Source organism: Pseudomonas brassicacearum, assembly GCF_009601685.2.
GTDB classification, from domain to species: domain Bacteria; phylum Pseudomonadota; class Gammaproteobacteria; order Pseudomonadales; family Pseudomonadaceae; genus Aquipseudomonas; species Aquipseudomonas kilonensis_B.
Genome location: NZ_CP045701.2, coordinates 3959474 through 4877642 on the forward strand (window position 1 = coordinate 3959474; position 918169 = coordinate 4877642).

Genomic DNA, 918169 nt, shown 5'->3' on the forward strand with positions numbered 1-918169 from the left:
TTTCCCGAGCAAAGTCAGCAATCAGTTTGGCATCGCTTTTATCGGTTTTGATCCGACGTAACTCGCTGTCGGCGTAAGCGTGGGTTGTTGCCGGATTTACTACGCAGACCCGGTAACCCTTGTTGTAGACGAACTCGGCAAGTTCAAGATGATAAACGCTGGTAGCTTCCATCACGATCCGGGCTGCAGGCTCGGCATGCTTGTTCAGCCAAGCTTCAAACTCCTTGAAGCCTTTCGAGTTGTTAGCCAGTTTGGCTTTGGTTTTGTGCTTGCCGTTTGGCAGATGAGTGGCGATATCAAAAGTGTTTTTAGCGACGTCGACACCGACGAAATTGGACATGACCGTCTCTCCGTTGATCCGTTTCCGATCATCACTGCACTCTGTCCAACCTTGCGAATGCGGGCTCTCGCCAGGGACGGGCCCAAGATACCGTTCGAACTATACGAGTGAGTGTGGAGGGCTGGAGCACTATCTACATCACAGGCAAAAAGCCTAAGGAGCTGTACGGCTTCCAAGTCCCTCCCTCGATGATCAGTCGAGAACTATCGCTTCTGTCGGAGCGATAGTCGAGATACAAGGAGCTGTCGAGTGCAACGAGGCTGCGATCTTTCCAAAGACACTTGAATCTCAAGCGAAAGATCAAAAGATCAAAAGATCAAAAGATCGCAGGCTTCGCCAGCTCCTACGCGGGAGCAAGCTCCCTCGCCACAGGTTGTACATGGCATAGTGACAAGTCTTGAACTACAACTCCCGTCGGATGGACCTACCATGAGCACCACGGCCTCTTCCCCCGCCCTCAAGGAAATCTTCAACAGCGCGCGCCTGGCGCACATCGCTGGCGAAATGCGCGCGGTGTACCCGGCGTTCGATGCCAAGGCGTTCTTGCACATGGCCAACGACGGACTGGCCGAGTTGTCCGTGATGCAGCGTATGGCCCGGGTCAGTGAGTGCCTGCATGCGGTGCTGCCCCTCGGTTATGAAGCTTCACTGGAGGTGCTGCGCGCCCTGGCCCCGCGCCTGAACAGCATGTTCGTCAGCATGTTCCTGCCACACTACGTGGCCTCTTATGGCCGGCATCGCTTCGACGTGTCGTTGGACGCGCTCAAGTACTTCACCCGGTTCGGCTCTTCGGAGTTCGCCGTGCGGCACTTCCTGCGCGACGATCTGGAACGCACCCTCAAGGTCATGCACGACTGGGCGCTGGACGCCAACGAGCACGTGCGCCGCCTGGCCAGCGAAGGCAGCCGGCCGCGCTTGCCGTGGTCGTTTCACCTGGAGCCGATCCAGGCCAACCCTGACCTTGCCGCGGCGATCCTCGACACGCTCAAGGCCGACGATAGCCTTTACGTGCGCAAATCCGTGGCCAATCACCTCAACGATGTCACCAAGCAGCATCCCGACTGGGTATTGGACCAGATCGAAGGCTGGCCCCTGCAAAACCGCCACACGGCGTGGATCGCCCGGCATGCGCTGCGTAGCCTGATCAAACAAGGCAACCCCAGGGCGCTGGGCGTCATCGGGGTCGGCGGCAAGGCACAGGTCCAGGTGCTGGATTTGCAGGTCACGCCTGCGGTGATTCGCCTGGGGGAACAGGTCACGCTGTCCTTCACGGTGCAATCAACCCTGGAGCAGAGCCAACGCCTGGTGATCGACTATGCCGTCGACTACGTGAAAGCCTCGGGCGGCACCTCGGCCAAAGTCTTCAAACTCAAGACCTTCGACCTGCCCGCCCAGGGTTGCGTCAACCTCAGCCGCTCCCAGCACATTCGCGAGCTGACCACCCGCAAACATTACGCGGGCCGGCATGCCGTGCACCTGTTGGTCAACGGCGAGCGGCTGGGTAGCACGGCGTTCGATATCGTCCCCTGAGGGGGTGTCAGACCATCGCCACGGTTTTCGCCTGGCGAATATCGTGGATGAACCGCTCAGCCGGCAGCGGATGCCCCAGCAGATAGCCCTGCAGCGAGTCGCAACCCAACTGGGTCAGGAAGTCTTGTTGCACATCGGTTTCCACGCCTTCGGCGACGATCCGCAGGCCCAGGGCCTGGCCGAGGGCGACGATGGCCGAGACGATGGCCGCGTCATCGCTGTCGTGCTCCAGGTCACGCACGAAGCCGCGATCGATCTTCAGCTCGTTGGCCGGCAGGCGCTTGAGGTACATCAGGCTCGAATAGCCAGTGCCGAAATCGTCGATGGACAGGTCCACGCCCATGTCCGAGAGCTGTTGCAGCACCGTCATGCTCGCGTCCGCATCGCTCATGGCGGTGGTTTCGGTGATTTCCAGGGTCAGGCTGTTGGCCGGCAGCTGATGCGTCTCCAACGCCTTGGCCACGCTCTGCACCAAACCGGTATGGCAGAACTGCAAGGCCGACAGGTTCACCGCAATGCGCCAGTCGGTATAACCGAGCACGTACCATTCGCGCATCTGCCGACAGGCTTCGTTCAGCACCCATTCGCCAATGGGAATGATCAACCCGGTCTTTTCCGCCAGGTCGATGAAGGTGTCGGGCATCAACAGGCCCTGGGTCGGGTGGGTCCAGCGCAACAAGGCCTCGGCCCCGACCGGACGACCGTTGGCCGCGTCGAACTTGGGCTGGTAATGCAGGCTGAACTGCCGCTGTTCGACGGCCAGGCGCAAGTCTTGAAGCAACTGCAATTGCTTGCGGGCGTTGCTGTTCATCGACGCATCGAAAAAGCTGTAGCCGTTTTTGCCGGCGCCCTTGGCGTGGTACATCGCCGCGTCGGCATTCATCAACAGTTCTTCGGCGCTCTGGCCGTTGCCAGGGTAAAGGGCGATGCCGACGCTGGCGGAGATCTGCAAGTCATGATCGGCCACCCGGAAGGTGCGTGCGATCAAGCTGACCTGACGTGCCGCCAGTCGCAAGGCATCGTCGGGTTCGGCCAGTTGCACCAACAGCACGAACTCATCACCGCCGATCCGCGCCAGGGTGTCCTGGCTGCGCAGGTCCTCGCGCAGGCGCAGGGCCACGTCTCGCAGCAACAAATCGCCCATGTGGTGACCAAAGGCATCGTTGACCGGCTTGAAACCATCCAGGTCGATGAACATCAGGGCGAAGCAGCCGCCCTGCTCCTGTACCCGGTGCATGGCCTGGTCGATCCGATCAGCCAGCAATACCCGGTTGGGCAGCCCGGTGAGGGGGTCGTGCAGGGCCAACTGGGTCAGTTCCCGGTTGGCCCGGGTCAGCGATTGGGCCAGCTCGGCGGTGCGGGCTTCCAGGCGCGCGTCGAGAATCGACGTCAGCAAGGCAATGGCCAGCACCGCCAGGGTGGTGATCAACACCAGATTATCCAGGCCCTTGCCGCTCAAGCCGTCCAGGGAGCCACAAAAGCTGCCGTCGCTGAACCGCGCCCCGGCCATGCCGGTGTAGTGCATGCCGACGATGGCGATGCCCATGACCACCGCAGCGCCTGCGCGAGCCAGACGCACGTGGGGGATGTTCTGGCGCAGGCGAAAGGCAATCCACAGCGCCGCCGCCGAAGCGCCGAAGGCAATCACCAACGAAGCCCCGAACAACGTCGGGTCATAGTCGATGCCTGGCTGCATTTGCAGCGCGGCCATGCCGGTGTAGTGCATGGTGCTGATCCCGGCGCCCATGATCAGCGCGCCGAACGCCAGTTGCCACGCCGGCAATCGTGGCTGGCTGACCAGCCACAGGGCAAAACCGCTGGAAAGAATCGCGACCAGCAGCGACAGCGCCGTGATCGATACGTCGTAGCCAAGCGCCACCGGCAAGCTGAACGCCAGCATGCCGATGAAGTGCATGGACCAGATGCCCACCCCCATTGCCAGCGCGCCACCGCTCATCCACAAATGCGCGGCGCGCCCCTGGGCGGTCGCGATCCGCCCGGCCAGATCCAGCGCGGTATAGGAAGCCAGCACGGCAACAAACAGGGAAATCGAAACAAGGGCTGGGGAATAACTGCCAATGAGCATGGTTTTTTCTCGTAACAGGAGAACCGGACTGCTTCCATGCCCGGTTGGAGGCCGGCGATTGTACTGAATCGTGACAGGGACGCACGAACCAAATGTCAAAAAGCCATCAACGCTGGGATATTTTCGACGAAAGACACATCGCCGGTTTTTTCAGGACTCACACTATTTTTCAGGCAGTCCAAATCCGTTCAACACAAAGCCTTGTGAGCGCTTACGGACAAACACCTGGCCCAAGTGGTTCAGCTACTATCGAAGAACCCCGTCAAGAAGGATTCTTTCATGAGCGTTCCCGCCAACCGGGCTTTGACCACCGCACTGGTAGTAATCGATGTACAGAACGACTTCATCCCCGGCGGCCAACTGGCAGTGCCGGGGGGCGATGAGATCGTGCCGCTGATCAACCAGTTGGGCCATTCATTCAGGCACGTCGTCCTCGCCCAGGACTGGCACCCGGCCGGGCACGCCTCGTTTGCGTCCAGCCATCGGGGCAAGCAACCGTTCGACATCATTCAATTGCCCTATGGCGAACAGACACTTTGGCCCGACCACTGCATACAGGGCAGCAAGGGCGCCGCGCTGCACCCGACACTCGATCTCGCCCATGCCAGGCTGATCATTCGCAAAGGCTGCAACCCGGACATCGACAGCTATTCAGCCTTCATGGAGGCGGACCACCTGACCCCTACCGGCTTGACCGGCTACCTCAAGGAGCGCGGCATCGACACGGTTTACCTGGTGGGGCTGGCGCTGGATTTTTGCGTGATGTTCTCGGCGCTCGATGCCCGGTTGGCGGGGTTCAACACGTTTGTGGTGCTGGATGCCTGCCGGGGCATCGGTATCGACGGCTCGATGGAGGCGGCGATCCGGCGAATGCAGGAAGCGGGCGTGCAATTGATCGAGTCCAGCGCGATAGATGGCCGCCCCTTCGCTTGACGGCTCATACTAGGCGTCTTCTTTCCGGACAGTGAGTTGCCATGCCCTTCCTCGCCCGCACCCACCCGCGTCTGTCCAGCGCCACGGTCCTTGGCCTGGCGGTGGGTATCCTGGCTCCCGTGGACTCGATCATCAACAAAATCCTGATCGGCTGGAATGTCGGCGTCTGGACCTACCTGGTGCTGATGTCCTGGCTGACCGTTCGAGCCAAGGCGCCCGACGTCCGACGCATCGCTGAAATCGAAGATGAAAATGCCGGGCTGGTCCTGCTGGTGGTCTGCATCGCCGCGTTGGCCAGCCTGGCGACCATCACCCTGGAACTGGCCGGCAGCCGCGACCTGAATGCCGCCGGCAAGCTGTTGCATTACGGTTTCACGGCAATGACCGTGATCGGTTCATGGTTGCTGATCGGGGTGATCTTCAGCGTGCACTACGCGCGGCTGTATTACACCTGGGAGGGCAAGGAGCCGGCACTGAGGTTTGCCGAAGGGCTGACCACGCCCAACTATTGGGATTTCCTGTATTTCTCTTTCACCATCGGCGTGGCGGTGCAGACCGCGGACGTGGGCGTCGCCACGCGGCAACTGCGCAAGATCGTCCTGGCGCAATCGCTGATCGGGTTTGTGTTCAACACGGCGATCCTGGGGTTTTCGATCAATATTGCGGCGGGGTTGTTTGGCTAATGGCTACCCCCTGTAGGAGCTGCCGAAGGCTGCGATCTTTTGATCTTGATCTTGATCTTGATCTTGATCGTTCGCTTGCGACTCAATTGTCTGGGACAAGATCGCAGCCTCGTTGCACTCGTCAGCTCCTACATTGGCTCCTATATCAGCTCCTACATCAGTTCTTACATCAGTTCTTACATCAGCTCCTACGGATGTGGCGGGCGATATATCGAGCCTGCATCAGGACGGTGTTGGCAGCCACAGCCTGAAGCGCGCTCCGCCCAGTGGCGAGGCTTCGACGGTCAGTGTGCCGCCCTGGGCTTCCAGGGCCCGGCGGCTGATGGCCAGGCCGAGGCCGAAGCCGCCGGTGGCGCGGTCGCGGCTGCGGTCCAGGCGGTAGAACGGCTCGAACACACGCTCGCGTTCACTGTCGGGAATACCGATGCCATCGTCGTCGACCCAGATCTCACAGCCTTGATCACTGACCAGCACACCCACCTGGATCCGCTTTTCGCAATAACGCATGGCATTGCGCAGCAGGTTCTGCAAGGCCCGGGCGGTCAGGCGCGGGTCCAGTACGAAGCGTTCCAGCGCCCCATGCAGCAGCACGTCGATCACCACGTCCGGCGCCGCCAGGTCCTCGTCGACGCTGCCCAGGATGCTGTCGATGAACTCGTCCAACGCCACTTCGACCCGTTCGGGCAGATGCTGCGGGTTCTGCAGACGGCTGTAGGACAGCAGTTCCAGCACCAACTCATCCAGCTCGCGAATGTGCGCCACCAACCCTTGCAGGCGCTCACGACTGGCCATCGGCAGCTCTTCGGACAGCGCCAGGGCCAAGCCGAAGTCCAGCCGCGTCAGTGGCGTGCGCAGTTCGTGGGACACGGCGTTGAGCAGGTCCCGCTGCTGGTTGAGCAAATTCTCGATGTCGCCGGCCATGGTGTCGAACACGTGGGCCAAGCTGCCGATGTTGGAGCTCGACGCGATCTGCGTGCGTTCGCTCAAGTGGCCCTTGCCGAAACGCTCGGCGGTGCGCTTGAGCCGCTCCAGGTCGCGCCAGTGCGGCCGCAACCAGAGCAACAGGCAGGCCAGCATCGTCGCGCCGATCAACACGTTGATGCTCCAGTACAGCCCACTGACCTCGGTCGGGTCCGGGGGCACGATCATCTTGACCGCCATGCGCTCATTCAGCGGCGCGGCGGCCAGGGTTCGCCAGGCCCAGTCGCCCAGACGCACCACATTCTCGCCGCGCTTGAGACGCGCCTGTTCATCGGCGCTGAAGCCCTCGTCATCGACAGCGGCCAGTTCGATGCGCAGCGGCTCGAACTCCTTGTCCATCTGCGCCGCCAGCGCCGGCCACTGCTCGCTGGGCACAGCGCGGAACTGCTTGACCATCAAGGTTTGCAGGCCACGGGAATAATCGAGGTTGTAGGTCAGGAAACGCTCATGGAACAGGCGGACCACCAGTTCCGGCATCAGGTAGATCGCCGCGCTGTAGGAGACGATGGTGACCAGGTACAAGCGAATCAGCAGCTTCCACATCGGCTCAGCATTCCCACTCGGAACGACTGAACAGATAGCCCTTGCCCCACACGGTCTTGATCTTGCGGGCTTCGTCGGCATTGTCGTCGAACTTGCGCCGCAACTTGGAAATCGCCACGTCCACCGAACGGTCGGTGCCGTTGAACTCGATGCCGCGCAGGCGTTGCAGGATCTGGTCGCGGCTCAGCACTTCGCCGGAATGGCGGGCCAGCACCACCAGCAAGTTGTATTCGCCGCTGGACAACTCCACCGCTTGCCCACGCCAGGTTACGGTGCGCTCGGACAGGTCGATGCACAGGTTGCCCATGACAAGGCGGTCGTTGACCGTCTGCGGCTCGGTCAGGCTGCTGCGGCGCAACAAGGTGCGCACCCGCGCCAGCAACACCCGGGGCTCGCAAGGCTTGGTGACGTAGTCGTCGGCGCCCATCTCCAGGCCCAGGACCTGGTCGTGGCTGTCGTCCCGGGCAGTGAGCATCAGGATCGGCAAAGTCGCCGAGTCGGCCCGCAGCAAGCGGCAAACCTGCAAGCCATCCAGCCCCGGCAGCATCAGGTCGAGGATCACCAGGTCCGGCGGATCGACCCGCGCCCGTTCACGCACATGATCGCCACGGCTGAGCACGCTGACCTGATAGCCGTTGCGCTCCAGGTAACTGGCGATCAGTTCGGAGAGTGCGGTGTCGTCTTCGACGAGGAGGATGTTGGGCATGGGTGTATCCAAAGGTACGAGGCGCTGAGAATCTCAAGCCGCCAAGGATATACGCCCTCATCCGCCGCTGAGCAAAACCCTTACATAATTTCACACAGCGTCTACAGATATTTACCGCAAATACAAAAATGCCCCGACATTGTCGGGGCATCACTGTGCTCAAGGCAGCACTCATCAATCAGAAGAAATAACTCAACCGCAAGCTACCACTCCAATCCTGACTGACGGTTGTCCCTTTGCTGCCTCCAACCTGACCAGAGACCTGCCAGTTACGTTGGGCCGGCGTCCACTTCAGGCCCGCACCGTACTCAAGCGCTGTGCTGGCGCGGTCGTCATCGAAGCTGTCGTCGTTGATCCTGACCTCGTTGGTCTTTATGAACTCATGATTAATACCCGCCGACAAACTCGGCTCCAACAGGCCGCCATTTTCGAGACTGATCACGCGTCCGCCCCTGAGGCCCACGTTTCCTTGCAGAGAACGCATAGTGTCGGCTTTGACTTCAAGGCCGTTGTCCAAGCGATAGCTATCGCTCTGGGTCACGCCCGTCGAGACTCGCACCTGCGGCTCGATGAAATAGTTATCTTGCAAGCGAATGTGCTTGCCCACCGCGACCGAACCGCTTGCGCCCAATGCCTTGTAATCACCCTTGGCGCGTGTACCGTCGCTCATGGTGACCCTGGCTTTATTCTTGAACTGGTTGACCTTGGCCATGACGTTGACGAATACACCGCTCTGGACGTCATAAGTACTGCCATAGACACCGAGGTTTACGCTGTCGACCGTTGCGCTGGATCCGTACCGCAGATCCATGTTGGTGTGGCTGGTGCCTACGAAACCACCGAGTACCCATGCGCGATTGCCGATATCCACCAATGTGTCGGCACCGCCGGTGATCCCGTTCTGGTTCTGCGAGTAGCCATCGCCATAGGCGTTGTCGACGCTGTATTGATTACCGTAAGTACGTACCCAGACGCTGTTGCTCAACTTGGTGTCGTTATCGCTGGCCGAACGCATTGACGCCTCGGGCCGTGCGCTTAATCCCCGATCACCGATCTGATCGTTGAGCATGTTCATCTCTGCGTTCAAGACGCTACGAGCACTGCCGGCCAAAGCCAATGCGGTATTGGTGGACGGGCTGACGGTGTCTCGGTCGGGATCGAGAAACAAACCCTCCCCGTCCTTCTTCAACCGGTAAACGAACGTACCGGCGTCGACCGTTTCTCGACCACCCAGCGAGAAACTCGCATCGCCAGCGGCGATGTTGCCGATTTTGACGGCTTCGGCACTGGTTGGTGTGGTCCCGGTCGCGGAGACCAGCAACTGATGTTGCCCGCTGGCAGTACCGGTGACATTCAGGAAATCCGTATCGCCGTTACCCAGGTCGGTGCCCATGACAAAGGTACCGCTACCGGACAGCTCGCCGATGTTCAACTGTTGAAACTGCTCGTTCGTCCCCATGCGCACCACGCCGCTGCTCATCCCGAGACGCTGCACGGTACTGTCGCCAGTCATTACCCATTGCGCTGCATTATTGATGTTCAAGTTGCTGGAATTGGTGATCTGGCCGGTCAGCATTGAGCCGTTATTGAGCAATACACTGCCGTTGGTATCCGACAGCACATCGCCTGTCATTTGGCTGTTGTTGTCCAGTTTCAGGTCAAATACGTTCTCCACATTGCCATTGATCACAGAACCGTTATTCAGATTGACTGCGGCCGCTGTACCCGCCACAGCCAGTACGTTGCCGTTCAGCGTGCTGTTGGTGTTGAGGTTAACGTTAGTGACATTCTGCAAATTGCCTTCAAGCGAGGAGGCGTTCTGCATCAACCACGAGATCGTACTGCCCGTTTCGGCAATGACATCGCCGCGAAGCGCGCTGGCATCAACGTTGACGTTGGCAGTGGAGCGGTTGGTGGCTTGCAATAATGTTCCGTTACCACCGTTCAGTTGGGAGCCATTAAGCACATTGATGGTTGCGACGGCGCCAGCAGCACCAAAGGAACCAACAACGATCGCCGAGCCGGTGTCCCCCGTTACGAGCGTATTGTTCAACGTCACCGTACTGGCCTTGACGCCCGTATTGTCCGCGCCGATTCGCAGGCCGTCCTGAGCACCGGAGATCGTACTTCCGGTCGCTGAAAGCGTTGCCCCTTCCAGTTGGACGCCGTAACTGGTTGCGCCGGTGCCACGCACGGTCGAATCGTTGACCGTCAGGACGCTGAAGCCCGTGGCGTTTGCGCCGCCGACGAGGCCGGTAATGGTGCTTGCGCCAGTGACTGTGGCGCTGGAGGCGGTTGGGGTGTTGATGTTACGCCCCAACAGCAGGCCCATGCTGTTGGTACTGGTAATCGTGCTGGCCTGGATCGTGGCAGAGCTGTCACTAAGCGAAAGCGCTCCTCTCCCCACCGAGCTTTCTACAGTTGCGCCAGCCATCACGATATCGGAGCCATTGTGGGCTTCAATCCGCGCACTCTGACCACCATTGAATATGACATTGGCATTTTCCGAGCGGATCGTGAGTGCGCTCGCATTGTTTATTGTCAATGTTCCACCTTGAGACACGGCCCACGTCTCTGGTGCAGGAGGATTAGTAACGGTCTCACTTTCCCCTGGAGCAAGAATTCTGGCATGAACCGCAGGAGTGCCTAGGAACAATACGGCAAGCAGATAGCCCGTTCTCTTGCGATTTATGATCGTTGGAAATTGAGGCATGGGGGACTCCGCATAATCAATTGAACAACTTTTCTTCAAGTAGATAAGTCATAGAAAAAAACGTTCGCTAGACTAAACAGCAACCCAAACGAAATATGTCGGAAATCTCTTCACCAAAAGTAGGAAAAATCCCTTAATACCTGGAGGTACAACCCATATACAGCCTGCCCAACCAAACAGTATCGCGAGAGGGCCAACCCCTCTCGCGATACTTACCTCATGCTGAAGGTACAGCCAACCTGTCGCAGTACTCGCCGCTGGAGGTGATTGTGTCAAGCGGTTTAATGATCGGTATCGAGGTCTGTAAACCACCAATATCGGCTGTGTACCAATACATACCAAATGCACGAGAACCGAGCACCGGTTGCGCTGCTTTGAACACCGCAGCACTTCCGACAGTAGCGACATCCACTGTCGTTGCGTCTTGGATAGTATAGGGCTGTGAATCTTCCGTGCCGGGGATCAAATTACTTCCAGCAGAATCCGTATAAGCCGCAAAATGTGCGGTAATGACTAAACCTGGTGGCAAAAGGGTCGACTTCGGAATAGTAAGAGCCAAACGCCAGTTGGTAGTAGCGTCGTTCATTGCAAAACAGTCGATTTGGTTCTTGGTGGCAGGATTGCGAATCCTGATAGTTGGCTCTGGCAGATCAATTCTCATGCCTCGGACAATGACTGTCTGGGGTCCAGATTTGATTACGTTCTTGTCGATCCCGGTTTTTTGTCGTGTCCAGTGCGCAGTCACACTGGGTGTCGGAAGCGCGGCGATGAAGGCCGCCGTAATAGGCACCTCGAACTCAGTCGCGTCAGTAAAGGGTGAAAAATCGCCCACCAACTGATCGTTCACATAACATTTAGCCGTCTCCGCCGGAGAAATCGCTGGAGCCGCGATCGGGAGCACAACTTTGAATGTACCCGGCTTATCGCGATCACTTGGCAGCAACTCGTTAGGTGTCAGCGACTCTCCCGTTACTTCAGGCAAGGCAAATGCGGGATTGGTCAGATCCGGCAACTCTGGATATGGCCCTCCTGGCGGATACAGATCCATCCAGAAAAACAATGCTGGGGAAGGAAATGGCGTGGCTGTACCGCGCGTCAGTTCAAAATAGGCTTTGACCTCCAAGGCATCTGTTGACGTGCCAAAAATATCCTCTAGCCCAGCGGTATAAGGAAGTGCAAAGTTTAAATCCACACCGGCAAGGGGTTGGGAGCCAAACGTCTTGAAATTAGTTGGGTCATTGGCCTCTTCGACGTAAAACGTTATCTCGTCGCCTGGCTCAGCATTTTCGATGGGCAAACGCTCGACAATGCCCGACACCCCGCTGCCGGAAAAATCATCGAGGTATAAGGTTGTCGTTCCATCCGGATCAGTGACCGGGACTAAAGGATGCTTATTCAGGATCGGATCCAGCGCAAGCGCCAACGTCAACAGCGCGGTGGGCAATGACCTTGCGCTTCTATTTCCAGGAAGGTCCGTCCAAAAATAATGGATGTTGATGCGCCCGTTCGGCAACCCTCGCAAGACGCTACTTGCCACCGTAAACACACCAGTAGCGGGAACTGGCGCGTTGTAGACCTCAATATCCGTACCGCCAGCGGAAAGATGCACCTCCAGCACATCGTCGAGACGACGTAATGGATAGGACACGTCAACCATAAATTCCAGTTCTGTGTTGGCGGCCAGCCAGGTTTCGTCCACCCGTCTCTGGGCATCTGCGGGCGCATTGGTAAAGGCCGGCGCAGGCGAAGGCGGATTTTTTTTACGTGAAGGATACTTGACTTCAAACGGTGCCGTCCGGTCTATGTTGAACTCTACAACATTGGTTTTATCAAAGTTGCCCCCAGCGCCTTTAAAAAACTTAAACATAACCTGCCAACGGGTGGGGGCTGCGGGTTGCGGATCTTCAGTAAAGTCAGCCGCTGGAAGAGGAATAGGTATGACGCTGGCAGGTCGGTCAGCGATCGGGCCAAGTTCCACAGTATTTCTAGCCACGTCGTCAATCTGTTCTCCTACCCGTGCATAGAATAGGTCAACCTCGTCTCCCTCCTCCTCTTCCGAGGGTACAGGCCGCTGCAGATTTGCAATAATTTCGCCGGACTCCAAAACAGCGATCGAGATTGAATCGTCCGCCAATGTGTCAATACTCAGATCTAGATCCAGCGTTCCGGAACGACTGGACATGAGGCGATGTTTTGGGGGAAGAATTTTGATAGCCATATTTCTCTCTCCTGACACATTCATATTTGAGGGATTACTTTCACCCGGTGTCACTCTGTCTATTTTCACCAACCCTTTCTTTGACTCGGCAACGAGCCTCCCCCCTTGAAAGAGTTCATAGATAACTACTGCAGAATCGTTATCAACCAGCGGCCTGATATTTGGCTGAAACGGAACTACCAAATCAAAACCAGCTGATATGTCTGGCGCTTGAAGCGTTCGTTCCCAGACGCCATATGCCTCCGAAACTGGCGGACCGCTGCCATTCAAGCTCGAATAGCCTTGCCATTGAACTTTCACCCGATCCCCGGGCACGGCGATACTGGCCAAACTCGGTATTGCGATCGTAGCGCCACTCGTTAACGGCGGAACGGTGTGGTTATTCAAATACCCCCAAAGAGTCGCGTGCGGAAATGTTGGCTCATCCAATATTATGAGCGGTGTGTGATTGATGGTGAGTTTTCTTTTAGGGGAGGGGTCATCCGTGCCACCTGCTCCCTTCCATACTTTGTAATAAATATATGCCACACCATCCCTGGCCAAATGCTGAGGCGTCAAGTCGAAATATAAAAAATCCACCGCCAGGGGCACTGGATAGAACACGGTGTAAAGCCGATTTTCTAACCCATCTTGAAACCAACTGATCCAGAGCTCATCATTGGGTTGCGGTTCAATCCAATACGGGATAACAATTCGAGTCCCCCGTTGCAATATTTCGCGAGGCACATGACCTTCCAGATCATTATCATTGATGCCCTCCACCAAGAGGGGCTTCGCCAGAACTTCGCTATTCGTACCCCGCATCCGACTTTCTTCTAGCGAAGCCATCGCAATCACCTTGTCAGAAACCTGAATCAAAATTTCCTAGGTCCATAAGGTCATTTAGCGCGGAGCGATGATAATTTCCAACTGTCAGATCTGACAGGTAACAACGCCGTTCATCGGATAAACGAAAAGAACCGAGACTTGGACAAACGGATGGAGGGATCAAAACAGATAACGAGGGGGACGGCGCTCGCTCAATGCAAACGAGTGCCTTCCCCCATTACAAATGGGCTCAGAAGGGGATTTGCGTTTACTTAATTGTCAGATAGGCGGGTTTACTAACCGCGCGGCGCAATCTGCAATTCGTCCACAGGCGATAGCCAGCTCCCCCCGTCCCACCACCAACCCAACCCGAATATGCCCCGCCGCACTCGGCCCAAACGCCTCCCCCGCCAGCACTGACACCCCATACCCATCCAACAAGCGCTCGGCAAACGCTTGGGCCGCCAGCCCCGTCTCACGTACATCGACCATCACGAACATGCCGCCATCGGGCCGCACCGGCTTGAGGCCAGGGCAGCCCTCAAGCGCCGCGCACACCAGGTCCCGGCGTTGCCGATATTCCTCACGCATCCGCGCCACTTCCGGCAGGTCTTGCTCCAGCGCAACCTGGGCACCGCGCTGGACGAAGTCCGGCAGGCCGAACAGCATGCACAGCGACAGGTTCGCCAGATGTTCGGCCAGCGGTTCAGGGCCGATGGCCCAGCCGATACGCCAACCGGTCATGGCGTGGGACTTGGACAGGCTATTAATGGTGACGGTGCGCTCGGCCATGCCCGGCAGGCCGGCCGGGCTGATGTGTTCGCCTTCGTACAGCAAGTCGCTGTAGACCTCGTCGCTGATCAGCCACAGGTCATGGTCGATGCACAGGTGCGCCAGCGCTTGCCAGGTCGGCAGTGGCAGGCTGGCGCCGGAGGGATTGTTGGGACTGTTGAGCAGCATGGCGCGGGTGCGCGGGGTGATCAGCCGGGCGACATCGGCCGGTTGGACCCGGAACGCGTTTTCCGGGCTCACCGGCACCGGCACCACTTTCGCCCCGCAGGCACCAAACACCGCTTCGTAGGTGACGTACATCGGTTCGGGGACGATTACTTCATCGCCGGGGTTGAGCAGGCATTGCGCGACCGCGTAGACAGCGCATTGGGCACCGGGCAGCACCGTGACGTGCCCGGCGTCCACCGGTTGGCCGCAACGTTCTTGATGGCGCCGGGCAATGCTGGCCCGCAGGGAATGCAGGCCACGGGTATCCGAGTAATGCGTGTCGCCGGCGCGCAGGCTGGCAACAGCGGCCTCGACGATGGCGGGCGGGGTGTCGAAGTCCGGATCGCCCACCGACAGCAACAACACATCCATGCCCTGTTCGCGCATGGCCAGCGCCCGATCATGAATCTGCCAGGCGGCGGCACCTTCGCCGGTGATGCGTTGGGTCAAGACTGAGAAGCGCATGTATCTCTCCTGATTGCGCGATATCCAGCCTCAACCCTATCTCAAATTCAACAGTGTGGGAGCAAAGCTTGCTCACAGGATTTACCGCGCCGCTACCCGCCAAAGCCGTGCAATGTCCCGGGCGCGCTCGCGCAGCAGGCGCGGGGCGTCGGTGCAGGCTTGCTGCAAGGTCATCGGCCCGCTGGCCAGGGCGAAGGCGGCGTCGATGCCATGTTCATACAACGCCTGGTAGCCCTCCCCCAGCGTGCCGGCAATGACCACCACCGGTACGCCGTGCTGGCGGGCGATGCGGGCCACGCCGAAGGGGGTCTTGCCGCGCAGGGTCTGGGCGTCGAAACGGCCTTCGCCGGTAATTACCAAATCGGCACCGCTGACCGCCTCGGCCAGCCCGGTCAGCTGGGCGACGACGTCCACCCCGGTACGAAACTGCGCCCCTAAAAACGCCTTGGCCGCGAACCCCAGGCCACCGGCGGCGCCGCTGCCCGGCTCGTCGCGCACATCCTTGTTCAACGCCCCGGCGCAATGTTCGGCGAAATGCCCCAGGGCCTGGTCCAGCGCCTGCACTTGAGACGCCGAGGCACCCTTCTGCGGACCGAAAACCACCGACGCGCCATGGGCGCCGCACAGCGGGTTATCGACATCGGCGGCGATCTCGAAACTGACTTGGGCCAGGCGTGGGTCCAGGTCGCTCAGGTCGATGCGCGCCAGGTTCGCCAAGGCCAGGCCACCGGGAGGAAGGGGTTGGCCCTGGTCATCCAGCAACGCCACGCCCAGGGCCTGCATCGCACCGGCACCGGCGTCGTTGGTGGCACTGCCGCCGATCGCCAGGACCACCCGCCCGGCGCCTTCATCGAGGGCGGCGCGAATCAGCTCGCCGGTGCCGTAGGTGCTACTGGAACAGGCATCGCGTTGCCCCGGCGGCACCAATTGCAAGCCACTGGCCTCGGCCATTTCGATGATTGCGGTGCGGCTCTCGGCCAACCAGCCCCAGCGCGCCTCGACGGCAACCCCCAAGGGGCCACGAACCCGGGTGCGGCGCCACTCACCGTTGCAGGCCGCCAACACCGACTCCACCGTCCCCTCCCCGCCGTCGGCCATCGGGCATTTGATCAACTGCGCATCCGGCCAGACCTCGGCCAGCCCCTGGGCGATGGCATCGGCAACACCCTGGGCGCTGAGGCTGTCCTTGAACGAGTCGGGGGCGATGACTATTTTCATATTATTCTCCTGTTTCGATGCACAGCATGTTGCCAGCTGACCGCAGCCGTGACGCCGGTCCGCTGCACAAAAGGCACCGGGCATTATTGTTCAAATTCACAACTGTGGGTGCGGGCTCCCACAGTTGATTGGGGTGTTTGATAAATCTGTTTGATCCGTGCGACTGTTCTGGGGTTTGATTGAGGCTTTCCCCATGGATAAAAGGATCTTGTCATGAGCTACCGCACGCTAGGCCATTCCGGGTTGCAAGTCTCGACGTTGACCCTGGGCACCATGATGTTCGGCGAACAGACCAGCACCGAGGATTCGCTGCGGATCATCGACAAGGCCTGGGACCAGGGCATCAACTTCATCGACACCGCGGACGTCTACACCAACGGCCGTTCCGAAGAGATTGTCGGCGAGGCGATCGCCCGCCGCCGTCAGGAATGGGTGCTGGCCACCAAGGTCGGCTTCGGCCCGCCAGACGGCGTGCCCAACCGCAGCGGCCTGAGCCGCAAGCACCTGTTCAATGGTATCGAGGCGAGCCTGACGCGCCTGGGCACCGATTACCTGGACATCTATTACCTGCACCGCGAAGACCACAACACGCCGTTGCACGTCACCGTGTCGGCCATCGGTGATTTGATTCGCCAGGGCAAGATCCGCTACTGGGGCCTGTCGAACTACCGTGGCTGGCGCATCGCCGAGGTGATCAGGATCGCCGACAGCCTGGGTATCGACCGGCCGGTGATCAGCCAACCGCTGTACAACATCGTCAATCGCCAGGCGGAAACCGAGCAGATCACCGCAGCGCAGAACTATGGCCTCGGCGTGGTGCCGTTCAGCCCCCTGGCCCGCGGGGTGCTCAGCGGCAAGTACGCGCCGGACGTGGCCCCGGACGCCAACAGCCGTGCCGGACGCCAGGACAAACGTATCCTGGAAACCGAATGGCGGGTCGAGTCCCTGCGCATTGCCCAGCAGATCCTGCAATACACCCAGGGCCGTGGCGTAGGTATCGTCGAGTTCGCCATCGCCTGGGTGCTGAACAACAGCGCCGTGACCTCGGCCATCGTCGGGCCGCGCACCGAGGAGCAGTGGGATTCGTACACCAAGGCGCAGGCTGTGAAGATCACCGCAGAAGATGAAGCCTTCATCGACTCGCTGGTGACACCGGGGCATGCTTCGACGCCGGGGTTCAATGACGTGGGGCATTTCGTGTCGGGTCGGGTGCCTGTGGGAGCAAGGCTTGCCCGCGATGAACGATAACGCGGTTCACTGTTGGACCGCGGCGTGGCTATCGCGGGCAAGCCTTGCTCCCACAGGCCTTGCTCTCACAGGTCTTGCTCCCACATGATTCGCTCCCACAATCAACACCCTCGCCTCAGGTAGGGTGTTGATTGATCGCCCTCAAGAGAATCACCGTGTCCAAAGGCATCGTTCTATCGGTCTCGGCCTCTGCGCTGTTCGCCGTCATGTACTACTACACCTCGCTGCTCTCACCGCTGACCGGCGTGGAAATCTTCGGCTGGCGCATGCTGCTGACGATGCCCTGCATGACCGCATTCCTGCTGGTGACGCGGGAATGGAAACTGGTCACGGCGCTGATCCAACGCCTGATCGCCACGCCACGGCTGTTGATCGCGGCGATCGCCTCGTCGGCGCTGATGGGCGCGCAACTGTGGCTGTTCATGTGGGCACCGCTCAATGGCTACAGCCTGGACGTGTCGCTGGGATACTTCCTGTTGCCGCTGTCGATGGTGCTGACCGGACGCATCGTTTATGGCGAACGCCTTTCCTATCTGCAGAAAGTCGCCGTGTTCTTCGCCACCCTGGGCGTGTTCAACGAGTTGTACCAAGTGGGTGGTTTCTCCTGGGCAACCTTGCTGGTGGTGCTCGGCTACCCGATCTATTTCATCCTGCGCAAACGCATCAAGACCGACAACCTGGGCGGGCTCTGGCTGGACATGACCCTGATGCTGCCTGTGGCGCTGTGGTTCGTGCAAAGCGGTGAACAGGGCCTCGACGTTTTCGATCAATACCCGTGGCTGTCGCTGCTGATCCCGTTGCTCGGGGTGATCAGCGCCAGCGCGCTGGTGTCCTATATCGTCGCCAGTCGGCTGCTGCCGTTCAGCCTGTTCGGGCTGTTGAGTTATGTCGAACCGGTGTTGCTGCTGGGCGTTGCGCTGCTGTTGGGCGAAAGCATCAAGGCCGGTGAATGGCTGACCTACATCCCCATCTGGATGGCGGTCGCGGTGCTGGTGTTCGAAGGGTTCAAGCATTTGGTGCGGCAGCAGCGCCGGACTTAAGGTCACCGCCTGACCACAAGGGATTCTGTATTGGCAATGAAAAGCCCGCCCGGCATCACTGCCGGGCGGGCTTTTTCATGGCTCAGGCCTTACTCGGTCGCCAGCACACCACGACGCACCTGGTCGCGTTCGATGGATTCGAACAGCGCCTTGAAGTTGCCTTCGCCGAAACCATCGTCGCCCTTGCGCTGGATGAATTCGAAGAACACCGGCCCCATCAGGGTTTCCGAGAAGATCTGCAGCAGCAGGCGTTTATCGCCCTGCTCGGAAGCACCGTCCAGCAGAATGCCCCGCGACTGCAATTCATCGACCGGTTCGCCGTGGTTCGGCAGGCGGCCTTCGAGCATTTCGTAGTAGGTGTCCGGCGGCGCGGTCATGAAGCGCATACCGATACTTTTCAGGTGATCCCAGGTCTTGATCAGGTCATCGGTGAGGAAGGCCACGTGCTGGATGCCTTCGCCGTTGAACTGCATCAGGAACTCTTCGATCTGCCCGGCGCCCTTGGACGATTCTTCGTTCAACGGGATGCGGATCATGCCATCCGGGGCGGTCATGGCCTTGGAGGTCAGGCCGGTGTATTCGCCCTTGATGTCGAAGTAACGGATCTCGCGGAAGTTGAACAGTTTCTCGTAGAAGCCGGCCCAGTAGGCCATGCGCCCGCGATACACGTTGTGGGTCAGGTGGTCGATGATTTTCAGCCCCGCGCCCACCGGGTTGCGGTCAACGCCCTCGATGAACACAAAGTCGATGTCATAGATCGAGCTGCCTTCGCCAAAACGGTCGATCAGGTACAGCGGCGCACCGCCGATGCCTTTGATCGCCGGCAGGTTCAGCTCCATCGGGCCGGTCTCGATGTGGATCGGCTGGGCGCCGAGTTCCAGGGCACGTTTGTAGGCCTTCTGTGAATCCTTGACCCGGAACGCCATGCCGCACACTGACGGACCGTGCTCGGCGGCAAAGTACGACGCCACGCTGTGGGGTTCGTTGTTGAGGATCAGGTTGATCGCGCCCTGGCGATACAGGTGCACGTCCTTGGAGCGGTGGGTGGCCACTTTGGTGAAGCCCATGATCTCGAAGATCGGCTCCAGGGTGTTGGGGGTCGGGGATGCGAATTCGATGAATTCGAAGCCCATCAGGCCCATGGGATTTTCGTATAGATCTGCCATGTCGGCGCCTCATCAGTCGGGTCAATTAACAAAAAACGTTAGTTGCTGGCCATGCTGAGGACACGGGGCGGCGCGCAGGAAATGCCACGAACGCTGCGGGCGAGGAAATCGCCATAGATCAGTTGAAACCCAAGTATCTTCATTGTCGACCCAAGGCTCTTGCGGGCGAGGCTTCTGCTGCCAGAAGACGTTATTCTTATATGCGTAAATCGATTCTACACAGCGTAACCAGGTTTGTCCGCCTTCTGTATCAAATCGCCTTTTTCTTCGACCGCGCAAGGGGTTTGTTGCACAGGAAAATGCCCAGCAGGATCACGCCCCCGCCCACACACATCAAGGCCGTGAGCCGTTCGTCCAGCAGCAGCGCCCCAAGCAGCACCGCCGTCAACGGATTGAGCGCGATGAACACCCCGGAACGGGTCGCGCCGATCCGGCGAATGCCGTCGTACCAGGCGATATAGGCCAGGGCCGAGCCCAGCACGCCGAGGTACAACAGGCTCAGCCATTGCTCCACATCCAGGCCGCGCAGGGCCTCGAAGCGAATCTCGCCGGCAGTCGCGCAGGCCAGCCACAACATCAGCGTGCCCAGCAGAATCGACCAGGTCACGGTCTGCAAGGGGCCGAGGCTTTCATTCAGGCTCCTGGAAAACAGCGAATAGATGCCCCAGCCCAGCACGCAGCCAAAAATCAGCAAATCGCCGATCCAGCCCTGCGCCGCGCCTTGCAACAGGGACGGATCACGACTGACGATTACCAACCCCGCCCCACCGATGCACAGCATGATGCCCACCACTTTCAGGTGGCTGAGCCGCTCCTTGAACAACCACCAGGACGCCAGCCCGATCACCGCCGGGTTCAAGGCCACGATCAGCGAGGCCCGCGACGCATTGATGTACTGCAAGCCATAGAAGAAGCACAGGTTGTAGAAAAAGATGCCGAACAACCCCAGCGCGGCCAACTGCAGCCCCTGCTTCACACTGGGCCTGGCCAGCGGGATCCCAGCCAGGGCGAGAAACGCCAGCAGCGCGATGCTGGCCAGCAGGAAACGCAGGCTGGCGGCGAACATCGGCGCCAGGGCATCGGCAAGGATCCGACCGGCCACGAAGGTCCCGCCCCAGATCATGGTGACCATGGCGAGCTTCAAGTAGACCGGCAGGTCTGACGGGGTTGGGAGGGTTTGTTCGAAGGTTTTCATGGTTCACCACCACACATTAATGGGAACAACGCAAAACCTGTGGCGAGGGGGATTAATTGTGGGAGCAAAGCTTGCTCGCGATGAAGGCGGCGCGATTCAGCAGGCAAACCGAGTCATCGCTCATCGCGAGCAAGCTTTGCTCCCACAGGGTGGAACCTTGCCACAGGTGTAGTGCTGCTTCCGGATTCAGGTCAGATACCTCATTATCTGGCTCATGCCTCGTCATCGTAAAATGAGCAATTACTCATGACCCTCACCCAACTCGAAATCTTCTCCCTGGTCGCCGAGCTGCGTGGCTTCACCGCGGCAGCCACACGATTGGGCATCGGCCAGTCAGCGGTATCCCACGCCATCAAATCCCTGGAGCAAGAATTGGGCGTGGATTTGCTCAGGCGTCATCAGTCCCAGGTGGAACTCAGCGACATCGGCCAACAACTGCTGCTGCGGGCCCGGGCCATGCTCGGGCTGGCCAACACCTTGCGCCAGGAAGCTGCCGATGCCCGGGGCATGCGCCGAGGCACCTTGCGCATCGGTTCGTTCGGGCCAACGTCATCGATGAAGCTGTTGCCCGGTATCCTGCGGCGCTATCGAGACTTGCATCCGGGCATCGAAGTGCACATCGATGAGGGGCCCGACAGGCAGGTCATCCAATGGCTGGACGAGCGGCGGATCGACGTTGGCTTCGTGGTGCTGCCCGAGGAACGTTTCGATACGTTCATGCTGATGGAAGATCAGATGGTCGCCCTGTTGCCCACTCACCATCCCCTCGCCGCCCAGGCCCGCCTGAGCCTCAAGGATCTGTGCAACGACCCCTTCGTGCACACCGAGGCGGGATCGTCGGAGCTGGTTTCTCGCCTGTTCAATGCCGCCCGGCTGACCCCGAATGTGCGTTTTCGTTGTTCGCAACTGCTCAGCACCCTGGATATCGTCAGGCGCGGTGAGGCGGTGAGCGTGGTGTCCGAAGGCTCGTTGCCGGAGGGCAAAAACCCAGGCTTGGTCGTGCGCCCCTTATCGCCGCGGGTGCCGCGCCAGATTGGCCTGGCGGTATTGGACAGCCGCCAGGCCTCGCCCGCCACCCTGGCGTTTATCGAGCTAGCCCGGCAGTCATGAGCCCAGCATCAAACCTGTGGCAGCATGGCATTGAACCTGGGGGAGAGCCTGGCATTGAACCTGTGGGAGCAAAGCTTGCTCGCGATGAACGCACCTCGGTTCCCCAGGTGGACCGCATGATCGTTCATCGCGGGCAAGCCTTGCTCCCACAGACCTTGCTCCCACAAACCTCGCCCACAGTCACGCTGCGGTCAGCAAGCACTCGGCGGGCCATCTATCATGGTCGGCATGCGACGTTTCCCCCTCATCCCTTTTCTTCTCAGGTTGTGCCGATGCCCTTGACCTCCCCACGCTCGCACACCCGGCCCCGTCGCTATCTCCTCACCCTGCTTTGCGGTCTGGTACCGATGCTGTCAGGACTGGCCATTTTGTACATGCAGGCCGAAAGGACCCTGGCGCAACACACCCGCCAGACCGCCGAGGAACTGGTCAGGCAGATCGAGCTGATGCTCGACAACACAGCCTTGGCGGCCCGTGAACTATTACCCCTGGCCGGGCAGCCCTGCGAAGTGGTGAAGCTGGCATTACGCGAGCAAGTGACACGCCGGCCCTTCGTCCGTTCGACCAACCTTACCTGGGATAACAACCTGTATTGCAGCTCGCTGTTCGGTGCCTTCGAGGAGCGCATCATCCCGAGCGACTACCATCGAGGCACCTTGTGGCTCATGGACGGCAACCCGGTCACGCCGGACACCGCGCTACTGATCTACCGGCTCAATGAGGGCCGCCAAGGCGCCTTGGCCACGCTTGATGGGTATCACTTGGCGAACGTCTTGCGCTTGATCGGCCGTCAGACCCGACTATGGCTGCAAGTCGGGCCGAATTGGCTGGCGGCGGACGGCAAGGTCCGGCAGCTACCTCTGCCCGTGCTGCCGGTCGCGCAGAGCGGCCTCGCCTCATCACGCTATCCCTTCAATGTTGAAGCAGGCTTTGATGAAGGAGAAGTCTGGCGCTATATAGCCCGGGAATATCCACCGTTGTTCAGCCTGCTGATCTTCTTCGGTGCCATCGCCGGAGCACTCGGCCACTGGCTGCAAAAACGCGCCTCCTCGCCCAGTCGTGAATTGCAACGGGCCCTGGAAGCCGGCGAGTTCGTGCCCTATCTGCAACCGGTCGTACACAGCGACAGCAAACGCTGGGCCGGCGTCGAAGTGCTGATGCGCTGGAACCACCCCAAGGAAGGCCTCGTTCGCCCGGACCTGTTCATTCCATTCGCCGAACACAGCGGCCTGATCGTACCGATGACCCGGGCGCTGATGCAGCAGACCATACGCCTGCTGGCACCGCTGGCGCCTCAACTCCAAGCGCCGTTTCATGTCGGCATCAACATCACCGCCCGCCACTGCCAGGATCTGGCGCTGGTGGACGATTGTCGCGAATTTCTCGACGCCTTCGCCCCAGGTACGATTGCCCTGGTGCTGGAGTTGACCGAGCGGGAGCTGATCGAACCTACCCCGGTTACCCGGCAACTGTTCGACCAACTGCGGGAGCTTGGGGTCAAGATCGCCCTCGACGATTTCGGCACCGGTCATTCCAGCCTGGCGTACTTGCGCCAGTTCAACGTGGACTTCTTGAAGATCGACCAGAGTTTTGTCGCGATGATCGGTGCCGATAGCCTGTCACGGCACCTGCTCGACAGCATCATCGAACTGTCAGGCAAGCTGGGCCTGGACATGGTGGCCGAGGGCGTCGAAACCGTCGAGCAAAGCGACTACCTGAGCGCCCACGGGGTGAACTTTCTACAGGGTTATCTATTTGGCCGGCCGATTAGCGGGCAGGCGTTCATTGAGACCTTGACCGGCACTAATGGCAGTTAACCACCGCCTATCCATTGACTACGATGCCCAACTGATAAAAGCTCTTGCTGTTGTTACATAACGAAAAAGTTACGATTTACACTTTCCGGATTAACTACTACAATTTTTCTACCTGTGCCAGATAGCAGGAGAGTCATTAACACCAAGGCGCTTGGCTTATAGCTTTGTTTGCGGTTGGTATCAGCCAAATATTTTGATTGGAGTAACGATTTTGTCCAGACTCGCTGAATTTCGTGCAGCCGAAAAGGCCCTTCAAGAACAGCTCAAGCAGTTGGAGTCGCTGAAGAACGATGCCGGGCTCAAGAAGGAAATCGAATTCGAGGAAAAGCTCCAGGGACTGATGAAAACCTACGGCAAAAGCCTGCGCGACATCGTCGCGATCCTCGACCCGAGCCCGTCCAAGGCAAGCCTGCAATCGACCAAACCCACCAAGACCCGCCGTGCGCGAGTGGTAAAGGTTTACCAGAACCCGCACACCGGCGAGTTGATCGAGACCAAGGGCGGCAATCACCGCGGCCTGAAAGCCTGGAAAGAACAGTACGGTGCAGCTACCGTCGATTCCTGGTTGCGTGGTTGACAGTGCGTGATTGACAGCCTCCAGGATGCAAAAAAGCCCTGAATACACTCAGGGCTTTTTTATGGGCTAAACTTTTGGATTAAACCCCGGACGTATTACGCTGACGGCGTTATAGTTTCAAACTATTTCGCACCGACTGTATTTCATCCTGGCTTTCAACAAACACCTGCGCCTGCCCTGCATAGGACAGCACATAAGCCTTGCCCTCATTCAGTGCCGCGACGAGTGTCTGAGACAATACATGCCGTCCGTTTTGCGTGATCGTGCAAGTGGTTTCCAATGCAGTTACGCCCCCCAACATGGAAGCATGGATCTTAGTGCAGACACTTTGGTAACCACCCTTGAAAAAATCCTTCTGGATTGATTTGCGCATTTCCAGCAACACGCCTTGCAAGTTGACCTGGTGATCGGGCTCGACGGTGGTCGTGGTCAGTTCCATGACCATCACGGCATTGCCTGCCGAATCGCTCTTGGTTGCACGTTGTCGCAAGGGGCCGGGCGACGCTGCATCGGCAGGCAGCGGTTCGACAACCCAGCCTTGAGGCCAGGCAACCTGCGGTTCCTCCGCCTGGACGCCACCGACACTCGCAACGCAGGCAAACAGCAGGACAAACAGTGAAAAGAACGGTCGAATCATTGCGTTGGCACTCAAGGGCGAATCGTAAAGTCTGAAGCCCGCAACAAAACCAGGCAATAGCCACACGCGGTTTGGCGACACCGCGCCCCTTGCGTATCATGGGCGCACCTGCAAGGAAGCCGTCTGACGCAAGCCCAGGAACCGTCGCAACCAAACTTGCGACGCCGTTTGCCCCACTTATTTCCGGAGGGCCCATGAGCCTGCACGAACTCAATACTTTCCCTGGCGTCACCGCCCAACCCGACGCCGCCACGGCCAAGTTCGTCTTCAACCACACCATGCTGCGGGTCAAGGACATCACCCGGTCCCTGGATTTCTACACCCGCGTGCTGGGTTTCTCCCTGGTGGAGAAACGCGACTTCCCGGAGGCCGAATTCAGCCTGTATTTCCTGGCCCTGGTGGACAAGAACCAGATCCCGGCGGACGCAGCGGCGCGGACCGAATGGATGAAGTCGATCCCTGGCATCCTGGAATTGACCCACAACCACGGCACCGAAAGCGACCCGGCGTTCGCCTACCATAACGGCAACACCGACCCACGCGGTTTCGGTCACATCTGCATCTCGGTACCGGACGTCGTTGCCGCCTGCGAGCGCTTCGAAGCACTGGGCTGCGATTTCCAGAAACGCCTGAGCGACGGTCGCATGAAAAGCCTGGCGTTCATCAAGGACCCGGATGGCTACTGGGTTGAAATCATCCAGCCTGCGCCGTTGTAAGCCTCACCAACGTGACCCAAAACAAAACCCCATGAGCCAGGCTCATGGGGTTTTGTTTTTTCCGGTATCGGTTGTTCAGGCCGGCGCAGAGGTACGGATCAGGTGGTCGAAGGCGCTCAGCGAAGCCTTGGCGCCCTCGCCCACGGCAATCACGATCTGCTTGTACGGCACGGTGGTCACGTCACCGGCGGCGAACACGCCAGGGATCGAGGTTTCACCCCGGGCGTCGACGATAATCTCACCCCGTGGCGACAGCTCGACGGTGCCTTTGAGCCAATCGGTGTTGGGCAACAGGCCGATCTGCACGAAGATCCCTTCCAGCGCCACATCGCGCACTTCACCGCTCGGACGGTCCTTGTAGCGCAAGCCATTGACCTTCTGGCCATCCCCCGTCACTTCGGTGGTCTGGGCGTTGGTAATCACCGTCACGTTCGGCAGGCTGTGCAGTTTGCGCTGCAACACCGCGTCGGCACGCAATTGCACATCGAACTCCAGCAAGGTGACGTGGGCGACGATACCGGCCAGGTCGATGGCCGCCTCGACGCCGGAGTTACCACCGCCGATCACCGCCACGCGCTTGCCTTTGAACAGCGGGCCGTCGCAGTGCGGGCAGTACGCCACGCCCTTGTTGCGATACTGCTGCTCGCCCGGCACGTTCATTTCACGCCAGCGGGCACCGGTCGCCAGGATCACGGTCTTGGCCTTGAGGCTCGCACCGCTGGCGAACTTGATCTCATGCAGCCCGCCGTCCTTGCCTGGTACCAAGGCGTCGGCACGTTGCAGGTTCATGATGTCCACGTCGTACTGCTTGACGTGTTCTTCCAGGGCGACGGCCAGTTTCGGCCCTTCGGTTTCCTGAACAGAGATGAAGTTCTCGATGGCCATGGTGTCGAGCACCTGGCCGCCGAAACGTTCGGCCGCCACGCCGGTGCGGATACCTTTACGGGCCGCATAGATCGCCGCCGAAGCACCGGCCGGGCCACCGCCGACCACCAGCACATCAAAGGCATCCTTGGCGCTGATTTTCTCGGCCTGGCGCTCGATGCCGCTGGTGTCGATCTTGGCAAGAATCTCTTCCAGGCCCATGCGGCCCTGGCCGAAGTTCACACCATTGAGGTACACACTGGGCACGGCCATGATCTGGCGTTCATCGACTTCGGCCTGGAACAGCGCGCCGTCGATGGCAACGTGGCGAATGTTCGGGTTCAGCACCGCCATCAGGTTCAGCGCCTGGACCACGTCCGGGCAGTTCTGGCACGACAGCGAGAAATAGGTCTCGAAGTTGAACTCGCCCTTGAGAGAGCGAACCTGTTCGATGACGTCGGCACTGGCCTTCGAAGGATGACCGCCCACTTGCAGCAAGGCTAACACCAGCGAAGTGAATTCGTGGCCCATGGGAATGCCGGCAAAACGCAGGCTGATATCGGCTCCCGGGCGATTCAACGAAAACGAAGGCTTGCGCTCATCGCTGCCGTTGTCGAGCAAGGTAATCTGGTGGGAAAGACTGGCAACGTCTTGGAGTAGCGCGAGCATTTCCTGGGATTTCGCACCGTCGTCGAGGGAGGCGACGATCTCGATCGGCTGGGTGACCCGTTCCAGGTATGACTTCAACTGAGCTTTAAGATTGGCGTCCAACATACGGGCGATTTCCATTTTTGAATTTCAGAAAAAACAACGCCCGAGCGAATCTCGCCCGGGCGTTTTTTGTGGGCGGTGCAGCTTGCTTAGGTGCGGATGACCGCCCTCAAGGGGAGCACGGTCTTAGATCTTGCCGACCAGGTCCAGGGACGGAGCGAGGGTGGCCTCGCCTTCTTTCCACTTGGCTGGGCAGACTTCGCCCGGGTGAGCGGCAACGTACTGAGCGGCCTTGATCTTGCGCAGCAGCTCGGAAGCGTCACGGCCTACACCGCCATCGTTGATTTCAACGATCTTGATCTGGCCTTGCGGGTTGATCACGAAAGTACCGCGGTCAGCCAGGCCGACTTCTTCGATCAGCACGTCGAAGTTGCGCGAGATGACGTGGGTCGGGTCGCCGATCATGGTGTACTGGATCTTGCCGATCGCTGGCGAGGTGTTGTGCCAGGCAGCGTGGGCAAAGTGAGTGTCGGTGGAGACGCTGTAAATTTCGACGCCCAGTTTCTGGAACTCGGCGTAGTTGTCGGCCAGGTCTTCCAGCTCGGTTGGGCAAACGAAGGTGAAGTCAGCCGGGTAGAAGAACACGACAGACCACTTGCCTTTCAGGTTGGCGTCCGATACTTCGACGAATTCGCCGTTTTTGAAGGCGGTAGCGTTGAACGGTTTAACTTGGCTGTTGATGATAGGCATCGATGTTTCTCCATCAGGGTTGAAAAGTTGATGGAGGGAATCTTAACCACTCATCCCCGGGCTGGCTCATTGGCAAACCTGATGTGAATGATTGGTTTTGGCTATCAGGAATCTATATAGATAGAAAAAATCTGTAGGAGCTGGCGAAGCCTGCGATCTTTTGATCTTTTGATCTTTCGCTTGAGATGCAAGCGTCTTTGGAAAGATCGCAGCCTCGTTGCACTCGACAGCTCCTACACAGCTCCTACACAGCTCCCGCACAGTTCTTACATGGCTTCTACATGGCTCCTACATGGCTCCGGCGGGTAGGCGTCAGGCGACGGGCGTACGCATCGTCACGAACTCTTCGGCGGCGGTCGGGTGCACGCCGATGGTTTCGTCGAAGTCGCGCTTGGTGGCGCCGGCCTTGAGGGCGATGGCCAGGCCTTGGACGATTTCACCGGCATCCGGACCGACCATGTGGCATCCCAATACCTTGTCGGTCTGGGCATCCACCACCAGTTTCATCAGGGTGCGTTCCTGGCAGTCGGTCAAGCTCAGCTTCATCGGCCGGAAGCGGCTTTCGAAAATCTCGACCTCATGCCCCTCCTCCCGGGCCTGCTCTTCGGTCAGGCCCACCGTGCCGATGTTCGGCAGGCTGAACACGGCGGTGGGAATCATCCGGTAATCCACCAAGCGATACTGCTCGGGCTTGAACAGACGCCGCGCCACCGCCATGCCTTCGGCCAGGGCGACGGGGGTGAGCTGGACGCGGCCGATCACGTCGCCAATGGCCAGGATCGACGGTTCAGCGGTCTCGTATTTTTCGTTGACCTGGACAAAGCCCTTCTCATCCAGCGTGACGCCGGTGGTTTCCAAGCCCAGGTTGTCGAGCATCGGTCGGCGGCCGGTGGCGTAGAACACGCAGTCGGTGAGCAACGTTTTGCCATCCTTGAGCTCGACCCTGAGGCTGCCATCGTCCAGTTTTTCGATGGACTTGATGTCTGCGTTGAACTGCAGGTCCAGGCCACGGCGGGTCAGTTCTTCCGCCAGGTGCTTGCGCACCGCGCCGTCAAAGCCGCGCAGGAACAGGTCACCGCGATAGAGCAAGGACGTCTGCGCGCCCATGCCGTGGAAGATCCCGGCGAACTCCACCGCAATGTAGCCACCGCCCACCACGATGACGCGCTTGGGCAGGTCCTTGAGAAAGAACGCCTCGTTGGAGCTGATGGCGTGCTCGCGCCCCGGAATGTCCGGGATCACCGGCCAGCCGCCCGTGGCGATCAGGATGTGCCTGGCGGTGTAGCGCTGGCCATTGATCTCGACCTCATTGGGCCCGGTCAGCCTGGCATGACCTTCGTGCAGCACGACGCCGCTGTTGACCAGCAGGTTGCGGTAGATGCCGTTGAGGCGATTGATCTCCCGATCCTTGTTGGCGATCAACGTGGCCCAGTCGAAACTCGCCTCGCCCGCCGTCCAGCCATAGGCCGACGCCTGCTCGAAGTCCTCGGCGTAATGCGCGCCGTAGACCAGCAGCTTCTTGGGTACACACCCCACGTTCACACAGGTACCGCCCAGGTAACGGCTCTCCGCCACGGCCACCTTGGCCCCGAAACCGGCGGCAAACCGCGCAGCACGCACACCACCGGAACCGGCGCCAACCACATACAAGTCAAAATCGTAGGCCATTTTCTATCTCCTTCGGCAGGTCATCAGCATACCTGCTGTTTTCACCTGAGGCAGCGTTGCGATGGTTATGGGGGTGGAAAATGGAAAAGCCAGCTGGACGTCAGCAACCTGACCCTGTGGCGAAAGAGCAAGCCCCGCTCGGCTCTGTAGGAGCTGACGAGTGCAACGAGGCTGCGATCTTTCCACTGCCAATTAAGTCTTGAGCGAAAGACCAAGATCAAAAGATCGTCCGAACGCGGCCCGAGCCTTCCCCAGCTCCTACAGAGCCCAGCGAGGCTTGATCCCTCGCCACGGGTTACTCACTGCCCGAGATTTTCCAAGCAAAAAAAAACGCCCCGAACCAGTCGGGGCGTTTTTCAAGGGGCGGTGCAAGCTATCAGTAAGCCTTGCCCGTCTTGTAGAAGTTCTCGAAGCAGAAGTTGGTCGCGTCGATGTAGCCTTCGGCGCCACCGCAGTCGAAACGCTTGCCCTTGAACTTGTAGGCCATGACGCAGCCGTTCTGGGCCTGTTTCATCAGGGCGTCGGTGATCTGGATTTCGCCGCCCTTGCCTGGCTCGGTCTGTTCGATCAGGTCGAAGATGTCCGGGGTCAGGATGTAGCGACCGATGATCGCCAGGTTCGACGGTGCGTCTTCAGGCTTTGGTTTTTCAACCATGCTGTGAACGCGGTAGATGTCGTCGCGGATCATTTCGCCAGCAATCACACCGTACTTGTTGGTTTCCTGCGGATCGACTTCCTGGATCGCCACGATGGAGCAGCGGAACTGCTTGTACAGCTTGACCATCTGGGTCAGTACGCCGTCGCCTTCGAGGTTGACGCACAGGTCGTCCGCCAGGACCACGGCGAACGGTTCGTCACCGATCAGTGGGCGACCGGTCAGGATCGCGTGGCCCAGGCCTTTCATTTCGGTCTGGCGGGTGTAGGAAAACGAGCACTCATCCAGCAGTTTGCGGATGCCGACCAGGTATTTTTCCTTGTCGGTGCCCTTGATCTGGTTTTCCAGCTCGTAACTGATGTCGAAATGGTCTTCCAACGCACGCTTGCCACGGCCCGTCACGATGGAGATTTCAGTCAGGCCAGCATCAAGGGCTTCTTCGACGCCGTACTGGATCAGTGGCTTGTTCACCACCGGCAGCATTTCTTTGGGCATGGCTTTAGTCGCTGGCAGGAAGCGAGTACCGTAACCGGCTGCTGGGAACAAGCATTTCTTGATCATATAAGTCCTTGAAAAGGCGGTGTGTACGAGTTTCGGCGCAGTCTAATCAGGCGACAGGCACCTTACAATGCCCGCGCTGGCCAACCGCTGCCATCATAGAGAAATAAAAAACGGCGGATAGTTCAATCGCCTTTCGTTTCGATGGCAGCAGCGGACCCACTGTACGCCAGTAGGCGCTGTTTGCGAGCATTTGCCGTATCATGGCGCACTTGATCCCGCCAATTGAGGCAGCTAGATGTCGGCAACAAGAAACGCAAACGGTTATTCGGTCAGCCAGGGCAAGGACGGCCAGTGGTGGATTATCAACTACCACGGCGAGCAGGTCGCCGGTCCCTTGCCCAGCAAGGCCATGGCGGTGGAAGTGGCCGCGGTATTCCAGGATGAGCGCGCGGCCCCCGCGGAGAAAGAACGCGACACCGCCCCTGCACGCAGCCCCCGCCGCAAGAAGTAACCAGGCGAGCCTCCAGTAAATGCCAAATGAGCATTGAGCGAGGCTTGTTTAGCTGTACTTTAGCTGTACCGCAATGGCCATTCGCTATAATCTCGCCGTTGCCCTTCCCTTCTCGATGATGATCCCATGAAGACACTTCTGGCGCTGTTTACAGTCCTGGCCCTGGCGGGCTGTGCCTCGGCGGAAAAAACCTACCTGGACAACGGCGAACAAGGCCTGACCATCGATTGCTCGGGCGAGGCCAACTCCTGGGCGACGTGCTACGAAAAGGCTGACGCGTCCTGTGCCGGCACTGGCTATCGCATCGTCGGCACCGACGGCACGCCCCAGGCCAAGGAAAGCGAGAAGACCCTGGGCGTCGACGTCGGTAACTTCACCAGCCGCAGTGTCGTGGTGGTCTGTAAATAAGCTATATGTGGATCTCGGCAAACTTGATGCCCAGCCCGCGCAAGGTTTCGATCAGTTCGTCGAGACGAGCGAAGGATTCGACTTCGTCCTGGTCATCCACCAGGAAAAAACTGCGCCCGGCGCTTTTCTTGAAGAACACGATCCATTCGCCCGGGCTCGCCGGGTTCTGAATCACGTGGGTAGCACAGATAAGACCTTCTGCATGGCGCTCGCGCACCTGCTCGCGTTTCATTGACTGACTCCATAAATGACAATGCCGCCAACGTGGACCGCGGCGGCATTTTTTGTCGAGGGCAGTAGTTTATCCGATGCCCGGTCCGCTCGTCAGGCGCTGAGTGTGATCAGCCGGAAATGCAGGCGTTGGCTGCATCTTGCACGTCGCCCGGACGCACCGGCACGTTGGACAGGCTTTCGTGCAGCTTGATGCTGCTACCACTGGAGCGCTCGTCAATGTCGAACACCGCCGCCGGCAGGGTCGACAGTTTGCCCGGGACGATCAGCCGCACGCCATTCTTGTGTGGCTCCACTTGCAGCGGCCCCCGGCTGCTGGCCAGTTTGTCGGAAACACACTTGGCATATTCGTGAGGTTTCTTTCCGGAAATGACGCTCATGGTGGGGGGCGTCTGGTTGATGTCCGATACCGATGCACATCCACTCATGGCCAATGCCAACACCCACACGCTGCGCTTCATATGATTCCTCCGATAAAGACCCTCCGACAGTGCAGACGCCGTTTTTCTCCGGTGCCGCACCGCTTTTTTTTCCCCGCAACCTGCAATAAATGAACAAAGCCTGGAGCGCGGGCCGGATATTAACACTCGGGGCTGATAAACTGCGCATCATTGCCCCTTGCTATCGTTTTGATTTTGTAGAAAAAGCCCTTCTGGAGGCGCCCATGAAATTCATCCACCAGCGCGAGCACCTGAACGAGGACGACATTGTCGTCATCGAATGCTCCCAAATGTGCAACATCCGTTTGATGAACGACGCCAACTTCCGCAGCTTCAAGAACGGCGGCCGGCACACGTATCACGGTGGCGCGTTCGACACCTTCCCGGCCCGGATCACCGCCCCCAGCACCGGTTTCTGGAACATCACCATCGACACCGTCAACCGCCGTGCAATCAGCGTCACGCGCAAGCCGACCCTGACCCACAAGATCAAAATCATCCGGCGTTCCAGCTCGAAACTGAGCTGAGCCTCGCCCACTTTCAAGACAGGCAAAACCGTGGCCCAGACGACCAAATACGTCATCAAGTACAAGCTCAATGGCGAACGCCGTTTCGAGTTCGCGCAACTGCAAACCGGTACCGAGGAAGAAGCCAGGGCGGCGCTGCACAAGCTGCACGGCGAAACCGACGATGTGATCAGCGACCTCAAGGTCAGCAAGGCGCTGTAAGCCTTTTGTCGCAAGGGAAGCTCCCACTCGATTCTGTAGGAACGGTGTAGGAGCTATGCAGGAGCTGTGTAGGAGCTGTGTAGGAGCTGTCGAGTGCAACGAGGCTGCGATCTCTCCCCAGACAATTGAGTCAAGAGCGAAAGATCAAGATCAAGATCAAGATCAAGATCAAAGGATCGCAGGCTTCGCCAGCTCCTACAGAGCCCAGCGCGAGCTTGCCCCTCGCCACAGGAATGCCGCACCGCAAGAATCGGGGTGCCCTGCAACGCAGCACAGCGCAGACTGAACAGTCCTTCCAACAAGGATTGCCATCGTGCCCACTACGCCATCCCTGCTCCCACACCTCGCCAACCTTGACTGGCCCGCCCTGGAACACAGCCTCGATCAGGACGGCAGCGCTATCATCCGCAACCTGCTACCCGCAACGCAGTGCCGGCTAGTGAGTGGCTTGTACGCCGAGCCCGGGCTTTTTCGTTCGAGGGTGATCATGGCCCGCCATGGCTTCGGGCGCGGCGAGTATCAGTATTTTCGCTATCCGCTGCCCGATATCGTCCAGCAGTTGCGCCAGTCGTTGTATCCAGTGTTGGTCCCGCTGGCGAATCGCTGGAATGAACACATGGGTATTGAAGTGCGCTACCCCAACGAACACCCTGACTTTATCCGGCGCTGCCATGGTGCCGGGCAATCGCGGCCTACGCCGTTGTTGCTGCAATACGGCCCCCAGGACTACAACTGTCTGCATCAGGATCTGTACGGCGAGCAGGTGTTCCCACTGCAGGTGGCGATCCTGCTGTCGGAACCGGGGCGGGACTTTACCGGCGGCGAATTTGTCCTCACCGAACAGCGCCCGCGCATGCAATCGCGGCCCCAGGTCATCGATCTGAAACAGGGCGATGCCGTGGTATTTGCCGTGCACCAACGGCCCGTCCAGGGCGTTCGCGGTTATTATCGGGTGAACATGCGCCATGGCGTCAGCTGCGTGCACAGCGGCAGGCGGCACACCTTGGGAATCATTTTTCATGATGCGCAGTAATGACATACCGGTCACGTTGGACCTGTTCGCCGACCAGGCGCCCACCCCGCCTGGCCAGGTCGAGCAGATCGGCCAGCAAGCGTTCGTGCTGCGCGGGTTCGCCCTGCCCTGGCTCGAGCGCTTGCTGCCGGCGCTGGAAAGTGTTTTGCAGGCTGCACCGTTCCGGCAGATGGTCACGCCCGGTGGGTTTACCATGTCGGTGGCCTTGAGCAGCTGCGGTGCGTTGGGCTGGACCACCGACCGCAGCGGCTATCGCTACACCGCCCACGATCCGCAGACCGGCCACCCCTGGCCCGACATGCCGGCGGTGTTTCGCGAACTGGCCCAGGCCGCCGCTCGGCAGGCGCGCTTCGAGCATTTCGAGCCCGACGCCTGCCTGATCAACCGCTACGTGCCCGGCGCGCGGATGTCGCTGCACCAGGACAAAAACGAACGCTCCCTCGCCGCGCCGATCGTCTCGATGTCCCTGGGCCTGCCGGCAGTGTTCCAGTTCGGCGGCTTCGAGCGCAGCGACAAAAGCCAGCGCATCCCGTTGTTCCATGGCGACATCGTGGTCTGGGGCGGCGTGGACCGGTTGCGTTACCACGGCGTACTGCCACTCAAGGAAGGCCAGCACCCGCGCCTGGGCGCCCAGCGGATCAACCTGACGTTTCGTACCGCCGGGTGAAGGTGCAGAATTCAACCGCAAGACCCGGAGTGTCGTCACTTGGATGGCTCGCTATTGTAGTCAAAACGGGCCAATGGACATAACGACCATGAACAGCACTTCGAACAATCTCGCCCCTGAACTGGACCCTCGCTGGGCCGCCGTACTCGCCCGGGATCCGCGCGCCGACGGTACCTTCGTCTATGGCGTGAAAACCACCGGCATCTACTGCCACCCCAGCAGCCTGTCGCGCCTGCCCAACCCGCGCAACGTCGAGTTCTTCGACACGCCGGAGCAGGCCCAGGCTGCCGGTTACCGGCCCAGCAAGCGCGTGGCCCGGGACCAGACCCAGATCGCCGCCCAACAAGCGGCACGGGTCGCGGCCGCCTGTCGGCAGATCGAAGCCGCCGAAGAACTGCCAGGCCTGAATGAACTGGCAGAAAACGCGGGCTTGAGCCCCTTCCACTTTCATCGGGTCTTCAAGGCTGTCACCGGCCTGACCCCCAAGGGTTACGCCGCCGCCCACCGCTCACGCAAGGTGCGCGAACGCCTGGCCGATGGCGGCACGATCACCGAGGCGCTGTATGACGCCGGGTTCAATTCCAACAGCCGTTTTTATGAGGCCGCCGACAAGGTGTTGGGCATGAAACCCGCCGACTACCGCGCCGCCGGGCAGAACACCGACATCCGTTTCGCCGTCGGCCAATGCTCCCTCGGGGCGATCCTGGTGGCGCAAAGCGAGCGTGGCGTGTGCGCGATCCTGCTGGGGGATGACCCGGACGCGTTGGTGCGGGACCTGCAAGACAAGTTCCGCCGGGCCAACCTGATCGGTGCCGACCGCGAGTTCGAGCAGTTGATCGCCCAGGTGGTTGGCTTCATCGAAGCCCCGGCCCTGGGCCTGGACTTGCCCTTGGACCTGCGCGGCACCGCCTTCCAGGAGCGGGTCTGGCAAGCCTTGCGGGACATTCCCGCTGGCAGCACCGCCAGCTACGCCGAGATCGCCCAGCGCATCGGCATGCCCAAGGCCGTGCGCGCCGTGGCCCAGGCTTGCGGCGCCAACAGCCTGGCGGTGGCGATTCCTTGCCACCGGGTGGTACGCAGCGACGGCAACCTGTCGGGCTATCGCTGGGGCGTGGAGCGCAAGCGCCAGTTGCTGGCGCTGGAGCGCTCGTCCGGGGATTGAATGCCGATGTAGATCGCCACCGAATCGGGGCTGCTGTAGACCTCGAAATCGGTGGTGAAACGGCGCAATGTCTGCGGGTTATCCGCGAAGTACGCCCAGATCAGGCCCCAGGTCTGGATCACGCAGTCGGGCATTGGCCCCTTGGCCGCAAACATCAGGTAATCCCCGCCCTCGATGTCCACGGTGGGGTGGCCTGCGCTGGTCGCATCCACCTGCACCCCGGCCGTCACATCGAAGTGGCCGGTGGCGTCGGACTCGTAATTGGAATACACCCCGTAGACGAACGACTCTGATTGCCGGGCCGGGATCGTGTCGAACAACCCTTCGTTGAAGAACCGTTGCCACATCGGGCCGATCCGGGCGGTGTCGGGCTGCTGCTCGTCGGTGTTGCGGGTGCGCACCTGCAAACCGGCCACGGTGAAGGGTTCGACGGTCTTGAGTTTCACGTCCATGGGGCGGGGTCCTTGTTGTATGAAGCCCGCATGGTAACCCTCCCGTCGCCGGGATCAAGTTGCAGCACTCGATTGAAAAACTCGACTGGCCCTGGCCGGCCCACACCTGCTAAAAACGCTGTTTATTTCTGCCGTCGGAGACCCGCACATGAGCCAGTGGCCAGACACTCGCATTCTTGACCTGCTCGGTATCGGGCTACCCATCATCCAGGGGCCGATGGCCGGGGTGACCGGGCCGGCCATGGTGGTTGCGACGTGCAATGCCGGTGGGTTGGGTTCGATGCCGGCGGCGATGCTCGATGTCGAACAATTGCGCCAGGCGCTGACGACCATCGGCGAACAGACCGATAAGCCATTCAATGTGAATTTCTTCTGTCACCAGCCGCCGGCCATCGACGAACAGCGGGCCGAGGCCTGGAAGCAACGGCTCAAGCCGTACTATCAGGAACTGGGCGTCGACTTCGACGCGCCGACGCCGGTGTCCAACCGCACCCCGTTCGATGATGCCGCCTGCCGGGTGCTGGAAGAGATGCGTCCCAAAGTGGTCAGTTTCCATTTCGGCCTGCCGGAAAAATCCTTGCTGGACCGGGTGAAGGCCACTGGCGCGAAAATCCTTTCCTCGGCCACCACCGTCGAGGAGGCCATCTGGCTTGAACAGCACGGTTGCGATGCGATCATTGCGATGGGCTATGAAGCCGGTGGTCATCGCGGGATGTTCCTCAGCGACGACCTCGACACCCAGGTTGGCCTGTTTGCCTTGCTGCCGCAGGTGGTGGATGCGGTGAAGGTGCCGGTGATCGCTGCCGGCGGCATTGGCGATGCGCGGGGGATCGTCGCGGCGTTCGCCCTCGGTGCTTCGGCGGTGCAACTGGGCAGCGCCTACCTGTTCACACCCGAGGCGAAGATCAGCGCCTCCCATCACCGCGCCTTGCGCACGGCCAAGCAAAGCCAGACCGCTGTCACCAACCTGTTCACCGGTCGTCCGGCCCGAGGCATCGTCAACCGGGTGATGCGCGAAGTGGGCCCGATGAGCCCACTGGCCCCGGCTTTCCCCCTGGCGGGCGGCGCGTTGCTACCGTTGCGCGCCAAGGGCGAAGCAGACTTCAGCAACCTCTGGGCCGGCCAGGCTTTCCCCTTGGGCCGCGAGCTGTCGACGGCCGAGTTGACGCAACGGCTGGCGGATGAGGCATTGGCCCGACTCCACAGGGCGAACGTCTGATCGAACGCCATCGCGAGCAAACTCGCTCCCACACGGGATCGGGGACAACCGGCACATCCAGGCACACCACCGGACCTGTGGGAGCTAAGCTTGCTCGCGATCGCGGTAGCACATTCAAAATGGATGCACGCTGACCCACCGTCATCGCGAGCAGGCTCGCTCCCACAGGGAATAGGGGGCAACCGGTACATCCGGGTACACCACCGGACCTGTGGGAGCTAAGCTTGCTCGCGATCGCGGTAGCACATTCAAAATGGATGCACGCTGACCCACCGTCATCGCGAGCAGGCTCGCTCCCACAGGGGATTGGGGGCAACCGGCACATCCAGGTACACCACTGGACCTGTGGGAGCTAAGCTTGCTCGCGATCGCGGTAGCACATTCAAAATGGATGCACGCTGACCCACCGTCATCGCGAGCAGGCTCGCTCCCACAGGGGATTGGGGGCAACCGGCACATCCAGGTACACCACTGGACCTGTGGGAGCTAAGCTTGCTCGCGATCGCGGTAGCACATTCAAAATGGATGCACGCTGACCCACCGTCATCGCGAGCAAGCTTGGCTCCCACACTCTTGCACCTCACTCCCCAGGCAAAATGCCGCGTTCCGTTTGTCGGCCATTCGCTATATATTCTGGTATATAGCGAACCTGACCCTACGGAGCCTCACCCATGCCCCTCACCCGCTTCGCGCCGTTGCTGCTGACCACGCTCTTGACCATTGGCACCGTCCAGGCCGCTGAGGTGCAGGTAGCGGTCGCGTCCAATTTCACCGCGCCGATCCAGGCCATTGCCGCCGACTTCGAAAAAGACACCGGGCACAAGCTGGTGGCGGCTTACGGCGCCACCGGGCAGTTCTACACCCAGATCAAGAACGGCGCGCCCTTTGAAGTCTTCCTCGCCGCCGACGACACCACCCCGGCCAGACTCGAAAGCGAAGGCGACACCGTCAAGGGCTCGCGCTTCACCTACGCAGTCGGCACCCTGGCGCTGTGGTCGGCCAAGGACGGTTATGTCGACAGCACGGGGCAGGTGCTCAAGCACAACAATTTCCAACACCTGTCCATCGCCAACCCGAAAGCCGCGCCCTACGGCCTGGCCGCGACCCAGGTGCTGGACAAGCTCGGCTTGACCGCCCAGGTGAAAAGCAAGCTCGTCGAAGGCCAGAACATCACCCAGGCCTATCAGTTCGTCTCCACTGGTAACGCTGAACTGGGTTTCGTCGCCTTGTCCCAGGTGTACAAGGACGGCAAAGTGACGGGCGGCTCGGCGTGGATCGTCCCGGCCGAACTGCACGATCCGATCAAACAGGACGCGGTGATCCTCAACAAGGGCCGGGACAACCCCGCTGCCGTGGCCCTGGTGGATTACCTCAAGGGCCCGAAAGCCGCCGCCATCATCCAAACCTACGGTTACTAACGCTAAATGCCATTGACCAGCGCCGACTATGCCGCCATCTGGCTGACCCTGAAACTGGCGTCATTGACCACGGTAATCCTGCTGCTCATCGGCACGCCCATCGCCTTGTGGCTGTCGCGCACCCGCTCCTGGCTGCGCGGGCCGGTGGGTGCGGTGGTGGCGTTGCCGTTGGTGCTGCCGCCGACGGTGATCGGCTTTTACCTGTTGCTGGCGCTGGGCCCGAACGGCTGGATCGGCCAGCTCACCCAAGCGCTCGGGTTGGGCACCCTCACCTTCAGCTTTACGGGGTTGGTAATCGGCTCGGTGATCTACTCCATGCCGTTTGTGGTGCAGCCGTTGCAGAACGCCTTTGCCGCCATCGGCAGTCGTCCCCTGGAAGTCGCCGCCACCCTGCGGGCCGGACCTTGGGATACGTTTTTCAATGTCATCCTGCCCCTGGCCCGCCCCGGCTTCATCACCGCGGCGATCCTTGGCTTCGCCCACACCGTCGGCGAATTCGGCGTGGTGCTGATGATCGGCGGCAACATCCCGGAGAAAACCCGGGTGGTGTCGGTGCAGATCTACGACCATGTCGAAGCCTTGGAATATGCCCAGGCCCACTGGCTGGCCGCGGCGATGCTGGTGTTCTCATTCCTGGTGCTGCTGGCGCTTTATTCCAGCCGCCGAACCCGTGCCGGCTGGAGCTGATCGATGATTGAGGCGCGTTTTCAGCTCGACCATGGGGACTTTTCCCTGGACCTGGCTGTGCAGCTGCCGGGGCGTGGCGTGACTGCACTGTATGGGCCTTCCGGTTCCGGCAAAACCACCTGCCTGCGCTGCATTGCCGGGTTGGAGCGGCCGGCCCGCGGCTTTATCGAGGTCAATGGCCAAGTCTGGCAAGACAGTGAGCACGCGGTATTCGTGCCGCCCCATAAACGGTCGGTGGGGTATGTGTTCCAGGAGGCGAGCCTGTTCGCCCATCTGTCGGTGCGGGCCAACCTGGCGTTCGGCCTCAAGCGCATTGCACCGGCACAACGACGGGTGGACATGGAACAGGCGACCGAACTGCTGGGCATCGGGCACTTGCTCGATCGGCAGCCGCACAACCTGTCCGGCGGCGAACGCCAACGCGTCGGCATCGCCCGCGCCTTGCTGACCAGCCCACAACTGCTGCTGATGGATGAGCCGCTGGCGGCCCTCGATACCCGGCGCAAAAACGAAATCCTGCCGTACCTGCAACGGCTCCACGATGAGCTGGACATCCCGGTGCTGTACGTCAGCCATTCCCAGGACGAAGTGGCGCGCCTGGCCGATCACGTCGTGCTGCTCGACGGCGGTCGCGCGTTGGCCAGTGGGCCGATCGGCGAGACCCTGGCCCGGCTCGACCTGCCACTGGCCCTTGGGGATGACGCGGGAGTGGTGATCGAGGGCAAGGTCAGCGGTTATGACCCGGCTTATCAATTGCTGACCCTGAACCTGCCCGACAGCCAACTGAACGTACGCGTGGCCCACACGGCACTGGCCCTCGGCCAACCGCTGCGCTTCAAGGTCCAGGCCCGGGACGTCAGCCTCAGCCTGGCGAACGATGCCCAGACCAGCATTCTCAACCGCCTGCCGGTCACCGTGGTCAGCGAACAGGCCGCCGATAACGCCGCCCACGTGTTGATCCGCCTGGAAGCCGCTGGCACCCCGCTGCTGGCGCGCATCACCCGCTATTCGCGCGATCAGCTGAAATTGCATCCAGGGCAGGCGCTATGGGCGCAGATCAAGGCGGTGGCGGTGTTGGCGTAGGGTCCGAAACCGGCGGATCACACTGTGGAGCTGTGGGAGCTGTGGGAGCAAGGCTTGCCCGCGATAGCATCGCCTCGGTCTATCAGCTACACCGAGGTGCTTGCATCGCGGGCAAGCCTTGCTCCCACAGGTTTGCTCCTGCTGGTTTGCTCCCGCTGGTTTGCTCCCCCCGGTTTCGGGGCAGCATCAGAATCTTGGCACGACCGCCACAGGCTGCGGTCAATCGATCACAGGCCACCGGATTCGTTGCCAAGGACCCTTTTCATGCCCGATACCCTGCCGCCGGATGCACTGCCGGCCGACCTGCATTATGTCGATGACACGGCCCCGGGCATCACCCGCAAAAAGCGGCGGGGCCAATTCTGTTATTTCGACCCGCAGGGCCAGCGCATCACCGACGCGGCCCAGATCCAGCGCATCAATGCCCTGGCGGTGCCGCCGGCCTACACCGATGTCTGGATCTGCACCGACCCGCGCGGTCATCTGCAGGCCACCGGGCGCGATGCCCGCGGGCGCAAGCAGTACCGCTACCATGCGCGCTGGCGTGAGGTCCGTGATGCGGACAAGTACTCGCGGATGCTGGAATTCGGACGCGCCCTGCCGCGCTTGCGCAAACGCCTGGAAGCCATCCTCGCCACGCCCGGGTTCAGCCGCGACAAAGTCATGGCCACGGTTATCACGCTGTTGGACGTGACCCTGATCCGCGTCGGCAACAGCCAATACGCCCGGGACAATCGCTCCTACGGCCTGACGACCCTGCGCAACAAACATGTCGAGATCAACGGCAGCGCCATCGCCTTCCAGTTCCGCGGCAAGAGCGGCATCGAGCACCAGATCACCGTGAAGGACCGGCGCCTGGCGCGGATCATCAGGCGCTGCCAGGAGATCCCCGGGCAGAACCTGTTCCAGTACCTGGACGAACACGGCGAGCGCCACGCCATCAGCTCTTCGGACATCAACGCCTACCTCAAGACCCTCACTGGCGCTGACTTCACCGCCAAGGACTACCGCACCTGGGCCGGCAGCGCAGCCGCGCTGGCCGGGTTGCGGACGCTGCGCTGGGAAACCGAAAGCGAGGCCAAAAGACACGTCGCCGAGATGGTCAGGCAAGTCGCCCGACAACTGGGCAACACGCCGACCGTCTGTCGCAAATGCTACATTCATCCTGCAGTGGTAGAGGGTTTCCTGCTCGGTGCCCTGACCCATTTGCCCAAACCCCGGGCACGTAAAGGCCTCAGCGAAGAAGAAGCCGGGCTGACGCTATTTCTGCAGCGCATGACGCAAGCCGCGCAGAAATGCGAACAGCAGCAACCGGCTTGATGCGCTCACCGGCAGCCAGCCACGGATGAGGAACATCCGCAGACCGCTGGACTCCCAACTGTACGGCACAGCCGATCCGCAGGCACGTCAAAGGGTGAAGTCGACAGGAGTTTCAGATGTCCGAACACATTGTCCATTTTCATTGCCAGATCGATCAGGGAACCACGGAACGCTTTCGCGATACCTGCCTGGAAGCCATTGAGAAAGGCGCCGACTCGCTGATGCTCAATCTCTCCACAGTCGGTGGCAGTACCAACTTCGGTTTCACCCTCTACACCTTCATCAAGTCCCTTCCGATACCGGTACGTGCGGTAAACGCCGGCAACATCGAGTCGATGGGCATCGTCATGTACCTGGCCGCCAGCGACCGCACCACCACCCCGCATTCGCGTTTCCTGATTCATCCGATGAACTGGTACTTCGGCCAGAAGTCGGTGGATCACTCACGCTTGCGCGAGTACCTGTCCAGCCTGGATAACGACGTGGCGCGCTATGTGGAGATCTACGTCAAGGAAACCGCGGGCGCGGCGACGCAGTTGGATATCTTCAAATGCCTGTGCGCCGAAGAGCGGGTGATTCCGGCGGAAAACTCCCTGGCCTTCGGCATTGCCCATCGGGTCGAGCAAGTGGTGTTCCCGGTGGATGCCAAGCATTGGAAAGTCAGCGGCGGCGAGGATTAGAAGTGAAGACGGGCGGCGCACCATTCGTCGCCAGCAAGCGGTTTTTTTTAAACTTCCCCCGGCCATTTTCTTTCCCAAATAATGCGAGGCACGTTGCTCGCTCAACCAAAGATGAGGGTTCTCGAAAATGGCCAGTAGCGGAAACAAAAACCCAGGCAACTTCGCAAATGATCGTGAAAAAGCATCTGAAGCCGGCAAGAAAGGCGGACATGCGTCGGGCGGCAACGTTGCCAACGACCGGCAAAAAGGCACTGGAGCCGGTAACAAAGGCAGCGAACGCAGCCATGGCGGCGGCAGAAAATCGTAACCCGGAAACCGTCGGGGCGCAGTACCGCTGCGCCCTGGCGCTTAACCGCACCGAGGTCGCCCATGAGCAGCCAGGATCGATTCATCATCAGTTTCATCACCGACAACCAACCTGACAATCGCGTGGTGGAGGCCAGCACCGAGACATTGAGTGCCGACGAAGCCGAAGCACTCTTGAGAGCGACGTTCAGTGAACTCAAGGACGTTGAACTCAGCGACGTCCAAGTTCAGAAGAAGACCAGGCCCAACGAAGAAGAACATGGTGTGCCGGGGCATTTCAAACAACCGTAATTCAAACTAACTCCGTAACGCCCTATTCCTCCTTATTACTTAGCACACTTTGTGGCGAGAGCGCTTGCTCCCACTGGGCTGCGCCTGTAGGAGCTGTGTAGGAGCTGTGTAGGAGCTGTGTAGGAGCTGTCGAGTGCAACGAGGCTGCGATCTTTCCAAAGACACTTGAGTCTCAAGCGAAAGATCAAAAGATCAAAAGATCAAAAGATCGCAGGCTTCGCCAGCTCCTACAGGGCCCAGCGGGAGCAAGCGCCCTCGCCACAAAAGCGGAATTTCGACAACTTTCAATGGGCATGATGCCCAGTCGGATCCTTGATCTGCCACACCTGCCCCTTCTGCCAGGCATCCGCACCTGGATCAATCACCGGCGCTTGAATACCGGCTCGGGCACGCTTTTTCGCTTCGCTGTCCACACCCATTCGACCGTCCCGCTCGCGTACCAATTGCGGGTCCACCTGACCGTCGGCCGTGAACCCCATCATCAACTGAGGGACCCCGTAAGGCAGTGCATTGCCCTGTTCGGTGTGCCAGGTGTGCCAGGTCTTGCCATACGTGCTGACCAGATTTTCCATCAATCGGGTTTCCGCTGCCTGGGGAATCCCTGGCGCGATCAACTGCCCGGACATCCGCCCGTTGTAGAAATGAAAGCCATCGTGATAGGTGTTCAAGACCCGCAATGGCGGTTTGTCCTGCATGATCCGCGCCCCGGCTTCCAACGTCGCGGTCGTCGGGGTCTTGGCAGAGCCCGGCGCCTCGACGGGCGAGTCGCTCGTGCCACCCGCTCAGCCGGTCAATCCCAAAGCCGCTGCGCATAGCAGTGTCCAGCCGCCACAAACATTTCGATCCAACATGTCATCTCTCCTTCGCATGACTGTTCATGAGAAAGACATCGCCTGGGGCGGGTTTGATTTTCCTGGCGGTCTACCGACGAATGGTGCGCGCCACGCGGCCAATTAAATACGAAATTCCATATATTCGATTACCCGCATATACTCCGGCGCAGCCCACCCCTGCGCTTATCGGAGCCGATCGATGAAAGTCCTCTTCATGTGCACAGCCAACAGTTGCCGCAGCATTCTCAGCGAAGCGATGTTCAACCATCTGGCCCCAGCCGGGTTCGAGGCCGTCAGCGCCGGCAGTTTCCCCAAGGGCCACGTGCTCCCGCGCAGCCTGAGCACCTTGCAAGAAGCCGGTATCAGTGTCCAAGGCTTGCGCAGCAAGGGTTACGACGCGCTCGAGGGCAGCCCGCCGGACATCGTCATCACCGTGTGCGACAGCGCCGCCCGCGATGCTTGCCCGGTGTACTTCGGCCCGGCCATCAAGGCCCACTGGGGCTTGGTCGATCCATCGACCGTCAAAGGCAGCGACGATCAGATCGGCCAGGCCTTCCATGCCACCCTGGATCGTATCGAAGCCCGCTGCCGGGCGTTTTTTGCCCTGCCTTTCGACCAGCTCGACGCCCAGGCCCTGAAAGCCGAGCTCGACCGCATCGGCACCCTCTGACCGATCAATCTGCGCGATAGGCCTGCTTCACGGTCTCGATCCAGCTCGGCTCCAGGCGCGGCTGTTCGGTGTCCAGGCCCAGTGCCTGCATCTTCGCCAGGTGCGCATCGGCCTCTCGCGCCAGGGAGCCCTGGGCGCTGGAGTTGGCGTCCAGCTGATGCATCTGGGCCAGCCCCAGGTGATAGAAGCGCAGCAGCTTCATGGCGATGGGGTCCTGGGCCTGCACGCCGGCGGTCACCTGGTGCATCACGTTGGTGATTTTCATCAGGCTGCGCTTGAGCCGCCAGCCGTACACGGCAGCAGCCATCCACGGCTGCGACCAGAAGTACTGGCGCATCAGCGCAGCCATCGCCAGCACCGCAACAATCACCCCACCGAGGTTGAAGCGAAAGTTATCGCCTCCGGGCGTGCCCAGCAGCATCACGGCCAGGCTGGACAGCAGCATCGCCAGGGCCAGGAACACCACCGCGATGATCAGGGTGCTGCGGCGGGTCTGCTTGCGGTAGGTGTCGCCATCCCACGGTTTGATCTCGAACATCGCGGTGCAATTTCCTTGTACGGCATCAAAAGAGTCACGCATTATCGCCTGCCCGGTCGATTTAGCTATGCTGGGGCTCATTTTGTATGGCAACCGACTCGCCGGGGCGGGATCAAAGTCCATGGCGATAGCGCAAGGATCGTGCGATCTTTCTGCGTGGACGTTTTTTTTCAAGATGCCGTCGTTGTGTGCATGGCATCGATTTCAAGGAAAGCTGAATGACTCAAAGACATGTAATCAACGCCTCGGTGAGCCCCAAGGGCAGCCTGGAGACTTTGTCCCAGCGCGAAGTCCAGCAACTGAGCGAAGCCGGCTCCGGCAGCATCTACGACCTCTTCCGCCAGTGCGCCCTGGCCATCCTCAACACCGGCGCCCATGTTGATAACGCCAAGACCATCCTGGAAGCCTACAAGGACTTCGAGATTCGTATTCACCAGCAGGACCGGGGCGTGCGCCTGGAGCTGTTGAACGCGCCGGCCGATGCGTTCGTCGACGGCGAAATGATCGCCAGCACCCGGGAGATGCTGTTCAGCGCCCTGCGCGACATCGTCTACACCGAGAACGAGCTGGACAGCCAGCGCATCGACCTCAGCTCGTCCCAGGGCATCAGCGACTACGTGTTCCACCTGCTGCGCAACGCCCGCACCTTGCGTCCTGGCGTGGAGCCAAAAATCGTCGTGTGCTGGGGCGGTCACTCGATCAACACCGAAGAATACAAATACACCAAGAAGGTCGGCCACGAATTGGGCCTGCGCAGCCTGGACATCTGCACCGGCTGCGGCCCGGGCGTGATGAAAGGCCCGATGAAAGGCGCCACCATTGCCCACGCCAAGCAGCGCATCCATGGCGGTCGCTACCTGGGCCTGACGGAGCCGGGCATCATCGCCGCCGAGGCGCCGAACCCGATCGTCAATGAACTGGTGATCCTGCCGGACATCGAGAAACGCCTGGAAGCCTTCGTGCGTGTCGGCCACGGCATCATCATCTTCCCGGGTGGCGCTGGCACGGCGGAAGAGTTCCTCTACCTGTTGGGCATCCTGATGCACCCGGCCAACCAGGACCTGCCGTTCCCGGTGGTTCTCACCGGGCCGAAAAGCGCCGCGCCATACCTCGATCAGTTGCATGCGTTTGTCGGTGCAACCCTGGGCGAGGCCGCGCAGCAGCACTATCAGATCATCATCGACGACCCGGCCGAAGTGGCGCGGCAGATGACCCAGGGGCTCAAGGAGGTCAAGCAGTTCCGCCGCGAGCGCAACGACGCCTTCCACTTCAACTGGCTGCTGAAGATCGACGAGGGCTTCCAGCGCCCGTTCGACCCGACCCACGCCAACATGGCCAGCCTGGGCCTGAGCCGCGACCTGCCCGCCCACGAACTGGCCGCCAACCTGCGCCGGGCGTTCTCGGGCATCGTGGCCGGTAACGTCAAGGACAAGGGCATCCGCCTGATCGAAGAACACGGCCCGTACGAAATCCACGGGGACACCGCCATCATGGAACCCCTCGACCGCCTGCTCCAGGCCTTCGTCGCCCAGCACCGCATGAAACTGCCAGGTGGCGCGGCGTATGTGCCGTGCTATCGCGTGGTGACCTGACCGGTTCAAAGACCACCGCAGATCCAATGTGGGAGCAAAGCTTGCTCGCGATAGCGGTTTAAAGGCCCAACAGAGATATTGCCTGTGATGAGGCTATCGCGAGCAAGCTTTGCTCCCACAGGCGCGCTCCCACAGGGGATTGTGTGGTTAGGGGATTGTGTGCTTACTGAATCCGCATCAGCCCGGCTTCATCCACTTCAATGCCTAGCCCAAGGTAATCCTTGACCTGCGGATGAAGGGTGGCCACCGGGTGCGCATGTGTCGCCGTCACCACCAGCACATCCGCCTCGGCCGCCTCGCCTGCCCGGATGCCCGCCTCGGCGTCTTCAAACACCAGGCATTCTTGCGGTGCCACTTGCAAGCGTTCGGCGGCCAGGCGATAGCAGGCGGGGTTGGGCTTGCCATCGCTTACGTCTTCGGCCGTGACCATGACCAAAGGGCGTGGAATTCCAGCGGCTTCCATACGGCGCAAGGCCAATGCCATGGGCGCCGAAGTGACAATCGCCCAGCGCTCTGGCGGCAGGCTGTTCAGAAAGGCCTGCGCACCGGGTACCTGCACCACCCCTTCGACGTCTTCGATTTCCTCCCGGGTGATCTGCTCGGCCTCGGCCTGGGCATCCACCCCCGGCAGGTGCTGGCGGGCGATGGTGTCGATGGCGCGCACGCCATGGATCGTCGGCAGGAACGTCGCCACGTCCACGCCGTGGCGCAGGGCCCAACGCGTCCAGATCCGCTCGGCGGCGGCGATGGAATTGAGCAGTGTGCCGTCCATGTCGAACAGGAAGGCGCGGTAGGCAATGTGGGTGGGGCGACTGTCAGGCATCGGATCCTCGGTGGCGGCGTGGCGGGTGATGGTGACTGTAACATCGCCAGGCTCCAATCCCCTGTGGGATCAAGCTTTGCTCCCACAGGCTTGGCCCTCAGCTCACCCACTGCTCACCCACAGGGGCTTTGTGTTTTGTCAAAACTCTGGTCTACACAAGGCGCTCGATCGGCTGATGCTGCCACACCCGCTTGTAGTACAGCGTCTGCAACAGCAGCATGCTCAAGTAGGCCACCGGGAACGCCATCCACACCCCTTGCAGCCCGAAGTGGGCGTCCAGCAGATACGCCGCCGGCAGTTGCACGGCGACGATGCAGAAGATCGAGATGGCAACCGGCACCAGCACCGTGCCGCTGGCGCGCATGATGCCGCCGACGATCGCCTGGAAGCCGAACACCAGCAGGCTCCAGAGCATGATGTGCAGCAGGTGTTCGGCCTGGACCCGTGCCGCCGGGTCGGTGATGAACAGCCCCAGCAGCCAATGGGACAACAGATACCCCAGGACCACCAGCCCGCCCGTAAGCCAGAGGTTGATCGCAAGCCCCGTGCGCAGGATCGGCCCCAGGCGTTCCAGGCGTCCGGCACCGATGGCCTGGGCGCCGAGGATCGAGGCGGTGATGGCGATCGATAGCGCTGGAAACTGCACGTAGTTGACGATCTGCGTCACCGCGCCGTAGGCCGCCGTGGCCTGGGAACCATGGCTATTGACCAGCGTCAGGATGACCAGCTCGGACAATGAGATCACCACCATCTGCAACCCTGTGGGCAAGCCAATGCGCAGCACTTTGCCAAGAATTTCCGTGTCCAGGCGCATCGCCGCGAACAACGCCCGGTCCGGTGCCAGGGCATGCTCGCGACGGTTCAGGCGCCACGCCAGCAAGGCCATGGCCGAGGCCGTCCCCACCAAGCCCGCCAGCGCCGCGCTCTGGATGCCCATCTGCGGCAACCCCAACCAGCCACGAATCAACGCCGGCGTGAGCAGCAGCCCGACACTGGTGGACACCAGCAGCGCCAACATCGGTGACACCGTATCGCTCACTCCGCGCAGCAGTTGGGTGAACAGCACGAATACCAGCAGCATCGGCAAAATCCACATCATGACCCGGGCATAGGAAACGGCATCCTCCAGCACATCGGCCGGCGTGCCGAGCCCCTGCAACGCCTGACGCGCAAAGACACTGCCGAGCACCGCCGCCACCAGGCCGATGATGGCCCCCAACAACAACGTCGAACCGGCAATCGCCTTCACCGTGCCGGTTTCTCCGGCGCCGTAGGCCTGCCCGATCAACACCCCCGCGCCCGCGCCGAGGCCAATCACCAATGCGATAAAGAAAAACACGATGGGAAACATGCCCGACACCGCCGCCAAGGCCTGGGTACCGAGCATCTGGCCGATGTAGATGCTGTTGAACGTGCCGGACATGGACTGCAGGAAGTTGGACAGGACCATGGGGGCCAGGAACAGGAGATAGGTTTTCCAGAGGGGCTGGGTGGGCATGGGGGCTCTGATGGCAGGTTCGAAAATCCGGGTGACGGTAATTTAGCGCAATCCATACAACTCGTTTCAGAAGAATCAACTGGAGAACACTCTTGTGGCGAGGGGATTTATCCCCGCTGGGTTGCGAAGCAGCCCCAAGATCTGTGCATATGATCGGCCGATGGACCGAGGTGTGGGCTTTTAGGGCGCTTCACGCCCAGCGGGGATAAATCCCCTCGCCACAGGGGTTCTATGTTGTGGCTTATACCTTCGTCGGGTGCATTCGACATTTCACAGACAGCGTCTAACCTGAAATAGCACAGTGCCACTAACTGTGCAGGTCAATGCCTATGCCGGAATCGGACAGCCGGTCTTAAAGTCCGAGTAGGGGTCGCAGATAACCAGTTATTGGCAAATAACCTGTTAGCAACACTGTTCAAGGACCGAACCATGACGTCGTATTCTCACGGTCATTCCCTTTCCCAAACACAACCACGCATTCTCTGGAGTGCCGTGCTGGTGGCCATTGCCGCGAGCATTGGCGTGCTGGCGCTCAACGGCGCGAATGGGCAAAACATTGGCTTGAGCGTGGCAATCCTGGCCGTTGGCCTCGGTGCTGGCGTATGGGGTGCGCGCTCGCAACGTCGGCAGTTCGACAGTGCCATCGCCGCTGCCATGACCCGCCACGACCTGCAAGCCGCCGAGCACCTGGTTCATAAAACCAGCGGGCAACTCAATGAAGTCATCCTCGGAGCCATGCCGATCTGGGCCAAGCAGGTCGAAAGCTCCCGGCAGCAGACCGAAACCGCAATCGTCTCGCTGACCAGCCGCTTCACCGGCATTTCTTCGCGCCTGGAAGAAACCGTGCAAGCCTCGCAACTGGCCGCCGGTGAGTTGGCCGGCAGCAGCAGTGGCGGCGCCGTGCAGGTGCTGGCCCAGAGCGAAGGCGAACTGGTCAAGGTCATCGATTCCCTCAAAGCCACCCAGGCCAGCCGCGATCAAACCCTGGCCCAGGTGCGCAACCTGACGGCCTATACTGGCGAGCTGCGGACCATGGCCGCCGATGTCGCGGCGATTGCCGCGCAAACCAACCTGCTGGCCCTCAACGCCGCCATCGAAGCCGCCCGTGCCGGCGAAGCCGGGCGCGGGTTTGCCGTGGTGGCCGACGCCGTGCGCAGTCTCTCGAGCAAGTCCAGCGAAACCGGCCAGCAGATGTCGGCCAAGGTCGACATCATCAACACCGCCATCACCCAACTGGTGCAGGCCGCGTCCAGCGGCGCGGACCAGGACAGCCATTCGGTCAGTGCCTCCGAACAAAGCATCCAGCAAGTGCTGGAGCGCTTCAAGAGTGTCACCGGCCGCTTGGCCGACTCGGCCGACATGCTGCAGCGCGAGAGCTTCGGTATTCGCGATGAACTCACCGAGGTGCTGGTCAGCCTGCAATTCCAGGATCGGGTCAGCCAGATCCTCAGCCACGTGCGCGACAACATCGAGGACCTGCATGTGCACATGCAGCAGGCCAGTCAGTCGCCCGAACAGGCTGTTTCCATCGACGCCCGCCAATGGCTGGCGCGCATGGAAACCACTTACGCCACCGACGAGCAACGCCGCAATCACCACGGCGACTCGGGCGCGCAACAGACTTCACAGGAAATTACCTTCTTTTAGGAGCGCCATTCATGGCTAAAAGTGTATTGGTTGTCGACGACTCCGCGAGCGTTCGGCAGGTGGTCGGCATCGCGTTGAAAAGTGCCGGCTATGACGTGATCGAAGCCAGCGACGGCAAGGACGCGCTGGGCAAGCTCAATGGCCAGAAAGTGCACCTGATCATCAGTGACGTGAACATGCCCAACATGGACGGCATCACCTTCGTCAAGGAGGTCAAGAAGCTGGCCAGCTACAAGTTCACGCCGATCATCATGCTCACCACCGAATCCCAGGAATCGAAGAAACAGGAAGGCCAGGCCGCCGGGGCCAAGGCTTGGGTGGTCAAGCCGTTCCAGCCGGCGCAAATGCTGGCGGCGGTATCCAAGCTGATTCTTCCTTGATGGCCGGAGGCTCCCATGCCGTTGCAATACGAAACACACGATGACACCGCCCAGGTGCACATCGACGGCGAGCTGACGATCTACACCGCCGCCGACCTGGCCGCGCAATGGTTGCCGCACCTGGGTGCAACACCGCGGATGGCCCTTGACCTGTCACAGATCACCGAGATGGACGGCGCCGGCCTGCAACTGTTGCTGATGGTGCAACGCGAGGCCGCCAAGGCCGGGACCCAATTGACACTGATCGGCCAAAGCAAGGCCGTCACGCAAACACTTGCCCTGTGCAACCTGGTTGCCTAGCAATACGTCGGACCACGACAAAGGATATGAGCGTGAGCATCAATCTCGATCAGGCACAACAGACTTTCATCGTCGAGGCACGGGAACAGTTGCAAGCGATGGAAGAGTCGCTGCTGCAACTGGAAACCGACCCCGGCGACGATGACGCCATCGGCGCGATCTTCCGGGCAGCCCACACGATCAAGGGCTCGGCCGGGCTGTTCGGCCTGGAACCGATCGTCAGCTTCACCCACATCGTCGAAGACGTGCTCGACCGCCTGCGCAACGGCAGCGTCGAAGTGGACGCCGGCCTGATCGCGGTGCTGCTCAAGTCCAGCGATCACATGCTGGAACTGATCAATGTGGCCGCCAACCAGGGCGGATCGCTGCCACCACCGGCCCTGCAGCGGGAAGTGGAGCTGTGCCAGATCCTGCAGGAGTACCAGGCGCCCTCGCCGACCGCGGACCCGACGCCAACCCCTGAAACCAAAACCAGCGAACCCGGCGAAACGCGCCTCTGGCACATCTCCCTGCGCTTCGGCCAGGACGTGTTCCGCAACGGCATGGACCCGCTGTCGTTCCTGCGCTATCTGCAAACCCTGGGTGAAATCGTCGACCTCACCACCTTGACCGACGCCCTGCCCGCCGCCGATGCCTGGGACGCCGAATCCTGCTACCTGGGCTTCGACATCGCGTTTCGCTCGGCCGCCAGCCACGGGGCGATCAACGAAGTGTTCGATTTCGTCCGGGAAGACTGCGAGATCGAGATCGTTGCCCAGGATGACGACATTGCGCCCCCGGCCAACACCGACCTGGTTGCCACGGCGCCGGAACAGGCCGAGGAAAGCACCGCGTTGGTCGCCACCGGCGAGTTGTTGTCCGACCAGCGCAAGACGCCGCGCATGCCCGCCCAGATCGCCAGCGACAAACAGACGGTGACCAGCGACAGCAAGGCCAAGGACGGCACCTACGTGCGGGTCAATGCCGACAAGCTCGACGAACTGATCAACCTGGTGGGCGAACTGGTCATCGCCAGCGCCGGCGCCAGCCTGCTCGCCCGCACCTGCAACAACGATCCGTTGCAGGAATCCACCTCGACGGTGTCGTCACTGGTGGAGGAAATCCTCGACGGCGCCCTGCGCTTGCGCATGATCCCCATCGGCGAAACCTTCAACCGCTTCCGTCGCGTGGTGCGCGATGTCAGCCAGGAATTGGGCAAGGACATCGACCTGATCATCAGCGGTGCGGAGACCGAGCTGGACAAGACCGTGGTGGAAAAAATCGGCGATCCGCTCATGCATCTGCTGCGCAACGCCATGGACCACGGCATTGAAACCGCCGAGGCGCGGCTGGCGGCCGGCAAACCGGCCAAGGGGCACCTGCACCTCAACGCCTATCACGACTCGGGCAGCATCGTGCTGGAAATCGCCGACGACGGCGCCGGCCTGAACCGCGACCGGATCCTGGAAAAAGCCCAGGAACGTGGCCTGGTGACGCCCGGCGCGAGCCCGACCGACCAGGAAATCTACAACCTGATCTTCGAACCTGGCTTCTCCACCGCCCAGGCCGTGACCAACCTTTCGGGGCGTGGCGTGGGCATGGACGTGGTCAAGCGCAACATCACCCTGCTGCGCGGCACCGTCGACCTGGACAGCCAACCCGGCAAGGGCACCGTGGTGCGTATCCGCCTGCCGCTGACCCTGGCGATCATCAATGGTTTTTTGGTGGGCATCGGTCAGTCGACCTATGTCATTCCGCTGGACATGGTCCAGGAATGCATCGAACTGAGCGAAGACGACGGACTCACCAGCCGCGACCAAGGCTACCTCGACCTGCGCGGCGAGGTGCTGCCGCTGGTCTACCTGCGCGATCACTTCAGCCACGAAGGCCCGGCCGCGCGCCGGCAGAACGTGGTGGTGGTGCGCTTCGCCGAACTCAAGGCCGGGCTGGTGGTGGATGACTTGCTGGGTGAATTCCAGACCGTGATCAAACCGCTGGGCAAGCTGTTTGGTGCCCTTCGCGGCATCAGTGGCTCGACCATCCTGGGCAGTGGCGCCGTGGCGTTGATTCTCGACGTACCGGCGCTGCTTACCCAGATCGCCCAAGTGGAAAACCGCTACACATCGACTCAACTACAACAAGCCAACGCTCGCTGACGCTTTAGCAATTCCATGGAGAGGTACTTCCCAATGAAATGGTTCTACGATCTTAGAATCGCCACCAAACTGATCACTTCATTTCTTGTGGTGCTGGCGCTGACAGCCGTCATGGGTGTGTTCTCGATCATCCAACTGGGCCAGGTGAACGGCACCACCATCGATATCCGGGAAAACTGGATGCCGTCCATGCGTGCCGCCTCAGGCATGCGTTTCTACGGGGCGAACTATCGCCTCAAGGAAAACCGCCACATCACCGCCGACTCCGAACAGGAGCGCGTCACTATCGAGCAAGAAGCGGAAGAAGCCAGGAAGGGTTTTGAAACGCGCCTGGCGACCTATGAAAAACTGCTCTCCAGCGCAGAAGATCGCCAGCTGTTCGAAACCACTCGCAATGATTGGGTCGCTTACCTGGCGGTAAGCAAAGACCTGCTTGCACTTTCCCGACAGAACCTGTCCGAGCAAGCCCATGCACTGCTCAAGGGCGAATCCAGGCGTCAATTCGACCTGGTAGCCGCCGACCTGCAGAAACTCGTCGAAATCAATGCCGCCGGGGCCGACGTGGCCAGTGCCCATGGCACGGAACTGTATGAGAATGCGCGCCTGTCGATCATCGCCGTATTGGTTGCCGCCCTGCTGGTGGGCCTGGGCCTGGCCTTGTTCATCTCGCGGATTATCTCTCGCCCCTTGAAACAGGCCGCCGCCGTCGCCGAACAATTGGCCGAAGGCAACCTGAACGCGAAAATCGAGAGCGGCTCCAAGGACGAAACCGGCATGGTGCTCAACGCCATGCAGAACATGGTCGGCAAGCTCTCGCACATCATCGGCGAAGTGCGTAACGCCGCCGACAACCTGGCCAGCGCCTCCGAAGAAGTCAGCGCCACCGCGCAATCGATGAGCCAGGCCACCAGCGAACAGGCGGCCAGCGTCGAGGAAACCAGTGCCTCCATCGAGCAGATGAGCGCCAGCATCAACCAGAACACCGAGAACGCCAAGGTCACCGATGGCATGGCCAGCAAGGCCGCCAAGGAAGCCACCGACGGCGGCGAATCGGTGCAGCAGACCGTGGTGGCGATGAAGAAAATCGCCCAGCGCATCAGCATCATCGACGACATCGCCTACCAGACCAACCTGCTGGCGCTTAACGCCGCCATCGAAGCCGCCCGCGCCGGTGAACACGGCAAAGGTTTCGCGGTGGTGGCCGCCGAAGTGCGCAAGCTGGCCGAACGCAGCCAGGTGGCCGCCCAGGAAATCGGCGAGCTGTCGTCCAGCAGCGTCGATATGGCGGAAAAGGCCGGGAGCCTGCTCAACGAGATGGTCCCGTCGATCAACAAGACCTCGGACCTGGTGCAGGAAATCAGCGCCGCCTCCGAAGAACAGGCCGCCGGTGTGGCGCAGATCAACACCGCCATGACCCAGCTCAACCAGGTGACCCAGCAAAACGCCTCCAGCAGCGAAGAACTGGCCGCCACCGCCGAGGAAATGAGCAGCCAGGCCGAGCAACTGCAACAGGCCATGAGCTTCTTCACCCTCGACTCGCCGGCCAAGTCCGCTGTGCAAATTACCAGGGTTGATAACACCCCGGGCTCATCCGGCCGCAAACCGGCGCGGGCACCGGCACCGGTCATGCCCAAGGCGTTTGCCTACAACATGGCCAGCGCGCCGGACGAATCCGAATTCACCCGGTTCTGACGGCCCGTCAACACAGGCTCGCTAAAAGGAGATCAAGGCATGGGCGCCATCGCGACCACACGTCAAACCACCCTCGCGGTCGAGGAAGAAGCGCAATACCTGACGTTTATGCTCGGCACGGAGATGTTTGCCATCGGCATCCTGTGCATCAAGGAAATCATCGAATACGGCAACCTGACCGTGGTGCCGATGATGCCGGCCTTCGTGCGCGGGGTAATCAACCTGCGCGGCGCGGTCGTGCCGGTGGTGGACCTGTCGGCCCGTTTCGGCCGGCCGAATTCGGCGATCAGCCGTCGCAGCTGCGTGGTGATCATCGAGGCAGCCAGCGCCGACGGCCAGGCCCAGGACATTGGCCTGTTGGTGGACACGGTGTCGGCGGTGCTGGAAATCCCGGCCTCGCAGATCGAGCCGCCACCGAGCTTCGGTGCGAAGATCCGCGCCGATTTCATCAGTGGCATGGCCAAGGTCGATGGCAAGTTCGTCATCGTGCTGGAGGTGGACCGCGTGCTGTCCATCGACGAAATGTCCCAACTCGCCGAAGCCAGCCCGAGCGCGCTGGAAGTGGATGCCCAGTGAACGCCGATACCTGCAAGAAACGCACGCTGAACGCGCAGGCGCTCACTGACCGGGAGTTCGGCCAGTTCCAGTCCTGGCTGTACCAGGCCGCCGGCATCAGCCTGTCCGAGGCCAAGAAAGCCCTGGTGGCCGGGCGCCTGTTCAAGCGCCTCAAGCACTATGGGCTGGACAGTTACGGCGAGTATTTCAAACTGATCATGAACGGCCAGCGCACCGATGAGTTGCAGGTGGCGCTGGACTTGCTGACGACCAACGAGACCTACTTTTTTCGCGAGCCCAAGCATTTCGATTTCCTGCGCCAGCACGTATTGCCCCACGCGACACCGGGCAAGACCTTCCGCTTGTGGAGCGCGGCCAGCTCATCGGGGGAAGAACCCTACAGCCTGGCCATGACCCTGGCCGAAGGGCTGGGCACCACGCCTTGGGAAGTCATCGGTTCGGACATCAGCAGCCAGGTGCTGGCCAAGGCGCGCGCTGGGCATTACCCGATGGAACGCGCCCGCACCCTGCCCCATCCGCTGCTGGTGAAGTATTGCCTCAAGGGCACCGGCAGCCAGCAAGGCACGTTTCTTATCGACCGGGCATTGCGCAACCGGGTCAACTTCATCCAGGTCAACCTCAACGATACCCTGCCGGACCTGGGGGAGTTCGATGTGATTTTCCTGCGCAACGTCATGATCTATTTCGACCAACCCACCAAAAGCAAAGTGGTTGCCCGCTTGCTACCCCGGCTCAAGCCCGGCGGGTACTTCATCGTCAGCCACTCGGAAAGCCTCAACGGCGTGTCCGATGCGTTGAAACTGGTGGCGCCATCGATCTACCGCAAACCATGAACGCCGCCATCAAGGAAGTGGCCGAGGTGTACCTGGCGCCAGGTGAGTTTCGCTTCGCCACCTGCCCGACCCGCCTGCGCACGATCCTCGGCTCCTGCGTGGCGATCACGCTGTGGCACCCGGAACGCAGGATCGGCGCCATGTGCCACTTCATGTTGCCCAGCCGGGTGCGCTGCTCCACCGCACTGAACGGCCTCTATGCCGACGAAGCCATCGAACTGTTCATCCGCCAGGCCCGGGTCCATCGCACCGAACCCGAGGACTACCAACTCAAGCTGTTCGGCGGCGGCGAGATGTTCCCCGAGCTGCAACGCCACGTGCCCTACGGCGATGTGGCGCGGCTGAACGTCAACGCCGCGCTGGAAATGGCCGCCCTCTATCGCCTCGACCTGATTGCCCAGGACATGGGCAGCACTGGCCATCGCAGCATCATCTTCGACCTTTGCAGCGGCGATGTGTGGGTCCGGCACCAACCTCTAAGGACCCGGCACTGACCATGTCAAAAAAGATCAATGTACTGCTGGTGGATGACTCCGCCGTGGTTCGCCAGGTATTGCTGGCGATCCTCAGCGACACACCGGACATCCACGTCATGGGCGCGGCGGCCGACCCGATTTTCGCCATGGACAAACTGGCCAAGCAATGGCCCGACGTGATCGTGCTGGACGTGGAAATGCCGCGCATGGACGGCATCACCTTCCTGAAAAAAATCATGAGCGAGCGCCCCACGCCGGTGGTGATCTGCTCGTCCCTGACGCCCCGGGGCGCGGAAACCACCTTGCAGGCGATGGCCGCTGGCGCGGTGGAAATCATCACCAAACCCACCACCGGCCTGAAGAACTTTCTGTTGGAGTCGGCCCCGGAGCTGGTGTCGGCGATCCGTGCCGCCGCCCAGGTCAACGTGCGCAACCTGGGCAAGCGTCCCGCCCCGATCGCGCTGACACCCGCGACCAAACTCACCGCCGACGCCATGCTGCCCGCCGCCAACGGCCACGCCATGGCGCAGACCACCGAACGCATCGTCGCCCTGGGCACCTCCACCGGCGGCACCCAGGCCCTGGAAGCGGTGCTCACCGCCCTGCCGCGAGTGTGCCCGGGCATCGTCATCGTCCAGCACATGCCGGAAAAATTCACCGCCTCGTTTGCCGCCCGGCTCAACAGCCTGTGCCAGATCGAAGTGCGCGAGGCCCGCAACAATGACCGCATCCACCCCGGCCTGGCGCTCATTGCACCGGGCGGCAAACACATGATGGTGACCCGCAGCGGCGCGTTCTATCACGTGCAGGTGGTGGACGGCCCGCTGGTCAACCGCCATCGCCCTTCGGTGGATGTGTTGTTTCGCTCAGTCGCCAAATTCGCCGGCCGCAACGCCACCGGCATCATCATGACCGGCATGGGCGACGACGGTGCCCGCGGCCTGAAGGAAATGCTCGACGCCGGCAGCACCACCGTGGCCCAGGACGAAGCCAGCTGCGTGGTCTTCGGCATGCCCAAGGAAGCGATCAAACTCAACGCCGCACAACGGGTGATGGGGTTGCAGGAGATTGCGCAGGTCATCTTGCATCGATAACAGCCCCTAAGCCCCGTAGGAGCTGTCGAGCGAAGCGAGGCTGCGATCTTTTGGAGGCTGCGATCTTTCGAGTCCTACACGAAAAAACCAAAGATCGCAGGCGCCCCAAGCATCGGCAGCGATCTCAAGCATGCCCGGCACGCGACGAATGCTGAGTGACCGGGCGCAGTGCCACGGAGTCGGGCAATGAAGCGATATGGAGGGTCTGTGACGGGAAAGCAAATTTCGTGTCCAGCTCGGCAACCGCTTCCATGATCTTCAGATTGATACTCTGCTGGACGTCCATGTAGACGTTATAACTGGCGTCCAGGACGATATACACCGTCTCGAACTCAAGGGCGCTCTGGCCAAAACTTCTGAAATGACACCGATCGAACCGGGCCTGCTCTTCACTCCTGATGATTGCTTCAACCCGCTGCGTGATCTGCCTGATCTGTTCGGTTGAACAGTCATAAGTCAGGCGAAACTCGAAGACAATCCGTCGCTCATGCAGCCGTTTGTAGTTCTGGATCGTGCTGCCGATCATATCGGCGTTCGCCATGACAATTTGTTCGCCCCCCAGACTTCGTATGCGGGTCGTCTTCAGGCCAACGTGCTCCACCGTACCGGCAAGCGAACCCACCACGATGAAATCGCCCACCTCGAATGGCTTGTCAACGGCAATCGCCAGCGAGGCGAACACATCGCCAAGAATATTCTGCACCGCCAGTGCCACGGCAATACCACCCACGCCGAGGCTCGCCACGAAGGCCGTGATGTTAACGCCAACGTTGGACAGCATCGCGAGTAAAATCACCGCCCAGAGGAGCACCCTTGCGCCCCAGAGACTCAGGGTCGCCAAGGCACTTGCCTGGAATGTCCCATTCGCACCATGGACAGAGAAATAGCGATGCAGCAAAAGCGCCAATGCTCGGTTCGTCCATAAGCCGACCTGCAACGCGACCACCACGAACCAAAGGCTGCTGACACGACTGAGCCAGCGCTCAGGCAAATCAAGTATGCCTATCCCGACCAGAATCGACGCCAATAACAGCAGCGTGTTGCTGGTTGCCGACAGCACTTGGCTGGCAATGTAGCCAAGGTGACCATCGCCCGCCCTCGCCCTTGCCTGGATTCTCTTGAAAACAAAGCGGATCGCGGTTCTTGCAAGCACGTAGCTGAGCACAGCAGCGCTGAATGCAAAGATCCAGCTAGCCAACGAAATACCGAGCACCGTGTACCCTTCGAAAAATCCCTCAAAACCCTCAATCATTGCTTACCCCTTGAAGTCTTGCGGCGGCGCATGAGTCATAGCATCACGCAAGGTAAAACACCGCTTGATCCATTGCGCAAATCAAGTGGCCTGTTGGGGGTTAGTCGTTATGAGCACCGCAGTGTTCAATGAAATCGTTATGTCGTCGCCAGGAGAAAGCGCCAACGACCTTGGCCTATACCGGCGAAATCGTCGCCAGTACGCCGATCAACAGGGTCAGCGCCAAAAACCCACCTAAAAAAATCGCCATCTTCGTCATGAGCACCCCTGAATCAAGAAATTGCAGTACACCGGCCGCCCGAGGCTACCCGCGTGGTTATTCTGGGGTGGGACCCGGGTTCATTACAGAGGCACCTGAGGCAGGAAAGTGCGGATCAGACGAACCTCCTGCAGGCCAGCACAGGACTCGTCGCGGATTTATTGATCGTTCCCACGCTCTTGCGTGGAATTGCCTACACCCACGACAGAATCAACCGACTTTTGCCCCACTTCCCGGCTCAAGCTTCAACGCCAGCACGCTCATCAACACAATCACCGCCCCAACAATAACCATCGCTGACGGGCGCTCAGCCAGCACCAAAGAAGCCATCAACATCGCCGTGGGCGGTATCAGGTAAAGCGCCATGGAAGCGCGGCTCACGTTGCTGTGCGCCAGCACGTAAGCCCAAGCAAGGTACGCCAACGCGCTGGGAAAAATACCCAGAATCAACACCGCCAGATTCACCGAAGCCGAAGCCTGTCGCGCCGCGCTCAACATCCCCGGCGCAAAAATGAACAACAGAATCGTGCCCGACCAAACGGTGTAGCAAACCAGGGTCAAACCGTCATAACGATGGGCATGGCGCTTTAGCAAAGCGAAATACAAACTCCAGGACAGCGCCGCCAACAGGATCAATAGCCCATGGGCGTCCATATCACCCAAGCCACGATCCCCCGCGACCACCACGCCTGCGCCAAGCAAGCCGCACAGCACACACCCCCACTGCCAACCACTGACCCTGTCCTTGAAGACAAAATGCGCCAGTAACGTGCTGAACAACGGCGTGGACTGAGCCAGCACACTGGCCGCCCCGGCGCTGACGCCTCGCTGACCGTAATTGAGGGCGATGTGGTGCAGGCTGACGGCAAAAAAACCCAACACCGCCAGCAACGGCAAATCCCTGAAACGCGGCGAAGAAAGACCCTTCACCATCGCCACAAGAGCCATGAACACCGAAGCGATGAGAAACCGCATCAACGCCAATTGACCCGGCTCGTAAGCCTGCAAACCAATACGAATACCAATCGGCGAATAAGCCCAGCAAACAATCACCAACAGCGTCGCCAGGATAACCTTCACACCGGTTTTGCCGGAGGAACCCTCAACCAGCACAAAACGCGTTTCCATCTAGAGTTCCTGCTCACTGGCCGATTTGCCTCGAAGTATCGAAACCACCCCACCTCAGCACAAGTGACTTAAACTCAGCCTATCATTCACTTTTGGTGAGCTATGGAACTGTCCCAACTGCGCATGCTCAAGACAGTCTGCGACACCGGCAGCATCGCCCGCGCCGCCGAAGTGCTGCACTGTGTGCCGTCCAACATCACCGCGCGCCTCAAGTCCCTGGAACGAGAGCTCGGCACGCCGCTGTTTTTTCGCGAAGGTCGCGGGCTGCAGGTCAGCCCGGCAGGCGAAGTGTTTCTGGAGTACGCGACAAAAATACTGAGCCTGACGGAAGAAGCCCGCCGCGCAGTCGCCCCCACCCGCGCACCGAGCGGCCCACTGCGCATAGGCGCAATCGAGTCCAGCGCCACCGGGCGCCTGCCTCAGTTGCTCGCCAAATACCACGCGCAGTATCCGCAAGTGTCACTGGAACTGAGCACCGGCACCTGGGCGCAGTTGCTGGACGATATCCAGCATCACCGGCTCGATGGCGTGATCGTAGCGGTGGACATCGAACGGCCCGGCCTCAAGCGAGCCGTGATGTACCGCGAAGACCTGGTGCTCATCGCCTCCGAGTCCCACGGCCCGCTGCACAGCGCCGCCGATCTGCAAGGCAAGGCGATCTTCATGTGGCCCACGGGCTGTCCGTACCGCTTGGCGCTGGAGCAGTGGCTACTGCGTCATGACCAAGTGCAACCGATCACCAGCATTGCCAGTTATGGCGCCATCGTTGGCTGTGTCAGCGCGGGTGCAGGCGTCTCGCTGGTGCCCCGGGGGATCTATGAGCAATACCGCCAGGGCGCTGGTTGGACAGGGTATGAGTTTCCCGAGCTGACGGGCATCGATAACCTTTTTTACTGGCATGAAAACGCTGGGAGACATCCTGCCAGGGAGGCGTTTTTGACGATGCTGCAAACGGAGTTCGAAGGCTAGTTGCAGCTCTCTCCCCCGTGGCGAGGGGATTTATCCCCGCTGGGCTGCGAAGCAGACCCAATACCCGATCATCCTGATAAACGAAAATTTCAAATTAACAGGGAGTCAGCTTTGAAATTAGCACCACACTTCATCCTCCACGAAACCACCCACTGGATAGTCAACCACCACCTGGCATCCGCCCTGCCCGGCTACCTCATGCTCGGCTCCAAGCATCACGTAAATTCACTGGCCCAATTGCCCGAACCCGCACTCGCAGAGCTGGGAGGCCTGATGGCAAACATCCAGAGCGTTCTTGAAACACAACTGAACCCCAAATGGCTGTACATCAGCCGCTTCGGCCACGATCCCCGCTACCCCATCCACTTCCATTTCATCCCGGTGTACGACTGGGTCGAGGCACTGTTCTGGAAAGATGCGCGGTACAGGTTGCTGGAAACCTTTGGGGCTCAAGAAAACACTCAGACATTGACCGACGGCGCCGAGCTGACGTTGTTCATCTGGCGTGAGTTTGGCGAGAGCCCTACGCCGCCGGCGATCCAAGGGCCTTCTATCAGCCAGGTAATTGAAAGGTTGCGGCAGGAGTTCAGGGCTCGGCCAATACCAAACCTTCCTCCAGCGCGTTGGCCATGATGTCTGCTGCAGGCGCGTTGACCCAGGTTGAAATATCGGTTTCACCCCTCGATGCAAGCCAACGTCCGACCATTTGATAGCCCAACGAGTAACCGAGCCATTTGGGTTTGTCGCCAAAACCAAAGAACCACTCGTTGTGATCGTAATACCTCGACTCGAGAATTTGCAGTCCAACCGGTGAGCCTAAAAGATCGGCAGATGCGATGGCATGCTCCCAAGGCTCCGGATCAGTACCAAGCACATGCCGAACAAACTGACCGGCAAGCCCTTCGCTGACCAACGCCTCGCCTAACGTCCAGCCATAACCAGGGCCGCCCATGCGCAGGCAATGGTGAACCTCATGAACAACATGCCGACGCAGTGCGCCGGTGCGTAGGCTGGAAAAGAAATTCGGATTGTCGGGATCAAGGGTCATGGTGAACATGGAACTGCGATACGCCCGTCCTACCAGGCCCATTTCCGGAATGGTTTCGCCCGGTAGCCTCTGAATCAGGACATCGAGTCGCGGTGGGGGCATCAGGCGAGCAATAGCCTCGTAAGCGGCGTCAAACTCGTCAACCAGCTCTCGGCGAAGCTCGGCAAGACTCCCCGAGGCCTCCAGCCAGTGCAGCGTCCATTTCTCCATGCCCACTCTCCTTTATTAATCAAATCACCTGGCTCGATGACTCCAGACCGCTCGCGACGGTAGATCCCCGCTGGGTAACTGTCCAGTGTCGATCAGGTTTGACTGCGCCTCTGTCTGCCCGGTTATCTCTGGCAAAAAACTGTCTCGATTCCTACAAGGCTCTCGGAAGCAGGTGTCTTGCCCGTCCAATCTGGTGAAACCTATAGTCATCCCATCGCCGAATAGGGTGATCAGGTTTGGCGACCTGCGTATCGGATCAGCCCTTTAAATTAATTGGAGCAATCCCATGCAAAGATACACACCCATCACCGGCATCGACTGTACTCCCGCTTCCCTGCTCATCGACACCCAAGCGCCGCTTGACGTACTACACGCCACAGCTGATTACCGCATCCGTGTGGTGACTCAGGTGTTGGAGAACATTGCGTTTCGCTCTGAGATCACCAGCGATACGGTGGTGCTTTCGGACTTTGCACAGCTTTTGGTGATTCCGTTGCGGGATGGGTGCGATTTGCTGGAGGTGATTGGTCGGCGGCTTCAGGCGCAGGTTGAAAGCTGACGGAACGACGGGCGCCTGAGAGCGCCCGTTTTACGTAGTCAAAGATGTGTATCTGCATCACGCACCAGATCTGACCATCTAGTTTAAAGATCCTGCCTTGCAGAAAGCGGCCAAAACTGGTCCATCGAATTTCTACAAAGCAGGGGTAGATTCATTCGATCAATCACGACTCTGCACGTCGCACAACCTACTAACACTCGACCAGAGGTCGTATAAATCGTCAGCCATGCGTTCCGCCATGCGCGCTCTCTTTTCAGGGTTGGTCAGTACCATCAAATGCTCATCGCTGGGATTTTTCATGTTGAGTTCAGTGGTGTAGCGCCATAGCAAACCATTGCTACTCACTCCGTTGTTTTCTAACAGCGCCGTCAGTGCATCCAGGCGGCTGTAATCATGCGGATGGGACTCGGCATCACAGTAATAACCGCAGTAAAAGCGGTGATTGAGTTCGATGTAAACCGCCCCTGATACAGAGCCGAGCTCGTAAAAAAGGCCAAAATGGCGGTTATCCCGGACCGCGCTGTAGTAGCGGTCGATCATCGCCGCCGTCGGCGCGTTAAAAGGTTTTGGCAAATCGGGATATTTAACCTCTATACATTGCGCAACCGCTTGCCAGAGTTCCAGTTGCAGGTCTTTCAAGGTCTCGATGTAGGCTTTTTGCAAGTCCCGAACCACGAGCAGGTTGTTGCCCTGACGTAACGTCTGCTTGATAGCGTCCATGTAGGCATGTCCTTGGTTCTGGAAGGTCAATTTTGCGATGAGATCGATGTATTGCAGCAGGCTTTCACGCACGGCAGCTTCGCGGATCACCCACGGTTGGCATTGCTCCAGCCATGGCAGGATGTCGGCGGCGTAGCTGATACGTTGGTAATCGATGCCCAGACAGCTGCGGGGATCAGCATCGCGGCCATCCAAGGTAAGGTAGACCGGCGGATAGGTCTGGTAGCCCTCGCCCTGAAGGGTCTCCAGATAGCGAAATAACTGAGCCTCCTGGTCCTCGGCGTAGAGCTTGTTTTCGATGATGATCGCTTGCCGTTTGGCGTTACGGATCAGGATATCGACGTTGCGGTACTCAACCTCCACCGTGACGTCGCGGCAGTCGAAACCCTCGATATTCAATACGTCTAGCAGTAACTGCAGCAGTTTGCCACCGGCCGCATGAGCGCCTTGGGGGTTGAGCAAGAAGGCCAAGTAGCGAGAGTGCAGGCGCACTTCATCCGAGCCACTGCGCAGTAAGGTGAACAGGTTGAAAGCCGGGGGGCGATGCAGTTCGGCCCGGAGTAAAGCGGCGCGATTGATCAAAATGTGCAAGGCTCATCTCCTTGTGCTTGCAATGTTGATGGTGATTGTATTGCGCCATTACTGAATCCGCATCCGGTATATGCAGTTCGCTCAAATTTAGGATTTCTTGCATATCAGCCTGGCAAGGCGCAAGCCCAAGCAAGCGCCCGCTTTTGGCCGGCTGCTGCCCTTCGTGATAGTCAGCAACCAGCCAGCGGACTCTCTCTAAACTACCGCCCTAGTGTTGCGATATTCGAATCGATCTTTTTCCCCATGCTGATGCGCGGTTCGGTCGAATAGCCAAGAGATTCGTAGAAGGTTTTTACGCTTTCATTGGTGCTGACGATTTGCAGATTGATTTTCATGCAGCCGCGCAAGGTCAAGGCGCGCTCAGCATGATTAACGAGTTGTGCGCCCAAACCCTTTCGGCGATGTGCAGGGTGCACAGCAACTGAATATAACCAGCCACGATGACCGTCATATCCCGCGAGAACGGTGCCGACTACTTCATTTCCGGACAGCGCGACAAAAAAGAGGCCGTCCTTGACGGCCAGTTTCCTATCGATAGCAAGGCTCGGCGTGTTGTGCGCGGTTTCGTAACCGAAAACGGTTTCCCATAACGCCATGACAGGAATTCGATGGTGTTCGTTTGAGTAATCGGCAATAACTTCCATGTAGCAACCTCTTAGTTAAAGGGTGACGCTAACTCCCTGTGGAGGTCTTTGTCCACTGGCTGCTCCTGGCCGCTTGCTGCCGGTCGTGACAGTCCGCTGCCAGACCCATGGCTGCCGCTCAAGAAAGACCCACTAGGTTGATAGCCGCCATAGAGCGAAAGCCTTTCCGTAGGCACTCGGAATCCAGCTAATCGGCCTGAGACGGGACCGATGAGGTTAAGTTGGAGGTGGCCCAGGCTGGGTACAAGTAATCAGAAGATGGTCTTGATGACCTTGTCTACGCCATTGATTAGGTCAGTTACCTCGTCGGCAGTGGGATCCGTTGCGTTCTTGTGACCGCACTTATTTCGGACATCACCAAGGAACTGGATGTGCCGATGTTGAGGCAGTCCGATGACGTCGGCCCCCTTGAGGGCGTCGTTGAGAACCGCGATGGTGCCGGATTTTTTCGGTAAGCTGTGATTGTCACATACCTGCTTCAGGTGTCCTTCCAGGACAACGCCGGCCACGGCACCTGCGGCGCGAGCGAATCCAGCCTTCAGTAAGCCCTTGGCGGTATCAAGCTCGGAGTCGAAGAGGTCGGCTTGTACGAGCTGCTTGATATCAAATAGCGAACTCTCGAAGCGACGCTTGATGGCTTCTACTATCGCGATCTGTTGCTCTAACAGATTGATTGCAGTCTTGGGATCCACCGTCACCATACCGCCCCGCGTACCTGACAGCCCCTGGCATGCGTCCTCGATACGAGGCGTGGGTTATCTCCTTCCGGGTCTTGGGTCGTTCATAAAGACGAATAAAATCCGCGAGTCGATCGGGTAAAAGCTGCTTCACAAGTGGCAAAGCTTCCGAATACCAGTGATGATAAATCTTCTCGAAAGGTTGCACGCTTTCGATCTCTTCATTGGCCTTTTTCTCTCCCTTGTGCTGGCGTAAGACGGCGTCGCGATACTCCTTGCCGTAAGCCATTTTATAAAGCGAGATGCTTGCGCTAGCCCCCTCCCGGAGCAGTTTGTCCAGATCGTCCCGGTACTTTTCTAAATTCGATATCGTCATGTCATCCCTTGCTTGCTGGGCTGCAATTCGCTCCCATGAGCGCCTAGCGGTTAAGAGTAGTGTCAACATGCCTTATCGCAAAGCGGCTTGCATTACTCATCACTATTGCGGCCGCTTTTGGCCGAAGCTGTGTAAAAACGTTTTTGAGCGCGTCAGGTACTCAAAATCGGACTGGAAATCGCGTTTCTACGCGAAATCCACATCTGCTGACGTGCCGAAAATTTCAGATTTAACGTAGACGCGCACACTTCAATTTTAGCGAAGCTTTTTTACACACTCTGGGCCGGTTTCTGCCCGTCACGACTGACCGCTTCCGACAGATACTGTTGAAAAAGTCGGTTATCCAAAACTGCTTGGCCATTGCCTAGTGAGAACGCCATTTTTGCACGCTGCTGCGTGAAATCTGCGTCTGGAAACCTCTGCCAAAAGTAAAGATTTCAATCTCGGACGCGTACTTTTCTGCCGTGGAAACCATGATCGACTTTTTCAACAGAATCGACACACAGCGGACATTTACGCCCCGCATGAGGCGCTCGGTTTACCGCGTCGCCCTCCATGCGGTTGTTAGGTGCTCCGGTTAGTTGGTTCAAGATTCCTTTTTGCTCGCTCAGTACAAGGGTCCACCTGCTGCGGAAATGGCATCTTTATGCCAGCGCTTCCACCAGATGATTAGATAGGTAACGAGATAACAAGCAAACAAAAAGGCTGTAGCAAGGCCAAAGCAATGCGAATTTTGGGATGGATGCCTTTCAATGAACCTGGCTAGACCAAGAAAAACTAGCCCAAACCCAAGATAGTGGCCAGCGTAGATTATCAGTAAGCGCCATGACGGACAGCGTGATGAGTCCCAACGGAGGCGGCGCACCATCCACACAACGTTATATAGAGCGTAGATAACTAGCACCCCAGCGAAGGCTCGCGACCAAAGAACGAACTCCTGCCCATTCTTCAAGTTCACATCATTCGATGCCCGCATCAGAAAGGCTTGGGCAAGGATCGCTACGAGATAGACTAGGAGATGGAGACCGCGGAACACCGCTTCCTCAGTTTTGATCTTTTCATCGTCTCTAGGGTTGAGCCAGAGGTATGCCTCGGCGACAGAGAAGAAGTAAAAAATGAGAGTTGGAACTATAATCCACAACCTGCTTGGATCCATCTCGTTGGAAAGCACCGATTTTGTAAGTCCTTCTTTGGTCGTCTCGCCGATCATCAAGCCGAAATAGACGGAGACTACAAACCAAAAGGGTTGAGCAATTCGAGACGCTGAGTATGGGCGGAGCGACGGTTGCTTCATGTTACGTCTATCCTTATCCTTGCTAGTCTTGCAGTGTTTACTTGCGCAGATTTGCTATCTATAAGTAGGCGACATAAGTGGTGTAATGCTTTCTATCGTTTGTGTCTGATAGCGTTCCACGCTCATGCGTAACTCCCTGTTTTGCTTTAGTGTCGCGCCAGAACCACGACATGAGGCGAGGAGGAAAGGCGACGTGGCTTTTGGCCGCATCTGGGAGTGTAGCAGCGTGTCCATGGTCCGCTCCTGGCCGATTCTGTTGAAAAAGTCGATCATGGTTTCCACGGCAGAAAAGTACGCGTCCGAGATTGAAATCTTTACTTTCGGCAGGGGCTTCCGGACTCGGATTTCACGTAGCAGCGTGCAAAAAAGGCGTTTTCACCAGTCAATGATCAGGCAGTTTGGGCAGACCGACTTTTTCAACAGAATCGGCCAAAAGCAGACGTAATGGCGTTTGTGTAGTATCTGCCACTCTTCCCACCTGTATGAAGATACCCGATGTCTGGCCGCTACTCCCCGTCCCCAGCAAGGGATGTACAAGACCTTCAAAACGCACGCTCGCTTTTGGGAAAGCGCCTGAGCGAGCTGCTGCACGACCAGTATTATTTCAACGACGAGAAAGAACTGGGAGACATAGGTTCTCTAGAGTGGCATTTTGGCGAGCGAGAAGTTTTATCAATGTATCTCTTGAGTGACGGCGAGAGAGTAGGCGCGGACTTGTTGCCGTCCGATACGCCGACGGCTTTCGAGATAGAGCCGAACGCGACCTGCTCTTGGAAAAGGGAAAACCTGCTCGCAGGTTTATCAGCAACGCACCTTGGGAACACAAAAATTTGCGCAGTCGAGGGAATTCTTGATTCTTTCAGCGGACACGAGCCTTGGCTGGCCGGATTCAGAGTTACGTTCGAGACTGGTGACTTCTTGATTTACCTTAACCAGGGCGACGATGCCGTCGTGTTGATTAATGCGCTACCGCCAGTAAACGTGGGCCTCGAAACGCGCTTCGTCACCTCAATTTGATGAAAGCTTTGGGGCGAAAGGCGTCTTTCGGTAACGACATTGGGACCTCGCTACGCCGCGCGCGGACCGGGTAGCAGCGTGGAGATGGGAATCGCCTGAGTCGTTGCGCGTTTGGCAGGTCATCGCCATTCTGGAAGCGACCATTTTAGGGGAGATGAAGTGGACATTGACCGTCTGTTAAAAAAGCGGCAACTGAACGTGCAAGAGCAAAATGCTCTTGTGGCCCACAGGCTCATGCTAACCGCCAAAGTTTGGTTGGCCAGAGGTATTCCCCTCGTCTTAAAAAACTATGGCGAGTCAAAAGGCATTAGATGGTCAGAAACCGTCGTACTCGACCTTGAAGTCGACTTTCCCGGAATGCCAAGCCTTTATGGTCTTTTGCACGTTTCTATGTGAAATCTCAGCCTGAAAGGCAAAGACTCTGCGGAGATTCAAGATTTCAATCTCCGACGCGTATTTTGATACCTCAAAAACTGCCACCTACTTTTTCAACAGAATCGGCCGTAATCGGCCCCTCACAAATAGCCATCGACCAATCTCGGCTATAGCTCCCAATTATTCCGATCATGCAAACCACCCACCGACAGCCCACCCAACGATATCTCGGTCACCACCCGCTCAACGCAAACAACATCCCCCAGAAGAACCAACTGCCCCCTCACATCCGATGCCGCTCCACCAAAAAATCCACAAACAACCTTACCCGCGCCGGCATTGCCGCCCCTCCTACAAACACCGCATGAATCGGTTCCCGATCACCGGGGTTCCATTCTTCCAGCAGCGGTACCAGATCGCCGCGCTGCAGGTCCTCGCTCACCGTGAACTCGCCGATACGCGCAATGCCGGCACCGACTCGCGCCAGTTGTGCCAGCGCTTCACCACTGCTGCATTCGATGTTGCCGCTGACCTTCAGGGAAAACGCTCGTCCGTCGCGGATGAACGGCCAGTTGGGTTCGGCACGCCGGAAGTTGAAGCGTAGGCAGTTGTGCCGGAGCAGGTCTTCCGGTTCCAGGGGAGTGCCGTGGCGCTGCAGATAGTCGGGCGAGGCCACCACTACCTGGCCGGTGTCGCCGATCCTGCGCGCGGTCAGTGGGCTGTCGGGTAGATGACCAAAGCGTACCGCCACGTCGGCCTGGCCGCTGAGGATGTCGACCACTTCGTCGCCGAGGGTGAGGTCGACGACGATGTTCGGGTAGCGGGCGCTGAAGGCTGCCACCAAGGGAACGATGGCCAGCCGCCCATGGCCAAGGGCGGCGCTGACGCGCAAGCGGCCCTTGGGCACGCCCTGGTCGGCAATGGCTTCTTCGACCTCGGCCATGTCGGCCAGAATACGCCGGGCGCCGCGCAGGAACGCCTCGCCCTCGGCGGTGAAGGTGATCGCTCGGGTGGTGCGCAGCAGCAGGCGGGTGCCAAGGCGTTGTTCGGTACGCGCGATGATCCGGCTGACCGCCGAGGGTGTCAGCCCCAATGCACGCGCGGCGGCTGAAAGGCTGCCTTCTTGCGCCACGGTGGCGAACACGCTCATTTCACCGGACCTGCCGTTGAAGTCCATTTGTGCTCCTTACGCAAAGGTGATTGCCAGAAATGCTATCTACCGCCTGAAAAAGTTGGATCGTAGCATTGGCGGCATAGATGAGGAGCCTTCCATGCGTATCAATCCACCACTTGTCGCACTCGCCATTGGTGCCTTCGGCATCGGCGTTACCGAGTTCGCCCCCATGGGCATGTTGCCGGGCATCGCTGCGGATCTCGGTGTTTCCATTCCCGCTGCGGGTCTGTTGGTCAGCGCTTACGCGCTGGGCGTACTGCTCGGCGCGCCGCTGATGACCCTGACCACCGGCAGGATTCCCCGGCGCTATCTGCTGATCGGGCTCATGGCGATTTTCACCCTGGGTAATTTGATGTCAGCCTTGGCTACCGATTACTACAGCCTCATGGTCGCCAGGGTGGTGACCTCACTGAACCACGGTGCGTTCTTTGGCGTTGGTTCCATCGTCGCCGCCAGCGTGGTCGCCCCAGAGAAACGTGCCGGGGCGGTTGCGGCCATGTTCATGGGCCTGACCCTGGCGACCATCGGCGGTGTGCCGCTGGCCGCCTGGTTTGGTGAACTGTTCGGCTGGCGCACGGCATTCTGGGGTATTACCGGCCTCGGCGTGGTGACCATGGCCGCGTTGTGGTTTGCCCTGCCCAACCTGCCGGCGCCGCAAAGCGTCGGGGTATTGGCTGAGATTCGGGTACTGGGCCGTGGCCGGGTGCTGGGGGCGTTGGCCCTGACCGTCGTCGGCTCGGGTGCCATGTTTACCGTCTTCACCTACATCGCGCCGATCCTCAGCAGCGAGACCCACGCGTCCACCGCCTACGTCACTGCCATGCTGGTGCTGTTCGGTGTGGGGTTGACGTTGGGCAACATGTGGGGCGGCAAGGCGGCTGACCGCTCGATAGACCGCACCCTGATCATTTCGCTGAGTGTGCTGATTCTGGTCTTGCTGGCGTTCACCGTACTGATGCGTTGGCCGCTGCCGGCCGCCGTGGCCATCCTGATATGGGGTATCGCCAGCTTCGCCCTGGTGCCGCCGCTGCAGATGCGCGTCATGGAAGCGGCCAAGGACGCGCCCAACCTGGCCTCGGCGGTGAACATCGGCGCCTTCAACCTCGGCAACGCCATTGGTGCGGCGCTCGGGGGTGCGGTGATAAATGCGGGGCTGGGTTATCCGGCGATTTCCCTGGCCGGGGCGGCAATGGCGGGGTTGGGGCTGCTGATGGTGTTGGCTTTTGCCTGGCGTTCCAAAGCGATTGCAGCTGCAGTGGTGTGACGATGATGTGAGGGGGGCTGTCGATCACCCTTGAGCAGTTTCCCTCACAATCGCCAAGCGCCCGGCGTCCTCGCCTGGCAGCGCCCCATCCGCTGAGGCGCAAGGACGCCGTTCCATCAACACATTCAATGGATAAGTGCTTGAGCGGTGCTCGCCAGCTGAACGCCCACCCGAGCCTTTAACGTATCGATAAAGCGCGTGATCTTTGCGTCGACAAACTGTCGAGACGTGTAGACGGCATACACGTTCCGCTCGTACGTATGGTAATCAGGCAGCACCCGCACCAGCTTCCCGGAACGCAGATCATCAATCGCGGTAAAGCCGGCCAGCAACCCGATCCCCGCCCCCTCCCGCACAGCAACCGCCATGGCGTCCATGTCATTTACGCTGAAACTTGGCCCCGTAGGGACAAAGGTAGCGTCACCCGACTGGCTCTTGAGCTGCCACTCATCCCGCACATAATCCACCGTCCCCAGCAGCAAGCATCGATGCTCGCAGAGTTGCTCTGGCGTCGCCGGGTTGCCGTGTCGCGCCAGGTACTCTGCAGAGGCCACCAGGACACAATGGCTGACGCCGATCTTCTGACTGACATAGGCTGAATCCGGCAGCGTGCGTGCAATCAGGATGGAGACATCCAACTGGTCCTCCAGCAGGTTGGGCATGCGCTGGGAGAGCATCAAATCCACGGTCACGTCGGGAAATTCCTCACGGTACGCCAGCACCGCGCCGGTCACCAGTTGCCGGGCAAGCCCAGGTACGCAGTGCACCCGTAATGTCCCCCTGGGCTTCAACGCCGCGTTGCTCGCTTCGGCTTCCGCGCTTTCAAGGTCAGCCAGGATCTTGATGCATCGCTCGTAAAACCTGCGACCGGCGTCGGTCACCGAGAGACGCCGGGTGGAGCGTTGCAACAGTCGGGCGTCCAGCACATTTTCAAGTGCGGAAACAGCGCGCGAGACGTTGCCGACGGTGGAGTCCAGATGGTTCGCCACGGCCGTGAAACTGCCCATCTCAACCACTTTTACGTACACCGACATATTTGAAAGCTTGTCCATTCTGATCGTCCTGTAGAGCTGCAACCCACTCGGAATAAAGGCGGATGCTACACGTCCCCTGCCGCGCTCGATATTACCTCTGGGGACAACAATGATTCCCTTGTGGCCGGCTAAATCAAACGGTTCACCTTCCATAGACTTGGTTTCACGGGCTGCCTGAGTACACACGAAGGCACAGCCGACAAGGCGCCGTACTCCCCCCTGACAACCAACCCAAGGGCCACATCATGAGCAATTCCTACGATCAGCTTCATCTTTTCATCGGTGGTGAATGGATCGACGCACAAGGGCGCGCGACCACCGCAGTCGTCAACCCCGCCACCGGATGCGAAATCGGCCGAGTTCCCCTCGCCACCGCGGGCGATATCGATCGCGCCCTGGAAGTGGCTCGACTGAGCTTCGAAGAATGGCGCCGGACAGTTCCTGACAAGCGCGCGAAAATCCTCAAGCGCGCCGCCGATCTGATCCTGGAACGAGCCCCCCACATTGCTGCGCAGATGACGCTAGAAGAAGGCAAGCCGCTGAGCGAAAGCATGGATGAAGTGGTCCGCGCAGCGGAGTACTTCGAGTGGTTCGCCGAAAGCGCACGCCGTATCGATGGCCGTGTCGTGCCGGCCAACCGCCCCGGTGTACTGCAACTGGTAAAACGCCAGGCGATTGGCCCGGTCGCTGCCTTCACTCCGTGGAACTTCCCGGCCATCACCCCTGCCCGCAAGCTCTCGGCAGCCTTGGCCGCAGGTTGCAGCGTGGTACTCAAGCCGGGAGAAGAAAGCCCCTCCACAGCACTGGCCCTGGCTCGCGCCCTGGACGATGCAGGCTTGCCCAAAGGCGTGCTGCAAGTGATTTTCGGCGTACCGGATCAAGTCTCCAGCCAACTGATTGCCTCACCGATCATTCGCAAGGTGACATTCACCGGTTCGGTGCCCATCGGGCGGCTGCTGTCGGCCCGCGCCGCCGAGGGCGTCAAACCCATCACCCTTGAACTGGGCGGCCATGGCCCGGTGCTGGTATTTGCAGACGCAGACATCGAAAAGGCAGCGGTCGAAGGTGTCGCGAACCGCTTTCGCGGGACGGGCCAGGTCTGCATCTCGTCGACCCGATTCCTCATCCAGCGTGATGCTTATCAAGCGTTTGTCGATCGTTTTGTCGCGGCGACCAAAGCCCTGGTAATCGGCGACGGCATGGATCCACAGACTCAGGTCGGACCGCTGGCCAACGCCAGGCAGTTGGCCAAGATGGAGCAACTGGTCGCCGATGCAGTCGAGAAAGGCGCACGGGTACTGGTCGGCGGCGAAGCCCTCCCGGGGGAAGGTTTTTTCTTCCAGCCCACGGTGCTGGCGGATGTGCCCATGAACGCACGTGTCATGCACGAAGAACCCTTCGGGCCCATCGCGGTGCTGATGCCCTTCGATGACCTGAGCGATGGCCTGAAAGAAGCCAACCGCTTGCCCTACGGACTCTCGGCTTATGCATTCACCGCCAGTGCCCGTACGGCAATCGACGTCGCCGATGGGCTGGAGGCTGGAATGATCGGGATCAACCAGTACCGCATCGTTGCCACTGAGCTTCCGTTTGGTGGCATCAAGGAAAGCGGCCACGGCTCGGAAGGCGGCATTGAAGGTATCGAGCACTACCTCACTCACAAATTCATCAGCCAGGTGTAAGGAGACTTTCCATGTCGAATATCGATTTCAGCAGCCCCCGCGAAGCGGCCCGAGCATTCACACCAAAACTGGCGCAGTTCATCGACTCAACGCTTTATCCGCAGATCTGGAGCGACCCGGCGTTGGCCGCCCGCGACCGCAGCCTGATCACAGTGGCCGCATTGATTGCCGGTGGCCATTGCGAAGAGCTGCCCGCGCACCTGCGGCGGGCGATCAGCAACGGAGTGACCCATGACGAACTGGCGGCGGCGATAACTCACCTGGCGTTTTATGTGGGGTTTCCTAGCGCCATCACCGCCTCTGCCATTGCCAATGCCACGCTTGCCAAACTGGAGCAAAACTAAGATGAAAGCCATCAACATCAGAGCGTTCGGCCCGGCAGAGGTGCTGCAACTCACCGACGCCGCCAACCCTGAGGTGCGCCCGACCGATTTGCTGGTGCGTGTGTATGCAGCCGGCGTGAACCGGGCGGACCTGACCCACCGAACCGGTGGCTATGGCCATCCGAATTTCGGTGACTCGCCGATCATGGGGCTGGAGATCGCCGGGGAAGTGATCGAAACAGGCAGCGAGGTGATCGGGTTCAAGGTGGGAGACCGCGTGATGGGCGTCGTTGGAGGCGGTGCCTATGCAGAACTGGCACGCATCGATTACCGCATGGCCATGCCCATTCCTGCGCAACTCGACTACGTGCATGCAGCGGCAATTCCTGAAGTGTTCGTCACCGCCCATGAAGCGATGATGCACCTGGCTCGACTGAAGCGCGGCGACTGTGTGCTGATTCATGCCGCGGCTGGTGGTGTGGGCTCTGCCGCTGTGCAACTGGCATATGCCACAGGCGCGACGGTGTATGCGACGACCGAGGGCCGCAAGTTATCGCGTGTGGAGCACTTGGGTGCCGATGTTGCCATTGACTACAAGACACAGGACTTCGCAAAAGTCATTGCCGATAAAACCAAGGGTCGCGGAGTTGACGTCGTTATCGACTTCGTCGGCGAGCCTTACTTCACACGCAATATCGCCTCTCTTGCTCACGGTGGCCGCCTGGTGCAGGTCGGTATTCTCGGCGGTGGCGGCAAGGTGACGGTGGAGCTGGAGCACATTCTCTATCGTCATCTGCAAATCATCGGCACGGTCATGAAGTCCCGCACACAGCCGGAGAAACACGACATGATCAAGCGCTTCCGAGAGCATTGGCTCGATCGCTTCGATGGCGCGCAAAGCCTGGAACCAGTGGTGGATAGCACGTTCCCACTCTCACGTGCTGCCGATGCGCATCGGCGGATGGAGTCTTGCGAGAATGTCGGCAAAATCATCCTGACAATGCAGCCTGAGGATCTGAATTAGGACCTGCAGTCTCGCTGTCGATCCGCATGAAAGGTGCTCGGGTGAGCACCTTTTTTATGTGAACACAAAAATGAATCGTCCCCTTCGCTCTTCAACCTGCTCCATGCCATGTTGTTCGGGCTCGCAGTAACTGACGCGTATTGAGATCGCTACCCAAGGCGCCCCTCGAAATGACAATCAAGCCGTGCGCTTAGCGCAATACTCCACCATGAGCTGAGTGACCGCTGCCACAATCGTCTGATCCGCATCAGGCGAGGTGAACAGCCGACATTGGGCATCCGGCAAATCCGGCAACCCATGTTCTACCCCAATGACCGCCAATCCTTGCCCCAACTGACTCAGTGGCATGGGCGCTACTGCGAAGCCTGCCAAGGCCGATGCCCGTAACCCGGCCGTGCTGCTGCACAACATCACTGTGCGTTGGGCGATCCCCGCCTGCGCCAGCCTTGTCAGCGCGGCCTCGCGATAAGGGCACGGCTCGGGGAACAGGGCCAGCGGCAACGGCGTGGGTAATCGGGCGACGGGTTGCGCCGACCAGGCCCACACCAGCGGTTCTTGCCATAGCAACAGCCCCGCTTCGCTGGTTTCGCACAGCGAACCGATAACCACCTCCAGATGCCCCTGCTTCATCAGCGCCAGTAACGTACCCGGAATGTTCACCTGCACCTCGATCTCCATCCCGGGGTACTGCGCGGCGAAATCCTGGACAGTGCGCAGCAATCGAGCCTCGACAAAATCTTCTGACACCCCGATCCGCAGCCGTCCGTGAAACGGCGTGCGTGTCAGGTCTGTCCAGGCATCACGGTTGAGCGCCAGGATCGTGCGCGCGTAAGAGACCAGGCGCTCGCCATCGACCGTCAGTTGCTGGGAACGGGTGGTGCGCGTCAACAGGGGTTTACCAATCTGTTCTTCCAATCGCCGCACGTGGCCACTGACCGCAGATTGAGTCAGGTGCAGCTTCTGGGCGGCGCGGCTGAAGCCGTCTTCATCGACGACCGTGACCAATGTCTTGAGCAGCAGAGTGTCGAACATAGTTTCAATCGTGATTAATCCAGCCGTAATTTACGATTTATATTTCAATTACAACTATGTTGCAATGCTGCCACCTACCCTGATTCAAGGTGTGCCATGACGACTCTTCTCCATATTCAATGTTCTCCACGCAAGCAGCGTTCGGCTTCCCTTGAAGTCGCGCGCAGCTTCATTGCGCGTTATCAAGCGAACGTCCCGGACACCGAGATCATCACCCTCGACCTCTGGAACATGGCCCTGCCGGAATTCGATGATCTGGCCATGGAAGCCAAATACGCCGGGCTCAATGGCACGCCGTTGACCACTGCACAACAAGAGGCCTGGAACACGTTAAAAGCGTTGGCCAGTCACCTGCACCGTGCGGATGTACTTGTGATGTCCGTACCGCTGTGGAATTTCAGCATCCCGTACAAACTCAAGCACTTCATCGACCTGGTATCGCAGAAAGACATCCTGTTCAGCGTTGACCCGCAACGCGGTCTGGAAGGCATGCTGCACAATAAACTCGCCGTGGTGATGTACGCCCGCGGCCTGGACTTTTCGGCACAGTCGAGCACGCCGGCGGAGCGCTTCGACTTCCAGAAACCCTACGTGGAGGCCTGGCTGAAATTTATCGGCATCACGGATGTGCATTCGGTGATTGTGGAGAAAACCATCCTGGGGGAAGACGTCGATCGGCACGCGCGTGAGGCCGCGACTCAGCAGGCCAGGAACCTGGCAGACAGTTTTCGCTGACGCTTCAGGTGCCCCGCTGTACATCGACGCATTGGCTGGTTGCTCAGTTCAAGTGAAGTCAACTTACGCTGGCCTGACAATATCGACCGAGATCTCCACTGCCGCAATCATGCCTCTGTTCTAATCGGGACCAGACCACAATTGATAACCATGATCTGCCCCCCGATTTTCATTCCGCTGAGCCTGTGCAATAAGGACCGATTCAGTCCTGAAACGGCTGCTGAGAATCTGATGCTTCTCGCATGCTTTTTTTAATTGCCGAAAAGAGCAGCCAGGTCGCCGGTACGCCAGACGTTGTCGACCGTCACGCGTTCAATCAGCCAAACGTCGCCTTGCCTTACCATTTCCACGTCGTAGCGATTTTTCATGAGGTAATGGCGCGACGGGTCGTTCTTCAGTACGTGCTGCGCCTCTACCAGTGCATCCAGATGCGCCTTGTCGCCATTGATGCTGGCGCGAGGGTTGCTCACCGAATGCGTGGTGTCGACGTGACTGAGCGCGCCTGATAACGCCGCGACGATGGTGTCCCGACCTTCCAGCACCGGGTATTCAAAGCCGGCTTTTGCAGCAGCGGGACGGAAGTCGGAAACGGCATTTTCCGCCAACGCCGATGCAAGAAGATCGGTGTCTTGCAGATCGATACCGGCGGCAAATCGGTACAGTGTTTCTTCCACCGAGCGTTTGTCTGCGGTGTCCTGAAGGTATGTGGACGACATGGTTAACGCCTTATAGGAAGTGAACCACCATGGTATAAGTTGTATACCAGATATCAATTACGCACTTTGAAGTCATCAGGTATCCCAGAGGAAACCACATGCAGCAACTGGATGATCGGAAACTGGCTCAAATCGGCTCGGACGCAGGCAACAAAGTCGATTGTTCGAGTCGTTTCCTGCTGGATCAAATCGCGGACAAGTGGTCGGTGCTGATACTTGCCGCGCTATGTCACAAGCCGCTGCGGTTCAATGAACTCAAACGCTGTCTGGATGGCATTACCCAAAAAGCGTTGACCCAGGCGCTGCGTCGCCTGGAGCGCAACGGTATCCTTGACCGTCGGGTGATCCCCTCGTCGCAGATAGCGGTGGAGTACAGCATCACGCCATTGGGCCGGACGCTGGAAGAACCGTTCCGGGCTTTGTATACCTGGACGATCTGCCATGTGGAGACCGTCATGCAAGCGCAGGCGGCCTTCGATCAGCGCGAAACCGAGGTCTAGTCATCGGTTATCGTGGTGCCGGCAATCGTCTTGGCGAATCCGATGCCGAACACCCGCGCCGGGGCTTCAAAACCGGCTCCTCGACCACCGCCCAGCAGCCGACGAGCCGCCTCCACCGCTGCCCAGGGTGCGTAGCTAATCGCGTCAGTAACCCACACCCCGTACACCGCCCGAGGCCCGGATGGATTCGCCGGTTACCCAATGCGAGTCTTGCGATGCCAGGAACACTGCCAACGGTGCGATATCTTCAGGCTCTGCGAAGCGACCAAGCGGCGTTCCGGCCAGTAGTTTGTCGCCCAACTCACCGACAAAATTCCCTTCAGTACCCGGGGTGTTGGTGTGCCCCGGCAGGATCGAATTGACCCGAATACCACGCGCACCCAGCTCCCTGGCCAGTGCGAAGGTCAAGGTATCGACCGCGCCCTTGGTCGCCGAGTAGACGCTCGAAGCCAGATAGGGATCGGTGCTGAGGATCGAGCTGATATTGATGATGCTACCCGTCGGCCCCAGCAGTTTGACGGCCTCACGCACCGCTAGAAGGTAACCCAACACATTCAGATTGAACTGCGTGTGGAAGGCTTCCTCGGTAAGGTCATCGATCATCTGGAACACCGCGACACCGGCATTGTTGACCAAGATATCCAGCGTGCCGTACTTCATGCGCACCGTTTCAAACAAGCGCACTACGTCAGCTGCCTGGCTCATGTCTGCCTGAACGGCAAAAGCGCAGCCGCCATGCTCTATGATCTGGGCGACCACTGCATCCGCGTCGGCCTTGCTGGAGGCGTAGTTAACGATGACGTTTGCGCCCTCTGCGCCCAAAGCCCTGGCGATCCCGGCGCCTATGCCTTTGGACGCGCCGGTGACAACCGCTATTTTCCCTTCGAGTTTCATGACCTGACCTTTTTGAAGTTGCGTGATATGAGGCTGGGTTGCAGTCGCGTCCTGAATGAGCGCACTGCAACGAACCGCGAGCCATCAGTATTCAGCCATCCAGCAAGCGGACGTTTGCCGGTTATTCGCAAGTTCTTGCCTATTCTTCTCAGCTGGCTTGCCATCCCCTTGGATATGGCCCACGGTGGCGGGTATGGAAAATCCAATGGCAGAACTGCGCAGCATCGTGATGCGCGCACAAGACAAGTGGACCGAAACCGGATTGCCTCGCGTGGCCATGGTCCGGGCAGAGGCCTGTGCAGATCAGGTCTATCAGCCGATGCTGCACCTGGTGCTTCAAGGCACCAAGACCCTGTCGATTGGCGAGGATGTTTCCAGGTACGCCGCGGGCAGCTATTTCCTGGTGCCCGTCGACGTGCCGGCGACGGGCCAGATTCACGCCGATGCACTGGACAAGCCCTATCTTGCGGTCAGCCTGACCCTGGATCCCGATGTGATCGCGACCCTGCTGATGGATGAAGGCGAGACGCCAAGGGCGACGCAAAACTCGTGTTTTGAGGGTGTACCTGCGCCTGCTGAGCTGATTGATGCATGGCTACGCATGATGCGGCTCATGGATCGTCCACATGAGGTAGCGATACTGGCGCCGATGATCGAGCGTGAGATTTTATTTCGCGCGCTACAGGGGCCATTGGGCGGTATTCTTCGTGACGTTGCGCGACCGGATGGCCGTATGACGCAAATCCGCCGTGTCACCCAGTGGATTCGTGAGCACTACACCGAGCCTTTTCGCGTCGAGCCGCTGGCGCTCATGTCAGACATGAGCGTTGCGGCCTTCTACCGGCACTTCAAAGCCGTAACGGCCATGACGCCGATTCAGTATCAGAAACGCCTGCGCTTGCTGAGGGCTCGCTGGTTACTGCTGTTCGATACGCTGGACGCGACGTCCATCGCTTATACCGTAGGGTATGAAAGCGCCTCTCAATTCAACCGAGAGTACGCACGACTGTTTGGCCTGCCTCCGGCGCGGGATGCGGCGAGTTTCAGGACTCCCGCCCCCGCCGCAGAGCTTACAGCAGCTTCTTGAACAGCCAACGAAGACCTTAGAAGTCGGTGATCACCGTCCCGTCGATGCTCTGGGCAAACCCGCCCCCGAAGATCTGGGCGGGTGTCGCAAAACCCTGCCGCCGTTCACCGCTCAATACGCGGCGCGCCGCCTCTACTGCCGCCAAAGGCGTATAGGAATAGCCGTTCACGGTTTCAATCACAGACCGTGCAATGGCGCCATCAACCCCAGTGACCTCAACCATTGCACGTGCCCGATGAGCATCCCGCTGCTCTGGCGTTGGACCATCAGGCAGTTGCGACAGATCACCTTCAGGAAACGCGTCACCCGCGATATGCACGTACATCGCAATATTCGGGATCGCCGTCGAATGCCAGCCTGTTACCAGGTCACCGAAAGACAGCGGCACGCAAAGGACCGGCCCCTGACCAAAATCAAAGTGACGTGGCGCGGCATCCGGCGTTGCAACGAGTTCACCGTCGACCCTGGCGAGCACGCCTGCGCCGATGATTTCACTAACGCTCATGGCCGAGCCTCGGGACATCGCCCCAGGGACCTGAAGCGCGATGTTCAGCGCAACGGGCTCCTTTACCCGCTTGGCGACATGCACCGCCAGCGAATCGGTAGGCACGACATCCCAACCGACGCCAGGCAACAGCATGATGTGATTTGCAGCCGCGTCAGCGCCCAGCCTCTCAGCCAACCGGTAAATATTGATCTCGGCAGTGATGTCCAGATAGTCGACGCCGGCCTTGATGCACGCGCGCATCAAGGGCTCGGCCGTGTGCGCAAAGGGTCCGGCGAAGTTGAGCAATACCGAGACGCCAGACAACCAAACCTCGGCGTGCGCATCGCTATCGAATACCCGATAAGGCACATCCAAGTGCGCAGCGAGTGACGCGAGTCGCTGCTGATTGCGCCCCGCGATTTCGACATTCAGACCAAGGGCCTTAGCCCGCTCAGCGGCCATCCGACCGGTATAGCCCGTGGCGCCGTAAATCAGAAGTGTGCTCATTGGGCGTGCTGCCATTTTTTGTAGACGAATTGGAGGCTGTACCCATCCGGGTCCAGAACATCTGCCGCGTAGTAATCAGGGTCGTAGTGCAAGCGGGCCCCAGGCGCGCCGTTGTCGACTGCCCCCTGCTCCATGGCGGCGGCGTAGGCTGCGTCGACTTGAGCCTTGCTGTTTGCGACAAAACCAACATGTACAGCGCGCCCCTCCACGACGCCCTCACGCAACCAGAAAAACATCCTGCCGTTGGCGCCAAAACCCTTGAGGTCAGGATGACCCGGAGGGCCGTCCTTGCCGTCGTAGTCCAGGCGCGCGGTAATACCCAACAGGGTCAGAACAGCGTCGTAGAAATGGGTGGACCGTGTGATATCGCTCACGGACAAGAAGATATGATCGAGCATGGCAAAATCCTCAGATGTTGTAGCCGCCGGAAACTTCGAGGGTCTGGGCATTGATCCAGGCGCCCTCCTCGCTCAACAGCATGGCGATGACCCGCGCGACATCTGACGGTTCGCCAACTCTGCCCAGGGCTGTCTGAGCCGCCAGCATCGCCTCGAACTCATCGTTGAGCCCACCGCCCAATTCGGTGCGGATGGCGCCGGGCGACACGGCGTTGGCGCGTATGCGTCGCTCTCCAAACTCTTTGGCCATGTAACGGGTCAGCACTTCAAGCCCGCCCTTGAACGCCGCGTAGGGGGCGACGCCAGCGGTGGATACGCGGGTAGTGGCGCTGGTGACGTTGACGATACTGGCGCCTGGCGCCAACAGCGGCAGCAGGGTCTGAGTGAGGAAAAAAGGGCCTTTGAGATGCACGTTGAAAAGGCCATCGAACTGCGCTTCGCTAACGGTTGCCAGGGGATTGAACAGCCCATAACCAGCGTTGTTGACCAGGCCACTCAGCGTGGTAGCGCCCCAGGTTTTGAGCAGCGTCAAACGCACTGACTCTCCAAAGGCCTCGAAGGTGGCAACGTCAGATACATCGAGCTTGAGCGCAACAGCCTTGCCACCCGCCTGCTCGATACGGTCCACCACCATGGCGGCATCCTGCGGGTTCGTGTTGTAGGTCAGGATGACTCCCATGCCTCGTTGAGCCACGTGTTCGGCTGTACTTGCGCCGATGCCACGGCTACCGCCGGTGATTACGATGACGCCCATGTGATATTCCTCTGTGGTTCCAATAGATGTCCACAGTACTCATCACTCTCTTCAGGGTCGTACCCGTTTCTACTGCAAAGCTGCCTGTTTCTGCTTTTCGCTTGCACGGCGCCGTGCGCTGCCCTCAGCATGCAACGCATGGACAATCAATTGAATGAACTCAGGTCGCTCGCGGCCAAGGCTGAAAACCGCCGCACGGAGACGGGAATCCCTCGCGTAGCCATGGTTAAGGGCAAGATCCCCGAGCACATGCTGGCGGCGGTCTACGACCCGATGATCAACCTGATCCTACAAGGCAGCAAGAGCATGACCGTGGGGGATCGGACGCTTCGGTATGACCCTGCGACCTATTTCGTCATGTCCATTGATCTGCCGGCAGTGGGGTCGGTGCACCCCGCCGAGTCCGGCGAACCCTACCTGGCGGTCAGCCTGACACTCGACCCTGCAGTGTTATCCACGCTGTTTGCCGACTTGCCCGAACCTGCCCGCCGTATCGAGACCAATCGTGGTTTCTCAATCGCGCCCGTCACGACCGAACTGATGGACGCCTGGGTCCGAATGCTGAGATTGATGGGCGACCCGGATGCCATCGCCGCTCTGGCCCCAGCCTATGAAAGAGAGATTATCTTCCGCGTACTCCAAGGCCCCCATGGCTGGATGTTGCGAGAAATCGCAGCGCCGGATACCGCGATGGCCCGAGTCAACATGGCGATCCAATGGATCCGCCGCGACTTCGCGGAGCCAATTGGCGTTGAGCGATTGGCGCAACGAGCTTCAATGAGCGTCTCGGCATTCCACCGCCACTTCAAGGCGGTGACCAACCTGAGCCCTTTGCAGTACCAGAAACGGGTTCGCCTGCTCCAGGCCAGGACCCTGATTGTGGCCAATGCCAAAAGCGTTATGGCGGCTGCCTTCGAGGTTGGCTACGAGAGCGCAACGCAATTCAGCCGAGATTACACACGGGTGTTTGGCCTGCCGCCAGCGCGCGATGCTGCCAGAATTCTTGGGCAAACCCGAGGCGAGACAAGGTAGGCCGATTCACTTTTTGGCATCAAACACCGCGTGTGCTTAGCCGCTGTTTCGTTGGTTGCTCAATGGGCTGGCCCAGCGTTCCAGCCTACTCCAACCGCAACACGCTTTATCGCTCAGATGAATCCTGTGATACTTAATGCGAATTACTCTCACACGCATTAGCACCAGGATCTATTCAATGTCGACTTGTGCCACCCCGCCGCGTCACTTCAACCCTGCCCGCGATCTTCTGGCCATGGCTATTTGCATGGCCACCCTCGCCCCCGCCTACGCCGATGACAACAGCGCCACCCTGCCGAACACCCCACCCGCCACCCTTGAACTAGACGCGACCGAGGTCACCGGGAGCGGCCAACTCGGGAGTACCTCGGAAGGCACCGAGTCCTACACCACCGGCGCGATGTCGACCGCGACCAAACTCCCACTGACCATGCGTGAAACCCCACAAGCCGTCACCGTGATTACGCGTCAGCGCATGGATGACCAGGCGATGACCGACATCAACGACGTGGTCAAGGCGACGCCCGGTTTGTTCCTGGACTTTTCCTCTGGTCCTGGTCGGCAGACCTACAAGGCACGCGGTTTTGAAATCGATAACCTGATGTATGACGGCATCCCGAGTAGCTACAACGGCGTTTCAGTCGGCTCCCAGCCTAACTTGGCCATGTTTGATCGGGTCGAGGTGGTGCGCGGTGCCACCGGCCTGGTGACGGGTGCAGGCAACCCTTCGGCCGCCATCAACCTGATCCGCAAGCGGCCATTGGCCGAGCAGCGAGTCACCCTGACCGGTGCCGCCGGCAGTTGGGACGACTACCGTGGCGAGGTCGATGCCTCCAGCCCCCTCAATGACAGCGGCACGCTGCGCGGCCGGGTCGTGACCTCTTACCAGGACGCCAACAGCTTCATCGACAATGTCGAAGAGGATCACCGCCTGTTCTATGCCGTCACCGAAGCGGACCTGAGCGAAGACACCACCCTGACCCTGGGGTTTTCCCATCAGAAGGACAAGACCAATTACTTCTGGGGCTCTTCGATGATCGGCCAGGACGGCCATCATCTGGACCTGCCACGCTCCTACAATCCGGGGACGGATTGGGAGAACAAGGACCAGGAGATCAACACGGTATTCGCCGAAGTCCGTCATCGCCTGGCCAACGACTGGAACCTTCAGGTCAACGCCAATTACTCCGAACAGAACGCGTTGTTCTCCGGCTCTTATCAATCGCGCTGGGTCAACAACACACTGGCCCGCACGGTTTACCAGGCCGACGTCGACGAAAAACAGGCCGGCGTGGACGCCTTTGCCAGTGGGCCCTTCGAGGCGTTCGGGCGTACCCATGAACTGGTGGTGGGCGCCAGCAAGCGCATCTACGACAAGACCACCCATAACTACAGCCCATACGACAGCAACTGGCCACTCAATGCGGGTAAACCGAACTTCGTCCATACCAACAACCAGCGCGACGTCACCACTCAGGATGGTGTCTACCTCACCACACGCCTGAGCCTGGCCGACCCGTTGAAGTTGATCCTCGGCGGGCGCCTGGACTGGTACGACTACGATAACCGTGATGGCGATGGCGACTACAAGGTCACCCGTAACCTCACCCGTTATGCCGGCTTGATCTACGACCTGGACGAGCACCACTCGGTCTACGTCAGCTACAGCGACATCTTCACACCGCAGACCTCCAAAGATACTTCTGGTAGCCCGGTCAAGCCGATCGTCGGCAAGAACTACGAGGTCGGCCTCAAGGGCGAATATTTTGGTGGCGCACTGAATGCGAGCGTGGCGCTGTTTCGCGTCGACCAGGAAAACCGCGCGGTGCAACTGTTTACGGCAAACTGCCCACAGGCAACCTGCTACGAAGCCTCCGGCGAGATTCGCAGCCAGGGTATCGACTTCGAACTGCAAGGTGCCTTGACCGAAAACTGGCAAGTCGGCGGGGGCTACACCTACGCGCGAACACACACCATCAAGGATGCCGCCAACCCGCAGAACGTAAACAAGCAGTTCGACACCGACACACCGGAACATCTGTTCAAGCTGACCACCAGCTACCACTTCCAGGGCCCGCTGGAAAAACTGCGCGTGGGCGGCAACGTCTCCTGGCAGAGCCGCATGTACAACGACATCAAGCTGGCTGATGGCAGCCAATACCGCCTCGAACAGGGCAGCTACGCGATCACCGACCTGATGGCCGGCTACCGCGTCAGCCAGAACCTGGACCTGCAGGTCAACGCCAACAACATCTTCGACCGCCGGTACTACTCGACCATCGCCAACTCCGTGAGCTATGGCGGTGATGCCTATGGCAACCCACGCAACATGATGCTGACCGCCAAGTACAGTTTCTAGAAAGCAGAAAAAGGGGACGTCACTTGGAGCGTCCCCTTTTCAACCCAAAGCAATGCACTTGCGACCCTCCTTATGGTCTACCGGAAGCCGCAAACGCCCCCCCTGCACACATCTGCGCGAGAGAGACAATCACATGAAAATGGCTGCCATTTTGGTACTCACCTGGATTGGCTTCACCTCAGCGGGTGCATTTGCCGGTGATCGGAACCAGGACTATCGAGAGGCAAACAGGCGCCACTGGGAACAACAGCGCGGCAAGTTCAAGCCCGAGCATTGGCAGCCAGCTAGAATCCGTGCGGCTCGCACTCAGTAACCTCTGAATGACGTCATTGCCCATCAACCCGCTCATACCGCCGCTGAATCCGCTCCAACTCCCCAGAACGCCGCAACTGCTCCAACGCACTGGCCCACGCCGCCACCACTTCATCCTCGCTGTCAGGGCTGAAAGCGATGTACAGCGATGAGCGATACAGCTCGATAGGAATCCGTCGCAAGGTGCCCGGCGCGATGTTCAACTGACGGCTGTAATAAGCCACGCCCGCATCGGTGTCGCCGATGATGATGTTGGTGCGTCCGGCGAGCAGCATGCGGTAGAGCAGCTTGCTCTCGGTGGCGCTTTTGTCCAGGTTTTTGAAGCCCAGCGACTGCAGCATCTGAGGCACCAGGCCGGCGTGGCGGGTGGTGATCTGCGGGGCATGCAGCAGTTGTTCCAGGGAGTTCACCGGCGGCGTACTGGCCAGTTGATAGGGGTGGATGGATTCTTCCACGATCGGGCCGACCCATTTGTACAACGGCTCGCGTTCCGGCGTGCGAAACAGCGAGTACATGATCGTCTTGGGCCGGTTCTTCAGTACCTGCGTGGCTCGCATGCTAGGCTGCATCAGCACTTCGTAGTCACTGCCGGTCAACGCCATGATGGCCCGGACGATCTCGGTGGTCATGCCGGTGAGCTGATTGTTTTCCTGATAGTTGTACGGTGCCCACTCTTCGGTGACGACCTGATACTCCTGCGCCCGGGCCTCAACCGTGCCGAGCAATAGGCAGAGCAGCGCTGCAGCCGGTGTCGAATGTCTCACATGTTCTCCCGGTGGATGGTTCGGCGTTTGTGCATGGATGGGCCTGATTCAAGGGGGTAAGGTAAGCATAGACCCAAACACATGCTCAACAGTTGACGCAGTCGACATTCCGCCCCTTAGCCCCCCAGGCCCTGGCGTACGATCAGTACAAACTGGATATCGGCCACAAACATTCGCCTCGTAACCGAAGCAAAACGCAGCTATTGGAATTTTCTAATAGTTGCTATCGATGCCAGCGCCGTTCTCGTCCTCGGCCTCTCTCTCTAATCTGCCCACCAACGCGATCGACGACGATCGCCGCAGATCAAACCGACCTTATGGAGAGAGAAACGATGAACACCTTCAACCGCACCCTTGCTGTCGCCACCCTGACATTGGCCACCCTCAGCGCCGAGGCCGCGTCGCCGGTCCAGGCCGCTGCCAGCGCGTCGGCTGTCGGCAGCGTGGTGCAGTCCGCCAGCTACATCACCACCAAGGATGGCGTGCAGCTGTATTACAAGGACTGGGGCCCGCGCGATGGTCAGGTCGTGACCTTCAGCCACGGCTGGCCGCTGGACTCCGACAGCTGGGAAGGCCAGATGATGTTCCTCGCCTCGAAGGGTTATCGCGTGGTGGCTCATGACCGTCGCGGCCATGGTCGCTCCAGCCAGCCTTGGGAAGGCAACGACATGGATCACTACGCCGATGACCTGGCGGCGGTGATTGAAGCGCTGGACCTGAAGGATGTCACGCTGGTGGGCTTCTCGACAGGGGGTGGTGAAGTGGCTCGCTACATCGGCCGTCACGGTACCGCTCGAGTGAAGAAAGCCGTGCTGGTGTCCTCTGTCCCGCCGTTGATGCTCAAGACCGACACCAACCCCGGTGGCTTGCCTATGGAGGTGTTCGATGGCCTGCGCAAGGCGTCCCTGGAGAACCGTTCGCAGCTGTACCTGGACATCGCCTCGGGCCCGTTCTACGGCTACAACCGCAAGGGCGCCAAGCCATCCCAAGGGCTGATCCAGTCGTTCTGGGTGCAGGGCATGCAGGGTGGCAGCAAGAATACCTATGACTCGATCGCGGCATTCTCGGCGACCGACTTTCGCGGTGATTTGAAGAAGTTCGACGTGCCGACCCTGGTGATCCATGGCGATGACGACCAGATCGTGCCTATCGACGCTTCAGGCCGGGCCTCGGCGGCGCTGATCAAGGGCGCTCGACTGATCGTCTACCCTGGCGCGCCGCACGGTTTGACCGAGACGCACAAGGATCGCCTGAACCAGGATCTGCTGAAGTTCCTTCAGGAATAAAAGCCCAGATCCCTTGTGGGAGCGAGCTTGCTCGCGATGGCGGTGGACCAGCTTGCCTCAATGCTGAATGGACCGACGCCTTCGCGAGCAAGCTCGCTCCCACGGTTGTTCTCGGGTGGTCATGGATTCAATGCCGCAACAACTTACGCAACGGAATCTCGTCCTTGCGCACCGGTGACTTGATGACGATGTAGCTGAAGTACTTGGAGATGCCGATGTTCTTGTCCAGCAGGCTTTCCATCACGTCCTGATAGTCCTGGATGCTGCGGGTCATGAAGCGCACCAGATAGTCGTAGCCGCCGCTGATGAGGTGGCATTCGAGCACTTCATCCACCAGGCGGATGTTGGATTCGAACTTGGCGAAGTCCTCACGCTTGTGGTCGCTGAGGGTGACTTCGGTGAAGACCGTCACCGAATCGGTAATCTTGGCCAGGTTCAAATGGGCCTTGTAGCTGGAAATGTACCCCAACGACTCCAGTCGTTTGACCCGTTGCAGGCACGGGCTGGCGGACAAGCCCACGGCATCGGCCAGGCTGACGTTGGTCATGCGGCCATCTTTTTGAAGCTCTACCAAAATGCTGATGTCGATCCGGTCCAGTTTCGCTAAACCTTCCATCGCATACCTCTTGCCTGCCGTTTGTAAGACAATCTTCTAACAAAATCAGCGTCGTAAGGACAGCTGATGCTGAGCGACCAGATCAGCCATGCTGTTGATGCAGTAGTCCGCCGCGCAGGGCGCAGGAGACATATCGGCGTTACGGCAGATCAGGCACACAGCCCCAACCGACCGTGGGCGGGCGCCGGGACGGGTCACCTGGAGAATTGTCTCGGCGCTCAGACCATTGGCTGCCAGCCAATCGTGATCCTGCAACGGATCGCTCGCCAGCGAAATAAAATCATCAGGCTCGATACCCAGGCGCTCGCACAACACGCCCCGGTCCTCGGCATCGCGATCCCCCTGCACCAACAACCGATAGAACTTGCGCAGGTAGAGCATCGCACCCGGCGCGTCCTCGAACAGCGTCCAACCGACAGCCGAGCGGGCGAAGCTCATGCCCTCCTCCCAACTGACCTTCAGCTTCCAGCGCTCAGCCAGTTGACGGTGGGCGAAACACAGCAAGCCGCTGAAGCCCAATTCGCCGAAACGCGGGTACAAGGCTTGCAGCACCTCGTCAAAATCGGCGAGCACCTGCGCTTTGTCCAACGGCTCGCCATGGTTTTCCAGCAACGGCTGCAACGCCGTCCAGACGCCGGAGTCCCGATCCACCAGGACCTCATCGCAGTCGATCAACAACGCCCGATATTCAGTCAGCCTCATCTGTAAAGCCTCCGATGATGTCCCATCGATCAACGCTCCATTAACCGCCACTGACGCTTGCCCGGGCAAGCGTCATGAACGCAGGCATCAGCCCAGGACGCGTGCCAAGGCGCCGTCGAGAATCTGCAACGCTTCGTCGATCTGCGCCTCGCTGGTGACCAGCGGCGCCAGGAAGCGCAAGACGTTGCGGTACACCCCGCACTTGATCACCAGCAACCCGCCGGCCCGGGCTTCGTCGATCAGGCGTTGGTTCAGGTCGGCGTCCGGGGTGCGTGCCTCGTCATGCTTGATCAGTTCGATCGCCAGCATGAAACCGCTGCCGCGCACGTCGCCGATCTGCGGGTAACGGGTTTGCAAATGCAACAGGCCCTGGCGCAGGCGCTTACCCAGGACTTCCCCACGGGCCAACAGCTGTTCTTGCTCGTACGCCTCGATCACCGCCAGCGCCGCCGCGCACGACAGCGCATTACCGCCGTACGTACCGCCCAGGCCACCCGGCAGTGGAGCGTCCATGATCTCGGCCTTGCCGACCACACCCGACAACGGCAAGCCGCCGGCGAGGCTCTTGGCGACCGTGACCAGGTCCGGCTGGATACCGGCGTGCTGGAAACCGAACCATTTACCGGTGCGACCGAAACCGGTCTGGATTTCATCGAGAATCAAGACAATGCCATGCTTTTGCGTCAATGCGCGCAGGCCCTGCAAAAACTCGACGGGAGCCGAGAGGAAACCGCCATCGCCCTGCACCGGTTCGATGATGATGGCCGCGACCCGCTCAGGCGCCACTTGAGTGGCCAACAGCTCGTCCAGTGCCTGGAGCGCCATGGCGCTGGTGACGCCGCGATAGGCATTCGGATACGGCGTGTGGAAGACCTCGGGCGCGAACGGGCCAAAGTTCTGTTTATACGGCTGGCTCATGCCAGTCAGCGTGGTGCCGAGCAAAGTCCGGCCATGGAAACCGCCGCGAAAGGCAATCACGGCCGAGCGGTTGGTGTGGGCCCGGGCGATCTTCACCGCGTTTTCCACCGCTTCGGCACCCGAGGTGAAAAATGCCGCTTTATAGGCCTGCTGGCCGCCGATCATTTCGCACAAACGCTGGGCCAGGTCCAGGTAAGGCTTGTAGGCCACGACCTGGAAGCAGGCATGGGAGATCTTCTGCAACTGGGCCTGCACGGCCGCGACAACCTTGGGGTGATTGTGGCCGATGTTCAACACACCGATGCCGCCGACGAAGTCCAGGTAGCGCTTGCCGTCCACGTCCCATAATTCCGAGCCCTGGGCCCGATCGATCACCAGCGGGTGCGCGGTGACCAGGCCACGTGGCACGAATTGATCACGCTGACGGAGCAAACTTGGGGTTTCTTCGACTTTACTGTTCATTGGCATTTCCCATCGTGAGCCTCGCACCCAGGAAGCGGCTGCGGTGTGTTCACAGGTTAAGCGTTCGACGCGATTGTCTAAGCCGAACTTGGTCGTTGAGAAATTCGGATCGACTGTTTACACCCCGGCAAACAGCAGAATCCTCCAGAGGCATTCCAGCCCCATGGAATCTGCCGCAAGAGGCACCTTGCAACGCAGCGCGATGCTGCTACGCCGGCCCTTTCGACAGATCCTGCTCTGGCGTTGAGGCATGCTAGGGGCTCCTTGATTTCAGGCGAGAAGTGACCCATGGCCCTGCTCTATAAAGCTGACCCGGTACGCGGCGAACACTGGCGGCGCCTGTTCGCCGAACACGCGCCGGACATCGAATGGCGTGCCTGGCCAGACATCGGCGACCCGCGGGATATCCAGTACCTGGCGGCCTGGCAGGCACCGGACGAGCTCGAAACACTGTTGCCGAATCTGCAGGTGCTGTTCGCCTTGTCTGCCGGCGTGGATCAACTCGACCTCGATCGTTTGCCGACGGCGCTGCCGGTGGTGCGCTTGCTCGACCCGGGCATCAGCCAAGGCATGTGCGAGTACGCCAGTTTCGCTGTGCTCAGCCTGCACCGGGACATGTTGCGCTACCGCCAGCAACAGGCCGAACGGTGCTGGCAAGCGCACCGGCTGGTGCCCGCCGGGCAACGCCGGGTGGGCGTCATGGGCCTGGGTTTGCAGGCTCGGCAGATACTCGCCACCTTGAAGACCTTTGGTTTTGCCTTGTCGGGCTGGGCCCGCAGCGAGCATCGCATCGACGGGGTCGCGTGCTTTGCTGGCGAGGAGCAACTGCCGGCGTTTCTCGGCCAGTGCGACATTGTGCTGTGCGTCCTGCCGTTGACCGAGCAGACCCGAGGGATCCTCAACCGCCAGCTGTTCCAACACCTGCCCAAGGGCGCAGCGTTGGTCAACATGGGCCGGGGTGGGCACCTGGTGGAAGAGGACCTGCTTGAAGCCCTTGCCGACGGCCAACTCAGCGCCGCGGTGCTGGACGTGCTGGAGCAGGAGCCGGCGCCCCCTGATCATCCATTCTGGAGCCATCCACAGATCCTGCTGACACCGCATATCGCGGCGATGACCCAACCCGAGAGCGCATTTGCCGTGTTGTTGGAGAACATCCGTCGGCATCAACGGGACGAATCGATGCTGGGCCTGGTTGATCGTGAGCGCAGCTACTGATCGCAGCCCTGTAGGAGCAGGCGAAGGCTCGGCCCCGTTCGGACGATCCTTTGATCTTTTGATCTTTCGCTTGGGACTCAATTGCCAGGGAAAAGATCGCAGCCTCGTTGCACTCGGCAGCTCCTACACGGCGCCTGCAGGCAGCTCCATCTTTGCGCTGAACCATGAAATCCGACCCGGTATTTACTGCTGGCCAAGCCTATGATTTGAGCAAGAAATGTGGCCGACAGAGCCGTTGCTTATGGAAGCTACCGAATCGATTTACCGCACTTGCCAGGCCCGGAGGCAGGTGAGATACAAAGACTTTCAGCGCACACATCCATCCGATTTCGTTCCTAATTTTATGGTGATCAGCCATGTCCACTTCGCAACGCCCTACCTACATCTATCGCGCCATGACCGCCACCGACGTGCCTGCGGCCCATGCCTTGTCCGTGCAGTTGAAATGGCCCCATCGCCTGGAAGACTGGGCGATGTTGCAACGCGTCGCCCAGGGGTTTGTCGTGCAAGACCAGGGCCGTTTGATTGGAACGGCGTTCACCTGCGCCCAGGGGGACTACGCCACCATCGGCCTGGTGATTGTCGACGATGAGTATCAGGGCCAGGGGATCGGTCGCAAGCTGATGGAACTGGCGATCGAAGCGTGCGGCTCGCGGACCGCCATCCTCAATGCGACCCTGGCCGGTGCCCCGCTGTATGCGAGCCAGGGGTTCGTTGATTTTGGGCATATTCAGCAGCATCAAGGGCAAGCGCTGGTACCGGCCCCACTGGAACTGGCCGCCGGCGAACGCTGCCGCGAGCTGAGCGAAGCCGATCACGCCGAGCTGATCGAACTGGCCAATGCCGGGAGCGGGCTGGAGCGGAGCGCCGTGCTCAATGATCTGTTCGAGGTCGTTGAACATTCAGTGGGTATCGAGCGCGACGGTCACTTGTGCGCCTTCGCCCTGCTGCGCCCGTTCGGTCGTGGTCGCTGCATTGGCCCGGTCATCGCCCAGAACCTGGAACAGGCCCAGCACTTGATCGCCGTGCTGCTGGCTCAAGTGCCGGACGCATTCGTTCGCATCGACATCCCGTCAAACAGCGGCCTGGCCCCTTGGCTGGAAGAGGCCGGGCTCAAGCAGGTCGACACCGTCGCCCAAATGGCACGGGGCACGCCCCCGCAGGCGACCGGTTCGGTTCGGCAATTTGCGCCGGTGACCCAGGCCATTGGCTGAAAACCCACACGCCCCTCAACGCTTCCCTGGAGAATCACCCTCATGCTCGAACCCACCGCAGTGCTGTTGGCACACGCCGATGGCAGCCTTGCCTCAACCCCGTTCACCCCGGGATCGCTGGGCGCCAACGATCCGTTCGACCGACTCATCGCCTATGCCGGCGCCGATGGCATGGCTGCCGGCGTGGTCCGGACGAGCGGACTGTTCAGCGTCGATGAATACCCCTTCAGTGAGACGGTCGTGGTGCATGCCGGCGCAATAACGCTGCGCAGCCCGGGGCAGACGCTGCAGCTCACGCCGGGTGAAAGCGCAGTGATCGGTCGGGGGACGTCGCTGGAGGTCGAGGCGCAACCTGGCTCGCTCTGGGCCTTCTGTGCCGATACCCAGCGCATCGAAGCAAACCTTCCCGGGCTGACGGCACTCCCCGCCCACACCCTGCTTTCGCCTTCCGCAGCACCCGATGACGCGATCCTACTCAGCCCGCCGCCGCAATGTCGTTCGCACAACCTGTTCGTCGAGCAAGCGAGCAACCTGCGCATCGGTATCTGGGACTCGACGCCCTACACCCGTAAGTCACGACCGCACAAACTGCATGAACTGATGCACCTGCTCGAAGGCAGCGTCACCTTGCAGGCAGCCGATGGCAGCGACTTGACGGTCAACACCGGCGATACGGTATTCGTCCCGCTGAATGCACCGTGCGCCTGGAAAAGCAGCGTTTATGTGCGCAAGGTGTACGTCGTCAAATAGTTCGGCGTACGGCAGCACTGGCGCTATCGCGAGCAAGCTTTGCTCCCACAGGGGGTTTGTCGGTGGATGTGAAATCTGCGGTAAACCGAGAACCCAATGTGGGAGCAAAGCTTGCTCGCGATGGCGGCGGCACATCCAACATCACCACTAGCTGACCCACCGCTTTCGCGAGCAAGCTTTGCTCCCACAGGGGATTTGTGGTGGGTGTGGAGTTTGTGGGTCATCAGGAATAAAAAAGCCCGCAGTGTGAGCGGGCAAAAGGTGTCGCAGGTCAGGTCAAGCCTCAGAGCATCGCGGCGATGGCCTGGCCAACGTCCTGGGTCGAGCCTTGTCCACCCAGGTCGGGGGTGATGGGGCCTTCGGCGATCACCTGTTCGATGGCCTTGAGAATCCCATCATGGGCCGCACGGTAGCGCTCATTGCCGTTACCCAGGAAATCGAGCATCAAGGCGCCGGACCAGATCATCGCGATCGGATTGGCGATGTTCTGCCCATAAATATCGGGCGCCGAGCCATGCACCGGTTCGAACAGCGATGGGTAGCGGCGCTCCGGATCGAGGTTGGCCGACGGTGCGATGCCGATGGTGCCGGCGCAGGCCGGGCCCAGGTCGGAGAGGATGTCGCCGAACAGGTTCGACGCCACCACCACATCAAACCGGTCGGGCTGCAAAACAAAGCGGGCGCAGAGGATGTCGATGTGCTGCTTGTCCCACTTCACATCCGGGTACTGCTCGGCCATCAATGCCGTGCGCTCGTCCCAATACGGCATGCTGATGGAGATGCCGTTGGACTTGGTTGCCGCCGTCAGGCGTTTGCGCGGTCGGGTCTGGGCCAGGTCGAAGGCGAACTTCAGGATGCGGTCGACGCCTCGGCGGGTGAACACCGACTCCTGCAGCACGAACTCATGCTCGGTGCCTTCGAACATCTTGCCGCCGACCGACGAATACTCGCCCTCGGTGTTCTCGCGGATCACCACGAAGTCGATGTCCCCCGCCTTGCGCCCGGCCAGCGGACACGGTACCCCCGGGAACAGCCGCACCGGGCGGATGTTCACGTACTGGTCGAAGTCGCGACGGAACTTGAGCAACGAGCCCCACAGGGACACATGATCCGGCACCTTGTCCGGCCAACCCACGGCGCCGAAGTAGATCGCGTCGAAGCCCTTCAGTTGTTCAAACCAGTCGGCGGGCATCATCTGCCCGTGCTCCAGGTAGTAATCGCAATGGGCCCAATCGAGCACTTCGATCTCCAGCGACAACTGCCACTTTTTCGCGGCCTGCTCCAACACTCTCAGCCCTTCAGGCAGGACTTCCTTGCCGATGCCATCGCCGGCAATGGCAGCGATTCGAAATGGTTTGCTCATCAATCGTGGCTCCCTGGTGTCTGTTCAAATGACGGTCGCATCACAGCCCACCGATGTGGAAGGCTTTGACTTCAAGGTATTCGTCCAGGCCGTACTTGCTGCCTTCGCGCCCCAGGCCCGACTGCTTGATGCCGCCGAAGGGTGCGACTTCCATGGAAATGATTCCGGTGTTAAGACCGACCATGCCGAACTCCAGCGCCTCGCCGAAACGCCATGAACGGCGCAGGTCCTGGGTGAAGTAATAAGCGCCCAGGCCATACGGCGTGGCATTGGCCAGGGCCAGGGCCTGCTCTTCAGTAGTAAAGCGCATCAGCGGCGCCACCGGGCCAAAGGTTTCTTCATTGGCCAGCAACATCCCGGCGTGGGCCTCGCCCAGTACCGTTGGCTGGACGAATTGGCTGTCGCCCTCGGGAACACCGCCACAAAGCAGGCGCGCGCCCTGGCTCAACGCATCGTCGATGTGCCGGGCGACTTTGTTCACCGCCGCGAGGTTGATCAGCGGGCCGATCATCACGTCAGCCTCCAGCCCATTGCCGACCTTGAGTTTGCCCACCTCTTGCACCAGGCGCGCGGCGAAGCGCTCGTAGATGCCGTCCTGCACCAGGATGCGGTTGGCGCAGACGCAGGTCTGGCCAGCGTTGCGAAACTTGCTGAGCATGATGCCGGCCACCGCCTGTTCCAGGTCCGCGTCGTCAAACACGATGAACGGCGCATTGCCGCCCAGCTCCAGGCTCAAGCGCTTGATGTGCTCGGCGCTCTGGCGCATCAGCAAGCGCCCGACCGCCGTGGAGCCGGTAAAGGAAATCTTGCGCACCGTCGGGTTGCCGGTCAGTTCTTCGCCGATACCGGCGGGCATACCCGTCACAACGTTGAACACCCCGGCCGGAATTCCGACCCGCTCGGCCAGCACCGCCAGGGCCAGGGCCGACAAGGGGGTCAGGTCCGAGGGTTTGACGATGACCGGGCAGCCGGCCGCCAAGGCCGGTGCGCACTTGCGGGTGATCATCGCATTGGGGAAATTCCATGGGGTGATCGCGGCACAAACACCCACCGGCTGCTTGAGCGTGAGCAGGCGTCGGTCGCCGCTGGGCGCCGGGATGGTTTCGCCATAGACCCGCCGGGCTTCTTCGGCAAACCATTTGGCGAAACCGGCCCCATAGCGGATTTCGCCTTTGGCTTCGTTCAACGGCTTGCCCTGTTCACAGGTCATGATCAGCGCGAGGTCGTCGAGGTTGTCCATCATGGCTTGATACCAGCGCTCCAACAGCGCTGCCCGCTCCGCCGCCGGACGCGCGCGCCACGCCGGCCAGGCCCGCTCGGCGGCCTCGATGGCGCGCCGGGTTTCCACGCCTTGCATGGCCGGTACACGGGCGAGTACCTGGCCGGTGGCCGGGTCAATGACGTCAAGGGTGGCGGCGTTGTCGGCGCCGATCCACTGACCGTCGACGTAAGCAAGTTCTGCCAACAGGCTGGGGTCTTTCAATTGATTCTTGAGCATGGTCGCGTCCTGTTCCGAGGTGATTCCAGTCTAAGGAGATGCCACGGGGCAGGATGCTGAAAGCGGGGTTTGGGCAGTGTTGGATGCTGAAGTTTCGAGGCGGGACGGCAGGCTCTACCGAGGCCCCTGGCTAAACACCGAAGACTGAAGACTGAAGACTGAGCACTGAACACTGAACACTGAGCACTGAAGACTGAACACTGTGGGAGCAAAGCTTGCTCGCGATGGCGGTGGATCAGGCGACATCAATCAAGACCGTGTCATCGTTCATCGCGAGCAAGCTTTGCTCCCACAGCTGTGCTCCCAGAGCTGTGCTCCTACAGGTGTGCTCCTATAGGTGTACTCCCACAGGTATGCTCCTACAGCTTTGCTCCCACAAGTGTGCTCCTGCAGGTGTGCTCCCACATTTTTTTCTGTGCAGGGCTTAGATTTTCAGGGAGCCGAGCAACCCTTCCAGAAACCGCTCCCCCGCCTCCATCTGGCTGATCTCGATGAACTCATCTGGCTTGTGCGCCTGTTCGATGGAGCCTGGGCCGCAGACCACCACGGGTACATCCAGGCGCTGCTTGAACAAGCCGCCCTCGGTGCCGAAGGAAACCTTGGCGGTGCCGGTGTCCGGGGTGACGAAGTTTTTCAGGAAGCGCACCGCTTCGACGCTCGGATGGGTATCGAGGCCCGGATAGACGTTGAGGGTTTCGATCTCGATGTCCGCGACGCTGGAGAGCTTTTTCGCCTCGCGCACGATCACCTCGGCGCGTTCGCGCAGTTGCTCCAGGAACAGGTCCAGATCGTCATCCGGCAAATTGCGCACTTCGAAATCCAGGGTGCACAGGTTCGGCACAATGTTCAGGGCCTTGCCGCCAACAATCTGCCCGACATGCACAGTGCTGTAGGGCACGTCGTAGTCTGGGTCCTGAGCGCCCTGCTCTTGCAACTGCTGCTGGCTCTGGCGCAACGCCGCGATGAAATCGCAGGCCACGTGAATCGCATTGACCGAGCGCGGTGCCAGCGATGAGTGCGCCTCCAGGCCGCGACAGTAGGTGCGATAGGAACCCTTGCCCTTGTGGCCGAGCACGAACTGCATGTTGGTCGGCTCGCCGATCACGCACAAAAACGGCCGCACCGGCGCCAGGTGCAGCACGTCGAGCAAGCGCCGCACGCCCACGCAACCAATTTCTTCGTCGTGGGAAAGTGCCAGTTGCAATGGCCGGTTCAGCGAATGGTCGGCGGCATCGAGCATGGCGTCGATGGCCAGCGCGATGAAACCTTTCATGTCACAACTGCCACGTCCGTAGACCCGCCCGTCGCGCACGGTCGCCTGGAACGCCGGGACGGTCCAGGCCTGCCCCGCCGCCGGCACTACGTCGGTGTGGCCGGACAGCAGGACTCCAGGCAAGTCACTTGGGCCGGTGCTGGCGAACAGGTTGGCCTTCTTGCCACTCTCATCCTTGACGATCAACGACTCGATGCCCTTGCCCAGCAACAGCTCGCGCACGTACTCGATCAGGGCCAGGTTCGATTCTGAAGAGACCGTTTCAAACGCCAGCAAGCGTTCGAAAATGGCTAACACGCGGGGTTTCATGAGGCCTTGCTCCGTTGCTCGGCGGAAAGGGCGAACCGGCGGATGGAGAACGGCTCGATGAAGGTTCGAGTACTGCCCGTGCTGATCAGTTCAGCCATGACATCGCCAACGCCCGGACCGAGCTGGAAGCCATGGCCGCTGAAGCCGAACGCATAGTACAAGCCATCGACGTTGCCACTGGGCCCCATCACCGGCAGGGAATCGGACAGGTAACCTTCGATGCCGCTCCACACGCGGATGATGTTGAGATTGCCGACCCCCGGCAGCAGCCGACGCATCTGGTCCAATTGATTGAGAATGCTGCGCGGCTCGACATAGGCCCGGCGGTTGAGCATGTCCGGCTTGCTGCGATAGCCGCCGCCGATGATGATATTGCCCCGGGGAATCTGGCGGAAATAGATCACTTCTTCAGGAATCTTGGTGTACACGCCGATCACCGTCGGCAAGGCGTAAGGCACCGGTTCGGTGACGGCCATTTGCGGGCCGTTGGTTTCCAGCGGCACCGGCTCGCCGAATTGCGCCGAGAGCTTCTGGCCCCAGGCGCCCGCGGTAATCAACAGTTGGGCGGCGCTGAACTGGCGGCCATCGGTGGTGCTGATGCTGAACCCGTCACCGACCTTCTGCACCTGGGCCACCTCGGTGCGTTCCTCGATGCGAGCACCGAGCCGCCGTGCCGCCCGGGCAAAGGCCGGGGCTGCCAGACGCGGGTTGGCATGGCCGTCGTGCGGCGCATAGGAGCCGCCCTTGACGTCCTTGCCGAGAAACGGAAAACGCGCGTGCAGTTCGCTGCCGCGATAGATCTTCAAGTCCAGTTGCGCCGCTTCGGGGGCGGCCGCATAAGCCTCGAGCTCAGGGATTTCATCCTCGCGATAACACACGCGCATGTGCCCGCTGGCGATGAACTCCAGGTCGTCGTCGATCAGCTCCGGCAGGCGTTTCCACAGCGCCCAGGAGCGGTTCGCCAGTTCCAGTTGGCCGAGAAAACGCCCCTGACGCCGCACGTTGCCGAAGTTCACGCCGCTGGCGTACTGGCCGATCTGGTCACGCTCCAGCAGGATCACCGACTGCCCCCGTTGGCGCAGGAAAAACGCCGCCGCCGAGCCCATCAGGCCGCCGCCGACAATCACCACATCGGCTTTATTGACCGTCATGGCGTCACCTCCCGTGTGAGCATTGAAAGTGGTTTGACGGGGGCCTGGCCGCGCTGGCGCCCCACCTCTTGCACCTGGACACCCGCTGCTGCAGCAATCACTTCGGCCCCAGCCTGGGAGCAATAACGCCCCTGGCAGCGGCCCATGCCGACCCGACTGAACGCCTTGGCCCGGTTGACTTCACAGGCGCCCTTTTCGCTGACGGTGCGGCGCAGTTCGCCGGCGCTGATCATCTCGCAGCGGCAGACGATGGCTTCGTCCGGCAAGGCCTTGGCTTGTGCCGCTGGCCAGGGAAACGCCTGGGCCAGGCCGAGGCGAAACGCGTCCATCACCTTGAGCGCCTGGCGCTGCTCGGCGACCCGCGCGGCGTCCACCGGCTGCTGCAAATCGCCGAGCAACGCCAAGGCGACCAGGCGCCCGGCATGCTCGGCAGCGTCAGCGCCACGGATCTTCGAACCATCCCCGGCGGCGTAGACACCGCTGACCGAGGTCCGTCCCTCTTCATCCGTGTCCAGCAGCCATTGGCTGGAGGCCTCGTCAAAACGCAGGCGACAACCCGCGAGGTCAGCCAGTTGGGTTTCCGGGCGCAAGTGATAACCCAGCGCCACCGCGTCGCACGCCACCGTCAAGGTTTCCCCACTGGCGGTACGCACCCGCACACCGCTGACGCCGGTGGTCGCCTCGCCCAGAATTTGCAGCGGCGAAATCCCCAGGTGCACAGCAACTTTCGCCCGATACAACTGCGCCAACAGTTTCATGCCGGTGAACAGCAAACCCGGGCGCGCCATGAGTTTGGGCAAGGCTTTGATGCGCTGGCCCAGCGGCGATGTATCGAGCACCGCCGCGACGTTGGCGCCGGCCTTGAGGTATTGGCTGGCGACCAGATACAGCAACGGCCCGCTGCCCATGAACACCACGCGATGGCCGATGGAAACCGCCTGGGCCTTCAAGGCGATCTGTGCCCCACCGAGGCTGTAGGTGCCGCCCAGTTGCCAGCCCTCGATGGGCATCAGGCGGTCGGTGGCGCCGGTGCACAGGATCAGCGCATCGTAATCCACCGTCGTGTGCTGGCCCTGGCTGACGCAGCACAATTGCCCGGGTGTCAGGTTCCACACCAGTGTATCCGGGCGGTAGTCGATCTGCGGGCGCAAGCGGTCGAAGCTTTCGTGCAGGTCACGAGCCTTGTCCGCCTCGGTGCCGTACAGCGTGGCGTAGCTGCGGGTGAACCCTTCGGGCTGGCGCCGGTAGATCTGCCCGCCATCGCGACGGTTTTCATCGAGCAGGATCGGCTTGAAGCCCGCCTCGACCAGGGTCTGGGCACAACGGATGCCGGCCGGCCCGGCGCCGACAATGACGACTCGATGGGTGTTCAGCCGCGCAGTGGCCATATCGCCTCCGGTTGTTGAGTGATGATGTCCAGCCCTTCGCGTACTTCATTGGAGCAGGCCCGCAGGCGCTCGCCGCTGCGGGTCCAGACCCAGCAATCCTGGCAGGCGCCCATCAGACAGAAACCGGCCCGGCTGCCCGGATCGAATTCCGACTGGCGCAACGCCGGGCCGTTGGTCAGCAAGGCGACCATCAGCGTGTCGCCCTGCAACGCCTCGACCGGGACGCCATCGACTTTCAATTTGACGACGGGCCGGCCCTGTTCGGCCAACCTCACGAAACGCGCGTTCATGCGTAGGCTCCCACGATCATGCTGTTTGAATCCTGTTGGTGCTTGAGCAGCTCGGCACTGTCGTGATGACAGAGCACCTCGCTGCCGCCGTCGATGATCTGCCGGGGCGGCGCGGTTTGGTTGCACAGGCCGTCGACCCGCACCGGGCAGCGATTGAGGAAGGTGCACAGCTGCGCCCCCTCGGCGCGCGCACCCAACGGCGGCAGCGTGCCGCAGGTGGTGGCGCCACAACTTTCCAGCCAACCCTGGCGCATCTCCGGTACGGAATGGATCAGCAGGTCGGTGTAGGGATGGAACGGCGCCTGGGCGAACGATTGCCGGTTGCCCTCTTGAATCTTGTGGCCGCTGTACATCACCACAATGTCGTCGCACAGCGCCCGCACCGTGGAGATGTCGTGGCTGATGAACAGGTAGGACACGCCCAATTGCTGGCGCAGGTCGCGCAGCAGTTCGAGGATCGCCGCACCGACCACGGTGTCGAGGGCCGAGGTCACTTCATCGCACAGGATCAGGTCCGGCTTGGCCGCCAGTGCCCGGGCCAGGTTGACCCGCTGCTTTTGCCCGCCGGAGAGTTCGCTCGGGCGGCGCTCGGCCATGTCCCGTGGCAGACGCACCAGGTCGAGCAACTCGCCGATACGCTCACGCAGCGCCGCGCCCTTGAGGCCGAAATACATCTTCAACGGTCGGCTCAGGATGGTGCTGATGCTGTGCATCGGGTTGAGCGCGGTGTCGGCGTTCTGGAACACCATTTGAATGCGCCGGAACTGTTCGTCCGTGCGTTCGGACAGGCTGCCACCCAATGGCTGACCGTCAAACGTCAGCCCGCCCAGGGCCGGGGTCAGCAGCCCGGCCACCACCCGCGCCAGGGTCGATTTGCCCGAGCCCGACTCACCGATCACACCGATGGCCTGGCCCCTGCGCACGGTCAGGTCAATGTCTTCGAGCACCCGGATCGACGGCATGCCCTGCTGGTTCTTGTTGCCGTAGCCGGCGGTCAGGCCCTTGATGGTCAGCAGCGGCGTGTCTTCGGCCACGCCGCATGGCGGGCGAATCGTCGTGTCGGGCCGTGCCGCCGCGAGCAGGCTGCGGGTGTAGGCATGAGCCGGGCCCTTGAGCAGCGGCGCGGTGGCGCTCTGCTCGAAGATCTGCCCGCCGTTGAGCACCACGATCTGGTCAGCCATCTGCGCCACGACGGCCAGGTCGTGGGACACGTAGACCGCCGTCGCGCCACGCTCGCGCACCACCCGCTTGAAGGCGCGCAGCACGTCGATCTGGGTGGTCACATCGAGGGCCGTGGTCGGCTCATCGAGCACCACCAGCAGCGGATCGCTGATCAGCGCCATGGCCGCCATCACCCGCTGCAGTTGCCCGCCGGATACCTGGTGGGGATAGCGCTGGCCGATGCATTCGGGGTTGGGCAGCGCCAGGTCGCGGAACAGTTCGATGGCCTTGGCTTCGAGCACGGCCCGGCTGCCCAAGCCATGGATCAACGCGCCTTCCACCACTTGGTCGATAAGTTGCTTGGCCGGGTTGAACGCCGCGGCGGCGCTTTGGGCGATGTACGACACCCGGTTGCCGCGCAGGCCTTGCAGTTCGCGCTCACTCAAGGCGAGCATGTCGTGCTCGCCAATCTGCACCACGCCGCCGGCCAGGCGACAACCGCGCCGGGCATAACCGAGCAGCGCCAGGGCGATGGTGGTCTTGCCCGAACCGGACTCGCCGATCAGCGCCAGCACTTCACCTTTCTCCAGGGAGAAACTCACGCCCTTGACGATCTCCACCTCGCTGCGCTCGCCACAGGCGACCACCCGCAGGTTCTCGACTCGGATCAATTGGCTCATATCAATGGCCTCCCGTACGTCGGTTGCGCCGCGAAGACAAGCGGTCGATAAACAGATTGACGCCGATGGTCAGGGTGCCGATGGCCAGCGCCGGAATCACGATGGCCGGCGCGCCCTGGTTGAGGCCGCCGATGTTTTCCCGCACCAGCGAACCCAGGTCGGCATCCGGCGGTTGCACGCCCAGGCCGAGGAAGCTCATGCCGCTGAGCAGCAGGACGATGAAGCCAAAACGCAGGCCCAGGTCGGTCAGCACCGGGTTGAGCATGTTGGGCAGGATTTCCACACAGGCGATGTACAGCCGGCGCTCGCCACGGGTGCGGGCCACTTGCACGTACTCCAGGGCCTCGATGTTCACCGCCATGCTGCGGGCGATACGAAACGCCCCCGGCATGAAGCTGAGCACCGCCGTGCAGATCAGCAGGGTCACCGACGAGCCGAACGCCGAAACCATGATCAGCGCCAGCATCTTGCTCGGGATCGAAATGAAGGCGTCCATCAGGCGGCTGATCAGCTCATCCAGCCACTTCGGCGAAACCACCGACAGCAGCGCGCAACTGGTGCCCAGCCCACTGGCCAGCACCGCCGCCACCAACGCCAGGCCCACCGTGAAACGCGCGCCCACGAGAATGCGGCTGAGCATGTCACGGCCCAGATAATCGGTGCCCATCGGATACGTGGCGCTGAGGTTGTCAAAGACATTGTCGGAGACCACTTCCCCCACCGGGTGCGGCGCCAGCCATGGCCCGAAGATAGCCACCAGCAACCAGATCACACACATCGCGGCGCCGATCAGGCCGAGCCAGGGCGTTTTGCGCGACACCTTGCCCAAGGCCAGTTCGGGTGCCGCAGGCGGGGATTTCACAATGAGATTGTTCATTGGTTTCTCAGCCTCGGATTGGACAGGATCGCGCACAGGTCAGCCACCAGCACCAAGGTCAGGTACGCCGTGCAAAACAGCATGGTGCAGGCCTGGACCAACGCCATGTCGCGGTTGGTCACGGCATCGACCATCAGGCTGGCGATACCGGGATAGTTGAAAATCGTCTCGACGATCACCACCCCACCCAGCAGGTAGGACAGGCTCAGGGCGATGGCATTGGCGATCGGCCCGATGGCATTGGGCAAGGCATGGCGCAGCACCACCCGCACCGGGCTCACGCCCTTGAGGCGGGCCATTTCCACGTAGGGGCTGTCGAGCTGGTCGATCACCGCCGCCCGGGTCATGCGCGCCATTTGCGCGACGATGACGCAGCACAGGGTCATCACCGGCAAGGCATAGGTGCGCATGAATTGCAGCGGCGAAGTGATCTCGCTGGAATAGGACAGCGCCGAAAGCCAGCCCAGGTTCACCGCAAAGATCAGCACCGCCAGGGTGGCGACCAGGAACTCCGGCACCGCCACCATCGTCAGGGTGAAGAAACTCAGCAAGCCGTCGATGCGCCCCCCTCGCCCCATCGCCGAACCGATGCCCAGGACCAACGCCACGGGCACCGACACCAGCGCCGTGGCCGCCGCCAGCATCAGGGTGTTGGGGACCCGGCCAGCCATCAACTCGGTGACCGGCGTGGCGTTGGAGATCGACACGCCCATGTCGCCGCTGAGCAGGCTCATCAACCAGTGCAGGTAGCGCAACACACCCGGTTGGTCCAGGCCCATCTTCACCCGCAGGGCCGCCACTTGCTCAGGCGTGGCGAACTGTCCCAGGGACTGTTGCGCCGCGTCTCCCGGCAACACCGCCGTAATGGCGAACACCACCATCGATACGATCAACAGGGTCACGACCGCTGCGCCCAGGCGCCGGCCGATCAACCAAAGTGTGTTGCTATTCATCGCCCTACCCCTTGTGCCATGTCACGCCGCAAGACAACACGCATCAAGCCTCAAGCCAGACTTGCTCGGCGAACATATAGCCCATGAAACCGCCCAGCGGGTTGGTGCCATAACCTTTGACGCGCTGGTCGACGCCATCGATGTTGCTGATGAATACCGGGATGCCGATGCCGCAGTGGTCATGCACCAAGGTCTGCATGTCCGCGTACATCTTGCCGCGCTTGGCTTCATCGGTTTCACCGCGAGCCTGCACCAGCAACTGGTCGAACTGCGGGTTTTTCCAGCCGGATTCGTTCCACGGCGCGGTGGACTGGAAGAATTGCGAAAACAGCATGTCGGCGTTGGGCCGCGGGTTGATGTTGCCGAAGCTCAGCGGGTGCTTGGCCCAGTGGTTGGACCAGTAGCCGTCGCTCGGCAGCCGATTGACGTTGAGCTTGAGCCCAGCCTCCTTGGCCGATTGCTGCAACAGCACGGCAACGTCGACCGAACCGGTGGCGGCCGGCGAGCACATCACCGGCATGCTGATGCTTTCCATGCCGGCCTTCTTCAGCAGGAAACGGGCCTTTTCCGGATCGTAGGTCCGTTGCGGCAGATCGGCATTGTAGAAACGCGCGCCGGGGGCAATCGGGTGGTCGTTGCCGACCCTGGCGAAGCCACGGAAGATCGCCGACTTGACCTGCTCGCGGTCCAGCAGCAGTTTCATCGCCTCGGTGAATTCCGGGCTCTGGCCGGGCATCTGGTCCTGGCGAATGATCAGGTCGGTGTAGTTACCCGACGGCGAATCCACCACGCGATGGGTGGTGCTGTCCTTGATGCGCGTGGTCGAGCGCGGGTTGACCTCGTTGATGATCTGCACATCGCCCGACAGCAACGCGTTGACCCGTGACGGCTCGTCAGCGATGCCGATGAATTCGATCTCGTCCAGGTACGGCAGGCCAGGCTTCCAGTAGTTGGTATTGCGCGCACCGATGGAACGCACCCCAGGCTTGAATTCCTTGACCTTGAACGGACCAGTGCCGATGCCCTGGTTGAAGTCGCTGGTGCCCTCGGGAACGATCAACAGATGGGAAATGGCAAGGATCGATGGCAGCTCGGAATTCGGGCCACTCAGGCGTATCTGCACTTCATGGGTGCCGGTGGCCTTGACCTCGGCAAACTGCTCGGCCAGCGGCAAGACCTTGGAACCGGTGATCGGGTCCTTGTGGCGCATCAGGGAAAACACCACGTCGGCGGCGGTGAGGCCCTTGCCATTGTGGAAGGTCACTTCCTTGCGCAGGGTAATCACCCAAAGCGTGGCGTCGGTGGTGTCGATGCGTTCGGCCAGTTCCAGTTGCGGCACCATGTGGCTGTCGAAACGCGTCAGGCCGTTGTAGAACATGTAATGGCGCACGTAGTCCGTGGACGATGAGCCTTTGGCCGGGTCCAGGGTATCGGCGGTGGAACTGGAGATACCGGCGACCCGGATACGCCCGCCGGGCTTGCCTTTGCCGGGCTTTGCCTGCTCATCGGCAAACAGCTTGCCGGCGGCGCCGAACAGGCTGCCGGCACCCGCCGCGGCCACACCGGCCACCCCGAGCATTTGCAAGGCATGCCGGCGCGACATGCCGCGGTTGAGCCCTTCGAAAACACGCAGACTTTCTGTACCGGTGATCAACTGGTCTTTGATGCCGTTTTTAGTGTCACTCATGTCAGTTCTACCTTTCGGAAAATGATAGGGCTCGATTACGTGCGTTAACGCAACGTGGTTGAAACGCCAAACAACGCGGTGAAACTCAGTGCAGGTAGTCCTGCAGGCGGTAATACGCGCCGACCAGCGGCAAAAACCAAGGCTTGCCGAAGTGCCCGGGGATGGCCGGCCAGTCCAGTTCGCGCCAAGGGTTGGCCTCGACCTTGCCGGCCATGACCTCGGCCATGACCTGCCCCATGTGTACCGACATCTGCACACCGTGGCCGCTGTAGCCCATGGAGTGATAAACCCCGCCATGCTGGCCGGCCCGGGGCAGGCGATCGGAGGTCATGTCCACCAGGCCGCCCCAGCAATAGTCGATCCGGGTGTTCGCCAACTGCGGGAACATCTGCACCATGGCCGCTTGCAACACCTTGCCGCTCTTGGCATCGGACACGCTGTCGGACATGGCAAACCGCGCGCGGCCGCCAAACAGCAAACGGTTGTCCGGGGTCAGGCGAAAGTAGTTACCGATCATCCGGCTGGTGACATAGGAGCGCCGGGCCGGCAGCAAGCTGTCGATCAGCGCCTGGGGCAGGACCTCGGTGGCGACCACGAAACTGCCCACCGGGACGATCCGCCGCCGATACCAGCCCAGGCCGCCCTGCTGACAGGTGCCGGTCGCCAGCAGGATCTGCGCAGCCTGCAGCGTCCCCTTGCTGGTGTTGACTCGATACCCGCCGGCACTGGCCTTCCAGTCCTGCACCGCCACGCCCTGGAAGATCAACGCACCGTGACGGGCGGCCGCTTCGGCCAGGCCGACGCCGAAACGCCCGACATGCATCTGCACGCCATTGCGCTGCAACAGGCCACCGTGAAACTGCGCCGAATTGACTTCCGCCCGCGTCTCCTGGGCCGACAGCAGCTCGACCTCGGCATCGACTTGCTTGCGGATCAATTCACAGGTGCGCGCCAACCCTTCGTAGTGCATCGGCTTGGCGGCCAGCTTGAGCTTGCCGTTGCGCTTGAGGTCGCAAGCGATCTGCTCTTGCTCCACCAGCGTCACGACGCTCTGCACGGCGCTTTCATAGGCTTGGTAATACGCCCGAGCCTTGTCGGCGCCGAGGCTGGCGGTGAGTGCCGCGTAATCCTGGGCCACGCCGGTACTGCAATGCCCGCCGTTGCGCCCTGACGCCTCGCCAATCACCCTGCCCGCTTCCAGCACCGCCACGCTGGCCCCCTTCAAGGCCAGGGCCCGCGCCGCCGCCAAACCGGTGAAGCCGCCACCGACGATGGCGACATCCACCTGCCCGGGCAACCCGCCGAGCTGAGCACCGGTGAACGCCGGTGCGGTGTCGAGCCAATAGGACTCACTGCCCATGTCTAACCCCTTTCGCCTTCAAGCGTGCGTCGAGACTCAGAGCCCGACCAGCGCGGGCAACCCGCCGATGTCCGAGATCTGGTGGTAACCAAAGGCAGCGTTGGCCGGATGTTCATGACCGCGGGCGACGAAGGCTTTGTGCTTGATCTTCATGTCGTGGGCCGACATCAGGTCGTAGCGGAAGCTCGACGACACATGCAGGACGTCTTCCGGTCCGCAGCCAAGGTTATCGAGCATGAATTCGAAGGCGGCCAGGCGCGGCTTGTAGGCCTGGGCCTGCTGGGCCGTGAAGACTTTATGGAACGGTGCGCCGAGCTTGTCGACGTTGGACATGATCTGCTCGTCCATCGCGTTGGAAAAAATCACCAGGGGGATCTTGTCGGCGATTTTCGACAGGCCCGCCGGTACATCGGCGTGTGGACCCCAGGTTGGCACGGCGTCGTAATAGAGCTGGCCTTCGCCGCGATATTCAACGCCCCAACGCTTGCAGACCCGCATCAGGGAGGTCTTGATGATTTCATCATAGGGCCGCCAGTCACCCATCACCTGGTCCAGGCGATAAGCGGAGAAATCCTTGACGAACTGGTCCATCTGCCCGGCATCGACACGGTCGGCGAACAGCTCGCGGGTCATGGTGCCCATCTGGAAATTGGTCAACGTGCCGTAGCAGTCGAAGGTGATGTACTTGGGTCGAAGAAAGCTCATGAGTGCGGTCCTGGATTGTTGTTGAAGGCTCGACGAGGCGAACGATGGCGCCTTTCGTGAGGCATCGGTGCAACGCTGCATCACGTTTTTATTACAACACCATGAGACCGTGGATAAATCGTTAAAAATACCGGCCGCTTGGTACAAACCACCGTTTTGCGGGGCTCGCTCAGCAGACTTTGCGGGATGCTCCAGGCGTGGGCGTCGTGCCCGTGTTTCTGTGGGTTTGAGAGCCGTTATGGTGCGAAAACCGGGGGTATGGCGGGACGGTAGCGGCAGAATCTACGCCTCGGGCCAGCCCTTGATAACCGGGTTGAATGTACCGCCGCCATCGCGAGCAAGCTCGCTTCCACAGGGAATTTGTGGCGGTCAGTGAGTTCCAGGCCAGCATAAATCCTTGTGGGAGCGAGCTTGCTCGCGATGGCGGTGGCTCGGTAGGAACAGTGTCCTATTCAGACCTTCAGTTCAGCCTCCAGGAAGCTCACCAACGCCTGCACCCGCGCGCTGCGCAGTTTGCGCGAAGGCACCAGCAGGTTGATGGGGGCGCTGTCGAATTGCCAATCGGCGAGCACCCGTACCAGGCGGCCGTCGGCGATGGCTTTGCTGACGTCCCATTGCGAACGCAACACCAGCCCCAGGCCTTGTTCGGCCCAGTGTCGGGCCACGCTGCCGTCGTTGCTCAACAAGGCAGGCTTGATCCGCAGGGTCTTGCGCCCGTGCACATTGCGCAGGTGCCACAGGGTGACATCTTCATCGTTTTCACGAATACAGATGCAGCGATGCTCGGCGAGTTGCTCCGGCGCGAGCGGTGTGCCGTTCTGTGCCAGGTAAGCGGGGCTCGCGCACAGCCAACGGTCATTGTGCGTGAGGAGCCGGGCGACCCACTGGCTGTCGCTCAGGTGACCGATGTGAATCACCGCATCGCTGTCATGACGGTCAGGCCAGGGCGTTTCGCGCAGGTCCAGATGCAGGCATAGCTGCGGATGCAACCTGGCAAACCGGGCCAGCAGCGGCGCGAGGCGTTGGCGTCCATAGCCGAACGGTGCCGCCAGCCTGAGGGTACCGGCCAGTTGATCGTCTTGCTGCTTGAACGATTCGGGCAGCGCCTCCAGCTGTTCCAGCAACAGCGCACTCTGGCGCGAGAAACGCTCGCCGTCAGCGGTCAGGCTCAGCCGCCGGGCGTCGCGATTGGCCAGGGTCAGGCCCAGGCGCGTCTCCAGTTTGCGCAGGCGCATGGACAGCGCCGGTGGCGAGACATTAAGGGCCCGTGCCGCGGCGCTCAACGATTCGCAGCGTGCCAGCGTCACGGCCATGCGCAGGTCTTCGAGGCTGATCATTCAGTTGAACTTAATGATTGATGACAGCGCATTGAACCACGGCTTTACGATGACTGAGTAGAGTCGAGCCTGTCTTTCACCCACGAGCCTCGTTCATGCCAGTCTCAATTGCCTCCCTCGATACCCCGGTCGCGCTCATCGATGTGCCGCGAATGCAGCGCAATATCCAGCGCATGCAACAACGCATGGACGCCTTGGGGGTGCGTTTGCGCCCGCACATCAAGACCAGCAAATGCCTGCCGGTGGTTCAGGCGCAGCTGGCAGCAGGCGCCAGCGCCATCACCGTGTCGACCCTCAAGGAAGCCGAGCATTGCTTCGCCGAAGGCATCCGCGACATCTTTTATGCCGTGTCCATGGCGCCCGGCAAACTGGCCCAGGCACTGACGCTGCGACGCAAAGGCTGCCAATTGAGCCTCTTGACCGACAGTCTGGCGACGACGCAGGCCATCGTCGATTTCGGCCGGCAGCACGACGAACGCTTCGAGGTCTGGATCGAGATCGATTGCGATGGCCATCGGTCCGGTGTGCGCGTTGAAGACGATGCACTGGTCGACATCGCGCGGCGACTCAGCGAAGGCGGCATGCAGTTGTGCGGCGTGATGACCCATGCCGGGTCCAGCTACGAGCTCGACACGCCCCGAGCGCTGCAAGCCCTGGCCGAACAAGAACGCCACCTCTGCGTCAGCGCCGCCCAACGCATCCGCGCAGCCGGGCTGACCTGCCCCGAGGTCAGCATCGGCTCCACACCCACGGCACTTTCGGTGCAAAGCCTGGAAGGCGTCACTGAAGTGCGCGCCGGCGTCTATGTGTTCTTCGATCTGGTGATGCACAACATCGGCGTTTGCCAGGTGGACGAGCTGGCCTTGAGCGTACTGACCACGGTGATCGGTCACCAGCCGGACAAAGGCTGGATCATCACCGATGCCGGCTGGATGGCGATGAGTCGTGATCGGGGTACGCAGCGCCAGCAACGGGACTTCGGTTACGGACAGGTGTGCAGCGAAGCCGGCGACTGGATCGAGGGCGCACTGCTCACCAGCGCCAACCAGGAGCACGGCATCGTCACCCTTTCCAGTCCCGGTGCCGTCGATATCACCGAGCGTTTTCCCATCGGCAGTCGCCTGCGCATCCTGCCCAACCACGCCTGCGCCACCGGTGCGCAATTCCCTGATTACCGCGCCTGCGATGCCTCGGGCGCGGTGCACACCTGGAGTCGTCTGCATGGCTGGTGAAATCGAGTTGATCCAGACCACCCAGGCGTCCGCCCCCGGCGGACATTACGCCCAGGCGGTCTTGCACCAGGGCATCTTGTACGTGTCCGGGCAACTGCCGGTACGCGCCGAAGGCAGCCACAGCGTCGACCAACCGTTCGAAGTGCAAGCCGCCATCGCCCTGGACAACCTGATGGCGATTCTCGGCGCGGCAGGCCGCAGCCCCAGCGACCTGCTGAAAGTGACGGTCTATGTCGCCGGTATCGAACACTGGCCAGCTTTCGACCGGATCTACGCCCACTATCTCGGCGAACATCGGCCTGCGCGCGCGGTGGTGCCCGTCCCGGCGCTGCACCATGGGTACCTGATCGAAATCGAAGCGCTGGCAGGAAGTGAGAGAACATCATGAAGCCACAAAAAAGCGACGTCTTGATTATCGGCGGCGGCATCATGGGGTCGGCGTCGGCGTTTTTCCTGCGCCAGCGTGGGCACTCGGTGACCCTGCTGGAACGCGACCTGATCGGCCAATACGCCAGTGGCGTGAATTTCGGCAACGTGCGACGCCAAGGGCGATTCCTCGGCCAACTGGAACTGTCCAATCGCTCGTACGGATTGTGGAAACGGCTTCCCGAGTTGATCGGCGATGACCTGGAATTCATCCCCAGCGGCCACATGCGCGTCTGTTATCGCGAGGACGAAATCGCCGAGCTTGAAGCCTACGCCGCCGCACCCGAGGCGCGGGAGCTGGACTTGCAGATCATCACCGGCAAGGCGTTGCACGCGCGTTTCCCGTTCCTCGGTGCAGAAGTCAAGGGCGGCTCGTACGCCCCTCACGACGGCCACGCCAACCCGCGCCTGGCCGCCCCGGCATTTGCCCGCGCGGCGACACGGGCCGGGGCCAGCATCCGCGAGCGAACAGAAGTCGCTGCGGTACAAAAGGTGAATGACCAATTCCATATGACCACCACCGACGGCCAACTATTCATCGCCGAGCAACTGCTGATCACGGCGGGCGCGTGGGGGGCGAAGCTGTCCGAGCAATTCGACGAAGCGGTGCCGTTGGAAGCCAATGGCCCGCAGATGTCGGTCACCGAGCCGGTGCCCTATGCCTTGCCGACCGTAATCGGCGTGTTCACCAAGATAAAGGAAGAGGTGATTTATTTCCGACAGATCCCTCGAGGCAACCTCATCATCGGCGGCGGCAACCGCTGCAAACCGGACATGATCAACCGCCGCGCCTATTTCAAGCCCGAAAGCCTGCTCAACCAGATGCAGCAGATGAGCCGCCTGCTGCCCGGGGTGGCGAACCTCAACATCATCCGAGTGTGGAGCGGCATCGAAAGCTATACGCCAGACTCGCTGCCGATCATGGGCCCAAGCGGCAAGGTCAAGGGGTTGTTCTATGCCTTTGGTTTCTGCGGGCATGGCTTCCAGCTCGGCCCGGGTGTCGGCGACGTCATGGCCGAGCTGATCAGCACCGGCTGCACCGGCACCCTGATCAGCCCTTTTGATATTCGCAGGTTTACCGAGCCGACCGCCCTGACCATGCCTCAGATGAGCACGCCTGGCACCGGCAGACTCATTTGACACAAACACCTGGGCGCTCTTTTTGCCCCGGACAGATGCTGCCATTTTTTTCGCCAAGTTAACCCGGCAGATACAGCAGATTCTTCTTTGCCAGGCTTGAGAACGGCATATCCCATCCGGGCCGCTTTGTTAGTTTATCGAGAAGAAAACGGCCTCAGGATCTGTTGCCGGCAACGCTATCACCGCTCTATGGGAGCCCGTTGGATGACCACCCCATTTTCGAACACCCCGCCCACGTCCCAGCAGTTCTATATCAATGGTGACTGGCAGTCTGCGGCATACCCGGCCACGCTGCCGGTGATCAACCCCGCTACCGAGCAAGTCATTGCCGAGGTCGCCCGCGGCTCAGGTGAAGACGTTGACCGCGCCGTCGCGGCGGCTCGCGCAGCATTTCCCGGCTGGTCCGCCACTTCGGTGCAAACGCGCGTGGAAATCCTTGGAAAGATCCATGCGCTGATCCTTGAACGCAAAGAAGCACTGGCCCAGGCGCTCTCGCTGGAGATGGGCGCGGCCATCGGCTTCGCACGGGCCATGCAAGTGCCGCTGGCCGCCGAACATGTTCGGGTGGCCCGCGATGTGCTGTCCACTTACAGCTTCCAGAAGATCGAACATGGCACGGCCATTCAGCGCGAACCCATTGGCGTCTGCGGCCTCATCACGCCGTGGAACTGGCCGCTGTATCAAATCACCGCCAAAGTCGCCCCGGCGATTGCCGCTGGTTGCACGGTGGTGTTGAAACCCAGCGAACTGTCGCCCCTGAGCGCCCTTCTCTTCGCACAATTGGTGCATGACGCAGGCCTGCCTGCTGGCGTCTTCAACCTGGTGAACGGCAGCGGTGCCGAGGTCGGCGCGGCCATGGCGGCGCATCTCGACATCGACCTGATCTCCATCACCGGCTCGAACCGCGCCGGCGCACTGGTGGCCCAGGCCGCCGCCCCGACGGTCAAGCGCGTGACGCAAGAATTGGGCGGCAAGTCGCCGAACGTGCTGTTGCCCGACGCCGACTTCGCCAAGGCCGTGCCACCGGGCGTGATGTCGGCATTTCGCAACGTCGGCCAATCGTGCAGCGCACCGACCCGAATGATCGTGCCAAGGAACCGCCTGGCGGAAGTCGAGGCGTTGGCCGCCGCCACCGCCAACGCGATCATCGTCGGCGATCCACGATCGGAAGAAACGATCCTCGGCCCCATCGCCAACGAGGCCCAGTTCAATCGCGTGCAAACCATGATCGAAGTCGGCTTGCATGAGGGAGCCAAGCTTGTCTGCGGTGGCCCAGGACGCCCGGAGGGTTTTGAACGAGGTTTCTACACCCGCCCCACGGTTTTCTCGCAGGTCGACAGCGCCATGCGCATCGCCCAGGAAGAAATCTTCGGCCCGGTGCTGTGCATCATTGCCTATGACACGGTGGATGAAGCCGTCGCCATCGCCAACGACACCGTCTATGGGCTGGGCGCGCATGTCCAGGGGCAGGACCTTGATCTTGCCCGCGCCGTCGCGTCGCGTATCCGCGCAGGGCAAGTGCTGTTGAACTACCCGGCGTGGAACCCGATGGCACCCTTCGGTGGCTACAAGCGCTCAGGCAATGGCCGTGAGTATGGGGTTCACGGGTTCGAGGAGTATCTGGAGATCAAGGCGATTGTCGGGTTTGAGTGAGACAAAACCGATGTCATCAAATGACACGAAACCCACCAGGGTCATCCTTGGAATACCGCGTCGCGGCCCGGAGAATAGCCGGACCTCACTCGGCAGGAAACATCAATGCGGCAAATCAGCATCAATGACAAACCACTCAGGGGCCTCCATCGCCGCCTTCGTTCCATAGAGCGCTGGGCATCAAGTTTTCAAGACAACTTTTACCCAAGGCCTGGTGACAGGAAATATGCAAACTGGAAGATTCCTGTTCATGAGGCCTTGGTCGAAGGCCCTCAGGCCCGGATTGAAGTCCAGGCCTTCTGTATCCAACAATTGCTCGAAGCGGCAACCCATCTGTCCAATGCAGCTGATCGCTCACAGGGCTACTACCGGGTCGCGTGCCTGCTGACGTGGCCATGGGTGCATCAGAGTGAAGTCACCCTCTTCTATGATCGGGACTATTACCTGCGGTTTCTCGGCGAAACAAATGCACTCAAACCACAACTGCTCAGCCAGACACTCGCGTTACACACCCCGGCGCACTTCATAGAGCACGGGCATGACGTGACTCAAGCGGACGACGAAATCGCAGTTCAATGGTGGTGCATAGGTGAACCTGCCTGAAGTCACTCGTAACTGCAGGCGAGCCTCAGTCCTCGGCCCGCCCTGTCCCCTCGCGATCATGCTCGTAGTGTCGGGTGAGCGGAAACGCCGGCAGCCAGGCCTCACGGCGCACGGTCCAGCTTTCGTAGGTGGGCATCAGTTGATCGGGGGCGTCCAGCGTCCCAAGGTGCACTTCTATTTCCTCACCCGAGCGGGCGAACAGCGACGAGCCGCAGCGGGGGCAGAAAAAGCGCCCGGCGTAATCCCGTGTTTCACCTTCGATCGTCACGGCATCCTGTGGAAACACAGCGGCAGCGTAGAAGAGCGCGCCGTGATGCTTGCGACAATCGAGGCAGTGACAGAGGCCAACCCGATACGGGCGCCCCGAGGCTTTGATGCGAACGTTGCCGCACAGGCAACCGCCGGTGAATCGGTCCATGGAGGGCCTCCCTTACAACCGTTTAATAGGCCGTCGAGAACCCGCGAGCGGCCGTTATCATTAGAGATCAGCGTAGCGGCTAATCACGTTGAAAAAAGGTCGTATTAATCAGAAAACGCCCTGACGGGCGTTTTTGTCTAGCATCAGGGTAACCGTACCGCCAATGTGACTGCCGCGCCTTGAGGCGCGGCAGCTTGGAGCACTATTGCCAGTTGCTGGCAATCACAGCGTTCAACGAGGCCTGGTAGTTCTGCGGCAGTGAAGTCTCACCGGGAGCCGGTGGCGCGAAAGCGGCCATGGCGCCAACCAATTGATCGACCTGGTTGTCCAACAGGACCTTGCCATCGGCGGTACGGAACTGCTCGATGTTCTGGGCTTTTTCCCAGTTACCCGGCCCCCAGAACGACCATTTGGAGATCGTCACTTTATCGGCAGTGCCAATGACACTTACTTCCAGGTCCCAGCCGTCCTTACTGAACCAGAGTTGATTGGCGGAAATACCGGCACCGAACTGCAGCACATCGGTATTGGCGTCCGGGTCGAAATCGTCAATATCATCCTGACCATCCCCACGCTCGAATCGATAAAGATCATTACCACGATCCCCACTCAACTGATCGTTGCCTGTTCCACCTATCAGGGTGTCGGAGCCTGTATCACCAGACAACCGGTCATCACCCGCCCCACCCAGCAAGGTGTCGGAGCCTTCGCCACCGCTCAGTTCATCGGCCCCGTTGCCACCTGACAGCGTGTCGTTACCGCCCAACCCGTAAAGTTTGTCATCACCGTCAAGACCACTTAACGAGTCAGCCAGTGCATCCTCGCCGAACAGTGCATCGCTACCTGAAGTTGCCGTGCCCTTGGTCATGTTCTTGATGGTGTCGGCATTCCAGAGGGTTCCGTCGTCGAACTGGATCTGCTCGATCCGATACGCGCTGTTGGAGAACCAGCTGGAAGCGGTCAGCTTGTCGGTGGTTCCTGCAATGCCCAAAAAGAGGTTGCTGGTGTCTCGACTGAGCTGGATATCGGAAGGTTTGAGGCCTGCCCCTACCTTGATCGTATCCAGGTTACCCACCGAAGAATCATAGTCACTTATCGAATCCTGCCCGACCCCGCGGTAGAACAGATAGGTATCGTTACCGGCATCCCCATAAAGCGAGTCGTTGCCGGTGCCACCATCGAGCGTGTCCATGCCCGCGCCACCAAACAGTTTGTCGTTGCCGGAGCCGCCATTGAGTGTGTCATTGCCCGACAGTCCGTAGAGCGAATCATCCCCGCCCAGCCCATTGATGAGGTCGGCGCTGGCGTCGTCGCCTTGCAGGACATCATTGCCCTCACTCGCCACGCCCTTGGACAGGGTCATCAGGGTGGCGGCGTCCCAGAGCGTGCCGTCGGCGAACTGAACCTGTTCAACCTGCGAGTCCGTGGAAAGGAACCATTCGTTGACGGTCAGCTTGTCGGTGGTACCGAGGATCGTCAGTTCCAGGTTGTAGCCCACGCGAGCAACCTTGATGTCGCCTGGGCTGATCCCTTGGGCCAACTTGATCACGTCAAGATTGCCCCTGGTCCAGTCGCGATCGGAAATCAGGTCCTGGCCACCACCACGCTGGAAGAGATAGGTGTCGTTGCCGGAACCGCCGTACAACGAGTCATTGCCCGCCCCACCGTCCAGCGTATCCAGCCCCATCCCACCGTCAAGCGTATCCCGACCCGCTCCACCGTTGAGCACATCGTTGCCGGCCAGGCCAGACAATTTGTCATCACCGTCAAGCCCGTCCAACCGATCGTTGGCTTCGTCACCGATCAACGTATCGGCGCCATTGGTGGCGACCTCTACCGACAGGCGCTTGAGATCGCTGACGGACCAGACGGTGCCGTCTACGAACTCGACGCGTTCAACCTGATAGTTGGCGTCGGTGTAGCTGTAGATGGTCATCCGGTCAGTGGTGTTCTTGATGGCGAGGTAAACATCGCTCCCCTCACGCTTGACGATGACATCGCCGGGATTGATGTCCGCGGCGACCTTGATCGTATCGCTGTTTCCAGCCATCGAGTCGAACTCGCTGATAGTGTCCTGGCCCATACCCCGATAAAACATATAGGTATCGTTGCCTGCGCCCCCCGACAATCGATCGTTACCGAGACCACCATCGAGGCGGTCATTGCCGTTATCGCCACTCAGATAATCGTTACCCGTGCCACCCTTGAGGATGTCATTGCCATCCCCCCCGCCCAGCGAGTCGTTACCGGCGCCGCCTTCCAGTCGGTCGTCACCTGCCTCACCGTAGACCTTGTCATCCCCCTCAAGCCCATCGAGTACATCGGCCCCGATGTCGCCAAACAACGTATCGGCAGCGCTGCTGGCGACGCCTTTGGTCATTTGCTTGAGGGCGTCAACTCCCCAGACCGTTCCATCGGCGAACTCGACGCGCTCCACGATGTAACTCGAATTACTGAAGAAGGTGATCGACAATTTATCGGTCGTGCCTTTGATCGCCAGCGTGAGGTAAGTCTGGTCCCGGCTGACGATGACATCGGCCGGGGCAATATCAGCCGCGACCTTGATGGTGTCGACGTTGCTGACCGTCCAGTCGAAATCGGTGACGCTGTCCTGGCCCATACCTCGGTAGAACCGATAGGTGTCATTACCGAAATCGCCACGCAGGCTGTCATTGCCGGCGCCACCGTCCAAGGTATCGTTGCCGTCCCCACCGGAGATCCAGTCGGCGCCATCACCGCCGTTCAGCACATCGTTACCTTCCCGACCGTAAATCGAGTCATCACCGCCCAGCCCGTTGATGACGTTACCCGAGGCATCGCCGTTGAGGCTATCGGCAGCCGCGGTGCCGTTGGTGACGGCTTGGGCATTGACCACGATATCGAACACGTCACTGGCCACGGCAGCAGACAGGTCCACGGCTGAAACCTTGACCGAGACGGTTCCAGCCTGCGAAGGCGTGCCGCTGAATGTGCGAGTGGCCGCATCGAATACCAGCCACGCAGGTAGCGCCGAACCGTTGGCCAACGTCGCCTTGTAGTTCAGCCGATCCCCGGCATCGATATCGGCGAACGCATTGGCCGGCAACACGTAGCTGAGCGCCTGGCCGCTCTGGATGCTCAGGTCGGCGACCGCATTGACGAGCTGCGGAGCATCGTTGGCGTTGGCAACGGTCAGGTTGAAAATGTCCGACGTGGTGGCGCCGGCCTTGTCGGTGGCCGTCACCTTGATCGCTTGCAAACCTACATCGTTGTTGGTCGGCACACCCGAGAACGTCCGGGTGAGCGCATCGAAGGTCAACCAGCTCGGCAGCGCACCGCCACTGGCAGTGGTCGCAACCAGGCTCAGGGCATCACCCGCATCGATGTCGCTGAAACTGCTTGCCGCCACAGTGAAGCTGAACCGGGCGTCTTCGCTCGCCACCTGATCCGCCAGGCCGAGATTGACGGTTGGCGCGTTGTTGACGTTCTGCACGTCGATTTCGAACGTATCGGAAACCGTTGCGCCTGCCTTGTCGGTCGCTTGGACACGAATGGCCAGTTTGCCAACGTTCGCATTGCCCGGCGTACCGCTGAATGTCCGGCTCTCGGCGTCATAAGACAACCAGCCGGGAAGCGCCTGGCCGTCGGCCGATTGCGCGGTGATGCTCAGCGTATCCGCCACATCCACATCGGCGAAGGTGCTTGCCGGCAACGCGAACGTCAAAGGCGCCCCTTCGACAACGGACTGATCGGCAATGGCCTTGACCAGGACCGGTGCATCGTTGGTATTGCTGACCTGGAGTTCAAAGCTATCGCTGACAGACAACCCCGCCTTATCGGTTGCGGTGACCCGGATCGACAAATCACCCACCGCATCGTTATTCGGCGTACCGCTGAACGTGCGAGTCTGGGCATCGAAACTCAACCAGGCGGGCAACGGCTTGCCGTCGGCAAGGGTCGCATTCAGTTGGAGCGCATCGCCCGTGTCCGCATCGACAAAGGCATTGGACGCGAGCGTCAGGACAAAAGCGCTGTCCTCGGTGGCCTTCTGGTCAGCAATCGCTGCCGATACGGTGGGCGCCCGATTGGCCTGGGTCGACAGCGTCGCAGTGTTCCAGACCGTCCCGTTGGCGAATTCGATACGCTCGACGCTATGACCGCGAGCGGCCGTCCAGCCGGAGATGATTTGCTGGCCGTCATTCAGGCGCAGCACCATGCCCCGGGCCGAATGGTCGACAGCGACATCGCTTTCCTTGATACCCGCTTCGAACACGATGGTGTCAATGCCGCCAGCCGCTTCCAGGTCTTCACTGATGTGATCCTGACCCTGGCCGACGCCGAATACGTAGCGGTCGTCGCCCCTGCCACCTTGCAGGAAGTCATCGCCCGCAGCCCCATACAAACGGTTATTGCGCTCGTTGCCGATCAGTTCGTTGCTCAGCTCATTACCAGTGGCATTCAAGGCCGGACCGGACAAGGTCAATGCCTCGACATTGGCCGCCAAGGTGTAGTCGAGGGTGGAAATCACCTTGTCATTGCCGCCGTTGAGGTCTTCCACGACGGCGTCACCGGCGTTATCCACGAAGTAGGTGTCGTTGCCCAGCCCACCGATCATCCGGTCTGCGCCTTGGGCCCCGTCTAGACGGTTATCGGCAACGTTGCCACGCAGGACATTGTTGGCCGCGTTGCCCGTGGCATTGATCGCCGCGTTACCGGTCAGGCTCAGGTTTTCCAGGTGATTGGCCAGCGTAAAGGAGACCGAGGAATTGACGGTATCGGTGCCCGCGCCTTCGGATTCGACGATCCGGTCGGAACCGTCATCCACGCCATAGGTATCGTCGCCCAGACCGCCGATCATCACGTCGGAGCCGCCGGCGCCATTGAGAATGTTGTTTGCGCTATTGCCCACCAAACGGTTGGAGAGCTCGTTACCGGTCCCATTGATGGCGGCACTGCCCAGTAGCTGCAAAGACTCCACCTCACTGGCCAGGACATGGCTGACACTGGACTTGACCACGTCATAGCCACCGCCTACGACTTCCTTGATGACGTCCCCCGCGTTATCGACGATGTAGGTATCGTCCCCCATCCGCCCTTCAAGGACATCGGCGCCTGCACCCCCGTCGAGCGTGTTGCCTCCGGCATCGCCAACCAACAGATCATTCGCGCCGGTACCGCTCAGCAGCACCTTGGGTTGTGTTACCGCTTGGCCGAAAATGAAATTGGCTGCCGAGAGCTGGCCGGCAGTTACGCCTTTAAGCGTGAGGTATTGGGTACCGCTGGCCATCGTGCCCAGCCAGACCCGCAGATAGACCTCGCCGTCGACGGTCACGTTGCTGAAGTTCAAGTCAGCAAAACTGTGTACCGCGCGAATCTGCGAAAGATCGATCTTCTCGTTGGCATTGGCGACTTCGAAGTCATCGATCAGGTTGCCCATGATCCCCTGCGAGGCGCTGGCCAGCAGGTCTTCGACCAGCACAAAACGATCATTACCGGCACCGCCCGCGACGGAGGCACCGGTGTGCGTCGCAGCGCCACTCAGGTTGATGTTCGGTGACAGCACGGTGGTGTAGGCATGGTCCTCGATAGCCTGGTCACCTTCGAGGTAGAGGACATCGTTGCCGGCGTCCCCCCCCAGGTAATCCAGTCCGACATCGCCACGCAATACATCATCGCCAGCGCCACCACGGATGACATCGTAGCCTTCGCCTCCGCTGATAACGTCATTGCCGCCCACGGTCGAAGCCGTCGAGGACTCGCCAACCAATACATCGTCACCCTGGCCACCCATGATCGTATCGGCACCGGTGCCGCCAAATACGCGCTCGCCACCATCGTGAGCCCAATACAGGAAGCTACCGGTCACGTCCGGCAGATTGCGCTCGGTATTGGCACCGCTGAGCCCGAAACCGTAGCCAGACGCCTGCTCCAACTGACTCAGGCGCACACCTTCCGGGATGTGAACGAAGTTCTTTAGCGTCAGGCCTTCGGACTGAACGTTCTTGAGTAGCAGGACTTGCCCATCCGCCAGGCTCAACCGAGTATCGGCGCCTTGCTGGGTAATGGTCGCCGCCGTATAGACCTCGTCATCAAAGCCGGACAGAACGATTCGGTCAGTACCGATCACAAAATCAGTGACGGTGTCGATGTCGCCCGCGGCCTTGTCGATCACGAAATAATCCGTGTCGGCGCCGCCAGTAAAGGTGTCATTGCCCTTGCCGCCGATGAGCGTATCGACCCCAGCACCCCCAGACAGCACATCATCACCGCGGCCACCTGAGAGATGGTTGTCCGCGGCGTTGCCGATCAACGTGTCGGCGAATTCACCCCCGATCAGGTGCTCGATCTGCGCGGCATTGGTGATCGCCAAGCGAGCGCCGGCCAGGGTGGCCTCGCCTTTAGACAAATCGATCACACTGGCACTGGAGATCGCCGCCGCGTTGATCGTGTCCTGACCACCGTCGGTGTCGTTAAGCGCATTGCGCCCGCCCGAAGCGGCCAGTTGGGCGTACTCGTTGGTGTACACATACTGGTCGTCAATCGTATCGCCCTTGCCGTAGACGTTCAGGCTCCAGCTGTTGAGCGTCCCGGTATCGCCGGTCACGCTGTCGATCACTTGCAGCGTCCAGTTCCCTTGCACCGCTTCGCCACGCAGCAGGGCCGTGCCAAAGACATAGTTCAAGGTGTTCTGACCGTCAAAATCGGCATTCCCACGATCCGTCGCCGCGCTGCCCGGGGCTTTGCCCGGACGATTCATCAGGATGGATTCAGTGCCCGACGGCGAGATCAACTTGAGAATCAGGTCCCCTGGCCGCGCATGGCTCAGGTTGACCTTGACCTCGACATGCTCGGCCAAAATGTCGACCGCTCCCATCGTCAGCGAATGGCTGATGCCGGCGCCCTGCCCGTCGGTGATCGCGCGGTTGAGCGCGCCGGATTCCAGTGGGGTCGTCAGTCGTAACTCATTACCCAACGTCTGCTGGGTGTTCCAGGTTTCCGCCAAACGCACGGCGGCCCGGGCATCGACTTCACCATAACCGTAGTCGTGGCTGACGTGCATGCCGCCGCCGTTCCAGTTCTGGCTACCGTTGGTCTGCCACGAGGTCGTGGGGTCGTTCACCTTGCGGGCCGAAATCGCCAGGATCTGCTGCACATCGCGATAACCCAGCTCCGGGTTGGCTTCCAGCATCAAGGCCACGATGCCGGAGACAATAGGGGCTGCGAAACTGGTGCCTTGGGAAACGCTGGTGTCGCCGCCGAACGTGGACCCGTTGTCGTTCTGCACCAAACGTGAGGTCGACGTGACGTTCGAGCCCGGCGCGCTGACCAGGATGCTGGCGCCAGGGCTGGAGAACGGTTTCCCGCCCAACTGCAACGCCCCCAGGTCGGTGGTGGCGTTGATCGCGCCAACCACGATGCTACTGCGGGTATTGGAGACGTTCGAGTAGTTGGTGTTACCGCCCTTCTCCCGATCGTTGCCGCCCGCAGTGACGATCACTGTCCCCAACCCGTTGCGGCCTTCGTCGATGGCCTGGTAATAGGCCGTCGGCAATGTCCCCAGCTCGGCGGGGCTGAACTTCAGGTCGAAGTGATTGTTGCTGCCCCAGCTGTGGTTCACCACATCGTATTCATACATGTGGGACATGTTGCTGAAATCGTCTTTATTGACCCAATACCCGGCCACCGTGGCGTCGTAGGCGACACCGACACTGCCCTCGCCATTGCGGGCGGCGACCATCACCCCGGCGACGAGGGTCGCGTGATCGCTGAACTTGCCACCGCTGCCCTCGCCCGCCATCTGTCCCGGCGTGGCATTGGCCAGCCAGTTCTGGTCGATGTTGTCCTTCAGGTCGGCGTGGCGGTAATCGAGGATTTCCTTGGTCGTGCCGAACGGACTGTTGGTCTCGATCTCGGCGATCCTGACACCTTTGCCGGTGTAGTCTTTCCAGACCGGCAGGATGTTCGCCTGGGACAGGTACCACTGATCAGTCACCAGCGGATCGTCGGGCAGGTCCGATGTCTTCAGATAGACAGCGGCACGCATCGTCGCGCTTTCGCCAGTGCCCATGTTGATGATCGTACTGGCCTCGTTACCCTTGGCATCGGCGACGGTGTACTTGAAGCCCATGATGCCGGTGAAGGTCGCGTCCGGCGTGAACAGCACGTCACCGGCCTGGGTCACGACGGCGGTTCCGCCCACCACATCGAACAAGCCGGTGATGTGCAGCGCGTCATGCTGCCAATCGATGTCGTTCTGCAGCAGTTGTTCCTTGCCGATCAAGTGCGCGCTGGTGCGCTCGAACTCGACACCGCTTTTATCCTTGCTCAGGACATCCTTGACCAGCAGCGCATTCTCCATGCCCGCGCTGGTCGCGGTCGGGATCTCCACCAGCTTCAGGTTCTTGAAGTTGGCTTTCTCGACGTTCTGCAGGAAGTCGGTACCATCGCGGCCCGCCACGGTATCGCTGATCCAGACGCCATCGGCGGTTCGGGTAATGCGGTAATCTGCGAAGTCACCTGACAATTCGACAACGTCCAGACCGCTACCACCATCGATGTGATCGTCGCCGGCCCCGCCGATAAGGACGTCATCGCCGACGCCACCACTCAGGTTGTCGTCATCCTGGCCGCCGTCGATCAGATCATTGCCGGAACCACCCTGAAGCTGGTCATTGCCACGGTGACCGCGCAGCACGTCGTTGCCTGCCCCGCCCAGAACGGTGTCGTTGCCATTTTCACCTGACAACGCATCGTTGGCGGATCCGCCGACCAATACATCGTCGCCGTCCCCACCTCGCATGTAGACCGTACTGTTCCCACTACCAATGAATATGTCATTGCCGCGTCCACCTTGGGCAACTTCCACGCTTGCCTCGGCCAGGTTCAGATAGACGCCTTTATCGCCGAGCACCTGTACGATATCGGTGCCTTCTCCACCGTGAATATTCGCGGATAGGTCGTCCCCATCGATCAGCAGAACATCGTCACCTGCACCGCCGTTGAAGGTATCGCTGCCTTGGCCGCCAGCGAGCCAGTTGGTCTGGGCATCCCCCAGCAACACATCATCGCCCGATCCGCCGGTGGCGTTGTTGACGCCCTTCTGAGCGACATCGATAGTTTCGCCTGTGGTCGACGACGAAACATACCCTTTCACGGCCGAGACTTCTCCCGAGCCTTGGGTCGAGACCACGGTGCCCGCTCCACTTGCGGTGAAGACATGGCCGTTGGGGTTGGCCAGGAAATTGGCGGCAATGGCTTCCTTGCTTGTACCGTTCTGCACGAAAGTGCCACGTGCCAAGACTTCGTTGCCGTCACGTACCTCGCCACTTTGTACTTGATTGTTCAGGTTGATCTGGGTAATTCCCAGGTCCGAGAATGATTTGAGTTCACTGGCTTCACCGGCATCAATCGCGCCGTTGCCGTTGAGGTCGTTCCAGCTCTTACCATCGTGATTCGAGTCTACCCAGACCTTGACGCTCGACCAAGAGGCATCCTGCCTATCGAATACGCCATCGGCATTGCTATCCAGGCTGGCCAGGGCGGCAAAACCATTAGCGAAACGCTTTTGCCCGGCTTCGCCATCGGCGCCTGCTGTCCCGCCGAAGTATTCCGAAAGTGTCTCGCTGATATTATCGATTCTGCCGTTGGCATTGGCGTCAACAACTACGACGCCATCCTCGGGGCTGACCCAACCGGTTTCTTCAAGGCTGCCGCCATCATTGTCGGCATCGAAGAACACAGGGGATGTCAGATAGTTGGTTAGGCGTACACCATCGCCGTTGAGATCCAATACCAGTGGGTCGGTAGGCAGTGTCACCCGCGCCCGCGCATCACCTGAGTTCAGCAAGGCTCCCAAGGTACTGCCATAGGAAAGGCCTTGGCTGGAATTGCGCAGGCTGAAATCGAAAACTTCCTTGACGGTATTGACGTTGCCGGGGCGATAACCATCAGCCAATATCTGGGTAGCCGCGGCGGTAAAGGTATTGTTGATCCAGTTACCTTGGTATTGATTCAGGTTGAGCTTATTGGGATCGGAGCTCAGGTTCCAGCCGCCACCGCTGCTGATCAGACCATTGCTAACTTGTTGGGCCGCTGCGTCGTGGTCGATCGAATCCTTGTATTTAATACCTGAAACGAGGTCGGTATTCAGGGCAAATTCGTTTTTTACTGGGGCAGCATTGACACGGTCAGTAGGATCGAGCCACAGGCAGCTCTCGCCATCGTCATAATAAGCGCCGTGGCGCGTCAGATCGTCACGGATAATTTGTGCGCCGAAGCCATGAAGAAGTGCCTTCAGATTATCCGGATTATTACCTGGAAAAAGGTCTCCCTCGAATCCGCTTTCGTTATAACCAATAGTCTTCAGTGAAGCATATACAAAATCCACACAACTGTTTTTTAACAGATCGTATGTCGATGCATCGAAGCCGCCACTATCGGGCCCATTAGAAAACGTCATCAGCGCGTTGTATTGCGCCTCGGTCAACTTTAAGGTGACCTCATAAATTGTTTCCTGATAGCCACCATCATCTTCGTTTGTTACTTGTCCTGGCCCAAACATCTCATCAAGCCTTGAAGCAAAACCGTAACTCTGCTTCGCCACTCCATCACTGACGCTGTACCACATATGCCCACCGGGGGAGTCGTGCAGGTCTCCCGCCTTATGGGAACTTTTGTCTTGCTGATAAATATAATCCGCACCAACCCCTGCGACTTTATATGTAACACTATAATTTTTTTCCATTCGTGAATCCCTTCACTCACCAGCTCAAAGAATTAAATTTTCGGATCATAATAAGAAAACTCTACATAACTTTCAGTACCCTTAAGCGCTTCGATTTCATTCAGAGTCACAATCTCAACCGAGTACTCGCCAGGGGCAAGAGTCAGATATTTGATGTCCCTAACCTGCGCGGACTTATGATCCCCTTCATACTCAAAGGCCTGACCAGAATTAACACCCTCCGTCATTATCCGCTCTTCAAAAAACAGCTTGCCATTCCTCAGAACGCGCAAACCGATCGGTATCGGCACCCCTACCTCTCTGTACAATCCGCCACCCCACAGCTTTCCCTGCGCCTCTCTTTCGGATATGTTTTTGCTCCAGACGAACAACAAAGCAACTCTGTATCCTCCCGCCTGGTCAACCGTAAACTGTGCGTTGGCTATTTGACCTGCGCGGGAGACGTCGATCGGTTTGACTATCAGAACCTTATTCGAACATCCCGCAAAAAAAACACAAACAGATACAACAAGAATTTTCCTTATTACTGACAAAGCCTTAACAAGCATAAACACTTCCTCACAAACGTCACCTAATGAGATTCACAGCGTAGCAAAGGGTTACCCCCATTAATCCTGCAACAACCGAAAAACCATTTATGAAGAGCCATATCCAAAAACATAAATCGACGCTAAAAACAGGCCATGACAAATTACCGACCCTATGGAAATCCACAACGCCACTTTCTTCAAAATATCTGCTTCAATCAGCCCCCCTACCAAGGCTAATCCTCCCCCCAGCCAACCGAGCTGCGCAAGCGCTAGCGCCTCTATAAGAAGCATTGCCGGACTCCACTTATAGCCCCCACTGGCATAAAGCCAAACGATATAGCAAAAAATAGTAAGCGGAACGCTACAGCACCATATAAACAGTGAGGCTGCGTTCGCGAACTTTAACTTTACGGCAACCAAGCTCGCCAACAGCAAACCAAGATAAACCATACCGCCATCCAGCCCACTGAAAAGTATTTTCAATTCACCCATCACCCGTCCCCTAGCGCGCTCGCATTAGATAGACACAACTCAATACCACACAAATAAATGCAAATTTTTGGGCAGCACTATCTCCCGCAAACTTTTATCTGCATATTATTTCAACTGACTCAGAAAACAACCAGCCACCTCGCTGCGACCCAACTTCACTTCCGCCGCCAGCTCCAACTACCTAACCAAGGGTTGCAAAAGCAAGGCTAACAACAAATACAACCCATGAAAAACCAAAGACACAATTGAAATCCAAACACCTGCCGCCCTCAGCCCCATAAAGCCAGTCATCTTACTTAACAGCATCAACAAGAAACTCAGCCAGCCGATTTGAGAGAAAGCCAAAAGGTCAATAATGACTACAACAAGATAATTCCAGCTTCGAGCCCCCTCATAAATATAAACAATATAACAATAAAGTGTCGTCAGCAGGCTTACCCCCCAGACAAGAATGTCATCTGCATACTTACGATTCAAACGCATCATCACAAGAGCAGTGATCACCATGCACGGAAACAAAAATATGTCGTACAAACCGTAAAGAAAAACTTTCAATTCCGCCATTGACACTCACTCCCTCTTCCATGCTTGTCGCCACGGCTCAATTTCTAAAGAACTCAGCGTTCCCGCAAACTCTCACCCGCATACTGCTGCAACGGACTCAGGAAATAATCAATCACCTTCCGGCGATCCGTCTTCACTTCCACCGTCACCGACATCCCGGGGGACAACGGCACTTTTTTCCCGTGTACCAGAATGGAGTCCTGCAACAAACTAATGCGGCTGCTGTAGATCAACCCACGCTTCCCGTCTTCAATCGCATCGTTGGAAACGCTGACAATTTCCCCCTCGACCGTCCCGTACTTGGTAAAGGTAAATGTCTCGACTTTCACCGTAGCCAGTTGCCCCTTCCGGACAAAACCAACGTCCTTGTTCTCCAGCATGGCCTCGACCTCCATCGGCTGGTCATTAGGCACGACCACCATCAGCGGCTGGGCCGCCGTCACCACACCGCCCACGGTATGAATTGCCAGTTGCTGTACCGTGCCATCCACCGGCGCGGTCAGGCTCATCAGGTGGTCGCGTTGTTCGGCCTTCTTGAGTTCTTGTGCCAGTGCAGCCGCTTTCTGTTCCGATTGCTGCTGCAAATCGAGCATTGCCCGGCGGGTCTGGGCGAGGATGCCCTGGCGCCGGCGCTCGGCTTCCTTGCGGCTGGCATTGAGTTCGATCACCCGCGCTTGCTGCACGGCCATGTCCCGCTCCTGGTCCAGCAGGGCCTGCTGTTTTTCAAGGTAGGCGTGGCGTGGCACGTATTGCTGATCGAGCAGCTCACGATAGTCTTGGGCCAGGCGACGGGTAATCGGCAGCGTCTGTTGCAGCGAGGCCACCATCGCCTTGGCCGATTGGATTTCCGCCGTGCGCTGCTCGACTTCCGCATCGACCTGATCCAGGGAGCTGCGCAGTTCCAGGTATTGCCCCTGAAGCCAGCGTTGTGCGGCCATCACTTGGGGCGGATCGGCCTGAAGCAGGTAAGTGGCAAGGGAGCCGGGTTCCTTGCCACTTTGAATCGCTTCAAGCAACGCCGTGGCCCTGGCGCTATCGACCTCGGCCGCCAGCAAGTCACTCTTGAAGCGATTGACGTCGGCGCTGGTCGCACTGGTGTCCAACTCCACCAGCACATCCCCGGCCTTGACCCATTGCCCATCGTAGACCCGGATGGCTTTCACCACCGCCACTTCGCTCGGTTGGATGGTCTTGCTCTTGCCGCTTGCCACGACCTTGCCGCGCGCCGTGGCGACCACTTCGATTTCACCGACGCAGGCCCACAAAAGCGCCAGCGCGGCGAAGCCCATGATGGTCCATTGGATGTAGCGTGGCGCCGGGTGAGCCGGTTGATCCTGCAAGGCGAGCGCGGCCGGCAGGAACTGGACCTCGTGGGCAAGCCGATTCGGCGTGTCCAACTGTTTGCGATGGCGCCATGCATGGCGCCAGGCAGTCCGATAGCGGCGCAACAACGCACGTGTTGCTGAGGGTTCGCTCATGCCAACTATCCTTGTTGCAAACGGTGCAAGCGAGAATAGTGTCCCGCTTGATGGGCCAGGAGCTCGTGGTGGGTGCCCTGTTCGACGATCTGTCCGCGATCCATGACGACAATCCGGTTGGCATCGCGCACCGCCGAAAGCCGGTGGGCGATGATGATCACCGTTCGACCTTTACAAATGGCCTGCATGTTCTGCTGGATGATCCGCTCCGACTCGTAGTCCAGTGCACTGGTCGCTTCATCGAAAATCAGGATTCGCGGATTGCCGATCAAGGCTCGGGCGATCGCCACGCGCTGACGCTGGCCGCCAGACAACGAAGCGCCGTGTTCACCGACCACCGTGTCGTAGCCTTCGGGCAACTCAAGGATGAAATCGTGTGCGCCGGCCATTTTCGCCGCCTGCATGACCGCCTCCAGGGGCGCCCCGGGATCGGTCAAGGCGATGTTCTCGCGGATGCTGCGGGCGAACAGCATGTTGTCCTGCAACACCACGCCGATCTGCCGGCGCAGTGAAGAAACGTCGGCCAGTGCCAGGTCCATGCCATCCACCAGCACGCGGCCGCGCTCCGGGACGAAGAGGCGCTGCAACAGGCGGGTCAGCGTGCTTTTGCCGGAGCCGGAACGTCCGACGATGCCGATCACCTCTCCGGCGCCTATTTCCAGGCTTACGCTGCGCAGCACCTCGGAGCCATCGGGGCGATAACGGAAATGCACCTGGTCGAATTCGATCCGCCCCTTCAAGGCGGGTAGCGCACTACGGGTCGCTTGGGACATCTCGGTCCGGGTGTTGAGAATGTCTCCCAGGCGCTGAACCGAAACGCCGGTCTGCTGGAAATTGGTCCACAGTTGGGCCAGGCGCATGATCGGTTGCGCGACCCGGCCCGCGAGCATGTTGAAGGCAATCAATTGGCCCACCGACAATTGCCCGTCAATCACCAGCCGGGCGCCGAGCCACAATGTGGCGACAGTGACCAATTTGCCGATCAACGACACACTTTCATTGGCGATCGTGGACAAGGTCTGGGTCTTGAAACCCGCACTGACGTAGGCCGCCAGCTGGTTGTCCCATTTGCGGGTGATCTGGGGTTCGACCGCCATGGATTTCAATGTGTCGATGCCGTTGACCGTCTCCACCAGAAAGGCCTGGTTCTCGGCGCCACGGGCGAAGCTTTCGTTCAAGCGGGCGCGCAGCACCGGCGTAATCAACAGGGAAACCACGACATACAACGGCAGTGACAGCAGTACCACCAGCGTCAACCAGCCGCTGTAGAAAAACATCACGGCGATGAACACCACCGAAAACAGGACATCCAGTACCAACGTAATGGTGTTGCCAGTGAGAAAGCTGCGAATGTTCTCGAGCTCACGAACCCGAGCGACGGAGTCGCCGACCCGTCGTGCCTGGAAATACGAGAGAGGAAGCGTCACCAGGTGCCGGAATAACCGGGAACCCAATTCAACATCGATGCGACTGGCCGTGTGGGCGAACACATAGCTGCGCAGCCCACTCAAGACTGTCTCGAACAACATGATGCCCAGCAGGCCAATGGCGATCACATCCAGTGTGGTCAGCCCGTGGTGCACCAGCACCTTGTCCATGACGACCTGGAAGAAAAGTGGGGTCAATAACGAGAATATTTGCAGGACGAAAGAAACCAGCAGTACTTCACCCAGCAGCTTTCGATATTTGACGATGGCCGGGATAAACCAGGTGAAATCGAACTTGGACAGTTCCCCTGCCAACGACGACTGGGACCGTATGAGAATCAACTCACCGCCCCAGCGCGCCTGAAGCTGTTCGGCGCTGATCATCTCGGGGCGCTGGGACCTGGGGTCATGGATCAGGATTTTTTCCTGGTCCATACGGGCAATGATGAAAAAACCGCCGTCACTGGCACAGGCAATCGCGGGCAAAGGCGTTTGCCCGAGCCGTTCGAATGAGGTGCGGATAGCCTTGGCCTTGAGGTCAAGCTGACGCGTGGCCAGCAGTATTTCGGCTTTGCCGAACAACTGCCCTTCAGCCACGTATTCGTGGGTAAGCTGTTCCGTGGAAACGGCAACGTTGTGAAAACGCGCCAACATGGCCAGACAGGCCAGCCCCGTGTCCAGCGCCGCCGATGGCCCTGGAGAAGTACCTTGTTCTTGCATAAACGCTTCCATGCGGAAAATTCATTAGCGAGCCCCCATGACTTCCTTGGGTGGGGCACGGTGTTCCGCTTGGCGCCAAGGCCCGAGTCAAGAACGATATCAAAACAACATTATTCGATTTTCCGGTCTCTGTCGACCAGGAACCGACTTCTAACGCCTGTGCCAGAGCCTTACATCAGTTCAGGGGGAAGAAAATCGCGCTGCGGCTGGTAGTCTGCCTTCAGGTACTCGGCAAGCTGTTGCAGGTCGTCGGCACTCAGCGTGCCGGCAGCCTGTTTCAAACGCAGATTATTGAGAATGTAGTCGTAACGCGCGTCGTTATAGTCACGCACGGACTTGAAAAGTTGACGTTGGGCATTGAGCACGTCGACGGTGTTGCGGGTCCCGATATCCACGCCGACCTTGGACGCTTTCAAGGATTTCTGGCTCGACAGGATCGTCTGCCGCCGGGCTTTTATCTGCTGGATGTCGGAGTTGACGGCGCGCAAATAGTTACGGGTATCCAGGACCACTTCCCGGCGCTGGCTTTCCCTCAACTCCTCGCTTTGCGTCAACCGCTGATAAGCCTCATGGGCCTGGGAGCTGACGCGCCCCCCGCTGTAGAGCGGGACGGTCACTTCAACAGCGATACTGCTCTGGGCGACGTTTCCACGGTAACCATCGCGACCAAAATCAGTCGGGTTGCTGTAGCCAAAACTGTCGTTATCGCCCTTGCGATAGGAAGCCACCGCATCGACCGTTGGCGCATGCCCGGATTGACGCTGACGCAAGCGTTCTTCAGCAGCCTCGACAGCATAGTTGCTCGCCAACAGCATCAGGTTCTGCTCGACAGCACCTTCTACCCACGACTTCGTATCATTGGGAATCGGCGCCAACACCGGCAATTGATGTTGCATACCCTCGATACTGGTGTATTGCTGATTGGTCAAATGCACCAGTTGCTCGAAAGCGTCTTCAACCTTGCGCTGCGCCAGTTGGCGATTGGCTTGGGCATTATCGAAAGCAGACTCGGCATCCAGGACATCCGTGATGCTCGACAGTCCACCCTTCAAACGTGCTTGCGCCTGATCCATTTGCTGCTTGAGCGCGGTCTCCTCAGCCTCCGATGCCGCCAGCTCGTCCGTGGCGCGCAGCGTTTCAAAATAGGCCTGCGCCGTTTGCAGAATGAGCGCTTGCTCCTTGGCCGACAACTCCAGGGCCGCTTGTACAGTGCTAGCCTTGGCAGCCTTGAATTCATACCAGAATGCAGCGTTGACCAAGGGTTGTTTCAGGTTGGCCTGGATCGTATTGCCGCTGCGCCCCCGTTCAAGCGCTGGCTCATCACGCGACAGGCGAGTGGCTTCAAACGTAGCCCCCGTGCTGATCACGGGTAATAGATTGGCCCGTGCCTGCGGCACCAATTCCTGTTGCGCAGCGTAATCGGCACGGGCTGCCGCCAGATCGGAGTTATGCGAAACAGCCTGACGATAGACCGCCATCAGCTCGGCCCGCTCAGCGGTCGGCGCGGAAAAAACGAACGAAGGGAACAGGCAGGCGAACAACAGAACGCGTTGAGCGCGACTCATGACCAAATCCTTTTGAATGACGCGAAAGCAGCGAAAAATCGGCAGCTGCCCCAATGGGGCGCCGAAACTAAGGCAGTTGGGGGAAGAGGTCAAGCGTTCAAGCACAACGCCGCGTTTCTCTACACGAGGCGGTTGCAAGGTCGTCGTCTTGGTTAATTGTGGCTGGTTTAACTCACTGAAAACCGGCCATCGGCACCGCAATCAGCAATATCGCCGTCCCATGGGTCGCCGTCGACGCCACCACCCCATAACGCATGCGCACGAACCCGCAGGCCAGCCCTTCAATCAGCGTAAAAAGCAAAACCGGCCAACCGAGTTGGGTGACGCTCAAGGCGAGAGAAGCATGCAACGCAGAAAACGCCACGGCACTGATCAGCGCTGCTCGCAGGGCGCTGACGTGCAGTTCGAGGTAACCCTGCAAGAAGCCACGAAACAGCACTTCTTCCAGCGCGTTGGCGCCATAGGCCAGCACCACCATGCCGAGCAGCCAGGCCCCATAACCCGGAATCGCCGTTTCAGCCCCTTGATAAAGCCGCAGCGGCAAACCGATCAGGCAGCCCACGGCGAAGCCCAGGACCAGGCCAGCCAGTCGATTGCCTTTGAATAGAACCACCAGTTGCCACAAGTCCGGCAACAGGCGCGCGCTCAACGCGACCAACAGCAGCGACGAAACGCCCAGCATCGCCAGCACAAACGGGTTGGCCAGAAAACCAATCTGCAGATCGCCATTCAGGGACCACATGCCCAAGGGCGTCATCGCATCGCGCATCAACACGAATGCCAATAGCAAAATCACGATGCGCAACGCTGTCTGGGTCTTGGGCGTCAACCCGAACCAGAGGCCGAAGAGCGCCAGGCCCGGCAGCAGATACAGGGTGTAGTCCAGCAGTACAACGAGTCCTTCGGCGATCATTGCGCTCTTGCCTTGGCGTCAACCGGCGCATGTTGGGCCATCAATTCCACAACCCAGTCGATGAACACCCGCAACTTGGCGCTGATGTGCCGGTTCGGAGGATAAGCCAGATACAACGGCATCGGCTCGAGGTGCCAGTCTTCGAACAGCGGCACCAACCCGCCCTGCGCTTCATGAGGCCTGGACATGTACCTGGGCAGCCAGAGCACGCCCAGCCCTGCCAAACCGGCCGCGAGGTAGGCATTGCCGTCGTCGATGGCCAGCGCGTAGCGCCCTTTGACGTGAAGCAGCTCACCGTCACGACGCATGGCGTAGGGCAAGGATTTACCCGTGCGTGCCCACAGGAAACCCACGGTGCGATGATGCGAATCTTCCAGTTCTCGCGGATGCGCGGGCAGGCCAAACCGTGCCAGGTAACTCGGCGCGGCAAAGACGCCAAGGGCCAGGTCGCCGACGCGTCGGGCGATCAGCGACTGATCCCTCAACTCGCCGCCGCGCAACACGCAATCGACGTTTTCATCGAGCATGTCGACGATGCGATCGCTGACGCCCATGTCGATCTGGATGTCTGGGTATCGCGCGTAGAAAGTCGGCAAGGCCGGTATCAGGATCATCGCGGCCAGCGGACTCGGCACGTCCACCCGCAGTCGCCCGCGAGGTAACGCCTGGGCGCCGGACACGCTGGTCTCGGCATCGTCCATGTCGGCCAGCAGCCGGATCACCCGCTCGTAGTAAGCCGCGCCGTCGGCGGTGACGTTGACCTTGCGCGTGGTGCGGTTGAGCAACTTGACCCGCAACCGTGCTTCGAGCTGCTGCACCAGTTGGGTCACGGTGGTCTTGCTCATGTGCAGGGTTTGCGCCGCCTTGGTGAAGCTGCCCGCCTCCACGACTCGAACGAACGCTTGCATCGCATCAAAACGATCCATCTGTGCCTCGGCTGTCGATCCGATTGTTTGGATTCTACAAACAGTGATCGCCAAGGTTGCTCGTTTATCGCCTGGACACAAGCCCCTAGAGTGAGTTCATCGTTTGGAACCCACTCTTTGATGGAGGTATTGATGACACAGCGCGACGTGGTTTTCCCGCCTGGACGCCAGGCACTTTATGAGCGTAATCGTTATTCGCCGGCGATTCGCTCCAACGGTTTTCTGTTCGTCTCGGGACAGGTTGGCAGCACTGAAGCAGGTTCGCCGGAGCCGGACCTGGAGGCTCAGGTTCGGCTGGCGTTCAACAACCTGAAGGCGATACTCGCCGCAGCCGAGTGCAGCTTTGACGATGTGGTGGACGTCACGGTCTTCATGGTCGATCCCGAATCGATCTTCGAACGGGTCTGGAGCGTCGTGCCCGAGTTCTGGGGCAGCGCGCCGCACCCGACACTGACCGCGGTGGGCGTGACGTGGCTGTATGGGTTTCAGTTCGAGATCAAGGTGATTGCCCGGTTGCCTGAAACCACCTTATAGGTCAGCTTGCATCAATGTTGGCTGTGCCGGCGCCATCGCGAGCAAGCTCGCTCCCACAGGAGACTGTGCAGGTCGAGAATTCGAAGTCACCACCAACCAATGTGGGAGCGATTAACCGGCTAGCCTTTCACCGCTGCTTCAATCGCGGCGATGTCGATCTTGGTCATCGTCATCATGGCCTCGAAGGCACGCTTGGCGACCGCTTTATCGGAACTGGTTACTGCGTCAACCAACACGCGCGGGCTGATCTGCCACGACAGCCCCCACTTGTCCTTGCACCAGCCACAGGCGCTCGCCTGGCCGCCGTTGTCGATGATCGCGTTCCACAAGCGGTCCGTTTCGGCCTGGTCATCGGTTGCAATCTGGAATGAAAAGGCCTCGCTGTGCTTGAACGCAGGCCCGCCATTGAGGCCGATGCAAGGAATGCCGATCACCGTGAAATCCACGGTGATCACATCACCCTGCTTGCCCGACGGGTAATCACCCGGAGCATGATGGATGGCGTTCACCGCGCTGTCGGGAAAGGTTTTTGCGTAGAATTCTGCCGCTTCCTGGGCAGTGCCGTCGTACCAGAGGCATATCCTGTTTTTATTGTTCATGCCGGTTCTCCAAAAGGGACTGGACGACAAAGTCTAGCAGCCTGCCCGGGAGCTGGAAAAAACCTGCCAGTCGGTCGAGCCAAAGCGCTTTTCCAGGGTCTGGCCCACCCCCCACGACCTTGATCTATACTGCGGCGCAGCATTCATGGAGTGGACGCCGTGGCCAAGTGCAAAATCCTGATCTGGAATACCCAGCACCTGAACAACCAGGCAGGCGGCAAGATGAGCGATGCCTACCAGGAAAAACTGGCCACGCTCAAACAGGTCCTGCAACAGGACAACCCGGACATCGTCGCCCTGTTTGAAGTGGGCAGCACCGGCAATCCCAATGATCGACTGGTCAATGACCTGAGCCAGCAATACATCCTCAAGTCATCCCTCGACCAGGACGGTGGCGTGCGCAAAAGCACCACGCTGGGTTCCATGGTGTTTGTGCGCACGGACCGGGCCAACGAATTCACGGAACGCTACAGTTGGCCGCTGGGCCCGGAAGCCAGGCGCGCCACGTTGCTACTGACCGACGATGTAGGCAACACATTCGCCTTCTGCCATGCCAATGCGTCAAGAAACGCCTGGCCGCAGATACTGGGGGACATGCAGGAACTCGGTTCTATCCATGAAGGCGACTTTCAACGCCTGGTATTTTTCGGCGGCGACCTCAACACCCCCTATAGCTCGGCCCCCAAGACAATCTCCGCTTACCGTGGCGCAACCAGGATGAGCGCGGTGTTCCCCGAAGGCAGCGGCTTCACGCACGTCACCATCCGCTCCACCGAAACCCAGGCCAAAAAGGAATACAAGAAGCTGGACGAGGTGAGTCGCTTCTATACACCGATCGATCAATACGTCTCGAGCCTGCTGGGCGGTGACCTGGGCTACGGTGATTTCGCCATCCCTTCACAACTGGACTACGCCTACGTCCATGAAGGCGTCGTGGCGCGTGGATACTGCGACGCCGCAGTGCAGATCAAGAAATCCTGGCTTCATGAGCGCCAGTTGATTCGCGATGCCGGTAAGCTCAAGGTACGGGGGCACGATGAAGTGCTGCGTATTTTTCGGGGACAGGCGTTGCGCAGCGATCATTACCCGGTGCTCTACGACCTGCAGTACTGAAACCGACTAGGTACTCCTCTGCTCTGCGTTATCGACCATCCAGCGAATCATGCTCGCCAGCGGCACCCGGTAATGCCGCACCGAACACTCGCCGGCCTTCTCGTGGCAGTACAACTCGAGGTAGCGACTGAGCAGCACATGACGGCCGTCCTCGGTCAACCGCAGTTCAAGTTCACGGCAATGCAACGCATCCTGGCCGATCTGTTTTATTCGCCGCTGCAAGACCAACGTCGCGTTACTCATCGCCGACCTCTGCTCCCTGGCATTGCGGATGGCCCTGCGCGACCGCCCCCAACTTCCCCTGCGCGACAAAATCGGCACGCCGCTGCGCCGTTGCGTCGCGAAGTGCCGCGTAGTAATCCGCTTGGGTCCGCAACTCGTCTGTCAGTGGCAATGCCTCGGCGCGGCCATCGACAACGCCGCCGACAGTGTTGATCGTGCCCAGGGTGTCGACGGTGCTGCTGTTGTCGCCGAACGGGTCGACGGCGAAACTCAGCACTTTGCCCGTCGCGTCCCTCAGGTTGGCGCTGCCCAGCAATGGCAGTTCCACGATCGGCCCGGGGACGACGTTCCAGACGCCGAAGGTCTGGCCGAAATCGGCCTTGTGGCGCTCGATGCCCAGCTTGCCCGACACGTCGATCAGCCCGCCGATGCCCGCCGTGGTGTTGATGACGAATCGCCCCAGTGTGTTGACCGAGCGCTGGGCATTGCCTTGCAGCAAGTCGTTGATGAATACCTTGGGCTCACCGAAGTTCGCCACGAAGTTGTGGACACCGGCCTGGAACACCTCCGGCAACTTGAGATAACCACGGGCAACGGGGGCCAGCGCATAGTCATCCACGGTCCGGTTGAACGCAAAGATGCCGCGGTTGACTGGTTCTGCGGGATCGTGAACGGTATAGGTCGCGCGGTCACAGGAACCTGGTTTTGCAGCTGGCGTGCTGGAGCAACCGCTGGCGAGTACCGCCAATACAACCACGACGGTGGAGCGAACGAACAGCGGAGCGGGCTTGGTGATCGGCATACAGGGTTATCTCGGCGAGGAATGGGAGGCTTGCTGCCTATGCCGATCACAAGCCAAACACCAAATTCCTGGGGCGAGGGAGCAAGCTCGCGCTGGGTCTGTAGGAGCTGACGAGCGAAGCGAGGCTGCGATCTTTCCACTGCCAATTGAGTCTGGAGCGAAAGATCAAAAGATCGCAGGCTTCGCCAGCGCCTACAGAGCCCAGCACATCCCTTTGCCACAGAAGCAGCGTTGGCGTGTGGTTTAACTGACCGACATCAACGCCATCCTGCCGCCGTTTTTTTGCCCGCAGATTTCCAGAACATTGCCCGCTGGCAACTTTATTGCCGGATTGAAATATATGACGCAGCCCCTGGATTGACCCTAGTATCGCCTCCTGTATTCATTACCCTGCGTGCCCACCGTGAGCCATTTATTACTGGTGGACGATGACCTCGAAGTCCTCGCCCTCTTGCGCAAGTTCCTCGAACAACATGGCTACAGCGTGGACGTGGCCGCCGATGGCAACGCCTTGTGGCAGGCGGTGGAGCGTCGGGTGCCGGACCTCATCATCCTCGACGTCATGCTGCCGGGCGACAACGGCCTGGTGCTCTGCCAACGACTGCGGGCCGAGCACACCGTCGGCATCATCATGCTCACCGCCATGGGCGAATTGAGTGACCGCGTCGTCGGCCTGGAGCTGGGCGCGGACGATTACCTGACCAAGCCCTTCGACGCCCGCGAGCTGTTGGCCCGGGTGCGTGCCGTGCTGCGGCGCACTGGCGAAGCCCTAGGCACATTGAACGACTCATCGCGACCGATCCTGGAGTTCGAAAACTGGCAACTGGACGTCACCCGGCGCGAACTGCGCTCACCAGACAAGGTCATGATCCCGCTGTCGGCCGGAGAGTTCGAACTGCTGCTGGTGTTTGCCGAACACCCGCGCCGGGTGCTGACTCGTCAGCAGTTGCTGGACCTGGCACGCGGCGAAACCTTCGAGGCGTTCGACCGCAGCATCGATGTCCAGGTCAGCCGCCTGCGGCGCAAGTTGGAGACCGACGTCACCGGCGCGTCGATGATCCGCACCGTGCGCAACAGCGGCTACCTCTTCAGCCCCTACGTGGTGAAGCGATGAAGCGCCCGGGCACCCATCTCCCACGGGACACGGTGGCGCGCTGGATCGCCCTGACCACCCTGATCGCCATGCTCACGTTGCTGGCCCTCAATCAGCTGTTCAGCCTGCTGGCCGGCGCCTGGGCGCGCCCGCCGCTGATGGAAACCGGCCTGATGGAAAAGGCCTCCGCCATCACCCGCATCATCGACTCCGTCGCCCCCGAACAACGACCCGATATTGCCAGGGCCGCCAGCAACCAGACATTCAACGCGCAATGGTTGCATCGGTATGAAGACGCCCGGTTGCCGGTGATCGACAACCCGGGGTTCAGTGAAGGCTCGGCGTTACTGCGCCAGCAGTTGGGCCGGTCGGACGCCAGGATCGAAGCCTACGAACCGAGCGACTGGCCGGCCGATCAACCCGACGCACGCTACGCGGTGATCATCGAGCTGGTCGACCATTCGTGGGTGATCTTCTCCGTGCCCTCGCGCAGCTGGGGGCTGGGGGAGTGGGCGCGCAACGGGATTATCATCGCGCTGATCCTGCTGTCGACGTTGATCGTCGCACTGATCGCCACCCGGCACCTGGCCGCCCCGCTGGAACGCTTTGCCGAAGGCGCCCGGCGCTTTGGCGTCGACCACCAGGCGCCACCGATTCCGGTCATCGGCCCCCACGAAATCCGCCAGGCGATCCTCGCCTTCAATGCCATGCAGGCCCAGCTCAAGCACTTTTTGCAGGACCGCACGCAGATGCTCGCCGCCATCTCCCATGACTTGCGCGCGCCGTTGACCCGCATGCGCCTGCGCGGGGAGTTCATCGAGGATGCCGAGCAGCAATCGCGCTTGTTCAGGGACGTGGACGAAATGCAGGCGATGATCAACTCAGCCCTGGAATTCTTCCGCGACGATGCCCGGCTGGAACATGCCACCGCGTTCGACCTGGCCGAGCTGCTGCACACCATCGTCGATGACCTCAAGGACGCCGGTACCGAGGTCGCGTTCGAAGGTGCCCAGCGCTTGGTCTATGTCGGTCGTCCCATCGGCATCAAACGTGCCTTGGTCAACCTGATCGACAACGCGATCAAATATGGCGGCGCGCCAACTGTTCGCCTCGAAGCCAACGCCAATCGTGTGGACATTCGCATTCTGGATCGCGGACCGGGCATCGCCGCGCAATACCTTGAGCAGGTCTTCACGCCGTTCTTTCGCATCGAAGGCTCACGCAACAAGCACACCGGCGGTGTCGGGCTGGGCCTGTCGGCGGCCCGAGCGACGGTGCTGGAGCATGGCGGCACGCTGACCCTGAGGAATCGACGCAGTGGCGGGTTGGAGGCCAGGGTCTCGCTACCGCTTGACTGAAGTGACCGATGTATCGATCCGCGCTAAACAATCAGCGCCTTCCTCGGTAGGATGTCCGGTTTTTCCGGCCTGGAGCCTGCGCTTTGGAAGGCGTTCTTGTTTATATCGCTCGGCTCCAAGTGCCATCGCTCGCGCTCATTGTAGGAGCTGCCGAGCGAAGCGAGGCTGCGATCTTTCCCCAGACACTTGAGTCTCAAGCGAAAGATCAAAAGATCGTCCGAACGCGGCCCGAGCCTGCGGCAGCTCCTACAGGCCCAGCGGGAGCAAGCTTGCTCGACAGACAGGCATCGACGGCGCCAAACCAAGGAATTCACCGATGATTCTTATCATTTACGCGCACCCCTACCCCGACAAGTCGCAGGTCAACCAGCAGATGCTCAAGCGAGTGTCGACCAACCCGGACGTGGTCATACGTTCGCTCTACGCGCTTTACCCCAACTTCGACATCGACGTCGAGGCGGAACAGCGAGCGGTGGAACAAGCAGAACTTGTCGTCCTCCAGCACCCGATGTACTGGTACAGCACACCGCCCCTGCTGAAACTGTGGATCGATAAGGTCTTCACCCACGGCTGGGCCTATGGCAAAGGCGCCACGGTCCTCAAGGACAAGGGCCTGCTATGGGCCGTCAGCACCGGCGGCGATCACGCGCATTTTGCGATCGGCGACTATCCCGATTTTTCGGCGCTGGCCCAACCGCTCCACGCCACCGCCATTTATTGCGGCATGCGCTGGCTGGAGCCGGTGGTCGTGCATGGCGCCTATGCCGCCGACCCTGAGGCCCAACGCGCCCAAATCGAACATTACGGCGAACGCCTGGCCGCCTGGAAGGAAGATTGAGATGCAGACGCACAGCCTGATTGAAATGCTCATCTACCTGGCCTCGGCGACGTTGATCGTGCCGATTGCCGTTCGGTTTGGCCTGGGCCCGGTGCTGGGTTACCTGCTGGCCGGGTGCGTCATCGGCCCGTGGGGGCTGAAGCTGATTACCGATGTGAAGGCCATCCTGGAGTTCGCTGAAATCGGCGTGGTCCTGATGCTGTTCATCATCGGCCTTGAACTCGATCCCAAACGGCTCTGGGCCCTGCGCAGGATGGTGTTTGGTGGCGGTGCCCTGCAGATGCTCGCCTGTGGTGCCGCCATTGGCTTGTTCTGTACGGCCCTTGGCCTGAACTGGACGGCAGCGCTGCTGGTGGGCCTGACCCTGAGCCTGTCCTCCACCGCCATCGCCATGCAGGCGATGAACGAGCGCAACCTGACCGCCACTGCGGTGGGCCGCAGCAGCTTTGCCGTGCTGCTGTTCCAGGACATCGCGGCCATTCCCCTGGTGGCGATGATTCCCTTGTTGTCGGCCCACGGCGCCACACCTTCGGGCACAGCGCTGTTGCTATCGATTGGCAAGATCGTCGCCGCCATCGGCATTGTCGTGCTGCTGGGACGCTACGTGACCCGACCGCTACTGCGCTTCGCCGCACGCTCAGGCTTGCGGGAGATTTTCAGTGCCGTGGCGCTGTTCCTGGTGTTCGGTTTCGGTTTTCTGCTGGAGGAAGCCGGTTTGTCGATGGCCATGGGCGCGTTTCTCGCCGGGGTGCTGCTGGCCAGCTCCGAATACCGACACGCGTTGGAAAGCGACATCGAACCGTTCAAGGGCCTGCTGCTGGGCCTGTTTTTCATCGGCGTCGGCATGTCGATCGATTTCGGCACCCTGATCGACGCGCCGCTGAAGGTGCTCACCCTGACCCTGGGTTTCATCCTCATCAAGCTGTTGGTGATCAAGGCCGCGGGTCGCTTCCTCAACGTTCCCGCCGGCCAGCGCTCCTGGCAGGCGGTGTTGCTGGGCCAGGGCAGCGAATTCGCCTTCGTGGTGTTCGGCGCGGCGACCGTGGCCGGCATCTTGACCGATCAATGGGGCAAGAGCCTGACCCTGGCGGTGGCCTTGTCCATGTGCCTGACGCCCTTGCTGATCGTGTTGCTGGATCGGTTCGAGTCCGTCGCCAAGAAAAACAAACGCGAATCCGACCTTGTCGACCAGCAGAATCCGCGGGTGATCATCGCCGGGTTCGGCCGTTTTGGGCAGATCGCCGGACGCCTGTTGATGTCCTGCGGCGTCGAGGTGGTGGTATTGGATCACGACCCTGACAACATCGAGACCCTGCGCAAGTTCGGTGTGAAAGTCTTTTATGGCGACGCCACGCGCCTGGATCTGCTGCATGCAGCCGGCGCGGCCCAAGCGGTGGTGCTGATCAACGCGATCGACAATCGGGAAGACAACCTGGCGCTGACCCAACTGGCCCAGGAGCACTTCCCTGCGTTGCAGTTGATCGTGCGCGCGCGGGACATGGGGCACCTCATCACCCTTCGGCAAATGGGTGTGGAGGCCGCCGAGCGGGAAACCTTCGAGAGCGCGCTGTCACTGGGTCGCAGTGCGCTGGAGCGCATGGGTGTCGGGGCTTACGAAGCGCGTGAGCGGGCAGACCAGTTCCGCCGGCTAAACCTCAGGATGCTGGAGGAGATCGTCGCCCAGCCGGAAGACGACCTCAAGTTCCGCCACGATGCCTACCAGCGTGCCAATGCGCTGCTCACGGACATGTTCAACGAAGACCGTGCCCGCCCGGTCGACAACTGGCAGGAACACCACCGTAACGAAACGGATAAAAGCGATGCCTAGACGCTGATACTGTTCATCGGAGGTACGTGGGGGCTTGCTCCCGCGGGGTTCTGTAGGAGCTGCCGAAGGCTGCGATCTTTTCGCTTGGGACTCAGGTGACTGGGGAAAGATCGCAGCCTCGCTTCGCTCGACAGCTCCTACGTGCGAACAGCATTGCAGCCAGACCGCTGTCTTTTTAGTCTGCCCCAACCAACCCGTCCAGCTCGGCCAGCATCGGCGCAGGAATCGTCAGCTCACTCGCCGTGAGGTTCTCCCGCAGGTGCGCCAACGATGATGTACCGGGAATCAGCAGGATATTCGGCGCTCGTTGCAGCAGCCACGCCAGGGCCACGCACAGCGGTGACGCCTGCAGCCGCGCCGCCACGCTGGAAAGGGTCTGCGATTGCAGCGGTATGAAGCCGCCCAGGGGGAAGAACGGCACGTAAGCGATGCCCTGCCGGCCCAAGTCAGCGATAAGTTGTTCGTCGTCGCGATGGGTCAGGTTGTAGTGGTTCTGCACGCAGACCACTTGGGCAATGCCCTGGGCCTGCTTGACCTGCGCGGCCGTGACGTTGCTCAGGCCCAGGTGGCGGATCAGGCCTTGGCGCTGCGGCTGAGCGGCAAATCCGCTTCGAGCCTCAGCGATGCCGTCCGCCGGATGGAAAGCCGGCTCGGTGTGCGCCTGCTCAACCGCACCACCCGCAGCGTGGTCCCGACCGAAGCCAGTGCCCGGTTGATGGAACGCATCGTCCCGGCCCTGGGCGAAGTCGAAGCGGCGATGGACGTGGTCAACGACTTTCGCGACCATCCTTCGGGCACCCTCAGGTTGAACGTGCCGGTCAGCGCCGCCCGGCTGGTGTTGCCAGCGATCATCACACCGTTCCTGAAAAGCTACCCCGACATCCGCCTGGAAGTGGTCACCGAAGAGAGCTTTGTCGACATGCTCGCGGCTTGCTGTGACGCGGGCATTCGCTACGACGAACGCCTGGAGCAAGACATGATCGCCCTCCCCATCGGCCCCCGCTTCCAGCGCTTCGCCGCTGAGGGCTTTCGTGGACTTCATCCATGCACAACGGGATGGGAGCGAGCCTGCTCGCGATGGCGGTAGTGCATTCACCCCGTTGCCCGCTCGTCTCCCCGCCGCAAGGATTTTCGAACCAAGCATTTCGTCATGGGTTCGGACCTACATGACACCGCTGAAAGCCCCGCTGACGCGCTTCGACGTCACGGCTTGAACGGCGGGTAGATCAAGGCTTCTTTGGGTTTCACTGCCGGGAGTTTTCGTTATGTGTGACGGTCTTGTTCAACACGTTTCTTCAAAAGACTCCCTGGCGTATTTAGCCCAGCGAGACCCGCCCGGCAGCCGTTTCGGTACAAGCGTGACGCCCCTGGATCTGCACGTGACAACGCCGCCCAGGGCCCAGGACGGACACAACCTGATCAAGCCAAACATGCAGGTCAGCGCCATTCGCCGTCGTGGTGGTCACTTGGAGTGCATCAAGGTTCGCTGGGGCTGGTCGCCGATCTGGTCGGTCGGAACGATGCCACCGCTGACGCATCTGCCCTTGCATCTGGTCATGCGCTCCAAGGTCTTCGACCCCATCAAGCACGAAGGCCGCGTACTGGTCGCCGTGGAGGGTTGGTATGAATCGCAAGCAACCACCTCGCCCTCCCAAGCGCAGCACCTCACCTACACGACCGACCGGCAATCGGCGCCAATCTTCCTCGCCGCCCTGGCCCAGGCCAGCGAGACCCCGTTTGGCTGTGACGGCCTGGCCCTGGTGACGTATGGCGACATTGCCAACCAGCAGCAGCGGGTACTGGCCTTCAGTGCCGAAGATGCGCTCGACTGGCTGCAGCCCGCGCTGGGATGGGAACAGGCACAACAACTGGCCGCACGCCTCAACGGCGCGCAACCGCCCCTTGAACCGGCGATGACAACCCAACGTCCGGCCCAGGGCGGCCTTTGATTCTGGGAGATCAGTTATGTACGTGATCATGGGCGCCACGGGCCACGCGCATGAGCGCTGTCAGCCTCGACAGCGGCTTCGATGTGGGCGACGACACCTTGCACGGCACCACGACGCTGGAGGCCTACATCCAGGCACGGGTACAAAACAGCGATTGGGAGCGCACGGGTAAAGGAATGCAGGAACGGCGCAGCAATGGACGGTAAACTGCGGCGGTCCTTTTTCTTTTCCAGCATGAGGCTTTGCATGAGCAACCCAGATATCACGTTTATTCCAGATCCGGACGCGGACTCCATTTCCTCCGACGTCGCCGGTTTCGGCGGCCTGCTGGTTTCCACGCAAATCCCCACCCACGCCGACGGCAGCCTGGAACTGGGCGACATCACCCTGCAGAGCGAATGCACACTGCAAGCCCTCAAGACCGCCCTGGAAGGCGCCGGCAGTTCCATGGACCGGGTCCTGCACCTGACCATCTACCTGACCGACATGGCGGATCGCGCCGCGTTCAACGAAGTCTACAAACGCTTCTTCGCCAAACCTTGGCCGGTTCGCGCCGCCGTGGGCGTGGCCGCTTTGGCGGTTGAAGGAATGAAAGTGGAAGTGACGGCGATGGCGGCGAAGGGCTAAACGGGCGCACTGCTCTGTTCGACTGAGCAAGCGCTTTTGTGGCGAGGCAGCTTGCTCCCGCCGGACTGCGCCTGTAGGAGCTGTGTAGCTGTGTAGGAGCTGTCGAGTGCAACGAGGCTGCGATCTTGTCCCAGACAGTTGAGTCTCAAGCGAAAGATCAAGATCAAGATCAAAAGATCGCAGGCTTCGCCAGCTCCTACAGAACCCAGTTGCCTACAACTGCGCCAGCATCCGCCGGCTTGTGCGCCTGGGGGGCGGGCTCTATCGTTTCCGGGTCGCTGACGAATCAGCGATCGGGTTTGGTAGCCCGGCCTCTACATGACGCACGGCTCATTTTTTTGCAGGTGCCTTTCAGCATTTGTATTCAATGGTGGCTATGCGTAGGGCGCCCCCGGGCGCGCCGGTGTTCATGTGGACCGGTCTACCAACCTGCGTATGGCCACTACCCTTCGTTTGGTAGCGAGGGTGATGGCTCCAATTTCGTGTAGGAGCTGTCGAGTGCAACGAGGCTGCGATCTTTCCCCAGACAATTGAATCTCAAGCGAAAGATCAACACATCGCAACCTTCGCCAGCGCCTACAGAACCCAGCGGGAGCAAGCTCCCTCTCCACAAGGGTTTGGCTGGCAATCGCTTAACAAATCCCCGCCTATACTTCTCTGCCAATCCCCCCGGGGCCTGCACTTCCAAGAATAAAAAGCAGAGGTGGAACATGGTCTGGCAACAAGTCTACGATCCCTTCGGTAATGCGGTGCTGTCGACGCTCCTGGCGGCGGTTCCGGTGGTGGTGATGCTGGCGTCCCTGGCGTTCTTTCATGTCAAGGCGCACCTGGCGGCGTTGATGGCCTTGGCCTCGGCCTTGCTGATCGCGATCTTCGCCTTCGGCATGCCCGCCGGCATGGCCGGTTCGGCGGCACTTTATGGCGCGGCCAACGGGTTGCTGCCCATTGGCTGGATTGTCCTCAACATCATTTTCCTGCACCGGCTGACCACCGAGAACGGCTCGTTCAAGGTCCTGCAGGATTCCCTCGCCCGCATCACCGACGACCGGCGCCTGCAATTGCTGCTGATCGCCTTTTGCTTCGGTGCGTTCTTCGAGGGCGCGGCGGGCTTCGGCACGCCGGTGGCGGTGACTGGCGCGATCCTGATCGGGCTGGGGTTCTCACCCCTGGCCGCCTCGGGCCTGGCGCTGATCGCCAACACCGCGCCCGTGGCGTTCGGCGCCCTGGGTACGCCGATCATCACCCTGGCCAAGGTTACCGGTCTGGATGAAATGGAGTTGTCGATGATGGTCGGTCGGCAGTTGCCGTTTTTTTCAGTGATCGTGCCGTTCTGGTTGATCTGGGCGTTTGCCGGATGGCGCAAGATGCTGGAAATCTGGCCGGCGATTATGGTGGCCGGCGTCAGCTTCGCCATCCCGCAGTTCCTGGTATCGAACTACCACGGGCCGATGCTGGTGGATGTGATTGCCGCGCTGATTTCCATGGCCTGCCTCACCGGTTTTCTCAAGGTCTGGAAACCGGCCACGGTGCACACGTCCGCAGCGTTGTCGGGACGGGTCGATGATTCGAAAGTCGACGTGAGCGAAGATGAAAAACCGCAGGTCGGCGGTACCTTTTCCGGTGATGCGCGACCGGCTGTACTGCGGGCCTGGATGCCGTGGATCATCCTCACGGTCTTCGTGTTCGCCTGGGGTACCCAGGGTTTCAAGAACCTGTTCGATACCCGCCCGGCGCTGGACCCACAGACCCAATCGGTCAAGCTCGACCCTCAAGGCAAGCCGATGCGTGAGGCCAACCCGATCTTCTCGCCCCTGGTGACCTTCGGCACCATCCACCAGCAGATCGAAAAAGTCCCGCCCGTGGTGCCTCAACCTAAAACCGAGGAAGCGGTCTACAAATTCAACTGGTTCACCGCCACCGGCAGCGGCATCTTCCTGGCGGCGATTCTCGGTGGCTTGCTGATGGGCTACTCCATCACGCAACTGCTGCATCACTACCTGCGAACGCTCTGGGTGGTGCGCTACTCGCTGATCACCATCGTGGCGATGTTGGCCCTGGGGTTTCTCACACGCTATTCAGGCCTGGACGCGACCATGGGCCTGGCCTTCGCCGCCACGGGCATTTTCTACCCCATGTTCGGCACCCTGCTGGGCTGGCTCGGCGTGGCACTGACCGGCTCGGACACTGCGTCCAACGTGCTGTTTGGCGGCTTGCAACGGGTCACGTCCGAGCAACTGGGCATCAGCCCGGTGTTGATGGCGGCGGCCAACAGTTCCGGCGGGGTCATGGGCAAGATGGTCGACGCCCAGTCGATCGTGGTCGCCTCCACCGCCACCCGTTGGTACGGTCACGAAGGCGAAATCCTGCGCTACGTGTTTTTCCACTCGGTGGTGCTGGCGATTCTGGTGGGCGGGCTGGTGACGTTGCAGGCGTATGTGGCGCCGTTCACGCATATGGTGGTGGGAGGACACTGATCGAATGCGTCCTGTAGGAGCTGCCGAAGGCTGCGATCTTTTGATTTTGATCTTTCGCTTGAGACTCGATTGAACTCGCAAAGATCGCAGCCTCGCTTCGCTCGGCAGCTCCTACAATGTCCCCATCAAGCAGGGGCGAGCGGGGTTTTTACTGAACGTTCTTGAGCTTGACCACATCACCGGACACCGAGGTGGTGTAGCCGGTCAGGACCCAGGCCCAGAACCAGTTTTCCTGGACTTGGGTGTTGATCATGGCGTCGCCGCCCTTGGCCTTGATCGCTGCAGTCTGGGCACGCACGAAACGGTTGTTCTGGCGAATCGGGATCACGCCGAACAGCAGCAGGCCGGTGGCTTTTGCTTCACTGTGGCCGACAACGGTGTATTGGCTGCTGTCGTATTGCTGGGTTTTCATCGCGGTACCGGTGCAACCCGCCAGGGCCAAGCCGAACAATGCGCAGGCGACAATTTTGCTGATGTGGTTCATTGAATACTCCATTGGAAAACGCCCGGGATCCGTCTCTCGGGCGGCGCGTACTCTAACCGATCAGCAACAAATTGACACATGGCAATCCGCCCAATTCAGCGCCTGAGAGGCTCATCGCAGAGCCATCCATCAGGTGCGCCTCCAGCGAAACAGACCCTCGTCGATAACATGAAAACAACGCCACGGAAGGCAGTATTTTGTCTTGACGGCCGCCAGATAACGGCCGTTCCCGTTGGAGGTGTTCATCATGATTGACGTAACTGTCTGGAGCGTAACCCTGCCGGTGCAAACGCCGGCGCAGGTCGTGGCGACCAAAGCCATGCCGACCTTGAAGAACAAGTATTTCGACAATAACGGCCAGAGGATCATCTTCTGGGCGCCCGTCACCGGCTCCCATACCGGTAACAGCAAATACCCGCGTTCCGAACTGCGGGAAACCAGCAGGGACGGGAAACACCGCAACTGGCGCTACAACAGCGGCACCAACACCCTCAAGGGCGAGCTTTCAGTGAACCAGGTGCCTTCCGAAGGCCGCGTGGTCGTGGCGCAGATTCACGCCAAGGACGCCCCCACGCCGTTGTTGAAGTTGGTGTACCGCTACGCCAAGGGCACCGGCAATATCGACGTGGAGTACCGGGTCAAGCCCAAGGACAAGAAGAGCCCGGTGATCTACACCGTGCCCAAGGTACCGTTGAACAAATCCTTCTCATACACGCTGCAAATGGACAAGCAAGGCCAGCTCTCGGTGCTGATCGGCAAAGGTGGCAAACAGGTAAAACTGGACAAGTCCTGGTACGGCTATAACTTCTATTTCAAGGCTGGCGTCTACACCTTGGATAACAAGGGCTACTCCAATGAAGGCGGGAAAGTGACCTACACCAAACTGAGCGTCAGTCACAAATGACCGACGCCCTGCCCTGCTTCAGGCCTTTGACGGCGCGGCGAGCGTTTGCTGACCACGGAAGGTAAACAGGAAGCAAGCCAACACCAGCAACGCAAAACCGGCCGGGAACAGCCAGATGCTTTTCCAATCGTGGCCGCCCTCCAGGACAAAGTGATCGGTCACCTGCCCCGCCACCCAGAAACCGATCAACATCCCCACGCCATAGGTCGCCAGGGTAATCAGGCCCTGGGCCGAACTGCGCAAATGCTTCGGCGCCTTGGCATCGGTGTAGATCTGCCCCGATACAAAAAAGAAGTCATAACAGATGCCGTGCAAGGCAATGCCGGTGAACAACATGAATGCCAGGTCGCCGTTATTGCCATAGGCGAACAACACATAGCGCAGCGCCCACGCCAACATGCCCACCAACAACGCCAGCTTGATGCCGAAGCGCTGGATGAACAGCGGCAACAGCAGCATGAACAACACTTCCGAGACCTGCCCGATGGCCATTTTCGCGGTCGGGTTGGTCATGCCGGTTTCGGCCAGGAACGGGTTGGCATTCTGGTAATAGAACGCCAAGGGAATGCAGATCAGGATCGAGGCGATGAAGAACACCAGGTAGCTGCGGTCCTTCAACAACCCCAACGCGTCCAGCCCCAGCAGTTGCTTGACGCCGCCAGTGCTGGCCTGTTCCTTGAGCGGCGCCGTGGCCGGTAGCGTGAAGCTGTAGAGCCCAAGGATCAGGGACGCGATGGCCGCCATCAGGAAGGTATTGCGCAAGCCGCCCGCCAAGATCGCTTCACGCGAATCCCAGGCAAACACAAAACTGATCACCACGCCGGCGACGATCCAACCAATCGTGCCCCACACCCGGATACGCGAGAACTCCAGCGCCGGGTCGCGCATCTGCCGGAACGCCACGGAGTTGACCAGGGCCAGCGTCGGCATGTAGACCGCCATGTACGCCAGCACGTACGGGTAGAACACACTGAAATCCGCCGCCGAATACAGCTGATACAGCAACACCGCGCCCAGCAGGTGCAATATCGCCAGGATCCGTTCGGCATTGAAGTAGCGGTCGGCGATCAGGCCGATGACGAACGGCGCAATGATCGCCCCCCACGACTGCGTGGAAAACGCCATGCCGATCTGCCCGCCGCTGGCGCCCAGCGTGCTGGAAAGAAAAGTCCCCAGGGTGACGAACCAGCCACCCCAGATAAAGAACTGCAGGAACATCATCACGCTCAGGCGTGCGTTCATCGTGGTCATGACAGTCACCGTTTTATTGTTGTTCTTGTGAAAAAAAGCCTTGTGCCGCTTTTGTGGCCTGCTTTATGTGGCCTGCTTTTGTGGCGAGGGAGCTTGCTCCCGCTGGGACGCGCTCTGTAGGAGCTGTGTAGGAGCTGACGAGTGCAACGAGGCTGCGATCTTTCCACAGCCCATTGAGTCGAGAGCGAAAGATCAAGATCAAAAGATCGCAGGCTTCGCCAGCTCCTACAGGGCCCAGCGGGAGCAAGCTCCCTCGCCACAAGGGTTATGTCATTGGCATTGGGGGCAAGCCCAGCAACCGCCGATTGGAATCTTCATCCGCCGTGACACCAGCAAAATCGTCGAACGCCTTGCGAGTCCTGCTGATCATGTGCCGCTGGATGAACGCCGCCCCTTCTGCGGCGCCCTGTTGCGAATCCTTCAGGCAGCACTCCCATTCCAAAACCGCCCACCCGCTGAAATCGTATTGGGTCAGTTTGCTGAAGATCGATTTGAAATCGATCTGGCCATCGCCCAACGACCGGAACCGCCCGGGGCGATCGACCCAGCCCTGGTAACCGCCGTACACCCCGGAACGGGCATCGGGGCGGAATTCGGCATCCTTGACGTGGAACATGCGGATGCGCGCGTGGTAGCGGTCGATGAAGCCCAGGTAGTCCATCTGTTGCAGCAGCAGATGGCTGGGGTCGTAGAGAATCGCCGCCCGCGGGTGATGATCGACCGCCTCCAGGAAGCGCTCGAAAGAGGCCCCGTCGTGGAGGTCTTCGCCGGGGTGGATTTCGTAGCACAGGTCCACGCCGGCCGCGTCGAAGCAGTCGAGGATCGGCAACCAGCGCCGGGCCAGCTCGGCGAAACCCTGCTCCACCAGGCCCGCCGGACGCTGCGGCCAGGGGTAGAAATACGGCCACAGCAGCGCACCGGAAAACGTCGCATGGGCCTTGAGGCCCAACCGCTGGCTGGCGCGGGCGGCCAGCTTGAGTTGCTCTATAGCCCATTCGGTCCGCGCCTGGGGCTGGCCGCGCAGATGCGCCGGGGCGAAGTCGTCGAACAGCGCGTCGAACGCCGGGTGTACCGCCACCAACTGGCCTTGCAGGTGCGTCGACAGCTCGCTGATCTCGACGCCGGCCTGGGCACAAGTGGCCTTGAGTTCATCGCAATAATCCTGGCTCTCGGCGGCCCGGGCCAGGTCAATGTATTGGGTGCCCGACGTCGGCAGTTGAATGGCCTTGTAGCCTTGCGACGCCGCCCACTGGGCGATGTTGGCCAGGGTGTCGAACGGCGCGTCGGCAGACATGAACTGCGCCAGGAAAATGCCTGGGCCACGCAGGCCGCTCGGTGTCTTGTCGAGGGTATTCACAACAGGGATGCTCCGGTTTGCACGGCGGTCCATTTCGCGTCGCCACGGTGGTTGAGGATGGCGGCCTCGATGAATGCCATGCCGCGCAAACCGGTCTCGATGCCGGGCACGCCGGGGGCGTCAGGGCCTTCGACATGGCTGCGAATGGCCTGGGCGAAATCGCCGTAGAGGTTAGCCATGGCCTCCAGGTAGCCTTCGGGATGCCCGGCCGGCAGGCGCATGCGCCGGGTGGCCGCCGCGCACAGCCACGGTTGGCCGACACCGCTACGCAAGATGCGCAGGGGCTGGTCAACGGCGCGATGGATCAGGCTCGCCGGTTCTTCCTGGCGCCACTCCAAGGCGCCCTTGTCGCCATAGACGCGAATCTTCAGCGGGTTCTCTTCGCCGGTGCAGACCTGGCTTGCGATCAACACACCGCTGGCACCGCCCGCCATCTTGAACAGCATCGCGGCGTCGTCATCCAATTGCCGGCCCGGGATGTGCGTGCCCAAAGTGGCGCATAGCTGTTGGATAGGCTGGTCTGCAACGAACTCGGCCAGGGAAAACGCGTGGGTGCCAATGTCGCCGATGCAACCGCCCAGGCCGGACTGCGAGGGGTCGTCGCGCCACTCGGCCTGTTTATTGCCCTGGGCGGCGACATCCTGGCTGAGCCAGCCTTGGGGGTACTCGACCAGCACTTTGCGCACCTGGCCAATCTCGCCCGAACGCACCATCTCCCGGGCCTGCCAAACCATGGGATAGCCCAGGTAGGTGTGGGCCAGGCCGTAGAGGCAACGGCTGCCTTGCAGCACTTCCCGCAGGGCCAGCAACTCGTTGAGGTCCAGGGCGGCGGGTTTCTCGCTGAACACATGGAAACCGGCTTTCAGCGCCTGGCTGGCAATGGGTGCATGGAGGTGATTGGGCGTGACGATCACCAGCAGTTCCATGCACTGATCCAGCGGCAGCAGCGCTTCGCTGTCGAGCATCTGCTGCCAGTCGTGGTAACAACGCGACGCCGTCAGGCCCAAGGCCGCACCGGTTTGCCGGGCGTTGTGCGGGTCGCGGCTGAACGCGCCGCACACCAGTTCGAAACCGCCATCCAGGCCCGCGGCCTGACGGTGGGCCTGGCCGATGAACGCGCCCTCTCCACCGCCGACGAAGCCCATTCTTATTTTCGGTGCTACAGGATTCATCGCGATTGTCTTCCTGTCAGAATGTTGATGTAACCGGTTACATCATGGCGAAAATCTAGGCTCAGTTTTCCTGCGTGTCAAACCCCATGCGCTCACGCATGAACATTTGTGGGGCGCTCAACCTGCGGTAAGCTCCCCAACCGTAGCCCCTGCCCCGTGAGGTGATTTTGTCCAACATTCGTGAAGTGGCCCGGCTGGCCGGTGTTTCGGTGGCCACGGTGTCCAGAACGCTGAAATCGCCCGAACGGGTGCTTCCCCAGACGCGGGACAAGGTCAACGCGGCGGTGGAACAGGCCGGCTATCGACCCAATCTGATGGCCGTGCAGTTTCGCTCCCGCCGCACCGGCAACCTGGTGATCCTGGTGCCGACCATCGCCAATACGTTCTTCGCCCGGGTCATCAGCGGCGCGCAGCAGGCCGCGCAGGCGGCGGGCTATCGTTTGCTGCTGTGCGACACCCAGGGCCAGGTGCAAATCGAGCGCGAGTTCGCCGCGCTGGTCTACGCCCACCAGGCCGACGGGGTGATCCAGTTGCGCGCCAGCGATCCTTTCGAATCAATGCCCGCAGGCGCTGAGAGCCTGCCGCTGGTCAACGCCTGCGAAGTGGTCAGGAACGCGCCCTACCCGACCATCAGCCTCGACAACCGCGCCGCCGCCCAGGCCATGACCGAGCACCTGATCGGCCTCGGTCATCGCCGCATCGGCATCATCAAGGGGCCACGCAGCAGCCCCCTGACCCTGGATCGCGTGGCCGGCTACCAGGATGCCCTGCACCAGGCTGGTATCGCCGTCGACCCAAGCCTGATCTGCCATGGCGACTTCACCTTGAAGGCCGGTGACGACGGCGCCGCCGCGATGCTGGAACGGGCCGACCGTCCCAGTGCGCTGTTCTGTGAAAACGACGAGATGGCCATCGGCGCGCTCAGGCGCATCAAGCAAATGGGCCTGCGGGTGCCCGAGGACATTTCCCTGGTGGGTTTTGATGACATCCCGTTCGCCGCCTATTGCGACCCGCCCCTGACCACCATTGCGCAACCTGCCGAAATCTTTGGGCAAAAAGCGGTAGAGATGCTGATTGCCCTGATCGAGAAAAAGCCGATTGCCGAACAGCATGTGGTGTTGCCATTTGAGTTGACGGTGCGTGGCAGTACGGCGCCTAGGGCCAGACAGTGAGTGGGAACCCGTGGCGAGGGAGCTTGCTCCCGCTGGGGCGCGCCCTGTAGGAGCTATGTAGGAGCTATGTAGGGGCTATGTAGGAGCTGTCGAGCGGAGCGAGGCTGCGATCTTTCCACTGACAATTGAGTCAAAAGCGAAAGATCAAGATCAAAAGATCGTCCGAACGCGGCCCGAGCCTTCGCCAGCGCCTACAGAGCCCAGCGGGAGCAAGCTTGCTCGTCACAAAAGCGTCTATGGCGCCTCGACTCTCCTTTCGACTACAGTGGAAAGACTCTGCATACAGCCATAACAAGACGGAGAGTTCCCATGCGAGTCAACAAGCGCTTCACCCTCCTGGCCGCCGCGGCAGCCTTGGCGGTCACCACTGCGGCCCACGCAGCCCCGGTGTATATCAACATCCTGACGGGGGGCACCAGTGGGGTTTATTACCCGATCGGAGTCGGGCTGTCGCAGATCTACAGCAGTGGCATCCAGGACGCCAAGACGTCGGTGCAGGCCACCAAGGCCTCGGTGGAAAACCTCAATCTGCTGCAAGCCGGGCGTGGGGAACTGGCCCTGGCCCTGGGCGACTCGGTGGCGGACGCCAAGAACGGCGTGGAAGACGCCGGTTTCAAGGCACCGTTGACCAAGCTGCGCGCCATCGCCGGCACCTACCCCAATTACATCCAGATCGTTGCCAGCAAGGAGTCCGGCATCAAGACCCTGGCAGACCTCAAGGGCAAGACCGTTTCCGTCGGCGCGGCGAAATCCGGCACCGAACTCAATGCCCGGGCGATCTTCAAGGCTGCGGGGCTGACCTATCAGGACATGAACGTCCAGTACTTGCCGTTCGCCGAGTCGGTGGACTTGATCAAGAACCGCCAACTGGACGCCACGCTGCAGTCCTCCGGCCTGGGGATGGCGGCCATTCGTGACCTGGCCTCGACCATGGCGTTGAACTATGTGTCGGTGCCCACCGATGTGGTGGAGAAGATCGGTAACCCGGCCTACCAAAGCGCGATGATTCCGGCCAACACCTATGACGGCCAGACCGATGCCGTACCGACCGTGGCCATCACCAACATTCTGGTCACTCGCGAGGGTGTGCCGGATGAGGTGGCGTACCAGATGACCAAGCTGCTCTTCGAGAACCTCACTCGCCTGGGTACCTCCCATTCGGCGGCCAAGGACATCACCCTGAAAAACGCCGCGAAGAACCTGCCCATCGCGCTGCACCCCGGTGCCGAGCGCTACTACAAGGAAGTGGGCGCGCTGTAGCCCCCCTACGCATCAACGGCGCCCGGCACCGTTGATGCGTCATGTTTTGCCCCTTGAATGTGAACAGAAGGCAGGTACCTCATGAGTGAAGACCAGCACGGCATCGCCACGGACCCGCGGGACTGGCCCAAGACACTGTTCTTCGTGGCCTTGCTGTTTTCAGTATTTCAGATCGTCACCGCCGCGTTTTCTCCGGTCTCCAGCATCGTGCTGCGGGCGGTGCATGTCGGCTTCCTGCTGTGGGTGGTGTTCCTCAGCTACCCGGCCTATGGCAAGCAGCGTCCCTGGCAACCCCTGGCTTGGGTCTTGAGCCTGGCGGGCGTGGCGACGGCCCTTTATCAATGGGTGTTCGAGGCCGACCTGATCCAGCGCTCCGGCGACCTGACCACCGCCGACATGATCATCGGCGTGGTCCTGGTCGTGCTGGTATTCGAAGCCGCGCGGCGAGTGATGGGCATTGCGCTGCCGATCATTTGCGGCCTGTTCCTGGCCTATGGCCTGTTTGGCGAATATCTGCCGGGCGATTTGGCCCATCGCGGCTATGGCGTCGATCAAATCATCAACCAACTGTCGTTCGGCACCGAAGGCTTGTACGGCACGCCAACCTATGTGTCGGCTACTTACATCTTCCTGTTCATCCTGTTCGGCGCCTTCCTGGAAAAGGCCGGCATGATCAAGCTGTTCACCGACTTCGCCATGGGCCTGTTCGGTCACAAGCTGGGCGGCCCGGCGAAAGTGTCTGTGGTGTCATCGGCGCTGATGGGCACCATCACCGGTTCGGGCATCGCCAACGTCGTTACCACCGGGCAGTTCACCATCCCGCTGATGAAGCGCTTCGGCTACAGGGCCGCGTTTGCCGGCGGTGTGGAGGCGACTTCCAGCATGGGCAGCCAGCTCATGCCGCCGGTGATGGGCGCGGTGGCCTTCATCATGGCCGAAACCATCAATGTACCGTTCGTTGAAATCGCCAAGGCTGCGCTGATACCCGCCTGCCTGTATTTCGGCTCGGTGTTCTGGATGGTTCACCTGGAAGCCAAACGCTCCGACCTCAAGGGCTTGCCCAAGGACCAGTGCCCCAGCGCCTGGAGCGCGGTCAAGGAAAGCTGGTACCTGCTGATCCCGCTCGCGGTGCTGGTCTACCTGCTGTTTTCCGGACGCACACCGCTGTTTTCCGGCATGGTGGGCCTGGCGTTGACAGCCATCGTGATTCTCGGCTCGGCGATCATTCTCAAGGTCTCGAACTACGCTTTGCGCTGTGCTTTCTGGATCGCGCTGGGCGTGCTTTGCGTCGGCTTTTTCCGGCTGGGCATCGGTGTCGTGTTTGCGGTGATTGCCGTGCTGGTGGTGGCCTGCTGGTTCATGAAAGGCACGCGGGAGACCCTCATCATCTGCCTGCATGCCCTGGTGGACGGCGCGCGTCATGCCGTTCCGGTGGGGATCGCCTGCGCCTTGGTGGGCAGCATCATCGCAGTGGTCTCGCTGACCGGCGTAGCTTCCACTTTTGCCGGCTACATCCTGGCCATCGGTCGCGACAACCTGCTGCTGTCGCTGATCCTCACCATGCTCACCTGCCTGGTCCTGGGCATGGGCATCCCGACCATTCCCAACTACATCATCACCAGCTCGATCGCCGCCCCCGCCCTGCTGGAACTGGGCGTGCCGCTGATCGTGTCGCATATGTTCGTGTTCTATTTCGGCATCCTTGCCGACCTGACACCGCCGGTGGCGCTGGCCTGTTTCGCCGCTGCGCCCATTGCCCGGGAAAGCGGCCTGAAGATCAGCTTCTGGGCGGTGCGCATCGCCCTCGCCGGCTTCGTCGTTCCATTCATGGCGGTCTATAACCCGGCCCTGATGCTCCAGGGTGACAACCTGTGGATGACGGCGTACATGCTGATCAAGACGATGTTGGCCGTCGGGCTTTGGGGCATGGCGTCCACCGGCTATCTGCAACAGAAGATGCCGGCCTGGGAACGCCTGCTGTGTTTTGCGGCCGGCGCGTTGCTGGTGGTGGCCCTGCCGCTGACCGATGAGATCGGTTTCGTGCTGGCCGGGCTCATGATCTTCCAGCACATCTGGCGCTCGCGGCGTGCCGGGCGGGCCTTGGCGTGATCGGTTTGTGCCTGGGTCTGGCCGGGGTGGCCTGGGCACAGCTTCCCGTTGCCAATTTCACGCTGGCGTGGAACCACACCATCGAGAAGATCCGCTGGGAGGAAGACTATCGTGTGACCGCACCGGGGCTGGTCCTGGGTGAAGCCAGGGTCAAAGGCAATGGTGCGGGCATGGAGATACCTGAAGGCGCCCTACTGAAAAATGGCAGCTGGCACTACCAACGCCAGATGCCGCCCCTGCAACCACTGAAACTGGGCCGCACGCCGCAGGCCGGCGACTATCAATTGTGTTTCGATGGCCGTTGTCGGCCGATGAGTTTCTGGTTGGGACCGCCGACAGAGGGCCAGCCGACCGTAGAGCTGTGGAGTTGCGGACAATCCTGAACCTATCAGAAAACACAGGACATCCGCGGCCAGCGATTGCTCCTGCTGACACGCGCCCTGTAGGAGCCGTGTAGGAGCTGTCGAGTGCAACGAGGCTGCGATCTTTCCCCAGACACTTGAATCTCAAGTGAAAGATCAAGATCGAAAGATCGCAGGCTTCGACAGCTCCTACAGAGCCCAGCAGGAACAATTGCTGGCCACAATGGAGAACCGTTCAATCAGGCGAACGTCGCCCCCCGGGTATTCACGAACAGCGAATACAAGGAATGGCTGCCGGCCATGAACAACCGATTGCCTTCTCGCCCGCCGAAGCAGACGTTGGGGCAGCGTTCCGGCAGGGAGATATGCCCGATGGCCTTGCCTTCAGGGTTGAACACCCGCACGCCGTCGAGTTTTTCCAGGTCGGCCTTGGGGTCGCCATTGCCGCCCCAACCGCACCAGAGGTTGCCGCTTTCATCGCATTTGATCCCATCGATCGCCGCGTAATCCAGGCCTTCGATGTGCTTGCGTCGCTCGCCCAGCGTGCCGTTGTCCTTGACGGCAATGGCCCAGATCAAGCGGTTGGGCTTGGCTCGGCCTTCGACCACGTAGAGGGTCTTCTCGTCCGGGGAAAAGCACAACCCGTTCGGCCCCGCCAGGTCGTCGATCACCCGGCTGACCTTGCCGGTTTCGCCGTCGATGCGATACACCGCATGAGGCTGGACAGGCGTGACTTTGTGCCCTTCGTAGTTGTTGCCGGTCTGGAACGGTGGGTCGGTGAACCAGACCGAACCGTCCCGCTTGCAGACGATGTCATTGGGCGAGTTGAAAGGCTTGCCCTCGAAACTGTCCGCCAGCACGGTGAGAGTGCCGTTGTGCTCGGTGCGGGTGATGCGCCGGCCTTCGCTGGAAGTGGTGGAGCCTTCGCACACCAGCAGCCGGCCCTGGCGATCGCGGCACATGCCGTTGGAGAAGTTGGAATTTTCGCGGTAGACCGACAGGCCACCGGTGATTTCATCCCAGCGCACGATGCGGTTGTTGGGAATGTCGCTGACCAGCAGGTAACGACCGTCGCCGACCCATACCGGCCCTTCCGCCCAGCGCAGGCCGGTGGCAAGTTTCTCCACGCTGGCGTTGAAGATGCGCAGGTCCATGAAGCTGGGGTCAAGGATGTTGATCAGCGGGTCTGGGTAACGCTGGCTCAAGGGTTCGGCCTGGGCGAGCCCTGGCAGGTTGCCAAGGGCGGCCGCAGCGGCCGAGACCACCAGCGACCGTTTCAGGAAGACCCGGCGGCCCTGATCGGCGGCGGGTGCAGATTGCGAAGCATCCATCGTGCGTCTCCGTTAATTATTATTGGACGGGACGACAGTTTTACTACGTGATAAGACATCGTACAAGCATATAACCCTGCTCTTGTAGACAGTCGGTCAGGCGGGGTTCAGCGGTATACGAACGGTAAAGGTCGTGCCGACTCGTGCCTTCGAGTGAACCTCGATGGTGCCCTGATGGGCCGATACGATCGCCGAGGCGATGTGCAGGCCCAGTCCGAGACCGGCCTTGGCACCGTACTGCATCTCACCGCCGCGCAGATGCCGGATCATCGGGTTGAAGACACTGGCAATGGCCTCCTTCTCGATAGGCTTGCCCTGGTTGTTGATCGCAATCACGGCCATATCCTTTTCAACGCTCAACGAAACAGTCACTGGCGTGCCTTCGGCGCCATGCTGGACCGCATTGCCAATCAGGTTGGCGAATACTTGCTCCATGCGGGCCGGATCGAATACGCCCTCCAGGGCACCGGTCGTCTCAAAGCGGATTTCGCTTTCAGGGTGATAGGCCCGCGCCTCCTCCACCATGCCTTCGCAGGCGGCCACCAGATCGCCGTTGAAGCGCTGCACCGGAATGCCCGAGCCAAGTTGAGTGCGGGTGAAGTCCAGCAGATCGCCGACGATTTTGTTGGCCCGCTTGACGCTGGTGTAGATACGCGAAGTGATCTTGGTGGCTTTGGCGGGCAGGTCCCCCGCCCGCAGCAGCACTTCGGAACTCAGCAGGATCGCGCCCAAGGGGCTGCGCAGGTCATGCCCCAGAATCCCGAGAAAGATGTTGCGCGACGCATCCACCGCCCCCGAGTAACTGACGACGGACTCGGCCAAGGCCTGGTCCACGGCTTCGTTGAATCGAATCAGATCGTCCATGACCTGTTTGTGGTCCAACTGCGTGTGCGGCATCCAGAGCATGAGCACGCTGGTGCGCAGGGCCCGGTACTCGGAAACCATTTGTTCCAAGGTAAAACCCGAGAACTGACGGATGACCGCATGGGTTTCGGCGGCGGTTTCGGCATCGGCCGGCGGGGCCTCGCCATGGGACTTGGCGATTTGCTCCCTGCGCGTTTGCGAGGTGCGCAGGTCAGTAGCGATGGTGCGCAGCATTTGCTCGGCATGGTCGCGCAGGGCTACGGAATCCATGCCAATGGACGCGGGGGTGATGGTTTTGGCGAAGTCTTCCCACGCCTGAAGAATCGGCTCGATATTGTCGAGGATGAAATCGGCCAGGCGCATGAGTTTTTCCGCAAGAAGGGCAAGGCTGTGAACGACACAGCGGTCAGGTTTGTTGTACAGCAAAGCACCGGACAATGTGCGCAATGTGCAGATCTTGCGAGGCGACCGCACCCATGCACCAGAGCGCACAGGCCTGCGAACCTCGCCCTTGCAACCCATGAGGTAAAAACCTTACAGTCGTACGACAACCTATAACTAAAAAATAGCTGATCCGAGGCCTTTTGCCTTGGCGGCCGCCTTCGAGACACCTGCCATGACCCGTTCCACTGTCACACCTGCTACCACCGCGCCGTTACCCCGCCACCTCGCCGTGCTTATCCTGCTGTGCATGGGCTGTGCCTTCGCCGGCAACCACGTCGCCGCGCGGGCCGCGTTCGATGACGGTGCCGGTGTGCTGCTGGCGATCTTGCTGCGCTCGGGCGGGACGCTGCTGGTGTTGGCGGCGATGGTGCTCTGGCAGCGGCAGAGCTTGCGCCTGCCGCCCGGTGCGTGGCGCTGGCAATTGGCGCTGGGGCTGTTGATCGGCGCCCAGAGCCTGTGCCTGTACTCCGCCGTAGCCCGGGTACCCGTGGCGTTGGCGCTGTTGGTGGGCAATGTGTTTCCGATCCTGCTGGCCTTGCTGACCTGGGCGCTGGGCGGGCCACGCCCGACGGCGCGCACTGCCGCGTTGATGGGCATGATCCTGGTGGGCCTGGTGTTCGTGCTGGAAGTGCCGGCGCGGTTATCGTCCGCACAGAGCGTTGGCCCGCAATGGCTGCTGGGGGTGGGCCTGGCCTTTTGCGCTGCTTGCGCCTTTGCCTGCGCACTGTGGATCACCGATCACAAGTTGTCCCAGGTGCGCGGCTCGGTCCGCAGCCTGCTGACGATCTTCATCGTCTTCAGCAGCGTCAACCTTGCCGGTCTCACCGGTGCCCTGCCCGGCGGTTTCGACCTGCCGGCCAGCAGCACCGGTTGGTTCGCCCTGGCGACCCTGGTGGTGCTCTATGGCACCGGGTTCACTGTGCTGTTCATTTCGGTGCCGCGCCTGGACATGCCGCGCAACGCCCCGGTGATGAACATCGAACCGCTGGCCACGCTGCTGATCGGCTGGCTGGTGCTGGACCAGATGCTCAACCCGGGCCAGGTGATGGGCGGCGCGATTGTGGTGACGGGCATCGTGTTGCTGACCTATCGCAAGGTTGAACGGGTCAAGGTGCCTGTGGCTGAAGCGGCGAATTGAACTGGCGCCCCGCTGGGCTAGCGTAGGGGCTGTCGAGTGCAGCGAGGCTGCGATCTTGTCCCTGACAATTGAGTCGCAAGCGAACGATCAAAGGATCGCAGGCTTCGCCAGCTCCTACAGGGTGGGGCGACGTTTGGCTAAATCCCCCGCCACAATGTGTTGCGCCAGCCCACAGATAGTCTTCGTCCTCCGGAAACTTGTTTCAAAACCCACAGTCCTACCCCAGCCGTGAAAACCCCGCCGACCTGCAGCGACGGGTTTTCCAACTGATCGGCGCCAAGCCTGGCGCTAAAGCACCTCTCCTTCCTTGAGCCGTTCGCCCCATGCGCCACCCTGTACGCTCTTGCCGTTTCGTTTCGCTGTGCTTGCTTGTCCTGTTTTCTCTATTTGCCAGCCCCGCCCACGCCCGCGGCGAAAGGCAACTGGTGGACGCCATCAATGATTTCCGTAGCCAGTCGCGCCGTTGCGAATGGCGCACGGTGCGTGCCACCCAGCCGCTGGTGCTGCGTTCGAGCCTGGGCTTGCCGATCGGCTTTCGCGGTGGCCTGCGGGAAACCTTGAAAGACGCCGGCTATCAAGCCCGGGCCGTGCGCAGCATCCGCCTGACCGATGCGCGAAACGCCGAAGAAGCCTTCGACATGCTGACAGACGAACATTGCGCCGCGTTGCTGGACAACCAGTACGCCGACATTGGTGTCAATCGGGTCGGTGATGAGTGGCGTGTGGTGCTGGCGCAGCCCATGGGTGGCACGCGGATAAGTGATGCGGGTGCGGCGGACAAGACGCTGCTGGCCCAGGTCAACGCCGCCAGGGCCAAGCCACGGATGTGCGGGCGCCAGCGCTTCGCGGCGGCCCGGCCACTGAGCTGGAACGCCGCGTTGGGAACGGCCGCCCAAGGCCACAGCCGGTCGATGGCCCGCGACAATTATTTCGCCCATCGCGACCCGGACGGTCGCTCCACTTCCGATCGGGCCAAGCGCGCCGGTTTTCGCGGACGTAAATTGGGCGAGAACATCGCCGCCGGACAACGCTCGCCGAGCCAGGCCATGCACGACTGGCTGGCCAGCCCGGGGCACTGCGCCAACCTGATGAACCCGATGTTCACCCAGATGGGCGCAGCTTCCGCCAGCGATTCGCGCAGTGATGCGGGGGTGTACTGGACGATGGTGCTTGGTGCGCCGTGAAACACCATTCCCAGCGCTGAGCCATCCGCTGTTGTGGCGAGGGCGCTTGCTCCCGCTGGATTCTGTAGGAGCTGGCGAAGGCTCGGGCCGCGTTCGGACGATCTTTTGATCTTGGTCTTTCGCTTTTGACTCAATTGTCAGTGGAAAGATCGCAGCCTCGCTCCGCTCGACAGCTCCTACACAGTGCCTACGGGGCCCAGCTCATTGCGCCGGCCGACGCACCGCCCTCACCTTGCCACTGCCACCGCCGCCACAGAAAAACCGCTCGGCGCCGTCGGACTCCAGCCCCGACACGCCGATACCAGGCGGCATCGCCACGCTTTCCAGCACTTGCGCCGTTTGCGGATCGATACGCCGCAGGTCACTCTCGTCATTTTCCCAGGTGCCGTGCCAAAGCTCGCCATCGACCCAGGTCACGCCCGTGACAAAGCGGTTGGATTCGATGGTGCGCAGCACCCTTCCGTCGACCGGATCGATCTGCAGGATCTTGCGTGCCTTGTACTGACCGACCCAGAGCGATCCTTCGGCCCACGCCAGACCGGAATCATCACCGCTGTTGGGGGCCGGAATGGTCGCCAATACCTGACCGGTGCGTGGATCGATCTTGCGGATGCTGTCGCCGGCGATCTGGAATAAATGCTCACCGTCGAACGCCGTGCCCGCATTTGCCGGGATATCGAGCGAATGCACGGGCTGGCCGCTGGAGGGATCGAGGGCATGCAACTTGTCGCCTGAAGCGAACCAGACGCGCTCGCCGTCATGGCTCACGCCGTGCACGCAATCGACGCCCGGGAAAGGACCGTATTCACGCAGGATCTGTGCCTCTGAACGTTTCATCTCACTCGCCTCATCAGTGGGGTGTGACTGCAGCCTAATCCTCGGATGGCAGCGCGGTGAGTAACAATACCGTCGCGAATCCGGGCATCGGGGGCGCCATCCAGCGACGGGCCCTGGCGCGTCCGAACGACTGCGCCTTGCCGGCGGCGGCCAGCGTTTCCAAGGCCCGCTGCACGCTACGCTGACTGATGTCCAGGGCCAGCGCCAGGGCTGAACTGGACCAGGCTTCACCGTCGGCCAGCAATGCCAGCACCGCCCCATAAGGCTCCTCGACAACTCGCGCCAGCACCACGACCTCGTCGGCTTGTCGCGGCACCAGGGTAAAACCGCGCGGGGTTGCCCTCACGTCAGCCAACGGACGCAGCGTCGCCCGCAACCGTCCCATCTCGACCCGCAGCCGGGCGCGATGAGATTCATCCGTCAGCTTCAAGCCGAAGGCCTGGGCCATGAGCGCTTCCCTCGACACATCGCCAGGCCAGCCTTGCGCCAACCCACGCGCCAGGGCGAACAGCACCGGGCGCCGGGCAAGGCTGACCTGGATGCCAGCGCCGCTGATTCCATAGCGACACGCGTCCACCACCAGCGCCGACCCAGCCAACAGCACTTGCACCTCTTCGAGCACGAGCAAGCGCTCTTCGCCGCGGGCGATCAGGCGCGCGGCGGGTACGTGCAGTAGCCGCCAGGCGCTTTCAATTTCGGCGCTCAGCGCGCCGATGCCCGCTTGCCGTGCGGCGTGCCCGGCCCGTTCGAGGGCGGCGCGGGCGGTCTGCGTTTGCAGGCGCCGCATGGCGATTCCCGCCGCCACCAACTCGCAAGCCGCTCGTGATGCCAAGGGCAGGCAGGCAAGGTCCAGGTCAACGAGCCTGCGTTCGGCCTCGTCGAGTCGACCGATCAACAGCAGGCGGCGGATTTCGATCGTGTGGGCATGCGCGACGTTGGCCCGGTCACCGTGGGTTTCGAGCACCGCCCGCGCGGCGTCGAGGCGCTTCATCGGCCAAGCCAGGTCACGGGACGCCAGGGCGATTTCGCCTTCGGCGACCACACAGCGCGCCCGTGCCACGGCCTCCTTGGACCCGAAGGTCGCACCCGCCCGACGCATCAGGGCCCTGGCCCGAACCAGATCCCCCAACTGCGCCATGGCAATGCCGCGAAGCGCGACGGCGGGGGCATCGTTGCGCAGCGCGACGCGATTGAGCGCAGCGACAGGATCCCCCGCTGCCAGTGCTCGCGCCGCTGCGGTGATCAGAGGGTCAGTTGTCATGGGTTTTAGGGTCAGAGGTGGATGTCGGCAGCCGGCACCACATCGATCCGCGATACCGCACTGCTCAGCCGTCCCAATCGGTTGTTGTGGTTGGCGATGATCTGCTCGGCCGCCATGCTGCCGTTATCCACGGTGGAGTGGGCATCGGCCACCAAAACCACGTCGTACCCCAGGGCATGGGCCTGGCGCACGGTGGCGTTGACGCAATAGTCGGTTTGCAGCCCGCAGATCACCAGGCGGTCGATGCCTCGGGCCTGCAACAACGGTTGCAGGTCGGTCTGGTAGAAGGCATCGGCGGTGGTCTTGCGCACCCGCAGGTCATTGGCAGCGGTCACCAGGTCGGCGGCCAGTTGCCAGGCGGCAGAACCATACGTCAGCGAGCCTTCCAACTCTTCGTGCTGGATCAGGATCACCGTCAAGCCGAGGGCCCGGATTTTGGCCGCCAGGTCGTTGATGGTCCGGATGACGCGCTGGCTGTCGAAGCACTCCTCTTCACCTGAGCACAGCGCGTTCTGGACATCGATGATCAGCAATGCGGTGTTCATGACCTTCCCTCTTCAAACCTGTAGGAGCTGTCGAGCGAAGCGAGACTGCGATCTTTGCCCGGCCCGAAAGATCGCAGCCTTTGGCAGCGCCTGCAGGGGATTAATAACCCAGCGACAACCCGGTGTTGCGACGGGGATCGTTGGCGCCGTAAAAGCGGTTCTTGCCCACCGGCTTGCCACCCAATGACGGCGCACCGACCAGGATCGCGGCAATGTGGTTGGGGTCCTGCGGACCGGCAAACTTGTGCCCCCAGCTTTCCAGCAGTTTGCGGGTATCCGGGCTGGCCGCGAACGTCTCCAGGTTGGTTTGCTCCGGCATCCACTGCTGGTGGAAACGCGGCGCATCGACCGCTTCCTGGAGGTTCATGCCGTAGTCGATCACATTGAGGATAGTCAGCAACGTCGCGGTGATGATCCGGCTGCCACCCGGGGTGCCCACCACCATGACCGTCTTGCCGTCCTTGGTGACAATGGTCGGGCTCATGGATGACAGCGGTGCCTTGCCCGGCGCGATGGCATTGGCTTCGCCCTGCACCAGGCCATACATGTTGGGCACGCCGACCTTGGCGGTGAAGTCGTCCATTTCATCGTTGAGCATTACCCCGGTCTTGCTCGCCATCACACCAGCACCGAACCAGTCGTTCAGGGTGTAGGTGACCGAAACGGCATTGCCCCACTGATCGACGATGGAGTAATGGGTGGTGTTGCTGCCCTCATGGGGCGCCACGCCGGGCTTGATCTTCTGCGAGTCGCCGGCCTTTTGCGGTTCGATCGCGGCCCGCAGTTTGGCGGCGTAGTTCTTATCCAGCAGATGGTCGATGGGGTTCTTCACGAAGTCCGGGTCGCCCAGGTAGCTGTTGCGGTCCACGTAGGCGTGGCGCATGGCTTCGATCTGATAGTGCATGCCCTGGGCCGAATGGAACCCCAGGTCCTTCATCGGATAACCGTCGAGGATGTTCATGATCTGGCACAGCACCACCCCGCCGGAACTGGGCGGCGGCGCCGAGATGATGTGGTAGCCGCGGTAGTCGCACTCCACCGGGGCCAGCTCGCGGGTCTTGTACTTGTCCAGGTCGGCCTGGGTGATGAGGCCTTTGTTGGCCTGGCTGGAGGTGACCAGCGCATCGGCGACCCAGCCCTTGTAGAAGCCGTCGGCGCCCTTGGCGGAGATTTCCCGCAGGGTCTTGGCGAGGTCTTTTTGCACCAGCTTCTGGCCGACCTGCATGGGCTCGCCGTTGTGCAGGAAGATCGCCCCGGAGTCACGCATGTCCTTCTTGAACACATCGGTGGCGGTTTCCAGCAGATCGACATCGCCCTGCTCCAGGGCAAAGCCTTCCTCGGCGAACTTGATGGCCGGGGCGATCAATTCCGCCCGCGGTTTACTGCCGTACTTCTTCAACGCCAACTCCATGCCGGAGACGGTGCCGGGCACGCCCACGGCCAGGTGTCCACGGGTGCTGAGGTCGGGGACGACGTTGCCGTCCTTGTCCAGGTACATGTTGGCGGTGGCGCCCAGGGGGGCTTTTTCGCGGAAATCCAGGAACGTCTTGCGGCCATCGGCCAACTGGAGGGTCATGAACCCACCCCCGCCCAGGTTACCCGCCGCCGGGTACACCACCGCCAGGGCATACCCCACCGCCACCGCCGCATCCACGGCATTGCCGCCGTTCTTGAGCACATCGACGCCCACGTGGGTCGCCAGGTGCTGAGCGGTGACCACCATACCGTTCTCGGCGGCCACCGGTGCCTGGGAAGCGGCGTACGTCGATAAACAACCGAGGGTCAATGACGTAGCGATGAGGGTCCGGGCTAAGGATTCGAACTTCATGAGTCGGTCTCTTCTTGTTTTAAGGATAGGGAGCGCATCAGGACATTTCAGTATGGCTTGGTTTGCGTAATGCGCCTGTATCCCTCACCCACCGGGTGACGCCACGGCAGCCTTTGAGATAGGCTCCTGCGGTTCATCTTGACTGAATAAGGACATCGCCGATGACGCTACGAATCGAACGCACCGACACGCCCACCGACCAGGAACGCCAGGCCATCCTCGCCCCGCTACGCGCCTATAACACGGCCCAGACCGGTGGAAGTGCACCTGAACTGGTGGCCTGGCTGGTGCGGGACGAACAGGACGAAATTGTCGGGGGGCTCTACGGCCGGGTGTTTTTCCGCTGGCTGTATATCGAGCTGCTGGTGGTGCCGGAACAGGCCAGGGGCCAGGGCACCGGCTCGACCCTGATGCAGATGGCCGAAGAACTGGCCCGGGAGAAAAACTGCGTGGGCATCTGGCTGGAAACCTTCGACTTCCAGGCGCCGGAGTTCTACCGCAAACACGGCTTCACGCAAATCGGCCAGATGGACGACTACCCGCCAGGCCACCAGCACTTCTTCCTCCAGAAGCGCCTGATTCAGACCCATTGAAATACTGATCCTGCGGGAGCGGGCTTGCTCGCTCCCACACTCGATCCGGTTTTCAGTTCGAGTTGCTTAAAGACACGTCGCCAACGCCGCCAACCGGCGCTTGGCCACGAAGTCGTCATGCTTGGCGTAATAGTTCAACGTCGTACCCGTAGCACCGGTTTGCACATCGACAAACGATTCGGCAGAGCGGGTGTAGACCGTCAAGCCGCCTTGCTTGCCCGGTTGCAGGTAGGCCGCGGCATCGACACCGAACACCGCTTCGTCCTGCCAGGAGAACTGCACGCACTGGGCCACGACCTGCTCGGGTTTGTCCGAGGTCAGAATCTTGTAAGGGGCCTGGGTCCGGGCCTCTTTCATCGCCGAACCCGCGCAGCCGGCCAGCAAGGTTGCGGCCAGGGCCACGGTCAACATTCGCATTGCGTTCACTCATCAAGAAAAAAACGGACTGTAGCACTGCGACCCGGGCCTTCGTGCTGCTTTACTGAAATTTACACGGGACATCGGCCTGCGATTCGCGCACCCTGTCGCGCCATTGCCACCAGCCACGCGGAACACCCCATGACCCCCAACGCTGAATTCTACAAACCCACCGCCGAATACGCCGACAAACTGATCAGCCAGATCGGCCAGACACCGTCCTGGATCGCCAAGCGCATCGGCGTCACCGACAAGCGGATTCGCTACATCCTCGACGGCGAACGCACCGTCAAGGGCGAAACCACGCCAATCCAGATGACCTACACCGAACAGTTCGCCCTCGAATGCCTGGCGGCTGCGGCCAAGGCCAGCAAGAAACAATCTGCATCCCCCAAGGAGTGACCATGGCGGCAACCGAACAGCAACACGAACGAGCCCTGGAAAAATTCCTCGACGAGCGCCCCGAGCTGCGCGTCGAGTTGGACCACCTCAACCCGCTGCTGGCCCAGGCCAAGGGCGAGACCGCCGCGCAGTATCGCGCCGAGCGGTTGCATGAAGCCTTCGAAGCCGAGGCCGAGCGCCTGGGCCTGTTTGCCTGGGAACTGACCCTGCAACTGACCGCCGCCTCGCCCCAGGACTACCAGGCCCAACGCCTGGAGGTGCACAGGGAAGTGGCGGAGATGGCGGGGATGGAATGGGCAGAGTATTGCCAGTTGCATGGCCTCAAGCCCCAGGACTAACCCGTGGCCAGCAATTGCTCCCGCCGGGCCTGTAGGAGCTGCCGAGTGAAGCGAGGCTGCGATCTTTCCCCCGGCAGTTGAATCTCAAGCGAAGATCAAAAGATCGCAGCCTCGCTTCGCTCGACAGCTCTACAATGCAATCGAGCAGGAGCAATCTTTCAACGCCCCTGATCCAAACAGGCTTTCTGCGCCTTTGCTGGCAATCGCCCCACCGCCCATAAAGCTTTATCATGGCCGCAGTTTTGCTGATCGGGTCTGTCATGAAGTTCGCCATCGCGCTGTTTTCCGCCGCCCATGCGCCCTCCTCGCGCCGTGCCTTGCTGTTTGCCCAGGCTGCGCTGGCGGGTGGGCATGAGATCGTGCGGCTGTTTTTCTATCAGGACGGCGTCTATAACGCCTGTGCCAGTGTCGTCACGCCCCAGGACGAACAGGACCTGCCCCAGCAGTGGCGAACCTTTGTCAGAGATAACCAGCTCGACGGCGTGGTCTGCATCGCGGCGGCGTTGCGCCGTGGGGTGTTGAACGAGGAAGAAGCCCAGCGCTACCAGCGTTCGGCGGCCAGTGTCGAGGCGCCCTGGGCCTTGTCCGGGCTGGGCCAGTTGCACGATGCCATCCAGGACGCCGACCGTTTGATCTGCTTTGGAGGCGCGTGATGGCCAAGTCTTTATTGCTCATCAGCCGCCAGGCCCCATGGTCCGGCCCCGGCGCCCGTGAAGCGCTGGACATCGCCCTGGCCGGCGGTGCGTTCGACCTGCCCATCGGCCTGCTGTTTCTCGACGATGGGGTGTTCCAGCTCAAGGCCGGCCAAAACGCCAAGGCGGTCCAGCAAAAGGACCTGAGCGCCAACCTGCAGGCGTTGCCGATGTTCGGCGTCGAGGACCTGTTTTTCTGCGCCAACAGCGCCGCCGAACGGGGTATCGCCACCGATACCCTGGCGCTGGGCGACGTGAAAGCACTGACCGCGCCGCAAATCGCCGCGCTCATTGATCGTTACGACCAGGTGATCACCCTCTGATGTCGACTTTGCATGTGTTGTCTCATTCGCCCTTCGGCGATAACCGCCTCGCCAGTTGCCTGCGGGTACTGGGCAATCAGGATGCGCTGCTGCTGTGCGGCGACGCGACGTACGCGTTGCAACCGGGCAGCCCGCCGTTTGACCTGCTGCAGGCCGCCGGCGTGAACCTGTTCGTGCTCGCCGAAGACCTCCAGGCCCGCGCCCTGGACACGCCAGACTGGGCCGAAGCCATCAACTACTCAGGTTTCGTCGAGCTGTCGATCGAGCACGACAAGGTCAACACCTGGCTATGAAGACGCTGAACGTGGGCGACCGCGCCATCGCGCTGGACAAGGACGGTTACCTGGCCGACCTTGACGACTGGTCGGCGGAGGTCGCCACGGCCCTGGCAACCGCCGAAGACATCGAGTTGGGCCCCGAGCACTGGGAGATCCTCGAACTGCTGCGCGGCTTCTACAACGAATTCCAGCTCTCCCCCGCGACCCGGCCGTTGATCAAGTACACGGCACTGAAACTGGGCGCGGACAAAGGCAACAGCCTGCACCTGAACCGATTGTTCAAAGGCACTCCCGCCAAACTCGCCGCCAAGCTGGCGGGCCTGCCCAAACCGACGAATTGCTTATGACCGACTTCCCAGCGCTGACCCTCGAGACCCCGGCCGAACACCCGTTCGCCCAGTTCGTGCGCATCCTTGGCAAAGGCAAGCGCGGCGCCCGCAACCTGACCCGCGAAGAGGCCCGCCAAGCCATGGGCCTGGTGCTCGACGAAAAGGTCGAGGACACCCAGCTTGGTGCCTTCCTCATGCTGCTGCGACACAAGGAAGAAAGTGCCGAGGAGATGGCCGGCTTCACCGAAGCACTGCGTGAGCGCCTGGTGGTCCCGGCGTTGGCGGTGGACCTCGATTGGCCGACCTACGCCGGCAAGAAACGCCATTTGCCGTGGTACCTGCTGGCAGCCAAATGCCTTGGGCAGAACGGCGTGCGGATCTTCATGCATGGCGGCGGCGCTCACACGGCAGGTCGGCTCTACACCGAACAATTGCTGGGTTTGCTGCAGATCCCACTGTGCCGGGATTGGCAGCAGGTCGGCAGCGCGCTGGACAACGGCGGCCTGGCCTTCATGCCGCTGGTGGATTGGGCGCCGCAAATGCAGCGGATGATCGACCTGCGCAACATCTTGGGCCTGCGCTCGCCGATCCATTCCCTGGCACGCATCCTCAACCCACTGGCGGCCCGTTGCGGCTTGCAAAGCATTTTCCACCCGGGCTACCAGGCCGTGCATCGCGACGCCAGCGGCTTGCTCGGTGATACCGCCATCGTGATCAAGGGTGACGGCGGTGAGATCGAGATCAACCCGGACGCCGACAGCCACCTGTACGGCACTACTGGCGGCGTCAGCTGGGACGAAGAATGGCCGCGACTGGCCGAGCAGCGCCACGTCAAACCGGAGAGCCTCGACCCCGAGCACTTGAAGGCGATCTGGCGTGGTGACGTCGAGGACAGCTACCCGCAATTGGCCCTGATCGCCACCATGGCCCTGGCCTTGCGTGGCCTGGGTCTGGCGCGCGAAGAAGCGTTCGACAAAGCCCGGCAGTATTGGGATGCCCGGGACCGTTCGATTTAACCGATCATTAGCGCCCAACCTTTGCGCTTTTTCTTCGAACCTATCGGAATAGACTCGCCTCCAACGTTTATTGGCCGAGGAGATCGAGATGGGTTTGTTAGTCGAGGGCCGCTGGCAGGACCAGTGGTATGAAAGCAAGGACGGCACGTTCCAGCGCGAACAGGCGCAACGTCGTCATTGGGTCACTGCCGACGGCAGCGCCGGCCCTTCGGGTGAGAGCGGCTTTGCCGCCGAGGCCGGGCGCTACCATTTGTATGTCTCCCTGGCCTGCCCCTGGGCGCACCGCACGCTGATCTTGCGCAAGCTCAAGGGCCTGGAAGACTTGATCGATGTGTCGGTGGTCAGCTACCTGATGCTGGAAAACGGTTGGACCTTCGACAAGGCCCACGGCTCGACAGGCGACAAACTCGACAACCTGAGCTTCCTGCATCAGCGCTACACCGCCGACACGCCGGACTACACCGGCCGCGTCACTGTCCCGGCGCTGTGGGACAAACAGCAACAACGCATCGTCAACAACGAATCGGCGGAAATCATCCGCATGTTCAATAGCGCCTTCGACGGCTTGACCGGCAACGACCTGGACCTGTATCCCGAACACCTGCGCCGCGAGATCGACGCCTTGAACGAGCGGATCTACCCGGCAGTGAACAACGGTGTGTACCGTGCCGGATTCGCCACGACCCAAGCCGCGTACGAAGAAGCCTTCGACCGGCTATTTGCCGAACTGGATTGGCTGGAGACGTTGCTGGCAAGCCGCCGTTACCTGGCGGGCGAACACCTGACCGAGGCCGACATCCGCCTGTTCACCACCATCATCCGCTTTGACGCGGTGTACTTCGGCCACTTCAAGTGCAACCTGCGGCGCATCGCCGACTATCCGAACCTGTCGAACTGGCTGCGGGAGTTGTACCAATGGCCGGGCATTGCCGAGACCGTGGATTTCACCCACATCCAGGGCCACTACTACGGCAGCCACAAGACCATCAACCCCAATGGGATCGTGCCCAAGGGACCGAGGCAGGACTTTACGGTCGCCCATGATCGGGAAAGGTTGAGTGGGAAAGGGATTTGGCGTGGGGCTGGGGATTGATCCTGGGTTTTCGCTGTATTTGAGGGACCATCGCGAGCAAGCTCGCTCCCACATTGGACTGTCTTCAAACATGGTCCACTGTGGGAACGAGCTTGCTCGCGATTGGGCGTGATGCGGTCTTCAGACCTGCCCCTGCGCCCCTTCAAACCACGCCAGTTTCTCGCGCAGTTGCACCACTTCCCCGACAATCACCAACGTCGGCGCGTGAACTTCGTGCTCGGCCACCAGCCGTGGCAAGTCCGCCAAAGTGCCGGTAAAGACCCGCTGGTTGGACGTCGTGCCCTGCTGGATCAGCGCAGCTGGCGTATCCGCCCCACGGCCGTGCTTGATCAGCTCGTTGCAGATCATCGGCAGGCCGACCAAGCCCATGTAGAACACCAGCGTCTGGGCCGGAGAGACCAGGTCGGCCCACGGCAAGTCGCTGGTGCCGTCCTTGAGATGGCCGGTGATGAAGCGCACCGATTGGGCATAGTCGCGATGGGTCAGCGGGATCCCGGCGTAGGCCGCGCACCCACTGGCCGCGGTGATGCCCGGGACGACCTGGAACGGGATGCCATGGGCCGCCAGTTCTTCAATCTCCTCACCGCCGCGACCGAAGATGAACGGATCGCCGCCCTTCAACCGCACCACACGCTTGCCTTGTCGGGCCAGGTCCACCAATTGCTGGTTGATCTGGTCCTGGGGCACGGCGTGTTCGGAGCGGCGCTTGCCGACGTAGATGCGTTCGGCGTCGCGCCGGCACAGTTCCAGGATTGCCGGTGCCACCAGGCGGTCGTACAGCACCACGTCTGCCTGCTGCATCAAGCGCAAGGCACGGAAGGTCAGCAGGTCCGGATCGCCTGGCCCGGCCCCCACCAGATAGACTTCGCCCGGCGCGTTCGGCGCCTGGCCGTCGATCTTTTCCCGCAGCAGGCGCTCCGCTTCAGCACCCTGCCCGGCCAGTTGACGGTCGGCGATAGGGCCCTGGAACACTTCTTCCCAGAACGCCCGTCGTTGCTGGACATCGGGAAACAAGCCTTTGACCTGGCTGCGAAAACGCGCCGCCAGCCCGGCCAGTTGCCCGTAGGTCGAAGGAATCCAGGTTTCCAGCTTGGCCCGGATCAGCCGCGCCAGCACCGGCGCGTCGCCGCCGCTGGACACTGCGATCACCAAGGGTGAGCGGTCGACAATCGCCGGAAAGATCACGCTGCACAGGGCCGGCGCGTCCACCACGTTGACCGGCACGCAACGCTTATGAGCGTCGGCCGAGACCTGAGCATTGAGTGGTTCGTCATCGGTGGCGGCAATGATCAGCCCGCAACCGTCCAGATCCGTCTCAAGGTAACCGCGCTCGACACACTCACCGCCGCTGCCACTGACCAGTTCCCGCAACTGCGGTTCGATGTCGGGTGCGACCACCCGCAGCAACGCGCCGGCGTCGGCCAGCAGGCGGGACTTGCGCAAGGCAATCTCCCCGCCGCCAACCACCAGCACGCGGCTGCCGCGCAGGTTGTGGAACAGTGGCAAATAGTCCATTTAGCCGATGACCTCGATGCCGCCCATGTAGGGTTTCAACACCTCGGGCACACGGATCGAACCGTCGGCCTGCTGGTAGTTTTCCAGCACGGCCACCAGGGTACGACCCACCGCCAGGCCGGAGCCATTGAGGGTGTGGACCAGTTCCGGCTTGCCGGTTTCCGGGTTGCGGAAGCGCGCCTGCATGCGACGCGCCTGGAAGTCACCGCAGTTGGAGCACGAAGAAATCTCGCGGTACTTGTCCTGGCTCGGGATCCAGACTTCCAGGTCGTAGGTCTTGACCGCACTAAAGCCCATGTCACCGGTGCACAGCGCCAGGGTGCGATACGGCAGCTCCAGCAGTTGCAGGACTTTCTCGGCGTTGGCGGTCAGGCTTTCCAAGGCTTCCATGGACTTCGAAGGCTCGACGACCTGGACCATCTCGACCTTGTCGAACTGGTGTTGGCGGATCATGCCGCGGGTGTCACGGCCCGACGCCCCGGCTTCACTGCGGAAGCACGGCGTGTGGGAGACGAATTTGATCGGCAGTTGCTTGGCATCGACGATTTCGCCGGCGACGATGTTGGTCAGCGACACCTCGGCAGTCGGGATCAGGTACAGGTCAGCCTCGCCTTCGCGGCTGATCTTGAACAGGTCTTCCTCGAACTTCGGCAACTGGCCGGTGCCTTGCAGGGCCGGTGCCTGGACCAGGTACGGCGTGTAGGCTTCTTCGTAGCCGTGCTCGGTGACATGCAGGTTGATCATGAACTGTGCCAGGGCCCGGTGCAGACGGGCAATCGGCCCACGCAGCAAGGCAAAACGGGCGCCCGACAGCTTGGCGGCGGTTTCGAAATCCAGCCAGCCGAATTTCTCGCCCAGGGCCACGTGGTCCTGCACTGGGAAATCGAAGGCTTTGGGCGTGCCCCAACGGCGCACTTCGACGTTGCCCTCTTCGTCTTCACCGACCGGTACCGACTCGTGAGGCAGGTTCGGAATGCCCAGCAGGATCGAATCCAGCTCGGTCTGGATCGCGTCCAGCTCGACCTTGCCGGCGCTCAATTCGCCCGCCATGCGCTCGACATCGGCCATCAGCGGCGCGATGTCTTCACCGCGCTGCTTGGCCTGGCCGATGGACTTGGAGCGCGCGTTACGTTCAGCCTGCAGGGCTTCGGTGCGGGTCTGGACGGTCTTGCGCTGTTCTTCCAGCGCTTCGATCCGCGCGACGTCCAGGGCAAAGCCACGGGAAGCCAGGCGGTCCGCTACGTCCTGAAGGTTGCTACGTAACAGTTTGGAATCGAGCATGTCGGTCTCTCGTTATCAAAGTTTGGTCAAGGACAGGCCAGCCCAGGTAGCGAGCAGCCCGCCGAATACGCTGATGGCCGCATAGCCCAGGGCCAGCAGCACTTGCCCGCTTTCCAGCAGGCGCACCGTATCCAGTGAAAAGGATGAAAAGGTCGTCAGGCCGCCAAGAAAGCCGACGATCAGCCCCGCACGCACCTCGATGGGCACTTCCGGGCGTATCAAAAACAGACCGTATAGAACACCGATCAGCAGACAGCCCACGATATTAACGGCCAGCGTCGCGGTATAGAAGTGCCGTGGCCAATTTGCGTTGATCCAGTTGCCGGTGGCAAAACGCAACAGCGTGCCGGCCGCACCACCGGCGCAAACTGCAAGAATCAAGGGGATCAAGGTTTTCTCCGCTGCCGTGGACTCAAGCGGTCCAATTGCGCCAAGTGGTTGAGCTTCTCGCCGATCTTCAGCTCCAGGCCACGGGGCACCGGCTGATAGAAGCGCTGGGGTTCGAGTTCTTCGGGAAAATAGTCTTCACCGGCGGCATAGGCGTCCGGCTCATCATGGGCGTAACGGTATTCTTCGCCGTAGCCCAGCTGCTTCATGAGCTTGGTCGGCGCGTTGCGCAGGTGCAGCGGCACCTCGAGGGAACCGTGCTCGGCGGCGCTGCGCATCGCCGCCTTGAAGCCCATGTACACGGCGTTGCTTTTCGGCGCGCAAGCCAGGTAGGTGATCGCCTGGGCCACGGCAAGCTCGCCTTCCGGGCTGCCGAGGCGCTCCTGCACGTCCCAGGCCGCCAGGCACAGGCTCAGGGCCCGCGGGTCGGCATTGCCGATGTCTTCGCTGGCCATGCGCACCACGCGCCGCGCCAGGTACAGCGGATCGCAGCCGCCGTCGATCATGCGCGCAAACCAGTACAAGGCGGCGTCGGGGTTGGAACCGCGTATGGATTTGTGCAGCGCCGAAATCTGGTCGTAGAACGCCTCGCCGCCCTTGTCGAAGCGGCGCCGGGTATCGCCCAGCAGGCTTTGTAGCAGCTCGACGCCGATCTCGCTGTCGTCTTCGGCCAGGTCCGAGGCGTTTTCCAGCAGGTTGAGCAAGCGTCGGCCATCGCCATCGGCGGCTGAAAACAGGATCTGGAAGCCTTCATCGCTGAGGCTCAAATGCCGCTTGCCCAGGCCGCGCTCCTCGGTCAGCGCCCGGTGCACCAGCTTGCGCATCGCCGCTTCGTCGAGGCTCTTGAGCACATAGACCCGCGCCCGCGACAGCAAGGCGTTATTGAGTTCGAACGAAGGATTTTCAGTGGTCGCACCGATGAAGATCAGCGTCCCGTCTTCGACGTAGGGCAGGAACGCGTCCTGCTGCGATTTGTTGAAACGGTGCACTTCATCGACAAACAGGATGGTGCGCTTGCCGTACTGTCCGGCCTGCTGCTTGGCCACTTCCACCGCCTGGCGGATTTCCTTGACCCCGGCCAGCACCGCCGACACCGTTTCGAAGTGGGCATCCGAGACTTCCGCCAGCAGCCGCGCCAGGGTGGTCTTGCCCACTCCCGGCGGGCCCCAGAAGATCATCGAATGCAGCGCGCCCTGCTCCAGCGCTTCGCGCAGGGGCTTGCCGCGGGCGAGCACGTGCTCCTGACCGACGTACTCATCCAGGTTGGTCGCGCGCAAGCGGGCGGCCAATGGTTGGGCAATCGGGGCGCTTCGAAACAGGTCCATCACTACTTATGCAACCTCCGCTGGGTCCTGATGCCGATGATCTGTGCCAGGGCAGATCTGTGGGAGCAAATTTGTAGGGGTAGATCTGTGAGAGCAAATCTGTGGGAGCAAGGCTTGCCCGCGATACAGACACCTCGGTGCATCTGGTAGACCGAGGCGATGCAATCGCAGGCAAGCCTTGCTCCCACAGGCCATTTCCCATAGACCATTTCCCATAGGCCATTTCCCACAGGGGGTCTTGGTTTATTCCTGGATCACGTCCGCACCCTTGGGGATGTCGAATTTGAACTTGGACGCGGCGATCGGCTCGTTGGCCTTGACCCCGGTGAACAGGATATTGGTGCGCTGGCCGACACTGTCGATCAGTTGCATGTCATTGACCAGGCCGTTACGGAACGACAGGCGCAGGCTGTCGAACAGACTGTCCTTGGTCTTGGGCTTGAGGGTGAAGTCAATCACGCCACCGGCTTCCTTGGCGCTGATGTCGAAGCTCTGGCTGATCTTGGAGACGTCACCGGAGAGCAGCAGCGCCGGGGTCTGGGTCAGGCGCTGGTCGAGGGTCTTGATGGTGACCTGCTCCAGGTCCGGGTCCCACAGGGAGACTTTCTTGCCATCGGAGACCATCAGTTGTTCGGCTGGCGCATCGGTGTGCCAGTAGAACAGCCCCGGACGCTGCAGGGCCATGTCGCCGGCGGTTTCCTGCAATTGGGTGCCGCTGCCGTCGAGGGTCAACTGGGAGAAACGTGCGGTCAGGGTCTGGGAGCGCTCCAGCAACTGGGTCAGGCGGGCCACGTCCTTTTCGTCGGCGTGGGCCGACAAGGTGGTCAGGGCCAGTACGGGCAACAGCAACATGCGAATCAGGCGCATGGGAGTCCTCATGAAGTCGTGGGGGTCGAGCGGCATGTCGGCAGGCCGCCCGGGTCGTTAGTCGCGCATCGGGCCCGGCGCCAGTACTTCGCGCGAGCCGTTGGTGTTCATGGCCGTCACCACCCCGGCCATTTCCATGGCTTCGATCATGCGGGCGGCGCGGTTGTAGCCAATCTTCAGCTTGCGCTGTACGGCAGAAATCGAGGCCCGACGGCTCTCCAGGACGAACTGCACCGCTTCGTCATAGAGCGCATCGGTTTCAGCATCGTCGTCACCGCCGCCACTGCTGCCCTCGAAACCGCTGCCGGCTTCTTCGACACCGTTGAGGATGTCGTCGTTGTATTCAGGAGCGCCGCGCAGTTTCCAGGCCTCCACCACGCGGTGCACTTCGTCGTCGGAGACGAACGCGCCATGCACACGAATCGGCAGGCTGGTGCCCGGCGGCATGTAGAGCATGTCACCGTGACCAAGCAACTGCTCGGCGCCACCCTGGTCGATAATGGTCCGCGAGTCGATCTTGCTCGACACCTGGAACGCCATGCGGGTCGGGATGTTGGCCTTGATCAGGCCGGTGATCACGTCCACCGACGGCCGCTGTGTGGCGAGGATCAGGTGGATACCGGCCGCACGGGCCTTCTGGGCAATACGGGCGATCAGCTCTTCGACCTTCTTGCCGACGATCATCATCATGTCGGCGAATTCGTCCACCACCACCACGATGGTCGGCAGCTTGTGCAGCAGCGGCGCTTCGTCGTGGATATTTTCGCGGTGATAGAGCGGGTCGCTCAACGGCGTACCGGCTTCTTCGGCTTCCTTGACCTTGGCATTGAAGCCCGACAGGTTGCGCACGCCCATCTTCGCCATCAGCTTGTAGCGGCGCTCCATCTCCGCGACGCTCCAGCGCAAGGCGTTGGCGGCGTCCTTCATGTCGGTGACCACCGGGCAGAGCAGGTGCGGGATGCCCTCGTAGATCGACAGCTCGAGCATTTTCGGGTCGATCATGATCAGCTTGGCGTCTTCGGGACCTGACTTGAACAGAATCGACAGGATCATCGCGTTCACGCCCACCGACTTACCGGAACCGGTGGTACCGGCCACCAGCAGGTGGGGCATTTTCGCCAGGTCAGTGATGACCGGCTTGCCGCCGATGTCGTGGCCCAGGGCCAGGGTGACCGGCGACTTGTGGTTGTCGTACTCAGGCGTGGACAGCACTTCGGAGAAGCGCACGATCTGCCGGTCTTCGTTGGGAATCTCGATGCCCACGGTGGTCTTGCCGGGAATCACTTCCACCACCCGCACGCTGGTCACGGCCAGGGAGCGCGCCAGGTCCTTCGCGAGGTTGGCGATGCGGCTGACCTTCACACCGGCGGCCGGCTGGATTTCGTAGCGGGTGATGACCGGGCCCGGGTGGATCGAGTCCACAGAGACCTCGACCCCGAACTCCTTGAGCTTGATCTCCAGCAAATGGCCGACGGCCGCCAGGGATTCGGGGGAATAGTTGAGCTGTTTCTTCTCGGCCGGGTCCAGGATCGAGATCGGCGGCAAGGTGCCTTCCACCGCGCTGTCGACGAACAGCGGCGCCTGTTTCTCTTTCTGTACGCGCTTGCTTTGCTCGGGCGGCTTGGCCGGGGCCATGGTGATGACCGGCGGCACCTGCTTCTCGCGATCGGACATGTGCTTGCTCAACGCCTGCTCACGCTCGATCAGGCGCTCCTTGACCTTGGCCTGCTCGCGCTTGTCCGGCGTCGTCGGGGCTACCACGTCGTGGACGCGGTCATCGACTTCACGCAGTTGCGCCACCAGTTGCTTGCGCTCGGTGCGTGCCGCCCACCAGCGGCTCATGGCGCCCTGGATCAGTTCGATCAGGTCGAGGGTGATCTTGCCGGTGATGTCCATGACCTTGAACCATGACAGGTCGGTGAACACCGTCAGGCCGAACAGGAACAGGGCGATGAACAGCAGCGTACTGCCCTGGATATTCAAGGCGTTCCGGGCCAGGTCGCCGAGGCTTTCACCCAGCGCCCCGCCCGCCCCGGCCGGCAAGCCGGTGGGCGCGTGGAAATGGATGTGGGCCAGCGCGGCCCCTGACAACACCAGGAACACCAGGCCGATCAGGCGCCAGGAGAACAGCCAGCCGCTCCACTGCCACGGCTCGTGGCGCTGGCGAAAGATCTGGTAGGCCTTGATCGCCAGCAGCAGCGGGAAGATGTAGGCGAAATAGCCCAGCACCATGAACAGGATGTCGGCGCTGTAGGAACCGGCCGGACCGCCGAAATTCTGCACGTCGTCGATCTTGCTGTTATGGCTCCAGCCCGGATCGTCCTTGCCGTAGGTCAGCAGGGCCATCATCAGGAACAGGCACAGGGCACCGATGGCGATCAACGCACCTTCCTTGAGTCGGTAGTGCAATTGCTGGCGCCATAGCGGAACGACTGGTTTGGGTGCTGCGGTGGATTTCTTCAAAACGCTTCTTTTCCTGCGCCAACGGCGCGTCCATCTGTTGAATGACTATAAAAAACTGCCCATGACGAGCAGGTAAAAAAGTGAATGTGCACAACCGGTACTACTTTTACCACTGTGGGGCGCATCCAGAAAACCGCAGGTGTTGCCGAAGACTTTGACCTTTAGCCCATCCTGCGTTCAAAACTCAAGCATTGTACGGGTTTGTCCGCGCCAAGGCATTGCCTCACAGCATAGCCCGATACAGGGTGTACACGCGCCAATTGGACCATGCATTCTCTTTTGTGACAAAGGCTTATGAGGTGTTTTTTATGAGCGAAGTGAAGCATTCACGCCTGATCATTCTCGGTTCCGGCCCAGCGGGATACAGCGCAGCTGTCTATGCTGCCCGGGCCAACCTCAAACCCGTTGTCATTACCGGCCTGCAGGCCGGTGGCCAGCTCACCACCACCGTGGAAGTCGACAACTGGCCCGGCGACGTCGAAGGCCTGACGGGCCCGGCACTGATGGAGCGCATGCAACGACACGCCGAACGCTTCGACACACAGATCGTCTACGACCATGTCCACACCGCCAAGTTGCAACAGCGTCCATTTGAATTGATCGGCGACAGCGGCACCTACACCTGCGATGCGCTGATCATTGCCACCGGCGCCTCGGCCCAGTACCTGGGGCTGCCCTCGGAAGAAAGCTTCGCCGGCAAAGGAGTTTCCGCGTGTGCGACCTGCGATGGCTTTTTCTACCGCAACCAAGTGGTGGCCGTGGTCGGCGGCGGCAATACCGCAGTCGAAGAAGCCCTGTACCTGTCGAACATCGCCAGGCAAGTGCACCTGATCCATCGTCGCGACAAGCTGCGTTCAGAGAAGATCCTGCAGGACAAACTCTTCGAAAAGGCCGCCAGCGGCAATATCAAGCTGCACTGGAACCAGAACCTGGATGAAGTCCTGGGCGACGCCAGCGGCGTGACTGGCGCGCGCCTGCGGCACAGCGAGACCGGCGAAACCAGCACCCTTTCCCTGGCCGGCGTGTTCATTGCCATCGGCCATAAACCCAATACCGAGCTGTTTCAGGGCCAGTTGAAGATGCGTGACGGCTACCTGCTCGTGCGCGGCGGCAGCGAAGGCAACGCCACCGCGACCGATATCCAGGGCGTGTTCGCCGCCGGCGATGTGGCTGACCATGTCTATCGCCAGGCAATTACCTCCGCGGGCGCCGGTTGCATGGCGGCACTCGATGCGGAGAAGTATCTCGATGACATCCCGGCCGCTTGACGGTTAACCTTCCAGGCGGGCACTCGCGGATGGGCGAGGCCCGCCACCTGCCGCCCTCCCCTTCTACTACGCCGGATCCCCATGCTGACCTGGTTACAACGCAACAGCTTCGAATTCCCGCCACTGGCAAAAGCCATGCGCGATCCCAACGGGTTACTGGCCGCCGGTGGCGATCTGTCCGCCGACCGGCTGATCCAGGCCTATCGCCACGGCTGCTTCCCATGGTTTTCCGAGGGGCAACCGATCCTCTGGTGGTCGCCAGACCCGCGCACGGTACTGTTTCCCGACGAACTGCACGTATCCCGCAGCCTGGGCAAACTGCTGCGCAAGCAGCGCTATGAAGTGACGTTCGACCAGGATTTTGCGGCAGTCATCCAGGCCTGCGCCGCGCCGCGGGATTATGCCGAGGGCACCTGGATCACCGAGGCCATGCAAACCGCCTATCTGGAACTGCACCGCCGCGGCTTCGCCCATTCGGTGGAAGTGTGGGACCAAGGGGTATTGGTGGGCGGCCTGTATGGCTTGGCCATGGGGCAGCTGTTTTTTGGCGAGTCCATGTTCAGCCGGGCCGACAATGCGTCCAAATTTGGCTTCGCGATGCTGGTCCAACACCTCAAGGCCGCCGGTTTCGTGCTGATCGACTGCCAGATGCCCACCGAGCACCTGCACAGCCTGGGCGCCCGCTCGATACCACGGACTGAGTTTGCTGGCTATCTCAAGGCCCATCTGGATCAACCCAACCACGCGACCTGGGTTTGCTGAGCGACATTCGCGCTCCTGGCTTACACTTAAATTTAAAAGTTTATCCGAGGGTTGATCATGACCGAGTTGGCGCGTTTGAAGTTCTATGCCACTCAGCCCCACTCTTGCAGCTACCTGCCGGAGGAGCAGGCCACCACGCTGTTCCTCGACCCTAGCCAGCCCATGGATGTGCATGTCTACGCAGACCTGTCGGAAATGGGCTTTCGTCGCAGCGGCGATCACCTTTACCGGCCCCATTGCCAACATTGCAACGCCTGCGTCCCGGCGCGCCTTCCCGTGGCGCAATTTTTGCCCAACCGCCAGCAGAAACGCATTTTCAAGCGCAACGCCGACCTGCAGGTCCGCCCGGCCAAGCCGCAATTCACCGAAGAATATTTCGACCTGTACCAGCGCTACATCGAACAACGCCATGCCGATGGCGACATGTACCCGCCCAGTCGGGATCAGTTCTCGACCTTCCTGGTGCGTGACCTGCCGTTTTCCCGCTTCTACGAGTTCCGTCTCGAAGGGCGACTGATGGCCATTGCCGTCACAGACTTGCTGCCCAATGGGCTTTCAGCGGTGTACACCTTCTACGAGCCGGACGAAGAGCGGCGCAGCCTGGGGCGGTTTGCCATCCTTTGGCAAATCAACGAAGCCCAGCGCCTGGGACTGGAGGCGGTGTACTTGGGTTACTGGATCAAAAACTGCAAGAAAATGAACTACAAGACCCAATATCGCCCCATTGAACTGCTGATTAACCAACGGTGGGTGGTCCTGAGTTAGAACCCTGCGCCTTTAAAGCTAGAACCCCTTGGCTTGACCCCCCTTTTTCGGGCACAATGCACGCCGCTTTTGCCTGGCGCAGTTGCACCGGGCCATTCACTGGATACCGAGGGCTTTACTGCATGTCGAAAGAAGACAGCTTCGAAATGGAAGGCACTGTCGTCGACACCCTGCCCAACACCATGTTTCGTGTGGAGTTGGAAAATGGGCACGTCGTAACCGCGCATATCTCCGGCAAGATGCGCAAGAACTACATTCGTATTCTTACCGGTGACAAAGTGCGCGTCGAGCTGACGCCCTATGACTTGAGCAAAGGGCGCATCACTTACCGCGCTCGCTAACAAGTCAATACAAAACGCCCGGCTGATGCCGGGCGTTTTTGTTTGTCTGCGATTTGCCTCACCCTTCAGAAACACACAGATCCCACAGCAAATCGGCGTATTTCTGAAGTCAGCAAAAAGGCGCCTTTCGGCGCCTTTTGCTTTGTTGCAACTAACGGTCAGGCCATTTCGGCCGTGGTTTCGAAGTCGAAGGTCAGCTCGCCGTCCTTGATGTCGATGTGCACCACACCGCCATGTTCGGCCAGTTCGCCAAAGAGGATTTCCTCGGCCAGCGGACGCTTGATCTTGTCCTGGATCAAGCGAGCCATCGGCCGCGCCCCCATCGTCACGTCGTAACCACCTTCGGCCAGCCAACTGCGGGCCGCATCGGTAACTTCCAGCAACACACGCTTGTCTTCGAGCTGCGCCTGAAGTTCGGTAAGGAACTTGTCCACCACGCTCTTGATGACTTCATGGCTGAGGCGACCAAACTGGATAATGGTGTCCAGGCGGTTGCGGAACTCAGGCGTGAAGCTCTTCTTGATCACTTCCATCGCATCGGACGAGTGGTCCTGATGGGTGAAACCGATCGAAGCACGAGCAGCGGTTTCGGCACCGGCGTTCGTGGTCATGATGATGATCACGTTGCGGAAGTCCGCCTTGCGCCCGTTGTTATCGGTGAGCGTACCGTGGTCCATGACCTGCAGGAGCAGGTTGAAGACTTCCGGATGCGCCTTCTCGATTTCGTCGAGCAACAATACGCAGTGTGGCTGCTTGGTGATGGCTTCGGTCAACAGGCCGCCCTGATCGAAACCGACATAGCCCGGAGGCGCACCGATCAGACGCGATACGGTGTGGCGCTCCATGTACTCGGACATGTCGAAGCGAACCAGTTCGATGCCCATCGCCTTGGCCAACTGCCGTGCCGCCTCGGTCTTGCCGACACCGGTCGGCCCGGCGAACAGGAACGAACCTACCGGTTTGTCCGGTGACTTGAGACCGGCGCGGGACAGCTTGATGGCGGTCGACAACGAGTCGATAGCCGCGTCCTGGCCGAACACCGTCAGCTTCAGGTCACGCTCCAGGTTACGCAGCAGCTCCTTGTCGGAACTGGTGACATGCTTAGGCGGAATACGCGCGATTTTCGCCACGATGTCCTCGACCTGAGGCACTTCGATGCGTTTGACGCGTTTCTCCACCGGTTGCAGACGCTGGTAGGCACCTGCTTCGTCGATGACGTCGATGGCCTTGTCCGGCATGTGCCGGTCGTTGATGTAGCGCGAGGCCAGCTCAGCCGCAGCGCGCAGGGCTTCATCGCTGTACTCGATATTGTGGTGCAGCTCGAAACGCCCTTTCAGGCCGCGCAGGATGCCGATGGTGTCTTCCACCGAAGGCTCCGACACATCGACCTTCTGGAAGCGCCGGGCCAGGGCACGGTCTTTCTCGAAGATCCCGCGAAATTCCTGGAACGTGGTCGAACCGATGCAACGGATATCACCCGACGACAGCAACGGCTTGAGCAGGTTCGACGCATCCATGACCCCACCCGACGCCGCCCCGGCACCAATAATGGTGTGGATTTCGTCGATGAACAGGATCGCTTGCGGACGTTTTTTCAGCTCGCCGAGCAACGCCTTGAAGCGTTTCTCGAAATCGCCGCGGTACTTGGTACCGGCCAGCAAGGCACCCAGGTCGAGGGAATACACCACGCTGTTGGCCAGCAGGTCCGGCACCTGGTTGTCGACGATGCGCTTGGCCAGGCCTTCGGCGATTGCGGTCTTGCCTACGCCCGCCTCGCCCACCAGCAATGGGTTGTTCTTGCGACGCCGGGCCAGGATCTGGGCAACACGCTCGACTTCCGCTTCGCGCCCGACCAGCGGGTCAATGCGCCCCTGGCGTGCCAGTTCGTTCAGGTTGCTGGCATAGGCATCCAATGGGTTGCCTGAAGAAGAAGACTCACCGCCCTCGTCATCCTGCATATCCTGCTCACCCTCGGAATGATCGCCATGCCCCGGCACCTTGGAGATGCCATGGGCGATGTAGTTGACGACATCGATACGCGCCACGCTCTGCTGCTTGAGCAGGAACACCGCCTGGCTTTCCTGCTCGCTGAAGATGGCAACCAGCACGTTGGCGCCGGTGACTTCACGCTTGCCCGAGCTCTGTACATGGAAGACAGCACGCTGCAGGACACGCTGGAAGCCCAGGGTTGGCTGGGTTTCGCGATCCTCGTCATGAACGGGGATCAGTGGCGTGGTGGAGTCGATGAACTCCTGCAGATCATGCTTGAGTTTATCGAGGTTCGCGCCGCAGGCACGCAAAACGGTGGCGGCAGCCTCGTTATCCAATAGGGCCAGCAGCAGGTGTTCGACGGTCATGAATTCATGACGCTTCGAACGAGCCTCCTTGAAGGCAAGATTGAGGGTGACTTCGAGCTCGCGGTTTAACATAGCTTCACCTCATACCCAAGTGGTCGGCGTTAACCGTCCTTCTCGATTTCACAGAGTAGCGGATGCTGGCTTTCCCGGGCGTACTGGTTGACCTGCATGGCCTTCGTCTCGGCGATGTCGCGGGTAAACACTCCACATACTGCCCGTCCCTCTGTATGGACGGCCAGCATGACCTTGGTCGCCAGCTCGCGATTCAGGTTAAAAAACACCTCGAGCACTTCGACGACGAAATCCATCGGTGTGTAGTCATCGTTGAACAAAACCACCTTGTACATCGGCGGCGCCTGTAATGCAGGCTTTGCTTCCTGAACAGCAATGCCTGCGGAATCGTCGTCGTGTAGATCCGGGCGATCCTGATTGAATGTTAGTCGAATCTGGCTGACTGCATGCATGGAAAGAAAGGTTCGTTTAGTTGGCGAATACAGTGATGGGGGCGCTTGTGGGCGATTTCAACCACGACCACCCGGCCACCTTGACTATCGGGAAAACGGTGTTACAACCAATAGAGCCCATCGTGGGTTAAAAAGGTCCGTGGAATCTATCCTTACTTCAAGATTAGCCTGCGGATGGACTGGATGATACTCCAGTGATGGAGTGCGTTGCAGAGGGAAATGGGTTATGTCGGTCGTCAAGATGAATGGCAAGGTGAAATGGTTCAACAATGCCAAGGGCTACGGTTTCATTATCGCAGCCGGCAGGGATGATGAAGACCTTTTCGCCCATTACTCGGCCATCAACATGGAAGGTTACAAAACCCTGAAGGCCGGACAACCTGTGACGTTCGACGTCATCCAGGGACCCAAGGGCCTGCACGCGGTCAACATCAGGGCTGTCACCATCGAAGAAACGCCCGCCCCTGTCCAGGTCAGGGTCACCGAAACCCATTGACCGGTCGTCGATCCGGACAAATGAAAATGCCCGGCTCGATCACTCGAGCCGGGCATTCGCGCTAAGCGCCGATCCGCTTACATGTGCGAGATCAGGGCATCACCGAAGCCCGAGGACGACACCAGCTTGGCGCCCTCCATCAGGCGTTCGAAGTCATAGGTCACGGTCTTGGCCGAGATTGCGCCGTTGGTGCCCTTGATGATCAGGTCGGCCGCTTCGGTCCACCCCATGTGGCGCAGCATCATTTCCGCCGACAGGATCAGCGAGCCCGGATTGACCTGGTCCTTGCCGGCATACTTGGGCGCGGTACCGTGGGTGGCTTCGAACATCGCCACGGTGTCGGACAGGTTGGCGCCTGGCGCAATACCGATACCGCCCACTTCCGCCGCCAGGGCGTCGGACAGGTAGTCACCGTTCAGGTTCAGGGTGGCGATCACGTCATATTCAGCCGGACGCAGCAGGATCTGCTGCAACATGGCATCGGCGATGGCGTCCTTGACGACGACATTCTTGCCGGTCTTGGGGTTCTTGAACTGCATCCACGGGCCGCCGTCGAGCAGGGTCGCGCCGAATTCCTCGGCCGCCACTTCGTAGGCCCATTCCTTGAAGGCACCTTCGGTGAACTTCATGATGTTGCCTTTATGCACGATGGTCAGCGAATCGCGGTCGTTGTCGACAACATATTGCAAGGCCTTGCGAGCCAGGCGCTGGGTGCCCTGCTTGGAAACCGGCTTGATGCCGATGCCGCAGTCCTCGTCGAAACGAATCTTGGTCACGCCCATTTCTTCTTTCAGGAACTTGATGACCTTGGTGGCTTCGGCCGAACCGGCCTTCCACTCGATGCCAGCGTAGATGTCTTCGGAGTTCTCGCGGAAGATCGTCATGTCCACGTCGCCAGGCTTCTTGACCGGGCTTGGCACGCCTTCGAACCAGCGCACCGGGCGCAGGCACACGTACAGGTCGAGCTGCTGGCGCAGGGCCACGTTCAGCGAACGGATTCCACCGCCCACCGGCGTGGTCAGCGGGCCCTTGATGGAAACCACGTAATCCTTGACCGCATCCAGGGTTTCCTGGGGCAGCCAGGTGTCCTGGTCATAGACCTGAGTCGCTTTCTCACCGGCATAGACTTCCATCCAGGAAATCTTGCGCTTGCCGCCATAGGCCTTCTGAACCGCAGCGTCCACAACCTTGATCATGACCGGACTGATATCGACGCCAATGCCGTCGCCTTCGATGAAGGGGATGATCGGGTTGTCGGGAACATTAAGAGAATGGTCTGCATTGACGGTGATTTTGTCACCGACGGCTGGAACCTGAATCTTTTGATACCCCATGCTGAACTCCGTTGCTTGGATTGAACATCTGGCTGCGTTCGAGCGTACCCCACTTGAATCGGCGCGCAAACCCTACGTTAGGCTCATCCGGGGTAAAGCGTTGCAGTTCGCGATGTACAACCTGTGAAAACCAAGGGAAAAGCGCCAAACATGAGCATAGCCTGCTCCTTCGGTACTGCGACGTTTAGACCAATGGACGTGTACGGAAGTCTATGAACCATCGGCAGATTGCCAGCTACCTATGTATAATGCCGCCGCTGACCGCAGGGTCACACTGGCTGAGCGCTCTATCACAGGTCTTTCCGCCAGCTTAAAAGCCGGACCGTTACCGCGGCCCAACCGCTTGACGCTCGACTGATGCACCCAACATCACCGCGAAGAAACCTCGACATTCGGTTCACGGAAGACTTTGAACGAACGCGCTTACCCGGCGCCCCTCGAGTTTCTGCGCATGCTTTAGCAAAGAAGAGAGTTAATCCGAATATGCCCACCCGCTCGAAGATCATCTATACCTTCACCGACGAAGCGCCCGCCCTCGCCACCTATTCGCTGCTGCCGATCGTCGAAGCCTTTACCGCTTCGGCCGATATCGCCGTGGAAACCCGCGATATCTCCCTCGCAGGGCGCATCCTGGCCAGCTTCCCCGAGCAACTGGGTGACAAAGCCGTAGCCGACCACCTCGCCGAATTGGGCGACCTGGCCGTTACGCCTGAAGCCAACATCATCAAGCTGCCGAACATCAGCGCCTCGGTGCCGCAACTGCAGGCCGCGATCAAGGAATTGCAGGCCCAGGGCTACGCACTGCCGGACTACCCGGAAACCGTGACCAGCGATGCCGAGAAAGACGCTCGTGCCCGCTACGACAAGATCAAGGGCAGCGCCGTGAACCCGGTCCTGCGCGAAGGCAACTCCGACCGTCGCGCGCCGCTGTCGGTCAAGAACTACGCCCGCAAGCACCCGCACAAGATGGGCGCCTGGGCAGCGGACTCCAAGTCCCACGTTGCCCACATGAGCAACGGCGATTTCTACGGCAGCGAAAAAGCCGCCCTGATCGACGCCGCCGGCAGCGTGAAAATCGAGCTGATCGCCCAGGACGGCACTGCCACTGTCCTGAAGGAAAAAACCACCGTACAAGCCGGTGAGATCCTCGACTGCGCCGTGATGAGCAAAAACGCCCTGCGCGAGTTCATCGCCGCTGAAATCGAAGACGCCAAGCAAAAGGGCGTCCTGCTGTCGGTTCACCTCAAGGCCACCATGATGAAGGTCTCCGACCCGATCATGTTCGGCCAGATCGTTGCCGAGTTCTATAAAGACGCCCTGGCCAAGCACGCCCAAGTGCTGGAACAGATCGGCTTCAACCTGAACAACGGCATCGGCGACCTCTACGCTCGCATCAAGGCCCTGCCGGCCGAGAAGCAGGCGCAGATCGAAGCCGATATCCAGGCGGTCTACGCAGCACGCCCATCCCTGGCGATGGTCAACTCCGACAAAGGCATCACCAACCTGCACGTGCCGAGCGACGTCATCGTCGACGCCTCGATGCCGGCCATGATCCGTGACTCCGGCAAGATGTGGGGCACCGACGGCCAGTTGCACGACACCAAGGCCGTGATCCCGGATCGCTGCTACGCCACCATCTACCAGGCGGTGATCGAAGACTGCAAGCAACACGGCGCCTTCGACCCCACCACCATGGGCAGCGTGCCAAACGTTGGCCTGATGGCCAAGAAAGCCGAAGAGTACGGTTCCCACGACAAGACCTTCCAGATCAAGGTCGACGGCGTGGTGCGTGTTTCGGACAACAATGGTCGCACCCTGCTGGAGCAGGGCGTCGAAGCTGGCGACATCTTCCGCATGTGCCAGACCAAGGACGCGCCGATCCAGGACTGGGTCAAACTGGCCGTCAACCGTGCCCGCGCCAGCAGCACCCCAGCGATCTTCTGGCTGGACCCGATGCGCGCCCATGACGGCGTCGTGATCGAGAAAGTCCAGACTTACCTGAAGGACTACGACACTGCCGGCCTGGACATCCGCATCATGTCGCCGGTCGACGCGATGAAGTTCACCCTGGCCCGCACCCGCGAGGGCAAGGACACCATCTCGGTGACCGGCAACGTACTGCGCGACTACCTGACCGACCTGTTCCCGATCATGGAACTGGGCACCAGTGCCAAGATGCTGTCGATCGTGCCACTGATGAACGGCGGTGGCCTGTTCGAAACCGGCGCCGGCGGCTCGGCCCCCAAGCACGTGCAGCAATTGCTGGAAGAAAACTTCCTGCGCTGGGATTCCCTGGGCGAGTTCCTGGCCCTGGCCGCGTCCCTCGAGCACCTGGGCGTAACCTACAACAACCCGAAAGCCCTGGTGCTGGCCAAGACCCTGGACCAGGCTACCGGTGAGTTCCTGGACCGCAACAAGTCGCCTTCGCGCAAGGTCGGCGGCATCGACAACCGCGGCAGCCACTTCTACCTGACCCTGTTCTGGGCCCAGGCACTGGCCGCTCAAGACGACGACGCAGCCCTCAAGGCTCAGTTCACTTCCCTGGCCAAGACATTGACCGACAGCGAAGAAAAAATCGTTGCCGAACTCAATGCCGTGCAAGGCAAGCCCATGGACATCGGCGGTTACTACTTCGCCAACCCGGAGCTGACCAGCAAGGCCATGCGCCCAAGCAACACCTTCAACGCGGCGATTGCTGCGCTGGTGTAAGGCTGTAGGCAGAAACACAAACCCCGGCCTAGTGCCGGGGTTTGTGTTTCTGGCATTTACAACATTTCATCAGACAACTCTCCTGTGGGAGCGAGCTTGCTCGCGATTGCAATTCATCATTCAATTCAAATATTGACTGACACACCGCTATCGCGAGCAAGCTTTGCTCCCACAGGTCCTGCTCAAACAGATCTGATGGGTGTACGACCGGAAGAACCAGGTCGGCTACTAGGCCGCCTCGCGGTGGACGTTGATCTCGGGCGCCCCGTTAACCACGCTGGCCGAACGCAGGCATTGTGGAGTGGGCCCACGGAGCAATGCCGGAGAGAGGGCATGCCGAGCCTAGGCGAGGCACCGAGTGGTGGGGCATGAGCGTTTTGCTTACTTTTGACTGGGCCGGCTTCCGGGCTTCTCAAAAGTGAGCCGCTGTAAGAGCGGAACCATAGGCAGCCGTGACCGCAGCAACGGATATGTACTCAATCAACACCCCCCCGCAACCCACATACCAATCCGAGAAATAGAAGAACCTTATGAACTGGCAACCCCACATCACCGTCGCCACCATCGTCGAAGACCACGGCCGCTTCCTGATGGTGGAAGAATCCAAGGCCGGACGCGCAGTCCTCAACCAGCCCGCCGGCCACCTTGACCCGGACGAAACCCTGACCGAAGCCGCCGTGCGCGAAACCCTGGAAGAAACCGGCTGGGACGTCGAACCCACGGCCGTGGTGGGCATATATCTGTACACCGCCCCCAGCAACGGCGTGACCTACCAAAGGGTCTGCTTCGCCGCCAAGGCCTTGAAACACAACCCTGAACGGCCGCTGGACGACGGCATCCTCGGCGCCAAATGGCTGACCCGCGACGAACTCCTCGAGCAGCGCGAGCACTGGCGCAGCGAGCTGATCATCCGCTGCATCGACGATTATCTGGCCGGCCACTGCCACAGCCTGTCACTGATCCGCCCTTCTCTTTAGCCTTGAGCGCCCGGGCCTGATAGAATCGCGTCCTTTTTCAAGACACTCATTGAATTCCTATGCGTGATCCAGCCTCTTCGAACACACCCAAGCAACGCGTCATAGTCGGCATGTCCGGCGGCGTGGACTCTTCCGTTTCCGCCCTACTGCTGATCGAGCAGGGTTATGAGGTGGAAGGCCTGTTCATGAAGAACTGGGAAGAAGACGACGGCACCGAATACTGCACCGCCATGGACGACCTGGCGGACGCCCAGGCCGTGTGCGACAAGATCGGCATCAAGCTGCACACCGCCAACTTCGCCGCCGAGTACTGGGACAACGTGTTCGAGCACTTCCTGGCCGAATACAAGGCCGGCCGCACGCCGAACCCGGACATCCTCTGCAACCGCGAAATCAAGTTCAAGGCGTTCCTCGACTACGCCATGATGCTCGGCGCCGACCTGATCGCCACCGGCCACTACGTGCGTCGCCGCGACATCGACGGCCGCACCGAGCTGCTCAAGGGCCTGGACCCGAACAAGGACCAGAGCTACTTCCTGCATGCCGTCGGCGGTGAGCAGATCGCCAAGACCCTGTTCCCGGTAGGCGAACTGGAAAAGCCTGAAGTGCGCGCGATCGCCGAAAAACACCAGCTCGCCACCGCCAAGAAAAAAGACTCCACCGGGATCTGCTTTATCGGCGAGCGGCGTTTCAGCGACTTCCTCAAGCAATACCTGCCGGCCCAGCCGGGCGAGATCAAGACGACCGAAGGCGAAGTCATCGGCCGTCACCATGGCCTGATGTACCACACCATCGGCCAGCGCCAGGGCCTGGGCATCGGCGGACTGAAAGACGCCGGGGAGGAGCCGTGGTACGTGCTGGTCAAGGACCTGGAGCACAACGAGCTGATCGTCGGCCAGGGCAACGACCATCCCTGGTTGTTTTCCCGCGCCCTGCTCGCCTCCGACATCTATTGGGTCAACCCGATCGACCTCAGCCAACCGCGCCGCCTCACGGCCAAGGTTCGCTACCGCCAGAGCGACCAACCCTGCATGCTGGAAAAAACCGCCACGGGCTATCGCGCGACGTTCGACGACCCACAACGAGCAGTCACACCCGGCCAGTCCGTGGTGTTCTACGACGGGGAAATCTGCCTGGGCGGCGGCGTGATCGAAATCGCAGAGCCCTGGAGCAGCAAGGCATGACCCCTATCCAGGAACAACTGACGGCATTGGGCGGCGTGTTTCTCGCCGCCGTGCTGGTGGACCGGATCGCCAAGACCGGCCAGGCCAGCGACGCGGGCGTGGCCTGCATGCTCGGCAGCCTGCTGGTTCGCGACCCCAAGGACACCCTGGAAGTCTACGGCGGCGACGACCTGAACCTGCGCGAAGGCTACCGTGCACTGATCGGCGCCCTGGAGCGCGATCCCAGCGCCCTGCAACGCGAACCGCTGCGCTATGCCCTGTCGATGCTGGGCCTTGAGCGCCAGTTGGCCAAGCGCGACGACCTGCTGGAGACCATCGGCAAACGCTTGCCGCAGATCCAGTCCCAGGTCGAGCACTTCGGCCCTTCCCACGAAAACGTCGTCGCGGCCTGCGGCGCGCTGTACCAGGACACCCTGAGCACCTTGCGCCAGCGCATCCAGGTGCATGGCGACATGCGCAACCTGCAGCAACCGAGCAATGCCTCGAAGATCCGTGCCCTTCTGCTGGCCGGGATTCGTTCGGCACGGCTGTGGCGGCAGTTGGGCGGCCATCGCTGGCAGCTGGTGGTCAGCCGACGCAAATTACTTAAAGAGCTTTACCCGTTGATGCGCAACGAATAAGTCGCCTCAACCCGTTTTTTGTGGCGAGCTTGCTCCCATCGGACTTGTAGGAGCTGCCGAAGGCTGCGATCTTTTGATCTTTCGCTTGGGATTCAAGCGCCCAGGGAAAGATCGCAGCCTCGTTGCACTCGACAGCTCCTACAGACCCAGCAGGAGCAAGCGCCCTCGCCACAAGCATCAAAAGTTTTATTTCGTTACGCGTAACACGCCGGTCAGTTGGCGACGGACCGGCGATTGTTTTCATGTATGATACGCGCCCCATTTCGTTGCCCGACTGTCCGAGAACACCCCATGCAGCTCTCTTCGCTCACTGCGGTTTCCCCTGTAGACGGCCGCTACGCCGGCAAAACCCAGGCCCTGCGCCCGATTTTCAGCGAGTACGGCCTGATCCGTGCCCGCGTCCTGGTTGAAGTGCGCTGGCTCCAGCGCCTGGCCGCCCACCCTGCCATCAGCGAAGTCCCGGCGTTTTCTGCCGAAGCCAACGCGGTGCTGAACGCCCTGGCAGAAAATTTTGTGCTGGAGCACGCCGAGCGCGTCAAAGAGATCGAGCGCACCACCAACCACGACGTCAAGGCCATCGAATACCTGCTCAAGGAGCAGGCGGCCAAGCTGCCGGAGCTGGCCAATGTCAGCGAGTTCATCCACTTCGCCTGCACCAGCGAGGACATCAACAACCTGTCCCACGCCCTGATGCTGCGCGAAGGCCGTGATGAGGTGATGTTGCCGCTGATGCGCCAGACCGCCCAGGCCATCCGCGAGCTGGCGATCCGCTTCGCCGACGTGCCGATGCTGTCGCGCACCCACGGTCAGCCGGCTTCGCCGACCACCCTGGGCAAGGAACTGGCGAACGTGGTCTACCGCCTGGAGCGCCAGATCGCCCAAGTGGCCGCCGTGCCGCTGCTGGGCAAGATCAACGGCGCCGTGGGCAACTACAACGCCCACCTGTCGGCCTACCCGGACATCGACTGGGAAGCCAACGCCCGCGCCTTCATCGAAGACGAACTGGGCCTGAGCTTCAACCCGTACACCACCCAGATCGAGCCGCACGACTACATCGCCGAGCTGTTCGACGCGATCGCGCGCTTCAACACCATCCTGATCGACTTCGACCGTGACATCTGGGGCTACATTTCCCTGGGTTACTTCAAGCAGCGCACCATCGCCGGCGAAATCGGTTCTTCGACCATGCCGCACAAGGTCAACCCGATCGACTTCGAAAACTCCGAAGGCAACCTGGGCATCGCCAACGCGCTGTTCCAGCACCTGGCGAGCAAACTGCCGATCTCCCGCTGGCAGCGCGACCTGACCGACTCCACCGTGCTGCGCAACCTGGGCGTGGGTTTTGCCCATAGTGTCATTGCCTACGAAGCCAGCCTCAAGGGCATCAGCAAGCTGGAACTGAACGAGCAGAAGATCGCCGCCGACCTGGACGCTTGCTGGGAAGTCCTGGCCGAGCCGATCCAGACCGTGATGCGCCGCTACAACATCGAAAACCCGTATGAAAAGCTCAAAGAACTGACCCGTGGCAAGGGCATCAGCCCTGAAGCGTTGCAGACTTTCATTGATGGCCTGGACATGCCTGCCTCGGCCCGCGCCGAGCTGAAAAAACTGACGCCGGCCAGTTACATCGGCAACGCAGCGGCACAAGCCAAGCGCATCTGATACATCGTTTTACCTTTGAGACGCCCGGCCGCGCCGGGCGTTTTTATTCGCGTCTGAAAAGTATATTTTTTCAATAGGTTACACATGAATCCTGATATTCCTCTGCAACTCCTGGGCGGCATCACGGCACGGGAATTCCTGCGCGACTACTGGCAGAAAAAACCCCTGCTGATCCGTCAGGCGATTCCTGACTTCCAGAACCCGATCGATGCCGACGAACTGGCCGGCCTGGCCCTGGAAGAAGAAGTCGAATCGCGCCTGGTGATCGAGCACGGCGAGCGCCCCTGGGAATTGCGTCGCGGCCCGTTCGCCGAAGACGAATTCAGCAAGCTGCCGGAGCGCGAGTGGACCCTGCTGGTTCAGGCGGTCGATCAGTTCGTACCGGAAGTCAGCGAGCTGCTGGAGCACTTCCGCTTCCTGCCGAGCTGGCGCATCGACGACGTGATGATCAGCTTCGCCGCCCCGGGTGGCAGCGTGGGTCCGCATTTCGATAACTATGACGTGTTCCTGCTGCAGGGCCACGGCCAGCGCAACTGGAAAATCGGCCAGATGTGCGACTCCGAAAGCCCGCTGCTGCAGCACGCCGACCTGCGCATCCTCGCCGAATTCGAAGCCACCGACGAGTGGACCCTGGAACCGGGCGACATGCTCTACCTGCCGCCGCGCCTGGCGCACTGCGGCGTGGCTGTGGACGACTGCATGACCTACTCGGTGGGCTTCCGTGCGCCGAGCGCCGCTGAGGTGCTGACCCACTTCACCGACTTCCTCAGCCAGTTCCTGCCGGACGAAGAACGCTACACCGACGCCGACGCACGCCCTGTCGCCGACCCGCACCAGATCCAGCAGGACGCCCTCGACCGCCTCAAGGGCTTGCTGGCCGAGCACATGAGCGACGAGCGCCTGCTGTTGACCTGGTTCGGCCAGTTCATGACCGAGCCGCGCTACCCGGAACTGGTGGTGGGCCCGGAGCTGGAAGAAGACGACCTGCTGGCCAGCCTGGAACAAGGCGCCGTGATCATTCGCAACCCGAGCGCGCGCCTGGCCTGGTCGGAAGTCGATGACGACCTGCTGCTGTTCGCCAGCGGCCAGAGCCGCTACCTGCCAGGCAAGCTGCGCGAGCTGCTGAAAATGATCTGCGCCGCCGACGCCCTGCACATCGAGAACCTCGGTCCGTGGTTGGCCGACGAAGACGGTCGCGGCCTGGTCTGCGAGCTGGTCAAGCAAGGCAGCCTGGGGTTCGCCGATGAATAAAATTCACGTTCGTGTCGCAGACTGGCAAAAGGATATCGCCGAGATCCGGCGCATTCGTGAGACCGTGTTCATTGCCGAGCAGTCCGTTCCACCTGAGCTGGAATGGGATGCCGATGACCAGAGCGCGGTGCATTTTCTGGCGTTTGAAGGCGACTTTCCCATCGGCACCGCCCGCCTGTTGACCGACGGCCATATCGGCCGTGTCTCGGTCCTCAAGGACTGGCGTGGCCTGAAGGTGGGCGATGCGCTGATGCACGCCGTGATCGCCGAAGCCGAGAAACGCGGGCTCCAGCAACAGATGCTCAGCGCCCAGGTGCACGCCACGCCGTTCTATGAGCGGCTGGGGTTTGCGGTGGTCAGTGAGGAGTTCCTGGAAGCCGGGATTCCTCATGTGGACATGGTGCGGCATTCGCTCTGAACCTCTGTGGCGAGGGGATTTATCCCCGCTGGGTTGCGCAGCAACCCCAATGAATCTGACGCTACCACCGTGGCGGCTGTTTGGGGCTGCTTCGCAGCCCAGCGGGGATAAATCCCCTCGCCACAAAAGCATCCTGCAACACCACAAAACGCCCCGCCATCCACCGATGCCGGGGCGTTTTGCCGTCTAACATTCAACTTGCACCACCCCAGGCCGACAAACTGGCAATATCAAGCCTTTGTCTCGCGGAGAAATGGACATGTCCTTACGCACCCTGCTCGCCACCCTGCTGCTCGGCTGCAGCCTGTCGGTGATGGCCGATACGCAAATCGTGCCGCTGAACTACCGCACCAGCGCCGACCTGCTGCCGGTGGCACAGAACTTCATCGGCAAGGACGGCCAGGTCAGCGCCTACGGCAACCAACTGATCGTCAACGCCGAGCCCGGCAAGATCGAAGAACTTCGGCAGTTCCTGGCCCAATTGGACACCGCGCCCAAGCGCCTGCTGATCACGGTCGACACCAACGAAAACAACCTGCAGGGCGACCAGGGCTACTCCATCAACGGCGCCGCGCCCAGCCAGACCCGCATCATCAACCGCAGCACCGCCAGCCGTGACGGCGGCGTGCAGCAGGTGCAAGCCAGCGAAGGCCAGCCGGCGCTGATCCAGGTTGGCCAGAGCGTGCCCTTCACCAGCAGCCAGACCGACAATTATGGCCGCCTGCAAAGCCAGACCGAATACCGCAACGTCACCCAAGGTTTTTATGTCACGGCGAGCGTCACCGGCGAGACCGTTCATCTCAGCATCAGTACCAACCGTGACCGCATGAGCCAGGAACGTCCCGATGTAGTGAACGTTCAGAGTACCGACACAACCGTCAGCGGCCGCCTGGGCGAATGGATCACCCTGGCCGGCGTCAATCGCCAGACTCAGGCCGACAAACAGGGCCTGAGCCGCAGCTACTCGACCCAGGGCCGCGACGACATGATTTTGCGGGTCAAGGTCGACACGCTGAACTGAAGCATCAAAAACTGACTGATGAGTCGTATTAGACCAAAGATGTAGTGCAACGAAAAAAGCACTACAAAACGTTTGACGAGCCAAAAAACCAAAGGCATGATGGCCTCGCTCCCGCTAATCAGGGGCCCTGGCAAGGGCCTTCGGGTCGACGCTTGCAATTACCCTGCGAGCCGATTCGTGTCTGTACCGCCCACAAGGTGTGTTTGACGAGGTTGCGACTGGAACGAAGTTGTCCCGAGGGACGGAAGCGTAACTAGGTAACCCGGCATCACTCTGAGTTCGTATTAAAGGCCCACGACGCCCGAATGCGCCCGCAGTTCGCCCCTACCTGCTCACTTTCCCCTCGAGCCCATCGTTCATCCCGTCGCCGCCGCGCCTGAACCGACTTGTACGCCAGCCCCCTGGTCGGCAGGAGCAGGAATTTTCCACCAAGACCTATGCGACGAGGTTTATCTCCATGGCACTGACACGCGAACAGCAAATTGCAGCCCTTGAAAAAGATTGGGCTGAAAACCCGCGCTGGAAAGGCGTGAAGCGCAATTATTCCGCTGCTGACGTCGTCCGTCTGCGTGGCTCGGTTCAACCTGAGCACACCCTTGCGAAAATGGGCGCCGACAAGCTCTGGAACCTGGTCACCCAGGGCGCCAAGCCAGCCTTCCGTCCCGAGAAAGATTTCGTCAACTGCATGGGCGCCCTGACCGGCGGCCAGGCTGTGCAGCAAGTCAAGGCCGGCATCCAGGCGATCTACCTGTCGGGCTGGCAAGTGGCCGCGGACAATAACTCCGCCGAGTCGATGTACCCCGACCAGTCGCTGTACCCAGTGGATTCGGTTCCAACCGTGGTCAAGCGCATCAACAACTCGTTCCGTCGTGCCGACCAGATCCAGTGGAAAGCCGGCAAGAACCCGGGCGACGAAGGCTACATCGACTACTTCGCGCCGATCGTGGCTGACGCTGAAGCCGGTTTCGGCGGCGTTCTGAACGCCTACGAGCTGATGAAGAGCATGATCGAGGCAGGCGCCGCCGGCGTTCACTTCGAAGACCAATTGGCTTCGGTGAAGAAATGCGGCCACATGGGCGGCAAGGTACTGGTTCCAACCCAGGAAGCCGTGCAGAAGCTGACCGCTGCCCGCCTCGCGGCCGACGTTGCCGGTGTACCGACCATCATCCTGGCCCGTACCGACGCCAACGCCGCTGACCTGCTGACCTCCGACTGCGACCCGTACGACCAGCCGTTCGTGACCGGTACCCGCACCCAGGAAGGCTTCTACAAGGTGCGCGCCGGTCTCGACCAAGCCATCGCCCGCGGCCTGGCCTATGCGCCATACGCCGACCTGATCTGGTGCGAAACCGCCAAGCCAGACCTGGACGAGGCTCGTCGCTTCGCCGAAGCGATCAAGAAGGAATACCCGGACCAGATCCTGTCGTACAACTGCTCGCCTTCCTTCAACTGGAAGAAAAACCTGGACGACGCGACCATCGCCAAGTTCCAGCGTGAATTGTCCGCCATGGGTTACAAGCACCAGTTCATCACCCTGGCCGGCATTCACAACATGTGGCACAGCATGTTCAACCTGGCGCACGACTACGCCCGCAACGACATGACCGCCTACGTAAAGCTGCAAGAGCAAGAGTTCGCCGACGCCGCCAAGGGCTACACCTTCGTGGCTCACCAGCAGGAAGTGGGCACCGGCTACTTCGACGACATGACCACCGTGATCCAGGGTGGCACTTCGTCGGTGACCGCACTGACCGGTTCCACCGAAGAAGAACAGTTCCACTGATACACGCCATAAACGGCCCTTGCGGACCGAGTAAAAGCTAACCGCAAAGCCGATGATCTGACGCCCCGACTGGTTCGGGGCTTTTTTTTGCCGGTTTTCACCGCTTCGTTTTTCACACCTTGAAGTGACTGACCAACTGCTGCAACTGGTTACCCAGGCGCGCCAGTTCGATGCTGGAGGCTGCGGTTTCCTCGCTGGCTGAGGCGGTCTGTTCGGATACATCGCGCACGCTCAGGATACTGCGGCTGATTTCCTCGGCCACCGAGCTTTGTTGCACCGCGGCGGCGGCAATCTGTTGATTCATTGCCTGAATGCCAGAAACCGCCTGGGTGATGTTGCTCAGGGAGGTGCCGGCCTGGCCTGCCAATTCCACGCTGCTGTCGGTCAGTTCGCGGCTGTTTCGCATGATACTCGATACCTGGCGCGTGCCGTTCTGCAAGCCCGCTACCAGGCTTTCAATCTCTTCGGTGGAATGCTGGGTACGCTGGGCCAACCCACGTACTTCATCGGCGACCACGGCAAAACCGCGCCCGGCGTCACCCGCGCGAGCGGCCTCAATGGCGGCGTTAAGGGCCAGCAAGTTGGTCTGCTCAGCCACCGCCCTGATCACGTCCATGATTTTGCCGATGCGCCCGCTTTCTTGTTCCAGCTCGTTCATGGCTTCGACTGAGCGCCCGACCTCGCCGGCCAAGCGCTCAATCTGAACGATGGCTTGCGCGACCACTTGGTCACCCATACGGGCTTGCGCATCGGCCTCTGATGCGGCTGCGCGAGCCTGTTCAGCATTACGCGCAACTTCATGCACGGTGACCGACATTTCGTGCATGGCAGTTGCCACCTGGTCGGTCTCGGTCTTCTGGCTATTGACCCCGGCACTGGTCTGCTCGGTGACAGCCGATAGCTCTTCGGCGGCACTGGCGATTTGGGTGACGCCATCGCGGATGCCACCGATCAGATCGCGCAAGGTGAGACCCATGCGCTGAATGCCCTGCTGCAAAACACCCAGCTCATCACGACGGGTCACGATCAGGTGCTGCGTAAGGTCGCCCGCTGCAATGCGATCGACCACAGCCAATGTGTCCTGCAACGGCCGTGTAATCTGGCGAGTGATGATCAAGGCGGCAAAAACCCCCAACAACATCGCCAGGGCAGTACAACTCAGCTGCAGGATGCGAGCCTGGGCGCTGTCTTCGTCCCGGGAGAGCAGTTGGCTGGCATACATTTCGTCAGACAGGCGAGTGATGGTTCCACCCAAATCGACAGTGTCCTGCACGGCCTTGCCAATGGCCTGATTGCTGGCAGTGAAGTCCTGCACCGAACGGCGATAAGCAATCACCGCGGTTTGCAGCTGCTTGATGGTGTCGGCATAGGTCGGGCCGAAAGCGCTGTTGAGGGCCTCGATGCTCTTGAGCGCATTTTCGAGCTGGCGGGCGGCGGCTTGTTCGGTGGCGCTGTTGGGGTTGCCGGTATAGCCGCGCACTTCATAACGCACCAGCGCCAAGTCCTCCTTGGCCTTGAGGATGACCCTATAAAGGTCAAAGCGGCGCTCATCCGAGGCGGGCATTGCCTCTACATCACTGATGACCTTGGCAATCAGCGCGGCGCCTTTGACCGCATTGACGCCCATCTCCTTGCGCATGGCCACGTCGTTGCGATAAGCCTCGCGCATCGTATTCAGTGCCACTTGATACTGCGTGCTGGCCTGCTCGATCAGCGCAAGCTTTTTCAGGTTTTCAGGTTTTTTCAACTCGCTGGCGAGGCTTTTTTGCTGGGCAACAAACTGCTCCAGCGACGCCTGGATCAATGCACCCTTTTGTTCATCTCCCTTGTCCAACTGGTATTGCAAGCGAGCCCTGCGTAGGTGATCAAGACGGTCGCCGAGTTCGGTAATGCTCGTCATGCGATCAGTACGCTCGATCATCTTTCCCAGGCTGAACCAGCCGGTCGCGGCGAGAATAGCGGTCAGAAGCAGCACAACGGCAAAGCCCAAAGCCAGCTTGAGCATAACGCTCATATTCGCGATCCGAGAGTTCATGACATTCCTTAAGGTAATCAGCCGCGAACAATGAAAACTGACGTGGCTATCTAAGAAGGGGCGTTAGCCTAATCAAATATTGATATAGATGATTAGATGAATAAAGCACAAAGATAGCCATTTGGCATCATTTCTTCAAGGGAGTTGACGATGTATAGATTGGTGGGAGGCTAGCGAGCAAAAATCGGCAGAGAACGAGCCTAAAGCACCAAAGCGGTGCCGCTCCAACACGCAGACCCCATGCCCACGGTGCCTGCGCGGGCTCAACTGCTCGACAGCGATCTGAAGACCGGGTTTTTTCACCCGTTTTTTTTGAAGCAACCTACGCTGTAAGAGCAAGCCTGCATCTGTGGGAGCCAGGCATGCCCGCGATGGACAATGACGCCGTCTGCCTCGGGACCGCGTTGCCGACATCGCGGGCAAGCTTGGCTCCCACAGGAGCAGTCCCCCACGCAGATCCAGCCTTCACCAACCCCTCCCCCACAAAACGTCGGCGCACGGGTAGAAAAATTGATCGAACGCAGTATTGGGCAGTCCGAAAAGGAGTAAAACGTTCGGCGCTGACAATTGCAGTAGCGGCGATGTAAGACAGTCTCTCAGTCACAACACTAAGTGCGCGGTAGAAAGGTCGCCACAGATAATAATAATTATCATTTGGAAGCCATTATCATTGTTACATTCCTCACAAAATATTATTGCTGAACAGACGGTCAACGCCCGCCCGGCCTGGGCCGCGGGGTCATGGAGGCGTGCTATGTCCTTATTCCAATAAATAATTTCGCTATAGGAATTTTACTTGCCCGGTGTTTAGCCATAAAATCACCGCGATTGATTGCTGCGACATATCGTCACTGCGTTATTTCTTTTCAAGCTCAGAGACCTTTGCTCTCTGTTAAGGATTTCCAGCATGCCCGAAGCGACAGGACTCATGGCCCACAACTGGGGCTTTGCCATTTTCCTTCTGGGTGTTGTCGGCCTGTGTGCCTTCATGCTCGGGGTATCGAGCCTGCTCGGGTCAAAAGCCTGGGGCCGCAGCAAAAACGAACCGTTCGAGTCCGGCATGCTACCTACCGGTGGCGCCCGCTTGCGGCTCTCAGCCAAATTCTATCTGGTCGCGATGCTGTTCGTGATCTTCGATATCGAAGCCCTCTTTCTCTTTGCATGGTCTGTGTCCGTCCGCGAAAGCGGCTGGACCGGATTCGTCGAAGCTCTCGTTTTCATAGCAATTCTGTTGGCAGGTCTTGTCTACCTTTACCGAGTGGGGGCGCTTGATTGGGCTCCGGAAGCTCGGCGCAAGCGGCAAGCGAAGCTGAAACAATGAGGCTTTGGCAATGCAATACAATCTCACCAGGATCGACCCCGATGCTCCTAACGAGCAGTATCCGATTGGCGAACGGGAAACCGTCGCCGATCCGTTAGAAGATCAAGTCCACAAAAACATCTTCATGGGCAAGCTCGAAGACGTGCTGAACAGCACGGTCAACTGGGGTCGCAAGAACTCCCTGTGGCCGTACAACTTCGGCCTTTCGTGCTGCTACGTGGAAATGACCACCGCCTTCACGGCGCCCCACGACATCGCGCGCTTTGGCGCCGAGGTGATCCGGGCATCGCCGCGTCAGGCGGATTTCATGGTTATCGCCGGTACCTGCTTCATCAAGATGGCGCCGATCATCCAGCGTCTCTACGAGCAAATGCTCGAGCCCAAGTGGGTTATCTCCATGGGTTCGTGCGCCAACTCCGGTGGCATGTACGACATCTACTCCGTCGTTCAAGGGGTGGACAAGTTCCTGCCCGTGGACGTCTACGTGCCCGGCTGCCCGCCTCGCCCTGAAGCTTTCCTGCAAGGCCTGATGCTGTTGCAGGAGTCGATTGGCCAGGAGCGTCGCCCACTGTCCTGGGTCGTTGGCGATCAAGGCGTCTATCGCGCCGACATGCCATCGCAAAAGGAACAGCGCCGCGAACAGCGTATCGCAGTCACCAACCTGCGCAGCCCCGACGAAGTCTGATCCAGCTCTGCTCTGCATAAGAAACGAGAACCTGGCTTCATTCTTTACGTTGACCGAAAGCGATAAATAACCATGACTACAGGCAGTGCTCTGTACATCCCGCCTTACAAGGCAGACGACCAGGATGTGGTCGTCGAACTGAACAACCGTTTTGGCCCCGAGGCGTTCACCGCCCAGCCGACCCGCACCGGCATGCCGGTGCTTTGGGTTGCCCGCGCCAAACTCGTCGAAGTCCTGACTTTCCTGCGCAACCTGCCCAAGCCGTACGTCATGCTCTATGACCTGCACGGCGTGGACGAGCGCCTGCGCACCAAGCGTCAAGGGCTGCCCAACGGCGTCGACTTCACCGTGTTCTATCACTTGATGTCGATCGAGCGTAATAGTGACGTAATGATCAAGGTCGCCTTGTCCGAGAGCGACCTTAGCGTGCCGACCGTGACCGGCATCTGGCCGAACGCCAACTGGTACGAGCGTGAAGTGTGGGACATGTTCGGGATCGATTTCCCCGGCCACCCGCACCTGTCGCGCATCATGATGCCGCCGACCTGGGAAGGTCACCCGCTGCGCAAGGACTTCCCGGCCCGGGCCACCGAGTTTGACCCGTTCAGCCTGTCCCTGGCCAAGCAACAGCTCGAGGAAGAAGCCGCGCGCTTCAAGCCTGAAGACTGGGGCATGAAACGTTCGGGCGCCAACGAGGACTACATGTTCCTCAACCTCGGCCCGAACCACCCTTCGGCCCACGGTGCGTTCCGCATCATCCTGCAGTTGGACGGCGAAGAGATCGTCGACTGCGTGCCTGACATCGGCTACCACCACCGTGGCGCCGAGAAAATGGCCGAGCGCCAGTCCTGGCACAGCTTCATCCCGTACACCGACCGCATCGACTACCTCGGCGGCGTGATGAACAACCTGCCGTACGTGCTTTCGGTCGAGAAACTGGCCGGGATCAAGGTGCCGGAGAAGGTCGACGTCATCCGCATCATGATGGCCGAGTTCTTCCGCATCACCAGCCACCTGCTGTTCCTGGGTACCTACATCCAGGACGTCGGCGCCATGACCCCGGTGTTCTTCACCTTCACCGACCGCCAGAAGGCCTACACGGTGATCGAAGCCATCACCGGTTTCCGCCTGCACCCGGCCTGGTACCGCATCGGTGGCGTTGCCCACGACCTGCCGCGCGGCTGGGAAAAACTGGTCAAGGACTTCGTCGAGTGGATGCCCAAGCGCCTGGACGAATACACCAAGGCCGCCCTGCAGAACAGCATCCTCAAGGGTCGTACCGTCGGGGTCGCCGCCTACAACACCAAAGAGGCCCTGGAATGGGGCGTCACCGGTGCCGGCCTGCGTTCCACCGGTTGCGACTTCGACCTGCGCAAGGCGCGCCCTTACTCCGGCTACGAAAACTTCGAATTCGAAGTCCCGCTGGCGGCCAATGGCGATGCCTACGACCGCTGCATGGTTCGCGTCGAGGAAATGCGCCAGAGCATCAAGATCATCGACCAATGCATGCGCAACATGCCGGAAGGCCCGTACAAGGCGGATCACCCGCTGACCACGCCGCCGCCCAAAGAGCGCACGCTGCAACATATCGAGACCCTGATCACGCACTTCCTGCAGGTTTCGTGGGGCCCGGTCATGCCGGCCAACGAGTCCTTCCAGATGATCGAAGCGACCAAGGGCATCAACAGTTATTACCTGACGAGCGACGGCGGCACCATGAGCTACCGCACCCGGATTCGCACCCCAAGCTACCCGCACCTGCAGCAGATCCCATCAGTGATCAAAGGCAGCATGGTCGCGGACTTGATCGCGTACCTGGGTAGTATCGATTTCGTTATGGCCGACGTGGACCGCTAAGCATGAATAGCACGCTTATCCAGACAGACCGTTTCGCCCTGAGCGAAACCGAGCGCTCGGCCATCGAGCACGAGCTGCATCACTACGAAGACCCGCGCGCGGCGTCGATCGAAGCCCTGAAGATCGTCCAGAAGGAACGTGGCTGGGTGCCTGACGGCGCGCTCTACGCCATCGGCGAGATCCTCGGCATCCCGGCCAGCGACGTCGAAGGCGTGGCCACCTTCTACAGCCAGATTTTCCGCCAGCCAGTGGGCCGTCACATCATTCGTGTCTGCGACAGCATGGTCTGCTACATCGGCGGCCACGAATCGGTGGTCGGCGAGCTCCAGAGCAAGCTGGGCATCGGCCTGGGCCAGACCACTGCCGACGGTCGCTTCACCCTGCTGCCGGTGTGCTGCCTGGGTAACTGCGACAAGGCGCCAGCGCTGATGATCGACGACGACACCTTCGGTGACGTCCAGCCTGACGGCGTCGCCAAACTGCTGGAGGGCTACGTATGACCCTGACTTCCTTCGGGCCCGCCAACCGCATCCAGCGTTCGGCCGAAACCCATCCCCTGACCTGGCGCCTGCGTGACGACGGCGAAGCCGTATGGCTGGACGAGTACCAGGCCAAGAACGGTTATGCCGCCGCGCGCAAGGCGTTCGCCGACATGGCCGGCGACGACATCGTCCAGACCGTGAAAGACTCCGGCCTCAAGGGCCGCGGCGGCGCGGGCTTTCCCACGGGTGTGAAGTGGGGCCTGATGCCCAAGGACGAATCCATCAACATCCGCTACCTGCTGTGCAACGCGGATGAAATGGAGCCCAACACCTGGAAGGACCGCATGCTGATGGAGCAACTGCCCCATCTGCTGATCGAAGGCATGCTGATCAGCGCCCGCGCGCTGAAAACCTACCGTGGCTATATCTTCCTGCGTGGCGAGTACACCACCGCCGCCAAGCACCTGAACCGTGCCGTGGAAGAAGCCAAGGCCGCAGGCCTCTTGGGCAAGAACATCCTGGGCTCGGGCTTCGATTTCGAGCTGTTCGTCCACACCGGTGCCGGACGCTATATCTGCGGTGAAGAAACCGCGCTGATCAACTCCCTGGAAGGCCGCCGCGCCAACCCACGTTCCAAGCCGCCCTTCCCTGCCGCCGTCGGCGTGTGGGGCAAGCCGACCTGCGTGAACAACGTCGAGACCCTGTGCAACGTGCCGGCGATCATCGCCGACGGCGTGGACTGGTACAAATCCCTGGCCCGCGACGGCAGCGAAGACATGGGCACCAAGCTCATGGGCTTCTCCGGCAAGGTCAAGAACCCTGGCCTGTGGGAACTGCCGTTCGGCGTCACCGGCCGCGAACTGTTCGAAGACTACGCCGGCGGCATGCGCGACGGCTACACGCTCAAGTGCTGGCAGCCTGGCGGCGCCGGTACCGGTTTCCTGTTGCCCGAACACCTGGACGCCCAAATGTACGCCGGCGGCATCGCCAAGGTCGGCACCCGCATGGGTACCGGCCTGGCCATGGCGGTGGACGACAGCGTCAACATGGTGTCGCTGCTGCGCAACATGGAAGAGTTCTTCTCCCGTGAGTCGTGCGGTTTCTGCACCCCTTGCCGCGATGGCCTGCCGTGGAGCGTCAAGCTGCTGCGGGCCCTTGAAAACGGCGAAGGCCAGGCCGGCGACATCGAGACCCTGCTGGGTCTGGTGGGTTTCCTCGGCCCAGGCAAGACCTTCTGTGCTCACGCACCGGGTGCCGTGGAGCCGTTGGGCAGCGCGATCAAATACTTCCGCCCTGAATTCGAGGCCGGCATCGCGCCAACCCGCGCGGGCGATCTCAATCAGGTGGTCACGCCGACCATGGTCGGCGCGTAACGACGCTTTGAAAGGCGAAGGGTCCGTGCCCTGCGCCTTCGTCCGATGACGCCTTTGAAGGCTGTTTGGATTCGGACGAATAACAAGATTCCATTAGCCACGCCCGCTGACACCGGGCCAACGAAGAACTTTGAACCATGGCCACTATCCACGTAGACGGCAAAGAGCTCGAAGTCGATGGCGCAGACAACCTGTTACAGGCATGTCTGTCGCTGGGCCTCGACATTCCATATTTCTGCTGGCACCCCGCCCTTGGCAGCGTTGGCGCTTGTCGCCAGTGCGCAGTCAAGCAGTACACCGACGAAAACGACAAGCGTGGTCGGATCGTCATGTCCTGCATGACCCCCGCCACCGACGGCAGCTGGATCTCCATCGACGACGAAGAAGCGAAAGTGTTTCGCGCCAGCGTCGTCGAATGGCTGATGACCAACCACCCTCACGACTGCCCGGTCTGCGAGGAAGGCGGCCACTGCCACTTGCAAGACATGACGGTGATGACCGGCCACAACGAGCGCCGTTATCGCTTCACCAAGCGCACCCACCAGAACCAGGACCTCGGCCCGTTCATCTCCCACGAGATGAACCGCTGCATCGCCTGCTATCGCTGCGTGCGCTTCTACAAGGACTACGCCGGCGGCACCGACCTGGGTGTTTTCGGCGCCCACGACAACGTGTACTTCGGTCGCGTTGAAGACGGCACCCTGGAAAGCGAGTTCTCCGGCAACCTCACCGAGGTCTGCCCGACCGGTGTGTTCACCGACAAGACTCACTCCGAGCGTTACAACCGCAAGTGGGACATGCAGTTCTCGCCGAGCATCTGCCATGGCTGCTCCAGCGGTTGCAACATTTCCCCGGGCGAGCGCTACGGTGAACTGCGTCGTATCGAAAACCGCTTCAACGGTTCGGTGAACCAGTACTTCCTGTGTGACCGTGGCCGTTTCGGCTATGGCTACGTCAACCGCAAGGATCGTCCACGCCAGCCGCTGCTGGCAAACGGCGCCAAGCTGAGCCTGGACCAAGCCCTGGACAAGGCCGCCGACCTGCTGCGCGGTCGCAACATCGTCGGCATCGGTTCGCCACGGGCCAGCCTGGAAAGCAACTACGCGCTGCGTGAACTGGTCGGCGCCGAGCACTTCTACAGTGGCATCGAGGCCGGTGAGCTGGAACGCATCCGCCTGGTGCTGCAAGTGCTCAAGAACAGCCCGCTGCCCGTGCCGAACATGCGCGACATCGAAGACCACGACGCGGTGTTCGTCCTCGGCGAAGACCTGACCCAGACTGCCGCCCGCATGGCCCTGGCCCTGCGCCAGTCGGTCAAGGGCAAGGCCGAAGACATGGCCGACGCCATGCGCGTGCAGCCATGGCTCGACGCCGCCGTGAAGAACATCGGCCAGCACGCGCTGAACCCGCTGTTCATCGCCAGCCTGGCTGAAACCAAGCTCGACGACGTGGCCGAAGAATGCGTCCACGCCGCCCCTGACGACCTGGCCCGCATCGGTTTCGCCGTGGCCCACGCCCTGGACGCCAGCGCCCCGGCCGTCGACGGGCTGGACAGCGAAGCGGCCGCCCTGGCCCAACGCATCGCCGACGCCCTGCTGGCGGCCAAGCGCCCACTGATCATCGCCGGCACCTCGTTGGGTTCCAAGGCGCTGATCGAAGCCGCGGCCAACATCGCCAAGGCCTTGAAGCTGCGCGAGAAGAACGGTTCCATCAGTCTGATCGTCCCGGAAGCCAACAGCCTCGGCCTGGCCATGCTCGGTGGCGAATCGGTAGACGCCGCCCTGCAAGCGGTGATCGACGGCAGCGCCGACGCCATCGTGGTGCTGGAAAACGACCTGTATACCCGCACCGACAAGGCCCGGGTGGACGCCGCCCTGAACGCCGCGAAAGTGCTGATCGTCGCCGACCATCAGAAAACCGCCACCACCGACCGCGCCCACCTGGTGCTGCCGGCGGCGAGCTTCGCCGAAGGCGACGGTACGCTGGTCAGCCAGGAAGGTCGCGCCCAGCGCTTCTTCCAGGTCTTCGACCCGCAATACCTGGACGCCAGCATCCTGGTTCATGAAGGCTGGCGCTGGCTGCATGCCCTGCGCTCGACCCTGCTGGACCAGCCGGTGGACTGGACGCAACTGGACCACGCGACCGCTGCCTGCGCCGAGAGCAACCCGCAACTGGCGCGCATCGTCGATGCCGCTCCGTCGGCCTCGTTCCGCATCAAAGGCCTGAAGCTGGCGCGCGAACCGCTGCGCTACTCCGGTCGCACCGCCATGCGCGCCGACATCAGCGTTCACGAACCGCGCACCTCCCAGGACAACGACACCGCGTTCTCGTTCTCCATGGAAGGCTACTCGGGCTCGACCGAACCGCGTTCCCAGGTGCCATTCGCCTGGTCGCCGGGCTGGAACTCGCCGCAAGCCTGGAACAAGTTCCAGGACGAAGTCGGTGGTCACCTGCGTGCCGGCGACCCGGGCACCCGCCTGATCGAAAGCCAGGGCGATGGCCTGAGCTGGTTCGCCAGCGTGCCACGCGCCTTCAACCCGGCACCGGGCACCTGGCAGGTCGTGCCGTTCCATCACCTGTTCGGCAGCGAAGAGAACTCTTCCAAGGCCGCACCGGTGCAGGAGCGCATCCCGGCCGCCTACGTGTCGCTGGCCAAGTCCGAAGCCGACCGCCTGGGCGTCAACGACGGAGCCCTGCTGAGCCTGAACGTGGCCGGCCAGACCTTGCGTCTGCCACTGCGCATCAATGAAGAACTGGGCGCCGGCCTGGTGGCCCTGCCGGCTGGCCTGGCAGGCATCCCGCCAGCGATTTTCGGCAAAACCGTCGACGGTCTGCAGGAGGCAGCGCAATGAGCTGGTTCACCCCTGAAGTGATCGCTGTGATCCTGACGGTCCTCAAGGCCATCGTGATCCTGCTGGCCGTGGTGGTCGCAGGCGCACTGTTGAGCTTCGTCGAACGTCGCCTGCTGGGCTGGTGGCAGGACCGCTACGGTCCGAACCGCGTCGGCCCGTACGGGATGTTCCAGATCGCCGCCGACATGATCAAGATGTTCTTCAAGGAAGACTGGACGCCACCGTTTGCCGACAAGGTGATCTTCACCCTGGCACCGGTGGTGGCCATGAGCGCCTTGCTGATCGCCTTCGCGATCATCCCGATCACCCCGACCTGGGGCGTGGCGGACCTGAACATCGGCCTGCTGTTCTTCTTCGCCATGGCCGGCCTGTCGGTGTATGCGGTGCTGTTCGCCGGCTGGTCGAGCAACAACAAGTTCGCCCTGCTGGGCAGCCTGCGGGCCTCGGCCCAGACCGTGTCCTACGAAGTGTTCATGGGCCTGTCGCTCATGGGCATCGTGATCCAGGCCGGCTCGTTCAACATGCGCGACATCGTCGAGTACCAGGCCCAGAACCTGTGGTTCATCATTCCGCAGTTCTTCGGTTTCTGTACCTTCTTCATCGCTGGCGTGGCCGTGACTCACCGTCACCCCTTCGACCAGCCGGAAGCGGAGCAGGAACTGGCCGACGGTTACCACATTGAATATGCCGGCATGAAATGGGGCATGTTCTTCGTCGGTGAATATATCGGCATCATCCTGATCTCGGCGCTGCTGGTAACGCTGTTCTTCGGTGGCTGGCACGGTCCGTTCGGCATCCTGCCGCAACTGTCCTTCGTCTGGTTCGCCCTGAAGACCGCGTTCTTCATCATGCTGTTCGTCCTGCTGCGCGCCTCGATCCCGCGCCCACGCTACGACCAGGTGATGGACTTCAGCTGGAAATTCTGCCTGCCGCTGACCCTGATCAACATGCTGGTGACCGCTGCGATCGTTTTGATGAACGCGCCTGCGGCCGCGGTTCAGTGAGGATTTGACCCATGTTCAAATATATTGGCGACATCGTTAAGGGTACCGGTACCCAACTGCGAAGCCTGGTCATGATCTTCGGCCATGGCTTTCGCAAGCGCGACACCCTGCAATACCCGGAAGAGCCGGTCTACCTGGCACCGCGCTATCGTGGCCGCATCGTCCTGACCCGCGACCCCGACGGCGAAGAGCGCTGCGTGGCCTGCAACCTGTGCGCCGTGGCGTGCCCGGTGGGTTGCATCTCGCTGCAGAAAGCTGAAACCGAAGACGGTCGCTGGTACCCGGACTTCTTCCGTATCAACTTCTCGCGCTGCATTTTCTGCGGCCTCTGCGAGGAAGCCTGCCCGACCACCGCGATCCAGCTCACGCCGGATTTCGAAATGGCCGAGTTCAAACGTCAGGACCTGGTGTACGAGAAAGAAGATCTGCTGATTTCCGGTCCCGGTAAAAACCCTGATTACAACTTCTATCGTGTTGCAGGTATGGCCATTGCCGGTAAGCCAAAAGGCGCCGCGCAGAACGAAGCCGAACCGATCAACGTGAAGAGCTTGCTGCCTTAAGGAAGAAAGATGGAATTCGCTTTCTATTTCGCATCGGGTATCGCGGTGGTGTCCACGCTTCGTGTGGTCACCAACACCAACCCCGTGCACGCCCTGCTCTACCTGATCATTTCGCTGATCGCCGTGGCCATGACCTTCTTCGCCCTCGGCGCGCCGTTCGCCGGAGCCCTGGAAGTGATCGCCTACGCTGGCGCCATCATGGTGCTGTTCGTGTTCGTGGTGATGATGCTCAACCTCGGCCCGGCCGCGGTCCAGCAGGAACGCTCCTGGCTCAAGCCCGGCATCTGGGCGGGACCGGTGATCCTGTCCGCCCTGCTGCTGGGTGAACTGCTGTATGTGCTGTTCGCTCACCAGAGCGGCCAGGCCATCGGCCACACCACCGTAGACGCCAAGGCCGTGGGCATCAGCCTGTTCGGTCCGTACCTGCTGGTGGTCGAACTCGCCTCGATGCTGCTGCTTGCCGCAGCCGTCACGGCGTTCCATTTGGGCCGTAACGAGGCGAAGGAGTAATCACATGCCTGCTATCCCTCTCGAGCATGGTCTGGCGGTTGCCGGCATCCTGTTCTGCCTCGGTCTGGTTGGCCTGATGGTCCGCCGCAACATTCTGTTCGTGCTGATGAGCCTGGAGGTCATGATGAATGCCTCCGCCCTGGCCTTCATCGTCGCGGGCGCTCGCTGGGCGCAGCCGGATGGACAGATCATGTTCATCCTGGTGATCAGCCTGGCAGCCGCCGAGGCCAGTATCGGCCTGGCGATCCTGTTGCAGCTGTATCGCCGCTTCCACACCCTCGACATTGACGCTGCCAGCGAGATGCGCGGATGAACCTTCTCTTCCTGACTTTCATATTCCCCCTCATCGGTTTCCTGCTGCTGTCGTTCTCCCGTGGACGCTGGTCGGAAAACCTGTCAGCGCTGGTTGGCGTGGGTTCCATCGGCCTGTCTGCCATCGTCACGGCCTACGTGATCTGGCAATTCAACGTCGCCCCACCGGAAGGTGGCAGGTACGTGCAGGTGCTGTGGCAGTGGATGGCCGTTGAAGGCTTCACGCCGAACTTCGCCCTGTACCTGGACGGCCTGTCCATCACCATGCTTGGCGTGGTGGTCGGCGTGGGTTTCCTGATCCACCTGTTCGCCTCCTGGTACATGCGCGGTGAAGCCGGTTATTCGCGCTTCTTCGCCTACACCAACCTGTTCATCGCCAGCATGTTGTTCCTGGTGCTCGGCGATAACCTGTTGTTCCTGTACTTCGGCTGGGAAGGCGTGGGCCTGTGCTCGTACCTGTTGATCGGTTTCTACTACAGCAACCGCAACAACGGGAATGCCGCACTCAAGGCGTTCATCGTCACCCGGATCGGCGACGTGTTCATGGCCATCGGCCTGTTCATCCTGTTCCAGCAACTGGGCACGCTGAACATCCAGGAACTGCTGGTCAAGGCACCCGAGCACTTCAAGGTCGGTGACTTCTGGATCGTCCTGGCGACCCTGATGCTGCTGGGCGGCGCCGTCGGTAAATCCGCGCAACTGCCGCTGCAAACCTGGTTGGCGGACGCGATGGCCGGCCCTACCCCGGTTTCGGCACTGATCCACGCCGCGACCATGGTGACCGCGGGCGTCTACCTGATCGCCCGTACCCACGGCCTGTTCGCCCTGGCGCCGGACATCCTGCACCTGGTGGGCATCGTCGGCGGCGTAACCCTGGTACTGGCCGGTTTTGCCGCCCTGGTGCAAACCGACATCAAGCGCATCCTCGCCTACTCGACCATGAGCCAGATCGGCTACATGTTCCTGGCCCTGGGCGTCGGTGCCTGGGAAGGCGCGATCTTCCACCTGATGACCCATGCCTTCTTCAAGGCGCTGCTGTTCCTTGCTTCCGGTGCGGTGATCGTTGCCTGCCACCACGAGCAGAACATCTTCAAGATGGGCGGCCTGTGGAAGAAACTGCCGTTGGCCTACGCCAGTTTCATCGTCGGCGGCGCGGCCCTGGCGGCCCTGCCACTGGTCACCGCCGGTTTCTACTCCAAGGACGAGATCCTCTGGGAAGCGTTCGCCAGCGGTAACCAGGCACTGCTCTATGCCGGCCTGGTGGGTGCGTTCATGACCTCGCTGTACACCTTCCGCCTGATCTTCATCGCGTTCCATGGTGAAGCCAAGACCCAAGCCCATGCCGGCCACGGCATTGCCCACTGGCTGCCACTGTCGGTGCTGATCGTGCTGTCGACCTTCGTCGGCGCCATGATCACCCCGCCGCTGGCCGATGTGCTGCCGCAAAGCGTCGGCCATGCCGGCGGCGAAGCCAAGCACAGCCTGGAAATCGCCTCGGGCGCCATCGCCCTGGCGGGTATCCTGCTGGCCGCCCTGCTGTTCCTGGGCAAGCGTCGTTTCGTCACGGCGATCGCCAACAGCGGCATCGGGCGATTCCTTTCGGCCTGGTGGTTCGCCGCCTGGGGCTTCGACTGGATCTACGACAAACTGTTCGTCAAGCCATACCTTGCGATCAGCCACATTCTGCGCAAAGACCCGCTCGACCAGACCATTGGCCTGATCCCGCGCATGGCCAAGGGCGGCCACACCGCCCTGAGCCGTACCGAGACCGGTCAACTGCGTTGGTATGCGGCTTCCATGGCGGCTGGCGCCGTGCTGGTTATCGGCGCCATCGTGCTGGTAGCGGTCTGATATGAACCTTGCGAACTTGCGAAAGGAAACGAGCCCGTCATGATTCTGCCCTGGCTAATCCTGATCCCCTTCATCGGCGGCCTGCTGTGCTGGATCGCGGAGCGCTCCAGCTCCACGCTCCCGCGCTGGATTGCGCTGCTGACCATGTCCCTGGAACTCGCGCTCGGCCTCTGGCTCTGGGCGACCGGCGACTATTCATTTGCTCCGGCCCCTGGCGCCGATCCAACCTGGGCGCTTGAATTCAAGCACGTCTGGATCGCGCGCTTCGGCATCAGCGTGCACCTGGCCCTCGACGGCCTGTCGCTGCTGATGATCCTGCTGACCGGCCTGCTGGGTATCCTCTCGGTACTCTGCTCCTGGAAAGAGATCCAGCGTCACGTGGGTTTCTTCCACCTGAACCTGATGTGGATCCTGGGCGGCGTCATCGGCGTGTTCCTGGCGCTGGACCTGTTCATGTTCTTCTTCTTCTGGGAAATGATGCTGGTGCCGATGTACTTCCTCATTGCGCTCTGGGGTCACAGTTCTTCGGACGGCAAGAAAACCCGGATCTACGCGGCGACCAAGTTCTTCATCTTCACCCAGGCTTCCGGCCTGATCATGTTGGTGGCGATCCTTGGCCTGGTGCTGGTCAACTTCAACAACACCGGCGTGATTACCTTCAACTACGCCGACCTGTTGAAAGTGCAGATGTCCAAGACCACCGAGTACGTGCTGATGCTCGGCTTCTTCATCGCCTTCGCGGTGAAGCTGCCGGTGGTGCCGTTCCACTCCTGGCTGCCGGACGCCCACGCCCAGGCGCCGACCGCAGGCTCCGTGGACCTGGCGGGTATCTTGCTCAAGACGGCGGCCTACGGCCTGCTGCGTTTTGCCCTGCCGCTGTTCCCCAATGCGTCGGCCGAGTTCGCGCCGATCGCCATGACCCTGGGCCTGATCGGGATTTTCTACGGTGCGTTCCTGGCGTTCGCCCAGACCGACATCAAGCGCCTGATCGCGTTCTCCAGCGTTTCGCACATGGGCTTCGTGCTGATCGGGATCTACTCCGGCAGCCAGCTCGCCCTGCAAGGCGCGGTGATCCAGATGTTGGCTCACGGCCTGTCGGCGGCGGCGCTGTTTATCCTCAGCGGTCAGTTGTACGAGCGCCTGCACACCCGGGACATGCGTGAGATGGGCGGCATCTGGTCGCGCATCGCCTACCTGCCGGCCATCAGCCTGTTCTTCGCCGCCGCTTCCCTGGGCCTGCCAGGCACTGGCAACTTCGTCGGCGAGTTCCTGATCCTGATCGGCACGTTCGCCAGTTCGCCATGGATCACCGCCATTGCGACTTCCGGCCTGGTGTTCGGTTCGGTCTACTCGCTGATCATGATCCACCGTGCCTACTTCGGCCCGACCAAGTCGGACGAAGTGCTGCGTGGCATGGACGGTCGCGAACTGATCATGGTGCTCGGCCTTGCGGTGCTGCTGGTTTACCTCGGCGTTTTCCCGCAACCGTTCCTCGACACCTCTGCCGCCACGATGCATGGCGTGCAGCAGTGGCTCGGCACCGCCTTCTCTCAACTCGCTTCGGCCCGGTAAGAGCGCTATGGAATTCACGATTCAACACTTTATCGCGCTTGCACCGCTGTTGATCACCAGCGCCACGATCATCGTGGTGATGCTGGCGATCGCCTGGCGGCGCAATCACTCACAGACCTTCCTGCTGTCGGTGGCGGGGCTGAACCTGGCCCTGCTGTCGATCTTGCCGGCCCTGAAAGTCGCGCCACTGGCGGTCACCCCGCTGATACAGATCGACAGCTTCGCCTGCCTCTACATGGCGTTGATCCTGGTCGCCACCCTGGCCTGTGTCACCCTCGCCCACGCCTACCTCGGCGATGGCGGTTCGGGTTACCCGGGCAACCGCGAAGAACTGTACCTGCTGATCCTGATGGCCGCCGCCGGTGGCCTGGTCCTGGTCAGCGCGCAGCACCTGGCCAGCCTGTTCATCGGCCTGGAACTGCTGTCGGTACCGGTCTACGGCCTGGTGGCCTATGCCTTCTTCAACAAGCGCTCCCTGGAAGCCGGCATCAAGTACATGGTGCTGTCGGCGGCCGGTTCCGCGTTCCTGTTGTTCGGTATGGCCCTGCTCTACGCCGAAGCCGGCACCCTGAGCTTCGTCGGCATCGGCCAGGCCCTGGCGGCTACCGGCCTGCCTAGCCCGATCGCGCAACTGGGCCTGGGCATGATGCTGATCGGCCTGGCGTTCAAACTGTCGCTGGTACCGTTCCACCTCTGGACCCCGGACGTCTACGAAGGCGCCCCGGCGCCAGTGGCGGCGTTCCTGGCCACCGCTTCGAAAGTGGCGGTGTTCGCGGTCATGGTGCGTCTGTTCCAGATCTCGCCAGTGGCCAGCAGCGGTGTGCTGAGCAACGTGCTGACCATCATCGCCATCGCGTCGATCCTGTTCGGTAACCTGCTGGCACTGACCCAGAGCAACCTCAAGCGTCTGCTGGGTTACTCGTCCATTGCCCACTTCGGCTACCTGCTGATCGCCCTGATCGCCAGCAAAGGCCTGGCCGTGGAAGCCATCGGCGTGTACCTGGTCACCTACGTGATCACCAGCCTCGGCGCCTTTGGCGTGATCACCCTGATGTCCTCGCCGTACAACGGCCGCGACGCCGACGCCCTGTACGAATACCGCGGCCTGTTCTGGCGCCGTCCGTACCTGACCGCCGTGCTGACCGTGATGATGCTGTCCCTGGCCGGCATCCCGCTGACCGCCGGCTTCATCGGCAAGTTCTACATCATCGCCACCGGCGTCGAAGCTCACCAATGGTGGCTGGTCGGCTCCCTGGTGCTGGGCAGTGCCATCGGCGTGTTCTACTACCTGCGCGTCATGGTCACCCTGTACCTGATGGAACCGAACCTGCGTCGTCACGACGCCGAGTTGCACTGGGAACAAAAGGCAGGCGGCGTGATGCTGCTGGCCATCGCCGTACTGGCATTCTTCCTCGGTGTGTACCCGCAGCCGTTGCTGACCCTGGTTCAGCAGGCTGGCTTGACGGGCTGATCGTGTAGCGGTAGATCGTAGAAAACAGAAACGGCACCTTTGGGGTGCCGTTTTTGCGTTTGGGGCATGATGGATTTTCAGGAACCCGAGCCGTGAAGGAGAAACAACCTTGAATGTCGATATCGAGTGCATCGTCGTAGGCGCGGGGGTCGTCGGGCTCGCCGTGGCGCGGGAAATGGCCCAGGCCGGTCATGAAGTGCTGGTGATCGAAGCCGCCGAAGCCATCGGCATGGGCATCAGCTCGCGCAACTCCGAAGTCATCCATGCAGGCATCTATTATCCGCCGGGCAGTCTCAAGGCGCAGCTGTGCGTCGAAGGCCGGCACCGGCTGTACGCCTATTGTGAAAGCCACGGCGTCGCCACCCGCCGGCTCGGCAAGTTGATCGTTGCCACGGATCAGGCGCAGGTGGCCGGACTCGAAACATTGCTTGAACGGGGCTTGATGAACGGCGTGGATGACCTGCGCCTGCTCGATCAAGAACAGGCGCTGGCATTGGAACCGGCCCTGGCCTGTGTCGCCGCGCTGTATTCGCCTTCCACCGGTATCGTCGATTCCCACGCTCTGATGCTTGCCTTGCTGGGCGACGCCGAAGCGGCCAGGGCGAACATTGCCTTCCACACGCCTTTGCTGGGAGCTCGCGTCATCACTGGGGGGTTCATGCTGGAATTGGGCGGCACGGCGCAGATGACCCTGTCCTGTCGCCTGCTGATCAACGCCGCGGGCCTCCAGGCACCGGCCCTCGCCCGCTGCATCGAAGGCCTGGAGATGCAATCGGTACCCGAGGACTTTTTGTGCAAGGGCAACTACTTCAGCCTCGCCGGGCGAGCACCGTTCCGCCATTTGGTCTATCCCGCACCGGAAGCTGCTGGCCTGGGCATCCACATGACGCTCGATTTAGCAGGCCAGGCGCGTTTCGGCCCGGACACCGAATGGGTCGAGTGCGAGGACTATCGAGTGGATCCGGCCCGGGCCGAAGCGTTTTACCCGGCGATCCGCAATTATTGGCCGGGCCTGCCCAACCAGAGCCTGCAACCAGCCTACAGCGGCATCCGCCCAAAGATCTCCGCGCCCGGCGAACCGGCCCGCGACTTTGTCATCAGCAGCGAGGCCGAACACCGGGTGCCAGGGTTGATCAACCTGCTCGGGATCGAATCGCCCGGGCTGACGTCCTGCCTGGCAATCGCCAGCCGGGTCCGACAACGGATCGAAAATGCCTAGCCACCAGCGCAAAGTGCAACGCGTTTTGCCCCCCGCTCATGCAGCTTGCACGACGCCGGAAATTCCTTGCGTTTCAACTTATTGTTTTTAAAGGGTTTTAAATCGATCTTCGGCTGGCACAGCTGATGCAATTCAGCTCTTACGCGGCGTAGGCGTCTCCAAGCCTGCCCGCTTCCGTGTATTGCCGAGGAGCTACCTATGAATGCCATTGATCTGTTGAAAGCCGACCACGAACGCGTCAAAGCCATTCTGACTCAACTGAGCGAGTCGACCGACCGCGCCGTGAAAAAACGCACCGACCTGTTGGCAAAACTGGAAATGGAAATTTCCATCCACACCCGCCTGGAAGAAGAAATTCTTTATCCGGCTTTCAAGCAGGCCGGTGGCAAGGACGAGGCCGAAATGTATTACGAAGCCAAGGAAGAACACCGTACTGTCGATTCGCTGGTGCTGCCGGACCTGAAAACCACCGATCCGACCCAGCCGGAATTCGCCGGGCGGGTGAAAGTGGTCAAGGAACTGCTTGAGCACCACATCGAGGAAGAAGAAAAGGAAATGTTCCCCCAGGCGAAAAAACTGCTGGGCAAGGCAAAACTCGATGCCTTGGGTGCTGACATGGAGACCATGAAAGCGCAGTACAAAAAAGAACTGAGCAGCGCCAATCTCGCCGCCTGATCAAAGCGCCGTGGATGCTTCAGCCGTCATGTGACGGCTGAATGCGTTGCGGCGCTTTTATTGCATTTGTTCGCGCAAGAATTCCACCAGCGCCTGCACCGGGCGTGCACTTTGCCGATGCTGGGGATACACCGCCGACAACGCCAGCGGTGCGGTCTCGAAACCTTCCAGGACCTTGATCAGCCGTCCATCCTTCAAGGCATCGCCGAGGATGAAAGCGGGCAGATAGGTGATGCCCATGCCGGCGATGGCCGCGTCCCTGAGCAAATCGCCGTTATTGGCGCGCATACGTCCCGTGACCTCCAGGGTCAACGGTTTGCCGGTCCCCGCGAAACGCCATTGCACCTGGCGACTGTGACCATAGGGCAAGCAGTCGTGATTGCGCAGGTCTTCAGGCCGCGCAGGCGTGCCTTTTTGCGCCAGGTAAGTGGGGCTGGCGCAGTACACCCGCTCGATGGTCGCGATGCGCCGGGCAATCAGCGTTGAATCCTCCAGCACGCCGATGCGCAGCGCCAGGTCATAGCCCTCCCCCAGCAGATCCACCGAGCGGTCGCTCAGGTCCACCTCGACGCTGACGCCCGGATGGCGCTGCAGAAACAGCGGCAGCAGGCTGCCCAGGTGCGCCACGGCGAAAGACAGCGGTGCGCTGAGGCGAATGGTACCGCGGGGCTCGCTGGTCTGGCCGCTGATGCCCTGCTCCACCTGTTCGACTTCATTGAGCAGGCGCAGCGCCGCTTCGTAATAGCGCTGGCCCAGGGGCGTGACATCCAACCGCCGGGTCGAGCGATTGAGCAGGCGCACGCCCAGGCGCTGTTCCAACTCCATCAGCTTGCGACTGACGAACTGTTTGGACAGCCCCAGCTTGTCCGCCGCTGCGGTGAAACTGCCCGACTCCATGACCTGGGCAAAGATACGCATTTCTTCGAAGGGGTTCATTGTCATTCCTGGGGTGGACAGTCAGCGGTTTCTGTTGGCCATTGTGGTTTAGGTAAAGCAGATAGGAAAGGTGTGGGATGTGCCGCCGTCATCGCGAGCAAGCTTTGCTCCCACATTGGATCGGGCGAAACCCTGTGGGAGCAAAGCTTGCTCGCGATAGCGGTGAATCAGCTTGAAAGAAGTGAATGCCAAACACAAAAACGCCCGCACACGGCGGGCGTCGTTCAGCATGGACCGCTTACTTGGCCGTCAGCGCCGCGTAGCTGTTCATCAGGTTGCGGTAGTTCGGAATGCGCTGGGACAGCAGGTTGCCCAGGCCTTCGATGTCGTTGCGCCAGTCGCGGTGCAGCTCACAGGCCACCGAGAACCAGTTCATCATTTGCGCGCCGGCCGCGGTCATGCGCACCCAGGCGGCCTGTTGCACGGTTTCGTTGAACGTACCCGAAGCGTCGGTCACAACGAACACGTCGAAACCTTCAGCCAGCGCCGACAGGGTCGGGAACGCCACGCAGACATCGGTGACCACGCCGGCGATGATCAGTTGCTTGCGGCCGGTGGCCTTGATCGCCTTGACGAAATCTTCGTTGTCCCAGGCATTGATCTGGCCTGGACGGGGGATGTACGGCGCATCCGGGAACATTTCCTTGAGCTCCGGCACGATCGGACCGTTGGGGCCTTGTTCGAAGCTGGTGGTCAGGATGGTCGGCAGTTCGAAGAACTTCGCCAGGTCGGCCAAGGCCAGCACGTTGTTCTTGAACTCGTTGGGCGAGAAATCCTGGACCAGGGAAATCAGGCCGGTCTGGTGATCGACCAGCAGGACGACCGCGTCGTCTTTGTTCAGACGGTTGTAGGCGGGAACGTTGCTCATGGGATGACTCCTTTGGGATGGATGTTACAAAACCTTGTGGGAGCGAGCTTGCTCGCGATAGCGGCGTGTCAGGCGGCGGCGACGTTGAATGTTCCGCCGCCATCGTCGGATCGCCGACCGGAGCAAGCTCGCTCCCTCAGGGGGAAATCCGCGTGTTAGTCAAAAGGCAAAACAGGAACAGCCAAATGCGCCCCAGAAGCCTTGGAAATCACTGACCGGGACGTTCGACAACCGCGCCCGTTCATGGCTGTGGGAATGCACCGTGCACGGACCGCTGCACTGGTGGACCTGGGCCTGCAACGGTGACGTCGGGCGCCAGTGGCCCGGGACCTTGACCACCGGCGACCAGTCGGGCAGCACCGGGACGCTGGCCGGCCCGAGTTTTTCGAAGTCGCCGGCGGCGTACACCACCTTGCCGTCGACCACGGTCAGCACCGACTCGATCCACTTGATGGCTTCTTCCTCGACGCTGAAAAAGTCCGCGCTCAGGGCCGCCAGGTCCGCCAATTGGCCAACCTTGATCTGGCCTTTCTTGCCCTGCTCCGACGAGAACCAGGCACTGCCGTGGGTAAACAGTTCCAACGCCGTCAGGCGCGGCAAGCCTTCTTCGTGCAACGAAAGGCCACCGACCGTGCGACCGCTGACCATCCAGTACAACGAGGTCCAGGGGTTGTAGCTGGAGACGCGGGTGGCGTCGGTGCCGGCGCCCACCGGCACGCCTTCGGCGAGCATGCGCTTGATCGGCGGCGTGGCTTCGGCAGCCTTGGCACCGTAGCGGTCGACGAAGTATTCACCCTGGAAGGCCATGCGATCCTGGATCGCGATGCCGCCGCCCAGCGCTCGCACACGCTCGATGTTTTTCGGCGTGATGGTCTCGGCGTGGTCGAAAAACCAAGGCAGGCCGTTGAACGGGATGTCGCGGTTCACTTTTTCGAACACATCGAGCATGCGGCTGATGGATTCGTCATAGGTGGCATGCAGGCGGAACGGCCAACGCTGCTCCACCAGGTGCCGGACCACGGGCTCCAGGTCCTGCTCCATGCCAGGCGGCAGGTCCGGGCGCGGCTCCAGGAAGTCCTCGAAATCCGCCGCCGAGAACACCAGCATTTCCCCGGCGCCGTTGTGCCGCAGGAAATCATCGCCCTGGTGCAACTTGACGCTGCCGGTCCAGTTCTTGAAGTCGGTGAGCTCTTCCTTGGGCTTCTGGGTGAACAGGTTGTAGGCGATGCGCACCGTCAACTGCTCCTCCCGAGCCAACTGCTCGATCACCGCGTAGTCGTCCGGGTAGTTCTGGAAGCCGCCGCCGGCATCGATGGCACTGGTCAGGCCCAGGCGATTGAGTTCACGCATGAACTGGCGGGTGGAGTTGACCTGGTACTCCAACGGCAACTTCGGCCCCTTGGCCAACGTCGAGTACAGGATCATCGCGTTAGGCCGTGCCACCAGCATGCCGGTGGGTTCACCCTTGCTGTCACGCACGATCTCGCCACCCGGCGGGTTCGGCGTGTCACGGGTGTAGCCGGCCACCCGCAGCGCGGCACGGTTGAGCAAGGCACGGTCGTACAGGTGCAACACGAACACTGGCGTGTCGGGAGCGGCCTGGTTGAGTTCTTCCAGGGTCGGCATACGCTTTTCGGCGAACTGGAATTCGTTCCAGCCGCCCACCACGCGCACCCATTGCGGCGTCGGCGTGCGGTCGGCCTGGTCCTTGAGCATGCGCAAGGCGTCGGCCAGGGACGGTACGCCTTCCCAGCGCAGCTCCAGGTTGTAGTTCAGGCCGCCACGGATCAGGTGCAAGTGCGAGTCGTTGAGCCCGGGAATGACGGTGCGGCCCTTGAGGTCGATGACTTGGGTAGCGCTGCCGCGCAGGGCCATGGCCTCGGCGTCGGTGCCCACGGCGACGAAGCGCCCCTGGCTGATGGCAACCGCGCTGGCGCGGGGTTTTTCACGGTCGACGGTATGGAACTGGCCATTGAACAGAATCAGATCGGCGTTCATCGGATTTCCTTTGACGATAAATGAATCGATAGGCGGCGACATTTAGAGGGATCGCTTCGCGATCCCACGGGGATAAATCCCCTCGCCACAACAGTGCTAGTCACAAAAGCTCGGCGCTGCTCAGGGCTCCAGGTGCACGTGAGCTTTCGAGTCCTCAAGCCACGGTGCGAACAGCCGGGTCGCCAGCGGCATGCACACGTACACCACCGAAAGCACGATGGTCAGGGTGATCAGGAACGTGGCCACCACGTAGTTGGAAAGAAAACTGTTGAGTTGCAGCAACGGCCCCCAGATCAGCGGCACCAGCAAGGTGTGCGGCAGGATGACCAGCAGCGTTACCACGGCCTGCTTCCAGCGTGGCGGCGGTGTGGCCGCATCGGCCAGCGGGGTGAACCAGAATTCCTTGTGCGCCCCGACTTCGGTCTGGTCACCGTCGGCCAGCAACGGCATGGCCTCCTCCACCAGTTCGCGGCGCTCGGGCGAGTCCAGCCAGCGTTGCATGGCCTCGGTGGAACAGAAGCGCAGCACGCAGGTGAACAGCGCCAGCCCGTCCTGCTTGCCCCGCACCACATCCACCCCCAGGTGCCCTGGCCATTGACCGGCCACGCGCACGATGCGGCGCAACCAGGCTTCATACGCCGCGTCCTGGCCGGCCTTGATCCGGTGCTTGACCACCAGGGTCACGATTTCATCGAAGCCGGGCTTGGCCGGGCTCGCGGTGGATTCAACGGTTTGAGACTCAGACATGACGAAGCACTCCAACAAAACGCGTATTGATTGCCAGGCGTCCGGGCCCGGCGATCAACACACTGGTAAATACGATCAGCAGCAGCCAGCCGAACTGGCCTTCTTCCAGGCTCCACTGCGGGTGCACCACCAGCAGCGCCACGACCAGCAGAAACAGGATCGGCAAGCACGCCAGGCGCACCAACACACCGGCCATGATCAGCAGCGGACACAGCACCTCGGCGAAAATCGCCAGGACCAGGGTCGGCGCCGCGCCAAGGTGAAACGGGTCTTCGATACGGGTCAGCTCGACGCTGTAGTGCAACAGCTTCGGCAACCCATGGACCCACAGCAAAAACAACGCGCCACTCAGGCGCAGGAACAACAAGCCCAGATCCTGCAGCGGGCGCTCATCGGTCATGTTCATCGGTGGGCTCCGTCCGCGGCGATCGAAGCCGCCGCTGGCAGCGGTTGGGACATATGGCTGGCAATGCGCGAGCGTAGCCAGCGCTCGGCCGGGTCGTTGTCATGCACGCCGCTCCAGACCATCGACAGTTCCGCGGCATTGATCTCGAACGGCGGGTCCTCGGCGCGCAGCGCGCAGCCTTCCACCAGCGCGCAGGCGGCATAGTCGGGCACGGTGGCGATCAGTTCGGTGCCGGCCAGCAAGGCCCGCAGGCCGCTGAATTGCGGCACCGCCAGCACCACTTTGCGGGTCCGGCCGATGCGGGCCAGGTCCAGGTCGATGTTGCCGCTCAGGTCGCCCGAGAACGAGACCATGGCGTGGGGCCGCGAACAGTATTCGTCCAGGGTCAAGGGCCCCGGGCGCTTGTCGCCACGCAAGACTTTGCAAGGAATGTCCCGCAGCTTCTTGCGCTTGGCATTGGCCGGTAGATCGGTGGTGTAGCTGACGCCGACGCTGATTTCACCGCTGGCCAGCAGCGACGACATCAGCAGGAAATTGGCCCGGCGCACCACCACGATGATCCCCGGCGCTTCTTCGCGCAGTTGACTCAGAAGCGGTGGAAACAGGCCGAATTCGGCATCGTCGGACAGACCGATGCGAAACACGTCGCAACTGGTTGACGGATCGAACGCCTTGGCGCGGCTGACCGCGCCAGAGATGGTGTCCATGGCCGGTTGCAGCTCTTGCAGGATCGCCAGGGCTCGCGGCGTCGGCTCCATGCCGCGCCCGTGGCGGATCAGCAAAGGATCATCGAACAGATCCCGCAGCCGCCCCAGCGCCGCGCTCACCGCCGGCTGGCCCATGAACAGTTTTTCGGCAACGCGGGTCAGGTTTTTCTCGAACATCAGCGCCTCGAAGATCACCAGCAGGTTCATGTCGAGACGGCGTAAATCGTTGCGGTTCATGGGTGTGAGTCCTATCGATCCTGTGGGAGCAAACCCGCTCCCACAGTTTCATGGTTTGATCAACCCTGGATGAACGCCAGCAGGTCCGCGTTCAGGCGGTCCTTGTGGGTGTCGGTCAGGCCGTGGGGCGCGCCGGGGTAGATCAGCAACTGGGAGTTCTTGAGCAACTTGGCGGCGGCGATGCCAGCCGTTTCGATGGGGACCACCTGATCGTCATCGCCATGGACCACCAGGGTCGGCACGTCGATGTTGCGCAGGTCTTCGGAAAGATCGGTTTCCGAGAACGCCTTGATGCAGTCGTAGGTGTTCTTGTGGCCGGCGAGCATGCCCTGCATCCAGAACCAGTCGATCATGCCTTGGGACACCTTGGCGCCCGGGCGGTTGGCACCGAAAAACGCGCTGGCCACATCTTTGTATAGCTGAGAACGGTCGGCCAGGGAGGCCTGGCGGAAACCGTCGAACACTTCCACAGGCAGACCGCCGGGGTTGGCCGGAGTCTTGAGCATCAGCGGCGTCACCGCCGAAATCAGGCCGAGCTTGGCGACACGGGCGGCGCCATGGCGGCCGATGTAGCGCGCCACTTCGCCACCGCCGGTGGAGAAGCCGAGCAACACCGCATCCTTCAAGTCCAGGCGCTCGATCAGCTCGGCCAGGTCATCGGCGTAGGTGTCCATGTCGTTGCCGTCCCAGGGCTGGCTGGAGCGCCCGTGCCCACGGCGGTCATGGGCGATCACCCGGTAGCCATTGGACGCCAGGAACATCATCTGCGCCTCCCAACTGTCCGAGTTCAACGGCCAGCCGTGGCTGAAGACCACCGGTTGACCACTGCCCCAATCCTTGTAGTAAATCTCGGTGCCGTCGCGGGTGATGAAGGTGCTCATGACATGACTCCTTGAGGTGGGTGGATCGCTTTATGGTCCAGCCATGGGGGGTACCTGCGTGAGTTAAACGTTGTTAATTTTTTCGGCACGGCGGTGTTAAAAACCCGCTTCCGCGGGGCCGCCCCCGTAGCAGCTGCGTAGAAGCTCTGTAGAAGCTCTGTAGGAGCTGTGTAGGAGCTCTGTAGAAGCTCTGTAGAAGCTCTGTAGGAGCTGTGTAGGAGCTGTGTAGGAGCTGTGTAGGAGCTGTCGAGTGCAACGAGGCTGCGATCTTTCCAAAGACACTTGAATCTCAAGCGAAAGATCGAAAGATCGAAAGATCAAAAGATCAAAAGATCAAAAAATCGCAGGCTTCGCCAGCTCCTACAGAAGCCCAGCGCGAGCAAGCTCCCTCGCCACGGGATTTGCCGGCTGGAAGACTGGGAGTAGAGCCTGCGCCGTTGCGCTTGTAACCAAACCTGAGGAATATGCTCGGGTAACGCCCCAGCACCGGGACCAGAACATTGAGAGCAACATGAGCCAATACCTCAGCCTGCCCGTCGAACAGACGGTGCATTTCGGCCCTTATCGGGTCCATCCTCGCCAGCGCCTGGTGCTCGAGGGTGGGCAACCGTTGCGCCTGGGACGGCGGGCCGTGGAGATTCTGCTGGTGCTGCTCGAACACGCTGGCGAGGTGGTGAGCAAGCAGCAACTGATCGCCCGGGTCTGGCCCAGGAGCGTGGTGGAAGACACCAACCTGCGCGTGCACGTGGCGGCACTGCGCAAGGCCCTCGGGGATGGCCAGGCCGGGCAGCGCTACATCGTCACCGTGGCGCAGCGCGGCTACAGTTTTGTCGCGCCACTGTCATTCGAGCCGTTCGACCAATGGGCGCATATTCCTCATCCGTCTTTGACGCGCAACCTGCCGCTGCAGCGCACGCGCCTGATCGGACGCCAGGCCCTGGTGGAAAACCTGGTGGCCCAACTGCCGCGAAAACGCTTCATTACCCTGGTCGGCACCGGCGGCATCGGCAAGACCAGCGTTGCCCTGCGGGTGGCTGAACGGCTGATCGGCCAGTACCGTGACGGTACGCATCTGCTGGACCTGGCATCGCTCAACGACGCGGCCATGATCGCCCCCAACCTGTGCGCATTGCTCGAGCTTCCACTGCAGGACGGTGATCCGCTGGACGCCATCGCCCGGCAGCTCAGGGAGCGGCATCTGCTGTTGGTGATCGACAACTGCGAGCACCTGATCGACGCCATCGCCCAGCTCAGCGAAACCCTGCTGCGCGGCGCCCCCCACCTGCACATCCTGGCCACCAGCCGCGAAGGTTTGCGCGCCGAAGGTGAACACGTGCAGCGCCTGGACGCCCTGGCGTTCCCGCCCCGGGAAATGCCCATCGAAGGCTGTCCCGCCCTGGAATACCCGGCGCTTCAACTGTTTGCCGAGCGCGCGCTGGCCAGTCGTGACGACTTCGAACTGAGCGACCACGAGGTGCCGTTGGTGGTCGACATCTGCCAGCGGCTGGACGGCATTCCCTTGGCCATCGAACTGGCCGCCGGACAACTGGACCGCTTCACCCTGGAGGAACTTCAGCGGCAACTGCAAGACAGCGTCGCCCTGCTTCACAACGACACCGACGCCGCACCGCGCCAGCAGACCCTACGCGCCACGCTGGACTGGAGCTTCACGTTACTCACGGCCTGCGAGCAGACCTGCCTGCGGCGGCTGGCGGTGTTCATGGGCAGTTTCAACCTGGCCTCGGCCGCCGCGGTGATCGTCGGCCAGCACGTCGCGCCCGACCAGGTGCTGGTGTCGGTCAGCCAGTTGGTCGCCAAATCGTTGCTCAATGTAGAGATCGGCGATGAAGAGGTGCGCTATCGCCTGCTGGACACTACCCGCCGCTATGCCTTGGAACAACTGGCCGAAGCCGGGGAGTTGGCGGTCAGCCAGGAACGCCACGCCGAGCGCTGCCTGGCGCTCATGGGGCAAGCGGAAAGCGATTGGGAAAACACCCCCACCCGACTGTGGATCGCCCGCTACGCCGACTATCGCGACGACATCCGCGCGGCACTCGACCGAGGCTTGGGCCCGCAGGGTTCACACGCCGTCGCGATCCGCCTGACCGCCCGTACCCTGCCCCTCTGGCAGGAGTTGTCGCTGCTCAAGGAACACGGTCTCTACGTCAACAAAGCGCTGCAACTGTTGCAGGCCAGCCCCGCGCCATGTCCTCGCCTGACGCTGGCCCTGGAACTGGCCCACGCCAGTTTCAGCTACCACACCGAGGGTGGCACGCCGACCACCGTCCGCGCCTTTGGCGCGGCCCGGCAACTGGCCCGGCAATGCCAGGACCTGGCCGGCGAGCTGCGGGCCGTGTCGGGGCAAATGACCGTCGACCTCAGTTGCGGCAGCTACCAACAGGCCCTGGCACACAGCCTGGATTTCGACCGGTTGGGCTTGCAGGGCGATCCGATCCTGTCCTTGAGCGCCCAACGCCTGCGGGTGCTGGCGCTGCATTTCACCGGCGACCAGGGCGCGGCGCGGCGCGAAGCCGAACAGGTAATCCAGCGCCTGGCCCAGAGCGGTCACCGCAGCCGTTTCACCCACGGCTTCGGCGTGCAATACGATCAAAGCGTAGCCGCGCTGACGATTCTGGCGCGCATCCTCTGGCTGCAAGGTTTTGCCGAGAAAGCCCGGCGCACTGCCGACCTGGCGTTGCAGATCGCCGTGCAGATCAACCACGGTATTTCGATCTGCTACACCTTGGCGCTGGCCGGTTGCGTGATCGCCCACTACAACGGCGATTATCCGACTGCCCGGGAAAGGCTCGACCTGCTGAAGCAGCAGGCCAAGAAACATTCGGTGATGCTGTTCCATGACTGGGCTTGCCATTACGACCGCGCATTCGATGACCAGCCCCTGACAACGCGCCCGCCAGACGGGTTGATCCAGGACATCGCCATCACCCTGCGCAGCGACTTCGTCAGCCCGGCGCAAATCGAACGGGCCCGCAGTGGCGCCGCGGGCTGGTGTTCTGCGCAGATCCTGCGGGCCAGTGCCGAGACCTTGCTGGCCCGCAACGACCCCTCTCTAGAGGAAGCAGCCGAAGCGCAACTGCTGGCCGCCCTGGGCATTGCCCGTCGTCACCAGGCCCTGGCCTGGGAACTGCGCAGCGCCACGTCCCTGGCTCGTTTGTGGCAGCGCCAAGGGCAAGCGCATGCAGCGCAGGCACTGCTCGGGCCCGTCTATCGACGCTTTACCGAAGGTTTCGAGACCCCCGACCTATTGGAAGCCAGCATGCTGCTCCAGGCGCTGACTTGACGGTTGGGGCCTTGAACGCCGGGCTCCCCAAGCGCCTTGCAGCACGTAACGCCGATGAAACACAGGCCACTGACCACTGCGCCGCAGTTTGTCCATGGCATAGGCGCGAGTGGTGTGGAGCAGATGAAAGCGCTCCCCTTCGGCAAGCGGCTCGACCATCAGCAGTGACACGCTTACCAGCCGCGACAGCAGCGAGGGTAATTGCCCGACACTCAATTCAGCGCAACTGATCACGGCCAGCGCCGCCTTGAGCGTAAACGGCCCCTCGAACACCGCCAGGCGCTGGAATGCGGTTTGTTCGTCAGTGCTCAAACGCTCGAAACTCGAGTCCAGCACCGCCTCCAGGCTTTGGTGTCGGGCCACCGCGGTACGCCGCCCGTGGCTCAAGAGTGATAAACCGTAGTCCAGTTGTTCCAGGACCCCCGCCACCCCCAACACGTCAACCTGGGCCGCCGCCAGTTCCAACGCCAGCGGCAACCCGTCCAGGCGCTGGCAGATCTGTGCAAGCGTCGGCCAGTCGCGGCCATCCGGCTTGAAACCCTCCTGCCGGGCGCCAACCCGCTCGATCAACAACTGCACCGCCGGACATGCCTCGATCTGGTGCGCCGGTTCCAGGGACGACGCCACGGCCAGGCCCGGCAGCGTGACAATCCTTTCGTCCGGCAAGTCCAAGGGTTCGCGACTGCTGAGCAGCAGCGACACCCCGGGCGCCGTCGCAGCCACTGCCTGGACCAGTTCCCGACAGGCCTCGAGCAGGTGCTCGCAACCATCGAGCACCAGCAACATCCGACAGGGTTCGAGGGAGCAAGCCAAAGCCCCCTGCTCCACGCCCAGCACGCCGGCCACTTGCGCCACCACTTGTGAGGGATCGCTGATGGCCGCCAGGTCAACGAACCAGGCACCGTCTTCAAAGTGTTCGAGCAGCAGCTCCGCCACCCGCGACACCACCGTGGTCTTGCCGGCCCCGCCGGGGCCGGTGACGGTGGTCACGGTTTGACGGGGCACTTGCGCCAGCAACCGCCCCAGGACCTTGTCGCGACCCACCACCGGGCTCAAGCGTGCAGGCAGGTTGTGTCGCTCGGCTTGGGGACTGACAGGCGACTCAACGCGCTCTTGCAACGCCAGGGGCACTGCAAGGCAATAGCCTTGTCGAGGATGATTGAGGATATAGCGAGCGCCGCTGCGTCCATCACCGAAGGCCCGCCGCAGCGCCGCGATGTGCACCCGCAGGTTGATGGCCTCCACGACGCTGTCAGGCCAGACGTGGGCGATGAGCGTTTGCGTGCTGACGTAGTGGCCGGCGTGTTCCACCAGCACCTGCAGGACATCCAGGGCACGGCCGCCCAGTGCGAGGGGCTGGCCGTCACGGGTGACCAGCCGCTGCTGCCGGTAGAAGGCAAACGGACCGAAGCCCACCGCCGGCTCGCTATCGGGTTTGACGAAACTGTTCATGGGCGATCCAGCGCCGGATAACCGGTGCGGGCGTCAGCGTGCGAATCATCGAACACGTCTGCCCTGGCTCCTGCGCATCCTTTCCAAAGGGTTCGCCGTTATCTTGGCAGGCACAGGCTTGAGGACAATACTGGCACAGGGAGCGTCACGGACATCACGGTGCCCTGGACGGACACCATGGCTCAACTGAACTGCTGGCGATACTGCACCGGCGTCAGCCCGAGCTTTTCGCTGAACAAGAAGCGCATGTGCCGCACACTGCCGAAGCCACTGCGAAACGCCACGGTCTTGAGCGGCAGGTCGGTGCTTTCCAGCAACTGACGCGCCCGGTCGATGCGTGCGCCCTGCAGGAACTCCATGGGCGTCATCTTCACTTCACGGGCGAAGACCCGGGCGAAATGCCGCGCGCTCATGGCCGCCAGCGCGGCCATGCGCTCGATGGTGAAGGGTTCTTCCAGACGTTCCATCACATGATTCTGCACGCGGGTAATGGCCGATTCCTGCGTCGACACCGCCGCCACCGAGGGGCTGAACTGCGCCTGTCCACCCTGGCGCTTCATCACTACCAGCAACACCTTGGCCACGTCCAACGCGACTTTGCGGCCATGGTCCTGGGCGACGATGGACAGGGCCAGGTCAATCCCGGCGGTGACGCCGCCGGAGGTGATCAGACGCCGATCCTGCAGGAAGATCTTGTCGGTTTCCACCAGGGCCTTGGGGAAACGCTGTAACAAACGTTCGGTGTAATGCCAGTGGGTGGTGACGCGATAACCGTCGAGCAAGCCCGCCTCACCGAGCACAAAGACCCCAGTGCAGATGGAGCCGTAGCGCGTGGCCCGTTGCGCCGCGGCCCGCAGCCAGGTGTGCAACCCCGGATGCTGGTCGTTATAGGCTCCCGGCCCGCCCGGCACCAGCAACACGTCATAGGCCGCCCATGCCTGGTCGATATGGATATCGGCCTGCACCGTCACGCCATTGGACGCTCGCAATGGCCCGCGCTCGGTGCCCAGGGTGAGCAATTGATAACGCTGATCCGGCTCGAGATAGCGATTGGCGATGGAAAACACCTCCAGAGGCCCAGCCATGTCGAGCAGCAAAAAATCCGGGAACAGCACCATTGCAACGGTTTTCATCGGGAAGACGCCAAAAAATCCAGACACTATAAATGCCCCTGTGGGAGCGAGCTTGCTCGCGATAGCGTCGAGGCAGTCGCATCAATTCCAACTGACCCGACGCTATCGCGAGCAAGCTCGCTCCCATAGGGTTTATGCATTATGTCGAAGCGAAGCATCCGCCGGTAGCATTCTCGATTGTCTACCGATAACGGACAGTATTTCGTTTTCCAGCTGCTTATTGAACATTTTGATAACCATTAACCTTCTTCTGAACCCGGCGAACGGCCCCAGCCGTCGCCCATAGACTCAGGAGAATTCATCATGCTGACCCTTCGCAAAGCTTCGGATCGCGGCATTGCCCGCCACGGCTGGCTGACCTCGTTCCACACCTTCTCGTTCGCCAACTACCGTGACCTCAACGAACAGGGCTTCTCCGACCTGCTGGTCATCAACGATGACCGCGTCGCCGCTGCCAAAGGGTTCGGCCAGCATCCCCACCGGGACATGGAGATCTTTTCCTATGTGCTTGAAGGGGCGCTGGAACACAAGGACACCCTGGGCACGGGCTCGGTCATTCGCCCGGGTGACGTGCAGTTGATGAGTGCCGGCAGCGGCGTGGCCCATAGCGAGTTCAACCATAGTGCGGACGAGCCTGTGCACTTCCTGCAAATATGGATCGTGCCCAACGTCAGCGGCGCCACGCCCCGCTACCAACAGGAGCATTTCAGCAGCGAGCAGAAAAGCGGTCGCCTGCAATTGATCATCTCCCCCGACGGTGCCGACGGCTCGCTCAAGGTGCGCCAGGATGCACGGGTCTACGCCGGGCTGTTCGATGGCGAACAAAGCGCCACCCTGACCCTGGCGCCGGATCGCTATGCCTATGTGCACGTGGCACGAGGTGCTGTGGAACTCAACGGCATATCGTTACAGGAAGGTGATGGCGTGCGGGTGCGCGAGGAGCAGCTCCTGACCTTCAATAACGGCCGGGATGCCGAGGTGCTGGTGTTCGACCTACGGCCGCAGGAATTGCCGCAGATGCCATGAAGCAAGCGGGAAGCCTTGTGGGAGCGAGCCTGTTCGCGATAGTTCCAAAATGCACGACTTGGGCGCCCCCGTCGGGGCGCGCAGGAGTATTCGATTGGTCCTTTGCCTTGGCATGCTGGCGATTTCACACACCTTCATGGCATTGGCGTTGCTGGCGCTGATCATCGGTTCGTTCCCTGGCATCGTGCCTTCGGCCCTGGCCCGGTTGCATGAACTGGTGCCGGACCATCATCGCCAACAAGTCGCCTGGAGCCGTGCCACCGGTTCATTGCTACCTTTCAGGCCATGGCCGGGTTTGCCTATTCAGCGCTGTTCAATACCAGCGGCGGACATCACACCGTGCTTTTCCTGGTTTCTGGCGCAACGATTGTTGCTGCGCTGATGTTCGATTTTATCCTCGCGGAGAAAGAAAGCTCGAAATAACGGAGTTCATTGCCCAAGGGGGATTTTTGGGTGAAAAAAATCTAAAAACCCCCCGGCAATCCGGCGAATTCAAGCTTCACTCTGTGAGGCGCGGCCTAATGGTGTGGGGAAACGCTTGCACGCCTGCGCGTGTCTGTTGCACGCGAACCCTGATCGTCTAAGAAGTTCCACTGGAAGTCCGGCTTTCTTGACCAGCAGTCACCAAACCGTCACATTGGATTGTTGACTCAATGTTACAAGCCAAGCAAAATGATTTCACTTTGCCATCCACCCCTGAGCTTTAGCTTAATTTCATGGAAGAAAGCATGAAAACGGTTATATCCATCGCCGTATTATTCGTGACGTGCTGCGCCTCAGCGGACGTGCAGACAATCAAATATAACTACGACGATTCCGCTGCCGAATACTCCATCGTCTCGTTTGCTGAGAATGGTCCAGGTATTCACGCGACCATCCGAAGAACCGGGGCCTACTTCACCAGCTATACAAAACTGGAGCTCGATTGCGCGAACCACAATGTCCGTCACATGGGTATGTACAACAGCGTCGAGGCCCTGGAAAACGTTCAGTTTGACGAGATGCAGGGGCGAATCGTCGAGGGCTCGGTGGCTGATGAAGTAGGGAAAGTGCTCTGCAACGGCTCCACCTTGACCGCATCACAGTCCGACGAACTGCCTGCCGAAGCACAACCAGACGACAAGAGCTGATTCCGACGCCGCTAGTCTGCGGCGTTGCCTTTCGCACTCGTGCGAAAGTCACTACAGAGCAAAACGCTCTGACATGGATGTCTTCGTATTTGATGGCGCGGCCTCGCAACGGCTCGCCAGCAAATACGGCGAGACCCTTTATTTCTGCGCAGACAGAAAAAGGCAACCTGACCCGATCACCTGAAGTGCCTGCCTACTCTTGGCGGGTGGGATAGATTCATGCACGCAAAAAAGATATTCGAACTCCTGATGTCGCTGTTGACCTACGCTATTGTCTCACTGCTTTGGTTCGCGTACGCCGTTCCAGGCATGATCGAGCATGACTCAGACCTCTCAATGATCGTGGCCGCGACCGGGTCGATCATTTGGATGTGCGCCACGGGTTGTATCGTTCTGTACATGATCCAGAAGGTCCGAGCGACCTGATCGAGAGATCGAGCCGCTCGGCTGCATAGAAAAAACGTGTGACACCGAGACCTCAGCGCAACGCTTGTTTTCGCTCGAGTCTGGAGCGATAGCTACCAGGCGGCACCCCAAAAAAATCCCGGAAACGACGCTGGAAGTGCGGGGAGCTGACGAAGCCTGTCGCCACGGCGATTTCGGTCACGGATCGATTGGTTTGCTGGATAAGCTGACGGGCACGGGTCAAGCGCAGCTCCAAGTAATAGCGTGTGGGGGTCGCACCGAGAAAACTGCAGAACCGCCGCTCCAACTGTCGTTTGGAAATCTTGACGCACGCCGCCAGCTCATCGATGGTCAACGGCTCTTCTACGTTTTGCCACATCAGCTCCAACGCCAGCTTGAGGCTTTCCGGCAGCGTCGGGTCGGTCTCGACGAAGACCGGAGGCAAGTCTGTCGCATCATCGCCTGACTCGTCACAGCGAAGAATTTCCTCGATGGCGCCCACCAGCGCCGCCCCGCCCGTCTGGCGAATCAACTGGAGCATCATGCGCAGCGAACTGTTGGCGCCCGCGCAACTGACCCGCTCCCGATCAACGACATAGGCCCGGTTGGACACCTTCACGTGGGGGAACACCTCCGCCATCATGGCGCGGCTTTCCGGGTGGACAGCGCATTCGAAACCGTCCAGCAGATTGGCATCGGCCACGAAGAAGGCGCCGTTCCACAGCCCTCCCAGTATCGCCCCGGACGCCGCGTTGGCGCGCAGCTTGCGTCGCAGCAAGGGATGGCCTTGCAACTTCACGCGAAAGCCTCCGGCGACAATCAGCACGTCCTGGTTTTCCGGCATCTGCGCCAGTTCGATGTCGGTCGAGATGACAATGCCCAGGTCGCTCGTCACTTGCCCACCCGAAACCCCTACCGTGAGCACCTTGTAGAGGGGCATGTCGCTCATCAGGTTGGCGGTCACCAGCGCGTCCACCGCACCGGTGAAGGACATCATCGAGAAATTATCCATCAATACAAACGCGACGCGGATCGGTGCCTGGCTGGCAGGCGCCGATCCGAGTGGTCGATAAGCCATGTTCTTGTTTTTGAGTACGCTCTCGAATGCGCTTGGCATAGGGCCTCGTTAATACATTAAAGACGATGAGGATTGACGGCACGCGGGTGTCTTGAACCACCGGGCGAAGGAACAGAGCAAACCACACTATCTTCCAGACTAGTCAAACCGGCTGCAATCACCCCAGCGCCCCCTACTGGTCGACCCGCGCCAAAATGGCAAGCCTCAAGTGCCTACGACTTTGGTCGATACACTGGCAGTAGGTATGGGCGCTTTTCCCTTTAAGAGACTCGCAACGCCAACCACAGCTGTTTCCGCCGTTCCAACACTTAAAATATTCCGCGGGAGAAGTCATGAATATCAAACAGAAGCTGACATGGGCGTTCGCGGCCATCGCCTGCCTTCCGGTTATCCTGGTGGCGGTGCTTGTCGTGCTGAACCTGCGCGACGCCGCAAAAGCCAACTTCCTGGACAGCAGCGGACGTGAAATCCGTCAGATCGACAACGGCATGAAGCAGTTCTTCGATGGCATCATGCAAAACGTCGAATTCTTCGCCAAGGATCCGCGGATCGTCGCGGCCAAGGACCTGAAAAACTATTCCGGTGCCGACGCCGCACAAATTCCTCTCCCCGAGAACAACAAACAGCTTTTGGATATCTTTGACAGATTCGCCAAGAGCCACCCGACCACAGCCTATCTTTCCCTGGGCCTGGAGGACGGTGGCTACGCCAGTTGGCCGGATGATCCGAAGATTTCCAACTACGATCCACGCGTGCGCCCCTGGTACAAGGCGGCCATCGCCAATCCGGGCACTACCGTGAAGACCGATGCCTATTACTGGGCGCCGGACGATGTGTCGCTGATCGGCATCGTGCACACCGTCGCCGATGCTGGCGGCAAGCTGGTGGGCGTGGTCGGCCTGGACGTATCGCTCAAGCAACTGACCGAACTGGTCAAGAACATCAAGCTGGGCGAGAGCGGCTACCTGATGCTGGTGGAAGCCAACGGCAACGTCCTGGTGGACCCTGCCGATGCCAAGCACAACTTCAAGCCGCTGGCCGACCTGGGCCCCAACTATGCCGAACTGGCCAAGAGCAGCGATGGCGTGACCCAGATCGAGATTGACGGCGTGTCTTACATGGCCAACGTGGTCACTTCCAAAGACCTGGGCTGGCGCTTCATCGGCCTGATCAAACGCGATGAAGTGATGGCCGAGGCCTCGAGCCTGACTTGGCTGATCGCCGCCATCGCCGCCGCGCTGGCAGTGGTCTTCGCCGTGGTGGGCGCCAGTTTCGCCAGCGTGATCGTGCGGCCGATCCGCGGCGTTGCCAACGGCCTGCAGGAAATCGCCGAAGGTGAAGGCGACCTCACCCGCAAGCTCTCGGTGCAAGGCAAGGACGAAACCGCCACCCTGGCAAGCTGGTTCAACCAGTTCCTGGGCATGATCGCTCAACTGGTGCAGCGCATCGGTAGTGCCTCATCCGATCTGCAAACCGCCGCGGCCGACACCAGCGAAGTGGCCCAGAACATGAACGAAGCGGCCGGGCGCCAGCGCCAGGCCGTGGAACTGGTGAGCACCGCGTTCAACGAAATGGTCGCCACCGCCAACGAAGTGGCCCGCTCGTGCAGCCAGGCCGCGTCCAGTGCGGACGAAGGCTATCGCGATGTACACGATGGCCAGCATCACATCGGCGAAGCCACCGGCAGCGTGATGAAACTGAGCGAGGACCTGCAACAGTCGACCCAGACCATGCAGGCGCTGGAACAGGACAGCAAGAACATCAACACCATCCTCGACACCATTCGCTCCATCGCCGAGCAGACCAACCTGTTGGCGCTGAACGCCGCCATCGAAGCCGCACGGGCCGGCGATCAAGGTCGCGGGTTTGCCGTGGTGGCCGACGAAGTCCGGGCCCTGGCGCGGCGCACCGCCGACTCCACCGGCGAGATCGACAGCCTGCTGGGCAACCTGGCACGGCGCACCCAGGAAGTGACCCAACAGATGCAAAGCAGCCTGCAGGTGTCGCACACCAGTGTGGAACGCATCCAGCAGGCCCGCGACAGCTTCGACAAGATCCGCAACTCGGTGGACTCGATCCGCGACCAGAATACGCAGATCGCCACAGCGGCAGAGGAGCAGCACCAGGTGGCCGAAGACATCAACCGGCACATCGCGCAGATCCATGCCGATGCCCAGTTGGTCGAGGAATTCGCCCACTCGGCGCAGACCGGCTCGGGGCGTCTGACGGATATTTCCGGGCAGCTCAAAGGCTTGGTGGGGCGCTTCAAGTTCTAAGCAGTAGTGCCTGGAAGAGCCAAGGATGGCTCTGTGCGGATCACGAGTCGGCGATAAGGAAAATCGCGGTACCTACCCTTTCGCCTTGACCGCATACAGACCACCGATGACCACCAGGCTCGCCCCTACGACTGTCCATAGGTCCGGCAATTCGCCAAACACGAACAGGCCGATGAACGTGGCGAATACCAGCAGTGTGTAATTGAAAGGCTGGAGCGTGGCCGCCGTCGCATATCTGAGCGCCTGGATAAGTAAAAGCTGGGCCACTACACCTGTGGAAGAAAGCACCCCCATCAAGACCCACTCCATCGGACTCGGCGCAACCCATCCGGGAAGGCCGGGAACCGTGACGGCCATTGCGCCGAAAAAACCCATGTAGAGCATGTTCGTAGCAAACGAATCGTCGCGGCTAATCCGCCGCGTCAGCACATTGAACACGGCGAACCCCAGCGCGGACATCAGGGGAATCAACGCTGCGAGTTCGAAGACACCCGTGCCGGGGCGAAGGATAACCAACGTGCCCAGGAAGCCTATCGCAGCGGCAATCCATCGACGCACGCCAATGAACTCACCCAGAAATGCTCCCGCCAAGGCCAGCGTCATCAGGGGAAAAACCGCATACAAGGCATGCATCTCAGCCAAGCCAAGATAACGCAGGCCAAATCCAAACAAAGCGATTTCTCCCACCCCAACCAGGGCACGAGTTATCTGGAGAAAAGGATGCTGGCTTCGACATGCGGTTCGCAAACCTCCCTGATAGATGCCATAGCCAACGGCAAACGCAAGGAATACCCAATAGCGCACCATGACGAGTTGGGCGACGGGCAGATCCCTTACCAGCACTTTGGTGACGCCATCCTGGCTCGCAAAGATCAGCATGGACAAAAGACACAAGGCGATGCCTAGCTGAGGCCGCGGCGCATCATGATCACGCACCGTGCACACTATCCTTGGTCGATGCCATCGGGGCGGTATCGTCACGCGGGCCGTTATCCCTGCGCCGTCGTGCGATGCTATGGCGCAACGTATCCCTTTCCAGCGCCTCGACCGCTACAAACGCTTCAACGTCGGCCCCGGCCTCCACTTTTTCAATGAAATGCAAAATCGCCTTCTTCATGAACCAATGTGAGGTGCGATCCAACTTGACCGCCGCCGACTTCAGCCTGGCACGCGTATCCCCATCCAATTTGATGCCCAGTGTGGTTACCGACATAGCTCAGCCTCTGAATGAATCAAACCCCATAAAGCAAGAAGTGGAACGCACGTCGATCTCATTGCATGCATGCAAGAAGGCGGATTGAAGACCACGCCCCCCGCGCCAGGACTCCACCAACCCACGTCCTCCCGGTACCAGTCGCCCGGCGAAAGAACGAGATAGAACTCGGCAGGAGGGTGTTGGTGATAGGGGTAGCAAGTCTCGGGCATCATGAGCGCCAGCCCCAAGGTCAAGGTGGAACACTCAAAAAGCGCTCCCGGACCGGCGATCATCCCGTGGCGATGCCGCTCCACGAAAGCGCTGTCCTGGTCGGCCCGAGCTTGGCGGTTTATCCAGTGAAGATGGGGCAAGAGCGTCATCAACGCATCCCGTATCGACGCCAGATGCGGACTGCTCCTGGGTGCAGCATTGAGTGCCTGGGATAAACTGGGTGCCAGGCACTCTGGTAATGCACGTGGTGTTTCCAATGTTTGTTTCAAGGTCCATCGGGCAGCATCCAGGACACTCGCATGCGCCTGTATCGAATCCGGCTCTCCATTGCGAGCCTGGTTCAACAGCGCCGCATGAAGCGCTCGTTGAAGCGACTTCCCGCGACTCAAGACATCCGATTCCAACAACACATGCCCGGTATTGTTTACCATCATTTTCAACCCCATCCCGAGCCGGACTGCAACGGCTTAACCGACGCAAGCCTTGGCCGTAGTTTTCAGGGTATCGCTTTAAGCTCATCGACACGGCCGGCGCCCCTCACACCTGGCCAAGGGCACCGGACTGCAACACCGCAATGGATTACTGGGACGGTGTAGCGGAAGCGGTCTGGCTACCGAACATCGCTTCGAAGCGAGGCTTGTTGGCGGCGTAGTACTCTGCAACGACCTTGTCTGCCGAGCTGTCACGGGCGGTGGACATCAACTTCTCAAGGTCAGCCTTGGGGATCTTGAAGTTGGCGAAGAACCGGGCTACATCGGGATGCTCGGCGCTGAAGCCTTTGCGGGCAACCGCGTGAATTTGCTCGGCACCACCGAAAATCTGCTTCGGATCATCCAGGTAGCGCAGCGGCCACTTGGCAAACATCCAGTGCGGGCTCCAGGCATTGATCAACGACCATTTGTCACGCTTGAGGTTGCGATCGAGCTCACTCAACATTCCAGACTCTGAAGAAGCGATCATCTTGTAACCATCGAGTTTATATTCCTTGATGGCCTTTTCCGTGAGTTTGTATTGACCGTTACCCACTTCCGAAGTCAGGATCTTGCCGCCCAGTTTCTCCCGCACTTCTGGCTTATTAAGATCTTCGACGCTGGCAATCTCGCTGGTTGGAATAGAAGTAGGCACCGCCATGCCGATCCGACCTTCATACAGCACGCCGAGGTCTTCGAGCTTGTCCTGGTATTTGTCGTAGAACGCCTTGTGAGTGCTCGGCAGCCAGACCATTGGGATCAGGTCGATATTGCCGTTAGCCAAAGCCTGGAACTGAATGCCAATATCGGCGAGTACCAATTTGACCGGTTGCTTCAAGTGGTCGCGCAATGCCGTATCTGCCAGCTTTACAGCGATTTCCGTATCCGACCAATTCACCCATCCAATACGGATAGGCGTGGGTTCCTCGGCGTGAGCCATCAGGCTACCGGCGGCCATCGCCAGACCCGCAAGCCAACCGATACAAGTTTTACTGGACAACGTCATCATGGTGCATCTCCGCGTACTGTATTAATAGTTATTGGCAGGGCAGCAGAAGAATTAACTTCCCTCATAAAAGCAGAGTGCCATTACACCCTCAAGGGATTTTATGTTATGCATGGATAAGTTTTAGTTATACGAAAACCCTTCATGTATTCAGGTCGTTCGGCCCTCCTCCGCCATTTGGCGGCGCTTATAAATGTCAGCACTCACAATGCGTTTTCGAGCGCCGGCAAGGCCTCGAACAAATCCGCCACCCACATGTAATCCGCCACTTGGGCAATCGGCGCTTCAGCGTCCTGGTTGATCGCAACGATGACCTTTGAGCCACTCATGCCCGCCAAATGTTGAATGGCGCCGCTGATACCCGCGGCGATGTAAAGCTCTGGCGCGACGATTTTCCCCGTCTGCCCGACCTGCAAATCATTGGGGGCAAAACCCGAATCCACCGCGGCACGCGAGGCCCCTACGGCACCACCGAGCTTGTCGGCCACACGCTCGATCAAGGCGAAATGTTCCTTGGATTGCATGCCGCGGCCACCGGAAACAACGACGCGGGCACTCGACAAATCGGGCCTTTCACTGGCCGTCAGTTGTTCGCTCACGAAACGCACGTTGCTTGCGCTTTGCCCGCCCTCCACCGCCACCACTTCGCAACGATGTTCATGGGACAAGGCCTGGGCGAACGCCGAGGCACGAACGGTGAGCAACTTGATCGGGTCAAGGGACTGCACCGTGGCGATGGCATTGCCGGCATAAATGGGGCGCTGGAAGGTGTCCGCCGAGACAATCTGGGTGACGTCGGAGAGCATGCCGACATCCAGGCTGGCCGCGACCCGTGGCAACACATTGCGGCCCATGCTGCTGGCGTCGGCAACGACGTGCGTATACCCCTCGACCACCAGTGAAGTGATCAGCGGCTGGGCATTTTCAGCCAGGGCGTTTTCGAACATCGCACCTTGTGCGAGCAGCACCCGGTCCAGGCCCTGGGCCAGTGCTGCCTGTTGCGCCACTGCCGACGCGTCCGTCCCGCCCATCACCAGCAAATCCGTCTCGGTCCCCAGTGCCATGGCGGCGGTCACGGCACTCCACGTACCTGCCGTCAGCTGACCTGCACTGTGCTCGGCGATCACCAATGTGCGCATCAAATCACCCCCGCAACATTTTTCAGTTTATCCACCAGCTCGGCCACCGAACCGACGTTAATGCCCGCTTTGCGCACCGCAGGCGGGACAACCCCTAACAATCGAACGTGTTCCTTCACGCTCGCACCCAAGGTGTCAGCGGCAATGATTTGCAGCGGTTTTTTCTTGGCTTTCATGATGTTCGGCAACGAGGCGTAGCGCGGTTGGTTCAGGCGCAAGTCGCAGGTCACCACAGCCGGCATCGCGAGGGCGAGCACCTGGCTGCCACCGTCCACCTCACGCTCGACCACCCATTGCCCTTCAACGTGATTGATTGCAGAGGCGTAAGTGGCCTGACCGCTGCCAATCAGCTGCGCGACCATTTGCCCGACCTGGTTGTTCTCCTGGTCGATCGCCTGTTTGCCGAACAGGATCAGTTGCGGCTTTTCCTGATCGATCACTTTGCTCAGGTACTTGGCGACGTTGAGCGGCTCGAGTAGCGCACTCGTCTCGACCAGCAGCGCCCGATCCGCGCCGAGTGCCAAAGCCGTGCGCAGTTGCTCCTGGGCGGCCGAAGTGCCCACCGAGACCACCACCACTTCGGATACCAGCCCCTTCTCCTTGAGGCGAATCGCCTCTTCCACCGCGATTTCGCAGAACGGATTCAAGGCCATCTTCACGCCATTGAGCTCAACGTCTGAACCGTCGGCTTTCACCCGGACTTTTACATTCGGGTCGATGGCGCGTTTTACCGCAACGAGCACTTTCATAGTTCTTTGCATAGCCCCCTTGCACTCTGGATCGATGCGGGATGACCGACCGGATATGCCGGATCACCCCTGTTTCGACTGGATGGTAATCCTGGTTTTTCCGCCACGCAAGAAAAATGTACACCTGTGTCTCAATCATTGACACACATGAACATTCAACTTACCGTTATGTCAAACCAAGCCTGATGTTCTGTTCCCGGAGCGCAACACCATGTCCAGCGATCCTCTGCTGCAGCCCTATAAGATCAAACACCTGACCCTCAAAAACCGGATCATGACCACCTCCCATGAGCCCGCTTATCCTGTCGACGGTATGCCGAAGGATCTGTACCGCGCCTACCACGTTGAACGCGCCAAGGCCGGTGTGGCGCTGACCATGACGGCGGGCTCCGCCGCCGTTTCCCGGGACAGCCCGCCAGTGTTCAACAACGTGCTGGCGTACAAGGATGAAGTGGTCAAATGGATGAAGGACCTGACCGACGAGTGCCACGAACACGGCGCGGCGGTGATGATTCAACTGACCCACCTGGGACGGCGTACGCGCTGGGACAAGGCCGACTGGCTCCCGGTGGTATCGCCTTCCCATCGTCGTGAAGCGTCCCACCGGGCCTTCCCGAAAAAGATGGAAGAATGGGACATCGACCGGATCATCAAGGATTACGTGGACGCCGCCGAACGCATGAAGGCCGCCGGTCTTGATGGGTTGGAACTGCAGGCCTACGGGCACCTCATGGATCAGTTCTGGTCGCCCCTGACCAACGATCTCGACGGGCCCTACGGTGGTTCGCTGGAAAACCGGATGCGCTTCACTTTTGATGTGTTGCGCGGCATTCGCCAGCGTTGTGGCGAGGATTTCCTGCTCGGGGTGCGCTACACCGGCGATGAAGACCTGCCCGGCGGCTTCGGTGCCAGCGATGGCCTGCAGATCTCCCACATGCTCAAGGACAGTGGGCTGGTGGACTTCCTCAACGTCGTTCGCGGGCACATCGATACCGATGCCGGCCTCACCGACGTGATTCCGATCCAGGGCATGCGCAACTCACCGCACCTGGATTTTGCCGGCGAGATTCGTTCGGCCACCGGCTTCCCGACGTTCCATGCGGCCAAGATCCCGGACGTCGCCACGGCGCGACACGCCATCGCCTCCGGCAAGGTGGACATGATCGGCATGACCCGGGCGCACATGACCGACCCGCACATCGTGCGCAAGATCATCGAGAAGCGCGAAGAAGAAATCCGCCCCTGCGTCGGCGCCAACTATTGCCTGGATCGCATCTATCAGGGCGGCGCTGCGTATTGCATCCACAACGCCGCCACTGGCCGCGAAACCACCATGCCCCACGAAATCCCCAAGGCGGCTGTCAAGCGCAAGGTGGTGGTGATCGGCACCGGCCCGGCGGGCCTGGAGGCGGCACGGGTGGCCGGCGAACGTGGCCACGACGTCACGGTGTTCGAAGTGGCGGATCAGCCCGGTGGGCAGATTCGCTTGACTGCCCAGAGCGAGCGTCGCCGCGAGATGATCAGCATCATCGACTGGCGCATGGCGCAATGCGAACGGCTGGGGGTGAAGTTCCAGTTCAACACCTGGGCCGAAGCCGAGACGGTCATGGCCGAGGCGCCGGACGTGGTGATCGTCGCCACCGGCGGCTTGCCCCATACCGAAGTGCTCAAGCAGGGCAATGAACTGGTGGTGTCGACCTGGGACATTATTTCCGGCGACGTCAAGCCCGGCCAGAACGTGCTGATCTTCGACGACGCCGGCGACCATGCGGCGCTGCAGGCGGCCGAGGTCATCGCCAACAGCGGCGCAAAACTGGAGATCGTCACGCCGGATCGGTCGTTTGCGCCGGAGGTGATGGCGATGAACCTGGTGCCTTACATGCGCAGCCTGCAAGACTTGAACGTCACCTTCACGGTCACCTATCGGGTCGATTCCGTGGAGAAACGCGACGGTCAGTTGCTGGCCAACTTCGGCAGCGATTACGGCCAGGTGCACAAGCAGCGCGTGGTCGATCAGGTGGTGGTCAACCACGGCACCCTGCCCTTGGACGATTTGTACTTCGAGCTGCGCCCGCATTCGAGCAATAACGGCGCGGTGGAACAGCACGACCTGATCGCCGGCAAAACCCAGAATATCGTGACCAACCCAGAGGGTCGCTTCCAGCTGTTCCGGATCGGCGACGCGGTGTCGGCGCGTAATACCCACGCGGCCATCTACGATGCGCTGCGGCTGGTCAAGGACATCTGAAGTCATGACCCTGGACAAGATCAACGACGCCTTCGAGTTGATGCACAGCGGGCAAAGCATTCGCACCGTCATTCATTTCTGAGTTTCGGTCGATCGTTCAACTACCCCATAGAAAGGAAACCAAGATGTCTGTTTTTACCCATGTCACCGTCGGTACCAACAACCTGGCAAAAGCACGTGCGTTTTATGATGCCACCTTGAAGGAGATCGGCCTCAAGCGTGTTGCCGATCTCAACGATGCCGGTTCCATCTGGGGCGTCGATAAGCCTTCGTTCTTTGTACTCAACCCGGCCAATGGCAGTCCGGCGACCCTTGGTAACGGTGTTACGGTGAGCTTCGAGGCACCGAACCGTGCTGCGGTTCTGGCGTTCCATACAGCGGCATTGGCGAGCGGTGGCGTATGTGAAGGCCTGCCGGGTCCGCGTGGCTGGGCGGACAATGCCTATGCAGCTTATGCACGGGATCTGGATGGAAACAAGCTGGCGGTGTATTGCTTCAAGGCTGAATAGGATTTGAGGTTGGCTTGAGGAAAACGGCGCCTTTCGTTTTTTGGAGGAGTGCCGTTTTTTTATCTGGGGGTGGGGTGAATATCCGTTGCTGCGGTAGCGGCGGCTGGCGGTTCCGCTCTTACAGCGGCGGCTCACTTTTGAAGAGCCCGGAAGCCGGCCCAGTCAAAAGTAAGCAAAACGCTTTTTGCCCCACCACTCGGCACCTCGCGTAGGCTCGGGGCGCCTGAGATCAACGTCAACCGCGAGGCGGCCTAACAGCCGACATGGCTCTTGGTGGGATCGCGTTTTTACTGTGGGAGCGAGCTTGCTCGCGATGCGGTGGTGGCCGTTAATCAGGCTTGAAGCCCCTTGCGGGCAACCGCAGCACCTGCTTGCAACGCCCTTCCAACCTGCTCTTCGAAATGCCCCTGGGTCATCGCCTGCAAGGCGGCGGCCGTTACACCGCGGTAGGCCACCAAGGCATCGATCATCTGCTGGGCATCACGGTTGGCCAGCAGTTGGCTGCTGTTGACCACGACATTTTTCGCGGCAAGCTGCGCGATATCACCAGGTATACCGGCCAGCATTGCCTGATTGGTCAGCGCCGTCATCAACAAGGCCGGAAAGGCCGGGCCGGTGCCTGAGAGTGCTGAGAGATAATCGATGAAGCCTTCTTCCTGGACTTCAGCAGCGGTGCCCACACATTCAAACAGGCGCTGCACGAGGCTTTTCGTGGTCGCCTCTACTCCGCCCGAACAATACCAGGGCGTAAAGGACTGCTCGATTTCCACCGCCGCATTGGGCATCGCCCGTACGACTGCCGAAGCCATAGTCTGTGTAGCAATTGCCTGTGCCGTGATGCCGGCCATCAAGGAGATCACGGTTTTGCCCGTCGCATTGATGTTCAAGCTGGCGAACTGCTCGGGGCGAACCGCGATGATCACGATCGCGCTGCGATCCACCAGGTCCTGGTTGTCCGTGACCAGGCTGGCACCTTGTTGGACCAACGGGTGGTCTCCCGAACGATTGGAAATGATCAGGTTTGCGGACGGCACCAGTCCCTTCGCCAGGACGGCCTTGGCAATCGCGCCGCCCAGCCAGCCGGTTCCGCCAATGATTCCCACGGTCTCATTGATCATCGCCGTTACCTTCGAACGTGTCCGTCAAGGGAACAAAGACCCCGGGTTCTTTTTCGGCATAGCCAAACTTTCCATAGAAACGATCCAGCTCACGCTGCTTGGGGACTTTGCCGGTGAAGATGCTCACGTAATGAGGAATGCGCTGGAAACGCACGGTAATCAGCTCACTCGTATTCATGGTGATGTAGCCGATCTGCGTCAGATAAATCGTTCGGGCCCGGGTATCAGCGCCTTGGCTGTCGTAGCCAAAGCGCTTGAACATGCTCGCCAGGGCGTTCATGCGCTGCTCGTCTACCGCAGCGACCTCTTGAGCCACTTCAGCGGACTGCAGCGCCCAGCTGCGCACGGCAAACTCGAATTGCGAGTCGAACAACTGTGGGTTGAGCCAGCACTCGAACACATTCAGGATCGCTTCGGAGATGCTTTCGGCATAGCTTTCACATTGCCGTATCAAGCCCCCCGTATTGGTCTCTCGCCAACGCGACAGCAACGCCGCCAGCAGTTGCTCGCGATCCTCGAAGAACCAGTAGAAGCTGGTGCGTGACAAGCCCAGGCGCTTGGCCAGCGGCATGACCCGGACCGCATCGATGCCCGACTCCTTGAGGGCCTCGTAGGCCGCTTCCAGCCAACCCTCTGGCGAGCCCCGCCAGCCTGCGTCCTGAGCCTTGCCACGTGCCTTCCCTACCTGGGACATCCTGCTTACCTTCTTTAAATATGCGTAGCGCGAATGTACTCGGATGACCGTCAAATGTACACCTGAGTACATTTGATTGACTTTCTCGACTTAGACTTCGTTGAAGTTGCAGATCATTAATGACAAGAACTCATGAGTCGCGGACATAAAATGATTTGTCAGCAAAAGGCACCTGAATAACCATCTCCCACAGGCAACGGACTCCAAACCAAAACAACAACGAGCCGCCATCATGAATCTTGCAGTGCACACCTCTGAAAGACACTCGACACCCGGCCAAAGAATGCCGGGGCGACTGGCTTTGACACACGCTTCTTCTGTTACTCATCCCCTGCCCAAATTTCGATAACTGCTTACGCGACGCCTCGCGCCGTCGCTTTGTGTTGCCTGCAAAACCTGGCACACGAAGCCGCGTCCGGGCGGTTGCTGGCGTGCTGTTTCTTTCCATCAGCCGGATTAGTGATATGTGGATTACACAAGAGAAGCTTCCACTGGGCGAATACATCGCCCGGTATGTCGAATGGTTGACTCAACATGGCGCCGATATTTTCGACGCCATATCGTTATCCTTGTCTGGCGTCATCACCGCATTGACCAACGCGCTCCTTTGGTTCAACCCCTTGGCGTTGATCGCCGTATTTGCCCTGCTGGCCTATTACATCCAACGCAAGGTGAGCCTCACCCTCTTCGTGGCCCTCTCGTTCCTGCTGATCTTCAATCTCGGTTACTGGCAGGAGACCATGGAGACCCTTGCCCAAGTGACCTTCGCCACACTCGTGTGCGTAGTCATCGGCGTACCGCTGGGCATCGTCGCGGCGCATCGACCCTGGTTCTATATGGCCTTGCGGCCAGTCCTCGACCTGATGCAGACCGTGCCCACCTTCGTCTATCTGATCCCTACCCTGACCCTTTTCGGCCTGGGAGTGGTCCCAGGCCTGATATCCACCGTGGTATTCGCCATCGCCGCCCCTATTCGCCTGACCTACCTGGGCATCTGTGATGTACCCGAAGAGTTGATGGATGCCGGCAAGGCCTTTGGCTGTTCGCGCCGCCAATTGTTGGCGCGCATCGAACTGCCCCACGCCATGCCCAGCATCGCCGCCGGCATTACCCAGTGCATCATGCTGTCGCTGTCCATGGTGGTGATCGCCGCACTGGTGGGTGCCGACGGCCTGGGCAAACCCGTGGTCAATGCGCTGAACACCGCCGATATCTCGATGGGTTTTGAAGCCGGCCTGGCGATCGTGCTGCTGGCCATCATCCTCGACCGAATCTGCAAACAACGTGAAGCCGTGAAAAGAGGTGACGTATGAGCATCATCCGTTTTGAAGACGTCGACGTCATCTTCTCTGCCCGTCCGAAGCCCGCCCTGGATCTACTCGACCAAGGTTTTTCGCGCCCGGAGATTCTTCAGAAAACCGGTTTGATCGTCGGCGTGGAGAAAGCCAACCTGGAGATCAACAAGGGGGAAATCTGCGTGCTCATGGGCCTGTCCGGCTCCGGCAAATCCAGCCTGCTGCGCTGCATCAACGGCCTGAACACCGTCAGCCGCGGCAAGCTGTTCGTCGAACACGAAGGCCGGCAGATCGACATCGCCTCCTGTACCCCCGCCGAACTGAAGATGATGCGCACCCAGCGCATCGCCATGGTGTTCCAGAAGTTCGCCCTGATGCCCTGGCTGACGGTGCGCGAGAACATCAGTTTCGGTCTGGAAATGCAGGGCCGGTCGGAAAAGGAATGCCGCACACTGGTGGATGAAAAACTCGAACTGGTGGGCCTGACCCAGTGGCGCAACAAGAAGCCTGACGAATTGTCCGGCGGCATGCAGCAACGGGTCGGCCTGGCCCGCGCCCTGGCGATGGACGCCGACATCCTGCTGATGGACGAACCGTTCTCGGCCCTCGACCCGTTGATTCGCCAAGGCCTGCAAGATGAGTTGCTCGATCTGCAGCGCAAATTGCACAAGACCATCGTGTTCGTCAGCCATGACCTGGACGAAGCCCTGAAGCTGGGCACGCGCATCGCCATCATGAAAGACGGCAAGATCATCCAGTACAGCAAACCCGAAGAGATCGTGCTGAACCCAGCCGACGACTACGTGCGTAACTTCGTCGCCCACACCAACCCGTTGAATGTGCTGTGTGCGAAAAGCTTGATGACCCCGCTGGAGCAGTGCGTCGTCGCCCGCGGCGAATATTGCCTGGATACTGCTCAAAACCTATGGATGATAGTGAACCCGCAGCGTCATTTGACCAGCCTTCGAAAAGGCGTCACGACAGCGCACGTCCAACCATGGAGTCCGGCCCAGCAAATCGAGACCTTGGCACGACAACCGACTTGCGTGCCACCGGCGACCACCATGCGCGACGCCCTGCAGATTCGCTACGAAACGGGCCACCCCCTGATCGTGCAGGACGAGGCCGGTACCGTCCTGGGCATATTGGGCGATGGCGAACTGTATCGGGCACTGCTGGGGCACAACCTGTCGCACCCCACGCTTTCTGAACCCGCAAGAGAATCTTCGGTGGCTTGATTCACCAGGCAGCAACCTCGGAATACACCTATGCAACCCAGCGTTATCGATAAAAAGGTCAAGGGCTATCGGCGGTTGATACCGTCGATGACGGCGTTGCTGGAATTCGAAGCCGTGGCGCGATTGGCCAGTTTCACCCTGGCCGCCCAAGAACTGGGCGTGACCCAGGCGGCCGTCAGCAAGCAAATCCGATTGTTGGAAGATACCCTGGGGACCAAGCTGTTCCATCGACTTCATCGGGCGATCAAGCTGACTCATGAAGGCTACGTCCTGCACCTGGTCGTCGCAGAGTCCATTCATCGCATGGCCAGTGTCTTCGACAAAATCGCCGAGGGCATTGGTGAGCAAGAGATCACCATTGCCTGCACGGAGGCGTTCTCTCACTTGAGGATACTCCCCAGATTGATCGCTCTGCGCACGCTGCAACCGAAGTTGAAATTGCGCCTGATGACGCAGCAGGTCTCGCCAAGTTCATATCGGGATGACGTCGACCTGGCCATCCGTTTCGGCAATGGAAAATGGGAAGATGGCAGTTCGGTTTTCCTGTTCGATGAAGAAGTGTTTCCCGTTTGCTCGCCAGCCTGGCTCGCCGCCAACCCGGCACCTTCAGCCATTGCCGATTTTCTGGACACGGCGCTGATTGACTCCGATTCCACCCTTGAAGGCTGGATGACCTGGAACCGTTGGTGCCGGGAACTGGGCGATATGCGCCCCAAGCTCAACTATTCATTTCGCTGCAGTTCCTACAACGATGCGATCCAGGCGGCCATTCAAGGCCACGGCATTGCACTGGGATGGAGTCGACTGATCGCGCACCGCCTCAACAGTGGCGAACTGATCAGAATCACGCCCTACGTGGTCAAGCCAAAAGACGCTTATTACCTGGTCATTCCGAGCGGTCGAAAACTTGAGCCCATTACCCAGGCACTGGTCGATTGGCTGCGCGATGACAGTTATCTAACTAACTGATAATCAACAGTTTTTAGTCAGCTTTCAGGCATAACGCAAAGTTATGCGAGCGTGAAAATAAAGCGCGTTGACGGTCTTATTCCACCTTTCCAAACTGTGCTCGCCGCCTGATCAATTTGAATGTGAGCGAGACCTATAATGACAATCAATGCCGTGAAGACCCATCGTGAACTTCTGGCCGACCGCACGCCCGGCCATGGCATGCCAAGCGGTTTGTTTGGTCGCCAGGATATTTTTGAAACCGACGTCGATATCTTTTTCACCAAACACTGGATTCTGGTGGGGGTCACCAGCGACATCCCCGAACCCGGTGATGTCTCGACCATCGACATTGGCAAATCCTCCATCCTCCTGGTGCGCGACGATGACGAGCATGTGCAGGCGTTTCGCAACGTTTGCCGGCACCGCGGGGCTCGCTTGAAACAGGCCGGCAAGTCGACGGTGGGCATGCTGGTCTGTCCCTACCACCAGTGGAGCTACGACCTGGACGGCAGCCTGAAACATGCGGCACACATGGGCCAGGACTTCGACCCTAACTGCAAAAGCCTGATCCCTGTGCACACTCGAGTCATCGGCACCCATGTCTTCGTCTGCCTGGGCGACGAACCACCAGAAGACATCCTGTACCTTGACCAGGTCATGACACCGCGTTTCGCCCAATACGACATTGCCCACTCGAAGATCGCCTACGAATCGGAAATCATCGAGAACGGCAATTGGAAACTGGTAATCGAGAATAACCGCGAGTGTTATCACTGCGCCGCCACCCACCCGGAATTGACCGCGTCTTTCCTGCCCGAAGATTTCGGTTTCTGCACCGATGGGCTGGGCGAGGATTCACTACAGGCACTGGCCGAATATCACCGCCGCAATGCCGACACCAAGACCAACTGGGAGAACGAAGGCTATATCTGCGATGCCGTCGAACACTTGGGTGAAGATGCCGTGACCCAGTTCCGCTCGCAACGACTGGCCATTGCCGGCAACGGCGAATCCCAGACCCTGGACACCCGCGTGGCGTGCACCCGGCTGTTCGGCGACCTCACCCGCCGCGACTTGGGCGACGTGCATCTTTGGACGCACAACTCCTGGACCCATGTCATGAGCGACCATGCCGTGGTCTCCTACATCATCCCCCTGGCGCCCGATAAAACCCTGGTGCGCACCAAATGGCTGGTCCATGCCGATGCCGTCGAAGGCGTCGACTACCAGGTGGATAAGCTGACCGAAGTCTGGGCGGCGACCAACCTGCAAGACGCCAACCTCGTCGGCATCACCCACAGCGGCACCCAGGATCCCGCCTACACACCCGGGCCGTTCTCAGCCTTTACCGAAACCTATGTCGACCAGTTCTCTCGCTGGTACGCGGCGCGTCTGGCCGCCCATGGCGTGTGAGGAATGAACATGACGACTTACGAAAACCCGGCACGCCCTGCAACTGCCAGCGTGGTTCAACGTTTTACCGACCCGACCACCTGGAGCACGTTCGGCTCGCAGTGGCACAGCGGTGAACAAAAAACCCTGCAATGCTGCGCTGTGCGCCAGGAAACCCATGACGTAAAAACCTTCATTTTTCGTTGTGCGGACTTCAGCGCGCTGAGCTTCGAGCCCGGTCAATTCATCACGATCTCACCGGTCATTGGCGGGCAGAGCCTCTTGCGCTGCTACACCCTGTCGTCCTCCCCCACCCGGCCCTTTGCGTTTTCCATTACCGTCAAGCGCGTACCGGGGGGAACGGTATCGAACTGGCTGCATGACCACCTCAAGCCCGGCGACAGCCTGAAGGCGTCCGGCCCCGCGGGCAGCTTTACACCGGTCGGCCATCCTGCGACCAAGTTGTTGTACCTGTCGGCCGGTTCCGGCGTAACGCCCCTGATGTCCATGACCCGGGCCGCCTGCGACATGGCGGGCAACCTCGACATCGTTTTTGTGCACAGCGCCCGTACGCCCAACGACGTCATCTTCCACACAGAACTGACGCGTATGCAGGCCGCCATGCCGGGGCTGCGGGTCATCAGTGTTTGCGAAGGACCTGGCGACACCGCTCAATGGCAGCAACCGATAGGCCGGCTCGATTTGTCGTTGCTGAGCCAGCACGTGCCGGACTACAAGGAACGGGAAATCTTTACTTGCGGTCCCCTGGGCTACATGGAAGCGGTCAAGTCACTGCTCAGGGAAGCGGCGTTCGATTTCGCCCACTACCATCAGGAAAGCTTCGACATCACCGCACTGAATGAAGAACCGTTGATCGAGCAGGCCGCTACGCTCAATCAGCAGGACGTCTTCACCGTGACCCTGTCGCGCTCCGGAAAAACCTTCAGCATGCCGGGCAACCAGACCGTGCTGGCCGCCGCAAAGAAGGCCGGCGCCATCGTGCCCTCCTCTTGCAGCCAGGGCGTTTGTGGCACCTGCAAGACCGCCCTGCTACAGGGTACGGTCGAGATGAATCACAACGGCGGTATCCGGCAACGGGAAATCGACAAAGGCCTGCGCTTGCTGTGCTGCAGCAAGCCCACTTCTGACCTGGTCCTGGATCTTTAGCCTTGCATCGCGAATAAGGTAGTCACTGCACACTGGCTTCTGCACAATCTCCGTGCGCTTACCCTAATAAGACAGTGGCCCAGCCTGATGAAACTGCAACCCTTGCCGCCCCTCAACAGCCTGGTGGCATTCGAGGCCGCCGCCCGCCACTTGAGCTTCACCGTGGCGGCGCGCGAACTGAACGTCACCCAAGGCGCCATCAGCCGCCAGGTACGCTTGCTCGAAGACTACCTGGGCACGGCACTGTTCACCCGCACGACCCGCGAAATCAATCTCACCGCCACCGGCAGCCAGTATTACGAAAGCGTGCGCGATACGTTGCAGCAAATCGCCCAAGCCACGGCAGGCATACGTCACTGGCAAGGCGCGCAACAAGTCACCGTCGTCACCAGTACGGCGATGGCGTCGTTGTGGCTGCTGCCGCTGGTGTCGCAGTTCCAACGCCAGAATGAGGAGATTGACCTGCGCATCATCGCGACGGATCAAGTCAGTGATTTTTCCCGCCTGGACTGTGACCTGGCGCTGTATTACTGCAGCACGCCACCGAAAAACATGAAAGTCACGCCGCTGTTCAACGAAGAGATTTTCCCGGTGTGCAGCCCCGCCTATATGGCGCAGCACCCAGGGATCGAGACGCTGGAGCAGTTGGGGGGATGCACCTGGTTGTGGCTGGAAGACCAGCACCGGGACTGGATTGGCTGGAAAGAATGGTTCCAGCGCCTTGGCTACCCAGCGCCAGAACCTCGACGGCGCATCAATATCAACAACTACGCCATGCTGATCCAGTCGGCCCTGGCTGGCCAAGGGATCGCCCTGGCCTGGTCGGGCCTGCTCAGCAATCACTTGCAAACCGGCAACCTCGTGCGGCCGACGCAAGCCATCCTGCGCACCGACGCGCAGTTCTGCCTGCTGGAACCTCAAGGCCGGGCCCCGAACAGGCAAAGCGTCAACCGTTTCCGCCAGTGGCTGATGGCACATCTGGCAGAGACGATCGACGCTTGATGCGCCAGGCGACCTAGCCGACTTTCACATTCATGGTGATGCGCGCCGTGAAGACCTTCACCCCAGCCTCGTCGAAGATCTCGACCGGGACAATCTTGTCGCCCGAAGTCTGCCAGTCGATTTCGCTACCGTCGGCAATCGCATGGATGGCGGTCTTGGCCTTGGCCAAGTATTCGACAGTCATGCCTTTGGGAATCCAGCGCGCGCCGCTGGGGATGGACACCTCGGTCATCATGCCGCCCGCCAGTTCTGCCGCGTTGCACAGCGCAATCGCGTGAACGGACGCCAGGTGATTGGTGATCTCCTTGCGAAACGGCACCTTCACTTCACCGCGACCAGGGGTCAACACAGAAATTTCCGGGGTGATGGTGCCGAAATACGGTGCCATCTGGCAGGCCATATTGCTGAAAGCGGACGGGCCAACGCTTTGGTACATGCTGAGAGTCTGGCTCATGGGGATCTCGGGTCAGGTGGATTGAAGTCACGGACAGAACATCACTCCATTACAGAATATTGCTCTGTTACAGAACATTATTCTGTAAATACCCACCCTGTCAATCGCTCGTGCCGAGCCGTCGTTTCAATTACCATGGCCCCTTTTTGCCTGGGCCGAAAAATGGAACCTGTCGATCTCCTCGAGCGCTGCTACCCAGGGCGCCGTGCCGAGTCCAAGCGGCACATCCTGCGATGTGCCCTGGCGTTGTTTAATCAACAGGGCATAGAAGCGACCACCATCGACATCATCCGTGCCGAAAGCCAGATGAGCGTGGGGGCCATTTATCACCATTTCGTTAACAAGGAAGGCTTGGTCGCGGCGTTGTACATGACCGCCCTGGATGACCAGGCACAGCTCAGGGACCGCTACCTCAGCGCTGTCACGTCGACCAGGGAATGGGTCCACGCCTTGGTGTTCAGCTACGTGGATTGGGTGGTCAGCCAACCCGATTGGGCGCGGTTCCAGTACCAGGCTCGCTTTGCAGTCGCACGCAGCAGCTTCAACGAGCGGCTCGCCGAAGCGAATGTCGCCAGGAACGCCGCGCTCAAGCAATGGTTCAGCGACCCTGCCCACCAGCAGGATTTGCAGGACCTGCCTTTTGAGCTGATCCCGTCACTGATCATCGGTTCGGCGGAAAGCTATTGCCGCGCCTGGCTCTCGGCCCGCGTCAAACGCAGCCCGGAAGGCTACCGGCAGCAACTGGCCGAGGCCGCCTGGCGCGCCGTTGGCGTTGGCGGCTGAGCAGTTCGCTCCCGTTTCTCCCGGTTCATGGCGCTCCCAGTCAACTCTGGCCGCTGCGCACAAGCATCACCCATAACAGGGACTTAAAGTCGAAGTGCCAGGGGACATTCCCCCGCTCACAATTCCAAGAATAGAGCCACTTCAATGAGCCCGACCAAATCCCTGCCAGCGTGCCTGGCACTCAGCTTCGCGTCATTTGCCGCCCATGCAGCCGATGGCCCTCCTCCACCTTCCGTAAGCCAACCCAGCGGTATCAACCTGGGCGGCACCAGCTTTTACGACGGTTTTGCGGGACCACCCGGGCTGAATCACCAGACTTACCTGAAGTTCAGCACCGCCAGCAGCATCAGGACCAACGGCGGCAAGAAAAACGGCGCCTTCGATGACCCGAAGATCAACGTCATCACGCTGATCAATCAGTTGAGCTACTACTCACCCGAGACCATTGGAGGGGGGGCGCACCTGGGTTGGAGCCTATTGGTGCCCATCGTTTCCCTGGACGGCGACTTCGGTGACAACGGCTCCAAGCTCAAGGACAACGCCACTGGCCTGGGCGATGTCGCGGTCGGCCCCCAGATCCAGTTTGATCCGATCGTCGACGCCAGCGGTAGGCCGGTCTTCGTGCAGCGCATGGCTTTCGACGTCATCCTGCCGACGGGCAAATACGATAAACACAAAGACCTGAACCCAGGCTCCAACTATTTCTCCCTCAATCCCTACTGGGCAGCGACCTGGATGCCGGCACCCCGTTGGGAAGTGAGCTGGAGGCTGAACTATCTGTACAACTTCAAGAACGACGATCCGGCGAGCAGTTCGCAGCAGTTCTTTGAAGGGCAAGCGGTGCGCGACACCCAGTCAGGACAGTCGGCGTGGGCCAACTTCACCGCCTCGTACGAAGTGTTCCCGAAGGTCTCGGTGGGCATCAACGGCTACTACTTCCGGCAGATTTCGGATGACAAGGTCAACGGCAATACCCTGACTGACTCCCGGGAAAAAGTTCTGGGATTTGGCCCCGGTCTGTTCTGGAAAATCGCCGAAGACAAAGCGCTCTGGCTCAATACCTATAAAGAAACCGGCGTCGAAAATCGCTCCCGCGCGGATTACCAGGTGCAGGTTCGTTACGTCCACAAGTTCTGAATGGCGTGTACGCCTGCTCACCCATGAGCAGGCCCTTTACCCGAGGTGATGCTTCATGAATGCGCTCGACTCCATCGACAGCAAAAAATCATTGGGGGCCATCTGCCTGATGATGGTTATTTCCCTGGGGACACTGCAGATCCAGCCAATCCTGGGCGGTGCCTTGATCGACCAGCTCGGCCTGCCGCTCAATGCGATAGGCGCCATTTTCGCAGCCGAACTCATGGCGATGGCCATCGCCTGCGGCATCAGCGCCCTGTTCATGGCGAGCGTCGACCGGCGCCGCTTCGCCCTGGTGGCCTTGCTGATCCTGGCATTGGGTAACGTGCTGAGTACGCAACTGCACAGCCAGGCAGGGCTGCTCCTGTGCAGAATGATCTGCGGCGCAAGCGGTGGTGCGGTCATGGCCGTGGTCTATGCCAGCGCAGCGCTGCGCACGTCCAAGGACGCGACCTTCGCCGTCATCAACATCGGCAACCTGATGTGGGGAATGTTGCTGGTGACCTCCATGCCGTTGATCCTGAAATCATTCGGCGTGAACGGCGCTTTTTCCCTCTTGGCGATCACCAGTGTGCTCGCGGCGACGGGGTGCTGGAGGATACCCAAGCATTATCCGCAGGCACATCGTTTGGCCAACGTCTCGACACCGCCATTTGGTCTTACGTCCATCCTGTTGATCGTACTGTTTGCACTGCTGTTTTTCGGGCACTCCGCCCTCTGGGTCTATCAGGAACGCATCGGCAAAAGCATTGGCCTTGAACCGCAGCAGATTGGGGGCATTCTCGGCGGCAGCATCCTGGCCGGGGCGCTGGGGGCGGGTCTGGCGGGACTGATCGGACGGCGCCTGGGTTTGCTACTTCCGCAACTACTGAGCTTCGGCACAGCCTTGTTGGCCACCCTGATCATCGTCTACGGCGACAGTGCCGTGGCTTTTGCCACCACGGCCTGCCTGATTCATGTCGCATGGTTTTTCAGCCTGCCTTACCTGCTTTCCATGGCAGCCGAGCTGGACCCTTCCGGTCGACTGGCAGGTTTGGGTAACGCCGCCATTTTCGTTGGCCAAGGCCTCGGGCCGTTTGGTGCGGCACTGGTCGTCGGTGAGGGACACTTCCGGGCTGTCGGATGGTTGGCAGCCTCTGCCTATTTACTGGCGCTGGTCATCTCCTGCCTGGTGGTTGCACGTTTTCGTCGAGACACCAAGCCCTCCGGGCCGACAGTCACCCCTCCAACCAGCCTGAAACCTCAACTTCAAAATCAACGAACAGCACATGAGTGAGATTGCCCCCATGACTATTCCATTTCCTCAAACATCTGAATTTTCCGGCGCACTCTATACGCCCAGTCGCGTAGAAGCAGAACTGTTCGACCTTGAGGTTGAAGGCACCCTTCCCGCTGAGATCCGAGGAGCCTTTTATCAAGTCGCACCAGACCCACAGTACCCACCGATGCTGGGCACCGATATCTTTTTCAACGGTGACGGCATGGTCACTGGTTTCTACTTTGCCAATGGCAAAGTCTCGATGCGACGCCGCTACGTGAAAACGGACCGTCTGATGGCCCAGCGTCGTGAAGGGCGTTCGCTCAACGGCGTCTATCGAAACCTCTACACCAATGACCCCCTCGCGGCGAAAAACAACACCACCGCCAACACCACCGTTATCCCTCACAACGGCGTCCTGCTGGCGCTCAAGGAAGATGCCCTGCCTTGGGCGATGGATCTCGAAACCCTGGAGACCCTCGGCGAATGGACCTTTGATGGGCAGATCAAAGCCGCGACGTTCACCGCCCACCCCAAGCGCGATCCAGCGACAGGCAATCTCTTGGCCTTCAGCTATGAAGCCAAAGGCGACGGTACGCCCGACATTGTCTACTTCGAAATCTCGCCAGACGGAAAACTGCTGCACGAGATCTGGTTCCAGGCGCCTTATGCGGCCATGGTGCATGATTTTGCGGTGACCGAACGCTACGTCGTGTTCCCGTTGATTCCGTTGACGGTGGATGTCGAACGCATGAAAAACGGCGGGCCGCATTTCCAATGGCAACCGGACCTGCCTCAGCTGTTCGCCGTCGTGCCGCGCAACGGTAACGCGCAAGATGTGCGGTGGTTCAAGGGCCCCAAGGACAGTTTTCAGGGGCATACGCTCAATGCGTTCGATGAGGACGGCAAGGTGTATGTCGACATGCCGGTCACCGGCGGGAATGTTTTTTACTTCTTTCCCCAGGCGGACGGATACGTTCCACCGCCTGAAACCCTGGCTGCCAGCCTGATGCGCTGGACCTTTGACCTGAGCAGCCCCCAGGACGAGGTCGAACCGCAACCACTGACCGAGTACCCCTGCGAGTTTCCACGGTGTGATGATCGCTACATCGGTCGAAAGTACCAGCATGGTTTCCTGCTCGCCTTTGATCCTGAGCGCCCTTACAACCCGGCGAATGGGCCCATACCCTTTCAATTCTTCAACCTGCTGGTCCATTTGAACCTGAAGACGGGCAGCACCGACGCCTGGTTTCCCGGCGACAGCGGATGCTTCCAGGAACCGATCTTCATTCCGCGCTCGGCGGATGCAGAGGAAGCCGATGGCTACGTGGTTGCCCTGCTCAACCTCATCGCAGAGGGGCACAGTGAGCTGGTCGTGCTGGATTCCCGTGACATCGCCAGCGGCCCCATCGCCCGCATCAGGATTCCCTTCCGGATGCGCATGTCGCTGCATGGCTGCTGGGCGCCGAGCGATTGATTGGCATCGGGCCCTGATGCCCGTCAATTAAGCACAATCCCTGTGGGAGCTTGCTCGCGATGGCGGCGGTTCAGTTACATGAGTATTGAACTGGCTGGCCTCATCGCGAGCAAGCTCGCTCCTACAGGTTTAGAGCCCTTTTCGCACCGCCCCTTGCTCCCCCAGGTCCGCCAAAAGCACAGCCCCGCCAAAAAATACATAAATTCCATATTTTAGGATTTTTGTATAAATCCTACTTTACAGGATTTTATAGCAAGACTAGATTAACCCTCATTGCACCCGCCCTCTCCCCAGGAGCCTCCATGAAACTCGCAAGCTTTATTGTCCAAGGCCGTAGCAGCTACGGTGTGGTCGAAGGTGACCAAATCATCGACCTGGAATCGCTCAAGCCAACCCTTGGCAGCGATCTCAAGCAAGCCATCGCCCACAACCGCCTGAACGAACTGAGCGCTGCGCACCTGGCAAGTCTGCCGCGTATCCCCCTGGCTGAAGTGACGTTCCTGCCGGTGATCCCGAACCCGGGCAAAGTGCTGTGCATCGGCATCAACTACGCCACCCACGTGCGCGAAACCGGTCGGGAAATGCCGACCTATCCGATGATCTTTACCCGCTTCGCCGACAGCCAGGCCGCCCACCTGCAACCCATCGTTCGCCCGACCGCGTCCCACAAGCTTGATTTCGAGGGCGAGCTGGCGGTGGTGATCGGTAAAGCGGCCCGCCACGTCAAACTCGCCGACGCGTTGGACTACGTCGCCGGTTATGCCTGCTACAACGACGGCAGTGTCCGCGACTGGCAGAAGCACACCATTCAGTTCGTCCCCGGCAAGAACTTCCCGAACACCGGTGGTTTCGGCCCCTGGCTGGTGACCGGCGACGAAATCGGCGACCCGCAGGACCTGGAATTGACCACCCGCCTCAATGGCGAAGTGATGCAGCACACCCGCACCAGCGACATGATTTTCGATGTGCGCCAGCTGATCGAGTACTGCTCCACCTTCACCGAACTGGCCCCCGGTGACGTGATTGTCACCGGCACCACCGGTGGCGTCGGGGCGTTCCGCGAGCCGCCGGTGTGGATGAAGCCAGGCGATCAGGTGGAGGTCGAGATAGCTCGAATCGGCACCCTGCGCAACAGCATCGTGGACGAGCAGTAACCATGGAAAACCTACACACCCCTGCCCCCCTGCCCGAGCAGGAGGGCGACAGCAAAGGTTCGAGCCTGGAGCGCATGTTGCGGGTACTCGACCTGTTCACCGAACAGCACCCGATCTGGGCGGTGGACGACATGGGCGGCGCCTTGGGTTTTACCCGCTCGACGATCTACCGCTACGTGCGCGAATTGGCCGAGGCCAACCTGTTGTTCCAGGTCGAAGCCGGGCGTTATGCCCTGGGTGCGCGGATCATTACCTGGGACCGCCAACTGCGCCTGAGCGACCCCCTTGTACGCGCCGCACAATCGCTTGAGCCCAGCTTCCCGCAGTGGAGCGAACATCAGGTCTGGCTGATCTGCCGACTGTTCAAGGACCAGGTCGTGTGCATTCACCAGCACGGCGACCTGTTCAGTGAGGTCAGCTACTCCCGTGGCTCGCCCAGGCCCCTGTTCCTGGGGGCGACGTCCAAGGCGATCCTTGCCAACATGACCTCGCGCCAACACAGCCAACTGTTTCTCGACCACCCCGAGGAAGTGCGCGCCAGTCAGCTTGGCCAGACCTGGGAGGCGTTTCGTCGCTCGCTGCAGCAACTGCGTCGCCAAGGCTACGTGGCCAGCGCAGGCGAAGTCGACGCGGGCGTCTATGGCCTGGCCGCGCCGATCTTCGACGGCGACGGCAAGGTCGTCGGCAGCATCAGTTGCGTGCGCCCGGTGCGAGAACGCGACAGTGCCCAGGAAGAGACACAAGGGCAGCAGATCCTTGCCCTGGCGCAGGAACTGTCGCAACGCATGGCTGCGCTCGCCAACCGCGCCAAGCCTCTGGGCTGAACCATCTGCAAGGGAATAACAATGACAACCCTCAAACGCATCAACACCCAGGTCCTGGTCGTCGGTGCCGGTCCTACCGGGCTGACCCTGGCCAACCTGCTCGGCCAAGCCAACGTGGACACCCTGATCATCGATCGCAAGCCGGGCACCGTGACCGAACCGCGGGCGGTTTCAATCGATGACGAATCCTTGCGCACCATGCAGGCCATCGGTCTGGACCAGGCTGTGCTCAAGGACGTGGTTCCCGGCTACGGCGTGCACTACTTCACCCGGCCCGGCGGTCGCTGCTTCGGCAAGGTCGAGCCGACCGGCAAGCTGTACGGGTTCCCCAAGCGCAACGCGTTTCGCCAACCGCTGTTTGAAAACACCCTCAGGATAGGCCTCGAACGTTTTGCCAACCTGACGGCTCGGTTCAGCCACGAGCTGGTGGAATTCAGCCAGGACCCACACGGCGTGTGCGCGCTGGTGCGTGACGCCGAAGGGCAACTGTTGGAAGTCCACGCGGCTTACCTGGTGGCCTGCGACGGCGGTCGTAGCCCGGTGCGCAAGCAACTCGGGATCGAGATGGTCGGTTCGAGCTTCTCCTCGCGCTGGCTGGTGGTCGATACCGACCAGGACGACGACCCCTTCTGGCAGACCCGCGTGTATTGCGACGCCAGGCGTCCGGTGGTGGAAGTGCCCGGCCCTCACCGTACGCGCCGATTCGAGTTCCTGCTCAAGCCCGATGAAACGGACGAACAGGTGCTCGACGAAAACTGCCTGCAAGCATTGTTGCGCCCGTTCAAGGGGGACACGCCGGTTTCCATCGTGCGCAAGACGGTCTACACCTTCCACGCCCGGGTCGCCGAGCGGTGGCAGGTGCAGCGGGTGTTTCTTGCCGGCGACGCCGCGCACCTGACCCCGCCCTATGCCGGGCAAGGCATGAACAGCGGCGTTCGCGATGCCCACAACCTGGGCTGGAAGCTGGTCGGCGTGCTGAAGGGGAAGATGGCGCAAAGCGCACTGCTGTCCTACGAAAGCGAGCGTCGTGATCATGCGTGGGCCTTGATCAAGTTGGCTTTGAACCTCGGCGTGGTCATGGCACCGGCCACCGTCCTGCGTGCCCGTCTGATCAGTGGGGCATTCGCTTTGATCGGCCTGTTGCCGCCGTTGCGCGATTATTTCCTGCAAATGCGCTTCAAGCCCAAACCCCGCTTCACCCGGGGGCTGGTGCTGACCGAGGGGCAAGCCGGCACGTTGTCCTGCGGACAGATGTTCCCGCAACCGATGCTCACCGACGCCCACGGCCAAGAACGCCTGCTCGATGACGCCATCGGCGCCGACTTCGCCTTGATTCAATACGGCGACCCGTCCCGCCAGCGTATCGATGAACTCCAGCATGGCCTCTGGAGCCACCTCGAAGCCAGACGCATCCTGATCCTGCCCGAGTCTGTCCAGGCCATGCCGTCGATCCCCGGCTGCACGGTGCTCCAGGACCGTGAAGGCCAGCTCAAATCCCTGCTGGGCGATTCACAGCCGTTCCTGCTGCTGCGCCCGGATCGCTATATCGCCGCGATTTTCGACAAGGCTACCGAAACCCGGGCCGCCGAATCTCTGCAATCGCTGTTCGGCATCGCCGTGGCCCACAGCAGCGCAATCGAGCCGAGCATCGCGCCCGTCTTTCATTGAACCTTCAAGCACAGAGGTGGTTATGCAAACACTCCAGACTTCCACACCTGCACGCCTGTGCTACCTGCACCTGGCGAGCAAGGACGCGCAACGGCAAATCGATTTCTATCGGCGGATGCTGGATATGGACAGCCAGGCGCAAGCCGATGGCAGCTGGATGCTCAGCGGCCCGCAACGCGCCATGCTCGTGTCCCCCGCCGACCACAGCGGCCTGCTCGCGGCGGCGTTCGACCTGGGCAGTCAGCCTCGACTGCAGGCGCTGCGGGTTCGCCTGCTGGGCAACGGTTGCGTCATCGAAGAGGTCGACTCGCCGCTGCTCGAAGCGGGGGCTTTGCTGATTCGTGATCCCCAGGGCCGGCAAACGATATTTGGCGTCGCTCACCCCGCTCTCCAGGCCTCTGGCCTAGGCATGCCCGGGCGCTTGCAGCACGTGGTGTTCCAGACCACGGAGCTGGAAGCGATGATCGATTTCTACGTCAACACGGTGGGCTTCACTGTTTCGGACAATGTCGTGGATGAGCAGACCGGCCAACTCATGACGTGCTTCCTGCGCTCGGACGACGAACACCACACCTTGGCGTTTTTCCGCGGTTCGAAAAACGAGTGGGACCACCACTGTTACGAAACCAACGAATGGAATGACATCCGCGACTGGGGTGATCGCTTCGCCAAGGAACGCATCCCCATTTTCTTCGGGCCCGGCCGACATGGGCCGGGCAACAACCTGTTCTTCATGGTGGTCGATGCCGATCGCAACCGCCTGGAGTTCTCGGCGGAGCTGGAAGTCACTGATGCCAGCCGCCAGCCCGGTGTCTGGGCACAGGAGGAATACACACTCAATTCCTGGGGCCGCGCCTGGATCAGGAGCTGAGCAGTTTCCCCCCTCGGCGTTTGCACCCTTAATTTCTGAACGAGGCGACCACCTGCCTCTAAAGGTAAAAGACCATGACGACTCAATCGCTCGCGCCCTACGCCATCAATGGCGACCAATACATCAACGGCACCTGGCGTGCAGGGCGCTCCGCACGCCGCCTGGACGACCGCAACCCCTTCAACGGCGAACAGCTACTGGAGATGCCCCTGGCCTCGATTGCCGATCTCGACGACGCCTATCAGGCCGCGCACCAGGCTCAGGCAGCCTGGGCACAGCTGCACCCCACCCAGCGCGGTGCACAACTTGAAAAGCTCGCCCAGGTCATCCAGAACCGCCGTGAAGAAATCATCGACTGGCTGATCCACGAGTCCGGCAGCACCCGGATCAAGGCGAGCATGGAATGGCAATTCACGCTGAACCTGGTGCGCGAATGCACGACGATGCCGATGCAGGTCGAAGGTCGGATCCTGACCAGCTACAAGCCCGGCGAACAGAGTTTTGTCTTCCGTGAACCCTTGGGTGTGGTGGGCGTGATCAGCCCATGGAATTTCCCGCTGTACCTGAGCATGCGCTCGGTGGTGCCGGCACTGGCCCTGGGCAACACGATCGTGCTCAAGCCCGCCAGCGACACCGCGGTGACCGGCGGTCTGCTGATTGCCCACCTGTTCGAAGAAGCCGGCTTCCCCGAGGGTTCGCTCAACGTCGTGGTCGGCGCCGGCTCGGAAATCGGCGATGCCTTTGTCGAGCACCCGGTGCCGAGCCTGATTTCCTTCACCGGTTCGACGGATGTGGGGCGCAATGTCGGCCGTATTGCCACCGGGGGCAAACACATCAAGCGCGTGGCCCTGGAACTGGGCGGCAACGCGCCGCTGGTGGTGCTGGATGACGCCGACATTGAAGTTGCGGCGCACGCCGCAGTGGTCGGGCGTTTCCTGCACCAGGGGCAGATCTGCATGAGCGTCAACCGGGTAATCGTCGACCGCTCGCTGTATGCCGATTTCGCGGCGCTGGTGGTGGAGCGCGTGCGCAACCTCAAGACGGGTGACCCGACCAAGGCAGACACGGTGATCGGGCCAGTGGTCAATCAGAGCCAGCTCGATGGCCTGCTGCGTAAGCTCGATGGCGCCCGGAATGCCGGCCTCAAGCAGCTTTGCGGCGGCCCGGCCTCCGGGCTGGTGCTGCCGGCCCATGTGTTCGGTGAAGTGGAAGCCGATCAGGAGCTGGCCCGCGATGAAACGTTCGGCCCCCTGCTGCCGCTGCTGGTCGCAGAAAACGAAACCCATGCATTGGCGTTGGCGAACGCCAGCGAGTATGGCCTGTCCAGCGCCGTGTTCACCCGGGACATGGCCCGCGGCTTGAACTTCGCCCGCGGCATTGTGGCGGGCATGACCCATATCAACGACATCACCGTCGATGACCAACCCAATGCCCCGTTCGGCGGTGAGAAGAATTCCGGCCTCGGTCGCTTCAACGGTCACTATGCCCTGGATGAGTTTACCCGTGCCCATTGGGTGACCTGGCAGCCCGGAGGCCATCACTACCCGTTCTGAGCCTGTGGCAAACCTGATCAGACCCGGATCGGGCAAGTCGACCCCTTTGCCCGATCCACAGGAAAACAATAATAAATAGAGGCGAAAAATGAACCATTTAGCCTGCGTGTCCACCGAGCAAGTTGTTCGCTCCGATCGCCTGATGAAGTGGAAAGAGTTCATGAGCGATCACCTGGGGCGCACGCCGGACTATATAAAACGGCTGGAATCGACGTTCATCGACCCGCTGCATGACACTAACTTCCAGGGACGGCTGGAGTACGGTGACTTGGGCCAACTGCGTTTCTGTCGGATGACCGCCAGCGCCCATCGATATTCGCGCCACCTGAGCAAAGCGGTCGACGCCCTCGACACACCGCGCATGTTGATCATGCAGGTGGCGGGTGTCAGTCATTTCGAGCAGGGCCAGCAAAGCAGCGTGCTGGCCCCTGACGAAATGCTCCTGGTCGACTGCGGCAAACCTTTCAACGTGACCAGCACGCAGGGTTGCGAACATTTCATCCTCCTGTTCCAAGGGGCACCCGGGCAGCCGGGGCAAACAGGCGACATGCACCTCAACGGTCGCAATGGACTGGGGCGGATGCTCATGCACCTGATCAGCGATGCCTACAACCAATACCCCTTGCTGAACAACCATTCGGCCGGGCTGATCGGCGACAGCATCACCGGGCTGCTGGATAACGCGCTGAAGAACAAACAGGAAGAAAAGCAACTCGAACACGACTTCCGCTTCTTCAAGCAGAACCGCCTCAAGGCGTACATCGAACGCCACTTGGCCGACCGCGACCTGACCATCGAACGCATCGCCAACGCCGAACAATGCTCGGTACGCAGCCTGCACCGCGCCTTCCAGGATGAACTGGGGTGCAGTGTCAGCGAATACATCTGGCAGCGGCGCCTATCCCGTTGTGCCGAAGACCTGCGCAACCGGGAACATGCCCACCGCTCGCTCACCGAGATCGCCTACGCCTGGGGTTATGGCAGCAGTTCCCACTTCAGCCGACATTTCAAATCGACGTTCGGCATGTCACCCAGGCTGTTCCGCGACACCGCGAGCGACAGCCGAGAGAAATCGACAGCGGCTTGAGCCTGTTTCCAATTCCTATGGTTCACCATTGCCCTGTGGGAGCTGGATTCGGTGCTCACCACAAATCTTCTGTGGGAGCTGAGCTTGCTCCCACGGGGCGCTCCGGGGAGGCACGGGTCCGATGCTCACCACAGATCCCTGTGGGAGCAAAGCTTGCTCGCGATGGCGGTGGGTCAGTCTGACGTGATGTTGGATGTGCTGACGCTATCGCGAGCAAGCTTTGCTCCCACAGGCGCGTTCCCGGGGGGACATGGGGTCCGAAGCTCACCACAATCTCCTGTGAGAGCTGAGCTTGCTCCCACAGGGGCGCTCCGAGGAGGCATGGGTCCGATGCTCACCACCGATCCCTGTGGGAGCAAAGCTTGCTCGCGATGGCGGTGGGTCAGTCTGACGTGATGTTGGATGTGCTGACGCTATCGCGAGCAAGCTTTGCTCCCACAGGCGCGTTCCCGGGGGGGCATGGGGTCCGGTGCTCACCACAAATCTTCTGTGGGAGCTGAGCTTGCTCCCACAGGGCGCTCCGGGGAGGCGCGGGGCCGATGCTCACCACCGATCCCTGTGGGAGCAAAGCTTGCTCGCGATGGCGGTGGGTCAGTCTGCCGTGATGTTGGATGTGCTGACGCTATCGCGAGCAAGCTTTGCTCCCACAGGCGCGTTCCCGGGGGGGCATGGGGTCCGAAGCTCACCACAATCTCCTGTGAGAGCTGAGCTTGCTCCCACGGGGCGCTCCGGGGAGGCGCGGGGCCGATGCTCACCACCGATCCCTGTGGGAGCAAAGCTTGCTCGCGATGGCGGTGGGTCAGTCTGCCGTGATGTTGGATGTGCTGACGCTATCGCGAGCAAGCTTTGCTCCCACAGGCGCGTTCCCGGGGGGGCATGGGGTCCGGTGCTCACCACAAATCTTCTGTGGGAGCTGAGCTTGCTCCCACGGGGCGCTCCGGGGAGGCATGGGTCCGATGCTCACCACAGATCCCTGTGGGAGCAAAGCTTGCTCGCGATGGCGGTGGGTCAGTCTGCCGTGATGTTGGATGTGCTGACGCTATCGCGAGCAAGCTTTGCTCCCACAGGCGCGTTCCCGGGGGGGGCATGGGGTCCGGTGCTCACCACAAATCTTCTGTGGGAGCTGAGCTTGCTCCCCCGGGGCGCTCCGGGGAGGCATGGGTCCGATGCTCACCACCGATCCCAGTGGGAGCAAAGCTTGCTCGCGATGGCGGTGGGTCAGTCTGCCGTGATGTTGGATGTGCTGACGCTATAGCGAGCAAGCTTTGCTCCCACAGGCGCGTTCCCGGGGGGACATGGGGTCCGGTGCTCACCACAAATCTTCTGTGGGAGCTGAGCTTGCTCCCACGAGGCGCTCCGAGGAGGCATGGGTCCGATGCTCACCACAGATCCCCTGTGGGAGCAAAGCTTGCTCGCGATGGCGGTGGGTCAGTCTGCCGTGATGTTGGATGTGCTGACGCTATCGCGAGCAAGCTTTGCTCCCACAGGCGCGTTCCCGGGGGGGCATGGGGTCCGAAGCTCACCACAATCTCCTGTGAGAGCTGAGCTTGCTCCCACGAGGCGCTCCGAGGAGGCATGGGTCCGATGCTCACCACAGATCCCCTGTGGGAGCAAAGCTTGCTCGCGATGGCGGTGGGTCAGTCTGACGTGATGTTGGATGTGCTGACGCTATCGCGAGCAAGCTTTGCTCCCACAGGCGCGGGTTCCTTAGTTCCAGCCGCCGCCCATCACCTTGTACAACGTCACGCGGTTGCTCTGTTCAGTCAGGCGCAGGGTGATCAGGTCCTGTTGCGCGCTGTACAGGGAGCGCTGGGCGTCCAGGGCTTCGAGATAGCTTTGCGAACCGCCACGGTATAACGCGTCGGAGAGTTCGAAGCTCTTGCGGCTGGCGTCGGTCAACGCCTGCTGGGCCTCGATGCGGCGATCCAGCGTGCTGCGCTCCGCCAGGGCATCGGCCACTTCCTTGAAGGCGCTCTGCAATGTTTGCTGGTAGGTCTGCACCTGGATCTCGCGCTCGGTCTTGGCCGAGTCCAGGGTCGCGCGGTTACTGCCGGCATCGAAGATCGGCAGGCTGATGCTCGGGGCAAACGTCCAGGCGCCACTGCCGGACTTGAACAGGCCAGACAAGGCCGAGCTTGAGGAACCGGCGTTGGCCGTCAGGCTGATGCTGGGAAAGAACGCCGCACGGGCGGCGCCGATGTCGATATTGGCCGACTTGAGCGTATGCTCCGCGGCCAGCACATCAGGGCGTCGTTGCAACAGGCTGGAAGGCAGGTCTGCCGGCACCTGCACCAGCGCCGCGGCCGACTCCAGGTACGCGCCCGGCAACAACTCTTCGGGAATGTCGCTGCCCACCAGCAGGCGCAATGCGTTGCGATCCTGCAGGATCTGGCTTTCATACGCCGCCGCGTCGACCCGCGCCGACTCCACGGTGGTTTGCGCCTGGGCCACGGACAGGCCGGACGAGCCGCCCAAGGCGTGGCTGCGCTGGGTCAGTTCGTAGGTCGCCTGCTGGCTGCGCAAGGTCTCCTGGGCCAGGTGCAGGCGCTCGTTGTCGGCCGCCAGGGTCAACCAGGCCGTCGCCACTTCGGCCACCAGGCTGATCTGCGTGCTGCGCCGGGTTTCGGTCAGGGCCAGATAATCTTCCAGCGCTTCGTCCTGAAGGTTCTGCACCCGTCCAAACAGGTCCACTTCATAACTGCTCAGCCCCAGTTGCGCACTGTAGTCATGGGTGGTCGCCGCCGAGCCCGTGTTGGACAACGAGCCGGGCGTACGACTGTGGGTGCCACTGACACTGGCATCGATCGACGGCAAGGACTCAGCCCGCTGGATGCGGTATTGCGCCTGGGCCTTTTCAACGTTCAGGACCGCCAGGCGCAGGTCGCGGTTGTTGCTCAGCGCCAAGGACTGCAAGCGCGCCAGGCGGCTGTCGGTGAAGAAATTTTGCCACTCGATATCGGCCCTCACCTCGCCCTTGGGCGTGCTGGCGACCGGCAGCCATTGCTCGGAGACCGGCGCCTCAGGGCGTTCATACTGCGGCGCCAGATTCATGCAGCCACCGAGCAGCGTGAGGATGGCCAGCAATGGCCAGCGGAACTTGATCATGCGTCACCTGACTGGGCGGATGGAACAGAGGTCGAAGCCGTGGAAACGCGGGCGAAACGCCGGCGAATCTGCACGAAAAACAACGGGACGAAGAAGATCCCAAGCACCGTGGCGGACAACATGCCGCCCAGCACACCGGTACCGATGGCCTGGCGTCCGGCGGAACCGGCGCCGCTACTCAGGGCCAGGGGCAAGACGCCGAACATGAAGGCCAGGGACGTCATGAGAATCGGCCGCAGGCGTTGGCGCACGGCGATCAGCGTCGCCTCGCGCAAGCTGTTGCCCTGTTCTTGCAGGTGCTTGGCAAACTCGACGATCAGAATCGCGTTCTTGGCCGCCAACCCCACGGTGGTCAACAACCCGACCTGAAAGTACACGTCGTTGCTCAAGCCACTGACACGCGTGGCCAGCACCGCGCCCACTACCCCCAGCGGCACCACCAGCATCACCGAGAAAGGTACCGACCAACTCTCATAGAGCGCAGCGAGGCAGAGGAACACGAACAGCACCGAAATCCCGTACAGCAATGGCGCCTGCGAACCGGAAAGGCGCAACTGATAGGACTGCCCGGTCCACTCGTAGCCGATGCCCTCCGGCAATTGCTTGATCAACGCTTCCACCGCGTCCATGGCGTCCCCGGAACTGACGCCGGGCGCCGGATCGCCAACCACCTCCAGCGAGGCGTTGCCGTTGTAGCGTTCCAGCAACGGCGAGCCGTAGCTCCAGGAACTGCTGGCGAACGAGGAAAACGGCACCATTTCATCGTTGCTGTTGCGCACAAACCAGTGCTCCAGGTCAGCGGCCTGCATCCGCGCCGCGGCCTCGCCCTGGACATAGACCTTCTTCACCCGCCCCTGGTTGAGGAAGTCATTGACGTACGTGCCGCCCAACGCCGTGGACAGCGTGGTGTTGATGTCGCTGGTGCTCAGGCCCAAGGCCCCGGCCTTGCGATCATCGATGCTGACCTTGAGCTGCGGAGCGTCGTCCAGGCCATTGCTGCGTACGCCGAGCAAGCGAGGGTCCTGGTTGGCCAGCTCGATGAGTTTTTCCCGCGCCGCCACCAGCGTGTCATGCCCCAAGCCGGCGAGGTCCTTGAGTTGTACATCGAAGCCAGACGTCTGCCCCAAACCGCGTACGGCCGGCGGTTGCATGACGAACACATTGGCATCGCCGATGCTCGACAGTGCCATGGTCGCGCGCTGGGCGAAGGACGCCGCATCCTGCCCCGCTCCCGTACGCTCGCTCCAATCCTTGAGGCGGATAAATGCACGGGCGCTGTTCTGGCTGTTGCCGTTCATGCCCAGGCCGGAAATGCTGATCAGTGCTTCGACTTCCGGCTGTTCCAGCAGGTAGCTTTCGAATTGCTTGACCACCGCTTGCGTGCGGCTGTCCGTGGCCCCGACCGGCAACTGCACCTGGGCCATGAGAATGCCTTGGTCCTCGTCAGGCAGGAACGAAGTCGGCAGGCTGAAATAACCGGCGGCCATCACCAGCAGCACCAACCCATACACCAGCCAACCGACACGCCCGCGCTGCAAAATGCCCCCCACCTGGCGTTTATAGGCCTCGGCAGTGCGCTCGAACGTGCGGTTGAACCAGCCGAAGAATCCGCGTTGAGCGCCATGGCCCTGACCATCGGAGGGCTTGAGCAGGGTCGCGCACAATGCCGGCGTCAGCGTCATGGCGACGAGCACCGAGAGCACCATGGCCGAGACGATGGTGACCGAAAACTGCCGGTAGATAACGCCTGTAGAACCGCCAAAAAACGCCATGGGAATGAACACCGCACTGAGCACCAGGGCGATGCCGACCAAGGCGCTGGTAATTTCATCCATCGACCGGCGCGTGGCGTCCAGGGCCGACAGCCCCTGCTCGTCCATCACCCGCTCGACGTTCTCCACCACCACGATCGCGTCGTCCACCAACAGGCCGATGGCCAGGACCATGGCGAACATGGTCAGGGTGTTGATCGAATAACCGAACAGCGCCAGCACGCCGAATGTCCCCAGCAGCACCACCGGCACCGTGATCGCGGGGATCAACGTGGCCCGCAGGTTCTGCAGGAAGAGGAACATGATCAGCACGACCAGGACAATCGCCTCGCCCAAGGACTTGACCACCTCTTCGATGGACAGGCTGACAAAGGGTGTGGTGTCGTAGGCGATCACGTTCTTGAGTTGCATCTCGGTCGGATAGAACGGCTCCAGCTCCTTGAGCTTGGCCTTCACCGCTTCTCCCACGTTCAGGGCGTTGGCCCCGGCGGCGAGCTGGACGCCCATGGCGGCAGCGGGTTTGCCGTTGAGGGCGGAGGTTACGTCGTAGCTTTCGCTGCCCAATTCAACCCGCGCCACATCCCCAAGCAGCACCACCGCACCGTCGCTGGTGGACTTGACCACCACATTGCGAAACTCCTCGACGGTTTGCAGCTTGCTGCGGGCGCTGATGGTGGCGTTCAACTGCTGCCCCTTCACCGCCGGCATGGCGCCGAGCTGGCCGGCAGAAACTTCGGTGTTCTGCGCCTCCAGGGCAGTGCTGACATCCGAAGGCATCAGCGCGTATTTTTCCAGCAAGGCCGGGTCCAGCCAGATGCGCATGGCATAGCCGGAGCCCAATGTCTGCACGTCGCCGACACCGTCGATGCGGCTGATGGAATCGAGCAGCGTGCTGGAAATGTAGTCGCCGATCTGCGTGCCGGTGACGCTCGGATTGTCGGACGCCAGGGCGGCAATCATCAGGAAGTCCGAACCGCCCTTGGTCACGGTCAGGCCCTCGCTTTGCACCGACTGCGGCAACCTCGACTCGGCCTGTTGCAGCTTGTTCTGCACTTGCATCTGGGCCACGTCCGGGTTGGTGCCGGCGGTGAAGGTCAGGCTGATGCTGGCGCTGCCATCAGAGCTGCTGGAGGCCGACATGTAGGTCAGGTTATCCAGGCCCTTCATTTGCTGTTCGATGACCTGGGTCACCGAGTCTTCCACGGTCTTGGCCGAGGCGCCGGTGTAGGTCGCGGAAATGCGCACCGTCGGCGGCGCGATGTCCGGATATTGCTCCAAGGGCAACTGGCTGATGGACAAGGCGCCAGCAAGCATGATGACGATGGCGATGACCCAGGCAAAAATCGGTCGGTCGATAAAGAAACGCGCCATGTTCAACCCTCCTGCGCAATGGCAACAGGCGTGGCTTTCTGCGTACGGCTGCGGGTGCCGGTGTTCTGTGCCACGACGGTTTCACCGACCCGGACTTTCTGCCCGCCCTCGACAATCACCTGGTCTCCCGCGTTCAGCCCAGCCGTGACCCACCACTGGTTATCCACGGCGCGGTCGATGGTCAGCATGCGCTGCTCGACTTTGCCATTGACCACCACCAGCACCGAAGTCGCGCCGCTGGCGCTGCGGGTCACCGCCTTCTGTGGAATCAGGATGGCCTTGTCATCCCGCGCCTGCTCCAGCACCGCCCGCACGTACATGCCCGGCAGCAACAGCCGGTCCGGGTTGGCGATTTGCGCCCGCAGGGTTACCGTGCCAGTTCCCTCATTGACGCTGACCCCACTGAACTTCAAGCGACCTTCATGGGCGTAGGTGCTGCCGTCATCGAGCTTGAGGCTGATCCGCGCTTCACCTTCGCCATTGCTCTGCAGCACACCGCTGGCCAGGTCGCGCTTGAGGCGCAACAGTTCGGTGGTCGACTGGGTGACGTCGACATACATCGGGTCCAACTGCTGCACGGTGGTCAGTGCGCTGTCCTGGTTGGCGACCACCAGCGCGCCGGGCGTGACCGTCGAGGTTTCGATGCGCCCACTGACGGGGGAACTGATGCGGGTATACGCCAGGTTGATGCGTGCGGTGTCGACATCGGCCTGGGCCACTTGCACTTCCGCTTCGGCGGTCAGCAGGCTGGCCTGGGCATCCTCGTTGTCCTGCTGGCTGATGGCATCGATCTTTACCAACTGGGCGTCACGCTTGGCCGTGGCCTGGGCCGACTTCAAGGTGGCACGGGCCTTGGCGAGGTTCGCCTGGGCCTCAGCCAATGCGGCCTTGTAGGACGCCGCGTCCAATTGGTACAGCGCCTGCCCTGCCTTGACCTCGGCCCCTTCGACAAACAGCCGCTGCTGGACGATACCGCCCACCTGCGGGCGTATCTCGGCGACCATGAACGCCTGGGTGCGTCCGGCCAGTTCAGTGGTCAGCGCCTGGCTTTGCGGTTGCACGGTGATTACCGAGACCTTGGGCGGTTCGGGTGTGGGCGCGGATTCGCCGGAGCAACCGCCCAACATGAACAAAACGATCAAGCACACCAGAAAGGCGGCGGTCACCAAGGATTTGGCGAATAATTTGGTCGACATAATTGCCTCTGCAAGACGGATGGTTCAAGCCAGGCGCCATACTGCGAGGCAAATGTGCAGGAAAATTGAAGATTGTCCGCCGCCCTTGAATCTTCATCGCACCAGGGCCTAAATGGTCGGGCCATTCATCGAACTGCCCGAGCCCATGAAACTGAGCATCTCCACCAAGTTGTTTATTGCCGTCATGGCCAGCGTGCTGTTTGTCATCCTGAGCATGGGAGTGGCCAACGGCTGGAGCTTTGGCAACGGCTTTCTCGACTACCTCAACGAACAGGCACTGTTGCGCATGAAGCCGGTGCTCCCCCGCCTGGCGGGCGCCTACGAGCGCGAAGGCGACTGGGAATTCCTGCGCAACCAGCCCGATCGCTGGTTCGAACTGCTACGCCCGGAACCGGGCGAAAACACCACCCCCCCAGGGCGCCCTCCCATGCCGATGTCCGACCTGACCGGCGCGGTGTTTCGCATCGCCCTGCTCGACCAACAAAAACACCTGATCATGGGCTATTCGGCCATCGGCGACGACGCCCTGATGCGCCCGATCGAGGTCGCCGGCAAAACCGTCGGCTGGCTGGCGGTGACGCCGTTCCAGAACGTGACCGAAGCTGGCGGCGAACGCTTTCGCCTGTACCTGGTGCGCACGAGCCTGGCCGTGGGCGTGCTCTCGTTGCTGTTGGCGATGCTGATTGCCTGGTGGATCGCCCGTACCCTGCTCGACCCGGTCAAGCGAGTGGCCGCCGCCACGCACCGGCTGGCCGCCGGGGAATACAGCAACCGCGTGTCAGTGTCCTCCAACGACGAAGTCGGGCAGTTGGCCCGAGACTTCAACCAGCTGGCGTATACCCTGGAACGCAACGAAAAAATGCGCCGGGAATTCATGGCCGATGTGTCTCATGAACTGCGTACCCCGCTGTCGGTATTGCGCGGTGAACTGGAGGCCATCGAAGACGGTGTGCGCACCCTCGATCAGGCCTCGATGAAATCGTTGCAAGCAGAAGTCGGCATGCTGAGCAAACTGGTGGACGATCTGTACGAACTGTCCCTGGCCGATGTCGGCGCGCTGACCTACCGCAAGAGCGAATGCGATCTCAACGACTTGCTGGACGGTTGCGTGGCGATGTTCCAGGAACGTTGCAATGCCCGGCATTTGAGCCTGGAGCTGGAACTGCCGGCATCGTCGCTACGGCTGGAGGCCGATCCCAAGCGCTTGCAGCAACTGTTCAGCAACCTGTTGGAAAATGCCGTGCGTTATACCGACGAGGGTGGCGTGCTGCGCATTCGAGCCGCCAGCGATGGCGATACCGTGCGCGTCGAGTTCCTGGACTCCGGCCCTGGGGTCGATGCCGACCAGTTATCACGGTTGTTCGAGCGTTTTTACCGTGGTGAAACCTCACGCAATCGCGCCAGTGGCGGCGCTGGCCTGGGACTGGCCATCTGTCGAAGCATCGCCCTGGCCCATGGCGGCAGCCTCAGCGCCGATCACTCGCCGCTGGGCGGGCTTTGGCTGACCCTGCGCCTGCCACGGAACGCCTGAACATGACCCATGACAGTCCAATCCTTATCGTCGAAGACGAACCCAAACTGGCCGCATTGATGCGCGACTACCTGATCGCCGCCGGCTATGCGACCCAGTGCCTGGACAATGGCCTTCAGGTGGTGCCGGCGGTACGGGCCAGCGCGCCGCGGTTGATCCTGCTCGACCTGATGCTGCCGGGGCGCGACGGCCTGCAAGTGTGCCAGGAGCTGCGCAGCTTCAGCGCCGTGCCGATCATCATGATCACCGCCCGCGTGGAGGAAGTGGATCGCCTGCTCGGGTTGGACCTGGGGGCCGACGACTACATCTGCAAGCCCTTCAGCCCGCGTGAAGTGGTGGCCAGGGTCAAGGCGATCCTGCGGCGCAGCCCGCAACTGGTGGTCACCGCACCGGCGCGCCTGCTGATTGACGAAGACCGCTACCAGGCGTCACTTGATGGCGTCGCCCTGGACCTGACGCCCTTGGAACTGCGCTTGCTCAGCACGCTGGCCCAGTCCCCGGGGCGGGTGTTTTCCCGCGATCAATTGCTCGACCGGATCTATTCCGATCACCGGGTGGTCACTGATCGTACGGTTGACAGCCATATCCGTAATCTGCGGCGCAAGCTTGAACAGGCCTGCCCGGCGGAGAATCCTATCGAGTCGTTGTATGGGGTGGGTTATCGGTTTCAGCTTGCTGACGTTTGAAGCGGTGCGTCTTGGGGTGCGTCTTGGTGAACGGGAGGATGGGTACATATCCGTTTTTTGCGGTAACGGCTGCTTAGGGTTCCGCCCTCACGTCAGGGCGGAACCCTAAGCCGCCGTTACCGCAGCAACGGATATACACCCAAAACCCTGAAATCCCGCCCGTAAAAACTACGCCCCCGGATAAGTCGAGCCTATTGATCCGCCGAATAGATAATGGTTTGGGCGCTGCCCCCCGTAGCAGGCCGACGGGTGAAGTAGGTGTCGCCTTCGTCCGTCTGGATCTCGTAGTCGGCCTTGCTGGCAACCCGCCCCGATGCATCGCTGTGCTTGATGATTTTCAGCACCCGCTGGAACTTCACGCCTTGCGTGCCGTTCTGGGCGGGGCCGGTGAGTACATTGACCTTCTGGAACCAGCCTTCCTGCTTTTTGTTCGACACCAGGGTGCCGCTCAGCGCTTCAAAGCGTTCCAGACGGGTAAACCCCCAGAGTGTCTGTTCCTCGACCACTTTGCCCGGGGTGGCGGAGCCGGTGAAGACAAACAGGTTAAGGCTCGGATTGTCTTCGCAGAAGAAGTCATAAGGCACCAGGCCGTCGACCATTCTCTTGCCGGGAACGAAGCCCTTCTTATGAACCAGAAACATGAGCACCTCCACGCTGTAACCTCAGCAAACGCTGAGTAAGTTTGAGCGCAAAGTCTACTGAGGCGGGGCGTACAGGGCCGTCAAGCCAATGTAATATCGTGTAAAGATCATGCCCGACAGGGCAAGCTGATTTCCACGCTCAGCCCACCGGACGGCCCGTTGTACGCCAAGATGGTGCCGCCGTGTATCTCCACGGCCCTTGAGGCAATGGCCAGGCCCAGGCCGAAGCCGGCACTGGCTTCGTTCAAGCCCCGTTCGAACGGGTTGAAGATGCTCTGTAACCGCGAATGTTCAACACCTGGACCCTGATCACTGATCTGCACCGTCAGGCCGTCTGCGTCGCCATTGACCTGGGCCACGACCATCACCGTGGTGTCTGGCCGGGTATGGCGCACCGCGTTTCGAATGACGTTCTCGAAACACCGATACAACAGCTCGCCGCTGCCCCGGCTGACAAAGGCCGGGCACGCCTGCAAAGTGACCTGGCAGCCTTTCATTTGCGCTTCGAATCGAGCGTCCTCGACGATCACCGACAGCAACTCGACGATATCGATGGGTTCGCGCTCGATACTCTCCGGTCGCCCCTGCAAGCGTGCCAGGGTCAACAGCGCCTCGATCAGCGTGTCCATGCGCACCGACTCGCGGTCAATGCGTTCCACCATTTCCAGGCGAGCCGGATCCTGCTGCAGCAGTCCGATGGCCGCTTGCATACGGGTCAATGGCGAGCGCAATTCATGGGAAATGTCGTGCAACAAGTGTTGCTGGGCGTCTACCAACAGCTTCAGCTGGTTAGCCATTCGGTCGCAGTCTTCGGCCAGATCGACGATTTCATCACGTCGCGCACCCATGATCGGCTTGACCCGGGTCTCGAAGCGCCCCTGGGCCACGTCACTCATGGCGCGCCGAAGATAGGCCAGCGGCCATGCCAGGTAGAACGCCATGTAGCCGCTGAACAGTGCACTCATGACTGTGCCGATGATCAACGGCGTCCAGTGGCTCGGCCCTCTGTCGCCTTTTTTGTCCAGGGGATGGGTTGACTTGAGCGATAGCACGATGCCCTCTTTGCTGATAACCGATCGCTCGTAGGCCGGTTGCGGCACCGGCGTGCCGGCCAACAACTGACCGGCACTGTCATAGACGCCGATGGCCTGGTCATCCGGGTGTTCCCACACTGCCAGCAGTTGCCGGCCCGACTCGATGCCAAACTGGCGCAATAGCTGCTCTTCAGTGGCAAGGACCGTTTCCAGATGAGGATCACCTGGCTTGGGACTGCCCATGACCAAGAGGCCCAACCCCACCAGAAACGTCAAGCTGGTGGCGAGCCAGAACGCCAGGAACAGTTTCCAGAACAGCCGGCTGGGCTTCATCATTCGGCGATCAACAGGTAACCGAGGCCCCGCACGCTCTGGATCCAGGCCTTGGCATCGGGCCGCGGTCCCAGCTTGTGGCGAATGCTGCTGATGTGCACATCGATGCGCCGGTCATAGCGAGTCAAGGGACAACCCAGGGCATTGAGCGACAGGTTCTGTTTACTCACCACTTGCCCGGCACAGCGGGCCAGCTCCTCGAGCAAACTGAACTCGGTGCTGGTCACCCCCAGCTCGCGCCCCTGCCAGAGCGCCTGGCGCTTGCCAGGCCACAGGACCAGCGGCCCGGTCCTGATCACTTCACCGCAGGGCTGATCCGCTGGCTGCACCCGGCGCATGATCGCCCGCAAACGCGCCACCAGTTCCCCCGGTGAGCTGGGCTTGGGCACATAGTCATCGGCGCCCAGCTCCAGGCCGGTGATCTTGTCGATGTTGTCGCCACGGGCCGTCAGCAACACCACCGGCACCCGGCTCACGGCCCGAATGCGCCTGAGCACCTCGATACCCGACAACCGCGGCAGCATCACGTCCAGCACCACGATGCTGTAGCGACCGGACAGCGCTTGCACCTCGCCCTCCTCCCCGGTGTGCACGGCAGTCGCCTCAAAGCCTTCGCGCTCCAGGTATTGGCTGAGCATTCCCGTCAGTTCCTGGTCATCGTCGACTAGCAATACAGAGATCATGGGGCGCTCTTGAGTAGGTGTCGGTCCATTATCGCCCGTGCGCCGCGCACCGTCATCGCCACGGGCCAACCTTTACCTAACTTGACATTGGGTTAACCGCACCAAACGCAGCGAACTTTTATGCTTGCTCGCCACCAGCCCGCTCGCTCCCGCGGTGACTCGTCTTGCGGTGAGATATCCGCGTCCACCTACACCACCTGTCGATGTGTCCTGGATAAGATCTTGATGAATTTTTCGCGCCTGCTCTGCTCGGCTGCACTGCTGCTCAATGTCACACTTGCCCACGCCCAAGGCTTCAAGATTTCCGATATTCGTATCAATGGCCTGCAGCGCGTCTCCGCAGGCAGTGTCTTTGGTGCCTTGCCCTTGAACGTCGGCGATAACGCAGACGAGCGACGCCTGGTGGAGTCCACGCGTGCACTGTTCAGGACCGGTTTTTTCCAGGACATCCAACTGGGGCACGACGGTGATGTGCTGGTCATCACCGTCGTCGAGCGCCCCTCCATCGCCAGTATCGAGATCGAAGGCAACAAGGCGATCTCCACCGAAGACCTGATGAAGGGCCTCAAGCAATCCGGCCTGGCCGAAGGCGAGATCTTCCAGCGCGCCACCCTCGAGGGTGTGCGTAACGAACTGCAACGCCAGTACGTTGCCCAGGGCCGCTACTCGGCCACCGTCGACACCGAAGTGGTGCCGCAGCCGCGCAACCGCGTCGGCCTGAAGGTCAACATCAACGAAGGCACCGTGGCGGCCATCCAGCACATCAACGTGGTGGGCAACACGGTTTTCCCTGACGAAGACCTGATGGACCTGTTCGAGCTCAAGACCACCAACTGGCTGTCGTTCTTCAAGAACGACGACAAGTACGCCCGTGAAAAACTCTCCGGTGACCTGGAGCGCCTGCGTTCCTACTACCTGGACCGTGGCTACATCAACATGGACATCGCGTCGACCCAGGTGTCCATCACCCCGGACAAGAAGCACGTCTACATCACCGTCAACGTCAACGAAGGCGAGAAGTACACCGTTCGTGACGTCAAGCTCAGCGGTGACCTGAAAGTGCCTGAAGACCAGGTCAAGTCGCTGCTGCTGGTGCAGAAGGGCCAGGTGTTCTCGCGCAAGCTGATGACCACCACGTCCGAGCTGATCACCCGTCGCCTGGGTAACGAGGGCTACACCTTCGCCAACGTCAACGGCGTGCCACAGCCGCACGATGAAGACCATACCGTCGACATCACCTTCGCCGTCGACCCGGGCAAGCGCGCCTACGTCAACCGCATCAACTTCCGTGGCAACACCAAGTCCGAAGACGAAGTGCTGCGCCGTGAAATGCGCCAGATGGAAGGTGGCTGGGCCTCGACCTACCTGATCGACCAGTCCAAGACCCGCCTGGAGCGCCTGGGCTTCTTCAAGGAAGTCAACGTCGAGACCCCGGCCGTGCCGGGCGTCGATGACCAGGTCGATGTGAACTACAGCGTCGAAGAGCAGGCTTCCGGCTCGATCAGCGCCAGCGTCGGCTTCTCGCAAAGCGCCGGCCTGATCCTTGGCGGCTCGATCACCCAGAACAACTTTCTCGGCACCGGCAACTACGCCAGCCTGGGCCTGACCCGCTCGTCCTACCAAAGCAAGTACAACATCGGCTTTACCGACCCCTACTTCACCCCGGACGGCGTAAGCCTGGGTTATAACGCCTTCTACAACGCCACCGACTACAACGAATACTACGACGACGATAATTCGTACTATTCCATCAATAGCTATGGCGCCGGCACCTCCCTCGGCTACCCGATCAATGAAACCTCAAGGTTGAATTTCGGCGTAACGGTGCAACATGACAGCATCGAACCAGGGACCTACAGCGCCGATGAGATCTACGATTTCATCGAGCGCGAAGGCAAGGACTTCACCAACTTCAAGGCCAACCTCGGCTGGTCCGAATCGACCCTGAACAAGGGTGTGCTGGCCACCCGTGGGCATTCGCAAAGCCTGAACCTGATGGCGACGGTGCCCGGCAGCGACCTGAGCTTCTACAAGATCGACTACACCGGGCAGACGTTCCTGCCGGTCAGCGACGCCACCTCGCTGCGCTTGCACACCAAGCTCGGCTACGGCAACAGCTACGGCTCCACAGACGGCCTGCCGTTCTATGAAAACTACACCGCCGGTGGCGAAGGCTCGGTGCGCGGCTTTGAAAGCGGCACCCTCGGCCCGCGCAACACACCGGCCACCGGCACCTACGCCAGCGCCGGCCAAGCCTATTACTCCGACCGGGACACCGAGTCACTGGGCGGCAACATACTCATCACCGGCGGCGTGGAATACCTGTTCCCACTGCCCTTCATCAAAGACAACAAATCACTGCGCACCTCGGTGTTCTGGGACGTCGGCAGCGTCTACTCCGACAAGTGCTACCTGAGCACCACCCAGGGATGCGACGGGGTCGATCTCAGCCAGATGGCCAGTTCGGTGGGGGTCGGGGTGACCTGGTATAGCCCACTGGGCCCGTTAAGCGCCAACGTGGCCTTTCCGGTACGCACGCCTGAGAACGCGGATACGCAGGTGTTTCAGTTTTCCTTGGGGCAAACGTTTTAAGCGGGTGGGGTCAGTCATGAGCAGGGGTTGCTCCTCACCGCCCAGATCCGCAATAAACGCAGCTCATCAATAAATCTCAAAAAAGGAGAATAACGGCCGATACCCAGGATAAGACCCCGCAACCGGGGGCGCAGGACAGAACGGTAGGTCAGTCATGACAGAGATTTATTTGCTGATAGCGCACGGCACGGACCAGGGCGAAGCTTACGTCCTGGGCTGGTTCGATGACCGGAGCAAAGCCCGGGAAGTGGCCGAACAGAAGGAATGGGAAGCGTACCGCGCCAGCCTGAAGGAGAAACACCCATGGTCCAGCCACAAACCGCTGGCACCGGACCAGACGGACTATCGCCGCTACTGGATCAAGACCATTTCAAAATTCGAGCATGTGCCGGTGCCAAGGTCCTTTGCGGTTCATTGATCACCACGAATGAATATTCAACGAAACGAGCGTTATCGGTAGCGGTCTAGACGATTAAGCCCATCCGATGAGAGCGTTCTTATGTTGAAATTCCTTGGCGGTACCGTAGGTATCATTTTCCTGATCGGCCTGATCGTGGTCATTGCGCTGTTCAAGTTCATTTTTTAAGCGTGGTTGCGGCGATCTTTGGCCTGGCCCTGTAGGAGCTGGCGGAGCCTGCGATCTTTTGATCTTTCGCTTGGGACTCAAGTGGTAGGGAAAGATCGCAGCCTCGTTCGGTTGGCGGCGAACGCCTAGAACTGCGTTACAACCGTCACCCCTGCCGTGTCAAACCGGTCCATGTTCATGAGCGCATCGATCGATTGTTCGAGGCTGATGGTCTTGCCCACCAGTTTGTCAGGCGCAAGCTTGCCGGACGTGATCATTTCCATCATCGCGCCGTAACGGTGAGCCTGCATGCCATGGCTGCCGCATATCTCCAGCTCATAGGCAATGACCTTGCTCATGGGGATCGCCGGCGTGCTGTGGTCCGCCAGCATCAAACCGACCTGGACATGCCTGCCGCGCCGTCTCAGATTATTGATGGAGTTGAAGCAGGTGGTTGGATGGCCCAGGGCATCCAGCGAAACATGAGCGCCGCCCTTCGTAATCTCGAGTACCGCCTCGGTGACATCCGCCACCTGGCTTGCGTTGACCGTCGCGACGGCACCCAGCGACTGGGCAAGCTTGAGCTTATCGTCCGCGATATCGATGGCGATGACATTCGCCCCGATAGCGTTGGCGATCATCACCGCGGACAGTCCCACGCCACCACAACCATGAACCGCCACCCACTGGCCCGCCGAGACCTTGCCTTGATCGACCACCGCGCGGAACGAGGTGACGAAGCGACAGCCCAGGCTCGCCGCCGTGGCGAAATCCATGGTTTCAGGTAGCGCGACCAGGTTCAAATCCGCCTTGTGAATCCCCACATACTCGGCGAAAGAACCCCAATGGGTGAAGCCCGGCTGAAACTGGCTGTGGCACACCTGCTGGTTGCCGCTATTGCATTGCGGGCAAGCCCCGCAGCCACCTACAAAAGGAACGGTAATGCGATCGCCCACCTTCCATCTTGTGACCTCTTTACCGACCTCAGCCACGATCCCTGCCAATTCGTGACCGGGCACATGAGGCAGTTGAATGTCAGGATCATGACCTTTCCAGCCGTGCCAGTCGCTCCGGCATACACCCGTGCCGAGGACCTGAACAACCACACCGTGACGCTCGGGGGTCGGATCTTCGACGGTCATCAAGCGCGGGGGTTGGGAAAAGGCTTCGTAAACTACGGCTTTCATGAGAATCCCTCTACTTTGGATAAGCGCCATACAGGATCAAGCGGCTTGGGCTCAATCTACTATCAGACGGCTTGATCACGCAGCACTGATCCGCCCCTGCCTGACATTGCATCATGGCTCTCTGCCACTTATTTCAACATCCACGCTTTCAATCGAACGGTGGATTCACTACATTGGGCGTAACCCTGCTCTGTCGACACGGACTGTCATGACTACCCTATCCCCGATCAGCTCTGCTATTGCCATCCAGACTCGCTCCGCCGTTGCGTCATCGCCTGCAACGGTAATCGAGAGTGCTGATGCCTTGCCGGCTCGACCATCGGCAACTGTCAGCCTGGGCAACCCCGGGGTCGATGTCGAATCACAGACCTACACCCGACTCGGGCAACTGCCTGGCCAGGAGATTGTTCGTGTCTGGGAAAAGACAAGTCAGGATGCCGTCACTCGCGTCATGGGGACCAACCCCAGGTCGCTGTCGATCGCCAACCGCTTCCAAGGCCTGGGTGCGGCCCTGGTGGAGCAGTTCGCCAAGAGTGGTTCGAGCATTTCCCAGTCAGTGTTCCATACCACCCAGGACAAGGCTCATAACGCCGCCGAGATAAAATCCGAACAGACGCTGCTGCACAATAAAGCCGACAACCTGATCAGTCTCAGCATCAAGACCGCCAGCGGCAAGACGGTCACCTTCAGCCTGACCAGCCAGGACGATGGACTTGGCGTTCAGGCCACGGTAGACGGTGGCCCGCTGAGCGAGGACGAACTCAAGGCGATTGGCGTTCTGGGCAGTGCCTTCCAGGCCGCTGTCGATGGGTTGACCGCCGAGCCTCCCAAGCTCGACCTGGGCAAGCTGACGCAGTTCGACTCCAGCGTATTGGCCTCCATCGACCTGAACGCCAAGCTCAAGGGCATGGACGGTGAGGACCTGACCCTCGCCTACCGCGCCGACAGCCAGAGCCGGACCACGCAAATGCGTGGTCCGGATGGCGAATTGAACCTGAGCGTAGATCTGAAGAACAGCGCAATCCTGGGCGATGCCAAGCAACAGGCCAACGCACTGAACAGCTACCTTGCCCAGTTTGATCGGGTGCAGGAGCGTGGCAGTGCCAAGGCAGCCCTGATGGAGATGTTCAAGGACGCCTTCAGCGCCATGAACAGCCACTATCCACAGGGCGCTACCCCCACAGAGCCATTGACCCGTAACGCGGCGGACAAAGGTCTGCTGACCGGACTGGCAGACTTCGAGGCATCCATCACTCAGACCCACAACGCGTCCAACCCGATGCGCCTGTCTGAAGTCGATAGCTTTGCCTATAACCTGTCGCAAAAAACGCTCGTCAAAGGCTCCATCATGCGCAATCGCAGCATCGATCAAGTCCAGCAATCGAGTCTATCGGCCAGTTATCACAAGAGCCTGAAGGGTGGGAAAGCACCGGTGCTCGGCACAACTCCCGACTCGCAGAACTATCGCTACGTAGAAGTGAATGACAAGGCCAGCAGCTCGGCCAGCCTCGCCTACAAGGACGGCCGGCTGACCAGAGCCTCCGTCACGCAAAACGCCAGCCAGGACACACGGACACAACAGTACGTCATGGGCAAAATGGTTGAAGAGACAGTGGTGCCGAAGGAGGCTTCAACCAGCCGCAGTCATTTGGTATTGCTGGAATACGCCGCCAAGGAAAGCAAGAAATCCAAGGATGCGCAGGAACAATCCTTATTGAAGGAAGCGCTCGCTACCCTCCACAGTTCGGTGCTGCTGCAGGAAAACCCTTCGGCGCTGGTGCGCTGACACGCCAGATTGCCATGAGCCGCCCTCGGCGCCGGGCAATATCTGGCAAATTACGCAAAGTTTTTCTGCATGCAACTGATCTACGTCAAGCCCATTCAGCGCACAGCAAATACCTTGAAACTCGACTTTCAATGATCTTGCTCCAGGGTTTGCCATGGACCTCCTGCTCAAGTTAGCCAATGGTGGAGCTGGCAGTCTGGCTTCCTACCTGGCCGCTCACGTCCTGCTCTGCCTGTTGCCAGCGTTTTTCATTGCCGGGGCCATGGCAGCACTCATTCCTAAAGCCAGCATCACGCACTGGCTGGGTCGACATGCACCTGTCTATGTTTCCTACCCTGCGGCGGCACTGGCCGGGTCATTGATTGCCGTCTGCTCCTGCACGATTGTTCCTTTGTTCGCGGGCGTGTACCGCAAAGGCGCGGGTATCGGTCCGGCGATCACCTTTCTATTTTTTGCCCCGGCAGGAAATATCATGGCCCTCGCCTATACCGGCAACATTCTGGGAGCGGAGTTTGCAATCGCCCGTTTGATCCTGTGCCTGATCTTCGGCATCGGTATTGGCTTGATAATGGCGACTCTGTTCTGGAAAGACGACCTGGCCCACGATGCACAGGCAGATGCCTTGTTCGCAGAGAAGGCCCGCATTGGCGGGCCTGCCCTGGGCATACTGCTGTCTTTGGTAGTCCTGCTGATCGCGGGCACCTTGCAACTGTGGCCTTTGACCGCAGGCCTGATCAGCATCGAAGTCCCGCTGTCCTGGGCCCAAGCGTGGCAAGACACCCTGTTTGAATGGGTTCCCTATGACGCCAGCAAAGGAGAGGAAGGCGTGAGCTTGCAAGGGTCTGTACTCATCGTCCTGCTCCTGATGATTGCCGCCACGGCCAAGCGTGGCCTGGATAACATCACCGAAGGTGCCAATGGTTGGACATGGGTTGCACTGGGCCTGGCTGCGAGTACTTTGCTGATTGCCTCGATGCGCCTGACGCCAGAACCTGGCACCTTGGTTTTCATATTCACCGGTCGCGTGTTCGGTGTCGCATTGGCCCTGCTGTCCGTTTGGCACTTTGCCCGAAAACTGCCAGCCGAAGACTGGCAAAGCTGGCTGTGGGAAGCCTGGCGCTTCGTCAAGCAGATATTCATTGTGCTGGTGGTGGGTGTCTTCATCGTCGGCATGGTTCGCCAGGTGATTCGACCCGAATGGATTGAAAGCCTGGCAGGCAGCAATTCAGTGCCCGCCAATGCCACGGCAGTAGGGTTCGGCGTGTTCATGTACTTCCCAACGTTGGTTGAAGTACCCGTCGCACGCATGTTCCTTGATCTGGGCATGCATCCTGGCCCGCTCTTGGCCTACCTGATGGCAGATCCGGAACTCAGCTTGCAGAGCATGCTCATGGTGGCGGCGGTGATGGGTCGCAAGAAGACCGCCGCTTATGTCGGGTTGGTCGCTGCGTTCAGCATCGTGGCAGGCCTGCTCTACGGTGCCTGGGTCGATGGCACCGGCTGGCTGCCCCTGGGTGCGGGCGTGGCGGTCTTGCTGGCCATGACCGCTGCGATTTTCCAGTTGATCCGTTTTCAGCGTAAACAAACAGCAAGCTGACTTTCACACTCGGGAGCTTCCAATGCTGAACATCAAAATCCTCGGTTCAGGGTGCGCCAACTGCAGGAAACTGGAGGCCGTGGCCCGTCAAGCCGCGCAGAATCTGGGTATCCAGGCCGAATTCGAAAAAATCACCGACATGGGCAAGATGATCACTTATGACGTCCTCTCCATGCCGGCGCTGGTGATCAACGAGAAGGTTGTAAGCAGCGGGAAGATTCCGACGGTTGCGGATATCCAGGGCTGGATTTCGACGGCGCAATGACAAGGTCACAACGGCCTGGCATCCCGTCAGTCGGAAATGTCGACAAAACCGGACGAAATAGAGGGTTACTCGAGCCATTAGGGCCAAACAACCGAGCGGTCTACTACGCTCACTAAGTTGAAGTAAAGCAGCTGACGACAGAGGTGGGGGCCGACTGCATCGCAAGCGCAATGTGGAGGCGGAAATGACATCGATATCCAGAAGGCTCTTGCTAAAAGCAGGAGGCGGCATTGCTGCAAGCGTGGCGATAGGTCTGCCCAAACTCACACAAGCCGCGACACCCAAGCCAACGGCAGAGGGACGAGTCAATCTCCCCTACCCCATGAACGCGCTCGCCAAAGCGCAGGATTTGCCGGTCAATACACCCGTCCTGTTTTCTTATCCCGACGCGGCATCACCTTGCGCATTGATCAAGATGGGCGCTCCCGTTCCAGGGGGGGTCGGTCCGGAGCGCGACATCGTGGCCTACAGCACCTTGTGCACGCACATGGGCTGTCCAGTGGCCTACGACCCAGGACAAAAGGTGTTCAAATGCCCCTGCCATTTCAGCCTGTTCGACCCTGAGAATATTGGCCAGATGGTTTCCGGGCAGGCCACTGAGAACTTGCCAAGCATCGTGCTTGAGTACAACCCCAAAGACGATTCGGTACGTGCAGTTGCCGTCGAAGGGTTGATCTACGGACGTCAGTCCAACCTCCTTTCATAAGGAGATTCAAAATGGCAACCAACAAAGATCGTGTGGCACTGCCCCCCACAGATGCCCAAAAGACCAACCTGACCTGCCACTTCTGCATCGTGGGTTGCGGTTATCACGTGTACAAATGGCCGGAAAATCAGGAAGGTGGACGGGCGCCCGACGAGAACGCACTCGCGCTCGACTTCCGCACACAATTACCTCCCCTGGCTGCCACCCTGACGCCCGCCATGCAGAACACGATCATCGACAAGGACGGTAAGCGCTACAACATCATGATCGTGCCGGATAAACAGTGCGCCGTTAACAAAGGGCTCTCGTCCACACGAGGCGGACAACTGGCCAAGGTCATGTACAGCCCCGACGGAGTAGGCAGGGAGCGCTTGCGCAGCCCACGCATTTATGTGGCTGACCAGTGGGTCGACACCAGTTGGGATGATGCTCTGGCGCTCTACGCTGGGGTGATCAAGAAGATTCTTGATAATGACGGGCCTGCCCCGCTCGCCTTTGACTGCTTCGACCATGGAGGCGCCGGAGGCGGATTCGAGAACACCTGGGGCACCGGCAAATTGATGTTCACCGCACTGCAAACCCCATTGGTGCGAATCCATAACCGCCCGGCCTATAACTCCGAGTGCCACGCCACCCGCGAGATGGGCATTGGCGAACTCAACAACAGCTACGAAGACGCAGAGTTGGCCGACGTCATTGTGGCCATCGGCTGCAATTCATACGAAACCCAAACCAACTACTTCCTGGCGCATTGGCTGCCCAACTTGCAGGGGCAGACTGTCGACAAACGCAAACAGCGTTTTGCTGGAGAAACCGTTGTCCCAGCCAGGATAATTTTTGTCGACCCTCGCAGGACGCCAACCATCGCGATAGCGGAGCAGGCAGCAGGTAAAGGCAACGTGCTTCACCTGGATATCGAACCGGGAACGGATATCGCCCTGTTCAATGGCCTGCTGACCTATGTGGTCGAGCAGAAATGGCATGACGAGGCATTTATCGCGGCCCATACCAAAGGGTTCGAGCAGGCGCTCCAAGCCAATCGAATGTCGCTTGAAGAAACCAGCCGCGTTACCGGTATATCGGTGGACAAGCTCAAGCAAGCAGCCGAATGGGCCTACAAGCCGAAAGCTTCCGGCCACCGCCCCCACACCCTGCACGCTTATGAAAAAGGAATCATCTGGGGCAATGACAACTACCTGATCCAGTCTGCATTGGTCGACCTGGTCCTTGCGACCCACAACGTCGGACGACGAGGTACGGGCGTGGTGCGGATGGGTGGGCATCAAGAGGGTTATGCCCGCCCCCCTTATCCTGGCAATACCAAGATATATGTCGATCAGGAGATCATCAACGGCAAAGGAATGATGTATACGGCATGGGGGGCCAATCCCTTCCAGACCACACTCAATGCCGAGCAGCATCGTACGGTCATTCTCAAACGCGCCAACATCGTAAGGGAGGCCATGGCCAGTATTCGCGGCGGCACAACCGCACAGAGGGTGGATGCGGTCTACGACGCGGTAAAAAACAAAGGCGGGCTCTTCGTCGCCAACATCAACCTCTACCCGACCAAACTGGCGGAAGCCGCCCATGTGATGTTTCCGGCAGCCCATCCAGGCGAAATAAATCTCACCTCCATGAATGGGGAACGGCGGATGCGCCTTTCTCAGAAATTCATGGATCCCCCAGGTTCGGCGAAAGCCGATTGCCTCATCGCAGCGGCTATCGCCAACACCCTTCGGCAGATGTATACGGACGAAGGGAATCTGGACATGGCAGCGCGTTTTGCAGGGTTCGACTGGAAAAGCGAGGAGGACGCCTTCAACGACGGCTTCCGTATGGCCGGCCAGCCTGGTGCTGGCCCCATCGACAGCCAGGGCGGGACCACGGGACATCTCGTCACCTACGAACGCCTGAAAGCCATGGGCAACAATGGCGTCCAATTGCCCACCCAAGCATACCGAGACGGCAAGCTGATCGGTACTGAGATGCTCTACACCGATTACAAGTTCGACACGCCGGACGGTAAAGCAGAGTTCAAACAAGCAGCATGGCCCGGGTTGCCAGAACCGGTGGCGCAACAGAAGGCCAAGCACCCGTTCTGGATCAACAGCGGACGGATCAACGAAGTATGGCAAACGCTCTACCACGACCAGTACAACGATTTCGTACGGCGGCGTGTGCCGATGGCTTATCTGGAAATCAATCCCGACGATGCAAAGACGCTGACCATTGAAGCCGGAGACGTGGTCGAGGTGTTCAACGATTACGGTTCGTCCTATGCGCTGGCCTATCTGGAGCCCGATATCAAACGCAATCAGACCTTCATGCAGTTTGGACACTTCAACGGCGTGATGGGCGACCTGACCACGCCCTGGACCGACCGCAACGTGGTGCCCTACTACAAAGGAACATGGGCGAGTATTCGCCGTATCGGAAAGGTGGACGAGTTCAAAGAGACGATCAGCTTCAAGACGCGCAGGTTTAGTACCTAAGGACAATCGTGCGGGAGATTGATTGGCTCATGGCATGCCTGCGACATGTGCTGATTCTGGCGCTGCCATTTTCTTCACATGCACGTAGCGCGCAGGAGGCCGTCCAGTCTGACGGTTTCATATCGCCTCGGCATGCCTGGGTAAAGCAACAGAGATCAAGGCGGCCAGACACACAAATGCGCTTGATATCCATAGGCATGCGCCCAACCCAAAGTCCTGGTAAACCCAGCCGGAGAGTACGGTGCCGATCAGTCGTCCCATGGCGTTGGACATGTAATAAAAACCCACATCCAACGACACGCCGTCTTCCTTGGCGTAGGACACGATCAGGTAGCTGTGCAGCGACGAGTTCACGGCGAACAACGCCCCAAAAACCATCAATCCACCCAACAGCACGACCTGTTGCGACAGCCCGGTGTTCAGCCCCAGCGCAATGGCCGCGGGCAAACCCGCCAGTAGCAGCGCCCACAGAAACGCCGCTCGACCGTCCGGCACGTGCCCTCGTTTCTTTCCAGTGATGTTGGGCGCGAACGACTGGACGATGCCGTAGCCGATCACCCAGGCCGCCAGGAAGCCACCAACCTTCCAGAAGTCCCAGCCCAAGACACTGCTCAGGTACACCGGCAAGGCCACCACGAACCAGACATCACGGGCGCCGAACAAAAACATCCGCGCCGCCGAAAGGATGTTGATCGCCCGGCTCTTGGACAAGATGTCACGAAACTTGGGCTTGGCTTTGGCCTTGCCCAGGTCCTTCTTCAACAGGATCAGGCTACTGATCCAAATCAGCGCCAGGCCACCCGCCATAGCCAGCAACGCGCCTTTGAAACCGATCAGTGCCAGCAGGGCCCCGCCAAGAAAGAAGCCGACACCCTTGAGCGCGTTCTTCGAGCCGGTGAGAATCGCCACCCATTTGTAGAGTTTGCCCTGCTGCCCATCGGGGACCAGAAGCTTGATGGAGCTTTTGGCGCTCATCTTGTTCAGGTCTTTGGCGATCCCGGACAACGCCTGGGCACCCATCACCCAGGGGATGGTCAACCAGGCGACCGGCACCGTCAGCATTAGCAGGGCCGCGACCTGCAGGCCCAGCCCGATGTTCATGGTTCGGTTCAGGCCCAGCCGGGCACCTAGGTACCCCCCCACCAGGTTGGTGATCACGCCAAAGAGTTCGTAGAACAGAAACAACGCCGCGATTTGCAGTGGGCTGTAGCCCAACGCATGAAAGTGCAGCACCACCAACATGCGCAAGGCGCCGTCGGTGAGCGTGAAGGCCCAGTAGTTGCCCGTCACGAGCAGGTACTGTCGCACGGGCGGCGCGAGGGCTGACAACGCTTTCATGACCGCCCCTCAGACTGCCAGACCGACCAGTTTGGCCAGCTCGACGGCGCGATTGGCATAGCCCCATTCGTTGTCATACCAAGCGTAAAGTTTGACCTGGGTGCCGTTGATGACCATGGTCGACAGCGCATCGATGATCGATGACCGCGGGTCGGTACGGTAGTCGATGGATACCAGCGGGCGCGCCTCGAAACCGAGGATGTCTTTGAGCTCATTCTCGGAAGCGTCCTTGAGGAACTGATTGACCTCCTCCACGGTGGTGGCCCGTTCGACTTCAAAAACGCAATCGGTCAGCGACGCATTGGCCAGCGGTACACGTACGGCGTGACCATTGAGGCGCCCACGCAGCTCCGGGAAGATTTCGGCAATGGCGGTGGCCGAGCCGGTACTGGTTGGAATCAGGCTCATGCCGCAGGCACGCGCACGGCGCAGGTCCTTGTGTGGCTGATCGAGAATGCTCTGGGTGTTGGTCAGGTCGTGGATGGTGGTGATCGAACCGTGGCGAATGCCCAGCTTTTGGTGGATGACTTTCACGACGGGGGCCAGGCAATTGGTGGTGCAAGAAGCCGCGGTGACGATGCGGTGCTGCGCCGGGTCGAACAGGTGCTGGTTGACGCCCATGACGACATTCAACGCGCCTTTTTCCTTCACCGGAGCACACACCACCACACGTTTGACGCCCTGATCCAGGTAAGCCTGCAGCACCGCCACGGTTTTCATCTTGCCGCTGGCTTCGATCACCAGGTCGCAAGCCGACCAGTCGGTGTCGGCAATCGTTTTGTTCGCGGTCACCTTGATGCGCTTGCCGCCAATCACGACCTGATCACCTTCTGCGCTGGCCTCGTTATGCCAACGGCCGTGCACAGAGTCGAAGTTGATCAGGTGCGCATGGGTGGCCGCGTCACCCGCTGGATCGTTGATCTGCACGAATTCGAACTCAGGCCAATTCCAGGCAGCTCGCAGAGCGAGGCGACCGATCCGACCAAAACCATTGATGCCAACTTTGATAGTCATGTTGTTGTGCTCTGTTGTCAGTGGCGTCCGACTGGCTGTCGAACTGGCCTATGCAGGAAGAAAAGGCGCCTGTTGCTCATGATCAATGTTCCTGAGGCTACAGCGTGCCAAATCAGCGTAATCAGGCGGTCTGGCTTTCGCAGCACACGGCTGCACGCTCAGGGCGATCACCCATTCCCTCAAGGCGTTTGGCATATGGGCTTAACCAGTGCTTGTTGCTTTCCAGCGTAGTGGCCAGCACTTGATGAACCCAATCGGGGAGATTCGGGTGCAGTCGGTAATACACCCATTGGCCTTGCCGACGATCCGAAAGCAGACCGCAGGTGCGCAACTGCGCCAAGTGCCTGGAGACTTTTGGCTGACTCTCGTTCAGCGCGCAGGTCAGCTCACACACACAAAGCTCTCCTTCGCGAGTGATAAGCAGCATGGTGCGCACGCGGATGTCATCCGCCAGGCATTTGAAAACAGTGGTCGGTGTCAGATGGTCAGCCATATCGATTCTCAGCGGACAGAACATGGACTTTGCTGGTCATTGTGAAGGCTCGTCATATATATGGTTTTCCGAATATATTAGCTTACGAATAATAGATAAAGCCCGCGCATCGAAAATCTCGAAAAAACCAGGTACTGGCGAACAGACGCCCGTAAGAACCCTTTTTTATAGGTCACACCGGATATTCATTCAGCAGAACGGTTCGGGACATCTTGGAAAGTGCATATACCCATAGAGGTTTCCCGGCGCGAAGGGGTCAGCGAAATGTCTTTGTCCAACTGGCGCAGGCCGGTCAGCGCTGAAGGAAACGCAGTGCCCGAAGACACTCCATCGGCCCAGAACTGGACCGCCGAAACATGCGTTGCCCCAGTGACATCGTTAGCTGAAGGCCGCCTGCGGGCGGGCGTTTTAACCTTGGCCGCAGGATAAAACCGTACCCAGCAACGATTTTGCTCAGATACCTGATTCCACCGTTTTCGTTCAGTTTGCGGGCACGGTAATCACAGGCGTCTGTGGTGTCACGCCCGTTTCGGCCAGCGAAAACAGGACGAGAACAAACAAGAACTCCGATTTGGATTTCATGTCACGGTCATCGATCCAGAACCAATAGTCGCGATAGCGAACGGCTGTATGGGCATCGATCGGCCGCTCCTTGCTTGAGTGAATGCGCACTAATGGTTCGTCCCATGGGCTTGGATGCTCAGGCGTAGCAGGCGCCGGGTTTGCACGCCCTTCCTGCAGATGTGCCGGTGGAACCTCGATGGTTGCGGCCAGCTCCACGAAGATTTCCGACATGGAGCGAGTCAGTAGCGCGACCTCGGTGTCATAACGTTGCACCATGCCAAACGTTAGATTCAGCTCGCTGGCATCGGGGTTCAACTGAAGGATTTTGCGAACCTTTCGACGATCGTTCTCGACGTCGTCGGAAACGTCCCGCGGGATCAGTACGAGCATGCTTTCATCGCTGCTTCGTTGATTGATGCGCATCCCCAACGACTCGGAGCGCTGGATTCGCCTGAAGGCCTCCAATAACTCGTAGAAACGCGGATCCGCTGCGCGAAAACGCGAAGGCGATGTGGATCGGTTATAGACGCCGTTAACGGCACTTGTGGTCAATTGCAGGACGCGATCGATGGGATAGCCTGCCTGAATCAGGGAAAACACGGCAGCCGGCGATAGGGGTTGCAGTAAATAGCGAGAGAATTTTTCCCCGGAAAGCGGCGTGTAGCTGATCGTCGGACGATCCGTATACACGCCGGAAGCCCCTATAGCCTGGCTGTTTCCATCACTGGGAAGTCCCGAATACCAACTCGCCGCGAAGTTGACCTGGCTCTGCATCGCGCTGGAGGCGATAACCGAGGAAACCTCAAGGAACACGGGTGCATCTGCGTAGCGTAATTTGACGATATTGAGCAGTGTCTGTTCTTTCCAGGTAGTGGCAATGACCGCGCTGTAATCCGTTCGGTCACGCTGAATCGAGCTGGGTCCCATCGTTGTGCACCCGGTAACCCAGCAGGCAATCACGAAGAGCGCAATTTGACGAGTACAGCCCGGTAATGGCCCGGCCCTCGCCGCTGAAAAATCGTGATCCATGACCTTGCCTCACAGCGTATTGTTTTGTCGCACCTGGCAATCGGGTTTGGCATGCGAGGCGATTGCCAAGCGTTAAATCCGTTTCATAAGTCTTCTTCTCTCAACGCTTTGATGCGCCCTGATTTTTCAGCAGCCACCAACGACGCATGATCTTTCGCGTTTTGTTCTGCATAGCTTCGGGCAAATTTGCCAATAGCCTGATCGAAGCTGTCCGATTTTCCCAAATAGCCACTGATGAGCGCGGCATCACCGGATTTGGCATGGGCACGGGCCAAGGTCATACCGCACAACTCACCATACAACTTCATTTGATCGACCGTTGCGCCTTCCACAGGAGCCGTCATTTTCATATCCCGCAACTGCCGAACGAAGAAATGCCGGCCATTTTCCCCCTGCGTCCACCCCAGGAAAATGTCACTGGAGGACTGCATCAGCCGTTGTCCGGTGACTACGCGTTCACCCTGATTCTCAAAGTCGCTCTTGCCCGCAAAAGGGGCCAGCACCGAGGGGCAGGCTTCCTTGAATTGCAGGAGCAACGGGTGGTTTTCCGCGGAAAAGAACAGGCCGACAAAACAATAGGTGCCGACGCTGCCGATCCCGACAGCCTTTACGACAAAGTCTTCGAGTCGGTAACGATCCAAAAGCAAACGTCGTTCAAGGGGTAGCGACAATCGATAGTCTCGTAGTGCCATCTGCACACGTTGCGCGAAGTTCTTTTCATGGATATGAAAAATGATCGGTGGCTGATCGAGTAGGCGTCGACGCCCCGCAACTTCGTTGGTGATCGTCGGATAGAGGTAATCACCGAGGCGTTCTTTGGCCTTGGCGATCAACTGAACGCGGTTTCTTTTGATTTTTTCGTTTGGGGCCATGTCGACGATCATTTGAGCGTCCAGGTGGTCATACCAGACCTCCAGCGGGCTCATCTTCGACAGTTTGCGCAGGCGCTCGCGATAAGCACGAACACACTCAACCGCTATCGCCTGGGCGTCTTTGTCGCTGAGCCGGTTGTCCCGGGCGGCCACGACAAAACTTATTGCCAGGCGTTTCACATCCCATTCCCAGGGGGCAGGAAGCGTTTCGTCGAAATCGTTAATGTCAAAAATCAGGTTGCGCTCAGGGGTCGCAAACAGTCCGAAGTTCAAAAGGTGACAATCCCCGCAAGCTTGGACCTGAATGCCTGTGTTCGGAGTAGTAGCCAAGTCATGAGCCATCACGCCGGCAGAACCGCGCAAAAAGGTGAACGGGCTGCGTAACATGCGCCCGTAGCGGACAGGAATCAGATTGGGCAGACGATATCGGTTCGACGCTTCCAGGATTTCAATTGGATCGCGGTGCTTACGCTTTGGCTTCCAAATGGCGTGAAGTGCGTGTGGCAAACTCTCGGATAAACGTTCACCTGCTTCCAGGCGTTCTTTGCGCGAGCGAAAAATCGGTTCATCGCTCTCCATGCTCTTCGCGTTCTTCAACGTACCTTTGATAGAACTCTTCTTGCTGTGAGACATGTCCGCTCCTTTGTTCAACGCTCTGGGTCTTGGCAACGAACTCAAAAGTCACTGGCGTGTCGTGGGCGGTGACCGTCATGACCGTTACTTCAGGCGGCTCGCGCACTGGGGATGCCGGTTCTTTATCACAACCAAAAAACTGCCTCAAAGCCCCCAACACAGGGCAAATGGTATGACGGCAACCTGTCTCTCATTGTTCATGTTCGCCCGCCTCCCCCTGCTCCATAACGGAGACTCGAACCGATGCGCAGCCATTCTTATCAAAACGCTAACACCACTCGACATTGGCATTTCTGACAAAAATCAATGCAAGCAATGGGACGGATGCGGAAAAGACGGATTGGGGGCACTCAAACCCTGGACAGCACGGTGAGAAAACGGCAAATAACGCAGCAGTTGGAGGTTTGGAAAGAAACTCTTGAGTACGCGACGAATAGTTGATTTAAAGCAAACCACGCCCCCCGCAGCGCTCCCAAACTGAGGATTTGAGAGCTTTTGCAAAAAAGTGAGTCACGCTCGGGAGTTTTCAATGAGTCGACGTCCCTCTGAATCGAATACCCCCCAACAGATTGACCAGTCGGAAGTCACATTGGGGCATTCGAGTAGCAGCTCGCAAAAGCGCTTGCTGGAATGGATGCACAACTATCGGCATAGCTGGCTCAAAGGCGATACGGTCGCAGGTCTGACCACAGCGGCGGTTGTCATACCCAAAGCACTGGCATATGCAACCATTGCCGGTCTGCCAGTCCAGGTAGGGCTCTACACGGTCATGGTGCCAATGCTGATTTATGCCGTGCTCGGCTCGTCGCGACCACTCAGTGTGAGCACGACTACGACACTCGCCATCCTTGCTGGTTCGGCACTCGATCAGATTGGTGCGTCTGGCGATCTGGCAGACTTGATGGCAGGATCAGCCACGTTAGCCTTGCTGGTAGGGGGATTCCTCGCTTTGGCGGGGCTTTTGCGCATGGGCTTTGTCGCCAACTTCATCTCCGAACCTGTACTAGTAGGATTTAAGGCAGGAATTGGCATCGTAATAGTGCTTGACCAAATCCCCAAACTAATCGGCATCCATATTAACAAGGGCAACTTCCTCCATAATTCCTTGGCCACATTACAGGGTATCCCTGATGCGTCGTTGCTAACGGTTGCCGTCGGGGGGCTCATGCTGCTTATCCTGATCACCATGAAGCGCTTTACGCCGGCCATACCCGCACCACTGGCAGCAGTGGTCATCGGGATTCTGGGGGTGAGCTGGCTAGGGCTGGACAACCATGGCCTTGCGGTAGTCGGTCATGTTCCAACCGGTTTACCTGCCTTGACGTTGCCTAATTGGGAGTTGGTGACAAAGCTCTGGCCTTCTGCAGCGGGCATTGCATTGATGAGTTTTACTGAAACAATAGCCGCGGGGCGTGCCTTTACTCACAGCGATGAGCCCTCTCCTCAAGCAAACCGGGAGTTAATCGCGACAGGCATCGCCAATATAGGAGGGGCCTTCCTGGGCGCCATGGTTGCCGGAGGGGGCACCACACAGACTGCGGTGAATCGCCTGGCGGGGGCTCACACTCAGTTGGCTGGATTAATAACAGCCATTTTAGCTTTGGGTGCCTGCATGTTTTTGGCCCCCTATATTGGCTTGATGCCCAATGCCACATTGGCTGCTGTGGTTATCGTCTATTCAGTTGGGCTTATTGCCCCTTCCGAATTTCGAGAAATTCTCAAAGTCCGTCGCACAGAGTTTATCTGGGCACTTGTTGCAACTTTGGGGGTCATGATGCTTGGAACACTGCAAGGCATCATCGTTGCAATAATCGTCTCACTTTTGGCCTTAGCTCATCAGGTCTCCAACCCGCCGGTATATGTGATGGTTCGCAAGCCTGGCACTAACGTTTTTCGTCCAGAGAGCGACGCCAACCCCCTTGATGAACATTTCACTGATTTACTTCTACTTCGTCCCGAAGGCCGCATCTTCTTCGCAAATGCTGAGCGAGTCGGACAAAAAATGCTCGCCTTGATCGACCAGGCGAAACCACGCATTGTGGCTCTTGATCTCAGTGGTGTATTCGATCTGGAATACACCGCGCTCAAAATGCTGGCGGATGGTGAGCGCCGACTGCGCGATCAAGGAGTGACACTTTTGCTCGTAGGCATGAACCCCAGCGTATTGGCTATGGTGATGCATTCGCCTTTGGCAGAACTGGGCCGCACACGAATGTTCTTCAACCTTGAGCAAGCTGTTGCAAATTACCAGGCATAAGCACTAGAGGGACTCACCTACGCCTGGGTATGAAACATTGCATCTAACCTCTGAACTAATCGGCTGGGACGACCAGGCCGCATCCTCAGGGAGGACTGGCGCGGACCTCAATCCGGTGTCGTCTCTTACGACAATGGAACAACCGTGAGCCTGTTTGACTCGACCGTCGCAGTCATCTGCATTGCCTGCGGATAAGCCAGCAAACACTCAGCGATGGCAGGCTCCAGCTCAACCCGCACTCGCCTTGTCAGGGCCCGAGCACCGAAGCGTGGGTCATGCTTTCGGCACAGCCAGTCGCTTGCCGCAACGTCCAGGACCAGCGTACGGCGATGCTGACCGAGCCGTTGGTTGAGTTTGTTCAGTTCGATCTGCAACAACGCTTCCAGCCATTGGCTTTCGATGCGTTGGAAAACCAGGATGCGATCAATACGGTTTAGAAATTCCGGTTCGAACCAGGCGTGCAACGCTAGCTCCAACATAGCCTGCTCACCTTGTGGGGCGATGCCGAGCCAGCGCCGCCAACCGCAGGAAAAACGTTCCCTGTAGGTGGTCGCTTGCCGGGCTCCAATGTTGCTGGTCATGAAGATCAGGCTATTGCGAAAATCCAGCGTTCGGCTACCGCCCGCCAAGGTCAGTTGGCCGTTCTCAAGAATACCCAACAAGCTGCGCACCACTTCCTTGCTGGCCTTTTCCAGTTCATCGAACAGCACGATGCCTGGGCGACTGTAGGTGCCTTGAATCAATTCGCTATTGAACAGACTGACGCCCTCTTTACTCCCCACATAACCAGGTGGTGCTCCGGTGAGCGCCGCCGAGTAATGCTCCTGGGCCAGGGTGTGCATGTCGATGCGACAAAAAGCATCGGCGCGACCGTGTATGGCCAGTGCCAGCAGGCGGACGATTTCGGTCTTGCCGACACCGGTCGGCCCCATGAACAGGTTCACCGTCAATGGCCTTTCACGTTCACCAATATCGACCTTGACCACGTTCAGCAACGCCTCGACCGCGCTCATGGCGTGTTCTTGGCCGACAATTCGACTGCGCAACAACGCCATGACTTGGGCGGGATTGAAGACGAAGCGTGAGGTCAACACATCTGCTGCCGGTGATGCGCTGGTCAGGCCAGGCTGTGGGTGGTTTGGGTCGATGCGATCATTCACCAAAGGCATGGTTTAGCCTGCGTGTTTTTCTTTACCGTCGTGGGGAAGCTCTCCCACCGGGCAATGAGCCACGCCGACGGTGCTACGGGTAAGTTTTTCGACGTTTTCCTGGGCTTTCTGCGCATCCAGTACCCAGGTGCGGTAAAAGTCGAACGGGCAGTCAGCCACTCCCTTGTCGCCGTCCCCGGAGTTATAGACTCCGGTGTAACCGCGATGCAGCAGCTTGAACAAATGATTCTGTGATTGGTCGTTCGCTCGCGCATCGCGGATTTGCGAAACGGATAATTGTGCGTACTGAATGCCCATTTCCTCTTCACCGCATTCGCCCAGGGTGCGACCGTCGAAGCCAATAATCGCCGAGTGGCCAAAGTAGGAATAAACCCCATCGAAGCCGGCCGCATTGGCCACTGCCACATAGCAATTATTGGCCCAGGCCATGCTTTTGGACATCATCACCTGCTGCTCTTTGGCCGGGTACATATAGCCCTGGCAACGGACGATCAACTCCGCGCCTTTCATTGCACAGTCGCGCCAGATCTCCGGGTAGTTGCCGTCATCACAAATGATCAAGCTGATTTGCAGGCCCTTGGGACCCTCGCAGACATAGGTCCGATCACCCGGATACCAACCTTCTATGGGGCACCAGGGAATGCACTTGCGGTACTTCTGGACGATTTCGCCCTGGTTATTGATCAACACCAACGTGTTGTACGGGGCTTTGTGGGGATGTTCCTCGTGCCGCTCACCGGTCAGTGAAAACACCCCCCACGTGTCTGCCGCACGGCACGCGGCGGAAAAGATCGCAGTCTCTTCGCCTGGAATACTGGCGGCAGTCGCCATCATCTCATCGTGGTCGTACATGATGCCCATGGTGCTGTATTCAGGAAACACGACCAGGTCCATGCCGGGGAGACCGCTTTTCATACCGGTGATGATGTCGGCAATCTTGCGGGCGTTTTCAATGACCTCGGCTTTTGTATGCAGCCGCGGCATTTTGTAATTGACGACGGCGACACCCACGGTGTCCGGGCTGCTGGAAATATCACCATGACGCATGAAATTCACCTCTGTTAATGGCTGATCATCCAAGGTCTGGAGCCGGTTTTACTCTTGAGCCCCTGTGGATTTTCTTTGGTCGGGGCCAGCGGTTTGTTCGGTGCGCAACAACTGCACCCACTGGGATGGCGACGGTTCTGCTGGTACTCGCCAAGCGTCTGCGGCGCGTGGGCACTTCGCTCGTTGGTCGCCATGGCCTGGCGTTGGCTGCTCGACAACGTCGCCAGTGCCGGCGCAGATAACAGCAACCGCCCTCCCGGGCCCGCGCAAGACGGGCACTGGCACGACTCGTGCCGTTGGGCCATAGGCCGCAACATTGTGAAAGAGCCGCAGGTTTGGCATTCGTACTCATAGGTCGGCATGACGCTCTCCTGGCATTGATCGGGCTCGGGCGTGTCTCACAGGTCCGGGGCGATCGGCAGATCGATACTGCCGTCGAGGTGTTTGATGGGACCGTTGGCGTTGGGGTTGATGTCGAACTCGAAGATTTCGGTGGGTAACCAGAGGGTCGCGCAGGCGTTGGGGATGTCGACCACGCCACTGATATGCCCTTGCACCGGCGCAGAGCCCAACAGTGCATAGCCTTGGGCGGGCGAATAACCAAACTTGGTCAGGTAGTTGATCGCATTCAGGCAGGCCTGGCGATACGCGACATTCACGTCCAGGTAGTGCTGTTTGCCGGCTTCATCCACCGAGATACCTTCAAAGATCAGGTAGTTCTGGTAGGTCGGGATGATCGGGCTGGGTTTGAACACCGGGTTCTTGATCCCGTACTTGGCCATGCCGCCCTTGATCAGCTCGACTTTCATATGGACCCAGCCGGCCATCTCGATTGCGCCGCAAAAAGTGATCTCGCCGTCGCCCTGACTGAAGTGCAGGTCTCCCACCGACAACCCAGCGCCGTTGACGTAGACCGGAAAGAAAATCTTCGAGCCCCGGGACAGGTCCTTGATATCGCAGTTACCACCATGTTCACGCGGCGGCACGGTGCGTGCGCCGGTGGCCGCGGCATCATCCCGGGCCTGGCCTTTGAGCTTGCCCATGTGCGCGGTGGCGGCCAGCGGGGCGTTGGCCAGGGGCGGCACGCGGGTCGGCTGGGTGTCGATCAGCTCCTGCTCACGGCGGTTCCAGTCGGCGAGCATTACCGGGTCGGGCAGGCAACCGATCAATCCGGGGTGGATCAGGCCGGCAAAGTTGACCCCGGGAATGTGCCGCGAGCTGGTGAACATGCCTTTGAAATCCCAGATGGCTTTCTGTGCGCTGGGAAAGTGATCCGTGAGGAATCCGCCACCGTTCTGCCGCGAGAAGAAGCCGTTGAAGCCCCACATCGATTCGGCCTTGGCGCCGATGTCCAGCAGGTCGACCACCAGCAGATCCCCCGGCTCGGCGCCATGCACGCCCACTGGACCGGACAGGTAGTGCACGGTGGACAGGTCGACGTCACGCACATCCGAAGCGTCGTCGTTGTTCTTGATCGCGCCGGCGGTCCAGTCGTAAGTCTCAAGAATAAAGTCATCCCCTGGCTTGACCCAGCAAGCCATGGGAATGTCCGGATGCCAACGGTTATGGATCTGTTCGTTCTCGGTGGCGGGCTGGTTGAGGTCGACTTTGATCAAGGTATCGGTCATGGCGAAGCTCCTGAACATTAGGGATGTACCGCGTTGGAACCAGTCTCGAATGGCGGCACGAATAGGCCAATACGTTGGATGACGTACCCCTGTGAGCTGGCTTGCCAACTGCTACAAGGGGGGCCCCGGCCGTGCCTATACGGATAGGTAGCGACTGATGGTGGCTTCGTCGACCTTGTCCCGGGTCTCTTCAATCACGAAGCGGCCCTTCTCGATCACCAGGAAGCGGTCGGCGATTTCCAGGGTGAATGACAGCACCTGCTCGGAGACCACAATGGTCAGGTCGCGCAGGTTGCGGATCTCTTTCAACGTGCGGGCGATGTCCTTGATGATCGACGGCTGGATGCCCTCGGTGGGTTCATCGAGCAACAACACCTTGGGATTGGTCGCCAGTGCCCGGGCAATCGCCAGTTGCTGCTGCTGCCCGCCCGAAAGGTTGCCACCCTTGCGCGAGCGCATGTCGTAGAGCACCGGAAACAACGCATAGAGGTCTTCGGGCACCTGGCCCCGGGCCGATGCCGGCAGGCCGGTCTGAATGTTTTCCAACACCGTCATGCTGGGGAAAATCATCCGCCCCTGAGGCACATAGGCGATGCCGTGCTCCACCCGCTCGTGGGTCTCCAGGTTCGAGACGTCCTGGCCATCGACGCTGACCTGCCCCCGCCACTGCGGAAGGATGCCCATCAAGCTCTTGAACAGCGTGGTCTTGCCCATGCCGTTGCGTCCCATCACGGCGACGATTTCGCGTTTGGCCACGGCCAGGTCGAGGTCGTGGAGTATCTGACTCTGGCCGTAACCACAGGACAGCTTGTCTACGTTGAACATGCCTGCTTCCTCAATGGCCTAAATAGACTTCGATGACTTTCGGGTTGTTCTGCACCGACTCCATGCTGCCCTCGGCCAGGACTTTGCCCTGGTGCAGCACCGTGACCTTATGGGCGATGCTCTTGACGAATTCCATGTCGTGTTCGATCACCAGCACCGAGCGTCCCTGGCTGATACGCTTGAGCAGTTCTGCGGTCTGGACGCGTTCGTTGACGCTCATCCCTGCGACCGGTTCATCGAGCATCAACAGGTCAGGGTTCTGCATCAGCAGCATGCCGATCTCCAGCCACTGCTTCTGGCCGTGGGACAGCAGGTCGGCCTGCTGCTGCAGCAGTTCGCCGAGAAAGATCTCCCGCGCCACCTCTTCAACCCGGGCAATCACTGCGGCACCGCGTTTGAAGAACAACGCGCCAAACACCTTGCGCCCCGCCGGGTAGGACATCTCCAGGTTCTCGAACACCGTGAGGTTTTCGTAGATCGACGGGTTCTGGAATTTGCGCCCGACGCCGGCACGGACGATGTTGTACTCGCGCATCTTGGTCAGTTCCTTTCCATCGAACTGGATGCTGCCGCTGGTGGCGCGGGTCTTGCCGCAGATCAGGTCGAGCACCGTGGTCTTGCCTGCGCCGTTGGGCCCGATCACCACCCGCACTTCATTACGGTCGATGTACAGGTTGAGGTTGTCCACGGCCTTGAAGCCGTCGAAGGACACCGTCAGCCCCTCGATAACCAGCACCGGCTTGTTCATTTGAAAACCCACGGCGGTCATGGCTGCGTCTCCAGCGAAGGACGTTCAGGAGCCGGAGTCGGCGGCGCAGTGCGCGGTGTCTCCGGCAGGGGCGCGGCAACGGCAGCTTGCTGCGGGGTACGCCGCAATAAACGGCCAAGGGTCTGGCGGCCATGGCTGTCCCAGAGTCCGGCCAAGCCATTGGGGAAGTACATGACCACGGCAATGAACAGCCCGCCCATCAGGTACAGCCACAATTCGGGGAACGACTCGGAGAAATAGGTCTTGCCGTAGTTCACCAGCAAGGCCCCATACACCGCGCCGAGCAGTGACATGCGCCCGCCGACAGCGGCAAAGATCACCATCTCGATGGACGGCACGATGCCGACGAACGAAGGCGACATGAAGCCCACCTGCAAGGCGAACATGGCGCCGCCGATGGCCGAGAAAGCAGCGGCGATGCAGAACACGAAAATCTTGAAACTGGCCACGTCATAACCGGAGAAACGCACCCGCTCCTCTTTATCGCGCATCGCCATCAGCAGCCGCCCGAGCTTCGACGCGAGGACGAAACGGCCGATGAAAATGCAGCCGAACAACAAGGCCGCGTTGATGAAGTACAGCAGCAGCTTGGCGCTGTCACTGCGCAGGTCCCAGCCGAGCAGCGTCTTGAGATCCGTGATGCCGTTGACTCCGCCGGTCAGGCCCTGCTGGCCGACGATCAGCACCGTGAGAATCAGCGCGATGGCCTGGCTGACGATAGAGAAATAAACATCCCCCACCCGCCGTTTGAACAGCGCCATGCCAATGATGAAGGCCAGCACCACCGGCACCAGAATCACCGCCAACAGGGTGAAGCTGAAACTGTGGAACGGTACCCAGAGCCAGGGCAGTTCGGTGATCTGGTTCCAGTCCATGAAATCCGGAATGCCCGGCGTCGACTGGATTTTGGTGCTCTGCGGGTCGGAGGCTTCAAGCTTGAGAAACATCGCCATGCAGTAGCCGCCCACGCCGAAAAACACCCCTTGCCCGAGGCTGAGAATGCCGCCATAGCCCCAACACAACACCAGGCCGACAGCGACGAAGGCATAGGTCAGGTACTTGCCTACCATGTTCAGGCGAAAGGCATCCAGGGTCAGCGGGAAGACCACGAGAATCAGCAGCGCCAACAGGCCCACGCCCAACAGGTTCTGCTTGCCCGCCAGCATCTTGTCTAAAAGCTTCATTGGCTCGCCTCTACTTGCGCACTTTGATGGAGAACAACCCTTGAGGGCGCAACATCAGGATCAGAATCACCCCGGACAGGGTCAGCACCTTGGCCATCGAACCACTGAGGAAAAACTCCGAGATCGATTGGGTCTGGGCAATGACGAACGCCGACGCAATGGTGCCGAACAGGCTTTGTGCGCCGCCGAAGACCACCACCAGGAAGGTGTCGACGATGTACTGCGAGCCCGCGGTGGGACCGGTGGAGCCGATGGTGGTAAAGGCCGCGCCGGCCACCCCCGCGACACCACAACCGAGGGCAAAGGTCATGCGGTCGACCTTGCGCGTGTTGATGCCCACGGCACGGCTCATCAGTCGGTTTTGCACCGTGGCCCGTACTTGCAGGCCCCAGCGTGAACGGTAGAGCAAGAGAAAAATGGCCGCGGTGAGCAGCAGGGTCAGGGCCATCATGAACAGGCCGTTGCGCGGGATCTCGATGGCCTCGGTGAAGTTGAACGAGCCCATCAACCACTCTGGCGGCGTCGCGCTGACTTCACGGGCGCCGAACACCGAACGGAAGGTCTGCTGCATCACCAGCGACAGCCCCCAGGTCGCCAGCAATGTGTCCAGCGGACGCTTGTAGAGCCGACTGATCATCGCCCACTCCACCAGCCAGCCGATGGCCCCGGCCACCAGAAACGACAGGGCGATGGCGATGAAAAAATAATAGGGTTGAAACCATGGGGCGAAATGACTGGTCAGGCTCGAACAGACATAGGTGGTGTAGGCGCCGATCGTGAGGAACTCGCCGTGGGCCATGTTGATGACCCCCATCTGGCCGAAAATGATCGCCAGCCCCAATGCCATCAACAGCAGCACGCAGAACACGGACAAGCCGTTGAACCCCTGCATCGCCGCGATGGCACCAAATTCCGATAGCCATTCCATGATGATGGACTCCTGCTTGGAGGGAGGATGTGGAAAAACGTTGGAGCTCCATCGCCGGCAGCCAGCGCCTACAGAGTGTTGGAGTCGGCTTGCCGCGATAGGCCCAGACCTTACTGATAGCCTTTAGGGAACGGATTCGGTTCGATCAGATCAGACTCGTACACCACCTTGAACTGACCATCGGGCTGTACTTCACCGATGCGGGTCTTGCTCCACAGGTGATGGTTTTCATGCACTTTGACGTAGCCTTCAGGTGCGGTTTTCAACTCGATGCCCGGCGAGGCTGCAACCACTTTGTCGACATCGAAACTGCCGGCTTTTTCCACCGCAGCCTTCCACAACCATGGGCCCAGATACGCGGCCTGGGTCACGTCGCCGATCACCGAATCCTTGCCGTACTTGGCCTTGAAAGCGTCGACGAAGGCTTTGTTGTTGGGGTTGTCCAGGCTCTGGAAGTACTTCATCGAGGCATAGAAACCGGCCATGTTCTCGCCGCCGATGCCCAGCAATTCATCCTCGGTCACCGACAGGGTGAGCAAGGTCTGCTTGGCCGAATTGACGCCCGCCGCGTTGAGTTGTTTGTAGAAGGCCACGTTGGAGCCACCCACTACGGCGGCGAACACCACGTCAGGTTTCTTCAGCTTGACTTTGTTGATCAGCGAGCCGAACTGGGTGTTGCCCAGCGGGTAGTAGTCTTCGCCGACCACGGTGCCGTGCAGCACGTTTTCAATGTGTTTGCGCGCAATCTTCATCGAGGTGCGTGGCCAGATATAGTCCGACCCCACCAGGTAGAAGGTCTTGGCGCCTTTGGTCTTGGCGATCCAGTCGAGGCTGGCGAGGATTTGCTGGGTGGCTTCCTGGCCCGTGTAGATCACGTTCTTCGACTGCTCCAGCCCCTCGTAGAAAGTCGGGTAGTAGAGCAGGCCGTTTTCTTTCTCGAAAATCGGCAGCACAGCCTTGCGCGAGGCCGAGGTCCAGCAACCGAATACCGTGGCCACCTTGTCGTTGACCAGGAGCTTCTTGGCCTTCTCGGCGAAGGTCGGCCAGTCGGAGGCGCCGTCTTCCTGGATCACCTTGATCTGCCGACCGAGGATGCCGCCTGAAGCGTTGATCTGCTCGATGGCCAGGCGTTCGGCCTGGATCGAGCCGGTCTCGGAAATCGCCATGGTGCCGGTGGCCGAGTGCAACTGGCCGACCGTGACTTCAGTGGCGGTCACCGCCAGGCCGGTGCTATTGGCCTCGTCCGCCCATACACCCTGGCTGAACACACTGGCAGCCAGTAACGACAGGGCCGCCGCCCCCAGCGCCAGGCGGCGCGGCAACAGGCCTTTAGTCCGGATCAATCGTGGTTCCATGCTGCTACTCCTCTGCGGTGACGCTGACAGCTCGCCTTGGGGCGGCCGGCAACGGTGGTGGCATCAGCATGGCGGCGCGGATCGGTGACGGGTATACGCAGCCTGACGTAAGCGCATACGTCATTTGACGTAGGGAAAAATGCACCAAGGCGGCGCAGGCTGTCGCTCCAGGCCCCGCCTGAACGGCACTGCGCGCACGCGCGCGCAGGCAACAGCTGGCGCGGCAAGACGGCGCGGTGCAGGGCATGAAAATTGCTCGGCTATCCGCCACGGGCACACTCGCCAGGCACGGAGCGCCTTGACCCCAGGAGTCTTTCACTGTGCTTCCACCTGGCACCCAGCGCATCGCCAAGATCCGTCGCGACTACAACAGTTGGGTCGCCGACGAAACCATGGAAGACTACGCCCTGCGCTACACACCAAAGTCCTTCCGCAGGTGGTCGGAGCTGCGCATCGCCAACACTGCCCTGGGCGCGGTGTCGTTCCTGGCCCTGGAGGCGATTGGCGGGGTACTGGCCCTGAGCTACGGCTTCACCAACACCTTCTGGGCGATTCTCGCCGTGAGCCTGATCATCTTCCTCACCGGCCTGCCCGTCAGCTACTACGCCGCCCGCTACGGCGTCGATATGGACCTGTTGACCCGCGGTGCCGGCTTCGGCTACATCGGCTCGACCATTACGTCGCTGATCTACGCCAGCTTCACCTTCCTGTTCTTCGCCCTGGAAGCAGCGATCATGGCCCTGGCCTTGGAGCTGTACTTCCATATCCCATTGGCCTTTGCCTATGTGATCTGCTCTGTGCTGGTGATCCCCCTGGTGGCCTATGGGGTGACCCTGATCAGCCGCCTGCAACTCTGGACCCAGCCGTTGTGGCTGGTGCTGCTGGTGCTGCCCTATCTGTTTGTGCTGCTGAAAAACCCCGAGGCCTTCAGCGACTGGACCAGTTTCCAGGGCCGAGATGCCAGCGGCGACTTCAATCTGCTGGCGTTTTGCGCAGCCTGTACCGTGGCCCTGTCCCTGGTGACGCAGATCGGCGAACAGGTCGACTACCTGCGCTTCCTACCGGAAAAAACCGCGGCCAACCGCAAGCGCTGGTGGGCCGCCCTGCTCTGCGCCGGCCCCGGCTGGATCCTGCCCGGCGCGCTGAAAATGTTCGCTGGCGCCTTCCTGGCGTTTCTCGCCCTGCAACACGAGATCCCCATCGAGCGCGCTGCGGAACCGACCCAGATGTACCTGGTGGCCTTCGGTTATGTGTTCGCCTCGCCGGAATGGGCCCTGGCGGCCATGGTGCTGTTCGTCTTCGTCTCGCAGATGAAGATCAACCTGACCAACGCCTACGCCGGTTCCCTGGCCTGGTCGAACTTTTTCGCCCGGGTCACCCACAGTCACCCCGGCCGCGTAGTGTGGCTGGTGTTCAATGTGGCGATTGCCCTGATGCTGATGGAGTTGGGGGTATTCGACGTCATCGACCAGGTGCTCGGTCTCTACGCCAACATCGCCATCGCCTGGATCGGCTCGGTGGTCGCCGACCTGGTGATCAACAAACCCTTGGGGTTGTCACCGAAACACATCGAGTTCAAGCGCGCTCACCTCTACGACATCAACCCGGTGGGCGTCGGCTCCATGCTGATTGCCTCGCTGCTGTCGGTCCTCGCCCACTTCGGTCTATTTGGTGCACTGGCCCAGGCCGCCCCGCCCTTCGTCGCCCTCGGCACCTCGCTGGTCATGACCCCGCTGCTGGCCTGGGCCACCCGCAGCCGCTATTACATTGCCCGCACCAGCGATCCGCTACTGCTGCAACCGGTGGCACCGAGCACGCAGATCACCTGCGGCCTGTGCAGCAACCCGTTCGAAACCGCCGACATGGCTTTCTGTCCGGCCTACAGCACGCCCATCTGCTCACTTTGCTGTTCGCTGGACGCGCGTTGCGGCGATCGCTGCAAACCCCACGGGCGTCTGTCGGCGCAGTTCGAAGCGCTGTTGCATTGGTTGCTGCCCAATGCCACGGTGCCGCGCCTGCACACCCGGCTGGTGCATTACCTGGGCCTGCTGCTCGCGCTGATCCTGATGCTCAGCGGCGCTCTGGCGCTGATCTATGGCCAGGCCTCCCAGGGACTGCCCCACTCGCCGCAAGCCCAGGCGACGCTGTACCAGGCATTTTTCCAGGCCTTCCTGACGCTCTCGGTACTGGCGGCCATCCTCGCCTGGTGGGTGGTTCTAACGCGGGAAAGCCGCCGCGTGGCCCAGGAAGAATCTGACCGCCAGACCCTGCTGCTGATGCAGGAAATCGAAGCCCACCGCTTGACCGACCAGGCCCTGCAAGATGCCAAGGAAGCTTCCGAGGCGGCCAACGCGGCCAAGAGTCGCTACGTCACCGGACTGTCCCACGAACTGCGTACGCCGTTGAACAGCATCCTCGGTTTTACCCAGATCCTGCAGCGCGACGCGGCCATGCCGGAGCAGCATCAGGATGCCCTGGCGACCATCCTGCGCAGCGGCTCGCACCTGCTGTCGCTGATCGACGGCCTACTCGATGTGGCCAAGATCGAGGCCGGCAAATTGCGCCTGGAAGCGACGGAAATCCCCTTCCCGGAACTGATCCACGATCTGGAGCTGATGTTCACCCCACAAGCCCGGGACAAAGGGTTGCGCTTTCGCCTGGAGCTGATCGGCAAGATGCCGGCGGTGGTGCGAGGCGACGAAAAGCGCGTCCGGCAGATCCTCATCAACCTGTTGGGCAATGCGGTCAACTTCACCGACAGCGGCGAGGTCTGCCTGCGGGTCAGCTACATGCGCGAGACGGCAACCTTCGACATCATCGACACGGGTATCGGCATCGACCCCGAGCACATCGAGCGAATCTTCCAGCCTTTCGAACGCGGTGATCTGACGCGCCAGGACAAGGGCGTTGGCCTGGGCCTGACCATCACCCGCATGCTCACCTCGTTGATGGGCGGCGAGTTGCAGGTCAAGAGTCAGCAGGACAAGGGCACCTGTTTCCAGGTGCGCCTGTTTCTGTCGCAAGTACGGGTGCCGCAGGCGGTGATCCATGTCGAACACGACATCATCGGCTACCAGGGGCCGCGGCGTCTGGTGCTGGTAGTGGACGACCATGTGGACCATCGCAAGGTCCTCAGCGGCATGCTCACGCCCCTGGGCTTTGAAGTGGTCCAGGCCAGCAACGGCCAGGAAGCGATTCGCCAGGTCGCCCTGCTGGGGCCGGACCTGATCCTCATGGACCTGTCGATGCCGACGATGGATGGCTGGGAAACCAGCCGGCTGATCCGCCGCAATGCGTTGTCCACGGCACCGATCATCGTGATTTCGGCCAATGCCTTTAACGACGAGCGCGAGCGCAGCCTGGCCAGTGCCTGCAACGACTACCTTGCCAAGCCAGTACACACCCCGGAACTGCTCGAACGGATCCAGCAGCAGCTCGACCTGCACTGGCTGCGCCGCGAAAAACCAGCCCCTGCGACATTCCCCGACCCGGGGATATTGCCCTCACAGCCTGAGCTCATCGCCCTCGGCGAACTCAGCGCCATCGGCTACGTACGCGGCCTGCATGAAAAACTCGACGCCATCCAGGCCGAGACGCCAGCCACCGCCCCTTTCATCAGTTCGCTACGCAAGCTGCTGAAAAACTTTCGCCTGGACGAAATCAACCGCGCCCTCAAGGAGGCAGAAGATGAATGCACTGACCACAGTCGCTGAACCCGGTGTCGTGCTGATTGTGGACGACACCCCGGACAACCTCGCCATGCTCTCCGACGCCCTCAACGATGCCGGCTACATGGTACTGGTGGCCCTCGACGGGCTCAGCGCCCTGAACCGCATCGAACGCCGGCGTCCGGACCTGATCCTGCTGGATGCGATGATGCCGGGCCTGGACGGCTTCGAGACCTGCCGGCGGATCAAGGAGCAGCCGGCCAACGCCGATATTCCGGTGCTGTTCATGACCGCGCTGACGGAAAGCAGGCATGTGGTCCAGGGCTTTGAAGTGGGTGGCAGCGACTACGTGACCAAGCCGATCCAGACCGACGAAGTGCTGGCCCGGGTCGCCGCGCACCTGCGCACCTCGCGCATCCTGCTGTCGGCCCGAGCGTCGTCACAGCCAACCGCGCCGAGCCTGGACGACGAGCCGGCGCACAGGGTGCTGTCGGCACGCTTTCAGCTCACCGGTCGGGAAGTCGAGGTTCTGCGCTGGGTGGCCTGCGGCAAGACCAACCGCGACATCGGCACCATCCTTGATCTGAGCCCACGCACCGTGAACAAACATCTGGAACATGTGTATGTGAAGTTAGGTGTAGAAACGCGCACAGCAGCGACCTCCGTGGCCTTGTCGGCGATGACCGATTCTCGCAACAGTGCTTCAAGGTAAGCCGCGATAACCAGATGTATTGTTGGATATTACCGGCTGCATCCGGTAATGGTCACAGTAGCGCCGCAAGGCTTTGGCATCGTAGCCCTTGTCAGCCAAAAGCCAGCGACAGCGTTTGCGAGGACGATCGCGCAATTGGGGGATATAAGGTTGCACGACTTGAAACACACGTCACGCAAAAGTCACGCACATGAAAAAGGCCAATGCTGTGAACATTGGCCTAAGTCATTGAATAATATGGTCGGGACGGAGTGATTCGAACACTCGCCCCCTAGCACCCCATCTCCTTTTTCATACTTCTTGAAAGCTTCCAAAATTTTACTCTGGATTTTTCCAAGCGAGTATTTACTTGAGCTCCAGCGGTGTTCTGCTCTACGAGAGTCCAGGAACGTCCATCAAGAGCTGACGTTTTTGTGGGGGGAAAAGTAGGGGGAACCCGTTTTATGGCCAAAATCACCATCAAAGAACTCGAGTCGCTGACCGCCAATGATGCCAGCAAGATCCTCCGGGAGGATGGCAATCTCGCCGGTCGAATCTAAGTCCGTAAGGACGGCGTGTCGGTCAGCTTTTTCTATCGCTATCGGTGGGGCGAGCAGAACAAAGAGTACGCCTGCGGAACCTGGCCGCGCAATTCCCTGACGGACATCCGTAAGGCGCATAACCAGGCCAGGGTGCTCATTGAAAGCAGATCAGTCCCAACGAGCACAAGAAAACTGCCAAGGCACAGGCATACGCCGCGGCTAACGTAGAGGCCGAACAAGTAAAAACGACGAAGGTGCAAACACTGACCGTCCAGGATCTGGCCAAGGCCTGGCTGTTGGATGGCGTCGCGCGCAAAGACGGCAATGCCGAGTTGCAGCGCCGTTTTAACAAGGACATATTCCCGGCACTTGGCAGGACCGCGGTGAACAATGTTTCCGAACACGATGTTCGGGCGCTGATCCGTACCGTGGTCAACCGCGGCCTTACCGGCAAGCGATCAGCTTCTTCGCCGACCTCACCCAGATGTTCAACTGGGCCAGAAAACGTCAGCCCTGGCGGGCCTTATTGATTGAGGGTGATCCGACGGAACTGGTCGACATCTCCCCCTTGATCCCAGCCGACTACGAGGCAGAAAGAAGCCGGATCCTTTCACCCGCTGAGTTGCTGGAACTGCATAACCGTTTCCAACAAATGACCGCCGATTACAACGCCCTCCCCTCCGGTCAAAAGTACGAGGGCATTCGGCCGTTAAAGAAAGAAACCCAACTCGCACTCTGGATCAGCCTGGGAACCTTGTGCCGGATTGGCGAGTTGCTGCAGGCCGAATGGAAAAATGTCGATCTGGAGCGGCAAACGTGGTTTCTCCCCAGTGAAAACGTCAAAGGCTCCCGGGGCAAGAAACAGGACCACCATGTCTTCCTCTCCCCCTTCGCCTTGCATTTCTTTCAGGAACTCAAGACCCTGACGGGAGACTCCCAGTGGTGCTTTCCGAACAAGCAGGATGATGGGCATGTGGACGTAAAGGTGGTGAGTAAACAGGTCGGCGATCGCCAGGCCCGGTTCAAAAACCGCAAGGCCCTCTCAAGACGGCGTCACGACGACACCCTGGTCCTTGCCGACGGCCAGAACGGTGACTGGACGCCGCATGACCTGCGCCGCACCGGTGCGACCATGATGCAGGCTTTGGGGGTCAGCCTGGACGTCATCGACCGCTGCCAAAACCATGTGCTGGCAGGCTCGCGGGTGAGGCGCCATTACCTGCATCACGACTATGCCGAAGAGAAGAAACGCGCGTGGAACCTATTGGGCGATCGTCTCAGTGCCGTGCTGTCCTCAACTTACGAGCACACGCCAAACGAGTCGATGTTGTCTTTTCCAGCGCACGCGGCGACAGAGACGCGCACACCCTCATAGGGCTGTTGCACCTAGAGCTCTCCGGAATTTAACATCCGCGACAACCCGTGTTGTGACCTTAAATTCGCGATGAGCAAAGGTGACAGACTGCATGTACACATTCGTGAGGCTTCACCGTTGCGGAACTGCTCGAAAAAGTATGGCAAACGCTCATGGTCAAATTGGCCCACGACATTGGTGTTTCCGACGTCGCCGTCGCCAAAGCTTGCCGCAAAGCCGGCATCCCTCTCCCTAGCCGTGGCCACTGGGCAAAATCGGAAAAGCAGCGACCACGCAAACCCAAGCCTCCTCAGGTCGAAGGCAGGGTCCGAGTCAAACCGTCGAGCATCATGACACTATCATAAACATTCTAAAGCCAGCTCATCGGAACCAGTTTTTTCCGTTTCGCCATTCTTCTACAAACACAGCACCCGCCAATAAAGTAACTGCCATTCCTACCGCACCACTTGAAGTGATCAATATCGCTTTGCATTTAAAGACAGCACTTTACTAAAGTAAATCCAAGGAATAAAAGGGAATTCCTTCAGTTAGGACTCCACTGCTGTTATAGGCTAAGCGGAAAAAGCCGCCGTCTTCCCCCCAATCGATACCCATGCTGTTCTTACCGATCCAGCACTGCTCGTCATCGTTGTAGCCAATCAGGCAAACGGCATGACTGGATATTACTGGGAGATTTGTGGGACGGTAGATTCCGCTCCTATACCACTTCTCAAAGTCCTCTCGAAGATCCATGTTGCCCATCACCGGGCCGTGCAAAGCAATCTCACGCTTGACCTCCTCGGCTGTCTCAAAGGAGTAAAGAGCCGCTACACGCATTTTTGGAGGCACGGCAAGTGCATGGCAACTGTCGGGATCGCGCAATGAATTGGTACCGGCAGCGGCGAATGGCAATCCCAACTCAAGTGTCTTCTCTGCGAGAAAATCGAAATCTGGTCCGTTGTTGATGGGGCGGTCCATTGAGCAAAAGTGATGGTAGAGCGGAGAGAGTGGTTTGGGTTGCAATCCGGCTATACGAGCCCGTGCATCTGCAGCAGCGCATGTTGCGAAGGATACACATGCACCAACGTCTTTCTGATGACCAGGCGGAGTGATGCACCCAATGGTATCCCTCCAGTCCTTCCTACTAGGGACGGCTGCCCCAGGCTCGGGAGGTCTTTGTTTGAAGGGACCAGAAGAAAACCATGCGACAGTGCCTTGTCCTATCTCCCGGAGCGGAATCAGAGGCTCAAACTCGTCGGTTCGTGCTACCCATCCGAGCTCCACTGCTTTTTGTTGAATCCATACTGGATCGAGCGACATGTCTTAAACCTCAGTGAGCAACTGATTGCACGGCTGCATCGAGCGCGTTCCGCGCCTCGATGTTGGCAAGGTTCGCCTGCAGCAACGCGGTGTCAGCCGTGAATGCCTCTGTAGCTGCCGCCTGCTGGGCGTTGGCCGGAGGTTGCAAATTCTTCCTCGCGGCTGCGAGCTCAGCCTGAGCCTTCAACAGTTCAGTCTCATTATTGATACGATCAAGCCTTGAGGGAACTACCTTGCTTCGCGCCAAGAGAAAGCTATCGGTGATCGAGCCCAGGCTTGTCGCAGCAGTCTCGGCGCTGGCAGCTGTCTCCTTGACACCAATCTTTGTGGGCTGTCCTGAATTGGTGAATTCCGCGACAAGGGTCTTACTACTGAAAACACCGCTGCGCAGTGGCAGCGTAAACACGTGGCCAAGCTGGCTGATGGGGCCTTCCTTTACCGCAATGACCTCATCACTCCCTGGCTTACACGTTGCTGTTGAGCAGATCAGAAGTATCCCAGAGGCCGGTACTCTGTATTTGAGACCTGGAATTGCATCCTCAACACAGCCCTCATTGCATGGATCAGTGGAGCTAATAGGGCTGGTTCCCAAAATTCTGGCGAAGACTCGGGTGTCATTTATGGTTGTATTAACGTTTGCAGGACTGCCCCACTTCTCACGGATAGTCTTCGCCGCGATATCTGGGACAAGTGACGTCGCCACAGGTTTTGGATCTTTTGCTCCTGCTGGCGGAGTAACGAACTCAGGCTCGAATGTGGCCCCATCTGGCGGCCAGGTGAATTGGGTTACGTTACTCACTTCGGCAAGAAATCCTTCAAGTTTTTTCTGCTCGACTGCCTGATCGGCTTTGGCTACCTGTACTGCTTTGATCTGATTTGCGAATAGCTTCAACTCGCTCTTACCCCAGGCCTTACCGATTGCCGAGGCGACCTCTGTCATCCCTTTCAAATCGCTGGTTAACCGGTCCAGATGCTCCGTTTTAGCTTTAATTGCAGCTTCTGATACTTTGATACCCGCGAGCGCTTTTTCCGTGTCTGGTAAGCAACCTGTGGCAGCAGGTCCAGCACCTGCCGCCAATGCCGTGACCAACTTAGCTGCCGAAGTCGCAGCACTCACAAGGATCTGCCCTGTTCTGTCTTCGGCGTTAGAGTTAATCGACTTCAGTGCTCCGTTGTCGTGGTAGGTGACTTCAACGTCGGTAATTTTCCATGCTGCCTGAAGCGATTCTAGGTCGATGACATAGTGACGAGTCGGATCACTGGTTTCTTTTGGCACGATCGTCGCGTCCATGGCGATAAGCAGCGCTGCCCGTTTTTCAGGAGTCTGGCATCCAGCCACGCGCCGTGTGACGGTGACGTCATACTGCGTAAAGGTCAGATTATAAGGTGCGCCTGCTGGAGGTATATCTACGCCGGGTCTGACTCTCACGGCATCAAAGTTCGTAGAGCAGCCTGTGAGAGCGGCCGCGAGTGTTACTAAGCCGGTGACGGCGCGGGCCTTAAAGGCGATTTTCTCCATCTTACTGATGCTCCCTGATGACCTGCAGACGCTGGCGCCATTGCCAGTGCCGCATGGACGTAACGCGTAAATGGGAATTAAGAAGACAAATGGCCATCATCAGATAAGAACAACTTTTACTGCTTGTCCAATATTCGCACTGGAATGTCGCCAGCGTTTTTTTTCGCACGCTAAAACTTCCACAAAAACACGTCAGTCACTTCACGAAAACTCACGCTTCACCACGCTCAACTGTGCGCCGAATCGCGTGACTGGAAAATTCAGGAATGCTCGGCGACATCATTGGAAGACCGCAAGATCCACAGTCTATCCATGAACCGTTTAACTTGCGGATCGCAAGCTGGTCGCGCGAACTGGGGCCGTTCGAGCCGACCGTCAACGCAGCCCCGGGTCAGGCGCCGCTGAGGTTTGGAAGCCGGCTAAGCGGAACGCCGTACTTTGTGTAGAACTGCAACAGACGGTTCCGGACAGCATCGCCCTCGCGTAGGCCCAAAAATCGAGCTGCGTTCTGACTAAACAACCGACCCATTTGGGTTGCGTCTAGCCTGACGTAGTTCCGGAAGAATGCCTCAACTCGTTTTGTATACCCCTCATAAGCAGGGTCTGCCCCAAGCATCAGCCAGTCGGAACCAAAAAGGAGATGTTCACAAGCAGGATCGAACTCTTTGATCCATCGATTGATCATGTTGCCGTACTTGGAAAGTTGCTCCGCTGATTGTCCGACAATCTCCGTCAAAAAACTGATGTCCGCGAATACGGGGGCGCCGACATGCCCCTTGAGGTAGCGGCCTAGTTCCCACTCCCAGCTACCTTCTGGCATTGGAACTCCTTTCGCCGATGCCGATTCGGCATTGAAGCTTCCAAAGTGCGCCAGATTGACGTGTAGTGTCGGCCAACGTTTGAATACTTCGATCCAGTACGCGGGATCAGCTCGTTTTCCATAGTCCTTGTTTGAGCCATTGCTGTTGTTTGCGTGCGCGATCACACATGCATTCTGGTTCGTGCAGAATTCGAAGAGACGCTCCATAGCAGAATCAATCTTCTTACCCACCACCAGCGAACCCCTTACTGGTTTCGGTGAGCAACTACTGTAGATCCCATCATCCTCTGCTGAACTAGCGATTTCGTGAATAATGGGCAGATCGGGATATGTCTGACATTGGTCGTTGTTGCCAATCGCCCGAAAGCCCATAGGTGGATAAAGCTTTACGCCTAGAAACCCCTCGTCGCGGATGGCGCGCTGAACAAGCTGGAGCGGGTCAAACTGCGGCGCTTTGCCCAGATCGTGAGCCACCTGACGCAAAGGATCAAAGGCGACGTAGCCATGTACGACGGGACCACTTGTGCGTCGGGCCAGCCGCCCCATAATCGTGACCTGATCCGGCAGCGATGTACCGTCCACGTACTGTCCAAGCCAGTAGTCGTAGTCGATCAAAGCCGGACACAGGAGTAGGGGGAGGAATGCTTCGCGTCGATAGTCATTCGCCAACTGCTCCGACAGGACATAGCGATAGCGGGTAAACAACGCAAACCAGCGCAGGAGAATTCCTAAATCAAAACGGGATCGATAAGCTTTTTCGGCTACGGCATGGGCCTCTACTGGAGAAAGCTCGCCGTCGCTGACGCTGAGTTCTGTCTCTTCCGCTGCAGCAAATAGTGCAGAACGTGCTTTTCGGATGCTAGACGCGGGCATGTCGCCAGAGACAGCGACAGTTCCGTCGGCCACCATCTGTGTCAACGCATCAATAACAGCGGCCTCGTTAGCCGCATGATCGGCATTCCGAGCCTCGGCTGGCGCAACCTTATCTAGCACGTTCATTTCCTGCACTGCGGTAGGAGCACGTGTGCTTCCTACAATCCAAAGTAAAATAGCAATAACCCCATCAAGCACGTCCGGGTCTTCAATATCCAGCACCCGAACAGCCTCTTTGGGATAGGCCTCCGCCACAACAATTTTGAGAAAACGCACAGAGGGTAAATCGCTTCCGTTGAACAAATGGCAGTGAACGTCTATCAGCGACGTGGAGGGCACAGGAAAGTTGACATTCGGACGATCACGCCACCAGTCGCATCCGGTCGGCAAGAGCACACATGAAGCCAATCCTGCACCACCAATGATGAGGTCTCGACGCTTCATTTTCCTTCCTCCTGGGTTTCATTCCTTAATCCGGGATGCGTGCACGCATAATGAGTTCAGCGATATCTGTAAGTGGTAACTCGATTTCTTCGGGAGGGGACACAACCTCAAGTTCCGCACCGTTGAGTCGATATTCTGATACGAAGCGCAGTTTCCCCGCCTTGGGATCGGCTGCGACGCAAGGCTCTTCCACCTTTCCCTCAGCACCTGTGTTTCGGCCCGCGAAAAGCCAAAAACCGCCGCCTCCGCGTTTCAGTGACCAAACGGCGTCCACACCACGAGTAACGCTTGGGGGATCTGCAGCACACCGGACGCCAGTCAGCCTAGTGGCACGTCCCAAGAGCGCTCTGGGCTGCTCACCGCGTATCGCGACGTAGTCGTCAAACATGTACAAGGCTTTCGGAATATTTAGAGTGACTCGATATGCAGTCTTGCCGTAGTCATCGGGGTGCATCAAGTCGCCGCTGATAACCAGACGCGTCTTGAGTATGGGGGGGGTGGCTTTAGGAGCGAGTGAACGAATCAAAGATGCGGCAAACGTGACGATCGGAGTCGCCTGGGACGTGCCGCTCAATGGAGTCTGTGTTGGAGAACTGTCCAACCAGGAATACAGCTGACAACCCGGCGCCGCGATGTCGACTGTCTTGGGACCAAAGTTGCTAAAAGGCGTCAAGCGACCATCGCCACCGATCGCCGCGACGGTCACCACATTTTCCTTCTGGAGTGCTCCCATCGCAGCCGGATAGGTGTCTCCGGAGACGCTATGGGATCGATTCCCTGCTGCCACTACAAAGAGCGTATTGGTGCCAAACTTGAACATACCGTCAAACGCAGTGGCAATGTCAGGAGAAACGTTGCCATCGTATGAGATGCTCATATTGACGATGCGGTTGTCTTCCGGAACGCCGAGATAGCCTCTAAGGGTTTCCACCGTGCCGCTGGCTAAGGCTCGATCGCCATCGGATACATTCAGGACAATTAGTCGCGCCCAGACATCCGTATAGCTGGAGTCTCGCCTCGCCTCGGCAAAGCCAGGTCCGCCTAGAGCTAATCCAGCAACGTGGGTGCCGTGGCCCTGTGCAGGCGACGCATACGAACTATTCGTGAGAATCGGCCAATACGGACGGCCGATGATGATCTTGCGTGCAATGGTGCTTGCACTATCGCCTTGAAAAAATCGTTTCGCGAAGGGACTTCCGATGAACGGGTCCGACTCGCCATTCCCCAAGGCGACACCGCGAAATCCATTATCGACAATGATTACACTGGATTGCCCCGGAAATATCTCTAATGCCCGTTGGCGCTTCCGGGAAAACGCAAGAGCCGCCTGAACTTGCACAGCGTCAAATGGAGGGCCGGACGGGATGCAATCAGCTTTTCCAGAGGCGATACCACCCTGAGCATCCTCCTCGATAGGAAGCACGATCTCGCCGACCAACTCCTCAACAGTGCGTGCTTTAGTTTTTGGATCAGCTTCGACCAAGGCTTTGAACTTTGCCCGAAACTCATCCACATCCGTCGTAGGTATGACCTGAACCGCGGCCGTTAAGTGACCACCTGCCAACATATCACCGGGCTGCAACTGCTTCAGTTTGGTAGCGGGTGCGCCGAAGAACTCTTCCAATTCCCGCCTTGTAGCGTGGCCTCCCGTCAGGCGCGTATAGACCTTGTCGGCAGAGTCATTCTTGCCAACAATTGTTGTTACACCTGCCGGTGAATATCTGACATATAAGCACGATGGCCAGTACAGGGTGCGCGCTTCTTCGCCGATAGGCATATCGGGCGCGATGTGTGTGCCATTTAAACGAAGAAACTCCTCGTAGTATTCAGACCTTACCGATCCGCATCGACGCGTGATGATCTCATTAGGAGTCTGGGTGATGTCGACATCGAAGTTTGCAGCATCCAATTGTGCTGGCTGCGTATTGGCGGCCACAAAGCGAACCACATCGCCACTGACATCTTGGTTCACCGCGCGAAGCAGCACCGAGGGCTGGCTCAAATCTTGGGCAATTGCGGAGCTGGGCGCTAACGCTGCAGCGATGGCAGCGATGTAACCCCACGTCCGAGGTTGTCGGCACTCAATCACGGCAGGGTGACCTCCCCGCGTTGCGATTCACACCACAGACCGCGCCGGCTCGCGTCTGATTTCTTGCAGCCCAATCGCTTGCCCAACTCCTGAATCCGGCGTTTCCGAGCGCTGCAATACGGGATATCAGGTCGAATCCCTGATCCGGACGCCGCTCCATGGCCACTGCCGAATTCACTCCAATCACTCGACGCCGGCCTGCTACGGACTCCGTGCTGGCACCAGAGAAGAGAGGTCCTCCTGAGTCGCCCGGACATACTGCAGGACCACGTCCGTTGTCCGATCGAATCATCAAGTAGCCAAGACTGCTCGGCACCGTGCCAGCTGCCGCGTCGATGCTGCCGTCTCCGATTCTCAAAAGATGATCCGATGGTTCCCAATCCAGTTGGCCGTCGATCACTCGTAGGTCTGAGCATCCGTATCCGGTCATGAGGACTGGGGCTCCGTGTGGCACTCTTGTCTCCGCGTCTAGTACCTCGAACTCCAGGTTGGCTATAGACATCGGCACGGGGCCACGATAATCAATGGAGCACAAGGCGTAGTCCTCACTGCCTCGCGGGCTGCGAAACTTTGGCTCCCGAGCAAGGTACGCTGGATGGATCTCGCAGGTCAGTTCCGCTTGCCGGCCATCCACCGAGAGCAGGGCCTTGCGCGAAGTCATACCCAGCGGATTATCGACGCAATGGGCAGCAGTAAGAACAACCTTCGGGCCGACCAAGGTGCCGGTGCAAGTAGGTGCACGGTCGCTCGAGGTATTTGGCCTAGGAATTTTTGCTAAGACGAGGGTCTTCCAGTCGCTTAGACTGACGGTGACTCCGTTCGAGAGCGTTACCTCACCTTGAGGTAATACATCAGTGGCCAGTTGGAATTCAACGACCTCATTCGGATTCGTAGTCTCTTGGCCTTCTGACTCCCCCGGCTGCGAAGCAGCATGGGGGATTTGCATAGAGATCAAGAGAAACATCCCGGTTAGCCAGTTTTTCATGGGGTCCTTCCTTGCCTGCTGATCTGTCTTACTCTGTAAACCGCATTCTGGTCACTTGTTGCGTCCCTTCCGTGTGCAGCCCCGACCCATCTCCAGTGATGCGCTGGCCAAGTAGGCATCACCTCGTTGTAGATAGTAGCAGCGGTCCGCGGTTACGTAGCAGATGTCAAAGGTCTGATGAGCAATAAACACGATATCGATTTCGTCTTCATTGACCATGCTTCCGCAATGCGCGATCGAGCTGTCCACCCACTCCTGTTCCCCGCTCCTACTGCCAGGGCCGGTAGGCTTAGACATACGCGCGATGGGTTGCGGCCTCAATTGCAGGGTCCCAACAGCATGTTAACTTCGCTGTGCCGAGCAGGCTGCTGCACTTCACGAGTCCTCGGGCATGGATGTGGCGATGAATGGCGATATAAAGCTATTCTCGCGGTCGACAGTCCTTAACAACCACGTCTGTTCTGGCGTGGCGTAGATACGCTGCACACTTCTGAAGGTACGGACATCACAACGCCATGACAGCCAGGGAAGCTAGACCATGAGTATCGACGTAACTGCACCAGCGCCGGGGGCTTTCTCAGAAAGCGACACGTGCACGATTGAGATTTCACCCTCCGGCTACCTAGAGCAGATACTTGATCGAGAGCTCAAGCTCACCCTACACGGCATCGAGCTGGGGTCCGAGCGAGATGACTCCATGCGTCAACTCACCGACACTGCGGCGACGCTTTACGATGGCCGCATTCTGCGCGAGCTCATACAGAACGCTTACGACGGAGCTGGTGGAGGTGTCGATGCCCATATCCTGGTGAAGCTTGATCTTTCCTCCGCGCCTCACGCTATGCTGGACGTCTGCAACACTGGCAGCGGTTTCTCCCGGGCCGATGTCGATTCAATCGTGAATCCGGCAAGAAGCAGAAAGCAGCCCGGAAACTCCATTGGCCACAAAGGACTTGGATTTCGCAGTGTTACGTTGATCAGCCATGATCCTCAGATCTACTCATCTCAAGCTGACAATAAGGCAGCGCAGTTCGACGGGTTCTGCTTTCGATTTGCTGATGAGCAGGCCCAACGCGAGCGACTTCTGCACCTAGCCGAACCCGACCTTGCGGAAAGGGCGGTCGGCAAGACTCACAGCTTGCAACTGCCGCTCGTGATAAATAGCTTCCCCGATGACATACAGGACTATGCATCGCATGGATTTGCGACAGTGATAAGGCTGCCGTTGACCGACCGTATGGCCGCCTCTCGCATGGAAAAAGAATGGCAGTCACTTTTTGATGAGCGTGCCCCGCTTAATCTCTTTCTACCTAAGCTCACCAAGCTCGTATTTGAAAAAATTGACCCGGACGGCACTACTTCGCGTCGAGAGTTAACGCGTCGTCGATACCCTCTGAATCGACCGCTGAAAATTGACAACCTTGAGATAGAAGAAATCGTTGTCGACAATCGGTCGTATTTATTCATCAGTCGCGCCGTCGATCAGATGCGATTTTTAAGAGCTGTAGACGCGGCTGTCGAACAACGTCATAAAGTTGAGAGGTGGCGAAATTGGACAGGCGCGCCCACGGTCAGCATCGCGATCCCCCTAGGGTTCGAGGTTCCGGAGGGGCGTTACTATGCTTTCTTACCCATGGAAACCCCCTGTCCTTTCAACGGTCATTTGGACGCTCCGTTTTTCCCAGACCCAGACCGTAAGGGCTTAAGTCTGGACAACGCCCTTAATCAAGAATTGGTCAAGGTTGCAGCAGAGATGTGCATTGACCTGATATACGGTGTAGCTGCTGCCAATATCAATCTTGTCTCATACGTGCACGCCGCTGTGGACGCCATCACATGGGCGCCGGCAGACCACGTCTTGACTGCGTTTCAGGCTAAAGGGCTCGCGCACGAAACGCTCCCACTTCCAACAATGAGCCCACCTGGCAGCGATGCAAGATGGGCAACCCTTGACCATGTTTTTGACTGGCAAGACGACCAATACAAATCTCTGCGTGCGACTTGGATTGCCAAGGTTACAGGCGAATTTTTGCTGCGACGCAAACTGGGAGCTAGGCGAGTTGCCGCCTTGCGCAGCCTTGCTGATGATGTGGGGCTTCCGCTTGAGCCGGAGAACGACCGCCTCGCAAAGTGGGTACCGTTACTCGCTGCCGACCTTGAACGCCAACGCAAAGCAACAGCCGCGAATTGGGAGGATTTCTATACTGACCTAAGCGTGCGCAAGGACATCCTTGAGCAGCTTCGAGGCAAACCCATTTTTAGAAACGAAGCTCGCAAACTTGTGAGAGCCGAAGGAGCTAAATCCGTAGCGGGAGAACCAGTTCAGTTTTTCATCAATGCCGACCCTGGGCGTGTCACCAAGAAGAAAAAACGCCTGGATGACGCCGGTGTTTTTCCTCCAAGCTGCATAACCAAGGGGCTCGAGTTCGCCGACCCGACGCTTGCCTGGTCTGCGGATGTGGTCACGGCGTTCGTTAATGCAGGACTTGCTTCCGAGTTTCGTCTCATCAACTTGGTTTCAAGATTGGGAACACTCCTCGGAACTCGCCCTCGCGCACGCGACGCTTTGTCAGTGCTTACCTGGGCCTTCAGAACATGGAAGCAAAATCGCACCCCGGACTTCGACGAGGCCCTTCAGACCGCAGGACTCTGGGTTCCCTTGGCCAGCGGCGGAATTGGCAAAGCGAGCCTCGCTTATTTCTCAGCAGGATGGCGCGACACGCTAGGTAATTTGCTCACTGACCTCTGTAAAGAGGCAAGCCACGACAAGCAGATTGCCGGAATCGCAAAGACGATGCTTCCTGATTGGAACGAATGGAATACCGGCCCAGGGCAAAGTGCTCAAGACTGGCGGGACTTTTTGAAAATCGCTGGCGTACGGGACGGACTTCCCTGGAGCAAAGGCGCCGCTGTACGAATGGACTCACCAGCCTGGCAAAGCTTGAGGTATGGTTTTTTACCAACACAGAATTTCGAGCTTGAGCTGGGAATTTGCTGGCGCAAAGCCGTCGCTCAGTCACGAGACCTCGGCTACCAAAGCGGTGACTACGTTACGAATGGCGTACCCTACCTATACGGCCAGGCGAGCTACGACACAATGAACGGGGCTGCCCGCTTGGCATACGGGCGACTGATTATCCACGCGCTCACAAAGATTCCAGCCGAAGCTATGGTGACAACGCTCTCCCGACGCGGCGTCCGTTCCGACTACATTCACTGGCCTAGCGCCATCGCCGCTTTTCTGAAGTCGACTGCTTGGATTCCCGCGTCGGCGGGCGACGATTTCGAAGGGTTAACTTTAGGTCAGTGCTGGTTAGGCAGCAGGAGTGACATACCTCGTTTCGTACCGCGGCCGGAGCGCATGGTACGAGAGCTGATAGAAAACAACCGCTACCTTCAAGAGATGTTGTCCGGCAAATTGAATGTACCTGCTTGGTCGGACCCAAAAAGTGCACCCCGACGTATTGCCGCACTTGGCGAGCTACTGGAGCGCGGTATATCAGAGGCCTTTCTTGATGACTTTCGAAAAGCCTACCGCGAAGCATGGACAGAGTACGCTCAGCTCGACTTGCGCCCGGCTCTGCCTTCGACACTCGTAATCCCTAAAGACACTATTGATGGCTTGACGGCCGTGACGCTTCACAAAAGCGCTCCACTCGTTGAAACGATCTACATTGACGACGGTTCGCGGCCAACTTTTCAACAAATTTTGGCTTCTTTTGGTCGCATCACAATTGATGTGGGAGGTACAGCGACTGCAAGCTGTATCAGAGCGCTAGCAACGTATCTGGGTTGTAAGGCCCAGCCAATTCATGAAGACTCAATATCCGTCACCACAGACGGCGTTCCTTTTTTTCCGAGTGCAACGGATGAGCTGCTCGTAAGCAAAGATTGTGAATGGATCGCCGACCTCGCTGTTCTGGTGCTGGAAGTGAGCTCAAATCTAAGCAACCAGAACACCCTTCGAGCTCGCCAGGCGCTGGGAGGGGCTATCCGTCGAGTACGGCTGCGTTTTGTCCGAGAAATCACGGTCTCGATAGATGGAAGCTCAAGCACTCTGCCAGACGAGCTTGACGGCATACTTCCGGTTGCCAACGAAGAATATCCAACAGTCCTGTGTGAGGGGCAGTTTTTGAATTGGTCTACCCTGTCCATGATCGCGTCGGCCGTGCCCGCGGCGATAGGCAGACCGGGATTAACGGACGCTTTTCGCCTGACATTTTCTGCGTTTGGAAACGAGATGTCGCGGGACGGTCATGAGCTGAAAGCACCCTCGGATTTGCAACTCGCTCGAGCACTTGGACGACCCGTCTCTCGGATCACCGAGCTGAGGCGATCGCTTCGTGCGACCACGCCGCGTTTATTGGAGTATTTGATCCCGTCCGTCCACGCCATGGGGCATACCGACCTGGCTGCAATATTGATCGAGCGGACCGACGAATTCAGAGATGATTCCGACGTGATGACCGTTATTTCTGGTTACGGTATACCCTCCGACCAAGCCGAAAGAATCGTCAGCGCCTGCCGAGACGCCGACACACTTAGCGGCCTACGGCATGAGCTAGGGCTTGAGTTCAACGTACTGAACGCGAGCCTAGTTGCGCTTGGTCGATCTCCGCTGGAGTTCAAGAAAAGGTTAACGGAGCGTTTCTCCTCCCGCGTTGAGCATCGGCGTGCTGAGGTTGAGCGAGCCGTACGGGATGCGTACACCCAATCCATTGAAGCAGACGGAGCCCTTCAGGCCTATCGCGAAGCAGTCGCTTTGAAATGGCTCCACCTGCCAGATGATTGGGTGGAACGATTCGATGATATTGATACACAGCAGGTAGATGAGGAAATCGATAGACAGGTAACCCTCCGCCTTGGTGCAGGCCCTTTTCCCAATGGCAGTCCCATCGACGGCGTCCGCCAGCACAACCGCCAACTACTCACGCGGATTGCGGAACATTTGCAACGTTTGGTCAGAGCTTGGGCGAAGTGCAATTCGACGCCACTTGATGAACTTTGGTTGCAAGGACCTGAACGCCTGATTCGAGCTGCACTGTCATCCGGTACGCTTGACTTCGAGTCCCTCAACGAGAGATCCGTCCCCTCCGCACTTCACCGAGCGAGCCTCTGGCCAAATCAAATGCCGGAAAGCCTGGACACTGTTGCGCTCGGTCTTTCCGATAGTGATCTGGCATTCGAAGCATTAGAGGAGCGTGAACGAGAAACGCGCAGACAGAAAGAACGTCGTAGTTTGCAGTTTGGGGAATTAGAAATCGATGGTGGTGCTCAGGGTTGGTATGATGCAGTTGCGCAAGCCATGCAAGAGACTCTTGCGAGTGGAGGATTCAAAACGCGGTCCGGTCCTGCGGCATTACAAGTCTTTGGCCCTCGAACTACCCCTAGACCGACTAAGCGCGGCACAAGCAATCGAGGTGATGATCCACAGTATTTGAGTCAAGAACAACGCGACCTCATCGGTTTCGCCGGGGAGCTCGCCGCCTATCAATATTTACGCAATAAACATCGAAATATGCGGCCCGAATACTGGGTATCTTCGATGGGCCGCAGGTATCTAGGGCTTCCGCCAGAGAGTGATCAAGGATTCGACTTCAAAGTATCGGACGCGAAAGGCTTCATTCATTACGAGGTCAAAGCGCATGTCGCGGATCCAGGACACATCGACCTAGAGCGCTCTCAAGTAACTGCGGCAGTAACGATGCGCCATGATGGAACCAACCGCTGGCGTATTCTCTATGTCGCGAACGTACGAGGTCCTAACGTCGCAGTTTATGAGCTGCCCAATCCATATTCCCTAGGTGCAAGTCGGCTATTCCGGGAAAGTCATCAGCAGGGTGTCCGTTTCACTGTCATGCGTGAATAGCAATTGCCCGGTGAGCGCATGCGCAAATTATTCTGTTGGAGTTGGCTCGCCAACCGTGAGCCAAACTTTGAATTGCCAACCAAGATGTAAGCATGCCAATCGCCCGCGCCCGCTTCCAGCTCGGCTCGAATGCCCAGATCCAGTAATCGTTTATAGATGGCAATCTCGCCAAGAAGGCCAGCCACCAATCGCTTCTCATTGAGTATCCCGGGGCAGGCCACGCGCACCGACCTTCTGCTAAGTGTCAGTGCCGACCTTCAGAGCACAGTTTCAAGCCTTGAACGGACGACCAGAGCTTTGAGCTATGGCGATGGTAGCCAGGCCCTCTGATCAGCAGTGCCATGTTTACGGAGAAATGACTGCATTGCATCCGAGACTGGTCGCTCAATATGAAAGTCTCCGTAGCGCTCAAGGAAATCGGCCCAGCGAGCCAACAACAAACCCCTCCGCCGATACTTCGGCGCGAACCATATCCAGTGCAGCGCCCACTGACCTTTGTGCGGGCCCGACGATTCAGGTAAAAATCCACAAGCGCCAGCGATCGTACCTTCAGCGTCTCCAGCGAAAAGATAACCGTGCCAACCCTCTGAGGCTGGACTAGTCGCAGAACCATCCCACTGAACCCGGTCGTAGCCAAACTCGCGCCTGAACGCCCTGGCTCGCTGCAAGACTTCCTCATGCATCCAAAGCGGGCTTGACGGATCAACGAGCTCCCCCCTAGGGACGACAGCAAGCCGCTGCGCGAACAGAGAGTTCGGCAAGGGCTCGTAGAGCTGGCGAGTCCACTCATGCTCTGCGTGGTGGATGCGTTCGTCTACAGAGCTGTTGGTAAGGTAGCGATGCTTGCAGTAGTCGCAAATGACGAACTCCTGTGGTTTAGGTTCGCTGTAGTTGGGCCCACGCACTTCAAGCCGAATCGCAGCTTTTCCCCTCCAGGTCATTGCGAACTTATATCCCGAAGCGTCCTTGTGGTGGGTTACAGAGATATCCCCTTCCCCAGCGTTTGGATCAGCTTTGAGCACAAAGCACTGCTTTCCACGGTAGTGTCGGTACATCAGGACCGAAAGTTCACTGTTCGTCAGCAGCTTCTTCTCGTTGATTTCCGGGGTCAGGGCGGCGACCAACCTGCTCGGGTCTACCTGCAGGCCGAGATGTTCCATATCGATCAGCAGCCCTACCGTATCCACTGCCGTTAGCCCCTCATACCCACTCACTTCATCTTCAGGGTATTCCGGCTTGTAGTAGACGGTCTGCCTGGGAATCGAAAGCGGATCAATCAATGTCTTGAATAGCCGTTCGATCGCGCTGTAGCGGCGGCGCTCAGTCAAGATCAGATAGTCGCCAAACTCTACAAAAGCCGTGACTCGATTGACCATGAGCTGACGCTCAAAGCGTGTCATCGAGTGGCTGCTGGATAGCGAGCGTCTATCCTCACTGAGGATACTGTAGAGCTCAGCAAGCGTGTTGCTCTCAATAAAACGGTCCATGAGCATCCAAAGGGAAGGCGAATGCAGCATCTTGCCAACCGTTCTCGGAGCAGGCAATGCGCTTTATGCGCCACGCACATAGCGTCATTGTTGCCGGCTGACTTCGCTGAATCCTTCTCGTATTTCGGCTGGTGGAGCGAAAAGCGTTGTGATCGGCCTAGTCAAAATCCCGCATTGATCTACATGCTGGGAGCACGGCAAACCGTTGGTTAAAGACTGTCCGTAAAGACTGCAATCTGGAAATGCGAAGAACCGAAAGTCCGCCCGTGGAGCTAAACGCTAGGTAAATCTAGGTCATCCACGATGGCGAAACACACGAAGCGGCCAGGCGTACTCCTCAGCCGCTTTGTGGAATCAATTCTCTGGTTCGTTGACCAGCCAGTAAGCCTTCGCTGCCCCTCCCTGCCTCGCGTAACTGATACAGAACGCCATAAGATCACTCAGGTGAGCATTGATAGCCGAGCGGCGAATGCCAGGCTGAACGCCGATCACGGAAAACGTGAGCTTGGTGGCCGGTGTAGTTTTCAACAGCTGAGTAACGTCGGCTCTGTTGCCGCGAACAAAGTAGGAGGGTGATGTGTGCCTTGGAAGCATCCTATCTTCCATGTGCTGAACAATCGTCGGCACGTTGCAGTAATAGACCGACTTGACCAACTGTCCTGCCACCTCGTAGACATCACCCACACGGCCTCCACTTGGTGGCCCACCCGCACCTTTGCAGTGGTAGAAGCTGACGTTGACCTCATCCTCAGCATTCTTGGTGACGCAGATATAATCCGCGGCCTCCCCCGCCCTGTGGTCGTAGAAGAGTCCTTGAACATCCGGCAGGTTGACCAAGTGTCGCTCCAGGTGCTCCTGCACGGTCAGGTTTCCCGCGAGCAAGGCTCGCTTTCGCAACGTCTCGGGGGATTGATCCTGGGGTAGAAATTCGATGTGTATGCCACAGCCCCTCCAATCGATGATCTCTGCATCGCCAGGAGCCAAACGTTCGGTTTGCAGCAACGGTGCAGCCATCAAATTCATCCCCTCAAAGGATGATTTATCGGCGGCATAGAACACTGGACTGTGTTCACAGAGCCAGTCCGCCATTGCAACCCAGGAATCGTGGGCAGATTCGATTTCGACGGAGACGTCAGGATCCAGACACGTCACCATCCGTGCGTTTGCCAAGTGAAATCGCATTGGCACCACGCCGAAGGCGCTAACCAGCGAAAAGGCTAATTGTCCCGCCGGTAGATTGCACTGAAAGTTCTGGATGTCCCACTCAACCAATCTCGAATATTGAACGCGCTGTTGGGTGGCAGCCCGAAAGCGGACTTTCGGGTTGTTTTTGAATCCGCTTTTAGGCCAGTTCGCCGCTATGACCACATCTGGTAAACGACTCAAAGGCTTGCTAGAGCGCACGATGTCTAACTGGGTTGCGCTAAAAGGCGCATTACCGGAGAGGCGTCCGTTCAAGGTTTGCACCCACTCAACGAAATCAAGGATCGAGAGGCGCTGATTGCTCCATATCCGGGAACTGCTGCTTGCGCCAATCGTTTCCTTGACCTGTCCATTCATACCGCTGCCGAAGAAGTGTCCTTGGGAGAAGACTCGACTGTCGCCAGCTGTCACCGCCCTCTCCGCCTGGGGGCCAGTGAGGGTTCGATAAGTCTCTCCCTGCGAGTTGAACGTCGTGTTCTTCAGCCCAACGTTGTAAAACTTGACCTCCTCCAAGCCCGCGCGCGCCCTGCTGGTCTGTTGGTAGCTAAGCGGTCTGCAGCCACCGGGAGCAATCGTGTCCATGATGCTGAGGTAAAGCTTTTCCGTTCGACGGGTCGACCCTATGTAGCAGAGTTTTGCCGCCTCGAAAAACATCAAGAGAAACACGTCGTGACGCACATCGATCAGAGCATCAGAGATGGCCCAATTGGGAGACGTCTCGTCTGCCGTCAAAACCAACGAGATTGTCCCGTCTTGCGTTCCCCACTGCTTCACAATCCGCAAATGCCGCCCAATCGTGGATTCAAGGAGTCCAAAATTCGGTGGCTCGTCACACTCGAAAACACGTACATGGGCATATAAATTAAAAGACAGCGGCGAGACAGATTCGTAGTCAGATTCGGCAATCTTCCTCACGGGGAGCCTTTCCATAAACTCCTGCTCCTCCAGAGATCCCGCGAGTTGAGCGATCGCAGCCTCATCAATCATCTGCGCAAGATTTACGCCTTCCTTAAGAAGAAACGCTGTTGCCTCCTTGATACGGAAAGTTGGTGCAATCAGCGTTGGCGGGCCTGTGGTTTCGTCCACACGGGCGAAGCGTCCAATGAATTGAATTGTGGGCACCAGAGACTGGTGGGGAGCATGGAGCGCCGCCACCTTGAGTTTCGGAAAGTCATAACCCTCCCCGAACATGTCCACGCAAACGATCGCTTCCAGCGCACCGGTGATTAGCCTTTCCTCAATCGCCTCCTGCTGACGTTTCGTAAGTTTGCTGCTAATGGCCTCGACCGCTATGCCCAGGCCTTGATAGAGCGGCACTAGATCCTGTGCGGCCTTGATAGTCCCTGCACGTACAAACAGCCTATGATCGAACCCGTTTGCCCTGTCCTCGTTAAGCTGCTGAACAGCCGCCCGAGCTATGGCTTGATCAACGTGTTCATCATCGAGTTCGTCTTCGATCGGTGCCGCACAGAAGTTAATTGGCTCAAAGGCCCCCTCATCGACAGCCCGCATTACCGGATATCGATAAACGAGCTTCCCTAGAATGACGCGCCCATCTCGTCGAAAGGGCGTTGCCGTGAGAAACAAGAACCGAGCTTTTGTGAAGTGTTCTACGTAGGCCATCCAGGAATCGGCCGGAGCATGATGGGCTTCATCGAAGATCACAAGATCGAAGAGGTCCGACGGCGCACCAGGGGCTAGGTCGGGTGATGAGCTTGAAGGTGTCGAAACGACGACGTCGTAGGCTTGAAGCAATTGCCATTCTTCAAGGGATTGAGGACGGCCGATATGCAGGTGCACGTCGGGAAGCGGACAATCTTCAGCTAGCGCACCAATCCGGCGGAGTGTGGACATGACAGAAATATGTGAATGCACCTGTTTTCTCAAGGCGCTTGAAGGTTCCACTATCAGTACACGCGCCGGCCCCAGCAGCATGGGAAGCGCCATCATCAAGGAGGTCTTTCCATAGCCAGTGGGCAAACAGACGATGGCAGGGTCGTCCTGCACGGAAAAATGCGCCAAAACTGCGTGCAACGCACCCAACTGTCCAGGTCTGAATCCATGATTGGGAGTACGCTGCTGTTGAAACAGATTCAGCGTCCCCGCTTGCTCAACAAAAAAATTCGGCACCGCAATCCCTCCTTTGGATCCGATTGAAGCGTACTCTGGTGCCGTTTTTGTGCAAGTGGTAAGGGTGTGGTTGGGTTGCGGGGAAAGTGAATTCAGCACCGACGACGGATCACCACCGGCCTGCAGAGATCATTTGTAGTTAGCTAATAAACATGCGTCATTTTATCCAGTGATCAAAAAATAAAACGGCATTGAATGTCCCTCCTTCAACAAGCGCAAGAGACAGAGTTAGATGGACCTAATGACAGAAAATCTTCCTATGAGAACGAAGTCCCATGTAGTTGACGATCAAGCAACCGCTTTAGTAAAAAAAGCCGTTGCAAAAAAAGGCTGGATTTATAGAGACTTACCAAAAGACTACGGTCTGGACGCGGAAATTGAGATTGTCAAGAAGCGAGGCTCAGTGACCGGCGCACTTATACGATTGCAGATCAAAGGAACCAGGACTGATAGAGGTAAAATCCGCCTGAAGTCCACGACCGCGCGTTATTTGTCTGTTTCGTTAATTCCCGTGCTACTGATCGACGTAAATGTCACTACCGGGGCCATTCGGGCGCTACCTGTCGAACAGGGTCATTTGACCCCACGTAAACCCACCGCCAAAACAATCTCTGTAAGTATGAAAGGATCCTTCCAGCTCAGTAAGGGATGGAAGGACATCAAGAAGATCGCAGTCGAACATCAAACGTCCATCTTAGACATCAACAGATATACACTTTATAACGCTTCGGCCCAGCTGATTCGCTACATCGACCTGCTGATAAATTTCGGAGGGGACGCAGATATCATGCTGAAGTGGATGCGGGCATTTGCGCCCGACGATGCCTTAACTTCCAACTACGGTTACGCAGTCTACTTACGAGACCAGCTTAAAAATGATCCTAAACTTCTAGATCGGTTACGTCTCCTCGTAATGGATTTTTATCCGGAACTTGAGAAAAAAATCGACAAATCAATTGCATTGCAACGCTCAGGAGGTCTTTCAGAGCGAGCGAGGCAAGTAGTCGCCATCAGCTACCCCCACAGCAAAAGCTGAAAACTGCCTGACGAGCCGTCAACTAGGTCCATCCCTGCCCTCCATCGCCGAAATTACTGCGGGGGGACATTGGCACCCAGAAATCTTGCGCCCATCTCCTCCGAAAGAGGTGAGGATTCCATCAAAAGCCAGTCGTTTTGTAGGGGTAAAAACGATCAAAAATAAAAAAGGGTCGCGAGATAAAATCTCGCAACCCCTTGAATTATATGGTCGGGACGGAGTGATTCGAACACTCGACCCCTAGCACCCCATGCTAGTGCGCTACCGGACTGCGCTACGCCCCGACTAGGCGTGAATCTTGTTCCGTCTCTCAACGGAACGCTCAGGAATATATCGCAAGCTTTTGAAAACTGGAAGTATTTAAAAGCAGAAATTTATTTCTTGAGCACCACCAGTACATCTTCAAGCTCGGCGATCATCTGGCGGATCATCTGTTTGTACTGGGTTGTATCGTCTTTGGCCTCATCACCGGAGAGGCGCAGACGTGCTCCGCCGATGGTGAACCCCTGGTCGTACAGCAGCGCGCGGATCTGCCGGATCATCAGCACGTCTTGTCGCTGATAATACCGGCGGTTTCCGCGGCGCTTGACCGGGTTGAGTTGAGGAAACTCCTGCTCCCAATAGCGCAGCACGTGCGGTTTTACCGCACATAGCTCGCTGACTTCACCAATGGTGAAGTAGCGTTTGCCGGGGATGACGGGTAGCTCGTCGTTATGACTTGGTTCCAGCATAAGCCTCAACTCGGGCCTTCAACTTCTGCCCTGGACGAAAGGTGACCACACGGCGAGCCGTGATCGGGATTTCTTCTCCCGTTTTCGGATTGCGGCCAGGCCGCTGGCGTTTGTCCCGCAGGTCAAAATTGCCGAAACCGGACAACTTGACCTGTTCGTTGTCTTCCAGAGCGTGCCTGATTTCTTCGAAAAACAGTTCGACCAATTCTTTGGCCTCCCGTTTATTCAGGCCCAGCTCCTCATACAGACGTTCCGCCATCTCAGCTTTCGTCAGAGCCCCCATACGTCACTTCCTTAACGTGGCGTTCAACCTGTTTTCGAGCGAGGTGAGGATATTTTGCGTTGCGGTATTCACCTCATCGTCATTAAGAGTGCGCGATGGATGCTGCCAGGTCAAGCCGACTGCAAGGCTTTTTCTATGCGGATCAATGCCTTTACCCTGATACACGTCAAATAGCCTGAGGTCCGTGAGCCATTCGCCTGCATTTTCACGGATTACGTCCAGTACAGCACTGGAAGCAACGTCAAGGTCAGCCAGCAACGCAAGGTCACGACGCACTTCAGGAAAGCGTGATAACTCCTGGAATTTCGGCATTTTCCCCAGCGCCACTTCGGCCAGGACCAGTTCGAAAACGAAGACCGGACGATCAAGGCCCAGGGTTTTCGACAGTTCCGGGTGAATGGCACCGACATAACCGACTTCGCGCCCGTCCCGCTCGATGCGTGCGGTCTGCCCCGGGTGCAGCGCCGGGTGCTTGCCTGGGACGAAAGTGAATGCGTCGAGCGCACCGGCGAAGCCCAGCACCGCTTCCACGTCAGCCTTGACGTCGAAGAAGTCGACGACATCGCGACCTTGCGCCCAACCTTCCGGCAAACGGCTGCCACAGACGACACCGGCCAGCATCGGCTCTTGCTTCAAGCCCTCCAACTGACCGACAAAACGCAGGCCGCTTTCGAACAGCCGCACGCGATCCTGCTGGCGGTTCAGGTTGTGCTGGAGCGACTTAACCAGGCCCGGCCACAGGGACGAGCGCATGGCCGCCATGTCGTTGGAAATCGGATTGGCCAACAACAGCGGCTCGACACCCGGATTGAACAGCTCGAACTGGCGCGGATCGATGAAGCTGTAGGTGATCGCTTCCTGATACCCACGAGCCACCAGCAGGCGGCGCAGTTCCGGCAGGTCGCTGCGGGCTTCCGCCTTGGCCTGTGGGGCCAGGCGTGCTTGCGGGTAGCGAACCGGCAGGCGGTTGTAGCCGTAAAGGCGGGCCAGTTCTTCGATCAGGTCGACTTCCAGGCTGATATCGAAGCGATGGCTTGGCACGTCAACACGCCACTGCCCTGCCCCGTCGGCGCTGATGTTCAGGCCCAGGGCGCTGAGCAGGCGTTCGACTTCGGCCGGGTCCATTTCCATGCCCAGCATCTGGGTGATGCGCTGGGCACGCAAGGTGACCGGAGCAATCTTGGGCAAATGTTGTTCGCTGACCGTCTCGATGATCGGGCCGGCTTCACCACCTGTGATGTCCAGCAGCAGGCCTGTGGCGCGCTCCATGGCTTCACGGGCCAGTTGCCAGTCCACGCCACGCTCGTAGCGGTGCGAAGCATCGGTGTGCAGGCCATAGGAGCGGGCCTTGCCAGCGACGGCGATCTGGTCGAAGAACGCGCTTTCCAGGAACACATCACGGGTCGTCGTGGAGACGCCGCTGTGCTCGCCGCCCATGACGCCAGCAATTGCCAGGGCACGAGAATGGTCGGCAATCACCAGGGTGTCGCTGCGCAGGGCCACTTCCTGACCGTCGAGCAACACCAGCTTCTCACCCTCTTCGGCCATGCGTACGCGGATGCCGCCGTTGATTTCGGCGAGATCGAACGCGTGCAGCGGCTGCCCCAGCTCCAGCATCACATAGTTAGTGATGTCGACAGCGGCGTCGATGCTGCGCACGTCGGCGCGACGCAGGCGCTCGACCATCCACAGCGGCGTCGGCTTGGACAGATCGACATTACGGATCACACGGCCCAGGTAACGCGGGCACGCGGCTGGCGCCAGGACTTCAATCGAACGCACTTCGTCGTGCACGGCCGGCACGCTCGCGACCACCGGACGCGTCACTGGAGCGGCGTACAACGCGCCGACTTCACGGGCCAGGCCGGCCAGGGACAGACAATCGCCACGGTTCGGGGTCAGGTCGACCTCGATGCTCGCATCGTCCAGGCCCAAGTATTCACGGATGTCCTGGCCAACCGGCGCATCTGCCGGCAGTTCCATCAGGCCATCGTTGCCTTCGCCAATCTGCAGCTCGGCCTGGGAGCACAACATGCCGTTGGACTCGACGCCACGCAGCTTGGCTTTCTTGATCTTGAAATCGCCCGGCAGTTCGGCACCGATCATGGCGAACGGGATCTTCAGGCCCGGGCGCACGTTGGGCGCGCCGCAGACGACCTGGAAGGTTTCCGCGCCATTGCTGACCTGGCAAACCCGCAGCTTGTCAGCATCTGGGTGCTGCTCGGTGCCCAGCACCTCGCCCACTACCACACCGCTGAAATCACCGGCGGCCGGCGTGACGCTATCGACCTCAAGGCCGGCCATCGACAGGCGAGCAACCAGCTCGTCCCGACTTACCTGCGGGCTTACCCAGCCGCGCAGCCATTGTTCACTGAATTTCATCCTGCTCTCCTATTAGATTCGTTACGGGTCTGCGGCTTAGCGAAATTGCGCAAGGAACCGCAAGTCGTTGTCGAAGAACAGGCGCAAGTCATTCACACCGTAACGCAGCATGGCCAGGCGTTCGGCGCCCATGCCGAAAGCAAAGCCGGAGAACTCTTCCGGATCGATCCCGGACATACGCAGCACGTTCGGGTGAACCATGCCGCAGCCCATGACTTCCAGCCAGCCAGTCTGCTTGCAGACGCGGCAGCCTTTACCGCTGCACATCACGCACTCCATGTCGACTTCAGCCGATGGCTCGGTGAACGGGAAGTACGAAGGGCGGAAACGCACGGCCAGTTCTTTTTCGAAGAACACCCGCAGGAACTCTTCGATCGTTCCTTTCAGGTCGGCGAAATTGATGTCGCGATCAACCAGCAGGCCTTCGACCTGGTGGAACATCGGCGAGTGGGTGATATCGGAGTCGCTGCGGTACACACGGCCTGGGCAGACGATGCGGATCGGCGGCTGTTGCGATTCCATGGTGCGGACCTGTACCGGCGAGGTATGGGTGCGCAACAGCATGTTCGCGTTGAAATAGAAGGTGTCGTGCATCGACCGGGCCGGGTGATGGCCTGGGATGTTGAGCGCTTCGAAGTTGTGGTAGTCGTCTTCGACCTCAGGGCCTTCGGCAATGCCGTAGCCGATGTGGGTGAAGAACTGCTCGATGCGTTCCAGGGTGCGGGTCACCGGATGCAGACCACCGGAAGTCTGGCCACGGCCAGGCAGGGTCACGTCGATGGACTCGGCGGCGAGCTTGGCAGCCAGATCCGCCTCCTCGAACAACGCCTTGCGCGCATTGAGGACCTCTGTGACACGCTCCTTGGCAACGTTGATCAGCGCACCGACCTGCGGACGCTCTTCGGCTGGCAGGTTCCCCAGGGTCTTCATCACCTGAGTCAACTCGCCCTTCTTGCCAAGGTAGTGAACCCGGATTTGCTCCAGGGCATTGATATCTTCAGCGCTTTGCACAGCCTCTAGTGCTTGAGCGACCAGCGCGTCCAGGTTTTCCATGTACAGACTCCAGATACGAAATAGGGGAAGAGCTTTAAGGCTCTTCCCCTATTTATGACGTTTGACACCTGGGTCCACAGAGGTGACCCCAGGTGACTGCCGGGGGTACTTAAGCCAAGGTGGCTTTAGCTTTCTCGACAATCGCAGCAAACGCCGCTTTTTCGTTCACTGCCAGATCAGCCAGAACCTTACGGTCGATCTCGATGGACGCTTTTTTCAGGCCAGCGATGAAACGGCTGTAGGACAGACCGTTAACACGAGCACCAGCATTGATACGAGCGATCCACAGAGCGCGGAACTGACGTTTTTTCTGACGACGGTCACGGTAGGCGTATTGGCCTGCCTTGATTACCGCTTGCTTGGCAACACGGAATACGCGGGAACGCGCGCCGTAGTAGCCTTTAGCAAGTTTCAGAATTTTCTTGTGACGCTTACGGGCAATGACGCCACGCTTTACACGAGCCATGAGTTACTTCCTCTATTCTTGATCCAAAAATTAACGAAGGCGCAGCATGCGCTCGACTTTTGCCACGTCAGACGGATGCAGCAAGCTGCTACCGCGCAGTTGACGCTTACGCTTGGTCGACATTTTGGTCAGGATGTGGCTCTTGAAAGCGTGCTTGTGCTTGATACCGTTAGCAGTTTTCAGAAACCGCTTAGCAGCACCACTTTTGGTCTTCATCTTTGGCATGTTCGGATACTCCGCATTCAGTTGATAAACATAATCGCAAGGCCTGCCGTGCCCTGGTGATTACTTCTTCTTTTTCGGGGCGATGACCATGATCAGCTGGCGTCCTTCCATCTTAGGATGCTGTTCGACCGAACCGTACTCGAGCAGGTCTTGTTCAACCCGCTTGAGGAGTTCCATCCCCAGCTCCTGGTGGGCCATCTCACGGCCGCGGAATCGCAAGGATACCTTGGCCCTGTCCCCGTCACTCAGGAAACGTACCAGGTTGCGCAGTTTTACCTGGTAATCCCCTTCCTCCGTCCCTGGACGAAACTTGATTTCTTTTACCTGAATCTGCTTCTGGTTTTTCTTCGCCGCGGCAATCTGCTTCTTCTTCTCGAAGATCGACTTGCCGTAGTCCATCACCCGGCAAACCGGTGGGACTGCGTCTGCGGAAATTTCTACCAGATCAAGCTTGGCTTCTTCAGCAATACGAAGCGCTTCATCAATCGAGACGATGCCAATCTGCTCGCCGTCAGCGCCAATTAACCGAACCTCGCGTGCCGAGATATTCTCGTTGATCGGGGCTTTCGGTGCAGCTCGTTTATCTTGTCTCATTTCACGCTTAATAATAATTACTCCAAATCTGGGCGACCACGCCGGGAAACCGCTTGCGCGAGAAACTCAGCGAATTCGGCGACGGGCATCGAGCCCAGGTCAGCACCTTCACGAGTACGCACAGCGACAGTCTGCATCTCGACCTCCCGATCTCCAATAACCAAGAGAAAGGGAACCTTGAGCAAAGTATGCTCGCGGATTTTAAAGCCGATCTTTTCATTTCTCAAGTCGGACTTGGCACGAAATCCGCTTTGATTGAGAGTTTTTTCGACTTCGGCGGCAAAATCTGCCTGTTTATCAGTGATATTCATGATCACTGCCTGGGTCGGCGCCAGCCACGCAGGGAACGCGCCCTCGTAGTGTTCGATCAGAATCCCGACGAAACGCTCGAACGAACCGAGGATCGCGCGGTGAAGCATGACCGGGTGCTTGCGGCTGTTGTCTTCGGACACATATTCAGCGCCCAGACGGATCGGCAGGTTGAAATCGAGCTGCAAGGTACCACACTGCCACACACGACCGAGGCAATCTTTCAGCGAGAATTCGATCTTCGGACCGTAAAAGGCCCCCTCACCCGGCTGCAAGTCGTACGCAAGGCCCGCGCTATCGAGGGCGGCGGCCAGGGCCGCTTCGGCGCGATCCCACAACTCGTCGGAGCCAACGCGTTTTTCCGGACGAGTGGACAGCTTCATCTCGACTTCGGTGAAGCCGAAGTCCCGATAGACGTCCATGGTCAGCTTGATGAAGGCGGCGGATTCGGCCTGCATCTGCTCTTCGGTGCAGAAGATGTGCGCATCGTCCTGGGTAAATGCACGTACGCGCATGATGCCGTGCAGCGCCCCCGACGGCTCGTTACGGTGGCAGGCACCGAACTCGGCCAGGCGCATCGGCAGCTCGCGGTAGCTTTTCAAGCCCTGGTTGAACACCTGCACGTGGCAAGGGCAGTTCATCGGCTTGATGGCGTAGTCGCGGTTTTCCGACTGGGTAGTGAACATGTTGTCGGCGTAGTTGGCCCAGTGCCCGGATTTCTCCCAGAGGCTGCGGTCCACCACTTGCGGCGTCTTGATTTCCAGATAGCCGTTCTCACGCTGGACCTGGCGCATGTACTGCTCGAGCACCTGGTACAGGGTCCAGCCGTTCGGGTGCCAGAACACCATGCCCGGGGACTCTTCCTGGGTATGGAACAGGCCCAGGCGCTTGCCGATCTTGCGGTGATCGCGCTTCTCGGCTTCTTCAATGCGCTGGATGTAGGCCGCCAGTTGCTTCTTGTCCGCCCAGGCAGTGCCATAGACGCGCTGCAACTGCTCGTTCTTCGCATCGCCACGCCAGTAGGCGCCGGACAACTTGGTCAGCTTGAAGGATTTCAGGAAGCGCGTGTTCGGCACGTGCGGGCCACGGCACATGTCGACGTATTCTTCGTGGTAATACAGGCCCATGGCCTGCTCGTCCGGCATGTCTTCCACCAGACGCAGCTTGTAGTCCTCGCCACGGGCCTTGAAGACTTCGATGACTTCGGCGCGCGGGGTGACTTTCTTGATGACGTCGTAATCTTTCTCGATCAGCTGCTGCATGCGCTGTTCGATAGCGGCCATGTCTTCCGGCGTGAAAGGACGCTCGAAGGCGATGTCGTAATAGAAGCCTTCGTCGATGACTGGCCCGATGACCATCTTCGCACTCGGGTACAGCTGCTTGACCGCATGGCCGACCAGGTGAGCGCAAGAGTGGCGAATGATCTCCAGCCCCTCTTCATCCTTGGGCGTGATGATTTGCAGCGTGGCGTCGCTGTCGATGACGTCACTGGCGTCGACCAGCTTGCCGTTGACCTTGCCGGCCAGGGTCGCCTTGGCCAGGCCCGCACCGATGGATGCGGCGACCTCGGCTACGGAAACCGGGTGATCGAATGAACGTTGACTGCCGTCGGGAAGAGTAATAGTTGGCATGGCGCCTCCTCTCCTAGTGGTGACCCCTACCAAAGGTCACGTGGGTTGGGATGAGCCAGTACAAGATCCAGTCCAGGCCATTCAATGACGAACGCCTGCCTTACAGCGGCAGGAGCCTTGCGGCCAACCGGGAAAACCGAACCAGAGTGACTGGGATTCAAATCAGGGTTATTTCGAACATTTACCACCGGGACGAGTTGTCATCCGCAGCCTGGAAATACCCGAGCCCGGCATGCTAGCACAGATGAACGGTCATCGCCGTGCGGGAATTGAAGCAGGCGTAAATCCAGGGTTTTTATGCCAGAGTGCTGAACTGAATCGAGCGTAACGCCTCAGATATCAAGACATCGACCCCAAAGGAGCACCTTCGCATGCGTCTGAACACATTGTTCGCAGTAGTCGCCCCCCTCGCCCTGCTGCTTCCACTGACCGCCCATGCCGACTGGCCCAAAGGCGAACGCGAAAAATACATGGCCCAATGCACCGAGACAGCAACGCCGCAGATCGGCCGGGCCGCTGCCAAAGCCCATTGCGCCTGCGGCGCCGATGCGATCAAGTCCTATCCAGCCTCGGACCTCCAGGCCTTGATGGACAACAAGGCCACCCCGCAGCTGCAGCAAAAGGCACTGGGGGAGATCGCAAAATGCAAGGCTGAGAACAAGGCGAAAAAGTGAGATCAAGGGCTTCCTGAACGGGCCCGACAGGGTTGAAAAACCCTCATTTCAAGCTTTTTTGAACGATTTATTCAGGTTTTACAGCTTTTTTTATCGTCTTTACTTTCGGCTCAAAGCCTTTAAAACCGGGCCTTTCAGCGGGTAAAGGCGGTAAAGAAAACACGACTGATTGGCAAACAGCGCGTCTGGGGGGGTCCCAAATCGAACATTTCGACTATGATACCCCGGTGTGCCCAGTTGGCCTGAGCAGCACAGTACACTGAAAATATATGTTTCTTGGAGATACACCATGTCTAATCGCCAAACCGGCACCGTTAAATGGTTCAACGATGAAAAAGGCTTCGGCTTCATCACTCCTACAGGTGGCGGTGACGACCTGTTCGTACACTTCAAAGCTATCGAAAGCGACGGTTTCAAAAGCCTGAAAGAAGGCCAGACCGTTTCCTTCGTGGCTGAGAAAGGCCAAAAGGGTATGCAAGCTGCACAGGTTCGCCCAGAGTAATTTCTCGGCGCACTAAAAAAACCCCGTCCATGTGACGGGGTTTTTTATGGGCGATTGAAAACCGCCTGTCAGCCGCAGTTCACCCGGTTAATCACCAGGTCGGCATCGGTATTGAGGTTCAGGCGATCGGAGCGGTACTCAAGTGTCACCATGTCGTTGGGCTTGAGGATCCGCGCATTCTGCGCGCCGGCACGGGTACGGGCCTGCTCCAGCAATTGCGGCGAGGCCTTCTTGCCAATGGCGAACTCGGCGGCCTTTGCTTCGCAGCGGCTGTAACCGGACTCGGTCGCCACGGGATCTGGGGTCGACTCAGAGGTGCTGCTGCAACCGCTCAAGAACACGGCAGCCAGCAAAGTACTTAATGACGCGAGCTTCCAAGGCATGACGCCTCCTTTCTTCAATAAATAAACAGAGAGCGTGCGACAACCCAAACGACGCTTGGTTTCAACACCGCGGCCATCGGCCTGGCCCATCCGGAAAACCGGCAGTTTGCCTGAGCCGCCACCGCCGTTCAGGCATGAATCGTGACTGGATATGAACACCGTTCAATAAACGTCGATGTAATCGAAGGGAGGATTTGGCCAGTTGTCTTTCAACGCCTTGTAGATCTGCATGACCCAGACCTCGTCGCTGGCCGCGACCCGCCCGACGTAGCCCGAGCCCTTCGCCCAAGTCTCGAGCCGAAACAGCAAACCATTGATGTCAGTGCCGCCGACCACACCCGAGGACAAATAGGCGATACCGCCCTTGGTCACGCGCAGTTGGGTATGTTCGTCATCACTGGCCGAAGCCAGCAATTGACGAACCGCCTCGAGACTCAGGCCATCCGGAGCGTTCAAATCGATCTGCACGGCAGGGCTCCTTTAAAAACAAAAAACAAGTGTCGCACAGCCCTCCCCCAATGCCTAAGTCGCAGTGCCAAACCGAGGGCAAAAATGCTTAACTCCACCTACAGTCCTCCAACTCGCGAGCCCTATCATGAGCACCGTCAGCATCGAAGCCACCATCAATGCCAAATGGTCGGAGGGCCATAGCTCCTATAGCCCGGGCAGCCCGGAGGAGTTGGCAATCATCGGCATAGAATTGCTGGTGAGGGAACTGGGGACGGACGTCGCCCGCAATTTCATCCAGCAGGCATTCGAACGCTACCCGAGCACCGTCGACGCCGTGGACTGATGCTCGCACCCGCAGGCTGGCCTGCGGGTGCAAAGCCAGGCAGTTTACTTGAGGCGCGCCAGGCGCTCGGTCAGCAGGTCGAAGAAGCCCTGGGCATCACCGTTTTCCACCCAGAACGCATTCTTCGGCGCTTTCAGGCCATCGTACCAGTCGACGATGGTCTGCCCGAACGTCGGGCCTTCGCGGCTGTCCACGACGACATTGACCGAACGGCCAGTGAACAACTGCGGCTTGAGCAGGTAGGCAATCACCGTCGCGTCATGCACCGGCCCGCCCGTCATGCCGTAGTGCTCCATGTCGCCCTTGACGTATTCGTTGAGGATATCGCCCACCAGCTTGCTGGCATTGTTGTTCAGCGCCGCGATCTGCTTCAGACGCGCTTCGCTGGTGAGGATCTTGTGGGTCACATCCAGCGGCAGGTACGTCAGCTTCACGCCGCTCTTGGCCACAACCTCGGCCGCCTGCGGGTCGGCGAACAGATTGAATTCAGCCACCGGCGTGATATTGCCGCCGTTGAAATGCGCACCGCCCATGATCACCACTTCCTTGATGCCTTGGACGATGTCGGGCTCCTGCACCAGCGCCAGGGCCAGGTTGGTCTGCGGGCCAAGCATGGCAATGGTGATGCTGTGAGGCTTGGCCGCCTTGAGGGTGTCGATCAGGTAGTTGACGGCATTGCCTTGGGCCAACCCCTTCTTCGGCTCGTGCACGGTGACACCCGACAGGCCTTCCTTGCCATGGATGTTTTCCGCATAGATCGGTGTGCGCATCAACGGTTTCGGCGCACCGGCATACACGGGCACCTCTTCGCGCCCCGCCCATTCCCGGGCCAGGCGAGCGTTGCGAGAGGTCTTGTCCAGGCGCACATTGCCGGCGACGGTGGTCAGCGCGCGGATATGCAACTCCTCGGGCGACGCCAGGGCGAACAACAGCGCCACGACGTCATCGGCCCCTGGATCGGTGTCGATGATCAGGTCGATTTTTTCCGCCGCCTGGGCGCTCGTAGCGGTGATCAATGACAACAGCAGCAGACTCCGGATCAGTTGATGCATTTTCTGAGCATAGCGGTGCATGGCGCACTCCTTGTGCAGGGTTGAACAGGGTTAGAACGTCACTCCAGCGACCAGCACGATATTGCAGTACGCAGAGCACTCGCCTGTGCGAATGATCGCCCGCGCCTGTCGGCTGATGATCTTGAATTGTTCATGGCTGACCAGCTCCCGTTCGCCCAGCGCACCCTCGGCATGCAGCGTCTCCAGGGTCGTCAGGGCCGACGGTTGTTTATCGAGGATCTCCTCGGCCAGGACATGACTTTCCACCTGCATTTCGCTGAGCACGACCTTCAAGGTGCTGACAAAGTCAGGAATGCCATGGGTCAGGGCCAGGTCGATCAATTCGACCTGGGGCGGCACGGGCAGGCCGGCATCACCGATAACCACCTTGTCGCCATGGCCGAGGGAAGCGATCAATCGTGACAGTGCCACATTCAACAACGGCGTCTTTTTCATGATTTGAAAGCCTGTACTTCCAACAACGTGGGGATTGAAGGCTGCGCGCCTGCGCGGGTGACCGACAGCGCGGCGGCGGCCTGGCCGAAACGAATCGCCTCGACCTCGCTTTTGCCGCTGGCCAGGGCCGCCGCGAAGCCGCCGACGAAGGTGTCTCCGGCTGCCGTGGTGTCCACTGCCTTGACCCGCGGGGCCGGGAAGTGTTCGAAGCTGACACCGTTGGCGAACATCAGGCCCTGGGCACCCAGGGTCACGATCACCTTGCCGGCACCGGCGGCGATCAGATGCGCCGCGGCGGCTTCGGCGGTTTCCAGGGAGTCCACCGCCAGCTCGCTCAAGACCGCAGCTTCGCTTTCATTGGGAATCAAGTAGTCGATGCAGGCGTACCAGTCGGCCGGCAACGTTCGGGAGGCTGGCGCCGGGTTGAGGATGACGATTTTGCCCAACTCACGAGCGCGCTTGAGGGCGTGGCCGACGGTGGCATCCGGCACTTCGAGCTGGCAGATGATGACATCGGCGCTTTGCAGCACTTCATCGACACCGTCCAGGACCTTGGCGGTGAGCGCACCGTTGGCACCGGCGACGATAACGATCGCATTCTGGCTGTTGTCGTCGACGACGATCAGCGCCACGCCGCTGGCCCCCTCCACCACGCTGACCGCCTGGCAGTCGATGCCCTCGGCCAACAGCCCGCCACGCAATTGTTCGCCATAGGCATCATTGCCCACGCAACCGACCATCGACACCTGCGCCCCCAAGCGCGCGGCGGCCACCGCCTGGTTGGCACCCTTGCCGCCCGGGATGGTGGAGAACGACGTGCCAATCAGTGTTTCACCACCGCGCGGCAGACGCGGCGCCCGGGTCACCAGGTCCATGTTCAGACTGCCTATTACCACTACTTTTGCTGGCATACATCACTACTCATCAATTCGGTTCAGCGGTATTGGGCGAATGTACCGGACAGCGGCGCAGTCGACTCACGCAGGACAATACTCGGTGTCACGATCCGCTGCTCGATGGCAAGGCCCGGCGTCGCAATGCGTCGCAGCAGCACTTCGGCCGCCATCTCGCCAAGTTGCAGGATCGACTGCCCTACCGTGGTCAACGCCGGGTAGACATAACGGCTCATCTGGATGTCATCGAAACCGATGACCGACAGTTCGCTCGGCACGCGCACGTTGCGTTCAGCGGCGGCGCGCAGCACACCAATGCCAATCATGTCGTTGGCCGCAAAAATTGCGCTCGGCGGCATCTGTTCAAGCAGTTGCGCGGCGGCGCGGTAGCCGCCAGTACTGGTGAAATCGCTCTCGAGCATGCGCTCGACAGGCAGCTCGATCCCGGCCTCTTTCAACGCACGGCAATAACCGGCCAGGCGCATTTGCGCCACGCTGGTATCGGCCGGGCCGCCAATGAAGGCGATATCGTGGTGACCCAGCTCCAGCAGGTGCCGGGTCGCCAGGTAGGCGCCGTATTCATGATCGATGCGCACCAGGTCGGCGTCGACGCCATCGAGCCCGCGGTCGACGATCACCATGGGCGTGCGCACGTTGGACAGCCCCTCGGCCAGGCCGACATCACCGCCGGCGGACGCGAAAATCAGACCGTCGATACGCTTTTCCAGCAGCACCCGCAGGTAGCTGCGTTGCTTGTCCGGGTTGTCGTCGGAGTTGCACAGGATCACGCAATACCCGTTGCGCTCACAGTAATCCTCGATGCCCCGGGCCAATTCGGCAAAGTAAGGGTTGAGGCTGTTGGGCACCAGCAGGCCGATGGTCGCCGTGGTCTTGGCCTTGAGCGAACGGGCCACGGCGCTGGGCACGTAGTCCAGGCGCTCGATGGCCGCCTCGACCTTGAGCCGCACTTCTTCGCTGACCGGCCGCGTCTTGTTCACCACGTGGGACACGGTCGTATAGGAAATCCCCGCGAGCGCTGCTACATCCTTGATCGTCGCCATGGTTCAAGCCCGCCGACTGGCGCGCTGGCTACGATAGGTATCGAGCACGACCGCCACCACGATTACCGCACCGGTAATGATGCGCTTGGTCGGTTCAGTGGCGCCGATTTGCGCCAGGCCCGCCGCCAGCACGGAGATGATCAGCACGCCAAAGAAGGTGCTGATGACCGAGCCTCGCCCACCCATCAGGCTGGTGCCGCCGATGACCACGGCGGCGATGACCTGCAGTTCGAGCCCTGAACCGGCGTTCGGATCCGCCGCCTCCAGGCGCGAAATCTGGAACAGCGCGGCCACACCGGCCAGCAAGCCCATCAAGCTGAACACCAGGATCTTGTAGGGCTTTGGATTGATACCGGCCAGGCGCACGGCTTCTTCATTGGTGCCGATGCCGATCAGGTAACGCCCAAACACCGTACGGGTCAGCACCGCCTGGGCAATGAAGATGACCAGCAAGGCGATGATGAACGAAGGCGAAATACCAAAGACGATGGGGTTGGACAGCCAGCCGAACGAGTCACCGATGTAGGCGGTCCGGGAGCCGGTCATCTGGTACGCCAGGCCCCGGGCCATTTCCAGCACGCCGAGGGAGACGATGAACGATGGAATCCGCCAGGCCACGGTGATCGAACCGGTGACCGTACCCGCCAGCGCCGCCACAGCCATGCCGAGCAAGGCCGATGGCCAGACGCTCCAACCCCAGCCGAGCACGGCCACGCTGACCGTCGATGCCGCAAGCGCCAACACCGACCCCACCGACAGGTCGATGCCACCGATGATCAGGATGAACGTCATGCCGACCGCCAGCACCATGAGGTCCGGAATCTGGTTGGCCAAGGTGCTGAACGTGTCATAGGACAGGAAGTGGCTGCTCAGGGCCGAGAACAGCGCGACCATGGCCAGTAGCGCGCCGGCCAGGCCCAGGTAAGTCCCGAGGCCATAGAAATTGCCACTCGATTTGCCGACGGCAGATGCGGTTTTCATGAAAAATCCCTAGGCGCTGCTTCGTTGAGCAACGCATCACGTTTCTGGTAGCCGGCGAATGCGGCGGCAAGCAAGTCATCCTGGGTCCAGCGGTCGCGCTCGAAAGTGTCGATCAGGCGTCCGGCAGACAGCACGCCGATCCGGTCACAAATCAGCATCAGCTCCCGCAGGTCACTGGACACCACGACCAGCGCCTTGCCCTGGCGCGTCAGCTCGCCGAGCAGCGCATAGATGTCGAATTTGGCGCCGACGTCGATGCCACGGGTCGGCTCGTCGAACAACATGACCGCGCAATCGCGTTCGAGCCAACGACCGATCACCACTTTCTGCTGGTTGCCGCCCGACAGCTCGGACACCAATTGTGTCGGGCTGGAACTGCGGATGCGCATGGCATCGACCTGCCGCTGTGCCAAAGCCAGTTCGGCATTGCCATTGACCAGGCCGGCGCTGGAAATCTCCGGCATGTTGCCCAGGGCGATGTTGGCGGCGATGGATTGGGTCAACAGCAGGCCTTCACCCTTGCGGTCTTCGGTGATCAACGCAATGCCATGGGCCACCGCATCGGCCGGGGAGCGAATGCTCACGACCTGGGCCGGCGAACCCAGTGCTATCGTGCCACTGTCGGCAGTATCGGCACCGAAGATCAGCCGCAACAACTCAGTGCGCCCTGCCCCGATCAGGCCGGAGATACCGAAGATCTCGCCACTGCGCACTTCAAAGGACACGTCGCGGACCTTGCCGGAACGCGTCAGGCCCTTAACGGTCAGCGCCGGCGCGCCGATCTGGCGCGGGCCAAGGTCGATATGCTCACCCAGCTCCCGGCCAACCATCAAGGTCACCAGTTGCTCGCTGTCGTAGTTGGCCATCGACTCGACGCAGACCAGGTTGCCATCACGCAGTACGGCAATGCGCTGGGCGACCCGCGCCAGTTCTTCGAGGCGATGGGAAATGTAGATGATCGACACGCCGCGAGCCTGCAAGCGGGTGATCTGTTCAAAGAGCATCTCGACTTCGCGGGCCGTCAGCATCGCCGTCGGCTCATCGAGAATCAGCACATGGCAATCGCCGATCAGGTTGCGGGCGATCTCGACCATTTGCTGGTGACCGATCCCCAGTTCGCCGACCAAGGTGTCGGGATCGATGGCATCGAGCCCCACCTGGGCCATGGCCTCGATGGCCGCCTTGCGCAATTGCTTGCGACTGATCCAGCCGCCGTGGCTGGGCAGGTTGTCGAGAAACAGGTTTTCGGCCACGGAAAGGGTCGGCAGCAGGTTGAGTTCCTGCATCACCATGCGCACACCCAGCTCTTCAGCCTGGGTCCGGCTGCCAGGGCGATAATCCTGACCTTGAAATTGCATCTGCCCGGTCGTCGGTGTCACCAACCCACCGATGATCTTGGACAAGGTGCTTTTGCCGGCGCCATTTTCACCCGTCAGCGCCAGCACCTCGCCGCGCATCAACGTCAGGTCGATGCCGCTCAGTACCGGCTGGGCATAGGTCTTGCCGATGCCGCTGACAGAAAGGACAGCGTTCGGGTCGCAAACGGACATAAAAAACTCTCCATGCGCTCGCCCGGATGGGCGAGCACCGTTGTGTCGCCAGGATAACTACTTGGTCACCAGCTCGACCGGAGTTTCGATAACGCCGTTGGTGCCGCTGTCGACTTTTTCGCCCTTGAGGATCTTCAGCGCCGTCTCGATGCCGAAGACGGCCTGCTTGGCAGCGAACTGGTCGGCAGTCGCCAGGATACGACCATCCTTGAGCATCGGCTTGATGGCATTGATGTTGTCGTAGCCGACCACCTGCACCTTGCCCGCCTTGCCCGCCGCGCGCACGGCCGATACAGCGCCGAGCGCCATGCTGTCGTTACCGGCCAGCAGTGCCTTGATGTTCGGGTATTCGCTGAGCATCGACGCGGCAACCTGGTTGCCCTTGTTGATTTCCCAGTCACCCGATTGCAGGGAGACGACCTTGACCTGCGCCGCTTCCATCGCATCCTTGAAGCCTGCGGTGCGTGCCTGGGCATTGGTGGTGGTGGATACGCCTTCGATGATGCCGACTTCGTCACCGGCCTTGAGCTGCTTGGCCAGGTATTCGCCTACCAGGCGCGCACCCTTGCGGTTGTCCGGGCCTACGAACGGCACGTTGATGTTCTTGCTCTTGACCACGGCCGGATCGAGCTGGTTATCGATGTTGATGACCGTGATGCCAGCGTCGACGGCTTTCTTGATCACCGGCACCATGGCCTTGGAATCCGCCGGCGCGATGATCAGCGCATCGACCTTGGACACGATCATCTGCTCGACGATGCGGATCTGGTTGGCGGTGTCGGTTTCATCCTTGATCCCGTTGGAGATCAGGTCGAAATCGGCGGAGTGTTCCTTCTGATACGCCTTGGCGCCGTCTTCCATGGTCAGGAAGAACTCGTTGGCCAGGGATTTCATGACCAGGGCGACCTTGGGTTTTTCTGCGGTCTGGGCGAATGCCGAGGAGATAGGCAGCGCAGCGGATGCGGCCGCGAGCATGGCAACAGCGAGAAGGCGTCCAGCGAATGGCAACTTCATGGGTTCACTCCGATCTTATGATTATTGTGAGCAAATCAATGCACGGAACGCCGCGCAAACGTTTGCGTGAAGTGAACTATGGTAAGGCTTCGGGGATTTGTCAACGTTGCGGTTTCATCCGCAACGTCGCAGTTCAGGCCGTCGTATTGACCACCGTACCCGAACTGGCGCCCTTTGCCAGCTCCGTGACCAAACGGCCGGTGACCTCCAGCAACGCGCCACTGGTGTCGGCGATCTGTCCCTGGACCGCCATGACCGCCGAGGTCTTGGCTTCCGGCGTCGGATAGTCGCGGGCCTGTGCAGCGGCCAGTTGTTGCTGCTGCTCCCTGAGCTGTTGCTGCAGCTCTTGCATCCGCTTGAGCAAAACCTGGACGGCAATGCTCTGGGTGCTGCCGCTCTCTTGTGCCTGATCGGTCGCTCCAGCGCCCGCCCCCGTACGGACCTTGCCGGGTGTTTGCGTCTCCTCCAAGGCCTCATCGGCGGCCTCGGTACTCGCCTCGTTCAAGGCCTTCAGGGTAGCTGCGGATTGACCGCCGATGGTCACGGCCGCCGCATTGGGAAAACCGACAGAAAACGACATGACAAAACTCCATGGATGAGATTCCTAAGCAGGACATCGCCCGCCGAGGCCATTTCTTTAGCGCTCGCGCAAATCCGTCACAGGCCAGAGCGGTTGATCCACCCGTTTACGCCAGCCAATAAAAAATTCCTTTCTCCTACACCAAAACGAAAAAAGTGCTGTCAGACGATTTTCTTTAATTTTAAGCAGTTGCGTAAATGCCTACGGTTAAATACTGTATACACGTACAGCTTAATAAGGATAATCCTGTGGCTACGCCCTCCGCTGCAACCACCCCCTTAGATTCCTATACCCGACTCGGCCTGCGGGTCTCGAAAATCATCAACGCCCCCACCGCACAAAAAGCCAAGGCAGCGCTGATCTTCCGCCTTCCCGACGAGCCGGTGGATGAGTGGGAGCGCCTGCTGGAAGAAATCGACGAGAACGATAACGTGACTCTCGCCTATCGCGACGATGGTGGCGTGCAGATTTTCTGGGTTGTGCCGAAGGAAGATTGAGCCTGATGAGTGTTCGCTGTTTAGCTTTTTTGCTTGTGTTTATCGCCATCGGCGCACAGGCCGGTGCTCCGCGCACCTTCAACGAAGCCAAGAAAGTCGCCTGGAAACTCTACGCACCACAATCCACCGAATTTTACTGTGGGTGCAAATACACCGGCAATCGCGTGAACCTGGCCGCCTGCGGTTATGTACCGCGCAAGAATGCCAAGCGCGCCGCTCGCATCGAGTGGGAACATATTGTCCCGGCGTGGCAGATTGGCCATCAGCGTCAATGCTGGCAGCAAGGGGGTCGCAAGAATTGCACGCGCCATGATCCGGTCTATCAACGGGCCGAGGCCGACCTGCATAACCTGGTGCCGAGCATTGGGGAAGTGAATGGCGATCGCAGCAATTTCAGTTTCGGCTGGTTGCCGGAACAAAAGGGTCAATACGGCTCATGCCTGACCCAAGTGGACTTCAAGGCCAAGAAAGTCATGCCCCGCCCTTCTATCCGGGGCATGATCGCCCGGACCTATTTCTACATGAGCAAGCAATATGGCCTGCGCCTCTCGAAACAGGACCGGCGCCTGTATGAAGCCTGGGACAAGACCTACCCGGTACAAAGCTGGGAACGCCAGCGCAACCAGAGCGTGGCGTGCGTCATGGGCCGCGGAAACGAGTTCGTGGGGCCGGTGAATTTGAAGGCCTGCGGCTGACCTGGCATTCGTGAACAGCACAAATGAACGGTGGGAGCGAGCTCGCTCACGATAGGGGCATGTCAGCCGACATCAACATTGGCTGATCCACCGCTATCGCGAGCAAGCTCGCTCCCACCGGTTTTGTGGCTTAACTGGCTTGCTTGTCCTGCCCGATTATTGGGCCGTCGGGTAATCCACCACCAACGTCTCGATGTTGCGTTTTTTCGCCCGGACCAGGGCGGCCGTCACTTGCTCCTGCTTGGTTTCGGCCTCAGCCCTGGAACTGAAAGGGCCGACCAGGACGCGCTCCTTGCCGTTTTCGCGCACCACGTTCGACATGAAGCTGTGCTCGATGAGCCAACCGGTCAGGTCGCTGACCGCCTGCGGCGTCTCGCCGCGAACCTCGACGGCCCACTGCGGCGCGGCAGCGACGGCCGGTGCAGAGGTCGCTACGGGCTTAGGCTTCGGTGCTTCGACGTCACGCCCCTCACCGCATCCTGCCAGCACCAATACCGCAATAACCCAAGCCAATTTGCGCACAAACGTTTCCCCCGGAAGACATGAAGCACGGATTTTAGCACCCGTGACCCTCAAGATCGCCGCAAACAGTGCTCAAAACACGAGAATCCTGCCCGGCGTCTCTGTATAGTCGCACCCTGGGAATTAATGCTGCATCTGCACGTCAGAAAGAGGCACCCACATTGTGACACTTAGCACTAATCTATAAGTAGTACCGACATCTGCACTGTCTGAATCAGGTGCCCTATAAAGCAATCAAGGAGAACACCATGCTGATACTCACCCGCAAAGTCGGTGAAAGCATAAACATTGGTGACGACATCACGATCACCATTCTGGGCGTTAGCGGCCAACAGGTCCGGATCGGCATCAACGCCCCGAAAAACGTTGCGGTGCATCGCGAAGAAATTTACCAGCGTATTCAGGCGGGCCTCACTGCCCCCGACAAGCCGCAAACGCCCTGAGCCTTGCTGCAGTCCGTAGCCAGCCCGTTTGCATCGCCGCAATGGCTGGCTAAAGATTCTGGTCGACCGTGCCTCGCCCTGCCCCCCACCTTTGTTTCGTCCACTCCGTTGAACCGATACTAACGACATAGCGCTTAGCATGGCTGTCAGACGTTTCGTTTTGATGATGACGAAGCGGACGTTCGCGACTGGTCAACCCAGGCTCACGCCACGCGCCATGCCCGTGGCGGCGACCATCATCAAGATCAGCAGCAAGGCTTCGATGTGGCTGATCCGTGCAAACCGGCCGGCTTTCGAAGGATCGATCGCAGCCCCCTTGCCCAGCGCCATCCGCCATTTGATCAGGCCGATCATTGGCGCGACCTCAAGCAACAGGATCAGCAGGAGCAAGGTCATCTTCAAGTGAAACAGCGGTTGGTGCAGGTAATAGTCCGTGCCTTTTTCGTACCCGCCAAACGCACGCATCCCACCGGTCACCAACAGCACCAGCGCCGACAGGCCCCACACGTTGTCAGCGATCAAGACACTGCGAACCGAGTCCGCACCACCCGCCAGGCGTCGTAGCGCCGTGCCGCGCGTCAGCACCGCCCAGAATCCGAGGGCGAACGCCAACAGATGAATTGCCGCCAGAGACCAATGAGCCAACATGGAAGAGTCCTGTCAGAGAACGTCGAATCGACCTGACAGTACTAGCTCATAAAACAATGATTGCCAGGGTTGGCATGCAAAAAAATGTGGGAGCGAGCTTGCTCGCGATGGCAATCTTTCAATCAACATCATTGTCGACTGATCCGACGCTATCGCGAGCAAGCTCGCTCCCACTGGGGTACGGCGAGCTTTAGAGGATCTTAGTCCGCCAGACGCCAGGTCGTGCCGCCCTTCCCATCTTCCAGCACCACGCCCATGGCGGTGAGCTGATCGCGGATCCGGTCGGATTCGGCCCAATCCTTGTTGGCGCGCGCAGCCAGGCGCGCCTGGATCAACGCCTCGACCTCGGCGGCGTCCACGCGACCTTCGGCACCGGCCTGCAGGAAGTCATCGGCTTCAAGCTGCAACACACCCAGCACGCTGGCCAGTTCTTTCAGGCGGGCCGCCAGGCCGGCTGCGGCATTGAGATCGCTCTCACGCAGGCGGTTGATCTCACGCACCATCTCGAACAGCACCGCGCACGCTTCCGGCGTGCCGAAGTCGTCGTTCATCACTTCGGTGAAACGTGCCACGAACGCTTCGCCACCGGCAGGCGGCACGCTCGGCAGGCCCTTCAACGCGTGATAGAAACGCTCCAGGGCACCCTTGGCGTCCTTGAGGTTGTCTTCCGAGTAGTTGATGGCGCTGCGGTAGTGGCTCGACACCAGCAGGTAACGCACGACTTCCGGGTGGTACTTGTCGAGCACGTCGCGGATGGTGAAGAAGTTGTTCAAGGACTTGGACATCTTCTCGCCATTGATCCGGATCATGCCGCAATGCATCCACGTGTTGGCGTAGGTCTTGCCGCTGGCCGCTTCGCTCTGGGCGATTTCGTTTTCGTGGTGCGGAAATTCCAGGTCGCTGCCGCCGCCATGAATGTCGAAAGTCTCGCCGAGGCAGCAGGTGGACATCACCGAGCACTCGATGTGCCAGCCCGGACGTCCGGCGCCCCATGGCGATGCCCAGCTCGGCTCACCCGGCTTGGCGCCCTTCCATAGCACGAAGTCCAGCGGGTCTTCTTTCGACTCGTCGACTTCGATACGCGCGCCGATGCGCAGGTCTTCGATCTTCTTGCGCGACAGCTTGCCGTAGCCCAGGAACTTGGCGACGCGGTAGTACACGTCGCCATTGCCCGGGGCGTAGGCGTAGCCCTTGTCGATCAAGGTCTGGATCATCGCCAGCATGCCCGGGATGTGGTCCGTGGCACGGGGTTCCAGGTCCGGCTTGAGGATATTGAGACGCGCCTCGTCCTCGTGCATGGCCTTGATCATGCGCTCGGTCAGCGCATCGTAAGGCTCGCCGTTTTCGCGGGCACGGTTGATGATCTTGTCTTCGATGTCGGTGATGTTGCGCACGTAGGTCAGGTCATAACCGCTGAATCGCAGCCAGCGAGTCACCAGGTCGAAGGCGACCATGCTGCGACCATGCCCAATGTGGCAGTAGTCGTATACGGTCATGCCGCAGACGTACATGCGGACCTTGTTGCCATCCAGCGGCTTGAAGACTTCTTTGCTCTTGGTGAGCGTGTTGTAGATCGTAAGCACAGGGTTTCCCTTAAGACTTGATCACTGACCCCAGGAATCGCGCAAGGTCACGGTACGGTTGAATACCGGAGCACCAGGTTTCGAGTCCTTGATATCCGCGCAGAAGTAACCTTCGCGCTCGAACTGGAAACGGTCTTCCGGCTGTGCGTTGCCCAGCGAAGGCTCGGCACGACAACCCGTGAGTACTTGCAGGGAGTCAGGGTTGATGTTGTCCAGGAAGCTGGCGCTGTCTTCGGCCTTTTCCGGGTTCGGCGAACGGAACAGGCGATCGTACAGGCGCACTTCGCATTCGACGCTGGCGGCGGCCGGCACCCAGTGGATCACGCCCTTGACCTTGCGACCTTCCGGGTTCTTGCCCAGGGTGTCGGGATCGTACGAGCAACGCAGCTCGACGATGTTGCCGTCGGCGTCCTTGATGGCCTCGTCGGCGCGGATCACGTAGCTGCCGCGCAGGCGCACTTCGCCAGCAGGCTCCAGGCGCTTGTAGCCTTTTGGCGGCTCTTCCATGAAGTCTTCACGATCGATGTAGATTTCCCGGGCGAACGGCAGGACGCGCACGCCCATGTCTTCTTTCGGGTGGCGCGCCAGTTCGAGGTTCTCGACCTGGCCTTCCGGGTAATTGGTGATCACGACTTTCAGCGGACGCAGCACGCACATGGCACGCGGGGCGCTGTGGTCGAGGTCGTCACGGATGCTGAATTCCAGCATGCCGAAGTCCACCACGCCGTCGGAACGGTTGGTGCCGACCATTTCGCAGAAGTTGCGGATCGACTTGGGCGTGTAGCCGCGACGACGGAAGCCCGACAGCGTCGACATGCGCGGGTCGTCCCAGCCGTTGACGTGCTTCTCGTCCACCAGTTGCTTGAGCTTGCGCTTGCTGGTGATGGTGTAGTTCAGGTTCAGGCGGCTGAATTCGTACTGGCGCGGATGGGCCGGCACGGGCAGGTGCTCGAGGAACCACTCGTACAACGGACGATGGCTTTCGAATTCCAGGGTGCAGATCGAATGAGTGATGCCTTCGATGGCGTCCGACTGGCCGTGGGTGAAGTCATAGTTGGGATAGATGCACCATTTGTCGCCAGTCTGGTGGTGATGGGCGTGACGGATGCGGTACATGATCGGGTCGCGCAGGTTCATGTTCGGCGAGGTCATGTCGATCTTGGCGCGCAGTACCCGAGCGCCGTCCGGGAACTCACCGGCGCGCATGCGGGCGAACAGGTCCAGGTTCTCTTCCACGCTGCGGTCACGGAATGGGCTGTTCTTGCCCGGCTCGGTCAGGCTGCCACGGTATTCCTTGGCCTGCTCGGGGGTCAGGTCGCACACGTAGGCGTTGCCGGCCTTGATCAGTTCCACTGCCCAGTCGTGCAACTGGTCGAAATATTGCGAGGCGTAGCGCACCTCACCGGACCATTGGAAACCCAGCCACTTGACGTCGCTTTCGATCGCGTCGATGTATTCCTGGTCTTCCTTGGCCGGGTTGGTGTCGTCGAAACGCAGGTGCGTGACGCCGCCGAACTCCTGGGCCAGGCCGAAATTCACGCAGATCGACTTGGCATGGCCGATGTGCAGGTAGCCGTTGGGCTCTGGCGGAAAGCGAGTGACGATCTGTGTGTGCTTACCCGAGTCCAGGTCCGCCTGGATGATCGGGCGCAGGAAGTTGACCGGCACGGCCGGGCCGGTCTTGGAATTCGAGGTAGGGTCGACAGTGGGCTTGCTCATAGGATCCTTGAACAGACAAGTGCGCGGCCGGGTGCGGCCTGATAAATCAAAGCCCGTATCATAGCCGATGCTGTCAAGCACCTGACAGGCCAGGCCGGCAAACGATTGAATTTAATCGACGGCCAGATGAAAAACAGCCTCGAAATTCGTGCCCGGCACGCTAAACTGCCCAGCCTGGCCGATTACAGCCAGACAGGTTGCGGGCAGTGAAGCCCCGAAACCCACGAATTCCTTGAAAGAGTACCGATCATGAGCAAAGTCAAACTGACCACCAATCACGGTGACATCGTTCTGGAACTAAACGCTGAGAAAGCGCCAATCACCGTTGCCAACTTTGAGGAATACGTCAAAGCCGGCCATTACACCAATACCGTTTTCCACCGTGTCATCGGCAACTTCATGATCCAGGGTGGCGGTTTCGAGCCAGGCATGAAGGAAAAGAAAGACAAGCGCCCAAGCATCCAGAACGAAGCCGACAACGGCCTGCCGAACGAAAAATACAGCGTCGCCATGGCCCGTACCATGGAACCGCATTCGGCCTCCGCACAGTTCTTCATCAACGTGGCGGACAACAGCTTCCTGAACCACAGCGGCAAGAGCACCCAGGGCTGGGGCTACGCCGTGTTCGGCAAAGTGGTTGAAGGCACCGACGTGGTCGACAAGATCAAAGGCGTTTCCACCACGTCCAAGGCCGGCCACCAGGACGTCCCGGCAGAAGACGTGATCATCGAGAAAGCCGAGATCGTTGAGTGATATTGCTGATTTCAGACTTGCATCTGGAAGAGGAGCGCCCGGACATCACCCGGGCGTTTCTGGATTTACTCGCCACACGCGCCCGCTCGGCGCAAGCGTTGTACATTCTGGGCGACTTTTTCGAAGCCTGGATCGGCGACGATGCCATGACGCCGTTCCAGCGTTCCATCTGCCAGGCCCTGCGCGAATTGAGCGACAGCGGCACGGCCATCTTCCTGATGCACGGCAATCGCGACTTCATGCTGGGGCAGGCCTTTTGCAAAGCGGCCGGCTGCACCCTGCTCAAGGACCCGAGTGTCGTGCAGTTCAACGGCGAGCCGGTGCTGCTGATGCACGGCGACAGCCTCTGCACCCGCGACGAAGGCTACATGAAGCTGCGGCGCTGGCTGCGCAACCCGGTCACGTTGTTCGTCCTGCGGCACCTGCCGCTGGGCAGTCGCCAGAAACTGGCGCGCAAACTGCGCAGCGAAAGCCGCACGCAGACACGCATGAAAGCCAATGACATCGTCGACGTCACGCCCGAAGAGATCCCGCGGATCATGCAGCAATACGGCGTGAAGACCCTGATCCACGGCCACACCCATCGTCCCGCCATCCACAAGCTGCAACTGGGCGAACACGCCGCCCGGCGTATTGTGCTGGGGGATTGGGACAAGCAAGGTTGGGCGTTGCAAGTGGACGAACAAGGGTTTGCGTTGGCGCCGTTCGGGTTTGGTAATGCGCAGTTGGCGTTGCCAAGCAACTGAAGCCGGTAGATCTCCTTTGTGGGCGCGAGCCTGTGGGAGCAAAGCTTGCTCGCGATGAACGATGACACGGTCTTGCAGTTGAACCATGTCGCCTGCATCGCGGGCAAGCCTTGCTCCCACAGGGGGATGTGTTGTTTCAATGACCGCTAGCGGCAGGCCCAGCCTTCGCCGCGAACGGCGGTTTCGCCAGCCACACCAGCACGATCAACCCCATGAACGCCCACCCCAGCAGCGTGAAGTAATCCACGGTGGAGAGCATGTACGCCTGGCTGTTGAGGACCTGCTCGAGCCGGGCATAGGCCGGGGCACTCGCGCCACCAAGCTGGTTGAGTGCCTCGCGGGTGGCCGGTTCGAAGGTGCTGATGCTTTCGCTCAGGTAGGCGTGATGCTGGTCGGCCCGGCGGATCCAGATCCAGGTGGTCAGGGACGCGGCAAAGCTGCCACCCAAGGTTCGCAAGAACGTCGCCAGCCCCGCGCCGTCGGCAATCTGGTGCGGCGGCAAATCCGACATCAGGATGCTCAGGGTCGGCATGAAGAACAGCGCCACGCCGATGCCCATGAACAATTGCACCAGGGCGATGTGCTGGAAGTCCACCTCGTTGGTGAACCCGGCGCGCATGAAGCAGCTCAGGCCGATGGCCAGGAACGCCAGCCCGGCCAACACACGCAGGTCGAACCGGTGGGCGTACTTGCCGACGAAGGGCGACATCAGCACCGGCAGGATACCGATGGGCGCCACCGCCAGCCCGGCCCAGGTAGCGGTGTAGCCCATCTGTGTCTGCAACCACTGCGGCAGGATCAGGTTGATGCCGAAGAACCCGGCGTAGCCCCCCACCAGCACAATGGTGCCGATGCGAAAGTTGCGATAAGCGAACAGGCGCAGGTTGACCACCGGATGGCGATCGGTCATTTCCCAGATCACGAACACCGCCAGGGCAACGATCGAAATCAGCGCACCGATGATGATGAAGTTCGATTCGAACCAGTCCAGGTCGTTGCCTTTGTCGAGGATCACCTGGAGCGCGCCGACGCCGATGATCAGCGTGATCAATCCCACGTAATCCATCGGTTGATGGCTGGTGACCACCGGCCGCGCCTTGAGCTGCTGTTGCACTACGAGCGCGGCGAAGACGCCGATGGGCACGTTGATGAAGAAGATCCACGGCCAGCTGTAGCTGTCGGTGATCCAGCCGCCGAGGATCGGCCCGGCAATCGGCGCCACCACCGTGACCATCGCCAGCAACGCCAGGGCCATGCCGCGCCTGGCCGGTGGGTACACGGCTATCAGCAAGGTCTGGGTCATCGGGTACAACGGCCCGGCCACCAGCCCCTGGAGCACGCGAAAGCCAATCAGCTCCGGCATCGAGGTGGAAATACCGCACAAGAACGAAGCGATCACGAACAGCATCGTCGCCCACAAAAACAGCTTCACCTCGCCAAACCGCCGGCTCAGCCAGCCGGTGAGCGGCAGGGCGATGGCGTTGCTCACCGCGAACGAGGTGATCACCCAAGTGCCCTGCTCCGAGCTGACGCCCAGATTGCCGGAAATGGTCGGCAAGGCGACGTTGGCAATGGTGGTGTCGAGCACCTGCATGAACGTCGCCAGCGACAGCCCGATGGTGCTGAGCAACAGGCTGGGCGGCGTGAAAGACGCGTTATTGCTCATTGCGAAAATCCTATGAAGCGAAGGTGGCGAAATTCCATGGGACAAGACCCAACCCCTGTGGGAGCTGGGCGGTGTGGGAGCAAAGCTTGCTCGCGAAACAGCCAACTGGATTTCTGAAAGACCGCATCGCTTGTGTCGCGAGCAAGCTTTGCTCCCACACCGCCGACAGCCTTGCTCCCACAGATTTCAGCGGTTGGCCTGCAATTGCGATCAGCGCTGCGCGGTCTTGCTGGCCACCGCGCTGTTGTCGTGGATCAGGCGGGCGATCATCGCGTCAGCATCGGCCAACTGTCGGTCATAGACCTGGGTGCTGAACGAGGCTTTTTGCGGTGGCTGCTGGGCCAGTACCGGGCCGCTCTGGTCGTGCAGGTCGACGTTGACCAGGGTCGACAGGCCGACCCGCAGCGGATGCTTGGCCAGTTCCTGGGCATTGATGTGAATGCGCACCGGCACCCGCTGGACGATCTTGATCCAGTTGCCGGTGGCGTTCTGCGCCGGCAGCAAGGCAAACGCACTGCCGGTCCCGGCCCCGAGGCTGTCAATGGTGCCGCTGTACTTCACATCGCTGCCGTACAGGTCGGCCTCGATGTCCACCGGCTGGCCGATGCGCATGTCGCGCAGTTGGGTTTCCTTGAAGTTGGCGTCGATCCACAGCTGATCCAGCGGGATCACCGCCATCAACGCCGTGCCCGGCTGCACCCGTTGGCCCAGTTGCACGGTGCGCTTGGCGACATAACCGGTGACCGGTGCGATCAAGGTGCTGCGGGCATGAGTCAGGAAGGCCTGGCGCAATTGCGCGGCGGCGGACTGTACGTCGGGATGGGATGACACCACGGTATCGTCCACCAACGCGCTGGTGGTCTTGAGCTGTTGCCGGGCATTGGCCAAGGCGTTCTGCGCCGAGGTCAGGTCATCCCGGGCGTGAGACAGTTCCTCCTTGGAAATCGCCCCGCCGGCCGCCAGGTTCTTGCGTCGGTTGTAGTTATCCTGGGCCTTCTGCACTTCGGCCTCTTGCGCATTGACCTGCGCCCGCATGCCATCGACGTTGCTGTACAAGCCACGCACCTGGCGCACGGTTCGGGCCAGGTTGGCCTGGGCACTTTGCAGCCCGACTTCGGCGTCGTTCGGGTCGAACTGCACCAGCACCTGGCCTTCACGCACCAGGTCGCCGTCGTCGGCCCCGATGCTCACCACGGTGCCGGTGACCAGCGGCGTGATTTCCACCACGTTGCCGTTCACGTAGGCATCGTCGGTGCTTTCGCTCCAGCGACCATACAGTTCGTGCCAGGCCCAGACGCCCAGGCCCGAGAGAATGACCAGCAGCGCCAGCGTCAGCAGCATGACCTTGCGCTTGCGTGGGTTGCCGTCCTGCGCATGTTCGGATTGAGTCGTTTCGGCAGTCGCCATGACAAGTACCTCGAATCAGTTATTTGGCGTGGTAGCGGCCGGGGTGGCCGCCGCCAGGGTCTGGGCCTCGAAACCGCCGCCCAGGGCCTGCATCAGTTGGATCGACAAATCGATCTGCTCGGCATTCAGGTTCGCCAGTTGACGCTGGGCCTGGAGCAATTGCTGCTCGATGCTCAGCACGTCCAGGTAATTACCGATGCCCGAGCCGTAGCGCTGGACCACGGTGTCGTAGGAACTTTGTGCAATATCGGTGGCATGTTGCTGGGCGCCGATCTGGCGAGCGATGTCACGCAACTGGTTGATGGTGTCGCTGACATCCCCAAGGGCCGTGACCAGGCTCTTGTTGTATTGCGCCACCGCCAGGTCGTAATCGGCGTCCCGGGCATCCAGGTCCGCCCGCAAGCGGCCGCCATCGAAGATCGGCAGCGACACCGTCGGCCCCACATTGAAGAAGCGGCTGGCCGAACCGAACATCGCATCGCCCAGCAACGATCGGGTCCCGGCGGCTGCGCTCAAGTTGAGGTTGGGGTAGAAGTTGGTCTTGCCGGCCTCGATGTTCTTGCTCGCCGCCTCGACCCGCCAGCGCGCCGCGACCAGGTCCGGACGACGCCCCAGCAACTCGGCCGGCAGGTTCGACGGCAAGGCGACCGCGCTGGCTTGCAGCACGTTGGGCCGGGGGATTTCATTGCCGCGGTCCGGGCCTTTGCCCAACAACACCGCCAAGGCGATCTTGGCGCTTTGCAGGCGTTTCTCTGCGTCGATCAGGGTTGCATCGGCGCTGGCCTCCAGGCTTTCGGTCTGCTGGAACTGATATTCGCTGTCGATCCCGGCAGTAAGGCGGCGCTTGCCCAGGTCGAGCATCTGCCGGGTGCGCTTGAGGTCCTCGGAGGCCAGGTCATAAATGATGTGGGCCTGGCCCAGGTCGCTGTAGGCCCGGGCCACGTCGGCGGCCAGGGTCAGTTGCGCGGCCTGGCGATCGATCTCGGCGGCGCGGGCCTGGCCCAGGGCAGCTTCCCAGGCGGCACGCTGGCCACCCCAGAGGTCGAAGTTGTAATTGAAGTCCACACCCAAGGTGCGCAGGGTGCTGTACGCCCCGCCCTGCCCTAGCGGGTCCTCGTCACGGGACAGGCGCGAACGGCTCACGCCACCGCTGGCATCCAGCGTCGGCAGGCGCGCCGCGTTGGCGGCATAGGCGGCGGCACTGGCCTGATGCACCCGGGCGCTGGCGATCTGCATGTCCGGGCTATCGCGCAAGGCTTCACGGATCAGGCCATCGAGTTGCGGGTCGCCGAGGCTCTTCCACCAATCGCTCTTCGGCCACGCGGCCGGCGACAGCGTGACGCCGTTCAGGGATTGCCCGACCTTGAGGCTCTGGGCCTCCAGGCTGACGCCTTCGGTCTTCAGGCCGCTGTAGCTGGCACAACCCGCCAGGCTCATGGCCAAGACCACCAGGCTTAATCGGGTACGCAAGGTTTTACGCTTCATTTTTCCCCCATTCGCGACACGGTGATGGGGTCACCGGCGGCGAGCAGAATTTTCTTGAGGATCTGTTCGAGCGTTTGCAGCTCCTCGGGGCTGATAGCGCTGGCCAACTGGTTCATGGCCTCGGCGCCGATGAACGGCAGGCGATCGGCGAGGGCCTGGCCAGCTTCGGTGAGCACCAGGCGCACTTGCCGGCGGTCTTGGGCGGAGCGTTCACGGGCCAGGAAACCTTTCTGCTCCAGGCGATCGAGCATCCGCGTCATCGAGCCGCTGTCCAGGGACAGGTAACGACACAGCTCGGCCGGCGTCTCGATGCCGTACTGGGCCATGATGATCAACACCTTGAACTGCGCGGCGGTGATGCCGACGGGTTCCATGTGTGTGTCGATGATCCGGTCCTTGAGCAGCGCGGTACGGCCGAGCAGCATGCCGAGATGGCAATTGTGAAAGTTGTCTGGGGTGAAATGCTTCATCTGACCACCGTTTGCTGCCTAGGCAGTGAATGTATGTCGGGATATTACTGCTTAGGCAGCAAATGTCAAACAAATCGTTAGCTTGCTATTCACATAAAGTGTGTGGGAGCTGGTCCTGTGGGAGCAAGGCTTGCCCGCGATAGCATCACCTCGGTTCGACTGATAGACCGAGTTGCCTATATCGCGGGCAAGCCTTGCTCCCACAAAAGCTCAGCTCCCATAGGGTTTGGGGAAGGGGTTAGAAATCGCGCTTGTAGAAGATGTCCAACGAGCTGGCGACGCCGCTCGCGGCTTCGAGGTAGACCTTCTTGCTGAGTTTGTAGCGCAGGGCAATGGTGTTGGCCGGTTCGAACACGCCAACGCCGTAGCGCAGGCTGAGTTTCTCCGACAGGTTGCCGCTGGCGACCACGCTGGTTTCATTACCACTGCCCTGGGTGTCGAGCTGGAAATCCTCGATCCCCAGGTTATTGGCCAGGCTGGTGGTCACGCCCGAGCTGCCCATCAACCCCAGGCCCAACGCCGCCTGGGCGAGCATGTTGTTGTCCTCCCCGGTGGTGCTCAGTGGTCGGCCCAGCACCAGGTAGGACAACGCCTGCTCCTGGCTCATGGCCGGTTCCGAAAAGATCTGCGTGGTCGGTTGCTCGGCGCTGCCGCTCAAGCGGATGCCGGCGATCACGTCGTCGGTCTGGCGGATCGCTTCGATGTCCAGATAGGGCTGGTCAATGGGTCCGGCGAACAGCAGCCGCGCCCGTCGCACCGTCAGCCGTTGCCCGTAAGCCCGATAACGACCGTCGTTGAGCCAGAGTTCGCCGCGGGTGTCCATGTTGTCGCCGATGTGAACCTGGCCCCGCACGTTGGCCGTCAGGCCGAAACCCGAGAACGCGAGCTTGTCCTGGCCGACGATCACGTCGATGTCCATCGCCATGGCCAGCGGCGCCTTGCCCTCTTCGGTCTGGTGGCCGACGATCACCGTGTCATCCGAAACCTTGACGGTGGACGGTGGCAGTTCGCGGACGGTGATCTCGCCTTTGGGCACCAGGACCTTGCCGGCAATGGAAAGCCGCTCACCGTGCATCGTGATGGTGAGGTCCGGCGCCACGTCGAGCACCGCATAAGGCTCGACGGTGACCGGCAGTTGCGAGCCCTTGAGCGCCAGGTTCATGGACAAGGCATCGCCCCAACCGACGGTGCCGCTCAGGCGACCCTGCCCGCTCTTGCCACTTTTCCAGTCGCCGTCGAGCCGTATCGTTTCGCCGGCAATCATCGCCCGCACCTGCAAGGCTTCGAGGCTGACCGGCAGTTCCGGACCGGACACTTCGCCGTCGCTGAGCACCAGGTTGCCGTTGACCTGGGGCGCGAGCAAGCCACCGGACAAGGTCCCGCTGCCGTTCAGGTGACCGGTGAGGGTTTCCACCATCGGCACGAATGGCCGGGCCACGGACAGGTCCAGGCCAGTCAGGCGGAACGAACCGCTCAAGGGTTTGTTGGCCGGCAGCGGGTTGATCTGCGCCTGCAGCATCAGTTCGCCGAGCCTGGCGCCGACGAAGTTCAGGTCGGTGTCGATGCGCTTGGGGGTCAGGCGGCTGTTGAGCGTGAGGGTCTGGTAGGGGAAGTCCAGCCATTGCGCCTTATCGCCCTCCTTGTCCCGAATCCGTAAAGTACCGCCGCTGGCGTCCACCCGGATCCGGCCATTCGGACCGCTGGCCGGCAAGTCCAGTTGCAGGTCCGCGCTGAGTCGGCCCTGCCAGGCAAAATCCTTGGGCATCCACTGGGCCAGGCTTTCGATGGGGAATTGCTTGAGGTGGTAACGCAGCTTCGGCTCCGGCATCAGCCGCTGGTCTTCACCGCACAGGCTGGCATCAAAGGAACGCCAGCAATGAGCATCGACATTGAGCGTGCCATCGGCCAGGCGCTCCAGTTTCGCCGGGGCTTGCAGGCGCCAGGCTTGACCGCCGACCTGCACGTTGCCACTGGCCAGACGCCCGCGCCAATTGCCCTGGTCGAGCGTGCCATCGAGGGCCAGGGTCGTGTCGAGCTGCGGCCCTTGCAGGTCCAGGTTGAGCTTCTGCTGTTTGATATCGCCCTGGCCGCTGACCGTTAGCACGCCCAGTGACGTTTCGCCAGCGCGGATGCCGCTGGCCTTGAGGTCGAGCTTGCCGCGCTGGGCGCTGTCGAGGGTCGCGTCCAGGTTCAGGCTTTGCAGGCGGTTGTCCTGGAAGGCCAGTTGCGTGCCTTGCAGGCCGAGCTTGCCTTGGGGGGCCTTGAGCGTGCCGGCCACGTCGACACGGCCGACGACTTGACCGCGCAATTGCGGCCAGAGCTGAGCCAGGCGTGTGAGCTTGATGTCGATCTGGCCGGTGAGTTTCTGTTGCAGGCTGCCGCTGCCGTTGATGCGGTTATCCCCCAGGCGAATATCCAGCGCGCTGAGGTTCCACTGCTCGCCGGCGCCGCTGGCCTTGGCCTGGAACACCGCTGGCTGGCCACGCAGTTTGCCCTTGAGGTCCAGGTCCGCGTCGAGATCGAGGCGATCGTTCTTCATCATCCCTTTGCTGCGCAACGGCCCGGCCAGGGTCCCGGGCAGCTCGCCAAGCCAGTACGCCGGATCGATGGCCGACAGTTGCAATGCCGTATCCCAGGCAATGCCGTCGGCAAATTGCAGGCTCAGGTGCCCTTCGGCCTTGCCCTGCCCGGCCGCGAGCTTGAGCTGCGGCAAGTGGATTTGCGTCAGGTCGCCACTGAACGGGCTGCCCAGGCTGAAGGCCCCGGCGGGTCCATCCAGCGCGGCCTGGAAGTTGCCCAGGTATTGGCCATCGGTGTAAGAGACTTCGCCGTCGAAGCTGCGCAGCGTCACCTGTGGCTCGTCGATCAGCGGATAGAGGCGATGCCAGGGGAAATCCAGCCAGGCGACTTTCGCCTCGGCGCGCAGGCCTTCGCGCCAGTCCACTTGGCCGCTGAGTTTCAGGCTTTGCTGAGCGCCGGCATCCAGATCCAGGCCGGCGATCCGTGCGCCATTGGCGTCCACCGTACCTTGCAGCAACAACGCCACCGGCCCTTTTTCGGCGGGCAGCGTCGCCTTGCCGAGCAGTTGATAGCCGTTCTTCAGATCGCCTTCGCCGGTCAATTCCAGTTGATTGAGCAACAACGTGTCCGGCAGATCGGCACTGGCCTTGAAGCCGTCGGCGCTGATGCGCACCTTGGCGGGCAGGTTGTCCGCCAGCGGTTGCAGCTCACCGCTCAACTGGCCTTGCAGGTAGCCGCTGCTGTCGGCCTTGAGGTTGAGGGTCTTGAGCAGGTTGCCGTCGACTTTCAGGTCCAAGGCCCAGGGCGTGGCGCCCGGCGCCGGTAAGGTCAACCGGCCTTCGGCGTTCAACGGCCAGTCGCCGCCCGGCTTGAGCAGGCCGGAGAGTTTCAGGCTCAGCTCATCGCGCTGCAATTGCACCGAATCGATCTGCATGCCCTCGGCGGTCCAATGGGCAACCAATTGCAGGCCCTTGAGCTGCTCACTGCCGTTGAACGACAGGCTGCCGACCTGCACATCGCCCAGTTCGATGACGAGCGGCAAGTTCAGGTCCGGCAAGCTGATCGGGCCGCTGCTCGGTTCATCGGCAGAGGCTGGCAACTGCAAGGCGACCTGGTCGGCCTTGAGCTGTTCGATGCACAGGGTCATGCGTGCCAGGCACAGCGGCGACCAGGCGAATATCAGCCGATCCACTTCCACCCGACTGGCGTCCTGCTGCCACAGCACATGATCGGCGCTCCACTGCCCGCCCAGCCGGCCCTGGAAATTCTCCACGGTCAGCCCCGGCACCAGGCCGAGGGCCCAACGGCTTCCGAATGCCGTGCCCAGCACAACGCTCAAGGCCAGCACGACCGCCACCAGCACCCCGGCGAGCGCCAGCAGCGTTATCTTAAAACCACGCGTCACAGCTCAGGCCCCATGGAAAAGTGCAATCGAATGCCGCCGTCGTCGTCCATCGCATGGGCCAGGTCGAGACGGATCGGGCCCACCGGCGAGACCCAGCGCACGCCGACACCCACGCCGGTCTTGAGGCTCGGCAATTCAAGGTTGTTAAAGGAGTTGCCCTGGTCGACGAACGTCGCCACCCGCCATTTTTCCGCGATCGAATATTGATACTCGAGGCTGCCCGCTACCATGTAGCGACCACCGATACGGTCGCCCTCGGCGTTTTCCGGCGACAGGCTCTGGTAGTCGTAACCCCGCACGCTCTGGTCGCCACCGGCGAAAAAGCGCAGGGACGGCGGGATGGATTTGTAGCCATTGGTGGCGCTGCCGCCGATCTGCGCCCGCGCCAGCAAGCGATGCTTGGCGAACACCGTGGTCAGGCCCTTGACCATGGCGGTGCCGTATAAAAGGTTGTTGTCCGAGCCCAGCCCTTCCTTGGCGACCTTGGTGTCGAACTGCAAGCGGTAGCCGTTGTGCGGATCGATACGGTTGTCGCTGCGCAGGTAGGAATAACTCACGCCCGGCATCAGCAGCGTGCTCAAGCCCGCATCGTCGCCGAGGCGGTACTCCTCGCGCTGCCATTTGAGCGACACCACCCGCTGCCAGCCGCTGGGCAACTTGCTGTGCCATTCCGGCCCTACGGTGAGCAGTTTGCTGAGGCTGTCGGTGCCGGCCAGTTCTTCATATTGATAACCGCCGGCGTAACGCAGCTTGTCGGTCAACGGCGGGTCCAATGGCACGTCGTACCACAGGCCGACGTTCTGCCGGGGCGCCGACACTTCCGCTTCCCAGCCATAGCTATGGCCTTGGGGGTTGACCCAGTGGCGCGTCCAGTTGGCTTTGGCCCTGGGCCCGACGTCGGTGGAAAACCCCAGGCCCAGGCCCATGGTGCGCGGCTTGCGCGTGTCGAGCTTGACCGCCACCGGGATCACGTTGTCGGTGGCGGCGGTGGGCGCGGCATCCACGCGCACGCCTTCGAAATAACCGCTCGATTGCAGGGCCTGGTTGAGCTGCGCAATGAGTTCGGAGTCGTACGCCGTGCCGGCCTTGAACGGCACCATGCGTTGCAGCAGCTCTTCGTCGAACGGGGTGTCGCCTTCAAAACTTACCGGGCCCAAGGCATAGCGCGGGCCGCTGTCGTAGATCAGCTCGATGTCGGCGATGCCCGCCTGGGGGTCCACCAAGAGTTTCTGCCGGGTAAAGCGCCCGCTGAAAAAACCATAGCGCGAGGCCTGGTTCTGGATGATTCGCTTGGCGTCTTCGTAGCGGCCATGGTTGAGCACCGCGCCAGGCTTGAGGGCGGCGTTGCTGGGTACGCGAAAGGCTTTGAGCGATGCCGCCGGGCCGTCGATGCGCACGGTGACGTTGCGCAAATGCACAGGCTCGCCGGGGTCGATGGTCAGCACCAGGCGTGGGTCGTTGCCACCCTTGACCTCACTGTCGATCTGCGGCTGGTAGTAGCCCAGCGCCTGGGCGGCCTTGCGCGCCTGCTCCTCGGCGCCACGGCTGAAGCGCAGCAAGGCCTCCTCGTCACGATCACCCACGCCGCCGATGTAACCTTCTACGTTGGCCTTGAGTTCATCGTTGGACGGCTTGACCCGTACTTCCAATTCACTGTTTGCCAGCGCTGCGCAACTGAGGGACAGCAGGAGCGCGCCACTGGTAATTCTTCCTGAGAGGTTCATGGCGCGGATGCTATCACGAGCGTAGGTGCTTGATAGAGCCGGACATTTCGCAAAAGTTCGTCCGATTATGCCGTTGCGCTTTGCAGAACCTGCGGGTTGGCGTGGAAGAACACATGCTCGCGGATCGGTCCTACCGCAACTTCACCGATTTCCTCGTAACCCTGGCGTTTATAAAACTCAAGGTAACGCGGGTTGCCCGTGTCCAGCACCACGCCTTGGGAATGCTCGTCCACCGCACACCAGTTATGCACCGCCTCGAGCAACTGTTCGCCGAAGTGCTTGCCCTGGAACTGTGGGTGCACGCCCAGCAGCGGCAATACATGGACCGCATCCGACGGCAGGCAGGCCAGCACCGCCGCGTGGTACTCCAGGTAGCGCCGGGTGCAGCGAAAACCGGTGCTCAAGACCATGCGCAGGCGCCAGGCCCAGCTTTCAGTGATGCCCAGGCGCCGCTGCGGCGGGGCGATCAGGGCGATGCCGATCAAGCGGTCGTTGACCAGCAAGCCGATGGCCGGCAAATCCTGGAGAAAATGCTGCTTGACCAGCTCACGCACCGTGGCCCGTACCCGCTGTTCGTAACCGGGACGCTCGGACTCGAACAGGTAGCTGAAGGTCGGCTCGTGGCGATAGGCCTGGTACAGCAACGAACGGGCTTCACGGGAATAACCACTGTCGAGCATATGGATGTCGGCGATGGCGGTGGCGGTTTCAGGCATGACGTTGGTTCTCCTTGGAGCGAGGTTTGGTAATGAGCCCTGTAGGAGCTGCCGAGTGCAACGAGGCTGCGATCTTTCCACGGTCGCTTGAATCCCAAGCGAAAGATCAGAAGATCGCAGGCTTCGCCAGCGCCTACAAAGCCGAACGGGAAAATCCCCTCGCCACAGGACATTAGCAGTGCATTTGTCCTACTGCCACGCTGGCTCCCTTCCCACATGTCAGCTAGCATCGCAGTTTTGCCAGGACAGCCGACCATGAAGATCGTCTCCTTCAACATCAACGGGCTGCGCGCCCGCCCCCATCAGTTGGCGGCGCTGATCGAGAAGCACCAGCCGGACGTGATCGGGCTGCAGGAAACCAAAGTCCACGACGAACAATTTCCCCTGGCCGAGGTGCAGGCCCTGGGCTACCACGTGCATTACCACGGGCAAAAGGGCCATTACGGCGTCGCCCTGCTCTCGCGCCAGGCACCGCTAAGCCTGTACAAAGGCTTCGAGGGCGACGACGAGGACGCCCAGCGGCGCTTCATCTGGGGCACCTTCGCCGATGCCAACGGCGTGCCGGTGACCATCATGAACGGTTATTTCCCACAAGGTGAAAGCCGCGACCACCCAACCAAATTCCCGGCCAAGGAACGTTTCTACAGCGATTTGCAGCAACTGCTGGAAAGCCGCTTCAGCAACGATCAGCCGGTGGTGGTGATGGGTGACGTGAACATTTCCCCGGAAGACTGCGACATCGGCATCGGCCCGGACAACATGAAGCGCTGGCTGAAAACCGGCAAATGCAGCTTCCTGCCGGAAGAACGCGAATGGATGGCGCGCCTGAAGAACTGGGGCCTGGTGGACAGCTTCCGTCACCTGAACCCGGACGTCACCGACCGCTTCAGCTGGTTCGACTACCGCAGCCGCGGCTTCGAGGACGAGCCCAAGCGCGGCCTGCGCATCGACCTGATCCTCACCTCCCATGGCCTACTGCCAAGGGTCAAGGACGCGGGCGTGGACTACGAACTGCGGGGCATGGAAAAACCATCGGACCATGCGCCGATCTGGTTGCAGTTGGGCTGAGCGCGTCACACCAAACCCCTGTGGGAGCAAAGCTTGCTCGCGATGAACGATGACACGATCTTGCAGTTGAACCGTGCCGCCTGCATCGCGAGCAAGCTTTGCTCCCACAGAAACTTTCTGATTCTGCGACCCCCATCGCCCTGCCGCGCCTGACAAGTCGCAACCCTGTCACCTTTCAGTAACCTGACTGACTTAATCTTCCGGCACTTCCTCGGGTTCAGAAGGTACCGGCATGCGGCTGCGCGTTGTCTTTTTCATCGGCCTCTGGCTGCCGTTCATGGCATCGGCCGGCAATTTGCCCATTCCCGAACAGGGCCCGGCCCTGCGCCTTCAAGGCTCCAATACCATAGGGGCAGCGCTCGGCCCGGCGCTGGTCAAAGGGCTGATGGAAAACCAGGGGCTGCTCAAAGTGAGCGCCGAAATCACCGGCAGGGACAATGAGCAGCGCATCGTCGGACAGACCGCCGATGGCCGACGGGTGGAAGTGGACATCGCCGCCCACGGCTCCAGCACCGGTTTCGCCGCCCTCAAGCAGGGCAACGCCGACCTGGCTGCCTCTTCGCGACCGATCAAGGACAGCGAGCTGAACGAACTGTCGTCCCTGGGCGATCTGAAAACTCCCACTGCCGAGCAGGTCATCGCCATTGATGGTCTGGCGATTATTCTTCATCCGCAGAACCCGTTGCGTCAGCTCGATACCGTACAACTGGCGCGAATTTTCAGCGGCGAGGCGAAAACCTGGGAAGCCGTCGGCAGTGTCGGCGGACCGATTCATCTGTATGCCCGGGATGAACAGTCCGGCACCTACGATACCTTCAAGGAACTGGTCCTTGGCCGACAGGGCAGACGGCTGGATCCTTCAGCAGTGCGCTTCGAATCCAGCGAACAGTTGTCCGACGCTGTCAGCCAGGACCCGCAGGGCATCGGTTTCATCGGTTTGCCCTACGTGCGCCAGGCCAAGGCACTGGCGATTGTCGACGGTGATTCGCAACCCATGTTGCCGTTGAACAACCTGATCGCCACCGAGGACTACCCCTTGTCCCGGCGCCTGTTCCTTTATTTGCCACCCCAGGCAACCAACCTGTGGGCCGAGGCACTGGTGGCGTTCACCCAAAGCGAGCAGGGCCAGGCCATCGTCGCGGCCAACGGGTTCATCGCCCAGACCGTCCAGGCCATGGCCGTCACGCCGAATGCACTGATGCCCGAGGGTTACCAGGCCCTGAGCCGCCACGCCCAACGCTTGAGCGTGAACTTCCGCTTCGAAGAAGGCAGCGCCAGCCTGGACAACAAGGCCCACCAGGACCTGGGCCGCGTGCTCGACTATATAAAGCAGCACGGCAAAACCGACCGGCGCGTGACATTGGTGGGTTTTGGCGACGCCAAGGACGATCCGGCGCGGGCCGACCTGCTCTCCAAACTGCGGGCCATGGCGGTGCGGCGCGAACTGGTCAAATACGGCGTGGCACTGCGCGAAGTGCGAGGGTTCGGCGCATTGATGCCGGTGGCGGCCAATAGTGAGGATGAAGGACGGGTCAGGAATCGGCGGGTGGAGGTTTGGGTTTACTGAACCCGCCAAGCGGCGCAACACAAATCCCTGTGGGAGCAAAGCTTGCTCGCGATACCGGCACCTCGGTACCCCAGGAGACCGCGTCATCTTCATCGCGGGCAAGCCTTGCTCCCACAGCGGGGCGGTGCGACGTTTCGCTAAATTCCCTCACCACAAAAGTCTGGATGTTTATCACATTAGCCTCGGGGTAGGACCAAGCCACATCGTCTTGCGCCATTGCCTACAACTACGCCAGAATCCGCCGGCTTGTGCACCTTGAGGCCAGGGCTTTATCGTTTCCGGGTCGCTGACGAATCAGCGATCGGGTTTGGTAGCCCGGGTAAACTAAGGCGCACAGCTCCGGCATATTTTTTATGGCGGCTGTGCGCGGGGCGCCCTTGTGGCGCGCTGGGTTTGCCTTGGTACCCGGTCTACCAACCTGCGTATAGCCGCCACCCAATGTTTGGTAGCAAAAGGTTGCGGCTCCAATTACCAAGGAGTTTCATCCATGTTCAAGCCAACACCCAACCCGCCGGACACCGAGCCAGCCAACTCAAAAGCGTTCGACAAAACCGCCGACCGCATCCTCGACCACTACCTCAAGCCCAAACCCAGCAAACCCGAGGCTGATACAGGCCAACTGTTCACGGTCGCCTATGGCGTAGACACCGAAACCCTGCTCGCCAACCTCAGCGAAAACCTGGCCTCGGCCAACGCCATGCTCAACGACCTGGCCTTCGACCTGGAAGGCTCAAGACGCCACATTGTCCTGGGCATCCACCAATTGATCGAATTGAGTGGACAGTTGGCAAACCGAGCGCTGGACAATGTCGAAGCCCGTCCCTCGACATAGCGCATCCCCCTGTGGCGAGGGAGCTTGCGCCCGCTGGGTGGCGCAGCCGCCCCAAATGGCCTGACGCAGTCCTCCAAACAGATCATTCCCACGCACGCGCCTGGGAATGATCAATTGCAGGCTCACCCTTCAACCAGCCCCGCCCCATCGTTCGTCTGCAACCTACCCCGACCTGTAAGTTCTGACAGTAGCTAGCCCGGCGCAACAGCGCTCTGATATCCCCTCAACTCATCACACGAACTATGAGGGGACCCGCTCATGATCGACTCATCGACATCCGCCCGGCAAACCGTACTGGCCCTGGACCTGCCCCAGTTGCCCGGGGCGACGATCCCAGTGGTCGGGGCCGTGTATGGCGTACCCAAACGTATTCATGACCAGACACCCGATGGCTGCGCAGTGGTGGTCGACTCTTACTTGGGTCAGGAAGGTGGCGATACCGTTGCGATTTTTTTGAACGGCTCGACCATCGCTGCGGCCAGCAAGGAAACTCAAGGCATTGATGATGCTGTCACGTTGAACATTCCAAAGGGTGTCCTATTGCCGGGCCGGGTCAATACACTGATTTACACCGTCAGACGCGGCAGCGACAACCTGGGCACCTCACCGACTCTGGAGATTTTGTATAACAGCATCCGCCCGGGCAATCAGGACAGGGATCCGGGCCTTCCTGGCCATTCCGAACTGCAATTGCTGTTGCCGGACGAAATCAGCAACGGCGTAGGCCCAGGTTTCACCGTGGCGACGGTGTGCGTGGCCTACCCCTATTGCCGAGCCTACGATGAGATTCGTCTCAATTGTAATGGCAAGGATTTGATGTATCAGGTCGGTGCGAACGAGGCACCGCCACCGCCGGAACACGGCTCTGCGGCCCCCACGACGGTGTGTTTCACGGTTACCCGTGACGATCTGGGCGAGGACCACCCCGAGTTCAAATTTTCCTACACCGTCACCGACCAGCTTGGGAATACCCCGGATGTAGACTCGATCTGGTCGGCCACCCAGACGGCGGACGTGGACTTGGCTGGCAGAAGGTTGCCTGCGCCGATTCCACGGGAAGATCTCACCGACAATGGCGACGACCCGAGCATCATCGACCTTGAAAAACTGGGGATCGCTCCGTTGTCATTGATCGTATTGACCAGCGATCCTCGCTTCCAGCAGGGCGACACGATCGTGCTGACCTACGTCGCGAAAATACCGGGCCAGCCAGATATCAACGTCACTGCGCTAGGCACCGTTGAAACAGAATTTGGGCAGACCAAGCCCTGCATACTCCAGGTCGATAACGACAAGGTCATCCCGGGCAGTAAGGTAGAAATCAGCTACGAGTTATTCCGGGGCACTGTATTGGTCGGTTCTTCGAGAACCGCGCGAGCGACCGTTTTCGGCGAGGCGATACCGGATGAAAAACCGTTGATTACCCGGGTAGACGACTCCAGGGGAGAGATCCCGGACGGCGGCAGAACGTTCGATACCCGTGTGATGCTGACCGGTACGGCCAGCAAAGGCTACGAAGTCGAAGTATTCGATGGCCTGGATTCCAAGGGGACCGCCATGGCCGATGCGCAGACAGGTGTCTGGGCGCTTGAAATCACCAACCTGAGCATTCAATTCCATAGTCTGACCGCCAAGGCGCTGTACGGTGACAACCAGATATCGGAGGCGCGCACCTTTACGGTCCTGGCGGAACTGGTGATCGATACCACGCCTGTCTACCTCAACGGTTTCTTCCTTTACATCGGACAGCCACGAAACGCTACCCCCATGCCAGCGGACACAATAGTGACTCGCACACCCATAACGGGGAATCCTGGGTACACCTACTACACGTCAAACGGCGACGTTGCCCGCGTAAATGGCTACGGTACGGTCGAAGGGCGAGCCAATGGACAGGCGACGATCACGGTCGCCGACGCTTCCGGGCAAACAGCGTCCTATGTGGTGATCCGTTCGAACGCCTGGCAGCTGGCCATGATCGGCTCCATTACAGGGGGAGCAGCGCCCGCCTGGGCAAACGCCCAAGGGGCCGCGAACTCATTTGCCGCGCCCCCACGTCCAGACGGCGGCACCATGGAATACATTCGAACTTATTACGTTGTACCCACGGGGTTTAACTACCGGCACTGGACCGGCGCATTCGAGGACGGCAATCCTCTGTGGCCACTTTGGGCGAACCCCTACACGGGAGAGATTGGAACGCAGGCGATTCAGGATTATTTAGGCGCCTACTGTCGGATCCCCTTTAGCTCGGGCCATGTGCTGGCAAGTATTCCAGAGTCATAACCAGGAACTGGATAACGTCGACCCACGCTAGCCGACTCACCAATGAAACACACTGCCCCGCTGGGCCCTGTAGGAGCTGCCAAAGGCTGCGATCTTTTGATTTTTTATCTTTCGCTTGAGACTCAATTATCTGAGAAAAGATCGCAGCCTCGTTGCACGCGTCAGCTCCTACAGAGCCGAGCGGGAGCAAGCTCCCTCGCCACAGGAGCGTGCTCGAGCACTCCCCTACCGCCCAGCCAACTCCATGATCATCCGCGACAACAGATAAATCCTTGGCACCACACTCTCGACTTCGGCGTATTCCTCAGGGGTGTGGATGTTGCCGCCAACAATGCCAAAGCCGTCCAACGTCGGCGTGCCAACCACGGCTGACAAGCTGGCATCCGCCGCCCCACCGCTGCCTTCTTCAGTGAGTTTGCGCCCCAGTTCGCCATAGATGCCTTGGGCCATGGCCATCAACCGGTCCGACTCCGCCGTCTGCGGCATCGGTGGCAAGCCGCGCTTGAGGCTGGTGGTGACTTCGGTGTCGGCGATCAACTTGTCCTGCGACACCCGGGCCAGGTCTTTTTCGATGCGGTCGAATTCTTCCGGCACCGCCGCCCGCACATCGGCCTTGGCGCTTGCCTGGTCGGGGATCACGTTGGTCCGGTCGCCGGCCATGATCACCGTGAAGTTGATGGTGGTTTTTCTTTTCCGCGTCGCCGAGCTTGCCCAGTTGCAGAATCTGGTGCGCCGCGTCCATCGCCGCATTGCGCCCCAGTTCCGGCGCGACACCGGCGTGGGACGCCTTGCCCTTGACCTCCACCAGCGCCGTAGCGCTGCCCTTGCGCCACACCACCAAACCATCGGCCGGGCGACCCGGTTCAAGGTTGAGGGTCACGTCATGGGCCTTGGCAGACATTCTGGATAAATCCACAGTAAATCAGCGCTTTCTAGTGGACTTCATTGAAAATCCTGGCACGTCTAATTGGATACATTCATTAGGGATTGCTAACTGAAAACTACCATTGGCCGTAGAAATTTCCTTAAGCGAGTCTCCAGCGGAACCGTTTGTCGCCACTGTAATTTCTTACAGGTGACAACAAAACTCCTCTAACGCCAAATTGATCTTGCTGCAATAGCACCTCCCTGTAATTGGTAATTATGATTGCTACTACAGCCACGAACGAAACCCTCACTAAAAGTAGTAACTCAGAAGGAGCCTTGAAATGTTAGTTAAATTCAAATACGAAGGAACTACATTTGAATATAAAAACTTTGTCAGCGCTGCACTCCCCAGCGTGGGCGACACGGTTGCTGGGCATTGGAGCTCCTATGCCTGGAAGGTCGGAAGACGGGTATATGTATACAATTCCGACCCCACTTACGACTACATTGAAATAGATCTAGTTGATAAACGTGCCTCATAGCGCACTAACTAAAATCACTCAACCTGATTCCGCGAGACCTTACACTCGCGGAATCAATGTAAATATGCTGACGACAGAATCAGCCATCTCCACAATATACAATTCATTGCCTGACTGACGGCGCTTTCTGGTCTGCTACCTGAGAAAACGAAGCACCTTTGATCAAACTATTTCCATCCTTGTTTGGTATTGAAAAGTGCCAACGCAATCCAACCATTGCCTTAAGGAAAAACCGCTGGCGCTTCCAACCTCTGCCGATGCCCGTAACAAGTGACCCGATTGCGCCCGCTGGTCTTGGCCTCGTAAAGCGCCTGGTCGGCATCATTGAGCCAATGGGTCGCATCGCCATAAGTCGGGTTGAAGGCTGCCAGGCCAATGCTCAGGCTCACCTTCAGCGCCGGGTTCTGTTCATAGCTGAGCGTCGCAAAGCGCTCGCGCAACCCGTCCATGGCCTGCACGGCATTGTGAAGCGTCAGGTCCGGCAGAATCACACAGAACTCGTCCCCGCCATAACGCCCGACCACATCGGCGGCGCGCAGGTTTTGCTTGAGCATCTTGCCAAGCTGGCGCAGCACGATGTCGCCGGCGACATGGCCATAGGTGTCATTGATGGCCTTGAAGTGATCGATGTCGATCAGCGCAAGCGCGCCGCGCCCTGCCCCGTCATTGGGGTGACGCAGGCAGCGCTGGAACTCCTCGTTGAGGCGATCTTTCCAGGCGCCATGGTTAAGCAACCCGGTCAGGCTGTCGGTGCGACTCAGGGCCAGCAACTCGCGCTTTTGCCGCCCCAGGGCGTAGGCCTGGCGAAAGCAGAACCAACCCAGCGCCATCGGATACAGGCACAGCAGGGGTAAACAGGCGTAGAGCTGCGCCGCACTGGTCATGGGCACGCTAGTCAGCGGAAAGATCATTTCGCCTACAAAAATGCCTGCCGCTTGGGCAATCGCCCCGACAAACAAGAAGCGCAGGCCGCCAATGGCAACATTGTTCATCGCCATCATCGCCAGCGTGACGGCAGCGGGCAGCGGGTTGAACTGCATCGCCGCGACCCAGAAACCGCCAAGCGCCGCATCGATCAATAAATTGAGGTGTTCGGCGTGGTATGGCACCGCGCATCGGCGGGCCCAGCAATAGGACAAGTGTGGCCAGAGCAGGCCGTTGAACAGCATGAAACCCCAGACCCACGGCGCCGGTTCGAGGGGAAGGACGGCAGCACTTACCAATACCAACCCCAGCGTCAAGCCCAGAGTGCGCGATATATACAGCCTCCTGGCGAGCGTCCGTCCCTTTTTTCCCGTTTTTTGCATAGAAGCCTCTGCACCGCGGGTTTCCCAAGTCATTGGGACGGGGGGGGTCACTTGGAGTCTATCAGGGCGGCATCAAATAGCCACCACTGAATGAGGGGGTATTTATTCTCTTTCGCATGCCCCGCCCCGCCGCAGATTCCGGCTTTACATGACTCATCCGTCCGCTGTCATGGTTGGTATCAAAGCAAAAGCGGTCATGTCATCGCGATGTGCTCGGGTTTCAGCTTCACTTAACAGTATCTGACCCGTCGGCTCAGGCTGGTCGATCACATTCTGTCCTGACCCAGGAGGGCAAAACATGTTGGTGTTGTGGGTAGTCCTTGCCGTGTTTATCGCTTGGAGCTGGTTGACGTATCCAGGTATCGGCCATGTGCTGTATGACATGGGCATGGCGCTGGAGGCACGTCTCTACCGGTTGCACAAGATCACCGTCCCCATCAGCGAGATGACCGTGTCGACCTGGCAAGGCGGGCCCTATGAAGCGTCCGGTAGCATCCTGATGCTGCATGGCTACAGCGCCGACAAGAACCTCTGGCTGCGCTTTGCCCGGCATTTTGTCGACGACTACCGGGTGGTGGTGCCCGACCTGGCCGGCCATGGCGAAACCGGCTTCAAGGCCGGCGGCGGCTATGACATCCCGACCCAGGCCCGGCGGGTCATCGAGTTGCTCGATGCCTGTGGCCTGGACAAGGTCCATGTGATCGGCAATTCCATGGGCGGCTACCTCGCCGCATGGCTGGCGGCCACGTCGCCCGAGCGCGTGCTGACCCTTGCGCTGATCGATCCGGCCGGCGTCACCGCGCCCCAGGCCAGCGACATGGAACGCCACCTGGCCGCCGGACATAACCCGTTCCTCGTCGACTCGCGGGACGATTTCGCGCCGTTCTACGCAATGACCATGGCCTCCCCGCCCTGGGTGCCCAGCGTGGTGCTGGCGGCAATGGCCGAACGTTACGAACAGCGCCGCGATGAACTGGCGGAGATCTTCGTCGACTTTCGCGCCAGCCCGCCGATGGAACCGCGCCTGGCCGACATTAGCGCTCCATCGCTGCTACTCTGGGGTCGCAAGGACCGGCTGATCGACGTCAGCAGCGTGCCGGTGTGGAGCAAGGGCATCGCCGACTTGCGGGTGGAAATCTGGGACGGTATCGGCCACATGCCGATGGTGGAACGACCGGGAAAAACCGCGGCGCTGTATCGGGAGTTTCTCAACGGGTTGAGGCAGTGACGGCGATGCAAAAATAACAAAATGAACCCCCATGTGGGAGCGAGCTTGCTCGCGATAGCGGTGACACATTCAACATGGATGCAAGCTGCCCCACCGCCATCGCGAGCAAGCTCGCTCCCACAGGGATTCGAGCCGACCCAGAGGTATCGACTTCATGAACATCCTCTACGACGAACACCTCGACGGCCCCTTGCCCAAGGTGGACAAACAGGCCCTGCTTCAAGCCTTGCAGGCACAGGTTCCAGACCTGGACATCCTGCACCTGGAAGAAGACCTCAAGCCCTACGAATGCGATGGCCTGTCGGCCTACCGCTCCACGCCGCTGCTGGTGGTCTTGCCCAGGCGCGTCGAGCAGGTGCAAGCGCTGCTCAAGCTCTGCCATGGGCAGAATGTGCCGGTGGTCGCCAGGGGTGCCGGGACCGGTTTGTCCGGCGGCGCCCTGCCCCTGGCAAGCGGCGTGTTGCTGGTGATGGCGCGGTTCAACCAGATCCTGCACATCGACCCCGACGCCCGCACCGCGCGGCTTCAGCCAGGGGTACGCAACCTGGCGATTTCCCAGGCGGCGGCACCGTTCGGGCTGTATTACGCGCCGGATCCCTCGTCGCAGATCGCCTGCTCCATCGGCGGCAATGTCGCGGAAAACGCCGGCGGCGTGCACTGCCTCAAGTATGGCCTGACGGTGCATAACCTGTTGAAGCTGGAAATCCTCACCGTCGAAGGCGAACGCCTGACCCTGGGCAGCGAAGCCCTGGATTCGCCGGGCCTGGACCTGCTGGCGCTGTTCACCGGTTCCGAAGGCTTGCTGGGGGTGATCACCGAAGTGACAGTCAAACTGCTGCCCAGGCCCCAGGTCGCCAAGGTGTTGCTGGCCAGTTTCGATTCGGTGGACAAGGCCGGGCGGGCGGTGGCCGACATCATCGCCGCCGGCATCATTCCCGGTGGCCTGGAAATGATGGACAACCTGGCGATCCGCGCCGCCGAGGACTTCATCCACGCCGGCTATCCGGTGGAGGCCGAAGCGATCCTGCTGTGTGAACTGGACGGGGTCGAGGCCGATGTCCATGACGATTGCGAACGGGTCCGCCAGGTGTTGGAGCAGGCCGGTGCCACCGAGGTGCGTCAGGCGCGGGACGAAGCCGAGCGGCTGCGCTTCTGGGCCGGGCGCAAGAACGCCTTCCCGGCGGTGGGCCGCCTGGCGCCGGATTATTACTGCATGGACGGCACCATCCCGCGACGCGCCTTGCCCGAGGTACTGCAGCGCATCGCCAGCCTCGGTGCCGAACATGGCCTGCGCGTCGCCAACGTCTTTCACGCCGGCGACGGCAACATGCACCCGCTGATCCTGTTCGATGCCAACCAGCCCGGCGAACTGGAGCGCGCCGAAACCCTGGGCGGAAAAATCCTCGAACTGTGTGTCCAGGTGGGCGGCAGCATCACTGGCGAACACGGTGTCGGCCGGGAAAAAATCAATCAGATGTGCACGCAATTCAACAGCAACGAACTGAACCTGTTCCACGCGGTAAAAGCAGCGTTCGATCCCAAAGGTCTGCTCAACCCCGGCAAGAACATCCCCACCCTGCACCGCTGCGCCGAATTCGGTGCCATGCACATCCATGGCGGGCAACTGCCGTTTCCTGAACTGGAGCGTTTCTGATGAGCCGCGAAGCCGACCAGGACGCCAGCGACCTGCTGCTCGCACAGGTCAATCGCGCACGGGCCGACGCCACGCCGCTGCGCATCCAGGGTTCGAACAGCAAGGCTTTCCTGGGGCGCGAAGTGGCCGGCGAAGTGCTGGACACCCGCGTGCATCGGGGCATCGTCCACTATGACCCCACCGAACTGGTCATCACGGCCCGGGCCGGCACCCCGCTGCGGGAACTGCTTGGCGCCCTGGACGCTGCGGGGCAACGACTGCCCTGCGAACCGCCAGCATTTGGCGACGACGCCACGGTCGGCGGCATGGTCGCCGCCGGGCTGTCGGGGCCGCGTCGCCCATGGGCCGGTTCGGTGCGCGACTTCGTCTTGGGCACGCGCCTGATCAGTGGCCACGGCACGTTGCTACGCTTCGGCGGCGAGGTGATGAAAAACGTCGCCGGCTACGACCTGTCGCGCCTGTTGGCTGGCAGCTTCGGTTGCCTGGGGGTGATCACCGAAGTCTCCTTGAAGGTCCTGCCCAAGCCCCGTCACAGCCTGAGTATCCGCCTGGAACTGGACAGCACCGAGGCCCTGGAAAAACTCGCCGAATGGGGCCGACAACCCTTGCCCATCAGCGCCGCCAGCCATGACGGCAACTGCCTGCACCTGCGCCTGGAGGGTGGCGAAGGCTCGGTCAGCGCCGCTCATCAGCGTTTCGGTGGCGAGGTGATCGACGATCAATACTGGACGGCACTCAACGAACATCAACTGGCCTTCTTCGATGAAGGCTTGCCGCTGTGGCGCCTGTCGTTACCCAACCATACCGGGCCGCTCACCCTGCCCGGCGCGCAACTGATCGACTGGGCCGGCGCTCAACGCTGGTTGAAAACCGAGGCCGACACGGTGCAGGCCCTGGCCCATGAAGTCGGCGGCCATGCCACCTGCTATCGTCAGGGTGCCAGCGACACACCGTTCCAGCCACTGGCCCCGGCACTGCTGCGCTATCACCGGCAACTCAAGGCCCAGCTCGATCCCCTGGGGCTGTTCAATCCTGGTCGAATGTACCCGGAGTTATAGTGTCCTGTGTCGCAAATGTGTTCCTTTTTGACGAGTGGCTGTTGTCGTCAGGCAAGGCGCCGCGACGAGTCATAGCCCGCTATGGCGAGGAGCGGCAACGCAGCATGACGACAACAGACGCCGTCAAAAAGAAACAGCATTTGTGATACAGGACACTACCTATGCAGACCCGTTTTAGCGACCAAGCCAGAAATCTGCCCCGCGCCGAAGAAGCCGAACGCATCCTGCGCAGTTGCGTGCATTGCGGCTTCTGCAATGCCACCTGTCCCACCTACCAATTGCTCGGCGATGAACTGGACGGCCCGCGCGGACGCATCTACCTGATCAAGCAAGTGCTCGAAGGCCAGCCAGCGACGGCCAGCACCCAACTGCACCTGGATCGCTGCCTGTCGTGTCGCAACTGCGAGACCACCTGCCCGTCGGGCGTGGATTATCACAACCTGCTGGACATCGGCCGGGCGGTGGTCGACCAAGCCGTGCCGCGCCCCGCCAGCCAACGTGCACTGCGCCTGGGGCTGCGCAGCCTGGCCGCCAGTCCCGAGCGGTTCAAGACCCTGCTGCGCCTTGGGGCGATCTTCCGTCCGTTGCTGCCGGCGAACCTGAGCGCCAAGTTGCCCCACCCCTCCCCAGCCCACCGCGAACGTCCACCGGTCCGGCATCGGCGCACAGTGTTGATGCTCGAAGGCTGCGTGCAACCGGGCCTGTCGCCCAACACCAATACCTCGGCGGCGCGGGTGCTGGATCGACTCGGCATCAGCGCGATCCCCTGTGCGCAGGCTGGCTGCTGCGGCGCGCTGGATTATCACCTCGACGCCCAGGCCACCGGGCTGGACCGCGCCCGACAGAACATCGACGCCTGGTGGCCGCACCTGGAAAACGGTGCCGAAGCCATCGTTCAGACGGCCAGCGGCTGCGGCGCATTCATCAAGGACTACGGGCACCTGCTGGAACATGATCCTGGCTATGCCGCCAAGGCCAAACAAGTCAGCGAACGGGCATTGGACCTGGTGCAAGTGCTTGGCAAGGAGCCGCTGGAACAGATCTGCGCGGCCAGGAACCAGCGCATTGCCGTACATTGCCCCTGCACCTTGCAACACGCGCAGAAACTCGGCGGCAGCATCGAGGCGCTGCTGACGCGGCTGGGTTTCAACCTCACCGAGGTGCCCGACGGCCATTTGTGTTGCGGCTCGGCCGGCACCTATTCGCTGACCCAGCCTGCCCTGGCGCGGCAATTGCGCGACAACCGCCTCAATGCGCTGGAAAGCGGCCAACCGGAGCTGATCGTCACCGCCAACGTCGGCTGCCAGCACCACCTCGACGGTGCCGGTCGCACGCCCGTGCGGCACTGGATCGAGCTGGTGGATCAGTCCCTGGCAGAATGAAGTCCTGAAGATTCTTCGTTTGCCGGGGCCGGCGAAGGCTGCGATCTTTCGTCCAACTTTCCCACAGCCCTCGCCAGGAATTCTCACGATGAGCTTCGTCAGCCCCGACCTGATCCGCCAACGCTTCTCCAGGGCGATGTCCGACATGTACCGCGACGAGGTGCCGCTGTATGGCGCCCTGATGAAGCTGGTGGAGCACACCAACGCCCAAGTGCTGGCCGCAGACCCGGCCTTGGCCGCACACCTGCGCAGCACCGGCGAGCTCGAGCGCCTGGACCTGGAACGCCACGGTGCGATCCGCGTCGGCACCGCCGCCGAGCTGGCGACCCTGGGGCGTCTATTCGCGGTCATGGGCATGCAGCCGGTGGGCTACTACGACCTCACGCCAGCCGGGGTGCCGGTGCATTCCACCGCTTTCCGCGCTGTGCACGAAAGCGCGTTGCAGGTTAGCCCGTTCCGGGTGTTTACCTCGCTGCTGCGCCTGGAACTGATCGAGAACGCCGAGCTTCGGGCCTTTGCCGAGTCGGTGTTGGACAAACGCCGGATCTTTACCCCCCGCGCCCTTGAGCTCATTGACCTGGCCGAACGCCAGGGCGGCCTGACCGAGGCCCAGGCTGAGGACTTCGTCCTACAGGCCCTGGAAACCTTTCGCTGGCACCACAGCGCCACCGTCACCGCCGAACAGTACCGGCAACTGAGCGCCCAACATCGTCTGATCGCCGACGTGGTGGCGTTCAAGGGCCCGCACATCAATCACCTGACACCGCGCACCCTGGACATCGACATCGTCCAGGCCCGGATGCCGGCGCACGGCATTACTCCCAAGGCCGTGATCGAAGGCCCACCCCGCCGCCAATGCCCGATCCTGCTGCGCCAGACCAGTTTCAAGGCGCTCGACGAGCCCGTCGCCTTCACCGACCAGCCCCAGACCCAAGGCAGCCACAGCGCCCGCTTCGGCGAAATCGAACAACGTGGCGCGGCCCTCACGCCCAAGGGCCGCGCGCTCTACGATCAATTGCTGAACGCCGCGCGCGACGCGCTGGGGGAGTTTCCCAACGAAGCCAACGCCGAACGCTACAACCGGTTGATGACCGAACACTTTGTTGAATTCCCTGACAACCACGACGAACTGCGCCGACAGGCATTGGCGTACTTCCGCTATTTCGTCACGCCCGAGGGCCTCGCCGACAAGGGCACCCTCGAGCAAGCCGTCTCCCTGGAGCACTTGCTCGAGCAGCAATACCTGCGCGCCGAACCCTTGGTGTACGAGGACTTCCTGCCTGTCAGCGCCGCCGGCATCTTCCAGTCGAACCTCGGCGATGCCGCCCAGAGTCACTATGCCGGCCAGTCCAATCGCCAGGCCTTCGAAGAGGCGCTGGGGCGAGCGACCATCGATGAACTGGGGCTGTATGCCCAGACGCAACAGCGCTCCATCGATGAGTGCAGGGCTGCATTGGGCGTGTAGGAACAAGCTGAAGGATAAAGCGGCAAGAAGCTGCATAACCGGCGTGCCGCGCGGCGCGCCTTCATCGACCACGCTACCTGGCTATCGCGGCGTTCGGTCAAGCCGCGAGGAGCTGCAAGGCGCCGGGCAAACCTTTGTGCGCTTTCTTGCCTGCCTGGAAGGAATAACCGCCCGACAACGCATCAACTTATTGATATATATAGTTTTTTTAAAAATGGCATAGCTCTTGATAACCGTCAGGCCACCTCGGGGCGACTCCCGTCCCAGGTCCTATCGTTATCCAGGAAGGAGAGCATCCATTGGCAACTCCCGCATACATGTCCGTTGAGGGCTACAAACAAGGTCTGATCACTGCCGGTGCGTTTACCGCCGATTCAGTGGGCAACACCTACCAAGAGGGTCATGAAGACCAGGTCATGGTGCAAGCTTTCGAGCACCAAGTGACCATCCCTCGCGATCCCCAGTCCGGTCAGCCAACCAGCCAGCGCATACACAAACCCCTGATCATCACCAAGGTATTCGATAAAGCTTCGCCACTGCTGCAGGTCGCCCTAACGAGCGGCGAACGGCTGAAGGAGGTCAAGATCCAGTGGTACCGCACTTCGGCAGCAGGCACCCAGGAGCACTACTACACCACCACGTTGGAGGACGCGATCATCGTTGATATCAAGGACTACATGCGCAACTGCCAGGACCCAGAGAACGCACACTTCACCCATCTCGAAGACGTGCACTTCACATATCGCAAAATCACCTGGACCCACGAAGTCAGCGGCACCTCGGGCTCCGATGACTGGCGCTCACCGGTCGCTGGTTGAATCTGAGGCAGCCACTCACGCATCGGCCCGCTCTGCGGGTCGATGTGCCGTTGAAAATAATCGATAGTTGTTGATTCAGGGCGGTGTTCGCCCAGTGCGATGGCCTCGGCAATCCATGCACTGGTAAAGAGCCTGACACTGGGCGAACGGGCACAATAATAATCGAACTTTTAGAATATGTCCGTGAGCCTGTTTAAATAATTATTCATCGTTGCAACTATCGCGCTCAGGATCTGTACGAGCTGTAGGAGCTGTAGGAGCTGTAGGAGCTGTAGGAGCTGTCGAGTGCAACGAGGCTGCGATCTTTCCCCAGATACTTGAATCTCAAGCGAAAGATCAAAAGATCGCAGCCTCGTTGCACTCGGCAGCTCCTACACAGCGTGCACACAACGCCTGCGTAGCCAGGGTTTGGGGGGCTGCGTATAGCTGTACAAATAGTTATACAAAACATGGACAAGTAGACAAAGTTATCGACAAAACAAAATTAAACAGTCCTGAAAAACTCTTTTTTAATACCCGTCGACGTGACGTCATTCAGCCACGCCGACCGGTTTTCTGAGCATCGGTATCCCCTGCCTCAGGGTCGCCGTGCTGTTGTTTGCGCTTGGTCGGGTCATTGGGTCGCAAGGCATCGTTATCGCGTTCCACTTCACCGGGCAATGCCGGGGCGTCAGGGTTTTTCCGGGTTTGATCGGGACGGTGCTGCATGGCGAACTCCTTGAATCTTTCAGGCCTGAGGTCAGGGGTGAGGCGTCAGGCGTCGGGGTCGGCGACTTCTTCAGTGACATTGGCATCCGGGGAACGCTGGTGCAGTTGCTCGGCCTTGGTCTTCAAGGCCTGCCACTGCGCCAGGTCGATGGCGCCCTGACCGAACAAGTCATTGGCCACCCGCATCAGCTCGGTGAAGTGAGCATCGGGGGACTGCTGCCAGTAGGCCTTGTCGTCGAACAATCGCTGCCAATCGGCCAGCGACGGAAGTTTGAGGTCATCGCTCATGACGGGCTCCTGCGAGACATTCATAAGCTATGAGGGTCGACGTTCGCGGGGAGTTCCGGCGATTCTCAGTAGCCGGTCATTTCCAGGTAACCGGTGCCGCCCTGGCTACCACGCAGTTGCACCGGCCCTTCCCAATAGGGAATGCGCAGGTTCATCCAGGCGTTGGGGTTCAGCGCGTGGAGGGTGATGTCGAGTTGCTTGCTGGGGATCTTGATGGCCCAGCCAACCGGCATCGAGCGCCCGGCGACCTTGGCAGTGTCCTGGGGCACGAGGCTGATTTCCCCGGCGTGCAGGGTCTGCGCTTGGCCCTGCGCGTCGATCCAGGTGCCTGTGAGGTACGGCGCGCCGTCCTTGTGGCGCATGCGGTAGAGCATCAGGTGCTCGCCGTTGTCCAGGTGCAGGGAAAACCAGTCCCAGCCGGTCTGGTTTGCGGTCAGGGGCTGGCTGCTCCATTCGCGGTCGAGCCAGGCCGGGCCACTGACCGCATAACGCTGACCATCGATTTCCAATTCACCGCTGGCCTGGAAGAACGGCTGGCTGTAGTAATACGACGCCTGCCCCTGTTCGGATTTCTGGCTGAAACCTTGATCGCCCTGCAACACCAGTGGCCGGCTCGACGTCAGCCGCAACGCATAGCTGAAGCGCGGGTCGCGCGCCTTCAATTGCATGTCCGCCAACGGCTCGGCCCCTGAAGCCTGGGTACTCAATTGCCAGTCGTCGATCCAGGCATTGAAGGGCACCGCCTGCACCCCGGCCTGCCCCACCCCGCCTCGTGCATATCGCTCGGCGGCATGGTGCACGGTGGCAGACGTGACCGCAGCATGGCCGAGCCAGATCGTCTGGTTACGCCAGCCGCTGGGCTGGGGCGCGGCATTCAAGGCGCTGCGAAACAGCGTCCATTGCACGCCGAACTCATGCCCCTGGGCATCCTTGAGATTGGCGGTGACGTACCACCACTCGATGCGAAAACCTTCATGAAGGCCATGGTCGGTGGGGAAACTGAACACCCGCCCAGGCACAACCGGCGTGAACGCGACAGCCTGGTCGCCGAGGCCGGCAAAGCCCTTTTGCGTTGGTGCTGAGTCATCGCAACCACTGAGCAATGCCAGCAGCAACACGCCAACTTTAATCTTCATGGGCAAAGGTCCTCAGCAAATCCGCCGGCTGGGTGCGGTACAACGCATACAGCGGCCAGGCCGATGCCAGCAGCGTGGCGAGCATCGCCAGGGCCAGCAATTGCGCCAATTGCAACGGAAACACCCGCAACGGCAGGCGCCAACCGAAGGCCTGCACATTGATTACCGCGTCCAGGCACCAGGCCAGGGCGATGCCCAGCGGCAACGCCAGGACCAGGGTCAGCAACGCCAGCAGCCAGGTCTGGCCGAGGTTGAGCAGCATCAACTGCCGCCGCGTCACGCCCAGTGCCCACAGCGGTGCCAACTGGCCGAGGCGACTCTGGCTCTGGGTCAGCAGGCTGATGAACAACGCCACCCCGGCCACCGCCAGGGTCAGGCTGTTGAGGGCAGCGGTGGCGGCGAAGGTGCGTTCGAACACCTGGGTCGACCAGCCCTTGAGCCGGGCCTGGTCGACGATGCGGCTGTCATCCAGGCTGAACCGGCCTTGCAACGCTGTCAGTAGCGACGGGATGGCCGACGGCTCGATGCGCAGGTTGAAACGGTTCGGCGTCAGGTTCGGCCAGTGCGTCAGCAAGTGGTCGGCGTTGACCAGCACATGGCCCTTGGGATTGCCGTAGTCGGCGTAGATTCCGACGATGCGAAGTGCCCATGGGCCCTGCGGTGTCGGCAGGGTCAACTGATCGCCGATACTCACCTTGAGACGCCGGGCCAGTTGTTCGCTGAGCATGAGGGTATCGGCGGCGGCCAGTTGCTCCCACGGCTTGTCACCGGCCGACTCCAGCAGCGGCCAATGCTGTCGATAGTGGGGGTGATCGATGATGCCATGAATATCCGTCGGCCAGCCCTGCAACGGGACCGAGACCTGCCAGAGCGGAACGACAGCGGTGATCGCCGGTTGCTGCTTGAGCCAGGTGTGCAGTTCCTCCGCCTGGGCCGGGGTTTGCGGGTTGATGTACAGCTCGGCCGTCAGCCGTTGTTCAAGCCAGTTGCTGAAGGTCTGGCGGAAACCGGCCGTCATGCTGCCGGCGCCGATGTTCGCCGCCAGCGCCAGCAACAAGGCCATCAGCGCCAGGCTCAGCGTCGGCAATTGCTGGCGACAATCGGCGAGAAACCATTGCGCGAGCACCGAGCGGCTGCGGTGCAACAGCCGCTTCAGCGCGCTGTTGAGCAACACCGGCAAGGCCAGCGCCGCGCCCAGCAACAAGGCGGTCATCAGGACAAAACCGCTGGCCAGGCTATCGCCCCAGATCAACGCCGATGCAGCAATCAACGCCGCCACCGTCGCTACCCAACCCTGGCGTCGCAGCCACCGGGCATGGGCCTGATGCCAGGCTTGGGGATTGGCCAGCGCCAGCAAGGGCAGGCGCGCCGCCCGCAATAAGCTGTCGGCCCCCGCCAGCAGCGCACCGAGCAGGCTCAGGCCGACACCGCTGAACCACCACCACGGGCTGAGGTTCAAGTGCCCGGCCACTTCGGCGCCGTACAACCCCCGCAGGCTCGCCGCGACATCGGGCAACAACAGGCTCGCCAGCCAATAGCCGCTGAGCACCCCGGCGATCCCGCCCAGCAAGGCCAGCGCGCCCAATTCGATGGTCAGGCTGGTGACCAGTACCCGCGCACTGACGCCACAGGCGCGCAGAGTTCGCAACAGACTGCGGCGTTGTTCCAGGGCCAGGCCGATGGCCGCGTGAACGATGAACAGCCCCACCACGAAGGATAAAAACCCCAAGGCGTCGAGGTTCAGGTGAAAGCTTTCGGTCAGGCGCGACAGGTTGTTTTCTTCATCGGCGTGCTTGAGTAGCAGTCGACCGTTGAACGCTTCCGGCAATGCGGCGCTGAACGTGGCGGGCAACAGCAGCCGCGACAGTTGCTCCGGCAACCCGAGTACCTGCTGGGCGAAACCGATGTCCATCAACAGCACGCCCGGCGCCATATCCTCCTGGACATGCAGCGGCGGCAGGGAACGTCCATCGACGGTGCGAGGCCGGTCGCCCTCGTTCAGCCCTAGGGCCTGCAAGGTCTGCGGGGCAATCCAGGTGCGACCGGGATCGGTAAAGAACGCCACCACCTCGGTCATCTCCCGCGCCTGCCCCGCCAGTGCTGCACCAGGTGGCAGTGACACCGGGTCGATGCCCATCAGTTGCAGGCGCTGATCCTCGCGGTCCTTGAGCATCACCCGCGCCTGCAACACCGGCGACACCGGCCAGCCCTGGCGCCGCAACTCGACAAACCATTGCTGCGTAAAAGTGCCGCCGCCGGGTGCACTAAGGCTGGCCTGGGGTTCGCCGCCGATCAGTTGGCTGGCCCGGGCGTAGCTGTCCCGGGCCTGACTGTTCAGCGCCTGCACGCCGGTGAGCAGGCTGGTGGCCAGCCACAGGCCCGTCAGCACGCTGAAAAATTGCACCGGGTGTTGGCGCCAATGGCTGAGCAGGGCCTTGAGGGTCTGACGAAAAATCATCACCCCTGGGCCACCTGCGCCAATCGCCCGCCGTGCAACACCACGCGTTGGGCCAGGCGAGCCGCCACCCGCGGGCTGTGGGTCACCATCAACAGGCTGGTGGGGCTGCCATCCAGCAGTTCCAGCAGCAGTTGCAGCACTTCGTCACTTGTGGCCTCGTCGAGACTGCCGGTGGGTTCATCGGCCAGCAACAAGGGCGGCCGCGAGGCCAACGCCCGCCCCAGCGCCACCCGTTGTTGCTGGCCGCCGGAAAGCTGCTCAGGGTAACGCCGCAGCAGCCCTGAAAGCCCGAGCCGCTGCACCAGATGGGCTTGCCAAGCTGCGTCATGACGGCCGCACAGACGCGCCTGGAACGCCAGGTTATCCTCCACCGACAAGCTGCTGATGAGGTTGAACTGCTGGAACACCAGACCGATTTCCGTGCGTCGCCAATTCGCCAACTGGCTTTCACTCATGCCATCGAGTCGATACTCGCCGCTGCGAATGCTGCCGCGATCCACCTTGTCCAGCCCAGCGACCAGGTGCAGCAAGGTGCTCTTGCCACTGCCCGACTCCCCCATCAACGCCAGACTGCTGCCTGGCATCAGCGTCAGGTCGATGCCTTGCAGCACCGGCAATGGGCCTTGGGGCGTGGCGTAGCTTTTGAAAACATCGCGGACTTCAAGCATGAAAAGGCTCGATGGATGAACGTGGGGCTCAGGATAGCGGAGTTGAGGGACGGTCCCCACCCGGGATGAACCTGCCTGATACTCAGCAACCAGAATAGCTACGACGAGGTAGATGCCACAGAGCCTGGGTTTGCTCGTCGGGTTGGGGTGTATATCCGTTTCTGCGGTAACGGCCACTGGCGGTTACCGCAGCAACGGATATGTACTCAATCAATAACATCCTGACCGGCTACAAGCTCGCCCACCAAGAGCTCAGCGCCAATCAATGCCCCACCGCCATCTCAACCTGGCCGGACTGCGGTGTCACGATGTCGCCCAAGTCGATGTGTTTCCAAGCCGGTTTCGCCCCCAAGCGCGCATTGAAGCGGTAGTTGAAGGTGAAGTCGTCATCGGTCGGTTGATCCAGGGACTTGCCATAGATCGCTTCGACCCCAGCCGGCTCGTACCCCATCAACTGCAACAGCGTCGGGAAAATGTTGTAGTGGCTGGAGCGGTCTTTGTTCTGTGCCCAGGCTTGGCGCCAATCCAGGGCATGCAACTGCGAGCCCTGGATCACCACCAACGGCACCAACCCCTCCTCCGCCACCGGGTCACCGCCGCAATGGGTGTTGAGCCCGGGGTTGCCGCGCTCGTGCAGGTCCTGGCCGTGGTCGGAGGTGTAGATCAACACGGCATGGCTCAGGTCGGCCTGCTGGAAGATTCGCTTGAAGAACTCGCCGACGTTCCACAACAAGGTGTTCTGGTAAGCGTTGCGGTACAGCAACCAGTCATCTTTCTGACCATTGAAGCCGTCGCGGCTGCCGGTGTCGGCCACGTCCTGGAACTGTCCTCGCGGCAAGGCCGGGCGGTAGGTCATGAAGTCGTCGGGGTATTTGTCGTGTACCGGGAAATGCGCCCCCACCTTGTTGATCACCACCAGTTCGGCCTGGTTGTCGCCCAGGAGCTCGATCAACTTCGCCGCCGCCGCCATGTCGCGGTCGCGCACGCTGGCCTGGTCGAATTGGACGAATTCGTCGATGTCCTGTTTTTCCAGTTCGGTCATCAGGTTCTGCAGGTAGCCGCCGGTGCGTTGGGCGTCGATATAGACGGTACGCAACCCGGCCTTCTTGGCGTACTGCCAGATCGACGGTCGGGTGCTGTTGATGCGCATGTAGTCGGTGCGCGTGCCGCCGTAGCGCAGGGTGACATTGGTGTCGGCGCTGCAATTGGCAATGGAGGCCGCATAACCGAAATTGAAAACATCCACGCCCTCGGGCGGCGTCTTCAGGCCAGTGTGTACGCCGAACGGCGTGTTGATATCCAGGTAATTGCCACCAACGCTTTCATCGATGATCAGCACGATATCCTGCTCGATCAAAGACGATCGTCGCGCCAGGTTGACCGGCTCCCGAGGGCCAATGGTGTTGTGCAAGGACTCGTAGGCAAACAGATTCAGATAGGCCAGCGGCGTGTACATCACGGGCAGGCCGCGCGCGCCCTCGCCCGCCCGCACGAACAACACACCACTGAGCAATAACACGCCCAGGACGGGTGCCGCCATTGGCAGATACCCGGACAGCCGCATCGACCTTCGAGGCTTGAGGGCGATGCCGAACAACAGCAGCAAGCCGCTGACCGCCGCGCTGATAATCACATCGCGGTACTGATAGGCCGCCTCCTGGATAAATCCCCCCGAGTACACCAGCGAAACGAACTGGCTATAGGTCAGGTAGCTGTCCGTGACCCGGGTGTACACCTCGAAAAACACCGCTGAAACAAACATCGCCAAGGCAAACACATGCCTCACCAGGGTCTGGCGTATGTAGGCGCTCATCCACAGCGCCAGCACCAGCACCGAGAACATGGCGCCGAACATCAAAGTTGCGACCCCAAGGCCCAACGCATTCAGACGGTCCAGGTAATAGTCGTACCCCTTGAGCAGGTACAGAACCAGCAGCAGTTCCTTGAGGTAGCGCGCCATGTTTTCCTCGACCGGATCGCCGTGTCAAAAGTGCTTCGTTCCTGCACGTTAGCAGCCGGCTCTCAAAGCGCAAGAAACCCCTCTCCCCAACCACGCGTCAAAAAAAAGTTACCCCAAAAATGACACGAAACCTCGTCACAAAATGTAAAAATCTATGGGCTACTACCGTTTATCGGTTTATCAAATTACCTAAACACCCAGTAAAACAGCCACTTTGCTAAGGCAGTCAATGACTTGATATCAAAACGCCCGATTTCACTTGAATTGCCAACACTGACAACTGTCATTTTGCTGACACGCTTTTCTGAAGCTGCGCTATACCCCTCTAAACAGTTTCATCCGAGTTACATCAATGGGTCTGCGAGGCGCGCCAAGAATGGACGTGAGCGTATTTGGAACGGGGTATGTCGGGTTGATCCAGGCGGCTGCAATGGCTGACGTCGGTCACCGCGTTTTGTGCATCGACATCGACCCGAACAAAATCCGGCAACTGCAACAAGCCGTACCGACCATCAGCGAGCCGGGGCTGTCCAGTTTGCTCGAAGACAACATCAAGGCCGGACGCTTGTCGTTCAGCTCCCAGGCCAGCGACGCGGTCAACCACGGCGAGCTGATTTTCATCGCCGTCGGCACCCCTGCCGATGAAGACGGCTCGGCAGACCTGAGCCATGTGCTGGCTGTCACCCGGCAAATCGCCGACTTCATGGACTGCGACCGCACCCTGATCATCAAGTCCACGGTACCGGTGGGCACGGCGGACAAGGTGGCCGAATGCGCCCGCCAGGCGTTGGCGCGACGGGGCCTGAAACAGTTGAACGTGCGTGTGGTGTCCAACCCCGAGTTTCTCAAGGAAGGCAGCGCCCTGGCCGATTGCATGCGCCCCGACCGGATCATCATCGGCACCGCCGATCCGCTGGCCCGCGACCAGATGACGGAGCTCTACGCGCCCTTTTGCCGCAACCACGAAAAACTGATGTTCATGGACAACCGCAGCGCCGAACTGACCAAGTACGCCGCCAATGCCATGCTCGCCACCCGCATCAGCTTCATGAACGAACTGGCCAACCTTACCGAACGGCTGGGCGCCGACATCGAAGCGGTGCGCAAGGGCATCGGCTCGGACCCGCGCATCGGTTACCACTTCATCTACCCCGGCTGCGGTTTTGGCGGCTCGTGCTTTCCCAAGGACCTGCGGGCCTTGCTGCACACCGCCGAACAAAGCGGCATGCCACTGCGCTTGTTGCGCAGCGTCACCGACGTCAACGACAGCCAGCGACACATCCTCTTCGAGAAACTGGCGACGCAATTCCAGGACGGCCTGGCCGGCAAGTCGATTGCCATCTGGGGCCTGGCATTCAAGCCCAACACCGATGACATGCGCGAGGCCCCCAGCCGCTACCTGATGGAAGCGCTGTGGCGCGAAGGCGCCCGGGTCCACGCCTATGACCCGGAAGCCATGTCCGAATGTCGGCGCCTCTACGGTTACCGCAAGGACCTGAACCTCTGCGCCACCCGCGACGACACCCTGGAAGACGCCGACGCCCTGGTGATCTGCACCGAGTGGAAGAATTTCCGCGTGGTGGACTTCGACCTGCTGGCCAGCAAGTTGCGCGCCCGGGTGATCATCGATGGCCGCAACCTGTACAACCCCGACCACCTGGCCGCCGCCGGGCTGCTGTATCGCGGTATCGGGCTGCGGCACACCGTGCCGGGCACCCCGCTCTCCGGGTCACAAACATGAACATCCTGGTCACCGGCGCAGCCGGCTTCATCGGCGCCCACGTCGTGCGGCGACTGCTGTGCGACGGCCATCGGGTGTGTGGGCTGGACAATTTCAACGACTACTACGACCCCCAGCTCAAGCACGACCGCGTGACCTGGGTGAACGAGCAGGCCGGCGAATTTCCCCTGGCGCGGATCGACCTGGCCGACGCGCCAGCCATCGATGAGCTGTTCCAGACCCGGTGCCCGGAGGTCGTGATTCACCTCGCGGCCCAAGCAGGCGTGCGCTACTCCCTGGAAAACCCGCAGGCCTATGTCGACAGCAACATCACCGGGTTCCTGAACATCCTGGAAAACTGCCGTCGCTATCCGGTCAAGCACTTGATCTATGCCTCTTCAAGCTCGGTATACGGCGCCAACACGCGCACGCCTTATTCGGTACAGGACAACGTCGACCATCCGCTGTCGCTGTACGCGGCCAGCAAAAAAGCCAACGAACTGATGGCCCACAGCTACAGCCACCTGTTCGGCATTCCCTGCACCGGCCTGCGCTTCTTCACGGTGTACGGCCCTTGGGGCCGGCCAGACATGTCGCCAATCCAGTTTGCCCGCGCCATTGCCCAAGACCGTGTGCTGCAGCTGTTCAATCACGGCGAGCACCAACGCGATTTCACCTACATCGACGACATCGTCGAAAGCATCGCCCGCCTGATCGACCGTGCGCCCCAGGTCACGCCTTTGCTGGATCACGAACAACCGGACCCGGCCACCAGCCGCGCGCCGTGGCGGATCTACAACATCGGCGGACAGCACCCGGTGGCGCTGCGCACCTATGTCGAGCTGCTGGAAAAACACCTGGGACAAACCGCCCGCATCGAACTGCTGCCCCTGCAAGCGGGGGATGTGCTCAACACCTGCGCCGATGCCAGCGACCTGGCACGGGCCACCGGCTTCAAACCGTGTATCGAACTGGACGAGGGCCTGGGCCGCTTCATCCAGTGGTTCCTCGATTACTACCCACGGCCTGCCCACGCACCGCTCGCGACTGAACGCTTGCGGCCCAACCTCAGCGGAGGAATCCATGACCCGACATGAGCAAGTCATCGAGATCAACGCCCCCGGACGCGACAAGCGTGTCGATCCGGAGCACCGCAGGCGCCTGGACGCGGCCATCCATCGCCAGGGCCGTGGTTGGCTGACCGGTCGCGACAGCGGCCGGCCCTGGACGGTTTCACGCACCAATCGCGTGGTAGCCTGCCTCGGCGCATTGGCGATCCTGCTGCTGCTCTGCCCGCTGCTGCTGGGCCTGGCGCTGCTGGTCAAGTTCTCCAGCCCAGGTCCCGTGTTGTTCGTGCAGAAGCGCACCGGTTATCGCGGCCGGGTCTTCGGCATGTACAAGTTCCGCACCATGGTTGCCGACGCCGAGGCGCTCAAGGAGTCGCTGCGCCACCTCAACAAACACGGCGCCGATGCCATCGACTTCAAGATCGACAACGATCCGCGCATCACGCCCATCGGCCGGTTCCTGCGACGCAGCAGCCTCGACGAACTGCCGAACCTGATCAATGTAGTGATCGGCGACATGCGCCTGGTGGGCCCGCGGCCGACCTCGTTCAATGCCTATCGATACAAGGACAACCATCTTGTGCGCCTGAGCATCTACCCCGGCATGACCGGTCTTTGGCAGATCTCCGGGCGCAGCAATATCGACTTCGACCAGCGCGTGGAATTGGACCTCAGCTATATCGCTGAACAAAGCCTGTGGCTGGATCTGAAGATCCTGATGATTACCCCCTTCAAAGTGTTCAGCGGCCACGGAGCGAGTTAAATGGACGGTTCAACCAATATCCTGACCATAGCCAGCCCGAGCGAGACCAACCTGACCTCGACCGTGCTCGACCCTTCCCTGCGGATCCTGCTCTTGACGGCCGCCAACACCGGCACCGGAACCAGCACCAGCGCGATGGCGCTGGCCGCTCAACTGGCGCAGATGAGCAACGGTCGCGTCCTGCTGGTAGATGCCAGCCAGTCACCGCGCAACCTCACCCAGCAACTGTCGTTGCACAAGGAGCGCGGTTTTACCGACCTGTTGTTCAACAGCCTCGCCCCGCCCTTGCTGCAGGACTGCGTGGTGCAGGCATCCAGCCTGCCCTTCGACGTGTTGCCCCACGGGCGCCTGGGTCGCAATGCCGAGCACCTGAGCCCCGAGCGCCTGCGCCCACTGTTCAGGCAACTGGCGGCGCAATACCGCTTTGTAGTGATCGACGCCGACGCGGTGTATTCGGCCAGCGACACGCTGGTGCTCAGCACCCAGGTCGACGGCGTGGTGCTGGTGGTGCGTGGTGAAGACACCCGTTGGGAAGTGGCCCAGGCCGCCCGCCAGCGCCTGTCCCAGGCCGGCGCGAAAGTGGTGGGCAGCGTGTTCAACCGCCGCAAGTACTACATGCCCAAGTGGCTCTACAACAACCTGTAAGCCTGCAAAAGGATGACGAGATGAACGCCAGAATGCTTGTCCTGTTGTTGCTGCCGCTTGCCGGTTGCTCCAGCAATACCGATACCCGTTCGATGCCGGTGCAGATCCTCACGGCCCCGCCGGCCAACGCCCAGGCCACCGACATGCCCAAGGTCGAACAGACCCTGCGGCCCCAGGACGTGCTGGACGTGATTTTTCACATCAGCACCACCGGCTCCCAAGCCTATCGTGTGCAGGCCGGTGACCAGGTTGCCCTGAATTTCACCGCCGCCAGCCAGCTCAACGGCACGCAACAGGTGATGCCCGACGGCAGTATCGAACTGCCAGGGGCCAACACCTCGGTAAAAATCGCCGGCCTGACTACCGACGAAGCCCGCCTGGCGGTGCAGCGCGCCTATGACCAGAAAATGCTGTTCCAGCCCAATCGCAACCAATTGACGGTGCTGGTGACCAGCCCACTGTCCAGCGAGACCAACCTGCGCAACACCTTGACCCACCCGGGCACCGGCATGAGCCGGGAAATCACGGTGGGCAGGGATGGTTACGCCAGCTTCCCGGAAATCGGCTCCGTGCCGCTGCAAGGCATGACCGTCAACCAGCTGGAAACTTTCCTCAACGAGCGCTACGCCCAGTTGCCAGGCCACATGACCGTCGATGTGCTGCTCAAGTCCACCGCTGGCAACGAGATCTACGTCCTCGGTGAAGTGGCCCAGCCCGGCTCCTATCCGATCCGCCGGCCTATCTCGGTCCTCGAAGCCCTGACCCTGGCCCGCGGCACGAACGTCAAGGCCCGGCTCGACTCGGTGGTGATCATGCGGCGCACCGGCAACCAGGTCGAAGCCCGCCACTACGACGTGGAAAAAGCCCTGAGCGGTGACGCCTCGCAGATCGCCTACCTGCAACCGGAAGACATGCTTTTCGTACCCAAGACCAAGCTTGCCAGTGCTGGCGAACTGGCCAGGCAACTGGCCGACGTGGTGCTGTTCCAGGGCGTGGGGTTCAGCTTCGGCTACCGCGTCGACAACAAAGGCAGCGACAACTGAAACTCAGGTGACCGATCATGAACCCCAAGGAAAATTATCTGCATGAGTTTTTCAGGATCTTCTTCGCCAACAAGCAGTGGGTGAAGCGCGTCTTCCTGATTTTCGCCGTGATCGCCCTGGTGCTGCCGTTGATGCTCAAGCAGAGCTTCGATATCACCGCCCAGGTGATCGTGCAGTCGAAAAAACTCTCCCAGGGCGACGCCACCACGTCGCTGAACCAGGAAAATGCCACCTTCATCCCGCCGTCCCTGGCGGACATGGAAACCGAGAGCAATATCCTGCGCTCGCCGGCGTTGATCCGGCAGACCATCAGCACCCTGCGCGACCAGGGCGAATACACCCCAAGCCCAGGCATTCTCAACAAGTGGGTGAGCGAACCGCTCAAGCGCTACATCACCCAGCCCCTGCGCGAGTACGTCATCAACCCGCTGCGCGATAGCCTGGGACTAGAGGTCGACCCGGTGCGGGACACGATGCTCGATACACTGACCGACAAGGCCATCGAAAACCTGAAGATCGAGACCCTGCCCGGCTCCAACGTCATTTCCATCGTCTACAGTTTCGGCGACCCGGCCCAGGGCACCCGGTTCGTGGCGCAACTGCTGCAGAACTACCTCACCAGCCGCCAGGACCTGCAATCGATCGAACTGCCGCAAACCTTCTACGAGCAAAAGAGAGCCCAATACCAGACCCGTCTCGACGGCCTGGAAGGCACCCGGCTGGGGCTGCTGGAAAACGTCGGTTCGTCCGATCCCAAGGAAGAAATCACCTTCCGCCTGAACGCCATCAACACCGAAGAACAGGCCCTGAACCTGTACCAGGATCGCCTGCTGCAAAGCCAACGCTGGCTCGACTACCTCAAGACCAGTCTCGCGGCGGCGAACAGCTCGCGGTTCAACGACTACACCTTCCCGTTCACCTTCACCACCACCGTGGACAACATTGCCTTCGAAGACCGGGAAATCAGGCAACTGGGCGAGCAACTGACCAGCCAGGTCAGCCGCTACATGAATGACCTGGCGATCTTCCAGCCCGGCAGCGAACCGATGCTGCTGGCCCGGGAACAGATCGTCCGTACGCGCCAGCAGTTCCTGAAGGTGGTGAACAACCGGATCCAGGAACGCACCACCGACCTGGCCGTCGTCAGCTCGGTGATCAACCAGAAAGCCCAGCGCATCGCCACGTTCAAGGAACGCATCCATCAATTGCAGGAAACCCAGAGCAAGCTGCGGCAGATGGACACCGAGATCAACGCCCTGCACGCGGCGTTCTCCACCTATGCCCAGCGGTTCGCCGAAGCCAGCACCGCGCGTTCGCTGGACAACGACCTGTCCAACGCCCGGGTCCTGAGCCCGCCGTTCGAACCCACCGCCGCGGCCTTTCCCAAGCCGATGCTGATCATTGTCTTCGGCATGTTCAGCGGCCTGCTGCTGGCGATTGCCCTGGTCTATGTGCGTGAGTTCTTCGACCATCGCTTCAAGCATCCAGCGCAAATCACCCAGCAACTGGATGTGCCGGTACTGCTGGTGATCAACGAGCAGTCCCCCGAGCAGGTCAACCCGCACCGCAACTGGAGCCTGCCCAGCCTTGTCCATTGGGTGCGAAATTGAACGCGCCGTTCGGCCCGAGCCACCACAGCAGCCCCCTGTCGATCATTCATCTGCTCGACAGCGGCGGCTTCTATGGGGCCGAGCGGATGCTGCTCGATCATTGCCTGGCAACGCCCGGACAGCACCAGGTGCTGTTCCTGGCGGCGCCGCCGACCTTGATCACGCGTTTTCGCCAGGCCGGGGTCGATTGCCGTCATTGCGCCAGTTGGGCCGAGCTGTTGCAGCACCTGCGCCAGCGCCGGGACGAACGACCGCTGATCAACACCCACAACTTCAAAGGGCTGTTGTTCGGCTGGTCCGCCGCCACGCTGCTGGGCCTGCCGCTGGTGATCACCCAGCATGGTTTCACGCCGCGGAGCCCCAAGCAGCGCTTCTATACCTGGCTGAGCCTGCAACTGTGCCGCACCGCCTCGGTCAAGCGGGTCGTCTGCGTGGCCGAGAGCATTGCCACGCTGCATCGCCGGGCCAGCGTGCGAGCGGAAAAACTCGATGTGATTCCCAACGGCCTGCCAGCGGCCAGCACGCCGTTGGCCCACCGCGCTGACAAGCAACGCTGGCGGGTCGGCTACGTCGGCCGCTTGAGCAGCGAGAAAGGCCCGGACCTGTTCCTCGACGCCATGATCCCGTTGTGCCAGAAGCATGCATCGCTGCACGCGGTGATGCTCGGCGACGGCCCTGAACGCCAGGCGCTGCTCAAGCGCATCAACGATGCCGGGTTGCCCACGCGCATCGAATTGCCGGGCTACCAGACCGACATGAACGCCTGGTGGAGCCGCCTCGACGCCCTGGTGATCAGCTCACGCACCGAAGGCACCCCGATGATTCTGCTCGAAGCCATGCAGGCCGGCGTGCCGGTGGTGGCGTTCGGCGTCGGCGGCATTCCCGACGTGCTGCAGGACCGTCACAACGGCCTGCTTGCAGCACCGGCCGACAGCGCGGAACTGGCGGCGCAGATCGAAACGCTGTTCAGCGAACCGCCCCTGGCGCGGATCCTGGCCGACAACGCACGCCGCACCCAACAGGACCGCTACGACTTGCGCACGCTGGCCGAACGCTGGTCGCAGCTTTACATCCGCACGGCACGGGAGGCTCGCTCATGATTGTCCCACTCTCGATCGTCAGCCTGCTGGGCCTGGTCTGCCTGGCGCTGCTGGCCAGCCCCTATCCGTTCCTGGCGCCGGGCGCAGTGCTCGGCCTGGTCGGCGTCGCCGTGCTGTACCGCAAGCCCGGTTGGGGTTTGCTGGGCATTGCCGCACTGGTGCCGTTCGAAGGCCTGTTCAAGGACAACGCCTTTTCCGGCAGCAAGTTCTTTGGCCTGGCGCTGATCATGATCCTGATGTTGCAACTGGCGGTGCACCAGATTCCCGGGACACGCCTGCGCAGCAATATCTGGCGGCCGCTGATCGGCTTCATGGTGCTCTATGGCCTGAGCCTGCTGTTGTCGGAAAACATGGGCCTGTCCACAACCCATTTTCGCGAACTGGCGGTTGGGCTGATCCTGTTCGTGATCACCTTGCTGATCGGTCGTGAATTGAACCTGGACATGTTCTGTCGCCTGGTGACCTTGAGCGTCACCACCACCTGCGTGCTGGCGATGTTCTCGGCCAAGTACCAGGATCAGGGCCGCGCCTCCGGCCTGCTGGAAGACCCGAACACCTTCGCCCTGCTGATCGCCTTCACCGTGCCGCTGGCGTTGCTGCTGGTAGTGCGTGGCCCGAGCTTGCTGCACCGGTTGTTCTGGGGCGGCTGTTTCATCCTGCTGCTGGGCGGCATGACCAAGACCGAATCGCGCTCGGGGCTGGTGGTGTTGATGCTCAGCCTGATGATCGGGCTGTATCACTATCGCGCGCAGTTGCCGCGCATCCGTCCACGGCACTTGGGCTTCGCCATGCTTGGGCTGGCATTGCTGATTCCCCTGGCAATCGCGGTGATGCCGGCCGGCTACGTGGCACGCATCCAGTCGTTGAGCATCCTCAGTGCCGGCGCCAGCGCCCACCAGGACGAATCCCTGGGCCGCCGCGCCTCGTACATCGTCGTCGGCAGCCAGATGATCCGCGAGAACCCGATACTCGGCTCAGGCCCCGGGACCTTTCCCCTGCACTACGCGCCTACCGGCTATGCCAAGGCGTTCTCGGCCAACCGCAAGCTGGGGGACCTGTATCGCCGGGCCCATAACACCTACCTGGAAATCTTCAGCGAAATCGGCATCCCGGGCGGGCTGATGTTCGTCGCCATGATCGGTCTTGGCCTGTACAACCTGCTGCGCGCGCGCCAGCTCTGGCTGCAACGCCGGGACTGGGCGCAGGCGGACCTGCTGACGCACCTGGGCATGAGTTTTCTCTCGCTGGCGTTGTTCCTGATGTTCCTCAGTGCGCCGAACCACAAATTGCTGTGGATCATGCTCGCCCTCACCAGTGTGTTGCGCTACGACGCCGAGCAGGCCGCGCCACAGGAGGCTCGTCCATGAGCTGCGTCAGCATTGTGATCCCGATGTACAACGAGGCCCGGCACATCGGCCGTACGCTGCAAGCGGCGCAACAAGCCGCCCGCCAGGCAGGCCTGGCCTGTGAATTGATCGTGGTGGACAACGGCTCCGACGACCACGGCCCGCGCATCGCCAACGAGCTGGGGGCACGGGTGTTGATCGTGCCAGGCGTGCACATCGGCGCCCTGCGCAACCGCGGTGCGGCCGCCGCCCGGGGTGACTGGCTGGCGTTCATCGACGCCGACATCGAAATGCCGGCCGACTGGCTCAAGCTGTTGCTGGAACTCGAAGGCCAACAGGGCGACGTACTCGGCCTGGACCTCGATACGCCCCGGCAGGCGCCGTGGTTCGCCGAAGCCTGGCAGCGCCGCAGCCAGCGCCCGGGGTCACGTCTCCTGCATCGGGTGCAGTGGCTGCCCAGTGCCAATCTGTTGATGCGTCGCAGCTGGTTCGAACGGGTCGGCGGCTTCGACGAAACCCTGCGCACCGGCGAAGACAAGGACTTCTCCTTGCGCCTGCGCCAGGCCGACGCGCACTTGCTGCTGGTCAACGAAAGCGTTGCCCTGCACTGGGGCTACGAAGGCAGTTGGCGCGAGTGGATGAGCAAGGAATTGTGGCGCCAGGGCAGTCATCTGCAATTGCTCCGCAGCCATGGCCCGAGCCTGCGCCTGCTGCGCTTTCCGGCGCTGTCCGTTGGCGCCTGGGGCTTGGACCTGCTGGCAGTGTTGGCGTTGCTCCAGGGGCAATTGCACCTGGCGCTGACGCTATTGCTGGTCACCGCCCTGCCGCCCTTGTTCCTGAGCCTTCGCCAGAGCCGACGCGACCCGCGCCTGACTTTGCAATTGTGGGCCTTGCACTGGGTGCGCCTGCACCTGACCGGTGCCGCACTGCTGCTCAACCTGTGTCATTGGAATGCCAGGAGACCTGCCCGTGGCTGAATTCATTTACTGGTCGTGCCTGTTGCTGCCGGTGTACGCCTACCTCGGTTACCCCTTGATGCTGAGCCTGCTGGCGCCGCTGTTTCCGCGGCGCCGCTACGGCAAGGCGTTTCCGATGGACGTGAGCATCGTCATTGCCGCCCACAACGAGGCGCGGCACATCGAGGAAAAGTTGCGCTGCTTGCTGGCCCAGGATTATCGGGCCCATTCACTGCAAATCATCCTCGCCAGCGACGGCTCCACCGACGACACGGTGGCCTGCGCACGCAAGGTGATCGACCCGCGCATCACCGTGCTCGACCTGCCGCGCCAGGGCAAGGCCGCCGCCCTCAATACCGGTGTCGCCCACAGCAGCGGCGAAATCCTGGTATTTACCGACGCCGACAACCAATGGGCCGCCGATACCCTCGGCCATCTGCTGGCGCCCCTGGGCGATCCGGAAGTCGGCGCCTGTGCCGGGCACATGGAAATCCCGGTGCCGGGCAAGGGCCTGAGCCTGGGCGACAGCCTGTATCGCCATTACGAAGGCTGGTTGCGTCGGGTGGAGAGCCGCACCGGTTGCATGGTCTCGGCCGACGGCGCGCTGTTGGCCCTGCGCCGGGAGCTGTTCCAACCTATTCCGGCCCAGGTCAACGATGACTTTTTCCTCAGCACCTGCGCGCCGGTCGCCGGCAAGTCCATCGTCTATGCACCCATGGCCCGGGTGACCGACCAGGGCGTGGACGAAGCCGACAAACAGTTCCGCCGGCGCCAGCGGGTCACCGTCGGCGGGTTGCAGAGCCTGGCTCAGCGTCGGGAATTGCTCAACCCACTGCGTCATGGGCTCTATGCCATCGGGTTGATCAGCCACAAGTTGATCCGCCGCCTGGCGCCGGTGTTGCTGCTGCCGCTCTTGCTGAGCAATGCCTGGCTGTGGAACGACCATCCGTTCTATCGCCTGAGCCTGCTGGCGCAATTGCTCGGTTACGCCATGGCGTTGATCGGGTTGATGGATGCGCGCCACCGCTTGCCCCGGCCCTTTCGCCTGGCCGCATTCGTGCTGGTGACGCTGGCGGGCATGAGCATCGGGCTCTGGCAGTTCCTGCGGGGCCAGCGCTACAGCCAGTGGAACCCCGAGCAGAACCGCTAAGGAGGACGGCCCATGTCAATCAAACAAGTGTTCAAGCGCACCGGCGGCTGGCTGTACCTGAACACGTCCCTGGGCCGCCACCCACTGCGTGGCGCCGGGGTGATCCTGATGCTCCATCGTGTGCTGAACAACGACCGCGCCGCCGAATTGCCCCACCGCAACGAGCTGTGCGTGGGGCCCGAAGCGTTTGAACATTTGCTGATCTGGCTGCAACGGTATTTCGAGTGCGTGCCGCTGATGACCTTGTTGCTGGCCGATCCTGAAAGCGTTCCCAACCGTCCGCGGGTGGCCCTGACCTTCGACGACGGCTGGCGCGACAACGCCATGAACGCCTTTCCATTGCTGCGCCAATACCAGGTGCCGGCAAGTATTTTCCTCTCCACCGATTTCATCGGCAGCCGCCAGCACTTCTGGTGGGAAAGCATCGGCGAAACCCTCTGGGGCAGCCATGGCCAAGTGGCACGGCGCTCATTGATCGAGCACTTGCAGCATGTCGGTCGACCGTTGCCGGTGCTGCTCGATGACGTCGACGACGAGCGCCGCAGCCTGGCGCTGCTGCATTACCTGCAAAGCCTCAAGACGCTCGATCCACTCATGCTGAGCGAGCTCACCGACGCCTGCCCCCAGGGTTCCCAGCCCCAGGCCCTGGACTGGCCCCAGGTGCGCATGCTCGAAGATTCCGGGCTGATTCGCTTCGGCCCTCATGGTGCCAGCCACGCGATCCTGACCGGGCTGGATGACCAGCGCCTGCATGAAGAGCTGACGCGCAGCTGGATCGCCCTGGAAAACGGCTGCGCGCAACCCTTGCCGGTGTATTGCTACCCCAACGGCGATAACGATGAGCGCGTGCGCCAACAGGTCGCGGCCCACGGTTTTGCCTTCGCCCTCGGCACCGAGGCGGGGCTGTATCGCAACGACGGCGACCCCTTGAACGTGCCACGTTTCGGCGTCAGCCAACACAATGCCCATCACCCTGAATTACTGGCCTGGCGCATTCGCCGAGGGGCACGCCCATGAGCCGCGCACATTACCTCAAGCATTTGGCACTGAGCATGGGCACGCGCCTGGCGATGATCGGCCTGCGCCTGCTGCGCAATGTGCTGCTGGCACGGATTCTCGGGCCCAGCGAACGTGGGCTGTTCGCCTTGCTCAGCACCCTGCCGGACCTGATCAGCGCCGCCACCAGCGGTGGCTTGAATAGCGCCGTGGGTTATCAGGCGGCGCAGCAGCGTTCGATGGGGCTGTTACTCAGCCAGGTGCTGGTCTTCGGCTGCCTGTTGGCCGGTTTGCTGACCTTATTGGTGGTGGCACTGGTGCGCGAGTTCGGCGGCGAACTGGACATCACCACGCAATTGGGGTTGCTCGCCTGGCTGCTGTTGCTGGCGGTGCCGTTGACCGTGCTCAAGAGCGGTCTGCTGACGCTGCACAATGCTTGCGGCGGCGTCGGTGCCTTCAACGCCTTGCGCCTGATGGAGTCCCTGGCGCCCCTGCTGCTGTTCGTTGCGCTGTTCTGGATGTGGAAAGACACGGCGCTGGAAGCGGCACTGATCAGTTGGCTGGCGGGCCTGAGCCTGGTGGTGCTGGCCGGTTGGGTGTGGTTGCGCCGCGATCATGTGGTCACCCTGCGCTGGGATCGCACCGGTCAGAACGAACTGTTGCGCTACGGCGCCCGCAGCCACCCGGACCTGCTGTTCCAGCAAGTACTGCTGCGCTCGGACTTCCTGTTCATCGGCGCCCTGCTGGGCAGCACGGCCCTGGGTCACTACGCCATGGCCAGCGCCGCCGCCGAACTGCTGCTGATCGTGCCCGAAGCCGTCACCACGCCGCTGATGAAACGCTTGTTGCAACAGGACAGCGACATGCGGCGCCTGACGCCCCTGGCCCTGCGCCTGACCGCCACGGTGATGCTCGGTGCCTGCCTGAGCATGGCGCTGATCGGCCAATGGCTGATCGTCACCTTGTTTGGCGCCGCCTACCAGCCGGCTTATCCGGCCTTGCTGGCGCTGCTGCCGGGGCTGTTCGGGCTGTGCTACGCGAGCATCCTGCGCCTGGATCTGCTGGGCAAGAACCGCCCTGGTACGGTTTCTCTGATGATGGGCGGCGGCGCACTGCTGAACCTGGCACTGAACCTGTTCCTGATTCCCCGCTACGGCATCGTCGGGGCCGCCGCCGCGTCGTCAATCGCCTACCTGGGCGTGACCGTGGCCCTGCTGGCCATGTACTGCCGCCTCAGTGGCGTGGCGCTGTGGCAGACATTGATCATCCTGCCCAGCGACCTGCTGCCGATGCGCAAAATGCTGCTTGGGAAATCGGCATGAGTGCGGTTGCCAACCAAACCGCCATCGCGAGCAAGCTCGCTCCCACAGGGCTTTTGGATTGTCCTGTGGGAGCGAGCTTGCTCGCGATGGGGCCGGTGCGGCGTTGGTGGAAATCGGGCGCTGGCCTGTGTCTTTGGAGCCTGGCCTTTTTTGCCCAGGGCGCGGCGATGCAATGGACCGGCATCCGCGACGCCAGCCTGTACCTGCAGACCGACCGCCCGGATGACGTGACCGTGCGCTGGGTGCCGGCCTGGCAGGCCGACGCCAATGCAGAGCACCTGTACCTGCTCGACGGCCAGGGGCGACTGGTGGGTAAGCGCTTGATCAAGGCCACCCAGGAACGTGGCGAGCAGCAGTGGCCTTTGCTGCCAGGGGCCGCCAGCTATCGACTGGAAATTCCCGGCTACAGTTTCCGCCGCTACAGCGTCGAGCACGATGCCCGTACCCGGGCAATGTTCGCCCCGGCCAAGGTGCATTTCAGCGCTGAAACCCATGACGGCGATGAGTTGTATTTCAAGGTCGCCCCCGGTGAACAAGCCGTGCTGGCGGGCAAGTTCCACGGCGGTGTGCGCAGCCTGCAAGCCCGGCGCGTCGCCGATGGCAAACAGGTGCAGTTGAACCTCAAGCCGTACCCGGCCTATTGGCAGTTCGATCAGGTCGCCCTGCCTGTTGCCAACGTCGAGCAAACCTGGCGCTTGCAGTTGCAGGGCAACGGCAAGGCGGCGTTCTGGCTCGATGGCACGGCGAACCTGTTCGCCCAGGCCCCTGAGCACCTGCAACCGCTGCGCCAGGATCCGGGGCACGCGCACCTGAAACTCTATGGCGACGCCTTGGGACCAACCCCGAGACTGGGCATGTCCCTGCCCTACGTCATGCCCCCACCCTCGGCCTATCCGGTCATCGATGCCCTCAAGCCCCAGGCCGCCACTTATTACAGTTTTGTCGACGTCACCGCTGCCAAGGTGGACCATGAAGATGGATTCCGGCGCCTGTACCAGGACCGCTTCGGCATCACCCGGGACATCACCCTGCTGGCCGGTAGCGCACGCAAAGCCGACTTGCGAGCCGACCGCATCAGCAACAGCGGCTTGCAGGCCTGGCTCACGTCGACCCGCGCCTTGGGCGGCAAAGGCATTCATTACCTCAGTTTCGCCGATGAGCCGAACCTCAACTACCCGGATTTCGCCAGCTTCCAGCAGGTGTTCGAGAGTATGGCCGGCCAAGTCCGTGCCAACCCCGACAACGCCCGCGCCGGGGTGCGCATTGCCATACCGGCCAGCTCCCGGTTCACCAATGGTCCCTTGGCGGAAAACGCCGCGGACAAGCGCGGCATCGACTGGGCGCGACGCTTGCTGGCCGAATCCAGTGACCAGATCGACGCCCTGGCCTGGCATGAATGGATGGTCCGCGACCTGCTGACGACCCGGGTCTATCGCAACAGCGTGCGCCGCGCCGCCAGCCTGGTGGGCCTGGACAGCAACGGTCGGCCACGCAAGGCCTTGCTGCTGGACCAGACCAACATGTCCAGCGGTTCGAGCCTGAGCCCCTACGACCAGGAAACCCATTACGCGGCCCTGTGGTGGACGTCCGTTGTGATCAACGCCTCGGCGGACGGCCTGCTGGACATGCTCAACTGGTTCCAGTCCGCCGACGAACCGGAGTACCCAAAAGGCATGGTTCGAGTGCTGGACAACCAACGTTTCGAACTCAAGCCAGTGGGCCTGGCCCAGCAGTTCATCCAACGACATTGGCTCGACCAAGTGCTGCGCCTGGATAACGACGCCTTCGAAGTCGACGTGCTGGCCATGGCCACCCACGCAAGGCGCAGCCTGTTGGGCGTGAACAAAAGCACGCGCCCGCAACAGGTCAGCCTGGACGGCGCGCCCTGCCCCCAGGCCAAAGCCGAGCTGGTGTATTTCGGCCCCGACAACCATAGCCGCAGCGCCCCGTTCAACTGCGAGGCCGGGCAGATCCGCTTTCTCCTGCCAGGGGAAACCCTGTTTGCCCTGAGCTGGACCGCACCCTCTTCCCCCCAACCCGCCACCCGTCAGGAGGCACCATGAACGCTCTGCAGAAATTGCGTGATCGCATCCAGAAAAAAGGCCTGCGCGCCGTCCTCAAACAGCTGTTGCGACGCTACGTGTTTTTCCACTCCCGGCTGGTGTGGCTGGAGCACGACGTGATGGCCCCGCTCCCCCCGCATAACCTCAAACCCTACCCACCGACGCGCTCGGAGTTCATCACGGTCAACAATGCCGACGCTTTTGCCCGGTATTTCGGCGACCGCGTCGAAACCATGCGCGAGCTGGCAGCCGAAGGCTATACAGGCTTGATGTACCTGGATGATCGGGGCGACACCGTGGGGTTCGCCTGGGCCAGTACGCGAGACTATTTCGACCGTCACTTCTATCGCTGCAACTTCCCGATCAACCCCGGCGAGTACTTTCAGTTCGGCGGCGAAATGACCCGCGCCTACTGGGGGTCCAGGATGTCGGCGGACTTGCAACAAGAGTTGTGGAAAATCATGGCAGGAAAGGGCAGCAAAAAAATGGTCGATGTCTGCGACATACAGAACACCCCCGCGATCAAGATGCACCTGCGCATGGATTTTCAGGAACGCGGCAAGATCACCCACGTGTACTGCCTGTTCGGTCGCTGGCGGTTTTTCCGCGACACGTTTTACAACGGCTCGGTACTGGACGCCTTTCGTAAACCGGCCCGTCCGGTTGCATCGACTGCAGCAGCCTGATGTCCATGGCGATCCGGTTCCAATGGAGTCGCTCCCTGAGGGCCGAGGACTTTCCCATAACAGCGTATGAACAGCTGCGCGCCCAGGTGCCCGACGCTACGCCCTTCAACACCCTGGCCTGGCTGCAAGCGGCGGAATTCGCCCTGCTGCCGGACCAGCAGTTGCATGTGTTGCTGGGCTGGCAAGACCAGAAGCTATGCCTGTGCCTGCCCCTGGTATCGGGGCGTGAGCGTATCGGTGGGCTGCGGTTCCGGGTGTTGCATCACTTGGGTTATCCATTGGCCGACCGCATCGCCTTGCTCGCGCGCCTGGACGCCGAGGGCATGGGGCTGGCGCTGATGCAGATCCGCCAGCACTTGCCCCACGCGTTGCTGCAATTGAATGAGGTGGTCGAGCCGGTCGGTGAAGAAAGCGTCCTCAGTGCCTGGATGGCGCTGAGCTCCACCGGGGAGCGCCGCCTGAGTTGCCGGGTGCCGGTGCATTTGATCAGCGACAACGACCATCAGGAAATCTCTGGCGACCCACGCTACAAGTTGCGTCGGGCACGCAAGCGGATCGCTGCCTGCGGTGCCGAGATCCGTCGGGTGAAACCGGACGCCATCAGCATGGGGCAACTGTTGCGGACCCTCGCCGATGTCGAGGCGGCCAGTTGGAAAGGCGAGGAAGGCGTCGGCATCTTCGCCGACCCCAGGCGCCGGCAATGGATGAACCACGCCTTCACCGCCCTCGCCGCCCAAGGCCTGGTACGGGTGGTGACGCTGGAGCTGAACGGCGAATGCATCAGCTATCGCCTTGGCCTGCTGGACCAGGGGCGGCTGTACGACTACAACCTGGCGTTCTTGCCGCAGCATGCCGATCTGGGCAGCGGCCGGGTCTTGCTCGAGGAGTGGATTCGCTGGGGGCTGGACGAGAACTGGCGCTGGATCGATGCATCACGGGTCAGCCTGGAGAACTCCAGCCATCAATTGCATGAACGCATGACCGGACAATTGGAACACTGGCGCTGGAGCTTCTATTCCTGGCAGCCCGGTGGCTTGCTCCTGGGATTTGCCTTGCGGCTATGGAAAAGCTTGAAACCGTGGTTCGGCAAACGCCGGACCAAACCGACCGCGACGACGGCATCGTCTACCCCCAAACACCAGGAGAAAACAGATGCCGCGTCAAGTGATCGTCAACGCTGACGACTTTGGCCTCAACCTCAGTGAAAACGCGCTGATCCTGCGGGCCTTCGAGACCGGCGTGATCAGTTCGGCCACGGCCATGGCCAACATGCCGGGCTTCGAGCAGGCATGTGAAATGGCCCGGCAACCGCTGCTCGACGGCCACGTAGGCCTGCATTTCAACCTCAGCTACGGCCCGCCGTTGGGCCAGGCGATCATCTCGCGACCGGTTTTTTGCGACGCCCATGGCCAGTTCGACCTGAACCTGTCGCGTTATTGCCTGCGCCTGGGTGCAAAGGATCTGGCGGCGGTGGAAGATGAACTGCAGGCGCAATGGCAACACTGCCTGGACCACGGCCTGCGTCCCAGCCACCTCGATTCCCATCAACATGTGCACAACATCTGGCCCATCGGCGAGCTGGTGGCCCGCTTCGCCGCCAGGCAAGGCGTGCCCATGCGCCTGGCGCGCAACCTGGGGGCAAACTTGAACCTGCCCAAGCGCCTCTTCAAGACCCTGCTCAACCGGCGCATGCGCAGCCTGTGCGGTGCGACAGCGGACTACGTCTGCACCCCTGCCGACCTGAACCACGCCGCGCCACCGACACATGGCTCGCTTGAGGTCATCGTGCATCCACTGGAATTGGACGAAGACTTTGGTGATGCCAGCCTGAGGCCAGGAGAGTCGTTGACCCAAGTACTACACAAGCGCCTGGCGGGCGTGCCCAAAGTCGCGTACGGCCGGACCACGCGGGTGGTGACGCTGGTTGAGTATGGGGATGTACATTGACAGGGACGCAGGAGGTGTCTGTGGCAAGCGACCCGTTCCCGCCACACTCCGTAAAAGCTGTGCAGAAGCGATGTAGAAGCTAGCTGTGTAGGAGCTGTGTAGGAGCTGTCGAGTGCAACGAGGCTGCGATCTTTCCCCTGCCCATTGAGTCGAAAGCGAAAGATCAAGATCAAGATCAAGATCAAGATCAAGATCAAGATCAAGATCAAAAGATCGCAGGCTTCGCCAGCTCCTACAGGTCCCAGCGCGAGCGCGCTTCCCTGGCCACGGCCGTCCGAAATCCCTGCGTCACTTTCGGAGAATCTGCTACAAGGCATCTTCTGTTTTCGAGTGGCGAATTGCGTCGATGCCTTTATCTTTATTCTCTCGCCTTCGGCGGCGCTGGCTGGCCTTCGTTGTCATGAGCGCCATGGTGGTCGGCCTGCCGGTGGGCTGTGCAGTGCTGCAGCATAAGGAACGCGAGCTGGTCTTTCGTATCGAGCCGGGGACGGCAAGCTGGTTCAGTGGGCTTCCCAGCGGCGTGCAGGAATTCGATCTCAGACCCAAGCGCTTCAAGGCCGGGGAAAACATCCACGGCTGGTGGTGGCCGGCCGAACGCAAGAATGCGCCGGCCATCCTGTACTTGCACGGTGTGCGTTGGAACTTGACCGGCCAGTTGTTTCGTATCCAGCAACTGAGGGCGCTAGGCTATTCGGTGCTGGCGATCGATTACCGTGGTTTTGGCAAAAGCCATGGGGATCTGCCGTCGGAAGCCAGCGTCTATGAAGATGCACGCATCGCCTGGGAACGCCTCAAAGTACTGCAACCGGACCCTGCCCTGCGGCTGATCTACGGTCATTCTCTGGGCGGTGCCGTCGCGGTGGACCTCGCTGCGCAGTTGGGCCAGGAGGCCGCGAAGAATGGCGGTGCCCAGGTCCGAGGCCTGGTCATCGAATCCACGTTCACCTCCCTGGGCGATGTCGCCACCGCGATGGCGAATACGTCCCTGCCGGTGCGCTGGTTGTTGTCGCAGAAATTCGACTCCATCGACAAGATCGGCGAGATCAACATGCCGCTGCTGGTGGTGCACGGCGCTGCCGATCGCTACGTACCGCCGCGCTTGAGCGAGCAACTGTTCAACGCCGCCCGTGAGCCCAAGCGCCTGCTGCTGGTACCGGGGGCGACGCATAACAACAGCATGAGCCTGGCGGGCCAGAACTACCGGCAAGCGCTGGACACATTGATGAAAGACAAGCCATCGCCCATGGCCGAGCGCCCCCAGGTAAGCTCGGCCAAGGCCGGCTAACGCACAGGTCCCCGGCTGACACCCAACACCTTCATTGACTGTCACACCGCTATCGCGAGCAAGCTTGGCTCCCACAGATTTACTCCACACAGTTCTCTGGTTGCTTACAAGATCAGTGTTCACCGCCGCCCCCTGTGGGAGCCGAGCTTGCTCGCGATAGCGGTGCAAACGCACCCAATAAAAACGGCACCTTTCGGTGCCGTTCGTTTTCACGCTTGGGGCTTTACTTGCGTGCCGCCTCCCACGATTTCAACAGCTCGGTGTAGCTCACCGTTTCACCCTTAGGCTTCTCGTTCGCCAGTTTCGGCTTCGGTGCGCCCGGTTGGTCGAACCAGTATTGCGCGTCGCGCTCAGGGTTCATTTTCGGAGCGCAGGTGGCTTGGGCCTTGGAGCGCTGCAGGCGAGTCATGATTGCGTCCTGGTCCTTGGCCAACCCGTCGAGGGCCTGCTGCGGGGTCTTCTCGCCGCTGGCAGCTTCGGCGATGTGGCTCCACCACAGTTGCGCCAGGCGAGGATAGTCCGGCACGTTGGTCCCGGTCGGGGTCCATTGCACGCGGGCCGGGCTGCGGTAGAACTCCACCAGGCCACCGAGTTTCGGCGCCAGGTCGGTCAGGGCCTGGGAGTTGATGTCCGACTCACGAATCGGCGTCAGGCCGACGATGGTCTTCTTCAGCGATACGGTCTTGGACGTCACGAACTGCGCGTAAAGCCAGGCGGCGAGTTTCTGCTTCTCCGGCGTAGACTTCATGAATGTCCAGGAACCCACGTCCTGATACCCCAGCTTCATGCCCTCTTCCCAGTACGGACCGCGCGGCGACGGTGCCATGCGCCATTTCGGCGTGCCATCGGCGTTCATCACCGGCAGGCCCGGCTTGGTCATGTCGGCGGTGAAAGCGGTGTACCAGAAAATCTGCTGGGCGATGTTGCCCTGGGACGGTACCGGGCCGGATTCGGAGAAGGTCATGCCCGCCGCTTCCGGTGGTGCGTATTTCTTCATCCAGTCCACGTATTTGGTGGTGGCGAACACCGCCGCCGGCCCGTTGGTATCGCCGCCGCGGGTCACGCTGGAGCCGACCGGATGGCAATCTTCGACACGAATGCCCCACTCGTCCACCGGCAAACCGTTGGGCAGGCCCTTGTCGCCGCCGCCGGCCATGGAGAACCAGGCGTCGGTGAAGCGCCAGCCCAGGGAGGGGTCTTTCTTGCCGTAGTCCATGTGGCCGTAGACGCGCTTGCCGTCGATCTCCTTGACGTCTTCGGAGAAGAACTTGGCGATGTCTTCATAGGCCGACCAGTTCACCGGTACGCCCAGCTCGTAGCCGTATTTCTCCTTGAACTTGGCCTTGAGCTCGGGACGCTCGAACCAGTCGGCGCGGAACCAGTACAAGTTGGCGAATTGCTGGTCGGGCAGTTGATAGATCTTGCCGTCCGGCGCGGTGGTGAAGGAAATGCCGATGAAGTCCTTGAGGTCCAGGGTCGGCGAGGTGAAATCCTTGCCTTCGTTGGCCATCAGGTCAGTGATCGACTCGGTCTTGCCGTAGCGAAAGTGCGTACCGATCAGGTCCGAGTCGTTGACCCAGCCGTCATAGATGTTCTTGTCCGACTGCATCTGGGTCTGCAGCTTCTCCACCACGTCGCCTTCCTGGAGCAGGTCGTGGGTCAACTGGATCCCGGTGATTTCGGTAAAGGCCTTGGCCAGTACCTTGGACTCGTATTCGTGGGTGGCGATGGTTTCCGACACCACGTTGATTTTCATGCCGCGAAACGGCTGGGCGGCCTTGATGAACCACTTGAGTTCTTCGAGCTGCTGCTCGGCTGTCAGGGTCGACGGCTTGAATTCACTGCCGATCCATTTTTTAGCGGCGTCTTCATAGGCGTCGGCCCAGGCCGCAGCACTCAGCCCGCTGAGTGCCAGCATGGCTGCCAATGAAACGCTATGTCGCAGCTTATTGTTTTTATTGAACATAGAGACCTCCTGTTTGGGTTTAAGAGCCTGATCGTCGAACCTTCGACGGTGGCCTGTACGGTTAACTCGAGTGCACGAATTAGCCACGCAGGCCACTCAGCCCCACCGCATCACTGCCAACAGCCACACCAAGGACAACGCGAACGCTATCCAGATGCTCCAGTCGGTAGCACCGATCACCAGCATATGCAGGTAGGCGCTACCGAGAAGACCGATAAACAACCGATCGCCCCGGGTCGTGGCAATCGGCAGGAAACCGCGCCGAGGGATGCTCGGCGAACGCAGTTCCCACGTGGTCATGCCTGCCAGCAGCAAGGCAATGACCCCAAAGAATGCCGCCGTGGGGGCGGTCCAGTTCATCCATTCCATCATCGACTCCTCAGACCCGGCCCAGGGCAAAGCCCTTGGCCACGTGGTTGCGAACGAACCAGATCACCAGCATGCCCGGCAGGATGGTCAACACCCCCGCTGCTGCCAGCACACCCCAGTCGATACCGGAGGCCGACACGGTGCGGGTCATGACCGCCGCGATCGGCTTGGCGTTCACCGACGTCAACGTTCGCGCCAGCAGCAGTTCGACCCAGGAAAACATGAAGCAGAAAAACGCCGTGACACCGATGCCGGAACCAATCAACGGGATGAATATCTTCACGAAGAACTTGGGGAAACTGTAGCCGTCAATGTAGGCGGTCTCGTCAATTTCTTTCGGCACCCCGGACATGAACCCTTCGAGGATCCACACCGCCAGCGGCACGTTGAACAGGCAGTGAGCCAGGGCCACGGCGATATGGGTGTCGAACAGGCCGATGGACGAATACAGCTGGAAGAACGGCAACAGGAACACTGCCGGTGGCGCCATGCGGTTGGTCAGCAGCCAGAAGAACAGGTGCTTGTCCCCCAGGAACCGGTAGCGCGAAAACGCATAGGCCGCCGGCAACGCAACGCCCAGGGAAATCACCGTGTTCAGGCTCACGTAGTACAGCGAGTTGAGGTAACCGGTGTACCAGCTCGGGTCGGTGAAGATCACCTTGTAATTCTGGAAGGTGAAATCCTGGGGCCACAGGGTCAGGCTGCCGAGGATCTCCGTGTTGCTCTTGAACGACATGTTCAGCAGCCAGTAGATGGGCACTAGCAGGAACAGGATGTAGATCAGCAGCGGTATCAGCTTTCTCTTGCTCATCGTGCGGGCCTCAACGGTTGGCGTCGGAGTGCGTCATGGCGGTATAGAACAGCCAGGACACCAACAGAATGATCAGGAAGTACACCAGGGAAAACGCCGCCGCCGGGCCCAGGTCGAATTGGCCGATGGCCATCTGCGTCAGGGTCTGGCTGAGGAACGTGGTGGCGTTGCCCGGCCCGCCGCCAGTGAGTACGAACGGCTCGGTGTAGATCATGAAACTGTCCATGAAGCGCAGCATCACGGCGATCAGCAGCACGCTCTTCATCTTCGGCAGCTGGATGTGCCGGAACACCGCCCAGTTGGAGGCCCGGTCGATCCGCGCGGCCTGGTAGTACACGTCGGGAATCGCCCGCAGCCCCGAATAGCACAGCAGTGCCACCAATGAAGTCCAGTGCCAGACGTCCATCACCAGCACGGTGACCCAGGCGTCGCCGGTGTTGGCCGCATAGTTATAGTTGATGCCCAGGCCGTTGAGGGTCGCGCCCAGCAAGCCGATGTCGGCACGGCCGAAAATCTGCCAGATGGTGCCCACCACGTTCCACGGGATCAGCAGCGGGATCGCCAGGATGATCAACACCAGGGACGACCATTTGCCCTTGGTCGGCATGGTCAGGGCGATGGCGATGCCCAGGGGGATTTCAATCAGCAGCACGCACGCCGAGTAGATGAACTGGCGCAGCAACGAATCGTGCAACCGTGGATCGAGCAGCACCTGCTTGTACCATTCGGCGCCGACGAAGTAGCGGCTGGACTGGTCGAAGATGTCCTGCACCGAATAGTTGACCACGGTCATCATCGGGATCACGGCGCTGAACGCCACCAGCAGGAACACCGGCAACACCAGCCACCAGGCCTTGTTGTTCTGCACCTTGTTCATGGCTGCACCTCACTCGACGGTTCCAGCAAGTATTCATCGGCATAGACCATCAGCCATTGGCCCGGAAAACTGATATAGGCGGTGCCTTCGGGCACTGGCTTGTCTTCGGCCAGGCGCACTTTCAGCGGTACGCCATCGAGGTTGAGGGTCAGGATCTTGTAGGTGCCCAGGTCTTCGACGTGGACCACCTCAGCGCGCATCGCGTCGTCATAGGGGCCATCCCAGACATGCACGAATTCCGGGCGGATGCCGACCTTCAGGGTTTTGCCCTGGGCCTCGGCAACGCGTTGCTGCAGAGGCTCGGACAGGGGCAAGTGGGTCGAGCCGAAGCCGACGCCACCGGGCTGTGCCGTGACCTCGATCAGGTTCATCCCCGGGCTGCCGATGAAGTAGCCGACAAAGGTGTGGCTGGGGCGCTCGAACAAGTCCCGGGGCGTGCCGAACTGCACGATCTGGCCGCCGTACATCACGGCGATCTTGTCGGCGAACGTCGAAGCCTCCAACTGGTCGTGGGTGACGTAGACCATGGTGATGTTGAACTGCTCGTGGATCTGCTTGAGCTTGCGCCGCAGCTTCCATTTCAGGTGCGGGTCGATCACCGTCAGCGGCTCGTCGAACAGGATCGCCGACACATCGTCGCGCACCAGCCCGCGGCCCATGGAGACTTTCTGTTTTTCGTCGGCGGTGAGGTTGCGGGCCTTTTTGTCCAGCAGGTTCTGCAGGTCCAGGACCTCGGCGATTTCCTGCACCTTGGTGTGGATCCTCGCCTCGGCCATGCCCTGGTTGCGCAACGGGAACGCCAGGTTGTCGAACACGGTCATGGTGTCGTACACCACCGGGAACTGGAACACCTGGGCGATGTTGCGGCGTTCCGGGGTCAGGTCGTTGACGACCTTGCTGTCGAACATCACCTGCCCTTCGGAAGGGCTGAGCAATCCGGAAATGATATTGAGCAATGTGGATTTACCGCAGCCCGAAGGCCCGAGCAGCGCATAGGCGCCGCCCTGCTCCCAGATGTGGTTCATCTCGCGGATCGCGTAGTCCTCGGGACCTGCCGGGGTACTGGTGTAACTGTGGGCGAGGTTCTGCAAACGAATTTCAGCCATCAGGCAACCCTCGCGATACGCTGCCCTGGGGCTTGGACCAGCTTGCCCTGGGCGTCGAAGACAAACAGTTTATGGGTCGGAATGTAGATGCGGATCGGCGCGTCCACGTCGTACTCATGCACCCCAGGCAAGTGCAGCACCAGCAGGAAATGTTCGTTGCGCACGTGCAGGAACGTCTCCGAGCCACTGATCTCGGCCACCTCGACGGTCACCGCCAGTTCGAGGTCGTCGTCGTTGCTCGGCACCAGGGAAATATGGCTGGGGCGCACGCCGAAACGGAACTCACCCTCGCCCACCGGGCGCAGGTCGACGTTCAGCGGGAAGTGCACGAAATTGGCGAAGCTCACCTCATTGCCTGCGATGCGTCCGGGCATGAGGTTGATCGGTGGTTCGGAGAACAATTCGGCGGCCAGCACGGTTTGCGGCTGGTGATACACCGAGGACGATTTGCCGCTCTGGATCACCCGGCCCTCATGCAGGATCGTGGTGGTGCCGCCCAGGGCCAACGCCTCGTTGGGCTCGGTGGTGGCGTAGACGGCGATGGTGTGGCGGGCCTGGAACAGTTCGCGCATTTCCTGGCGAAGCTCTTCACGCAGCTTGTAGTCCAGGTTCACCAGCGGCTCGTCGAACAGGATCAACTCAGCATCCTTGACCAAGGCCCGGGCCATGGCGGTGCGCTGCTGCTGGCCACCGGACAACTCCAGCGGATGACGCTTGAGGAATTTTTCGATCCGCAACATTTTTGCGGTTTCCAGGACTTTGCCCTGGATGACCTCTTCGGACACACCGGCCTGGCGCAACGGCGAGGCGATGTTTTCGAAAACGGTCATGGTCGGGTAATTGATGAACTGTTGATAGACCATCGACACATTGCGCAGCCGCACCGGGCGGTGGGTGACGTCGACGCCGTTCATCAGGATGCGGCCGCTGTCGGGCTTGTCCAGACCGGCCATCAGGCGCATGAGGCTGGTCTTGCCAGACAGTGTGCGGCCCAACAGGACGTTGAACGATCCAGGTTCGAAACTCAGATTGGCATCGTCGATCCAGGTCTGGCCTTCGACGGTGCGACAGATGTGCTCAAGCGTTAATGACATGGCTCGGCCTTTTTATTATTGGAGTCAAGCGACCCGAGTTAGAAAGCGAAAGCCGTGCCAGAAACCACAAACCCTTGATCAGCTTTAAATTTCCTTTCACCCGTAGGAAAAATACGTTCGTTGATGAACACAAGTGAACAATCGAAAATGAACAATTGAACAGCAAGCGGGTTGACAATGAACAATTTTGAACAACACTGAAAGAATGTTTTCGGCTAGCCCGGCTGCGATTCTGTGGGAGCGGGCTTGCTCGCGAAGACGGTGTGTCAGCCGGCACAAATATCGACTGTCACGACGCTTTCGCGAGCAAGCCCGCTCCCACAAGGGATTTGTGTATGAAGTGGTATTCAGGCTTGCCCCTGCACAAGGACTCTGTGCGAGACTTGCCACAACAATAAAAACAGCTCCAGCGAGAGTGCCCCCATGGCCGCACCTGCTCCAGCCTTGTCCCACGAGGCCATCATCCAGGCCTCCTGGTCCCGTTGCCGCGCCTTCGGCCTGAGCCATCAAAGCGTGCCTGCCTTCGACCAGTTGCCCGCCCAAGGCATCGCCCAGTTGCTGGAGAGCCAGCATTCATTGGTGCAGACCACCCACCAGGAAGTCTTGCCGTATTACGAAAACATCCTGAGCAACTCCAACTGCCTGATCATGCTGGCCGACAACCAGGGCCAAGTGCTGACCTCCTGGGGCACCCAGCGTTTCATCGAGCCGAAACTGGCCCATGGCTTCAGCGCCGGGGCGAGCTGGATGGAGCGCTGCACCGGCACCAACGCCATCGGCACCGCGCTGGCCTGCGAACAGGCGGTACACATCGAGCACGATGAACACTTTCTCAAGGCCAATCGCTTCATGACCGGCTCCGCCGCGCCGATCTTCGATACCGAGCGCAAGGTCATCGCCGTGCTGGACGTCTCCAGCGACAGCTACCTGCCGCCGTCCCACACCCTGGGCATGGTCAAGATGATGAGCCAGACCGTGGAAAACCGGCTGATCCTCAACCTGTTCCGCGGTGAACACTTCCAACTGACCTTCAACACCGGCTTGAACAACCTCGACAGCCAATGGGCCGGGCTGCTGATCTTCGATGAGAGCGGCCAGGTCCTGTCCGCCAACCGCCGGGCCGACAACCTGCTGGGCCTGAGCCTGTCGCGGGTCAGCATCGAAAGCCTGTTCAAGGTCTCGCTGCTGGACCTGCTGAACCAACCCGACGGCCTGCCGTTCGCCCTGCAAGCATCCGGTAGCAATCGTTTCCAGTGCTTGCTCAGGCGTCCGAGCCAGGTGTCGATCAAGGCGCGGGTCTTCACCGAGCCTGCGCCCACGCTTGCCTCAGCACCTGCCGCCCATGTCATCAGCCTCAACACCCTGCACTTCGGTGACAGCCGCGTAGAGAAAGCCGTGCGCCAGGCCGAGCGCTTGCTGGAGAAGGACATTCCACTGCTGATCCATGGCGAGACCGGCGTCGGCAAGGAAGTCTTCGTCAAAGCCCTGCACCAGGCCAGTTCGCGCTGCAAGCAGCCGTGCATTGCCGTGAACTGTGCAGCGATCCCCGCCGAGTTGGTGGAATCGGAATTGTTCGGTTATGAAAAAGGCGCCTTCACCGGTGCCAATCAAAAGGGCAGCATCGGCCTGATCCGCAAGGCCGACCGCGGCACGCTGTTTCTCGACGAGATCGGCGACATGCCCCTGCCGACCCAGGCCCGGCTGCTGCGAGTCTTGCAGGAACGTTGCGTACAACCGGTGGGCAGCGCCGAGCTGTTCCCGGTGGACATCCGCATCATCTCCGCTACCAACCGCTCGCTGCGCGAACAGGTGCAACTGGGGCGGTTTCGCGAAGACTTGTACTACCGCATCGGCGGCCTGACCCTGGAACTGCCACCGCTGCGCGAACGCAGCGACAAGCAGGCCCTGTTCAAACGCCTCTGGGAACACCACCGCGAACCGACCCAATGGGCCGGCCTGAGCCGTGAGGTACTGGATCTGTTCGAACGCCATCCCTGGCCGGGCAACCTGCGCCAGGTCAGCAGCGTGCTGCAAGTGGCCCTGGCAATGGCCGAAGAACAACCGATCCGCCCGGAACACCTGCCCGACGACTTCTTTGTCGACCTTGAAATGGAACCGGTGCAGACGCCTGAGCCGCTGACGGTGGACCTGAACGATGCCGAGGACCTGAACCGTCAGTTGCAGGCAGTGGGCGGGAATATTTCACACCTGGCGCGACGGCTGGGGGTCAGCCGCAATACCTTGTACAAACGCCTGCGGCAAGTTGAAAACTGATACGAAACCTGTGGGAGTGGGCTTGCTCGCGAGGCGGACTTGCGGCCGGCCTGGCTCTCCCGGTCCTACACCGCTCCCACAGGTGTATTGCTTAACTGATTGCATTACTCCGACTTAGTCGAACGCACCATTGAGCACTTCATAGATGATGCCAGTGGCAATCGCCACCAGGATCAGGTCCGTACCGACCTGTTGCCACTCATAACCGTCATAGTGCGGCAACCGCCCCAGCAGTCGCCCATCGAGCTTTTTGGCGATACCGGGTGGCAACGGCTTGCCTCGTGCAAGATTTTTCTGGATGCCTGGCGGCAACGCCGGGCCGGGGCTCCAGTAATCGCGATATCCGCCAATCACACCCAGGATGCCGCTGCGGTCGAGGCTCGGGCCGTTATGCCAATCGCCGCCGCCGCCACCTTGGTTGCCTTTGCCGCCCTGGTTACCCTTGTTACCGGGATTTCCTTGACCGCCCTTGTTGCCCTGCCCGCCTTTGCCTCCTTGCCCTTGACCGGGACCTTGATCGAATTGAGCATTCCCCTTGCCGTTGCCAGGGTCCGCGACAACAATGCCAGGGCCCGCCGCCAAGGCGAAACAGGTAACTGCAGCAATCAATGAGCGCGATTTGAACATGGCAGTTCTCTCAAAAAAGGGATGTCCCCTGTAAAGATATAGAGACTAACGGTGATATTAGTTCCATATCACGCTGTGCGTCGTTGCCAGACAGGAAGAGACATTCAATCCGCAATCAAGGAGCTCCATGCGCAAGGATTACCTGGCCTTTTTCATTTCGATGTTCCTCTCCCGGTTGGCCGACCAGATTTTGCTGTTCATCGTCCCGCTGATTGTTTTCCAGACCACCAACAGCGTCGCCTGGGCAGGCCTGGCCTTCTTCGTCGAATCCTTGCCACGCTATCTGGCGTTCCCCATCTGCGGCGCGCTGTGCGACAAGTTCCCGCCGATTCGCATCCTGCACATCAGCCAGGTCTATCGCGCCGTCGCCTGCGGCGTGGCGGTCATGCTTTACACAATCGTTGGCGGGATCTACTGGATCGTCGCCCTTTCAGCCTTGTGCGGCGTACTGACCACCCAAGGCATCATGGCCCGCGAAGTGGTGATGCCTTACATCTTCAAGCACTACACCTACACCAAGACCCTGTCCTACTCGCAAATCGCCGACCAGACCGGCCTGGTACTGGGCCCGCTGATCGCCGCGCTGCTGCTTGAGGTGTGGGCGTGGCACTGGGTGGTGCTGGCGACTGCCGGGCTGTTCCTGCTGGCGGACCTGGCAATGCTGTATTGGCAGCGCATCAGTTCGGTCACCCTGGAAACCTTCGAGCAACATCACGACCTCTGGCTAAACCCGCTACGCATTGCCTTCGGCCACATTTGCAACCTGGCGGAACTGAAAAAAATCATCGGCCTGGCGGTGGGCGTCAACCTGATCATCGGCGTCACCCTCGCCACCTCAGCGGCCATGGTCATCGGCCATTACGGCGCCGGCAAGGATGACTACGCAGGCTTACAGGTCGCCGGTGCCGTGACCACCATCCTCATCCTGTTCTTCCTGGCCCGGGTGACCTTGCCCTTGAAACTGCTGGGCGCCCTCTCCTACACGCTGATTTCCGTCGGCGCCTTCATCACCGCGCTCAGCCCGAACATAGGGGGCTACGTGGTCGGTTTCTTGCTGATTGTCGGTTTCGACAAAATGTTCAACGTCTACTTCCGCACCCTCCGCCAACAGGTCATTCCGCCTCAGGACTTCGGCAAGACCGTCGGCGTCATTACGCTGCTCAACAACCTGTCGCAACCGCTGGCGGGGCTGCTGGTCGCGGTACTCGCCGCGCCTGTCGGAACCCAACGGGTGATTTTGCTATTGGCGCTGGTCACCAGCCTGATCGGTATAGCAATGGTGGCGCTGCATAAAAACGCGCCCCCCGTGCCCGCTGCCTGTGGCGCAGAGGCTGACTGATCGTCGTGAGCCGGATACAGAGGGAGGGGTTTGTATTATCAGTGACTTATTGTTGAGGCATGGTTGCAACGTTACCGGCGCTGAACGTCTTTCCGGGCGCTCTGGACAGCCAGTCCCGCCATTCGTCGCCCGTTAAACGTAGCGTCCGATAGACGGCCACGTCTGGCTTAGGGTTTGCACGGGCCTGTGTTAGCAGCCAAGAACGACGTAATTCTGACGCGGCGGCAAATTTATCAATGCTTAGTCAGCCAATGGAGATGTACCGTGTCAACTCTCAACGAAATCGCAGCGAACCACGCGAGAATGGCAAAGGCAAAGGAAGAAGAGTCGATACGGCTGAGTGCGCTTCAAGGCCAAGTCGTGGGAAGTTTCGAAATTGCGCCTCTGGAGACGAAAAAGCAGATGCCGCTGCATTTCATGGCTGGGGTTCAGGATCACTCGTTTGGGGAGGCGACCCTGAGCTTTTGACCCGGAGGTTGGCTGGAACTCATCGCCTCAGCAATCACATCGGTTTCGTGAGCACACCATTGAGTGCGCCGACAATCGCGTTTTCATGTATTGGAGCGAGCGTCCTGATGAAGCCATGTTGATGCCCTCCTCCATGAGGGCGTCGATGAGTGACCGGGCCGCAGTAATGGGTATAAATAAAGGGAGAGAGGCTGATCAGGCGCTAAAAGTTACGGTAGGGAATGTCTTTGCCGACCTGCCCCCAACCGTCAGGCATGATTGTTTCGTCCGGGTAGGGGGTAAGAATTGGCAGGCCTCTTGACGCAGTGAAGGTAAAACAAAGGCTTGCGTGGATCGGTTCATAATCAAACACCTGTGCGATCAGCCTGATTAGTTGAAAGCGCCGATCATCCATCAGCGGATAACCTTGACGGTTCTTCTTGCCCGTTGAGGCAGCAGTATTGAACCAAACGGCACCAAGGCCAATCATGAATTGATTGGCCTTGGTCTCACCGACGAACCACTTATGAAAATTTCGCAGCGATCCTTCATTCCATGGGTCGCCTTCGCCATTCGCACAAAAAAGCGTGTTGTAATGCGCCATGGCCATTCTGCCGTTACCCGTATTGAACCCAGCAACGGCAATACAATTTCCCAGTCCCGCAGTCCCCACTAATCCATTGAGAGAAACGACGTTAGACAACTTGTCAAAGCCGGCAGCATCCATTGCTCACATCCTCCATGGTTTAAGCAAGCAGCATAGTCAATGCTGGTAAAAAAGAAGAAATGGGAACAAGAAAAGCAGGGAAAGGGGCCATTTCCCGAATCTATTCCAAGTTAAAGCAGACACCTATAGCGCCGTCTTCCGTAGAAGCATTCAGTGCAGCGGACTGCTTGAAACCCATCGCCCGCTTGTGGGCGGGCGACTCGGCCTTTCAGAACTGCCTGGCTAAAGCCGCTGCCAGTATGCCGGCCGCAATCGCCGGTAGCGGCTTTTTAAGTATCAACATGACAATGGCCGTGCTCAGCAGCGCCAGGCGCGCGCCGTTATCACCCTTAACGGCCAGCGGAGCCAGCACCGCCACCAACACCGAGCCCGACATGGCCGTGATGAACTGCTGCACCCGATAGTTGATCGGCACGAACGACATCACGAAAACACCGCCCCACCGAGTCGCCAATGTCACGACGGCCATGATCAATATGACGATCAACGTGCCGTAGCCCGCCGTTTCGATATTCATTGTTTTTTCTCCATCCACAGCGCGCCCAGGATGCCCCCCGCCAAAGCGCCGACCACGACATGACTGTTCGCCGGCAAGTACCAGTAGGCCAACAGCGATGAGCAGGCCGCCACGGTCCAGATGATGAACATGCGCAGGTTTTTCTTCCCGCCCACGACCATCGCCAACAAGAAACAGCCCATCACCATATCGAGCCCGAAACTGACCGGGTTCTCAATGGCGCTGCCAAAATGAAGGCCCAGCCAACTGCCCAGGATCCAAGTGACCCAGAGCGCAATGCCACCGCCGAATAAAATCCCGAGTCCCGGCTTGCCCCGACTGAGCGCCTGCATCGCCATGGCCCAGTTGGCGTCCGAAACAACCAGCATGACACCGTAGCGTTTGGCAACGGGTAACTCCCGCAGCCACGGATACAATGTCGCGCCCATCAACAAGTGCCGGGCGTTGATGGCGAAGACAGTGATCATCAGCGGAACGACCGGCACTTGCTGTCCCCATAGATCGAGCGCGGCAAATTGAGAAGCGCCGGCAAAGACCAGCGTGCTCATGAGCACGGCTGATGTATCACTCAAGCCCGTTTGCGCAGCGGCCAGGCCGAAAGCCACTCCGAACACGACGACGAAAAGAGAGATGGGGATCAGCTGTTTGAAACCGTCGTAAATGTGATTCAACGTCAGCGCGTGCAGGTGGGGTTCAACATTCGACAAAACAGGACCTCTTCTGGATATCTGCGGTGCAAAAACCGAGAGTATGGGGCTGAATCTGCCTGTCGAAAACTGTTTGGCGGGTCAATGGGCAACTCAACCCGCCGAGCCTTAGAGAGTTTTGGGGTTGCGGGCCAGAGAAGTCATTAATCCCCAGTTCGCGTTGCCCTGGCCCCGATAAACCGAACCGTGGAACGTATCGAATTCTTTATTGAGTTTCTTAACTGCGCCTGCGGTGGATCAGCCTTGGAGGATCAGGTCATAGGACAGCTTGCTGATCAGGATCACCAGCAGCACCAGGAACAGCGCGCGGACAAAGGGCACTCCCTTGCGCACCGCCAGCCAGGTGCCGGTCAGCGCGCCGAGGATATTGAACAGCGCCATCGGCAGCGCGACCAGGTAAAGCACGTTGCCGGTCGGGATAAAGAACAGCAGCGCTGCGACATTGGTGGCGATATTCACCAGCTTGGCCGACGCCGAGGCGTGCAGGAAGTCGAAGGCGAAGCAGCGAATGAACAGGAAGATCAGGAAGCTGCCGGTGCCCGGTCCGAACAAACCGTCGTAGAAACCGATGGCGCCACCGATCAGTACCGCCAGCAGCTTCTCCTTGGTGCCGATGCGCATGGGCTTGTGCAGGCTGCCGAAGTCCTTTTTCCAGAAGGTGTAGATCGCCATCAGCATGATTAGCACCAATACCGCCGGGCGCATCAGTGCCTGCGGCACGATCGATACCGTCGCCGCGCCAGCGAAGGCCATGACAAAGGCCGCGCCAGCGGCAGGAACCACCAGGCTCCAATCGATCACCACCTTGCGCACGAACGAGCGTGCAGCAAAGGCCGTGCCGCAGGCCGCCGCGACCTTGTTGGTTCCGAGCAGAGCGGCGGGCTGGCCGCTAGGCAGCACATTGAACAGTGCCGGGATCTGGATCAGGCCGCCGCCGCCGACGGCCGCATCGATCAGGCCGGCGGCGAAGGCGAAGACACATAGCAGGACGATATCGAACATTGAATCAGGCTCTGGCGATAAAGGGGTGGGTGGTCGAGAGCGGGAAGGCTAACTGAAGGGGCCTTTTTGTGTTGCAATGTCATATTGTGAAAAGTGCAACGAGGTGGCCGATGGCACTGGATATGTTGGCTGATCTTGAAGCCTTTGCGACGGTGGCCCGCAAGCGCAGCTTTGTCGTCGCAGCCCGCAGCCTGGGGCGCTCCCCCAGCTCGCTGACCCGCGCCATTCAAGGGCTGGAAGAACGCAGCGGGGTCAAGCTGTTCAATCGCTCGGCCAATGCCGTGACGCTGACCGAGGCGGGCGAGCGGCTACTGCCCCACGCCTACAGAATGCTCGATCTGCAACGTGAGGCGGACGAGGACCTGGCCGGGCTCAGCGGCCTGGCCACCGGCTGGATCCGCTTTTGCGCACCGCAATCCTTGGCCCACACGGTGATCCCCGGGTTGATCGCCCAGTACAGCCAGCGTTATCCCGATGTCAGCGTGGATGTGATCTTCACCGATGCGGCGGTCGATCCGGTCAAGGGCAAGCTGGACTTTTCGATTCGCGGCGCCTTTCCACAATCCAGCAACCTGATCGGCTACCCGCTGTGGAGCTATTCGCGCTACCTCTACGCCAGCCCTGGCTACCTGGAGCGATGCGGGCTGCCGGCGTCCATCGAGGCGCTGGAACAGCACGCATTGATCCTCCACACGGCGCCGCGGATTCTAAAGGAATGGAATTTTCGTGGGCCAGGCCAGGCCGGCAGCTTTCGCGTGCACCCCAAGTTTCGCTTCAGTTCCGGCGCGGCGGTGTTCCAGGCTGCGCTGGCCGGTGCCGGGATTGCCCGCCTGGCCGACTGGCTGGCGGAGCCGGAAGTGGCGGCGGGACGCCTGGCGCGGGTGTTCCCCGAGTACAAGCTGACCTCCAGCACGGGTGAAGACCCGCGCATGCATGCGGTCTATCCAGCCGGCAACCTGCCGTTGCGGGTCAAGAACCTGCTGGACATGATCCGTGTCTACGGTGACAGCGTCAGCCGCTCCTGAAGGCCAGCCTCTCCCTTCACTTCATCGCCTTCTGATCTCATTACGCTGCAAGGTTGGATGAGGATGAGTACGCTGGGCCAGGCCCTTGTCGAGCGGGCCCGTATCCTGCCTCTGCTGGCTGATGGAATGACGCCAAAAGCCGTCAGTGACCCGTTGCAGGTCACACGGCCTGTCAGATCAATTCATCTCTGGAACGAGGTGACTCATGAACGTCAGGTTTTCAATGGCGTACATATACTCAGAGAATCTCGGATCTCCATCGTTGAACGCCTTTGCCACTTTTTGTGCGCTCTCAAGACTGTCCCACATTGCCAAGTCCACGAAGACTCGATCGTCGCTCATAGGGCAGTAGGCACGGTACTCGATCAAACCAGCAAAGGCCTTTAACGTTTCACGAAGCCCTGCGCGAAGCACAGGCATTTGCGCAACGCATTCCTGTTTGACCTTGAAAATGGCAAGTTCGAGTACATGAGATGAGTGCTGCATAGCAATGACCTTCCGTGTGTTAAGAAGTCCCCATTGTCAGTGGCTCATACTGACAGCGTAGTGTCAGTAGTGGTGGTCGCTTTCCACTGGCTTGCCTGGTGCTTCATATACGCTTGAAGATCAAGGGCAGGATGGTCGGGTGATGATTGCTGGGCAATGGCGATGGAGGTGATGCGATCGACCCGAAAATCGCGGTAAGCCGCCCTGACGCAACACCAGCTTCCAACTGTCCATTTTCCTCCCCAGTAGAAAAGGCCAAGGGGGCAAATGAGCCGTTTCGAAACCACACCGTCCAGACGGGTATACGTTATTTTCAGTGTCTGAATGTTTTCGATGGCATTTCGAAGGGCTGCCAGATGGCCTCGTGTCGAAGAAGGTGTTGTGCCAAGTGCCCTGATTTTTGCCGTGCCGGGATCAACCTTGTGATGGCCCATAGACGCTGAGATCTTGCTCAACAACATCCTTGCAGCAGCACTTAGATCGTTATCGGCGCAAGCCGAAAGCATTTCCATCCCGAGCATCAATGCATCCAGCTCGAGCCTGTTCAACGTTAAAGGCGGCATCTCAAAATCGGCATCCAAGGCATACCCCACGCCGACGGTCCCATAGATTGGGATTCCACTTAAGGAAAGGTCATCGATGTATCGATAGATCGAGCGAACGGAAACGCCAATTCGGCTAGCCAGTCGTTCAGCAGAGATTGGCTGATGGACACGAATCAGATTTACCAATTGAAATAAGCGATCAGCTTTACGCACCTGGTGTGCCCAATTGAGCGTTCCTGGCAAACTCAATGGCCGCGTTAATGGCGGCCCGAGCTTGGGGGCTATTCTTCCAGCAAGTCGATCCTGCTGCTGCCGATGCCTGAGCCAGGATGTCACAAGCATTCGCTTTACCGAGCACAGCTAGCGAGTCTATGCCCATCTGCTCAAGGCGAGCGATAACAGCCGGCCCTACGCCTTTCAGGGCCAACAAGGCATTCTGTTCCGTCAGTGGAAATGGCATCCGTAAACTCCTGTTATCGGCCAACTGAGCAGCAGGAGTTTGCCCGACGAGAACGGGCATCTCAAGAGATGGACGCCATCGCCCTGAGCGTAGGTATCAGGAAGGTGGGTTCGGCAGACGCTTACGAAGAACCATCGGCCGAAGCTCAATTGCCTTAATGACCGGAATGTTGTTTTTTTACACCATTTTTAGCTTTTCGCTCGAAATAGGCATGAACGAACCACAGTGCCAGGGCAAACCCGGCAAAGCCAAAAATGAAGAGCAACACCTCTATTGCAGTACCTTCATGAGAAAACATAGTGCTCACCTCATCCTTAAGTGGGTTGACCAAAAATCGCCACGCACGAAACTTCTCGTAACAATCCAAACATTTTCAGGGTAGTCGCCAACAATCCGTGTGGCAACCCTTAGCCTGGTATAACCCCCCGATCTAGACGAGTCGCCGACCAATGACACCCTGCCCCGGCGGGCCAATGTGTGCTTTCATAACGGTCGATCCAGCCCCTCCAAGGAGCTGTGGTGAACACCCAGGACGAATCAACCACCACCCCGTTGCACGCAGAGATGATCGCGAAACTCCGACCCGCTGGCGGGAGCGCTTCAAGCATCACAGCTGGCACCCAATGACCGCCGGCTGTTCGGTTTCGGCAGACCGGGCAACTGCCACAGTACTGGCTCTCTGCCTGACGCTCTCAACGTGAGGGACCCTTGCCGCTCAGGCTGGACTGGTAATTACAGCGTCAGGAGTCAAGCCGCGCCAAGCGATGGGGGACAGCAGGCATACAAAGGTAAGGAACGCCACCTGGGACAGGTAGAACGGCTCCAGCCACTGCTGCTTCAATGCGACGTATAAAGTGTTGTGAGCTACGTCGACCAAGATGATCGCAGCCGTAAGCATGATTCCGGCTCTTGGCTTGAGGAACAGGAGCAGAGCTGCGAGCGGGTCAAAAAATGTAAGCGCTCCCCAAAAGATACGGCTCGCCATATAAGCGCTAGGTCCGTATCCGTAGTCCCAGAGCAAACCATGTAAAGCATCTGCACGGATGTGATTAGCCGTGGCGACAAGAAGGCAACATGCAAACAACACTCTGACGAAGAATGACAACTTTTGCATAGTTTTATCTACAATCACCATCTAAGCCATGCATCATAGCGGGATCGGAGTTGGTAATGACCATCGGGACCGCTAATGCTGACGTTACCGCCGAGGGCAGCCTATCTTGAATGTCCGAATAGATAGCGCTTCATTACGCGCATCTTTTTCGTTCTGAGCCTTCATGGTGAAGCTACCGTCTTGGTAGCTGCGAGCCATAGCCTGGTTATTCTTGTCGATCTCGTCGTAGATGCGAGCGCACTCGCTGGCTGTTGCTTCAGGAGTCGTTGGCAGGGGCGCATTCTCGATATCGAGAACGTACTGAGATTTCTGATAGGCGCAGCCGGTCAAGGCCAAGAGAACGAGTATTGCGAGGTTTTTTTTCATGAGATTTCCATATCGTAAATTGAGGACTCACGTCCGCTAGCGGATCAATGGAGAACCCTGCGGCTTTCCTCGTGCAGGGAAACAGGGTACCGACCACGATTATGAGTTTCCCCATAATCATGGTCTGTTCACGCGTGCCCTACCCACACCAATTTTCAACTACAAACGCGTTGAGCTATTGATCTATTCAACGGCCGAACGGCTGTTGCGCCAGAACAGGTACGCCAACCCCACCGGCGCTACGAAAATCGCAAACGACCAGCACATGGCCATGGTGAAAACCTTCACCATCAACATGAACAATGCATTCACGAAAAAAACATTGTTACCCATGATGTAGCCAACAACGCTTTCGTAGACGAATCGAGAGTACGGATAAAGCAATGTGTTGATGATCGCCAACACGATCAGCCCAGGCTTCGCGCCGATTCCACCGGGGCCGTTGGCCGCCAGGGAGATGATCATCACAGTGAACACCAGCCCAAAAAGAAACTGGCGGATGTAGTAGCTGGTCGTAAGACCGCCAAAAGTCTTGGCGAAAAATGAGTGCATAAGAGGTCCCTCTAGAATGCTGATTTAAACGAGGCGCCACCATACCAGCATCATTTATTCACGCAAGATCAAACAGGCTCAGACCAACGAGTAGATGCCTGATTGCGGAAAACACATCGCCGATAAGGCAAACGCATGTCAAATCGGCTTAACCGCGAATGCGGCGCTCAATGAAGTCATAATCTTCCTGGCAATCGCCGGAAGGGTCTGACGCCACACTTACATAATGCACCGTGTCGGCATCGATCAACTTGTACGTGTAGACATCTGGCAAACGCACGCCTTCGGTTCTCAATTCGTTCTTGCCATTGGCAGCGGACCAGGTGCCATGTTCGGTTTGAATCGGCTGGGTCTGCTGGGCATCCCGGAAAAAGGTGATGGTGAAGCGACCGTCAGGCTTGAGGTTATTGTTCCAGGAGAGGAACTGGCATTTGCCATTTTCTGCCCGCAGGCCTTTCCATGAACCAACCAAGGATGGATCATTGGACGGCTTGTTGGCGGCGCAGCCACCGAGAGTTGCGGCCAGGATGACAAGCGCCAGGGAGAAACTCCGTTTCACGTAGGACTTCCTTATTCAAATGAAATGCCGTGCGTTGCGAATGCCCCGCGTCGTGCCAAATTGTAATGACTTTCGGCCTGGAAAGGCCCATCGCCGCCCGTACAAATTCATGCAACTGCCTCAGCGAGCACTAGAGACAGAACCCTGATCGGCCTGCGCCGAAAGCGGAACATCAAACACTCGATCAAACCCCCATTGAAAAACCAGCGCGTAAAAAAAGAAAAACACGAACAACCCCAGGTTGGTCACCAGCGCCAACCACAAGCTGATGCCCAACCACGCGCCGATCACCGGGGTAAGAATTAACGTCAAGCCGCCCTCAAATCCCAGGGAATGCAGCAGTCGTCGCTGCCAGTTGCGATGGCGGCTGCGCTGGCGACGTTCCCACCACTCGAACAGGCCGTTGAAAAGCATGTTCCAGGCCAGCGCGACAGCGGAAATCACCAGCGACAGCAGGGTTGAATAGCCCATGCCCTGGTCGTAGGTCAGCGCCAGCGCCGGTGCCACGAACAGCACGCCACCGGCTTCGTAGAGGATGGCCTGAAGGATTTTACGGGGCGTGCCTTGCATCGCTGGGCTCCTTAGCTGGGTTGGTAGACCACAGCCTGGCAAGTTGAGCACCCGCGCACAATTGAGCTAAATTGAGCCACGCTCAACCTGAGTAACCTACCCACCCATGTTCGCCAAACTGCCCCTCACCGCCTTGCGCGGCTTCGAGTCCGCTGCACGGCTGGGCAGCTTCAAGGCAGCGGCCCAGGAACTGAACGTCAGCCCGGCGGCAATCTCCCATCAGGTCAAAAGCCTTGAAGCCTTCCTTGGCGTGCGATTGTTCGATCGCTCCAGCCAAAACGTGCGCCTGAGCGCCGACGGCGAGCGCCTTCACCCTTACATGCACCGCGCCCTGCTCGATATCCAGCAGGGCCTGCAGATGCTGTCGCCACCGTGTGCCGCGCAGTCCCTGGTGGTGAGCACAACGCCGGCGTTCGCCAGCCTGTGGCTGATCCCTCGGCTCGGGGACTTCCATCGATTGCACCCGGAGATCGACGTCAGGCTGCACAGCAGCAACGACGTGGTGGACCTGCGACGAGACGCCAGCATCGACCTGGCAATCCGCGCCCTCTTCACCCCGGACCCACAGCTGTTCGAACAGCCTTTGCTGGACGAGTACTTTGGCGTGTATTGCCGCCCCGGCTGGCAACCACCCGCTATGGGCTCACCCGTTGAACTGATCGACGTGCCTTGGCTGAGCAGCGCAAAGGTGGCGGTCGACTGGCCTGCGTGGTGCGCCAAGGCCGACACCCTGGGCTGGCTCGAGAACGCGCGTTTGCGGCGTTATGACGAGGAGCAGCATGCCCTGCAGGCGGCGATCGCCGGGCACGGGCTGGTGCTCGCCAGTAATGTGCTGGTTGCTGAGGCTGTCGGGCGTGGGGAGCTGGTTGAATATCGCCCCGAGGTTCGCTTGGCGGGTGCGCTGTATACGGTGGTGTGTGTGCCGGGGCGGGAGCGGCAGGCGGCGGTGCGGGTGTTTAGTGAGTGGTTGTTGGGGCGGAGCATCGCTGAAGCGGATGCTCCTGCCAGCGACACCTTGGACCAAGACTGATCCAATGGCGCCTTCAGCGCCGAAAAAAGGGCAGAATTCGCCCCGTCCCTTTCCTTCCCCCCCTCAGGGAACAGGCGGATTCACAGCGAAATCCGTAGGGATATTGAGAAAGGAGTGCCAAGCATCTACAGCGTCATGATGTCGCTGGGCAGCATCCTCCCAAAAAGGACCGGATACCTCTTTGGCAGAAACCAGCATCATCATTTTTATCGTCGCAGCGTCCAGCTCTTTGAGAAGCTCATGGGATGCGGCCCTGAATTCTTCGAACGACGTCATTCCATTTACCTCGGGCGGTGTTCACCGCCATTGAGAAATACATATTTCTCTATGAGTGGAGTCCCCCGGGTGACAGCAATTCCAAAAGGTCGGACCGCCGGTAAATTCATTTCGTAGCCGCCTTTACCGGTTCCAATCCTGACTGTTATGCGTCAAGTGCGATGTAGCTGGACTCCTACCCCCTCTTCCGTTCTTGGAGCTGTCCCACATCTTACGAAGCGGGCAACTTATAAGTCGCCCGTCTTCATTATTCCGCCGCCTGCGCCCGCAGTCGTCCAATCAAATCCATGACATCACAACCATCACGTAACGATGTGGTCAGCAATTTACAAAAATCAGTCAGCACCACCGTGTCGATTGATGATCATCGCGACCGCTTGCACCGGAGAGATCAGAGCCGTGTCTATGCAAAACGGAGCTTCATCCCACGGCTCATATTCGTGATCCAGTACCGACTGCCAGGTGGGTGGCGTCAGCCCGGGAATATCAACCCTCCTTGTTTCGACCCGGCGCTGATGCTCATGTTTATCGGAGCAAATCACTTGGATATTTGCCAATCGAATACCCGCCTGTGAGGCTATTTCGCTCCACGCAATTCGGCTTTCGAGAACGGGATTGACACAATCAACGATGACTGTGCGACCCAAACGAAGGTTGCTCAGGGCTAGCTCATTAGCAACCATGTAACCACTGCGTCCCACATCTCGCGCAAGAGCACCCGAGTTTCGAATCGCCTGCTCAATCGTATCGATCCGCAGGTACACGGCGCCTGTTGTAGCGGCAAGATCATTAGCGATAGTCGTTTTTCCGGTGCCGGGAAGGCCGCTGAAGACGATGAGCATTCCATGTCCTTCGATGAGTGAGCTAACCCAGTGTAGCCAGAAGCCAGTTATCCGGCAGCGATTGCTCTATCCCGCTCGCTCGCCGTAATGAGACCAGGGACAGACCACGATTTTATAACTCGTACTGGACGCAATCTTTCACATCCCTTTCACAGCCGAGCGCCTATGGTCATCTCAGCTCCTAGTGAAACCCTTTTAGCCCGGCCTCCCCAGTCGGGCTTTTCTTTGCGCGCCAAACGTATGCCGACGCCTAGATACCAGCGACAATCCACGATTTTGAGTTTATCGGTAATCAGCCCGTTTCATATCGTGGGTGTGCCCCATCTCTCCTCACGCTTCAATGAAGAACCCTGCGACTCTCCCCGATCCTGATCCTATCGAGCGCCCTGTTTAAAGCATCCAAGGCATCGAGCAGGGCTTTCGCCTCAGCCTCCCGACCATCGCCCCAGAGGCGTTCTGCCATTTTGTTCAGTGCCTGGATGGAGCGCTCAATGTCAGCAGCAGTCGCTGCTTTGCTTTCCTGATGTTTCTTTGGCATTGATCAACCCTTCCTCGGGGCGTTGCTTCATCAGCTTCGACGCAGATACATCACGGCAGAACGCTATGCAGGTGCTCCCTACCCATTCCACCGCCGATGCCCCAATCAGCGCTTCGCGGACTCACACTGGACGCGTAGATCATGATTGTCGATATTCCCGCAACTACTGCTGCCGGTGGTGGCATTGCAGTAGGCGCGCTGGTCATGGTCATCGATGTTGCCGCAGGAACTGCTACCCGTCTCCGCGTTGCATCGCGCACGCAAGTCATGATTATCGATGTTGCCGCAACTGCTACCGCCCTGCTTGGCATTGCAATACGCCCGCTGGTCATGATCATCAATGTTGCCGCAAGAACTGCCTCCCAGCTCTGCGTTACACGCCGCGCGCAAATCGTGATTATCGATGTTTCCGCAACTGCTGCCGCTCTCCCTGGCATTGCAATAAGCGCGCTGGTCATGATCATCGATGTTGCCACAACCGGCAAAGGCGTAACCGCTGAACATCAATACCATCGCAAGAATCACTTTCATTTCATACGTTCCTGGGTCTGCCAGGAAACAGCCTGGCACTGGTTGATCCTCATTTAGGAGCGTCGCGAAACGCTATCAAATTGACATCATTTTAAGGAAAAGTTCCGGGGCCGGATTGGAAGCTGGAGGGATGCAGCCGGGCGTGAGGTGGGAAACAGGGGAAACAGGGGACAGACCACGATTTTGAGTTCATCTGTAATCAGCCCGTCTCATAATCGTGGCCTGCCCCGCATCCCCTCAATCCTTTAACTCTCACCTCATCTACTCGCACCATAGAAGTGATTCAGCACCATTAGTTCAAACACAGCCACCAATGCGCAGAACGCGATGAAGCCGGGGCTGAAGACCCGCCTGGGCTTGGATGAGCCGTCGCCCAACCAGGTCGCGTCGGAGTAAAAGGTAAACACTACGAGAAATACCAACAACGCATAGGTCCACGCCTTACTCCAGACCCCCTGTGTTTTCCATTGAGTCATCCGCGCTCTTCCGCAACCCGCTTTATTCGTCGACTCAGGACGCCGGTTAACCAGGATCGCATTACTTGGCTTTTGCGCTCTTGATGTCACTGATGATTTTCTGAGAAATAGCCTGAACCTGCTCTTTGGTCATAGCCGACATGACACCTTCCCAAGCAGACGACGACGTGTCATATGTCCGAGTTCCAATCAGGCGGCCCGATTCCAAGTCCGAGTAGTCTGCACTGGAATTGACCCACGCATTTCCCACCATGACCCCGGCTCCGTAGCGAGCACCTGGTGTCAGGTAACGGAAATTGGTCACGTTGATCTTGATACCGACACCGTCCTTGCCGTCGAGGCTTGATGCCTGAGTCTCTGTAAGGCTGTAGCCGGCGCGAGTTGCTTCGACTTGCAGGGCGTCATTCCATTCTTGCCTCAAGCGAGGCCAGTCCTCGTTTTGTTGAACCTTGCTATTACCTTGAAAGTTTACGACCAGATTTTGCTTGGCTGACTCCTGAATGACGAGTGTTTCAGTCCCGCCGCTTTTAACAGAGGCAGCGCATCCGCCCAACATCAGAACAGCAACAGCACAGGACAGCGCAATCGAAAGCTTGGACGTGTTCATTGAATTTCCATATCCACAAAATCGGTTGAGAGAGGCGTTAAATATCCCCGCCGAGCCAGACGAGCCCGCACGCTGGGACGCGCAGAATTTAGCACCATTACTTCGCTGCTACGAGCCAAGGGCGAGGTCAGCAAAGACTGGCGACAGACCATGGTTTTTAGTTCACAGGTCATGGGCTGTCCCCATTTTCTTCCCTACCCACCCCGGATTGAGAATACTGGGGATGACCAGCATCGGCATCTTGACTGCCTGTATCCAGCTGGATACGGTCCACTCATAAATGATCTCATCCAGCAAACGCAGACGTTCACTGCTTGGCATTCATCGGTCCGTGATCTGCGAGCAAAAATCGCTATCGCCCGCCGCATTGATCGCGCTGCAGCAGATAACCTGGGCGATGTGAAACCTGTCGGTGATGGTATTTCAGAGTTGCGTGTGGATGTAGGCGCTGGCTGGGAAATTGCGCCTGACTTGACCACGCGTTTGCCTACCACTTGACCACCTGTTTGCATTCGACTTGACCAGCCATTTGCATCGGATGTGACCACGCGCACGGGTACGTCTTGACCGGCAGATAACGGCCAGGAGCAGTCTTTTGAAAGCGTCTACGGAAGAGTGCCGATTCATGGAGCTACGTGTTGTCAAATTCTGGTAGCCTCTCCGATTAGCGTATAAGCGACGTTTAGCTCTGAAATTTATAGGCAGAGCATCATTACAATTCAACAATCGTTTGGTTAAATATTTAAAATTATCTTAAAGGGATTTAAATGAAAAAAATACATGACAGCTTGATAGTTTTCAACCTCCTTAAGGAAAAGTTCGAAAGAGACTTGTATTTAATTGAGTCATCCGTTTCCTTGGCGAAAAAATATGGTAGGCGATGCAAGGATCTTGATCACTTCAATGAAGATCTCAAGCGATCGCTGTTCTTAAAGCAAGTCATTGATGTATGTGCGTTTTTGGATGAATTTAGAGCATTCAGATCATTGGCAAAAGATAGTGAAAGAGTGAAGGAGTTATGTAGAATCACCAAGCCGGCACTGGAAAGAATCGAAGAGCTGAAGGGTTTGAGATCTTATAGAAACGCACTTGCCGCCCATAACTTTAGAGAGGAAAAAAATAAGGAAGAAGTTATTTTGCTTAGTGATTACACCAGGAATCAGGAACATCCAAATTCTATTGCAGATATGTTTTTCCTTAGTTCGCTGTGCGTCACAATCACAGAAGCAATATGCGCAGAATTTGCTAGCGACCTGAAACAGGCGTTGGACTCATACAGTAGCAGGCTACAAGATGATAGTGGCGAGCCCTTGAGAGGGATTAAAACAATTCGAGAGGCTTATGATGAAGTTGAGAAGTATCGTATAAAGATAAATCTAAAACCGAAATTCACAGCATACGAGTTCGCAGAACTCAATATGGCTCTACGCAAGCTGAACTGGGATGCGATCCCAGAAAAATTCCAGCTTTCAAAGAACGAGACCAATAAGGCCTGGTGTGAAGTTCTCGGGATGTACTTTGAAATGAGAGGTTATCAGGGCATCGAGTACTACCAAGGCGTAAAAGGGAGTCATGTCAATCATTGGCTGGAGTTTTATGGTCACGCCATGTTTGTAATCGACACGTTAAAAAGCGTTGAACCTTCCGACCTGCGAGAAGCTCATAGTGTAGTGTCTAATTGGAAGCCTTGTGTTGATGAAAGCAGCTCTCAGTATTTGAAACTTGTCTATGATGAACTAATGAAAGTAGTTACACCATAGGACTACTCTAGTGCCGTGGCCTATGCCTTAGCTGAAAACTGGGGATGTCGCTTGGGCGAGCACGCATCATAGGCCGGGCGGGATGTTCTGAGGGAATGCCACTAAGGATCGCCCGGCTTTAACTAGACACTTTTTGAACGGTCGCTTTTGGCCGGTTAGCGACGGTCTGACGTCGACCGTCGCTATACATGGTCAAACCTCAGTCTGTTCCGCCATCTCTAGGGCGTCATCGACCTCAATCCCAAGGTATCGAACAGTACTCTCCAGCTTCGTATGGCCGAGCAGCAACTGAACCGCTTGCAGGTTCTTCGTCCTGCGATATATCAGTGATGCCTTCGTACGTCGCATTGTGTGGGTGCCATACATGGCTGGATCAAGGCCCACGGCTTTCACCCAGCCTTTGACGATAGTATGCGATCCATAAACCCCACCTACCCAACAGTGGATTAACGGTTTACCGTGGCATTTCTGGCGAGCAGTTCCACGGCAGCAAGGCTTCATAATCTTCAAGCGACGAAGCCTGAGGCAGCCGCTCCAGTACGTGGCGCAACCACGTATAGGGCTCTTGGCCGTTGACCTTGGCGGTCTCGACCAGGCTGTAGATCTTTGCGCTGGCAGTGGCGCCGTTGACGGTATCGCTGAACAGCCAGGCCTTGCGTCCAATGACAAACGGCTTGATCGCTCTTTCGGCCGGGTTGTTGTCGATGGGCAGATAACCCGCTTCGACATAGCGCTCCAGTCGGCTCCAGTTATTCGCCAGATAATGCACCGCCTTGCCTAATGCACTTTGCGGCGTCACCTGGGATTGGGTTTTATCCAGCCAGACTTTCAGCTGCCCCAAGATCGGCAGGCTCTTTTCCTGGCGAGCGATAAACCGCTGTTCATCACTGGCAACCTTAAGTTCACGCTCGACTCCATACAGTTTGTTAATCATCGTCAGCGCGATATCCGCACGTCCCGTCTTGCCCTTGGGTTGCACTTTTTGCGCGTCCACGAACTTACGTCGTGCATGGGCCATGCACGCCAAGCGCTCCACGCCCGGTTGCAACGCCAAGGCGTTATAGCCAGCGTAATCATCGGTCATGACATAGCCACGATAGCTTTCCAGCAAACGCAACGGCACCTCCTGCGCACGGCTGGACGTGTAATCGAATAGCACGACTTTTCGATCCGACGGACCACTGGCTTGCACCCACATCCAGGATTGACTGGTCGGGTCTCGATCCGGCTCTTTCAACACTTGGACGCGGGTTTCATCGCAATGGATCACCGGACTTTCCAGTAATCGGTCGCGCATCAAATTCAACAGTGGCTGAAAGTGCTCGCTGCACTGGATGATCCAGCGCGCGAGAGTCTGGCGCGGAATATCAATGCCATGTCGGCTTAGCACCGTTTCAAACCGGTGCAACGGCAAGCCATCAACATATTTGGTGGTCAGCAGCATCGCCAACACGCTAGGGCTGGCCATGCTTTTTTCGATCAACTGGGCCGGTTTGTCGACGGTGACCGGTGCAGTTTCGCAGCCTCGGCAAGCGTAGATCTTGCGGATATGTTTGATGACGCGGATCTGCATCGGCACGATATCCAACTGCTCGCTGGTTTCCTCACCAATGGCATGTTTGCGGCAACCACAGGCACAGGTCAGCTCGTGTTCGGGCAGTTCATGGATAACTTCGATACGTGGCAGCTCAGCCGACAACGGCTTGCGTTTGCCACGGCGAGGTGTCGGTGCAACGACTTCTTCATCAGCGTCGCCAACTAGCGGCATGGGTTCGCTTTCAGGCTCGTTGAACAAGGCCAATTGCGGCGTGTTGGGCTCAACAGTTTGCTCGGACTTGCGCCCAAATAGACGGTCGCGCAACAGCTTGATCTGTTCTTTCAGGTCGACAATATGGGTCTGATAAGCTTGCGCCGATTCTTCCTGGCGACTGAGTGCCTCAAGCAGCAATTGCTTGAGCAAAACAGGATCATCAGGAAGGTCGTCGGGTAGAGAAATCATGGCCCGGATTATACCGAGTCACGCCACGTAGCGCGGCGTCAAAACTTGATGAGGACGGTTACGCCAGAGATCAAAACCGTCGAGCAGCCAGTTCAGCTCCTGGACGCTGAGGATAATCGCCTCGTCCGTGGCATCGGGCGACGTTTTGAAGCGCTCGGATTCTAAGCGCTTGAGCCAAAGACAGAAGCCGTTGCGCTCCCAGTACAAGATCTTCACGCGGTTGCGGGACTTGTTGAGAAAGACGAAAAGTATTGGATCGAATACCGCCACTTTTATATCCAGTTCGACCAACGCGGCGAGGCCGTCGATAGATTTTCGAAAGTCCACCGGCTTGGGGTAGAGGTACACTTTTTCGACTTTGGCGTCGGGTCGCATCATGGCGGGGCTGGCTCCAGAAAGAGATCGGGAGCGAAGCATCGGGGATCAAATGCGGGCTTGGAATGTGGGGGTCATGGATCACTTACTGACGATACGAGCGTATTGACGAGTAGATAGATGGTCTGAAGTATGCAGCCGGCTAGGAAACAGGCAGTCCTCGCTGCGTAGCTGGGCCCGATGTATCCAGGCCGCGAGAGCAGACCGTGTTTGCTCAGTGATCTCAAACTGCACAGGCCGCTGCGTTTTCTGCTGCATCACCATGGCTCATGATGATACGTGCTCGCCATGAGCGACATCGCGCACGCGGAGCTTGGTTAAGTCGCAGGCTCGAAGCTTACTGTCTATGGCCAGATCGAAAAGAGCCAGATCTCGGGTTCTTTCCGCAATTTGAAGCCTTACTTGTTTACCCAAACTGTCGGAGCATTGAGCGGTGAGAGAAGATTTTTAGCACGCTTATACGTGAAGTCTCAGCTCGAAAACCTCTGCGAAGATTCAGAATTTCAATCTCAGACGCGCACTTTACTGTCATGGAAATCAAGGCGGAATTTTTCAACAGAGCTCGCCATCTGTGACCAGTGGATATTATCCATCCACGCATTACAAATCACGAGCATCGTGAGGTTCTCTCAGCGGTGTAGTACGAGTCATATCATTAGCAAACTCAACACTGAACAGCAAAGTGCCGAGACACCTCGAATGTACCCGAGCCTATCCATTAAACTTCAGGGGTTTTGTATACATGGCCTACATATCAATGTACGCAGGAGGAGCATCTCCGTGCTTGATAGGTTGTTGTGCCCCAGGCAACCATATGCACAGGCGAGACCATATTTGATAGCAGCAGCAATATAGCGCCATTGCATCTTCATCTTCAGCTGCGCCAACACTGTCCAACTTTTTTTCCGCTGCGTGGCATGCGTCCTTTATCAAGTCTAGAATTATTTGCACGCTAGAATGATCAACACCATGCTCGAAGTTGTTCTTCGCAATTGACATCACCTCAGCAAAAATATCGAGATATTCCTGTCGATCATCGGGAGCTGTTATGGTGGCATCATAACCCCACCAGTGAATATCTTTCTGCGCCAATACACCGCCTAATAATCTAGCGGTCGAACACGCCCAGGCATAGACTTTGAAACCGGTCAACGCGCGCCCGTCATTTTCCACAACGGCCTCAACGCCATCGCTATCAATAATTGCCAAACGCGAGCCATGGCTCATCGAGAAAATAGCGCGCTTTTCTCCCAGTAACTGGTCATGAAGCCTATCTCGCAACGCATCGCAACCAAACAATTCTATATCAGTGTGTGCAGCTATCTTCTTTGCAACTGCAAGATTGGCTGCGGTTTGTCTATCGCTATGAGTGACGAAAAAAATAGTCATTTTTTTGCCTTTCGCAGCGTAAAATCCCGAGCAACTCTAAGTAATTCAGTCACATACTGCTTTCCAATCTCTGTCCCCTCACCAATATTCCTGGCCAATTCAGCTGCACTATAAGTCTCGCCAGCAAGTGTTCGCCACGCTACAGCGTCCCCAGGGAGTTCACGTAGCAACGTAGAAAAAACGTCACGACTCACTGTGGATGACATGGAGTGATCGGGTAAGTCCGATGCCAGCTCCAAAACGTCACATATACCAGCAAGGAAATTTCTTAAAGAGGGAGATCTAGCCGCCGCCCTATGAATATCTAAATTCCGCAATACGTTATATCTATGAGGCGACTTCGTGATGCGTAACACTTGGCTTGCTAAATATTTCGGGTAAGGAATCGACTCTGGCAACGGCATGCGCTCGATGGTTCGTATTGCCGATTCATTCTTTGCGAGTGAACTAGCGATTTTATCATCCGCGAATAGCCAAGCTTCGATAGTAGGTACTGCACAAAAAACAGGTATCGAGGGATTGCCAAGTTGATGCTTCGCCTCTTCCCTAGAATCAAATACACTTGGTTCATCAGCGTCTATCAATGCTATGTATTTAGTACTTCCATCATTAGTCAAGTTCTTGATGGTTTTTGCTATGCGGTGTTTGCCATTGCAAACCACCATGGTTGGAGTAAGGTGAGGGTTCATGGCGTACAAGATATTTTCAACAATGGCTGCATCCGTAGCACCCTCTACAAATATTACCAGTTGTGAAAATTCCAGCGGTATGTTGTTGTTTTGAAGCATTAATGACTTTCGCATGATTCATCCTTAATTCTGTGCTGAACTATTTCGATTGTTGATGATTTCATCTGAAATCTGGCGAACTGATGCCTTTTTTACCAGCCCAAATCGCACTTCGATTGCTGTTTTCCTGGCCGGAGATTAAAAAACAACAAAAAACCGAACCCCGGATTTCGATGTGCCCAAGCCATGGTTTTGAGACTCGTCAACGAAAGAGAACTTTCTCTCCACTTTAATACTCCCCATCCCGAATGCGGCGGGCCCTACCGGTAGCACATCTTAGCTCATGCCATAAAAAATCAGGACCTGAATGGGTGATATGCCACGATAAAAAAGGCAGCACGAAGGGTAGATCAATCTACTCCCCTTAGTGACCGCTTTTGGCCGATTCTGTTGAAAAAGTCGCTTCTTCCAGACTGCCCGGACACTGACCGCTGAAAACGCCTTTTTTACGCGCCGCTACGCGAAATCTGAGCCCGGAGTCTTCTGCTCAACGCAAAGATTTCAATCTCAAACGCGTACTTTTCTGTTGTGGAAACCATGACCGACTTTTTCAACAGAATCGGCCGATTCCTGCCGGTCAAGACGCACCCGTGCGCTGGTCACGTCCGATGCAAATGGCTGGTCAAGTCGAATGCAAACAGGTGGTCAACTCAGTGCAATTACCCAGCTGGCTACCGGGTCTATTTCACCTTGCGCAGTGGAGTGGTCATCGTGCTACTGGCCGGTGGTGACAAGTCTTCACAGCGTGCTGATATCCGGCGAGCGAAGAAATCGGCAAAGGAGATTTGAGCATGAGCCAACACCTGACGACATTTGACATGGCGGCACTTCTCGATAGCGACGAAGCAATCAGCGAATACCTTTCTCAGGTGCTGGCTGATGGCGATAGCGAGGAGTTTCTCCGAGCGATTGGCTATGTGGCCAAGGCCCGCGGCATGGCGCAGATCGCTAAAGACTCTGGCATGGGGCGAGAAAGCTTGTACAAGGCGTTCGCACCCGGATCAAAGCCGAGATTTGATACCGTACTCAAGGTCATTCATGCGCTAGGCATTGATCTTCATGCGCAGCCTGGGCATGCAGCTAATCATTCACCGGCCTGACGAACGGATTAGACACCGGGACAAACCACGATTTTGAGTTCGCTTGTAAAATCGGCCCGTCTCATAATCGTAGTCTGCCCCCCGTTTTCCTCTTATGAAACGGGCGGCTTATAAGTCGCCCGTCTTCATTATTCCGCCGCCTGCGCCCGCAATCGTCTTCCAATCACATCCATGACATCACAACCATCGCGTAACGATGTGGTCAGCAATTTGCAAAAATCAGTCAGCACCACCGTGTCTGAGCTGATGTCCGAGCGAAACGCGATATTTTCCAAGACTTGGGTCACCGTGCGGATGCGGTAATCGGCGGTTTCGAAAAGGACGTCCAGAGGCGCTTCGGTGTCGATGAGCAGGGTTGCGGGGATGCAGTCGATGCCGGTGATGGGCATGTATCGGGTCATGAGCAGTACCTTCATTCAATTGATAAGGACTACCACTCAAACGTCGCCAAACGAATGGGGTGGCAGCTGTGCTCGGGTTGGCGAACCGGGAATGAAAGCGAACCGGCAGACTCGAAAGTCTCCCGCACACAGCTGCCATAAAGCAGTCTGCAACTGCAAAAAAGCCCCGCAGTGTAGCAGGAGCTTCTGCGCTTCATTCAGTCGAGTCGCCAAACCCGAATCGCCATCTCGGCGACAGAGGGACAATAAGCTGCGCACCTTGATGCTGCAATGCGCTGGCTTCCGAGGTTTGTGTAGGAATTTGCGTCAATGCCCCTCGCGACGCTCGTTTGAGTCGTCATAAGCCGCAGCGAAGGGGCGTAGGGGAAAGGAGACGGAAAAGAGGACAGTTTTTTCCCAAACCAGCCCAAAAAAAGACTTTCAGCGCGGCGAAATAAATCTGTCCCCTTTTTCGGCTAGCGAATCCATTCGATAAAAATTCTCAGCGCAGCGGAAACCGGGGACAGACCACGATTTGAGCTCACTTGTAATCGGCCCATCTAATAATCGTGGCCTGTCCCCGCTTTCCCCGCTGCGGTTGACTGGACTTGAGCCTGCATGAAGATCCTGCACAGTTGTCACTCCAGAATAAAAAGACCAGAATAAAGACCTATTCAGGAGTCATATCCATGCAAAATATTCTGGCCGATGTGGCCGTCAGCGTATCTGAACTCAAGAAGAACCCATCTTCCGTCTTGAGCGGCGCCAATGGCTTGCCTGTGGCCGTGCTGAACCACAACCGCGTTGTGGGCTATATGGTCCCCGCGAATGTTTATGAGGCGATGGTCGAGCGCCTGGACGAACTGGAACTCGTACACCTGGCCAAGGCACGGCTCGACGCCAACGAAACACCTGTTCGCGTATCTCTCGACGATCTGATTGGCGAGGCCGAAGCAGATATAGCCAACGGGCGTTGAGTACGGAGTCGAGTGGGATCCGAAGCGTTGAAAGAACTGCGAAAGCTGGACGGTGCAATTCGTCTCCAGTTTCTCAAAAAGCTTCAGCAGCGGCAGACCGGCCCGCGAGTGCCAGGCGATGCGCTCCACGGCATGAAGGATTGCTACAAGATCAAATTGCGCGGCGCCGGCTACCGACTTGTGTACCGCGTTGAGGATGAGCGAATTGTCATCTTGGTGCTAGCCGTCGGTAAGCGCGAGCGAAGCTCGGTGTACGAGCAGGCTGGGAACCGATAGACGCGTACCGAAAAAGCCCGCGCATCAGCGGGCTATCAGTGACTTCCACTATATAGGTTTCCCCAAACCCCAGACGCAAAAAAGGGCCAACCTCTCGGTTGACCCTTCTAGACCGCCCAGCAGAGCGGATTTTGTTTGGTAGGCGCGATTGGACTCGAACCAACGACCCCCACCATGTCAAGGTGACCGTGAATCGAGTGTAACACTATGAAAATTAAAGGAAAACACCTGCACGACGCGTTAGAAAAAACAGCGTTACCATCCTATAAGAATCAATAACTTAGCGTTGTATATTCCTACAGTGGTACCTCCCTCCCCCGGCGTCCTGCCGACCGAATACCCTTCCCAAACTGCTACGCTGATTCCATTGCCCAAGGAGTCGTCACATGCCCAACTCGGACCTTCTCCCTTCCCTGCTATTCAAGATCCATGAAAACCAACTGGCCCTCGAAGCGGCCATCATGGAGCTGTCCAATTGGGTCGAACGGCACGGCTCCACCGACGTCGCTGACAACGTACGCGGCGCCCTGGACACCATCGACAAGAACGAGGAGTTCATCAAGATGACGCTTGCGGTCCTGATGACACCTGAGTGACCTGCTCATGGTTATCAACCACAGGCTTTACATCGTCCAGCGCCACCCATGGTTGGATGTTTGCACCGAACAGGGTGCACGTTGGGGAATGAGGGAATTGCATTGATCTATCTACCTCTTGCTGCACTCCGCCGCAGCGCTTGCACCTGACGGTTCCATTCAAAATGGACCAGTTCTGATGCCAGGCAAGGATCTTATCCAGGGGCGTCATACTGCTGATACCTGTACAAAATATGTACAAAACATACTAACCCCAAGTATTTTTGCCTTCAAGACGAGGTTGAAGATGACAGCGGGTGGAGCCTCCAGCGCCGGGCTTTTCGTATGTGCCCGCCAATTTGGCGAGGTATTAATAAGACATCATTTACACTCGGCTGTCAGGGTCTATGCTTATACTCCCTCCCCCCCTTCCTTCAGGTCACTGAATGGACGTCCTAAGCAAGCTCGATCTTGAACGCCTTCTTTCTGATCGGCTTCCGCAGTGCATTGTCACGTGCTCGATTAACGAAGACGGATGCTTATCGATTAACGTGGCTGGCCCAGGCACAAACCAGTTCACGATCTCACAGATAGAGCGCAGCCATTATCACGGAGAAGAGGGAATCCATAGACTTGTCCGCGAGATCCTGGAAGAGATGGTGATGTCACGACAAGCTACTCATCTGCTCGGCTAGTGTGCCCGGCCCAGCGCCGGGCTTTCTATTATGTGCAACCAGGGTGCGGAGCTGATCAGGCCTATCGCTGATTCACTTCTCTGACATACGCCTGGCACGCCTTCAACGCAATCAGCCCCCGGTCGCCGTCGTTGGTGATGGCGACAATTCGTTGAGCATGCGCTGGGTCAAGTTGGGCTCGACGGCCTCCATGAACCACGCCGACGGCGCCGGGGGTGGTAGGCACTCCGTTGCAACTGGCTGGATCCTCGTCAAGGAGGACTGACAGCCGCAAATCAGCAGTGGCAAGGCGATCGCGCAGGCGATCTTGAGCTCTCTGGACATTGGTCAACACCTGGTGGTGGGTTTGTTCGCTGGTTGCCAGCTTTTGCTCGAGCGCGAGCCGATTGTCCTGCGCCTTCTGAACCTGGGCAGCTGCCGCCCTGCTGATCTCGGCCAGGTCCGACTGGTGAAGGCCGGCCTGCTCGGCCAGCTGCTTTCCGTAGCGCCAGTCCTGGACCTTCCACGTCGCGCCCACGGCCAGAGCCAGCAGCGCCAGAACGCCGACAGCCCAGGCCTTCAGCCCCAGGGGACTCATGGCACATCCTTGAAGAAAACGTGATTGCCCAGGCGCAGAGTCTGGGTGGCATCCTTGGCCCAGGCCGGCGGCTTCGGCATGGTCGTGGCGTAGTAGTGGGTCGCGCCTTTCGTGATGTCTGGCTCCTGACCGGAGATCACCAGATCGGCCGCACGCTGCGCTTGGGCGAACTGCTTCGGCGGGATCGGCTTGGCGCCGCTCAGGTAGGGATAGTTCGGGTCGTTCTTGTTCCAGCAGCTGAACTGGTACGGCTTCAGGCAAACACCGGCATAGCCCTCGCCCCACCAGGACTTGGCCTTGCCATCGTTCACGCGGTTGCGGATCACGCAGGCCACGGCCACCTGGCCGGCGAAACCTTCGCCGCGGGCCTCTCCGTACAACGTCCTCGCCAAAATATCGCGGTCTCTCTCGGTTGCGGTCATAACTTTTCTCCAGGCAAAAAAATCCCGCTCGATGGCGGGTGGCAGACGGCCGATGACGGTTTATTCAGGAAGGACCAGTGCTGGCAGTTCGTTGAGGAAATCATCAATCGCGGGCTGTGGCCGGGCACCGGAAATCACAAGTTCGACTTGTTCATTGGCATACGCCCACACCAGGCTGCGCCAAGCACGGAAAGCGCGGCCTTCGTTCTGGAATTTCGCAACAGTCGGCTCCTCGGCGTAGCTGATCGCAGTGAGCAAGCTGTCATAACCGGCCTCACGCGCTTTTTCGTCCATGAACACCTGTGTCTGCCAGATGAGCTCTTCTTTGATTTCGTCCGGTGTCGGCTCGATCAAGGGCGGTGCGACGGGCTCAGGGGGTAAGGTGACGCTCAGTCCACCATCAATGGAGACAACCTTTCCTTCCAGAATCCCCGCAAGCGCAGCGGCGTATTGCTGCTCCGTGATTTCGATCCCCTCATCAATTGGGTCCCTACTGATTTTTCCATTCGATGCAAATGGCATTACAGAATCCTCATGTAATAAGTGGCGCCGATGTTCTTCGAGCGGGTCTCCGTGTCGGTACGAACAACGGCTGAGGCATCAAAGGTTGTGATGTCTGAGGCGAGTGTTGCGCCAACACCTGCCGTGCTTCTTGCTGCCGCGATGCCGGATGCATTTGTGACGGAAAGAGCCCCAACCCCCGAATACATTGGTGCGGTGCCGTCGGTCAGTCGGCGCTGCTGGAAAGAACCAGTGATGTTCTGCAGTGCGTCGTTTTGCTTGACGCGTGGGCTACCGGCACGGATGAAACTCCTGTCGGTGTTGATCAGCGCCACAGTAGCGCCGTTGAAGATGCTGCCTGCAAGGCTGATTACAGCAGTTGCCTCAACCAGCGGGGCGGAACCACTCACCGTTTCGCTGGTTAGCAGCCCAGCGTTATAGGCATCAGAGGCCGTGAGCTTGATGTATTTGTAGGTTTGGTTCTGTGGCGGTGTGTTTCCCGCCGTATCAAACAGAATCGGAAGGGGTACGCCAAGAGGCTGGAAAGCCCAAGGGTCAATGACATTTCTCCCGGTGCCACCTTGGGCAACGCTCAACGGAGTCGTAAGCCCGGTCAGTGAGGTGATGTCAGCATTCGCTCCAGACTTCGCTGAGCTCAAAGTTAGCCGCCCTGCCGCTGCGTCGGGGTCGTTCAACATCCCCTGCATGAAGGCAGAAAGATCTGTGATCCCGGTGCCGCCCTTGCTCACCGGCAAAATGTCATAGTTCCCCGTGGTCTTCAGCGCCGCCAGCTGCGCGCCGTAGGTATTGACGATGGCCCGGAGTGCGTCGGCAGAGTCCTTCACGTAGCCCTGCATTGGCGCCAGCGCGTAACTGCCGCCAGATGCCGACGCGCCAATATAGGGCGGATCGATGGAAATCGCCGTATTGCTCGCCACGTTTGTGACTTCATACCACCGGCCATCCGGACCACGAAATGCATCGCCGACCCGGGAGTTCACGATGAACGCGGTGCCTGTACCGGTTACAGCATTGGAATTCAGGGTGACGGAAACCGTCCCAGTTTTATACCAGGGCATAGGAAGTTGTCCTTTATAATTTTGCGAATACTGCGGGAAGAAAGAATGCGAATGGGTTGTTTGTACCTACAGTAAGTGCGTACAGATTCCCGCCGGAGAAGTCCCACCAGCAGTACAGAGACCTTGTAAAAGGCTCATCATCAAGCATCGGCATACTGAAAGTATTGATCAGCATGTGCTCCCCTGCCGGGAATGTGAAGTTTACCCTGTAGTAATTACGAACCTGCCCTTGACTGGTTGTATCACTTTTTACATAGGACCAGTTTTGAAATGACCTCGTGAATCTCGCGTACGGGGTTCCGCTATCAAATAGCAACTTTGAGTTTCCATCCCAAAGCCGCATACCAAAATCAGCCAAAGCAGTGGCGGCGAATCCGCAAGCAAAATAAGTTCCGTTCGGCTGAAGCGTATTGACGTCATACGCCCTGACGTAAAAACCCGTCCAAGCACCAGGCGAACCAAGAACACGCATCAAGCACAGGCCGGCAATCCCGCTGCTTCCAGACGGCCTAACAAAAACAAGCGGCGGTTCTTGGCTTGTAATTGTTCTTGGGAAGGACGTCACCGACCCTAATCCTGATTCTTGAGTTGGGTGATATGTGCCCTTGGCCAACACAACCAACCTAGTAAACTCCGAGTCAACAGTCACCACATTGTCGTTATTTGTGAACTCTAATCCATAGGCCATCAGGAGAACCTTACTACGATTAATCGCATTGTTGAGCTGGTCGTGCTGCTGTATTGCGCCCGCCCCCGGATAAAGCTATAAACTCTGACCGCGCCATTAATGACTTCAGTTTCAAGTTGCTTATCAGAGTTGACGTTGTAGCTACCGATAGGAACAACAAAAGCAGTTCCATTAGAAGGCGTAAGCCCTGGAACTGCGATTGTTTGGTAGTTTGCGGAGTTCGAACCAGTAACAATCGAGCTGTGTACAACGCGCATAGTGAAGGACGTTTCATCCAGCGTTACGTTTCCGCTTTCGTCCCAAATCTTCAGCCCAAAGCTCATGCGGAAAGGTCTCCAAGCTGCACGCGCTTCACACCGTTCTCGTCGTAGACCTTGATCGCGCGGTTGGTCATCGTCAGGCGTCCGCCACCTGGTGCCGGTCCGTTAAACTCCAGGTTCCCAGACTTATCCAAGCGCCAGCCCTGCGATCCGGCAACATAGTTGTCCGATTGCAGGTACTGGCCGATCTTCAGCATAGTGATGCTGCCGTCCTCGATAAAGGCAGAGTTCATGAACACCTGGCCGCCCGATACAGCGAACGGCACAGACAGATTGCCGTTGATGCCGTTCACCACCGCAAACCGATCAACAGCAACCAGGAATTGGCTTTGCAGGCCGGCCCCGGTGTTCTCAATGCCGAGCCCGACACCCGCAGCAACGTATTGGCCTTGAGCGTTGACTTGCATCTTCACCGACCACATCGTGTTCAGCTTGCCGCTGGTGTCGGCATAGGCCGTAGACGTCTGCTGAATGGCCGCCGTGTTCGATCCGACTGTTGCGGTCAGCTGATCGATCTTCGTCGAGGTTGCCGATTCGTTCGTGGCCACCACCTCTTCCAGCGTGGTCAGGTTCGCCGCGTTCTCGCCGATCTGCGCATCGAAGGTCGTCAGCCGCCGGACGGTTGCCTCGTTTTCGTTCGCCCTGACGCTGGTTTCCTGGGCAATTGCCGCCGTACTGGTCCAGCCCTTGATGGCGTCGGCCAGCTCCCCTTCCCCGTTGTCGTCGCGGTACGAAGCCCGAAGCGCTTCGAAGGCTGTGGCCTGGGCGGTGACCACGCCGTCAATTTCGGTAATGTCGGCGGTGTTGGTCGCCACCTGCTGCGCCAGGCCGTTGTTCGCCTCGACCGACTGCCCAACATCGAGCCAGTAGGTGGTGTTGGGCGGTGGTGTGTTGATTGGGACCGGGATTTTTGCCTGGAAGATGCGACCGTCCTCCACCACCATCTGGCCCGTCTCATAGGGCTCATCCGGCTTGTAGGCCGACAGCCCGTCGAGCGCGTCGATTTGGGCCTGAAGGCCTGGGATCTTCTCGATTTCAGTGAGCAGATCTTCGCCGAGTTCCGTTTCGGTGATTTGCCCCTTGATCAGGTCCAAGATCGGGCCAGCGTCGGAGCTGGCCTGGCCCAGCACGCCGTTGCCGACTGGGTACCATGGTCCGATGTTCCCGATACGGTCCACCAGGCGCGCCCAGAAAAAGAACGTGGCGCCGGCCAGCAGGCTTTGCAGGCTGTAGTCGCTCTGGGGATAAGCCAGGTCGGCCAGCTTCGTGGCGTTCTCCAGGACGTTGGTTGACCCGTACCAGATTTCTGTCCGCTGGGTGTCCTCGGCGCCAGCAGGGAATCCCCACTTGAGGCCGATGCCGAACAGCAGCGAAGCCGCTGTCAGGAACGACACCGCCGGTGGCAGACCTTCCTTGCCCTTGAGTTCGGTCAGCACGGAGTTACGCCAGATCGACGAGATGTCGAAGGCGCTCACCGCGCGGACGCGGGCCACGTAGCCGCCCGCATAGATGCCCACCACATCGACGTTGGTCGAGCCTGTGCGCTGGACCTTGATCCAGTTCCCGCTGTCCTTTCGCCATTCGACGTCATAGGCAACCGCCCCATCGACGGCAGGCCAGCTGATTGTCATGGTGGCCACAGCCAGCCCCTGGACAACCGAGGAGGTCGATACGACTGTGACGCTCGCAGGCGCAGGAACGACGGTGATCGGAATAACGCTGATCGGCCGGTCTTCCAGGCGTGCGCCGGTGTCGATGAAAGCGAACTTGCTTGGTTCGTACTGCAGGGCACTGATTTCAAAATCGCCCTCGGTGGTGCGCTTGGTCCGCAACACCCGGTACAACGGGATCGCCAGGTCGTCAGCATCCAGAGCCCACTGAAGCTGTGCCCGCGGCGCCTCGCTGTAGGCGACGGTCACGGTCACGGCACGGCCAGCGACGCTCTGCACAGTGCGCCCTTCTGCGCGCCCGCCGGGCAGGTTGATGATCAGTCGGTCCCCGGCCTTCGCCTGGGTATCACGGTCCAGGGTCACCACGCGACCGGCAACGGCTGAGATCCGCCCGCCAATCTCCCGACCGGCCAACAGCGAGTCGGCCACGGGGATGATGTGGCCCGGGAGCGGGATTACACCCTCCATGCCGGTCTTGAACGTGACGGTTCGATCCAGGTTGTTGCTCAGGATCGCCCACTTGCCACGGCGCTGGGCTTCGGAGGCGCGGGTGCAGCCAATGGCGCTCAGCTCGGTTGGCCGGTCCCCATAACGGCGCTGGAGGCTCAGGTCAGAAAACGGAATGACGTCGGTGTCGTAGTTGTTCGAAGGGTTGTCGTAGCTGACAAGGGCCCGGGTGTACCGGGTCTTCGCCGAGGCGCTGCCGTAGGAGAACTTCCCGTCGATGACGTTCGCCCGCGTGAAGACGTAGTCGAAGTCCTGGGCCCGAGGCATGTCTGCCTGCATGATCAACTGGCCCTGAGCCCAGTAGGTCATCCCTCGGTAGATGCCGGAGATGTCCCGCAGCAGCGTCCAGGCGTCGGCCTTGCCTTGCAGGTTCATGTCACAGAGGAAGCGCGGCTCGGTGCCGCCCAGGCCGTCGGGCACAAGCTGGTCGCAGTACTGCGCGATCCGGTACAGCTCCCACTTGTCGACCATGAACGGCTTGATGCGCTTGCCCAGGCCGAAACGCTCCTCTGTGCAAATGCCGTATGTGATCCAGGCCGGGTTATTGGTCCAGGCCAGCTTCATGCTGCCATCCCAGGTGCCGGCGTACGTCCTGGCGATCGGGTCGTAGTTGCTCGGAACCTGCCACTTCCTGGCCTTGCACTTCACGGTGACGGCCGGGATGTTGGTGAACTGCTCGGCGTCGAACTCGATGTAGAGCAGCGCGGTGTTCGGGTAGCGCAGCTTCGCGTCGATCACCTCGGTGAAGCCAGCGATCAGCATCGTGTCGGCGATCTTGTTGCTGTTCTGGTTGGGTGTCAGGCGGCGGACGCGGATCTGCCAGCCCGTGGTTGCCTCAGGCAGGTCGACACGTTTGGAGCGCTCGTAGCGGGTGGTGGTCTTCCCATCCACAGCATCTGTCAGCACCTGCTGATAGGCTCCGCCGTCGGTAGCCACGTCGATTGCATACTCGATGCGATAGCCGCCAATGTTGCCTTGGTCGTCCTGGCGCTGGAGCGCTGGCCAGGCGAAGCGCAGGCGCACGGCTGAAAGCTGGGTGTTCGTCACGGACCGAACCCAGGCTGCATCGCTGCGCAGCTCGATGTTCAGCGATGTCTCGTTCTCGACGGATGGAATGCCTGGGATGTAGGTCTGATCGACAGAGCCGGAGCGCCACTCCCACTTCACGTTGGGGAAGTTGACGTTGCCGCTGGCGTCATTGATTGGCGTGTTGTCAAGGAAGATGGTCGCCGCAGTGGGAGACTCCTCAAACTCGCCCTCGCCCACGGCGATCAACAGCTTGGCAATATTCGTGGAGCGCAGGTTGTCGCTGGCCTCAGTCGGGGACTTAGGCTTTTTGTCTCCGCCTTTCGCGCCGTGAATATCGATCTTGCGTGCTGCTCCCATGCTTTCCTCCAGGCGAAAAAAAACCGCCTCATGGGCGGCCTGCTTACTGCGTTCGGGTTACGTTTTGTCTTCGGCGTATATCGATGCGGAAATAATCATCCCGCCCCACCGGCGGTCGCCGATGGGGATCGGCACGGGGTAGCCGCTGGCTGTGGTGTTCTTGGCGCTGCCGAAGGCGTAGGACGGTGCGTTGTCAGGGGATGCGCTTTGCTTAAGGCCGGACGCCTGGGGGCTTAGCATCTGGATGACGCCACCAGCGACGAGGCCAACGCCAAGCTGAACAGCCCACGGCTGCCCAAAATACGTGCCCGCAGCGACCAGAACGGCGCCGACGATTGTCTGTAGGAGGCCGGCACGCTTACTACCAGACACCAGCGGTACGATGCGTATCTCTTGTGCGCCCCCGAGTGAAAAATCCTTCTCGGCCACATTCTGACGATTCCTGAAGATCGCAAAGCGCATCCCCTTGCGCTCGAGGTCCCTAATCGCCGCCTCAAATCCTTCGAGGGTGCATTTGAGGGCCTTGAAAGCCTCACCCACGGACCTGCTGCCAAGCTGACGATAGTGGGCGCGTCCGAACAGCTTGATAAGCGGTCCAGAAAGAAGAATGGTGGTCATGGCTGGGTTGTTGCTGAGCGTGGCTGCCAAGGCTTTTCTCCGGGCGTAAAAAAACCGCCCGGAGGCGGCTTGTTGTCATTGCATGGTGGGCGATAAGTCCATGCTCATCGCTGAGTCCATGGATATCCTGAATTTCTTGGTGCTGCCGGCCTTGATGTTGGTTTCCCGCTCCTTCAAGCCGCTACCGCAGGCTGACGCCGAGACAATGTGCTCACCTGGAGCAACGCGGAATTTCGCCGTCTCGCCGGAACCGATCTCTGCCGCCCTGTGGCCATCGATGCTCAACGTCGTATTGCAGCCGGCGCCCACGAAGCCATTGTCCCGAGTAACGACAAGGGTCGAATCACCTTGAGTCGGAGCTTGAAATGCGAACATCCTGGACGACGGGACCGGGTCAGCTTCGCTGGAAGGAACCGGGGAGGTTGCACACCCCGTCAGCAAAGCAATAGCCGCCGCGCCTACGAACAATCTCATGGGGTCACTCCTGTGGAAGATGGTCACAAGATATCAGAAATGAAAAAAGCCCAGCGGGCGCGCTGGGCATACCTAGCTTGCTGAGCCCATGCCTATCCGAGAGAACGAATTTCGCCAAGCGCCCTTGAAATGCAGTAAGGGATGACGGCGCACGCAACACCCATAGCTGCAGCAGCAGCCTCTTGCGGCGCACTCTGTGCCGCATACATACCTCCAAATGCTATGACTGCACCAGCGAGAGACATCAGAACAGTGACGATCCACATTAGCTTGACCATTTCAATCCTTTGGCGGTTTCAGGTTGACTCAGAAAAAGTGAGCAACTAGCTGTTTTGCCAATTTAGTACGCAAGATGAAGTGAAGTCAAACCGCCATTACGCAACCGATTTCATCAGTTCCTTCATCTAGTCTGGCCGTGCATCTTTGTGCCTGAGGATAAGGCGTGTTCGGTCTAGCCAGGGACCACCGAAGACGATGATTTCGCTCGGTCGACCATACAGGTGATGAAGCAGAAACGGCCCGGGGCCGAAGGTCGCGGACTCTTCACCGGGCAGCGCCGGGTCGGCGCCGAGGAAAATCCCGGCGTGGTTCGGGTGAACCGTCCGGCCCACCTCCATCACGATCATGTCGCCGCGCTGTGGCTGGTCGACCCGGTTGAAGCCGGCGACCTCGTAGTTCGCCTCGTAGAGGCTGGCGTTGTCCTTGCTCTCCCACCAGCCGTCGGCTCGTTTGAAGGATTCGAACTCTAGCGCCCACTCGCGCTTGTACCAGTCCGCGCAGACCTGCCAGCAATCCCAGGCGCCGTGAACGAACGGGCGCTTGAGCAACGGTGTATCGCCGGTTGGCACCACCGTCCGCAAGTCGCCCTCCGGCCAGCTCAGGATGTGCCAAGGCATAGCCGTGGCTTCGCACATCGCCAAGTCGCGCGGCGACGGCCTGCTGGTGGCGTCCGGGTGGGAGTGAACAATGCCGATCACCTCGCCAAGGTCTTCCGCCGCGGCGTAATCCTCAGGGTCGATAATGAATTCTTCACTCGGCTCGGTCGCGATGTTTCTGCATGGGAAATACTGCTGCTTACGGCCCAGCGCAAGCAGCAGCCCGCAGCACTCTTTCGGATATTCGGCGGCCGCGTGCTCCTGGATCGCACTCAGGATGTGTTTGCGCATGGTCAGCTCCTGGCGATCAGGGAAACGGCGGGGAAGCCTCCGAAGGGCAGCGGGTTGCCCTCGCCGAAGCGTGGAATGCAACCCCGGCCAAGCGTGGCGTCACACTCGTCCAGTTCCGGATTGTCCGTGACCACCCCGTCCTTTGTCACGTAGGGCCCGGTGTAGCTACAGTTCGGCCCACGGTAGCCGCCGGTCAGGCACCAATGGCACAGCGTCGTGGCCTGGCGCCCAATGGACTCCCCACCCACGTCGCCCGGGCTGGCAAGCTCCCAGGTGACCGTCTCCCCGTCCTCGTTCGTCTTCTGGTCGATATACCAGACCTCGATCGTCTCTTGGGTTGGATCGGCCTGAGGGTTGCCGCCTGGGAAGTTCTCGGCGTCCAGGTACGTGCCCAGCGTGTGCCGCATGGTCAACTTGAACTCGAGCAGGTCGTCGAAGGCCAGGCACAGGGCTGTGATCCGGCCATTGACGTTACCCACCGACAACGTTGGGCGGACGGCCGTGCCGTCGCCGTTGGATTCAATGCCGTCGATCTGCATCGGCCAGGCGCCGTACTCGTTGCCCTGCCAGTAAATCGACTTGGCCGGCAATTCATCGGCCGCGGCGCCGGCGGCGATCAGCTCCGCAGCCGTGTACGGGATCGAGTGTCCATGGAAGCGCAGGACATCTGCGCCATAGTCAGACCCGTCCAATTCGAAAAGCAGCACTTCGCTGCCAGGCTCGAGAACCTGGATTTCACTGATCAGCGGCATGATTGCCCCTTAAGGGAGAAACGATTGGGTGAAGGTGGTGGTCAGGGTGAACCAACCGGCACCTTTCGGCGTGATCGACGGTGCAGTGCCACGAAAGAATGAGAGTTCCCCAAGCGGCGGCGTCCAGAAGAACGACTTGTGCCCGGCGTGACGATCCAGAAAGTCTTTGATCTCCAGCGCCACCGCCTCCCGCACAACAAACGTCAGCGGCCAGGAATCTAGCCGATTGTTCGGTCCGTCCCCGACGACCTGCTCATAACCGTTGCCGAACTTAGAAGATCGGTTCCGGTATTCCGGTGTGCTGGTGGTCTCGACCATTGGACACCAATCAAACGTTTCAACGGCCATTCACAAGCCTCCAGATTTTGCCGCCAGGCTGGGTTTCCCTGACGATTTCCTGCTGCGCTCCGCGCTTTGCGACATCGGCGTAGGCTTGGCCCAGGGCTTGAGAGTCTTGCTGCGATGCTCCGGCGCCAGCGCTCTGTACCTCAAAGGACTGATTGATGACGATCTGCCCAGGCGCGGCCGGCGCGGCGGACGAGCCGCCCGACAACCCAACATAGCCGCCGTCCGCATACCCTCGCTTGTTCAGGTTGACCAGGTACTCCTTCATGCCTGGCCGATCTACAACTTCCTTGCGGATCACCACCTCGCCACCGTGGACTATCCCCGCCGGCTCGTACTTGCCGCCCGGGCCGGTGTAGCCGCCATCATCAAACCCATATTGGGCGCTATAGCCAGCAGCAGTGCTTCCCGCCGAAACCGGCGCACTACCGCCGCCGAACGCACTACCAATTGCGGTGCCCAGGGCGCTCCCCGCGATGCTGCTGAAAACGCCCGATGCGGCCGACTCCAATGCCATCTTGGCGATCATCTTCGCAAAGCTCGTGGCCACCTCTCCAAAACTCTCATCTGCACCGAACGCCCAATCAACCGCAGCGTCGGTGAGACCGTCATAGAGCGATGTGAAGGCAGCCTTCGCCTGGCCGGCGACGTCCTTCGCCTGATCCAGGTAGTTCTGGAAGGCCGAGGATGCTCCCATCGTCCAGTCACCCCGGGCTTCATCCTCATCGGCGTAAAACTTGTGCTGCATGGCCAGACGCTGATCGAGCGCCGATTTCAACGCCTGGGTCTCCTGGTCGTACAGTTCGGTGCTGAACTGGTCCTTGTTGCTCTTGTTGTAATCGGATGTCAGCTTGTCCAGCTGCGACTGATAGGACTGCTGGATGCTGCGCTGCTCCTGCAAGCGCTTGCGCTGTTCATCACCCAGGCCGATGCCGGCCAGGTTGTTGTCGAGGCCCTGCTGTGCGCTGGAAAGCTGGCTCTTCAGGTTTTCATCGAACGCCGCTAATTTTCGACGGGTTTCCAGCCCCTTATCGCGCAGCGTGTTCTCGGTTTCGAGCGCAGCGTTGCGCTTGAGTTGGGCGGTGATCAGTTCCTTGTTGGCCAGCAGCGACTGCTGTTCAGCAGTAAGCGTTTTCTTGCTCTTGATGTCGGCAAGCTGCTGCTCCCACTCGACCAACTTTTTCGCATTCGCACCAAGCGTCTGGCTCGCAGCCGACTGATCGCCGATCTGCGCACTCTGTTGCTGAAGCACTGCGTACTGCTGCTTCGCCTGGTCAAGCGCCTTGATGCCGGCGTCTTCACGATACGCCGGAGCCTTGGCGGCCTTGGGATCCTTGTATTTCTCGTTAATAGCGGCGATATCCTTCGCCTGCTGCTCTGCAGAGATCAGCAACGACTTATCGCCCGAGGCCTTCGACTGAGTGACGCGCCGCTCAACCAGCAGCCGGTACTCCCCCAACTCGCGCTCACGCTTGACCGAGTTGCTCTCCGTTTCTTTGCGCAGCTTGTCCAGGCGCACCTGGTCTTCCAGCGATTGCTGCTGTTGTTGCTGCTGAAAGCCTTTCGCGGCGGCTCGTCGATCCTGTTCGGACTTGAGCACCAGCTTTTCGGTTTTCTCACGCTCAAGGGCGTCCTTGCGGAAGCTATCATCGGGCGTCAGATTGCTAAATGGATCCGCGGGCCTTCCTCTGGGATCGCGCTTGTTACGAAGGGCCGCACTGTCGGCAATCGCGTTGAGTTGCTCATCCAGCTTGGCGATCTGCTGATCAAGCGTTTCCTCGCGCCCAACGTTCAGCGCCGCATCCCAGGCCCCTTTGGCGGCGTTTTTCACCGCCCCCCAACTGGCCTCAAGGACGCCGAGGTTCTGCTTGATGGACGCGGATGTGCGGTTTAACCCGTCTTCATACGCGGCGGTTGCCAGCGCGGCGGCCTCCAGGGTCTTCCCCTGCTCCTGCAGCGACTTGATGTTTTCGTAAGTGGTCGCCGTCAGAAAATTCATCGACTCGTTGAGCTTCAGAATTTCCGCTACCGGGTCCTTGGCGATCCGCTTGAAGTTTTCGACCGTGGTCTCTGCAGCGATGCCGGTAGCCGATTCGAACTTGATCGCCGCGGCGGCCATGGACTCGAACGCAGCCACTGGAATGCGCGTAGATGCCGCCAACTGCGCCAGCACTTCGGATGCTTTGCCGACCGTACCGCTAGCGCCCGACACCTGGCGAGCCATGGTTGCCAAGCTGCTTGCCGTGGTGCCAGCGGTATTCCCGGTCATTGCCAGCGAGGTAGTAAACGCCGTTCCCTCGTCGGAGCCTTGCTTGTAAGCCAGCGCGAGTACGGCGGCCGCAGCCGCCGCAACGGTGAACGGATTCACCAATCCAAGCACATACCCGCCCAAAGCCTTGGCCGCCGGACCGGCTCCACCGAACATATCCTTGAGCTGCCCGCCCTGCTGTAGGAAAACCGTCAGCGGGTTCTGCCCAGCCTGGAGCGAAACGGCGATATCGGTGAACTGCGCAGGAACACCGCGCAGGTTGGCCGCATATTGCTTGGCGGTCTGGCCGTTCTTGGCCATGACGCGGTCAACTTTTTCGATTGCGTCACGCTGCACCTTCAGCTTATCGAGGTACATGGTGAAGTCGGCATTATCCAGCCGGCCGGCCGCACGGTGCTTGCGCAGCTGCTCTTCCATCTTGTCGAGGCGGCCATAGGCCCCAATCACCGGGTCAATCTGGCCGACCAGCTTATCCAACTGGTCGGCTTGGTACTTGGCTTCCCGCGTGGCGGACTTGAGAGAGCGTTGTGCCCGGTCCATCCCCTTTTCAAAGCCGCCAGTGTTGGCAACCAGATCGACCGTCAGTTGGCCAAGTGAATCAACAGCCATAAATCACCTCTTGACCGACTGCAGCAGCGCTAACAGATCCTGCGGCGTGGCTGCTTTTGGCTCGGGCTTCTGTCCACGATCAGGAAGGAAGTCTTCAAAGGTCGCCTTTCCGCCGTGCACGTTGTTTAGCAGCGTCGCCAGCATTGCAAACCCATGCTCGAGGCGAAGCCCCAGATTCAGCGAGCCCGCCTTCTGGGCGTACCGCATCCAGGCCAGCGCCTCGACATACGTCAGGTTTTGCTTTGCTTCCCTGATCGTGCGGCCGCCGACGCCCGCGAGGACGAGCTCGTGCCAGAACTCTTCCTCGGCGTCGATTTTTTTTCAAGGGCGCCCTCCGGCACCTTGTTGACTTCACCAATGGCCGAGAGCAGCACGATTGCAAGCTCAGCGCACAACGCGCCGTGCCCTGTATCTGGTCCGCCGACCACATCAGCCACGGTAAACACCGGCTTGCCATCCTTATCGACGATGCAAGAAGCAATGCGTTGAGCGGTAATGTCCCCGCCCTGGTTCTGCGCATCCCAGCGCTGCGTGACGGAGATGTAGGACTCATGAGCCACATAGACCGTGGCTTTCTGAAGCACGCCACCTGAATGCCATTGGATTTCCTTCTTCACCGGCGGCGCGGCGAATGCGCCGGCGGCTGCCAGCGCTGCGATACTCAGATCCATGGGACTTCCTTAAGCAGAGGTTTTAACGATCAGTTCGATCTCGCCGGATACCTGAATACCGACGTTGGACTTCACGACATCACCGAGCCCAAAGGTGAATGGGAAGGCGTTCATGTAGCCTTCGAAAGTGAGCCAGGTCCGGGTATTTGGCAGGTCGAAGTCAGCGCTTTCGTTGATCAATGCACGAGCAGAAGCGCCGGTACCATCGCCACCGGTGAGGGCCACCGTCGGAACAGTGGTGTAACCAGAACCAGCGTTGGTGATGGTGAAACCGGTGACTTTGCCGTCGGCAATTTGGGTCGTAGCAGTCGCACCGCTACCGCCACCGCCGGTGATGGCAACGGCCGGAGCCGTGGTGTAATCCGTGCCCGCAGAGTTCAGCACGATGCCAGCCAGCGTGCCTTCAGCACCTACCAGGGGAGGAATGCCGGTTTCTGCCTCGAAGTCGTATCCGTCCGACCAGCCAACCACCCACTTGAGTTTGGTGCCCGCTTTCTTCAACTGGTGCAGCCGCAGATGGGAAGGGTTTTTCGGGTCGATGTTCAGACCGAACGAAGCAGATCCCGGCTCGGCCAAGCCCGCTTCATACTCGCGTGCCTTGGATTTGGTGCACGTCACGTCGATCTGTGCGATTGCAGTGTCAATCCCGTCCAGCGAGGTGAAGCAACCGACGTCGATGACGCTGTTGTCAGCCGGATCCAGCGCGAAAAGCTCCGTGCCTTGGGTGTTAATGGTCAATTTCGTACTCCCCGATTTCCTGCGAAATCACTGTTTGACGGGCATAAAAAAACCCGCCGGGGCGGGTCGTTCTTTCTGGTGCGGTCTACTGGCTCACGAGCCAGGCGACGTCGAAACCTTTTCTGTAGTTGTGCGTGTCCTTGTCCCGGTCATCAACACCGAACCCTGTGATGTACGCATACCGCGCAATCACTTTGCGGAGCGCCCCCACAACGGCATAAGCGGACGATGCCGTATCGGCGTAAACGTCCACCTGGAGGCCATATCGATCCGTGTCTGGAACGCCGTTGACGTAGTTGATCGGCGAACCGCTGACGACCTGCCAGACCGCATAGGGTTTGGTGGTTCCTTCCGGCGCCTCACCGTGTGGGTAAAGTCTTGTCGGGCCGGTGCCAAGCAGCGCAGTAACCGATGGTGCTGCGGCGCACACCGTGAAGATGGGCGCGGCCATCAGTTCACCCCCAGCTTGATCAGTTGGTACTTGGCCGAGCTCAAGAACTCCTTGAACAGTACCTCGCGGTTGTTGGCCAGGGCCGGCCGGAGGAACGGTTTTGCCCGGTTCTTCTCGGTGCCCAACTCCACCCACCACCAGTAGAACGTGTTGCCGCCCTTCTGCCCTCGCTTGCGCATGCGAACACCCACGGAAACGACCACCGCACCGACCTCCTGGCCCAGCGTCTTGCGTTCGATCATGGCCAGGTTGGCCGGGATGAAGTTGGCCGTTTCCGGGTCGTCGATCCGCGCCGCGCGATCCTTCGCGTCGAGCAGCACGATGTCCATGGCATCCTTGGCAGCCGGCAACACAACCTTGCGCCGCATTTCCTCGGTCAAGCCCTTGAACTTGGCAGACAATGCATCGGCACCCTTGAGGTTATACGTGACCCAATCACCCATCATTCACCCCCGAGGAAACCAGCAGCGTCAGGTATTCCTTTCGTGAGTTGATGTCGGCCAACGGCGGACCAACGATTCCGCAGATGGCGCCAGTGCTCAGTACAACGCGCATCGCAGGGGTTATGCCCTCTCGATACCGTATGACGATGCGGGTTTTTGCTTCGGACTGCCCGGCCTGCGCTGCAATGAAATCACGAGCGCTCAAGTCCTCGACTGAAGCCCAAACTTTGGCGAAATCGACCCATTGCTCAGTCAATTGCTCCCCGGTTTGAGGATCCTGTCCAGTTACCTTCTGCTGGATTTGAATTCGATGCCTGAGTTTTCCGGCCTGCATTAGAATCGCTTCCTGTACCAGAGCAGCCTGTCGACTGCGAGAGGAACGGCTGACGGCCCCCCGCCCATCACCACCGCTTCACGGTTGGCGTACCAATGCCCGACCAGCAGCAGAAGCGCCTGCTCAACGTCCCTGGTAAGGCCCATTTCGTCTGGCTCAACCGGATTTTCCTCGACCAGCCTCCGGTCGCAGTGTTGCTCGATGTGAGCTTTGGCCGCTTCGAGGTAGCCACCGATCAAGGCATCTTCTTCGTCGCCATCGACCCGCAGGTGCATCTTCAAGGTGGCCAACTCGATCATTTACTTAGCCTCTTTCGGCACAGCAGGCTTGCTGTCCTTGGGTTTGGCGGTTTTTGGCTTGCCGTTGCCATCGAGCTCAACGACCAGCCCTTTGCCGACCAGGGCGTGCGCATACTCTTCGTCAGCGATATCGAACTCTTGACCTCGCGAGGCCTTTGGCGAGTCGGCGCCGAGCAGTTCAGCATTGCCAACGAAGCCCCACAGAGCTTTAACTTTCATATTGCCTCCGGAAACAAGAAGGCCGGCGATACGCCGGCCTTCATGGGGTTTGGTGGATTACGGCGCGATGGGGAATTGCCCCTTGACCAGCGCCTCTTTGCGACGCACGCCCAGGCCCAGACGCTCTTCGACCAACAGCGCGATCTCGTTGCGGATGAACTGATCATTGATCAGGCCCATCTTGAATTGGAACGACATGCGGTCGAACAACGTGGTGGAGCGAGCAAAGTTGGCCACGAGGAATTCGCCGCCCGTATCGACGTCGCCCTCGTCCATGCTGTCAGAGGTGATGACCGGGCGGCCCCACAGGATTGGAGTGACCAGGCCCTGCAAGTTGGCGAACAGGTAGCGGTTTTCGCCATCTTTTTGCAGTTCGATGTTCATCCAATCCAGCTCGGTCATCACGACGCCGTCGGCGGACATCTGCGACTGCTTGCGCACCTGATAGATAGCACGACGCACCAGGTCGATGGCGGTGTCCCCGGCTTTGCTCAGCGCTGTGTTGTAGGTCGTGGCCTGGGTCATCAAGCCATTGAGGTTCTCGCCGGTACCGTCGCCTTTGAGAATTTGGCCTTCTTCCTCGAGCTTGAGGTCGTAGCGCAGCAGTTGTTGCAGGTACGCAAACATCTGAGGCACATCGGAGAGCACCTCGTCGGTAGCCGGCATCCAGACCGCGATTTTTTTTACGCGATCGGTTTCGGTGGTGAAGGTCACGTTGCTGGTTGGCTTCAAGCCACCTTCAGCCACCGGCGCAGCGCCTCGGGTGTGCAGGTTCTCGCGGAAATACGTGTAGCTCTGCCCAGTCACCGGGATGGTGGTGAGCAGGTCGCGGATGCGCAGCTCCTGGCGAATGCCGGGTTGAATCACCGGATCGTAGATTGGTGCTACGACGCCAGCGCTGGTAACCTTCATTTCCTTCATCGAAGCCAGATCAGACTTCGTGACTTCGATGAGCGCGGTGCTGACGTTCTTCTGCTGCAGCCCCTTGTAATTGTCGTCGCCCTTGACCATGTCGATGAAGCTTTTGCCTTCACCTGGCTGGCCGCGCAGCTTGACGCCTTTCTGCTCCAGATCCTGCACCTGGTCGATGACTCGCTGCAGCTCGCCCTTTTGATTGTCGATCTGGCTTTTCAGGTCGGTGGTGACCTGGTTGCCCTTTTCAACCTCCGCGATAGCGGCGTCGTATTTCTTTTGCAGCCCTTCGAAACCGCTTTTAAGTTGCAGCTCGAGGGAGTCCTTCAGTTCTTTTACTTCGCTCATGGTGATACTCCGAAATGGTGGGCGAATAAGGTGGATATGTCTTTCAGCTCATCCACGATCACCGTGGCCTCACTGCCGCCATCACGGCGTAGTGCGGAGTAGCCGAGCGAAGCGACTGCCGCCGCTTCCTTCTGAGAAAGCCCTATGCGCTCGCGCAAGGCGTTCTCGAAAAGTCGAATGTCAGATTTCACAGTGAGGATTTGCGCCTCTGGATTCATCCCGAAGGGTACGAAGGAGGCCTCCCAGAGCTCTGCCTCCTTGATGATCCGGACACGGCGGCCGGCGCGCTCCTCGAAGCTTTCCTTAATGGTGTTGAAGCCTATCGACATGCTGTCGAGAATCTCGGCCTTCATCAGCTCGTAGGCATCGCGTGCATAACTGACCGCAAGATTGACCCGGCCTTTAAGCAGCAGGCCGTGGTCGTCCTGGGTGTAGTCGGCAGCGCCGACCAAACGCGTCAGGTCGTGATAGAGCGCAAGCTTCAACTTGCCACCGCGGGTGGACTTCACTCGAGTAAAAGCACCGGGAAGGATGACGTCATCACCAAGATCAACGTTGTTGAACACCGCTGCGTAACCTTCAAAATTGCCAGCGTCGTCCACCGTCTTGAGTTCAAACGGGACTTCAAGTTTTGACATTGGTCTGCATCTCCCACCGGGTGATCCGGTTGTATTCATCGCCATCCAGGGGCGTTTGATTTTCCTTTTCGCGGACTTCGTTGATGGTCATCCACCCGGATCCGCCGGAACCACCAAGTGCTGCCTGGTAATAGGCGGCGCGGCCCGCGCTATCGGCCCGCAACAAGCCCTCAACGGTAAATTCGACAAATCGGGAGTTTTTTCGATAAACCTTGTCGTTGAACTCATCCTCGACGGCGTCGATGTAGGGCTTCAGGCCGAAGGTGATAAAGCCAGTGAGTTGCTGCTCAAGGTTTGAGCCCATAATCGAGGTCTTGCCGGCCCTGTTCGCCAGCCAGAGAGGCACGCCGTAGATACCGGCCAACGCCTCTTCTTGAAACTGCTGGGATTCAATGAACTGAGCATCTTTCTGACTGAGGCCGGCGGGCACGATCTTCGGGTTGCCTTGCAGAATGGCCATCTTCCCGATGTCATCCACGTCCCCCTGGCGCACGTCCGGGAACTTCTCCATGACCTGGGCCTGCTGCACCTTGGTCAGGAACTGTTCGTAGATCACGTATCCGCCGGTAAATCCGCCCTTACGCATGAAGCGCGAGGACCATTGCTGCCCGGCCTTGGCCAAGCCCATGGTTTCCGCCTGGTATTCGATGGGCGACAGGCCGACGATGCCGTCCAGGCTGAACAACTTGAAATGCAGCATGTTTTCAGGTGAAACGGGGAATCTATCCCCGTCTTTTGGAGTTACCCAGTAGATCAACTCGTCGTCTGTATCAATCGTGACGGTGTTGCAGTCCAGGGGCACAAATCCGATTGCCTCACCATTGCGGTTGCGCTCAATCAGGGCGAAGGCATTACCCCGTAGCGCCATGTTCACCACCACGAACTTCAAGAAGTTCAGCAGCGTCATGTAGGGGTTGGGCTTTCGCAGCAGCTTGAGCTCCCGATCCGTGCTCTTCACCATCGTTCGAGTGCCAGCGGCCTCGTCGTATAGCTTCAGTGGCAATCCACTCAAAGACTCCGAGAGGATCTTCACGCAGGACCAGACCATGCTGATCGACAAGGCTGTTTTGGTGGTTACACGGACGCCGGCTTTGGTGCGCTTGCCGCCGACCTCCATGTCCACTTCGACATAGTCGCCTGTGGTCGGGTCGGTGTACCCGAAAAATCCCCACGTCCGGGGGTTATACCAACGAAATGCCATGGTCAGCCTACTAGTCCGAAAAAGCCGTTATTGAGGTAGTCGTCCATGCCGCCGAGCGCCTCGGGATTAAGCGAAAGAAGCGAAACGGCGTTGAACGTGGCCATGAGTGGGTCAATTTTCGCGGTGCCCGACGCCTGCTTAGTGATGAGGAATGCGTTTGCCGAGGGCACGCCTTTCGCGTTACCGCAGGCCCAGGCCATCAGCGGCTGTCCGCAGTGCAAAAACGCGCCCTCAGCAAGCTTGCGCTCGGTGGTTTTAATCGCCCCGGTGAGCTTCCAGCCCTGAGATATGCCGATAATTTTGTCTTCCTCGACGCCCGCGTCAGCCAGCGCATCAAGCACGGCGCCGATGCCAGCGGGGTCAAGGCCAACTTTGTCCAGCAACCCGGCTTGATTGATGCGGGCCACCGTTGCGGCGAGGTGCTCGACGTCATCGCCGATCTTCTTCACCAGGGTCAGATCACCAACCGCCGCGAGATCCATGAGGCGCGGCGCTTCGGTCTTCCGTCGTGTAAGCACAGATGGGTGAGCGTATGCGTGAGCCCAGTGCAGCCAGGTGCGCGAGTCACGAACTCGGCCCATGACCGCGAGACCCAGCAGGTCATCAAGGCCACCGCCATCGACACCGACGACGATCACCTCACAACGCTCGATGAGTGAGTCGAGCGTCAGACCGGCCTCGGCCTGGGGCTCCCAGAAGTCAGCACCGACCCAGCTGTCTGACATAAGCGCCAGACCGATCTCGATGTTGAGGAATTTGGCAAGAAAGCCACGCACCTCAGCCTCGCCATCCATCTCGGCCTGCATAAACAGGCGTTCTAGGGTGGGCCTGTCCACCGAGTACCCCATATTCGGGTTCACCAGGTGGAAATTCTCAGGCCGTCGGGCCTCTCCGCTCTCGATCATCTCGGGCGGAAACTCGTAGATAACAGGCAGGAAGCGCGGATCTTCGATCCGCCCCTCACGCACACCACGGGCATAGCTCAGTTTCGATCTGAATATGCCGGCCGGAGGCTCGTTTGACTGAGTCGTCAGCCAAATAATGAAGCCCTCAGGCCTGGACAGCAGGCCCCCAGTAGCCTCACGGATCATATCCGGGGCCTTCACGTTCTTGCCAAACAGCCAGGCCTCATCGATCAGCACCCCAACGGCTTTTTTGCCACCGACCACATCGCTATCCGCTGCAACCACTTTCAACGTGGCACCGGTCTCGCGATGCGTGATCAGCTTCAGGTGCGGCTGGACGTGAAGCAGATCGCTCAGTTCTTCATCATGCTTGACCATTGCCGCGCAAGGCTTGAACGCGTTGTCGGCAATTTCCTTGGTCGGGGCCAGGATGATGAACTCGGCTTCCAGCCGCCAGTTGCGAATGAGCGCGGTCAGCATGATCGCCGCAGCAATCGTCGACTTGGAGTTCTTCTTCGGGATGCAGAGGAAGTACTCGCTGATCAGGCGGTGGCCTGTCTCGCTGTTGTAGCTACCAAAAATTGCCCCGGCAAAGTCGATAACCCAAGGCGCGCATGCTGATTCAATTGTCGGACAACCTGGCGCGTCGACGATCTTCAGGGAGCGAAAGACTTCGAGGCCTTCTTCAGCTTCGGCCGGGAAAAGGGGTGGTGGAATTATTGATTCGCCGGCAGAGAGGCGCCGCCACCAGTCCGGGCAGGCAGTTGTCCATTGCATCGGCTACCTCTTCACTACAGTGAGCGGCGGCTTACCCGCCGCATACTTGCCTTTTCCAGCCTCTTTCGCGGCCTCTGCCTTGATATCTTTCTTGCCGGCCTCCCCTTTCTTGCCGTGCACGTAGGGCACGGCTGTCTGAGCTGCGTTTCGCCGGTCGAAAATTTTGGCCCTGGGCTCATTCATAAGAGCCAACAGCCATGCGAGAGGATCTTCAGTGGTAGGCAGACAGTCGAGGTACTCACCACTGGTCTCCTCCTGTTCAGGAGCCTGGTCGTCGACGGTCGGTTTCTGTTTGCGCTGCTTTTCGGGTTTAACACTCAGCTCTGATCGGCGAGCAAGGATTGCGCTGCAAATCTTTGGATCGTTGGCCCAGCGCGAGCCGGCGGCGGAAGCCGTGGAAGCCTTGCAGCCTGCGGCTTCAGCCGCTTCTTTGTTTGACGCGCCACGGGCCTTAGCGTCAACAAACTGTCGTTGTTTGTCTGTTAACACCATTAACAAAATACCTTGGGGTCGGGAAAAAAAGTGCAAATGGGATCGGGCGCGGTCTGGAAGCGATTCACCCCCTATATTTAGACCCCCCCCTCCATAGAACCTCTCAATCGCACCATTTTGGTGCGTAAAGGATGGGAATTCCTCGCATTTGGCAACCGGTTACCACGAACTCGAGCCCGCTGCCTCCTCGGCTTGCTTGACCGAGTCATGGCACGGCTTGCACAGGGTCTGCCAGTTGTTCCGATCCCAGAACAGGGTCATGTCACCACGGTGAGCCTCGATGTGGTCGACGACTGAGCCCGCTGTCACTCGACCGAGTCGCTCGCAGTAGACGCAGAGCGGGTGGGCATGAAGCCATCCCTCGCGAGCCTTCTGCCACTTGTAGCCGTAGCCACGCTGGGCGGCCGTTTCCTTGGTGGCTCGCCATGAGTTCGTGTTGACGGCCACAAGACGATCAGGCTGGGTCTTGACCCTGTTTGCCAGCGTCTTCAGCCTTCCCATCAGGTGGCGCTCCATCATGCGGTTTCGTTGAAAGAACTGAGGCTGCACGCTCTGCTGCGATCCTCAGCCACTTGACCGCTCTGGCTCGGCGTGCGGCACACCCAGTGCAGGCCATCACTCGGCCTTACGGCTGGGCAACTTGAAGTCAGTCACCCTGTCGGCAATAGAGCGAATCTTCTCGACGCCAAGGAAGCCAACCCAGCCACCAACGAAGGTAGCCATGCTCTGTGGGAGCGAGAAGAACTCAAGCCCGCTGATGATCGTCAGGGCGAGCCCGCCACAGATCGCGCCTTCCACAATCATCTGGCGTCGCGTGCCGCCACCATAGGTGATCCTCAGCACAGCCATCGCGCAGGACAACGAGGCGGCGTAGAGGATTGGTGAATGCTGGCTCAACCACGCAAGCGCTATCGCCCAGGTGTCTGGTTTGTCTGGCATGTTCGGCATCTCAGCTTCCTCCCTTTCGGGGAGCGGATATATCCGACTCCAAGGGCACTCCCAGTTCGGAACGATGGGTGTGAAGGAGCCGAAAACGAAAAAGCCCCGCAAGGTGCGGGGCTATGTCAATTGCTTTATTACTTGGTTAAGAGATATGTGATGAAAGTGGCAAGCAATGCGCCAATCGTACCGACCACTATCTTCGTGAGATTACTCAAGCAGAAATCCCGAACTCGCTTTGAAGGCGAAGCAGGATCGACTTGCGCACCAACCCCGACTTCGCATCGATCTGCGGTCAACACACCAACCTTTCCGCTCGCTTTAAGCATCGTCTCAGAAGTTGTCTTGCAATTTGTGAGGGTGGCCTTGTCTGCGCTTTCGATATCAAACATAGGCATTTGCAATACTCTTCACCAGGTCAAGAGGCGGCGCATCCCATTTCATCGAAGCCTTCAAGGGCTCCTGATGCCGTAGATTTTGGGCGTCGATCGAGGTCCAACCAGTTCCTTTAACAGCGGTCGTGACGTTTAAGAAATCAGAGTCTTTGATCACACCGTTTGAGTTGATCATATGAATACCGACATCGATACCCTCACCAACAAATCCGGTAACTTCGCAATCAATACAGCGACTCAGAACAATGCCCGTCGTAGTCATTCGATGCACCCCTGAGAAGAGAGAGCCATCAATTTAACACATCCAACACGAGCCATATGGTTTTGCCGGGGACCACAAAAGCAAAAGCCCAGCATGATGGCTGGGCTTTATTTGTCGACTCTCATAACGCGCAAGATCGACATGATGGAGTTAATTTACGGCCAGTCGGCCATCAGGTCAAGCGGCATCGACAAAGATTTGTTCACGGTCGAATATCTCAGTGGCGTGGATCACGGCCTGCTCCTCAAGAGATTCTAGCCGCTTGTGAATTCCGCTTCGCCAGTTGCGGCGCGTGCGTTCTGGGGACCCCGCCAAGTCCCAGGTATTCATGTCGTAGAACTCGGCGGGCAACACGATCATGTCTGTGGATCGCTTCCCCACCTGCACGCCCCTCAGCTTCGGTATCGCCCAGGCCGTCAGCGCCTTATAGATGAACAGCTGAGGTGCCGGCGAAACCATGCGGGCCACCAGCCTGCCGATCGCACTGACCTTGTTGGCCTTGTGCGTCGAATACTTGGCCACCAGCACGTCCCACTGCGCCGGCTCAAGCTGGCGGTGCAGTAGCGCATACAGGCAGCAGTCGTAATCGAACTTGTCCCGCACTGACAGCGTGCTGCCGGTTCCACCCTGGCGAAGGTCTGCGTCGATCAGTTTCTGCCAGGACTGCTTGGTGCTGTTGTCGATGTTGTCCGCTGCCAGCACCCGCACCAGGGTGCCCATCACGTCCTTATACATACCCATGGCTCAATCCCCTGTGTAGTTGGTGCCGCCGGCACCGCGGCGGTTGTTCTCGCTGTATTGGCCCTGGGCCCCGCCAATGCCGCCGCTCGACTGGTTGCGGCTACGGCGAACCAACAGGCCCAGCTGGATAACCAGGTCCTGCATCAGAAGGGGCTCCAGCGTCTCGGCGTGGACGAACCCGGACGAGTGACAGCCGATGCATTCGAGTTGATGGAAGACGCCCCGGATCAGGCCGGCGCCATGGCAGGAAGGACACTCGGTCAGCGGGATCAGACAACGCACAAAGGCGGGGCCATGCTGCTTTTTGATCATTTTGAAACCTCGCCATTAACAATGTTAGGAACAGCCGTGCAGCCCGCGCCGTTACTGGTCTGCGCGGGGTTATGCGAATCTTCAAATTGGGCACCTGTCAGGTTGTGAATCGCCTGAAAGCCACGCTCATCTAACCAAGCGTGCCACTTCTCCAGCGCCTTCAACCGCTGCTCCCGGGCCTGGGTGTTGATGTAGGTCGAGGCGATCTTGCCCAGCGAGTGGTTGAGCAGCATCTCGCCGATGTGGCCGTCGATCCCGAGGTCCGTCCAGGCGGTGCGCGCCACTTTACGAAGGTCATGGCTGGTCCACTCACCCTGGCCAAGGCGCGTGAATACTGCGCTGGCCTGGCCTTCACTCAGCGACCGGCCACGGCGCGACGGGAACAGGTAGATGCCGTCATAGCCCGTGGCGATTTGGGTGGCGCGGTACCGGGTCAACAGGGCCTTGGCCTGGGCCGTCAGTGGCAGACGATGCTCGGTGCGGGTCTTCGTGTGCTCAGCCGGGAGGAACCACTCGCCATCGGCCAGGGAGATGTCAGGCCAGCGCGCCATGCGAGTCTCACCAACCCGGGTGCCATGGCAGAGCATCATCAGCGCGAGCATCGCCTCGGCAGGTTGCTCCTCGAACCGCTCGGCCAGGGCAGGGACCAGCTCCACCAGGTGCACACCACGCAGCCGGGCGGCCTTGGGCATGATCTTGGCCTTGGTGAAGTCCACAAACTTCAGCCCGGCCACCGGGTTGGTGTCGATCAGCCCCAGTTTGTGCGCCTGGCGGAACGCGACCACCAACAGGCCGAAGAGCTGCCGAACGTAGGACAGCGACAGCACCTCCTGAGCGGGCCACATCAGCAGCTTGTCCAGTACAGGCGCCGAGACCTCACGGATGGGCAGGCTGGCCAGGCGCGGGCGCAAGTGGCAGGCAATGGCCGACTTGGCGCCGGTCTTGCGCTTGGCCGAAAGCGAGCGGTCGCGCCCCATCCGGTCACCGTACCAGTCCAGCAACTGGCCAACCGTGGACAGTCCGCCCAGGGCAGCGGTCGCCGATGGATCGTGCAGCAGGCGCAGGCGCAGCGCGGGCAGCTCGGCCAGTACCGCCGCCGCGCCCAGATCGGGGAAGCGTGCGATCTGTTTCCATGCCTTGCCTTTGACCAGGTACCAGGAACCCCGCTGCCGGTCCTGGCCGAAGCGCAGATACAGGCCAGGGTGACGTGGGTCGCGCAGGTCATGCACGGCTGGGTCAGCGGCCTGGCGCCGGATCTCGGCATCGCTGAACTTCACTACGCGGGTCTTGCTCATGCCGCAACCCCCGTCGGTGGTTGAAGTAAATAGGCCCGGATCGCTTCGAGCGCATCGATATGCCCACGGCAGACGATCGCGAGATAGCCTTGCTCGGTAAGCGCTTGGATGTACGCGTCCTGGCTGGCCGAGACGGCAGCATCGAACGGCGGCATGGCCTTGAACTCGATGTACAACCCGAAATACCCGCCCCGGGCCATAGGCAGCACCAGGTCAGGAACGCCTGCCTTGACGCCCTGCTCTTTCAGCTTGATCGCCACCAGCTTGTGCCGGTGCCCGCCGTTCGGGACGTGGTAGATCAGTTTCGCGGCCGCCGGGTAACGCAGGGTGACCTCCTTCAGCAACGCAGCCTGCTCCAGGCCTTCCCGGTCGATGGATTTGGCGCGCTTCGGCTTCAATCCAAACGCCTTCATGCGGCACCCTTCACGGTCAGTATCCCGGCCCGGAAAAGCGCTTCGTGGGTTTCGGCAATGGCCCGCGGCATGTCCGCCCACTCAACGTCGCCGGCGGCCCGGCCGTCGATGACATCGTGGCAAGCACTGCAGGCGTACACCGCGACCGTGTCGAAGCCCTTCATGCCCATGCCTTTTTGCCCGCACGGCAAATGCGCCAGGACGGTGGTCTCTGGGTTGTGGTTGCAGATGCCAGGCATACGCACGGCGCAGTCCTGGCCGTTGGCCGAAGCCCGGAGTTTCTTCGAGGTCACTCGCATGCCGGCCCACTCGCCTTTTGCTCAAGCTCAATGAGCAGCTCAAGGAAGTGCTTGGCCTTCTCCAAGTCGGCTAGACCGCCCTTGTCCCGCCAGCGAGTGACGTACTTGATCACGCTGCCCTCAGCGAACGGGATGCCATTGGCGTGGATGTATTCGATCGGCTGGATCTTGAGCGACTTGTAGTGTCCGCCTGAAACCTGTTTCGTGAGTGCGCTCATCAAAAACCCTCCTTACCGCGCTGAGATTCCCATTCAAATGGGACGGCGATCGCGCCGCCTTCCCGCAGACGATCAAAGCAACGCTCACCCATAGCGCCTGGGAGCATGCCGGCGTCGAGGTTTGAAATGACCACCGTAGGGCGCATCTGCTCGTAACGGCCGTTGATGATCGAGAACAATGTGGTGAGCTCGAAATCGCTAGGGGTCTCCTTGCTCACGCCAATTTCGTCGAGGATCAGCAGCGACGGTCCGATTAGCCCAGAGAGGATCTGGCTTTCGGTGCGCTCGCTCCCTTTCGCGTAGGTTGATCGGATCTCCTGCAACACAGTGCCGAGCGTTCGGTACACGGCTGTCGCGTCTGTTTTCTTCATGATTTCGGCGGCGATGGCCACGCCCAGGTGCGTCTTACCGGTGCCGGGCTTCCCCAGCAGCAACAAGCACCGCCCGGTAGGGGCTATTTCGGAAAATTTGTCTGCGTACTTGGTGCAGATCCTCAGCGCCTCCTTCTGATCGGGTGAGACGGCGAGGTACCCAGACAGCGTTTTCCCGGCGAACCGCTTGGGGATCAGCGCGGACCCAAGCTTCAGCGCCAACTCCTGCCGAGCCTGAGCCCTGATGCGCTCCTGCTCTTCTGCCTTCGCAATGACCTGGCACTGCGGGCAGACGGTCTTGAATTCACGGCCGAAGATGACGTTGACGGTCTGCGGGTACTGACCGTGCTCGTCGCAAATACCGGTCGACTTGTGCGGCGCCGGCAGTGCGCTCGGCATGGTGATCACGTTTTCAGATGCCATAGGTGCCGTCCTCTCGCTTGGTCAGGCCAGCGGTGTAGTTACGTTGGGCGAATCCGTTGTGGCGCGAAGGCTGAACGGGCTTCAGCTGACGAACGTTGTTGGCCTTGGCCCTGTCCGACTTCACCCAACCGACCAACAGCGATACCCATTTGGCTTGGGTGTTCAGGCCGCCAATGGACTCGTGATGAGCTGTGAACGAAGCCATGGCTTCTCGGGTGAAGAGGTCCGGCGATACGCCGAAGTGCACGCAGTAGGTTTTCAGGAGATTGGCGTCAGGCACCCAGTCCAGCGTCATCTCCACAGGTGCCTTGGGGTCGACAGGATCCACCGATGGGCTTGGGACGTTTTCCAGACCCTGCTCGGCTGAATCCGAATTGCCCTCGCCCGCTGAGAGAGAGTGGTGTTGATCTTGATTCAGTGAATCAGGAATCAGGAATCCACAATCAGGAATCAGGGCGTTATCGGTTGGTTGGTTAACAGGCTCTAACGGTGGTTTAACGTTAAAACCGTGTTCAGAGACATGGACTTTGCGTTGGGCGCCTGCGACTACGACGTTCTTTTTCCGTTCGTTAACAGTTAGATAGCCGTTAACGTCTGGCAACGTGCTGTCTTTTTCCGAACCGTGAGGACTCTGGTGCTTCTGGAAGTTGACGATCTCGATCACCGACTGACCTGCTACTTGGTATCGTGAAATGAAGCCGGCAGCCGCCAAACGGTTTAGGCCGGCATCCACGTCATAGTCATCGCATGGGAGAAGCTCGATCTTGATGCGCTTCACTCGGTCCTCAAGGCGTCCCTCGCGATCAGCAAGGCACCAAAGACCGATGAACATCAGTCGGTCGAACGCTGGAAGCTCCACGAGTAGTTCATTGCTGAACAGCCCGGGTTTCACATTGCGAGCGCGGGCCATTACGCCACCTCCCGTAGAATCGCAGGGAGTGGAAAAGCCACATGCGCATGATTGAAGTGTCGCGACACGCTTTGTCCGATCCGGAAAAGTGTCGCAACGTGGAGAGTATTGCTTGGAGCGGTGTTGATGTTCATAATGGCCCCACTGTGTTTTACAAGTTGTTGGAAGAACCGCCCTGCCAGGCGGTTTTTTTATGCCTGCGATTCAGGCGCTATAGGTGTCCGGCGCATCCGTGGTAGCTTTTTGCTTCCACACGAAAAGGCCATTGGAGGCCGGACATGAGCGATGAAAAAGTAATCACCCCTTTCGAACTTGGTGTTTGTGTTGCGATGCAACTTGTTGGGAAGGCGATTGCAATGAATCCACATCTGGACATCGAGGAGTTGAAGCGCGACGCGGCAGCAGTGATGGAAACGATGCCAAGCGAACCCAAGTGGGTAGGCGGGCCAGGAGTCCATCAAGCTGCGATCGAAAACCTGTTGGTTGGCATTGGCAAAGTGAAGCGGTAGAAATCTTGCTGGCGAGGTAGTCGAGCTTTTCGGCCGCCCCGCCATCAACCGGATAGCTTGTCTCGTTCTTCGTGTTATTCATGCCCTTCCCCTTCGTGTTTTGAATCCGCTACTGGATGGATCAACAGCCCATCTGCTGCTCTCCCTATCCGTTACCGAACGGCGGATAATTAGCCCAACGGAATCGCCGGGCGCTCAGGCGACCGAAAGCTCTGGCCATATTTGTTTCCAGTCATCTGGACGAAGCTCTTTCCGCGTGACACACCCACCAGTCGCCGACTCAGTCCGAGCGGCGATTTCGGCGGAAGCAGTCTTGTGGCCATACGCAATCAGCCGCAGATATGCTCGGCTCGTTCCGGTGCTGAGGACGGCTTCATCACTGGCAGTTTTCAGCCACTCAAGCAGTTGAGGATTTTTGGTCCGCATGTCGGGCCTCCCTTTAGATACCTCGGATTATTACCCGCAGGTAATTTCAAAGCAATACCTACGGGGAATTTACCTATTGGTAACGGTAACGGATGATTCGCGGATGGAAATTTCAGATATTCGCCGCGAAAATTTGCGGGCACTCATGAAGCAGCGCTTTGATGGAAAGCAGGCCAGGCTGGCCGATGCTTTAGGAAAGAGCGCCAATTACATATCGCGCTGTCTCTCGACTGCACCATCATCTGCTGGTAGTAAAAACATCGGGGAGGACTTCGCTCGGGACATCGAGATGAAACTCGGCCTGGAGCGTTATCAGCTCGACCGTAAAGGCATGCACCCAGAGCTGGTGAACGTCGAGAGTAACGCCGAGTACCTAGGCCAATTTTCGGTTTGGGACGATGACACGCCGCTGGATGATGATGAGGTATATGTGCCATTCCTCAAGGAAGTAGAACTGTCAGCGGGAAGTGGAAAGACGGTCGTAGAGCCATCACATAAGCAGAAGCTGCGCTTTGGTAAACAGACGCTTCGACGCCAAAACGTGCAACCGAGCGAAGCTGTTTGTGTAACGGTGAGCGGGAACAGCATGGAACCAGTCCTGCCCCACGGGAGCACCGTTGGCGTAGATCAGGGTTCGACCGCGATAACTGATGGAAAAATGTATGCCCTTAACCACGGAGGCCAGCTCCGGGTAAAAACCCTATATCGCGCACCAGGTGGCGGTATCAGGATGCGCAGCTACAACCGCGACGAGCATCCAGATGAGGAATACAGCGCCGAAGACATGCTGCAGAAAGACATCATCGTGATTGGCAAGGTCTTCTGGTACTCAGTTCTTCTATAGAGACACGCTCGCCTTACCAGACAGCCCGCTTAGTCAGCGGGCTTTTTTTCGTCCAAACAAAAATAATTACCTATAGGTATTGACCGCCAATGTTACCCATAGGTAATCTTCAGTCATTGCCGGATAACAACCGGCCTGATTGAAGGCAGCGATGAACCGGCCTCAACGGTTCAGAGGGTTGGCAACTGACCCGGGCGCGCAGCGTAAAGCGCCAAGACCAGTTATCCAGCGGGAGAACAAGCCGAAAGGCCCGCGGCTGGAAGAACAATTCGAATGAGCCCGTACCGCGCCAGTAGCGCCGAAGGGACAGCGGAGTTTTTCACTGATGCACCTGGTGACGGGTGCATTGGGAAATCAACCGAGAGGCACGCAGCATGGAATCAATCATCAAGAGCGGCACGTGGATCGGCCATCTCGGCCGTGGGCTTGCTCGCAGAGAACTTCAGTTTTTGCTTTTGGTCGCGCAGGGCTTCACAGCCAAACAGATCGCACGCACCCACGATGTTGAACCGGGAACGGTGGTCAAGCGCATCTCAAACGCCATGTTCAAGCTCGGAGTGCATCGCCAATCGGCGGCGATTGCCGAAGCGATGCGGCGAGAAATCATCGTTGGACAGGCTGACAGCCCGAAACCTCAAGGTCCAGTTGGGGAATCGAACGATGGTGTTTTTATCGCTTAAAGGAAGGCAAGGCATCACTTCTGCACCTTGGCGACAGGGTGCAGCGGGATGTAACCCAACCCCAGAGGAATAACCCATGTTTGGTATTGGAAAGAAACTGTTCGGCGCCAAGCGCGCAGTCAAGAAGCTGGAAAATCGCGACCTGATGCAGGCCATCGTCGGTGGCTGCCTGCTGGTGGCTGCGGCCGATGGCGAGATCAGCAAGAACGAGGCAGCACAGATTGATATCCAGATCCGTGCCAACAAGGCCTTGGAACACTTCGGGTCGGAAATCACCAGTACCGTAAACCTGTTCACGGAACAGCTGCAGGCGGGCTTTCGCCTGGGCCGCATGAACATCCTGCGCGAGATCCGCGACATCAAGAACAACCCCGCTGACGCCGAGGAGGTTTTCGTCAACATGCTGACCGTGGCCGAGGGCGACGGGAACATCAGCCCCGAGGAAATGAAGGTTCTCGCCGAGATCGGTGTGGAGCTGGGCCTGCGCCTCAAAGACTTCGGTATCGAGGCGTGAGCAGGCGGTTGCGGCGGCTTCTGATCCTTTCCTGTGTGGTCTTCGCCCTGAGCCTGCTGATCAACAGCCTCGTCAATCGCGGCGCCTGCTCCTACTACGGCTACCAAACCGACTGGGAAACCAAATATGCAGCCTTTGTGGGCTGCATGGCTAAGGTCTCTGGCAATTGGGTGCTTCGTAGCGAGCTTCGCGCCGTGCAATAGGCATCACTTCTGCCCATTCAATGAGTGGGCAGAAGACGGAAAATGCAATTTATCGAGCCCCAACTTTCTTAGCAATCTGCTCAACAAGATGCACTTCCTGAGCGTTCATTGCGGAAATCGCGCAGCCGCAAGATGCGCATTGAACGAAGTAAATAACGTGACCGCTACCCTTCACTTTAGTTTGGGTCGATAGCTCAAAAGAGCTCGAATCACATTTTGGGCATTTCGTCGTCACAGCCATTTTTCAATCCGCTCCCTGATTATTGAACCTAAACCCTATCAGCTTCCCTACCTCACGAATAGCTACACCCCACGGCAGCCTGTCGCTGGCTGCCCGAGCACCTGGTACTCCCCAGCACCAGGCCCGCATCGGAGTGTGATCGGAGCGTGCTCCGATCACACTCCGATGCGGATATACAGGTGGCCACTGCCTGTCCAGTGAGCGAACAACAGAGGATCGCGCCCATGAAATAGCCCAGACCCAAGCCCTTCCAATGAAGGCACCCAGCGCTCACATAGGGAGGTCTGTGTGACGCCAACGAAAGCCCGGTCTCGATCGGGCTTTTTTACGCCTGCCTTTATCCGCCAGCACTCTCCCCTGCGCCCCATGGCAAACGGCAGGTGAGCAGAGTGCTGACGAATAAACGCAACCCCAACGAGGAATCGCCATGCATCCATCCATTCAACAGCGAGTCGACGGGGTCGCGGCCCTGCACGCTCGCTCTACCATCGCCACCGCCGAGTTCTACGCCCTGATCGGCAAGGAGCCACCCGTGCAGAAGATTCGCTACCAGGTCGTCACCAAGGGCGAAAGCGCGTACCACATCGTCGAACTGGCAACCGACAAGGTGCGGGGCTTCCGCTTCACCTACAAGGAAGCGGTCAACTTCGCACAGCTGCTGGAATCGCGGGCCGACGGCATCAAGGTCACGCTCTCGGGTGACCGACAATGATCGGCGAGCCAATGCCCAACCCGCGGGACGCAATCATCCAGGACCTGAACCAGAAGCTGGAGCAGTTTTTCGGTAGCGGGAAGACCATCCAGCAGATCGAAAGCGGCGTGAGCGCAGAGGCGCCATTCTTCGGCACCACTGCCCACCACGCAAAGCTCCGGGCCGACCGTGACAAGTTGGCGCCAGCGGTACGAGCCCAGGCCGAGGCCGGCCAGACCGCCAGCGCCGCGGCTGTCGCATTGAAGATGCACATCAAACGCGTCCAGCTCATCGCCCGAGAAAATGGCTTCACATTCGCCGAGCCCTCATGAGGCGAATCAACAACCAGGCGCGCCAGCGTCGAAGGCAAACATGGCTGGAGCTGCCAGCCAGCGGAATCGAAGGAGACGGCCATGGCCGAGGAACAGCAGCCGACGGCGGAAGCGCTAAAGCAGCGCCGAAAGCGCGAGAAGGCAGCGGCGAAGGATGCCGCCCTGGGCATCGAGAAGTTCACGGTTGAAGTGGCCGGCGTGTTCAAGCCGGACCTGAAGCAGGTCATGAAGGCCCATGGCATCGATAACCAGCAGGACGTTCACCAACGGCTGCTGATGAACCTCATCGCGGCCGACTTCGAGGGCCAGGCCAAGATGCTTAAGTGTGTCGCGACACCTTACGTGGCAAGCGAAAAGGTGTCGCAAGCGTTCCGAGATCAGAGCCTTCGCGCTTTAGCTAAAGACCCCGGAGAACCTGAAGACGAAGTGATCGCCCCGCTGGAATTCACCACGTCAAAGTGACTTTTCCACCTCCGGCGCTTCCGATGCGAACGTAATCACCAACAGGTAACCCGCCAGCATCGGTTAGGGTCAAGCCTCCCTCTCCGCTGTTAGCAGCTGAGGCCAACCGTACAAGGTCGCCAACGGGTCTGCCGGCGGCCTTCAACTCAAGGTTAGCTCCTGCGGACAAAATCCTTACCAGATCGCCAACAGCTAATTTATCAAAGCTCATTTCCACTCCTTTTATCCGGCTCCATGCCGGTCTCCCGTAATACCCCATCTAGCACCAAATTGCCATCATGGGTCGCAGCGGTCGGCGCCTGACTAGCTATGGCGGAAACCCTAATCGGCGCGACCAATTAGATAGTCAACAGCCTCTGCTGCTGCATGCTTGTGGTCCGGGCTAATCCAGCAGTATGGCTTGTTCCCATAGATGCCGATCTTCGCACTCTCAGACAACCGAAGCAGGTCAACCCCCTGCGCCTTGGCTTCCGCCACTATTGCGACGGCAGCCTGCTCCAGTGCGATCTCACGATCTGTAGCCATCCCATTTCTCCTTGATCCGGCCTCATGCCGGGCCATCAACCAATAGCCCACAAACTCGAATCACGCCAACCGCGCCACCGGCGAGCTGCGTGTGAATCAGTTGAACTCCAGCGCCTCAGAAAGCAGCCCCGCCGACTCGGTGTAGGTCGCCAGATCAATGACCTGGCGAAGGAACACGACCATCGCCAATTTCTGAGCGTCGTCAGGTAGCCCTACCCATTTCAGCATCGCCCTCGCGTCTTCCTCTATTGCCGCGAGTGCATCTACGTCGCTTTGCAGTCTCATGTCGGCCTCCGGTCAGTGTGAGCTCTAACAAGTCATAGCCATCAACTACGAATCACGCCAACCGGCGAGGATCCCCTATGTCCGCACAACAGAAATTGCCTCAGTTCATCCATGGCCAGCCGAGCATGGGACTGCCGTTCGAAAAGGAACTGGTGGTTGACCTGTTCGCCGGCGGCGGTGGCGCCAGCACCGGAATTGCCCGGGCATACCGTGAGCCAGACGTTGCGGTAAACCACAATCAAATCGCCCTGGCGGTTCACCGCGCCAACCACCCGAAGACAGCGCACTACGTGGCCGACGTGTACGAGGTTGATCCTCGGGAAGCCACTGGCGGGCAGCCGGTCGCGATCATCTGGGCATCGCCAGACTGCCGCCACCACAGCAAGGCCAAGGGCGGCGCGCCTCGCGATCGCGGTGTGCGTGGGTTGGCTTGGGTAGTGATTCGCTGGTTGTTCGTCACGAAATCCCGTCTTCTCTTCCTAGAAAACGTTGAAGAGTTCTGCGACTGGGGCCCAATCGACGATGACGGACAGCCGATCAAGTCTGAGCGCGGCCGCACCTTTAAGGCGTTCATTGCTGCTATCAGCACCGGCCTGCCTGCTGATCATCCTGACATGCCGGAAATCATGCAGGCGATCGGAGAGTTCGTGCCGATGGAAGCCCTGGTGCGCGGGCTGGGCTACAACGCCGAGTGGCGGGAGCGGATCGCGGCGAACGCCGGCACTCCAACCATCCGCAAGCGCCTTTATCTAGTGGCCCGAAGCGACGGCAAGCCGATCGTTTGGCCGTCGCCTAAGCGTCACAAGCGGCCCGCGGCGAAACAATTGCCATGGCGCTCCGCCGCTGAATGCATCGACTGGAGCAACCTCGGGCGCACGATCTTCCGAGACAAACCGATGGCCGAGAACACCATGCGCCGAGTGGCCAAGGGCTGCTGGCGGCATGTGCTGACCAGTGCGAAGCCTTTCATCGTGCCGATGCGCGGAACGTCATCGGCGCACACCAGCACACACGGAACCGACGAAGCGCTTTCCACGATCAGTGCGGGCGGCACCCATCACGCTCTGGTGCAGCCGGTTGCAGCGCCCTTCCTTACCGAGTGCGCCAACGGATCAGCACAGCGCAACTTCGACGTGCAGGAGCCGCTGCGCACGCAGGTCGCCCAAGTCAAAGGCGGACACTTCGCGATGGCAGCAGCACACATGACAGCCTTCGGGCAGAACGCAGCGGGCAGCTCGCCCGATGAGCCTACGCAGACAGTTCTCGCAGGCGCCCAGCGTCACGGCATCGTTACAGCATTCTTCGAACAGGCGAATGGCGGCTTCTACAAAGGCGACGGCCGCTCGGCCTACGATCCGATTTCGACCATCTGCCAGTCCGGCGCCAACCAGCGGCTCGTGAGCGCCTACCTGGTGAAGTACTACGGAAAAGAGAGAGACGGCATTCCGCTCACCGAGCCGATGCACACGCTGCCGACGAAAGACAGGGTTGCGGTGGTTGAAACTGTTCAGGTGCCGGACACGCTGACACCTGAACAGATGGAAGGCGCCCGCCGTTGCGCAGTGTTCATGCACGAATACCTGCCTGAGCACTTCAAAGACCCGGCGGAAATGGTGATGGTGGGCGGATACGTGCTGATCGACATCACGCTTCGCATGCTGCAACCACCTGAGCTAAAAGCCGCTCAAGGCTTCGACAAGGACTACATCATCGATCGCGGGCTGTTCGTTGACCCGGTCACTGGTGCCGAGGAATGGCGCGACATCAAGAAGGTCGACCAGGTGCGACTCATCGGCAACAGCGTCTGTCCAGACGAGGCCGAGGCACTGGTCGCCGCCAACGCCGCAGACATCATCGAGCTTTATCAGCGCCTCGCCGCATAACCCACCCTCCACCGCCCGGGCATGCCCCGGCAAGGACATAGCCATGCCCGCAGAAAACAAACAGGCCGTACCGCTGAAGGTTGAACGGTCGACGGTAACAAAGCTGGTCATCACCGGTGCGCCGCGACTGGACCCGATCACCGTGTTCCTCGAGGACTTCGGGCGGCGCGACTGCCCGATCGAATCGAACCCGAATTACCAGACTGCCCAGGGCAAGATCACCATTAACTGCTGGGATAGTAGCTGGAACGCATATTGGGGCGGCATGGGGCCGCGCACTGTCGCCGAGTTCGTCGCCGACTGCGACTGGCATTACATCCTGAACTGCCTGGATCGCGGTATCAGCCCAACCGCTTTCAGCGGCGATGCGCTCCACGCCTTCGCTAAGAAGTGCATTGTCCAGCGGCGCCGACAGCAGACCGGCCGCCACGACTGGGAGCTGGGCGAACTGAGCAAGGAGGATGCTCGCTCGCTTTGGTGTGACATCGATGTTCTGCGCAACATCGAGAGCTCCAGCGAATGCTGGCATCAAAGCGAACTGCTAACCGACCTCTTCGGCGAAGAATGGCATTACCCGCTGGACGGCAATGCCGTCGAGGAAAACCACAAATTCAATTACCTGCGCCGGGTTGTCGAAGCGGTGCAACAAGCGCTGCGCCAGGAACGGCAGCAGGAGGCCGCATGAAGCGCATCTACCTCAGCGGCCCCATGACCAACATGCTGGACCTGAACTTCCCGCTGTTCCACACGGTGACGTCCGCCCTGCGCAACGCCGGGCACGTCGTCATCAACCCCGCCGAACTCAACCCTGACCCGGGCACCTGGAGCGAGTGCATGCGCCGCGACATCAAAGCGCTGATGGATTGCGACACCGTGGCCACCCTGCCCGGCTGGCAGGATTCCCGCGGCGCCAGCCTTGAAGTGCACATCGGCAAGGCGCTCGGCATGAAAGTTGTGAATGCCCATGATCTGGTATCGATGGAGATTGCAGGATGAGCTATGAAACTCATGAACCGCAATTCTAAATCGGCGCTGCAAAACTGGTATAGTTTAAACTTTAGGGTCGTTAGTATTTCGCCCAAGCAAATAACCAACAATAGTTCCCAGCAAACCAATTACCGGTGATATTTGCTTATCACTATATCCAGCAACAACCAAGAACACCGCGCTGACTATAACGAGTACCGTACCAAAAACCTTGAGAATGCTATCGGCCGAATACCCCTTCCCCAAAAGCCTCGAAGCCAGAAAACAAATTACAAACCCAAACAACAACACCACAACACTTATAGTCATTGCATTCTTAGCGGACCACCAAACCTCATTCCCAGCTGGAACTTTAGCAATACTGACAGTTTCGGAAATATTTTTTTTAGATTCCGTTATTTTACCATCAAGCTCTTTAAACATAACATCAAACGATTTCTCGCTCATCTCTCACTCTCCAGCACTTTTATTCTCGACTTCAAAAGCTCTATCATAGTTTCTTGCTGCCGAACCAAATTCAACAATTGCTTGTTTTCCCACTTTAACTTAATGGAAGAGTCAAGACCCGGATACTCTCCACCGACAGCCTCGCTTTCATGATATCCAGCAACAGCTTCTGCTGCTGGATCTGAATGCGCAGCCGGGGGGCTCGCAACATCGGTAAAATTTGGAAAATTAGGTAGCTCCCAACTGACCGCATCAAAGGAGATAAGAACCATTAGATATAAAAATGATGTTTTAGACATCTCTATTCACTCCCACACGAGCAAATCCGATTAATTTTCACATCATGAACAACTACATTTGTTTTAGTAGATCAAGCGTAAAACTCCAGTTAATTTGAGATTTATTTACCCCCCCTCACTGTCTCTTTCTACCCCTTCAAAGTCAGCCGCTATAGCGGCAAGGACGAAGTCATGCCTGAAGAAAATGCAATACGCCTAAATCGCGCGGCCCGAGATGTTGTCGCTGAACGTCAACGCCAAGTATCGGCCGAGGGTTATTCGCTCCATCGCGACGACCTCTACGTGAAGGGTGAGCTCGCCGAAGCGGGAGCAGCCTACGCATGCCTCGCAGGCAAACCGGGCAGCATGAGTTCGGCATGGCCCTGGGGCGCTGGCACATTCAAGCCAAGCGAGGATCGGCGACGCGACATGGTCAAAGCTGCCGCCCTGCTGCTGGCAGAGATTGAGCGCCTGGACCGGGTCGGCCTGATAAACCACTGGCCGGTTCGAAGGGATGAGAACGGAATGTTCCAACATCCTGACATGCCAGATTTCGAAGAAGGTGAAGGCGACAAGTGCAAGACCTGGATCGCTGAGCAGGGCCTGCAGGTCGCCATGGTCAGCCTGGAATACGCTGACGAAGCAATCGCGAACCGATACTTCGAATCCCATGACCCTGACTGCAGCTACTGGGAGCCTGACCGACCCGAAGGCGAAGACTGGTTCTGTCTGGCAATCCACGACACAGACGACGGCCCGGTCTGCTGGTGGGCACGCCGCGAGGTGACGCCATGATCCTCCCCCTGCTCTATATGGCCTGGCTCATCTATTCGGGGCCGAGGCCATGAACAGACCGGTAACTGAACGCGACTTCAGAAAGCCTGAATTTAGGGATGCCCAGCCCGAGGACTACGAATTCAGGGAAGACGGTGCGGTGGTCAGAAAGGACCGCTGGGAAACAGCAATCCGCCAGATCCGCTGCATTGTCGGGCCGAATGGTCGGGAGTTCGAAATCGCCGATGTGGTTGCGGCAGTTGATGCAGTCGCGGGCGGATGGCGCGACCCGGAACCCGACGAAGACCCAGGCTATGACGTGATCGATGTCCGGCTCTCTTGCGGCAGCATCCTCTGCGGCCTGGAAAGGATGGGCAAGGAGTACGCCTTCGCTTGGCGATTCGGCGGTACCGACTTCACCCACGCTGATTTTGGTGCCGACATCGAAGCTTGGCGCCCATCCAGACGCAAGCCTGACGCACCCGCCTCCTAACCCCAACCCACCTACAGCCTGCCGGTGAACGACGGGCGAGGAATTCGTATGCCTGATCAAAAATCTTTACTGCGCGAAGTGGCGATCGATGCGATCTCCGATATCGCCCAGCACCTGCCGCTCGACTGCCAAATGTTCCTGGTGGTGTGCCGCCCCGGCAAGGCGGACTTCGACCTGCTCCTGCCGTCGCCCGAGGCGAACCTGAACAACGCCCTCGACGCGCTGCGCCGCCAGGGCCTGAGTATCGACGGCGACAACGCCTACAAGCGCGACCTGCTGGACTGCGTTGTCGGCGCCCTGGCCATGGGCGCGCAGAACACGAACCCTCCGCCGGCCGGACACTGGGGCCAGCGCTTTTGGGGTATCGGCCGGGAAGAACGAGCGCTGCACGAAGAAATGGTCGCGACGCTCCGTGAGTCTCGGCAAGTGATCGCCGTGGCGCTCAAGACTGGGGCGCCCGACTGGTTCGACACCGATGAAAAGGTGGCACAGCACGTCACCGTGCAAAAGATCGACGCAGCCATCGCCAAAGCCAATCGATAACCACCTTCTGCCGCCACGCGCGGCAAGGAACCCATATGCCTGCAAAAAAACTGTTCGAAGTCCTGATCGGCGCCCTGCTGTACCTGCTGATCACCCTGCTCTGGTTTTTCTATGCGGTACCGGAAATGGTCGAGCGCGGCTCTGATATTGCCATGATCATCGCCGGCTTCGGCTCGCTGGTCTGGCTCTCCGCGACCGGCTGCATCCTCATTTACATCATCCAGAAGACGCGCCCCGCGTAACCCTTTCTGCCGCCAGGCGCGGCACGGAGCATCACCATGGCAAAGGTCATTGCACAAATGACGATAAAGCTCCCCCGGCTTATGGAGGTGAGCGAATACAGGAAGCTGCGCTACGTCGGGGGAAAGCCGAGCGTGCAGCAGCTGAAGAAATGGATTGAGGAAGGCGAGGTGGCAGGAGAGGTGAAAGGCGGGATGTATTTTGTGGACGTCCAGGCTGCAGTGATGGGCTCTACTGACCCGCTGCTGGCCCAAATGATGGAGATCGGTTGATGGCTGCCCGGCCGCGCACACTGAAAAACAGGAAGTTACCGCCGAATCTCTACCCCAACGGGAAGTATTGGCGGTACCGCAACCCAATCACCGGCCTGATGACGAGCATCAACCGCCCCATAGAGGAGGCAATAAAACTAGCCCGGGCGGCAAATTTGAAACTGGCGGCGCTCGTTGTGGACGATGGCGCGCTGCTCACCCTGCTTACGGGTGATCGCCTGCCGACTGTCAGCAACCTGCTGCAGCGCTTCCACGATGAATGGCTGGTGGATAAGGGCTACGCCGCTCGCACCCTGGAAGAGATCAAATTCAAGATCGAGCGCTACCGGCAGGACCTTGGAGATAGGCTTATCGGGCAGATGGACGTGCTGGCTATGGCCGAGTATCTGGACCAGTTCAGCAACAACGCCTACACCAAGCACCGGGGGTTGTGGGTGCAGATATTCGCATTTGCCGTGGCCAAGGGCCTGGCCGAGCGAAATAACGCCGAGCTGACTCTGGTGAAGAAGGAGGCGGAGAAGAAGCGGCAGCGGCACACGCTGGAGGGGTTGAAGTCGGTCATCGACGCGGCGACTACGCCACCCTGGCTAAAGCGAGCAATTCGCCTGGCGCTGACCAGTCTACAGCGGCGCGAAGATATCGTGACGTGGCTGAAATCAGCTGCCGACATGGAGAAAAACACTCTGACGGTATCGCCCGGCAAGACCCAGGGTTATGACAACCCCGTCCACCTGAAAATCAAGATGGGCGCCGCGCTCCGGGAGGTAGTTGGCGAGTGCCTGCGCTCGCCTCTGGCTTCGCCCTACCTGATCCACTACAAGCCGAAGGCGCGCCGGCGCGAGCAGATCGACGCGAAGGACCATTGGACCTCAGTAACGCCTGACTACCTGACCAAGGAGTTCAGCAAGGCCCGAGACGCGGCACACGCCTACGACCATGTGCCGGCCGGCGAGCGCCCCACTTTTCATGAGATCCGCGCTTTGGGTGCATGGTTGTACGAGCAGCAGAATTTCCCACAGGAATATATCCAGGCGCTGCTGGGTCATGCGGATGAGAAGATGACCAGGCACTACCAGGAGGGGCACGGCAACAAGACAATTGAGTACGTCGAGGTGGGAGCAGAATTGGCATTGTGAGGTGGGGGTTTTGCAAAAGTTTTGCAAAAGTTTTGCAAATCGCACCCAACAAAAAAGGGCCCACCTTTCGGTGAGCCCTTCTAGACCGCCCAGCAGAGCGGATTTTGTTTGGTAGGCGCGATTGGACTCGAACCAACGACCCCCACCATGTCAAGGTGGTGCTCTAACCAACTGAGCTACGTGCCTGCTGTGAGGCGGCATTCTACGGAATTCCGGAGGGGTGTCAACACCTTTTTTTCACCTAACCCTATGAATATGCAAAATATTTAATTTCGCCAAGGCAACGAAGATTTCGCGGTGGCTGGCGGCCGATTTTTATCTCGGGTAGGATCGCTGCATTCGTAAAAAATATAAAACAGAGGTTGCAGAATGGCGAACACATCCTATCCAGCGTCCTATTACGCCGCGTCGGCCAACCCGGTTCCTCCGCGCCCTGCCCTGCAGGATGACGTCGAGACGGATGTGTGCGTGATCGGCGCGGGTTACACCGGCCTGTCCTCTGCGCTGTTTTTGCTGGAGAACGGCTTCAAGGTCATCGTGCTTGAGGCGGCGAAGGTCGGTTTTGGGGCTTCGGGTCGCAACGGCGGGCAGATCGTTAACAGCTATAGCCGCGACATTGATGTGATCGAGCGCAGCGTTGGTCCTCAGCAGGCGCAGTTGCTGGGCAACATGGCGTTCGAGGGCGGGCGGATCATTCGTGAGCGGGTGGCGAAGTATCAGATTCAGTGTGATTTGAAGGACGGCGGTGTATTCGCCGCCCTCACCGCTAAACAGATGGGCCACCTGGAGTCGCAGAAGCGTTTATGGGAGCGTTTCGGGCATACCCAGCTGGAGTTACTGGATCAGCGGCGTATTCGCGAGGTGGTGGCTTGCGATGAGTATGTGGGCGGCATGCTCGATATGAGCGGCGGGCATATTCACCCGCTCAACCTGGCCTTGGGCGAAGCGGCGGCGGTGGAGTCGCTGGGCGGGGTGATTTATGAGCAATCGCCAGCGGTGCGCATCGAGCGGGGTGCCAGCCCGGTTGTGCATACGCCACAGGGCAAGGTCAGGGCCAAGTTCATTATCGTGGCGGGCAATGCTTACCTGGGCAATCTGGTGCCGGAGTTGGCGGCCAAGTCCATGCCTTGCGGTACGCAGGTGATCGCCACCGAGCCGCTGGGGGACGAGTTGGCTCATAGCCTGCTACCTCAGGATTATTGCGTCGAAGACTGCAACTACCTGCTCGATTACTACCGGCTGACGGGCGACAAGCGCCTGATCTTCGGGGGCGGCGTGGTGTATGGCGCGAGGGATCCGGCGAACATTGAGGCGATCATTCGGCCGAAGATGCTCAAGGCTTTCCCGCAGCTCAAGGATGTGAAGATCGATTACGCCTGGACCGGAAATTTCCTGCTGACGTTGTCGCGTCTGCCGCAGGTCGGGCGGCTGGGGGATAACATTTATTATTCCCAGGGCTGCAGCGGCCATGGCGTGACGTATACGCACCTGGCGGGCAAAGTCCTGGCCGAAGCGCTGCGAGGTCAGGCTGAGCGTTTTGATGCGTTTGCGGACCTGCCCCATTACCCTTTTCCTGGCGGTCAGTTGTTGCGTACGCCATTTGCGGCGATGGGGGCTTGGTATTACGGGTTGCGGGATAAATTGGGGTTCTGAAGCCGCCAACAACAAGGGCTGCTTCGCAGCCCAGCGGGAGCAAGCTCCCTCGCCACGGGCTTGTTCCAATCTTTCAAATCCGAAAAACAAAAAACCCCGGTCTTTCGACCAGGGTCTTTGCTATCGACTAGAAGTAGCTTTTCAGCTTTCTTCTTAGCTTCAAGGCGTTCAGTGGGCCTCGAAGCAGATATGGCGCAGCGGACGGGACTCGAACCCGCGACCCCCGGCGTGACAGGCCGGTATTCTAACCGACTGAACTACCGCTGCGTATCGCTATGGACTTGCGTCCAGTTAACTCGTCTGATCCAAACCCTTGGGTCTGGATCTCGAACCAGGCGAACCTGCTTCGGAAAATATGGCGCAGCGGACGGGACTCGAACCCGCGACCCCCGGCGTGACAGGCCGGTATTCTAACCGACTGAACTACCGCTGCGCGTCGGTGGAGGCTTTTGACAGCTTCCGTCTTGCTTTCGCAAAACTCTCGTAAAACATGGTGGGTGATGACGGGATCGAACCGCCGACATTCTGCTTGTAAGGCAGACGCTCTCCCAGCTGAGCTAATCACCCTTTGCTTCGTTGAGGCCGCGAAATTTACGCAGGTACCGAAGCTAAGTCAATAGCAGGGTTGAAGTTTTTTCAAAACAGTTTCAAACGGCACCCGCAACCGCACTCACGTATAAATCATTTTCTTGGTCATGCCGCCGTCCACGACGAACTCCTGCCCCGTGACAAAACCGGCATTGCGCGACAACAGCCACGCCACCATCGCCGCCACGTCCTCTACCGTGCCCACCCTGCCCGCTGGATGCTGGGCGTGATCGGCATCGGTCAGCGGTTGTGCGCGACGCTGGGAGGGATCACGCGCGTCGATCCAGCCAGGGCTGACGGCGTTGACCCGGATCTCCGGCCCAAGGCTGATGGCCAGGGCATGGGTCAGGGCCAGCAAGCCGCCCTTGCTCGCCGCATAGGCTTCGGTATCGGGTTCCGATTGCGCGGCGCGGGTCGAGGCCAGGTTGACGATGGCACCGTTGTGGGCGCGCAGATACGGCGCGCAGTGCTTGGCCAGCAGCATCGGCCCACCCAGGTTCACCGCCAGCACCCGATTCCAATAGGCCAGGTCCAGGCTTTCCAGGGTGATGTTGTGCGGGTCGGCGATGGCCGCGTTGCACACCAGCGCGTCGAGCCGCCCGAACTGCCCGAGCACCTCGGCGATAGCGGTGGCGACCTGCCCCTCGTCCGCCACGTCCATGGCGATGAACCAGGCGTTGTCACCCAGGGTCTTCGCCACCTTGGAACCGCGCTCGCGGTCCAGGTCGGTCAGCACCACCTGCCAGCCTTCACAGATCAGCCAGGCGGCGATGCCCAGGCCGATGCCCCGTGCGGCGCCCGTAACCAGTGCAACCCGGCCATGGGTGCCGCTCGACGGCGTAGCCAGCTCGATCACAAGGCCGCCAACCCGCGGGCCAGGTCGGCTTGCAGATCAGCCACGTCTTCCAGGCCGACCGCAACGCGGATCAGGCTGTCACGAATACCCGCCGCTTCACGTTCCTGGGGCGACAGGCGACCGTGGGATGTGGTGCTCGGGTGGGTGATGGTGGTCTTGGTGTCCCCCAGGTTGGCGGTGATGGAAATCAACCGGGTCGCGTCGATGAAGCGCCAGGCGCCCTCCTTGCCCCCCTTGACCTCAAAGCTCACCACCGCACCGAAACCGCGCTGCTGACGGGAGGCCAAGTCATGTTGCGGATGGCTCTTGAGGCCGGCGTAATGCACTTTCTCGATGCCGTCCTGCTGCTCCAGCCACTCGGCCAGGGCCTGGGCATTGGCGCAATGGGCCTTCATGCGCAGGCCGAGGGTTTCCAGGCCCTTGAGGAAGATCCAGGCGTTGAACGGGCTGAGGGTGGGACCTGCGGTGCGCAAAAAGCCCACCACTTCCTTCATCTGCTCGCTACGACCGGCCACTACGCCGCCCATGCAACGGCCCTGGCCGTCGATGAACTTGGTCGCCGAATGCACCACCACGTCCGCGCCCAACTTCAGCGGTTGTTGCAGCGCCGGGGTGCAGAAGCAGTTATCGACCACCAGCATGGCGCCCTTGGCGTGGGCGATTTCCGCCAGCGCGGCGATGTCCACCAGCTCGGCCAAGGGGTTGGACGGCGATTCGACGAACAACAGCTTGGTATTGGCCTTGATTGCCGCATCCCAAGCGGACAGGTCCGCCAGGGGCACGTAATCGACTTCCACGCCAAAGCGCTTGAAGTACTTTTCGAACAGGCTGATGGTCGAGCCGAAGACGCTGCGCGACACCAGCACGTGGTCGCCACCGCTGCACAGGCTCATCACCACGGCCATGATCGCGGCCATCCCGGTGGCAGTGGCCACGGCTTGCTCGGCGCCTTCCAGGGCGGCGATGCGCTCCTCGAAAGCCCGCACGGTCGGGTTGGTGTAGCGCGAGTAAACGTTGCCCGGCACTTCGCCGGCAAACCGTGCGGCGGCATCGGCAGCGGTGCGGAACACGTAGCTGGAGGTGAAGAACATCGGATCGCCATGTTCGGCCTCCGGTGTGCGGTGCTGACCCGCGCGAACCGCCAGGGTATCGAACGCTACGCCTTCAAGGTCGCTGTCCAGCCGACCGGCATCCCAATCCTGACTCATGCTGTCACTCCTGAAATCGGTTTAAACGCAAACCGGCCCCTCAGGGCCGGTTGGTTAATCAGTTGTTGTACAGATCGATGATCGCGCTGACCGCCTGAGTCTTGGCCTTGGACGCATCGTTACGTGCGTTCTCGATCTTGTTCAGGTAGGCCTCGTCGATGTCGCCGGTGACGTACTTGCCGTCGAATACCGCGCAATCGAAGTGTTCGATCTTGATCTTGCCGCCACCGACCGCTTCGATCAAGTCCGGCAGGTCCTGGTAGATCAACCAGTCGGCGCCGATCAGGTCGGCCACGTCCTGGGTGGTACGGTTATGAGCGATCAGCTCATGGGCACTCGGCATATCGATGCCGTAGACGTTAGGGTAGCGTACGGCCGGAGCCGCAGAGCAGAAATACACGTTCTTGGCGCCGGCTTCACGGGCCATCTGGATGATCTGCTTGCACGTGGTGCCGCGCACGATGGAGTCGTCCACCAGCATCACGTTCTTGCCGCGGAATTCCAGTTCGATGGCGTTGAGCTTCTGGCGTACGGATTTTTTCCGGGCAGCCTGGCCCGGCATGATGAAGGTCCGGCCGATGTAGCGGTTCTTCACGAAGCCTTCGCGGAACTTGACGCCCAGGTGGTTCGCCAGTTCCAGGGCCGCGGTGCGGCTGGTGTCCGGGATCGGGATGACCACGTCGATGTCATGGTCCGGACGTTCGCGCAGGATCTTGTCGGCCAGTTTTTCGCCCATGCGCAGGCGGGCCTTGTAGACCGAGACGCCGTCGATGATCGAGTCCGGACGCGCCAGGTAGACGTGTTCGAAGATGCACGGGGTCAAGGACGGGTTGGTCGCGCACTGACGGGTGTGCAGCTTGCCGTCTTCAGTGATGTAGACCGCTTCGCCCGGGGCCAGGTCGCGAATCAGGGTGAAGCCCAGCACGTCCAGGGACACGCTTTCGGAGGCGATCATGTACTCGACGCCTTCGTCGGTGTGACGCTGGCCGAACACGATCGGACGGATACCGTGGGGATCGCGAAAACCGACAATGCCGTAGCCGGTGATCATCGCCACCACCGCGTAGCCACCCACGCAACGGTTGTGCACGTCGGTCACGGCGGCAAACACGTCTTCTTCGGTCGGTTGCAGCTTGCCGCGCTGGGCCAGCTCATGGGCGAAGACGTTGAGCATCACTTCCGAGTCGGAATTGGTGTTGACGTGGCGCAAGTCAGATTCGTAGATCTCCTTGGCCAGTTGCTCGACGTTGGTCAGGTTGCCGTTGTGGGCCAAGGTGATGCCGTACGGCGAGTTGACGTAGAACGGCTGGGCTTCAGCCGACGTCGAGCTGCCCGCGGTCGGGTAGCGCACGTGGCCGATACCCATGTGACCGACCAGGCGCTGCATGTGGCGCTGGTGGAACACATCACGCACCAGGCCGTTGTCCTTGCGCAGGAATAACCGGCCGTCATGGCTGGTCACGATACCGGCAGCGTCCTGGCCGCGGTGCTGGAGCACGGTTAGCGCGTCATACAGCGCCTGATTGACGTTCGACTTACCGACGATACCGACGATGCCACACATGCGACGCAACCCCTACTTAATGGATCTGAACTGAACAACACTTACTGCGGCGTTTTGGCCATCGGCAAGAGCTGTTCCTTGAACGGTATTTCAGCGGGTACGCTGATACCGCTGGCAAGCCACTGACTGCTCCAACCCAGGATCAGGTTTTTGGACCAGTCTGCGACCAATAGAAATTGTGGCACGAGCCGGGACTCCTGCCACCACGTATCCTGCTGTACCGGCCCCAGGCTCAAGAGCCCGACGGCCACGACCACCAGCAATGCGCCACGCGCCGCGCCAAAGGCCATGCCCAGGAACCGGTCCGTCCCGGAAAGCCCGGTGACGCGAATCAGTTCGCCGATCAGATAATTAATCATTGCGCCAACCAGCAAGGTGGCGATAAACAAGATGGCACAGCCCGCGATCACGCGAGCCGACGGCGTTTCGATGTATCCGGCGAGGTACTGGGACAGCGAACCACCAAACATCCAGGCTACGACTCCCGCGATGATCCAGGTCAGCAGTGAGAGGGCTTCCTTGACGAAGCCGCGGCTCAGACTGATCAATGCGGAGATGGCGACGATCGCAACGATCGCCCAGTCAACCCAGGTAAATGGCACGGTGCAGCCTACAGACGGATAAGGCGGCGCATTTTAGCAGAGCGCAGGGCTGTCGGTAAGCTGCACGATTCAAATCAGCTAAATCGCCGTTAGCCGCGCTCTGGCTGGAAGCGCACCACAAAACCCTTGAGGTTCTGCTGGCGGCCGAGCAGGTCACGCAGGCGGTCGGCTTCGGCACGCTCGATCAGCGGGCCGACAAACACCCGATTCTTGCCATCGGCGGAGCGGATGTAAGCGTTGTAGCCCTGGCTGCGCAGGGTTTTCTGCAGGTTCTCGGCACTTTCTCGACTGCTCAGGCTGGCCAATTGCACCGACCAACTGACCGACAGGCCATTGGCATCCACGCGGCTTTGCGTGGTGTCCGGCTTGGTCGTGGCGGCGGTAATCGGCTGGCTTGGGGCCGGCTTGACCGCTGGAGCCGCCGGAACGGGAGCTGGAGCCGGAGCAGTTGCCGGCTTGCTCGGCGCGGCGGGCGCAGGCGTTGCGGGGGCAGGCGCAATCGGCATCGACGGCGCCGATTGCTCGGCCAACTCCTCGTCGCTCGGAATAGGCTCCTGGGGCAGCGCCTGTGGTTCGGGCACGATCACTGGCTCGACCTGCACAGGCGGCACGGACGGCGCCTGGGGCGCCGCTGGTGCATCGACCGTGACCTGGCGCTGCTCGTCCTGACGGGAAAACAGCATCGGCAGGAAAATCACCGCCAGGGCTACTAACACGAGTGCCCCGACCATGCGCTGCTTGTACGCTTTATCCAGCAATGCCATCTGCAGCTTCCTCCGTGGAGCGCCGGGCCAACCATTGAAGGGCCTCGGCAACACAAAAAAATGATCCGAACAGCAGGATTTCATCATCGGCCGTCGCCAGGGCGCACTGCCCTTCCAGCGCGGCAGCCACGCTCGCGTAGGCTTGCACTGAAGCACCACGGCGCTGCAAGGCTTCCTGCAGCTGAGCCGCTGTACGCGAACGTGGCGAATCCAGTGGCGTCACCGCCCAATGTTGGACACTAGCACCCAACGCCTCGACAACGCCATCCAGATCCTTGTCGGACAGCAGCCCGAACACGGCAAGACGCCGCCCCACCACGGGGCGCCGTGCCAGGCGCTCGGCCAGGTACTGCGCCGCGTGGGGGTTATGGCCGACATCCAGCAACAGGTTCAGACGCTTGCCTTGCCAATCGAACTGGCGACGATCGAGGCGCCCGACCACACGGGTCGCCTGCAGCGCCTGGACGATTTGCCCGGCATCCCATGGCAAGTCCAGCAACAGGTAGGCCTGGAGCGCCAGCGCGGCGTTTTCCATCGGCAGGTCCAGCAAGGGCAGATCGTGCAATTCCACCGGATTGCCCCGCAAGTCACTGCCGCGCCATTGCCAATGCTGCTCGGTCATCGCCAGGTCGAAATCCCGCCCACGCAGAAAGAACGGGCAGTTCAATTCGCGAACCTTGTCGAGCAACGGCTGAGGAGGATTGAGATCGCCGCAAAGCGCAGGCGCGCCCTGGCGAAAGATGCCGGCCTTCTCGAAGGCCACGGATTCGCGGGTATCGCCCAGGTAGTCGGCATGGTCCACGCCAATGCTGGTGACCAGGGCAATGTCTGCGTCCACCAGGTTGACTGTATCCAGGCGTCCGCCCAGGCCGACTTCCAGCACGACCGCATCGAGACCAGCACGGGCAAACAACCAGAACGCCGCCAGGGTGCCCATCTCGAAATAAGTGAGGGTTGTATCGCCTCGCCCGGCTTCCACCGCGGCAAAGGCTTCGCACAGCTGCGCGTCAGTGGCTTCGACGCCATTGACTTGCACCCGCTCGTTGTAGCGCAGCAGGTGCGGCGAGCTGTAGACACCAACGTTCAGCCCCTGGGCCTGCAACAGCGAGGCCACGAAGGCGCAGGTCGACCCCTTGCCGTTGGTGCCGGTGACGGTGATGACCCGGGGCGCCGGCTTGGCCAGCCCCATGCGGGACGCTACCGCTTGCGAGCGCTCCAGCCCCATGTCGATGGCCGATGGATGCAACTGCTCGAGGTAGGCAAGCCAATCGCCCAGGGTACGTTGGATCATAGGCCAGCAGGCACCGGCGGAACCACGATCGGCTCGATCGGTGCAGCGACGAACTTCGGCGTCGGCAAGCCCATCAATTGAGCCAGCAGGTTGCCCAGGCGCGGACGCAGCTCCTGGCGATGGATGATCATGTCGATGGCGCCGTGCTCCAGCAGGAACTCACTGCGCTGGAAGCCTTCCGGCAGTTTTTCGCGCACGGTCTGCTCGATCACGCGCGGACCGGCGAAGCCGATCAGGGCTTTCGGCTCACCGACGATCACGTCGCCGAGCATCGCCAGGCTGGCGGAAACGCCACCGTAGACCGGGTCGGTCAGCACCGAGATGAACGGAATGCCTTCTTCACGCAGACGCGCCAGCACCGCGGAGGTCTTGGCCATTTGCATCAGCGAGATCAGCGCTTCCTGCATCCGCGCACCGCCGGAAGCGGCGAAGCAGATCATCGGGCAACGGTTTTCCAAAGCATAGTTGGCGGCACGAACGAAGCGCTCACCGACGATGGCGCCCATGGAACCGCCCATGAAGGAAAATTCGAAGGCCGAGACCACCACCGGCATGCCCAGCAGGGTGCCGCTCATGGATATCAGCGCGTCTTTTTCGCCGGTCTGTTTCTGGGCAGCGGTCAGGCGGTCCTTGTATTTCTTGCCATCGCGGAATTTCAGGCGATCCACTGGCTCCAGGTCGGCACCCAGCTCAACACGGCCTTCGGCATCGAGGAAAATATCGATACGGGCGCGCGCACTGATGCGCATGTGGTGGTTGCACTTGGGGCAAACGTCCAGGGTCTTTTCCAGCTCGGGACGGTACAGCACCGCTTCGCAGGATGGACATTTGTGCCACAGACCTTCAGGCACCGAGCTTTTCTTCACCTCGGAACGCATGATCGAAGGGATCAGTTTGTCTACCAACCAGTTGCTCATGCTTTCTTTCTCCAGTACCGGCGGCCCGAACGCTTTGGTTCGCGGCCCCGCGTATGCCCTTGAGCTAAATTCATTGTGCGGCGAGTCGAGGGGTCGCCACGGTCAGTGCAAAACATGACCTGCGTGCAACCCAGCCTTCCTCAGCCATCCCGGCAACCGCACGGCGGTTACCACTTCGCTATCGGCCCACCCGGAGGCGGCGCCTGCCTGCTTTGTACAGTGCTGGTATGGACGGCGGCAGTCTGCCAGCCGTCACATTGACGACTGGCTGCTGCGCACAGCGGCCATGAATGCACGAATCTTTGCCGGGTCCTTGATGCCCTTGTCCTGCTCCACTCCGCCGCTCACGTCCACCGCGTAAGGGCGAACCTGGCGAATGGCCTGAGCCACGTTATCCACCGTCAGGCCACCGGCCAGGATAATCGGTTTGTCCAAGCCTTGGGGCACCAGCGACCAATCGAACGCTTCGCCGGTCCCTCCGGGAACGCCTTCCACATAGGTGTCCAGCAAAATGCCGCTGGCACTGGCAAACGCCTGGCAAGCGGCGGCGATGTCGTCACCGGCCTTGACCCGCAACGCCTTGATGTACGGACGATGCCAGCCCTCGCAATCGGCCGGGGCTTCATCGCCGTGAAACTGCAACAAACCCAGCGGCACCGCATCGAGTATCTCGCCCAACTCGCAACGACTGGCATTGACGAACAGGCCCACCGGAGTCACGAACGGCGGCAAAGCCTGGATGATCGCCCTCGCCTGCTGCACCGTCACCGCGCGCGGGCTCTTGGCGTAAAACACCAGCCCGATGGCATCAGCCCCGGCCTCGACCGCTACCAATGCGTCCTCGACGCGGGTGATCCCGCAAATCTTGCTGCGAACGACCGGCATGGTGGGTAAAACCTCAGGCAAATCCGTGAAAGTCCCGGATGGTAGCAAATGCTGCGCAGGGCGTCAGCCGTCGAGTTCCGAGAAGCCCGTGAGGAAATGTGGCCCGATATAACGCTCCGGCAGCTCGAATTCATCGCGATATTCGACCTGTACCAGGTACAAGCCAAACGGGTGCGCCGTGACGCCACCGGAGCGACGAACACGACTGTCGAGCACTTCCTTGATCCACTCCACCGGCCGTTCGCCCGCACCAATGGTCATCAGCACGCCGGCAATGTTGCGCACCATGTGATGCAGGAACGCGCTGGCGCGGATGTCGAGCACGATCATCTTGCCATGACGGCTCACGCGCAGGTGATGCAACTCCTTGATCGGCGACTTGGCCTGGCACTGGCCGGCACGGAAGGCGCTGAAATCATGGACGCCGACCAGGTATTGTGCGGCCTCGGCCATGCGCTCGACGTCCAGCGGACGGTGATTCCAGGTGATTTCTTCGTTCAGGTGCGCCGGGCGGATCTGATCGTTGTAGATCACGTAGCGATACCGCCGGGCGATGGCCTTGAAGCGCGCATGGAAATGCGCCGGCATCACCTTGGCCCAACTGACGCTGACATCGTGGGGCAAGTTGATGTTGGCGCCCATCACCCAGGCCTTCATCGAACGCTCGACCTGAGTGTCAAAATGCACCACCTGGCCGCAGGCATGCACGCCGGCATCGGTACGCCCGGCGCAATGCAGCGCCACGGGCGAGTCGGCGACTTTGGACAGGGCGTTTTCAAGGGTTTCCTGCACCGTCAATACACCGGAAGCCTGGCGCTGCCAGCCACGATAGCGCGAACCTTTGTATTCAACGCCCAAGGCGATCCGGAAAAAGCCATCGGCCGCCATTTCGGCGGCCGGGTTGTCTATGTTTGCCAAGGAATTACAGCCTGCTGAGGTACGCAAAGGCGGGCATTATAAGGCTGATGGCTTGGGATGCCAGTCCGACGGGTGATCCTGTATTGAATGGACTGACGCTATCGCGAGTAAACTCACTCCCACAGGGGTTCACCAGCGCTCACGAGTTCCGCGCTCACCGCCCCCCCTGTGGGAGCCGAGCTTGCTCGCGATAGCGGTGGGTCAGCTTGCATTGATGTTGAATGGACCTCGGTCATCGCGAGCAAGCTTGGCTCCCACAGCAATTCTCCAGTGTTCATGCGTTCCGCGCTCACCGCCTCCCCCCTGTGGGAGCCGAGCTTGCTCGCGATAGCGGTGGGTCAGCGTGCATTGATGTTGAATGGGCCTCGGTCATCGCGAGCAAGCTTGGCTCCCACCGCAATTCTCCAGTGTTCATGCGTTCCGCGCTCACCGGCCCCCCCTGTGGGAGCCGAGCTTGCTCGCGATAGCGGTGGGTCAGCGTGCATTGATGCTGAATGGACCTCGGTCATCGCGAGCAAGCTTGGCTCCCACCGCAATTCTCCAGTGTTCATGAGTTCCGCGCTCACCGCCCCCCCTGTGGGAGCCGAGCTTGCTCGCGATAGCGGTGAGTCAGCGTGCATTGATGTTGAATGGACCTCGGTCATCGCGAGCAAGCTTGGCTCCCACCGCAATTCTCCAGTGCTCATGAGTTCCGCGCTCACCGCCTCCCCCCTGTGGGAGCCAAGCTTGCTCGCGATAGCGGTGAGTCAGCGTGCATTGATGTTGAATGGACCTCGGTCATCGCGAGCAAGCTTTGATCCCACAGCAATTCTCCAGTGCTCATGAGTTCCGCGCTCACCGCCCCCCCCCTGTGGGAGCCGAGCTTGCTCGCGATAGCGGTGGGTCAGCTTGCATTGATGTTGAATGGACCTAGTTCATCGCGAGCAAGCTTGGCTCCCACCGCAATTCTCCAGTGTTCATGAGTTCCGCGCTCACCGCCCCCCCTGTGGGAGCCGAGCTTGCTCGCGATAGCGGTGGGTCAGCGTGCATTGATGTTGAATGGACCTCGGTCATCGCGAGCAAGCTTTGATCCCACAGCAATTCTCCAGTGCTCATGAGTTCCGCACTCACCGCCCCCCTGTGGGAGCCGAACTTGCTCGCGATAGCGATGGGTCAGCTTGCATTGATGTTGAATGGGCCTCGGTCATCGCGAGCAAGCTTGGCTCCCACAGCAATTCTCCAGTGTTCATGAGTTCCGCGCTCACCGCCCCCCTGTGGGAGCCGAGCTTGCTCGCGATAGCGGTGGGTCAGCGTGCATTGATGTTGAATGGGCCTCGGTCATCGCGAGCAAGCTTGGCTCCCACAGCAATTCTCCAGTGGTCATGAGTTCCGCGCTCACCCCCCAGTGGGAGCCGAGCTTGCTCGCGATAGCGGTGGGTCAGCGTGCATTGATGTTGAATGGGCCTCGGTCATCGCGAGCAAGCTTTGATCCCACAGCAATTCTCCAGTGCTCATGAGTTCCGCACTCACCGCCCCCCCTGTGGGAGCCGAGCTTGCTCGCGATAGCGGTGGGTCAGCGTGCATTGATGTTGAATGGACCTCGGTCATCGCGAGCAAGCTTGGCTCCCACAGCAAAACCCGTGTGGGAGCGAGCCTGCTCGCGATGAGGCCAGCCCAAACACCCGCAAATCCCGCCGCAAACAAAAACTGCAGCCTCACTGGCTGCCGTTTTTGTATAAACACTGACTCAAGCCAAACGCGACAACATCTCCTGCGCTTCGCTCTTCTGGGTGGCGTCGCCTTCGCTGAGGACTTCGCCGAGGATGTCGCGGGCGCCGTCGTTGTCGCCCATGTCGATGTAGGCCTGGGCCAGGTCGAGCTTGGTCGCCACTTCGTCGGTACCGCTAAGGAAGTCGAAGTCCGGCTCGTCTTCTGCACCGGCCAAGGCATCTTCGGCGGTGAAGGTCGGCTGGCCAAGGCTGTCGGACAGACGATCCAACTCGGCGTTTACATCGTCAAGCTCGGACTCGAAGACATCCTTGGGCGCATCGTGCGCGTCCATTTCATCAGACAGGGACAGATCGAAGTCCGCCGGCAGTTCGAGATCGTCAGCCGGGGTATCAGCCAAAGCCGGCGTTTCAGTCGCAGGCAAGTCCAGGCCCTTGAGGTCGTCGTCCAGGTCCAGCAGGAAGTCTTCATCGTCGAGCGCAGGGACCGGGGTCGGGGCATCGGCACCCAGGTCCAAATCGAACTCCGACAGGTCGTCCAGGCTTTCGCTGGCTTCAGTCTGCTGCTTGAGCACCGACTCGAAACTCAGGTCGTCGTCTTCCGGGAACGCGTCCAGCTCGGCGACAGGCTCTGGCGTCGGCGCAACCGGGGCGGCTTCCAGGTCATCCAGGCTCAGGTCGAAGGCGCTGTCGAGTTCCTCGTCTGTCGGCGCCTTGTCTTCCAGCAGGTCCTTGACGTACTGCGCGTCCAGTTCAGCAGCCACCGCTGCCGCGGCCAGGCCCGCGGTAGTCGCGACCACCATGGCCGGGAAACGGCTTTTCAGTTGTTCGACCTGGGCGAAATTCTCGCCATTGGCCACCAATTGGCGTTCCTGGGCGACAAAGGCGTCGCGGTCGCCCTGCTGACCGTAGACTTCCATCAGCTTCAGGCGTAGATCGCTGCGCTGAGGCTCGGCCTTGATGCCTTGTTCAAGCAGGTCGGCAGCCTGGTTCAAGCGGCCGCGGTCGATATGGGACTGGGCCTGGGGCAGCACGTCGTCGGAGCGATCGGCAGCCGGAGCCACCAAGGGCGCCGCGATAGGCGGCGTGACCACCACAGGCGCAACCACCGGGGCCGGCTTGGGTACCGGCGCAGGAGCAGGCGCGGGTTTTGGCTCGAGCTTTACGCTAGGCGGTGGAACATCAATGCCCTCGAAGCTGCTCGGGGGCAGATCGAGCTCCGGGGAGAAGTCAGCCTCCTCCTCGAGGGCTCGGGCCATGCGCAAGTGCTTTTCCGCTTCCTGCTGGGCCTTGCGGCGACGGGCGAGCAACAACAAAAGCAACAGCAGGAGCAGCGCCCCACCGCCAATCAATCCCAGCAGGATCGGGTTGGTCAGCAGGTCGTTGTATTTTTGCTCGTTGGACGCGGCAGGCGTCGGCTCGACCGCAGCGGCAGGCGGCGTCGCTTCCGGGGCTGCCTCTGGCGCAGGCGCAGGCGCAGGGGCCAGTTCTGCGGACATTGCAGGAGGTGCCTCGCCAGCAGGAGGAACGGCGACACCTTCGGCCTGCATCTTGGCCAGTTGATTGTTCTTCAGCTCGATCAGGCGTTGCAGTTTGTCCAGTTGACTCTGCAGGTCCGCCATACGGCTTTTCAGTTCTTCGTTATCCCGGCGAGCCGAGTCGAGGCTTTCCTGGGTGACTGCAAGCTTGTTGGAGAGCGCTTGGGCATCGCCGGCAGCGCCCTTGCCCTTGCCGCCCGCCTTCGCCGAATCAGCCGACACCAGGCTCAGGTTGTCGCGACCGGCAGCCTGTGCCGGCGCACCTTCACCGCGGCCGCGCTTGGTGGCATCCAACTGCTGTTTGCCAGCACCCGCCACGCCACGCCGCCCCGCACGCCAGGCGGCGTTCTGCGCAGCCACTTCGGCGATGGCCTGGGGTTGCGGCAATGCCGTGCTTTGCACCGGGTCCGGCAGGCGCAACACCTGGCCGGTCTTGAGCAGGTTGATGTTGCCGTTGATGAACGCGTTAGGGTTCAACGCCTGGATCGCCAGCATGGTTTGCTGGACCGAGCCGCCGTTACGCACCTTGGCGGCGATTTCCCACAGGGTATCGCGCGGCGTGGTGGTGTATTGCGAAGGCTTGGTGGCGCCGGTGACCGGCGTGGACACGACCTGGGGCGGTTTCGCCCGGGTGGCGTCAGCGGCCTGTGGCGAGAATTTGGAGGGATCGAGCAATACGCTGTAGTCGCGCAGCAGGCGGCCATTGGGCCACATCACCTGCACAAGGAACTTGACCATGGGTTCAGACAGCGGCCGACTGGACGTTACCCGCAGGACGCTCTTGCCATTGGCGTTGATCACCGGAGTGAAGCTCAGGTCATTGAGAAAGGGCTGGCGGTCGACCCCTGCCTTGGCAAACTCTTCGGGCGAGGCCAGGCTCGGCACGACTTCGGCGGCGGTCAGTTGCTGGACATCGAGCAGCTCGATCTCGGCGACCAAGGGCTGGTTCGGCGGCGACTTCAGGGTCAATTCCCCGAGCCCGAGCGCTTGCGCCATACCGGAGGACAGCGCCGAGGCGGCCGCTATTGCTAACACCAGTTTGCGAACTTGAACCATAGCCTCTTCCTTTGTTTGAACATTCCTCGGCCAGCGAGAAGGTATTGATGCCGCTGCCGTAAGGCATTGCGCGCAGCCCCGAAGCGACGGTGCGCGCGATCATTTCACTCATGCCCCGGGAATGTCCCCCAGAGGGATGTTCGCCTTCAGCACTCCGACCAAGCATAGCGCCCAGCTAGAATCATTCGACAAATTGATGCCAAGTATCTTTTACAGCAAGTCTTTTATCAACAACTCAGCCACCTGCACGGCATTGAGCGCCGCGCCCTTGCGCACGTTATCTGACGTCAGCCACATATTTAGTTCCGCCGGATCGTCGATTCCACCGCGCACACGACCAACGTAGACCACATCCTGGCCCACCGCATCGCCCACCGCCGTCGGATAATCGCCCGCATCCACCAGCTCGATACCCGGGGCCGCTTCCAGCGCCGCGTTGACCTTGGCCAGGTCGATGGGACTGGCAGACTGCACAGTCACGCTAAAGCTATCGCCAAAAAACACCGGGGCTTGAATGCAAGTGACGGAAATCTTTAACAAAGGTTGATTCAGCACCTGGCGCAACTCGCGGACCAGGCGCTTTTCCAACTGCGTATGGCCCTGCTCGTCCGGGGTGCCGACCTGGGCCAGCAGGTTGAACGCCATCTGCCGGTCAAAGAATTTCGGCTCCAGCGGACGGGCGTTGAGCAGCTCGGCGGTCTGGCGCGCCAGCTCGCTCACAGCCACGCGGCCCTGGGCCGACACGGCGAGGCTGGCGGTCAGGCTGATGCGCTGCAAGTCCAGGCATTCGCGCAGCGGCGCCAGCACCACCGCCAAGGCCGTGGCCGAAGCGCTGGGGCTGCTGACCTGCAACGGCTTGCTCAAACCGGCGAGCACCTGGGCGTTGGCTTCCGGCACGATCTGCGGCGCCTGTTCGGGCGGCAAGGCGCCGGACAGGTCGATCAGCGCACAGCCGGCCGCCGTGGCCCGCGGGGCGAAACTCAGGGTCACCGCCGGGCCGGCAGCGAAGAACACCAGTTGGACTTTGCTGAAATCGAACTCGTCGACTTCCCGCACCCGCACGTTTTTGCCGCGGAACATCACCGAGCTGCCTGCCGATTCGCTGCTGGCCAGCAGGTGCAGGTTACCGACCGGGAAGTCCCGCTCTTCGAGAATCTGGACGAGGGTTTCGCCGACAGTACCGGTGGCGCCGATCACGGCAATATCAAAGGACTGGCTCATGGGTCTACCTCAGGTAAAACGTGGGGAGCGGCACTTTACCGGGTGGTTGGCGGGCAAGCAATTGCACACAAGAGAACCTGTGGCGAGGGAGCTTGCTCCCGCTCGGTTGCGCAGCAACCGCTAGAGTTTTGGGGCTGCTTCGCAGCCCAGCGGGAGCAAGCTCCCTCGCCACAGAGAGCTCACCAAACCGACATAAAAAAACCCGCACCTCTCACAAGGCACGGGTTCTTTCACAGCAGCAATCGATCAACGCTCGAGCAGGATCCGCAACATGCGACGCAGCGGTTCGGCCGCACCCCACAGCAGTTGGTCGCCGACGGTGAAGGCGCCGACGAATTGCGAACCCATGTTCAGTTTGCGCAAACGACCCACCGGCACATTCAGGGTGCCGGTGACCTTGGTCGGGCTCAGCTCCTGCATGCTGGTTTCGCGATTGTTCGGCACCAGCTTGACCCAAGGGTTGTGCTGGCTGATCAGCCCTTCGATGTCGGCGATCGGCACGTCTTTGTTCAGCTTGATGGTCAGCGCCTGGCTGTGGCAGCGCATGGCGCCGATGCGCACGCAGATGCCATCCACCGGGATCGGGCTCTTGAAGCGACCGAGAATCTTGTTGGTTTCGGCCTGGGCCTTCCACTCTTCGCGGCTCTGGCCGTTAGGCAGTTCCTTGTCGATCCAGGGAATCAGGCTGCCGGCCAGCGGTACGCCGAAGTTCTCGGTCGGGTAGGCGTCGCTGCGCATCGCCTCGGCGACCTTGCGGTCGATGTCGAGGATGGCGCTGGCCGGGTTGGCCAGGTCATCGGCGACGGCGGCGTGGGTGGCGCCCATCTGCTTGATCAGCTCACGCATGTTCTGCGCGCCGGCACCGGACGCCGCCTGGTAGGTCATGGCGCTCATCCACTCCACCAGCCCGGCTTCGAACAGGCCGCCCAGGCCCATCAGCATCAGGCTGACGGTGCAGTTGCCGCCGATGTAGTTCTTGGTGCCCGCGTCCAGCTGCTGGTCGATGACCTTGCGGTTCACCGGGTCAAGGACGATCACCGCATCGTCCTGCATGCGCAGGCTGGAAGCGGCGTCGATCCAGTAACCCTGCCAGCCGGCTTCACGCAGCTTGGGGAAGACTTCGCTGGTGTAGTCGCCGCCCTGGCAGGTCAGGATCACGTCGAGGGTCTTGAGCTCGTCAATGCTGTAGGCATCCTTGAGCACACCGGTGTCCTTGCCCACGGACGGGCCCTGGCCACCCACATTGGAAGTGGTGAAAAACACCGGCTCAATGAGATCGAAATCCTGCTCTTCCAGCATTCGCTGCATGAGCACGGAACCGACCATGCCGCGCCAACCGATCAGACCTACACGTTTCATCGCAACTACACCTATACAAAAGTGGGCCACCGTCGGAGCGGTGGGCCCGAAAGATTACAGATTCCGCAGCGCGGCGACTACTGCATCGCCCATTTGCTGCGTACCGACTTTGGTACAACCTTGCGACCAGATATCCCCTGTGCGCAAGCCTTGGTCCAAGACCACGCTGACGGCTTTTTCGATCGCATCGGCGGCATCGTTCAAGTTGAAGCTGTAACGCAGCATCATCGACACCGAGAGGATGGTCGCCAACGGGTTGGCAATGCCCTGCCCGGCGATGTCCGGCGCCGAACCGTGGCACGGCTCGTACATGCCCTTGTTATTGGCGTCCAGGGAGGCCGACGGCAGCATGCCGATGGAACCGGTGAGCATCGACGCTTCGTCGGACAAGATGTCGCCGAACATGTTGTCGGTGACGATCACGTCGAACTGTTTGGGCGCACGTACCAGTTGCATGGCGGCGTTGTCGACGTACATGTGGCTCAGCTCGATGTCCGGGTAATCCTTGGCCACCTGCTCGACCACTTCACGCCACAGTTGGCTGGAAGCCAGCACGTTGGCCTTGTCCACCGAGCACAGCTTCTTGCCACGCACGCGGGCCATGTCGAAGCCGACCCGGGCGATACGGCGGATTTCGCTTTCGCTGTACGGCAGGGTGTCGTAGGCCTGGCGCTCGCCATTATCCAGCTCACGGGTGCCACGCGGGGCGCCGAAGTAGATACCGCCGGTCAGTTCACGGACGATGAGGATGTCCAGGCCCGAGACGATTTCCGGCTTCAGGCTCGATGCATCGGCCAGTTGCGGGTAGAGAATCGCCGGACGCAGGTTGCCGAACAGGCCCAGTTGCGCGCGGATCTTCAGCAGGCCGCGCTCGGGGCGGATGTCGCGTTCGATCTTGTCCCATTTCGGGCCGCCCACGGCGCCCAGCAGCACGGCATCGGCTGCACGGGCACGGTCCAGGGTTTCATCGGCCAGGGGCACGCCGTGCTTGTCGATGGCCGCGCCGCCGATCACGTCGTGGCTGAGTTCGAAGCCCAGGCTGTACTTGTCGTTCGCCAGCGCCAGGACCTTGACCGCTTCGGCCATGATTTCCGGGCCAATGCCGTCACCTGGGAGAATCAGAATCTGCTTGCTCATGCTTTCCTCGTTTTACTATCGGCGCCCATGGGCTGGCCGGGAAAAATGCTATCGCTCGGCCCACAGCACCAGTACATCCGTACTGAACGAACCATCGGCCTCAATCTCAAAATATTCACGCACTTCGTCACCCATCGCGCGCTGCAACTCGAGGATCGCCCCACGCATCACCTCGGGGGTGCGCATGCGCTCGACCCAGGAGCGGTACTCCAGGCGCAGGCGTTGGCGCGAGGTGCTGCGGGTGTGCAACCCCGCTTCGCTGACCTGGCGCAACCACTCGCCGGCAGAATAATCGCGCACGTGGCTGGTGTCGCGCAGCACTTCGACGCTTTGCAAGTAGGTGTCCAGCAATGGCATGCCAGGCGACAGGACGTCGATGAACGCCGCCACGCCGCCGGGCTTGAGCACCCGACGCACTTCCCGCAATGCCAGGCCCAGGTCGCTCCAATGATGCGCCGAATAGCGGCTGAACACGAAGTCGAACTCCGCGTCGGCGAACGGCAGGCGCTCAGCGGCGCCGCATACCGTGCCGATATTGCCCAGGCCACGCTCGGCAGCCGCCGTGGCGACCACGTCGAGCATTTGCTGGGACAAATCATAAGCCACCACTTCACCGGCCAGCGGCGCCACGTGGAAACTCACATGGCCGGCACCGCACCCCAGGTCCAGCACCCGGGCATCGCCGCGACCGGCCAACGCAGCCTGTAGCAGCGCAAACTCAGCGCCCTGGGCGTGCACCGCACTGCTCAGATAGGCCGAGGCCTGTTCACCGAATTGCTTTTGTACAACCTGACTGTGGGCGGTGCTGGTCATGGGGTGTCCTTGTGGTTTTTGTATTGCCTGGGCGGGGCCCATCGCGAGCAAAGTCGCTCCCACAGAGGCTTTGTGAACGCCGCAAATCCAATGTGGGAGCGAGCTTGCTCGCGATGGCGTCTTTACGCCTTATGCAAAATCAAGCATCGCGAAACAACCAAGGCTGGCTCGCCCGATGCTTGGCCTCGAACGCGGCAATTGCCTCGCCGTCCTGCAAGGTCAGGCCGATATCGTCCAGGCCATTGAGCAGGCAATGCTTGCGGAACGCGTCGATCTCGAAACCCAGTACCTTGCCGTCGGGACGGGTCACGGTCTGGGCGGCCAGGTCGATCTGCAGCTGATAGCCAGGGTTGGCCTCGACCTGCTGGAACAGTTCATCCACATCAGCATCGCTGAGGATGATCGGCAGCAAGCCGTTCTTGAAGCTGTTGTTGAAGAAGATGTCGGCATAGCTCGGCGCGATGATGCTGCGGAAACCGTACTCTTCCAGGGCCCACGGCGCGTGTTCGCGGCTCGAGCCGCAACCGAAGTTCTCACGAGCCAGCAACACGCTGGCGCCTTGGTAACGCTCGGCGTTGAGCACGAAATCCTTGTTCAACGGCCGCTTGGAGTTGTCCTGGTATGGCTGGCCGACATCCAGGTAACGCCATTCGTCGAACAGGTTCGGGCCAAAACCGGTGCGCTTGATGGACTTCAAGAACTGCTTGGGAATGATCTGGTCGGTGTCGACGTTGGCACGATCCAAAGGCGCGACAAGACCGGTGTGCTGGGTAAAAGCTTTCATGCTGCGCTCCTTCAGATCAATTCGCGGACGTCGACGAAACGGCCGTTGACAGCCGCCGCCGCGGCCATGGCCGGGCTCACCAGGTGCGTACGACCACCGGCGCCCTGGCGGCCTTCGAAGTTACGGTTGGAGGTGGAGGCGCAATGCTCGCCCGACTCCAAACGGTCCGGGTTCATCGCCAGGCACATCGAGCACCCCGGCTCACGCCATTCGAAACCGGCTTCGAGGAAAATCTTGTCCAACCCCTCCGCTTCGGCCTGGGCTTTCACCAGGCCCGAGCCCGGCACCACGATGGCCTGCTTGATGGTCGAGGCCACCTTGCGACCCTTGGCGATCACTGCAGCGGCGCGCAGGTCTTCGATCCGCGAGTTGGTGCAGGAGCCGATGAACACGCGATCGAGCTGAATGTCGGTGATCGCCTGGTTGGCGCTCAAGCCCATGTATTTCAAGGCGCGGACGATAGAGTCACGCTTGACCAGGTCCATTTCCTTGGCCGGATCCGGTACGTTCTGGTCCACCGCCAACACCATCTCAGGCGAAGTGCCCCAGCTGACTTGTGGCTTGATCTGCGTCGCGTCGAGCTCGACTACAGTGTCGAACGTGGCATCGGCGTCCGACACCAGGTCTTTCCAGGCTTCGACCGCCATGTCCCATTGCGCGCCTTTTGGCGAGAACGGACGGCCCTTGACGTATTCCACGGTTTTTTCATCGGCGGCCACCAGGCCAACGCGGGCACCGGCCTCGATGGACATGTTGCAGATGGTCATGCGGCCTTCGACGGACAAGTCACGGATCGCGCTGCCGGCGAACTCGATGGCATGGCCGTTACCGCCGGCGGTGCCGATCTTGCCGATCACCGCCAGGACGATGTCCTTGGCGGTCACGCCGAACGGCAACTTGCCCTCGACGCGCACCAGCATGTTTTTCATTTTCTTGGCGACCAGGCACTGGGTGGCGAGCACATGCTCCACCTCGGAAGTGCCGATGCCGTGGGCCAAGGCGCCGAAAGCACCGTGGGTCGAGGTGTGCGAGTCGCCGCAGACCACGGTCATGCCAGGCAAGGTCGCACCCTGCTCCGGGCCAATGACGTGGACGATGCCTTGGCGCACGTCATTCATCTTGAATTCGACGATGCCGTATTCGTCACAGTTATCGTCGAGGGTCTGGACTTGCAAGCGCGAGACCTGGTCGGCAATGGCTTCGATGCCGCCCTTGCGCTCCGGCGTGGTCGGTACGTTGTGGTCCGGGGTCGCGATGTTGGCATCGATGCGCCACGGCTTGCGCCCGGCCAGGCGCAGGCCTTCGAAGGCTTGCGGCGACGTCACTTCATGGATGATGTGACGATCGATGTAGATCAGCGCCGAGCCATCGTCGCGCTGTTTGACCAAATGCGAATCCCAGAGCTTGTCGTAGAGCGTTTTGCCGGCCATCAGACGGTTTCCTCATCAGCTTGTTTCTATGCCCCGGGCCTTGAACGAATCAATAACCCCTTGGCTTGTGAGGCTGATCCTATGGGGTTACATTAAATAACTCAAATTCATATTTTTCATACTTTGCATAACCAATTGGAATTCGACCGGAACCGCCATGGACCTCGCCAATCTCAACGCCTTTATTGCCATCGCCGAGACCGGCAGTTTCTCCGGCGCCGGTGAACGCCTGCACCTGACCCAGCCGGCCATCAGCAAGCGCATTGCCGGCCTCGAGCAACAGCTCAAGGTGCGCCTGTTCGACCGCCTCGGCCGTGAAGTAGGCCTGACCGAGGCTGGCCGGGCCCTGTTGCCACGGGCCTATCAGATCCTCAACGTGCTGGACGACACCCGCCGCGCCCTGACCAACCTGACCGGCGAAGTGACCGGGCGCCTGACGCTAGCCACCAGCCACCACATCGGCCTGCACCGCCTGCCACCTCTATTGCGGGAGTTCACCCGTCGCTACCCCCAGGTGGCGCTGGATATCCAGTTCCTGGATTCGGAAGTGGCCTACGAAGAAATCCTCCATGGCCGGGCGGAACTGGCCGTCATCACCCTCGCCCCCGAACCTCACACCCTGGTACGGGCCACGCCAGTGTGGGACGACCCTTTGGACTTCGTGGTCGCCCCAGAACACGCATTGCTGGAAAACGGCGCGGTCAGCCTGGCGGACATTGCCTTGCATCCAGCGGTTTTCCCGGGGGGCAACACGTTTACCCACCACATCGTGCAACGGCTGTTCGAAGCCCAGGGCCTGACGCCGAACATCGCCATGAGCACGAATTACCTGGAAACCATAAAGATGATGGTCTCCATTGGCCTGGCCTGGAGCGTCTTGCCGCGCACCATGCTCGACGAACAGGTGGCACGTATTCCTTTGCCGGGCATACAACTCAGTCGCCAGCTAGGCTATATCTTGCACACCGAACGGACGCTGTCGAATGCCGCACGGGCTTTCATGGCCTTACTGGACGCACAAATCGATTTGCCAGGGACAAGGGCATAGGTTGTGCCGCGCCTGCAGGCCCGAACGCATGTGCTTTATGCCCAAACCCGCTCAAGGCTCGCTAGATAATGCCCAAACCCGCTGACCACCTCCCGCCCTTGCCCCGCATCCAGGCGCTCGACCCAAAACGGTCCGAGCAAAGCTGGGACAGTGCGCCGCAGTTGCTGGCCGCCCTGAACGGTGCGCGGCTGGGGGCCTGGTCGTGGGACATCGACAGCGGACAGATCAGTTGGTCGCGCGGCACCCAGGCGCTGTTCGGCTTCGATCCGCGCCAGCCATTGCCAGCGGATGTGGACTATCTGGACCTGCTGCTACCCGAAGATCGGGCCCGGGCCGTGCGCGCCTTTCACGCGGCAGTGGCCGGGGCGCCGCTGGAACAGGCCATGCACCACCGCATCGTCTGGCCCGACGGCAGCCTGCACTGGCTTGAAATCAGCGGCAGCGTGCTGCCCGACAAGCACGGTCGCCCACGCATGATCGGGGTGATCCGTGAAATCACCCATCAGCGCCAACGGGAACAGGCACTGCGCAGTTCGGAAAAGCGCTTTGCCACGCTCTTTCATCTGTGCCCGAACATGGTCCTGCTGACCCGCCAGGAAGACGGCCTGATCAGCGAGGCCAACCAGTATTTCGAAAGCCTGTTCGGCTGGCCGCTGCACGATGTGATTGGCCGCACCACCCTGGAACTGGGTTTGTGGGTCGACCCCGGGCAACGGGTAAAACTGCTGGAAGCCATCAAGACCAAGGGCGAACTGGCGAGCATGGAGGTGGAACTGCGGGCCAGCAATGGCCAGATCCACACCGGCCTGCTCAGCGCGCAGAAAGTCGAGCTGGAGGGCCAGCCCTACCTGTTGAGCACGTTCCTCGACACCACCGAGCACAAACTCGCCGAACAGGCCCTCAAGGACAGCCAGGAACGCCTGGACCTGGCCCTCGACTCGGCGCAACTGGGCACCTGGGACTGGCACATTCCCAGCGGCATGCTCTACGGCTCGGCCCGCGCCGCGCAGCTCCATGGCCTGGAACCCAAGCCGTTCCACGAATCGTTCGATGCGTTTTTCGAAGGCGTCCCCACCGAAGAACGCAACAACATGCGCAACGCCTATCGCAGCCTGCGCGAAGGCCCGGCGGGCAACTATCAGCTGACCTACCGCGTGCAACTGCCGGACGGCAGCTCGCGCTATCTGGAAAGCCGCTCGCGCCTCTACCGCAACGACGACGGCAGCCCCTTGCGCATGGCCGGCACCTTGCTCGACATCACCGACCAGGTGGAGCGCGAACAGAGCCTGGCCGCCTCGGAGGAAAAATTCGCCACGCTGTTCCAGGTCAGCCCTGACCCGATCTGCGTCACCCACCAGGACAGCGGCCGGTTCCTCGAGATCAACTCCAGTTTCACCCAAACCTTCGGCTGGACCGCCAGCGACGTGATCGGCCTCGACGCCGACGAAATCGGCCTCTGGGATACCTCCGGCAGCAGCCTGCAACGCATCGAACGGGTGATCCGCGAACAATCGTTGAACAATGTCGCCATCGTCGTTCACCATAAGAACGGCCAGCCGCTGACCTGTGTGATTTCCAGCCGGCAAATCAACGTCGGCAACCAGCCCTGCATCGTCACCACTTTGCGGGACATCACCCAGCAACAACGCTCCGAAGCGGCCCTCAAGGCCAGCGAAGAGAAATTCGCCAAGGCATTTCATTCCAGCCCCGACGCCATCACCATCACCGAGCTCGAAAGCGGTCGCTACCTCGAGGTCAACGACGGTTTCTGCCGATTGACCGGCTACCGCGCCGACGAAGTGATCGGGCACACCGTCTACGAAGTGGGAATCTGGGCCGAAGAAAAACAACGCGCCGCCCTGCTGGCCGAACTGCAACTCAAGGGCCGCATCGTCCACCAGGAAATGCTCGGGCGCAATAAGCGGGGGGAAATCCTCACGGTGGAGGTGTCAGTCGAGCCCATCACCCTCAATGAAACCGCGTGCCTGCTGCTGACCGCCCGAGACGTGAGCCTGCTGCGCAATGCCGAAGCCCAGATTCGCCACCTGGCCTACCACGACCCCTTGACCAACTTGCCCAACCGCGCCTTGCTGATGGACCGGCTGAGCCAGCAGATCGCCCTGCTCAAACGCCATAACCTGCGTGGTGCCTTGTTGTTTCTCGACCTGGACCACTTCAAGCACATCAATGACTCCCTCGGTCACCCGGTGGGCGACACCGTGCTGAAAATCATCACCGCGCGCCTGGAAGCCAGCGTGCGCCTGGAGGACACCGTCGCACGACTGGGCGGCGATGAGTTCGTGGTGCTGCTCAGCGGCCTGGAAGGCTCGCGCAGCGAAGTCAGCAAGCAAGTGCAGACCTTGGCCAACACCCTGCGCGAACTGCTCTCGGAGCCGATGTTCCTCGATGGCCAGCGACTGCAAGTCACGCCGAGCATCGGTATAGCGCTGATTCCGGACCACGGCTCCACGCCCACCGATTTGCTCAAGCGCGCCGACATTGCGCTGTACCGCGCCAAGGACTCGGGGCGCAACACCTCGCAGATGTTTCACACCACCATGCAAAAAGCCGCCAGCGAACGGCTGCGCATGGAGACCGACCTGCGCCTGGCCCTGGCCCGCGGCGAGTTCAGCGTGCATTTCCAGCCTCAGGTCGATGCCCGGGATAACCGCATCATCGGCGCCGAAGCCCTGGTGCGCTGGCATCACCCGGACCTGGGCGCCCAATCGCCCAACGAGTTCATCAAAGTGCTGGAAGACAGTGGCCTGATCCTGGAAGTCGGGACCTGGATCCTTGATGAAGCCTGCGACGGTTTCAAGCAACTGATCGCCAAGGGCAAGATCGATCCCCAGCAATTCAGCCTGTGCGTGAACATCAGCCCACGGCAATTCCGCCAGAGCGACTTTGTCGAACGCATCGAAAACAGCCTCGTCACTCACGGCCTGCCCTTCTCCCTGCTGAAACTGGAGATCACCGAAGGCATCGTGATCCAGAACCTGGAAGACACCATCGCCAAGATGCGCCGGCTCAAGAAGCTGGGGGTGAGCTTCGCCATGGACGATTTCGGCACCGGTTATTCGTCGCTGACCTACCTCAAGCGCCTGCCGGTGGACACACTGAAAATCGACCAGTCATTCGTGCGCGACGCCACCAGCGACCCCAACGACGCCGAGATTATCCGCGCCATTGTCGCCATGGCCCGCAGCCTCAACCTGATCATGATTGCCGAAGGCGTTGAGACCCTGGAGCAATTGCAGTTCCTGCAAGGGCTTGGTTGTCATTTGTACCAGGGTTATCTGCATAGCCGACCGTTGCCGCTGGAGGCGTTTGAGCGGTTGTTGCCGTGACGTGGATATGAAGCTCGCGTTGGACTCTGTAGGAGCTGGCGAAGGCTTGGGCGGCGTTTGGACGATCTTTTGATCTTCGCTTGGGACTCAAGTGCCCTGAGGAAAGATCGCAGCCTCGTTGCACTCGACAGCTCCTACACAGCTCCTACACAGCTCCTACGGGCGCGACGCAGCGAGAGCAAAGCCCCCTCGCCACAATTAATCTTCCACCGATATCCAAAATGAAAAAGGGCGCCATTGGGCGCCCTTCTTCATTTGCGCGGCATCAGTTTTGCAGTGCGGGTTGCTGCTGCGCTCCGTTGATCGGAATGCGCTTGGCTTTCGCCTCTTCCGGGATCACCCGCAGCAGGTCGATGCTCAACAGACCGTTGCTCAAGCCGGCGGACTTGATCTCGATATGATCGGCCAAGCGGAAGGACAGCTTGAACGCACGCTGGGCGATACCCTGGTGCAGGTAGGTGACGCTGTCGTTACTGGCTTCACGTTTGCCGCCACTGATGGTCAGCACACCTTTTTCCACTTGCAGGTCCAGGTCTTCTTCCTGGAACCCGGCGGCGGCGACCACGATGCGGTACTCGTCATCACCATGTTTTTCCACGTTGTAAGGTGGATAGCTGCTGCCCGGCTCGTTGCGCAGGGCGGTTTCGAACAAGTCGTTGAAACGGTCGAAACCTACCGAGGAACGGAACAGCGGGGCCAGCGAAAATGCAGTACTCATGATTCAAATCTCCTGAAAAATTCAGCAAGTTTTTTTGTCTCCGCGACCCGAATTCGGCATCGCGTAATCCCTATCTAGGGACCGCCAAAAACTTTTCAAGAGCTTTTTATGAAATTTTTTCAGGCCGCTTCGGTGCGCTTCACACCCAACAAATGGCCCACCGCGTCCAGATCGGTTTCCCGACGCAAAGCGGTAAACAACGCCACCGCTTCGGGGTAATTGCGGGTCAGCATCGCCAGCCACTGCTTCAACCGGCCCGGGGCCTGGCGCGGTGTCAGTTGCTCGACCACTTGCACCCAGAAGTCCTGGAGCATCGGTTGCAACTCGGCCCAGGACATCTCGACCACGTCCTTACCGGCCCGGGCGGCGGCGATCTGCCGGGCCAGGTCAGGGCGGGAAACGAGACCGCGACCGAGCATGATGTCCTCGACACCGCTGATTTCGCGGCAACGGCGCCAATCGTCCACGCTCCAGATATCGCCATTGGCGAACACCGGCACCTTGACCACTTCCTGCACCCGGGGAATCCACTCCCAGTGGGCCGGAGGCTTGTAGCCATCGACCTTGGTCCGCGCATGCACCACGATGTGCGCCGCGCCGCCTTCGGCCAGCGCCGTAGCACAGACCAGCGCGCCGTCCGGGCTATCGAAACCCAGGCGCATCTTGGCGGTGACCGGGATGTGTTTCGGCACTGCGCGGCGCACGTGCTCGACGATTTCGTTGAGCAGTTCCGGCTCCTTGAGCAATACCGCCCCGCCCCTGGATTTGTTCACGGTCTTGGCCGGGCAACCGAAGTTCAAGTCGATAACCTGCGAACCCAGCTCACACGCCAACGCTGCGTTTTCCGCCAGGCACACCGGATCGGAACCGAGCAACTGCACCCGCAACGGCACGCCGGCAGCCGTCTGGGCACCGGTCAGCAGCTCAGGGGCGAGCTTATGAAAATAGGCCGGCGTGAGCAGACGGTCGTTGACGCGGACGAACTCGGTGACACACCAGTCGATCCCGCCAACACGGGTCAGGACATCCCGCAGGATGTTGTCGACCAACCCCTCCATGGGCGCCAGGGCAATTTGCATGAAAACACACACTCGAACGAAAAAACGTGCGGCAGTTTACCGGATTTTGGCTACGACATCGGAATTCACCACCAATCCCCTGTGGGAGCCGAGCTTGCTCGCGAAAGCGCTGGGTCAGCTTGCAACGATGCCGGATGTGCCGCCGCTATCGCGAGCAAGCTCGCTCCCACAAGGGTTTAGCGCCACGCCATAGCCCTCGATGAATTCCGGCGGCATGCGCTTGGGCCTGCCGGTGGACAATTCGATGCAGACAAAGGTGGTCTGGGCCCGCAGTAAGGTGGTGTTGTCGCTGGGGCGGATCAACTGGAAATGCCGGGTCATCTTCAACCGCTGGTCCCAATCGACGATCCAGGTCGCCAACTGCAGTTCGTCGCCTTCATAGGCGGCCGCCAGGTAATCGATTTCATGCCGCACCACTGCCATGGCCCGGTCCAGGCGCCGGTACTCCACCAGATCCAGGCCCAAGCGCTGGGAATGGCGCCAGGCGCAGCGCTCGAGCCAGGTGACGTACACCGCGTTGTTGGCGTGGCCCAGTCCGTCGATGTCTTCGGCATTTACCTGAAGATCAATAATGAACGGTGTTGCGCGATCCCAGCCCATGCCCCTCTCCTGGTCGAATTTGGATCGGGGCAGTGTACCGGATGCTCAAGCCGATTGCCGCGCTTGCAGGCTTCTACCAGCCAGCAGTGACAACACCCCATCAATGACACGAGGATCGGCCAGAACCCGCTGATGCCCGCCCTGCGGCAGTCGCAGCAAGCGGCTGTCGAACCAGGCTTCATGAATCAGTTGCGACTCCTTGACCGAGACGAAAGTGTCGTCCTCGGCATGGACAATCAACCCCGGCACGTCCAGCTGGTAATGCGCAACGTCCATCTTCGAGGCGGGCATGCCCACATCGCTTTCCACCTGGCGAATGAACGCCGAACGCGCCTTGGGGGGCAGCCCCATCATCCGGGAGAAACCGCGCAGTACCCCAAGAATGCGGGCGGGCGCGGCGATGCTGACCAACGTTTCGGTGCGCAACCCCAACTGAACCGCGAGCATGGCACTGGCGCCCCCCATGGAATGCCCGATCACGGCCTGCAACGGCGGCAGCTCCGCGGCGGCTTCGAGCATGGCCCTGGCAAACAACAGGACATTCGCCTCGCGACCCGGTGAGCGCCCATGGGCCGGACCGTCCAGCGCCACCACCGTATAGCCGGCGTCTACCAGGGCCGTGATCAGCGCTGCAAACTGAGTCGGCCGCCCTTCCCAGCCATGCATCAGCAAGACTGCCGGACCTTTTCCCCAGCGCAAGGCCGAGAGACCGAAGCGCAAGGTGATACGCTCGGACGAGGCCAGCAGCGGCAGTTCCCAATCCCGCGGCGGCAAGTTCCGCGGGCGCATGAACAGCGAACGCATCTGCTTGGCCACCAGGCGCGGAGCCACCCAGCCAAGCGTGCCATTGACGCTACGAATCCAGCTCAACCTGTTCATCGCTCATCTCCAGGGCTTGCGCCTCAGCTCATCGCACCGCCGACTTGGCGGCACGCAGCAAACGGTCCGATAACTCTCCAGGGCCCAGCGCCCGTGCCAGGGCCAGCCCGCCCACCATCAAGGCGATGTCGGCCAGGGCCTTGTCGGCGTCCTCCGGGCTGGCCGCCAATTGCGCGACCATCAACTCGATATGCTCATTGAGCACCTCACGAAACGCATCCGGCAGCCGGCCAAGCTCGCCGACCGACGCGGGGATCGGGCAGGCTTGCTCGGTGGAGTCACGGTGCTTGCGTGACAGATAGAACGCCGCCACCAGAGCGCGTCGCTCTTCGCCTGTCAGCTCGCCGTCCATGTCGGCGATCAAGCCGCGGCGCCGATTGAGCAACTGTTTGAATGCCTCGAGCATCAAGGCATCCTTGCTTTCGAAATGGGCATAAAAACCGCCCACTGTCAGCCCGGCCGCGCCCATCACCTCGCCCACGCTCGGCTCTGCCGGCCCACGCTGGATCAGCGCATCGCTGGCGGCCTTGAGAATGCGTTCACGGGTTTGTGCCTTTTTATCGCTCATCGTCGCCTCCGAATATTACGACTGAAATATTACCAATGTAATAATTTTCCGCAAGCGGAAATTTGACCGCTGGTCAGAAGTCTATTTTCAAGGATAAGGGAATTGGCCGAACGCCAGACAAACAAAAGGGCCATTCAAGAATTGAATGACCCTTATAAAATCCCGCAGAGCGGGTAATCGTGGCGTCCCCTAGGGGACTCGAACCCCTGTTACCGCCGTGAAAGGGCGGTGTCCTAGGCCACTAGACGAAGGGGACACAAACCTTCTGACTTGATCAGTGCTGAGAACTGATCGATTCAAGGACGGTGTGGCCAGACCTTGAACCTGTAATTGGTGGAGCTAGACGGGATCGAACCGTCGACCTCTTGCATGCCATGCAAGCGCTCTCCCAGCTGAGCTATAGCCCCGGATTTTTCGCCTCGCGGCGGAGTGACATCTTGCAACATCGCTTCTGTAAAACTGGCGTCCCCTAGGGGACTCGAACCCCTGTTACCGCCGTGAAAGGGCGGTGTCCTAGGCCACTAGACGAAGGGGACGCAAACCCTTCTATACAACTGATCAACGCTGAGTGTTGATCGCTTCAAGCCCCGTGTGGCCAGGCCTTGAAGTGTAAATTGGTGGAGCTAGACGGGATCGAACCGTCGACCTCTTGCATGCCATGCAAGCGCTCTCCCAGCTGAGCTATAGCCCCTCATCGCTGAGGACGGGGCGAATCTTAAGGGCGTATCGGAGGGCTGTCAAATTTATTTTCAACAAATTTGAAAGTTTTTTGCCGGGATAACAATCACTTACCACCCTCCCCCAATAAAACTGGGGCCTCGCCTGTTTCGTAGGAGCTGTGTAGGAGCTGTGTAGGAGCTGACGAGTGCAACGAGGCTGCGATCTTCCCCCAGCTATTTGAATCTCAAGCGAAAGATCAAAAGATCGCAGCCTCGCTTCGCTCGACAGCTCCTACGCAGCTCCTACGAGTGATCAGGCAATAGCGCCCAGCAGTTTTTCCCACTCCTTGTTTTCCTTCTTCGACACGCCACCGAGCAGATCGATGGCCTGGCGCAGGCGGAAACGGGTCAGGTCCGGCCCGAGGATTTCCATCGCATCGAGCACCGACACCGAGCTGGCCTGACCGGTAATGGCGGCGAACATCAGCGGCATGGCATCGCGCAGTTTCAACTCCAGCGACTCGACCACGGCCTGGATGGTCGCGGTGATGCTGTCCTTCTCCCACTGACGCAGGCTTTCGAGCTTCCACAGGATCAGTTGCATCAACTGGCGCACCTGATCGCCCGAAAGCTTCTTGGATTCGAACAACTTCGCATCCGGCGTCACGCCGCCGGCGAAGAAGAAGCCGGCCAGCGGGGCGATCTGGCTGAAGGTCTCAACCCTGCCCTGCACGTGGGGAGCGATCTTCATCATGTACTCAGGGTTCAAGGCCCACTTCTGCACACGTGCGGCGAACTCTTCCACCGGCAGGTCCCGCAGCCACTGGCCGTTGAGCCACGACAGCTTCTCGACGTCGAAGATCGGCCCGCCCAGGGACACGCGCGACAGATCGAAATGCTCGACCATTTCCTGCAGCGAGAACTTCTCGCGCTCGTCCGGCATCGACCAGCCCATGCGCCCCAGGTAGTTGAGCATTGCCTCGGGCATGAAGCCCATGCGCTCGTAGAACGTCACCGAGGTCGGGTTCTTGCGCTTGGACAGCTTGCTCTTGTCCGGGTTACGCAGCAGCGGCATGTAGCACAGCTGTGGTTGTTCCCAGCCGAAGTATTCGTAAAGCAGGATCAGTTTCGGCGCCGACGGCAGCCATTCTTCACCGCGCAGGACGTGGGTGATGCCCATCAGGTGATCGTCGACCACGTTCGCCAGGAAGTACGTCGGCAGGCCGTCGGTCTTCATCAGCACTTGCATGTCCATGCGATCCCACGGGATCTCGACATCGCCACGCAGCATGTCCGGCACCACGCAGACGCCTTCGGTCGGCACCTTCATGCGGATCACATGGGGCTCGCCGGCCGCCAGGCGACGGGCGACTTCTTCCTTGGACAGCAGCAGCGCCCGGCCGTCGTAGCGCGGGGTTTCACCACGGGCCATTTGCTCGGCGCGCATCTGGTCCAGCTCTTCGGCGGTGCAGAAACATGGGAACGCATGCCCCATGTCCACCAGTTGCTGGCAATACTGCTTGTAGATGTCACCCCGCTCGCTCTGGCGGTACGGACCGTGCGGGCCGCCGACATCCGGGCCTTCGCTCCAGTCGATCCCCAGCCAGCGCAGGGCGTCGAAGATCTGCTGTTCGGACTCGCGGGTCGAACGCAACTGGTCGGTGTCCTCGATCCGCAGGATGAACTCGCCGCCATGCTGCTTGGCAAAGCAATAGTTGAACAAAGCGATGTAGGCGGTGCCGACATGGGGATCGCCAGTGGGCGAAGGCGCGATGCGGGTGCGGACGGTGGTCATGGCATGTCTCGGAAAGAATATAAAAGCGAAGATCGAACAGGGGGCGAATGGTAACAGGCGATGGCGGGCGGGCTCCAGTGAGAGCGGGATTTGTGTCGCCGGCCGTCAGACCGAGTCGCCCAAACCTCAAACGGTCAGCAACCGCTCGCGCAACTTGCCAATTTCATCACGCAACTGCGCCGCCGCCTCGAACTCCAGGTCCCGGGCCAGTTGGTACATTTTTTCTTCCAACTGCCGGATGCGCTTGGTGATTTCGCTCGGCGAGCGCAGTTCGGCCTCGTAGCGGGCGCTCTCTTCGGCCGCCTTGGCCATGCCCTTGCGCTTCTTGCTGCGCGAGCCTGGCACGGTGGCGCCTTCCATGATGTCGGCAACGTCCTTGAACACACCCTTGGGGGTGATGCCATTGGCCAGGTTGAAGGCGATCTGTTTGTCGCGACGGCGTTCGGTCTCGCCGATGGCCCGCTCCATGGAACCGGTGATGCGGTCGGCATACAGAATCGCCCGACCGTTGAGGTTACGCGCCGCGCGACCGATGGTCTGGATCAACGAGCGCTCGGAACGCAGGAAACCTTCCTTGTCGGCGTCGAGAATCGCCACCAACGACACTTCCGGCATGTCCAGACCTTCGCGCAGCAGGTTGATGCCCACCAGCACGTCGAAGGTGCCCAGGCGCAAGTCGCGGATGATCTCGACCCGCTCCACCGTGTCGATGTCCGAGTGCAGGTAACGCACGCGCACGCCATGGTCGGCCAGGTAGTCGGTGAGGTCTTCGGCCATGCGCTTGGTCAGCGTGGTGACCAGCACCCGTTCCTCCACTGCCACACGCTTGGAGATTTCCGAGAGCAGATCATCGACCTGAGTCAGCGCCGGGCGCACTTCAACCTGCGGATCGACCAGGCCGGTGGGCCGCACCACCTGTTCGACCACCCGCCCGGCATGCTCGGCCTCGTAGTTGCCGGGGGTGGCCGAGACGAAAATCGTCTGCGGGCTCACGCTTTCCCATTCGTCGAAGCGCATCGGCCGGTTGTCCAGCGCCGAGGGCAGCCGGAAACCGTACTCCACCAGGGTTTCCTTGCGCGAACGGTCGCCTTTGTACATGGCGCCGACCTGGGGCACGCTGACGTGGGATTCGTCGATGACCAGCAAGGCATCGGCCGGCAGATAGTCATACAAGGTCGGCGGCGGCGCGCCCGCCGGACGGCCCGACAGGTAGCGCGAGTAGTTTTCGATGCCGTTGCAGTAGCCCAGCTCGAGGATCATCTCCAGGTCGAACCGAGTCCGTTGTTCCAGACGCTGGGCTTCCACCAATTTGTTGTTCGAACGCAGGTATTCCAGGCGCTCCTGCAACTCGACCTTGATCCCTTCGATGGCATCGAGCAGGGTTTCCCGGGGCGTGACGTAGTGGCTCTTGGGGTAGAACGTGAAGCGTGGCAGCTTGCGGATGACTTCGCCGGTCAGCGGATCAAACGCCGAAAGGCTCTCCACTTCATCGTCGAACAGCTCGATGCGGATCGCTTCCAGGTCCGATTCCGCCGGGTAGATATCGATCACGTCGCCACGCACCCGGAACGTCGCCCGGGCGAAATCCATGTCGTTACGGGTGTACTGCAAATCCGCCAGGCGCCTGAGCAAGGCGCGCTGGTCGAGTTTGTCGCCGCGATCCACGTGCAGCACCATCTTCAGGTAGGTTTCCGGGCTACCCAGGCCATAGATGCACGACACCGTGGTGACGATGATCGCGTCCTTGCGCTCAAGCAACGCCTTGGTCGCCGACAGTCGCATCTGTTCGATGTGGTCGTTGATCGAGGCATCCTTCTCGATGAAGGTGTCCGACGACGGCACGTAGGCCTCGGGCTGGTAATAGTCGTAGTAGGAAACGAAGTACTCCACGGCGTTATTCGGGAAAAACGCCTTGAACTCACCGTACAGCTGCGCCGCCAGGGTCTTGTTCGGCGCCAGTACCAGGGTCGGGCGCTGCACTTGGGCGATCACGTTGGCAATGCTGAAGGTCTTGCCCGAACCGGTCACACCGAGCAGTGTCTGGTGCGCCAGCCCGGCCTCGATGCCCTCGACCATCAAGCGGATGGCTTCCGGCTGATCGCCGGCGGGCTGGAAGCGGGTGACTAGCTGGAATTCAGACATGACATAACCTCTGGATTCACCCCTGTCGGCCAGCCGACAGGAACGAGAAAGACCGAAACGACCGATGTCGTCCGAGGAAAAAACTGGAATGCACACAATGTGGAGGTGAATGCCTTCGCTTTCAAGACGAACGTCCTACACGCCTTGAAGACTTTGACGCGGCGAGAGGACTAACGGTCGAAAAAAATCGTAAAAACTTAGCGTAAAACCCGAATCGCCTGTCGCCGCGCCGGGTGATGGCCTCTATACTAGCTCCCCGTTTGTGCACCGCTCTAGTGCATTCGGCTGGAGCGCCACACCTCCCCTCACTCTCCATTAGAGCCGCGCAATAATGAGCCTGTTTTCCGCTGTCGAATTGGCACCCCGCGACCCCATCCTGGGCCTCAACGAAGCTTTCAATGCCGACACCCGTACCAATAAGGTCAACCTGGGTGTAGGTGTTTACTGCAATGAAGAGGGGCGTATTCCACTCCTGCGCGCGGTTGTCGAGGCCGAGACGGCTCGCGTGGCTCAGCACGTTTCCCGTGGTTACCTGCCGATCGACGGCATTGCCGCCTACGACCAGGCCGTGCAGACCTTGCTGTTTGGCAAGGATTCGCCGCTGATCGCTTCCGGCCGCGTCATCACCACCCAGGCCGTGGGCGGCACCGGTGCCCTGAAGATCGGTGCCGACTTCCTCAAGCAACTGCTGCCTGACGCCGTCGTCGCCATCAGCGACCCAAGCTGGGAAAACCACCGCGCCCTGTTCGAAACCGCCGGCTTCCCGGTGCAGAACTACCGCTACTACGACGCCGCCACCCACGACGTGAACCGCAGCGGCCTGCTGGAAGACCTCAATGCCCTGCCCGACCGCTCGATCGTTGTGCTGCACGCCTGCTGCCACAACCCGACCGGCGTGGACCTGAGCCCCGAAGACTGGAAAAACGTGCTGGCCGTGGTCAAGGCCAAGAACCACGTGCCGTTCCTGGACATGGCCTACCAGGGCTTTGGCGCCGGTATCGACGAAGACGCGGCGGCCGTGCGCCTGTTCGCCGAGTCGGGCCTGACCTTCTTCGCCTCCAGCTCGTTCTCCAAGTCGTTCTCCCTGTACGGCGAGCGCGTCGGCGCCCTGTCGATCGTCAGCGAATCGAAAGAAGAAAGTACCCGCGTGCTGTCCCAGGTCAAGCGCGTGATCCGCACCAACTACTCCAACCCGCCAACTCATGGCGCCAGCATCGTTGCCGCCGTGCTCAACAGCCCTGAGCTGCGGGCCCAGTGGGAAGCCGAACTGGCCGAGATGCGCCTGCGCATTCGCGGCATGCGCAACCAGATGGTCGACATGCTGGCCAAGGCCGCCCCGCATCACGACTTCAGCTTCGTCGCACGCCAGAGCGGGATGTTCTCCTACTCTGGCCTGACCGTTGAACAAGTGACGCGCTTGCGCAACGAGTTCGGCATCTATGCCCTGGACACCGGCCGCATCTGCGTGGCCGCGTTGAACCAGAACAACATCGATGCGGTGACCAAGGCCATCGTCCAGGTGATCTGACGTTTTCGGTGCTGGATGAAAAACGGGAAGCCATTGAGCTTCCCGTTTTTTTGAGTGTGCCTACAGCTCAGGAGCCCCCCAACCTGTGGCGAGGGAGCTTGCTCCCGCTGGGCTCTGTAGGAGCTGGCGGAGGCTCGGGCCGCGTTCGGACGATCTTTTGATCTTGATCTTTCGCTCTGGACTCAATTGTCAGTGGAAAGATCGCAGCCTCGTTGCACTCGACAGCTCCTACACAGCTCCTACGGGCGCAGCCCAGCGGGAGCAAGCTCCCTCGCCACAAAGGCAAGGCCACAAAAGCACCTGGCACGACACTCTCGCTGAGGCTACAACTCCGTCGCCCGCTGGCTCGCCGCATCGTCATAAATGACATACAACGACTCGGCCACCTGGCTCTTGATCGCCTTGGTGCTTTCCAGCCCCAGGACAAAGCCCTCGGCCTTGCCACCGGCACGGTTCAGTTCTTCGGCGGTGCTGGCCTGGGTAATGGCGTCGTACAGTTTCTCGGCATGAGGCCCCACGCCCTTGGGCAAGCTGATCTGGGCGGTACTCACAAGAGCACCTCGGCGCGGCGGGCACTGAGAAGGGGTAACAGGTGGTTCATGGCGCGTACCTTATGTCGGCGAATGGCCGGCAGCGCGTCCTGCCACTTCCGGGCGACCATGGTAGTCCTCTCCTGCCCTGGCGGTAACTGCCAATCGTTGATTGTCCGTCAAAGGGCACCAGGAATGCGCCGTCCGGCAATGGACGCTTGACTTCTCTTTTCCAATCAGTAACATACGCGCCATTCCGCGATAGCTCAGTTGGTAGAGCAAGTGACTGTTAATCACTGGGTCCCTGGTTCGAGTCCAGGTCGTGGAGCCAGACAGCAACAAACAAAGCCCCTGAATCGAAAGATCCAGGGGCTTTTTTGTGGGTAAAAAACAGACTGATGGCCGTATAAGCCTGCCCGAGGTCGCTGCCGGAACAATAATCCGGCGTCAAAAAGGCATTATGGTCTGAATCCTGCTTTCTTTTTCCAACAACTCGAGCTGTCACGTGTGCGTCATGACAGGCCCGCAACCTGGCTCTGTCCGCCAACAACAGCTTCATAAAAACAAGGACGAAGGTATGCCCACACAAAACCCCCACCGCATCGTCGGCCTGTGCACCTCCAGCAAGGTGTACAACGCGCTGACCGAACTCAAGCAACTGGAAGGCCACCGCAGCGCCAAGTTCCTTTCCCTGCTGGCGGAAAACCTGGTGCGCAAGGGCCTGCTCAACGAACAGGAAGTGGTGCACATGCTCGATCTGGTCGTCGATTGAGCGGCATCGATTCCTACTATTGAGCCGGTTGATTTTTCGTTACCCCCACTGAGTCGTAAGGTAACCCCATCGATTGATGGAGGTTTCCCATGTCCAAGGTTCAAATCATGTCTGTCATTGGCAGCGCCGTCCCCGCCCCACTCCGGGAACTCGGGTTGCTGGTCTGCTGGTATCTGGTGCAGGACGGCGTGACCATCAGTGGCCCGCTGACTTCACTGCCCGCCGCCCAGGCCCTGTCGCAACGCATCGGCCCGTACCTGCTGAGCGCCTAAGGCAACTGCACCCGCGGCGTTGTTTCGGTGAACAGGGCCCAACTCGACATGAACAGCGCGGCAATCAGCGGCCCGATCACGAAGCCATTGAGCCCGAACACCGCCAGCCCGCCCAGCGTCGAGACCAGTACCAGGTAGTCGGGCATCTTGGTGTCCTTGCCCACCAGGATCGGCCTCAGGAAATTGTCCACCAGGCCGATCACGAACACCCCGAACAGCGTCAGCACCACACCCTGCCAGATCGCCCCCGAGAGCAGGAAATACACCGCCACTGGCGCCCAGACGAGGCCCGCCCCCACCGCCGGCAACAACGACAGGAACGCCATCAGCACCGCCCAGGGCAACACCGTCGGAATCCCCAGGATCCAGAAGATCAACCCACCCAGCGCACCTTGGCTGATGGCGACCAGCAGGTTGCCCTTCACCGTGGCCCGCACCACCCGATTGAATTTCAACTGCAGGCGGCGTTTTTGGTGTTCCGCCAAGGGAACGGCCGTGCGCACCTTGCGCACCAACTCCGCACCGTCACGCAGAAAGAAGAACAGCAAGTAGATCATCACGAAGAAGCTGACCAGGAACTGAAAGGTCCCCTGGCCGAAACTGAAGGCCTGGGTGGCGAAGAACTCGCTGCCCTGCATCGCGCTCTTGACGATCTTGTCGCGCAAGCCGTTCAGGTTGCCCAGGCCGAAGCGGTCCAGCAGGTGCTGAAAGTACGGCGGCAAGGCATCCTTGAAGCGGGCCAGGTAATCGGCAATGTCCAGCTCTCCGCTTTCCAGGCTCTTGTACAACGCCGCGCCTTCCTGGACCAACAACGTACTGATGATGATCACCGGCAAGATCGCGCTGACCACACAGATGCTCAACGTGAACAGTGAGGTGACATTGCGGTGCCAGCCGAACTTCAACTGCAGGCGGCGCTGCATCGGGGCAAAGACGATGCCCAGGATCACCGCCCAGAACACCGCGCCGTAAAACGGCAGCAGAATCCAGATGAAGGCGACCGTGACCAGCACCAGGAGCAACATCTGGGCTTTGTTTTGCAGCATCTTTCGATTCATCAGCTTCCATGTCCAAAGGCGGGATAAACATTAGTCCGCCAGGACGCGTGGGAGTGCCTTCACGTTTACGCGGTGCATTGATTCAGATCAATAAGACCTGGCCAAGCATGAGCTACCCTCGCCGCCTTTTGCGATCCGACGCCATCATGACCTTCGCCGCCCCCGAACTGCTGGCTCCCGCCGGCACCCTGAAAAACATGCGCTATGCCTTCGCCTACGGTGCCGATGCAGTGTATGCCGGCCAGCCGCGCTACAGCCTGCGGGTGCGCAACAACGAATTCGACCACGCGAACCTGGCCTTGGGTATTGCCGAGGCCCAGGCCATGGGCAAGCGCTTCTACGTGGTGGTGAACATTGCCCCGCACAACGCCAAGCTGCGCACCTTCCTCAAAGACCTCGAACCGGTGATCGCCATGGCGCCGGACGCGCTGATCATGTCCGACCCGGGGCTGATCATGCTGGTGCGCCGGCATTTCCCCCAGATGCCGATTCACCTGTCGGTACAGGCCAACACGGTGAACTGGGCGAGCGTCGAGTTCTGGCAGCAGCAGGGCTTGAGCCGGATCATCCTGTCTCGGGAACTGTCCCTGGAGGAAATCGCCGAGATCCGCGAGCAGGTGCCGGCCATGGAGCTGGAAGTGTTCGTCCACGGCGCGCTGTGCATGGCCTATTCCGGGCGCTGCCTGCTGTCCGGCTATTTGAACAAGCGCGACGCCAACCAAGGCAGTTGCACCAATGCCTGTCGCTGGAAGTATTCGGCACAACCGGCGGTGGAAAACGCCGTGGGCGACATTGTGCAGACCTATCAGCCCGAACCGACCCTGGGCCTCGGTGCGCCCACCGACCAAGTGTTTTTGCTTCAGGAAGCCAACCGCCCGGAAGCATCCATGCCAGCCTTCGAGGACGAGCACGGCACCTACATCATGAATGCCAAGGACCTGCGGGCCGTGCAGCACGTCGAGCGCCTGGCGCGCATGGGTGTGCATTCATTGAAGATCGAAGGCCGGACCAAGTCGCACTTCTATTGCGCGCGCACCACCCAGGTGTATCGCCGGGCCATCGATGACGCAGTGGCCGGCCGGGAATTCGATCGCAGCCTGATGACCGACCTGGAGTCCCTGGCCCAGCGCGGCTACACCGAAGGTTTTCTGCGGCGCCACGTGCACGACGAATACCAGAACTACCAGAACGGCAGTTCGGTATCGGAGCGCCAGCAGTTCGTCGGCGAACTGACCGGTGAGCGGCGTGAACGTCTGGCCGAAGTGCGGGTGAAGAACCGCTTTGGCCTGGGGGACCACCTGGAACTGATGACCCCAAAGGGCAACTTCCATTTCGACCTGCATCAGTTGCAGAACGCCAAAGGCCAGGGCATCGAGGTGGCACCGGGGGATGGGCACGTGGTGTACGTGCCCATCCCGGATGCGGTGGATCTGCGGTTTGGGTTGTTGATGCGAGATGTGCGCCCTGTGGGAGCGAGCTTGCTCGCGATGGCGTCGGATCAGCCAAATTCATTTGACTGACACACCGCTATCGCGATCAAGCTCGCTCACACATGGGTTTGTTGTGTTTGCGCCTCGTGAGCCCGACAGAAACTGCCGAAGGCTGCGATCCTTCTTTCTCGATAAGACCCGGTTGCCCAGGTGAAAACATCTGGATCGAGAGCAAAAGATCGCAGCCTTCGGCAGCTCCTGCTGCGAGGGGATCAGATCCGGAACTGCCCCACCAGCTTGCCCAGGCGCTGGCCCAGGTCGGCCAGGCTGCGGGACGTCTGGGCGCCGAGTTGGGTTTCGTCGGCGACGCTGTCCACGGCCACGGCGATCTGATGCACGCTGCGGTTGATTTCCTCGGCCACCGCGGTCTGTTCTTCGGCAGCGCTGGCGATCTGGGCGTTCATCGAGTTGATGGTGCCGATCAGTTGCGCCATGGTGTCCAGGGAGGCGCCCGCCTCGTTGGCCCGCTCCGAGGTGCCGTCGCCGGCCTCACTGGAACGGCGCATCGCTTCCACCGCCGCGTGAGTGCCTGATTGCAAGCGATCGATCATGCCCTGGATTTCCTGGGTGCTCTGCTGGGTCCGGCTGGCCAGGGCCCGCACTTCATCGGCCACCACCGCGAACCCACGCCCCGCCTCGCCGGCCCGCGCGGCCTCGATGGCGGCGTTGAGGGCCAACAGGTTGGTCTGCTCGGCAATCGAACGAATCACCCCTAGCACACTGACAATCGAGGCCACGTCCTGCTGCAGGCTGTCCAGGGACACGCCGCTGCTGCGGATATCGTTCACCAACGCATGAATCTGCTGGATGCTGCCGGCCACCACGCGCTTGGCCGATTGCCCTTCCTCGTCGGTCTGCTGGGCCGCGACGGCGGCGCCCTGGGCGCTGCGGGCGACCTCCTGGGCAGCCGAGGACATCTCGTTGATCGCCGTGGCGACCTGATCGGTTTCGTGGCGCTGGCGCTCCATGGCCTGCTCGGAGCGCTGGGCCTGCTCGGAGACTTGCGTCACCAGCCCGGTCAGTTGCGAGGTCATGTCGGTGATCTGCCGCACCAGGCCGTGGATCTTGTCGACGAAGCGGTTGAACGAACCGGCCAACTGGCCGAGCTCGTCCTGGCTGGTGATGGTCAGGCGGCGCGTCAGGTCACCCTCACCCGCGGCGATGTCATCCAGGTTGTCCTTCATCAGGTGCAATGGCCGCAGGATGGCGTTGGCCAGCAACAACCCCACCACCGCGATCACCAGCAACACCACGACCGCAATCCCGACGATGCTCAATATCACGCCTTGCAGACGTTCATGGACCTTGGCTTCCACCAACGCCACCTGGGCTTCAATACCGTCCAGGTTGACCGAGCTGCCGACCGCCAGGTCCCACTTGGGCAGGTATTCGGTGTAGCCCAGCTTGGGCACCAGGTCTTTGCTGCCGGGCAGCGGCGAGCTGTATTCCAGGTAATGCGTACCGTCCTTGGCGACTTTCACCAGGTCACGGTTGACATAGACACCGTTCGGGTCGCGGTTGTCCTTGAAACTCTTGCCCACGCCATCAGGGCTGTTGGCCTTGAACAGACGAATGGTCTCGGAGTCGTAGCCAAAGAAATAGCCGTCCTTGCCGTAGCTGATATTGGACAGCAGCTTGATCGCCTGGGCACGCGCCTCTTTATCGCCAGGCGCGGCGGCATCGTAGAGCGGCTTGATGGTGGTCAGGCCCACCGCCACGTAGTTCTGCAGCGTGGCCTTGGCGTCGCTGAGCAGACGTTCGCGGGTCTGCTGGACCTCTTTGCTGGCTTGCTCCTTCAAAATGAAAGCCGTGGTCAGGCTGATGATCACGGCGGACAGCAACACCGGCAGTATCGCAAGGGACAGGACTTTAGCCTTCAGGCTCAGGCGCATGCTGTTCACTCTTGTAGATGTTATTGGCGTGGTTAGCTGTATTAACGGCATCGCTCGGCAAAACTGTAGGACAGGTTTAACGAACTATCGCGAACGGTCAGCAGCTTGCTCGCTGGATTCAAAGGCCTCTTCGCAAGCAAGCCCGCTCCCACAAGGGATTGCTGGTGTGCACATATCCTGTGCTCAGAGCAGATCCAGTGAGGGAGCGGGCTTGCTCGCGAAGGGGGCGACTCGGTCCTTGAGTCTTGTTGAATCGGCCTTACAACACCATCGCCGCCACCCAACCAAACACCAGCAGCGGCAGGTTGTAGTGGATGAAGGTCGGGACCACGGTGTCCCAGATGTGATGGTGCTGGCCGTCGATGTTCAGGCCGGAAGTCGGGCCCAGGGTCGAGTCCGAGGCAGGCGAGCCGGCGTCGCCCAGGGCGCCGGCAGTGCCGACGATGCAGACGATCGCCAGCGGGCTGAAGCCCAGTTGCAGGCACAGTGGTACGAAAATCGTCGCCAGGATCGGCACCGTGGAAAACGACGAGCCGATGCCCATGGTCACCAGCAGCCCCACCAGCAACATAATCAGCGCGCCAATGCCCTTGTTGTGGCCAATCCAGGCCGCCGAGGTTTGCACCAGGCTCTGGACTTCACCGGTGGCCTTCATCACTTCGGCAAAACCTGAGGCCGCGATCATGATGAAGCCGATCATCGCCATCATCTTCATGCCTTCGGTGAACAGGTCGTCAGTCTCGCGCCAGCGCACCACTCCCGACAGCGAGAAAATCAGGAACCCGACCAGGGCGCCGATGATCATCGAGTCCACCAGCAGCTGCACCGCGAACGCCGCCGCCACCGCACACCCGGCCACCATCAGGCTCAGCGGGTTGTAGCGCACCGCCACTTGCTCGACCCGGGCAATTTGCTTCAGATCGTAGACGCGCTTCTTGCGATAGGTAAAAAACGACAGCGCCAGGCCGAACACCATGCCCAGCGCCGGGATGCCCATGGCGTGGGTAATGTTGATACCGCTGACATCCACACCGCTGCGAGCGACGTTGGCCAGGAGGATTTCGTTGAGGAAGATGTTGCCGAAGCCCACCGGCAGGAACATGTAGGGCGTGATCAGGCCGAAGGTCATGACGCAGGCGACCAACCGGCGGTCCAACTGCAACTTGGTCAGCACATAGAGAAGCGGCGGCACCAGCAACGGGATGAAGGCGATGTGGATCGGCAGAATGTTCTGGGAGGCGACCGCGACCGTTCCCAGCAAACCGATCAGCACCCATTTGATACCCGAACCACCCGCAGCGTCCTGGCGATCCACCAGGGCCAGGGCTTTGTCCGCCAGGGCGTGGGCCATGCCGGACTTGGCAATCGCCACGGCGAAGGCACCGAGCAAGGCGTAGGACAACGCCACCGTCGCACCGCCACCCAGGCCGGCATTGAACGCCTTGAGCGTTGCCTCGATCCCCAGGCCACCCGTCAGGCCACCCACCAACGCGCCGACAATCAGCGCGATCACCACATGCACGCGGGCCAGGCTGAGCACCAGCATGACGCCAACCGCGGCAATTACTGCATTTATCATCATTACCTCAAAGCACAGCGATGGAATGCCACCGGACAAAAAGGTCGCGACTTTGCAGCAAGCGGCGGCAAGCTGCAAGGGCCGTGGGGCGGGTTTTCAAGTCTTGCCCCCCTTGGAGGTGGGGGCTTTGCTCCCACAGCCTCACCCTATCCACAGGCTCGCCCACAGGGAGGCGGTGCCATGAAATAGCTGTCAGCGCTTGGGCAGCTCGATCACCACCTTCAACCCACCCCACTCACTGTCGTCCAACGCCAGCAGGCCGCCCCAGGTGTCGACGATGTCCCGCACAATGCCCAGGCCCAGGCCGTGCCCATCGGTCTGTTCATCCAGCCGCGTGCCGCGGCTGAACACCTGGTCGCGGCGATCCTTGGGGATGCCCGGGCCATCGTCCTCCACGGCCAGGCTGAACCCCTCGACCGTCTCGGTCATGGTCAGGCGCACCTCGGCGTCGGCCCATTTGCAGGCGTTGTCCAGCAGGTTGCCCAGCAGTTCCAGCAGGTCCTCACGGTCCCAGGGCAGGTGCAGGCCTGGCGGGGCGACGTAGCTCAGGTTCAGGTGTTCGCCATGAATCATGTTCAGCGTGGCCAGCAACCCCGGCAGCTCGGCGTCGCAGTCCATGTGCGCGCCGGGCAAGGCATCGCCGGACAGGCGGGCGCGGTTGAGTTCCCGGTTCAGGCGCTGGCGGACTTGCTCCAGTTGCTCGAGCAATAGTTTGCGCAGTTCGGGATACGGATCGAGCTTCTCGTTCGACGCCAGGCTTTGCAGCACCGCCAGCGGGGTTTTCAAGGCATGGCCGAGGTTGCCCAAGGCGTTGCGCGAACGCTTGAGACTGTCTTCGGTGTGGGCCAGCAGATGGTTGATTTGCGCCACCAGCGGTTCCAGCTCCCGTGGCACCTGTTCGTCGAGTTGCGAACGCTGCCCGCGTTGCAACTGGGCAATCTGCTCCCGCGCCCGGTCCAGCGGACGCAAGGCGCGGCGCACGGTGATGCGTTGCAGCAACAGAATCAACAGCAGCCCCGCCAACCCGAGACCCAGGCCGATCTGCTGCATCCGGCGGAAGCTGTCACGCACCGGCGTGTAGTCCTGGGCCACGCTGATGGAAATCGCCTGGCCCAGCCGTCGATAGTCGGTGCGCAGCACCAGCAGCTTCTGGCCTTCAGGGCCCAATTGCAGGTTGCTGTGCAGGCCCGGGTGGTCGAGCCGGGGCAATTCCTGGTCCCACAGGGAGCGGGAGCGCCAGTGCACGTCGGCAAAATCGATGCGGAAATAGTGCCCGGAAAACGGCCGCTGGTAGGCCGGCGACAAACGTCGTTCATCCAGTTGCAGCCCCTGCGGGCCGCGCACCAGGGCCACCAGCAGGTTCTCGCTGTCGTTGCGCAGCCCGGCTTCCAGGTAACGCTGCAAGCCCAGCTCGAACAACCACAGGCTGGTCTGTGCCAGGACCAGGCCGACCACCACCATCACACCGATCAGCCCCAGGCTCAGGCGCCGCTGGATGGATCTCACTGAGCCTTCCCGCCAAACAGGTAACCCTGGCCGCGACGGGTTTCGATCACGCTACGGCCCAGCTTGCGCCGCAGGTGATTGACGTGGACTTCCAGCACGTTGGAATCGCGCTCGGTCTCACCGTCATACAGGTGTTCGGCGAGATGACTTTTGGAAAGGATTTGCTCGGGGTGCAGCATGAAATAGCGCAACAGCCGGAATTCGGCGGCAGTCAGCTGAATCTCCGCACCGTCACGAATCACGCATTGGCGGCCTTCATCCAGATGCAGCCCCGCCGATTGCAGCGTCGGTTGGTTGGCCTGGCCGTGGGAACGGCGCAACAGCGCCTGGATCCGCAGGTGAAGTTCTTCAGGATGAAAGGGTTTGGTCAGGTAGTCATCGGCGCCAGCCTTGAGCCCCTCGATGCGCTCGGCCCAGGATCCGCGGGCGGTGAGAATCAGCACCGGCGTGCTCAGGCCACCGGTGCGCCATTGGGCCAGCACCTCGAGCCCCGGTACACCCGGCAGGCCGAGATCGAGAATGATCAGGTCGTAGGGTTCGCTGCTGCCCTGGTACACCGCGTCGCGACCATCGGCGAGCCAATCGACGGCGTAACCCTGGCGGGCAAGCCCGGCCATCAGTTCGTCGGCCAGGGGCACGTGATCTTCCACCAGAAGCAGGCGCATCAGTCTTCCTTATCTTTGAGTAAGCGGCCAGTTTTGGCCTCCAGGTCCAATTCGCGCACGACGCCGTTGGTGTCCAGTAGCTCGACCTCATAAATATAGACGCCGTGTTTCTCCTCCAACTCGGCTTCCAGCAGTTTGGCGCCGGGGTGCCGGTCCAGCGCCTGTTGCAGCAGTTGCTCCAGCGGCAAGATCACACCCTGCTGGCGCAGTTGCAGGGCCTCGTCCTGATCCAGGTCGCGGGCCACGGCCAACGAACAAAACGCCAGCAGCGCCAGCGCCCATCGACTATGGGCGCGCAGATTAAGCTTCATTACGTATCCTGATGATTCTTGAGCACCTTGCCGTTGGTGGCGTCCAATTCCAGATCCCACTCGATGCCCTTCGTATCGCGCAGTTCCACCTGGTAAATGTACCTGCCGTACTCTTGTTCCAGCTCGGTATCGGTCAAGGTGGCACCAGGGTGCTCGGCCAGGGCAGCGGCGTTGAGTTTTTCGAAGGGCCAGATGGTACCAGCGTCTTGCAGTTTGCGGGCTTCGTCCGCGTTCAGGTCTCGTGCGTGAGCCAGGCTGGTACCGAGTGCCATGAGGGTCGCGATGAAAAAGGCAGTCAGGCGGTTCATGGGTTATCTCCTTTTTATAATCTTTACCGAGGGACTGTATCGGGAGGAACTTAACTGAAACTGAATGGCCATCATGGAACACTCCTCCCGTAGGAGCTGCCGAAGGCTGCGATCTTTTGATCTTGCTTGATCTTGATCTTGATCTTTCGCTTGCGACTCAAGTGTCTGGGGCAAGATCGCAGCCTCGTTGCACTCGACAGCTCCTACGCAGCTCCTACACAGCTCACAGCCCCTACGCAGTTCGTACACAGTTCCTACGCAGCTCCTACAGGACTCCCTATAATCGCTGCACCCGCCAGACCATGAGACCGGTATGACCGCCATCCACATCAAGTTCCCCGCCCTCACCCTCAAGGCCGGCCCGCGCGCGTTCGGGCGGATTCGCCAGGCTGGCTTGAACGCCGCCGACGTCGGCATCCTGCCGGGCGCCGCCGGCGGCCCCAAGGCCTTGGGCATCCAGGGGCTGGACCTGGCGCTGTTCGGCGAATGGCTGCCCGCCGCGCCCCGGGAACGCTCGCTGATCGGGGCCTCGGTGGGTGCCTGGCGCTTCGCCAGCGCCTGCCTGCCGGACGCCGCCGAGGGAATCCGGCGCCTGGGCACCTTGTACAACGAACAAAGCTTCGCCAAGGGCGTGACCATGGCCGGGGTCAGCCAGAGCTCGCAACGCATGCTCGATGACTTGCTCGACGGCCGCGACGCTTCGATCCTCGATAACCCGCGATACCGGCTCAACATCATGGTGGTCAAGAGCCACGGCCTGCTGGCCCAGGATCATCGCGGCCGGCTAGGCCTGGGCTTGTCGTCGGTGATCGCCGATAACCTGCGCGGCCGGGCGCGGCTGTCGCGGCATTTCGAACGGCTGATCATCCATGACCCACGCCTGGCGCCGCCCCTGCACCCGTTGAATGACTTTCCGTCGCGCTTCGTTCCGTTGGCCGCCGGCAACCTGCGCCAGGCCCTGCTGGCCTCGGGCTCGATCCCGATGGTCATGGAAGGTGTGCGCGACCTGCCGGGCGCCGGCGCCGGCACCTACCGCGACGGCGGTTTGCTGGACTACCACCTGGACCTGCCGTACAGCGGCGAGGACATCGTGCTGTACCCGCACTTCACCGACCGGGTCATTCCCGGCTGGTTCGACAAGGGCCTGCCGTGGCGCCGGGGCAACGTCGACCGCCTGCAAGACGTGCTGTTGCTGGCACCGTCCCGTGAATACCTGGCGCGCCTGCCCTACGGCAAACTGCCGGACCGCAACGACTTCAAGCGTTTCATGGGCGATGACCCGAGCCGCCGCCAGTACTGGCGCACGGCGATGGACGAGAGCCGTCGGCTCGGCGATGAGTTCCTGGAGCTGACGGCCAACGGTGGCTTGGCCGAGCGTTTGCTGACCCTTTAGTCAGCACGGCCGCGCAACGCCGTTATCAAACTGATAAACTGCGCCGCCTGCCTCGCGACCGCTATATAAAGAGCCCGAACCTGTGGAAATTTTCAAAGAGTTTACCTTCGAATCCGCCCACCGCCTGCCCCACGTGCCGGACGGCCACAAGTGCGGCCGCCTTCATGGCCACTCGTTCAAGGTGGCGATCCACCTGAGCGGCGACATCGACCCGCACACGGGCTGGATTCGCGACTTCTCGGAGATCAAGGCGATCTTCAAGCCGCTCTACGAGCGCCTGGACCACAACTACCTCAACGACATCCCAGGTCTGGAAAACCCCACCAGCGAAGTCCTGGCCAAGTGGATCTGGAATGAGTTGAAGCCGTTGCTGCCGGAACTCAGCGCCATTCGCATCCACGAGACCTGCACCAGCGGTTGCATCTACCACGGCGAATAGCCAATCCCTTGTGGCGAGCGCGCGTGCTCCCGTTGGACTCTGTAGGAGCTGGCGAAGCCTGCGATCTTTTGATCTTTTGATCTTTTGATCTTTTGATCTTTCGCTTGAGATTCAAGTGTCTTTGGAAAGATCGCAGCCTCGTTGCACTCGACAGCTCCTACACAGCTCCTACACAGCTCCTACATAGCTCCTACATAGCTCCTACATAGCTCCTGCGGCCCAGCGGGAGCAAGGGTGTCTCCCCTGCTGAATCGCATTGGCCTATGCTCCATCCCCTGACCATTCTCAGTGGAGTATCGATCATGACCAACTGGCCACTGGATCAGCTATACGACTTCAACGGACACCCCATCCGCTACGCCATCCACGGCGACGGCCCACCGCTGGTGTTTGTCCACGGCACGCCCTTCTCTTCCTACGTGTGGCACCGCATCGCCCCGCTGTTCTTCGCCACCCACCGGGTGCATTTCTTCGACCTGCTGGGATACGGCCAGTCCGCGCAACCGGATGCCGATGTGTCCCTCGGCGTGCAGAACCCGTTACTCGCACAACTGCTGGAGCACTGGCACCTGGACTGCCCCGATGTGGTGGCCCATGACTTTGGCGGCGCCACGGCCCTGCGCACGCACCTGCTCGATGGCAAGGACTACCGCAGCCTGACCCTGATCGACCCGGTGGCCCTCTCGCCCTGGGGTTCACCCTTTGTGCAGCATGTACGCCAGCATGAAGCTGCCTTCAGCGGCCTGCCCGACTACATCCAGCGGGCGATCGTGCCGACCTATATCCGCGGCGCGATCAAGCGGGACATCCCGGACGCAGAACTGGCGCCCTACGTGCAACCGTGGCTTGGCGAGCCGGGCCAGGCGGCGTTCTACCGGCAGATCGCACAGATGGACGAGCGTTACACCCGCGAGGTCGAGGGCTTGTACCCGACCGTGCGCTGCCCGACCCAGATACTGTGGGGCGAGGATGACCAATGGATCCCCATCGAGCGCGGTCGTGCCCTGCACCGGCTGATTCCAGGAGCACAGTTCCACCCTATTCCGAACGCCGGGCACCTGGTCCAGGAAGATGCGCCTGAGGCCGTCGTCGCGGCGGTGTTGCGGTTCCTGGCGTTGCATTCCTCGACCTGAAGAACACTGCATTTCCCTGTGGGAGCCTTCATGGGTAGAGGGATTTGTGTTCCAACTTGAATCACCGCCGCACCGCTTTCGATCCCTTCGCCCACCCAATCCCAAAGATTGTCTATAAATAACCTCGCGATCACTCGCTTGGCACGGCCGCTGCACGCTTGCGACATCCCTCATCCGCAAGGACCGCCACATGACTCAGAACGACCCGGGCAACGACTATCCCCTGAGCGAAGTCCCGATGCACGCTCGCAAAGGCCTGGCCTCCACGGCCATGGTGCTGCTGGGTTTCACCTTTTTCACTGCCACCATGTTTGCCGGGGGCAAGCTGGGGGTGGCGTTCGGCTTTGCCGAAATGCTCACGGTCATCGTCATCGGCAATCTGCTGCTGGGCCTCTACGCCGCCGGCCTGGGCTACATCGCCTTCAAGAGCGGGCTCAATTCGGTGCTGATGGGCCGCTTCTGCTTCGGCGAGGTGGGCAGCAAGCTCAGTGACTTGATCCTGGGGTTCACCCAGATCGGCTGGTACGCCTGGGGCACAGCGACCGCCGCGGTGGTGCTGGGCAAGTATTTCCAATTGAGCGAGGGCACCGTGCTCGGGTTGATGGTGCTGTTCGGCCTGGGCTTCTGCGCCACGGCCTACATCGGCTATCGCGGGCTGGAAATCCTCTCCTACATTGCCGTGCCGGCCATGATGTTGCTGCTGATGCTGTCGATGTGGGTCGCGACGGTGAAGGCCGGCGGCCTCGATGGCTTGCTGGCGATAGTGCCGACGGGCAGCCTCGACCGGTCCACCGCCATCACGTTGGTGTTCGGCACCTTCGTCAGTGGCGCAACCCAGGCGACCAACTGGACGCGGTTTTCCCGCTCGGCGAAGGTCGCGGTGCTGGCGAGCCTGATCGGCTTTTTCATCGGTAACGGCCTGATGGTGCTGATCGGCGCCTACGGGGCCATCGTCTATCAACAACCGGACGTGGTCGAAGTGTTGCTGCTGCAGGGCTTCGCCATGGCGGCGATGGCCATGCTGCTGCTCAACATCTGGAGCACCCAGGACAACACCATCTACAACTTCGCCGTGGCCGGTTGCAACCTGCTGCGCACCCGCCGGCGCAAAACCGTGACCCTGGGCGGCGCGGTGATCGGCACGCTGCTGGCGCTGCTGGGCATGTACGACCTGCTGGTGCCGTACCTGATCCTGCTGGGCACGGTGATTCCACCCATTGGCGGGGTGATCATGGCCGACTTCTTTTTCCGCTGGCGTGGTCGTTATCCGCGCCTGGCCGAGGCGCAACTGCCGGCGTTCAACTGGCCCGGGCTGTTGGCCTATGGGGTTGGCACCGTCGCGGCATTCAATTCGCCATGGGTCGCACCACTGGTAGGAATCGCTGCCGGCGCGCTAACGTATGTGCTATTGATCAGCGTAATGGGTACTCGCGCCGCTGACACCCCCCTCCAAGACCTCTAAAGGATTCGCTTGATGCACATCATCAACGCCCGTTTGCGTAACCGTGAAGGCTTGCATGAGCTGCACCTTGAAAACGGCCTGATCGCCAATATCGCCCGTCAGACCGAGGCCGCCAGCCTCGGACCGGAGGACCTCGACGCCGGCGGCAACCTGGTGGTCCCGCCCTTCGTCGAACCGCACATCCACCTGGACGCGACCCTCACCGCGGGCGAACCGCGCTGGAACATGAGCGGCACGCTGTTCGAAGGCATCGAGTGCTGGGGCGAGCGCAAGGCCACCATCACCGAGGAAGACACCAAGACCCGCGCCAAGAAAACCATCCAGGCCCTCGCTGCCCATGGCATCCAGCATGTGCGCACCCACGTCGACGTGACCGATCCCGAGCTCACGGCGCTCAAGGCGCTGCTGGAGGTGCGCGAGCAAAGCCGTCATCTGATCGACATGCAGATCGTCGCGTTCCCCCAGGAAGGCATCGAGTCCTACCGCAATGGCCGTGAGCTGATGGAAGAAGCGATCCGCATGGGCGCCGACGTGGTGGGCGGCATTCCTCACTTCGAGTACACCCGCGACCAGGGCGTCAGCTCGGTGAAATTCCTCATGGACCTGGCCGAGCGTACCGGCTGCCTGGTGGATGTGCATTGCGACGAAACCGATGACCCGCACTCGCGCTTCCTCGAAGTGCTCGCCGAAGAAGCCCGCAGCCGCGACATGGGCGCGCGCGTCACCGCCAGCCACACCACGGCCATGGGCTCCTACGACAACGCCTACTGCGCCAAACTGTTCCGCCTGCTGGGGCACTCGGGCATCAGCTTCGTCTCTTGCCCCACCGAGAGCATTCACCTGCAAGGGCGCTTCGATAACTTCCCCAAACGCCGCGGTGTCACCCGGGTCAATGAACTGCTCGAAGCCGGGATGAATGTGTGCTTCGGCCAGGACTCCATCGTCGACCCGTGGTACCCGTTGGGCAACGGCAACATCCTGCGCGTGCTGGAAGCAGGCCTGCACATCTGCCATATGCTCGGCTACCGCAACCTGCAAAGCGCCCTGGACCTGGTCACCGACAACAGCGCCAAGGCCATGGCCCTGGGCGAGCGCTACGGCCTGGAACCCGGGCGCCCGGCGAACCTGCTGATTCTGTCGGCGGACAGCGATTACGAAGTGATCCGCAGCCAGGGCTTGCCGCTCTACTCGATTCGCAACGGCAAAGTGCTGATGAAGCGGCAGATGCCGCTGGTGGAGTTTGCGCAGCAGCCAGACTGATTCCCTGTGGGAGCGGGTTTGCGCGCGAAAGCGCTAGGGCACAGACCGCGCCGTACCAAACAACCTGACCCGCACCAACTCACCCGCCTCTTCTTCCAGCAAAATCGGCGCAGTCCCCCCCGGCATCACCACACTCACCGCCCCCGCCTTCACCCAACCCACCCGCCACGCCGCACTGGCCACGGCACTGGCGCTGGTGCCCGAGGAAGCCGTGGGCCCCTCGCCCCGCTCAAACACCCGGGCCGCGATTCGCCCCTCGGCTTCGCGCCAGGCCCATTGCAGATTCACACCCCTGGGGCACGGGACGCCGGCCCCACCAGGGGCGGCATAGGCAATGCGGGTCAGGCTTTGCGACAGCGCCGCAGCACGCATCTGCGAATTGCCCGGCAACGCCTCGACACCCTCCACCAGCGTCACGCAATGAGGGTTACCGATACTCACGAACTGGCTGTGGCCCCACGCCGGGTTCAACCGATGAAGCGCCGCCACGCGGCTGACATCGCACTGGTTGAACATCACGCTCTCGACCTCCTGGGCGCCAACGGCCTGGGCTCCGAACAGCGGTTTGCCCAGGTCCAGCCAGAAGCCTTGAACGCCATCGAATTCAGCGGCGCGAACCGAGGTGTGCAGCGGTGACAAGCCGTCGGGTTTGTCGTGATGAACTTGCAGCACACACTCTCCCGCGCCCGGCATCAAGCCCTGCGCTTGCAACGCCTGGGAGAAAATCGTCAGGCCGTTGCCGCTGCGCTCGGCCAGGGTGCCGTCGGTGTTGACAATCAATAGATCAAAAGGCGGTTGGTTCTGGAACGGGCCGATCAATAGGCCGTCACTGCGATGGGCCTTGGCGTCCGGAGGTGCTTGGCCCGGCGCCCAACTGCAGAAGGCATGCACGGCAGCCTTGGCCCAGGACTCGCGCCGCTGTGCAGCCTGGGCGGCCGACGGCGGCAGGTCAATGCCGCGGTCACGTACCTGTTGCGGTGAAACGACGCCATACATATTGCCGCGTGCATCATAAAACTGCGTCATGGACCAGACCCGTAATCAGCCAGCAGGGGCCGGTACTTTATGCTGGCAAAGGCTGTGGGAGCAAAGCCTGCACGTTGGCCGCACCTTGGGGTCGCGGTGCGGTCTGCGGATATGCCAGCATAGGCGCCTGCCCGCCTCACCGCACCGCACCAAAACCAAGGACGTTTCATGACTGCCATTACGCCCCCGCCCACCTTTATCCCCGGACGCCTGGAACAAATGTCCACCCGCATCGCCTACCTCATCGCCGGCATCGGCATCGCCGCCTGGGCGCCGCTGGTGCCTTACGCCAAGGTACGGGCGAACCTGGATGAAGGCACCCTCGGGTTGCTGCTGTTATGCCTGGGGGTCGGGTCGATCCTGGCAATGCCGATTTCCGGCGCGCTGGCGTCTCGGTTCGGCTGCCGGCGGGTGCTTAGCGGCGGCACGATTCTGATCTGCCTGGCATTGCCGTTGCTGGCGACAATGACCTCCCTGCCCTGGCTGGTGGCCGCATTGTTCCTGTTTGGCGCCGGGCTCGGCACCGTGGACTCGACCGTGAACCTGCAAGCGGTGATCGTCGAGCGGGCCAGTGGCAAGACCATGATGTCGGGTTTCCACGGTATGTTCAGCCTCGGCGGGATCATTGGCGCGGCCGGTGTGAGTGCCCTGCTTGGCCTGGGGCTTTCGCCGCTGGGGGCAACGCTGGTGATCAATGGGGTGCTGCTGGTGGCGTTGATCAAGGCTGCGCCGCACCTGCTGCCCTACGGCAGTGAAAGCTCGGGACCGGCGTTCGCCATTCCCCACGGCGTGGTGCTGTTTATCGGCATCCTGTGTTTCATCGTGTTCCTGGCCGAAGGCGCGGTGCTGGACTGGAGCGCCGTGTTCCTGACCACCGAACGCGCGGTGGATACCGCCTATGCCGGGCTCGGTTATGCCGCCTTCGCGCTGACCATGACCGTCGGCCGGCTGACCGGCGATTCAGTGGTGCATCGCCTGGGGGCCAAGCGCGTGATCATCTATGGCGGATCGATCGCGGCAGCCGGGTTCCTGTTGGCGACCCTCGCACCGATGTGGCAAGCCGCACTGCTGGGCTATGCGCTAGTGGGCGCCGGGTGTTCGAATATTGTGCCGGTGCTGTACACCGCCGTCGGCAAACAGACCCTGATGCCAGAGGCCATCGCTGTTCCGGCCATCACCACCATCGGCTATGCCGGCATCCTTGCCGGCCCGGCGCTGATCGGCTTCGTCGCCCACGGCAGCAGCTTGAGCTTTGCCTTCGGGTTGATTGCGATGTCGCTGGTGGCGGTGGCGGCCAGTGGCAAAGTGTTGAAGGTCTGAGGTACCCACAGGTTTGCTCCCACAGGCTCACCCCACAGGTACTTTTTCTGCTGATTACGCTTCAGGCATCTTGCGAAAGCCCACTGCCAAGCGGTTCCAACCATTGATGGCGTTGATCGCCACGGTCAGGTCGACCATTTCCTTGGGGCTGAAGTGCTCGCTCAACAGGGCATAGTCGGCGTCCGGCGCGTGGGTATCGCTCAGGCGGGTCAGGGCTTCGGTCCAGGCCAGTGCGGCGCGCTCGCGGCCGGTGAAAAACGGCGCTTCACGCCAGGCGGTCACGGCGTACAGGCGACGCTCGGTCTCGCCGTCCTTGCGGGCATCGGCGGTGTGCATGTCGATGCAGAAAGCGCAGCCATTGATTTGCGAGGAACGCAGCTTGACCAGCTCCAGCAGGGACTTTTCCAGGCCCAGCTTCGAGACGGCGGTTTCCAGGGCCAGCATGGCTTTGAAAGCGTCAGGGGAAGCGGTATAGAAATCGATACGCGGTTGCATGGTGAACTCCAGGACAATTGGGTGTAGCGCTACGTTAGCCGTGCAGTGGCGCAGTACAAATAGCCAATTGTTGGGAAGTTCGGGTGGCCAATGGGGGAATTTATCCTGTAGGAGCTGGCGAAGCCTGCGATCTTTTGATCTTTCGCTTGAAGCTCAAGTGTCTTTGGAAAGATCGCAGCCTCGCTTCGCTCGACAGCGCCTACACAAGTGCTTCAGGCGCGGCTGCGCAACCATTGCAGGAAGCGTTTCTTGGCGATGGGCTTGGGGGCTTCGCGGGTGAGGTTCTGGGCGAGGTGCATGCGTACGTCCAGCAGGTTTTTCATCGCCTCGTTGATGTCGCGACGGGCCTCGAGGCAAGGCTTGAGGTAGCTGTTCTCGATGCGGTACAGGGTGCAGAACGTCTTGGCGGAAAAACTCGCCAGCGCCGCCTGCCCGGCGACGATCCCGGCTTCGCCGATCACCTCCCCCGGCCCCATGCGCCCGCCCTCCAGTGGCTGGCCGTTGCGCATGAGGGTCACGCTGACCACCCCGGACTCGATGATGAACAGATGATCGCTGACCTCCCCGGCCGCCAGGATCACATCACCGGCACGGAAGGTCTGCAGGGTCATGTTCTGGGCGAAGGTGTCTTTCTCATCCTGGCGCAGGGTGGAGAAAATGTTCGAGCTTTCCAGCAAGGCCCGGGGTCGCGACACCTCCTGGGGGTCCGCGCGTTCACTGGTGGACAACAGGCTCACGCCCGCCGCCTGCAGATGCCGGAACGCCAGGTCGAACAACTGGTTGCGCACCGCGCGTTTCTGGGCCATGGAGGCAACGAACCCGCTGATCTCGTACTCCGTCCCGCCACTGCCGCTGCTTTTGAGCGCCACGCAGGGTGCCGGGTTGGCGAGCAACGAGCGACAGCCAATCATCGCCCGCTCCAGCGCGTCGATCACGGTTTGTGGCCGCGCGTGAGGGCTGACCTGGATACTGATGGACAGACCATGGACATCGCTGGGCCGACTGAAATTGATGATCTTGGCTTTTGCTGCCAGTGAGTTGGGGATCACCGCCATGCTGCCCTGGGCGGTCTGCAAGCGCGTGGCGCGCCAGTCGATGTCAGTGACCCGGCCTTCGGTGCCGTCGATGGAAATCCAGTCATCGAGCTGATAAGGCTTGGTGGTGTTGAGCACGATCCCGGAGAACACGTCGCTGAGGGTGCTCTGCAAGGCCAGGCCGACGATGATCGCCATCGCGCCGGACGTGGCCAGCACGCCCTTGACCGGTAAATCCAGCACGTAGGCCATTGCTGCGATGACGGCGATCAGGAAAATCACCGCGCCGAGCAAATCCTGCAACAACCGCCCGGTATGGCCGACCCGTTGCATCATCATCGCGCCGATCAGCACCGTCAGGGTTCGCGCAGCAAACAGCCACCAGGCGATCTGCAAGCCGGTAGCGGCCAGGTGCCGCGGCACATCGTCGACCCACTGCGCCGGCACCATGGGGTTGAGGCCTTCGTTGAACAGCAGCACGCTGAACAAGGAAAAAATCACCAGCCTTGCGCCGACTTTCCAATAGATCCGATTCGCACTGACCAGGCGCCACATCACAAGGTCGAGCACCAATAGTGCCAGGGCACAGAACAGCGGGTGCTCGGAGATCAGAGACAGCATCGGGACAGCTCCGGGAAGGCGATTGGCGAAGATTGGCACAGATTGAACGCCCTGTAGAGATCCCCACAGATCCCCATGTGGGAGCTTGCTCCCACAATGGGTTCAGGGTGGCTGCTGTTTCGCGTCAATCATCCATCCGGCCAAAACGCCCGGAGTGGAAATCGTTGAAAGCCTGGTGGATTTCCTGTTCGCTGTTCATCACGAACGGACCATGGCCGACGATGGGTTCGTCGATCGGCTCGCCACTGAGCAGCAGCACCACCGCATCGTTATTGGCTTGCAGGCTCAATTGATCGCCAGCACGGTCGAACAGGGCCATTTGCCCGGCCTCGACCCGTTCGCGGCCATTGGCCTGGACCGAGCCTCGCAATACCACCAAGGCGGTGTTGTGGCCTTCGTGCAGGTCGAGAATAAGATTTTTCCCGGCATTCAAGCGGATGTCCCAGACGTCGATGGGCGTGAAGGTCCTGGCGGGGCCTTGATGCCCTTCGAAGCGCCCGGCGATCAGGCGCAGGCTGCCGGCGTTGTCCTTCAGGGCGATGTTCGGAATGTCGCCCTTGAGGATCGTCTGGTAACCGGCCGGGGCCATCTTGTCCTTGGCGGGCAGGTTGACCCACAACTGGACCATCTCCATGAACCCGCCCTGCCGGGCGAAGGTTTCGGAGTGGAACTCTTCATGGATGATGCCGGACGCAGCGGTCATCCATTGCACGTCGCCAGGGCCAATCTTGCCGCCGCTGCCGGTGGAATCACGGTGCTCCAGTTCGCCCTGGTAGACGATGGTCACGGTTTCGAAACCGCGATGCGGGTGCTGGCCGACGCCACGACGCTCGGTGGTGGGCGTGAATTCAGTAGGGGCGGCGTGGTCCAGCAGCAGGAATGGGCTGACGTGCTTGCCCAGGTTGTCATAGGAAAACAGCGTGCGAACCTGGAAGCCATCGCCAACCCAATGGGGACGTGGACTGGTGTAGAGGCCGATGATGTTTTTCATGCTGTGTCTCCAAAAATCAGGTGCTGCGATTTAATGGGCACAGCTTAGAACCGACACCTTTGCAGCACTAGACTGCAAAAATCGGCTTTAGCGTTCTATACAGAGAACGATCAAAATTCTGTGGGAGCGAGCTTGCTCGCGATGGCGGTGTATCAGCCGAAGATGCATCGACTGACGGATTGCTATCGCGAGCAAGCTCGCCCACAGGTTTAGGGTCGGCTCATTTAGAGGTGATTGCGCTTGGCAAACTCCGACAACCCCACCAACGATTGCAGGCCAAGCTTTTCCAACAGCCGAGTCTTGTAGGTGCTGACGGTTTTTGGGCTCAGGAACAGGCTTTCGGCAATGTCCTTGCCACGCATGCCCAAGGCCAGCATGCGCAGGATGGATAACTCGCGGGTAGAAAGACTTTCCAGGGCCTGATGTTCGCTGCGCTGCTGAAAGTCCAGCCTGACGGACATCTGCGGAAAATAGGCATAACCGGACTTCAAAGCCTGGATGGCCTTGGTCAGTTCCTTGAGGTCGCTTTTCTTGGTCACAAAGCCACGGGCCCCGGCCGAAATGCAGCGGTTGCAGAAGTGCTGCGCATCCTGGGAAGTGAACACCAGCACGCTGCATTCAGGGAACTGGGCCATGATCCAGACCAGCAGGTCCAGGCCATCGAAACCGTTCATCACCAGGTCCAGGATCACCAGGTCTGGCACACGTTCCTTGATGAGGGCCCGGGCGTCGGCCACGCCGCTGGCGTCCCGGATGTGGGGGAACGCCTCATTCTGGCAAATAAGCCGCAACGCCCCTCGTATGACAGGGTGGTCATCCACGATCAACACGTCTTTCAAGGCAATTCCCCAGGTCATTACAAACGGCACCGGCGCCATGGCTGCACCGGACTCTTGCATAAGCGCCAGGCCGTGCCACCTGTCAGATCCGACAGTGCAGACCAACGGTCTTTCTCAGCGCCCATGGCCCTGCCTGAGGGGGTGCGTCCAAGGTTGCAGCGACTCACTGGCGTGAGGATCGACCCATTCCATCAGGCGCTGCAGGGAGGCAAGATCAGGCAACGGCGCCTGGCTCAGGTGCATGCTCGCTCGGCGCGCGACCGGCACCGACGACAGGCTGGCCGGTTGCGCGTTGTAAATCATCCCGTGACGAACCTGCGGGTTATAGATAACAAAATCGTGCAGGTCCAACGCCCCGCTTGCCAGCCCGGCATTGATGACAATCAGGTCGAACGGCTCGCTGCCGTACTCCACCAGCGTCAGCAACTCTTGCACATGACTCACGGGGACAATCCGGAAATAGCCCTGTTGATTGAACAGGCGCTCCAGCACGATTCGATGAGCATGTTGTGGGTCGGCAATCAGGATACGGAGTGCTTTGTTCGGCATGGCAAGCTTTCCAATAGCAACGCGCCAGGTAGAAACCGGCTCAAGAACATTCAAGGGCCGTCAGGCTAGAGGAAGCTCTTGAAAGGCGATGTAGGACTATTCCCAAAATGATGACGGACGAGGCCCCTGCGACGAGGGAACCTGTCCTGCGCTCGACGCTTGTGTAGGAGCTGGCGAAGCCTGCGATCTTTTGATCTTTTGATCTTTCGCTTGGGATTCAAGTGTCTGGGGAAAGATCGCAGCCTCGTTGCACTCGTCAGCTCCTACAGTTCCTACGGCTCCTACTTCCCCATGTAGATCTTTAGTTGCTCGGCCAGGTGCTTGATGGCTTGGCGAATATCTTCCACGGCTTGGGCGAGCAGCAAGGTGTCGCCTCCCCGACAAGCGCTTTCCAGCGCCTCGCAGGCGGCGATCAGGCGTTGCGCCTGGACGATCCGCGCCCCGCCCTTGATCCGGTGCGCCAAGTCCGCCAGGCCCGGCAAGTCCTGTCGGCTGGACAGGTGCGACAGTCGCGCTTGATCGTCGGCATTGCTGCTGACCAGTTCCTCCAGCAGCGCCCTGATGGCGGTCGTGTCGCCGCCGGTCAGTTGCTCCAGGCTGGTCAAGTCAACGCCGGGCTGCGGCGCCCCCACGTCCGGCGTGACCGAAGCCAGGCTCGCATTGAGCTCCCGAAGGCTGATGGGCTTGAACAGGCAATCGTCCATTCCGGCCTCGGCGCAGCGGTCCTTTTCCTCAGCTTGGGCGTTGGCCGTGAACCCCAGGATCACGCCGGGCGACAGGTTTTGCGCACGCTCTTCGTCGCGAATGGCCCGCGCCAGTTCGTAGCCGCTCATCAAGGGCATGTTGCAGTCGGTGATGACCACATCGAAGTGTTCGCTGCGCCAGGCGTGCAGACCTTCGACACCGTTCTGCGCCTCCTGGACACGATGGCCCAGGTAGCCCAGTTGCTGGGACAACAGCAAGCGATTGGCCGGGTAGTCGTCGACCACCAGGATATTCAGCGCCCGGCCCGGCACCAGCGCCTCGGCCTCGACAGGCGGCGCGGCCGGCAAGGCATCGAGCACCGACAGGTCCAGCAGAATCTCGACCTGCGTGCCCTCCCCCATCACGCTGCGCAACGTCAGGGTGCCGCCCATCATTTCGCACAACGTGCGACTGATGACCAACCCCAGCCCGGAACCGCTGCGGGCCGACTGGGTGGTGTGGGTGGCCTGGGTAAAGGGGTTGAACAGGCGGCGCTGGTCCTCAGGCGAAATCCCGCAGCCGGTGTCCTCGACGCGCAGGCAAATGCCCAGGCGCCCGTGTTCAGCGTCCGGCTCGCCGCGCACGCTCAGGCGCACCTCGCCCTGGTCGGTGAATTTGATGGCGTTGCTCAACAGGTTCGAGACGATCTGCTTGAAGCGCAATGGGTCGATCAACACGTCACGGTTGACCCCGGCGTCCAGCACCCGTTGCAGGCGCAGGTGCTTCTGCCGCGCCAGGCCCTCGAAAATCCGCGCCACCGACTCGGTCAATTCGTGCAGATTGGCCCGTTGCGGCGCCAGCGACAGCTTGCCCGATTCGATGCGGGCGATGTCGAGGATGTCGCCGATCAAATCCAACATGCCATGGGCGGCCCCCGACGCGACCTCGATGGCGAACCGGTCCACGATGCCCTGGTCGGCTTTTTTCAGGGCCAGTTCCAACAGGCCGATCACCGCATTCATCGGTGTGCGGATCTCATGGCTCATGGTCGCCACGAAGGTGGTCTTGGCCCGATTGGCGTCATCGGCGCTTTGCTTGGCGACGCGCAATTGCTCCAGCAGGCGCCGCAGATAAATGACCCAGCCCAAGGTCACCAGCAACAGCAGCGCAGCGACGGTGAACCCCTGGAGAATCGTGGTGCGGTTGCGCAGCCAGTAACTGTCGTCGATCACCACCTCACTGCGCCAGCGGTTGGTCAGCTCGTCCATCTCTTCGGGAGAAATGCTCAACAGCGCCTTGTCGAGAATCGAGTAAAGCTCCAGTGCGCCCCGGTTCGTCGCCAATGCGACGCGCGCCGGCAAAGTGCCGACGGTACTGGTGACCTGCAGCTTGTCGCGGTATTGGCGGGAGATCATGTAGCGGGCACTGATCAGCGGATTGATCGCAGCGTCCGCCGTGCCGGCGGCGACCATGGCCATGGCGTCGGCGTTGTTTTGCGCCGTCACCAATTGCACGCGGGGGAACTGTTCGAGCAGGAACTCGCGCAACACGTTGCCGCGCACCAGCGCCAGGCGCTTGCCAGCCATCTGGTCCAGGGTTAGCGGGCCCTCGGCCCGAGCGGGCACCACCAGCACGAACGGGTTCGTCAGGTACGGTCGGGTAAAGCGCAATTCGTCTTCGAGTTCGGTGCTGGGTATGGCGGTTGCCAAGACGTCGGCCTTGCCGCTCTTGATCTGCCCGATCAAATCGTCAACCGAGCCGCCACGCTGCACATCGAACTTCAAACCGGTGCGCAAGCTGACCCTCGCCAGCACATCGGCGCCGATGCCGCGCAAATGGCCTTGTGCATCGAAGAACGTCAGCGGCAGGAAGTTTTCGTTGACCGCCACCTTGATCCGCGGATGAGCGTCCAGCCAACGCTGCTCCTTGACGCTGAAATGCAGCACCTGCTGACCCGGCATGCTCGCGCCGCCGGCACTCCAGCGCCTCAGGATGCTCATGTGTTCGCTGGCGGGGATGGCTTGCAGCGCGGCATTGATGATGCGCAACAGGCGCGTGTTGTCGCGGCTGACCGCGAAGGCGAACGGCTGCACTTCCATGCGCGAGAAATCGGCCAATTGAATATTGTTAAGGTAGTTCTTGCTGATCAAGTAGTTGGAACTGATCGAATCTCCCAGATAAACGTCGGCCTGACCAAACGCCACGGCGCCAATGGCGCTCAAGGTCGAGGGAAACAGCTGCAAGGAGGCCTCGGGATAAAAGGCCTCGACCGTCTCCGGCGGCAAGTAGTGGTACAGCATTGCCACCCGCTTGCCCGCCAGGTCGCTGGGCAGGTCCTGGCTGTCGTTGATCCGGGCCACGAGCGTCGGCAGGTCATCGGCATAGGGCCGGGACATCGCCAGGTCCCGATCGGCGGCTTCGAAGCCGTTGGCGGTGCCGAGCATATCGATCTCACCGCCGCGCAGGGCCTGGAGCGATTCGGCACGGGATGGATAACGCTGGACCTGCACCTTGACGTGCAAGAGTTGCCCGAGCAATTGCGCGTAGTCGGCGGTCAGGCCTTCATAGTCGCGACCATTGCCGGTGATGCTGAACGGCGCGTAGTCCGGTGCCGAGGCGCCCAGTTGCAACGTGCCCTTTTGGCGCAGCCAGGTCCAGTCGGCATTGTCCAGGGACACCGAATAATCGCTCACATTGGAGCGCCCGAGCACCAGCAGCACCTCGGGCGCCGCGCCCACCGTTGGCGCCACACTCACTGAGCCCAGCAACAGCGCCACCAGGCCTGTGCGTAAAAACAGCATCATCTGGTCAGGTTGTTTCGTTTGGCGTAGTCGGCCCGGCGCACACCGACTGCACGTTCAGTCAGGGTGACCGGCTGATGGGTTCAGACTGCCAATACGGGGGAACAGCGAACCGAGCCTTTCAAACAGCAGGAGGCTGTGAAGTGAGTGTAGGAAGTTTCTGAAGAATTTCCTGACTGGCTTGCGGTTGTTTTGTAGGAGCTGGCGAAGCCTGCGATCTTTTGATCTTTCACTTGGGACTCAAGTGTTTGGGGAAAGATCGCAGCCTCGCTTCGCTCGACAGCTCCTACACAGCGGCGAGCAACTGATCGCGCACCGGACGTGCCTGTCCGCGATTGTTCCCGTGCTCATAGAGCGAGCCGGCGATTTCATCGGCGCGCACCGGCAGGATCGACAGCAAGGTGTCGCTCAGGCCATGGCTGGCCTGGCAGAAGCCCTGCATGTAGATCGCCGCCTTGCAGCGCTCGTCGGTGATCAGCTTGTAGTTGCGATCCACCTCGAAATCCCCCAGGTATTGCGCCAACGGCTCCAGCAAGGTGCGGTGCATCTGCCGTTCGTAACCGGTGGCCAGCACCACGGCGTCGTAGCAGCGCACCGTCAGTTCGCCCGTGGCGTTGTTGCGCACCGCCAGTTCCACGCCAGCGTCGGTGGCCGTGGCGCTCTCCACGGTGGTGAGGGTGCGGAATGCATGCCGGGCCACGCCAGAGACTTTCTGGCGATAGAAAATCCCGTAGATGCGTTCAATCAGGTCGATGTCCACCACCGAATAGTTGGTGTTGTGGTACTCGTTGACCAGGCGCTCGCGCTCGCTGTGGGGTTGCTGGAACACCAGGTCGGTGAACTCCGGCGAGAACACTTCGTTGACAAATGGGCTGTCGTCCGCCGGCTTGAGGGCCGAGCCGCGCAGGATCATGTCGACCTGCACCGAGGGGAAGCTGTCGTTGAGGTCGATGAAGGCCTCCGCCGCGCTCTGCCCACCGCCGATGATGGCGATCTTCATCGGCTGGCCCTTCACGCACGGCTGACCCGCCATGCGCGCCAGGTACTGGGAATGGTGGAACACCCGCGCGTCATCCTTGAACGCCTTGAACGCCTCGGGAATGCGCGCCGTGCCGCCGGCACTGACCACCAGCGCCCGGGTGGTACGAACCCGTTCCTCGCCCTGGGCACTGCGGGAAATCACCCGCAGCGCCTCGACCTGCTGGTTGTGCAGCAGCGGTTCGATGCGCAGCACTTCTTCGCCATAGCGACTCTGTTCGGTGAAGTGCCCGGCCACCCAGCGCAGGTAGTCATTGAACTCCATGCGGCACGGATAGAAGGTGCCGAGGTTGATGAAGTCCACCAGGCGGCCATGGTGCTTGAGGTAATTGACGAACGAATACGGGCTGGTGGGGTTGCGCAGGGTCACCAGGTCCTTGAGGAAGGAAATCTGCAACTCGCTCTGGGTCACCAGGGTGTTGCCGTGCCAGCGGTAGTCGGCCTGTTTGTCGAGGAACAGCACGTCCAGTTCACCCTGGACCGGCCCCCGCTCCTGCAGCGCAATGGCCAGCGCCAGGTTCGAAGGGCCAAAGCCGATGCCGATCAAATCGTGAACGATGGGCGATGCAATTGCCTGTGTCATGTCCAGTGTCCTCTGGAAAAGCCCTCAACAGGGCGCGAAAAGCCTGGGGTGACCTGCCCAGCGTTTAGGGGCCAACAAGTCGTGTGTTGAGAGGAACGAGGACAATGAAAAAAAATTTACCGCGATGCGACCGGCGTGGGCAGATTAATGCGCGTCCCACTGCCGCACGCGAATGCGGCAGTGCTTCATGGCGTTGACGATGTGTTTTTCCACCAGTGCCCGGGAAATGCCCAGGCGCTCGGCGATTTGCGGATGGGACAGGCCTTCGAGCTTGCGCAGCAGGAAACTTTCGCGACACAGCGGCGGCAGCTCGGCCAGGGCGCGCTGGAGCATGTCCAGGCGTTGGCCATGGTCGAGGCTGGTCTGGGGCGACGGGGTGAAGAAGCGCTCTTCGCTGTCCAGCACCTCCAGGGATTCGACCTGACGCAGGGTATTGCGCCGATGCCCGTCGATCACCAGGTTCAATGCCGTGCGATAGAGGAACGCCCGGGGCTGTTCGATGGGGGTGTCGCTGGCGCGCTCCAGCACCCGTACATAGGCGTCATGCACCACATCCTCGGCCGCCTGGCGGTTGCCTAGCCTGGCGTTCAGGAAACACACCAGCTCGCGATAGTAGTTTTCCAACATGACTCCCGTGCGCAATGGCTGCGACCGCTATCCCTGTGCCCACTCGGCATGCCTGGAACAGGCAATGGCACGATGGTGGCAGATTCAATCGCGTAATTTATAGTAATTCTCATATAGATTTAAAGCTTTGGTTTGTATCGGGCCTGATTCATTCGGATAAATGAGGCGCCAGGGCCGCTTTTGTGGCGAGGGAGCTTGCTCCCGCTGGGTCCTGTAGCTGTCGAGCGAAGCGAGGCTGCGATCTTTTGATCTTTCGCTCTGGACTCAATTGGCAGTGGAAAGATCGCAGCCTCGCTTCGCTCGACAGCTCCAAGTGTTTCACGCCAGTAAATTCCCGCCCCGAGCGCTCGTTTACCAGAACAGCCTCCCGTCCCTGCCCTTCCTGGGACGGGCCCGATATCACCGGCCGGAACCCTGCATGAAACGTCCCCGCCCTACCCGACGCGCCTGGCTTCTCACCTTCGCCCTGCTTCCGGCCGTGGCCTTCGCCGCGTGGCAAGCGGTCGCGCCAAGCCGTGCGCCCCTGGTCACCGCGCCCGTCACCCGTGGCGATATCGAAAACAGCGTCACCGCCCTGGGCACCCTGCAACCGCGGCGTTATGTCGACGTCGGCGCCCAGGCGTCCGGGCAGATCCAGAAGATTCATGTGGAAGCCGGCGACGAGGTGAGCGAAGGCCAGTTGCTGGTGGAAATCGACCCGTCCACGCAAAAAGCCCGGCTCGACGCCGGGCGTTTTTCAATCGAGAACCTCAAGGCCCAGCTTCAGGAACAGCGCGCCCAGCACGACCTGGCGCAGCAGAAATTCCGCCGCCAGCAGCAACTCAAGGCCGGCGGCGCTACCCGTGAGGAAGACGTGCAAACTGCCCAGGCCGAAGTGCGAGCGACCAAGGCGCGCATCGACATGTTCCAGGCCCAGATCCGCCAAGCCCAGGCCAACCTGCGCAGCGACGAGGCCGAGCTAGGCTATACGCGCATCTATGCGCCGATGAGCGGCACCGTGGTCGCCGTCGGTGCCCGGGAAGGCCAGACCCTCAACGCCCAGCAGCAAACCCCGTTGATCCTGCGCATCGCGCGCCTGTCGCCGATGACCGTCTGGGCCGAAGTCTCGGAAGCCGACATCGGCCACGTCAAACCGGGCATGGTCGCGTACTTCACCACCCTGGCCGGCGGCGCCCGACGCTGGAGCAGCACCGTTCGCCAGATCCTCCCGGTGCCGCCACGTCCGCTGGAAGCCAGCCAGGGCGGCAGCCCCAGCGGTGGGCGCAGCGGCAGCGAGCGGGTGGTGCTCTACACCGTCTTGCTCGACGTCGACAACGCCGACCGCGCGCTGATGACCGACATGACCGCCCAGGTGTTTTTCGTCGCCGCCCAAGCCAAAAACGTGCTGACCGTGCCCATCGCCGCCTTGCAGGACGCCGGCCAGGTGCGGGTGCTGGCCGACAATGGCGATGTCCAGCCACGCACCGTTCGCACCGGCGTCAGCGATCGACTGCGTACCGAGATTGTCGACGGCCTGAGCGAAGGCGACCGGGTGCTGATCGGCCCGGCCAGCGGCAGCGGAGGCTGAATGAACACGCCCCTGATCGAACTGCGGGACATTCGCAAGGCCTACGGCGGTGGCGACAGCCCTCGGGTGGAGGTGCTGCGCGGCATCGACTTGTCCATTCACGCCGGGGAGTTCCTGGCGATTGTCGGCGCGTCCGGCTCTGGCAAATCCACCTTGATGAACATCCTCGGCTGCCTCGACCGCCCCACCAGCGGCGAGTACCGTTTCGCCGGCGAAGACGTCGCCGCCCTGGGCAGCGACGAACTCGCCTGGCTGCGGCGCGAAGCGTTCGGTTTCGTGTTCCAGGGCTATCACCTGATTCCCTCCGGCACCGCCCAGGAAAACGTCGAGATGCCGGCCATCTACGCCGGCACCTCGGCCGCCGAGCGCCACGCCCGGGCCTGCGCCCTGCTCGAACGCCTGGGCCTGGCCAGCCGCACCGGCAACCGCCCTCATCAACTGTCCGGCGGCCAGCAGCAACGGGTGTCGATTGCCCGGGCATTGATGAACGGCGGCCACATCATCCTCGCCGACGAACCCACCGGCGCCCTCGACAGCCAGAGCGGCATCGAAGTCATGGCCTTGCTCGACGAACTGGCGAGCCAGGGCCATGTGGTGATCCTGATCACCCACGACCGCGAAGTGGCGGCCCGGGCCAAGCGCATCATCGAGATCCGCGACGGGCTGATCATCAGCGACAGCGCCAACGCTTTGCCGAGCGAGGTGCCAGCCAACCCAAAGGCACTGCAAGCCGTGGACCTGCGCCAGCGCCTGAGTGCCGGCAGCGAACACAACGGCGCCTGGAAAGGTGAGCTGGTGGACGCGGTACAGGCGGCGTGGCGGGTGATGTGGATCAATCGCTTTCGCACCGCCCTGACGCTACTGGGCATCGTCATCGGCGTGGCCTCGGTGGTGGTCATGCTGGCCGTGGGCGAAGGCAGCAAGCGCCAGGTCATGGCCCAGATGGGCGCCTTCGGCTCGAACATCATCTACCTCAACGGCACCGCGCCCAACCCGCGCGCCGCCAAGGGCATCATCAGCGAGTACGACCTGGCCGCCCTCGCCGCCCTGCCCGAAGTGCAACGGATCATGCCGGTCAACGGTGCCAACGCCAACGTGCGCTTCGGCAACCTCGACCACACCAGCTACGTCGGCGGCAACGACACCAATTTCCCGACCATCTTCAATTGGCCGGTGGCTCAGGGCAGCTACTTCAGTGAGGCCGACGAACGCAGCGCCGCGGCGGTGGCGGTGATCGGCCACAAGGTCCGGCAAAAACTGCTCAAGGATGTCGCCGACCCCATCGGTCGCTACATCCTGATCGAGAACGTGCCGTTCCAAGTGGTCGGCGTACTGGCCGAGAAAGGCGCCAGCTCCGGGGATTCGGACGCCGACAATCGCGTCGCCATCCCTTATTCCGCCGCCAGTGTGCGGCTGTTCGGCACGCGGCATCCCGAGTATGTGGTGATCGCCGCCAAGGACGCGGGCAAGGTCAAGCAGGCCGAGCAGGCCGTCTCGCGGACGCTGTTGCGCCTGCACGACGGCAAGCAGGATTTCGAACTGACCAACAACGCCGCGATGATCCAGGCCGAGGCGCGCACCCAGGGCACACTGTCGCTGATGCTCGGCGCCATCGCCGCGATTTCACTGTTGGTGGGTGGCATCGGCGTGATGAACATCATGCTCATGACCGTGCGCGAACGCACCCGCGAGATCGGCATCCGAATGGCCACCGGCGCCCGCCAGCGCGACATCCTGCGCCAGTTTCTCACCGAAGCGGTGATGCTCTCGGTGGTCGGCGGGCTCGCTGGCATCGGCCTGGCCTTGCTGGTGGGCGGCGCGTTACTGCTGGGCAAGATCGCCGTGGCCTTCGAATGGCTGGCGGTGTTCGGCGCCTTCGGTTGCGCGCTGGTCACCGGCGTCGTCTTCGGTTTCATGCCGGCCCGCAAGGCCGCCCGCCTCGACCCGGTCGCGGCCCTCACCAGTGAATGAACCCCACGCTATGAAAGTCCACCTGACCCTCCTGGCCGCCAGTCTTTTACTGGTGGCCTGCGGCACCCCCTTGTCGGCACCGGACAGCGGCCTCCAACCACCACCGGCCTGGCAGAACCTCGATACGCCCGGCGCCCGAGCGGATAACCAGCAATGGTGGACGCACTTCGGCAGCCCGCAATTGAACCGCTTGATCGAGCAAGCGCGCCTGGACAGCCACGACCTGGCCGCCGCCATGGCCCGGGTGCGCCAGGCCCAGGCCAGCGCGGTGATCGCTGGCGCGCCATTGCTGCCAGCGGTCACAGCCGGGCTCAACGGCAACCGCCAGCAATTGCTGCGCGGCAAGGGCTACAGCCAACTGGACGTCAACCGGGACAACCGCACCATCGACTACTACGACGCCAACCTCAGTGCCACTTATGAGCTGGATTTCTGGGGTGGCAAACGGGCGGCCCGGGACAGTGCGCTGAAGACACTGTCGGCCAGCCAGTTCGACCGCGCGACCGTGGAATTGACCCTGCTCAGTGGCGTCGCCAACAGCTACACCCAGGCGTTGTCCTTGCGCGAGCAACAGCGCATCGCCGAACAGAACCTGGCCAACGCCCAACGCGTGCTCGACCTGGTGCAGACCCGCTACGACGCCGGCAGCGCCACGGCCCTGGAACTGTCCCAGCAAAAAAGCCTGGTGGCGGCCCAGCAACGCCGCTTGCCCCAAGTGCAGCAACAAGCCAGCGAGGCGTTGATCACCCTGGCGACGCTGTTGGGGCAACCGGTGCAGTCGCTCACACTCGACGATGAAAACTTCGATCGTCTGCACTGGCCGGCCATCGATGCCGGGGTGCCCAGCGAACTGCTGCGCCGTCGCCCGGACATCGCCGCCGCCGAAGCCCGCCTGGCCGCCGCCCAAGCCGACATCACCGTCGCCCGCGCCGCCATGCTGCCCAGCGTGACCCTGGGCCTGAGCCTCGCCACCGGCGCCGACATCGCCGACCAGTTGCTGCGCAACAACGTCTACAACCTCGGCGCCGGCCTGGCCGCGCCGATCTTCAACAACGGCCGCCTGAAGGCCGAACGAGACAGAACCACCGCCCGCCAAGAGGAACTGCTGGAGCTCTACCGCGCCGCCATCATCAACGGCTTCGCCGACGTCGAAAAAGCCCTGAACGGCATCAACGGCCTGGACCGCCAACGGCAGTGGCAAAGCGAAGAACTGCACCAGGCCCAGACCGCCTTCGACATCGCCCAACGCCGCTACCAGGCCGGCGCCGAAGACCTGCTCACCGTACTGGAAACCCAACGCACGCTGTATGCCGCCCAGGACATGAACGTGCAATTGCGATTGGCGCGAGTGCAGGCGAGCGTGGCGTTGTACAAGGCGTTGGGTGGGGGTTGGCGGGCGATGTAAGCCACGCCACGCCCACAAGACACGTAATACAGTGTGACTTGGGTTATCCCCTGTGGGAGCAAGGCTTGCCCGCGATGCAGGCGACACGGTTTCAGGAGAACCGAGGTGCCTGCATCGCGGGCAAGCCTTGCTCCCACAGATCCATCGTCTAGCCACAAACAGTGCTCGGCTTTGGCTCTGTTTATCCGGCCATGTAGGACTCCCGAGCGAGGCTACGTTGCCTTGCGTCATTGCCTACAACTACGCCAGAATCCGCCGGCTTGTGCGCTTGGCACCCCATCGATAACTTGTTTCCCGTCACTGCCCATCAGTGATCGGGTCTGCAAGCCCGACGAAATACCAGGCGCATAGCCACAAGCCAATCGACACATCCGTGTCGCTCAATGGCGGCTGTGTGCGGGAGACCTTCGGGTCTGCCGGGTTCCTGGTTTCCCGGTCTTGCAGACCCGCGCATAGCTGCCACCCATCATCTGCAAGTGATGTATGGCAGCGCCCTTTGGATAATCAGGAGCTGCACCATGTTCAAGATCACTCCCAATCCCCCCGAAGACGAGTCCAAAAAACTCAACGAAGCCGCCGACCGCGCCCTCGCCTTTTACCTCGACCCCAAACCCGGAAAACCCGACTCGTCCCCCGGACAGTTGTTCATCGTGGCGCAAGACGCGGACATGGAATGTCTATTGGCCAACCTCAGCGAAACCCTCGCCTCGGTCAATGTCATGGCCAACGAACTGTCCTTTGATCTGGAAGGCGCGCAACGAAGTTTTGCCCTGGGCATCCAGCAGATGGTCGAGCTGAGCGAGCTATTGGCGAACCGCGCCCTGGACATCGCCGCGCCGCGATAAGCGCTCTCCTCCCTTCACGCCCAGTGACAAATGAAGGGGAGGGAAACTTATCCCCTGTGGGAGCAAGGCTTGCCCGCGATGAAGTCGACACGGTTTCCGGAGACCGAGGTGCCTGCATCGCGGGCAAGCCTTGCTCCCACAGATCCATCGTCTAGCCACAAATAGTGTTCGGCTTTGGCTCTGTTTATCAGGCCATGTAGGACTCCCGAGCGAGGCTACGTCGCCTTGCGTCATTGCCTACAACTGCGCCAGAATCCGCCGGCTTGTGCGCTTGGCTTGTGGCTTTTACTGTTCTCAGGTCGCTGATTTCAGCGATCGGGTTTGGTAGCCCGCGAGTCAACTAGGCGCAAGCGCCACCTTCTACAGATGCTCTCTCGCGTCTGTGTCATGGTGGCCGTGCGCAGGGCGTCTTCGGGCGCGCCGGGTTCCTAGTGCTCCGGTCTACCAACCCGCGTACGGCCGCCACCCAATCGTTTGGTAGCGATGGTGTCGGCTCCTGAAAATCAATACTAGGAGTTACACCATGTTCAAGATCACCCCCAATCCCCCCGAAGACGAGTCCAAAAAACTCAACGAAGCCGCCGACCGCGCCCTCGCCTTTTACCTCGATCCCAAACCCGAAAAACCCGACTCGTCCCCCGGACAGTTGTTCACCGTGGCGCAAGACTCGGACATGGAATGTCTATTGGCCAACCTCAGCGAAACCCTCGCCTCGGTCAATGTCATGGCCAACGAACTGGCCTTTGATCTGGAAGGCGCGCAACGAAGTTTTGCCCTGGGCATCCAGCAGATGGTCGAGCTGAGTGAGCTGCTGGCGAACCGTGCCCTGGACATCGCCGCGCCGCGATAAGTACCCGCGTCATTGTGCAGGGCTACGTCCCGTAGGAGCTGACGAGTGCAACGAGGCTGCGATCTTTCCCCTGACGCTTGAGTCCCAAGCGTCAGATCAAAAGATCGCAGCCTTCGGCAGCTCCTACAGGGTACAGCCCAGCGGGAGCAAGCTCCCTCGCCACAAAAGCAGCCATCTATACAGCCCGAGTTTGATCGTTCCCACGCTCCGCGTGGGAATGCCTCTATGGACGCTCTGCGTTCGGCTCTTTGGGACGCGGAGCGTCCCTGGCTGCGTTTCCCACGCGGAGCGTGGGAACGATCAGTAAACCCGAAAAACCCGACTCGTCCCCCGGCCAGTTGTTCACCGTGGCGCAAGACTCGGACATGGAATGTCTATTGGCCAACCTCAGCGAACCGCGCCCTGGACATCGCCGCGCCACGATAAAGTCCCGCACCGCAACCCCCTCGCCACATACCAGTGTTCGACTTAAGTCCGGTGGATGTTCGCAGGGATAAGCTAGTTTGGCGGCGGCACCTTGAGCGCTGCCGTCGCCAGCTCGATCAGTGCCTGCTTGTCGTATTCGTCCACGTCGTTATCGCCATCGATGTCGCCATGGATCGAGACCTTGTCCAAAGGTCCATCGGGCTTCGTCCTGGAGACGCGAACGCTGTAGGAGGCCACGATCGAGTCGGAAAAATCCTTACTCGGGTCGTCGTCAACGAAGCCCGTCATGCGGGTGACAAAATCGATTTTGACCGCACGATAGGTTTCGCCCGTTTTTTCAGCCAGCGTGACCAAGATACCTTTGCTGGTTTCCATTTGAAGTCCTCCAATGATCATCGCACTGGAGCAACGTACTCTCTACAACAGACCGCGTCTGCTGTAAGAACTAACAGGTCGATCCGGAAAAGCTGGCTGAGCTCACACCGGCTTGGACTTTAGATTGCGCGCATACCACGGCCGTTGCGGCACGCGGCGGAACAGCTCGGAGAGCTTTTTGTCGTCGCTGCCGAAGGTGATGCGTAGGGCCAGTTTCATGGTTTCCGGGTCCATCTCCACCGAGCGTCCGGGCTGCAACCCCGGCGTGGTGCTGCAACCGTGGGTGACCGGGCCCAGCCAGGGGTCGGCGATTTCGACCCAGCGGCCCGGAGCGAACCAGGGCACGCCGTTGACCTGAAGCCGGCTCACTTCCCCCGGGTGGAAACGTTCATGGGCGCGGAACCAGTCTTCGAGGCGGTCATCGATCCAGCCGTGGAAGGCCCAGAACACCGGGTTCACGTGGGAGGAAAACGGATCGCCGAGAAAGTCGTTTTCCGGGGCGAACCAGCGCTGGGCGAAGTCCGCCGGGTCGCGGGCGAACGGCACCGGGTGGCCGTTGGACGGGTCGCGCGGCACCGAGGCCCAGCGCATATGCAGCCAGTCGTGCAGGCCCAGTTCCACTTCCGAACCCAACTGGCCCAGGGTCAGTTTCGACAGATAGCGCGGGTCGCGGTAGCGCGATTCCCAGACCTGGAAATTGCTGTGGTACGTCTCCGCGGTCTTGATGTCGCTGACCCACTGGGCGTACTGCTCGTCGCCACGGGCCAGCCAGGTCGGCGGCAAGGCCGTGCCATCGTGGTTATCGAGGTAGCGGGCGAACCCAAGGCGATCACGTTCAAGTTCCGGTTGCGGCAAAGGGAAGCGCGGCCACGACGGCAGCGGCTGGAACGAACGGGCCGTGCCGAGCATGTGCCGGTGCATGAAGAAAAAGTCCACGCCTGAGCCGTTGCGATCCTTGCGCTTGCCGCGAGCATCACGCTCCTGGTCCCGAGGTCCGGGCTGCCAGCCGATGCCGCGCAGGGCGTTGCGCTTGTCCTCGTCCAGGGTGTGCCATTTGTCCCGCGTGGCATGCCAGAGCTGGTGGAACAGCCGATGCTCGGGCGACACCAGCCAGGCCAGCAGCGGCGGGCTCAGCGGCGTGCGTTCCCGGGCTTCGGGGAAACGCTGCTTGAGGGCGATGAAATGATTGTCCTGTTCAGGCAGCGCCAAGGGACGGTCCAGGCGCCACACACGACCGCTGAGGGTGGCGCTGCCGGCATTGCCAAAGCTGGCCCAGACTTCGTCCAGGGTCATGATGAATTCATAGTCCGGCGCGCCCTGTCGAGCGCTCATCAAGCGCCAGCTCAACTGCTGCGGATCGCTGCCGGCCAGGTCCCCCAGCACCCGATAACGCGGCTCATCGGTGCCGCGCAAGCGTTCGGCCGTGTCGAGGTAGCCCACCAGGCCACGGCCCCTTTGGCCGATATCGAGGAACAACTGCAGATCGTCCTGGGGCAAGCCTTCGAGACCGGCGTCGCGGCCGGTGAAACGGATCGTCCAGATGCCCCGCAACGTATCGGCCCGGCGCTGGCCCGCTACATCGGCCACGTCGAACGAGGCCTCGCCGGGGGTAATGGTCGGGTCCGGCCGGGTCAGTTCGCGATGCCCGTAATACACCGCAGGCACGGCGGCACCGGTCAGCGCCAGGCCTGCCATGAACCATCGTCGAGAAATCGTCATTGCCTTACCTGTGTCCAGCCCTGGAGCGGGCTTTATCCAAGCTAGAACGATGGGTGGGCTGACAAATTTATAGGCTGCTGTGAGGGCCTCATCGCGAGCAAGCTTTGCTCCCACAGGTGAAACCCATTGCAATTGCACTGTGGGAGCAAAGCTTGCTCGCGATGGCGGCCTTGAGAACGCCTAAATTTCCCGCCCGATCGCTCGTTCTCCCCAGATAGCAAAGGCCTCGCGCCTGTCCTTCCAAGGCGAACCTGACTGAGATCGGCAATGACAACACCTCGTTCGAAAAAGGCTCTTTTCATCGGCCTGCCCCTGGCCCTGGCATTGGCTGTCGGTGCAGGCGTCGCGGCTTGGGACCATTGGTGGCGAGACAACCCCGGCTATCCGGTCAAGGTGATGAAAGAGGCCAGGGAGCTGCACGAACGCCTGCTGTCCTTCGACAGCCACATCACCGTGCCGCTGGATTTCGGCACCGCCGGCAACGAAGCCGACAAGGACGGCAAGGGCCAGTTCGACCTGGTGAAAGCCAACCGCGGCCACCTGTCCGGCGCGGCCCTGACGGTGTTTGGCTGGCCGGAGTTGTGGAACGGTCCCAACGCTCCGCACAAGCCCACCGCCGGCTTCGTCGAAGAAGCGCGCAACCAGCAGGAAGTGCGCTACAAGATCATCACCGGCATGGTCCGCGACTTTCCCAACCAGGTCGCCATCGCCTACACCCCGGACGATTTCCGGCGTCTGCACGGCGAAGGCAAGTTCGCGATCTTCATCAGCATGCTCAACGCCTATCCCCTCGGCCATGACCTGAGCCTGCTGGACCTGTGGACAGCGCGGGGCATGCGCATGTTCGGTTTCAGCTACATCGGCAACAACGACTGGGCCGACTCCTCCCGTCCGCTGCCGTTCTTCAACGATTCGCCCGACGCCCTCGGCGGCCTGTCGGACATCGGCAAGCAAGCGGTGACGCGCCTGAACGACCTGGGTGTGATCATCGACGTGTCGCAGATGTCGACCCAGGCCCTGGAGCAAGTCGCGCAACTGAGCCGCACGCCGCTGGTGGCCTCCCATTCGGCGCCACGGGCGATGGTCGACATCCCGCGCAACCTCAGCGACAAGGAAATGCAACTGATCAAGGCCAGCGGCGGCGTGGTGCAGATCGTTGGTTTCTCCCAGTACCTGCGCCCGCTGACGCAAAAGACCCAGGACAAACTCAACGACCTGCGCCAACGTTTCGACCTGCCGCCACTGCCCAACCTGGCGATGGCGCTGATGCCCGGCGACCCGATCATCGCCGCCTGGCCGGAACAGAAGTTCGGCCAATACGCCGGCCAGCTCTACGGCATCCTCGAAGACGAACCCAAGGCCAGCCTCAAGGACCTGGGGGACGCCATCGACTATGCCGTGCGCAAGATCGGCATCGACCACGTCGGCATCAGCTCTGACTTCAACGAAGGCGGCGGCGTGAAAGGCTGGGAGAACGTCGGCGATATCCGCAACGTCACCGCCGAACTGCTGACCCGCGGCTACTCCGAAGCCGACATCGCCAAACTGTGGGGCGGCAATTTCCTGCGGGTCTGGGACCAGGTCCAGAAAGCCGCCCGCCCCGCCATCGCCTCGACCCAGCAGGCGATCCAGCCATGAATGAACGTCGCACTTTCCTCAAGCAGGCCGGAATCCTCGCCGCCGGCCTGCCCCTCGCCGCCAGCCTGCCCGCCACGGCCAGCGCCGATCCTCTGCCGCCGCTGCCGAAGAATAAATGGGCACAACTGCGCTCGCTGTTCGACCAGGACCCGGACTACCTGCACTTCTCCAATTTCCTGGTCACCACTCACCCGCGTCCGGTGCGCGAGGCCATCGAAAAGCACCGCGCCGCCCTGGATAAAAACCCGGGGTTGTTGATGGACTGGGACCTGGGCGTCACCGAAGAACGCGAGGAAAACGTCCGCACCTGGGCCGGCCGCTACCTGCAAGCGAGCCCTGCGCAGATCGCCCTCACCGGCAGCACCACCGAAGGCCTGTCGATGATCTACGGCGGCGTCCATGTGGCGGCCGACCAGGAAATCCTCAGCACCGCCCACGAACACTACGCCACCCACACCATTCTCGACCTGCGCACCCAACGGACTGGCACACGGGTGCGCAAGATCAAGCTGTTCGAGAACGCCCACGACGCCAGCCACGAACAAATCCTCACGGCCATCGACCGCAACATCCGCCCCGAAACCCGGGTGCTGGGCATGACCTGGGTGCACTCGGGCAGCGGCGTGAAGCTGCCGATCAACAAGATCGGCGCCCTGGTGGACAAGCACAACCAGGGTCGCAGCGATGAGCAGCGGATCATTTATGTGGTGGACGGCGTGCACGGTTTCGGCGTCGAAGACTTCAGCTTCCCCGCCATGAATTGTGACTTTTTCATCGCCGGCACCCACAAGTGGATGTTCGGCCCGCGCGGCACGGGCCTGGTGTGCAGCCGCAGCGAAGAGCTCAAGTACGTCACGCCGATCATTCCAACGTTCTCTGAGGCCAAGGCGTTTTCCACCACCATGACGCCGGGCGGCTACCACGCCTTCGAGCATCGCTGGGCGGCGGACGAGGCGTTCAAGTTGCACCTGCAACTGGGCAAGGCCGAGGTGCAGGCGCGCATCCATGCCCTCAACAGCTATCTGAAAAAACAGTTGGTGGCACAGCCGCAGATCGAGCTGGTCACCCCGCTGAGCCCGGAGCTGTCCGCCGGCTTCACTTTCTTCCGGGTCAAGGGCCGCGACAGCGACGAGGTGGCCGCCTACCTGATGAAGAACCGCGTGATCGCCGATGCCGTGCATCGCGATGCGGGGCCGGTGGTCCGCACCGCCCCGGGGTTGCTCAACACCGAAGCCGAGATCGATCACTTCATGGGCTTGTTGGGCAAGACATTCTGAACCTGACCTTATCGAGAGAGATGGATGAACAGTTTTTCGTTGAAGGTATTTCCGGCACTGGCCCTCGCCGCTCTGCTGCCCTCCGGCGCCCAAGCCTCGCAACCAGGCCAGGTCTTTCGCGACTGCAAGGACTGCCCGGAAATGGTCGTGCTGCCCACCGGCACCTTCCAGATGGGCACCCCGGAAAACGAAGTGGGACGCGAGCCCGACGAAGGCCCGATGCACCCGGTGATGTTTGCCAAGCCGCTGGCGATCAGTCGCTTCCAGGTATTGAAAGGTGAATGGTTCGCCTACCTGCGCGACACCGGCTACTCGATGCCCGACGGCGACAAACGTCCCGGCCGCGCCTGCAAGGCCGGCATCCCGGACTACCAGGGCAGCGACCCGCGCAAGCAGTACACCGACCGACATCCGGCGGTGTGCATGGATTTTTCCGAGGCCAATGCCTACGTGGCGTGGTTGTCGAAAAAGACCGGCAAACACTACCGACTGGTCAGCGAGTCCCTGCGCGAATACGCAGCACGCGGCGGCAGCACCGGGCCGTTCCCCTTCCCGTTCGACGAGGGCAAGGACTACAGCATCGCCCAGCACGCCAACACCTACGGCGCGGCCGACGGCTACAACTTCACCGCCCCGGCCGGCAGCTTCGCGCCCAATGCCTTTGGCGTGTACGACATGCACGGCAACGTCTACGAGTGGACCGCCGATTGCTATAACGAAAATTATGTGGGCGCCCCGAGCGACGGCAGCGCCTGGCTCAGCGGTGATTGCAAGGCACGCCGCATCCGCGGCAACGACTGGGGCGAAGCGCCGGTGTTCTCCCGCTCGGGCAATCGCAATGCGGTGTACCCCGATGCACGGGGCGATTGGCTGGGATTTCGGGTGGCGCGGGATATGTAAACCGGCAAGCTCAGCCAAATACCTTGTGGCGAGGGGATTTATCCCCGCTGGGCTGCGAAGCAGCCCCCAAAAAGGCAACACCGATCAGCCAGAAATAACGCGGTGATTTCATTGGGGCTGCTTCGCAGCCCAGCGGGGATAAATCCCCTCGCCACAGGTGAGTCGCTCGTCTGGACCGATGCAGTAGGCATCACTAAATCCCTTCCCCCAACAATCGTTCTACAGGTGGGCGCGCCCCAACCGGCGTGCCGCCGTCCTCCAGCCCATGCGGTGAACACCCGCGATGGCCTTCGCCCTTTTCATCAAGCAGGGAAACCTCCATGAGCCAACCAACACGCGGGGTGATCAGTGAATTGTTCGTCCTGCTCAAACCCTTCCGGCTGATTGTCGCAGGCTCCATCTTCTTGGGCATGTTGGGCGGCCTGAGCATCACCGCCCTGCTGGCCACCATCAACGACGCCCTGAACGCCGCGGCCAAGCCCACGGCCCAGACGCTGATGACGTTCGTGGGACTCTGCGCGGTGGCCCTGCTGACCTCGATTGTTTCCGACATCGGCACCAACCATGTCGGCCAGAACATCATCGCCGGGTTGCGCAAATCCCTCGGCAAGAAAGTGCTGCTGGCGCCCATCGAACAGATCGAGCGCTTTCGCAGCCATCGACTCATCCCGGTGCTGACCCACGACGTCAACACCGTCAGCAATTTCGCGTTTTCGTTCGCACCGCTGGCCATCGCCTTCACCGTGACCCTCGGTTGCCTGGGTTATCTGGCCTACCTGTCACTGCCGATGTTCTTGCTGTTACTGGTGGCACTGGTGATCGGCACGGTCGTGCAATACGTCGCCCGGGGCCGAGGCATCCGGGGTTTTGAAGACGCCCGCGAGGCCGAAGACGCGCTGCAAAAACACTACAGCGCAATCGCCGCCGGGGCCAAGGAGCTGCGTATCCATCGCCCACGCCGCCAGCGCATGTTCAGCCAGCGCATCGAAGCCACCGCCGACTACATCTGCGACACCAATATCCGCTCGGTCAACACCTTCGTGGTGGCCAAGACCTTCGGCTCGATGTTGTTTTTTGTAGTCATCGGCCTGGTGCTGGCCCTGCAATCGCTGTGGCTGGGCACCGACAAGGCCGTGCTCAGCGGTTTCGTGCTGGTGTTGTTGTACATGAAGGGCCCACTGGAATACCTGGTGATGACCTTGCCGGTGATCAGCCGGGCGAACATTGCGTTCAAGCGCATCGCCGAACTGGCCGAACAGTTTTCCTCACCCGAACCGCACCTGCTGCTCAATGACAAGCGTGTCGCCAAGCCGACGATCCAGCAGCTTGAGTTGCGTGACGTGCATTACGCCTTCCCGGCGGTCGACGGCAGCCAAGCCTTTGCCCTTGGACCGGTCAACCTGTCCATTGCCCAGGGCGACATTGTGTTCATCGTCGGCGAGAACGGTGGCGGCAAGACCACGCTGATCAAGCTGCTGCTGGGGCTCTATGCCCCCCAGGGCGGCGACATCCTGCTCGACGGCGAACCGGTGCTGGCGGCCCAACGTGACGATTATCGCCAGTTGTTCACGACGATTTTTGCCGATTACTACCTGTTCGATGAACTGGTCCAGGGCGATCAACAAGTGCCTGAAAATGCCAACCGCTACCTGGAACGCCTGGAAATCGCCCATAAGGTCAGTATCCGCGACGGTGCCTTCAGCACCACCGACCTGTCCACTGGCCAACGCAAACGCCTGGCATTGCTCAACGCCTGGCTGGAAGAACGCCCGGTGCTGGTGTTCGATGAATGGGCCGCTGACCAGGACCCGGTGTTCCGCCGCGTTTTCTATACCGAACTGCTGCCGGAACTGAAGGCGCTGGGCAAAACCATCATCGTCATTTCCCACGACGATCGTTACTTCGCTATCGCCGACCAACTGATCCGGATGCAGGCCGGTCGGGTCGTCAGTGAAAAGGTCCCGGCAGCCTTTGCCTGAGCCTGTCCGACGCAATGCTGTTTACCGCGAGAACACCATGAACGAACTGCTAGATGATGATCTGCTGACGCTGCTGCTGGAGGATGTCGCTGGCGACAGGCAGGAAAGCTCCCCCCGGCTGGACCGCGCGCCCTTGTCTTTCGCCCAGCAACGCTTGTGGTTGGAGCAACAGCGCGACCCGACCCGTTCGGCGTACAACCTGCCACGCGCCCTGCGGCTGACGGGCGAGCTCAATGCCGACGCCCTGGAGCAGGCACTCAATCGCGTCATCGACCGCCACGACATCCTGCGCACCGCGTTCATTGAAATCGACGGCGCCGCGACCCAGGTGGTCGAGCGCCACGCCAGCCTGATCCTGCACCGGGAGAATCTCGGCACGCTCGACCAGCCGGCACGCGCCCTGGCGCTCTCCCAGCGCATCGAGCAGCACGCCCGGCAACCGTTCGATCTCACCCAGGCGCCGCTGATGCGGGCAACGCTGCTGCGGCTGGGCAGCGACGAACATGTGCTGTTGCTCAACATGCATCACATCGTCTCCGATGCCTGGTCCAACACGATCCTCATGCAGGACATGACCCAGGCCTATGCCCAGGCCTTGCTCGGTGATCCGTCAGCGCTGCCGCCGCTGTCCATGCAATACACCGACTACGCCACCCACCAGCGAGGCGAATATTTACAGAGCGCAGCCTGCCAGCGCAGTGGCGAATACTGGAGCAATTACCTGGGCCACGACCTGCCCACGCTGGAGCTGCCCCAGGATTTCCCCCGCGCCACCCGCCAGCAACCGATGGCCGGACGCGTGCATGTGGCGCTTGCCCCGGCAATGACCCGGGCCCTGGAAGCGTTCTGCCAACGCCTGGGGCTGACGCCTTTCGTGGTGGCGCTGGGTGCCTGGCAATTGTTGCTGGGCCGCTACAGCAACCAGAACGACTTCACCGTCGGCGTCCCCAACGCCAACCGCAACAGCCAGGAAAGCCAGGACCTGGTGGGGTTCTTCGTCAGCAGCCAGGTGTATCGGGCACGGATCGACTCGGCCCGCAGCGTGCTGGCGTTTCTTTGGGACTTGCGCGCGCAGTCCCTCGCCGCGCTTGAACATGCCGACTACCCACTGGAGCTGATCCTTGATCAGTTGCAACGTCCCGGCGTACAGGGCGCCAACCCGCTGTTCCAGGTCTTGTTCAACTGGCGCACCGGCACGCCCCCACTGCCGGCGCCGACCCGTGGTCAACTGGCGCTGGAGTTTCTCGATACCGGTGACAGCCAGGCCAAGTTCGACTTGTCGCTGGATGTCGACTATTCACAGCAGCAGATCGTGGCGACATTCCAATACCGCCGCGATCTCTATCGCGCAGACACCATCGAGCGCATGGCCGAGCACTGGCAAAACCTGTTGCGGGGCCTGATCGAGACGCCCGAACGTGCCCTCGGCGAACTGCAATTGCTCAACGCCGATGAACAGCAGCAAACCCTGGACCACTGGAACCGCCAGCCGACCCGACTGCATCGCGGACAGTGCCTGCACCAGTCGATCGAAACCCATGCCGCCGCCACGGGTGACGCCATCGCCCTGACTTTTGAAGGGCAGCACATCAGTTACGCCGAGCTCAACCGACAAGCCAACCAATTGGCCCATCAGCTGATCGCCCAGGGTGTCGGGCCCGACGTGTTGGTCGGCATCGCCGTCGAGCGCACGCCGCAGATGATCATCGGCCTGCTGGCGATCCTCAAGGCCGGTGGTGCCTACGTACCATTGGACCCGGCCTACCCGGCCGACCGCCTGGCCTACATGATCCAGGACAGTGGCGTCACGCAGATCCTGACCCAGGCTCATCTGCGTGAATCGCTGGCGCTGCCCGCTGGCATAGCCTGTCTGCTGCTGGATCAGGTCGATGCTGCTAGCGTCGGTCCCGAGCACAACCCGGATGTGCCGATGCACCCGGATAACCTGGCGTACGTGATCTACACCTCAGGCTCGACCGGCCAGCCCAAAGGCGCATTGCTCGCCCACCACAACGTCAGCCGATTGTTCCAGGCCACGGACCACTGGTTCAGTTTCGGTCAGCAGGACGTCTGGTGCCTGTTTCATTCCTATGCCTTCGATTTTTCCGTGTGGGAGATTTTCGGAGCCCTGCTGCACGGCGGTCGACTGGTCATCGTGCCCCATGCCGTGAGCCGTTCGCCGGAGGATTTCTACGCCCTGCTTTGCCAGGAAAACGTCACGGTGCTCAACCAGACGCCCTCGGCATTCAAGGCGTTGCTACAGGTCGCCTGCGCGCCTCGGCAGCCTCTCGTCCAGCGGTTGCGTCAGGTGATTTTTGGCGGCGAAGCGATTGATGTGCAGAGTCTGCACCCCTGGTTCGAACGGTTCGGCGACCAGACGCCGCAGTTGATCAACATGTATGGCATCACCGAAACGACGGTGCACGTCACTTGGCGACCGCTGTCGATGCATGACGTGCACAGCGAGGCCGCGAGCCCTATCGGAGAGCCTATCGTCGACCTGTCCTGGTACCTGCTCGACGCGCACCTGAACCCGGTGCCCAAGGGTTGCATCGGTGAGCTGCACGTTGGCCGGGCCGGCCTGGCCCGCGGCTACCACCGGCGCGCCGACCTGACCGCCACACGGTTTATCCCCGACCCGTTCGACCCGCTGCCGGGTGGCCGCCTGTATCGCACCGGGGACCTGGCCCGCTACCGCACCGACGGCAGCATCGAATACATCGGGCGCCTGGATCATCAGGTCAAGATCCGTGGATTCCGCATTGAACTGGGTGAAATCCAGGCACGCCTGCAAACCCTGCCGGCGGTGCGCGATGGTGTCGTGTTGACCCACGAAGGCCCCGGCGGCCTGCAACTGGTCGCTTACGTGATTGCCACGCAACCGGCCACGGCCGAGTTACGCGAAGGTCTGTTGGCCGCGCTCAAAGCGCAGTTGCCGGACTACATGGTGCCCAGCCATCTGTTGTTCATCGATCACTTGCCGCTCAATGCCAATGGCAAGCTCGACCGCAAGGCCTTGCCGGAACCGGACGCCCGTCTCTGGCATCCGAATTACCTGGCACCCCGCACGCAGCTGGAAGAAGCCCTGGCGCAGCTCTGGCAACAGTCCCTCAAGGTTGAGCGCGTGGGGATCAATGACAGTTTCTTTGAACTGGGCGGGCATTCGATCCTGGCGATCGAGCTGATTGCCCAGCTCAAGGCCCGCCTGAATATCACCGTGCGGCTGCAGGAGTTGCTGGCCAACCCGAGCGTCGCCGAGCTGGCCCTGTTCATGTCGCAAAAGCACCGCGAACAGAGCCCATGCCTTGTCGAATTGAACAACGCCCCCGCCACGGCACCGCGGTTATTCTGCCTGCATCCCAGCGGAGGCATCGTGTTCTGTTACCAGCCGCTGGCGCGCAAACTCCAACATCGGGCGCGCACCTTTGGCGTCATGCACCGCGGCTTCAGCGAACCCCACGCTGGGCCTGAAGCCTGGCGCGAGATGATTGCCGATTACAGCCAGGAAATCGTCAAGGCCCAGGCGCAAGGCCCCTATTACCTGATGGGCTGGTCGTTGGGCGGCGCTATCGCGCTGGACATCGCGGCGACACTGGAAAGCCAGGGCCACACCGTGAGTTTTCTCGGCTTGGTGGACGCCACGATTCCTGAACATCTGTACCCGGCAACATTGTCGCGTCATCGGCATTTGCCAGGCGCTGAGCAAGTCGACCCGGCCTCCCAGGATCTGCTTGAGGCCATCGAATATTTCGACCTGCTGTTTCCAACCCTCACCGAACGCACGGCGGCTTACCGCCAAGAGCACCCCGCCAGCACGGTCCAGGCCTTCCATGAATGGGCCACCCTTCAGATAGAGCCGGGGCGAGGCGATTTGTTGTCAATCGTGCAGAGCGTCAAGGATGAAGTCATGAACGCCCAGGCGTTCTCCGTGCATGATCGGTTGCTGGAGGCTTTTGTGGGGTTCAGCTTCAAACCGGTGCGGGTACGTCCCAGTTGCTGGTGGACACAGGCGGAGAAAACCCCGGGGGAACTGGCATTCTGCGAAGCCCTGCTCAAGGAATACAGCCTGACGGGTGAGTTGCAATGCTCGGTGCATTCTCCGTTGCGGCATCGCAGTATGATTTTTGATGATGCGTTGCTTGATTCGCTGGTCGAGGGTTTTCTGGCCAGTGCGATTGAAGGGGAAAAGCGCTTAGGGTAGGTGTGTATATCCGTTTCTTCGGTAACGGCGGCTTAGGGTTCCGCCCTGACGGCGGCTCACTTTTGAAAAGCGCAAAAGTAAGCAAAACGCTTTTGCCCCACCACTTGGCACCTCGCCTAGGCTCGGTGTGCCTGAACGAAGGCATTGCTCCGTGGGCCCGCCGCGAAGGGCCATCCATGGCCCAGAGTGTGTCAAAACCCTGAAGCCAACCCTTGCTATGATTTCCCCAGGACTTCATTGCAAGGGCTGCCCATGAAACGCTTCATCCAAGGTGAACATCGAGATCAAACTACCTTGCTCCCCGAGAGCTTGGACGACTACGTCAGCGATACCAATCCGGTGCGCGTTGTCGATGTCTTCGTGGATGAACTCGACCTGATCACCTTGGGTTTTGAAAGCGCTGTCCCCGCTAAAACGGGCCGACCGGCTTATCACCCTGCAGTCATGCTGAAAATCTACATCTACGGCTATCTCAACCGTATCCAGTCAAGCCGGCGTCTTGAGTGCGAGGCGCAGCGCAACGTCGAGTTGATGTGGCTGACCGGTCGCCTGATGCCGGATTTCAAGACCATCGCCAACTTCCGCAAAGACAACTCAAAGGCCATTCGAGGAGTCTGTCGGCAGTTCGTCGTGCTGTGTCAACAACTGGGGCTTTTCTCGGAACATTTCGTTGCCATCGATGGCAGTAAATTCAAGGCGGTGAACCACCGCGACCGCAACTTCACCAGCGCCAAGCTGAAGCGCCGGATGGAAGAGATCGAATCAAGCATTGCCCGTTATCTGAAGGCGCTGGATGAGGCTGATCGGCAAGAGCCCAAGTCTTCAGGGCCCAAAGGCGGCCTGGAAGAGAAGATCGCCAAATTGAAGGAGCAGATGAAGGCGCTCCAGGCGATTGAAATACAGCTTGAAGCATCGCCGGACAAACAGATCTCGCTGACCGACCCGGACGCGCGCTCGATGATGATGACGAGCGGTCATGGCATCGTGGGCTACAACGTGCAGACAGCAGTCGATACCAAACACCATTTGATTGTCGCGCACGAGGTGACCAATGTCGGTCACGACCGTGATCAGCTTAGCTCGATGGCCCAGCAGGCCCGTGAGGCGATGCAAATCGAATCGTTGTCGGTGGTAGCGGACCGAGGGTATTACAAAAGCAGAGAAATCCTGGCCTGTCACGAGGCAGGGATCACCGCTTATGTGCCGAAAACGCTGAGTTCGCGGGCCAAATTTGATGGCCGTTTCGGTAATGACGAGTTTATTTACGACGCGGACAAAAATGTGTATGTCTGCCCCGCCAAGCAAGTGCTGATCTGGCGCAACTCTTATGTCGACAAGGGCAAGAAGCTGGACGTTTACTGGCACTCCAACTGCCAGGCCTGTTCGATAAAGGCGCAATGCACGCCGGCCAGAGAGCGAAAGATTCGGCGCTGGGAACATGAGGCGGTACTGGAGGAAATGCAGGTCCGCCTGAACAATGAGCCGCAGATGATGAGCATCCGCAAGCGAACGGTCGAACACCCCTTCGGGACGCTGAAGCAATGGATGGGGGCGACGCATTTTCTGACGCGGCGGCTGGCTGGGGTAAGCACCGAAATGAGCTTGAATGTGCTCGCTTACAATTGGAAAAGGGTGATGAAAATCCTTGGTGCGCAGGGTCTGATGAAAGCGCTGGCGGCCTGAAGCCTGCCGTTTTGCCCCGTTAATCAAGCCTACGGAGCCTTGCTAGCGCTTGTAGGGGCCGTTTGGAGCTACAAGAGCGCTTTAGGTTTTAATCAATTGGCCAACACCTGTCGGCACTACGTGCCGACGATGTTTTATTTGTTTTTACACACCCTGGGCCCAGCGCGGCTAACCCGGCATCCATGCCGGGTTGCCCACTGCGCAATACCTTCGTTCAGCCAGCGTGGTTAACGGGGCGCCGAGATCAACGTCCAGCGCGAGGCGGCCTAGTAGCCGACCTGGCTCTCCCGGTCGTACGCCCATCAGATCTGCTTGAGCAGAATCTGTGGGAGCAAAGCTTGCTCGCGAGGCGGCCTGACAGCCAGCCTGGCTCTCCCGGTCGTACACCCATCAGATCTGCTTGAGCAGAATCTGTGGGAGCAAAGCTTGCTCGCGAGGCGGCCTGACAGCCGGCCTGGCTCTCCCGGTCGTACACCCATCAGATCTGCTTGAGCAGAATCTGTGGGAGCAAAGCTTGCTCGCGAGGCGGCCTGACAGCCGGCCTGGCTCTCCCGGTCGTACACCCATCAGATCTGCTTGAGCAGAATCTGTGGGAGCAAAGCTTGCTCGCGAGGCGGCCTGACAGCCGGCCTGGCTCTCCCGGTCGTACACCCATCAGATCTGCTTGAGCAGAATCTGTGGGAGCAAAGCTTGCTCGCGAGGCGGCCTGACAGCCAGCCTGGCTCTCCCGGTCGTACACCCATCAGATCTGCTTGAGCAGAATCTGTGGGAGCAAAGCTTGCTCGCGAGGCGGCCTGACAGCCGGCCTGGCTCTCCCGGTCGTACTCCGATCTCATTGTGGGAGCGAGCCTGCTCGCGATGACGCCAGCACAGCCAACATCACCGAAAACTGACCCACCGCTTTCGCGAGTAAGCCCGCTCCCACAGGAGAAACGCGGTCCCACCAAGAACCAGATCGGCTATCAGGCCGCCTCGCGGTGGACGTTGATCTGGGGCGCCCCGTTAACCACGCTGGCTGAACGAAGGCATTGCTCCGTGGGCCCACGGAGCGATGCCTTCGTTCAGGCATGCCGAGCCTAGGCGAGGCACCGAGTGGTGGGGCATGAGCGTTGTGGTTACTTTCGACTGGGCCGGCTTCCGGGCTCTTCAAAAGTGACCCGCTGTAAGAGCGGAACCGCCAGTAGCCACTACCGAAGAAACGGATATGCCCCCTCCCCACGCCCAAAAAAAACGGCGCCTCCCATTCCTGAAAGAAGCGCCATTTTTCCAAGTGAACAGCATTAGGCACAAGACGATTTTCTGGTTCTCGCGCAAATCAGAACTGCGGTTTGTAAGTCACGCTGAACATCAGATTGCGCGGATCACCAAAGTTGTTGTTGCCATTGAGCTGGTTGTAAGCGGACGTTATGTACGTCTTGTCAAACAGGTTGTTGGCATTGACCGCCAAAGCGATTTCCGGCGTCAACTGATAGCCGACACGGGCGTTCCATACGGTGTAACCCGGGATTTCACGATCATAGTCGTAAACCATCGTGTGGCTTTGGGTGGTGAAGCCCAAGCCGGTGCTGACACGGCTCCAGTCGCCAGTGAGCTGGTAGTTGCCCCACACCCGCAGCATGTGTTTCGGCGTCCAGGTGCTGAAGATTTTGCCTTCATTGCTGTCAGTGTCCTCCAAGTACTTGGTAGTGTTGTAAGTGTAGCCCGCGAACAGCTGCAAGTTGTCTATCACTTCACCACTGATCTCAGCATCGATACCCTGACTGCGCACTTTCCCCGCGGCAGAGGAGCAGTTCAGTCCAGTACAGCCGGCGATGGAGACGGCACGGTTCTCGTGGTCATAGCGGAAGACGGCCAGAGAGGTATTGACCCGACCATCCATCAACTCGCCCTTGAGGCCGGTTTCGTAGTTGGTACCGACTATTGGCTTGAGCACCGAACCGCTGGAATCAAGATTGGTCTGCGGCTGGAACACATCGGTATAACTGGCATACACGGCCCATTCACGGCTCAGGTCATAGATGATACCGCCGTAGGGCGTGACCACTCCGGTTTCAGTTCCGGTGCTTGGCGTGTTGGTGACAATACCGTTGGCCGCGGTTTCGGTTTTCGACTTGTAGCTGTAGTCATACCAACTGACCCGGGAACCCAGCACCAACGTCAGGTCGTCGACCGGCTTGACACGCCAGGTGCCGTACACACCTTTCTGGCGGATATCGTACTTACTAAGGGTGCCCTGACCGCCCGCGGCGATCAGACTGTCGTAGCTGATGTCCGGACGGTCATTGTTCAGATCGAAGATGGAGTCGCTTGTGTTGTTGAAGGTACGGGCGTAGCGATCATCCGTCTCCAACTGAGAGAAGTTGCCGCCCAGCATGACTTCCTGCTCCATCGACAAGGCCTCGAACTTGCCGGTCAGGTTCATGTCCAGACCGGCCTTCGTGGACTGGAAATCGGTCGCGAAGTCGGCATATTGCACGCCACTGCCATCCGCCAAGAGACCACCACCCCTTTGGACTCGCTGGTTTTTCGCCTGGTTGTCTTCGGTCATGTACACGGCACCGACCTTGAAGGCCCAGTCATCGTTGAAGCGATGCTCCAGATCGGTGTAATAGGTGGTGACATCGATTTCTGACCGGTTCCAGCGCGCGCCCGTATAGGTCGAACGCGACACGTCCGGCATCGAACCGTCAGCGTAGCGTGGCAAGCCACGGATGTTGCCGCGCGATTCGCCGTTGGATTGGCTGACCGCGAAGCCCAGGGTGGTGTCTTCGTTCAGGTCGACGTCCAGCGCGCCGTACAGCGAATGGGTCTTGCTCCACGCATGGTCGACGAACGAGTTGCTCTGGTCTTCGTCGACGACGATGCGGCCGCGAATGTTGCCGGCCTGGTTCAGCGGGCCGCCGGCGTCCAATTGCAGGCCGTAGTGATCCCAGGAGCCGGCCTTGCCGGTCAAGGTCACGGTGGGTGCGTTCTGGCCACGCTTGCGCACCAGGTTGACGGCACCACCGGGGCTGCCAGTGCCTTGCAGCAGGCCGGAGGCGCCGCGCATGATTTCCAGGCGGTCGAAGAAGATCAGGTCCTGGGTAGCCCAGTTACCCAGCGAATAGGTGTTACGCGGAATCGGCACACCGTCGTACTGCCAATCGTCGATCTGGAAACCGCGGGACGACAGGATCATGCCTTGGCCGACGCCTTGCAGGCCGACGATGCCAGTGGTCTGGTTGACGGCGTCCTTGAGGTTGACCAGGTTCTGGTCATCCATTTGCTTGCGCGTCATCACGGTGATCGACTGGGGAATTTCCTTGAGGGTGTGGGTGCCCTTGCCAATGGTGACGGCGTTACTGGTGTATGAATTGCTGCCTTCGGTGGTCGCGTCCACCGCCTCTGCACTGATGGTGGTCGCGCCCAGTTCGAGGCCTTCACCGGCAGAACCGCGCACCAGCATCAAGGTATTACCCTCAACGCTGTACCGCACCCCCGTGCCCTTGAGCAACTCGGCAATAGCCGCCTGCGGGCTCATCTTGCCGCTGACGCGGGTGCTCTTCAGGTCGGCCATGTCAGCGGCGTTGTAGATCACTTGCTGGTTGGTCTGCTGACCAAACGCTTGCAGTGCCTGGGGCAGTGGTTGCGCAGGAATGTTGATGCTGACGTCTTCAGCCATCACCTGAGCGCTGAGGGGCAGTACGCAGACCAACCCCAGACCGGCCAACACCCGCCGCGAACGCAGGCCGCGGGACATGACAAGTGCCTTGAACAGAGGTTTCAACTCATGAATGGATGACATCGTGCTCTCTATTATTGATAGAAGTAAAAGTCCATGGGGCCGAAGGGCCCGCCGCTCGCCAGCACACGTGAACCCGCACGGTCGATTGCGCCAGGGCAATGTCAGTGCGTGGCCGACCGGCCCCTCCCCGGGCACGGTCATCTGGCTGGACGACGACGAAAGCTTTGCTGGACAAACCCGGTGCCTGGACGTCCTGCCCGACCCGATTTGCCCACATACCTAAGTAAGACGCAGCACCTGCCAAAAACCGGAATGAGTTTATTTATCATTCGCGAAAAAGATTAAAAAAAAGCCGGCGCTGTTGGGCGACGGCCTTTTGTTTCGTGTGATGTCAGTTGCCTTGCGCAGCCTTGGCGGCTTGCAGCTGTCGAGCCTGTTCGGTCAGGCGGAGCTTTTCCTCGGGGCTCATCGCTTCCATGCGCAGGCGTACCTGGGCCATTTTCTCCAGTTGCCCCGGACTGCTCTCTAGCGCCCGCAACGCCAGTGCCAACGACGCCACGGTCGGATGATCGAAGACCAGTCCCGGGTGAATTTCGCACTGCAACAACTTGCGAATACCGGCCACCAACTTGATCACCAGCAACGAATGACCTCCGGCGGCGAAGAAGTCACGATCGATACCCAATCGCTCCAGCCCCAGCAACTGCGCCATGCGTGCGGCGAGCAATTGCTCCAGCGCATCGCGCGGCGCTGCGTCTTCGCCAGAAGCTGTCGCACCCACCAACTGCTGCAATGCCTTGCGATCGATCTTGCCGTTGACCAGCCGCGGGAACGCTTCGATCAGTTGCATGTGCTGGGGCACCATCACGCTGGGCAGGCGGGTGCTCAACCCGGCACGCGCGGCGTCCAACACGTCCGCCGCGCTACCCGGCTGCGCCACGACAAAAGCCAACAGCCCCTGCTCGACCGACGCCGCCGGCAGCACCAGGGCTTCGGCCACCTGCGGCATGCGCAGAAGCACGGCCTCGATCTCCGCCAGTTCAATACGGTACCCGCGCACCTTGACCTGCTGATCGCGCCGACCGTACAGCTGGATCGCCCCATCCGGGCGATAACGCGCCAGGTCGCCGGTGCGGTATAAACGCTGCGCCGGATCGAACGGACTCTGGATGAACGTCTGCTCGTCGGCCTCGGCATTCAGATAGCCCCGGCATAGCTGCGCGCCGCCCAGGTACACCTCACCCAGCACGCCCACCGGCACCAAGCGCAGATCGGCGTCCAACACGTAAACCTGGTTGTTGCCCAGCACCTGAGTCAGCGCCGCACAATCGCCGGCAGCGCCGTCCAGGGCCAATGGATGGATCATCACCCCCACCGTGGTTTCGGTCGGTCCATAGTGGTTGAACACGCGGCAATCGCTGCGCAACCGGGCGATGCGCTCGATCAACGTCGCGGGAATCGGCTCGCCGCCCAGAATCAGCGTAAGCGGCAGTGTCGCCTGCTCACTGTCGAGCAACGCCGCAAGGTGCGACGGCACGATTTTCAGGCAGTCGATCCGTTGCTGCTGCACGTACTGGGCAAACAACGCGCCGTCCTGCATCTGCTCATCGCTGGCCACATGCAGGGTGGCGCCATTGAACAACGCGCCAAACAACGCCGTGTTGCCCAGATCCGCCGCCACGGTGGAGCTGAAACCGACGTTTTTGCACTGCCCCAGCCCCAGGGCCTGACTGGCCTGAGCGGTGTAGTTGAGCAATTGCCGATGCTCGATCACCACGCCTTTGGGCACCCCGGTGGAGCCGGATGTAAACAACACGTAGGCGATGTCGTTGCCCTTGGTGGCGAGCACCGGCAATGGCGCTGCCGACTGACTGAGTTCAGCCAATGTCAGCGCCTTGTACGGCTGCCCCTGCCAGGCCGGCAGATGCGTCGCATCGGTGAGCAACACGGCCGCGTCGGCCTGTTCCAGCATCAACGCCTGGCGCGCCTGGGGCCACTGCACATCCAAGGGCAGGTACGCCGCCCCTATGCGCCAGCTCGCCAGCATTGCAATCACCAGCTGCGCCGAGCGCGGCAACGCCAGCGCGACGATCGAACCCTGGCCCAGACCTTGGTCCTTGAGGCCCTGCGCCACACGGTCGACCCGGGCTTGCAACTGGCCATAGCTCAAGTGCTGATGGGCGTCGGCCAGGGCGATGGCGTCCGGCGTATGAACTGCCAGGTCGGCGATGCGCTGCGGCAGATAACGGCCATCCGCCAATGCCTGCATCGGCGGGTTGATCGCCCGCAAGCGCCGCTCTTCGCTGCGACTGAGCAAATTGAGCTGCGCCAGCGCGGTTTGCGGTGCAGCAAGGATCGATGCCAACAGCTCGGCGTACTGTTCCAGCACAACGCTGGCCGACGCGAGCGAGTAACGCGAACTGGCGTAAGACAGATCGACCGCGGCAAGCCGCTGGGCATCGTCCAATTGAACCTGTAAAAGCAACTCGAACGCATCGGCCTGCGTGAGCATTGGCTCCGGCGCCGCCCAGTTCAGGCCGCCACTGCTCCGGGCACCGCTGGCCTGCCCCAGGGTAAAGCCGTAGGCCGGGCGTGCGTCAGGCGCCAGGTCCGGGGTCCAGTACTCCTGCCAGGTGCGATGGGCTTCGAGGCCCGCCGCCAGTTCGCTCAACCACTGGCTGAACGCCACGCTGGCGGGCAACGAAACGCACAGCGGCAGGGTTTTCTCGAAGACGCCCACGGCATGGGCGAAGTATTCATAGTCGCCACGGCTGTCATGGCGCACACCGACCAGCGCTTGCTCAAGCCCGCTCAAACGCCCCAGCAACACCCACCACGCGCCTTGCAGCAGCGTGGCAAGCGGCTGGCCGAGCTGCTCGGCCAGACGGTACAACGCGTCACGCTGGGCAGGTTCCAGTGTCAGCGACACGCACCTGTCGCCTGCACCGGTCTCACTGCCGGCGCTGCGTGCGGCCAGCCACGGCGTGGCGATGTCCGTCTGCAGGCCGTGCAGGTGCTGCTGCCAGTAGGTGCGTCCGGTGGCGGCATCTTCATCCAGCACCACCTCACTGCGCCATTCCAGGTATTGGGTGAACTCCTCCGGCGCGTCTTCCACTCCCTGGATCCCGGCGTAGGCTTGCTGCACCTGCTCAAGCAGCAGATTCAGGGATTGCCCATCGGCACTGCAGCGAACGATACCCAGCACCAGTTGCCATTGCCGTGGCGCCAGACGATAAAGCCCGGCCTGGAGGCTTTCCGATTCGCCGAGCACAAAAGCGCGACCCATCGAGTCCTTGATCTGCGCCTGGATGTCCTCGGCCCGTTGCTCGCTGGCCTGTACTGTCAGCGGGAAGCGAGCGGCGCTGGCGGCGGCCTGACGCCAACCGTGGAAACCGGCGACTTTGCCCAGCCGCGCCAACAGCATCGGCTGCTGCGCCAGCAGCGTATCGAACGCGACCTGCAAGCGCTGCGGATCGAGATCACCGTCGATCACCACGTTCAGCCAGCGCAACGCCTCGCCACAGGTCGCCGTGGGCGACAGTTGTTCGAGCAGCATTTGTTGCTCGGGCGTCAGGGGGAAACTCGGGCCCTGTTGATCCATCCTTACTTCGCTCATGCTCCGGTTTCCTCCAGATTGCGCCTGCCCTGAATCGCGTGCCCGGCACTGGCCGGGTTGTCCAGCGCGCTACGGTCGTACATATCACCCATGGCCACCACGATCTTGCGCGGGCCCTCGAACGGGTCGCGGGCGTGGGCCACCAGCATGTTGTCCAGCAGGATCACATCACCTTTTTGCCAGTCGAAACGCACCGCGCAGGCTTCATACAGCTCACCGATACGCGCCATCACCTCGTCTTCAATCGGTGTGCCGTCGCCGTAATACACATGCCGAGGCATGCGCTCCAGGCCGAACATCGACAACAGGTCCTCCCGCACGTCCGGGTCCAGCCAATGGATGTGATGCAATTGCACCTGATTGAAGAACGACTTTTCTCCGGTGATCGGGTGCGTGATGATCGCGGGCCCCGGTGTGCGGGTCTGCAACTCGTCGTTATCGAGCCAGCGCCATTGGATGCCGCCCGCCCGACAGCGGGCCTCCACTTCAAGGCGATCTTCGGTCTTGAAGAAGTGCTGCCACGACACATCGAGTTTGGCGGTGAAGGTGCGTACGTACAGCAACCCTTTGTCTTCGAACGTCTCGCGAAGGTCCGCCGGCAATCGTTCATACATCAACCGGCAATCCACCACCGGGGTCGCGCCGCCTACGGGCGCGGCCTGCTCGCAATAGAACATCTGCTTGCGCGGCCAGCGGTCCTGATGGGAGCTTTCGTTGTGGAACAGGATCATCTTGCGCTCGGGGTACGGCGTGGAACGGTAGGTGTTCTTGCCGCCTTCTTTTTTCGGCAGGTCGCCGTACTGACCATAAAGCCCTGGCTGTACCGCTTCGGCGAACGCTTCAAAACCCTGGATACCGTCCAGCTCGAAACCGCGGAACAGAATGCCCGCATGTTCGGCCAGCTTTTGCTCGATCAGCGGCCGGTTCTGGTGGATCCAGTCGATGACATCCAGATGGGGCTCGCCCGGTTCCAGCATCAAGGGAAAGCGCTGCGGTGCAGCCACCAGTGATTCACGCACCCGCGCCGCACGAGGCTTGGTGAGCGGTGTCACGGAGCGCTTGAGAAACTTGCCCAGTTTGTCGGCCTTGGGCCCTGGGACGGTGGCAGGCGTGACGGCTGCCGCCCTGTTGTCGACTGGCATGCTGATAGCTCCCAATTGAATATCCTGATCAGCGACGATCTGTTCCAACAGGGCTGTCCAGGCCTGAATCAGGTGCTGAATACGCTCATGTCCGAACAAGGTTGTGGCGAATTGCCAATTTCCGCGCAATTGCCCTTCTTCTTCGTCAACGAACAACGCCATATCGAATTTAGAATGGGTCTCGAGCGCCGGCAGCATTTCCACGCTCAACCCGGTCATGGCGCGGGTGCGCACCGGCACGTTGTTCATCACGAACAACACTTGGAGCAACGGGTTCATGCCCTTGTGTCGCGGTACGCCCGAGGCTTCGACAATCTGGTCGAAGGGCAAGTCCTGATGCTCCAGGGCACCGAGCAGGTTGTCCTGGGTCTGCCCCAGGAAGCGCGAGAACGTGGCCGCGGCGTCGAAGCGCGAACGCAGGGGCAGTACGTTGACGAAGAAACCGATCAGCCGCTCCAGCTCGGGTTGTTCACGACCCGCCACGTCGGCGCCGACCACCAGGTCTTGCGCGTCGCAGAGCCGATGCAACAACACCTGGAAGGACGCCAGCAGCGTGCTGTACAGTGTGACACCGGCCTCGCTGGCTAACCGGCGCAAGGCCTCGCTCAGCCCAGTGGAAAGCTGGAACTGCAGCGCATCGCCATCGTAGGACGCGGTCTGGCCCCGGGGGCTGCTCAGTGGCAAGTCCAGGCGCCCTTCGTAGCCGCCGAGCCGGTGTTTCCAGTACTCGGCCTGTCGCGCCAGCACGCCCTGCTGCTCCAGCGCCTGTTGCCACAGCGCGAAGTCATGGTACTGAACCTCCAGGGGCGGCAGCGGCATCGGTTCACCCTTGAGGGACGCCTCATAGCCCTGCACCAGTTCATTGATCAACAGCCCCATCGACCAGCCATCGGAGATGATGTGGTGCATGGCATACAACAACACGTGCTCGGTCGGCCCCAGGCGCAGGATCCGCCCGCGCAACAACGGTGCCTGTTCCAAGTCGATGGGGATGCGCGCGTTTTCCAGCGTCGCCTGGGCCACCTGTTCCTGCTGGGCACTGGACGACAGGCCAGAGAGGTCGATCACCGGGAAGTCCAGTTGCACCTCATCGGCAATCAGCGCCAGCGGATCGCCTTCTTCGTCTTGAACATACGCGGTGCGCAATACGTCATGACGGCGAGCCACATTGGCAAAGCTGCTCATCAGGTGCGCCACCGACAACTCGCCGCACAGGCGCAGCGCCATGGGCATGCCATAGGCCGACGTACCGCCGGACAATTGTTCGGCGATCCACAAACGTCGCTGCACCAACGACAGCGGTGCCGAACGTCGCGGCCCATGGGCCTTGAGCCGGACCTCATGGGAATCGCCCGCCCGAACCGGTCCATCGGCAGTGCCGGCCATCAGGACCGCCAGCGCCTTGAGCTGCGGATGATTGAACAAGTCACGCAGGCTCAGCGGATAGCCCGTCAGCTTGCGCAAACGCGAGACGGCCTGGGTTGCCAGCAAGGAGTGGCCACCGCGCTCGAAGAAATGGTCGTTGCGACCGACCTGCTCCACTTCCAGCACCTCTTGCCAGATACCGGCGATCTGTTGCTCCAGTTCGCTGACGGGCGCCTCGTAACCGCTTTGCGACAACCCGGTCTCCACCGCCGGCAAGGCCTTGCGATCGAGTTTGCCGTTGGGGGTCAGGGGCAGTTGTTCGAGGAACACCAGGTGCGCCGGGATCATGTAGTCCGGCAGGTGTTCCTTGAGGCCTGCCTTGAGCTGAGCGCGCAGGTTGCTTTCGTCGATTTGCAACGCCGGAGCAACCACGTAGGCCACCAGTTGCTGGCCGCCCGGTGCGTCCTGGGCCAGGACCGCCACGTCGCACACCTGGGGTTGTTGCAGCAGCCGCGCTTCGATTTCCCCCAGTTCGATACGGAAGCCGCGGATCTTCACTTGATGGTCGATACGGCCCAGGTATTCGAGCACGCCATCGGCGCGGTAACGACTCAGGTCGCCAGTGCGGTAGAGGCGTTCGCCGGTTGTGGAGAACGGGTTGGGTACGTATTTTTCGGCGGTCATCGCCGCGCGGCCAAGGTAGCCACGGGTGATGCCCGCGCCGCTCAGGTACAGCTCCGCCGAGACGCCTTGGGGGACGGGTTGCAGATCGGCGTCGAGCAGGTAGCTGGCGGTGTGCTTGAGGGGCCGACCGATGTTCGCCGTGCCGCCGGCGGTGCGGCGGGTCCAGGTGGAATAGGTGGTGTCTTCCGAAGGGCCATAAAGGTCGTACACATGCTCGATTCCTTGTGGGAGTGAGCCTGTGGGAGCAAAGCTTGCTCGCGATGGCGGTGGGTCAGTCACACATGGGCCAGCCGATAGGAGGCTATCGCGAGCAAGCTTTGCTCCCACAAGCTTTGCTCCTACAGGCCCTACTTTTACTGTCCCTCCCCCTACTGGCCTTGCTCCTACTGGCCCTGCTTGCACAGGCCCACTCCCACAGGTGGGGTGCTGGTAGAGCGCATCCACCAGGCTCTGCTTCAACGGCTCACCGGCCAGGTTGATGATGCGCACACTGGCCGGGATCTCATCGCTGCGCAGCAACGCAGCAATCGCCGAGGGCACGGTGTTGATCAGGCGCACCTGGTCGCGAGCCGGCAGTTGCGGCAATTCCAGGGCATTGCGCGCGATGATCAGCGAGCCACCGTTGGCCAGGGTCACGAACAACTCCCACACCGACAGATCGAAGCACACCGACGTCGAAGCCAACACACCCTGGATGTCGTCGCGGCTGTAGACGGATTTGGACCAGTCGATCAGCGCCAGTACGTTGCGATGGGCAATCGCCACGCCCTTGGGCTTGCCGGTGGAGCCGGAGGTGTAGATGACGTAGGCGAGGTTGTCCGGCGTGACATGGGTGATCGGTGCACTCAGTGGGTACTGCCCCAGATCGATCCGATCCAGCATCAGCACGACGGTTTCAGCCGGCACGCTCAGCGTCGCCGCCACCGCTTGCTCAGTCAGCAACACCCGCGCACGGCTGTCGTCGAGCATGTAGGCCACCCGCTCGACTGGATAATCCGGGTCCAGCGGCACGTAGGCGCCACCGGCTTTGAGCACCGCCAGCAAGGCGATCAGCAGGTGTTCGGAGCGCGGCATCGCCACGCCCACCCGCACTTCCGGGCCTACACCCAATTCGATGAGTTTATGGGCCAGGCGATTGGCGCGACCGTCGAGCTCGCTGTAGCTCAGTTGGGTGTTGGCGAAGGTCACCGCCAAGGCATCTGGCATGGTTTCAACCTGACGAGCAATCATCTGGTGAATGCACAGCCCTTGCTCGAACGGCGCGCCCACAGGGTTCCAGTCATGGATCAGGCGCTGATGCTCATCGAACTCCAGCATCGACAGTTCACCCAGGCAGCGCTCGCCGCCATCGGTCATCTGTCCCAGCAACTGAGCCAGATGGGCCGCCAGCCGTTGCACCGTGGCCGCCGAGAAGCTCGTCTGCTGGTAGCTCATGTGCACCGACAGTTGCCGATCCAATCCCACCAACAGCGTCAACGGGTAGCTGGTCTGCTCCTGGGTGAGCGGCGGACCAAAGCGCAAACCATCCGGCGCGCCCTGTTCCAGGGCCTGGGCAATCGGATAGTTTTCGAACACCAACAGGCTGTCGAACAGCGCTTCACCGCCCTGCCCGGCCCAGCGCTGGATATCCAGCAACGCGGTGTGCTCGAACTCGCGCAAGGCCAGGTTCTGCCCTTGCACCGTTTGCAACCAGCTGTCCAACGATTGCTCGGCCCGTGGGCTGGCGATCACCGGCAAGGTGTTGATGAACAGGCCGATCTGCTGCTCGATGCCCGGCAGGTCCGCCGGACGACCGGCCACGGTTGCGCCGAACGCCACGGTGTCTTTGCCGGTGTAACGCTGCAACAGCAGCAGCCACGCGGCCTGCACCAGCGTGTTGACGGTGACTTTTGAGGTGCGAGCGAAGGTTTCCAGACGCCGGGTCAATGCTTCATCCAAAACCTGCACATGGTCGCCATAACCAGCACCGGCCTGGGCCGGTGGTGCAATGGCATCGGCCAGCCGCGTCGGGGCCTCCAAGCGTTGCAGCACGGGCTTCCAGAACGCCTCGCTGGCCACCGCATCCTGGCGTTGCAGCCAGGCGATGTAGTCCCGGTAGCGGCTGCCCGATGCGACGACGGGTTGGCCGCTGTAGCGTTGCAACACTTCGCCGAGCAATTGCGAGTTGCTCCAGCCGTCCATCAGGATGTGATGGCAGGTGTAGATCAAGTGGTAGCGGTCCTCTGCCACACGTGCCACCACCAGGCGCAGCAAGGGCGCCGCCTCCAGCGCGAAACCCTGCTGGCGCTGCGCCAGGGCAAGGGCGTCGAGGTCCTGGGACAGCTGCTCACTGGCGCGCCAGTCATGGAACAGGAAGGCAACGTCCAGCTGTTTGTGCACAACCTGCAGTGCACGCTTGAACTCCCCTTCCCAGACGAAACTGCTGCGCAGCACTTCATGGGCATCCATGGCCGCCTGCCAGGCCTGGCGGAAGCGCTCAACGTCCAACCCTTGGACATCCACCCGCAGTTGGTTGATGTAGCTGCCGACCTGTTGCTCATACAAGGTATGGAACAGCATGCCTTGCTGCATGGGCGACAACGGATAAATGTCTTCGACTTGCCGGGGCGCCAGTGGCAACGCGTCCAGCTCAGCCTGGGTCAACCCGGCCAGCGGGAAGTCCGACGGCGTGAAACCTTGGTGCGGTGCCTGGCAGCAGTGTTCGATCAGGGCCTGCAACTCTTGGCCGTAGTCCCGGGCCAGCGTCTGGATCGTCGATTCGTCGAACATCTGCGTGCTGAACGTCCAGTCGATGCTCAGTTCGCCGGCGTAGACACTGCCATTGAGGGTCAACCAGTTGTCCAGCGGCGCCAGCGGGCTCTGTGGCGCGCCCGCCGATTCGCTGGCCGGGATGAACAAGCCGTCGGCGTCATCGGCGAATCCGCTGTCGAACTGGCCCAGGTAGTTGAAGGTAATGCGTGGCACAGGCAACGCCTGGAGGGTACGACGGGTCTGCTCATCCCCCAGGTAGCGCAGCACACCGAATCCGAGCCCCTTGTCGGGTATCGCCCGCAATTGCTCCTTGATCGCCTTGAGCGAATCCTCGGCGGTGGCGGCCGGTGTCAACCGGACCGGGAACAGGCTGGTGAACCAGCCGACGCTGCGACTCAGGTCCAAGTCCAGTTCCAGGCCATCGAACAGCGCCTCACGGCCGTGCCCCTCCAGCTGAATCAAGGTCGAGGCGTCGCCGGTCCAGCGGCCGATCACTCGGGCCAGGGCCGTCAACAGCAGATCGTTGACCTGGGTGCGATAGGCCGCCGGCGCTTGCTGCAAGAGTTGTCGGGTCTGGTTTTTATCCAGCCGCGTCTGAACCTGCGCCCCATGGCACCTGCGCAGTTCGCCCTCGGGCCGGTCGCAAGGCAAATCGGCGCGAGCGCCCTGCAGTTGCCCTTGCCAGTAGGCCATTTGGGCCTGTAACGCCGCACTGCCGGCATGCCCCTGCAGCCGTTGCGCCCAAGCCTGGGTGGCGCAGGTCTTGGCGGGCAGTTCCAGGGCCTGGCCGGCTTGCAGTTGTTGATAAGCCTGTTGCAGGTCTTCCAGCAGAATGCGCCAGGACACCCCGTCCACCACCAGGTGATGGATCACCAACAGCAACCGTTGGCTGCCATCGGCCAGGCGCGCCAAGACCCCGCGCAACAGTGCGCCGTTCTGCAATTCGAGACTGCGCTGGGCTTGTTCGGCCAACCGTTCAAGCGCCGCAGCATCTGCCACGTCGGTCGTCCACAACAGGGGTGAGCGTTGCCAAAGCGCTTGCTGCTCGGTGAGGGTTTGATGGCGAGCGGTCCAGGTGTCGTTCTCGCGCATGAAGGCCAGGCGCAAGGCATCGTGATGAGCAACCAGTGCCTGCAACGCCAGCTCCAGATGAGCGGCGTCCACTGGCCGCAGCCCCTTGAGCAGCACCGATTGGTTCCAGTGATGGGGCTCGGCCATGTCCTGTTCGAAAAACAGTTGCTGGAACGGCAGCAACACCGCGTCGCCCGTCACCGGGCCCTGGTCGATGTCCGGGCCGCTGCCCCCCTGGGTCGCCACACTGGCGAGGCCCTGGATGGTCTGATGAACGAACAGATCCTTGGGACTGAAATGAATCCCGGCCTGCCGCGCTCGGCTGACCATCTGGATCGAGATAATCGAATCGCCCCCCAGCTCGAAGAAATTGTCACTGACCCCCACTTGCTCGCGCCCGAGCACGCTTTGCCAGATCGCGGCCAGGGTCTGTTCGAGGGCGGTGATCGGTGCGATGTAAGCCTTCGGGCTGGCGCTGATATCGGCTTTGGGCAGCGCCTTGCGCTCCAGTTTGCCGTTGGGGCTGACGGGCATTTTTTCCAGCCACACCCAGTGCTGCGGCACCATGTAATCGGGCAAGGACTGGCTCAAATGGTCCTTGAGGTGACCTTGCAGCGCCTGGCGGACGGTGTCTTCGGCGCTCAGCAGTTCAGCGCGGGCCGGCACCAGGTAGGCCACCAGCAAGGTGCCATCCTGGGCGATCACGATGGTTTCGCGCACCTCGGCGTGCTCGGCCAGGCGCGCTTCGATTTCCCCCAGCTCAATGCGCAAGCCACGGATTTTCACCTGATGGTCCATGCGCCCGGCGTATTCAATCACGCCATCGATGCGGTAGCGCGCCAGGTCACCGGTGCGATACAACCGCTGCCCCGTGCCGAAGGGGCCGGTCACGAAGCGTTCGGCGGTCAGCGCCGCACGTCGATGGTAACCCCGGGCCAGGCCCTCGCCCGCCAGGTACAGCTCGCCCGTCACACCGACCGGCACGGGCGACAATTCATCGTCCAGGATGTAGGTGCCCAGGTTGGCAATCGGCTGGCCGATCGGCACGCTGTCGCGACCATCCTCGACACAGGTCCAATGGGTGACATCGATGGCTGCCTCGGTCGGACCGTAGAGGTTGTACAGGCTGGCATTCGGCAGTTTGGCGAACACCTGCTGCTGCGCATCCACCGGCAGGGCTTCGCCACTGCACACGATCCGCTTCAGGCTGGAGCATTGGGCCACGTGCGGGTCTTGCACAAACGCCTGCAACATCGACGGCACGAAGTGCAACGTGGTGATGCGCTGTGCGGTGATCAGCTCAATCAACTGCGTCGGGTCGCGATGAGCGCCCGGCGCGGCCACCACCAGCGTCGCGCCGGTCAACAATGGCCAGAAGAACTCCCACACCGATACGTCGAAACTGAAAGGGGTTTTTTGCAGCACGCCGTCGGTGGCATCGAGCCCATAGGCCTGCTGCATCCAGCACAGCCGATTGACCAGGGCCGAATGACGATTGCCCGCACCCTTGGGCTTGCCGGTGGAGCCGGAGGTGTAGATCACATACGCCAGGTTTTCAGGGTCGACGTCGACGCACGGATTGGCATCGCGACCGGCTTGCGGCCCGTCCTCGGGCTGATCCAGCAGCAGGCAGCGAATGGCCTCCGGGACGGGCAACGCGTCCAATAAATGGCGCTGGGTCAACAGCAGACCGATGCCGCTGTCGTCGAACATATAGGCCAGGCGATCCCGTGGATATTCAGGGTCCAACGGTACGTAGGCACCGCCGGCCTTGAGAATCGCCAACAGCCCCACGACCATTTCCACGGAACGCTCGACGGCGATACCCACCAGCACATCCGGACCGACCCCCTGAGCGATCAACCGATGTGCCAAGCGGTTGGCCCGGGCGTTGAGTTCGGCGTAGGTCAGGCGTTGCTCGCCGAACACCAGTGCTGGGGCGTCCGGGGTCCGCAACACCTGCTCTTCGATCAAGCTGTGCACGCCGCGATCGAGCGGGTATTGGACCGCCGTGGCGTTCCACTCCACCAGTATGCGTCGGCGCTCGTCAGCGTCCAGTAACGCCCACTGCGCAACGGGGCGGTGCAGGTCCTGCACCAAGCCTTGCAACAGGTTGAGCCAATGCTGGCCCATGCGTTCGATGGTGGCCGGCTCGAACAGATCCGTGGCGTAAGTCAGGGCCGCGTGCAGGCCTTGGGCGCTGTCGCTGGTGTCCAGGCTCAGGTCGAACTGCGCGGTGCGCTGCACCCAACCCATAGGCTCGATGGCCAGATCCGGCAAGGCAGTCGTCAAGGCCGTGTCGGTTTCGTTGCGATGGTTGAACATGGCTTGGAACAGCGGGCTGTGACTCAGGTTGCGTTGCGGCTGCAGGGCATCGACCAATTGCTCGAACGGCAGGTCCTGGTGCATCTGCGCCGCCATGGCCGTCTGCTTGAGCTGTTGCAGCAAAGCGGCGCCGGTCAAGTCGCTGTGGAACTCGGCCCGCAGCACCTGGGTATTGACGAAAAACCCGATCAATCGCTCGGTTTCCAGGCGCTGGCGGTTGGCAATCGGCACCCCGACGCGAATGTCGGCCTGGCCGCTGTAACGGTGCAACAACGCTTGGAAGGAACCGAGCAACAGCACGAACAACGTGATGTTTTCCCGGCGAGCCAAAGCCTTGAGGTCGTCGCTCAACGCGCGATCGAGCACAATCGGCAACCGCGCGCCGCGCATGCTTTGCTGGGCCGGGCGCGGATGGTCGGTGGGCAGTTCCAGCAGCGGCTGTTCATCGCCCAGTTGTTCGGTCCAGTAGGCCAGTTGCCGGTCGCGCTCACCGGCGGCCATCCATTGCCGCTGCCAGACGGCGTAGTCGGCGTATTGCACCGCCAGGGCTGGCAACTGCGCCGACTGCCCCTGGATGAACGCCGAGTACAGGCTCATCAGGTCATCGACCATCACCTGCAACGACCAGGCGTCGGCAACGATGTGATGCAGGGTCAGCACCAGGATGTGCTCTTGCTCGCTCAGCGCCAGCAGGCCGACGCGCAACAGCGCATCGTTCAGCAGATCGAACGGGCGTTGCGTCTGCTGCTCGATAAATGCCTGGATACCGGCCTCGTCATCCACCGCCAGACGCTGCTCGACGAAGTCGACCTGCCCCTGGGCACGCATCACCTGACAGGTCCGGCCATCGTCTTCGACGAAGGCGGTGCGCAAACTTGCGTGACGCTCCAGCAGCGCTGCAAAGCTTTGACGCAGGGCACCTGTGTCCAGCGCACCGTGCAGCCGCAGCGCCGTCGGAATATTGTAGGCGGCGCTGTCGGGGTCCATTTTCCACAGGAACCATTGGCGTTCCTGGGCAAAGGACAATGGCAACGGCTTGTCACGGGGCACCGGCACCAGCGCCAACGGTTGTTCACCGTGGCCGGCGTCGAGGGCCTGCACAAAATTCTGCAACGTGCTGTGTTCGAACAGACTGCGCAACGGCACTTCGATATCCAGCACCCGACGGACCCTCGACACCACTTGGGTCACCAGCAACGAATGCCCGCCCAACTCGAAGAAGTTGTCCGCAAGCCCGACACGCTCGAGCTTGAGCACCTCCTGCCAGATCGCCGCCACCTGTTGCTCACGGGCACTGCCGGGCGCCACATAGGCACGTTGCAACTCGCTGGCATCCGGGGCCGGCAACGCCTTGCGATCGACCTTGCCGTTGGGCGTCAACGGCAGTTGCGCGAGGAACAGCAGATGCGCTGGCACCATGTATTCCGGCAATTGCGCCTTGAGCGCGGTTTTGAGCGCGGTGCGCAATGAGGCCTCGGCATCCGCTTGCGGCACTGCGTCAATGGGCACTACATAGCCCACCAGTTGCGCGCCGGTCGGCCCTTCATGAGCCACCACCACGGTTTCCCGCACACTGGCCTGGGCCAGCAGCGCCGCTTCGATTTCCCCCAGTTCAATGCGCAAGCCGCGGATCTTGACCTGATGGTCGATGCGGCCGATGTACTCGACTACGCCTTCAGCCCGATAGCGGGTCAGGTCACCGGTGCGGTACAGGCGCTCGCCCGTGGTGGAGAACGGGTCCGGCACAAAGCGTTCGGCCGTCAGGGCCGGACGCTGGAAGTAACCGCGGGCCAGTCCGTCGCCACCGATCAGCAGTTCACCCGGCGCGCCGGGCGGGTTGAGCGTCAGGTCGCTGCCGACGATGTACAGCGCCGTGTTGTCCAGGGGTTGGCCAAGGAACGGACGGCTGTTTTCAGGGCTCAGCGGATGCAGCGCCGACCAGATCGTGGTTTCGGTCGGGCCGTAGAGGTTCCAGACCTTCGGCGAAAACGCCAGCAGCCGTTGCGCCAACTCCTGGGGCAACGCCTCGCCGCCGCACAGGAAGGTGCGACCTGCCAGCAGCGCAGATTGTTCGTGATCCAGCAACATGCGCCAGCTCGAAGGGGTGGCTTGCAGCACCGTCACGTCGTGCCGTTCGATCAGCGCCAGCACCGCCTGCGGGTCCTGGTGCACGTTCTGCCCGGTCAGCACGACGCTGGCCCCGGCCGACAGCGGCCCATAGATTTCCAGGGCAAAAATATCGAAGGAAAAGGTGGTCAACGACAGCATGCGATCGCTGGCCGTGAGGCCTGGCTGGGCGAGCATGCTGGAGACGAAATTGCTCAGCGCGCCATGGCGCACCATCACCCCCTTGGGTTTGCCAGTAGAACCAGAGGTGTAGATCACGTAGGCCAGGTGCTCGGCGCTCAGTGGCACCGCCGGGCATATGCTCGGTGCGTCCTGCAAGGCGGCATCCGGCTGGTCCAGCAACAGGGTTGCGAGCGTCGTCGGGATCGGCAATCGAGCCTGCAAACGGGCCTGGGTCAGCAGCAACTCGATGCCGCTGTCCTGGATCATGTAGGCCAGGCGATCCTCGGGGTACGCCGGGTCCAGCGGCACGTAGGCGCCGCCGGCCTTGAGGATCGCCAGCAGGCCGACAATCATCTCGGCGCTGCGCTCCACCGCGATCCCCACCGGCTGGTCAGGCGTCACGCCCAGGGTAATCAAGCGGTGGGCGAGCTGGTTGGCGCGTGCGTCCAACTGCCCGTAGGTCAGGGCCTGCCCATCGATCGTCAGCGCCAGAGCGTCCGGGGTCGCGCGAGCCTGTTCGGCGATGCGCTGGTGTACACACGCCATGGGGCCATGATCAACCACACGGTGCCAATCTCGCTGCGTCAGACGCTGCTGGGTGGCATCGAGCAACGGCAATTCGCCGATACGTTGCTGCGGCGCATCGACGATACCTTGCAGCAGGTTCTGCCAGTGACGGGCCAGGCGTTCGATGGTCTGTGGTTCGAAGAGGTCGGTGGCGTAGGTCAGCTCCGCGACCACGCCCTGCCCGGTTTCATACGTGCCCAAGGTCAAATCGAACTGGGCGGTGTGCCCTTCCCACACCAGGTCCTCGATGCTCAGTTGCGGCAATTGCATCTGTCGGTCCTGGGTGTCGCTGGCGGTCTGGTGGTTGAACATGACCTGGAAAATCGGGCTGTGGCTGAGGCTGCGCTCCGGTTGCAGCGCCTCGATCAGTTGTTCGAACGGCAGGTCCTGATGAGCCTGGGCGGCCATGGCCGACTGCTTGACCTGGGCGAGCAAGCGGTCGAACGGCATTTGCCCATCGACATCGGCGTTGAGCACCTGGGTGTTGACGAAAAAGCCGATCAGGCCCTCGGTCTCGACCCGGTTGCGGTTGGCCACCGGCACCCCGACACGAATCTGCGGCTGGCCGCTGTAGCGGTGCAGCAAGGCCTGGAACGAGGCCAGCAACACCATGAACAGGCTGGCCCCTTCGCGCTGGGCCAGTTGCTTGAGCGCCGCGCCCAGTTCCGGCGCCAGGCTCAAGTCCAGGCGTGCGCCACGAAAGCTCTGCACGGGTGGGCGCGGATGATCCAGCGGCAACGCCAGCACCGGCTGTTCGCGGCCCAGGGTCTGGACCCAATAGGCCAATTGTCGCTCGCGCTCACCGGCTTCGAGCCAGTGGCGTTGCCAGATCGCATAGTCGGCGTACTGCACGGTCAGTTCCGGCAAGACCAGGGACTGGCCGGCAGTGTCGGCGGCGTAATGGCGCACCAGTTCGTCCACCAGCACCTGCATCGACCAGCCATCGGCAATGATGTGGTGCTGGATCAACACCAGCACGTGGTCGTCCTCGGCGATGTTCAACAGCGCAACCCGCAGCAACGGCCCTTGGCGCAGGTCGAACGGACGGGCGATTTCGCGCTCGACGAACGCCTTGATGCTGTCGTCCTGGCTGAGCGGCGAACCGACGGGCAACGCCTCGACCGCGATGCGCAGGGGCATTTGGCGGTGGATGACCTGCACGGTCTGCTCGCCGTTCTCGATGAAGGTGGTGCGCAAGCTCTCGTGGCGCTCGACCAGGGCGTTGAAGCTGCGCTCCAGGGCCGCTACGTCCAGCCGTCCTTTGAGACGCAAGGCACTGGGGATGTGGTAGGCCGAGCTGTGGGGGTCCATCTGCCACAGGAACCACTGGCGTTCCTGGGCGTAGGACAGCGCGATCTGTTCGAACCCGGAGCGGACCTCGGGGATCGGCAGATTGGCCGGCGAGACGCCCTCTTCGAGCATCTTTTCCAGGTAGCGCTTACGTTTGTCCAGCGGCAGAGTGATAAAGCGCTTGGCAATCCTCAAAGCAACACTCTTGTCCATCAGACTTCCTCCATTTCATCAAGCAGGGCTTCCAGCTTGTTCAGTTTCTGTTCATCGATCGGCCCGTCCGCTGTGTCGAGTTGCGCGACAAATTCCCCCAGGACGGGATGCTGGAAAATCAATTGCGGGGTCAGCGTCAACCCCAGTTCGAGCGCCATGCGCGAGACGGCATTGACCGCCAGCAGCGAATGACCGCCCAGCTCGAAGAAGTGATCGTTCAGGCCCACGCGTTCCACCGTGAGCACTTGGGACCAGATCGCCGCCACCTGCTGTTCAAGCTCGCTGGCCGGGGCGACATAACCGGCCTGCAACAGGCCGGTCTCCACCGCTGGCAGGGCCTTGCGGTCGAGCTTGCCGTTGGGGGTCAGCGGCAGTTGCTCGAGGAACAACAGGTGCGCCGGGATCATGTAGTCCGGCAGGTGTTCACGCAGGGCGACCTTGAGTTCATCGCGCAGAGCGCGTTGGGCTTCGGTGGCATTCAGGTTCAGCGCCGGGACGACCACATAGGCCACCAGTTGCTGAGCGCCCGATGCGTCCTGGGCCAGGACCGCCACGTCGCGCACCTGGGGTTGTTGCAGCAGTCGCGCTTCGATTTCTCCCAGCTCGATACGGAAGCCGCGGATCTTCACTTGATGGTCGATACGGCCCAGGTATTCGAGCACGCCATCGGCGCGGTAACGGCTCAGGTCCCCAGTGCGGTAGAGGCGTTCGCCGGTTGTGGAGAACGGGTTGGGTACGTATTTTTCGGCGGTCATCGCCGCGCGGCCAAGGTAGCCACGGGTGATGCCCGCGCCGCTCAGGTACAGCTCCGCCGAGACGCCTTGGGGGACGGGTTGCAGATCGGCGTCGAGCAGGTAGCTGGCGGTGTGCTTGAGGGGCCGACCGATGTTCGCCGTGCCGCCGACGGTGCGGCGGGTCCAGGTGGAATAGGTGGTGTCTTCCGAGGGGCCATAAAGGTCGTACACATGCTCGATCCCTTGTGGGAGTGAGCCTGTGGGAGCAAAGCCTGTGGAAGCAGATCCTGCAAGATCAGAACCTGTGGAAGCGAGACCTGTGGGAGCTAGGCCTGTGGGAGCAAAGCTTGCTCGCGATGGCGGTGGGTCAGTCACACATGGGCCAGCCGATAGGATGCTATCGCGAGCAAGCTTTGCTCCCACAAGCTTTGCTCCCATAGGCCCTATTTCTACTGTCCCTTCCCCTACTGTCCCTACCCCTACTAGCCTTGCCTCTAATGGCTCTGCTTGCACAGGCCCACTCCCACAGGTGGGGTGCTGGTAGAGCGCATCCACCAGGCTCTGCTTCAGTGGCTCACCGGCCAGGTTGATGATGCGCACGCTGGCCGGGATCTCATCGCTGCGCAGCAACGCGGCAATCGCCGAGGGCACGGTGTTGATCAGGCGCACCTGATCCCGGGCCGGCAGTTGCGGCAATTCCAGGGCATTGCGGGCGATGATCAGCGAGCCGCCGTTGGCCAAGGTCACGAACAGTTCCCACACCGACAGATCGAAGCACACCGATGTCGAAGCCAACACACCCTGGATGTCATCGCGGCTGTAGACCGATTGAGACCAGTCGATCAGCGCCAGCACGTTGCGATGGGCAATCGCCACGCCCTTGGGCTTGCCGGTGGAGCCGGAGGTGTAGATGACGTAGGCGAGGTTGTCTGGCGTGACGCTGCTGTGCGGTGCGCTCAATGGATAGCGTGAAAGATCGAGCTGGTCGAGCATCAGCACGGTGGTTTCAGCCGGCACGCTCAGCGTCGCCGCCACCGCTTGCTCGGTCAGCAACACCCGCGCACGGCTGTCGTCGAGCATGTAGGCCACCCGCTCGACTGGATAATCCGGGTCCAGCGGCACGTAGGCGCCACCGGCCTTGAGCACCGCCAGCAAGGCGATCAGCAGGTGTTCGGAGCGCGGCATCGCCACGCCGACCCGGACTTCGGGACCCACGCCCAGTTCGATGAGCTTGTGGGCCAGGCGATTGGCGCGACCGTCGAGCTCGCTGTAGCTCAGTTGAGTGTTGGCGAAGGTCACCGCCAAGGCATCTGGCGTGGCTTCAACCTGGCGAGCAATCATCTGGTGAATGCACAGCCCTTGCTCGAACGGCGCGTCAACCGGGTTCCAGTCATGGGTCAGGCGCTGATGTTCATCGAACTCCAGCATCGACAGTTCACCCAGGCAGCGCTCGCCATGGGCCGTCATCTGACCCAGCAACTGGGCCAGATGCGTGGCCAATCGCACCACGGTGGCGGGTTCGAAGCTCGCCCGCTGGTAGCTCATGTGCACCGACAATTGACGGTCCAGGCCCACCAGCAAGGTCAATGGGTAGTTGGTCTGCTCCTGGGTGGCCGCCGGGCCGAAGCGCAAACCGTCCGGCGCGCCCTGCTCCAAAGCCTGGGCAATCGGATAGTTTTCGAACACCAACAGGCTGTCGAACAGCGCTTCACCGCCCTGCCCGGCCCAGCGCTGGATGTCCAGCAACGCGGTGTGCTCGAACTCGCGCAGCGCCAGGTTTTGCGCCTGCACCGTTTGCAGCCAGCTGTCCAACGATTGCTCGGCCCGTGGGCTGGCGATCACCGGCAAGGTGTTGATGAACAGGCCGATCTGCTGCTCGATGCCCGGCAGGTCCGCCGGACGACCGGCCACGGTTGCGCCGAACGCCACGGTGTCTTTGCCGGTGTAACGCTGCAACAGCAGCAGCCACGCGGCCTGCACCAACGTGTTGACGGTGACTTTCGAGGTGCGGGCGAACGCTTCCAGGCGTCGGGTCAGCGCTTCGTCCAGGACCTGCACATGGTCGCCATAACCGGTGCCGGCCGCCTGCGGTTTCGCCATGACGTCCGCCAGCCGTGTCGGCGTCTCCAGGCGTTGCAGCGCAGGCGTCCAGAACGCCTCGCTGGCGGCGGCATCCTGGCGTTGCAGCCAGGCGATGTAATCCTGATAACGACTGCCATGAACGGCCACGGGCTGTCCGCTGTAGCGCTGCAGCACTTCGCCGAGCAATTGCGAGTTGCTCCAGCCATCCATCAGGATGTGATGGTGGGTGTAGATCAGGTGGTAGCGCTGCTCGTCGAGGCGCACGATCACCAGTCGCAACAGGGCCGGGGCACTCAGGTCCAGTTGCTGGCGTTCACCATCGGCCAGGGCCTGCAAGGTCTGGTCGCGCTGTGGGTCGGCCCGCAGGTCATGCAGGCTGTAAGGCAGCGCCAGGTGTTTGCTGACCACCTGCACCGGCCCCGGCAAATCGCCCTGCCAGACGAACCGCGTGCGCAGGATGTCATGGGCGTCCACCGCCGCCTGCCAAGCCTGGCGGAAGCGCTGCGGGTCCAGCCCCTCGACGTCCAGGCGCAGTTGGTTGATGTAATCGCCGCTGGCGTCACCGTAGACCGCATGGAACAACATCCCCTGCTGCATCGGCGACAGCGGATACAGGTCGGCGATCTGCGCCGGCGCCATCGGCAGCCCGTCCAATTGCTGTTGGTCCAGGCTCGCCAGGGGGAAGTCCGACGGCGTCACGGCGCAATACCTGTCGTCACAGCAATGCTCGATCAGCCCTTGCAGCTCGCGGGCGTAATCGTCGGCCAAGGCCTGGACGGTGGCTTCGTTGAACACCTCGCGGCTGAAGGTCCACCCCAGGTTCAGCTCGCCGCCGAACACCTGCCCGTTCAGGGCCAGGACATTGGACAGCGGCGCCTCGGCGTCCAGCTCATCGCCGGCCGTTTCGCTGGCCGGCACGAACAAGGCACCGTCGGCCTCATTGAAACTGGCGTCGAACTGGCCCAGGTAGTTGAAGGTCAGGCACGGTATCGGCAGGCGCGCCAAGGTCGCCCGCGCCGCGTCATCGCCCAGATGGGCCAGGACTCCAAAGCCCAGGCCCTTGTTCGGAATCGCCCGCAGTTGTTCCTTGATCTGCTTGAGGGAGTGCCCCAGGTCCGCCACCGGCGTGAGCCTGGCCGGGTACAGGCTGGTGAACCAACCGACGGTACGGGTCAGGTCCACGTCATCGAACAAGGCTTCGCGGCCATGGCCTTCGAGCTGGATCAGCGCGCTGTCGGTGCCGGTCCAGCGCACCATGACCCGGGCCAAGGCGGTGAGCAGCAGGTCATTGACCTGGGTGCGATAGGCCTTGGGCGCATCTTGCAGCAACTGGCGAGTCAGTGACGCATCGAGTCGGCTGCGCACGGTCAGTGCGAGACGGTTCTGCTGGCCGCCCTGTGGATTGTCCATCGGCAACTGCCCATCGACGCCATCGAGCTGCGCCTGCCAGTACGCCAGCTCTTCCTGCAACGGCGTGCTGCCGGCATAGCCTTGCAGGTGCTCGGCCCAGGCCCGTGCCGAAGTGGTTTTGGGCGGCAACTGCAAGGCCTGGTCGCTGGACAACTGACGGTAGGCGCTTTGCAGATCCTCGAACAGAATCCGCCACGACACGCCGTCCACCACCAGGTGGTGAATCACCAGCAACAGCCGCTGGCTGCCATCGGCCAGCGTCGCCAATACCGCGCGCAGCAGCGGCCCGTCTTGCAGGTCCAGGCTGCGTTGCGCTGCGTTGGCAAGGTTTGCCAGGGCCTGGGCATCTGGCACGTCCGCCAACCAGAGCAGGTCTTCGCCGTGGCTGGCTGGCGAGCGGTAACGTGCCTGCCAACCCTCGCCCGCGTCGGTAAAGCTCAAACGCAGGCCATCGTGATGCACCACCAGCGCGTTCAAGGCGTGCTCCAGCACCCGCGCATCGAGTCCTTGTGTCGGCTTGAGCATCACCGCCTGGTTCCAGTGCTGACGCTGGGGGATAGCCTGTTCGAAGAACAGCCGTTGCACCGGCAACAGCGTTAACTCGCCGGTCACCGGCCCTTGATCGACGGATTGGCTGGTTTCGCCCAGGCGTGCCACCGCCGCCAGCGCCTCGATGGTCTGGTGCTGGAACAAGTCCTTGGGGGTGAAATGGATGCCGGCCTGACGTGCACGGCTGACCACCTGGATCGAGACGATGGAGTCACCGCCCAGTTCGAAGAAATTGTCCCGCAGGCCCACTTGCGCGAGCTTGAGCACGTCCTGCCAGATCGACACCAGTTGCTGTTCCAGCGTGCTGCGCGGTGCCACGTAGGTTTGCTGCAATTGGCTGACGTCAGGCTTGGGCAGGTTCTTGCGGTCGAGCTTGCCGTTGGGGGTCAGCGGCAGATATTCGAGCAGCAGCAGATAAGCCGGGACCATGTGCGCCGGCAATGTCGCCTTGAGCTGGTCACGCAAGTGCTCGGCGAAATCCTTTTGCACGGCTTCATTGGCCACCACATAGGCGACCAGGCGCTTGCCACTGCCAGCAGCGCCTTCCTGGGCTACGACAACCGCTTCGCGCACGCCTTCAAGGGCTTGCAGGCTGGCTTCGACTTCACCCAGTTCGATGCGGAAGCCGCGGATCTTCACTTGATTGTCGATGCGGTCCAGGTAATCGAAGGTGCCATCGGCGCGTTGGCGCACCAGGTCGCCGGTGCGGTACAGCAAGCCGCCGCAAGCGCTGAACGGGTCGGCGACAAAGCGCTCGGCCGTCAGGCCCGGACGGTTCAGGTAGCCCCGGGCCAGGCCGGTGCCACCCAAGTACAGTTCGCCGGCCATGCCCTGGGGCAGCAGGTTCAAGTCGGCGTCGAGCACGTAGGCGCTGCGGTCGCCGATGCGGCTGCCGATGGGCGCATAGGCGGCGCCGCACGCTACATCGCGGCCGGCCTTCCAGATCAGCGGGGTGACCACGGTTTCGGTCGGGCCATAGCCATTGATGATGAAGTCCGGATCGAGGGCGCGTTTGACCCGTTCGAAGCTGGCGTTGGGCACCGCATCGCCGCCAAAGCAGTAGATGCGCACCTTCGGCGGGTTGCCCTCGCGCTCGGCGTGCTCGGCCAGTTGTTGCAGGTACACCGGCGGAAACGCCACCACCGTCACGCCGTGTTCGCGCATCGCGTTGTAGGTCTGCTCCGGGGTCCACAGGCTGTCGTCGCGAATCAGCAGCGAAGCACCGTGGGTCAGGCTGGTGAGCCAGCGTTCGTGGGCTCCGTCGAAGGCGAACGACATGAAATGGAATTCGCAATCGCTGTCGCGCATTTCATAGCGCTCGCCGATGGCCTGGCAGTGCATCGCCAGCGGACCATGGGCCACGCTCACACCTTTGGGGTTGCCGGTGGAACCGGAGGTGTAGATAACGTAGGCCAGGTTCTGCGGATCGATACGCACGGCTGGGGCGTCGGTCGGTTGCAGGCTCAGGTCCAGGCGATCGAGTTCCAGCACCTGGGCGGCGCCTGCCAGGGGCAACTTTTCCGACACCCGGGAGTCGGTGAGCAACAGCGCCAGCCCGGAATCCTCGATCAGGTAGGCCAGGCGTTCACGTGGGTAACTGGTATCCAGTGGAACATAGGCCCCGCCAGCCTTGAGCACTGCCAGCAGCGCGACGATCACCCCTTCGCTGCGCGGCAGGGCCACGCCAACGCGGGTTTCCGGCCCCACGCCACGGGCAATCAAGGCGTGGGCCAACTGGTTGGCGCGCCGGTCGATCTCGCCATAGCTGAAACGCTGGCCGTCGAAGATCACCGCCGTAGCCTGGGGCTTGTGCGCCGCCAGATCGGCGATGCGCTGATGCACGGCGATGTCGGTCGGGTACGGCTGCGCAGAGTTGGCTGCCTGTTGCCAGGCCTGTTCCTCGGCGCTGACCAGGGCGATTTGCCCCAGGTTACGCACCGCCGACTCGGCGAAGCGCTCCAACAGCTGCGACAGATGCGCGCTGATGCCTTCGATGGCCGTCGGGCTGAAATGCGCCCGGTCAAAACTGTAGTGCAGCGTCAGGGTCTGGCCGAGGGTCACGGCCACGCTCAACGAGTAATGGGTTTGCTCCAGGTGGGTGACTTCGCCAAACACCGCGCCCTGCCCGGCACCTTCTGCCAGGGCCTGGGCAATCGGGTAGTTCTCGAACACCAGGATGTTGTCGAACAGCGCCTCGCCGCCCTGCCCGGCCCAGCGCTGGATGTCCGCCAACGGCGTGTGCTCGAATTCCCGCAAGCTGAGGTTCTGCGCCTGCACGGCTTGCAGCCAGGCACCGACCGACTGGTCCGGACGCGGCGCAGCGATCACCGGCAAGGTGTTGATGAACAGGCCGATCTGCTGCTCGATGCCCGGCAGATCCGCCGGACGCCCAGCCACGGTGGCACCGAAGGCTACACTGTCATGGCCGGTGTAGCGTTGCAGCAGCAACAGCCACGCCGCTTGCACCAAGGTGTTGAGGGTGACTTTCTGTTGGCGGGCGAATTGTTCCAGGGCCTGGGTGCGAGAAGCGTCCAACGTCTGGAAATGGTCGCCGTGGCCGCTGTGGATTTCGCCGACGGACATGACGCGCGCCAACCGGGTTGGCGCTTGCAGGGTTGCCAACTGGTCGGTCCAGAACGTCTCGCCCAGTTGAGCGTCCTGGCGTTGCAGCCAGGCGATGTAGTCGCGATAACGCCCGACATTGGCCTTGGGCAAGCGACCGCTGTAACGCTGCAGGACTTCGCCGAGCAGTTGGGCGTTGCTCCAGCCGTCCATCAGGATGTGGTGATGGGTGTAGATCAGGTGCCAGCGCTCGGCCTCGGTCTGCACCAGCACCAGGCGCAGCAACGGCGCCTGGGCCAGGTCGAAGCCCTGGCGGCGCTCGGCGTCGGCGCGCTCATTCAAGGCGTCGGTGAGGTGATCGCGCCCGCGCCAATCGAGGGTCGTGAACGGCAACTCGACCTGGCGCCGGACGATCTGCAACGGCTGCTCAAGGTCGCCCTGCCAGACAAAGCCGCTACGCAAGATTTCGTGGGCGTCGAGGGTGGCCTGCCAGGCGTCAGCGAAGCGCTGCGCATCGATGCCCTGGATATCCACCCGCAATTGGTTGATGTACTCCCCCGCCGCCTGCTCGTACAAGGTGTGGAACAGCAAGCCCTGCTGCATCGGCGACAGTGGATACAGGTCGTCCAACTGCCCGGCGGGCACCGGCAGGCTGTCGAGTTGCGCCTGACTGATGCATGCCAGGGGAAAGTCCGATGGCGTGGCCTGCGGCGTTTCCAGCGCGCAGCAGTGTTCGATCAATGCGCCGAGTTCGGCGAGGTAGTCAGCGGCCAGTGTCTCGATGGTCCGGTGCTTGAACATCCGCTCGCTGAACCCCCAGTTCAGGGACAGCTCACCGCCGTAGACCTGGCCTTCCACCGTCAACCAGTTCGCCAGCGGCGCCCGGGCCTGTTGCGCCGCGCCACTGCCTTCGCTGGACGGCACGAACAGCGCGCCTTCGTCGAACTGCCGGTCGAACTGGCCCAGGTAGTTGAAGGTGATGCGCGGTGCCGGCAAGGCCGCCAGTTCGGCACGCACTTCAGGTTCGCCCAGGTAGCGCAGCACGCCGTAGCCCAAGCCCTTGTCCGGCACGGCGCGCAGTTGTTCCTTGATGGCCTTGACCGAGGCACTCAACGCCGGCGCCGGGCTGAGGCTGACCGGGAACAGGCTGGTGAACCAGCCGACGGTACGGGTCAAGTCAACGCCATCGAACAGGTCTTCGCGGCCATGGCCTTCGAGTTGGATCAGCGTGCTGCCCTGGCCGGTCCAGCGGCAGATCGTACGGGCCAGCGCGGTCAGCAGCAGGTCGTTGACCTGGGTGCGGTAGGCCTTCGGCGCCTGTTGCAGCAGTTGGCGAGTCTGTTCGGCGTCCAGCCGCACCTGGACCTTGCGCTCGTCACGGGCTTGCAGCAGCCGCTCGGGGTAATCGCATGGCAAGCCGTTGCCCGCCGGTGCAGTGCCCTGGGCGCGCCAGTAATCGAGGCTGTCCATGAAGCCATCGAGATGCCCGTGCAGGCGCGCGGCCCATTGCCTATACGCGCTGGTTTTGGCCGGCACCTGGATCGCCTGACCGGCCTGCAACTGGCCGTAGAACGCTTGCAAGTCGCCCAGCAACACACGCCACGAAACGCCGTCCACCACCAGGTGATGGATCGCCAGCAACAAGCGCTGGCTGTCATCGTCCATGTCCACCAGCAAGGCCCGCAGCAGCGGCCCGTCTTCCAGGTCGAGGCTGCGCTGGGCGTCGTCGCACAGGGCGTTGAGCTGCTCCACCGACGTCGCCTGCCGCTGCCACAACAGGCTGGCCGCCGACGGCTCGGCATAGGCTTGCTGCCACTGCCCGTTCACTTGGGTAAAGCGCAGGCGCAGGCTGTCATGGTGTTCAACCAAACGGGCCAGGGCCGATGCCAATGCCACGACGTCGAGACGCTCGCCAGGCACCAGCAACAGCGACTGGTTCCAGTGTTGCCGCTCGGGAATGTCGCGCTCGAAGAACCAATGCTGCACCGGCGTCAACGGCACCGCGCCGCGCGCCAGGCCCTGATCGATCGCATGACTGTCACCCTGGCGCGCTACCCGTGCCAGGCTGCGCAGGGTCTGGTGTTGAAACAGCGATTTGGGATTGAGCACGATCCCGGCCTGCCGCGCACGGCTGACCACTTGCATGGAGACGATGGAGTCGCCGCCCAGCTCGAAGAAGTTGTCTTCCAGGCCGATGCTGTCGAGGTTCAGCACGTCCTGCCAGATCGCCGCCAGGGCTTTTTCCAGCGGGCTGTCGGGCGCGACGAATTCGCGTTGCTGCTCGCTGCCGTCAATGGCCGGCAACGCCTTGCGGTCGAGTTTGCCGTTGGGGGTCAGCGGCAGTTGTGCGAGAAACACCAGGTAGGCCGGCACCATGTAGTCCGGCAGGTGTTCGCGCAGGGCGGCCTTGAGGGTTTCGCGCACGTGCACCTGGGCCTCGACCTGGGTCAGCACGGTGGCGTCGCTCGGGACGATGAAGGCCACCAGTTGCTGGCCGTGTTCGCCGTCCTGGGCCAGCACCGCCAGTTCGCGCACCTGGGGTTGTTGCTGCAGCCGCGCTTCGATTTCTCCCAGCTCGATACGGAAGCCGCGGATCTTTACCTGATGGTCGATGCGGCCGACGTACTGCAAATTGCCGTTGGCCTGATAACGGGCCAGGTCACCGGTGCGGTACAGGCGTTCGCCGGTTGTGGAGAACGGGTTGGGCACGTACTTCTCGGCGGTCATCGCCGCGCGGCCAAGGTAGCCACGGGTGATGCCCGCGCCGCTCAGGTACAGCTCTGCCGAAACGCCTTGGGGCACGGGTTGCAGGTCGGCGTCGAGCAGGTAGCTGGCGGTGTGCTTGAGAGGCCGGCCGATGTTCGCCGTGCCGCCAGCGGTGCGGCGGGTCCAGGTGGAATAGGTGGTGTCTTCCGATGGGCCATAAAGGTCGTACACATGCTCGATTCCTTGTGGGAGTGAGCCTGTGGGAGCAAAGCCTGTGGAAGCAGATCCTGCAAAATCAGAACCTGTGGAAGCGAGACCTGTGGGAGCTAGGCCTGTGGGAGCAAAGCTTGCTCGCGATGGCGGTGGGTCAGTCACACATGGGCCAGCCGATAGGAGGCTATCGCGAGCAAGCTTTGCTCCCACAGGCCCTACTTTTACTGTCCCTCTCCCTACTGTCCCTACCCCTACTGGCCTTGCTTCTAATGGCTCTGCTTGCACAGGCTCACTCCCACAGGTGGGGTGCTGATAGAGCGCATCCACCAGGCTCTGCTTCAGTGGCTCACCGGCCAGGTTGATGATGCGCACGCTGGCCGGGATCTCATCGCTGCGCAGCAACGCGGCAATCGCCGAGGGCACGGTGTTGATCAGGCGCACCTGATCCCGGGCCGGCAGTTGCGGCAATTCCAGGGCATTGCGCGCGATGATCAGCGAGCCGCCGTTGGCCAAGGTCACGAACAACTCCCACACCGACAGATCGAAGCACACCGATGTCGAAGCCAACACACCCTGGATGTCATCGCGGCTGTAGACCGATTGAGACCAGTCGATCAGCGCCAGCACGTTGCGATGGACAATCGCCACGCCCTTGGGCTTGCCGGTGGAGCCGGAGGTGTAGATCACGTAGGCGAGGTTGTCCGGCGTGACATGGGTGATCGGTGCACTCAGTGGGTACTGCCCCAGCTCGATCCGATCCAGCATCAGCACGGTGGTTTCAGCCGGCACGCTCAGCGTCGCCGCCACCGCTTGCTCAGTCAGCAACACCCGCGCACGGCTGTCGTCGAGCATGTAGGCCACCCGCTCGACTGGATAATCCGGGTCCAGCGGCACGTAGGCGCCACCGGCCTTGAGCACCGCCAGCAAGGCGATCAGCAGGTGCTCGGAACGCGGCATCGCCACGCCCACCCGCACTTCCGGGCCTACACCCAATTCGATGAGTTTATGGGCCAGGCGATTGGCGCGACCGTCGAGTTCGCTGTAGCTCAGTTGAGTGTTGGCGAAGATCACAGCCAGGGCATCTGGCGTGGCTTCAACCTGGCGAGCAATCATCTGGTGAATGCACAGCCCTTGCTCGAACGGCGCGCCCACAGGGTTCCAGTCATGGATCAGGCACTGATACTCATCGGCTTCAAGCAACGGCAACTCAGCGACGAGCGCGCGGCTGTCGGCAACCATGCCCTGCAGCAGTCGCGTCCAGTGCCGGGCCATGCGCTCGACCGTAGCGGCGTCGAACAGATCGTTGGCATAGGTCAGCGCCGCGTGCAGCTTGCCGGCCTTTTCCCAGGTGTCGAGGGTCAGGTCGAACTGCGTGGTGCGGCTCTGCCATTGCAGCATCGACAACTCCAGCCCCGAGGCGGTGCGGATACTGGCGATGTCGGCCACTTGCGGCTGGTGGTTGTACATCACCTGGAACAGCGGCGTGTGGCTGAGGCTGCGCTCCAGTTTCAGGGCTTCGACCAACCGTTCGAACGGCAGGTCCTGATGGGCTTGGGCGCCGAGGGCCGCTTCCTTGACCGTTCGCAGCAACTCATCGACACGGGTCTGGCCGCCGAGCTCGGTGCGCAATACCTGAGTGTTGACGAAGAAGCCGATCAGCCCTTCGGTTTCCGCGCGGTTGCGGTTGGCGATGGGCACGCCGACGCGGATATCGGTATGGCCGGTATAGCGATGCAGCAACACATTGAACGCGCCGAGCAGGAGCATGAACAGGGTGATGTTGTGCTGCTGGGCCGTGGTGCGCAGTTGCTCGGCCAGTGCCGGCTCCACGGCAAATTCAAAACGCGTGCCGCGATAGCTGGGCATCGCCGGGCGCGGGTGATCGATGGGCAATTCCAGCACGGGATGTTCATCGCCCAGTTGCGCCTGCCAATACGCCAGTTGACGCGCCTGCTCACCCGCTTCCAGCCAGCGGCGCTGCCACAAGGCGTAGTCGCTGTACTGGATCGGCAAGTCGGCCAGTTGCGGCGCAATGCCCGCTTCATGGGCGTCGTAGCAGCGGATGAACTCGTCGATCAGTACATTCATCGACCAGCCATCGGAGACGATGTGGTGCAAGGTCAGCAGCAGCACATGTTCCTGCTCATCGAGCGTGAGCAATTCGACCCGCAGCAAAGGGCCGCTGGACAAGTCGAAGGGCTGCATCGATTGTGCTTCGGCGGCCCGGCGCACTGCCTGCTCGCGTTCGGCAGCCGGCAAGGCACTGAAGTCCTTGTGCCCGATCGCCAGTGCAGTGCTGGAGGGCACTTGCAGAAGGCTGTCGTCGGTCTGGCGCTGGAACACCGTGCGCAGGGTTTCATGACGGGCCACCAGGCTGGCGAAAGCTTGCTCCAGCGCCGGCAGGCTCAACGCGCCCTTGAGCCGCACCGCTCCCGGCAGGTTGTAGGCGCCGCTGCCCGGCTCCAGTTGCCAGAGAAACCACATGCGCTGCTGGGCATAGGACAACGCCTGGCGATCCTCGGCCTCGACGCCCCGAGGAATGGGAAAACCGCTGAACTCCACGCCCTCCTTGTCCAGCGCGGCCAGGAACATCCGGCGCTTTTCCAGGGGCAACCCGATAAACCGGCGAGCAAGTTTCAAGGCGTCTTCAGCATTCATTTCTGGGGTATCCGGAATCAGTGGGCACAAGGCACAAAGGCAAGTCGTCCCTATGAAACGAATGCAAACCGGAAAAATTAGCGCTTGAGAATGTAGGAGCTGACGAGTGCAACGAGGCTGCGATCTTTCCCCTGCCCATTGAGCCCCGAGCGAAAGATCAGCAGATCAAAATCAAAAGATCGCAGCCTTCGGCAGCTCCTACAGGGACCGATGAACCGCTATGGAATCCGCAGGTCAGGCGCTGATCGCCAACCCATGCCGCCGATGATGCACGCTCAACTGATCCTTGATCAGCCGCAGCACCTTGGCCTCATGCTCATGAATGAAGAAGTGCCCACCGGCCAGCATGTCCACCGAGAAGCTGCCCATGGTTTCCTGGCGCCAGCCAATCAGTTGCTCCGTGGTGGCCTTGTCGGTGGTGCCACCGAGCACATGCACCGGGCAGTTGAGCGGAGGCCGGATCCGCGGCTGGAAACGTCCGCACAGCAAAAAATCGGCCCGCAGGATCGGCAAGGTCAGGGCCATCAGTTCTTCATTGGCCAATATCTCTTCGCTGGTGCCGTTGAGGGTGCGCAGTTGCTCGATCAGTTCAGCGTCGGTTTTCGGTTCGGCGAAACCGCGGTCGTAGTCGGCGCGCATCGTCGGCGCCGCGGTGCCGGACGCGAACAGCGCCACCGGTTCCGGGCCGCCGAGCTCACGCAGGGCATGGCCGATCTCGCAGGCCAGCAGCGCGCCCAGGCTGTGGCCGAACAAGGCGTAAGGGGCCTGGAGCGTCGCGGACAGCTCCCGTGCCAGTTGCATCGCCAACGGCCCCATGTCGGTGTGCAACGGCTCGTCGAAGCGCGCCCCGCGTCCCGGCAATTCCACCGGCTGCACGTGCAGCCATTGCGGCAACTTGCGCCGCCAGCGGCTGTACACCATCGCGCTGGCGCCGGAATAAGGCAGGCACAGCAGGGTCAGTTGGGTCACTGCGGTTTTCTCCGATCGGTCGTGTAAGCAAGATAACGAAATCGTAACCCACCGATTTAGTCAAAACCGTGACGTTCGCTACGAGATGACGGCACCTTGAGGGGGCAAGGCTTGCCCGCGATGAACGATAACGCGGTTCATCTTCCCGCCCGACCTTATACTGGCGATACCTCGAACAGTGCACCACACAGGAGAACGCCATGGGCTGGTCCGCCAAGCAATACGTCGCCTTCGAACAGGAACGCACCCGTCCATCCCGGGACCTGCTCGCCGCCATTCCCCCCACCCAGGCCCGCTCGGTGATCGACCTGGGGTGCGGCCCGGGCAATTCCACCGAACTGCTGGTGGAATATTTCAACAACGCCACGGTACGCGGCCTGGACAGTTCCAGCGATATGGTCGACGCCGCACGCAAACGCCTGCCCGCCGTAGCGTTCGACACCGTCGACATCGGCCAATGGGACGAACCCGGGCCGTTCGACGTGATCTTCGCCAACGCCGTGCTGCAATGGCTGCCCGACCACGCCACCCTGCTGCCCTCGCTGGTGGAAAAACTCGCCCCCGGTGGCAGCCTGGCGATCCAGATGCCCGACACCCTGCACCAGCCTTCCCACCGCCTGATGCGGGAAATCGCCGCCAACGGCCCGTGGGCCAACCAACTGGCCGGGGCGGCTGATTCGCGGACCGACGTGGAAGACGCCAGCGCGTATTACGCGATCCTCAAGCCCCACTGCAGCCGCGTCGATGTGTGGCGCACCACCTACCATCACCCCTTGGCCGATGGCGCCGCAGGCGTGGTGGAATGGTTCAAGGGCAGCGGCTTGCGGCCGTTTCTCGAACCGCTGGACGAGGCGCAGCGCGAGCAGTACCTGGCGCAGTACCTCAAGGCGATCGAACAGGCTTATCCCACCTTGGACGATGGAACGGTGCTGCTGCCGTTTCCCCGGGTGTTCATGGTCGCGACGCGTTAGGGCGACGGTCGATGACGCAGCGATGGGGACTAAACTTCTGATCCAGGCCCTCGTTACCTGCTAAGACCAAAAACCCGCAAGAGTGACCGCCGTGGACCTGCAAACCATCCTGGGCAAACTGTTCGCCAATGCCGGCGCCGTTGGTATCGAAGGCGTCTTTCAATTCGTGTTCGGTCCGCACCAGGCCTACTGGTCCGAGGTCAAGGCCAGCAGCCGCACCCAGGCCGGCCGCCACACCAGCCCCGATGTCACCATCGAGGTGGCAGAAAAGGATTTTCTCGGGATCATGGCCGGCATGGCCAATGTCGAGGAACTGTTCGCCAGCGGGCGCCTGAAGATCGCCGGCAACATGGGCCTGGCGACGTTGCTGCCGCAGATCATCGACCATGCCCGGCATGGCGCTGGCGTGGTGGAAAAGGTCGACATGAACAAGCGCTACCCCACCCCGTCGCGCTTCAGCGAAAAGCTCACCGCCAGCCTGCCGACCCAACGCAGCGTGGAGCGTCGGCCTCGCAGCGAGCTGTCGGTGCAGGCGTTTCAAGCGCACTATTTGCCCCACGGCATTCCGCTGGTCATCAGCGATGCCTTGCAGGACTGGCCGTTGTTCAAGCTCAGCCGCGAAGCATCCCTGGTGCATTTTGCCGAGCTGCAAGGCATCACCCGCCACGGCGACTACGTGAAGAAGACCTTCTCCACCGAACGGGATTTTCGCTCCACGTCCATGGCCGACTTCATCGCCGCCCTCGACAGCCCGGCGACCAAGGGCGCCGACGGCGAACCACCGGCCTACATGGGCAACAACATCCTGCCGGCGCAACTGATGGAGCAGATCAAGTACCCGCCCTACTTCGACCCCTCGCTGTTCATCCCCCCGCGCATCTGGATCGGCCCCAAGGGCACCCTGACGCCGCTGCACCGCGACGACACCGACAACCTGTTCGCCCAGGTCTGGGGCCAGAAAACCTTCACCCTCGCCGCGCCTCACCATCGCGAAGCCCTGGGCACCTGGTCCACGGCGCCCCAAGGCGGGCTGGACGGCTGTGACTTCAACCCGGACGCGCCGGACTACCAACGCTTCCCCCTCGCCCGGGACGTGACGTTCCTGCGTGTGACATTGGAGGCTGGGGATTTGCTGTTTTTGCCTGAAGGTTGGTTTCATCAGGTGGAGTCGGTAACTACGTCGTTGTCGGTGAATTTCTGGGTGAATTCGGGGCGGGGTTGGTAACAGCCGAACACCGCTTTCGTAGCGAGGGAGCTTGCTCCCGCTGGGCTGTGTAGGAGCTGGCGAAGCCTGCGATCTTTTGATCTTTCGCTTAAGACTCAAGTGTCTGGGGAAAGATCGCAGCCTCGCTTCGCTCGGCAGCTCCTACATCACCCAAATGAACTCTGCACGCCTCACGCCAGTCAGCAGGTAAGGCCCTCAATTCAAGGTGCTAGACCATGCAGATTTCCCTCGCCCGACAGGTTGCCCTGGTCACCGGCGCCAGTTCCGGCATTGGCGCGGCTTCGGCCCAGGCATTGGCGGCGGCCGGTGCCGCCGTGGTGCTCAATTACCACTCCAGTGCCGGCCCGGCGCAAGACTTGGCTCGTGAAATCAACGCCAACGGCGGCCGCGCCATCGCCGTCGGTGCTGATGTTTCGAAGGAGCCGGACGTCGAGCGGCTGTTCGCCCAGACCCTCGAAGCCTTTGGCTCGCTGGACATCCTGGTCGCCAATTCCGGCCTGCAGAAAGACGCGCCCGCCGTCGATATGCACCTGGAAGACTGGAACACCGTGATCGGTACCAACCTCACCGGCCAATTCCTCTGCGCCCGCGCCGCCCTGCGGATTTTCAATCGCCAGGGCATTCGCCAGGGCGTGTCCCGGGCCGCTGGCAAGATCATTCACATGAGTTCGGTGCACCAACGCATTCCCTGGGCCGGTCACGCCAACTATGCTGCATCCAAGGGCGGTGTCGATCTGCTGATGCAGAGCCTGGCCCAGGAAACCAGCCACCAGCGCATCCGCATCAACAGCATCGCCCCGGGCGCCATTCGCACGGCCATCAACCGCGACGCCACAGAAGGCGAACAGGAGCAGAAATTGCTGGAGCTGATTCCTTACGGTCGCATTGGTGACGTGGAAGACATCGCCAACGCGGTGGCCTGGCTGGCGTCGGACTTGTCCGATTATGTAGTGGGCACCACGTTGTTCATCGATGGCGGGATGAGCCTTTATCCGGGGTTTCGCGACAATGGCTAACAATCATGAACCACAAAGCCCCATCGAAAACCACGGCATCATCGGCGACATGCGCAGCGCCGCGCTGGTCAATGATCGAGGCAGCGTCGACTTTTTCTGCTGGCCGGAATTCGACAGCCCATCGATCTTCTGTTCGCTGCTGGACACCCCCGAAGCGGGCATTTTCCAGTTGGCTCCGGACCTGCCGCATGCCCGTCGCCAGCAGATCTACTTGCCCGATACCAACGTGCTGCAAACCCGCTGGCTGAGCGACGGCGCCGTGGTGGAAATCACCGACCTGCTGCCCATCGGCGACAGCGAGGATGATTTACCGGTGCTGATGCGCAAAGTGCACATGACCGTCGGCAGCGCGACGTTTCGCATGCGTTGCGCGGTGCGGCATGACTACGCCCGGGCCACCACCACTGCGCGCCAGGACGCTGCCCACATCTGTTTCGAGGCGCCGGGACAACCGAGCCTGCGCTTGTGTGCCGACCAGCCCATGACGCTGGACGGCAACGCGGCGGTGGCCGAATTCACCCTGGAACAAGGCCAGAGCGCCGAATTCCTATTGGGCGGCATCGACGACCCGCGCCTTCAGGACGATGTCAGCGCGATATGCCTGGAACGCACCCTGGCATTCTGGCGCGGCTGGATCGCCCAATCCAATTACCGCGGACGCTGGCGGGAAGTGGTCAACCGCTCTGCCCTGGCACTGAAGCTGCTGACTTCGCGCAAACACGGTGCCATCCTCGCCGCCGCCACCTTCGGCCTGCCGGAAACCCGCGGCGGCGAGCGCAACTGGGATTACCGCTATACCTGGATCCGCGACGCCTCGTTCACCGTCTACGCCTTCATGCGCCTGGGCTTCGTCGATGAGGCCAACGCCTACATGCGCTGGCTGCGCGGGCGGGTCAGCGACTGCCGAGACCAGCCGATCAAACTCAACGTCCTCTACGGCCTGGACGGTCGACTGGAACTGCCGGAAACAGCGCTGCCGCACCTGGGCGGCTTCGGCAATGCGCAGCCGGTACGGATCGGCAACCTGGCCTACAAACAGATGCAACTGGACATTTTCGGCGAGCTGATGGACGCCGTGTACCTGGTCAATAAATACGGCGAAGCCATTTCCCATCAAGACTGGAAACACACCGTCGACGTGGTCGACCAGGTGTGCAAGGTCTGGCAGGACAAGGACGTGGGTATCTGGGAAATGCGCGGCGACAAGCAGCATTTCCTGCATTCGCGGCTGATGTGCTGGGTCGCCGTGGACCGCGCCATCCGCCTGGCCGAAAAACGCTCCCTGCCCGCCCCGTTCGTCCGCTGGGACAAGACCCGCCAGGCCATCTACCAAGACATCTGGACAAACTTCTGGAACGACGAACACCAGCACTTCATCCAGCGCCTGGGCAGCACCGCCCTGGACGGCTCGATGCTGTTGATGCCGCTGGTGCGCTTCGTCAGCGCCCGCGATCCGCGCTGGCTCTCGACACTCGACGCCATCGAAAAAGACCTGGTGCGCGACGGCATGGTCTATCGCTACCGCAACGACGACAGCCCCATCGACGGCCTCAGCGGCATCGAAGGTTCATTCGCAGCCTGCTCGTTCTGGTACGTCGAATGCCTGGCCCGCGCCGGCCGCGTGGAAAAAGCCCAACTGGAATTCGAACAATTGCTGCGCTACGCCAACCCGCTGGGGCTGTACGCCGAAGAGTTCGACAGCCACGGCTACCACCTGGGCAACACTCCCCAAGCCCTGACCCACCTGGCGCTGATCAGCGCGGCGAGCTTCCTGGATCGCAAGTTGAGCGGGGAGAAAACGCATTGGCAGCCGTGAACTGCCCTTCAGCCTGAACGCGATCCCTGTGGCGAGGGGATTTATCCCCGCTGGGCTGCACCTCGTAGGAGCTGCCGAAGGCTGCGATCTTTTGATCTTGATCTTGATCTTGATCTTTCGCTTGAGACTCAAGTGTATTGGGAAAGATCGCAGCCTCGTTTCACTCGACAGCTCCTACACAGCTCCTACAGAGCTCCTACAGAGTTCCTACAGAGTTCCTACACAGCTCCTACTACCGCGCTGAGTTGGTCAGTTCGATGTCATCCAACGCACGGTTGGCCAGCAACCTCGCCAGCTCGATCAATTGCTGAATCCCCAGCGCAACATGCCGTCGGGAACCTTCCAGCTCGAACCCCAGGTCGCTGACCAACGCATCGGCCGAGGCCAGGGTTTCGCTGAGGGTGGTCAGCACCGATTCGGTATTTAGCCCGGGGACCACGGTGAAAACCTGGCCGTTCTGGGTGTCGGGTTTGGGCGGGGTGGGCGACAAATGCATATTCAGCGCCCGGTCGGCAGCTTCGCGGAGTTTTTCTGTATCGAGGGTGGTGTAGGCAGAGAGGTCTTCGGCGCGTGGAGGGTTGGGGGTGATCTTGACCATTGTGAAACTCCTGACTTGAAGTTGAGCTCATCCACCTCGTGACCAAACGAGGGTGGTGGGCTATACGCAGGTTGGTCAACCGGGAAGTCAGGCACCCGGCGCACTCGAAAGTGCCCCGCGCACAGCCCACCGCAAAGCATACCGACAAGCACACAAAAAAGCGCCGACATGCTGAGGTTGGCGCGTGTGCGCCTGACATTGGACGGGTGACCAAACCCGGTCGCTGATTTTGCAGCGACGAGCAAAGCCTATCCCCGCCCTTTCCTAACCGGCAACCGCCGCGACTCGTCAGAAAATTCCGGTTCACTTATTTTTTTGTAGGACCACCGCACCACTGTGGCGAGGGGATTTATCCCCGCTGGACTGCATCTTGTAGGAGCTGCCGAAGGCTGCGATCTTTTGATCTTTCACTTGAGACTCAAGTGTATGGGGAAAGATCGCAGCCTCGTTGCACTCGACAGCTCCTACACAGCTCCTACACAGCTCCTACACAGCTCCTGCACAGTTCCTGCACAGTTCCTGCGGCCCCATTTATGGTTACGCCGCGTTTCGAGTTGCCAGCCCCCCAAACCCCTCCTAAGATCGATGCTCTCACGGGTGCAGCGGAGCTGCCCGATAAAAACCCGACTCAAGGACCTGACATGACCCATATCAAACGCCCCATCACCACCCCACCCCGAACAGGCCTGACCCGCGAAGACCTCTGGGAGGGCCAGGACCGGGGCCTGATCAAATGCTGGGAAATCGGCCGCGACCGCGCGGTGAAGTTTCCCGAACTGGCGCAACGCTGCCTGGCCGGTGAATTGCCGGTACTGGGCTGGAAAGGTGGCGTCAGCCGCAGTTTGAAGAAAAACGAAAAATTCGGCTGTCTCAAGTACCTCGCCCAATGGCAGGGCCTGCGCGGTGAAGACCTGGACATCGACCTGGCCCAAGAGCGCACCCTGACCTGCTCCAGCACGAACATGATCGTGACGTTCACGCCGGATCGGGCCAAATACGTGAACCAGGAACCCGCCTGACCGCTACCGGGCCGGGCAATGCCGGAGGCCAGCATGAACCTCGATCCCAAGGTCAACTTCGCCGTGACGCCGCTGTTGCGCATCGCCTACGAAGAACACGGCCCCGCCAGCGGCGAGCCAATCATCCTGCTGCACGGTTTTCCTTACGACCCCAGGGCTTTCGATGAAGTCGCGCCCGCCTTGGCCGAGCGCGGCTACTGGGTCATCGTGCCCTACCTGCGCGGCTACGGCCCGACCCGGTTCAACAACCCGGCCATCCTGCGCTCCGGCCAGCAAGCGGCGCTGGCCCAGGACCTGCTGGACCTGATGCACGCACTCGCCATCCCGCAAGCGGCGCTGTGCGGCTACGACTGGGGCGGTCGGGCGGCGTGTATCGTCGCGGCGCTGTGGCCCGAGCGCGTTCGCTGCCTGGTAACTGGCGACGGCTACAACCTGCAGGACATTCCCCGTTCCAAGCAGCCGCTGGACCCGGAAACCGAACATCGCCTGTGGTACCAGTACTATTTCCACACGGCGCGGGGTGTCGAGGGCCTGACCCAGAACCGACGTGAACTGTGTGAACTGCTCTGGCGCCTGTGGTCACCGACCTGGAAACGTGGCGCCGAACGCTATCCCCTCAGCGCCGCATCGTTCGATAACCCGGACTTCGTCGACGTGGTGATCCATTCCTACCGCCATCGCTTCATGTACGCACCGGGCGACCCGACGCTGGAGTGGATGGAGGAACGGCTGGCGGCACAACCGACCATCAGCGTGCCGAGCATTTCCCTGTGCGGTGCCGACGACGGCGTGGGGCCAGCGCCGGAACACGATGAAGACGCCGAGCATTTCACGGGTTTCTATGAGCGCCGCGTTCTGGCCGGTGTCGGCCACAACATCCCACAGGAAGCCCCCGAAGCCACGCTCAAGGCATTACTGGATCTGCTTGAGGGCTGACGGCGAACCGCTCGCGATAGGCCTGGGGCGTCACCCCCATGGCCCGTAAAAAGCTGCGGCGCAGGGTTTCTTCGCTGCCGAAGCCACATTGCACCGCCACCCGCTTGATCGACACAGCGGTGTCGGACAACAGACGGCGAGCGGTTTCCACGCGAATCAACTCCACCGCCCGCGCCGGAGTCTGGCCGGTGTCGGCGCGGTAGTGCCGCACAAAGCTGCGTTCGCTCATGCCGACCTCGGCAGCCAGGCTCGACAGGCCCAGGTCGCGGGTGAGGTTTTCGGCGATCCAGGCATGCAGGTCATCAAACCGACTGCCCTGCTTTTGCAGTGACAAAGTCACGCTGAACTGCGATTGCCCACCGGGACGCTTGAGAAACACCACCAGTTGCCGGGCGACTTCCAGCGCCACCGCGCGGCCCAGGTCCTCCTCCACCAGTGCCAGGGCCAAGTCGATGCCAGCCGTGACCCCGGCCGAGGTCCAGACCGGACCGTCGTTGATGAAAATCGGGTTGGGTTCGACCCGCAACTGCGGATGCTGCTCGGCCAGTTGTTCGCAGCGGGTCCAGTGCGTCACCACGCGCCGCCCGTCCAGCCAACCGCTGGCGGCCAGCAGGAACGCCCCGGTGCACACCGACGCCACCCGTCGCGAACGCAGGCCGTGCTCCTTGACCCAGGCCACCAGCGCCGGGTCCTTCGCCGCTTCGTACACGCCCCAGCCACCGGCGATCAACAACGTGTCGCTGCCTTCATCCGGCAGTGGCTCGGCTAACAGCGCCAACCCTGCCGAGGACATCACCGCCCCGCCACCCACTGCGATGACCTTGGGCGTGTAGGGCAACGGCAAGCCTTGCTGGCGTGCCAGGTCGTTGGCTGAGGCAAACACCTGCAAGGGTCCGGTGACATCCAGCACTTGCACATTGGCGAAGGCCAGTACATGAACGGTTTTCGGTAGGTTGGGCATATTGGCGTGATTCGTGGGCTTATTGGCGTATACGCCAGAGCCTACGGATCTAAAGTAAAACCGTCCACCCCTCGGGCATCATCCAAAGGAGCACGCGACATGACGCTGCAGATCGGTTTGCTGTTATTCCCCCAAGTCCAGCAGTTGGACCTGACCGGCCCTTATGACGTACTGGCCTCGTTGCCAGACGTGAAGGTCCACCTGATCTGGAAGGACCTGGCGCCGGTCACTGCCAGCACCGGGCTGGTGTTGCTGCCCACTACCACGTTCGAGGACTGCCCGAAGCTCGACGTGATCTGCGTTCCCGGCGGAACCGGCGTCGGGCCCCTGATGGAAGATGAGCAGACGCTGGCCTTCATCAAGCGGCAGGCCGCCGAGGCGAAATACATCACCTCGGTGTGCACCGGTTCGCTGGTGCTCGGTGCAGCAGGCCTGTTGCAAGGCAAGCGCGCCACCACCCATTGGGCCTATCACAGCCTGCTGCAAACCTTGGGCGCGACACCGGTCAAGGATCGCGTGGTCCGCGATGGCAACCTACTTACCGGGGGCGGCATCACGGCCGGGATCGATTTCGCCCTGACCCTGGCAGCCGAACTGTTCGACCAGGACACCGCCGAACTGGTCCAACTGCAGCTCGAATACGCCCCTGCCCCGCCGTTCAACGCCGGCAGCCCGGACACCGCGCCAACGCGCGTCCTGGAACAAGCCCGCCGGCGTACCGCAGAGTCGTTCCAGCTGCGCTCGCAGATCGCCCAACGTGCTGCGGCGCGGTTGGAGGTATAGCTGAGCTGTGGGAGCAAAGCTTGCTCCCACATGAGGATTTTCCTGTCGGGTCAGTACGACTCAGAACGGGCTGGCGGTGGGTCGCACGATCAGCTCGCTGACGTCCACATCCGCCGGTTGTTCGATGGCGTAGGCGATTGCCCGGGCGATGGCTTCGGCCGGAATGGCGATCCTGCGGAACTCGCGCATTTCAGCACGTCCACCTTCATCGGAAATGCTCTCGGCCAGTTCCGACTCGGTCACGCCAGGGGAAATCACCGTCACGCGCACGTCCCCTCCGACTTCCTGGCGCAAGCCCTCGGAAATCGCCCACACGGCAAACTTGGTGGCGCAATACACGGCGGCAGTCGGGCTGACGGCGTAGGCACCAATGGACGCGATGTTGATGAACTGGCCGCTGCGCTGGCGCTGCATCAACGGCAGGCCGGCGGCGATGCCGTGAAGCACGCCACGAATGTTGACGTCGATCATGCGGTCCCACTCCTCGACTTTCAGCGCCTCGAGTTTGGAAAGCGGCATGACCCCGGCGTTATTGATGATCACGTCGACCCGCCCGAACCGCTCGACAGCAAAGTCGATCAGGTGCTGGACATCCTCGCGACGGGTCACGTCCACGGCTTTACAGACTGCCTGCTGGCCGGCGGTCTCGAGCTCTTGCACCAACGTCTGCAAACGATCGATGCGCCGGGCGCCAAGCACGACACGAGCACCGCGAGCCGCAAGCAACCGCGCCGCAGCTTCGCCAATCCCGCTGCTGGCGCCAGTGATGACCACAACTTTGTTTTGAATATCGGACATGATGGTTCCCCTCGTCTGGATGTGTTGGCCCCAATGGGAGCGTTTTGACAGGTCCAGATTAGGGAACCGACCGGGGTCGGGGTTAGCCGGATCCTCCTGAGCACTTGCACGATCCTGTGGTGATAAAACCGGCTCTGGCCGACAGCCGCACAATCGGCTTTACTAGCGCGGTCCACTCATTTGGCCAGGGAGGTTAATCGGCATGTCGGTATCCACGTCCATCCACATCACGCCAGACGACGGCGTCAGCCAGCGCCGCGCCGAACTGGCGAGCCTGATGATGCGCTTCGCACCGGAATTCGGCGTCCACCCCACGGCCATCGAGACCTTGCACCTGATTCGCAGCGACCAGCCAACCGGAGCACTGCACAGCGTGCACAAGCCTGGTTTATGCGTAATTATCGAGGGACGCAAGGAGGTGCACCTGGCGGACGAATGCTACGTCTATGACCCCCTCAATTACCTCGTCGTCTCGGTGACCCTGCCGCTGGCCGGCCAGGTGATTGAAGCCAGCCCCGAGCGCCCTTACCTGTGCATCCGCCTCGACATCGATCCGGCACAGATCTGCCGCTTGATTGCCGACATTAGCCCTATCGGCGCGCCTACCGAAAGAACCGGACGCGGGTTGTTCCTGGACCGTATCGATGCACCGTTACTCGACGCGATGTTGCGCTTGCTGCGGCTGTTGGACTGTCCGGACGATATCGCCACCCTCGCCCCGTTGGCCCAACAGGAGATTTTCTACCGGCTGTTGCGCGGCGCCCAAGGCCAGCGCTTGCACGAAATCGCCATTCCCGACACCCAGACCCATCGCATCAGCCGCGCCATCGAGTGGCTCAATACCCATTACGCAGAGCCGCTGAGCATCGACAGCCTGGCAAAAATGATCAACCTCAGCCCTTCGGCACTGCATCACCGCTTCAAAGCCGTGACCGCCATGAGCCCGCTGCAATACCAGAAACAACTGCGCTTGCAGGAAGCCCGACGGTTGCTCTTGGCAGAGAACAGCGACGTTTCGTCGATCGGCTACAAGCTGGGATATGAAAGCCCTTCACAGTTCAGTCGTGAATACAGCCGCCTTTTTGGCGCCTCCCCGAGCAAGGACATCGCTCGTTTGCGTGCTCAGGCGCTGCAAGCCAGTGGCGCCTGATCCTGTGTGCAACAGGATCGAGCCACTTTTTCACAGACGAAAAAAAACCCGCCTAGGCGGGTTTTTTGAGGACCAATTTGACTTCCTGTCCGGCGTTCCATGCCTGATCCAATCATCCATGACCCTGAGCACTCCCTGTACCCAGTGGATGAACATAGATTAGGCCCACCGGTGTCTTGGAAAAAGACGAGAAAGCAGCAACGGCGTGTAAGCGTTTCGCTATAGGACCTTTCCAGATTTTTGCGGGCGAAAAAAAACCCGCCGAAGCGGGTTTTTCCAAGACCATTACGACTCCCTGTCGATAGCTTTCCTTGCATGGTCGATCGTCCCTGATCCTGAGCACTTCCTGTGCTTCAGTGGATGAGTCCAGATTACGCCTCGGATCCAAAATGAAATAGACGACATAGCTACCATCTCGTGTAAGACATTCGCTATACAACCCCTCCGAAAACCCTCAGCCCCCTCAGCAGCCCCCGATCAAGACTGGCTCAGGAAGGCTTCAATGTTGGCCATCTGCTCGTCCCAGCCACGGCTGTCCATGCGAAAAGCCTTGAGCCGGCGAGCCTCGGGAATGTTGTTGAAACCCGACTCCACGACTTTGAGCAAGGTACCGCCATCCATGTCTTCGAGTTCGAATTGCACCCGGGTTTCGGACTCTTGGGAGTAATCCACCTGCGGCTCGACAGCGTAAGGATGCCAGCGAAACGAGAACACCCGCTCGGGCTCCACCCGCTCCACCGCTACGTCCCAGATGAGATGTTCGTAACCGGGATAAGTGATTTGCCCCTGGGTACGTTCCCCTGCCACAAACCGTTTTCCCTCAAGGGCGACACCGAACCATTGGCCGAAAGCTTCGGCGTTGGCCAGGGCTCGCCAAACATGAGAGCGCGGAGCCTTGAGCAGGATCTTTCTTTCAATGCGGTCGGATGAATGCATAAGTCACCTCCTGTGTTTCAACAGTAGGCTTGTAAGACCACAAGGCCAACCGGAAAGTTGTATCAACCCCTTGTTTAGCGATCGCCGTCTTAAAGCGATGTAAACTCCCCCCGGCGCTTTCAACCCTCAAGGAGAGACCAAACATGTCCCCACGCTTGCTTCTAGCCCTGACGCCGCTGCTTTTCGTCACCGTTGCCCAAGCTGACGATTGCGCCGACGCCATCACTCAAGGCGAAATGAACCAATGCGCAGCCAAAGAAAATAAAGCCGCCGACAACGAGCTGAACAGCTTGTACAAGCAGATCACAGCACGCCTGAAGGACAATCCGCAGGCCAAGCAAATGCTGGTCAAGGCGCAACGTGCCTGGATAGGTTTCCGTGACGCCGAATGCAATTTCTCCGCCTCCGGGGTCGAGGGCGGCAGCGTCTATCCGCTGATCTACAGCAACTGCATCACCGCCCAGACCAAAACCCGGATCGAGGCATTCAAGACCTATCTCAAGTGCAAGGAAGGGGATCTGAGCTGCCCAGTACCCGAGGCTTAAGAACACGGATGCAAAAAAGGATGATCTCTACAGGTCATCCTTTTTTTGGCCAAAACTTTTTATTGCAGGCAAAAACAAAACCCCTACCTGCGTCAGCAGATAGGGGTTTCGGAATTTAATCTTGACGATGACCTACTCTCACATGGGGAAACCCCACACTACCATCGGCGATGCATCGTTTCACTGCTGAGTTCGGGATGGGATCAGGTGGTTCCAATGCTCTATGGTCGTCAAGAAATTCGGGTACTGAGTCGCGGCCAGCTGGCCTCGCTTCAGCAAATTGGGTATGTGATAGCTTCGGTGTTTTGTGAGATTCGAACTTTCGGTTCGTTTCGTCTTCACACACCGCAATCTGGTCTCTTCGCTTTTCAGCTTGGAGCATACAAATTGCTTGGGTGTTATATGGTCAAGCCTCACGGGCAATTAGTACAGGTTAGCTCAACGCCTCACAGCGCTTACACACCCTGCCTATCAACGTCGTAGTCTTCGACGGCCCTTCAGGGGACTCAAGGTCCCAGTGAGATCTCATCTTGAGGCAAGTTTCCCGCTTAGATGCTTTCAGCGGTTATCTTTTCCGAACATAGCTACCCGGCAATGCCACTGGCGTGACAACCGGAACACCAGAGGTTCGTCCACTCCGGTCCTCTCGTACTAGGAGCAGCCCCTCTCAAATCTCAAACGTCCACGGCAGATAGGGACCGAACTGTCTCACGACGTTCTAAACCCAGCTCGCGTACCACTTTAAATGGCGAACAGCCATACCCTTGGGACCGGCTTCAGCCCCAGGATGTGATGAGCCGACATCGAGGTGCCAAACACCGCCGTCGATATGAACTCTTGGGCGGTATCAGCCTGTTATCCCCGGAGTACCTTTTATCCGTTGAGCGATGGCCCTTCCATACAGAACCACCGGATCACTAAGACCTACTTTCGTACCTGCTCGACGTGTCTGTCTCGCAGTCAAGCGCGCTTTTGCCTTTATACTCTACGACCGATTTCCGACCGGTCTGAGCGCACCTTCGTACTCCTCCGTTACTCTTTAGGAGGAGACCGCCCCAGTCAAACTACCCACCATACACTGTCCTCGATCCGGATAACGGACCTGAGTTAGAACCTCAAAGTTGCCAGGGTGGTATTTCAAGGATGGCTCCACGCGAACTGGCGTCCACGCTTCAAAGCCTCCCACCTATCCTACACAAGCAAATTCAAAGTCCAGTGCAAAGCTATAGTAAAGGTTCACGGGGTCTTTCCGTCTAGCCGCGGATACACTGCATCTTCACAGCGATTTCAATTTCACTGAGTCTCGGGTGGAGACAGCGCCGCCATCGTTACGCCATTCGTGCAGGTCGGAACTTACCCGACAAGGAATTTCGCTACCTTAGGACCGTTATAGTTACGGCCGCCGTTTACCGGGGCTTCGATCAAGAGCTTCGCGTTAGCTAACCCCATCAATTAACCTTCCGGCACCGGGCAGGCGTCACACCCTATACGTCCACTTTCGTGTTTGCAGAGTGCTGTGTTTTTAATAAACAGTCGCAGCGGCCTGGTATCTTCGACCGGCGTGGGCTTATGCAGCAAGTGCTTCACCCTCACCGGCGCACCTTCTCCCGAAGTTACGGTGCCATTTTGCCTAGTTCCTTCACCCGAGTTCTCTCAAGCGCCTTGGTATTCTCTACCCAACCACCTGTGTCGGTTTGGGGTACGGTTCCTGGTTACCTGAAGCTTAGAAGCTTTTCTTGGAAGCATGGCATCAACCACTTCGTCACCCAAAGGGTAACTCGTCATCAGCTCTCGGCCTTAGAATCCCGGATTTACCTAAGATTCCAGCCTACCACCTTAAACTTGGACAACCAACGCCAAGCTGGCCTAGCCTTCTCCGTCCCTCCATCGCAATAACCAGAAGTACAGGAATATTAACCTGTTTTCCATCGACTACGCTTTTCAGCCTCGCCTTAGGGACCGACTAACCCTGCGTCGATTAACGTTGCGCAGGAAACCTTGGTCTTTCGGCGTGGGTGTTTTTCACACCCATTGTCGTTACTCATGTCAGCATTCGCACTTCTGATACCTCCAGCAAGCTTCTCAACTCACCTTCACAGGCTTACAGAACGCTCCTCTACCGCATCACTTGCGTGATACCCGTAGCTTCGGTGTATGGTTTGAGCCCCGTTACATCTTCCGCGCAGGCCGACTCGACTAGTGAGCTATTACGCTTTCTTTAAAGGGTGGCTGCTTCTAAGCCAACCTCCTAGCTGTCTAAGCCTTCCCACATCGTTTCCCACTTAACCATAACTTTGGGACCTTAGCTGACGGTCTGGGTTGTTTCCCTTTTCACGACGGACGTTAGCACCCGCCGTGTGTCTCCCATGCTCGGCACTTGTAGGTATTCGGAGTTTGCATCGGTTTGGTAAGTCGGGATGACCCCCTAGCCGAAACAGTGCTCTACCCCCTACAGTGATACATGAGGCGCTACCTAAATAGCTTTCGAGGAGAACCAGCTATCTCCGAGCTTGATTAGCCTTTCACTCCGATCCACAGGTCATCCGCTAACTTTTCAACGGTAGTCGGTTCGGTCCTCCAGTCAGTGTTACCTAACCTTCAACCTGCCCATGGATAGATCGCCCGGTTTCGGGTCTATTCCCAGCGACTAGACGCCCTATTAAGACTCGCTTTCGCTACGCCTCCCCTATTCGGTTAAGCTCGCCACTGAAAATAAGTCGCTGACCCATTATACAAAAGGTACGCAGTCACCCAACAAAGTGGGCTCCCACTGCTTGTACGCATACGGTTTCAGGATCTATTTCACTCCCCTCTCCGGGGTTCTTTTCGCCTTTCCCTCACGGTACTAGTTCACTATCGGTCAGTCAGTAGTATTTAGCCTTGGAGGATGGTCCCCCCATATTCAGACAAAGTTTCTCGTGCTCCGTCCTACTCGATTTCACTTCTAAGATCCTTTCGCGTACAGGGCTATCACCCACTATGGCCGCACTTTCCAGAGCGTTCCGCTAAAATCAAAGAAGCTTAAGGGCTAGTCCCCGTTCGCTCGCCACTACTAAGGGAATCTCGGTTGATTTCTTTTCCTCAGGGTACTTAGATGTTTCAGTTCCCCTGGTTCGCCTCTTGCACCTATGTATTCAGTACAAGATAACCATCTTATGATGGCTGGGTTCCCCCATTCAGACATCTCCGGATCAAAGTCTGTTTGCCGACTCCCCGAAGCTTTTCGCAGGCTACCACGTCTTTCATCGCCTCTGACTGCCAAGGCATCCACCGTATGCGCTTCTTCACTTGACCATATAACCCCAAGCAATCTGGTTATACTGTGAAGACGACATTCGCCGAAAATTCGATCTTGCTCAAAGAGCAACTCACAAATTTTACCTTAGCCTGATCCGTTACCAGTGAAAGTAACGTTCAGTCTATCTTTCTATCACATACCCAAATTTTTAAAGAACGATCTAATCAAAAGACTAGAAATCAACATTCACCATCACCTTGATGGAATGCTCATTTCTAAGCTTTCAGAAGCAGTTTATGGTGGAGCCAAGCGGGATCGAACCGCTGACCTCCTGCGTGCAAGGCAGGCGCTCTCCCAGCTGAGCTATGGCCCCATAACAAAATTGGTGGGTCTGGGCAGATTCGAACTGCCGACCTCACCCTTATCAGGGGTGCGCTCTAACCAACTGAGCTACAGACCCAATTTCGAGCTTGTAACTGTTAGCGTTGAGCTATCAGCTTGGAGCTTAAAGCTGCTTCTATCGTCTTCTTCAATGAATCAAGCAATTCGTGTGGGAGCTCATGGAGCAGCTGCGGTCGTCGATTAAGGAGGTGATCCAGCCGCAGGTTCCCCTACGGCTACCTTGTTACGACTTCACCCCAGTCATGAATCACACCGTGGTAACCGTCCCCCCGAAGGTTAGACTAGCTACTTCTGGTGCAACCCACTCCCATGGTGTGACGGGCGGTGTGTACAAGGCCCGGGAACGTATTCACCGCGACATTCTGATTCGCGATTACTAGCGATTCCGACTTCACGCAGTCGAGTTGCAGACTGCGATCCGGACTACGATCGGTTTTGTGGGATTAGCTCCACCTCGCGGCTTGGCAACCCTCTGTACCGACCATTGTAGCACGTGTGTAGCCCAGGCCGTAAGGGCCATGATGACTTGACGTCATCCCCACCTTCCTCCGGTTTGTCACCGGCAGTCTCCTTAGAGTGCCCACCATAACGTGCTGGTAACTAAGGACAAGGGTTGCGCTCGTTACGGGACTTAACCCAACATCTCACGACACGAGCTGACGACAGCCATGCAGCACCTGTCTCAATGTTCCCGAAGGCACCAATCCATCTCTGGAAAGTTCATTGGATGTCAAGGCCTGGTAAGGTTCTTCGCGTTGCTTCGAATTAAACCACATGCTCCACCGCTTGTGCGGGCCCCCGTCAATTCATTTGAGTTTTAACCTTGCGGCCGTACTCCCCAGGCGGTCAACTTAATGCGTTAGCTGCGCCACTAAGAGCTCAAGGCTCCCAACGGCTAGTTGACATCGTTTACGGCGTGGACTACCAGGGTATCTAATCCTGTTTGCTCCCCACGCTTTCGCACCTCAGTGTCAGTATCAGTCCAGGTGGTCGCCTTCGCCACTGGTGTTCCTTCCTATATCTACGCATTTCACCGCTACACAGGAAATTCCACCACCCTCTACCATACTCTAGCTCGACAGTTTTGAATGCAGTTCCCAGGTTGAGCCCGGGGATTTCACATCCAACTTAACGAACCACCTACGCGCGCTTTACGCCCAGTAATTCCGATTAACGCTTGCACCCTCTGTATTACCGCGGCTGCTGGCACAGAGTTAGCCGGTGCTTATTCTGTCGGTAACGTCAAAACACTAACGTATTAGGTTAATGCCCTTCCTCCCAACTTAAAGTGCTTTACAATCCGAAGACCTTCTTCACACACGCGGCATGGCTGGATCAGGCTTTCGCCCATTGTCCAATATTCCCCACTGCTGCCTCCCGTAGGAGTCTGGACCGTGTCTCAGTTCCAGTGTGACTGATCATCCTCTCAGACCAGTTACGGATCGTCGCCTTGGTGAGCCATTACCCCACCAACTAGCTAATCCGACCTAGGCTCATCTGATAGCGCAAGGCCCGAAGGTCCCCTGCTTTCTCCCGTAGGACGTATGCGGTATTAGCGTCCGTTTCCGAGCGTTATCCCCCACTACCAGGCAGATTCCTAGGCATTACTCACCCGTCCGCCGCTCTCAAGAGGTGCAAGCACCTCTCTACCGCTCGACTTGCATGTGTTAGGCCTGCCGCCAGCGTTCAATCTGAGCCATGATCAAACTCTTCAGTTCAAACATCTTTGGATTTTGAGAAAACCCTAAACTTGGCTCAGCAATCGTTGGTTACATCTTTGATTTCTCGCGGAGTAACTTGTGATGCTGATAATCTGTTGACTAGCAGTCTGACTCCACAAGCACCCACACGAATTGCTTGATTCAGTTGTTAAAGAGCGGTTGGCTGAGCCTTTCGTCTCAACCGAGGCGCGCATTCTACAGCGCCCCGTGTATCTGTCAAGCGGTTATTTTCAGAAGTTTTCAAAGTTTCGCTTCGGAAACATCAACAACTTCAACCACTTGCGCTTCCGATCTCTCGTTAGCGGGAGGCGAATTCTACAGCGTTACTCGCTGCTGTCAACACCTCTTTTTTCACCGCTTTCGACCGAGAAGATCGAACCGCCGACAGAGCCAAACAACACTGCTCTACCTGCTCCTTCCGGGCTTCGATGAACTGAAGCCCAACACTTTCGAAACTTACTTAACTCATTGAATCTCAAGGAGTTTTCCGTTTCGACTGCGCCGGAAGTGGGGCGAATTATAGACTTCCAGAATCTGCCGTCAACCCCTAATTTGATTTTTCTATCTATAGCCCGACAAGACACTTAAATCTGCCCGATATATAGACGGAATCGCCACATATGCGCAATATACTGCTCAATACAGCCTCCCCCGCCTTTATTCTGGACGACACTTCGTAATGACGCCCCCTCCACATCGCAGCCTGGCCTCCACCCTGTACCCGGTTGCCCTGCTATTAATAGCCATGGCCTCCATCCAATCAGGAGCTTCCCTCGCCAAAAGCATGTTCCCGGTAGTGGGCGCACAGGGCACAACAACGCTACGACTCATTTTTGCCAGCCTCATCATGGTGTTATTGCTACGCCCCTGGCGCGCCAAGCTCACCGCCCAATCCCTGCGCACCGTGATCGTCTATGGGATGGCCTTGGGCGGTATGAACTTTCTTTTCTATATGTCGGTTCGTACCGTTCCACTGGGTATTGCCGTGGCGCTGGAATTTACCGGACCTCTGGCAGTCGCCATTTACGCCTCGCGCCGGGCAATCGATTTTCTGTGGATCGCCCTGGCAGTCGCTGGCCTGCTTCTGCTTATACCGACCGGAGCGACCAATGCCGGTATCGACCTGCTTGGAGCCGGCTATGCGCTGGGCGCAGGTGTTTGCTGGGCGTTGTACATCCTGTTTGGCCAGAAGGCCGGCGCGGACAATGGTGTGCAAACCGCCGCACTGGGGGTGATGATCGCAGCCCTGTTCGTCGCACCGATTGGCATTGTGCACGCGGGCGCCGCACTGCTCACACCAAGCCTGATTCCAATTGCCATCGGCGTCGCTATCCTGTCTACGGCCCTGCCCTACACCCTGGAAATGATTTCTCTGACCCGAATGCCAGCCCGCACTTTCGGCACTCTGATGAGCGTCGAACCGGCAGTCGCGGCCCTGTCAGGGCTGGTCTTTCTGCAGGAGTACTTGTCCTTGGCCCAGTGGTTAGCCATTACCTGCATCATCCTCGCGTCGGTCGGCGCAACGCTGACCATGGCTAACACCGCGAAGCCTGCCGTCGCGGCAGATTGAAGCAGGATTTAACGAAGGTCTGGTATTTGCCACGCATTTAGGCCATGTTTAGACCAGTAACCCAGTGTCAGACATGGATTTTTTCATACAGGACGTCATGAACGCTTCAAGCAAGAGCGAACACAATCGTACGTGGACACAAGATCCACGACGATTATAAGGACGGGAATGAAACGAATTTTGATACTGATCGCCGTACTTGCAGTAGCGGGCTGTGCGGCGACATCGAAAACTGAAGTCAAGCGCGGTAAAAAAGGTCTGCACATCAACTGCTCCGGCCTGTCCTCATCCTGGGACCAGTGCGCCGCCAGCGCCGCCAACTCATGTGCGCCCAAGGGTTACAAGGTCATTGCCAAGTCTGGCGACGTCGTCGAGGAACCCGGGGATTATCTCTTCGGGCTCAACCCCGCTGGTTATACCAGCCGCAGCATGATCGTCATCTGTAAATAGGCCACGTCAGTCGAGCCCTTGCTCGGCCATTCGGCGCCTTATTTCCTCGTGACTGGACTTGAGGACGTCACGCTGGACCTGCGGCGTGACCAGCATCCGCGCAACAACCAACGCTCCCACGCACTGAGACAGGATGGCCCAGGCCAGACTGTCGCTCCCCAATATCCGCGCCCAGGCTTCGTGCAAACGACAAATCCACGTTTGCGCCGCCTCCCTCACCTGGACATCCGATCGCGCGATCTCGGCACCCAGCACCGGCAACGCACACCCTGCTTCGGGTTGCTCAACGTGGCTCATGCTCAAGTACTGCTTGAGGCAGCGCTCCAGCTTCATTGAGTCCATGGCACCGTCTCCACTCAGACGATCCAGGCTTTGGGCCAACTCCCGCTCAACAATGGCCTTGAAAAGCTCATCCTTGGATGAGAAGTGGCTATAGAACGCACCGCCGCTCAACCCGATCGCCTTCATCAGACCATCGACACCGACCGTGGAGAAACCCGACTTTTTGGCAGAGACGGCGCTGCTGGCGAGCAGTTTCTCGCGGGTTTCCATTTTGTGATTGGCTGAATATCGCATGGTCCTGCCCCTGATTGCTCACCTTGACGCTTGCCGGATCTTAGCATAACGTCCGTTTAGTTAACGATCGTTTACCAATGAGGCTGACCATGAATAACAAGAAGGTCGTACTGGTTGTCGGCGCAGGCGATGCCACGGGCGGAGCGATTGCCAAACGCTTTGCACAGGAAGGTTTTATTGCCTGTGTTACCCGTCGCAGCGCCGACAAACTCGAGCCTCTGGTGGCTGCAATCCGCGCCCAAGGCGGCGAAGCCCACGGGTTTTCCTGTGATGCGCGTAAAGAAGACGACGTGATCGCACTCATCGAGCAAATCGAGAACCAGATCGGCCCGATCGAAGCCTTTGTGTTCAACATCGGCGCCAACGTCCCCTGCAGCATCCTCGAAGAAACCGCACGCAAGTATTTCAAGATCTGGGAAATGGCCTGTTTCTCAGGCTTTCTCAATGCACGGGAAGTGGCCAAGCGCATGGTCAAGCGCCAGCGCGGGACGATCCTGTTTACCGGGGCAACGGCGGGATTGCGCGGCGCTTCGGGGTTCGCTGCATTCGCGGGCGCCAAACATGGCATCCGGGCACTGGCCCAGAGCATGGCCCGTGAGCTGGGACCGATGAATATTCACGTGGCCCATGTGGTGGTGGACGGCGCCATCGACACCGACTTCATCCGCGATAATTTCCCGGAGAAATATGCCACCAAGGATGAGGACGGCATCCTGAACCCTGAACACATCGCCGACAATTACTGGTACCTGCACAGCCAACCCCGCGACGCCTGGACCTTCGAGCTGGACCTGCGCCCTTGGAACGAACGCTGGTAAACCCTCCCCTCACAACAACAAGAGAGCAGATCCCATGAGCAAATCGGTGGAGTTTTACTTCGATCTCGGCAGCCCGACCACGTACCTGGCCTACACCCAGTTGCCGACGCTGTGCGCGCAAACAAATAGCCAGCTGATCTATCGCCCGATGTTATTGGGCGGCGTCTTCAAGGCCACCGGCAATGCATCACCGGCAACAGTGCCGGCCAAGAACCCTTACCTGTTCAAGGATCTGAATCGCTTCGCCAAACGTTACGGCGTGGCCTTCCAGTTCAATCCACACTTCCCCATCAATACACTGCAACTGATGCGCGCGGTGACTGGCATGCAGTTGCGCCAACCCGAACGCTTCGAGGCCTTCATCGATTGCCTGTTCCGCGCCTTTTGGGTGGACGCCCGCAATCTCAATGACCCCGCGACTGTCGCAGCGGTCCTGAACGAAGGCGGTTTCGATGCCGACTACGCGCTGGCCCTGACGAACGACGAGCAGGTCAAGCAAGCACTCAAGACCGCCACTGAAGAAGCCATCGGACGGGGCGTGTTCGGCGCCCCGAGCATGTTTGTCGGCAATGAGCTGTTCTTCGGCCAGGATCGGCTGGACTTCGTCCGTGAAGCCCTCGCCTGATCCTCTACTTCAAATGGCCATCGTTCGCGTGTTGAGCCATTGCAGCGCATCGCCGTCCAGCAACGGGCTCAAGCGACGCTGAACCTCGGCGTGATAGGCGTTGAACCAGTCTTTTTCGTCCTGGGTCAGCAGCGAAGGTTCCAGGCAGCGGGTGTCGATCGGGCACAGGGTCAGGGTTTCGAACTCAAGGAACTCGCCGAACTCGCTGCTTCCGGCTTCGCGGTTCAACACCAGGTTCTCGATGCGCACACCCCAGCGACCGGGACGATAAGTGCCCGGTTCGATGGAGGTGATCATGCCAGCCTGCATCGCCGTTTGTGGCGCGGCAGCAGCTTGATAGGCAATCACCTGCGGGCCTTCATGGACATTGAGGAAATAGCCGACGCCATGGCCGGTGCCGTGGCCGTAATCCACCTGCTCCGCCCAGATCGGTGCGCGGGCGATGGCATCCAGCAACGGCGAAAGAATCCCCCGCGGGAATTTGGCCCGGGACAGGGCAATCACGCCCTTGAGTACGCGTGTGCAATCACGTTTCTGCTCAGCGGTGGGTGTGCCGACTGGCACCATGCGAGTGATGTCAGTGGTGCCCCCCAAGTACTGGCCGCCGGAATCGATCAGCAACAGACCATCACCTTCGATGACCGCATGGGCTTCTTCCGTGGCGTGGTAATGAGGCATCGCGCCATTGGCGTTAAAAGCGGCGATGGTGTTGAAACTCAGGGAGACGAAGTCCGGCCGTCGCGTGCGAGCGGCGGTCAGGTGTTCGTCGATGGTCAACTCGGTGATGCGCTCGCGCCCCCAGGCCCCTTCCAGCCAGGCGAAGAACTCACAGAGCGCCGCGCCGTCCTGATCCATGGCCCGACGGATGTGCTCGGCGTCGGCCAGGCTTTTGCGGGACTTGGCCAGCGTCGTTGGATTGAGACCTTCGACCAGTTTCACGCCGCTGCCCAGATTATCCAGCAAGCCGACCGTCACCCGCGCCGGATCGATCTGCAGGCTCGCGCCGTCCGGCACTTCACGCAACGCGGCGGCGGCTTCGCTGTAATCGCGCAGGGTCACGCCGTCCTGTTCAAGCGCGGCACGCAGCGATGCGTCAACCTTGTCCAGGGCCACGAACAGCGTTGCCTGTTGCTGGCTGATCAAGGCAAAGGAGACGAACACGGGGTTGAACGATACATCCGCGCCGCGCAGGTTGAACAACCAGGCGATGTCATCCAGCGTGGCGATGAAATGCCAATCGGCACTACGCTCCTTGAGGGATTCGCGCAGCTTGGCGAGCTTCTCGACACGGCTGACGGTCGCCTGGGGAGGCAAATGGGCATAGACCGGCTGATCCGGCAAGCTTGGGCGATCAGTCCAGATGTCCTTGAGCAGATCGATGTCGGTGCGTAACCGCGCGCCGCGTTCCGCAAGCTTGCCGCCCAGGGTGCGGGCCGACGCCACGGCCATGACCGCACCGTCGACCGCAACCACTGCGCCTTCAGGCGTTTGTTCGGCCAGCCAGTCCAAGGGGCCAGGCTGGCCGGGAATGAGCTTGACCAGCTCGATTCCACTGCCCTCCAGCTCCTTGGTGGCCTGCTCCCAGTAACGGCTATCGGCCCAGACGCCAGCGAAACTGCCGGTCACGATCAAGGTACCCACCGAGCCGTGGAAGCCCGACAACCATTGTCGCCCCTGCCAATAACCCGGCAGGTATTCAGACAGATGCGGGTCGGCCGATGGCACCAGCAGCGCATGAATGCCCTCTCGGCTCATCAGTTGGCGGATTTGGGCCAGGCGCTGGGGAACCAGTCCATGGGGCAAAGGCTCGGTGCTCATTGTTTCTCCTGCTCATTGATATTGTTGTTCGATGCCGAAGGCGGCTTATGGGGTCGTGGCCCAGAACGCCGGCGCAGTCGCGCACGCCGCCTGGATCAGCCGCACCGCCTCGTCGACATCCTGCTCGGTGGTAAAGCGGCCCAGGCTCAAGCGAATGGTCCGCCCCGCCGCACGCGCATCGTGCCCCAAGGCCAGCAGCACGTGGGACGGGGTGTTCTGCGCCGAGTTGCAGGCCGAGGTCGCGGAAAATGCAATCGATGCACCCAATGTCGCCGGGTTGAACTCACCTTCGTTGAACGTCAGGCTCAGCGTGTGGGGAATCCGGTGGTTCGCACTGCCGTTTAGACACACACCGGGCAAGGCCAGTAGCGGTTCGAGCAAACGATTGCGCAACCGGGCAATTTTAGCGAGTTCTTCTTCGAATGCTCCGGCTGCCAGTTCGAATGCGGCGCCCATGGCTGCGATCTGATGGGTCGCCAGGGTCCCGGAGCGCAAACCGCCCTCATGCCCGCCGCCGTGAATTTGCGCCGACAGCCTTGGCCGGGCATGGTCGCCAACGTAGAGCGCCCCGATGCCCTTGGGGCCGTAGATCTTATGCGCGGAAAAAGACATCAGGTCCACCGGCCAGCGAGACAGATCGATCTGCACCTTGCCAGCGCCCTGGGCTGCGTCCACATGAAACAGCGCACCGTGCTCGCGAACGCTCTCGCCGATGGCGATGACGTCGTTGACGGTGCCCAACTCGTTGTTTACCAGCATCAGCGACACCAGGAACGTGTCTTCGCGCAACGCCTCGCGAACCGCTTGCGGGCTGATCAGGCCTTCGGCGTCCGGCGCCAGCCAGGTCACCGCGACGCCGCTCTCTTGGAGCTGGCGCGCCGTGTCGAGAATCGCCTTGTGTTCGATCAGGCTGGTGATGACATGGCCGGCGGAACCACCACGCGCCTGGGCCACCCCTTTGAGGGCCAGGTTATTGGATTCGGTGGCACCGGACGTCCAAACGATCTGTTCGGGTTGAGCACCCACCAATTGCGCTACCTGCTGGCGGGCGCGCTCCACCGAGCGCCGGGCCTCCTGGCCGAAGGCATGGGAACTGGAAGCGGGGTTGCCAAAATTGCCGTCAAAGCCCAGACACTCGACCATGACCCGGATGACCCGTTCATCCACCGGCGTGGTGGCGGCGTAATCGAAATACAAAGGACGTTTATTCATAGGAAACTCGCAGAGCCTGTTCCAGGATCAGGCGCCCTCGTTGGGTTCGAGACTAGCAATACCTGATCAAAGACCTTAAAGAAGTCGGACTTCGTTTAAAAGTGCGTAGGAACGCTCCTGAACAGCGAGCTTAGCAGGCATCGCGGCGAAGCTCAGCCCTCAACTGATGCTTTCGAGCAACAACGGATACAGCGAAGCGACCAACAGCAGCGCCATGCCCCAGTTGAACATGCGCAACCAGCGACGATCACGCAACAGGTTGCGCAACAGGCTCCCGCACACTACCCACAGACTCACGCTTGGCAGGTTGATCAGCGCAAATACTGCCGCAATCACCAACACGTTGAAGAAATAACCCTGGAGTGGCGTGTACGTGCTGATGGCACCAATGGCCATGATCCAGGCCTTGGGATTGACCCATTGGAACGCCGCTGCGCCCCAGTAGCTGATCGGCGTATTGTCTCCCGGCTGGCTTTCCGAAACCGGACCGGAGTGGGCTATTTTCCACGCCAGGTACAACAAGTACGCCGCGCCGATGTAGCGCAGCGCGGTATAGAGCAACGGATAAGTCTGGAACACCGCGCCCAGGCCAAGGCCCACCGCCAGCACCAGGGAAAAGAAGCCACAGGTAATACCCAGCATGTGGGGGATGGTACGGTTGAAACCGAAATTGACTCCCGAGGCCAACAACATGGTGTTGTTAGGGCCAGGCGTGATCGAGGTCACCAGGGCAAACAGGGCGAAGCCCAGCAGCAGGTCAAGCGAAAGGGTCATGTCAGGTCAGTCCATCAGGGGCGGTCAGTCAAGTCATGACCCTACCCCACGCCTTGGCGCAAACCCACGGACAGTTGGGCAAAACTTTAAGCGGTACAGTCCCTCAGCTTGACCGGCCTGGCTGTTGCACGACCCGCTCGGCGCTCATCTGGCCCTGATCGTCGAAACCCACGTTTTTCTGCGACGAACCGAGCAGCTCGGCTTTTTTCGCGTGGTACTCATCGAACGAGAGACCTCGACGATTCAAGGCTTCCAGGGCCAGTTCGCGGGTCTCGTCGGCGGTGTAGGGGCGCAGCTCCGGGGAGGAACTGGCGCAACCGCCCAAGAGGGTAGCGGTCAACAGCAGCAAAACAGCAAAGGTACGGTTCATGGCGAGTGTCCGGTGTTCTGGAGTTGGGCGATGAACAAAGGCTACCCGCCAGCCCTGCGCGGCAGAAATCAACCCTCTCGATAGTGGCTATTGCCTTTGCGGATCAGCCGCAGCACTCAGTCGACCAACTGGCAATGCAGCGCGTTGTCCAGGCTGCGCTCGATGTTGCGCAGCACCTGGAACGAGCCGAACGTCACGGCTTTGGCTCGGTGAGCCTGGATCAGCCGCCAGAAATCCTGTTCGCCACTTTCGAAGCTTCGAAGGGCCGCCTCGCCTGCTTCGCGGGTTTGCCACTGCAAATAATTGAGCACGCGCCGACCATCCTCGCTGGCCTGGATACTGGCACTCAGAAACCCCCGGTGGTCCCGAGCCAGGCGCTCGGTCTGTTCCGACAAGGCCGTGACCAGCGCCTGCTGCCATTGCGGCTCGATATCGAATTCCATCAACTGGGTGAAACTGTGATTGTTCCTTGGTGATTGCATGAACGGTCCCCTCTGCACGTAAGGCGGATCTTGCGATCCGAACGCGTGCAGGGTAAAACCTCAAGTTAACTTGAGGTCAAGCAGTGAATTGAAGCGATGACGCAGATCGATGTCCACAAGGAACTCACCGTCGGCCAAGTGGCCGCCCGCAGCGGCGTGGCGGTCACGGCCCTGCACTTCTATGAATCCAAGGGGCTGATCAAAAGCACACGCAACCAAGGTAACCAACGTCGTTACTCACGGGCAGTATTGCGCCGCGTGGCGCTGATCAAGGTTGCCCAGCGCCTGGGCATTCCGTTGGCGGAAATCGGCGAGGCGTTGAAAAACCTGCCGGACAACCGTGCGCCAACGGCCGCCGACTGGCAGACCTTGTCGGCGCAGTGGAGCCGGGACCTGGACGAGCGCATCAACCAGTTGATGGCGCTGCGTGATCGACTCAACGGTTGCATCGGCTGCGGATGCCTGTCGATGGACGCCTGCCCGCTGCGTAATCAGGGCGACGTGCTGGGCAAACACGGGCCTGGGGCTCACCTGTTGGAACAGCCGTGAAGCGTTCGTCGGGACATGGGCCCATCCAAAGTGGCTGACCTATAGTGGATGGGCGCAAACCGACGAAGACTCTCTTCGCCTCCCATAACAACAAGGAGAAACGTCATGGGCGTCAAAGCCATTCCCGAAGGTTTCCATAACATCACGCCCTACCTGGGCATTCAAAAAGCTGCCGAAGCCATCGACTTCTACAAAAAAGCCTTCAATGCCACCGAGGTCATGCGCCTGGCCATGCCCGACGGCGGCATCGGGCATGCCGAACTGCGGATCAACGGTTTTGCGATCATGCTCGGCACGCCTTGCGATCAAGGCCCGCTGAGCAGCCCGGACCGTTCGCCATCGGTCGGCCTGCATTTATATGTCGAGGACGTGGACAGCGCATTCGCCCAGGCCATTGCGGCCGGCGGCACAGTGATTTCCGAGGTCAAGGATCAGTTTTACGGCGATCGTACCGGCACCTTGAAAGATCCCTATGGGCATCTGTGGTTCCTGGCGACGCACAAGGAAGATCTGAGCCAGGAACAGATCGAGCAACGGGCCAGGGAGATGTTTCAACAGCAAGGCTGACTTGCCCTTGCTCCCGCGGGGTTAGGCCCCGTAGGAGCTGTCGAGTGCAACGAGGCTGCGATCTTTCCCCTAACACTTGAGTCTCAAGCGAAAGATCAAAAGATCAAAAGATCAAAAGATCAAAAGATCGCAGCCTTCGGCAGCTCCTACCTCGCGAAACATTTTCTTTCATCTTCCTCTTCGGGATTTCGATCGCTCGTTCGTCTTAATTAGATGCAGCAGTCCGCGTCGGCAAAAGCCACGGTCTGCCTTTTTGGGTTCACGGTGTTGCGAAGCCCGTAATACCGAACCTTTCATCGAATCAAGACGTTCAATCATGTCGAAGAAGTCCCGCTCCAAACTCTGGTTCCTGGTCCATAGCTGGCTGGCATTGCCCATCTGGTTTTTCGTGCTCATCGTTTGCGTCACGGGCACCCTCGCAGTGGTCAGCCAGGAGATTGTCTGGCTGGTCAACCCCGAGATGCGCGCCAGCAAACCCTCGGACGATGCCCAACTGCTCAGCTATGACCAGGTGATCGCCGCGATCAAGCACGCCCAGCCGCAAACCCAGGTGCAAAGCATCGTCCGCCCGGACGAGTCGCATTTCGCGCTGGAGGTCGGCGTGACCTATCCCGACGGACGTCCCGACAAGGTCTACGTCAACCCTTACAGCGGCGTCATCCAAGGCTCAGCGCCGACGTTCAACTTCAGGGGGTTTACCCGTGCCCTGCATGGCTGGTGGCTGGTGCCGTTCACCAATGGCTACAGCTGGGGCTGGTACCTGGTGTCATTGTTGGGGCTGCCGTTGCTGGCCTCGTTGGTGACCGGGCTGGTGGTCTACAAGCGCTTCTGGAAAGGCTTTTTCCGTCCGACGCTGCGGATCCGCCACGGCGCGCGGATTTTCTGGGGGGATTTCCACCGGCTCAGCGGCATCTGGTCGATCTGGTTCGTCGCGGTGATTTCCATTACCGGCATCTGGTTCCTGATCGAGGCCCTGCTGTCGGACAATCAGATTTCCATTTCCAGCGCGCCAGTCATTCCGGTGGTGGCGCGTGAAAGCGTTCCGCTGTCGGCCGATGGTCTTGCACCGCCGCAACTGGACCTGGACCGGGCCATTGAAATCGCCCGGCAACGCATCCCAGGCCTGGAAGCAAGTTTCATCAGCCTGCCCGGCAATGCCTACAGCCATCTGGAAATTGGCGGTCGCGGTTGGTATCCGCTGATGTTTCAGACCGCCACCATCAATCCCTACAACGGCGATGTCGCTGCCTCACGGCTGCTGTCGGACCGCACGACACTGGAGTTCGTCACCGAATCCATGCGCCCGTTGCACACCGGCGACTTCGGCGGCCTCTGGATCAAGCTGATCTGGTTTTTCTTCGGCTTGATCCTGAGCATGATGGTCCTCAGCGGGCTGCTGATCTGGACCAAACGCACAGCCCTGGCCACCGCCAATGCCCTCAAGCGTAGCCACAAACCCTCCCGTGAAACCCGCATCGCGCAGGCGTTGCAGCCGTCGATCCAGCGTGAATCGTCGGAGGGCAGCCTGTGAATCCGTCCAATACTGCTTCATCACCGTCACGCCTGAGCCTGTTCTGGCATAAATGGCGCTTCCACCTCAACGTGCTGTTGTTGCTGATCCCCCTGGGGTTCATGCCCAAGTATTTGTCCGAAGCCGCACTGTTTCGCGGTGACGCAGGGCTTGGCGAGCGGGACGTCGGCGAAGTCCAGGTCGGCCCCTGGAGCCTGCGCCTGGCGGAATTTCGCAACGAAGCCCCACGCGTCCAGGGACCTGCCGGGCCCATGAAGCATTTCAACGCGGCCCTGTGCGAACGCTGTATCGACCAGGTCAAGGCCACCTACCTGCGCATCGGCAAACCCCGCAGCCTAAGGGCCGCCGGGGTGATTTTCTTCGGCTCGCCCTATCGCATGGGCGCCTTGTTGCCGGTTCCGCCAAAGACCCAGCCCAATGCCGAACTGTGGATAACCCTCGAGGGTTGGGACGGTTCGATGCACCAGGCCTCCATTCCACTGAGCCAGGCCTCCCCGGCCACCGTCGCCTGGCTGAAGAACCAAGGACCCAAACCATGACCCTGCGCGTCTTATCCAACGGCCTGGCGTTGCTGTTCTGTGCAGGTGCAAGCACCAGCGCCCTGGCCCACAACCCGATATGCGAATGCAAGGCCATCGATGCCGAACAAATCCAATGCACCGGCGGCTTTTCCGACGGCAGCGGCGCGCCCGGAGTGACCCTGGATGTGATCGGCTATGACGAGACCATCCTCGTCCCGGGCAAGCTCGGTGCCGACTCGAAGCTGACCTTCAAGAAGCCGGAAGCTGAGTTCTACGTGCTCTTCGACGCCGGCCCCGGCCACGTTGTAGAAATCGACCAAGCCGACATCGAGGCCCCATGACCAACGCCACGACTCAAGTCATACGCCCCGCTGGTGCGGGCCATGAAACCCTGTATGTGTTGCTGCTGTGCCTGGTCATCGTGCTGGTCGCCGGGTCTGTGGTGGCCTGGCATGGCAAAGCCGAAGACATCACGCGCCTGGCCTCGAACCAACTCGACGCCCGCCGCGACCTCAGTGCCGCCGAGCAAGGCATCTACGCCGATTTGCGGGTGACCCTGGATGAAATCCGCTTGCAGCGCGAAGACCAACCCACCCTGCCCAGCCCGCAGACCCTGGCCGAAGAAGGCTTCGCGCCGTTCGCCCAGGACGCGAGTGCTGTCAGTCGCGGTGGCCACGCCTGGCAACAGCTGCAGGACCAGGCCTACTTCGGCGCCAGTGCCAATTCGTCCGTCGCCGGTTCCTTTCTGATGCGCATCGGCGAAGCGTCCGACGCCGCCCCGGACATCTGGCTCAACCGCAGCAATGGCCTTGCGATGCCCGGCGCGCTGGACGACGCCGCTTTGTCCGCCGCCGGCTGGCAACAGATCGTCGCGCAATTCGATGCCGGCGTAACCCGCCAGCACCGGCACTGACCCCACGCCTTCATTCAAGAGAAGACCGTTTGCCCATGCCCATTGCATCCCCACGCCGTCCCTTGTTGCACCTGCTGCTGATCGGCCTGCTGGCCTGCCTGTTCACCTCGCAGGCGTACGCCGAAACAGCCAAGCGCCTGCGCATCGGCATCACCCTGCACCCTTATTACAGCTACGTGGCCAATATCGTCGGCGACAAGGCCGAGGTCGTGCCGCTGATCCCGGCCGGTTTCAATCCCCATGCCTATGAGCCACGGGCCGAAGACATCAAGCGTATCAGCAGTCTCGACGTGATCGTGCTCAACGGCGTGGGCCACGACGATTTCGCCGACCGCATGATCGCCGCCAGCGAAACCCCGAACATGAAAGTGATCGAGGCCAATGAAAACGTGCCCCTGCTGGCCGCCACCGGCACGGCAGCCCGGGGCGCGGGCAAAGTCGTGAACCCGCACACGTTCCTGTCCATCAGCGCTTCCATTGCCCAGGTCAATAACATTGCCCGGGAGTTGGGCAAGCTCGACCCGGACAACGCCAAGGCCTACACCCAGAACGCCCGCGCCTACGGCAAGCGCCTGCGGCAGATGCGCGCCGCCGCCCTGGCGAAGCTGACCCAGGCCCCCAATGCCGAGTTGCGGGTCGCCACGGTGCATGCCGCCTACGACTACCTGTTGCGCGAATTCGGCCTGGAGGTGACCGCCGTGGTCGAGCCGGCCCACGGCATCGAACCGAGCCCCAGCCAGTTGAAGAAAACCATCGACCAACTGCGCGAGCTGGACGTGAAGGTGATCTTCTCGGAGATGGACTTCCCGTCCACCTACGTCGACACCATCCAGCGTGAATCGGGCGTGAAGCTGTACCCGCTCTCGCACATTTCCTACGGCGACTACAGCCCCGAGAAGTACGAAAAGGAAATGGCCGGCAACCTCGACACCGTGGTCCGGGCGATCCAGGAGTCTGGCGCATGACCGTCCAGGAAACCCTCACCCTGCACCGCGTCGGCCCCTTGATTGCGTTCGCCGACGTCAGCCTGAACCTGGGCCGCACCACCATTCTCGACAGCGTGGCATTTCAGGTGGAGCCCGGCAGCATCCATGCCTTGGTGGGCCCCAATGGTGGTGGCAAGAGTTCGCTGATCAAGACCTTGCTCGGACAGATGCCGCACCAGGGACGCTTGAGCCTGCAATGGCCAGGCGAGCCCGGGGTGATCGGCTACGTACCCCAGGCGCTGGAGTTCGACCGGGGCCTGCCCATGACGGTGGAGGATTTCATGGCGGCGATGTGTCAGCGGCGGCCGGCCTTTCTCGGCTTGAGCAAGCACTATGCCGGCGCCATAGAACAGGCCCTGGAGCGGGTCGGCATGCAGGACAAGCGCAAACGGCGCATGGGCGCGCTGTCCGGCGGTGAGCGTCAGCGCGTGTTGCTGGCCCAGGGGCTGATTCCCTCGCCGCAATTGCTGGTGCTGGATGAACCGATGTCGGCCCTGGACGAAGCCGGCATCCAGGTGTTCGAACGGTTGCTGCAGGACTGGCGCCAAGCCGGGATCACCGTGCTGTGGATCGAACATGACCTGGAAGCCGTCGGGCGCCTGGCCGACCGTGTCACCGGCCTGAACCGCCGGGTACTGTTCGACGGTCCGCCCCGCCAGACCCTGACGCCAGAGCGCCTGCTGACGCTGTTTTCCACCCATCCGCGCACGAACGGGAGCGCTGCCTGATGAGCTATGAAGCCTTTCGTCTGATGGTCCAGGGCTGGGCCTCGTCCGGTTACTTGCCCGAAGCGCTGGCCTATGGGTTCGTGGTCAACGCGTTGCTGGCCGGATTGTTGATCGGCCCGGTGCTGGGCGGCCTGGGCACGCTGGTGGTGGTCAAGCGCTTCGCGTTTTTCTCCGAGGCGGTGGGCCATGCGGCGCTGACCGGCGTGGCGGTCGGTATCCTGCTCGGCGAACCCTACACCGGGCCTTACGGCAGCCTGTTCGGCTACTGCCTGCTGTTCGGCATCCTGCTCAATTACCTGCGCAACCGCACCGGCCTGGCGCCCGACACGTTGATCGGCGTCTTCCTGTCGGTGTCCCTGGCCCTGGGCGCCAGCCTGCTGCTGATCCTGGCGGGCAAGATCAACGTGCACATCCTGGAGAACGTACTGTTTGGTTCGGTGCTGACGGTCAATGGCAATGACCTGCTGGTGCTGGCGGTGGTCGGCTCGCTGGTGATGGCCCTGGCCTTGCCGCTATACAACCGCATCATGCTCGCCAGCTTCAACCCACAACTGGCGGCGGTGCGCGGGGTGGCAGTCAAGACCCTGGACTACCTGTTCGTGATCCTGGTGACGCTGATCACCGTGGCAGCAGTGAAAGTCATCGGCGCGATTCTGGTGGGCGCGTTGCTGGTGATCCCGGCTGCCGCGGCGCGCCTGCTCAGCCAATCATTGAAAGGTTTTTTCTGGTGTTCAGTGCTGATTGCCACCGCCAGCACCTTGTGCGGGATTCTCGCGCCCATTGTGTTCGACCTGCCCATCCCGTCCGGCGCCGCAATCATTCTGGTGGCCGGCATCGCCTTCGCCCTGAGCGCCATCGCCCGCGGTGTCGTCCCCAGCCTCAAAGGGAATCTTGGATAAATGGTTTTTTCATTGCGACAACTGACCCTGGCCGTCGCGTTATGCGCCGTGGCCGTCACCTCGTCATCTGCCACCGAAAAGGTCCGTCTGCTGGCATCGTTGCCGGTCACCTACGGATTGGGCGAGGCCTTGCTCAAGGGCACCGAGGTCAGCCTGGAGCGGGCCGCACCCGCCACTCTGCCCGGTACCCGACAGAGTGCCTACTTCAGCGGCCGTGGCGCGCCGGCCTTGAGCAAACTGGCCGGCGATGCTGACGGGGTGATCGGCCTGCGCTCGCTCTGGCCGGACGATCCGCTGTACCCCATGGCGCGACGCAGCAATATCCGCATCGTTGAAGTCGATGCCGCCCGCCCCGTGGACGGTGCCCTGCCTGGTATCGCCGTGCAACCGGGCATCGCCGACGGCCTGGCGAGCCAGCCGTGGATGGCCAGCCATAACCTGGGACGCATGGCCGACGTGATCGCCGCCGACCTGGTGCGCCTGGCCCCGGCGGACAAACCGAAGATCGACTCCAACTTGGCGGCCCTCAAGCAACGCTTGCTCAAACTCAGCGCCGACAGCGAAAAACGCCTCGCCAGCGCCGATAACCTGAGCGTGGTCAGCCTGAGCGAGCATTTCGGCTACCTGGTCAGCGGGCTAAATCTGGACGCAATCAGCACCGATGCCCGGCCCGACGCCGACTGGACAACCGAAGCGCTCAAGCAGTTGAGCGCGACGTTGAAAGACAATGACGTGGCGCTGGTGCTGCACCATCGCCAGCCCTCGGATGCGCTGAAAGCAGCCATTACCGAAGGAGGTAGCCAATTACTGGTGTTGAGCACCGATGGCGCCGACCCGGTGGCGGAGCTGGAAAGCAATGTGGGGCTGGTCGTCACGGCGCTGACGGGAGGCTGACAGTCATCCGCTGTGGGGCCATCACATTTTTGTCGACTGACACACCGCCTTCGCGAGCAAGCTCGCTCCCACAGGGCTCAACTCAGCTCAGGGCTTGCCCTGGCACCCGCACAAACCCTTCCATCAACACCCGCGCGCTGCGGCTCATGATGGCTTTTTTCACGGTCCACTCGCCGTTGACCTGGCTGGCCTCGGCGCCGACGCGCAAGGTGCCGGACGGGTGGCCGAAACGCACGGCATTGCGCTCGATGCCACCGGCCGCGAGGTTGACCAAGGTGCCGGAAATCGCCGCGGCCGTGCCGATGGCCACCGCTGCGGTGCCCATCATGGCGTGATGCAGCTTGCCCATGGACAGCGCCCGTACTAGCAGGTCAACGTCGCCAGCCGCCACGGCTTTGCCGCTGGATGAAAGGTAGTCCGCTGGCGGTGCAACGAACGCCACTTTCGGTGTGTGCTGGCGCTGGGCGGCTTCGTCCAGGTGCTTGATCAAGCCCATGCGCAAGGCCCCGTGGGCGCGGATGGTCTCGAACATGGCCAAGGCCTTGGGATCGCCGTTGATGGCACCCTGCAATTCGGTGCCGGTGTAGCCGACGTCCCGTGCATTGATGAAAATCGTCGGGATCCCGGCGTTGATCAGCGTCGCCTTGAAGGTGCCAACGCCGGGCACTTCCAAGTCGTCCACCAGGTTGCCGGTGGGAAACATCGAGCCACCACCCCCCTCCTCTTCTGCCGCCGGGTCCATGAATTCCAATTGCACTTCAGCCGCCGGAAAGGTCACGCCGTCGAGTTCGAAGTCACCGGTTTCCTGCACCGCGCCGTCGGTGATCGGCACATGGGCGATGATGGTCTTGCCGATGTTGGCTTGCCAGATCCGCACCACGGCCACGCCGTTCTGCGGGATGCGGCCGGCGTCCACCAAACCACTGCTGATCGCGAATGAACCGACCGCCGCCGACAGGTTGCCGCAGTTGCCACTCCAGTCCACGAACGGTTTGTCGATGGACACCTGGCCGAACAGGTAATCGACATCGTGGTCGGCCCGGGTGCTCTTGGACAGGATCACAGTCTTGCTGGTGCTGGACGTCGCGCCGCCCATGCCATCGATCTGCTTCTCGTACGGGTCGGGGCTGCCGATCACCCGTAGCAGCAGCGTATCCCGGGCGGTGCCTGGGACGCGGGCTGCTTCGGGCAAGTCTTGCAAGCTGAAGAACACGCCTTTGCTGGTGCCGCCACGCATGTAGGTGGCGGGTATTCTGATTTGCGGTGCGTGAGCCATGATGCTCCTCAAGCGGACACCCAAGGGGGTGTCCGCAACTGTGATTTAGACGGCATTCGCCGATTCAAGGAAGTCCTGGGCAAAACGCTGCAATACGCCACCGGCCTCGTAGATCGACACTTCCTCAGCGGTATCGAGGCGGCAGGTCACCGGCACCTCGACGCGCTCGCCGTTCTTGCGAGTGATGACCAGGGTCAGCGTCGCACGCGGCGTGCGTTCGCCGATCACGTCATAGACTTCGCTGCCGTCGATGCCCAGGGTCTTGCGATCAGTGCCGGGCTTGAACTCCAGCGGCAACACGCCCATGCCCACCAGGTTGGTGCGGTGGATGCGCTCGAAGCCTTCGGCGGCGATCGCCTCGACACCGGCCAGTCGCACGCCCTTGGCCGCCCAGTCCCGGGACGAACCCTGGCCGTAGTCGGCGCCGGCAATGATGATCAGCGGCTGCTTGCGCTCCATGTAGGTCTCGATGGCTTCCCACATGCGCATGACCTTGCCTTCCGGCTCGACCCGGGCCAGGGAGCCCTGCTTGACCTTGCCGTTTTCCTGGACCATTTCGTTGAACAGTTTCGGGTTGGCGAAGGTGGCGCGCTGCGCGGTCAGGTGGTCGCCGCGGTGGGTCGCGTAGGAGTTGAAGTCTTCCTCCGGCAGGCCCATTTTCGCCAGGTATTCGCCGGCGGCGCTGTCCAGCATGATGGCGTTGGACGGCGACAGGTGATCGGTGGTGATGTTGTCCGGCAGCACCGCCAGCGGGCGCATGCCCTTGAGCGGCCGCGCACCGGCCAGCGCGCCTTCCCAATACGGCGGACGACGGATGTAGGTGCTTTGTGGGCGCCAATCGTACAGCGGCGTCACTTTCGGCCCGGTGTCTTCCTGGATGGCGAACATCGGGATGTACACCTGGCGGAACTGCTCGGGTTTCACCGAGGCCTTGACCACCGCATTGATTTCTTCGTCGCTCGGCCAGATGTCCTTGAGGCGGATTTCCCGACCGTCCACCACACCCAGTACATCCTTCTCGATGTCGAAGCGGATGGTCCCGGCGATGGCATAAGCGACCACCAGCGGTGGCGAGGCAAGGAACGCCTGCTTGGCGTACGGATGGATACGCCCGTCGAAGTTGCGGTTGCCCGACAACACCGCGGTGGCATACAGGTCGCGGTCGATGATTTCCTGTTGGATCACCGGGTCCAACGCGCCAGACATACCGTTGCAGGTGGTGCAGGCGAACGCCACCACGCCGAAGCCCAGCTTCTCGAGTTCGGACGTCAGGCCGGCTTCATCCAGGTACAGCGCCACGGTTTTCGAACCCGGCGCCAGGGACGACTTGACCCACGGTTTGCGGACCAGGCCCAGGCGGTTGGCGTTGCGCGCCAGCAGGCCGGCGGCAATGACGTTGCGAGGGTTGCTGGTATTGGTGCAACTGGTGATGGCGGCGATGATCACCGCACCGTCGGGCATTTGCCCCGGCACATCGTCCCACTGCCCGGAAATGCCTTTGGCGGCCAGGTCCGACACCGCAACCCGGGCGTGCGGGTTGCTCGGACCTGCCATGTTGCGCACCACCGACGACAGGTTGAAGGTCAGGCCACGCTCATATTGCGCGCCTTTGAGATTGTCAGCCCACAAGCCGGCCTGTTTGGCGTAGGTCTCGACCAACCGCACCTGCTCGTCTTCACGACCGGTGAGTTTCAAGTAATCGATGGTTTGCTGGTCGATATAGAACATCGCCGCCGTGGCGCCGTATTCCGGGGCCATGTTGGAAATGGTCGCGCGGTCGCCCAAGGTCAGGGCACTGGCGCCTTCGCCGAAAAACTCCAGCCAGGCACCGACGACTTTTTGCTGGCGCAGGAATTCGGTCAACGCCAGCACCATGTCAGTGGCGGTGATGCCCGGTTGCAGCTTGCCGGTCAGCTCGACGCCGATGATTTCCGGCAGGCGCATCCACGAGGCGCGGCCAAGCATGACGCTTTCGGCCTCCAGGCCACCGACGCCGATGGCGATCACGCCCAGGGCATCGACGTGGGGCGTGTGGCTGTCGGTGCCCACGCAGGTGTCGGGGAACGCCACGCCGTCACGCTGCTGGATCACCGGGGACATTTTTTCCAGGTTGATCTGGTGCATGATCCCGTTGCCCGGCGGAATCACGTCGACGTTCTTGAAGGCTTTCTTGGTCCAGTTGATGAAGTGGAAACGGTCTTCGTTGCGCCGGTCTTCGATGGCGCGGTTCTTGGCGAAGGCCTGAGGGTCGAAACCGGCGCTTTCCACCGCCAGCGAGTGGTCGACGATCAGTTGGGTCGGCACCACCGGGTTGACCTGCGCCGGGTCACCGCCCTGCAAGGCGATGGCGTCGCGCAGGCCTGCCAGGTCCACCAGCGCGGTCTGGCCAAGAATGTCATGGCACACCACGCGGGCCGGGAACCACGGGAAGTCCAGGTCGCGCTTGCGCTCGATCAGTTGCAGCAGCGACTCGCCCAGCGTGGCCGGGTCGCAGCGCCGCACCAGGTTTTCCGCCAGCACGCGAGAGGTGTATGGCAGGCCGTCGTAGGCGCCGGGGCGAATGGCGTCCACGGCCTCACGAACGTCGAAATAATCCAGCGAAGTGCCGGGCAGCGGTTTGCGAAATTCTGTGTTCATCGTCAGGACTCGGGTCACGGTGGTTTCAGAAGGGTGGCGCCGGACTTGAAGCGACCCCGGCCACTGTGGGAGCGAGCTTGCTCGCTCCCACAGGGTTTCGGGGGTATCCAGTTCCTGCGGCTAGAACCCTCCAGCTCAGCGTTGTTCGATTGGCACGAACTTGCGCTGTTCGACGCCGGTGTATTCGGCGCTCGGTCGGATGATGCGGTTGTTGGCGCGTTGTTCGAACACGTGGGCGGCCCAGCCGGTCAGGCGCGAGCAAACGAAGATCGGCGTGAACAGCTTGGTCGGGATGCCCATGAAGTGGTACGCCGAGGCATGGTAGAAATCGGCGTTGGGGAACAGTTTCTTCTGCTCCCACATGGTCTTGTCGATGGCTTCGGAGACCGGGAACAGCACCGTGTCGCCCACTTCATCGGCGAGTTTTTTCGACCAGCCCTTGATCACCTCGTTGCGCGGGTCGTTGTCCTTATAGATCGCGTGGCCGAAGCCCATGATCTTGTCCTTGCGCGCCAGCATGCCGAGGGTGCCTTCGATGGCGTCCTGGGGCGAGCTGAAGCGCTCGATCATTTCCATCGCCGCTTCGTTGGCGCCGCCGTGCAGCGGGCCGCGCAACGAGCCGATGGCGGCCGTGATGCAGGAAAACAGGTCCGACAGCGTGGAGGCGCAAACCCGGGCGGTGAAGGTCGAGGCGTTGAATTCGTGCTCGGCGTAGAGGATCAGCGAAACATTCATCACCTTGACATGCAGCTCGCTCGGCTTCTTGCCGTGCAACAGATGCAGGAAGTGGCCGCCGATGGAGGTTTCGTCCGTCACGCATTCGATGCGCTGGCCTTGGTGGCTGAAGCGATACCAGTAACACATGATTGCCGGGAACGCGGCCAGCAGGCGATCGGTCTTGTCGTGCTGCTCGGAGAAGTCGTTCTCCGGTTCCAGGTTGCCCAGGAACGAGCAGCCGGTGCGCATGACGTCCATCGGGTGGGCTTCGGCGGGAATGCGCTCCAGCACTTCTTTCAAAGCCTGGGGCAAGTCCCGCAAACCGCGCAATTTACTGATGTAGGCGTCCAGCTGTGCCTGGGTCGGCAGCTCGCCGTACAGCAGCAGGTAGGCCACTTCTTCAAATTGCGCATCTGCCGCCAGGTCGCGAACGTCATAGCCGCGATAGGTCAGGCCGGCGCCCGACTGGCCTACGGTGGACAATGCGGTTTGCCCGGCTACCTGGCCACGGAGCCCGGCGCCACTGAGTACTTTTGCTTCGGCCATTTGCTGTCTCCCGTTTTTAGATTTGTAGAGAATGGAGGGAAGAGATCGCAGCCTCGTTGCACTCGACAGCTCCTACGGAACAGCGAGGCTGCGACCTGTTCATTTTTTCGCCGCGAACAACGCATCGAGCTTCTGCTCGAAGGTGTGGTAGTCGATGCGATCGTAAAGCTCCATGCGTGTCTGCATGGTGTCGATGACATTCTGTTGCGTGCCGTCGCGGCGGATCGCGGTGTAGACGTTCTCGGCGGCTTTGTTCATGGCGCGGAACGCCGACAGCGGGTACAGCACCAGGGACACGTCGGCACCGGCCAACTGTTCGGTGGTGTACAGCGGGGTCGCGCCGAATTCGGTGATGTTGGCCAGGATCGGCGCTTTCACGCGGCTGGCGAACAGCTTGTACATTTCAAGCTCGGTGATGGCCTCCGGGAAAATCATGTCGGCACCGGCCTCGATGCAGGCGGCGGCGCGATCCAGGGCCGACTCCAAGCCTTCCACCGCCAGGGCATCGGTACGGGCCATGATCACGAAACTGTCATCGGTGCGAGCATCGACGGCGGCCTTGATGCGGTCGACCATTTCTTGCTGCGAGACAATCTCCTTGTTCGGACGATGGCCGCAACGCTTGGCGCCGACCTGGTCCTCGATGTGGATGGCCGCCGCGCCGAACTTGATCATCGACTTGACCGTACGCGCCACGTTGAACGCCGAGGAACCGAAGCCGGTGTCCACGTCCACCAACAGCGGCAGGTCGCACACATCGGTGATACGGCGCACATCGGTCAGCACGTCATCCAGGCCGGTAATGCCCAGGTCCGGCACGCCGAGGGAGCCGGCGGCCACGCCGCCGCCCGACAGGTAGATCGCCTTGAAACCGGCGCGTTTGGCCAGCAGCGCGTGGTTGGCGTTGATCGTGCCCACCACTTGCAGCGGATGCTCGGTGGCGACCGCCTCGCGGAAACGCTGGCCTGGCGTGCTCTTGCTGGAACTCATGACTCACCTCGTTCAGTGGCGGCGCTGTCCTGGAAATGACGCGCAATGTTGCGTTTGGACGCACCGATGTGCCGGCGCATCAATAATTCAGCCAGTTCGCCGTCACGGTCGGCGATGGCGTCTAGAATCCGATGGTGCTCGGCAAAGGCCTGGCGCGGACGGTTCGGCGTAGTGGAAAACTGGATGCGGTACATGCGCACCAGTTGGTACAGCTCGCCGCACAGCATCTGCGTCAGGGTGCGGTTGCCGCTGCCCTGGATGATCCGGTAATGAAAGTCGAAATCGCCTTCCTGCTGGTAATAACCGACACCGGCCTGGAACGCCGCATCGCGTTCGTGGGTCTCCAGCACCCGGCGCAGCTCGTCGATTTCTTCCAGGGTCATGCGTTCGGCCGCCAGGCGGCAGGCCATGCCTTCGAGGGACTCACGGATTTCGTAGAGTTCCAGCAGCTCGGCGTGGCTCAGCGACACCACCCGGGCACCGACGTGAGGCACCCGCACCAGCAGGCGCTGGCCTTCCAGGCGATGGATCGCCTCGCGCAGCGGTCCGCGGCTGATGCCGTAGGTGCGCGCCAGCTCGGGCTCGGAGATCTTGCTGCCCGGGGCGATCTCGCCTTTGACGATGGCGGCCTGGATACGTCGGAAGACGTTCTCGGAAAGGGTCTCCGAATCGTCTTGGGCCATCACCGGGGTTTCGAGCTGATCGAGCATATTGTCGACACCTTTAAAATCAATACGGCAAAAACTAACCAAAAGAGCCGTTAACGTCAAAACATAAATCGACATTGTCGACAATCGTCTAATAAGCCCAATTGCCATAACCGCTCGTTTGAATGCGTCGTAGCGTCCGGCCAGCGGTGGCGTCAGAAAACCACCGTGCTAGAATGCCGCGCGATTTGCCGCTCTCCTTTTATAGGGAAGGCTGCCCAGGGAGCTTGTGCAGTAATGCCAGGGCCTGAACCGATAAACGGAACGCTGCGCACCAGGATCTATGACACTCAAGCCCTTAACTGCTGTTCTTTACTTCATGTGCCTGCCGGGGCTTGCCGCGGCGGGTGAAAAAACCGTGTACGGCCTCAACGAATACGCCGCCCTGCAGGGCATCGACCTGGAGGTCGCCGCCAAGCTGGACACCGGTGCCAAGACCGCCTCGCTGAGTGCCCGGGACATCAAGCGCTTCAAGCGCAATGGCGAGTCCTGGGTGCGCTTTTACCTGGCCATCGACGCGGCCCACTCGCACCCCATCGAACGTCCGCTGGCCCGGGTCAGCAAGATCAAACGCCGTGCCGGTGACTACGACCCGGAAGAAGGCAAGAAATACACGGCCCGACCGGTCATCGAACTGGATATCTGCATGGGCTCGGCCTTGCGCAGCATCGAAGTGAACCTGACCGACCGCAGCGCCTTCCAATACCCGTTACTGATCGGTTCCGAGGCGCTCAAGCGCTTCGACGCACTGGTCGACCCCAGCCTTAAATACGCCGCCGGCAAACCTGCCTGCGCCAATGCCGCTCATACCGCAGAGTAATCCCAATGCGCTCTCTTACCCTCCATCTGAAAATACTGATCGCCATCCTGGTGGCGTTGGGCCTGTCGGTGACGGCCTATCAGATTTTCGTGCTCGGCATTCCGGTGACCGAAGATGCCACCGACGACTTGTGGAACATCGACGCCAAGGTCGAGTTCGTCGCCAACGCCAAGGATCCGGTGAAGATCCAGATGTTCGTGCCGCCCTTGAGCCGCGACTACGTAAGCCTCAACGAGAGTTTCATTTCCAATAACTACGGCGTGGCAGTGAACCGAGTCGACGGTAACCGCAAGGTGACGTGGTCGGCTCGTCGCGCCAAGGGCAACCAGACCCTTTATTACCGCCTGGTGCTGACCAAGCGCTACAGCGCCGAAAAAACCAAGCTCAAGGGCCCGACCTTCCGCGACAGCATCGCCGTCGAAGGTCCGGAGAAGCTGGCCGCCGAAGCCCTGCTCGCGCCGATCCGCCAGCATTCGGCCGACGTCGAGACGTTCATCAGCGAAACGATCAAGCGGGTCAACAACCTCAACGACGACAACGTCAAGCTGTTGCTGGCCGGCGACCCTTCCTCGGCCAACAAGGCGCGAATCGTCGAACTGGTGCTGTCCATCGCCCACGTGCCAGTGGAAAAGGTCCACACCATCCGCCTGGTGGCTGATCTACCGCAGACACCTGAACTGTGGTTGCGCAGCTTCAACGGCACCGACTGGCTGTATTTCAACCCGGACACCGGCGAGCAGGGCCTGTCTTCCGACCGCCTGCTGTGGTGGACCGGCGATGAAAACCTGGTCACCGTCGATGGTGGCAAGAAAGCCACCGTCACCTTCACCCTGAACAACAGCGAAATGAACGCCATTCGCCTGGCCAAGCTGACAGACGAGAACACCGACGCCAACTTCCTCGAATACTCGCTCTACGGCCTGCCGCTGCAGACCCAGCAAACCTTCATGATCATGGTGATGATCCCGATCGGCGTGCTGGTCATCCTGATACTGCGCAACCTGATCGGCCTGCAAACCCTGGGGACCTTCACCCCGGTACTGATCGCCCTGGCCTTTCGCGAGACCCAACTGGGCTTCGGCATCATCCTGTTCACGGTGATCACCACGCTGGGCCTGTCGCTGCGTTCGTACCTGGAGCACCTCAAGCTGCAGATGCTGCCAAGGCTCTCGGTGGTGCTGACGTTCGTGGTGGTGCTGATCGCCGCCATCAGCCTGTTCAGCCATAAGCTGGGCCTGGAGCGCGGCCTGTCGGTGGCGCTGTTCCCGATGGTGATCCTGACCATGACCATCGAACGCCTGTCCATCACCTGGGAAGAGCGCGGTGCCGGCCATGCGATGAAAGTCGCCATCGGCACGTTGTTCGCCGCGTCCCTGGCGCACCTGATCATGAGCGTGCCGGAGTTGGTGTACTTCGTGTTCACATTCCCGGCGATCCTGCTGATCCTGGTGGGCTTCATGCTGGCCATGGGGCGTTATCGCGGCTACCGCCTGACCGAGCTGGTGCGGTTCAAGGCCTTCCTCAAGGCAGACTCCTGATGTTCGGTTTCTGGAAGACCTGGAAGGCCCTGGAAGCCCGGGGCATCATGGGCATCAATCGGCGTAATGCCGACTACGTGCTCAAGTACAACAAGCGCAGCCTGTACCCCATCGTCGATGACAAGATCCTCACCAAGGAACGGGCCATCGCCGCCGGCATTCATGTGCCGGAGCTGTACGGGGTGATCTCCACCGAAAAGGAAATCGACAAGCTCGACGAGATCATCGGCGGGCGCAGCGACTTCGTGATCAAACCGGCCCAGGGCGCAGGCGGCGACGGCATCATTGTCATCGCCGACCGTTTCGAGGGTCGCTATCGCACGGTGTCCGGCAAGATCATCAGCCATGAGGAAATCGAGCACCATGTCTCCAGCATCCTCACCGGCCTGTACTCCTTGGGTGGGCACCGTGACCGGGCGCTGATCGAGTACCGCGTGACGCCGGACCAGATCTTCAAGAGCATCAGTTACGAAGGCGTACCGGACATCCGCATCATCGTGCTGATGGGCTATCCGGTGATGGCCATGCTGCGGTTGCCGACCCGTCAGTCCGGCGGCAAGGCCAACCTGCACCAAGGCGCCATCGGCGTGGGCGTCGACCTCGCCACCGGCCTGACCCTGCGCGGCACCTGGCTGAACAACATCATCGCCAAACACCCCGACACCACCAACGCGGTGGACGGCGTGCAACTGCCCTACTGGGACGGCTTCATGAAACTGGCCGCCGGTTGCCATGAACTGTGCGGGCTGGGCTACATCGGCGTCGACATGGTGCTGGACCAGGAAAAAGGCCCATTGATCCTGGAGCTGAACGCCCGGCCAGGGCTGAACATCCAGATCGCCAACGACTGCGGCCTGACCCTGCGCACCCACGCGGTGGAAGCCCACCTGGAAGAACTCAAGGCCCGCGGCGTTACCGAAACCGTGGAAGAGCGCGTGGCGTTTGCCCAGGCGTTGTTCGGGCATATTGCGCCGGTTGAGGGTTGAAAATTGAACTTTGCTCCCGCCGGGTTCTGTAGGAGCTGGCGAAGCCTGCGATCTTTTGATCTTGATCTTTGGCTTGCGACTCAACTGCCTGGGACAAGATCGCAGCCTCGCTTCGCTCGATAGCTCCTACGGGCGCAACCCTGCGGGAGCAAGCTCCCTTGCCACAGATATCGTCGATCCTTCCAGACATGCCCATCTCCGACATCCCTCTAGGAGCAAATCCTACAGAAGGATTACAATCGCTCCCCCGCCTGAACGGCTGACCTGCCCCGCCCATGCCAACCTGCTCCGTACACCCGCTACCCTACCGCGCCAACCCTGCCGAGTATTTCGCGGCGATCCGTCATGTCCCCGGCAGCGTGCTGCTCGACAGTGGCCGGCCGAGTGCCGAACGTGGGCGTTATGATCTGCTCAGCGCCTGGCCGCTGGCGCAACTGGCGGTGCTGCCGGACGAGAGCGGTGCAGATTTCCTGCGACGCCTGCGCATCCAACTGACACGGCTGGGGCACGCCGTACTGCCTACCACGGTGCAATTGCCCTTTGCCGGCGGCCTGATCGGCTACTTGAGCTATGACTTCGGCCGACACCTCGAAACCTTGCCATCCCACGCCAAGGACGACCTGCAACTGCCCGACGCGCGTTTTGGCGTGTACGACTGGGCGCTGGTCAGCGATCACCAGGCCGGCACCAGCCAATTGGTCTTCCACCCCCATTGCGGCGAAGGCGAACGCCAGCGCCTGATCGCCCTGTTCAGCCAGCCGACTGCGGCCTCCGTTGGCGCCTTCAGCCTCGAAGGAGCGATGATCCCCGACCTCAGCGCCGAAACCTATCGACAGGCCTTCGAGCGTATCCAGGCGTATATCCAGGCGGGTGACTGCTACCAGGTCAATTTTGCCCAGCGCTTTCGCGCGCCCTGCCAGGGCGATGCCTGGGCCGCTTACCAGGCGCTGCGGGCGGCGTGCCCGACGCCGTTTTCCGGTTTCCAGAGCCTGCCCGATGGCGGCGCGGTGCTGAGCCTGTCGCCCGAACGCTTCGTCAAGGTCAGCGAAGGCCATGTGGAAACCCGGCCGATCAAGGGCACCCGGCCCCGCGGAGCAACGCCCCGCGAAGACGCAGCCCAAGCCGCCGAGCTGCTGGCCAGCCCCAAGGACCGGGCGGAAAACCTGATGATTGTCGACCTGCTGCGCAACGACCTGGGCCGCACCTGCCGCATTGGCTCGGTGCGGGTGCCGGAGTTGTTCAGCCTGGAAAGCTACCCGAACGTGCATCACCTGGTCAGCAGCGTGACCGGCGAGTTGGCCGACGACAAGGACGCCTTGGACCTGATCGCCGGCAGCTTCCCCGGTGGCTCGATCACCGGCGCCCCGAAAATCCGCGCCATGCAGATCATCGACGAACTCGAACCGACCCGACGCGGCCTGTATTGCGGCTCGTTGCTGTACCTGGACGTGCGCGGGGAAATGGACAGCTCCATCGCCATCCGTAGCCTGCTGGTCAAGGATGGGCAAGTGTGCTGCTGGGGCGGCGGCGGGATTGTCGCGGATTCGGACTGGGAGGCCGAGTATCAGGAGTCGATTACCAAGGTGAAGGTGTTGCTCGAAACCTTGCAGAACCTTTAAAGCATCGCGGGCAAGCCTTGCTCCCACAGGCTGCGTGCCATCCCCCTGTGGGAACAAGGCTGAGCAGCCTCGCACACAGGATTGCTTCATACCCCTGTGGGAGCAAGGCTTGCCCGCGATGACGTCGTGTCAGTCACCCTCAATGCTGGCTGAAACACCGCTTTCGCGAGCAAGCCCGCTCCCACAGGTCTTGCGACAGTCTTACAGGCTCAGGCTACGATTCGAAGCCTTGAGAAACTCCTGCTTCAACTCGGCAAAGCTGTGCACCGCCGGGAATTGCGGGAATTCGCTGATCACGTTTTCAGGCGCATGGAACAGAATCCCGGCATCGGCTTCGCCCAGCATCGTGGTGTCGTTGTAGGAATCTCCCGCGGCAATCACCCGGTAGTAAAGGCTCTTGAAAGACAGGACCGACTGGCGCTTGGGATCTTTCTGACGCAACTGGTAGCCGGTCACCCGCCCGCTGTCATCGGTAATCAGTCGATGGCAGAGCAACGTCGGGAAGCCCAACTGGCGCATCAACGGCTGGGAAAATTCGTAGAACGTGTCGGAAAGAATCACCACCTGGAAGCGTTCGCGCAGCCAATCGACGAAGTCGATGGCGCCGTCCAGCGGCTTGAGGGTGGAGATGACTTCCTGGATGTCGGAGAGCTTGAGGCCGTGCTCGTCGAGAATGCGCAACCGTTGCTTCATCAGCACGTCGTAGTCGGGAATGTCCCGAGTGGTTGCCCTGAGGGCGTCAATCCCGGTTTTTTCAGCGAAGGCGATCCAGATCTCCGGGACCAGTACACCTTCCAGGTCGAGACAGGCAATTTCCACAAGACACTCCCATTTTCTTTGATGTTTATTGGTTGAGCGAACAAAAGGCTTGCCGACTCTAGCCATTCGTCGAAGCCTGCGCAACGCACAGGAACGCGCCAGCCCCGACAGCTTTTGCTACCATCAGCCCCATATAGAGCGCCCAGCGCCACCGACCTGTAGGAAACCGCCCTGATGAGCCCATCGTTTGACGTCGTGGAACTCGCCACGACCTATGCCAACAAGTCCCCGCAGGACATCCTCAAACTGGCCTTCGCCGAATTCGGCGACGAGCTGTGGATATCTTTCAGCGGCGCCGAAGACGTGGTGCTGGTGGACATGGCCTGGAAACTGAACAAGAACGTCAAGGTGTTCAGCCTCGACACTGGCCGCTTGCACCCGGAAACCTATCGTTTCATCGACCAGGTGCGCGAGCACTACAAGATCGACATCGAACTGGTGTCGCCGGACTACACGAAACTTGAACCCTTCGTGAAGGAAAAAGGCCTGTTCAGCTTCTACAAGGACGGACACGGCGAGTGCTGCGGCATCCGCAAGATCGAACCGTTGCGGCGCAAACTGACCGATGTCCGCGCCTGGGCCACCGGCCAGCGCCGAGACCAGAGCCCCGGCACCCGCAGCCAGGTGGCGGTGTTGGAAATCGACACGGCGTTTTCCACCCCGGAGCGCACCTTGTACAAGTTCAACCCGCTGTCGCAGATGACCAGCGAAGAAGTCTGGGGCTATATCCGCATGCTGGAACTGCCTTACAACAGCCTGCATGAGCGTGGGTTCATCAGCATCGGCTGCGAGCCCTGCACCCGCCCGGTGCTGCCAAACCAGCACGAGCGTGAAGGCCGTTGGTGGTGGGAAGAAGCCACGCAGAAAGAATGCGGGCTGCACGCCGGGAACATCATCGCCAAATCCAAGACCGTCTAAGCGTTCGCCGAACCCTGTACACAAAAATGTCACTACAAGTGGCATTTTTGTGTGCACTTACTACATTACCGCCCCCGAAGGTTACACACACCTCCCGCCTCGCCTGCCCTCCCAACCCTGTTGGCGTTCGCCAAAAAATAAATACCTGTTTAAACGGTCAGTTTTAAATCACGGTATTTCAGTTACTTATTCAAACATCATAACGAAACGAAATTAGCACTTCTTCGGATAGATTCGTAAGTGGCATAAATCTGGCTTGAGTCGACACGTGTTTTGTATACAACTTATATAAAACATACACACACTTTAGATCCGCAAGCCTGAAGCGCCCTATCCCGTACAGGCTGCAGATGCCCCGTAATCAGTGATGCTCGCCCGCCGCGACGAAGATTTGTCGAGCCCCGCGCTCATGCACAGTCATCGCTGCGCCGAGAATCAGGAGCCTGCCGGAATGCGTACAAGTCTCTCCAATAACATCGCGCTGGATCTGCCCTCCACCACCACGGCCCTCGACGACAACACCGCCGCGCCCCTGGCCCTGAGCCCGAGGCTGCACAATAAAGACCTGGCACCGACCAAGGCCGAAGGTCGACGCTGGGGTCGCTACAGCATCTTTGCCCTGTGGACCAACGACGTGCACAACATCGCCAACTACTCCTTCGCCATCGGCCTGTATGCGCTAGGCCTGGGTGGCTGGCAGATCTTGCTGTCCCTGGGGATTGGCGCGGCGCTGGTGTATGGCTTCATGAACCTGTCCGGCTACATGGGCCAGAAAACCGGGGTGCCGTTCCCGGTGATCAGCCGGATCAGCTTCGGGATTCATGGCGCGCAGATTCCGGCCTTGATCAGGGCGGTCATCGCCATTGCCTGGTTCGGTATCCAGACCTACCTGGCCTCGGTGGTGTTGCGCGTGTTGCTGGTGGCGATCCACCCGGGTTTTGCCGATTACGACCACGACTCGATCCTCGGCCTGTCGAGCCTGGGCTGGGTGTGCTTCGTGGCGATCTGGTTCGTGCAACTGGTGATCCTGGCCTACGGCATGGAGATGGTGCGCCGCTATGAAGGCTTTGCCGGGCCGGTGATCCTGGTGACTGTCGCGGCCCTGGCCGGTTGGATGTACACCCAGGCCGACGCCACCATTGCCTGGTCGATCCGCGAACCGCTGACCGGTGGCGAGATGTGGCGCAATATCTTTGCCGGTGGCGCGCTGTGGCTGTCGATCTACGGCACGCTGATCCTCAATTTCTGCGACTTCGCCCGCTCCTCGCCGTGCCGCCGGACCATCGTCGTCGGCAATTTCTGGGGCCTGCCGGTGAACATCCTGGTGTTTGCCGGGATCACCATCCTGCTCTGCGGTGCGCAGTTCCAGATCAATGGGCAAATCATTGAAAGCCCGACCCAGGTGATTGCCTCGATCCCCAACACCTTCTTCCTCGTATTGGGCTGCCTGGCCTTCCTGATCGTCACCGTGGCGGTGAACATCATGGCCAACTTCGTCGCCCCGGCCTTTGTGCTCAGCAACCTGGCGCCCAAGTACCTGACCTTCCGCCGCGCCGGGCTGATCAGCGCCGCCATTGCCGTGCTGATCCTGCCGTGGAACCTCTACAACAGCCCCCTGGTGATCGTGTATTTCCTGTCCGGCCTCGGCGCCCTGCTCGGGCCGCTGTACGGGGTAATCATGGTCGACTACTGGCTGCTGCGAAAAGGCCGCATCAACGTGCCGCAACTGTATAGCGAGGACCCAAACGGTGCGTATTTCTACAGCAATGGGGTCAACCTGCGCGCGGTGGCGGCGTTCATTCCGGCAGCGCTGATCGCGATTGTCCTGGCGCTGGTGCCTGGTTTTGACAGTGTTTCACCGTTCTCCTGGCTGATTGGCGCTTCAATTGCAGGGCTGCTGTACCTGATCATCGCCAAACGCCAGCCGTACTACGAGGACGTCAGCGGCGAATCCATCGCGGTGGATAACGTCAGTCATTGATCGCTCAAGGCGGCCCGCCAGGTTCGGGCCGCTTACTTTTGTGTGTTAAGGAGGACAATTCATGCGAATTCTCGTGGTCAACGTCAACACCACTGAATCCATCACCCAGGCTATCGCCCGACAGGCCCAGGCCGTCGCCGCGCCGGGCACCGAGATCGTCGGGCTCACGCCGCATTTCGGTGCCGACTCCATCGAGGGCAATTTTGAAAGCTACCTGGCGGCCATCGCGGTGATGGACCGGGTGATGTCCTACGACCAGCCGTTCGACGCGGTGATCCAGGCCGGCTATGGCGAACACGGTCGTGAAGGCCTGCAGGAGCTGCTCAACGTGCCGGTGGTGGACATCACCGACGCCGGCGCCAGCACCGCCATGTTCCTCGGCCACGCTTATTCGGTGGTCACCACCCTGGACCGCACCGTGCCGCTGATCGAAGACCGGCTCAAGCTGTCCGGCCTGTTCGACCGCTGCGCCTCGGTACGGGCCAGTGGTTTGGCGGTGCTGGAACTGGAGCAGGATCCGCAACGGGCCCTTGAAGCCATCGTCCAACAGGCCGAACTGGCAGTCAGCCAGGACAAGGCCGAAGTGATCTGCCTGGGCTGCGGCGGCATGGCCGGGCTCGACGAGCAGATCCGCCAGCGCACCGGCGTGCCGGTGGTCGATGGGGTGACGGCGGCGGTGACCATTGCCGAAGCGCTGGTGCGGCTGGGGTTGTCGACGTCGAAAGTGCGCACCTACGCGACGCCTCGACCCAAGACCATCATTGGCTGGCCGGGGCGGTTTGGGCGGTGAGTTCACGGCTTTAGACCGCAGCGCGCCCTTCGCGAGCAAGCCCGCTCCCACATTGAATAGTGCTAGTCACGAGGTTTGTGTACGACACCGATCTACTGTGGGAGCGGGCTTGCTCGCGAAGGGCTCGCCTCGGTCCGAAGCCCAGCTCAAACCGCACTGAACCGCCGCGCCAACCCCTGCTCGGCAAACTGCTCGATGATGAAATCCACAAACGCCCGGGTCTTGCCCGGCAACAGTTTATGTTCGGCGTAGTAGATGGAGATGTTGCCATCGTCGACATACCAGTCCGGCAGCACCCGCTGCAGTGCTCCGGATTCCAGGAAGGGCACGGCGATCGGCATGCTCACCAGGCCGATGCCAAGCCCTTGGGCGGCGGCCGCGCAGTCGGCTTCCGAATCGCTCATGGTCATGCGCGTCTTGAGCGTCAGCGGGCTGTGTTCCCGATTGCGGCTGGTCAGTTGCCAGGAACGGACCCGCCCGGTTTGTGGTGAACGAATCAGGATGCCTTGGTGCTGTGCCAGATCTTCCGGCTCTGTCACCGCGGCATGGGTTTGCAGGTAGTCGGTTGAGGCAACCAGCACCCGATGAGCCACCGTCAATTTGCGCGCCACCACCCCCTGGGGCAACTCGAAACCGCCGCCGATGGCGGCATCGAAGCCCTGGCCAATCAGGTCCACCTGGCGATTATCAAAATGCCAGTCCGGGTTGATCGCCGGGTAGCGTCGCAGAAACTCCCCCAGCAACGGCACGACAAACAATCGACCGAACGCCGTGCCCATGCTCACCTTCAGCGTCCCTGCCGGTTGCCCACCGGCGCTGGCCAGGTTGGCGACGGCATTCTGGATGGTGTTGAAACTGCTGCCGACTTCCCCCAGGAACAACTGGCCGGCTTCGGTCAGCCTCAGGCTGCGGGTGCTACGCTGGAACAGGCGTACGCCCATTCGCGCCTCCAGCTTGGCGACGCTTTTTCCCACCGCGGCCGGGGTTACGCTCAAATGTCGCGCCGCCTCGGCAAAGCTGCCCACTTCGGCGCTGCGCACGAAGCATTCGATACTGTTGAAGGTCTCCATGAGCCTCACTCTAAACTTTTGGTTTAGACAGACTATAGCAATGGCGGTCTACACAGCCCACCGCACCTTCTTGATACTCGCTCCATCACCGCGGCATCTCGCCCCGGCACTTTTTGGAGATCATCATGAGTAACCAAGCACTGAACGGTAAAGTCGCCTTGATCCAGGGCGGTTCTCGCGGCATTGGCGCCGCCATCGTCAAACGCCTGGCAGCAGAAGGCGCCGCCGTGGCCTTCACCTACGTCAGCTCTGGCGCAAAATCCGAAGAACTGCAGAACAGCATCACCGCTGCAGGCGGCAAGGCCCTGGCGATCAAGGCGGACAGCGCCGACGCCGAGGCCATCCGTAACGCCGTCGCGGCCACCGTCGAGGCCTTCGGCCGGCTGGACATCCTGGTCAACAATGCTGGCGTGCTGGCGATGGGGCCGCTGGATGAATTCAAACTCGAAGATTTCGACCAGACCCTGGCCATCAACGTGCGCAGCGTGTTCATCGCCACCCAGGCCGCTGCGCGGCACATGGGCGAAGGGGGCCGGATCATCAACATCGGCAGCACCAACGCCGACCGCATGCCCTTCGCCGGCGGCGCCACATACGCCATGAGCAAATCCGCGCTGGTGGGCCTGACCAAAGGCCTGGCCCGTGACCTCGGGCCACGCGGGATCACCGTCAACAACGTGCAGCCCGGCCCGGTGGACACCGACATGAACCCGGCCGACAGCGACTTCGCCTCCAGCCTGCTGTCGCTGATGGCTGTCGGGCGCTACGGCAACGTCGATGAAATCGCCAGCTTCGTCGCTTACCTGGCAGGGCCGGAAGCCGGTTACATCACTGGTGCCAGCCTGACCATCGACGGTGGTTTCGGCGCCTGATCCGAGCATGAAAAAACGCCGGTCATGGCATTAACCATGACCGGCGTTTTGCTGTGTAGCGCGACAGTGTCAGGCCCACTCCAACTCCGGCAGACCGCAAAGGCTGGGCTGGAACATTTTCAAGGAACGGATGATTCCGTCGGCGTGGGCATATTTTTCATCCGCCATGGCCGAATCCGGAATGGCAATGGCGGTCATGCCGGCGGCTTTGGCGGCCGTCACGCCGAACGGCGAATCCTCGAACACCAGGCAATCGCGCGGATCGATACCCAGGCGCCGGGCAGCCGTGAGGAAAATATCCGGCGCCGGTTTTGCCGCGCCGACCTCAGGGTCATCCGCCGTCACGATGAAGTCGAACAGTGCGAACCAGTCCCGGTGCAAGGTGGTTTTCAGTGCAAACGTAGGGCTCGACGAACTGGTGCCCACCGCAATCGGAACGTTGTGGGCTTTCAAATGCCGCACCAGTTCCTCGGCACCGGGCATCCCCAAGGCGTGAGGAAAGCGCTCACGCATCAAGGGCTCGCGGATGACCAGGAACTCTTCGGGGGTGATCGGCAACTCCAGTGCCTGGACGACATAATTGGCCAGGTCCGTGGCCCCGCGCCCGATGATGTTCTGCTTGACGCTCCAATCGAAGGTGCGCCCGTAGCGTTCGGCGATGATGGAGGTAACCTCGGTGTAGATCCCCTCGGTGTCCAGCAACAGCCCATCCATGTCGAAAATCACAGCCTTGATCGGGCCAAACTCTTTCAGCGGTGCATTCATCGCATCTGATCCGTTATCAACACAACATTCCAGGGATGGCTCAGGTGCGGCCAGGGCGGCCTGTTCGCCTTAAAGGATTCAGCAGGATAACCAAGGGGGCTTGGAGGCGGCAATGGGAAATCTATGGACGGGGTCCGTGGCGAGGGAGCTTGTTCCCGCTCGGTTGCGTCGTAGGAGCTGTCGAGTGCAACGAGGCTGCGATCTTTCCCCAGACACTTGAATCTCAAGCGAAAGATCAAAAGATCGCAGCCTCCGGCAGCTCCTACAGAGCGCAACCGAGCGGGAGCAAGCGCCCTCGTCACAAAAGCAGATCGGTGCCGGATGATGGTGGGACGGCTATTGGCCCGAGCTGCCAGAGCCCGAACCACTGCCGCCGCCGTCGCTGGTACCGGTTCCTCCGTTGGTCCCTCCGCCGGCGTCGGCACCGCCCATCGTGCTGCCACCACTCATCGAACCGCTGCCCGTACCGGGGCTGGTGCTGCTGCCGCTGGCATCGCCGCCGTTCCCGCCGCTCACGGAGCCTGGGGGCAAGGCGTTACCGTTGGCACCGGAACTAGAGCCGGCCTCCATTTCTGTGGAAGGTGGCATCCCGCCCTTGTCCACGGGGGGCGTACCACCCGAAGAATCTGCCAAGGCAGCCAGCGAGCCGAGCGAAAGAATCCCGGCGAGTGTCAGCGCGGTCATGTTGGACTTCATCATGGTGAGTCTCCTTTTCAAGATACTTACCTGATGTGTGGCACGCGTGGCGGGACGATGGTGCCGCTGAATCGACAGGCGGGCCTGGTGTCAGCTCGGTTTGCCGGAGGCATCCTCACCGGCAATGTCCGGATCATCCGGGGTCGCCTCGACATCCTCATCGTCGCTGGGGACCTGCTCCACGCCGGCATCGTCATCGGGTGGACGTTGGTCGCGGCTCAGGGAATTGGTGGGCGAAGGCAGCGGGTATTCCGGGGTTTCATCCTCCTCGATCAAGGGAACCTGGGCGTCATCCATCAGGGAACCGGGGTCTTCATTGCCCGGGTCATTGACGACAGGCGTGCCCGAGGAGTCGTTCTCGTCCTTGTCTTGCGTTTGCGGCGTCATGGTACACCTCGCAATTGTTGATGGATGTATGAGTTCGAAGCGGGGGGGTGGCAATCGTTCCGGAGATTTTGATTTGCCGTTTTTTTGGGGGGGTCAGGTTGGAGTGTATATCCGTTTTTTCGGTAATGGATATACACACCAAAGCAAGTAAATACCGAGCCTTCTCAAAAAAAACGGCGCTTCCCATTTCTGAAAGAAGCGCCGTTTTTTCCAAATGAACAGCATCACGGCAAGGCCGGGTCTATTCATCCAAGCATCCGCTTAACGATGCTTTCTCTTGTGCTTGTGCTTCTTGCCACCGGAATGACCATCGTTGTCATTGGACAGGTTGCTGCCCAATGCGCCGCCCGCCGCGCCGCCGATGCCTGCACCGATGGTGGAACCAGTGGAGCCGCCCAGACGGTTACCGACAACCGAACCGCCGGCCGAACCCAAGCCACCGCCAATGGCCGCTTCGGTGCGGCTGCCCTTGCGCGCGCCCACGGCACTACCGGCTGCGCCGCCAACGCCCGCGCCAATCGCGGCGCCGGTGCTGCCGCCCATCTGCTGGCCGACTACGTTGCCCAACACACCGCCCAGACCACCGCCGACCGCGGCGGTACCGTCGCCGGCAGCCATCGCGCCCTGGGCAACCACCAATCCCAGTACCAAGGTGGACAAAGTCAAACGCATGATAGAAACCTCAAGAATGCCGCATCGGGGAGAAATGGCCGGTGCGCGCGGGCGCGAGTCTACGCCAGACAACGTCAGCCATGACGGTTGGACAACGAAACGGCGGTTTATTTTATGACAGGCAAAAAAAAGCCCGCTGGGGAAACGGGCAGGTACTGCTTTCTAACGGATGAGCTGAGAGTACGTACCTGCTTGTGAAAGAAACGTGAAAGAAAACGCCCGCTGAGAAAAGATGAAAAATATTTACGCAAAAACCGAAATCGCCCTGTAGGAGCTGCCGAAGGCTCGGGCCGCGTTCGGACGATCTTTTGATCTTTCGCTTGAAACTCAATTTGTCTGGGGAAAGATCGCCTCGTTGCACTCGACAGCTCCTACGCAGCCCGGCGGGAGCAAGCTCCCCTACCATGATTCGCCGTCACTTTCTGACCGGGACCCGGGGCAGGAACTTGGCCTTCTCCCCTCGCTGCACCTTGGCCACCTTCGTCCTGATGGACTTGATCGGCTCATCACCGAAGTCCGCGTGATAGGTCGACTGGCCACACTGCAACCCTTCATTGATCGGATACGCGGCTGTGTTCTCTTCGCTGTACGGTACTGCTCCCATTGCCTTTCCCCTTTCATCGAGGCCCATATCGGCAACAACCGGTTGCCTGACAATATCGACCTTCACGAAAGTGAGACTAGTCGGTCATCAACAGACTGTTGATTCAACAAGGCCCTTGGCCGACGAATGGAACTCGCTGTTTCAAAAAGGAAACACTCATTCAGCCCCCAGTATCGTGCGGTTTAAAACCCGGGAAACCTGATCGGCCGAATAGGGTTTGGACAAGAACTCAAAGCCCTCATGGCCGCTATGGGCCAGCTCTTCGCTGTAACCCGACGTCAGCACCACCGGCAACTCCGGGCGACGCTGGCGCAGTTCCCTGGCCAGGGCAATGCCGCTGATCCCCGGCATCACCACGTCAGAAAATACCGCGTCGAATGCCATCGCATCCGAGCCGACCATTTCCAGCGCTTCCTCGGCGTTGGTCGCCCAGGCGGTTTCGTAGCCCAGGTCCTGGAGGATCTGGTTGGCAAATCGCCCCACCTCCAGGTTGTCTTCGACAATCAACACCCGACGCTTGCCCTTTTCCGGCAGGAGGTGGGTGAGTTCTTCCTTGGCCGGCTCTTGATTTTTCTCGGGCGCCACTTCCGGAAGGTACAAGGTGAACACCGTGCCCTGGCCCACCACAGTCGAAACATCGACGTTGCCACCGGACTGCTTGGCAAAGCCAAACACCTGGGACAAGCCCAGCCCCGTGCCCTTGCCCACTTCCTTGGTGGTGAAGAAGGGTTCGAAGATGTGCTCGAGCACTGGCGAGTCAATACCGGTACCGGTGTCCGCCAAGGCAATGGCAGCAAAGGATTGCCCGGCCCCGGAATGACCACGGATCGGCGGCATGCCAGCGCCACAACTGAGCCGAAGCCACAGCGTGCCCTGGCCATTCATGGCATCCCGGGCATTGAGGGCCATGTTGATCAGTGCGGTCTCGAACTGGCTCAGATCTGCCCGGATGTAACAGGGTCGATCGCACAACTCGACGTGGACCTGGATCCGTGCCCCGGTGACGGTTTGCAGCATGTCCCCCAGGCTCTGCACTTGCTTGCCCACATCGATGACTTGCGGCTTCAACGGCTGGCGCCGGGCAAACGCGAGTAACTGGCTGGTCAACTTGGAGGCGCGCTCCACGGTTTCGGACACCGCCGTCATGTAGCGTTGTCGGCGCTCTTCGGACAGGCTGGGCATGCGCAGGAAGTCGACCGAAGAACGAATGATAGTCAGCAGGTTGTTGAAGTCATGGGCCACGCCGCCGGTGAGCTGGCCGATGGCTTCGAGTTTTTGCGATTGACGCAGCGCCGCTTCGGTCTGTTTCAAGCGCGTGGTGCGCTCCTCGACCCGTTCTTCCAGCGTCGCGTTCAATTCGGCCAGGGCCGCCAGGCCTTCGCGCACGGCAGCGTCGGCACGGGCGCGCTCGATGTGGGCCCAGGATCGCTCGGTGACTTCCATCAGCAGCGCCAGGTCGTAGGATGACCAGACCCGCGGCGTTTTATCGTGGATCGCCATCAACGCGGTCAATCGCCCGCCCTTGATCAACGGCACGCAAATGGTGGCCGCGATGCCAAGGGCCTGAAACGCCGCCGCTTCCTCCGGCGCCAGTTCCTTGAGGTTATCGTTGATCACCAGCGGCTTGCCCGCCCGCAGGTTGGCGACGGCCAGCCGCCCGAAATCGGCCAGCTGATAATGCCCAAGGATATGCGGTGAGCCAGCCCTGGCCCAATCGCCACGAATGGTGAAGCCGTCCTCGTCCTCATCCATGTCCGCATAGGCACAATTGGACAAGTTCAGGTGCGCCGCCACGATCCGCGTGGTGGTCGCCATGATGCTCTGCGGGTCGGTGGCGTTCGCCACGGCATTGCCGATGGCATCGAGCACCGCCAGCCGCTGGGTCATAAACACCGTCGAGGTGGTTTCGGTGACCGTATCCAGCATGCCCACGACCTTGCCGAACTGGTCACGGATGGGACTGTAGCAGAACGTGAAATAAGCCTGCTCAGGACCGCCGCCGCGCTCGATGACCAAGGGAAAATTCTCTATAAAGGTCGCTTGCCCCTCGAAGGCCGCGCGCACGATCGGCCCGATATCGCGCCAGACCTCTTGCCACACCTCATCGAACCCCCGACCCAACGCCTCGGGCTTGCTGCCGAGGATCGGCAGGAACGCATCGTTGTACAACGTGATCAGGTCCGGCCCCCATACGATGGCCTGGGGAAAATGCGAAGCGAGGCTCAACGCCACGGTGGTCTTCAATACATCAGGCCACTGCGCAGGCGGCCCGAGCGGCGTGTCCTCCCAAGGATGGCGGCGAACCCGCTCAGCCATTTCTCCATAGTTCTGGAGCCAATCTGTCATTGCGTTCGATCCTTCTGAGCCGCCAATACCAACGAGGGAGAAAAGCTTGTGACCCCAAGCAGGCCCGTATTATCCCGCGCCGAGTGGGAATGCGCGATTGGATTGTGGGATGCGTCGAGGGGCAAATGGGGGATGAAAAGCGAAAATGGGGGGTGGGGCTACAGAAAGGTCCTACATATCGTTGGAAATTGGCCTGCCTATCCATCTATTGCATCGTTTTTGTAGGGGCGTCTATAGTTTTGCCGTCGCCCAGATGGCGACCGGGTTTGGCGACCCGCAGTGGGCAAAACTATCCAGTGGAGCTTACTTATGAATCAATACATGGGCCTTACCAGCAACGCCGACGACCAACCCCTCTACGTCGATACCACCGCCCCGCTACACATCCTGCTCGACTCAGCAGCCTACCGAATCCGTGCCGCCACCCAGTTCCTGGAGAACTTGGCGATGCGTGATGAACTGACCATCGACCCCGCGACCTTGCAAGATCTGGCGCAACTGTGCTGCATCCCACTGCGTGATGGGTGTGACGTGATGGATGTGATTGCACGACGATTGGATGCGGCACCGGCAGGCTCCACTCTATAAAGCCTGCCAGCCAACAACCTGTGGCGAGGGTGCTTGCTCCCGCTTGAACTGCGTTGTAGGAGCTGTCGAGTGCAACGAGGCTGCGATCTTTTCACTGCCAATTGAGTTCGGAGCGAAAGATCAAAGGATCGCAGCCTCGTTGCACTCGACAGCTCCTACACAGCTCCTACAGAGCCCCTGACTCATCAAGGGCTGGTGGTCCCACTTTGGTTTGCAGACTAGCCTTCCAAAGGTCCGCACAAGGAAGTCGAAAAAACCATGCCCGACCGCAAACAACTCCACCAAGACGGCTACGCCCTGCTCCGTCAAGCGATCCCGACCGAGTGGCTGGCCGACCTTCGTGCCGTGTTCGATGCGGGCGTGAAACCGTCGGACCAATGGCCAGTGCCCCGCGGCATGGACTGGCGCTATTCGATGCTGGACGATGATTCAAAGATTCAGGCCGTGTGCCGTCTGCCCCAGCTACTGTCGGTGGCAGGTGAGTTGATCGGCGAACAATTCTTTCTCTCCCAAGTGGAAGGCCGCGAGCCTCTTGCCGGTGGCGGCCACCAACAACTGCACCGCGACTTGTCAGCCCAACGGCCAGGCGACATCGCCATCGCCCTGGCTTTTTTCGACGATTACGGCCCCGAGAACGGCGCGACACGGATCGTCCCCGGCAGCCATCGACCTGAGCCGGGCGCCCCACCCTTCGACTTCAATGACGAGTCACGCACCGTACAGCTTTCAGGCTCTGCCGGTGACATTCTGGTGTTCGATGTCGATCTGGTACACGCGGGCAGCCTGAACGTGCTCGGCGCACGCCGTCGCTCCATTCTGATCAGCTATTTCTCTGCGTCGCTCTACGCGTCACACCTGGAAACCGTAGCGCTGCGCAATATTCGTATGGACACCAGCGACCGATTCGCACCGTCGGAGTTTGCTTTCGGGGGCTAGTTTTTTTGGTCGATGAAAGAGCCAAACATTGGCAGATGCGCTACAACTCAACTCAGGCAAATCGAGCATCACCTGGCCTGATTCGACGGATAAAGACCCGCAAGCCGCGCGATCACAACACCAACATAAAAGACGCCTGAAAATTCTTCGACCATCACCAGTGAGCGGGCGTGGTTAGTCAACGGAATCACATCACCGTAGCCGGTGGTTGTGAGCGTCGTGAAGCTGAAATAGATCAGTTTGAAGAAAGTGCCGGGCTGCCTGAAGTCGAGTTGGTCAGGGCCAAACGAGCCGGCGGCGGATATCTCGACCAGGGCATAGATAAAGGACCAGACGAAGGCCAGCATGATGTAACCGGCAAGCGCGCCATGCAGCTTGTCGGCTGTAATTGGCCCGCGCTGGAGGATATAGCGAAGCACTCCGCTAAACGAAACTGCAAGGGACGCCACATAGAAAATCCCGGCAAGCTCAAGAATCTCGATACTCCCAGCCCACAAGCCCCCCCATTGAAGGCCAATCCCAAGCAGCGCCAGGCATAGTTTGAGGATGAACCCTCGCCGCGTCTGCCTGATGGCGAAAGCGCCCACGAGCAGCACCGTTGAAAACAGAATGCCGAGCGACGTGCGAGCCATTAAACCCTCCTCAAGGAAGGGAAACAGGAGGATCAACCCAAGTAAGAGCAGCAACAGATAAGTGCAGGGCCCTAGCCCTATAACCATCTGAGCTAAATCCGCGTCGGACTCGGCTTTATCTTGCGGATTTGTCATACCGGTTGTCCTGAGGCCAAAGTAACGCTCAATAGCTACGGTGAAGCGGTGCGTTCAGCTTCATATGCCCGCGCAGACCCAAAGCATAGCCTGTCGCTTGTTGATGCAACTTAGGCTTCAACGCGATATCAACAATGCCCCTCATGCTCGAAGAGTCTTTAGCCGCAAATGTAAACGCTTGGGTCATGGACTAATCTCACGTGGCTAGTCTCGCAGCCAAATGTAAAAGCAGAGCAGCGCTACGGTTTGCTCGAAGTCATGCGAAATCTACGAGCCGATAGCTGCGCTGGCAGGTCTATCTATCGATGCAGCAACTGCCACTTGTGAGGTCTTGGTCATGGCAAAGGACAAGAAAAAAGTCCCCAAGGGTAATGCTGCTCCAACCCCGAAGCTGAAGAACAAGGACTATCTTGAGCAACTGCGTGGCTTGCACGTCGAACTGGTCAAATTACAGGAGTGGGTAAAAGCCAAGGGCATCAAGCTCTGCATCGTCTTCGAGGGACGCGATGGCGCTGGCAAGGGCGGGACGATCAAGGCGATCACCGAACGCGTGAACCCGCGGGTCTTTCGGGTAGTGGCGCTAACGGCGCCGAGCGAGCGAGAGAAAAGCCAGATGTATGTCCAGCGTTACCTGCCGCATCTGCCGGCGGCCGGCGAAGTGGTGATCTTTGATCGCAGTTGGTACAACCGGGCAGGCGTCGAGCGTGTGATGGGGTTCTGTACCCCAGAGCAGGTTGCCACTTTCCTGAAGACAACGCCTCTGGTGGAGCGTGCAATCGTCGACTCGGGCGTGATCCTGCTCAAATACTGGCTTGAAGTCAGCGAAGGGGAGCAGACCCGACGGCTTGTGGCGCGGATCAAGGATGGACGCAAAATCTGGAAACTGACCCCCATGGATCTCAAGTCATACAGCCGCTGGTATGACTATTCGCGTGCACGTGACGATATGTTCAACGCAACCGACACTGATCATGCCCCATGGCTGGTGGCCAACTCGAACGACAAGCGACGGGCGCGTCTGAACATCATCACCGATTTGCTCAGCCGCATCCCCTACAAAGATGTCGCACGCGAGAAGGTGGTATTGCCCAAGCGGCAAAAGCCAGGCAGCTATCGCGACCCGGATTATCCGTATCGACGAGTCGCCGAAAAATTCTGACGGGCACGTTTTAGCGAGTTTGCGCTGTACACCTATAGGCCTCAGCTCCATGAGCGATTCGGATGCTTCCCCTCCCGTCCCGGAACCGGGCCGAATTGCACGCCGCAATATCGGCGGTGAAACCGGTTGGGGCCGGTGGCTTCCCGGGTTTCGCACGCTGCGCGAGTACCAGATGGCCTGGTTGCGCCACGACATCATGGCCGGCTTGGTGCTCACCACGATGTTGGTGCCCGTTGGCATCGCCTATGCCGTGGCATCGGGCTTACCCGGCATCTATGGTCTGTACGCGTCCATCGTTCCGCTACTCGCCTATGCACTGTTCGGACCCAGCCGGATTCTGGTGCTGGGTCCGGATTCCTCGCTGACCGCCGTGATCCTCGCAGTCGTTGTGCCACTGTCGGGTGGCGACCCCCAGCGCGCCGTCGCTCTGGCGGGCATGATGGCGATCGTGTCGGGAACCGTGTGCATCCTGGCGGGCATCGCACGCCTGGGCTTCATCACGGAGCTGCTTTCCAAACCGATCCGCTACGGCTACATGAATGGGATTGCCTTAACGGTATTAATCAGTCAGTTGCCGAAAATCTTCGGTTTTTCGATCGAATCCGATGGCCCGGGAAGAAACCTGTGGGCCATCGCCACTGGGGTGATGGAAGGCAAAACCAACTGGACCACCTTCATCGTGGGCACCGCCACCCTGGTGCTGATCCTGCTACTCAGAGACAACAAACGTATCCCGAGCATCCTCATCGCAGTGACAGGTGCGACCGTCGCCGTGGGCGTGCTGGACCTCGCCACGCGCGCGAGCGTGTCGGTCATCGGTTCCCTTCCACAAGGTTTACCGGCGTTCGCCATTCCTTGGATCACCCGCGCCGACATTGTCCCGGTCATCATCGGCGGTTTCGCCGTCGCCCTTGTCTCGTTCACCGACACCAGCGTGCTTTCGCGAGTCTACGCGGCGCGAGCCCGGACCTATGTCGACCCGAATCAGGAGATGGCGGGACTCGGTTTCGCCAATCTGGCGGCGGGTTTTTTCCAGGGTTTTCCTATCAGCAGCAGTTCTTCACGGACGCCCGTGGCCGAAGCCGCCGGCGCCAAGACCCAGCTTACCGGGGTGGTCGGCGCACTGGCGGTGGCCTTGTTGCTGATGGTGGCACCGAACCTGTTGCAGAACTTGCCCACCAGCGCACTGGCAGCCGTGGTGATTGCGTCGGCCATTGGCTTGATCGAAGTGGCCGACCTGCGACGCATTTATCGTATCCAGCGCTGGGAGTTCTGGCTGTCGATCACCTGCACCATTGGCGTCGCCGTGTTCGGTGCAATCGAGGGTATCGGTCTGGCCATCGTGATCGCCGTCATCGAGTTCCTGTGGGATGGCTGGAGGCCGTATTCCGCAGTGCTGGGGCAAGCCGCGGGGGTCAAGGGCTACCACGATATCCAGCGTTATCCGCACGCGAGCTTGATCCCCGGCCTGGTCCTGTTTCGCTGGGATGCGCCATTGTTTTTTGCCAACGCCGAACTGTTCAGCGAGCGCGTGCTGGACGCCGTGGCGGCATCGCCCACGCCCGTGCTCTGGTTGGTCGTCGCGGCAGAACCAGTCACCAGTGTCGATGTGACTTCTGCCGATATGTTGGCAGAGCTGGACGAAACCTTGCATGCAGCGGGTATTAAGTTGTGCGTGGCCGAGATGAAGGATCCGGTCAAGGATAAACTGAAGCGCTTCGGGTTGTTCGCCCGACTTGGCGAAACGGCGTTCTTCCCAACCATAGACGATGCCGTCGACAGCTACCTCGAGATCCATCCGGTGGGTGGGGCGCATTAATGGGTATTGGAAGTGAACTTCATCGCCAAGAGCGGCGACGATTATACCGATTGGGTAAAGGCAGACCGGGTCGAGAGTGGCGCACCTTACGGGGCGCCACCGGAGGGTGCCGACGATGAACCGGCGGGTGATGCCCAATAATTACCTTTTTCATTTTTGAAGCGCAGGAGAAACGATGAAGGGTTCGCCAGAAGAGAACGGTCTATCGCCAGCCAGCACACACGGCGACATCGACATGGCTGATGGCACCGGTTTCGCCGCCTGGGCTCGCGTCTGGGCGGAGCTTGGCGTCGTATGCCCGTCACGAGAGACGTACGAAGAACTCATTCGACACTACGGCGAGCCGCACCGCGCCTACCACAACCTCCAGCATCTGAAGGAATGCCTTCAAGTGCGCCGATTCGTCAACGCGGCCTGCCAGGCCTGCGCCGAAATCGACCTCGCGCTGTGGTTCCATGACGTGATCTACGACCCCCTTCGCAGCGACAACGAACTGCGCAGTGCGCAATGGTTGGACGACGTGGCACGTGATAGTGGCCTGGGCGATGAAACGCGACGCAGGCTTTACGACCTGATCATGGTGACACGACACGACGGCGCCCCGAAGTCGGCAGACGAAGCGGTGTTGGTGGACACGGATCTGGCGATCCTTGGAGCGTCGTTCGAACGGTTCGAGGAATACGACCAACAAATTCGCCACGAGTACCAGTTTGTGCCTCTGCCTGTGTACCGCCAAAAGCGGCGCCAGGTCCTGGAGGGATTCCTGGCGCGCGGGCGCATCTATACGACCGCAGCGTACTTCGACGCATTCGAGCAGCAGGCACGCGCAAATCTTGCACGCGCCATCGAGCGTCTCGATTGAGGACTGGATTCAAGCGGCGAAGGGATAACTTACTCCCCGTCCCGCACCTGCATCAGCGCAAATCCCAACAGATTCAAGCCTTTCCACAGATTCGGATTGTTCGCATCCGCGTTGTCCTGTGCGAGCCCTATACCCCAGATGTTATCAACCGGGCTGGCTTCGACAATAACGCTCGAACCGGTTTGTAGAAGATATTCGTTCAACTGCGGATTCTGAGAGAACTTGGCCTGGTTCGCTCGAACGACGATGTCGTATCGGTGTTGCAGCCAAACCTGATCATCGAATCCGCGCACGTTGCGGCCAAGTGCCTTGGCGGCATTAGGTGTCGGGGCGTGAAGCACCTGCGCACGAATTTCCTGATCGTCGAACAAGGCCGCTTTCTCGGCCATCATGAAGTGTTCGGCTGTCGGGTAATGTTGCCCCTCGACAATGAACCCGGCCTCGAACCATTGGCTGAAGCACGAAGCCGTAACGGCAATTTTGCTGCGCTGGTGCCCCCAGAAAAACGTAAATTTCAGATGTTCTCCGGAGTTGAAACGGGCGCACAGTTCTTTCACATGTTCAGAGTCGTTCAATGAGATATCCTTGCTAACTGAAGATCGAAGTTACAGCTACTGTGCTGACCAAGGCCGCTTCGTGTCTATAGCTCCCACTTGCATCGCTCATAGCCTATCGAAAGTTAACATTGTTGCCTGAAGCTTTAGGCAAGACAGCCAAGATAATTCTGCTCGAATCAACAGGTCGTCTTTACCTATTTCTCTGCTTCCAGATGAAAGCCGGCTTTATCTGAAAGCATCGCCAAGATCCGCAGTCTTTAAAAAAGCTACGAACGCCCGTAAAGCTGCCGATTGGTGACGACGACTTGGGAAGTAGAGGTAAACAGCCTCCAGGGGACAAGACCGGAATTCATCCACCCAATCAGTCTTCAAATCAACCGATCCACAACCCTCGCATTCCACAATTCCCGATACCGCTCCCGCCACCCCGGACTCCCCTTATCCAACCACCCCAACGTCGCCTCGATACTCTCAGGGTTGATCATGAAGTGATTGATATGCTCCTCGATCCGCTCTTGCGATAAATGCAGCGAATCCAGATAGCCATTGAAAGAATCCGCCAGCACCACGTACTCATCGCCCTGCTGACGGCGCCCAGTCCAGGCGGGCAAGCCCGCGACCATCGCCGCCACATCCTGGCGCCCTTCCCGTAAATCCAGCAGCAAGATACTCGCACCGCCGTCGCGACCGATCGGCAGCAATCCCGTTGCGGGGAAGCCGGGCTGGGCCCGCAGTTGCTCCAGTTCGAAGGGGTTGGATTCATACGTTTTGTCCGGGTCCAGCCCGTACAGTGAAAAACTGAGCAATTCCTCATCGCCATTGGCCAGGGTCGCCAGCACATCGTATTCCACGTAGGCGCCGTTGCAGGTCTTGAGGAACTGGCGATAGTCATCCGGCAAGCGAGCCCCCAGGCTGGCTTCCAGTTGCTCAATGGCACCGTCGGTGGCGCCTTCACGGGTGTCTTCAAGGATCAGTCCACGGTAATCAATCACTGATGTCTCGATAGGGTACTGGGTGGGACGTGGTATCAATCTTACTTCTCTGGTTTGCATGGCTTGAATCATTCGTCATTCCTTAAACGCTGTGAACGCTGCCATTCGCCCCCAGTATTCGCACAGCACGGGATGATGTTCTTGCCCGCGGAAGATGTAGGTGGTGGCCCTGCTGAGTTGTAAGACGTACAGTTCGGATGCTTACGATTATGGCAACGTCCTACATATGATTGGGAATCCCCTTCCCTATCAATCCCTTGCGTATTTTTTGCGGTGGCGACTATAGTCTTGGCGTCGCCCAAATGGCGGCCGGGTTTGGCGACTCGACTGACACAATTCCAACAACACAGGGAATTGTCATGAACCAATACATGGGCCTTACCAGCAACGCCGACGACCAACCCCTCTACGTCGATACCACCGCCCCGCTACACATCCTGCTCGACTCAGCAGCCTACCGAATCCGTGCCGCTACCCAGTTCCTGGAAAATTTGGCGATGCGCGATGAACAGACCATCGACCCCGCGACCCTGCAAGATCTGGCACAGCTTTGCTGCATTCCATTGCGTGATGGGTGCGACGTGATGGATGTGATTGCACGACGCTTGGATGCGGCACCGGCAGGTTCCACTCTATAAGCCTCTAGCCGATAACCTGTGGCGAGGGAGCTTGCTCCCGCTGGGCTGCGTAGCAGCCCTTTTTGTGAGCGCTTCGCGCTCAAGCGGGAGCAAGCTCCCTCGCCACGCATTCATCGTTTCTTAAGTACGCATTACAGAGCTGTAGGTAGAGAACTTTCCAATGACCCAAACAGCTACAGATAGCGTCGTGACTCAAGTCCGAAAGCTTGCTAAAGCACGAAGAAAGCTTCATATCGGGGCGTTTTTGGCAGCTCTTTCAATTTCTTTAATCAATTCCATGGGTGCTTCACTCTCCTTGAATGCCCAATGCGACGATTACCACTAGAGCGAGCAATGACACGCTTGAGCATCCGTTTCTGAGCAATAGCTGCTATGTATCACACCACACTCGCCCGATGCAGGCTGCTCATATGCCCAACGCCCGCCGCCTGCAAACGACTCACCAGATCCTCCCGCGCCGCTCGCCCGCCGGAACGCACGTACTCCAGCTCCGCCGCCGTGATCAAGACCACCGGTACCAATCTGACCGGAGACAAGGGCATGTCATCCAGCTGGGTAGGAAAATCCGGTTTCGGGGCGCCGAGCAGAACGCCAGTGGAATCATCATCGGTCACGAAGAGCTTGGGCAGTTGATCGCTCATGTGATGCGATTGGCTGAGCCCGGGCAGTTCAAGGGATAGCGACCCGTACTGGTCGAGTTGGTGGGTGATGCCGCCAGCGTCGGCCACCGTTTTGGCGACGTGCTCCACCAACTCGAATGCCCAGCTGCGCTTGAATGGATCGACCTCCCCCACGGGGCCATAGGCGTGCTCGGGGATATCCGCGGTTTCGACGAACAATTCCATCTCGAAGCCGTTACCCATTCCTTCCGTATCATCGAATGGATCGGACAGGCCTTCAGTGGCGAGAATGATCGCGTCGCCACGACGGACCACGCGGTAAGCCTGACGGGTCGAAGGCCAGTACGGGCCGCCGGAAAAGGTCGGGCTGATCAGGTAGGCAAGGACATCCCGCTCGACCGTGCCGACAGCGCTCCAATGACGATCCAGGCACGCGGCGCCGGCTTCCCGGACGGCCAGGTTGGCGGCTTCAGCCTCGGTCAGGTCGCCAAGCTCGTGGAGTTGCGGCGCAGGCTGGTCGTCTTGGGTTTCAGGGGCTTTCGATGAACCGAAGAGCTTCTTGAAGAAATTCATGGGCGTTCCTTGCTGGATGTTCGCTCAGCCTCACCCGTGACAGCGCTCGCTGATCCGATGGCAGGCGTTCGGCGCATTGTGGCGTGTTGGCGTTGATATGAAAACGCGGGCAGGTACTTGCGAGCAGTTTCGACGAAAGGCGTGACAATCAGGCTATACACCGTCAGGTAACGCTGGTGGTCCTGTTCTCCGGTGCCGAAACGCAAGTGCTCAGGCTGCGAACTAGTGACATAGAGCGTGCCGAACATCCAGTCCCACAGCGACAGGTTGACGCCGAAATTGCGGTTGAAATGACGGGGTGCATCGCTGTGGTGGATCTGGTGCTGGGCCGGACTGTTCAGCACATGTTCCAGCACCGGGCCAAAGGACAGCCAGACATGGGTGTGACGCAAATTAGCCGCCAGGCTATTGAAGATGAACACCAGGTACGTCACGCCGAACAACGTGTAGCGGCTGATCTCACCACCACAGGCATACCAGAAGCCACCCGCGAAAAGGCCCAGGCAGGCGGTGATGCCGAGCTTCTCGACGATCTTCTCCACAAAATGCACCCGACTCGCGGTGGCCGGCACCAGCACGGGCGCCGAGTGATGCACCTTGTGAAACGCCCAGAGCCAGCGCGAATGAAACGCCCGGTGCGCCCAGTAGTGGACGAAATCCCTCACCAGGAACACCCCCAGCCCATAGAGCAAGGCGAGCGAAAAATTCTCCCCCAGACGCGGACGCGCGCCCCAGAGATTGCTGAAAAAAGCCAGGTAGTCCCCGGAGCGCAGGATGTACGGATCGACCAGATGGACAATGGGCAACACCAAGGCAACCTTGAGAATGGCCCGGACGAAGTAGTAGCGATAGTCCAGCAACGCCGAACGGTGCAGATGCACTCGGCTGCCGCCAATGAATTGCCAGAATGAATGGGCGTCAGTCAGGCCCTGGTGTTTTCTGAAACGGAACAGGCCATAGGCGACACCGTAGGAAGCGCAGAGAAACAGGATTCCGAGACGGCCGTTCAGGTTGAAAATGCCGAGGAACTGCTGGGTGACGGGTGCGATTACCCATGCGCTCAGGTGTTGATAGACAAGGGAAAACGCATCCACGAAATGCCGGTCTCTGTCGAAGGAGCGGCATTGTAGATCAACTGGGTTGGAGGGAGATTGAGTTTCAGTTTTTCTTTGGGGATATTGATGAGCTGAGGAGTGAGGTCAAGACGCCGTAAACGATACCGACGCCGTTCGATTCAGCCACTAAATATGCGACAGAAGTACTTCTAATTCTGATACCCAGCTGGTTCAGTCTGGCGCAAGCGGTTTACCCGCATCCTGCTTCATAAACTCGATGAACTCTTTGTATTTAGCTGGATTTTTTTCTATCTTTGACGCGAACTCTACAACATTAAAGCCTTTCAAAGCGCCATTCCCCGCAGAGCCAAGACTTTGTTCTTTAACCAATATACCTTCGCAATACTTCACAAGTAGTGCTTTTGCTCCTTCATACCCACCGGAAGCATTTGGGTCTGCCAACTCCGCAAGCTTAGTAAAACACAAATATTCGGAATCTTTTGACTCGAAGGCCTTGAGCACCATCTCTTTTACATCGGCAGAAGAAGCCCCCGTCATGGGAGATGTTCCCGTGTAGCTTCCAACATATTGAGTTGTAGAACCTGATGCGATTGCGCGACGGCCCATCTCAATACGATTTTTTAATGCCTTTATGTTTTCATCGATAGCAGCAACCTCCTTCTTCTGATCCTCTGTCGGGTTACCCTTTGCCTTCGCTTCAATATCCTTTTTCTTGGCTTCGGACTCAGCAAGTTGCTTGCGATCCACCTCAACATTCCCAATCAGCTCTGCACTTGAAGTACTTGTAAGGGTCACCACAGGAACACGCGACGCGCCTGTCAGTTGCTCGATCGCCATGAGCAGCAACGTGTACTTCTGATTTCTAACCAAGAGCATTTGGTACTGCGGCGCTGAAATAACATTATTCATCCTTGCTTCGCATAATCTATACAGCTGGTCCCGCAATATTTGTATGGATTGGCTTCGCATTCCAACAAAGGACGCAGCCTCCTGATAGGCCCCAGCCAACTCCGCTCCCCCCTTCCCTGCGACATCCCCCTTTGCTGCCAGCTCCCCGGCATAAGCAGAAAGTGCGTCAGGGCTAGGTTCCGCGCAAGTGACGACACTATTCACAGAACCGTCCGCTTTTTTTGTGACACCACCCGTGATTATTGCTCGTTGTTTTATATCAATAAATGCTGAGTTGCCATCCTCAAATTTATGTGAGCGATAGACGCTATTCCAATTTCCACAACCGGTGAGCGCAACAGCGAGGACCGACATAATCAGTACGTTGAATGCATTCATCCTGACCTCCTTGTCTCTAGTTGGGAAATGACGAAAGGGCTATTTGCCATCACTCAAGTTCATAACTCCAAAAAGTTCAAATACGACACTTCTATATTTTTACCTTTCATGCTGAGCCGCTCCGAGCAACTCATCAGCTTAAGCGCTTGAATTCATTATTTTTATTATCACTAATAGCTTAGCATCGCACCTTTTTAGATATAAGCACAAAAAAATCAAGATCAAAAAAATCTATAAAAAAATCAGAAATACGAGAACCTGAACCCACTTCAGAACTTTTCCACAAAATTTCGATTGTTTGCTACTACTCTTAGTTTAACATCTGTCAACGTCCAATAAGCCATCCGCAACTGTTCCCGAAAATACGGTTTCCACCCGTCCGATAAGAAAGACCGCGCCCACACCATCCCATTGCACCGTCACGCTTCCGCCATCACATTCAACCTCAACGACGCTGTCCAACAAACCGCGACGAATCCCATTAACAACCGCGCCACACGAGCAAGAACCTGAACCCAGCGCGATCCCAGCACCACGTTCCCAGATGCGCAATCGAATATGCGTGCGATCAATGATCTGGACAAAATGAACGTTGGTCTTGAGTGGGAATAGCGCATTGGTTTCGATGGCCGGGCCGATTGTCGCGATATCAATGGTTGCCAAATCTTCCACAAAGTAAGTGCAGTGAGGGTTTCCCATGCTGCACGCGACTGGACTGCTGGCAAGTGGCAACACAGCGGTGTCCAGTACTTGCGCCAAAGGAATGTCCGACCAGCCCAAAAGCGGCACACCCATGTCGACGGAAATGTCGCCCCTTGGAGTACGTTCGCAAGTGAGCAGACCACGGCTAGTGCGCAGCGCTACCGAAGAAACATTTGCTTCGCGCATCAGCATATCCGCCGCACCCCGCGTCGCACTGCCGCAAACATCCAGCGCGGAGCCATCCGCGTTCCAGAACATCACGCGGGCATCGGCATCGTCGCAATCGAGCAGCACCGCGAGTTGGTTGAAACCCACGCCCCGGTTCCGATCCCCCATTCGCTGGGCCATGGCACTTGTCACCGGATTGGCCGAGTTTCGCGAATCGACAATAACGAAGTCATCGCCATTGGCATGCATCTTATGAAAGTTCAACTGCATGCAAACGCTCTGCTGGAGATGGAAATGGAATTACCGTCGGGGTCTTTGGCGTTGGAAAAAGAATAACCGTCCGCCCTGTGCGTAGCGCCAAACTTCAGGCCTTGAGCCAGGCACTTTGCCTTGAAACCCTCGACGTCCTGGAGATCAAAGACAAGCTTTACGGTGACCTGCCCTGTTTTAACGGCCTTCCCTGCTGGGTGAACCATCAGGATCGCGCCACCGTTTGCAGGGCGCAATTCGGTGACGCGGTCATCGACTTTTCTTTCACTGGTAAAACTGAAATGACGCTCATAAAAATCGCAGGTCGCTTGAACGTCCCGGACATACAGCATGATTCGATTGAGTGACGGTTGCATGTGTTCTTCCTTGATCATTGTTGACGATGAAATTCATGATGACCCAGCTTGATTCCGCTCATGCGCTCCGAGTTTGGTCCTCCTCTCAAGCCACGCCTCACGCGTCATCTCCCAAACCTCTTTAAGCAACACCCCACAGACAAAATCCCCTTCCTGCGTCCCGATCAAGCGCATGCCTTCATGCTCCGATACCCTGCGCGAAGCAAGGTTGCCCACCGCCTTGGGCACTTGCATGACGGGGCGTTCTAGCGTTTCAAACCAATAGGCGTTGATCGCCTCGCAAGCCTCGCGCATGTAACCCTTTCCCTGCCATGGCGGCGCCAGCCAGAACCCTCGGTGGTTACCGGGCTGGTCGTAGAGGCTGATGCTGCCGATACTCTGTGTCGGCTCTTCGGCAATGCGGATCATCCAGTGCCACTCGCGTCCGGCTGCCACAGCGGGGAGCGCATGGTCGCGCACGTACGTCAGCGCGCCGTCATCCGGATAAGGCCAGGGCACGCGACTGTCCAGGTAACGGACCACTTCCCAGTGTGGGAATAATCGTTGGATCGCTGGTGCATCCGTCAGCTCCAGGGGGGTGAGGATGAGACGGCGAGTTTGGAAAGTGGGGATGGGGCTCATGATGAAACTCCTTTTTCAATCCTTATGACGTCCAGGGAAACGTCCCTATCAGGAATTATTCGCCGACCAGCAACGCGGATGTCGGAAAAACCAAGTTGCACACTCAACCACGGCGAACGCCAATCTCATCGTTTCGCAGCCTACACTGGATGCGCTCAATACCATTGAACCGCATAAGGACATCGCCTTGCGACAAATTGCCCTCAGCGACAGAAAACTCCGAGGTATCCCCCGCCGTCTCCGCGCGCTGGAGCGCTGGACCGCGAAATTCAACGGCCATTTCTACCCTCAGTGCCACGAAAGCGAGCGCTACGCGCATTGGAAAATCCCAGTCATCGATTCACTCGTTCAAGGTCCACAAGCACACATCGAAGTGCAGGCCTTCTGTATTCAACAGTTGCTCGAAGCAGCCGCCCATCTTTCCCGTGCGGCGGATCGCAGCCAAGGCTACTACCGCGTCGCCTGCCTGCTGACTTGGCCCTGGGTGCACCAAAGTGAAGTCACGCTATTCTACGACCGTGATTACTACTTGAGCTTCCTGGGACAGCACAACACCCTTGCACCGCTGCGCTTGAGCGACAGACTTGCCTTGGATGTGCCCGAATCCTTCATCGAGCATGGGCACGATGTAACCCAGAGCGATGATGAAGTCGACGTTCATTGGTGGTGTATCGGGGAACCTGCGTGATCGTGAAGCCATACTCAAACCTCATCACCGGATTGGTGCTCGCGGTGGTCGCGACGCTGAGCTGGGCGTTGAACTTCATTGCGCCCTACGTCACCGGCGACTACACGATCTATGACTTGATGATCGTAAGGTTCTTAATCGCCGGTACCCTGGGTTTGGGTGTTGTGCTGCTCTATCGGGACCAGCTGCGGCTCTTGCGCCGCGCTCAGGTGTTTCTGGCCGCCGGCTTGGGCGTGATCGGCTACCTCGGCTATAGCGCCTGCATCGCCGCCGGCATCATCTTCGGCGGGCCGGTGCTGACCCCGGCCTTTATTGGCATGGTGCCGGTCTTGCTGGCACTGCTGGGCAACGCCACGACCAAAACCCTCCAGTGGCGCAAACTGGCGATCCCACTGGCTTTTTTGACGATTGGGCTTCTGTTGTCGAATCTAGGCGCTGTCCATCAACCCGTTGCAAGCGAAGGCTCGTGGCTGATGGGTTTGTTGTTTTCAATCGGTGCCGTGGTGTTGTGGCTCGCATTCAGTTGGTTGAACCAGCGCGCCTTGCTAAGGCTGCCACCCCACGCGTCAGGCGCGTGGACCGGCCTCATGATGGCTGGCGCCGGCATCGGCACCTTGTGTTTGTTACCGGCGGTACAAGCGCTCGACCTGCTCAAGCTGCCGAGCCTGGGTTTCAGTGTTTCCGTAGCGGGGCCTTTGTATCTCTGGGGGTTCGTGATTGCACTGATGTCATCCGTTGTTGGGGCCTGGGCCTGGAACGCCGCGTCCCAGCGTTTGCCCATGGTGCTTTCCGGACAATTGATCGCCCTGGAGTCGCTGTTCGCGACGCTGCTTGGCTTGTGGTTTCATGGTCGGCTGCCGACACTTTTGGAGACGTCAGGTTTTGCGGCTGTGCTTGTTGGGGTGATCATGGCGGTGCGGATCATCCTCAATTCCCGTGGATCGACAAGCGCCTCTACCCCTTGATCAGCAGACGATTGCCCTACTCCTTGTCCGGGCCTTTGACTGTCTTTCTGCGGCCCTTCGAAGCCACCACGTTGTATTCACCGGCACCAGCCTCTTTCACTGAATGTGCGATCATAGAGTCGCTGCGAAAACGGTCATAGGGTGAGGTTTTCCTGACAGGAAGACGAACAGTTTCGATATGAGCCGGCTCTGCCGGGCCCGCGTTCAAGAAAGCACCCGGCTCCATCGCAAACCGCTCTGCCAGGGCATACGCCATCTTGTGACTGATAGGCCGGTCGCCATTGAGTACCTTGGACACCGCCGTTTTATCCCCGATTTCAGGGAGGTCCGAACCGGTGAGCCCGAGCGTTTCCATCAGGTCCTTGATCAATTGCACAGGCGTGCAGGTCGCCTCAAAAGCGGCATTCGATTCGCGAAACTGGTCGCAGTTGCGCTGGTAGGCCAGGATTTCATCCTCGAGCTCAACGAGAATTTTCTCCTCGGTCTTGCTCAGTTCGCGCCCGTCGGTGAGCGCATCGAGCAGGTCGGTCGCACGCTCATAGTCGGCAGGGGTCTTGATGCCATGCACAAACTCACCGCGCAGGCGATCCAGTAACGCGTGTAGCTCGCCAAGCGTCGCGATCACGGTTTGAAAGTCGTTCCGGGCTGCGCTCATCGTCTTACCCCTTTGTTTCTTGCATACCAGCTGTTGGCAACGTCGTAATCGGCATGCGAGTAGATGTGTTTGACGTAGAACTTCTGCCGGGCATAGTTGACGCCGCCTATCACCCTGAGATTATTGCCGCCTACGTCGATAACCACCCAATTCATTGTGGCCCTAGGCTTGAACAAGTCGACACCGTGCGTACCGAAAAGCTTTTGCAGGTCTGCGAACGCCTTGGGGCGAGCCATCCTCAAAATGCGCAGGCAACGCTCAAGCCCGGCCTTGTCGTTCGGGTACAAAATCGCGGCGTCGTCAAAACGTGATGGCGTGAGTATATCCATGGGCTTCCTTGTCTTTGAGCCGATGGTACTCTGGTTGTGTTTTTTCACAACTCCGGTTTATTGGCGGCAGCGGGACTCATACTGTGGCAAGCAGGCGATTTGGCCGGCAGCATTGGGCCAAATGGGTTTTCACCTACACATCCCGAGACAAAAACATGAACCCTGTCGACTCGAACCGCCTGAAAACCTGGGAGATTGCCAAGTGTTGGAGCCAGGTCGCGACGCGGCTCCCACCCGGATACGACGGATGCAATTGCATCGCCACTTCAAGCTTCCCTGAAGTGGCCAACCTTCACCCCGTCACACACCCCTGCGGCACTTTCCCAGCAAAACTGTCCACCAGACTCGCCACCACCATCTCTCCCATCCGCGTGCGGGTCTGCAACGTCGCGCTCGCTCGGTGGGGTTGCAGCACCACCTGCTCGTTGCCAAACAAGGCTTCAGGCACATGCGGCTCATCGACAAACACATCCAGCGCCGCGCCGGCGATTTCCCCGGCGGTGAGCGCCGCCACCAGGTCGACCTCGTTGACCAGTTTGCCCCGGGCCACATTGATCAGATACCCGCCCTCGCCCAAGGCGCGCAGCACCTCGGCATCGATGATGGCTTCAGCCTTGTCGGCGGCGGCCGCGAGGATCAGGGCGTCGCTGTCGCGGGCCAGTTGCTTGAGGTCGGCGACGAAGGTGTGGTTCACGTCGCTCATGGGTTGCAGATCGGTGTAGCTGATCGGGCACCCGAACGCGGCGGCGCGGGTTGCCACGGCGCGACCGACCCGGCCCATGCCGACGATGCCGATGCGCATGCCGGACACCTGCCGGGCCAACGGCAGCGGGGACAATGGCGTTGGGCTGTGGGGCCATTGGCCCGAACGCACATAGCGATCACCGGTGCACAGCCCGCGGCACACGGCAATCAATAAGCCGATCGCCAGGTCGGCGACATCTTCGGTCAGCGCGCCGACGGTGGCCGTGACGCTGATCCCGCGATCCCGGGCGTAGGCCAGGTCGACGGCATCAGTGCCTACGCCGTTGACTGCCACCACTTCCAGCTCGGGTAGTTGGGCCATGAGCGCCTGGCTGATGCCGGTATGCCCGCCAGTAATGACACCTCGAATGTTCGCACCGTGTTCTTGCAGATAGGCTTGTTTGTCGACCTGTTCAAAATAGCGCCGCACTGTGAACAGCTCGTTGAGCCGGGCGTTGATTTCAGGGATCAGGATCGGGCTGAGTTGCAAGACTTCTGGCTTCATGTAGACCTCGTAACAGAAAAGGAAAGACCGGTTCAAGCGCAATCAAGGCTTGCTTGAACCGATGTGGTGAGGGAGCTTGCTCCCGCTGGGCCTGTAGGAGCTGACGAGCGAAGCGAGGCTGCGATCTTTCCCCAGACACTTGAGTCTCAGGTGGAAGATCAAAAGATCGTCCGAACGCGGCCCGAGCCTTCGGCAGCTCCTACAGCGCAGCCGAGCACGCAGGCTCAACCACGACCGGCAAACGGCATGGCCGTGGCCATGACGGTCATGTTCAGAACGTTGGCCGACAACGGCAGGCCGGCGATGTAGCTCACCGCATCGGCGACGTGCTTGACGTCCACCATCGGCTCCACCGCGATGCTGCCGTTGGCCTGGCGTACGCCCTGGGTCATGCGCACGGACATTTCAGTGAGGGCGTTGCCGATGTCGATCTGGCTGCAGGCGATGTTGTATTCGCGTCCGTCCAGGGCCAGGGATTTGGTCAGCCCCAGCACCGCGTGTTTACTGGCGGTGTAGGCGCTGCTGAACGGTCGTGGGGTGTGGGCCGAGATCGATCCGTTGTTGATGATCCGTCCGCCCTGGGGCTCTTGCCGGCGCATCAGGCCGAAGGCGCCACGGGCGCAGAGGAAAACGCCGTTGAGATTGGTGTCGATCACGTTTCGCCACTGCTCGAACGTCAGCTCATCCAGTGGCACGGCGGGCGCGTTGACCCCGGCGTTGTTGAACACGACGTCCAGGCGGCCGTAGGCTTCGGCGATGGCGGCAAACAGCGCATCGACACTGGCCGGATCGCGCACATCGGTGGGCACCGCCAAGGCTTCGCGCCCCTCGCAGGCTGCCAACTCGACCAATGTCTGCAAGGGCTCGGGGCGGCGCCCGGCCAACACTAGCGTGTAGCCGTCTGCCATCAGGCCCAGGGCCACCGCTCGGCCAATCCCACTGCCGGCGCCAGTCACCAAAGCCACTTTCAATGTGTCGGACATGCGGGTTCTCCCTTCTCGAAATCAGTAAGACAAACGCGGACTCAAGGTCGCGGACCGACGCGCATTTCCAGTTGGCCGATGCCATCGATGCCGGCCGCGATGACATCACCCGGCTGCAACACATCGACGCCTGCCGGACTGCCGGTCATGATCAGATCGCCGGCCCGCAGCGCCACCGATTGCGAGATGCGGGCGATCACTTCACTGACCGACCAGATCTGGCTGTCGAGGCTGTCGCGCTGGCGTTCTTCACCGTTCACGTTCAGCCACAACTCGCCATCGGGGTGCCCCGCCCGGGAAACCGGCAGGATGGCCGTCATCGGCGCGGCACCGTCGAACACCTTGGCGCCCTCCCACGGCAGGCCGTTGCGCTTGGCCATGCGCTGGACATCACGTCGGGTCAGATCCAGACCCGCCGCATAGCCCCACACATAGGCCAGCGCCTGGCTCTCAGGGATGTTGGCGCCGCCCTCCCCGATGGCCACGACCAATTCGATTTCGTGGGCGAACTCCTCGGTTACCGGGGGAAACGTCACGTCGCCGACCGCCTCCACCACGCAACTGGCAGGCTTCATGAAAAACACTGGTGGCACGCGGGACTCACCCTGGGTATCGGGCCAAGGGTAGTTGCGACCGACGCAAAAGACCCGGCCTACGGGAAAACGCTGCGGGGTGCCGACAACCGGCAAGGTCACTGGCAGGTCCGGGGTAAAGACATACTCGGGCATGTTCATCCTGATAAAAGTCCTGTTGGAAGGGTCAGCGTACGGCGGCAATCCCTGGCGAAGTTGGAGGAATGCCGCCTCGTGTTGGAGAAAAACGGTTTTTTCCGGGCTCAGCGCGCCTTGAGTTCAATGCGGTACAAACGGCCGAGCAGCAACGAATAGGACAAGGTGCCGATCAGCGCCACGCCGCCGATGAACCAGAAGGCCAAGGCGAATGAACCGGTCTTGTAGACGATTGCGCCAATCACGATGGGGGTGACAATCCCACCGATGTTGGCCGCCAGGCTGGTGATCCCGCCGGTCAGTCCGATCAGTTCCTTGGGCGCCACTTCCGACACCGCCGCCCATGACGACGAAGCGATGCCCTGGGCAAAGAAGGCAACCGTCAGCACGGCGATGCAGATCACGTTCGAGTCGGTGAAATTCACCAGGACGATGGACGTGCCCAACATCGACCCGACCACCAACGGCAACTTGCGGGCAAAGGACAGCGAGTAGCCGCGACGGATCAGCAGGTCGGACACGATCCCGGCGAGCAGGATGCCCACCGTCGCGCCCACGAACGGCAACACGGCGAAGATCCCGGCCTTGATCATGGTCAGTTGACGCTCTTCGATCAGGTACGTGGGGAACCAGGTGAGAAAGAAGTACAGCGCCGACGTGCTGGCGAACTTGCCGATGCAAATCGCCCAGACCTGCCGATAGCTGAACAGCTCGGCGATCTGCCGCCAGTTGAAGCGGGTGCGCTCCTGGCTGCTCTTGACCAGCCCTCCCCCGGCTTCGATGTACTTGAGTTCTTCCTGGCTGACCTTCTTGCAGTTCATCGGGTCGCGATACAGGAACAGCCAGGCCACACCGAAGACAATGCCGAGTGCGCCGGTGCTGTAGAACACATGGCGCCAGTCATAAGTGGTGGCCAGCCACAGCAGCGCACCGGTAAACAGCGCCGTGCCCAAGTACTGGCCGCACACGTAAATGCTGCTGGCCAGGCCCCGCTCCCGCGCCGGGAACCACACCGTGACCGCCCGGCTGTTGGCCGGAAACGCCGGCGCTTCCATCGCGCCGACGGCCAGGCGCAGACCGAACAACGAAGCGAAGCCCGTGGCCAAGCCCTGGCACACGGTGACGGTCGACCAACTGATCAGCGACACCCCGTAGGTGAACCGGGAGCCGAAGCGATCGGCAATGAAGCCGGCGGGCACCAGTGCAATCGCGTAGGTCCAGGCAAACGCGGAAAAAATCAGACCCATCTCGATCTTGTCCAGGCCCAGGTCCTTGGCGAGAAACGGCGCGGCAATCGAAATATTCACCCGGTCGATGTAGTTGATGATCGTCGCGATCAACAGCAACGACAGCATGAACCAGCGCCGACGCGACGGCAGACGCTCTGACACTGCGGCGTCCCGGGCGCCGGTAATCACCGGCGCTGCGGCGGTCTGGGAGGTGTGGGAATTCGACATGAGTAGACCTCGTTATTGTTAGAAACGTCGAAATGTTTACGAGCAGCCGAAATCAGTGCCCTCGATGTCGGGGCAGAACAATCGCTACTGGAATGAGAGGTGCGAACAGCCGGTGTCAGGTGTTCGAAGAGGCCTTGCAACAGGATCTGTCGGGGGAGCAGTCAAGCGGGTCAGGGAAAAGCAGGAACAGGTTCATGATGTGCGCACCTTTTGATTGTTTTTGGATGGAGGGTCGGGTTGCGTGGCCCAACAGTGGTCGTACAACCATTCAAAATCAACTGAGCTGTTAGATCATTTTTCCCGTTTAAAACCGCGCCAAAGGAACCTGTCCAAAAAAATCCTATCGGCGATTTTTTTCATATGTTTTTTAATACAATCTTAACTATTTGTTTTTAAACAATTAATTTAATAATACGAATTTATCGTTTTTGGACAAGCGCCCTCCATTTTCGAGAGACAGAAAATTCACGCCACCGACCTTGTCATCGTATGACTTCTTGAAAATTATCCAGATGCACCGTCACAATCGTCATCACCGCCATGCACCGCAAAGGATTCCCTGGAGATGTCATCACCGAGCCGAGTCCCCACCTATGTCATGCAGCAACGCAGCGAATTGACGGATTTCTATATCCGCGACAAAAAGGGCCGGCGCGCCGAAACCGGCCCGCATCGCCACGAGTACTTCCAGATCCAGATCAACCTCGGCGGCGACACCGTGCAACACATTGGCAACGTCGAACGTCCGTTTCCGCGTAACACCCTGGCCTTCATCCTGCCTCACCGTGTGCACGTGATTCCGCACCCGGCCGAGAGCAACTTCATGGTGATCAATTTTTCCCAGACGTTCCTGCTGCCGCATCTGCAATGCGACCCGATGGACCTGGAAGAGGTCTCGATTCTGCTGGCGCCGGAGCTGTCGCCGTTCCGTTTCCAGGAACACCTGGACTTCATTCTGGGGGATGAGGATTTCGCCAAAATCTGCGCCTTGATCGAGCAGATGCGTGGCCTGGACCAGAATCGTCAGTTTGGCACCCGCGAGATGCTCAAGGGCTTGTTGCTGCAACTGATCGGCAGCGTCTGCGCCTTGTATGCCGAGCCGCTCAAGCGCTTGGCCGAAGAGAACGCCGCCGAAGTCAGCCGACGCGATGCGCTGGGCCGGATGTCCGAGTACCTGCGCAAGAACATCGCCGACCCCGACCTCAACCTGATCAAAGTGGCCGCGGCGACTTACCTGTCGCCGACGTACCTGACCCACTGGCTGCGCAAGGAAATCGGCAAGACCTTCACCGAACTGGTGCTCGAACGCCGGATGCACGCGGCGCGCAATTACTTGCTCAATGGCACCCGCCCCGTGGGCGAAGTGGCGAGGTTGTGCGGGTTCGCCGACGAGGCCTATTTTTCCAGACGTTTTCGCCAGATACATGGACAGCCGCCGGGGCAGTTCAGGCGACAGCAGTTGAATCCGGACAGTCCGCAGTTGCCGTTGAACAATGGCTAGATACATCCGACGCCATGAGCCGGCATCGTCAGGTTATCTATACTGGCTTCCCGGATGAAAATCAGAGCGTGAACAATGGCCCTCACCCCCAATCAAAACCCTCCAATTATTCTGGTCCCCACTCAACAAAGCGACTCGGAGGATCTGGCAGGCATTCGAATCGAGGCCATGCGCGAAAGCCTCGAGCGTGTGGGGCGATTTGATCCGGTGCGGGCGCGCGAGCGGTTTCTTGGTGGTTTCCAACCCTGCCATACACGCCACATCGAGGTGTCGGGAAAGAGGGTCGGGTTCGTTGTGGTCAAGCCTTTCAGCCATGAACTCTTGCTTGACCACTTGTATATAAGGCCCTGCGCGCAAGGATCAGGAATAGGCGCGGCTGTTCTCGATCATATTTTCAAGGAAGCAGATGCGGCCGCGCTCCCGCTCAGGGTGGGTGCCCTTAAGGAAAGCGCCTCGAATCGCTTTTACATCCGCCATGGCTTCCAATTCGTCGAAAGCAGCGAGTTCGACAATTATTATGTTCGGCAGAGCGGCACGACGGGCCCGGCTAGTTAGCCAATCAATACAGTCACCGCAGAATCAATACCGCGACCACCGCAATCACGGCCACCACGCCAAAGACCATCCGCGCGATCCAGGGCGCGGTGAGCCAGACGCCGGTCACCCCGGCAATCTGTCCCACATTCTTCTCGGTCAGGCGGAAACTCGGCTCCCGGAAAGGATTGCCGCAATGTGGGCAGGCGCAGGCCTTATCGGAGATTCGCGAAGCGCATTCAGGGCAATCGACAGACTCATTGTGCGACGTCAGGGAGGTTGGAATTTCGGCGTTTCAAAAGACTGCTTATGTGCGGCTTTTGCTCGCGGTCAAGCTTAGCCTTTGATAGCTCTATGCGAAAAAACGAACGGCTTCGCAAAAAAACACAGCCGTGGACACTCGAACACCAATCGAACCCCTCGCAATACCTTGGGTCTGCTCCTGTATGACCTCTTCGGAATCTGCTCCTATGTCCCCACACCAAAGCCTCGTTTTACTGGCACGAGGCGGCTACGCCGCTCGGGGCGTTATTTATCTGATCATTGGTATCTTCGCTTTGCTGGCGGCTCAAGACTCGAGCAAATCGAAGGATAGCCACAGCAGCCTGGAAGCATTGTTAAGTCAGCCATTCGGCCATGTTTTAGTCGGCCTGGTGGTGATGGGTTTACTGGCTTTCGCCGGATGGCGCCTGTTGCAGGCAACGCGTGATGTCGACCATCACGGTAAAGAGTTCAAAGGCTTGGTGATTCGGGGGGGACTGTTGGCTGGAGGCTTGATCAACGGTGCCCTGGCTTTTTTTGCGTTGGGGTTGCTCATCAGCGGTCTTAAAAGCTCGGGCAATTCCGGAGGGGGAGATACCCAGGATCTACTTGCACGCCTATTGTCCTGGGACCATTCGAACGTGCTGATTTACCTCATCGCACTGATACCGCTTGGCGTGGGCATTGCTCATATCATCAAGGGCTGGAAGGCGTCGTTCGAGAAGTACTTTGACGCAGACGAGGACGTCATGCGGTACGTGCGTCCGATATCGCGGTTCGGTCTTATCGCCCGGGGCGTCGTCTTCATTGAAATCGCCCTGCTGCTGATCATCAGTGGCTCGACCTATAAAGCCATGGACCCACCCGGCATGAAAGACGCCCTCGATGCACTGCAAAACCTGCCGGCCGGTGGTGTGGTTTTAATGGTGATGGCTTTGGGGCTGATCGCGTTTTCGGTCTACAGCTTTTCCGAAGCGGCCTGGCGCAAGATCAACATGGACGTGCCTGGAATGTCGAACACATAGCGCCTACTTATTACTGCACAGGTTGTACGCGACGCATAAGATCGTTCAGCACGTAGGTGTCCAGAAAGGCTTTTACCGCGATGACCTGGCCATCCCTGAATGTCATGTGCCACAGGTAGGTGTTGTTGTAGGGTTTGCGATCCAGGGCCGTGGCTTCTCCACTCCACAGAACGACCACAACGTCGCCCTCGGCGATAATGCTTTGGACAGTGGGGGAAACCGCAGTCGCCAGCCGAGCCGTGATAGGCCGTACGGCCTGCTCCAGTAAATCTTCCTTGCTGTCATACACACCCGATACGGGGCTTGATCCGGTCACGGTCCATACGGCGTTGGGCGCCAGCAGATCGAACGCTGTGCCTTTGCCTTGCTGCCAATTCGTGAACGCCTGGCGGACCCGATCCGTATTGGCATGTTGAGCGTTTTCCGAAGCCCAGACGTTGCTGGTTAAAAACACTAAAGACAGTGCAAGAGCCTGGACGCGCCAAGCCAAATTCATCCATGTGGTCATGATGTTCTCTCACGGCAGTGCAATGGATAAGATGCTCTTCCAAGAGAACCTTAACGACCTGTGCTAAGAAGCTTTTGCCCGATGCTGCTGTGAGGTTGCCTGATGCTGTTTGGTAATAAGGCCACTGTGGAAGCGTGCTTGCTCGCAATAGCGGTGGGTCAGTCACTTTGATGTTGGATGTATGGCCGTCATCGCGAGCAAGCTCGCTCCTACAGGGGGGGCGTGCTTATTCCTGGATCTTCCATGTGTCTTGTGTATTTCCAGACGCCAAAAACCACAAACCCCCGACTTTCTCTAGGAAAATCAGGGGTTTGTGTTTGTAGAATGTGGCGGTGAAGGAGAGATTCGAACTCTCGATACAGTTTCCTGTATACACACTTTCCAGGCGTGCTCCTTAAGCCACTCGGACACTTCACCGTATCTCGGCAAACTGTTCAGTCTGTCGAGGCGCGCTAATGTAGTCGAAAGCTTTTCCGATGGCAAAGGTTTTTTTCAGAATTTTCATGCGGTTAAGCTTGGTCGGGCATTTCAAACGCGCCTGGGCATGGCAAACCGGCCAATCTTCGGGGCTATGCAGGCGCTGCTCTATAGATGAAGGCGAAGCGGGATGGGCGGGCCAGGCTGTTTGCAGGGCCTGGGGCTGACTGGTGAGTCAGTCACGGCGCTTTACCTGGCCTGCGGCGGTGGGTAACGTCTGCGTCACTTCTCTTACAAGGAATAGCGTCATGAGCGACTTGATTGCCTACCATCTCGAAGACGGTATCGCGACCCTGACCTTGAACAACGGCAAGGTCAATGCCATCTCGCCGGATGTGATTGCCGCGTTCAACGCTGCGCTGGATCAGGCGACGGCGGATCGGGCGGTGGTGATCATTACCGGGCAACCGGGGATTTTGTCGGGTGGCTACGATCTGAAGGTGATGACCGCCGGTCCCAAGGAAGCGGTGAGCCTGGTCACGGCCGGTTCGACCCTGGCGCGTCGCCTGTTGTCGCACCCCTTCCCTGTCGTTGTCGCTTGCCCGGGGCATGCGGTGGCCAAGGGTGCGTTCCTGCTGCTCTCGGCGGACTATCGCATTGGTGTGGAAGGACCGTTCAGCATCGGCCTGAACGAAGTGCAGATCGGCATGACCATGCACCACGCCGGTATCGAGCTGGCCCGTGATCGACTGCGCAAGTCGGCGTTTCATCGCTCGGTAATCAATGCCGAGATGTTCAATCCGCAGGGCGCTGTGGATGCCGGTTTCCTCGACAAGGTGGTGTCGGCCGAAGAACTGCAGGGCGCGGCCCTGGAAGCGGCGCGTCAGTTGAAAAAGATCAACATGACCGCCCACAAGAACACCAAGCTGAAAGTTCGCAAGGCCCTGCTGGAAACGCTGGACAGTGCGATTCTGCTGGATCAGGAGCACCTGGGCTGACGCTTGTAGGAGCTGTCGAGCGGAGCGAGGCTGCGATCTTTTCACTACCAATTGAGTCCGAAGCGAAAGATCAAAAGATCGCAGCCTCGCTCCGCTCGACAGCTCCTACGGGCCCAGCGGGAGCAAGCTGCCTCGCCACAGGTTCAGTCCTTCCTTAGAGTTCGGTTTTTTCCTACATAAAACGTTTAAAAGTCCGCAACCGCTCTAGGTCGCTTCTGTCACGCCATGTGGAAACATGCGCTTAAACATCGTCCATTTCCTACCTCTATAGCGGCAATTGCCGAAAACAGTGCACATCCGTACACTGCGCCACCTTTTGTCCCGATGGGGCCTGTAGATGCTGTTTGTATTGCGTATGTTGTTGATGGGCCTGCATTTTGTACTGGCTGGCGTGCTCGGGGTGCTTCTGGGTCTGTGCCGGCCATTCAACCCGGACAACAGCCGTTTATGCGCAAGGTTGTATGCGTTGCCGGCGATGTGCATTTTGCGCCTGCGGGTCCAGGCACAAGTCGACTCGCTGGTGAATAAGCCCAACGGCTGCGTCATCATCGCCAACCACCAATCCAACTACGACCTGTTCATGTTCGGCAACGTGGTGCCGCGCCGTACCGTGTGCATCGGCAAGAAGAGCCTGAAATGGGTGCCGCTGTTCGGGCAGTTGTTCTGGCTGGCGGGCAACGTGTTGATCGACCGCGGCAACGCGGTCAAGGCGCGACAGTCGATGCTCACCACCACCCATACCTTGCAGCACGAGGACACCTCGATCTGGGTTTTTCCGGAGGGCACGCGCAATCTGGGTAAGGACCTGTTGCCGTTCAAGAAAGGCGCCTTCCAGATGGCAATAGCCGCCGGTGTGCCGATTGTTCCGGTGTGCGTCAGCAGCTACATCAAGCACATGCGCCTCAATCGCTGGCGCAGCGGTGACATCCTCATACGTTCATTGCCGGCGATTCCTACGGCCGGGTTGAGCATGGATGACATGCCCGGGCTCATTGCCCAATGCCGTGAACAGATGCGCGAATGCATCGCGACAATGGATCGGCAGTTGCAGGCCGCCTGAATGGAAAACCCGCCTCGTGGCGGGTTTTCTTTTGCCGCCGAACTCCGCAGATTTTGCTGACTCTCAAGCTACAGGGCGCGTTAAGCTTGAAGCTGCCTGCCACTGCCATTTCCAATAAGAAGTGAACCACCATTATGGGTAGAGTCGTTGCTGCTGCGGTCTACAGCGCCGGTAAGAAAATCACCAATATCACCCTCGACGAAGGCAGCGCCTGGGCTGCCAAACCTGGTCATTTTGTATGGATCGGTCTCGAAGAGCCCAGCGCCGTGGAACTGACCAACCTGCAGCGTCAATTCAACCTGCACGAATTGGCGATCGAAGACGCCATGGAGAAACACAGTCGTCCCAAGCTGGAGACCTTTGGCGATGCGCTGTTCATCGTCACGTATTCGCCGATACGCAAGGACGGCAAGCTGGAATTCATTGAAACCCATATCTTTGCCGGCAAGGGCTATATCATCACCGCTCGCAATGGCCACTCAGCGTCCTACGCCCACGTCCGGCAGCGCTGTGAGGCACGTCCACTTTTGCTGAAACACGGGGAAGATTTCGTCCTCTACGCCATCCTTGATTTCGTGATTGAAAACTATCAGCCCATGGGTGAAGCCATTCACGCCGAAATCGATGAGCTGGAGCGCAACGTCATGTGCAGCTCCCTGAACGAGCGGGATATCCAGAACCTGCACAGCTTGCGCCGCGACGTGTTGCGCCTGCGTCGATACGCGGCGCCGATGGTGGAGATCAGTGAAGAGTTGCAGCGGCTCGACTTCCCCTTCATCGACAAGAACATGAGCCCGTACTTCCGTGATGTGCAGATTCATGTCACACGGCAAATGGAAGACTTGGCCACCCTGGCCGACATCGCCAGCCAGACCATCGAAGTCGGCGTGCTGCTCGAAGCGTCGCGCCAGAGCGTGGTGCAGCGCAAGTTCGCGGCCTGGGCGGCGATCCTGGCGTTTCCCACGGCCGTGGCCGGGATCTATGGGATGAACTTCCAGGACATGCCGGAGTTGAGTTGGCAGTACGGGTATTTCGCGGTGCTGGGGGTTATTGCGGTGGGCTGTTCGTCGCTGTGGTGGAGCTTCAAGCGATCAGGGTGGTTGTAGGCCAGCGTTTTTCGCTGGGATTGGTGCGGCGTTCCGACGAAGACGGCGGCACATCCAACATCAACGCCAACTGATCCACCGCGATCGCGAGCAAGCTCTCTCCCACATTAGAGAGTCGTGATCTTTAGCCCTGGGTGGCTTCGGCCTGCGGCTTGTGAGCGACGAAACGCATCATCCACTCCGCCACCGTGGTGCCGTGGTGCTCGTGGGCAAGGCTCGCCACGCCCTGGCTATAGATCTGCTCGCCGAGGTGTTGCTGGCGAATCTCCAGCAAGGCCCGGGAATAATCGTGGATGAATTCCGGGTGGCCCTGGAAGCACAGCACCTGGTCGTTGATGTGGTAGGCGGCAAACGGGCAGAAATCGCTGGAGGCGATGACGGTCGCGCTTTCGGGCAATTCGGTGACCTGGTCCTGATGGCTGATCAGCAAGGTCAGTTCTTCCATCACCGGGCTCATCCAAGGCGCCTTGGCGGCGAGTTTATAACGATGGGTGCCGACGCCCCAGCCTTGGCTGGCGCGCTCGGTCTTGCCGCCCAGCAACAACGCCAACAACTGGTGACCAAAGCACACACCGAGCAATTTATCGCCGCGCTGGTAGCGCTCCAGCAGGTAGGTCTTGAGGGTTTGAATCCAAGGGTCGGTGCCGAAGGAATCAGCCTTGCTGCCGGTCACCAGATAAGCGTCGAACTGCTCGTCATCGCTGGGGTAATGCCCCTCCATCACGTTGTACACAACGAATTCGGCCGCGATGGGCTGCTGTGAAAACAGGCGCTGGAACATCTGCCCGTAACCCTGATATTGGTCGACCAGTTCTGGACGCAGGATATCGGTTTCCAGAATGCAGATGCGTAGCGACATAAAAAATACCTGACACGATGATGGGAATATTGCACACCCCAGAGCCTGCCCTGAAACACGGTCCCAAGGCAAGCCCCTTCCCGGGTCTGTCAGAACAGTTCGTGGCGGGCGGCTTTCTCCAACAACAAGGCCGGCGGTGAGAAGCGCTCGCCGTATTGCTCGGCCAGATACTGGGCACGACCGACAAAGTCCTGCAGGCCATATTGATTGATGAACTGCAGTGCACCGCCGGTCCAGGCGGCGAAGCCGATGCCGAAGATCGAACCAACGTTGGCGTCGGCCGTCGAGGTCAGCACCCCCTCCTCCATGCAGCGCACGGTTTCCAGGGCCTGGATGAACAGCAGGCGATCACGGATATCCCGCGGGGAGATCTGCCCGTCGGCTTTCTCGAAGCGGCTTTTGAGTTGCGGCCATAGGTACTTTTGCCCGGTGGTCGGGTATTCATAGAAACCGGCACCGGCGGCCTTGCCCGGCCGCTTGTATTCGTTGAGCAGCAAGTCAATCACGGCGAATGCCGGGTGCTCAATCGGCGTTTTCCCTTCTGCGCGCAGGTCCTTGGCGGTTTGCGCGCGGATATGGCTCATCAGGCTGAGGGAAACTTCGTCGGAGATCGCCAGCGGCCCGACCGGCATGCCGGCCTTGCGCGCTTCGGTCTCGATCATCGGCGCACTCACGCCCTCGCCGAGCATGGCGATGCCCTCGTTGGTAAAGGTGCCGAACACCCGCGACGTGAAGAAGCCGCGACTGTCGTTGACCACAATCGGCGTCTTGTTGATCTGCAGGACAAAGTCGAAACCCCGAGCCAGGGTCGCGTCACTGGCACGCGCGCCCTTGATGATCTCCACCAGGGGCATTTTCTCCACCGGGCTGAAGAAGTGCAGGCCGATGAACTTCGTCGGGTCCGGCACAGCCATGGCCAGGCCGGTGATGGGCAAGGTCGAGGTGTTGGAAGCGATCACCGCATCATCGCCCACCACGGCCTGGGCGGCAGCCGATACGCTGGCTTTCAGGGCGCGATCTTCAAACACCGCTTCGATGATCAGGTCGCAACCGGCCAGGTCTGCGTTGCTGTCGGTGGGGTGAATCCGCGCCAGCGTGGCTTCGCGCTGCTCGGCGGTGAGTTGACCGCGGGCGACCTTTTTATCCAGCAACGCCGCCGAACGGGCCTTGCCCTTCTCGGCTGCCGCCAGATCGACATCCTTGAGTACCACTGCGATGCCGGCCATGGCGCTGACATAGGCGATACCCGCCCCCATCATGCCCGCGCCGAGAACGCCGACTTTTTTCGTCAGATAAGGCGTAAAACCCTGTGGGCGAGAACCACCGGCCTTGATCTCGTTGAGCTGGAACCAGAAGGTGCCGATCAGGTTCTTCGCCACCTGGCCGGTGGTCAGTTCGGTGAAGTAGCGGGTTTCGATCAAGTGCGCGGTGTCGAAATCAACCTGGGCGCCCTCCACCGCTGCGCAGAGGATTTTCTCCGGCGCCGGTAGGCAACCCTGGGTCTTGTTGCACAGGATCGAAGGGGCGATGGCCAGCATTTGCGCAACTTTCGGGTCAGACGGCGTGCCGCCCGGCAGTCGATAACCCTTTGCATCCCAGGGCTGGATGACGCTGGGGTTGGCAAGAATCCAGGCCCGGGATTTGGCCAGCAGCTCGTCACGATCCTTCGCCAGCTCATCGATCAAACCGGCCTGCAGCGCTTGTTGCGCGTTGATCTTCTTGCCCTCGAGCAGATACGGCAAGGCCTTTTCCAACCCGAGCAGACGCACCATCCGCACCACCCCGCCACCGCCCGGCAACAGGCCGAGCGTGACTTCAGGCAAGCCGAGTTGCACCGATGGCAGATCCAAGGCCACGCGATGATGGCAGGCCAGGCAGATCTCCCAACCACCGCCGAGGGCCGCGCCGTTGATGGCCGCCACCACGGGCTTGCCCAGGGTCTCCAAGGCTCGCAGTTGCGCTTTAAGCAGCAGGACCCTGTCGTAGAAAGCCTTGGCCTCGGGCTTGCCGACCTTGATCAATTCATTGAGGTCACCGCCGGCGAAGAAGGTGTGCTTGGCCGAGGTGATGATCACACCGGCAATCGAGTCCTTTTCAGCCTGCAAACGGGCGACGCAGGCGGCCATGGCCTCACGGTACACCGCGTTCATGGTATTGGCGCTCTGGCCCGGCAGGTCCAGGGTCAGGACGACGATCCGGTCCTGGCCGGTTTCGTAACGAATGGCATCGGTCATGAAAAAGTGTTCCTTGAAGTCGGGGCTCAGAGGCGTTCAATGACGGTGGCAATGCCCATGCCGCCGCCTACACAGAGGGTCGCCAGGCCATAACGCAGGCGCCGCACCTCCAATTCGTCGAGCAACGTGCCAAGGATTGCGCACCCCGTGGCGCCCAAGGGATGGCCCATGGCGATGGAGCCACCGTTGACGTTGACCTTGGCGGGGTCGATGGCCATGTCCTTGATGAACTTGAGCACCACCGAGGCGAAGGCTTCGTTGACTTCGAACAGGTCGATGTCCTCCACCCGCAGCCCGGCCTTGGCCAGGGCCTTGCGGGTGGCCGGCGCCGGGCCGGTGAGCATGATGGTCGGGTCGGTGCTGGTGACGGCGGTGGCGACGATCCGGGCCCGGGGTTGCAGGCCCATGGCGCGCCCCTTGGCTTCGGAACCGATCAACATCAACGCCGCACCGTCGACGATGCCGGAACTGTTGCCCGGCGTGTGCACATGATGGATTCGTTCGACATGGCTGTAGACGCGCAGCGCCGTGCCATCGAAGCCCATCTGGCCCATGGCTTCGAAACTCGGCTTGAGCTTGCCCAGGCCTTCGAGCGTGGAGTCGGCACGGATGAATTCGTCCTGGTCCAGCAGCACGATGCCATTCTGGTCCCGCACGGCGACCAGAGATTTATTGAACGCACCGTCGGCCCGGGCGCGTGCCGCTTTTTGTTGGGAGTGCAAAGCGTAGCCGTCGACGTCTTCGCGGCTGAAGCCTTCCAGGGTGGCGATCAGATCGGCGCCGATGCCCTGGGGAACGAAGTGACCGTGCAGGTTGGATTGCGGGTCCAGCGCCCACGCGCCGCCATCGCTGCCCATGGGCACCCGGGACATGGACTCGACGCCGCCGGCCACCACCAGGTCTTCGAACCCGGAACGCACTTTCATGGCCGCCAGGTTCACCGCTTCCAGGCCAGAGGCGCAAAACCGATTGAGTTGCACGCCCGCCACGCTGACATCCCAATTGGCTACCAGCGCCGCGGTCTTGGCGATATCAGCCCCCTGCTCGCCCACCGGGGTCACGCAACCGAGCACGATGTCATCGACCTGGCTGGTGTCCAGATCCATGCGCTGCTGCAAGGCGCTGAGCAGGCCACCCATCAGGTTCACCGGCTTGACGCTGTGCAAGGCGCCATCGGCCTTGCCCTTGCCACGGGGCGTGCGTAATGCGTCGAAAATCAAAGCTTGGGTCATGACGTCCTCGAAACCACGGGGATAATGCGATGCCTCCAACCATAAGCCCAGCGGCGCTGGATTCAATGACCACAGCGCTCAATGGCGTTGACGGCCATGCTCAGACGAACGGTAGCGAGCTATCGGGTTAACCGATTCAGGAGGGCAAGCTGTCTAGCAAAAGGGCCGGCAGGAAGGTGGCAATAGGCCTCATACCTTTTTTAGAGCCGCCCTCACCGAGCTGATATGAATTGGATCTAAGCCAAGGCGGCCGCGGCCCCTAATGTAATCCTTGTACAAGAAAGTCGTCGGGTTTTGCCGAGGCGCTTGTCAAACAGGAAGTGCAACGCCAGCCGCCATGGATATGCAGGCTGGCTTTTAGGAAATAACAATAAAGGCGGGTCAGCCATGTTCAAACATTCGAAAGTTCGCCAAGCCGGACTCATTCTCTTTGCCACGACGCTGCTGTTGATTTTGCCGAATATCACCAAGGTGATTGGCTGAATCCTGCGCGAGGGCATCTGCATCATTCGTTAGTTGTGTCGCCAAAAAATGTGACGGGTTCTCTGTTCGAGCCGCGATGGCTGTGCCAACCTTTGCGGCACCTCTCGACATGGAAGGCGAACGACTTGAAAGCTCTTATTGTGTTCGGGGCGTTGCTGCTCAGCACGCCCCTTTACGCCGCGCAACTGGTGCTGGAGTTGGGCGTGGGCACGCGCACCTGGCAAACCGAAGAACTGCTCAAACACCCGGACGCTCAAACGGTCCAGATCGCTGATGACGTTTCCTACAAGAAACCGATGAGCTATCGAGCCGTGCCGCTGGCGGCACTATTGACGGGCGTCCAAGCGGACGACCATCTGCAAGCCGTTGCCCTGGACGGCTTCGCTGCCGAAATGCCTGCGGCGCCGTTACTCAACAAGAATGGGGCCCGGGCCTGGCTGGCGATCGAGGACCCGGCCAAGCCCTGGCCGCCGCTGGGGGAAGGCAAGCACAGTGCCGGGCCTTTCTACCTGGTGTGGACCGATCCGCAGGCTGGCCACATCAGCCCGGAGCAATGGCCCTACGCCGTGGCGACCATCAAGCGCCTGTCAGCCGTGGCCGAGCGCTTTCCGGCCCTGCTGCCGGCGTCCAACCTGGCCAAGGACGACCCGGTCAATAAAGGTTTCGAGCTGTTCCAGAAAAACTGCCTGGCGTGCCACCGGCTCAATGGCGCAGGCGACGCGCAGTTCGGCCCAGACTTGAACATCCCCTTCAACCCGACCGAATACTTCTCCGGGGATTTCCTCAAGCGCTACATTCGCGACCCGCAAGCGCTGCGTCGCTGGCCCCAGGGCAAGATGCCCGGGTTCTCGGCTGCGGTGCTGCCGGACTCGGAGCTGGATTTGCTGGTGGGTTATCTGAAGCATATGGCGGGACGCAAGCAGCCATTGGCCCCGTGAGATTGCTTTTTTTGTGGCGAGGGGATTTATCCCCGCTGGGGCGCGAAGCGGCCCTGAACCCAGACTCCTCAGTGTGCCAGACGGATTGAGTTGTCTGTTTTGGGGCTGCTTTGCAGCCCAGCGGGGATAAATCCCCTCGCCACAAAAGCTCCCCCGTTGAAGGGTTATCAGGCCCCCGTCGGTAATTCACCCATGTACCGCGTGGGCACTGGCTCGCGCGGCGCCGAGGCAGTTGTAGATACTGGCCGGGTTGGCCGCTTCCCGGGCAAAGAAATGCAGCAGGCGCTCGGAAACAGCAGGTCGGCTGCGCACCGCCATCTTCGCAAGCAAGCCCGCTCCCACACAGGATTGCCAATGGTGGTGTGGCTCGCACATGAAAACGGCCGACACAAAGGTCAGCCGTTGCTGTGGTGGCGGTGAGTGACTGTCAGGCCTGCAGGCGCCGGATCTCTTGCTTGACACCCCAGCCCTCGATCACACCACCCAGGGGTTCAACGACTGCCTCGAAGTCTTGCTCGAAGTCACCAATGTCGTCGTAAGTGGCGTACATCACCCGGCTCAGTTCCAATGACCAAGCGCCGTCGTCCCGTGCACTGATCTGCGCGTTCAACGATTCTCCCCGAAAATGACCTGCCGCCCTGCGCGCCCGCTCCTCGTCCGGGAAAATGGCGTAGAACTCAATGGGATGGAATCGGGAAAAATCGAAACCGCCTTCTTTCATGCGGCGCAATACGCTGGTGCTGATGTCTTCTTGATAGGCTGTGCTCATGAAACGTCCTCCTGAAACCAATGGATAGACTTTCCGTCTTCCCGTGCATGAAGCCCTCAGGCTGCAAGCGGTACGGCATCAAATAACCGTCGGGACACAAGCATGTAGCTGACAAGACCGGACCTTGGCGATCCTTTCGCTGATCTCAATTGCAGAGTAGCCGCAAGTGGCAGCCACTGCCAAGCGAGACCAGGCAGCGTTTCATGAAATCGGTGTAATGCTGAGAATTTCAATGCTGTTTTGGGACTTGAGATTCTTGACAGTCGGGTCCTCGGTGCGATTTTCCAAGTCGTTGAGATCCAGTCGCTTGAGCACTGGAAGCAATCTTTCGCGAATCAATTGGGCGGCCTGCTCCATGGTGGGCTCCCGGTCATGGTCGAACTGCTCGACGGTGGTTTCACCGTGATCGTCGATGAAAGTGATTTCCCACTTTTGCATCAGTGTCTCCTTGATCAATTCAGGGGCTGGCTTACCTTTATCTCGACATTGGTGGCCGGTCGATCGTTCCGCCGGGTGTCTGGACGGCAGACATGAAAAGACCGCCTCTGGGGCGGTCTCTTGCAGTGCAGCCGTGGCCGATCACTTTTCGGCGCGTTCCCTCAAGGCTTTCAAGGTGTTGAACGGCGCATCCACCACGAACTTGTTCGCCAGCCAGGACGGTACGTCACCCCCTGGTTCGGTGTGGACCTGATAGATCACCTCGACCTGGTCGGCGCCCTTTGGCGTGAACTTCCAGAAACCGTCGACCTGGGTCACCCGCACGAAACCTTTCTCCTCGGGGAGGTATTTCGGCACGCCCTTGAGCTTGCGGGTCAGGCTGCCGTCGGCGCCCTCCTCGGTGGTGACTTCCAGCACCGAGTCCCGGGACGTCACCGGCCATGGTGTGTTGAATTGAGTGTAGGTCCAGCTCTGATTGCCCTCGTGCTTGAGCAGTTTCTGGCTCTTGCATTCATGAATCCAGGCGCAGGCACCGGGAACGTCTTCCTGCAGGGCCCGCAGCTTGGCCATGGTGGTCTTCATCACCGTCACGCCGCGGTAGGCCTTGTATTTGGAGCCCGCCACTTCACTGAGGGAGACCTTGATACCGTCCTTCTCCTTGGCAACCTGCCAGTCCTCTGCCTGAGCGGTGGCCGTTGCCAGCAACACGGTCAACCCACACAACACAGCCATACGATGCAGCGAACCCATAGTTCTTTTCCTTATTGTCCAAGTTCGTTCGGTTAGATCCGTTCATTGACTCATTACGCTGCCGTGATTTGTTCCCACCAACCGATCAGCCGGATGGCCTCTTCACTGCTGCTGCCGCACACCTCGATGTCGGCTTCGAACGCCGAGCACACTGCCGGACGTTCCGGCTGGCCGAAGATCCGGCACAGGTTATCGACCGACAATTGCGCGCAACGTTCTCCCGCCGGCTTGCCTTGGGGCATGCCAGGGATAGGTGAGCTGATGGAAGGGGCGATGCAACAGGCGCCACAGCCTTCACGGCATTTCATGACGACAACATCCTCACGACAGGTAATGGTTGGTAACAGAACACAGAGTAACGGCTAAAACACTCGTTTTAAATTACCGTCTGCGTGTTTTTTTTGCCCACGGCGAGATGACCGAAGGGTCAGCGACGAGCGACAGGCCTGTCGAAGGTTTATTGCTTGAATTCGAAATCCAGCGCCGCGCCTTCCACCTCATAGCGCTCCTGGTTGCGCAGCGGCAGTTGCATTTCATTGCTCAACAAACGGCCATTGAGCTGAAACGGCCCGGGTTTCTCGCCGAACATCGACGGCAAGAGGGGCTCACGCTTGGACTGCACCACCTTACCCGGTGGCTGCAGTTTCTCGACCATCTCACGGGGCAGGCTCAGGTCCAGCTTGGCCGGCGGCAATGGGGTCTTGGCGACCTCGCGGGCGGATTTGCTCTTGGAAGCGATGGGCGCGCGCTTTTTCTTCGCGGGAGCTGCCTTTTTAGTGGAAGGCTTCTTGGCCACTGCCGTTTTTTTCGACGTATCTTTCGTGGCACTGGCAGCCGGTTTTTCCTGCGCTGGCGTTGCCGCGACCACGCCTCCCATGTGGAAGGCGCTCAACAGGCCGATCAAAACCCAGGCAGCAGGAACAATGGCTTTCATAGACACAACGGCACTGACGACAGGGACCCCCATGCTCGCCTGATAATGAGACGCTGACAAGCACATCGAGCCAAGCCGCTGACGTCTAAAGAAATCCGTTGGCCGTCTCTTGGCACAATTGAGTGGCCAACAGCCCCAGCGTCATCAAGGCCCGCTCCGCCTCACGGTTCCAGGGTGTGCCGCAGTTCAAGCGAATGCAGTGGTTGAACTGCTCGGTGTTACTGAAAATCAGCCCTGGCGCGATACTGATGCCTTGTTGCAACGCCCGCACATGCAACTCCTGGGTATTGACCCGCCCCGGCAGGCTGACCCACAGGATGAAACCTCCGGTGGGACGGCTCATCTGCGTGCCTTCGGGGAAGTACTGTTGCACCGCCAGTTGGAAGGCGCTGAGGTTCTTGCGGTACTCCTGGCGGATATAGCGCAAGTGCCGGTCATAGCCGCCATTTTCCAGATACGCGGCAATGCCCATCTGCGTGACGCTGCAGGCCGAGTGCGTGCTGAAGGTCTGGAGCCGCTGGATTTCCTGCTGGAATTTGCCCGCGATCATCCAGCCGATGCGCACACCTGGCGACAACGTCTTGGAAAAACTCGAACAGTAGATGACCCGGTCCAGTCGGTCGTAGGCCTTGAGGGCCTTGGTGCGCCCCTGTTCGAACATCAACTCGCCATAGATATCGTCCTCGACGATCTGGATATCGAAGTCCGACGCCAGGCGCAGCAGTTGCTTTTGCCGCTCTTCGGGCATGGTTCCGCCCAGAGGATTGCTCAGGCGCGTGGTCAGCACCAGCGCTTTGATCGACCACTGGTTGGCCGCCAGCTGCAAGGCCTCCAGGCTCATGCCGGTGACCGGGTCGCTGGGGATCTCGATGACCTTGAGGCCCAACAGATCCGCCAGTTGCAGCAAGCCGTAATAGGTCGGCGATTCAGCGGCGATCAAGTCCCCCGGCCGCGTCAGCACTCGCAAGGACATTTGCAGCGCATCGACACAGCCGTGGGTGATCACCACCTCGGAAGGGTCCACCACGACACCGGCATCGCGCATGCGAATCGCCACTTGGCGGCGCAACGGCTCGAAGCCCGGGCTGAACATGTAGCTGAACGCCCGCGGGCTGTGGAAACGCGTGACCTTGGCCAACTGCTGATGCAGGGCCCGGACAGGCAGATAGTCGACGCTCGGCACCGCCGCGCCCAAGGGAAACACCCCTTCGCGGCGCGACTCGACCAAAACTTGCTGGATGATGCTGCTGCGCGTCACCAGCCCTGGACGCTCTACCCGGGCAATGTCTGGCGTCGGCGCCGTCAGGGCGGGCGTCTGGTGCACGTAGTAGCCCGACTGCGGCCGTGCGCGAATCAGCCCCTGATCTTCAAGGTTGGCGTAGGCCTGCAACACCGTGGCATGGCTGACATTGAGCTGCGAGCTCATCTTGCGCACCGAAGGCACGCGTTCACCGGGCTGATACACACCGCGCCGGATGTCTTCAGCCAGCTGTTGAGCAATACGTTGATAGAGCAGAAGGTTGGTCATGACGCAGCACTCGATTTCACGGGCATTTTATTCTTGTCGGAAACGATACCGGAACAGTTTAGAAGTGTACTGGGACAGTTGCCAGATTACTCGACAGTACAGTGGAGTGACAGCTCTAACTGTACTCGTCATGCATCGATTGCAGGGCCAAAAAAACCCGGCGCCTTTTACAGGGGCCGGGTTTTCCAGTGACGCAGCCCTCAGCGGGCGGCGCCGAGCTGGCCTTTTTCGTCGGAGAACACAATTTCAACGCGACGGTTCTGTGCCCGGCCACGCTCGGAGGCGTTGACGTCTACCGGGTATTGATCACCGTAGCCTTCGACCTGGATACGTTTTTCGTCTATCCCCAGGTCCACCAGCACATCCGCCACCGCTTGCGCGCGGTCGCGAGACAGCTTGAGGTTTTCCTGCTTGCCGCCGGTGCTATCGGTGTACCCCTCGATACGGACCACGCGCTTGGGGTTGAGCTGCAGGAACTGCACGATCTTGAGCACGACCCGGTTGGCCGAACTCTTCAGTTCCGCTTCGCCGGTGTCGAACAGCACGTCACCCAAGGTCATCACCAAACCGCGATCGGTTTGTGTGGTCGCCATCGCCATGATCTGTTCTTCAAGCCATTTGCCCTGCTGCTGCACGCTCAGCAATTTGGATTCACGCAGGGCCAGTTGCAGTCGCTGGCGTTCCAGTTCGAGTTTCGCCGCGCGTTCTTCGTTGAGCACCTGGTTGCTGTGCTCCCGGGCGATCGCACTGTAGCGCTGGCTCAGGTAGGCGTAATGCTGCACATCTTCGCCGCTGCCCCAATAGCTGGACAAACGATCGGCACGGGCCAGGGATTCGCCAGCGCGGATCACGTCCCGGGGCGCGGCACGCAAGACGTTGGCGTCTTCCTTGACCTTCTGGAAGTCGGTGCTGGCCTGCTCCAGCGCCGCTTCACTGCGCTGGCCGGCGCAGCCATACAAGCTGGCCAGGCCGGCGAGGACCAGGCCGCCCAATACGTGGGAGTGCTTCATTGGGCATCCTCCCGCAACTGTTTGCGCAAGCGCTTGATGCGGGTGTCGAGCACGTTCAGTTGCTCCTGGCTCTTGAGGGTCAGCACCTTCGCTTCGGCCAGGCGGGCGTCCAGTTCGGCCTGTTCGGCCCGCATGCGCGCCTTCTTGTAGGATTCGTCGGCCATGTTGGATTTGGCGCGGGCGAATTTTTCTTCAGCCAGTTTCAATTCGGGCACTTCGTCGGCAGTGGCGCCAACGGCCCGGGCTTGCTCCAGTGCCTGTTCGGTCAGGCGGATCTGTTCATTCGGCGCTGGATCGGCTGCGCAACCCGCCAGAGCCAGAACGGCCAGGGCAGCGAAAAGAGGTCGAATAGTCACTAATGTTCCCTACTGTTTTGGGGCGCTGACAGATGGCTGCAACTGTGTATTCCAACGCTCGAGATTGCGTTGCAACACAGCCTCCACCAGGCCGGACGCGGCCAATTCTGTCATCTTTTGCGCCAGCTGTCCGCGTAACCATGGGTCATTGCAGGCGGAGTTATGGGAAATCGCGAGAAACAGCCCGGGTTTGTCCACCGGTTGCGGTGCGGCTTGCAGGTCGTTGGCCATCCCCAGTGTCTGCGCCATTGCCAGGCCCGAGTAGCGCCCCGCCAGGACATATTCCACCTCGCCCAGCAGCAGTTTCTGAAAGGCCTGGGTCAGGTTGGGCGTGCGCACCAGGGACAATTGCTGCTCGGCAAAGACGCCGAATCCCTGGGTCATTCGGGCCTTTTCCGACAAGGCCCCGGGATGACCGTGAAGGTCTGTGGGCTGGTTGATGACCAGCGTCGAGTCCTTGCGGGTCCAGACCAGGTGATCGTTTTCGAGCAAGGGCGGATGAACGTAATCCATCACTTCAAGCCCGCTGGTCGTCAACGGAGCGTCGGTGAGCAGGTCCATGCGACCACTGCGCACTTCGTCCAACGCCTGAGCGCGCTTGCCGGCATACAGCAGTTCGATCTTGATCCCCAGTTCTTGCGCGACGTGCGCCAGCAGGTCGGCACCGGCGCCAATCAAGTGCTTGGGGTCCTGAGGGTCCTGCCAGAGATAGGGCGGCGCATCCGGGCTGCCGGTGGCGATCAGTCGTTCACATTTGCCGGCGGCGACAGACAGGCCTGGCACGAGCGCCAACGTCCACAGCAACGACCAGCCAGCCAAACGGCTCAGATCCATGGCAATACGCTCCTCTGATGCGCAAATAAAAAGCCCGGCCAAAGGGCCGGGCTCTTTATAAGTGAAGACGCGGGATTAGACCAGCTTCTCCAGCTCAGGGATGGCTTCGAACAAGTCCGCGACAAGGCCGTAGTCGGCCACCTGGAAGATCGGCGCTTCTTCATCCTTGTTGATCGCAACGATCACCTTGGAGTCTTTCATGCCGGCCAGGTGCTGGATCGCGCCGGAGATACCGACGGCGATGTACAGCTGTGGCGCAACGATCTTGCCGGTCTGGCCGACCTGCATGTCGTTGGGTACGAAACCAGCGTCGACCGCGGCGCGGGAGGCGCCGACGGCGGCACCCAGCTTGTCGGCAAGGGCGTACAGGTGCTTGAAGTTGTCACCGTTCTGCATGCCACGGCCGCCGGAAACGACGATCTTGGCGGCGGTCAGTTCAGGACGATCGGACTTGGCCAGTTCTTCGTTGACGAAGCTGGAGATGCCGGCGTCGTGGGTAGCGCCTACCGCTTCAACAGCAGCCGAACCACCTTCTGCGGCAACCGGGTCGAAACCGGTGGCGCGGACGGTGATGACCTTGACCGCAGCGCTCGATTGCACGGTGGCAATGGCGTTGCCGGCGTAGATCGGACGCTTGAAGGTATCGGCGCTTTCTACCGAGATAATTTCGGAGATCTGGTCGACGTCCAGTGCAGCGGCCACGCGCGGCAGGATGTTCTTGCCGTTGGAGGTGGCTGCAGCCAGGATGTGGCTGTAGCCCTTGCCCAGCTCGGCTACCAGTGGCGCGACGTTTTCCGGCAGTTGGTGAGCGTAGGCGGCGTTGTCAGCCGACAGCACTTTGGCCACGCCAGCGATTTTCGCAGCGGCTTCAGCCACGGCGCCAGCGCCCTGGCCAGCCACCAGCACGTGAATATCGCCACCGATTTTAGCGGCAGCAGCAACGGTGTTCAGCGTAGCCGGAGCCAGCGCCTTGTTATCGTGTTCGGCGATTACCAAGATAGTCATATCAGATTACCTTCGCTTCGTTTTTCAGTTTCTCGACCAGTTCAGCCACCGACTTGACCTTGATGCCCGCGCTGCGTGCAGCCGGCGCTTCGACCTTGAGGGTCTTGTTGGTGGAGGCGGTGGAAACGCCCAAAGCGTCAGGCGTCAGCACTTCAAGCGGCTTCTTCTTGGCTTTCATGATGTTTGGCAGCGACGCATAACGCGGCTCGTTCAAACGCAGGTCGGTGGTGACGATCGCTGGCAGTTTCAGGGAAACGGTCTGCGCGCCGCCGTCGATCTCGCGGGTCACGGCAACGCTGTCGCCGGACACTTCGACCTTGGACGCGAAGGTGCCCTGACCGTAGCCGCTCAATGCCGCGAGCATCTGGCCGGTCTGGTTGTTGTCGCTGTCGATGGCCTGCTTGCCGAGGATCACCAGCGATGGCTGTTCCTTGTCGACTACGGCCTTGAGCAGCTTGGCCACGGCCAGGGAGGTCAGGTCTTCGGCGGATTCGACGAGGATGGCGCGATCGGCACCCAGTGCCAGCGCGGTGCGCAGTTGTTCCTGGGCGGTGGTCGGGCCGATGGAGACGACGACGATCTCAGTCGCCACGCCTTTTTCCTTCAGGCGCACGGCTTCTTCTACGGCGATTTCGCAGAAAGGGTTCATCGACATCTTGACGTTGGCGAGGTCGACGCCGGAGTTGTCCGCCTTGACGCGAACCTTGACGTTATAGTCGACCACTCGTTTGACAGCTACAAGAACCTTCATGGATTCCTCGTTACTCTCCGGTGAAAAAAAGTCGCCTAGGCGAACCTGGCGGTTGATGCTCATGGGCGCAAGGGCACCTCTAAAAACGCCGGCATGAACCACACATGACCCAGCTCACGGGAGTGAAGACCATTCGTCAGTGATGACCGATGAGTCATTCATTATCGCGGCGTGTAAACTGCGCGTCAGAACCACGCAATGCGTCACTTTGTGCTGCCTTCGCCCTGTCTTTAGAGGTGCTCTTGAAACCAACAGTCAGCCTACGGCGAGCGCAAAACCGCCCGTATCTTGACCGGAACGCCTATTCCGGTCAATACGGCAAAATGGTCAGTCATAAGCCGTACGTCAGTGATTTATCTGGGCTGCGGCAATTTCAAACAAACGTTTGTATTGGACCCTGAGAGTGGTGTAGATATAATGCGCCGCTTAAGAGAGACCCGCGTCTCATCCATTGTCGCTTTCGTCGCTTTTCGCGAAGGAAACAACGGATGCAACGCCAAACCTCCAATTAGAAAAAACCGTGAGCCTTGAGTAGGAGAGAGCCCCTGTGGAACGCGAATACATGGAATTCGACGTGGTCATCGTCGGCGCCGGCCCCGCTGGCCTGTCTGCCGCTTGCCGACTGAAACAGAAGGCCGCCGAAGCCGGTAAGGAAATCAGCGTCTGCGTGGTCGAAAAAGGCTCCGAGGTCGGTGCACACATCCTCTCCGGTGCGGTGTTCGAGCCCCGCGCCCTGAACGAATTGTTCCCGGACTGGAAAGAACTCGGCGCCCCGTTGAACACGCCTGTAGTGCGCGATGACATTTATGTCCTGAGAAACGCCGAGGCCGCGAGCAAAATCCCTGACTTCTTCGTGCCCAAGACCATGCACAACGAAGGCAACTATATTATTTCCCTGGGCAACCTGTGCCGCTGGCTGGCCCAGCAGGCCGAGAACCTGGGCGTGGAAATCTACCCGGGTTTCGCCGCCCAGGAAGCGTTGTTCGACGAGAACGGCGTGGTGCGCGGGATCATCACCGGCGACCTGGGTGTCGACCGCGAAGGCAACCCGAAGGAAGGCCTCTATACCCCTGGCATGGAACTGCGTGGCAAATACACGCTGTTCGCCGAAGGCTGCCGTGGCCACATCGGCAAGCAACTGATCAAGCGCTTTAACCTGGACAGCGAGGCCGACGCCCAGCACTACGGCATCGGCCTGAAGGAAATCTGGGAAATCGACCCGGCCAAGCATCAACCCGGCCTGGTGGTGCACACCGCCGGCTGGCCGCTGGACATCATGGGCACCGAGAACACCGGCGGTTCCTTCCTCTATCACCTGGAAAACAACCAGGTGGTGGTCGGCCTGATCGTCGACCTGTCCTACAGCAACACGTTCCTGTCGCCGTTCGACGAGTTCCAGCGCCTCAAGCATCACCCAGTGCTCAAGCAGTACCTGGAAGGTGGCAAGCGTGTCAGCTATGGCGCCCGAGCCATCTGCAAGGGCGGCCTGAATTCGCTGCCGAAAATGGTCTTCAAGGGCGGCGCGCTGATCGGTTGCGACCTCGGCACCCTGAACTTCGCCAAGATCAAGGGCAGCCACACGGCCATGAAGTCCGGCATGCTCGCTGCCGAGGCCGTGGCCGATCGTCTGTTTGCCGAGTCCGAAGGCGGTGATGAACTGACCGCCTACGTCGACAGCTTCAAGAACAGCTGGCTGTATGAAGAGCTGTTCGCCAGCCGCAACTTCGGCCCGGCGATCCACAAATACGGCGCCATCATCGGCGGCGGTTTCAACTGGATCGACCAGAACATCTTTGGCGGCAAAATACCGCTCACCCTGCACGACACCAAGCCCGACTACGCCTGCCTCAAGCTGGCAGCCGATTGCAAGAAAATCGACTACCCGAAACCGGACGGCAAGATCAGCTTCGACAAACTCAGCTCGGTGTTCATCTCCGGTACCAACCACGAAGAAGAACAGCCCTGCCACCTGAAGCTGACCGACCCGAGCATCCCGATCAGCAAGAACCTGCCGCTGTACGACGAACCGGCCCAGCGCTACTGCCCGGCCGGCGTGTACGAAGTGGTGACCAAGGAAGACGGTGAGAAACGCTTCCAGATCAACGCCCAGAACTGCGTGCACTGCAAGACCTGTGACATCAAGGACCCTTCGCAGAACATCACTTGGGTGTCACCGGAAGGCGCTGGCGGACCGACTTACCCGAACATGTAAGCCGTTGCGCTGAACATAAAGGCTCCCGCAATGGGGGCCTTTTTGTTGCCTGCCATCGAAGAAACACCGCTGCCCGATGTGGGAGCGAGCAAGCCCGCTCCCACAAGAAATTTCAGAGACTCAGGCAGCGCGCTCTTCCCCGGGGTTGCGCTCGAAGTAGCGCTTGTACTCCCGACTGAACTGCGACGAGCTCTGATACCCCACCTGGTGGGCGACCTGGGCCACGCCCATGCCCTCGATGAGCAGCAGCCGTTGGGCCTTGAGCAAGCGCAAGCGCTTGAGGTACTGCACGGGCGACAGCAAGGTGCTGCGCTTGAAATGCTCGTGGAAGGTCGAAGCGCTCATGTTCGCGCAACTGGCCAAGGTCTCGACGTTCAGCGGCTCGGTGAAGTGCGCATGCAAATGGCTCAGGGCCGCGGCAATCCGGGCGAACTGGCCTTGCTGCTCCACCAGCGCCCGCAGCACATCGGCCTGGGGCCCGCGCAACGCGACGAACAGCAACTCCCGCAGCCGCGCCTGGCCCATGACCTGGCATTCCAGTGGATCGTGCAGGCAGCGCAGCAAGCGTTCGACACACCCACGCATGGCGTCATCGAGCACGGCGCAGGTCATCGATTCCGGTGTCTGGGGCGCCAGGCTCCGCCCCGGCACCAGCCCCATGGCCAGCACCAGTTCCCCCAACATCGCCCGATCGATCGCAACGGAAACTCCAAGCAGCGGAGCATTGGGCATGGCGTAGGTTTCGCATTCGAACGGCACCGGCAAGGCCTGGATCAGATAGTGCCCGGCACCATATTCCATAGTGCGCGGCCCCAGGTACGCCAACTTGCTGCCCTGGGCGATGATCACCAGACTCGGCTCGTAGAGCTGCGGACCACGGGCGACGTCCTGGCTGGCGCGAAGCGCTTGCACGCCGGGCAGTCGCGTAGGGACGAAACCGTCGCGGGTCGCCAGGGGTTCTATCAGTGAAACCAGCGTGGCGTTGGCATCGAGATGACGGGTCAACAACATGGGCGAAAACTTCACGAAAAAAGGGATGAAACCATCATCGCAGCTCTGACGCCACAGAGGATCAAATCCTGGCCAAGACCGGAGGATTAGGCATGACAGGCGGAGGAATCGCCATCGCCGCCGGCCGCCAGGACTCCCAGAATGAACCCCTCACCGTTCACAGCTTAGCGAGGTCCATCATGTACACAGCCATCGGATATGCCGCTCAATCGGCCACCACTCCCCTCGCCCCCATGAAGTTCGAGCGTCGCAGCCCGCGAGCCGACGATGTGGCGATCGACATTCTCTACTGCGGCGTCTGCCATTCCGACATCCACCAGGCCCGCAATGAATGGGGCATCGCCGTTTACCCGCTGATGCCCGGCCATGAAATCATCGGCAAAGTCACCGCCGTCGGTGCGAATGTCACCCGCTATAAAGCAGGCGACCTGGTCGGTGTGGGCTGCATGGTCGACTCCTGCCGCGAGTGCGAAGCCTGCCGCGCTGACTTGGAACAATACTGTTTCGAAGGCATGACCCAGACCTACGCCAGCCCGGACCGCGTGAGTGGCGGCCACACCATGGGCGGTTACTCCAACAGCATAGTAGTCAGCGAGCACTTTGTGCTGCGCATTCCGGCAGCACTCGACCCGGCCAGCGCCGCGCCACTTCTCTGCGCCGGCATCACCACCTACTCGCCCCTCAAGCACTACGGCGTGAAGGCTGGCGACAAGGTTGGCGTGCTGGGCATGGGCGGCCTGGGCCACATGGGCATCAAGTTCGCCAAGGCCATGGGCGCAGAAGTGACGTTGTTCACCCGCTCGGCGAGCAAGGCTGAAGAAGCCCGTCGCCAGGGCGCGGACCATGTGATCGTGTCCACCGACACCGAACAGATGGCCGCCGCAGCCGGACGATTCCACTTCCTGCTGGACACCATTCCGGTGCAGCACGACCTCAATCCCTACCTCGACACGCTGCGCTTCGACGGCGTACACATCATCGTAGGCCTGGTCGAACCGGTCGAACCGCCTGTACATGCGGCAAAACTGATCATGGGTCGCCGTGTCCTGGCCGGCTCGCTGATCGGCGGTGTCGCGGAAACCCAAGAGGTGCTGGATTTCTGCGCCGAACACCACATCAGCTGCGACATTGAAATGCTCGACATCCGCCAGATCAACGAGGCCTACAGCCGCATGATCGCCGGGGATGTGAAGTACCGCTTCGTCATCGACATGGCCACGCTCAAGGCCTGACGTTCGTCAAACCTTGGCGCCCAGTTCCGCCGACAGCCGGGCTGTGACCCCTTTGACCAGGGGAATCAGCTCGGCCATCTTTTCCAGCGGCATGTACGGCACGGTGCTGGCGATACTGATACCGGCGACGATGCGCTTGCCGGCGTCACGGATCGGCGCCGCTACACAGCGAATCGACGGCTCGTTGTCCTCCAGGTCGAAGGCATAACCCCCCGCCACATATTCAACCATCCGTTGCTGGAACTGCTCCCAGGATTGCTCTTGATGCTGGGGCCAGAACTGATTCTTCCCACCGGCTGGCAGGCTGATTTCATACAGCCGCTTCCATTGTTCCTGAGTGTCATCGAGCATCAGCGCCTTGCCGATCCCGGTGCGCGCCAACGGCATGCGATGGCCTACGCGCGAGCGCATTTCCGGGCCGTTGCGCCCTGGGTTCTTCAACAGATACAAGACTTCGTCACCTTCGCGAATCGCCAGGTGAACGGTGTCCCCGGTGAGCGCCGACAGCTCGTCCAGATACGGCCCCGCCAGGCTCACCAATGGCAACTCTTCCCGGGCCTGAAAGCCCAGCTCGATCAATTTCGGCCCCAGCAGGTAGCCCACTTGCGGCATCACGCGCAGATAACGTTCGTCCACCAGGCAACTGGCCAGGCGATGGGTGGTGCTGCGGGTGGTGCCGATCAGCCGGGCGATTTCCTTCAAGTCGCGGGCGCCGCTGGCGACCGCCTGGACCACACCCAGACCACGCAACAATGTCTGCGTGCCTGTGGGCGCGGCGTCCTTGGTGATTTTTGGATCGTCTTGCTGCATAGCCGGCCTTCAACAGTGAGCGGGGAACGGGCGGCATTATGGTCGCCCGCCCCGTCGGACTACAACTCGATGCGCTCGACCTTCCCGACCAGCAGAATGTAGGACAGCGCGCCAGCCAGTGCCAGAACAGCGATATAGGTGATGGCCGGGGCAAACGAATCGCCGCTGGCGAGAAAGCCTATGACGATCGGCGTGGCGATGGCCGCCAGGTTGCCGATGAGGTTGAACACCCCTCCCGTCAGCCCGAGCAACCGCGCCGGCGCCAAGGTGGAGACCAGCGACCAGGTGATCGACGCCAGGCCATTGCCGAAGAACGCCAGGGCCAGGAAGGCGATCACCAGCGGCGTCGACTCGACAAAGTTGGCGCCGATGATCGAGGTCGAGATCAGCAACCCGCCAATGATCGGCAGCTTGCGCGCAAACCCCACGGTGGCGCCGCGCCGAATCAACCAGTCGGAGAAGAACCCGGAGCACAGCACGCCGACAAACGCCGCGAGGAACGGCAACGACGCCAGCAGGCCGGACTTGATGAAGTCCATGCCGCGATATTTCACCAGGTAGGTCGGGAACCACGTCAGGAAAAACCACAGCGTGGAGTTGAGGCAGAACTGCCCCAGGTAAATGCCCCATAACTTGCGCTGGGTCAGGACAGTCCCCAGGTCGGTCCAGCTGAATTTCGCCTTGGCCTTGGCGGTATCGGCCTGGATATCCACCAACCCGCCGCCTTCGCGGATCAGTTCGATTTCGGCGGCGTTGGCGCCTTTGAAATCCCGTGGCTCGCGATACACCGCGTACCAGATCGCCGCCCAGAGAATGCCCACCGCGCCCGTGGCGACAAACACCATGTGCCAACCGAAGGTGTGTTGCAGCCAGGCCAATACCGGGGTCAGGAAAGCCAGCCCGACAAACTGCCCGGAGGTGTAGAAACCGATGGCCGTGGCCCGCTCGCGCTCAGGAAACCAGGTGGTGACCACGCGGCTGTTGATCGGATAAGCCGGTGCTTCCAGGGCACCGACCGCCATGCGCAGCACGAACAACGCGATGAAACTGGCGGCAAAACCCAGCATCACCGTGGCCACCGACCACAACAGCAGTGCCACGCTGTACAGAATGCGCGGCGGCACCCGGTCCACCAGCCAGCCACCGGGGATCTGCATGGCGGCGTAGGTCCAGCCGAATGCCGAGAAAATCAGCCCGACGTGGATCGGATCGATGCCCAGGTCGCTGGTCAATGCCGGGGCGGCGATCGAGAGGTTGCTGCGGTCCAGGTAATTGATCACCACGGTGATGAACAGCAGGACCATGATGAAAAAACGCTTGCGGCTGGGCGTCACCAACGACGCCTGCGCGCTCAGGGTGTGCGCTTGCATGTGAGGTGCCTCTTTTTATATTTGTCGAATACGGCAAGGATTGAGCAAGACCCTGTGGGAGCAAGGCTTGCCCGCGATGCAGACGATGCGTTTTCCAGTCGGGCCGCGTCATCGTTCATCGCGGGCAAGCCTTGCTCCCACAGGATTGCTTTGCTCCCATGGGGTGATCAGGCGTAAATCACCACTCGGCAAAACTGCCATCGGCATGGCGCCAGATCGGGTTGCGCCAGCGGTGGCCGATGGCCGCGCGTTCGATGACGTACTCTTCGTTGATCTCGATGCCCAGGCCCGGGCCATTCGGGATCTTCACAAAGCCCTTGTCGTAGTCGAACACCTGCGGATCCTTGATGTAATCCAGCAAATCGTTGCTCTCGTTGTAGTGGATCCCCAGGCTCTGCTCCTGGATGAACGCGTTGTAGCAGACCGCATCCAGTTGCAGGCACGCTGCCAGGGCGATGGGGCCCAGCGGGCAGTGCAGCGCCAGCGCCACGTCGTAGGCCTCGGCCATGTTGGCGATCTTGCGGGTTTCGGTGATACCGCCGGCGTGGGACGCATCCGGCTGGATGATGTCCACGTAGCCTTCGCTGAGTACACGCTTGAAGTCCCAGCGCGAGAACAACCGCTCGCCCAGGGCAATCGGGGTGCTGGTCAGCGGCGCCAATTCCTTGAGGGCTTCGTAGTTTTCGCTGAGCACCGGCTCTTCGATGAACATCAGCTTGTAGGGGTCGAGTTCCTTCATCAGGACCTTGGCCATCGGCTTGTGCACCCGGCCGTGGAAGTCCACGCCAATGCCGACGTTTGGCCCCACTGCGTCGCGCACCGCCGCGACGTTGGCCAGGGCCAGGTCGACTTTTTCATAGGTGTCGAGAAACTGCAGCTCTTCGGTGCCGTTCATCTTCACCGCCGTGAAGCCCCGCGCCACGGCTTCTTTCGCCGCGCGAGCGGTGTCTGCCGGCCGGTCGCCGCCGATCCACGAATACACTCGAATCTTGTCGCGCACCTGGCCGCCCAGCAGGTCGCTGACCGACACACCCAGGGCCTTGCCCTTGATGTCCCACAACGCCTGGTCGATACCGGCCAGGGCACTCATGTGAATGGCCCCGCCGCGGTAGAAGCCGCCGCGATAGAGCACGGTCCAGATGTCCTCGATATTGCGTGGGTCTTTGCCGATCAGGTAGTCGGACAATTCCTCGACAGCCGCCGCCACCGTGTGGGCACGGCCCTCGACCACGGGCTCGCCCCAACCGGTCACGCCCTCGTCGGTCTCGACCTTGAGGAAGCACCAGCGCGGCGGAACGATAAACGTGGTCAGTTTGGTGATTTTCATCTTGTTGTCTCTCTTGTCAGATGCAGCGCACGGGGCGCTGGAAAAGTCTTCAGTTCAAGGCATTCCATGCGGCCACGTAGGCCTTGGCGCGCACCGCCACTTCATCCGCTGTCAGGCCCGGCTTGAACAGCCCGGAACCGAGGCCGAAACCCTTGACGCCGGCTTCGACGAACACCGCCATGTTCTCTGGGGTGATCCCGCCCACCGGCACCAACACGGTCCCGGCCGGCAGCACCGCAAGCCAAGCCTTGACCACCGCCGGGCCCATTTGCTCGGCGGGGAACATCTTCAGTACATGGGCGCCTTCGGCCAGCGCGGCAAAGGCTTCGGTGGGCGTGGCGACGCCTGGCGACAGGTACAAGCCCGCCGCTTTCGCCGCACGCAGCACCTTCGGATCACTGTGAGGCATGACGATCACTTGGCCGCCAGCGGCTTTCACCTGCTCGACCTGTTCCGGCGTGAGCACGGTACCGGCACCGATCAGGCAATCGGCGGGCAAGGTACTGCGCAGGATGCGAATGCTTTCGTACGGCTCGGGGGAATTGAGCGGCACTTCGATGACGCGAAATCCGGCGCCGTACAGGACTTCGCCGATGGCCGCCGCCTCTTCGGGACGCAGACCACGCAGGATCGCGATCAGCCCGTTGTGCGCCAGTGCTTGTGTGAGCATGTCAGACCTCCAGTCAGGTTCAGGGGGCGGTGGAATCGAGCAACCCGGCCGCCACGGCCAGTTGCCACAAACCGCGTTCGGTGGCCTGTTCGGCCAGGATCACCCGGGCGAAGCCGCAGGCGTCGAGGGCCCGTTGATAACGGACACAGAGTTGAGAGTTGCCGATCAGCACCACTGTCGGCAGATGGAGGCTGTCACGTCGTCGACGCTGCACCTCGGCCAGCGCCGCCAGCTCATGGCCGATCAGCAGGCCCGAGAGGTAATCGGCCTGGGCGCTGGCCTGCAGTTCGCCGGTCAAGCCCAGGCTGCGGGCGCTGAACACCGTGGACAACGGTCCGATCTGACCATCTACCGACAACGCCACCTGCACGCCACGATCAAAGGCCACGCCATCGAAGGTCGCACTCCGTTGCTGGGTGCGGCCGAGAATGCTGTGGTCACTGAGCACGGCGAAGATCTCGCCGGTCATGAAGGTGTCGAAATGCACGATGCAGCCATCGGCCACTTCCACCCATTTCGAATGACTGCCGGGCAGGCCGATCAGCACCGCTTCGTCCGGCAGGCTGTGCAAGGCACCGAGCACCTGGGTTTCTTCACCGCGCATGACATTGGGCAAATGTGAACGCTGGATCACGCCGGGCACGATGTGCACATCGACACCGCGAAGGCTGCGAACGGTTTGTAGGGAATGTCCGAGGTTGGCGACGTTGGCCGGTGTGTCGCAGTAAGGCGCTTCACGCCAGCCCTGAGCACTGCCGACCATGCCGCAGGCAATCACAGGCAAGCCTGGCTGTGCATCGAGCCAGTCGCCGCAGGCCTCGTCGAAGGCCAGTTCGAAACCGTCGATGCACACCCGGCCGGCCACGGTTCGCGGCCCGGAAGGCAACTGCATGATCCCCGATGACAGCGAGCGCTGCTCGAGCACCTCGCCACCGGCTGCCAGTTTGTAAGCCCGTAATGAGGTGGTCCCCCAATCGAGCGCGATCAATTGCGCCTGCATCCGCTTCACCTGTTCTGTTTTTTGGCAGTGAGTGCAACGGACTATAAACCTGGGCGTGACAATATCTCAATATATAAATATCACTCCCATATATTGGGATCTAATCAACCAACCATAAAGCCAATCGCCATCTGCCCAAGACCCTGTTACGTTTCTGATCGGACGCCAAACAACTCAGGGAAAAAGTGATGGGACAACAGCTGAAAATCCTCGGCCGCACTTCCTCTATCAACGTCAGAAAAGTGTTGTGGACCTGCCAGGAATTGGAAATCGCCTACGAACGCGAAGACTGGGGGATTGGTTTTTCTTCGACCCAAGACCCGGATTTCCTGGCCTTGAATCCCAACGCCCAGGTGCCGGTGATCATTGATGAGAACGGTGTGCTCTGGGAGTCGAACACCATTTGCCGCTATCTGGTGGGCAAGCATGGGCGCAACGACCTGCTGCCTGTCGAGCCTGCCGCACGGGCGCGTGTCGAGCAGTGGATGGACTGGCAAGCCACAGAACTCAACCCGTCATGGGGCTACGCATTCCACGCCCTGGTACGCAAGAATCCGGACTTCCAGGACCCGCAGCGCATCGCCGCCGGCGTCAAAGGCTGGAACGAGAAGATGGGGTTGCTGGAGCAGCAATTGAACCGCACCGGCGCCTACGTGGCCGGTACGGCGTTTTCCCTTGCAGACGTGCTCATCGGCCTGTCCGCACATCGTTGGCGCCAGACACCCATGGAGCGTCCGGACTATCCAGCGGTGGCCGCCTATTGCAAGCGGCTCGAACAGCGTCCCGGATTTGCCGAGTACGCATCCAGCGCATACTCATGAATGTCAATTACCGTGGGCAAAATCCCGTAGCACCTTGCCATCCATCCGGTAGCGCACCCACTCTTCCTGGGGTTGCGCGCCGAGGGACTTGTAGAACTCGATGGCCGGCGTGTTCCAGTCCAGCACACTCCATTCGAAGCGCCCGCAATCGTTGTCACAGGCGATCTTCGCCAGGTGGCGCAGCAACGTCTTGCCCGCCCCGCCACCGCGCTGGTCAGGCGTGATGTACAGGTCTTCGAGGTACAGGCAGTTGCTGCCCAGCCAGGTGGAATAACTGAAGAAAAACACCGCGAAGCCAATCGGCACGCCATCACGCAGGCAGATCAACCCGTGGGCCGTTGCACCTTCGCTGAACAGGCTGCGCTCGATGTCGGCCACACTGGCGATGACTTCGTGGCGGGCCTTTTCGTAATCGGCCAACTCGGTGATGAAGACAAGGATTTGAGGCGCATCGCTGGGTTGCGCAGGACGGATCTCGATCGACATGAACAGGCCTTGTAGCCAATTGAAAGCGCCATACTAAGCCGCTGCGTGCCGCTCGTCACATATCGATCCAACTATTTGATCGCGACGCACGCCTCTTTCAGAAGCGCCATTCGTCGCGCCCCAGGCACCAACCCAAATCCAGCGAGGCCCAAGATCAGGTAAGCATTCTGAAAAATGGAGGCGACACCCATGATCACTTCAAGGCTGACTGCAATCACCTTCGCTGCGCTGCTGTCCTCTGTGGCCTTCGCAGCTTCCACCTCCGGCACCGGGCCGACCGATCCCGTGCAAGCGCCCAACTCCCCCGCCACGCAAGGCCTGCCCAAGTTGAACACCGACGGCACCGGCGGCGGCCTGAACAATGGCCAGCCACCCGCCACTGGCACCGATCCGCGCGTGCAGGGTAATGACACAGGGCGCCAGGGTGGCATGAATACACCGGACTCGACTGCACCTGATAATGCCGAGACTGGAGTGGGCTCGAAAACCACGACCGGTGGTTCGGGCTCCGAAGGTGGCGCCGCCAGCCAATAGCCTCTGCTCAGACATTTGAGGAGGAACATCCCATGCCTCGTGGAAGCAAAGACAAATACACCGACAAGCAAAAGCGCAAGGCTGAGCACATCGAAGAGAGCTACGAGAAAAAAGGTGTGCCGGAGGGCAAAGCCGAGGCACGAGCCTGGGCCACGGTCAACAAGCAGTCGGGTGGCGGCGAGCGCTCAGGTGGCTCCGGTAAGAAAAAACCGGCCGAGGCCAAGCAATCCGACCGCAAGGAATCCGCCCGACGCGCCGCCAAGACCCGCGAAGGTCACCCGCGCACCAGCAAAGCCTCCCACGGGGCCCAGACCGTGGACAGCCTGATGAAGGAGGCCCGGGCGAAAAACATTCCCGGACGCTCGAAAATGCGCAAGCAAGAGCTGGTCGAGGCGTTGCGCAAGGCGGGGTGATTGTCGGCGTCAGGGAGGACGCCTTCGCGAGCAAGCTCGCTCCCATATTGGATCTGCGCTGTGCCGGGGTTCTGCGCCCTGGCACAAAATCCTGTGTGGGAGCTTGCTCGCGATGGCGGTAGGTCAGTCGCCAGTGTTCGCCGTTGTTCAGCGTTGTTTCAACCGGTCGATCACCACCGCCAGCAGCAGGATCGAGCCACGGATGACGTATTGGTAGAAGGTGTCGATGTTCTTCAGGTTCATCGCGTTTTCGATGATCGCCAAAATCAGCACGCCTGCGATGACGTGGCGAATCATGCCGATACCACCGCTCAACGACACCCCACCCAACACGCAAGCCGAGATCACCGTCAGCTCGAAGCCTTGGCCGATCATCGGTTGGCCCGAGGTCATGCGCGAAGCCAGGATCACCCCAGCCAGGGCACCGATCACGCCATGCACGGCGAAGATGATGATCTTGGTGCGATCAACGTTCACCCCGGCCAACAACGCCGCTTCCTGGTTGCCACCAATGGCCATGGTGTTGCGCCCATAGGTGGTGTAGTTCAGCAGCCAGCCGAAAAACAGGAAGCAGACGATGGTAATCAGGATCGGCACTGGTACGCCGAACAATTGACCGTTGCCGAACACGAAGAACGACTCCTGGGACACACCCACCGCTTTGCCGTTGGCGAAGATGTAGGCCAGGCCACGGACGATCTGCATCGTTGCCAGCGTGGTGATCAACGCATTGACCCGCAGCTTGGCGATGACGATGCCATTGATCAGGCCAACGATCAGCCCCATCACCAGCGCCGCGCTGATGCCGAGGAACACGCTGTTGGTGTCGCGCATCACCACCGCCGCGACCACGCCGGCACAGGCAATCACCGAACCGACCGACAAGTCGAAGTGCCCGGACGCCAGGCAATACAACATCGTGCAGGCCGCGATGCCGGTGGTAGAGATCGCCAGGCCCAGGCCGCGCATGTTCAAGGGTGACAGGAAGTTGTCGATCATCAGGGTACAGAGCACGAAGATGCCGGCGGCCGCCAGCAGCATGACCCAGTCATCCAGGAAACGGCGCAGGTCCAGGGGTTTGCGTGCCGTTGGCAGTGCATTGTTTTGAATGGTCATGATTTACCTCTCAGTTCGCCGCGTCGGCAACGCGTTGGCGCGGCAGCGCCAGTTGCAGCAGGTTGGATTCGTTGGCCTCGTCACGCGGCAGCTCGCCGCGCATGGCCCCTTCGCAGAGCACCAGGATTCGGTCGGAAATGCCCATCACTTCCATCAAGTCGCTGGACACCACAATCACCGCAATGCCCTCGGCCGCCAGGTTGTGGATAATCTGATAGATCTCCGCCTTGGCGCCGATGTCGATGCCACGAGTGGGCTCGTCCAATAGCAGGACTTTCATCGGCATCGACAGCCAGCGACCAAGAATCGCCTTCTGCTGGTTGCCGCCGGACAGGTACATGATTTTCTGGCTCGCCGCCGGGGTCTTCACTTTCAGCGACTTGATCTGCTTGTCGGCATTGCCCCGCTCCCAGTCGCCACGCAACAGGCAGCCCAACGCGGAATGAGACGGGCGTGCACTGATGTTGATGTTCTCGCCCACGCTGCTCAACGGGATGATGCCTTCCTTCTTGCGGTCTTCCGGGCAGAGCAGCACGCCAGCGGCGATGGCATCCCTTGGTGAACGCAGCTTCAGTTCCTTGCCGTGCAGCACGAGGCTGCCCTCGCGGTGACGCTCCAAGCCACTGAGCAAGCGCAGCAGCTCGGTACGACCGGCGCCGACCAGCCCGAACAAGCCGAGGATCTCGCCCTTGTGCACCTGGAAACTCACCGCCTCGCGCAAGCCCGGCCCCAGCAGGCTATTTACTTGCAGCGCCACATCGCCGCGCTCCCGAGGACGGTAGTCATAGATGTCCTGGATATCGCGACCGACCATGCACGTGACGAGTTGATCATGGGTCAACTCGCTCATGTTCTCGAAGGTCCGCACATAACGACCGTCCTTGAACACCGTCACCGCATTACAGATACGGAACACCTCTTCCATGCGGTGGCTGACGTAGAGCACCACTTTGCCCTCGTCCCGCAGCTGGCTGATGATCGCCATCAAGCGGTCGATTTCCCGGGCCGACAGGCTGCTGGTGGGTTCGTCGAAGGCTATGACGTGGGCGCCACGGGACAAGGCCTTGGCGATTTCCACCAGCTGGCGCTGGCCGAGGGACAGGCGACCGACTTTTTCCTGCGGGTCGATTTCATCGGCCAGGCCTTTTAGCAGCGTCAACGCCTGCTTGCGCAGCAGCCCACGATTGACCAGGCCGAACCGCGCCGGCAAATGGCCGAGAAACAGGTTTTCCGCGACGGTCATTTCCGGCACCAGGTGCAGCTCCTGGTGAATCACCGCCACACCGCTGGCGATGCTGTCGGCGGTGCCTTTGAACGCCATCGTCTGCTCGCCAATCTGCAAGTCGCCGTTGCTCGGGATGTAGGCGCCGCCCAGGATCTTGAGCAGCGTGGACTTGCCAGCGCCGTTTTCACCCATCAAGGCATGGACTTGCCCCGGATGGGCAACGAAACTGATATTGGCCAGGGCCTGCACGCCGGGAAAGGACTTGCCGATCCCGTTGAATCGCAAGCTGCCGCCGATGTTGTGTTGCCGTGTCGCTGTTTGCGCTTGCATAACCACCTCGAACTTACAGAGATCAAGCGACCCCGCCACTCAAGTGACCGGGGCCGCTTTTGAATCAACCGGCCGTCAGTTCCACAGGCCGATCTTTTCCAGCTCTTGCTTGAAGTTCTCCCGGGTGATCAGGGTCACCTCGTCCATGGCGGTGTACTTCGGCGGTTCCTTGCCGGTGGTGATCCACTCGTACATCATTTCGGCGGTCTTGTAGCCTTCAATGTGCGGGCTTGGCAGCATCGAACCGAAGAAGCCGCTGTCAGGTTTCTTCAATTCACCGATGGCGTCGGTGCCGTTGATGCCGATGCCGATCACATTGGCGGCCTTGAACCCGGCGGCTTCGGTGGCGCGCACGCCGCCCAGCACGGTGTTGTCATTCATGCCACCGATGATCAGGTTCTTCGCGGCGCTTGGCAGCTTTACCAAGGCCGAGTTGGTGGAGTCCATGCTGCCGGGTACGTCGAGGGTCTTCAGCGCCGCATAGAGAATATGGTCTGCCGGCATGCCAGCCTTCTTCAGGGCATCGACCGAACCGTCGGTGCGCTTCTTGCCAGTGTCCAGTTCGTTATAGGTGTTGATGACGGCATAGGTGTCTTTCCAATCCCAGCCGCGTTTTTTCGCCTCAGCCGCCATGGCGCCGCCCTGCTTCTGGCCCACTTCGAACGCCGCCATGCCCAGGTACGGTACGTCCTCCATGAACTTGCCATCGGAACCGACGAAGCGGTCGTCGACGGCGATCACTTTCATGTCATTGAGCTTGGCCTTGGCCACAATGGCCGGGCCGAGGGATACGTCCGGCGGGCAGATGACGAAGCCCTTGGCACCGTTGGCGGCAAGGCTGTCGATAGCGGAAAGGGTCTTTTCGCCGTCGGGCACGGCGATCTTGATCAACTCGAAGCCCTTGTCCTTGCTCGCCTTCTCGGCGAACGCCCACTCGGTCTGGAACCAGGGCTCCTCGGCCTGCTTGACCAGGAAACCGATTTTTACGGGATCGGCCGCCAGCAAGCTGGTGCTGAGGCTGACCGCGGTAACCGCCAGGGCGGCGCGACACAGGGAACGGATCCCACGACGATGATTCATAGTTGACTCCTTGTTTTTTTTATTGAAAGCCAAACGTCCAGGGTTCTGCTCCACCGTCGGTGGAAATGCGCAGGCTGGACGGTTACATCAAGTTGCTACACAGCATAGGCCTGAATAGTCATATCGTATGATGATTGGATTACAGGCGAAGTTTCCCACCGCAATCCGAGAATATTCAGTCGTGGTACATGACCGAACGTCCCCCATCGATGGTGATGCATGAGGCATTGATAAACGGTGCTTCGTCACTGGCCAGGAACACGGCCGTCATTGCCACTTCGATCGGTTGCCCGACGCGCCGTGGCGGGTGCAAATCCAGCGCACGCTGGCGTTCGGCATGTGGATCGGCAAAGCCGTTCCAGTAGTCGACGTTCAGTTGGGTTTCGATGTAACCCGGCGCGATGGCGTTGACGCGTACCCCTTTGGGTGCGTATTCGATGCCCAGGGCGCGGGTCAGGCCGAGCAGGCCATGCTTGGCCACCGGGTAAGGGAAACAGCCGGGAATGATGTGGGACGAATGGACCGAGGCAATGTTGATGATGCTGCCCACGCCCTGCTCGATCATTTGTGGCAACACCGCCTTGCAGCCGTACCAGGCGCCATCCAGATCGATGGCGAAGCAGCGACGCCAGTCCTCTTCGCTCATTTCCAGCGGGTCACGGAAGACATTGACGCCAGCACAGTTGACCAACACATCGATGCGACCGTGCAGCTCGACGGCGCGACGGGCCATGGCCTGCAAGTCCTGCGGCTTCGACACATCGGCCTGCAGCGCTTGCACATCGGCCCCGCGTTCACGCCAGTGGGCGGCCACCGCCTCGACCTTCTGCGCCTGGATATCACTGATGACCAGCCGGGCCCGTTGCGACGCGAACGCCGCGACGATGGCCTCGCCAATGCCTTGGGCGGCACCGGTCAACAGCACGACCTTGTCTTTCAGGCGCTCACCCTTCGGTGGCTCCGGCACGGGTGGCAAGACCAAGGGCTCAGCCATGGTTCGAGCCTCCTGTGCGCGGGCACGACAAAAACCGGGCATCCACGGATGACCGGCGAGGCGCTTGAAGGAACAGTGGCCGGCGTACGCCGTCGGAGCGTACGGGGAAAGATCGTTGCATCACTTCACCTGTTTTGTTTTTTTAGTGTGAGTGCGTATTGCCGATGGAGCCGACTATAAACCCGGTCGCCAAATAATCTCAATATATATATTTACATCCCATATTTTGGGATTCACCCCGCAAACCTTGTACACGCCACGCCAGGCACATCGACACGCATCGACAGCACGGCACCGTCCAGCGGATGACCCAATGGGCTCGCCGCGCTGGTGATGTACAACGTCTTGAGGTCTTCGCCGCCGAACACACAACTGGTCGGGCGGCTGATGGGCAGTTCGATCACCCGATCGACCTGCCCGTCCGGGTCCAGCCGCAACAGGCAACTGCCGTCCCAGCGGGCATTCCAGATATAGCCCCGGGCATCCATCGCCGAGCCATCCGGGCCGCCACGCGAGTGCGGGCCGAACCAGACCTCGGCGGGCGCCAGGGTGCCATCAGGGTAGATAAAGTGCCGATACAACGTGCCGTCCAGGCTCTCGCCGAAATACACCGTGGTGCCATCGGGGCTCCAGAGCAAGGTGTTCGGAATGCCTCGCGCGCGTAGCAAGGGCATGACCCGGCCATCACCGGTGACGCGAAACAGCCCACCGGAGCGCCGCTCGACCGGCAAGTCCTCACCTTCGTCACCGATATTGTTCTGCATGGTGCCGAGCCAGAGCTGACCCAGGGCGTCGCAACGGGCCTCATTGGCGCGATTGCCTGGCTGGGGGTCGGCCATGCACAGCAGTGTCAGGCGCGGTTCCAGGCCCGGAGAATCAAGATCGAGGCGGTAGACGCCACTGCTCAGGGTCACCAACGCGTCGCCACTTTGGGTCGGAATGAAAGCGGACACATGCTCGGGCATCTGCCAGATCTGTACGTTGGCGCCGATCAACCGCAGCGCCTGCTTGCCGGCGATATCGACCCAATACAACGCCTGGGTCGGCTCGTCCCAGAAGGGCCCCTCGCCCAACTTCGCCCGGTGTTCCGTCACAGCCGTCCACTTCATTGAAACCTCCCGTTCCCGGCTTGCCCGGCGGCGTCTGTTCGACCGGCCATGACATTGGGGTAAAAGCGTTTGATGGCCAGGTCAGCGTTATCGATCAGGGTCATGCAGGCCCAGACGCCCCGCGCCGCGTCACGGGCGGCGATGGCGTCGGCGATGTCCTTGTGGATGGGCAAGGTGCGGCGCAGCTCATCCGGGTCGGCCGCCGATACTTCGAACGACACCGCCAGCAACGCACCAAGGGCCGGGACCATTTGCTCGATGAACTGATTATGGCTGGCAGCGAGGATGCACTCATGGAAAAACTGGTCGGCACGGTTGTAATCGGCGCCGCTGTCCACCGCCCGCTCCAGCGCATGGTAGGCCAGGCGGATCGCCTGCACCTGATCGGCCGTGGCCCGCTCGCACGCCCAGCGCACCGCCATCGGCTCGATGGTGCGACGCAGATCCAGCAAGTCATCGACAAAATTTTCCGGCAGGCCGCTGCGTGACAGCCAGCCAACCACTTGGGGGTCGAACAGGTTCCAGCGTCGCACCGGCAACACCCGCGTGCCGACTTTCGGCCCGACTTCCAGCATGCCTTTGGCCACCAGGGTCTTGATCGCCTCGCGAATCACCGTACGACTGACCCCCAGTTGCTCGCCCAAGTCCGCTTCGACCTTGATGGTCTGCCCAGGCTTGACCTGGCCGGCGGCTATCCAGCCCCCCAGCCAATCGACGGTCGATGCATGAAAACTGCTGGACATGAAAACCCCGCGGGCCACTCTTATTGGAGACCCACGCTAATCATCATACGATTGGGTGTCAATTTGAATTTTACTCGCCCAGTGTGGGAGCGAGCTTGCTCGCGATAGCGGTGGGTCAGTGGTGAAGATGTTGGATGGGTCGGCGTCTTCGCGAGCGAGCCCGCTCCCACAGGGTTTACGGTTCCAGGCCGATGGGGAAAAACTCGCCGCTGCTCCATACGCCCAACCAGCGCTGCCCGTCGATCTCGCGGCTGACCGCCAGCTCCACCAGTTGGTAGAACACATTGCGATGAATCAGCGCTTCGAGATTGCTGCGCACATGCACGTAGGGCGCTGGCTCTTGGGTCTGGGGATCGATCACCACCCGCAGCGGATGCTCGGCGCCAGCCTCAGTGGTTTCCTCGACATTGGTGGTGAAGCGCAACAACTGCCCCTCCCCCTGCCCTTGGACCTCAAGGGTCACGGCCACGAACGGCGCGTCATCGACCTTGATGCCGACTTTTTCCACGGGGGTAATCAGGAAGTAATCATCGCCGTCGCGGCGGATGATGGTGGAGAACAGCTTGACCATCGGCTTTCGCCCGATGGGCGTGCCCAAGTAGTACCAGGTGCCATCCCGGGCAATGCGCATGTCGATGTCGCCGCAGAAGTCGGGGTTCCACAAGTGGACCGGCGGAAGGCCTTTGGTCTTGGGAATCTGCCCCAGCAAATCATTGGCTTTTTGCGGTCCGCTCATGGTGACTCCTGATTATTTATTCGTCGCTCATCCCCAGCAGGCTGCGGGCATACTCACGCAAAGGCGTGGCGATGAGGTCTTGGGGCTGCTTGTCGTGCCACGTCAGTAAACCGCCACGACTCTTGATACGTGCAGTATCAATCAAATACTGGGTGCTGGTCTCGATCAACATGATTTGAATCACGCTGGTATCCACACCCAGGCGATCCACGGCTTCTTCATCCAGCCATTCGTCGGAGTTGCCAATGCGGTTGTCGGCCTTGGCGAAGCGGGTGTACAGCAAATAATGGGCACCGGCGGAACGGGCTTCGCCCATGGCCTGGTCGAGGCCTTCGGGAACGCGGGCGCGACGGACCATGGGAAAATATTCGATGAAGCCATTGAAGGCTTCTTCGGCCACGATGTTGGGACGCGGATAAGCACTGCCTGGCGGAGCGAAAGCCCCCTGGGCGATGTAGATGAACGAGTCGGGCTGAATACGCAGGTTGTTCACACGACGGCTGTCGCTATGGTCCAGCAGGCCGGCGTCGCTCATGTGATAACGAACACCCTCTCCCATGTCGCTGACATTCATGCAGCCACCAAGCGCCAAAACGGCCAGCAGCAAAACCAGGCTACGCATCCTACCCTCCAAAAAACCGGTGTCGGAAAACCGGCGAATGGTCGTGGGATGCAGCTTTTGCGCCAGCTTGCAGGATGAAGGTGCGCAGTAACCCGTAGGAGCTGCCGAAGGCTGCGATCTTTTGATCTTGATCCACCGGGGGTTCGCTCATGATTCAATGGCTTGGGTAAAGATCGCAGCCTCGTTGCACTCGACAGCTCCTACAGCAGCTCCTACAGCAGCTCCTACAGCAGAGTGCACCTGGTTGAGCCGGTCAGCCGCCGATGATTTTCATAATGGTTGCCCCGCCGGAGAATGCCACTTCCTGTTTGTCCCCCAGCGCCTTGACCAACAAGCGCTGAAGCGCCGGCAAGGCCTGGTGGCGTGGCTTGTCCAACAGGTCGCCGACGAAGTGACGGTTACTCGACGACAGGCAGCCGTGCAGCCAGCCGGTGGAAGACAACCGCAGGCGCGAACAGGTACGGCAAAAAGGCACGCTTTCGTTGGCGATCACGCCAAAGTGCCCCAGCCCTGGTATCTCATAGCGCACCGCCGTGGCATCCACTGGCGCATCGGCTTGCAGGTATTCGTACTGATCGCCAATCAGGCTGAGCAATTGCTGGAGGCTGACGAACTGTTGCAGGAAGGCGTTGGAGTCGCTGGCCAGGTGTCCCATGCGCATCAACTCGATGAAACGCAACTCATAGCCACGTTCCAGGCAGTATTCGAGCAAAGGCATCACCTGGTCCAGGTTCTGCCCGCGCAACGGCACCATATTGACCTTGATCATCATTCCGGTGGCCCGGGCCTGCTCCATGCCGTCGAGCACGGTCGCCAGGTCGCCGCCACGGGCGATACTGCGAAACGCGGCGGGGTCCAGGGTGTCGAGGGAAACGTTGATGCGACGGATACCGGCATCCACCAGCAAGGGCAGTTTTTTCGCCAGCAACTGACCATTGGTGGTCAGGCTGATGTCCTCCAGGCCCATCTGCCCCACCGCCATCATGAAACGCTCGAGCTTGGGGCTGACCAACGGTTCGCCGCCAGTGATGCGCAGCCGCTCGATACCGGCGGCCTCGATCAAATAGGCCACGCCGCGCGCCATGGCCTCGGCCGACAGTTCATCCTGCGCAGCCACCAGCCGCTTGCCGTCAGGCACGCAGTAGGTACAGGCGTAATTGCAGGCGGAGGTCAGGCTGATCCGCAGATTACGGAAACGCCTGCCTTGACGGTCAACGATCATGGATCACTCCGGCACGAGAAAAATCGGACTTGCGAAAGTTGACCTAGAAATCAAGATTTCGCAAGACCCAAGCCTGAGTATATTACTGGGACACTGCGCCATGTAAGCGGACATGGCGCAATAAGACAGCTGAATGTCTTGGCCTGTGCGGCCTTAGCTGCTCGGGACGTCGGTATCGCGCTTGCGCTTGTTGCCCATGCGCACGCCAATGTCCATCAGGAACTGGAAGAAACCCTCCTGGTCTTCCAGCACATTGCTCCAGAACGGCGAGTGATACAGCGCCACCGCGCCGTGCACCAGCGCCCAGGCAGCGCAGTAATGGAAATAAGGCGGCACGTCTTCGAGCTTGCCTTCGCTGATCCGACCCTTGATCAGCAGGGTCAGGCGTTCGAAGTTCGAGGCGCGGATCTTGTGCAACTCCTCGACCATCTCCGGCACCTGGTTGCCCTTGACCACCTTCTCTTCCAAGCGATCGAACAAGCGGTAGCGCTGCGGGTCACGCATGCGGAACTCGAAGTAGGCCCGGGACAGCGCCTCCTTGTCCTTGTCTACATCGGCCGAATGCAGCAGCTCGTTCAAATCGCGCTCGTAGTCGAGCATCAGGCGCAGGTAAATCTCCGCCTTGGATTTGAAATGTTTATAAATCGTGCCTTTGCCGATACCCACGGCATCCGCAATCATCTCGACGGTGACACTGTCTTCACCCTGGTCGAGGAACAACTTGAGCGCGGTGTCGAGAATTTCCTGCTCGCGGCGGCGAAACTCACGGACCTTACGGGGTTCTTTGTGCATAAGAAAAAGGTCTGAAGGGTCAAAATTCGAAGCCGGGTATTATGCCTAACTTACGCAAAAATGCACGGATCATCCGTTCTCGGCCAGTGTTCTTCACAAAACCGTACACACCCGGCTCGCCGTTTCCCGTGCCAATGCGCCGCACCTGCGAGCTTTGGCGACAGTGAGAACTTATCCGAAGCGAGCGTATTCCAAATTTGTTTAAAAACCGCCCCGGCCAGACTGGACGGGTGGGCATACTGATCAATACTTGAACTGTCGGCGCGACATCTCCCCCAAGTGACGCGCTGATAAAGGTACCAACGGACCGCGTGCCTTTGTTTTACTCCTAATGGTCTTAACCCGGATTCACCCCCCAGAACCCGGGTTTTTTTTGCATGCAATTCAGGCCTGCGCAGGACGCACGTGAGCCAGCGCAAACAACCGCTTAAAATTCTCCGTGGTCTGTTCGGCAAACCGCTCGTAGGACTCGCCGCGCAGCATCGCCAGAAACTCTGCCACTTCCCGTACGTATTGCGGAAGGTTCGGCTTGCCGCGATAGGGAATAGGCGCCAGGTAAGGCGAGTCGGTTTCCACCAAGAGCCGATCAGCCGGCACTTTGCCGGCAACGTCGCGCAACGCATCGGCATTGCGGAACGTGACAATCCCGGACAAGGAAATGTAATAGCCCATGTCCAGGGCGGCCTTGGCCATGTCCCAGTCCTCGGTGAAGCAATGCAGCACCCCGGCCTGGGGCAGCGCGGCGTCACGCAGCAAGGCCAGGGTGTCGGCCCGGGCGCCACGGGTGTGGATGATCACCGGCTTGCCGGTTTGCCGGGCAGCCTCCAGGTGCAGCCGAAACGACGCCTGCTGCACGTCGGCGGCTTCCGGTTCGTAGTGATAATCCAGGCCGGTTTCGCCGATGGCGACCACCCGTGGGTGATCAAGCTCACGCAACAGCCAATCGAGCGCCGGCGCGGCGTCGGGCTGGACATCCAGCGGGTGGATACCGACCGAGCAATCGACATCGGCATAACGTTCGGCCAGAGCCTTGACGTCGGCGGCGTTGTCGGCGCTTACGCCGATGCACAGGAAGTGACCGACACCCCGTTCACGGGCCGCGTCCAGCGCAGCATCCAGGGAACCGCCATGGGCAGCGAGGTCGAGACGGTCAAGGTGACAATGGGAATCTACAAGCATAAAAGGCCAGGCTACATCGTATGAGTGGGACGGTCGGACTTCAGCGAGCCGGCCAAGTGGGTTTCGATCTGATTGCGGGCTGAATTGTCGCCGTCGCTGAATTGCACGCCGACGCCGGCGGCCCGGTTGCCCTGGGCGCCTTTGGGGGTCATCCAGATCACCTTGCCGGCGACCGGGATCTTTTCCGATTCATCCATCAGGCTCAAGAGCATGAACACTTCATCGCCCAGGCGATAATTCTTGTTGGTGGGAATGAACAGGCCGCCGTTCTTGATGAAGGGCATGTAGGCGGCGTAGAGCACCGACTTGTCCTTGATAGTCAGGGACAGGATGCCGTTGCGTGGCCCGGGGCTGACAGGTTCGTTCATGCTGATCTCCGCTGCGATTGAGCTGAGTCTAGTGTCCCGTATCACACTAGGCCGTGTCTGTCAGTTTCGACCAGGCAAACTCGCCCACTGCACCAACAGCGCTTCAAGCAACAGCACCCGATTGAGGTTCGCTTTGCCCAGCACCTTCTGACGTTGGGCAAGAATCCAGTCCTGAATGTTCAAGATTTTATCCTGGCTGCTTTTTTGCGCCAGGTACTGGATCACCTTGCGCATGTCCGCCAACCCCAGGCCGGCCTCGTCCTCGGTCAGTTGGTAGCGCAGGATCAGGCTCGACCAGTCGCAGAACCAGTCAAACAGCAAGAGCAACGGGATCGCGTTCCAGCCCTCGGCCAGTTGCGTGGGGGATTGCTGCTGCTTGAGCAGTTTCTTGACCCCGTCCACCACCAAGGCCCGCTGCTCCCGCACGCCCTGAGCCTGAAGGCTGACAGCCGCCAGGGGCGAGCCGGCCGCCAGGGTCAGCAGTTCGACACGCTCTTCGTCGCTGCTGTCGGGCAAGGCCTGGGCCAGCCATTGCAAGCTCATCGCCTCGCTCGGCAGCGGGCAGGCCTGTTGCACGCAGCGACTCTTGATGGTCGGCAGCAAGCGACTCGGCTGATGGCTGACCAGCAACAGCACGGTATCGCCGGAAGGTTCTTCGAGACTCTTGAGCAAGGCGTTGGCGGCGTTGATGTTCATCGACTCGACCGGCTCGATCAGCACCACCTTGCGCCCGCCCATCTGTGAGGTCTGGACCACGAAGCTGACCAAGTCCCGAACCTGGTCGACCTTGATCGCCTTGTCCGCCTCTTCCGGCTCCAGCACATAATTGTCGGGATGGCTGCCCGCCTTGAGCAGCAGGCAGGACTTGCACTCGCCGCAGGCATTGGAGATACCCGGACGCTGGCACAGCAGGCTGGCCATCAGGCGCTCGGCCAGTGCCCGCTTGCCGATGCCGGCCGGGCCATGCAACAGATAGGCATGGGCATGCTGGGCACGACCAGCCAGTTGCTGCCAGAGACCGTCTTGCCACGGATAGGCTTCAGCCACGGACACGCTCCAGCAAACGCGGCAGCAAGCCGTCCAGGGACTGCTGGACCTGGGTCAGCGGTTGCGCGGCATCGATCAGCACGTAACGCGCCGGATCGGCCTTTGCGCGACTCAGGAAGGCATTGCGCACGGCGTTGAAGAAAGCCTGGCCCTCAAGCTCGAAACGATCCAGTCGCCCACGGGCACTGGCGCGGGCCAGGCCAATTTCCACCGGCAGGTCGAACACCAGGGTCAGGTCTGGCCGCAGGTCACCCTGGACAAAGGTTTCCAACGCGGCGATGCGCTCCACGGACAGGCCCCGGCCGCCGCCCTGGTAGGCATAGGTCGAATCGGTAAAACGATCGCAGAGCACCACCGCGCCACGGGCCAGCGCCGGGCGAATCACCTCGGCCAGATGCTGTGCCCTGGCCGCGAACACCAGCAACAGCTCGGTGTCGGGGTTCATGACTTCGTCAATGGGCGCCAGCAGCACCTCGCGAATTCGCTCGGCCAGCGGCGTACCGCCCGGCTCGCGGGTCAACACCACCTCGATGCCGGCAGCCCGCAGGCATTCGGCCAGGTATTCGCGGTTGGTGCTCTTGCCGGCGCCTTCCGGGCCTTCCAGCGTTATAAACAAGCCAGTCACAGGCGATCCTTAATCAAAGTCATTGCGGGCTCGGCGGCTCGCTGGCATCCGGTTCAGGGGCAGGTTGCTGGGGCGGCACCTGGGGGACGTCTTCAGGTGCCGTATCGGGTGATGCCGCCGGGGTCGGCGCCGGCTCGTCCGGCGTTGCCGGGGCCGGGCTGGAGCGGTAATCGGCACGGCGCTTGAGCTGGAATTCGCGCACCGCGTTGTTGTGCGACTCCAGGTTATCGGAAAACACGTGGCTGCCGTCGCCGCGCGCGACGAAGTAAAGGCTATTGCCCGACGCCGGGTTCAATGCCGCATGAATCGCTTCGCGCCCCACCATCGCAATCGGCGTCGGCGGCAAGCCTGGGATCAGGTAAGTGTTATAGGGGTTTTCTTCTCTCAAATGGGCGCGGGTGAGTTTGCCGGTGTAGCGCTCACCCAGACCATAGATCACCGTAGGATCGGTCTGCAGCAACATGCCCAGGCGCATGCGTCGCACAAAAACGCCGGCAATTTGCGCGCGCTCCCGGGGCACGCCGGTTTCCTTCTCCACCAGCGACGCCATGATCAGTGCTTGATACGGCTGGGTGTAAGGCACGTCGGCGGCACGCTGCGCCCACTCCTTGGCAAGCACGTCTTCCAAGCGGTCGTAGGCTTTTTTCAGCAGGTCGACATCCGAGGTGCCGCGCACAAAGCGATAGGTGTCCGGGAAGAACCGGCCTTCGGGAAATATCCCGGAGTGACCAAGACGGTCCATCACCTGGCTGTCGCTCAGGCCGGTGAGGGTCTGCTGGAGTTTTTCATCCTTGCTCAGCGCGGCGCGCACCTGACGGAAATTCCAGCCCTCCACCAGCGTCACGCTGTACTGCACCACGTCTCCGCGTTTCCAGACACCGATCAGGCCTTCCATGGTCATGCCCGGCACCATCCGATATTCACCGGAGTGCAGCGGCTGGCCGGCGAGATTGAAGCGCCAATAGACCCGAAGCCAGAAGGCATCCTTGATCAAGCCATCGGCTTCGAGGCGCTTGAGGGTTCCGGTCGGGGTGGTCCCGTTGGGCACGTCCAGCAGTTCTTCCTGGGTAATGTTCAGCGGCTGTTGCAGCGCCGAGTGAATCTTCCAGGCCGAAGCGCCCAACAACAGCCCTGCCAGAACCAGGCCGGTCTCCAGCAGCAGCAAGAATTTACGTCTCACGAATCAAACATCCAATAGGGCACGGGCAAGGGTCTGCAGTTTACGGGTGAGCGGGCCAACCGACCAGCGCGCCGAACCGCATCCGCGTACCGGCCACACGCCATAAACGCTGTTGCAGACAAAGACTTCATCAGCCTGGTGCAGCTGTTCGAGACTGATGTCGGTGATTTGCGTGGCGATGCCTTGAGACTTGGCTTGAAACAATAATTCTGCGCGCATCACACCGGCCACGCCGCAACGGCTCAGGTCCGCCGTGAACAACACACCATCGCGCACCAGGAACAGGTTGCTGAACACACCTTCGATCACCCGCCCGGTCACATCCAGCATCAAGCCTTCGGCGTACTGCCCGTCGCTCCATTCGGCACGGGCCAGCACTTGTTCCAGGCGATTGAGATGCTTGAGGCCGGCGAGCAAGGGCTGCTCGGACAACCGCACGGAGCAAGGAAACAGGAGAACGCCTTGCTCGGCATGGGCGATGGGATACGCGGCTGGTGGGCTTGCTTGCAGGATGCGTCGGGCCGGCCTCGAGGGATCTGCGGCATAACCGCGCAGACTGTCGCCACGGGTCACGATCAGCTTCAGCACGCCGTCGCCCAGGCAGCGGGCATAGGCATTGAGCTCAGCGCTCAACGCGGTCATGTCGACGTTGAGCGCCAACCGTCGGCAGCCGGCTTCCAGGCGCTGCAGGTGGCGGTCCAGCAACACTGGCCGGCCATCGTGCACGGCGAGGGTCTCGAACAACCCATCGCCGTAAGCCAGGCCGCGATCTTTCAGCGACAGGACGTCGGCCGGCTGACCGTCGACCCAGCTTTCCATCAACCGGCGAACCGGCGGAACACCAGCGAACCGTTGGTCCCGCCAAAGCCGAAGGAGTTGGACAGCACCACATCGATGTCCATGCTGCGGGCGGTGTGCGGCACGAAGTCCAGGTCGCAGCCTTCGTCCGGTTCATCGAGGTTGATGGTCGGCGGCGCTGTCTGACTGTTGATCGCCAGGACGCTGAAGATCGCTTCCACCGCCCCCGCCGCACCCAGCAGGTGACCGGTCATGGACTTGGTCGAGCTGACCGCCAGCTTGTACGCGTGCTCACCGAACACGGTCTTGATCGCCCGGGCTTCGGCCAGGTCGCCGGCCGGGGTCGAAGTGCCGTGGGCGTTGATGTACTGCACCTGCTCGCCGTTGAGTTTCGCATCACGCAAGGCGTTGGCGATGCAACGGGCAGCACCGGCGCCATCGGCCGGTGGCGACGTCATGTGGTACGCATCGCCACTGGTACCAAAGCCGATCAGCTCGGCATAGATGGTCGCGCCGCGCGCCTTGGCGTGCTCCAGCTCCTCGAGCACCAGCGCACCGGCACCGTCGGACAACACGAAGCCATCACGGCCCTTGTCCCATGGTCGGCTCGCGCGAGCGGGCTCGTCGTTGCGGGTCGACAGCGCGCGGGAAGCACCAAAGCCACCCATGCCCAGGCCACAAGCCGCCATCTCGGCGCCACCGGCAATCATCACGTCAGCTTCGTCATACATGATGTTGCGCGCGGCCATGCCGATGCAGTGGGTCCCGGTGGTGCACGCCGTGGCAATGGCGTAGTTGGGTCCCTGGGCACCCAGGTGGATGGACAGGAAACCGGAAATCATGTTGATGATCGAGCCCGGCACGAAGAACGGAGAAATCCGTCGCGGCCCCGACTCGTGCAGCGTGCGGCTGGTTTCTTCGATATTGGTCAAGCCGCCAATACCCGAGCCCATGGCCACGCCGATGCGTTCACGGTTGGCGTCGGTGACTTCCAGCCCGGCGTTGCGCACGGCCTGGAAACCGGCTGCCAGGCCGTATTGAATGAACAGGTCAAGCTTGCGAGCTTCCTTGACCGACAGGTATTCCTCGACATTGAAGCCCTTTACCGAGCCGCCAAAACGGGTGGAATAGGCAGAAAGGTCGGTGTGTTCGATCAGACCAATGCCACTGCGGCCAGCCAGAATGCCCTGCCAACTGCTCGGCACATCCGTGCCCAGTGGCGACAACATACCCATACCGGTGACTACGACGCGTCTACGCGACACAGCACTCTCCTTTTTCTAATGACGACTTTGCATCAGGCCTAAAGAAAAAACCGCACGCCGTGATGGCAGTGCGGTTTTTCCATGACAGCTAGCGACGACTAAAAACGATTACGCCTGGTGGCTGGTAACGTAGTCGATAGCAGCTTGTACAGTAGTGATCTTCTCAGCTTCTTCGTCAGGAATTTCGGTCTCGAATTCCTCTTCCAGAGCCATCACCAGCTCAACAGTGTCAAGGGAGTCGGCACCCAGGTCTTCAACGAAGGAAGCGGTGTTCACAACTTCTTCTTCTTTAACGCCCAGTTGCTCGGCAACGATTTTCTTGACGCGCTCTTCGATGGTGCTCATACCTTGTTTTCACTCCTAATGGACAAATTCAGGCAGCTGGCCGGTGGGTAAGTGTATAGAAGAACTTTTCGATTTTTCAACCGAAAGCTTCACTCCTCAAACCCTGCGGCCCGCCGTCTATAAATTGATTGCAGCTTTATAACGGATTTTAGACAGCTCGTATGACATTTTTTTGAAGCAATCCGTCACATTTAACTCATGTACATCCCGCCGTTTACCGGGATTGTAGCCCCGGTCACGTATGCCGCACCGTCCGACGCAAGAAAAGCGACCACGGACGCGATTTCTTGAGCTTGCCCCAGACGACCCAGCGGAATCTGCGTCAACAAGGCTTCACGCTGTGCTTCTGGCAGTTCACGGGTCATGTCGGTATCGATGAAACCCGGTGCAACCGAGTTTACCGTAATCGAGCGCGAACCCACTTCACGCGCCAGCGCACGACTGAAACCTTCCAGACCGGCCTTCGCCGCAGCATAGTTTACTTGGCCTGCGTTGCCCATGGCACCCACAACCGAACCGATACTGATAATTCGACCCCAGCGAGCCTTGGTCATGCCACGCAGAACGCCCTTGGACAGCCGGTACAGACTGTTCAGGTTGGTGTCGACCACGTCGAACCACTCGTCATCTTTCATGCGCATCATCAGGTTATCGCGGGTGATACCGGCATTATTGACCAGGATCGCCGGCGCACCGAACTGCTCCTGAATGCTTGCCAGCACCGCCGCAACGGATTCGTCGCTGGTGACGTTCAGCTCGAGGCCGGTGCCTTGGATGCCGTTTTCTTTCAGGGTCGCGGCGATACGCTCGGCGCCCGAAGCGGAAGTCGCGGTGCCAATAACGATGGCGCCTTGACGACCCAGTTCCAGGGCGATGGCCTGGCCGATGCCACGGCTTGCACCGGTCACCAGTGCAACTTTACCTTGCAGACTCATGCAAGCTTCTCCTGTTCAGGCCTGCGCTGCACGGGCGGCAGCGAAGGCGTCTGGGGTGTTGAGGTTGGAAGTCGACACGCCTTCGGCGCAGCGTTTGTTCAGGCCTGCCAGCACTTTGCCAGGACCGCATTCGACCAGCTCGGTCGCGCCCTTGGCCGCCAGGGTCTGCACCGATTCGACCCAGCGAACCGGCTTGTAGAGTTGCTCCAGCAGATCACGCTTGAGGGTCTCGAGATCCGGCGCCACATTGGCGCTGACGTTCTGTACCACGGGAATCTGCGGGGCCTGCCAGTCGATGGCGGCGATGGATTCGGCAAAGCGCTCGGCAGCCGGACGCATCAGTTCGCAGTGCGACGGCACGCTGACCGGCAGCGGCATGGCGCGCTTGGCACCACGGGCCTTGCAGCCCTCGATGGCGCGCTCGACAGCGGCCTTGGCACCGGCGATGACCACCTGGCCCGGGGAGTTGAAGTTCACCGCACTGACCACATCGCCTTGCGCCGCTTCGGCACAGGCGGCCAGCACATCAGCGTCTTCCAGGCCAAGGATCGCGGCCATGCCGCCCTGCCCGGCCGGAACCGCCTCCTGCATCAACTGGCCACGACGCTCCACCAGCTTCACCGCGTCGCCCAGGCTCAGGCTGCCAGCGGCTACGAGGGCGCTGTATTCGCCCAGGCTATGACCGGCGACGAACGCCGGGCGCGCGCCGCCTTCAGCCAGCCACAGACGCCACAATGCGATTGAGGCGGTCAGGATGGCCGGTTGGGTTTTATCGGTTTGATTGAGGCGATCTTCCGGCCCTTGCTGGGTCAGCGCCCAGAGGTCACAGCCGAGCGCATCGGAAGCTTCTTTGAATGTTTCGAGGATCAGCGGGTATTGCGCGCCCAGCTCGGCCAGCATGCCGAGGGACTGCGAGCCCTGTCCTGGAAAGACGAATGCGAGGGAAGCAGACATGAAAACAAAGCCCCTAATGATCTTGTCGTCAAAAATTGACGCCCCTGGGGGCGCTAGGAAACTGAGAGTTGGATGGCGGGTTGAACCGACCGGTCACATTTAAGCATTGTCGGACGAAAACGCCTAAGTTAACAAATCCTCGAGGCGACCGTGCAGGCGCTTCGGCAGGTTTTCCTGGATCTCGATCACTGCCCGGTTGATCGCACTCTGAAAACCCTGCACGCCCGCCGAGCCGTGGCTCTTGATCACGATCCCTTGCAACCCGAGGAAACTCGCACCGTTGTGCCGCGCCGGCGCCAGGTCGGCCTGCAACCGTCGCATCAACGGCAGTGCCAGGGCGCCGACTACCCGCGAGACGAAGCTTTGCTTGAACAAGGTCTCGATACGCTGGCCGATCATGGTCGCCAGCCCCTCGCTGGACTTGAGCAGGATATTGCCAACGAAGCCATCGCATACCACCACATCGGCCTCGCCACGGTACAAGCCATCGCCTTCGACGAAGCCGATGTAGTTGATGCCCCGCGCACCCTGCAGCAGCGTGGCCGCCAGCTTGACCTGCTGGTTGCCCTTGATGTCTTCGGTGCCGATGTTCAGCAACGCCACACGAGGGCGCACGATGCCCAGAGTTTCCGCCGCGACCGAGCCCATCACCGCGAACTGCAGCAAATGCTCGGCACTGCAATCGACGTTGGCCCCCAGGTCCAGCAACTGACAAAACCCACGCTGGGTCGGGATCGCTGCCACCATCGCAGGCCGGTCGATACCCGGCAAGGTCTTGAGCACGTAGCGCGACAGCGCCATCAACGCACCGGTATTGCCGGCACTGACGCATGCCTGGACCTTGCCATCGCGCAGCAACTCAAGGGCCACCCGCATCGAAGCATCAGGCTTGCCGCGCAGGACCTGAGCCGGCTTTTCGTCCATGGTGATGATTTCGGACGCCGGGGCAATCGTCAGGCGCGCGCGATCGACAGCCGATTGGCCGCTGAGCATTTCTTCCAGGAGGGAGGGTTGACCGACGAGGGTCAGGTGCAACGAGGGCGTAGCATTCAGACAAGCAAGACTGGCCTGAACAATGCTGCGGGGACCGAAGTCCCCGCCCATTGCGTCAATCGCGATGACTTGAGCGGACAAGTGATTACTCGTCGGCGCCCTTGTCGATCACTTTACGGCCACGGTATACGCCTTCAGGCGATACGTGGTGACGCAGGTGAACTTCACCAGTGGTTTTTTCTACAGACAGGGTGCTAGCCTCGAGAGCGTCGTGCGAACGGCGCATGTCACGGGCAGAGCGGGATTTTTTGTTCTGCTGAACAGCCATAATTGATTAACTCCTAAACGTTTGGGTCACGCTTTAACTGCGCCAATACACTGAACGGGTTGGACCGCGTTACCTCGTCCTCGCTCGGTTCGGGCTCATCTGCTCCCGCCGGCTGCTGGCATTCTTCCGGATGATGAGCAGGCACAATGGGCAAGGCGAGCAGAAGCTCCTCCTCGATCAGTGACTGCAGATCCAATGGATCTTCGCCCAGTTCCAGCACGTCATAACCTTTCGGCAACGACTGGGTATTCGCACCCTCCTTCACCACGGCGTAACTGCACTCGCTGTGGATCGGCAGGGTGACCAGCTCAAGACAACGCTGGCAAACCATTTTGACTTCAGTGTCGATAAAGCTGTGGATAACCACAGATTTACGTTCATCTCGTTCAAAAACGAATTTGGCCTGGACCGTACCGACATCGTCGGAAAGCGGGTCGCAGAGTCTCTTCAAATCGGCCAGCAGCAGTTCACCTTGAAGGGTGGTGCCACGGTCAGCCAATTTGCGCGGGTCAACGTGAGGTGGAATCGGGTCATTCAACATAGGCGCAGCATTATAGGGATGCCCCCGGCCATGTCAAAGGAAATTCAGCCCTGTCCGTCACTTGCGCGCCTCGCTAGAATTCACCCCTGCCTTCTGGAGCCGCCCATGCTGCCTTTATTACTTGCCTCAAGCTCGGTCTATCGCCGGGAATTGCTTGCCCGCCTGGGACTGCCGTTCGTCTGCAGCTCACCCGACATCGACGAAAGCCATCGCCCCGGCGAGCTCGCCCTCGAACTGGTCAAGCGCCTGGCCCGGGAAAAAGCCTTGGCACTGGCCGACAGCCACCCGGCGCACCTGATCATCGGTTCAGACCAGGTCGCCGTGCTCGGCGAACGCATTCTGGGCAAGCCTCACACCTTCGAGAAGGCTCGCGAACAACTGCTGGCCGCCAGCGGCGCCAAGGTCACGTTCCTGACCGGCCTGGCACTGCTCAACAGCCAGACCGGCGCCTGCCAGGTCGATTGCATTCCGTTTACCGTCAACATGCGCACCCTGGACCCAGAGCGCGTCGAACGCTACCTGCGGGCCGAGCAACCTTACGACTGCGCCGGCAGCTTCAAGGCCGAGGGACTTGGCGTAAGCCTGTTCCAGAGCACCGAAGGGCCGGACGCCACCAGCCTGATCGGCCTGCCGCTGATTCGCCTTGTGGATATGTTGCTGGCCGAGGGCGTGCAGGTTCCCTGAAGCCACATACAACCTGTGGCGAAGGGATTTATTTGTGGGAGCAAGGCTTGCCCGCGATGCAGGCGCCGCGAGGGTGCAGGCCAGCCGGGTTATCGTTCATCACGAGCAAGCTTTGCCCCCACAGCGGATTTCCTCGCAACAGAAGATCGCACGAAACGATGAGCTAGCGCAGCGCTGGCCCCTGGAAGCCCATCCACATCGCCAGATGCTCGGCGATGCTTGCCCCCAGCTTTTTCGAGAAACGATCGAACGGCGACTCTTCGATCGTGAAGTCCACCAGGTCCTTCTGACCGATCACATCCCGCGCCACCGAACTGGCACTGCCCAAGCCGTCGATCAGGCCCAGCGGCAATGCCTGCTCTCCCGACCAGACCAGCCCGGAAAACAGCTCCGGATGCTCCTTGTCCTTCAGGCGCTCGCCCCTGCCCTTCTTGACGCTGGCAATGAACTGCTTGTGGGTCGTGTCGAGCACGCCCTGCCAAAAAGCAGCCTCTTCAGGCTTTTGCGGCTGGAACGGATCAAGGAAGGACTTATGCTCGCCAGAGGTATACACCCGACGCTCCACACCCAGTTTCTCCATGGTCCCGACAAAGCCATAGCCGGCCGCTGTCACACCAATGGAGCCCACCAGGCTGGCCTTGTCGGCATAGATCTGGTCCGCCGCACTGGCAATGTAATAGGCACCGGAAGCACCGAGATCGGAAATGACGGCATACACCTTGGTATCCGGGTGCAATGCGCGCAACCGAACGATCTCGTCGTAAACATACCCCGATTGCACCGGGCTACCACCCGGGCTGTTGATGCGCAGCACCACGCCCTTGACCTTCGAATCCTCGAACGCAGCCTGCAGGCTGCCAATGATGTTATCCGCGCTGGCCGCCTCCTTGTCGGCAATTATGCCCTCAATGTCGATGACCGCCGTATAGGCCGAACCACCTCCCGAAATTTTCTTCCCATCAAAAGCCTGGAAGATCATCGCCAAGCCGAAAAACAGATAGATAAAGACCAGGCACTTGAAGAAGATCCCCCAGCGGCGCGCACGACGCTGTTCCTCCACACCGGCCAGCAAAGTCTTTTCCAGCAGCTTCCAGCTTTTTTCATCACCGTTGTCAGCGCTCGCCTTGGCCGGTGCCTTCCATTCATCGGTCATACATGCATCCTCAACAGACTTTAATCGGCGCGCCGGCTCAGCCAGGCGTGCAATTCAGGAAAATGGTCAATCGCCAGTCGCGGCTCGAACGCCTTGAGTGCCTCGATGGACTGCGCGCCATAGCTCACAGCCACCGAACCCATGCCGGCATTGCGCGCCATTTGCAGGTCAAAAGAAGAATCCCCCACCATCAATGCTTGCGCAGGCCGCACTCCACAATGGGCCAGTATCTGCTCGAGCATCAGCGGATGCGGCTTGCTCGCTGTCTCATCAGCGGCGCGAGTGATATCGAAGTAATCGTCCCAACCATGGGCCCTCAATACCCGATCCAACCCGCGACGAGCCTTGCCGGTCGCGACCGCCAAGTGATAACCCTCGCCTTTCAAGGTTTCAAGGGTATGAACCACACCCTCGAACAATGGCGAAGGCTCGGCCTCCAGCGCAATGTAGTGATCAGCATAATGCTGGCGAAAAACCACCAGATCATCGTCGTCGATCTCCGGGTACAAACTGCGAATCGCCTCCGGCAATCCCAAGCCGATGATGCCCTTGACCGCAAAATCGTCGCACCGGGCAAAACCCGAGCGATCCGATGCGACATGCATCGCCTCCACGATCCGACCAATGGAATTCGCCAGAGTGCCATCCCAATCGAAGATCAGCAGTTTGTAGTCAGGATGCACTCAACCGCTCCACGGTCTTGGCCCACATGTCATCCACCGGGGCCTGCAATTTCAGTTCGCCACCATCGGGCAACGGCACGGTGAGCATATAGGCATGGAGGAACAGGCGCTTGCCGCCCAGGTCGCGGATTTCCTTGGTGAAATCGTCATCGCCGTACTTGCTGTCACCGGCGATGCAATGCCCGGCATGCAAGGTGTGGACACGGATCTGGTGCGTGCGCCCGGTCACCGGCTTGGCTTCGACCAGAGTGGCGAAGTCATCGAAGCGGCGCAGCACCTTGAACACCGTCAGCGCCTCCTTGCCCTCCTCGTTGACTTCGACCATGCGCTCGCCGGAACGCAGGTTGCTCTTGAGCAACGGCGCACGGACTTGCTTGATGGAGGTTTCCCAGCGGCCACGCACCAGCGCCATGTAGCGCTTGTCGACGCCATCGCCGCGCAACTGCTCGTGCAGGTGGCGCAACATGCTGCGCTTCTTGGCGATCATCAGCAGGCCGGAGGTGTCGCGGTCAAGGCGATGGACCAGTTCCAGCTCCTTGGTGTCCGGACGCAACTGACGAAAGGCTTCGATCACACCGAAATTCAGGCCGCTGCCGCCGTGAACCGCAATGCCCGCGGGCTTGTTGATCACGATCAGGGCCTTGTCTTCATAGATGATCGACGCTTCAAGGCGCTGCAGCAGCCCTTGGGCCAGGGGTACCGGCTCATCACGCTCGGGCACGCGAACCGGCGGCACGCGCACGACGTCACCGGCCTGGAGCTTGTACTCGGGCTTGATCCGACCTTTGTTCACCCGCACTTCGCCTTTGCGCAAAATACGGTAGATCAAGGTCTTGGGCACGCCTTTGAGCCGGGCCAGCAGGAAGTTATCGATTCGTTGGCCGGCATATTCCGGCGAGACCTCGAGCAGTTGAACGCCAGGGGTCGGAGGGGCAGTAGTTGTCATGGCGGCGATCATAACAATTTTTTATGGAATTGAAGCACTTAATCATTGCTGCTATAGTCGCGAACGCCGCCAAAAGTGGCTGGACAGTGGACTAACGGTCAAAAACCGGCCCTGACCAACGCAATTCACGAGGACGAGAGGCCGTCCTACGGGGCTTTCGCTACGTAACGGTAGAGTTTTCAGGTGTAACGAGCGCAGGTGACATGAGGCCTGAAATACGCCGCAAAGCAGAGTTTTGACTCGCCTTGCGCGCCACATTCACGGCCAGTTCACAAAGTGCAGTCAGCTGCGGACGACCCCGAGCGAATGCTTCGGAAACAACGCCTAAATTAGCCATGATGCGTGACCTCCCCTTCCGGAGCTCACGGTAAATGCCAACCCGCTGCGGATTCTGCGCGCGGCAGCACCCGAATTATCAGGGATACGTGTAGGGTGGAGATGTACAACCGTCGGACTGTGTAGCACTAGGCTTATATTTAGACGCTTCATCTCGTCCACAGACGCCGGTTGATTCCTCCTCCTGACTGAGTGCTTGAGTACCAGCAAGCAGGACGCGTCCGTCGCGACTTCGCCATCATTGGGTCGAACTCGCTGGACACTGGAGTGGCCTTGCCATCTCCAGGACGCACCTGACACCGACCGTGAGAAGTCGTGTGTGCCGAACGCCGTTTCCGGCAGCCCGGAAACCGACGGTACTACATGAAAAGAATGCTGATTAACGCAACTCAACCCGAAGAGTTGCGTGTTGCACTGGTAGACGGCCAGCGCCTCTACGACCTGGATATCGAATCCGGTGCACGCGAGCAGAAGAAGGCCAACATCTATAAAGGCCGGATTACTCGCATCGAACCAAGCCTTGAGGCTGCCTTTGTCGATTTCGGCTCCGAGCGCCACGGCTTCCTGCCCCTCAAAGAAATCTCCCGCGAATACTTCAAGAAGGCCCCTGAAGGCCGCGTCAACATCAAGGACGTCCTGAGCGAAGGCCAGGAAGTCATCGTCCAGGTCGAAAAAGAAGAACGTGGCAACAAGGGCGCCGCCCTGACCACCTTCATCAGCCTGGCGGGCCGTTACCTGGTCCTGATGCCGAACAACCCGCGTGCCGGTGGCATCTCCCGCCGCATCGAAGGCGAAGAGCGCAACGAACTGCGTGAAGCCCTGAACGGCCTGGTTGCCCCGGCTGACATGGGCCTGATCGTGCGCACTGCCGGCCTTGGCCGCAGCAGCGAAGAAATGCAGTGGGACCTCGACTACCTGCTGCAACTGTGGACTGCCATCAAAGAAGCCTCGCTGGATCGCTCCGCGCCGTTCCTGATCTACCAGGAAAGCAACGTGATCATCCGCGCCATCCGCGATTACCTGCGCCAGGACATCGGCGAAGTGCTGATCGACAGCGTCGAAGCCCAGGACGAAGCCCTGACCTTCATTCGCCAGGTGATGCCGCAGTACGCCAGCAAGATCAAGCTCTATGAAGACAGCGTTCCGCTGTTCAACCGTTTCCAGATCGAAAGCCAGATCGAGACCGCCTTCCAGCGCGTCGTCGAACTGCCGTCCGGCGGTTCCATCGTCATCGACCCGACCGAAGCCTTGGTGTCCATCGACATCAACTCGGCCCGCGCCACCAAAGGCAGCGACATCGAAGAAACCGCCCTGCAGACCAACCTTGAAGCGGCCGAGGAAATTGCCCGTCAGTTGCGCCTGCGCGACATCGGCGGCCTGATCGTCATCGACTTCATCGACATGACCCCGGCCAAGAACCAGCGCGCCGTGGAAGAAAAGGTCCGTGAATGCCTGGAAGCCGACCGCGCCCGCGTGCAGGTCGGTCGTATCTCGCGCTTCGGCCTGCTGGAAATGTCCCGTCAGCGCCTGCGTCCGTCCCTGGGCGAAAGCAGCGGCATCGTTTGCCCACGTTGCAACGGCACCGGCATCATCCGTGACGTCGAGTCGCTGTCCCTGGCGATCCTGCGCCTGATCGAAGAAGAAGCCCTGAAAGACCGCACCGCCGAAGTTCGCGCCCAAGTGCCGATCCCGGTGGCCGCGTTCCTGCTCAACGAAAAACGCAACTCGATCACCAAGATCGAACTGCGCACCCGTGCCCGCATCGTCATCCTGCCGAACGATCACCTGGAGACGCCGCACTTCGAAGTGCAGCGCCTGCGCGATGACAGCCCGGAAGCCCACACCAACCAGTCCAGCTACGAAATCGCTGCTGCCGCTGCCGAAGTGGAAGAAGTCCAGCCGGCCGCTGCCACTCGCACCCTGGTTCGCCAGGAAGCCGCAGTCAAGACCGCTCCGGCCCGCGCCAATGCGCCGGTTCCTACCGAAGTCGCCGCTCCGGTTGCCGCCCCGGCCTCTGCACCAGAACCCAGCCTGTTCAAAGGCCTGGTTAAGTCGCTGGTCAGCCTGTTCGCCACCAAGGAAGAACCCGCGACCCCAGCCGTCGTCGCCAAACCTGCCGCGACCGAGCGTCCTGCCCGCAACGAAGAGCGTCGTAACGGTCGCCAACAGACCCGCAACCGCAACGGTCGTCGTGACGAAGAACGCAAGCCTCGCGAAGAGCGTGCTCCGCGTGAAGAGCGTGCGCCACGTGAGCCGCGTGAAGAGCGTCAGCCACGCGAAGCCCGTGAGGAAGCGCCAGCCGTAGCCCGCGAAGAGCGTGCACCGCGTCCGCCGCGTGAAGAGCGCCAGCCGCGCGCACCGCGTGAAGATCGCAAGCCACGTGGCGAGCGTGAAGAACGTGTTCGCGAACTGCGCGAGCCACTGGATGCCGCCCCGGCTGCTGCCGCCACCGCTGAAGAGCGTCCGGCCCGCCAGCCTCGTGAAGAACGTGCACCGCGTCCTCCACGTGAAGAGCGCCAGCCTCGCGCCGAGCAGGCAGCCGCCGCTGCCAGCGAAGAAGAAGTGCTGAACACCGAAGAGCAACTGCAGGAAGACGGCCAGGATACCGCCGAAGGCGATCGTCCACGCCGCCGCTCCCGTGGCCAGCGTCGTCGCAGCAACCGTCGTGAGCGTCAGCGCGACGCCAACGGCAATGTGATCGAAGGTTCGGAAGAGTCCGAGTCCACCGAGAACGCCGAAGCACCAAGCGCTGCCGACCTGGCCGCCGGCCTGGCCGTGACTGCGGCCGTTGCCAGCAGCGCAATCAGCGCCCCGGCCGAAGCCCAGGCTCACGAACAAGCCGAACGCGCTAGCGCTGCGGTGGAAAGCGCGCCAGTTGCCGAAGCTCCGGTGGTCGAAGCCACTACCCCGGTAGAAGCCACTGCTTCGCCAGAAGTGGAAGTCGCCCCGGCCCGTGAAGCCCAGGCCGCTGAAACTGAAGTAGTCGCCGAGCCTGCACCGGTCGTCGAGCAGCCAGTGGTAGCCGCCGAGCCGGCCTTCGAAGCGCCAGCCGAGGAAAAGGCACCAGAGCCTGCCCGCGAGGAGCAGACTGCGTTCAACTGGACCGCCGAGCCATCTGCACCGGCACCTGTTGTCGAGCCAGAACCGACACCAGAGCCAGTGAAAGCGGTCGAGCCAGAAATGGTCGAGCCTGCTCCAGTAATCGAAGCCCCCGTGGTTGTCGAAGCACCTGCCCCGGTTGAAGCGCCTGCACCTGCCAGTGCCCTGACCGCGAATGGCCGCGCGCCGAACGATCCGCGTGAAGTGCGTCGTCGCAAGCGTGAAGCCGAGCGTCTGCAGAAGGAAGCCGAACAAGCTGCCGCTCAAGCGCCTGCTGCCGAGCCTGCTCCAGTCGTGGAAGAAGTCGCCGAGGCAGCCCCTGCCCCGGTCGCCGAGACCCCGGCTGAATCGGCTCCGGCATTCGACGAACCTCAGCACACCGCTGAAGAAGTCGCGCCGCGTCACACTGAAGCCCTGGAAAAAGAGCACGAGCCTAAACCTCACGCCTGATTCCACCGCCCAGTAAAAAGCCCCGCCTGGTCATGCCAGGCGGGGCTTTTTTTATGCCTTCGTACTTATCCACAGGGACTGGGGCCGAGCACAAGGCTTATATCCACCGAAAGATCCAATATGGGAGCCGAGCTTGCTCGCGATGGCGCCGGGTCAGCTTGCATCAATGCTGAATGTCAGACCGCTTTCGCGAGTAAAGCTCGCTCCCGCAGGGTTCTGCGTCGTCTGTTATTTGAAGGCCAGTGCCTCTGGTACATCGACATCCCATGTCACGCCCGGGTCATCCACCGGCACTTCGACCACTTGCGCCGCGGCAAACAATGCCTTGGCCCCCCGATCACCGGTCAATGCCATCAGTTTCGGCCCAAACCCACGACCGAATCCCACCGGATGCCCGTACTCACCTGCAAGGACTGGCACGCTGATGCCGTCCGCGCGGATCCCCGCCACCACCTGCTCAATGCTCGATGGCAGGATAAAGGGCATGTCGCCCAGCACCATCAACCAGCCATCACGATCCGGACAGGCCTGGACGCCGGCGGCAATACTGTCGCCCAAGCCGGGCGAGTCCAGCTCCACGAAATCGCAGCCATAGGCCTGGGCCATGCGAACGGCTTGCGGCCGGTCCTTGCTGGTCACCAGCACGCGTTTTTCCAGGGCGGCTGGCAGATTCACCAACACCTGTTCGATCACCGACCGCACGGCACCGTCACGCCCGGTGCAATCAGCCAGCAATTTATCCTTGTCCGGACCTGCAATACGGCGGAAACGGCTGCCCGATCCGGCCGCCAGGATGATCACACCAATCGACTCGCTCATACGCCCTCCTTGCCCATGGCTTACAGCGACTTCTTCTGTCGCAGTTCAACGCCATTCTTGATGGCCACGATTTCGGCCAGCAGCGACAAGGCGATTTCCGCCGGGGTGTGGCTGCCGATGTGCAAGCCGATCGGCCCATGCAAGCGTTCAATGGCCTCTGCTGACAAGCCTAGCTGAGCCAGGTTATCCCGACGCTTCTGGCTGTTGACCCGCGAGCCCAGGGCGCCGACATAAAATGCCTTGGAGTCCAGGGCCGTAAGCAGCGCCATGTCGTCCAGGCGTGGGTCATGGGTCAAGGCCACAATGGCCGTGCGCTCGTCGGTCTGGATGCGTAACACCGCTTCGTCGGGCATTCCCGAGACGAAGCGGCCGTGCTGCTCTTCCCAACCATAGACAAACTCCTTGCGCGGATCGCAAATCAGCACTTCGAAGTCCAGCAGCCGGGCCATTTCCGCCACGTAGCGCGACAGTTGTCCGGCACCAATCAGCAGCAGCCGCCAACGTGGACCGTATATGGCCCGCAGGACCTGCCCATCGAACACCAGGGCGTCGGTCTTGCTGGCCGGGGTCAGAACCACGTTGCCGCTGGCCACCGTCAGCTCACGGGCGACAATCTCATGGGCCTCGCAGCGTTCCAGCAACTGCGCGACCCAGTGTGGATCGCCCACTCGCTCTTCGGTCAGGCGCAGGGTGCCGCCGCACGGCAGACCGAAGCGCGCCGCTTCTTCGCGGGTGACGCCATAGGTGATCAGTTGCACCGGCGGACCGTCCGCCGGAATGCGACCGTCGTGCAGCCGGGCGATCAGGTCATCTTCGACACAACCGCCCGACACCGAACCAATCACCACACCATCTTCGCGCAGGGCCAGCATCGCCCCCGGCGGCCTTGGCGCAGTACCCCAGGTCTGGACCACAGTAAACAGCACCACCCGCTGCCCGGCACGGCGCCACTCAAGCACGCTGCGCAGGACGTTCAGATCGACGCTGTCCATCAGGCCTTCGCCTGCTGCCAGCCTTGCAGTTGATAGCGCACAGGCAGGCTGCGAATCCGCTTGCCGGTGGCGGCGAAGATCGCGTTGCACAGCGCCGGCGCTATCGGCGGCACGCCCGGCTCGCCGACGCCGCCCAACGGCACCTCACCCGGCGGCGTGACCAGATGCACCGCCACTTCCTTGGGCGCCAGGGACATTCGCGCCACTTCGTACATATGGAAATTGTCCTGCTGCACCTTGCCGTCCTTGAAGCTGATTTCACCCACCATCGCATTGCCCAGGCCCATGACGCAGGCGCCCTCGAACTGGGAGCGGATGCGCTCGGGGTTGATCTGCGGACCGCAATCCACGGCGATATCCGCCTTGTGCACGATCACCGTGCCATCGTCCTTGACCTCCACCTCGATCACCGCGGCCACGTAAGTGACGAAGCTGTAATGCACCGCCAACCCCAAGCCACGGCCCTTGGGCAGATCCCGGCCCCAACCGGCGGCCTTCGCGGCGGTTTCCAGCACCGTGCGGATCCGCGCCGTATCGATCGGATAACGCTCGGGGGATTCGCCGTAGTTCCATTCTTCGCTCAAGGTGCGCGGATCGATCTTACGGTCTGGGCCGAGCAATTTGACCTGGTACTTCAGGGGATCCTGGCCGGCCTTGTGGGCCAATTCGTCGATGAAACTCTGGATCGCGAAACCATGGGGGATGTTCGACACCGAGCGATACCAGCCCACCCGGGCATGGGCCACCGCTTCGGGATTCTCCAGGCGCAGGTTGGGGATGGCGTAGGCCATGTTGGTCAGGCCCATGCCTATTTCGAACGGCGCCTCGTGGGTCATGCCCGGTGCAAACAATGCGGTGATGCTCGGAGCCACTGTGCGGTGCAGCCAGCCGGACGGCATACCGTCCTGGTTCAGGCCGGCCTTGAGGTATTCGACCGATACAGTGTGGAAATACGAATGATGAATGTCGTCCTCGCGAGTCCATTGCACCCGTATCGGCTGGCCTGGAAACTCCTTGGCGAGCACGGCCGCTTCAACGACAAAGTCGGGTTTGGACTTGCGTCCGAAACCGCCGCCCAGCAACGTGATGTTCACCGTGACCTTCTCGAAAGGAATGCCCAGGCGTTCGGCGACACGCTCACGGGTCACCTGCGGTGCCTGGCTCGGTGCCCAGGCCTCGCATTGGCCGTCCTTGAACCTGGCGACGGCAACCATCGGTTCCATGGGTGACTGGGACAGGTGCGGCAAGTAATACGAGGCCTCCAACGTCGAATCCGCCTTGGCCAGTGCGTCGTCGAGGTCGCCGCTGCTGCGCACGACTTTTCCGGGCTTGAGGGCGGCCGCTTCCAGCTCCTTGCGATAGGCAATGGAGTCATAACCGGCGTTCGGACCGTCGTCCCACTGGATTTTCAGCGCCTCGCGGCCCTTGATCGCCGCCCAGGTATTCTTCGCCACCACCGCCACGCCGCCCAATGGCTGGAATTCCGAAGGCAGCGGGCGACTTTCGATCTGCACCACCTTGATCACGCCCGGTACTTTCAGCGCCGCGCTGCTGTCCACGCTCTTGACCTTGCCACCGTAGACCGGCGGGCGCGCGATGACGGCGTAGAGCATGCCGTCGAAATGCACATCGGCACCGAACACGGCACGGCCGTTGACGATGTCCGCACCATCGATGGCCCGGCTCGCTTCCTTGCCGATGTAGCGAAACTCCGATGGCTGCTTGAGGCGCAGGCTGTCACGCCCCGGTACCGGCAAGGCACTGGCAGCAGCGGCCAATTCGCCATAGCCCAGCTCACGCCCCGAAGGCTGGTGCAGCACTTTGTGCAGTTGCGCACGGCATTCACTCACCGGCACCTTCCACTGCGCAGCGGCAGCCAATTCCAGCATGGTCCGGGCGGCAGCACCGCAACGGCGCATCGGCTCGTACCAATGACGCATGCTGCGCGAGCCGTCGGTGTCCTGGTTGCCGAAACGCGCCTCATCGGCCGGTGCCTGTTGCACCTTCACACGCGCCCAGTCGGCCTCCAGCTCATCGGCCACGACCATGCTCAGGCTGGTGCGCACACCCTGGCCCATTTCCGAGCGGTTACAGATCACGGTCACGCTGCCATCAGCGGCAATGCTGACGTACACCTTCGGGTCGTCGACCGCGCCATGGGGCATGCCCTCGGCACCGAATTTCTTTTCCTCGGCAAAGGCCTCCGGCAGGCCCCACGTGGCCGCCAGCACCAGCACACCGGTGGCACTCGCGCCTTTGAGGAAGCCACGACGGCTGAGGTTGCTCAGGACAAAATCATCGGGCAAGCGGCTCATGCCTTGGCCTCCTTCAGGTGAGTGGAGGCCTGGCGGATCGCGGTCTTGATCCGGTTGTAGGTGCCGCAACGGCAGAGATTGCCAACCATGGCCTCTTCGATTTGCTCATCACTCGGGTTGGGGTTGGTCTTGAGTAATGCAGTAGCGGACATGATCTGCCCGCCCTGGCAGTAACCACACTGGGCAACGGCAGTGTCGAGCCAGGCCTTCTGGACGATTTGCCCGACCGGGTCAGTATGAAGCCCGTCGATGGTGCTGATGTCCTGCCCTTTCACCGAGCCGATGGGCGTGATGCAACTGCGCGCCGGGGCGCCGTCGATGTGGATGGTGCAGGCGCCACACAGGCCCATGCCGCAGCCGAATTTGGTGCCGTTGTAACCGGCCACATCCCGGATAGCCCACAGCAGCGGCATGTCCTCGGTCACGTCCAGTTGATGGTCTTTTCCATTGAGTTTCAGGGTAATCATGGGCACGCCGCATAGTGATCGAGTTATGGGGTCGAGCAATCTGCCGCTTAGGTAACGGTTCGGTTGTCGCAGACTGACTCAGGCTGATCAGGCTCTCTTATGCCGGCGCACGCAGGCGTCTGCATCGGGCCTTTAGGATGCGATGGTCGCATCGTTAGGAAGCTAAATTAACCCAGGATCACGCAAAACGCCCTGCACAATCCTGCACAAATGCTCGTGTGCAGGGCGTGCAGGGCGTTTTTCAGGCGCTTGCGAAAAGTCGCTCAGTACCGATTGGGCTCCATTTCCAGTTCGACCTGGAAACGTTCGGCAATGTCTTTCTGGATGCGCAGGGCCAGGTCCAGAAGTTGCGGGCCCGTGGCGCTGCCGTAGTTGACCAGCACCAACGCCTGCAACTTGTGCACCCCGGCGTCACCCTCGCGAAAACCCTTCCAGCCAGCGCGCTCGATCAACCAACCGGCGGCGATTTTCATCTGCCCTCCAGGCTGTGGATAAGCCACAAGGTCAGGGAATTGCAGCTTGAGTTGCGCCACGTGCGTGGCCGGCACCAGCGGGTTCTTGAAGAAGCTGCCGGCATTGCCCAGCACGGCCGGGTCGGGGAGTTTTTCGCTGCGGATGCTGCAGATGGCCCGACTCACGTCCGTGGGCGTCGGCTGATCGATGCCCTGTTCGGTCAATCGCTGGCGGACCGGACCGTACTCCAGGTGCAAGTGTGCGGCGCGACTGAGGGCAAAACGCACCCGCAGTATCAACCAGCGCCCCACCTGCTGCTTGAACACGCTGTCGCGGTAGGCGAAACAGCACTCCTCCAGGGTGAACTCGCGCAGCTCACCGGTCTGGCGATCCAGCGCGGTGAGGCCGGCGAAGACATCCTTGATCTCCACACCGTAGGCGCCGATGTTTTGCATCGGTGCCGCGCCCACGGTGCCGGGGATCAGGCTGAGGTTCTCCAACCCGGACCAGCCTTGCGCCAGCGTATGCTGGACGAACGGGTGCCAGGGTTCCCCGGCTTCGGCCTCGACCACCACCCGTTCGCCGTCATCGCTGAGCAAACGAATGCCGTGGCTGGCCATGCGCAACACCAAGGCGTCGATGTCACCGGTCAGCAGCAGGTTGCTGCCACCGCCGATTACCAGCAGCGGCACGGCATGCTCGGCGCCATAGGCCAGCGCCTGGCGAACATCGCCATCGCTGTGGGCTTCAGCGAACAACCGGGCAGTGACGTCCACACCAAAGCTGTTGAAGGGCTTGAGGCTGACGCCCGCCCGAACCTGCAAGGTCATAACCGCCCCTTCAATTCGATCACCAGGCGATCGGTAGCGCGTTCGATCAGGTCCAGCACTTGCTCGAAGCCCTGCTCGCCGTCGTAGTACGGGTCCGGCACATCGTCGAGTTCGGCTTCGTAGCGACGCAGGAACAGGTCCAGTTCGGCCCTGCCACTGGCCGGTTGCAGGGCCTTGAGGTGGCGCAGGTTGCTGCTGTCCATCGCCAGGATCAGGTCGTAGGTGGCGAAGTCGGCACGGGTCACCTGTTGCGCGCGCTGGGCCGACAAGTCGTAGCCACGCTTCAGGGCCGCCGCCTGGCTGCGCTTGTCCGGCGCTTTGCCGACGTGCCAGTCACCGGTGCCGGCGGAAGCGACTTCCACCTGCCCGGTCAGCCCGGCGTCGCGCAACTTGTGGCGCAGGATGCCTTCGGCGGTGGGCGAGCGGCAGATGTTGCCGAGGCAGACGAACAGGACCCGCATCAGGCCTCCAGCAGGCGACGAACGCGCTCGAGGTCTTCGGCAGTGTCGACGCCGGTCGGCGGGGCGATCAGCGCATCGGCGACGTGGATTCGCACGCCGTGCCACAGGGCACGTAGCTGTTCCAGGGCTTCAGTGTTTTCCAGCCAGCACGGGCCCCAAGCGACGAAGTCCTGGAGAAAGCCTGCGCGGTAGGCATAAATACCGATGTGACGGCGGTATGGCACGCCTTCCGGCATCACGTCACGGCTTTGGGCGAATGCGTCCCGCGCCCAAGGCAACGTCGCGCGGCTGAAGGTCAACGCCAGGCCATTGAGGTCACTGACCACCTTGACCACGTTGGGGTTGAACAGCGTCTGCACATCCTTGATCGGCTCGGCCAGGGTGGCCATGCGCGCCTCGGTGTGGGCCGCAAGGTTGGCGGCGACCTGATCGATCACGCTCGGCGGGATCAACGGCTCGTCACCTTGCACATTGACGACGATCGCGTCGGCGGCAAGACCGAGTTTCGCCGCGACCTCCGCCAGGCGATCAGTGCCGGAATTATGGTCTTCACGCGTCAGGACGACTTCGGCGCCAAAGCCTTTGCAGGCCTCCACGATGCGCGCATCGTCAGTCGCCACCACCACACGCTGGGCGCTGCTTTTGCAGGCCTGCTCCCAGACATGCTGGATCATCGGCTTGCCGGCAATCGACAGCAACGGCTTGCCGGGCAGGCGCGTCGAGGCGAAGCGCGACGGAATGACAACGGTAAAGGCTGCGGTCATTTATCCAGGCGCTCGTCGGTGGTCAGGGTGCGGGCTTCGCTTTCGAGCATCACCGGGATGCCGTCGCGAATCGGGTAGGCCAGGCCGGCGCCCTTGCTGATCAGTTCGGTCTTGTCGGCGCTGAGCTTGAGCGGGCCTTTGCAGACCGGGCAGGCCAGAATATCGAGCAGTTTGGTGTCCATGGAATTCCCCTGGATAAAAGGTTTTAAGGCAAAAGCCGATCCGGCAACAGGCGCATCAACTGCGTATCGAACCAGGCCGCGAAGGCCGGTGACGGCGCGGCGTCTACCGCCAGGTACCACCAGTCGGGGCCGGCGAAGGCACGGCATTTGACTGCGTCCTTTTCCGTCATGACCACCGGCAGCGATGGCGTGAAACTCAGGGCCTGGGCGCTGTATTCGGCGTGGTCGGCAAACCCATGCGGTATTGGCCGCCAGTGTAGCGTTTCGAGGGTCTTGAAGAAACGCTGGGGATTGCCGATGCCGGCCACGGCATGCAGGGCCTGGCCGGGTGGGAAATGCTCAAGGGAGCGCCGTTCGCCGCTGGCCAGGTTCACCAGTACGGTGGGACGCAACTCGAAGGCGAAACCGTCTTCGCGGTCGGCGCTGGCGCCGTTGTACAGCACCGCGTCGACCGATTGCAGGCGCTCGACCGGCTCGCGCAACGGTCCGGCAGGCAGGCAACGCTGGTTGCCCAGGCCACGGGCGTTGTCGATCAACACCAACTCGAGGTCCCGGGCCATTCGATAATGCTGCATGCCGTCGTCGGACAGGATCAGGTCCAGCGGTTCGGCCTCCAGCAACGCCTGGATCGCGCGACTGCGATCAGGGTCGATCATCAACGGCACACCTGTGCGCTGGACGATCAACAGCGGCTCATCACCCGCGACATCGGCGCCCTGCTCGGCCGCGACGCGCCACGGCAGCTGCGGCGGCTTGGCGCCGTACCCCCGGCTGACCACACCGACCCGCAGGCCACTGCGCTGGCAGTGCTGGATCATCCACAAAATCAACGGCGTCTTGCCGGTGCCGCCGACCGTGATATTGCCCACCACCACCAACGGCACGGGGGGCTGGTAGATCGACCCTTCACCCGCCAGGAAACGCTCGCGCTTACCCACCACCACCCGTCGGTACAACCACTCCAGCGGCCGTAGCAGGGTCAGGGCCGGGTGACCTTCGTACCACGCGGCAAGCAATCGATCGGACATGGCCATCAGGGTGCGGGAGCCGCCTCGACCGTGGTCATGCGCAGATGGCTGAAACCGAGCTTGCCGGCCGCGTCCATGGCGGTGATCACCGATTGATGAGGGGTCTTGCCGTCAGCGCTGATGGACAGCGGCAGGGTGGTGTCGCCGCCAGACTCCTTCTGCAGGGCCTCGATCAGGCTCGCCAGGTCGCTCTTGGGCAGCAATTGGTTATTCACCGAGAACGCCCCTTCGGCGCTGATGGTGATTTCCAGGTTCTTCAGTTGCTGGTCTTCGGCCGGCGAGCCGCTGACGGCCTGCGGCAATTCAACCTTGAGCTGGGTTTCCCGGGTGAATGTGGTGGTCACGACGAAAAACAGCAGCAGGATGAACACCACGTCGATCAGGGACGCGAGGTTGATCTCGATGTTTTCCCGTGGCTTGCGGCGGAATTTCACTTCTTGCCCCCAGCCAGGTCCACGTCACGGTCCCCCTGCACCACCTCGACCAGCTTGATGGCTTCCTGCTCCATGCCGACCACCAACTCGTCGACGCGGCGTTGCAGGAACCGGTGGAAGAACACGGCCGGAATACCCACCATCAGGCCGGCGGCGGTGGTGATCAAGGCTTTGGAAATGCCCCCCGCCAGTACTGCGGCGTTAGTGGTCATGCCGGAGCCGGTGAACGCGCTGAAGATGTCGATCATGCCCAGCACCGTACCCAGCAGGCCCAACAGGGGGGACATGGCGGCGATGGTCCCCAGGGTGCTGATATAGCGCTCCAGTTCATGGATGACCCGGGCAGCGGCTTCCTCGATGCACTCCTTCATGATCTCGCGACCATGCTTGGAGTTCGCCAGGCCGGCGGCGAGGACCTCCCCCAGCGGCGAGCTGGCACGCAGCTCCTTGAGCTTGTCCTTGTTCAGTTGCTTGTCCTTGATCCAGACCCAGACCTGCCCGAGCAGATGCTCCGGGGTCACGCGGCTGGCCCGCAGGGTCCACAGGCGTTCGGCAACGATACCCAGTGCCACGATGGAACTCAGAATGATCGGCAACATCATCCAGCCGCCGGATTTGACCAATTCCCACACAGTGACTGCCCCCTCGAAAAAGTGCGCCACTTTATCACACAGACTCGCGTTGCAGACCCGCCCCACCGATAAGCGCATCAGCCGATTGCGCTGGATCAATATTGCCCCGGTGGCCCGACTGCGGGCGAATCACGCCAATAACGTCGGTGCCTGGCCTCGGCGCGCGGCACCTCGAAAGCCCCCAATTGCAGACGAATGGCGCCCTGCTCGGCGCTGTCGTAGATCGCCAGGCCCGAGCGTCGATACCGGGCGATCACCTGGGGATGAGGGTGGCCGAACGCGTTGCCCTGCCCTCGGGAGATCAATACCGAATGCGGCTTGAGACGTGACAGCAACGCCATCGACGACGAACTGCGGCTGCCGTGATGCGGCGCGGCCAGCCACTGGATCGGCACCGCCAGGGCCTCGTCGAGCAAAGCGCGCTCGGCAGGGGTGTCGATATCGCCGGTCAGCAGCAGGCGCTCGCCGCCGGCCTCGACCAGCAAGACGCAGGACTTCTGGTTGCTCTCGACAGCAGAGGCCCACCGCCACAGCTCGAACCCGACCCCGTCCCATTCCCAGCGCCTGCCACTGTCACAAGGCCCGGCCAGCAGCTCGGCGGGCAGCGCGTCAGGATCGCCGCTGATCACTTCCATCGTTGGCAACCCATTGCGCACGGCACGGGCACCGCCAGCATGATCGGCGTCGGCATGGCTGAGCAACATCAGGTCCAAGCCGCGCACACCCAATTTGCGCAAGGTCGGCAGCACGACGCGCTCGCCCACGTCAGCCTCGCCAAAGCGCGGCCCGGCGTCGTAAAGCAGGGTGTGCCGCCGAGTCCGCACCAACACCGCCAACCCTTGGCCCACGTCCAATTGCCAGATCTCGGCTTGCCCTTGCGGCAGGTGTTCTTGCGGTGGAAAAACCATCAGCAACACCATCGGCCACCCCAGTACACGCAGCGGCACACCTTTGGGCAACAGCAGCAAAAAAGCACCGAAGGCGGCGATACCCAAGGCCCAGGGCGGGACTGCAGTCGGGACCCAGGCCGGCATTCGTCCGGCAACCAGCGTCAGCCCCTTGAACAGCAGATCGAGCAGCCCTCCGGCGATCCACAGCAGACTTTCGCCCATGAGCGGCACCGGCAACAACGCCGTGCCAAGCAGCGCTGGCGGCAATACCAACAGGCTGATCCAAGGCACCGCGAGCAGGTTCACCAATGGCCCGCTGAGGCTGACCGGCAAGCCCACGATCAACAACAACGGACACAGGCCGAGCGCAACCAGCCACTGGGCACGGGTCCAGGTCTGCCACCAGCGCCAGGGCCCCAGGCGAGCGCCAAAGGTGAACATCAATATGGCGACGGCCGCAAACGACAACCAGAACCCCGGCCGCAAGCTGGCAAGCGGGTCGAACACCAGCACCCCGACGAAGGCCAGCAGCCATGCCCACCACGGATCTGGCTGTTTGAAACGCCAGCGCCACAGCAACACCAGGCCGATCATCGCGCAGGCCCGTCGCACCGGCACCTCGAAGCCGGCGAGCAAGCCGTAGCCCAGAGCGGCGCAGAAGGCCAACGCACAAGCCCAAGGCAACCAGGCCAGCCCCACCGGCCACAGGCCATAACGCGCCGCACCGGCCACCAACAGGTACACCAGGCCGGCGAGCAGGCCAATGTGTTGCCCGGAGATCACCAGCAAGTGGACGGTGCCGGTGTCTTGCAGCACCTGCCAATCCTCGCGACTCAGCCCGCCCCCGTCGCCCAGGACCAGAGCCGCCAGCGCACCGGAGCGACCGTGGGCATCGACCTGTGCCAGCGCCTGGCGCACCTCATCGCGCCAGGCCCCCCGGGCCGCTTGCAGGAGACGGCCATCCTTGATCGTACCGGTCGCGCCGACGCCGCGGCTCAGCAACCAGGCGGCATAGTCGAAGCCGTGCGGGTTCAACAGCCCGGAGGGCCGCTTGAGCTTCACCGCCAATCGCCATCGTTCGCCGCTGCTGACCGGCGGACCACCGAACCAGGCAAGGCGCATCGTCGCCGGTAGTCGGGTACGACGTGAGTGGGCATCGGCCAGTTCGAAGCGCACCACGCCTTCGCCCTGTTGCGGCAAACCGACCACCCGCCCCTCGACCCAGCGGGTTTCGCCGTCGAGCGCGATGGGTAACCGTTCGTCCAGCGCACACTGCGCCGACAGGCAGGCCCAGGCCAGCCCGAACAGGAAAAAACCCAGTGGATAGGTTCGAAACGGCAACGCCATCAATGCCAGCACCGGCATGGCAGCAATCAGCCACAACGGCGGCAGTACCGGCAAAAAAATCGGGGCCAACAGCCCCAGTGCAAGCGCGACTAACCCTGTGCGCATAACCCGTCCTTGAGAGTACCCTCTTGAGGCATAGACGGTCCGCGGCACCGCGGGCGTTATCAATTGTCACAAAGTCTGAATCTGTCGACCGTAGAATCCGGACATACTTGCGGCCTTAATGCGTTGAACCGACCGAGAAGCCTTATGCCCCGGCGCCTTTTCAAACGTTACATGCCAGACCCAGAGAGCATTCGGGAACATAAATCCTTACGTTTTCTCGGCACCCTGCTGCACGATCCCAACCTTTGGCACCTCAATCGGCACTCTGTAGCCCGGGCGATGGCTGTCGGCCTGTTTGCCGCATTCTTGCCGATCCCGTTGCAAATGTTGCTGGCCGCCGCACTGGCCATCACGGTGCGCGGCAACATGCCGATTGCGGTGAGCCTGGTGTGGCTGACCAATCCGATCACCATGCCGGCGGTATTCTTCTGCACTTACCAGGCTGGCGCCTGGCTGATGGACGTGCCCGCCCGGACGCTGCCCGAAGAACTGACCTGGGAATGGATCAGCGGCCAGTTGTCCACCTTGTGGCAGCCGTTCCTGCTCGGTTCGGTGGTGACCGGCCTGGTACTCGGTTCCCTCGCCTACTTCGTCACCATGAGTTACTGGCGCTGGTGGGTCGCCCGACAGTGGAAGCGGCGCAAGAAAAGCCGGATGTGAAATGCAAAAAGGCCTCCTGGGAATGGAGGCCTTTTTAGTGGCGCTTCGACTGGCGCTATCGCGAGCAATCTCGCTCCCACAGGGGGGTTAGGTACGCATCCCGCGCCCGCTGACCAGCAACCGCGCGCAACCGAGGTAAAGCACCACGGTCGCCACCAGCATGAAGGTAATGGCGATGCTGATCTTGATGTCCGACACCCCGAGAATGCCGTAGCGAAAGGCGTTGACCATGTGCAGCACCGGGTTGGCCAAGGACACGGTCTGCCAGAACGGCGGCAGCAGGGAAATCGAGTAGAACACCCCGCCCAGGTAGGTCAGCGGCGTCAGCACGAACGTCGGGATGATGGAGATGTCATCGAAGTTGCGCGCAAACACGGCATTGATGAAACCCAGCAGTGAAAAGATCGTGGCCGTGAGTACCACCACCAATACCGTTACCCCCAGGTGATGCACCTGCAAATGGGTGAAGAACAACGACAACAGGGTCACGATCAGGCCCACCGCCAGGCCTCGCAGCACACCGCCCAGGGTGTAGCCGATGAGGATCGTATGGGGCGACACTGGCGAAACCATCAGTTCTTCGATCGAACGCTGGAACTTGCTGCCGAAGAAACTGGACACCACGTTGCCGTAGGAGTTGGTGATCACCGACATCATGATCAGCCCCGGCACGATGTAGTCCATGTAGGTGAAACCACCCATGTCGCCAATTTGCCGGCCGATCAGGTTACCGAAGATCACGAAGTACAAGACCATGGTGATGGCGGGCGGCAGCAACGTCTGCGGCCAGATCCGCATGAAACGCCGGACTTCACGGTAAACGATGGTATTGAGGGCGATGAGGTTGGGGCGCAGTTCGGAACTCATGCTCATACCGCCACCTTCGCCAGATTTTTCTCCACCAGGGACACGAACAACTCCTCGAGGCGATTGGTTTTGTTGCGCAAGCTCTGCACTTCAATGTTTTGCAGCGCCAGTTGGGCGAACAAGCCGGTAATGCCCACGGCTTTGTCCACCTGGACTTCCAGGGTGTGGCTGTCTACCAGGCGGGCTGGATAACCCATGAGCTGGGGTGCCGCCTTAAGGTCGTTTTTCAGGTCCAGCAGGAAGGTTTCCACATGCAGTTGGCTGAGCAACTGGCGCATGCTGGTGTTCTCGACGATGGTGCCGTGGTCGATGATGCCGATGTTGCGGCACAACTGCTCAGCCTCTTCCAGGTAATGGGTAGTGAGGATGATGGTGATGCCTTTCTGGTTCAGCTCGGTGAGGAAGCTCCACATCGAACGACGCAGTTCGATGTCCACGCCAGCGGTCGGTTCGTCGAGGATCAGCAGGCGCGGCTCATGCACCAGCGCGCGGGCAATCATCAGGCGACGCTTCATGCCGCCGGACAATGAACGGGACGGCACGTCGCGCTTGTCCCACAGGCCCAGTTGGGTCAGGTACTGCTCGGCGCGCTCGTTGGCGATCTTCGGCGGAATGCCGTAGTAACCGGCCTGGGTCACGACGATGTCGAAGGTCTTTTCGAACTGGTTGAAGTTGAACTCCTGGGGCACCACGCCGATGCAGCGCTTGAGGGCGGCGGGCTCGCGGTCCAGGTCATGACCAAAGACATTCACCGTGCCGCTGGTCTTGTTCACCAGCGTGGAAAGAATGCCGATGGTGGTGGATTTACCGGCACCGTTCGGGCCGAGCAAGGCGAAGAAATCACCTTCGGCGACGTCCAGATCGATACCACTCAAGGCCTGGAAACCGTTGCCGTAGGTTTTGGTTAGCTGCCGGATGGACAGAGCGGAACTCATATCGGATTACGCACCAAGAAGGGAGGGAGGAAAGAATAGATAAGGGCGGGCGGCGAGCAATGCAACCACGGCGCACGAAGGCAATGGTGCTTGGCGTCGCCGCACAAGTACAGTCAAGTGTGTCGATAGTAAGTATTAAGTCAACGCGGTCATGACAGCCTTGCGGTAGGCCGCACGCTGCTGCAACCGCGCGTACCAGGCCTGCACGCCAGGTAGCTCCGCGCGCTGGATGGGCATCTCGAACCAGGCATAAATGAAACTGCCCAGGGGAATGTCACCCATGCCGATTTCATCACCCGACAGATAGGGCTGCTCACTCAAGGTCTGCTCGACCATCGCCAGCAAGTCGTCGCACTCTTTGATCGCCGCGTTGATAGCCGCCCAGTCCTGTTGCTCGGCCGGGGTGCGCAAGACGCCCCAGAACACGGTGCGAAACGGTGCGGCAAAACTGGAGGTGGTCCAGTCCATCCATTTTTCAGCCTGGGCCCGTGCCTGTACGTCAGCGGGATACCAAGCCGAACCCGACGCATGGCGAGCAGCCAGGTAACGCACGATGGTGTTGGATTCCCAGAGAACAAAGCCGTCGTCTTCGATCATCGGCACCCGACCATTGGGGTTTTTCCCACGGTACTCGGGCGTGTCCACCACTCCGAATGCCCCGCCCGCATCAATGGCCTCGTAGGCCAGCCCCAGCTCTTCTGCGCACCACAACGCCTTGCGCACATTCGATGAATTTTTCCGGCCCCATATCTTCAGCATCTCGGCGTCCTCGATGGATAAATGCCGCCGCAGCATACGCCGGATCAGGCACGACTCAAATCACCCTGCAAGTCGCCGAGCAAGAGCGGCACCTGCTCGCCGAACAGGTGCGGGTAGCATTTCTCCAGGTGTTCGAAGAAGAACGCTTCGGGCACATCGGCGAACGGGCCGTGGTCGGTGACGTACTCCATCAGCTTCGCCCCTTGCCGATTGAACGGGTGGAAAACGCTGTCGTGGCGACCGTCGAATTCCAGCGGGGCCACGTCGAACAACTCGCACAGCCCCTGGTTGAATGCCGGCGTGGCCTTGACCCAACGGTCGTTCAGGTACAGCTCGGTATAACCGTGCATGGCGAACACGTCGCTCCTGAGCAACTCCAGCAAGCGCGGCGTGGACAAGTGATTGCGGACATCCGCCAGGCCGATGCGCGCCGGGATGCCGCAATGCCGGGCGCAGCCGGCCAGCAAGGTAGCCTTGGGCACGCAATAGCTTTGGCCTGCAGCCAGCGCGTAACTGCCGCGCAGGGTCGCCGGGTCGCGACTGAAGGTGTAGGGGTTGTAGCGCACCGCTTCGCGCACCGCGTAATACAGGCTGACCGCTTGCGCCAGCGGGTCGCGGTCGGTACCGCGGTGGGTTTCGGTGAAGTCGATGACCGCGGGATGATCGCTGTCGATGAAGGGGCCGGGGTTCAGGTATTGCTGCATAAAGGAAAGACCTCTCGGGATACATCACCACCCGTATGAGCTGTGTAGGAGCTGTGTAGGAGCTGTCGAGTGAAACGAGGCTGCGATCTTTCCCCAGACAATTGCATCCAGAGCGAAAGACCGACAGATCGAAATCAAGATCAAAAGATCGCAGCCTCGTTGCACTCGACAGCTCCTACGGGAGGGCTTGCCTTGAGTTTATCCACAGCCCCAGCCCAGCGATAACGGCATTCCGGCCAAACAATGGCGTTTTCTCACCTTGTTAACGAACGATTTCCCGCGCTTGTTGCCAACCAGACTGGCGCAATGCATCCAAGGTTTCCCACGAAATCAATCACATCACGCCGAGCGCCGTTTCTGCAGATGCCGTCTAAGCTCTGAGGGTCGGTTTTGCCTTGGTTCACGGAGGATTACATATGCTGTTGTTGTGGATACTGGTTCTGGTCGTCGGTAAAGCCTGGCTGGCGCATCGGCGCACCGCTCCGTTGACCGCGCTGGGCATCATCGCGGCCTACCTGCTGGCCATGAGCCTGTTCAGCCCGGCTCCCGGCTGGCTGATGCTGATCTTCTGGGTAGCGCTCGCCGCCGTCGCGGCCCCGCTGCTGCTACCGGACCTGCGCCGCAAGTATTTCAGCGCGCCGATGTTCGACTGGTTCCAGAAAACCCTGCCACCCATGTCCGAGACCGAGCGCGACGCCATCGATGCCGGCACGGTGTGGTGGGACGGCGAACTGTTCAGCGGCCGCCCGGACTGGGATTTGCTGCTGGCCTACCCCAAGGTGCAACTGACCGAGGAGGAGCAGGCGTTCCTCGACGGCCCCACCGAAGCCCTCTGCGCGATGGTCAGCGACTGGCAGATCGGCCAGGCCATGGACCTGCCGCCCGAAGCCTGGGCTCATATCAAGGAGCACGGGTTCTTCGCGCTGATCATTCCCAAGGAATACGGCGGCAAAGGCTTTTCTGCCTATGCCCATTCCCAGGTGGCGATGAAACTGGCCACGCGCAGCGGCGACCTGGCCTCCACCGTGATGGTTCCCAACTCCCTCGGCCCGGCCGAGCTGTTGCTGCACTACGGCACCGACGAACAACGCAACCATTACCTGCCGCGACTGGCCCGCGGCGACGACATTCCCTGCTTCGCCCTGACCGGGCCGCTGGCCGGCTCCGACGCCGGGGCGATGCCCGATACCGGCATCATCTGCAAGGGTGAATGGGAAGGCCAGGAAACCCTGGGCCTGCGCCTGAACTGGGAAAAGCGCTACATCACCCTGGGACCGGTGGCCACCCTCCTGGGCCTGGCCTTCAAGGCCTATGACCCCGATCACCTGCTGGGCGATGAAGAAGACCTGGGCATCAGCCTCGCCTTGATTCCCACCGACACCCCTGGCGTGCAGATCGGCCGCCGTCACCTGCCCCTTGGCGCGGCGTTCATGAACGGGCCGAACTGGGGCAAGGACGTGTTCATCCCGCTGGACTTTCTCATCGGCGGCCAGGCCATGCTCGGCAAGGGCTGGATGATGCTGATGAACTGCCTGTCGGTCGGGCGCTCGATTTCCCTGCCGGCGGTGGGCACCGGTGCTGCTAAGTTCACCAGCCTGGTGACGGGCCAGTACGCCCAGGTGCGCGAGCAATTCAACGTACCGTTGTCGGCGTTCGAAGGTATCCAGGAAGCCATGGCGCGCATCGGTGGCAACGCCTGGATGATGGACGCGGCACGCATGCTGACCGCCAACGCCGTGGACCTGGGAGAGAAACCCTCGGTGCTGTCGGCGATCCTCAAGTACCACCTGACCGAACGCGGTCGCGAGTGCATCAGCCACGCCATGGACGTGCATGGCGGCAAGGGCATCATCATGGGCCCGAACAACTACCTGGGCCGTAGCTGGCAAGGTGCGCCGATCTTCATCACGGTCGAAGGCGCGAACATCCTGTCGCGCAACCTGATGATCTTTGGCCAGGGCGCCATTCGCTGTCACCCGTTCGTGCTCAAGGAAATGGCCCTGGCAAGCCGTGAAGACAAAGACCAGGCACTGGTCGAGTTCGACGCCTTGTTGCTCAAGCACATTGGTTTTGCCATAAGTAACGCCGCCAGTACCCTGGTGCTCAACCTCGGCCTGGGGCATTTCGAGAAGGCGCCCGGCAATGCCTTGAGCCAAGGTTATTTCCGCGCGCTCAACCGGCAGGCCGCGGCATTCGCCCTGCTGGCGGACTTGAGCATGATGCTGCTCGGGGGCGAACTCAAACGCCGGGAACGCTTGTCGGCCCGCTTGGGAGACGTATTGAGCAATCTGTACCTGGCGTCCGCGGCGCTCAAGCGCTATCACGACCTGGACTCGCCGGACCACATGACACCGCTGTTCACCTGGGCCATGGAGGAAAGCCTGGGCCAGTCGGAGCGCGCGCTGGATGAACTGCTGAGCAACTTTCCGAACCGGGTACTGGGTTGCCTGTTGCGCCTGGTGGTGTTCCCCTTCGGTCGTCGTCACAAGGGCCCGAGCGACAAGCTCGACGCCGAGGTGGCGGCGGTCATCGGCCGGCCCAAGGGTGACCCGACCCTCGAAGAGTTGCTGCAGGGCTGCTATCGCCCGCAATCGACCGACGATCCAGTGGGCGCCCTGCAACACGCCGCCGACCTGCTGGCCGCCGCCCATCCGCTGCACAAGAAGCTGCACGTCGCGCTCAAGCAGGGTCAACTCAACCCAGCGCCGGGCGAACCCCTCATCGACGCCGCCCTGGAAGCGGGCGTGCTGCAAACCGCTGAAGCGCAGACGTTGCGCGCGGCCGAGGCGGCGCGGCGCAAGGTCATCGATGTGGATGACTTCGATAAGGACGAGTTGACGCTGGCGCAAGGCAAGGTCCGTTGATACTGACGACCAGCTACGCTCGTCACCTATAGCTCTACCTATAAAAGCGGGCGCAAGGGCTTTATACTCCTGCGCCCGTTTTGCTCTTGAGGACTTATCTCGTGTCCAATGTCGTTGCCGATCACCTTGTCTTGCTTGACCACTTGCGCAGCATCCTGGTCGCCGTGGGTGAGGCCGAACAGGTGCCCGAAGAAAGCCACGCCCTGTTTCTGGAGCGCTTCGACGAGTTGCGCGCGCAACTGCCCGTCGACCCGATCGAAAGCCAGTACCTGGGCCAGGACCTGCTGTGCCAAGTGATCGTCCGTTATCCACAGATCGCCCACCTGGTGCCTCGCGACCTGCTCTGGTACTTCGCCGGCGACTGCCTGCACTACATGCCCGACGAAGAGATCGCCCTGTACCAGGCCCTGGAGGAACGTCGTTTCGAAGCCGAGCAAAACGACGAGCCTTTCGACTGGAACCAGGAAAAGCAACTGCTGGCGATGTCGGACCAGGACAGCAAGCACTGATTGCGATCCGTCATGCAAAAGCCCGCGCGGTTAACCCGGCGGGCTTTTTTTATAGTGTTGAGCAGACGGCCGCCATCGCGAGCAAGCTCGCTCCCACACGGGGTTGTGGTTGATCATACAATTCATGTGCACGGCAGATCCTGTGGGAGCGAGCATGCTCGCGATGAGGCCGGTCAAAACAACCCATCACTCTGCGGCAACTCATAACCCGTTGCGACCTTGCCGGGGCCACTCCCGCCGCTCGCCGTGCTCAAGGTCGGCTCCTTCTCCAGGCACGCCACCAGATAATCAATGAACACTCGCAGCTTGGGCGGCAGGTAGCGGGTTGGCGAATGCAGCAACCACAAGCCACCGTGATAGGAAGCCAGGAACGTCCAGTCGGCCAATACCTGCACGATCAAGCCTTGCTCCAAGGCATGGCGGGCGGTGAAGTACGGCAGGCTGCCAATGCCGATGTGCTGCAAGACGGCCCCCAACCGCACGCCCGTGTGATTGGCCGCGTAGCGTCCATGCACGCCTACAGTGACGGATTTGGTGCCTTTCTTGAATTTCCAGCGCGAGTCGTTCGCCGTTGCCCCCAGGTAAATGCAACTGTGTTCCAACAGGTCATGAGGATGCATGGGCGTCCCGTGTTCAGCCAGGTATTGCGGCGTGGCGCAAAGCAGATGATCGATGGTCAGCAACTGACGCCCCACCAGCCCGACCGGAGGTTGGTCGGTAATCCGGATGGCCAGGTCGACATGATCGTCGATCAGGTCAACCTGCCGATCCTCCAGGAACAGTTCCACATCGACCTTCGGATAACGCCGCAAGAATTCGGGCATGTGCGGATGAATCACGAAACGCCCCACCGCCTTGGGCACGCTGACGCGGATGCGGCCTTCAGCCTCCTGGGAGAACTGCCCGCTGATCTCCATCACCGACCGAGCGGCGGCGACCATTTCCTGACAGCGCTTGAACACCTCTTCCCCGCCATCGCTCAGACGCAACTTGCGGGTGGTGCGTTGCAACAAGCGGGTCGCCAGGGCTTTCTCCAGGCGAGAAATACTTCGGCTGATGGCCGACGGTGATGTACCTGACTGGCGGGCCGCCTCGGAGAAGCTGCCGGTCTCCACGACCTTGACGAAGATGGCCATTTCGGCCAGCAACGGCAACGGTAGATTTGTGCTCATGGCGCAACAGTCCTTTGAAATTTGAACGGATTATCACCCTTTTACGCCCTGCCTATAATCCCGTCACAATTTCTGACGTGGATATGGCACATGACGCTTCGCCTCTTTTTCCATAGCGATGACCTCAAGGCCAACGTGGAAGTCCTGGATTGCAGCCCCCGGGAACATGAGTTTGCCGTGGTGCTGCACGCCACGCTGTTCCATCCCCAGGGTGGCGGTCAGCCCTGCGACACCGGCTGGATCGGTGAAAGCCAGGTCCTGCGCGTGGTCCAGGAAGGGCCACAGATCGTCCATTACGTCGACGGCCCGGTGCCCTTGGGCATGGCTGCGATCAGCGTGGATGCGCAGCGCCGACAGTTGAATTCGCGCCTGCACACGGCTGGGCACCTGATCGGTCATTTCGCCCAGGCCCGTGGCTGGAAACCGATCAAGGCCCATCACTGGCCTGGCGAAAGCCGCGTGCAATTCCAGCCAGGGGATAATCCTCAGGAACTGGACACCTCGACCATTCAGCAAGGCATCGACGAATGGATTGCCGGCGACCTGCCGCGCCTGATCACGTTACGCGAAGGCCTGCGCGAAGTCGGTTTCGGCGAGCTGGCCGCCTATGGTTGCGGCGGCACTCACGTGCAGCGCCTGCAGGAGTTGGGAACAGTCACCATCGCCTCGCTTTCGCAAAAGAAAGGAACACTGTCAGTGCGCTATCACGTGGCCTGATCCGCCAGACCCTGCGACCAGGAATGGCTCGCAGGCCTCGCCTCCCCCTGCCAGATCCACTCCTGCGAACAGCCCTTCCCAACACAAAAAGACAGATTATTGACGCCTCTTTGAGCGAGCTCTTTCCTTCCGTCACTTTTAAGTCATTTTTTTTATTCAATGCGTGGCGCTTTGCCATGCTTGAACTACCGTCAAACAGAAGCGATGACAGGGTCGGCACAACGCTCCTGAAGCGACCTGATCGACACCGTCATTGCCTTCGAAAACCCCGGAGCCCCCGGGTACCGAAACATTGTTTGCAAGCAGCCTGTCGTTCAGTCAGGCCGGTGAAATGCGCCCGTTTGCTGGTAGCGACGAGGCCTGGAACCGGAATAAATGAACGGTCAGGCGAGATGGAAAGGGGCAGCCCGGGCCTCTCAAGTGATCCGAGGCAAATAGTTAAGCCTAGGGATGGTCTCTTTATCGAGGATCACTTTATGACCCAGCGCACTGCTCCCGTACTAAAACATTTCATTCATGGCCTGTTCTGGATGGGTCTTGGCTTGGAGGCGGCTCAGGCCGCCGCGGCAAACTGTTCGCAACTGGACAATTTGCCGGCGACCTTCGAGGTCGGCCAAGGGCATCAGAGCGAACTGCGCATCCTCGCCCCCGTGACGAAGTTGGCAGTCGGCGACCCGAAAATTGCCGATGTGCAGCCCAGTGGCAGCGATGCCTTCATCCTCACAGGCCTGGCGCCCGGCGCCACCAGTCTGATGGTCTGGACCGACTGTTCGAAGATACCGCGCCAGAGCATGGTCTTTGTCAAAGGCCGGGCCACCGAGGCGCTGACCAGCGCAGCGAGCATCCCTTCCGAAGACCCGATGCTGCTCGCCCAGGTGCAGACCGACATTCGTTTCGTTGAAGTCAGCCGGACCAAACTCAAGGAAGCCTCGACGTCGATTTTTGGCAGCCGTGGCAACTTCCTGTTCGGCTCGCCGAGGACCTTGCCCACCGTCGGCGGTATTGTCCGGCCTTCATTGCCGGCCAATAACGACATGTTCAACCTGTCCTTTGCCACCGGAAAAACGCTGTTGATGATCAACGCACTGGAAGGCAGTGGTTTCGCCTATACCCTGGCGCGGCCGAGCCTGGTGGCCCTCAGCGGGCAGAGCGCGAGCTTCCTGGCCGGTGGCGAAGTGCCGATCCCCGTGCCCAGTGCCGGCAGCGACAACGTGTCCATCGAGTACAAGGAGTTCGGCATCCGCCTGACCCTGACGCCCACCGTCATCGGCAAAAATCGCATCATGCTGAAGGTGGCACCGGAAGTCAGCGAGCTGGACTTCACCAATGCCGTGAACATCGCCGGGACGCTGGTTCCGGCGCTGACGGTACGCCGTACCGATACCAGTATCGCCCTGGCTGACGGCGAAAGCTTCGTCATCAGCGGCCTGATCAGCACGCGCAACAGCTCCCAGGTGAACAAGTTTCCGGGGCTGGGCGATGTGCCGATTCTCGGCGCGTTCTTTCGCGACAACTCCATCAACCGCGAAGAGCGCGAGCTGCTGATGATCGTCACCCCCCACCTGGTCCAACCGTTGGCCGCCGACGCGCAACTGCCGACGTTGCCGGGCGAGCAACTGCGTAATTACGACCCGAATTTCTACCGCATGTACTTCCTCGAACATGGCGAGTTCGACAACCGCAGCGGGCTTTCCCAATGAGCCGGCGCCTGATGGGCAAGGCATCCGATATCCAACGGGTTGCCAAGGGGCATTCAATGAAAGCAGTGATCGCAATAGCGGCGAGCTTGATGCTTGTCGGCTGTGCCAGCAACAGCGTAGTGGCTTCACGCTCGACCCAATGCGCCAAGCCCGAATCCGACCAGGAACTGGCCCTGAACATGGCCGAAGACATGGCCAATGAAGGTCGTTTGTACGCCAGCCTGGCGAACCTCGAACGCTTGCCCGAGGACTTGGTCCAGGTCCGCCTGCGCAAGGCTCGGGTGCTGCGCCTGATGGGACGCAACGAGGCCGAACCGTTGTACAAAAGCCTGCTCGGGACATGCCTGGCCGCAGACGGTGAACATGGCCTTGGCCAGTTGGCGGCCGCCAAAAATGACAATACCGCCGCTACGCAATACCTCGAACGCGCAGCGAAGATGGCCCCGACCGAAGGCAAGATCCGCAACGACCTGGGGGTTGTCTACCTCAACCAACGACGCATTTCAGAAGCCCGCTTCGAGTTCATGACCGCCATGGAGCTCCAGCAGTCAGACACGCTGGCAGCGCTCAACATGGTGACCCTGCTGATCTACCAGGACAACTGGAAGCAGGCCGCCGAGCTCGCGAACATGGCCAAGCTGAGCCCCCAGCAAGTGGCAGATGCCCAGGCCCGTGCGGAAAAAATCAGGGGTTCGGCCACTAACGCGGTGACGTCACCCGCCAACCGCCTGACCGAGGTTGTCGATGCCTCAACCGGCGCGGTCAAGTAGAACGTTACGAGGAGTCCAAGAAATGATAACCAAACAATTGATGATCGCATGCATGGTGGGCCTTTCCAGCAGCGCCTGGGCCATTGAACCTGGCCCCTCTTCGCCAGCACAGCAAGGCACCGAGAGCTGGATGCAACTGCAGATTCGCGGCGTTGTGGCCTCCACCAACCTGCAAACCGCCTCGGCCGCCGAACGCGAGATGGCCATGCAACGCTGGCTCAACAGCTTCAACTACCCGATCCCGGAGTTCTTTGAGCAGGACTCGGGAGGCGATATCACCAGTAGTAAATGAAACACGCCGGAAACGAAAAGACCGCAGCCTTCGCCAGCGCCTACATTTGATCCGATGTAGGAACTGCCGAGGGCTGCGGTCTTTTGGCTTGAACGGTTGGCTGACCACTGGCAACAACCTGTGGTGAACACAAGGCTCATGGACACCCGGATCACCTGTGGGAGCCGAGCTTGCTCGCGATTGCGGTGGGTCTGCTTGGCATCGATGCTGAACGTGCCGCCGCCTTCGCGAGCAATCTCCCACAATGGGATCGGAGTACGACCGGGAGAGCCAGGTCGGCTGCCAGGCCGCCTCGCGAGCAAGCTTTGCTCCCACAGGTCCTGTTCCCACAGGTCCTGCTCAGGCAGATCTGATCGGCGTACGACTGGGAGAGCCAGGTCGGCTGTCAGGCCGCCTCGCGAGCAAGCTTTGCTCCCACAGATCTGATGAGGTGTACGACCGGGAGAGCCAGGCCGGCTACTAGGCCGCCTCGCGGTGGACGTTGATCTCGGCGCCCCGTTAACCACGCTGGCCGAACGCAGGCATTGTGGAGTGGGCATCCCGGCATGGATGCCGGGATAGTCGCGCTGGGCCATGGATGGCCCTTCGCGGCGGGCCCACGGAGCAATGCCGGAGTGAGGGCATGCCGAGCCTAGGCGAGGCACCGAGTGGTGGGGCATGAAGCGTTTTGCTTACTTTTGCGCTTCTCAAAAGTGAGTCGCCGTAAGGGCGAAACCATAAGTGGCCGTTACCGCGGCAAAGGATATGTACTCAATCAACAATCGCGAACAAGCTTGCTCCCACAATGGGACTGCGGTGAACACAAGCCTCATGAACACCCACCGATCTACATATTCCCAAAAGCCCTGAACACACCGATCATGGCCGGACCAATAGCGACCAGGAAGAAACTCGGCCACAGGCAGAAGATCAGCGGAAAGATCAACTTGGTACCAATCTTGGCGCCCATTTCTTCCGCGGCCTGGGTACGCCGGTCGCGAAACTCATCGGCGTAGATCCGCAGGGTATCGGCCACGCTGGTGCCGAAACGGATACTTTGCGCCAGCAGGCTGACCAGGCCCTGGATATCCTCCAGACCGGTGCGCACGGCCAATTGCTTGAGGGCCTCGGTGCTGGTGATGCCCGCCCGGATCTGCGCATTGACCAGCGCCAGTTCCTCGGCCAGTTCAACCTGGCTGACCGACATCTCTTCAGCCACCCGCTCGATCGTCGTGGGCAGGGCCAGGCCCGACTCGACGCAAACCACCATCAGGTCCAGCGCATCCGGGAACGCGGCACGCAGCCGGCCTTGCCGTGCCTGCTTGCGCTTGCCGACGTAGATCGCCGGCAGCAACCAGCCAATGCCCGCCACAAGGGTCACCGCCAACAGGCCGATGGCCACGGAAACCTTGACCATCGGCAGCAGCAACAACGCAACGCCGACCATCAACAACGGCAACATCAGGCGCACCGCCCAATACATCTGCACCGCCGAGGCAGACCGGTAACCGGCGTGGGTCAGCAAGGTCTGGGTGGCGGACGTGTGGGCCTGGTCGGTCGAGGCAAAGCGCTGGCCGACCCGCTCCAACAAGAGCTGCAGGTTACTGGGCGCCTCCTGCCCCACAGCGTTGCCCGCGTAACCGCGCTTGATCAGCGCCAGGCGCCGCTGCACCGGATCCTGCAGGCCCAGCATCAATAACAGCAGCGCGACGGCCGCCAGCACTGTACTGAGGCCAATCGCGGCGATGAACAACAGGCGTGCCAGTTCTTCGTTACCGGTAAACCGACTCAACAATCCGAGCAAAAAGTCCATGACTGATACCTCTCGGCGCGCCAGCGCCTAAACCTGGATCCGGATGATCTTTTTTATCCAGAAAATTCCGATCAACATGGCGCAGAACGCACCGATGATCAGCTTGTGTCCTATGGGGTCGTTGATCAGCACCGGCATGTAGCTGGGACTGGTGAGCACGATGGCGATCGCCAGCACGAACGGGATCGCCACCAGCACCCAGGCCGACATGCGTCCTTCGGCCGACAGCGTCCTGATCTTGCGCTGGAAGCGAAACCGCCCGCGAATCAAGCGACTCAGGCGCTCCAGCACTTCGGTCAGGTTGCCGCCGGTCTCGCGGTGGATGAGGATCGAAGTCACCAGCATCATCACCGTCATGCTCGGCATGCGCTCCAGCAGGCCGAGCATGGCCCGGCGCACGTCGTTGCCATAGTTGATGTCGGAAAACGTCATGCCGAATTCCTGGGCGACCGGCCCCTTGTGTTCCTCGGCGACCAGACGCAGGGTTTCGTTGAACGGGTGCCCGGCGCGCAAGGCCCGGCACATGGCGTCCAGTGCATCCGGCAAACCTTCCTCGAAGGCGGCGAAACGCTTGTTGCGGTCACGCAGGATTTTCAGCACCGGTAGCCAGGTCGCGACGAACGTCGCCAGCAGCGCCAGCCACCAGACCGGCGAGACCATCAGCACCAAGGCACCCGCCGCCGCCCCCAGGGCCAGACCGAGCAGCATGACCCGATAAGCGCGGTATTCATGCCCGGCCTGTTCGATCAGTTGGGTCAGGTTGGCCATGAACGGCAGCTGTTCCAGGCGGGCTTCCAAGGGAGACAGACGCGTCAGGTATTTCTGCCGCAACACGGTCTGCATGTTGGGCAAGTGGTTGGCCTTCTCCAGTACATGCAGGCGACCGCGAATGCGCTTGCGCATCCTGCCGGCTTCGCCGAACACCGGCACCACCACGCCCTGGGACAGCAGGAACACGGCGATGAACACCATGCCAAGGAAAATCAAGATGAATTCACTGGGGATATTGCTCATGACGTCCGGCCCTCCATCCACTCAGGGCGGAACAGAGTCAGCGGCAATTCGATGCCACGCTTGGCCAGCACATCTCGGAAGGCCGGGATCATGCCACTGGGCCGATACTCCCCGAGCACCTCGCCATGTTCACCGATGCCCTGGCGCACGAAGGAGAAAATTTCGGTCATGGTGATGATCTCCCCTTCCATCCCGTTGATCTCTTGCATGCTCACCACACGTCGCTTGCCGTCTTCTTGACGCTCCAGTTGGATCACCACATCGATGGCCGAGGCAATTTGTTGACGCATGGCCTTGATCGGAAACGTCGCCCCGGTCATCGACACCATGTTCTCGACTCGCCCCAGTGCATCCCGCGCAGTGTTGGCGTGAATGGTGGTCAGCGAACCGTCGTGGCCGGTGTTCATCGCCGTGAGCATGTCCATCGCCTCCGCGCCGCGCACCTCGCCAATGACAATGCGATCCGGGCGCATCCGCAGGCTGTTGCGCACCAACTCCCGCTGGCTCACCTCGCCGCGCCCCTCGATGTTCGACGGCCGGGTTTCCAGGCGTACGACGTGGGGTTGCTGCAGTTGCAGCTCGGCCGAATCCTCGATGGTGACGATGCGTTCGTTGTGAGGGATGAAACTGGAGAGCACGTTGAGCATCGTGGTCTTGCCGCTGCCGGTGCCGCCGGAGATCAGCACGTTCAGGCGCCCGCGAACGATGGCCTTGAGCAGCAAGGCGATGGCAGGGGTCATGGTGCCGACCTGGATCAGGCTGTCGGTGTTGAGCAGGTCCACGGCGAAGCGCCGGATCGACATGCTCGGACCGTCGATGGCCAGCGGTGGAATGATCGCGTTGACCCGCGAACCGTCCTTGAGCCGGGCGTCCACCAAGGGCGAGGACTCATCGATACGCCGCCCCAGGCTGGAAACGATGCGGTCGATGATGTTCAGCAAATGCTGGTCGTCGCGAAAACGCACGTCGGTGCGTTGCAACTTGCCGAAGCGCTCGACGTAGACCGAGGCAAACCCGTTGACCAGGATGTCGGACACGCTATGGTCGGCCAACAGCGGTTCCAGCGGCCCGAGGCCGAGCACTTCGTCGGTGATCTGCTTGATGATCAATTGCCGGCTGGCCGTACTCACCGGTGCCGAATGCTCCTCGAGCAGACGCTGGCAAATCTCGCGTATCTGCCGCGCGGCCTCGACTTGTTCGAGGGTATCGAGCAGCGACAGGTCCATGACCTTGAGCAGTTGCTGGTAGATCTTCTCCCGCCACTCGGCCTCCACCGGCGTGACCTGGCTGCGGGTTTCGTAGAGCACGTCGGGGATGGCCTGCTCCCAGGCCATCAATGCGTCTGTCGGGTCCGGCAGGCCGTCGCCGGGCTGGGCGTCGGCTGAAGCCCCAGGTTTGACGGGCTGTTTGCGCAAGCGGTTACGAAAGTCGCTGATCATGGGTCATCCCCCGAAAAAACGGTTGAAGGCACGTTTAAGCAGGCCCTTGTCTGTGGCCATCTGGTGACCGACCAGGTCTTCGGTCAAATCGCGCAGGGCGGCGGTGATTGCCGCCTTCGGCGCATGCAGCCCCAACGGCACGCCAGTGTTCTGACTCTGGCTGACCAGGTTGAAGTCATTGGGCAATTTCGACAGGTTCGTGCAACGCAGGGCCTCGCCGATGTCCTTGAGGTTGACGGCGGCGGATTTGTCATAGCGGTTGACCACGATCTGCAACTGGTCCCCGCGCACGCCCAGGTCTTCGCGCAGGATGCGCACCAGGGCGCTGGCGTCGCGCAGGTGGCTGACGCTCTGTTGCACCACCACGTACACCCGGTCCACCTGTTCCAGCACCGAGCCGGTGAGGTGATCGATCTGCCGCGGCAGGTCCACCACCACCCAGTCGTAACTGGCGCGGGCCAGTTGCAACAGGGCGTCGAGCTGTTCGGGCTGGGCGTCCTGGGGCAGGCACAACTCACCGGCCCGGCCACCGAGCACATGCAGGGTCGGGCTGAAGTGGCTGCAAAAGCCCCGCAGCGCGACACTGTCCATGTCGTCGACCTGCTGCAGCACTTCCAGATGGCTGTGAGACTGCGCCACGTCCAGGTAATGGGTCACGCTGCCAAATTGCAGGTCCATGTCCAACAGCAAGGTATTGCCTGCCCGGGCGCTGAGTTGCTGGGCCAGATTGCACGCCACCAGGGTTCCGCCGGAGCCGCCCTTGGCGCTGATCACCGCGACCAGCTTCCCTTCGTTGCCGTTGCCAAGGCGGACGTCCACCACCAGACGATTCAACGCCGCCACCAATTCGGTATCGGCAATGGGTTCGGGCAGCACATCCCGGGCGCCGGCCTGCATCGCCAGGCGCATGCCTTCCTGCTCGCCCAAAGGGCCACACACCAGCATCGGCGGACGCTCATGGGCCGGACGTTGCAGCAAGGCTGACAACTCTTCGCGCCACAGGTGGCTAACGCGCAGCAACAGCAGGTCGGGCATGCGGTCCAGGCCGTAGAGCGGATCGACATGCCCGTTGCTGACCAGGCGCGTGCTCACCTCAAGGCCAGGCATGCGCTGGCAGACGCATTGCAGGTCGCGCAGGGACGCGGCATCGCGGCTGCTGATCAGTATCCGCAGCCCGGCTCTGCCGGTAGTGGACGCAAGCGGAGTTTCCCTGGTGTTCAGCATGGTGTGATCTCCCCGGAATCGGAATGACGCCCAAGGCTTTCGCGTGGCAAGGTTGCCCGGAACGTGGGCAAGGTAATGGGCACGCCTAAGCCGGGAATGAACAGGTTGAAAACGAAATTCTGTACGCTCAACTGGACGTAACGGATGGCACGAAACCCAGTGACGCCAGACGTATCGGCCGGGTTTGCCACCACGGCCCCGTTGACATCCAGATAAGTCAGCGCCAGGTTCGAGGTCGCCAGGCTGCTGATCAGTTGGCTGGTGCCTGAATCCGTCGCTGCGTTGAAGATGGCCCGCCGCAACACCACCGGGTCGCTGATATTGCACACCGCGGCCAGCCGCGCACCGCGCCGCGCGGCTTCGTCCAGAGCGTTGACGGTGAAATACAACCGGCCCATTTCCAGCACGCCGAACAACAGGGTGAACACCAGCAGGCCAACGAAGGCGAACTCCACGACGTAAGTGCCGCGCATGTGTTTGTTATTCATCACAGCGCCCTCATGACGGTGGTTGCGACCAACTGGATGCCCAGTGGAATGGCGTTGCCAAAAAACCCGGGAATCGACCCATTGCAGCTGCCCGCACCAATCACCGGGCAGAAGGTGTAGGTAATAGTGACGCGCACATGATCGATGCCCACGGCGGCGACCTGCACGTTAGCCGTGGTCAACCCGGACACCACGGCGGTTCCGCTAGCGCTGGGCACGCCATACACCGCAACGTTTTTCGTCTGGGTCAGGAGCGTGCTGCTCAAAGCGACGGCGCCGAGGGTGGAGTTCCACGCCTGGCTGGCGACGAAGCGGTCGGCATCGCGACTGGCCTGCAACAGCACGTTGTACTGGTAGAGCATGCGGCCGAACTCGCCGAAGGCCAGCAGCAGCAACAGCAGCAATGGCAGCACCAGGGTGAACTCCACCAGTGCCACGCCTTGCTGGGCTTGCGCTGATTTGAAATGAGAAAGTCCCATGACGCCTCCTACGAGTCGGTGCTCGGAGTGCCGCTGCCGTTGAGATAGGTTTTGTAGAGCTGGATGATCTGTGGGCCGGAATCGGTGGACGGCGTCGGGCCGGGTACGTTGTCGCCCTCGCATTCCTGGACGAACTGGCCAAAGATGATCGACTCCGAACCACCGCCGCTTACCGGCTGCAGGACGAAATAGCAGCCGAACCCCAAGACCGGAATCGACGTAGAGCCACTCAGTTTCCCGGCGCAATCGCCAATCACGATCTTCAGCATCCGGCGCTCGAAAACCCCGTTGCTTTCACAACCGCTGGCGCCACCCGCCACACAGGCGGCGACCTGCGCCCGCCAGTCGTTGTAGTCCTGTATCGCCTCGCCACCCGCCGAGAGATCGCCGTTGCTCGAGGTGATGGCCTGGCCTTTGTATTGCGCCTGGGAGAGCGAATCGTTGTAGGTGATCGCCGGAGTGCCTGAAGCCGTGACCAGGTCCGGTGGGTAGTCCGAAGAACTGACTGGGCCGTTGTAGATACCGAAGCGCGTGTTCAAACCTTGGGAGGTTGGGCCGGCTTTATTACCTGGCGCGGTCTGGACGTTGTCGCCGACACTGCGGCAAACCGAGCCACCACCGGCCAGATCTTCCCGGACTGCACTGCCACCTGAGCCGAAATCCAGCAATTGGAAGTTGCCCGGGCCGATGGGCGAGGTGTTCCCCGCCGCCGTTTTCAGGACTTCCAGGTCACCAAATTGATACCCCCAGAAGTTGCCGGCGGCCGGGTTGTATTGAGTGGGATCGCCACAGACCATCAACGGCGCCAGGTCACAAGGAGAAGTGGGACTGGGCCCGGCGGTAGCGATCGCCGCCACGGCTTTGCCACCCAGGCCGCCGCTGCCCATCGACTGGACGAAACTCCAGAAAAAACCGTTGAGTTGATAGTTGGCAACCGACACCCGCACGTACTTGGCGTCCGTGGGGCCTGGGTAAGAGAACGGGCCATAGACACTGCTGGACAACTCCACTACCGCAAAAGCACCCGGATTGCCGGCGACGGCGGTTGCCAGCTCGGCATTGCCGGCGGCGTTGGCATTTCTGTTGAACGTGTCCAGGGCCGCCGCACGGGTGGTGCTGGCCATGTTGATGCCGCCACTGACCTGGCTCAGGGTCTTGGCGCCGCCCAGAGCCGCAGCATCCACTGCATTTTGCAGGCGCGTCTTGTTCAACAGCATGTGCCCACCATCCAGGGCCAACGCCGCCATCATGGAAATCGCCACCAGGGCAATCACCATCAGTACACTCACCGCCCCTCCCTGGCGCCGGATATTGGCATTCATCATCGAGCCCTCATTACAACGTTTGAGGATCGGCATCGCCACGGCCCGAAACGGCCTGGCATGGAGGTGTCACTCAGCGGATATTGATCACGCTGCTTTCAACCCCGCGGATCAACGTGATCGCCGCGCCTTGCGGCTTGGCACTGCGCTGCACCACAGGTTTTGGCAGTGCAGCGGCCTTCGCCATCACTGGCGCAGGGGCTGGCGGCGCAACGGCCACGGCTTTTTTCTCCAGGTTCAACGGGTTGCGCAAGGCCAATTGCAGCTTGCCTTCGGTCTGCGCAGTGACCAGCAATTCCGCTTCGCTGGCGGACATTTCCAGCGTCACGGCCCGCACCACTACCGGTTGGGTCTTGTCCGTGCCGGCGGTCTGGTCTACCGCCAGCACCCGCAAGTTTTCCAGGAGGGTCCGGGACGTCGCGGTGTTGCTGCCGGCGTTGGTGGTCTTGGTCGCCAAGACATCGACCCGGTTACCCGGCAAGAGGAAGCCACCCACGCCGACCACATCGTCCACGCGTACCGATATGGCGCGTTTGTCCGGTGCGATCAGCGAAGCCAGGGTGCTGCCGCCCAAGTGCTCGCTCAGACGCGCGCCCCGCACGATGTCGCCGCGCAGGATGTCGAAGGTGGCGATCTTGCCCACGGCCTGCTCGCTGGCATCGAAGGCGTCGTCCGGGATCGTGTCCATGGGCATGCGCACGGTAGTGACTTGCTGGGCCTCGACCATTTGCCCAAAGGGGATTTCAACCGTGGCGACCACCACGCTTCGCAAGTGGTCATCGGGGGTCGCGTTGAGTCGTGCGCTCAGCCAGGAGTCGGCCATCCATGCGGCACCAAGGCCCATTACCAGGGAAACGCCTATCAGGGGAAGCGTACGAGAGCTCATGTCGGTATCTCCAGATCAAAGGAAGTCGAGCTGAACGAAGTAGTTGTGCCAGGCCCATTCCAACTCTTGCGGCAACAGGGGCCCGGAACCGCCCAGGTAACGCTGGCGGTCGAGCGCCATGTTCAGCAGGTCACGGGGATGGCAAGGCACCAGCGGCATGCCTTCGCCTGCATACAGCCGCTGCAGGACATAACGCACCAGCAGCGGGTCATACGGGATGCCCAGGCGTTCGCACTCCTGGCGCCAGATTTGTTCGTACTCCTCGGGCTTGAGGTAACCGAACTGCACTTTGTAGCCAATGCGCCGCAGGAAGGCCTCGTCGGCCAATTCGAGGGGATTGAGGTTGGTGGAAAACACCAGCACCAGGTCGAACGGCAATTCGCAATGGCGGCCGCCGCCCAGGTTGATGAAGTCGCGCTTCTCCTCCATGGGCACGATCCAGCGATTGAGCAATTCGGCCGGCGCCATGCGCTGGCGGCCCATGTCATCGATGATGAACAAGCCGTTGCTGGCCTTGAGCTGCAACGCCGCCTGGTATTGCCGGGTGAACGGGTCGTAGCGCACATCCAACTGTTCCATGCTCAGCTCGCCGCCAGTAATGACGATCGGGCGTTTGCAGCACAGCAGCCGGCGGTCGATGCCTTCGTTGAGCATCAGGTTGTTCGATTGGCCGTTGTCATCCAGGCGCTGGTGCACCTGTGGGTCGTAGATCTCGATCACCGACTCGTTGATGACGATGGCATGGGGCACCCAGATCGCCTCGGCAAACAACCGGATCAATCGGCTGCTGACATAGGTTTTGCCTGTGCCCGCCGGACCGTAGATCATAATCGCCCGCCCGGAATTGAGGGCGACGCCCAACTGGTCGAGCATGCCTTGGCTCAGCACCAGGCCGGCCAGGGCATGGTTCATGTCCTTGGCGGTGATGCGGCCATGGTGAATGGTCTGGATCTTGATCAGCGAACGATAGGTGCTCACCGGGAACGGGGCCGCGCCGATGTAGCCGCTACGGGCCAGGGCGTCACGGGCCGAACTGCGGCCGCGCTCGGTCAGGCCGTAACGCAGTGTCTGCCCGCCCGTTTGCCCCAACTGGCCCAGCACTTCGACGCGACCGTCCTTGCGCAGGAACGCCAGGACCTCTTCGAGCACCGCGCCGGTCAGGGCCAGGCGCTCCACCAGCCGCGACATGTCCAGCACACCGGCGTCGTGCAGGTGCTTGCACACCAGCTCACCCAGGAAGCTTTCGGTCAGGCCGGTATCGCCAATGGTGCACGGCTGTGGCGCCAGGCGTTGGACTGCTTCCCGTTCGCTGGGGTAGGCATCGCTATCGTTGATGACGTGCATGACTAGACTCCCCAGCCGCCGGCAACCAGTTGCCAGTAGACGCTGTTCAAAGTGCCGATCAGGATCGCAATCGAATATGGAAAGGGTTTGCCGGCCACTTCATCCGAGGTCGGCGCCAGATAGGACTGGGCTCGCACCATCAGCCAGTAGCGCCCCAGGGTCTGGAGCAGTTGGCCCCGGGCCAGGACAATCAGGAAACCGCACACACCGCCGGCGATCAGGCTGAACAGCGCGGCCCACAGTGCGTAATGAAAAGGCAGGAAGCTGCCGACCATGGTCATCAGCTTGACGTCACCGGCGGCCATGCCACCGACCGCGTACATGGGCAGGAACAGCCCGAAACAGATCAGCATACCCAGCAGGCTGTCGCCGAGGCCGCCAATCCCGCTGGTATAAATCTGGCTGGCCAATCCCAAGGCCAGGCCCAACAGCACCAGCGTGTTGGGGATGCGGTGGCGAAGCAGATCGCTCACCACCGCCACGCCCAGCAGTCCTAGCAGTAGTACCGTCGACATCAGCAATTCCATGGACATGATGCGTCTCCCTAGGGGGGTTATCGTTAGCAGGCGACGTCGCCATTGGCGGCTTGGCACAACGCACGGATCTTGGTATCCACCACACCGCCCAGAAGGACGAATGCCGCTGCCACCAACACCGTGATCAAGCCCCCCGCCACCGCGTACTCAACAATGGTCAGGCCGTCTTCATCTTTGGCGAACTTGCTGATCGAAGTTTTTATCGTATGGAAAGTCATTTCATGAACCTCACGCTGATTAAGAAGTACTGCTAGAAACCTAGTGGGAGGGGGACAGCGCGAAGTCCATTTGATTTATTCGTTGTACTCACTGCTAAAGAGTTGCAAACGCTTATTCCTTGAAAGTTACCGTGTCCCCTTCGCTGCAAGTTGCCGCGGTCAGCAGGCAACGTTGCCGTTGACCGCCTGGCACAGTGCACGGATCTTGGTATTCACGGCGCCGCCCAGAAGAACAAACGCGGCGGCCACCAATACGGTGATCAGCCCACCGGCCACTGCATATTCCACAATGGTCAGGCCATCTTCATCCTTGGCGAACTTCAGTACCGAAGCCTTGATTGTTTGAAGAGTCATTTCGCACACCTCATCGGGGTTGTTTTCTCAAGGGGCAGTACATTGCGAACTGCCTGATGCAACCCTAGTCAGCAGGTGGTCATAGCCGTTAGGAGGATTTTGCACATCGCTAGGATTTTTTTGCGGGGATGGGAAGGAGCCGGGAGGTCGGAAAATCCACCTGTACCGCAGCGCTGGCGGGCGCTCGCGAGCGTCCTATGGCGGGGCCGGCGCTAAAAAATCGCATTTTTATAAAAAATTATTCGGCGAAGTGATGGCACAGTGACAATACTGCTAGCTAAAGGGCAGGAAGAACCTCTGGGTAGTCGTCCTATGGCGCCAAATCTGACCGAAAAACCAAAGCTGTTATGGTTCGATCTGACTCACGATCGGTCCACCAAAGAACTGCTCTCCCAGTTCCAGGACACGTGCGACTGCACGCTGGCAAAGAACGCCATGCTGCCCAGCGGGGAACAGGTCGACATGATCTGCATTCACTTCGATCGCCCGGACACCCCGGGCCTGCGGCGCCTGTTGGAGATCAAGCGGACCGTTCCTGCTACCCCTATCACCATGTTCACCGTGCAGCACTCCGAAGAGCTGGCGGTGTGGGCCATGCGCTCCAGCGTCTGGGAATACATGGTAGTCCCCCTGACTGCCGCCGAGCGAAAGCGCTACCTGACAGCCGTGGTGCAACTGTGCGAGTTGCGCCGCACGAGCAATGGCCGGGCAAAGGCCTCGCAGATCGACCACTCCCCAACCCTGCCGGACAGCATCCGCCTGACCTCCGGGCACCAGAAGCACCAGGCTCTGAGCCACATCATGCTGTACATCGACCAGCATTTTCGCGACAGCATCGATCAGCGCGACCTGGCCAAGCGCTGCGGCATGACCACATTTCGCTTCAGCCGGGTGTTCAAGGAAGCCAACGGGCTCGGCTTCACCGACTACGTGCTGAACAAACGCATGAGCTTTGCCAAGGAACTGCTCGACAACAGCCAGATGCCCATCACCAGCATCGGCTACGAGGCAGGCTTCAAGGACCCGTCCTACTTCGCCCGCGCCTTCAAGCAATACGCCAGTTGCACCCCCAGTGAATACCGCCTTGCGTACCAGATGCGCAACTCGAACCCCGCACCGGCACCTGCGGACGAAGCGGCTCTGGAAGCGATTGAAAACCTGGTACACAGCCTTGAGAGCTGAGCCGGGTTCGTTCAGCAAAGCCGGTAGTCAGTGCGCGGCGCCCAGACTCACGGGGCGAGCTTTCTTCTCTCGATAGGTGTGGACAGGACAATGCTGGTACGCGTCTCACCGTACGCATTGATTTTCGCAATAATGTCCTCGATCTCAGCCATGGACCTGGCGTAGATCCGGATCAGATAGGAGTCGTTCCCCGTGATGTGCAGGCACTCAACGACTTCGGGTATGTCGGTGAGCGTCGCTATTAATTTGGATTTCGCCGGCTTGAGGGTGGTGATGCCGACAACAGCGGATATGCCGTACCCCAGCTTGGTTGGATCTAACTGAGCGCAATAGCCCTTGATGACCCCTGAGTCTTCAAGTTTGCGCAACCTGTCATGGGTGGCAGGAATGGAAAGACCGGCGTGCTTGGAAAGCTCTGTGATGGAAATGCGTCCACAGTCCTGTACCTTGCCCAGGATTTTGACGTCTATACGATCCATGTGCGTTTCCCCTTATGTGACTCTTTCGATCAGGTTGCCGTGGCCAACATGACGCCAGTGACTACCTGGTAGACCCCCAGGATGGTGATGGTCGCCCCTGAAAAGTAGTTGATCAGCCTTAGCTTCGATTCGGCAATCCGCGCCTTGAAAACGGCGGAGAACCCGCTCAACCCCAGCCACCAGGCCGCCGAGCCCAGGAATATACCTGTCACCATCGGCAGCACCGTGTATTGGCTGCCCTGATCACCGGCCAAGCCATCACTCAACGCGGCAAATATCGCGATAAACGACAAGATGGTCATGGGGTTCGATAGCGTCAAGAACAGCGTGGTCGAGTAGGCTTTGAACATATTGGCCCGCTCGCCCGCCATGGCGGTCGTGCCAGCCTTCGATCGTATTGTTTGATAGCCAATGTAGGCGAGGAACAACCCGCCAAAGATACACAACCAAGGTTTAAAGCTGATCAGCGTCGCAATGATGGCTGTGATACCCAGGGCACCGATGAATCCATAGATCGAATCGGCTGTGGCCGCACCCAATCCCGTGGCGAAACCGGCCTTCCACCCAAGCATCAGACTTCGCTGTATGCACAGCAGCCCAATGGGTCCTACAGGGGCTGCAATGCACAGCCCGATGACCAGCGATTTAACGAAAATCAGCATAAATGCATCTCCAGAAGGTTCCTGGAAGGTTAGGAGAAGTGCATTTTTTTAGGAATGAACTATTAATTTTCTTAGCGGCTTTCCCTTAATTTTTGCAGGAAATACTCTCACTCCCCCTTCAATATTAAGGAAAATCGTCATCACCTCCCTCAAACAGCGCAAGTCGCTGGTAAAGGACCGTGAGCGCCGGAAACATAACCTTGGGCATTGAACTGGCTTTTTTACGCGCATAAAAAAACGCCGCTCATATGAGCGGCGTTTTTTGAATTTGGAGCGGGAAACGAGACTCGAACTCGCGACCCCGACCTTGGCAAGGTCGTGCTCTACCAACTGAGCTATTCCCGCAAATGGCGTCCCCTAGGGGACTCGAACCCCTGTTACCGCCGTGAAAGGGCGGTGTCCTAGGCCACTAGACGAAGGGGACACGCTGCCCGGAACACATGGTGTGTGTTCCAGTGCCCAGATCCGCCTCCGAAGACTTGGTTCTGGTTTCACTCAGCGCTGCCCGAAAGCAACGCTGTTTAAAATTGGAGCGGGAAACGAGACTCGAACTCGCGACCCCGACCTTGGCAAGGTCGTGCTCTACCAACTGAGCTATTCCCGCATTGGCGTCCCCTAGGGGACTCGAACCCCTGTTACCGCCGTGAAAGGGCGGTGTCCTAGGCCACTAGACGAAGGGGACACACGTACAACATTCACTGCCTACAGCGTTTGGCTGAGTGCTTTACGCTGTAAGTGGCGCGCATTCTATGGATGGATTGAAGGGTCGTCAACCCCCAGATATAAATTTATTTAAATCAATGACTTCGCCCGGTTTCGGGGCGATCCGGACATTTTGCCCGCCCGGTCTCTGACGCCTATATTCTGTCACCCGCCGAGACGCTATAGTCGCGCCCGGCAAATGATGGCAATGTGCACTCACCCGGTTATGCCTATAAACAGCACGACGCCCGTCTAATCGCGTCGCTCGGGCCTATGCGCTTAAAAGCCAAGCCACTACACTCATGACATGCGTACCACAATAAAGAGGTCTTACCGGTGACACCACTCATGATCACCCTGCTCGTCGTAGCCGGGATCGCCCTGTTGATCGCCATTGGCTACATGAACCACGTGGTGGAAAACAACAAGCTGGAAAAGGCCCGCACCAAGGTAGAACTCAACGACCGTATGCGTCGCTGTGGCGAGCTCACCGAAACCTTCCCCGGGCAGTTGATGAACCCTGCCCTGAAGTTGTTGATGACGCGCCTTGAGATGAACGTCTGCCAGCGCTTGCTGAACCTGGATAAAACCAATTCCACGGTCAAGGCACGCCTGGACGAATTGAGCGCACTGGCCGCCCAGGGTGAGTCGATCCCGGTGAACAACCCACCGGCGCCGATCCAGACCGAAGCCAAGGCCAAGGACGTACGCTTTCTGCTCGAGGCCTTGCACGGCCAGATCACCCGCGCCGCCCAGGACGGTTTCCTGCCGCCTAACGAAGCCAAGCGCTGGATTCGCGAGGTGCGACATATCCTGGTGCTGCTGCACATCGAGTTCTTCAACAACCTCGGCCAGCAAGCCCTGCAGCAAGAACAGCCCGGGCAGGCCCGCCTGGCCTTCGAGCGCGGCGTGCAGTACCTGCGCAAGCAACAGGAACCCCAGGTCTACGCCGAACAACTGGCCTACCTGGAGAAACTCCTGGCTCGCGCCAACGCCCAGGTGCTGGCGAGCACCCAGCCGGTCGAAGGAGAGGTCAATCAATTGACCGAAGGCTTGAAGGACGACGAAATAAACGACGAGTGGAAGAAGAAGAAGGTTTACGACTGAGAATTCATAGTCGGATACACCGCCCCGCTGGGCTGTGCCCTGTAGGAGCTGCCGAAGGCTGCGATCTTTTGATTTTCAACTCAAGCGCCAGCGCAAAGATCGCAGCCTCGTTGCACTCGTCAGCTCCTACAGCACAGCGGGGCGGTGCGACGTCTCGCTAAATCCCCTCGCCACAGGGCTGCATCGCCTTTGTCACAACCTGAAATGCCCCACCATCCCTTTCAGCTCAACCCCCAATTGCGCCAGCTCGATGCTGGAAGCGGCATTGCCGCGCATCGCCATGGAGGATTGATCAGCGCTGGCACGAATACTGGTGACACTGCGATTGATCTCCTCGGCCACCGAACTCTGCTGCTCGGCCGCCGCCGCGATCTGTTGGTTCATCTGTTGGATCAGTGATACCGCCGCCGCAATACTGCCCAAAGCGCTTTCGGTCTGCAGCGCATCGCTGACCGCCATCTTCACCAACTCGCCGCTGCTCTGGATCTGCTGCACGGAAGCCTGGGCCGCTGAACGCAAGGCGCTCACCAGTCGCTCGATCTCCTCGGTGGACTGTTGCGTGCGCCTGGCCAACGCCCGCACCTCATCGGCCACGACCGCAAAGCCCCTGCCCTGCTCCCCGGCCCGGGCGGCCTCGATAGCCGCATTGAGTGCCAACAGGTTGGTTTGCTCGGCCACACTCTTGATCACACTCAGCACCGTGCCGATGTTCTGGATCTCGGCGCTGAGGCTTTCGATGCTGGAACTGGCCGACGTGGCCGAATCGGCCAACTGCTCGATGCGCACCATGCTCTGACGCACCACCTGTTGACCGCTCTCGACTTTGTCGTCGGCAGTCTGGGCCGCTTGTGCGGCTTCTTCGGCATTGCGTGCCACATCATGCACAGTCGCCGTCATCTGGTTCATCGCCGTGGCGACCTGCTCGGTTTCCTCTTTCTGGCTGCTGACTTCAAGGTTGGTCTGTTCAGTCACGGCCGACAGCGATTGAGCCGAATTGGCCAATTGCTCGATACCGGCCTGCAAGCCGCTGACGATACTGCTCAGCCCCGCGCCCATCTGCTGCATCGCCAGCATCAACTGACCAATTTCGTCCCGGCGCGTCACTTCGACCGTGGCACTCAAGTCACCCGCCGCAATCTGCTGGGCCACGCGAATGACACTGCGCAGCGGTGTCACGATCAGCCGGGTTATGACCCATGCCGCGATCAATCCCACCAGCAACGCCAAAGCCGACGATCCGATGATCAGCAGCGAGTTTTTCTTCAGTTCGGTCTGCATGGCATGGTCTTCGGCACTGAAGGCCTGATCAACCCGCGCCACCACCTGGTCGGCCCGCTCGTGCAGTTGCTGGTAGACGACTTTTTCCTTCGCCAACAGGCCGGTGTATTCGGCCAATTGTTCATTGAACCCGGCGATATGCCCGGCCACTTCATTCAGCACGGTCTGGTAACCCGGGTCCTTGACGGTGGTCTTGAGCACCTCGGCCTGTTTCATCGCCTGCTCAGCCTGTTCGATGCTGCCTTCTCCGGCGCCTTCAACATTGCCTTTGCGGCTCTGGTCCAGGCGGACCCGCGCTTCGTTCATGGCCTGCAACATCAACCGCGATACTTCGCTGACCTGGTTGGCCTGCTCGATGAACTCGGCCCCCTCCTTGCCTTCGGTGTCTTTCAGGGTGTAGGCGCCGTCATCCGCCAGCCCGGCCTGCAACACATCCAGGTTATTGGCGACGCTGGACACCGACCAACTGGCCATCTCCAGCGCCAGGTCCTTGCTCTGGCTCAACCCGACAAATTCGTCGAACGCCTTGCGATACGCGGCCAGCGCCTGCTCCACGTCGTCCATCACCGGCACGTTGGCAGCCGACTGCACCTTGAGTTCGTTCGCCTGGGCCACCAGCCCATCGACGCCCTGGCGCAGGGCATCGGCTGTCTTGGGGTCGGAGCGCGAGGCGTACTCCTGCTCCAGCAGCCGGACCTTGAGCAACCCGCTGTTGAGGGACGACATCTGTTTCAAGCCATCGAAGCGATGGCTGATGGTCTGCAGGGACCAGACGCCGATGGCTGCGACCACAGCGGTCAGCAGCAGCACCAGGACAAATCCGATACCCAGTTTCTTTGCCATACCCAGGTTGGCAAAACGTCCTTGCACGGCCGAAATCATTGCGCCCAGTCCTCTGCCAGTGTGTGTTGATTGCAGATTCGCAACGAGACGCCCTGCAACACAAGATGCTGGCGTCGGAATAATGGCAAAAAGCTACAGCCGCGTCGTTTTCAGGACACTAGAGGTCGATCCAGAGCCGTGGCCCGGAAGAACGCCAGTGCCCTGGGGTCACGGGCATACGCCACGTTGATCCGCAGCCAGTCACTGTCGGCGCCCGAAGGGCTGAACGCGGTACGCGAAGACAGCAGCACGCCGAAACGCCTGGCCAGACGTCGTACTCCAGCATAGTCACTGATCGGCGGCCTTGCCCAGATGAAAAGCCCGCCGGCCGGTTTGCCAAAAACCTCCCAGTCGGCGTCCTCCATTATCTGCAACAACGCCGCCATATCGGCCCCCAGACGCTGCCGCTGGCGCTGGACCAGCTTGCGATAGGCGCCATTGGCCAGGAGGCAGGCAAGGACCGACTCACAGAACCGCGATCCACCCATGCTGGTAATGCCCTTGACCTCGCTCAGGCGCGTGATGATGGACGGCCCGGCCACCACGAAACCGACGCGCAACGAACTGCTCAGGGTTTTCGAGAAACTGCCCACGTAGACCACATCGGGATCCAGCGCCGCCAGCCGGGTCCGTGCCGAACTCTGGAAATCGCCATAGGCATCGTCTTCGATCACCAGCACGGCATGTTCCTTCGTCAATTGCAGCAGCCGTTGAGCGATGGCCGGAGCCAGGCTGCTGCCGGTCGGGTTATGGCAGGCACTGTTGATGAACAACGCAGTGGGCCTGTGCATCGCCAGCAGGTCTTGCAGCGCATCGACGTCCGGGCCGCGGGGGGTCCTGGGCAGTTCGATCATGTCGATGTCGTGCAACCTGAGCAGGTCGAACAGGCTTGAATAACCGGGGCTCTCCACGACCACGCAGGAACCCGGCGACAACAGCGTGCGTACGATCAGATCCAGCCCATGGGTCGCCCCGGTGGTGGTCAGGATCAGGTTCTTATCGGCCTCGATATTGAGTTTTTTCAGGCGCCTGGACAGTTGCTCGCGCAGGGCGGGCAGCCCCAACGGGGTGCTGTAGTTGAACAATCCCGCCATGTCAGTGCGAGTGACCTGACGGATCGCATAGCCCAGGTCATCGCTTTCACGCCAGCTCTCGGGCAACCCGCCACACCCCAGCTTCAACTCCCATTGCGAGCTGTCACCCCCGTCGACGAGCTTGTCCTGCTGTCGACTCTGATCGGTGGGCTCGGGTACGGGCGAAGGGGGCGGTGCGACAAAAAAACTGGAACCGTGGCGGGATGCCAACAGGCCTTGGGCGACCAGGCGTTCACACGCTTCATTGACGCTGGACTGGCTGAGCAGGTTCTCCCGAGCCAGTTGGCGCACGGATGGCAGCCGAGTCCCCGGCTGCACCGCATCCTGTCGGATCCAACCGGTCAGCGCGTCGACGATTTGCTGCACGACAGGCACCAGGGCCTGTCGGTCGATTCTCAACTCCATGAGTAACCAAGCTCCTAAGCGTTTGTTTTATCTCCGGAAACAGTTAAGCACAGGCCGCTACGGGACGATGTACGACAATGTCGCCAAAACCGCCATTTCTCACTCTTTGAAACACATTGAGGGCCGTTCCGAAGTGTTTTCGGCCCCACACGAAAAAGCCCGCAACCAGTGCGGGCTTTGTCCTACAAACTGAGGGGGCAGGTCCTCAGAACGCCGTGACGCCGCCGTCCACCGCCAAGGAATGGCCCGTGGTGAAAGCCGCCCCGTCGCTGCACAAATACAGCACTGCGCTGGCGATTTCCTCGACTTTGCCGATACGCCCCACCGGGTGCATGGCATTGGCGAACTCGCCTTTTTTCGGGTCCGCTTCATAGGCACGACGGAACATGTCGGTGTCGATCACCGCCGGGCAGACTGCATTCACGCGGATTTTTTTCTTGGCGTATTCGATGGCGGCCGATTTGGTCAGGCCGATCACGGCATGCTTGGAAGCCGCATAAATACTCATCTTCGGCGCGGCGCCCAGGCCTGCCACCGAGGCCGTGTTGACGATCGCGCCGCCGCCCTGGGCCAGCAGTAATGGCAACTGGTACTTCATGCACAGCCAGACGCCCTTCACATTGACCCCCATGATCGCGTCGAACTCATCGAGAGTACCGTCGGCCAGCTTGCCTTTCTCGATCTCGATCCCCGCGTTATTGAAGGCGTAGTCAAGGCGACCGTAGGTCTTGATTACCTCGTCCATCAGATGCTGCACATCGTTTTCCAGCGTCACGTTGCAGCGCACGAACACCGCTTCGCCGCCCGAAGCACGAATCGACTGCACCGTGCCTTCGCCACCCGCCACGTCCAAGTCGGCCACCACCACTTTCAGGCCTTCTGCCGCGAACGCCTGGGCAGTGGCCCGGCCGATGCCAGCAGCGGCGCCGGTGACTACGGCGACCTGTCCGGAAAACGTCATGCTCATTGTCTGTTCCTCGAAGAATGCGGGAGATGCCGCCAGTCTAGCCACAGGTCCCGAGGACGCGTCAGCACTATCCAACTGCCGTTTGAGCATTCATGGGCGCCAGTGATAAGGCGCCTGGGAGGACTATCACTGTGTTGGATCGAACTGCATTCGCTGTATCAGCCAACCTTGCGGCAAATGCTTCGAAGGTCTATCAACAAAGCTTCATTCATCTTGAGTGCCAACCATGACTGCCCAGACCAATCGCCAGTTCCTGCTCGCCAAACGCCCGGTGGGCGCGGCGACCCGCGAGACCTTCACCTATCAGCAAGTACCGGTCGGCGAACCGGCAGCCGGCCAGATCCTGGTGAAAAACCAATACCTGTCCCTGGACCCGGCCATGCGCGGCTGGATGAACGAGGGCAAGTCCTATATCCCACCAGTTGGCATCGGCGAAGTGATGCGGGCATTGGGTGTCGGCCAGGTGATTGCCTCGAACAACCCGGGGTTTGCGGTCGGGGACTACGTCAACGGTGCGTTGGGGGTGCAGGATTATTTCCTCGGCGAGCCAAGAGGTTTCTACAAGGTCGATCCGAAACTGGCACCGCTGCCACGTTATTTGTCCGCCCTGGGCATGACGGGCATGACTGCCTACTTCGCCTTGCTGGACGTCGGCGCGCCCAAGGCTGGCGAGACCGTGGTGCTCTCAGGTGCCGCCGGCGCGGTGGGCAGCATTGCCGGGCAGATCGCCAAGATCAAAGGCTGTCGCGTGGTGGGCATCGCCGGCGGGGCCGACAAATGCAAGTTCCTGATCGATGAGCTGGGTTTCGACGGCGCCATCGACTACAAGAACGAAGACGTCCATGCCGGCCTCAAGCGCGAATGCCCCAAGGGCGTGGATGTGTATTTCGATAACGTCGGGGGCGACATCCTGGATGCCGTGCTCAGCCGCTTGAACCTCAAGGCCCGCGTGGTGATTTGTGGCGCCATCAGCCAGTACAACAACAAGGAAGCGGTGAAGGGCCCTGCCAACTACCTGTCGCTGCTGGTCAACCGGGCGCGCATGGAAGGCTTCGTAGTCATGGACTACGCCGCGCAGTTCGCCGCCGCCGGACAGGAAATGGCCGGCTGGATGGCCAAGGGGCAGCTCAAGAGCAAGGAAGACATTGTCGAAGGTCTGGAAACATTCCCCGAGACGCTGACCAAATTGTTCAGTGGGGAGAACTTCGGGAAGTTGGTATTGAAGGTCTGACACGCAACAACTGTGGGAGCGAGCTTGCTCGCGATGGGGCCCTGTCAGTCAACATTGATATTGACTGACATACCGCTATCGCGAGCAAGCTCGCTCTCACATTAAGGATCTGTCAGGTCAGGCCAGCTCGGCCACAACCGCCGCCAGTGCCTTGGCCGGATCGGCGGCCTGGCTGATCGGGCGACCGATCACCAGGTAATCGGAACCGGCGTCCAGCGCCTGGCGCGGGGTCAGGATGCGACGCTGGTCGTCCTGGGCACTGCCCGCTGGACGAATCCCCGGGGTCACCAGTTGCAGCGACGGGTGAGCCGCTTTCAGGGCGCTGGCCTCCAGGGCCGAACAGACCAGGCCGTCCAGGCCGGCCTTCTGCGCCAGCGCCGCCAACCGCAGCACCTGCTCCTGGGGCTCGATGTCCAGGCCTATCCCGGCCAGGTCCTCGCGCTCCATGCTGGTCAGCACGGTCACGCCGATCAGCAACGGTTTCGGGCCGCTGCGCTGATCCAGCACTTCACGGCAAGCCGCCATCATGCGCAGGCCACCGGAGCAATGCACGTTGACCATCCACACGCCCATCTCTGCAGCCGCCTTGACGGCCATGGCGGTGGTGTTGGGAATGTCGTGGAACTTCAGGTCCAGGAACACTTCGAACCCCTTGTCGCGCAGGGTCCCGACAATTTCCGAAGCGCAACTGGTGAACAGTTCCTTGCCGACTTTGACCCGGCAAAGCTTGGGGTCCAACTGGTCGGCCAGCTTCAGGGCGGCGTCACGGGTGGGAAAATCCAGGGCGACGATAATGGGCGTCTGGCAGGCGGACATGAGCGGGCTCTCAGGCAAGTCGAAATCGGCGCGCATTGTAGCGGAACGAGCGCTCGTGCGGGACCCGATGATCGGTAAATCTCATCGCCCCCCAGCAGCATGGACGATACCGGCCCTTGTGTCGAAGCCGATACATTCATGACATGCGTACAACACGTCGACACGCTACCGTCCGCCGCCGCAACCCATCCTTTCAGCGCTTCACGCCTCGCGGCACGAAGCTTATGCTGAAGGCTCAACCTCGCCGCCTTCTTTGCGGTTGGCAGCCTACCTGGCAGATGATGCATCCATGCAGAACACCCCTGTTGCAAATTCTGACGATCAAAAAGTGCCCGACGATGACAAGCGCTGGAGCACCCGCGCACTGATCGTCGATGACGACGTGCCGATCCGCGAGCTGCTGATCGATTACCTGGCCCGCTTCAGCATACGGGCCAGCGGCGTGACCGATGGCGCGGCCATGCGCCAGGCGATGCAGGCCGAGCACTTCGACGTGGTCGTGCTCGACCTGATGCTGCCGGGTGAAGATGGCTTGCAGTTGTGCCGCTGGCTGCGCGCCGAATCGGACATCCCGATCCTGATGCTCACCGCCCGCTGCGAGCCCACCGACCGCATCATCGGCCTGGAGCTGGGCGCCGATGACTACATGGCCAAGCCGTTCGAACCCAGGGAACTGGTGGCGCGTATCCAGACCATCCTGCGTCGGGTGCGCGACGACCGCACCGAGCATCGGGCCAATATCCGTTTCGACAACTGGCGGCTCAACAGTGTGCTGCGCCAACTGATCTCGGTCGACGGGCTGGTGGTGCCGTTGTCCAATGCCGAGTTCCGCCTGTTGTGGGTCTTCATCGAACGACCGCGCCGGGTACTCAGCCGCGAACAACTGCTGGACGCGGCTCGCGGGCGCTCCATCGAGGCGTTCGACCGCAGCATCGACTTGCTTGTATCACGCCTGCGCCAGAAGCTGGGCGACGACCCCAAGGCCCCGCAACTGATCAAGACCGTGCGCGGTGAGGGCTACTTGTTCGACGCGCGGGACATCGGCTGATGCAACTGCGCCTCGACTCCCTGTTCGGCCGCCTGTTTGGCGTGCTGTTGCTGGCGATTGTCCTGGCGCATCTGCTGGCGTTTGCCTGGTTTTCTTTATACGACAGGCCGCCTGCCGGGCCACCGCCGCAATTTTCCCGACAAACCGAAGCCCCGCCGCGCTTCGGCCCGCCCCCTAACCGCCCTCCACGCCCCTGGTTCGGCGGTCCGGTGGTGCCGCTGACCTTTCAATTCGTGTTCCTGATCGTCGCGGCCTGGTATGGCGCCAAGCTCCTGACCCGACCCATCCAGCGCCTGAGCGAAGCGGCCGAGCGCCTGAGCGAAAACCTCGACAGCCCGCCGCTGGATGAAAATGGCCCCCGCGAGGCGCGACAGGCGGCCCATACGTTCAACCTGATGCAGCAACGGATTCGCGAGCAGGTGCAGCAGCGTTCGCGCATGCTCGGCGCGGTGTCCCATGACCTGCGCACGCCGCTTTCGCGGCTCAAGCTGCGCCTGGAACAGATCGATGACATCAAGCTGCAAGGCCAGATGCGCCAGGACCTGGACGACATGATCGGCATGCTCGATGCCACCCTCACCTACTTGCACGAACAGCGCACCAGTGAAGCGCTGCAGTGGATGGACGTGCAGGCCTTGGTGGAATCATTGAGCGAAAATGCCCAGGACCAGGGCGCCGACGTACAAGTCAGCGGTACCTGCGCCCCGCTGCAGGTGCGACCGATGGCGCTGCGTTCGTGCCTCAACAACCTCATCGACAATGCCCTGCGCTACGCCGGCCATGCCTTGATTAACCTGGAAGACCAAAACAACCAGGTGCTGATTCGAGTCATCGACCACGGTCCCGGTATTGCGGCGGACAAACGCGAGGCGGTGTTCGAGCCGTTCTTTCGCCTGGAAGGCTCGCGCAACCGCAACTCCGGCGGCGTCGGCCTGGGCATGACCATCGCCCGGGAGGCCACCGAACGCCTGGGCGGGCAATTGACCCTGGAAGAGACGCCAGGAGGTGGCTTGACGGCGGTGATCAGCCTGCCTCGCACCTGAATCCCACCGTTCCCACACTCGACACTGCGCCGGGACTGAGTTTGTACACCCGCCGGTACAAACTTCACACACCCACGACAACTGTCCCGCCGACGCTGCATAAGCCGGTGCACCCACCGGCTACCCCAGCCCAAGGAGAGCGCCCATGATTGGCAGCGTCAGCAGTTACTCGACCTATACCAGCACCAGCAGTACCGCCACCAGCAGTGCCCGCAGCCAGCAGTTCCAAAAGGAACTGCTGGACAAGCTCGACAGTGACGGCGACGGTTCGGTCAATCAGCAAGAGTTGAGCAGCGCCCTGTCGCAAGAAAGCGATGATGGCATCCTGGTCAGCCTGAGTGACAACTTTGGCGACCTGGACAGTGACGGCAGTGGTGACCTGAGCAGCGAGGAAATGGCCGCAATGGCGCCGCCACCTCCGCCGCCACGGGACCAGGCGCCAACTACCGAACTGGCCGATGCGCTGCTCAGCGTCCTGGATACCGACGGTGATGGCGTGGTCAGCAGCGATGAGTTGAGCAACGGCCTGGCCAGCACGGGCAGCGATGCCGACAGCCAGCAAGTGTTCTCGGCGCTGGACGAGAATGAAGACGGCACTGTCAGCCTTGACGAACTCGCCGCCAGCCTCGCGCCACCGCCACCACCGCAACAAGCCTCCAGTGAAGAGCTGTTCAGTCAGCTCGACGCCGATGGCGACGCCACCATCACTGCCAGCGAACTGAGCAGCGCCTTGCAGGCCAGCAACGGTACGTCCACTAGCACCGACACCAGCGCGATGCTGATGCAAGTACTCGACAGCGACAGCAGCGGTGGCGTCAGCAGCGACGAGTTCAACAGTGCCTTGCAGGCCGGACGCAGCAGCGACAGCTCCACCGAACAGGCCAATGTCAGCGAAGCGTTGAACCGAATGATCGCCAACCTCAGCCGGCAATACTCGCTGGATAACGTCGCCACTGTGGGGAAACACCTGAACGTGGCGACCTGATTCACCTGTAGGAGCTGCCGAAGGCTGCGATCTTTTGATCTTTTGATCTTTTGATCTTTCGCTTGAGATTCAAGTGTTAGGGGAAAGATCGCAGCCTCGTTGCACTCGACAGCTCCTACACAGCTCCTACACAGTTCCTACACAGTTCCTACACAGCTCCTGCGCAGCTTCTGCGTGCCAGCGGGAGCAAGCTGCGTCGCCACGGGTGCGACGCATTCAAGCTATCGCGCCTGGCTTTTGCTCCAGTCCGTCAACAGGCTATACGCCACCGCCAGCAGGGTCGGGCCGATGAACAGGCCGATGAAACCGAAGGCGATCAACCCGCCGAACACCCCCAGCAGCACGATGACCAAGGGCAGGTTTCCGCCGCGGCTGATCAAGTAGGGCTTGAGCACGTTGTCCACGCCACTGATGATGAACGTGCCCCAGATGCCGAGGAACACCGCCATCCCGTACTCACCCTTCCACACCAGCCATGCGGTGGCAGGGATCCACACCAGGGGTGGCCCCATGGGGATCAGGCTCAGCAGGAACGTGACGATACCCAGTACCAGCGCCCCCGGCACCCCGGCGATCAGGAAGCCGATCAGCGCCAGCACGGCCTGGGCCGCCGCGGTGCCAATTACGCCGTTGACCACTCGTTGTACGGTACCGGCCACCAGCTCGATGTAGTAACCGGCACGGTCGCCGATCAGACGCTCCAGCAACCCGTGGACGAACACCGCCAGGCGCGGGCCGTCGCGATAGAAAAAGAACACGAACACGATGCTCAGGGTCAGTTCGAGTATGCCACCGCCAATCTGCGCACTGCGCGCCAACAGCCAGTTGCCCACTTGCCCCAGGTACGGCTTGATCGACACCATCATTGCCGCACCTTGCTGGTCGATGCTGTTCCAAATCCCGACCAGTCGCCCGCCCACCAGCGGCACGCCGGCCAGCCAGTCGGGCGCTTCGGGCAAGCCGTCGACCTGCACGTCCTTGATGAACGCCGTGGCGTCGCGCACATGGTCGGCCAGGTTGAAACCCAGCCACACCAGCGGCACCGCCACCAACAGCATCCAGCCCACTGTCAGCAACGCCGCCGCCAGGGATTCACGGCCATTGACCCAGCGGGTCAGCAGGCGCATCAGCGGCCAACTGGCGAAAGCGAGCACCGCACCCCAGAACAGCGCCGACCAGAACGGCGCCATGACCCAAAGGCTTGCGCCGAACAACACCAGGAGCAGGATCTGCACCAACAGCCGATCGTTATTGAGCATGTAGGGTCTCGAAAAAATGAACAGGAGCGAGGCAACGGCATGAAACCCGCTGCCCCGAGACAGCTTAGCGCAGCAACTCCAGGTGCAGCCCCTCTGCCTCGCCGCTGGCGGCTTCCATGCGTGCCGCCCGGACGCCCTGGCCCGCCAGAGCCTCAAGCCAGTCCTCGGCCCGGGGGCCGGCGATACTGACCCGCAAGCTCGTGTCCAGGTTCAACGCCCGGGACAATAGATGCAACCAGGTGTCGTCTGGCTCACCGGCAAGACGCGGCAAATCCAGGACTCCAGTGTCCTTGAGCTGGCGCAACAGCGTGGCCGATGTCGGCAGCAAGTCCCCCAGCGGTGCGTTCGCCTCGAACTGCTCGACATGCAGGTAGGCCTTGCGATTGCCACGGGTGATGGCATACAGCGCAATCACTGTGTTGTCCGCCGGTGGTGCCAGGCGCAGCAACAAGAAGGCCTGGCCCTTGTCGGCGCCGTAGAGCTTGGCATTGCCGAAGACTTCGTTGGCCCACAGGCTGCTTTCGCCGCAATCGCGGGCCTGGCACCAGAACAACAGCTCGGCGCCCTGCTTCTGCAGCGCTTCGCGAGCCGCGGTAAAAGCCTGGGTGGCGGAATGTTCCGGCGGCAGTTCGTAGGTGACCGACGTGACGTTGCCACGGGCATCGATTTGGCCGTCGAAACGCAGCTGGCCGCTGATCTTGCGGATCGAGCCCATGGGGTAGACGCGTTCCAGGTCGCTGGTTTGCCGGTAATCGACAATTTGCGCGTCGGGCATGCGCGGCACACGCTCCAGGTCGCGACTGCCCGGCACATCGGCGGCGAACGACGCCGGGCTGAAGCAGGCCAGCACCAGCAGGACGAGTGAGCAAACGGATAATTTCATCGGATCGGCTTGGCCTGGGACGCTTGGATGCAACGGGCATCGTCGATGCACCTTGAAGCTGGTAAACAGAGGTCTGTCATGGTTGTCTCCCTTTCAACCCGCCCAGCCTCGACAGTTGCCCGCCGCAAGTCAAGGAGCGGTGAAGAACCGATTGAAACAGTCTGCTACAAGCTCGGCACCGATCTCGTCGTTCAGGTGTAGATGATGGCCGCCGGGTAACTGCTCATGACTGAAGGGTAGACGCTCCAGCAACTCCGGGTGTTGGGCCAGCATGCCGTCGGCCGCCACCACCAGGTGCGCCGGACAATCGACCCGCGCCACGAATGCCATGGCCTGTTCATCGGTCAGGCGCAAAGGCGATGGCAGGGTCAGGCGGTTGTCGGTGCGCCAGGTGTACCCCCCGGGCACCGGCATCAGGCCGCGCTGGGCCAGCAGCTCGGCGGCTTCGCGGCTGACTGCTACCAGTCCCTTCATCCGCGCCTCGATGGCCCGATCGAGGGTTTTGTAGACCGGCTTGCGTTTCTGCTGCAGATCCAACTGGGCTTGCAGGGCCATGCCCATGCGCTCGGCCGCGTTATCGCCCTTGGCTGTAGGAGGAATCACCCCGTCGATCAACCCCAGGTGCGTCACCCGCTCCGGCAAGGAGCCGGCCAGCACCAGCGACACAATGGCGCCCATGGAATGCCCCAACAGGGCGAAACGCTGCAAGCCCAGTTGTTCGGCGACTTGCAGCACATCATGGGCGTAGTCCCAGAGGGCATAACCGGCACCGGGCGGCCGATGCCCGGAGTGACCGTGGCCGGCCATGTCCAGGGCAATCACTCGCAGGCCCTCGAGCCTGGGCGCCAGGCGGGCGAAGCTGTTGGCATTGTCCAACCAACCGTGCAGGGCAAGCACCGGCAGCCCGTCCTCCGGCCCGAACAGGTGGGCCGCCAGTTCGATGTGCGGCAGGCTCAGGCGGACTTCCTCGACCACACTCATGCGCTGCGCCCTTCCCACCGCTGGAACAGGTTCTTGAGCAGGTTGGCCGTGTCCTGTGGACGCTCGAGGGGGAACATATGGCCACCGGGCATGCTCAGGGATTCGCCATGGAGCATACGCCCCACCGAACGGGTGTGATGACGCATCACCACACGACTCTGCCTACCGCGCACCACGGCCAGCGGCACCTTGAGCTTACGGGGCCGCCCGGGGCTGGTGTGCGGCACGCCGCGGTAAATGCTGATTTCGGTGGCCGGGTCGAAGCGCAGCCGCAGTCGATCACCGACTTGTTGCAGGCCGTGTTGCAGGTAGGCGTCGAAGCATTCCGGGTCAAAACCGCGAAACAGTGTCTTGCCGGCGAAATACTGCCGGGCCGACGCCAGGTCAGCGAACTCCTCACGCCGACCCAGGGTCCGGCCCGCCGGCGTCAGGCGGTCGATGAACCCCAGGCGCTTGGCCGCCAGGATCACCCATTGGTCGGTACGGGTCAGCACCGGCGAATCGAGCATGACCACGCCGCGATACAGCTCGGGGCGGCGCAACGCCGCGTGCAGGTGCAGCACACCGCCCAGGGAGTGACCGACGCCCCACACCGGCACCGGTTGCTGCTCCAGATGATGAATCAGCTCGTCCACCAGGTTGTGCCAATTGTCATCGACCGGAAATCGCGGGTCGTGGCCATGCAGTTCGAGGTGCGCAACCTCATATTGCGGCGCCAGCGCGGCGAACAACTTGCCGTACGTGGCCGAGGGAAAACCATTGGCGTGGGCGAAAAACACCTGTTGCGACATGTTGGCCGATCCATTGCGAGAACTGCGGCCGATTGTCCGCAGAACCCGGCGGCGCGGCAATGACCGTAACTGACAGGAATGATGACAGCATTGCGGCATCGATTGTCTACCCGCCTTAAGCACCTGTCAGACCTTACAGTTGACGCCCGTATCGCCTTGGCAATAACTAGAACAGTTACGACATCTCCAAGGGGACTGGCATGCATGCCAAGACACCGGCCGTTTCCGTGAAAGATTCACGAGGATTGGGCATCGCCTCGGTGTCTTACTTTCGTAATAACCCTATGGCAAAACCCGAGGGCCGGATCCATCGTCAACGCTATGATGTCGCCGGGCGCCCGACGCTCAGCTACGACCCCCGCCTGTTCAAGCTGCTGGAGACCGAGCCGGACGCCCGGCCCAACCTGAGAACCGTCTTCAGCCTCACCGGTGCGGCGCTCGTCACCGACGGCGTCGATGCGGGGACTCGCCTGGCATTATTCGGCGTAGCCGGTCAGCACGTCATCGGCTGGGACAGCTTGCACACTCAGGTGCAAACCGAATACGACGCGCTGTTGCGCCCGGTCAGAACCATCGAGCAGGCTCAGGGCTCGCTTGCCAGAAACAATGCGTTCTACACCTACGGGGATAACACGCCTGTATCAGCCTCACGCAATCAATGTAGCCGGTTGATCCGCCACGATGACGAGGCTGGCACCGTCCTGTTCGAGAGTTATGCGCTGACGAGCGGGGTCATTTCACAAACCCGGCATTTTCTCCAGGACTTGAACGAACCCGACTGGCCTGCCGATGAAGCAAACAGAGACCTTTTGAACGAGACCGGCAACGGCGCCACCAGCCGTGTCACCTATAACGCCGTGGGCACCGCAATCCTGCAGGAAGATGCGCAAAACAACGCCCAGTATTCGGATTTGGATATCGCCGGCCAGCTCCGGCAAGTTCGCTTGAAACTCGCGGGGCAAACCCACGAGACATCGCTGCTGAACGACATTCGCTACAACGCGAATGGCAACATCGAACGGCAAACTGCCGGCAACGGCGTGGTCAGCGAAGCGCTGTATGACCCACGGGACGGGCGCCTGACGAGCGTCAAGGCCGGGCTTCCCGGCCAGCCCCCGTTGCAATACCTGGCCTATGGTTATGATCGGGTCGGCAATATCCTCAGCATCAGGGATGCGACGCTGGGTACCCGTTTCTTTCGTAACCAGAAGATCGAACCGGTCCAGTCTTACGTCTACGACAGTTTGTATCAGCTGATCGAGGTCAATGGCTGGCAACGGGTCGGTAACCAGAACGGTCCTCAAGAGCCGGTTTTTGTTTCGCCTGCCGATCCCGGACAGTTGGAGAACTACCGGCAGGTCTACAGTTACGACGAGGGCGGCAATCTCACCCTGCTCGTCCACACCGCCGCCAGCCACAGCTGGACGCAACGAACGGCGATTTCGAAATACAGCAATCGGGGACTGGCGCAGAAAGCCGACGGCAGCTTGCCTGGCGAGGATGAAATCGGCGCTGGATTCGACGCCAATGGCAACAAAAGACAATTGCTGGCGGGTCAGGATTTGACCTGGAGTCCGAGCAACCGCCTGCGCCAGGTCGACCAAGTGATGCGTGAGAACGCTGCGAATGACAGCGAAGTCTATGTCTACGACGGGGCCGGTCAGCGCAAGCGCAAAGTTCGCCTGACCTACAGCGCAACCTATACGCGCGCGCACGAAGTGCGCTATTTACCCAGCCTGGAAATCCGTACAACCCCTGAAGAGAAGGTGCAGGTCATTTTGGCGCAGGCAGGACGTTGCGCCGTACAAGTGTTGCACTGGGAGTCGCAAAGTACGAGAGCCGATCAATACCGTTACAACCTGACGAATCATCTGGGCTCCAGTACGTTGGAGCTGGATGGTCAGGCCAACTTGATCAGTGAAGAAATGTACTACCCCTACGGAGGCACATCGTGGTGGGCCGGCCCAGACAAAGTTCAAGCAAGCTACAAAACCCGGCGCTATTGCGGTCAGGAGCGTGATGCCACGGGGTTGTACTACTACGGACAGCGGTACTACGCGCCTTGGCTGGAGCGCTGGATCAGCGCCGACCCGGCAGGCACCGCCGACGGTCTGAACCTGTTTGCCATGGTACGTGGCAATCCTGTCCGGTTTGTCGATTTTCAAGGTCTATTGGGGTTTGACACGCTAACAGCCACCGCCGGTATGACTGTTGCTCGAGAGTTTTCAAGTGCTCTGCTCGCTTCGTTTCTGCAATACGGGGTGACTGCGGGAGCTACCGCACTCTTGGGACCTGCGCAGATGGTGGTAACGGTTCTAGGTGCTACGTCAGGTGGTATCACAGGTGGGCTCCAAGGATGGGGCGCCATGAGGGCGGCCAACAGCGCCGATGAAGCGTCCGGTTGGGCGCCTATCATCAAGCAAGTTGGTGGTGCGGCATTGGGCGCGGCCTTAGGAGCCGCGCCTTCCCTGGCTGGCGCGTTTATGCCAGGCAACCCGGCGGCGGCGGGTCAAATCGGCGGTTTATTCGGCTCAATGTTGCGCGAAGTGACATTCCAGAATTTTGGACAGTATGGTCCAAGCAATCCTTTCCCGGGCCGTATGGACGTCGCTACAGCCTCGGCCAGCACGCTTGCGACAAGCATCGCGGGTGGATCGGCAGCAGCAGCGGGAGCAGTTGGTTTTGGGAGCGACGAAATAGGAAAGTTGCTGCAATCAACCTTCGCCAACTCCATAGGGATGGGCGTCGGCTTGGGTGGCACATCCACCGTAAGAGGATTGAGAGGTGCCCCCATCAAGCCCCCTGGCACCGGGGAAATCAACCAGAGCGCAGCGGTAATCGGATCCACCAGTCGACATTTCTTCGGCTCTCTGGCGCAGGCAGCCAATATGGCCATTGCCCAGATACCTGGATACAGCGAGCTGGGCCCAGTCGTTCAAACGACCGTGAGACGTGCGGTCACACAAGCCGTCCTGGACCAGCGCTTGACGTTCTTGACCGTCGCCAGGCCGGGACTCACAGACCTGCTGAGTCCAACAAATCCGACGGCGCCAAGCCGTGACATCGAGATGGGCGACGCGGGGACTGAATCATTCGAGATGGCAGACATCTCGCGACCTTCCGATTTCTTCTACTACGAAAGTGAACTGCAGGTCGGACACCGAGGCGTCTACCGCTCTCGACTGAATATGCCAGGGACCCACATGTAAACGCCTGCATCCAATGCGATCAACGCGCCGGCGGCTGCTCACCCAACGGTACAACCGCCATGGTCAGGCGCGACACGCAGTTGACCTTGCCGTCATCGTTGACCAGGCGGATATCCCACACCTGGGTAGTTCGGCCCAGGTGAACCGAGCGGGCCGTGGCCGTGACTCGCCCATTGCGCACGCCACGCAGGTGGTTGGCGTTGATCTCCAGGCCCACGCAATAGAACTTGCTGGTGTCGACACAGAGATAGGCGGCCATGGACCCGACCGTTTCGGCCAGTACCACCGAAGCACCGCCATGCAGCAAGCCGAACGGCTGGTGGGTGCGGTGATCGACGACCATGCTGGCGGTGAGGGATTCATCGTCGAAAGACTCGAAACGGATGTCCAGCACTTCGCTGATGGTGTTTTTACCGGCGGCGTTCAGTTGGTCGATATTCGGAGTGGTGCGCCACAGACTCATCGTTGTCCTTCCTTTTTGTTTTTTATCGCATTCAATCCTGCACAGCACTGTGGGAGCAAGGCTTGCCCGCGATGCAGACGCTGGGGTGGATCAGGTATTACAGACGCTTGAGCTTCATCGCCCCGGCCAGCGGCATGTCGCCTTCCAGCTCGGCCAGGCCGGCAGTCTGCACTTGCTCGGGTTGTTGCAGGTGGCCGTGTTGCAGAAAGCCCAGCAGGCTGCCCACCAACGGGTTATGACTGACCAGCAGCACATTGTCCTGGTCCTCCAGATGCTTCAGGACCTCGGCCGGCCGGGTCTGCGGCGTGAGCCAATCGACCGTGATCAGTTCAGGTTCGAAACCCAGTGCTTCGCGCACCAGTTGCGCGGTCTGCTGGGCACGCACGTAAGGGCTGGCGTAGATGACCCGCAATGGCTCGCCCATCAACCGGCCTGCGCTGAGCAACACCTCCTCGCGCCCATGGACCGTCAAGACCCGTTCCGGATCGGGACGAACACCATGGGGCTCGGCCTCTCCATGACGCAATACCCACAATTTCATAGCTTCGGCTCCTCGTCCCGGGCCGGATGCGGAGCTGGCGCCACGGTGTGAGGCGCTTCACCTTCAGGCGTACGCGGGGTCGGCCAGTCAGCGAACGGCCAGGGTTTCTGATCGCTGTGAAAGGTACCGAAACGGCCAATCTGGGCCAGGAACTGGCTCAGGCTGTCGCCGAAATTCATCAGGCTGGCACTGGGTGCACCGTAGATCAGCCGATAGATCAACTGCACCAGCACCACGGCGCCGAGGATGAATTGCGCCACCTGCCAGACCAGCAGGTAAATCACCATCCACAGCACACGCAGCAGAATGGATTCGTATTGGGGTTGCCCTTGCGGATCGTTCATGGCTCGCTCCTGCTTGCGGTCAATAAAGGTTCAATTAAAACCGCTGGTGGAAATGAAATCGACGTCGGTCTTCGGTTCGCCACGCATCAACAGCTCGATCACCTGTTCAAGCGTGCGCCCTTCGAACAGAATCGCGTGCAGCCCGGCGACCAGCGGCATGTACACCCCCGCCTCCTGGGACTTGGCCTTGAGCACCTTGAGGGTATTGACCCCTTCGGCCACTTCACCCAGGCGCGACACGGCCTCGTCGAGGCTCAAGCCCTGGCCGAGGGCGAAACCGACCTGGTAGTTGCGGCTCTTGGGCGAGGAACAGGTGACGATCAGGTCGCCCACGCCGGCCAATCCCAGGAAGGTCATCGGATTAGCGCCCTGGCTGACCGCAAAGCGGGTCATTTCCGCCAGCGCGCGGGTGATCAGCATGCTCTTGGTGTTCTCACCCATGCCCAGCGCCACCGCCATGCCGGCGATGATGGCATAGACGTTCTTCAACGCCCCGCCCAGCTCCACACCGAAACGATCGGCACTGGCGTAGACCCGAAAGGTGCGGCCATGCAATGCCGCCTGGACCCGTTGGCACAGCTCCTCATCCTCACTGGCGACCACCGTGGCGGTCAGCGCGTGCTCGGCGATCTCGCGCGCCAGGTTCGGCCCGGAGATCACACCGATCCGGGCCTTGGGCGCGATTTCTTCGAGAATCTCGCTCATCAGCTTGAAGGTCTGGGCTTCGATGCCCTTGGTCAGGCTCACCAACAGCTTGCCGCTCAAGCGTTCTGCGTAGGGCGCCAGCACCGAACGCAAGGCGCTGGACGGCAAGGCGACGAAGAACAGGTCGCTGCCCTCCAGGGTTGCCTGCAAGTCAGTTACCGGTTCCACTTCCGGGCGAATCTTGATGCCCTTGAGGTAACGCGGGTTCTCGCGGTTGACCCGGATGGCCTCGGCCTGCTCCGGGTCACGCATCCACAGGCGCACCGGGTGACCATTCTCGGCCAGCAGGTTAGCCACGGCGGTGCCGAAACTCCCGCCCCCCAGGACCGCAATCGGGCGCTGTTCAGTCATATGCAATCCGTTCATCCATACCAAGTGGCAATGCGGGGCATTATACGGAGCGGCCAGAGCGCGACCAGCCCCGGCAACAATTACCACCAGCTGTAGGAAGCTGACCATCAATTCCTAGGAAAATGCTGTCAACGCGAATGGAAAAGTCGTTCAGCTCGGTTAACATGCCCGCCATCCACTCATTCTCAAAGGCTGTGCCGTGTTCGTTGGCCCTTCCCGTCCAGGTTCGTCCCTGCTATTGGCACTGATCATCAGCCCGCCAGTGCTGGGCGACGACTTGTTCGTGGACAGCCAGTCCATGCCCCAGGTGCTGACGGCCACGCGCCTCAAGCAATCACCTGCGGCAGTGCCTGGCAGCATGACCGTGCTCGACAGCGAGTTGATCAAGGCCAGCGGCGCCCGCGATATCAGCGAACTGCTGCGCCTGGTGCCGGGCATGATGGTCGGCAACATCAGCGGTAACCAGGCTGCCGTGAACTACCATGGCACCAACGCCAGCGAAGCCCGTCGCATGCAAGTACTGATCGACGGCCGCTCGGTGTACCGCGCCGGCCTGGCCACGGTGGACTGGAGCGATATTCCGGTGGCCATGGAAGACATCGAGCGGATCGAAGTCTTTCGCGGCCCCAACACCGTCAGCTACGGCGCCAACGCGCTGATGGCGGTTGTCAACATCATCACCCGTGCCCCGGCCGACAGCCACGGCACCCGGCTGAAAATCACCCGTGGCCAGCGCGGCATCAGCGACTGGTACGCCAGCCAGGGCAGCGGCTGGGACGGCGGCGACCTGCGGCTGTCGCTGTCCGGCCAGGAAGACGACGGCTTTGACAGCGACCGCAACGGCGCCGATTACCGCGACAGCCGCCGCCTGAACCGCTTCAACCTGTCCGTCAGCCAGACGTTGAACGAGCAGCAAAGTATCGACTGGCAATTGAATGCCAAGGACGGGACCAACCAGCGGCCCTATACCTACCGTCCCGTGTTTGCCGGGATTACCACCGCTGGCGACAATTCTGACGTCATCGCCAAGGACTACGCCGGCTCACTGCGCTGGAACCTGGACCTGGACCCCAACCACAGTCTTTATGTACAGGGCTCGATCCAGCACTGGGATCGCCAGCAGACCTGGCGCGCCTGCGACGCCGAGGTGTCCTTCAGCCCGCAATTGACCGACCTGTGGCAGCTCAATCCCAACTATGCCGAGCAGCTGGCACGCAATATCCCCAGCTACATCGGCAGCGGCGCGCCCGCCGGCACGCCACAGGAACAGGCGTTGGCCAATCAGGTGCTCGACCAGTGGCGCAACGGCGCCTCGCAAACCCTGTGCGGCGATATCGACCAGAGCGCCCGGGAATCGCGCTACGACCTGGAGATCCAGGACACCCTGAGCCTGTCCGACAGCCTGCGAATGGTCACCGGGGCCAACTATCGCTACGACCGGGCCGACTCGCAGACGTACTTCAACGGCACCCTGGACGACACCACCTGGCGCCTGTTCGGCCAGCTCGAATGGCGGGCCACCGAGCATTGGCTGTTGCAAGGCGGCGCGATGTTCGAAGACACCCGCCTGACCGGCAGCTCGCTGACCCCGCGGGTCGCGGTCAACTACCTGATCACCCCGCGCCATGGCCTGCGGGCGGTGTACTCCGAAGCCGTGCGCTCCCCGGACATGTTCGAGAACAACGTCAACTGGAGCTATCAGGTCACCAATCTGCAACCCGCCGCCTTCGGCCAAAGCAGCGCCCGTTACTTCGTCCAGACCCGCGGCCCGGGCAACCTGGAACAAGAGCACATGCGCTCCCGGGAACTGGGCTACAACGGTTTTTTCATGGACCTGGGGCTGGCGGTCGACGTGAAACTGTTCCATGACGAAATCACCGGCATGATCAGCGAACCGTTGCGCAACAATCAGTACATCGCCAGCAACAGCAACGAATCGCAATTCTCCGGGGCCGAAACCCAGCTCGACTGGCGCATGACCGGCGCCGACCGTCTGCGCCTGACCTATGCCTATGTCGACGCCAAGGCCAGCAATCCCCTCGACGAACAACTGACCGCCCGCCACAGCGGCTCGGCCGGCTGGCTAAGGGACTGGGGCCAGGGCTGGAACAGTTCGCTGTTCTACTACGCCGCCGACGCCCTCAATGGCTATCGCTACGAACGGCTAGACACTCGCCTTGCCCGGCGCATTCCCCTGGGCAAGGCCAGCCTGGAGCTGGCAGCGGTCCTGCAACAGCGCCTGGACAACCAGCCCACTACCTTTATCGACAACCACTACGACTCCCGCCATGTCGTGTACTTCAGCGCGGAGTTGTCTTTCTAGATGTTCCGACGCCCACCCCGCAAGACGCCATTTCATGGCCGCCTGACGCTATCCCTATGCCTGGTGTTTGCCGGTTGGCTGGCGACCTTCGAGGCCCGAGCCGCCGAGATCCTGCTGACCGGCGCCAAGGACAGCCCCGGCGTGCAGTCTTTCACCCAGGCCCTGAAAAACCTGCGCCCCGAAGACAGCGTGCGGTTTACGCCGCTGGCCAACCTGCCGGCGCCGGACAAGTTGCCAGGCAATGTCCGCCTGGTCCTGCTTGACCTGCCCAGCCTCGAGTGGCGCCTGCAAGACGCCCGCGGTCCGGCCACCCTGGTGCTGCGCATCAGCCGCCAGCAAGCCCGCGATCGCCTGGGCGAGACAACGCCTGCGCACTTGAGCCTGCTGTGGAGCGATCCACCGATGGCGCGGCAATTGCGGCTGATCCGCGCCATCCTGCCGCAAGTGCGACGGGTCGGCGTGCTTTACGACATCCACAGTGAATTCCTGCTCAAGGACATTCAACAGGCCGCGGCGCCGCTGGGCCTGACCATTGTCAGCGAACGCTGGGACGACACCAACGACAGCCGCCCCCTGCGAAACCTGTTGGGCCACAGCGACGTGCTGCTGGGTATCGATGACCCCGACTTGTACAACCCCAAGACCGTGAAGAACCTGTTGCTCAGCAGCTACGCCCGGCAACGCGCCCTGATCGGGCCCAGCGCCGCGTTCGTCAAGGCCGGCAGCCTGGCCAGCACCTATAGCGACCAACAAGACTGGCTGGCGATTCTCGACGAGTTGCTCGATCGCCCCGCCACGACCTGGCCGCGCACGCTGTATCCAGACCGTTTCAAGGTCCTGGGCAACCGGCAGGTCTCCCGCTCACTGGGGATCGAACCGATTGACGCCGAATCCGTCGCGGCAACGCTGGCCGAAGGAGAACACCGCCCATGACCTTGCGTCGCCGTTGGGACATCAATACCCGAACCCAGCTCATCGCCCTCGGCCCGGCATTGTTGCTGACCGTGCTGCTGATCAGTTTCTTTACCTTCGTGCGGATCCAGGACTTGCGCCAGGAACTCAATCACACCGGGCAACTGATCGCCAACCAACTGGCCCCCGCCACGGAATACGGGGTGATTTCCGGCAACAACGAAGTGCTGGAAAGCCTGCTCACCGCGACCCTGGCGACCCCACACGTGCGTTTTCTGGAGGTCCAGGACAGCACCGACAAGGTCCTGGTGTACGTCGAGCAACCCGAGCAAACCCGCAGCCGTGCCCAGCAGGTCGAAGTCTTCCAGGCCCCGGTGCGCCTGCAGCGCATCGCCCTGAACAATGATTTCCTGCAGGGCAACAGCACCTCCGTGGAGGCGGCCAGCGAAGATTACCTGGGCCGCGTGATCGTCGGCATGTCCAGTGACGCCTTCAGTCAGCGACAACAGGAGATTCTGTTCAAGGCCGCGATCCTGGCGCTGTTCGCCCTGCTGTTCACCTTTCTGGTGGCACGCCGGCTGGCGACCAACCTGTCCCGGCCGATCCGCGACATCGGCAACGCGGTCAAGGCCATTCAGCAAGGCGACTACAGCACCCCGCTGCCCATCGTCGATGACGCCGAACTGGGGGCGTTGTCGCGGCACATCAACAACCTGGCCGATGGCTTGGGACAAGCCAGCCGCGAACAGCACCAGGCCATGGCGCAGTTGATCAAGACCCGCGAAGAAGCGGAAAAAGCCAACAGCGCCAAGTCCGAGTTCCTGGCAATGATGAGTCATGAACTGCGCACGCCCATGAACGGCGTACTGGGCATGCTGCAGTTGCTGGAAACCACCCGCATGACCGACGAGCAGCACGAGTACACGGCGCTGGCGTCGGAATCCACCGAACACCTGCTCAAGGTGATCAACGACATACTCGACTTCTCGCGCATCGAACGCTCGGCCCTGGAGCTGGAGCACATCCCGTTCAATCTGGCAGAACTGGTGGGCAGTTGCGCGCAATCGTTCCAACACAGCGCCGCACAACGCAAGCTGGGCCTGGACCTGCTGCTCCCGGACGACATGCAGGCCTTGCAGGTCCAGGGCGATCCGACGCGGATACGACAGATCCTGGTGAACCTGATCGGCAATGCACTGAAATTCACCGAGCAAGGCCGTGTCACCGTGCAATGCCAGTGGCAAGCCCTGGACCATGAACTGCTGTGGTTCACCTGCACGGTGCGCGACAGTGGCATCGGAATCCCGGCCGAGAGCCTGGAGCGCATGTTCGACGCCTTCCAGCAGGCCGACAATTCGATCTCCCGGCGCTACGGCGGTACCGGCCTGGGCCTGCCGATCGCCCGTACCCTGGCCGAGCGCATGGGCGGGACGCTGCGGGCCCAGAGCGAAGAAGGCCACGGCTCGGTATTCACCCTCGAGATCCCGCTGGCCCTGTCGCGCCAGACCCCACCCACCCTGGCGCCGCGGCTGCCCGTGGGCAACGGCGATGGCGAGGGCCGCAACGTATTGCTGGTGGAAGACAATCCGGTCAACCAGACGGTGGTCGAAGCCATGCTGCGCAGCCTGGGCTTCACCGTCAGCATCGCCACCGATGGCGCCCAGGCTGTACGCAGCGCCGAGAGCCTGATTTTCGAAGCGATCCTCATGGATTGCCGATTGCCCATCATCGATGGCTACGAAGCCACGCGGCAGATCCGTCAGTTGCCGGGTTGCGGCGAGGTGCCGATCATCGCCCTGACGGCCAACGCCTTGCAGGGCGACCGCGAAGCCTGCCTCGCGGCGGGCATGAACGATTACCTGGCCAAGCCGTTCAAAAGGAACGACCTGCAGCAGATTCTGCAACGCTGGGTGAACTAGAACAGGTCACTGGACCATCTGTGACTGGCGTGAAAGGCGAAAGTGCGGCAGTCTTAGGCACCCGAACAAGCCTCGATTGGGGCTTGAATAAAAATTTCAGTGCACAGGTGTACATTCATTTCCCGTGTGCTGTGACTTTCACTACAACGCAATAGTCTATGAGTAGGCTGTCGATTCGAGGCATGAACGCTTCGGTCGGCCGGGAAGATTTGCCCCACCCTGCCGCATGGGACTATTGAGGAGCTCGCATGACCAAACAAAACGCCTTTACCCGGGAAGATCTGCTGCGCTGCAGTCGCGGTGAGCTGTTCGGCCCAGGTAACGCGCAACTGCCCGCCCCGAACATGCTGATGGTGGATCGCATCACCCATATCAGCGAAGAGGGTGGCAAGTACGGCAAAGGTGAATTGGTCGCCGAGCTGGATATCACTCCGGACCTGTGGTTCTTCGCCTGCCATTTCGAAGGTGATCCGGTGATGCCGGGCTGCCTGGGCCTGGACGCCATGTGGCAACTGGTCGGTTTCTTCCTCGGCTGGCAAGGCCTGCCGGGTCGCGGTCGCGCCCTGGGTTCGGGCGAAGTGAAGTTCTTTGGTCAGGTCCTCCCGACCGCCAAGAAAATCACCTATAACATTCATATCAAACGCGTCCTCAAGGGCAAGCTGAACATGGCCATTGCCGATGGTTCGGTTGCCGTTGATGGTCGCGAGATCTACACCGCCGAAGGCCTCCGGGTCGGCGTTTTCACCTCCACTGACAACTTCTAAGGGTTATCCGCATGCGCCGCGTCGTTATCACTGGTCTGGGCATCGTTTCGTGCCTGGGCAATGACAAAGAGACCGTCTCCGCTAACCTGCGTGCAAGTCGCCCTGGCATCCGGTTCAATCCGGAATATGCCGAAATGGGTCTGCGTAGCCAGGTTTCCGGCTCCATTGACCTCCCCCTCGAAGAGCTGATCGATCGCAAGATCTACCGTTTCGTCGGCCACGCGGCGGCTTACGCCTACCTGGCCATGAAGGACGCCATCGCTGACTCCGGCCTGACCGAAGAGCAGGTTTCCAACCCGCGCACCGGCCTGATCGCCGGCTCCGGTGGCGCCTCCACCTTGAACCAGATGGAAGCGCTGGACATCCTGCGCGAAAAAGGCGTCAAGCGCGTTGGCCCGTACCGCGTCACGCGGACCATGAGCAGCACGGTTTCCGCCTGCCTGGCCACACCGTTCAAGATCAAGGGCCTGAACTACTCCATCGCCTCTGCCTGCGCCACCAGTGCCCACTGCATTGGCAACGCCATGGAGCAGATCCAGATGGGCAAGCAGGACGTCGTGTTCGCCGGCGGCGGTGAAGAAGAACATTGGAGCCAGTCGTTCCTGTTCGACGCCATGGGCGCCCTGTCCAGCAAGCGCAACGACACGCCGGAAAAAGCTTCCCGCGCCTACGATGCCGACCGTGACGGTTTCGTCATCGCCGGCGGCGGTGGCATGGTGGTGGTCGAGGAGCTGGAACACGCCCTGGCCCGTGGCGCCAAGATCTACGCGGAAATCGTCGGCTACGGCGCCACTTCCGACGGCTACGACATGGTCGCGCCAAGTGGCGAAGGCGCCATCCGCTGCATGCAGATGGCCATGTCCACCGTTGATGCACCGATCGACTACCTGAACACCCACGGCACCTCGACTCCGGTCGGCGACGTCGCGGAAATGAAAGGTGTGCGCGAAGTGTTCGGCGACAAGGCCCCGGCCATCAGCTCCACCAAGAGCCTGTCGGGTCACTCCCTGGGCGCCGCCGGCGTTCACGAAGCGATCTACTGCATGCTGATGATGGAAGGCAACTTCATGGCCGGCTCCGCCAACATCGACGAGCTGGATCCAGAAGTGGCCGACCTGCCAATCCTGCTCAAGACTCGCGAGAACGCCACCATCGATACCGTGATGAGCAACAGCTTTGGCTTTGGTGGCACCAACGCCACCCTGGTACTGAAGCGCTGGCAGGGCAAGTAAGCCCCGCCGCTACGCCACACACAAAAACGCCCCGACTGGTTCGGGGCGTTTTTTTTGCCTGGCGAATTTGCCTGGGTTCATTGTGGGAGCGGGCCTGCTCCCACATGAGGCCTACAGTAGATGGAATTCAGCGCACGACAAACCGCTGCTGCGTCAACAGCCGATCACCCTGGAACACCATGAACCGCCACTCCCCCGGCACCACTTCGTGGCTTTCGGTGAATTCGTAGGCCATGACATCCTGAGGCGCGCCGGGTACCAGCTTCTGGATGACCTCGAACTTGTCGTGGCGCACGCCATCGGGGGTGCGAATGCCGGGGGTGAAGTACAACAAGGTCAACGGCTGGTCATCCGCGACCTTGCCGGCCAACTGGTAGCGCATGCCGAACTTGGTGCCCAGCTTCGCCGGCACGCTCTCGGTCTGGCGGATCTGCTCGTTGCTGCGCCGCAGGACTCGCTCTCCCGATTGCAGCTCGGCTTGCGGCCCTTCGAAAACACCGTACTCCACCGGGCCTTCGACACGGACTTCGGCCTGTGCCAGGCCGCAGGTCAACAACAGCGCCACCAGTGCGCTTGAACGGGTGAGGTGCATAGTGCGCTCCTTGATTGAGATGAGCGCGAGGGTATGACGCGGGAGTGACAGGCTGATGACAAAGCGATGTTGGCCTGTGGGAGCAAAGCTTGCTCGCGATGCCGGCACCTCAGCCTTCAAGACCGCATGACTTTCACCGCAGGCAAGCCTTGCTCCCACACAACACCGCCAAAAAGTTATCCCGCGCCACCTTCTGCGCCACGTCTTGCGGCAAGGCATCGAGAAACGGATCGAAACTGCGCAACTCCTTGCCCAACTTGTTGAACCGCCCGACGACATCCGAGCCCACCATGAAGCGCTCAGGAAAGCGCTTCACCAGCGTTACCCACTCATCCCGGGGCTTACCCGCCTCGTCCAGCAAATACGGCGTGAGCACGCTCCAGGACAGGTCTATGTACAGATTGGGGTAGGCCTCGAGCATGCGGGTCAGGGTCGGCAACAGAAAATCCAAGCGGGTCTGGTGGCGATGGATTTCCATGCTGGTACCGGCATGGGCCCAGATGAAGCGCGTGTGCGGGTGATTGCGCAACGGTTCCTCGATTTCTGCCAGGTACAGCGGATTTTTCTCACGCTTGGAAGTGATGTTGGAATGCAGCATCACCGGCAAGTCGTTCTCGGCCGCCAGGTGATAGATCCGCGTCATGGCTTCGTTGTTGGCCCGTGGGGTGTCGCCCGAGGTCAGCGCCGTCAGGTCGTCATGACGGGTGAAGACCTCGCCGATGCCTTGCCACAAACCCGGGTAGAGATCGAGCATGCGCTGGATATGGGCGGCGGAGTTCTTGTCGTTGGGATTGAAGCCCGACAAAAAAGGATGGAAGTGCCGGCGTTGTTCCTGGGTCAGCTTGCTCACCGCGGCGGCGACAATCACGTCGGTGGCGCTGTACCAATAGGCATCCGCGTCGTCACCGGCGTAATAGCGCGGACGCTTGGGCTCGTCCTCGTGCCATTTCTTGGCCACCGGCACACCGGAAATCATTACATGCTCAATGCGATTGTCCGCCATCGCCTGGAGCAACTTGGGCATGCCGGCGGTTTCCTGGAAGAAATCGACGTAATGCAGATGTGCATCGCTGTAGGTATATTCGCGAGCCACGGCACCGCTGCTGGAAACAACCAGCAGCCAGGCACAGATCAAACGGGGCAGGGACACGGGCAGCCTCCAGAAACCTTGAACAACGTAGACCCTAACCGTCCCGCCTGGGTTCAAGGTGCATGTGCAGCGTCTACTGGCGACGGGTTATGCTTCGTGCAACCGTTGTTCAACCTGGAAGACAACATGACCACTCCCCTGACCGTTCGCCCCCGCGCCGAAGACGTCGAAGGCCAGCCGATTCTTCGTCCGCTGCCGTCCGCCAAATGCCGCAACGTCGGGCCTTTCGTGTTTTTCGATCACATGCTGCAAACCACCTACCCGGCCGGCAAAGGCATGAACATCCGCCAGCATCCGCATATCGGCCTGTCCACCCTCACCTACCTGTTCGAAGGAAAACTCCAGCACAAGGACAGCCTCGGTTCCGATCAGGTGGTGGGTGCCGGGGATGTCAGTTGGATGACCGCTGGCAGTGCCATCGCCCACGTCGAGCGCACTCCCGAATCCTTGCTCGGCAGCGCTTTTATCATGCACGGGTTGCAAGTCTGGTTGGCCTCACCCAAGGCCCACGAACAGGGCCCCGGGCACTACAGTCATCACCCGGCTCACAGCCTGCCCGTCAGCGAGAACCTGGGAGTCAGCATCCGCATGATCGCCGGGTCAGGCTTTTGCCTGGAATCGCCAGTGCCGGTGCTGTCGCCGACGCTTTATGCCGAGTTGAAGCTGCAAACCGCGACGACCTTGCTGATTCCCAACGAACATGAAGAGCGGGCGCTGTATGTGGTGAGCGGCGAAGCGTCATTGGATGGCGAGCCGGTAGAAGCCCATTCCCTGGTGATATTGCCGATCGGGGAAGAGATGACGCTGTTTGCCGACAGTGACTGCCATGCCGTGCTGTTCGGCGGTGCCCCCCTGGACGGGCCGCGTCGGATCAATTGGAATTTCGTCGCCAGCGACCCGGCCCGGATCGATGAAGCCCGCCGACGCTGGGCGGCTGGGGACTGGCCGACTGTGCCGGGGGAAAGCGAGCGGATCGAATTGCCCTAAATTCACAACATCCTGTGGCCAGGGAGCTTGCTCCCGCTCGACTCTGTAGGAGCTGGCGAAGCCTGCGATCTTTTGATCTTGATCTTGATCTTGATCTTGATCTTTCGCTTGGGATTCAAGTGACTGGGGAAAGATCGCAGCCTCGTTTCACTCGACAGCTCCTACACGGCTCCTACGGCCCAGCGGGAGCAAGCTCCCTCGCCACGGGTGCTACTTGAAGCTTTCAGCCCCTGAACACTTCATCCAACAAGTTATGCATCGAGCGGAACGCCCGTCCGGCGACCTTGGCGTCGTACATCATCTTGCCCGGCACATTGGCCTGCGGGTCGGTGAACGAATGCACCGCACCGCCGTAACTCAGCAGTTGCCAATCCACCCCGGCGGCGTTCATTTCATCTTCGAAGGCCGGTAGCTGCTCTTTCGGCACCAGCGGGTCCGAGGCGCCATGCATGACCAATACCGCGCCCGTGATGTTCTGCGCATCAGCCGGGTTCGGTGTATCCAGGGTGCCGTGGAAGGAAATCGCCGCCTTCAGCGGTGCGCCGCTGCGGGCCAGTTCCAGAGCGCAACAGCCCCCGAAGCAAAAGCCGAACGTGGCCAGCCTGGAAGCGTCGACCTGCGCTTCACCCTGGCTTTGCAGTTGCTCGAACGCCGCCTGCATGCGCTTGCGCAACAAGGCCCGGTCATTCTTGAGGGGCATCATCGCCGCCCCCGCCTCATCGGCATTGCTCGGACGGACCGTCTGCCCGTACAAGTCGGCAATCAACACCACATAACCGTTGGCCGCCACCGACTTGGCAATGTCCTCGGCACCCGCCCCCACACCCATCCAGTTCGGCGCCATCAGCAACCCCGGGCGCGGGCCCTGCTGATTGACGTCGAAGGCCAGGCGACCTTCATAACTTTGCCCTTCGATCTGATAGACCAGCGAACGAACCGTAACCTGACTCATGACGGACTCCTTTTTGACTGAATACCAGAAATGAAAAAACCCGCCGAAGCGGGTTTTTCCTGCACTTACTTAAGCTGACAGTTCAACCAGCAGCTTGTTCAGGCGACGCACATACGCCGCCGGGTCCTTCAAGCTGTCGCCAGCCGCCAGGGCCGCTTGGTCGAACAGGATGTGCGACAGATCGCCGAAACGCTCTTCGCTCTGCTCGTTGTCGAGTTTCTCCACCAGCGGGTGGGCCGGGTTGAATTCGAAGATCGGCTTGGAATCCGGGACTTTCTGGCCGCTGGCTTCGAGGATCTGGCGCATTTGCAGGCCCAGGTCCTGCTCACCGATGGCCAGGATCGCCGGGGAATCGGTCAGGCGGTGCGAGACACGCACTTCGCTGACCGCATCGCCCAGGGCCGTCTTGATCCGCTCGACCAGGCCTTCCTTGCTCTTGGCGACTTCTTCGGCGGCTTTCTTGTCTTCTTCCGAATCCAGGTTGCCGAGGTCCAGGTCACCACGGGCCACGTCGACAAAGCTCTTGCCGTCGAACTCGTTGAGGTAGCTCATCAGCCACTCGTCGATGCGGTCGGTCAACAGCAGCACTTCGATGCCTTTCTTGCGGAAGACTTCCAGGTGCGGGCTGTTCTTGACCTGTGCATAAGTTTCACCGGTCAGGTAGTAGATCTTGTCCTGGCCTTCCTTGGCGCGGGCCAGGTAATCGGCCAGGCCCACGACTTGCTCGCCATCGTCACCCTGGGTCGACGCAAAACGCAGCAGGCCGGCGATTTTCTCTTTGTTGGCGAAGTCCTCGGCCGGGCCTTCTTTCATCACCTGACCGAAGTTTTTCCAGAAGCTCTTGTACTGCTCGGGCTCGTTCTTCGCCAGTTTTTCCAGCATGTCCAGCACGCGCTTGGTCAGTGCGGTCTTCATGGAATCGATGATCGGATCTTTCTGCAGGATTTCCCGCGAAACGTTCAACGACAGATCGTTGGAATCCACTACACCCTTGATGAAACGCAGGTACAACGGCAGGAACGATTCGGCCTGGTCCATCACGAACACACGCTGCACGTACAGCTTCAGGCCGCGTGGCGCTTCGCGCTGGTACAGGTCGAACGGCGCACGGGCCGGCACGTATAGCAGCGAGTTGTATTCCAGCTTGCCTTCGACCTTGTTGTGGCTCCAGCTCAGCGGGTTTTCGAAGTCATGGGCGATGTGCTTGTAGAACTCCTGGTATTCCTCGTCCTTCACCTCGGTGCGCGGGCGGGTCCACAAGGCACTGGCGCGGTTGACGGTTTCCCATTCCACTTCAGGCTTTTCTTCGCTTTCGGCCGCGGTGACTTCCTTCGGCAGCTCGATTGGCAGCGCGATATGGTCGGAGTACTTCTTGATGATGTTGCGCAGGCGCCAGCCATCGGCGAACTCGTCTTCGCCGGACTTGAGGTGCAGCACGATGCGGGTGCCGCGATCAGCCTTGTCGACGGTGGCGACTTCAAACTCGCCCTCGCCCTTGGACGACCAATGCACGCCTTCGCTCGCAGCGAGGCCGGCACGGCGGCTGAACACTTCGACCTGGTCGGCAACGATGAACGCGGAATAGAAACCGACGCCGAACTGACCGATCAGGTGGGAATCTTTCTTCTGGTCGCCCGACAGGTTCTTCATGAAATCGGCGGTGCCGGACTTGGCGATGGTGCCCAGGTGCGTGATCACCTCTTCGCGGCTCATGCCGATGCCGTTGTCTTCGAGGGTGACGGTTCTGGCGTCCTTGTCGAAGCTCACACGGATTTTCAGCTCGGCGCCGCCTTCCAGCAGTTCAGGCTTGGAAAGGGCTTCGAAACGTAATTTGTCGACAGCGTCAGAGGCGTTCGAAATCAGCTCGCGAAGGAAAATTTCCTTATTGGAATACAGCGAGTGAATCATCAGGTGCAGCAGTTGCTTCACCTCGGTCTGGAAGCCCAGGGTTTCCTTTTGAGTTTCCACGCTCATGGTCATCAAACTCCAAGTGGATGGTGGTGTCCGCCTCGCTGAGATTGGCGGCGGGATGTCCTGAAGGTGGGGGCAACGCTGATGATTTCAAGGGCGATCCGGTTTTGAAGGCTCCTTGATCTTGAAATGTGCCCGGGCAGTGGCGATGGGTTCGGCCTCGACGTCCTGCCAGGCGGTGATCGCGACATTGGCGACCCGCCGGCCCTGGCGCCAGACCTGGCATTTGGCGTAGGTGTCGCGAAACTGTCCGGTGCGCAGGTAATCCAGGGAGAAATCGATGATTTTCGGTATGCCTGGCGTGCCAGTGGCGATCAACAGATGCACTGCAGCGGCCAGTTCCATGAAGCCGGCAATGACCCCGCCATGAATGGCCGGCAGTAAAGGGTTACCAATGTTGTCTTTGTTGGCCGGCAGGCGAAACAACAAGTCGTCGCCCTGGCGCGTGCATTCGACGCCGATGAGTTGCGCATAGGGGATCGAGGCCAGCAGCAGCGCGTAATCGCCCTGTTCGCAGGCATGGCGCAGTTGTTCCTGGAGGGTATCGGTCATGGTTGGCCCACGGCGGTCATCGAGCCGCCCTTCCCTATTCCCCTGGCATGCTGGCCCAGGCGCATGAATGTACCCACCACATGGGCGATGGGTTGCTCGGGGTCGTCCTGGTAGGCGAAACCCCGGGTGAAGATCACGTCCGGGGTGACTCGGTAGCATTGCGCGAAGCCGTAGACATCCTTGTGGGGCTCGGCGGCGTGCATGTAGTCGATGCGCAGGTCGAGGGTGGGACAGACTTCGAATTGCGGCAATACACATAACGTCGACATGCCGCACGCGGTGTCCATCAGTGAGGTCAACGCCCCACCGTGGATGATGCCCGTCAGGGGATTGCCGACGATTTTCGGGCTGAACGGCAGGATGACCGTCAGCCCGTCACGACTGGCACTGTGCAGCTTCAAGCCCAGCACCTGGCAATGCCTGAGTGCGGATAAAAAACGTGTTGCACGCTCAAAAACGGGGTCTTCGGTCATTCGATCAACGCTCCAATGAGTGACGAGACCTGACAACAGGTGCGACTCACAAAGTTCAATTGCCGTGCAAAGTTATATATCTGTTACGCAACAGGAACTTAATCCGAAAGGCAGTGTTCAAAAGGCCAGTAGTTATTTCCATAAGGAGAAACACCCCATGCGTAAGACTTTTGCTATTGCCTTGATGTTGGCCGCCTCCCTCGGCCTCGCTGCCTGCGATAAAAAATCCGAGGACAAAGCTCAAGATGCCACACAACACGCTGAGCAAGCTCAGCAAGACATGAACAAAGCACAGGATAAAGTGAACGACGCGGCGAAAGAAAACGCCGAAGCCGCCAAAGATCAGGCCGAATCGAACGAAGCAGCCGCGAAAGAACAAGCCCCGGCTCCGGCTCCTACCGCGCCAGCAACCAACTGATACGGTTCAAGCAGTAAAAGAAACCCGCCTGGCGCGGGTTTTCTTTTGCCTGTGATTTGAGGCGCGCCTGTCAGGCCGCTTCCTTGCCAACCTCGGGCACTGGCGCTTCAGTGGGGGTATAGACCATCACGTCCAGCACATCGGAGTGAAATTCGCGCTGATACAACACGAACACCACGCCAGCGCTCATCAACATGAATAACCAGGGGCTGACGAACCACGCCAACATGGTCATGCCGAAGTAATAGGCACGCAGGCCGAAGTTGAACTGGTTGGCGGCCATGGAGATCACTCGCGCCGCCCTCAGCGCAAAGGCCTTGCGCTCCTGTTCCGACACATGGCGCTCACCGATCATCGGCGCCGAGCCAATCAGCACCGCCGCGAAGTTGTACTGGCGCATGCACCAGCTGAAGGTGAAGAACGCATACACGAACACCAGTGCCAGGCACAGCAACTTGACCTCCGCCATGCCCTGGGACGCCTGCTGCACCATGGGTATGTCCGCCAGCAACGACACCGCCCGATCAGACGCCCCGAGTACCGTCAGGATACCGGCCAGGATGATCAGCGTGCTGGAGGCGAAGAAGGATGCGTTGCGCTCCAGGTTGCCGACCACGCTGGCATCGGCGATACGGTTCTCGCGCAGCAGCATGCGGCGCATCCAGTCTTCGCGGTAGAGGTGCATCACGCTGGCCAGGCAGGCCGTGTCGCGCGCCTTCCAGGTGGCATATCGGGTGTAGCCCGCCCAGCAAATGATGAACCAGGCGGCGGCAAGCAGGTGGATCAGGTTGGCTTGGATGAATGACATTCGATTTCCTGTATGTCTAAAAACATGACGTCTAAAGCCAGACTTGCCTTGAAATGCCGACCTGTGGGCGAGCTTGCTCGCGATAGCGCCGGATCAGTCAGCGACGAGGTGGCTGATAGACTGCTATCGCTAGCAAGCTCGCTCCCACAAGATTCTGTGCAGGTTTTTCATGACACTGCTTCGACGTTAGTCCACGGAAAAAGACACTGCACTCAAAAAAAATGCCCCGTATCGATTGATACGGGGCATTTCAGTTCTTGCCGATGGATCTGTCGTAGGCCGCTTAAGCCAACGCTTCGCTGCGCTTGCCCAGCAGGCGATCGCACACCACCGCGACCGCCAGGGTCATCACCGAAGGCACCAGCCAGGCCAGGCCTTGCTCGCTCAGTGGCAGGTGGGCCAGTTGCGTCGGCATCCAGTCCGCCAGGCCGGCGCCCTTGAGCGCATCGACCAGGCCAAACAGGAACGACACCAGCATCACCGGGCCAACGATGCGCCCCTGCTCGTGCCAGAAGTCCTTGCAGAAGCTCAGGGCCACCAGGGCGATGCACGGCGGGTAGATCGCGGTGAGGACCGGAATCGAGAACGCGATCAGCTTGGTCAGGCCCAGGTTGGACACCAGCAACGAAAAGGCCGCCAGGATCACGACCAAGGTCTTGTAGGACAGCGGCAGCAACCGGCTGAAGTACTCGGCACAGGCGCAAGTCAGACCAACCGCGGTCACCAGGCACGCCAGCGAGATCAACACCGCAAGGAAACCGCTGCCCAAGCTGCCGAAGGTGTGTTGCACGTAGGCATGCAGCACAGCGGCGCCGTTGGTTGCGCCCACGGCCACTTCATGGCTGCCCGAACCCAGGCGGAACAGGCTGACATAGACCAGCGCCAGGCCCACCCCGGCAATCAATCCGGCAATGATCGCATAGCGGGTGATCAAGGCTGGCGACTCGACGCCCCGGGAACGGATCGCGTTGACGATGACAATGCCGAACACCAAGGCGCCCAGGGTATCCATGGTCAGGTAGCCATTGATGAACCCTTGGGAGAACGGCGCCGCCACGTATTCAGGGGTGGCCACGCCAATATCACCGGCGGGCAAGGCAAACGCCGCGATGCCGAGCGCGGCCAGGGCGATGATCTTCAGTGGCGCGAGGAAGCGCCCGACGGTGTCCAGCAGACGGCCCGGGTAGAGCGAGATGAAAAATACCAGCAGGAAATACGCTGCACTGTAGAGGAACAGCGCCAACGGGCTTTCGCCGGTCAACGGCGCCAGGCCGACTTCGAACGAAACGGTGGCGGTTCGCGGCGTGGCGAACAACGGGCCGACGGCCAGGTAGCACACGGCCGCCAGCACACCACCGGCGAGCTTGCCGATGGGGCTGCTCAAGGCGTCCATCGCACCGCCCACCTTGGCCAGTGCAACGACCGTGATGACCGGCAGCCCGACCGCCGTGATCAAGAAGCCCAGCGCCGCCATCCAGACATGGGGCCCGGACTGCAAACCGACGATAGGCGGGAAGATGATGTTGCCGGCCCCGACAAACAGGGCAAATGTCATGAAACCAAGCGCCAGGACATCCTGGCCTTTCAACACTTTCATTTAAGGAAACCACACTACTGAATCGGAATTTAGAGAGGGATTTCCCTTGAGGGTAGAGGGAAATGCTGCCGATCCGTATGGGACCGACCCGTTTAGCGCGGCGCTTCCTTGTGGGCAGCGGTCGCAAAAATGGCTGCTAGCCTAACGAATTTACGTTAAGAACGCACTGTTACGGGGCGAACTATCCGATACACGACGTTTCCGTGTCGCGTTTACGTATCTATTTTTCCTGCGAAGCCCCTTGCCGTAAGGGCCTTTATCTGTGGAGCAAGGCTTTGTGGGAGCAAGGCTTTGTGGGAGCAAGGCTTGCCCGCGATAGCGTCAGCGTGAACTGACAGATAGAACTGAGTCGCCTGCATCGCGGGCAAGCCTTGCTCCCACAGGGCCTTGTTCTCAGAAAGCTTGCTTCAACAGTGCCGGAAACGACAAAGGCCACCCGAAGGTGGCCTTTGTTGCTGGAACAAAAAAGTCAGCCGAAGCTTACTTCTTCATTTCCCAGCCAGTCAGCTCGGCCAAGGCCTTGCCGATGTCTGCCAGCGAACGCACGGTTTTCACGCCTGCGTCTTGCAGTGCAGCGAACTTCTCGTCTGCAGTGCCTTTGCCGCCAGAGATGATTGCGCCAGCATGGCCCATGCGCTTGCCCGGAGGAGCAGTCACACCAGCGATGTAGGAAACAACCGGCTTGGTCACGTTGGCCTTGATGTAGGCAGCCGCTTCTTCTTCAGCCGAACCGCCGATCTCACCGATCATCACGATCGCTTCGGTCTTCGGGTCTTCCTGGAACAGCTTCAGGATGTCGATGAAGTTCGAGCCTGGGATCGGGTCACCGCCGATGCCGACGCAAGTCGACTGACCGAAACCGGCGTCAGTGGTCTGCTTCACAGCTTCGTAGGTCAGGGTGCCGGAACGGGAAACGATACCGACCTTGCCTGGCAAGTGAATGTGACCTGGCATGATGCCGATCTTGCATTCGCCTGGAGTGATCACGCCTGGGCAGTTAGGGCCGATCAGGGTGATACCCAGCTCGTCGCACTTGACCTTGGCTTCCAGCATGTCGATGGTCGGGATGCCTTCGGTGATGCAGACGATCAGCTTGATGCCGCCGAACGCTGCTTCAAGGATGGAGTCCTTGCAGAAAGGAGCTGGAACGTAGATCACGCTGGCGGTGGCGCCAGTGGCAGCTACAGCGTCTTTCACGGTGTTGAACACTGGCAGGCCCAGGTGCTCGGTGCCGCCTTTGCCCGGTGTTACGCCGCCAACCATCTTGGTGCCGTATTCGATGGCTTGCTGGGTGTGGAAACTACCTTGCGAACCGGTAATACCCTGGCAGATAACCTTGGTGTCTTTATTGATCAGGACGCTCATTATTTGCCCTCCGCAGCTTTAACGACTTGTTGAGCAGCGTCGGTCAGGCTGGTAGCAGCGATGATGTTCAAACCGCTTTCTGCCAGTACTTTAGCGCCCAGCTCAGCGTTGTTGCCTTCAAGGCGAACAACAACCGGGATTTTCACGCCAACTTCTTTCACGGCGCCGATGATGCCTTCGGCAATCATGTCGCAGCGAACGATGCCGCCGAAGATGTTGACCAGTACTGCAGCGACGTTGGTGTCGGACAGGATGATCTTGAACGCTTCGGTTACGCGTTCCTTGGTAGCACCACCGCCCACGTCGAGGAAGTTGGCTGGCTTGCCGCCATGCAGGTTGACGATGTCCATGGTACCCATGGCCAGGCCAGCACCGTTGACCATGCAGCCGATGTTGCCTTCCAGGGCTACGTAGTTCAGTTCGAACTTGGCAGCGTGCGCTTCGCGCGGATCGTCTTGCGACGGATCGTGGAAAGTCTTCAGCTTAGGCTGACGGTACATGGCGTTGGCGTCGATGTTGATCTTGGCATCGAGGCAGTGCAGGTCGCCGTCGGCCTTGATCACCAGCGGGTTCACTTCCAGCAGTGCCAGGTCGTGGTCCTGGAACAGCTTGGCCAGACCTACGAAGATCTTGGCGAATTGAGTGACCTGCTTGCCTTCCAGGCCCAGCTGGAATGCCAGCTCGCGCCCCTGGAATGGCTGTGCGCCAACCAGTGGATCGATGGTGGCCTTGAGGATTTTCTCAGGGGTATCGTGAGCGATTTTCTCGATGTCCACGCCACCTTCGGTGGAAGCCATGAACACGATACGGCGGCTCGAACGGTCAACGACAGCGCCCAGGTACAGCTCTTTAGCGATATCAGTGCACGATTCAACCAGGATCTTGGTGACTGGCTGACCGTTGGCGTCAGTCTGGTAAGTCACCAGACGCTTGCCCAGCCACTGCTGTGCGAAGGCTTTGGCGTCTTCTTTGCTGCGAACCAGCTTGACGCCGCCCGCTTTACCGCGACCACCGGCGTGAACCTGGGCTTTGACAACCCATTCGCTGCCGCCGATTTTGTCGCAAGCTTCTGCTGCCGCTTCCGGGGTGTCTACCGCGTAACCGGTGGATACTGGCAGGCCGTACTCAGCGAACAGCTGCTTACCCTGATACTCGTGAAGATTCATGCTTATTACCGTCTTCGTTAGGTACTGCGCATTCGGTGCTGCACCGTTCTGGTGCCGCACCACCTGTGACTGCTGCTTGCGTAGCGTTCCAGTTGACCGGTTCGGCTACGCAAGGCTGCGTCCAGCGGATATTCCGCGGTGAGTCTTGCTCGCAAGGCTCACGACGGGCCATACCGCCGTGGTTTCTTATTGTTTTTTAACGCTTCTTGCGGTTGGCCACGTGGATGGCGCCGCCATTTACGGCCAGGGCCGCTTCGTGCAAGGCTTCGGACAGGGTCGGATGGGAGAAGACCATCATGCCCAGATCTTCAGCGCTGGTGCCGAATTCCATGCCGATCGCGCCTTGCTGTACCAGCTCGGCAGCGCTTGGGCCAATGACGTGAACGCCCAATACGCGATCCGTCTTGGCGTCGGCGATGACTTTCACGAAACCACCGGTATCGTTGGCTGCCATGGCACGGCCGGAGGCTGCGAACGGGAAGGTGCCGACGTTAACTTCAACGCCTTCGGCTTTCAAGGCCTGCTCGGTCTTGCCAACCCATGCGATTTCCGGGTGGGTGTAGATAACCGAAGGGATCAGGTCGTAGTTCATCTGGGCTTTGTGGCCCTTGATGCGCTCGACGACCATGATGCCTTCTTCGGATGCCTTGTGTGCCAGCATCATGCCGCGAACCACGTCACCGATGGCGAAGACGCCCGGTACCGCGGTTGCGCACTGGTCGTCGACGGCGATGAAGCCACGTTCGTCGATTTCCACACCGCTGTCGGTAGCCAGCAGGTCGGTGGTCACAGGACGACGGCCGACCGCGACGATCAGTTTGTCGAAGGTGATGGTCTGTTCGCCGTTGGCGTCGGTGTAGGTCACCACGACTTCTTCGCCGTTGACCTTCGAACCGGTCACGCGCGCGCCCAGCTTGATGTCCAGGCCCTGTTTGGTCAGGGTTTTCAGCGCTTCCTTGGAAACCGCGGCGTCAGCGGCCATCAGGAAGGTATCGAGGGCTTCCAGTACGGTCACCTGCGCACCCAGGCGCGACCATACCGAACCCAGCTCGAGGCCGATCACGCCAGCACCGATCACGCCCAGGCGTTTCGGCACGGTCTGGAATTCCAGGGCACCGGTGGAATCGACGATCACGTTCTGGTCGACCGGAGCTGGTGGAATGTCGATCGGACGCGAGCCTGGCGCCAGGATGACGTTCTCGGCTTCGATCACTTCAACCGAACCGTCTGGCTTGGTCACTTCGACTTTCTTGCCCATCAGCAGCTTGCCGTGGCCCTGGATCGAGGTCACGCCGTTGGCCTTGAACAGGGTGGCAACACCGCTGGTCAGGTTCTTGACGATGTTGGCCTTGCGACCCACCATCGCCGGCACGTCCATCTTCACGTCGCCCGTGCTGATGCCGTGGATCGCGAAGCCGTCTTGGGCTTCGTGGAACTTCCAGGAGCTGTCCAGCAGCGCCTTGGAAGGAATGCAACCGACGTTCAGGCAAGTACCGCCGAGGGCCAGCTTGCCCTCCTTGTCGGTGTATTTCTCGATGCAGGCAGTGGTAAGGCCCAGTTGCGCAGCCTTGATGGCCGCTACGTAGCCGCCAGGGCCCGCACCAATCACTACCACGTCGAATTTCTGAGTCATGAGTCATTCCTTTTCGAATCAAACCGGACGGTCACTTGTGGTGACCGTCGTGGGACGAAACCGGTTGTTTCAGCAAGGGGCCGGTCACAACAGACCGGCCCTCGCGGCGAAAATCAGATATCCAGCAGCAGACGAGCCGGATCTTCAAGCAGGTTCTTGATGGTTACCAGGAACGTCACGGCTTCTTTACCGTCGATCAGGCGATGATCGTAGGACAGTGCCAGGTACATCATCGGACGAATCACGACCTGACCGTTGATCGCCATCGGACGCTGCAGAATGTTGTGCATGCCCAGGATAGCCGCTTGTGGCGGGTTGACGATCGGGGTCGACATCATCGAACCGAATGTACCACCGTTGGTGATGGTGAACGTACCGCCGGTCATCTCTTCGATGGACAGCTTGCCGTCACGGGCCTTCTTGCCGAAGGTGGCGATGCCGCCTTCGATTTCGGCCAGGCTCATCAGTTCGGCGTTACGCAGTACCGGAACCACCAGGCCACGGTCGCTGGAGACCGCAACACCGATGTCGGCATAGCCGTGGTAGACGATGTCGGAACCGTCGATCGACGCGTTGACGGCCGGGAAGCGTTTCAGCGCTTCGGTGGCAGCCTTGACGAAGAACGACATGAAGCCCAGGCGTACGCCGTTGTGGGACTTCTCGAACAGATCCTTGTACTTGGAACGCAGGGCCATGACTTCGGTCATGTCGACTTCGTTGAAGGTGGTCAGCATCGCCATGTTCGACTGTGCTTCAACCAGACGCTCGGCAACCTTGGCACGCAGGCGGGTCATCGGAACGCGTTTTTCAACGCGGTCACCGGCAGCGAACACCGGAGCGGCAGCGGCAGGTGCGGCAGGCTTGGCAGGTGCTGCGGCCGGAGCGGCTTTCTTGGCGGCAACGGCGGCTACCACGTCTTCCTTGGTCACGCGACCACCCTTGCCGGTGCCGGCAACGGAAGCGATGTTGATGCCGTTCTCTTCAGCCAGCTTGCGAGCAGCAGGCGCAGCCACTGGATCGTCTTCGCCAGCGGCGGCTGGAGCAGCAGCCTGGGCAGCGGCCGGTGCAGCAGCAGCGGCTGGAGCGGCGGCAGCAGCGCCGCCCTCTTCGATCGAGCCCAGGACCTGGTTCGACAGAACGGTAGCGCCCTCCTCGGCAATGATTGCGCCCAGCACGCCGTCAGCTTCGGCCAATACTTCCAGCACGACCTTGTCGGTCTCGATGTCGACGATCAGGTCGTCACGCTTGACGGCCTCGCCTGGTTTCTTGTGCCAGGTGGCAACGGTGCCATCGGCAACCGATTCCGGGAATGACGGGGCTTTGATTTCGATAGCCATTATCTGTGGGTCCTTAAAATTCGGTTTCAGTCAGCGCGAAGGCGTTAAACAGTGAAGGCATCTTGCAGCAGTTTTTCCTGCTGCTCGGCGTGCATCGACGCATAACCACACGCAGGTGCAGCGGAAGCATCACGGCCGGCATATTCCAGGCCCAGGGCCTTGTTATGGTTGCCAATGCTGCGACGCAGGTGATGCTGGCTGCTGTACCACGCGCCTTGGTTCATCGGTTCTTCCTGACACCACACCACATGAGTGAGGTTGGTGTAAGGCGCGATGGCCTCCATCAGGTCTTCTTCCGGGAACGGGTAAAGCTGCTCGATACGCACGATGGCGATGTCTTCACGGCCTTCGGCACGACGTTTTTCCAGCAGGTCATAGTAGACCTTGCCGCTGCACAGGATCAGGCGAGTCACCTTCGCCGCGTCCTGGGTATCGATTTCCGAAATAACGGTCTGGAAGGAGCCTTCGGCCAGATCCTCGAGCGTGGAGATCGCCAGTTTGTGACGCAGCAGCGACTTGGGTGTCAGCACGATCAGCGGCTTGCGCAGCGGACGGATGACCTGACGACGCAGCAGATGGTAGATCTGTGCCGGCGTCGTCGGTACGCAGACCTGGACGTTGTGCTCGGCACACAGTTGCAGGTAGCGCTCCAGACGTGCCGAAGAGTGCTCCGGCCCCTGCCCTTCATAACCGTGAGGCAACAGCATGGTCAGACCGCAGAGACGGCCCCACTTGTGCTCGCCGCTGGTGATGAACTGGTCGACTACTACCTGGGCACCGTTGGCGAAGTCGCCGAACTGGGCTTCCCAGATCACCAGCGCATTCGGCTCGGTGGTGGAGTAGCCATATTCGAACGCCAGGACGGCTTCCTCGGACAGCAGCGAATCGTACAGGTCGAAACGTGGCTGGCCTTTGTACAGGTGTTGCAGCGGGATGTAGGTGCTGGCGTCTTTCTGGTTGTGCAGCGCCGCATGGCGGTGCGAGAAAGTGCCGCGGCCTACGTCCTGGCCGGTGATGCGAATCGGGTGACCTTCGAACGCCAGGGTCGCGTACGCCATGGTTTCAGCGTAACCCCAGTTGATCGGCAGGCCGCCGGCTTGCATCTTCTGCCGGTCTTCGTAGATCTTCGAGACCTGGCGCTGAACCACGAAGCCTTCCGGTATTTCCAGCAGCTTGGCGGACAGTTCCTGCAGGGTCTTGAGGTCGAAACGGGTGTCGTGACGAGCGGTCCAGGCGTGGCCCAGGTAAGGACGCCAGTCCACGAACAGCTCTTTGTTCGGCTCTTTGACCAGGCTTTTTACAACGTGCAGGCCGTTGTCCAGGGCATTGCGATATTCATCGACTTTTTCCTGGACGCGCGCAGCATCCAGCACGCCACTCTGTGTCAGGCGCTCGGCATACAGCTCACGGGTGGTGCGCTGCTTGGCGATCTGCTGGTACATCAGGGGTTGGGTGCCGCTTGGCTCGTCGGCCTCGTTGTGGCCGCGACGACGGTAGCAGACCAGGTCGATCACCACGTCGCGCTTGTACTGCATGCGGTAGTCGATGGCCAACTGGGTCACGAACAGCACGGCTTCCGGATCATCGCCATTCACATGGAGAATCGGTGCCTGGATCATTTTCGCGACGTCGGTTGCGTACTCGGTGGAACGCGAGTCCAGCGGGTTGCTGATGGTGAAACCGACCTGGTTGTTGATAACGATGTGAACCGTACCGCCAGTCTTGAAGCCGCGGGTCTGCGACATCTGGAAGGTTTCCATGACCACGCCTTGACCGGCGAATGCCGCGTCACCGTGGATGGAAATCGGCAGGACTTTTTCACCGGTCGGATCATTGCGACGATCCTGGCGGGCACGGACCGAACCCTCGACCACCGGGGAAACGATTTCCAGGTGGGATGGGTTGAAGGCCATGGCCAGGTGCACTTCGCCACCTGTGGTCATCACGTTGGACGAGAAGCCCTGGTGGTATTTCACGTCACCAGAACCCAGTTCGACCTTCTTCTTGCCTTCAAACTCGTCGAACAGCTCGCGCGGGTTCTTGCCGAAGGTGTTGACCAGTACGTTCAGGCGGCCACGGTGAGCCATGCCGATGACAACTTCCTTGGTGCCGTAGGAACCGGAACGCTGGATCAGCTCGTCCAGCATTGGAATCAGGCTTTCGCCGCCTTCCAGGCCGAAACGCTTGGTGCCCGGGTATTTGGTACCCAGGTATTTCTCCAGACCCTCACCGGCGGTGACGCGCTCGAGCAAGTGGCTCTTGATGTCGGTGGAGTACGTCGGACGACCACGAACGCTTTCCAGACGCTGCTGGAACCACTGGCGCTGCTCGGAATCGGTGATGTGCGTAAATTCAGCGCCAATGGTGCGGCAATATGTCTGCTGCAACGCTTCGTGAATTTCGCGTAGGCTCGCTTCCTCTTTGCCGATGAACAGGTCGCCGGCACGGAAGGTCGTATCAAGATCGGCATTGGTCAAGCCGTAATGAGTGATCGACAGGTCTGCAGGTGCAGGACGCTGCCACAGCCCCAGCGGGTCGAGCTGGGCTGCCTGGTGGCCTCGCATCCGGTAGGCCTGGATCAGTCGCAGCACTTCAACTTGCTTCTTCTCGTGTTCACTGCTCACGCTGCCGGCAGAGACCGGTTGAGCGCGGCGCTGGTTCTTTGCCAGCAACACGAAATGATCGCGAATCGTCGAGTGCGAAACATCAGTGGCAGAGTTACCGTCAGCCGGCAACTTCTGAAAGTAGGTGCGCCATTCTTCTGGCACAGCGTTAGGGTCGTGCAGGTAGAGCTCGTAGAGCTCTTCCACATAGGCAGCGTTACCACCGGAGAGGTGGGCACTGTTCCACATGCGCTGCATCACGCTTTCTTGCATGCTTGGTCACCCTCGATTAGGGGAACACCACCGGCGAAAACACCGAGCAAACTTGCAGAAGTCCGAGTGCAGCGACTAAAACAAGCCACTTAGGATCACGCTGATAGTCCGGGTACCAGCCCGGATGCCCCTGCTTGTCTCATTTCTTCAAAATAAGAACTGCCGCTTTGTAAGCGGCTGTTCTGGTTATAGCCACGACGCGGGTTGAAGCCCGCGCCCTGGCCTTTACGGGTACAGCGGTTCTACGGGTACAGCAGCTGAATCACACGCCGCTCTGCAGCAGCATGTTACGTACGTGACCGATGGCCTTAGTCGGGTTCAGGCCTTTCGGGCAGACGTTGACGCAGTTCATGATCCCGCGGCAGCGGAATACGCTGAACGGGTCATCCAGTGCAGCCAGACGCTCGGACGTCTTGGTGTCACGGCTGTCTGCCAGGAAGCGGTACGCTTGCAGCAGGGCGGCCGGGCCCAGGAACTTGTCCGGGTTCCACCAGAAGGATGGGCACGAGGTCGAGCAGCAAGCGCACAGGATGCACTCGTACAGACCGTCGAGCTTTTCACGCTCTTCCGGAGACTGCAGACGTTCGATGGCCGGAGCCGGCGTATCGTTCTGCAGGTATGGCTTCACCTTCTCGTATTGCTTGTAGAAGATGCTCATATCGACGACCAGGTCACGGATAACCGGCAAACCAGGCAGCGGACGAACGATCAGCTTGTTGCCCTTGACCACGGCAGACAGCGGCGTGATGCAGGCCAGGCCGTTCTTGCCGTTGATGTTCATGCCGTCGGAGCCGCAAACGCCCTCACGGCAAGAGCGACGATAGGAGAAACCCTCGTCCTGCTCTTTGATCAGGGCCAGCACGTCCAGCACCATCAGGTCTTTACCACCGGTATCGACCTGGAAATCCTGCATGAACGGCGCAGCGTCCTGATCAGGGTTGTAGCGATAAACACTGACTTGCAACATAGCGGTCACCCTTAATAAGTCCGGACTTTTGGTTCGAAAGTCGGAACAGTCTTCGGCGAGAAGTTCACGGCACGCTTGGCGACGCGTTTTTCACCCGGGAAGTACAAGGTGTGGCACAGCCAGTTTTCGTCGTCACGGTCTTCGAAGTCTTCGCGAGCGTGGGCACCACGAGACTCTTTACGCACTTCTGCGGCGATGGCGGTGGCTTCGGCCACTTCCAGCAGGTTCTGCAGTTCCAGCGCTTCGATACGGGCAGTGTTGAACGCCTGCGACTTATCGTTGATCTTCACGTTGGCGATTCGCTCACGCAATTGCGCCAGCTGGGCAATACCCTTCTGCATGTATTCGCCGGTACGGAATACACCGAAGTAGTTCTGCATGCAGTTTTGCAACTCGCGACGCAGGGTCGCCACGTCTTCGCCTTCGTTACGCTCGTTCAGAGCGGACAGACGCGCCAGGGCGGCTTCGATGTTGGCGTCGGTGGCATCGTCATATTCGATACCGTCGGACAGCGCTTTTTCCAGGTGCAGGCCGGCAGCACGACCGAAGACCACCAGGTCGAGCAACGAGTTGCCGCCCAGGCGGTTGGCACCGTGGACCGATACGCACGCCACTTCACCCACTGCGAACAGGCCAGGGATGATTTCGTCCACGCCTTCGGCGTTCTGGGTGATCGCCTGGCCGTGAATGTTGGTGGCAACGCCGCCCATCATATAGTGGCAGGTTGGAACCACTGGAACTGGCGCGACGACCGGGTCGACGTGAGCGAAGGTCTTGGACAGTTCGCAAATGCCTGGCAGGCGGCTGTGCAGCACTTCCTCGCCCAGGTGGTCGAGCTTGAGCATCACGTGGTCGCCATTCGGACCGCAACCGTTGCCAGCGATGATCTCTTTAACCATCGAACGGGCAACCACGTCACGACCGGCAAGGTCCTTGGCGTTCGGAGCATAACGCTCCATGAAACGCTCGCCGTGCTTGTTGATCAGGTAACCACCTTCACCACGGCAACCTTCGGTCACCAGTACACCGGCGCCGGCGATGCCGGTCGGGTGGAACTGCCACATTTCGATGTCTTGTACCGGCACGCCAGCACGCAGGGCCATGCCGACGCCGTCACCGGTGTTGATCAGGGCATTGGTGGTGGATGCGTAGATACGGCCTGCACCGCCGGTCGCCAGTACGGTGGCCTTGGCGCGGATGTAGGTGGTTTCGCCGGTTTCGATGCAGATCGCGATCACACCGACGAAGGCGCCGTCCTGGTTCTTCACCAGGTCAACGGCGTAGTACTCGTTCAGGAACGTGGTACCGGCTTTCAGGTTGCCCTGGTACAGGGTGTGCAGCAGTGCGTGACCGGTACGGTCGGACGCCGCGCAAGTACGCGCAGCCTGGCCGCCCTTGCCGTAGTCCTTGGACTGGCCACCGAACGGACGCTGATAGATACGACCCTGCTCGGTACGCGAGAACGGCATACCCATGTGGTCCAGCTCGAACACCGCGGCCGGGCCTTCCTGACACATGTATTCGATAGCGTCCTGGTCACCGATGTAGTCGGAACCCTTGACGGTATCGTACATGTGCCAGCGCCAGTCATCGTTCGGGTCGGCCGAAGCGATGGCGCAGGTGATGCCGCCCTGGGCGGAAACAGTGTGCGAACGCGTCGGGAAAACCTTGGTGATCACGGCAGTCTTGTGACCGCCCTGTGCCAGTTGCAGCGCTGCGCGCATGCCGGCACCGCCACCACCAATGATGATGGCGTCGAAAGAAATAGTTGGAATGTTAGCCATGGATCAGATACCCCAGAGAATCTGCACACCCCAGACGAAGTAAGCGAACATCGCGACGCCGCATACTGCCTGGAAGAGGAAACGTACGGCAGTCGCCGACTTGCCGAACGCCATTGGCGTCAGGTAGTCGGTCGCGATGGTCCACATGCCGACCCAGGCGTGAGCGCCCAGTGCGACAAGTGCCAGCAGACTGAAGATACGCATCCAGTTGTTTGCGAACAGTTCATGCCATTGGGCGTAGCCCAGGCCTGGGTTTGCTACGACATATCCGATCAGGAAGATGAAGTAAGCCGCGAGAACGACCGCAGACACACGCTGCGCCATCCAGTCATAGAGGCCCGAACGCGAAAGGTTCGTGACGTTGGTTACCATATCCAGACTCCTGCCAGAACGATCAGCACCGCAGACACGGCGATAATGATTTTCGAGCCCAGCTTGCCGCCTTCCAGCGTCTCACCGATGCCCATGTCCATGATCAAGTGGCGCACACCGGCAACCAAGTGATACAGCAAGGCGGACAGGATGCCCCAAATCACTAGCTTGGCTAGCGGACTGGTCAGACACGCTTTCACCTGACCGAAGCCTTCTTCCGAATCGAGCGACTTGTCCAATGCATAAAGCATGATGGCCAGGCTGACGAAGAGAATGACACCGGAAATACGGTGAAGAATGGACGTGTAAGCAGTGACTGGGAGTTTGATGGTCCTTAGGTCTAGGTTTACAGGTCGTTGGCTTTTCACGGCTTTTTTTTCACACTGAAGAGCCCCTAACAATCAGGGCAAAGTTGTTGGGGCGCGCACTGGTCAGGTACTCACCACCCAGGGAGTGACGACCCCCAAGAAAGCAGGCCCAAAAGCCCCTGGCGGTCGGTGGCCGAGTATAGACAGTTAGGCTACTAATGACAACGCGTTCACCTTCCCCTAATAGCGCATTGCACATATGAGGCAAAAGGCGTAAACGGCAGGCAATTTCGCGGAAAAAGTCCGGTTAAAGCCTTCTGGAGCAAGACTTTAGGCAAATTGACTTTCGAATTTATCTCACTATAGTGGTGCGGGCCCTGCGTGGGGGGTCTGTCTGATGATTTCAAGCATTAATAGGAGGCCACATGGCTGACAAAAAAGCGCAGTTGATCATCGAGGGCGCAGCCCCCGTCGAGCTGCCCATTTTAACCGGCACCGTTGGTCCCGATGTAATCGACGTACGGGGCCTGACGGCCACGGGCCGTTTCACCTTCGACCCAGGTTTCATGTCGACCGCCTCGTGCGAGTCGAAAATCACCTATATCGACGGCGACAACGGCATCCTGCTGCACCGCGGCTACCCGATCGAGCAACTGGCTGAAAAATCGGACTACCTGGAAACCTGCTACCTGCTGCTCAATGGCGAGCTGCCAACCGCAGAGCAAAAGGCCCAGTTCGTCAGCACCGTGAAGAACCACACCATGGTTCACGAGCAGTTGAAGACCTTCTTCAACGGCTTCCGTCGCGATGCCCACCCGATGGCCGTCATGTGCGGCGTTGTCGGCGCCCTCTCGGCCTTCTACCACGACTCCCTGGACATCAATAACCCCCAGCATCGCGAGATCTCGGCGATCCGCCTGGTGGCGAAGATGCCGACCCTGGCAGCCATGGTCTACAAGTACTCCATGGGCCAGCCCATGATGTACCCGCGCAACGACCTGACCTATGCAGAGAACTTCCTGCATATGATGTTCAACACCCCGTGCGAGATCAAACCGATCAGCCCGGTGCTCGCCAAGGCCATGGACCGGATCTTCATCCTCCATGCCGACCACGAGCAGAACGCCTCCACGTCCACCGTGCGCCTGGCCGGCTCCTCGGGTGCCAACCCGTTTGCCTGTATCGCTGCCGGTATCGCCGCACTCTGGGGCCCAGCCCACGGCGGTGCCAACGAAGCGGTACTGACCATGCTCGATGAAATCGGTGATGTCTCGAACATCGACAAGTTCATCGCCAAGGCCAAGGACAAGAACGATCCGTTCAAACTGATGGGCTTCGGTCACCGGGTCTACAAGAACCGCGACCCTCGCGCCACCGTCATGAAGCAGACCTGCGACGAAGTGCTCAAGGAACTGGGGATCAAGAATGATCCGCAACTCGAACTGGCCATGCGCCTGGAAGAGATCGCCCTGACCGATCCGTACTTCATCGAGCGCTCGCTGTACCCGAACGTCGACTTCTACTCGGGGATCATCCTCAAGGCGATCGGCATTCCAACCAGCATGTTCACCGTGATCTTCGCCCTGGCGCGGACCGTGGGCTGGATCTCCCACTGGAAGGAAATGCTCTCCAGCCCGTACAAGATCGGCCGCCCGCGCCAGCTGTACACCGGCTACGAGTCGCGTGACCTCACCAAGCTGGAAGACCGCAAGTAAGGCCTGCCTTGCGATAGGTTCAAAGCGGTACTGAAACAGCCCCTGCTTCTTATATAAGAGCGGGGGCTGTTTTGTTTGGGCCTCTTTTCATCTGATCCGGAAGCTGTATTGGCTGACCCGACGCCATCGCGAGCAAGCTCGCTCCCACAGAGTGAACGCATTCCAAGGTGGGAGCGGGCTTGCTCGCGAAGGCGTCATTACTCCCATCACCGTTATCGCGCACAAAAAAATACCCCAGCCTCTCGACCGGGGTATTTCTTCAAACACAACGCTTACAGCTTACTGGCGCATCAGTGGCTAACCGCCCCACTCGCCCCCAGGCCAGTCTGCGAACGCACGAACTGCGGGAAGAACAGCGCCCGCTCGTTTACCCCTTCAGCCGACTTGTCGGTGATGGAGAAGAACCAGATGCCGACGAAGGCGATGGCCATCGAGAACAGCGCCGGGTACTCATACGGGAAGATCGCCTTCTCGTGACCCATGATCTGCACCCAGATGGTCGGACCAAGCACCATCAGGCCCACGGCACTGACCAGGCCCAACCAGCCGCCAATCATGGCGCCACGGGTGGTCAGCTTTTTCCAATACATCGAAAGCAGCAGTACCGGGAAGTTGCAGCTCGCCGCGATGGAGAACGCCAGGCCCACCATGAACGCGATGTTCTGCTTCTCGAACAGGATGCCCAGGCCGATCGCCAGCACCGCCAGGGCGATGGTGGTGATTTTCGAGACGCGAATCTCGTCCTTCTCGTTGGCCTTGCCTTTCTTGATCACGCTGGCATACAGGTCATGGGACACCGCCGAGGCACCGGCCAGGGTCAGGCCCGCGACGACCGCCAGGATGGTGGCGAAGGCTACGGCCGAGATGAAGCCCAGGAAGATACTGCCGCCCACCGCGTTGGCCAGGTGCACCGCCGCCATGTTGTTGCCGCCAAGCAAGGCACCTGCCGCGTCCTTGAAGGCCGGGTTGGTGCTGACCAGCAGGATCGCGCCGAAGCCGATGATGAAGGTCAGGATGTAGAAGTAACCGATGAAGCCAGTGGCATACAGCACGCTCTTGCGCGCTTCCTTGGCGTCGCTCACGGTGAAGAAGCGCATCAGGATATGCGGCAGGCCAGCAGTACCGAACATCAGTGCCAGGCCCAGGGAGAAGGCCGAGACCGGATCCTTCACCAAGCCGCCAGGGCTCATGATCGCCTCGCCTTTAGGGTGCACCTTGATCGCTTCGGAAAACAGCATGTTGAAGTCGAAGTTGACGTGCTTCATGACCATCAGGGCCATGAACGATGCGCCCGACAGCAACAGCACCGCCTTGATGATCTGTACCCAAGTGGTAGCCAACATGCCGCCGAACAGCACATAAAGGCACATCAGGATACCCACCAGGACCACCGCGACGTGATAGTCCAGGCCGAACAGCAACTGGATCAGCTTGCCGGCACCGACCATTTGCGCGATCAGGTAGAACGCCACCACGACCAGCGAGCCGCAGGCGGACAGACTGCGGATCTGGGTTTGCCCCAGGCGATAGGACGCCACGTCGGCAAAGGTGTATTTACCCAGGTTGCGCAAGCGTTCAGCGATCAGGAACAGAATGATCGGCCAGCCCACCAGGAAGCCGATCGAGTAGATCAGGCCGTCGTAGCCGGAGGCGAACACCAGTGCGGAGATCCCCAGGAAGGACGCCGCCGACATGTAGTCGCCCGCGATGGCCAAGCCATTCTGGAAGCCGGTGATCTTGCCACCCGCTGCATAGTAGTCGGCCGCCGAATTGTTTTTCTTGGACGCCCAGTAGGTGATATATAAAGTCGCGCCGACGAAGACCACGAACATCAGGATAGCCGCGACGTTGAGGGGCTGTTTCTGCACGGCACCGGTAAGGGCTTCAGCCGCCCAGGCGCCCGGGGCGAACGCCGCGATGCTCAAAAGAGCCAGTAGACGCCGGATCATTGCTGAGCCTCCTTGAGAATCGCATTGTTCAGGTCGTCGAACTCGCCGTTGGCGCGCCGTACGTAGATGCCGGTCAGGACGAAGGCCGAGACAATCAGGCCGACACCGATGGGAATGCCCCAGGTGATGGTGGACTCAGGCGATATCTTGGCCCCGAGAATGTGTGGCCCGTAGGCGATCAGAAGAATGAAGCCGGAATACAGCCCAAGCATGATCGCCGAGAGAATCCAGGCGAACTTTTCTCTTTTTCTCACCAGCTCCTTGAAGCGCGGGCTGTTTTGAATAGAGAGGTAAATGCTGTCGTTCATTGTTTTTATCCTCGCAGCACAGATTTAATTGGAACGACCCTACTCTATGCGGCTCAAGGCCAGGTTCCAGACGACCTTAGTATTAGAACGATATGACAGCGCTGCCCGTTTCCCGCACATTTGCGCAATGACCTCTGTGGGAGCGGGCTTGCTCGCGAATGCAGAGTGTCAGTCAACACATGGTTAACTGACAAAACGCCTTCGCGAGCAAGCCCGCTCCCACAGGGACTTGCGCAAGACTAAGAATCCGCACGCACAAAAAAACCGCATGACGCAAGGTCATGCGGTTTTTCGCAACAGCTAAACCAGGCTGATTACTTGCCGGTCCACTCCTTTACGCGATCCGGGTGCTTGGCAACCCAGTCCTTGGCAGCGGCGTCAGGCTTGGCACCCTCCTGGATCGCCAGCATGACTTCGCCGATTTCGTCTTTCGAAGCCCATTGGAATTTCTTCAGGAACGCGACCACTTCCGGCGCCTTGGCCTCCAGCTCTTTGCTGCCGATGCTGTTCACAGTTTCAGCCGCGCCATAGATGCCTTTCGGGTCTTCCAAAAAGCGCAGTTTCCACTTGGCGAACATCCAGTGCGGCACCCAACCGGTGACGGCGATGGATTCGTTTTTCTTCTCGGCACGGGTCAGCTCGGCGATCATGCCGGCACCGGAACTGGCCTTGAGTTGATAGCCGGTCAGGTCGTAATCCTTGATTGCCTGTTCGGTCTTGAGCATCACACCTGAACCGGCGTCGATGCCAACGATGCGCTTCTTGAAGGAGTCGTCGGTTTTCAGATCCTCGATCGACTTGGCCTTGACGTACTCCGGCACGATCAGGCCGATTTTTGCGTCCTTGAAATTGGGGCCGTAGTCGACCACCTGGTCCTTGTTCTTCGTCCAATAGTCGCCGTGAGTCACCGGCAGCCAGGCCGAAAGCATCGCGTCGAGTTTACCGGTGGCCACGCCCTGCCACATGATCCCGGTCGCGACCGCTTGCAGCTTCACGTCGTAGCCAAGCTTCTGCTGGATGACTTCGGCGGCCACGTGAGTGGTCGCGACACTGTCGGACCAGCCGTCAACGTAACCGATGCTCAAGGTTTTGTTTTCGGCACTGGCCAAGGTGGAGCTGATCGCCAGCACCAGTGCGGCACCTGCGCCCAAGAGTCGTCGCATCTTCATCGTTACTTCCCCGAAAGTGCTGCGCCCGGCGGATGTCGGGCAGCGTGAACGTATTGTTATGGTGCACAGCGCCCCCATCACGCTCGCCTGCAAACCGGTTCGAACGCCAGTGGAGTACTGACTCGTTGATCATCAACCTGCGCTGATCTGGAACCTGCTCTGCCTGCGACGTTGAAGCAACGAGAAACGACATCAGAAAGCCATTAACTGCGTTCGAGAAAGTACTCTAGGGAAAAGATGCGGTCTGTGGTATCGCGAAGCTGAGTGCGGGTTGCCAGGAGCAGGGTTTGGCGAGCCGGCCGGCCAAGCTATAAAAAGCCTGCTCCCATGCTGAGGAGCAGGCATTGCGATAGGTGAGCAACAACTGGCCACTGATTAATGACTTAGTATCACCCGACGAGGTACGGATACTGTCCGGTACGTCTTTTTAGGGTGATACCTCTGCCACGCCGGCAAGTTGAAAAATTCAGACTGCGGCACCTCTCGATTCGCTAAAAAAAACCTCGCATTTTTTTGCACTTCTGGGGTACCCCGGCGCCTGTACAAATACCTGATTTCAGAAGCTGTAACGCTGGTCCCGGCATCTGGCTTTTTCGAAACGATATCATCCAAAGTCTCCATCAGACCGTCGATTGCAAAAAGCACCTGTTTGTTGCGCTGAAAAATTTGAAACTCCAACCCCGCCTTACTTGAGCGACGCCACATAGGAACATTTATCTGAAAAAAGTTTCCAACCCCTTTCTCATCCTTCTGAAAATACCGATTTGTCATTGCAAATTTCTTATAAGCAATACCACGATGAAAATCAATCAATTCCGCCTTGATTTGGTCATTCGTATTATAAACACCTGCCGTCACCGTCGGCCCAAACGCTGCGTCGGTCAAATCATTCTGTTTTAACACGTTGCGTTTTTTTTCAACCGAGAATTTTCCGAGTTTTCTATTCCAAGACACCTCCCATGAAAACTCCTTGAATCCAGCCCTATTCAAAGCTTTCAGAGCAAAGTCACGAGGCTCACGCAACCCAAACAAGATATCGCCCGACTCAAAAGTAGCTACCAACTTAGCGTAGTCCTGACTATCCTCGTTCACAGAGACCAACTGTAATCCCTGATCATCAAAAAACGTTACAGGATTATTTGCAACCATCCGGTACAAATTCAAGCCATCCGCTACCCCATCCGGATCCGGGCTCAGCCATTGACACCACCAAGGCATGTAATATCTAAATCCGTAATAATATAATCCGGTCGAGTCCAACTCCTTGCCTGAATAGCGCATTGTCTTGCTGTTCGCCTTAACCCTATCGCTTCCCGCCCACCAAGCTGTACAACCGTAGCTGTAAAAAACCTCCTCGCTTATTATCGCTCCATCGTCATCCAACTCGATGCAGTTTGACCCAACCAGATCAATCAGCGAGTATCGACAATAAATTATATCTTGCCCGTTCCGCTGATCGACTCGCTGTACCATACGAATATCACATAGCCCCGCTGCTGCGCTGACGACATCTATTTCCTCATCAAGACCGGATCGAATTTCCAGCGTGTCCAAATAACGCGTTTCCGAGCGATTCCTTAACTGCCCAGTTGCTACCGATCCGATTTTTCTTCGCCGTTGCCCCCTATCATCGTAGACATAAATTTCCGAGTCATTTGCCGAGCCTAAATGGCTCGTCCGCTGGAATTTTTTAAGCTGATTTCGCTCATCCCATCCCAGCGTTTGCCCAGGAAACAGCAGACGCTTATTACCGTTCAAGTCATGCGCCAAAGCGATCTCTTCTTCAGTCGGCAATTCTCCGTCGATTTTTTCAGAGAGCGAGCGATTACTATATTTCGATACGCCCATCCGTTGAGTGCGGCTTCCCAGCGCCGCACAACGAAGCAGCTTTACAAGATTACCACCCGAGTCGTAGCTAAAAACCTCAGTGTAATTTTCCAACTGACTCGGATCAGCTGGAGATTGAAAGTCAGGAAAACAAGACCCGACACCGCCACCGATGACTTGCCAACCGGTAGCGCAAATCAACTGATAGAGCGTGTCATAACAGAAGGTTCTAACTGGTTCGATTTTCTGGTTACGGAAGTAGCGAACGGGTAACGCCCTGTCCTCTATAGATATTATGTTTCCCACGCGATCATAGCGATAAATTAGATGCTGTAAAGTACAGCGCTCCGGCCGATAGGATTTCAACTCTTCCAACCTTCCATCTATCGGACAATAAACTGCGGAACAAACCACTCCATTTGCTAAAGTCTGCTGGACAACCTTGTTTGCAGCATTATAAAGAACATCCCCCACAACCTTTTTAACTGGCCCATCCGGCTGCATGATCAACCTTATTCCGGCAAGCTGACCGCCCACTGTATATTCAAACAGCCGCACATGTTTTCTAGCATCAATTTCGCAGACCAGCTGTGATACAGCGTTGTAAAGAGACAAGGTCGTGCTGCCCTCGCCTTTCTCATGAAGCTGATCACGCTCAGACTCTAGGGCGGGCCAATGCGGTTGCTCTATGCTATCCAGAAAATGCCGAGTGCTTTCAAGCCTATCGCCTTGCAGGGAATATGATCGAGAGAAAACTGTCCCGGCACCATCATCAACTCTAATTATTCTTCCGCCTTGATTAAATCTAACAAACGCTTCATCACTGCCGCCGTATGAGTAAAAAATACTATTTCTTGGACCTTCGTCAATTTGTTTCACAGACTCTTTTACCGGGCGTAGCTGATTGTCGTATTCAACTTTCACATGCGTGAAGTTGCTGTCCCAACGGTGACACTGCTGGCCAGCGACGCCTGAGAGATACAAGCGGATCCCGGCATCAACACTATTAATTAGCAAGGCCTGCCCCGAAAGACTGTACACATTCTGAATATTCGGCGAAATATCAGGTTCCAATTCCATAAGCTTAAACAGCCGAGGGTCGTACTGTTTTATACTTCGCCCAGCACAATTATTGACTTGATAGGTCACTCGCTTTTCGAGAGGATCCGCAGCTGCCGTGCGATGATAGGCTGTTGAACGAACAGTCAGACGGCGTGAATCGAATACAGTCAATGTTGGCGTTCGCGAGTGCATGGCGGTATCTCCCCAGGAGGACAGTCCCAACGACGCACACACATTTAATGCCCGAAAATGAATATTTCAACTGTCAGAAATAACAGGTCCGTTAATGAAAACTCCCAGACAGTAGATTTCGCTCAAATTTCGCATGCTTGATCAGGCTAGCCGGCAGATCACTAGCCACCACCACGGCCCTGCGTGTATCGTCCCGCTACTCTTGCACCCCGTTCGCGCTTGTTTTGCGGCGATCATGGCACTTGGCTTCACTTCAGTGGTCATAGCCTGCGAACCTCATTCGGCAACATCCTTTAAGGGATCCAGTCATGCTCCGTTCCTTGCGCTTCGCTGCCCTTCTCGGCGGCCTTATCCTGAGTGCGTCCGCGCTGGCGGTGGATATTGACGCCGCCAGCTATGGCTACCCCTTGACCAACCCATTCGAGGCGACGATCGCCACCACGCCGCCGGACCTGCGTCCGGAGCTGCCGCTGAATGAGGACATCAACCAGTCCGATCACACCGTCAAGCTGCGCCCCGAACGGGAGTTCATCCTGCCGGACAATTTCTGGCCGGTGAAAAGCCTGACCTACCGCATGGCCACCCAGGACAAACCGGCGCCGCTGATCTTCCTGATTGCAGGTACGGGTGCCCGGTATGACAGCACACTCAACGAATATCTCAAGCGCCTCTACTACAAGGCCGGCTACCACGTGGTGCAGTTGTCCTCGCCCACCAGCTTCGACTTCATGAGCGCCGCTTCGCGCTTCGCCACGCCAGGCATTTCCAAGGAAGACGCAGAAGACATGTACCGGGTGATGCAAGCCGTGCGTGCGCAAAACCCCAAGCTGCCGGTGACCGAGTACTACCTGACCGGCTACAGCCTCGGCGCCCTGGACGCGGCCTTCGTCGCACACCTGGACGAAACCCGGCGCAGCTTCAATTTCAAGAAGGTGCTGCTGCTCAACCCGCCGGTGAACCTCTACACCTCGATCACCAACCTGGACAAACTGGTCCAGACCGAGGTCAAGGGCATCAACAACACCACCACCTTCTACGAGCTGGTGCTCAACAAGCTGACGCGCTACTTCCAGCAAAAAGGCTACATCGACCTCAACGATGCCCTGCTCTACGATTTCCAGCAGTCCAGGCAACACCTGAGCAACGAGCAGATGGCCATGTTGATCGGCACCTCTTTCCGTTTCTCAGCGGCCGACATCGCGTTCACCTCTGACCTGATCAACCGGCGCGGCCTGATCATCCCACCCAAGTTCCCGATTACCGAAAGCACCAGCCTGACGCCGTTCCTCAAACGTGCGCTGCAATGCGATTTCGACTGCTACCTCACCGAGCAGGTGATCCCGATGTGGCGCGCGCGCACTGACGGCGGCAGCCTGTTGCAATTGATCGACCAGGTCAGCCTTTACGCACTGAAGGATTACCTGCACGACAGCCCGAAGATTGCCGTCATGCACAATGCCGACGACGTCATTCTCGGCCCGGGCGACCTGGGCTTCCTGCGCAAGACCTTTGGCGATCGCCTGACGGTTTACCCACTGGGCGGCCACTGCGGCAACCTTAACTACCGCGTCAACAGCGACGCCATGCTGGAGTTCTTCCGTGGCTAAATATCTGCTGCTTATCGCTGCGTTAATGAGTGCGGGCATGGTCCAAGCCGACAACAGCAAGGCCAATGCGCCAGTGGTGGTGGACTCCGACGGTTTCAAGGAACCGTTGAGCAAGCTCAAGTTCAACCCGGGCCTGGACCAGCGCGAGTTCGAGCGCTCGACCCTCAACGCCCTGAACGTCTATGACCCGCTGGAATCCTGGAACCGCCGCGTCTACCACTTCAACTACCGCTTCGACCAATGGGTATTCCTGCCCGTTGTCGACGGCTACCGCTACATCACGCCAAGCTTCGTGCGCACCGGGGTCAGCAATTTCTTCAATAACCTGGGGGACGTGCCAAACCTGATGAACAGCTTGCTGCAATTCAAGGGCAAGCGTTCGATGGAAACCACGGCGCGCCTGCTGCTCAACACCACCGTCGGCATCGCCGGCCTATGGGACCCGGCCACCGCCATGGGCCTGCCGCGCCAGAACGAAGATTTCGGCCAGACCCTGGGCTTCTATGGCGTGCCAGGCGGCGCCTACTTCGTGTTGCCGATCTTCGGCCCGTCGAACCTGCGCGACACCTCAGGGCTGCTGGTGGACTACACAGCCGAATCGGCAATCAACTACCTGAACGTCTCTGAAGTCAGTTCCAACCACCCTGAGTTGCTGCTTCTGCGCGGCGTCGACAAGCGCTACCAGACCAGTTTCCGCTATGGGCAACTGAATTCACCGTTCGAATATGAAAAGGTGCGCTACGTGTACACCGAGTCGCGTAAGTTGCAGATTGCCGAGTAGACGCCTGATCCAAGAAAAAGGCCATTCGATTCTCACCGGATGGCCTTTTTCTATTGCGAATGTCTACGCGTCGAACCTCATTCAGCTGTCCGCTACCTGCCGTTCCAACGGGTCCAAGCCGTAATTGTTAGGCCCTTTCGTACCGCTTGCCGCCAAGCTGATAAGGACGATGAACGGGCCAACCAATGGCACCGCCCCCCAGAAAACATTCAGCCCGCTTTTGTTCATGTCGTGATAACGTCGCCAGATAACAGCCAACCGAGGGCACGCTGTCAGGAGGCAATAGATGGGGTACAACAATAGATAATAAATTTCTTTATTCAATCCAGTGGCGATACCAAATCCGAAAAAAAGCAGCCCCAAGCAAAACTCGAACAAAAAGAACATCCAGTATTCTTTTCTGCTGGCACGCCCTCTAAAAGTTGCGTACTGCCGCAACACTTGCCAATACCATTTCATCAAACGCTCCCTTCACTGACGGAAAATGTATTTGAGCCACTACCGGCCAAATAGCGCGAGGGAGTTTATAAAAGCCTTCCATCGGCAAACGTAGGAAAAGCCTGAAAGTGCTGTCTTAAAAGACAACGCTTCAGCCTCTCAAGGCTTTCCAGACCTTACCCACCACCATTACACCCGCCAACACCACTGCCCCCGCCACGATTCCTGCCACCGCATTGAGCAACATTGGCACGATAAACCCGGCACCGCCGGCACTGGCCGTCACGCCTTCTATCCAGTGATGCACCACCGGCACGCCGTGGGTCAGGATGCCACCACCCACCAGGAACATCGCCGCCGTGCCGATCACCGACAGACCTTTCATCATGTAGGGCGCTGCACTCAGGATGGCGCCGCCAATGCTTTTGGCGGCCTGGCCTGGCTTCTGCGTCAACCAGAGCCCCAGGTCATCAAGCTTGACGATCCCGGCCACCAGGCCATAGACCCCAATGGTCATGACGATGGCGATGCCCGACAGGACGATCACCTGTTGGGTCAGTGCCGCGTCGGCAACGGTGCCGAGGGTGATGGCGATGATTTCCGCCGACAGAATGAAGTCGGTGCGTACCGCGCCCTTGATCTTGTCCTTTTCAAAGGCCACCAGGTCGACCGCCGGGTCAGCCACGGCCTCGACCAGTTGCGCATGTTCGGCCTGGTCTTCGGCCGGGCTGTGAAGGAATTTGTGGGCCAGTTTTTCGAACCCTTCGAAACACAGATAGGCGCCGCCCACCATCAACAACGGCGTCACCAACCAAGGGACAAAGGCGCTGATCGCCAGCGCCGACGGCACCAGGATCAACTTGTTGATGAACGAACCCTTGGCCACCGCCCACACCACCGGCAGTTCCCGCTCGGCACGCACACCAGAGACTTGCTGGGCATTGAGCGCCAAGTCATCGCCGAGCACGCCAGCGGTCTTCTTGGCGGCCATCTTGGTCATCAACGCAACATCGTCGAGTACGGTGGCGATATCGTCGATCAGTACCAGCAAACTGCTTCCAGCCATGGAGAGGCTCCTTGAATAATCATGCCGCGCAGCATACCGCGAGCCGCGGCGCCTTGGGGCATTCTTGAGCGCCGCGCGAGGCCGGTGCTACCATGCGCCACCGCCAGAACAGGCAAGGAACCCCTGGGTTTATGAGCACTATCCGCGAGCGCAACAAAGCATTGATCCTGCGTGCCGCCAGCGAAGAATTTGCCGACAAGGGCTTCGCCGCGACCAAGACCAGCGACATCGCGGCCAAGGCAGGCCTGCCCAAACCCAACGTCTACTACTACTTCAAATCCAAGGAAAACCTCTACCGCGAGGTTCTGGAAAGCATCATCGAGCCGATTCTCCAGGCTTCGACACCGTTCAATGCCGACGGCGTGCCCGGTGAGGTACTGAGCCACTACATCCGTTCCAAGATCCGCATCTCCCGCGACCTGCCCTTCGCCTCGAAAGTCTTTGCCAGCGAAATCATGCACGGCGCCCCGCACCTGAGCCCCGATCTGGTGGAACAACTCAACGCCCAGGCCCGGCACAACATCGCCTGCATCCAGACCTGGATCGACCGCGGCCAAATCGCCCCCATCGACCCCAACCACCTGATGTTCAGCATCTGGGCCGCCACCCAGACCTATGCCGATTTCGACTGGCAGATCAGCGCCGTGACCGGCAAGGCGAAGCTCGATGAAGCGGATTACGAAGCGGCGGCGCAGACGATTATTCGGTTGGTGTTGAAGGGGTGTGAGCCAGACTGAAACACCGCAGTGCGCCCATTCGCGAGCAAGCCCGCTCCCACACTGGACTTGCGTCGTTCAGACATCATGTGTCCAACATCAGATCCTGTGGGAGCGAGCTTGCTCGCGAAGACGCCAGTCAATTCACCGCGAAATCAAACAGTAATCCCCACATCCGCCCTCAACTGCACCGCCTCCACAGCCCTGACCGCCACCTGCTCATCCACATCCGAAACATCACCACTGACACCAATCGCCCCCAACACCTTCCCATCTTGATCCTTGATCAATACCCCACCCGGTGCCGGTACGACGTTGCCCTGCCCCAGCCCATTCAATGCGGCGAAGAATGCCGGGCGTTGCTGGGCATCCTGGGCGAGCAGGCGTGAGCCTTTGCCCAGGGCGATGGCGCCCCAGGCCTTGCCGATGGCGATCTGCGGGCGAAGCAGGCTGGCGCCGTCTTCGCGCTGCAAGGCAACCAGGTGCCCGCCGCTGTCCAGGACCGCGACGGTCAGGGGTGCAGCGCTGATTTCACGACCGGCGGCAAGAGCTTGCCCCGCCAGGTTGACGGCAATTTTCAAGGTTAGAACGCTCATGGGTGCTGTCCTTCTTTTGTTATGGGAGAGCCTTGCGGGCATCACTTTCGGAAAAACCGAACACAACAAATAGAACACAACAATCATTATTTTTGTATACAATAATTTTCACAAAGCACCTTGATCGACGAAAGGCCACCGCAAAACCTGGCCTTCCGACGAATGAAACAGATGCTTGAGGAAATGGATTGACCTGCGCCGTTTGCCGTGAATACACTCTGCGCACAGCCACTTGTATACAATTACAAAACGTAAGAGGCACAAAATAATGAGCAAAATGAGAGCAATCGAAGCCGCCGTCCTGGTCATGCGCCGTGAAGGCGTGGACACCGCCTTCGGTATCCCGGGTGCCGCGATCAACCCGCTGTACTCCGCCCTGCAGAAGGTAGGGGGCATCGATCACGTCCTTGCTCGCCACGTAGAAGGCGCCTCGCACATGGCCGAGGGCTACACCCGGACCAAGGCCGGCAATATCGGGGTGTGCATCGGCACCTCGGGCCCGGCAGGCACCGACATGGTGACCGGGCTCTACAGCGCCTCGGCCGATTCGATCCCGATCCTGTGCATCACCGGGCAGGCCCCCCGTGCGCGTATGCACAAGGAAGACTTCCAGGCTGTGGACATCACCAGCATCGTCAAACCCGTGACCAAGTGGGCAACCACCGTGCTGGAGCCGGGCCAGGTGCCGTATGCCTTCCAAAAGGCGTTCTTTGAAATGCGCTCCGGCCGTCCGGGCCCGGTGCTGATCGACCTGCCGTTCGACGTGCAGATGGCCGAGATCGAGTTCGACATCGACGCCTACCAGCCACTTCCCCTGGCCAAGCCCGCGGCCAACCGCGTGCAGATCGAGAAAGCCCTGGCGATGCTCAATCAGGCTGAGCGTCCATTGTTGGTGGCCGGCGGCGGCATCATCAACGCCGATGCCAGCGAACTGCTGGTGGAGTTCGCCGAGCTGACCGGCATTCCCGTCATTCCCACCCTGATGGGCTGGGGCACCATCCCCGACGATCACCCGCTGATGGTCGGCATGGTCGGCCTGCAAACCTCCCATCGCTACGGCAACGCAACCTTGCTCAAGGCGGACGTGGTGCTGGGTGTCGGCAACCGCTGGGCCAACCGCCACACCGGTTCGGTGGACGTCTATACCGAAGGTCGCACGTTCATTCACGTGGACATCGAGCCGACCCAGATCGGCCGCGTCTTCACCCCCGACCTGGGCATCGTTTCCGACGCTGCCTCGGCCCTGACGGTGTTCATCGAAGTGGCCCGCGAATGGCAAGCCGCCGGCAAGCTGAAAAACCGCGACGCCTGGTTGCAAGATTGCCAACAGCGCAAGGCCAGCCTGCAGCGCAAGACCCACTTCGACAACGTGCCGGTCAAACCACAGCGCGTGTACGAAGAAATGAACCAAGTGTTCGGCAAGGACACCTGCTACGTCAGCACCATCGGCCTGTCACAGATCGCCGGGGCGCAGTTCCTGCACGTCTACAAGCCACGCCACTGGATCAACTGCGGCCAGGCCGGCCCCTTGGGCTGGACCATTCCGGCCGCGCTGGGGGTGGTCAAGGCCGATCCGAGCCGCAAGGTCGTGGCGCTGTCGGGCGACTATGATTTCCAGTTCATGATCGAAGAGCTGGCGGTGGGTGCGCAGTTCAAGCTGCCCTACATTCATGTCGTGGTGAACAACTCCTACCTGGGCTTGATTCGCCAGGCCCAGCGCGGGTTTGACATGGACTACTGTGTGCAGCTGTCCTTCGACAACCTCAATGCGCCGGAGCTCAACGGTTATGGCGTGGACCACATCGCCGTGGCCGAGGGCCTGGGGTGCAAGGCGCTGCGGGTGTTCGAACCGGCCGGTATCCAACCGGCGCTGCGCCAGGCCCAGGCGATGATCGAGGAATTCAAGGTGCCAGTGATCGTCGAGATCATTCTGGAGCGGGTCACCAACATTTCCATGGGCACCGAGATCAACGCCGTCAATGAGTTTGAAGACCTGGCGCTTGTGGGCAACGATGCACCGACCGCCATTTCGCTGCTCGACTGAGCTGACGGTTGCCTTACCTGTAGGAGCTGCCGAAGGCTGCGATCTTTTGATCTTTCGCTTAAATCTCAAGTGTCGATAGAAAGATCGCAGTCTCGCTTCGCTCGACAGCTCCTACGGGTCAGGACGCCATTTAATTTGTAGCAGGAGACCACCATGCCGCGTTTCGCCGCCAACCTGTCCATGCTGTTCACCGAGCAGGATTTCCTCGCCCGTTTCCAAGCCGCTGCCAAGGCCGGCTTCAGTGGCGTCGAGTACCTGTTCCCTTACGACTACAGCTCCGCCGAACTCAAGGCCTTGCTCGACGCCAACGGCCTGACCCAGGTGCTGTTCAACCTGCCGGCCGGTGACTGGGCCAAGGGCGAGCGTGGCATTGCCTGCCTGCCGGACCGGGTCGAGGAATTCCGCGCTGGTGTCGACCTGGCCATTGCCTACGCCCAAGTGCTGGGCAACACCCAGGTCAACTGCCTGGCCGGGATTCGCCCGCAGAACTGCAGTGAAACCCTGGTGGAAAAAACCTTCGTCGCCAACCTGAAATACGCCGCCGAAAAGCTGCAAGCCAACGGCATCAAGCTGGTGATGGAGGCCATCAACACCCGCGACATTCCCGGCTTTTACCTGAACAACACCGCCCAGGCCCTGTCGATCCGCGAGCAGGTGGGCAGCGCCAACCTGTTCCTGCAATACGACATCTACCACATGCAGATCATGGAAGGAGACCTGGCCAGGACCCTGTCGGCGCACCTGGGCGAGATCAACCATGTGCAACTGGCAGACAACCCGGGCCGCAACGAGCCGGGCACGGGCGAGATCAACTATCGATTCCTGTTCGAACACCTGGACCGCATCGGCTACACGGGTTGGGTCGGCTGCGAATACAAGCCGCTGACCACCACCGAAGCGGGATTGGGCTGGCTGAAAACCCATAACGCGATCTGACCCACCTTTCCCTGTAGGAGCTGCCGAGTGCAACGAGGCTGCGATCTTTCCCCTGGCGCTTGAGTCCCCCGGTGAAAGATCAAAAGATCGCAGCCTCGTTGCACTCGACAGCTCCTACGAGCAGCGATAACAACAAGAGGATTTTCTCATGGCTAAAATCGGATTCATCGGCACTGGCATCATGGGCCACCCCATGGCATTGAACCTGCAAAAGGCCGGTCACAGCCTGTTCCTGTCCCAGCACCATGACCCGGCCCCGGCCGACCTGCTGGCCGGTGGTGCGGTGGCGTTGGCCAACCCGAGGGAAGTGGCCCAGGAAGCCGAGTTCATCATCGTCATGGTCCCGGACACCCCGCAGGTCGAAGACGTGCTGTTTCGCGCCGATGGCGTAGCAGCGGGCGTGGGCGCGGGTAAGGTGGTGATCGACATGAGTTCGATCTCCCCCACCGCCACCAAGGCGTTCGCAGCGAAGATCAATGAAAAAGGCGCGCAGTACCTCGACGCCCCGGTGTCCGGCGGTGAAGTCGGCGCCAAGGCCGCAACCCTGAGCATCATGGTCGGTGGCGACAGCGCCGCCTTCGAGCGGGCCCTGGCGCTGTTCCAGGCCATGGGCAAGAACATCACCCTGGTGGGCGGCAATGGCGATGGCCAGACCGCCAAAGTCGCGAACCAGATCATCGTCGCCCTGAACATCCAGGCCGTGGCCGAAGCCCTGTTGTTCGCCTCAAAGAACGGCGCCGATCCGGCGAAGGTTCGCGAAGCGCTGATGGGCGGTTTCGCCTCTTCGAAGATCCTCGAAGTGCACGGCGAACGCATGATCAAGGGCACCTTCGACCCGGGCTTCCGTATCAGCCTGCATCAGAAGGACCTGAACCTGGCCCTGCAGGGCGCCAGGGAACTGAACATCAACCTGCCCAACACCGCCAACGCCCAACAAGTGTTCAGCACCTGCGCGGCCATCGGCGGCAGCAACTGGGATCACTCGGCGTTGATCAAGGGGTTGGAGCATATGGCCAATTTCTCGATTCGCGATAACTGACACACCCCACCCCACTTGTGGGAGCGGGCTTGCTCGCGAAGGCGATCTACCGGTCAATGAAGTATTGACTGACACGCCGTCTTCGCGAGCAAGCTCGCTCCCACAGGTAACCGAGTCGCCTCAGCCAATAATAAAAACCGGGAGCCCGCCATGTCGGTCGATCCGCAACAATTGCTGCGCGAGCTGTTTGCCACAGCCATCGACGCGGCCCATCCGCTGCACGTCCTTGAACCCTACCTGCCCGGCGATCGCAGCGGCCGGGTAATCGTCATCGGTGCCGGCAAGGCAGCCGCGGCCATGGCGCAAGTGGTCGAGCGCTGCTGGCAGGGCGAAGTGTCCGGCCTGGTGGTGACCCGCTACGGCCATGGCGCGCCCTGCCAGAAAATCGAAGTAGTGGAAGCCGCCCACCCGGTGCCTGATGCCGCTGGCCTGGCCGTGGCCCAGCGGGTGCTGGAAATGGTCAGCAACCTCAGCGAAGACGACCGCGTCATCTTCCTGTTGTCCGGCGGCGGTTCTGCCCTGCTCGCTTTGCCCGCCGAAGGCATCACCCTGGCTGACAAGCAATCGATCAACAAAGCCTTGCTCAAGTCCGGCGCGACAATCGGCGAAATGAACTGCGTGCGCAAGCACCTCTCGGCGATCAAGGGCGGGCGCCTGGGCAAGGCCTGCTGGCCGGCGACGGTGTACACCTACGCGATATCCGATGTGCCCGGCGACCTTGCCACGGTCATTGCCTCCGGCCCCACCGTGGCCGATCCCAGCACGTCGGCCGAAGCCCTGGCGATTCTCCAGCGCTACCGCATCGAAGTACCGACCTCGGTGCGCAACTGGCTGCACAGCCCCGAATCGGAAACCGTCAAGCCCGGCGACCCGAGCCTGGCCCGTAGCCACTTCCAATTGATCGCCCGTCCTCAGCAGTCATTGGAGGCCGCGGCAGTGAAGGCGCGCCAGGCCGGTTTCAGCCCATTGATCCTCGGCGACCTGGAAGGCGAATCCCGAGAGGTGGCGAAAGTCCACGCCGGCATCGCCCGGCAAATCGTCCAGCACGGCCAACCACTGGCGGCGCCGTGCGTGATCCTCTCCGGCGGCGAAACCACCGTCACCGTGCGTGGCAATGGTCGTGGCGGACGCAACGCCGAATTCCTCCTGAGCCTCACCGACAGCCTCAAGGGTCATCCCGGCATCTATGCGCTGGCCGGCGACACCGACGGCATCGACGGATCCGAAGACAACGCCGGTGCCCTCATGACCCCGGACAGCTATCGACGCGCCGCCGAACTGAGCTTGAGCGCCAGCGACGAGTTGGACAACAACAATGGCTACGGCTACTTCGCCGCCCTGGATGCACTGATCGTCACCGAACCGACCCGCACCAACGTCAACGACTTTCGCGCCATCCTGATCCTCGAGAACCCCAAACATGACGCCTGATAAAAAGGTCAAGATCCTCGCGACCCTCGGCCCCGCCACCCGGGGCATCGATGACATCCGTGAACTGGTACAGGCCGGCGTGAACATCTTCCGCCTGAACTTCAGCCATGGCGAGCATGCCGACCACGCCCAGCGCTACCAGTGGATTCGTGAGGTCGAGCAGCAGCTCAATTACCCGCTGGGCATCCTGATGGACCTGCAAGGTCCGAAGCTGCGGGTCGGCCGGTTCGCCGATGGCAAGGTCCTGCTGCAACGCGGCCAGGCCCTGCGCCTGGACCTGGACCCGACGCCCGGTGATCAACGCAGGGTCAACCTGCCCCACCCGGAAATCATCGCGGCCCTGGAGCCCGGCATGGACCTGCTGCTGGACGACGGCAAATTGCGCCTGCGCGTGACCGCCAGGCACAGCGACGCCATCGACACCGAAGTGCTCAACGGCGGCGAGCTATCGGACCGCAAAGGCGTGAACGTACCCCAGGCCGTGCTCGACCTGAGCCCGCTGACCGCCAAGGACCGGCGCGATTTGAGTTTCGGCCTGGAGCTGGGCGTGGACTGGGTGGCATTGTCGTTCGTCCAGCGGCCCGAGGACATCCGCGAGGCCCGGGCGCTGATCGGCGACAAGGCCTTCCTGATGGCGAAGATCGAGAAACCGTCGGCGGTGACCCAACTGCAGGAAATCGCCGAATTGAGCGACGCGATCATGGTTGCTCGCGGCGACCTGGGCGTCGAAGTCCCGGCCGAGAGCGTGCCGCAGATCCAGAAAAACATCATCAGCACCTGTCGCGCCCTCGGCAAACCGGTGGTGGTGGCGACCCAGATGCTCGAGTCGATGCGTTTCTCCCCGGCGCCCACCCGCGCCGAAGTTACCGATGTCGCCAACGCCGTGGCCGAGGGGGCCGATGCGGTGATGTTGTCGGCGGAAACCGCTTCTGGGGACTACCCCCTCGAAGCCGTGCAGATGATGAGCAAGATCATCCGCCAGGTGGAAAACGGCCCCGACTACCAGGCGCAACTGGACGTCAGCCGGCCAAAAGCCGAGGCCACGGTGTCGGACGCCATCAGTTGCGCGATCCGCCGTATCAGCAATGTGCTGCCAGTGGCGGTGCTGGTGAACTACAGCGAATCGGGCAGTTCCAGCCTGCGGGCGGCGCGGGAACGGCCGACGGTGCCGATCCTCAACCTCACGCCGAACCTGCAGGCCGCTCGCCGCCTGACGCTGGCCTGGGGCGTGCACTCGGTGGTCAACGAGCGCTTGAAGCAAGTGGATGAAGTCTGTTCCACCGCCCTGGAAATCGCCCAGGCCCAAGGCATGGCCCAGCGCGGCGATACCTTGCTGATCACGGCGGGCGTGCCGTTCGGGCAGCCGGGGTCGACCAATTCGCTGCGCATTGAGACGTTGATCTAATTTGCTTCTGTAGGAGCTGGCGAAGCCTGCGATCTTTTGATCTTGATCTTGATCTTGATCTTTCGCTTGAGATTCAAGTGTCTTTGGAAAGATCGCAGCCTCGTTGCACTCGACAGCTCCTACAAAGCTCCAACAAAGCTCCAACAAAGCTCATACAAAGCTCATACAAAGCTCCTACAGAGCTTCTACTGGGCTCAGCGGAGCAATTTCTGGCGCAGCGTTCTCTTCTCCCTAGACCCATCATGCCCAACCATTCTTTCAACACCCACTGCCCCGACTGGGCCACCGCCCTGCTCAATGGCTTCAGCCAAGTCTTCCTCCAGCGCCATTCGCTGTGCGGCCTGCTGTGCCTGCTGGCGATTCTGTTCACCGCCCCCAACCTGTTCGGCGGCGCGTTGCTGGGTGGGGTGGCCGGGTTGCTCACGGCCCAGCGACGCGGTTACGCCAAGGCCGACCGGCAAGCCGGGCTGTTCAGCTACAACGGCATCCTGCTGGGCTTGTTGCTGAGCCTTGTATTGCCCTGGTCCGCCCTGTTGCCACCGTTGATCATCGCCGCAGGCGGTCTCAGCGCGATGCTGACCCAGCAATGGCTCAAGCGCACCCGAGGCCCTCGGTGCCTGCCCGCCTACACCGCGCCTTTTGTAGGGCTGGCTTGGCTGTTGATGAGCTTCACCCTGCCGCCGCCCCCAACCGCCTCGATTGAAATAACGATACCCAACCTGCTGGCCGCGCATTTGAGCGGGTTGGGCCAGGTCATGTTTCTCAGCCACCCAGCAGCCGGTGCGTTGATCGCGGCGGGCCTGCTGCTGGCCAATCGTCGCGCCGCCGCTTGGGCATTGTTCGGTTCCGCCGTGGGCCTGGCCTTTGCCTTGTCGCAACATGAAAACGCAATCGCCCTTTGCGGGCTGGGCGGCTACAACCCGGCTTTGGTGGCGCTGGCCCTCAGCCAACAGCGCCGCCAACCCTGGCTGCCGCTGGCGGGGATTCTCCTGGCGGTCATGCTCACCCCAGGTTTTATTGCCCTTGGCCTGCCTCCCCTGACGGCACCGTTCATCCTCGCCTGCTGGTTGATCCAGGCCACCGGCCGGGCGTGGTGCCAAGCCAGCCTCGACACCACGCCTTGCGCTCTGCGGGGCAATCGCCCTAGGCTTCGTTGATTCCGGCTCAGGCGAAGATTATGCAAAACAGCAACAACTGGCGTGACCGCCTCTACGTGATCATTTTCCAGACCGACACCGTGGCCGGACGGCGCTTCGACAGCACCTTGCTGTTGATCATCCTCGCCAGCCTGGTGATCGTGATGCTCGACAGCATCGACAGCGTGCACAAAAACTACGCCACCCTGCTGGCCGGTATCGAATGGGGCTTCACCTTCGTTTTCATCGTCGAGTACGGCCTGCGCCTGTACTGCTCGCCCAAGCCGCTGCGTTATGCCTTCAGTTTCTACGGCCTGGTGGATCTGTTGGCGATCGTGCCGGGGATCCTGGCGCTGTATTACAGCGATGGCCAATACCTGTTGATCATTCGGATCATCCGCATGCTGCGGATTTTCCGCGTGCTCAAGCTCAGCCCTTACCTCACGCAGGCCAACTACCTGATGGCGGCGCTGCGGGGGAGCAAGCAGAAAATCATTGTGTTCCTGGTCAGCGTCTCGACCTTGGTGACCGTGTTCGGCACGCTGATGTACGTGATCGAAGGCCCCCAGAACGGTTTCACCAGCATTCCCAAGGGCATCTATTGGGCTATCGTGACACTGACCACCGTGGGCTTCGGCGACATCGTGCCCAAGACAGCGCTGGGCCAGGTGGTGTCATCCCTGGTAATGATCACCGGCTATTCGATCATCGCCGTGCCGACGGGTATTTTCACGGCTGAACTGGCCACGGCCATGCGCGGCGACCAACTCCAGCGCGATTGCCCGGTGTGCAGCAAAAACCACCACGAACATGGCGCCGCTTTCTGCTCCCGTTGTGGCAACGCGTTGTTTAAGAAATTGGAATAAGCAAAGCACTTTTTGATGCTTGAAGGTCTATAGGCTTGCAGCTAGTGTGCCGGCTAATGCCCGGAACCCTGTTGATAAAAAGGAATTTGCAGTGAAGAACTTGTTTGGCGCCGCTCTTCTCGCCGTCGGCCTGACTTTTGGCAGCCTGGCCCACGCCGCCCCGACCCTGCTCAACGTTTCCTACGACGTGATGCGCGATTTCTACAAGGACTACAACGCAGCCTTCCAGAAACACTGGCAGGCCGAGCACAATGAAAACATCACCGTGCAGATGTCGTTCGGCGGCTCCAGCAAGCAGGCGCGCTCGGTGATCGACGGGCTGCCGGCGGATGTCATCACCATGAACATGGCCACCGACATCAACGCCCTGGCGGACAACGGCAAACTGGTGCCCGAGCACTGGGTCACCCGCCTGCCGGACAACAGTGCGCCGTTCACCTCGGCCACGGTGTTCATCGTACGCAAAGGCAACCCGAAAGCCTTGAAAGACTGGCCCGACCTGCTCAAGGACGGTGTGGAGGTGATCGTGCCCAACCCGAAAACCTCCGGTAACGGTCGCTACACCTACCTGTCGGCCTGGGGTTACGTGCTGAAAAATGGCGGTGACGAAACCAAGGCCAAGGACTTCGTCGGCAAGCTGTTCAAGCAGGCGCCGGTACTGGACACCGGCGGTCGCGCCGCGACGACCACCTTCATGACCAACCAGATCGGCGACGTGCTGGTGACCTTTGAAAACGAAGCCGAGATGATCGCCCGCGAATTCGGCCGCGACCAGTTCGAAGTGGTCTACCCGAGCGTCTCCGCCGAGGCCGAGCCGCCGGTCAGCGTGGTCGACAAGGTTGTCGAGAAAAAAGGCTCCCGCGAAGCCGCCGAGGCGTACCTCAAATACCTGTGGTCGCCCGAAGGCCAGGAAATCGCCGCCGCCAACTACCTGCGCCCACGGGACCCGGCGGTACTGGCCAGATACACCGACCGTTTCCCCAAAGTGGACTTCCTGTCGGTGGAAAAAACCTTCGGCGACTGGCGCACGGTGCAGAAGACTCACTTCAATGACGGTGGGGTTTTCGACCAGATCTACAGCGGGCAATAAGAGAGGACAAGCTGTACGCGATCCTGTGGCGAGGGAATCTGTGGGAGCAAAGCTTGTGTGGGAGCAAGGCTTGCCCGCGATAAAGGCACCTCGGTTCCAGAGGCACCGCGCTGTTTTCATCGCGAGCAAGCTTTGCTCCCACAGATCCCCTTGCCACAGGATCCTCCCAGCGTCCTTGTGCGCCCCATCATCAACTGCAAGCATGTCTGATATCAACCACAAGCCCTGTTCCAGGGCCCCATAACGCTTTAGCCTCGCGCCATCTTTCCTGTTCACTGACGAGATTGCCATGAGTGCTCATTCACCCACCTTGCCCGGCGCGCCCCTGACCCGCGGCATGGTCCTGCTCTTCGCCTTCTGCTGCGGCGCCATCGTCGCCAACATCTACTACGCCCAACCCATCATCGAACTGATCGCACCCGACGTCGGCCTGAGCAGCACCATGGCCAGCCTGATCGTTTCGCTGACCCAGATCGGTTATGCCTTGGGCCTTTTTTTCCTGGTGCCGCTGGGGGACTTGCTGGAAAACCGACGGCTGATGATCGTCACCACGCTGGTCGCAATCGCCAGTTTGTTGGGGGCGGCGTTCACTGATCAACCGAACGTATTCCTGCTGGTTTCGCTGTTGGTGGGGTTCAGTTCGGTGTCGGTGCAAGTCCTGATTCCACTGGCCGCGCACCTGGCGCCGGAGGAGACTCGAGGTCGGGTCGTGGGTGGGATCATGGGCGGACTGCTGCTGGGGATCCTGCTGGCGCGGCCGGTCTCCAGCATCGTGGCCGATCACTTCGGCTGGCGGGCCATGTTCATCATCGCCGCCGCGTTGATGGCCGCCATCAGCATCGTCCTGGCACTGACCGTGCCCAAGCGCCAGCCCGACCACAGTGCCTCTTATGGCCAACTGCTGGGTTCGCTCGGCACCCTGCTGCGCCAACAACCGCTGTTGCGGCAACGGGCGTTCTATCAAGCCTGCATGTTTGCCACGTTCAGCCTGTTCTGGACCGCCGTGCCACTGGAGCTGTCACGCAACCATGGCCTGTCCCAAACTGAAATCGCCCTGTTCGCCCTGGTCGGTGCCATTGGTGCCATCGCCGCGCCCATCGCCGGTCGCCTGGCAGATGCCGGCCATACCCGCAACGCCTCGTTGCTGGCGATGTTGTTCGCCAGCCTGAGTTTCCTGCCAGCATTCATCCATCCGCTGTACAGCGTGATCGGCCTGGCGGTGACCGGCGTGGTCCTGGATTTCTGTGTGCAGATGAACATGGTCCTGGGCCAGCGCACCATCTACGCCCTCGATGCCAGGAGTCGCAGCCGGCTGAACGCGCTGTACATGACCAGCATCTTCGTCGGTGGCGCCTTCGGCTCATCGATTGCCAGTGCGGTGTACGAACACGGCGGCTGGTTGTGGGTGGTGATCGTCGGCAGCGCCTTCCCACTGTTGGCCTTGCTGCGCTTTTTGAGCACCTCGCGCAAGCCGTCCCTGGCAACGGCCTGAATATCCACGCATAAAAAAGCCCGGTCGCGTTCAACGACCGGGCTTTTTGGTGGAACGTGTCAAATCCGCACGTTGCCACGCGGCCCGGCAATCGCCCAGATGATCAGGCCCAGTACCGGCAACAGCAGAATCAGCAGCACCCAGAGGATTTTCATCCCGGTTTCCGCGCCACTCTTGAGTACGTTGATGATCGCCCAGATATCGAGCGCCAGGATGATCAGGCCGACCAGGCCGTTGAAGGTGGAACCCATGGTGTCGCTCCCAAATGGTGATGTGCACCCTTAGGATAGCGGGCCGCCGGCAAGGGTTCCGTTTTATTGCTTCAGACGTGGACCGCGACCTTGAGGGCTTCGAGGGCCGGCGCGGCGGCGATGCCGACTTCGGCACACAATTCCAACACCCGCGGCACGTCGTTGCCGTACACCAGCACCATCTGCAGTTCATCGTCGAGCAACTGGCTGAAGTTCATCAGCACGTAGCCGCCGTTTTCCTTGTTCAGGCTGCTCATCTGGATCTGGATGCGGTTGAGCGCGGTCAGGGCTTCGGTTTTCGCCAGTTGCTTGGGCTTGAGGTTGAACGCCACGCCGGGGCCGAACGAGGCGACGATCTGTTCGAACAGGTCCACGTAGGTGTCGGCCTGGAACAACACGGTGTCCGGCAGGCTGCCCACCACGACCCACTCACCCAATGGGATCGGGAACGTGTCGTCGTAGTTGATATCGGGGTTGGCCGCCAGGAAAGCCGTCGGATCGGCGTAGGCCTGCGCCGCTTCGTCAGCGATTTTCGCAATGTCCGCCTCGCCGAGGCAGCCGGAGCTGATTTTACCGATGAGTTCGATGAGGGCGGCTTTCATGGGGCTGAATCCTGTGGCGAAGGGTGTTTTGAGGGCGGGCAGGATAGCGCATCACATCGGTCCGTAGGAGCTGCCGAGCGAAGCGAGGCTGCGATCTTTTGATCTTGACCTTTCGCTTGAGATTCAACTGCCGGGGAAAAGATCGCAGCCTCGCTTCGCTCGGCAGCTCCTACAGGCCCAACAACGTTTCCAACTGCGCCGTGGTGTCCACCGCGCCCATGGTCTTGGCAGCATCGAGGGCCGAGACGCCGTTGGCATCCTTGGCTTTCGGATCGGCGCCTTTGCCGATCAGGTAGTCGACGATTTCCACCCGGTTGAACATCGCCGCCATCATCAGCGCGGTACGGCCATCGAAGGAAGAACCCTCCACCTGCGCACCGCCCTCCACCAGCGCCGAAACCACCGCCAGGTCGCCCTTGAACGCCGCGCCGGCAATCGGGCTCTGGCCGTTGTCGTTGCGGATTTCCGGATCGGCCTTGTGTTCCAGCAACACTTTCACCGTCTCCACATGCCCGTGGTAAGCGGCCAGCATCAACAAGGTGTCGCCCTTGTGGTTACGCAGGTTGGGCGGCAGGCCCTTGCTCAGCAACGCGGCCATCATGGCCGCATCACCCTGGCGTGCGACGTTGAACACCTGCTCGGCAAACTCGGCTGCCTCTTCCGGCGTCATCTGCCGGCTTGTATCGGACATGGGAAACTCCACTCGGGTCTTCGCAAAGCGGCTAGTTTCCCGAGGGACCCGGGCGCTGTCATCCCTTTTTTCACTGTGCCCGTCATAGCCAGAATCAATAACGCAATTGTCCGCCCTGAATCCGAGTCGCCAACTGCCGATCCACCCGCACGTAGGTATCGGTACCCGGCAGCCAGGCGTAGACCGGCTCATCACCGGTGACGCACGGGTCGAACCCTTCAGCCTTTAGGCGAGTCTTCTGGTACTTGAAAGTGCCGGTGGTGTCCATTTTCACCTTGATGCGCAGGAACAGCGGCACCGCATAGGCGGGCAACTGGCATTGCAAGAATTGCAACAACTCGCTGAAGTCCAGGGTCGCCAGGGATTCGGACGGGGTGATTGCCGCCATGCCGGCGCGGCCATTGGTGCCATTGATCTCCACGCCGTAGGCCACCGCTTCGGCCACCTGCGGATGTTGCAGCAGCACATTTTCGACTTCCGTGGTGGAGACGTTTTCGCCTTTCCAGCGATAGGTATCGCCGAGGCGATCAACGAACTGCCCATGTCCGAAACCAATGTTGCGCAACAGGTCTCCGGTGTTGAAGTAACGGTCGCCCGGCACAAAGACATCCCGGCAGATGGTTTTTTCAGTCAAGGCCTGGTCGGTGTAGCCATCCAGTGGCGCCTTATCGTCGATCCGCGCCAGCAGCAGGCCCGGTTGCCCCCTGGGCACCTTTTGCATGCGACCTTGCAGGTTGCGCAACGGCAGGCCGCTGGCATGGTCGTACTGCACCAGCTCCCAGCCCATCAGAGAAAACCCGATGGTGTTGTCGAAATTCAGGATGTTGGTGAAGCCGATATTGCCATCACTGGCCGCATACAGCTCGCAGATGTGGTCGATGCCGAAACGGGTCTTGAAAGTCGACCAGGCCCCGGGCCGCAGACCGTTGCCGATCATTTTCTTCACACTGTGGTGGCGGTCATCGGCAGCGACAGGCTGGTCGATCAGGTAGCGGCACAACTCACCGACATACCCCAGCGTGGTCGCCCGGTAACGGCGCACGTCGCTCCAGAACTGGCTGGCGCTGAACTTGCGCCGAATCGCGAACCCCGAGGCCCCACAGATCGCCGCGCCCCAGCACACGCACAGGCCTGTGGCGTGGTACAGCGGCAACGTGCAATACACGACATCGTCGGGCTGCATGTCCAGGGCGATCAGGCCGAAGCTGGTGGACGTGCGCATCCAGCGACCATGGCGAAACACCCCGGCCTTGGGCAGCCCAGTGGTGCCTGAGGTGTAGAGATAAAAACATGGGTCATTGCAGAAAACCTGCCGGCTGCACGCCGGGTCATCGCTTGGGTAATCCTCACTGCCAGCCATCAGGTCGATGAAACCGGACGGGGCATCGGACGGAATATCGGTGCGGTCCTGATCAGCCAGCCACCAGGTCCTGCTGCTCGACAGTGTGGTTCGCCCTCGTATGTCGTTGAAGGCCGCGACCCGTTCATCCCCCACCACCACCGCGACCGGGTTGACCAGGGCCAGGCTGTGTACCAGCGCATCGCCGGTTTGCGAGGTGTTGAGCATGGCGCTGACCGCGCCAACCTTGGCCATCGCCAGCACGCTGATCAACAGCTGTGGCCGGTTCTCGATGAATATCGCCACACAGTCGCCCTTGCCGATGCCTTGGGCCAACAGGTAATGGGCGATGCGATTGGCCTGCGCGTTGACCTGTGCATAACTCAACACCGTATCGCCGCACAGCAGTGCCGGGCCCTGGGGATTGCGTTGCGTGGCCTGCTCGAAACACCAGCCCAGGCCGCAAGGCTGGGTCGGGTCCTGGACGTTGGCCTGCTTCATGCCTTTGACGATCCGAGGGACGGCTTTGGCAATGGCTGGCAGTTTGCGCAGCATCATGCCCCAGGTAATCGCGTCGCTGGGTGTACGACTCATGGTGATCTTCCCCGTTCGACCTCGTGGGTCTCGGTTCTTGTTATCAGGCAGCTGATTTTGGCTCGAAAGTACGCCCGCGATTGCGGCGCTGTACACGCGGTTTTTGCAATGTTTTGTATCCGCTGCCCGAGGCAGGCGAAGCGTGAGCGTCGGAAAACGATTTGGTTCCAAAAATCATCTCCCGACCACGCAAAATGCAGGATGCACGATCGCCATTCATGCAATATGCACGAAATCAAAAACACAGTAAAAAGTTAACTTATTGTTTTAAAAGGATTTTATATAACCTTAAATGCTGGCACAGACAGTGCAACCTCCCCTCCACGGTTTGCCATACCATGGAGCAGTCAACTATGAACATGATTCAAGAAAAGTTTGCGTCCCTGTTTTCCAACTACGAAGTGACCACCCAGCCCCGCCCGGATGGCGGCATTCTGCTGACCTTGCGTAATAGCGACGGCAAGCTGTTCAAACGCACGATTTCCTACGCTCAACTGCATGCTGGGGATCAGTTGTCCTGGGCGATCAGCGCGATCCGTCGTGACCTGGCTGAACAGGCTAGCGAGTTGCCACAGATCACCTTGTTGCAGAGCCAGCATCGGTTTGCTTTGCCGACTTACCATAGCGCGTGAGTCTGCTGGAAAAACGCGGTGCTGCTTGCTTGAAAAAACGGCGCTTCTTTCAGAAATGGGAAGCGCCGTTTTTTTTGCGCCTTGGGAAAGCCCGCCATTGCGGGTGATCGGTGTCTATATCCGTTGCTGCGGTAACGGCCACTGACGGTTCCGCCCTTACCGAAGAAACGGATATACACACCAAATTCTGCCCGTAAAACTACGCTTCACATCACAGCCAAACGCGAGTCAATCCTCCAAACGAGGAAACCGGCGAGCAATATCATCCCCCGTAACCTCAGCAACCAACCCCTGCAAATCACCAGATAAACGAATCGTAACGAAATGCGGCCTCTCCCCCCTGTCAAACCAATGCGGCGTACCAGCAGGCACCGTTATCAAGTCATTCCTTTCACACAGCACCGCATAGACATAATCGCCAACGTGCAGGTTAAACAAGCCACGACCAGCAACAAAAAACCGCACTTCATCCTGACCATGGCGATACTCATCGAGCACCTCGGCCTGTTCAATGTGATCGCTGCTAACACTGACGACATCGACCGCCACATAACCGCGCTCAGTCATCAACCCATCGATCTGAGCCTGGTAAGCCGCAATAATGTCCTCCTCACTGGCACCCGGCTGGATTTTCACCGCCGCTTCCCAACGGGCAAAATGAACACCTTGTTCAGCCAACGTCGCGGCAATGTCCTCAAAATGGGTCAACACCTTGTTCGGGATGTCGGGGTTCGAAACGTGATAGACGGACAGGCTGCTCATGACAAAGGCTCCAGAAAGTTAACGGTTCGAAGGCTCATGGCCGGTCCTCTTGCATGCGGGTGGCAATGATAACGGCTGCCGCGAAGGCCGCGAGGCTGGCGAGGCTGAACGTCCAGCTGGCGCCCAAGGCGTTCCAGCTGTAGCCGGAATACAACGCGCCCAAGGCCCCGCCCGTGCCGGCCAGCGCCGCGTAGAGCGCCTGCCCCTGGCCTTGTTGGCGAGGCCCGAAGCTGCGTTGCACGAAATGGATGGCGGCGGCATGAAAGCTGCCGAAGGTCGCCGCATGCAGCACCTGGGCGAACAACAACACCCAGAGAAACTCGGCCAGCGAACCCAGCAACAACCAGCGCAACGCCGCCAGCAGGAAGCTCGCCAGCAGTACCCGGCGCACGGAAAACCGCGCCAGGATCCGGCTCATCAGCAAGAAGACCAATACTTCAGCCACAACACCGAGGGCCCAGAGCAGGCCGATCAGCCCGCGACTGTAGCCCAGGCGTTCGAGGTGCAAGGTCAGGAAGGTGTAATACGGCCCGTGGCTCACCTGCATCAGGCCCACACAGGTATAGAACGCCAGCACGCCAGGGTTGCGCAGTTGCCGCAGGAACCCCTCCCCCGCGATTCGCGGCCCCTGCAATGGCTGGGCGTTGGGCACCCAGAAACTGGCGAGGACGATGCCGGCCATGATCAACACCAGCGCCACCGGGTAGATGTCCAGGCTCAGCCATTCGAACAAGCGGCCGAGCACGACCACGGTGACGATGAAACCGATGGAACCCCATAGGCGGACCTGGCTGTAGCGCGAGGCCTGCCCACCCAAATGGGCCAGGGTAATGACTTCGAATTGCGGCAACACCGCGTGCCAGAAAAACGCATGCAGCGCCATGACCATCGCCAGCCAGGCGTAGCTTTTGTCGATGAAGATCAGCGAAAACGCCAGCAGCGTGCAGACAGCGCCAAAACGCACGATCGCCAGGCGCCGGCCGGTGTAGTCCCCCAGCCAACCCCAGATGTTCGGCGCCACGCAGCGCATCAGCATGGGAATCGCCACCAGCTCGCCGATGCGCGCTGCGTTGAACCCCAGGTGATCGAAATACAGCGCCAGGAACGGCGCCGTCGAACCGAGCAGCGCGAAATAGAACAGATAGAAGCTGGAGAGCCGCCAGTACGGCAGTGCCGCCACGGTCGTCAGGCCGCGGCGGCTGGCAGGCCAGCCATCAAAGCTGCCCCAGCACCGGAGTGCTGACCCGAACGTCGGCGTTCTGGCCGCGATGCCGCAGCAGGTGGTCCATCAGCACGATGGCCATCATTGCCTCGGCGATGGGCGTGGCACGAATGCCGACGCACGGGTCATGACGGCCCTTGGTGATGACGTCCACCGGGTTGCCATGGATGTCGATGGAACGCCCCGGCGTGGTGATGCTGGACGTCGGCTTCAAGGCCAGGTGCGCCACGATCGGCTGGCCCGAGGAAATGCCACCGAGGATGCCGCCGGCATTGTTGCTCAGGAAACCTTGCGGGGTCAGTTCGTCACGGTGCTCGGTGCCGCGCTGGGCAACACAGGCGAAACCGGCGCCGATCTCCACGCCTTTTACCGCGTTGATGCTCATCAGCGCGTGGGCCAGCTCGGCGTCGAGGCGGTCGAAGATCGGTTCGCCAAGGCCGGGCATCACTCCTTCGGCCACCACGGTGATCTTCGCGCCGACCGAATCCTGGTCGCGGCGCAATTGGTCCATGTAGGCCTCGAGTTCCGGCACTTTGTCCGGGTCGGGGCAGAAGAAGGCGTTCTGTTCCACCGAGTCCCAGGTCTTGAACGGGATTTCGATGGGGCCCAACTGGCTCATGTAGCCACGAATGACGATGCCCTGGCTGGCCAGGTACTTCTTGGCAATCGCCCCGGCCGCCACGCGCATGGCGGTTTCCCGGGCCGAACTGCGACCGCCGCCACGGTAGTCGCGCTCACCGTATTTGTGGTGGTAGGTGTAGTCGGCGTGGGCCGGGCGGAACAGGTCCTTGATGGCCGAGTAGTCCTTGGACTTCTGGTCGGTGTTGCGGATCAGCAGGCCGATGGCGCAGCCGGTGGTGCGCCCTTCGAACACGCCGGACAGGATTTCGACTTCATCGGCTTCCTGGCGCTGGGTGGTGTGGCGGCTGGTGCCGGGCTTGCGCCGGTCCAGGTCACGCTGCAGGTCGTCCAGGGAAATCTCCAGGCCCGGCGGGCAGCCGTCGACAATGGCGACCAACGCCGGGCCATGGCTTTCGCCCGCGGTGGTGACAGTGAACAGCTTGCCGTAGGTATTGCCGGACATGCAGGGTGCTCCGTGAAATCGCTGAGAGACTCAACCTTGGATTCGTAATGCGCGCCAGTATACGCAGGCTCCCCGCGTAGTTCATCCTCGAACCTTATCGGCGGCCACCAGTCCAACCGGCACCTTCATAACCAATGGCGTGATGATGTTAAAGCTGCTTGCCTTAAGCCTGACCTTGTTAACCGGCCTGTTTTGCAGCCTGGCCCAGGCCACGGTGCTGCAACGCCCGATCAGCCTCGACACGGGCAACGGTGAGCTGTTCGGCTCGTTGTTGCTGCCCAAGTCCGACACGCCAGTGCCGGTTGTCCTGATCATTTCCGGGTCGGGTCCTACGGATCGCGACGGAAACAACCCCGACGGTGGGCGCAATGACAGCCTCAAGCGCCTGGCCTGGGTGCTGGCCAAACACAACATCGCCAGCGTGCGCTATGACAAACGCGGAGTGGCCGCCAGCCTCGCGGCGACGCCGGACGAACGTAACCTGAGCGTCGAGGCCTATGTGGCCGATGCCGTGGCCTGGAGCCACAAGCTCGCCGCCGATCCGCGCCTGGGCCCGTTGATCCTGCTGGGCCACAGCGAAGGCGCGTTGATCGCCAGCCTCGCCGCGCCCCAGGCCAACGCGGCGGCGGTGATTTCGCTGTCCGGCAGCGCCCGGCCGATCGACCAGGTGCTGCGCCAACAACTGAGCAACCGCCTGCCACCACAGCTGATGTTGCGCAGCAATGAGTTGCTCGACAGCCTCAAGGCCGGTCGACTCGACGATAACGTGCCGGCGCAACTGCAGGTCATATTTCGCCCCAGCGTACAGCCCTACCTGATTTCGTTGTTCCGCCAGAACCCTGCCCAGGCCTTCGCGGCGTTGAAAATGCCGGCCTTGATCCTCCAGGGCAGCCACGACATCCAGGTCAGCGTCGATGACGCCAGGCAGTTGAAAGCCGCCAAGCCCGACGCTGAATTGGCGCTGATCGAAGGCATGAACCACGTGATGCGCATCGTGCCCAACGACGTGAAACGGCAATTGGCCTCCTACAAGAATCCCGACCTGCCCTTGGCCGCCGAACTCGGTACGCGGATTCTGCGTTTTATAGACTCGTTAGCCGCGCGTTAGGCGGTTTTAGTTGATTTAACTTCAGGACTGGCAAAAACGGCCGATAGCCCGGTGTCGGATAGCGCAATGGCTACCGACCCGCCGGCCTGGACAGGATTTTGCCGTTATGACTGAAACTCAAGCTTCCCCCGACACTGCTGCCGAAGCCCCCGCCTCGTCTGCGGTGGAGCTGCCGTGGGCCGACGTGCATACCGAGCATCACAAAATGCTCCGGCTGGCGCCGCTCAAGACCGACCGCGCCACCGGTGCGCGGCCATTGCGGTTTGTCGAGTTCAGCTATGCCGAGCGCCACAGCAAGGAGCGCAGTTTGCTGCGCATGAGCATCCAGTTGCCGAACCAGCGCGTGCGCAAGGAACAGAATCATCTGGACGTCTGGGCCGACCACGTCGAAAAACGCCTGTTTTTTTCCCCGGACAACCTGCAAGTCGAGCCGTTTAACCGTGGCATCGGCCGTTTCCTGGCGGCCCAGGGCATTACCTGGGCCAAGAAACGCTGGTCGGCCTACCAGGTGAACGGCACCGACCTGGACAACAAGGACGCCCTGAACGAAGACACTCGCCTGCGCCGCGACCGCTTTCTCAAGGCCCAAGGTTTCGAGGTGGTCTACGCCGACGCCCAGCACCTCAAGGGCAGCGTCAAGCCAACCCACGTTGGCGATCTGCTCGGGGACTGGAACACCGAGAAGCTGCAGTTCGTGGAAATCCTTGAAGCGGCGCAGATGCTGCAACAGGCCGAGCAGAACCTGGCGGAACAGGAAGTCAAACTCAAGCAGCAGGAAGAAAGGGTCACCAAGTTCAAGCGCGAAGACGCCGGCCTGCGCTTCACCATCACCTGCCTGGTGGCCTTCGCCATGTTCCAGGCGGGATTGCTGATCTGGATAGCGACGCGCCATTAAGCCCGACAGCCCTGTAGGAGCTGCCGAAGGCTGCGATCTTTTGATCTTTTGATCTTTTGATCTTTTGATCTTTCGCTTGAGATTCAAGTGTTAGGGGAAAGATCGCAGCCTCGTTTCACTCGACAGCTCCTACACAGCTCCTGCACAGCTCCCACATGGTTCCTCTGGCCCAACGGGGATAAATCCCCTCGCCACAAAAGCGATCCGCGATCGATAGGATCAAACCCGCGAAGCAAACAATCCCTGGTGCTGGCGGCACTGTTCGGCGCTGAGCATGAACACGCCATGGCCGCCGCGTTCGAAGTCGAGCCAGGCGAAATCGACTTCCGGGTACAACGCCTCGACGTGCACCTGGCTGTTGCCCACTTCGACAATCAACAACCCCTTCTCGGTCAGATGATCGGCCGCCTCGGCCAGCATCCGGCGTACCAGGTTCAAGCCGTCATCGCCACAGGCCAGGCCCAGCTCCGGTTCGTGCTGGTATTCCTGCGGCATGTCGGCGAAATCTTCCGCATCGACGTAGGGCGGGTTCGACACGATCAAGTCGAAACGTTGCCCCGGCAGACCTTCGAAGCCATCGCCCTGGACCGTGAACACGCGCTCATCGACGCCATGGCGCTCGATGTTCTGGTTGGCCACTTCCAACGCTTCGAACGACAGGTCGGCCAGCACCACCTCGGCCTCAGGGAACTCATAGGCACAGGCAATACCGATGCAACCGGAGCCGGTGCACAGATCAAGAATCCGTGCCGGCACCTGGCCCAACCAAGGCTCGAAACGCTTTTCGATCAGCTCACCGATGGGCGAGCGCGGAATGAGCACACGTTCGTCGACGATGAACGACATCCCGCAGAACCAGGCCTCACCCAGCAAATAGGCCGCCGGGATACGTTCGTCGATACGCCGGCGCAGCAGGCGCTGCACATGGACCAACTCTTCGTCTTCAAGACGGCAGTCCAGGTAGCTGTCGGCGATTTCCCATGGCAGGTGCAATGCGCCCAACACCAGTTGCCGGGCTTCGTCCCACGCATTGTCGGTGCCATGGCCGAAAAACAGATCCTCCCCGTGGAAACGGCTGACGGCCCAACGGATATGGTCACGCAGGGTACAGAGACGGGAAGTGATCACGGCGGCAAACTCCAGAAAAATCGACGGGCGAGTCTACCAGCCAAACGCGGCCCCCCCCAAACACGCCTCGATGATGAACGAAAAGGCCCGAACCAATCGTAGGAATTATCCGTTTTTTGCACCGCCTATTGAACAAGACGAGCATCTTGACAAGGCTGTAGGCCAGCAACGGCGGCCCTTGCGATGGAAGCGATTCACAGAACCGCTCAGCCAGAGGACAATGTCGCAAAAGCCCCACTCGAAGGAGCCCCAGAATGTCCGTTCCAAAAACGATGTTTCAACTCAGCGGCCGTGGTTATGCAGCGGCCAATCTGAGTCAAGCGACCCTGATCATCATCGATGCCCAGAAAGAATACCTTGCGGGCCCCCTGGCCCTGAGCGGCATGGATGCAGCCGTTGCGAACATCAAGCAATTGCTCGGCGCGGCCCGTGCAGCCGGTCGGCCGATCGTCCATGTGCGCCACCTGGGCACCCATGGCGGGCTGTTCGATCCGCAAGGCGAACGCGGTGAGTTCATTTCCGGCCTCGAACCCCAGAGCGACGAGACCGTGATCGAAAAGCTGCTGCCCAGCGCGTTCCACGGTACCGAGTTGAAAAAGCGCCTGGAAGACTTCGGCCCCCTGGACCTGATCGTGTGCGGGTTCATGAGCCACTCCAGCGTCAGCACCACCGTGCGCGCCGCCAAGAACCTGGGCTTTCGCTGCACCCTGGTGGAAGACGCCTGCGCCACCCGCGACCTGCCGTACAAGGGCGGCGTCCTCAGCGCCGAACACGTTCAGCAGACCGAAATGGCGATCATGGCGGACAACTTCGCCACCCTGGCCCTGACCCGCGACTTCATCTGATGCCCTCGATGAGCGGCCCACTGCGCCGCTCATCCGCAAAAGCCTCCCATTTGCCGCAATTGCCCTACCTTCAGGAACAACCCGAACATCTTCCGGTCGAAGGGCCGATACCCATTGAGGAAGGTCGGAATGAAGTTATCCGATGGTTTTGACGCACGTCGCTTACGGCCCAAGGGCCCGAGCAACTGGCGGTTTCGTTTTGGCGCGGCGATCGCCGCGCTGCTGGCAACACTCGGTGTCCTGCTGGCCATGGCTGGTGCGGCCAGCCTGCTAGGCCGTCCGCCCGCGCTGGGCGAGTTGAATGCCACACCACTGGGTTCGGCGATCATCCTGGCAGTCGGTCTTTTGGTATTGCTGTTGGGCGTTTGGCTCTGGCGCCGCTGCCGCCGTCGCGCCCGCCAATCCCTGGAGCTGGCCATGGCTCCGCACCTGATGAAAAAGCACGACTGACCCGCTATCCGACGTTTTGTCGCGCCTGATCCCGCCAGAGTTGGGTAAACTGGCCGGCTTCGCGGAGGCTGACATGCAAGACGACGACTTTTCCCTGTTCAAAAGTGCGATCCAGGGCGTAAAACCGATCAAACACGACCGTGCCGAGACCGGCAAGCCCAAGGCCGATCGCGCGCAAATCGCCAAGCTGCGCCAAGCCGCCACCGTACGCACCGATGCCACGACCGTGGATGGCTTGTCCGATCAGTTCGTGATCGACGTCGGGCCTGAAGACGAGTTGATGTGGGCGCGCGACGGCGTCCAGGAAAGCCAGATGCGCAAGCTTAAGGTCGGCCAGATCCCTTTCGAGGGCAGCCTGGACCTGCACGGCATGAGCGTTGAAAAAGCCCGGGAAACCCTTTGGGCATTCCTGGCCGAAGCCACCAAATTCGAAATCCGCTGTGTGCGCGTCACCCATGGCAAAGCCGTGCGACTGGACGGCAAGCGGCCGATGATCAAGAGCCACGTCAACACCTGGCTGCGCCAGCACCCACAAGTACTGGGCTTCACCTCCTGCCAGGCGAAACACGGCGGCGCCGGGGCGGTCTACGTGATGCTCAAGCGCACCATGATGGAAGGCCGCGACGAATAGCCCTCGCTTGCCGAGCTTGCAGCGCCGTGTCCGCCACCGTACCCTTGCCCTTTGCGTAAAATCCCACAGGTAGTTTCATGTCTCTGGAACAGAATTACACCGCTATGTGCGGTGGGTTCTGCTTGGTCGTTAGAGGTAATGAAATCGGGTTTTTTGTGCTCAGAGCTACCTGATTATTCTCGCCCAAACGCAACGATTGGTACGGAAATTGGTACGAGAACTTATGATCCCAGAGCCCCGCTTCAATTGCTATGACGTATGGCTTTTTGACCAATCAACGTCCTTTTCGCTAGCTCAATGTCGACTTTCGGCCAAAAGCGGACAATCATAAAAGGCAGCTTTCGAGCATCTCAGCGTTGGCATTGCCATCTCTGCGCGCGAAGCCGCTGCGCTAAACTGGCGAGCGGCTTAGTCGACGAGTATCAGGCGAGCCGAGGTGAAGAATTAATTTTCCCAGCGTCCTAACTGCTACTCGTCTAGACCATCAGGCTCACCGAACAAGTATTTTCCTGTATACCAAATCGACCGCCCAACATTGTGAATTAGCTGCTCTCCTTGCCGTAAGGGCGAGTTATCTTCATTGACGCCCGCGAGCTTGATAGCATCTGTAACCTTCGAACCAGTAGGGTGCGCATCTCCCACTCGCATGTCATAAGCACCGGCAATTTCAGCAAACACCCGCTGGGCACCGTCGGTTCCAATACCCTGAGCCAGGATACTTTGTAGCAATTTATTCGAGCCAAGCTTATCTTTGTCCGCGTGTGTAGAAAGCTTGCGTAATTCGCGCACGTTGAGTCTGTCGGAGAATACTCGAATAATATCTTTGGCCAATCTGAGTAGGGTTGGTCTATCCCTGCTCGCAAATCTAGATATTTGTTGTCCGGCCTCAGTGTCATCAATGTCATGGGTGAATAAGGATATATTGTATTTCTCTCGAAACCCATCTTCTAGAAGCCTCATGCTTCCAAAGAATAGTCCTTCAACCGCATGTGTAGATGCTGGTTTTGTCTTCACCTGCGATTCTAGCAACTCACTTGAGACTTTGCCTTCTGGAGCAGTATTATGTGCTGCCCAAACATGTTGTTCCCACGAGGCCAAGCGAGCGACGTCATAGGCGTAGACAGTAATTAGGTCAGCGCTATTGATCCCAAAGTGAGTTTTATACCCTGACGTGGACTGAATAGCCCCAGTTTCGCCAGTGTACCAGGTCAACTTAAAGCCGCGGTTATTCAGAAGCTCAGTGACAACGCTGGCCCGAAACCATAGCCAACGACCGATGTCCTCGTTCCTAAGCTCCCGTGATGGCATTCGAGTCCCATCAGTTTCCACGATGAATTGAGGGAGGTTCTGATCAGTATCTCCACGAACGCGCTGGCTTTTTGATTGGTGGTCGACCCACTCCTCCCGCCAAAACTCACCCTCGACTCGAACGCCTGCATAGCCTCCACGTTGCCCATCGGAGCTTTCATGGCCTGTGTTCGTATCATTTTCAGGCCCCATCACCGGAGCGTCCTCATCCTCATCGACATCCGTCCGCCAAGCACGAAACATCGCCCAGCTTCCCCCGAACACGTCATTGAGATCCCTAACGATTAGCTCGAACCTACCCTTATCTCTTTCCTCGCTTCGGGTTTGCAAATTTGAATAATTGCTATTCTGCAAAGCGGCGATGTTTTCTACTCTCTGTCGATAATACGATAGGCGAAGTGACAAATTTCTAGCTGCCAAGTAATCAATTAGGAACTCTCTTTTTATTTCAATAAGACGATGTTCGCCTTTCGCGTCGAAGGTTTCGCGAGCTACTATTACAAAGTTTTCTTCAGGCCTAACCCAGTTGTCACCTTCTTTGATGAGACGCAGCGCAACGATGAGATCTGGACTCAACATCCATTTGTTGCCACCTATGACGGGTTGCGGCAGCACGTAAACTAGGTTAAAGCCTATTGGCTCTTTATCGTTATATTGATATTGATCGATTGAAGCATAATATCCATCTTCGTACGCATACGGCGCGACCGTGTGACCTATTCCTATGTCGTTCCAGCCAAGACGCTCTTCCACAAGGACTCGATGTTCTGGCGGGAATGCAACGGAGCCACAACCGAAATACTCACTGACATGACCTATCTCTTTCAAATCTCCTTTCTTGTCTTCTACAGACGCTCTCAAAGGAACCCATGTCGCGTTGCAAAATACTCTGCGAGTTTCCTTGGTTTGGAGAATCCACTCTTCATTCATGGTTGAACTTCCGTTATTCATGATAGCGTTTGGTAATAAAGGAGTGCCCTTCGCTTTGTTTAGCATTTTAGCTCGCGACTGGTGGCATCGGTGCACAGGCTACGCAGGATGCCAAGGCTGAGGATAGAGTAGCAACGCGCCTAGCCTTCGAGGGGCTAACAGCTGTATGGATCTGCTGGTGCACAAACGGGTGAGGAACCGCGTTCAACGGAAGGCCGCTTTTGGCCGATTGCTGCCTGTCGTGAAGGGCTGCAATCGTAGCTGACGTTGGCGACAGGCAGAAATCGGCAAAAAAGCGGTTATTCAAGCGCAGATCTGCGCACGATCAGCTAAACCTCATCTCACCAAATCGGGAAACCCCCGCTCAGACGCACCACAAGCCCTGGCCTGAAAAAAAACGGGGCCGAAGCGTAGAAGGGCCGCCATCCGGACGCCCATGAATTGACGGAATAGCATTATGAGCGCTACAACTTGTCGTATCTGCGGGTTCCTCTACGTCCCGTCGTTGGAAGAGGATCGAGAAACTCACGCGGCTCTTCATAAAAAGCTTGCGCGCGGCTCCCAGCCTCGAAAGGTTCGAGATTTTGCAAAAGCATTTGGCTGGGCTGTCGCTTTCAATGATGGCGGGCTTGATCGGATGAAAAGTCAGCATGACCCCGAACTCGGCAAGCTTGTGGTGGCGTTTGCCTGGTGGAGTCGTGCGCTTTCGAATGGCGTGCCGGAGAAAGATTTTGACCGCTACATGGAAGCGCACTTGGCTTTTGCCGACTCGCTCGTCAGCGGTGTTGGTGAGAAAGCAGCCAGAGCGGCGATCAAAAAATGGGAGCAGTACGCAGGATAATTACCCGAGCAAGGAACGGAGAACCCTGTCATGACAATGCGCACTTACGACTATTTTGCTTGCCCCAACGGCCACCAGGGCGAAGAGAAAACAACCGAGAACGATCAGCCGTATTCCAAATCCTGGGAGCGCGTATCGACCAAAGGCCTCAGAAGTGGTCCAAATGGCACCTATCTGTGTGAAGTTTGTGGCTTGCCAATGTGCCGCGCGACAAAGCCACAGGCCTAGGTAATTCGGAAACGAGACAGATGACCGCTCTTGGCCGATTGCAGCCCTTGGCGACAGGCAACAATCGGCCAGAAGCAGTGAGTGAACTAAGCCGCAAATGTGTAGCGTCAAGCTGCCAATAATGCTATATCGGCGAATAATCACTATCATCGAAAGAAACTAAATGTCATGTGAGAATAATCATGAACAGTTTGGACAGCCCCGAAACTGCACAGCGACTTCTGGATGCCTGGAAGGCAATGAGAGAGGGGAAGCTGAAGTTTCCTCCATCGCTACAATCCCATGCGGATGAGCTATTAGCTGCTCCTTTGACGGCTTCAGGATTGGTAGATACGAAAGGCATGTCCAGAGAGACTGTATTGGTGGCGACGAATTTCGGCGCAGCGCTATCGATACAGAGAGGAGAAACATTAAAGGATAAAATTCATCAGCCAACAATCGCCATGGATGAAGTTCAAGTTGAACTATTCGCCCTTTTCAGCTCTCTATTTGCTGCATTGACAGGCCGTTCGGTCGATCTAGTCAAAGACGAGGACGAGATCAAGCAACGGATGATGTGGCGTGTTAAATATCAGCCAGACGTGTTCGCCAACTCCGTAAACCAAGTAATAGAAGAGTTGAGTGAATTTTATAACCGCCACTCGATAAATATTTACCAACAAGCAAAGTGTTTTGGCGGAATGAGATTGGTTACGGGTGGTCAGCGACGATTTGGCCCATCCGCACTCAATGCTGTTCGCATAACCGGACTCTACGCAGACACACAACTAATCCCAGACCCTATATATCCATTCATAAGCTCAGACCTAAATCTAAATGCCAAACATTTACAACTTGCTATTCAACTTTTCTACATTCTGCACTTACGCCCATTAGTAGATGCGAAGCTTCCCGTGCCAGCTGTTTTTATTTTCCCAAGTTTCGAGGAGACTTTGGAGCAGAACGATGCACATACCAAGTTGGGTCTTGAACAGTTGGCGATTCGCTTGATCTCTCCAATTTGCCACGGACAGATTCAATCGCTGGAAGAGCTCTTTGACTACTCAAGGAAACAACAAACTGCATTTCTTGACGCCCTGATGCCGTCAGGCTTGTTTGTCCCTCCAGGCGGGAAGCCCGGCATTCAACTCAGCGCCGACGAAGCGGCGAGCCAGTATCTCAAAGAGCTTGAGGGAATACGCTCGTCCCCTATTCTAGATCAAATGAAACGCGCGCCCACCGGCCCACTGCTTCTCAATGGCGTCCTGGAAAGACTACGACCTCAGTACCATTTATTTGAAAATTCCAGCGAACTCGGGGCGCAGGCACTTCTTTCGCAGCCTGTTCACTGGCACTATTTCGAGAAAATCGCTCAAGCAAATGCAAGAGATCTCCGCTCAAAAAATGTGATTTCTGATCAAGCGCTTCAGACGCTACAAGCGGTCCAGGATGACAGCCTATCCTGGCTGGCTGCTATCCCTGTAACGACTCTTGTCCAACTAATTTCGAATAACGAACACCGGTGGCTCCGAGAGGAACTTAACAAATATACAAGCCAACTGGCATCAACAGGCCCCATTGACACGAATGAAATGATAAAAGAGGTCAGCCACGGCCTCGCTTCGCTGGTACAGCGGCAACGAAAGAGTCTTAAGGATATTGAGTTAAAGTATGCACCGAAGAAAGCAGCAGTCCTTACAGGCAGCATCATAGGCGCGGGTCTGGTAGCGTCGGCAGTCATGCTTCCCTTACTTTCTCCGCTCCTTGCAGTAGGTGCTCCCGCAGTTGCACTGGCAGGCGCAGCTAGCGGAGCCTTCATTGGTTACAGTAAGGAAAAAATAGGTGAGGCCGTTGAGAAGCGTCACGCGGGTCAATCTATGCTTGGTGTACTTGCTACAGTCAGACCTAGTTAATATCCAGATGCTCAGTATATATACACCCTTGCCCTAAATTTTTCCCTAAACCGAAACCGCACTCACACTTGGTATCGCTTCGCTTTCAAGCGAGACAGCCAATCAAACAATTCAACCAAGCCAAGCCATCGCCATATGAGAAAAATGAGTAATGGATAAAATTTCGAAAGGTATGAGCACAATCTCACAGGTGACCGCAATATGCATCGTTCTTACCTTTATCGTAGGCATGCGATGGCAAGACGGCTTTTACGCTGCACTTGGCTTCCCTTGGATGAGTGGCTATGCCAATTATTTAGATACCATCAAGGCCGGCATAGTAATTATAAAGGTCTTTCTACTGGCAGGAACCGTCGGTTGGTTTGCCATTTGGGGGTTGTCCAACTGGAGATATGAGGCCGCAACGACTACGTTGTTTGTATTAGCTGTCGTATTCGCTCCATCTGGAGACCTCGTTGCGTCACTAATTGAACAAAGCTCAACGCCAGAATACTTAATCTTCAAGAGCCAATATCAGATATGCACCACAGGCTTCATCATTGGGGGAATACTGAAACTTTTATCAAGCGAAAAAACCACCCCCAACTTTGAAACAGAAGAGAAAAAATTCCAAATCCCAATTTATTCACTTCTGGTATTTTGCATAGTAATGATAGGAATATTTGACTCCCCACAATCCCTAGGAGCGGCAGCTGCACAGAGCGCTATTCGCACAGGTTTCAGCAATTACTCCTCTGTTAGGGATGGCAAAGCAGAGTACTGGAGCATCATCGGCCAGAACCAAGGAAACTTTATTCTCGCGCGGCCATTTTATAAAAACAACACAATACAAATAAAAGTTGCCAATAACACATCTGAGCTTGTTATCTATCCAACCACACCTATTTCTTCCGGAGTTATTGACGACACGAGCAGGTTAAGCACTCCTTGAAAAAATTGGACGCAAAGGCTAAGTGAAAAACCTTACTAATAATAACTATTTACACGCTACCGTCCATAATTGATCAAGTTTCGTTGTGAAACTCTGGCTCATCATCTCTCGGCGCATACACCAGTCAGGGTTGATAGGCACGCTAGCTGATCGCAGTGTTCCCCTGCCCCATCGCCCGTTGATCTGGTCCAACACCGCCATCAACTTCGTAGCATCGGCTGGCTGAGACGTGGCAAACAGGTCGTCGGTGTACTCCCCCTGCTGACAGAGGTTCATCAATAGCACCTCAGCCTTGCTGTACTTGAAGCCCGGCCGAAACACGCGGTCGAGCGCGTCCACTGCTGCCGTGGTCAGCAGCCGCACGTCATCAGTGGGGTACGGCATGTCGATCAGCACGCCGTTGGCGTACTTCGCCTCCGCCGGGTTGAACATGCCAGTGCGGACGCTGACGCGGATCTTCTTGCACAGCGACTTCTGCGCCCTGAGCTTTTCCGAAGCACGCATCATGTAGGTGGCCACCGCTTCCTTGATCGGTGCCAGCTCCGTGAGCCGCTTACCAAACATCCGGCTACAGCAGATCTCCTGCTTCGGCGGGTCCGGCTCGTCCAGCTCCAGGCACGGCGTGCCGCCCAGTTCGCGGGCGGTCTTCTCGATCACCACGCTGAACTTCTTGCGCAGTGTCCACGGGTCGGCCTTCGCCAGGTCCATCGCTGTCTTGATGCCCATGGCTTCCAGGTGCAGTTTCATCTTACGGCCGACGCCCCAGACCTCGGCCACGTCGGTATTGCGTAGCACCCAGTCGCGCTTGAATGGGTCGCAGATATCGACCACGCCGCCCGTTTGCACCTGGAGCCGCTTGGCGGTGTGATTCGCCAGCTTTGCTAGGGTTTTGGTGTGAGCGATCCCTACCCCGACGGGGATGCCGGTGCAGCGCAGCACGTGGCTGCGGATCTTGCGGCCGAGGGCATCCCGACCGTCAATGCCGGTCAGATCCGCGAAGGCTTCGTCAATGCTATAGACCTCGACGGCGGGCACCATCGATTCAATGAGTGCCATAACGCGCTCACTCATGTCGCCATAGAGCGCGTAGTTCGACGAGAACGGGACGATGCCGTGTTTCTGCAGCTTGTGCTTGATCTGGAAATACGGCTCGCCCATTTTCACGTAGGGCTTGGCGTCGTAGCTGCGAGCGATCACACAGCCGTCGTTGTTGCTCAGCACCACAATGGGCACGCGGGCCAGATCCGGGCGGAACACTCTTTCGCAACTGGCGTAGAAGCTGTTGCAATCGATCAGAGCGAAAACCGGCTGGACTTTAGACATGGCTGCGCACGCTGCAGGTGATGACGCCCCATATCACCAGCTCGTCGCCCTCGAGCACGTACCTCGGTGGATACTTTGGGTTCTCCGACAGGAGAATCACCTCCCTACCGCGAATGCAAAGCCGCTTGCATACGGGCTCGTTGTTCAGCAGCGCTACGACGATGTGACCGTGCGCGGGCTCCAGAGCGCGGTCCACCACCGCGAGATCGCCTTCAAAAATACCAGCGCCCTGCATGCTCTCCCCAGCGATTGAGACCAGGTAGACATGCGGGGCGCGAATGTTCAGAACCTCATCCAATGAGATGTGCGCTTCGATGTGGTCCGCCGCCGGAGACGGAAAGCCGGCGGGCACTCGAAACGAACACAAGGGCAGCTTCAAGCCACCCTCGGCAATAGGGCCTAGAATTGAAAAGCTCATGACGCACCGATCCAAAATACTGTACGAACATACAGTTAACTTTGTACAAGGTTCGCGGTCAATTTTGTATAGGAAAAATCTGACAGGCGGGACAGCTCATGTGCGGGAGATTCGTGCAGTACGAGGGGATGGCGGTGTTTATGGAGGAGCTAGGCCCTCAACTGCCATTGTTCGGCGGATACGATGCGGAGCCGATCAGCCGGTACAACGTGGCTCCGACTACCCGCGTGCAGATCCTGCACAGCACAGAGGCCGGCGTTCATATCACGCCAGTGAGGTGGGGATGGGCGCCCTTTTGGGCGAAGGGGAAACGTCCGGATCCGATCAACGCCAGGATCGAGACCGTTACGACGGGAAAGTTTTTCAAACAGCTTTGGCCGGCCGGGCGCGCACTGGTGCCCAGCGAGGGCTGGTATGAATGGGTTAAAGACCCAAATGATCCAAAGAAAAAACAACCCTATTTCATCCGGTTGAAAGATCAGAAGCCAATGTTCTTCGGGGCGCTCGCACAGGCCCGTCCAGGTCTGGACGAGCAAGACGGCGATGGCTTCGTAATCATTACCGCATCCTGCGATCAGGGTATGGTGGATATCCATGATCGCCGCCCGCTAGTGTTATCACCTGAAGAAGCCAGGCAATGGCTGGATCCAGATCTCAGTCCAGCGCAGGCAAAGGAGATAGCTAAAAACCGTTCCCGGCCGGAAACGGATTTCGAATGGTATGCCGTGGGCAAAGAGGTGGGGAACGTCAAAAACCAGGGAGCACAGTTGTTGCTCCCCTGGAGTTCGGAAGAAAATTAAGCCTGACTGCGTTGATCCTGGAGGCGGGCCGCCTCTGGGAATCCCACCCAGCGTGCATCCTGGTCCAACCCCCGCCCAGCCAGCACCACGCCGGCCCAGTGGTTGAGATCTACCTCTCCGCGTGCTACCGCTGCAAGCAGAGCGGAGGGAAAGATATTCAAGTATTTGTCAGCGGTTTCGGTTTCCATGGTCTTGGTCCTTCGTTTGTGTGACCACAGTAACGCTCCAGCGTAATCACATAGCAAGCGGATCAGATCGAGCGTGACAACCATTAGAACAGCCCTCCCAACGCCGCCGGCTCCCAGTTCATGATCACCAATTCACCGCTGACCTCGGCCTTGCCCTGACGCTGGTTCGTGTTGCTGTAGCGAATGTCCAACGTTTCGAAGTGAAAGCCCTCGAACACACGCCGGATGTCCGGGTGATCGTTGATGCTGACCATTACCTTACCCTTGCAGCGACGCATGAAGTCAGCCATCCGCTCGTAATTCTCGAACGGGAAATCCACGCCATATCCAGCGGTCTGCCAGTACGGCGGGTCCATGTAGTGAAACGTATGAGCGCGGTCATAGCGCTCAGCACAATCAAGCCAGGGGAGGTTTTCGACGTAGGTGCCGGACAGCCGCTGCCATGCTGCCGAGAGGTTCTCCTCAATCCGCAGCAGGTTGATGGCCGGGCCAGTGGTCGCGGTGCCGAACGTCTGCCCGGTGACCTTGCCGGCAAAGGCATGGTGCTGCAGGTAGAAGAACCGGGCGGCGCGCTGGATGTCGGTGAGGGTTTCGGGACGGGTTATTTTCTGCCACTCGAATACCTGGCGCGAGCTAAGCGCCCATTTGAACTGGCGCACGAACTCTTCCAGGTGGTTCTGCACGACGCGATAGAGCGTCACCAGGTCGCCGTTGATATCGTTCAGGACTTCAACGGGAGCGGCCTGGGGTCGCATGAAGTAAAGCGCGGCACCGCCGGCAAAGACTTCGACATAGCATTCGTGGGGCGGAAAAAGCGGAATGAGGCGGTCGGCTAGGCGGCGCTTGCCGCCCATCCAAGGGATGATGGGTGAACTCATTGAAAGCAAGACCTTTACTGTATGGATAAACAGGTGCTAGGCTCGCCGCGCTTTGTGCACGGAGCAGGAGCCTTGGCTGGACTTGCAGGGACATCTGCAGGGACGGCGACCGGATCGGATGTTGGCGCATCCGGCCCGGTCGCTCCTTTTCACTTCGGTGTTGAAACTTCTTTGGCGTAGGCCTGGCAGGCTGCCAGGGCTATCAGCCCCCGGTCGCCGGCATCGGTGATGCCGATAATTCGTTGAGCATGCGCCGGGTCAAGTTGGGCGCGTGTGGCTCCATGAACCACGCTGCCGGCGCTGGTGGTGGCTGGCACTGCACAGCCGTTGGTGGAATCGGTGGCGTCGAGTAGGACTGACAGCCGGACATCAGCAGTAGCGAGGCGATCACGCAGGCGATCCTGATCACGTTGGGCATCGGTTAGGGCTCGATAGTGGGTTTGGTCTTTGGCGGCCAGCCGCTGTTCCAGGGCCAGGCGCTTGTCCTGCTCGGTGCGCTGCAGAGCGGCCGAGGTCAGGGTGATTTGGTTGAGGGTTTCGGTGTGGAGCCGGGCTTGTTTTTCCAACTGCTGACCGTATCGCCAGCCCTGGACCGTCCAGGCGAGAACCGTCGAAGTGGCGACCAGAGCGAACAGTAAAAGCCCGGCGACCAGCACGCGGTATTGCAGCGGGATCAGGTCGACGAGACGCATAGCACCGCCCTCGCCCGCTCCCACAGCTGCAGGCGATCCTGCAGGCCGTTGAGCCCGCCGTTGATTTTCCGGGTGATCGTTTCGAACTCATCACGATCAGCCAGCACGTTCAACTCCCTGACCCACCAGAACCATGCAGCCGACTCGGCCGCCCATTGGGGCAGCTCCAGCAGTTCGGGCGTGCGCAACAGACGCTCGTCACCGAACAGCGCCAAGCTGCAGCGCAGGTAGTTGTTGCGCCCCGTCACCTGGATCAAGCCGCGACCACGATAGCGCTGGCCATCTCCGTCGGGCTCTGGGGTGTTGCCGAGTTTCGAAGCCAGCGAACCGGTGTCGTATTTGCTGAGGTACTGATCGCCGCCCAGCTCCCGCACGTACTGCAGTTGGCCGGACTCATGCCCAACCTGGGCCAGGAATGCCGCCTGCCGCTTGGGCGTATCGATCTGTCGGTGTGCCATGGCGGCGTTCAGGGCCGATACGAAAACGCCCGCTTGGCGGCGGGCGTTGGGCATGATGCGCTGTAGTTGCTGCTCAGTGAGTGGCATGGGGGCTCCAAAAAAATCCCGCTCGATGGCGGGTTGCGGTTGTGTTTGAGGGTGGTGCTGAGTGCGCTTAAAGCTGGACGACCTTGACCGGCTTAGCTTCCTTCTTCTTTTTCTTACCTTTGGCATTGGCCTTGCCCTTCTTGCCGCCGTTGCACTCGACGGTGGTGGTCCAGCCACTGGAGGTGAACAGTTGCTCCACCGCCTCAGCCAGGTATTCACCATCTAGCCCGGGCTTGATCCCCTGGACAATGATCGACCGCTCGGCAAATACATCGGTGCGCCCGGCCATTTCCAGGCGAACCCCGGCGCTGCTGCGATTGAACGCGGCCAGGCGCGCCTTGGCGGCCTGCTCGGCGGCTGACTTGTTGGGGTAGATATGCCGGTCGGTATGGACCGCTGGCAGGCCGTTCGGCAGGTCGTCGTTGTCCAGCTCGACCACCTTCAGGGCTCCGGATTTTTTGTCCTGGTGCTTGGTGCGTACCGCCTTTTGCGTATTGCGATCGCCGAGACGGAATTGATAGCGACTCAGATCCGAGCGCTTCAAAACCACAGGGCTCAGATTCTTGCCGCTGGCGGTCTGGCCGCCCTGCCGAGGCATGACCAACAACTTGCCGTCGGCCAGCTTGGCCGTGCAGTCATACTGTTTGGCAAGGCGGGTGATGAAGTTGTAATCCGACTCGTTGAGCTGATCGACTCGAGGCACTTTTGTTTGCACCGGGCACACCGGCTGCCATCCATTGCGGGCTGCCACGTCGCGGACAATCTGCTGCAGGGGCACGTTTTCCCAGGACCCGCTGCGCACGGTCTTGCCGCTGCCACGCATGTCACTGGCTTTACCACGGATCACCATCGTGTCAGGCGGCCCCGACAACTCGATCTCGTCGACGGTGTAGCGCCCCAGACGGGTCAGGGCCTGACCGGTATATCCCAGATAAACCTCGATACCCGCCCCCCGCGTGGGCAGCGCAACCGCTTGATCACGATCATCGATCCGCAACTCGAAGTCATCCGAATCCATGCCCGGCTTGTCCGAGGTGCGCAGACTCAATAATCGATCATTGATCAACGCGGTGATGTCCTTGCCGTCCGCAACGATGCGATAGGTCGGCTTCATGGTGATACTCCAGAAAAGAGAAACCCCGCACGGGGCAGGGCTTGTAACGTGCGACGGTGCTGGTTAATCCCACAGCTGGATATCCTCCAGCGTCTGCGCTGGCAGATCCGGCAGCAGGATGATCACACCAGCGCGAAACGGTTGAGGCTCATCGGCCAGGCCTTGATTGGCGGCAAACACGGCCTCCACCGTGCCATTCAGATGGCCGTAGTAGTGATGACAGACGGTGTCCAACAGATCCCCGTCAGACGTTCTGCAGGTCGTCGCCATAGCTCACAAACTCCAGTGAAAAGGACTGCTTACGCGGAATGCCACCCGCGAGCAGGTTGCTTTGATCTTCCTCGATGTTGAGCAGGCACCAGGTGCCGAGCACTTCACCGTAGCCGGTGGTCAGGTTCACCGGCTGCAGGCGTCGCCCGATGGAGCGCAAGGTATCCAGCTGTTTGAGCCCACCTTTGAAGCCCGGAAAAATTGCGCCCTTGAGGCTGATCTTGTCCTCTCCCTGGCCGACCGCCTGCTGGGCGATGCTGCGTGTCAGACGTTCCTGGCCTGCCCAGCGAAACGACGTCTGGCGACGGAGTTCCTCGAACGCCGCCGTATCCAGGTTGAAGTAATACGGCTGCGCGTTCGGCTCCAGGGGCTGCATGATCAGCAGGTGCGGGAACGGCTTCACTGCCTCGGCCGCTGGTGTCAGCTGGGGGGCAAATGATCCCGTGGGCATGATGTTGCTCAGTGATGGGCTCACCTGGCCGGCGATGCGATTAATCGCTGCTCCCGCCTTGCCTGCCTGTTCCTTGAGGGAACCCAGCCGCTCCTGGACTTGGCCGGCGGCGGTGACGGCTTGGTTGTATTTCGCCGCCACCTGGCCCACGGCGGACTGCGCCGCGTTGATTGCCCGCATGGTCCGTTGCACCTTGGCGCCGATGGCTGGCCCAATGAAGGGCACCCCCTCCAGCTCCGAGGCGGCGCCCGTCATGTCGCTGATTGCGCCATTAAGCGGGCCCAGCATGCCGTCGAGACTGGTACGGCCAGTCTCACCCGCTGCAAGCAGTGATTTGAGTACTGATTGCAGTTGCTCCATGTAGGCCATGGCACCTCCTTATACGTGAGGGGAATCGAACAGCTGACTCGACGCTTGGCGGGCGGCCACGTCCCGGGAGAAGGACTCCATTAACTGGCGCAGATGCGGCTCCAGATCTCGAGCCAGCTGCGCCGGGTCTTTTACATCGCCTTGCACGGTGATGGACACTTGCGGCGAAAAGCTGAAAGCCTGCTCAACCTTGGGTGGCACCGACGGAGTTGGCTCAGCTGGTTTGGCAACTTCGGGAGGCTTGGCCTCCTCGGCCTTACCATCACTGCCAAACCAGGACTTACCCAAGAAGCCGCCGATACTTTCGCCACCCAGGCCGCCCAAAGCGGCACCAATTAAGCCCCCGATTGCAGTACCGATGACCGGCACCACCGAACCAATAGCGGCACCTGCTGCGCCGCCGGCCAGTGCGCCCGCCAAACCACCAGCGGCACCGCCATAACCCTCGGCTTTTTCGTCTTGGGTCGTGGCGTTGAGCGCGGTATCCAAGACCCCCACCCCTGCATCAAGTACGTTACCGCCGGGGATACGTTTGGTGGCTCGGGTGACGCCCCTGATCGACTGAACCGCACGGCCGAGCGAGCCACCGGACGCTGCCTCCGCCGCAGCAGCCATAGGCGCAGCAGCCAACAGCCCCACCTTTGGCATGACAGACATAGCGGCAGGGGGTGACACGGCCGGAGGACTGGGCACCCGGGCGGGTAATCGCCGACGCGGGGTGGTCCCAATACCGGTACGGCGACCTCGTCGGCCACGCTGACGCCTGCCGGTACCGCCGCCAGGATCTGCACCTGGACCAGAACCAGCCCGGCCTATTGCATCAGCGTTGACGACAAACACACGTTGCGGCTCATTGCTGATCCCTGCTGCAGGATCGTTGCCGGCCCCCATCAACTTACCGAGGACTCCCAGCCCCTTATCCACCGTCTTGATTCCGGTTTTCGGAGCCTTGGCAGCGGCATCACCGAGGGCGCCCGCGCCTCGTTCCATCGCTCGACCACGCGATATGTTGTAGAGCCCCTTGCCAATCTTCACCGCGCTGGCAGCCGTCTTGAGGGCCAACAGACCGGTGGTGATAGCGGCAATGCCAAGCACCACCGGTTGCGAGCCATCCGAAAGCTTGGTCAACCCACGCACAATTGAGGTCAGGCCCTGGGCGACCGCATCGGTCGCCGGGCGGATGGCGTCCCCCACACTGCGCATGCCATCGCTAACCGCCTGGCCCAGCTCGTCCCACATCTGTTTCGACGTTTCGCGCCGCTCGGCCAGGTTCTTATCGAGGATCCCGCCAGAAGATTGCGAGTCCTTTTTCAGCTGCTCGTACAACTCCTTGTTTTGCGAGTAGGCCGTGAGCGCTGCCTTGACCTGCATGTCGGCGAACAGGTCACCGGTACGCAGGGATTTTTCCAGCGCATCGAGCGCCGCCTTGGCCTTCTCCGGATCCGTCTCCTTGCTGATCTTGGCCTGAGCCTCGGCCATCTTCGCGGCTTTCGCCGGGTCGGTGGCCTGGATGTATTTCATCGCCAGGGCGAAGCTGGATTCCAGGGTCGACATGCCCTTCTGGATGCCAGTGTTCAAGGAGGCTTGATAGTCGATACCGGCGTCCTTGTACGCCTTGACCACGTCGCCCGAACCGATTTTTTCCATCCAGTTCTTGAGGTTGTTGGCCGCTTCGTCCGAGCCCCCGGCCGTTTTCATCTGCACCTGGAGCATCGCGCCCAAGGAGCTGACCGCTTCCATGCCGGTGCTACCGTTTTTCTCCATGCTCGCCAACAGTTGAGGGAACCACCGGGCCATGTCGCTGGCCTCGAAGCTCCCCGCCTGTCCCTGATAGGCGATGGCCTCCAGGGCCTGCTGCATCACCTTCGGGTCGTTGATCTTGGCGTTCTGCTGCAGCGCCATGATCATGCTGGCCGTGTCGACGCCGGATGCGCCCTGGCCGATGGCAAACTTCGCGGCCGTCGGTGCGTAGGCCATGGCCTGCTTAAGGTCCATACCTGCACCGACCAGCTGATTCACCAGGTCCGCCACGTCGTTACGGGCCATACCCGTATCGCGAGAGGTCTGGATTACTGTCTGACTAAGCTGTGTTTCTTGTGGCTTGTTGACCACATCCGCCTTGATCGCGATGTCACGGATGATCGCCTGATAATCCGCGCTGACCTTGGTCGGAATCGCCGCCAGGCCTGTGGCTACAACACCCTGACCAATGCTCGACGTGAGTCCTTTCTTGCCGGCATCGAGCTGCTGGTGTCCCTTGAGCTGCAGATCGGCGGCTTTGGCTGCACGGCCGAGGCGCTGGTACTCCTGCCCCAGCCTGCCTACCTCCACGCCCTGCTTGCGCAGGGCATCAAGGTTGCCGTTGAGTTTGCGCAACAGGCCATCGGCCGAAGCAGCGCCGCTATCGTGCGCCCGCTTCCATTCATCGCGCATGCGGATGGTTTCGCCAATGGTGCTCTTGAGCACCTTGGCCTTGTTGCCTTTGTCCTCCAGCTTTTTGATGTGGCCTTCGACCGTGCGGAAGGCAGACGCCATCGTCGAACTGACGGCGCCGCCAATCACCAGCGATAACGCCAGTTTGCTAGCCATCGTCTACCCCTTGTTTCAGTCTGAGAGCCACCAGACCATGTCGGAGAACGGCATGGCGAGAATTTCAGCGGCGGAAAAATTCAGCTCGGTGGCTAGACGCTTAGCCAGTTGCTTCTGCACCTTGGGGTTGAAGTTCATCTTCTCGCACCAGGCGAAAATAGCCGGCCTGTATGCGGTTGAAGTCCTTCAGCGTCAAGCCATCCAGATCCTTGGTACCGACTTCGGCCAGGGAGGCGAACAAGTTCAGATCTTGTTGTTCCTCATCATTGGGCGCTGTTTGGCGGGCAATGCGAAGGTCACGCACAGTCGGTGTCCGGAGGCTCAGCGTATCGACACGCACGCCGTTGGCTTCAGATGGCACCGTCAGTTTCACGGTGACGCGGTCAGCGGCCAGGGTCATCCAGCTTGGGATTGCAGTGCTGCTCATAGAGGTGTGTCCTTAAACAGAGGAACCACCGCCCGGGCGACTCGCCAGGCGGGGTATCAAGAAGAGTTAGAGGCCCAATGCGGAACGCTGGGCGGCCAGTTGATCAACGCCGTTGATGACACGGCGCATGCCGATGGGGTCGATCTCGTAGACGGTTCGGCCGTCCACTTCGAGCTTGTAGTACGTCAGCCCGATGGAGTGCTTGATCTCGGCCTTGTCGCCCGGCTTCCAGTCGCCCATGTCGACTTCTTTCAACGTGCCGCGCAGGGTGACGATGACCGGCGTGACTTTGCCTTTGAGCCCCTTGTAGGCTCCTCGGAACGTACCGTTGAACGCCGTGCCGTCGGCCAAGCCGAAGAACTTCAACGACTCACGGCGTACGCCAGTGGTAGTAAAGCTCGCTTCCTGTTTTTCCATGCCCATGTCCAGCTCGACCGGCGCATCCATGCCGCCGCCGCGATGCTCTTCCATCTTGAGCGTGAGCTTGGGCAGCGTCAGGCTCGGCACGTCGCCCTGGAAGCTGACGCCGTCGGCGAACAGGTTCAAGTTCGCAAGGGTTTCGGGAATCATTGCCATTGGGGTCGCTCCTTAAGCGGCGGTGTCGAGCACTTCGGTCAGCCATTGATTGGTGACCTCTACGCGGAAGTTGGGGTTTTCTGCCGGCGGAACGTCGGTGAAGCGGATGTTCCAATACACCTTGCCCTGCTCCAGCTGGCTGGCCGTGTTCAGCTCCGGGTCGGCATACACCTCGAAGTTGATGATTGCGCCTTGGGCTTTCAGGTCGCGCATGAACGCCTGCAGACCTTCGGTCACATCCTTGATGTATGTCGCTGTGATGGAGCGGTCCACCGCCCATTTGTGGCCGTAGAGGATCGCATCCATGACGATGTCCATCGTGCGTACGCGAGTGACAAACGCCCACTTCGGATCGCTCGACAGCGTGCGGTTGCCCCACAGGCGGAAGCCGTCATCACGGATGATCGTGGTGATGTTGGCGTTGTTGAGCAGGTTGGCTCGGCAGGTTTCGTCACCGTCCAGGAACTCAATGGGCCGCGTGGTGCCAGTGATGCCGACAAATTCTTTGTTCGAAGGCGAAGCCCAGAAACCGTATTCGCTGTCGGTCCAGGCGAACAAGCCCGCCACCCAGGCCGAGCCCGGCGCGTCGACCGTGGCGTCCGCCGTGGTGTCCCAATACTGCACGCCTGGATCAACCAGGTATGCCCGCTTGGCGCCGAAGTTCTCGGCGTAGGCCATCACCGCCTCATCGGTGGTGTTTGGACCGTCGAGGATGGCGAGCCCTCGCAACTTGTCGGCCACTGCCACCAGGGCGGTACCGACAGCCTGTGTCGCGCTGTGCTTGGGAGTCACCAACAGCCGCGGCTGCGCGTTGAACCGACTCTTGCCGTCCAGCAGCGCCTGCAGGCCAGTACGCTTGCCGTCAGCCAGAACGCCACCAATGATTGCCGAGGTCTGTGCAGCCGGATCGGCCAACTGGGCCACACCACAGGCCACGATCACCGCCTTGGCTCGGGTGTAGATGGCTTGGCAGGCTTTGGTCATTGCCGAGTCAGGCCCGAAGGCGGCCAGCGCTTCGCGCTCGTTGGTGATCATCACCAGGTCATTCGGCTGCGCGCTGTAGGCCGGCGCCGGTACGAAGGTGTCAACCAGTCCGATGATTGAGGACGACGGCAACGCAATGACACGAGCACCGGTATCAACGTTCGTGACGGTCACGCCATGAAAGAAGCTCATAAATTCTCCAGATACGAAAAAGCCCCGCAATGCGGGGCCTTGTTTGTGGTGAAGCGGAAAAGAAAACGCCCCGTCAGTGCGGGGCGTTTATTGAACCTGGCCAGCCAGCCAGAACGGCGCCGGAGGACGATGCTCATTCAGAGGGAACTCCCCCGCTTCCGGCCAGTTGCGAAGGGCACGGCGGTACGCCTGTAGCTCGGTATACTGCGAGGCTGACAAAGTAGTCTCCACACCCTCTTCCAACTCGTCACGATGGCGGGTCACCACACCGTCAGTTTCAAGTAGGCACCGATCACGCCAGGCCCGTTCTATAGCTGCCAGCACTTCATCACTAGGGAGCGGCGGATCGACCAGCATGGGTAAACCATCATCTCCCCAATTAATCACCTTTCCTTCCGACTGCCCCGCCAATAGCTCGGCATGGACCTCAGAAGAGATTTCAATTATGTCGTCTGGCATCGATGTATGGATTGTCGCGTCGTAAAAACTGCGAGTACTTTTTGAAGTGAACACAGGTTCTCCTTAGCAGCCGATGGCAAACAAAAAGATGGCATCACCACCCGTCGCCAACTGGCTTGCGATGGTGGCCGAAACATTAGGGCTTCCAGAAGTGGGATGCACACCGCATGCATACATGCTTGTTCCGGAGGCCGTGGCATCATTGCTCGCAAAAACACGAAAAACCGAGTTGGGGAATGCGATAGGGTAAGTCCATGTGCCAAATCCATTTGCAGTGCCTGCCGCTCCCCATTGGATGATCAGACCGCTTGGGAGCTTCTGATACCCACTGGCTACTAGAGACGCACTGAACGTACCTGAGTATTTATTTAGAACAGTCCCAGAAACAACCCGCCATCCCGAGGGGTTTGAAACCAGCACGATGCTTTCAAAGACGTCAATTGGAAGAGTGGATAGAACCGACAACCCAACTGATAGTCCGGGGTCACCCGCGAAGGGCTTCAGGCTGAATGCTCCTGCGCCTGCAGAGATAACAATGGTCTGACCCGATGCTGTCGTCGACAATTGAGGCAGCGTAACTTCTTGCCCAGCCAGCGCAGACGAACCAATACAAAGCCCCCCGGTATCAGCGGCTGTTAGGGCGGTCGCTGCAGCCAATATCTTGATACCCGAATAATTACCCATTAAAGATCTAATTGAAGTTGACTGGATGTCTCGTACCGATCCGCTCTCGGCGTACCAGACGTTGCTTCCAGCACAAGACAAGGTGATGGTATCCCTCTGCCTTAATACAACGCTCCCTCCGGCCCCAACTCCCTCAATACCTGTCATGTAGTCCGCACCCTGCAAGACAAGGGTTACTGGCGCTGTCAACACATTGGTGAACGTTACAACACCTCCGTTTGGCGAGGTGCTTGCCAAGGGCAGCTTGACGGTGAAAGGTGTCGCAGAGTTGAGCATGTAGGACATGCCGAACGTATTGGTACTGGTCAAGGTTGTGTTTGCGCTAAGGCCACCAATAGCCGCGTGGTTACCAGAGTTTTTCTTAACAAATTCAGTTGTAGCAATTTTCAAAGTACTGTCGAACAGAGCCGGTGTGTTCGCCGTTGGATTGACCAAGGCTGGCGAATTGAGCGGCGCAAACCCCTGCGTGATGTTCTGAAAAGAGAGTGACGTGGTGCCCAGAACAATCGCTCCATCCGTCACCAACTGCCAGCGGGTGTCGGCCAGCGTAGCGCCTTGCTCGACGGACAGAATCATCGCCGAGGTGACTTCAGCATTGCTGTCAGCATCCGGTGCCCGCAGCCAAGCCGCTACGCCGACAATGTAGATGCCGTTATCCTTGGAGGCCGTTTGATCCTTCACCAACACCCGGTCGCCTGCGACCAGGTTAACGCCGTCGATGGTCTGAAGCCCGGTCAACGCAATGTTGGCCGTGGTCGCTACGCGCACCGACTGCTTGTTATCGAGTTTGTACAGTTCTTCCTGGATTCGGCGCTCGACGAACTCCCGAGTTGCCAACACTACCGACGGGTCAATTTTGAGCGTGATATTGCCCGTGCTGCTGACGATGAAGTTCATCCGAACGACTTGGGTCCGGCCCGAGCCCTGCGACATGATTGGTTTGAAACTCGGAGGGCAGTTCGCGACTGCCACCAGATCCCCATCAGCGTCGTACAGACCGATTTCACGAATCCAGTATCCACCCTCATCGGCCGGAATCACTTGTTCGGCGACAATCACCGCCGGGTTGACTGGGTCAATAAAAAGCTGATTCAGCGGTCGGCGGCGCCATTCGTTGATAAGAGACGTTTGCGCAGCGCTTGGAACCGGGTCGGTGCCGTTGGCGTCACCCACGCCCATTTCGGTAAGTTTCCACGGAACGCCAAGGGCATCGGCGTTCGCCTGTTTCGCCGCTCCCACGTTCGTGAGAATCGCGAAAAATTGCGAGGTCTGATCAATCATTAGTAAACGTCCAAGGTGTCTATGGTGTGTTCGCGCCCTACCACGCTGATGGATCCGGTGACTTCAATGTCACGCATGATCGGCGGGTACACGTCGATTTCGTCGCCCTCATACAGGGCAACACCGATGTTCAATTTCCCTCGGGTTTCGAGGCTGATCGCCAATCCGGTCATGTGGCGACTGACCGGCCGGGCGTCATCGATCAGCCACGTCAGTTCCTGATAGGTTTCTTCGCTGATGCCTTCATCGGAAACACCGATCTTCAAGGCGAACGTTCCCGGCACCCCCATAGGTTGAGTCTTGAACCACTCCACTACCTCGATTAGATAGCCGAACGGCTCCACCACACGGCGCAAGGCGCCTATGGTGCCCTTGTGGGCATGGACGTAGAACGAAGAGCGAATCACCGAGCGCTTGACCTCTTCGGGCCAGGCCTCGTCCCAGCGGTCCACGGACCAGGCCCAAGCCAATTGGTAAAGCAGGTGCGCCGGGCAGGTGTCCGGGTTGTATAGGGTTCTGAGCGGTATCTCTGTTGTTTCGTCGATAGCCGCCTCAATGGCCCGCTCAAGCTGAGTGCTGTTGAGGGGAAGTAAACTTTTCATTTACCACCCCGCTTTATGGTGAACCCCGTGCACCACGCTGCCTGGGCCTTGGTTGGACGGATGTCCACCCATCCAGGGATCTCGACTCGGGCCACGCCGCTGACGTGGATCTGTGCATCAATCGCCGAACGTGCAACCTCAACGCCTAAGCGGCGCCGGGGGTTGATACAGGCCTGCAATCTCGCATTGCACTCGGCAAGCGCCGCCTCGTTTTCAGGGCCGGTACCGGCCATGTACACCACGGCGTCGATTCGATAGGGCAGGATCTCGGCGCCCTGAACTGTCAGCCGATCAGCAACAGGCCGCCGATCTTCATCGTTGAGGTAAGCGTCCACTTCGACCAACAGCTCGGGGCTGGCCGTACCATCGCCTTCCAGGGACAGTACCGTCACGACCACCTCGGCCGGCGCCGGGCTTTCGGCCGTGGCATCGGCCACCAGGCCCGAGGCGTTACGGGCATGCAGGATGTAGCTATTCCGTGGCCCAGCAGTTGTTAACCCTTCGTACCTCAGCTGGATACGCTCGCGCAGTGCGTCGTAGCTTTCCAGCACCGCCGCCACTGGCGGCACGGCGGTCAAGTCCTCAGCCTGAATGACCAGGCGCTCAAGGTTCACGTTGGCGGCCAACTGCACCAGGTCAGCACCCGTGGCATGAGCCAGGAACAGCGCCTTGGCCGCGTCGTTGACCCTGGCCCGGTTCTGCATGCGCCGATAGGCGCCCAGCTCCAGCAGCTTGGTCACCGGATCGCTTTCAAGGAAAGCGGTCCAGTTGTCGCCCATGTACTCGCGGAACGTCGCCAGCTCGCCCTGATACAACTCCTCAAAATCCAGACTCTCCAGCACCTGTGGTGCCGGCAACGCCGAAAGGTCGATAGTGCTCATGCGTTCACCTCCAGCACCACGCCATCGCCAATATATGAGCCCGTCAGTTGCAAGGTGATTTGTCCATCCACCACCGCAATAACCCGGACACGCTCAAGTTTTAAACGGGGCTCCCAACGCCCGAGGGCGCGAGCGACCTCGGCCTGTACCGCGCTTTTCCAGCCCTCGTTAACTGGCAGGTCGACATAGCGACGCAGTTGGCTGCCATACTCCGGCCGCATGCGGCGGCTGCCGACAGGCGTGCTCAGAATGTCCTCAATGGACTGCCGCAAATGCGCCTGGCCGGACAGCGGCTGCCCCGTGCGGCGGTCCACTCCGATCATGGAATTACTCCGTCAGCAGTTGCATATCCGGGTGCGCCTTGAGGAAGGCGTACTGATCATCGCCGCACGCTGTGAGCTGGCCGGCGATGACCGGCAAGGTGCTGCCATCTGGCATGATCAGCGTGCGTGAGGTGTACCGGGTGTCGCGGAACACTCGCGCCGGTCCGATGGGTGCCGGCGTCTCGGTTTGGACGGGCTCAGACAACGCCGCCTCGGCCGTAGTCCGCCCGGTCTCCGTTCTCGTTTTGCTCATATGGGTTGCTCCAGAAATGCGAAAGCCCGCACATGGCGGGCTGTGGATAAATGTCGGAGTCAGTGTTTGTGGTTCGGTGTGTTGCCACCGGTATCGATGATTTTTCCGCCGCCGTTGATATCGCCCGTGACCTGTAACGGGCCGTTGATCAACACATTGCCGGTCAGGGTGATATCGCCTGCCGTGGCGTTGATCTCGCTGTCCGTTACGACCACTTCGGTTCCTCCGACTTTGATTGTCACGGTACCGCTTGGCACGGTGATGGTGTAGGTGCCGGCCTGCCAGTCATAGACCAGAGAGCCACCATCATCGAAACGCCACACCTCGACATGGTCGCGGTTGTCCGGCGGTGCCCCGGCATCGCCATACAGACCGGGGATAAATGTGCCCTGAGCCACATCGCCGCTGGCACTTACCAGAGTTCCCTGCTCGCCCATGCTGGGCGCTCGCCAATGACGGGCTTTGCCGGCGGCGATGCTGTGCCAACGCACCCAGGCACTGACCCAGTCCCCATCCGACACCCGACATGCGGGCGGCGAAGCGGTCAGATCCAGCGCGACCACATAACAATCCTTGACCAGGCCGGCCAGCATGCGGTCATGCTGCGCGCTGGGGTAGCTCATGCCATATCCTCCGGTGGCTGATAGCTACCTTCGCTACCAGAACCAGTGTCAGGGCTGAAGCCCCAGAGCAAGGTACCTGGGGGCTGATTCGGCCACAGCCACTCTTCCTTGCCTAAGTAAATACCCTGGGTCCACTCAACGACCCACACCGCATAGCTGTCGAGCTCCGGCCGGGTCCAGTCCTGTGATGCCTGGACGAACTCTGCCGGCTCGACCGCCAATCCCCATGCCTGCATGCGCAGCAAAATAATCAGCTGAGCCGCGATGAAAGCCGCTACCTGCTGGCAGTGTTCGTGATCGCTGCCGACAATGATGCGTGCTTCGAATCGCGCCTCGACACCGACTTCGCCAGTGCCGGGGTCCCGACCGGGCTCCAGTTCGACCAGTTCGAGCACCACAGCGGGAATGGGTACGTGCTGCAACATGTCAGGCATGGTGCAGATGTATGCCAAGCCGGGGATAGCCTGGGCGATCTGTTCTTCGATGGCTGAGTAAAGATGGTCGAGAGGAATGATGGGATCAGACATGGGCTGATTTCCTCAAGTATTTTTGCAGCTCGAAATTCATCTCCTGCTCCAGGATCTCAAGCAGTCGCTGATGCGCACGACGTGACCATTCCTCAAACTGAGGCCGCACGTCGTCGAGCGATATCTTGGCCTTGGCCAGTGGATAGCGGCTACCGTTCTCGGCAATCCAGCCCGAACTTGGCCCACCGCCGCCTGACACATCACTGTCGGGATAGTCGCTTGCTCTGAAGTGTTTACTGGCGGTACGAATCCATATGTCAGGCGCGCCGCCATAAACGGTCTTATAGAACGCCCCCTGATACTTGCGACCCGCGACAGAGACGCCAGAGCGGCCCTGTCGTACCCGGCCTGCGCGACTGGCCTCAATGGGATTGACGCCAAACCACAACTTGGCTTGCTCGTTGGAGTTGACTGGGTAAGCCTTTAGTCGCTGACGCACAGCGGCGATGGCGATTCGGGCTTGCCGGCCTACTGCTCGTGCAATGTGAGTGCGTAACCAACGCAGCGTCTTATTCAGTGCTCGCCGTTGAGCTGCACGGGCGGCTTGTGGAACAAGAGCGGCAAAGTCGGAGAACGCATTCTTATCGGCTTGAGCCAGTTGCAGCGTGAACAGACCGGAGCTGGCCGAGGATTTGACATGACTGCTAACGCTCATCGCACCTCCCGAAGAATTAAGTTGACCCAACCGGTGCCATCCGGCTCACGTTTGACGATGACATAACGCCCGCCGCCGTCTACTGGCATCAGCTGGACAGTGATTAACTGGCCATCCGAAATGAGGTGGGCATCAACAATACGGACGGCGAACACTGGCTCGCGTATACCGGTGTTGATCCTTCCCACCTTTGGTTGCAACCAGGGCGCCGAGAAGAATCCCGGCACCGGTAAGTCACGACCGTCGACCAGAGCCTCATCGCCCAGGACATCCAGCAACTGCGCATCCATCGCCGCAACCTGGTCACGGAAAGCCATCAGCTGTCTCCGTCATCCGAGGTAGAGGATCCAGGATCCAGTTTGCCGCGCTTGGCAATGACGCCTTCTTCGAGCAACAGATCCCGGATCTCAGTGCTGGGCGGAACGTACACATCGCCTTTTCGCACCACCTTGGCACCGTCCTGCACACAGCCTTCGATCACTACGTACTCAACTTTGGCAGCCATATCACACCACCTTTGCAAAGACGAAAGCGTTAGGCTCCAGCATCCCGGCCAGGGCAGCACTTTGCAGCTTCAACCACCGGGCGCTCGGATCCTGGGTGACCCAGCTTTTGGGGAAACGGGCCGCTTCGACCAGGCCACTTTCAATGGCTTCGATGTCCTTGATCGCGCCATACAGCATCGCGTTTCGAGTCGAGGTCGAGCCCAGCATCAAGCCGCCGCTTGGCACCATCTGCTGTTCGTCACCCTCATCGTCCAGGTACCACTCGTCGTAGACGTACAGGTCGATGCCGGGGTCGTTCAGGTAGCCAAGATAGGTCACGCCATCTGGCAGCTCTTCAGGCTTGATCACGCCCATGTCAACCCGGCGAGAGTTGAGCTGTTTCAACACTGTCTCGTTGCGCTGGAAAGCATCCTGGGCTTCGCCACTGAGGACAGCGACGTTGCCGGTGCGCCCGGAATCCTTGGCAATCTGGCGTTTCCACTGCCGCAAGTTGGCGATAGGATCGGAGTCCGCCGTGTCCCAACGTCCAGCGCCCAAGACGATCTTGTGGCTGTCCTCCATCAGAAAATCGATGGTGTCATCGACACCATCGCCGAGCACCCGAACGCGCCCAGTGCTCAGCGCCTGGGCGCACATCCACTCTTCACGGCGAGTGATCTCGTCGTCCAGGTCGATCAGGTCACGCCCCAACTGCTCGCCCGCTCGCTCCAGGGGAGTCCGCGAGGAGAATGGGTTATCACCGGCAGCACGCTTGAGGATTTGTTCTGCTCGCGTCTCGCGCTTAGGCTGGATGTAGGGCGGCTTGTACGTCTCAGAACTGAAGCCGTTACGCAGCGAGACACTGCCGGGCAGCGACGGGTGTACGAAAGGCGCCATCTTGCGCTGGCCCTTGATGATGTCGATGGTCACCGCCTCGGTGCCGAAGGTAACGGGGTTGCCGCCATTGAAGAAAGTGTTCATCAAGAAGCGACGAGGCGTATTCATCTGCTCAACGGCTTCGAGCATGGTGAGGGTGTCAAAAATATCAGTCATCAGATGCTCCGGTCAGCGGATGAAAATGCAGAAAGGTCGAAGGGCGGCTTTGGCCGCAGCCAAGGTCAGGCCCTCACCGAGGTGGAGCTGGGTGCCCAGCACTTGGCCTGTCAAACGAACGGGCGCGCTTTTGGCCCCGCCTGTGGTGTCTACGTCCTCGTCGAGGATGGCCGTAGGAACCTGGGAGCCGTCTTCAGCAGCGGTTTTGCACAGCACGAACTCTTTCGAACTGGTTACCTGCCCCAGGACAGAACCCCGCAGCAGGGTCTGGCCAGCGGCGATCAAGCCGGTGTCCATTGCAATGGGAAAGTCACCGGCAGAAAGGTGGCTCGGCTGGTAGGTTTTACGTTCCGGGTTGCTCATGAATGTCTCCTGTCAGCGGCGCGAAGCGCCCGCAACGATTGCACTGACGGCTGCCTGGCGTTCGCCCTGCTTGCCATCACCGCTTGGGGTTGTAGCCGTGACGCCCTGTGCATCGCTTTTGATCGCAGAAAGGGAAATCCCGCGATCCTGGGCGGCTTTGAACAATTGCAAGGCTGTGGCCTCGACCGTAGTGCCTGCATCAATCGCCGCTTCGATATCTTTCTCGAAGCCTTTGCTGGCCAAGGCGTTAATGCCCTTGATGCGCTCGCGTTCTGCAGCGGCGCCTTCGGCTCGAATGGCGCCGAGGTCAGGCTGCTGGGCCTGGGCGATTTCGATGGAGTTCGGATCAGTGCCGGCGGCCAGCGCAGTACGCAGCTCCGCCGTGGTGTGTACGGTGGTCATGGTGGTTTTCCTTGGGACAGTGATGGCCGGTCTGGCCAGTTCGGTGATCAGGGATTCAAGCGAGCCCAACCGATGGGCAAGACCCGACTCAACAGCGGCGGCTCCGACGCGTAATCCGCCGAAGTCACCCATTGCGGGGACCTTGGCGGCGTCGGTGCTCAGGTTTCGCGCCACTTTGCCGACGAAGACTTCACCGAGGGCATTCACGGTTTCACCGATCTTGGCGCGCCCTTCTTCGGTTGCTAGGTCGGGCCGCTTGTTCGGGGCGTTGCTGCTAACGATCTGATAGCGTTTGCGGCCATTGGCAGCGTCACTTTCAACGACAGCCTCAACGACAACGCCGATGCTCCCGGCCAAACTGGCTTCATCGATGACGATCTCGTGCGCTGCCGAGGCGATCCAGTACGCAGCGCTTGCACCAATACCCCCGATGTACGCCACGATCCGCTTGCGCTCTCGACCGGCGAATATCATCTCGGCCAGTTCATTGATGCCGGAAGCGACACCGCCAGGGCTGTCGATGTTGAGCACAATCGAACGGACTTTGGGATCGTCCAGCGCTCGCTGGATGTCCGTGCCCAGGACCTGAGTGCTGGTAGCGCCACTGATTTCAGTGAACATGTTTGCGTAGCGAAAGATCGGCCCAGTTACGGGGATCACTGCCACGCCGTTTCGCATAGTGACTTTGCGGGTATCTTCCAGCCGCTCGCCGCGTCGGGTCGCCAGGGTCATCGGATCGCCCATACGGTCGGCGATGGTCAGCAAGTTTTCCAGGGCGTCAGGCAGCATTAGCCAAGGCTGCGATGCAGCCAGCTCAAGTGCTCGAGGCATATTCAGTCCTCTTCGGATTTGGGGTCAGGCGGGTTTTCTAGCCCGCCCTTGGGCAGGGCCTGCAGGTTTTTAGCGCGGCGTTGCTCCACTTCCCGTACACGCTGACGGAACACCTGCTGCCAGGGCTCGCCGGTCATGGCCGCTGTTTCGAGGGTTTCGTTGCTCACGCCAATTTCGATGCGCTTACCGGCCGCGTTGGCTTCCTTCAGCTCATCAATAGCCCCACGGGCCGGACCGATCCAAATGGCCTGACAGTAGGCCTTGCGCTTGGCTGGGTCGCCGTAGCCCGGTAGGTCGATCAGGCCCCTAGCCACGGCTTCGTCGATAATCAGCTCACGGCTTGGCTGGCAGAAATCACAGGCAAGCCACCAACGACGCAGACTGTAGAAACGCCAAGCCTGAAGCATGGCGGCGCGGGCCGCGCTGTAGCTGCTGCTGTAATGGAGCAAGAGCTCTTCAAGTGGCAGCTCCAGGGCAGCGCCGATCTCTTTCACCACGGCGGTGAAGAAGGGATCAAACTGGGCATTGGGTCGGCCTGGGTTCGCTACGACTGGCTCCTCACCAACGCCGAGGTCAATCACGGCCCCCTCGCCGAGGGCCAGCTCGCCATCGGTGGTGTCATCGCCTTCAGGGCGCTCGTCCGCCAACGCAGTCATCGGCAGGTTGCCGGTTGGGAAATCAGAGCTCTTTTTGATAAACACCGTGAACATTGCGGAGATCACGGCGGCCATAAGCTCCGCGCTGCTGTAGCGCTCCAGCTTTTGCAGCGGCTCCAGCACAGGCGCCAGGTAGGGAGCCCCGCGCTTCTGACCTGGACGTTCCTTGTCCGCCAGGACGTGCAACACACGCCGTCGGCCTGTCTCCTCACCGAACGCGGTAAGTCGCTCCCAGATCAGTGGCTTGCCGGCCAGATGCTCGCCGGGATAGCCGGTACAGACGTGATAGGCCACGGGCGCGCCCAGCGAATCGAACTCAACGCCATCAACCAGATTGACCCGGTCCATACCGCCGTTCGGATTGCCGACCCGATCCGACTCGATCAGTTGCAGTCGCGTGCTGAAGACACAGCCCGGCCGCTCCTGATCCGGGCTGGCAACCAACACATCACCAGCGACCAGCGACGACACCAAGACCAAGGCTTGCAGCTGGTAATGATTGAGGGTCGCTTCGGCATCACACTCTCTCGGATCATCGGCATACAACGACCAAAGCCGGTCCAACCGGCCATTCAGTTCGTCTGCCTGCTCTTCGGTAAGGCCTAGGGCCTCATGGTCCACCTGGGCGCGGCACACCAGCCCGGTGCCCACGACATTGGTGCGCAACCGGGTGATGGCAGCGCGGGCTATCAGGTGGTTACGCATGGCGTCCCTTGACCGGGCCACCAGCATTCGCCGCTCGCTCTGATTGAAGTCTCGTCGCGGACTCCCGAGGCCAGGTATCCAGCTGGCCATGCTGCGCAGCATGCGCGAAGCGCCTCGCCAGCGAGTTTCAACACCGCCGCCACCGCCCTGAGCAACAATCTGCTGGCCGTCCACCGAAGCCCTGGCCACCTTAATGGCCTCGCGCATCAGCAGATCGGCCGGGCCTTCACGCTTACTAAATGGCCACATGATCAGATCCCCAGGTACGAGACGCGATTACGGCCTCGACCACGCAGCGCCGCCTGTTCGTTGGCGACTTCCTGGGCATATTGTTTCTCCAGCAGGCGCAAGCTGTTGAGCTCTGCCAGCTGTACTTCACGATCAGCCCGGCGCAGGCGCTGACCTTTTTTCAGGACGTCAGAAATTGCCGCCCTAACTTCAGCTAGGCGCAGTTGTGCGTCAGTCATGGTTGATTTCCTTAATAGCCCGCTCGACTGCGGGTGCCCCGCCCACGAGCGACTACTCGGCGCGGTACCGGTGCGACCGGTTGTTCGGTGTTGAACAGCGTTGGCTGCATCAGTTGCTGTTCCAACTGGTCCCACTCGTGGTCACGTAGCAGATGCGTTTTAAGGCTACGTGCGGCATGCAGGGCATACACCTCGCAGTCCAGGGCTTCGTTGCGGCGCCCGGCTTTTTTCTGCCAGACCATCTTGCTGGGGTTACGCGCATGCGGCGCCAGCACTTCGTTGGTGAGCTGTTCGTAGTAATCCGAACGGATCTCGCTGTACCAGTGCATGCGCCCCGGTCCGACCCCCTTCAAGCGGAGACGACCATCGATCAGCGTCTTGGCCTTGTGCGTGCCAACGATGTGCACCCGCAGGCCATATTTCGCAGCTTTGGTGTTGTCCTGGGAGGTGTCCACAGACTGCGGTGGCTTGGTGAAGATTTCCTTGTCTCGGCTGTCAATCGAAGCGCCCTTGATTGCCATGATGTTGAAGCGCTGCCGATCACGGACATAGCTGTAAACGGCATCGCTGGTATTACCGTCCGAGCTGTCGATGCTGACCGCCGACACCGCGAGGTGCGCGCCGCCCTCGGTGGGGATTGGCTGAGCGATGACCCGATCCAACTCCTGCCAGACGCTGTCATGGGGGTCGATTGGGTTGCCGTGTAGCTCCCCCCAATAGAGCCTCCAGGACTCTTCGCCGCGCCCCCATCCGGTGATGATCAGCGCCAGACGATCACCTTGCACGTCCACACCCACGGTCACCAACAACACGCCCCTGGGCGCTGTCAGTTCGGCGTATGGCTCGGCACGCTTCTCCAGTTCGTCTGTCTTGGGCGCGTCGCTTTGGTACTCGTAGCTTTCGCCCTTGGAGCTGTTCACAAAGGCAATCATCGGGCCGATGTTGCCTTGCGCCGCTGCGTGTTCGGCCTGGAGCTTTTTCTCCATCAGCGCCTGGAAGCGTGACCCCCAAAAGGTAGCGTACAGCTCATTGAGGATGTAGCCGGCAATCCCGCGAAACTCAGCCGTGGCCTGCCAGCGCCCGTGCTTGAGGTTCGCGTTCTTCTGGTTGTCGTCCCAAATCGCGCCGCAATGTGGGCATGAATAGAACGCCTTCTCCGGCCGTTTTTTGCCGTAGACCTCGTGGTGATACTCGGGGTCTTCATCGCAGTGAAGGTTGTCAAAGCTCAACGCATGTTCCTGGCCGCATTCGTGGCATGTCACCAAACCGATGCGCTTGTCCGACAGTTCCAGCTCCGCATCAATGGCCGACAGGCCTTTGATCGTTGGGGTGCCGCCGATGATGATCTTGGAACGGCGAAAGGTTTTCAGACGCTCCTTGGCCAGCTTGATGCTGTCGCCCTGCCCGCGCAGGTTGAGGTTGCAGTCGTCGGGCTCTTCAATGGCTACACGCGGTACCGGTGTAGATTTCACGCTGGCCGGGCTGTTGGAGCCCACCATCTTGAGGAAACCGCCAGGGAAGCGCTTAAAGTCTTGGCGCTGCTGCAACTTGCGGCTACGCAAGTCGACCTTCTTGCGAAGCCGTGGAGTCGCCTCAATCATGGGTTCGAGCTTCTCACCCACGTACTGCTTGGCGGCTTCGGCCTTGGGAAACAGCACCAGGATCGGGGACGGATCAATGTCGATCCACTTGCCCAGGGCGTTACCCAGAACGCCCGATGTCCAGGCAACCTGCGCCGACTTGCGGCCTACGATCTCGGTGACCGCCGGATCGTCCAGCGCCTCCAGAGGGCCGCCGGGCCAGGTCAGGTGAGGCGTGACGTTGAAACGATATTTGCCGGGGCGGGCTGACTCTTCTGGCGCCAGCCAGCGGTATTTTTCCGCCCATTCGATAATGCTCATGCGCGGCGGCGGTGCCCACTTCCGGCAGGCGCCGCGCAGCGCGTTAATCGCCGTCTTTTTCAAGGCCCTCCGGATCGTCCGGTTCGTCAGAATCTCCATCTGACTGGGCATCATCCTTGTCATAGTCTGACAGCCTCCTCAGGATGGTTTCGATGGGGTCGGCGATCAGGCGCTCGTCAACTTCAACGCCGTAGCGCGCCGACAGTTGTTCCGCCAACTCATCCGGAAATGAATTAAGCAGCTCGACTTTGGCTGCCGTGATCATTGCCTCAAAGCGTCCGATCAGATCCGCCGCGATTACGACTTCGCCCAAATCCTTGGCCAGCGCCAGCTCTTCACGATTGGCCCTGACCCGGTCGAGCCGGTCACGAGAGGATTCTTTTTTGCCGTTGAGCGCGGCCTGTTGCATCAGCCACTGGATCACCGCTTCGGTGTCGTACTGGTTTTCGTTGCCCCGGCCCAGGCCGAACTCGATTACCGGCATGCCGTCGTTCTGCCAACGGGTCAGCGTGCGTTCATCGCGGCCGACGATCTCGCTCAACTCGGCTTTGCTGACTGTTCTGCCCATCGCTAACCCCTTGAAAAGACGGACATCCCTGCCAAAAACTCAGCTGCAGGGAATCCGCGAGTTCGGTAACCCGTGTAGGGGGCGGGCCAAGGGGAGGACCCAGAAAATCCCCCTCCCCCTACCCCTGCCCCGCGTTGCTTGATGCCTCGGTGACACCCAATCGTTTCGCTACCCAGCGTTCGTACAGGCCAATCGCAACGTCGGCGCCGGCCATCGCCGTCAGGCTTCCCAAGGCGCCTGCTGTCCAGAGCGACATGCCGGCGGCGATCATCAACATCATCGCCGACACCCCGCAGACAACGCAGCCACCGGACCGCAGTGCCAGGCGTCTCAACAACACCCAGCCCCGCGCCCCGTCCTTGTCGGCCCGCCACATCTCCCCCGATACGCCGCCGACCAAGGCCAGAAGAATTACTAACCAGATCGGCATTTCTGCCAGTGCTTGCTGCTCGTTCGTCATTGCCCCGCCCCTTAAACGCAAAAACCCGGCGCAAGGGCCGGGTTTGGTGTGTGGTGCCTGCCGCTTTATGCGGTCGCACCTATCGAAGATGAGTACTTTTTACAGGTCGATTCCGGTGGCAGCAAGCCTGTTTTAATGCCACCCGGTGAATGTCTGGTGAACGCCTAGGCAATGTCGGCGAATATCTTTATTTCGGCTTCCAGCGCCTGGGGCGCTGTCCTTCCTGTCCCACTATCTCGGGTCAAAGTAGGACAGCTACAGACGCCTAGAATCGGGGCCTGCCCCACTGTCCTACTTTATTTTCTATTCTCTCCCGTAAAGAGAAAAAGCTAAGAGCACGCGTGCGCGCCATGGGCGCGTATGCACTCCCGCTACGCTCACACATGGGCGGGACGTGCGGGAAGGTTGGACAGTAGGACAGACCAACAACAGCGCGGCCCGCGCTCGTCCAACTGCATCAAACAACAGTGGGACAAGGCGAGCCGGTAGGACAGCCACAGACGTAGACAGGATCAAGCAGCGATCCCCATCAACAGCCCATAGATGCACAGGTGCGCGTCATGCAGGCGCTGGTAGTAGGTGTCACGCCCGCAGCTGCAGTGGGCATACTTCAGGCGCATGTCGGTGTCTTGGTTGCAGTAATGCTCTCGCACGATTTGCACGTGCAGAGGATCGAGATGTTTGGTCACGATCAGCTCAATATCCAGCGAACCTTCCAAGGGCGCACGGAACGCCCGCCGGCCACGAATGAGTTGCCCATTGCTCTCCATCATCATGGCGACCATGTTCCCACCGGCGAGCCCGCCTGCACTGAGGTCGCTATGCAGCTCCTCGGCCCATTTACGCAGCCGCGCATCGATTTCCTTAATCATCGAAACATGGCTCCTGAATCGGCTGGACTTTCAGGTTCGATGCTCCGCCCCAATCTTGTGGCCTCTTGTAACCCCAGGGCCGGACGCCGCTCTTAGGCAATGCGGATAGCCGGACCTTACGCCAACCCAACCGGTGCATGATCGCCCCAACGCGCATCTGTTCAGGCTTGCCCCAATGTCCGTAGTCCAGCTTCAAAGCCCCAAGCAAAATGTCTGTGCCGGTCGCCGTCTCTCCAACCTGATACTCCTCGAGCCAAGTCAGAATGGGGCCTTCCCACTCATCCACCACAAAGCGCTCTTCCTGGGCTTCAGCGAACAGTGGCGCCTCCTCCCGGTTAACCCACCAGATATCGCCGGACTGATAGCAAAACATCGCCTCGGCCCACAGCTGGTCGCGGATCTCGCGCAGTTGCTCCAAGTCGACCTTGGTACAAGCGACCGGCCAATATCGGCGGTTCCCGGTGGCGTCCTTCAGGTACTCATCTTGGTTCGTCGTACCCACGAAAACACACTGGCGTGGCACGTCCATCGTTCTGCGGCCGTAGCTCTCACGGTAGGTATCGGTCGAGGCCGAGAAGAACTGCTTGGCCTTGGTGGACTCAGCCTTGTTGAAGCTGTCCAACTCCCCCAGCTCAACGATCCACTTGCCGCGAATCGCCTGGAACCCATCCTTGTCACCCAAGGCGAAGGGGGTATCCATAAACCAGGCACCACCCAGCACCGACATGGCCGTGGATTTACCGGCGCCCTGTGCGCCTTCGAGGATCATCACCGAGTCAGCCTTGCAGCCCGGCTGCATCACCCGGCCGACCGCCGACACCATCCAGCGCTTACCGACCTTGGAGCTGTAATCCGTCGAGGCTACGCCCATGATGTCTGTCAACCAGGTGTCGAGCCGGGGTACCCGATCCCACTCCAAGCCATTGAGATAATCGCGTACCGGGTGAAAGGCATGGTCATGTGCAACAACACTGACTGCCTCAATAACGCTGCTCGCCTTGACCCGCAGGTTGTACTGTTGCGCGAGCCACTTCATGACCAGCATGTCATCAATGTCAGCCCAATCGCCGACACCGCCGCCATACGGGGCAGCACGCAGCTTGACGATCTTGGAGCTGAACGCACTGAAGCCAATCACACCGGCCCAACGTTCGTCGTTGCCCAGGATCAGCTCTACGTTTTGCATGTGCGCGATCAACATGCCGTTTTCCGTGCGGGCCAACTGGTCTTTCCAGCCTCCTGCTGCAGGTGGCTTGACCACCGCCAGAACCTGGCGGCGCACCGCCTCCAATCCTTCAGCACAGTGCAGGTCGTTGAAGTCGGTCCACTTGTCCTCTCGCGCCCCCGAAAAGATCGGGCCTACTACCTGACCACCTACAACCGTTGCCGCGTTGTTGGCTTTCTCTTCACCTGGGTTCCAGGGCTCGCCATTAGGGCGCTTGGTTTTCCAATCATCATCCCGGCAGATGATGATCGGACGCCCCGGGAACCGCTCGCGCATTGCCTTTGAGACCGTCATGAGGTTGCCCGCATCAAAGGCAATGGCGACCGTCAACGAGGTCGCCATGTGCAGGCTCGCACCGGTGGCGTAGCCCTCACACACCAGCACTGGCTCGCCCGGCTCAGGGTGCGGACCAATGAGGTGGAAAGCGCCTTCCTTCGCCATCCCATAGGGCCAGTAAGACTTGTCGCGGCCGGTGTCCTCTTGCTTCTCGGGGAATATCACTTGTAACCCGACGATCTGGTCCCGAGCGTTTTGCATCGGCACCAAAACCGCGCCGGAGCGCGGAGCATAACGAACGCCGAGGCCCACGATCTGCTTTCGATCCAAGTAGGCGCTACGGCCTTTCTCGGGCATCCGCTTGAACAAACCAGCGGCACGGTTAGCCGCTCGACGGGCAGCGTTGGCAGCCTTCTCGGCGGCCTTGCGCTTGGCTTCCTCCTGACGAGCGCGCATGACTTCACGCTCTTCAGGCGTCATCCGGCCGGGCTTCACCTTGATCTTTTGCGTTTCTCCTGTACGCCAGTCGCCGAACGCACCGAAGATCAGGGTTTCGCCCTTCTCGGTGTGGTGCTCGTGTAGAACGTACCAGCCGTTTTTCTCTTTGCCCTTATCAAGGGCGGTCTTGCATCGAGTCAGTTTGCCGTAAATCAGCGGCTGCGCAGGCTCGAGACCAAAGTCTGCAAATTGATTCAGCACGTCATCGAGCATGACGAGCCTCCCTCATCTCATCAATGGACTGACAGGTCACACATTGCGTGCAGCCCTGCTGGGCCAGTCGCCGCGCCTCGGGGATCGGATCATCACAGCTTTCACAGAACAACAACGAATGCCCAGGCAACGCCGGCTTGAATGCACTGCGAGCAGCGAGCGCCTGATCAATGCGCTCCTGCACCAAGTCATTGGCGAAATCAGCAATATCAGCCACGGCCGTCACCCCGCGTTGTGTGGTTGACGTACGTGGCGCGGTTGAACAATCCCAGCAGCCCCTGGATACCTCGAAACACCTGCAGACGAATTGCGGCCAGCTCGTGATCGCTGACCACCCCATCACCAATGCTCTTGGCCCAGGTATCGGCCAGATCGGCCACCTGCCGGAAATACTCGGCGAGGCCAATGGTCAGGGTTTCCGGCATGTCGGTGGTGTACACCTCAGACAACTCGTGCCAGATCGTATCGCCGACCAAGGCATGCACCGCATCCAGGATGCGTCTGTCCTTCGTCAGTTCGAGGATCTCGCCAAACTCTTGGATGTTCACCGAGTGACTGGGGTGCGTGGGGGACAGTTTGTGCTGCAGCGTGGTGGGGTTTCGGCCCGTGGTGGCGGCGATTGCAGCGGCGCCGCCTGGGTAATCCCGAGCGGCATGGTAAAGCGCCAGATCGAGCGGCAGGACTTCCCGCTGTGCTCGTTCGACGCAACTCAGAGCGATTCGGCTCATGGCATTAATCCTTATAAGTTGCCAGTGCCGCGCGACATGCAGTGGTGATACATTTGCCGCGTGGCTTGAAAGGGCCCAAACGCCGGCTAGATCTTAGGGATCGACACCGGCACCGTGCCGGGGCGAACAATCCGTTGCTCACCCCTGGCGCAACAGCTGCCCAATCTGTGGTGGAAAAGGCAGCAACACCAAGGCTTCCGAGCCTTGGGAAAGCGCGATAAGGGAGGTGGTTTGCATGTGGTGTGCCCGCCTACCTTTATCGCGACCCGACAGCGCTGTGGTGGTGCGTGCCGGGAGGAACTGGGCGACCTTTGGGTCGCCTTTTTTCTATGCCGCTGAAGCGACTCCCGCCAATGGAGCAGGAAAGATGTCGGATAGGTCAGGCCTCAACTCGTGCGGCAGAACAGTTCCGCCCGAGGCGCGTGAAACAGCAAGAACTCGCTCAGTGGGAACGCGACCGGCCTTTAGCCATTTCCACACATGGGGCTGCTTCACGCCGCAACGGCGTGCAAGTTCCGACTGATTGTTGCCACAAACCTGCAACGCCCTATTCAGAGCATCAAGCGGCGACGAGCTGCGATTTGAGCAGACTTCCGGTGGATGCGTGGTTTTCACTGTGATTCCTCCTTCATGTGGAGGCGAAATTACAACCTAGGGAATAATCTGTCAAGCACCTAGGTTGTTGGACAATCTATAACCTTGGTTTTAGCATGGCGCCATGATGAATTATCTCGATACCTCAGTGCTTCCAGAGCTGGCGGACCGCTTGGTCTACGCCATGGAGCAACGCAACATGGTGCAGGATCGACTTGCTACTGCAGCAGGGTGCACACAGACCACCATCCAAAAACTCACCTCTGGAAAAAGCCAGAAGAGCCGATTTATTGCTGCCATTGCGCGAGCCCTTCAAGTGGATGTGGACTGGCTGGAACTGGGCACGATTCCTCCATCCTCGAAAGAGCAAACGGAATCAAAGCAGGCAGTAGACGGAGCCCCTGTCATATTAGGCGAGCTATCCACATGGGATGACACCACCCCTCTGGATGACGATGAAGTTGCATTGCCTCTTTACAAAGAAGTCGAAATGGCATCAGGCATTGGAAGGTCGGCAGTACAAATAGATGCATACCGTAAGGTTCGCTTTTCCAGCTACACATTGAGAAAGGCTGGCATTGATCCCAAGAACGCCGCTTGTGCTACCAATAGCGGTAACTCAAACCACCCTCTCATCTTAGATAAAGCCACAATCGGCATAGATAAAGGCATGACCCGGATCATAGACGGCCAGCTCTACGCCTTGGATCATGACGGACTGCTGCGGGTTAAGTTTGTCTACCGCTTACCTGGCGGATCTATCCGATTGCGCAGTTTCAACCGCGCCGAATATGCGGACGAAGACTACACGCTGGATCAGGTTATGGAACAACGAATCCAGATTATTGGCCGCGTCTTCTGGTGGTCGACGCTTAACCCTGCAAACTCAACACTGCTCTGACAACATCAGTACGTAAAGGATGACTTATGGAAATCAAATCGTTGAAATCATTGCTCGCTGATCATGGCGTCTCCTTTGATGCCAATACAATCATGAATGCCCTCATCAAAGCAGGGCATGCCGAGAATCATGAGTATCCGAGCACAACAGGTAACGGAGTCATGAAGTCTTTCAAAAGGCTGACAGAGGCTGGCGAACGGTTCGGGGCCAACAAATCCACCATGCATCCTTTCAAGACTGAGCCTCGCTTCTATGAGGAGACCTTCACAGAGCTTCTCCAGGTCGTCGTCAGCCAGCTTCAGCACGAGGTCTCCTCCTTGAGATCTATGGCCGAGTAAAAACAACTCAAAAATTACACCCTAGGTTATTGCCACGAATTAAAACCTAGGTTATTTTTGCCTCACTCTTCCACCACAGAGCGAGGCAAAACCATGCACACCACAGCATCCCTGCACGTCCATCCGGCCGTTGCCGACCTATCCCGCATCTTCGAAGTAAGGCGCCTGGCCCGCATCTACGGCTGCACCTTCATTCCGTCTAAACCCAAGCAACACGCCCGTACCGCACCGACTTCCTTCGATCCAAACGACGGAGGCCGGGCAGCATGAGCAAATTCCTGATCGACAACCGCACACTGACATTGCTCAGCGCCCAGGTGAACCTGAGCGGGACTTTCAATCACACCCTTCGGCGACTGTATCGACGCGATGTGTTGGCGTTTCGGCTGAAAGTTGAACGCAACAAGACCGACAGCACCTTCACCGTTGAGCTGGGTTCAGAGCGCCACACGCTGACCGTGCCCAACACCAAAAAAACACACCTGAAGCTCGCCGACTTCATTGAGGAGGTCGTCAACGGCCCTTCTGACCTGACAGGCGAACCCCAGCCTAAACGACATGCTGAACGCGAGTACGGCGCTTTCAGCAGCCAGCAGCGGGAACAGGTTTACAGACTGGTTTCCACAGGCGGGTTCATCGATCTGGACCTGGGCTTTGAACTGCCGATCCGGCTCGCCGTGCACCGGACACGTACACGCTCGGGCATCACCGTAGTCATGAGCATCGGCGTTAAAAGCCCGCGTACCAAGTGCTTCACCGTGTACGGCACCGACGCCGAGATGTACGAGCAGGTTTGCGAATCCATTAACCACCTGGCTGCGCTGGCAACACCCGCCGCGCACGCAGCATAGGAGGGCTGACATGGAGCGCAATCTCGAAAAGACCGCCAAGCACTTCGGCCTGACCCGTCCCGCCCTGATCAAGCTCATGCGTGAGAAGGGTCTGCTCACCGACCGCAACCTGCCGGCGTTCCCCGTCCGCGACCGTGAATACCTTCGGGTCAAGGACAGCAACTGGTACCACGACACGCTGGGCATGCAGTACAGCCAATCGACACGCGTCCGGCAGGCCGGCATCCCCTGGCTAGCGGAGCAACTGGGCCTCGACCTTCCTGCCATCCCGGCAGACAACCGTGACGTGGCCTAGGGAATACGCCCGCCAGATCATCGCCCTACGCACCCGAGAGGAGCGCAACGCCGCGCTCCTTGAGGTGCCGGAGCATCTGCGCGAGCTGACCAAACGCCACTGCCTGAATTTCTGGGACCACCCCAAACGGAAGAAAAATCATGGATAACGAACTGATTGATGAGCAGATTCTCGCCTTACCTCGCATACCTGCTGAGCAAAGCACGCTCAAGAGCCTCATCGACGCCCTACAACAAATTGCAGAAACCACCGACCGAAGCGCGCCTGTCCAGACCGACGGGATGTCCGACTACATCGACCTCGTCTTGGTCCAGCGCGAACAACTCAAGCTGTGTGCCATCGGAGTGTTCCTGATGGAGGAATATGGATACACCTGGTGCTCCGTAACGAACAGCAGCGATGTAAGCAACGATGACCGTCACATCACGCTATCGATCATCCTGACGAGCGATCAGGACCACTTCTTAATAGGCTACGGGAATACAGCCGAGAAGGCCCTACGAGATCTGCACAAGGTCAAGCGGACCCCACCTAGGACCGCCGAATGAAAGACATCAGCCAGAACCCGCTGCGCCTGATGCCAGCACCGGAGACGGCCACCGTCGAGCTGCTGTATCGCACCTTCGGCGACGTGCTTATCCCCCTCGAAAAGCTGCGCGTGCAGTACTTCCGCAACCTCAACGAGCAGTCGTTTGCAGCCGAAATCACCAGCGGTCGCATTCAACTGCCCGTGACCACGCTGGACAGCAGCCGCAAGGCACCGAAGTACGCGCATATCCGCCACGTCGCGGCACTGATCGACATCCAGGCCTACAAGGCCGACGAAGTCCACGCGAAGGCCCAGGCCGACGCAACTGAAGAAACCCAATCGTAACGGCTGCCACCACCAGCCACCCAAAACCACCAGGAGCACACCACATGACTGTAATTCAAATCTGCGCGTTGATCGGCCTGATCATCGGCGCTGCACTCATCTACTGGACCGGCTACCGAGGCGGCCTTATCGACGGCCAAGTTGAAGGCCATGAGGCAGGCTTCGAAGACGGTACGAACGACGAGCGCGCCGCAAACGCCAAAACCATCCGCGAACTTAAAGCATCTCTACAATTCATCCGTGCTGATCACACCCGCCTTGTGAATCACTGCAAACGCCTTGAAACAGTGATGGCATTCGGCATGCCGGAGCGACTGGCACTTCAGGAAATCGCTGAGAAGCTCAGGATTGCCGCCGACACGTTCAGTGCATTCCGCACCGGCAAAAAGCTGGAGCGCGACACTCGCGCTCTGCGTGAACAAGCACTTGTCATGGCGGAGCAGTTGGCCCCCTTTGTAACGGGAGACGCAGCATGAGCCGCTCCCGCCCGATGTTACGCCTCTCCCCACAGGACGCCGGAGAGCTGCACCTGCAACACGCCAAAGCCACCGCCGAACTGCGCGAAGTGACACGATTCCGTAAAGAGTTCGACCGGCAACTGTCGCTGCTGATCGGCTACGACGCCCTGCGCAAGTTACACAAGGACACCCAGAACGCCCTGATGCTCGCCGACTTGGTCAAGGAGGCAGCATGAACTGGATTCTCACCCAAACCGGCAAGCGCTTTGACTTGTTCGAGCCGGACGCCGACATGATCGACCCACGGGACATTGCGCACGCGCTCGCTCATTTGTGCCGCTTCAACGGCCACACCCGCGAGTTCTACAGCGTGGCCCAGCATAGTTGCTTGGTTGCGGATCTGGTGCCGGCCGAGCACAAGCTCGCCGCCTTGCTCCACGACGCCACCGAAGCCTACATCGGCGACATGGTGCGGCCGCTCAAACAGTGGATGCACGCCTACCAGGACGTCGAGACCTGGATCTGGGATCGCATTTGCACTCGCTTCAGCCTCGATCAGGACCTGCCGGTATCCGTCACCCAAGCCGACCTGATCGCCCTGGCCACCGAACGCCGCGACCTGATGCCATCCGACCCGGCCACATGGGATTGCCTTGTCGGCATCGAACCCGCGCCCGAGCGCATCCGGTCGTGGTCACCCACCGAAGCCCGGCTCACCTACCACCAGCGCCTGATGGACCAACTCGCTATCGAACACCGGAGGAAAGCGGCATGAAGCAGGAACAGAACGCTCCGCAAACCCAGTCCGCTTTGCTCCGCAGCGCCAGTTGGGTCGACGCGCCTGTAAACAACAGTCTCTGCTGCGCAGCAGCAGGCATTACTGCTTCTTTCCAAGCCACCGCCGAGGCACTTATACCCCACGAAAGGCTGCGCCGGGCAGCAACACCTGAAGCCACGCTGATAGCTCAGCACCGCCCGCCCGCGCAGCCTGCCTTGGGGTATACGCACTTCGACACCGCAGCGGATCCGCCACCGCTGCAGTACCAAGTGGACAAGATTCCCGAGGACAAAATGGCCGAGCTGGTCGGTACGACCCGCCGAGCACTGCAGGGCAAACGCGCAAGAGGGGTCATCCCTAAAGGCGTCTGGAACACCATCGACAACCGCATCTATTACAGCATCAGGAGATATGAGGCATGGCTCGAAAGCCAATGGGATTGCCCACCGGAGTTGAATTTGTCGGCCAGTCCGTCAGGATTCGCTTCACCTGGAACGGGCAACGCCGTTGCGAAACCCTCCCCTATCCCCAGACACCGAAAGGCATTAAAGCGGCATCCGATCTACGCGCTAACGTAACCAGCCTGATCAAGCATGGCGTTCTCGACGACCAACGCTATGCCGAGCTGTTCCCCAACTCCACTTATGCCACCTACTCCGCTACTCCCCGCTTCGGGGAGTATGCCCAGGAGTGGTTAAACAGTCGGGAGGTGGTAGCAGGCACCCGCAAGAACTATCGAGCGTCCCTCAATCTGTATTGGATGCCTCACTTAGCCCTGCTACCCGTCGACGGCATCACCTCGGTGCTGTTGCGCAAAATCGTAGCCAGCACAGAATGGAAATCGCCGGGCGTTAAGCGCTCGGCAATCCAGCGGCTGACGACGGTGTTCAGCACCGCCGTCAAAGACGGCCTGATCAATCGCAACCCGGTCGAGTCCATCGAGCTTCCCGTGAAAACGAAAAAGCCCATCGACCCCTTCACGGTGGCAGAGGCCAACGCCATCATCGAACACCTCTATAAGACGTTGAACCATACGATGCGGATCTATGCGGCTTACTTCGAGTTCGCCTTCTATACCGGCATGCGCCCTAGCGAGATAGCGGCCCTCCGGTGGGACGAGGTAGACAAGCAGAAACGCTTAGCCACCGTGTGTCGGATCGTCGCGGACTATAAGATCGAGGAGCGCACCAAAACCCGCAATGAACGGCAAGTGATGCTCAATAGCCGGGCCATGCACGCCATCGAGGTCGCCGAGCAAATTGCCGAACAACGTGCGAAACAGAGCCGTAGGAAGCAGCCGAAATCGCCCTATGTGTTCCCACCCACGAAGAATTTCGAGTTCATCCAGCAGTCCAGCGTCACCGACAAACACTTCCAGGCGGCACTGACCGAATTGGAGATTCGCGCCCGTCGGCAATACAACTGCCGACACACATACGCTACCATGTGCCTCATGGCGGGTATGAACCCTGCATTTATTGCCACTCAGCTAGGTCACAGCGTTCAGATGTTGCTCTCGACCTATGCCCGATGGATCAACTCCAGCACCGACTGGGGCGAACTCGGGAAACTCGAAAACAGCTTGATTGGTACAAAATTGGTACAGACAGAACAAGTACCCTCCTGAAACCCTTATGGAATCAGCCTCTGTGACACTGGAACAGAATTACACCGCGATTCTCGGCCAACTGGGCGAGGACGTTTCCCGCGAGGGCCTGCTCGACACGCCCAAGCGCGCT

The 918169-nt window shown here is 60.3% G+C and carries 834 protein-coding genes, 17 tRNA genes, 3 rRNA genes and 18 pseudogenes (2 of these 872 cut by a window edge); 353 read left to right on the forward strand and 519 right to left on the reverse strand.

Annotated elements, in window-relative coordinates; translation table 11 throughout:
• Window positions 1–340, reverse strand: the start of a protein-coding gene (locus GFU70_RS16595) for an IS110 family transposase (protein WP_153387477.1). Its footprint begins 632 nt before the window's first position; only the first 340 of its 972 coding nucleotides appear in the window; it begins with the start codon at window positions 338–340; its stop codon lies beyond the left edge, outside the window.
• A 429-nt stretch (window positions 341–769) separates the two neighbouring features.
• Between GFU70_RS16595 and GFU70_RS16600 the strand changes: the two genes are divergently transcribed.
• On the forward strand, window positions 770–1870 hold the full coding sequence (locus GFU70_RS16600; protein WP_058543515.1) for a DNA alkylation repair protein: 1101 nt from the start codon (window positions 770–772) through the stop codon (window positions 1868–1870).
• A 7-nt stretch (window positions 1871–1877) separates the two neighbouring features.
• Here the strand turns inward: GFU70_RS16600 and GFU70_RS16605 are convergent, their stop codons facing one another.
• Complete coding sequence (locus GFU70_RS16605; RefSeq protein ID WP_116641977.1) at window positions 1878–3956, reverse strand: putative bifunctional diguanylate cyclase/phosphodiesterase; 2079 nt, start codon at window positions 3954–3956, stop codon at window positions 1878–1880.
• Between the two features lie 279 nt (window positions 3957–4235).
• Between GFU70_RS16605 and pncA the strand changes: the two genes are divergently transcribed.
• Together pncA and GFU70_RS16615 are read left to right on the forward strand one after the other, a co-directional pair.
• Window positions 4236–4889, forward strand: a complete 654-nt coding sequence (pncA, locus tag GFU70_RS16610; RefSeq protein ID WP_058543513.1) for a bifunctional nicotinamidase/pyrazinamidase — start codon at window positions 4236–4238, stop codon at window positions 4887–4889.
• 41 nt (window positions 4890–4930) lie between these two features.
• Window positions 4931–5572 (forward strand): DUF1345 domain-containing protein, encoded by a 642-nt coding sequence (locus tag GFU70_RS16615; protein WP_058543512.1) that lies wholly within the window; start codon window positions 4931–4933, stop codon window positions 5570–5572.
• Window positions 5573–5794: 222 nt separating this feature from the next.
• Here the strand turns inward: GFU70_RS16615 and GFU70_RS16620 are convergent, their stop codons facing one another.
• The 6 genes from GFU70_RS16620 to GFU70_RS16645 all read right to left on the reverse strand — a co-directional run bounded on the left by GFU70_RS16620 (window position 5795) and on the right by GFU70_RS16645 (window position 16222).
• The gene (locus GFU70_RS16620; RefSeq protein ID WP_058543511.1) at window positions 5795–7096 is read right to left on the reverse strand and encodes an ATP-binding protein; all 1302 of its coding nucleotides are present in this window, start codon (window positions 7094–7096) and stop codon (window positions 5795–5797) included.
• A 4-nt stretch (window positions 7097–7100) separates the two neighbouring features.
• Window positions 7101–7802 (reverse strand): response regulator transcription factor, encoded by a 702-nt coding sequence (locus GFU70_RS16625; protein WP_058543510.1) that lies wholly within the window; start codon window positions 7800–7802, stop codon window positions 7101–7103.
• 178 nt (window positions 7803–7980) lie between these two features.
• On the reverse strand, window positions 7981–10515 hold the full coding sequence (locus GFU70_RS16630) for an autotransporter outer membrane beta-barrel domain-containing protein (protein WP_165826020.1): 2535 nt from the start codon (window positions 10513–10515) through the stop codon (window positions 7981–7983).
• Between the two features lie 217 nt (window positions 10516–10732).
• Window positions 10733–13561, reverse strand: a complete 2829-nt coding sequence (locus GFU70_RS16635; RefSeq protein ID WP_193034249.1) for a hypothetical protein — start codon at window positions 13559–13561, stop codon at window positions 10733–10735.
• Window positions 13562–13819: 258 nt separating this feature from the next.
• Window positions 13820–15004, reverse strand: a complete 1185-nt coding sequence (locus GFU70_RS16640; protein ID WP_058543508.1) for a pyridoxal phosphate-dependent aminotransferase — start codon at window positions 15002–15004, stop codon at window positions 13820–13822.
• A gap of 81 nt (window positions 15005–15085) precedes the next feature.
• Window positions 15086–16222, reverse strand: coding sequence for a glycerate kinase (locus tag GFU70_RS16645; RefSeq protein ID WP_153388439.1), 1137 nt, complete (start codon window positions 16220–16222; stop codon window positions 15086–15088).
• Window positions 16223–16435: 213 nt separating this feature from the next.
• Between GFU70_RS16645 and GFU70_RS16650 the strand changes: the two genes are divergently transcribed.
• Entirely contained in the window at window positions 16436–17470 is a 1035-nt protein-coding gene (locus tag GFU70_RS16650; protein WP_058543506.1) for an aldo/keto reductase, read from the forward strand.
• A gap of 155 nt (window positions 17471–17625) precedes the next feature.
• Window positions 17626–18510, forward strand: a complete 885-nt coding sequence (rarD, locus tag GFU70_RS16655) for an EamA family transporter RarD (RefSeq protein WP_064106926.1) — start codon at window positions 17626–17628, stop codon at window positions 18508–18510.
• Window positions 18511–18599: 89 nt separating this feature from the next.
• Here the strand turns inward: rarD and hppD are convergent, their stop codons facing one another.
• Both hppD and GFU70_RS16665 read right to left on the reverse strand, forming a co-directional pair.
• Complete coding sequence (gene hppD / locus GFU70_RS16660; protein ID WP_058544522.1) at window positions 18600–19676, reverse strand: 4-hydroxyphenylpyruvate dioxygenase; 1077 nt, start codon at window positions 19674–19676, stop codon at window positions 18600–18602.
• Window positions 19677–19926: 250 nt separating this feature from the next.
• Complete coding sequence (locus GFU70_RS16665) at window positions 19927–20871, reverse strand: DMT family transporter (protein ID WP_058544521.1); 945 nt, start codon at window positions 20869–20871, stop codon at window positions 19927–19929.
• A gap of 246 nt (window positions 20872–21117) precedes the next feature.
• On the opposite strand from GFU70_RS16665, the gene GFU70_RS16670 reads away from it, so the two are divergent.
• The 3 genes from GFU70_RS16670 (at window position 21118) to GFU70_RS16680 (ending at window position 24375) form a co-directional block, all read left to right on the forward strand.
• The gene (locus GFU70_RS16670; protein ID WP_153388440.1) at window positions 21118–21981 is read left to right on the forward strand and encodes a LysR family transcriptional regulator; all 864 of its coding nucleotides are present in this window, start codon (window positions 21118–21120) and stop codon (window positions 21979–21981) included.
• Between the two features lie 272 nt (window positions 21982–22253).
• Entirely contained in the window at window positions 22254–23798 is a 1545-nt protein-coding gene (locus GFU70_RS16675) for an EAL domain-containing protein (RefSeq protein ID WP_153388441.1), read from the forward strand.
• A 211-nt stretch (window positions 23799–24009) separates the two neighbouring features.
• On the forward strand, window positions 24010–24375 hold the full coding sequence (locus GFU70_RS16680; RefSeq protein WP_153388442.1) for a histone-like nucleoid-structuring protein, MvaT/MvaU family: 366 nt from the start codon (window positions 24010–24012) through the stop codon (window positions 24373–24375).
• A gap of 109 nt (window positions 24376–24484) precedes the next feature.
• Here GFU70_RS16680 and GFU70_RS16685 read toward each other — a convergent pair whose 3' ends face one another.
• A complete protein-coding gene (locus tag GFU70_RS16685; RefSeq protein ID WP_058544517.1) occupies window positions 24485–25012 on the reverse strand; it encodes a DUF4946 domain-containing protein in 528 nt (175 codons plus the stop codon).
• Between the two features lie 194 nt (window positions 25013–25206).
• Between GFU70_RS16685 and gloA the strand changes: the two genes are divergently transcribed.
• Window positions 25207–25728 (forward strand): lactoylglutathione lyase, encoded by a 522-nt coding sequence (gene gloA, locus GFU70_RS16690; protein ID WP_058544516.1) that lies wholly within the window; start codon window positions 25207–25209, stop codon window positions 25726–25728.
• A gap of 75 nt (window positions 25729–25803) precedes the next feature.
• On the opposite strand, the gene ahpF is transcribed toward gloA, so the two are convergent.
• The 4 genes from ahpF to galU form a co-directional block, all read right to left on the reverse strand.
• Window positions 25804–27366 carry an alkyl hydroperoxide reductase subunit F gene (ahpF, locus tag GFU70_RS16695; RefSeq protein WP_153388443.1) on the reverse strand — a complete coding sequence of 521 codons (1563 nt, stop codon included), beginning with the start codon at window positions 27364–27366 and terminating at the stop codon, window positions 25804–25806.
• 123 nt (window positions 27367–27489) lie between these two features.
• Window positions 27490–28053: an alkyl hydroperoxide reductase subunit C gene (ahpC, locus tag GFU70_RS16700; protein ID WP_014337814.1), complete on the reverse strand. Its 564-nt coding sequence runs from the start codon at window positions 28051–28053 to the stop codon at window positions 27490–27492.
• 312 nt (window positions 28054–28365) lie between these two features.
• The gene (gorA, locus tag GFU70_RS16705) at window positions 28366–29721 is read right to left on the reverse strand and encodes a glutathione-disulfide reductase (RefSeq protein WP_116641969.1); all 1356 of its coding nucleotides are present in this window, start codon (window positions 29719–29721) and stop codon (window positions 28366–28368) included.
• 376 nt (window positions 29722–30097) lie between these two features.
• Window positions 30098–30937: a UTP--glucose-1-phosphate uridylyltransferase GalU gene (gene galU, locus GFU70_RS16710; protein ID WP_003182953.1), complete on the reverse strand. Its 840-nt coding sequence runs from the start codon at window positions 30935–30937 to the stop codon at window positions 30098–30100.
• A 235-nt stretch (window positions 30938–31172) separates the two neighbouring features.
• On the opposite strand from galU, the gene GFU70_RS16715 reads away from it, so the two are divergent.
• Together GFU70_RS16715 and GFU70_RS16720 are read left to right on the forward strand one after the other, a co-directional pair.
• Complete coding sequence (locus tag GFU70_RS16715; RefSeq protein ID WP_058544513.1) at window positions 31173–31388, forward strand: hypothetical protein; 216 nt, start codon at window positions 31173–31175, stop codon at window positions 31386–31388.
• 126 nt (window positions 31389–31514) lie between these two features.
• Window positions 31515–31796, forward strand: coding sequence for a hypothetical protein (locus tag GFU70_RS16720; RefSeq protein ID WP_058544512.1), 282 nt, complete (start codon window positions 31515–31517; stop codon window positions 31794–31796).
• A gap of 1 nt (window position 31797) precedes the next feature.
• On the opposite strand, the gene GFU70_RS16725 is transcribed toward GFU70_RS16720, so the two are convergent.
• Window positions 31798–32028, reverse strand: coding sequence for a hypothetical protein (locus GFU70_RS16725; protein ID WP_003203005.1), 231 nt, complete (start codon window positions 32026–32028; stop codon window positions 31798–31800).
• Window positions 32029–32137: 109 nt separating this feature from the next.
• On the reverse strand, window positions 32138–32488 hold the full coding sequence (locus GFU70_RS16730; RefSeq protein ID WP_058544510.1) for a hypothetical protein: 351 nt from the start codon (window positions 32486–32488) through the stop codon (window positions 32138–32140).
• Window positions 32489–32691: 203 nt separating this feature from the next.
• Here GFU70_RS16730 and GFU70_RS16735 point away from each other — a divergent pair, with 203 nt between their 5' ends.
• The 5 genes from GFU70_RS16735 to ada all read left to right on the forward strand — a co-directional run bounded on the left by GFU70_RS16735 (window position 32692) and on the right by ada (window position 36057).
• Window positions 32692–32994, forward strand: coding sequence for a DUF1883 domain-containing protein (locus GFU70_RS16735; RefSeq protein ID WP_003182962.1), 303 nt, complete (start codon window positions 32692–32694; stop codon window positions 32992–32994).
• Window positions 32995–33024: 30 nt separating this feature from the next.
• Entirely contained in the window at window positions 33025–33195 is a 171-nt protein-coding gene (locus GFU70_RS16740; protein ID WP_165826019.1) for a hypothetical protein, read from the forward strand.
• A gap of 313 nt (window positions 33196–33508) precedes the next feature.
• On the forward strand, window positions 33509–34228 hold the full coding sequence (locus GFU70_RS16745) for a 2OG-Fe(II) oxygenase (RefSeq protein ID WP_058544509.1): 720 nt from the start codon (window positions 33509–33511) through the stop codon (window positions 34226–34228).
• Entirely contained in the window at window positions 34215–34895 is a 681-nt protein-coding gene (gene alkB / locus GFU70_RS16750; RefSeq protein ID WP_413468823.1) for a DNA oxidative demethylase AlkB, read from the forward strand. The genes GFU70_RS16745 and alkB overlap by 14 nt, the downstream gene beginning before the upstream one ends.
• Before the next feature lie 88 nt (window positions 34896–34983).
• On the forward strand, window positions 34984–36057 hold the full coding sequence (gene ada, locus GFU70_RS16755) for a bifunctional DNA-binding transcriptional regulator/O6-methylguanine-DNA methyltransferase Ada (protein WP_153388444.1): 1074 nt from the start codon (window positions 34984–34986) through the stop codon (window positions 36055–36057).
• Here the strand turns inward: ada and GFU70_RS16760 are convergent.
• Window positions 35994–36509, reverse strand: a complete 516-nt coding sequence (locus GFU70_RS16760) for a GyrI-like domain-containing protein (RefSeq protein WP_153388445.1) — start codon at window positions 36507–36509, stop codon at window positions 35994–35996. The two genes, ada and GFU70_RS16760, sit on opposite strands and share 64 nt — an antisense overlap.
• A 148-nt stretch (window positions 36510–36657) precedes the next feature.
• Between GFU70_RS16760 and GFU70_RS16765 the strand changes: the two genes are divergently transcribed.
• The 8 genes from GFU70_RS16765 (at window position 36658) to GFU70_RS16800 (ending at window position 43513) form a co-directional block, all read left to right on the forward strand.
• Complete coding sequence (locus GFU70_RS16765; RefSeq protein WP_116641966.1) at window positions 36658–37728, forward strand: NAD(P)H-dependent flavin oxidoreductase; 1071 nt, start codon at window positions 36658–36660, stop codon at window positions 37726–37728.
• A gap of 671 nt (window positions 37729–38399) precedes the next feature.
• Window positions 38400–39146 (forward strand): molybdate ABC transporter substrate-binding protein, encoded by a 747-nt coding sequence (modA, locus tag GFU70_RS16770; protein WP_153388446.1) that lies wholly within the window; start codon window positions 38400–38402, stop codon window positions 39144–39146.
• A 6-nt stretch (window positions 39147–39152) separates the two neighbouring features.
• Window positions 39153–39833, forward strand: a complete 681-nt coding sequence (modB, locus tag GFU70_RS16775; protein ID WP_153388447.1) for a molybdate ABC transporter permease subunit — start codon at window positions 39153–39155, stop codon at window positions 39831–39833.
• A gap of 3 nt (window positions 39834–39836) precedes the next feature.
• Window positions 39837–40916, forward strand: a complete 1080-nt coding sequence (gene modC / locus GFU70_RS16780; RefSeq protein ID WP_153388448.1) for a molybdenum ABC transporter ATP-binding protein — start codon at window positions 39837–39839, stop codon at window positions 40914–40916.
• A 264-nt stretch (window positions 40917–41180) separates the two neighbouring features.
• Window positions 41181–42236, forward strand: a complete 1056-nt coding sequence (locus GFU70_RS16785) for a DNA topoisomerase IB (RefSeq protein ID WP_153388449.1) — start codon at window positions 41181–41183, stop codon at window positions 42234–42236.
• A gap of 116 nt (window positions 42237–42352) precedes the next feature.
• Window positions 42353–42916 carry an ATP-dependent Clp protease proteolytic subunit gene (locus GFU70_RS16790; RefSeq protein WP_058542871.1) on the forward strand — a complete coding sequence of 188 codons (564 nt, stop codon included), beginning with the start codon at window positions 42353–42355 and terminating at the stop codon, window positions 42914–42916.
• Window positions 42917–43043: 127 nt separating this feature from the next.
• Window positions 43044–43223 (forward strand): general stress protein, encoded by a 180-nt coding sequence (locus GFU70_RS16795; RefSeq protein ID WP_058542872.1) that lies wholly within the window; start codon window positions 43044–43046, stop codon window positions 43221–43223.
• Between the two features lie 62 nt (window positions 43224–43285).
• Window positions 43286–43513, forward strand: coding sequence for a hypothetical protein (locus tag GFU70_RS16800; protein ID WP_058542873.1), 228 nt, complete (start codon window positions 43286–43288; stop codon window positions 43511–43513).
• A 284-nt stretch (window positions 43514–43797) separates the two neighbouring features.
• On the opposite strand, the gene GFU70_RS16805 is transcribed toward GFU70_RS16800, so the two are convergent.
• Window positions 43798–44208, reverse strand: coding sequence for a DUF1264 domain-containing protein (locus tag GFU70_RS16805; RefSeq protein WP_193034250.1), 411 nt, complete (start codon window positions 44206–44208; stop codon window positions 43798–43800).
• A 337-nt stretch (window positions 44209–44545) separates the two neighbouring features.
• Between GFU70_RS16805 and GFU70_RS16810 the strand changes: the two genes are divergently transcribed.
• Window positions 44546–45016, forward strand: a complete 471-nt coding sequence (locus tag GFU70_RS16810) for an arsenate reductase ArsC (protein ID WP_116641959.1) — start codon at window positions 44546–44548, stop codon at window positions 45014–45016.
• Window positions 45017–45020: 4 nt separating this feature from the next.
• Here GFU70_RS16810 and GFU70_RS16815 read toward each other — a convergent pair whose 3' ends face one another.
• Window positions 45021–45554 (reverse strand): DUF3087 family protein, encoded by a 534-nt coding sequence (locus tag GFU70_RS16815; protein ID WP_153388450.1) that lies wholly within the window; start codon window positions 45552–45554, stop codon window positions 45021–45023.
• Window positions 45555–45772: 218 nt separating this feature from the next.
• On the opposite strand from GFU70_RS16815, the gene ppnN reads away from it, so the two are divergent.
• Window positions 45773–47146: a nucleotide 5'-monophosphate nucleosidase PpnN gene (gene ppnN / locus GFU70_RS16820; RefSeq protein WP_058542877.1), complete on the forward strand. Its 1374-nt coding sequence runs from the start codon at window positions 45773–45775 to the stop codon at window positions 47144–47146.
• A gap of 163 nt (window positions 47147–47309) precedes the next feature.
• Here the strand turns inward: ppnN and GFU70_RS16825 are convergent, their stop codons facing one another.
• Complete coding sequence (locus tag GFU70_RS16825; protein ID WP_116643757.1) at window positions 47310–47969, reverse strand: HAD-IA family hydrolase; 660 nt, start codon at window positions 47967–47969, stop codon at window positions 47310–47312.
• A 151-nt stretch (window positions 47970–48120) separates the two neighbouring features.
• The gene (locus GFU70_RS16830) at window positions 48121–49467 is read right to left on the reverse strand and encodes an MATE family efflux transporter (protein WP_116641957.1); all 1347 of its coding nucleotides are present in this window, start codon (window positions 49465–49467) and stop codon (window positions 48121–48123) included.
• Window positions 49468–50175: 708 nt separating this feature from the next.
• Between GFU70_RS16830 and GFU70_RS16835 the strand changes: the two are divergent.
• The 9 genes and pseudogenes from GFU70_RS16835 to GFU70_RS16875 form a co-directional block, all read left to right on the forward strand.
• A pseudogene (locus tag GFU70_RS16835) lies at window positions 50176–51114 on the forward strand (methyl-accepting chemotaxis protein); the annotation flags it as partial.
• An 11-nt stretch (window positions 51115–51125) separates the two neighbouring features.
• Window positions 51126–51494, forward strand: a complete 369-nt coding sequence (locus tag GFU70_RS16840) for a response regulator (protein ID WP_003203044.1) — start codon at window positions 51126–51128, stop codon at window positions 51492–51494.
• Between the two features lie 15 nt (window positions 51495–51509).
• Window positions 51510–51794, forward strand: coding sequence for a lipid asymmetry maintenance protein MlaB (locus GFU70_RS16845; RefSeq protein ID WP_058545928.1), 285 nt, complete (start codon window positions 51510–51512; stop codon window positions 51792–51794).
• Between the two features lie 32 nt (window positions 51795–51826).
• Window positions 51827–53929 carry a chemotaxis protein CheA gene (locus tag GFU70_RS16850; RefSeq protein WP_153388451.1) on the forward strand — a complete coding sequence of 701 codons (2103 nt, stop codon included), beginning with the start codon at window positions 51827–51829 and terminating at the stop codon, window positions 53927–53929.
• A gap of 33 nt (window positions 53930–53962) precedes the next feature.
• A complete protein-coding gene (locus GFU70_RS16855; protein ID WP_153388452.1) occupies window positions 53963–55621 on the forward strand; it encodes a methyl-accepting chemotaxis protein in 1659 nt (552 codons plus the stop codon).
• Window positions 55622–55660: 39 nt separating this feature from the next.
• Window positions 55661–56197: a chemotaxis protein CheW gene (locus GFU70_RS16860; RefSeq protein ID WP_116641954.1), complete on the forward strand. Its 537-nt coding sequence runs from the start codon at window positions 55661–55663 to the stop codon at window positions 56195–56197.
• Window positions 56194–57030 carry a CheR family methyltransferase gene (locus GFU70_RS16865; RefSeq protein ID WP_193034251.1) on the forward strand — a complete coding sequence of 279 codons (837 nt, stop codon included), beginning with the start codon at window positions 56194–56196 and terminating at the stop codon, window positions 57028–57030. The genes GFU70_RS16860 and GFU70_RS16865 overlap by 4 nt, the downstream gene beginning before the upstream one ends.
• Entirely contained in the window at window positions 57027–57524 is a 498-nt protein-coding gene (gene cheD / locus GFU70_RS16870; RefSeq protein ID WP_153388453.1) for a chemoreceptor glutamine deamidase CheD, read from the forward strand. The genes GFU70_RS16865 and cheD overlap by 4 nt, the downstream gene beginning before the upstream one ends.
• 2 nt (window positions 57525–57526) lie before the next feature.
• Window positions 57527–58600, forward strand: a complete 1074-nt coding sequence (locus GFU70_RS16875) for a protein-glutamate methylesterase/protein-glutamine glutaminase (protein WP_058545923.1) — start codon at window positions 57527–57529, stop codon at window positions 58598–58600.
• A gap of 124 nt (window positions 58601–58724) precedes the next feature.
• Here the strand turns inward: GFU70_RS16875 and GFU70_RS16880 are convergent, their stop codons facing one another.
• Window positions 58725–59852 (reverse strand): mechanosensitive ion channel family protein, encoded by a 1128-nt coding sequence (locus tag GFU70_RS16880; RefSeq protein WP_058545922.1) that lies wholly within the window; start codon window positions 59850–59852, stop codon window positions 58725–58727.
• Between the two features lie 469 nt (window positions 59853–60321).
• Window positions 60322–61239 (reverse strand): DMT family transporter, encoded by a 918-nt coding sequence (locus tag GFU70_RS16885; protein ID WP_153388454.1) that lies wholly within the window; start codon window positions 61237–61239, stop codon window positions 60322–60324.
• Window positions 61240–61341: 102 nt separating this feature from the next.
• Here GFU70_RS16885 and GFU70_RS16890 point away from each other — a divergent pair, with 102 nt between their 5' ends.
• Together GFU70_RS16890 and GFU70_RS16895 are read left to right on the forward strand one after the other, a co-directional pair.
• Window positions 61342–62208, forward strand: coding sequence for a LysR family transcriptional regulator (locus tag GFU70_RS16890; protein WP_153388455.1), 867 nt, complete (start codon window positions 61342–61344; stop codon window positions 62206–62208).
• Window positions 62209–62319: 111 nt separating this feature from the next.
• Window positions 62320–62841 carry an HIT family protein gene (locus GFU70_RS16895; protein ID WP_153388456.1) on the forward strand — a complete coding sequence of 174 codons (522 nt, stop codon included), beginning with the start codon at window positions 62320–62322 and terminating at the stop codon, window positions 62839–62841.
• Here the strand turns inward: GFU70_RS16895 and GFU70_RS16900 are convergent.
• The gene (locus tag GFU70_RS16900) at window positions 62795–63466 is read right to left on the reverse strand and encodes a DUF2268 domain-containing putative Zn-dependent protease (RefSeq protein WP_153388457.1); all 672 of its coding nucleotides are present in this window, start codon (window positions 63464–63466) and stop codon (window positions 62795–62797) included. The genes GFU70_RS16895 and GFU70_RS16900 overlap by 47 nt on opposite strands.
• 286 nt (window positions 63467–63752) lie before the next feature.
• Between GFU70_RS16900 and GFU70_RS16905 the strand changes: the two genes are divergently transcribed.
• Window positions 63753–64025: a hypothetical protein gene (locus GFU70_RS16905; protein ID WP_018601122.1), complete on the forward strand. Its 273-nt coding sequence runs from the start codon at window positions 63753–63755 to the stop codon at window positions 64023–64025.
• 159 nt (window positions 64026–64184) lie between these two features.
• Here the strand turns inward: GFU70_RS16905 and GFU70_RS16910 are convergent, their stop codons facing one another.
• From GFU70_RS16910 to GFU70_RS16925, 4 genes are all read right to left on the reverse strand, one after another.
• Entirely contained in the window at window positions 64185–65336 is a 1152-nt protein-coding gene (locus tag GFU70_RS16910) for a PD-(D/E)XK nuclease family protein (protein WP_153388458.1), read from the reverse strand.
• A 200-nt stretch (window positions 65337–65536) separates the two neighbouring features.
• Window positions 65537–65980, reverse strand: a complete 444-nt coding sequence (locus GFU70_RS16915) for a GNAT family acetyltransferase (RefSeq protein ID WP_116641940.1) — start codon at window positions 65978–65980, stop codon at window positions 65537–65539.
• 251 nt (window positions 65981–66231) lie between these two features.
• Window positions 66232–66681, reverse strand: coding sequence for a hypothetical protein (locus GFU70_RS28775; RefSeq protein WP_208866111.1), 450 nt, complete (start codon window positions 66679–66681; stop codon window positions 66232–66234).
• A 959-nt stretch (window positions 66682–67640) separates the two neighbouring features.
• Complete coding sequence (locus GFU70_RS16925; protein WP_116641938.1) at window positions 67641–68327, reverse strand: hypothetical protein; 687 nt, start codon at window positions 68325–68327, stop codon at window positions 67641–67643.
• A 495-nt stretch (window positions 68328–68822) separates the two neighbouring features.
• Here GFU70_RS16925 and GFU70_RS16930 point away from each other — a divergent pair, with 495 nt between their 5' ends.
• Together GFU70_RS16930 and GFU70_RS16935 are read left to right on the forward strand one after the other, a co-directional pair.
• A complete protein-coding gene (locus GFU70_RS16930) occupies window positions 68823–69344 on the forward strand; it encodes a hypothetical protein (RefSeq protein ID WP_116641936.1) in 522 nt (173 codons plus the stop codon).
• 159 nt (window positions 69345–69503) lie between these two features.
• Entirely contained in the window at window positions 69504–69740 is a 237-nt protein-coding gene (locus GFU70_RS16935) for a hypothetical protein (RefSeq protein ID WP_193034252.1), read from the forward strand.
• A 262-nt stretch (window positions 69741–70002) separates the two neighbouring features.
• On the opposite strand, the gene GFU70_RS16940 is transcribed toward GFU70_RS16935, so the two are convergent.
• Window positions 70003–70896 (reverse strand): LysR substrate-binding domain-containing protein, encoded by an 894-nt coding sequence (locus GFU70_RS16940; RefSeq protein WP_153388459.1) that lies wholly within the window; start codon window positions 70894–70896, stop codon window positions 70003–70005.
• 94 nt (window positions 70897–70990) lie between these two features.
• Between GFU70_RS16940 and GFU70_RS16945 the strand changes: the two genes are divergently transcribed.
• Complete coding sequence (locus tag GFU70_RS16945) at window positions 70991–72157, forward strand: MFS transporter (RefSeq protein ID WP_153388460.1); 1167 nt, start codon at window positions 70991–70993, stop codon at window positions 72155–72157.
• Window positions 72158–72282: 125 nt separating this feature from the next.
• Here GFU70_RS16945 and GFU70_RS16950 read toward each other — a convergent pair whose 3' ends face one another.
• A complete protein-coding gene (locus GFU70_RS16950) occupies window positions 72283–73209 on the reverse strand; it encodes a LysR family transcriptional regulator (RefSeq protein WP_058544776.1) in 927 nt (308 codons plus the stop codon).
• A 227-nt stretch (window positions 73210–73436) separates the two neighbouring features.
• Between GFU70_RS16950 and GFU70_RS16955 the strand changes: the two genes are divergently transcribed.
• From GFU70_RS16955 to GFU70_RS16965, 3 genes are read left to right on the forward strand one after another with little or no spacing between them, the layout of a single operon-like run.
• Window positions 73437–74873, forward strand: a complete 1437-nt coding sequence (locus GFU70_RS16955; protein WP_153388461.1) for an NAD-dependent succinate-semialdehyde dehydrogenase — start codon at window positions 73437–73439, stop codon at window positions 74871–74873.
• An 11-nt stretch (window positions 74874–74884) separates the two neighbouring features.
• Entirely contained in the window at window positions 74885–75217 is a 333-nt protein-coding gene (locus GFU70_RS16960; protein ID WP_153388462.1) for a carboxymuconolactone decarboxylase family protein, read from the forward strand.
• Window position 75218: 1 nt separating this feature from the next.
• Window positions 75219–76220 carry an NAD(P)H-quinone oxidoreductase gene (locus GFU70_RS16965; RefSeq protein WP_058544755.1) on the forward strand — a complete coding sequence of 334 codons (1002 nt, stop codon included), beginning with the start codon at window positions 75219–75221 and terminating at the stop codon, window positions 76218–76220.
• 177 nt (window positions 76221–76397) lie between these two features.
• Here the strand turns inward: GFU70_RS16965 and GFU70_RS16970 are convergent, their stop codons facing one another.
• The gene (locus tag GFU70_RS16970) at window positions 76398–77252 is read right to left on the reverse strand and encodes a LysR substrate-binding domain-containing protein (protein WP_153388463.1); all 855 of its coding nucleotides are present in this window, start codon (window positions 77250–77252) and stop codon (window positions 76398–76400) included.
• Between the two features lie 96 nt (window positions 77253–77348).
• Here GFU70_RS16970 and GFU70_RS16975 point away from each other — a divergent pair, with 96 nt between their 5' ends.
• The gene (locus GFU70_RS16975; RefSeq protein ID WP_153388464.1) at window positions 77349–77987 is read left to right on the forward strand and encodes an FMN-dependent NADH-azoreductase; all 639 of its coding nucleotides are present in this window, start codon (window positions 77349–77351) and stop codon (window positions 77985–77987) included.
• Window positions 77988–78238: 251 nt separating this feature from the next.
• Here the strand turns inward: GFU70_RS16975 and GFU70_RS16980 are convergent, their stop codons facing one another.
• Window positions 78239–78703, reverse strand: a complete 465-nt coding sequence (locus tag GFU70_RS16980; protein WP_058544752.1) for a nuclear transport factor 2 family protein — start codon at window positions 78701–78703, stop codon at window positions 78239–78241.
• A gap of 98 nt (window positions 78704–78801) precedes the next feature.
• On the opposite strand from GFU70_RS16980, the gene GFU70_RS16985 reads away from it, so the two are divergent.
• Complete coding sequence (locus GFU70_RS16985) at window positions 78802–79203, forward strand: winged helix-turn-helix transcriptional regulator (protein ID WP_116641928.1); 402 nt, start codon at window positions 78802–78804, stop codon at window positions 79201–79203.
• Here GFU70_RS16985 and GFU70_RS16990 read toward each other — a convergent pair.
• Together GFU70_RS16990 and GFU70_RS16995 are read right to left on the reverse strand one after the other, a co-directional pair.
• Window positions 79200–79361, reverse strand: coding sequence for a hypothetical protein (locus tag GFU70_RS16990; RefSeq protein WP_153388465.1), 162 nt, complete (start codon window positions 79359–79361; stop codon window positions 79200–79202). The genes GFU70_RS16985 and GFU70_RS16990 overlap by 4 nt on opposite strands.
• Window positions 79348–80097 carry a glucose 1-dehydrogenase gene (locus tag GFU70_RS16995; protein ID WP_116641927.1) on the reverse strand — a complete coding sequence of 250 codons (750 nt, stop codon included), beginning with the start codon at window positions 80095–80097 and terminating at the stop codon, window positions 79348–79350. The genes GFU70_RS16990 and GFU70_RS16995 overlap by 14 nt, the downstream gene beginning before the upstream one ends.
• 205 nt (window positions 80098–80302) lie before the next feature.
• Here GFU70_RS16995 and GFU70_RS17000 point away from each other — a divergent pair, with 205 nt between their 5' ends.
• On the forward strand, window positions 80303–81184 hold the full coding sequence (locus GFU70_RS17000) for an AraC family transcriptional regulator (RefSeq protein WP_193034253.1): 882 nt from the start codon (window positions 80303–80305) through the stop codon (window positions 81182–81184).
• A gap of 16 nt (window positions 81185–81200) precedes the next feature.
• On the opposite strand, the gene GFU70_RS17005 is transcribed toward GFU70_RS17000, so the two are convergent.
• Genes GFU70_RS17005 through GFU70_RS17015 form a run of 3 tightly spaced genes read right to left on the reverse strand, consistent with a single transcriptional unit; the run spans window position 81201 to window position 83330 of the window.
• Window positions 81201–82178, reverse strand: coding sequence for a saccharopine dehydrogenase family protein (locus GFU70_RS17005; protein ID WP_058544748.1), 978 nt, complete (start codon window positions 82176–82178; stop codon window positions 81201–81203).
• Window positions 82175–82576, reverse strand: coding sequence for a VOC family protein (locus GFU70_RS17010; RefSeq protein WP_153388467.1), 402 nt, complete (start codon window positions 82574–82576; stop codon window positions 82175–82177). Before GFU70_RS17010 ends, GFU70_RS17005 begins: the two co-directional genes overlap by 4 nt.
• A 10-nt stretch (window positions 82577–82586) precedes the next feature.
• On the reverse strand, window positions 82587–83330 hold the full coding sequence (locus tag GFU70_RS17015) for an SDR family NAD(P)-dependent oxidoreductase (RefSeq protein WP_153388468.1): 744 nt from the start codon (window positions 83328–83330) through the stop codon (window positions 82587–82589).
• A 138-nt stretch (window positions 83331–83468) separates the two neighbouring features.
• On the opposite strand from GFU70_RS17015, the gene GFU70_RS17020 reads away from it, so the two are divergent.
• Together GFU70_RS17020 and GFU70_RS17025 are read left to right on the forward strand one after the other, a co-directional pair.
• A complete protein-coding gene (locus GFU70_RS17020; RefSeq protein ID WP_058544745.1) occupies window positions 83469–84362 on the forward strand; it encodes an AraC family transcriptional regulator in 894 nt (297 codons plus the stop codon).
• A gap of 178 nt (window positions 84363–84540) precedes the next feature.
• Window positions 84541–86721: a TonB-dependent siderophore receptor gene (locus GFU70_RS17025; RefSeq protein ID WP_153388469.1), complete on the forward strand. Its 2181-nt coding sequence runs from the start codon at window positions 84541–84543 to the stop codon at window positions 86719–86721.
• Window positions 86722–87047: 326 nt separating this feature from the next.
• Here GFU70_RS17025 and GFU70_RS17030 read toward each other — a convergent pair whose 3' ends face one another.
• Window positions 87048–87797: a substrate-binding periplasmic protein gene (locus tag GFU70_RS17030; RefSeq protein WP_153388470.1), complete on the reverse strand. Its 750-nt coding sequence runs from the start codon at window positions 87795–87797 to the stop codon at window positions 87048–87050.
• Window positions 87798–88129: 332 nt separating this feature from the next.
• On the opposite strand from GFU70_RS17030, the gene GFU70_RS17035 reads away from it, so the two are divergent.
• Window positions 88130–89083 carry an alpha/beta fold hydrolase gene (locus tag GFU70_RS17035; protein WP_153388471.1) on the forward strand — a complete coding sequence of 318 codons (954 nt, stop codon included), beginning with the start codon at window positions 88130–88132 and terminating at the stop codon, window positions 89081–89083.
• 127 nt (window positions 89084–89210) lie between these two features.
• Here the strand turns inward: GFU70_RS17035 and GFU70_RS17040 are convergent, their stop codons facing one another.
• The 3 genes from GFU70_RS17040 to gabT all read right to left on the reverse strand — a co-directional run bounded on the left by GFU70_RS17040 (window position 89211) and on the right by gabT (window position 91781).
• On the reverse strand, window positions 89211–89699 hold the full coding sequence (locus tag GFU70_RS17040; RefSeq protein WP_003203167.1) for an Lrp/AsnC family transcriptional regulator: 489 nt from the start codon (window positions 89697–89699) through the stop codon (window positions 89211–89213).
• Between the two features lie 45 nt (window positions 89700–89744).
• Window positions 89745–90401 (reverse strand): 2-haloalkanoic acid dehalogenase, encoded by a 657-nt coding sequence (locus GFU70_RS17045; RefSeq protein ID WP_153388472.1) that lies wholly within the window; start codon window positions 90399–90401, stop codon window positions 89745–89747.
• 87 nt (window positions 90402–90488) lie between these two features.
• Window positions 90489–91781, reverse strand: coding sequence for a 4-aminobutyrate--2-oxoglutarate transaminase (gabT, locus tag GFU70_RS17050; protein ID WP_153388473.1), 1293 nt, complete (start codon window positions 91779–91781; stop codon window positions 90489–90491).
• Between the two features lie 288 nt (window positions 91782–92069).
• On the opposite strand from gabT, the gene GFU70_RS17055 reads away from it, so the two are divergent.
• The 3 genes from GFU70_RS17055 (at window position 92070) to GFU70_RS17065 (ending at window position 94960) form a co-directional block, all read left to right on the forward strand.
• Entirely contained in the window at window positions 92070–92996 is a 927-nt protein-coding gene (locus GFU70_RS17055) for a 2-hydroxyacid dehydrogenase (protein ID WP_058544740.1), read from the forward strand.
• A 356-nt stretch (window positions 92997–93352) separates the two neighbouring features.
• Window positions 93353–94210 (forward strand): GNAT family N-acetyltransferase, encoded by an 858-nt coding sequence (locus tag GFU70_RS17060; protein ID WP_058544739.1) that lies wholly within the window; start codon window positions 93353–93355, stop codon window positions 94208–94210.
• A gap of 42 nt (window positions 94211–94252) precedes the next feature.
• Window positions 94253–94960 (forward strand): cupin domain-containing protein, encoded by a 708-nt coding sequence (locus GFU70_RS17065; RefSeq protein WP_153388474.1) that lies wholly within the window; start codon window positions 94253–94255, stop codon window positions 94958–94960.
• 283 nt (window positions 94961–95243) lie between these two features.
• Here GFU70_RS17065 and GFU70_RS17070 read toward each other — a convergent pair whose 3' ends face one another.
• From GFU70_RS17070 to GFU70_RS17130, 13 genes are all read right to left on the reverse strand, one after another.
• Window positions 95244–96323, reverse strand: coding sequence for a tartrate dehydrogenase (locus GFU70_RS17070; RefSeq protein WP_153388475.1), 1080 nt, complete (start codon window positions 96321–96323; stop codon window positions 95244–95246).
• 40 nt (window positions 96324–96363) lie between these two features.
• On the reverse strand, window positions 96364–97821 hold the full coding sequence (locus GFU70_RS17075) for an NAD-dependent succinate-semialdehyde dehydrogenase (protein ID WP_153388476.1): 1458 nt from the start codon (window positions 97819–97821) through the stop codon (window positions 96364–96366).
• A 424-nt stretch (window positions 97822–98245) separates the two neighbouring features.
• On the reverse strand, window positions 98246–99403 hold the full coding sequence (gene argE / locus GFU70_RS17080; protein ID WP_058544735.1) for an acetylornithine deacetylase: 1158 nt from the start codon (window positions 99401–99403) through the stop codon (window positions 98246–98248).
• On the reverse strand, window positions 99400–100554 hold the full coding sequence (locus GFU70_RS17085) for an NAD(P)/FAD-dependent oxidoreductase (RefSeq protein WP_058544734.1): 1155 nt from the start codon (window positions 100552–100554) through the stop codon (window positions 99400–99402). The genes argE and GFU70_RS17085 overlap by 4 nt, the downstream gene beginning before the upstream one ends.
• Window positions 100551–101942, reverse strand: coding sequence for an NAD(P)/FAD-dependent oxidoreductase (locus tag GFU70_RS17090; RefSeq protein WP_153388477.1), 1392 nt, complete (start codon window positions 101940–101942; stop codon window positions 100551–100553). The genes GFU70_RS17085 and GFU70_RS17090 overlap by 4 nt, the downstream gene beginning before the upstream one ends.
• Window positions 101924–102232 (reverse strand): (2Fe-2S)-binding protein, encoded by a 309-nt coding sequence (locus GFU70_RS17095; RefSeq protein ID WP_058544732.1) that lies wholly within the window; start codon window positions 102230–102232, stop codon window positions 101924–101926. The genes GFU70_RS17090 and GFU70_RS17095 overlap by 19 nt, the downstream gene beginning before the upstream one ends.
• Window positions 102229–104073 carry an ABC transporter ATP-binding protein gene (locus GFU70_RS17100; RefSeq protein WP_153388478.1) on the reverse strand — a complete coding sequence of 615 codons (1845 nt, stop codon included), beginning with the start codon at window positions 104071–104073 and terminating at the stop codon, window positions 102229–102231. The genes GFU70_RS17095 and GFU70_RS17100 overlap by 4 nt, the downstream gene beginning before the upstream one ends.
• Before the next feature lies 1 nt (window position 104074).
• Complete coding sequence (locus GFU70_RS17105) at window positions 104075–104950, reverse strand: ABC transporter permease (protein WP_058544730.1); 876 nt, start codon at window positions 104948–104950, stop codon at window positions 104075–104077.
• Window positions 104947–105903: an ABC transporter permease gene (locus tag GFU70_RS17110; RefSeq protein ID WP_058544729.1), complete on the reverse strand. Its 957-nt coding sequence runs from the start codon at window positions 105901–105903 to the stop codon at window positions 104947–104949. The genes GFU70_RS17105 and GFU70_RS17110 overlap by 4 nt, the downstream gene beginning before the upstream one ends.
• A gap of 43 nt (window positions 105904–105946) precedes the next feature.
• Entirely contained in the window at window positions 105947–107590 is a 1644-nt protein-coding gene (locus GFU70_RS17115; protein ID WP_153388479.1) for an ABC transporter substrate-binding protein, read from the reverse strand.
• Between the two features lie 85 nt (window positions 107591–107675).
• Window positions 107676–108950, reverse strand: coding sequence for an NAD(P)/FAD-dependent oxidoreductase (locus GFU70_RS17120; protein WP_058544727.1), 1275 nt, complete (start codon window positions 108948–108950; stop codon window positions 107676–107678).
• A gap of 36 nt (window positions 108951–108986) precedes the next feature.
• Window positions 108987–109655, reverse strand: coding sequence for a haloacid dehalogenase type II (locus tag GFU70_RS17125; RefSeq protein ID WP_018601252.1), 669 nt, complete (start codon window positions 109653–109655; stop codon window positions 108987–108989).
• Window positions 109656–110107: 452 nt separating this feature from the next.
• Window positions 110108–110992, reverse strand: a complete 885-nt coding sequence (locus GFU70_RS17130) for a LysR family transcriptional regulator (protein ID WP_058544726.1) — start codon at window positions 110990–110992, stop codon at window positions 110108–110110.
• 95 nt (window positions 110993–111087) lie between these two features.
• Between GFU70_RS17130 and GFU70_RS17135 the strand changes: the two genes are divergently transcribed.
• The 5 genes from GFU70_RS17135 (at window position 111088) to GFU70_RS17155 (ending at window position 116046) form a co-directional block, all read left to right on the forward strand.
• Window positions 111088–112224, forward strand: coding sequence for a DSD1 family PLP-dependent enzyme (locus tag GFU70_RS17135; RefSeq protein ID WP_116641916.1), 1137 nt, complete (start codon window positions 111088–111090; stop codon window positions 112222–112224).
• Window positions 112214–112612, forward strand: a complete 399-nt coding sequence (locus tag GFU70_RS17140; protein ID WP_153388480.1) for a RidA family protein — start codon at window positions 112214–112216, stop codon at window positions 112610–112612. The genes GFU70_RS17135 and GFU70_RS17140 overlap by 11 nt, the downstream gene beginning before the upstream one ends.
• Complete coding sequence (locus tag GFU70_RS17145; protein ID WP_153388481.1) at window positions 112609–113790, forward strand: NAD(P)/FAD-dependent oxidoreductase; 1182 nt, start codon at window positions 112609–112611, stop codon at window positions 113788–113790. The genes GFU70_RS17140 and GFU70_RS17145 overlap by 4 nt, the downstream gene beginning before the upstream one ends.
• Before the next feature lie 204 nt (window positions 113791–113994).
• A complete protein-coding gene (locus GFU70_RS17150) occupies window positions 113995–115443 on the forward strand; it encodes an aldehyde dehydrogenase family protein (protein ID WP_153388482.1) in 1449 nt (482 codons plus the stop codon).
• A gap of 105 nt (window positions 115444–115548) precedes the next feature.
• Window positions 115549–116046, forward strand: a complete 498-nt coding sequence (locus GFU70_RS17155) for a DUF3916 domain-containing protein (protein WP_024617415.1) — start codon at window positions 115549–115551, stop codon at window positions 116044–116046.
• Window positions 116047–116071: 25 nt separating this feature from the next.
• Here GFU70_RS17155 and GFU70_RS17160 read toward each other — a convergent pair whose 3' ends face one another.
• Entirely contained in the window at window positions 116072–116464 is a 393-nt protein-coding gene (locus GFU70_RS17160; RefSeq protein ID WP_153388483.1) for a GFA family protein, read from the reverse strand.
• Between the two features lie 202 nt (window positions 116465–116666).
• A complete protein-coding gene (locus tag GFU70_RS28910) occupies window positions 116667–126299 on the reverse strand; it encodes a putative Ig domain-containing protein (RefSeq protein WP_193034254.1) in 9633 nt (3210 codons plus the stop codon).
• A gap of 21 nt (window positions 126300–126320) precedes the next feature.
• Here GFU70_RS28910 and GFU70_RS17170 point away from each other — a divergent pair, with 21 nt between their 5' ends.
• Window positions 126321–126575 (forward strand): hypothetical protein, encoded by a 255-nt coding sequence (locus GFU70_RS17170; RefSeq protein WP_193034255.1) that lies wholly within the window; start codon window positions 126321–126323, stop codon window positions 126573–126575.
• A gap of 644 nt (window positions 126576–127219) precedes the next feature.
• On the opposite strand, the gene GFU70_RS17175 is transcribed toward GFU70_RS17170, so the two are convergent.
• From GFU70_RS17175 to GFU70_RS17210, 8 genes are all read right to left on the reverse strand, one after another.
• The gene (locus GFU70_RS17175) at window positions 127220–127735 is read right to left on the reverse strand and encodes a DUF5625 family protein (protein ID WP_116641912.1); all 516 of its coding nucleotides are present in this window, start codon (window positions 127733–127735) and stop codon (window positions 127220–127222) included.
• Window positions 127736–127822: 87 nt separating this feature from the next.
• On the reverse strand, window positions 127823–128209 hold the full coding sequence (locus tag GFU70_RS17180; RefSeq protein WP_153388484.1) for a hypothetical protein: 387 nt from the start codon (window positions 128207–128209) through the stop codon (window positions 127823–127825).
• A gap of 177 nt (window positions 128210–128386) precedes the next feature.
• A complete protein-coding gene (locus GFU70_RS17185) occupies window positions 128387–128773 on the reverse strand; it encodes a hypothetical protein (RefSeq protein WP_153388485.1) in 387 nt (128 codons plus the stop codon).
• 53 nt (window positions 128774–128826) lie between these two features.
• On the reverse strand, window positions 128827–130251 hold the full coding sequence (locus GFU70_RS17190) for an HlyD family type I secretion periplasmic adaptor subunit (protein WP_153388486.1): 1425 nt from the start codon (window positions 130249–130251) through the stop codon (window positions 128827–128829).
• Window positions 130252–130256: 5 nt separating this feature from the next.
• Window positions 130257–132398, reverse strand: a complete 2142-nt coding sequence (locus GFU70_RS17195; protein ID WP_116643752.1) for a type I secretion system permease/ATPase — start codon at window positions 132396–132398, stop codon at window positions 130257–130259.
• A 170-nt stretch (window positions 132399–132568) separates the two neighbouring features.
• Complete coding sequence (locus GFU70_RS17200; RefSeq protein WP_193034256.1) at window positions 132569–133963, reverse strand: TolC family outer membrane protein; 1395 nt, start codon at window positions 133961–133963, stop codon at window positions 132569–132571.
• Between the two features lie 172 nt (window positions 133964–134135).
• Window positions 134136–134876, reverse strand: coding sequence for a CPBP family intramembrane glutamic endopeptidase (locus tag GFU70_RS17205; protein WP_058546802.1), 741 nt, complete (start codon window positions 134874–134876; stop codon window positions 134136–134138).
• Complete coding sequence (locus GFU70_RS17210; protein WP_058546801.1) at window positions 134873–135802, reverse strand: LysR family transcriptional regulator; 930 nt, start codon at window positions 135800–135802, stop codon at window positions 134873–134875. The genes GFU70_RS17205 and GFU70_RS17210 overlap by 4 nt, the downstream gene beginning before the upstream one ends.
• Window positions 135803–135934: 132 nt before the next feature.
• On the opposite strand from GFU70_RS17210, the gene GFU70_RS17215 reads away from it, so the two are divergent.
• On the forward strand, window positions 135935–136336 hold the full coding sequence (locus GFU70_RS17215) for a RidA family protein (protein WP_058546800.1): 402 nt from the start codon (window positions 135935–135937) through the stop codon (window positions 136334–136336).
• Between the two features lie 119 nt (window positions 136337–136455).
• Here the strand turns inward: GFU70_RS17215 and GFU70_RS17220 are convergent, their stop codons facing one another.
• Entirely contained in the window at window positions 136456–136935 is a 480-nt protein-coding gene (locus tag GFU70_RS17220) for a VOC family protein (protein WP_058546799.1), read from the reverse strand.
• 159 nt (window positions 136936–137094) lie between these two features.
• Here GFU70_RS17220 and GFU70_RS17225 point away from each other — a divergent pair, with 159 nt between their 5' ends.
• Window positions 137095–138048, forward strand: coding sequence for an endonuclease/exonuclease/phosphatase family protein (locus GFU70_RS17225; protein WP_153388487.1), 954 nt, complete (start codon window positions 137095–137097; stop codon window positions 138046–138048).
• 6 nt (window positions 138049–138054) lie between these two features.
• Here GFU70_RS17225 and GFU70_RS17230 read toward each other — a convergent pair whose 3' ends face one another.
• Together GFU70_RS17230 and GFU70_RS17235 are read right to left on the reverse strand one after the other, a co-directional pair.
• Window positions 138055–138291 carry a hypothetical protein gene (locus GFU70_RS17230; RefSeq protein ID WP_116641903.1) on the reverse strand — a complete coding sequence of 79 codons (237 nt, stop codon included), beginning with the start codon at window positions 138289–138291 and terminating at the stop codon, window positions 138055–138057.
• Window positions 138284–139072, reverse strand: a complete 789-nt coding sequence (locus GFU70_RS17235; RefSeq protein ID WP_153388488.1) for a VacJ family lipoprotein — start codon at window positions 139070–139072, stop codon at window positions 138284–138286. The genes GFU70_RS17230 and GFU70_RS17235 overlap by 8 nt, the downstream gene beginning before the upstream one ends.
• Before the next feature lie 403 nt (window positions 139073–139475).
• Between GFU70_RS17235 and GFU70_RS17240 the strand changes: the two genes are divergently transcribed.
• The 4 genes from GFU70_RS17240 (at window position 139476) to kefC (ending at window position 144189) form a co-directional block, all read left to right on the forward strand.
• Window positions 139476–140186 carry a response regulator gene (locus GFU70_RS17240; protein ID WP_058546812.1) on the forward strand — a complete coding sequence of 237 codons (711 nt, stop codon included), beginning with the start codon at window positions 139476–139478 and terminating at the stop codon, window positions 140184–140186.
• Entirely contained in the window at window positions 140183–141523 is a 1341-nt protein-coding gene (locus GFU70_RS17245; RefSeq protein ID WP_153388489.1) for an ATP-binding protein, read from the forward strand. Before GFU70_RS17240 ends, GFU70_RS17245 begins: the two co-directional genes overlap by 4 nt.
• A gap of 316 nt (window positions 141524–141839) precedes the next feature.
• Window positions 141840–142361: a glutathione-regulated potassium-efflux system oxidoreductase KefF gene (gene kefF, locus GFU70_RS17250; protein WP_116641900.1), complete on the forward strand. Its 522-nt coding sequence runs from the start codon at window positions 141840–141842 to the stop codon at window positions 142359–142361.
• Between the two features lies 1 nt (window position 142362).
• The gene (gene kefC, locus GFU70_RS17255) at window positions 142363–144189 is read left to right on the forward strand and encodes a glutathione-regulated potassium-efflux system protein KefC (RefSeq protein WP_058546083.1); all 1827 of its coding nucleotides are present in this window, start codon (window positions 142363–142365) and stop codon (window positions 144187–144189) included.
• Between the two features lie 175 nt (window positions 144190–144364).
• Here kefC and GFU70_RS17260 read toward each other — a convergent pair.
• Window positions 144365–144826: pseudogene (locus GFU70_RS17260) on the reverse strand (aldo/keto reductase); the annotation flags it as partial.
• Between GFU70_RS17260 and GFU70_RS17265 the strand changes: the two are divergent.
• The 5 genes and pseudogenes from GFU70_RS17265 to GFU70_RS17285 all read left to right on the forward strand — a co-directional run.
• Window positions 144773–145207 (forward strand): annotated as a pseudogene (locus GFU70_RS17265) (LysR substrate-binding domain-containing protein); the annotation flags it as partial. The pseudogenes GFU70_RS17260 and GFU70_RS17265 sit on opposite strands and share 54 nt — an antisense overlap.
• A 247-nt stretch (window positions 145208–145454) precedes the next feature.
• Window positions 145455–146138 carry an SOS response-associated peptidase family protein gene (locus GFU70_RS17270; protein WP_153388490.1) on the forward strand — a complete coding sequence of 228 codons (684 nt, stop codon included), beginning with the start codon at window positions 145455–145457 and terminating at the stop codon, window positions 146136–146138.
• Between the two features lie 50 nt (window positions 146139–146188).
• Window positions 146189–146344: a hypothetical protein gene (locus GFU70_RS17275; RefSeq protein WP_153388491.1), complete on the forward strand. Its 156-nt coding sequence runs from the start codon at window positions 146189–146191 to the stop codon at window positions 146342–146344.
• A gap of 40 nt (window positions 146345–146384) precedes the next feature.
• Complete coding sequence (locus tag GFU70_RS17280) at window positions 146385–146765, forward strand: RidA family protein (RefSeq protein WP_079301342.1); 381 nt, start codon at window positions 146385–146387, stop codon at window positions 146763–146765.
• Between the two features lie 710 nt (window positions 146766–147475).
• Entirely contained in the window at window positions 147476–149239 is a 1764-nt protein-coding gene (locus GFU70_RS17285) for an L-lactate permease (protein WP_058546079.1), read from the forward strand.
• 148 nt (window positions 149240–149387) lie between these two features.
• Here the strand turns inward: GFU70_RS17285 and GFU70_RS17290 are convergent, their stop codons facing one another.
• The gene (locus GFU70_RS17290) at window positions 149388–149723 is read right to left on the reverse strand and encodes a hypothetical protein (RefSeq protein WP_058546078.1); all 336 of its coding nucleotides are present in this window, start codon (window positions 149721–149723) and stop codon (window positions 149388–149390) included.
• 247 nt (window positions 149724–149970) lie between these two features.
• Between GFU70_RS17290 and GFU70_RS17295 the strand changes: the two genes are divergently transcribed.
• On the forward strand, window positions 149971–150627 hold the full coding sequence (locus GFU70_RS17295; RefSeq protein ID WP_058546077.1) for a polysaccharide lyase family 7 protein: 657 nt from the start codon (window positions 149971–149973) through the stop codon (window positions 150625–150627).
• A gap of 18 nt (window positions 150628–150645) precedes the next feature.
• Here the strand turns inward: GFU70_RS17295 and GFU70_RS17300 are convergent, their stop codons facing one another.
• The 3 genes from GFU70_RS17300 to GFU70_RS17310 all read right to left on the reverse strand — a co-directional run bounded on the left by GFU70_RS17300 (window position 150646) and on the right by GFU70_RS17310 (window position 154407).
• Window positions 150646–151878: a nucleoside permease gene (locus tag GFU70_RS17300; protein ID WP_153388492.1), complete on the reverse strand. Its 1233-nt coding sequence runs from the start codon at window positions 151876–151878 to the stop codon at window positions 150646–150648.
• A gap of 265 nt (window positions 151879–152143) precedes the next feature.
• Window positions 152144–153268 (reverse strand): sugar phosphate isomerase/epimerase family protein, encoded by a 1125-nt coding sequence (locus GFU70_RS17305; protein WP_153388493.1) that lies wholly within the window; start codon window positions 153266–153268, stop codon window positions 152144–152146.
• A complete protein-coding gene (locus GFU70_RS17310) occupies window positions 153232–154407 on the reverse strand; it encodes a Gfo/Idh/MocA family protein (RefSeq protein ID WP_153388494.1) in 1176 nt (391 codons plus the stop codon). Before GFU70_RS17310 ends, GFU70_RS17305 begins: the two co-directional genes overlap by 37 nt.
• A 167-nt stretch (window positions 154408–154574) precedes the next feature.
• On the opposite strand from GFU70_RS17310, the gene GFU70_RS17315 reads away from it, so the two are divergent.
• The 4 genes from GFU70_RS17315 (at window position 154575) to GFU70_RS17330 (ending at window position 159331) form a co-directional block, all read left to right on the forward strand.
• The gene (locus GFU70_RS17315; protein ID WP_058546073.1) at window positions 154575–155579 is read left to right on the forward strand and encodes a LacI family DNA-binding transcriptional regulator; all 1005 of its coding nucleotides are present in this window, start codon (window positions 154575–154577) and stop codon (window positions 155577–155579) included.
• 309 nt (window positions 155580–155888) lie between these two features.
• The gene (locus GFU70_RS17320; protein WP_058545327.1) at window positions 155889–156839 is read left to right on the forward strand and encodes a TAXI family TRAP transporter solute-binding subunit; all 951 of its coding nucleotides are present in this window, start codon (window positions 155889–155891) and stop codon (window positions 156837–156839) included.
• Between the two features lie 81 nt (window positions 156840–156920).
• A complete protein-coding gene (locus GFU70_RS17325; RefSeq protein WP_058545326.1) occupies window positions 156921–158948 on the forward strand; it encodes a TRAP transporter permease in 2028 nt (675 codons plus the stop codon).
• A complete protein-coding gene (locus GFU70_RS17330; RefSeq protein WP_058545325.1) occupies window positions 158945–159331 on the forward strand; it encodes a DUF1850 domain-containing protein in 387 nt (128 codons plus the stop codon). Before GFU70_RS17325 ends, GFU70_RS17330 begins: the two co-directional genes overlap by 4 nt.
• 218 nt (window positions 159332–159549) lie before the next feature.
• Here the strand turns inward: GFU70_RS17330 and GFU70_RS17335 are convergent, their stop codons facing one another.
• Entirely contained in the window at window positions 159550–160641 is a 1092-nt protein-coding gene (locus GFU70_RS17335) for an SMP-30/gluconolactonase/LRE family protein (protein WP_058545324.1), read from the reverse strand.
• 96 nt (window positions 160642–160737) lie between these two features.
• Window positions 160738–161868: a sensor histidine kinase gene (locus GFU70_RS17340; protein WP_116641892.1), complete on the reverse strand. Its 1131-nt coding sequence runs from the start codon at window positions 161866–161868 to the stop codon at window positions 160738–160740.
• Between the two features lie 253 nt (window positions 161869–162121).
• On the opposite strand from GFU70_RS17340, the gene GFU70_RS17345 reads away from it, so the two are divergent.
• Together GFU70_RS17345 and GFU70_RS17350 are read left to right on the forward strand one after the other, a co-directional pair.
• Window positions 162122–163087, forward strand: coding sequence for an EamA family transporter (locus GFU70_RS17345; protein ID WP_058545323.1), 966 nt, complete (start codon window positions 162122–162124; stop codon window positions 163085–163087).
• A gap of 323 nt (window positions 163088–163410) precedes the next feature.
• Complete coding sequence (locus GFU70_RS17350) at window positions 163411–164271, forward strand: CAP domain-containing protein (protein ID WP_116641891.1); 861 nt, start codon at window positions 163411–163413, stop codon at window positions 164269–164271.
• Window positions 164272–164472: 201 nt separating this feature from the next.
• Here the strand turns inward: GFU70_RS17350 and GFU70_RS17355 are convergent, their stop codons facing one another.
• From GFU70_RS17355 to ggt, 4 genes are all read right to left on the reverse strand, one after another.
• Complete coding sequence (locus GFU70_RS17355) at window positions 164473–165108, reverse strand: DUF5074 domain-containing protein (RefSeq protein WP_058545321.1); 636 nt, start codon at window positions 165106–165108, stop codon at window positions 164473–164475.
• A 34-nt stretch (window positions 165109–165142) separates the two neighbouring features.
• Window positions 165143–166369: a helix-turn-helix domain-containing protein gene (locus tag GFU70_RS17360; protein WP_153388495.1), complete on the reverse strand. Its 1227-nt coding sequence runs from the start codon at window positions 166367–166369 to the stop codon at window positions 165143–165145.
• An 11-nt stretch (window positions 166370–166380) separates the two neighbouring features.
• Complete coding sequence (locus GFU70_RS17365; protein ID WP_153388496.1) at window positions 166381–166914, reverse strand: cysteine hydrolase family protein; 534 nt, start codon at window positions 166912–166914, stop codon at window positions 166381–166383.
• A gap of 100 nt (window positions 166915–167014) precedes the next feature.
• Window positions 167015–168742 carry a gamma-glutamyltransferase gene (gene ggt / locus GFU70_RS17370; RefSeq protein ID WP_153388497.1) on the reverse strand — a complete coding sequence of 576 codons (1728 nt, stop codon included), beginning with the start codon at window positions 168740–168742 and terminating at the stop codon, window positions 167015–167017.
• Window positions 168743–168903: 161 nt separating this feature from the next.
• Between ggt and GFU70_RS17375 the strand changes: the two genes are divergently transcribed.
• Window positions 168904–169335, forward strand: a complete 432-nt coding sequence (locus tag GFU70_RS17375; RefSeq protein WP_153388498.1) for a GNAT family N-acetyltransferase — start codon at window positions 168904–168906, stop codon at window positions 169333–169335.
• A gap of 66 nt (window positions 169336–169401) precedes the next feature.
• On the opposite strand, the gene GFU70_RS17380 is transcribed toward GFU70_RS17375, so the two are convergent.
• The gene (locus tag GFU70_RS17380) at window positions 169402–169752 is read right to left on the reverse strand and encodes a hypothetical protein (protein WP_058545316.1); all 351 of its coding nucleotides are present in this window, start codon (window positions 169750–169752) and stop codon (window positions 169402–169404) included.
• Between the two features lie 141 nt (window positions 169753–169893).
• Between GFU70_RS17380 and GFU70_RS17385 the strand changes: the two genes are divergently transcribed.
• The 8 genes from GFU70_RS17385 to GFU70_RS17420 all read left to right on the forward strand — a co-directional run bounded on the left by GFU70_RS17385 (window position 169894) and on the right by GFU70_RS17420 (window position 174223).
• Entirely contained in the window at window positions 169894–170154 is a 261-nt protein-coding gene (locus GFU70_RS17385; protein WP_014337702.1) for a hypothetical protein, read from the forward strand.
• 2 nt (window positions 170155–170156) lie between these two features.
• Window positions 170157–170492 (forward strand): DUF6388 family protein, encoded by a 336-nt coding sequence (locus tag GFU70_RS17390; protein WP_058545315.1) that lies wholly within the window; start codon window positions 170157–170159, stop codon window positions 170490–170492.
• Window positions 170493–170752: 260 nt separating this feature from the next.
• Window positions 170753–171145 (forward strand): sulfurtransferase complex subunit TusD, encoded by a 393-nt coding sequence (gene tusD / locus GFU70_RS17395; protein WP_058545328.1) that lies wholly within the window; start codon window positions 170753–170755, stop codon window positions 171143–171145.
• The gene (tusC, locus tag GFU70_RS17400; protein ID WP_058545314.1) at window positions 171145–171507 is read left to right on the forward strand and encodes a sulfurtransferase complex subunit TusC; all 363 of its coding nucleotides are present in this window, start codon (window positions 171145–171147) and stop codon (window positions 171505–171507) included. Before tusD ends, tusC begins: the two co-directional genes overlap by 1 nt.
• Window positions 171507–171800 carry a sulfurtransferase complex subunit TusB gene (gene tusB / locus GFU70_RS17405; protein WP_153388499.1) on the forward strand — a complete coding sequence of 98 codons (294 nt, stop codon included), beginning with the start codon at window positions 171507–171509 and terminating at the stop codon, window positions 171798–171800. The genes tusC and tusB overlap by 1 nt, the downstream gene beginning before the upstream one ends.
• Window positions 171797–172132 (forward strand): TusE/DsrC/DsvC family sulfur relay protein, encoded by a 336-nt coding sequence (locus GFU70_RS17410; RefSeq protein WP_003203314.1) that lies wholly within the window; start codon window positions 171797–171799, stop codon window positions 172130–172132. The genes tusB and GFU70_RS17410 overlap by 4 nt, the downstream gene beginning before the upstream one ends.
• A complete protein-coding gene (locus GFU70_RS17415; RefSeq protein WP_058545312.1) occupies window positions 172129–173130 on the forward strand; it encodes a glycosyl transferase family protein in 1002 nt (333 codons plus the stop codon). Before GFU70_RS17410 ends, GFU70_RS17415 begins: the two co-directional genes overlap by 4 nt.
• 88 nt (window positions 173131–173218) lie before the next feature.
• The gene (locus GFU70_RS17420; protein WP_153388500.1) at window positions 173219–174223 is read left to right on the forward strand and encodes a glutathione S-transferase family protein; all 1005 of its coding nucleotides are present in this window, start codon (window positions 173219–173221) and stop codon (window positions 174221–174223) included.
• Between the two features lie 120 nt (window positions 174224–174343).
• On the opposite strand, the gene cysG is transcribed toward GFU70_RS17420, so the two are convergent.
• The 6 genes from cysG to GFU70_RS17450 form a co-directional block, all read right to left on the reverse strand.
• Complete coding sequence (gene cysG / locus GFU70_RS17425) at window positions 174344–175738, reverse strand: siroheme synthase CysG (protein WP_064106935.1); 1395 nt, start codon at window positions 175736–175738, stop codon at window positions 174344–174346.
• Complete coding sequence (gene serS / locus GFU70_RS17430) at window positions 175739–177019, reverse strand: serine--tRNA ligase (RefSeq protein WP_116641882.1); 1281 nt, start codon at window positions 177017–177019, stop codon at window positions 175739–175741.
• Between the two features lie 15 nt (window positions 177020–177034).
• Entirely contained in the window at window positions 177035–177409 is a 375-nt protein-coding gene (gene crcB / locus GFU70_RS17435) for a fluoride efflux transporter CrcB (protein WP_058545309.1), read from the reverse strand.
• Complete coding sequence (locus GFU70_RS17440; protein ID WP_058545308.1) at window positions 177406–178731, reverse strand: replication-associated recombination protein A; 1326 nt, start codon at window positions 178729–178731, stop codon at window positions 177406–177408. Before GFU70_RS17440 ends, crcB begins: the two co-directional genes overlap by 4 nt.
• A gap of 243 nt (window positions 178732–178974) precedes the next feature.
• Window positions 178975–179598: an outer membrane lipoprotein chaperone LolA gene (gene lolA / locus GFU70_RS17445; RefSeq protein WP_058545307.1), complete on the reverse strand. Its 624-nt coding sequence runs from the start codon at window positions 179596–179598 to the stop codon at window positions 178975–178977.
• A 57-nt stretch (window positions 179599–179655) separates the two neighbouring features.
• The gene (locus tag GFU70_RS17450; protein ID WP_058545306.1) at window positions 179656–182061 is read right to left on the reverse strand and encodes a DNA translocase FtsK; all 2406 of its coding nucleotides are present in this window, start codon (window positions 182059–182061) and stop codon (window positions 179656–179658) included.
• Between the two features lie 308 nt (window positions 182062–182369).
• On the opposite strand from GFU70_RS17450, the gene trxB reads away from it, so the two are divergent.
• From trxB to infA, 4 genes are all read left to right on the forward strand, one after another.
• On the forward strand, window positions 182370–183329 hold the full coding sequence (gene trxB, locus GFU70_RS17455; RefSeq protein WP_116641880.1) for a thioredoxin-disulfide reductase: 960 nt from the start codon (window positions 182370–182372) through the stop codon (window positions 183327–183329).
• 81 nt (window positions 183330–183410) lie between these two features.
• The gene (gene aat / locus GFU70_RS17460; protein WP_116641879.1) at window positions 183411–184091 is read left to right on the forward strand and encodes a leucyl/phenylalanyl-tRNA--protein transferase; all 681 of its coding nucleotides are present in this window, start codon (window positions 183411–183413) and stop codon (window positions 184089–184091) included.
• 57 nt (window positions 184092–184148) lie between these two features.
• Window positions 184149–184856: an arginyltransferase gene (locus GFU70_RS17465; protein ID WP_058545303.1), complete on the forward strand. Its 708-nt coding sequence runs from the start codon at window positions 184149–184151 to the stop codon at window positions 184854–184856.
• A 122-nt stretch (window positions 184857–184978) separates the two neighbouring features.
• The gene (gene infA / locus GFU70_RS17470) at window positions 184979–185197 is read left to right on the forward strand and encodes a translation initiation factor IF-1 (RefSeq protein WP_002553999.1); all 219 of its coding nucleotides are present in this window, start codon (window positions 184979–184981) and stop codon (window positions 185195–185197) included.
• 158 nt (window positions 185198–185355) lie between these two features.
• Here infA and clpA read toward each other — a convergent pair whose 3' ends face one another.
• Entirely contained in the window at window positions 185356–187626 is a 2271-nt protein-coding gene (gene clpA, locus GFU70_RS17475; RefSeq protein ID WP_003203340.1) for an ATP-dependent Clp protease ATP-binding subunit ClpA, read from the reverse strand.
• A 29-nt stretch (window positions 187627–187655) separates the two neighbouring features.
• Window positions 187656–188018, reverse strand: a complete 363-nt coding sequence (clpS, locus tag GFU70_RS17480) for an ATP-dependent Clp protease adapter ClpS (protein ID WP_003180089.1) — start codon at window positions 188016–188018, stop codon at window positions 187656–187658.
• Between the two features lie 226 nt (window positions 188019–188244).
• Between clpS and GFU70_RS17485 the strand changes: the two genes are divergently transcribed.
• Window positions 188245–188514, forward strand: coding sequence for a cold shock domain-containing protein (locus tag GFU70_RS17485; protein ID WP_058545302.1), 270 nt, complete (start codon window positions 188245–188247; stop codon window positions 188512–188514).
• Between the two features lie 77 nt (window positions 188515–188591).
• Here GFU70_RS17485 and icd read toward each other — a convergent pair whose 3' ends face one another.
• Entirely contained in the window at window positions 188592–189848 is a 1257-nt protein-coding gene (gene icd / locus GFU70_RS17490; protein ID WP_003203344.1) for an NADP-dependent isocitrate dehydrogenase, read from the reverse strand.
• Window positions 189849–190331: 483 nt separating this feature from the next.
• Between icd and GFU70_RS17495 the strand changes: the two genes are divergently transcribed.
• The 9 genes from GFU70_RS17495 to aceA all read left to right on the forward strand — a co-directional run bounded on the left by GFU70_RS17495 (window position 190332) and on the right by aceA (window position 201473).
• Complete coding sequence (locus GFU70_RS17495; protein WP_153388501.1) at window positions 190332–192557, forward strand: NADP-dependent isocitrate dehydrogenase; 2226 nt, start codon at window positions 190332–190334, stop codon at window positions 192555–192557.
• Between the two features lie 530 nt (window positions 192558–193087).
• Window positions 193088–193534 carry an NUDIX hydrolase gene (locus GFU70_RS17500; RefSeq protein ID WP_058546159.1) on the forward strand — a complete coding sequence of 149 codons (447 nt, stop codon included), beginning with the start codon at window positions 193088–193090 and terminating at the stop codon, window positions 193532–193534.
• A 59-nt stretch (window positions 193535–193593) separates the two neighbouring features.
• Window positions 193594–194718 (forward strand): tRNA 2-thiouridine(34) synthase MnmA, encoded by a 1125-nt coding sequence (gene mnmA, locus GFU70_RS17505; RefSeq protein ID WP_058546158.1) that lies wholly within the window; start codon window positions 193594–193596, stop codon window positions 194716–194718.
• Window positions 194715–195338, forward strand: coding sequence for a high frequency lysogenization protein HflD (gene hflD, locus GFU70_RS17510; RefSeq protein ID WP_058546157.1), 624 nt, complete (start codon window positions 194715–194717; stop codon window positions 195336–195338). The genes mnmA and hflD overlap by 4 nt, the downstream gene beginning before the upstream one ends.
• A gap of 291 nt (window positions 195339–195629) precedes the next feature.
• Complete coding sequence (gene purB / locus GFU70_RS17515) at window positions 195630–197000, forward strand: adenylosuccinate lyase (protein WP_058546156.1); 1371 nt, start codon at window positions 195630–195632, stop codon at window positions 196998–197000.
• Between the two features lie 84 nt (window positions 197001–197084).
• Window positions 197085–198251, forward strand: coding sequence for a cupin domain-containing protein (locus tag GFU70_RS17520; protein WP_153388502.1), 1167 nt, complete (start codon window positions 197085–197087; stop codon window positions 198249–198251).
• Window positions 198244–198669 carry a GNAT family N-acetyltransferase gene (locus GFU70_RS17525; RefSeq protein ID WP_153388503.1) on the forward strand — a complete coding sequence of 142 codons (426 nt, stop codon included), beginning with the start codon at window positions 198244–198246 and terminating at the stop codon, window positions 198667–198669. The genes GFU70_RS17520 and GFU70_RS17525 overlap by 8 nt, the downstream gene beginning before the upstream one ends.
• A gap of 259 nt (window positions 198670–198928) precedes the next feature.
• On the forward strand, window positions 198929–199690 hold the full coding sequence (locus tag GFU70_RS17530) for a secretin N-terminal domain-containing protein (protein WP_153388504.1): 762 nt from the start codon (window positions 198929–198931) through the stop codon (window positions 199688–199690).
• A 457-nt stretch (window positions 199691–200147) separates the two neighbouring features.
• On the forward strand, window positions 200148–201473 hold the full coding sequence (aceA, locus tag GFU70_RS17535) for an isocitrate lyase (RefSeq protein WP_003203364.1): 1326 nt from the start codon (window positions 200148–200150) through the stop codon (window positions 201471–201473).
• A 112-nt stretch (window positions 201474–201585) separates the two neighbouring features.
• Here aceA and GFU70_RS29135 read toward each other — a convergent pair whose 3' ends face one another.
• Window positions 201586–202449 (reverse strand): methyl-accepting chemotaxis protein, encoded by an 864-nt coding sequence (locus GFU70_RS29135; protein WP_413468869.1) that lies wholly within the window; start codon window positions 202447–202449, stop codon window positions 201586–201588.
• Between the two features lie 42 nt (window positions 202450–202491).
• Window positions 202492–203508: pseudogene (locus GFU70_RS29140) on the reverse strand (methyl-accepting chemotaxis protein); the annotation flags it as partial.
• A gap of 907 nt (window positions 203509–204415) precedes the next feature.
• Here GFU70_RS29140 and GFU70_RS17545 point away from each other — a divergent pair.
• From GFU70_RS17545 to GFU70_RS17615, 15 genes are all read left to right on the forward strand, one after another.
• Window positions 204416–204829, forward strand: coding sequence for an NADH-quinone oxidoreductase subunit A (locus GFU70_RS17545; RefSeq protein ID WP_030141323.1), 414 nt, complete (start codon window positions 204416–204418; stop codon window positions 204827–204829).
• Between the two features lie 10 nt (window positions 204830–204839).
• Window positions 204840–205514 (forward strand): NuoB/complex I 20 kDa subunit family protein, encoded by a 675-nt coding sequence (locus GFU70_RS17550; RefSeq protein ID WP_013693708.1) that lies wholly within the window; start codon window positions 204840–204842, stop codon window positions 205512–205514.
• A 72-nt stretch (window positions 205515–205586) separates the two neighbouring features.
• Window positions 205587–207371, forward strand: coding sequence for an NADH-quinone oxidoreductase subunit C/D (gene nuoC, locus GFU70_RS17555; RefSeq protein ID WP_153388506.1), 1785 nt, complete (start codon window positions 205587–205589; stop codon window positions 207369–207371).
• A 2-nt stretch (window positions 207372–207373) separates the two neighbouring features.
• On the forward strand, window positions 207374–207871 hold the full coding sequence (nuoE, locus tag GFU70_RS17560; protein WP_053123206.1) for an NADH-quinone oxidoreductase subunit NuoE: 498 nt from the start codon (window positions 207374–207376) through the stop codon (window positions 207869–207871).
• Window positions 207868–209226, forward strand: a complete 1359-nt coding sequence (gene nuoF / locus GFU70_RS17565; RefSeq protein ID WP_058546150.1) for an NADH-quinone oxidoreductase subunit NuoF — start codon at window positions 207868–207870, stop codon at window positions 209224–209226. The genes nuoE and nuoF overlap by 4 nt, the downstream gene beginning before the upstream one ends.
• A 137-nt stretch (window positions 209227–209363) precedes the next feature.
• Window positions 209364–212078, forward strand: coding sequence for an NADH-quinone oxidoreductase subunit NuoG (gene nuoG / locus GFU70_RS17570; protein WP_058546149.1), 2715 nt, complete (start codon window positions 209364–209366; stop codon window positions 212076–212078).
• Window positions 212075–213082, forward strand: a complete 1008-nt coding sequence (gene nuoH, locus GFU70_RS17575) for an NADH-quinone oxidoreductase subunit NuoH (protein WP_058546148.1) — start codon at window positions 212075–212077, stop codon at window positions 213080–213082. Before nuoG ends, nuoH begins: the two co-directional genes overlap by 4 nt.
• An 11-nt stretch (window positions 213083–213093) precedes the next feature.
• Complete coding sequence (gene nuoI / locus GFU70_RS17580; RefSeq protein WP_003180051.1) at window positions 213094–213642, forward strand: NADH-quinone oxidoreductase subunit NuoI; 549 nt, start codon at window positions 213094–213096, stop codon at window positions 213640–213642.
• A 9-nt stretch (window positions 213643–213651) separates the two neighbouring features.
• Window positions 213652–214152: an NADH-quinone oxidoreductase subunit J gene (nuoJ, locus tag GFU70_RS17585; RefSeq protein ID WP_003203382.1), complete on the forward strand. Its 501-nt coding sequence runs from the start codon at window positions 213652–213654 to the stop codon at window positions 214150–214152.
• A 4-nt stretch (window positions 214153–214156) separates the two neighbouring features.
• On the forward strand, window positions 214157–214465 hold the full coding sequence (gene nuoK / locus GFU70_RS17590; RefSeq protein WP_003180046.1) for an NADH-quinone oxidoreductase subunit NuoK: 309 nt from the start codon (window positions 214157–214159) through the stop codon (window positions 214463–214465).
• The gene (gene nuoL / locus GFU70_RS17595) at window positions 214462–216315 is read left to right on the forward strand and encodes an NADH-quinone oxidoreductase subunit L (RefSeq protein WP_153388507.1); all 1854 of its coding nucleotides are present in this window, start codon (window positions 214462–214464) and stop codon (window positions 216313–216315) included. The genes nuoK and nuoL overlap by 4 nt, the downstream gene beginning before the upstream one ends.
• 39 nt (window positions 216316–216354) lie before the next feature.
• Entirely contained in the window at window positions 216355–217887 is a 1533-nt protein-coding gene (gene nuoM, locus GFU70_RS17600; protein ID WP_058546146.1) for an NADH-quinone oxidoreductase subunit M, read from the forward strand.
• 7 nt (window positions 217888–217894) lie between these two features.
• Complete coding sequence (nuoN, locus tag GFU70_RS17605; protein ID WP_003203388.1) at window positions 217895–219358, forward strand: NADH-quinone oxidoreductase subunit NuoN; 1464 nt, start codon at window positions 217895–217897, stop codon at window positions 219356–219358.
• 109 nt (window positions 219359–219467) lie between these two features.
• Window positions 219468–220577 (forward strand): NAD(P)/FAD-dependent oxidoreductase, encoded by a 1110-nt coding sequence (locus GFU70_RS17610; protein WP_153388508.1) that lies wholly within the window; start codon window positions 219468–219470, stop codon window positions 220575–220577.
• A gap of 198 nt (window positions 220578–220775) precedes the next feature.
• Window positions 220776–221252: a hemerythrin domain-containing protein gene (locus GFU70_RS17615; protein WP_058546144.1), complete on the forward strand. Its 477-nt coding sequence runs from the start codon at window positions 220776–220778 to the stop codon at window positions 221250–221252.
• Between the two features lie 57 nt (window positions 221253–221309).
• Here GFU70_RS17615 and GFU70_RS17620 read toward each other — a convergent pair whose 3' ends face one another.
• The 7 genes from GFU70_RS17620 to GFU70_RS17650 form a co-directional block, all read right to left on the reverse strand.
• Window positions 221310–222188: a LysR family transcriptional regulator gene (locus GFU70_RS17620; RefSeq protein WP_058546143.1), complete on the reverse strand. Its 879-nt coding sequence runs from the start codon at window positions 222186–222188 to the stop codon at window positions 221310–221312.
• A gap of 238 nt (window positions 222189–222426) precedes the next feature.
• Window positions 222427–223056: an isochorismate family cysteine hydrolase YcaC gene (gene ycaC, locus GFU70_RS17625; RefSeq protein ID WP_153388509.1), complete on the reverse strand. Its 630-nt coding sequence runs from the start codon at window positions 223054–223056 to the stop codon at window positions 222427–222429.
• Between the two features lie 159 nt (window positions 223057–223215).
• Complete coding sequence (locus tag GFU70_RS17630) at window positions 223216–225054, reverse strand: amidohydrolase (protein WP_058546142.1); 1839 nt, start codon at window positions 225052–225054, stop codon at window positions 223216–223218.
• A gap of 120 nt (window positions 225055–225174) precedes the next feature.
• A complete protein-coding gene (locus GFU70_RS17635) occupies window positions 225175–225801 on the reverse strand; it encodes an antibiotic biosynthesis monooxygenase (RefSeq protein ID WP_058546141.1) in 627 nt (208 codons plus the stop codon).
• Window positions 225794–226207 carry a DoxX family protein gene (locus GFU70_RS17640; protein WP_058546140.1) on the reverse strand — a complete coding sequence of 138 codons (414 nt, stop codon included), beginning with the start codon at window positions 226205–226207 and terminating at the stop codon, window positions 225794–225796. The genes GFU70_RS17635 and GFU70_RS17640 overlap by 8 nt, the downstream gene beginning before the upstream one ends.
• A complete protein-coding gene (locus GFU70_RS17645) occupies window positions 226204–227151 on the reverse strand; it encodes a LysR family transcriptional regulator (protein ID WP_063320460.1) in 948 nt (315 codons plus the stop codon). Before GFU70_RS17645 ends, GFU70_RS17640 begins: the two co-directional genes overlap by 4 nt.
• Window positions 227152–227210: 59 nt before the next feature.
• The gene (locus GFU70_RS17650) at window positions 227211–228032 is read right to left on the reverse strand and encodes an alpha/beta fold hydrolase (RefSeq protein ID WP_003203408.1); all 822 of its coding nucleotides are present in this window, start codon (window positions 228030–228032) and stop codon (window positions 227211–227213) included.
• Window positions 228033–228543: 511 nt separating this feature from the next.
• On the opposite strand from GFU70_RS17650, the gene GFU70_RS17655 reads away from it, so the two are divergent.
• Window positions 228544–231333 carry an ATP-binding protein gene (locus GFU70_RS17655; RefSeq protein WP_116641870.1) on the forward strand — a complete coding sequence of 930 codons (2790 nt, stop codon included), beginning with the start codon at window positions 228544–228546 and terminating at the stop codon, window positions 231331–231333.
• Here GFU70_RS17655 and GFU70_RS17660 read toward each other — a convergent pair.
• Entirely contained in the window at window positions 231295–232785 is a 1491-nt protein-coding gene (locus GFU70_RS17660; protein WP_116641869.1) for an ATP-binding protein, read from the reverse strand. The two genes, GFU70_RS17655 and GFU70_RS17660, sit on opposite strands and share 39 nt — an antisense overlap.
• Window positions 232786–232967: 182 nt before the next feature.
• Complete coding sequence (locus GFU70_RS17665; protein ID WP_058546431.1) at window positions 232968–233918, reverse strand: GlxA family transcriptional regulator; 951 nt, start codon at window positions 233916–233918, stop codon at window positions 232968–232970.
• Between the two features lie 303 nt (window positions 233919–234221).
• Between GFU70_RS17665 and GFU70_RS17670 the strand changes: the two genes are divergently transcribed.
• From GFU70_RS17670 to GFU70_RS17680, 3 genes and pseudogenes are all read left to right on the forward strand, one after another.
• Entirely contained in the window at window positions 234222–234944 is a 723-nt protein-coding gene (locus GFU70_RS17670) for a pirin family protein (protein ID WP_058546430.1), read from the forward strand.
• A gap of 58 nt (window positions 234945–235002) precedes the next feature.
• Window positions 235003–235367 (forward strand): annotated as a pseudogene (locus GFU70_RS17675) (YbfB/YjiJ family MFS transporter); the annotation flags it as partial.
• Window positions 235368–235672: 305 nt separating this feature from the next.
• Window positions 235673–236074 (forward strand): hypothetical protein, encoded by a 402-nt coding sequence (locus tag GFU70_RS17680; protein WP_116641866.1) that lies wholly within the window; start codon window positions 235673–235675, stop codon window positions 236072–236074.
• Window positions 236075–236552: 478 nt separating this feature from the next.
• On the opposite strand, the gene GFU70_RS17685 is transcribed toward GFU70_RS17680, so the two are convergent.
• A complete protein-coding gene (locus tag GFU70_RS17685; RefSeq protein WP_153388510.1) occupies window positions 236553–237596 on the reverse strand; it encodes a GlxA family transcriptional regulator in 1044 nt (347 codons plus the stop codon).
• Window positions 237597–237889: 293 nt separating this feature from the next.
• Between GFU70_RS17685 and GFU70_RS29145 the strand changes: the two are divergent.
• Window positions 237890–238972 (forward strand): annotated as a pseudogene (locus GFU70_RS29145) (cache domain-containing protein); the annotation flags it as partial.
• Between the two features lie 93 nt (window positions 238973–239065).
• Entirely contained in the window at window positions 239066–239833 is a 768-nt protein-coding gene (locus GFU70_RS29150) for a methyl-accepting chemotaxis protein (protein WP_413468870.1), read from the forward strand.
• A 72-nt stretch (window positions 239834–239905) separates the two neighbouring features.
• On the opposite strand, the gene GFU70_RS17695 is transcribed toward GFU70_RS29150, so the two are convergent.
• The 6 genes from GFU70_RS17695 to GFU70_RS17720 all read right to left on the reverse strand — a co-directional run bounded on the left by GFU70_RS17695 (window position 239906) and on the right by GFU70_RS17720 (window position 244623).
• Complete coding sequence (locus GFU70_RS17695) at window positions 239906–240769, reverse strand: DMT family transporter (RefSeq protein WP_226920918.1); 864 nt, start codon at window positions 240767–240769, stop codon at window positions 239906–239908.
• Window positions 240762–241046: a hypothetical protein gene (locus GFU70_RS17700; protein ID WP_058546426.1), complete on the reverse strand. Its 285-nt coding sequence runs from the start codon at window positions 241044–241046 to the stop codon at window positions 240762–240764. The genes GFU70_RS17695 and GFU70_RS17700 overlap by 8 nt, the downstream gene beginning before the upstream one ends.
• On the reverse strand, window positions 241037–241705 hold the full coding sequence (locus GFU70_RS17705) for a dimethylsulfonioproprionate lyase family protein (protein WP_058546425.1): 669 nt from the start codon (window positions 241703–241705) through the stop codon (window positions 241037–241039). Before GFU70_RS17705 ends, GFU70_RS17700 begins: the two co-directional genes overlap by 10 nt.
• Before the next feature lie 133 nt (window positions 241706–241838).
• Entirely contained in the window at window positions 241839–242738 is a 900-nt protein-coding gene (locus GFU70_RS17710; RefSeq protein ID WP_153388511.1) for a glycine betaine ABC transporter substrate-binding protein, read from the reverse strand.
• A 200-nt stretch (window positions 242739–242938) separates the two neighbouring features.
• Window positions 242939–243874: an electron transfer flavoprotein subunit alpha/FixB family protein gene (locus GFU70_RS17715; RefSeq protein ID WP_153388512.1), complete on the reverse strand. Its 936-nt coding sequence runs from the start codon at window positions 243872–243874 to the stop codon at window positions 242939–242941.
• Window positions 243874–244623: an electron transfer flavoprotein subunit beta/FixA family protein gene (locus GFU70_RS17720; protein WP_116641860.1), complete on the reverse strand. Its 750-nt coding sequence runs from the start codon at window positions 244621–244623 to the stop codon at window positions 243874–243876. The genes GFU70_RS17715 and GFU70_RS17720 overlap by 1 nt, the downstream gene beginning before the upstream one ends.
• A gap of 211 nt (window positions 244624–244834) precedes the next feature.
• Here GFU70_RS17720 and GFU70_RS17725 point away from each other — a divergent pair, with 211 nt between their 5' ends.
• Window positions 244835–246871, forward strand: a complete 2037-nt coding sequence (locus GFU70_RS17725) for an NADH:flavin oxidoreductase (protein WP_153388513.1) — start codon at window positions 244835–244837, stop codon at window positions 246869–246871.
• 125 nt (window positions 246872–246996) lie between these two features.
• The gene (locus GFU70_RS17730) at window positions 246997–247380 is read left to right on the forward strand and encodes a VOC family protein (protein WP_153388514.1); all 384 of its coding nucleotides are present in this window, start codon (window positions 246997–246999) and stop codon (window positions 247378–247380) included.
• 332 nt (window positions 247381–247712) lie between these two features.
• Here the strand turns inward: GFU70_RS17730 and GFU70_RS17735 are convergent, their stop codons facing one another.
• The gene (locus GFU70_RS17735; RefSeq protein WP_153388515.1) at window positions 247713–248498 is read right to left on the reverse strand and encodes a pyrroline-5-carboxylate reductase family protein; all 786 of its coding nucleotides are present in this window, start codon (window positions 248496–248498) and stop codon (window positions 247713–247715) included.
• On the reverse strand, window positions 248488–249192 hold the full coding sequence (locus tag GFU70_RS17740; protein ID WP_116641857.1) for a TetR/AcrR family transcriptional regulator: 705 nt from the start codon (window positions 249190–249192) through the stop codon (window positions 248488–248490). The genes GFU70_RS17735 and GFU70_RS17740 overlap by 11 nt, the downstream gene beginning before the upstream one ends.
• A gap of 464 nt (window positions 249193–249656) precedes the next feature.
• Between GFU70_RS17740 and choW the strand changes: the two genes are divergently transcribed.
• The 6 genes from choW to GFU70_RS17770 all read left to right on the forward strand — a co-directional run bounded on the left by choW (window position 249657) and on the right by GFU70_RS17770 (window position 256237).
• Window positions 249657–250505: a choline ABC transporter permease subunit gene (choW, locus tag GFU70_RS17745; protein WP_058546417.1), complete on the forward strand. Its 849-nt coding sequence runs from the start codon at window positions 249657–249659 to the stop codon at window positions 250503–250505.
• Entirely contained in the window at window positions 250502–251725 is a 1224-nt protein-coding gene (gene choV, locus GFU70_RS17750) for a choline ABC transporter ATP-binding protein (protein WP_064106938.1), read from the forward strand. Before choW ends, choV begins: the two co-directional genes overlap by 4 nt.
• 30 nt (window positions 251726–251755) lie before the next feature.
• Window positions 251756–252694, forward strand: coding sequence for a LysR substrate-binding domain-containing protein (locus GFU70_RS17755; protein ID WP_153388516.1), 939 nt, complete (start codon window positions 251756–251758; stop codon window positions 252692–252694).
• Window positions 252695–252832: 138 nt separating this feature from the next.
• Complete coding sequence (locus tag GFU70_RS17760) at window positions 252833–254089, forward strand: aromatic ring-hydroxylating oxygenase subunit alpha (protein WP_153388517.1); 1257 nt, start codon at window positions 252833–252835, stop codon at window positions 254087–254089.
• Window positions 254090–254098: 9 nt separating this feature from the next.
• The gene (locus GFU70_RS17765; protein ID WP_058545968.1) at window positions 254099–255235 is read left to right on the forward strand and encodes a hybrid-cluster NAD(P)-dependent oxidoreductase; all 1137 of its coding nucleotides are present in this window, start codon (window positions 254099–254101) and stop codon (window positions 255233–255235) included.
• An 87-nt stretch (window positions 255236–255322) separates the two neighbouring features.
• Window positions 255323–256237 (forward strand): LysR substrate-binding domain-containing protein, encoded by a 915-nt coding sequence (locus GFU70_RS17770; protein WP_058545965.1) that lies wholly within the window; start codon window positions 255323–255325, stop codon window positions 256235–256237.
• A 13-nt stretch (window positions 256238–256250) separates the two neighbouring features.
• On the opposite strand, the gene GFU70_RS17775 is transcribed toward GFU70_RS17770, so the two are convergent.
• Window positions 256251–256691, reverse strand: coding sequence for a hotdog fold domain-containing protein (locus GFU70_RS17775; protein ID WP_058545966.1), 441 nt, complete (start codon window positions 256689–256691; stop codon window positions 256251–256253).
• Window positions 256692–256853: 162 nt separating this feature from the next.
• On the opposite strand from GFU70_RS17775, the gene GFU70_RS17780 reads away from it, so the two are divergent.
• The 10 genes from GFU70_RS17780 to GFU70_RS17825 all read left to right on the forward strand — a co-directional run bounded on the left by GFU70_RS17780 (window position 256854) and on the right by GFU70_RS17825 (window position 268503).
• Complete coding sequence (locus GFU70_RS17780) at window positions 256854–257474, forward strand: TetR/AcrR family transcriptional regulator (RefSeq protein ID WP_058545967.1); 621 nt, start codon at window positions 256854–256856, stop codon at window positions 257472–257474.
• Window positions 257475–257618: 144 nt separating this feature from the next.
• Entirely contained in the window at window positions 257619–258611 is a 993-nt protein-coding gene (locus tag GFU70_RS17785) for a transporter (RefSeq protein ID WP_064106939.1), read from the forward strand.
• 55 nt (window positions 258612–258666) lie between these two features.
• Window positions 258667–259887 (forward strand): MFS transporter, encoded by a 1221-nt coding sequence (locus tag GFU70_RS17790; protein ID WP_153388519.1) that lies wholly within the window; start codon window positions 258667–258669, stop codon window positions 259885–259887.
• 10 nt (window positions 259888–259897) lie between these two features.
• Window positions 259898–261346, forward strand: a complete 1449-nt coding sequence (locus GFU70_RS17795; RefSeq protein ID WP_153389176.1) for a carotenoid oxygenase family protein — start codon at window positions 259898–259900, stop codon at window positions 261344–261346.
• Between the two features lie 302 nt (window positions 261347–261648).
• Window positions 261649–262500, forward strand: coding sequence for a fumarylacetoacetate hydrolase family protein (locus tag GFU70_RS17800; RefSeq protein WP_058542440.1), 852 nt, complete (start codon window positions 261649–261651; stop codon window positions 262498–262500).
• 2 nt (window positions 262501–262502) lie between these two features.
• Complete coding sequence (locus GFU70_RS17805) at window positions 262503–263324, forward strand: IclR family transcriptional regulator (RefSeq protein WP_058542441.1); 822 nt, start codon at window positions 262503–262505, stop codon at window positions 263322–263324.
• Between the two features lie 21 nt (window positions 263325–263345).
• Window positions 263346–264992: a bifunctional 3-(3-hydroxy-phenyl)propionate/3-hydroxycinnamic acid hydroxylase gene (locus GFU70_RS17810; RefSeq protein WP_153388520.1), complete on the forward strand. Its 1647-nt coding sequence runs from the start codon at window positions 263346–263348 to the stop codon at window positions 264990–264992.
• A gap of 22 nt (window positions 264993–265014) precedes the next feature.
• Window positions 265015–265863, forward strand: coding sequence for a VOC family protein (locus tag GFU70_RS17815; RefSeq protein WP_153388521.1), 849 nt, complete (start codon window positions 265015–265017; stop codon window positions 265861–265863).
• A 74-nt stretch (window positions 265864–265937) separates the two neighbouring features.
• Window positions 265938–267416, forward strand: coding sequence for an aldehyde dehydrogenase family protein (locus GFU70_RS17820; RefSeq protein WP_064106940.1), 1479 nt, complete (start codon window positions 265938–265940; stop codon window positions 267414–267416).
• Between the two features lie 88 nt (window positions 267417–267504).
• Window positions 267505–268503, forward strand: a complete 999-nt coding sequence (locus GFU70_RS17825; protein ID WP_058544524.1) for a helix-turn-helix domain-containing protein — start codon at window positions 267505–267507, stop codon at window positions 268501–268503.
• Window positions 268504–270210: 1707 nt separating this feature from the next.
• On the opposite strand, the gene GFU70_RS17830 is transcribed toward GFU70_RS17825, so the two are convergent.
• Genes GFU70_RS17830 through GFU70_RS17840 form a run of 3 tightly spaced genes read right to left on the reverse strand, consistent with a single transcriptional unit; the run spans window position 270211 to window position 275947 of the window.
• A complete protein-coding gene (locus tag GFU70_RS17830; RefSeq protein WP_116641845.1) occupies window positions 270211–271608 on the reverse strand; it encodes an efflux transporter outer membrane subunit in 1398 nt (465 codons plus the stop codon).
• Complete coding sequence (locus tag GFU70_RS17835; RefSeq protein WP_153388522.1) at window positions 271605–274751, reverse strand: efflux RND transporter permease subunit; 3147 nt, start codon at window positions 274749–274751, stop codon at window positions 271605–271607. The genes GFU70_RS17830 and GFU70_RS17835 overlap by 4 nt, the downstream gene beginning before the upstream one ends.
• A 2-nt stretch (window positions 274752–274753) precedes the next feature.
• Window positions 274754–275947 carry an efflux RND transporter periplasmic adaptor subunit gene (locus GFU70_RS17840; RefSeq protein WP_153388523.1) on the reverse strand — a complete coding sequence of 398 codons (1194 nt, stop codon included), beginning with the start codon at window positions 275945–275947 and terminating at the stop codon, window positions 274754–274756.
• Between the two features lie 112 nt (window positions 275948–276059).
• Here GFU70_RS17840 and baeS point away from each other — a divergent pair, with 112 nt between their 5' ends.
• The gene (baeS, locus tag GFU70_RS17845) at window positions 276060–277478 is read left to right on the forward strand and encodes a sensor histidine kinase efflux regulator BaeS (protein WP_153388524.1); all 1419 of its coding nucleotides are present in this window, start codon (window positions 276060–276062) and stop codon (window positions 277476–277478) included.
• 2 nt (window positions 277479–277480) lie between these two features.
• Window positions 277481–278164, forward strand: coding sequence for a response regulator (locus GFU70_RS17850; protein ID WP_058542357.1), 684 nt, complete (start codon window positions 277481–277483; stop codon window positions 278162–278164).
• A gap of 191 nt (window positions 278165–278355) precedes the next feature.
• Here the strand turns inward: GFU70_RS17850 and GFU70_RS17855 are convergent, their stop codons facing one another.
• The 3 genes from GFU70_RS17855 to GFU70_RS17865 all read right to left on the reverse strand — a co-directional run bounded on the left by GFU70_RS17855 (window position 278356) and on the right by GFU70_RS17865 (window position 280855).
• Window positions 278356–278805 (reverse strand): hypothetical protein, encoded by a 450-nt coding sequence (locus tag GFU70_RS17855; RefSeq protein ID WP_116641841.1) that lies wholly within the window; start codon window positions 278803–278805, stop codon window positions 278356–278358.
• Window positions 278806–278912: 107 nt separating this feature from the next.
• Window positions 278913–280175: an ATP-binding protein gene (locus GFU70_RS17860; protein ID WP_153388525.1), complete on the reverse strand. Its 1263-nt coding sequence runs from the start codon at window positions 280173–280175 to the stop codon at window positions 278913–278915.
• Window positions 280172–280855: a response regulator transcription factor gene (locus tag GFU70_RS17865; RefSeq protein ID WP_058542360.1), complete on the reverse strand. Its 684-nt coding sequence runs from the start codon at window positions 280853–280855 to the stop codon at window positions 280172–280174. The genes GFU70_RS17860 and GFU70_RS17865 overlap by 4 nt, the downstream gene beginning before the upstream one ends.
• A gap of 225 nt (window positions 280856–281080) precedes the next feature.
• Between GFU70_RS17865 and bamA the strand changes: the two genes are divergently transcribed.
• Together bamA and GFU70_RS17875 are read left to right on the forward strand one after the other, a co-directional pair.
• Window positions 281081–283447 (forward strand): outer membrane protein assembly factor BamA, encoded by a 2367-nt coding sequence (gene bamA, locus GFU70_RS17870; protein ID WP_153388526.1) that lies wholly within the window; start codon window positions 281081–281083, stop codon window positions 283445–283447.
• 154 nt (window positions 283448–283601) lie between these two features.
• Window positions 283602–283865 (forward strand): hypothetical protein, encoded by a 264-nt coding sequence (locus GFU70_RS17875; protein WP_003203536.1) that lies wholly within the window; start codon window positions 283602–283604, stop codon window positions 283863–283865.
• 293 nt (window positions 283866–284158) lie between these two features.
• On the opposite strand, the gene GFU70_RS17880 is transcribed toward GFU70_RS17875, so the two are convergent.
• Entirely contained in the window at window positions 284159–285199 is a 1041-nt protein-coding gene (locus GFU70_RS17880; RefSeq protein WP_153388527.1) for a zinc-dependent alcohol dehydrogenase family protein, read from the reverse strand.
• A 208-nt stretch (window positions 285200–285407) separates the two neighbouring features.
• On the opposite strand from GFU70_RS17880, the gene GFU70_RS17885 reads away from it, so the two are divergent.
• From GFU70_RS17885 to GFU70_RS17905, 5 genes are all read left to right on the forward strand, one after another.
• Window positions 285408–286985, forward strand: coding sequence for a lactate dehydrogenase (locus tag GFU70_RS17885; RefSeq protein ID WP_226920921.1), 1578 nt, complete (start codon window positions 285408–285410; stop codon window positions 286983–286985).
• 154 nt (window positions 286986–287139) lie between these two features.
• The gene (locus GFU70_RS17890; protein ID WP_153388528.1) at window positions 287140–288582 is read left to right on the forward strand and encodes a permease; all 1443 of its coding nucleotides are present in this window, start codon (window positions 287140–287142) and stop codon (window positions 288580–288582) included.
• A 22-nt stretch (window positions 288583–288604) separates the two neighbouring features.
• On the forward strand, window positions 288605–288847 hold the full coding sequence (locus GFU70_RS17895) for a thioredoxin family protein (RefSeq protein ID WP_058542498.1): 243 nt from the start codon (window positions 288605–288607) through the stop codon (window positions 288845–288847).
• Between the two features lie 184 nt (window positions 288848–289031).
• Window positions 289032–289553: an arsenate reductase (azurin) small subunit gene (locus GFU70_RS17900; protein WP_058542499.1), complete on the forward strand. Its 522-nt coding sequence runs from the start codon at window positions 289032–289034 to the stop codon at window positions 289551–289553.
• Between the two features lie 11 nt (window positions 289554–289564).
• Window positions 289565–292048 (forward strand): arsenate reductase (azurin) large subunit, encoded by a 2484-nt coding sequence (locus GFU70_RS17905; RefSeq protein WP_153388529.1) that lies wholly within the window; start codon window positions 289565–289567, stop codon window positions 292046–292048.
• Between the two features lie 117 nt (window positions 292049–292165).
• On the opposite strand, the gene arsJ is transcribed toward GFU70_RS17905, so the two are convergent.
• The 5 genes from arsJ to GFU70_RS17935 form a co-directional block, all read right to left on the reverse strand.
• The gene (gene arsJ, locus GFU70_RS17910) at window positions 292166–293386 is read right to left on the reverse strand and encodes an organoarsenical effux MFS transporter ArsJ (RefSeq protein WP_153388530.1); all 1221 of its coding nucleotides are present in this window, start codon (window positions 293384–293386) and stop codon (window positions 292166–292168) included.
• Between the two features lie 9 nt (window positions 293387–293395).
• A complete protein-coding gene (locus GFU70_RS17915) occupies window positions 293396–294400 on the reverse strand; it encodes an ArsJ-associated glyceraldehyde-3-phosphate dehydrogenase (RefSeq protein WP_153388531.1) in 1005 nt (334 codons plus the stop codon).
• 121 nt (window positions 294401–294521) lie between these two features.
• Window positions 294522–294893 (reverse strand): metalloregulator ArsR/SmtB family transcription factor, encoded by a 372-nt coding sequence (locus GFU70_RS17920; protein WP_058542512.1) that lies wholly within the window; start codon window positions 294891–294893, stop codon window positions 294522–294524.
• A 480-nt stretch (window positions 294894–295373) separates the two neighbouring features.
• Window positions 295374–296486 carry a hypothetical protein gene (locus GFU70_RS17930; protein WP_153388532.1) on the reverse strand — a complete coding sequence of 371 codons (1113 nt, stop codon included), beginning with the start codon at window positions 296484–296486 and terminating at the stop codon, window positions 295374–295376.
• An 83-nt stretch (window positions 296487–296569) separates the two neighbouring features.
• A complete protein-coding gene (locus GFU70_RS17935) occupies window positions 296570–297745 on the reverse strand; it encodes a DUF2252 domain-containing protein (protein WP_319017044.1) in 1176 nt (391 codons plus the stop codon).
• 880 nt (window positions 297746–298625) lie between these two features.
• On the opposite strand from GFU70_RS17935, the gene GFU70_RS17940 reads away from it, so the two are divergent.
• Window positions 298626–300248 (forward strand): SulP family inorganic anion transporter, encoded by a 1623-nt coding sequence (locus GFU70_RS17940; RefSeq protein WP_226921195.1) that lies wholly within the window; start codon window positions 298626–298628, stop codon window positions 300246–300248.
• Window positions 300249–300373: 125 nt separating this feature from the next.
• Here the strand turns inward: GFU70_RS17940 and GFU70_RS17945 are convergent, their stop codons facing one another.
• From GFU70_RS17945 to urtA, 9 genes are all read right to left on the reverse strand, one after another.
• Window positions 300374–301417 carry an AAA family ATPase gene (locus GFU70_RS17945; protein ID WP_153388533.1) on the reverse strand — a complete coding sequence of 348 codons (1044 nt, stop codon included), beginning with the start codon at window positions 301415–301417 and terminating at the stop codon, window positions 300374–300376.
• Window positions 301418–301420: 3 nt separating this feature from the next.
• Complete coding sequence (locus tag GFU70_RS17950) at window positions 301421–302464, reverse strand: aliphatic amidase (protein ID WP_058542505.1); 1044 nt, start codon at window positions 302462–302464, stop codon at window positions 301421–301423.
• A gap of 14 nt (window positions 302465–302478) precedes the next feature.
• Window positions 302479–302826: an FmdB family zinc ribbon protein gene (locus GFU70_RS17955; RefSeq protein WP_081264490.1), complete on the reverse strand. Its 348-nt coding sequence runs from the start codon at window positions 302824–302826 to the stop codon at window positions 302479–302481.
• A 36-nt stretch (window positions 302827–302862) separates the two neighbouring features.
• The gene (gene fmdA / locus GFU70_RS17960; RefSeq protein WP_058542506.1) at window positions 302863–304092 is read right to left on the reverse strand and encodes a formamidase; all 1230 of its coding nucleotides are present in this window, start codon (window positions 304090–304092) and stop codon (window positions 302863–302865) included.
• A gap of 135 nt (window positions 304093–304227) precedes the next feature.
• Window positions 304228–304917, reverse strand: coding sequence for an urea ABC transporter ATP-binding subunit UrtE (gene urtE, locus GFU70_RS17965; protein ID WP_153388534.1), 690 nt, complete (start codon window positions 304915–304917; stop codon window positions 304228–304230).
• A gap of 10 nt (window positions 304918–304927) precedes the next feature.
• Window positions 304928–305686 (reverse strand): urea ABC transporter ATP-binding protein UrtD, encoded by a 759-nt coding sequence (gene urtD, locus GFU70_RS17970; protein ID WP_153388535.1) that lies wholly within the window; start codon window positions 305684–305686, stop codon window positions 304928–304930.
• Window positions 305683–306870, reverse strand: coding sequence for an urea ABC transporter permease subunit UrtC (urtC, locus tag GFU70_RS17975; protein WP_153388536.1), 1188 nt, complete (start codon window positions 306868–306870; stop codon window positions 305683–305685). Before urtC ends, urtD begins: the two co-directional genes overlap by 4 nt.
• Before the next feature lie 10 nt (window positions 306871–306880).
• Window positions 306881–307798, reverse strand: a complete 918-nt coding sequence (gene urtB, locus GFU70_RS17980) for an urea ABC transporter permease subunit UrtB (protein WP_058542509.1) — start codon at window positions 307796–307798, stop codon at window positions 306881–306883.
• A 110-nt stretch (window positions 307799–307908) separates the two neighbouring features.
• Window positions 307909–309153 carry an urea ABC transporter substrate-binding protein gene (gene urtA, locus GFU70_RS17985; RefSeq protein ID WP_058542510.1) on the reverse strand — a complete coding sequence of 415 codons (1245 nt, stop codon included), beginning with the start codon at window positions 309151–309153 and terminating at the stop codon, window positions 307909–307911.
• A 320-nt stretch (window positions 309154–309473) separates the two neighbouring features.
• Between urtA and GFU70_RS17990 the strand changes: the two genes are divergently transcribed.
• On the forward strand, window positions 309474–312866 hold the full coding sequence (locus tag GFU70_RS17990; protein WP_153388537.1) for an ATP-binding protein: 3393 nt from the start codon (window positions 309474–309476) through the stop codon (window positions 312864–312866).
• Entirely contained in the window at window positions 312841–313533 is a 693-nt protein-coding gene (locus GFU70_RS17995) for a response regulator (protein WP_153388538.1), read from the forward strand. The genes GFU70_RS17990 and GFU70_RS17995 overlap by 26 nt, the downstream gene beginning before the upstream one ends.
• A 27-nt stretch (window positions 313534–313560) precedes the next feature.
• Here the strand turns inward: GFU70_RS17995 and GFU70_RS18000 are convergent.
• Window positions 313561–313680, reverse strand: a pseudogene (locus GFU70_RS18000) (IS5/IS1182 family transposase); the annotation flags it as partial.
• Between the two features lie 296 nt (window positions 313681–313976).
• Here GFU70_RS18000 and GFU70_RS18005 point away from each other — a divergent pair.
• Window positions 313977–315429, forward strand: a pseudogene (locus GFU70_RS18005) (tyrosine-type recombinase/integrase).
• Window positions 315430–315918: 489 nt separating this feature from the next.
• On the opposite strand, the gene GFU70_RS18010 reads toward GFU70_RS18005, so the two are convergent.
• The 5 genes from GFU70_RS18010 to GFU70_RS29155 form a co-directional block, all read right to left on the reverse strand.
• A complete protein-coding gene (locus GFU70_RS18010; protein WP_153388539.1) occupies window positions 315919–316728 on the reverse strand; it encodes a C1 family peptidase in 810 nt (269 codons plus the stop codon).
• Window positions 316729–316738: 10 nt separating this feature from the next.
• Window positions 316739–318247: a hypothetical protein gene (locus GFU70_RS18015; RefSeq protein ID WP_153388540.1), complete on the reverse strand. Its 1509-nt coding sequence runs from the start codon at window positions 318245–318247 to the stop codon at window positions 316739–316741.
• A gap of 391 nt (window positions 318248–318638) precedes the next feature.
• Entirely contained in the window at window positions 318639–320384 is a 1746-nt protein-coding gene (locus tag GFU70_RS18020) for an amidohydrolase family protein (RefSeq protein ID WP_153388541.1), read from the reverse strand.
• Window positions 320385–320409: 25 nt separating this feature from the next.
• A complete protein-coding gene (locus GFU70_RS18025) occupies window positions 320410–322473 on the reverse strand; it encodes a S8 family serine peptidase (protein ID WP_153388542.1) in 2064 nt (687 codons plus the stop codon).
• The gene (locus tag GFU70_RS29155; RefSeq protein ID WP_153388543.1) at window positions 322466–323458 is read right to left on the reverse strand and encodes a trypsin-like serine protease; all 993 of its coding nucleotides are present in this window, start codon (window positions 323456–323458) and stop codon (window positions 322466–322468) included. Before GFU70_RS29155 ends, GFU70_RS18025 begins: the two co-directional genes overlap by 8 nt.
• A 538-nt stretch (window positions 323459–323996) precedes the next feature.
• Between GFU70_RS29155 and GFU70_RS18035 the strand changes: the two genes are divergently transcribed.
• Window positions 323997–329327, forward strand: coding sequence for an ATP-binding protein (locus GFU70_RS18035; protein ID WP_153388544.1), 5331 nt, complete (start codon window positions 323997–323999; stop codon window positions 329325–329327).
• Window positions 329328–329629: 302 nt separating this feature from the next.
• Here the strand turns inward: GFU70_RS18035 and GFU70_RS18040 are convergent, their stop codons facing one another.
• Window positions 329630–330814, reverse strand: a complete 1185-nt coding sequence (locus GFU70_RS18040) for a GNAT family N-acetyltransferase (RefSeq protein WP_193034257.1) — start codon at window positions 330812–330814, stop codon at window positions 329630–329632.
• A 354-nt stretch (window positions 330815–331168) separates the two neighbouring features.
• Window positions 331169–334147, reverse strand: a complete 2979-nt coding sequence (locus GFU70_RS18045; protein WP_153388546.1) for a DEAD/DEAH box helicase — start codon at window positions 334145–334147, stop codon at window positions 331169–331171.
• 232 nt (window positions 334148–334379) lie between these two features.
• Here GFU70_RS18045 and GFU70_RS18050 point away from each other — a divergent pair, with 232 nt between their 5' ends.
• Window positions 334380–335183: a DUF4365 domain-containing protein gene (locus GFU70_RS18050; protein WP_153388547.1), complete on the forward strand. Its 804-nt coding sequence runs from the start codon at window positions 334380–334382 to the stop codon at window positions 335181–335183.
• 207 nt (window positions 335184–335390) lie between these two features.
• On the opposite strand, the gene GFU70_RS18055 is transcribed toward GFU70_RS18050, so the two are convergent.
• From GFU70_RS18055 to thrS, 9 genes are all read right to left on the reverse strand, one after another.
• Window positions 335391–335467: transfer RNA gene (locus GFU70_RS18055), tRNA-Pro, on the reverse strand.
• A 90-nt stretch (window positions 335468–335557) separates the two neighbouring features.
• Entirely contained in the window at window positions 335558–335914 is a 357-nt protein-coding gene (locus tag GFU70_RS18060; RefSeq protein ID WP_003179985.1) for a MerR family transcriptional regulator, read from the reverse strand.
• Complete coding sequence (gene ihfA, locus GFU70_RS18065; RefSeq protein WP_002553164.1) at window positions 335895–336197, reverse strand: integration host factor subunit alpha; 303 nt, start codon at window positions 336195–336197, stop codon at window positions 335895–335897. The genes GFU70_RS18060 and ihfA overlap by 20 nt, the downstream gene beginning before the upstream one ends.
• A gap of 3 nt (window positions 336198–336200) precedes the next feature.
• A complete protein-coding gene (gene pheT, locus GFU70_RS18070) occupies window positions 336201–338579 on the reverse strand; it encodes a phenylalanine--tRNA ligase subunit beta (RefSeq protein WP_153388548.1) in 2379 nt (792 codons plus the stop codon).
• Window positions 338580–338615: 36 nt separating this feature from the next.
• A complete protein-coding gene (gene pheS / locus GFU70_RS18075; RefSeq protein WP_058546392.1) occupies window positions 338616–339632 on the reverse strand; it encodes a phenylalanine--tRNA ligase subunit alpha in 1017 nt (338 codons plus the stop codon).
• A 109-nt stretch (window positions 339633–339741) separates the two neighbouring features.
• Entirely contained in the window at window positions 339742–340098 is a 357-nt protein-coding gene (gene rplT, locus GFU70_RS18080) for a 50S ribosomal protein L20 (protein WP_002553161.1), read from the reverse strand.
• Between the two features lie 30 nt (window positions 340099–340128).
• Complete coding sequence (rpmI, locus tag GFU70_RS18085; RefSeq protein ID WP_002553160.1) at window positions 340129–340323, reverse strand: 50S ribosomal protein L35; 195 nt, start codon at window positions 340321–340323, stop codon at window positions 340129–340131.
• Between the two features lie 60 nt (window positions 340324–340383).
• Window positions 340384–340935 (reverse strand): translation initiation factor IF-3, encoded by a 552-nt coding sequence (infC, locus tag GFU70_RS18090; protein WP_169432615.1) that lies wholly within the window; start codon window positions 340933–340935, stop codon window positions 340384–340386.
• Window positions 340935–342857, reverse strand: coding sequence for a threonine--tRNA ligase (gene thrS, locus GFU70_RS18095; protein ID WP_003203626.1), 1923 nt, complete (start codon window positions 342855–342857; stop codon window positions 340935–340937). Before thrS ends, infC begins: the two co-directional genes overlap by 1 nt.
• 371 nt (window positions 342858–343228) lie before the next feature.
• Here thrS and GFU70_RS18100 point away from each other — a divergent pair, with 371 nt between their 5' ends.
• Both GFU70_RS18100 and GFU70_RS18105 read left to right on the forward strand, forming a co-directional pair.
• Window positions 343229–343531 (forward strand): hypothetical protein, encoded by a 303-nt coding sequence (locus GFU70_RS18100; RefSeq protein ID WP_058546391.1) that lies wholly within the window; start codon window positions 343229–343231, stop codon window positions 343529–343531.
• A gap of 289 nt (window positions 343532–343820) precedes the next feature.
• Entirely contained in the window at window positions 343821–344033 is a 213-nt protein-coding gene (locus GFU70_RS18105; RefSeq protein WP_047229330.1) for a cold-shock protein, read from the forward strand.
• A gap of 68 nt (window positions 344034–344101) precedes the next feature.
• On the opposite strand, the gene GFU70_RS18110 is transcribed toward GFU70_RS18105, so the two are convergent.
• Window positions 344102–344416, reverse strand: a complete 315-nt coding sequence (locus tag GFU70_RS18110) for an I78 family peptidase inhibitor (protein ID WP_116641730.1) — start codon at window positions 344414–344416, stop codon at window positions 344102–344104.
• A gap of 162 nt (window positions 344417–344578) precedes the next feature.
• On the reverse strand, window positions 344579–344884 hold the full coding sequence (locus GFU70_RS18115; RefSeq protein WP_058546389.1) for a hypothetical protein: 306 nt from the start codon (window positions 344882–344884) through the stop codon (window positions 344579–344581).
• A gap of 127 nt (window positions 344885–345011) precedes the next feature.
• Here GFU70_RS18115 and GFU70_RS18120 point away from each other — a divergent pair, with 127 nt between their 5' ends.
• On the forward strand, window positions 345012–345209 hold the full coding sequence (locus tag GFU70_RS18120) for a hypothetical protein (protein ID WP_064107005.1): 198 nt from the start codon (window positions 345012–345014) through the stop codon (window positions 345207–345209).
• A 44-nt stretch (window positions 345210–345253) separates the two neighbouring features.
• Here the strand turns inward: GFU70_RS18120 and GFU70_RS18125 are convergent, their stop codons facing one another.
• The 8 genes from GFU70_RS18125 to GFU70_RS18160 form a co-directional block, all read right to left on the reverse strand.
• Entirely contained in the window at window positions 345254–346282 is a 1029-nt protein-coding gene (locus GFU70_RS18125) for a nucleoside hydrolase (RefSeq protein WP_153388549.1), read from the reverse strand.
• A 30-nt stretch (window positions 346283–346312) separates the two neighbouring features.
• Window positions 346313–346717 (reverse strand): D-ribose pyranase, encoded by a 405-nt coding sequence (gene rbsD / locus GFU70_RS18130; RefSeq protein WP_058546823.1) that lies wholly within the window; start codon window positions 346715–346717, stop codon window positions 346313–346315.
• Window positions 346714–347628, reverse strand: a complete 915-nt coding sequence (gene rbsK, locus GFU70_RS18135) for a ribokinase (protein WP_153388550.1) — start codon at window positions 347626–347628, stop codon at window positions 346714–346716. The genes rbsD and rbsK overlap by 4 nt, the downstream gene beginning before the upstream one ends.
• A 23-nt stretch (window positions 347629–347651) precedes the next feature.
• On the reverse strand, window positions 347652–348671 hold the full coding sequence (locus GFU70_RS18140) for a LacI family DNA-binding transcriptional regulator (RefSeq protein WP_153388551.1): 1020 nt from the start codon (window positions 348669–348671) through the stop codon (window positions 347652–347654).
• 3 nt (window positions 348672–348674) lie between these two features.
• Window positions 348675–349652, reverse strand: coding sequence for an ABC transporter permease (locus tag GFU70_RS18145; RefSeq protein WP_153388552.1), 978 nt, complete (start codon window positions 349650–349652; stop codon window positions 348675–348677).
• Window positions 349649–351202: a sugar ABC transporter ATP-binding protein gene (locus GFU70_RS18150; RefSeq protein ID WP_153388553.1), complete on the reverse strand. Its 1554-nt coding sequence runs from the start codon at window positions 351200–351202 to the stop codon at window positions 349649–349651. Before GFU70_RS18150 ends, GFU70_RS18145 begins: the two co-directional genes overlap by 4 nt.
• A gap of 57 nt (window positions 351203–351259) precedes the next feature.
• The gene (locus GFU70_RS18155) at window positions 351260–352216 is read right to left on the reverse strand and encodes a sugar ABC transporter substrate-binding protein (RefSeq protein ID WP_058546828.1); all 957 of its coding nucleotides are present in this window, start codon (window positions 352214–352216) and stop codon (window positions 351260–351262) included.
• 133 nt (window positions 352217–352349) lie between these two features.
• Window positions 352350–352796 carry a hypothetical protein gene (locus tag GFU70_RS18160; protein ID WP_153388554.1) on the reverse strand — a complete coding sequence of 149 codons (447 nt, stop codon included), beginning with the start codon at window positions 352794–352796 and terminating at the stop codon, window positions 352350–352352.
• Between the two features lie 197 nt (window positions 352797–352993).
• Here GFU70_RS18160 and GFU70_RS18165 point away from each other — a divergent pair, with 197 nt between their 5' ends.
• Both GFU70_RS18165 and GFU70_RS18170 read left to right on the forward strand, forming a co-directional pair.
• Window positions 352994–353293, forward strand: a complete 300-nt coding sequence (locus GFU70_RS18165) for a DUF1654 domain-containing protein (protein WP_058546830.1) — start codon at window positions 352994–352996, stop codon at window positions 353291–353293.
• Window positions 353294–353298: 5 nt separating this feature from the next.
• Entirely contained in the window at window positions 353299–353988 is a 690-nt protein-coding gene (locus tag GFU70_RS18170; protein WP_058546831.1) for an endonuclease, read from the forward strand.
• A 156-nt stretch (window positions 353989–354144) separates the two neighbouring features.
• Here GFU70_RS18170 and GFU70_RS18175 read toward each other — a convergent pair whose 3' ends face one another.
• Window positions 354145–354510 carry an SPOR domain-containing protein gene (locus tag GFU70_RS18175; RefSeq protein WP_058546832.1) on the reverse strand — a complete coding sequence of 122 codons (366 nt, stop codon included), beginning with the start codon at window positions 354508–354510 and terminating at the stop codon, window positions 354145–354147.
• Between the two features lie 248 nt (window positions 354511–354758).
• Here GFU70_RS18175 and csrA point away from each other — a divergent pair, with 248 nt between their 5' ends.
• Complete coding sequence (gene csrA, locus GFU70_RS18180; RefSeq protein WP_003179932.1) at window positions 354759–354953, forward strand: carbon storage regulator CsrA; 195 nt, start codon at window positions 354759–354761, stop codon at window positions 354951–354953.
• Between the two features lie 192 nt (window positions 354954–355145).
• On the opposite strand, the gene GFU70_RS18185 is transcribed toward csrA, so the two are convergent.
• From GFU70_RS18185 to GFU70_RS18195, 3 genes are all read right to left on the reverse strand, one after another.
• Window positions 355146–355601 (reverse strand): DUF2214 family protein, encoded by a 456-nt coding sequence (locus tag GFU70_RS18185; protein ID WP_058546833.1) that lies wholly within the window; start codon window positions 355599–355601, stop codon window positions 355146–355148.
• A gap of 200 nt (window positions 355602–355801) precedes the next feature.
• Window positions 355802–357184: a cysteine--tRNA ligase gene (gene cysS / locus GFU70_RS18190; protein ID WP_058546834.1), complete on the reverse strand. Its 1383-nt coding sequence runs from the start codon at window positions 357182–357184 to the stop codon at window positions 355802–355804.
• 21 nt (window positions 357185–357205) lie between these two features.
• Window positions 357206–358903: a glutamine--tRNA ligase/YqeY domain fusion protein gene (locus GFU70_RS18195; RefSeq protein WP_116641724.1), complete on the reverse strand. Its 1698-nt coding sequence runs from the start codon at window positions 358901–358903 to the stop codon at window positions 357206–357208.
• Window positions 358904–359152: 249 nt separating this feature from the next.
• On the opposite strand from GFU70_RS18195, the gene GFU70_RS18200 reads away from it, so the two are divergent.
• Together GFU70_RS18200 and lpxH are read left to right on the forward strand one after the other, a co-directional pair.
• Window positions 359153–359656, forward strand: coding sequence for a peptidylprolyl isomerase (locus tag GFU70_RS18200; protein WP_058546836.1), 504 nt, complete (start codon window positions 359153–359155; stop codon window positions 359654–359656).
• A complete protein-coding gene (gene lpxH / locus GFU70_RS18205) occupies window positions 359653–360402 on the forward strand; it encodes a UDP-2,3-diacylglucosamine diphosphatase (protein ID WP_058546837.1) in 750 nt (249 codons plus the stop codon). Before GFU70_RS18200 ends, lpxH begins: the two co-directional genes overlap by 4 nt.
• Window positions 360403–360538: 136 nt before the next feature.
• Here the strand turns inward: lpxH and GFU70_RS18210 are convergent, their stop codons facing one another.
• The 7 genes from GFU70_RS18210 to GFU70_RS18240 form a co-directional block, all read right to left on the reverse strand.
• Entirely contained in the window at window positions 360539–362068 is a 1530-nt protein-coding gene (locus tag GFU70_RS18210; RefSeq protein WP_153388555.1) for a DHA2 family efflux MFS transporter permease subunit, read from the reverse strand.
• A 210-nt stretch (window positions 362069–362278) separates the two neighbouring features.
• Window positions 362279–363475 carry an HlyD family efflux transporter periplasmic adaptor subunit gene (locus tag GFU70_RS18215; RefSeq protein ID WP_153388556.1) on the reverse strand — a complete coding sequence of 399 codons (1197 nt, stop codon included), beginning with the start codon at window positions 363473–363475 and terminating at the stop codon, window positions 362279–362281.
• A 15-nt stretch (window positions 363476–363490) separates the two neighbouring features.
• On the reverse strand, window positions 363491–364960 hold the full coding sequence (locus tag GFU70_RS18220) for an efflux transporter outer membrane subunit (RefSeq protein WP_153388557.1): 1470 nt from the start codon (window positions 364958–364960) through the stop codon (window positions 363491–363493).
• On the reverse strand, window positions 364957–365430 hold the full coding sequence (locus GFU70_RS18225) for a MarR family winged helix-turn-helix transcriptional regulator (protein WP_058546840.1): 474 nt from the start codon (window positions 365428–365430) through the stop codon (window positions 364957–364959). Before GFU70_RS18225 ends, GFU70_RS18220 begins: the two co-directional genes overlap by 4 nt.
• A gap of 238 nt (window positions 365431–365668) precedes the next feature.
• Complete coding sequence (locus GFU70_RS18230) at window positions 365669–369355, reverse strand: translocation/assembly module TamB domain-containing protein (RefSeq protein WP_153388558.1); 3687 nt, start codon at window positions 369353–369355, stop codon at window positions 365669–365671.
• Window positions 369352–371079 (reverse strand): autotransporter assembly complex protein TamA, encoded by a 1728-nt coding sequence (locus GFU70_RS18235; RefSeq protein ID WP_058546842.1) that lies wholly within the window; start codon window positions 371077–371079, stop codon window positions 369352–369354. Before GFU70_RS18235 ends, GFU70_RS18230 begins: the two co-directional genes overlap by 4 nt.
• A gap of 65 nt (window positions 371080–371144) precedes the next feature.
• Window positions 371145–371795 carry a GNAT family N-acetyltransferase gene (locus tag GFU70_RS18240; RefSeq protein ID WP_003203682.1) on the reverse strand — a complete coding sequence of 217 codons (651 nt, stop codon included), beginning with the start codon at window positions 371793–371795 and terminating at the stop codon, window positions 371145–371147.
• A 255-nt stretch (window positions 371796–372050) separates the two neighbouring features.
• On the opposite strand from GFU70_RS18240, the gene xthA reads away from it, so the two are divergent.
• From xthA to GFU70_RS18260, 4 genes are all read left to right on the forward strand, one after another.
• Window positions 372051–372863 (forward strand): exodeoxyribonuclease III, encoded by an 813-nt coding sequence (gene xthA / locus GFU70_RS18245; RefSeq protein ID WP_064107003.1) that lies wholly within the window; start codon window positions 372051–372053, stop codon window positions 372861–372863.
• A 232-nt stretch (window positions 372864–373095) separates the two neighbouring features.
• Window positions 373096–374430 carry a substrate-binding domain-containing protein gene (locus GFU70_RS18250; RefSeq protein ID WP_058542953.1) on the forward strand — a complete coding sequence of 445 codons (1335 nt, stop codon included), beginning with the start codon at window positions 373096–373098 and terminating at the stop codon, window positions 374428–374430.
• A 487-nt stretch (window positions 374431–374917) separates the two neighbouring features.
• The gene (locus tag GFU70_RS18255) at window positions 374918–375262 is read left to right on the forward strand and encodes a DUF6124 family protein (RefSeq protein ID WP_058542954.1); all 345 of its coding nucleotides are present in this window, start codon (window positions 374918–374920) and stop codon (window positions 375260–375262) included.
• Between the two features lie 258 nt (window positions 375263–375520).
• Entirely contained in the window at window positions 375521–377548 is a 2028-nt protein-coding gene (locus GFU70_RS18260; RefSeq protein WP_153388559.1) for an Ig-like domain-containing protein, read from the forward strand.
• A 225-nt stretch (window positions 377549–377773) separates the two neighbouring features.
• Here the strand turns inward: GFU70_RS18260 and GFU70_RS18265 are convergent.
• Together GFU70_RS18265 and GFU70_RS18270 are read right to left on the reverse strand one after the other, a co-directional pair.
• A pseudogene (locus GFU70_RS18265) lies at window positions 377774–378461 on the reverse strand (M20/M25/M40 family metallo-hydrolase); the annotation flags it as partial.
• Between the two features lie 717 nt (window positions 378462–379178).
• Window positions 379179–380264, reverse strand: a complete 1086-nt coding sequence (locus GFU70_RS18270; protein ID WP_058542956.1) for a diguanylate cyclase — start codon at window positions 380262–380264, stop codon at window positions 379179–379181.
• Window positions 380265–380562: 298 nt separating this feature from the next.
• Between GFU70_RS18270 and GFU70_RS18275 the strand changes: the two genes are divergently transcribed.
• From GFU70_RS18275 to GFU70_RS18300, 6 genes are all read left to right on the forward strand, one after another.
• A complete protein-coding gene (locus GFU70_RS18275; RefSeq protein ID WP_058542957.1) occupies window positions 380563–381492 on the forward strand; it encodes an alpha/beta fold hydrolase in 930 nt (309 codons plus the stop codon).
• Window positions 381493–381646: 154 nt separating this feature from the next.
• Window positions 381647–383146 carry a glycolate oxidase subunit GlcD gene (gene glcD / locus GFU70_RS18280; RefSeq protein WP_058542958.1) on the forward strand — a complete coding sequence of 500 codons (1500 nt, stop codon included), beginning with the start codon at window positions 381647–381649 and terminating at the stop codon, window positions 383144–383146.
• Window positions 383146–384204: a glycolate oxidase subunit GlcE gene (gene glcE / locus GFU70_RS18285; RefSeq protein WP_153388561.1), complete on the forward strand. Its 1059-nt coding sequence runs from the start codon at window positions 383146–383148 to the stop codon at window positions 384202–384204. The genes glcD and glcE overlap by 1 nt, the downstream gene beginning before the upstream one ends.
• A 161-nt stretch (window positions 384205–384365) precedes the next feature.
• Entirely contained in the window at window positions 384366–385586 is a 1221-nt protein-coding gene (gene glcF / locus GFU70_RS18290) for a glycolate oxidase subunit GlcF (protein WP_116641717.1), read from the forward strand.
• A gap of 88 nt (window positions 385587–385674) precedes the next feature.
• On the forward strand, window positions 385675–387051 hold the full coding sequence (locus GFU70_RS18295; RefSeq protein WP_153388562.1) for a VOC family protein: 1377 nt from the start codon (window positions 385675–385677) through the stop codon (window positions 387049–387051).
• Between the two features lie 299 nt (window positions 387052–387350).
• Window positions 387351–387869, forward strand: coding sequence for an Hcp family type VI secretion system effector (locus tag GFU70_RS18300; RefSeq protein ID WP_058542962.1), 519 nt, complete (start codon window positions 387351–387353; stop codon window positions 387867–387869).
• A 534-nt stretch (window positions 387870–388403) separates the two neighbouring features.
• Here the strand turns inward: GFU70_RS18300 and GFU70_RS18305 are convergent.
• From GFU70_RS18305 to GFU70_RS18330, 6 genes are all read right to left on the reverse strand, one after another.
• A complete protein-coding gene (locus GFU70_RS18305) occupies window positions 388404–388577 on the reverse strand; it encodes a hypothetical protein (protein WP_165826012.1) in 174 nt (57 codons plus the stop codon).
• 45 nt (window positions 388578–388622) lie between these two features.
• On the reverse strand, window positions 388623–388865 hold the full coding sequence (locus GFU70_RS18310; RefSeq protein ID WP_058542963.1) for a hypothetical protein: 243 nt from the start codon (window positions 388863–388865) through the stop codon (window positions 388623–388625).
• A gap of 65 nt (window positions 388866–388930) precedes the next feature.
• Window positions 388931–390001 (reverse strand): lipocalin-like domain-containing protein, encoded by a 1071-nt coding sequence (locus GFU70_RS18315; protein ID WP_153388563.1) that lies wholly within the window; start codon window positions 389999–390001, stop codon window positions 388931–388933.
• Window positions 389991–392462 (reverse strand): ABC transporter permease, encoded by a 2472-nt coding sequence (locus GFU70_RS18320; RefSeq protein ID WP_153388564.1) that lies wholly within the window; start codon window positions 392460–392462, stop codon window positions 389991–389993. Before GFU70_RS18320 ends, GFU70_RS18315 begins: the two co-directional genes overlap by 11 nt.
• The gene (locus GFU70_RS18325) at window positions 392459–393127 is read right to left on the reverse strand and encodes an ABC transporter ATP-binding protein (RefSeq protein WP_153388565.1); all 669 of its coding nucleotides are present in this window, start codon (window positions 393125–393127) and stop codon (window positions 392459–392461) included. The genes GFU70_RS18320 and GFU70_RS18325 overlap by 4 nt, the downstream gene beginning before the upstream one ends.
• Window positions 393128–393389: 262 nt before the next feature.
• Window positions 393390–395087, reverse strand: coding sequence for a sulfatase-like hydrolase/transferase (locus tag GFU70_RS18330; RefSeq protein ID WP_058542967.1), 1698 nt, complete (start codon window positions 395085–395087; stop codon window positions 393390–393392).
• A 376-nt stretch (window positions 395088–395463) separates the two neighbouring features.
• On the opposite strand from GFU70_RS18330, the gene GFU70_RS18335 reads away from it, so the two are divergent.
• The 17 genes from GFU70_RS18335 (at window position 395464) to GFU70_RS18415 (ending at window position 414786) form a co-directional block, all read left to right on the forward strand.
• A complete protein-coding gene (locus GFU70_RS18335) occupies window positions 395464–396828 on the forward strand; it encodes a UDP-glucose dehydrogenase family protein (protein WP_153388566.1) in 1365 nt (454 codons plus the stop codon).
• Complete coding sequence (locus GFU70_RS18340; RefSeq protein ID WP_058542969.1) at window positions 396825–397904, forward strand: NAD-dependent epimerase; 1080 nt, start codon at window positions 396825–396827, stop codon at window positions 397902–397904. Before GFU70_RS18335 ends, GFU70_RS18340 begins: the two co-directional genes overlap by 4 nt.
• On the forward strand, window positions 397891–398637 hold the full coding sequence (locus GFU70_RS18345) for a sugar transferase (protein WP_058542970.1): 747 nt from the start codon (window positions 397891–397893) through the stop codon (window positions 398635–398637). Before GFU70_RS18340 ends, GFU70_RS18345 begins: the two co-directional genes overlap by 14 nt.
• Window positions 398638–399282, forward strand: coding sequence for a CpsD/CapB family tyrosine-protein kinase (locus tag GFU70_RS18350; RefSeq protein ID WP_058542971.1), 645 nt, complete (start codon window positions 398638–398640; stop codon window positions 399280–399282).
• Window positions 399283–399302: 20 nt separating this feature from the next.
• On the forward strand, window positions 399303–400325 hold the full coding sequence (locus tag GFU70_RS18355) for a polysaccharide biosynthesis/export family protein (RefSeq protein WP_064107002.1): 1023 nt from the start codon (window positions 399303–399305) through the stop codon (window positions 400323–400325).
• A gap of 17 nt (window positions 400326–400342) precedes the next feature.
• On the forward strand, window positions 400343–401935 hold the full coding sequence (locus tag GFU70_RS18360; RefSeq protein WP_153388567.1) for a GumC family protein: 1593 nt from the start codon (window positions 400343–400345) through the stop codon (window positions 401933–401935).
• Window positions 401932–403035: a glycosyltransferase family 4 protein gene (locus tag GFU70_RS18365; RefSeq protein ID WP_058544318.1), complete on the forward strand. Its 1104-nt coding sequence runs from the start codon at window positions 401932–401934 to the stop codon at window positions 403033–403035. The genes GFU70_RS18360 and GFU70_RS18365 overlap by 4 nt, the downstream gene beginning before the upstream one ends.
• Entirely contained in the window at window positions 403032–404402 is a 1371-nt protein-coding gene (locus tag GFU70_RS18370) for an O-antigen ligase family protein (RefSeq protein WP_058544319.1), read from the forward strand. The genes GFU70_RS18365 and GFU70_RS18370 overlap by 4 nt, the downstream gene beginning before the upstream one ends.
• Window positions 404399–405358, forward strand: a complete 960-nt coding sequence (locus GFU70_RS18375; protein WP_058544320.1) for a glycosyltransferase — start codon at window positions 404399–404401, stop codon at window positions 405356–405358. The genes GFU70_RS18370 and GFU70_RS18375 overlap by 4 nt, the downstream gene beginning before the upstream one ends.
• Window positions 405351–406487: a glycosyltransferase family 2 protein gene (locus tag GFU70_RS18380; protein ID WP_116641713.1), complete on the forward strand. Its 1137-nt coding sequence runs from the start codon at window positions 405351–405353 to the stop codon at window positions 406485–406487. The genes GFU70_RS18375 and GFU70_RS18380 overlap by 8 nt, the downstream gene beginning before the upstream one ends.
• A gap of 12 nt (window positions 406488–406499) precedes the next feature.
• The gene (locus tag GFU70_RS18385; RefSeq protein ID WP_153388568.1) at window positions 406500–407504 is read left to right on the forward strand and encodes a polysaccharide deacetylase family protein; all 1005 of its coding nucleotides are present in this window, start codon (window positions 406500–406502) and stop codon (window positions 407502–407504) included.
• Window positions 407501–408805, forward strand: a complete 1305-nt coding sequence (locus GFU70_RS18390; RefSeq protein WP_058544323.1) for a lipopolysaccharide biosynthesis protein — start codon at window positions 407501–407503, stop codon at window positions 408803–408805. The genes GFU70_RS18385 and GFU70_RS18390 overlap by 4 nt, the downstream gene beginning before the upstream one ends.
• Before the next feature lie 86 nt (window positions 408806–408891).
• Entirely contained in the window at window positions 408892–410868 is a 1977-nt protein-coding gene (locus tag GFU70_RS18395) for a hypothetical protein (protein WP_153389178.1), read from the forward strand.
• Window positions 410865–411554 (forward strand): N-acetyltransferase, encoded by a 690-nt coding sequence (locus GFU70_RS18400; protein WP_153388569.1) that lies wholly within the window; start codon window positions 410865–410867, stop codon window positions 411552–411554. Before GFU70_RS18395 ends, GFU70_RS18400 begins: the two co-directional genes overlap by 4 nt.
• A 5-nt stretch (window positions 411555–411559) precedes the next feature.
• Window positions 411560–412735, forward strand: a complete 1176-nt coding sequence (locus tag GFU70_RS18405; RefSeq protein ID WP_058542916.1) for a GNAT family N-acetyltransferase — start codon at window positions 411560–411562, stop codon at window positions 412733–412735.
• Window positions 412707–413501, forward strand: a complete 795-nt coding sequence (locus GFU70_RS18410; protein ID WP_058542912.1) for a carbohydrate deacetylase — start codon at window positions 412707–412709, stop codon at window positions 413499–413501. The genes GFU70_RS18405 and GFU70_RS18410 overlap by 29 nt, the downstream gene beginning before the upstream one ends.
• 346 nt (window positions 413502–413847) lie before the next feature.
• Window positions 413848–414786 carry an alpha/beta hydrolase gene (locus tag GFU70_RS18415; RefSeq protein ID WP_153388570.1) on the forward strand — a complete coding sequence of 313 codons (939 nt, stop codon included), beginning with the start codon at window positions 413848–413850 and terminating at the stop codon, window positions 414784–414786.
• A gap of 223 nt (window positions 414787–415009) precedes the next feature.
• Here GFU70_RS18415 and GFU70_RS18420 read toward each other — a convergent pair whose 3' ends face one another.
• The 6 genes from GFU70_RS18420 to GFU70_RS18445 form a co-directional block, all read right to left on the reverse strand.
• Entirely contained in the window at window positions 415010–416752 is a 1743-nt protein-coding gene (locus tag GFU70_RS18420) for an extracellular solute-binding protein (protein WP_153388571.1), read from the reverse strand.
• A gap of 96 nt (window positions 416753–416848) precedes the next feature.
• Complete coding sequence (locus GFU70_RS18425; RefSeq protein WP_057451631.1) at window positions 416849–417121, reverse strand: DUF2160 domain-containing protein; 273 nt, start codon at window positions 417119–417121, stop codon at window positions 416849–416851.
• 10 nt (window positions 417122–417131) lie between these two features.
• The gene (locus GFU70_RS18430) at window positions 417132–417932 is read right to left on the reverse strand and encodes a carbohydrate ABC transporter permease (RefSeq protein ID WP_058542909.1); all 801 of its coding nucleotides are present in this window, start codon (window positions 417930–417932) and stop codon (window positions 417132–417134) included.
• 10 nt (window positions 417933–417942) lie between these two features.
• Complete coding sequence (locus tag GFU70_RS18435; RefSeq protein WP_058542908.1) at window positions 417943–418809, reverse strand: carbohydrate ABC transporter permease; 867 nt, start codon at window positions 418807–418809, stop codon at window positions 417943–417945.
• The gene (locus GFU70_RS18440; protein ID WP_058542907.1) at window positions 418806–419915 is read right to left on the reverse strand and encodes an ABC transporter ATP-binding protein; all 1110 of its coding nucleotides are present in this window, start codon (window positions 419913–419915) and stop codon (window positions 418806–418808) included. The genes GFU70_RS18435 and GFU70_RS18440 overlap by 4 nt, the downstream gene beginning before the upstream one ends.
• Window positions 419915–421009: an ABC transporter ATP-binding protein gene (locus tag GFU70_RS18445; RefSeq protein ID WP_058542906.1), complete on the reverse strand. Its 1095-nt coding sequence runs from the start codon at window positions 421007–421009 to the stop codon at window positions 419915–419917. The genes GFU70_RS18440 and GFU70_RS18445 overlap by 1 nt, the downstream gene beginning before the upstream one ends.
• Before the next feature lie 423 nt (window positions 421010–421432).
• Between GFU70_RS18445 and GFU70_RS18450 the strand changes: the two genes are divergently transcribed.
• Window positions 421433–423283: a sigma-54-dependent Fis family transcriptional regulator gene (locus GFU70_RS18450; protein ID WP_058542905.1), complete on the forward strand. Its 1851-nt coding sequence runs from the start codon at window positions 421433–421435 to the stop codon at window positions 423281–423283.
• A 114-nt stretch (window positions 423284–423397) separates the two neighbouring features.
• Here the strand turns inward: GFU70_RS18450 and GFU70_RS18455 are convergent, their stop codons facing one another.
• Window positions 423398–423910, reverse strand: a complete 513-nt coding sequence (locus GFU70_RS18455; RefSeq protein ID WP_153388572.1) for an anti-virulence regulator CigR family protein — start codon at window positions 423908–423910, stop codon at window positions 423398–423400.
• Between the two features lie 127 nt (window positions 423911–424037).
• Here GFU70_RS18455 and GFU70_RS18460 point away from each other — a divergent pair, with 127 nt between their 5' ends.
• A complete protein-coding gene (locus tag GFU70_RS18460) occupies window positions 424038–425249 on the forward strand; it encodes an MFS transporter (protein ID WP_153388573.1) in 1212 nt (403 codons plus the stop codon).
• Between the two features lie 264 nt (window positions 425250–425513).
• Window positions 425514–425717, forward strand: a complete 204-nt coding sequence (locus GFU70_RS18465) for a hypothetical protein (RefSeq protein WP_058542902.1) — start codon at window positions 425514–425516, stop codon at window positions 425715–425717.
• Window positions 425718–425919: 202 nt separating this feature from the next.
• On the opposite strand, the gene GFU70_RS18470 is transcribed toward GFU70_RS18465, so the two are convergent.
• The 4 genes from GFU70_RS18470 to GFU70_RS18485 form a co-directional block, all read right to left on the reverse strand.
• Window positions 425920–426423 (reverse strand): hypothetical protein, encoded by a 504-nt coding sequence (locus tag GFU70_RS18470; protein ID WP_058542901.1) that lies wholly within the window; start codon window positions 426421–426423, stop codon window positions 425920–425922.
• Window positions 426424–426631: 208 nt separating this feature from the next.
• A complete protein-coding gene (locus GFU70_RS18475) occupies window positions 426632–426940 on the reverse strand; it encodes an AzlD family protein (protein ID WP_058542900.1) in 309 nt (102 codons plus the stop codon).
• Window positions 426937–427647 (reverse strand): AzlC family ABC transporter permease, encoded by a 711-nt coding sequence (locus GFU70_RS18480; protein WP_058542899.1) that lies wholly within the window; start codon window positions 427645–427647, stop codon window positions 426937–426939. Before GFU70_RS18480 ends, GFU70_RS18475 begins: the two co-directional genes overlap by 4 nt.
• Window positions 427648–427884: 237 nt before the next feature.
• Window positions 427885–428649, reverse strand: coding sequence for a sulfite exporter TauE/SafE family protein (locus tag GFU70_RS18485; protein ID WP_153388574.1), 765 nt, complete (start codon window positions 428647–428649; stop codon window positions 427885–427887).
• Window positions 428650–428759: 110 nt separating this feature from the next.
• On the opposite strand from GFU70_RS18485, the gene GFU70_RS18490 reads away from it, so the two are divergent.
• Both GFU70_RS18490 and GFU70_RS18495 read left to right on the forward strand, forming a co-directional pair.
• On the forward strand, window positions 428760–429674 hold the full coding sequence (locus GFU70_RS18490) for a LysR family transcriptional regulator (protein ID WP_153388575.1): 915 nt from the start codon (window positions 428760–428762) through the stop codon (window positions 429672–429674).
• 39 nt (window positions 429675–429713) lie between these two features.
• Window positions 429714–429845: pseudogene (locus GFU70_RS18495) on the forward strand (IS630 family transposase); the annotation flags it as partial.
• 6 nt (window positions 429846–429851) lie between these two features.
• Here GFU70_RS18495 and GFU70_RS18500 read toward each other — a convergent pair.
• The 9 genes from GFU70_RS18500 to GFU70_RS18535 all read right to left on the reverse strand — a co-directional run bounded on the left by GFU70_RS18500 (window position 429852) and on the right by GFU70_RS18535 (window position 434326).
• Window positions 429852–430160, reverse strand: coding sequence for a hypothetical protein (locus tag GFU70_RS18500; protein ID WP_058542896.1), 309 nt, complete (start codon window positions 430158–430160; stop codon window positions 429852–429854).
• 44 nt (window positions 430161–430204) lie between these two features.
• On the reverse strand, window positions 430205–430918 hold the full coding sequence (locus GFU70_RS18505; RefSeq protein WP_116641704.1) for a helix-turn-helix transcriptional regulator: 714 nt from the start codon (window positions 430916–430918) through the stop codon (window positions 430205–430207).
• The gene (locus GFU70_RS28795) at window positions 430911–431165 is read right to left on the reverse strand and encodes a helix-hairpin-helix domain-containing protein (protein WP_153388576.1); all 255 of its coding nucleotides are present in this window, start codon (window positions 431163–431165) and stop codon (window positions 430911–430913) included. The genes GFU70_RS18505 and GFU70_RS28795 overlap by 8 nt, the downstream gene beginning before the upstream one ends.
• Before the next feature lie 154 nt (window positions 431166–431319).
• Window positions 431320–431463 carry a hypothetical protein gene (locus tag GFU70_RS18510; protein ID WP_193034258.1) on the reverse strand — a complete coding sequence of 48 codons (144 nt, stop codon included), beginning with the start codon at window positions 431461–431463 and terminating at the stop codon, window positions 431320–431322.
• A gap of 417 nt (window positions 431464–431880) precedes the next feature.
• On the reverse strand, window positions 431881–432279 hold the full coding sequence (locus GFU70_RS18515; RefSeq protein ID WP_058542915.1) for a hypothetical protein: 399 nt from the start codon (window positions 432277–432279) through the stop codon (window positions 431881–431883).
• 84 nt (window positions 432280–432363) lie between these two features.
• Window positions 432364–432645, reverse strand: coding sequence for a hypothetical protein (locus GFU70_RS18520; protein ID WP_058542893.1), 282 nt, complete (start codon window positions 432643–432645; stop codon window positions 432364–432366).
• 183 nt (window positions 432646–432828) lie between these two features.
• Window positions 432829–433197: a hypothetical protein gene (locus GFU70_RS18525; protein WP_058542892.1), complete on the reverse strand. Its 369-nt coding sequence runs from the start codon at window positions 433195–433197 to the stop codon at window positions 432829–432831.
• A 148-nt stretch (window positions 433198–433345) separates the two neighbouring features.
• A complete protein-coding gene (locus tag GFU70_RS18530) occupies window positions 433346–433756 on the reverse strand; it encodes a hypothetical protein (RefSeq protein WP_153388577.1) in 411 nt (136 codons plus the stop codon).
• 120 nt (window positions 433757–433876) lie between these two features.
• Window positions 433877–434326, reverse strand: a complete 450-nt coding sequence (locus GFU70_RS18535; RefSeq protein ID WP_058542890.1) for a PACE efflux transporter — start codon at window positions 434324–434326, stop codon at window positions 433877–433879.
• A gap of 106 nt (window positions 434327–434432) precedes the next feature.
• Here GFU70_RS18535 and GFU70_RS18540 point away from each other — a divergent pair, with 106 nt between their 5' ends.
• Window positions 434433–435356 carry a LysR substrate-binding domain-containing protein gene (locus GFU70_RS18540; RefSeq protein WP_116641702.1) on the forward strand — a complete coding sequence of 308 codons (924 nt, stop codon included), beginning with the start codon at window positions 434433–434435 and terminating at the stop codon, window positions 435354–435356.
• A gap of 63 nt (window positions 435357–435419) precedes the next feature.
• Here GFU70_RS18540 and GFU70_RS18545 read toward each other — a convergent pair whose 3' ends face one another.
• The 6 genes from GFU70_RS18545 to GFU70_RS18570 all read right to left on the reverse strand — a co-directional run bounded on the left by GFU70_RS18545 (window position 435420) and on the right by GFU70_RS18570 (window position 438947).
• Complete coding sequence (locus GFU70_RS18545) at window positions 435420–435632, reverse strand: hypothetical protein (RefSeq protein WP_058542888.1); 213 nt, start codon at window positions 435630–435632, stop codon at window positions 435420–435422.
• Between the two features lie 335 nt (window positions 435633–435967).
• Window positions 435968–436474: an AAA family ATPase gene (locus tag GFU70_RS18550; RefSeq protein WP_058542887.1), complete on the reverse strand. Its 507-nt coding sequence runs from the start codon at window positions 436472–436474 to the stop codon at window positions 435968–435970.
• 337 nt (window positions 436475–436811) lie between these two features.
• Window positions 436812–437012: a hypothetical protein gene (locus GFU70_RS18555; protein ID WP_007895617.1), complete on the reverse strand. Its 201-nt coding sequence runs from the start codon at window positions 437010–437012 to the stop codon at window positions 436812–436814.
• Window positions 437013–437117: 105 nt separating this feature from the next.
• Window positions 437118–437543 (reverse strand): hypothetical protein, encoded by a 426-nt coding sequence (locus GFU70_RS28800; protein WP_003203795.1) that lies wholly within the window; start codon window positions 437541–437543, stop codon window positions 437118–437120.
• 537 nt (window positions 437544–438080) lie between these two features.
• Entirely contained in the window at window positions 438081–438626 is a 546-nt protein-coding gene (locus GFU70_RS18565) for a DUF4410 domain-containing protein (RefSeq protein ID WP_116641695.1), read from the reverse strand.
• Window positions 438627–438788: 162 nt separating this feature from the next.
• Window positions 438789–438947, reverse strand: a complete 159-nt coding sequence (locus GFU70_RS18570; RefSeq protein WP_193034322.1) for a hypothetical protein — start codon at window positions 438945–438947, stop codon at window positions 438789–438791.
• Between GFU70_RS18570 and GFU70_RS18575 the strand changes: the two are divergent.
• Together GFU70_RS18575 and GFU70_RS18580 are read left to right on the forward strand one after the other, a co-directional pair.
• Window positions 438903–439088: pseudogene (locus GFU70_RS18575) on the forward strand (type II toxin-antitoxin system RelE/ParE family toxin); the annotation flags it as partial. The gene GFU70_RS18570 and the pseudogene GFU70_RS18575 overlap by 45 nt on opposite strands.
• A 305-nt stretch (window positions 439089–439393) precedes the next feature.
• Window positions 439394–440386, forward strand: coding sequence for a hypothetical protein (locus GFU70_RS18580; protein WP_153388578.1), 993 nt, complete (start codon window positions 439394–439396; stop codon window positions 440384–440386).
• Between the two features lie 192 nt (window positions 440387–440578).
• Here GFU70_RS18580 and GFU70_RS18585 read toward each other — a convergent pair.
• From GFU70_RS18585 to GFU70_RS18610, 6 genes and pseudogenes are all read right to left on the reverse strand, one after another.
• Window positions 440579–440794: pseudogene (locus GFU70_RS18585) on the reverse strand (tyrosine-type recombinase/integrase); the annotation flags it as partial.
• A 46-nt stretch (window positions 440795–440840) separates the two neighbouring features.
• The gene (gene tnpC / locus GFU70_RS18590) at window positions 440841–442385 is read right to left on the reverse strand and encodes an IS66 family transposase (protein ID WP_153387853.1); all 1545 of its coding nucleotides are present in this window, start codon (window positions 442383–442385) and stop codon (window positions 440841–440843) included.
• A gap of 18 nt (window positions 442386–442403) precedes the next feature.
• Window positions 442404–442763, reverse strand: coding sequence for an IS66 family insertion sequence element accessory protein TnpB (tnpB, locus tag GFU70_RS18595; protein WP_226920929.1), 360 nt, complete (start codon window positions 442761–442763; stop codon window positions 442404–442406).
• 87 nt (window positions 442764–442850) lie between these two features.
• A pseudogene (locus GFU70_RS18600) lies at window positions 442851–443174 on the reverse strand (tyrosine-type recombinase/integrase); the annotation flags it as partial.
• Between the two features lie 333 nt (window positions 443175–443507).
• Window positions 443508–444149 carry a hypothetical protein gene (locus GFU70_RS18605; RefSeq protein WP_153388579.1) on the reverse strand — a complete coding sequence of 214 codons (642 nt, stop codon included), beginning with the start codon at window positions 444147–444149 and terminating at the stop codon, window positions 443508–443510.
• A complete protein-coding gene (locus GFU70_RS18610) occupies window positions 444146–444952 on the reverse strand; it encodes a DUF4276 family protein (RefSeq protein ID WP_153388580.1) in 807 nt (268 codons plus the stop codon). Before GFU70_RS18610 ends, GFU70_RS18605 begins: the two co-directional genes overlap by 4 nt.
• 651 nt (window positions 444953–445603) lie before the next feature.
• Here GFU70_RS18610 and GFU70_RS29160 point away from each other — a divergent pair.
• Window positions 445604–445726: pseudogene (locus GFU70_RS29160) on the forward strand (type II toxin-antitoxin system RelE/ParE family toxin); the annotation flags it as partial.
• 2 nt (window positions 445727–445728) lie between these two features.
• On the forward strand, window positions 445729–446037 hold the full coding sequence (locus GFU70_RS18615) for an addiction module antidote protein (RefSeq protein WP_038858737.1): 309 nt from the start codon (window positions 445729–445731) through the stop codon (window positions 446035–446037).
• Window positions 446038–446165: 128 nt separating this feature from the next.
• On the opposite strand, the gene GFU70_RS18620 is transcribed toward GFU70_RS18615, so the two are convergent.
• Window positions 446166–446438: a hypothetical protein gene (locus GFU70_RS18620; RefSeq protein ID WP_003203821.1), complete on the reverse strand. Its 273-nt coding sequence runs from the start codon at window positions 446436–446438 to the stop codon at window positions 446166–446168.
• 668 nt (window positions 446439–447106) lie between these two features.
• Here GFU70_RS18620 and GFU70_RS18625 point away from each other — a divergent pair.
• The 3 genes from GFU70_RS18625 (at window position 447107) to GFU70_RS18635 (ending at window position 448266) form a co-directional block, all read left to right on the forward strand.
• Entirely contained in the window at window positions 447107–447394 is a 288-nt protein-coding gene (locus GFU70_RS18625; protein WP_058542883.1) for a type II toxin-antitoxin system Phd/YefM family antitoxin, read from the forward strand.
• Window positions 447395–447406: 12 nt separating this feature from the next.
• Entirely contained in the window at window positions 447407–447670 is a 264-nt protein-coding gene (locus tag GFU70_RS18630; protein WP_116641690.1) for a type II toxin-antitoxin system RelE family toxin, read from the forward strand.
• A 386-nt stretch (window positions 447671–448056) separates the two neighbouring features.
• Window positions 448057–448266, forward strand: coding sequence for a hypothetical protein (locus tag GFU70_RS18635; protein WP_058542881.1), 210 nt, complete (start codon window positions 448057–448059; stop codon window positions 448264–448266).
• 735 nt (window positions 448267–449001) lie between these two features.
• Here GFU70_RS18635 and GFU70_RS18640 read toward each other — a convergent pair.
• The 37 genes from GFU70_RS18640 to GFU70_RS18820 all read right to left on the reverse strand — a co-directional run bounded on the left by GFU70_RS18640 (window position 449002) and on the right by GFU70_RS18820 (window position 477329).
• Window positions 449002–449517 carry a lysis system i-spanin subunit Rz gene (locus GFU70_RS18640; RefSeq protein WP_153388581.1) on the reverse strand — a complete coding sequence of 172 codons (516 nt, stop codon included), beginning with the start codon at window positions 449515–449517 and terminating at the stop codon, window positions 449002–449004.
• Window positions 449514–449939, reverse strand: a complete 426-nt coding sequence (locus GFU70_RS18645) for a cell wall hydrolase (protein WP_153388582.1) — start codon at window positions 449937–449939, stop codon at window positions 449514–449516. Before GFU70_RS18645 ends, GFU70_RS18640 begins: the two co-directional genes overlap by 4 nt.
• A 60-nt stretch (window positions 449940–449999) precedes the next feature.
• Window positions 450000–450461: a hypothetical protein gene (locus tag GFU70_RS18650; RefSeq protein ID WP_153388583.1), complete on the reverse strand. Its 462-nt coding sequence runs from the start codon at window positions 450459–450461 to the stop codon at window positions 450000–450002.
• Window positions 450461–451519: a hypothetical protein gene (locus GFU70_RS28820; protein ID WP_226920935.1), complete on the reverse strand. Its 1059-nt coding sequence runs from the start codon at window positions 451517–451519 to the stop codon at window positions 450461–450463. Before GFU70_RS28820 ends, GFU70_RS18650 begins: the two co-directional genes overlap by 1 nt.
• A gap of 13 nt (window positions 451520–451532) precedes the next feature.
• A complete protein-coding gene (locus GFU70_RS18660) occupies window positions 451533–452207 on the reverse strand; it encodes a hypothetical protein (RefSeq protein WP_153388584.1) in 675 nt (224 codons plus the stop codon).
• Window positions 452207–452530, reverse strand: a complete 324-nt coding sequence (locus GFU70_RS18665; protein ID WP_153388585.1) for a hypothetical protein — start codon at window positions 452528–452530, stop codon at window positions 452207–452209. The genes GFU70_RS18660 and GFU70_RS18665 overlap by 1 nt, the downstream gene beginning before the upstream one ends.
• Window positions 452527–456090, reverse strand: coding sequence for a host specificity protein J (locus GFU70_RS18670; protein ID WP_153388586.1), 3564 nt, complete (start codon window positions 456088–456090; stop codon window positions 452527–452529). The genes GFU70_RS18665 and GFU70_RS18670 overlap by 4 nt, the downstream gene beginning before the upstream one ends.
• A 57-nt stretch (window positions 456091–456147) precedes the next feature.
• Window positions 456148–456708, reverse strand: a complete 561-nt coding sequence (locus GFU70_RS18675; RefSeq protein ID WP_193034312.1) for a tail assembly protein — start codon at window positions 456706–456708, stop codon at window positions 456148–456150.
• Window positions 456709–456783: 75 nt separating this feature from the next.
• Window positions 456784–457182, reverse strand: coding sequence for a DUF2846 domain-containing protein (locus GFU70_RS18680; protein WP_153388588.1), 399 nt, complete (start codon window positions 457180–457182; stop codon window positions 456784–456786).
• A gap of 404 nt (window positions 457183–457586) precedes the next feature.
• Window positions 457587–458348, reverse strand: coding sequence for a C40 family peptidase (locus GFU70_RS18685; protein ID WP_153388589.1), 762 nt, complete (start codon window positions 458346–458348; stop codon window positions 457587–457589).
• A 2-nt stretch (window positions 458349–458350) separates the two neighbouring features.
• On the reverse strand, window positions 458351–459100 hold the full coding sequence (locus GFU70_RS18690; RefSeq protein ID WP_153388590.1) for a phage minor tail protein L: 750 nt from the start codon (window positions 459098–459100) through the stop codon (window positions 458351–458353).
• Window positions 459101–459109: 9 nt separating this feature from the next.
• On the reverse strand, window positions 459110–459448 hold the full coding sequence (locus tag GFU70_RS18695) for a phage tail protein (protein ID WP_153388591.1): 339 nt from the start codon (window positions 459446–459448) through the stop codon (window positions 459110–459112).
• On the reverse strand, window positions 459438–462323 hold the full coding sequence (locus tag GFU70_RS18700) for a phage tail tape measure protein (protein ID WP_153388592.1): 2886 nt from the start codon (window positions 462321–462323) through the stop codon (window positions 459438–459440). The genes GFU70_RS18695 and GFU70_RS18700 overlap by 11 nt, the downstream gene beginning before the upstream one ends.
• Window positions 462324–462326: 3 nt before the next feature.
• Window positions 462327–462530, reverse strand: coding sequence for a hypothetical protein (locus tag GFU70_RS18705; RefSeq protein ID WP_319017025.1), 204 nt, complete (start codon window positions 462528–462530; stop codon window positions 462327–462329).
• Window positions 462531–462553: 23 nt separating this feature from the next.
• Window positions 462554–462994, reverse strand: coding sequence for a phage tail assembly chaperone family protein, TAC (locus tag GFU70_RS18710; protein WP_153388594.1), 441 nt, complete (start codon window positions 462992–462994; stop codon window positions 462554–462556).
• Window positions 462995–463003: 9 nt separating this feature from the next.
• Complete coding sequence (locus GFU70_RS18715; protein ID WP_193034260.1) at window positions 463004–463732, reverse strand: phage tail tube protein; 729 nt, start codon at window positions 463730–463732, stop codon at window positions 463004–463006.
• Window positions 463733–463817: 85 nt separating this feature from the next.
• Window positions 463818–464183, reverse strand: coding sequence for a DUF3168 domain-containing protein (locus GFU70_RS18720; protein WP_153388595.1), 366 nt, complete (start codon window positions 464181–464183; stop codon window positions 463818–463820).
• Window positions 464183–464626: an HK97-gp10 family putative phage morphogenesis protein gene (locus tag GFU70_RS18725; protein ID WP_193034261.1), complete on the reverse strand. Its 444-nt coding sequence runs from the start codon at window positions 464624–464626 to the stop codon at window positions 464183–464185. The genes GFU70_RS18720 and GFU70_RS18725 overlap by 1 nt, the downstream gene beginning before the upstream one ends.
• A complete protein-coding gene (locus tag GFU70_RS18730) occupies window positions 464619–464960 on the reverse strand; it encodes a phage head closure protein (RefSeq protein WP_153388597.1) in 342 nt (113 codons plus the stop codon). The genes GFU70_RS18725 and GFU70_RS18730 overlap by 8 nt, the downstream gene beginning before the upstream one ends.
• Window positions 464960–465259, reverse strand: a complete 300-nt coding sequence (locus GFU70_RS18735) for a head-tail connector protein (protein ID WP_153388598.1) — start codon at window positions 465257–465259, stop codon at window positions 464960–464962. The genes GFU70_RS18730 and GFU70_RS18735 overlap by 1 nt, the downstream gene beginning before the upstream one ends.
• Complete coding sequence (locus GFU70_RS18740; protein ID WP_153388599.1) at window positions 465260–465478, reverse strand: hypothetical protein; 219 nt, start codon at window positions 465476–465478, stop codon at window positions 465260–465262. It abuts the gene before it with no gap.
• A 57-nt stretch (window positions 465479–465535) separates the two neighbouring features.
• On the reverse strand, window positions 465536–466738 hold the full coding sequence (locus GFU70_RS18745; protein ID WP_153388600.1) for a phage major capsid protein: 1203 nt from the start codon (window positions 466736–466738) through the stop codon (window positions 465536–465538).
• The gene (locus GFU70_RS18750) at window positions 466735–467376 is read right to left on the reverse strand and encodes an HK97 family phage prohead protease (RefSeq protein WP_153388601.1); all 642 of its coding nucleotides are present in this window, start codon (window positions 467374–467376) and stop codon (window positions 466735–466737) included. The genes GFU70_RS18745 and GFU70_RS18750 overlap by 4 nt, the downstream gene beginning before the upstream one ends.
• Window positions 467363–468577: a phage portal protein gene (locus GFU70_RS18755; protein WP_153388602.1), complete on the reverse strand. Its 1215-nt coding sequence runs from the start codon at window positions 468575–468577 to the stop codon at window positions 467363–467365. Before GFU70_RS18755 ends, GFU70_RS18750 begins: the two co-directional genes overlap by 14 nt.
• A gap of 2 nt (window positions 468578–468579) precedes the next feature.
• Entirely contained in the window at window positions 468580–470259 is a 1680-nt protein-coding gene (locus GFU70_RS18760) for a terminase large subunit (RefSeq protein WP_153388603.1), read from the reverse strand.
• A gap of 3 nt (window positions 470260–470262) precedes the next feature.
• Window positions 470263–470751, reverse strand: coding sequence for a terminase small subunit (locus GFU70_RS18765; protein ID WP_153388604.1), 489 nt, complete (start codon window positions 470749–470751; stop codon window positions 470263–470265).
• Between the two features lie 159 nt (window positions 470752–470910).
• The gene (locus tag GFU70_RS18770; protein ID WP_153389181.1) at window positions 470911–471252 is read right to left on the reverse strand and encodes an HNH endonuclease; all 342 of its coding nucleotides are present in this window, start codon (window positions 471250–471252) and stop codon (window positions 470911–470913) included.
• A gap of 114 nt (window positions 471253–471366) precedes the next feature.
• Complete coding sequence (locus GFU70_RS18775) at window positions 471367–471699, reverse strand: phage holin, lambda family (RefSeq protein ID WP_153388605.1); 333 nt, start codon at window positions 471697–471699, stop codon at window positions 471367–471369.
• Window positions 471700–472074: 375 nt separating this feature from the next.
• Window positions 472075–472347 (reverse strand): hypothetical protein, encoded by a 273-nt coding sequence (locus GFU70_RS18780; protein ID WP_153388606.1) that lies wholly within the window; start codon window positions 472345–472347, stop codon window positions 472075–472077.
• Between the two features lie 177 nt (window positions 472348–472524).
• Window positions 472525–473088 (reverse strand): hypothetical protein, encoded by a 564-nt coding sequence (locus GFU70_RS18785; RefSeq protein WP_153388607.1) that lies wholly within the window; start codon window positions 473086–473088, stop codon window positions 472525–472527.
• A 3-nt stretch (window positions 473089–473091) separates the two neighbouring features.
• On the reverse strand, window positions 473092–473400 hold the full coding sequence (locus GFU70_RS18790) for a hypothetical protein (protein ID WP_226920938.1): 309 nt from the start codon (window positions 473398–473400) through the stop codon (window positions 473092–473094).
• Window positions 473397–474695 (reverse strand): tyrosine-type recombinase/integrase, encoded by a 1299-nt coding sequence (locus tag GFU70_RS18795; RefSeq protein ID WP_153388608.1) that lies wholly within the window; start codon window positions 474693–474695, stop codon window positions 473397–473399. Before GFU70_RS18795 ends, GFU70_RS18790 begins: the two co-directional genes overlap by 4 nt.
• On the reverse strand, window positions 474692–475108 hold the full coding sequence (locus GFU70_RS18800) for a VRR-NUC domain-containing protein (protein ID WP_153388609.1): 417 nt from the start codon (window positions 475106–475108) through the stop codon (window positions 474692–474694). Before GFU70_RS18800 ends, GFU70_RS18795 begins: the two co-directional genes overlap by 4 nt.
• Window positions 475105–475407, reverse strand: a complete 303-nt coding sequence (locus GFU70_RS18805; RefSeq protein WP_153388610.1) for a nuclease domain-containing protein — start codon at window positions 475405–475407, stop codon at window positions 475105–475107. Before GFU70_RS18805 ends, GFU70_RS18800 begins: the two co-directional genes overlap by 4 nt.
• Entirely contained in the window at window positions 475398–475625 is a 228-nt protein-coding gene (locus GFU70_RS18810; RefSeq protein ID WP_153388611.1) for a DUF3310 domain-containing protein, read from the reverse strand. The genes GFU70_RS18805 and GFU70_RS18810 overlap by 10 nt, the downstream gene beginning before the upstream one ends.
• Window positions 475625–476419, reverse strand: coding sequence for an ATP-binding protein (locus GFU70_RS18815; protein ID WP_153388612.1), 795 nt, complete (start codon window positions 476417–476419; stop codon window positions 475625–475627). Before GFU70_RS18815 ends, GFU70_RS18810 begins: the two co-directional genes overlap by 1 nt.
• On the reverse strand, window positions 476409–477329 hold the full coding sequence (locus tag GFU70_RS18820) for a DnaT-like ssDNA-binding domain-containing protein (RefSeq protein WP_153388613.1): 921 nt from the start codon (window positions 477327–477329) through the stop codon (window positions 476409–476411). Before GFU70_RS18820 ends, GFU70_RS18815 begins: the two co-directional genes overlap by 11 nt.
• Window positions 477330–477607: 278 nt before the next feature.
• Between GFU70_RS18820 and GFU70_RS18825 the strand changes: the two genes are divergently transcribed.
• Window positions 477608–477838: a hypothetical protein gene (locus tag GFU70_RS18825; RefSeq protein WP_153388614.1), complete on the forward strand. Its 231-nt coding sequence runs from the start codon at window positions 477608–477610 to the stop codon at window positions 477836–477838.
• A 195-nt stretch (window positions 477839–478033) separates the two neighbouring features.
• On the opposite strand, the gene GFU70_RS18830 is transcribed toward GFU70_RS18825, so the two are convergent.
• On the reverse strand, window positions 478034–478264 hold the full coding sequence (locus GFU70_RS18830; protein WP_153388615.1) for a transcriptional regulator: 231 nt from the start codon (window positions 478262–478264) through the stop codon (window positions 478034–478036).
• Window positions 478265–478367: 103 nt separating this feature from the next.
• On the opposite strand from GFU70_RS18830, the gene GFU70_RS18835 reads away from it, so the two are divergent.
• The 6 genes and pseudogenes from GFU70_RS18835 (at window position 478368) to GFU70_RS18860 (ending at window position 482231) form a co-directional block, all read left to right on the forward strand.
• Window positions 478368–479108 (forward strand): helix-turn-helix transcriptional regulator, encoded by a 741-nt coding sequence (locus GFU70_RS18835; protein WP_226920942.1) that lies wholly within the window; start codon window positions 478368–478370, stop codon window positions 479106–479108.
• A 374-nt stretch (window positions 479109–479482) separates the two neighbouring features.
• Window positions 479483–479716: pseudogene (locus GFU70_RS18840) on the forward strand (response regulator transcription factor); the annotation flags it as partial.
• 148 nt (window positions 479717–479864) lie between these two features.
• Window positions 479865–480302 (forward strand): tellurite resistance TerB family protein, encoded by a 438-nt coding sequence (locus GFU70_RS18845; protein ID WP_153388617.1) that lies wholly within the window; start codon window positions 479865–479867, stop codon window positions 480300–480302.
• An 871-nt stretch (window positions 480303–481173) separates the two neighbouring features.
• Window positions 481174–481458: a hypothetical protein gene (locus GFU70_RS18850; RefSeq protein ID WP_153388618.1), complete on the forward strand. Its 285-nt coding sequence runs from the start codon at window positions 481174–481176 to the stop codon at window positions 481456–481458.
• Entirely contained in the window at window positions 481455–481769 is a 315-nt protein-coding gene (locus GFU70_RS18855) for a hypothetical protein (protein ID WP_153388619.1), read from the forward strand. The genes GFU70_RS18850 and GFU70_RS18855 overlap by 4 nt, the downstream gene beginning before the upstream one ends.
• 81 nt (window positions 481770–481850) lie before the next feature.
• Window positions 481851–482231: a hypothetical protein gene (locus tag GFU70_RS18860; RefSeq protein ID WP_153388620.1), complete on the forward strand. Its 381-nt coding sequence runs from the start codon at window positions 481851–481853 to the stop codon at window positions 482229–482231.
• Between the two features lie 321 nt (window positions 482232–482552).
• Here GFU70_RS18860 and GFU70_RS18865 read toward each other — a convergent pair whose 3' ends face one another.
• Window positions 482553–482756 (reverse strand): hypothetical protein, encoded by a 204-nt coding sequence (locus GFU70_RS18865; protein WP_153388621.1) that lies wholly within the window; start codon window positions 482754–482756, stop codon window positions 482553–482555.
• Between the two features lie 96 nt (window positions 482757–482852).
• The gene (locus GFU70_RS18870) at window positions 482853–483041 is read right to left on the reverse strand and encodes a hypothetical protein (protein ID WP_153388622.1); all 189 of its coding nucleotides are present in this window, start codon (window positions 483039–483041) and stop codon (window positions 482853–482855) included.
• A gap of 77 nt (window positions 483042–483118) precedes the next feature.
• On the opposite strand from GFU70_RS18870, the gene GFU70_RS18875 reads away from it, so the two are divergent.
• From GFU70_RS18875 to GFU70_RS18885, 3 genes are read left to right on the forward strand one after another with little or no spacing between them, the layout of a single operon-like run.
• Entirely contained in the window at window positions 483119–484924 is a 1806-nt protein-coding gene (locus tag GFU70_RS18875) for a DNA cytosine methyltransferase (RefSeq protein WP_153388623.1), read from the forward strand.
• A 43-nt stretch (window positions 484925–484967) separates the two neighbouring features.
• Complete coding sequence (locus tag GFU70_RS18880) at window positions 484968–485609, forward strand: hypothetical protein (protein ID WP_153388624.1); 642 nt, start codon at window positions 484968–484970, stop codon at window positions 485607–485609.
• On the forward strand, window positions 485606–485920 hold the full coding sequence (locus tag GFU70_RS18885) for a DUF4406 domain-containing protein (RefSeq protein WP_153388625.1): 315 nt from the start codon (window positions 485606–485608) through the stop codon (window positions 485918–485920). The genes GFU70_RS18880 and GFU70_RS18885 overlap by 4 nt, the downstream gene beginning before the upstream one ends.
• Window positions 485921–485974: 54 nt before the next feature.
• Here GFU70_RS18885 and GFU70_RS18890 read toward each other — a convergent pair whose 3' ends face one another.
• Together GFU70_RS18890 and GFU70_RS18895 are read right to left on the reverse strand one after the other, a co-directional pair.
• Window positions 485975–486358, reverse strand: coding sequence for a hypothetical protein (locus tag GFU70_RS18890; RefSeq protein WP_153388626.1), 384 nt, complete (start codon window positions 486356–486358; stop codon window positions 485975–485977).
• Entirely contained in the window at window positions 486355–486657 is a 303-nt protein-coding gene (locus GFU70_RS18895; RefSeq protein WP_153388627.1) for a hypothetical protein, read from the reverse strand. The genes GFU70_RS18890 and GFU70_RS18895 overlap by 4 nt, the downstream gene beginning before the upstream one ends.
• 504 nt (window positions 486658–487161) lie before the next feature.
• Between GFU70_RS18895 and GFU70_RS18900 the strand changes: the two genes are divergently transcribed.
• From GFU70_RS18900 to GFU70_RS18925, 6 genes are read left to right on the forward strand one after another with little or no spacing between them, the layout of a single operon-like run.
• Complete coding sequence (locus tag GFU70_RS18900) at window positions 487162–487431, forward strand: hypothetical protein (RefSeq protein WP_153389184.1); 270 nt, start codon at window positions 487162–487164, stop codon at window positions 487429–487431.
• A 49-nt stretch (window positions 487432–487480) separates the two neighbouring features.
• Window positions 487481–487903 (forward strand): hypothetical protein, encoded by a 423-nt coding sequence (locus GFU70_RS18905; RefSeq protein WP_153388628.1) that lies wholly within the window; start codon window positions 487481–487483, stop codon window positions 487901–487903.
• Window positions 487904–487951: 48 nt separating this feature from the next.
• Window positions 487952–488446: a hypothetical protein gene (locus tag GFU70_RS18910; RefSeq protein ID WP_226920945.1), complete on the forward strand. Its 495-nt coding sequence runs from the start codon at window positions 487952–487954 to the stop codon at window positions 488444–488446.
• 35 nt (window positions 488447–488481) lie between these two features.
• The gene (locus tag GFU70_RS18915; protein WP_153388629.1) at window positions 488482–488688 is read left to right on the forward strand and encodes a hypothetical protein; all 207 of its coding nucleotides are present in this window, start codon (window positions 488482–488484) and stop codon (window positions 488686–488688) included.
• A gap of 36 nt (window positions 488689–488724) precedes the next feature.
• Window positions 488725–488958, forward strand: a complete 234-nt coding sequence (locus GFU70_RS18920) for a hypothetical protein (protein ID WP_055135598.1) — start codon at window positions 488725–488727, stop codon at window positions 488956–488958.
• Complete coding sequence (locus GFU70_RS18925) at window positions 488958–490094, forward strand: tyrosine-type recombinase/integrase (RefSeq protein ID WP_153388630.1); 1137 nt, start codon at window positions 488958–488960, stop codon at window positions 490092–490094. The genes GFU70_RS18920 and GFU70_RS18925 overlap by 1 nt, the downstream gene beginning before the upstream one ends.
• A 109-nt stretch (window positions 490095–490203) precedes the next feature.
• On the opposite strand, the gene GFU70_RS18930 is transcribed toward GFU70_RS18925, so the two are convergent.
• A tRNA-Val gene (locus GFU70_RS18930) sits at window positions 490204–490280 on the reverse strand.
• A gap of 183 nt (window positions 490281–490463) precedes the next feature.
• On the opposite strand from GFU70_RS18930, the gene GFU70_RS18935 reads away from it, so the two are divergent.
• Window positions 490464–491747, forward strand: coding sequence for an NAD(P)/FAD-dependent oxidoreductase (locus tag GFU70_RS18935; RefSeq protein WP_153388631.1), 1284 nt, complete (start codon window positions 490464–490466; stop codon window positions 491745–491747).
• Between the two features lie 190 nt (window positions 491748–491937).
• On the opposite strand, the gene GFU70_RS18940 is transcribed toward GFU70_RS18935, so the two are convergent.
• From GFU70_RS18940 to leuC, 19 genes are all read right to left on the reverse strand, one after another.
• A tRNA-Asp gene (locus tag GFU70_RS18940) sits at window positions 491938–492014 on the reverse strand.
• An 89-nt stretch (window positions 492015–492103) separates the two neighbouring features.
• A tRNA-Asp gene (locus tag GFU70_RS18945) sits at window positions 492104–492180 on the reverse strand.
• Window positions 492181–492238: 58 nt separating this feature from the next.
• Window positions 492239–492314: transfer RNA gene (locus GFU70_RS18950), tRNA-Val, on the reverse strand.
• A gap of 103 nt (window positions 492315–492417) precedes the next feature.
• Window positions 492418–493191, reverse strand: a complete 774-nt coding sequence (locus tag GFU70_RS18955) for an SDR family oxidoreductase (protein ID WP_058545772.1) — start codon at window positions 493189–493191, stop codon at window positions 492418–492420.
• Window positions 493188–494399, reverse strand: coding sequence for an O-succinylhomoserine sulfhydrylase (locus GFU70_RS18960; protein ID WP_058545771.1), 1212 nt, complete (start codon window positions 494397–494399; stop codon window positions 493188–493190). The genes GFU70_RS18955 and GFU70_RS18960 overlap by 4 nt, the downstream gene beginning before the upstream one ends.
• Window positions 494400–494457: 58 nt before the next feature.
• Window positions 494458–495963, reverse strand: a complete 1506-nt coding sequence (gene purF, locus GFU70_RS18965) for an amidophosphoribosyltransferase (RefSeq protein ID WP_003203840.1) — start codon at window positions 495961–495963, stop codon at window positions 494458–494460.
• Window positions 495964–496004: 41 nt separating this feature from the next.
• Complete coding sequence (locus GFU70_RS18970) at window positions 496005–496565, reverse strand: CvpA family protein (protein WP_039593931.1); 561 nt, start codon at window positions 496563–496565, stop codon at window positions 496005–496007.
• Window positions 496566–496654: 89 nt separating this feature from the next.
• On the reverse strand, window positions 496655–497329 hold the full coding sequence (locus tag GFU70_RS18975; RefSeq protein ID WP_058546592.1) for an SPOR domain-containing protein: 675 nt from the start codon (window positions 497327–497329) through the stop codon (window positions 496655–496657).
• Window positions 497313–498620, reverse strand: a complete 1308-nt coding sequence (gene folC / locus GFU70_RS18980; RefSeq protein WP_058546591.1) for a bifunctional tetrahydrofolate synthase/dihydrofolate synthase — start codon at window positions 498618–498620, stop codon at window positions 497313–497315. Before folC ends, GFU70_RS18975 begins: the two co-directional genes overlap by 17 nt.
• The gene (accD, locus tag GFU70_RS18985; RefSeq protein ID WP_058546590.1) at window positions 498617–499537 is read right to left on the reverse strand and encodes an acetyl-CoA carboxylase, carboxyltransferase subunit beta; all 921 of its coding nucleotides are present in this window, start codon (window positions 499535–499537) and stop codon (window positions 498617–498619) included. The genes folC and accD overlap by 4 nt, the downstream gene beginning before the upstream one ends.
• A 252-nt stretch (window positions 499538–499789) precedes the next feature.
• On the reverse strand, window positions 499790–500422 hold the full coding sequence (locus tag GFU70_RS18990) for a phosphoribosylanthranilate isomerase (protein WP_058546589.1): 633 nt from the start codon (window positions 500420–500422) through the stop codon (window positions 499790–499792).
• A gap of 63 nt (window positions 500423–500485) precedes the next feature.
• Window positions 500486–501310 (reverse strand): tRNA pseudouridine(38-40) synthase TruA, encoded by an 825-nt coding sequence (gene truA / locus GFU70_RS18995; protein WP_058546593.1) that lies wholly within the window; start codon window positions 501308–501310, stop codon window positions 500486–500488.
• Between the two features lie 1756 nt (window positions 501311–503066).
• A complete protein-coding gene (locus tag GFU70_RS19000) occupies window positions 503067–505640 on the reverse strand; it encodes a FimV/HubP family polar landmark protein (RefSeq protein ID WP_153388632.1) in 2574 nt (857 codons plus the stop codon).
• Window positions 505641–505850: 210 nt separating this feature from the next.
• A complete protein-coding gene (locus tag GFU70_RS19005; RefSeq protein ID WP_053189459.1) occupies window positions 505851–506861 on the reverse strand; it encodes an aspartate-semialdehyde dehydrogenase in 1011 nt (336 codons plus the stop codon).
• A gap of 246 nt (window positions 506862–507107) precedes the next feature.
• Window positions 507108–508220 carry an aspartate-semialdehyde dehydrogenase gene (gene asd / locus GFU70_RS19010; protein WP_058546587.1) on the reverse strand — a complete coding sequence of 371 codons (1113 nt, stop codon included), beginning with the start codon at window positions 508218–508220 and terminating at the stop codon, window positions 507108–507110.
• 54 nt (window positions 508221–508274) lie between these two features.
• Window positions 508275–509357: a 3-isopropylmalate dehydrogenase gene (gene leuB / locus GFU70_RS19015; RefSeq protein WP_116641686.1), complete on the reverse strand. Its 1083-nt coding sequence runs from the start codon at window positions 509355–509357 to the stop codon at window positions 508275–508277.
• Between the two features lie 48 nt (window positions 509358–509405).
• The gene (locus GFU70_RS19020) at window positions 509406–510170 is read right to left on the reverse strand and encodes a class I SAM-dependent methyltransferase (protein WP_058546585.1); all 765 of its coding nucleotides are present in this window, start codon (window positions 510168–510170) and stop codon (window positions 509406–509408) included.
• A gap of 139 nt (window positions 510171–510309) precedes the next feature.
• Window positions 510310–510954 carry a 3-isopropylmalate dehydratase small subunit gene (gene leuD, locus GFU70_RS19025; protein ID WP_003203864.1) on the reverse strand — a complete coding sequence of 215 codons (645 nt, stop codon included), beginning with the start codon at window positions 510952–510954 and terminating at the stop codon, window positions 510310–510312.
• An 11-nt stretch (window positions 510955–510965) separates the two neighbouring features.
• Complete coding sequence (leuC, locus tag GFU70_RS19030) at window positions 510966–512384, reverse strand: 3-isopropylmalate dehydratase large subunit (RefSeq protein ID WP_058546584.1); 1419 nt, start codon at window positions 512382–512384, stop codon at window positions 510966–510968.
• Window positions 512385–512541: 157 nt separating this feature from the next.
• Between leuC and GFU70_RS19035 the strand changes: the two genes are divergently transcribed.
• Together GFU70_RS19035 and GFU70_RS19040 are read left to right on the forward strand one after the other, a co-directional pair.
• Window positions 512542–513432: a LysR family transcriptional regulator gene (locus GFU70_RS19035; RefSeq protein ID WP_058546583.1), complete on the forward strand. Its 891-nt coding sequence runs from the start codon at window positions 512542–512544 to the stop codon at window positions 513430–513432.
• Window positions 513433–513500: 68 nt separating this feature from the next.
• Window positions 513501–516779, forward strand: a complete 3279-nt coding sequence (locus GFU70_RS19040) for an EAL domain-containing protein (RefSeq protein WP_116641685.1) — start codon at window positions 513501–513503, stop codon at window positions 516777–516779.
• Window positions 516780–517044: 265 nt separating this feature from the next.
• On the opposite strand, the gene GFU70_RS19045 is transcribed toward GFU70_RS19040, so the two are convergent.
• The 11 genes from GFU70_RS19045 to uvrB form a co-directional block, all read right to left on the reverse strand.
• Window positions 517045–517497: an Hsp20 family protein gene (locus GFU70_RS19045; RefSeq protein ID WP_003203872.1), complete on the reverse strand. Its 453-nt coding sequence runs from the start codon at window positions 517495–517497 to the stop codon at window positions 517045–517047.
• Between the two features lie 119 nt (window positions 517498–517616).
• Entirely contained in the window at window positions 517617–518576 is a 960-nt protein-coding gene (locus tag GFU70_RS19050; RefSeq protein WP_116641684.1) for a tRNA dihydrouridine synthase, read from the reverse strand.
• 114 nt (window positions 518577–518690) lie between these two features.
• The gene (locus GFU70_RS19055) at window positions 518691–519176 is read right to left on the reverse strand and encodes an acyl-CoA thioesterase (RefSeq protein WP_064106998.1); all 486 of its coding nucleotides are present in this window, start codon (window positions 519174–519176) and stop codon (window positions 518691–518693) included.
• Between the two features lie 45 nt (window positions 519177–519221).
• Window positions 519222–520055 (reverse strand): alpha/beta fold hydrolase, encoded by an 834-nt coding sequence (locus GFU70_RS19060; RefSeq protein WP_058546580.1) that lies wholly within the window; start codon window positions 520053–520055, stop codon window positions 519222–519224.
• A 28-nt stretch (window positions 520056–520083) separates the two neighbouring features.
• Window positions 520084–520623: a TetR/AcrR family transcriptional regulator gene (locus GFU70_RS19065; protein WP_058546579.1), complete on the reverse strand. Its 540-nt coding sequence runs from the start codon at window positions 520621–520623 to the stop codon at window positions 520084–520086.
• 180 nt (window positions 520624–520803) lie between these two features.
• Window positions 520804–520879, reverse strand: a tRNA-Glu gene (locus GFU70_RS19070).
• A gap of 75 nt (window positions 520880–520954) precedes the next feature.
• Window positions 520955–521030 (reverse strand) — tRNA-Ala (locus GFU70_RS19075).
• A gap of 53 nt (window positions 521031–521083) precedes the next feature.
• Window positions 521084–521159: transfer RNA gene (locus GFU70_RS19080), tRNA-Glu, on the reverse strand.
• 79 nt (window positions 521160–521238) lie between these two features.
• A tRNA-Ala gene (locus GFU70_RS19085) sits at window positions 521239–521314 on the reverse strand.
• 281 nt (window positions 521315–521595) lie between these two features.
• The gene (gene gltX / locus GFU70_RS19090; RefSeq protein WP_003203882.1) at window positions 521596–523077 is read right to left on the reverse strand and encodes a glutamate--tRNA ligase; all 1482 of its coding nucleotides are present in this window, start codon (window positions 523075–523077) and stop codon (window positions 521596–521598) included.
• A 126-nt stretch (window positions 523078–523203) separates the two neighbouring features.
• Window positions 523204–525219: an excinuclease ABC subunit UvrB gene (gene uvrB / locus GFU70_RS19095; RefSeq protein WP_058543868.1), complete on the reverse strand. Its 2016-nt coding sequence runs from the start codon at window positions 525217–525219 to the stop codon at window positions 523204–523206.
• Between the two features lie 331 nt (window positions 525220–525550).
• Between uvrB and GFU70_RS19100 the strand changes: the two genes are divergently transcribed.
• Complete coding sequence (locus GFU70_RS19100; protein ID WP_058543867.1) at window positions 525551–526747, forward strand: amino acid aminotransferase; 1197 nt, start codon at window positions 525551–525553, stop codon at window positions 526745–526747.
• Window positions 526748–527070: 323 nt separating this feature from the next.
• Here GFU70_RS19100 and GFU70_RS19105 read toward each other — a convergent pair whose 3' ends face one another.
• A complete protein-coding gene (locus GFU70_RS19105) occupies window positions 527071–527298 on the reverse strand; it encodes a hypothetical protein (RefSeq protein ID WP_018612405.1) in 228 nt (75 codons plus the stop codon).
• A 234-nt stretch (window positions 527299–527532) separates the two neighbouring features.
• On the opposite strand from GFU70_RS19105, the gene GFU70_RS19110 reads away from it, so the two are divergent.
• The 3 genes from GFU70_RS19110 to GFU70_RS19120 all read left to right on the forward strand — a co-directional run bounded on the left by GFU70_RS19110 (window position 527533) and on the right by GFU70_RS19120 (window position 528321).
• Window positions 527533–527608, forward strand: a tRNA-Asn gene (locus tag GFU70_RS19110).
• A 246-nt stretch (window positions 527609–527854) separates the two neighbouring features.
• Complete coding sequence (locus GFU70_RS19115) at window positions 527855–528049, forward strand: hypothetical protein (protein ID WP_058543866.1); 195 nt, start codon at window positions 527855–527857, stop codon at window positions 528047–528049.
• Window positions 528050–528138: 89 nt separating this feature from the next.
• Window positions 528139–528321, forward strand: a complete 183-nt coding sequence (locus GFU70_RS19120; RefSeq protein ID WP_058543865.1) for a hypothetical protein — start codon at window positions 528139–528141, stop codon at window positions 528319–528321.
• On the opposite strand, the gene GFU70_RS19125 is transcribed toward GFU70_RS19120, so the two are convergent.
• Window positions 528318–529379: an AI-2E family transporter gene (locus GFU70_RS19125; protein WP_058543864.1), complete on the reverse strand. Its 1062-nt coding sequence runs from the start codon at window positions 529377–529379 to the stop codon at window positions 528318–528320. The two genes, GFU70_RS19120 and GFU70_RS19125, sit on opposite strands and share 4 nt — an antisense overlap.
• A gap of 146 nt (window positions 529380–529525) precedes the next feature.
• Here GFU70_RS19125 and yegQ point away from each other — a divergent pair, with 146 nt between their 5' ends.
• Window positions 529526–530899 (forward strand): tRNA 5-hydroxyuridine modification protein YegQ, encoded by a 1374-nt coding sequence (yegQ, locus tag GFU70_RS19130; protein ID WP_116643744.1) that lies wholly within the window; start codon window positions 529526–529528, stop codon window positions 530897–530899.
• 182 nt (window positions 530900–531081) lie between these two features.
• Here the strand turns inward: yegQ and GFU70_RS29165 are convergent, their stop codons facing one another.
• From GFU70_RS29165 to GFU70_RS19160, 7 genes and pseudogenes are all read right to left on the reverse strand, one after another.
• Window positions 531082–531903 carry a methyl-accepting chemotaxis protein gene (locus GFU70_RS29165; protein WP_371914218.1) on the reverse strand — a complete coding sequence of 274 codons (822 nt, stop codon included), beginning with the start codon at window positions 531901–531903 and terminating at the stop codon, window positions 531082–531084.
• Window positions 531904–531987: 84 nt separating this feature from the next.
• A pseudogene (locus GFU70_RS29170) lies at window positions 531988–532812 on the reverse strand (cache domain-containing protein); the annotation flags it as partial.
• A 208-nt stretch (window positions 532813–533020) separates the two neighbouring features.
• A complete protein-coding gene (locus GFU70_RS19140) occupies window positions 533021–534337 on the reverse strand; it encodes a Na+/H+ antiporter family protein (RefSeq protein WP_165826076.1) in 1317 nt (438 codons plus the stop codon).
• Window positions 534338–534532: 195 nt separating this feature from the next.
• Window positions 534533–535846: a sensor histidine kinase gene (locus GFU70_RS19145; RefSeq protein WP_058545261.1), complete on the reverse strand. Its 1314-nt coding sequence runs from the start codon at window positions 535844–535846 to the stop codon at window positions 534533–534535.
• Window positions 535843–536511: a response regulator transcription factor gene (locus GFU70_RS19150; protein WP_058545262.1), complete on the reverse strand. Its 669-nt coding sequence runs from the start codon at window positions 536509–536511 to the stop codon at window positions 535843–535845. Before GFU70_RS19150 ends, GFU70_RS19145 begins: the two co-directional genes overlap by 4 nt.
• Complete coding sequence (locus GFU70_RS19155) at window positions 536511–536822, reverse strand: PepSY domain-containing protein (RefSeq protein WP_058545263.1); 312 nt, start codon at window positions 536820–536822, stop codon at window positions 536511–536513. The genes GFU70_RS19150 and GFU70_RS19155 overlap by 1 nt, the downstream gene beginning before the upstream one ends.
• Window positions 536822–537130 (reverse strand): PepSY domain-containing protein, encoded by a 309-nt coding sequence (locus GFU70_RS19160; RefSeq protein WP_058545264.1) that lies wholly within the window; start codon window positions 537128–537130, stop codon window positions 536822–536824. The genes GFU70_RS19155 and GFU70_RS19160 overlap by 1 nt, the downstream gene beginning before the upstream one ends.
• A 313-nt stretch (window positions 537131–537443) precedes the next feature.
• Between GFU70_RS19160 and GFU70_RS19165 the strand changes: the two genes are divergently transcribed.
• The 5 genes from GFU70_RS19165 to codA all read left to right on the forward strand — a co-directional run bounded on the left by GFU70_RS19165 (window position 537444) and on the right by codA (window position 542817).
• On the forward strand, window positions 537444–538523 hold the full coding sequence (locus GFU70_RS19165; protein ID WP_064106995.1) for a hypothetical protein: 1080 nt from the start codon (window positions 537444–537446) through the stop codon (window positions 538521–538523).
• An 82-nt stretch (window positions 538524–538605) separates the two neighbouring features.
• Entirely contained in the window at window positions 538606–538962 is a 357-nt protein-coding gene (queD, locus tag GFU70_RS19170; protein WP_003203918.1) for a 6-carboxytetrahydropterin synthase QueD, read from the forward strand.
• A gap of 302 nt (window positions 538963–539264) precedes the next feature.
• Window positions 539265–540095: an alpha/beta fold hydrolase gene (locus tag GFU70_RS19175; RefSeq protein ID WP_058546871.1), complete on the forward strand. Its 831-nt coding sequence runs from the start codon at window positions 539265–539267 to the stop codon at window positions 540093–540095.
• Between the two features lie 190 nt (window positions 540096–540285).
• Window positions 540286–541557 (forward strand): cytosine permease, encoded by a 1272-nt coding sequence (gene codB / locus GFU70_RS19180; RefSeq protein ID WP_153388634.1) that lies wholly within the window; start codon window positions 540286–540288, stop codon window positions 541555–541557.
• Window positions 541558–541569: 12 nt separating this feature from the next.
• Window positions 541570–542817 carry a cytosine deaminase gene (codA, locus tag GFU70_RS19185; RefSeq protein ID WP_058546869.1) on the forward strand — a complete coding sequence of 416 codons (1248 nt, stop codon included), beginning with the start codon at window positions 541570–541572 and terminating at the stop codon, window positions 542815–542817.
• Between the two features lie 33 nt (window positions 542818–542850).
• On the opposite strand, the gene GFU70_RS19190 is transcribed toward codA, so the two are convergent.
• The gene (locus GFU70_RS19190) at window positions 542851–543843 is read right to left on the reverse strand and encodes a diaminopimelate epimerase (protein WP_153388635.1); all 993 of its coding nucleotides are present in this window, start codon (window positions 543841–543843) and stop codon (window positions 542851–542853) included.
• A 168-nt stretch (window positions 543844–544011) separates the two neighbouring features.
• Here GFU70_RS19190 and GFU70_RS19195 point away from each other — a divergent pair, with 168 nt between their 5' ends.
• Complete coding sequence (locus GFU70_RS19195; RefSeq protein WP_153388636.1) at window positions 544012–545163, forward strand: MFS transporter; 1152 nt, start codon at window positions 544012–544014, stop codon at window positions 545161–545163.
• Window positions 545164–545217: 54 nt separating this feature from the next.
• On the opposite strand, the gene GFU70_RS19200 is transcribed toward GFU70_RS19195, so the two are convergent.
• The 8 genes from GFU70_RS19200 to GFU70_RS19235 form a co-directional block, all read right to left on the reverse strand.
• Complete coding sequence (locus GFU70_RS19200; protein WP_003203930.1) at window positions 545218–545658, reverse strand: carboxymuconolactone decarboxylase family protein; 441 nt, start codon at window positions 545656–545658, stop codon at window positions 545218–545220.
• Window positions 545659–545870: 212 nt separating this feature from the next.
• On the reverse strand, window positions 545871–547313 hold the full coding sequence (locus tag GFU70_RS19205) for a mechanosensitive ion channel family protein (RefSeq protein ID WP_058546866.1): 1443 nt from the start codon (window positions 547311–547313) through the stop codon (window positions 545871–545873).
• 124 nt (window positions 547314–547437) lie between these two features.
• Entirely contained in the window at window positions 547438–548304 is an 867-nt protein-coding gene (locus GFU70_RS19210) for a pirin family protein (RefSeq protein WP_058546865.1), read from the reverse strand.
• Window positions 548305–548528: 224 nt separating this feature from the next.
• The gene (locus tag GFU70_RS19215) at window positions 548529–549203 is read right to left on the reverse strand and encodes a response regulator transcription factor (RefSeq protein WP_226920949.1); all 675 of its coding nucleotides are present in this window, start codon (window positions 549201–549203) and stop codon (window positions 548529–548531) included.
• Window positions 549204–549257: 54 nt separating this feature from the next.
• Window positions 549258–549692: a response regulator gene (locus GFU70_RS19220; protein ID WP_058546864.1), complete on the reverse strand. Its 435-nt coding sequence runs from the start codon at window positions 549690–549692 to the stop codon at window positions 549258–549260.
• A 281-nt stretch (window positions 549693–549973) separates the two neighbouring features.
• Window positions 549974–553180 carry a transporter substrate-binding domain-containing protein gene (locus GFU70_RS19225; protein WP_153388637.1) on the reverse strand — a complete coding sequence of 1069 codons (3207 nt, stop codon included), beginning with the start codon at window positions 553178–553180 and terminating at the stop codon, window positions 549974–549976.
• 283 nt (window positions 553181–553463) lie between these two features.
• Window positions 553464–554798: a lysine N(6)-hydroxylase/L-ornithine N(5)-oxygenase family protein gene (locus GFU70_RS19230; protein WP_153388638.1), complete on the reverse strand. Its 1335-nt coding sequence runs from the start codon at window positions 554796–554798 to the stop codon at window positions 553464–553466.
• 144 nt (window positions 554799–554942) lie between these two features.
• Entirely contained in the window at window positions 554943–555425 is a 483-nt protein-coding gene (locus tag GFU70_RS19235; RefSeq protein ID WP_153388639.1) for a sigma-70 family RNA polymerase sigma factor, read from the reverse strand.
• A gap of 418 nt (window positions 555426–555843) precedes the next feature.
• Between GFU70_RS19235 and GFU70_RS19240 the strand changes: the two genes are divergently transcribed.
• The 5 genes from GFU70_RS19240 (at window position 555844) to GFU70_RS19260 (ending at window position 562063) form a co-directional block, all read left to right on the forward strand.
• Window positions 555844–556992, forward strand: coding sequence for an efflux RND transporter periplasmic adaptor subunit (locus tag GFU70_RS19240; protein ID WP_153388640.1), 1149 nt, complete (start codon window positions 555844–555846; stop codon window positions 556990–556992).
• On the forward strand, window positions 556993–558963 hold the full coding sequence (locus GFU70_RS19245) for a MacB family efflux pump subunit (RefSeq protein ID WP_153388641.1): 1971 nt from the start codon (window positions 556993–556995) through the stop codon (window positions 558961–558963). It begins immediately after the preceding gene.
• 10 nt (window positions 558964–558973) lie between these two features.
• Window positions 558974–560368 (forward strand): efflux transporter outer membrane subunit, encoded by a 1395-nt coding sequence (locus GFU70_RS19250; protein ID WP_153388642.1) that lies wholly within the window; start codon window positions 558974–558976, stop codon window positions 560366–560368.
• Between the two features lie 518 nt (window positions 560369–560886).
• A complete protein-coding gene (locus GFU70_RS19255) occupies window positions 560887–561213 on the forward strand; it encodes a DUF6124 family protein (protein WP_153388643.1) in 327 nt (108 codons plus the stop codon).
• A gap of 523 nt (window positions 561214–561736) precedes the next feature.
• A complete protein-coding gene (locus GFU70_RS19260; RefSeq protein WP_153388644.1) occupies window positions 561737–562063 on the forward strand; it encodes a DUF6124 family protein in 327 nt (108 codons plus the stop codon).
• Window positions 562064–562561: 498 nt separating this feature from the next.
• On the opposite strand, the gene GFU70_RS19265 is transcribed toward GFU70_RS19260, so the two are convergent.
• Complete coding sequence (locus GFU70_RS19265; protein WP_153388645.1) at window positions 562562–562864, reverse strand: hypothetical protein; 303 nt, start codon at window positions 562862–562864, stop codon at window positions 562562–562564.
• 102 nt (window positions 562865–562966) lie between these two features.
• Window positions 562967–564583, reverse strand: a complete 1617-nt coding sequence (locus GFU70_RS19270) for a PvdJ/PvdD/PvdP-like protein (RefSeq protein ID WP_153388646.1) — start codon at window positions 564581–564583, stop codon at window positions 562967–562969.
• 267 nt (window positions 564584–564850) lie between these two features.
• On the opposite strand from GFU70_RS19270, the gene pvdM reads away from it, so the two are divergent.
• The 6 genes from pvdM to GFU70_RS19300 all read left to right on the forward strand — a co-directional run bounded on the left by pvdM (window position 564851) and on the right by GFU70_RS19300 (window position 576261).
• Entirely contained in the window at window positions 564851–566221 is a 1371-nt protein-coding gene (gene pvdM / locus GFU70_RS19275) for a pyoverdine-tailoring dipeptidase-like protein PvdM (RefSeq protein WP_153388647.1), read from the forward strand.
• Window positions 566218–567498, forward strand: coding sequence for an aminotransferase class V-fold PLP-dependent enzyme (locus GFU70_RS19280; RefSeq protein ID WP_153388648.1), 1281 nt, complete (start codon window positions 566218–566220; stop codon window positions 567496–567498). Before pvdM ends, GFU70_RS19280 begins: the two co-directional genes overlap by 4 nt.
• A gap of 24 nt (window positions 567499–567522) precedes the next feature.
• Window positions 567523–568398 (forward strand): formylglycine-generating enzyme family protein, encoded by an 876-nt coding sequence (locus GFU70_RS19285; protein ID WP_153388649.1) that lies wholly within the window; start codon window positions 567523–567525, stop codon window positions 568396–568398.
• A 320-nt stretch (window positions 568399–568718) separates the two neighbouring features.
• A complete protein-coding gene (locus tag GFU70_RS19290; protein WP_153388650.1) occupies window positions 568719–570377 on the forward strand; it encodes a cyclic peptide export ABC transporter in 1659 nt (552 codons plus the stop codon).
• 37 nt (window positions 570378–570414) lie between these two features.
• A complete protein-coding gene (locus GFU70_RS19295; RefSeq protein ID WP_153388651.1) occupies window positions 570415–574578 on the forward strand; it encodes a non-ribosomal peptide synthetase in 4164 nt (1387 codons plus the stop codon).
• A 252-nt stretch (window positions 574579–574830) separates the two neighbouring features.
• Window positions 574831–576261 (forward strand): IS1182 family transposase, encoded by a 1431-nt coding sequence (locus GFU70_RS19300; protein WP_116641313.1) that lies wholly within the window; start codon window positions 574831–574833, stop codon window positions 576259–576261.
• Window positions 576262–577576: 1315 nt separating this feature from the next.
• Here the strand turns inward: GFU70_RS19300 and GFU70_RS19305 are convergent.
• The 5 genes from GFU70_RS19305 to GFU70_RS19325 form a co-directional block, all read right to left on the reverse strand.
• The gene (locus tag GFU70_RS19305) at window positions 577577–580045 is read right to left on the reverse strand and encodes a TonB-dependent siderophore receptor (protein WP_153388652.1); all 2469 of its coding nucleotides are present in this window, start codon (window positions 580043–580045) and stop codon (window positions 577577–577579) included.
• Window positions 580046–580376: 331 nt separating this feature from the next.
• Entirely contained in the window at window positions 580377–583601 is a 3225-nt protein-coding gene (locus tag GFU70_RS19310) for a non-ribosomal peptide synthetase (RefSeq protein ID WP_153388653.1), read from the reverse strand.
• A complete protein-coding gene (locus tag GFU70_RS19315) occupies window positions 583598–597298 on the reverse strand; it encodes a non-ribosomal peptide synthase/polyketide synthase (RefSeq protein ID WP_153388654.1) in 13701 nt (4566 codons plus the stop codon). The genes GFU70_RS19310 and GFU70_RS19315 overlap by 4 nt, the downstream gene beginning before the upstream one ends.
• The gene (locus GFU70_RS19320) at window positions 597298–610212 is read right to left on the reverse strand and encodes a non-ribosomal peptide synthase/polyketide synthase (RefSeq protein WP_153388655.1); all 12915 of its coding nucleotides are present in this window, start codon (window positions 610210–610212) and stop codon (window positions 597298–597300) included. Before GFU70_RS19320 ends, GFU70_RS19315 begins: the two co-directional genes overlap by 1 nt.
• 234 nt (window positions 610213–610446) lie before the next feature.
• On the reverse strand, window positions 610447–611181 hold the full coding sequence (locus tag GFU70_RS19325) for a thioesterase II family protein (protein ID WP_153388656.1): 735 nt from the start codon (window positions 611179–611181) through the stop codon (window positions 610447–610449).
• A gap of 200 nt (window positions 611182–611381) precedes the next feature.
• Here GFU70_RS19325 and tam point away from each other — a divergent pair, with 200 nt between their 5' ends.
• From tam to GFU70_RS19345, 4 genes are all read left to right on the forward strand, one after another.
• Window positions 611382–612152 (forward strand): trans-aconitate 2-methyltransferase, encoded by a 771-nt coding sequence (tam, locus tag GFU70_RS19330; RefSeq protein ID WP_058544469.1) that lies wholly within the window; start codon window positions 611382–611384, stop codon window positions 612150–612152.
• Window positions 612153–612243: 91 nt separating this feature from the next.
• Window positions 612244–613377, forward strand: a complete 1134-nt coding sequence (locus GFU70_RS19335) for a cupin-like domain-containing protein (protein ID WP_153388657.1) — start codon at window positions 612244–612246, stop codon at window positions 613375–613377.
• Between the two features lie 215 nt (window positions 613378–613592).
• The gene (locus GFU70_RS19340) at window positions 613593–614393 is read left to right on the forward strand and encodes a glucose 1-dehydrogenase (protein WP_058544467.1); all 801 of its coding nucleotides are present in this window, start codon (window positions 613593–613595) and stop codon (window positions 614391–614393) included.
• Window positions 614386–616209, forward strand: a complete 1824-nt coding sequence (locus GFU70_RS19345) for a glycoside hydrolase family 15 protein (RefSeq protein ID WP_064107115.1) — start codon at window positions 614386–614388, stop codon at window positions 616207–616209. The genes GFU70_RS19340 and GFU70_RS19345 overlap by 8 nt, the downstream gene beginning before the upstream one ends.
• 232 nt (window positions 616210–616441) lie before the next feature.
• Here the strand turns inward: GFU70_RS19345 and GFU70_RS19350 are convergent, their stop codons facing one another.
• Window positions 616442–616807, reverse strand: coding sequence for a DUF6124 family protein (locus GFU70_RS19350; protein ID WP_153388658.1), 366 nt, complete (start codon window positions 616805–616807; stop codon window positions 616442–616444).
• Between the two features lie 641 nt (window positions 616808–617448).
• Between GFU70_RS19350 and GFU70_RS19355 the strand changes: the two genes are divergently transcribed.
• Together GFU70_RS19355 and GFU70_RS19360 are read left to right on the forward strand one after the other, a co-directional pair.
• The gene (locus GFU70_RS19355) at window positions 617449–617826 is read left to right on the forward strand and encodes a hypothetical protein (RefSeq protein ID WP_058544465.1); all 378 of its coding nucleotides are present in this window, start codon (window positions 617449–617451) and stop codon (window positions 617824–617826) included.
• Window positions 617827–617859: 33 nt separating this feature from the next.
• Window positions 617860–618762: an alpha/beta fold hydrolase gene (locus GFU70_RS19360; protein ID WP_153388659.1), complete on the forward strand. Its 903-nt coding sequence runs from the start codon at window positions 617860–617862 to the stop codon at window positions 618760–618762.
• Here the strand turns inward: GFU70_RS19360 and GFU70_RS19365 are convergent.
• Window positions 618731–619723, reverse strand: coding sequence for a GlxA family transcriptional regulator (locus tag GFU70_RS19365; RefSeq protein ID WP_153388660.1), 993 nt, complete (start codon window positions 619721–619723; stop codon window positions 618731–618733). The genes GFU70_RS19360 and GFU70_RS19365 overlap by 32 nt on opposite strands.
• Before the next feature lie 99 nt (window positions 619724–619822).
• Between GFU70_RS19365 and inhA the strand changes: the two genes are divergently transcribed.
• Window positions 619823–620506: an isonitrile hydratase gene (gene inhA, locus GFU70_RS19370; protein WP_153388661.1), complete on the forward strand. Its 684-nt coding sequence runs from the start codon at window positions 619823–619825 to the stop codon at window positions 620504–620506.
• 60 nt (window positions 620507–620566) lie between these two features.
• On the opposite strand, the gene GFU70_RS19375 is transcribed toward inhA, so the two are convergent.
• The gene (locus GFU70_RS19375) at window positions 620567–621304 is read right to left on the reverse strand and encodes an SDR family oxidoreductase (RefSeq protein WP_153388662.1); all 738 of its coding nucleotides are present in this window, start codon (window positions 621302–621304) and stop codon (window positions 620567–620569) included.
• A gap of 202 nt (window positions 621305–621506) precedes the next feature.
• On the opposite strand from GFU70_RS19375, the gene GFU70_RS19380 reads away from it, so the two are divergent.
• The gene (locus GFU70_RS19380) at window positions 621507–622454 is read left to right on the forward strand and encodes an AraC family transcriptional regulator (protein ID WP_153388663.1); all 948 of its coding nucleotides are present in this window, start codon (window positions 621507–621509) and stop codon (window positions 622452–622454) included.
• A 477-nt stretch (window positions 622455–622931) separates the two neighbouring features.
• Here GFU70_RS19380 and GFU70_RS19385 read toward each other — a convergent pair whose 3' ends face one another.
• Window positions 622932–623390, reverse strand: a complete 459-nt coding sequence (locus tag GFU70_RS19385) for an SRPBCC family protein (RefSeq protein ID WP_058544460.1) — start codon at window positions 623388–623390, stop codon at window positions 622932–622934.
• Between the two features lie 143 nt (window positions 623391–623533).
• Between GFU70_RS19385 and GFU70_RS19390 the strand changes: the two genes are divergently transcribed.
• Window positions 623534–623935 (forward strand): lysozyme inhibitor LprI family protein, encoded by a 402-nt coding sequence (locus tag GFU70_RS19390; protein ID WP_058544459.1) that lies wholly within the window; start codon window positions 623534–623536, stop codon window positions 623933–623935.
• A gap of 119 nt (window positions 623936–624054) precedes the next feature.
• Here GFU70_RS19390 and rrf read toward each other — a convergent pair.
• From rrf to GFU70_RS19415, 5 genes are all read right to left on the reverse strand, one after another.
• Window positions 624055–624170: ribosomal RNA gene (gene rrf / locus GFU70_RS19395) — 5S ribosomal RNA — on the reverse strand.
• Between the two features lie 167 nt (window positions 624171–624337).
• A 23S ribosomal RNA gene (locus tag GFU70_RS19400) occupies window positions 624338–627229 on the reverse strand.
• Window positions 627230–627470: 241 nt separating this feature from the next.
• Window positions 627471–627546: transfer RNA gene (locus GFU70_RS19405), tRNA-Ala, on the reverse strand.
• Window positions 627547–627556: 10 nt separating this feature from the next.
• A tRNA-Ile gene (locus tag GFU70_RS19410) sits at window positions 627557–627633 on the reverse strand.
• Between the two features lie 123 nt (window positions 627634–627756).
• Window positions 627757–629293: ribosomal RNA gene (locus tag GFU70_RS19415) — 16S ribosomal RNA — on the reverse strand.
• Together the 16S, 23S and 5S rRNA genes with 2 tRNA genes alongside form the textbook arrangement of a ribosomal RNA operon.
• 682 nt (window positions 629294–629975) lie before the next feature.
• Between GFU70_RS19415 and rhtA the strand changes: the two genes are divergently transcribed.
• Both rhtA and GFU70_RS19425 read left to right on the forward strand, forming a co-directional pair.
• On the forward strand, window positions 629976–630866 hold the full coding sequence (gene rhtA, locus GFU70_RS19420) for a threonine/homoserine exporter RhtA (RefSeq protein WP_058546360.1): 891 nt from the start codon (window positions 629976–629978) through the stop codon (window positions 630864–630866).
• A 168-nt stretch (window positions 630867–631034) separates the two neighbouring features.
• On the forward strand, window positions 631035–631316 hold the full coding sequence (locus tag GFU70_RS19425; RefSeq protein ID WP_058546361.1) for a hypothetical protein: 282 nt from the start codon (window positions 631035–631037) through the stop codon (window positions 631314–631316).
• Between the two features lie 6 nt (window positions 631317–631322).
• Here GFU70_RS19425 and GFU70_RS19430 read toward each other — a convergent pair whose 3' ends face one another.
• Complete coding sequence (locus tag GFU70_RS19430) at window positions 631323–631892, reverse strand: TetR/AcrR family transcriptional regulator (RefSeq protein ID WP_058546362.1); 570 nt, start codon at window positions 631890–631892, stop codon at window positions 631323–631325.
• Between the two features lie 89 nt (window positions 631893–631981).
• Here GFU70_RS19430 and GFU70_RS19435 point away from each other — a divergent pair, with 89 nt between their 5' ends.
• Together GFU70_RS19435 and GFU70_RS19440 are read left to right on the forward strand one after the other, a co-directional pair.
• Window positions 631982–632710, forward strand: coding sequence for an SDR family oxidoreductase (locus GFU70_RS19435; protein WP_058546363.1), 729 nt, complete (start codon window positions 631982–631984; stop codon window positions 632708–632710).
• 34 nt (window positions 632711–632744) lie between these two features.
• Window positions 632745–633335 carry a 2-hydroxychromene-2-carboxylate isomerase gene (locus tag GFU70_RS19440; RefSeq protein WP_116641652.1) on the forward strand — a complete coding sequence of 197 codons (591 nt, stop codon included), beginning with the start codon at window positions 632745–632747 and terminating at the stop codon, window positions 633333–633335.
• Between the two features lie 9 nt (window positions 633336–633344).
• Here the strand turns inward: GFU70_RS19440 and GFU70_RS19445 are convergent, their stop codons facing one another.
• The 5 genes from GFU70_RS19445 to GFU70_RS19465 form a co-directional block, all read right to left on the reverse strand.
• The gene (locus tag GFU70_RS19445) at window positions 633345–635153 is read right to left on the reverse strand and encodes an aminopeptidase P family protein (protein WP_153388664.1); all 1809 of its coding nucleotides are present in this window, start codon (window positions 635151–635153) and stop codon (window positions 633345–633347) included.
• Between the two features lie 45 nt (window positions 635154–635198).
• Complete coding sequence (locus tag GFU70_RS19450; protein ID WP_153388665.1) at window positions 635199–636365, reverse strand: cysteine desulfurase family protein; 1167 nt, start codon at window positions 636363–636365, stop codon at window positions 635199–635201.
• Window positions 636366–636524: 159 nt separating this feature from the next.
• Window positions 636525–637139 (reverse strand): LysE family translocator, encoded by a 615-nt coding sequence (locus GFU70_RS19455; RefSeq protein ID WP_116641650.1) that lies wholly within the window; start codon window positions 637137–637139, stop codon window positions 636525–636527.
• Window positions 637140–637242: 103 nt separating this feature from the next.
• Window positions 637243–637509: a hypothetical protein gene (locus GFU70_RS19460; protein WP_018600280.1), complete on the reverse strand. Its 267-nt coding sequence runs from the start codon at window positions 637507–637509 to the stop codon at window positions 637243–637245.
• 116 nt (window positions 637510–637625) lie between these two features.
• Entirely contained in the window at window positions 637626–637991 is a 366-nt protein-coding gene (locus GFU70_RS19465) for an antibiotic biosynthesis monooxygenase (RefSeq protein ID WP_153388666.1), read from the reverse strand.
• A gap of 96 nt (window positions 637992–638087) precedes the next feature.
• Between GFU70_RS19465 and soxR the strand changes: the two genes are divergently transcribed.
• The 10 genes from soxR to GFU70_RS19515 all read left to right on the forward strand — a co-directional run bounded on the left by soxR (window position 638088) and on the right by GFU70_RS19515 (window position 645579).
• Window positions 638088–638540 (forward strand): redox-sensitive transcriptional activator SoxR, encoded by a 453-nt coding sequence (gene soxR / locus GFU70_RS19470; protein WP_058546369.1) that lies wholly within the window; start codon window positions 638088–638090, stop codon window positions 638538–638540.
• Between the two features lie 105 nt (window positions 638541–638645).
• Window positions 638646–639107, forward strand: a complete 462-nt coding sequence (locus GFU70_RS19475) for a VOC family protein (RefSeq protein WP_116641647.1) — start codon at window positions 638646–638648, stop codon at window positions 639105–639107.
• A gap of 316 nt (window positions 639108–639423) precedes the next feature.
• The gene (locus tag GFU70_RS19480; RefSeq protein ID WP_116641646.1) at window positions 639424–640638 is read left to right on the forward strand and encodes a PepSY-associated TM helix domain-containing protein; all 1215 of its coding nucleotides are present in this window, start codon (window positions 639424–639426) and stop codon (window positions 640636–640638) included.
• Window positions 640635–641177, forward strand: a complete 543-nt coding sequence (locus GFU70_RS19485) for a hypothetical protein (protein WP_058546372.1) — start codon at window positions 640635–640637, stop codon at window positions 641175–641177. The genes GFU70_RS19480 and GFU70_RS19485 overlap by 4 nt, the downstream gene beginning before the upstream one ends.
• Window positions 641174–641500: a hypothetical protein gene (locus GFU70_RS19490; RefSeq protein ID WP_058546373.1), complete on the forward strand. Its 327-nt coding sequence runs from the start codon at window positions 641174–641176 to the stop codon at window positions 641498–641500. Before GFU70_RS19485 ends, GFU70_RS19490 begins: the two co-directional genes overlap by 4 nt.
• Complete coding sequence (locus GFU70_RS19495) at window positions 641497–642072, forward strand: DUF6162 family protein (RefSeq protein WP_153388667.1); 576 nt, start codon at window positions 641497–641499, stop codon at window positions 642070–642072. The genes GFU70_RS19490 and GFU70_RS19495 overlap by 4 nt, the downstream gene beginning before the upstream one ends.
• 35 nt (window positions 642073–642107) lie before the next feature.
• Window positions 642108–643037 (forward strand): metal ABC transporter solute-binding protein, Zn/Mn family, encoded by a 930-nt coding sequence (locus GFU70_RS19500; RefSeq protein ID WP_058546375.1) that lies wholly within the window; start codon window positions 642108–642110, stop codon window positions 643035–643037.
• Entirely contained in the window at window positions 643034–643786 is a 753-nt protein-coding gene (locus GFU70_RS19505) for a metal ABC transporter ATP-binding protein (RefSeq protein ID WP_058546376.1), read from the forward strand. Before GFU70_RS19500 ends, GFU70_RS19505 begins: the two co-directional genes overlap by 4 nt.
• Entirely contained in the window at window positions 643786–644685 is a 900-nt protein-coding gene (locus GFU70_RS19510) for a metal ABC transporter permease (RefSeq protein ID WP_058546377.1), read from the forward strand. Before GFU70_RS19505 ends, GFU70_RS19510 begins: the two co-directional genes overlap by 1 nt.
• Complete coding sequence (locus GFU70_RS19515) at window positions 644686–645579, forward strand: metal ABC transporter solute-binding protein, Zn/Mn family (RefSeq protein ID WP_153388668.1); 894 nt, start codon at window positions 644686–644688, stop codon at window positions 645577–645579. It abuts the gene before it with no gap.
• A gap of 82 nt (window positions 645580–645661) precedes the next feature.
• On the opposite strand, the gene prpF is transcribed toward GFU70_RS19515, so the two are convergent.
• From prpF to GFU70_RS19540, 5 genes are all read right to left on the reverse strand, one after another.
• Window positions 645662–646855: a 2-methylaconitate cis-trans isomerase PrpF gene (prpF, locus tag GFU70_RS19520; protein ID WP_116641642.1), complete on the reverse strand. Its 1194-nt coding sequence runs from the start codon at window positions 646853–646855 to the stop codon at window positions 645662–645664.
• A 45-nt stretch (window positions 646856–646900) separates the two neighbouring features.
• Complete coding sequence (gene acnD, locus GFU70_RS19525; protein WP_058546380.1) at window positions 646901–649492, reverse strand: Fe/S-dependent 2-methylisocitrate dehydratase AcnD; 2592 nt, start codon at window positions 649490–649492, stop codon at window positions 646901–646903.
• A gap of 135 nt (window positions 649493–649627) precedes the next feature.
• Window positions 649628–650755: a 2-methylcitrate synthase gene (gene prpC, locus GFU70_RS19530; RefSeq protein WP_058546381.1), complete on the reverse strand. Its 1128-nt coding sequence runs from the start codon at window positions 650753–650755 to the stop codon at window positions 649628–649630.
• Window positions 650756–650854: 99 nt separating this feature from the next.
• Entirely contained in the window at window positions 650855–651745 is an 891-nt protein-coding gene (gene prpB, locus GFU70_RS19535) for a methylisocitrate lyase (protein ID WP_058546382.1), read from the reverse strand.
• Window positions 651742–652455 (reverse strand): GntR family transcriptional regulator, encoded by a 714-nt coding sequence (locus GFU70_RS19540; protein WP_003204063.1) that lies wholly within the window; start codon window positions 652453–652455, stop codon window positions 651742–651744. Before GFU70_RS19540 ends, prpB begins: the two co-directional genes overlap by 4 nt.
• 280 nt (window positions 652456–652735) lie before the next feature.
• On the opposite strand from GFU70_RS19540, the gene GFU70_RS19545 reads away from it, so the two are divergent.
• The 4 genes from GFU70_RS19545 to pabB all read left to right on the forward strand — a co-directional run bounded on the left by GFU70_RS19545 (window position 652736) and on the right by pabB (window position 657415).
• Entirely contained in the window at window positions 652736–653272 is a 537-nt protein-coding gene (locus GFU70_RS19545; RefSeq protein ID WP_058546383.1) for an ATP-dependent zinc protease, read from the forward strand.
• Window positions 653273–653277: 5 nt separating this feature from the next.
• Window positions 653278–654810 carry an inactive transglutaminase family protein gene (locus GFU70_RS19550; RefSeq protein WP_058546384.1) on the forward strand — a complete coding sequence of 511 codons (1533 nt, stop codon included), beginning with the start codon at window positions 653278–653280 and terminating at the stop codon, window positions 654808–654810.
• Entirely contained in the window at window positions 654810–655796 is a 987-nt protein-coding gene (locus tag GFU70_RS19555; protein ID WP_058546385.1) for an alpha-L-glutamate ligase-like protein, read from the forward strand. Before GFU70_RS19550 ends, GFU70_RS19555 begins: the two co-directional genes overlap by 1 nt.
• 275 nt (window positions 655797–656071) lie before the next feature.
• Window positions 656072–657415 carry an aminodeoxychorismate synthase component I gene (gene pabB, locus GFU70_RS19560; RefSeq protein WP_153388669.1) on the forward strand — a complete coding sequence of 448 codons (1344 nt, stop codon included), beginning with the start codon at window positions 656072–656074 and terminating at the stop codon, window positions 657413–657415.
• 201 nt (window positions 657416–657616) lie between these two features.
• Here pabB and thrH read toward each other — a convergent pair whose 3' ends face one another.
• Entirely contained in the window at window positions 657617–658234 is a 618-nt protein-coding gene (gene thrH / locus GFU70_RS19565) for a bifunctional phosphoserine phosphatase/homoserine phosphotransferase ThrH (protein WP_153388670.1), read from the reverse strand.
• Between the two features lie 174 nt (window positions 658235–658408).
• Here thrH and GFU70_RS19570 point away from each other — a divergent pair, with 174 nt between their 5' ends.
• The 3 genes from GFU70_RS19570 (at window position 658409) to GFU70_RS19580 (ending at window position 661923) form a co-directional block, all read left to right on the forward strand.
• Window positions 658409–659152, forward strand: a complete 744-nt coding sequence (locus tag GFU70_RS19570; protein ID WP_013693959.1) for a phosphoadenylyl-sulfate reductase — start codon at window positions 658409–658411, stop codon at window positions 659150–659152.
• A 451-nt stretch (window positions 659153–659603) separates the two neighbouring features.
• On the forward strand, window positions 659604–661133 hold the full coding sequence (locus tag GFU70_RS19575; protein WP_116641636.1) for an NCS1 family nucleobase:cation symporter-1: 1530 nt from the start codon (window positions 659604–659606) through the stop codon (window positions 661131–661133).
• A 61-nt stretch (window positions 661134–661194) separates the two neighbouring features.
• The gene (locus GFU70_RS19580; protein WP_116641635.1) at window positions 661195–661923 is read left to right on the forward strand and encodes an aspartate/glutamate racemase family protein; all 729 of its coding nucleotides are present in this window, start codon (window positions 661195–661197) and stop codon (window positions 661921–661923) included.
• 146 nt (window positions 661924–662069) lie between these two features.
• Here GFU70_RS19580 and GFU70_RS19585 read toward each other — a convergent pair whose 3' ends face one another.
• Window positions 662070–662993 (reverse strand): LysR family transcriptional regulator, encoded by a 924-nt coding sequence (locus GFU70_RS19585; RefSeq protein ID WP_153388671.1) that lies wholly within the window; start codon window positions 662991–662993, stop codon window positions 662070–662072.
• A gap of 125 nt (window positions 662994–663118) precedes the next feature.
• Between GFU70_RS19585 and GFU70_RS19590 the strand changes: the two genes are divergently transcribed.
• Complete coding sequence (locus GFU70_RS19590) at window positions 663119–663865, forward strand: 3-oxoacyl-ACP reductase family protein (RefSeq protein ID WP_153388672.1); 747 nt, start codon at window positions 663119–663121, stop codon at window positions 663863–663865.
• Window positions 663866–663934: 69 nt separating this feature from the next.
• Here GFU70_RS19590 and GFU70_RS19595 read toward each other — a convergent pair whose 3' ends face one another.
• The 6 genes from GFU70_RS19595 to GFU70_RS19620 all read right to left on the reverse strand — a co-directional run bounded on the left by GFU70_RS19595 (window position 663935) and on the right by GFU70_RS19620 (window position 669335).
• Window positions 663935–664630: an HAD-IA family hydrolase gene (locus GFU70_RS19595; RefSeq protein WP_058543727.1), complete on the reverse strand. Its 696-nt coding sequence runs from the start codon at window positions 664628–664630 to the stop codon at window positions 663935–663937.
• 336 nt (window positions 664631–664966) lie between these two features.
• Window positions 664967–665329: a hypothetical protein gene (locus tag GFU70_RS19600; protein ID WP_153388673.1), complete on the reverse strand. Its 363-nt coding sequence runs from the start codon at window positions 665327–665329 to the stop codon at window positions 664967–664969.
• Window positions 665330–665416: 87 nt separating this feature from the next.
• Window positions 665417–665623 carry a hypothetical protein gene (locus tag GFU70_RS19605; protein WP_058543729.1) on the reverse strand — a complete coding sequence of 69 codons (207 nt, stop codon included), beginning with the start codon at window positions 665621–665623 and terminating at the stop codon, window positions 665417–665419.
• Window positions 665624–665974: 351 nt separating this feature from the next.
• The gene (locus GFU70_RS19610) at window positions 665975–666385 is read right to left on the reverse strand and encodes a glycine zipper domain-containing protein (RefSeq protein ID WP_064106989.1); all 411 of its coding nucleotides are present in this window, start codon (window positions 666383–666385) and stop codon (window positions 665975–665977) included.
• Window positions 666386–666800: 415 nt separating this feature from the next.
• A complete protein-coding gene (locus GFU70_RS19615) occupies window positions 666801–666989 on the reverse strand; it encodes a hypothetical protein (RefSeq protein WP_058544292.1) in 189 nt (62 codons plus the stop codon).
• A gap of 156 nt (window positions 666990–667145) precedes the next feature.
• The gene (locus GFU70_RS19620) at window positions 667146–669335 is read right to left on the reverse strand and encodes a response regulator (protein ID WP_153388674.1); all 2190 of its coding nucleotides are present in this window, start codon (window positions 669333–669335) and stop codon (window positions 667146–667148) included.
• Window positions 669336–669644: 309 nt separating this feature from the next.
• Here GFU70_RS19620 and GFU70_RS19625 point away from each other — a divergent pair, with 309 nt between their 5' ends.
• Together GFU70_RS19625 and GFU70_RS19630 are read left to right on the forward strand one after the other, a co-directional pair.
• On the forward strand, window positions 669645–669923 hold the full coding sequence (locus tag GFU70_RS19625; protein WP_058544244.1) for a hypothetical protein: 279 nt from the start codon (window positions 669645–669647) through the stop codon (window positions 669921–669923).
• A 258-nt stretch (window positions 669924–670181) separates the two neighbouring features.
• Window positions 670182–670859: a phytanoyl-CoA dioxygenase family protein gene (locus GFU70_RS19630; protein WP_153388675.1), complete on the forward strand. Its 678-nt coding sequence runs from the start codon at window positions 670182–670184 to the stop codon at window positions 670857–670859.
• Window positions 670860–670927: 68 nt separating this feature from the next.
• Here the strand turns inward: GFU70_RS19630 and GFU70_RS19635 are convergent, their stop codons facing one another.
• Complete coding sequence (locus GFU70_RS19635) at window positions 670928–671626, reverse strand: potassium channel family protein (protein ID WP_058544246.1); 699 nt, start codon at window positions 671624–671626, stop codon at window positions 670928–670930.
• A 337-nt stretch (window positions 671627–671963) separates the two neighbouring features.
• Here GFU70_RS19635 and ppk2 point away from each other — a divergent pair, with 337 nt between their 5' ends.
• The 3 genes from ppk2 (at window position 671964) to GFU70_RS19650 (ending at window position 675466) form a co-directional block, all read left to right on the forward strand.
• The gene (gene ppk2 / locus GFU70_RS19640) at window positions 671964–672785 is read left to right on the forward strand and encodes a polyphosphate kinase 2 (protein ID WP_058544247.1); all 822 of its coding nucleotides are present in this window, start codon (window positions 671964–671966) and stop codon (window positions 672783–672785) included.
• Between the two features lie 49 nt (window positions 672786–672834).
• A complete protein-coding gene (locus tag GFU70_RS19645) occupies window positions 672835–674604 on the forward strand; it encodes a SulP family inorganic anion transporter (RefSeq protein ID WP_153388676.1) in 1770 nt (589 codons plus the stop codon).
• 175 nt (window positions 674605–674779) lie between these two features.
• On the forward strand, window positions 674780–675466 hold the full coding sequence (locus GFU70_RS19650; protein ID WP_116641629.1) for a hypothetical protein: 687 nt from the start codon (window positions 674780–674782) through the stop codon (window positions 675464–675466).
• A 29-nt stretch (window positions 675467–675495) separates the two neighbouring features.
• Here the strand turns inward: GFU70_RS19650 and GFU70_RS19655 are convergent, their stop codons facing one another.
• Window positions 675496–676041, reverse strand: a complete 546-nt coding sequence (locus GFU70_RS19655; protein WP_003204120.1) for an NADAR family protein — start codon at window positions 676039–676041, stop codon at window positions 675496–675498.
• A gap of 350 nt (window positions 676042–676391) precedes the next feature.
• Window positions 676392–677015 carry an SMI1/KNR4 family protein gene (locus tag GFU70_RS19660; protein WP_153388677.1) on the reverse strand — a complete coding sequence of 208 codons (624 nt, stop codon included), beginning with the start codon at window positions 677013–677015 and terminating at the stop codon, window positions 676392–676394.
• Between the two features lie 359 nt (window positions 677016–677374).
• Between GFU70_RS19660 and GFU70_RS19665 the strand changes: the two genes are divergently transcribed.
• Window positions 677375–677653 (forward strand): hypothetical protein, encoded by a 279-nt coding sequence (locus GFU70_RS19665; RefSeq protein WP_053189585.1) that lies wholly within the window; start codon window positions 677375–677377, stop codon window positions 677651–677653.
• A gap of 377 nt (window positions 677654–678030) precedes the next feature.
• Here the strand turns inward: GFU70_RS19665 and GFU70_RS19670 are convergent, their stop codons facing one another.
• The 6 genes from GFU70_RS19670 to GFU70_RS19695 form a co-directional block, all read right to left on the reverse strand.
• Window positions 678031–678846: a suppressor of fused domain protein gene (locus GFU70_RS19670; RefSeq protein ID WP_153388678.1), complete on the reverse strand. Its 816-nt coding sequence runs from the start codon at window positions 678844–678846 to the stop codon at window positions 678031–678033.
• A complete protein-coding gene (locus GFU70_RS19675; RefSeq protein ID WP_153388679.1) occupies window positions 678843–679940 on the reverse strand; it encodes a sterol desaturase family protein in 1098 nt (365 codons plus the stop codon). Before GFU70_RS19675 ends, GFU70_RS19670 begins: the two co-directional genes overlap by 4 nt.
• Window positions 679941–680132: 192 nt before the next feature.
• Window positions 680133–681209: a hypothetical protein gene (locus GFU70_RS19680; RefSeq protein WP_058544257.1), complete on the reverse strand. Its 1077-nt coding sequence runs from the start codon at window positions 681207–681209 to the stop codon at window positions 680133–680135.
• 315 nt (window positions 681210–681524) lie between these two features.
• On the reverse strand, window positions 681525–682349 hold the full coding sequence (gene dapF / locus GFU70_RS19685) for a diaminopimelate epimerase (RefSeq protein WP_153388680.1): 825 nt from the start codon (window positions 682347–682349) through the stop codon (window positions 681525–681527).
• Entirely contained in the window at window positions 682340–682705 is a 366-nt protein-coding gene (locus tag GFU70_RS19690; protein ID WP_153388681.1) for a VOC family protein, read from the reverse strand. Before GFU70_RS19690 ends, dapF begins: the two co-directional genes overlap by 10 nt.
• Window positions 682706–682738: 33 nt before the next feature.
• On the reverse strand, window positions 682739–683326 hold the full coding sequence (locus tag GFU70_RS19695; RefSeq protein ID WP_153388682.1) for a GNAT family N-acetyltransferase: 588 nt from the start codon (window positions 683324–683326) through the stop codon (window positions 682739–682741).
• 187 nt (window positions 683327–683513) lie between these two features.
• Between GFU70_RS19695 and GFU70_RS19700 the strand changes: the two genes are divergently transcribed.
• The gene (locus GFU70_RS19700; RefSeq protein ID WP_116641620.1) at window positions 683514–684014 is read left to right on the forward strand and encodes a DUF3916 domain-containing protein; all 501 of its coding nucleotides are present in this window, start codon (window positions 683514–683516) and stop codon (window positions 684012–684014) included.
• Window positions 684014–684979 carry a DMT family transporter gene (locus GFU70_RS19705; protein ID WP_153389186.1) on the forward strand — a complete coding sequence of 322 codons (966 nt, stop codon included), beginning with the start codon at window positions 684014–684016 and terminating at the stop codon, window positions 684977–684979. The genes GFU70_RS19700 and GFU70_RS19705 overlap by 1 nt, the downstream gene beginning before the upstream one ends.
• Before the next feature lie 16 nt (window positions 684980–684995).
• Here the strand turns inward: GFU70_RS19705 and GFU70_RS19710 are convergent, their stop codons facing one another.
• The 6 genes from GFU70_RS19710 to GFU70_RS19735 form a co-directional block, all read right to left on the reverse strand.
• Entirely contained in the window at window positions 684996–685634 is a 639-nt protein-coding gene (locus GFU70_RS19710; protein ID WP_116641619.1) for a helix-turn-helix domain-containing protein, read from the reverse strand.
• Window positions 685631–685963, reverse strand: coding sequence for a type II toxin-antitoxin system HigB family toxin (locus GFU70_RS19715; RefSeq protein ID WP_058544264.1), 333 nt, complete (start codon window positions 685961–685963; stop codon window positions 685631–685633). Before GFU70_RS19715 ends, GFU70_RS19710 begins: the two co-directional genes overlap by 4 nt.
• Window positions 685964–686255: 292 nt before the next feature.
• On the reverse strand, window positions 686256–687212 hold the full coding sequence (locus tag GFU70_RS19720) for a 2-hydroxyacid dehydrogenase (protein WP_153388683.1): 957 nt from the start codon (window positions 687210–687212) through the stop codon (window positions 686256–686258).
• A gap of 224 nt (window positions 687213–687436) precedes the next feature.
• Window positions 687437–688195: an SDR family oxidoreductase gene (locus tag GFU70_RS19725; RefSeq protein ID WP_153388684.1), complete on the reverse strand. Its 759-nt coding sequence runs from the start codon at window positions 688193–688195 to the stop codon at window positions 687437–687439.
• 41 nt (window positions 688196–688236) lie between these two features.
• Window positions 688237–688929, reverse strand: coding sequence for a fumarylacetoacetate hydrolase family protein (locus GFU70_RS19730; RefSeq protein ID WP_153388685.1), 693 nt, complete (start codon window positions 688927–688929; stop codon window positions 688237–688239).
• 101 nt (window positions 688930–689030) lie between these two features.
• Window positions 689031–690380: an MFS transporter gene (locus GFU70_RS19735; RefSeq protein WP_153388686.1), complete on the reverse strand. Its 1350-nt coding sequence runs from the start codon at window positions 690378–690380 to the stop codon at window positions 689031–689033.
• 565 nt (window positions 690381–690945) lie between these two features.
• Here GFU70_RS19735 and GFU70_RS19740 point away from each other — a divergent pair.
• The 3 genes from GFU70_RS19740 (at window position 690946) to GFU70_RS19755 (ending at window position 693701) form a co-directional block, all read left to right on the forward strand.
• Window positions 690946–691881, forward strand: coding sequence for a helix-turn-helix transcriptional regulator (locus GFU70_RS19740; protein WP_058544269.1), 936 nt, complete (start codon window positions 690946–690948; stop codon window positions 691879–691881).
• A gap of 75 nt (window positions 691882–691956) precedes the next feature.
• Window positions 691957–692436, forward strand: a complete 480-nt coding sequence (locus GFU70_RS19745) for a GNAT family N-acetyltransferase (RefSeq protein WP_116641615.1) — start codon at window positions 691957–691959, stop codon at window positions 692434–692436.
• A 449-nt stretch (window positions 692437–692885) separates the two neighbouring features.
• The gene (locus tag GFU70_RS19755; RefSeq protein WP_116641614.1) at window positions 692886–693701 is read left to right on the forward strand and encodes a DUF1206 domain-containing protein; all 816 of its coding nucleotides are present in this window, start codon (window positions 692886–692888) and stop codon (window positions 693699–693701) included.
• A 10-nt stretch (window positions 693702–693711) separates the two neighbouring features.
• Here GFU70_RS19755 and GFU70_RS19760 read toward each other — a convergent pair whose 3' ends face one another.
• A complete protein-coding gene (locus GFU70_RS19760) occupies window positions 693712–694209 on the reverse strand; it encodes a nuclear transport factor 2 family protein (RefSeq protein WP_226920954.1) in 498 nt (165 codons plus the stop codon).
• 327 nt (window positions 694210–694536) lie between these two features.
• Window positions 694537–694626: transfer RNA gene (locus GFU70_RS19765), tRNA-Ser, on the reverse strand.
• Window positions 694627–694934: 308 nt separating this feature from the next.
• Here GFU70_RS19765 and GFU70_RS19770 point away from each other — a divergent pair.
• The 3 genes from GFU70_RS19770 to GFU70_RS19780 all read left to right on the forward strand — a co-directional run bounded on the left by GFU70_RS19770 (window position 694935) and on the right by GFU70_RS19780 (window position 697790).
• On the forward strand, window positions 694935–695624 hold the full coding sequence (locus GFU70_RS19770; protein WP_058544274.1) for a crotonase/enoyl-CoA hydratase family protein: 690 nt from the start codon (window positions 694935–694937) through the stop codon (window positions 695622–695624).
• 337 nt (window positions 695625–695961) lie between these two features.
• Window positions 695962–696684 carry a 1-acylglycerol-3-phosphate O-acyltransferase gene (locus tag GFU70_RS19775; RefSeq protein ID WP_153388687.1) on the forward strand — a complete coding sequence of 241 codons (723 nt, stop codon included), beginning with the start codon at window positions 695962–695964 and terminating at the stop codon, window positions 696682–696684.
• Between the two features lie 134 nt (window positions 696685–696818).
• Window positions 696819–697790: a magnesium and cobalt transport protein CorA gene (locus GFU70_RS19780; protein WP_058544276.1), complete on the forward strand. Its 972-nt coding sequence runs from the start codon at window positions 696819–696821 to the stop codon at window positions 697788–697790.
• 124 nt (window positions 697791–697914) lie between these two features.
• Here GFU70_RS19780 and GFU70_RS19785 read toward each other — a convergent pair whose 3' ends face one another.
• The 3 genes from GFU70_RS19785 to GFU70_RS19795 form a co-directional block, all read right to left on the reverse strand.
• Window positions 697915–698649, reverse strand: coding sequence for an amidotransferase (locus GFU70_RS19785; protein WP_058544277.1), 735 nt, complete (start codon window positions 698647–698649; stop codon window positions 697915–697917).
• An 89-nt stretch (window positions 698650–698738) separates the two neighbouring features.
• Window positions 698739–700883 carry a 3-hydroxyacyl-CoA dehydrogenase NAD-binding domain-containing protein gene (locus tag GFU70_RS19790; RefSeq protein WP_153388688.1) on the reverse strand — a complete coding sequence of 715 codons (2145 nt, stop codon included), beginning with the start codon at window positions 700881–700883 and terminating at the stop codon, window positions 698739–698741.
• 26 nt (window positions 700884–700909) lie between these two features.
• The gene (locus GFU70_RS19795) at window positions 700910–702115 is read right to left on the reverse strand and encodes an acetyl-CoA C-acetyltransferase (protein WP_153388689.1); all 1206 of its coding nucleotides are present in this window, start codon (window positions 702113–702115) and stop codon (window positions 700910–700912) included.
• 608 nt (window positions 702116–702723) lie between these two features.
• Between GFU70_RS19795 and GFU70_RS19800 the strand changes: the two genes are divergently transcribed.
• Window positions 702724–703536 carry a c-type cytochrome gene (locus tag GFU70_RS19800; RefSeq protein WP_153388690.1) on the forward strand — a complete coding sequence of 271 codons (813 nt, stop codon included), beginning with the start codon at window positions 702724–702726 and terminating at the stop codon, window positions 703534–703536.
• A gap of 189 nt (window positions 703537–703725) precedes the next feature.
• On the opposite strand, the pseudogene GFU70_RS19805 reads toward GFU70_RS19800, so the two are convergent.
• From GFU70_RS19805 to GFU70_RS19860, 12 genes and pseudogenes are all read right to left on the reverse strand, one after another.
• A pseudogene (locus GFU70_RS19805) lies at window positions 703726–703998 on the reverse strand (alpha-E domain-containing protein); the annotation flags it as partial.
• A complete protein-coding gene (locus GFU70_RS19810) occupies window positions 703964–704305 on the reverse strand; it encodes a ribonuclease E inhibitor RraB (protein ID WP_003179463.1) in 342 nt (113 codons plus the stop codon). The pseudogene GFU70_RS19805 and the gene GFU70_RS19810, both read right to left, overlap by 35 nt.
• 201 nt (window positions 704306–704506) lie before the next feature.
• On the reverse strand, window positions 704507–704743 hold the full coding sequence (locus GFU70_RS19815) for a hypothetical protein (protein ID WP_058544281.1): 237 nt from the start codon (window positions 704741–704743) through the stop codon (window positions 704507–704509).
• A gap of 141 nt (window positions 704744–704884) precedes the next feature.
• Window positions 704885–705493: an START domain-containing protein gene (locus GFU70_RS19820; RefSeq protein WP_058544282.1), complete on the reverse strand. Its 609-nt coding sequence runs from the start codon at window positions 705491–705493 to the stop codon at window positions 704885–704887.
• A 53-nt stretch (window positions 705494–705546) separates the two neighbouring features.
• Entirely contained in the window at window positions 705547–705801 is a 255-nt protein-coding gene (locus GFU70_RS19825; RefSeq protein ID WP_003204182.1) for a YkgJ family cysteine cluster protein, read from the reverse strand.
• Between the two features lie 149 nt (window positions 705802–705950).
• Window positions 705951–706427 (reverse strand): hypothetical protein, encoded by a 477-nt coding sequence (locus GFU70_RS19830; RefSeq protein WP_058544283.1) that lies wholly within the window; start codon window positions 706425–706427, stop codon window positions 705951–705953.
• Between the two features lie 85 nt (window positions 706428–706512).
• A complete protein-coding gene (locus GFU70_RS19835) occupies window positions 706513–707955 on the reverse strand; it encodes a PLP-dependent aminotransferase family protein (RefSeq protein WP_014339472.1) in 1443 nt (480 codons plus the stop codon).
• A gap of 200 nt (window positions 707956–708155) precedes the next feature.
• Window positions 708156–708965, reverse strand: a complete 810-nt coding sequence (locus GFU70_RS19840; RefSeq protein ID WP_058544284.1) for an OmpA family protein — start codon at window positions 708963–708965, stop codon at window positions 708156–708158.
• Complete coding sequence (locus GFU70_RS19845) at window positions 708962–709321, reverse strand: DUF4398 domain-containing protein (RefSeq protein ID WP_003204190.1); 360 nt, start codon at window positions 709319–709321, stop codon at window positions 708962–708964. Before GFU70_RS19845 ends, GFU70_RS19840 begins: the two co-directional genes overlap by 4 nt.
• Window positions 709322–709330: 9 nt before the next feature.
• Complete coding sequence (locus tag GFU70_RS19850) at window positions 709331–710155, reverse strand: substrate-binding periplasmic protein (protein WP_153388691.1); 825 nt, start codon at window positions 710153–710155, stop codon at window positions 709331–709333.
• A 75-nt stretch (window positions 710156–710230) separates the two neighbouring features.
• Window positions 710231–711160 (reverse strand): electron transfer flavoprotein subunit alpha/FixB family protein, encoded by a 930-nt coding sequence (locus GFU70_RS19855; protein WP_058544286.1) that lies wholly within the window; start codon window positions 711158–711160, stop codon window positions 710231–710233.
• Window position 711161: 1 nt separating this feature from the next.
• Window positions 711162–711911, reverse strand: coding sequence for an electron transfer flavoprotein subunit beta/FixA family protein (locus GFU70_RS19860; protein WP_014339477.1), 750 nt, complete (start codon window positions 711909–711911; stop codon window positions 711162–711164).
• 547 nt (window positions 711912–712458) lie between these two features.
• Here GFU70_RS19860 and GFU70_RS19865 point away from each other — a divergent pair.
• Window positions 712459–714123, forward strand: a complete 1665-nt coding sequence (locus tag GFU70_RS19865; protein ID WP_153388692.1) for an electron transfer flavoprotein-ubiquinone oxidoreductase — start codon at window positions 712459–712461, stop codon at window positions 714121–714123.
• Window positions 714124–714243: 120 nt separating this feature from the next.
• On the opposite strand, the gene GFU70_RS19870 is transcribed toward GFU70_RS19865, so the two are convergent.
• Window positions 714244–715134 carry an AraC family transcriptional regulator gene (locus GFU70_RS19870; RefSeq protein ID WP_058544288.1) on the reverse strand — a complete coding sequence of 297 codons (891 nt, stop codon included), beginning with the start codon at window positions 715132–715134 and terminating at the stop codon, window positions 714244–714246.
• Window positions 715135–715313: 179 nt separating this feature from the next.
• Here GFU70_RS19870 and GFU70_RS19875 point away from each other — a divergent pair, with 179 nt between their 5' ends.
• Window positions 715314–716366, forward strand: a complete 1053-nt coding sequence (locus GFU70_RS19875; protein ID WP_153388693.1) for an NAD(P)-dependent alcohol dehydrogenase — start codon at window positions 715314–715316, stop codon at window positions 716364–716366.
• Window positions 716367–716372: 6 nt separating this feature from the next.
• Here GFU70_RS19875 and GFU70_RS19880 read toward each other — a convergent pair whose 3' ends face one another.
• The 5 genes from GFU70_RS19880 to GFU70_RS19900 all read right to left on the reverse strand — a co-directional run bounded on the left by GFU70_RS19880 (window position 716373) and on the right by GFU70_RS19900 (window position 721543).
• Window positions 716373–717176 carry an IclR family transcriptional regulator gene (locus GFU70_RS19880; RefSeq protein ID WP_153388694.1) on the reverse strand — a complete coding sequence of 268 codons (804 nt, stop codon included), beginning with the start codon at window positions 717174–717176 and terminating at the stop codon, window positions 716373–716375.
• Between the two features lie 59 nt (window positions 717177–717235).
• Window positions 717236–718546, reverse strand: a complete 1311-nt coding sequence (locus GFU70_RS19885) for an MFS transporter (RefSeq protein ID WP_058544291.1) — start codon at window positions 718544–718546, stop codon at window positions 717236–717238.
• Between the two features lie 178 nt (window positions 718547–718724).
• On the reverse strand, window positions 718725–719873 hold the full coding sequence (gene dgoD, locus GFU70_RS19890) for a galactonate dehydratase (RefSeq protein ID WP_018613609.1): 1149 nt from the start codon (window positions 719871–719873) through the stop codon (window positions 718725–718727).
• Between the two features lie 49 nt (window positions 719874–719922).
• Window positions 719923–720543, reverse strand: coding sequence for a 2-dehydro-3-deoxy-6-phosphogalactonate aldolase (locus tag GFU70_RS19895; RefSeq protein WP_153388695.1), 621 nt, complete (start codon window positions 720541–720543; stop codon window positions 719923–719925).
• A gap of 19 nt (window positions 720544–720562) precedes the next feature.
• Entirely contained in the window at window positions 720563–721543 is a 981-nt protein-coding gene (locus GFU70_RS19900; RefSeq protein WP_153388696.1) for a 2-dehydro-3-deoxygalactonokinase, read from the reverse strand.
• Between the two features lie 188 nt (window positions 721544–721731).
• Between GFU70_RS19900 and GFU70_RS19905 the strand changes: the two genes are divergently transcribed.
• Complete coding sequence (locus GFU70_RS19905) at window positions 721732–722364, forward strand: glutathione S-transferase family protein (RefSeq protein WP_153388697.1); 633 nt, start codon at window positions 721732–721734, stop codon at window positions 722362–722364.
• A 3-nt stretch (window positions 722365–722367) separates the two neighbouring features.
• Here GFU70_RS19905 and GFU70_RS19910 read toward each other — a convergent pair whose 3' ends face one another.
• A complete protein-coding gene (locus GFU70_RS19910) occupies window positions 722368–722850 on the reverse strand; it encodes a GNAT family N-acetyltransferase (RefSeq protein ID WP_058546876.1) in 483 nt (160 codons plus the stop codon).
• A gap of 189 nt (window positions 722851–723039) precedes the next feature.
• Between GFU70_RS19910 and GFU70_RS19915 the strand changes: the two genes are divergently transcribed.
• Complete coding sequence (locus GFU70_RS19915; protein ID WP_058546875.1) at window positions 723040–723384, forward strand: hypothetical protein; 345 nt, start codon at window positions 723040–723042, stop codon at window positions 723382–723384.
• Window positions 723385–723416: 32 nt separating this feature from the next.
• Window positions 723417–723797, forward strand: a complete 381-nt coding sequence (locus tag GFU70_RS19920; RefSeq protein WP_058546874.1) for a Rho termination factor N-terminal domain-containing protein — start codon at window positions 723417–723419, stop codon at window positions 723795–723797.
• 147 nt (window positions 723798–723944) lie between these two features.
• On the opposite strand, the gene araH is transcribed toward GFU70_RS19920, so the two are convergent.
• The 23 genes from araH to GFU70_RS20035 form a co-directional block, all read right to left on the reverse strand.
• Complete coding sequence (araH, locus tag GFU70_RS19925; protein WP_058546873.1) at window positions 723945–724913, reverse strand: L-arabinose ABC transporter permease AraH; 969 nt, start codon at window positions 724911–724913, stop codon at window positions 723945–723947.
• A gap of 10 nt (window positions 724914–724923) precedes the next feature.
• Window positions 724924–726468, reverse strand: coding sequence for an L-arabinose ABC transporter ATP-binding protein AraG (gene araG / locus GFU70_RS19930; protein WP_153388698.1), 1545 nt, complete (start codon window positions 726466–726468; stop codon window positions 724924–724926).
• A 75-nt stretch (window positions 726469–726543) separates the two neighbouring features.
• Entirely contained in the window at window positions 726544–727548 is a 1005-nt protein-coding gene (locus GFU70_RS19935; protein WP_058544651.1) for a substrate-binding domain-containing protein, read from the reverse strand.
• Window positions 727549–727723: 175 nt separating this feature from the next.
• Window positions 727724–728542 carry an SDR family oxidoreductase gene (locus tag GFU70_RS19940; RefSeq protein ID WP_153388699.1) on the reverse strand — a complete coding sequence of 273 codons (819 nt, stop codon included), beginning with the start codon at window positions 728540–728542 and terminating at the stop codon, window positions 727724–727726.
• A gap of 233 nt (window positions 728543–728775) precedes the next feature.
• On the reverse strand, window positions 728776–729651 hold the full coding sequence (locus GFU70_RS19945; RefSeq protein WP_116641568.1) for an SMP-30/gluconolactonase/LRE family protein: 876 nt from the start codon (window positions 729649–729651) through the stop codon (window positions 728776–728778).
• Window positions 729648–730394 (reverse strand): FadR/GntR family transcriptional regulator, encoded by a 747-nt coding sequence (locus GFU70_RS19950; RefSeq protein ID WP_003204233.1) that lies wholly within the window; start codon window positions 730392–730394, stop codon window positions 729648–729650. Before GFU70_RS19950 ends, GFU70_RS19945 begins: the two co-directional genes overlap by 4 nt.
• 175 nt (window positions 730395–730569) lie before the next feature.
• Entirely contained in the window at window positions 730570–731130 is a 561-nt protein-coding gene (locus GFU70_RS19955) for a DUF1285 domain-containing protein (protein ID WP_058544654.1), read from the reverse strand.
• A 16-nt stretch (window positions 731131–731146) separates the two neighbouring features.
• Window positions 731147–731752, reverse strand: a complete 606-nt coding sequence (locus GFU70_RS19960) for a DUF4823 domain-containing protein (RefSeq protein WP_058544655.1) — start codon at window positions 731750–731752, stop codon at window positions 731147–731149.
• A 253-nt stretch (window positions 731753–732005) separates the two neighbouring features.
• Entirely contained in the window at window positions 732006–732974 is a 969-nt protein-coding gene (locus GFU70_RS19965) for a GTP 3',8-cyclase MoaA (protein ID WP_153388700.1), read from the reverse strand.
• Between the two features lie 153 nt (window positions 732975–733127).
• The gene (locus GFU70_RS19970; protein WP_003204240.1) at window positions 733128–733766 is read right to left on the reverse strand and encodes a TetR/AcrR family transcriptional regulator; all 639 of its coding nucleotides are present in this window, start codon (window positions 733764–733766) and stop codon (window positions 733128–733130) included.
• A gap of 384 nt (window positions 733767–734150) precedes the next feature.
• Window positions 734151–734945, reverse strand: coding sequence for a TatD family hydrolase (locus GFU70_RS19975; protein ID WP_058544657.1), 795 nt, complete (start codon window positions 734943–734945; stop codon window positions 734151–734153).
• An 11-nt stretch (window positions 734946–734956) separates the two neighbouring features.
• Complete coding sequence (locus GFU70_RS19980; RefSeq protein WP_046063690.1) at window positions 734957–735313, reverse strand: PilZ domain-containing protein; 357 nt, start codon at window positions 735311–735313, stop codon at window positions 734957–734959.
• A gap of 60 nt (window positions 735314–735373) precedes the next feature.
• On the reverse strand, window positions 735374–736360 hold the full coding sequence (locus GFU70_RS19985) for a DNA polymerase III subunit delta' (protein ID WP_116641566.1): 987 nt from the start codon (window positions 736358–736360) through the stop codon (window positions 735374–735376).
• Complete coding sequence (tmk, locus tag GFU70_RS19990) at window positions 736353–736985, reverse strand: dTMP kinase (RefSeq protein WP_153388701.1); 633 nt, start codon at window positions 736983–736985, stop codon at window positions 736353–736355. The genes GFU70_RS19985 and tmk overlap by 8 nt, the downstream gene beginning before the upstream one ends.
• Before the next feature lie 19 nt (window positions 736986–737004).
• The gene (mltG, locus tag GFU70_RS19995; protein WP_081264481.1) at window positions 737005–738165 is read right to left on the reverse strand and encodes an endolytic transglycosylase MltG; all 1161 of its coding nucleotides are present in this window, start codon (window positions 738163–738165) and stop codon (window positions 737005–737007) included.
• A 3-nt stretch (window positions 738166–738168) separates the two neighbouring features.
• The gene (gene pabC, locus GFU70_RS20000) at window positions 738169–738984 is read right to left on the reverse strand and encodes an aminodeoxychorismate lyase (RefSeq protein ID WP_116641565.1); all 816 of its coding nucleotides are present in this window, start codon (window positions 738982–738984) and stop codon (window positions 738169–738171) included.
• Entirely contained in the window at window positions 738984–740228 is a 1245-nt protein-coding gene (gene fabF / locus GFU70_RS20005; RefSeq protein ID WP_058544662.1) for a beta-ketoacyl-ACP synthase II, read from the reverse strand. Before fabF ends, pabC begins: the two co-directional genes overlap by 1 nt.
• Window positions 740229–740336: 108 nt before the next feature.
• A complete protein-coding gene (gene acpP, locus GFU70_RS20010; protein ID WP_003175607.1) occupies window positions 740337–740573 on the reverse strand; it encodes an acyl carrier protein in 237 nt (78 codons plus the stop codon).
• Window positions 740574–740764: 191 nt separating this feature from the next.
• Window positions 740765–741508 carry a 3-oxoacyl-ACP reductase FabG gene (fabG, locus tag GFU70_RS20015; protein WP_018613558.1) on the reverse strand — a complete coding sequence of 248 codons (744 nt, stop codon included), beginning with the start codon at window positions 741506–741508 and terminating at the stop codon, window positions 740765–740767.
• 15 nt (window positions 741509–741523) lie between these two features.
• Window positions 741524–742462 carry an ACP S-malonyltransferase gene (fabD, locus tag GFU70_RS20020; protein WP_153388702.1) on the reverse strand — a complete coding sequence of 313 codons (939 nt, stop codon included), beginning with the start codon at window positions 742460–742462 and terminating at the stop codon, window positions 741524–741526.
• A 123-nt stretch (window positions 742463–742585) separates the two neighbouring features.
• The gene (plsX, locus tag GFU70_RS20025) at window positions 742586–743596 is read right to left on the reverse strand and encodes a phosphate acyltransferase PlsX (protein WP_153388703.1); all 1011 of its coding nucleotides are present in this window, start codon (window positions 743594–743596) and stop codon (window positions 742586–742588) included.
• A 4-nt stretch (window positions 743597–743600) separates the two neighbouring features.
• Entirely contained in the window at window positions 743601–743783 is a 183-nt protein-coding gene (gene rpmF / locus GFU70_RS20030) for a 50S ribosomal protein L32 (protein ID WP_003179396.1), read from the reverse strand.
• Window positions 743784–743796: 13 nt separating this feature from the next.
• Entirely contained in the window at window positions 743797–744324 is a 528-nt protein-coding gene (locus GFU70_RS20035) for a YceD family protein (RefSeq protein ID WP_003204262.1), read from the reverse strand.
• Between the two features lie 105 nt (window positions 744325–744429).
• Here GFU70_RS20035 and GFU70_RS20040 point away from each other — a divergent pair, with 105 nt between their 5' ends.
• The gene (locus GFU70_RS20040; RefSeq protein ID WP_153388704.1) at window positions 744430–745008 is read left to right on the forward strand and encodes a Maf family protein; all 579 of its coding nucleotides are present in this window, start codon (window positions 744430–744432) and stop codon (window positions 745006–745008) included.
• Between the two features lie 163 nt (window positions 745009–745171).
• On the opposite strand, the gene GFU70_RS20045 is transcribed toward GFU70_RS20040, so the two are convergent.
• From GFU70_RS20045 to rluC, 3 genes are read right to left on the reverse strand one after another with little or no spacing between them, the layout of a single operon-like run.
• Complete coding sequence (locus tag GFU70_RS20045) at window positions 745172–746161, reverse strand: S49 family peptidase (protein ID WP_153388705.1); 990 nt, start codon at window positions 746159–746161, stop codon at window positions 745172–745174.
• Window positions 746162–746181: 20 nt separating this feature from the next.
• Window positions 746182–746844 (reverse strand): HAD-IA family hydrolase, encoded by a 663-nt coding sequence (locus GFU70_RS20050; RefSeq protein ID WP_116641559.1) that lies wholly within the window; start codon window positions 746842–746844, stop codon window positions 746182–746184.
• On the reverse strand, window positions 746834–747790 hold the full coding sequence (gene rluC, locus GFU70_RS20055) for a 23S rRNA pseudouridine(955/2504/2580) synthase RluC (RefSeq protein WP_153388706.1): 957 nt from the start codon (window positions 747788–747790) through the stop codon (window positions 746834–746836). The genes GFU70_RS20050 and rluC overlap by 11 nt, the downstream gene beginning before the upstream one ends.
• A 699-nt stretch (window positions 747791–748489) precedes the next feature.
• Here rluC and rne point away from each other — a divergent pair.
• Window positions 748490–751675 (forward strand): ribonuclease E, encoded by a 3186-nt coding sequence (rne, locus tag GFU70_RS20060; protein WP_153388707.1) that lies wholly within the window; start codon window positions 748490–748492, stop codon window positions 751673–751675.
• A 228-nt stretch (window positions 751676–751903) separates the two neighbouring features.
• Here the strand turns inward: rne and GFU70_RS20065 are convergent, their stop codons facing one another.
• The 12 genes from GFU70_RS20065 to GFU70_RS20120 form a co-directional block, all read right to left on the reverse strand.
• On the reverse strand, window positions 751904–752494 hold the full coding sequence (locus GFU70_RS20065) for a nucleotidyltransferase family protein (protein WP_058544669.1): 591 nt from the start codon (window positions 752492–752494) through the stop codon (window positions 751904–751906).
• Window positions 752495–752514: 20 nt separating this feature from the next.
• Complete coding sequence (locus GFU70_RS20070; protein WP_153388708.1) at window positions 752515–753486, reverse strand: XdhC family protein; 972 nt, start codon at window positions 753484–753486, stop codon at window positions 752515–752517.
• A complete protein-coding gene (locus GFU70_RS20075; protein ID WP_153388709.1) occupies window positions 753486–755801 on the reverse strand; it encodes a xanthine dehydrogenase family protein molybdopterin-binding subunit in 2316 nt (771 codons plus the stop codon). The genes GFU70_RS20070 and GFU70_RS20075 overlap by 1 nt, the downstream gene beginning before the upstream one ends.
• Window positions 755798–756268 carry a (2Fe-2S)-binding protein gene (locus GFU70_RS20080; protein WP_058544672.1) on the reverse strand — a complete coding sequence of 157 codons (471 nt, stop codon included), beginning with the start codon at window positions 756266–756268 and terminating at the stop codon, window positions 755798–755800. Before GFU70_RS20080 ends, GFU70_RS20075 begins: the two co-directional genes overlap by 4 nt.
• A gap of 263 nt (window positions 756269–756531) precedes the next feature.
• The gene (murB, locus tag GFU70_RS20085; RefSeq protein ID WP_058544673.1) at window positions 756532–757551 is read right to left on the reverse strand and encodes a UDP-N-acetylmuramate dehydrogenase; all 1020 of its coding nucleotides are present in this window, start codon (window positions 757549–757551) and stop codon (window positions 756532–756534) included.
• Window positions 757548–758012, reverse strand: a complete 465-nt coding sequence (locus tag GFU70_RS20090; RefSeq protein ID WP_153388710.1) for a low molecular weight protein-tyrosine-phosphatase — start codon at window positions 758010–758012, stop codon at window positions 757548–757550. Before GFU70_RS20090 ends, murB begins: the two co-directional genes overlap by 4 nt.
• Entirely contained in the window at window positions 758012–758776 is a 765-nt protein-coding gene (gene kdsB, locus GFU70_RS20095; RefSeq protein WP_116641554.1) for a 3-deoxy-manno-octulosonate cytidylyltransferase, read from the reverse strand. The genes GFU70_RS20090 and kdsB overlap by 1 nt, the downstream gene beginning before the upstream one ends.
• On the reverse strand, window positions 758773–758958 hold the full coding sequence (locus GFU70_RS20100) for a Trm112 family protein (protein WP_003179363.1): 186 nt from the start codon (window positions 758956–758958) through the stop codon (window positions 758773–758775). Before GFU70_RS20100 ends, kdsB begins: the two co-directional genes overlap by 4 nt.
• A 23-nt stretch (window positions 758959–758981) precedes the next feature.
• A complete protein-coding gene (gene lpxK / locus GFU70_RS20105; RefSeq protein WP_153388711.1) occupies window positions 758982–759992 on the reverse strand; it encodes a tetraacyldisaccharide 4'-kinase in 1011 nt (336 codons plus the stop codon).
• Complete coding sequence (locus tag GFU70_RS20110; protein WP_058544677.1) at window positions 759992–760420, reverse strand: ExbD/TolR family protein; 429 nt, start codon at window positions 760418–760420, stop codon at window positions 759992–759994. Before GFU70_RS20110 ends, lpxK begins: the two co-directional genes overlap by 1 nt.
• On the reverse strand, window positions 760417–761052 hold the full coding sequence (locus tag GFU70_RS20115; RefSeq protein ID WP_058544678.1) for a MotA/TolQ/ExbB proton channel family protein: 636 nt from the start codon (window positions 761050–761052) through the stop codon (window positions 760417–760419). The genes GFU70_RS20110 and GFU70_RS20115 overlap by 4 nt, the downstream gene beginning before the upstream one ends.
• Before the next feature lie 95 nt (window positions 761053–761147).
• On the reverse strand, window positions 761148–763394 hold the full coding sequence (locus GFU70_RS20120) for a DNA internalization-related competence protein ComEC/Rec2 (RefSeq protein ID WP_064106986.1): 2247 nt from the start codon (window positions 763392–763394) through the stop codon (window positions 761148–761150).
• A gap of 144 nt (window positions 763395–763538) precedes the next feature.
• On the opposite strand from GFU70_RS20120, the gene GFU70_RS20125 reads away from it, so the two are divergent.
• The gene (locus GFU70_RS20125) at window positions 763539–764054 is read left to right on the forward strand and encodes a DUF2062 domain-containing protein (RefSeq protein WP_058542363.1); all 516 of its coding nucleotides are present in this window, start codon (window positions 763539–763541) and stop codon (window positions 764052–764054) included.
• 87 nt (window positions 764055–764141) lie between these two features.
• Here the strand turns inward: GFU70_RS20125 and GFU70_RS20130 are convergent, their stop codons facing one another.
• The 4 genes from GFU70_RS20130 to GFU70_RS20145 form a co-directional block, all read right to left on the reverse strand.
• The gene (locus GFU70_RS20130) at window positions 764142–764921 is read right to left on the reverse strand and encodes an ABC transporter permease (RefSeq protein WP_058542366.1); all 780 of its coding nucleotides are present in this window, start codon (window positions 764919–764921) and stop codon (window positions 764142–764144) included.
• A gap of 2 nt (window positions 764922–764923) precedes the next feature.
• Entirely contained in the window at window positions 764924–765856 is a 933-nt protein-coding gene (locus GFU70_RS20135) for an ABC transporter ATP-binding protein (protein WP_116641551.1), read from the reverse strand.
• A gap of 135 nt (window positions 765857–765991) precedes the next feature.
• A complete protein-coding gene (locus GFU70_RS20140; RefSeq protein WP_058542365.1) occupies window positions 765992–766615 on the reverse strand; it encodes a glutathione S-transferase family protein in 624 nt (207 codons plus the stop codon).
• Between the two features lie 44 nt (window positions 766616–766659).
• Complete coding sequence (locus GFU70_RS20145) at window positions 766660–767319, reverse strand: transglutaminase-like domain-containing protein (RefSeq protein WP_116641550.1); 660 nt, start codon at window positions 767317–767319, stop codon at window positions 766660–766662.
• A gap of 416 nt (window positions 767320–767735) precedes the next feature.
• Here GFU70_RS20145 and GFU70_RS20150 point away from each other — a divergent pair, with 416 nt between their 5' ends.
• Window positions 767736–770183 carry an acyl-CoA dehydrogenase gene (locus GFU70_RS20150; RefSeq protein WP_064106985.1) on the forward strand — a complete coding sequence of 816 codons (2448 nt, stop codon included), beginning with the start codon at window positions 767736–767738 and terminating at the stop codon, window positions 770181–770183.
• 101 nt (window positions 770184–770284) lie between these two features.
• Window positions 770285–770692 (forward strand): PA2817 family protein, encoded by a 408-nt coding sequence (locus tag GFU70_RS20155; RefSeq protein ID WP_003204309.1) that lies wholly within the window; start codon window positions 770285–770287, stop codon window positions 770690–770692.
• Between the two features lie 173 nt (window positions 770693–770865).
• Here GFU70_RS20155 and GFU70_RS20160 read toward each other — a convergent pair whose 3' ends face one another.
• Window positions 770866–771864 carry a LysR family transcriptional regulator gene (locus GFU70_RS20160; protein ID WP_153388712.1) on the reverse strand — a complete coding sequence of 333 codons (999 nt, stop codon included), beginning with the start codon at window positions 771862–771864 and terminating at the stop codon, window positions 770866–770868.
• Window positions 771865–771954: 90 nt separating this feature from the next.
• On the opposite strand from GFU70_RS20160, the gene GFU70_RS20165 reads away from it, so the two are divergent.
• From GFU70_RS20165 to GFU70_RS20180, 4 genes are all read left to right on the forward strand, one after another.
• Complete coding sequence (locus GFU70_RS20165) at window positions 771955–772581, forward strand: alanyl-tRNA editing protein (RefSeq protein ID WP_153388713.1); 627 nt, start codon at window positions 771955–771957, stop codon at window positions 772579–772581.
• Between the two features lie 476 nt (window positions 772582–773057).
• Window positions 773058–774281 (forward strand): type II and III secretion system protein family protein, encoded by a 1224-nt coding sequence (locus tag GFU70_RS20170; RefSeq protein ID WP_064106984.1) that lies wholly within the window; start codon window positions 773058–773060, stop codon window positions 774279–774281.
• Between the two features lie 56 nt (window positions 774282–774337).
• Window positions 774338–775051: a tetratricopeptide repeat protein gene (locus tag GFU70_RS20175; protein ID WP_058546602.1), complete on the forward strand. Its 714-nt coding sequence runs from the start codon at window positions 774338–774340 to the stop codon at window positions 775049–775051.
• A 22-nt stretch (window positions 775052–775073) separates the two neighbouring features.
• Entirely contained in the window at window positions 775074–775343 is a 270-nt protein-coding gene (locus GFU70_RS20180) for a DUF3613 domain-containing protein (protein ID WP_058546601.1), read from the forward strand.
• Between the two features lie 826 nt (window positions 775344–776169).
• Here the strand turns inward: GFU70_RS20180 and GFU70_RS20185 are convergent.
• The 12 genes from GFU70_RS20185 to GFU70_RS20240 all read right to left on the reverse strand — a co-directional run bounded on the left by GFU70_RS20185 (window position 776170) and on the right by GFU70_RS20240 (window position 786439).
• Window positions 776170–777135: a type II secretion system F family protein gene (locus GFU70_RS20185; RefSeq protein ID WP_058542917.1), complete on the reverse strand. Its 966-nt coding sequence runs from the start codon at window positions 777133–777135 to the stop codon at window positions 776170–776172.
• A 27-nt stretch (window positions 777136–777162) separates the two neighbouring features.
• Window positions 777163–778149, reverse strand: coding sequence for a type II secretion system F family protein (locus GFU70_RS20190; protein ID WP_153388714.1), 987 nt, complete (start codon window positions 778147–778149; stop codon window positions 777163–777165).
• The gene (locus GFU70_RS20195; protein ID WP_153388715.1) at window positions 778146–779588 is read right to left on the reverse strand and encodes a CpaF family protein; all 1443 of its coding nucleotides are present in this window, start codon (window positions 779586–779588) and stop codon (window positions 778146–778148) included. Before GFU70_RS20195 ends, GFU70_RS20190 begins: the two co-directional genes overlap by 4 nt.
• Window positions 779589–779591: 3 nt before the next feature.
• Complete coding sequence (locus tag GFU70_RS20200) at window positions 779592–780812, reverse strand: AAA family ATPase (protein ID WP_058542920.1); 1221 nt, start codon at window positions 780810–780812, stop codon at window positions 779592–779594.
• Window positions 780806–781300 carry a TadE/TadG family type IV pilus assembly protein gene (locus tag GFU70_RS20205; protein ID WP_058542921.1) on the reverse strand — a complete coding sequence of 165 codons (495 nt, stop codon included), beginning with the start codon at window positions 781298–781300 and terminating at the stop codon, window positions 780806–780808. The genes GFU70_RS20200 and GFU70_RS20205 overlap by 7 nt, the downstream gene beginning before the upstream one ends.
• The gene (locus GFU70_RS20210) at window positions 781300–781779 is read right to left on the reverse strand and encodes a TadE/TadG family type IV pilus assembly protein (RefSeq protein WP_058542922.1); all 480 of its coding nucleotides are present in this window, start codon (window positions 781777–781779) and stop codon (window positions 781300–781302) included. Before GFU70_RS20210 ends, GFU70_RS20205 begins: the two co-directional genes overlap by 1 nt.
• Before the next feature lie 8 nt (window positions 781780–781787).
• Window positions 781788–783104 (reverse strand): TadE/TadG family type IV pilus assembly protein, encoded by a 1317-nt coding sequence (locus GFU70_RS20215; protein WP_058542923.1) that lies wholly within the window; start codon window positions 783102–783104, stop codon window positions 781788–781790.
• A gap of 70 nt (window positions 783105–783174) precedes the next feature.
• The gene (gene cpaB, locus GFU70_RS20220; protein ID WP_058542924.1) at window positions 783175–783987 is read right to left on the reverse strand and encodes a Flp pilus assembly protein CpaB; all 813 of its coding nucleotides are present in this window, start codon (window positions 783985–783987) and stop codon (window positions 783175–783177) included.
• Window positions 783988–784002: 15 nt separating this feature from the next.
• A complete protein-coding gene (locus GFU70_RS20225) occupies window positions 784003–785331 on the reverse strand; it encodes a hypothetical protein (RefSeq protein WP_058542925.1) in 1329 nt (442 codons plus the stop codon).
• Window positions 785332–785333: 2 nt separating this feature from the next.
• Window positions 785334–785864, reverse strand: coding sequence for a prepilin peptidase (locus GFU70_RS20230; protein WP_153388716.1), 531 nt, complete (start codon window positions 785862–785864; stop codon window positions 785334–785336).
• Between the two features lie 26 nt (window positions 785865–785890).
• Window positions 785891–786085 (reverse strand): Flp family type IVb pilin, encoded by a 195-nt coding sequence (locus GFU70_RS20235; protein WP_064106983.1) that lies wholly within the window; start codon window positions 786083–786085, stop codon window positions 785891–785893.
• A 159-nt stretch (window positions 786086–786244) separates the two neighbouring features.
• On the reverse strand, window positions 786245–786439 hold the full coding sequence (locus GFU70_RS20240) for a Flp family type IVb pilin (RefSeq protein WP_008070254.1): 195 nt from the start codon (window positions 786437–786439) through the stop codon (window positions 786245–786247).
• Between the two features lie 312 nt (window positions 786440–786751).
• On the opposite strand from GFU70_RS20240, the gene GFU70_RS20245 reads away from it, so the two are divergent.
• Complete coding sequence (locus GFU70_RS20245; RefSeq protein WP_058542491.1) at window positions 786752–787621, forward strand: DNA-binding response regulator; 870 nt, start codon at window positions 786752–786754, stop codon at window positions 787619–787621.
• A 47-nt stretch (window positions 787622–787668) separates the two neighbouring features.
• Here the strand turns inward: GFU70_RS20245 and GFU70_RS20250 are convergent, their stop codons facing one another.
• The 6 genes from GFU70_RS20250 to GFU70_RS20275 all read right to left on the reverse strand — a co-directional run bounded on the left by GFU70_RS20250 (window position 787669) and on the right by GFU70_RS20275 (window position 789444).
• Window positions 787669–788100 (reverse strand): Lrp/AsnC family transcriptional regulator, encoded by a 432-nt coding sequence (locus tag GFU70_RS20250; protein ID WP_058542490.1) that lies wholly within the window; start codon window positions 788098–788100, stop codon window positions 787669–787671.
• 29 nt (window positions 788101–788129) lie between these two features.
• Window positions 788130–788762, reverse strand: coding sequence for a LysE/ArgO family amino acid transporter (locus GFU70_RS20255; protein ID WP_116641543.1), 633 nt, complete (start codon window positions 788760–788762; stop codon window positions 788130–788132).
• A gap of 269 nt (window positions 788763–789031) precedes the next feature.
• Window positions 789032–789107, reverse strand: a tRNA-Gly gene (locus GFU70_RS20260).
• Between the two features lie 3 nt (window positions 789108–789110).
• Window positions 789111–789186 (reverse strand) — tRNA-Glu (locus GFU70_RS20265).
• 104 nt (window positions 789187–789290) lie between these two features.
• Window positions 789291–789366 (reverse strand) — tRNA-Gly (locus tag GFU70_RS20270).
• 2 nt (window positions 789367–789368) lie between these two features.
• Window positions 789369–789444, reverse strand: a tRNA-Glu gene (locus tag GFU70_RS20275).
• A gap of 368 nt (window positions 789445–789812) precedes the next feature.
• Here GFU70_RS20275 and GFU70_RS20280 point away from each other — a divergent pair.
• On the forward strand, window positions 789813–790571 hold the full coding sequence (locus GFU70_RS20280; protein ID WP_058543156.1) for a hypothetical protein: 759 nt from the start codon (window positions 789813–789815) through the stop codon (window positions 790569–790571).
• 192 nt (window positions 790572–790763) lie between these two features.
• Here GFU70_RS20280 and GFU70_RS29175 read toward each other — a convergent pair whose 3' ends face one another.
• The 4 genes and pseudogenes from GFU70_RS29175 to GFU70_RS20295 all read right to left on the reverse strand — a co-directional run bounded on the left by GFU70_RS29175 (window position 790764) and on the right by GFU70_RS20295 (window position 795197).
• The gene (locus GFU70_RS29175) at window positions 790764–791645 is read right to left on the reverse strand and encodes a methyl-accepting chemotaxis protein (RefSeq protein WP_413468871.1); all 882 of its coding nucleotides are present in this window, start codon (window positions 791643–791645) and stop codon (window positions 790764–790766) included.
• Window positions 791625–792731 (reverse strand): annotated as a pseudogene (locus tag GFU70_RS29180) (HAMP domain-containing protein); the annotation flags it as partial. The gene GFU70_RS29175 and the pseudogene GFU70_RS29180, both read right to left, overlap by 21 nt.
• Before the next feature lie 110 nt (window positions 792732–792841).
• Window positions 792842–794230: a PLP-dependent aminotransferase family protein gene (locus GFU70_RS20290; RefSeq protein ID WP_153388717.1), complete on the reverse strand. Its 1389-nt coding sequence runs from the start codon at window positions 794228–794230 to the stop codon at window positions 792842–792844.
• A 205-nt stretch (window positions 794231–794435) separates the two neighbouring features.
• On the reverse strand, window positions 794436–795197 hold the full coding sequence (locus tag GFU70_RS20295; RefSeq protein WP_058543159.1) for an SDR family oxidoreductase: 762 nt from the start codon (window positions 795195–795197) through the stop codon (window positions 794436–794438).
• Between the two features lie 226 nt (window positions 795198–795423).
• Between GFU70_RS20295 and GFU70_RS20300 the strand changes: the two genes are divergently transcribed.
• Complete coding sequence (locus GFU70_RS20300; RefSeq protein ID WP_064106982.1) at window positions 795424–796428, forward strand: NADP-dependent oxidoreductase; 1005 nt, start codon at window positions 795424–795426, stop codon at window positions 796426–796428.
• Between the two features lie 117 nt (window positions 796429–796545).
• On the opposite strand, the gene pyrF is transcribed toward GFU70_RS20300, so the two are convergent.
• Entirely contained in the window at window positions 796546–797244 is a 699-nt protein-coding gene (pyrF, locus tag GFU70_RS20305; RefSeq protein ID WP_160893102.1) for an orotidine-5'-phosphate decarboxylase, read from the reverse strand.
• Between the two features lie 289 nt (window positions 797245–797533).
• Here pyrF and GFU70_RS20310 point away from each other — a divergent pair, with 289 nt between their 5' ends.
• The 3 genes from GFU70_RS20310 to xopAW all read left to right on the forward strand — a co-directional run bounded on the left by GFU70_RS20310 (window position 797534) and on the right by xopAW (window position 800320).
• The gene (locus GFU70_RS20310; protein ID WP_116641541.1) at window positions 797534–798292 is read left to right on the forward strand and encodes a response regulator; all 759 of its coding nucleotides are present in this window, start codon (window positions 797534–797536) and stop codon (window positions 798290–798292) included.
• Window positions 798292–799335: a sensor histidine kinase gene (locus GFU70_RS20315; protein ID WP_058543161.1), complete on the forward strand. Its 1044-nt coding sequence runs from the start codon at window positions 798292–798294 to the stop codon at window positions 799333–799335. Before GFU70_RS20310 ends, GFU70_RS20315 begins: the two co-directional genes overlap by 1 nt.
• 145 nt (window positions 799336–799480) lie before the next feature.
• A complete protein-coding gene (gene xopAW, locus GFU70_RS20320) occupies window positions 799481–800320 on the forward strand; it encodes an EF-hand domain-containing protein (protein ID WP_153388718.1) in 840 nt (279 codons plus the stop codon).
• Between the two features lie 221 nt (window positions 800321–800541).
• Here the strand turns inward: xopAW and GFU70_RS20325 are convergent, their stop codons facing one another.
• From GFU70_RS20325 to GFU70_RS20340, 4 genes are all read right to left on the reverse strand, one after another.
• Window positions 800542–801579, reverse strand: a complete 1038-nt coding sequence (locus GFU70_RS20325) for an AI-2E family transporter (RefSeq protein ID WP_058543163.1) — start codon at window positions 801577–801579, stop codon at window positions 800542–800544.
• Window positions 801580–801643: 64 nt separating this feature from the next.
• A complete protein-coding gene (locus GFU70_RS20330; protein ID WP_058543164.1) occupies window positions 801644–802462 on the reverse strand; it encodes a DUF4892 domain-containing protein in 819 nt (272 codons plus the stop codon).
• Between the two features lie 129 nt (window positions 802463–802591).
• A complete protein-coding gene (locus GFU70_RS20335; protein ID WP_058543165.1) occupies window positions 802592–803443 on the reverse strand; it encodes an alpha/beta hydrolase in 852 nt (283 codons plus the stop codon).
• Window positions 803440–804234 carry an alpha/beta fold hydrolase gene (locus tag GFU70_RS20340; RefSeq protein ID WP_116641537.1) on the reverse strand — a complete coding sequence of 265 codons (795 nt, stop codon included), beginning with the start codon at window positions 804232–804234 and terminating at the stop codon, window positions 803440–803442. Before GFU70_RS20340 ends, GFU70_RS20335 begins: the two co-directional genes overlap by 4 nt.
• A 200-nt stretch (window positions 804235–804434) precedes the next feature.
• On the opposite strand from GFU70_RS20340, the gene GFU70_RS20345 reads away from it, so the two are divergent.
• Window positions 804435–807443 (forward strand): RHS repeat-associated core domain-containing protein, encoded by a 3009-nt coding sequence (locus GFU70_RS20345; protein WP_153388719.1) that lies wholly within the window; start codon window positions 804435–804437, stop codon window positions 807441–807443.
• Between the two features lie 19 nt (window positions 807444–807462).
• Here the strand turns inward: GFU70_RS20345 and GFU70_RS20350 are convergent, their stop codons facing one another.
• The 4 genes from GFU70_RS20350 to GFU70_RS20365 all read right to left on the reverse strand — a co-directional run bounded on the left by GFU70_RS20350 (window position 807463) and on the right by GFU70_RS20365 (window position 809847).
• Window positions 807463–807906 (reverse strand): hotdog fold thioesterase, encoded by a 444-nt coding sequence (locus GFU70_RS20350; protein ID WP_058543168.1) that lies wholly within the window; start codon window positions 807904–807906, stop codon window positions 807463–807465.
• A 97-nt stretch (window positions 807907–808003) separates the two neighbouring features.
• Window positions 808004–808447: a phosphohistidine phosphatase SixA gene (gene sixA, locus GFU70_RS20355; RefSeq protein WP_058543169.1), complete on the reverse strand. Its 444-nt coding sequence runs from the start codon at window positions 808445–808447 to the stop codon at window positions 808004–808006.
• On the reverse strand, window positions 808444–808791 hold the full coding sequence (locus GFU70_RS20360) for a DUF4389 domain-containing protein (RefSeq protein WP_003204392.1): 348 nt from the start codon (window positions 808789–808791) through the stop codon (window positions 808444–808446). The genes sixA and GFU70_RS20360 overlap by 4 nt, the downstream gene beginning before the upstream one ends.
• Before the next feature lie 30 nt (window positions 808792–808821).
• Window positions 808822–809847: an NAD(P)H-dependent glycerol-3-phosphate dehydrogenase gene (locus GFU70_RS20365; RefSeq protein ID WP_058543170.1), complete on the reverse strand. Its 1026-nt coding sequence runs from the start codon at window positions 809845–809847 to the stop codon at window positions 808822–808824.
• A gap of 199 nt (window positions 809848–810046) precedes the next feature.
• Here GFU70_RS20365 and GFU70_RS20370 point away from each other — a divergent pair, with 199 nt between their 5' ends.
• The 5 genes from GFU70_RS20370 (at window position 810047) to fabB (ending at window position 816997) form a co-directional block, all read left to right on the forward strand.
• Entirely contained in the window at window positions 810047–812170 is a 2124-nt protein-coding gene (locus GFU70_RS20370; protein WP_153388720.1) for a TonB-dependent receptor plug domain-containing protein, read from the forward strand.
• Window positions 812171–813103, forward strand: coding sequence for an ABC transporter substrate-binding protein (locus tag GFU70_RS20375; RefSeq protein WP_116641534.1), 933 nt, complete (start codon window positions 812171–812173; stop codon window positions 813101–813103).
• A complete protein-coding gene (locus tag GFU70_RS20380) occupies window positions 813100–815001 on the forward strand; it encodes an ATP-binding protein (protein WP_058543173.1) in 1902 nt (633 codons plus the stop codon). The genes GFU70_RS20375 and GFU70_RS20380 overlap by 4 nt, the downstream gene beginning before the upstream one ends.
• 248 nt (window positions 815002–815249) lie before the next feature.
• Window positions 815250–815765: a 3-hydroxyacyl-[acyl-carrier-protein] dehydratase FabA gene (gene fabA, locus GFU70_RS20385; RefSeq protein WP_003204400.1), complete on the forward strand. Its 516-nt coding sequence runs from the start codon at window positions 815250–815252 to the stop codon at window positions 815763–815765.
• A gap of 11 nt (window positions 815766–815776) precedes the next feature.
• On the forward strand, window positions 815777–816997 hold the full coding sequence (gene fabB, locus GFU70_RS20390) for a beta-ketoacyl-ACP synthase I (protein WP_058543174.1): 1221 nt from the start codon (window positions 815777–815779) through the stop codon (window positions 816995–816997).
• Between the two features lie 127 nt (window positions 816998–817124).
• On the opposite strand, the gene GFU70_RS20395 is transcribed toward fabB, so the two are convergent.
• Window positions 817125–817589 (reverse strand): DUF3859 domain-containing protein, encoded by a 465-nt coding sequence (locus GFU70_RS20395; RefSeq protein ID WP_018610122.1) that lies wholly within the window; start codon window positions 817587–817589, stop codon window positions 817125–817127.
• Between the two features lie 133 nt (window positions 817590–817722).
• Window positions 817723–818739, reverse strand: coding sequence for an amidohydrolase family protein (locus GFU70_RS20400; protein WP_058543176.1), 1017 nt, complete (start codon window positions 818737–818739; stop codon window positions 817723–817725).
• 126 nt (window positions 818740–818865) lie between these two features.
• Here GFU70_RS20400 and GFU70_RS20405 point away from each other — a divergent pair, with 126 nt between their 5' ends.
• The gene (locus GFU70_RS20405) at window positions 818866–819726 is read left to right on the forward strand and encodes a pirin family protein (RefSeq protein ID WP_153388721.1); all 861 of its coding nucleotides are present in this window, start codon (window positions 818866–818868) and stop codon (window positions 819724–819726) included.
• A gap of 223 nt (window positions 819727–819949) precedes the next feature.
• Here the strand turns inward: GFU70_RS20405 and GFU70_RS20410 are convergent, their stop codons facing one another.
• The 4 genes from GFU70_RS20410 to GFU70_RS20425 all read right to left on the reverse strand — a co-directional run bounded on the left by GFU70_RS20410 (window position 819950) and on the right by GFU70_RS20425 (window position 823674).
• Window positions 819950–820678, reverse strand: coding sequence for a dienelactone hydrolase family protein (locus GFU70_RS20410; RefSeq protein WP_058543983.1), 729 nt, complete (start codon window positions 820676–820678; stop codon window positions 819950–819952).
• Window positions 820679–820747: 69 nt separating this feature from the next.
• Window positions 820748–822652, reverse strand: a complete 1905-nt coding sequence (gene htpG / locus GFU70_RS20415; RefSeq protein ID WP_064106992.1) for a molecular chaperone HtpG — start codon at window positions 822650–822652, stop codon at window positions 820748–820750.
• A gap of 87 nt (window positions 822653–822739) precedes the next feature.
• Window positions 822740–823201: a PaaI family thioesterase gene (locus tag GFU70_RS20420; protein ID WP_058544639.1), complete on the reverse strand. Its 462-nt coding sequence runs from the start codon at window positions 823199–823201 to the stop codon at window positions 822740–822742.
• Window positions 823198–823674 (reverse strand): PaaI family thioesterase, encoded by a 477-nt coding sequence (locus GFU70_RS20425; RefSeq protein ID WP_058544640.1) that lies wholly within the window; start codon window positions 823672–823674, stop codon window positions 823198–823200. The genes GFU70_RS20420 and GFU70_RS20425 overlap by 4 nt, the downstream gene beginning before the upstream one ends.
• Before the next feature lie 157 nt (window positions 823675–823831).
• On the opposite strand from GFU70_RS20425, the gene GFU70_RS20430 reads away from it, so the two are divergent.
• Window positions 823832–824092 carry a hypothetical protein gene (locus GFU70_RS20430; RefSeq protein WP_058544641.1) on the forward strand — a complete coding sequence of 87 codons (261 nt, stop codon included), beginning with the start codon at window positions 823832–823834 and terminating at the stop codon, window positions 824090–824092.
• 70 nt (window positions 824093–824162) lie between these two features.
• Here GFU70_RS20430 and GFU70_RS20435 read toward each other — a convergent pair whose 3' ends face one another.
• From GFU70_RS20435 to sdhC, 11 genes are all read right to left on the reverse strand, one after another.
• A complete protein-coding gene (locus GFU70_RS20435; RefSeq protein ID WP_058544642.1) occupies window positions 824163–824900 on the reverse strand; it encodes a DUF599 domain-containing protein in 738 nt (245 codons plus the stop codon).
• 283 nt (window positions 824901–825183) lie between these two features.
• Window positions 825184–826497, reverse strand: a complete 1314-nt coding sequence (brnQ, locus tag GFU70_RS20440) for a branched-chain amino acid transport system II carrier protein (RefSeq protein WP_064106981.1) — start codon at window positions 826495–826497, stop codon at window positions 825184–825186.
• A gap of 480 nt (window positions 826498–826977) precedes the next feature.
• Window positions 826978–827862: a succinate--CoA ligase subunit alpha gene (sucD, locus tag GFU70_RS20445; RefSeq protein ID WP_003179236.1), complete on the reverse strand. Its 885-nt coding sequence runs from the start codon at window positions 827860–827862 to the stop codon at window positions 826978–826980.
• Window positions 827862–829028 (reverse strand): ADP-forming succinate--CoA ligase subunit beta, encoded by a 1167-nt coding sequence (gene sucC / locus GFU70_RS20450; RefSeq protein WP_003179235.1) that lies wholly within the window; start codon window positions 829026–829028, stop codon window positions 827862–827864. Before sucC ends, sucD begins: the two co-directional genes overlap by 1 nt.
• Window positions 829029–829224: 196 nt before the next feature.
• Entirely contained in the window at window positions 829225–830661 is a 1437-nt protein-coding gene (gene lpdA / locus GFU70_RS20455; RefSeq protein ID WP_058544643.1) for a dihydrolipoyl dehydrogenase, read from the reverse strand.
• Between the two features lie 113 nt (window positions 830662–830774).
• The gene (gene odhB, locus GFU70_RS20460; RefSeq protein WP_058544644.1) at window positions 830775–831998 is read right to left on the reverse strand and encodes a 2-oxoglutarate dehydrogenase complex dihydrolipoyllysine-residue succinyltransferase; all 1224 of its coding nucleotides are present in this window, start codon (window positions 831996–831998) and stop codon (window positions 830775–830777) included.
• Window positions 831999–832042: 44 nt separating this feature from the next.
• The gene (locus GFU70_RS20465) at window positions 832043–834874 is read right to left on the reverse strand and encodes a 2-oxoglutarate dehydrogenase E1 component (protein WP_058544645.1); all 2832 of its coding nucleotides are present in this window, start codon (window positions 834872–834874) and stop codon (window positions 832043–832045) included.
• A gap of 262 nt (window positions 834875–835136) precedes the next feature.
• Window positions 835137–835841 (reverse strand): succinate dehydrogenase iron-sulfur subunit, encoded by a 705-nt coding sequence (locus tag GFU70_RS20470; protein ID WP_018610098.1) that lies wholly within the window; start codon window positions 835839–835841, stop codon window positions 835137–835139.
• Window positions 835842–835852: 11 nt separating this feature from the next.
• On the reverse strand, window positions 835853–837625 hold the full coding sequence (gene sdhA / locus GFU70_RS20475; protein WP_058544646.1) for a succinate dehydrogenase flavoprotein subunit: 1773 nt from the start codon (window positions 837623–837625) through the stop codon (window positions 835853–835855).
• A gap of 3 nt (window positions 837626–837628) precedes the next feature.
• On the reverse strand, window positions 837629–837997 hold the full coding sequence (gene sdhD, locus GFU70_RS20480) for a succinate dehydrogenase, hydrophobic membrane anchor protein (RefSeq protein WP_003204438.1): 369 nt from the start codon (window positions 837995–837997) through the stop codon (window positions 837629–837631).
• Window positions 837991–838365 (reverse strand): succinate dehydrogenase, cytochrome b556 subunit, encoded by a 375-nt coding sequence (sdhC, locus tag GFU70_RS20485; protein WP_003179220.1) that lies wholly within the window; start codon window positions 838363–838365, stop codon window positions 837991–837993. Before sdhC ends, sdhD begins: the two co-directional genes overlap by 7 nt.
• A gap of 365 nt (window positions 838366–838730) precedes the next feature.
• On the opposite strand from sdhC, the gene gltA reads away from it, so the two are divergent.
• Window positions 838731–840020 carry a citrate synthase gene (gene gltA, locus GFU70_RS20490; RefSeq protein WP_058544647.1) on the forward strand — a complete coding sequence of 430 codons (1290 nt, stop codon included), beginning with the start codon at window positions 838731–838733 and terminating at the stop codon, window positions 840018–840020.
• Window positions 840021–840310: 290 nt separating this feature from the next.
• Here gltA and GFU70_RS20495 read toward each other — a convergent pair whose 3' ends face one another.
• The 4 genes from GFU70_RS20495 to GFU70_RS20510 form a co-directional block, all read right to left on the reverse strand.
• The gene (locus tag GFU70_RS20495) at window positions 840311–841969 is read right to left on the reverse strand and encodes a cation acetate symporter (RefSeq protein ID WP_058544648.1); all 1659 of its coding nucleotides are present in this window, start codon (window positions 841967–841969) and stop codon (window positions 840311–840313) included.
• On the reverse strand, window positions 841966–842277 hold the full coding sequence (locus GFU70_RS20500) for a DUF485 domain-containing protein (RefSeq protein WP_058544649.1): 312 nt from the start codon (window positions 842275–842277) through the stop codon (window positions 841966–841968). The genes GFU70_RS20495 and GFU70_RS20500 overlap by 4 nt, the downstream gene beginning before the upstream one ends.
• Before the next feature lie 314 nt (window positions 842278–842591).
• Window positions 842592–843446 (reverse strand): glycine betaine ABC transporter substrate-binding protein, encoded by an 855-nt coding sequence (locus GFU70_RS20505; protein WP_058543336.1) that lies wholly within the window; start codon window positions 843444–843446, stop codon window positions 842592–842594.
• Between the two features lie 375 nt (window positions 843447–843821).
• Window positions 843822–846527: an RHS repeat-associated core domain-containing protein gene (locus tag GFU70_RS20510; RefSeq protein WP_153388722.1), complete on the reverse strand. Its 2706-nt coding sequence runs from the start codon at window positions 846525–846527 to the stop codon at window positions 843822–843824.
• 308 nt (window positions 846528–846835) lie between these two features.
• Between GFU70_RS20510 and GFU70_RS20515 the strand changes: the two genes are divergently transcribed.
• Window positions 846836–848134, forward strand: coding sequence for a serine/threonine protein kinase (locus GFU70_RS20515; RefSeq protein WP_058543333.1), 1299 nt, complete (start codon window positions 846836–846838; stop codon window positions 848132–848134).
• Complete coding sequence (locus GFU70_RS20520) at window positions 848127–848915, forward strand: VacJ family lipoprotein (protein WP_058543332.1); 789 nt, start codon at window positions 848127–848129, stop codon at window positions 848913–848915. Before GFU70_RS20515 ends, GFU70_RS20520 begins: the two co-directional genes overlap by 8 nt.
• 81 nt (window positions 848916–848996) lie before the next feature.
• Here GFU70_RS20520 and GFU70_RS20525 read toward each other — a convergent pair whose 3' ends face one another.
• Together GFU70_RS20525 and GFU70_RS20530 are read right to left on the reverse strand one after the other, a co-directional pair.
• Entirely contained in the window at window positions 848997–849374 is a 378-nt protein-coding gene (locus GFU70_RS20525) for a DUF805 domain-containing protein (RefSeq protein WP_116641532.1), read from the reverse strand.
• Between the two features lie 130 nt (window positions 849375–849504).
• Entirely contained in the window at window positions 849505–850419 is a 915-nt protein-coding gene (locus GFU70_RS20530) for a DUF808 domain-containing protein (protein WP_116641531.1), read from the reverse strand.
• Window positions 850420–850550: 131 nt separating this feature from the next.
• Here GFU70_RS20530 and GFU70_RS20535 point away from each other — a divergent pair, with 131 nt between their 5' ends.
• On the forward strand, window positions 850551–851156 hold the full coding sequence (locus tag GFU70_RS20535; protein ID WP_153388723.1) for a TetR/AcrR family transcriptional regulator: 606 nt from the start codon (window positions 850551–850553) through the stop codon (window positions 851154–851156).
• A 134-nt stretch (window positions 851157–851290) separates the two neighbouring features.
• Here the strand turns inward: GFU70_RS20535 and GFU70_RS20540 are convergent, their stop codons facing one another.
• Window positions 851291–851731 (reverse strand): GlcG/HbpS family heme-binding protein, encoded by a 441-nt coding sequence (locus GFU70_RS20540; protein ID WP_058543327.1) that lies wholly within the window; start codon window positions 851729–851731, stop codon window positions 851291–851293.
• Window positions 851732–851999: 268 nt separating this feature from the next.
• On the opposite strand from GFU70_RS20540, the gene gcl reads away from it, so the two are divergent.
• The 9 genes from gcl to GFU70_RS20585 all read left to right on the forward strand — a co-directional run bounded on the left by gcl (window position 852000) and on the right by GFU70_RS20585 (window position 863170).
• A complete protein-coding gene (gcl, locus tag GFU70_RS20545) occupies window positions 852000–853775 on the forward strand; it encodes a glyoxylate carboligase (protein WP_153388724.1) in 1776 nt (591 codons plus the stop codon).
• 153 nt (window positions 853776–853928) lie between these two features.
• Window positions 853929–854711 carry a hydroxypyruvate isomerase gene (gene hyi, locus GFU70_RS20550; RefSeq protein ID WP_058543325.1) on the forward strand — a complete coding sequence of 261 codons (783 nt, stop codon included), beginning with the start codon at window positions 853929–853931 and terminating at the stop codon, window positions 854709–854711.
• Between the two features lie 148 nt (window positions 854712–854859).
• The gene (locus tag GFU70_RS20555; protein ID WP_153388725.1) at window positions 854860–855750 is read left to right on the forward strand and encodes a 2-hydroxy-3-oxopropionate reductase; all 891 of its coding nucleotides are present in this window, start codon (window positions 854860–854862) and stop codon (window positions 855748–855750) included.
• Between the two features lie 150 nt (window positions 855751–855900).
• The gene (locus GFU70_RS20560; RefSeq protein WP_153388726.1) at window positions 855901–857181 is read left to right on the forward strand and encodes a glycerate kinase; all 1281 of its coding nucleotides are present in this window, start codon (window positions 855901–855903) and stop codon (window positions 857179–857181) included.
• A complete protein-coding gene (gene pyk / locus GFU70_RS20565; protein WP_064106980.1) occupies window positions 857171–858586 on the forward strand; it encodes a pyruvate kinase in 1416 nt (471 codons plus the stop codon). The genes GFU70_RS20560 and pyk overlap by 11 nt, the downstream gene beginning before the upstream one ends.
• Window positions 858587–858828: 242 nt before the next feature.
• Window positions 858829–859743, forward strand: coding sequence for an urea transporter (locus GFU70_RS20570; RefSeq protein WP_153388727.1), 915 nt, complete (start codon window positions 858829–858831; stop codon window positions 859741–859743).
• A 20-nt stretch (window positions 859744–859763) separates the two neighbouring features.
• Window positions 859764–860588 (forward strand): ion transporter, encoded by an 825-nt coding sequence (locus GFU70_RS20575; protein ID WP_058546685.1) that lies wholly within the window; start codon window positions 859764–859766, stop codon window positions 860586–860588.
• A gap of 91 nt (window positions 860589–860679) precedes the next feature.
• A complete protein-coding gene (locus tag GFU70_RS20580) occupies window positions 860680–861678 on the forward strand; it encodes a sulfate ABC transporter substrate-binding protein (protein WP_153388728.1) in 999 nt (332 codons plus the stop codon).
• A 289-nt stretch (window positions 861679–861967) separates the two neighbouring features.
• Entirely contained in the window at window positions 861968–863170 is a 1203-nt protein-coding gene (locus GFU70_RS20585) for an MFS transporter (protein ID WP_064106979.1), read from the forward strand.
• A gap of 59 nt (window positions 863171–863229) precedes the next feature.
• Here the strand turns inward: GFU70_RS20585 and GFU70_RS20590 are convergent, their stop codons facing one another.
• The 4 genes from GFU70_RS20590 to GFU70_RS20605 form a co-directional block, all read right to left on the reverse strand.
• Window positions 863230–863421, reverse strand: coding sequence for a PLDc N-terminal domain-containing protein (locus GFU70_RS20590; protein WP_003204476.1), 192 nt, complete (start codon window positions 863419–863421; stop codon window positions 863230–863232).
• Window positions 863422–863492: 71 nt separating this feature from the next.
• Window positions 863493–864023 carry a hypothetical protein gene (locus tag GFU70_RS20595; RefSeq protein WP_058546683.1) on the reverse strand — a complete coding sequence of 177 codons (531 nt, stop codon included), beginning with the start codon at window positions 864021–864023 and terminating at the stop codon, window positions 863493–863495.
• A gap of 169 nt (window positions 864024–864192) precedes the next feature.
• Window positions 864193–864714 carry an ankyrin repeat domain-containing protein gene (locus tag GFU70_RS20600; RefSeq protein WP_064106978.1) on the reverse strand — a complete coding sequence of 174 codons (522 nt, stop codon included), beginning with the start codon at window positions 864712–864714 and terminating at the stop codon, window positions 864193–864195.
• A 94-nt stretch (window positions 864715–864808) separates the two neighbouring features.
• Window positions 864809–866647 carry a long-chain-acyl-CoA synthetase gene (locus GFU70_RS20605; protein ID WP_058546682.1) on the reverse strand — a complete coding sequence of 613 codons (1839 nt, stop codon included), beginning with the start codon at window positions 866645–866647 and terminating at the stop codon, window positions 864809–864811.
• 353 nt (window positions 866648–867000) lie between these two features.
• Here GFU70_RS20605 and GFU70_RS20610 point away from each other — a divergent pair, with 353 nt between their 5' ends.
• A complete protein-coding gene (locus GFU70_RS20610; RefSeq protein ID WP_003204481.1) occupies window positions 867001–867279 on the forward strand; it encodes a DUF3509 domain-containing protein in 279 nt (92 codons plus the stop codon).
• A gap of 228 nt (window positions 867280–867507) precedes the next feature.
• On the opposite strand, the gene GFU70_RS20615 is transcribed toward GFU70_RS20610, so the two are convergent.
• Genes GFU70_RS20615 through aroC form a run of 3 tightly spaced genes read right to left on the reverse strand, consistent with a single transcriptional unit; the run spans window position 867508 to window position 870347 of the window.
• Window positions 867508–868041 carry an acireductone dioxygenase gene (locus tag GFU70_RS20615; protein WP_058546681.1) on the reverse strand — a complete coding sequence of 178 codons (534 nt, stop codon included), beginning with the start codon at window positions 868039–868041 and terminating at the stop codon, window positions 867508–867510.
• A 34-nt stretch (window positions 868042–868075) separates the two neighbouring features.
• Window positions 868076–869221: an MFS transporter gene (locus GFU70_RS20620; protein ID WP_153388729.1), complete on the reverse strand. Its 1146-nt coding sequence runs from the start codon at window positions 869219–869221 to the stop codon at window positions 868076–868078.
• Between the two features lie 34 nt (window positions 869222–869255).
• Window positions 869256–870347 carry a chorismate synthase gene (gene aroC / locus GFU70_RS20625; protein ID WP_003204486.1) on the reverse strand — a complete coding sequence of 364 codons (1092 nt, stop codon included), beginning with the start codon at window positions 870345–870347 and terminating at the stop codon, window positions 869256–869258.
• A gap of 142 nt (window positions 870348–870489) precedes the next feature.
• On the opposite strand from aroC, the gene GFU70_RS20630 reads away from it, so the two are divergent.
• Together GFU70_RS20630 and GFU70_RS20635 are read left to right on the forward strand one after the other, a co-directional pair.
• Complete coding sequence (locus GFU70_RS20630) at window positions 870490–871455, forward strand: alpha/beta hydrolase (RefSeq protein ID WP_153388730.1); 966 nt, start codon at window positions 870490–870492, stop codon at window positions 871453–871455.
• Window positions 871456–871561: 106 nt separating this feature from the next.
• The gene (locus GFU70_RS20635) at window positions 871562–872350 is read left to right on the forward strand and encodes a hypothetical protein (RefSeq protein ID WP_058546678.1); all 789 of its coding nucleotides are present in this window, start codon (window positions 871562–871564) and stop codon (window positions 872348–872350) included.
• 219 nt (window positions 872351–872569) lie between these two features.
• On the opposite strand, the gene prmB is transcribed toward GFU70_RS20635, so the two are convergent.
• Window positions 872570–873478, reverse strand: a complete 909-nt coding sequence (gene prmB / locus GFU70_RS20640) for a 50S ribosomal protein L3 N(5)-glutamine methyltransferase (protein WP_153388731.1) — start codon at window positions 873476–873478, stop codon at window positions 872570–872572.
• A 254-nt stretch (window positions 873479–873732) separates the two neighbouring features.
• Between prmB and GFU70_RS20645 the strand changes: the two genes are divergently transcribed.
• From GFU70_RS20645 to GFU70_RS20655, 3 genes are all read left to right on the forward strand, one after another.
• Window positions 873733–874323: a cysteine hydrolase family protein gene (locus GFU70_RS20645; protein ID WP_058546676.1), complete on the forward strand. Its 591-nt coding sequence runs from the start codon at window positions 873733–873735 to the stop codon at window positions 874321–874323.
• A 129-nt stretch (window positions 874324–874452) separates the two neighbouring features.
• Window positions 874453–874773 (forward strand): hypothetical protein, encoded by a 321-nt coding sequence (locus tag GFU70_RS20650; protein WP_058546675.1) that lies wholly within the window; start codon window positions 874453–874455, stop codon window positions 874771–874773.
• Window positions 874774–874846: 73 nt separating this feature from the next.
• Entirely contained in the window at window positions 874847–875404 is a 558-nt protein-coding gene (locus GFU70_RS20655) for a Smr/MutS family protein (protein ID WP_003204497.1), read from the forward strand.
• Window positions 875405–875872: 468 nt separating this feature from the next.
• On the opposite strand, the gene GFU70_RS20660 is transcribed toward GFU70_RS20655, so the two are convergent.
• Complete coding sequence (locus tag GFU70_RS20660; protein ID WP_153388732.1) at window positions 875873–877642, reverse strand: hypothetical protein; 1770 nt, start codon at window positions 877640–877642, stop codon at window positions 875873–875875.
• 457 nt (window positions 877643–878099) lie between these two features.
• On the opposite strand from GFU70_RS20660, the gene GFU70_RS20665 reads away from it, so the two are divergent.
• The 3 genes from GFU70_RS20665 to GFU70_RS20675 all read left to right on the forward strand — a co-directional run bounded on the left by GFU70_RS20665 (window position 878100) and on the right by GFU70_RS20675 (window position 881534).
• Window positions 878100–878483: a C2H2-type zinc finger protein gene (locus GFU70_RS20665; RefSeq protein ID WP_153388733.1), complete on the forward strand. Its 384-nt coding sequence runs from the start codon at window positions 878100–878102 to the stop codon at window positions 878481–878483.
• A gap of 410 nt (window positions 878484–878893) precedes the next feature.
• The gene (locus GFU70_RS20670) at window positions 878894–880603 is read left to right on the forward strand and encodes a hypothetical protein (protein ID WP_153388734.1); all 1710 of its coding nucleotides are present in this window, start codon (window positions 878894–878896) and stop codon (window positions 880601–880603) included.
• A gap of 151 nt (window positions 880604–880754) precedes the next feature.
• On the forward strand, window positions 880755–881534 hold the full coding sequence (locus GFU70_RS20675) for a hypothetical protein (protein ID WP_153388735.1): 780 nt from the start codon (window positions 880755–880757) through the stop codon (window positions 881532–881534).
• A gap of 45 nt (window positions 881535–881579) precedes the next feature.
• On the opposite strand, the gene umuC is transcribed toward GFU70_RS20675, so the two are convergent.
• Together umuC and GFU70_RS20685 are read right to left on the reverse strand one after the other, a co-directional pair.
• Window positions 881580–882857, reverse strand: coding sequence for a translesion error-prone DNA polymerase V subunit UmuC (gene umuC / locus GFU70_RS20680; protein ID WP_153388736.1), 1278 nt, complete (start codon window positions 882855–882857; stop codon window positions 881580–881582).
• A complete protein-coding gene (locus GFU70_RS20685; RefSeq protein ID WP_014338712.1) occupies window positions 882850–883275 on the reverse strand; it encodes a LexA family protein in 426 nt (141 codons plus the stop codon). Before GFU70_RS20685 ends, umuC begins: the two co-directional genes overlap by 8 nt.
• A gap of 98 nt (window positions 883276–883373) precedes the next feature.
• Between GFU70_RS20685 and GFU70_RS20690 the strand changes: the two genes are divergently transcribed.
• Window positions 883374–884075, forward strand: coding sequence for an SOS response-associated peptidase family protein (locus GFU70_RS20690; protein ID WP_153388737.1), 702 nt, complete (start codon window positions 883374–883376; stop codon window positions 884073–884075).
• Here the strand turns inward: GFU70_RS20690 and GFU70_RS20695 are convergent.
• From GFU70_RS20695 to GFU70_RS20865, 35 genes are all read right to left on the reverse strand, one after another.
• Entirely contained in the window at window positions 884072–884263 is a 192-nt protein-coding gene (locus GFU70_RS20695) for a hypothetical protein (protein WP_153388738.1), read from the reverse strand. The genes GFU70_RS20690 and GFU70_RS20695 overlap by 4 nt on opposite strands.
• Window positions 884264–884346: 83 nt before the next feature.
• Window positions 884347–885141: a DNA adenine methylase gene (locus GFU70_RS20700; RefSeq protein ID WP_153388739.1), complete on the reverse strand. Its 795-nt coding sequence runs from the start codon at window positions 885139–885141 to the stop codon at window positions 884347–884349.
• Between the two features lie 149 nt (window positions 885142–885290).
• Window positions 885291–885833, reverse strand: a complete 543-nt coding sequence (locus GFU70_RS20705) for a lysis system i-spanin subunit Rz (RefSeq protein ID WP_153388740.1) — start codon at window positions 885831–885833, stop codon at window positions 885291–885293.
• On the reverse strand, window positions 885815–886378 hold the full coding sequence (locus GFU70_RS20710) for a glycoside hydrolase family 19 protein (RefSeq protein ID WP_153388741.1): 564 nt from the start codon (window positions 886376–886378) through the stop codon (window positions 885815–885817). Before GFU70_RS20710 ends, GFU70_RS20705 begins: the two co-directional genes overlap by 19 nt.
• A 67-nt stretch (window positions 886379–886445) precedes the next feature.
• Window positions 886446–887492: a phage late control D family protein gene (locus tag GFU70_RS20715; RefSeq protein WP_153388742.1), complete on the reverse strand. Its 1047-nt coding sequence runs from the start codon at window positions 887490–887492 to the stop codon at window positions 886446–886448.
• 63 nt (window positions 887493–887555) lie between these two features.
• Window positions 887556–887762: a tail protein X gene (locus tag GFU70_RS20720; RefSeq protein WP_153388743.1), complete on the reverse strand. Its 207-nt coding sequence runs from the start codon at window positions 887760–887762 to the stop codon at window positions 887556–887558.
• Window positions 887737–888582, reverse strand: a complete 846-nt coding sequence (locus GFU70_RS20725; RefSeq protein WP_193034264.1) for a phage tail protein — start codon at window positions 888580–888582, stop codon at window positions 887737–887739. The genes GFU70_RS20720 and GFU70_RS20725 overlap by 26 nt, the downstream gene beginning before the upstream one ends.
• Before the next feature lie 9 nt (window positions 888583–888591).
• Window positions 888592–891171 (reverse strand): phage tail tape measure protein, encoded by a 2580-nt coding sequence (locus GFU70_RS20730; RefSeq protein WP_153388744.1) that lies wholly within the window; start codon window positions 891169–891171, stop codon window positions 888592–888594.
• 100 nt (window positions 891172–891271) lie between these two features.
• Window positions 891272–891598 (reverse strand): phage tail assembly protein, encoded by a 327-nt coding sequence (locus GFU70_RS20735; protein WP_014339635.1) that lies wholly within the window; start codon window positions 891596–891598, stop codon window positions 891272–891274.
• Window positions 891599–891664: 66 nt separating this feature from the next.
• Window positions 891665–892174 carry a phage major tail tube protein gene (locus tag GFU70_RS20740; protein ID WP_079302217.1) on the reverse strand — a complete coding sequence of 170 codons (510 nt, stop codon included), beginning with the start codon at window positions 892172–892174 and terminating at the stop codon, window positions 891665–891667.
• 12 nt (window positions 892175–892186) lie between these two features.
• On the reverse strand, window positions 892187–893350 hold the full coding sequence (locus GFU70_RS20745) for a phage tail sheath family protein (protein WP_153388745.1): 1164 nt from the start codon (window positions 893348–893350) through the stop codon (window positions 892187–892189).
• 87 nt (window positions 893351–893437) lie between these two features.
• Complete coding sequence (locus GFU70_RS20750; protein ID WP_153388746.1) at window positions 893438–893863, reverse strand: phage tail assembly chaperone; 426 nt, start codon at window positions 893861–893863, stop codon at window positions 893438–893440.
• Between the two features lie 9 nt (window positions 893864–893872).
• Entirely contained in the window at window positions 893873–895774 is a 1902-nt protein-coding gene (locus tag GFU70_RS20755; RefSeq protein ID WP_153388747.1) for a phage tail protein, read from the reverse strand.
• A complete protein-coding gene (locus tag GFU70_RS20760; protein ID WP_153388748.1) occupies window positions 895774–896376 on the reverse strand; it encodes a phage tail protein I in 603 nt (200 codons plus the stop codon). The genes GFU70_RS20755 and GFU70_RS20760 overlap by 1 nt, the downstream gene beginning before the upstream one ends.
• Window positions 896373–897257 (reverse strand): baseplate J/gp47 family protein, encoded by an 885-nt coding sequence (locus tag GFU70_RS20765; RefSeq protein WP_153388749.1) that lies wholly within the window; start codon window positions 897255–897257, stop codon window positions 896373–896375. The genes GFU70_RS20760 and GFU70_RS20765 overlap by 4 nt, the downstream gene beginning before the upstream one ends.
• Entirely contained in the window at window positions 897254–897580 is a 327-nt protein-coding gene (locus GFU70_RS20770; RefSeq protein WP_123351333.1) for a GPW/gp25 family protein, read from the reverse strand. Before GFU70_RS20770 ends, GFU70_RS20765 begins: the two co-directional genes overlap by 4 nt.
• A 4-nt stretch (window positions 897581–897584) precedes the next feature.
• Window positions 897585–897785: a hypothetical protein gene (locus GFU70_RS20775; protein ID WP_153388750.1), complete on the reverse strand. Its 201-nt coding sequence runs from the start codon at window positions 897783–897785 to the stop codon at window positions 897585–897587.
• A gap of 107 nt (window positions 897786–897892) precedes the next feature.
• Window positions 897893–898456: a phage baseplate assembly protein V gene (locus tag GFU70_RS20780; protein WP_153388751.1), complete on the reverse strand. Its 564-nt coding sequence runs from the start codon at window positions 898454–898456 to the stop codon at window positions 897893–897895.
• Window positions 898453–898983, reverse strand: coding sequence for a hypothetical protein (locus tag GFU70_RS20785; RefSeq protein WP_153388752.1), 531 nt, complete (start codon window positions 898981–898983; stop codon window positions 898453–898455). Before GFU70_RS20785 ends, GFU70_RS20780 begins: the two co-directional genes overlap by 4 nt.
• A complete protein-coding gene (locus tag GFU70_RS20790; RefSeq protein ID WP_153388753.1) occupies window positions 898976–899638 on the reverse strand; it encodes a hypothetical protein in 663 nt (220 codons plus the stop codon). The genes GFU70_RS20785 and GFU70_RS20790 overlap by 8 nt, the downstream gene beginning before the upstream one ends.
• Entirely contained in the window at window positions 899635–899955 is a 321-nt protein-coding gene (locus GFU70_RS20795) for a hypothetical protein (RefSeq protein WP_153388754.1), read from the reverse strand. The genes GFU70_RS20790 and GFU70_RS20795 overlap by 4 nt, the downstream gene beginning before the upstream one ends.
• On the reverse strand, window positions 899955–900143 hold the full coding sequence (locus GFU70_RS20800) for a hypothetical protein (protein WP_153388755.1): 189 nt from the start codon (window positions 900141–900143) through the stop codon (window positions 899955–899957). Before GFU70_RS20800 ends, GFU70_RS20795 begins: the two co-directional genes overlap by 1 nt.
• A gap of 1 nt (window position 900144) precedes the next feature.
• Window positions 900145–901176 (reverse strand): major capsid protein, encoded by a 1032-nt coding sequence (locus GFU70_RS20805; RefSeq protein WP_153388756.1) that lies wholly within the window; start codon window positions 901174–901176, stop codon window positions 900145–900147.
• 12 nt (window positions 901177–901188) lie between these two features.
• Window positions 901189–901539: a head decoration protein gene (locus tag GFU70_RS20810; RefSeq protein ID WP_153388757.1), complete on the reverse strand. Its 351-nt coding sequence runs from the start codon at window positions 901537–901539 to the stop codon at window positions 901189–901191.
• 12 nt (window positions 901540–901551) lie between these two features.
• Entirely contained in the window at window positions 901552–902772 is a 1221-nt protein-coding gene (locus GFU70_RS20815) for a S49 family peptidase (protein WP_153388758.1), read from the reverse strand.
• A gap of 2 nt (window positions 902773–902774) precedes the next feature.
• Window positions 902775–904382, reverse strand: coding sequence for a phage portal protein (locus tag GFU70_RS20820; RefSeq protein WP_153388759.1), 1608 nt, complete (start codon window positions 904380–904382; stop codon window positions 902775–902777).
• A gap of 2 nt (window positions 904383–904384) precedes the next feature.
• Complete coding sequence (locus tag GFU70_RS20825) at window positions 904385–904600, reverse strand: hypothetical protein (RefSeq protein WP_149632521.1); 216 nt, start codon at window positions 904598–904600, stop codon at window positions 904385–904387.
• An 11-nt stretch (window positions 904601–904611) separates the two neighbouring features.
• Entirely contained in the window at window positions 904612–906564 is a 1953-nt protein-coding gene (locus GFU70_RS20830) for a phage terminase large subunit family protein (RefSeq protein WP_319017026.1), read from the reverse strand.
• Window positions 906545–907069 (reverse strand): terminase small subunit, encoded by a 525-nt coding sequence (locus GFU70_RS20835; RefSeq protein ID WP_149632523.1) that lies wholly within the window; start codon window positions 907067–907069, stop codon window positions 906545–906547. Before GFU70_RS20835 ends, GFU70_RS20830 begins: the two co-directional genes overlap by 20 nt.
• Before the next feature lie 118 nt (window positions 907070–907187).
• Complete coding sequence (locus tag GFU70_RS20840) at window positions 907188–907529, reverse strand: phage holin family protein (protein WP_149632524.1); 342 nt, start codon at window positions 907527–907529, stop codon at window positions 907188–907190.
• Between the two features lie 512 nt (window positions 907530–908041).
• Window positions 908042–908401 (reverse strand): hypothetical protein, encoded by a 360-nt coding sequence (locus GFU70_RS20845; protein ID WP_153388760.1) that lies wholly within the window; start codon window positions 908399–908401, stop codon window positions 908042–908044.
• Window positions 908394–910613, reverse strand: a complete 2220-nt coding sequence (locus tag GFU70_RS20850) for a VapE domain-containing protein (RefSeq protein WP_153388761.1) — start codon at window positions 910611–910613, stop codon at window positions 908394–908396. Before GFU70_RS20850 ends, GFU70_RS20845 begins: the two co-directional genes overlap by 8 nt.
• Window positions 910603–910830 carry a TraR/DksA family transcriptional regulator gene (locus tag GFU70_RS20855; RefSeq protein ID WP_072394137.1) on the reverse strand — a complete coding sequence of 76 codons (228 nt, stop codon included), beginning with the start codon at window positions 910828–910830 and terminating at the stop codon, window positions 910603–910605. The genes GFU70_RS20850 and GFU70_RS20855 overlap by 11 nt, the downstream gene beginning before the upstream one ends.
• Window positions 910823–911341 carry a phage regulatory CII family protein gene (locus GFU70_RS20860; protein ID WP_043042002.1) on the reverse strand — a complete coding sequence of 173 codons (519 nt, stop codon included), beginning with the start codon at window positions 911339–911341 and terminating at the stop codon, window positions 910823–910825. The genes GFU70_RS20855 and GFU70_RS20860 overlap by 8 nt, the downstream gene beginning before the upstream one ends.
• A gap of 327 nt (window positions 911342–911668) precedes the next feature.
• Entirely contained in the window at window positions 911669–911956 is a 288-nt protein-coding gene (locus tag GFU70_RS20865) for a transcriptional regulator (protein ID WP_226920962.1), read from the reverse strand.
• 106 nt (window positions 911957–912062) lie between these two features.
• Here GFU70_RS20865 and GFU70_RS20870 point away from each other — a divergent pair, with 106 nt between their 5' ends.
• From GFU70_RS20870 to folE, 13 genes are all read left to right on the forward strand, one after another.
• Window positions 912063–912836, forward strand: coding sequence for an XRE family transcriptional regulator (locus GFU70_RS20870; protein WP_153388762.1), 774 nt, complete (start codon window positions 912063–912065; stop codon window positions 912834–912836).
• Window positions 912837–912862: 26 nt separating this feature from the next.
• Complete coding sequence (locus GFU70_RS20875; protein ID WP_153388763.1) at window positions 912863–913174, forward strand: hypothetical protein; 312 nt, start codon at window positions 912863–912865, stop codon at window positions 913172–913174.
• A 93-nt stretch (window positions 913175–913267) separates the two neighbouring features.
• Window positions 913268–913444, forward strand: coding sequence for a hypothetical protein (locus GFU70_RS20880; RefSeq protein ID WP_167352833.1), 177 nt, complete (start codon window positions 913268–913270; stop codon window positions 913442–913444).
• Window positions 913441–914025 (forward strand): hypothetical protein, encoded by a 585-nt coding sequence (locus tag GFU70_RS20885; RefSeq protein WP_053124096.1) that lies wholly within the window; start codon window positions 913441–913443, stop codon window positions 914023–914025. Before GFU70_RS20880 ends, GFU70_RS20885 begins: the two co-directional genes overlap by 4 nt.
• A 10-nt stretch (window positions 914026–914035) precedes the next feature.
• Entirely contained in the window at window positions 914036–914320 is a 285-nt protein-coding gene (locus GFU70_RS20890; RefSeq protein WP_072348346.1) for a phage antirepressor KilAC domain-containing protein, read from the forward strand.
• A 140-nt stretch (window positions 914321–914460) separates the two neighbouring features.
• Complete coding sequence (locus GFU70_RS20895) at window positions 914461–914868, forward strand: hypothetical protein (RefSeq protein ID WP_153388764.1); 408 nt, start codon at window positions 914461–914463, stop codon at window positions 914866–914868.
• A complete protein-coding gene (locus GFU70_RS20900) occupies window positions 914865–915194 on the forward strand; it encodes a pyocin activator PrtN family protein (protein WP_153388765.1) in 330 nt (109 codons plus the stop codon). The genes GFU70_RS20895 and GFU70_RS20900 overlap by 4 nt, the downstream gene beginning before the upstream one ends.
• A 44-nt stretch (window positions 915195–915238) precedes the next feature.
• Complete coding sequence (locus GFU70_RS20905; protein WP_153388766.1) at window positions 915239–915670, forward strand: hypothetical protein; 432 nt, start codon at window positions 915239–915241, stop codon at window positions 915668–915670.
• Entirely contained in the window at window positions 915667–915888 is a 222-nt protein-coding gene (locus tag GFU70_RS20910; protein WP_153388767.1) for a hypothetical protein, read from the forward strand. The genes GFU70_RS20905 and GFU70_RS20910 overlap by 4 nt, the downstream gene beginning before the upstream one ends.
• The gene (locus GFU70_RS20915) at window positions 915885–916427 is read left to right on the forward strand and encodes a phosphohydrolase (RefSeq protein WP_153388768.1); all 543 of its coding nucleotides are present in this window, start codon (window positions 915885–915887) and stop codon (window positions 916425–916427) included. Before GFU70_RS20910 ends, GFU70_RS20915 begins: the two co-directional genes overlap by 4 nt.
• The gene (locus tag GFU70_RS28825) at window positions 916424–917008 is read left to right on the forward strand and encodes a hypothetical protein (protein WP_226920966.1); all 585 of its coding nucleotides are present in this window, start codon (window positions 916424–916426) and stop codon (window positions 917006–917008) included. Before GFU70_RS20915 ends, GFU70_RS28825 begins: the two co-directional genes overlap by 4 nt.
• Window positions 916909–918057, forward strand: a complete 1149-nt coding sequence (locus GFU70_RS20920) for a site-specific integrase (RefSeq protein ID WP_226921205.1) — start codon at window positions 916909–916911, stop codon at window positions 918055–918057. Before GFU70_RS28825 ends, GFU70_RS20920 begins: the two co-directional genes overlap by 100 nt.
• 22 nt (window positions 918058–918079) lie before the next feature.
• Window positions 918080–918169, forward strand: partial view of a GTP cyclohydrolase I FolE gene (gene folE, locus GFU70_RS20925; RefSeq protein WP_010456659.1) — the 5' end (the start) only. The gene runs 456 nt beyond the window's last position; only the first 90 of its 546 coding nucleotides appear in the window; the start codon lies at window positions 918080–918082; its stop codon lies beyond the right edge, outside the window.

Excerpts from the sequence above, each read along its gene's own strand:
- GFU70_RS17100 (WP_153388478.1), bottom strand. The coding sequence starts at position 104,073 with ATGAGCCAATTGATCCGAGTCGAGAACCTGCGGGTGGTCGCCTGTGGC.
- GFU70_RS20770 (WP_123351333.1), bottom strand. The coding sequence starts at position 897,580 with ATGATCGGAGTGGACCGCCGCACGGGGCAGCCGCTGTCCGGCCAGGCG.
- GFU70_RS20795 (WP_153388754.1), bottom strand. The coding sequence starts at position 899,955 with ATGGCTTTCCGTGACCAGGTTGCGGCGATGGATGCGCAGTTGCTGGAT.
- GFU70_RS20685 (WP_014338712.1), bottom strand. The coding sequence starts at position 883,275 with ATGAGCTTTTCAATTCTAGGCCCTATTGCCGAGGGTGGCTTGAAGCTG.
- mnmA (WP_058546158.1), top strand. The coding sequence starts at position 193,594 with ATGCGTGATCCAGCCTCTTCGAACACACCCAAGCAACGCGTCATAGTC.
- GFU70_RS19060 (WP_058546580.1), bottom strand. The coding sequence starts at position 520,055 with ATGAACAGGTTGAGCTGGATTCGTAGCGTCAATGGCACGCTTGGCTGG.
- GFU70_RS20170 (WP_064106984.1), top strand. The coding sequence starts at position 773,058 with ATGACCCAGCGCACTGCTCCCGTACTAAAACATTTCATTCATGGCCTG.
- GFU70_RS19645 (WP_153388676.1), top strand. The coding sequence starts at position 672,835 with ATGAGCGATTCGGATGCTTCCCCTCCCGTCCCGGAACCGGGCCGAATT.
- nuoN (WP_003203388.1), top strand. The coding sequence starts at position 217,895 with ATGGAATTCACGATTCAACACTTTATCGCGCTTGCACCGCTGTTGATC.
- xopAW (WP_153388718.1), top strand. The coding sequence starts at position 799,481 with ATGATTGGCAGCGTCAGCAGTTACTCGACCTATACCAGCACCAGCAGT.
- GFU70_RS17350 (WP_116641891.1), top strand. The coding sequence starts at position 163,411 with ATGCGCCACCCTGTACGCTCTTGCCGTTTCGTTTCGCTGTGCTTGCTT.
- GFU70_RS20575 (WP_058546685.1), top strand. The coding sequence starts at position 859,764 with ATGCAAAACAGCAACAACTGGCGTGACCGCCTCTACGTGATCATTTTC.
- GFU70_RS18730 (WP_153388597.1), bottom strand. The coding sequence starts at position 464,960 with ATGCAGGCCGGAAAACTCAGGCATCGAATTCAAATCCAGCAGAAGGTA.
- GFU70_RS17320 (WP_058545327.1), top strand. The coding sequence starts at position 155,889 with ATGCGAGTCAACAAGCGCTTCACCCTCCTGGCCGCCGCGGCAGCCTTG.
- GFU70_RS18850 (WP_153388618.1), top strand. The coding sequence starts at position 481,174 with ATGCATCCATCCATTCAACAGCGAGTCGACGGGGTCGCGGCCCTGCAC.
- trxB (WP_116641880.1), top strand. The coding sequence starts at position 182,370 with ATGAGCGAAGTGAAGCATTCACGCCTGATCATTCTCGGTTCCGGCCCA.
- GFU70_RS17905 (WP_153388529.1), top strand. The coding sequence starts at position 289,565 with ATGGCAACCAACAAAGATCGTGTGGCACTGCCCCCCACAGATGCCCAA.
- GFU70_RS17325 (WP_058545326.1), top strand. The coding sequence starts at position 156,921 with ATGAGTGAAGACCAGCACGGCATCGCCACGGACCCGCGGGACTGGCCC.
- fabB (WP_058543174.1), top strand. The coding sequence starts at position 815,777 with ATGCGCCGCGTCGTTATCACTGGTCTGGGCATCGTTTCGTGCCTGGGC.
- GFU70_RS18260 (WP_153388559.1), top strand. The coding sequence starts at position 375,521 with ATGATCGACTCATCGACATCCGCCCGGCAAACCGTACTGGCCCTGGAC.
- GFU70_RS19680 (WP_058544257.1), bottom strand. The coding sequence starts at position 681,209 with ATGAATGCATTCAACGTACTGATTATGTCGGTCCTCGCTGTTGCGCTC.
- GFU70_RS18610 (WP_153388580.1), bottom strand. The coding sequence starts at position 444,952 with ATGCGAAAGTCATTAATGCTTCAAAACAACAACATACCGCTGGAATTT.
- GFU70_RS19345 (WP_064107115.1), top strand. The coding sequence starts at position 614,386 with ATGGCTAACAATCATGAACCACAAAGCCCCATCGAAAACCACGGCATC.
- GFU70_RS20745 (WP_153388745.1), bottom strand. The coding sequence starts at position 893,350 with ATGAGCTTCTTTCATGGCGTGACCGTCACGAACGTTGATACCGGTGCT.
- GFU70_RS19980 (WP_046063690.1), bottom strand. The coding sequence starts at position 735,313 with ATGAACGAACCTGTCAGCCCCGGGCCACGCAACGGCATCCTGTCCCTG.
- GFU70_RS19155 (WP_058545263.1), bottom strand. The coding sequence starts at position 536,822 with ATGAAGCTTAATCTGCGCGCCCATAGTCGATGGGCGCTGGCGCTGCTG.
- GFU70_RS19635 (WP_058544246.1), bottom strand. The coding sequence starts at position 671,626 with ATGACAAATCCGCAAGATAAAGCCGAGTCCGACGCGGATTTAGCTCAG.
- GFU70_RS20725 (WP_193034264.1), bottom strand. The coding sequence starts at position 888,582 with ATGGCCTACATGGAGCAACTGCAATCAGTACTCAAATCACTGCTTGCA.
- GFU70_RS20890 (WP_072348346.1), top strand. The coding sequence starts at position 914,036 with ATGGAGCGCAATCTCGAAAAGACCGCCAAGCACTTCGGCCTGACCCGT.
- GFU70_RS16765 (WP_116641966.1), top strand. The coding sequence starts at position 36,658 with ATGAGCCAGTGGCCAGACACTCGCATTCTTGACCTGCTCGGTATCGGG.
- GFU70_RS18775 (WP_153388605.1), bottom strand. The coding sequence starts at position 471,699 with ATGCCGAACATGCCAGACAAACCAGACACCTGGGCGATAGCGCTTGCG.
- GFU70_RS18805 (WP_153388610.1), bottom strand. The coding sequence starts at position 475,407 with ATGCGAGTGACCTCGAAGAAACTCCGGGCTTCGGCCAACGGCCAGGAC.
- GFU70_RS19950 (WP_003204233.1), bottom strand. The coding sequence starts at position 730,394 with ATGTCCAGCAGTTTTCATGCATCGACCGTCGATTGGCTGGGGGGCTGG.
- GFU70_RS17040 (WP_003203167.1), bottom strand. The coding sequence starts at position 89,699 with ATGGAAGGTTTAGCGAAACTGGACCGGATCGACATCAGCATTTTGGTA.
- GFU70_RS20250 (WP_058542490.1), bottom strand. The coding sequence starts at position 788,100 with ATGGATCGTATAGACGTCAAAATCCTGGGCAAGGTACAGGACTGTGGA.
- GFU70_RS20600 (WP_064106978.1), bottom strand. The coding sequence starts at position 864,714 with ATGTCCGATACAAGCCGGCAGATGACGCCGGAAGAGGCAGCCGAGTTT.
- sucC (WP_003179235.1), bottom strand. The coding sequence starts at position 829,028 with ATGAATCTTCACGAGTATCAGGGTAAGCAGCTGTTCGCTGAGTACGGC.
- GFU70_RS17715 (WP_153388512.1), bottom strand. The coding sequence starts at position 243,874 with ATGCGCACATTGGTGATCGCCGAGCACAGTGCAGGTCAGCTGACGGCA.
- GFU70_RS17530 (WP_153388504.1), top strand. The coding sequence starts at position 198,929 with ATGTCCTTACGCACCCTGCTCGCCACCCTGCTGCTCGGCTGCAGCCTG.
- GFU70_RS17045 (WP_153388472.1), bottom strand. The coding sequence starts at position 90,401 with ATGAGGCTGACTGAATATCGGGCGTTGTTGATCGACTGCGATGAGGTC.
- GFU70_RS18390 (WP_058544323.1), top strand. The coding sequence starts at position 407,501 with ATGAGCCGCGCACATTACCTCAAGCATTTGGCACTGAGCATGGGCACG.
- GFU70_RS19465 (WP_153388666.1), bottom strand. The coding sequence starts at position 637,991 with ATGCAATCACCAAGGAACAATCACAGTTTCACCCAGTTGATGGAATTC.
- icd (WP_003203344.1), bottom strand. The coding sequence starts at position 189,848 with ATGGGGTATCAAAAGATTCAGGTTCCAGCCGTCGGTGACAAAATCACC.
- GFU70_RS29150 (WP_413468870.1), top strand. The coding sequence starts at position 239,066 with ATGAACGAAGCGGCCGGGCGCCAGCGCCAGGCCGTGGAACTGGTGAGC.
- GFU70_RS16940 (WP_153388459.1), bottom strand. The coding sequence starts at position 70,896 with ATGGACTTCAACGGCAGGTCCGGTGAAATGAGCGTGTTCGCCACCGTG.
- acpP (WP_003175607.1), bottom strand. The coding sequence starts at position 740,573 with ATGAGCACCATCGAAGAGCGCGTCAAGAAAATCGTTGCCGAGCAACTG.
- GFU70_RS19160 (WP_058545264.1), bottom strand. The coding sequence starts at position 537,130 with ATGAACCGCCTGACTGCCTTTTTCATCGCGACCCTCATGGCACTCGGT.
- GFU70_RS20325 (WP_058543163.1), bottom strand. The coding sequence starts at position 801,579 with ATGCTCAATAACGATCGGCTGTTGGTGCAGATCCTGCTCCTGGTGTTG.
- ggt (WP_153388497.1), bottom strand. The coding sequence starts at position 168,742 with ATGAAGTTCGAATCCTTAGCCCGGACCCTCATCGCTACGTCATTGACC.
- GFU70_RS17820 (WP_064106940.1), top strand. The coding sequence starts at position 265,938 with ATGACGACTCAATCGCTCGCGCCCTACGCCATCAATGGCGACCAATAC.
- GFU70_RS18165 (WP_058546830.1), top strand. The coding sequence starts at position 352,994 with ATGCCTACGGTTAAATACTGTATACACGTACAGCTTAATAAGGATAAT.
- GFU70_RS18685 (WP_153388589.1), bottom strand. The coding sequence starts at position 458,348 with ATGCGCAAACACATCCTGAGTGCGATCCAGGAGCACGCGGCCGCCGAA.
- GFU70_RS18825 (WP_153388614.1), top strand. The coding sequence starts at position 477,608 with ATGAGCGATGAAAAAGTAATCACCCCTTTCGAACTTGGTGTTTGTGTT.
- GFU70_RS20815 (WP_153388758.1), bottom strand. The coding sequence starts at position 902,772 with ATGCCTCGAGCACTTGAGCTGGCTGCATCGCAGCCTTGGCTAATGCTG.
- GFU70_RS18765 (WP_153388604.1), bottom strand. The coding sequence starts at position 470,751 with ATGGTGTTAACAGACAAACAACGACAGTTTGTTGACGCTAAGGCCCGT.
- GFU70_RS16970 (WP_153388463.1), bottom strand. The coding sequence starts at position 77,252 with ATGTTCGACACTCTGCTGCTCAAGACATTGGTCACGGTCGTCGATGAA.
- GFU70_RS18270 (WP_058542956.1), bottom strand. The coding sequence starts at position 380,264 with ATGCAAAAAACGGGAAAAAAGGGACGGACGCTCGCCAGGAGGCTGTAT.
- GFU70_RS18645 (WP_153388582.1), bottom strand. The coding sequence starts at position 449,939 with ATGACCGCAACCGAGAGAGACCGCGATATTTTGGCGAGGACGTTGTAC.
- GFU70_RS19670 (WP_153388678.1), bottom strand. The coding sequence starts at position 678,846 with ATGAATTTCTTCAAGAAGCTCTTCGGTTCATCGAAAGCCCCTGAAACC.
- GFU70_RS19305 (WP_153388652.1), bottom strand. The coding sequence starts at position 580,045 with ATGTCATCCATTCATGAGTTGAAACCTCTGTTCAAGGCACTTGTCATG.
- GFU70_RS17640 (WP_058546140.1), bottom strand. The coding sequence starts at position 226,207 with ATGAACATGACCGATGAGCGCCCGCTGCAGGATCTGGGCTTGTTGTTC.
- GFU70_RS17190 (WP_153388486.1), bottom strand. The coding sequence starts at position 130,251 with ATGAGCGAACCCTCAGCAACACGTGCGTTGTTGCGCCGCTATCGGACT.
- nuoL (WP_153388507.1), top strand. The coding sequence starts at position 214,462 with ATGAACCTTCTCTTCCTGACTTTCATATTCCCCCTCATCGGTTTCCTG.
- GFU70_RS17000 (WP_193034253.1), top strand. The coding sequence starts at position 80,303 with ATGGCAGAACTGCGCAGCATCGTGATGCGCGCACAAGACAAGTGGACC.
- GFU70_RS17375 (WP_153388498.1), top strand. The coding sequence starts at position 168,904 with ATGACGCTACGAATCGAACGCACCGACACGCCCACCGACCAGGAACGC.
- tnpC (WP_153387853.1), bottom strand. The coding sequence starts at position 442,385 with ATGATTTCTCTACCCGACGACCTTCCTGATGATCCTGTTTTGCTCAAG.
- GFU70_RS18305 (WP_165826012.1), bottom strand. The coding sequence starts at position 388,577 with ATGCAGCACCGTCCCGATCAAACCCGGAAAAACCCTGACGCCCCGGCA.
- GFU70_RS17110 (WP_058544729.1), bottom strand. The coding sequence starts at position 105,903 with ATGAATAGCAACACACTTTGGTTGATCGGCCGGCGCCTGGGCGCAGCG.
- GFU70_RS20505 (WP_058543336.1), bottom strand. The coding sequence starts at position 843,446 with ATGAAGATGCGACGACTCTTGGGCGCAGGTGCCGCACTGGTGCTGGCG.
- GFU70_RS16815 (WP_153388450.1), bottom strand. The coding sequence starts at position 45,554 with ATGTTCGAGATCAAACCGTGGGATGGCGACACCTACCGCAAGCAGACC.
- GFU70_RS19480 (WP_116641646.1), top strand. The coding sequence starts at position 639,424 with ATGTCGAAGAAGTCCCGCTCCAAACTCTGGTTCCTGGTCCATAGCTGG.
- GFU70_RS17465 (WP_058545303.1), top strand. The coding sequence starts at position 184,149 with ATGACCGAGTTGGCGCGTTTGAAGTTCTATGCCACTCAGCCCCACTCT.
- GFU70_RS17390 (WP_058545315.1), top strand. The coding sequence starts at position 170,157 with ATGGCGGCAACCGAACAGCAACACGAACGAGCCCTGGAAAAATTCCTC.
- GFU70_RS20130 (WP_058542366.1), bottom strand. The coding sequence starts at position 764,921 with ATGAGTTCCGAACTGCGCCCCAACCTCATCGCCCTCAATACCATCGTT.
- GFU70_RS17835 (WP_153388522.1), bottom strand. The coding sequence starts at position 274,751 with ATGGCGCGTTTCTTTATCGACCGACCGATTTTTGCCTGGGTCATCGCC.
- GFU70_RS17680 (WP_116641866.1), top strand. The coding sequence starts at position 235,673 with ATGAAAACGGTTATATCCATCGCCGTATTATTCGTGACGTGCTGCGCC.
- GFU70_RS19350 (WP_153388658.1), bottom strand. The coding sequence starts at position 616,807 with ATGGTCAAGATCACCCCCAACCCTCCACGCGCCGAAGACCTCTCTGCC.
- inhA (WP_153388661.1), top strand. The coding sequence starts at position 619,823 with ATGACGCTGCAGATCGGTTTGCTGTTATTCCCCCAAGTCCAGCAGTTG.
- GFU70_RS20195 (WP_153388715.1), bottom strand. The coding sequence starts at position 779,588 with ATGATCAGCGACTTTCGTAACCGCTTGCGCAAACAGCCCGTCAAACCT.
- GFU70_RS17140 (WP_153388480.1), top strand. The coding sequence starts at position 112,214 with ATGGCTGGTGAAATCGAGTTGATCCAGACCACCCAGGCGTCCGCCCCC.
- GFU70_RS19545 (WP_058546383.1), top strand. The coding sequence starts at position 652,736 with ATGACACTCAAGCCCTTAACTGCTGTTCTTTACTTCATGTGCCTGCCG.
- GFU70_RS17105 (WP_058544730.1), bottom strand. The coding sequence starts at position 104,950 with ATGAACAATCTCATTGTGAAATCCCCGCCTGCGGCACCCGAACTGGCC.
- GFU70_RS17785 (WP_064106939.1), top strand. The coding sequence starts at position 257,619 with ATGAGCCCGACCAAATCCCTGCCAGCGTGCCTGGCACTCAGCTTCGCG.
- modA (WP_153388446.1), top strand. The coding sequence starts at position 38,400 with ATGCCCCTCACCCGCTTCGCGCCGTTGCTGCTGACCACGCTCTTGACC.
- pabB (WP_153388669.1), top strand. The coding sequence starts at position 656,072 with ATGCCAACCTGCTCCGTACACCCGCTACCCTACCGCGCCAACCCTGCC.
- urtD (WP_153388535.1), bottom strand. The coding sequence starts at position 305,686 with ATGACCGCCGTGGGTTTTCAAATGAACAAGCCGGTGCTGGTTATCGAG.
- GFU70_RS19425 (WP_058546361.1), top strand. The coding sequence starts at position 631,035 with ATGAAACGAATTTTGATACTGATCGCCGTACTTGCAGTAGCGGGCTGT.
- glcE (WP_153388561.1), top strand. The coding sequence starts at position 383,146 with ATGAGCCGCGAAGCCGACCAGGACGCCAGCGACCTGCTGCTCGCACAG.
- GFU70_RS19065 (WP_058546579.1), bottom strand. The coding sequence starts at position 520,623 with ATGAGCGATAAAAAGGCACAAACCCGTGAACGCATTCTCAAGGCCGCC.
- GFU70_RS18060 (WP_003179985.1), bottom strand. The coding sequence starts at position 335,914 with ATGCTGGAACCAAGTCATAACGACGAGCTACCCGTCATCCCCGGCAAA.
- GFU70_RS20230 (WP_153388716.1), bottom strand. The coding sequence starts at position 785,864 with ATGTCCATGGAATTGCTGATGTCGACGGTACTACTGCTAGGACTGCTG.
- GFU70_RS19760 (WP_226920954.1), bottom strand. The coding sequence starts at position 694,209 with ATGACCACATGGATGAATTTGGCTTGGCGCGTCCAGGCTCTTGCACTG.
- GFU70_RS20535 (WP_153388723.1), top strand. The coding sequence starts at position 850,551 with ATGAGCACTATCCGCGAGCGCAACAAAGCATTGATCCTGCGTGCCGCC.
- rpmI (WP_002553160.1), bottom strand. The coding sequence starts at position 340,323 with ATGCCAAAGATGAAGACCAAAAGTGGTGCTGCTAAGCGGTTTCTGAAA.
- prpC (WP_058546381.1), bottom strand. The coding sequence starts at position 650,755 with ATGGCCGAAGCAAAAGTACTCAGTGGCGCCGGGCTCCGTGGCCAGGTA.
- GFU70_RS18345 (WP_058542970.1), top strand. The coding sequence starts at position 397,891 with ATGACCCGACATGAGCAAGTCATCGAGATCAACGCCCCCGGACGCGAC.
- GFU70_RS19455 (WP_116641650.1), bottom strand. The coding sequence starts at position 637,139 with ATGACCCTTTCGCTTGACCTGCTGCTGGGCTTCGCCCTGTTTGCCCTG.
- argE (WP_058544735.1), bottom strand. The coding sequence starts at position 99,403 with ATGAAACCCCGCGTGTTAGCCATTTTCGAACGCTTGCTGGCGTTTGAA.
- GFU70_RS20045 (WP_153388705.1), bottom strand. The coding sequence starts at position 746,161 with ATGACCGATGAATGGAAGGCACCGGCCAAGGCGAGCGCTGACAACGGT.
- GFU70_RS17160 (WP_153388483.1), bottom strand. The coding sequence starts at position 116,464 with ATGGACCGATTCACCGGCGGTTGCCTGTGCGGCAACGTTCGCATCAAA.
- GFU70_RS20595 (WP_058546683.1), bottom strand. The coding sequence starts at position 864,023 with ATGAAAGCCGCCCTCATCGAACTCATCGGTAAAATCAGCTCCGGCTGC.
- GFU70_RS17335 (WP_058545324.1), bottom strand. The coding sequence starts at position 160,641 with ATGGATGCTTCGCAATCTGCACCCGCCGCCGATCAGGGCCGCCGGGTC.
- GFU70_RS18675 (WP_193034312.1), bottom strand. The coding sequence starts at position 456,708 with ATGACCACCATTCTTCTTTCTGGACCGCTTATCAAGCTGTTCGGACGC.
- GFU70_RS20160 (WP_153388712.1), bottom strand. The coding sequence starts at position 771,864 with ATGAGCACAAATCTACCGTTGCCGTTGCTGGCCGAAATGGCCATCTTC.
- GFU70_RS17740 (WP_116641857.1), bottom strand. The coding sequence starts at position 249,192 with ATGTCCCAGGTAGGGAAGGCACGTGGCAAGGCTCAGGACGCAGGCTGG.
- GFU70_RS19970 (WP_003204240.1), bottom strand. The coding sequence starts at position 733,766 with ATGCACAAAGAACCCCGTAAGGTCCGTGAGTTTCGCCGCCGCGAGCAG.
- GFU70_RS17830 (WP_116641845.1), bottom strand. The coding sequence starts at position 271,608 with ATGATCAAGTTCCGCTGGCCATTGCTGGCCATCCTCACGCTGCTCGGT.
- GFU70_RS18385 (WP_153388568.1), top strand. The coding sequence starts at position 406,500 with ATGTCAATCAAACAAGTGTTCAAGCGCACCGGCGGCTGGCTGTACCTG.
- GFU70_RS18485 (WP_153388574.1), bottom strand. The coding sequence starts at position 428,649 with ATGTTCGATATCGTCCTGCTATGTGTCTTCGCCTTCGCCGCCGGCCTG.
- GFU70_RS20665 (WP_153388733.1), top strand. The coding sequence starts at position 878,100 with ATGAGCGCTACAACTTGTCGTATCTGCGGGTTCCTCTACGTCCCGTCG.
- GFU70_RS17345 (WP_058545323.1), top strand. The coding sequence starts at position 162,122 with ATGACCCGTTCCACTGTCACACCTGCTACCACCGCGCCGTTACCCCGC.
- GFU70_RS17180 (WP_153388484.1), bottom strand. The coding sequence starts at position 128,209 with ATGGGTGAATTGAAAATACTTTTCAGTGGGCTGGATGGCGGTATGGTT.
- GFU70_RS17710 (WP_153388511.1), bottom strand. The coding sequence starts at position 242,738 with ATGATGACGTTGTCCAGTAAAACTTGTATCGGTTGGCTTGCGGGTCTG.
- GFU70_RS17900 (WP_058542499.1), top strand. The coding sequence starts at position 289,032 with ATGACATCGATATCCAGAAGGCTCTTGCTAAAAGCAGGAGGCGGCATT.
- GFU70_RS17195 (WP_116643752.1), bottom strand. The coding sequence starts at position 132,398 with ATGCAAGAACAAGGTACTTCTCCAGGGCCATCGGCGGCGCTGGACACG.
- rluC (WP_153388706.1), bottom strand. The coding sequence starts at position 747,790 with ATGACAACTACTGCCCCTCCGACCCCTGGCGTTCAACTGCTCGAGGTC.
- GFU70_RS17280 (WP_079301342.1), top strand. The coding sequence starts at position 146,385 with ATGAGCAACCCAGATATCACGTTTATTCCAGATCCGGACGCGGACTCC.
- GFU70_RS18425 (WP_057451631.1), bottom strand. The coding sequence starts at position 417,121 with ATGGAATGGATGAACTGGACCGCCCCCACGGCGGCATTCTTTGGGGTC.
- GFU70_RS18100 (WP_058546391.1), top strand. The coding sequence starts at position 343,229 with ATGCGTCTGAACACATTGTTCGCAGTAGTCGCCCCCCTCGCCCTGCTG.
- GFU70_RS16810 (WP_116641959.1), top strand. The coding sequence starts at position 44,546 with ATGAAAGTCCTCTTCATGTGCACAGCCAACAGTTGCCGCAGCATTCTC.
- GFU70_RS16785 (WP_153388449.1), top strand. The coding sequence starts at position 41,181 with ATGCCCGATACCCTGCCGCCGGATGCACTGCCGGCCGACCTGCATTAT.
- GFU70_RS19255 (WP_153388643.1), top strand. The coding sequence starts at position 560,887 with ATGTTCAAGATCACTCCCAATCCCCCCGAAGACGAGTCCAAAAAACTC.
- GFU70_RS19495 (WP_153388667.1), top strand. The coding sequence starts at position 641,497 with ATGACCAACGCCACGACTCAAGTCATACGCCCCGCTGGTGCGGGCCAT.
- GFU70_RS20120 (WP_064106986.1), bottom strand. The coding sequence starts at position 763,394 with ATGCGCACAGGGTTAGTCGCGCTTGCACTGGGGCTGTTGGCCCCGATT.
- GFU70_RS18155 (WP_058546828.1), bottom strand. The coding sequence starts at position 352,216 with ATGAAGTTGCCATTCGCTGGACGCCTTCTCGCTGTTGCCATGCTCGCG.
- GFU70_RS19820 (WP_058544282.1), bottom strand. The coding sequence starts at position 705,493 with ATGGGTTCGCTGCATCGTATGGCTGTGTTGTGTGGGTTGACCGTGTTG.
- rbsD (WP_058546823.1), bottom strand. The coding sequence starts at position 346,717 with ATGAAAAAGACGCCGTTGTTGAATGTGGCACTGTCACGATTGATCGCT.
- GFU70_RS19445 (WP_153388664.1), bottom strand. The coding sequence starts at position 635,153 with ATGAGCACCGAGCCTTTGCCCCATGGACTGGTTCCCCAGCGCCTGGCC.
- GFU70_RS18355 (WP_064107002.1), top strand. The coding sequence starts at position 399,303 with ATGAACGCCAGAATGCTTGTCCTGTTGTTGCTGCCGCTTGCCGGTTGC.
- GFU70_RS20610 (WP_003204481.1), top strand. The coding sequence starts at position 867,001 with ATGAACATGATTCAAGAAAAGTTTGCGTCCCTGTTTTCCAACTACGAA.
- GFU70_RS19880 (WP_153388694.1), bottom strand. The coding sequence starts at position 717,176 with ATGCAGCAAGACGATCCAAAAATCACCAAGGACGCCGCGCCCACAGGC.
- GFU70_RS16915 (WP_116641940.1), bottom strand. The coding sequence starts at position 65,980 with ATGGAAGTTATTGCCGATTACTCAAACGAACACCATCGAATTCCTGTC.
- leuB (WP_116641686.1), bottom strand. The coding sequence starts at position 509,357 with ATGAGCAAGCAGATTCTGATTCTCCCAGGTGACGGCATTGGCCCGGAA.
- GFU70_RS18225 (WP_058546840.1), bottom strand. The coding sequence starts at position 365,430 with ATGAAGCATTTCACCCCAGACAACTTTCACAATTGCCATCTCGGCATG.
- GFU70_RS18750 (WP_153388601.1), bottom strand. The coding sequence starts at position 467,376 with ATGTCAAAACTTGAAGTCCCGTTTGAACTCAAGACGGTGGACGACGCT.
- GFU70_RS18330 (WP_058542967.1), bottom strand. The coding sequence starts at position 395,087 with ATGGCGCGCTACCTCAAGGAACTGCTGCTGGTTCTGTACCTGCTCAAG.
- GFU70_RS20910 (WP_153388767.1), top strand. The coding sequence starts at position 915,667 with ATGAGCCGCTCCCGCCCGATGTTACGCCTCTCCCCACAGGACGCCGGA.
- GFU70_RS17090 (WP_153388477.1), bottom strand. The coding sequence starts at position 101,942 with ATGGCCACTGCGCGGCTGAACACCCATCGAGTCGTCATTGTCGGCGCC.
- GFU70_RS18525 (WP_058542892.1), bottom strand. The coding sequence starts at position 433,197 with ATGCACTCATTTTTCGCCAAGACTTTTGGCGGTCTTACGACCAGCTAC.
- GFU70_RS16725 (WP_003203005.1), bottom strand. The coding sequence starts at position 32,028 with ATGAAACGCGAGCAGGTGCGCGAGCGCCATGCAGAAGGTCTTATCTGT.
- GFU70_RS19975 (WP_058544657.1), bottom strand. The coding sequence starts at position 734,945 with ATGCTTGTAGATTCCCATTGTCACCTTGACCGTCTCGACCTCGCTGCC.
- brnQ (WP_064106981.1), bottom strand. The coding sequence starts at position 826,497 with ATGAAAGTGTTGAAAGGCCAGGATGTCCTGGCGCTTGGTTTCATGACA.
- GFU70_RS18870 (WP_153388622.1), bottom strand. The coding sequence starts at position 483,041 with ATGAGACTGCAAAGCGACGTAGATGCACTCGCGGCAATAGAGGAAGAC.
- GFU70_RS19555 (WP_058546385.1), top strand. The coding sequence starts at position 654,810 with ATGTTCGGTTTCTGGAAGACCTGGAAGGCCCTGGAAGCCCGGGGCATC.
- GFU70_RS19220 (WP_058546864.1), bottom strand. The coding sequence starts at position 549,692 with ATGCCGAACAAAGCACTCCGTATCCTGATTGCCGACCCACAACATGCT.
- GFU70_RS20870 (WP_153388762.1), top strand. The coding sequence starts at position 912,063 with ATGAATTATCTCGATACCTCAGTGCTTCCAGAGCTGGCGGACCGCTTG.
- GFU70_RS17860 (WP_153388525.1), bottom strand. The coding sequence starts at position 280,175 with ATGATGAAGCCCAGCCGGCTGTTCTGGAAACTGTTCCTGGCGTTCTGG.
- hflD (WP_058546157.1), top strand. The coding sequence starts at position 194,715 with ATGACCCCTATCCAGGAACAACTGACGGCATTGGGCGGCGTGTTTCTC.
- GFU70_RS19965 (WP_153388700.1), bottom strand. The coding sequence starts at position 732,974 with ATGATCGTTGACCGTCAAGGCAGGCGTTTCCGTAATCTGCGGATCAGC.
- GFU70_RS18555 (WP_007895617.1), bottom strand. The coding sequence starts at position 437,012 with ATGCCAAAGAAACATCAGGAAAGCAAAGCAGCGACTGCTGCTGACATT.
- GFU70_RS19615 (WP_058544292.1), bottom strand. The coding sequence starts at position 666,989 with ATGGGAGCAGTACCGTACAGCGAAGAGAACACAGCCGCGTATCCGATC.
- GFU70_RS20180 (WP_058546601.1), top strand. The coding sequence starts at position 775,074 with ATGATAACCAAACAATTGATGATCGCATGCATGGTGGGCCTTTCCAGC.
- GFU70_RS20210 (WP_058542922.1), bottom strand. The coding sequence starts at position 781,779 with ATGGGACTTTCTCATTTCAAATCAGCGCAAGCCCAGCAAGGCGTGGCA.
- GFU70_RS19265 (WP_153388645.1), bottom strand. The coding sequence starts at position 562,864 with ATGGAAACCAGCAAAGGTATCTTGGTCACGCTGGCTGAAAAAACGGGC.
- GFU70_RS20765 (WP_153388749.1), bottom strand. The coding sequence starts at position 897,257 with ATGAGCACTATCGACCTTTCGGCGTTGCCGGCACCACAGGTGCTGGAG.
- GFU70_RS16985 (WP_116641928.1), top strand. The coding sequence starts at position 78,802 with ATGCAGCAACTGGATGATCGGAAACTGGCTCAAATCGGCTCGGACGCA.
- GFU70_RS20850 (WP_153388761.1), bottom strand. The coding sequence starts at position 910,613 with ATGCTCGATGACGTGCTGAATCAATTTGCAGACTTTGGTCTCGAGCCT.
- GFU70_RS17660 (WP_116641869.1), bottom strand. The coding sequence starts at position 232,785 with ATGAACAGTTTCGTCAAACCCGATAGCGAGCCGGCGGTGGGCTTCGGT.
- GFU70_RS19040 (WP_116641685.1), top strand. The coding sequence starts at position 513,501 with ATGCCCAAACCCGCTGACCACCTCCCGCCCTTGCCCCGCATCCAGGCG.
- leuC (WP_058546584.1), bottom strand. The coding sequence starts at position 512,384 with ATGGCCGGCAAAACGCTCTACGACAAGCTCTGGGATTCGCATTTGGTC.
- pyrF (WP_160893102.1), bottom strand. The coding sequence starts at position 797,244 with ATGTCCGCCTGCCAGACGCCCATTATCGTCGCCCTGGATTTTCCCACC.
- clpS (WP_003180089.1), bottom strand. The coding sequence starts at position 188,018 with ATGCATGCAGTCAGCCAGATTCGACTAACATTCAATCAGGATCGCCCG.
- GFU70_RS20040 (WP_153388704.1), top strand. The coding sequence starts at position 744,430 with ATGCTGCCTTTATTACTTGCCTCAAGCTCGGTCTATCGCCGGGAATTG.
- dgoD (WP_018613609.1), bottom strand. The coding sequence starts at position 719,873 with ATGAAAATCACCAAACTGACCACGTTTATCGTTCCGCCGCGCTGGTGC.
- GFU70_RS20190 (WP_153388714.1), bottom strand. The coding sequence starts at position 778,149 with ATGAGCAATATCCCCAGTGAATTCATCTTGATTTTCCTTGGCATGGTG.
- GFU70_RS16620 (WP_058543511.1), bottom strand. The coding sequence starts at position 7,096 with ATGTGGAAGCTGCTGATTCGCTTGTACCTGGTCACCATCGTCTCCTAC.
- GFU70_RS19045 (WP_003203872.1), bottom strand. The coding sequence starts at position 517,497 with ATGAGTACTGCATTTTCGCTGGCCCCGCTGTTCCGTTCCTCGGTAGGT.
- GFU70_RS28825 (WP_226920966.1), top strand. The coding sequence starts at position 916,424 with ATGAAGCAGGAACAGAACGCTCCGCAAACCCAGTCCGCTTTGCTCCGC.
- GFU70_RS16900 (WP_153388457.1), bottom strand. The coding sequence starts at position 63,466 with ATGGAGAAATGGACGCTGCACTGGCTGGAGGCCTCGGGGAGTCTTGCC.
- hyi (WP_058543325.1), top strand. The coding sequence starts at position 853,929 with ATGCCGCGTTTCGCCGCCAACCTGTCCATGCTGTTCACCGAGCAGGAT.
- GFU70_RS17340 (WP_116641892.1), bottom strand. The coding sequence starts at position 161,868 with ATGCGCCTGGCCGATTTCATCCTCGACAATATCGAGCCGATTCTTCAG.
- GFU70_RS17295 (WP_058546077.1), top strand. The coding sequence starts at position 149,971 with ATGATTGACGTAACTGTCTGGAGCGTAACCCTGCCGGTGCAAACGCCG.
- GFU70_RS19340 (WP_058544467.1), top strand. The coding sequence starts at position 613,593 with ATGCAGATTTCCCTCGCCCGACAGGTTGCCCTGGTCACCGGCGCCAGT.
- GFU70_RS17310 (WP_153388494.1), bottom strand. The coding sequence starts at position 154,407 with ATGAATCCTGTAGCACCGAAAATAAGAATGGGCTTCGTCGGCGGTGGA.
- nuoJ (WP_003203382.1), top strand. The coding sequence starts at position 213,652 with ATGGAATTCGCTTTCTATTTCGCATCGGGTATCGCGGTGGTGTCCACG.
- GFU70_RS18110 (WP_116641730.1), bottom strand. The coding sequence starts at position 344,416 with ATGCCTTGGAAGCTCGCGTCATTAAGTACTTTGCTGGCTGCCGTGTTC.
- GFU70_RS20540 (WP_058543327.1), bottom strand. The coding sequence starts at position 851,731 with ATGAGCGTTCTAACCTTGAAAATTGCCGTCAACCTGGCGGGGCAAGCT.
- GFU70_RS16925 (WP_116641938.1), bottom strand. The coding sequence starts at position 68,327 with ATGAAGCAACCGTCGCTCCGCCCATACTCAGCGTCTCGAATTGCTCAA.
- GFU70_RS18210 (WP_153388555.1), bottom strand. The coding sequence starts at position 362,068 with ATGAGCAATAACGCGTCTTTCACGCCGCCCAGCCTGTTGCTCAGCACC.
- GFU70_RS18015 (WP_153388540.1), bottom strand. The coding sequence starts at position 318,247 with ATGGAGAAAATCGCCTTTAAGGCCCGCGCCGTCACCGGCTTAGTAACA.
- GFU70_RS17705 (WP_058546425.1), bottom strand. The coding sequence starts at position 241,705 with ATGGGGTTGAAAATGATGGTAAACAATACCGGGCATGTGTTGTTGGAA.
- GFU70_RS16880 (WP_058545922.1), bottom strand. The coding sequence starts at position 59,852 with ATGATTGAGGGTTTTGAGGGATTTTTCGAAGGGTACACGGTGCTCGGT.
- pheS (WP_058546392.1), bottom strand. The coding sequence starts at position 339,632 with ATGGAAAACCTGGACGCGCTGGTCGCTCAAGCACTAGAGGCTGTGCAA.
- GFU70_RS17810 (WP_153388520.1), top strand. The coding sequence starts at position 263,346 with ATGACAACCCTCAAACGCATCAACACCCAGGTCCTGGTCGTCGGTGCC.
- GFU70_RS17935 (WP_319017044.1), bottom strand. The coding sequence starts at position 297,745 with ATGTTACGCAGCCCGTTCACCTTTTTGCGCGGTTCTGCCGGCGTGATG.
- GFU70_RS17290 (WP_058546078.1), bottom strand. The coding sequence starts at position 149,723 with ATGAACCACATCAGCAAAATTGTCGCCTGCGCATTGTTCGGCTTGGCC.
- GFU70_RS16640 (WP_058543508.1), bottom strand. The coding sequence starts at position 15,004 with ATGCGCTTCTCAGTCTTGACCCAACGCATCACCGGCGAAGGTGCCGCC.
- GFU70_RS19895 (WP_153388695.1), bottom strand. The coding sequence starts at position 720,543 with ATGCTCACACAAGCACTGGCGCACAACGGGCTGATCGCGATCCTGCGT.
- GFU70_RS19215 (WP_226920949.1), bottom strand. The coding sequence starts at position 549,203 with ATGCAAGAGTCCGGTGCAGCCATGGCGCCGGTGCCGTTTGTAATGACC.
- prpB (WP_058546382.1), bottom strand. The coding sequence starts at position 651,745 with ATGAGTTCCAGCAAGAGCACGCCAGGCCAGCGTTTCCGCGAGGCGGTC.
- GFU70_RS20410 (WP_058543983.1), bottom strand. The coding sequence starts at position 820,678 with ATGAGTCAGGTTACGGTTCGTTCGCTGGTCTATCAGATCGAAGGGCAA.
- araG (WP_153388698.1), bottom strand. The coding sequence starts at position 726,468 with ATGCAAGCGCAAACAGCGACACGGCAACACAACATCGGCGGCAGCTTG.
- GFU70_RS20690 (WP_153388737.1), top strand. The coding sequence starts at position 883,374 with ATGTGCGGGAGATTCGTGCAGTACGAGGGGATGGCGGTGTTTATGGAG.
- folC (WP_058546591.1), bottom strand. The coding sequence starts at position 498,620 with ATGATCCAACGTACCCTGGGCGATTGGCTTGCCTACCTCGAGCAGTTG.
- GFU70_RS18990 (WP_058546589.1), bottom strand. The coding sequence starts at position 500,422 with ATGCCGGTCGTTCGCAGCAAGATTTGCGGGATCACCCGCGTCGAGGAC.
- GFU70_RS20135 (WP_116641551.1), bottom strand. The coding sequence starts at position 765,856 with ATGAGTTCCGCTCTGTCCATCCGGCAGCTAACCAAAACCTACGGCAAC.
- GFU70_RS18725 (WP_193034261.1), bottom strand. The coding sequence starts at position 464,626 with ATGGGTGATTGGGTCACGTATAACCTCAAGGGTGCCGATGCATTGTCT.
- GFU70_RS19695 (WP_153388682.1), bottom strand. The coding sequence starts at position 683,326 with ATGAGCCCCATCCCCACTTTCCAAACTCGCCGTCTCATCCTCACCCCC.
- GFU70_RS19795 (WP_153388689.1), bottom strand. The coding sequence starts at position 702,115 with ATGACCCAAGCTTTGATTTTCGACGCATTACGCACGCCCCGTGGCAAG.
- GFU70_RS16845 (WP_058545928.1), top strand. The coding sequence starts at position 51,510 with ATGCCGTTGCAATACGAAACACACGATGACACCGCCCAGGTGCACATC.
- GFU70_RS20780 (WP_153388751.1), bottom strand. The coding sequence starts at position 898,456 with ATGAGCTACCCCAGCGCGCAGCATGACCGCATGCTGGCCGGCCTGGTC.
- GFU70_RS18510 (WP_193034258.1), bottom strand. The coding sequence starts at position 431,463 with ATGTTTTCTCATGAAGGTACTGCAATAGAGGTGTTGCTCTTCATTTTT.
- GFU70_RS19960 (WP_058544655.1), bottom strand. The coding sequence starts at position 731,752 with ATGCGTAGCCTGGTTTTGCTGCTGGCCGTTTTGGCGCTTGGTGGCTGC.
- GFU70_RS18710 (WP_153388594.1), bottom strand. The coding sequence starts at position 462,994 with ATGGATCTGAGTATCGCAGCGCTGGCAGCCGCCGGCGCATTCGCCGCG.
- GFU70_RS19510 (WP_058546377.1), top strand. The coding sequence starts at position 643,786 with ATGAGCTATGAAGCCTTTCGTCTGATGGTCCAGGGCTGGGCCTCGTCC.
- GFU70_RS19735 (WP_153388686.1), bottom strand. The coding sequence starts at position 690,380 with ATGTCGAATTCCCACACCTCCCAGACCGCCGCAGCGCCGGTGATTACC.
- GFU70_RS17485 (WP_058545302.1), top strand. The coding sequence starts at position 188,245 with ATGTCGGTCGTCAAGATGAATGGCAAGGTGAAATGGTTCAACAATGCC.
- GFU70_RS17235 (WP_153388488.1), bottom strand. The coding sequence starts at position 139,072 with ATGCCGATCACCAAGCCCGCTCCGCTGTTCGTTCGCTCCACCGTCGTG.
- GFU70_RS19815 (WP_058544281.1), bottom strand. The coding sequence starts at position 704,743 with ATGCAAAAGTGGGAAATCACTTTCATCGACGATCACGGTGAAACCACC.
- pheT (WP_153388548.1), bottom strand. The coding sequence starts at position 338,579 with ATGAAATTCAGTGAACAATGGCTGCGCGGCTGGGTAAGCCCGCAGGTA.
- GFU70_RS19835 (WP_014339472.1), bottom strand. The coding sequence starts at position 707,955 with ATGACCAACCTTCTGCTCTATCAACGTATTGCTCAACAGCTGGCTGAA.
- GFU70_RS19210 (WP_058546865.1), bottom strand. The coding sequence starts at position 548,304 with ATGAAAAACATCATCGGCCTCTACACCAGTCCACGTCCCCATTGGGTT.
- GFU70_RS19290 (WP_153388650.1), top strand. The coding sequence starts at position 568,719 with ATGAGCCAACCAACACGCGGGGTGATCAGTGAATTGTTCGTCCTGCTC.
- GFU70_RS19365 (WP_153388660.1), bottom strand. The coding sequence starts at position 619,723 with ATGCCCAACCTACCGAAAACCGTTCATGTACTGGCCTTCGCCAATGTG.
- rbsK (WP_153388550.1), bottom strand. The coding sequence starts at position 347,628 with ATGCCAGCAAAAGTAGTGGTAATAGGCAGTCTGAACATGGACCTGGTG.
- GFU70_RS20840 (WP_149632524.1), bottom strand. The coding sequence starts at position 907,529 with ATGACGAACGAGCAGCAAGCACTGGCAGAAATGCCGATCTGGTTAGTA.
- GFU70_RS18745 (WP_153388600.1), bottom strand. The coding sequence starts at position 466,738 with ATGAGCGAAGTAAAAGAACTGAAGGACTCCCTCGAGCTGCAACTTAAA.
- GFU70_RS20330 (WP_058543164.1), bottom strand. The coding sequence starts at position 802,462 with ATGAAATTATCCGTTTGCTCACTCGTCCTGCTGGTGCTGGCCTGCTTC.
- GFU70_RS20710 (WP_153388741.1), bottom strand. The coding sequence starts at position 886,378 with ATGCCACTCACTGAGCAGCAACTACAGCGCATCATGCCCAACGCCCGC.
- GFU70_RS20845 (WP_153388760.1), bottom strand. The coding sequence starts at position 908,401 with ATGATTAAGGAAATCGATGCGCGGCTGCGTAAATGGGCCGAGGAGCTG.
- GFU70_RS19515 (WP_153388668.1), top strand. The coding sequence starts at position 644,686 with ATGGTTTTTTCATTGCGACAACTGACCCTGGCCGTCGCGTTATGCGCC.
- GFU70_RS18445 (WP_058542906.1), bottom strand. The coding sequence starts at position 421,009 with ATGTCATTAACGCTTGAGCACATCTGTCGCACCGTCGAAGGCCAGACC.
- GFU70_RS18815 (WP_153388612.1), bottom strand. The coding sequence starts at position 476,419 with ATGGCATCTGAAAACGTGATCACCATGCCGAGCGCACTGCCGGCGCCG.
- GFU70_RS19020 (WP_058546585.1), bottom strand. The coding sequence starts at position 510,170 with ATGACCAGCACCGCCCACAGTCAGGTTGTACAAAAGCAATTCGGTGAA.
- GFU70_RS17650 (WP_003203408.1), bottom strand. The coding sequence starts at position 228,032 with ATGAGCACCTTCATCACCCGCGACGGCACCGAGATTTACTACAAGGAT.
- GFU70_RS19460 (WP_018600280.1), bottom strand. The coding sequence starts at position 637,509 with ATGAACCGTACCTTTGCTGTTTTGCTGCTGTTGACCGCTACCCTCTTG.
- GFU70_RS17275 (WP_153388491.1), top strand. The coding sequence starts at position 146,189 with ATGAGCGCTGTCAGCCTCGACAGCGGCTTCGATGTGGGCGACGACACC.
- GFU70_RS18925 (WP_153388630.1), top strand. The coding sequence starts at position 488,958 with ATGGCTGCCCGGCCGCGCACACTGAAAAACAGGAAGTTACCGCCGAAT.
- clpA (WP_003203340.1), bottom strand. The coding sequence starts at position 187,626 with ATGTTAAACCGCGAGCTCGAAGTCACCCTCAATCTTGCCTTCAAGGAG.
- GFU70_RS18760 (WP_153388603.1), bottom strand. The coding sequence starts at position 470,259 with ATGCAATGGACAACTGCCTGCCCGGACTGGTGGCGGCGCCTCTCTGCC.
- GFU70_RS17155 (WP_024617415.1), top strand. The coding sequence starts at position 115,549 with ATGCGGCAAATCAGCATCAATGACAAACCACTCAGGGGCCTCCATCGC.
- GFU70_RS18430 (WP_058542909.1), bottom strand. The coding sequence starts at position 417,932 with ATGAGCAAGAGAAAGCTGATACCGCTGCTGATCTACATCCTGTTCCTG.
- GFU70_RS17185 (WP_153388485.1), bottom strand. The coding sequence starts at position 128,773 with ATGGCGGAATTGAAAGTTTTTCTTTACGGTTTGTACGACATATTTTTG.
- GFU70_RS19540 (WP_003204063.1), bottom strand. The coding sequence starts at position 652,455 with ATGCTCGATCAGCTCGAAACCCCGGTGATGGCCCAAGACGATTCGGAG.
- GFU70_RS20430 (WP_058544641.1), top strand. The coding sequence starts at position 823,832 with ATGCGTAAGACTTTTGCTATTGCCTTGATGTTGGCCGCCTCCCTCGGC.
- GFU70_RS17815 (WP_153388521.1), top strand. The coding sequence starts at position 265,015 with ATGCAAACACTCCAGACTTCCACACCTGCACGCCTGTGCTACCTGCAC.
- GFU70_RS17655 (WP_116641870.1), top strand. The coding sequence starts at position 228,544 with ATGAGCCAATACCTCAGCCTGCCCGTCGAACAGACGGTGCATTTCGGC.
- GFU70_RS17525 (WP_153388503.1), top strand. The coding sequence starts at position 198,244 with ATGAATAAAATTCACGTTCGTGTCGCAGACTGGCAAAAGGATATCGCC.
- GFU70_RS17010 (WP_153388467.1), bottom strand. The coding sequence starts at position 82,576 with ATGCTCGATCATATCTTCTTGTCCGTGAGCGATATCACACGGTCCACC.
- GFU70_RS18865 (WP_153388621.1), bottom strand. The coding sequence starts at position 482,756 with ATGGCTACAGATCGTGAGATCGCACTGGAGCAGGCTGCCGTCGCAATA.
- GFU70_RS19260 (WP_153388644.1), top strand. The coding sequence starts at position 561,737 with ATGTTCAAGATCACCCCCAATCCCCCCGAAGACGAGTCCAAAAAACTC.
- GFU70_RS19000 (WP_153388632.1), bottom strand. The coding sequence starts at position 505,640 with ATGGTTCAAGTTCGCAAACTGGTGTTAGCAATAGCGGCCGCCTCGGCG.
- GFU70_RS19100 (WP_058543867.1), top strand. The coding sequence starts at position 525,551 with ATGAGCCTGTTTTCCGCTGTCGAATTGGCACCCCGCGACCCCATCCTG.
- GFU70_RS18785 (WP_153388607.1), bottom strand. The coding sequence starts at position 473,088 with ATGGGTATGTATAAGGACGTGATGGGCACCCTGGTGCGGGTGCTGGCA.
- ahpC (WP_014337814.1), bottom strand. The coding sequence starts at position 28,053 with ATGCCTATCATCAACAGCCAAGTTAAACCGTTCAACGCTACCGCCTTC.
- GFU70_RS17220 (WP_058546799.1), bottom strand. The coding sequence starts at position 136,935 with ATGAACAATAAAAACAGGATATGCCTCTGGTACGACGGCACTGCCCAG.
- GFU70_RS20470 (WP_018610098.1), bottom strand. The coding sequence starts at position 835,841 with ATGTTGCAAGTCAGTGTTTATCGCTACAACCCTGATCAGGACGCTGCG.
- GFU70_RS19665 (WP_053189585.1), top strand. The coding sequence starts at position 677,375 with ATGAACCAATACATGGGCCTTACCAGCAACGCCGACGACCAACCCCTC.
- GFU70_RS20300 (WP_064106982.1), top strand. The coding sequence starts at position 795,424 with ATGACTGCCCAGACCAATCGCCAGTTCCTGCTCGCCAAACGCCCGGTG.
- GFU70_RS20530 (WP_116641531.1), bottom strand. The coding sequence starts at position 850,419 with ATGGCTGGAAGCAGTTTGCTGGTACTGATCGACGATATCGCCACCGTA.
- GFU70_RS19175 (WP_058546871.1), top strand. The coding sequence starts at position 539,265 with ATGACCAACTGGCCACTGGATCAGCTATACGACTTCAACGGACACCCC.
- GFU70_RS28795 (WP_153388576.1), bottom strand. The coding sequence starts at position 431,165 with ATGCCATTTCCACTGACGGAACAGAATGCCTTGTTGGCCCTGAAAGGC.
- GFU70_RS18160 (WP_153388554.1), bottom strand. The coding sequence starts at position 352,796 with ATGTCGTTTTCTGTCGGTTTTCCCAATGCGGCGGCCGTGACCATCGGC.
- GFU70_RS20905 (WP_153388766.1), top strand. The coding sequence starts at position 915,239 with ATGACTGTAATTCAAATCTGCGCGTTGATCGGCCTGATCATCGGCGCT.
- GFU70_RS18325 (WP_153388565.1), bottom strand. The coding sequence starts at position 393,127 with ATGCTTGAAGTCCGCGATGTTTTCAAAAGCTACGCCACGCCCCAAGGC.
- GFU70_RS20695 (WP_153388738.1), bottom strand. The coding sequence starts at position 884,263 with ATGGAAACCGAAACCGCTGACAAATACTTGAATATCTTTCCCTCCGCT.
- GFU70_RS17670 (WP_058546430.1), top strand. The coding sequence starts at position 234,222 with ATGCTGACCCTTCGCAAAGCTTCGGATCGCGGCATTGCCCGCCACGGC.
- GFU70_RS19310 (WP_153388653.1), bottom strand. The coding sequence starts at position 583,601 with ATGAGCGAAGTAAGGATGGATCAACAGGGCCCGAGTTTCCCCCTGACG.
- GFU70_RS17665 (WP_058546431.1), bottom strand. The coding sequence starts at position 233,918 with ATGAAAACCGTTGCAATGGTGCTGTTCCCGGATTTTTTGCTGCTCGAC.
- GFU70_RS19715 (WP_058544264.1), bottom strand. The coding sequence starts at position 685,963 with ATGGATATACTCACGCCATCACGTTTTGACGACGCCGCGATTTTGTAC.
- GFU70_RS20315 (WP_058543161.1), top strand. The coding sequence starts at position 798,292 with ATGCAACTGCGCCTCGACTCCCTGTTCGGCCGCCTGTTTGGCGTGCTG.
- GFU70_RS17095 (WP_058544732.1), bottom strand. The coding sequence starts at position 102,232 with ATGAACGCGCGTTTCGTGAGGTTGGCCGAACAGGGCCGGCCCGTCGTC.
- GFU70_RS17840 (WP_153388523.1), bottom strand. The coding sequence starts at position 275,947 with ATGTCGACCAAATTATTCGCCAAATCCTTGGTGACCGCCGCCTTTCTG.
- choW (WP_058546417.1), top strand. The coding sequence starts at position 249,657 with ATGTGGATTACACAAGAGAAGCTTCCACTGGGCGAATACATCGCCCGG.
- GFU70_RS20880 (WP_167352833.1), top strand. The coding sequence starts at position 913,268 with ATGCACACCACAGCATCCCTGCACGTCCATCCGGCCGTTGCCGACCTA.
- sixA (WP_058543169.1), bottom strand. The coding sequence starts at position 808,447 with ATGAAATTGTGGGTATTGCGTCATGGAGAGGCCGAGCCCCATGGTGTT.
- GFU70_RS18540 (WP_116641702.1), top strand. The coding sequence starts at position 434,433 with ATGTTCGCCAAACTGCCCCTCACCGCCTTGCGCGGCTTCGAGTCCGCT.
- nuoE (WP_053123206.1), top strand. The coding sequence starts at position 207,374 with ATGAATAGCACGCTTATCCAGACAGACCGTTTCGCCCTGAGCGAAACC.
- GFU70_RS20510 (WP_153388722.1), bottom strand. The coding sequence starts at position 846,527 with ATGCACTCGCGAACGCCAACATTGACTGTATTCGATTCACGCCGTCTG.
- lolA (WP_058545307.1), bottom strand. The coding sequence starts at position 179,598 with ATGCGCCTGATTCGCATGTTGCTGTTGCCCGTACTGGCCCTGACCACC.
- GFU70_RS17615 (WP_058546144.1), top strand. The coding sequence starts at position 220,776 with ATGAATGCCATTGATCTGTTGAAAGCCGACCACGAACGCGTCAAAGCC.
- GFU70_RS17685 (WP_153388510.1), bottom strand. The coding sequence starts at position 237,596 with ATGCCAAGCGCATTCGAGAGCGTACTCAAAAACAAGAACATGGCTTAT.
- aceA (WP_003203364.1), top strand. The coding sequence starts at position 200,148 with ATGGCACTGACACGCGAACAGCAAATTGCAGCCCTTGAAAAAGATTGG.
- GFU70_RS20380 (WP_058543173.1), top strand. The coding sequence starts at position 813,100 with ATGACCTTGCGTCGCCGTTGGGACATCAATACCCGAACCCAGCTCATC.
- GFU70_RS19270 (WP_153388646.1), bottom strand. The coding sequence starts at position 564,583 with ATGACGATTTCTCGACGATGGTTCATGGCAGGCCTGGCGCTGACCGGT.
- GFU70_RS20645 (WP_058546676.1), top strand. The coding sequence starts at position 873,733 with ATGTCCGTTCCAAAAACGATGTTTCAACTCAGCGGCCGTGGTTATGCA.
- GFU70_RS16615 (WP_058543512.1), top strand. The coding sequence starts at position 4,931 with ATGCCCTTCCTCGCCCGCACCCACCCGCGTCTGTCCAGCGCCACGGTC.
- GFU70_RS18900 (WP_153389184.1), top strand. The coding sequence starts at position 487,162 with ATGTTCCAACATCCTGACATGCCAGATTTCGAAGAAGGTGAAGGCGAC.
- acnD (WP_058546380.1), bottom strand. The coding sequence starts at position 649,492 with ATGAACACAGAATTTCGCAAACCGCTGCCCGGCACTTCGCTGGATTAT.
- GFU70_RS20375 (WP_116641534.1), top strand. The coding sequence starts at position 812,171 with ATGTTCCGACGCCCACCCCGCAAGACGCCATTTCATGGCCGCCTGACG.
- GFU70_RS19285 (WP_153388649.1), top strand. The coding sequence starts at position 567,523 with ATGAACAGTTTTTCGTTGAAGGTATTTCCGGCACTGGCCCTCGCCGCT.
- GFU70_RS19940 (WP_153388699.1), bottom strand. The coding sequence starts at position 728,542 with ATGGCTGAGCCCTTGGTCTTGCCACCCGTGCCGGAGCCACCGAAGGGT.
- GFU70_RS19570 (WP_013693959.1), top strand. The coding sequence starts at position 658,409 with ATGAGCCCATCGTTTGACGTCGTGGAACTCGCCACGACCTATGCCAAC.
- GFU70_RS18170 (WP_058546831.1), top strand. The coding sequence starts at position 353,299 with ATGAGTGTTCGCTGTTTAGCTTTTTTGCTTGTGTTTATCGCCATCGGC.
- serS (WP_116641882.1), bottom strand. The coding sequence starts at position 177,019 with ATGCTCGATTCCAAACTGTTACGTAGCAACCTTCAGGACGTAGCGGAC.
- alkB (WP_413468823.1), top strand. The coding sequence starts at position 34,215 with ATGATGCGCAGTAATGACATACCGGTCACGTTGGACCTGTTCGCCGAC.
- GFU70_RS18240 (WP_003203682.1), bottom strand. The coding sequence starts at position 371,795 with ATGCCTGAAACCGCCACCGCCATCGCCGACATCCATATGCTCGACAGT.
- GFU70_RS20465 (WP_058544645.1), bottom strand. The coding sequence starts at position 834,874 with ATGCAAGAAAGCGTGATGCAGCGCATGTGGAACAGTGCCCACCTCTCC.
- GFU70_RS16720 (WP_058544512.1), top strand. The coding sequence starts at position 31,515 with ATGAAGACACTTCTGGCGCTGTTTACAGTCCTGGCCCTGGCGGGCTGT.
- GFU70_RS16825 (WP_116643757.1), bottom strand. The coding sequence starts at position 47,969 with ATGCCTGACAGTCGCCCCACCCACATTGCCTACCGCGCCTTCCTGTTC.
- GFU70_RS19490 (WP_058546373.1), top strand. The coding sequence starts at position 641,174 with ATGACCCTGCGCGTCTTATCCAACGGCCTGGCGTTGCTGTTCTGTGCA.
- GFU70_RS20630 (WP_153388730.1), top strand. The coding sequence starts at position 870,490 with ATGATGTTAAAGCTGCTTGCCTTAAGCCTGACCTTGTTAACCGGCCTG.
- GFU70_RS19315 (WP_153388654.1), bottom strand. The coding sequence starts at position 597,298 with ATGGACAAGAGTGTTGCTTTGAGGATTGCCAAGCGCTTTATCACTCTG.
- GFU70_RS17175 (WP_116641912.1), bottom strand. The coding sequence starts at position 127,735 with ATGCTTGTTAAGGCTTTGTCAGTAATAAGGAAAATTCTTGTTGTATCT.
- GFU70_RS18250 (WP_058542953.1), top strand. The coding sequence starts at position 373,096 with ATGCGGCTGCGCGTTGTCTTTTTCATCGGCCTCTGGCTGCCGTTCATG.
- GFU70_RS19360 (WP_153388659.1), top strand. The coding sequence starts at position 617,860 with ATGAACCTCGATCCCAAGGTCAACTTCGCCGTGACGCCGCTGTTGCGC.
- GFU70_RS20340 (WP_116641537.1), bottom strand. The coding sequence starts at position 804,234 with ATGTCGCAACAGGTGTTTTTCGCCCACGCCAATGGTTTTCCCTCGGCC.
- pncA (WP_058543513.1), top strand. The coding sequence starts at position 4,236 with ATGAGCGTTCCCGCCAACCGGGCTTTGACCACCGCACTGGTAGTAATC.
- sdhA (WP_058544646.1), bottom strand. The coding sequence starts at position 837,625 with ATGGCTAACATTCCAACTATTTCTTTCGACGCCATCATCATTGGTGGT.
- GFU70_RS16975 (WP_153388464.1), top strand. The coding sequence starts at position 77,349 with ATGACGACTCTTCTCCATATTCAATGTTCTCCACGCAAGCAGCGTTCG.
- GFU70_RS17720 (WP_116641860.1), bottom strand. The coding sequence starts at position 244,623 with ATGAAAGTGCTCGTTGCGGTAAAACGCGCCATCGACCCGAATGTAAAA.
- GFU70_RS17885 (WP_226920921.1), top strand. The coding sequence starts at position 285,408 with ATGACTACCCTATCCCCGATCAGCTCTGCTATTGCCATCCAGACTCGC.
- dapF (WP_153388680.1), bottom strand. The coding sequence starts at position 682,349 with ATGCAGTTGAACTTTCATAAGATGCATGCCAATGGCGATGACTTCGTT.
- GFU70_RS19860 (WP_014339477.1), bottom strand. The coding sequence starts at position 711,911 with ATGAAGGTTCTTGTAGCTGTCAAACGAGTGGTCGACTATAACGTCAAG.
- GFU70_RS19620 (WP_153388674.1), bottom strand. The coding sequence starts at position 669,335 with ATGACAGATTGGCTCCAGAACTATGGAGAAATGGCTGAGCGGGTTCGC.
- ada (WP_153388444.1), top strand. The coding sequence starts at position 34,984 with ATGAACAGCACTTCGAACAATCTCGCCCCTGAACTGGACCCTCGCTGG.
- GFU70_RS20435 (WP_058544642.1), bottom strand. The coding sequence starts at position 824,900 with ATGTCATTCATCCAAGCCAACCTGATCCACCTGCTTGCCGCCGCCTGG.
- GFU70_RS18360 (WP_153388567.1), top strand. The coding sequence starts at position 400,343 with ATGAACCCCAAGGAAAATTATCTGCATGAGTTTTTCAGGATCTTCTTC.
- GFU70_RS17365 (WP_153388496.1), bottom strand. The coding sequence starts at position 166,914 with ATGAACACCGCATTGCTGATCATCGATGTCCAGAACGCGCTGTGCTCA.
- GFU70_RS17285 (WP_058546079.1), top strand. The coding sequence starts at position 147,476 with ATGGTCTGGCAACAAGTCTACGATCCCTTCGGTAATGCGGTGCTGTCG.
- GFU70_RS20255 (WP_116641543.1), bottom strand. The coding sequence starts at position 788,762 with ATGCTGATTTTCGTTAAATCGCTGGTCATCGGGCTGTGCATTGCAGCC.
- GFU70_RS18450 (WP_058542905.1), top strand. The coding sequence starts at position 421,433 with ATGGCCGCACCTGCTCCAGCCTTGTCCCACGAGGCCATCATCCAGGCC.
- GFU70_RS17630 (WP_058546142.1), bottom strand. The coding sequence starts at position 225,054 with ATGAACGCCGATCTGATTCTGTTCAATGGCCAGTTCCATACCGTCGAC.
- tam (WP_058544469.1), top strand. The coding sequence starts at position 611,382 with ATGGGCTGGTCCGCCAAGCAATACGTCGCCTTCGAACAGGAACGCACC.
- GFU70_RS18370 (WP_058544319.1), top strand. The coding sequence starts at position 403,032 with ATGATTGTCCCACTCTCGATCGTCAGCCTGCTGGGCCTGGTCTGCCTG.
- GFU70_RS18335 (WP_153388566.1), top strand. The coding sequence starts at position 395,464 with ATGGACGTGAGCGTATTTGGAACGGGGTATGTCGGGTTGATCCAGGCG.
- GFU70_RS19435 (WP_058546363.1), top strand. The coding sequence starts at position 631,982 with ATGAATAACAAGAAGGTCGTACTGGTTGTCGGCGCAGGCGATGCCACG.
- GFU70_RS16795 (WP_058542872.1), top strand. The coding sequence starts at position 43,044 with ATGGCCAGTAGCGGAAACAAAAACCCAGGCAACTTCGCAAATGATCGT.
- GFU70_RS20805 (WP_153388756.1), bottom strand. The coding sequence starts at position 901,176 with ATGACTGATATTTTTGACACCCTCACCATGCTCGAAGCCGTTGAGCAG.
- GFU70_RS16930 (WP_116641936.1), top strand. The coding sequence starts at position 68,823 with ATGTCTGGCCGCTACTCCCCGTCCCCAGCAAGGGATGTACAAGACCTT.
- GFU70_RS19580 (WP_116641635.1), top strand. The coding sequence starts at position 661,195 with ATGCGAATTCTCGTGGTCAACGTCAACACCACTGAATCCATCACCCAG.
- GFU70_RS17760 (WP_153388517.1), top strand. The coding sequence starts at position 252,833 with ATGACAATCAATGCCGTGAAGACCCATCGTGAACTTCTGGCCGACCGC.
- GFU70_RS17145 (WP_153388481.1), top strand. The coding sequence starts at position 112,609 with ATGAAGCCACAAAAAAGCGACGTCTTGATTATCGGCGGCGGCATCATG.
- GFU70_RS18535 (WP_058542890.1), bottom strand. The coding sequence starts at position 434,326 with ATGCAAGGCACGCCCCGTAAAATCCTTCAGGCCATCCTCTACGAAGCC.
- GFU70_RS19780 (WP_058544276.1), top strand. The coding sequence starts at position 696,819 with ATGGGTAGAGTCGTTGCTGCTGCGGTCTACAGCGCCGGTAAGAAAATC.
- GFU70_RS19870 (WP_058544288.1), bottom strand. The coding sequence starts at position 715,134 with ATGTTGTTGACCCGTCATCTCGATGCCAACGCCACGCTGGTTTCACTG.
- GFU70_RS17620 (WP_058546143.1), bottom strand. The coding sequence starts at position 222,188 with ATGAACCCCTTCGAAGAAATGCGTATCTTTGCCCAGGTCATGGAGTCG.
- GFU70_RS19005 (WP_053189459.1), bottom strand. The coding sequence starts at position 506,861 with ATGAGCCAGTCCTTTGATATTGCCGTGATCGGCGCCACCGGTACTGTC.
- GFU70_RS18890 (WP_153388626.1), bottom strand. The coding sequence starts at position 486,358 with ATGAGCGAGAAATCGTTTGATGTTATGTTTAAAGAGCTTGATGGTAAA.
- GFU70_RS19915 (WP_058546875.1), top strand. The coding sequence starts at position 723,040 with ATGATCACTTCAAGGCTGACTGCAATCACCTTCGCTGCGCTGCTGTCC.
- GFU70_RS20785 (WP_153388752.1), bottom strand. The coding sequence starts at position 898,983 with ATGTCTGATCCCATCATTCCTCTCGACCATCTTTACTCAGCCATCGAA.
- GFU70_RS18740 (WP_153388599.1), bottom strand. The coding sequence starts at position 465,478 with ATGAAAGTTAAAGCTCTGTGGGGCTTCGTTGGCAATGCTGAACTGCTC.
- GFU70_RS18960 (WP_058545771.1), bottom strand. The coding sequence starts at position 494,399 with ATGAGTCAGGATTGGGATGCCGGTCGGCTGGACAGCGACCTTGAAGGC.
- GFU70_RS18460 (WP_153388573.1), top strand. The coding sequence starts at position 424,038 with ATGCGCAAGGATTACCTGGCCTTTTTCATTTCGATGTTCCTCTCCCGG.
- GFU70_RS18215 (WP_153388556.1), bottom strand. The coding sequence starts at position 363,475 with ATGGCGACTGCCGAAACGACTCAATCCGAACATGCGCAGGACGGCAAC.
- GFU70_RS28820 (WP_226920935.1), bottom strand. The coding sequence starts at position 451,519 with ATGCCCTGGTATAAAACTGGGACGGTTTCCGTCACCCTGAATTCCAAT.
- GFU70_RS18735 (WP_153388598.1), bottom strand. The coding sequence starts at position 465,259 with ATGATCGAGTTGGCCACCTTGAAGATGCACCTGCGGGTCGATGGCGAC.
- GFU70_RS16790 (WP_058542871.1), top strand. The coding sequence starts at position 42,353 with ATGTCCGAACACATTGTCCATTTTCATTGCCAGATCGATCAGGGAACC.
- GFU70_RS19575 (WP_116641636.1), top strand. The coding sequence starts at position 659,604 with ATGCGTACAAGTCTCTCCAATAACATCGCGCTGGATCTGCCCTCCACC.
- GFU70_RS19505 (WP_058546376.1), top strand. The coding sequence starts at position 643,034 with ATGACCGTCCAGGAAACCCTCACCCTGCACCGCGTCGGCCCCTTGATT.
- GFU70_RS18410 (WP_058542912.1), top strand. The coding sequence starts at position 412,707 with ATGCCGCGTCAAGTGATCGTCAACGCTGACGACTTTGGCCTCAACCTC.
- fmdA (WP_058542506.1), bottom strand. The coding sequence starts at position 304,092 with ATGACCGATACCTTGATCAAAGTCGACCTCAACCAGCCCGCCACCGAG.
- hppD (WP_058544522.1), bottom strand. The coding sequence starts at position 19,676 with ATGGCAGATCTATACGAAAATCCCATGGGCCTGATGGGCTTCGAATTC.
- GFU70_RS17135 (WP_116641916.1), top strand. The coding sequence starts at position 111,088 with ATGCCAGTCTCAATTGCCTCCCTCGATACCCCGGTCGCGCTCATCGAT.
- GFU70_RS17940 (WP_226921195.1), top strand. The coding sequence starts at position 298,626 with ATGCACAACTATCGGCATAGCTGGCTCAAAGGCGATACGGTCGCAGGT.
- GFU70_RS20165 (WP_153388713.1), top strand. The coding sequence starts at position 771,955 with ATGACGCTTCGCCTCTTTTTCCATAGCGATGACCTCAAGGCCAACGTG.
- GFU70_RS16630 (WP_165826020.1), bottom strand. The coding sequence starts at position 10,515 with ATGCCTCAATTTCCAACGATCATAAATCGCAAGAGAACGGGCTATCTG.
- GFU70_RS17775 (WP_058545966.1), bottom strand. The coding sequence starts at position 256,691 with ATGAGCCAGACTCTCAGCATGTACCAAAGCGTTGGCCCGTCCGCTTTC.
- GFU70_RS19855 (WP_058544286.1), bottom strand. The coding sequence starts at position 711,160 with ATGACTATCTTGGTAATCGCCGAACACGATAACAAGGCGCTGGCTCCG.
- GFU70_RS16950 (WP_058544776.1), bottom strand. The coding sequence starts at position 73,209 with ATGGACAAGCTTTCAAATATGTCGGTGTACGTAAAAGTGGTTGAGATG.
- GFU70_RS19300 (WP_116641313.1), top strand. The coding sequence starts at position 574,831 with ATGAAACGCTTCATCCAAGGTGAACATCGAGATCAAACTACCTTGCTC.
- GFU70_RS16605 (WP_116641977.1), bottom strand. The coding sequence starts at position 3,956 with ATGCTCATTGGCAGTTATTCCCCAGCCCTTGTTTCGATTTCCCTGTTT.
- GFU70_RS19630 (WP_153388675.1), top strand. The coding sequence starts at position 670,182 with ATGCCCGACCGCAAACAACTCCACCAAGACGGCTACGCCCTGCTCCGT.
- GFU70_RS18395 (WP_153389178.1), top strand. The coding sequence starts at position 408,892 with ATGGGGCCGGTGCGGCGTTGGTGGAAATCGGGCGCTGGCCTGTGTCTT.
- baeS (WP_153388524.1), top strand. The coding sequence starts at position 276,060 with ATGGTCGGGCCATTCATCGAACTGCCCGAGCCCATGAAACTGAGCATC.
- GFU70_RS17645 (WP_063320460.1), bottom strand. The coding sequence starts at position 227,151 with ATGAACCGCAACGATTTACGCCGTCTCGACATGAACCTGCTGGTGATC.
- gltX (WP_003203882.1), bottom strand. The coding sequence starts at position 523,077 with ATGACCACCGTCCGCACCCGCATCGCGCCTTCGCCCACTGGCGATCCC.
- aat (WP_116641879.1), top strand. The coding sequence starts at position 183,411 with ATGCTGACCTGGTTACAACGCAACAGCTTCGAATTCCCGCCACTGGCA.
- GFU70_RS18040 (WP_193034257.1), bottom strand. The coding sequence starts at position 330,814 with ATGGACCGTTTTATTGAGAGCAACACGCTTGCTGAGCTCTACAGTATC.
- GFU70_RS18795 (WP_153388608.1), bottom strand. The coding sequence starts at position 474,695 with ATGAGCAAGACCCGCGTAGTGAAGTTCAGCGATGCCGAGATCCGGCGC.
- GFU70_RS17880 (WP_153388527.1), bottom strand. The coding sequence starts at position 285,199 with ATGAAAGCCGTAGTTTACGAAGCCTTTTCCCAACCCCCGCGCTTGATG.
- GFU70_RS18790 (WP_226920938.1), bottom strand. The coding sequence starts at position 473,400 with ATGATCAAAAAGCAGCATGGCCCCGCCTTTGTGCGTTGTCTGATCCCG.
- GFU70_RS19710 (WP_116641619.1), bottom strand. The coding sequence starts at position 685,634 with ATGAGCGCAGCCCGGAACGACTTTCAAACCGTGATCGCGACGCTTGGC.
- lpxK (WP_153388711.1), bottom strand. The coding sequence starts at position 759,992 with ATGGCCATGTCCGATCGATTGCTTGCCGCGTGGTACGAAGGTCACCCG.
- GFU70_RS17795 (WP_153389176.1), top strand. The coding sequence starts at position 259,898 with ATGACTATTCCATTTCCTCAAACATCTGAATTTTCCGGCGCACTCTAT.
- GFU70_RS18835 (WP_226920942.1), top strand. The coding sequence starts at position 478,368 with ATGGAAATTTCAGATATTCGCCGCGAAAATTTGCGGGCACTCATGAAG.
- GFU70_RS17950 (WP_058542505.1), bottom strand. The coding sequence starts at position 302,464 with ATGCGTCATGGTGATATTTCCAGCAGCCCGGACACCGTGGGTGTCGCC.
- gabT (WP_153388473.1), bottom strand. The coding sequence starts at position 91,781 with ATGAACAGTAAAGTCGAAGAAACCCCAAGTTTGCTCCGTCAGCGTGAT.
- GFU70_RS20515 (WP_058543333.1), top strand. The coding sequence starts at position 846,836 with ATGCTCCGTTCCTTGCGCTTCGCTGCCCTTCTCGGCGGCCTTATCCTG.
- GFU70_RS17075 (WP_153388476.1), bottom strand. The coding sequence starts at position 97,821 with ATGCTCAAGAATCAATTGAAAGACCCCAGCCTGTTGGCAGAACTTGCT.
- GFU70_RS20235 (WP_064106983.1), bottom strand. The coding sequence starts at position 786,085 with ATGACTTTCCATACGATAAAAACTTCGATCAGCAAGTTCGCCAAAGAT.
- GFU70_RS18845 (WP_153388617.1), top strand. The coding sequence starts at position 479,865 with ATGTTTGGTATTGGAAAGAAACTGTTCGGCGCCAAGCGCGCAGTCAAG.
- GFU70_RS17520 (WP_153388502.1), top strand. The coding sequence starts at position 197,085 with ATGAATCCTGATATTCCTCTGCAACTCCTGGGCGGCATCACGGCACGG.
- GFU70_RS20100 (WP_003179363.1), bottom strand. The coding sequence starts at position 758,958 with ATGGACACCAAACTGCTCGATATTCTGGCCTGCCCGGTCTGCAAAGGC.
- GFU70_RS18770 (WP_153389181.1), bottom strand. The coding sequence starts at position 471,252 with ATGGGAAGGCTGAAGACGCTGGCAAACAGGGTCAAGACCCAGCCTGAT.
- GFU70_RS19440 (WP_116641652.1), top strand. The coding sequence starts at position 632,745 with ATGAGCAAATCGGTGGAGTTTTACTTCGATCTCGGCAGCCCGACCACG.
- GFU70_RS18200 (WP_058546836.1), top strand. The coding sequence starts at position 359,153 with ATGAGCAAAGTCAAACTGACCACCAATCACGGTGACATCGTTCTGGAA.
- GFU70_RS20125 (WP_058542363.1), top strand. The coding sequence starts at position 763,539 with ATGCCCCGGCGCCTTTTCAAACGTTACATGCCAGACCCAGAGAGCATT.
- ycaC (WP_153388509.1), bottom strand. The coding sequence starts at position 223,056 with ATGAGCAACGTTCCCGCCTACAACCGTCTGAACAAAGACGACGCGGTC.
- GFU70_RS18455 (WP_153388572.1), bottom strand. The coding sequence starts at position 423,910 with ATGTTCAAATCGCGCTCATTGATTGCTGCAGTTACCTGTTTCGCCTTG.
- GFU70_RS20605 (WP_058546682.1), bottom strand. The coding sequence starts at position 866,647 with ATGAGTCGTACACCCAGCGACGCGATTACCTGGGGCATGATGCTGCGC.
- GFU70_RS18420 (WP_153388571.1), bottom strand. The coding sequence starts at position 416,752 with ATGTTCAATAAAAACAATAAGCTGCGACATAGCGTTTCATTGGCAGCC.
- GFU70_RS19690 (WP_153388681.1), bottom strand. The coding sequence starts at position 682,705 with ATGCAACCGTCACTCAATCGAATCATGCTGTATGTCCGGGACGTTCAA.
- nuoM (WP_058546146.1), top strand. The coding sequence starts at position 216,355 with ATGATTCTGCCCTGGCTAATCCTGATCCCCTTCATCGGCGGCCTGCTG.
- GFU70_RS16885 (WP_153388454.1), bottom strand. The coding sequence starts at position 61,239 with ATGGAAACGCGTTTTGTGCTGGTTGAGGGTTCCTCCGGCAAAACCGGT.
- pabC (WP_116641565.1), bottom strand. The coding sequence starts at position 738,984 with ATGGAAAGCTGGGTCGACGGTCAGCCGGCCGACGTCCTGTCGCTGAAA.
- GFU70_RS19200 (WP_003203930.1), bottom strand. The coding sequence starts at position 545,658 with ATGCAACCGCGTATCGATTTCTATACCGCTTCCCCTGACGCTTTCAAA.
- GFU70_RS17730 (WP_153388514.1), top strand. The coding sequence starts at position 246,997 with ATGTCTGTTTTTACCCATGTCACCGTCGGTACCAACAACCTGGCAAAA.
- GFU70_RS20290 (WP_153388717.1), bottom strand. The coding sequence starts at position 794,230 with ATGGAGTTGAGAATCGACCGACAGGCCCTGGTGCCTGTCGTGCAGCAA.
- ahpF (WP_153388443.1), bottom strand. The coding sequence starts at position 27,366 with ATGTTGGACGCCAATCTTAAAGCTCAGTTGAAGTCATACCTGGAACGG.
- GFU70_RS18780 (WP_153388606.1), bottom strand. The coding sequence starts at position 472,347 with ATGACTACGACGGGCATTGTTCTGAGTCGCTGTATTGATTGCGAAGTT.
- GFU70_RS20425 (WP_058544640.1), bottom strand. The coding sequence starts at position 823,674 with ATGACCGAAGACCCCGTTTTTGAGCGTGCAACACGTTTTTTATCCGCA.
- GFU70_RS16670 (WP_153388440.1), top strand. The coding sequence starts at position 21,118 with ATGACCCTCACCCAACTCGAAATCTTCTCCCTGGTCGCCGAGCTGCGT.
- GFU70_RS19885 (WP_058544291.1), bottom strand. The coding sequence starts at position 718,546 with ATGCAAGCGCACACCCTGAGCGCGCAGGCGTCGTTGGTGACGCCCAGC.
- GFU70_RS29135 (WP_413468869.1), bottom strand. The coding sequence starts at position 202,449 with ATGGGTCTCACCTTGCGCGATCTGATCGGTGGCATCCGCGATGGCGTC.
- GFU70_RS16600 (WP_058543515.1), top strand. The coding sequence starts at position 770 with ATGAGCACCACGGCCTCTTCCCCCGCCCTCAAGGAAATCTTCAACAGC.
- GFU70_RS16805 (WP_193034250.1), bottom strand. The coding sequence starts at position 44,208 with ATGCAGGACAAACCGCCATTGCGGGTCTTGAACACCTATCACGATGGC.
- GFU70_RS20570 (WP_153388727.1), top strand. The coding sequence starts at position 858,829 with ATGCCCAACCATTCTTTCAACACCCACTGCCCCGACTGGGCCACCGCC.
- GFU70_RS17015 (WP_153388468.1), bottom strand. The coding sequence starts at position 83,330 with ATGGGCGTCATCGTAATCACCGGCGGTAGCCGTGGCATCGGCGCAAGT.
- gltA (WP_058544647.1), top strand. The coding sequence starts at position 838,731 with ATGGCTGACAAAAAAGCGCAGTTGATCATCGAGGGCGCAGCCCCCGTC.
- GFU70_RS19585 (WP_153388671.1), bottom strand. The coding sequence starts at position 662,993 with ATGGAGACCTTCAACAGTATCGAATGCTTCGTGCGCAGCGCCGAAGTG.
- GFU70_RS17035 (WP_153388471.1), top strand. The coding sequence starts at position 88,130 with ATGAACACCTTCAACCGCACCCTTGCTGTCGCCACCCTGACATTGGCC.
- GFU70_RS18235 (WP_058546842.1), bottom strand. The coding sequence starts at position 371,079 with ATGAACCTCTCAGGAAGAATTACCAGTGGCGCGCTCCTGCTGTCCCTC.
- fabA (WP_003204400.1), top strand. The coding sequence starts at position 815,250 with ATGACCAAACAAAACGCCTTTACCCGGGAAGATCTGCTGCGCTGCAGT.
- GFU70_RS18400 (WP_153388569.1), top strand. The coding sequence starts at position 410,865 with ATGAACGCTCTGCAGAAATTGCGTGATCGCATCCAGAAAAAAGGCCTG.
- GFU70_RS19115 (WP_058543866.1), top strand. The coding sequence starts at position 527,855 with ATGCCCACACAAAACCCCCACCGCATCGTCGGCCTGTGCACCTCCAGC.
- urtE (WP_153388534.1), bottom strand. The coding sequence starts at position 304,917 with ATGTTCAACGTAGACAAGCTGTCCTGTGGTTACGGCCAGAGTCAGATA.
- GFU70_RS18255 (WP_058542954.1), top strand. The coding sequence starts at position 374,918 with ATGTTCAAGCCAACACCCAACCCGCCGGACACCGAGCCAGCCAACTCA.
- GFU70_RS17800 (WP_058542440.1), top strand. The coding sequence starts at position 261,649 with ATGAAACTCGCAAGCTTTATTGTCCAAGGCCGTAGCAGCTACGGTGTG.
- kdsB (WP_116641554.1), bottom strand. The coding sequence starts at position 758,776 with ATGACCGCAGCCTTTACCGTTGTCATTCCGTCGCGCTTCGCCTCGACG.
- GFU70_RS17895 (WP_058542498.1), top strand. The coding sequence starts at position 288,605 with ATGCTGAACATCAAAATCCTCGGTTCAGGGTGCGCCAACTGCAGGAAA.
- GFU70_RS18515 (WP_058542915.1), bottom strand. The coding sequence starts at position 432,279 with ATGCAAAAGTTGTCATTCTTCGTCAGAGTGTTGTTTGCATGTTGCCTT.
- GFU70_RS19790 (WP_153388688.1), bottom strand. The coding sequence starts at position 700,883 with ATGACCGATGCCATTCGTTACGAAACCGGCCAGGACCGGATCGTCGTC.
- GFU70_RS19650 (WP_116641629.1), top strand. The coding sequence starts at position 674,780 with ATGAAGGGTTCGCCAGAAGAGAACGGTCTATCGCCAGCCAGCACACAC.
- GFU70_RS17125 (WP_018601252.1), bottom strand. The coding sequence starts at position 109,655 with ATGAGCTTTCTTCGACCCAAGTACATCACCTTCGACTGCTACGGCACG.
- GFU70_RS20080 (WP_058544672.1), bottom strand. The coding sequence starts at position 756,268 with ATGATTACCCTGAAACTCAATGGAAAAGACCATCAACTGGACGTGACC.
- GFU70_RS20560 (WP_153388726.1), top strand. The coding sequence starts at position 855,901 with ATGTCGGTCGATCCGCAACAATTGCTGCGCGAGCTGTTTGCCACAGCC.
- GFU70_RS20075 (WP_153388709.1), bottom strand. The coding sequence starts at position 755,801 with ATGAGCCGCTTGCCCGATGATTTTGTCCTGAGCAACCTCAGCCGTCGT.
- GFU70_RS19770 (WP_058544274.1), top strand. The coding sequence starts at position 694,935 with ATGAGCGACTTGATTGCCTACCATCTCGAAGACGGTATCGCGACCCTG.
- GFU70_RS17500 (WP_058546159.1), top strand. The coding sequence starts at position 193,088 with ATGAACTGGCAACCCCACATCACCGTCGCCACCATCGTCGAAGACCAC.
- purF (WP_003203840.1), bottom strand. The coding sequence starts at position 495,963 with ATGTGTGGCATCGTCGGTATCGTCGGTAAGTCGAACGTCAATCAGGCG.
- GFU70_RS17415 (WP_058545312.1), top strand. The coding sequence starts at position 172,129 with ATGACCGACTTCCCAGCGCTGACCCTCGAGACCCCGGCCGAACACCCG.
- GFU70_RS17780 (WP_058545967.1), top strand. The coding sequence starts at position 256,854 with ATGGAACCTGTCGATCTCCTCGAGCGCTGCTACCCAGGGCGCCGTGCC.
- GFU70_RS20090 (WP_153388710.1), bottom strand. The coding sequence starts at position 758,012 with ATGCGGGTCCTGTTCGTCTGCCTCGGCAACATCTGCCGCTCGCCCACC.
- GFU70_RS19165 (WP_064106995.1), top strand. The coding sequence starts at position 537,444 with ATGACCGCCATCCACATCAAGTTCCCCGCCCTCACCCTCAAGGCCGGC.
- GFU70_RS18910 (WP_226920945.1), top strand. The coding sequence starts at position 487,952 with ATGCCTGATCAAAAATCTTTACTGCGCGAAGTGGCGATCGATGCGATC.
- GFU70_RS20405 (WP_153388721.1), top strand. The coding sequence starts at position 818,866 with ATGACCACTCCCCTGACCGTTCGCCCCCGCGCCGAAGACGTCGAAGGC.
- codA (WP_058546869.1), top strand. The coding sequence starts at position 541,570 with ATGCACATCATCAACGCCCGTTTGCGTAACCGTGAAGGCTTGCATGAG.
- yegQ (WP_116643744.1), top strand. The coding sequence starts at position 529,526 with ATGACCTTCGCCGCCCCCGAACTGCTGGCTCCCGCCGGCACCCTGAAA.
- GFU70_RS20655 (WP_003204497.1), top strand. The coding sequence starts at position 874,847 with ATGCAAGACGACGACTTTTCCCTGTTCAAAAGTGCGATCCAGGGCGTA.
- GFU70_RS20420 (WP_058544639.1), bottom strand. The coding sequence starts at position 823,201 with ATGACCGATACCCTCCAGGAACAACTGCGCCATGCCTGCGAACAGGGC.
- pvdM (WP_153388647.1), top strand. The coding sequence starts at position 564,851 with ATGACAACACCTCGTTCGAAAAAGGCTCTTTTCATCGGCCTGCCCCTG.
- GFU70_RS20705 (WP_153388740.1), bottom strand. The coding sequence starts at position 885,833 with ATGCGTCTCGTCGACCTGATCCCGCTGCAATACCGCGTGCTGGTCGCC.
- modB (WP_153388447.1), top strand. The coding sequence starts at position 39,153 with ATGCCATTGACCAGCGCCGACTATGCCGCCATCTGGCTGACCCTGAAA.
- GFU70_RS16905 (WP_018601122.1), top strand. The coding sequence starts at position 63,753 with ATGCAAAGATACACACCCATCACCGGCATCGACTGTACTCCCGCTTCC.
- GFU70_RS20895 (WP_153388764.1), top strand. The coding sequence starts at position 914,461 with ATGGATAACGAACTGATTGATGAGCAGATTCTCGCCTTACCTCGCATA.
- GFU70_RS20715 (WP_153388742.1), bottom strand. The coding sequence starts at position 887,492 with ATGAAGCCGACCTATCGCATCGTTGCGGACGGCAAGGACATCACCGCG.
- GFU70_RS16980 (WP_058544752.1), bottom strand. The coding sequence starts at position 78,703 with ATGTCGTCCACATACCTTCAGGACACCGCAGACAAACGCTCGGTGGAA.
- soxR (WP_058546369.1), top strand. The coding sequence starts at position 638,088 with ATGACGCAGATCGATGTCCACAAGGAACTCACCGTCGGCCAAGTGGCC.
- GFU70_RS18435 (WP_058542908.1), bottom strand. The coding sequence starts at position 418,809 with ATGAACAAGGTGCAGAACAACAAGGCCTGGTGGCTGGTGTTGCCGGTG.
- GFU70_RS18295 (WP_153388562.1), top strand. The coding sequence starts at position 385,675 with ATGAGCTTCGTCAGCCCCGACCTGATCCGCCAACGCTTCTCCAGGGCG.
- GFU70_RS19500 (WP_058546375.1), top strand. The coding sequence starts at position 642,108 with ATGCCCATTGCATCCCCACGCCGTCCCTTGTTGCACCTGCTGCTGATC.
- GFU70_RS16665 (WP_058544521.1), bottom strand. The coding sequence starts at position 20,871 with ATGAAAACCTTCGAACAAACCCTCCCAACCCCGTCAGACCTGCCGGTC.
- GFU70_RS18185 (WP_058546833.1), bottom strand. The coding sequence starts at position 355,601 with ATGTTGGCTCATTGGTCTCTGGCGGCAATTCATCTGTTGGCGTTCGCC.
- GFU70_RS18820 (WP_153388613.1), bottom strand. The coding sequence starts at position 477,329 with ATGGCCCGCGCTCGCAATGTGAAACCCGGGCTGTTCAGCAATGAACTA.
- GFU70_RS19235 (WP_153388639.1), bottom strand. The coding sequence starts at position 555,425 with ATGTTGGAAAACTACTATCGCGAGCTGGTGTGTTTCCTGAACGCCAGG.
- GFU70_RS17545 (WP_030141323.1), top strand. The coding sequence starts at position 204,416 with ATGCCCGAAGCGACAGGACTCATGGCCCACAACTGGGGCTTTGCCATT.
- GFU70_RS19945 (WP_116641568.1), bottom strand. The coding sequence starts at position 729,651 with ATGAAGTGGACGGCTGTGACGGAACACCGGGCGAAGTTGGGCGAGGGG.
- GFU70_RS18660 (WP_153388584.1), bottom strand. The coding sequence starts at position 452,207 with ATGGCCTATGGATTAGAGTTCACAAATAACGACAATGTGGTGACTGTT.
- GFU70_RS28800 (WP_003203795.1), bottom strand. The coding sequence starts at position 437,543 with ATGAAAGTGATTCTTGCGATGGTATTGATGTTCAGCGGTTACGCCTTT.
- GFU70_RS19385 (WP_058544460.1), bottom strand. The coding sequence starts at position 623,390 with ATGCATTCATCCGACCGCATTGAAAGAAAGATCCTGCTCAAGGCTCCG.
- GFU70_RS29155 (WP_153388543.1), bottom strand. The coding sequence starts at position 323,458 with ATGAAAAACTGGCTAACCGGGATGTTTCTCTTGATCTCTATGCAAATC.
- GFU70_RS19610 (WP_064106989.1), bottom strand. The coding sequence starts at position 666,385 with ATGCGTTTGACTTTGTCCACCTTGGTACTGGGATTGGTGGTTGCCCAG.
- GFU70_RS19910 (WP_058546876.1), bottom strand. The coding sequence starts at position 722,850 with ATGTCGATCGAGATCCGTCCTGCGCAACCCAGCGATGCGCCTCAAATC.
- GFU70_RS16860 (WP_116641954.1), top strand. The coding sequence starts at position 55,661 with ATGGGCGCCATCGCGACCACACGTCAAACCACCCTCGCGGTCGAGGAA.
- GFU70_RS19825 (WP_003204182.1), bottom strand. The coding sequence starts at position 705,801 with ATGAAATGCCGTGAAGGCTGTGGCGCCTGTTGCATCGCCCCTTCCATC.
- sdhD (WP_003204438.1), bottom strand. The coding sequence starts at position 837,997 with ATGGTAACCAACGTCACGAACCTTTCGCGTTCGGGCCTCTATGACTGG.
- GFU70_RS19120 (WP_058543865.1), top strand. The coding sequence starts at position 528,139 with ATGTCCAAGGTTCAAATCATGTCTGTCATTGGCAGCGCCGTCCCCGCC.
- GFU70_RS19195 (WP_153388636.1), top strand. The coding sequence starts at position 544,012 with ATGACTGCCATTACGCCCCCGCCCACCTTTATCCCCGGACGCCTGGAA.
- GFU70_RS19375 (WP_153388662.1), bottom strand. The coding sequence starts at position 621,304 with ATGTCCGATATTCAAAACAAAGTTGTGGTCATCACTGGCGCCAGCAGC.
- GFU70_RS17025 (WP_153388469.1), top strand. The coding sequence starts at position 84,541 with ATGTCGACTTGTGCCACCCCGCCGCGTCACTTCAACCCTGCCCGCGAT.
- GFU70_RS17205 (WP_058546802.1), bottom strand. The coding sequence starts at position 134,876 with ATGATCGCCGAAGGACTCGTTGTACTGCTGGACTACACCCTGTATCTG.
- GFU70_RS20205 (WP_058542921.1), bottom strand. The coding sequence starts at position 781,300 with ATGAATAACAAACACATGCGCGGCACTTACGTCGTGGAGTTCGCCTTC.
- GFU70_RS18415 (WP_153388570.1), top strand. The coding sequence starts at position 413,848 with ATGCCTTTATCTTTATTCTCTCGCCTTCGGCGGCGCTGGCTGGCCTTC.
- GFU70_RS19830 (WP_058544283.1), bottom strand. The coding sequence starts at position 706,427 with ATGAAAGCCATTGTTCCTGCTGCCTGGGTTTTGATCGGCCTGTTGAGC.
- GFU70_RS20720 (WP_153388743.1), bottom strand. The coding sequence starts at position 887,762 with ATGGCGACGACCTGCAGAACGTCTGACGGGGATCTGTTGGACACCGTC.
- GFU70_RS18665 (WP_153388585.1), bottom strand. The coding sequence starts at position 452,530 with ATGAGCTTTGGGCTGAAGATTTGGGACGAAAGCGGAAACGTAACGCTG.
- nuoG (WP_058546149.1), top strand. The coding sequence starts at position 209,364 with ATGGCCACTATCCACGTAGACGGCAAAGAGCTCGAAGTCGATGGCGCA.
- GFU70_RS20555 (WP_153388725.1), top strand. The coding sequence starts at position 854,860 with ATGGCTAAAATCGGATTCATCGGCACTGGCATCATGGGCCACCCCATG.
- GFU70_RS16650 (WP_058543506.1), top strand. The coding sequence starts at position 16,436 with ATGAGCTACCGCACGCTAGGCCATTCCGGGTTGCAAGTCTCGACGTTG.
- tusD (WP_058545328.1), top strand. The coding sequence starts at position 170,753 with ATGAAGTTCGCCATCGCGCTGTTTTCCGCCGCCCATGCGCCCTCCTCG.
- GFU70_RS19190 (WP_153388635.1), bottom strand. The coding sequence starts at position 543,843 with ATGACGCAGTTTTATGATGCACGCGGCAATATGTATGGCGTCGTTTCA.
- ppk2 (WP_058544247.1), top strand. The coding sequence starts at position 671,964 with ATGGCAAAGGACAAGAAAAAAGTCCCCAAGGGTAATGCTGCTCCAACC.
- GFU70_RS19605 (WP_058543729.1), bottom strand. The coding sequence starts at position 665,623 with ATGGATGACGCCCAGGTTCCCTTGATCGAGGAGGATGAAACCCCGGAA.
- GFU70_RS17305 (WP_153388493.1), bottom strand. The coding sequence starts at position 153,268 with ATGGACCGCCGTGCAAACCGGAGCATCCCTGTTGTGAATACCCTCGAC.
- GFU70_RS18800 (WP_153388609.1), bottom strand. The coding sequence starts at position 475,108 with ATGAAGGCGTTTGGATTGAAGCCGAAGCGCGCCAAATCCATCGACCGG.
- GFU70_RS17085 (WP_058544734.1), bottom strand. The coding sequence starts at position 100,554 with ATGACGGTCAATAAAGCCGATGTGGTGATTGTCGGCGGCGGCCTGATG.
- GFU70_RS18500 (WP_058542896.1), bottom strand. The coding sequence starts at position 430,160 with ATGCAGCACTCATCTCATGTACTCGAACTTGCCATTTTCAAGGTCAAA.
- GFU70_RS18720 (WP_153388595.1), bottom strand. The coding sequence starts at position 464,183 with ATGGCCGCGCCCATCTTCACGGTGTGCGCCGCAGCACCATCGGTTACT.
- bamA (WP_153388526.1), top strand. The coding sequence starts at position 281,081 with ATGAATTTTTCGCGCCTGCTCTGCTCGGCTGCACTGCTGCTCAATGTC.
- GFU70_RS18690 (WP_153388590.1), bottom strand. The coding sequence starts at position 459,100 with ATGCCGCTGATCAGTGAAATCCAGGTTCTCGAGCCTGGCAGCGAAGTG.
- GFU70_RS17380 (WP_058545316.1), bottom strand. The coding sequence starts at position 169,752 with ATGCGAATGTTGACCGTGGCCCTGGCCGCAACCTTGCTGGCCGGCTGC.
- GFU70_RS17245 (WP_153388489.1), top strand. The coding sequence starts at position 140,183 with ATGAAGCGCCCGGGCACCCATCTCCCACGGGACACGGTGGCGCGCTGG.
- GFU70_RS18705 (WP_319017025.1), bottom strand. The coding sequence starts at position 462,530 with ATGCGGTACGCCCAGAAGGCGGGCTCGCTGAATCTGGGGCTTCGCCTC.
- GFU70_RS20825 (WP_149632521.1), bottom strand. The coding sequence starts at position 904,600 with ATGACTGACGCACAACTGCGCCTAGCTGAAGTTAGGGCGGCAATTTCT.
- codB (WP_153388634.1), top strand. The coding sequence starts at position 540,286 with ATGACTCAGAACGACCCGGGCAACGACTATCCCCTGAGCGAAGTCCCG.
- GFU70_RS19050 (WP_116641684.1), bottom strand. The coding sequence starts at position 518,576 with ATGCAAATTGCCCTGGCGCCCATGGAGGGGTTGGTCGACAACATCCTG.
- GFU70_RS18550 (WP_058542887.1), bottom strand. The coding sequence starts at position 436,474 with ATGCTCATCGTCTTCAGCGGCCTTCCCGGCACCGGAAAAACGACTATC.
- GFU70_RS20660 (WP_153388732.1), bottom strand. The coding sequence starts at position 877,642 with ATGAATGAAGAGTGGATTCTCCAAACCAAGGAAACTCGCAGAGTATTT.
- GFU70_RS17915 (WP_153388531.1), bottom strand. The coding sequence starts at position 294,400 with ATGACTATCAAAGTTGGCATCAATGGTTTTGGTCGGATCGGTCGCCTC.
- GFU70_RS17955 (WP_081264490.1), bottom strand. The coding sequence starts at position 302,826 with ATGCCGACCTATGAGTACGAATGCCAAACCTGCGGCTCTTTCACAATG.
- GFU70_RS18615 (WP_038858737.1), top strand. The coding sequence starts at position 445,729 with ATGAGCCAACACCTGACGACATTTGACATGGCGGCACTTCTCGATAGC.
- GFU70_RS18650 (WP_153388583.1), bottom strand. The coding sequence starts at position 450,461 with ATGCCATTTGCATCGAATGGAAAAATCAGTAGGGACCCAATTGATGAG.
- asd (WP_058546587.1), bottom strand. The coding sequence starts at position 508,220 with ATGAAACGTGTAGGTCTGATCGGTTGGCGCGGCATGGTCGGTTCCGTG.
- GFU70_RS17790 (WP_153388519.1), top strand. The coding sequence starts at position 258,667 with ATGAATGCGCTCGACTCCATCGACAGCAAAAAATCATTGGGGGCCATC.
- rpmF (WP_003179396.1), bottom strand. The coding sequence starts at position 743,783 with ATGGCTGTTCAGCAGAACAAAAAATCCCGCTCTGCCCGTGACATGCGC.
- GFU70_RS18315 (WP_153388563.1), bottom strand. The coding sequence starts at position 390,001 with ATGAAGATTAAAGTTGGCGTGTTGCTGCTGGCATTGCTCAGTGGTTGC.
- GFU70_RS20650 (WP_058546675.1), top strand. The coding sequence starts at position 874,453 with ATGAAGTTATCCGATGGTTTTGACGCACGTCGCTTACGGCCCAAGGGC.
- GFU70_RS17765 (WP_058545968.1), top strand. The coding sequence starts at position 254,099 with ATGACGACTTACGAAAACCCGGCACGCCCTGCAACTGCCAGCGTGGTT.
- GFU70_RS20145 (WP_116641550.1), bottom strand. The coding sequence starts at position 767,319 with ATGCAGCAATACCTGAACCCCGGCCCCTTCATCGACAGCGATCATCCC.
- GFU70_RS16760 (WP_153388445.1), bottom strand. The coding sequence starts at position 36,509 with ATGGACGTGAAACTCAAGACCGTCGAACCCTTCACCGTGGCCGGTTTG.
- accD (WP_058546590.1), bottom strand. The coding sequence starts at position 499,537 with ATGAGCAACTGGTTGGTAGACAAACTGATCCCTTCGATCATGCGTTCC.
- galU (WP_003182953.1), bottom strand. The coding sequence starts at position 30,937 with ATGATCAAGAAATGCTTGTTCCCAGCAGCCGGTTACGGTACTCGCTTC.
- GFU70_RS18605 (WP_153388579.1), bottom strand. The coding sequence starts at position 444,149 with ATGACTATTTTTTTCGTCACTCATAGCGATAGACAAACCGCAGCCAAT.
- GFU70_RS19055 (WP_064106998.1), bottom strand. The coding sequence starts at position 519,176 with ATGGGCTGGGATCGCGCAACACCGTTCATTATTGATCTTCAGGTAAAT.
- cheD (WP_153388453.1), top strand. The coding sequence starts at position 57,027 with ATGAACGCCGCCATCAAGGAAGTGGCCGAGGTGTACCTGGCGCCAGGT.
- GFU70_RS18885 (WP_153388625.1), top strand. The coding sequence starts at position 485,606 with ATGAAGCGCATCTACCTCAGCGGCCCCATGACCAACATGCTGGACCTG.
- GFU70_RS17055 (WP_058544740.1), top strand. The coding sequence starts at position 92,070 with ATGGCCCTGCTCTATAAAGCTGACCCGGTACGCGGCGAACACTGGCGG.
- GFU70_RS19390 (WP_058544459.1), top strand. The coding sequence starts at position 623,534 with ATGTCCCCACGCTTGCTTCTAGCCCTGACGCCGCTGCTTTTCGTCACC.
- GFU70_RS17005 (WP_058544748.1), bottom strand. The coding sequence starts at position 82,178 with ATGAGCACACTTCTGATTTACGGCGCCACGGGCTATACCGGTCGGATG.
- GFU70_RS18755 (WP_153388602.1), bottom strand. The coding sequence starts at position 468,577 with ATGGCATTTCGTTGGTATAACCCCCGGACGTGGGGATTTTTCGGGTAC.
- rne (WP_153388707.1), top strand. The coding sequence starts at position 748,490 with ATGAAAAGAATGCTGATTAACGCAACTCAACCCGAAGAGTTGCGTGTT.
- GFU70_RS20810 (WP_153388757.1), bottom strand. The coding sequence starts at position 901,539 with ATGAGCAACCCGGAACGTAAAACCTACCAGCCGAGCCACCTTTCTGCC.
- GFU70_RS19600 (WP_153388673.1), bottom strand. The coding sequence starts at position 665,329 with ATGATGAAGTCCAACATGACCGCGCTGACACTCGCCGGGATTCTTTCG.
- GFU70_RS16715 (WP_058544513.1), top strand. The coding sequence starts at position 31,173 with ATGTCGGCAACAAGAAACGCAAACGGTTATTCGGTCAGCCAGGGCAAG.
- aroC (WP_003204486.1), bottom strand. The coding sequence starts at position 870,347 with ATGTCCGGCAATACCTACGGCAAGCTGTTCACTGTCACCACCGCGGGC.
- GFU70_RS16800 (WP_058542873.1), top strand. The coding sequence starts at position 43,286 with ATGAGCAGCCAGGATCGATTCATCATCAGTTTCATCACCGACAACCAA.
- thrS (WP_003203626.1), bottom strand. The coding sequence starts at position 342,857 with ATGCCAACTATTACTCTTCCCGACGGCAGTCAACGTTCATTCGATCAC.
- cpaB (WP_058542924.1), bottom strand. The coding sequence starts at position 783,987 with ATGAGCTCTCGTACGCTTCCCCTGATAGGCGTTTCCCTGGTAATGGGC.
- GFU70_RS17550 (WP_013693708.1), top strand. The coding sequence starts at position 204,840 with ATGCAATACAATCTCACCAGGATCGACCCCGATGCTCCTAACGAGCAG.
- GFU70_RS17230 (WP_116641903.1), bottom strand. The coding sequence starts at position 138,291 with ATGAGTAACGCGACGTTGGTCTTGCAGCGGCGAATAAAACAGATCGGC.
- GFU70_RS20675 (WP_153388735.1), top strand. The coding sequence starts at position 880,755 with ATGGATAAAATTTCGAAAGGTATGAGCACAATCTCACAGGTGACCGCA.
- infA (WP_002553999.1), top strand. The coding sequence starts at position 184,979 with ATGTCGAAAGAAGACAGCTTCGAAATGGAAGGCACTGTCGTCGACACC.
- GFU70_RS17770 (WP_058545965.1), top strand. The coding sequence starts at position 255,323 with ATGAAACTGCAACCCTTGCCGCCCCTCAACAGCCTGGTGGCATTCGAG.
- fabD (WP_153388702.1), bottom strand. The coding sequence starts at position 742,462 with ATGTCTGCTTCCCTCGCATTCGTCTTTCCAGGACAGGGCTCGCAGTCC.
- GFU70_RS20215 (WP_058542923.1), bottom strand. The coding sequence starts at position 783,104 with ATGATGAATGCCAATATCCGGCGCCAGGGAGGGGCGGTGAGTGTACTG.
- GFU70_RS20150 (WP_064106985.1), top strand. The coding sequence starts at position 767,736 with ATGCTGTTGTTGTGGATACTGGTTCTGGTCGTCGGTAAAGCCTGGCTG.
- kefF (WP_116641900.1), top strand. The coding sequence starts at position 141,840 with ATGATTCTTATCATTTACGCGCACCCCTACCCCGACAAGTCGCAGGTC.
- GFU70_RS19450 (WP_153388665.1), bottom strand. The coding sequence starts at position 636,365 with ATGAATAAACGTCCTTTGTATTTCGATTACGCCGCCACCACGCCGGTG.
- GFU70_RS29175 (WP_413468871.1), bottom strand. The coding sequence starts at position 791,645 with ATGCTGGCGATGCAGCAGATGGGCGCGGGGCTGAGCAGTATCGTCAGC.
- GFU70_RS20585 (WP_064106979.1), top strand. The coding sequence starts at position 861,968 with ATGAGTGCTCATTCACCCACCTTGCCCGGCGCGCCCCTGACCCGCGGC.
- GFU70_RS17920 (WP_058542512.1), bottom strand. The coding sequence starts at position 294,893 with ATGGCTGACCATCTGACACCGACCACTGTTTTCAAATGCCTGGCGGAT.
- GFU70_RS20360 (WP_003204392.1), bottom strand. The coding sequence starts at position 808,791 with ATGAACGATCCGCAAGGGCAACCCCAATACGAATCCATTCTGCTGCGT.
- GFU70_RS20225 (WP_058542925.1), bottom strand. The coding sequence starts at position 785,331 with ATGCACGTCATCAACGATAGCGATGCCTACCCCAGCGAACGGGAAGCA.
- GFU70_RS18855 (WP_153388619.1), top strand. The coding sequence starts at position 481,455 with ATGATCGGCGAGCCAATGCCCAACCCGCGGGACGCAATCATCCAGGAC.
- GFU70_RS17995 (WP_153388538.1), top strand. The coding sequence starts at position 312,841 with ATGAATGCACTGACCACAGTCGCTGAACCCGGTGTCGTGCTGATTGTG.
- GFU70_RS16890 (WP_153388455.1), top strand. The coding sequence starts at position 61,342 with ATGGAACTGTCCCAACTGCGCATGCTCAAGACAGTCTGCGACACCGGC.
- GFU70_RS17385 (WP_014337702.1), top strand. The coding sequence starts at position 169,894 with ATGACCCCCAACGCTGAATTCTACAAACCCACCGCCGAATACGCCGAC.
- GFU70_RS20035 (WP_003204262.1), bottom strand. The coding sequence starts at position 744,324 with ATGTTGAATGACCCGATTCCACCTCACGTTGACCCGCGCAAATTGGCT.
- GFU70_RS17410 (WP_003203314.1), top strand. The coding sequence starts at position 171,797 with ATGAAGACGCTGAACGTGGGCGACCGCGCCATCGCGCTGGACAAGGAC.
- glcD (WP_058542958.1), top strand. The coding sequence starts at position 381,647 with ATGAACATCCTCTACGACGAACACCTCGACGGCCCCTTGCCCAAGGTG.
- GFU70_RS19550 (WP_058546384.1), top strand. The coding sequence starts at position 653,278 with ATGCGCTCTCTTACCCTCCATCTGAAAATACTGATCGCCATCCTGGTG.
- fabG (WP_018613558.1), bottom strand. The coding sequence starts at position 741,508 with ATGAGTCTGCAAGGTAAAGTTGCACTGGTGACCGGTGCAAGCCGTGGC.
- GFU70_RS17115 (WP_153388479.1), bottom strand. The coding sequence starts at position 107,590 with ATGAGTGACACTAAAAACGGCATCAAAGACCAGTTGATCACCGGTACA.
- GFU70_RS17440 (WP_058545308.1), bottom strand. The coding sequence starts at position 178,731 with ATGGACCTGTTTCGAAGCGCCCCGATTGCCCAACCATTGGCCGCCCGC.
- GFU70_RS18470 (WP_058542901.1), bottom strand. The coding sequence starts at position 426,423 with ATGGATGCTGCCGGCTTTGACAAGTTGTCTAACGTCGTTTCTCTCAAT.
- GFU70_RS20860 (WP_043042002.1), bottom strand. The coding sequence starts at position 911,341 with ATGAGCCGAATCGCTCTGAGTTGCGTCGAACGAGCACAGCGGGAAGTC.
- leuD (WP_003203864.1), bottom strand. The coding sequence starts at position 510,954 with ATGAAAGCTTTTACCCAGCACACCGGTCTTGTCGCGCCTTTGGATCGT.
- GFU70_RS18565 (WP_116641695.1), bottom strand. The coding sequence starts at position 438,626 with ATGAACACGTCCAAGCTTTCGATTGCGCTGTCCTGTGCTGTTGCTGTT.
- GFU70_RS19935 (WP_058544651.1), bottom strand. The coding sequence starts at position 727,548 with ATGAATCATCGTCGTGGGATCCGTTCCCTGTGTCGCGCCGCCCTGGCG.
- nuoC (WP_153388506.1), top strand. The coding sequence starts at position 205,587 with ATGACTACAGGCAGTGCTCTGTACATCCCGCCTTACAAGGCAGACGAC.
- GFU70_RS17735 (WP_153388515.1), bottom strand. The coding sequence starts at position 248,498 with ATGATCAATGAGACCGTGGGAATCATTGGCGGAACCGGCTGGCTGGGC.
- GFU70_RS17725 (WP_153388513.1), top strand. The coding sequence starts at position 244,835 with ATGTCCAGCGATCCTCTGCTGCAGCCCTATAAGATCAAACACCTGACC.
- GFU70_RS18150 (WP_153388553.1), bottom strand. The coding sequence starts at position 351,202 with ATGTCCGTTTGCGACCCGAACGCTGTCCTTTCTGTCAGCGGCATCGGC.
- GFU70_RS20065 (WP_058544669.1), bottom strand. The coding sequence starts at position 752,494 with ATGAGCGAGTCGATTGGTGTGATCATCCTGGCGGCCGGATCGGGCAGC.
- GFU70_RS18625 (WP_058542883.1), top strand. The coding sequence starts at position 447,107 with ATGCAAAATATTCTGGCCGATGTGGCCGTCAGCGTATCTGAACTCAAG.
- GFU70_RS18640 (WP_153388581.1), bottom strand. The coding sequence starts at position 449,517 with ATGAGTCCCCTGGGGCTGAAGGCCTGGGCTGTCGGCGTTCTGGCGCTG.
- GFU70_RS18405 (WP_058542916.1), top strand. The coding sequence starts at position 411,560 with ATGGCGATCCGGTTCCAATGGAGTCGCTCCCTGAGGGCCGAGGACTTT.
- GFU70_RS17875 (WP_003203536.1), top strand. The coding sequence starts at position 283,602 with ATGACAGAGATTTATTTGCTGATAGCGCACGGCACGGACCAGGGCGAA.
- GFU70_RS19850 (WP_153388691.1), bottom strand. The coding sequence starts at position 710,155 with ATGGATCTGAGCCGTTTGGCTGGCTGGTCGTTGCTGTGGACGTTGGCG.
- GFU70_RS18695 (WP_153388591.1), bottom strand. The coding sequence starts at position 459,448 with ATGGCCGTTGAAACGTTTGATTGGTGTCCAATGGTCGAGACCACCAGC.
- GFU70_RS19225 (WP_153388637.1), bottom strand. The coding sequence starts at position 553,180 with ATGATGCTGTTTTTACGCACAGGCCTGGTGGCGCTGTTGCTGGGCTCA.
- odhB (WP_058544644.1), bottom strand. The coding sequence starts at position 831,998 with ATGGCTATCGAAATCAAAGCCCCGTCATTCCCGGAATCGGTTGCCGAT.
- GFU70_RS17890 (WP_153388528.1), top strand. The coding sequence starts at position 287,140 with ATGGACCTCCTGCTCAAGTTAGCCAATGGTGGAGCTGGCAGTCTGGCT.
- GFU70_RS16625 (WP_058543510.1), bottom strand. The coding sequence starts at position 7,802 with ATGCCCAACATCCTCCTCGTCGAAGACGACACCGCACTCTCCGAACTG.
- murB (WP_058544673.1), bottom strand. The coding sequence starts at position 757,551 with ATGACCTTGCAGGTTCGGGCGGGCGTCAGCCTCAAGCCCTTCAACAGC.
- GFU70_RS18105 (WP_047229330.1), top strand. The coding sequence starts at position 343,821 with ATGTCTAATCGCCAAACCGGCACCGTTAAATGGTTCAACGATGAAAAA.
- GFU70_RS17495 (WP_153388501.1), top strand. The coding sequence starts at position 190,332 with ATGCCCACCCGCTCGAAGATCATCTATACCTTCACCGACGAAGCGCCC.
- GFU70_RS18880 (WP_153388624.1), top strand. The coding sequence starts at position 484,968 with ATGCCCGCAGAAAACAAACAGGCCGTACCGCTGAAGGTTGAACGGTCG.
- GFU70_RS19730 (WP_153388685.1), bottom strand. The coding sequence starts at position 688,929 with ATGAACATGCCCGAGTATGTCTTTACCCCGGACCTGCCAGTGACCTTG.
- GFU70_RS16685 (WP_058544517.1), bottom strand. The coding sequence starts at position 25,012 with ATGATTCGACCGTTCTTTTCACTGTTTGTCCTGCTGTTTGCCTGCGTT.
- GFU70_RS20790 (WP_153388753.1), bottom strand. The coding sequence starts at position 899,638 with ATGAGCGTTAGCAGTCATGTCAAATCCTCGGCCAGCTCCGGTCTGTTC.
- GFU70_RS20875 (WP_153388763.1), top strand. The coding sequence starts at position 912,863 with ATGGAAATCAAATCGTTGAAATCATTGCTCGCTGATCATGGCGTCTCC.
- GFU70_RS20140 (WP_058542365.1), bottom strand. The coding sequence starts at position 766,615 with ATGCTGAAGATATGGGGCCGGAAAAATTCATCGAATGTGCGCAAGGCG.
- GFU70_RS18680 (WP_153388588.1), bottom strand. The coding sequence starts at position 457,182 with ATGAGATTGTTCGTAGGCGCGGCGGCTATTGCTTTGCTGACGGGGTGT.
- GFU70_RS17200 (WP_193034256.1), bottom strand. The coding sequence starts at position 133,963 with ATGAGTCGCGCTCAACGCGTTCTGTTGTTCGCCTGCCTGTTCCCTTCG.
- GFU70_RS19250 (WP_153388642.1), top strand. The coding sequence starts at position 558,974 with ATGAAAGTCCACCTGACCCTCCTGGCCGCCAGTCTTTTACTGGTGGCC.
- GFU70_RS18875 (WP_153388623.1), top strand. The coding sequence starts at position 483,119 with ATGTCCGCACAACAGAAATTGCCTCAGTTCATCCATGGCCAGCCGAGC.
- GFU70_RS17070 (WP_153388475.1), bottom strand. The coding sequence starts at position 96,323 with ATGAGCAAACCATTTCGAATCGCTGCCATTGCCGGCGATGGCATCGGC.
- GFU70_RS18050 (WP_153388547.1), top strand. The coding sequence starts at position 334,380 with ATGGACCTAATGACAGAAAATCTTCCTATGAGAACGAAGTCCCATGTA.
- rplT (WP_002553161.1), bottom strand. The coding sequence starts at position 340,098 with ATGGCTCGTGTAAAGCGTGGCGTCATTGCCCGTAAGCGTCACAAGAAA.
- pyk (WP_064106980.1), top strand. The coding sequence starts at position 857,171 with ATGACGCCTGATAAAAAGGTCAAGATCCTCGCGACCCTCGGCCCCGCC.
- GFU70_RS16830 (WP_116641957.1), bottom strand. The coding sequence starts at position 49,467 with ATGCCCACCCAGCCCCTCTGGAAAACCTATCTCCTGTTCCTGGCCCCC.
- cysG (WP_064106935.1), bottom strand. The coding sequence starts at position 175,738 with ATGGACTATTTGCCACTGTTCCACAACCTGCGCGGCAGCCGCGTGCTG.
- GFU70_RS19125 (WP_058543864.1), bottom strand. The coding sequence starts at position 529,379 with ATGAATCGAAAGATGCTGCAAAACAAAGCCCAGATGTTGCTCCTGGTG.
- GFU70_RS18120 (WP_064107005.1), top strand. The coding sequence starts at position 345,012 with ATGAGCACCGTCAGCATCGAAGCCACCATCAATGCCAAATGGTCGGAG.
- GFU70_RS18125 (WP_153388549.1), bottom strand. The coding sequence starts at position 346,282 with ATGCACCGCTATGCTCAGAAAATGCATCAACTGATCCGGAGTCTGCTG.
- nuoI (WP_003180051.1), top strand. The coding sequence starts at position 213,094 with ATGTTCAAATATATTGGCGACATCGTTAAGGGTACCGGTACCCAACTG.
- urtC (WP_153388536.1), bottom strand. The coding sequence starts at position 306,870 with ATGAAGCTTTTAGACAAGATGCTGGCGGGCAAGCAGAACCTGTTGGGC.
- GFU70_RS16840 (WP_003203044.1), top strand. The coding sequence starts at position 51,126 with ATGGCTAAAAGTGTATTGGTTGTCGACGACTCCGCGAGCGTTCGGCAG.
- GFU70_RS16955 (WP_153388461.1), top strand. The coding sequence starts at position 73,437 with ATGAGCAATTCCTACGATCAGCTTCATCTTTTCATCGGTGGTGAATGG.
- GFU70_RS17850 (WP_058542357.1), top strand. The coding sequence starts at position 277,481 with ATGACCCATGACAGTCCAATCCTTATCGTCGAAGACGAACCCAAACTG.
- tusC (WP_058545314.1), top strand. The coding sequence starts at position 171,145 with ATGGCCAAGTCTTTATTGCTCATCAGCCGCCAGGCCCCATGGTCCGGC.
- GFU70_RS18310 (WP_058542963.1), bottom strand. The coding sequence starts at position 388,865 with ATGAGCGATGACCTCAAACTTCCGTCGCTGGCCGATTGGCAGCGATTG.
- GFU70_RS18935 (WP_153388631.1), top strand. The coding sequence starts at position 490,464 with ATGGCGAACACATCCTATCCAGCGTCCTATTACGCCGCGTCGGCCAAC.
- GFU70_RS17865 (WP_058542360.1), bottom strand. The coding sequence starts at position 280,855 with ATGATCTCTGTATTGCTAGTCGACGATGACCAGGAACTGACGGGAATG.
- htpG (WP_064106992.1), bottom strand. The coding sequence starts at position 822,652 with ATGAGCGTGGAAACTCAAAAGGAAACCCTGGGCTTCCAGACCGAGGTG.
- GFU70_RS18375 (WP_058544320.1), top strand. The coding sequence starts at position 404,399 with ATGAGCTGCGTCAGCATTGTGATCCCGATGTACAACGAGGCCCGGCAC.
- gcl (WP_153388724.1), top strand. The coding sequence starts at position 852,000 with ATGAGCAAAATGAGAGCAATCGAAGCCGCCGTCCTGGTCATGCGCCGT.
- GFU70_RS19150 (WP_058545262.1), bottom strand. The coding sequence starts at position 536,511 with ATGCGCCTGCTTCTGGTGGAAGATCACGTGCCCCTGGCCGACGAACTG.
- GFU70_RS19775 (WP_153388687.1), top strand. The coding sequence starts at position 695,962 with ATGCTGTTTGTATTGCGTATGTTGTTGATGGGCCTGCATTTTGTACTG.
- GFU70_RS20590 (WP_003204476.1), bottom strand. The coding sequence starts at position 863,421 with ATGGGTTCCACCTTCAACGGCCTGGTCGGCCTGATCATCCTGGCGCTC.
- tusB (WP_153388499.1), top strand. The coding sequence starts at position 171,507 with ATGTCGACTTTGCATGTGTTGTCTCATTCGCCCTTCGGCGATAACCGC.
- GFU70_RS20345 (WP_153388719.1), top strand. The coding sequence starts at position 804,435 with ATGCATGCCAAGACACCGGCCGTTTCCGTGAAAGATTCACGAGGATTG.
- GFU70_RS16965 (WP_058544755.1), top strand. The coding sequence starts at position 75,219 with ATGAAAGCCATCAACATCAGAGCGTTCGGCCCGGCAGAGGTGCTGCAA.
- GFU70_RS18860 (WP_153388620.1), top strand. The coding sequence starts at position 481,851 with ATGGCCGAGGAACAGCAGCCGACGGCGGAAGCGCTAAAGCAGCGCCGA.
- GFU70_RS18520 (WP_058542893.1), bottom strand. The coding sequence starts at position 432,645 with ATGAAAAAAAACCTCGCAATACTCGTTCTCTTGGCCTTGACCGGCTGC.
- GFU70_RS20350 (WP_058543168.1), bottom strand. The coding sequence starts at position 807,906 with ATGAGTCTGTGGCGCACCACTCCGAATATCGACCAACTGAACGCCGCC.
- GFU70_RS19280 (WP_153388648.1), top strand. The coding sequence starts at position 566,218 with ATGAATGAACGTCGCACTTTCCTCAAGCAGGCCGGAATCCTCGCCGCC.
- GFU70_RS16960 (WP_153388462.1), top strand. The coding sequence starts at position 74,885 with ATGTCGAATATCGATTTCAGCAGCCCCCGCGAAGCGGCCCGAGCATTC.
- GFU70_RS20365 (WP_058543170.1), bottom strand. The coding sequence starts at position 809,847 with ATGACTGAACAGCGCCCGATTGCGGTCCTGGGGGGCGGGAGTTTCGGC.
- GFU70_RS20820 (WP_153388759.1), bottom strand. The coding sequence starts at position 904,382 with ATGTGGCCATTTAGTAAGCGTGAAGGCCCGGCCGATCTGCTGATGCGC.
- GFU70_RS20175 (WP_058546602.1), top strand. The coding sequence starts at position 774,338 with ATGAAAGCAGTGATCGCAATAGCGGCGAGCTTGATGCTTGTCGGCTGT.
- GFU70_RS18545 (WP_058542888.1), bottom strand. The coding sequence starts at position 435,632 with ATGACGTCGTTCGAAGAATTCAGGGCCGCATCCCATGAGCTTCTCAAA.
- GFU70_RS20295 (WP_058543159.1), bottom strand. The coding sequence starts at position 795,197 with ATGAGCATGACGTTTTCCGGACAGGTCGCCGTAGTCACCGGCGCCGCT.
- GFU70_RS17150 (WP_153388482.1), top strand. The coding sequence starts at position 113,995 with ATGACCACCCCATTTTCGAACACCCCGCCCACGTCCCAGCAGTTCTAT.
- GFU70_RS20760 (WP_153388748.1), bottom strand. The coding sequence starts at position 896,376 with ATGAAAAGTTTACTTCCCCTCAACAGCACTCAGCTTGAGCGGGCCATT.
- ihfA (WP_002553164.1), bottom strand. The coding sequence starts at position 336,197 with ATGGGGGCTCTGACGAAAGCTGAGATGGCGGAACGTCTGTATGAGGAG.
- GFU70_RS19875 (WP_153388693.1), top strand. The coding sequence starts at position 715,314 with ATGTACACAGCCATCGGATATGCCGCTCAATCGGCCACCACTCCCCTC.
- GFU70_RS19240 (WP_153388640.1), top strand. The coding sequence starts at position 555,844 with ATGAAACGTCCCCGCCCTACCCGACGCGCCTGGCTTCTCACCTTCGCC.
- GFU70_RS17945 (WP_153388533.1), bottom strand. The coding sequence starts at position 301,417 with ATGCCTTTGGTGAATGATCGCATCGACCCAAACCACCCACAGCCTGGC.
- GFU70_RS19625 (WP_058544244.1), top strand. The coding sequence starts at position 669,645 with ATGAATCAATACATGGGCCTTACCAGCAACGCCGACGACCAACCCCTC.
- GFU70_RS17060 (WP_058544739.1), top strand. The coding sequence starts at position 93,353 with ATGTCCACTTCGCAACGCCCTACCTACATCTATCGCGCCATGACCGCC.
- GFU70_RS17635 (WP_058546141.1), bottom strand. The coding sequence starts at position 225,801 with ATGTCTGAGTCTCAAACCGTTGAATCCACCGCGAGCCCGGCCAAGCCC.
- GFU70_RS18700 (WP_153388592.1), bottom strand. The coding sequence starts at position 462,323 with ATGGCTGTTGATTCACTTGGCCAACTGACGGTCGATCTGGTTGCCAAC.
- GFU70_RS18635 (WP_058542881.1), top strand. The coding sequence starts at position 448,057 with ATGCCCAACTCGGACCTTCTCCCTTCCCTGCTATTCAAGATCCATGAA.
- GFU70_RS19955 (WP_058544654.1), bottom strand. The coding sequence starts at position 731,130 with ATGAGCGGACCGCAAAAAGCCAATGATTTGCTGGGGCAGATTCCCAAG.
- ppnN (WP_058542877.1), top strand. The coding sequence starts at position 45,773 with ATGACTCAAAGACATGTAATCAACGCCTCGGTGAGCCCCAAGGGCAGC.
- csrA (WP_003179932.1), top strand. The coding sequence starts at position 354,759 with ATGCTGATACTCACCCGCAAAGTCGGTGAAAGCATAAACATTGGTGAC.
- kefC (WP_058546083.1), top strand. The coding sequence starts at position 142,363 with ATGCAGACGCACAGCCTGATTGAAATGCTCATCTACCTGGCCTCGGCG.
- GFU70_RS16645 (WP_153388439.1), bottom strand. The coding sequence starts at position 16,222 with ATGAAAATAGTCATCGCCCCCGACTCGTTCAAGGACAGCCTCAGCGCC.
- GFU70_RS20670 (WP_153388734.1), top strand. The coding sequence starts at position 878,894 with ATGAACAGTTTGGACAGCCCCGAAACTGCACAGCGACTTCTGGATGCC.
- GFU70_RS19475 (WP_116641647.1), top strand. The coding sequence starts at position 638,646 with ATGGGCGTCAAAGCCATTCCCGAAGGTTTCCATAACATCACGCCCTAC.
- GFU70_RS19740 (WP_058544269.1), top strand. The coding sequence starts at position 690,946 with ATGTCATCACCGAGCCGAGTCCCCACCTATGTCATGCAGCAACGCAGC.
- truA (WP_058546593.1), bottom strand. The coding sequence starts at position 501,310 with ATGGCGGCCGATGGCTTTTTCCGGATCGCCTTGGGCGTTGAATACAAA.
- GFU70_RS18570 (WP_193034322.1), bottom strand. The coding sequence starts at position 438,947 with ATGCCAAGCAGTGAACGTCTGCGTTTGCTGGATGAGATCATTTATGAG.
- urtA (WP_058542510.1), bottom strand. The coding sequence starts at position 309,153 with ATGGAACCACGATTGATCCGGACTAAAGGCCTGTTGCCGCGCCGCCTG.
- gorA (WP_116641969.1), bottom strand. The coding sequence starts at position 29,721 with ATGGCCTACGATTTTGACTTGTATGTGGTTGGCGCCGGTTCCGGTGGT.
- GFU70_RS20500 (WP_058544649.1), bottom strand. The coding sequence starts at position 842,277 with ATGAACGACAGCATTTACCTCTCTATTCAAAACAGCCCGCGCTTCAAG.
- GFU70_RS17120 (WP_058544727.1), bottom strand. The coding sequence starts at position 108,950 with ATGGGCAGTGAGTCCTATTGGCTCGACACCGCACCGGCGTTCACCGGT.
- GFU70_RS18475 (WP_058542900.1), bottom strand. The coding sequence starts at position 426,940 with ATGAATATCGAAACGGCGGGCTACGGCACGTTGATCGTCATATTGATC.
- choV (WP_064106938.1), top strand. The coding sequence starts at position 250,502 with ATGAGCATCATCCGTTTTGAAGACGTCGACGTCATCTTCTCTGCCCGT.
- GFU70_RS18140 (WP_153388551.1), bottom strand. The coding sequence starts at position 348,671 with ATGGCGACGATCAAGGATGTAGCAGCGCTCGCGGGGATTTCCTATACG.
- GFU70_RS16735 (WP_003182962.1), top strand. The coding sequence starts at position 32,692 with ATGAAATTCATCCACCAGCGCGAGCACCTGAACGAGGACGACATTGTC.
- GFU70_RS16730 (WP_058544510.1), bottom strand. The coding sequence starts at position 32,488 with ATGAAGCGCAGCGTGTGGGTGTTGGCATTGGCCATGAGTGGATGTGCA.
- GFU70_RS20800 (WP_153388755.1), bottom strand. The coding sequence starts at position 900,143 with ATGGCTGCCAAAGTTGAGTACGTAGTGATCGAAGGCTGTGTGCAGGAC.
- GFU70_RS20495 (WP_058544648.1), bottom strand. The coding sequence starts at position 841,969 with ATGATCCGGCGTCTACTGGCTCTTTTGAGCATCGCGGCGTTCGCCCCG.
- GFU70_RS19320 (WP_153388655.1), bottom strand. The coding sequence starts at position 610,212 with ATGAATGCTGAAGACGCCTTGAAACTTGCTCGCCGGTTTATCGGGTTG.
- GFU70_RS18145 (WP_153388552.1), bottom strand. The coding sequence starts at position 349,652 with ATGAAAACCGCATCTGCCGTCGGCAAATCGAGTGGCAATTTCTATGGC.
- GFU70_RS20395 (WP_018610122.1), bottom strand. The coding sequence starts at position 817,589 with ATGCACCTCACCCGTTCAAGCGCACTGGTGGCGCTGTTGTTGACCTGC.
- prpF (WP_116641642.1), bottom strand. The coding sequence starts at position 646,855 with ATGGCTCACGCACCGCAAATCAGAATACCCGCCACCTACATGCGTGGC.
- GFU70_RS17210 (WP_058546801.1), bottom strand. The coding sequence starts at position 135,802 with ATGGATCGTTTTGATGCGATGCAAGCGTTCGTTCGAGTCGTGGAGGCG.
- GFU70_RS18340 (WP_058542969.1), top strand. The coding sequence starts at position 396,825 with ATGAACATCCTGGTCACCGGCGCAGCCGGCTTCATCGGCGCCCACGTC.
- urtB (WP_058542509.1), bottom strand. The coding sequence starts at position 307,798 with ATGGAATGGCTATCGGAATTTGGTGCCATCGCGGCGATGCAGGGGTTC.
- GFU70_RS17360 (WP_153388495.1), bottom strand. The coding sequence starts at position 166,369 with ATGACAACTGACCCTCTGATCACCGCAGCGGCGCGAGCACTGGCAGCG.
- GFU70_RS18010 (WP_153388539.1), bottom strand. The coding sequence starts at position 316,728 with ATGTCGCTCGATCCAGTATGGATTCAACAAAAAGCAGTGGAGCTCGGA.
- modC (WP_153388448.1), top strand. The coding sequence starts at position 39,837 with ATGATTGAGGCGCGTTTTCAGCTCGACCATGGGGACTTTTCCCTGGAC.
- lpdA (WP_058544643.1), bottom strand. The coding sequence starts at position 830,661 with ATGACTCAGAAATTCGACGTGGTAGTGATTGGTGCGGGCCCTGGCGGC.
- GFU70_RS17300 (WP_153388492.1), bottom strand. The coding sequence starts at position 151,878 with ATGACCACGATGAACGCACGCCTGAGCGTGATGATGTTCCTGCAGTTC.
- GFU70_RS20635 (WP_058546678.1), top strand. The coding sequence starts at position 871,562 with ATGACTGAAACTCAAGCTTCCCCCGACACTGCTGCCGAAGCCCCCGCC.
- nuoF (WP_058546150.1), top strand. The coding sequence starts at position 207,868 with ATGACCCTGACTTCCTTCGGGCCCGCCAACCGCATCCAGCGTTCGGCC.
- nuoK (WP_003180046.1), top strand. The coding sequence starts at position 214,157 with ATGCCTGCTATCCCTCTCGAGCATGGTCTGGCGGTTGCCGGCATCCTG.
- GFU70_RS20240 (WP_008070254.1), bottom strand. The coding sequence starts at position 786,439 with ATGACTCTTCAAACAATCAAGGCTTCGGTACTGAAGTTCGCCAAGGAT.
- GFU70_RS19595 (WP_058543727.1), bottom strand. The coding sequence starts at position 664,630 with ATGAATGCACCGCTGAAAGAGTTTGGCCCGATCAAGGCTGTGATTTTC.
- GFU70_RS20835 (WP_149632523.1), bottom strand. The coding sequence starts at position 907,069 with ATGGGCAGAACAGTCAGCAAAGCCGAGTTGAGCGAGATCGTCGGCCGC.
- GFU70_RS18275 (WP_058542957.1), top strand. The coding sequence starts at position 380,563 with ATGTTGGTGTTGTGGGTAGTCCTTGCCGTGTTTATCGCTTGGAGCTGG.
- GFU70_RS18830 (WP_153388615.1), bottom strand. The coding sequence starts at position 478,264 with ATGCGGACCAAAAATCCTCAACTGCTTGAGTGGCTGAAAACTGCCAGT.
- GFU70_RS19900 (WP_153388696.1), bottom strand. The coding sequence starts at position 721,543 with ATGCAGGCGCAATTGATCGCGCTCGATTGGGGGACCACCTCATTACGG.
- GFU70_RS17270 (WP_153388490.1), top strand. The coding sequence starts at position 145,455 with ATGTGTGACGGTCTTGTTCAACACGTTTCTTCAAAAGACTCCCTGGCG.
- GFU70_RS17215 (WP_058546800.1), top strand. The coding sequence starts at position 135,935 with ATGACACAGCGCGACGTGGTTTTCCCGCCTGGACGCCAGGCACTTTAT.
- GFU70_RS20730 (WP_153388744.1), bottom strand. The coding sequence starts at position 891,171 with ATGGCTAGCAAACTGGCGTTATCGCTGGTGATTGGCGGCGCCGTCAGT.
- arsJ (WP_153388530.1), bottom strand. The coding sequence starts at position 293,386 with ATGAAAGCGTTGTCAGCCCTCGCGCCGCCCGTGCGACAGTACCTGCTC.
- GFU70_RS16945 (WP_153388460.1), top strand. The coding sequence starts at position 70,991 with ATGCGTATCAATCCACCACTTGTCGCACTCGCCATTGGTGCCTTCGGC.
- GFU70_RS20070 (WP_153388708.1), bottom strand. The coding sequence starts at position 753,486 with ATGGACAGCGTCGATCTGAACGTCCTGCGCAGCGTGCTTGAGTGGCGC.
- GFU70_RS18350 (WP_058542971.1), top strand. The coding sequence starts at position 398,638 with ATGGACGGTTCAACCAATATCCTGACCATAGCCAGCCCGAGCGAGACC.
- GFU70_RS19745 (WP_116641615.1), top strand. The coding sequence starts at position 691,957 with ATGGCCCTCACCCCCAATCAAAACCCTCCAATTATTCTGGTCCCCACT.
- xthA (WP_064107003.1), top strand. The coding sequence starts at position 372,051 with ATGAAGATCGTCTCCTTCAACATCAACGGGCTGCGCGCCCGCCCCCAT.
- GFU70_RS17930 (WP_153388532.1), bottom strand. The coding sequence starts at position 296,486 with ATGGATCACGATTTTTCAGCGGCGAGGGCCGGGCCATTACCGGGCTGT.
- GFU70_RS19920 (WP_058546874.1), top strand. The coding sequence starts at position 723,417 with ATGCCTCGTGGAAGCAAAGACAAATACACCGACAAGCAAAAGCGCAAG.
- purB (WP_058546156.1), top strand. The coding sequence starts at position 195,630 with ATGCAGCTCTCTTCGCTCACTGCGGTTTCCCCTGTAGACGGCCGCTAC.
- GFU70_RS20245 (WP_058542491.1), top strand. The coding sequence starts at position 786,752 with ATGGCGCCAAATCTGACCGAAAAACCAAAGCTGTTATGGTTCGATCTG.
- GFU70_RS20185 (WP_058542917.1), bottom strand. The coding sequence starts at position 777,135 with ATGGACTTTTTGCTCGGATTGTTGAGTCGGTTTACCGGTAACGAAGAA.
- GFU70_RS16875 (WP_058545923.1), top strand. The coding sequence starts at position 57,527 with ATGTCAAAAAAGATCAATGTACTGCTGGTGGATGACTCCGCCGTGGTT.
- GFU70_RS18580 (WP_153388578.1), top strand. The coding sequence starts at position 439,394 with ATGAAAAAAATACATGACAGCTTGATAGTTTTCAACCTCCTTAAGGAA.
- GFU70_RS19295 (WP_153388651.1), top strand. The coding sequence starts at position 570,415 with ATGAACGAACTGCTAGATGATGATCTGCTGACGCTGCTGCTGGAGGAT.
- GFU70_RS18905 (WP_153388628.1), top strand. The coding sequence starts at position 487,481 with ATGAACAGACCGGTAACTGAACGCGACTTCAGAAAGCCTGAATTTAGG.
- rhtA (WP_058546360.1), top strand. The coding sequence starts at position 629,976 with ATGACGCCCCCTCCACATCGCAGCCTGGCCTCCACCCTGTACCCGGTT.
- gloA (WP_058544516.1), top strand. The coding sequence starts at position 25,207 with ATGAGCCTGCACGAACTCAATACTTTCCCTGGCGTCACCGCCCAACCC.
- GFU70_RS20310 (WP_116641541.1), top strand. The coding sequence starts at position 797,534 with ATGCAGAACACCCCTGTTGCAAATTCTGACGATCAAAAAGTGCCCGAC.
- GFU70_RS20885 (WP_053124096.1), top strand. The coding sequence starts at position 913,441 with ATGAGCAAATTCCTGATCGACAACCGCACACTGACATTGCTCAGCGCC.
- GFU70_RS19380 (WP_153388663.1), top strand. The coding sequence starts at position 621,507 with ATGTCGGTATCCACGTCCATCCACATCACGCCAGACGACGGCGTCAGC.
- GFU70_RS18020 (WP_153388541.1), bottom strand. The coding sequence starts at position 320,384 with ATGAAGCGTCGAGACCTCATCATTGGTGGTGCAGGATTGGCTTCATGT.
- GFU70_RS19785 (WP_058544277.1), bottom strand. The coding sequence starts at position 698,649 with ATGTCGCTACGCATCTGCATTCTGGAAACCGATATCCTGCGTCCAGAA.
- GFU70_RS17420 (WP_153388500.1), top strand. The coding sequence starts at position 173,219 with ATGGGTTTGTTAGTCGAGGGCCGCTGGCAGGACCAGTGGTATGAAAGC.
- GFU70_RS18620 (WP_003203821.1), bottom strand. The coding sequence starts at position 446,438 with ATGACCCGATACATGCCCATCACCGGCATCGACTGCATCCCCGCAACC.
- GFU70_RS19430 (WP_058546362.1), bottom strand. The coding sequence starts at position 631,892 with ATGCGATATTCAGCCAATCACAAAATGGAAACCCGCGAGAAACTGCTC.
- GFU70_RS19355 (WP_058544465.1), top strand. The coding sequence starts at position 617,449 with ATGACCCATATCAAACGCCCCATCACCACCCCACCCCGAACAGGCCTG.
- GFU70_RS17855 (WP_116641841.1), bottom strand. The coding sequence starts at position 278,805 with ATGTTTCTGGTTCATAAGAAGGGCTTCGTTCCCGGCAAGAGAATGGTC.
- GFU70_RS20200 (WP_058542920.1), bottom strand. The coding sequence starts at position 780,812 with ATGCTGAACACCAGGGAAACTCCGCTTGCGTCCACTACCGGCAGAGCC.
- GFU70_RS19755 (WP_116641614.1), top strand. The coding sequence starts at position 692,886 with ATGTCCCCACACCAAAGCCTCGTTTTACTGGCACGAGGCGGCTACGCC.
- GFU70_RS19725 (WP_153388684.1), bottom strand. The coding sequence starts at position 688,195 with ATGTCCGACACATTGAAAGTGGCTTTGGTGACTGGCGCCGGCAGTGGG.
- GFU70_RS18975 (WP_058546592.1), bottom strand. The coding sequence starts at position 497,329 with ATGGCATTGCTGGATAAAGCGTACAAGCAGCGCATGGTCGGGGCACTC.
- GFU70_RS19840 (WP_058544284.1), bottom strand. The coding sequence starts at position 708,965 with ATGAAGCACTCCCACGTATTGGGCGGCCTGGTCCTCGCCGGCCTGGCC.
- GFU70_RS19905 (WP_153388697.1), top strand. The coding sequence starts at position 721,732 with ATGGGACAACAGCTGAAAATCCTCGGCCGCACTTCCTCTATCAACGTC.
- GFU70_RS19590 (WP_153388672.1), top strand. The coding sequence starts at position 663,119 with ATGAGTAACCAAGCACTGAACGGTAAAGTCGCCTTGATCCAGGGCGGT.
- GFU70_RS18490 (WP_153388575.1), top strand. The coding sequence starts at position 428,760 with ATGGCACTGGATATGTTGGCTGATCTTGAAGCCTTTGCGACGGTGGCC.
- GFU70_RS18440 (WP_058542907.1), bottom strand. The coding sequence starts at position 419,915 with ATGGCTGAAATTCGTTTGCAGAACCTCGCCCACAGTTACACCAGTACC.
- GFU70_RS17700 (WP_058546426.1), bottom strand. The coding sequence starts at position 241,046 with ATGTCGGTAACCACACTGGGCATCAAATTGGATGGGGATACGCGTGCC.
- GFU70_RS16995 (WP_116641927.1), bottom strand. The coding sequence starts at position 80,097 with ATGAAACTCGAAGGGAAAATAGCGGTTGTCACCGGCGCGTCCAAAGGC.
- GFU70_RS28775 (WP_208866111.1), bottom strand. The coding sequence starts at position 66,681 with ATGGTGACGGTGGATCCCAAGACTGCAATCAATCTGTTAGAGCAACAG.
- GFU70_RS19810 (WP_003179463.1), bottom strand. The coding sequence starts at position 704,305 with ATGAGCACAGCCTATCAAGAAGACATCAGCACCAGCGTATTGCGCCGC.
- GFU70_RS18195 (WP_116641724.1), bottom strand. The coding sequence starts at position 358,903 with ATGAGCAAGCCCACTGTCGACCCTACCTCGAATTCCAAGACCGGCCCG.
- GFU70_RS20525 (WP_116641532.1), bottom strand. The coding sequence starts at position 849,374 with ATGAAATGGTATTGGCAAGTGTTGCGGCAGTACGCAACTTTTAGAGGG.
- glcF (WP_116641717.1), top strand. The coding sequence starts at position 384,366 with ATGCAGACCCGTTTTAGCGACCAAGCCAGAAATCTGCCCCGCGCCGAA.
- GFU70_RS20915 (WP_153388768.1), top strand. The coding sequence starts at position 915,885 with ATGAACTGGATTCTCACCCAAACCGGCAAGCGCTTTGACTTGTTCGAG.
- GFU70_RS18670 (WP_153388586.1), bottom strand. The coding sequence starts at position 456,090 with ATGGGAGCAGCACGCAAGATCGATATTCACGGCGCGAAAGGCGGAGAC.
- GFU70_RS19035 (WP_058546583.1), top strand. The coding sequence starts at position 512,542 with ATGGACCTCGCCAATCTCAACGCCTTTATTGCCATCGCCGAGACCGGC.
- GFU70_RS17755 (WP_153388516.1), top strand. The coding sequence starts at position 251,756 with ATGCAACCCAGCGTTATCGATAAAAAGGTCAAGGGCTATCGGCGGTTG.
- GFU70_RS20755 (WP_153388747.1), bottom strand. The coding sequence starts at position 895,774 with ATGATTGATCAGACCTCGCAATTTTTCGCGATTCTCACGAACGTGGGA.
- umuC (WP_153388736.1), bottom strand. The coding sequence starts at position 882,857 with ATGTCTAAAGTCCAGCCGGTTTTCGCTCTGATCGATTGCAACAGCTTC.
- GFU70_RS18920 (WP_055135598.1), top strand. The coding sequence starts at position 488,725 with ATGGCAAAGGTCATTGCACAAATGACGATAAAGCTCCCCCGGCTTATG.
- GFU70_RS18895 (WP_153388627.1), bottom strand. The coding sequence starts at position 486,657 with ATGTCTAAAACATCATTTTTATATCTAATGGTTCTTATCTCCTTTGAT.
- araH (WP_058546873.1), bottom strand. The coding sequence starts at position 724,913 with ATGACCATTCAAAACAATGCACTGCCAACGGCACGCAAACCCCTGGAC.
- GFU70_RS16635 (WP_193034249.1), bottom strand. The coding sequence starts at position 13,561 with ATGGCTTCGCTAGAAGAAAGTCGGATGCGGGGTACGAATAGCGAAGTT.
- GFU70_RS20615 (WP_058546681.1), bottom strand. The coding sequence starts at position 868,041 with ATGAGCAGCCTGTCCGTCTATCACGTTTCGAACCCCGACATCCCGAAC.
- GFU70_RS20740 (WP_079302217.1), bottom strand. The coding sequence starts at position 892,174 with ATGGCAATGATTCCCGAAACCCTTGCGAACTTGAACCTGTTCGCCGAC.
- GFU70_RS18810 (WP_153388611.1), bottom strand. The coding sequence starts at position 475,625 with ATGAGCGCACTCACGAAACAGGTTTCAGGCGGACACTACAAGTCGCTC.
- sucD (WP_003179236.1), bottom strand. The coding sequence starts at position 827,862 with ATGAGCGTCCTGATCAATAAAGACACCAAGGTTATCTGCCAGGGTATT.
- GFU70_RS20700 (WP_153388739.1), bottom strand. The coding sequence starts at position 885,141 with ATGAGTTCACCCATCATCCCTTGGATGGGCGGCAAGCGCCGCCTAGCC.
- GFU70_RS16855 (WP_153388452.1), top strand. The coding sequence starts at position 53,963 with ATGAAATGGTTCTACGATCTTAGAATCGCCACCAAACTGATCACTTCA.
- GFU70_RS17825 (WP_058544524.1), top strand. The coding sequence starts at position 267,505 with ATGAACCATTTAGCCTGCGTGTCCACCGAGCAAGTTGTTCGCTCCGAT.
- GFU70_RS20280 (WP_058543156.1), top strand. The coding sequence starts at position 789,813 with ATGATCACCCTGCTCGTCGTAGCCGGGATCGCCCTGTTGATCGCCATT.
- nuoH (WP_058546148.1), top strand. The coding sequence starts at position 212,075 with ATGAGCTGGTTCACCCCTGAAGTGATCGCTGTGATCCTGACGGTCCTC.
- GFU70_RS18035 (WP_153388544.1), top strand. The coding sequence starts at position 323,997 with ATGAGTATCGACGTAACTGCACCAGCGCCGGGGGCTTTCTCAGAAAGC.
- GFU70_RS19720 (WP_153388683.1), bottom strand. The coding sequence starts at position 687,212 with ATGAAGCCAGAAGTCTTGCAACTCAGCCCGATCCTGATCCCTGAAATC.
- GFU70_RS20900 (WP_153388765.1), top strand. The coding sequence starts at position 914,865 with ATGAAAGACATCAGCCAGAACCCGCTGCGCCTGATGCCAGCACCGGAG.
- GFU70_RS17805 (WP_058542441.1), top strand. The coding sequence starts at position 262,503 with ATGGAAAACCTACACACCCCTGCCCCCCTGCCCGAGCAGGAGGGCGAC.
- uvrB (WP_058543868.1), bottom strand. The coding sequence starts at position 525,219 with ATGTCTGAATTCCAGCTAGTCACCCGCTTCCAGCCCGCCGGCGATCAG.
- GFU70_RS19245 (WP_153388641.1), top strand. The coding sequence starts at position 556,993 with ATGAACACGCCCCTGATCGAACTGCGGGACATTCGCAAGGCCTACGGC.
- GFU70_RS17020 (WP_058544745.1), top strand. The coding sequence starts at position 83,469 with ATGGACAATCAATTGAATGAACTCAGGTCGCTCGCGGCCAAGGCTGAA.
- GFU70_RS17065 (WP_153388474.1), top strand. The coding sequence starts at position 94,253 with ATGCTCGAACCCACCGCAGTGCTGTTGGCACACGCCGATGGCAGCCTT.
- GFU70_RS19205 (WP_058546866.1), bottom strand. The coding sequence starts at position 547,313 with ATGCTGTCTCTGATCTCCGAGCACCCGCTGTTCTGTGCCCTGGCACTA.
- tnpB (WP_226920929.1), bottom strand. The coding sequence starts at position 442,763 with ATGATGCGACCCGACGCCAAAGTCGAAAAAGTGTACCTCTACCCCAAG.
- GFU70_RS17130 (WP_058544726.1), bottom strand. The coding sequence starts at position 110,992 with ATGATCAGCCTCGAAGACCTGCGCATGGCCGTGACGCTGGCACGCTGC.
- GFU70_RS18220 (WP_153388557.1), bottom strand. The coding sequence starts at position 364,960 with ATGAAGCGTAAAACCTTGCGTACCCGATTAAGCCTGGTGGTCTTGGCC.
- GFU70_RS20335 (WP_058543165.1), bottom strand. The coding sequence starts at position 803,443 with ATGAGTGTGGTCGAGGAAGTCCGCCTGAGCCTGCCGCACATCGAACTG.
- GFU70_RS19230 (WP_153388638.1), bottom strand. The coding sequence starts at position 554,798 with ATGACACAGGCAATTGCATCGCCCATCGTTCACGATTTGATCGGCATC.
- GFU70_RS18915 (WP_153388629.1), top strand. The coding sequence starts at position 488,482 with ATGCCTGCAAAAAAACTGTTCGAAGTCCTGATCGGCGCCCTGCTGTAC.
- GFU70_RS17355 (WP_058545321.1), bottom strand. The coding sequence starts at position 165,108 with ATGAAACGTTCAGAGGCACAGATCCTGCGTGAATACGGTCCTTTCCCG.
- GFU70_RS16675 (WP_153388441.1), top strand. The coding sequence starts at position 22,254 with ATGCCCTTGACCTCCCCACGCTCGCACACCCGGCCCCGTCGCTATCTC.
- GFU70_RS29165 (WP_371914218.1), bottom strand. The coding sequence starts at position 531,903 with ATGACCTCGCAACTGACCGGGCTGGTGACGCAAGTCTCCGAGCAGGCC.
- GFU70_RS20735 (WP_014339635.1), bottom strand. The coding sequence starts at position 891,598 with ATGAGCAGCACTGCAATCCCAAGCTGGATGACCCTGGCCGCTGACCGC.